The 871640-nt window shown below is 69.6% G+C and carries 806 protein-coding genes, 6 tRNA genes, 11 pseudogenes and 3 riboswitches (1 of these 826 only partly in view); of the genes and pseudogenes, 369 read left to right on the plus strand and 454 right to left on the minus strand.

The genetic code is table 11. The features are described 5' to 3' along the window. From hsdR to JHB91_RS05715, 6 genes are all read left to right on the plus strand, one after another. Window positions 1-30 carry the 3' end of a type I restriction-modification system endonuclease gene (gene hsdR / locus JHB91_RS05690; protein WP_233398522.1) on the plus strand. The gene continues 3786 nt to the left of window position 1, outside the view, so 30 of the gene's 3816 nt are visible here — the last part of the coding sequence; its start codon lies off the left edge, out of view; its stop codon occupies window positions 28-30. 84 nt (window positions 31-114) lie between these two features. Then, window positions 115-1299, plus strand: a complete 1185-nt coding sequence (locus tag JHB91_RS05695) for a Fic family protein (protein ID WP_199472042.1) — start codon at window positions 115-117, stop codon at window positions 1297-1299. Then, the gene (locus JHB91_RS05700; protein ID WP_199472043.1) at window positions 1296-2834 is read left to right on the plus strand and encodes an N-6 DNA methylase; all 1539 of its coding nucleotides are present in this window, start codon (window positions 1296-1298) and stop codon (window positions 2832-2834) included. The genes JHB91_RS05695 and JHB91_RS05700 overlap by 4 nt, the downstream gene beginning before the upstream one ends. Beyond that, the gene (locus JHB91_RS05705; protein ID WP_199472044.1) at window positions 2827-4179 is read left to right on the plus strand and encodes a restriction endonuclease subunit S; all 1353 of its coding nucleotides are present in this window, start codon (window positions 2827-2829) and stop codon (window positions 4177-4179) included. Before JHB91_RS05700 ends, JHB91_RS05705 begins: the two co-directional genes overlap by 8 nt. 33 nt (window positions 4180-4212) lie before the next feature. After that, window positions 4213-6036: a DUF262 domain-containing protein gene (locus JHB91_RS05710; protein WP_199472045.1), complete on the plus strand. Its 1824-nt coding sequence runs from the start codon at window positions 4213-4215 to the stop codon at window positions 6034-6036. 148 nt (window positions 6037-6184) lie between these two features. Continuing rightward, the gene (locus JHB91_RS05715) at window positions 6185-6976 is read left to right on the plus strand and encodes a hypothetical protein (protein WP_199472046.1); all 792 of its coding nucleotides are present in this window, start codon (window positions 6185-6187) and stop codon (window positions 6974-6976) included. Window positions 6977-7368: 392 nt separating this feature from the next. Here JHB91_RS05715 and JHB91_RS05720 read toward each other — a convergent pair whose 3' ends face one another. From JHB91_RS05720 to rlmE, 13 genes and pseudogenes are all read right to left on the minus strand, one after another. Then, window positions 7369-7908, minus strand: a complete 540-nt coding sequence (locus JHB91_RS05720) for an efflux RND transporter permease subunit (protein WP_233398523.1) — start codon at window positions 7906-7908, stop codon at window positions 7369-7371. 326 nt (window positions 7909-8234) lie between these two features. After that, on the minus strand, window positions 8235-9527 hold the full coding sequence (locus JHB91_RS05725) for an adenylosuccinate synthase (protein WP_199472047.1): 1293 nt from the start codon (window positions 9525-9527) through the stop codon (window positions 8235-8237). 130 nt (window positions 9528-9657) lie between these two features. Beyond that, window positions 9658-9846, minus strand: a complete 189-nt coding sequence (locus JHB91_RS05730) for a DUF2065 family protein (protein ID WP_199472048.1) — start codon at window positions 9844-9846, stop codon at window positions 9658-9660. Window positions 9847-9861: 15 nt separating this feature from the next. After that, entirely contained in the window at window positions 9862-10725 is an 864-nt protein-coding gene (gene hflC / locus JHB91_RS05735; protein ID WP_199375322.1) for a protease modulator HflC, read from the minus strand. Window positions 10726-10856: 131 nt separating this feature from the next. Then, window positions 10857-11858: pseudogene (hflK, locus tag JHB91_RS05740) on the minus strand (FtsH protease activity modulator HflK); the annotation flags it as partial. Window positions 11859-11945: 87 nt separating this feature from the next. Further along, entirely contained in the window at window positions 11946-13253 is a 1308-nt protein-coding gene (gene hflX, locus JHB91_RS05745) for a ribosome rescue GTPase HflX (RefSeq protein WP_199472667.1), read from the minus strand. Between the two features lie 71 nt (window positions 13254-13324). Beyond that, complete coding sequence (gene hfq / locus JHB91_RS05750; RefSeq protein WP_199375320.1) at window positions 13325-13621, minus strand: RNA chaperone Hfq; 297 nt, start codon at window positions 13619-13621, stop codon at window positions 13325-13327. 91 nt (window positions 13622-13712) lie between these two features. Next, window positions 13713-14681 carry a tRNA (adenosine(37)-N6)-dimethylallyltransferase MiaA gene (gene miaA, locus JHB91_RS05755; protein ID WP_199472668.1) on the minus strand — a complete coding sequence of 323 codons (969 nt, stop codon included), beginning with the start codon at window positions 14679-14681 and terminating at the stop codon, window positions 13713-13715. A 27-nt stretch (window positions 14682-14708) separates the two neighbouring features. Next, entirely contained in the window at window positions 14709-16196 is a 1488-nt protein-coding gene (putP, locus tag JHB91_RS05760; protein WP_199472050.1) for a sodium/proline symporter PutP, read from the minus strand. 60 nt (window positions 16197-16256) lie between these two features. Continuing rightward, window positions 16257-17150, minus strand: a complete 894-nt coding sequence (gene folP, locus JHB91_RS05765) for a dihydropteroate synthase (RefSeq protein ID WP_199472051.1) — start codon at window positions 17148-17150, stop codon at window positions 16257-16259. A gap of 40 nt (window positions 17151-17190) precedes the next feature. Beyond that, on the minus strand, window positions 17191-18852 hold the full coding sequence (locus JHB91_RS05770) for a tetratricopeptide repeat protein (RefSeq protein ID WP_199472052.1): 1662 nt from the start codon (window positions 18850-18852) through the stop codon (window positions 17191-17193). 160 nt (window positions 18853-19012) lie between these two features. After that, a complete protein-coding gene (gene ftsH / locus JHB91_RS05775; RefSeq protein WP_199472053.1) occupies window positions 19013-20929 on the minus strand; it encodes an ATP-dependent zinc metalloprotease FtsH in 1917 nt (638 codons plus the stop codon). A 31-nt stretch (window positions 20930-20960) separates the two neighbouring features. Then, entirely contained in the window at window positions 20961-21593 is a 633-nt protein-coding gene (gene rlmE, locus JHB91_RS05780; RefSeq protein ID WP_199375699.1) for a 23S rRNA (uridine(2552)-2'-O)-methyltransferase RlmE, read from the minus strand. A gap of 77 nt (window positions 21594-21670) precedes the next feature. Between rlmE and yhbY the strand changes: the two genes are divergently transcribed. Together yhbY and JHB91_RS05790 are read left to right on the plus strand one after the other, a co-directional pair. Further along, window positions 21671-21976, plus strand: a complete 306-nt coding sequence (gene yhbY, locus JHB91_RS05785) for a ribosome assembly RNA-binding protein YhbY (protein ID WP_199375315.1) — start codon at window positions 21671-21673, stop codon at window positions 21974-21976. Between the two features lie 21 nt (window positions 21977-21997). Then, window positions 21998-22372, plus strand: a complete 375-nt coding sequence (locus tag JHB91_RS05790) for an Mth938-like domain-containing protein (RefSeq protein ID WP_199472054.1) — start codon at window positions 21998-22000, stop codon at window positions 22370-22372. 26 nt (window positions 22373-22398) lie between these two features. Here the strand turns inward: JHB91_RS05790 and JHB91_RS05795 are convergent, their stop codons facing one another. Genes JHB91_RS05795 through surE form a run of 4 tightly spaced genes read right to left on the minus strand, consistent with a single transcriptional unit; the run spans window position 22399 to window position 25359 of the window. Next, a complete protein-coding gene (locus tag JHB91_RS05795; protein ID WP_199472055.1) occupies window positions 22399-23235 on the minus strand; it encodes a peptidoglycan DD-metalloendopeptidase family protein in 837 nt (278 codons plus the stop codon). Next, window positions 23232-23897, minus strand: a complete 666-nt coding sequence (locus JHB91_RS05800) for an exopolysaccharide biosynthesis protein (RefSeq protein ID WP_233398524.1) — start codon at window positions 23895-23897, stop codon at window positions 23232-23234. The genes JHB91_RS05795 and JHB91_RS05800 overlap by 4 nt, the downstream gene beginning before the upstream one ends. Then, a complete protein-coding gene (locus tag JHB91_RS05805) occupies window positions 23894-24577 on the minus strand; it encodes a protein-L-isoaspartate(D-aspartate) O-methyltransferase (protein WP_199472056.1) in 684 nt (227 codons plus the stop codon). The genes JHB91_RS05800 and JHB91_RS05805 overlap by 4 nt, the downstream gene beginning before the upstream one ends. Then, entirely contained in the window at window positions 24574-25359 is a 786-nt protein-coding gene (gene surE / locus JHB91_RS05810) for a 5'/3'-nucleotidase SurE (RefSeq protein WP_199375311.1), read from the minus strand. The genes JHB91_RS05805 and surE overlap by 4 nt, the downstream gene beginning before the upstream one ends. Window positions 25360-25479: 120 nt before the next feature. On the opposite strand from surE, the gene JHB91_RS05815 reads away from it, so the two are divergent. After that, window positions 25480-26049 (plus strand): Smr/MutS family protein, encoded by a 570-nt coding sequence (locus tag JHB91_RS05815; protein WP_199472057.1) that lies wholly within the window; start codon window positions 25480-25482, stop codon window positions 26047-26049. A 321-nt stretch (window positions 26050-26370) separates the two neighbouring features. On the opposite strand, the gene truD is transcribed toward JHB91_RS05815, so the two are convergent. From truD to JHB91_RS05855, 8 genes are all read right to left on the minus strand, one after another. Continuing rightward, complete coding sequence (gene truD / locus JHB91_RS05820) at window positions 26371-27426, minus strand: tRNA pseudouridine(13) synthase TruD (protein WP_199472058.1); 1056 nt, start codon at window positions 27424-27426, stop codon at window positions 26371-26373. Continuing rightward, a complete protein-coding gene (gene ispF / locus JHB91_RS05825; protein ID WP_199472059.1) occupies window positions 27423-27902 on the minus strand; it encodes a 2-C-methyl-D-erythritol 2,4-cyclodiphosphate synthase in 480 nt (159 codons plus the stop codon). The genes truD and ispF overlap by 4 nt, the downstream gene beginning before the upstream one ends. Beyond that, window positions 27899-28600: a 2-C-methyl-D-erythritol 4-phosphate cytidylyltransferase gene (gene ispD / locus JHB91_RS05830; RefSeq protein ID WP_199375307.1), complete on the minus strand. Its 702-nt coding sequence runs from the start codon at window positions 28598-28600 to the stop codon at window positions 27899-27901. The genes ispF and ispD overlap by 4 nt, the downstream gene beginning before the upstream one ends. Further along, the gene (ftsB, locus tag JHB91_RS05835; RefSeq protein WP_199375306.1) at window positions 28597-28920 is read right to left on the minus strand and encodes a cell division protein FtsB; all 324 of its coding nucleotides are present in this window, start codon (window positions 28918-28920) and stop codon (window positions 28597-28599) included. Before ftsB ends, ispD begins: the two co-directional genes overlap by 4 nt. Window positions 28921-28930: 10 nt before the next feature. Beyond that, window positions 28931-30217, minus strand: coding sequence for a phosphopyruvate hydratase (eno, locus tag JHB91_RS05840; protein ID WP_199472060.1), 1287 nt, complete (start codon window positions 30215-30217; stop codon window positions 28931-28933). Window positions 30218-30278: 61 nt separating this feature from the next. Continuing rightward, window positions 30279-31112, minus strand: coding sequence for a 3-deoxy-8-phosphooctulonate synthase (kdsA, locus tag JHB91_RS05845; RefSeq protein WP_199472061.1), 834 nt, complete (start codon window positions 31110-31112; stop codon window positions 30279-30281). A 28-nt stretch (window positions 31113-31140) separates the two neighbouring features. Next, complete coding sequence (locus JHB91_RS05850; protein ID WP_199375303.1) at window positions 31141-32805, minus strand: CTP synthase; 1665 nt, start codon at window positions 32803-32805, stop codon at window positions 31141-31143. 92 nt (window positions 32806-32897) lie between these two features. After that, entirely contained in the window at window positions 32898-33386 is a 489-nt protein-coding gene (locus JHB91_RS05855; RefSeq protein ID WP_199472062.1) for a globin, read from the minus strand. A 150-nt stretch (window positions 33387-33536) separates the two neighbouring features. Here JHB91_RS05855 and parE point away from each other — a divergent pair, with 150 nt between their 5' ends. Then, window positions 33537-35426, plus strand: coding sequence for a DNA topoisomerase IV subunit B (gene parE / locus JHB91_RS05860; RefSeq protein WP_199472063.1), 1890 nt, complete (start codon window positions 33537-33539; stop codon window positions 35424-35426). A 35-nt stretch (window positions 35427-35461) separates the two neighbouring features. On the opposite strand, the gene JHB91_RS05865 is transcribed toward parE, so the two are convergent. From JHB91_RS05865 to JHB91_RS05885, 5 genes are all read right to left on the minus strand, one after another. Continuing rightward, window positions 35462-35944 (minus strand): hypothetical protein, encoded by a 483-nt coding sequence (locus JHB91_RS05865; protein ID WP_199375300.1) that lies wholly within the window; start codon window positions 35942-35944, stop codon window positions 35462-35464. 83 nt (window positions 35945-36027) lie between these two features. After that, window positions 36028-36804: an N-formylglutamate deformylase gene (gene hutG, locus JHB91_RS05870; RefSeq protein WP_199472064.1), complete on the minus strand. Its 777-nt coding sequence runs from the start codon at window positions 36802-36804 to the stop codon at window positions 36028-36030. A 43-nt stretch (window positions 36805-36847) separates the two neighbouring features. Further along, window positions 36848-38206, minus strand: coding sequence for a glutathione-disulfide reductase (gene gorA / locus JHB91_RS05875; RefSeq protein ID WP_199472065.1), 1359 nt, complete (start codon window positions 38204-38206; stop codon window positions 36848-36850). Next, window positions 38203-39453, minus strand: coding sequence for an FAD-dependent oxidoreductase (locus JHB91_RS05880; RefSeq protein WP_199472066.1), 1251 nt, complete (start codon window positions 39451-39453; stop codon window positions 38203-38205). Before JHB91_RS05880 ends, gorA begins: the two co-directional genes overlap by 4 nt. A gap of 28 nt (window positions 39454-39481) precedes the next feature. Continuing rightward, a complete protein-coding gene (locus JHB91_RS05885) occupies window positions 39482-39964 on the minus strand; it encodes a peptidylprolyl isomerase (protein WP_199375296.1) in 483 nt (160 codons plus the stop codon). A gap of 62 nt (window positions 39965-40026) precedes the next feature. On the opposite strand from JHB91_RS05885, the gene JHB91_RS05890 reads away from it, so the two are divergent. Continuing rightward, complete coding sequence (locus tag JHB91_RS05890; RefSeq protein WP_199472067.1) at window positions 40027-40587, plus strand: C40 family peptidase; 561 nt, start codon at window positions 40027-40029, stop codon at window positions 40585-40587. 131 nt (window positions 40588-40718) lie between these two features. Beyond that, window positions 40719-41356, plus strand: a pseudogene (locus JHB91_RS05895) (C40 family peptidase). Window positions 41357-41368: 12 nt separating this feature from the next. On the opposite strand, the gene JHB91_RS05900 reads toward JHB91_RS05895, so the two are convergent. Then, complete coding sequence (locus tag JHB91_RS05900; protein WP_199472068.1) at window positions 41369-42463, minus strand: acyltransferase; 1095 nt, start codon at window positions 42461-42463, stop codon at window positions 41369-41371. 178 nt (window positions 42464-42641) lie between these two features. Between JHB91_RS05900 and JHB91_RS05905 the strand changes: the two genes are divergently transcribed. Continuing rightward, window positions 42642-43514: a bile acid:sodium symporter family protein gene (locus tag JHB91_RS05905; protein ID WP_199472069.1), complete on the plus strand. Its 873-nt coding sequence runs from the start codon at window positions 42642-42644 to the stop codon at window positions 43512-43514. A gap of 30 nt (window positions 43515-43544) precedes the next feature. Here the strand turns inward: JHB91_RS05905 and JHB91_RS05910 are convergent, their stop codons facing one another. Further along, window positions 43545-44966, minus strand: a complete 1422-nt coding sequence (locus tag JHB91_RS05910) for a pitrilysin family protein (RefSeq protein ID WP_199472070.1) — start codon at window positions 44964-44966, stop codon at window positions 43545-43547. Between the two features lie 10 nt (window positions 44967-44976). Next, window positions 44977-46365 (minus strand): pitrilysin family protein, encoded by a 1389-nt coding sequence (locus tag JHB91_RS05915; protein ID WP_199472071.1) that lies wholly within the window; start codon window positions 46363-46365, stop codon window positions 44977-44979. Window positions 46366-46511: 146 nt separating this feature from the next. Here JHB91_RS05915 and bla point away from each other — a divergent pair, with 146 nt between their 5' ends. After that, entirely contained in the window at window positions 46512-47387 is an 876-nt protein-coding gene (bla, locus tag JHB91_RS05920; RefSeq protein ID WP_199472072.1) for a subclass B3 metallo-beta-lactamase, read from the plus strand. Between the two features lie 21 nt (window positions 47388-47408). On the opposite strand, the gene JHB91_RS05925 is transcribed toward bla, so the two are convergent. Next, window positions 47409-48707 carry a dicarboxylate/amino acid:cation symporter gene (locus JHB91_RS05925; protein WP_199472073.1) on the minus strand — a complete coding sequence of 433 codons (1299 nt, stop codon included), beginning with the start codon at window positions 48705-48707 and terminating at the stop codon, window positions 47409-47411. A gap of 139 nt (window positions 48708-48846) precedes the next feature. Here JHB91_RS05925 and JHB91_RS05930 point away from each other — a divergent pair, with 139 nt between their 5' ends. Then, on the plus strand, window positions 48847-50541 hold the full coding sequence (locus JHB91_RS05930) for an alkaline phosphatase (RefSeq protein WP_199472074.1): 1695 nt from the start codon (window positions 48847-48849) through the stop codon (window positions 50539-50541). Between the two features lie 34 nt (window positions 50542-50575). On the opposite strand, the gene JHB91_RS05935 is transcribed toward JHB91_RS05930, so the two are convergent. From JHB91_RS05935 to JHB91_RS05945, 3 genes are all read right to left on the minus strand, one after another. Further along, window positions 50576-51904, minus strand: coding sequence for an XVIPCD domain-containing protein (locus JHB91_RS05935; protein WP_199472075.1), 1329 nt, complete (start codon window positions 51902-51904; stop codon window positions 50576-50578). Between the two features lie 30 nt (window positions 51905-51934). Continuing rightward, window positions 51935-52351: a hypothetical protein gene (locus JHB91_RS05940; RefSeq protein WP_199472076.1), complete on the minus strand. Its 417-nt coding sequence runs from the start codon at window positions 52349-52351 to the stop codon at window positions 51935-51937. Between the two features lie 81 nt (window positions 52352-52432). Then, window positions 52433-52885, minus strand: coding sequence for a CopD family protein (locus tag JHB91_RS05945; protein ID WP_199472077.1), 453 nt, complete (start codon window positions 52883-52885; stop codon window positions 52433-52435). Between the two features lie 68 nt (window positions 52886-52953). Between JHB91_RS05945 and JHB91_RS05950 the strand changes: the two genes are divergently transcribed. Then, window positions 52954-53547 (plus strand): class I SAM-dependent methyltransferase, encoded by a 594-nt coding sequence (locus tag JHB91_RS05950; protein ID WP_199375283.1) that lies wholly within the window; start codon window positions 52954-52956, stop codon window positions 53545-53547. 114 nt (window positions 53548-53661) lie between these two features. Continuing rightward, a complete protein-coding gene (gene phaZ, locus JHB91_RS05955) occupies window positions 53662-54963 on the plus strand; it encodes a polyhydroxyalkanoate depolymerase (RefSeq protein WP_199472078.1) in 1302 nt (433 codons plus the stop codon). Between the two features lie 42 nt (window positions 54964-55005). Here phaZ and JHB91_RS05960 read toward each other — a convergent pair whose 3' ends face one another. After that, window positions 55006-55911 carry a sensor domain-containing protein gene (locus JHB91_RS05960; protein ID WP_199472079.1) on the minus strand — a complete coding sequence of 302 codons (906 nt, stop codon included), beginning with the start codon at window positions 55909-55911 and terminating at the stop codon, window positions 55006-55008. After that, complete coding sequence (locus tag JHB91_RS05965) at window positions 55908-56270, minus strand: PadR family transcriptional regulator (RefSeq protein WP_199375280.1); 363 nt, start codon at window positions 56268-56270, stop codon at window positions 55908-55910. Before JHB91_RS05965 ends, JHB91_RS05960 begins: the two co-directional genes overlap by 4 nt. A gap of 193 nt (window positions 56271-56463) precedes the next feature. Here JHB91_RS05965 and JHB91_RS05970 point away from each other — a divergent pair, with 193 nt between their 5' ends. Both JHB91_RS05970 and JHB91_RS05975 read left to right on the plus strand, forming a co-directional pair. Next, window positions 56464-57324 carry a peptidylprolyl isomerase gene (locus JHB91_RS05970; protein ID WP_343225084.1) on the plus strand — a complete coding sequence of 287 codons (861 nt, stop codon included), beginning with the start codon at window positions 56464-56466 and terminating at the stop codon, window positions 57322-57324. Between the two features lie 86 nt (window positions 57325-57410). After that, window positions 57411-57707, plus strand: coding sequence for a hypothetical protein (locus tag JHB91_RS05975; RefSeq protein WP_199375278.1), 297 nt, complete (start codon window positions 57411-57413; stop codon window positions 57705-57707). A gap of 32 nt (window positions 57708-57739) precedes the next feature. Here JHB91_RS05975 and JHB91_RS05980 read toward each other — a convergent pair whose 3' ends face one another. Next, window positions 57740-58582: a DUF4349 domain-containing protein gene (locus JHB91_RS05980; protein WP_199472081.1), complete on the minus strand. Its 843-nt coding sequence runs from the start codon at window positions 58580-58582 to the stop codon at window positions 57740-57742. Continuing rightward, the gene (locus JHB91_RS05985; RefSeq protein WP_199472082.1) at window positions 58579-60483 is read right to left on the minus strand and encodes an alpha/beta fold hydrolase; all 1905 of its coding nucleotides are present in this window, start codon (window positions 60481-60483) and stop codon (window positions 58579-58581) included. Before JHB91_RS05985 ends, JHB91_RS05980 begins: the two co-directional genes overlap by 4 nt. A gap of 187 nt (window positions 60484-60670) precedes the next feature. Between JHB91_RS05985 and JHB91_RS05990 the strand changes: the two genes are divergently transcribed. Then, window positions 60671-62482 carry a DUF885 domain-containing protein gene (locus tag JHB91_RS05990; protein ID WP_199472083.1) on the plus strand — a complete coding sequence of 604 codons (1812 nt, stop codon included), beginning with the start codon at window positions 60671-60673 and terminating at the stop codon, window positions 62480-62482. A 51-nt stretch (window positions 62483-62533) separates the two neighbouring features. Here JHB91_RS05990 and JHB91_RS05995 read toward each other — a convergent pair whose 3' ends face one another. Further along, entirely contained in the window at window positions 62534-64135 is a 1602-nt protein-coding gene (locus JHB91_RS05995; protein WP_199472084.1) for a serine hydrolase, read from the minus strand. 60 nt (window positions 64136-64195) lie between these two features. Here JHB91_RS05995 and JHB91_RS06000 point away from each other — a divergent pair, with 60 nt between their 5' ends. The 8 genes from JHB91_RS06000 (at window position 64196) to JHB91_RS06035 (ending at window position 72267) form a co-directional block, all read left to right on the plus strand. Continuing rightward, entirely contained in the window at window positions 64196-65023 is an 828-nt protein-coding gene (locus JHB91_RS06000; protein ID WP_199472085.1) for a DUF72 domain-containing protein, read from the plus strand. Between the two features lie 118 nt (window positions 65024-65141). Beyond that, window positions 65142-66113 (plus strand): aldo/keto reductase, encoded by a 972-nt coding sequence (locus tag JHB91_RS06005; protein WP_199472086.1) that lies wholly within the window; start codon window positions 65142-65144, stop codon window positions 66111-66113. Then, window positions 66113-67387, plus strand: a complete 1275-nt coding sequence (locus JHB91_RS06010; RefSeq protein WP_199472087.1) for an MFS transporter — start codon at window positions 66113-66115, stop codon at window positions 67385-67387. The genes JHB91_RS06005 and JHB91_RS06010 overlap by 1 nt, the downstream gene beginning before the upstream one ends. 47 nt (window positions 67388-67434) lie before the next feature. After that, window positions 67435-68376, plus strand: coding sequence for a DMT family transporter (locus tag JHB91_RS06015; protein ID WP_199472088.1), 942 nt, complete (start codon window positions 67435-67437; stop codon window positions 68374-68376). Window positions 68377-68378: 2 nt separating this feature from the next. Further along, window positions 68379-70148 (plus strand): ExeA family protein, encoded by a 1770-nt coding sequence (locus JHB91_RS06020; protein ID WP_199472089.1) that lies wholly within the window; start codon window positions 68379-68381, stop codon window positions 70146-70148. A 10-nt stretch (window positions 70149-70158) separates the two neighbouring features. Then, window positions 70159-70968: a general secretion pathway protein GspB gene (locus JHB91_RS06025; protein ID WP_199472090.1), complete on the plus strand. Its 810-nt coding sequence runs from the start codon at window positions 70159-70161 to the stop codon at window positions 70966-70968. Window positions 70969-71039: 71 nt separating this feature from the next. Then, window positions 71040-71567 carry a sigma-70 family RNA polymerase sigma factor gene (locus JHB91_RS06030; RefSeq protein ID WP_199472091.1) on the plus strand — a complete coding sequence of 176 codons (528 nt, stop codon included), beginning with the start codon at window positions 71040-71042 and terminating at the stop codon, window positions 71565-71567. Window position 71568: 1 nt separating this feature from the next. Continuing rightward, window positions 71569-72267 carry a hypothetical protein gene (locus tag JHB91_RS06035; protein ID WP_199472092.1) on the plus strand — a complete coding sequence of 233 codons (699 nt, stop codon included), beginning with the start codon at window positions 71569-71571 and terminating at the stop codon, window positions 72265-72267. Window positions 72268-72274: 7 nt separating this feature from the next. Here the strand turns inward: JHB91_RS06035 and JHB91_RS06040 are convergent, their stop codons facing one another. After that, window positions 72275-72664 carry an MAPEG family protein gene (locus JHB91_RS06040; protein WP_199472093.1) on the minus strand — a complete coding sequence of 130 codons (390 nt, stop codon included), beginning with the start codon at window positions 72662-72664 and terminating at the stop codon, window positions 72275-72277. 112 nt (window positions 72665-72776) lie between these two features. Between JHB91_RS06040 and JHB91_RS06045 the strand changes: the two genes are divergently transcribed. From JHB91_RS06045 to JHB91_RS06055, 4 genes are read left to right on the plus strand one after another with little or no spacing between them, the layout of a single operon-like run. Continuing rightward, the gene (locus JHB91_RS06045) at window positions 72777-73004 is read left to right on the plus strand and encodes an RNA-binding S4 domain-containing protein (RefSeq protein ID WP_199375264.1); all 228 of its coding nucleotides are present in this window, start codon (window positions 72777-72779) and stop codon (window positions 73002-73004) included. Next, window positions 73001-73558, plus strand: a complete 558-nt coding sequence (locus tag JHB91_RS06050; protein WP_199472094.1) for a LemA family protein — start codon at window positions 73001-73003, stop codon at window positions 73556-73558. The genes JHB91_RS06045 and JHB91_RS06050 overlap by 4 nt, the downstream gene beginning before the upstream one ends. Then, window positions 73555-75321 carry a DUF2207 domain-containing protein gene (locus JHB91_RS13910; RefSeq protein WP_233398525.1) on the plus strand — a complete coding sequence of 589 codons (1767 nt, stop codon included), beginning with the start codon at window positions 73555-73557 and terminating at the stop codon, window positions 75319-75321. Before JHB91_RS06050 ends, JHB91_RS13910 begins: the two co-directional genes overlap by 4 nt. A 16-nt stretch (window positions 75322-75337) precedes the next feature. Then, on the plus strand, window positions 75338-77161 hold the full coding sequence (locus tag JHB91_RS06055) for an ABC transporter ATP-binding protein (RefSeq protein WP_233398625.1): 1824 nt from the start codon (window positions 75338-75340) through the stop codon (window positions 77159-77161). 39 nt (window positions 77162-77200) lie between these two features. Here JHB91_RS06055 and JHB91_RS06060 read toward each other — a convergent pair whose 3' ends face one another. The 7 genes from JHB91_RS06060 to JHB91_RS06090 all read right to left on the minus strand — a co-directional run bounded on the left by JHB91_RS06060 (window position 77201) and on the right by JHB91_RS06090 (window position 85783). After that, complete coding sequence (locus JHB91_RS06060; protein ID WP_233398526.1) at window positions 77201-78289, minus strand: hypothetical protein; 1089 nt, start codon at window positions 78287-78289, stop codon at window positions 77201-77203. 86 nt (window positions 78290-78375) lie between these two features. Beyond that, entirely contained in the window at window positions 78376-81672 is a 3297-nt protein-coding gene (locus JHB91_RS06065) for an error-prone DNA polymerase (RefSeq protein WP_199472096.1), read from the minus strand. After that, window positions 81669-83144 (minus strand): DNA polymerase Y family protein, encoded by a 1476-nt coding sequence (locus JHB91_RS06070; protein ID WP_199472097.1) that lies wholly within the window; start codon window positions 83142-83144, stop codon window positions 81669-81671. The genes JHB91_RS06065 and JHB91_RS06070 overlap by 4 nt, the downstream gene beginning before the upstream one ends. Before the next feature lie 9 nt (window positions 83145-83153). Beyond that, complete coding sequence (imuA, locus tag JHB91_RS06075) at window positions 83154-83840, minus strand: translesion DNA synthesis-associated protein ImuA (protein ID WP_199472098.1); 687 nt, start codon at window positions 83838-83840, stop codon at window positions 83154-83156. Continuing rightward, a complete protein-coding gene (gene lexA / locus JHB91_RS06080; RefSeq protein WP_199375257.1) occupies window positions 83837-84508 on the minus strand; it encodes a transcriptional repressor LexA in 672 nt (223 codons plus the stop codon). The genes imuA and lexA overlap by 4 nt, the downstream gene beginning before the upstream one ends. A gap of 166 nt (window positions 84509-84674) precedes the next feature. Continuing rightward, window positions 84675-85352, minus strand: coding sequence for a hypothetical protein (locus JHB91_RS06085; RefSeq protein ID WP_343225059.1), 678 nt, complete (start codon window positions 85350-85352; stop codon window positions 84675-84677). 161 nt (window positions 85353-85513) lie between these two features. Further along, window positions 85514-85783: a hypothetical protein gene (locus JHB91_RS06090; protein ID WP_199375256.1), complete on the minus strand. Its 270-nt coding sequence runs from the start codon at window positions 85781-85783 to the stop codon at window positions 85514-85516. A gap of 143 nt (window positions 85784-85926) precedes the next feature. On the opposite strand from JHB91_RS06090, the gene JHB91_RS06095 reads away from it, so the two are divergent. From JHB91_RS06095 to JHB91_RS14100, 4 genes are all read left to right on the plus strand, one after another. Beyond that, window positions 85927-87111 carry a hypothetical protein gene (locus JHB91_RS06095; protein WP_199472099.1) on the plus strand — a complete coding sequence of 395 codons (1185 nt, stop codon included), beginning with the start codon at window positions 85927-85929 and terminating at the stop codon, window positions 87109-87111. A gap of 128 nt (window positions 87112-87239) precedes the next feature. After that, window positions 87240-88355 (plus strand): type 1 glutamine amidotransferase domain-containing protein, encoded by a 1116-nt coding sequence (locus JHB91_RS06100; RefSeq protein ID WP_199472100.1) that lies wholly within the window; start codon window positions 87240-87242, stop codon window positions 88353-88355. Window positions 88356-88358: 3 nt separating this feature from the next. After that, window positions 88359-89048: a response regulator transcription factor gene (locus tag JHB91_RS06105; protein WP_199472101.1), complete on the plus strand. Its 690-nt coding sequence runs from the start codon at window positions 88359-88361 to the stop codon at window positions 89046-89048. Next, a complete protein-coding gene (locus JHB91_RS14100; RefSeq protein ID WP_199472102.1) occupies window positions 89045-90412 on the plus strand; it encodes a HAMP domain-containing sensor histidine kinase in 1368 nt (455 codons plus the stop codon). Before JHB91_RS06105 ends, JHB91_RS14100 begins: the two co-directional genes overlap by 4 nt. On the opposite strand, the gene JHB91_RS06115 is transcribed toward JHB91_RS14100, so the two are convergent. Beyond that, on the minus strand, window positions 90316-91530 hold the full coding sequence (locus JHB91_RS06115; RefSeq protein WP_199472103.1) for an FAD-dependent oxidoreductase: 1215 nt from the start codon (window positions 91528-91530) through the stop codon (window positions 90316-90318). The genes JHB91_RS14100 and JHB91_RS06115 overlap by 97 nt on opposite strands. 125 nt (window positions 91531-91655) lie before the next feature. On the opposite strand from JHB91_RS06115, the gene JHB91_RS06120 reads away from it, so the two are divergent. From JHB91_RS06120 to JHB91_RS06135, 4 genes are all read left to right on the plus strand, one after another. Continuing rightward, entirely contained in the window at window positions 91656-92555 is a 900-nt protein-coding gene (locus JHB91_RS06120) for a prolyl oligopeptidase family serine peptidase (protein ID WP_199472104.1), read from the plus strand. A 105-nt stretch (window positions 92556-92660) separates the two neighbouring features. After that, complete coding sequence (locus JHB91_RS06125; protein ID WP_199472105.1) at window positions 92661-93839, plus strand: dsDNA nuclease domain-containing protein; 1179 nt, start codon at window positions 92661-92663, stop codon at window positions 93837-93839. Next, entirely contained in the window at window positions 93836-95554 is a 1719-nt protein-coding gene (locus tag JHB91_RS06130; RefSeq protein ID WP_199472106.1) for a hypothetical protein, read from the plus strand. Before JHB91_RS06125 ends, JHB91_RS06130 begins: the two co-directional genes overlap by 4 nt. Window positions 95555-95757: 203 nt before the next feature. Further along, window positions 95758-96384 (plus strand): tyrosine-type recombinase/integrase, encoded by a 627-nt coding sequence (locus tag JHB91_RS06135; RefSeq protein ID WP_199472107.1) that lies wholly within the window; start codon window positions 95758-95760, stop codon window positions 96382-96384. Between the two features lie 219 nt (window positions 96385-96603). On the opposite strand, the gene JHB91_RS06140 is transcribed toward JHB91_RS06135, so the two are convergent. The 6 genes from JHB91_RS06140 to JHB91_RS06165 all read right to left on the minus strand — a co-directional run bounded on the left by JHB91_RS06140 (window position 96604) and on the right by JHB91_RS06165 (window position 101309). After that, on the minus strand, window positions 96604-97308 hold the full coding sequence (locus JHB91_RS06140; protein WP_199472108.1) for a hypothetical protein: 705 nt from the start codon (window positions 97306-97308) through the stop codon (window positions 96604-96606). Then, window positions 97280-97519, minus strand: a complete 240-nt coding sequence (locus JHB91_RS06145; RefSeq protein ID WP_199472109.1) for a hypothetical protein — start codon at window positions 97517-97519, stop codon at window positions 97280-97282. The genes JHB91_RS06140 and JHB91_RS06145 overlap by 29 nt, the downstream gene beginning before the upstream one ends. A gap of 62 nt (window positions 97520-97581) precedes the next feature. Beyond that, window positions 97582-98799, minus strand: coding sequence for an RtcB family protein (locus JHB91_RS06150; RefSeq protein WP_199472110.1), 1218 nt, complete (start codon window positions 98797-98799; stop codon window positions 97582-97584). 51 nt (window positions 98800-98850) lie between these two features. Then, entirely contained in the window at window positions 98851-99972 is a 1122-nt protein-coding gene (locus JHB91_RS06155; protein WP_199472671.1) for a slipin family protein, read from the minus strand. A 287-nt stretch (window positions 99973-100259) separates the two neighbouring features. Beyond that, window positions 100260-100327: transfer RNA gene (locus JHB91_RS06160), tRNA-Gln, on the minus strand. Window positions 100328-100883: 556 nt separating this feature from the next. Next, complete coding sequence (locus JHB91_RS06165; RefSeq protein ID WP_199472111.1) at window positions 100884-101309, minus strand: YchJ family metal-binding protein; 426 nt, start codon at window positions 101307-101309, stop codon at window positions 100884-100886. A gap of 125 nt (window positions 101310-101434) precedes the next feature. Here JHB91_RS06165 and JHB91_RS06170 point away from each other — a divergent pair, with 125 nt between their 5' ends. From JHB91_RS06170 to JHB91_RS06185, 4 genes are all read left to right on the plus strand, one after another. Then, the gene (locus JHB91_RS06170) at window positions 101435-101956 is read left to right on the plus strand and encodes a type 1 glutamine amidotransferase domain-containing protein (RefSeq protein WP_199472112.1); all 522 of its coding nucleotides are present in this window, start codon (window positions 101435-101437) and stop codon (window positions 101954-101956) included. A gap of 66 nt (window positions 101957-102022) precedes the next feature. Continuing rightward, window positions 102023-103798: a CPBP family intramembrane glutamic endopeptidase gene (locus tag JHB91_RS06175; protein WP_199472113.1), complete on the plus strand. Its 1776-nt coding sequence runs from the start codon at window positions 102023-102025 to the stop codon at window positions 103796-103798. Between the two features lie 171 nt (window positions 103799-103969). Continuing rightward, entirely contained in the window at window positions 103970-104365 is a 396-nt protein-coding gene (locus tag JHB91_RS06180) for a hypothetical protein (protein WP_199375244.1), read from the plus strand. 136 nt (window positions 104366-104501) lie between these two features. Continuing rightward, complete coding sequence (locus JHB91_RS06185; protein WP_199472114.1) at window positions 104502-105074, plus strand: NADPH-dependent FMN reductase; 573 nt, start codon at window positions 104502-104504, stop codon at window positions 105072-105074. 4 nt (window positions 105075-105078) lie between these two features. On the opposite strand, the gene JHB91_RS06190 is transcribed toward JHB91_RS06185, so the two are convergent. From JHB91_RS06190 to JHB91_RS06215, 6 genes are read right to left on the minus strand one after another with little or no spacing between them, the layout of a single operon-like run. Next, window positions 105079-105573, minus strand: a complete 495-nt coding sequence (locus JHB91_RS06190) for a TspO/MBR family protein (RefSeq protein ID WP_199472115.1) — start codon at window positions 105571-105573, stop codon at window positions 105079-105081. A 59-nt stretch (window positions 105574-105632) separates the two neighbouring features. Next, window positions 105633-106274 carry a ligase-associated DNA damage response endonuclease PdeM gene (gene pdeM, locus JHB91_RS06195; protein ID WP_199472116.1) on the minus strand — a complete coding sequence of 214 codons (642 nt, stop codon included), beginning with the start codon at window positions 106272-106274 and terminating at the stop codon, window positions 105633-105635. Beyond that, entirely contained in the window at window positions 106258-108750 is a 2493-nt protein-coding gene (locus tag JHB91_RS06200) for a ligase-associated DNA damage response DEXH box helicase (protein WP_233398629.1), read from the minus strand. Before JHB91_RS06200 ends, pdeM begins: the two co-directional genes overlap by 17 nt. A gap of 26 nt (window positions 108751-108776) precedes the next feature. Further along, the gene (locus JHB91_RS06205) at window positions 108777-110390 is read right to left on the minus strand and encodes an ATP-dependent DNA ligase (RefSeq protein WP_199472118.1); all 1614 of its coding nucleotides are present in this window, start codon (window positions 110388-110390) and stop codon (window positions 108777-108779) included. Next, on the minus strand, window positions 110390-111385 hold the full coding sequence (locus tag JHB91_RS06210; protein WP_199472119.1) for a ligase-associated DNA damage response exonuclease: 996 nt from the start codon (window positions 111383-111385) through the stop codon (window positions 110390-110392). The genes JHB91_RS06205 and JHB91_RS06210 overlap by 1 nt, the downstream gene beginning before the upstream one ends. A 12-nt stretch (window positions 111386-111397) precedes the next feature. Further along, window positions 111398-111883, minus strand: a complete 486-nt coding sequence (locus JHB91_RS06215) for a pyridoxamine 5'-phosphate oxidase family protein (protein ID WP_199375237.1) — start codon at window positions 111881-111883, stop codon at window positions 111398-111400. Between the two features lie 194 nt (window positions 111884-112077). On the opposite strand from JHB91_RS06215, the gene JHB91_RS06220 reads away from it, so the two are divergent. Beyond that, the gene (locus JHB91_RS06220; RefSeq protein WP_199472120.1) at window positions 112078-112851 is read left to right on the plus strand and encodes a BON domain-containing protein; all 774 of its coding nucleotides are present in this window, start codon (window positions 112078-112080) and stop codon (window positions 112849-112851) included. Between the two features lie 50 nt (window positions 112852-112901). Here the strand turns inward: JHB91_RS06220 and JHB91_RS06225 are convergent, their stop codons facing one another. The 3 genes from JHB91_RS06225 to JHB91_RS06235 form a co-directional block, all read right to left on the minus strand. Then, window positions 112902-113726 carry a ribonuclease H-like domain-containing protein gene (locus JHB91_RS06225; RefSeq protein ID WP_343225060.1) on the minus strand — a complete coding sequence of 275 codons (825 nt, stop codon included), beginning with the start codon at window positions 113724-113726 and terminating at the stop codon, window positions 112902-112904. 86 nt (window positions 113727-113812) lie between these two features. Then, window positions 113813-116239 (minus strand): DEAD/DEAH box helicase, encoded by a 2427-nt coding sequence (locus tag JHB91_RS06230; protein ID WP_199472122.1) that lies wholly within the window; start codon window positions 116237-116239, stop codon window positions 113813-113815. Window positions 116240-116299: 60 nt separating this feature from the next. Further along, window positions 116300-117469 (minus strand): tetratricopeptide repeat protein, encoded by a 1170-nt coding sequence (locus JHB91_RS06235; RefSeq protein WP_199472123.1) that lies wholly within the window; start codon window positions 117467-117469, stop codon window positions 116300-116302. A gap of 123 nt (window positions 117470-117592) precedes the next feature. Here JHB91_RS06235 and dbpA point away from each other — a divergent pair, with 123 nt between their 5' ends. Beyond that, the gene (gene dbpA / locus JHB91_RS06240; RefSeq protein WP_199472124.1) at window positions 117593-118975 is read left to right on the plus strand and encodes an ATP-dependent RNA helicase DbpA; all 1383 of its coding nucleotides are present in this window, start codon (window positions 117593-117595) and stop codon (window positions 118973-118975) included. On the opposite strand, the gene JHB91_RS06245 is transcribed toward dbpA, so the two are convergent. Beyond that, window positions 118962-119462 (minus strand): hypothetical protein, encoded by a 501-nt coding sequence (locus tag JHB91_RS06245; protein ID WP_199375231.1) that lies wholly within the window; start codon window positions 119460-119462, stop codon window positions 118962-118964. The two genes, dbpA and JHB91_RS06245, sit on opposite strands and share 14 nt — an antisense overlap. Window positions 119463-119666: 204 nt before the next feature. Between JHB91_RS06245 and JHB91_RS06250 the strand changes: the two genes are divergently transcribed. Continuing rightward, window positions 119667-120323: an NAD-dependent epimerase/dehydratase family protein gene (locus tag JHB91_RS06250; protein WP_199375230.1), complete on the plus strand. Its 657-nt coding sequence runs from the start codon at window positions 119667-119669 to the stop codon at window positions 120321-120323. Between the two features lie 42 nt (window positions 120324-120365). Here the strand turns inward: JHB91_RS06250 and JHB91_RS06255 are convergent, their stop codons facing one another. From JHB91_RS06255 to JHB91_RS06265, 3 genes are all read right to left on the minus strand, one after another. Continuing rightward, a complete protein-coding gene (locus JHB91_RS06255) occupies window positions 120366-121160 on the minus strand; it encodes an MOSC N-terminal beta barrel domain-containing protein (RefSeq protein ID WP_199472125.1) in 795 nt (264 codons plus the stop codon). A gap of 38 nt (window positions 121161-121198) precedes the next feature. After that, entirely contained in the window at window positions 121199-122734 is a 1536-nt protein-coding gene (locus JHB91_RS06260; RefSeq protein WP_199472126.1) for an amino acid permease, read from the minus strand. Between the two features lie 80 nt (window positions 122735-122814). Beyond that, entirely contained in the window at window positions 122815-123009 is a 195-nt protein-coding gene (locus JHB91_RS06265) for a hypothetical protein (RefSeq protein WP_199375227.1), read from the minus strand. A 247-nt stretch (window positions 123010-123256) separates the two neighbouring features. Between JHB91_RS06265 and JHB91_RS06270 the strand changes: the two genes are divergently transcribed. Beyond that, a complete protein-coding gene (locus tag JHB91_RS06270) occupies window positions 123257-123796 on the plus strand; it encodes a DnrO protein (RefSeq protein WP_199472127.1) in 540 nt (179 codons plus the stop codon). An 88-nt stretch (window positions 123797-123884) separates the two neighbouring features. Beyond that, window positions 123885-125774 (plus strand): molecular chaperone HtpG, encoded by a 1890-nt coding sequence (gene htpG, locus JHB91_RS06275; protein ID WP_199472128.1) that lies wholly within the window; start codon window positions 123885-123887, stop codon window positions 125772-125774. Window positions 125775-125793: 19 nt separating this feature from the next. Here htpG and JHB91_RS06280 read toward each other — a convergent pair whose 3' ends face one another. From JHB91_RS06280 to JHB91_RS06295, 4 genes are all read right to left on the minus strand, one after another. After that, window positions 125794-134472, minus strand: coding sequence for a glucoamylase family protein (locus JHB91_RS06280; RefSeq protein ID WP_199472672.1), 8679 nt, complete (start codon window positions 134470-134472; stop codon window positions 125794-125796). A gap of 241 nt (window positions 134473-134713) precedes the next feature. Next, window positions 134714-136378, minus strand: coding sequence for a urocanate hydratase (gene hutU, locus JHB91_RS06285; protein WP_199472129.1), 1665 nt, complete (start codon window positions 136376-136378; stop codon window positions 134714-134716). A 92-nt stretch (window positions 136379-136470) separates the two neighbouring features. Continuing rightward, a complete protein-coding gene (locus tag JHB91_RS06290; protein ID WP_199472130.1) occupies window positions 136471-136779 on the minus strand; it encodes a hypothetical protein in 309 nt (102 codons plus the stop codon). A 93-nt stretch (window positions 136780-136872) separates the two neighbouring features. Beyond that, window positions 136873-138561, minus strand: coding sequence for a type IV secretory system conjugative DNA transfer family protein (locus JHB91_RS06295; RefSeq protein ID WP_199472131.1), 1689 nt, complete (start codon window positions 138559-138561; stop codon window positions 136873-136875). Between the two features lie 130 nt (window positions 138562-138691). Between JHB91_RS06295 and JHB91_RS06300 the strand changes: the two genes are divergently transcribed. Next, on the plus strand, window positions 138692-139231 hold the full coding sequence (locus JHB91_RS06300; protein WP_199472132.1) for a hypothetical protein: 540 nt from the start codon (window positions 138692-138694) through the stop codon (window positions 139229-139231). Between the two features lie 92 nt (window positions 139232-139323). Here JHB91_RS06300 and JHB91_RS06305 read toward each other — a convergent pair. Then, window positions 139324-139398, minus strand: a tRNA-Val gene (locus tag JHB91_RS06305). A gap of 43 nt (window positions 139399-139441) precedes the next feature. Then, window positions 139442-141484: an excinuclease ABC subunit UvrB gene (gene uvrB, locus JHB91_RS06310; protein WP_199472133.1), complete on the minus strand. Its 2043-nt coding sequence runs from the start codon at window positions 141482-141484 to the stop codon at window positions 139442-139444. 186 nt (window positions 141485-141670) lie between these two features. On the opposite strand from uvrB, the gene JHB91_RS06315 reads away from it, so the two are divergent. From JHB91_RS06315 to xth, 3 genes are all read left to right on the plus strand, one after another. Continuing rightward, the gene (locus JHB91_RS06315) at window positions 141671-142198 is read left to right on the plus strand and encodes a GspH/FimT family pseudopilin (RefSeq protein WP_199375219.1); all 528 of its coding nucleotides are present in this window, start codon (window positions 141671-141673) and stop codon (window positions 142196-142198) included. 48 nt (window positions 142199-142246) lie between these two features. Next, window positions 142247-142323: transfer RNA gene (locus tag JHB91_RS06320), tRNA-Asn, on the plus strand. A 182-nt stretch (window positions 142324-142505) separates the two neighbouring features. Then, window positions 142506-143303: an exodeoxyribonuclease III gene (xth, locus tag JHB91_RS06325; protein ID WP_199472134.1), complete on the plus strand. Its 798-nt coding sequence runs from the start codon at window positions 142506-142508 to the stop codon at window positions 143301-143303. 150 nt (window positions 143304-143453) lie between these two features. Here xth and JHB91_RS06330 read toward each other — a convergent pair whose 3' ends face one another. Then, on the minus strand, window positions 143454-143969 hold the full coding sequence (locus JHB91_RS06330) for a ferritin-like domain-containing protein (protein ID WP_199472135.1): 516 nt from the start codon (window positions 143967-143969) through the stop codon (window positions 143454-143456). A gap of 219 nt (window positions 143970-144188) precedes the next feature. Between JHB91_RS06330 and JHB91_RS06335 the strand changes: the two genes are divergently transcribed. From JHB91_RS06335 to JHB91_RS06345, 3 genes are all read left to right on the plus strand, one after another. After that, window positions 144189-145880, plus strand: coding sequence for an AarF/UbiB family protein (locus JHB91_RS06335; protein ID WP_233398527.1), 1692 nt, complete (start codon window positions 144189-144191; stop codon window positions 145878-145880). Between the two features lie 49 nt (window positions 145881-145929). Then, window positions 145930-146205, plus strand: a complete 276-nt coding sequence (locus JHB91_RS06340) for a hypothetical protein (protein WP_199472137.1) — start codon at window positions 145930-145932, stop codon at window positions 146203-146205. Window positions 146206-146362: 157 nt separating this feature from the next. Beyond that, the gene (locus JHB91_RS06345) at window positions 146363-146887 is read left to right on the plus strand and encodes a GspH/FimT family pseudopilin (protein ID WP_199472138.1); all 525 of its coding nucleotides are present in this window, start codon (window positions 146363-146365) and stop codon (window positions 146885-146887) included. A 113-nt stretch (window positions 146888-147000) separates the two neighbouring features. On the opposite strand, the gene JHB91_RS06350 is transcribed toward JHB91_RS06345, so the two are convergent. The 6 genes from JHB91_RS06350 to JHB91_RS06375 form a co-directional block, all read right to left on the minus strand. Beyond that, window positions 147001-147420, minus strand: a complete 420-nt coding sequence (locus tag JHB91_RS06350; RefSeq protein ID WP_343225061.1) for a type IV pilin protein — start codon at window positions 147418-147420, stop codon at window positions 147001-147003. Between the two features lie 3 nt (window positions 147421-147423). Continuing rightward, entirely contained in the window at window positions 147424-150903 is a 3480-nt protein-coding gene (locus JHB91_RS06355; RefSeq protein ID WP_233398631.1) for a PilC/PilY family type IV pilus protein, read from the minus strand. A 93-nt stretch (window positions 150904-150996) separates the two neighbouring features. Then, the gene (locus JHB91_RS06360) at window positions 150997-151539 is read right to left on the minus strand and encodes a PilX N-terminal domain-containing pilus assembly protein (RefSeq protein WP_343225062.1); all 543 of its coding nucleotides are present in this window, start codon (window positions 151537-151539) and stop codon (window positions 150997-150999) included. Continuing rightward, complete coding sequence (locus JHB91_RS06365; RefSeq protein WP_199472141.1) at window positions 151536-152408, minus strand: prepilin-type N-terminal cleavage/methylation domain-containing protein; 873 nt, start codon at window positions 152406-152408, stop codon at window positions 151536-151538. The genes JHB91_RS06360 and JHB91_RS06365 overlap by 4 nt, the downstream gene beginning before the upstream one ends. Further along, on the minus strand, window positions 152405-152836 hold the full coding sequence (pilV, locus tag JHB91_RS06370; protein WP_233398528.1) for a type IV pilus modification protein PilV: 432 nt from the start codon (window positions 152834-152836) through the stop codon (window positions 152405-152407). The genes JHB91_RS06365 and pilV overlap by 4 nt, the downstream gene beginning before the upstream one ends. A gap of 56 nt (window positions 152837-152892) precedes the next feature. Further along, entirely contained in the window at window positions 152893-153465 is a 573-nt protein-coding gene (locus tag JHB91_RS06375; RefSeq protein WP_199472142.1) for a GspH/FimT family pseudopilin, read from the minus strand. 127 nt (window positions 153466-153592) lie between these two features. Between JHB91_RS06375 and JHB91_RS06380 the strand changes: the two genes are divergently transcribed. Beyond that, the gene (locus JHB91_RS06380) at window positions 153593-154606 is read left to right on the plus strand and encodes a histidine kinase (RefSeq protein WP_233398529.1); all 1014 of its coding nucleotides are present in this window, start codon (window positions 153593-153595) and stop codon (window positions 154604-154606) included. Window positions 154607-154608: 2 nt separating this feature from the next. Here JHB91_RS06380 and ppnN read toward each other — a convergent pair whose 3' ends face one another. The 5 genes from ppnN to grxD (JHB91_RS06405) form a co-directional block, all read right to left on the minus strand. Beyond that, the gene (gene ppnN / locus JHB91_RS06385) at window positions 154609-155997 is read right to left on the minus strand and encodes a nucleotide 5'-monophosphate nucleosidase PpnN (protein WP_199375209.1); all 1389 of its coding nucleotides are present in this window, start codon (window positions 155995-155997) and stop codon (window positions 154609-154611) included. A gap of 125 nt (window positions 155998-156122) precedes the next feature. After that, window positions 156123-159488 carry a TonB-dependent receptor gene (locus tag JHB91_RS06390; RefSeq protein WP_233398530.1) on the minus strand — a complete coding sequence of 1122 codons (3366 nt, stop codon included), beginning with the start codon at window positions 159486-159488 and terminating at the stop codon, window positions 156123-156125. Between the two features lie 242 nt (window positions 159489-159730). Continuing rightward, window positions 159731-160330 (minus strand): MarC family protein, encoded by a 600-nt coding sequence (locus tag JHB91_RS06395; protein WP_199375208.1) that lies wholly within the window; start codon window positions 160328-160330, stop codon window positions 159731-159733. After that, window positions 160327-161079, minus strand: coding sequence for an SDR family NAD(P)-dependent oxidoreductase (locus tag JHB91_RS06400; RefSeq protein WP_199472143.1), 753 nt, complete (start codon window positions 161077-161079; stop codon window positions 160327-160329). Before JHB91_RS06400 ends, JHB91_RS06395 begins: the two co-directional genes overlap by 4 nt. Further along, a complete protein-coding gene (grxD, locus tag JHB91_RS06405; protein ID WP_199375206.1) occupies window positions 161076-161402 on the minus strand; it encodes a Grx4 family monothiol glutaredoxin in 327 nt (108 codons plus the stop codon). Before grxD (JHB91_RS06405) ends, JHB91_RS06400 begins: the two co-directional genes overlap by 4 nt. Window positions 161403-161475: 73 nt before the next feature. Here grxD (JHB91_RS06405) and JHB91_RS06410 point away from each other — a divergent pair, with 73 nt between their 5' ends. Then, window positions 161476-162063, plus strand: a complete 588-nt coding sequence (locus JHB91_RS06410; protein WP_199472144.1) for a Fe-Mn family superoxide dismutase — start codon at window positions 161476-161478, stop codon at window positions 162061-162063. Here JHB91_RS06410 and JHB91_RS06415 read toward each other — a convergent pair. Then, a complete protein-coding gene (locus JHB91_RS06415) occupies window positions 162056-163198 on the minus strand; it encodes a 5-(carboxyamino)imidazole ribonucleotide synthase (protein ID WP_199472145.1) in 1143 nt (380 codons plus the stop codon). The two genes, JHB91_RS06410 and JHB91_RS06415, sit on opposite strands and share 8 nt — an antisense overlap. Before the next feature lie 34 nt (window positions 163199-163232). Continuing rightward, complete coding sequence (purE, locus tag JHB91_RS06420; RefSeq protein ID WP_199375203.1) at window positions 163233-163739, minus strand: 5-(carboxyamino)imidazole ribonucleotide mutase; 507 nt, start codon at window positions 163737-163739, stop codon at window positions 163233-163235. 56 nt (window positions 163740-163795) lie between these two features. Between purE and JHB91_RS06425 the strand changes: the two genes are divergently transcribed. Together JHB91_RS06425 and nadC are read left to right on the plus strand one after the other, a co-directional pair. Further along, window positions 163796-164065 (plus strand): Trm112 family protein, encoded by a 270-nt coding sequence (locus JHB91_RS06425; RefSeq protein WP_199472146.1) that lies wholly within the window; start codon window positions 163796-163798, stop codon window positions 164063-164065. Then, window positions 164062-164922 (plus strand): carboxylating nicotinate-nucleotide diphosphorylase, encoded by an 861-nt coding sequence (gene nadC, locus JHB91_RS06430; RefSeq protein ID WP_199472147.1) that lies wholly within the window; start codon window positions 164062-164064, stop codon window positions 164920-164922. Before JHB91_RS06425 ends, nadC begins: the two co-directional genes overlap by 4 nt. On the opposite strand, the gene JHB91_RS06435 is transcribed toward nadC, so the two are convergent. Further along, window positions 164919-165401: an FHA domain-containing protein gene (locus JHB91_RS06435; protein ID WP_199472148.1), complete on the minus strand. Its 483-nt coding sequence runs from the start codon at window positions 165399-165401 to the stop codon at window positions 164919-164921. The two genes, nadC and JHB91_RS06435, sit on opposite strands and share 4 nt — an antisense overlap. Window positions 165402-165505: 104 nt before the next feature. Between JHB91_RS06435 and JHB91_RS06440 the strand changes: the two genes are divergently transcribed. Then, window positions 165506-165838: a DUF3301 domain-containing protein gene (locus JHB91_RS06440; RefSeq protein WP_199472149.1), complete on the plus strand. Its 333-nt coding sequence runs from the start codon at window positions 165506-165508 to the stop codon at window positions 165836-165838. Between the two features lie 38 nt (window positions 165839-165876). On the opposite strand, the gene JHB91_RS06445 is transcribed toward JHB91_RS06440, so the two are convergent. The 6 genes from JHB91_RS06445 to JHB91_RS06470 form a co-directional block, all read right to left on the minus strand. After that, window positions 165877-166356, minus strand: a complete 480-nt coding sequence (locus JHB91_RS06445) for a ClpXP protease specificity-enhancing factor (RefSeq protein ID WP_199472150.1) — start codon at window positions 166354-166356, stop codon at window positions 165877-165879. 28 nt (window positions 166357-166384) lie between these two features. Next, complete coding sequence (locus JHB91_RS06450; protein ID WP_199375197.1) at window positions 166385-167020, minus strand: glutathione S-transferase N-terminal domain-containing protein; 636 nt, start codon at window positions 167018-167020, stop codon at window positions 166385-166387. A gap of 85 nt (window positions 167021-167105) precedes the next feature. Further along, entirely contained in the window at window positions 167106-167861 is a 756-nt protein-coding gene (locus JHB91_RS06455; RefSeq protein ID WP_199375196.1) for a cytochrome c1, read from the minus strand. Beyond that, window positions 167854-169113, minus strand: a complete 1260-nt coding sequence (locus tag JHB91_RS06460) for a cytochrome bc complex cytochrome b subunit (RefSeq protein WP_199375195.1) — start codon at window positions 169111-169113, stop codon at window positions 167854-167856. Before JHB91_RS06460 ends, JHB91_RS06455 begins: the two co-directional genes overlap by 8 nt. 3 nt (window positions 169114-169116) lie before the next feature. Beyond that, entirely contained in the window at window positions 169117-169752 is a 636-nt protein-coding gene (petA, locus tag JHB91_RS06465) for a ubiquinol-cytochrome c reductase iron-sulfur subunit (protein ID WP_199472151.1), read from the minus strand. A 144-nt stretch (window positions 169753-169896) separates the two neighbouring features. After that, on the minus strand, window positions 169897-170841 hold the full coding sequence (locus JHB91_RS06470) for a lytic transglycosylase domain-containing protein (protein ID WP_199375193.1): 945 nt from the start codon (window positions 170839-170841) through the stop codon (window positions 169897-169899). 290 nt (window positions 170842-171131) lie between these two features. Here JHB91_RS06470 and miaB point away from each other — a divergent pair. Beyond that, a pseudogene (gene miaB / locus JHB91_RS06475) lies at window positions 171132-172505 on the plus strand (tRNA (N6-isopentenyl adenosine(37)-C2)-methylthiotransferase MiaB); the annotation flags it as partial. Window positions 172506-172537: 32 nt separating this feature from the next. Next, a complete protein-coding gene (locus tag JHB91_RS06480; RefSeq protein ID WP_199472153.1) occupies window positions 172538-172780 on the plus strand; it encodes a hypothetical protein in 243 nt (80 codons plus the stop codon). Between the two features lie 10 nt (window positions 172781-172790). Here the strand turns inward: JHB91_RS06480 and JHB91_RS06485 are convergent, their stop codons facing one another. From JHB91_RS06485 to JHB91_RS06500, 4 genes are read right to left on the minus strand one after another with little or no spacing between them, the layout of a single operon-like run. Continuing rightward, the gene (locus tag JHB91_RS06485) at window positions 172791-173888 is read right to left on the minus strand and encodes an ABC transporter permease (protein WP_199472154.1); all 1098 of its coding nucleotides are present in this window, start codon (window positions 173886-173888) and stop codon (window positions 172791-172793) included. After that, window positions 173885-174811 carry an ABC transporter ATP-binding protein gene (locus JHB91_RS06490; RefSeq protein ID WP_199472677.1) on the minus strand — a complete coding sequence of 309 codons (927 nt, stop codon included), beginning with the start codon at window positions 174809-174811 and terminating at the stop codon, window positions 173885-173887. The genes JHB91_RS06485 and JHB91_RS06490 overlap by 4 nt, the downstream gene beginning before the upstream one ends. Before the next feature lie 52 nt (window positions 174812-174863). Beyond that, window positions 174864-175850, minus strand: coding sequence for an HlyD family efflux transporter periplasmic adaptor subunit (locus tag JHB91_RS06495; protein WP_199472155.1), 987 nt, complete (start codon window positions 175848-175850; stop codon window positions 174864-174866). Beyond that, complete coding sequence (locus JHB91_RS06500) at window positions 175843-176502, minus strand: TetR/AcrR family transcriptional regulator (RefSeq protein WP_199472156.1); 660 nt, start codon at window positions 176500-176502, stop codon at window positions 175843-175845. Before JHB91_RS06500 ends, JHB91_RS06495 begins: the two co-directional genes overlap by 8 nt. A gap of 109 nt (window positions 176503-176611) precedes the next feature. Between JHB91_RS06500 and JHB91_RS06505 the strand changes: the two genes are divergently transcribed. Continuing rightward, window positions 176612-177655, plus strand: a complete 1044-nt coding sequence (locus JHB91_RS06505; protein ID WP_199472157.1) for a PhoH family protein — start codon at window positions 176612-176614, stop codon at window positions 177653-177655. Beyond that, window positions 177652-178140 carry an rRNA maturation RNase YbeY gene (ybeY, locus tag JHB91_RS06510; protein WP_199375186.1) on the plus strand — a complete coding sequence of 163 codons (489 nt, stop codon included), beginning with the start codon at window positions 177652-177654 and terminating at the stop codon, window positions 178138-178140. Before JHB91_RS06505 ends, ybeY begins: the two co-directional genes overlap by 4 nt. A 27-nt stretch (window positions 178141-178167) precedes the next feature. Here the strand turns inward: ybeY and JHB91_RS06515 are convergent, their stop codons facing one another. Further along, complete coding sequence (locus JHB91_RS06515) at window positions 178168-178671, minus strand: hypothetical protein (RefSeq protein WP_199472158.1); 504 nt, start codon at window positions 178669-178671, stop codon at window positions 178168-178170. A 240-nt stretch (window positions 178672-178911) separates the two neighbouring features. Here JHB91_RS06515 and JHB91_RS06520 point away from each other — a divergent pair, with 240 nt between their 5' ends. From JHB91_RS06520 to JHB91_RS06540, 5 genes are all read left to right on the plus strand, one after another. Further along, window positions 178912-179778 carry a transporter associated domain-containing protein gene (locus JHB91_RS06520; protein ID WP_199375184.1) on the plus strand — a complete coding sequence of 289 codons (867 nt, stop codon included), beginning with the start codon at window positions 178912-178914 and terminating at the stop codon, window positions 179776-179778. Beyond that, a complete protein-coding gene (locus JHB91_RS06525; RefSeq protein WP_199472159.1) occupies window positions 179768-180970 on the plus strand; it encodes a DUF4105 domain-containing protein in 1203 nt (400 codons plus the stop codon). Before JHB91_RS06520 ends, JHB91_RS06525 begins: the two co-directional genes overlap by 11 nt. Window positions 180971-180977: 7 nt before the next feature. Then, window positions 180978-181976 (plus strand): magnesium and cobalt transport protein CorA, encoded by a 999-nt coding sequence (locus JHB91_RS06530; protein ID WP_199375182.1) that lies wholly within the window; start codon window positions 180978-180980, stop codon window positions 181974-181976. 123 nt (window positions 181977-182099) lie between these two features. Next, entirely contained in the window at window positions 182100-184175 is a 2076-nt protein-coding gene (locus tag JHB91_RS06535; protein ID WP_199472160.1) for a carbon starvation CstA family protein, read from the plus strand. Next, complete coding sequence (locus JHB91_RS06540) at window positions 184175-184399, plus strand: CstA-like transporter-associated (seleno)protein (protein WP_199472161.1); 225 nt, start codon at window positions 184175-184177, stop codon at window positions 184397-184399. Before JHB91_RS06535 ends, JHB91_RS06540 begins: the two co-directional genes overlap by 1 nt. Here JHB91_RS06540 and JHB91_RS06545 read toward each other — a convergent pair. The 13 genes from JHB91_RS06545 to ssb form a co-directional block, all read right to left on the minus strand. Then, window positions 184366-186330: a hypothetical protein gene (locus tag JHB91_RS06545; protein WP_199472162.1), complete on the minus strand. Its 1965-nt coding sequence runs from the start codon at window positions 186328-186330 to the stop codon at window positions 184366-184368. The genes JHB91_RS06540 and JHB91_RS06545 overlap by 34 nt on opposite strands. Beyond that, complete coding sequence (locus JHB91_RS14105; protein ID WP_199472163.1) at window positions 186320-187054, minus strand: class I SAM-dependent methyltransferase; 735 nt, start codon at window positions 187052-187054, stop codon at window positions 186320-186322. The genes JHB91_RS06545 and JHB91_RS14105 overlap by 11 nt, the downstream gene beginning before the upstream one ends. Then, complete coding sequence (locus tag JHB91_RS06555) at window positions 187051-188253, minus strand: glycosyltransferase family 2 protein (protein ID WP_199472164.1); 1203 nt, start codon at window positions 188251-188253, stop codon at window positions 187051-187053. The genes JHB91_RS14105 and JHB91_RS06555 overlap by 4 nt, the downstream gene beginning before the upstream one ends. After that, on the minus strand, window positions 188250-189503 hold the full coding sequence (locus tag JHB91_RS06560) for a DUF819 family protein (RefSeq protein WP_199472678.1): 1254 nt from the start codon (window positions 189501-189503) through the stop codon (window positions 188250-188252). Before JHB91_RS06560 ends, JHB91_RS06555 begins: the two co-directional genes overlap by 4 nt. A gap of 73 nt (window positions 189504-189576) precedes the next feature. Continuing rightward, a complete protein-coding gene (locus JHB91_RS06565; RefSeq protein ID WP_199472165.1) occupies window positions 189577-191640 on the minus strand; it encodes a S9 family peptidase in 2064 nt (687 codons plus the stop codon). Between the two features lie 118 nt (window positions 191641-191758). Continuing rightward, the gene (locus JHB91_RS06570; protein ID WP_199472166.1) at window positions 191759-193726 is read right to left on the minus strand and encodes an oligopeptide transporter, OPT family; all 1968 of its coding nucleotides are present in this window, start codon (window positions 193724-193726) and stop codon (window positions 191759-191761) included. Between the two features lie 76 nt (window positions 193727-193802). Continuing rightward, on the minus strand, window positions 193803-195773 hold the full coding sequence (locus JHB91_RS06575) for a S9 family peptidase (RefSeq protein WP_199472167.1): 1971 nt from the start codon (window positions 195771-195773) through the stop codon (window positions 193803-193805). 87 nt (window positions 195774-195860) lie between these two features. Next, window positions 195861-197849: a S9 family peptidase gene (locus JHB91_RS06580; RefSeq protein ID WP_199472168.1), complete on the minus strand. Its 1989-nt coding sequence runs from the start codon at window positions 197847-197849 to the stop codon at window positions 195861-195863. 86 nt (window positions 197850-197935) lie between these two features. Next, window positions 197936-198841 carry a dTDP-4-dehydrorhamnose reductase gene (gene rfbD, locus JHB91_RS06585; RefSeq protein WP_199472169.1) on the minus strand — a complete coding sequence of 302 codons (906 nt, stop codon included), beginning with the start codon at window positions 198839-198841 and terminating at the stop codon, window positions 197936-197938. Beyond that, window positions 198838-199395, minus strand: coding sequence for a dTDP-4-dehydrorhamnose 3,5-epimerase (gene rfbC, locus JHB91_RS06590; protein WP_199472170.1), 558 nt, complete (start codon window positions 199393-199395; stop codon window positions 198838-198840). The genes rfbD and rfbC overlap by 4 nt, the downstream gene beginning before the upstream one ends. Continuing rightward, a complete protein-coding gene (gene rfbA / locus JHB91_RS06595) occupies window positions 199392-200279 on the minus strand; it encodes a glucose-1-phosphate thymidylyltransferase RfbA (RefSeq protein ID WP_199472171.1) in 888 nt (295 codons plus the stop codon). Before rfbA ends, rfbC begins: the two co-directional genes overlap by 4 nt. Next, a complete protein-coding gene (gene rfbB / locus JHB91_RS06600) occupies window positions 200276-201331 on the minus strand; it encodes a dTDP-glucose 4,6-dehydratase (protein ID WP_199375683.1) in 1056 nt (351 codons plus the stop codon). The genes rfbA and rfbB overlap by 4 nt, the downstream gene beginning before the upstream one ends. Before the next feature lie 43 nt (window positions 201332-201374). Next, window positions 201375-201866, minus strand: a complete 492-nt coding sequence (gene ssb, locus JHB91_RS06605) for a single-stranded DNA-binding protein (protein WP_199375119.1) — start codon at window positions 201864-201866, stop codon at window positions 201375-201377. Window positions 201867-202034: 168 nt separating this feature from the next. Between ssb and JHB91_RS06610 the strand changes: the two genes are divergently transcribed. Further along, window positions 202035-203051 carry a polyprenyl synthetase family protein gene (locus tag JHB91_RS06610; RefSeq protein WP_199472172.1) on the plus strand — a complete coding sequence of 339 codons (1017 nt, stop codon included), beginning with the start codon at window positions 202035-202037 and terminating at the stop codon, window positions 203049-203051. On the opposite strand, the gene murD is transcribed toward JHB91_RS06610, so the two are convergent. Genes murD through JHB91_RS06625 form a run of 3 tightly spaced genes read right to left on the minus strand, consistent with a single transcriptional unit; the run spans window position 203048 to window position 208426 of the window. Continuing rightward, a complete protein-coding gene (murD, locus tag JHB91_RS06615; protein ID WP_199472173.1) occupies window positions 203048-204487 on the minus strand; it encodes a UDP-N-acetylmuramoyl-L-alanine--D-glutamate ligase in 1440 nt (479 codons plus the stop codon). The two genes, JHB91_RS06610 and murD, sit on opposite strands and share 4 nt — an antisense overlap. Next, window positions 204468-205826 carry a UDP-N-acetyl-alpha-D-muramoyl-L-alanyl-L-glutamate epimerase gene (murL, locus tag JHB91_RS06620; RefSeq protein ID WP_199472174.1) on the minus strand — a complete coding sequence of 453 codons (1359 nt, stop codon included), beginning with the start codon at window positions 205824-205826 and terminating at the stop codon, window positions 204468-204470. Before murL ends, murD begins: the two co-directional genes overlap by 20 nt. Next, window positions 205823-208426 (minus strand): bifunctional aspartate kinase/diaminopimelate decarboxylase, encoded by a 2604-nt coding sequence (locus JHB91_RS06625; RefSeq protein WP_199472175.1) that lies wholly within the window; start codon window positions 208424-208426, stop codon window positions 205823-205825. The genes murL and JHB91_RS06625 overlap by 4 nt, the downstream gene beginning before the upstream one ends. Before the next feature lie 134 nt (window positions 208427-208560). On the opposite strand from JHB91_RS06625, the gene JHB91_RS06630 reads away from it, so the two are divergent. After that, window positions 208561-209436 (plus strand): PhzF family phenazine biosynthesis protein, encoded by an 876-nt coding sequence (locus tag JHB91_RS06630; RefSeq protein WP_199472176.1) that lies wholly within the window; start codon window positions 208561-208563, stop codon window positions 209434-209436. 9 nt (window positions 209437-209445) lie between these two features. Here the strand turns inward: JHB91_RS06630 and JHB91_RS06635 are convergent, their stop codons facing one another. The 3 genes from JHB91_RS06635 to JHB91_RS06645 form a co-directional block, all read right to left on the minus strand. Continuing rightward, window positions 209446-211146 (minus strand): amidohydrolase, encoded by a 1701-nt coding sequence (locus tag JHB91_RS06635; protein WP_199472177.1) that lies wholly within the window; start codon window positions 211144-211146, stop codon window positions 209446-209448. A gap of 100 nt (window positions 211147-211246) precedes the next feature. Further along, the gene (locus JHB91_RS06640) at window positions 211247-211945 is read right to left on the minus strand and encodes a glycine zipper 2TM domain-containing protein (RefSeq protein WP_199472178.1); all 699 of its coding nucleotides are present in this window, start codon (window positions 211943-211945) and stop codon (window positions 211247-211249) included. 143 nt (window positions 211946-212088) lie between these two features. Next, window positions 212089-212523: an OsmC family protein gene (locus tag JHB91_RS06645; RefSeq protein ID WP_199472179.1), complete on the minus strand. Its 435-nt coding sequence runs from the start codon at window positions 212521-212523 to the stop codon at window positions 212089-212091. Window positions 212524-212753: 230 nt separating this feature from the next. On the opposite strand from JHB91_RS06645, the gene fusA reads away from it, so the two are divergent. The 6 genes from fusA (at window position 212754) to JHB91_RS06675 (ending at window position 218064) form a co-directional block, all read left to right on the plus strand. After that, window positions 212754-214817, plus strand: coding sequence for an elongation factor G (gene fusA / locus JHB91_RS06650; protein WP_199472180.1), 2064 nt, complete (start codon window positions 212754-212756; stop codon window positions 214815-214817). Window positions 214818-214958: 141 nt separating this feature from the next. After that, window positions 214959-215348: an HU family DNA-binding protein gene (locus JHB91_RS06655; protein ID WP_182823828.1), complete on the plus strand. Its 390-nt coding sequence runs from the start codon at window positions 214959-214961 to the stop codon at window positions 215346-215348. Window positions 215349-215505: 157 nt separating this feature from the next. After that, entirely contained in the window at window positions 215506-216153 is a 648-nt protein-coding gene (locus JHB91_RS06660; RefSeq protein WP_199472181.1) for a tellurite resistance TerB family protein, read from the plus strand. 2 nt (window positions 216154-216155) lie between these two features. Next, entirely contained in the window at window positions 216156-216725 is a 570-nt protein-coding gene (locus JHB91_RS06665; RefSeq protein ID WP_199472182.1) for a M23 family metallopeptidase, read from the plus strand. A gap of 74 nt (window positions 216726-216799) precedes the next feature. Further along, window positions 216800-217231, plus strand: coding sequence for a hypothetical protein (locus tag JHB91_RS06670; protein ID WP_199375107.1), 432 nt, complete (start codon window positions 216800-216802; stop codon window positions 217229-217231). Further along, window positions 217228-218064 (plus strand): hypothetical protein, encoded by an 837-nt coding sequence (locus tag JHB91_RS06675; RefSeq protein ID WP_199472183.1) that lies wholly within the window; start codon window positions 217228-217230, stop codon window positions 218062-218064. The genes JHB91_RS06670 and JHB91_RS06675 overlap by 4 nt, the downstream gene beginning before the upstream one ends. 6 nt (window positions 218065-218070) lie before the next feature. On the opposite strand, the gene JHB91_RS06680 is transcribed toward JHB91_RS06675, so the two are convergent. Together JHB91_RS06680 and JHB91_RS06685 are read right to left on the minus strand one after the other, a co-directional pair. After that, window positions 218071-220302, minus strand: a complete 2232-nt coding sequence (locus tag JHB91_RS06680) for a DUF5916 domain-containing protein (RefSeq protein ID WP_199472184.1) — start codon at window positions 220300-220302, stop codon at window positions 218071-218073. Between the two features lie 136 nt (window positions 220303-220438). After that, on the minus strand, window positions 220439-220933 hold the full coding sequence (locus JHB91_RS06685) for an SET domain-containing protein-lysine N-methyltransferase (protein ID WP_199472185.1): 495 nt from the start codon (window positions 220931-220933) through the stop codon (window positions 220439-220441). Window positions 220934-221059: 126 nt separating this feature from the next. Here JHB91_RS06685 and JHB91_RS06690 point away from each other — a divergent pair, with 126 nt between their 5' ends. From JHB91_RS06690 to JHB91_RS06755, 14 genes are all read left to right on the plus strand, one after another. Continuing rightward, on the plus strand, window positions 221060-221524 hold the full coding sequence (locus JHB91_RS06690) for an SUF system Fe-S cluster assembly regulator (RefSeq protein WP_199472186.1): 465 nt from the start codon (window positions 221060-221062) through the stop codon (window positions 221522-221524). 17 nt (window positions 221525-221541) lie between these two features. After that, on the plus strand, window positions 221542-223011 hold the full coding sequence (gene sufB, locus JHB91_RS06695; protein ID WP_199375103.1) for a Fe-S cluster assembly protein SufB: 1470 nt from the start codon (window positions 221542-221544) through the stop codon (window positions 223009-223011). Between the two features lie 39 nt (window positions 223012-223050). Then, a complete protein-coding gene (sufC, locus tag JHB91_RS06700; protein ID WP_199375102.1) occupies window positions 223051-223818 on the plus strand; it encodes a Fe-S cluster assembly ATPase SufC in 768 nt (255 codons plus the stop codon). Then, entirely contained in the window at window positions 223818-225089 is a 1272-nt protein-coding gene (gene sufD, locus JHB91_RS06705) for a Fe-S cluster assembly protein SufD (RefSeq protein ID WP_199375101.1), read from the plus strand. The genes sufC and sufD overlap by 1 nt, the downstream gene beginning before the upstream one ends. After that, window positions 225086-226363 (plus strand): cysteine desulfurase, encoded by a 1278-nt coding sequence (locus JHB91_RS06710; protein WP_199472187.1) that lies wholly within the window; start codon window positions 225086-225088, stop codon window positions 226361-226363. Before sufD ends, JHB91_RS06710 begins: the two co-directional genes overlap by 4 nt. Before the next feature lie 46 nt (window positions 226364-226409). After that, window positions 226410-226946: a GNAT family N-acetyltransferase gene (locus JHB91_RS06715; RefSeq protein ID WP_199472188.1), complete on the plus strand. Its 537-nt coding sequence runs from the start codon at window positions 226410-226412 to the stop codon at window positions 226944-226946. Continuing rightward, window positions 226943-227275, plus strand: a complete 333-nt coding sequence (locus JHB91_RS06720) for a non-heme iron oxygenase ferredoxin subunit (RefSeq protein WP_199375098.1) — start codon at window positions 226943-226945, stop codon at window positions 227273-227275. The genes JHB91_RS06715 and JHB91_RS06720 overlap by 4 nt, the downstream gene beginning before the upstream one ends. A gap of 171 nt (window positions 227276-227446) precedes the next feature. After that, window positions 227447-229519, plus strand: coding sequence for a TonB-dependent siderophore receptor (locus JHB91_RS06725; RefSeq protein WP_343225063.1), 2073 nt, complete (start codon window positions 227447-227449; stop codon window positions 229517-229519). Between the two features lie 188 nt (window positions 229520-229707). Continuing rightward, on the plus strand, window positions 229708-232134 hold the full coding sequence (locus JHB91_RS06730) for a TonB-dependent receptor (protein ID WP_199472190.1): 2427 nt from the start codon (window positions 229708-229710) through the stop codon (window positions 232132-232134). A gap of 11 nt (window positions 232135-232145) precedes the next feature. Then, the gene (locus tag JHB91_RS06735) at window positions 232146-232784 is read left to right on the plus strand and encodes a PepSY-associated TM helix domain-containing protein (protein ID WP_199472191.1); all 639 of its coding nucleotides are present in this window, start codon (window positions 232146-232148) and stop codon (window positions 232782-232784) included. Window positions 232785-232807: 23 nt separating this feature from the next. Further along, entirely contained in the window at window positions 232808-233323 is a 516-nt protein-coding gene (locus JHB91_RS06740; protein ID WP_199472192.1) for a DUF2271 domain-containing protein, read from the plus strand. 40 nt (window positions 233324-233363) lie between these two features. Next, window positions 233364-234170: a DUF4198 domain-containing protein gene (locus tag JHB91_RS06745; RefSeq protein WP_199472193.1), complete on the plus strand. Its 807-nt coding sequence runs from the start codon at window positions 233364-233366 to the stop codon at window positions 234168-234170. 68 nt (window positions 234171-234238) lie between these two features. Next, window positions 234239-235207, plus strand: coding sequence for an FAD:protein FMN transferase (locus tag JHB91_RS06750; RefSeq protein WP_199472679.1), 969 nt, complete (start codon window positions 234239-234241; stop codon window positions 235205-235207). A 14-nt stretch (window positions 235208-235221) separates the two neighbouring features. Further along, window positions 235222-236961 carry a flavodoxin domain-containing protein gene (locus JHB91_RS06755; protein ID WP_199472194.1) on the plus strand — a complete coding sequence of 580 codons (1740 nt, stop codon included), beginning with the start codon at window positions 235222-235224 and terminating at the stop codon, window positions 236959-236961. On the opposite strand, the gene JHB91_RS06760 is transcribed toward JHB91_RS06755, so the two are convergent. After that, window positions 236955-237584 carry a HutD family protein gene (locus JHB91_RS06760; protein WP_199472195.1) on the minus strand — a complete coding sequence of 210 codons (630 nt, stop codon included), beginning with the start codon at window positions 237582-237584 and terminating at the stop codon, window positions 236955-236957. The genes JHB91_RS06755 and JHB91_RS06760 overlap by 7 nt on opposite strands. 165 nt (window positions 237585-237749) lie before the next feature. After that, entirely contained in the window at window positions 237750-238118 is a 369-nt protein-coding gene (locus tag JHB91_RS06765) for a ComEA family DNA-binding protein (RefSeq protein WP_199472196.1), read from the minus strand. 196 nt (window positions 238119-238314) lie between these two features. On the opposite strand from JHB91_RS06765, the gene JHB91_RS06770 reads away from it, so the two are divergent. Together JHB91_RS06770 and JHB91_RS06775 are read left to right on the plus strand one after the other, a co-directional pair. Further along, window positions 238315-239823 carry a M20 family metallopeptidase gene (locus JHB91_RS06770; RefSeq protein WP_199375088.1) on the plus strand — a complete coding sequence of 503 codons (1509 nt, stop codon included), beginning with the start codon at window positions 238315-238317 and terminating at the stop codon, window positions 239821-239823. 88 nt (window positions 239824-239911) lie between these two features. Then, the gene (locus tag JHB91_RS06775) at window positions 239912-240190 is read left to right on the plus strand and encodes a GlsB/YeaQ/YmgE family stress response membrane protein (protein WP_199375087.1); all 279 of its coding nucleotides are present in this window, start codon (window positions 239912-239914) and stop codon (window positions 240188-240190) included. Between the two features lie 56 nt (window positions 240191-240246). Here the strand turns inward: JHB91_RS06775 and cysC are convergent, their stop codons facing one another. The 3 genes from cysC to JHB91_RS06790 are packed head-to-tail and all read right to left on the minus strand — an operon-like array spanning window position 240247 to window position 244387. Continuing rightward, complete coding sequence (gene cysC / locus JHB91_RS06780; protein WP_199472197.1) at window positions 240247-242076, minus strand: adenylyl-sulfate kinase; 1830 nt, start codon at window positions 242074-242076, stop codon at window positions 240247-240249. Beyond that, window positions 242076-242987 carry a sulfate adenylyltransferase subunit CysD gene (cysD, locus tag JHB91_RS06785; RefSeq protein WP_199375085.1) on the minus strand — a complete coding sequence of 304 codons (912 nt, stop codon included), beginning with the start codon at window positions 242985-242987 and terminating at the stop codon, window positions 242076-242078. The genes cysC and cysD overlap by 1 nt, the downstream gene beginning before the upstream one ends. After that, window positions 242984-244387, minus strand: coding sequence for a mannose-1-phosphate guanylyltransferase/mannose-6-phosphate isomerase (locus JHB91_RS06790; protein ID WP_199375084.1), 1404 nt, complete (start codon window positions 244385-244387; stop codon window positions 242984-242986). The genes cysD and JHB91_RS06790 overlap by 4 nt, the downstream gene beginning before the upstream one ends. 83 nt (window positions 244388-244470) lie before the next feature. Between JHB91_RS06790 and JHB91_RS06795 the strand changes: the two genes are divergently transcribed. The 7 genes from JHB91_RS06795 (at window position 244471) to aqpZ (ending at window position 249872) form a co-directional block, all read left to right on the plus strand. After that, the gene (locus tag JHB91_RS06795) at window positions 244471-245484 is read left to right on the plus strand and encodes a phosphotransferase (RefSeq protein ID WP_199472198.1); all 1014 of its coding nucleotides are present in this window, start codon (window positions 244471-244473) and stop codon (window positions 245482-245484) included. A 10-nt stretch (window positions 245485-245494) separates the two neighbouring features. Further along, window positions 245495-246229 (plus strand): N-acetylmuramate alpha-1-phosphate uridylyltransferase MurU, encoded by a 735-nt coding sequence (murU, locus tag JHB91_RS06800; RefSeq protein ID WP_199472199.1) that lies wholly within the window; start codon window positions 245495-245497, stop codon window positions 246227-246229. 143 nt (window positions 246230-246372) lie between these two features. Further along, a complete protein-coding gene (locus JHB91_RS06805) occupies window positions 246373-246888 on the plus strand; it encodes a phosphoglycerate mutase family protein (protein ID WP_199472200.1) in 516 nt (171 codons plus the stop codon). Then, window positions 246888-247553, plus strand: coding sequence for an endonuclease V (locus JHB91_RS06810; RefSeq protein WP_199375080.1), 666 nt, complete (start codon window positions 246888-246890; stop codon window positions 247551-247553). Before JHB91_RS06805 ends, JHB91_RS06810 begins: the two co-directional genes overlap by 1 nt. 88 nt (window positions 247554-247641) lie before the next feature. After that, window positions 247642-248505 (plus strand): pirin family protein, encoded by an 864-nt coding sequence (locus JHB91_RS06815; RefSeq protein ID WP_199375079.1) that lies wholly within the window; start codon window positions 247642-247644, stop codon window positions 248503-248505. 84 nt (window positions 248506-248589) lie between these two features. Continuing rightward, complete coding sequence (locus tag JHB91_RS06820; protein WP_199472201.1) at window positions 248590-249033, plus strand: hypothetical protein; 444 nt, start codon at window positions 248590-248592, stop codon at window positions 249031-249033. 104 nt (window positions 249034-249137) lie between these two features. Then, a complete protein-coding gene (aqpZ, locus tag JHB91_RS06825) occupies window positions 249138-249872 on the plus strand; it encodes an aquaporin Z (RefSeq protein ID WP_199472202.1) in 735 nt (244 codons plus the stop codon). Between the two features lie 42 nt (window positions 249873-249914). Here aqpZ and JHB91_RS06830 read toward each other — a convergent pair whose 3' ends face one another. From JHB91_RS06830 to JHB91_RS06840, 3 genes are all read right to left on the minus strand, one after another. After that, the gene (locus tag JHB91_RS06830) at window positions 249915-250790 is read right to left on the minus strand and encodes a pirin family protein (protein WP_199472203.1); all 876 of its coding nucleotides are present in this window, start codon (window positions 250788-250790) and stop codon (window positions 249915-249917) included. Between the two features lie 157 nt (window positions 250791-250947). Next, window positions 250948-253104 carry a bifunctional 23S rRNA (guanine(2069)-N(7))-methyltransferase RlmK/23S rRNA (guanine(2445)-N(2))-methyltransferase RlmL gene (rlmKL, locus tag JHB91_RS06835; protein ID WP_199472204.1) on the minus strand — a complete coding sequence of 719 codons (2157 nt, stop codon included), beginning with the start codon at window positions 253102-253104 and terminating at the stop codon, window positions 250948-250950. Beyond that, window positions 253101-253637, minus strand: a complete 537-nt coding sequence (locus JHB91_RS06840; RefSeq protein WP_199472680.1) for a hypothetical protein — start codon at window positions 253635-253637, stop codon at window positions 253101-253103. Before JHB91_RS06840 ends, rlmKL begins: the two co-directional genes overlap by 4 nt. A gap of 69 nt (window positions 253638-253706) precedes the next feature. Between JHB91_RS06840 and JHB91_RS06845 the strand changes: the two genes are divergently transcribed. From JHB91_RS06845 to JHB91_RS06860, 4 genes are all read left to right on the plus strand, one after another. Beyond that, a complete protein-coding gene (locus tag JHB91_RS06845; protein ID WP_343225065.1) occupies window positions 253707-254258 on the plus strand; it encodes an N-acetylmuramoyl-L-alanine amidase in 552 nt (183 codons plus the stop codon). Between the two features lie 30 nt (window positions 254259-254288). Next, the gene (gene tesB / locus JHB91_RS06850; RefSeq protein ID WP_199472205.1) at window positions 254289-255191 is read left to right on the plus strand and encodes an acyl-CoA thioesterase II; all 903 of its coding nucleotides are present in this window, start codon (window positions 254289-254291) and stop codon (window positions 255189-255191) included. A gap of 4 nt (window positions 255192-255195) precedes the next feature. After that, window positions 255196-256053 carry a DUF2007 domain-containing protein gene (locus JHB91_RS06855; protein ID WP_199472206.1) on the plus strand — a complete coding sequence of 286 codons (858 nt, stop codon included), beginning with the start codon at window positions 255196-255198 and terminating at the stop codon, window positions 256051-256053. An 81-nt stretch (window positions 256054-256134) separates the two neighbouring features. Continuing rightward, a complete protein-coding gene (locus tag JHB91_RS06860; protein WP_199375070.1) occupies window positions 256135-257268 on the plus strand; it encodes a sigma-70 family RNA polymerase sigma factor in 1134 nt (377 codons plus the stop codon). 414 nt (window positions 257269-257682) lie between these two features. Here the strand turns inward: JHB91_RS06860 and JHB91_RS06865 are convergent, their stop codons facing one another. After that, window positions 257683-258381, minus strand: coding sequence for a hypothetical protein (locus tag JHB91_RS06865; RefSeq protein WP_199472207.1), 699 nt, complete (start codon window positions 258379-258381; stop codon window positions 257683-257685). A 157-nt stretch (window positions 258382-258538) separates the two neighbouring features. Between JHB91_RS06865 and JHB91_RS06870 the strand changes: the two genes are divergently transcribed. Both JHB91_RS06870 and JHB91_RS06875 read left to right on the plus strand, forming a co-directional pair. After that, window positions 258539-259288, plus strand: a complete 750-nt coding sequence (locus JHB91_RS06870) for an arginyltransferase (protein WP_199472208.1) — start codon at window positions 258539-258541, stop codon at window positions 259286-259288. Next, the gene (locus JHB91_RS06875) at window positions 259285-260532 is read left to right on the plus strand and encodes an endonuclease/exonuclease/phosphatase family protein (RefSeq protein ID WP_233398532.1); all 1248 of its coding nucleotides are present in this window, start codon (window positions 259285-259287) and stop codon (window positions 260530-260532) included. The genes JHB91_RS06870 and JHB91_RS06875 overlap by 4 nt, the downstream gene beginning before the upstream one ends. A 36-nt stretch (window positions 260533-260568) precedes the next feature. On the opposite strand, the gene JHB91_RS06880 is transcribed toward JHB91_RS06875, so the two are convergent. Both JHB91_RS06880 and purT read right to left on the minus strand, forming a co-directional pair. Next, window positions 260569-261048 carry a hypothetical protein gene (locus JHB91_RS06880; protein WP_199472209.1) on the minus strand — a complete coding sequence of 160 codons (480 nt, stop codon included), beginning with the start codon at window positions 261046-261048 and terminating at the stop codon, window positions 260569-260571. Between the two features lie 34 nt (window positions 261049-261082). Continuing rightward, window positions 261083-262294 (minus strand): formate-dependent phosphoribosylglycinamide formyltransferase, encoded by a 1212-nt coding sequence (gene purT / locus JHB91_RS06885; protein ID WP_199472210.1) that lies wholly within the window; start codon window positions 262292-262294, stop codon window positions 261083-261085. A gap of 83 nt (window positions 262295-262377) precedes the next feature. On the opposite strand from purT, the gene JHB91_RS06890 reads away from it, so the two are divergent. The 3 genes from JHB91_RS06890 to rnk all read left to right on the plus strand — a co-directional run bounded on the left by JHB91_RS06890 (window position 262378) and on the right by rnk (window position 264289). Further along, a complete protein-coding gene (locus tag JHB91_RS06890) occupies window positions 262378-262920 on the plus strand; it encodes a hypothetical protein (protein WP_199472211.1) in 543 nt (180 codons plus the stop codon). A 9-nt stretch (window positions 262921-262929) separates the two neighbouring features. Beyond that, entirely contained in the window at window positions 262930-263733 is an 804-nt protein-coding gene (locus JHB91_RS06895; protein ID WP_199375064.1) for a M15 family metallopeptidase, read from the plus strand. A 145-nt stretch (window positions 263734-263878) separates the two neighbouring features. Then, a complete protein-coding gene (gene rnk, locus JHB91_RS06900) occupies window positions 263879-264289 on the plus strand; it encodes a nucleoside diphosphate kinase regulator (RefSeq protein ID WP_199375063.1) in 411 nt (136 codons plus the stop codon). Between the two features lie 13 nt (window positions 264290-264302). Here the strand turns inward: rnk and hda are convergent, their stop codons facing one another. Genes hda through JHB91_RS06915 form a run of 3 tightly spaced genes read right to left on the minus strand, consistent with a single transcriptional unit; the run spans window position 264303 to window position 267240 of the window. Then, window positions 264303-264998: a DnaA regulatory inactivator Hda gene (gene hda / locus JHB91_RS06905; RefSeq protein ID WP_199472212.1), complete on the minus strand. Its 696-nt coding sequence runs from the start codon at window positions 264996-264998 to the stop codon at window positions 264303-264305. Beyond that, window positions 264995-266176, minus strand: coding sequence for an AI-2E family transporter (locus JHB91_RS06910; RefSeq protein WP_199472213.1), 1182 nt, complete (start codon window positions 266174-266176; stop codon window positions 264995-264997). The genes hda and JHB91_RS06910 overlap by 4 nt, the downstream gene beginning before the upstream one ends. Further along, window positions 266173-267240 (minus strand): DUF2066 domain-containing protein, encoded by a 1068-nt coding sequence (locus JHB91_RS06915; RefSeq protein WP_199472683.1) that lies wholly within the window; start codon window positions 267238-267240, stop codon window positions 266173-266175. The genes JHB91_RS06910 and JHB91_RS06915 overlap by 4 nt, the downstream gene beginning before the upstream one ends. A gap of 114 nt (window positions 267241-267354) precedes the next feature. Here JHB91_RS06915 and purM point away from each other — a divergent pair, with 114 nt between their 5' ends. The 4 genes from purM to JHB91_RS06935 are packed head-to-tail and all read left to right on the plus strand — an operon-like array spanning window position 267355 to window position 270586. Then, entirely contained in the window at window positions 267355-268398 is a 1044-nt protein-coding gene (gene purM, locus JHB91_RS06920; protein WP_343225066.1) for a phosphoribosylformylglycinamidine cyclo-ligase, read from the plus strand. A 6-nt stretch (window positions 268399-268404) separates the two neighbouring features. Then, window positions 268405-269091 carry a phosphoribosylglycinamide formyltransferase gene (gene purN / locus JHB91_RS06925; RefSeq protein WP_199472215.1) on the plus strand — a complete coding sequence of 229 codons (687 nt, stop codon included), beginning with the start codon at window positions 268405-268407 and terminating at the stop codon, window positions 269089-269091. Between the two features lie 10 nt (window positions 269092-269101). Next, entirely contained in the window at window positions 269102-269875 is a 774-nt protein-coding gene (locus JHB91_RS06930; protein WP_233398533.1) for a DUF3108 domain-containing protein, read from the plus strand. 6 nt (window positions 269876-269881) lie between these two features. Continuing rightward, a complete protein-coding gene (locus tag JHB91_RS06935) occupies window positions 269882-270586 on the plus strand; it encodes a DUF3108 domain-containing protein (protein ID WP_199472685.1) in 705 nt (234 codons plus the stop codon). A gap of 119 nt (window positions 270587-270705) precedes the next feature. Here JHB91_RS06935 and murA read toward each other — a convergent pair whose 3' ends face one another. Both murA and JHB91_RS06945 read right to left on the minus strand, forming a co-directional pair. Next, complete coding sequence (murA, locus tag JHB91_RS06940) at window positions 270706-271965, minus strand: UDP-N-acetylglucosamine 1-carboxyvinyltransferase (protein WP_199472216.1); 1260 nt, start codon at window positions 271963-271965, stop codon at window positions 270706-270708. After that, window positions 271965-272201: a BolA/IbaG family iron-sulfur metabolism protein gene (locus JHB91_RS06945; protein WP_199472217.1), complete on the minus strand. Its 237-nt coding sequence runs from the start codon at window positions 272199-272201 to the stop codon at window positions 271965-271967. The genes murA and JHB91_RS06945 overlap by 1 nt, the downstream gene beginning before the upstream one ends. Window positions 272202-272328: 127 nt before the next feature. On the opposite strand from JHB91_RS06945, the gene JHB91_RS06950 reads away from it, so the two are divergent. The 15 genes from JHB91_RS06950 (at window position 272329) to mgtE (ending at window position 284778) form a co-directional block, all read left to right on the plus strand. Next, window positions 272329-273336 (plus strand): KpsF/GutQ family sugar-phosphate isomerase, encoded by a 1008-nt coding sequence (locus JHB91_RS06950; protein WP_199375056.1) that lies wholly within the window; start codon window positions 272329-272331, stop codon window positions 273334-273336. A gap of 10 nt (window positions 273337-273346) precedes the next feature. Then, window positions 273347-273895 carry an HAD-IIIA family hydrolase gene (locus tag JHB91_RS06955; protein ID WP_199472218.1) on the plus strand — a complete coding sequence of 183 codons (549 nt, stop codon included), beginning with the start codon at window positions 273347-273349 and terminating at the stop codon, window positions 273893-273895. Next, the gene (gene lptC / locus JHB91_RS06960) at window positions 273892-274452 is read left to right on the plus strand and encodes an LPS export ABC transporter periplasmic protein LptC (RefSeq protein WP_199375054.1); all 561 of its coding nucleotides are present in this window, start codon (window positions 273892-273894) and stop codon (window positions 274450-274452) included. Before JHB91_RS06955 ends, lptC begins: the two co-directional genes overlap by 4 nt. Next, window positions 274433-274954: a lipopolysaccharide transport periplasmic protein LptA gene (gene lptA, locus JHB91_RS06965; protein WP_255527520.1), complete on the plus strand. Its 522-nt coding sequence runs from the start codon at window positions 274433-274435 to the stop codon at window positions 274952-274954. Before lptC ends, lptA begins: the two co-directional genes overlap by 20 nt. Then, window positions 274954-275673 (plus strand): LPS export ABC transporter ATP-binding protein, encoded by a 720-nt coding sequence (gene lptB / locus JHB91_RS06970; protein ID WP_199375052.1) that lies wholly within the window; start codon window positions 274954-274956, stop codon window positions 275671-275673. The genes lptA and lptB overlap by 1 nt, the downstream gene beginning before the upstream one ends. 35 nt (window positions 275674-275708) lie before the next feature. Then, window positions 275709-277154: an RNA polymerase factor sigma-54 gene (locus JHB91_RS06975; RefSeq protein WP_199375051.1), complete on the plus strand. Its 1446-nt coding sequence runs from the start codon at window positions 275709-275711 to the stop codon at window positions 277152-277154. Window positions 277155-277261: 107 nt separating this feature from the next. Continuing rightward, window positions 277262-277588, plus strand: coding sequence for a ribosome-associated translation inhibitor RaiA (gene raiA / locus JHB91_RS06980; protein WP_199375050.1), 327 nt, complete (start codon window positions 277262-277264; stop codon window positions 277586-277588). 27 nt (window positions 277589-277615) lie between these two features. Next, window positions 277616-278086 (plus strand): PTS sugar transporter subunit IIA, encoded by a 471-nt coding sequence (locus JHB91_RS06985; protein ID WP_199375049.1) that lies wholly within the window; start codon window positions 277616-277618, stop codon window positions 278084-278086. Further along, complete coding sequence (gene hprK / locus JHB91_RS06990) at window positions 278083-279039, plus strand: HPr(Ser) kinase/phosphatase (RefSeq protein WP_199375048.1); 957 nt, start codon at window positions 278083-278085, stop codon at window positions 279037-279039. Before JHB91_RS06985 ends, hprK begins: the two co-directional genes overlap by 4 nt. Beyond that, window positions 279036-279905 carry an RNase adapter RapZ gene (gene rapZ, locus JHB91_RS06995; RefSeq protein WP_199375047.1) on the plus strand — a complete coding sequence of 290 codons (870 nt, stop codon included), beginning with the start codon at window positions 279036-279038 and terminating at the stop codon, window positions 279903-279905. The genes hprK and rapZ overlap by 4 nt, the downstream gene beginning before the upstream one ends. A gap of 67 nt (window positions 279906-279972) precedes the next feature. Then, on the plus strand, window positions 279973-280365 hold the full coding sequence (locus JHB91_RS07000) for a PTS sugar transporter subunit IIA (protein WP_199375046.1): 393 nt from the start codon (window positions 279973-279975) through the stop codon (window positions 280363-280365). Window positions 280366-280377: 12 nt separating this feature from the next. Beyond that, window positions 280378-280647, plus strand: coding sequence for an HPr family phosphocarrier protein (locus JHB91_RS07005; RefSeq protein WP_199375045.1), 270 nt, complete (start codon window positions 280378-280380; stop codon window positions 280645-280647). Then, window positions 280647-282371 carry a phosphoenolpyruvate--protein phosphotransferase gene (ptsP, locus tag JHB91_RS07010; RefSeq protein ID WP_199375044.1) on the plus strand — a complete coding sequence of 575 codons (1725 nt, stop codon included), beginning with the start codon at window positions 280647-280649 and terminating at the stop codon, window positions 282369-282371. The genes JHB91_RS07005 and ptsP overlap by 1 nt, the downstream gene beginning before the upstream one ends. Continuing rightward, window positions 282368-283309, plus strand: coding sequence for a 2OG-Fe(II) oxygenase (locus JHB91_RS07015; RefSeq protein ID WP_234446989.1), 942 nt, complete (start codon window positions 282368-282370; stop codon window positions 283307-283309). The genes ptsP and JHB91_RS07015 overlap by 4 nt, the downstream gene beginning before the upstream one ends. 107 nt (window positions 283310-283416) lie before the next feature. Then, window positions 283417-284778, plus strand: coding sequence for a magnesium transporter (gene mgtE, locus JHB91_RS07020; RefSeq protein WP_199375043.1), 1362 nt, complete (start codon window positions 283417-283419; stop codon window positions 284776-284778). Between the two features lie 13 nt (window positions 284779-284791). On the opposite strand, the gene JHB91_RS07025 is transcribed toward mgtE, so the two are convergent. From JHB91_RS07025 to JHB91_RS07035, 3 genes are read right to left on the minus strand one after another with little or no spacing between them, the layout of a single operon-like run. Then, entirely contained in the window at window positions 284792-285766 is a 975-nt protein-coding gene (locus tag JHB91_RS07025; RefSeq protein ID WP_199472219.1) for an aspartate carbamoyltransferase catalytic subunit, read from the minus strand. After that, entirely contained in the window at window positions 285763-286224 is a 462-nt protein-coding gene (gene ruvX / locus JHB91_RS07030; RefSeq protein ID WP_199375041.1) for a Holliday junction resolvase RuvX, read from the minus strand. Before ruvX ends, JHB91_RS07025 begins: the two co-directional genes overlap by 4 nt. Next, on the minus strand, window positions 286224-286784 hold the full coding sequence (locus JHB91_RS07035; RefSeq protein WP_199375040.1) for a YqgE/AlgH family protein: 561 nt from the start codon (window positions 286782-286784) through the stop codon (window positions 286224-286226). Before JHB91_RS07035 ends, ruvX begins: the two co-directional genes overlap by 1 nt. Before the next feature lie 85 nt (window positions 286785-286869). Between JHB91_RS07035 and JHB91_RS07040 the strand changes: the two genes are divergently transcribed. Continuing rightward, window positions 286870-288717: a DUF4153 domain-containing protein gene (locus JHB91_RS07040; protein ID WP_199472220.1), complete on the plus strand. Its 1848-nt coding sequence runs from the start codon at window positions 286870-286872 to the stop codon at window positions 288715-288717. Between the two features lie 37 nt (window positions 288718-288754). On the opposite strand, the gene JHB91_RS07045 is transcribed toward JHB91_RS07040, so the two are convergent. The 4 genes from JHB91_RS07045 to JHB91_RS07060 all read right to left on the minus strand — a co-directional run bounded on the left by JHB91_RS07045 (window position 288755) and on the right by JHB91_RS07060 (window position 292566). Beyond that, window positions 288755-289216, minus strand: coding sequence for a peptidylprolyl isomerase (locus JHB91_RS07045; protein WP_199472221.1), 462 nt, complete (start codon window positions 289214-289216; stop codon window positions 288755-288757). Window positions 289217-289643: 427 nt separating this feature from the next. After that, complete coding sequence (locus JHB91_RS07050; protein WP_199375038.1) at window positions 289644-290270, minus strand: superoxide dismutase; 627 nt, start codon at window positions 290268-290270, stop codon at window positions 289644-289646. 115 nt (window positions 290271-290385) lie between these two features. Further along, window positions 290386-291516 (minus strand): PilT/PilU family type 4a pilus ATPase, encoded by a 1131-nt coding sequence (locus JHB91_RS07055; protein ID WP_182822668.1) that lies wholly within the window; start codon window positions 291514-291516, stop codon window positions 290386-290388. 12 nt (window positions 291517-291528) lie between these two features. Continuing rightward, complete coding sequence (locus JHB91_RS07060; RefSeq protein ID WP_199375037.1) at window positions 291529-292566, minus strand: type IV pilus twitching motility protein PilT; 1038 nt, start codon at window positions 292564-292566, stop codon at window positions 291529-291531. Between the two features lie 137 nt (window positions 292567-292703). On the opposite strand from JHB91_RS07060, the gene JHB91_RS07065 reads away from it, so the two are divergent. Genes JHB91_RS07065 through JHB91_RS07075 form a run of 3 tightly spaced genes read left to right on the plus strand, consistent with a single transcriptional unit; the run spans window position 292704 to window position 294773 of the window. Beyond that, entirely contained in the window at window positions 292704-293396 is a 693-nt protein-coding gene (locus JHB91_RS07065; protein WP_199472222.1) for a YggS family pyridoxal phosphate-dependent enzyme, read from the plus strand. Between the two features lie 50 nt (window positions 293397-293446). Beyond that, the gene (proC, locus tag JHB91_RS07070) at window positions 293447-294292 is read left to right on the plus strand and encodes a pyrroline-5-carboxylate reductase (protein ID WP_199472223.1); all 846 of its coding nucleotides are present in this window, start codon (window positions 293447-293449) and stop codon (window positions 294290-294292) included. Window positions 294293-294299: 7 nt separating this feature from the next. After that, a complete protein-coding gene (locus JHB91_RS07075) occupies window positions 294300-294773 on the plus strand; it encodes a DUF4426 domain-containing protein (RefSeq protein ID WP_199472224.1) in 474 nt (157 codons plus the stop codon). A gap of 9 nt (window positions 294774-294782) precedes the next feature. Here JHB91_RS07075 and JHB91_RS07080 read toward each other — a convergent pair whose 3' ends face one another. From JHB91_RS07080 to pdxH, 3 genes are read right to left on the minus strand one after another with little or no spacing between them, the layout of a single operon-like run. Next, complete coding sequence (locus tag JHB91_RS07080) at window positions 294783-295178, minus strand: DoxX family protein (RefSeq protein ID WP_199375033.1); 396 nt, start codon at window positions 295176-295178, stop codon at window positions 294783-294785. 49 nt (window positions 295179-295227) lie between these two features. After that, complete coding sequence (locus tag JHB91_RS07085; protein ID WP_343225067.1) at window positions 295228-296058, minus strand: cobalamin-binding protein; 831 nt, start codon at window positions 296056-296058, stop codon at window positions 295228-295230. After that, entirely contained in the window at window positions 296055-296651 is a 597-nt protein-coding gene (pdxH, locus tag JHB91_RS07090; protein ID WP_199472226.1) for a pyridoxamine 5'-phosphate oxidase, read from the minus strand. Before pdxH ends, JHB91_RS07085 begins: the two co-directional genes overlap by 4 nt. A gap of 66 nt (window positions 296652-296717) precedes the next feature. Between pdxH and JHB91_RS07095 the strand changes: the two genes are divergently transcribed. Further along, window positions 296718-297566: a kinase gene (locus JHB91_RS07095; protein WP_199472227.1), complete on the plus strand. Its 849-nt coding sequence runs from the start codon at window positions 296718-296720 to the stop codon at window positions 297564-297566. Here the strand turns inward: JHB91_RS07095 and JHB91_RS07100 are convergent. Continuing rightward, a complete protein-coding gene (locus tag JHB91_RS07100) occupies window positions 297535-297738 on the minus strand; it encodes a dodecin family protein (RefSeq protein WP_199472228.1) in 204 nt (67 codons plus the stop codon). The genes JHB91_RS07095 and JHB91_RS07100 overlap by 32 nt on opposite strands. Before the next feature lie 101 nt (window positions 297739-297839). On the opposite strand from JHB91_RS07100, the gene JHB91_RS07105 reads away from it, so the two are divergent. Genes JHB91_RS07105 through hemE form a run of 4 tightly spaced genes read left to right on the plus strand, consistent with a single transcriptional unit; the run spans window position 297840 to window position 300880 of the window. Beyond that, window positions 297840-298385 carry a shikimate kinase gene (locus JHB91_RS07105; protein ID WP_199472229.1) on the plus strand — a complete coding sequence of 182 codons (546 nt, stop codon included), beginning with the start codon at window positions 297840-297842 and terminating at the stop codon, window positions 298383-298385. Further along, window positions 298382-299470: a 3-dehydroquinate synthase gene (gene aroB, locus JHB91_RS07110; RefSeq protein ID WP_199472230.1), complete on the plus strand. Its 1089-nt coding sequence runs from the start codon at window positions 298382-298384 to the stop codon at window positions 299468-299470. Before JHB91_RS07105 ends, aroB begins: the two co-directional genes overlap by 4 nt. 44 nt (window positions 299471-299514) lie before the next feature. Continuing rightward, window positions 299515-299772, plus strand: a complete 258-nt coding sequence (locus tag JHB91_RS07115) for a WGR domain-containing protein (RefSeq protein WP_199375026.1) — start codon at window positions 299515-299517, stop codon at window positions 299770-299772. Between the two features lie 34 nt (window positions 299773-299806). Beyond that, on the plus strand, window positions 299807-300880 hold the full coding sequence (hemE, locus tag JHB91_RS07120; RefSeq protein WP_199472231.1) for a uroporphyrinogen decarboxylase: 1074 nt from the start codon (window positions 299807-299809) through the stop codon (window positions 300878-300880). Window positions 300881-300898: 18 nt separating this feature from the next. On the opposite strand, the gene JHB91_RS07125 is transcribed toward hemE, so the two are convergent. Together JHB91_RS07125 and JHB91_RS07130 are read right to left on the minus strand one after the other, a co-directional pair. Beyond that, window positions 300899-301888 carry a hypothetical protein gene (locus JHB91_RS07125; RefSeq protein ID WP_199472232.1) on the minus strand — a complete coding sequence of 330 codons (990 nt, stop codon included), beginning with the start codon at window positions 301886-301888 and terminating at the stop codon, window positions 300899-300901. Then, the gene (locus JHB91_RS07130; RefSeq protein ID WP_199472233.1) at window positions 301888-305448 is read right to left on the minus strand and encodes an ATP-binding protein; all 3561 of its coding nucleotides are present in this window, start codon (window positions 305446-305448) and stop codon (window positions 301888-301890) included. The genes JHB91_RS07125 and JHB91_RS07130 overlap by 1 nt, the downstream gene beginning before the upstream one ends. Before the next feature lie 173 nt (window positions 305449-305621). Here JHB91_RS07130 and JHB91_RS07135 point away from each other — a divergent pair, with 173 nt between their 5' ends. Together JHB91_RS07135 and JHB91_RS07140 are read left to right on the plus strand one after the other, a co-directional pair. After that, entirely contained in the window at window positions 305622-306353 is a 732-nt protein-coding gene (locus tag JHB91_RS07135; RefSeq protein ID WP_233398534.1) for a YceI family protein, read from the plus strand. After that, window positions 306350-306907, plus strand: coding sequence for a cytochrome b (locus JHB91_RS07140; protein WP_199472234.1), 558 nt, complete (start codon window positions 306350-306352; stop codon window positions 306905-306907). Before JHB91_RS07135 ends, JHB91_RS07140 begins: the two co-directional genes overlap by 4 nt. A 12-nt stretch (window positions 306908-306919) precedes the next feature. On the opposite strand, the gene JHB91_RS07145 is transcribed toward JHB91_RS07140, so the two are convergent. Then, window positions 306920-307147: a glutaredoxin family protein gene (locus JHB91_RS07145; protein ID WP_199472235.1), complete on the minus strand. Its 228-nt coding sequence runs from the start codon at window positions 307145-307147 to the stop codon at window positions 306920-306922. A gap of 125 nt (window positions 307148-307272) precedes the next feature. On the opposite strand from JHB91_RS07145, the gene JHB91_RS07150 reads away from it, so the two are divergent. Both JHB91_RS07150 and JHB91_RS07155 read left to right on the plus strand, forming a co-directional pair. Continuing rightward, window positions 307273-308655 carry an L-serine ammonia-lyase gene (locus tag JHB91_RS07150; protein WP_199472236.1) on the plus strand — a complete coding sequence of 461 codons (1383 nt, stop codon included), beginning with the start codon at window positions 307273-307275 and terminating at the stop codon, window positions 308653-308655. 29 nt (window positions 308656-308684) lie between these two features. Continuing rightward, window positions 308685-309719 carry an alpha/beta hydrolase gene (locus tag JHB91_RS07155; RefSeq protein WP_199472237.1) on the plus strand — a complete coding sequence of 345 codons (1035 nt, stop codon included), beginning with the start codon at window positions 308685-308687 and terminating at the stop codon, window positions 309717-309719. On the opposite strand, the gene JHB91_RS07160 is transcribed toward JHB91_RS07155, so the two are convergent. After that, window positions 309664-310545, minus strand: a complete 882-nt coding sequence (locus tag JHB91_RS07160; protein WP_199472238.1) for an alpha/beta fold hydrolase — start codon at window positions 310543-310545, stop codon at window positions 309664-309666. The two genes, JHB91_RS07155 and JHB91_RS07160, sit on opposite strands and share 56 nt — an antisense overlap. Window positions 310546-310650: 105 nt before the next feature. After that, a riboswitch (SAM riboswitch) is annotated at window positions 310651-310769 on the minus strand. Window positions 310770-310981: 212 nt separating this feature from the next. Here JHB91_RS07160 and JHB91_RS07165 point away from each other — a divergent pair. The 6 genes from JHB91_RS07165 (at window position 310982) to JHB91_RS07190 (ending at window position 318104) form a co-directional block, all read left to right on the plus strand. Then, window positions 310982-312004, plus strand: a complete 1023-nt coding sequence (locus JHB91_RS07165; protein WP_199472239.1) for a phytase — start codon at window positions 310982-310984, stop codon at window positions 312002-312004. 5 nt (window positions 312005-312009) lie between these two features. After that, window positions 312010-312801 carry a M23 family metallopeptidase gene (locus JHB91_RS07170; protein WP_199472240.1) on the plus strand — a complete coding sequence of 264 codons (792 nt, stop codon included), beginning with the start codon at window positions 312010-312012 and terminating at the stop codon, window positions 312799-312801. Between the two features lie 295 nt (window positions 312802-313096). Then, window positions 313097-314701: a peptide chain release factor 3 gene (locus JHB91_RS07175; protein ID WP_199375015.1), complete on the plus strand. Its 1605-nt coding sequence runs from the start codon at window positions 313097-313099 to the stop codon at window positions 314699-314701. Window positions 314702-314759: 58 nt separating this feature from the next. Then, entirely contained in the window at window positions 314760-315299 is a 540-nt protein-coding gene (locus JHB91_RS07180) for a hypothetical protein (RefSeq protein ID WP_199472241.1), read from the plus strand. A gap of 85 nt (window positions 315300-315384) precedes the next feature. Next, complete coding sequence (locus JHB91_RS07185) at window positions 315385-316035, plus strand: hemolysin III family protein (protein WP_199375013.1); 651 nt, start codon at window positions 315385-315387, stop codon at window positions 316033-316035. A 203-nt stretch (window positions 316036-316238) separates the two neighbouring features. Beyond that, window positions 316239-318104, plus strand: coding sequence for an AsmA family protein (locus tag JHB91_RS07190; RefSeq protein WP_343225068.1), 1866 nt, complete (start codon window positions 316239-316241; stop codon window positions 318102-318104). A 3-nt stretch (window positions 318105-318107) separates the two neighbouring features. Here the strand turns inward: JHB91_RS07190 and JHB91_RS07195 are convergent, their stop codons facing one another. Genes JHB91_RS07195 through mtgA form a run of 3 tightly spaced genes read right to left on the minus strand, consistent with a single transcriptional unit; the run spans window position 318108 to window position 320302 of the window. After that, a complete protein-coding gene (locus JHB91_RS07195; protein ID WP_199375011.1) occupies window positions 318108-318539 on the minus strand; it encodes a CBS domain-containing protein in 432 nt (143 codons plus the stop codon). Beyond that, window positions 318499-319527 carry a glycosyltransferase family 2 protein gene (locus JHB91_RS07200; RefSeq protein ID WP_199375010.1) on the minus strand — a complete coding sequence of 343 codons (1029 nt, stop codon included), beginning with the start codon at window positions 319525-319527 and terminating at the stop codon, window positions 318499-318501. Before JHB91_RS07200 ends, JHB91_RS07195 begins: the two co-directional genes overlap by 41 nt. A gap of 22 nt (window positions 319528-319549) precedes the next feature. Then, complete coding sequence (gene mtgA, locus JHB91_RS07205; RefSeq protein WP_199472243.1) at window positions 319550-320302, minus strand: monofunctional biosynthetic peptidoglycan transglycosylase; 753 nt, start codon at window positions 320300-320302, stop codon at window positions 319550-319552. An 84-nt stretch (window positions 320303-320386) separates the two neighbouring features. On the opposite strand from mtgA, the gene JHB91_RS07210 reads away from it, so the two are divergent. The 3 genes from JHB91_RS07210 to JHB91_RS07220 all read left to right on the plus strand — a co-directional run bounded on the left by JHB91_RS07210 (window position 320387) and on the right by JHB91_RS07220 (window position 325311). After that, window positions 320387-321283 (plus strand): Hsp33 family molecular chaperone HslO, encoded by an 897-nt coding sequence (locus JHB91_RS07210; protein WP_199472244.1) that lies wholly within the window; start codon window positions 320387-320389, stop codon window positions 321281-321283. 142 nt (window positions 321284-321425) lie between these two features. Beyond that, window positions 321426-322241, plus strand: a complete 816-nt coding sequence (locus JHB91_RS07215) for a hypothetical protein (RefSeq protein ID WP_199472687.1) — start codon at window positions 321426-321428, stop codon at window positions 322239-322241. A 172-nt stretch (window positions 322242-322413) separates the two neighbouring features. Continuing rightward, on the plus strand, window positions 322414-325311 hold the full coding sequence (locus tag JHB91_RS07220; RefSeq protein ID WP_199375007.1) for a TonB-dependent receptor: 2898 nt from the start codon (window positions 322414-322416) through the stop codon (window positions 325309-325311). Window positions 325312-325392: 81 nt separating this feature from the next. Here the strand turns inward: JHB91_RS07220 and JHB91_RS07225 are convergent, their stop codons facing one another. The 4 genes from JHB91_RS07225 to JHB91_RS07240 form a co-directional block, all read right to left on the minus strand. Then, on the minus strand, window positions 325393-326961 hold the full coding sequence (locus JHB91_RS07225; RefSeq protein ID WP_199472245.1) for a sulfotransferase: 1569 nt from the start codon (window positions 326959-326961) through the stop codon (window positions 325393-325395). A 62-nt stretch (window positions 326962-327023) separates the two neighbouring features. Next, a complete protein-coding gene (locus JHB91_RS07230; protein ID WP_199472246.1) occupies window positions 327024-328061 on the minus strand; it encodes a hypothetical protein in 1038 nt (345 codons plus the stop codon). Then, a complete protein-coding gene (locus JHB91_RS07235; protein ID WP_199472247.1) occupies window positions 328058-329905 on the minus strand; it encodes a phosphoenolpyruvate carboxykinase (GTP) in 1848 nt (615 codons plus the stop codon). The genes JHB91_RS07230 and JHB91_RS07235 overlap by 4 nt, the downstream gene beginning before the upstream one ends. Window positions 329906-330022: 117 nt before the next feature. After that, the gene (locus JHB91_RS07240) at window positions 330023-330604 is read right to left on the minus strand and encodes a TetR/AcrR family transcriptional regulator (protein WP_199375003.1); all 582 of its coding nucleotides are present in this window, start codon (window positions 330602-330604) and stop codon (window positions 330023-330025) included. 174 nt (window positions 330605-330778) lie between these two features. Here JHB91_RS07240 and JHB91_RS07245 point away from each other — a divergent pair, with 174 nt between their 5' ends. Both JHB91_RS07245 and JHB91_RS07250 read left to right on the plus strand, forming a co-directional pair. Then, window positions 330779-333253: an acyl-CoA dehydrogenase gene (locus JHB91_RS07245; RefSeq protein ID WP_199472248.1), complete on the plus strand. Its 2475-nt coding sequence runs from the start codon at window positions 330779-330781 to the stop codon at window positions 333251-333253. Window positions 333254-333306: 53 nt separating this feature from the next. Next, on the plus strand, window positions 333307-333792 hold the full coding sequence (locus JHB91_RS07250) for a hotdog fold domain-containing protein (protein ID WP_199472249.1): 486 nt from the start codon (window positions 333307-333309) through the stop codon (window positions 333790-333792). Between the two features lie 9 nt (window positions 333793-333801). On the opposite strand, the gene JHB91_RS07255 is transcribed toward JHB91_RS07250, so the two are convergent. The 4 genes from JHB91_RS07255 to JHB91_RS07270 are packed head-to-tail and all read right to left on the minus strand — an operon-like array spanning window position 333802 to window position 338850. After that, window positions 333802-334986, minus strand: coding sequence for an NAD-dependent epimerase/dehydratase family protein (locus JHB91_RS07255; protein WP_199472250.1), 1185 nt, complete (start codon window positions 334984-334986; stop codon window positions 333802-333804). Further along, window positions 334970-336331: an MFS transporter gene (locus tag JHB91_RS07260; protein WP_199374999.1), complete on the minus strand. Its 1362-nt coding sequence runs from the start codon at window positions 336329-336331 to the stop codon at window positions 334970-334972. The genes JHB91_RS07255 and JHB91_RS07260 overlap by 17 nt, the downstream gene beginning before the upstream one ends. A 26-nt stretch (window positions 336332-336357) precedes the next feature. Beyond that, window positions 336358-338241, minus strand: a complete 1884-nt coding sequence (locus JHB91_RS07265; RefSeq protein ID WP_199472251.1) for a M48 family metalloprotease — start codon at window positions 338239-338241, stop codon at window positions 336358-336360. 6 nt (window positions 338242-338247) lie between these two features. Then, on the minus strand, window positions 338248-338850 hold the full coding sequence (locus JHB91_RS07270) for a LemA family protein (RefSeq protein WP_199374997.1): 603 nt from the start codon (window positions 338848-338850) through the stop codon (window positions 338248-338250). Between the two features lie 83 nt (window positions 338851-338933). On the opposite strand from JHB91_RS07270, the gene JHB91_RS07275 reads away from it, so the two are divergent. After that, window positions 338934-340346 (plus strand): serine hydrolase domain-containing protein, encoded by a 1413-nt coding sequence (locus JHB91_RS07275; protein ID WP_199374996.1) that lies wholly within the window; start codon window positions 338934-338936, stop codon window positions 340344-340346. A gap of 104 nt (window positions 340347-340450) precedes the next feature. Here the strand turns inward: JHB91_RS07275 and JHB91_RS07280 are convergent, their stop codons facing one another. The 7 genes from JHB91_RS07280 to JHB91_RS07310 all read right to left on the minus strand — a co-directional run bounded on the left by JHB91_RS07280 (window position 340451) and on the right by JHB91_RS07310 (window position 346136). Beyond that, window positions 340451-340984: a hypothetical protein gene (locus tag JHB91_RS07280; protein WP_199374995.1), complete on the minus strand. Its 534-nt coding sequence runs from the start codon at window positions 340982-340984 to the stop codon at window positions 340451-340453. An 823-nt stretch (window positions 340985-341807) separates the two neighbouring features. Next, window positions 341808-342200, minus strand: a complete 393-nt coding sequence (gcvH, locus tag JHB91_RS07285) for a glycine cleavage system protein GcvH (protein ID WP_182822746.1) — start codon at window positions 342198-342200, stop codon at window positions 341808-341810. Between the two features lie 69 nt (window positions 342201-342269). Continuing rightward, entirely contained in the window at window positions 342270-343370 is a 1101-nt protein-coding gene (gene gcvT / locus JHB91_RS07290; protein WP_199472252.1) for a glycine cleavage system aminomethyltransferase GcvT, read from the minus strand. A 52-nt stretch (window positions 343371-343422) separates the two neighbouring features. Next, window positions 343423-343863, minus strand: a complete 441-nt coding sequence (locus JHB91_RS07295) for an NfeD family protein (RefSeq protein WP_199374993.1) — start codon at window positions 343861-343863, stop codon at window positions 343423-343425. Window positions 343864-343866: 3 nt separating this feature from the next. Then, entirely contained in the window at window positions 343867-344829 is a 963-nt protein-coding gene (locus tag JHB91_RS07300; protein WP_199374992.1) for an SPFH domain-containing protein, read from the minus strand. A 62-nt stretch (window positions 344830-344891) separates the two neighbouring features. Continuing rightward, window positions 344892-345017, minus strand: coding sequence for a hemin uptake protein HemP (locus tag JHB91_RS14110; RefSeq protein WP_343225085.1), 126 nt, complete (start codon window positions 345015-345017; stop codon window positions 344892-344894). A gap of 144 nt (window positions 345018-345161) precedes the next feature. Beyond that, window positions 345162-346136 (minus strand): aldo/keto reductase, encoded by a 975-nt coding sequence (locus JHB91_RS07310; RefSeq protein WP_199472253.1) that lies wholly within the window; start codon window positions 346134-346136, stop codon window positions 345162-345164. A gap of 86 nt (window positions 346137-346222) precedes the next feature. On the opposite strand from JHB91_RS07310, the gene JHB91_RS07315 reads away from it, so the two are divergent. From JHB91_RS07315 to dusB, 4 genes are all read left to right on the plus strand, one after another. Next, on the plus strand, window positions 346223-347359 hold the full coding sequence (locus JHB91_RS07315; protein WP_199374989.1) for a GGDEF domain-containing protein: 1137 nt from the start codon (window positions 346223-346225) through the stop codon (window positions 347357-347359). An 80-nt stretch (window positions 347360-347439) separates the two neighbouring features. Further along, on the plus strand, window positions 347440-348738 hold the full coding sequence (locus tag JHB91_RS07320) for a nucleoside transporter C-terminal domain-containing protein (protein WP_199374988.1): 1299 nt from the start codon (window positions 347440-347442) through the stop codon (window positions 348736-348738). A 10-nt stretch (window positions 348739-348748) separates the two neighbouring features. Further along, window positions 348749-349699, plus strand: coding sequence for a ribokinase (locus tag JHB91_RS07325; RefSeq protein ID WP_199472254.1), 951 nt, complete (start codon window positions 348749-348751; stop codon window positions 349697-349699). 53 nt (window positions 349700-349752) lie between these two features. Then, window positions 349753-350751: a tRNA dihydrouridine synthase DusB gene (gene dusB, locus JHB91_RS07330; RefSeq protein WP_199472255.1), complete on the plus strand. Its 999-nt coding sequence runs from the start codon at window positions 349753-349755 to the stop codon at window positions 350749-350751. On the opposite strand, the gene JHB91_RS07335 is transcribed toward dusB, so the two are convergent. Continuing rightward, window positions 350697-351770 carry a metal-dependent hydrolase gene (locus JHB91_RS07335; protein WP_199472256.1) on the minus strand — a complete coding sequence of 358 codons (1074 nt, stop codon included), beginning with the start codon at window positions 351768-351770 and terminating at the stop codon, window positions 350697-350699. The two genes, dusB and JHB91_RS07335, sit on opposite strands and share 55 nt — an antisense overlap. Window positions 351771-351892: 122 nt before the next feature. Here JHB91_RS07335 and metK point away from each other — a divergent pair, with 122 nt between their 5' ends. Next, a complete protein-coding gene (metK, locus tag JHB91_RS07340; protein ID WP_199374984.1) occupies window positions 351893-353104 on the plus strand; it encodes a methionine adenosyltransferase in 1212 nt (403 codons plus the stop codon). 373 nt (window positions 353105-353477) lie between these two features. Here metK and JHB91_RS07345 read toward each other — a convergent pair whose 3' ends face one another. Next, window positions 353478-355934 carry a prolyl oligopeptidase family serine peptidase gene (locus JHB91_RS07345; RefSeq protein ID WP_343225086.1) on the minus strand — a complete coding sequence of 819 codons (2457 nt, stop codon included), beginning with the start codon at window positions 355932-355934 and terminating at the stop codon, window positions 353478-353480. A gap of 157 nt (window positions 355935-356091) precedes the next feature. After that, window positions 356092-356168, plus strand: a riboswitch (S-adenosyl-L-homocysteine riboswitch). A gap of 50 nt (window positions 356169-356218) precedes the next feature. Here JHB91_RS07345 and ahcY point away from each other — a divergent pair. Beyond that, window positions 356219-357682 (plus strand): adenosylhomocysteinase, encoded by a 1464-nt coding sequence (ahcY, locus tag JHB91_RS07350; protein WP_199472258.1) that lies wholly within the window; start codon window positions 356219-356221, stop codon window positions 357680-357682. 77 nt (window positions 357683-357759) lie between these two features. Here ahcY and JHB91_RS07355 read toward each other — a convergent pair whose 3' ends face one another. Further along, complete coding sequence (locus JHB91_RS07355; RefSeq protein WP_199374982.1) at window positions 357760-358467, minus strand: RNA polymerase sigma factor; 708 nt, start codon at window positions 358465-358467, stop codon at window positions 357760-357762. Further along, on the minus strand, window positions 358464-359063 hold the full coding sequence (folE, locus tag JHB91_RS07360; protein ID WP_233398650.1) for a GTP cyclohydrolase I: 600 nt from the start codon (window positions 359061-359063) through the stop codon (window positions 358464-358466). Before folE (JHB91_RS07360) ends, JHB91_RS07355 begins: the two co-directional genes overlap by 4 nt. A gap of 222 nt (window positions 359064-359285) precedes the next feature. Here folE (JHB91_RS07360) and JHB91_RS07365 point away from each other — a divergent pair, with 222 nt between their 5' ends. The 5 genes from JHB91_RS07365 (at window position 359286) to JHB91_RS07385 (ending at window position 364368) form a co-directional block, all read left to right on the plus strand. Next, window positions 359286-360842: an FAD-dependent oxidoreductase gene (locus JHB91_RS07365; RefSeq protein WP_199472260.1), complete on the plus strand. Its 1557-nt coding sequence runs from the start codon at window positions 359286-359288 to the stop codon at window positions 360840-360842. Continuing rightward, window positions 360839-361723, plus strand: coding sequence for a patatin-like phospholipase family protein (locus JHB91_RS07370; protein WP_199472261.1), 885 nt, complete (start codon window positions 360839-360841; stop codon window positions 361721-361723). The genes JHB91_RS07365 and JHB91_RS07370 overlap by 4 nt, the downstream gene beginning before the upstream one ends. 92 nt (window positions 361724-361815) lie before the next feature. Next, complete coding sequence (gene metF, locus JHB91_RS07375) at window positions 361816-362637, plus strand: methylenetetrahydrofolate reductase [NAD(P)H] (protein ID WP_199374978.1); 822 nt, start codon at window positions 361816-361818, stop codon at window positions 362635-362637. 86 nt (window positions 362638-362723) lie between these two features. Continuing rightward, the gene (locus JHB91_RS07380) at window positions 362724-363389 is read left to right on the plus strand and encodes a DUF4124 domain-containing protein (RefSeq protein ID WP_199374977.1); all 666 of its coding nucleotides are present in this window, start codon (window positions 362724-362726) and stop codon (window positions 363387-363389) included. A gap of 58 nt (window positions 363390-363447) precedes the next feature. Then, the gene (locus tag JHB91_RS07385) at window positions 363448-364368 is read left to right on the plus strand and encodes a branched-chain amino acid transaminase (protein ID WP_199472262.1); all 921 of its coding nucleotides are present in this window, start codon (window positions 363448-363450) and stop codon (window positions 364366-364368) included. 21 nt (window positions 364369-364389) lie between these two features. Here JHB91_RS07385 and JHB91_RS07390 read toward each other — a convergent pair whose 3' ends face one another. From JHB91_RS07390 to JHB91_RS07410, 5 genes are all read right to left on the minus strand, one after another. Beyond that, on the minus strand, window positions 364390-365739 hold the full coding sequence (locus JHB91_RS07390; protein WP_199374975.1) for a HAMP domain-containing sensor histidine kinase: 1350 nt from the start codon (window positions 365737-365739) through the stop codon (window positions 364390-364392). Continuing rightward, window positions 365726-366409: a response regulator transcription factor gene (locus tag JHB91_RS07395; protein WP_199374974.1), complete on the minus strand. Its 684-nt coding sequence runs from the start codon at window positions 366407-366409 to the stop codon at window positions 365726-365728. The genes JHB91_RS07390 and JHB91_RS07395 overlap by 14 nt, the downstream gene beginning before the upstream one ends. A 286-nt stretch (window positions 366410-366695) precedes the next feature. Then, window positions 366696-367628, minus strand: a complete 933-nt coding sequence (gene rimK, locus JHB91_RS07400; protein ID WP_199472263.1) for a 30S ribosomal protein S6--L-glutamate ligase — start codon at window positions 367626-367628, stop codon at window positions 366696-366698. A 38-nt stretch (window positions 367629-367666) separates the two neighbouring features. Then, window positions 367667-367740 (minus strand) — tRNA-Gly (locus tag JHB91_RS07405). A gap of 77 nt (window positions 367741-367817) precedes the next feature. Beyond that, complete coding sequence (locus JHB91_RS07410; RefSeq protein WP_199472264.1) at window positions 367818-369653, minus strand: autotransporter domain-containing protein; 1836 nt, start codon at window positions 369651-369653, stop codon at window positions 367818-367820. A gap of 152 nt (window positions 369654-369805) precedes the next feature. On the opposite strand from JHB91_RS07410, the gene thiS reads away from it, so the two are divergent. From thiS to JHB91_RS07430, 4 genes are read left to right on the plus strand one after another with little or no spacing between them, the layout of a single operon-like run. Continuing rightward, a complete protein-coding gene (thiS, locus tag JHB91_RS07415; RefSeq protein WP_199374971.1) occupies window positions 369806-370006 on the plus strand; it encodes a sulfur carrier protein ThiS in 201 nt (66 codons plus the stop codon). 28 nt (window positions 370007-370034) lie between these two features. Further along, on the plus strand, window positions 370035-370835 hold the full coding sequence (locus JHB91_RS07420; RefSeq protein WP_199374970.1) for a thiazole synthase: 801 nt from the start codon (window positions 370035-370037) through the stop codon (window positions 370833-370835). 3 nt (window positions 370836-370838) lie between these two features. Then, the gene (trmB, locus tag JHB91_RS07425) at window positions 370839-371576 is read left to right on the plus strand and encodes a tRNA (guanosine(46)-N7)-methyltransferase TrmB (RefSeq protein WP_199472265.1); all 738 of its coding nucleotides are present in this window, start codon (window positions 370839-370841) and stop codon (window positions 371574-371576) included. Between the two features lie 9 nt (window positions 371577-371585). Next, window positions 371586-373427, plus strand: coding sequence for an SLC13 family permease (locus JHB91_RS07430; protein WP_199472266.1), 1842 nt, complete (start codon window positions 371586-371588; stop codon window positions 373425-373427). 21 nt (window positions 373428-373448) lie between these two features. Here the strand turns inward: JHB91_RS07430 and JHB91_RS07435 are convergent, their stop codons facing one another. Beyond that, entirely contained in the window at window positions 373449-373829 is a 381-nt protein-coding gene (locus tag JHB91_RS07435; protein ID WP_199472267.1) for a Rieske (2Fe-2S) protein, read from the minus strand. 53 nt (window positions 373830-373882) lie between these two features. On the opposite strand from JHB91_RS07435, the gene JHB91_RS07440 reads away from it, so the two are divergent. The 4 genes from JHB91_RS07440 to JHB91_RS07455 all read left to right on the plus strand — a co-directional run bounded on the left by JHB91_RS07440 (window position 373883) and on the right by JHB91_RS07455 (window position 376878). Next, a complete protein-coding gene (locus JHB91_RS07440) occupies window positions 373883-374164 on the plus strand; it encodes a hypothetical protein (protein ID WP_199374966.1) in 282 nt (93 codons plus the stop codon). A 45-nt stretch (window positions 374165-374209) separates the two neighbouring features. Continuing rightward, window positions 374210-374926, plus strand: a complete 717-nt coding sequence (locus tag JHB91_RS07445; protein ID WP_199472268.1) for a fumarylacetoacetate hydrolase family protein — start codon at window positions 374210-374212, stop codon at window positions 374924-374926. Window positions 374927-374960: 34 nt separating this feature from the next. Continuing rightward, entirely contained in the window at window positions 374961-375365 is a 405-nt protein-coding gene (mscL, locus tag JHB91_RS07450) for a large-conductance mechanosensitive channel protein MscL (protein ID WP_199472269.1), read from the plus strand. Window positions 375366-375576: 211 nt separating this feature from the next. Next, window positions 375577-376878 carry a M28 family peptidase gene (locus tag JHB91_RS07455; protein ID WP_233398651.1) on the plus strand — a complete coding sequence of 434 codons (1302 nt, stop codon included), beginning with the start codon at window positions 375577-375579 and terminating at the stop codon, window positions 376876-376878. A 49-nt stretch (window positions 376879-376927) separates the two neighbouring features. Here the strand turns inward: JHB91_RS07455 and JHB91_RS07460 are convergent, their stop codons facing one another. The 4 genes from JHB91_RS07460 to JHB91_RS07475 form a co-directional block, all read right to left on the minus strand. Then, window positions 376928-377812, minus strand: coding sequence for a TrmH family RNA methyltransferase (locus JHB91_RS07460; protein ID WP_199472271.1), 885 nt, complete (start codon window positions 377810-377812; stop codon window positions 376928-376930). A gap of 1 nt (window position 377813) precedes the next feature. Next, window positions 377814-379304 carry an alanine/glycine:cation symporter family protein gene (locus tag JHB91_RS07465; RefSeq protein WP_343225069.1) on the minus strand — a complete coding sequence of 497 codons (1491 nt, stop codon included), beginning with the start codon at window positions 379302-379304 and terminating at the stop codon, window positions 377814-377816. 88 nt (window positions 379305-379392) lie between these two features. After that, window positions 379393-382536: an efflux RND transporter permease subunit gene (locus tag JHB91_RS07470; protein ID WP_199472273.1), complete on the minus strand. Its 3144-nt coding sequence runs from the start codon at window positions 382534-382536 to the stop codon at window positions 379393-379395. Between the two features lie 5 nt (window positions 382537-382541). Further along, entirely contained in the window at window positions 382542-383678 is a 1137-nt protein-coding gene (locus JHB91_RS07475) for an efflux RND transporter periplasmic adaptor subunit (protein WP_199472274.1), read from the minus strand. Window positions 383679-383869: 191 nt separating this feature from the next. Between JHB91_RS07475 and cysK the strand changes: the two genes are divergently transcribed. Next, a complete protein-coding gene (gene cysK, locus JHB91_RS07480; RefSeq protein WP_199472275.1) occupies window positions 383870-384826 on the plus strand; it encodes a cysteine synthase A in 957 nt (318 codons plus the stop codon). Between the two features lie 435 nt (window positions 384827-385261). On the opposite strand, the gene JHB91_RS07485 is transcribed toward cysK, so the two are convergent. From JHB91_RS07485 to lptF, 8 genes are all read right to left on the minus strand, one after another. Beyond that, complete coding sequence (locus tag JHB91_RS07485; RefSeq protein WP_199374957.1) at window positions 385262-386272, minus strand: class I fructose-bisphosphate aldolase; 1011 nt, start codon at window positions 386270-386272, stop codon at window positions 385262-385264. Between the two features lie 73 nt (window positions 386273-386345). Continuing rightward, window positions 386346-387812, minus strand: a complete 1467-nt coding sequence (gene pyk, locus JHB91_RS07490) for a pyruvate kinase (protein ID WP_199374956.1) — start codon at window positions 387810-387812, stop codon at window positions 386346-386348. A 78-nt stretch (window positions 387813-387890) separates the two neighbouring features. Further along, window positions 387891-390164 (minus strand): sel1 repeat family protein, encoded by a 2274-nt coding sequence (locus tag JHB91_RS07495; protein WP_199472276.1) that lies wholly within the window; start codon window positions 390162-390164, stop codon window positions 387891-387893. Continuing rightward, window positions 390161-392191 (minus strand): DUF3857 domain-containing protein, encoded by a 2031-nt coding sequence (locus JHB91_RS07500; protein ID WP_199472277.1) that lies wholly within the window; start codon window positions 392189-392191, stop codon window positions 390161-390163. The genes JHB91_RS07495 and JHB91_RS07500 overlap by 4 nt, the downstream gene beginning before the upstream one ends. 75 nt (window positions 392192-392266) lie before the next feature. Further along, window positions 392267-393442, minus strand: a complete 1176-nt coding sequence (locus JHB91_RS07505) for a phosphoglycerate kinase (protein ID WP_199472278.1) — start codon at window positions 393440-393442, stop codon at window positions 392267-392269. 462 nt (window positions 393443-393904) lie between these two features. After that, the gene (locus JHB91_RS07510) at window positions 393905-394321 is read right to left on the minus strand and encodes a hypothetical protein (protein ID WP_199472688.1); all 417 of its coding nucleotides are present in this window, start codon (window positions 394319-394321) and stop codon (window positions 393905-393907) included. Window positions 394322-394509: 188 nt separating this feature from the next. After that, window positions 394510-395619: an LPS export ABC transporter permease LptG gene (gene lptG, locus JHB91_RS07515; protein WP_199472279.1), complete on the minus strand. Its 1110-nt coding sequence runs from the start codon at window positions 395617-395619 to the stop codon at window positions 394510-394512. Continuing rightward, window positions 395616-396716: an LPS export ABC transporter permease LptF gene (gene lptF / locus JHB91_RS07520; protein WP_199472280.1), complete on the minus strand. Its 1101-nt coding sequence runs from the start codon at window positions 396714-396716 to the stop codon at window positions 395616-395618. Before lptF ends, lptG begins: the two co-directional genes overlap by 4 nt. A gap of 143 nt (window positions 396717-396859) precedes the next feature. Here lptF and JHB91_RS07525 point away from each other — a divergent pair, with 143 nt between their 5' ends. From JHB91_RS07525 to JHB91_RS07535, 3 genes are read left to right on the plus strand one after another with little or no spacing between them, the layout of a single operon-like run. Beyond that, window positions 396860-398338: a leucyl aminopeptidase gene (locus JHB91_RS07525; protein ID WP_199472281.1), complete on the plus strand. Its 1479-nt coding sequence runs from the start codon at window positions 396860-396862 to the stop codon at window positions 398336-398338. A gap of 8 nt (window positions 398339-398346) precedes the next feature. Further along, on the plus strand, window positions 398347-398790 hold the full coding sequence (locus JHB91_RS07530) for a DNA polymerase III subunit chi (RefSeq protein WP_199374949.1): 444 nt from the start codon (window positions 398347-398349) through the stop codon (window positions 398788-398790). A gap of 43 nt (window positions 398791-398833) precedes the next feature. Next, window positions 398834-401731, plus strand: a complete 2898-nt coding sequence (locus JHB91_RS07535; RefSeq protein WP_199472282.1) for a valine--tRNA ligase — start codon at window positions 398834-398836, stop codon at window positions 401729-401731. A 13-nt stretch (window positions 401732-401744) separates the two neighbouring features. Here the strand turns inward: JHB91_RS07535 and rimI are convergent, their stop codons facing one another. The 3 genes from rimI to pssA are packed head-to-tail and all read right to left on the minus strand — an operon-like array spanning window position 401745 to window position 403260. Then, window positions 401745-402227 carry a ribosomal protein S18-alanine N-acetyltransferase gene (gene rimI / locus JHB91_RS07540; RefSeq protein WP_199374947.1) on the minus strand — a complete coding sequence of 161 codons (483 nt, stop codon included), beginning with the start codon at window positions 402225-402227 and terminating at the stop codon, window positions 401745-401747. After that, complete coding sequence (locus JHB91_RS07545; protein ID WP_233348374.1) at window positions 402224-402487, minus strand: hypothetical protein; 264 nt, start codon at window positions 402485-402487, stop codon at window positions 402224-402226. The genes rimI and JHB91_RS07545 overlap by 4 nt, the downstream gene beginning before the upstream one ends. After that, on the minus strand, window positions 402484-403260 hold the full coding sequence (gene pssA, locus JHB91_RS07550) for a CDP-diacylglycerol--serine O-phosphatidyltransferase (RefSeq protein WP_199374946.1): 777 nt from the start codon (window positions 403258-403260) through the stop codon (window positions 402484-402486). Before pssA ends, JHB91_RS07545 begins: the two co-directional genes overlap by 4 nt. Window positions 403261-403393: 133 nt before the next feature. Between pssA and JHB91_RS07555 the strand changes: the two genes are divergently transcribed. From JHB91_RS07555 to JHB91_RS07570, 4 genes are all read left to right on the plus strand, one after another. Continuing rightward, window positions 403394-403780, plus strand: a complete 387-nt coding sequence (locus JHB91_RS07555; protein WP_199374945.1) for a DUF4124 domain-containing protein — start codon at window positions 403394-403396, stop codon at window positions 403778-403780. 13 nt (window positions 403781-403793) lie between these two features. After that, window positions 403794-404072, plus strand: coding sequence for a DUF4124 domain-containing protein (locus JHB91_RS07560; protein ID WP_199472283.1), 279 nt, complete (start codon window positions 403794-403796; stop codon window positions 404070-404072). A gap of 82 nt (window positions 404073-404154) precedes the next feature. Then, complete coding sequence (locus JHB91_RS07565; protein ID WP_199472284.1) at window positions 404155-405888, plus strand: proline--tRNA ligase; 1734 nt, start codon at window positions 404155-404157, stop codon at window positions 405886-405888. Between the two features lie 57 nt (window positions 405889-405945). Continuing rightward, the gene (locus JHB91_RS07570) at window positions 405946-406332 is read left to right on the plus strand and encodes an H-NS histone family protein (RefSeq protein ID WP_199374942.1); all 387 of its coding nucleotides are present in this window, start codon (window positions 405946-405948) and stop codon (window positions 406330-406332) included. Window positions 406333-406396: 64 nt separating this feature from the next. Here JHB91_RS07570 and JHB91_RS07575 read toward each other — a convergent pair whose 3' ends face one another. Further along, window positions 406397-407641 carry a threonine/serine exporter family protein gene (locus JHB91_RS07575; RefSeq protein ID WP_199374941.1) on the minus strand — a complete coding sequence of 415 codons (1245 nt, stop codon included), beginning with the start codon at window positions 407639-407641 and terminating at the stop codon, window positions 406397-406399. Between the two features lie 108 nt (window positions 407642-407749). Here JHB91_RS07575 and JHB91_RS07580 point away from each other — a divergent pair, with 108 nt between their 5' ends. Genes JHB91_RS07580 through JHB91_RS07595 form a run of 4 tightly spaced genes read left to right on the plus strand, consistent with a single transcriptional unit; the run spans window position 407750 to window position 411220 of the window. Continuing rightward, complete coding sequence (locus JHB91_RS07580; RefSeq protein ID WP_199472285.1) at window positions 407750-408838, plus strand: ABC transporter permease; 1089 nt, start codon at window positions 407750-407752, stop codon at window positions 408836-408838. Beyond that, window positions 408835-409629: an ATP-binding cassette domain-containing protein gene (locus tag JHB91_RS07585; protein WP_234446983.1), complete on the plus strand. Its 795-nt coding sequence runs from the start codon at window positions 408835-408837 to the stop codon at window positions 409627-409629. The genes JHB91_RS07580 and JHB91_RS07585 overlap by 4 nt, the downstream gene beginning before the upstream one ends. A 2-nt stretch (window positions 409630-409631) precedes the next feature. Continuing rightward, entirely contained in the window at window positions 409632-410558 is a 927-nt protein-coding gene (locus JHB91_RS07590; RefSeq protein ID WP_199374939.1) for an MlaD family protein, read from the plus strand. Beyond that, window positions 410555-411220, plus strand: a complete 666-nt coding sequence (locus JHB91_RS07595; protein ID WP_199472286.1) for an ABC-type transport auxiliary lipoprotein family protein — start codon at window positions 410555-410557, stop codon at window positions 411218-411220. Before JHB91_RS07590 ends, JHB91_RS07595 begins: the two co-directional genes overlap by 4 nt. Here JHB91_RS07595 and JHB91_RS07600 read toward each other — a convergent pair. Next, window positions 411209-411817: an alpha-ketoglutarate-dependent dioxygenase AlkB gene (locus tag JHB91_RS07600; protein ID WP_199472287.1), complete on the minus strand. Its 609-nt coding sequence runs from the start codon at window positions 411815-411817 to the stop codon at window positions 411209-411211. The genes JHB91_RS07595 and JHB91_RS07600 overlap by 12 nt on opposite strands. An 89-nt stretch (window positions 411818-411906) precedes the next feature. Here JHB91_RS07600 and JHB91_RS07605 point away from each other — a divergent pair, with 89 nt between their 5' ends. Next, window positions 411907-413562, plus strand: coding sequence for an electron transfer flavoprotein-ubiquinone oxidoreductase (locus JHB91_RS07605; RefSeq protein ID WP_199472288.1), 1656 nt, complete (start codon window positions 411907-411909; stop codon window positions 413560-413562). A 13-nt stretch (window positions 413563-413575) separates the two neighbouring features. On the opposite strand, the gene JHB91_RS07610 is transcribed toward JHB91_RS07605, so the two are convergent. Next, on the minus strand, window positions 413576-415090 hold the full coding sequence (locus tag JHB91_RS07610; protein WP_199472289.1) for a hypothetical protein: 1515 nt from the start codon (window positions 415088-415090) through the stop codon (window positions 413576-413578). Between the two features lie 125 nt (window positions 415091-415215). On the opposite strand from JHB91_RS07610, the gene JHB91_RS07615 reads away from it, so the two are divergent. The 5 genes from JHB91_RS07615 to JHB91_RS07635 are packed head-to-tail and all read left to right on the plus strand — an operon-like array spanning window position 415216 to window position 421344. Beyond that, window positions 415216-416178, plus strand: coding sequence for a glycosyltransferase family 2 protein (locus JHB91_RS07615; protein ID WP_199375156.1), 963 nt, complete (start codon window positions 415216-415218; stop codon window positions 416176-416178). After that, a complete protein-coding gene (locus JHB91_RS07620; protein WP_199472290.1) occupies window positions 416171-417205 on the plus strand; it encodes a hypothetical protein in 1035 nt (344 codons plus the stop codon). Before JHB91_RS07615 ends, JHB91_RS07620 begins: the two co-directional genes overlap by 8 nt. After that, window positions 417205-417972: a class I SAM-dependent methyltransferase gene (locus JHB91_RS07625; RefSeq protein WP_199472291.1), complete on the plus strand. Its 768-nt coding sequence runs from the start codon at window positions 417205-417207 to the stop codon at window positions 417970-417972. Before JHB91_RS07620 ends, JHB91_RS07625 begins: the two co-directional genes overlap by 1 nt. Before the next feature lie 11 nt (window positions 417973-417983). After that, window positions 417984-419117 (plus strand): dTDP-4-amino-4,6-dideoxygalactose transaminase, encoded by a 1134-nt coding sequence (gene rffA / locus JHB91_RS07630; RefSeq protein WP_199472292.1) that lies wholly within the window; start codon window positions 417984-417986, stop codon window positions 419115-419117. Then, complete coding sequence (locus tag JHB91_RS07635; protein ID WP_199472293.1) at window positions 419110-421344, plus strand: hypothetical protein; 2235 nt, start codon at window positions 419110-419112, stop codon at window positions 421342-421344. Before rffA ends, JHB91_RS07635 begins: the two co-directional genes overlap by 8 nt. On the opposite strand, the gene JHB91_RS07640 is transcribed toward JHB91_RS07635, so the two are convergent. Beyond that, window positions 421341-422888, minus strand: coding sequence for a hypothetical protein (locus tag JHB91_RS07640; protein ID WP_199472294.1), 1548 nt, complete (start codon window positions 422886-422888; stop codon window positions 421341-421343). The two genes, JHB91_RS07635 and JHB91_RS07640, sit on opposite strands and share 4 nt — an antisense overlap. 122 nt (window positions 422889-423010) lie before the next feature. Here JHB91_RS07640 and JHB91_RS07645 point away from each other — a divergent pair, with 122 nt between their 5' ends. The 6 genes from JHB91_RS07645 (at window position 423011) to JHB91_RS07670 (ending at window position 428230) form a co-directional block, all read left to right on the plus strand. Next, a complete protein-coding gene (locus JHB91_RS07645; RefSeq protein ID WP_199472295.1) occupies window positions 423011-424117 on the plus strand; it encodes a DegT/DnrJ/EryC1/StrS family aminotransferase in 1107 nt (368 codons plus the stop codon). After that, on the plus strand, window positions 424102-425061 hold the full coding sequence (locus tag JHB91_RS07650) for a glycosyltransferase family 2 protein (protein WP_199472296.1): 960 nt from the start codon (window positions 424102-424104) through the stop codon (window positions 425059-425061). Before JHB91_RS07645 ends, JHB91_RS07650 begins: the two co-directional genes overlap by 16 nt. Then, on the plus strand, window positions 425058-426035 hold the full coding sequence (locus JHB91_RS07655; protein ID WP_199472297.1) for a WxcM-like domain-containing protein: 978 nt from the start codon (window positions 425058-425060) through the stop codon (window positions 426033-426035). Before JHB91_RS07650 ends, JHB91_RS07655 begins: the two co-directional genes overlap by 4 nt. Next, window positions 426032-426439 carry a GtrA family protein gene (locus JHB91_RS07660; RefSeq protein ID WP_199374928.1) on the plus strand — a complete coding sequence of 136 codons (408 nt, stop codon included), beginning with the start codon at window positions 426032-426034 and terminating at the stop codon, window positions 426437-426439. Before JHB91_RS07655 ends, JHB91_RS07660 begins: the two co-directional genes overlap by 4 nt. Before the next feature lie 94 nt (window positions 426440-426533). Then, window positions 426534-427286 (plus strand): electron transfer flavoprotein subunit beta/FixA family protein, encoded by a 753-nt coding sequence (locus JHB91_RS07665; RefSeq protein ID WP_199472298.1) that lies wholly within the window; start codon window positions 426534-426536, stop codon window positions 427284-427286. Then, window positions 427286-428230 (plus strand): electron transfer flavoprotein subunit alpha/FixB family protein, encoded by a 945-nt coding sequence (locus JHB91_RS07670; protein ID WP_199472299.1) that lies wholly within the window; start codon window positions 427286-427288, stop codon window positions 428228-428230. Before JHB91_RS07665 ends, JHB91_RS07670 begins: the two co-directional genes overlap by 1 nt. 67 nt (window positions 428231-428297) lie before the next feature. Here JHB91_RS07670 and JHB91_RS07675 read toward each other — a convergent pair whose 3' ends face one another. The 4 genes from JHB91_RS07675 to JHB91_RS07690 all read right to left on the minus strand — a co-directional run bounded on the left by JHB91_RS07675 (window position 428298) and on the right by JHB91_RS07690 (window position 431017). After that, window positions 428298-428930, minus strand: a complete 633-nt coding sequence (locus tag JHB91_RS07675; RefSeq protein ID WP_199472300.1) for a CoA transferase subunit B — start codon at window positions 428928-428930, stop codon at window positions 428298-428300. After that, the gene (locus JHB91_RS07680; RefSeq protein ID WP_199472301.1) at window positions 428930-429691 is read right to left on the minus strand and encodes a CoA transferase subunit A; all 762 of its coding nucleotides are present in this window, start codon (window positions 429689-429691) and stop codon (window positions 428930-428932) included. Before JHB91_RS07680 ends, JHB91_RS07675 begins: the two co-directional genes overlap by 1 nt. Window positions 429692-429764: 73 nt before the next feature. Beyond that, window positions 429765-430628, minus strand: coding sequence for a class I SAM-dependent methyltransferase (locus tag JHB91_RS07685; RefSeq protein WP_199472302.1), 864 nt, complete (start codon window positions 430626-430628; stop codon window positions 429765-429767). Beyond that, window positions 430625-431017, minus strand: coding sequence for an EamA family transporter (locus JHB91_RS07690; protein ID WP_199472303.1), 393 nt, complete (start codon window positions 431015-431017; stop codon window positions 430625-430627). The genes JHB91_RS07685 and JHB91_RS07690 overlap by 4 nt, the downstream gene beginning before the upstream one ends. A 168-nt stretch (window positions 431018-431185) precedes the next feature. On the opposite strand from JHB91_RS07690, the gene JHB91_RS14115 reads away from it, so the two are divergent. After that, a complete protein-coding gene (locus tag JHB91_RS14115; protein WP_199472304.1) occupies window positions 431186-433177 on the plus strand; it encodes a DUF2142 domain-containing protein in 1992 nt (663 codons plus the stop codon). After that, a complete protein-coding gene (locus JHB91_RS07700) occupies window positions 433174-434190 on the plus strand; it encodes a glycosyltransferase family 2 protein (protein WP_199472305.1) in 1017 nt (338 codons plus the stop codon). The genes JHB91_RS14115 and JHB91_RS07700 overlap by 4 nt, the downstream gene beginning before the upstream one ends. Here JHB91_RS07700 and JHB91_RS07705 read toward each other — a convergent pair. The 12 genes from JHB91_RS07705 to JHB91_RS07760 form a co-directional block, all read right to left on the minus strand. After that, a complete protein-coding gene (locus JHB91_RS07705; protein WP_199472306.1) occupies window positions 434178-437339 on the minus strand; it encodes a glycosyltransferase in 3162 nt (1053 codons plus the stop codon). The two genes, JHB91_RS07700 and JHB91_RS07705, sit on opposite strands and share 13 nt — an antisense overlap. A 19-nt stretch (window positions 437340-437358) precedes the next feature. After that, window positions 437359-438732, minus strand: coding sequence for an ABC transporter ATP-binding protein (locus JHB91_RS07710; protein WP_199472307.1), 1374 nt, complete (start codon window positions 438730-438732; stop codon window positions 437359-437361). Next, window positions 438722-439570, minus strand: a complete 849-nt coding sequence (locus JHB91_RS07715; protein ID WP_199472308.1) for an ABC transporter permease — start codon at window positions 439568-439570, stop codon at window positions 438722-438724. The genes JHB91_RS07710 and JHB91_RS07715 overlap by 11 nt, the downstream gene beginning before the upstream one ends. 15 nt (window positions 439571-439585) lie before the next feature. Continuing rightward, a complete protein-coding gene (locus tag JHB91_RS07720) occupies window positions 439586-440125 on the minus strand; it encodes a hypothetical protein (RefSeq protein WP_199472309.1) in 540 nt (179 codons plus the stop codon). 43 nt (window positions 440126-440168) lie between these two features. Next, a complete protein-coding gene (locus JHB91_RS07725; RefSeq protein ID WP_233398535.1) occupies window positions 440169-442496 on the minus strand; it encodes a glycosyltransferase family 2 protein in 2328 nt (775 codons plus the stop codon). Further along, window positions 442493-444796 (minus strand): glycosyltransferase family 2 protein, encoded by a 2304-nt coding sequence (locus JHB91_RS14120; protein ID WP_199472310.1) that lies wholly within the window; start codon window positions 444794-444796, stop codon window positions 442493-442495. Before JHB91_RS14120 ends, JHB91_RS07725 begins: the two co-directional genes overlap by 4 nt. After that, complete coding sequence (locus JHB91_RS07735; RefSeq protein ID WP_199472311.1) at window positions 444793-445773, minus strand: hypothetical protein; 981 nt, start codon at window positions 445771-445773, stop codon at window positions 444793-444795. The genes JHB91_RS14120 and JHB91_RS07735 overlap by 4 nt, the downstream gene beginning before the upstream one ends. Then, a complete protein-coding gene (locus JHB91_RS07740) occupies window positions 445770-446966 on the minus strand; it encodes a cystathionine gamma-synthase (RefSeq protein WP_199472312.1) in 1197 nt (398 codons plus the stop codon). The genes JHB91_RS07735 and JHB91_RS07740 overlap by 4 nt, the downstream gene beginning before the upstream one ends. Window positions 446967-447037: 71 nt before the next feature. Next, on the minus strand, window positions 447038-448414 hold the full coding sequence (locus JHB91_RS07745; RefSeq protein ID WP_199472313.1) for a pyridoxal-phosphate dependent enzyme: 1377 nt from the start codon (window positions 448412-448414) through the stop codon (window positions 447038-447040). 153 nt (window positions 448415-448567) lie between these two features. Beyond that, window positions 448568-448786: a YdcH family protein gene (locus JHB91_RS07750; RefSeq protein ID WP_199374914.1), complete on the minus strand. Its 219-nt coding sequence runs from the start codon at window positions 448784-448786 to the stop codon at window positions 448568-448570. Window positions 448787-449128: 342 nt separating this feature from the next. Then, a complete protein-coding gene (locus JHB91_RS07755) occupies window positions 449129-449761 on the minus strand; it encodes a hypothetical protein (protein ID WP_199374913.1) in 633 nt (210 codons plus the stop codon). After that, window positions 449758-450144 (minus strand): DUF4398 domain-containing protein, encoded by a 387-nt coding sequence (locus tag JHB91_RS07760; RefSeq protein WP_199472314.1) that lies wholly within the window; start codon window positions 450142-450144, stop codon window positions 449758-449760. Before JHB91_RS07760 ends, JHB91_RS07755 begins: the two co-directional genes overlap by 4 nt. A 94-nt stretch (window positions 450145-450238) precedes the next feature. On the opposite strand from JHB91_RS07760, the gene JHB91_RS07765 reads away from it, so the two are divergent. Beyond that, window positions 450239-451354, plus strand: a complete 1116-nt coding sequence (locus JHB91_RS07765) for a PilT/PilU family type 4a pilus ATPase (RefSeq protein WP_199374911.1) — start codon at window positions 450239-450241, stop codon at window positions 451352-451354. A 4-nt stretch (window positions 451355-451358) separates the two neighbouring features. On the opposite strand, the gene maiA is transcribed toward JHB91_RS07765, so the two are convergent. The 6 genes from maiA to rplM all read right to left on the minus strand — a co-directional run bounded on the left by maiA (window position 451359) and on the right by rplM (window position 454915). Next, entirely contained in the window at window positions 451359-452033 is a 675-nt protein-coding gene (gene maiA / locus JHB91_RS07770; RefSeq protein ID WP_343225070.1) for a maleylacetoacetate isomerase, read from the minus strand. Window positions 452034-452098: 65 nt separating this feature from the next. Further along, the gene (locus tag JHB91_RS07775) at window positions 452099-453088 is read right to left on the minus strand and encodes a fumarylacetoacetate hydrolase family protein (RefSeq protein WP_199374909.1); all 990 of its coding nucleotides are present in this window, start codon (window positions 453086-453088) and stop codon (window positions 452099-452101) included. A 66-nt stretch (window positions 453089-453154) separates the two neighbouring features. Then, window positions 453155-453898: a 2OG-Fe dioxygenase family protein gene (locus JHB91_RS07780; RefSeq protein WP_199472316.1), complete on the minus strand. Its 744-nt coding sequence runs from the start codon at window positions 453896-453898 to the stop codon at window positions 453155-453157. A gap of 66 nt (window positions 453899-453964) precedes the next feature. Then, a tRNA-Gln gene (locus JHB91_RS07785) sits at window positions 453965-454039 on the minus strand. Between the two features lie 51 nt (window positions 454040-454090). After that, window positions 454091-454483, minus strand: a complete 393-nt coding sequence (rpsI, locus tag JHB91_RS07790) for a 30S ribosomal protein S9 (RefSeq protein WP_199374907.1) — start codon at window positions 454481-454483, stop codon at window positions 454091-454093. Window positions 454484-454486: 3 nt separating this feature from the next. Further along, a complete protein-coding gene (gene rplM / locus JHB91_RS07795) occupies window positions 454487-454915 on the minus strand; it encodes a 50S ribosomal protein L13 (protein ID WP_182822926.1) in 429 nt (142 codons plus the stop codon). A 190-nt stretch (window positions 454916-455105) separates the two neighbouring features. Here rplM and coq7 point away from each other — a divergent pair, with 190 nt between their 5' ends. Next, window positions 455106-455747, plus strand: coding sequence for a 2-polyprenyl-3-methyl-6-methoxy-1,4-benzoquinone monooxygenase (gene coq7, locus JHB91_RS07800; protein ID WP_199472317.1), 642 nt, complete (start codon window positions 455106-455108; stop codon window positions 455745-455747). A gap of 36 nt (window positions 455748-455783) precedes the next feature. Here coq7 and sugE read toward each other — a convergent pair. Continuing rightward, window positions 455784-456100 (minus strand): annotated as a pseudogene (sugE, locus tag JHB91_RS07805) (quaternary ammonium compound efflux SMR transporter SugE). Window positions 456101-456273: 173 nt separating this feature from the next. Next, a complete protein-coding gene (speD, locus tag JHB91_RS07810; RefSeq protein WP_199374904.1) occupies window positions 456274-457065 on the minus strand; it encodes an adenosylmethionine decarboxylase in 792 nt (263 codons plus the stop codon). Between the two features lie 215 nt (window positions 457066-457280). Here speD and crp point away from each other — a divergent pair, with 215 nt between their 5' ends. The 3 genes from crp (at window position 457281) to JHB91_RS07825 (ending at window position 459223) form a co-directional block, all read left to right on the plus strand. Beyond that, a complete protein-coding gene (gene crp / locus JHB91_RS07815) occupies window positions 457281-457913 on the plus strand; it encodes a cAMP-activated global transcriptional regulator CRP (RefSeq protein ID WP_233348299.1) in 633 nt (210 codons plus the stop codon). 7 nt (window positions 457914-457920) lie between these two features. Continuing rightward, window positions 457921-458391 (plus strand): GNAT family N-acetyltransferase, encoded by a 471-nt coding sequence (locus tag JHB91_RS07820; protein WP_199374902.1) that lies wholly within the window; start codon window positions 457921-457923, stop codon window positions 458389-458391. Window positions 458392-458467: 76 nt separating this feature from the next. Further along, window positions 458468-459223, plus strand: coding sequence for a sulfite exporter TauE/SafE family protein (locus JHB91_RS07825; RefSeq protein ID WP_199374901.1), 756 nt, complete (start codon window positions 458468-458470; stop codon window positions 459221-459223). Between the two features lie 32 nt (window positions 459224-459255). Here the strand turns inward: JHB91_RS07825 and JHB91_RS07830 are convergent, their stop codons facing one another. The 11 genes from JHB91_RS07830 to JHB91_RS07880 form a co-directional block, all read right to left on the minus strand. Beyond that, complete coding sequence (locus JHB91_RS07830) at window positions 459256-460005, minus strand: haloacid dehalogenase-like hydrolase (RefSeq protein WP_199472318.1); 750 nt, start codon at window positions 460003-460005, stop codon at window positions 459256-459258. Continuing rightward, window positions 460002-460820: an indole-3-glycerol phosphate synthase TrpC gene (trpC, locus tag JHB91_RS07835; protein ID WP_199472319.1), complete on the minus strand. Its 819-nt coding sequence runs from the start codon at window positions 460818-460820 to the stop codon at window positions 460002-460004. The genes JHB91_RS07830 and trpC overlap by 4 nt, the downstream gene beginning before the upstream one ends. Continuing rightward, on the minus strand, window positions 460817-462601 hold the full coding sequence (locus tag JHB91_RS07840) for a Mur ligase family protein (protein ID WP_199472320.1): 1785 nt from the start codon (window positions 462599-462601) through the stop codon (window positions 460817-460819). The genes trpC and JHB91_RS07840 overlap by 4 nt, the downstream gene beginning before the upstream one ends. Before the next feature lie 20 nt (window positions 462602-462621). After that, on the minus strand, window positions 462622-465414 hold the full coding sequence (cphA, locus tag JHB91_RS07845; protein ID WP_199472321.1) for a cyanophycin synthetase: 2793 nt from the start codon (window positions 465412-465414) through the stop codon (window positions 462622-462624). Between the two features lie 27 nt (window positions 465415-465441). Further along, entirely contained in the window at window positions 465442-466284 is an 843-nt protein-coding gene (locus JHB91_RS07850; protein WP_199374896.1) for a cyanophycinase, read from the minus strand. A 126-nt stretch (window positions 466285-466410) separates the two neighbouring features. Then, window positions 466411-467451: an anthranilate phosphoribosyltransferase gene (gene trpD / locus JHB91_RS07855; protein WP_199472322.1), complete on the minus strand. Its 1041-nt coding sequence runs from the start codon at window positions 467449-467451 to the stop codon at window positions 466411-466413. Between the two features lie 8 nt (window positions 467452-467459). Beyond that, on the minus strand, window positions 467460-468041 hold the full coding sequence (locus JHB91_RS07860) for an aminodeoxychorismate/anthranilate synthase component II (RefSeq protein WP_199374894.1): 582 nt from the start codon (window positions 468039-468041) through the stop codon (window positions 467460-467462). Window positions 468042-468098: 57 nt separating this feature from the next. Next, window positions 468099-469571: an anthranilate synthase component I gene (trpE, locus tag JHB91_RS07865; protein WP_199472323.1), complete on the minus strand. Its 1473-nt coding sequence runs from the start codon at window positions 469569-469571 to the stop codon at window positions 468099-468101. Continuing rightward, complete coding sequence (gene yegS / locus JHB91_RS07870) at window positions 469568-470515, minus strand: lipid kinase YegS (protein WP_199472324.1); 948 nt, start codon at window positions 470513-470515, stop codon at window positions 469568-469570. The genes trpE and yegS overlap by 4 nt, the downstream gene beginning before the upstream one ends. Next, window positions 470515-471186, minus strand: a complete 672-nt coding sequence (gene rpe, locus JHB91_RS07875) for a ribulose-phosphate 3-epimerase (protein WP_199374891.1) — start codon at window positions 471184-471186, stop codon at window positions 470515-470517. The genes yegS and rpe overlap by 1 nt, the downstream gene beginning before the upstream one ends. Window positions 471187-471234: 48 nt before the next feature. Beyond that, window positions 471235-471564 carry a DnaJ domain-containing protein gene (locus JHB91_RS07880; RefSeq protein WP_199374890.1) on the minus strand — a complete coding sequence of 110 codons (330 nt, stop codon included), beginning with the start codon at window positions 471562-471564 and terminating at the stop codon, window positions 471235-471237. Between the two features lie 78 nt (window positions 471565-471642). Here JHB91_RS07880 and JHB91_RS07885 point away from each other — a divergent pair, with 78 nt between their 5' ends. Continuing rightward, window positions 471643-472572: a phosphoribosylaminoimidazolesuccinocarboxamide synthase gene (locus JHB91_RS07885; RefSeq protein ID WP_199472325.1), complete on the plus strand. Its 930-nt coding sequence runs from the start codon at window positions 471643-471645 to the stop codon at window positions 472570-472572. On the opposite strand, the gene glnE is transcribed toward JHB91_RS07885, so the two are convergent. From glnE to JHB91_RS07905, 4 genes are all read right to left on the minus strand, one after another. After that, window positions 472569-475340 (minus strand): bifunctional [glutamate--ammonia ligase]-adenylyl-L-tyrosine phosphorylase/[glutamate--ammonia-ligase] adenylyltransferase, encoded by a 2772-nt coding sequence (gene glnE / locus JHB91_RS07890; protein WP_199472690.1) that lies wholly within the window; start codon window positions 475338-475340, stop codon window positions 472569-472571. The two genes, JHB91_RS07885 and glnE, sit on opposite strands and share 4 nt — an antisense overlap. Before the next feature lie 290 nt (window positions 475341-475630). Next, entirely contained in the window at window positions 475631-477250 is a 1620-nt protein-coding gene (locus JHB91_RS07895) for an NAD(P)/FAD-dependent oxidoreductase (RefSeq protein ID WP_199472691.1), read from the minus strand. After that, a complete protein-coding gene (locus tag JHB91_RS07900) occupies window positions 477250-478401 on the minus strand; it encodes a UDP-N-acetylglucosamine--N-acetylmuramyl-(pentapeptide) pyrophosphoryl-undecaprenol N-acetylglucosamine transferase (protein WP_199472326.1) in 1152 nt (383 codons plus the stop codon). The genes JHB91_RS07895 and JHB91_RS07900 overlap by 1 nt, the downstream gene beginning before the upstream one ends. Before the next feature lie 36 nt (window positions 478402-478437). Further along, window positions 478438-479382, minus strand: a complete 945-nt coding sequence (locus JHB91_RS07905; protein WP_199472327.1) for a DUF808 domain-containing protein — start codon at window positions 479380-479382, stop codon at window positions 478438-478440. 122 nt (window positions 479383-479504) lie between these two features. Here JHB91_RS07905 and JHB91_RS07910 point away from each other — a divergent pair, with 122 nt between their 5' ends. Together JHB91_RS07910 and JHB91_RS07915 are read left to right on the plus strand one after the other, a co-directional pair. Beyond that, a complete protein-coding gene (locus JHB91_RS07910) occupies window positions 479505-480077 on the plus strand; it encodes an ECF-type sigma factor (protein ID WP_199374886.1) in 573 nt (190 codons plus the stop codon). After that, window positions 480058-482685 (plus strand): serine/threonine-protein kinase, encoded by a 2628-nt coding sequence (locus JHB91_RS07915; protein WP_199472328.1) that lies wholly within the window; start codon window positions 480058-480060, stop codon window positions 482683-482685. The genes JHB91_RS07910 and JHB91_RS07915 overlap by 20 nt, the downstream gene beginning before the upstream one ends. A 69-nt stretch (window positions 482686-482754) precedes the next feature. Here the strand turns inward: JHB91_RS07915 and groL are convergent, their stop codons facing one another. From groL to JHB91_RS07930, 3 genes are all read right to left on the minus strand, one after another. Beyond that, window positions 482755-484395, minus strand: a complete 1641-nt coding sequence (gene groL, locus JHB91_RS07920) for a chaperonin GroEL (protein WP_199374884.1) — start codon at window positions 484393-484395, stop codon at window positions 482755-482757. Window positions 484396-484445: 50 nt separating this feature from the next. Beyond that, window positions 484446-484733 (minus strand): co-chaperone GroES, encoded by a 288-nt coding sequence (locus tag JHB91_RS07925; protein WP_199374883.1) that lies wholly within the window; start codon window positions 484731-484733, stop codon window positions 484446-484448. A 202-nt stretch (window positions 484734-484935) separates the two neighbouring features. After that, on the minus strand, window positions 484936-485445 hold the full coding sequence (locus JHB91_RS07930) for an acyloxyacyl hydrolase (RefSeq protein WP_199472329.1): 510 nt from the start codon (window positions 485443-485445) through the stop codon (window positions 484936-484938). A 145-nt stretch (window positions 485446-485590) separates the two neighbouring features. Here JHB91_RS07930 and JHB91_RS07935 point away from each other — a divergent pair, with 145 nt between their 5' ends. From JHB91_RS07935 to JHB91_RS07995, 13 genes are all read left to right on the plus strand, one after another. Then, window positions 485591-487489 (plus strand): endonuclease, encoded by a 1899-nt coding sequence (locus tag JHB91_RS07935; protein ID WP_199472330.1) that lies wholly within the window; start codon window positions 485591-485593, stop codon window positions 487487-487489. Window positions 487490-487729: 240 nt separating this feature from the next. Next, complete coding sequence (locus tag JHB91_RS07940; RefSeq protein WP_233398661.1) at window positions 487730-490090, plus strand: protein-disulfide reductase DsbD; 2361 nt, start codon at window positions 487730-487732, stop codon at window positions 490088-490090. Further along, on the plus strand, window positions 490090-490683 hold the full coding sequence (locus JHB91_RS07945; protein WP_199472332.1) for a TlpA disulfide reductase family protein: 594 nt from the start codon (window positions 490090-490092) through the stop codon (window positions 490681-490683). The genes JHB91_RS07940 and JHB91_RS07945 overlap by 1 nt, the downstream gene beginning before the upstream one ends. 122 nt (window positions 490684-490805) lie before the next feature. Further along, window positions 490806-491252, plus strand: a complete 447-nt coding sequence (gene aroQ / locus JHB91_RS07950; protein ID WP_199472333.1) for a type II 3-dehydroquinate dehydratase — start codon at window positions 490806-490808, stop codon at window positions 491250-491252. A gap of 64 nt (window positions 491253-491316) precedes the next feature. Beyond that, window positions 491317-491796: an acetyl-CoA carboxylase biotin carboxyl carrier protein gene (gene accB / locus JHB91_RS07955; protein ID WP_199472334.1), complete on the plus strand. Its 480-nt coding sequence runs from the start codon at window positions 491317-491319 to the stop codon at window positions 491794-491796. A 10-nt stretch (window positions 491797-491806) separates the two neighbouring features. Then, entirely contained in the window at window positions 491807-493174 is a 1368-nt protein-coding gene (gene accC, locus JHB91_RS07960; RefSeq protein WP_199374876.1) for an acetyl-CoA carboxylase biotin carboxylase subunit, read from the plus strand. A gap of 144 nt (window positions 493175-493318) precedes the next feature. Next, window positions 493319-495319, plus strand: coding sequence for a hypothetical protein (locus JHB91_RS07965; protein WP_199472335.1), 2001 nt, complete (start codon window positions 493319-493321; stop codon window positions 495317-495319). A gap of 86 nt (window positions 495320-495405) precedes the next feature. Further along, on the plus strand, window positions 495406-496332 hold the full coding sequence (gene prmA, locus JHB91_RS07970; RefSeq protein WP_199472336.1) for a 50S ribosomal protein L11 methyltransferase: 927 nt from the start codon (window positions 495406-495408) through the stop codon (window positions 496330-496332). Window positions 496333-496381: 49 nt separating this feature from the next. After that, complete coding sequence (locus tag JHB91_RS07975) at window positions 496382-497452, plus strand: DUF3426 domain-containing protein (protein WP_199472337.1); 1071 nt, start codon at window positions 496382-496384, stop codon at window positions 497450-497452. Between the two features lie 86 nt (window positions 497453-497538). Further along, entirely contained in the window at window positions 497539-497811 is a 273-nt protein-coding gene (fis, locus tag JHB91_RS07980; RefSeq protein ID WP_199374872.1) for a DNA-binding transcriptional regulator Fis, read from the plus strand. A 71-nt stretch (window positions 497812-497882) separates the two neighbouring features. Beyond that, entirely contained in the window at window positions 497883-499454 is a 1572-nt protein-coding gene (purH, locus tag JHB91_RS07985; protein WP_199472338.1) for a bifunctional phosphoribosylaminoimidazolecarboxamide formyltransferase/IMP cyclohydrolase, read from the plus strand. A gap of 58 nt (window positions 499455-499512) precedes the next feature. Beyond that, window positions 499513-500799 carry a phosphoribosylamine--glycine ligase gene (purD, locus tag JHB91_RS07990; RefSeq protein WP_199472339.1) on the plus strand — a complete coding sequence of 429 codons (1287 nt, stop codon included), beginning with the start codon at window positions 499513-499515 and terminating at the stop codon, window positions 500797-500799. 18 nt (window positions 500800-500817) lie between these two features. Further along, complete coding sequence (locus tag JHB91_RS07995; protein ID WP_199472340.1) at window positions 500818-502053, plus strand: MgtC/SapB family protein; 1236 nt, start codon at window positions 500818-500820, stop codon at window positions 502051-502053. Between the two features lie 19 nt (window positions 502054-502072). On the opposite strand, the gene JHB91_RS08000 is transcribed toward JHB91_RS07995, so the two are convergent. The 3 genes from JHB91_RS08000 to JHB91_RS08010 are packed head-to-tail and all read right to left on the minus strand — an operon-like array spanning window position 502073 to window position 504136. Beyond that, entirely contained in the window at window positions 502073-502561 is a 489-nt protein-coding gene (locus JHB91_RS08000) for a TPM domain-containing protein (protein WP_199472692.1), read from the minus strand. A gap of 11 nt (window positions 502562-502572) precedes the next feature. After that, the gene (locus JHB91_RS08005; protein ID WP_199472341.1) at window positions 502573-503502 is read right to left on the minus strand and encodes a TPM domain-containing protein; all 930 of its coding nucleotides are present in this window, start codon (window positions 503500-503502) and stop codon (window positions 502573-502575) included. 19 nt (window positions 503503-503521) lie between these two features. Next, window positions 503522-504136, minus strand: a complete 615-nt coding sequence (locus JHB91_RS08010) for a LemA family protein (protein ID WP_199472342.1) — start codon at window positions 504134-504136, stop codon at window positions 503522-503524. A 163-nt stretch (window positions 504137-504299) separates the two neighbouring features. Between JHB91_RS08010 and JHB91_RS08015 the strand changes: the two genes are divergently transcribed. Further along, window positions 504300-504836, plus strand: a complete 537-nt coding sequence (locus JHB91_RS08015) for a helix-turn-helix domain-containing protein (RefSeq protein WP_199472343.1) — start codon at window positions 504300-504302, stop codon at window positions 504834-504836. 83 nt (window positions 504837-504919) lie between these two features. Further along, window positions 504920-506830, plus strand: coding sequence for an MFS transporter (locus JHB91_RS08020; protein ID WP_199472344.1), 1911 nt, complete (start codon window positions 504920-504922; stop codon window positions 506828-506830). On the opposite strand, the gene JHB91_RS08025 is transcribed toward JHB91_RS08020, so the two are convergent. Genes JHB91_RS08025 through JHB91_RS08040 form a run of 4 tightly spaced genes read right to left on the minus strand, consistent with a single transcriptional unit; the run spans window position 506827 to window position 509738 of the window. Then, window positions 506827-507696, minus strand: a complete 870-nt coding sequence (locus JHB91_RS08025; RefSeq protein WP_199472345.1) for a hypothetical protein — start codon at window positions 507694-507696, stop codon at window positions 506827-506829. The genes JHB91_RS08020 and JHB91_RS08025 overlap by 4 nt on opposite strands. Before the next feature lie 50 nt (window positions 507697-507746). Next, window positions 507747-508640: an NAD(+) diphosphatase gene (gene nudC / locus JHB91_RS08030; RefSeq protein WP_199472346.1), complete on the minus strand. Its 894-nt coding sequence runs from the start codon at window positions 508638-508640 to the stop codon at window positions 507747-507749. Continuing rightward, the gene (erpA, locus tag JHB91_RS08035; RefSeq protein ID WP_185114677.1) at window positions 508637-509011 is read right to left on the minus strand and encodes an iron-sulfur cluster insertion protein ErpA; all 375 of its coding nucleotides are present in this window, start codon (window positions 509009-509011) and stop codon (window positions 508637-508639) included. Before erpA ends, nudC begins: the two co-directional genes overlap by 4 nt. A 31-nt stretch (window positions 509012-509042) precedes the next feature. Further along, window positions 509043-509738, minus strand: a complete 696-nt coding sequence (locus JHB91_RS08040) for a DUF6776 family protein (protein WP_199374862.1) — start codon at window positions 509736-509738, stop codon at window positions 509043-509045. Window positions 509739-509815: 77 nt separating this feature from the next. On the opposite strand from JHB91_RS08040, the gene JHB91_RS08045 reads away from it, so the two are divergent. The 3 genes from JHB91_RS08045 (at window position 509816) to JHB91_RS08055 (ending at window position 514826) form a co-directional block, all read left to right on the plus strand. Next, window positions 509816-510406 carry a DUF4126 domain-containing protein gene (locus tag JHB91_RS08045; RefSeq protein WP_199472347.1) on the plus strand — a complete coding sequence of 197 codons (591 nt, stop codon included), beginning with the start codon at window positions 509816-509818 and terminating at the stop codon, window positions 510404-510406. A gap of 93 nt (window positions 510407-510499) precedes the next feature. Then, the gene (locus JHB91_RS08050) at window positions 510500-512368 is read left to right on the plus strand and encodes an EAL domain-containing protein (RefSeq protein ID WP_343225071.1); all 1869 of its coding nucleotides are present in this window, start codon (window positions 510500-510502) and stop codon (window positions 512366-512368) included. A 1-nt stretch (window position 512369) separates the two neighbouring features. Beyond that, window positions 512370-514826, plus strand: a complete 2457-nt coding sequence (locus tag JHB91_RS08055) for a hybrid sensor histidine kinase/response regulator (RefSeq protein WP_233398536.1) — start codon at window positions 512370-512372, stop codon at window positions 514824-514826. 25 nt (window positions 514827-514851) lie between these two features. On the opposite strand, the gene bfr is transcribed toward JHB91_RS08055, so the two are convergent. The 3 genes from bfr to JHB91_RS08070 form a co-directional block, all read right to left on the minus strand. Then, complete coding sequence (gene bfr / locus JHB91_RS08060; protein WP_199374859.1) at window positions 514852-515322, minus strand: bacterioferritin; 471 nt, start codon at window positions 515320-515322, stop codon at window positions 514852-514854. Window positions 515323-515425: 103 nt separating this feature from the next. Beyond that, on the minus strand, window positions 515426-515632 hold the full coding sequence (locus JHB91_RS08065; RefSeq protein ID WP_199374858.1) for a (2Fe-2S)-binding protein: 207 nt from the start codon (window positions 515630-515632) through the stop codon (window positions 515426-515428). A 90-nt stretch (window positions 515633-515722) separates the two neighbouring features. Beyond that, window positions 515723-516337, minus strand: coding sequence for an RNA pyrophosphohydrolase (locus tag JHB91_RS08070; RefSeq protein ID WP_199472348.1), 615 nt, complete (start codon window positions 516335-516337; stop codon window positions 515723-515725). Between the two features lie 157 nt (window positions 516338-516494). Here JHB91_RS08070 and JHB91_RS08075 point away from each other — a divergent pair. Continuing rightward, window positions 516495-516571, plus strand: a tRNA-Met gene (locus JHB91_RS08075). A gap of 39 nt (window positions 516572-516610) precedes the next feature. Here the strand turns inward: JHB91_RS08075 and JHB91_RS08080 are convergent. From JHB91_RS08080 to JHB91_RS08110, 7 genes are all read right to left on the minus strand, one after another. Next, entirely contained in the window at window positions 516611-518086 is a 1476-nt protein-coding gene (locus JHB91_RS08080; RefSeq protein ID WP_233398537.1) for an MFS transporter, read from the minus strand. Further along, window positions 518083-519366 (minus strand): amidohydrolase, encoded by a 1284-nt coding sequence (locus JHB91_RS08085; protein WP_199374856.1) that lies wholly within the window; start codon window positions 519364-519366, stop codon window positions 518083-518085. Before JHB91_RS08085 ends, JHB91_RS08080 begins: the two co-directional genes overlap by 4 nt. 74 nt (window positions 519367-519440) lie before the next feature. Further along, the gene (locus tag JHB91_RS08090; RefSeq protein ID WP_199374855.1) at window positions 519441-520172 is read right to left on the minus strand and encodes an ABC transporter ATP-binding protein; all 732 of its coding nucleotides are present in this window, start codon (window positions 520170-520172) and stop codon (window positions 519441-519443) included. After that, a complete protein-coding gene (locus tag JHB91_RS08095) occupies window positions 520165-521367 on the minus strand; it encodes an ABC transporter permease (protein WP_199374854.1) in 1203 nt (400 codons plus the stop codon). Before JHB91_RS08095 ends, JHB91_RS08090 begins: the two co-directional genes overlap by 8 nt. 3 nt (window positions 521368-521370) lie before the next feature. Next, the gene (locus tag JHB91_RS08100) at window positions 521371-522612 is read right to left on the minus strand and encodes an efflux RND transporter periplasmic adaptor subunit (RefSeq protein WP_199472349.1); all 1242 of its coding nucleotides are present in this window, start codon (window positions 522610-522612) and stop codon (window positions 521371-521373) included. 51 nt (window positions 522613-522663) lie between these two features. Next, window positions 522664-522975, minus strand: coding sequence for a BolA family protein (locus JHB91_RS08105; protein ID WP_199374852.1), 312 nt, complete (start codon window positions 522973-522975; stop codon window positions 522664-522666). A gap of 51 nt (window positions 522976-523026) precedes the next feature. Continuing rightward, entirely contained in the window at window positions 523027-523668 is a 642-nt protein-coding gene (locus tag JHB91_RS08110; RefSeq protein ID WP_199472350.1) for a 2-hydroxychromene-2-carboxylate isomerase, read from the minus strand. A 117-nt stretch (window positions 523669-523785) separates the two neighbouring features. Here JHB91_RS08110 and acnD point away from each other — a divergent pair, with 117 nt between their 5' ends. The 5 genes from acnD (at window position 523786) to JHB91_RS08135 (ending at window position 529050) form a co-directional block, all read left to right on the plus strand. Further along, on the plus strand, window positions 523786-526395 hold the full coding sequence (gene acnD / locus JHB91_RS08115; RefSeq protein WP_199472351.1) for a Fe/S-dependent 2-methylisocitrate dehydratase AcnD: 2610 nt from the start codon (window positions 523786-523788) through the stop codon (window positions 526393-526395). A gap of 50 nt (window positions 526396-526445) precedes the next feature. Beyond that, window positions 526446-526895, plus strand: coding sequence for an SRPBCC family protein (locus tag JHB91_RS08120; protein ID WP_199472352.1), 450 nt, complete (start codon window positions 526446-526448; stop codon window positions 526893-526895). A 77-nt stretch (window positions 526896-526972) separates the two neighbouring features. Continuing rightward, window positions 526973-528151, plus strand: a complete 1179-nt coding sequence (gene prpF / locus JHB91_RS08125) for a 2-methylaconitate cis-trans isomerase PrpF (RefSeq protein ID WP_199472353.1) — start codon at window positions 526973-526975, stop codon at window positions 528149-528151. A gap of 10 nt (window positions 528152-528161) precedes the next feature. Further along, window positions 528162-528542, plus strand: a complete 381-nt coding sequence (gene queD, locus JHB91_RS08130) for a 6-carboxytetrahydropterin synthase QueD (RefSeq protein ID WP_199472354.1) — start codon at window positions 528162-528164, stop codon at window positions 528540-528542. 106 nt (window positions 528543-528648) lie between these two features. Then, window positions 528649-529050, plus strand: a complete 402-nt coding sequence (locus tag JHB91_RS08135) for a phasin family protein (RefSeq protein ID WP_199374846.1) — start codon at window positions 528649-528651, stop codon at window positions 529048-529050. 98 nt (window positions 529051-529148) lie between these two features. Here the strand turns inward: JHB91_RS08135 and JHB91_RS08140 are convergent, their stop codons facing one another. The 4 genes from JHB91_RS08140 to dgcN form a co-directional block, all read right to left on the minus strand. Continuing rightward, window positions 529149-530315, minus strand: coding sequence for a P1 family peptidase (locus JHB91_RS08140; RefSeq protein WP_199472355.1), 1167 nt, complete (start codon window positions 530313-530315; stop codon window positions 529149-529151). Window positions 530316-530383: 68 nt separating this feature from the next. Further along, on the minus strand, window positions 530384-531577 hold the full coding sequence (gene gltS / locus JHB91_RS08145) for a sodium/glutamate symporter (protein ID WP_199374844.1): 1194 nt from the start codon (window positions 531575-531577) through the stop codon (window positions 530384-530386). A 12-nt stretch (window positions 531578-531589) separates the two neighbouring features. Continuing rightward, window positions 531590-532618: an N-acetyl-D-Glu racemase DgcA gene (dgcA, locus tag JHB91_RS08150; RefSeq protein ID WP_199472356.1), complete on the minus strand. Its 1029-nt coding sequence runs from the start codon at window positions 532616-532618 to the stop codon at window positions 531590-531592. Next, window positions 532603-533649: an N-acetyltransferase DgcN gene (gene dgcN / locus JHB91_RS08155; RefSeq protein ID WP_199472357.1), complete on the minus strand. Its 1047-nt coding sequence runs from the start codon at window positions 533647-533649 to the stop codon at window positions 532603-532605. Before dgcN ends, dgcA begins: the two co-directional genes overlap by 16 nt. Before the next feature lie 165 nt (window positions 533650-533814). Between dgcN and JHB91_RS08160 the strand changes: the two genes are divergently transcribed. Further along, the gene (locus JHB91_RS08160; RefSeq protein WP_199472358.1) at window positions 533815-534711 is read left to right on the plus strand and encodes a LysR family transcriptional regulator; all 897 of its coding nucleotides are present in this window, start codon (window positions 533815-533817) and stop codon (window positions 534709-534711) included. 61 nt (window positions 534712-534772) lie between these two features. Here JHB91_RS08160 and JHB91_RS08165 read toward each other — a convergent pair whose 3' ends face one another. Together JHB91_RS08165 and JHB91_RS08170 are read right to left on the minus strand one after the other, a co-directional pair. Beyond that, window positions 534773-537925 carry a multidrug efflux RND transporter permease subunit gene (locus tag JHB91_RS08165; protein WP_199472359.1) on the minus strand — a complete coding sequence of 1051 codons (3153 nt, stop codon included), beginning with the start codon at window positions 537923-537925 and terminating at the stop codon, window positions 534773-534775. A gap of 6 nt (window positions 537926-537931) precedes the next feature. Further along, window positions 537932-539173, minus strand: coding sequence for an efflux RND transporter periplasmic adaptor subunit (locus JHB91_RS08170; RefSeq protein WP_199374839.1), 1242 nt, complete (start codon window positions 539171-539173; stop codon window positions 537932-537934). 171 nt (window positions 539174-539344) lie between these two features. On the opposite strand from JHB91_RS08170, the gene JHB91_RS08175 reads away from it, so the two are divergent. Beyond that, complete coding sequence (locus tag JHB91_RS08175) at window positions 539345-540547, plus strand: efflux RND transporter periplasmic adaptor subunit (RefSeq protein ID WP_199472360.1); 1203 nt, start codon at window positions 539345-539347, stop codon at window positions 540545-540547. 1 nt (window position 540548) lies between these two features. Next, window positions 540549-543719 (plus strand): efflux RND transporter permease subunit, encoded by a 3171-nt coding sequence (locus JHB91_RS08180; protein ID WP_199472361.1) that lies wholly within the window; start codon window positions 540549-540551, stop codon window positions 543717-543719. Between the two features lie 15 nt (window positions 543720-543734). Here the strand turns inward: JHB91_RS08180 and bioD are convergent, their stop codons facing one another. Next, entirely contained in the window at window positions 543735-544439 is a 705-nt protein-coding gene (gene bioD / locus JHB91_RS08185) for a dethiobiotin synthase (RefSeq protein ID WP_199472362.1), read from the minus strand. On the opposite strand from bioD, the gene JHB91_RS08190 reads away from it, so the two are divergent. From JHB91_RS08190 to btuB, 3 genes are all read left to right on the plus strand, one after another. Continuing rightward, a complete protein-coding gene (locus JHB91_RS08190; RefSeq protein WP_199374835.1) occupies window positions 544438-544923 on the plus strand; it encodes a GAF domain-containing protein in 486 nt (161 codons plus the stop codon). The genes bioD and JHB91_RS08190 overlap by 2 nt on opposite strands. Further along, on the plus strand, window positions 544920-545264 hold the full coding sequence (locus tag JHB91_RS08195) for a TfoX/Sxy family protein (RefSeq protein ID WP_199472363.1): 345 nt from the start codon (window positions 544920-544922) through the stop codon (window positions 545262-545264). Before JHB91_RS08190 ends, JHB91_RS08195 begins: the two co-directional genes overlap by 4 nt. Further along, window positions 545263-545500, plus strand: a riboswitch (cobalamin riboswitch). (Overlaps the previous gene by 2 nt.) 121 nt (window positions 545501-545621) lie before the next feature. After that, on the plus strand, window positions 545622-547496 hold the full coding sequence (gene btuB / locus JHB91_RS08200) for a TonB-dependent vitamin B12 receptor (protein ID WP_199472364.1): 1875 nt from the start codon (window positions 545622-545624) through the stop codon (window positions 547494-547496). 24 nt (window positions 547497-547520) lie between these two features. On the opposite strand, the gene gph is transcribed toward btuB, so the two are convergent. From gph to JHB91_RS08215, 3 genes are read right to left on the minus strand one after another with little or no spacing between them, the layout of a single operon-like run. Next, window positions 547521-548177, minus strand: a complete 657-nt coding sequence (gph, locus tag JHB91_RS08205) for a phosphoglycolate phosphatase (protein WP_199472365.1) — start codon at window positions 548175-548177, stop codon at window positions 547521-547523. Between the two features lie 43 nt (window positions 548178-548220). Beyond that, a complete protein-coding gene (locus JHB91_RS08210; RefSeq protein WP_199472366.1) occupies window positions 548221-549507 on the minus strand; it encodes a HAMP domain-containing sensor histidine kinase in 1287 nt (428 codons plus the stop codon). Further along, entirely contained in the window at window positions 549504-550196 is a 693-nt protein-coding gene (locus tag JHB91_RS08215) for a response regulator transcription factor (RefSeq protein ID WP_199472367.1), read from the minus strand. The genes JHB91_RS08210 and JHB91_RS08215 overlap by 4 nt, the downstream gene beginning before the upstream one ends. 106 nt (window positions 550197-550302) lie before the next feature. Between JHB91_RS08215 and JHB91_RS08220 the strand changes: the two genes are divergently transcribed. From JHB91_RS08220 to JHB91_RS08240, 5 genes and pseudogenes are all read left to right on the plus strand, one after another. After that, window positions 550303-551997, plus strand: coding sequence for a glycosyltransferase family 39 protein (locus tag JHB91_RS08220; protein WP_199472368.1), 1695 nt, complete (start codon window positions 550303-550305; stop codon window positions 551995-551997). A gap of 191 nt (window positions 551998-552188) precedes the next feature. Then, window positions 552189-552374, plus strand: a pseudogene (locus JHB91_RS13945) (hypothetical protein); the annotation flags it as partial. Then, window positions 552371-554032 (plus strand): phosphoethanolamine--lipid A transferase, encoded by a 1662-nt coding sequence (locus tag JHB91_RS08230; protein ID WP_343225072.1) that lies wholly within the window; start codon window positions 552371-552373, stop codon window positions 554030-554032. The pseudogene JHB91_RS13945 and the gene JHB91_RS08230, both read left to right, overlap by 4 nt. A 2-nt stretch (window positions 554033-554034) precedes the next feature. After that, the gene (locus JHB91_RS08235; RefSeq protein ID WP_199472697.1) at window positions 554035-554811 is read left to right on the plus strand and encodes a glycosyltransferase family 2 protein; all 777 of its coding nucleotides are present in this window, start codon (window positions 554035-554037) and stop codon (window positions 554809-554811) included. Next, window positions 554808-555104, plus strand: a pseudogene (locus tag JHB91_RS08240) (lipid-A-disaccharide synthase N-terminal domain-containing protein); the annotation flags it as partial. The gene JHB91_RS08235 and the pseudogene JHB91_RS08240, both read left to right, overlap by 4 nt. Before the next feature lie 16 nt (window positions 555105-555120). Here JHB91_RS08240 and dinB read toward each other — a convergent pair. The 6 genes from dinB to glmS form a co-directional block, all read right to left on the minus strand. Then, complete coding sequence (gene dinB / locus JHB91_RS08245; RefSeq protein WP_199472370.1) at window positions 555121-556188, minus strand: DNA polymerase IV; 1068 nt, start codon at window positions 556186-556188, stop codon at window positions 555121-555123. 21 nt (window positions 556189-556209) lie between these two features. After that, on the minus strand, window positions 556210-558924 hold the full coding sequence (locus JHB91_RS08250; protein WP_199472371.1) for a bifunctional acetate--CoA ligase family protein/GNAT family N-acetyltransferase: 2715 nt from the start codon (window positions 558922-558924) through the stop codon (window positions 556210-556212). A gap of 182 nt (window positions 558925-559106) precedes the next feature. After that, the gene (locus JHB91_RS08255) at window positions 559107-561200 is read right to left on the minus strand and encodes a M13-type metalloendopeptidase (RefSeq protein ID WP_199472372.1); all 2094 of its coding nucleotides are present in this window, start codon (window positions 561198-561200) and stop codon (window positions 559107-559109) included. A gap of 88 nt (window positions 561201-561288) precedes the next feature. Further along, window positions 561289-562287, minus strand: coding sequence for an LLM class flavin-dependent oxidoreductase (locus JHB91_RS08260; protein WP_199472373.1), 999 nt, complete (start codon window positions 562285-562287; stop codon window positions 561289-561291). 137 nt (window positions 562288-562424) lie between these two features. Further along, complete coding sequence (locus tag JHB91_RS08265) at window positions 562425-563876, minus strand: bifunctional 2-methylcitrate dehydratase/aconitate hydratase (protein ID WP_199472374.1); 1452 nt, start codon at window positions 563874-563876, stop codon at window positions 562425-562427. Between the two features lie 11 nt (window positions 563877-563887). After that, complete coding sequence (glmS, locus tag JHB91_RS08270; RefSeq protein ID WP_199472375.1) at window positions 563888-565717, minus strand: glutamine--fructose-6-phosphate transaminase (isomerizing); 1830 nt, start codon at window positions 565715-565717, stop codon at window positions 563888-563890. Window positions 565718-565909: 192 nt separating this feature from the next. Here glmS and JHB91_RS08275 point away from each other — a divergent pair, with 192 nt between their 5' ends. From JHB91_RS08275 to JHB91_RS08305, 7 genes are read left to right on the plus strand one after another with little or no spacing between them, the layout of a single operon-like run. Beyond that, window positions 565910-567205, plus strand: a complete 1296-nt coding sequence (locus JHB91_RS08275) for an efflux RND transporter periplasmic adaptor subunit (protein WP_199472376.1) — start codon at window positions 565910-565912, stop codon at window positions 567203-567205. Between the two features lies 1 nt (window position 567206). Beyond that, window positions 567207-567422: a hypothetical protein gene (locus tag JHB91_RS08280; protein WP_199472377.1), complete on the plus strand. Its 216-nt coding sequence runs from the start codon at window positions 567207-567209 to the stop codon at window positions 567420-567422. Window positions 567423-567455: 33 nt separating this feature from the next. Next, complete coding sequence (locus tag JHB91_RS08285) at window positions 567456-568184, plus strand: ABC transporter ATP-binding protein (protein WP_199374819.1); 729 nt, start codon at window positions 567456-567458, stop codon at window positions 568182-568184. 46 nt (window positions 568185-568230) lie between these two features. Further along, the gene (locus tag JHB91_RS08290) at window positions 568231-569541 is read left to right on the plus strand and encodes an ABC transporter permease (protein WP_199472698.1); all 1311 of its coding nucleotides are present in this window, start codon (window positions 568231-568233) and stop codon (window positions 569539-569541) included. Between the two features lie 48 nt (window positions 569542-569589). Beyond that, window positions 569590-570822, plus strand: a complete 1233-nt coding sequence (locus JHB91_RS08295) for an ABC transporter permease (RefSeq protein WP_199472378.1) — start codon at window positions 569590-569592, stop codon at window positions 570820-570822. Between the two features lie 9 nt (window positions 570823-570831). Then, complete coding sequence (locus JHB91_RS08300) at window positions 570832-572184, plus strand: sigma-54 dependent transcriptional regulator (protein ID WP_199472379.1); 1353 nt, start codon at window positions 570832-570834, stop codon at window positions 572182-572184. Next, window positions 572184-573494 (plus strand): HAMP domain-containing sensor histidine kinase, encoded by a 1311-nt coding sequence (locus JHB91_RS08305; protein ID WP_233398538.1) that lies wholly within the window; start codon window positions 572184-572186, stop codon window positions 573492-573494. The genes JHB91_RS08300 and JHB91_RS08305 overlap by 1 nt, the downstream gene beginning before the upstream one ends. 51 nt (window positions 573495-573545) lie before the next feature. On the opposite strand, the gene glmU is transcribed toward JHB91_RS08305, so the two are convergent. Beyond that, on the minus strand, window positions 573546-574937 hold the full coding sequence (gene glmU / locus JHB91_RS08310; RefSeq protein ID WP_199472380.1) for a bifunctional UDP-N-acetylglucosamine diphosphorylase/glucosamine-1-phosphate N-acetyltransferase GlmU: 1392 nt from the start codon (window positions 574935-574937) through the stop codon (window positions 573546-573548). A gap of 60 nt (window positions 574938-574997) precedes the next feature. Here glmU and JHB91_RS08315 point away from each other — a divergent pair, with 60 nt between their 5' ends. Continuing rightward, a complete protein-coding gene (locus JHB91_RS08315; RefSeq protein WP_199472381.1) occupies window positions 574998-577052 on the plus strand; it encodes a hypothetical protein in 2055 nt (684 codons plus the stop codon). Next, window positions 577049-577432 carry a GtrA family protein gene (locus JHB91_RS08320; RefSeq protein WP_199374814.1) on the plus strand — a complete coding sequence of 128 codons (384 nt, stop codon included), beginning with the start codon at window positions 577049-577051 and terminating at the stop codon, window positions 577430-577432. The genes JHB91_RS08315 and JHB91_RS08320 overlap by 4 nt, the downstream gene beginning before the upstream one ends. Before the next feature lie 128 nt (window positions 577433-577560). Here JHB91_RS08320 and JHB91_RS08325 read toward each other — a convergent pair whose 3' ends face one another. The 13 genes from JHB91_RS08325 to JHB91_RS08385 form a co-directional block, all read right to left on the minus strand. Then, complete coding sequence (locus tag JHB91_RS08325; protein WP_199374813.1) at window positions 577561-577986, minus strand: F0F1 ATP synthase subunit epsilon; 426 nt, start codon at window positions 577984-577986, stop codon at window positions 577561-577563. Window positions 577987-577996: 10 nt separating this feature from the next. Further along, window positions 577997-579403 (minus strand): F0F1 ATP synthase subunit beta, encoded by a 1407-nt coding sequence (atpD, locus tag JHB91_RS08330; protein ID WP_199374812.1) that lies wholly within the window; start codon window positions 579401-579403, stop codon window positions 577997-577999. A 34-nt stretch (window positions 579404-579437) separates the two neighbouring features. Then, on the minus strand, window positions 579438-580301 hold the full coding sequence (gene atpG, locus JHB91_RS08335; protein ID WP_199374811.1) for a F0F1 ATP synthase subunit gamma: 864 nt from the start codon (window positions 580299-580301) through the stop codon (window positions 579438-579440). 75 nt (window positions 580302-580376) lie between these two features. Next, window positions 580377-581927: a F0F1 ATP synthase subunit alpha gene (atpA, locus tag JHB91_RS08340; protein ID WP_182823115.1), complete on the minus strand. Its 1551-nt coding sequence runs from the start codon at window positions 581925-581927 to the stop codon at window positions 580377-580379. A 105-nt stretch (window positions 581928-582032) separates the two neighbouring features. Further along, window positions 582033-582560: a F0F1 ATP synthase subunit delta gene (locus tag JHB91_RS08345; protein WP_199472382.1), complete on the minus strand. Its 528-nt coding sequence runs from the start codon at window positions 582558-582560 to the stop codon at window positions 582033-582035. Window positions 582561-582565: 5 nt separating this feature from the next. Continuing rightward, on the minus strand, window positions 582566-583036 hold the full coding sequence (locus tag JHB91_RS08350; protein ID WP_182823120.1) for a F0F1 ATP synthase subunit B: 471 nt from the start codon (window positions 583034-583036) through the stop codon (window positions 582566-582568). 98 nt (window positions 583037-583134) lie between these two features. After that, window positions 583135-583425 (minus strand): F0F1 ATP synthase subunit C, encoded by a 291-nt coding sequence (gene atpE, locus JHB91_RS08355; protein WP_199374808.1) that lies wholly within the window; start codon window positions 583423-583425, stop codon window positions 583135-583137. Window positions 583426-583493: 68 nt separating this feature from the next. Further along, window positions 583494-584291: a F0F1 ATP synthase subunit A gene (gene atpB, locus JHB91_RS08360; protein WP_199374807.1), complete on the minus strand. Its 798-nt coding sequence runs from the start codon at window positions 584289-584291 to the stop codon at window positions 583494-583496. Between the two features lie 2 nt (window positions 584292-584293). Then, entirely contained in the window at window positions 584294-584677 is a 384-nt protein-coding gene (locus tag JHB91_RS08365) for a hypothetical protein (protein ID WP_199472383.1), read from the minus strand. Between the two features lie 356 nt (window positions 584678-585033). Then, window positions 585034-586971, minus strand: coding sequence for a peptidoglycan recognition family protein (locus JHB91_RS08370; protein WP_199472384.1), 1938 nt, complete (start codon window positions 586969-586971; stop codon window positions 585034-585036). 229 nt (window positions 586972-587200) lie between these two features. Continuing rightward, a complete protein-coding gene (gene lpdA, locus JHB91_RS08375; RefSeq protein WP_343225073.1) occupies window positions 587201-589030 on the minus strand; it encodes a dihydrolipoyl dehydrogenase in 1830 nt (609 codons plus the stop codon). Next, window positions 589027-590424, minus strand: coding sequence for a dihydrolipoyllysine-residue acetyltransferase (locus JHB91_RS08380; RefSeq protein WP_199472385.1), 1398 nt, complete (start codon window positions 590422-590424; stop codon window positions 589027-589029). The genes lpdA and JHB91_RS08380 overlap by 4 nt, the downstream gene beginning before the upstream one ends. Window positions 590425-590502: 78 nt before the next feature. After that, complete coding sequence (locus tag JHB91_RS08385; RefSeq protein ID WP_199472386.1) at window positions 590503-591255, minus strand: DUF2884 family protein; 753 nt, start codon at window positions 591253-591255, stop codon at window positions 590503-590505. 250 nt (window positions 591256-591505) lie between these two features. Between JHB91_RS08385 and JHB91_RS08390 the strand changes: the two genes are divergently transcribed. After that, window positions 591506-592138 carry an OmpW family outer membrane protein gene (locus JHB91_RS08390; RefSeq protein WP_199472387.1) on the plus strand — a complete coding sequence of 211 codons (633 nt, stop codon included), beginning with the start codon at window positions 591506-591508 and terminating at the stop codon, window positions 592136-592138. A gap of 68 nt (window positions 592139-592206) precedes the next feature. On the opposite strand, the gene JHB91_RS08395 is transcribed toward JHB91_RS08390, so the two are convergent. Both JHB91_RS08395 and JHB91_RS08400 read right to left on the minus strand, forming a co-directional pair. Continuing rightward, the gene (locus JHB91_RS08395; RefSeq protein WP_199375143.1) at window positions 592207-593067 is read right to left on the minus strand and encodes a DMT family transporter; all 861 of its coding nucleotides are present in this window, start codon (window positions 593065-593067) and stop codon (window positions 592207-592209) included. Window positions 593068-593149: 82 nt separating this feature from the next. Then, the gene (locus JHB91_RS08400; protein WP_199472388.1) at window positions 593150-594202 is read right to left on the minus strand and encodes an NAD(P)-dependent alcohol dehydrogenase; all 1053 of its coding nucleotides are present in this window, start codon (window positions 594200-594202) and stop codon (window positions 593150-593152) included. Between the two features lie 105 nt (window positions 594203-594307). Here JHB91_RS08400 and JHB91_RS08405 point away from each other — a divergent pair, with 105 nt between their 5' ends. Together JHB91_RS08405 and JHB91_RS08410 are read left to right on the plus strand one after the other, a co-directional pair. Then, complete coding sequence (locus JHB91_RS08405) at window positions 594308-594790, plus strand: YajQ family cyclic di-GMP-binding protein (protein ID WP_199374800.1); 483 nt, start codon at window positions 594308-594310, stop codon at window positions 594788-594790. Beyond that, window positions 594783-595358: a DUF1415 domain-containing protein gene (locus tag JHB91_RS08410; RefSeq protein ID WP_199472389.1), complete on the plus strand. Its 576-nt coding sequence runs from the start codon at window positions 594783-594785 to the stop codon at window positions 595356-595358. The genes JHB91_RS08405 and JHB91_RS08410 overlap by 8 nt, the downstream gene beginning before the upstream one ends. Here JHB91_RS08410 and JHB91_RS08415 read toward each other — a convergent pair whose 3' ends face one another. Together JHB91_RS08415 and JHB91_RS08420 are read right to left on the minus strand one after the other, a co-directional pair. Further along, the gene (locus JHB91_RS08415) at window positions 595359-596087 is read right to left on the minus strand and encodes a pseudouridine synthase (RefSeq protein ID WP_199472390.1); all 729 of its coding nucleotides are present in this window, start codon (window positions 596085-596087) and stop codon (window positions 595359-595361) included. It abuts the gene before it with no gap. Then, a complete protein-coding gene (locus tag JHB91_RS08420) occupies window positions 596084-597187 on the minus strand; it encodes a class I SAM-dependent methyltransferase (protein ID WP_199472391.1) in 1104 nt (367 codons plus the stop codon). Before JHB91_RS08420 ends, JHB91_RS08415 begins: the two co-directional genes overlap by 4 nt. Before the next feature lie 123 nt (window positions 597188-597310). On the opposite strand from JHB91_RS08420, the gene JHB91_RS08425 reads away from it, so the two are divergent. Then, window positions 597311-597571 (plus strand): hypothetical protein, encoded by a 261-nt coding sequence (locus tag JHB91_RS08425; protein ID WP_199374796.1) that lies wholly within the window; start codon window positions 597311-597313, stop codon window positions 597569-597571. Window positions 597572-597578: 7 nt separating this feature from the next. Here JHB91_RS08425 and JHB91_RS08430 read toward each other — a convergent pair whose 3' ends face one another. Further along, the gene (locus JHB91_RS08430; protein ID WP_199472392.1) at window positions 597579-598031 is read right to left on the minus strand and encodes a hypothetical protein; all 453 of its coding nucleotides are present in this window, start codon (window positions 598029-598031) and stop codon (window positions 597579-597581) included. Beyond that, a complete protein-coding gene (locus tag JHB91_RS08435) occupies window positions 598028-598642 on the minus strand; it encodes a sigma-70 family RNA polymerase sigma factor (protein WP_199472701.1) in 615 nt (204 codons plus the stop codon). Before JHB91_RS08435 ends, JHB91_RS08430 begins: the two co-directional genes overlap by 4 nt. Before the next feature lie 136 nt (window positions 598643-598778). Here JHB91_RS08435 and JHB91_RS08440 point away from each other — a divergent pair, with 136 nt between their 5' ends. After that, the gene (locus JHB91_RS08440) at window positions 598779-599105 is read left to right on the plus strand and encodes a DUF6249 domain-containing protein (protein WP_199374793.1); all 327 of its coding nucleotides are present in this window, start codon (window positions 598779-598781) and stop codon (window positions 599103-599105) included. Window positions 599106-599153: 48 nt separating this feature from the next. On the opposite strand, the gene JHB91_RS08445 is transcribed toward JHB91_RS08440, so the two are convergent. Together JHB91_RS08445 and JHB91_RS08450 are read right to left on the minus strand one after the other, a co-directional pair. Further along, entirely contained in the window at window positions 599154-601682 is a 2529-nt protein-coding gene (locus JHB91_RS08445; RefSeq protein WP_199472393.1) for an FtsX-like permease family protein, read from the minus strand. Further along, entirely contained in the window at window positions 601679-602398 is a 720-nt protein-coding gene (locus JHB91_RS08450; RefSeq protein ID WP_233348297.1) for an ABC transporter ATP-binding protein, read from the minus strand. The genes JHB91_RS08445 and JHB91_RS08450 overlap by 4 nt, the downstream gene beginning before the upstream one ends. 129 nt (window positions 602399-602527) lie before the next feature. Here JHB91_RS08450 and JHB91_RS08455 point away from each other — a divergent pair, with 129 nt between their 5' ends. Next, window positions 602528-603163, plus strand: coding sequence for an arylesterase (locus JHB91_RS08455; RefSeq protein WP_233348296.1), 636 nt, complete (start codon window positions 602528-602530; stop codon window positions 603161-603163). Window positions 603164-603181: 18 nt separating this feature from the next. Here JHB91_RS08455 and JHB91_RS08460 read toward each other — a convergent pair whose 3' ends face one another. From JHB91_RS08460 to JHB91_RS08470, 3 genes are all read right to left on the minus strand, one after another. After that, window positions 603182-603883: a M23 family metallopeptidase gene (locus tag JHB91_RS08460; RefSeq protein ID WP_199472394.1), complete on the minus strand. Its 702-nt coding sequence runs from the start codon at window positions 603881-603883 to the stop codon at window positions 603182-603184. Between the two features lie 3 nt (window positions 603884-603886). Beyond that, on the minus strand, window positions 603887-604927 hold the full coding sequence (locus JHB91_RS08465) for a L,D-transpeptidase (protein ID WP_199472395.1): 1041 nt from the start codon (window positions 604925-604927) through the stop codon (window positions 603887-603889). A 64-nt stretch (window positions 604928-604991) separates the two neighbouring features. After that, on the minus strand, window positions 604992-605714 hold the full coding sequence (locus JHB91_RS08470; protein ID WP_199472396.1) for a murein L,D-transpeptidase catalytic domain family protein: 723 nt from the start codon (window positions 605712-605714) through the stop codon (window positions 604992-604994). Between the two features lie 144 nt (window positions 605715-605858). Here JHB91_RS08470 and JHB91_RS08475 point away from each other — a divergent pair, with 144 nt between their 5' ends. From JHB91_RS08475 to JHB91_RS08490, 4 genes are all read left to right on the plus strand, one after another. Then, on the plus strand, window positions 605859-606416 hold the full coding sequence (locus tag JHB91_RS08475; RefSeq protein WP_199472397.1) for a DUF3016 domain-containing protein: 558 nt from the start codon (window positions 605859-605861) through the stop codon (window positions 606414-606416). An 11-nt stretch (window positions 606417-606427) separates the two neighbouring features. Continuing rightward, a complete protein-coding gene (locus tag JHB91_RS08480) occupies window positions 606428-606712 on the plus strand; it encodes a DUF4031 domain-containing protein (RefSeq protein WP_199374786.1) in 285 nt (94 codons plus the stop codon). A 26-nt stretch (window positions 606713-606738) separates the two neighbouring features. Continuing rightward, window positions 606739-607200, plus strand: coding sequence for a peptide-methionine (R)-S-oxide reductase MsrB (gene msrB / locus JHB91_RS08485; protein WP_199472398.1), 462 nt, complete (start codon window positions 606739-606741; stop codon window positions 607198-607200). Between the two features lie 95 nt (window positions 607201-607295). After that, a complete protein-coding gene (locus tag JHB91_RS08490) occupies window positions 607296-607538 on the plus strand; it encodes a DUF3297 family protein (protein ID WP_199374784.1) in 243 nt (80 codons plus the stop codon). Window positions 607539-607576: 38 nt separating this feature from the next. Here JHB91_RS08490 and JHB91_RS08495 read toward each other — a convergent pair whose 3' ends face one another. After that, window positions 607577-608005 (minus strand): PepSY domain-containing protein, encoded by a 429-nt coding sequence (locus JHB91_RS08495; RefSeq protein WP_199472399.1) that lies wholly within the window; start codon window positions 608003-608005, stop codon window positions 607577-607579. Window positions 608006-608189: 184 nt separating this feature from the next. Here JHB91_RS08495 and JHB91_RS08500 point away from each other — a divergent pair, with 184 nt between their 5' ends. Beyond that, window positions 608190-609710 carry an acetyl-CoA hydrolase/transferase family protein gene (locus JHB91_RS08500; protein ID WP_199472400.1) on the plus strand — a complete coding sequence of 507 codons (1521 nt, stop codon included), beginning with the start codon at window positions 608190-608192 and terminating at the stop codon, window positions 609708-609710. A 17-nt stretch (window positions 609711-609727) separates the two neighbouring features. Here JHB91_RS08500 and JHB91_RS08505 read toward each other — a convergent pair whose 3' ends face one another. After that, window positions 609728-610111, minus strand: coding sequence for a hypothetical protein (locus JHB91_RS08505; protein ID WP_199374781.1), 384 nt, complete (start codon window positions 610109-610111; stop codon window positions 609728-609730). Between the two features lie 174 nt (window positions 610112-610285). Between JHB91_RS08505 and JHB91_RS08510 the strand changes: the two genes are divergently transcribed. After that, complete coding sequence (locus JHB91_RS08510) at window positions 610286-612619, plus strand: collagen-like protein (protein ID WP_199472401.1); 2334 nt, start codon at window positions 610286-610288, stop codon at window positions 612617-612619. 135 nt (window positions 612620-612754) lie between these two features. Here the strand turns inward: JHB91_RS08510 and aceE are convergent, their stop codons facing one another. Further along, window positions 612755-615445 carry a pyruvate dehydrogenase (acetyl-transferring), homodimeric type gene (gene aceE / locus JHB91_RS08515; protein WP_199472402.1) on the minus strand — a complete coding sequence of 897 codons (2691 nt, stop codon included), beginning with the start codon at window positions 615443-615445 and terminating at the stop codon, window positions 612755-612757. 121 nt (window positions 615446-615566) lie between these two features. Here aceE and JHB91_RS08520 point away from each other — a divergent pair, with 121 nt between their 5' ends. From JHB91_RS08520 to JHB91_RS08530, 3 genes are read left to right on the plus strand one after another with little or no spacing between them, the layout of a single operon-like run. Then, complete coding sequence (locus JHB91_RS08520; RefSeq protein ID WP_199472403.1) at window positions 615567-617366, plus strand: ATP-binding protein; 1800 nt, start codon at window positions 615567-615569, stop codon at window positions 617364-617366. Continuing rightward, window positions 617363-617803, plus strand: coding sequence for a response regulator (locus JHB91_RS08525; RefSeq protein ID WP_199374777.1), 441 nt, complete (start codon window positions 617363-617365; stop codon window positions 617801-617803). The genes JHB91_RS08520 and JHB91_RS08525 overlap by 4 nt, the downstream gene beginning before the upstream one ends. A 5-nt stretch (window positions 617804-617808) precedes the next feature. Then, window positions 617809-618165, plus strand: a complete 357-nt coding sequence (locus JHB91_RS08530) for a response regulator (protein ID WP_199472404.1) — start codon at window positions 617809-617811, stop codon at window positions 618163-618165. Between the two features lie 12 nt (window positions 618166-618177). On the opposite strand, the gene JHB91_RS08535 is transcribed toward JHB91_RS08530, so the two are convergent. The 3 genes from JHB91_RS08535 to rsgA form a co-directional block, all read right to left on the minus strand. Further along, on the minus strand, window positions 618178-620511 hold the full coding sequence (locus JHB91_RS08535) for an NADP-dependent malic enzyme (RefSeq protein ID WP_199472405.1): 2334 nt from the start codon (window positions 620509-620511) through the stop codon (window positions 618178-618180). A 91-nt stretch (window positions 620512-620602) separates the two neighbouring features. Next, window positions 620603-621853 carry a flavohemoglobin expression-modulating QEGLA motif protein gene (locus JHB91_RS08540; protein ID WP_199472406.1) on the minus strand — a complete coding sequence of 417 codons (1251 nt, stop codon included), beginning with the start codon at window positions 621851-621853 and terminating at the stop codon, window positions 620603-620605. A 38-nt stretch (window positions 621854-621891) separates the two neighbouring features. Next, complete coding sequence (gene rsgA / locus JHB91_RS08545; RefSeq protein WP_233398540.1) at window positions 621892-622944, minus strand: ribosome small subunit-dependent GTPase A; 1053 nt, start codon at window positions 622942-622944, stop codon at window positions 621892-621894. A 112-nt stretch (window positions 622945-623056) separates the two neighbouring features. On the opposite strand from rsgA, the gene JHB91_RS08550 reads away from it, so the two are divergent. Genes JHB91_RS08550 through JHB91_RS08560 form a run of 3 tightly spaced genes read left to right on the plus strand, consistent with a single transcriptional unit; the run spans window position 623057 to window position 625654 of the window. Continuing rightward, on the plus strand, window positions 623057-624328 hold the full coding sequence (locus JHB91_RS08550) for a pyridoxal phosphate-dependent aminotransferase (RefSeq protein ID WP_199472407.1): 1272 nt from the start codon (window positions 623057-623059) through the stop codon (window positions 624326-624328). A gap of 7 nt (window positions 624329-624335) precedes the next feature. Further along, complete coding sequence (locus JHB91_RS08555) at window positions 624336-624965, plus strand: SGNH/GDSL hydrolase family protein (RefSeq protein WP_199472408.1); 630 nt, start codon at window positions 624336-624338, stop codon at window positions 624963-624965. Further along, on the plus strand, window positions 624962-625654 hold the full coding sequence (locus tag JHB91_RS08560) for a methyltransferase (RefSeq protein ID WP_199472409.1): 693 nt from the start codon (window positions 624962-624964) through the stop codon (window positions 625652-625654). The genes JHB91_RS08555 and JHB91_RS08560 overlap by 4 nt, the downstream gene beginning before the upstream one ends. A 219-nt stretch (window positions 625655-625873) precedes the next feature. On the opposite strand, the gene JHB91_RS08565 is transcribed toward JHB91_RS08560, so the two are convergent. Continuing rightward, window positions 625874-626659: a polysaccharide deacetylase family protein gene (locus tag JHB91_RS08565; RefSeq protein ID WP_199472410.1), complete on the minus strand. Its 786-nt coding sequence runs from the start codon at window positions 626657-626659 to the stop codon at window positions 625874-625876. 81 nt (window positions 626660-626740) lie between these two features. Between JHB91_RS08565 and grxD (JHB91_RS08570) the strand changes: the two genes are divergently transcribed. Continuing rightward, window positions 626741-627667 (plus strand): Grx4 family monothiol glutaredoxin, encoded by a 927-nt coding sequence (gene grxD / locus JHB91_RS08570; protein ID WP_199472411.1) that lies wholly within the window; start codon window positions 626741-626743, stop codon window positions 627665-627667. A gap of 454 nt (window positions 627668-628121) precedes the next feature. Here grxD (JHB91_RS08570) and JHB91_RS08575 read toward each other — a convergent pair whose 3' ends face one another. Next, window positions 628122-628661 carry a DUF924 family protein gene (locus JHB91_RS08575; protein ID WP_199472412.1) on the minus strand — a complete coding sequence of 180 codons (540 nt, stop codon included), beginning with the start codon at window positions 628659-628661 and terminating at the stop codon, window positions 628122-628124. After that, entirely contained in the window at window positions 628658-629434 is a 777-nt protein-coding gene (locus JHB91_RS08580; protein WP_199472413.1) for an AMP nucleosidase, read from the minus strand. The genes JHB91_RS08575 and JHB91_RS08580 overlap by 4 nt, the downstream gene beginning before the upstream one ends. A gap of 138 nt (window positions 629435-629572) precedes the next feature. Here JHB91_RS08580 and JHB91_RS08585 point away from each other — a divergent pair, with 138 nt between their 5' ends. The 6 genes from JHB91_RS08585 to JHB91_RS08610 all read left to right on the plus strand — a co-directional run bounded on the left by JHB91_RS08585 (window position 629573) and on the right by JHB91_RS08610 (window position 635555). Beyond that, window positions 629573-630955 carry an amidohydrolase gene (locus tag JHB91_RS08585; protein WP_199472703.1) on the plus strand — a complete coding sequence of 461 codons (1383 nt, stop codon included), beginning with the start codon at window positions 629573-629575 and terminating at the stop codon, window positions 630953-630955. Continuing rightward, a complete protein-coding gene (locus JHB91_RS08590) occupies window positions 630952-632271 on the plus strand; it encodes an amidohydrolase family protein (RefSeq protein ID WP_199472414.1) in 1320 nt (439 codons plus the stop codon). The genes JHB91_RS08585 and JHB91_RS08590 overlap by 4 nt, the downstream gene beginning before the upstream one ends. After that, entirely contained in the window at window positions 632271-634217 is a 1947-nt protein-coding gene (locus JHB91_RS08595) for an acyltransferase family protein (protein ID WP_199472415.1), read from the plus strand. The genes JHB91_RS08590 and JHB91_RS08595 overlap by 1 nt, the downstream gene beginning before the upstream one ends. Before the next feature lie 64 nt (window positions 634218-634281). Further along, window positions 634282-634443, plus strand: coding sequence for a hypothetical protein (locus JHB91_RS08600; RefSeq protein WP_199472416.1), 162 nt, complete (start codon window positions 634282-634284; stop codon window positions 634441-634443). An 81-nt stretch (window positions 634444-634524) separates the two neighbouring features. Next, window positions 634525-634866 (plus strand): hypothetical protein, encoded by a 342-nt coding sequence (locus JHB91_RS08605; protein WP_199472417.1) that lies wholly within the window; start codon window positions 634525-634527, stop codon window positions 634864-634866. A gap of 5 nt (window positions 634867-634871) precedes the next feature. Then, on the plus strand, window positions 634872-635555 hold the full coding sequence (locus tag JHB91_RS08610) for an ATP-binding protein (protein ID WP_199472418.1): 684 nt from the start codon (window positions 634872-634874) through the stop codon (window positions 635553-635555). Window positions 635556-635681: 126 nt separating this feature from the next. Here JHB91_RS08610 and fghA read toward each other — a convergent pair whose 3' ends face one another. From fghA to JHB91_RS08625, 3 genes are all read right to left on the minus strand, one after another. Then, on the minus strand, window positions 635682-636512 hold the full coding sequence (gene fghA, locus JHB91_RS08615; RefSeq protein WP_199472419.1) for an S-formylglutathione hydrolase: 831 nt from the start codon (window positions 636510-636512) through the stop codon (window positions 635682-635684). An 8-nt stretch (window positions 636513-636520) separates the two neighbouring features. Continuing rightward, complete coding sequence (locus JHB91_RS08620) at window positions 636521-637630, minus strand: S-(hydroxymethyl)glutathione dehydrogenase/class III alcohol dehydrogenase (protein WP_199472420.1); 1110 nt, start codon at window positions 637628-637630, stop codon at window positions 636521-636523. An 80-nt stretch (window positions 637631-637710) separates the two neighbouring features. Beyond that, window positions 637711-637986: a metal/formaldehyde-sensitive transcriptional repressor gene (locus JHB91_RS08625; RefSeq protein ID WP_199374759.1), complete on the minus strand. Its 276-nt coding sequence runs from the start codon at window positions 637984-637986 to the stop codon at window positions 637711-637713. Window positions 637987-638090: 104 nt separating this feature from the next. Between JHB91_RS08625 and JHB91_RS08630 the strand changes: the two genes are divergently transcribed. Further along, window positions 638091-638432 carry a TfoX/Sxy family protein gene (locus JHB91_RS08630; RefSeq protein ID WP_199472421.1) on the plus strand — a complete coding sequence of 114 codons (342 nt, stop codon included), beginning with the start codon at window positions 638091-638093 and terminating at the stop codon, window positions 638430-638432. On the opposite strand, the gene JHB91_RS08635 is transcribed toward JHB91_RS08630, so the two are convergent. The 4 genes from JHB91_RS08635 to yihA form a co-directional block, all read right to left on the minus strand. Beyond that, complete coding sequence (locus JHB91_RS08635) at window positions 638429-639067, minus strand: glutathione S-transferase family protein (protein ID WP_233398541.1); 639 nt, start codon at window positions 639065-639067, stop codon at window positions 638429-638431. The two genes, JHB91_RS08630 and JHB91_RS08635, sit on opposite strands and share 4 nt — an antisense overlap. Before the next feature lie 42 nt (window positions 639068-639109). Beyond that, window positions 639110-641854: a phosphoenolpyruvate carboxylase gene (ppc, locus tag JHB91_RS08640; RefSeq protein ID WP_199472422.1), complete on the minus strand. Its 2745-nt coding sequence runs from the start codon at window positions 641852-641854 to the stop codon at window positions 639110-639112. A 42-nt stretch (window positions 641855-641896) separates the two neighbouring features. Next, entirely contained in the window at window positions 641897-643261 is a 1365-nt protein-coding gene (locus JHB91_RS08645; protein ID WP_199472423.1) for a glutamate--cysteine ligase, read from the minus strand. A 133-nt stretch (window positions 643262-643394) separates the two neighbouring features. Next, window positions 643395-644009 carry a ribosome biogenesis GTP-binding protein YihA/YsxC gene (gene yihA, locus JHB91_RS08650; RefSeq protein ID WP_199472424.1) on the minus strand — a complete coding sequence of 205 codons (615 nt, stop codon included), beginning with the start codon at window positions 644007-644009 and terminating at the stop codon, window positions 643395-643397. Window positions 644010-644169: 160 nt separating this feature from the next. On the opposite strand from yihA, the gene JHB91_RS08655 reads away from it, so the two are divergent. From JHB91_RS08655 to JHB91_RS08695, 9 genes are all read left to right on the plus strand, one after another. Next, window positions 644170-645084, plus strand: coding sequence for a c-type cytochrome (locus JHB91_RS08655; protein ID WP_199472425.1), 915 nt, complete (start codon window positions 644170-644172; stop codon window positions 645082-645084). 109 nt (window positions 645085-645193) lie between these two features. Beyond that, window positions 645194-645841 (plus strand): thiol:disulfide interchange protein DsbA/DsbL, encoded by a 648-nt coding sequence (locus tag JHB91_RS08660; RefSeq protein ID WP_233348293.1) that lies wholly within the window; start codon window positions 645194-645196, stop codon window positions 645839-645841. 31 nt (window positions 645842-645872) lie between these two features. Next, complete coding sequence (locus JHB91_RS08665; protein WP_199472426.1) at window positions 645873-646727, plus strand: thiol:disulfide interchange protein DsbA/DsbL; 855 nt, start codon at window positions 645873-645875, stop codon at window positions 646725-646727. 67 nt (window positions 646728-646794) lie between these two features. Next, window positions 646795-647535: an endonuclease/exonuclease/phosphatase family protein gene (locus JHB91_RS08670; RefSeq protein ID WP_199375138.1), complete on the plus strand. Its 741-nt coding sequence runs from the start codon at window positions 646795-646797 to the stop codon at window positions 647533-647535. Window positions 647536-647699: 164 nt separating this feature from the next. Further along, window positions 647700-648440: a hypothetical protein gene (locus JHB91_RS08675; protein ID WP_199472427.1), complete on the plus strand. Its 741-nt coding sequence runs from the start codon at window positions 647700-647702 to the stop codon at window positions 648438-648440. 78 nt (window positions 648441-648518) lie between these two features. Continuing rightward, window positions 648519-649502, plus strand: a complete 984-nt coding sequence (locus tag JHB91_RS08680; protein WP_199472428.1) for a hypothetical protein — start codon at window positions 648519-648521, stop codon at window positions 649500-649502. Window positions 649503-649570: 68 nt separating this feature from the next. Continuing rightward, entirely contained in the window at window positions 649571-650365 is a 795-nt protein-coding gene (locus JHB91_RS08685) for a DUF2071 domain-containing protein (RefSeq protein ID WP_199472429.1), read from the plus strand. A gap of 144 nt (window positions 650366-650509) precedes the next feature. Next, entirely contained in the window at window positions 650510-651310 is an 801-nt protein-coding gene (locus JHB91_RS08690) for a trypsin-like serine protease (protein ID WP_343225088.1), read from the plus strand. After that, a complete protein-coding gene (locus JHB91_RS08695) occupies window positions 651291-651899 on the plus strand; it encodes an HAD family hydrolase (RefSeq protein ID WP_199374744.1) in 609 nt (202 codons plus the stop codon). Before JHB91_RS08690 ends, JHB91_RS08695 begins: the two co-directional genes overlap by 20 nt. A gap of 39 nt (window positions 651900-651938) precedes the next feature. Here the strand turns inward: JHB91_RS08695 and JHB91_RS08700 are convergent, their stop codons facing one another. After that, window positions 651939-652547 carry a VOC family protein gene (locus JHB91_RS08700; RefSeq protein WP_199472430.1) on the minus strand — a complete coding sequence of 203 codons (609 nt, stop codon included), beginning with the start codon at window positions 652545-652547 and terminating at the stop codon, window positions 651939-651941. Here JHB91_RS08700 and JHB91_RS08705 point away from each other — a divergent pair. The 3 genes from JHB91_RS08705 to JHB91_RS08715 are packed head-to-tail and all read left to right on the plus strand — an operon-like array spanning window position 652546 to window position 653828. After that, on the plus strand, window positions 652546-653034 hold the full coding sequence (locus JHB91_RS08705; RefSeq protein WP_199472431.1) for an SRPBCC domain-containing protein: 489 nt from the start codon (window positions 652546-652548) through the stop codon (window positions 653032-653034). The genes JHB91_RS08700 and JHB91_RS08705 overlap by 2 nt on opposite strands. Next, window positions 653031-653411 carry a nuclear transport factor 2 family protein gene (locus JHB91_RS08710; RefSeq protein ID WP_199472432.1) on the plus strand — a complete coding sequence of 127 codons (381 nt, stop codon included), beginning with the start codon at window positions 653031-653033 and terminating at the stop codon, window positions 653409-653411. Before JHB91_RS08705 ends, JHB91_RS08710 begins: the two co-directional genes overlap by 4 nt. Before the next feature lie 9 nt (window positions 653412-653420). Next, entirely contained in the window at window positions 653421-653828 is a 408-nt protein-coding gene (locus tag JHB91_RS08715; RefSeq protein ID WP_199472706.1) for a GFA family protein, read from the plus strand. Between the two features lie 24 nt (window positions 653829-653852). Here the strand turns inward: JHB91_RS08715 and JHB91_RS08720 are convergent, their stop codons facing one another. Beyond that, window positions 653853-654389, minus strand: coding sequence for a lipocalin family protein (locus tag JHB91_RS08720; RefSeq protein WP_199472433.1), 537 nt, complete (start codon window positions 654387-654389; stop codon window positions 653853-653855). A 171-nt stretch (window positions 654390-654560) separates the two neighbouring features. Here JHB91_RS08720 and JHB91_RS08725 point away from each other — a divergent pair, with 171 nt between their 5' ends. Genes JHB91_RS08725 through JHB91_RS08750 form a run of 6 tightly spaced genes read left to right on the plus strand, consistent with a single transcriptional unit; the run spans window position 654561 to window position 659996 of the window. After that, a complete protein-coding gene (locus JHB91_RS08725; protein WP_199472434.1) occupies window positions 654561-654998 on the plus strand; it encodes a hypothetical protein in 438 nt (145 codons plus the stop codon). Window positions 654999-655026: 28 nt separating this feature from the next. Further along, a complete protein-coding gene (locus tag JHB91_RS08730; RefSeq protein WP_199472435.1) occupies window positions 655027-655587 on the plus strand; it encodes a GNAT family N-acetyltransferase in 561 nt (186 codons plus the stop codon). 54 nt (window positions 655588-655641) lie between these two features. Further along, window positions 655642-657906, plus strand: coding sequence for a choline BCCT transporter BetT (betT, locus tag JHB91_RS08735; protein ID WP_199472436.1), 2265 nt, complete (start codon window positions 655642-655644; stop codon window positions 657904-657906). A 16-nt stretch (window positions 657907-657922) separates the two neighbouring features. Continuing rightward, window positions 657923-658336 carry a VOC family protein gene (locus tag JHB91_RS08740; protein ID WP_199472437.1) on the plus strand — a complete coding sequence of 138 codons (414 nt, stop codon included), beginning with the start codon at window positions 657923-657925 and terminating at the stop codon, window positions 658334-658336. Continuing rightward, entirely contained in the window at window positions 658333-659469 is a 1137-nt protein-coding gene (locus JHB91_RS08745) for a zinc-binding dehydrogenase (RefSeq protein WP_199472438.1), read from the plus strand. Before JHB91_RS08740 ends, JHB91_RS08745 begins: the two co-directional genes overlap by 4 nt. A 14-nt stretch (window positions 659470-659483) precedes the next feature. After that, the gene (locus tag JHB91_RS08750; protein WP_199472439.1) at window positions 659484-659996 is read left to right on the plus strand and encodes a nuclear transport factor 2 family protein; all 513 of its coding nucleotides are present in this window, start codon (window positions 659484-659486) and stop codon (window positions 659994-659996) included. 58 nt (window positions 659997-660054) lie between these two features. Here the strand turns inward: JHB91_RS08750 and JHB91_RS08755 are convergent, their stop codons facing one another. Both JHB91_RS08755 and JHB91_RS08760 read right to left on the minus strand, forming a co-directional pair. After that, on the minus strand, window positions 660055-662931 hold the full coding sequence (locus JHB91_RS08755) for a TonB-dependent receptor (protein WP_199472440.1): 2877 nt from the start codon (window positions 662929-662931) through the stop codon (window positions 660055-660057). A gap of 115 nt (window positions 662932-663046) precedes the next feature. After that, window positions 663047-663847, minus strand: coding sequence for a sulfite exporter TauE/SafE family protein (locus tag JHB91_RS08760; protein WP_343225074.1), 801 nt, complete (start codon window positions 663845-663847; stop codon window positions 663047-663049). 48 nt (window positions 663848-663895) lie between these two features. On the opposite strand from JHB91_RS08760, the gene JHB91_RS08765 reads away from it, so the two are divergent. Beyond that, window positions 663896-665854 (plus strand): lytic transglycosylase domain-containing protein, encoded by a 1959-nt coding sequence (locus JHB91_RS08765; protein ID WP_199472441.1) that lies wholly within the window; start codon window positions 663896-663898, stop codon window positions 665852-665854. Further along, window positions 665854-667089, plus strand: a complete 1236-nt coding sequence (locus tag JHB91_RS08770; protein WP_199472442.1) for a multifunctional CCA addition/repair protein — start codon at window positions 665854-665856, stop codon at window positions 667087-667089. Before JHB91_RS08765 ends, JHB91_RS08770 begins: the two co-directional genes overlap by 1 nt. Window positions 667090-667098: 9 nt before the next feature. Here JHB91_RS08770 and JHB91_RS08775 read toward each other — a convergent pair whose 3' ends face one another. Then, window positions 667099-667506 (minus strand): VanZ family protein, encoded by a 408-nt coding sequence (locus JHB91_RS08775; RefSeq protein WP_199375134.1) that lies wholly within the window; start codon window positions 667504-667506, stop codon window positions 667099-667101. 5 nt (window positions 667507-667511) lie between these two features. Next, a complete protein-coding gene (locus tag JHB91_RS08780; protein WP_199472708.1) occupies window positions 667512-668759 on the minus strand; it encodes an SAM-dependent methyltransferase in 1248 nt (415 codons plus the stop codon). A 58-nt stretch (window positions 668760-668817) separates the two neighbouring features. Between JHB91_RS08780 and JHB91_RS08785 the strand changes: the two genes are divergently transcribed. Beyond that, the gene (locus JHB91_RS08785) at window positions 668818-669561 is read left to right on the plus strand and encodes a pteridine reductase (protein ID WP_199472443.1); all 744 of its coding nucleotides are present in this window, start codon (window positions 668818-668820) and stop codon (window positions 669559-669561) included. 20 nt (window positions 669562-669581) lie between these two features. Here the strand turns inward: JHB91_RS08785 and JHB91_RS08790 are convergent, their stop codons facing one another. The 5 genes from JHB91_RS08790 to tsaD form a co-directional block, all read right to left on the minus strand. Next, window positions 669582-670415 carry a DUF6159 family protein gene (locus tag JHB91_RS08790; protein ID WP_199472444.1) on the minus strand — a complete coding sequence of 278 codons (834 nt, stop codon included), beginning with the start codon at window positions 670413-670415 and terminating at the stop codon, window positions 669582-669584. A 65-nt stretch (window positions 670416-670480) separates the two neighbouring features. Next, window positions 670481-671017: a 2-amino-4-hydroxy-6-hydroxymethyldihydropteridine diphosphokinase gene (gene folK, locus JHB91_RS08795; protein ID WP_199472445.1), complete on the minus strand. Its 537-nt coding sequence runs from the start codon at window positions 671015-671017 to the stop codon at window positions 670481-670483. Continuing rightward, on the minus strand, window positions 671014-672288 hold the full coding sequence (locus tag JHB91_RS08800) for a mechanosensitive ion channel domain-containing protein (protein ID WP_199472446.1): 1275 nt from the start codon (window positions 672286-672288) through the stop codon (window positions 671014-671016). The genes folK and JHB91_RS08800 overlap by 4 nt, the downstream gene beginning before the upstream one ends. Before the next feature lie 23 nt (window positions 672289-672311). Further along, window positions 672312-672665: a dihydroneopterin aldolase gene (gene folB, locus JHB91_RS08805; protein ID WP_199374726.1), complete on the minus strand. Its 354-nt coding sequence runs from the start codon at window positions 672663-672665 to the stop codon at window positions 672312-672314. An 8-nt stretch (window positions 672666-672673) separates the two neighbouring features. After that, entirely contained in the window at window positions 672674-673699 is a 1026-nt protein-coding gene (gene tsaD, locus JHB91_RS08810; protein WP_199472447.1) for a tRNA (adenosine(37)-N6)-threonylcarbamoyltransferase complex transferase subunit TsaD, read from the minus strand. A gap of 108 nt (window positions 673700-673807) precedes the next feature. Between tsaD and rpsU the strand changes: the two genes are divergently transcribed. The 7 genes from rpsU to JHB91_RS08845 all read left to right on the plus strand — a co-directional run bounded on the left by rpsU (window position 673808) and on the right by JHB91_RS08845 (window position 680105). Continuing rightward, window positions 673808-674023, plus strand: a complete 216-nt coding sequence (gene rpsU, locus JHB91_RS08815; RefSeq protein ID WP_182823286.1) for a 30S ribosomal protein S21 — start codon at window positions 673808-673810, stop codon at window positions 674021-674023. 111 nt (window positions 674024-674134) lie between these two features. Then, window positions 674135-674581 carry a GatB/YqeY domain-containing protein gene (locus tag JHB91_RS08820; RefSeq protein WP_199374724.1) on the plus strand — a complete coding sequence of 149 codons (447 nt, stop codon included), beginning with the start codon at window positions 674135-674137 and terminating at the stop codon, window positions 674579-674581. 62 nt (window positions 674582-674643) lie between these two features. Next, window positions 674644-675609, plus strand: a complete 966-nt coding sequence (locus JHB91_RS08825) for a YihY/virulence factor BrkB family protein (RefSeq protein ID WP_199472448.1) — start codon at window positions 674644-674646, stop codon at window positions 675607-675609. 28 nt (window positions 675610-675637) lie between these two features. Next, window positions 675638-677377 (plus strand): DNA primase, encoded by a 1740-nt coding sequence (dnaG, locus tag JHB91_RS08830; RefSeq protein WP_199374720.1) that lies wholly within the window; start codon window positions 675638-675640, stop codon window positions 677375-677377. 121 nt (window positions 677378-677498) lie between these two features. Further along, a complete protein-coding gene (locus JHB91_RS08835; RefSeq protein ID WP_199472449.1) occupies window positions 677499-678749 on the plus strand; it encodes a DNA/RNA non-specific endonuclease in 1251 nt (416 codons plus the stop codon). A 16-nt stretch (window positions 678750-678765) separates the two neighbouring features. Further along, window positions 678766-679182: a hypothetical protein gene (locus JHB91_RS08840; RefSeq protein WP_199472450.1), complete on the plus strand. Its 417-nt coding sequence runs from the start codon at window positions 678766-678768 to the stop codon at window positions 679180-679182. 77 nt (window positions 679183-679259) lie between these two features. After that, entirely contained in the window at window positions 679260-680105 is an 846-nt protein-coding gene (locus JHB91_RS08845; protein WP_199472451.1) for a TonB family protein, read from the plus strand. Window positions 680106-680123: 18 nt separating this feature from the next. Here the strand turns inward: JHB91_RS08845 and cyoE are convergent, their stop codons facing one another. Genes cyoE through JHB91_RS08865 form a run of 4 tightly spaced genes read right to left on the minus strand, consistent with a single transcriptional unit; the run spans window position 680124 to window position 683536 of the window. Then, window positions 680124-681044 carry a heme o synthase gene (gene cyoE, locus JHB91_RS08850; protein WP_199472452.1) on the minus strand — a complete coding sequence of 307 codons (921 nt, stop codon included), beginning with the start codon at window positions 681042-681044 and terminating at the stop codon, window positions 680124-680126. A 1-nt stretch (window position 681045) separates the two neighbouring features. Next, the gene (locus JHB91_RS08855) at window positions 681046-682224 is read right to left on the minus strand and encodes a COX15/CtaA family protein (protein ID WP_199472453.1); all 1179 of its coding nucleotides are present in this window, start codon (window positions 682222-682224) and stop codon (window positions 681046-681048) included. Continuing rightward, on the minus strand, window positions 682224-682808 hold the full coding sequence (locus JHB91_RS08860; protein WP_199472709.1) for a hypothetical protein: 585 nt from the start codon (window positions 682806-682808) through the stop codon (window positions 682224-682226). Before JHB91_RS08860 ends, JHB91_RS08855 begins: the two co-directional genes overlap by 1 nt. Window positions 682809-682810: 2 nt before the next feature. Continuing rightward, the gene (locus JHB91_RS08865) at window positions 682811-683536 is read right to left on the minus strand and encodes an SURF1 family protein (RefSeq protein WP_343225075.1); all 726 of its coding nucleotides are present in this window, start codon (window positions 683534-683536) and stop codon (window positions 682811-682813) included. A gap of 60 nt (window positions 683537-683596) precedes the next feature. Between JHB91_RS08865 and JHB91_RS08870 the strand changes: the two genes are divergently transcribed. Continuing rightward, window positions 683597-683815 carry a twin transmembrane helix small protein gene (locus JHB91_RS08870; RefSeq protein ID WP_199375131.1) on the plus strand — a complete coding sequence of 73 codons (219 nt, stop codon included), beginning with the start codon at window positions 683597-683599 and terminating at the stop codon, window positions 683813-683815. A 108-nt stretch (window positions 683816-683923) separates the two neighbouring features. Here JHB91_RS08870 and JHB91_RS08875 read toward each other — a convergent pair whose 3' ends face one another. The 5 genes and pseudogenes from JHB91_RS08875 to coxB form a co-directional block, all read right to left on the minus strand. Then, entirely contained in the window at window positions 683924-684808 is an 885-nt protein-coding gene (locus JHB91_RS08875) for a cytochrome c oxidase subunit 3 (RefSeq protein ID WP_199374708.1), read from the minus strand. Window positions 684809-684830: 22 nt separating this feature from the next. Then, window positions 684831-685415: a cytochrome c oxidase assembly protein gene (locus tag JHB91_RS08880; RefSeq protein ID WP_199472454.1), complete on the minus strand. Its 585-nt coding sequence runs from the start codon at window positions 685413-685415 to the stop codon at window positions 684831-684833. After that, window positions 685412-685555: a hypothetical protein gene (locus tag JHB91_RS08885; RefSeq protein ID WP_199374703.1), complete on the minus strand. Its 144-nt coding sequence runs from the start codon at window positions 685553-685555 to the stop codon at window positions 685412-685414. Before JHB91_RS08885 ends, JHB91_RS08880 begins: the two co-directional genes overlap by 4 nt. A 49-nt stretch (window positions 685556-685604) precedes the next feature. Next, window positions 685605-687221 (minus strand): annotated as a pseudogene (gene ctaD, locus JHB91_RS08890) (cytochrome c oxidase subunit I); the annotation flags it as partial. A 29-nt stretch (window positions 687222-687250) separates the two neighbouring features. Further along, the gene (coxB, locus tag JHB91_RS08895; protein WP_233348292.1) at window positions 687251-688180 is read right to left on the minus strand and encodes a cytochrome c oxidase subunit II; all 930 of its coding nucleotides are present in this window, start codon (window positions 688178-688180) and stop codon (window positions 687251-687253) included. A gap of 244 nt (window positions 688181-688424) precedes the next feature. On the opposite strand from coxB, the gene putA reads away from it, so the two are divergent. Both putA and JHB91_RS08905 read left to right on the plus strand, forming a co-directional pair. Next, window positions 688425-691577, plus strand: a complete 3153-nt coding sequence (gene putA / locus JHB91_RS08900) for a bifunctional proline dehydrogenase/L-glutamate gamma-semialdehyde dehydrogenase PutA (RefSeq protein WP_343225076.1) — start codon at window positions 688425-688427, stop codon at window positions 691575-691577. 67 nt (window positions 691578-691644) lie between these two features. Further along, window positions 691645-692181: a hypothetical protein gene (locus tag JHB91_RS08905; protein ID WP_199472455.1), complete on the plus strand. Its 537-nt coding sequence runs from the start codon at window positions 691645-691647 to the stop codon at window positions 692179-692181. A 76-nt stretch (window positions 692182-692257) separates the two neighbouring features. Here JHB91_RS08905 and JHB91_RS08910 read toward each other — a convergent pair whose 3' ends face one another. Further along, window positions 692258-693598, minus strand: a complete 1341-nt coding sequence (locus JHB91_RS08910) for a porin (protein ID WP_199472456.1) — start codon at window positions 693596-693598, stop codon at window positions 692258-692260. A 155-nt stretch (window positions 693599-693753) separates the two neighbouring features. Between JHB91_RS08910 and JHB91_RS08915 the strand changes: the two genes are divergently transcribed. After that, a complete protein-coding gene (locus JHB91_RS08915; protein ID WP_199374694.1) occupies window positions 693754-694446 on the plus strand; it encodes a rhomboid family intramembrane serine protease in 693 nt (230 codons plus the stop codon). On the opposite strand, the gene JHB91_RS08920 is transcribed toward JHB91_RS08915, so the two are convergent. The 3 genes from JHB91_RS08920 to gpmI all read right to left on the minus strand — a co-directional run bounded on the left by JHB91_RS08920 (window position 694440) and on the right by gpmI (window position 698667). Continuing rightward, the gene (locus JHB91_RS08920; protein WP_199472457.1) at window positions 694440-695789 is read right to left on the minus strand and encodes a S41 family peptidase; all 1350 of its coding nucleotides are present in this window, start codon (window positions 695787-695789) and stop codon (window positions 694440-694442) included. The genes JHB91_RS08915 and JHB91_RS08920 overlap by 7 nt on opposite strands. 83 nt (window positions 695790-695872) lie before the next feature. Next, window positions 695873-697138 (minus strand): peptidoglycan DD-metalloendopeptidase family protein, encoded by a 1266-nt coding sequence (locus tag JHB91_RS08925; protein ID WP_199472712.1) that lies wholly within the window; start codon window positions 697136-697138, stop codon window positions 695873-695875. Continuing rightward, window positions 697138-698667, minus strand: a complete 1530-nt coding sequence (gene gpmI / locus JHB91_RS08930; protein ID WP_199472458.1) for a 2,3-bisphosphoglycerate-independent phosphoglycerate mutase — start codon at window positions 698665-698667, stop codon at window positions 697138-697140. The genes JHB91_RS08925 and gpmI overlap by 1 nt, the downstream gene beginning before the upstream one ends. Before the next feature lie 141 nt (window positions 698668-698808). Here gpmI and JHB91_RS08935 point away from each other — a divergent pair, with 141 nt between their 5' ends. Both JHB91_RS08935 and JHB91_RS08940 read left to right on the plus strand, forming a co-directional pair. Continuing rightward, window positions 698809-699498 carry a hypothetical protein gene (locus JHB91_RS08935; protein WP_199472459.1) on the plus strand — a complete coding sequence of 230 codons (690 nt, stop codon included), beginning with the start codon at window positions 698809-698811 and terminating at the stop codon, window positions 699496-699498. A gap of 72 nt (window positions 699499-699570) precedes the next feature. Continuing rightward, window positions 699571-701262 carry a M28 family metallopeptidase gene (locus JHB91_RS08940; protein ID WP_199472460.1) on the plus strand — a complete coding sequence of 564 codons (1692 nt, stop codon included), beginning with the start codon at window positions 699571-699573 and terminating at the stop codon, window positions 701260-701262. Window positions 701263-701366: 104 nt separating this feature from the next. Here the strand turns inward: JHB91_RS08940 and tyrS are convergent, their stop codons facing one another. Next, window positions 701367-702587: a tyrosine--tRNA ligase gene (gene tyrS / locus JHB91_RS08945; protein WP_199472461.1), complete on the minus strand. Its 1221-nt coding sequence runs from the start codon at window positions 702585-702587 to the stop codon at window positions 701367-701369. 183 nt (window positions 702588-702770) lie between these two features. Between tyrS and JHB91_RS08950 the strand changes: the two genes are divergently transcribed. Continuing rightward, window positions 702771-704264: a peptidoglycan DD-metalloendopeptidase family protein gene (locus tag JHB91_RS08950; protein ID WP_199472462.1), complete on the plus strand. Its 1494-nt coding sequence runs from the start codon at window positions 702771-702773 to the stop codon at window positions 704262-704264. Window positions 704265-704306: 42 nt separating this feature from the next. Further along, window positions 704307-705425 (plus strand): anhydro-N-acetylmuramic acid kinase, encoded by a 1119-nt coding sequence (locus JHB91_RS08955; protein ID WP_199374680.1) that lies wholly within the window; start codon window positions 704307-704309, stop codon window positions 705423-705425. 26 nt (window positions 705426-705451) lie between these two features. Here JHB91_RS08955 and JHB91_RS08960 read toward each other — a convergent pair whose 3' ends face one another. From JHB91_RS08960 to JHB91_RS08975, 4 genes and pseudogenes are all read right to left on the minus strand, one after another. Continuing rightward, the gene (locus JHB91_RS08960) at window positions 705452-707293 is read right to left on the minus strand and encodes a GGDEF domain-containing protein (protein ID WP_199472463.1); all 1842 of its coding nucleotides are present in this window, start codon (window positions 707291-707293) and stop codon (window positions 705452-705454) included. Between the two features lie 255 nt (window positions 707294-707548). Then, a pseudogene (locus tag JHB91_RS08965) lies at window positions 707549-707764 on the minus strand (hypothetical protein); the annotation flags it as partial. A gap of 88 nt (window positions 707765-707852) precedes the next feature. Continuing rightward, window positions 707853-709187: an MFS transporter gene (locus JHB91_RS08970; RefSeq protein ID WP_233398543.1), complete on the minus strand. Its 1335-nt coding sequence runs from the start codon at window positions 709185-709187 to the stop codon at window positions 707853-707855. Next, window positions 709184-709987: an exodeoxyribonuclease III gene (locus JHB91_RS08975; protein ID WP_199472464.1), complete on the minus strand. Its 804-nt coding sequence runs from the start codon at window positions 709985-709987 to the stop codon at window positions 709184-709186. The genes JHB91_RS08970 and JHB91_RS08975 overlap by 4 nt, the downstream gene beginning before the upstream one ends. A gap of 135 nt (window positions 709988-710122) precedes the next feature. Between JHB91_RS08975 and pyrE the strand changes: the two genes are divergently transcribed. Together pyrE and JHB91_RS08985 are read left to right on the plus strand one after the other, a co-directional pair. Beyond that, complete coding sequence (gene pyrE, locus JHB91_RS08980; protein ID WP_199472465.1) at window positions 710123-710782, plus strand: orotate phosphoribosyltransferase; 660 nt, start codon at window positions 710123-710125, stop codon at window positions 710780-710782. Window positions 710783-710808: 26 nt separating this feature from the next. After that, on the plus strand, window positions 710809-711453 hold the full coding sequence (locus JHB91_RS08985; RefSeq protein WP_199374672.1) for a hypothetical protein: 645 nt from the start codon (window positions 710809-710811) through the stop codon (window positions 711451-711453). A 33-nt stretch (window positions 711454-711486) separates the two neighbouring features. On the opposite strand, the gene JHB91_RS08990 is transcribed toward JHB91_RS08985, so the two are convergent. The 3 genes and pseudogenes from JHB91_RS08990 to coaBC all read right to left on the minus strand — a co-directional run bounded on the left by JHB91_RS08990 (window position 711487) and on the right by coaBC (window position 715542). Continuing rightward, entirely contained in the window at window positions 711487-713817 is a 2331-nt protein-coding gene (locus JHB91_RS08990; protein WP_199472466.1) for a phosphomannomutase/phosphoglucomutase, read from the minus strand. Window positions 713818-713834: 17 nt separating this feature from the next. Continuing rightward, a complete protein-coding gene (gene dut / locus JHB91_RS08995; RefSeq protein WP_199472467.1) occupies window positions 713835-714293 on the minus strand; it encodes a dUTP diphosphatase in 459 nt (152 codons plus the stop codon). 35 nt (window positions 714294-714328) lie between these two features. Further along, window positions 714329-715542: pseudogene (gene coaBC / locus JHB91_RS09000) on the minus strand (bifunctional phosphopantothenoylcysteine decarboxylase/phosphopantothenate--cysteine ligase CoaBC). Between the two features lie 202 nt (window positions 715543-715744). Between coaBC and radC the strand changes: the two are divergent. From radC to JHB91_RS09030, 6 genes are all read left to right on the plus strand, one after another. After that, window positions 715745-716419: a DNA repair protein RadC gene (gene radC / locus JHB91_RS09005; RefSeq protein ID WP_199472468.1), complete on the plus strand. Its 675-nt coding sequence runs from the start codon at window positions 715745-715747 to the stop codon at window positions 716417-716419. A gap of 97 nt (window positions 716420-716516) precedes the next feature. Then, entirely contained in the window at window positions 716517-718205 is a 1689-nt protein-coding gene (gene argS / locus JHB91_RS09010; protein WP_199472469.1) for an arginine--tRNA ligase, read from the plus strand. After that, on the plus strand, window positions 718206-718997 hold the full coding sequence (locus tag JHB91_RS09015) for an SPOR domain-containing protein (protein ID WP_199472470.1): 792 nt from the start codon (window positions 718206-718208) through the stop codon (window positions 718995-718997). It abuts the gene before it with no gap. Window positions 718998-719059: 62 nt separating this feature from the next. Next, window positions 719060-719560 (plus strand): hypothetical protein, encoded by a 501-nt coding sequence (locus tag JHB91_RS09020; protein WP_199472471.1) that lies wholly within the window; start codon window positions 719060-719062, stop codon window positions 719558-719560. A 16-nt stretch (window positions 719561-719576) separates the two neighbouring features. Next, window positions 719577-720335: an SDR family NAD(P)-dependent oxidoreductase gene (locus JHB91_RS09025; RefSeq protein ID WP_199472472.1), complete on the plus strand. Its 759-nt coding sequence runs from the start codon at window positions 719577-719579 to the stop codon at window positions 720333-720335. Next, window positions 720332-720787, plus strand: a complete 456-nt coding sequence (locus tag JHB91_RS09030; protein WP_199472473.1) for a DMT family transporter — start codon at window positions 720332-720334, stop codon at window positions 720785-720787. The genes JHB91_RS09025 and JHB91_RS09030 overlap by 4 nt, the downstream gene beginning before the upstream one ends. Window positions 720788-720796: 9 nt before the next feature. On the opposite strand, the gene speA is transcribed toward JHB91_RS09030, so the two are convergent. Then, complete coding sequence (gene speA / locus JHB91_RS09035) at window positions 720797-722686, minus strand: arginine decarboxylase (RefSeq protein ID WP_199472474.1); 1890 nt, start codon at window positions 722684-722686, stop codon at window positions 720797-720799. A gap of 157 nt (window positions 722687-722843) precedes the next feature. Here speA and speE point away from each other — a divergent pair, with 157 nt between their 5' ends. Then, window positions 722844-723692 carry a polyamine aminopropyltransferase gene (gene speE / locus JHB91_RS09040; RefSeq protein ID WP_199374653.1) on the plus strand — a complete coding sequence of 283 codons (849 nt, stop codon included), beginning with the start codon at window positions 722844-722846 and terminating at the stop codon, window positions 723690-723692. A 48-nt stretch (window positions 723693-723740) separates the two neighbouring features. On the opposite strand, the gene JHB91_RS09045 is transcribed toward speE, so the two are convergent. After that, complete coding sequence (locus JHB91_RS09045) at window positions 723741-724079, minus strand: P-II family nitrogen regulator (RefSeq protein WP_182823362.1); 339 nt, start codon at window positions 724077-724079, stop codon at window positions 723741-723743. Window positions 724080-724207: 128 nt separating this feature from the next. On the opposite strand from JHB91_RS09045, the gene JHB91_RS09050 reads away from it, so the two are divergent. Together JHB91_RS09050 and JHB91_RS09055 are read left to right on the plus strand one after the other, a co-directional pair. Continuing rightward, a complete protein-coding gene (locus JHB91_RS09050; RefSeq protein ID WP_199374651.1) occupies window positions 724208-724498 on the plus strand; it encodes an accessory factor UbiK family protein in 291 nt (96 codons plus the stop codon). Window positions 724499-724508: 10 nt separating this feature from the next. Beyond that, window positions 724509-726023, plus strand: coding sequence for a YifB family Mg chelatase-like AAA ATPase (locus JHB91_RS09055; protein WP_199374649.1), 1515 nt, complete (start codon window positions 724509-724511; stop codon window positions 726021-726023). Between the two features lie 86 nt (window positions 726024-726109). Here JHB91_RS09055 and aceA read toward each other — a convergent pair whose 3' ends face one another. Both aceA and aceB read right to left on the minus strand, forming a co-directional pair. Then, entirely contained in the window at window positions 726110-727405 is a 1296-nt protein-coding gene (aceA, locus tag JHB91_RS09060; protein WP_199472475.1) for an isocitrate lyase, read from the minus strand. A 65-nt stretch (window positions 727406-727470) separates the two neighbouring features. Next, window positions 727471-729102 (minus strand): malate synthase A, encoded by a 1632-nt coding sequence (aceB, locus tag JHB91_RS09065; protein ID WP_199472476.1) that lies wholly within the window; start codon window positions 729100-729102, stop codon window positions 727471-727473. A gap of 109 nt (window positions 729103-729211) precedes the next feature. Between aceB and JHB91_RS09070 the strand changes: the two genes are divergently transcribed. Beyond that, entirely contained in the window at window positions 729212-730177 is a 966-nt protein-coding gene (locus JHB91_RS09070) for a LysR family transcriptional regulator (RefSeq protein ID WP_234446973.1), read from the plus strand. A 24-nt stretch (window positions 730178-730201) separates the two neighbouring features. Here the strand turns inward: JHB91_RS09070 and JHB91_RS09075 are convergent, their stop codons facing one another. From JHB91_RS09075 to JHB91_RS09085, 3 genes are read right to left on the minus strand one after another with little or no spacing between them, the layout of a single operon-like run. Continuing rightward, window positions 730202-730795, minus strand: a complete 594-nt coding sequence (locus JHB91_RS09075; RefSeq protein ID WP_343225089.1) for a lysophospholipid acyltransferase family protein — start codon at window positions 730793-730795, stop codon at window positions 730202-730204. 28 nt (window positions 730796-730823) lie between these two features. Beyond that, window positions 730824-731240: an alternative ribosome rescue aminoacyl-tRNA hydrolase ArfB gene (arfB, locus tag JHB91_RS09080; protein ID WP_199472478.1), complete on the minus strand. Its 417-nt coding sequence runs from the start codon at window positions 731238-731240 to the stop codon at window positions 730824-730826. Between the two features lie 41 nt (window positions 731241-731281). Continuing rightward, entirely contained in the window at window positions 731282-732043 is a 762-nt protein-coding gene (locus JHB91_RS09085) for a pseudouridine synthase (RefSeq protein WP_199472479.1), read from the minus strand. A 47-nt stretch (window positions 732044-732090) separates the two neighbouring features. Here JHB91_RS09085 and JHB91_RS09090 point away from each other — a divergent pair, with 47 nt between their 5' ends. After that, window positions 732091-732666: an outer membrane beta-barrel protein gene (locus JHB91_RS09090; protein ID WP_233398675.1), complete on the plus strand. Its 576-nt coding sequence runs from the start codon at window positions 732091-732093 to the stop codon at window positions 732664-732666. A 28-nt stretch (window positions 732667-732694) separates the two neighbouring features. On the opposite strand, the gene ubiB is transcribed toward JHB91_RS09090, so the two are convergent. From ubiB to oleC, 5 genes are all read right to left on the minus strand, one after another. Next, on the minus strand, window positions 732695-734368 hold the full coding sequence (gene ubiB, locus JHB91_RS09095) for a ubiquinone biosynthesis regulatory protein kinase UbiB (protein WP_199472481.1): 1674 nt from the start codon (window positions 734366-734368) through the stop codon (window positions 732695-732697). Then, complete coding sequence (locus JHB91_RS09100; protein WP_199374633.1) at window positions 734365-735024, minus strand: SCP2 sterol-binding domain-containing protein; 660 nt, start codon at window positions 735022-735024, stop codon at window positions 734365-734367. Before JHB91_RS09100 ends, ubiB begins: the two co-directional genes overlap by 4 nt. A 135-nt stretch (window positions 735025-735159) precedes the next feature. Next, the gene (locus tag JHB91_RS09105; RefSeq protein WP_182823388.1) at window positions 735160-735318 is read right to left on the minus strand and encodes a DUF1328 domain-containing protein; all 159 of its coding nucleotides are present in this window, start codon (window positions 735316-735318) and stop codon (window positions 735160-735162) included. Between the two features lie 59 nt (window positions 735319-735377). Continuing rightward, window positions 735378-736382 carry a 2-alkyl-3-oxoalkanoate reductase gene (oleD, locus tag JHB91_RS09110; RefSeq protein WP_199472482.1) on the minus strand — a complete coding sequence of 335 codons (1005 nt, stop codon included), beginning with the start codon at window positions 736380-736382 and terminating at the stop codon, window positions 735378-735380. A gap of 2 nt (window positions 736383-736384) precedes the next feature. Next, a complete protein-coding gene (gene oleC, locus JHB91_RS09115) occupies window positions 736385-738055 on the minus strand; it encodes an olefin beta-lactone synthetase (protein WP_199472483.1) in 1671 nt (556 codons plus the stop codon). Between the two features lie 118 nt (window positions 738056-738173). On the opposite strand from oleC, the gene tenA reads away from it, so the two are divergent. Together tenA and JHB91_RS09125 are read left to right on the plus strand one after the other, a co-directional pair. Continuing rightward, on the plus strand, window positions 738174-738845 hold the full coding sequence (gene tenA, locus JHB91_RS09120) for a thiaminase II (RefSeq protein WP_199472484.1): 672 nt from the start codon (window positions 738174-738176) through the stop codon (window positions 738843-738845). 80 nt (window positions 738846-738925) lie between these two features. Continuing rightward, window positions 738926-739378 carry a YkgJ family cysteine cluster protein gene (locus JHB91_RS09125; protein WP_199374625.1) on the plus strand — a complete coding sequence of 151 codons (453 nt, stop codon included), beginning with the start codon at window positions 738926-738928 and terminating at the stop codon, window positions 739376-739378. Window positions 739379-739385: 7 nt separating this feature from the next. Here the strand turns inward: JHB91_RS09125 and JHB91_RS09130 are convergent, their stop codons facing one another. From JHB91_RS09130 to JHB91_RS09150, 5 genes are all read right to left on the minus strand, one after another. Beyond that, window positions 739386-740303, minus strand: a complete 918-nt coding sequence (locus JHB91_RS09130) for an alpha/beta fold hydrolase (RefSeq protein ID WP_199472714.1) — start codon at window positions 740301-740303, stop codon at window positions 739386-739388. A gap of 82 nt (window positions 740304-740385) precedes the next feature. Next, window positions 740386-741165, minus strand: a complete 780-nt coding sequence (locus JHB91_RS09135) for a TSUP family transporter (RefSeq protein WP_199472485.1) — start codon at window positions 741163-741165, stop codon at window positions 740386-740388. A 75-nt stretch (window positions 741166-741240) separates the two neighbouring features. After that, the gene (locus JHB91_RS09140) at window positions 741241-742257 is read right to left on the minus strand and encodes a 3-oxoacyl-ACP synthase III (RefSeq protein WP_199374621.1); all 1017 of its coding nucleotides are present in this window, start codon (window positions 742255-742257) and stop codon (window positions 741241-741243) included. A gap of 117 nt (window positions 742258-742374) precedes the next feature. Continuing rightward, window positions 742375-742689 (minus strand): DUF4156 domain-containing protein, encoded by a 315-nt coding sequence (locus JHB91_RS09145; protein WP_199472486.1) that lies wholly within the window; start codon window positions 742687-742689, stop codon window positions 742375-742377. A 70-nt stretch (window positions 742690-742759) separates the two neighbouring features. After that, window positions 742760-745624 carry a pitrilysin family protein gene (locus tag JHB91_RS09150; RefSeq protein WP_199472487.1) on the minus strand — a complete coding sequence of 955 codons (2865 nt, stop codon included), beginning with the start codon at window positions 745622-745624 and terminating at the stop codon, window positions 742760-742762. Window positions 745625-745745: 121 nt separating this feature from the next. Between JHB91_RS09150 and JHB91_RS09155 the strand changes: the two genes are divergently transcribed. The 3 genes from JHB91_RS09155 (at window position 745746) to JHB91_RS09165 (ending at window position 747736) form a co-directional block, all read left to right on the plus strand. Then, window positions 745746-746459 (plus strand): SDR family oxidoreductase, encoded by a 714-nt coding sequence (locus JHB91_RS09155; protein ID WP_199374615.1) that lies wholly within the window; start codon window positions 745746-745748, stop codon window positions 746457-746459. A 58-nt stretch (window positions 746460-746517) separates the two neighbouring features. Next, window positions 746518-746982: a tRNA (cytidine(34)-2'-O)-methyltransferase gene (locus tag JHB91_RS09160; RefSeq protein ID WP_199472488.1), complete on the plus strand. Its 465-nt coding sequence runs from the start codon at window positions 746518-746520 to the stop codon at window positions 746980-746982. A 187-nt stretch (window positions 746983-747169) separates the two neighbouring features. Beyond that, window positions 747170-747736, plus strand: a complete 567-nt coding sequence (locus JHB91_RS09165) for a diffusible signal factor-reguated Ax21 faimly protein (protein ID WP_199374612.1) — start codon at window positions 747170-747172, stop codon at window positions 747734-747736. Between the two features lie 407 nt (window positions 747737-748143). On the opposite strand, the gene JHB91_RS09170 is transcribed toward JHB91_RS09165, so the two are convergent. The 5 genes from JHB91_RS09170 to JHB91_RS09190 all read right to left on the minus strand — a co-directional run bounded on the left by JHB91_RS09170 (window position 748144) and on the right by JHB91_RS09190 (window position 751207). Continuing rightward, window positions 748144-749184 (minus strand): NAD(P)H-dependent glycerol-3-phosphate dehydrogenase, encoded by a 1041-nt coding sequence (locus tag JHB91_RS09170; protein ID WP_199472489.1) that lies wholly within the window; start codon window positions 749182-749184, stop codon window positions 748144-748146. A 6-nt stretch (window positions 749185-749190) separates the two neighbouring features. Further along, entirely contained in the window at window positions 749191-749715 is a 525-nt protein-coding gene (secB, locus tag JHB91_RS09175) for a protein-export chaperone SecB (protein ID WP_199374608.1), read from the minus strand. Window positions 749716-749771: 56 nt separating this feature from the next. After that, a complete protein-coding gene (locus JHB91_RS09180) occupies window positions 749772-750212 on the minus strand; it encodes a rhodanese-like domain-containing protein (protein WP_199472490.1) in 441 nt (146 codons plus the stop codon). Between the two features lie 67 nt (window positions 750213-750279). Beyond that, window positions 750280-750714 carry a hypothetical protein gene (locus JHB91_RS09185; protein WP_199472491.1) on the minus strand — a complete coding sequence of 145 codons (435 nt, stop codon included), beginning with the start codon at window positions 750712-750714 and terminating at the stop codon, window positions 750280-750282. 34 nt (window positions 750715-750748) lie between these two features. Beyond that, entirely contained in the window at window positions 750749-751207 is a 459-nt protein-coding gene (locus tag JHB91_RS09190) for a YiiD C-terminal domain-containing protein (RefSeq protein WP_199374602.1), read from the minus strand. A 60-nt stretch (window positions 751208-751267) separates the two neighbouring features. Here JHB91_RS09190 and JHB91_RS09195 point away from each other — a divergent pair, with 60 nt between their 5' ends. The 3 genes from JHB91_RS09195 to JHB91_RS09205 all read left to right on the plus strand — a co-directional run bounded on the left by JHB91_RS09195 (window position 751268) and on the right by JHB91_RS09205 (window position 754313). After that, window positions 751268-752047, plus strand: coding sequence for a uroporphyrinogen-III synthase (locus JHB91_RS09195; protein WP_199472492.1), 780 nt, complete (start codon window positions 751268-751270; stop codon window positions 752045-752047). A 30-nt stretch (window positions 752048-752077) separates the two neighbouring features. Continuing rightward, entirely contained in the window at window positions 752078-753064 is a 987-nt protein-coding gene (locus JHB91_RS09200; protein ID WP_199472493.1) for a uroporphyrinogen-III C-methyltransferase, read from the plus strand. 82 nt (window positions 753065-753146) lie between these two features. Next, entirely contained in the window at window positions 753147-754313 is a 1167-nt protein-coding gene (locus JHB91_RS09205) for a heme biosynthesis HemY N-terminal domain-containing protein (RefSeq protein WP_199472494.1), read from the plus strand. Between the two features lie 50 nt (window positions 754314-754363). On the opposite strand, the gene JHB91_RS09210 is transcribed toward JHB91_RS09205, so the two are convergent. Next, on the minus strand, window positions 754364-755641 hold the full coding sequence (locus JHB91_RS09210; protein WP_199472495.1) for an acetyl-CoA C-acetyltransferase: 1278 nt from the start codon (window positions 755639-755641) through the stop codon (window positions 754364-754366). Window positions 755642-755719: 78 nt separating this feature from the next. Between JHB91_RS09210 and JHB91_RS09215 the strand changes: the two genes are divergently transcribed. Continuing rightward, on the plus strand, window positions 755720-756637 hold the full coding sequence (locus JHB91_RS09215; protein WP_199472496.1) for a hypothetical protein: 918 nt from the start codon (window positions 755720-755722) through the stop codon (window positions 756635-756637). Window positions 756638-756644: 7 nt separating this feature from the next. On the opposite strand, the gene JHB91_RS09220 is transcribed toward JHB91_RS09215, so the two are convergent. The 5 genes from JHB91_RS09220 to JHB91_RS09240 all read right to left on the minus strand — a co-directional run bounded on the left by JHB91_RS09220 (window position 756645) and on the right by JHB91_RS09240 (window position 761167). Then, complete coding sequence (locus tag JHB91_RS09220) at window positions 756645-757271, minus strand: superoxide dismutase family protein (RefSeq protein ID WP_199472497.1); 627 nt, start codon at window positions 757269-757271, stop codon at window positions 756645-756647. Between the two features lie 85 nt (window positions 757272-757356). Further along, window positions 757357-757935, minus strand: a complete 579-nt coding sequence (locus JHB91_RS09225) for a superoxide dismutase family protein (protein WP_199472498.1) — start codon at window positions 757933-757935, stop codon at window positions 757357-757359. A gap of 58 nt (window positions 757936-757993) precedes the next feature. Continuing rightward, on the minus strand, window positions 757994-759418 hold the full coding sequence (ntrC, locus tag JHB91_RS09230; protein WP_199472499.1) for a nitrogen regulation protein NR(I): 1425 nt from the start codon (window positions 759416-759418) through the stop codon (window positions 757994-757996). Next, window positions 759405-760505, minus strand: a complete 1101-nt coding sequence (locus tag JHB91_RS09235) for an ATP-binding protein (RefSeq protein ID WP_199472500.1) — start codon at window positions 760503-760505, stop codon at window positions 759405-759407. The genes ntrC and JHB91_RS09235 overlap by 14 nt, the downstream gene beginning before the upstream one ends. Window positions 760506-760576: 71 nt before the next feature. After that, window positions 760577-761167 (minus strand): YceI family protein, encoded by a 591-nt coding sequence (locus JHB91_RS09240; protein WP_199374583.1) that lies wholly within the window; start codon window positions 761165-761167, stop codon window positions 760577-760579. A gap of 325 nt (window positions 761168-761492) precedes the next feature. Between JHB91_RS09240 and JHB91_RS09245 the strand changes: the two genes are divergently transcribed. Both JHB91_RS09245 and JHB91_RS09250 read left to right on the plus strand, forming a co-directional pair. Next, window positions 761493-762200: a pirin family protein gene (locus JHB91_RS09245; RefSeq protein ID WP_199472501.1), complete on the plus strand. Its 708-nt coding sequence runs from the start codon at window positions 761493-761495 to the stop codon at window positions 762198-762200. 53 nt (window positions 762201-762253) lie between these two features. Continuing rightward, the gene (locus tag JHB91_RS09250; protein ID WP_199472502.1) at window positions 762254-762817 is read left to right on the plus strand and encodes a YceI family protein; all 564 of its coding nucleotides are present in this window, start codon (window positions 762254-762256) and stop codon (window positions 762815-762817) included. Here the strand turns inward: JHB91_RS09250 and JHB91_RS09255 are convergent. Beyond that, window positions 762801-763565: an N-acetylmuramoyl-L-alanine amidase gene (locus tag JHB91_RS09255; protein WP_199472503.1), complete on the minus strand. Its 765-nt coding sequence runs from the start codon at window positions 763563-763565 to the stop codon at window positions 762801-762803. The genes JHB91_RS09250 and JHB91_RS09255 overlap by 17 nt on opposite strands. Window positions 763566-763924: 359 nt before the next feature. Further along, on the minus strand, window positions 763925-765334 hold the full coding sequence (gene glnA / locus JHB91_RS09260) for a type I glutamate--ammonia ligase (RefSeq protein WP_199374574.1): 1410 nt from the start codon (window positions 765332-765334) through the stop codon (window positions 763925-763927). A gap of 249 nt (window positions 765335-765583) precedes the next feature. Between glnA and JHB91_RS09265 the strand changes: the two genes are divergently transcribed. Together JHB91_RS09265 and JHB91_RS09270 are read left to right on the plus strand one after the other, a co-directional pair. Further along, on the plus strand, window positions 765584-766378 hold the full coding sequence (locus JHB91_RS09265; RefSeq protein WP_199472504.1) for an undecaprenyl-diphosphate phosphatase: 795 nt from the start codon (window positions 765584-765586) through the stop codon (window positions 766376-766378). A 79-nt stretch (window positions 766379-766457) separates the two neighbouring features. After that, window positions 766458-767273: an META and DUF4377 domain-containing protein gene (locus JHB91_RS09270; RefSeq protein WP_199472505.1), complete on the plus strand. Its 816-nt coding sequence runs from the start codon at window positions 766458-766460 to the stop codon at window positions 767271-767273. 22 nt (window positions 767274-767295) lie between these two features. On the opposite strand, the gene JHB91_RS09275 is transcribed toward JHB91_RS09270, so the two are convergent. The 11 genes from JHB91_RS09275 to JHB91_RS09325 all read right to left on the minus strand — a co-directional run bounded on the left by JHB91_RS09275 (window position 767296) and on the right by JHB91_RS09325 (window position 776954). After that, window positions 767296-767904, minus strand: a complete 609-nt coding sequence (locus JHB91_RS09275; protein ID WP_199472506.1) for a YbhB/YbcL family Raf kinase inhibitor-like protein — start codon at window positions 767902-767904, stop codon at window positions 767296-767298. 13 nt (window positions 767905-767917) lie between these two features. After that, the gene (locus JHB91_RS09280; protein ID WP_199472507.1) at window positions 767918-769987 is read right to left on the minus strand and encodes a tetratricopeptide repeat protein; all 2070 of its coding nucleotides are present in this window, start codon (window positions 769985-769987) and stop codon (window positions 767918-767920) included. Window positions 769988-770043: 56 nt separating this feature from the next. After that, a complete protein-coding gene (locus JHB91_RS09285) occupies window positions 770044-771036 on the minus strand; it encodes an alpha/beta fold hydrolase (RefSeq protein ID WP_343225077.1) in 993 nt (330 codons plus the stop codon). Continuing rightward, the gene (locus tag JHB91_RS09290) at window positions 771033-771740 is read right to left on the minus strand and encodes a lysophospholipid acyltransferase family protein (RefSeq protein WP_233398681.1); all 708 of its coding nucleotides are present in this window, start codon (window positions 771738-771740) and stop codon (window positions 771033-771035) included. The genes JHB91_RS09285 and JHB91_RS09290 overlap by 4 nt, the downstream gene beginning before the upstream one ends. 145 nt (window positions 771741-771885) lie before the next feature. Further along, a complete protein-coding gene (locus JHB91_RS09295) occupies window positions 771886-772338 on the minus strand; it encodes a hotdog fold thioesterase (protein ID WP_199472509.1) in 453 nt (150 codons plus the stop codon). Then, on the minus strand, window positions 772335-772946 hold the full coding sequence (locus JHB91_RS09300; protein ID WP_199472510.1) for a YkvA family protein: 612 nt from the start codon (window positions 772944-772946) through the stop codon (window positions 772335-772337). Before JHB91_RS09300 ends, JHB91_RS09295 begins: the two co-directional genes overlap by 4 nt. A gap of 69 nt (window positions 772947-773015) precedes the next feature. Continuing rightward, window positions 773016-773210, minus strand: coding sequence for a hypothetical protein (locus JHB91_RS09305; RefSeq protein ID WP_199472511.1), 195 nt, complete (start codon window positions 773208-773210; stop codon window positions 773016-773018). Window positions 773211-773314: 104 nt separating this feature from the next. Then, window positions 773315-775243: a phospholipase D family protein gene (locus tag JHB91_RS09310; RefSeq protein WP_199374555.1), complete on the minus strand. Its 1929-nt coding sequence runs from the start codon at window positions 775241-775243 to the stop codon at window positions 773315-773317. Then, the gene (locus tag JHB91_RS09315) at window positions 775240-775806 is read right to left on the minus strand and encodes a YceI family protein (protein ID WP_199374553.1); all 567 of its coding nucleotides are present in this window, start codon (window positions 775804-775806) and stop codon (window positions 775240-775242) included. The genes JHB91_RS09310 and JHB91_RS09315 overlap by 4 nt, the downstream gene beginning before the upstream one ends. Next, entirely contained in the window at window positions 775803-776279 is a 477-nt protein-coding gene (locus tag JHB91_RS09320) for a histidine phosphatase family protein (RefSeq protein ID WP_199374551.1), read from the minus strand. The genes JHB91_RS09315 and JHB91_RS09320 overlap by 4 nt, the downstream gene beginning before the upstream one ends. A gap of 39 nt (window positions 776280-776318) precedes the next feature. Next, window positions 776319-776954, minus strand: a complete 636-nt coding sequence (locus tag JHB91_RS09325) for a ParA family protein (protein WP_199374549.1) — start codon at window positions 776952-776954, stop codon at window positions 776319-776321. Between the two features lie 209 nt (window positions 776955-777163). Between JHB91_RS09325 and JHB91_RS09330 the strand changes: the two genes are divergently transcribed. Together JHB91_RS09330 and JHB91_RS09335 are read left to right on the plus strand one after the other, a co-directional pair. Beyond that, the gene (locus JHB91_RS09330; protein WP_199472512.1) at window positions 777164-778819 is read left to right on the plus strand and encodes an Mbeg1-like protein; all 1656 of its coding nucleotides are present in this window, start codon (window positions 777164-777166) and stop codon (window positions 778817-778819) included. A 43-nt stretch (window positions 778820-778862) separates the two neighbouring features. Next, window positions 778863-779651, plus strand: coding sequence for an ankyrin repeat domain-containing protein (locus tag JHB91_RS09335; RefSeq protein WP_199472513.1), 789 nt, complete (start codon window positions 778863-778865; stop codon window positions 779649-779651). Window positions 779652-779660: 9 nt separating this feature from the next. On the opposite strand, the gene JHB91_RS09340 is transcribed toward JHB91_RS09335, so the two are convergent. From JHB91_RS09340 to JHB91_RS09355, 4 genes are all read right to left on the minus strand, one after another. Further along, a complete protein-coding gene (locus JHB91_RS09340; protein ID WP_199472514.1) occupies window positions 779661-780686 on the minus strand; it encodes a hypothetical protein in 1026 nt (341 codons plus the stop codon). A 91-nt stretch (window positions 780687-780777) separates the two neighbouring features. After that, complete coding sequence (gene ggt, locus JHB91_RS09345) at window positions 780778-782502, minus strand: gamma-glutamyltransferase (RefSeq protein ID WP_199472515.1); 1725 nt, start codon at window positions 782500-782502, stop codon at window positions 780778-780780. Between the two features lie 57 nt (window positions 782503-782559). Further along, window positions 782560-783201, minus strand: coding sequence for a tetratricopeptide repeat protein (locus tag JHB91_RS09350; protein ID WP_199374540.1), 642 nt, complete (start codon window positions 783199-783201; stop codon window positions 782560-782562). A 77-nt stretch (window positions 783202-783278) separates the two neighbouring features. Further along, entirely contained in the window at window positions 783279-785111 is a 1833-nt protein-coding gene (locus tag JHB91_RS09355; RefSeq protein ID WP_199472516.1) for a GGDEF and EAL domain-containing protein, read from the minus strand. A gap of 178 nt (window positions 785112-785289) precedes the next feature. On the opposite strand from JHB91_RS09355, the gene JHB91_RS09360 reads away from it, so the two are divergent. Beyond that, the gene (locus tag JHB91_RS09360) at window positions 785290-789018 is read left to right on the plus strand and encodes an indolepyruvate ferredoxin oxidoreductase family protein (protein ID WP_199472517.1); all 3729 of its coding nucleotides are present in this window, start codon (window positions 785290-785292) and stop codon (window positions 789016-789018) included. Beyond that, complete coding sequence (locus JHB91_RS09365) at window positions 789015-789557, plus strand: hypothetical protein (RefSeq protein WP_199472518.1); 543 nt, start codon at window positions 789015-789017, stop codon at window positions 789555-789557. Before JHB91_RS09360 ends, JHB91_RS09365 begins: the two co-directional genes overlap by 4 nt. Before the next feature lie 53 nt (window positions 789558-789610). Here the strand turns inward: JHB91_RS09365 and JHB91_RS09370 are convergent, their stop codons facing one another. Then, entirely contained in the window at window positions 789611-790231 is a 621-nt protein-coding gene (locus JHB91_RS09370) for a DUF938 domain-containing protein (protein ID WP_199472519.1), read from the minus strand. Window positions 790232-790352: 121 nt separating this feature from the next. Between JHB91_RS09370 and JHB91_RS09375 the strand changes: the two genes are divergently transcribed. Then, window positions 790353-791807 carry an Hsp70 family protein gene (locus JHB91_RS09375; protein ID WP_199472520.1) on the plus strand — a complete coding sequence of 485 codons (1455 nt, stop codon included), beginning with the start codon at window positions 790353-790355 and terminating at the stop codon, window positions 791805-791807. A 3-nt stretch (window positions 791808-791810) separates the two neighbouring features. Here JHB91_RS09375 and JHB91_RS09380 read toward each other — a convergent pair whose 3' ends face one another. Continuing rightward, on the minus strand, window positions 791811-793505 hold the full coding sequence (locus tag JHB91_RS09380) for a M28 family peptidase (RefSeq protein WP_199472521.1): 1695 nt from the start codon (window positions 793503-793505) through the stop codon (window positions 791811-791813). 140 nt (window positions 793506-793645) lie between these two features. Here JHB91_RS09380 and JHB91_RS09385 point away from each other — a divergent pair, with 140 nt between their 5' ends. Beyond that, window positions 793646-794263, plus strand: a complete 618-nt coding sequence (locus JHB91_RS09385; RefSeq protein WP_199472522.1) for a hypothetical protein — start codon at window positions 793646-793648, stop codon at window positions 794261-794263. Window positions 794264-794292: 29 nt separating this feature from the next. Next, on the plus strand, window positions 794293-794508 hold the full coding sequence (locus tag JHB91_RS09390; protein ID WP_199374522.1) for a helix-turn-helix transcriptional regulator: 216 nt from the start codon (window positions 794293-794295) through the stop codon (window positions 794506-794508). A gap of 57 nt (window positions 794509-794565) precedes the next feature. On the opposite strand, the gene JHB91_RS09395 is transcribed toward JHB91_RS09390, so the two are convergent. Continuing rightward, window positions 794566-795903 carry a lytic murein transglycosylase gene (locus JHB91_RS09395; protein ID WP_233398544.1) on the minus strand — a complete coding sequence of 446 codons (1338 nt, stop codon included), beginning with the start codon at window positions 795901-795903 and terminating at the stop codon, window positions 794566-794568. Between the two features lie 127 nt (window positions 795904-796030). Here JHB91_RS09395 and JHB91_RS09400 point away from each other — a divergent pair, with 127 nt between their 5' ends. The 4 genes from JHB91_RS09400 to JHB91_RS09415 all read left to right on the plus strand — a co-directional run bounded on the left by JHB91_RS09400 (window position 796031) and on the right by JHB91_RS09415 (window position 797836). Next, window positions 796031-796513: an MgtC/SapB family protein gene (locus JHB91_RS09400; protein ID WP_199472523.1), complete on the plus strand. Its 483-nt coding sequence runs from the start codon at window positions 796031-796033 to the stop codon at window positions 796511-796513. Window positions 796514-796568: 55 nt separating this feature from the next. Then, window positions 796569-797027: a ribonuclease domain-containing protein gene (locus tag JHB91_RS09405; RefSeq protein ID WP_199472524.1), complete on the plus strand. Its 459-nt coding sequence runs from the start codon at window positions 796569-796571 to the stop codon at window positions 797025-797027. Beyond that, window positions 797024-797449, plus strand: coding sequence for a barstar family protein (locus JHB91_RS09410; protein WP_199472525.1), 426 nt, complete (start codon window positions 797024-797026; stop codon window positions 797447-797449). The genes JHB91_RS09405 and JHB91_RS09410 overlap by 4 nt, the downstream gene beginning before the upstream one ends. Window positions 797450-797518: 69 nt before the next feature. Next, window positions 797519-797836, plus strand: a complete 318-nt coding sequence (locus JHB91_RS09415) for a hypothetical protein (protein ID WP_199472526.1) — start codon at window positions 797519-797521, stop codon at window positions 797834-797836. A gap of 53 nt (window positions 797837-797889) precedes the next feature. Here the strand turns inward: JHB91_RS09415 and JHB91_RS09420 are convergent, their stop codons facing one another. From JHB91_RS09420 to JHB91_RS09430, 3 genes are read right to left on the minus strand one after another with little or no spacing between them, the layout of a single operon-like run. Then, the gene (locus JHB91_RS09420; protein ID WP_199472527.1) at window positions 797890-798978 is read right to left on the minus strand and encodes a DNA topoisomerase IB; all 1089 of its coding nucleotides are present in this window, start codon (window positions 798976-798978) and stop codon (window positions 797890-797892) included. Between the two features lie 47 nt (window positions 798979-799025). Continuing rightward, window positions 799026-799613: a GTP cyclohydrolase I FolE gene (gene folE / locus JHB91_RS09425; protein ID WP_199374510.1), complete on the minus strand. Its 588-nt coding sequence runs from the start codon at window positions 799611-799613 to the stop codon at window positions 799026-799028. A gap of 33 nt (window positions 799614-799646) precedes the next feature. Next, on the minus strand, window positions 799647-800072 hold the full coding sequence (locus tag JHB91_RS09430) for a hypothetical protein (protein ID WP_199472528.1): 426 nt from the start codon (window positions 800070-800072) through the stop codon (window positions 799647-799649). Between the two features lie 213 nt (window positions 800073-800285). Between JHB91_RS09430 and JHB91_RS09435 the strand changes: the two genes are divergently transcribed. The 7 genes from JHB91_RS09435 to JHB91_RS09465 all read left to right on the plus strand — a co-directional run bounded on the left by JHB91_RS09435 (window position 800286) and on the right by JHB91_RS09465 (window position 810228). Continuing rightward, the gene (locus tag JHB91_RS09435; RefSeq protein ID WP_199472529.1) at window positions 800286-802517 is read left to right on the plus strand and encodes an NADP-dependent isocitrate dehydrogenase; all 2232 of its coding nucleotides are present in this window, start codon (window positions 800286-800288) and stop codon (window positions 802515-802517) included. 145 nt (window positions 802518-802662) lie between these two features. Next, window positions 802663-804531: a DUF885 domain-containing protein gene (locus tag JHB91_RS09440; RefSeq protein ID WP_199472530.1), complete on the plus strand. Its 1869-nt coding sequence runs from the start codon at window positions 802663-802665 to the stop codon at window positions 804529-804531. 190 nt (window positions 804532-804721) lie between these two features. Then, complete coding sequence (locus JHB91_RS09445) at window positions 804722-805162, plus strand: DUF3597 domain-containing protein (RefSeq protein ID WP_199472531.1); 441 nt, start codon at window positions 804722-804724, stop codon at window positions 805160-805162. 122 nt (window positions 805163-805284) lie between these two features. Next, window positions 805285-806109, plus strand: coding sequence for a type II toxin-antitoxin system RelE/ParE family toxin (locus JHB91_RS09450; RefSeq protein WP_199472532.1), 825 nt, complete (start codon window positions 805285-805287; stop codon window positions 806107-806109). A gap of 53 nt (window positions 806110-806162) precedes the next feature. Then, a complete protein-coding gene (gene dcp / locus JHB91_RS09455) occupies window positions 806163-808316 on the plus strand; it encodes a peptidyl-dipeptidase Dcp (protein ID WP_199472533.1) in 2154 nt (717 codons plus the stop codon). Between the two features lie 124 nt (window positions 808317-808440). After that, window positions 808441-809820: a hypothetical protein gene (locus JHB91_RS09460; protein ID WP_199472534.1), complete on the plus strand. Its 1380-nt coding sequence runs from the start codon at window positions 808441-808443 to the stop codon at window positions 809818-809820. Window positions 809821-809823: 3 nt separating this feature from the next. Further along, complete coding sequence (locus tag JHB91_RS09465) at window positions 809824-810228, plus strand: hypothetical protein (protein ID WP_199472535.1); 405 nt, start codon at window positions 809824-809826, stop codon at window positions 810226-810228. A gap of 18 nt (window positions 810229-810246) precedes the next feature. On the opposite strand, the gene JHB91_RS09470 is transcribed toward JHB91_RS09465, so the two are convergent. Further along, window positions 810247-810801, minus strand: a complete 555-nt coding sequence (locus JHB91_RS09470) for a YdeI/OmpD-associated family protein (RefSeq protein WP_199472536.1) — start codon at window positions 810799-810801, stop codon at window positions 810247-810249. A gap of 298 nt (window positions 810802-811099) precedes the next feature. On the opposite strand from JHB91_RS09470, the gene JHB91_RS09475 reads away from it, so the two are divergent. Continuing rightward, on the plus strand, window positions 811100-812545 hold the full coding sequence (locus JHB91_RS09475; protein WP_199472537.1) for an NAD(P)/FAD-dependent oxidoreductase: 1446 nt from the start codon (window positions 811100-811102) through the stop codon (window positions 812543-812545). A 24-nt stretch (window positions 812546-812569) separates the two neighbouring features. Here JHB91_RS09475 and JHB91_RS09480 read toward each other — a convergent pair whose 3' ends face one another. From JHB91_RS09480 to recC, 6 genes and pseudogenes are all read right to left on the minus strand, one after another. Beyond that, entirely contained in the window at window positions 812570-812788 is a 219-nt protein-coding gene (locus JHB91_RS09480; RefSeq protein ID WP_199472538.1) for a polyprenyl synthetase, read from the minus strand. A 324-nt stretch (window positions 812789-813112) separates the two neighbouring features. Beyond that, window positions 813113-813339, minus strand: a pseudogene (locus JHB91_RS09485) (YdeI/OmpD-associated family protein); the annotation flags it as partial. Between the two features lie 25 nt (window positions 813340-813364). Beyond that, the gene (locus tag JHB91_RS09490) at window positions 813365-818239 is read right to left on the minus strand and encodes an AAA domain-containing protein (protein WP_199472539.1); all 4875 of its coding nucleotides are present in this window, start codon (window positions 818237-818239) and stop codon (window positions 813365-813367) included. 300 nt (window positions 818240-818539) lie between these two features. Further along, window positions 818540-820396: an exodeoxyribonuclease V subunit alpha gene (gene recD, locus JHB91_RS09495; RefSeq protein WP_199472717.1), complete on the minus strand. Its 1857-nt coding sequence runs from the start codon at window positions 820394-820396 to the stop codon at window positions 818540-818542. Window positions 820397-820485: 89 nt separating this feature from the next. After that, entirely contained in the window at window positions 820486-824178 is a 3693-nt protein-coding gene (locus tag JHB91_RS09500; protein ID WP_199472540.1) for an exodeoxyribonuclease V subunit beta, read from the minus strand. Beyond that, window positions 824175-827657 (minus strand): exodeoxyribonuclease V subunit gamma, encoded by a 3483-nt coding sequence (gene recC / locus JHB91_RS09505; RefSeq protein WP_199472541.1) that lies wholly within the window; start codon window positions 827655-827657, stop codon window positions 824175-824177. Before recC ends, JHB91_RS09500 begins: the two co-directional genes overlap by 4 nt. A gap of 228 nt (window positions 827658-827885) precedes the next feature. On the opposite strand from recC, the gene JHB91_RS09510 reads away from it, so the two are divergent. The 6 genes from JHB91_RS09510 (at window position 827886) to JHB91_RS09535 (ending at window position 832247) form a co-directional block, all read left to right on the plus strand. After that, window positions 827886-828701 (plus strand): ATP-binding cassette domain-containing protein, encoded by an 816-nt coding sequence (locus JHB91_RS09510; protein WP_199472542.1) that lies wholly within the window; start codon window positions 827886-827888, stop codon window positions 828699-828701. Then, window positions 828701-829450: an MlaE family lipid ABC transporter permease subunit gene (locus tag JHB91_RS09515; RefSeq protein WP_199374453.1), complete on the plus strand. Its 750-nt coding sequence runs from the start codon at window positions 828701-828703 to the stop codon at window positions 829448-829450. Before JHB91_RS09510 ends, JHB91_RS09515 begins: the two co-directional genes overlap by 1 nt. Window positions 829451-829655: 205 nt before the next feature. Continuing rightward, on the plus strand, window positions 829656-830192 hold the full coding sequence (mlaD, locus tag JHB91_RS09520) for an outer membrane lipid asymmetry maintenance protein MlaD (protein ID WP_199472543.1): 537 nt from the start codon (window positions 829656-829658) through the stop codon (window positions 830190-830192). Then, window positions 830189-830857 (plus strand): ABC transporter substrate-binding protein, encoded by a 669-nt coding sequence (locus JHB91_RS09525; RefSeq protein ID WP_199472544.1) that lies wholly within the window; start codon window positions 830189-830191, stop codon window positions 830855-830857. The genes mlaD and JHB91_RS09525 overlap by 4 nt, the downstream gene beginning before the upstream one ends. Continuing rightward, window positions 830841-831134, plus strand: coding sequence for an STAS domain-containing protein (locus tag JHB91_RS09530; protein WP_199472545.1), 294 nt, complete (start codon window positions 830841-830843; stop codon window positions 831132-831134). Before JHB91_RS09525 ends, JHB91_RS09530 begins: the two co-directional genes overlap by 17 nt. A gap of 24 nt (window positions 831135-831158) precedes the next feature. Continuing rightward, window positions 831159-832247: a VacJ family lipoprotein gene (locus JHB91_RS09535; RefSeq protein ID WP_199472546.1), complete on the plus strand. Its 1089-nt coding sequence runs from the start codon at window positions 831159-831161 to the stop codon at window positions 832245-832247. Window positions 832248-832280: 33 nt separating this feature from the next. Here JHB91_RS09535 and rmuC read toward each other — a convergent pair whose 3' ends face one another. Both rmuC and JHB91_RS09545 read right to left on the minus strand, forming a co-directional pair. Then, window positions 832281-833840: a DNA recombination protein RmuC gene (gene rmuC / locus JHB91_RS09540; protein WP_199472547.1), complete on the minus strand. Its 1560-nt coding sequence runs from the start codon at window positions 833838-833840 to the stop codon at window positions 832281-832283. 98 nt (window positions 833841-833938) lie between these two features. Further along, entirely contained in the window at window positions 833939-834721 is a 783-nt protein-coding gene (locus JHB91_RS09545; RefSeq protein ID WP_199472548.1) for a hypothetical protein, read from the minus strand. Between the two features lie 161 nt (window positions 834722-834882). On the opposite strand from JHB91_RS09545, the gene JHB91_RS09550 reads away from it, so the two are divergent. Beyond that, complete coding sequence (locus JHB91_RS09550; RefSeq protein ID WP_199472549.1) at window positions 834883-835251, plus strand: DUF488 family protein; 369 nt, start codon at window positions 834883-834885, stop codon at window positions 835249-835251. On the opposite strand, the gene JHB91_RS09555 is transcribed toward JHB91_RS09550, so the two are convergent. After that, window positions 835220-836389, minus strand: a complete 1170-nt coding sequence (locus tag JHB91_RS09555; RefSeq protein WP_199472550.1) for a class I SAM-dependent rRNA methyltransferase — start codon at window positions 836387-836389, stop codon at window positions 835220-835222. The genes JHB91_RS09550 and JHB91_RS09555 overlap by 32 nt on opposite strands. Window positions 836390-836492: 103 nt before the next feature. Here JHB91_RS09555 and JHB91_RS09560 point away from each other — a divergent pair, with 103 nt between their 5' ends. From JHB91_RS09560 to JHB91_RS09570, 3 genes are all read left to right on the plus strand, one after another. Further along, window positions 836493-837278 carry a rhomboid family intramembrane serine protease gene (locus tag JHB91_RS09560; RefSeq protein ID WP_199472551.1) on the plus strand — a complete coding sequence of 262 codons (786 nt, stop codon included), beginning with the start codon at window positions 836493-836495 and terminating at the stop codon, window positions 837276-837278. Window positions 837279-837363: 85 nt separating this feature from the next. Then, complete coding sequence (locus JHB91_RS09565; protein ID WP_343225090.1) at window positions 837364-838407, plus strand: serine hydrolase domain-containing protein; 1044 nt, start codon at window positions 837364-837366, stop codon at window positions 838405-838407. Window positions 838408-838461: 54 nt separating this feature from the next. Continuing rightward, entirely contained in the window at window positions 838462-840183 is a 1722-nt protein-coding gene (locus tag JHB91_RS09570; protein WP_199472553.1) for a M28 family peptidase, read from the plus strand. An 8-nt stretch (window positions 840184-840191) separates the two neighbouring features. Here JHB91_RS09570 and JHB91_RS09575 read toward each other — a convergent pair whose 3' ends face one another. From JHB91_RS09575 to JHB91_RS09600, 6 genes are all read right to left on the minus strand, one after another. After that, entirely contained in the window at window positions 840192-840650 is a 459-nt protein-coding gene (locus JHB91_RS09575) for a YciI family protein (RefSeq protein ID WP_199472554.1), read from the minus strand. Between the two features lie 37 nt (window positions 840651-840687). After that, window positions 840688-840909, minus strand: coding sequence for a hypothetical protein (locus tag JHB91_RS09580; protein ID WP_199472555.1), 222 nt, complete (start codon window positions 840907-840909; stop codon window positions 840688-840690). A gap of 113 nt (window positions 840910-841022) precedes the next feature. Beyond that, window positions 841023-841403, minus strand: a complete 381-nt coding sequence (locus JHB91_RS09585) for a DUF1761 domain-containing protein (RefSeq protein ID WP_199472556.1) — start codon at window positions 841401-841403, stop codon at window positions 841023-841025. A gap of 100 nt (window positions 841404-841503) precedes the next feature. Beyond that, window positions 841504-841881 carry a nuclear transport factor 2 family protein gene (locus tag JHB91_RS09590; protein ID WP_199472557.1) on the minus strand — a complete coding sequence of 126 codons (378 nt, stop codon included), beginning with the start codon at window positions 841879-841881 and terminating at the stop codon, window positions 841504-841506. Window positions 841882-841887: 6 nt separating this feature from the next. Beyond that, window positions 841888-842460 carry a hypothetical protein gene (locus JHB91_RS09595; protein ID WP_199472558.1) on the minus strand — a complete coding sequence of 191 codons (573 nt, stop codon included), beginning with the start codon at window positions 842458-842460 and terminating at the stop codon, window positions 841888-841890. Continuing rightward, window positions 842457-842837, minus strand: coding sequence for a VOC family protein (locus JHB91_RS09600; RefSeq protein ID WP_199472559.1), 381 nt, complete (start codon window positions 842835-842837; stop codon window positions 842457-842459). The genes JHB91_RS09595 and JHB91_RS09600 overlap by 4 nt, the downstream gene beginning before the upstream one ends. Before the next feature lie 144 nt (window positions 842838-842981). On the opposite strand from JHB91_RS09600, the gene JHB91_RS09605 reads away from it, so the two are divergent. Beyond that, entirely contained in the window at window positions 842982-843251 is a 270-nt protein-coding gene (locus tag JHB91_RS09605) for a hypothetical protein (protein WP_199472560.1), read from the plus strand. A gap of 83 nt (window positions 843252-843334) precedes the next feature. Here JHB91_RS09605 and JHB91_RS09610 read toward each other — a convergent pair whose 3' ends face one another. The 38 genes and pseudogenes from JHB91_RS09610 to JHB91_RS13955 all read right to left on the minus strand — a co-directional run. Then, a complete protein-coding gene (locus JHB91_RS09610; RefSeq protein WP_199472561.1) occupies window positions 843335-843745 on the minus strand; it encodes a low affinity iron permease family protein in 411 nt (136 codons plus the stop codon). A gap of 93 nt (window positions 843746-843838) precedes the next feature. Further along, window positions 843839-844129 carry a helix-hairpin-helix domain-containing protein gene (locus JHB91_RS09615; RefSeq protein WP_199472562.1) on the minus strand — a complete coding sequence of 97 codons (291 nt, stop codon included), beginning with the start codon at window positions 844127-844129 and terminating at the stop codon, window positions 843839-843841. 290 nt (window positions 844130-844419) lie between these two features. Then, window positions 844420-844980, minus strand: a complete 561-nt coding sequence (locus JHB91_RS09620; protein WP_233398545.1) for a DUF1810 domain-containing protein — start codon at window positions 844978-844980, stop codon at window positions 844420-844422. After that, window positions 844946-845080: pseudogene (locus tag JHB91_RS09625) on the minus strand (excalibur calcium-binding domain-containing protein); the annotation flags it as partial. The pseudogene JHB91_RS09625 and the gene JHB91_RS09620, both read right to left, overlap by 35 nt. A gap of 309 nt (window positions 845081-845389) precedes the next feature. Continuing rightward, a complete protein-coding gene (locus JHB91_RS09630; protein ID WP_233398546.1) occupies window positions 845390-845731 on the minus strand; it encodes a transcription initiation protein in 342 nt (113 codons plus the stop codon). A 694-nt stretch (window positions 845732-846425) separates the two neighbouring features. Further along, window positions 846426-847145, minus strand: a complete 720-nt coding sequence (locus tag JHB91_RS09635; protein ID WP_199472563.1) for a CPBP family intramembrane glutamic endopeptidase — start codon at window positions 847143-847145, stop codon at window positions 846426-846428. Window positions 847146-847273: 128 nt separating this feature from the next. Next, window positions 847274-847789, minus strand: a complete 516-nt coding sequence (locus JHB91_RS09640; RefSeq protein WP_199472564.1) for a hypothetical protein — start codon at window positions 847787-847789, stop codon at window positions 847274-847276. 57 nt (window positions 847790-847846) lie between these two features. Beyond that, complete coding sequence (locus JHB91_RS09645) at window positions 847847-848464, minus strand: hypothetical protein (protein WP_199472565.1); 618 nt, start codon at window positions 848462-848464, stop codon at window positions 847847-847849. A 539-nt stretch (window positions 848465-849003) separates the two neighbouring features. Beyond that, entirely contained in the window at window positions 849004-849465 is a 462-nt protein-coding gene (locus JHB91_RS09650; RefSeq protein WP_199472566.1) for a DUF4259 domain-containing protein, read from the minus strand. A 124-nt stretch (window positions 849466-849589) separates the two neighbouring features. Beyond that, window positions 849590-849997, minus strand: coding sequence for an SHOCT domain-containing protein (locus tag JHB91_RS14125; RefSeq protein ID WP_199472567.1), 408 nt, complete (start codon window positions 849995-849997; stop codon window positions 849590-849592). An 88-nt stretch (window positions 849998-850085) separates the two neighbouring features. Then, window positions 850086-850457: a hypothetical protein gene (locus JHB91_RS09660; RefSeq protein ID WP_199472568.1), complete on the minus strand. Its 372-nt coding sequence runs from the start codon at window positions 850455-850457 to the stop codon at window positions 850086-850088. A 927-nt stretch (window positions 850458-851384) separates the two neighbouring features. Then, on the minus strand, window positions 851385-851741 hold the full coding sequence (locus tag JHB91_RS09665) for a hypothetical protein (RefSeq protein WP_199472569.1): 357 nt from the start codon (window positions 851739-851741) through the stop codon (window positions 851385-851387). Between the two features lie 94 nt (window positions 851742-851835). Further along, window positions 851836-852216 (minus strand): hypothetical protein, encoded by a 381-nt coding sequence (locus tag JHB91_RS09670; protein WP_199472570.1) that lies wholly within the window; start codon window positions 852214-852216, stop codon window positions 851836-851838. A gap of 27 nt (window positions 852217-852243) precedes the next feature. Continuing rightward, window positions 852244-852756, minus strand: coding sequence for a hypothetical protein (locus tag JHB91_RS09675; RefSeq protein WP_199472571.1), 513 nt, complete (start codon window positions 852754-852756; stop codon window positions 852244-852246). Between the two features lie 65 nt (window positions 852757-852821). After that, window positions 852822-853115: an immunity 53 family protein gene (locus tag JHB91_RS09680; protein ID WP_233398547.1), complete on the minus strand. Its 294-nt coding sequence runs from the start codon at window positions 853113-853115 to the stop codon at window positions 852822-852824. Between the two features lie 943 nt (window positions 853116-854058). Then, window positions 854059-854472 (minus strand): DUF952 domain-containing protein, encoded by a 414-nt coding sequence (locus tag JHB91_RS09685; RefSeq protein WP_199472573.1) that lies wholly within the window; start codon window positions 854470-854472, stop codon window positions 854059-854061. A gap of 56 nt (window positions 854473-854528) precedes the next feature. Next, the gene (locus JHB91_RS09690) at window positions 854529-854936 is read right to left on the minus strand and encodes a hypothetical protein (RefSeq protein ID WP_199375778.1); all 408 of its coding nucleotides are present in this window, start codon (window positions 854934-854936) and stop codon (window positions 854529-854531) included. A gap of 130 nt (window positions 854937-855066) precedes the next feature. Beyond that, window positions 855067-855804: a hypothetical protein gene (locus JHB91_RS09695; RefSeq protein ID WP_233398548.1), complete on the minus strand. Its 738-nt coding sequence runs from the start codon at window positions 855802-855804 to the stop codon at window positions 855067-855069. Between the two features lie 57 nt (window positions 855805-855861). Continuing rightward, window positions 855862-856218, minus strand: a complete 357-nt coding sequence (locus JHB91_RS09700) for a hypothetical protein (protein ID WP_199472575.1) — start codon at window positions 856216-856218, stop codon at window positions 855862-855864. Window positions 856219-857115: 897 nt separating this feature from the next. Further along, the gene (locus JHB91_RS09705) at window positions 857116-857469 is read right to left on the minus strand and encodes a DUF3147 family protein (RefSeq protein WP_199472576.1); all 354 of its coding nucleotides are present in this window, start codon (window positions 857467-857469) and stop codon (window positions 857116-857118) included. A gap of 428 nt (window positions 857470-857897) precedes the next feature. Further along, window positions 857898-858257 carry a hypothetical protein gene (locus JHB91_RS09710; protein WP_199472577.1) on the minus strand — a complete coding sequence of 120 codons (360 nt, stop codon included), beginning with the start codon at window positions 858255-858257 and terminating at the stop codon, window positions 857898-857900. An 18-nt stretch (window positions 858258-858275) separates the two neighbouring features. Beyond that, on the minus strand, window positions 858276-858770 hold the full coding sequence (locus JHB91_RS09715) for a hypothetical protein (RefSeq protein WP_199472578.1): 495 nt from the start codon (window positions 858768-858770) through the stop codon (window positions 858276-858278). A gap of 58 nt (window positions 858771-858828) precedes the next feature. After that, complete coding sequence (locus JHB91_RS09720; protein WP_199472579.1) at window positions 858829-859230, minus strand: hypothetical protein; 402 nt, start codon at window positions 859228-859230, stop codon at window positions 858829-858831. A 555-nt stretch (window positions 859231-859785) separates the two neighbouring features. Beyond that, on the minus strand, window positions 859786-860313 hold the full coding sequence (locus tag JHB91_RS09725) for a hypothetical protein (protein ID WP_199472580.1): 528 nt from the start codon (window positions 860311-860313) through the stop codon (window positions 859786-859788). A 559-nt stretch (window positions 860314-860872) separates the two neighbouring features. Next, window positions 860873-861205 carry a hypothetical protein gene (locus JHB91_RS09730; RefSeq protein WP_199472581.1) on the minus strand — a complete coding sequence of 111 codons (333 nt, stop codon included), beginning with the start codon at window positions 861203-861205 and terminating at the stop codon, window positions 860873-860875. 561 nt (window positions 861206-861766) lie between these two features. Then, entirely contained in the window at window positions 861767-862423 is a 657-nt protein-coding gene (locus JHB91_RS09735) for a hypothetical protein (RefSeq protein ID WP_199472582.1), read from the minus strand. 470 nt (window positions 862424-862893) lie between these two features. Continuing rightward, window positions 862894-863532 (minus strand): hypothetical protein, encoded by a 639-nt coding sequence (locus tag JHB91_RS09740; protein WP_199472583.1) that lies wholly within the window; start codon window positions 863530-863532, stop codon window positions 862894-862896. A 64-nt stretch (window positions 863533-863596) separates the two neighbouring features. Next, entirely contained in the window at window positions 863597-863914 is a 318-nt protein-coding gene (locus JHB91_RS09745; protein ID WP_199472584.1) for a hypothetical protein, read from the minus strand. Between the two features lie 238 nt (window positions 863915-864152). Then, window positions 864153-864497: a phosphotyrosine protein phosphatase gene (locus JHB91_RS09750; RefSeq protein ID WP_199472585.1), complete on the minus strand. Its 345-nt coding sequence runs from the start codon at window positions 864495-864497 to the stop codon at window positions 864153-864155. Window positions 864498-864616: 119 nt separating this feature from the next. Next, entirely contained in the window at window positions 864617-865042 is a 426-nt protein-coding gene (locus JHB91_RS09755) for a hypothetical protein (protein ID WP_199472586.1), read from the minus strand. A gap of 59 nt (window positions 865043-865101) precedes the next feature. Next, window positions 865102-865527, minus strand: coding sequence for a DUF4375 domain-containing protein (locus tag JHB91_RS09760; protein WP_199472587.1), 426 nt, complete (start codon window positions 865525-865527; stop codon window positions 865102-865104). A 1957-nt stretch (window positions 865528-867484) separates the two neighbouring features. Beyond that, entirely contained in the window at window positions 867485-867835 is a 351-nt protein-coding gene (locus JHB91_RS09765) for a hypothetical protein (protein ID WP_199472588.1), read from the minus strand. A 104-nt stretch (window positions 867836-867939) separates the two neighbouring features. Further along, complete coding sequence (locus JHB91_RS09770; RefSeq protein ID WP_199472589.1) at window positions 867940-868197, minus strand: hypothetical protein; 258 nt, start codon at window positions 868195-868197, stop codon at window positions 867940-867942. A gap of 555 nt (window positions 868198-868752) precedes the next feature. Next, window positions 868753-869046 (minus strand): DUF3144 domain-containing protein, encoded by a 294-nt coding sequence (locus JHB91_RS09775; RefSeq protein ID WP_199472590.1) that lies wholly within the window; start codon window positions 869044-869046, stop codon window positions 868753-868755. Window positions 869047-870144: 1098 nt separating this feature from the next. After that, window positions 870145-870468, minus strand: coding sequence for a hypothetical protein (locus JHB91_RS09780; RefSeq protein ID WP_199472591.1), 324 nt, complete (start codon window positions 870466-870468; stop codon window positions 870145-870147). 57 nt (window positions 870469-870525) lie between these two features. Continuing rightward, entirely contained in the window at window positions 870526-870771 is a 246-nt protein-coding gene (locus JHB91_RS09785) for a hypothetical protein (RefSeq protein WP_199472592.1), read from the minus strand. 77 nt (window positions 870772-870848) lie between these two features. Continuing rightward, complete coding sequence (locus JHB91_RS09790; protein ID WP_199472593.1) at window positions 870849-871292, minus strand: SMI1/KNR4 family protein; 444 nt, start codon at window positions 871290-871292, stop codon at window positions 870849-870851. A gap of 109 nt (window positions 871293-871401) precedes the next feature. After that, window positions 871402-871640: hypothetical protein (locus JHB91_RS13955; protein ID WP_233398549.1), on the minus strand; the 239-nt coding region annotated here is incomplete at its 5' end.

An 871640-nucleotide genomic window follows, 5' to 3' on the forward strand; every position in this document is an offset into this window, starting at 1 on the left:
GGGGAGCAGCTCTGGCACCAGACCGGCTGAGGTGCAGATGAGCCGAATAGCGGGTATATTCGGCTCACCATTCGAGCCAAATAGACCGCTTATTCAGCTCATGCACGTCGCCCCATGACCCCGCCCCGCTGGATCTGGCAGCAGCCCACCTGGCCCCGCTTCACATGGGACGGCACGGCGCTGGCCTGCCCGCTGCGCGACTGCCAGCAGGTGCAGGGCCGGCTGCTCGGCATGGCCGGCGCCGCGGCCGGCGACCTGCAGGCCGAGGACGCGCTCGACACCCTGCTCTCCAACATCGTCGACTCCTCGGCGATCGAGGGCGAGCAGCTGGACGTGGGTTCGGTGCGCTCGTCGCTGGCCCGCCGTCTTGGCCTGGCCGACGAAGCGGCGCGCCGCACCACCGCCCACGCGGAAGGCCTGGCCGAGCTGATGCTCGATGCCACCCGACATGCCGACGCCCCGCTCGACCTGGCGCGGCTATTGCAGTGGCATCGCTGGCTGTTCGCCGCCAGCGACGAGTTGCTGCCCACGCGCATCCGAGTCGGTGCGCTGCGCGGCAGCGAGCCGATGCAGGTGATATCGGGACGCATCGACCGCCCGACCGTGCATTTCGAAGCCCCGCCCCGCGACGGACTCGAGGCGCAGGTGGACGACTTCATCGACTGGTTCAACGCCTCGCGCCAGGACAGCGCGCTCGATCCCCTGCTCCGGGCCGGCGTCGCGCATTTCTGGTTCGTCACCCTGCACCCGTTCGACGACGGCAACGGCCGCCTCACCCGCGCCCTGACCGACCTTGCCCTCGCCCAGGCCCAGCCGCAGGCCATCCGCTTCCACGCCATGTCGGCCAGCATCCTGGCCGACCGCGCCGGCTATTACCGCGTGCTCGAAGCCAGCCAGAAGGACGGCCTCGACATCACCGCGTGGCTGCAGTGGTTCCTGCGCACCCTGCACGACAGCCTGACCCGCGCCCTGCACCGCATCGACCGCGTGCTGGCCAAGGCACGCTTCTGGCAGGCCCACCGCGAACAGGCCCTGTCGGCCGAGCAGGCCAAAGTGCTCAACCGCCTGCTGGACGGTGGCGAACGCGGCTTCGAACAGGGCCTGACCGCACGCCATTACCAGACCGTCGCCAAGGTCTCCAAGGCCACCGCCACGCGCCACCTTGCCGACCTGCTGGAAAAGGGCTGCATCCGCCGCTTGCCCGGTGGCGGCCGCAGTACCCGCTACGAGATCAACGCACCGGCACCGGGCATCCCGCTTCCGCCCTGCTCCATGTCCACAGAAGACCCCAAGGCATGACCCACAACGACATCGTCCAGAAGCTCTGGAACCTCTGCGACGTCCTCCGCGACGACGGCATCAACTACAGCGACTACGTCACCGAGCTGGTGCTGCTGCTGTTCGTGAAGATGGAATACGAACAGGTGCAGAACAACGCCGCCTTCGAGCACAAGCTGCCCGAGGGCTGCCGCTGGCCGGACATGGAAAGCCGCTCCGGCCTCAACCTGCTCAACCACTACCGGCAGATGCTGCTGGACCTGGGCAGGAGCAGCGACCCGATGATCGCGGCGATCTACGCCGACGCGCAGACCCGCCTCAAGGAGCCGCGCCACCTTGAAACCCTGGTCAAGGCGCTGGACGGGCTGGACTGGTTCAGCGCCCGCGAGGACGGTCTTGGCGACCTGTACGAAGGCCTGCTGCAGAAGAACGCCAGCGAGACCAAATCCGGCGCCGGCCAGTACTTCACCCCGCGACCGCTGATCGATTCCATCATCCGCTGCCTCAAGCCGCAGCCCGGCGAGACCATCCAGGACCCTGCCGCGGGCACGGCCGGCTTCCTGATCGCCGCGGACAGCTACATCAAGGGCAACACCAACGACCTGTACGCGCTCGACGACAAGGCCCGCCGCTTCCAGCGCCGCAAGGCCTACGCCGGCATGGAGCTGGTGCCCGGCACCCGCCGGCTGGCGCTGATGAACTGCCTGCTGCACGGCATCGAGGGCGAAGGCGAAGGCGTGGTGCAGCTGGGCAACAGCCTGGGCAATCCCGGCGCCGCGCTGCCGAAGGTCGACATCATCCTGTCCAACCCGCCGTTTGGCACCGCCAAGGGCGGCGGCGGCCCGACCCGCGACGACCTCACCTACCGCACCAGCAACAAGCAGCTGGCCTTCCTGCAGCACATCTATCGCGGCCTGAAACCGGGTGGCCGTGCCGCCGTGGTCCTGCCGGACAACGTGCTGTTCGAGGCCGGCGTGGGCACCGAGATCCGCCGCGACCTGATGGACAAGTGCAACCTGCACACCCTGCTGCGCCTGCCCACCGGCATCTTCTATGCCCAGGGCGTCAAAACCAACGTGCTGTTCTTTCAGAAAGGCACCGCCGACAACCCGCGTCAGGAGACCGGCTGCACGCAGACCACTTGGGTCTATGACCTGCGCAACAACATGCCGAGCTTCGGCAAGCGGACGCCGTTTGGCGAGACGCATCTCGAGCCGTTCGAGGAAGCGTATGGCAGCGATCCCAACGGGGGCAGTCCGCGTACTGATGAAGGTGAAGAAGGCCGCTTCCGCTGCTTCACCCGGGCGCAGATCGCCGAGCGTGGCGATTCGTTGGATATCAGCTGGCTGAAGGATGCGGACAGCGTCGATGCCAGCAGCCTGCCGGCACCGGAAGTGCTGGCGGCCGAGGCGATGGCGGAGCTGTCCGAGGCTCTGCGCGAGCTGGATGCGTTGATGCAGGCGCTGGGTGCCGGCGATGAGGTGTTGGAGCAGAAGCGGTTGCTGGCCGAAGTGATGGGGCTGGAAGTGGCGAGCGGTGAGGTGGAGGGTGAGTGAATTGCCGGCCGGGTGGACCACCTTCACCCTCTCCGACCTTGGCGGTCTATCAGGAGGCAAGACGCCTTCGAAAGCGAATCAGTCCTTCTGGGCAAGCCGCGACGTGCCGTGGGTCTCTCCAAAAGATATGAAGAATTTTCAACTCACTGATTCTGAGGACCGCATTTCACAAGCGGCCCTGCGTAGCGCCAGCATGGTGCTATATCCCGCGAGTTCCATCCTGATGGTTACTCGAAGCGGAATCCTTCAACACACCTTCCCCGTGGCAATGGCAAAAGTCGAAGTCACGGTGAATCAAGACATCAAGGTCGCGAAGCCCAGCGATAACGTTGATCCTGGCTTTCTTCTCTATGCATTGAGAGCACTTGGCCAAACTGTGCTGCAGACCTGCTCTAAAGCAGGAACCACCGTCCAGAGCATTGACACTGAGACTCTGGAGGCACTTCGAATCCCTCTGCCTCCACTCGCAGAGCAACAGCGCATCGCACAGAAGCTGGATGCGCTGCTGGCGCAGGTCGACACCCTCAAGGCCCGCATCGACACCATCCCCGCCCTGATAAAGCGCTTTAGGTCAGCCGTCTTGTCGGCGGCAATCAACGGCGAACTCACTGGTGAGAAACCGTGTTGCTGGGATGCAGTAGCCCTCGAAGACTTGGTTGAGAACTCTTTAGTTGGGGTTGTTCGATCCGCGGACGAGCAATCGGAACAACTGGACGGCCGCCATCCGTATTTGAAGATGAACAACATCAATCAGGACTGGGGCTTCAACACTGAAAAAATGGTCGGAGTGCGAGCCACCAAGGATGAAATGCGCCGGTACGAGCTAGAACGGGGAGATTGGCTGTTCAATACCAGGAACAGTGTTGAGCTCGTGGGAAAGTCCTGCGTGTGGAATGGGCCACAAGGATTTGTCTTCAATAACAATATTCTGCGGATTCGCTTCGTCGCTGACGCGTTGCCAGAATACGTGGAGATCTGGTTCAGGTCCCCCCAAGGAAGGGCTAGGCTGAACAAAATCAAATCCGCCACCACGAGTGTCGCGGCCATCTATCAGAAAGCACTAATGAAGGAAGTACTGACCTTTCCGGCTATCAGTCAACAACGAGAGATAGTCCAACGCGTCGAACAACTCTTTGCTTTCTCCGACCAGCTAGAGGCCAGGATTTTCGTTGCCAGGCAGCGCATCGAGTCCCTGACCCAGAGCCTGCTCGCCAAGGCCTTCCGCGGTGAACTGGTGCCGCAGGACCCCAACGACGAACCCGCCAGTGTGCTGCTGGAGCGTATCCGCGCCCAGCGCGCCGCGGCACCCAAGCCGAAACGCGGCCGGAAGGTCGCTGTCAACTGAGCAACTGCATATCCATAAAGGGGGCGCACCAGCATGACCACATTCGACAGCACTAAGCTGCCGCTGAAAGACCTGCTCAAGGACATCGTCAACGGCAAGATCCAGCTGCCTGACTTCCAGCGCGGTTGGGTCTGGGATGACGAGCACGTGCGCAGCTTGCTGGTCAGCCTGGGGCGCTCGTTCCCGGTCGGTGCGGTGATGCTGCTGGAAACCGGCGGCGCAGTGCGCTTCCAGGTGCGTCCGGTCGAGAACGTGGCGCTCGATACATTGTCGGCCCCGGAGCGGCTAATCCTTGATGGCCAGCAGCGCCTGACCACCTTGACCCAGGTGCTCAAGCTGTCCGGCCCGGTCAAGACCACCACCGACAAGGGCAAGCCGGTCGATCGCTACTACTACATCCATATTCCGACCGCGCTCGCGGGCTCGGACCGGCTGGACGAAGCGATCATCGCCACCGATGGAAGCCGTCAGCAGCGCAGCGATTTTGGCCGCAAGATCGACCTGGACGTATCAACGCGGGAGCTTGAGTGCCAGCAGCTGTACTTCCCTTGCTCGGAGATCCTGGAGGCGATGGATTGGCTGCAGGACCTGTACCAGCACAACGCGGCGGCTGTTCCACAGTTCTTCGAGTTCAAGAAGCAGGTATTGGATGCGTACAACGAGTACCAGATCCCCCTGATCGTGCTGAAGAAGGAAACCAGCAAGGAGGCGGTATGCCTGGTGTTCGAGAAGGTCAACACCGGTGGCGTTCCCCTGTCGGTCTTCGAGCTGGTCACCGCCACCTACGCGGCAGACGGCTACAACCTGCGCGACGACTGGTTCGGCAGTGCCCTGCGTCAGGTGGGATCGCGCCACAGGCGTCTGGCAAAGGAGTCGATTCTTAAAAGCGTGGAGAACACCGACTTCCTGCAAGCGGTGACCATGCTGCACACGGTGGAGAAGCGGCGCGCCGACCTGGCGGAAGGCAGAACCGGCAAGCAGGTGACGCCGGTCAGCGCCAAGCGCGCCTCGGTGCTAGACCTGCCGCTCGAGGCCTACCAGCGCTGGGCCGATCCGGTGGAGCAGGGCTTCCTGCGTGCCGCCAAGTTCTTGCGGCAGGAGTGCTTCACCGCCACCCGCGACCTGCCCTACCGCACACAGTTGGCACCGCTGGCTGCCGTGCTTGCGCTGGTGGGCGCAGAGGAGCGCTGGCGCGAGCCGCGCATCTACCAGAAACTGGCACAGTGGTACTGGTGCGGCGTGCTCGGCGAGTTGTACGGCGGTGCCGTGGAAACCCGCATGGCCAATGACGTGGAAGAGCTGCTGGCTTGGATTGCAGCCGAGGGCACGCCTCCCCGCACCATCGGCGACGCCGCCTTCCAGGTTGAGCGGCTGGCCTGGCTTTCGACCCGCAACAGCGCCGCCTACAAAGGCATCAATGTGCTGGTGCTGCGCGAAGGTGCGCATGACCTCTACTGGAAATCACGCATTCGCGACCTCGAAGCCGACGAAGTCGCCCTCGACATCCACCACATCTTTCCACGCGACTGGTGCGAGAAGCAGAAGATCCCGCGCCGGCGCTACGACTCGATCATCAACAAGACCCCGATTTCGTACAGGGCGAACCGGATGATCGGCGGCGCCGCTCCTTCCAGCTATCTAGCCGACCTGCAAGCGCACAAGCAAGTCCAGCTGGATGAGGCCGAGATGGACGCACTGCTCGCCAGTCATCGCATCCCGGTGGCAGCGCTACGCGCTGACGACTTCGAGGCGTTCTACGACCAGCGTCAGCAGAACCTTCTGGCCTTGATCGAGGGCGTGATGGGCAAGCAGGTAGCAGCGGCTCCACTGGTGGAAGTCGACAGCCACGCGCGTTAAGGCTACGCCCGACGCTTCCAGCGCATCTGGTTTAACGGATCCAAGCAACATCCCCACGCGCTTTAGAGCATCCTCTGCTCGCCTTGCTCACCACGAGGGCGGGGGCGGACTATAAAACTCTACAACCACGAGAACGCGATCGCGATTTATGGACGTGACAGCCTTACAGCAAGAGTTCTACGACACAATCAGCAACTACGACTACTTCGCCCGATCGGGGCGCATGGACGTCGAGGAGCACGCGCATTGGGCCCATATTGCGATGCACCTGGACGGCATCTGGCCAGCGCCCCAGCCAGAAGCGATCTTCAACCTACTTCTCTCGCTCGCTAATGAAGCTACTGAAGTGTACGAATCTCCTCCTGTTGAACAAAGTCGATTCAAGGACGGACTTCCTTACGATGAGGCTGTTCACCCTGGGGGAAGCGTAACTCTCCTCCACATCGCGACAGCCATTCGCATCTTTGACCGCTACATATTTTGCGTCGGCGGCCTTCTGGATTGCAGCCCAACCGATCCGGTTCCACAGTCTGGATTCTGGATAGACCCCGGCTGGTGCTACACGGCAGCGTTCTTCGATGGATTTCAGCGCTGCATCTCCAACCACATGCTGTCAATAGATGAAAAGGATCGGCAAGAGCGCGGCTACTCGCTCTTGGAGGTAATGAACCTTGGGAAGGAGCGACTCGGCGCCGACGTTGAAGCGCTTCTGGCTCGACATTCTCAGGTCACGGACACATGGCTGGACCGCATGGCAGCTGCATTAGCTACCGGCGCTTTCGTGGAGGCTGTCAGCGCGCAGCAACGTCTGTTGGAAATGCTGATGCAGCAGACTTTGGAAGTTTTCTCGAAGCCCAGAAGCGATCGTTTAGTTGATCTGGTTGCGGCTGCAAAGGAGTTGGACGAACAGCAGGCATGGGCTACACCTGAAAGCTTCTGACTACAACTGGATGACTGGCGACGTTCGCGTAATCGGATTAATCACAGCGATAGCGGCTCGCTGCTCTCGCCCCCGACTGATCCAGCGACGTTTGATGCTATTGCTGAAAAGACAGCTCTTGACGGCGCGAAGCTGGTCCGTCGAACCCGAGCATGGTGCATCAACGCGCGCGCCAGAGCATTTGACATGGCATTGCCTAGGCCGCTTGACAGTTCAACCAAACACTAGCAATAAGCTTCGGTCTTCGACTGCCCACTTGATGGCGATAAGATGTTCAGTGCCGCACAATACGATGGGTCCGTGCTAACGATGCTGATCGCTAAGAGCCAATGCAAGAGATCCCCAAGTGACTGATGGCCTACGTTTGGTCTTGTGATGAGTTAGCTCTACGATCAGTCGTTGCTCAAATTGGTAACGTGGCCAATGGTTCGACGGCGAAGCTTGCGTAGGACTAGAGCTTCGGCGTCGTCAACGAGCGTAAACGCCGCCGGCACCACCACCAGGCTCAACACCGTCGACGTGATCAACCCGCCGATCACCGCCACCGCCATCGGCATCCGGAAGCTCGCATCTGCCGTCAGCCCCAGCGCGATCGGCATCATGCCCGCGCCCATCGCCATCGTGGTCATGATCACCGGCCGTGCGCGCTTGTGGCAGGCGTCCATCAGTGCCTCGTGCCGACTCATGCCATTGCCGTCGGCCATCACGGCGTAATCCACCAGCAGGATCGAGTTCTTCACCGCGATGCCGATCAGCAGGATCAGGCCGATCAGCACCGACAGCGAGATGTCCAGCCCGGTGACCAGCAGCGCGCCGAATGCGCTGCCGGCGGCCAGCGGCACCGCGACCAGGATGGTGATCGGTTGGCTGGCGTGGTTGAACAGCAGCAGCAGCACGCCGTACACGCAGAAGATGCCGGCCACCATGGCCATGGCGAGCCGCCGAACATCTCGGCGAAGATCTCGCTGTCGCCGGCGGCCTGGCGCTCCACGCCCACGGGCAGGTTGACGAGCGACGGCAGCGCGTCGATCTGCTTCTCCACCTCACCCATGGCCATGCCGTTCAAGTCCACGGTGATGGTGACGTTGCGGCGGCGGTCGAAGCGGTCGATCTGCGAGGGGCCGCTGGCGGTGGTGATCTCGGCCACGGCCATTACGCGATGCCGGCGTGTGCCGACGCGGCTGCGCCGTGCGGCCAGCCCCAAGAAAAAGCCCCGCATTCGCGGGGCTTCCTCACTCACCTTGTGCCCTTTACGGCCTCAGGCAAACGGATCCTGCAGCACCATCGTGTGCTCCCGATCCGGACCTGTGCTCACGATGCTAAGCGGGCAGCCCGCCAGTTCCTCCAGCGCCCGCAGGTACGCGCGCGCCGCCGGCGGCAGCTTGTCCCACTCGGTGATGCCGTGGGTGTTCTCGGTCCAGCCGGGGAACTCCAGGTACACCGGCTCGCATTCGGCCCAGCCCTGGGCATCGAGCGGGGCGTACTCGGTCTGCTTGCCGCGGTACTGGTAGCCGATGCACATCTTCAGCTTGTCCAGGCCGTCGAGCACGTCGAGCTTGGTGATGCACAGGCCGCTGATGCCGTTGATCGCCACCGCGCGCTTGAGCGCGACGATGTCGATCCAGCCGCAGCGGCGCGGGCGGCCGGTGGTGGCGCCGTATTCCTGGCCGCGGTCGCGCAGGCGCTGGCCCACGTCGTCGTCGAGCTCGGTCGGGAACGGGCCGCCGCCGACGCGCGTGGCGTAGGCCTTGCAGATGCCCAGCACGTAGTCGATCGCGTCCGCGCCCACGCCGGTGCCGGCCATGGCGCCGCCGACGGTGGTGTTGGAGCTGGTGACGTACGGGTAGGTGCCATGGTCGATGTCGAGCAGCGAACCCTGCGCGCCCTCGAACAGCACGCGCTTCCCCTGCTTGCGCAGGTCGTGGAGGATGCCGGCCACGTCGGACTTCATCGGCTCGACGTAATCGCCGAAGGCCAGCGCCTCGTCGTAGGTTTGCTGGAAGTCGATGGCGTCGGCGCCCAGGTACCGGGTCAGCACGAAGTTGTGGTAGTCGAGCGCGGTGCGCAGCAGCTCTTCCAGCTGCTTCGGGTAATGCAGGTCGGCCACGCGGATGCCGCGACGCGCCACCTTGTCCTCGTAAGCCGGGCCGATGCCGCGCCCGGTGGTGCCGATGGCCTTGCCGCCGGCGGCCTTCTCGCGCGCCTGATCAAGGGCGATGTGGTACGGCATGATCAGCGGGGTGGCGGGGCTGATCTTCAGCCGCGAACGCACCTCGACGCCGGCTTCCTCGAGCTCGCCGATTTCCTTCATCAGCGCCGCGGGGCTCAGCACCACGCCGTTGCCGATCAGGCACAGCGCGTCGTCGCGCAGGATGCCGGAGGGGATGAGGTGCAGCACGGTCTTCTTGCCGCGGATGACCAGCGTGTGGCCGGCGTTGTGGCCGCCCTGGAAGCGCACCACGGCGCCGATATCCGTCGTCAGCAGGTCGACGATCTTGCCCTTGCCCTCGTCGCCCCACTGGGCGCCCAACACCACGACCGACTGGCCCATCGCTACTTGCTCCTGAACATGGAAAAAGCCGGCGGTCCGCGCTGCGTTCAGCGGGCCCGTCCGGCTTTTGTGCATTCTCCGGGTTTCCGGCCCCCGGGGCCAGCCCGGTGATCGACCCGGCGTCGGGGATTCAGCCTTGGCGCAGGAACCAGAGCGCCACGAGGCCCGCGCCCAGCACCAGCCCGCCGACCACCCGCAACTGCCGGTCAGGCGTGGCCAGCATCTGCGCCATGGCCCGCTTCCAGGCGCCGGGGGCCGCGAACAGCAGCAGCCCCTCCAGCACGGCAACCAGGCACAGTGCCGCCCACAGGTCGCTCATCGCGTGCGGCCGCGGTCAGCGGTCGCTGCGCAGGTATTGCAGGAACGGGTCGTCACGCTCCAGCACGATCACCGCGTCGCCATCGTTGAACGAACGCCGATAGGCCTCCAGGCTGCGCTGGAACGCGAAGAACGCCGGGTCGCGGTTGGCGGCCTGGCCATACAGGCGCGTGGCCTCGGCATCGCCTTCACCGCGCAGCTTCTGCGCGTCGCGCTCGGCCTCGGCCAGAAGCACGGTCTGCTCGCGGTCGGCCTCGGCGCGCACGATGCGTGCCTGCTCCTCGCCCTCGGCGCGCAGCGCACTGGCCACCTGCTGCCGCTCGGCGCGCATGCGGTTGTAGACCTGGTCGATCACGTCGCTGTCGGTGGGCAGGTCGATCTGCTTGAAACGGATGTCGACGATGTACATGCCCAGCGTCCGGGCGCCCTGGTTGATGCCCGGAAGCAGGCGCTCGATCACTTCGCTGCGGTTGCCCGACACCAGCTCGGTCAGCGTCTGCGTATTGATCTCGTTGCGCAGCGATTCCTTGATGATCGGCGCGAGGCGGTCGGTCACCAGCACCTCGTTGCCGCCGGTGGCGCGATAGAAATCGCCGGCGTCGACGATGAAGCCGATGGCCACGAAGTCGACGCTCACGTCCTTGCGCTCGGAGGTCAGCGAACGCTCGGGCGGGAACTCGTTGGCCTGGAAGCGGCGGTCGAACACGCGCGCGCTCTCCACCAGCGGGATCTTGAAGTGCAGGCCGGGGCCGATGTCGGTGCGCGCCACGCGGCCGAGGTTCAGCACCAGGCCGACCTGGCCTTCGCGGACCACGTACACCGAGCCGAGCAGGCCCAGCAGCACGACCACGACGATCGGGATGATCAGGTTGAGTCTCATCGGGTGGCTCCCTCGCGGGTCGGACGCGGCAGGCGGCTGGCCGCCGGTTCGCCGTTGGTGGTGGCATTGACGGTCGGCGACACGAGCTCCGGCGTCAGCAGCGGCGGCGCGGTGCCCGCGCCCTGCCCGGCCATCGGCACGTAGATCAGCTGGCGGCCGTCACCACCGACGACCTTGCGGTTGTCGGCCAGCACCTGCTCCACGGTCTCCAGCCACAGGCGCTTGCGGGTGACCTCGGGGGCATTGCGGTATTCGTCGACCTGCAGCGTGAAGCGCTGCGCGTCACCGGTGGCGCGGGCGATGGCGGCGGTCTTGTAACCCTCGGCGGTGGTGCGCACGCGCGCGGCCTGGCCGCGGGCCTCGGGCACGATCTTGGCGGCGTAGGCGCGGGCCTCGTTCACCAGGCGCTCGTTCATCTGCTGCGCGCTGTTGACCTCGTCGAACGCCGGCTTGACCTGCTCCGGCGGGCGAGCGTCCTGCAGGCTGAGCTCGGTGACGACCAGGCCGGTGCGGTAGGCATCCAGCGAGCCCTGCAGCGAGGTCGCGGCGGCCGCCGACAGCGGGCCGCGCGCGTTGAGCGCGGAGTCGAGGTTGGAGCGGCCGATCTGCTCGCGCACGGCGCTCTGCGCCACCTGCTCGAGCACGCGGTCGGCATCGCGCGAACCGAAGAGATACATCTGCGGGTCGCTGATGCGGTACTGCACGTTGAACGACACGGTGACGATGTTCTCGTCGCGGGTCAGCACCGGCAGGCTGTTGCTGAAGGTGCGCACGCCGGTGGTGTTGAGCTTGGTGACGCTCTCGATCGGCCACGGCGCCTTGAAGTTCGGGCCCGGCTGCATGACGCGTGCGAACTTGCCGAAGCGCAGCACCACGCCGCGCTCCTGCTCGCCGACCAGCACGAAGCAGTTGAACGCCAGCCACAGCACCAGCGCGATGCCGATCCAGCGCAGCGGATTGCCGCCACCACCGCCGAACATGCCGCGCAACTGGTCGAGGATGCCGTCGAAGGGACCACCACCACGCCCGCGCCCGTTTCCACCGCTGCGACGCGGCGGCCAGGGGTTCTTGCGCTGGTCGTCGCGGCCCGAACCGCGGTCATCGTTGTTCTTGCCGGGAATGTTCCAGGCCATGCTGGCTCCAATCGTGAGGTACGCGGCGCCGGCGGACCGGCGGCGAGCGCACATTCTACAAGGTGTGGCGTTCCATGCAGCCGCCGGTCACTCGGCGGGCAGCAACGGCCTCAGGGGTATGCCATCGGCGAGGGCCGCCAACCGGCGCGCATCGGCCAGGGGAATGTCGAGGTCCAGCAGCCAGCCGTCCTCGTCGTGCGACTCGCCGCGGATGGCATCGATCTGGTGCAGGCGCGCGCGCAGGCGGCCGGCTTCCGGCGGCAGGCGCAGCTCTGCATGCAGTCGGCGCAGGCCCAGGCGCTGGCCCAGCGCCTCGCGCAGCAGGTCGATGCCGAGGCCATCGCGCGCCGAAATCCACACGCGCTCACGTGTCGCCACCTCGTCGAGGTGGTCGCCGGCATGCGGGCGGTCGTGGCGCGGTTCGACATCGAGGCGGTCGATCTTGTTGTAGACCAGCAGCTGCGGGATGTCGCCGGCGCCGATCTCGGCGAGCACGTCGTCCACCTGCGCGATGCGCTCCTCGCGCAGCGGGTCGGCGGCATCGATCAGGTGGATCAGCAGATCGGCCTCGCGCGCCTCGCTCAGGGTGGAGCGGAACGCGGCGACGAGTTCGTGCGGCAGGTCGCGCACGAAGCCCACGGTATCGGCCAGCACCACGTTGCCGCCGGCCAGCGCGACCTTGCGCACCGTGGGATCCAGCGTGGCGAACAGCTGGTCGGCGACGTAGGCGTCGGAGCCGGCCAGGGCGTTGAACAGCGTCGACTTGCCGGCGTTGGTGTAGCCCACCAGCGCCACGCGCGGCAGTTCGCTGCGCACGCGCGCGCGGCGCATCTGCGTGTTCTGCACTTCCACCTTGCCGAGGCGCTTCTGCAGCATGTCCACCCGCTTCTGCAGCAGCCGGCGGTCGGTCTCGAGCTGGGTTTCGCCGGGGCCGCGCAGGCCGATCGAACCGCCGCGCTGGCTGTCCAGATGGCTCCAGCCGCGCACCAGGCGCGTGGCCATGTGCCGCAGCTGGGCCAGTTCGACCTGCAGCTTGCCTTCGTGGCTGCGCGCGCGCTGCGCGAAGATGTCGAGGATCAGCCCGGTGCGGTCGACCACGCGGCGCTCGAAATACTTCTCGAGGTTGCGCTCCTGGCCGGGCGACAGCGGGTGGTTCACCAGCACGAGATCCGCGCCGGTGGCCTCGGCCACGGCCTTGAGCTCCTCGAGCTTGCCCTTGCCCAGCAGCATGGCCGGGTTGGGGCGGTCGATGCGCGCGGTGGCGACGTGGGCGACGGCGGCACCGGCCGAGCGCGCGAGTTCGCCGAATTCCTCAAGCACGCCCTCATCGGGCGGGCCGCCGGCGTGCGGCTGGATCAGCAGGGCGTTCTCGCCCTTGCGCGAGCGTTCAAACAGCTGGGTCGGCATTCGGTCTGCGGTCTCGGGTCAGGCATCTGACATGGGGCCGGCAGGGCGCCGCCGCAAGCCTATCCGGCGTCGTCGTCACCCTCGCCGTGCGGCCCAGACTCGGCCTCGCCGTCTTCCGGGGACTGCACGTAGCCGCCACCCGGGCCGACGCGGACGTTGCGCGCGGGAACCACGGTGGAGATGGCGTGCTTGTAGACCATCTGGCTGACGGCGTTGCGCAGCAACACCACGAACTGGTCGAACGACTCGATGGTGCCCTGCAGTTTGATGCCGTTGACGAGGTAGATCGAGACCGGCACGCGTTCGCGGCGCAGGGCGTTCAGGAAAGGATCCTGCAAAGATTGTCCCTTGGACATGGTGTTCCCCAACTGGTTCTTGTTGTTATGAGGTGCCTGGCACGCGGTGGCCAGTGTCGCCTGTCCGCTCCCCGGCGGCGACTGCCCGATCTTATACGACCCGGGACCCACCGAGGAAACCGGCGACCGCGCGTGCGATGCCGGCAGCGTCGGTCGCGGGGTCGAACCAGCGCGCGTCGAGTTCGCCGCGCAGCCAGGTGAGCTGGCGCTTGGCCAGCTGCCGGGTGGCGGCGATGCCGCGCGCGCGGAAGGCTTCGGCATCGCAGGCGCCGTCGAGGAACTCCCAGGCCTGGCGGTAGCCGACGGCGCGGATCGCCGGCAGGTCGAGCGGCGCCGGATGGGCCTGCAGCGCGGGCAGCGCGCGCAGCGCCAGCACTTCGTCGAGGAAGCCGGCGGCGAGCATGGCGTCGAAACGCGCGGCGATGCGCGCGTGCAGGGTGTCGCGCGATGCAGGCGCCACCACGATCTTCAGCACCCTGCAGGGCAGCCGCGCGGACGCGGCGGCGGGCCGCGCCTGCCACTCGCTGATCGCACGCCCGCTGGTGCGCCAGACTTCAAGCGCGCGCTGGATGCGCTGCGGATCGTTGTGGCCGATGCGTGCCGCGGCCGCCGGATCCACCGCCGCGAGGTCGGCGTGCAGCGCGGGCCAGCCGCGCGACGCGGCGTCCGCCGTGATCGCCGCGCGGACATCGGGATCGGCGGGCGGCATCGGCGCCAGGCCGTCGAGCAGCGCGCGGAAGTACAGGCCGGTGCCGCCGGCGAGGATCGGCAGCCGGCCGCGCGCCACGATGTCGGCAACCGCAACGCGCGCGTCACGCGCGAAATCGGCGGCGGAATACGCCTGCCAGGGGTCACGCAGGTCGAGCATGTGGTGGCGCACGCGCGCCTGCTCGAGGGCATCGGGCTTGGCCGCGCCGATGTCGAGCCCGCGGTACACCAGCGCCGAGTCCACGCTGACCACTTCGCCGCCGTAGCGCTCCGCCCACTCGAGCGCGAGCGCGGTCTTGCCGGAAGCGGTCGGGCCCATCAGCGCGATCGCCAGCGGCCGCGCGTCGGTCATGTCGTGCCCGGCGCCCATGGCAACCGCCTAGTGGCCATTCTCGCGCAGCGTCAGCCGCACCTGGCGGTGGGTCGCCTGCACGTCGGCCGGGGGCGCGCGCCCCAGCAGGCTCACGACCACGATCGCGATGCTGGCGGCGATGAAGCCCGGCACGATCTCGTACAGCGCGCTGCCGGTCTGCTTCCACAGCACCACCACCAGCGCGCCGGTCAGCATGCCGGCCAGCGCGCCGTTGCGGGTCATGCGCTGCCAGACCAGTGACAGCACCACCACCGGTCCGAACGCGGCGCCGAAGCCGGCCCACGCGTACGCCACCAGGCCGAGCACGCGGCTCTCCGGGTTTCGCGCGATGAAGATCGCCAGCAGCGCCACCGCCAGCACCATCGCGCGGCTGAACCAGACCAGCTCCTTCTGGCCGGCCCTGGGACGCACGAATCCGCGGTACAGGTCTTCGGTGAGCGCGCTCGAACACACCAGCAGCTGGCAGGACAGCGTGCTCATGATCGCGGCGAGGATCGCCGACAAGAGCACGCCTGCCACCCACGGATTGAACAGCTGCTGCGCCAGCGCGATGAACACGCGCTCCGCATCCGCCGTGACCGGCCCGGCGGCGGCCGGATGCGCGCTGTACCAGGCGATGCCGAACAGTCCGACCGCCATCGAGCCGAACAGGCACAGCGCCATCCAGGTCATGCCGATGCGGCGCGCCGCCGGGATGGTCTGCAGCGATTCCGCGGCCATGAAGCGCGCCAGGATGTGCGGCTGCCCTACGTAGCCCAGGCCCCATGCCAGCGCGGATACGACGGCCAGCAGCCCGCCGGTGCCGACCCAGTCCAGCCGCGCCGGGTCCACCTGTTCCACCAGCGCGAGGCCCTCGCCCACTCCGCCCACGCCAATCAGCACCATCACCGGCACCAGCAGCAGCGCGAAGATCATCAGCGTGGCCTGCACGGTGTCGGTCCAGCTCACCGCAAGGAAGCCGCCAATGAACGTGTAGAGGATGGTCACGGCCGCGCCCCACCACAGCGCCTCGCCGTACGGCAGCCCGAACACGCTCTCGAACAGCTTGGCGCCGGCGACGATGCCTGACGCGCAATACACCGCGAAGAACACCAGGATCACCAGCGCCGACAGCATGCGCAGCAGGCGCTGGTCATCGGCGAAGCGATGGGTGAAGTAGTCCGGCAGGGTCAGCGCGTTGCGGGTGCGCTCGGTGTAGACGCGCAGCGGGCCGGCCACGAAGCGCCAGTTCGCCCAGGCGCCGATCAGCAGGCCGAACGCGATCCACGACTGCGACACGCCGCCCAGGTAGAGCGCGCCCGGCAAACCCATCAGCAGCCAGCCGCTCATGTCCGAGGCGCCGGCCGACAGCGCGGTGACCACGCTGCCCAGTGAGCGCCCGCCGAGGATGTAGTCGTCGAACGTCTCGGTGCGGCGGTAGGCCCACAGGCCGATGCCGACCATCAGGGCCAGGTAGGCGGCAAACGTGATGACGAGCGGCGTGCTGGCGGTCATGCGGTGTCCCCGGGCCCGGACGCCGGGCCTCCCCGGGGCGCAGCTTACGCGAGCGGCCGCTTACTCGGGCCAGCTGATCGATGGTGCCTGGCCCTTCGGGCGCGGCATGGGCACCGCGTCGACCGCCAGCCACACATTGATCGCATCGATGGTCGCGGCGACGTCGTGGACACGCAGCAGCATCGCACCGCGCTGGGCGGCGATGAGGTGCGCGGCGACGGAACCGTGCACGCGATCACGCGCCTCCTCGCGGCCGGTGATGTCGCCGATCGTGCGCTTGCGCGACAGCCCGGCCAGCACCGGCACGCCGAGCTCGGTGAAGCGCTGCAGTTGGGCAAGCAGCGCCAGGTTGTGCTCGCGCGACTTGCCGAAGCCGAAGCCCGGGTCGGCGATGATGCGCTTGCGCTCGATGCCGGCCATCTCCGCGGCGAAGATGCGCTCGGCCAGGAAGCGATGCACTTCACCGACCACGTCGTCGTAGTCCGGCGCATCCTGCATCGAACGCGGCTCGCCGAGCATGTGCATCAGCACGACCGGCACGCGCAGCTCCGCGACCGCATCGAGCGCGCCTGCGCTGCGCAGCGCATTGATGTCGTTGACCATGCCGGCGCCGGCCGCGACCGCGGCGCGCATCACCTCCGGCCGGTAGGTGTCGATGCTGATCGGCAGCGTGGTCTCGCGCGCCAGGCGCTCGATCACCGGCACCACGCGGCGCAGTTCCTCTTCCACGCCGACGCTGTCGGAGCCGGGGCGCGTGGATTCGCCGCCGATGTCGAGGATGTCCGCGCCCTCGGCCGCGAGCTTCAGGCCGTGGGCGACGGCCGCATCGGTGTCGGCGTGTTCGCCGCCATCGGAGAACGAATCCGGCGTGACGTTGACGATGCCCATCACGCGCGGTCGGTCGAGCCGGAGCATGCGGCCTGCGCAGTCGAGTTGGGGCACGGTGTCGAACATTGGGCGGCTCCGTCGGGCGTCCCATGATAGCGACGCCGGCTCAGTCCAGGCGCGCGAGGATCTCGCGGTAGCGCGGCAGGTCGCGCAGGTTGGCCAGGTCGGAATCGTGTTCGATCCAGTCGCGGAACCCCAGCCCGGCGGCGACCGCCCGTTCCAGCAGGTCGAGGGCACGGTCCGGCTCATGTGCCTGGGCATAGAAGCAGGCCGCGTTGTACAGCGTGTCGAAGTCCGCCGGGCGCAGGCCGAGCGCCACCTGGATGAGGCGATGCCCGCCGTCGACATCGCCCTTGTGCAGCAGCAATCCGGCGGCCAGGTAATGCGCGCGGGCGTTGTCCGGATCGATCTCGACCTGGTGCAGGCAGGCCTCCAGCGCAGCGCGCATCAGCCGTTGCATGCGCGTGGTTTCACCGGCCGCCTCCGCCGCGTTGACCGCGAGCGCCAGCGCCTGGAATTCCCCCGGGTCGGCGGCATGCGCGGATTCGAACAGGTCGACCGCCCGCGCGAACGCGCCCTGCGCGAAGCAATGCCTGGCGAAGTAGTAGTGCGCGACATACAGCGTGGGATCCAGTTCGAGCGCACGCTCGAAGGCGGTCGTTGCGTCATCGTGCCGCCCGTCCAGCGACAGCGTGTGCGCGTAGGCGACGTGCGCTTCGGCGAGTTCCGGCGCAAGTTCCAGCGCCCGGCGTGCCGCGGCGCGGGCTTCATCCAGCACACGATGCGGCGGTTCCAGGCGCCACAGCGCCAGTTCGACCAGCGCATCGGCCAGGCCCGCATGCGCATGCGCGTAGCCGGGATCGATCTCGATCGCCTTGCGGAACATCTGTGGCGCCTGGCGCCAGCTCAGCGTGGTGGTCCGCTGCTCCAGCTGCCGGCCGCGCAGGTAGAACTCGTAGGCGCGCATGTCGCGAGGCGCATAGCGCTGCAGGTCGAGCTCGACCGTCGGCTTCAGGGACGGGCGCATCAGCTCGACCACCTTGCGCGCGATTTCCTCCTGGATCGCGAAGATGTCCTCGAGCCGGCGATCGAAGTTGTGCGACCACAGGTGGTAGCCGGTGCCCGCGTCCACCAGCTGCGCGGTCACGCGGACCTGTTCCCCGGCCTTGCGCACGCTGCCCTCCATGATCGCGGCGACCCTGAGCTGGCGGCCGATCTCGCGGATGTCGGTGCCGCCGTCGCGGAAACGGAACGAGGACGTCCGCGATGCCACGCGCAGGCCGCCGACCCGGGTCAGCGCGTTGAGGATCTCCTCGGCCAGCCCGTCGCAGAAGAAATCCTGGTCGTGGGTCTCGCTGAGGTCGGAGAACGGCAGGATCGCCACCGAGGCTTCATCGGCTGGGACGCCCGCGGCCTCCGGGGCCGCGCTCGCGACCGCGGCGGACGCTGCCAGCGGCGATGCCGGGGCCGCACGCCTATTCGGCGACGGCTGCGGGCCGGGGCCCGGCGCCGGCAGGGAGGTGCGTTCGATGCCCCTGGGGCCGATGTCGTAGATCCACGCCAGCGCGCAGGCGAGCACGAAGCCCAGCGCGAGCAACACGATCAGCAGCCGTGTCGACCATTCCGGCAACGCCAGCGGTTCGAACGTGGCGTCGGCCACCTGGACCAGCAGCCAGGCGACCACGAGGTAGACGGCCATGACGCGGAACACGCGACGCCGCCGGAATTCGGCCAAGCCGCGCCTCAGCGATGCGGTCCAGTCGGACATGCGAGAGCGGCCTCTCCGCGCGGTTGCGGGTCGGCGCGGGTCCGGGCACGACACGGCGTGCGTGTCCGGGGCTGGCACCGCTACCCAGCAGAACGCACGCAGCGGCGACGATCGGCCGCTGCACCGGCTCCGGGCCTTGGCCCGGGCGCCCGGGCCCGCCTCAGGTCTGCGCGGCGGGCCCAGCGATCGGCGGCATGGGCTGCGGGTCGCCCTTGCCGTCCTTGCCGGAACCTGCCGACTTGTCCTTGTTCCAGCCGATCGGCGGCGGCGGGTCGCGGCCTTCCATGATGGCGTCGATCTGCGGCACGTCGATGGTCTCGTACTCGAGCAGCAGCTTCGCCATGGCGTGCAGCTTGTCGATGTTCTCGGTGAGGATGGCCTTGGTGCGGTTGAACGCGTTGTCGAGGATCTCGCGAACCTCCTCGTCGATCCTGCGCGCGGTCTCGTCGGACACGCTCTTGTGCTGCGTGACCGAACGCCCGAGGAACACCTCGTCCTCCTCCTCGCCATAGGCGATCGGGCCCAGCTCGTCGGACAGACCCCACTTGGTGACCATGTTGCGCGCCATCTTGGTCGCGCGCTCGATGTCGTTGGACGCACCAGTGGTGACCTTGTCCGCGCCGAAGATCAGCTCCTCGGCGACGCGGCCGCCGTACAGCGTCGCCAGGCGGCTGTGCAGGCTTTCGCGGGTGGAGCTGTAGCGGTCGCCCTCGGGCAGGAACTGGGTCACGCCCAGCGCGCGGCCGCGCGGAATGATCGTGACTTTGTAGACCGGGTCATGATCCGGAACCAGGCGCCCGACAATGGCGTGGCCCGCCTCGTGGTAGGCGGTGTTGGTCTTCTCTTCCTCGCTCATCGCCATCGAACGGCGCTCGGCGCCCATCAGGATCTTGTCGCGCGCCTTGTCGAAGTGGTCCATGCGGACTTCCTTCGCGTTCTCGCGCGCCGCGAACAGCGCCGCCTCGTTGACCAGGTTGGCGAGGTCCGCACCGGAGAAGCCGGGCGTGCCGCGCGCGACCACCATCGGCTCGACATCGTCGGCCCGCGGCACCTTGCGCATGTGCACCTGCAGGATCTGCTCGCGGCCGCGCACATCGGGCAGGCCCACCACGACCTGGCGGTCGAAGCGGCCCGGGCGCAGCAGCGCCGGATCGAGCACGTCGGGGCGGTTGGTGGCGGCGACCACGATCACGCCCTCGCCGCCCTCGAAGCCATCCATCTCGACCAGCAGCTGGTTCAGCGTCTGCTCGCGCTCGTCATGCCCGCCGCCCAGGCCGGCACCGCGGTGGCGGCCGACGGCGTCGATCTCGTCGATGAAGATGATGCACGGCGCATGCTTCTTGGCCTGCTCGAACATGTCGCGCACGCGCGACGCGCCCACGCCGACGAACATCTCGACGAAGTCGGAACCGGAGATCGAGAAGAACGGCACCTTGGCCTCGCCGGCGATGGCGCGCGCCAGCAGCGTCTTGCCGGTGCCGGGCGGGCCGACCATCAGCACGCCGCGCGGGATCTTGCCGCCGAGCTTCTGGAAGCGCGACGGATCGCGCAGGAACTCGACCAGCTCGGACACTTCTTCCTTGGCCTCGTCGCAACCGGCGACGTCGGCGAAAGTGACCTTGACCTGGTCCTCGTTGAGCAGCTTGGCGCGCGAACGGCCGAAGGACATCGCGCCCTTGCTTCCGCCCTGCTGCATCTGCCGCATCATGAAGAACCAGAAGCCGATGATCAGCAGCACCGGCAGGAAGTTGAGCAGCAGCGACCACAGCGTGACGCCCGACTCCGGCGGCGCCTGCTTGATCTCCACGTTGTGGTTGATCAGGTCGTCGACCATCTTCTCGTCGCGGCGCGGCGCGGTGGTCGCGCCCTGGCTGCCGTCCTTGCGCTCGAACTTGATGGAGCGCTCGTCGCTGGAGATGTCCACGGCCTTGATGCGGTCGTTGCGGACGTCGGTCATGAACTGCGAATAGATCACGTCCTGGCCGGCTGCCACCTTGGGGCTGAAGCTGTTGAAGACCGCCATCAGCACGACGGCGACCACCACCCACAGCATCAGATTCTTGACCAGGTCGTTCATTCTTTGTTCGCTCCGCGGCAACGCCGCTACCTTACTTGATGTGTGCCAGCTTGCCCTGCGCCAGGGCATAGACTTCCGGCGAACGCTTGCGCGATGCCGCCGGCTTGCGGATCGCCACCTTGGTGTATCGCCGACGCAGCTCGCGCACGTAGTCGTCGAAACCCACGCCGTGGAACAGCTTGATCAGCAGCGCGCCACCGGGGCGCAGGTGCTGGTCGGCGAACTCCATGGCCAGCTCCGCCAGGTGCATCACCCGCGGCTGGTCGACGGCGTCCATACCACTCTTGTTGGGGGCCATGTCGGACAACACAAGGTCGACGGGCTCGCCGCCCAGCATGGATTCAAGCTGCGAGAGCACCACAGCGTCCCTGAAATCGCCATGAAGGAAGTCGACGCCGGCGAGCGGCGGCATGTCCAGGATGTCGAGGGCGACCACCCGGCCGCTGTCGCCGAGCGCCTGGCGGACCCACTGCGACCAGCCACCTGGGGCGGCGCCGAGGTCGACCACGGTCATGCCGGGCTTCAGCAGGCGGTCGCGGGCGACCAGCTCCTCGAGCTTGTACGCCGCGCGCGAGCGCATCCCCTCCGCCTGCGCCTTCTTGACGTAGGGATCGGAGAAGTGTTCCTTGAGCCAGCGTTGGCTGCTCTTGCTGCGGGTGGCCATCGCGAGGGGACTTGCGGCTGCCGGGCTGCAGCGGGCCGCCATGATACCCTGCGCCTCCCGAACTCCATGCCTCTCACATGAACGTCGACCTGACCTCCGCCCAGACCCGTTTCCTGCGCGGCCAGGCCCACGACCTGAAGGCCATGCTGCAAATCGGTGGCAAGGGCCTGACCCCTGCCGTCGTGGCCGAACTCGATGGTGCCCTCGAGCACCATGAACTGATCAAGGTGAAGGTGGCCGCCGCCGACCGCGAGTCGCGCGACGCGCTGATCGCCGACCTTGCCAGGCAGAGTGGTGCCGCGCTGGTCCAGCGCATCGGCCACGTGGCCGTGCTTTACCGCCCCAGCCGCGACAAGCGCCAGATCGTGCTGCCCCGCGGCTGAACAACCCGCGCCGCTTCCACCATGCAGATCGCCCACGAACTCCCCGATTTCGACTACGTCCTGCGCGGTGCCGACGGGCGCTCGGCGCTGGTCAACGAACTGCGCCTTGAGGCGAGTTTCATCATCACGCCCAGGCAGCTGATCACCGGCTGGGCGGCCACCGACGTGGCCAGCCTGGAGCCGGAGATGCTTGAGCCGCTGCTGGCGCTCGATCCCGAAGTGGTGGTGCTGGGCACCGGCGAGGCGCAGGGCTTTCCGCCGCCGCGCACGCTGGCGGCCTGCCTGCGCCGCGGCGTGGGCCTCGAGGCGATGACCAATGCCGCAGCGGCGCGCACCTACAGCGTGCTGGCCAGCGAAGGCCGCCGCGTGGTCGCGGCGTTCATCATCAACGCCTGAGCAAGCGCAGGCGCGGCAGGTCCGCCTCAGCGCGTCGGCAGGTAGCGCAGCGGGTCGACCGGCTTGCCGTTGTAGCGGATCTCGAAGTGCAGCATGTCGCGATCGGCGCCGGTGCGGCCCATCTCGGCGATCTGCTGCCCGGCCTTCACGCGCTCGCCTTCGGCGACCATGCGCCGGCGGTTGTGTCCGTAGGCCGACAGCCACTGCTCGTCATGCTTGACGATCACAAGTTCGCCGTAGCCGACCAGGCCGGAACCGGAATACACCACCACGCCGTCGCCGGCGGCACGCACGGGCTGCCCCGCCCGGCCGGCAAGGTCGATGCCCTGGCGGGTGGGATCGCCGGCCACGTAGCGGGCCACGATGTTGCCGTCCGCGGGCCAGCGCCAGCCGATGGCGCTGGTCGCCGGCGCGGGGCCGGTGGGCTGCGGCGGTGCCTGGGTCGGCTCGACGCGACGGCCGCTGGCGCTGGTGGGCGGCCGCGCCACCGTGGTCGGGGTGCCGGTGGCGACGCGCGCGCCGCCCGAACCCGCGGACGGATACAGCCGCAGCCGTTGTCCGGGATAGATGGTGTAAGGCGGCTGCACGCTGTTCCACATCGCCAGGTCGAGCGGGCTGATGCCGTTGTTGACCGCCAGCCGGTAGAGGTTGTCACCCTTTTGCACGGTGACCGACTGCCCATGCTTGGGGGCCGACACCCGCGGCGCCGACGTGCCGCCTTCGCGCACCACCTTGCTGCTGCCGCAGGACGCGAGCACGACCGACAACACGCACGCGACGGTGATGGCGACGAGGGGGCGCGTTGCGCGGAAGTGGCTGGTCATGCGGTGTGGTGTGCTCCGTTCCGGGTCGCGGCCGCTCATCCGGCCATCCGCTGCATCAGCTCGCGGATGGCCAGGCCACCACCGCCGATCAGCACGCTGAAGTACGCGACCGTGCCGATCGTGGCCAAGTGTCCCAGCAGGACCGCACCGCCGTCGCGCTGGATGAAGCCGACAGCGTAAAGCAGCAGCGCCAGCGCCGGCAGCGTGTTGCTGAACGGAACGAATCCGAACGGCGCCATCAGCAGCAGTGCCGCGAAGATGAAAGCGAGGTTGTTGAACGCCTCCACCGCACGGCCATCCACCACGGCACGCATGCGATGCGGACGACTGACGCGTTCCAGGCGCCGCACCCAGGCCATGCCCGCGGTGAGCGCCGGGCGCAGGCGGTCGGCCGGCAGTGCACGCGTGCGCAACCGCGCCGGGACCCATAGCGGGCGCCCGGACAGGCGACTGATGCCGACCAGCAGGATCGCCGCACCGAACACCGTGCTCACGCCGGGGATCGACACCGGGATCAGGAATACCAGGGTGAGCAGGATGGCGATCACCAGCAGGCCTTCGTCGCCCAGCACCTCGAGCAGGCTGCCGAGCGTCATCTCGCCTGCTGGCAGCCGCGCGATGACCGCGGACAGCTGCTCGCCAAGCGAGCCTGCGTCTACCGGCTCGCCGGCTTGCGGCGGACCGGACGTGCCGCCGCTCAATCGATCATCCCCGACAGCAGTGGCACGAACGCGACGTTGGCCAGCACGTCCTGCACGACATTGCCGTCGGAATCCTTGCGCAGGCGCAGCAGCGACTGCGCACCGCCCATGCCGACCGGCGCGACCAGCACGCCGCCGGGCGCAAGCTGCGCGGTCAGCGCATCGACCAGCGCCGGCGCGCCCGCGGTGACCAGGATGCCGTCGAACGGCGCTTCCTCCGGCCAGCCGATGCGGCCGTCGTCATGCTTGCTGCGCACGTTGAGGCCCAGCGAGCGGAAACGCTTGCGCGCAACGCGCAGCAGCTCGCCGATGCGCTCGACCGTGAACACCTCCAGGCCGAGCGCCCCGAGGATCGCCGCCTGGTAGCCGGAGCCGGTGCCGATCTCCAGCACGCGCCTGGGCTGCACGCCGTCGGCGAACAGGGCTTCGGTCATGCGCGCCACCACCCACGGCTGCGAAATGGTCTGGCCGTGGCCGATGGGCAGTGCGGTGTCCTCGTAGGCGCGGGTGGCGAGCGCCTCGTCGATGAACAGGTGTCGCGGCACCGTGCGGATCGCGTTGAGCACGCGCTCGTCGACGATGCCGTGGCCGCGCAGCCGCTCGATGAGCCGGTCACGCGCGCGCTGCGAGGTCATGCCGACGCCGATCGCTTCGGGCTGCAGGCGGATGCGCTGGATCATGCGCCACTCCCGTTGCGCAGCGCGGCTTCAAGCCCGCCCACCCATGCAGCCACCTGTTCCAGCGCCTGGTAGCGCGTGAGGTCGACCTGGATCGGGGTGATCGCGATGTGCCGGGTGCGCACGGCGTGGAAGTCGGTCCCGGGGCCGGAATCCTGCTCGGGACCCGCGGCGCCGATCCACCAGAACCGGCGGCCGCGCGGATCCTGCACCGGAATGCAGGGTTCGGCGCGATGGCGGTTGCCGAGCCGGGTCACCTCGAAGCCTTCCACCTCGGCCCACGGGATGTCGGGCACGTTGACGTTGAGGATGGTGTCGGCCGGCAGCGGGTCGGCCTTGAGCCGCGCCACGATCTCGACCGCGGCGCGGGCGGCGGTCTCGTAGTGGAGGCCCACGTGGTCACGCGTGGCCAGCGACACCGCCACCGCGGGCAGGCCCAGGAAGCGGCCTTCCATCGCTGCGGCCACGGTGCCGGAGTAGATGACGTCGTCACCGAGGTTGGCGGTGTTGTTGATGCCGGACACCACGATGTCGGGCTCGACCTCGAGCATGCCGGTGATCGCCACGTGCACGCAGTCGGTGGGCGTGCCGTGCACGCGCCAGGTCTCCGCGTCGACCTGCACGACCTGCAGCGGCAGGTCGAGGGTCAGCGAATTGCTGGCACCGGAGCGGTCGCGGTCGGGCGCGACGACGATGACCTCGTGCCCGGCGGCGCGCAGCCCCTCGGCGAGGGCGCGGATGCCGGGTGCATCGACGCCGTCGTCGTTGCTAACGAGGACTCTCATGGCCTTCCAAGCGCGCTGAACCTTCTGATGTCGCCGCGTCGCGGTGGGCCAGACATCATAGCGGATGGCGACGCAGCCGGCCCGCGCATGCGCCGTTGGCGGACGCGTTACGCTTCCACCATGGCCAAGCGAGACCGCCCCGAAGCGCCCGCGCCCGACGACCACGGCGTGGTCGACGATGCCGCCCTGTTCCGCGCGGCGATCGGCAACGTGCGCGAGCTTCCGGGTGCGCCGCTGCCACCGGCCAGGCCGCGCCCACGCCCGCGCGCGCGCATGGCCGAACAGGACGAGGCGCAGGCGCGCGAGGATTTCCGGCTGGGCCGTGGCGAGGCCTTCGTGCTGGACCGCGGTGACGCGCTTTCGCATCGCCGCGACCAGGTGCCGCCGCGGACGCTCAAACGCCTGTCACAGGGCCTGTATGCCGCGCAGGACGAGCTCGACCTGCACCACAGCGACGCCGCCACCGCCGAGGCGCTGCTGCGCCGCTTCCTCGCCGAGGCGCGCGATGCAGGCTTCGGCTGCGTGCGTGTCGTGCACGGCAAAGGGCTCAACTCCAGCGACAGCCTGCCGGTGCTGAAGAACGTGGTCGACCGGATCCTTCGCCAGCGCGCGGACGTGCTGGCGTTTCATTCCGCACCCGCCGCACAGGGCGGGACGGGCGCGGTGCTGGTGTTGCTGGCAAGGCGCTGAACTACTGCGCGGAGCCGCGCGGAAGCCGCTTGAGTGGCGGAGCAATCCACTGCACATCCACGCCACGGCGGCGCGCGACTTCTTCGACATTCGCCATGTAGGCCGTGTCGGTCACCAGGACATCGCCAGTGGGGACCGAGGCGACGCCACCACCGCTTGCGCAACCGGCAAGCGCGAGTAGCGCCAAGGCGCCAAGCCCACTCCGAAAGCAGGTATTCATGACTGTCTCCCGTCGCTGCCGCCCGGTGGCGGCGTGCAGGACCGGTGTATACCCGCCATCCGGGGCCAGCCAGTGCCGACCGGCGGTTTCCGACGGACGGCTCAGCCGCGCCGGCTGGCGTCTTCGACGACACCCAGTTCGGCCAGCACCGTGGTCGCATACGTGCCTGGGGGAAGGTCGAAGCGCAGCTCGATGCCATCGTCGCCGAGGTCCTGCCAGGCGAGGTCGCCGGGGCGCAGGCGCGTGGCGCGCCGCTCCTGTTTCAGGCCCGCCGCCTCCAGCCCCGAGCGCAGCGCCAGGCACTCATCGTCTTCGAGCGCGGCCAGCTCGACGGCGCGTGCCTCGCCTTCGCTGCGCAGCTCGCCACGCCCCCACAGCGGCGCGCTTGGATGGATATCGAAGTCCGCCAGCCGCGCGGCAAGGGTGTCGTCCCACGGCAGCGGACCGAACACGCTGCGGCTGCCATCGAGCATCCAGGCCTCGCCCTCCAGGCCGCGGTCCCAGCTTGCCGCCGCGACGCGCGCGGCCAGCACGCGGTTGAACAGCGCCGAGCGCGCCGCCGACAGCAACAGCGTGCGCTCGTCGCGCCGTACCCGCTGCCCCGCGAACATGCGCAACGCCTTGTCGACGTTGCCACCGCCATGGCCGAAACGCTGTTCGCCGAAGTAGTTGGGCACGCCGCGCGCCGCGATCGCCTGCAGCCGCGCCTCGATCGCATCGCGATCGCCGGCCACGTTGCGCAGCCGCAGGACGAAGCGATTGCCGGCCAGCGCGCCACGCGGCAGCTTGCGCGAATGCCAGGCGTGGCTGGTGACACGCAGCGATTGCCCGCTCTCCGGCTCCTGCCAGTCGAGTGCGGCGATGTCCGGCGCCTGCCTGCGCGGCAGGTGCACGGTGAAGCGCTGCCGGGTCACCGCGTGGCGGTCCTTGAGTCCGGCGTAGCCGATCGCCGCGATGTCCACGCCCGCCCAGTCCGCCAGCCGCTGCGCGACGTAGGCGGTGTTCATGCCGCGCTTCTCGATGCCGAGCAACAGGTGCTCACCCGCACCGCTGGCCTCGAAGCCGTGCAGCTCGGTGACGTCGAAGTCCTCGGCCACGCTGCGCATCGCGGCGCGCAGCACCGGCGCGCCGTGGGCGCGCGGCGACGCCTCGCTCATGCCCTGACGAGCAGGCAGGCGACCTGGGCGGCGATGCCCTCGCCGCGGCCGATGAAACCGAGCTGCTCGCTGGTGGTGGCCTTCACGCTCACCGCGTCCAGGGCGATGCCGAGGTCGGCGGCGATCGCTTCGCGCATGGCGAGTGCATGCGGCCCCACCTTGGGCCGCTCGCAGATCACCGTGGCGTCGGTGTTGCCCACCTCCCAGCCGCGCGCGGCCGCCAGCGCCACGCAGTGGCGCAGCAGCACGCGGCTGTCGGCACCCTTCCAACGGTCGTCGGACGGCGGAAAGTGCACGCCGATGTCGCCCAGCGCCAGCGCGCCGAGGATGGCATCGCACAGCGCGTGCAGGATCACGTCGCCGTCGCTGTGCGCCACCAGGCCACGGTCGTGTGGCACGCGCACGCCGCCGAGCATCACGTGGTCGCCGTCGCCGAAGGCGTGTACGTCGTAGCCGAAGCCGATGCGCACGCTCACGCCCTGCCACCGCGCGCGCGCAGCGCGACCAGGTATTCGAAATAGGCCAGGTCCGCCGGCGTGGTCACCTTGATGTTGTCGTCGGCGCCCTCCACCAGCAGCGGACGCAAGCCCTGCTGCTCCATGGCCATGCTCTCGTCGGTCGCCTCGACGCCGGACGCGGCCACTGCCTCCAGTGCGCGGCCGAGCTGCAGGCGCCGGAACAGCTGCGGTGTCTGCGCGCGCCACAGGCGCTGGCGCGGCTCGGTGCCGTCGATGCCACCATCGTCGCCGGCACGCTTGAGCGTGTCGCGCACCGGTGCGGCGAGGATCGCGCCCACCGGATCCTCGCGGCCGCGCTCGAGCAGTGCCTCGAGGTCGGCGAGCCGCAGGTTGGGACGCGCCGCATCGTGCACCAGCACGAAGGCATCGGGTCGCACGGTGTCGGGCAGCGCGGCCAGGCCGGCCAGCACCGATCCGGCGCGTGAATCGGCACCGGTGCAGGTGACCAGCGGACGGCCTTCGAAGTCGGTCCAGCCCGGCCAGAAGGCGTCATCGGCGGCAACCACCACCACCGCGCCCTCGACCCCGGGATGCGCGAACAGCGCGCGCAGGCTGTGCGCCAGCAGCGGCTCGCCGGCGACCTCCAGGTACTGCTTGGGGACGTCGCCGCCGAAACGTGCGCCGCGGCCGGCAGCGGGCACCACCGCCCAGGTCACGGCGTGACCCCGGCTTCGGGCTCACGCGTGCGCGGCGGCGCGCGGTCGACCACGCGGTAGAAGGTCTCGCCGGGACGGATCATGCCGAGCTCGCCCCGGGCACGCTCCTCGATCGCCGCCTCGCCCGACTTCAGGTCGGCGACCTCGGCGGCCAGCGCCTCGTTGCGCTCGTGCAGGCCTTCGTTCTGCCGCGCCTGCTGCTCCACCTGCGCGACCAGCGCCGCGACCTCGTGGTTTCCGCCGCTGCCGAACCACAGCCGGTACTGCAGCCACGCCAGCAGCGCGACCAGCAGCACCAACACGATCCGCAGCGTGCGCATGGCGTCGGGCTCAGCGCTTCAGCGAGACGAAGGCGTCGCGGCCCGCGAAACGCGCGTCGGCGCCCAGCGATTCCTCGATGCGCAGCAGCTGGTTGTACTTCGCCACGCGGTCGCTGCGGCACAGCGAGCCGGTCTTGATCTGGGTGGCGGTGGTGGCCACGGCGATGTCGGCGATGGTGGTGTCCTCGGTCTCGCCCGAGCGGTGCGACACCACCGCCGCGTAGTTGGCCGCATCGGCCATGGCGATCGCTTCCAGCGTCTCGGTCAGGGTGCCGATCTGGTTGACCTTGATCAGGATCGCGTTGGCGGTCCGCGACTCGATGCCCTGGCGGAAGATCAGCGGATTGGTCACGAACAGGTCGTCGCCGACCAGCTGCACGCGGTCGCCGAGGCGCCGGGTCAGCAGGTTCCAGCCGTCCCAGTCGCCTTCGGCCATGCCGTCCTCGATGGTGACGATCGGGTACTGGTCCGACCACGACGCCAGGAACTCGGTGAACTGCTCGCTGGACAGCCGCTTGCCCTCGCCGACCAGGTGGTACTTGCCGTTGTCGTAGAACTCGCTGGACGCGACGTCGAGACCGAGCAGCACGTCGTCGCCGGCGCGGTAGCCGGCCTTGCCGATCGCCTCGAGGATGGTGTCCAGCGCTTCCACGTTGCTGCGCAGGTCGGGGGCGAAGCCGCCCTCGTCGCCCACCGCCGTGGAAAGGCCGTGGCCCTTCAGCACCGACTTCAGCGCGTGGAAGATCTCGGTGCCGGCGCGCAGGCTCTCGGCGAACGAATCGAAGCCCACCGGCAGCACCATGAATTCCTGCAGGTCGACGTTGTTGTCGGCGTGCGCACCGCCGTTGATGATGTTCATCATCGGCACCGGCAGCACCGGCGCGCGGTCGCCGGCCAGCAGCTTCCACAGCGGCTCGCGGCGCGAGGCGGCCATCGCGTGCGCGTTGGCCATCGACACGCCGAGCAGCGCGTTGGCGCCCAGGCGGCCCTTGTTGTCGGTGCCGTCGAGGTCGATCAGGCGGCGGTCCACGCCGGCCTGGTCGGAGGCATCCGCGCCACGCAGCGCCTCGGCGATCGCGCCGTTGACGTTGGCGACCGCGTTGCGCACGCCCTTGCCCATGTAGCGCGTCTTGTCGCCGTCGCGCAGTTCCACCGCCTCGCGGGTACCGGTGGACGCGCCGGAGGGCACCATCGCCCGTCCGAAGCTGCCATCGGCCAGCGTGACCTCGGCTTCGAGCGTGGGATTACCGCGGCTGTCGAGGATCTCGCGGGCGTGGACTTTGGCGATCGTGGTCATGGGGCTCGGTCGTAGTTGGACAAGGGTCGTGCGATTGCAGCCGGCGAAGGCCGGCGATGGATCAGAGGTCGCTTTCCAGGAACCCGGCGCGCTTGGTGACGGCGTCGAGCTCGCACATGGTTTCCAGCAGTGCCCGCATGCGGTCGAGCGGCCAGGCATTGGGGCCGTCGCTGAGCGCCTTGGCGGGATCAGGATGGGTTTCCATGAACACGCCGGCCACGCCCACGGCGACCGCGGCGCGCGCCAGCACCGGAACGAACTCGCGCTGGCCGCCGCTGGAGGTGCCCTGCCCGCCCGGCAGCTGCACCGAGTGGGTCGCGTCGAACACCACCGGGCAGCCGGTGTCGCGCATCACCGCCAGCGAGCGCATGTCGCTCACCAGGTTGTTGTAGCCGAAGCTCGCGCCGCGTTCGCAGACCATGATGTCGTGGTTGCCGGTGGCCTTGGCCTTCTCGACCACGGGCTTCATGTCCCACGGCGACAGGAACTGGCCCTTCTTGATGTTCACCGGCTTGCCGGCGGCGCAGACCTTCGTGATGAAGTCGGTCTGGCGCACGAGGAACGCGGGCGTCTGCAGCACGTCGACGACGCTGGCCACTTCATCCATCGGCGTGTACTCGTGCACGTCGGTCAGCACCGGCACGCCGATCTGGCGCTTCACCTCGGAGAGCACGCGCAGGCCTTCCTCCATGCCCGGGCCGCGGAACGCGGTGCCCGAGGTGCGGTTGGCCTTGTCGAAGCTGGACTTGAAGATGAAGTTGATGCCGAGCGCCGAGGTGATCTCCTTCAGCTTGCCGGCGACGTCGAGCTGCAGCTGCTCGGACTCGATCACGCACGGCCCGGCTATCAGGAAGAACGGCTGGTCGAGGCCGACGTCGAATCCACAGAGTTTCATTCAGAAGCCTTTTCTTGCCAAAAAATGCTCATGCCGTGGCGTCCTTCAGCAGCTTTCCGCCAGCCTTGCGCTCGCGCGCAGCGCGGATGAAGCCGATGAACAGCGGGTGGCCGTGGCGCGGGGTGGACAGGAACTCCGGGTGCGCCTGGCAGGCCAGGAACCACGGGTGGTCCGGCAGCTCCACCATTTCCACCAGCAGGTCGTCCATCGACTTGGCGGACACCACCAGGCCGGCATCCTCGAGCTGCGTGCGATAGCGGTTGTTGAACTCGTAGCGGTGGCGGTGGCGTTCGGCCACCACGTCCTTGCCGTACAGCGCGCGCGCCAGGGTGCCGGGCTTCAGCCGCTGCTCCTGCAGGCCCAGGCGCATGGTGCCGCCGAGGTCGCCGTCTTCGCTGCGGCGCTCCACTTCGCCCGCCTGCGTGCGCCATTCGGTGATCAGGCCGATCACCGGGTGCGGGGTCTGGCGATCGTTCTCGGTGCTGTTGGCGCCGTCCAGGCCGGCCATGTGGCGGGCCACGTCGACCACCGCGGCCTGCATGCCGTAGCAGATGCCGAAATACGGCAGGCCGGTCGCGCGCGCATGCTGCGAGGTGAGCACCTTGCCTTCGAAGCCGCGGTCGCCGAAGCCGCCCGGCACCAGCACGCCATCGACGCCGGCCAGCACCGCCGCGGCACCGTCGCGCTCGATGTCCTGCGATTCCAGCCACTTCAGGGTGACCCGCGTGCGCTGGCGGATACCGCCGTGGCGCAGCGCCTCGCCGACCGACTTGTAGGCGTCCTTGTGGTCGACGTACTTGCCGACCACGGCGATGGTGACCTCGTCGATCGGGTGTTCGGTGGCGTCGACCACCGCGTCCCATTCCGCCATGTCCGGATCGGCCGAAGCCTTGCCTTCAAGGCGCAGGCGCTCGAGCACGATCTGGTCGAGGCCCTGCTCGTGCTGCCACAGCGGGATCTTGTAGATGTTGTCGAGGTCGACCACCGAGATCACGGCCTTTTCCGGCACGTTGGTGAACAGCGCGATCTTGCGGCGCTCGCTGTCGGGCAGCGGCTGCTCGCTGCGGCACAGCAGCACGTCGGGCTGGATACCGATCGAGCGCAGTTCCTTCACCGAGTGCTGGGTGGGCTTGGTCTTGAGCTCGCCGGCGGCGGCGATATACGGCACCAGGGTCAGGTGCAGGAAGATCGCCTTGTCCGGGCCGCGTTCGGTGCGGATCTGGCGGATGGCCTCGAGGAACGGCAGCGACTCGATGTCGCCCACCGTGCCGCCGATTTCCACCAGCCCGACGTCGAAACCCTGCGTGGCCGTGTCGATGCAGCGCTTGATCTCGTCGGTGATATGCGGGATCACCTGCACGGTGGCGCCGAGGTAGTCCCCGCGGCGCTCCTTGCGGATCACGTTCTCGTAGATCTTGCCGGTGGTGATGGAATTCCTGCCCGACAGGCGCACGTTGACGAAGCGCTCGTAGTGGCCCAGGTCGAGGTCGGTTTCGGCGCCGTCGTCGGTCACGTAGACCTCGCCGTGCTGGAACGGGCTCATCGTGCCGGGGTCGACATTGATGTAGGGGTCGAGCTTCATCATCGTCACGCGCAGGCCGCGGGCTTCGAGGATGGCCGCCAGCGAAGCCGCGGAGATGCCCTTGCCAAGCGAGGACACCACGCCGCCGGTGACGAAAATCAGGGGAGTCATGATGGGGCTACCGCAGGAAAGCGATAGTCTACCGGTTGCCCGTGACCGCCGCGACCGCTTGACATCGGCCCCGGGCACGGCCGGGGGACGGTTCAGTGCCCGCCGCGCAGCCCCTGGACCACGCGGGCGAACAGGCCCGCGGCCGGCGCCGGGACGGGCGCTGTGGCCGCGCCATCGCGCGCCTTGAAGGTCTCGATCACCACGCCCATCGCCTGCCGCCAGCGCGCCATCAGCGCGTCATCGGCCTCCGGGTCGGTCTCCGCGACCACCGCCAACAGGCTGTCGATCCAGCCCTGGTACATCCCGGTTGGCACCGGGCAGCGCCCGTGGCTGGCGTGCACCGCGCCCATTTCGTTGATCCCGCGCTCCACCACGGCGCTGCCACCGGCATGGAAGATCGCCATGGTGATCCCGCGCCGCAGGGCCATGCGCTGCTTGCTGAAGTCGGTGTGCGCGAACATCGGCGGCACGTCGGGGTTGCTGGCTAGGAACACGTCGTAGAAGCGGCCGATGAAGTCCTTGTCGCGCAGGCAGCGGCCGTAGCTCTGGTGCAGGTCGGCGTAGGGGTCGGCGGCGTTCATGGCGGGTCTCCGGGTTGCGCGGCGCAGGGAGCGGGATGGTCGCCCGCGCGCGCGCCGCGCCTGTTGACCGGCGTCAATGCCTGCCTTGACCGGTCCTGCCGGCGCCGCCATTCTGGCCGGCTCCCCCTTGTCCTCCCGGCCGCCCCACACATGAGTTCCCGCTACGACGCCGCCGATATCGAAGTCCTGTCCGGCCTGGATCCGGTCAAGCGCCGGCCCGGCATGTACACCGACACCACGCGCCCGAACCACCTGGCGCAGGAAGTGGTGGACAACGCCGTCGACGAGGCCCTCGCCGGGCACGCGCGCGAGATCGAGGTGACCCTCTACAAGGACGGCAGCTGCGAGGTTTCCGATGACGGCCGCGGCATGCCGGTCGACATCCACCCCGAAGAGAAGATCCCCGGCGTCGAACTGATCCTCACGCGGCTGCACGCCGGCGGCAAGTTCAGCGGCAAGAACTACACCTTCTCCGGCGGCCTGCACGGCGTCGGCGTCAGCGTGGTCAATGCGCTGTCCACCCTGCTCGAGGTCCACATCAAGCGCGACGGCAACGAATACCGCATGGGCTTCCGCGACGGCGACCGTGCCAGCGAGCTTGAAATCACCGGCACGGTTGGCAAGCGCAACACCGGCACGCGGCTGCGTTTCTGGCCCGACCCGAAGTATTTCGACACGCCCAAGTTCAGCCTGCGCGCGCTGCGCCACCTGCTGCGCGCCAAGGCGGTGCTGTGCCCGGGCCTGACCGTCACCCTGTTCGACGAAGCCACCGGCGAGCGCGACCGCTGGCACTACGCCGACGGCCTGCGTGACTACCTTGCCGGCGAGCTCGACGGCCGCGAACTGCTGCCGCCGGAGCTGTTCCTCGGCCACCTGCGCAAGGACACCGAGATCGTCGACTGGGCCGTGGCCTGGGTGCCGGACGGCGAACTGGTGCAGGAGAGCTACGTCAACCTGATTCCCACCGCGCAGCACGGCACCCACGTCAACGGCCTGCGCACCGGCTTCACCGATGCGCTGCGCGGCTTCTGCGACTTCCGCAACCTGCTGCCGCGCGGCGTGAAGCTGGCGCCGGAAGACGTCTGGGACCGTGTGTCGTTCGTGCTCAGCCTGAAGATGACCGACCCGCAGTTCAGCGGCCAGACCAAGGAGCGGCTGTCGTCGCGCCAGGCCGCGGGCTTCATCGAAGGCGCCGCGCACGACGCGTTCACGCTGTGGCTCAACCAGCATGTGGAATTGGGCGAGCGCATCGCGCAGCTGGCCATCGACCGCGCCAGCGCGCGACTGAAGACCGAAAAGCAGATCGTCCGCAAGAAGATCACCCAGGGCCCCGCCCTGCCCGGCAAGCTGGCCGACTGCATCAGCCAGGACCTGTCGCGCACCGAGCTGTTCCTGGTCGAGGGCGACTCCGCCGGTGGCAGCGCCAAGCAGGCGCGCGACCGCGATTTCCAGGCGATCCTGCCGCTGCGCGGCAAGATCCTCAACACCTGGGAAGTCGCGTCGGGCAGCGTGCTGGCCTCCGACGAAGTGCACAACCTCGCCATCGCGATCGGCTGCGACCCCGGCAAGGACGACATCAGCGGCCTGCGCTACGGCAAGGTGGTGATCCTGGCCGATGCCGACTCCGACGGCCTGCATATCGCCACGCTGCTGACGGCGCTGTTCCTGAAGCACTTCCCGGCGCTGGTCGACGCCGGCCACATCTTCGTCGCCATGCCGCCGCTGTTCCGCGTGGACGTGGGCAAGCAGGTGTTCTACGCGCTGGACGAGGAAGAAAAGCGCCTGCTGCTCGACAAGATCGCGCGCGAGAAGATGAAGGGCGCGGTCAACGTCACCCGTTTCAAGGGCCTCGGCGAGATGAATCCGTCGCAGCTGCGCGAATCCACCGTGCACCCCGATACCCGGCGCCTGGTGCAGCTGACCGTCGATGACGAGGACGGCACCTCCTCGCTGATGGACATGCTGCTGGGCAAGAAGCGCGCCGGCGACCGCAAGGCCTGGCTGGAAGACAAGGGCGACCTGGCGACGCTGGAGGTCTGAGCGGAGCGGCGGCCGGGCCGCCGCTCCGCGGTCGGTCAGGCCGGATCCTGGACCGTGAGCACCACGCGGCTGATGCCGGCACCCGGCGGCAGCTCGCAGCTGTAGGCGATCGCGCGCAGGCTCCATGCGCCGGGGGCGGGGCTTTCGAACGCCATCCAGGTGCCATAGCTGCTGGCGGGCAGCTCCATGGTTTCCGTGAAGTACATGGGCGAGTTGGCGCCGACCACCAGGGTGCAGCTCACGCTGACGGGCGCCGCCGCCACGTTGAGCAGGTACAGGCCCACCTCGGTCGGGCTTTCGTCGAAGTCGCTCTGCTGCGCGCAGCTGACGAACGCACTGGCGGATCCCTCGTTCTGGACGCCGCGCGGCCTGCTGCGGATGTTGCCGTCGAAAACCGGCAAGGCACTCTTGCATGTGCCTGCCGCCGACGTCTGGTATTCGGCCGCCGCCGTGGCGCCCATGCCGCCCAGGGCGGCGGCTCCGGTTGCCGCGGCAACCACCAGGATCCATGCCTTCATCAATGCGCTCCTCGTCCTTCCCGGGATGGGTCTGGAGGCAAACGCGGTGGGCGTGCCCGATCGGCCAGGCGCAGCTGGGCGCCTTACGCCAGGCAGGTCTCCAACAGGGTGTAGAGCACGGGCTGCAGGCGCGCGGCGGCAACCGGATTCCAAGCATGCGTCGCTTCGTCCATGTAGCAACGCTGACTGACCTCGAGCTGCACGGCATCGATGCCGAGTTCCGGACGGCCGTAATGGCGGGTGATGTGCCCGCCCTTGAAGCGGCCGTTGGCCACCCAGCCGTACTCGCCCTGCCCGGCCAGCGCCAGGCCCAGGCGCTCCTGCAGCTCGGGCGAGCAGCTCGCGCCACCGGCGGTGCCGAGGTTGAGGTCGGGCAACAGGCCCTCGAACAGGAACGGCAGCACACCGCGGATGGAGTGCGCTTCCCACAGCACCACGCGGCCGTGGGTCGCGTGCAGGCGATCGAGCTCGGCGCGCAAGGCCTGGTGATAGGGACGCCAGTAGCGTTCGACGCGTTCGCGCACGTCCTCCGGCCCCGGCTCCATGCCGTCGCGGTACACCGGACTGCCGTCGAACTGGCGCACCGGACACAGCCCCGTGGTGTTCTGCCCGGGATAGAGCGACACGTCGTCCTCGCCACGGTTGAGATCGACCACATAGCGCGAATGCGTCGGCACCAGAACCGATGCACCGAGTTCGCGCGCGAAAGCGTACAGCCGTGCCACGTGCCAGTCGGTGTCGGGCACGCGTCGGGCGCTGTCGGTGAGGCGCGCCATGATGGCGTCGGGCACATGCGTGCCGTCGTGCGGCAGGCTGACCAGGAGCGGCGCGGTGCCGCGGTGCAGGGTGAAGGCGTCCATGGCCCGCGATGCTACATGGCGGCACGTTTCCGGCGGGAACGCCTCAGCGCAGCAGCACGATTTCTTCGGCGCTGGTGGGATGGATGGCCATCGTGTCGTGCAGGTCGGCGAGCGTTGCACCCATCTTCACCGCCACTGCGAAGCCCTGCAAGATCTCGTCGGCGGCCTCGCCCACCAGGTGCAGGCCGACCACGCGCTCGTCGGGCCCGGTGCAGACCAGCTTGAACATGCTGTGGCGCTGCACGTCGGCCAGCGCGTGCAGCATCGGCCGGAACGTCGTGCAGTGCACGGTGACGTCAGCGCCGAAGCGCGCGCGCGCCTCGGCCTCGGTGAGTCCCACCTTGCCCAGCGGCGGGTGCGAGAACACCACGGTGGCGACGTTGTCGTGGTCGACGCGCGCGCCAGGCTGGCCGCCGAACAGGCGGTCCATCAGGCGGCGCGCCTCGGCGATCGCGACCGGCGTGAGCGCCAGCCGGCCGGTGACGTCGCCGACCGCGTGCACGCCTTCGGCGCTGGTGTCCTGGAACGCATCCACGCCCACGTGGCCGTCCTTGCCGACGGCGACGCCTGCCGCCTCCAGGCCGAGATCCGCGGTATGGGCTGCGCGCCCGGTGGCGAAGATCACCGCATCGAAGGGATTGCCGGCATCGCCGCCCTGCTCGCGCAGGCGCACGCCCTCGCCCGCCTTTTCGAGCGCGGCAAGGCGATAGCCGAAATGCAGGGCGATGCCGTCCTGGTGCAGGTTGGCCTGCAGCCGCGCGGTGACCTCGTCGTCGAAGCCCGAGAGGAGCCGCGCGCCGCGCACGAACATCTCCACTTGGCTGCCCAGCGACTGCAGCAGCGACGCCAGTTCCACGCCGATGTAGCCGCCGCCGATCACCGCCACCCGGCCGGGCGCCGCGGTGAAGGCGAAGAAATCGTCGGAATCCAGCCCCAGCCCGGCGCCCGGGATGTCCGGCCGCTGCGGCCGCCCGCCGGTGGCCAGCAGGATGTGCGGGGCACGCAGCCGCGCGCCGTCGGCGCATTCGACCACGCCACCGCCGGCCAGGCGGCCGCGCACCGGCAGGGTCACGACGCCCGCTTCGTCCAGTCGGCGCCGGTAGCTGGCGTGGATGTTGGCGATGTAGCCCTGACGGCTGGCCACCAGCGTTGGCCAGTCCACGGCCACCGGCGCCACGGGCAGCCCCAGTCCGTGGGCCATGCCGATGCGCCCGACCAGATCCGCGGCCAGCCACATCGCCTTCTTCGGCACGCAGCCGAGGTTGACGCAGGTGCCGCCGAACTCGCCCGGCTCCAGCAGCGCCACGCGCGCGCCGTGCTGGGCTGCGCGGAAGGCAGCCGCCAGACCTCCGGAGCCGCCGCCGACGACGATGAGGTCGAAGCCCAGCGCGCCGCCGCTCATGCGAACCGCGCCGGTGAATACGGTGCGGGGTCAATCCGTGGCGTGTTGCCGCAGACCAGGTCCGCCATCAGCTGGCCGGTCGCCGGACTCATGCTGACGCCGAGCATGCCGTGGCCGGTGGCCACCCAGACATGCGCCTGGCCGGGCACACGACCGAGGATCGGCACGTCATCCACGCTCAGCGGCCGCCAGCCACACCACTCTTCCAGCTTCACCGCGCCAAACGGCTCGTGCAGGTACTCGGCGGCGCCGCGCTCGAGCGCGTCGAGCCGGCGGCGGTTGAGGGTGGCGTCGTAACCGGAGAATTCCATCGTGCTGCCCAGGCGGAAACCGCTGTCCCAGACCGTAACGCAGACGCTGCGCTCGTGCAGGACCACCGGCCGCTGCGGCACCAGCCGCGGACGCTCGTAGGTCATGGAATAGCCCTTGCCGGGTTGGACCGGCAGCGCGCCCAGGCCGGCGGACTTCACCAGCGTCGGCGTCCATGCACCTGTGGCGATGACCACCTCGCCGGCCACGACGTCACCGCCGCTGCCGCGCACGCGCACGCCATCGGCCTCGCGCACGATGCCCTCGACCTTGAAGCCTTCGTCGATCACGCCGCCGAGCGCGCGCAGCGACGCGGCCAGCCCGTCGACGTAGCGGTCCGGGCGCAGGCGCGCATCGCCCGGGTAGTGGATCGCCGCGAACACGCCGTCCCTGAATGCCGGATTGGCGCGCAGGTACTCGGCACCCGGCACGGCCTCGGCGGCAATGCCCAGCGCGTGCAATGCCGGCATTTCCGCGGCCATCAGGTCGAAATCGGCCTCGGTGCGGAAGACGCAGTCCGCGCCCTCTTCGGCGTATTCGGCCCCCGGCGCGTGCCGCGCGACCCAGTCGGGGAACGCGGCGCGCGAGGCATTGAGGATGGTCGCGCGCGACGCCATGGCGCTGTGCCAGTCACGCGCGTTGCAGCGCCGTGCAAAGCCGAACAGCCAGCGCCACAGGGTGGGATCGAAGCGCGGTGCCACGTAGAACGGGGCATCCGGGGTCAGCATCCAGCGCATCGCCTTGGCGATGGTGCCCGGCGCGGCCAGCGGGCCGGCGTGGCTGGGCGTCAGGGTGCCGCAGTTGCCGTGCGAGCTGCCGCTGCCCACGGTACCGGCTTCCAGCAGACGTACGCTGCGCCCGGCCTCGACCAGGCACAGCGCGGTGCACAGCCCGATGACCCCGCCACCGACCACCACCACATCGACGCGTCCACCCATCGCTGGAGTGTAGCGGCGGGGCCGTGGCTCAGTGGTCGTGACCGCCGTCGCCGTGCACGTGGCCGTGTTCGATCTCGACTTCCTGCGCCTCGCGGACCTCGATGATCTCGACGTCGAAGTGCAGCTGCTTGCCGGCCATCGGGTGGTTGAGGTCCACGTCGACCACGCTCATCCCGACCTTCTGCACGGTGACCGCGCGCGGGCCGAAATTGGTGTTCAGCACCACCTGCATGCCGGGGACCAGCTTCTGGTCCTTGAAGTGCTTCTTGGGCACGCGCTGGGTCAGGCCGTCGCTGCGCTCGCCATAGGCGTCCGCAGGTGCCACGTCCACGGCGAAGGACTCGCCGGCCTCGCGCCCGTCCATCGCCTTCTCCAGGCCCGGGATGATGTTGCCGTGGCCGATCAGGATCGCCAGCGGTTCGCCGCCATCCTTCGAGCTCTCGAGCGGCGCCTGGCCGGCCTCGGAGACGGTGTAATGGAAGCGGACGACGCGGTCTTTCTCGATCTTCATGGGCAAGGCGCTCGGTGGTGCGGCACGGGGCCGCTTGTCAGGAATCAGGGGGGTCGGCCAAGATGCCGGCCGTGAACAGTGCCGCGCATTATCCAGTCTCGACCCGCCGCACGCCAATCGCGGCGGCTGTCTTCGTGCTCCTGCTGCTGGCGACGGGGTGCGGGCGCGAGGCCGTCCGGCCCGCCGCCCAGCGCCCGGCGGTGGTCCCGCAGCGCGACTGGCCGCAGGTCACGCCCGCCGACCCGGCGGCCGCGAACTCGGTGCTGATGCGCGCCATCAGCCTGGTCGGCACCCCGTACCGCTACGGCGGCAACACGCCCGAAGGCGGCTTCGACTGCTCCGGGCTGGTCAACTACATCTACCGCGACATGCTCGACCTGAAGCTGCCGCGCACCTCGCGCGACCTCGCCGCGTACCAGGGGCCCAGGATCGCCCCGGAGCGCCTCGCCACCGCCGACCTGGTGTTCTTCGGCAGCGGCGGCAACGTGTCGCATGTCGGCATCTATATCGGGGAAGGCCGCTTCGTGCATGCCCCGAGCAGCGGTGGAACCGTGCGCCTCGACCACCTCGACGGCAGCTACTGGCGCAAGCACTACAGCGGCGCCAGGCGCGTCCTGCAGTGAAATTTGTGAACGGAATCACGCACTTCGCTGAACCACGCTGACGCGTCCTTAACATTCCGCCGGTCGGCATCCGGCACCATCACGCCCTGCTGACACAAGTGAAAGCCGCGTGACGAAACCAGCCAACACCCATTTCGAGCCGCGCCGCGCCCTCCGGGCGTACCGCCTTCTCTTCTCCGGATTGCTCCTGGCCGCCGCCGCCCCGGCATTTTCGGCGCCGATGCTCTCCGCCGATTCCGCCGACCAGCAGCGCATGCCCTCGACCAGCCAGGCGCTGGCGGGCACCGACATCCTGGCCGAGCGCGCCATGCTTTCAGCGGCCGACGTCAACATGCTGATCGAGGCCAGTGATGCGCTGGCCGGCGGCGAGCCCGCCGCGCAGGGCCGGGTGCAGACCCTCCTGCAGCGCGCCATGACCCTGCTCGGCACCCCCTACCGCTGGGGCGGCACCTCGCCGGATTCCGGCTTCGACTGCAGCGGCCTGGTGGGCTATGTATTCCGCACCGCGCTGGGCATCGAGCTGCCGCGCGTCTCCCGCGAGATGGCCGGCAACGGCCAGAAGGTCGAGCGCGCAGCGCTGGCCGCCGGCGACCTGGTGTTCTTCGGCCGCCGCGGCAAGCGCGTCGACCACGTCGGCATCTACATGGGCAACGGCCGCTTCGTGCACGCGCCGCGCACCGGGCGCGACGTCACGGTGTCCAACCTCGACGACGGCTACTGGGCGGGCAAGTTCCTGCAGGCGCGTCGCGTCGAAGGCCTGAACGGCTGATTCGCGGGCGCCTCACGGCGCCGTGGGGTACTTCGCCAGTGCGTAGGCGCGCACCCTGCCGGCCAGCCGCACGCCGCCGTCCCAGGCGGCTTCGGCCCAGGCCTTGAATCTCGCCGCATGGCGCCTTTCGACCAGCACGTGCACCGCGTGCGAGACCGCCAGCACCAGCGCCAGCGTGCCCCAGAACACGACATGCGGGTTCGCGGGCCAGGCGAGGTTGAAGAGCATGAAGCCGATGTTCTGGTGCAGCAGGTACAGCGGATAGGTCAGCGCGCCCAGCGCCACCCAGCGCCGTGCGCCGAACGCGCCGGTGAGCCGCAGCGACACCAGCAGCATGGCCGCGAAGAACGCGCTGATGATCGCGACCAGCACCCGCATGTCCAGCGTCGTCCCGTAGTGCGCCTCGAACTGCGGCACCCAGCGGGCGGTCTGGAACACCGCCAGCGTCCATGACGCCAGCAGCATGGCCACCCTTCCCCGCGACAGGCCGTTCGACCACATGAGGTAACAGGCCGCACCGGCAACGAAATACGCCGCGGAGTCGGTCGCCAGCAGGCGCCGCAGCGCTTCGACGGGAAACAGGGTCAGCGCCAGCGACGCCAGCAGCCACGCCACCATGAAGGCGGGGGCCTGGTGGATCCGGCCCAGCACCAGCAGCAGTGCGACCATCGCGTAGAAGCGGATCTCCACGAACAGCGACCAGTACACGCCGTCGATCGATTCGACGCCGATGAATTCGCTCATCATGGTCATGTTGGCCAGGTACTGCGGGAGCGTCACGCTGAAGCGCGTGCCGCCGATCGCCAGGGTCACCAGCACGGTGATGGTGCAACAGGCCCAGAAGGCCGGATAGAGGCGCACCACGCGTGACACCACGAACGCGCGCAGGCTACCGCGCGCCGCCGTCATCAGGATGACGAAGCCGCTGATCATGAAGAACAGCTGCACGCCGAGGAACCCGTAGCGCGCCACCGGCGCCAGCGCGGGATATCCCATGAGCGACATGTCGTCGGCGGCAACTCCGCGGAACGCGTAGTGGAAGAACACCACCGCAAGCGCCGCGACGAACCGCATCAGGTCGATCTCGTTCAACCGGCCTTGCGACATGGCGGACCCTCTAGGCGCCGGCAACGGGCCGGCCCTTCCGGGAGCAACGGCGGCGGCTGGCGGCGTCGGCCACGCCGGGGCCCGCGCTGCTTGCCGCGGTGCCCGGCGTTGCGCGTGCCTGCCCGAGCGGCGATCCTGCGGCGTCCCCCGTCCGGGGCGACGCGACCCGGAGGGATGCATGGAATCGACGCTGCTGACCAGCCTGCTGCTGCCACTGGCGCTGGGCGTGATCATGCTGGGGCTCGGCCTGGCGCTCACCCCGGACGATTTCCGACGGGTGGCACGCTACCCGCGAGCGGTGCTCACCGGGCTCACGCTGCAGGTGCTGGTGTTGCCCTGGGTCGCATTCGGCCTCGCCCTGGCGTTCCGGCTGCCGGCGGAACTCGCAGTGGGCCTGATGCTGTTGGCGGCGTCACCCGGCGGCGCCACCGCCAACATCTACAGCCACCTGGCGCGTGGCGACGTGGCGCTCAACATCACCCTGACCGCGATCAACAGCCTGCTGTGCCTGCTGACCCTGCCGCTGATCCTCGACCTGTCCCTCCAGTACTTCATGGGTTCCGGGCAGTACGTGCCGCCGCCGGTGCGCAAGATCGTGGAGGTCGCGGTGATCATCGTGCTGCCGGTGGCGCTGGGCATGGTCATCCGCCGCTTCGCGCCGCGCTTCGCGGCGTGGTCGGAAAAGCCGCTGCGCATGCTGTCGGTACTGGTGCTGGCGCTGCTGGTCGTCGCGGCCGTGGTGCAGTCACGCGAGGTGCTGGTCGCCTATTTCGCGGTGGTCGGGCTGGCCTGCCTGCTGTTCAACCTTGCCAGCATGGGCATCGGCTACGCCGCGCCGCTCGGGTTGCGCCTGCCACGCCCGCAGGCGATCGCGATCGCCATGGAAATCGGCATCCACAACGGCACGCTGGCGATCTACGTCGCGCTCAACGTGCTCGGCAATCCGGCGATGTCGATCCCTGCGGCGGTGTACAGCCTGGTGATGTTCTTCACCGCGGCGGCCTTCGCCATCTGGCTCAAGCGGCCGCGCGCGGTGCCGGTGACCGCGTAGGGGACAACCCGCGGGCCGCCCCCTGCCGCGCTACTGCCCGGCCTTGAACACACCCCACGGCGCCAGCTGCTCCGAGACAGCGCCACCGTCGCCCACCACGATGATCGACTGGCGCTCAGGGGTGAAGTACTTCGCCGCCATCGCCTGCACCTGGGCCGCGGTCACGGCACGCACCTTGGGGACGTACTCGCCGAGGTACTCCGGCGGCAGGCCGAGCAGCCAGTTGCCGGCCAGCGTCTGCGCGACGGCCGCCTGCATCTGGTTGGAGATCAGGTAGCCGCCCGCCACATAGCGCTTGGTGTCGTCGAGCTCGACCGTCGGCACCGGCTCCTTGCCGATGCGCGCGTATTCCTTGAAGAACTCGCTGAGCGCCGCGCCGGTGACCTCGTTGCGCACGTCCGCCCCGCCCTGCACGTAGCCGCCCTTGGCGGACGCGTTCAGTCCGGCCCGGGCGCCGTAGGTGTACCCCTTGTCCTCGCGCAGGTTCTGCATCACCCGGCTCGAGAAGCTGCCGCCGAGCACGGTGCCCGCCAGCTGCAGCGGGATGTAGTCGGGATCGGTCGCCGACACAGCCGGGCTGCCCAGGCGCAGCGTGGACTGCACGCTGCCGTCGCGCTGGACCAGCACGCGCTGCGCCACCGCGTCGCGCCGCGCCGGCGGCAGGTCGGGCCCGTCGGCGCCGACCGCCTTCCAGTCGCCGAACGCCTGCTCGGCCATGCGGAACGCGTCCTCCGGCGCGATGCGTCCGGTCACCACCAGCAGCGCGCGGTCGGGGTGGAAGCGGCGTGCGTGCTCCTTGCGCAGGCCCTCGGGCGTCACCGCGTTGATCGAGGCCTCGGACTGCTGCGTACGTGCGTAGGGATGGTCGCCGTAGGTGGCGGCGAGCAGCGCGCGGTTGGCCTTGAACGCCGGCTGCGCCTCGGCGGCCTTCAGCGCCTGCAGCGCGTTGGCCTGCGCCAGCTTGACCTCGCCATCCGGGAACGCCGGCGTGCGCGCGACCTCGGCGAGCAGCGACAGCATCGGCTCCGCGTTGGCGGCCAGCGCGTTGGCGAACACCATCGCGCCATCGTTGCTGGCGGCGGCGCCGATCGCGCCACCCTGGCCCTGCGCGAACTCGGCGATCTCGCGCGAGCTGCGCGTGGCGGTGCCCTCGCTGAGCAGGCCGGTGAAGAGCGTGGCGAAGCCCGGCATGTCCCTGGCATCGGCGGCAAGGCCGGCGTTGCGCACCGCGAGCACGAAATCGACGCGCGGCACGCCGTCGCGCGGCACCACCCAGACTTCCAGCCCGTTGGCCAGCGTCTTGCGCTCGATCTCGGGGATCGGCAGCGGCTTGTCGGCCGCGTACGGCGGCAGGTCCTTGGGCAGGTCGGCGGCTGGGCCGGCGACGGCGGCGCCGGCGGCGAGCGCGGAGACCGCCAGCGCGAGGAGCGTGTGCTTGAAGAAGATGGCCATGGTGGTGTCCTCAGTCCTGGCCAGCGGCAGGGGCAGCGGTGGGCGCCTGCAGCATCGCTTCCGGCTTGCGGTCGATGACGGTGCGGTTGGCCTGCGTCAGGTAGGTGCGCGCGGCGCGCTGGATGTCAGCCGAGGTCACGGCCTCGATCCAGCCGGGGATGCGGTTGGCGACGGCGGCATCGCCCCACATCAGCTGCAGCTTCGCCAGGTTGTCGGCGCGCGACAGGAACGACTCCATGCCGTCGTACCAGTCGGCCAACATGCCGGTCTTGACGCGCGCGAGCGTCGCGTCGTCGACGCCGTCGGCGACCACCGTGGCGATCTCCGCGTCGATCGCCGCCAGCACTTCATCGGCCGACGAGGTCGGCTTGTACAGCGCGAACACGGTGAACAGCGTCGGGCCGTCGTACTCCCACTCGCTGGTCAGGCCGTAGAGCGAGTCGACGTTGAGCGCCAGCTCGCGGCCCTTCACCAGCCCCTGATAGAGGCGCGAAGCGTCGCCGTTGGCCAGCAGCGCGCCCAGCACCGCCATCGGCGCCTGGTCCGCGCTGCCGCGGTCGGGCATCTTCCAGGCCGCCGCGATCGCCGGCACCTGCGCCAGCTTGTCGCCCTGCTGCAGGCGTTTTTCCTGCGTGTTCAGGCCTTCGCTGAAATCCGGCGCCGGCGGCGTCGGGCGCGCGGCGATGTCCCCGAAGTACTTCTCGGCCAGCGCGAAGCCCTCGGCCGGCGAGATGTCGCCGGCCAGCGACAGGATCGCGTTGTTGGGGCCGTAGTAATCGCGATGGAAGGCCTTCACGTCGTCGAGGTCGGCGTTCTCCAGGTCCTCGAAGCTGCCGTAGCCGTCGTGGTTGTTTTCCCACTTCTGGAACGCATGCTGGCCGATGTCGATCCACATGAAGCCGCCATACGGCTGGTTCTGCACGTTGTTGCGGATCTCCTCCTTCACCACGTCCTGCTGGTTCTTCAGCGTGGTCGCGCTGAAATCCAGCAGGCGCATGCGGTCCGCCTCGAGCCACAGGATCGGCTCGATCGCCGACGAAGGCGCGATCTCGATGTAGTTGGTGAAGTCGGCGCGGGTCGAGCCGTTGTTGCGTCCGCCACCGCCGGTGATCACACGGTCGAACACGCCTTCGGGTGCGTTCACCGAGCCTTCGAACATCAGGTGCTCGAACAGGTGCGCGAAGCCGGTGCGGTTGCGCGGCTCAAGGCGCATGCCGATGCCGTACACCACGCTCACGCCGACCACCGGCGCGCTGCGGTCTTCGGAGACGACAACCGTCAGGCCGTTGTCGAGCTTCTTCACGGCCACCGGAATCTCCCAACGGTCGGTGCCGGCGGCGAAGGCCGGCGCCACGAACAGCAGCGTCGTCAGCCATGCCATGTGCTTGTGCAGCTTCATAGGTTCCCCGTTGTCTCCGTGGACAGCGTCACACCATACCGTCTGGCCAAGCGGCCGCTGCCGGCCAGAAGTCATGGCCGCGAAGGCGGCGTGCATGCGACGCAAGCGGCGATACTTGGCCTCCCGTCTCCGGCCCGCCACCGCACATGTCCGCATTCGCGCCTACCGTTTCCGCCCTCGCCTTCGCGCTCTTCGCTGCCGGCCCCGTGTCGGCCGCCGAGCCCGTGCTGCCGCAGCTCAAGGCCTATACCGTCCACGACAGCTGGCGGCAGCCGGTCGCGCCGGTGAGGATCGCCGACAACACCTGGCACATCGGCACCGCCAACCTCAGCGCGATCCTGGTGAAGACCACAGGCGGCGCGGTGCTGATCGACGGCGGCATGCCGCAGGCGGCCGACATGCTGCTGCGCCACATGGGGGACCTGGGCGTGGCACCGGCCGACCTGAAGCTGATCCTCCTCAGCCAGGCCCACGCCGACCACGTCGGGCCGCTGGCCGAGCTGCGCCGGCGCACCGGTGCACGCGTGGCCGCCAACGCGGAATCCGCGGTGCTGCTGGCGCGCGGTGGCAGCGACGACATCCACTTCGGCGACGCCATCGTCTACCCGCCGGTGCAGGTCGATCGCCTGCTGCTGGACGGCGAAATCGTCGAGCTCGGCGGCATGCGCTTCACCGTGCACTTCATGCCCGGGCATACGCCGGGCAGCATGGCCTGGACGTGGACCGACCGCGAGGGCGCCCGCTCGGTGCGCATCGCCTACGCCGACAGCCTGACCGCGCCGGACTACCGGCTGGTGGACAACCCGCGCTACCCGCGCATCGTCGACGACTATCGCCGCAGCTTCGAGGTGGTCCGCGACCTGCCCTGCGACGTGCTGCTGACGCCGCATCCCGGTTTCAGCGGACAGGATTACGCTAATCCGGCGGCATCAAAGCCGATCGGGTGCGCGACCTACGTCGAGCGCGCCGAGCGCAGCTTCAATGAACAGCTCGAGGCCCAGCGCAAGGCTCGCACGCCCTGACAGGGTGGCCGCACGACCGGGCTACGCCCGGCCGCTGCGCTCCGCCACCGTCGCCGTGTCCCCATCCTCGATGCCGACGTTGCTCGACGCGGCGTCGTACACCGCCTGGTCGAGGATCCCGGTCTCCTTGGCCACCAGCACCGGCACCAGCACCTGGCCGGTCACGTTGGTCATGGTGCGCATCATGTCGAGGATGCGGTCGATGGCGACCAGGTAGCCGATGCCTTCCAGCGGCAGGCCGGCCGCGCTCAGCACCAGGGTGACCATCACGATCGCGGTGCCGGGCACGCCCGCGGTGCCGAAGCTGCCGAGCACCGAGGCCAGCAGGATGATGAAGTACTGCGACACGCTGAGGTCGATGCCGAAATACTGCGCCACGAACACCGCGGTCAGCGCCGGATAGATCGCGCCGCAACCGTCCATCTTGACGCTGGCTCCGAGCGGCACGGCGAACGCGGCGTAGTCCTTGTCGACGCCGAGGTTGTGGGTGGCGCTGCGCAGGCTTGCGGGCAGCGCCGCGAAGCTCGACGACGCCGCGAACGCCACCTGCATCGCCGGCGCCGCGCCGCGGAAGAACTTCAGCGGGTTCAGCCCGTGCGCAAGCAGCAGCCCGCCGTACACGAACACGATGTGCAGCCCGCACGCCAGGTACAGCGCGCCGATGAAGCCGAGCAGCGGCAGCAGCTTCTCGAAGCCGTACGCGCCCACGAGCGCCGCGATCAGGCCGAAGGTGCCGAGTGGCGTGAACTCCAGCACGAAACGCGTGACCTGGATCATCGCCTCGCTGCCTTCGGCCATCAGCGCGCGCAGCCGCGTCGCCTTGTCGCCCAGCTTGACCAGCGCGAAACCGAGCAGCGCGGCGAAGAAGATCACCTGCAGGATCTTGCCTTCGGCCAGCGCGCGGAACGGATTGGACGGCACCACGTCCACCAGCACCTGCACCGGGCCGGGCACCTCGCGCACCACGTAATCCGGCGCCATGGCCAGCGCGGCCACGCCCTCGCCCGGCTTGAACACCAGGCCGACCGCCAGGCCCACGCACACCGCGAGCGCCGCCGTCGCCGCGAACCAGGCGAAGGTGCGCCCGCCCAGCGACACCATCGATTTCTGCCCGTGCAGGCTGCCGATCGCGCTGGTCACGGCGAAGAACACCAGCGGTGTGGCGATCATGCGGATCAGGTTGACGTACACGTCGCCCAGCGGCTTGAACCAGATCGCCGCCGCGGGCCCCACCAGCCAGCCGGCAAGCGCGCCTAGCACGAAACCGGCCGCGACACGCTGCCAGAACGGAATGCGGAACCAGGCTTTGACGAACGTCATTGGTGAGCACGCGGGAGGGAATGAGCCACCTTAGCCGAGCAGCCAACGCGCGGCGATGCCCATGGCGGAACGCCGGCGTGTCATGGGCGGGATACCGACGAACGGCATAATTGCGCATTCACCTGACACGAAGCAGCACATGACCGGTCCGTCCCGCGCCACCCTCGCCGTCCCCCTTGCCATCGCCTGCGCCACCCTGGTCGCCTGCGCGTCCGCGCCCGCGCCACGCATCGATGCCGCGTCTGCGGCGGTGGTGGTCGACGTGCCGGCCATCGCCCGTCCCGCGGGCGAAACTCCGGCCTGGTGGTACCGCAGCGGCGCCGCGCGCGCCGCCGGCAACGGCGCCATGGGCGGGCGCGCGAAGAACGTGATCGTGTTCCTCGGCGACGGCATGAGCCTGACCACGGTGGCCGCGGCGCGGATCTTCGCCGGCCAGCAGGCAGGCAATCCCGGCGAGGAGCACCTGCTGGCGTGGGAGCACTTCCCGGCCACGGCGTTCAGCAAGACCTACAACACCGATGCCCAGACCCCGGACTCGGCCGGCACCATGACCGCAGTCGCCACCGGCGTGAAAACCCATATCGGCGCCATCGGCGTCAGCGCCGGTGGCCACAACGACTGCGCGCAATCGCGCGGCAACCGCCTGCAGGGCTGGCTCGCGCTGGCCGCCGATGCCGGCATGGGCACCGGCATCGTCACCACCGCGCGCCTGACCCACGCCACGCCCGCCGCGACCTACGCCCACGTGCCCAACCGCAACTGGGAGAGCGACGCCACGCTGCCGGACGCGGCGCGCGCGGCCGGCTGCAGCGACATCGCCAGCCAGTTCATCGACTTCGTACGCGACCGCGGCGCGCCGCAGGTGGTGCTTGCCGGTGGCGCCCGCGCGTTCCTTCCCGCTGAAGAAGTGCTGCCCGGCGTGCGCGGCAAGCGCAGGGACGGCCGCAACCTGGTGGCGGAGTGGCAGGCCCTGCATCCCGAGGGCGTCTTTGTCCACGACACCCGGCAGTTCGAAGCAGCGCGTGGTGCCTCGCCGGTGCTCGGACTGTTCGAATCGAGCCACATGCAGTACGAGCACGATCGCGACCGCGGCCCCGAAGGCGAACCGGACCTCGAGGCCATGACCCGCTTCGCGATCGAATCGCTGGCGCGCAACGACGCGGGCTACGTGCTGCTGGTGGAGAGCGGCCGCATCGACCACGCCAACCACGAAGGCAACGCCTACCGCGCGCTCGACGAAACGGTGGCGATGTCGCGCGCGGTACAGGCCGCGGTCGACATGACCTCGGCCGACGACACGCTGATCGTGGTCACCGCCGACCATTCCCACGTCCTGAACTTCGCCGGCTATCCACTGCGCGGCAACCCGATCCTCGGCAAGGTGCACGAAAGCGGCGACGGTCCGGCGCTGGACCTTCTGGGCCTGCCCTACACCACGCTCAGCTATGCCAACGGCCCGGGCTATCCCGGCGCCAGCGCCACCCAGCCAGAGGGTCCGAAGCGCCACTACCACGGAGCGAAGGGCGTGCAGGCCGCCGCCGGCCGGCCCGACCTATCGAACGTCGACACCAGCCATCCCGACTACATGCAGGAAGCGTTGGTGCCGCTGGAGTCCGAGACCCACGGCGGCGAGGACGTTGGCATCTGGGCGCGCGGCCCGGGCAGCGCCGCGTTCCGCGGCACGCTGGAGCAGAACGTCATCTACCACGTGATCGTGCAGGCCACGCCGGCGCTGCGCGAGCGCCTGTGCGCCACCGGCAACTGCGACGCGGCGGGCGTGCCGGTGGAGCTGCCGTCACTGGAAGCGGGGCGTCGCGGGTCCGTTCCGCGATAACGACCACGACATCGCCGCTTGCGGCGCCTCCGGCTCAGATGCCGAGGACGACAGGGTGCGCATCCGCGGTGACTTGATGCGCGGGTGCCCTGGACATTGCAGCCAGGCCCGGCGCCTCCAGTCCCTGCAGTCGACGCAGCGACTCGGCCGGCGACGTGGCCATGGCGTCCGCGACGGACAACGAAATCCGGTGCTGGGCTGGATCGTCCAACCGGCCCTGCACCACGACCACGCGCGCCCCGGGCGACGCACCGGCGGCGGACTGCGCGAACAGGACATGGTCGGCCGATGAGAGGCCCTGCTGCGCCGCGCGGCCGGCCAGTGCGAGTGCCAGGCGCTCGCCGTCGGCATCGCGCATGTCCCCGTGCCTGGCCTCGTTGTTCCGGAGATGGTCGCGGATCTGGTCCAGGCGGAATTGGCCGCGCGGCAACCCGGGCGGAGACATGGAATCCAGCACAGGCGGCGGCAGCGCCGGCCTGCCCAGTGCGATGTCGAGGGCAGCGCGCCAGGTCGGCGGGTCGATGTCGCCGGTCGGTGCCAGGCTGTTGGCCTGCTGGAACGCGAGCACCGCGCCCTGCATCGACAGGCGATAGACGCCATCGATCGCGATCGGCTCGTCGCCGACCGCGCGGTAACCGCCCGCCACCAGGGCGCGCTGCACCATCGAGACCCGCTCGCCGGACTCGCCGACACGCATGACACCATCGTCCAGAACCGGGCGCGGCTCGATGCCGGCACGGTGCGCTGCCGCCACGGGCAGGCGGCCCTCCACGAGGTCGCGGACGTAGTGGTCGAACTGCTGGTAATGGCGCGTGTCCATCTCGATGTGGACATGCCTGCCCGCCGAACGCGGCAGGCCGATGTTGTTCTGCGTGCCCAGCGCTTGGCCATAGGCGATGTGCTCGCCGACCTTGACCGCGATCGGGCCGAGATGGCGGATGCGGACAATCAACGCCCGGTCTGCCGGATCGAGGATGTCGACCACGCCGTTGCGCGCATCGACGCGGCCGACGATGCCGGCCGCCGGCGCCGGCACGTCCACGCGGCGGCTGTCGGCCACCGTGGGATCGTCGAGGATGAAGTCCTTGATCAGGAGGATCTGGTCTGCGGCCAACCCGCGATAGGACCAGTCATTCGCCGCCGTCAGCAACTCCTGGAACTCTCCGCCTACGATCCCGTAGGACCGCCTCACCGGATTCTCCGCCTCCACCGGAACGCCGTCTTCAAGCCTGGCAGACTGGTTCTCGCCCGGGTGATGCGTGGTGAGGCTGTCGAGGTCCGCTACCGGAACGTTCCACTGCGCCCCGCGAGCGTCGGGTTCACCGAGCTGTCGCACCTGGTAAGGCTTCGGAACCGGCTGCATCGGACGTCCTTGTCCTGACAATAAGGTCTGCTACTTGCAGCGCGAATACATCCTCGCGCTCTGGCCATCGCTTACGGCAAGGAGATTCCCCTGCAACACATAGATGCGGGGTTGCTGCAGGTCCGGCGATCCCACGTTCGACGTGGTCACGATGCGCCACGTATGCGGCGACTGCGTCAGCAGCTCGGTCGAGACGACATCCTCGATCTCTTCGTAGTTCAGGCGCTGCGTCGCGGTGATCTCGAACCGGCTGTCGCGATCGGATACTTCTCCGCCATCGCAGGGCAGGCTCGGCTCCCAGAAACTTCTCAGCTCTTCGGGAAAGGTCCGCAGCTCCTGCGCAAACGCCGGGCAGCCCAGAAGTAGCGCAGCGCCCAGGACCAGGCTCCAAACAGAAATCCTTCCAGGAATACCCATGCCGTCCTCCATGACGCCCACGATTGTCATCGAAGCCTAGCACCGGCTTCCGCGAGGAAAAAGTCGGGCTTCCCCCACCCTGAAGTCGCGCTCTCCCACGGATATCTGCAATCAGAACGGCTTCGCGAGCACCAGATACACAATGCCGAGCAGCACGAACACCGGGATCTCGTTGACCCAGCGCAGCGCGCGCGTCGACGGCAGCACGCCGCCGGCTGCGCTGCGCTTCAGCCAGCGCCCGCAGGCGATGTACAGCGCGAACAGCAGCGCGACCAGCGTGAGCTTGGCGTGCATCCAGCCGCTGCCGGCGGCGACCATGGTCGGGAACCCCGGGATCACCCGGTAGCCCAGCCACAGCACCAGGCCCAATACCGCCGCCAGCCCGAACATCACGTGGCCGAAGCGGTACAGCCGGCGGCCCATCAGCACCAGGCGTGCATGCACCGCCTGCTCCCCACCGGCCTCCACCAGGTTGATCAGGATGCGCGGCAGGTAGAACGCGGCGGCCACCCAGGCCATCACCAGCACGATGTGCGCGGACTTGATCCAGAGATAGGTTTGCATGGTCACCCCGTGTCGATTCGCCGCACAGGATCGCATGCCGCGCGCCGGAGCCGGTATCGTGCGCGCCCATGGACAACAAGACCTACGACCGCGACTACTTCGACCGCTGGTACCGCGGCGGCGGCATCGGCGGGCGCCAGCGGCTGGCGCGAAAGGTGGCGCTGGCCGTGGCCACGGCGGAATACCACCTCGAGCGCCCGCTGCGCACGGTGCTCGACATCGGCTGCGGCGAAGGCGCATGGCGCGCGCCGCTGCTCAAGCTGCGTCCCGCGGTGGAATACCTCGGCTTCGACAGCAGCGAGTACGCGATCGCCCGCCATGGCCGCCGTCGCAACCTGCACTTCGCGCGCTTCGGCGACTTCGCCTCGCTGCGGCCGTGCGCGCCTGCGGACCTGGTGGTCTGCAGCGACGTGCTGCACTACCTCGAAGTCCGCGAGATCGATCGCGGCCTGCCTGGCCTTGCCGAGCTGTGCGGCGGCGTGGCGTTCCTGGAAACCTTCGCGCGCGAGGATGAGGCGGAAGGCGACGACCATGATTTCCGCCGCCGTCCCGGGCGCTTCTACCGCCAGCGTTTCGAGGCCGCGGGCTTCCGTGCACTGGGTTCGCACTGCTGGCTGTCGCCGGGCCTGGTGCCGGGGGCGACCGCGCTGGAGCTGGCCTAGACCCCCCGTCCGCGGCCGCCGATCGTCGCTGGAGGGGCCTGCGGACGGCATACCGCCCTTGCACACGGCCTGCGTTATGCTGCGTCGCAGCACTTACCGACCGGGCTTCCGACAATGCTTTACCAGCTCCACGAGCTCAACCGCACCTGGATGGCACCCTTCACCGAACTGGCGCGCGCCAACGCGCGGATCTTCGGCACCGACGGCACCTGGCTGTCGTCGCTGCCGGGTGCCGATCGCGCGTCGGCCGCCAACGAGCTGCTGTACCGCATCGGCAAGGACTACGAAAAGCCGCCGTTCGCGATCCACCAGGTGGTCAAGGACGGCCACGATGTGCCGGTGGTGGAGAAGGTCGCGCTGGACAAGCCGTTCTGCCGCCTGCTGCGCTTCAAGCGCTACACCGACGACGCCGCCAACATCCTCGGGATGAAGGACCAGCCGACCGTGCTGGTGGTGGCGCCGCTGTCGGGTCATCACGCCACGCTGCTGCGCGACACCGTCCGCACCCTGCTGCCCGACCACAAGGTGTACATCACCGACTGGGTCGACGCGCGCATGGTCCCGACCGAAGCCGGTGCGTTCACCCTTGACGACTACGTCGCCTACATCGAAGAGTTCATCCGCCACATCGGCGCCGAGCGGCTGCACGTGATCAGCGTCTGCCAGCCGACCGTGCCGGTGCTGGCGGCGGTATCGCTGATGGCCGCGCGTGGTGAACCGACGCCGCGCTCGCTGGTGATGATGGGCGGGCCGATCGACACCCGCGAATCGCCGACCGCGGTCAATACGCTGGCCACCCAGAAACCGCTGTCGTGGTTCAGCGGCAACGTCATCCACACCGTGCCGCAGGACTATCCCGGCCACGGCCGCCGCGTCTATCCGGGCTTCCTGCAGCACACCGGCTTCGTGGCCATGAACCCGGAGCGCCATTTCATGTCGCACTGGGATTTCTACAGCAGCCTGGTGCAGGGCGACCTCGACGACGCGTCATCGCACCGCCGCTTCTACGACGAGTACAACGCCGTACTCGACATGCCCGCCGAGTACTACCTCGACACCATCAGCGTGGTGTTCCAGCAGCACCTGCTGCCGCGCGGCCTGTGGGACGTGGCCGGAGAGCGCGTCGATCCGTCGGCGATCACCGGCACCGCATTGCTGACCATCGAAGGCGAGCTCGACGACATCTCGGGCCAGGGCCAGACCCGCGCCGCGCACGTGCTGTGCACGGGCGTGGTCGATGCGCACCGCGAGCACCTGACCGTCGAGGGCGCCGGTCATTACGGCATTTTCAGCGGCCGCCGCTGGCGCACCCAGGTGTATCCGCAGGTACGTGACTTCATCGCGCGGTACGCCGCGCCGCCGATGGCGCAGGCCGCGCCGTCCGCACCGGTGCCTGCGGCGCGCAAGCCGCGCTGACGCCGCGCCGGCGCCGCGCGGTGGCCGGCGGGCCGCGCTCGCTCAGGCGTACTGCGCCGACTTCACCAGCAGGTGCTTCGCGAAGCGTCCGTGCAGGCGGCCGACGCCGCGCGCCAGGTGCAGCGTCGCGAACAGCAGCAGCACCCCGGCCAGCGACACCAGCGGCAGCAGCCACGGCGCTTCGGCCGGCAGGTCGATGCCGAACATCCACACATTGAGTTCAATGCCCGGCAACAGGGCCAGCGGGGCCGCGATGAAGCCCAGGGCCACGCTGCCCAACGTCGCCGCGACTGAGAAGTACAGGATGCCAAGCGGCAGCATCAGCAGCATGTAGAGCATCGTGCTCCAGGTGCGCGGATCGCTGAACATGTCACCGATGCGCCGCCAGATGCTGCGTCCGCGCGCACTGTAGAGCGGCCGGCGCGGCATGCGCTCGCCGAGCATCACTTCCACGATCCGGCCTTCCACCAGCGACAGCACCCGTACCGAGCCGAAGAACAGGATCACGAACGGGATGCCGATGATCAGCACCGCCAGGCCCGCCGACATCGACAGGCCGGCCACCACCCAGGTGAAGTAGAAGATCCCGGTGGCCAGCGCCAGCACCATGTAGAACAGCGACGCATACGCTCGCGGGTCGGCGGCCACGCCGAAGAAGCGGCCTGCCAGCGACTTGCGCTGCGGCGGCGGCGGCGCACGCAGGGCGGTCTCGACGGTGGCCTCGGTGTCGCGGTAGATGTCGGCGACCTCGTCCGGGTCGCCATAGCTGGACGCCACCGCGGCGATCACCTCAGCCTCGGACCTGCCCGGGTTTTCGGCGAGCTCCGAGCGCAGGTATTCCTCCGCGTCGTACAGCGCGTCATGCACCAGCGCGGGGTCCGCGCCCGCAAGGGAGCGGCGCAGGTGCTCCAGATATGCGGGAATGCTTGTGGGCAGCGCGGTGTTCATGGAATCCCCTCCAGGACGGTGTCGACGGAATCGCGGGTCGCATGCCAGGCGGCGGCCCACGCGCGCAGGGCGTCGCGCCCGGCGTCGGTGATGCGGTAGTAGCGGCGTGGCGGCCCGGCCATCGACGGTTCGACGTGGCTCGCCAGCAGCCCGGTGGCCTCGAGGTTGCGCAGCACCGGATACAGCGCGCTCTGCTTGCCGCTGAGCACACCCTCGCCGAAGCGCTCCAGCGTCTTGGCGATCTGGTAGCCGTACATCGGCTCGCCGGAGCGCGACAGCACCGCGAGCAGCGCCAGCGACACCGTGCCGGCGCTCAGTTCGCGCTGGAACTTCCTCAGGGTGGCGTCGGCATCGACCATGGGCACAGACTAGTGTCCAGTTATGTATAGCGAGCGTGCCATTAGTCACCGCGCACGTCGGCAGCGCGGCGCCACTTCGGCAACAATCGGGGACACCTTCCAGGAGCCCGCCGTGCACCCGATCCGATCCTTGCCGACCCTCGCGCTGCTTGCCGCCGCCTGCACCCTGTGGACGGCCACCGCGGCCGAACCCGTGTCCACCGATGCCGGCGCCGGCAAGCCGAAGACCACCCAGGAGCTGCTGGACGCCTCGCGGCCCGGCGACTGGCGCACGCCGGATCCCGCCAGCACCCTGTACCTCGACCTCGCTGCCGGCCGGGTGGTGATCGAACTCGCCCCCGACTTCGCGCCGGAACACGTCGCCAACATCCGCACGCTGGCGAAGGAAGGCTTCTGGAACGGGCTGACGCTGTACCGGTCGCAGGACAACTTCGTGGTCCAGTTCGGGGACATCACCGAGGAGGGCATGCCGGGCCGGCCGATCGGCACGGCCAAGCCGAAGCTCCCGGCGGAGTTCTCGCGCACCGCCGACGGGCTTGCGTTCCACGCCCTGCCCGACCGCGACGGCTGGGCGCCTGAGACGGGCTTCGCCGCCGGCTTCCCGGCCGCGCGCGACCCGCGCGAGGGCCAGGCCTGGCTTGCCCACTGTTACGGCACGCTGGGCGCCGGACGTGACATGGCGGCGGACTCGAGCAACGGCACGGAGCTGTACGTCGTCACCGGCCAGTCGCCGCGCCAGCTCGACCGCAACATCACCGTGGTCGGCCGCGTGCTGCAGGGCATGGAACACCTGAGCGTGCTGCCGCGCGGTACCGGTCCGCTCGGCTTCTACGAAGATCCGGCGCAGCGCACCGCGATCACCGCGATCCGGTTGGCGTCGGAGGTGCCGGCTGCCGAACGCACGGCGCTCGAGGTGCTGCGCACCGATACGCCGCTGTTCGACGCCGTGGTGGAATCGCGCCGCAACCGCCGCGACGGCTGGTACCTGCGCCCGGCCGGCCACATCGACCTGTGCAACATCAGCGTGCCGGTGCGCAGCCCGCCCGCAATGTGACGCGCGGCGCACGCGCCGTCACGCGGCGTTGGCCCGCGGCTTCCTAGCCTGCGGGCATCCCCCTGCGTTCGTTCGAAGGATTTCCGATGGCCCTGCTCCGCATCCTCCTCACCAGCTCCGACGCCACCGCACGCGCGGTGATCAACCTGCTGCAGAGCGTCGAAGGCATCGAGCACGTCGAGGAGGTCTCCGACCTGATGCCGAGCCTCGACGATGCCGATTCCAGCTCCGCTGGCCTGAGCGACGTTGCCGGTCCGAAGATGCACGCCATCGAGATCGAGGTCCCCAACGAGTCCACCGGGCGCAAGGTGCGCGAGGCGGTCGAGGCGCTGTCGTTCGACCTGGACGCGCTGGTGGAATTCGAGGAAGACGACGAGGCCTGACCCGCGAAGACCGCAGTTCCCGCCAGCGGCGGTCAGCCCTTGCGGCGGCGGCGCCAGCGACGCAGCAGCACCAGCAGGATCCCGAGCACGGCCACGAGTGGCAGCAGGAACGCCGCCGCGCGGATCGTCCACGCCGTGCCGGTCGCCAGGGTGGCGCCGATGTCGCGCACCGCGAGCGCGACCTCGTTGCGTCCCTGCTGGGTGCGCGTGGCCTGGAAATTGATCGTCAGCAGCTGGGTGTCGATGCGCCGGCGATGCTGTGCGGCTTGCTGCTCGATGGCTTCCAGCGCGGCCTCGGTCTCGGCCAGCCGCTGCGACAGCGCGATCATGTCGGCCACCGCCAGGTCGCGGCGCGCCTGGAACTCCTGCAGCCGCGCACGCTCGTTGCGCAGGCGCTCTGCGGCCAGCGCGTTGTCGCGCACCACCACGGCGAGATCCTCGGCGTGGGTGCTGCGATGGCCGAGCTCGGCACCGGCGCTGGCCAGCGCGATCATCGGCTCCACGCCTTCGGGCACGATGCGCACCCCGAGGCTGGCGCTGGGATAGTCGCCGCCCTGCTGCGACAGGTTGAGCACCACGCACGCACCGAAGCGCCCATCGTTGCATGCCGCCTGCGCCTCGCGCAGCCGCGGCTGGATCGCGTCGGGGGCCAGCGAGATGCCGGCGCTGTGCTCGTAGGCGAGGAATTCCTGCCCGCCCGCCGCAGGCGCTGCAGCATCCGCCATCGGTGCCGGTGCCGAGGCGGCGCCGTAGTCCATCGCCTCCGACCGTGACGCGTCCTGCGCACCACAAGCCGCGAGCAGCGCGACCAGGGGCAACGCCAACCAGCGCACTCGCCTGGAATCAAGCAGGTTGCAGCGTGCCATCATCGTCATTCTCGCTCGTCCGTGGAGCCGCCACCATATGGCATCGCCGTGGCGGCCGCGCCCTCGCCGGTTGGGAGGTGCTTCCCCAGGAACGCGAACACCCGGCGGTAGTACTCCCTGCGTGCGGTGTCCGAGAAGAATCCGTGCGTTTCCTCGCGCGGCAGGTACACCTCGTACGCCCTGCGGGCGTCATCCAGCGCGCGCCGCATCTCGCGCAGGTGCTGTGGCGGCACGCGTTCGTCGCGACCACCCTGCACCAGCAGCAGCGGCACCTGGATCCGCGCGGCATGCTGCGTGGGCGAGTTTTCGACCAGCGCCGCGCCGTCCCGACCCAGGGTCGTTTCAAGCCGGCCCTTGCCCCAGCGCGAGCGTCGGGTATCACCCCACGCGTACATGGTCGGCAGGTTGTAGGGCCCGGAGACCCCGATGGCACAGGCGTACATGTCCGGCTGTCGCACCGTGGCCATGACCGCCGCGTACCCTCCGTAGCTCGCTCCCCAGATGCAGGCACGGCGCGGATCGATGCCCGGCTGCGACTGCGCCCACCGCGTTGAATCGCTCAGGTCGTCCTGCATGCGGCCACCCCATTGCCGGTAGCCGGACTCGATGAAGGCGCGGCCGCGACCGCCGGAGCCACGGAAATTGACCTGCAGCACGGCGTAACCGCGCGCCGCGAGCATCTGCACTTCCTCGTCGAAGCCCCAGGCGTCGGAAACGCCGAAAGGACCGCCGTGGACCAGCACCACCAGGGGCGCGTCGGCGGCGGCGAGGGGTCGCGTGAGGTAACCGTGCAACACCACGCCGTCGCGCGCCGGGATGGTGACCGGCACCTGTCGCGCGAGCGTGTCGCGCTGCAGCCAATGGCGGCTGCGTACCAGCAGGCTGAGGTCACCGGTGGCGACGTCGAGAAGGTGGAAGGTGCCCGGCTCGCGGTCGCCCGAGACGTGGACGACGGCCTTCCGACCATCGCGCGTGGCGCTGCTCACCAGCACGCGGTCTTCCGGGAATGCGCTGGCAAGCTCGCGATACAGCTGCGCGTGCGGATGGGTCTCATCGAAGAAGCGCAGCGCGGGCACGCCCGTGCCGACCTGCACGCCGATCACTTCGCTGCGGTCGAACGAATGCACCAGCATGGCCGGGGTCAGTTCGGGGTCACTGGCCACGACCTCGCGGGCCCCGGTTTGCAGGTCGATCCGTTCGATGACATCCGGCCCCGCCAACCGCTCCGACCACAGGTAGCCATGGCGCAGGTCGTGGCTGGCGCCGATCGGAAACACCTCGACCCCGGAGGTGGACTCGTCGTTGACCGCGACCCACGCATCGCCGCGACGCAGGAACGTGCGCTGGATGTCGTCATCATCGGTGGCATGGGCGAAGATCGGCCGCCCGGTCCGGTCGGTGACGAAATTCGCATCCGGCACCGGGCCATCCACGATGTCGCGCAGCTTGCCGCGGCCGGTCGTGCTGGCCTCGCGCAGGCGGGTCTGGCACGCGCCACTCAAGACCTTGACGCACTCCGCCACCAGCACGCGTTCCTGGTCGTGGACCATCGGATCGACCACGCTGCCGTGGAATGCACGACGATTGCTGCCGTCGACGTCGATGCTCTGCAACGACCACATGCTGTAGGGCTCAGCCACGTTGCCGAACTTGCGGGACCACGTGGCAAACAGTCGTTCGTCGCCCACCCAGGCGGTGGCATCGACGTAGCCCTCCTTCCCGGGGTCGATCGTGGCGGTGGTGGTGCCATCGGCGCGGCGCACGATCGCGAGCACGGTGCGGTCATCGAACGGCAGCCGCATCGCCAGGTAGTCGCCGCGCGGCGAGATCGTGACGTCGAGATATTCGGCGCGGCGCAGCAGGGCTTCATCCGTCGGCGGTACCGCGGTGGCTGCGCCGATCGGCAGCAAGACCGCCAGCACCGCGCGCCACGCCCCCGCCCGACGCCGGGCAGCGACGCGCCCGCCCCGCGATCGCCTGTTCGTTCCCCCCATGGCCGCTCCCCTTCCCTGGCGCCAGAAGGTAAACCATCGGCCGATGCGCGTCGCGGGTCGGCAGCCTTATGCTGCCCCACTTTGCCGCCCCGAGGTCCACCGCATGTCCCGTCCGCTGCTTGCCACCTCCCTCCTCGCCCTGGCGCTCGCCGCCTGCCAGGCCCCGGCGCCCTCGACGCCCATCGGCACCGACGCCGCCGCCACGCAGGCCAACAGCAACGCGCAGGACGCGGCGTTTGCCGCGCTGTCGGCGCGCTTCCTCGACGAGGGCATGGCGCTCAGCCCGATCTCGGCAACGCAGGTCGGCGACCATCGTTTCGATACCGAGGTCGATGACCTCAGCGCCGCGGGCCGCCAGAAGTCGATCGACTGGGCGCGCGCGCTGCTCGCCGATCTCGACAAGGTCGATGCCTCGGCGCTGTCGCGCGAGAACCAGGTCGACGCGCTGATCCTGCGCAACGCGCTGGAAGGCACGCTGTGGGACATGGAAACCATGCAGAGCTGGGCCTGGGATCCGCAGGTGTACAGCGGCCTGGCCGGCGGCGCGATCTACAACCTGATGGCGCGCGAGTTCGCGCCGATGCCCGAGCGCCTGAAGTCCGCCGCCGTGCGCATGGAGAAGATCCCCGCGCTGCTGGCGCAGGCCCGCGAGAACCTCGACCCGGAACGCGTGCCGAAGACCCACGCGGAAACCGTGGCGAGGCAGAACAAGGGCGTGCTGACCCTGGTCGACACCTTCATCACTCCCAACGCCGACCAGCTCGCCGGTGCCGACCGTGCGCGCCTGGACGCCGGCGTCGCCACGCTGCGCAAGGCGGTGGAGGAGCACCAGAAGTGGCTCGACGGCACGCTCGTGCCGAACGCGAAGGGGGAGTTCCGCATCGGTGCGGAGCGCTACGACCAGAAGCTGAAGTTCTCGCTCAACTCCTCGCTGTCGCGGCAGGAGATCCACGACCGCGCCACGGCGGAGCTCGCACGCGTGCGCGACGAGATGTACGCCATCGCCCAGGTCGTGCTGAAGGACAAGCCCGGTGCGCCGGCCACGCCGGCCGCGCCCGATGACGACCAGCGCCAGGCCGCGATCGAGGCGGCGCTGGAGTTCGGCTATGCCGACAAGCCGGCGCGCGACGAGGTCGTGGACTTCGCCAAGTACACGCTGGCTGAAGCCACGAAGTTCGTGCGCGCCAAGGACCTGGTCACGGTGCCCGACGATCCGGTGAAGATCATCCTGATGCCGGAGTTCCAGCGCGGCTTCTCGGTCGCCTACTGCGACTCGCCCGGCCCGCTCGACAAGGGCCTCGACACCTACTACGCGATCTCGCCGATCCCCGACGAGTGGAGCGACAGCCAGGTCGATTCGTTCCTGCGCGAGTACAACAAGCGCCTGATCCACGTGCTCAGCATCCACGAGGCGATGCCCGGCCATTACCTCGAGGGCGCGCACTCCGCCAACCATCCGTCGACGCTGCGCGCGGTGATGCGTTCGGGTCCGTTCGCCGAAGGCTGGGCGGTCTACACCGAGCGCGTTGTTGCCGACGCCGGCTACCTCGACAACGACCCGCTGTTCCGCCTCATGCAGCTGAAGTTCTACGCGCGCGCGGTGGCCAACGCGATCCTCGACCAGGGCGTGCACGTGGAGAACTGGACGAAGGAGCAGGCGATGGACCTGATGGTGCGCCAGACCTTCCAGCAGCAGAGCGAGGCCGACGGCAAGTGGATCCGCGCGCAGCTGTCATCCACGCAGCTGGCGACCTACTTCGTCGGCGCGCAGGAGCACTTCGACATGCGCCGCGCGGTGGAAGCGAAGGAAGGCGACGCCTTCGACCTCAAGCGCTACCACGACCGCGTGCTCGCCCAGGGCGCGCCGCCGGTGCGGTTCGCGCGGCAGCTGCTGCTGGACGAGCCGATCCAGTAAGGCGATGCCGGCGGGTGCCCCCGTGCTTCGGGGGCACCTAGCTGTCGTGGCCTATTTCCCCGCGACCGGCACCAGGCGCAGGTCGTGGAAGTCGAAGCTGAAATCGGTCAGCGGCGACACCGCTTCCATCCGCACCTCGCGCACCTTGCCGTCATGGTCGAGGCTGAAGTCGACGAAGGCGTCGGCGTTGAGGGCGCGGTCGTGCCAGCGCACGATGTACGTGTCGTGCTGCCAGTGCTCCAGGGTGCCGACCAGCTGCGGGGTCTTCGCGAAACGCAGCTCCAGGCCCTTGCGACCCTCCGCGACGACCACATCGCCGTACCACGGGTCGCGATACGTCGCGGCATAGCCGCGCAACGGCAGTGACGGTTTGGACGTCGCGTCCCGCGCCGCGAGATGCTTCTTCCAGTCGTCGTCCGCACCGCCGCGCGCCTTCTCCACCGCCGCGGCATACGCGGCGATCCAGTCGGTTGGTGGCGCTTCGAGGTAGGCATCCAGCACCTGCATGGTGACCGCGTTGAACGCGGCACCGACCTCCTGGCTGGTCAGCACCACCACGCCCAGGCCGAGCTCCGGCACCAGCGTCAGCCGCGACACCATCCCCGGCCAGCCGCCGGTGTGCCAGACCAGCTTGCGGCCGCGGTAGTCGCTGACGCTCCAGGCCTCGCCATAGCCGGAAAACTGCGGCGTGGCGGCGGCGAGTCCCGGCACCGCCGGCGGGCGGATGGTGATCGGCGTCACCAGCGACCACATCTCGCGCTGGCGCTTTTCGCTGAACAACCGTGTCGCGCCGTCGCCCTCGCCCGAGAGCACCCCGCCGGCAAGCTGCACGCGCATCCACTGCGCCATGTCGCGGGCGCTGGAATAGATGCCGCCGGCCGCGGAGTTGTTGGCCCACGCCATGCGCGGCACCGGCACCGGCGCACCTTCGAAGCCGGGGCGTGCGTGGCCGCTGGCGACGTTGCGGTCCGATGGCCGCAGCGCATCGCTGTTGATGCGGCTGGCGTGCATGCCGACCGGTGCGAACAGGCGCTGCTGGACGAAATCGCCATACGCCTGCCCTGACACCTCTTCGATCACCAGCTGCGCCACCGCGTACAGCACGTTGTCGTAGGCGTAGCGCTCGCGGAAGCCGCCGCTGATCGGCACGTGCGCCAGGCGCTCCACCACTTCGCGCGTTGCGTACTGCGTGGGCGGCCAGAACAGCAGGTCGCCCGCGCCCAGGCCCAGGCCGCTGCGGTGCACCAGCAGGTCGCGCACGCGCATCTCGCGGGTGATGTAGGCATCGGCCATGCGGAACCACGGCAGGTGGTCGATGACGCGGTCGTCGAGCGACAGCTTGCCCTCGTCGGCCAGGATCGACAGCGCCGCGGAGGTGAAGCCCTTGGTGATCGAGGCGATCGCGAACAGGGTGTCGCCGTCGACCGGCTCCGGCTTGCCCACCTCGCGCACGCCATAGCCGCGCACCAGCACGACCTCGCCGTCCTTGACCACCGCCACGGCGATGCCCGGCACGTCGAAGCGCTTGCGCACCGCTTCAACATGCGCATCCAGGCCTGCGATCGGCGCCGCCGCATCGGCGGCGTCCCGGGCGTGCGTGCCAGGCACGGAGAACAGCAGCAGCGAGAAGAGGACGATGGTGGACTTGCGCATTCATGGACACCGGCATGGACTCGCGCCAGTATCGACGCCGACGTCGCGCAAGGCCACAGGATGGACCTGTCCCCCGACAACGCGATCACGCCGGTCGACGGCATCCGCACCGGCATTGGCGGCTGGACGTACGCGCCATGGCGCGACAACTTCTACCCCAAGGGCCTGGTGCAGCGTCGCGAGCTGGAGTACGCCAGCCGCCAGCTGTCCGCCATCGAGGTCAATGGCACGTACTACGGCGCGCAGAAGCCGCCGACGTATGCGAAATGGCGCGATGAAACCCCGCCCGGGTTCGTGTTCACAGCCAAGGCGCCGATGCGCATCGTGCAGTCGCGCACGCTGGCGAAGGCGGGTCCCCAGATCGAGGATTTCATCGGCGGCATTGCCGAGCTCGGCGACCGCCTTGGCCCGCTGCTCTGGCAGTTCGACCAGGGCAAGCCCCGCGACCGCGACGATTTCGCCGCGTTCCTCGCACTGCTGCCGCGCGAAACCGGTGGCCGCACGCTGCGCCACGTGCTCGACGTGCGCGACCCGGACTTCGTCGACGCCGGCTACATCGCGCTGGCGCGCGAACATGGCATGGCCACGGTGTTCACCGACTCCGAAGAACACCCCTCGTTCGCGGACGTGACCGCCGGCTTCGTCTATGCGCGATTGATGCGCGCGCGTGCGGAACTGGTCACCGGCTATCCGCGCGCCGAGCTCGTGCGCTGGGCGGCGCGCGCGCGGGAATGGGCCGCCGGCGGCGAGCCCGATGACCTTCCGCGCATCGGATCCGCGGGCGGCGCGGCGGTGCGGCGCGAGGTCTTCGTGTTCTTCATTGGCGCGGCCAAGGAACGCAATCCGGCTGCGGCGATGGCGCTGCACGCGCTGCTTGCACAAAGCTGACCCGGGCGCGCGCCTGCCGTCCGCGCGCCTGCAGTGACCGATGGGACTGGCCGCTGGATGTGATTGGCCGATCCTTTGAAAGCATCCGGGCACAGCCCGCACCGCAGGAGAAGTCGATATGCCATCCCGCCGCGAATTCCTGTCCGCCGCCTCGCTCGCCGCCACCGGCCTCGCACTTGCGCCGCTGGTCGCCTGCAGCCGCGACACCGGTGCAGGCGCAGGCACCCCGGCCAGGGGCACGGCGCAGGGCGCTGCCGCTGCAGCCGGCGCCATGCTCGCCCGCCCCATTCCGTCCACCGGCGAACTGCTCCCCGTGATCGGCGCCGGCACCTCCGGCAGCTACGAGGTGCCGCTCGCGTCGCCGGAATACAGCGCGCTCAAGGAGGTCGTGCGGATCTTCTTCGAAGGCGGCGGCAGCGTGATCGACACCTCGCCCAACTACGGCAATGCCGAGGACGTCGTGGGCGCCCTGCTCGATGAAGGCGGCTGGCGCGAGCGCTGCTTCCTCGCCACCAAGCTCGCCGCCGACACCCGCCCCGCGCTCGAAGCGCAGTGGGCGGATTCGCTGCGCCGGCTGCGCACCGACAAGGTGGAGCTGCTTGCCATCCACAACCTGCGCAACCTGGCCGAGGCCATGCCGTTCGCCCGCGAGCTCAAGGCGCAGGGCCTGGTGAAGTACATCGGACTCACCCATTTCCAGGACAACCGCCACGCCGACCTGCTTCAGGCGATGACCGCCGAGAAGCCCGACTTCATCCAGGTGAACTACTCGGTCGGCTCGCCGGCCGCGGCGTCGACGCTGCTGCCCGCGGCGCGCGACCAGGGCGTCGCGGTGATGATCAACCGCGCCTTCGAGGACGGAAAGCTGTTCGCCGAGGTGGGCGGTCGCGCGCTGCCGGGCTGGGCGGCGGAAGCCGGCATCGACTCCTGGGCGCAGATGTTCCTCAAGTTCGTGATCAGCCATCCGGCGGTCACCGTGGTCATCCCGGCCACCGGCAAGCCCGAACGCCAGGCGGACCAGCTCAAGGCCGGGCACGGCGCGCTGCTGACGCAGGCGCAGCAGGACGAAGTGGTCGCGATCTTCATCTGATGGCGGCTCCCATCGCCCGCTGGCTGGGCCGTGCATTCGACGTGCAGGAGGACGAGGCCGGCGCGGTGATCGCCGGCTTCGCGCTGTTCTTCCTGCTGTTCGCCGGGTATTTCATGCTGCGGCCAGTGCGCGAGACCATGGGTATCGCCGGCGGCGTGCGCAACCTGCAGTGGCTGTTCACCGGCACGTTCGTGGCCACGCTTGCGGTAATGCCGCTGTTCGGCTGGATCGCGGGCCGCGTGCGGCGGCGGCGCATCCTGTACTGGGTCTATGGCTTCTTCACCGCCAACCTGCTGCTGTTCGCGCTCGCGTTCGCGCTGTGGCCGGGCGATCCGTGGATCGCGCGTGCGTTCTACATCTGGCTGTCGGTGTTCAACCTGGTGGCGATTTCGGTCGGCTGGAGCGTGCTGGTCGATGTGTTCACCACCGCGCAGGCCAAACGCCTGTTCGCGCTGATGGCCGCGGGCGCCAGCCTGGGCGGACTGGCCGGGCCGCTGGCGGGCGTGTTCCTGGTCGGCGTGCTGGGTCACTCCGGCCTGGTGCTGGTGGCCGCGCTGCTGCTGCTGGCATCGACCGTCGCGGCACGCCACCTGCATCGCTGGCGCGATGCACGCCCGCTCGACGATGCGTCGGACCTGCAGCGCCAGCGCCCGCTCGGCGGCAGCCCGCTGGCCGGCGCCACCGACGTGTTCCGGTCGCCGTACCTGCTCGGCATCGCGGTGTTCGTGGTGCTGCTGGCCAGCGTCACCACGTTCCTGTACTTCGAGCAGGCGCGGCTGGTGGAAGCGCGCTTCCCGGACCCCACCGACCAGACCCGCGTGTTCGGCATCATCGACACCGTGGTGCAGGCGCTGGCGATCCTGTCGCAGCTGTTCATCACCGGCCGCGTGGCGCGCACCCTGGGCGTCGGCGCGCTGCTGGTGGCGGTGCCGGTGGTGGTGGCCGCGGGCTTCCTGTGGCTGGCGTTCGCACCCACCTTCGCGGTGCTGGCGGTGGTGATGGTGGTGCGCCGCGCGGGCGAATACGCGTTCGTGCGCCCGGGCCGCGAGATGCTGTACACGGTCGTGCCGGCGGAGGCCAAGTACAAGGCGAAGAACTTCAACGACACCGTGGTCTACCGCGGCGCCGATGCGGTCAGCGGCTGGGTCAAGGCGGGCATCGACATGGTCGCGCAGCAGCCGGCTGTGGCGATGGTGCTGGGCACCGTGATCGCCCTCGCCTGGAGCGCCAACGGCGCGTGGCTGGCGCGTGCGCAGCGCCGCCTCGCCAGCTGAGCACTTCTCGCGCACACTGCCCCACCCCACTCCGCCGCCCGTTTCCGATGACTCCCAGCGCCAAGGCCCACTGGCAGATCCACCTCTGCGTCCTGCTGTGGGGCTTCACCGCGATCCTCGGCAAGGTGATCACGCTGCAGGCGCTGCCGCTGGTGTGGTGGCGGATGCTGCTGGTCGCCGCGACCCTGCTGCTGGTGCCACGCGTGTGGCGCGGGCTGCGCGCCATGCCGCGCCGGCTGCTGCTGTCGTATGCCGGGATCGGCGTGCTGGTGGCCCTGCACTGGCTCACGTTCTACGGCGCCATCAAGCTGTCGAACGCGTCGGTGGCGGCGACCTGCATGGCGTTCGCCACGGTGTTCGTGGCGATGATCGAACCCAAGCTCGCGCACCGGAAATTCTCGCGCGCCGAACTCGCGCTCGGCGTCGCCGTGCTGCCGGGCGTGGCGCTGGTGGTCGGCGGCATCCCCGACGACATGCGCATCGGCGTGCTGGTGGGCGCGGTGTCGGCGCTGTTCGTGGCGCTGTTCGGCTCGCTCAACAAGCGCCTGGTGGACCATGCCGACCCGCTGACCGTGACCGCGGTGGAGCTGGGTGCCGGCACCATCGCGCTGACCGTGCTGGCGCCCTTGATGCCGCTGGTGTTCCCGGCGCTGGCCGGGCCCCTGTTCGTGCTGCCCGGCGCGCACGATGCCGGCTACCTGCTGCTGCTGGCCTTCGCCTGCACGCTGTTCCCGTTCGCCCTGTCGCTGGTGGCGCTGCGCCACATGAGCGCGTTCTCGGCGCAGCTGGCGGTGAACCTGGAGCCGATCTACGCCATCATGCTGGCGATCGTGCTGCTCTCCGAGCAGCAGGAGCTGTCGACGCGCTTCTACCTGGGCGTGGCGATCATCCTGGCCGCGGTGCTGGTGCACCCGCTCATCGCGCGGCCGCGGCGGATCCGCCATGCGGAGACGCTGGCCACCGGCGAAGCGCGGGACGTGACGGAGTAGGCATGTACCTCGCGCACTACGGACTCACCGAGCCGCCGTTCTCGATCACGCCTGATCCGCGCTTCGTGTTCCTGGGCGAGCGCCACCGCGACGCGCTCGCGCACCTGATGTTCGGCATCACCCAGGGCGGTGGCGGCGGCTTCGTGCAGCTGACCGGCGAGGTCGGCACCGGCAAGACCACGCTCAGCCGGCTGCTGCTCGGGCAGCTGCCGGACAACGTGCGCGTGGCGCTGGTGCTCAATCCGCGCGTCGATCCGACGCAGTTGCTGGAAACGGTGTGCGAGGAGCTGCGCATCGACCTCGACGGCCGCCGCGGCAACGCCAAGGCGCTCATCGACGCACTCAACGCCCACCTGCTCGACGCCTACGCACAGGGCCTGCGCGTGGTGCTGGTGGTGGACGAGGCGCAGGCGCTGTCGGTGGACACGCTGGAGCAGGTGCGCCTGCTGACCAACCTCGAGACCGACACCCAGAAGCTGCTGCAGGTGATCCTGATCGGCCAGCCCGAGCTGCGCGACATGCTCGGGCGCCCGGACCTGCGCCAGCTGGCGCAGCGCATCACCGCGCGCTTCCACCTCACGCCGCTGGATGCCGCGGGCACCGCCGACTACCTGCGCCATCGCTTCCGCATCGCCGGCGGCCAGCATTTCCCGTTCGACGCCGGCGCCGTACAGCGCATCCACCTGCGCAGCGGTGGCATTCCGCGGCTGGTGAACGTGATCGCCGAGCGTGCGCTGCTCGCCGGCTACGCGCGCGACCGCGCCACGCTCGATGCCGCGCTGGTCGAGGAAGCCGCGCGCGAAGCGTTGCCACCGCCGGTGCACGCCACAGCGCGATCGCGCCGCTGGATGCTGGCGGCCGCAGGCGTGGGCGCCGCGGCGGTGCTGGCGATCGCGCTGGCCGCGCTGCTGCCGCGCGCGGATGCACCGCGCGCGGTCAACGCGGCGGACGATGCTTCGCGTGCATCGGGCACCGTCGCCATGGCCGCCGACGTGGACGGCGCGGCGTCCCCGGCGGCAGCTGCGGGCGCCGCGGCCGTGGCGACGGGCGTCTCCGCCAACAACGCATCGGCTGCGCGAATCGCCGCGCAAGGCGCGGATGCGGCCACGCTGGCCACGTACATCGCGGATGCAGCCAGCAGGCGCGCGGAAGAACGCGCCGACGGCGACACGGAGACAGCCGCCACCGGCAGCAGCGAACAGCGCGCGTGGCAGGCGCTGCTTGCCGCCTGGGACCTGCCCACCACGCTGGACGACGCGCGCGCGGCGTCCGCCTGCGCGCGGGTGATCGCACCCGGCACCTACTGCGTGCGTGGCAATGCCCACCTCGACCGCCTGGTGGCGATCGGCCGGCCGGCACTGCTGCAGCTGGAAGCGGACGGCCGCCAGGCGTGGGCACTGCTGCAGGCGTCCGACGGCGGGCGGGCGCGCCTGCTGCTGGACGGCCGCACGCTGGATGTCGACCGCGCAACCCTGCAGCAGGCGTGGAACGGCCGCTACGCCGCGGTCTGGCGCGCGCCGGCGGCGCTTGCCGATGTGCCGGAGCAAGGCCAGCAGGGCGCCGCCGTCGACTGGCTGCGCGCACGGCTCGTGACTGAAGGCGTGGCCGCCCAGGCAGCGGACGGCGCGGCGTTCGATGCCGCCCTGGCCGCATCGGTGCTGCGCTTCCAGCGCGCGCGTGGCCTCGCAGTCGACGGCGTGGTCGGGCCCGAAACACTGTTCGCGCTGGCCGCGAACGATGACGGCCCGCGCCTCGCGCGGACCCTGGATTGAGGGCGCGCCGATGTCGCTGATCCTCGAAGCCCTGCGCAAGTCCGAAGCCGAGCGCCGCCGCGGCGAGGTTCCCGGGCTGCGCGTCGAGTTGCCGCCGCTGGCGCCGCGCGCGCGTCGCGGCATGCCGGCGTGGGCCTGGTTTGCGCTCGCCGGTGTCGCCCTCGCCGCGGTCCTGGCGTTCGTGGCGCTGCGCGACGTCGACCCGGCGCCCGCTGATCCAGTGCGCGACGCTGCCGCTGGGGGCGATGACGGGACGGGTGCTGGCGCCACATCACCCGCCGCCGCGCAGGACACCGCCGCCCCCGTCGATGCACGCCCGGCAGGCGCTGCAGCGACCGCCGACGTCGACGCCGGCACGGACATCCTGCCCCGCGTCGAGCGCATCGTCGCGCCAGCGCCCGGGCTCGCGCCCGTACCGGCGCAGCCACAGGCAGTCGTTGACGCAACGCCGGCACCGACACCAGGCGCCACGCCACGGGCAACCGCGGCAGCAGCAGACATCCCGCGCACTCCAGCGCCGTCGGCGGCCGCGCCAGCGGATCCGCCGCCGCCACGTCCCGCAGCTGCCACGCCCGCGCCCTTGCCAGCCCACGACCTGCCGCGCATCGCCGAACTCCCCGCCAGCCAGCGCGAGCGCCTGCCGGCGCTGAAGATGACCATGCACATGTGGAACGCCGATCCGTCGCGGCGTTTCGTGATCGTCGACGGCCAGCGCCTGGTGGAAGGCGACCGCGTCGGCGAGGCCACGGTGCGCACGATCGATGCCGATGGGGTCGTGCTGGACCTTGACGGACAGCCGCTGCGCCTGCCCCTGCGCTAGCGCGTGACAAACCCGACGGTGCGGCGAACCACCCCGGTGTCACGCATGATCGCGGCCGGAGCCGCACGGGAATGGACAGCATCGCCAGCACGCACGCCACCGACGCCGACGCCTTCGCCGCGCTCCTCGACCGGCACCGCGGCATCGTCTTCAAGGTCGCCGGCACCTACGCCCGCGGCGCAGACCGCGACGACCTCGCACAGGAGATCGCCGCGCAGCTGTGGCGCGCCTGGCCGCGCTACGACGCGTCGCGGTCGTTCTCCACCTGGATGTACCGGATCGCGCTGAACGTCGGCATCTCGTTCCTGCGCGGCGAGGGCCAGCGCCGCCGGCACGCCGTGCCGCTCGACGACGCGCTGCACGACGTCGCCGACGACAACGTCCACGACCCGGTGCGCGACGACGGCCTGCGCCTGCTGCACGGCTTCATCGCCGCCCTCGCGCCGCTCGATCGCGCGCTCCTGCTGCTCTACCTCGAGGAGCGCGGCACGCGCGAGATGGCCGATGTGCTCGGCATCTCCGACAGCAACGTCACCACCCGCCTTTCCAGGCTGCGCCAGCGGCTGCGCGAGCACGCCGCCAACCAGGGACACCACTGACATGACCGCCAACGACATGGGCAGGCCGATGGAACTCGACGACCTCAAGCAGGCCTGGCAAACGCTCGGCAGACAGATGGAACGGCAGCAGGCGCTGAACCTGCAGCTGCTGCGCGAATCCCGGCTGGAACGCGCGCGCCGCGGCCTGCGCCCGCTGGTCATCGGCCAGCTGCTGCAGCTGCTCCTCGGCGTCGCGCTGGTGGTGCTGGGCGTCGCGTGCTGGACGCGCAACACGGAGGTCGCGCGCCTGTTCGCCAGCGGCATCATCGTCCACGCGTTCGGCGTGCTGACGGTGGCGCTGGCCGGCATCACGCTGGGCCTCGTCGCCAGCATCGACTACTCGGCGCCGGTGCTGCGCATCCAGCAGCAGATGGCACGGCTGCTGCGCTTCTATGGCGTCAACTCGAACCTTGCCGGCGCGCCGTGGTGGGTCATGTGGGTGCTGGTGGTGGTCGCCGTATCGGGGCTGGGCGCGGCCCCCGTGCAGGCCGCAACCCCGGTGTGGATCCAGGCGAGCCTCGCGATCGGCGTGGTCGGACTGCTGGGCACCTGGCTGTACGCCTGGCGCTCGCGGCGCGCGCGGGCAGCGTTGGATGTGGCGACAGATCCGGACGCACATGCCTGCGTCGCAGACGGCGGCGACGGCATCCGCCGCGGACAGCGCATCCTCGACGAGATCGCGCGCTTCGAACGCGAGTGAGGCGCGCTCAGAACAGCGCGGTCAGCACCATCAGGATGCCGAGCAGCGAGATTCCCCAGATCAGGCTGCGCACATAGGGAATGCCGGCCGCGTATGCCGGGATGTAGGCGACGCGCGCCCAGAAGTAGACCTGCGCACCGAGCACGGCGCGCTCCCCGCCCTGCCCCGACACGACCACCGCCAGCACCGCGGCGGCGAACATCGGAAAGGTCTCGAGAAAGTTGCCGAAGCTGCGGTTGACGCGGCCCGCCACGCCCTCGAGCGGCGGCATCGCGCCGTCGCGGGGGCCGGTGTTCCAGGCCAGTCCGCGCTGCGAGGTCTTGAGCGTGGCGTCGAGGAACAGGTGCACAAGGCCCAGCACGATCGCCCAGCCCAGGATCTGCAGTTCGGTGGTCATCGCAGCGTCTCCTCCCCCCCGGCGGCGTGCCGCGGCTGACGGCAGGGTAACGCCGATGGCGGCCCGGTTGCGCTAGGCTCGCCACTTTCCGAAAACCAGCGCCGGACCGCACATGCCACGCATCGAATTCGAACTCCAGGGCGAGCACGTCGAGCTCAACCAGCTGCTCAAACTGGCCGGGCTGTGCGACAGCGGCGGCGCCGGCAAGGCGCTGGTGGCCGCCGGCGCGGTACGCGTGGACGGCACCGTGGAAACCCGCAAGACCGCCAAGATCCGCGCCGGCCAGTACGTGCTGCTGGGCGATACCGAGATCGCGGTGCTGGCGGGCGACGCGCCGTGACCGCCGCGGTCGTCGCGCTGCTGCTGGCGGCGGCGCTGGTCGCGTGGGGGGTGTTCGCCTTCAACCGCCTTGTGCGCCTGCGCAACCAGGTGAAGACCGCCTGGGCGGATATCGACGTGCAGCTGCAGCGCCGCCACGACCTGGTGCCGCAGCTGGTCGCCGCGGTGCGCGGCTATGCCGGGCACGAGAGCACGCTGCTCGAAGCCGTCACCGCGCTGCGTGCGCAGGCGATGGCGGTCGCCAGCCCTGCGAAGCTCGGCGCGCTCGAGCAGGCGCTCGAGCAGGCGGTCGGCCGCCTGCTGCTGCTGCGCGAGGCCTATCCCGACCTCAAGGCCAACCAGAACTTCGCGCAGCTGCAGCGCGAACTGGTCGAGGTGGAAGAGCAGCTGCAATACGCGCGACGCTTCTACAACGGCGCGGTGCGCGACCTCAACGACGGCGTGCAGCGCGTGCCCGACCTGGTCGTGGCGCGCGCCTTCGGCTTCGGCGATGCCGAGTTCTTCCAGGCCGCCGAAGGCGGACGCGCGGCGCCGGCGGTGGAGCTGTCGCGATGAGCGGCGTGGCGTCCACGCTGCGCGCGCTGCTGGCCGCGGTGCTGCTGGTGCTTGCAGGCGCCGCGCAGGCCCAGGAACGCATCCTCGCCTACGACAGCGAAGTGCAGGTCAACGCCGACGGCAGCCTCGACGTGGTCGAGCGCATCCGCGTGCGCGCCGAGGGCGACAACATCCGCCGCGGCATCTACCGCGACTTCCCGACGCGCTACAAGGATCGCCACGGCAACAACGTGGTGGTCGGCTTCGACGTGGTGGACGTCGCGCGCGATGGCGCCGCCGAACCATGGTTCACGGAGCGAGTCGGCAACGGCGTACGCATCAACACCGGCAACGACGACCTGCTGCCGGTCCCCGCCGACTACACGTACACGCTGCGCTTCCGCACCACGCGCCAGGTGGGCTTCTTCGCCGGCCACGACGAGCTGTACTGGAACGCGATCGGCCACGGCTGGGACTTCGCCATCGAAACCGGCAGCGTCGAAGTGCGGCTGCCCGTGCCGGTGCCCGCGGGCGACCTGGTGGCGGAAGGCTACTCGGGCGCATACGGCACGCAGGGCGGTGATTTCGAGGCACGCATCGTCGCGCCCGGCGTCGCCCGCTGGACCTTGACCCGCCCGCTGCCGCCGCGCGAAGGGCTGACCACGGTGCTGTCATTCCCCAAGGGCGTGGTGGCCGCGCCGACGCGTTCGGACACGCTGTGGTGGCTGCTGCGCGACAACCTGTCGCTGCTCGCGGCGTTCGCCGGGCTGTTGCTGCTGGCGGCATTCTGCTGGCGGCGCTGGAACCGCATCGGCCGCGATCCCGCGACCGGCGTGGTGATCGCCCGCTACGATCCGCCGCGCGACGAATCGCCGGCGGCGCTGCGCTACATGGTGCGCCGCAGCTACGACAACCTCTGCCTGTCGTCGGAGCTGCTGGCCTGCGCGGTCAAGGGCGCGCTGACCATCGAGCGCGAGGAGCGCACGCTGGGCGACGCCTGGACGCTGCAGCGCAATCCCGGCCCGGCACCGATCGACAACGCCGACGAGCGCCGCCTGCTCGAAGCACTGCTGCCCGGCAGCGCCGGAAGGCTCGCGCTGAAGAAGGACAGCGCCACTCGCATCCAGGCGGCCATCGCCACCCACAGCAAGGCGTTCGCCAAGCGCTTCCAGCCGGCGATGTTCTCGCACAACGGCGGCAGCATCGCGATTGCCTGCGTCCTCTTCGCCGTCACCGTGGCGGCCACCCTGGTGCTGACCGCGATCAACGATGGCGGCGGCATGCCGTGGGCGCTGGTACCGCTGGGCCTGGCGCTGGTGGTGCTGATCACGTTCTGCATCGTGATCGGCGCGCCCACGCCCGAGGGACGCAAGCTCCTCGACGAGATCGAAGGCTTCAAGCGCTACCTGTCGGTGGCCGAACAGGACGACCTGGCGCGACTGGACGCACCCGCGAGCGCCGGCGGTGCGGGCCCCGAGCCCCAGCTCGACGCCGCGCGCTTCGAAGCCCTGCTGCCGTATGCGGTGGCGCTGGGCGTCGAGGACGCGTGGACGCGCCGGTTCACGCTCGCGGTCGGTGCCGCGGCCGCCGCCGCGGCCACCGCGGCCATCGCCTGGTACCAGGGCGGCAACTTCGGCAGCGTCGGCGACTTCACCAAGTCGGTCGGCAGTGCCCTGGGCACGCAGATCGCGTCGGCGTCGTCACCCCCCGGCAGCTCTTCGGGTGGCGGCGGTGGCGGCTTTTCCGGCGGCGGTGGTGGCGGTGGAGGTGGCGGTGGCCGCTGACGACACGCGCCGCGGCCTGCTCGGCTGGTTCGAGCGCAGGCTGGATCCGTTCCCGGACACCCCGCCGCGCCAACCGCCGCGCACGCTGATCGCGTTCTGCATGCACTACACGCGCGGCGCCGGCCCATGGCTGGTGGCGCTCGCGCTGCTGGGCGCGGCCATCGCCGCCGCGGAGCTCGCGCTGTACGTGTACCTGGGCGCGCTGGTCGACCGGCTGGGGGCGCACACGCCGGCCACGTTCCTGGCCGTGGAAGGCCCGCGGCTGGCGTGGATGGCGGGGCTGGTGCTGGTGGGCCTGCCGCTGCTGGTGCTGCTGGATTCGATGGTGCAGTTCCAGGCGCTGCTCGGCAATTTCCCGATGCGCATCCGCTGGAACGTGCACCGTTACCTGCTGCGGCAGTCGATGGGCTACTTCCAGGACGAGTTCGCCGGGCGCATCGCCACCAAGCTGATGCAGACCTCGCTCGCGGTGCGCGAGACCGTGGTCAAGCTGCTCGACGTCGGCGTGTACATCGTGGTGTACGTCACCGGCGCGACGCTCGCCGCCGCCGCGGCCGACTGGCGGCTGATGCTGCCGTTCGCGGGCTGGATCATCGCCTACGCCCTGCTCATGCGGTACTTCGTGCCGCGCATGGAGCGCGTCTCGCGCGAGCAGGCCGACGCGCGCTCGGACATGACCGGGCGCATCGTCGACAGCTACACCAACATCGCCGTGGTCAAGCTGTTCTCGCACTCGCGTCGCGAGCAGGCCTACGCGCGCGAGGCGATGCAGGGTTTCCTCGGCACCGTGTACCGGCAGATGCGCCTGGGCACGCGGGTCAGCGTGGCCAATTACGCACTCAACATGCTGCTGCTGGCGTCGGTGGCCGGCGTGGGCGTGTGGCTGTGGCTGGGTGATGCGATCAGTGCCGGCGCGGTCGCGGTGGCGGTCGCCCTGGCGTTGCGCATGGTGGGCATGTCGCAGTGGATCATGTGGGAGCTGTCGGCGCTGTTCGAGAACATCGGCACCGTGCAGGACGGCATCAGTTCGATCTCGCTGCCGCCGACGGTCGACGACGCGCCCGGCGCGCCGGAGCTCGGCGCGGTGGCCGGCGACATCCGCTTCGAAGGCGTCGGCTTCCACTACGGCAAGGGTGCCGGCGTGATCGACCACCTCGACCTGCACGTGCGCCCGGGCGAGAAGATCGGCATCGTCGGCCGCTCGGGCGCCGGCAAGTCGACGCTGGCCAACCTGCTGCTGCGCTTCCACGACGTCGAGAGCGGCCGCATCCTGGTCGACGGCATCGACATCGCCAGCGTGCAGCAGGACACGCTGCGCGCGCGCATCGGCGTGGTCACCCAGGACACCTCGCTGCTGCACCGCTCGGTGCGCGAGAACATCCTCTACGGTCGGCCCGATGCCAGCGAGGCCGAGATGGTGGAGGCCGCGCGCCAGGCCGAGGCGCACGACTTCATCCTCGAACTCGGCGATCCCGAAGGCCGCCACGGCTACGACGCCCAGGTCGGCGAGCGCGGCGTCAAGCTGTCCGGCGGCCAGCGCCAGCGCATCGCCGTGGCGCGCGTGCTGCTGAAGGACGCGCCGATCCTGGTGCTGGACGAAGCCACGTCCGCGCTCGACTCCGAGGTCGAGGCCGCCATCCAGGGCAATCTCTACCGGCTGATGCAGGGCAAGACGGTGATCGCCATCGCCCACCGCCTGTCGACGATCGCGGCGATGGACCGGCTGGTGGTGATGGACCAGGGGCGCATCGTCGAGGAAGGCACGCACGCGCAGCTGGTTGCCGCCGGTGGCCTGTACGCGCAGCTGTGGCAGCGGCAGTCGGGTGGCTTCCTGGCCTGAGGCCAGGTTCCGCGCGGGATCGCCAGCCGGCGTGCGCGCTCAGTGCGTGCCGCTGGCGCCGGTATCGGTGCTCTCGCCGCGGCGCTGGTAGAACGCGCTGCGCACCGCGTCGAACTCGCTCATTGGACTGTCGTCGGGACAGGCTTCATCCGGGAAGCTGAAGGAGTCGCGCAGCGCGAGGCCGCAGCTGTTGAGTTCTTCGATGTCGGTGTCGGGCGCCTTGCACTGGCGGTCGAAGGCGCGCTGGAAGCTGTCGCGGCGGCGCACGAAATCCGCGCCGCACTTGCGCATCAGCTTCAGCCGGTCGAGGTCGTCCTGGGCCGGGTTGGTGCCGTCCAGGCCGTATTCCTGCAGCTCGGTCGCGCTCAGCACGCGCAGGTTGCGGTTGGGCACCGACATCATCAGGTCGGCCACGGCCACCGCCACGCCGTTGCGCTCCAGGTATTCCTTGACCCGGCCGTAGACGGCCTGCAGTTCGGAGTTGAGCTCGGCGCGCGTGGTGGCGGTGGAGCTCATGCGGATGATGCGGTGGATGCCGACGGGCCCCGAGATCATGCGCACGTCGCCGGCGCCGAGGATCAGCACGCAGGCGCTGTGGCAGGCGGCGCCCTCGCGCACCCAGACGGTCCAGCCGGAAGCGCCGATCGCGTCGCCCGCCTTGATGGCGTCTTCCACCTGGCCGCCGCTGGAATCGATGTCGAGCACGCGCTTGCCGATTTCCATGCGGTCGGCGATCGCCGCCACCCGCTCCACCAGCGCGTGGAAGCCGGCGTTGATCTTGCCGTCGTAGCGCAGGCGCACCAGGCCGCGCTCCTGGCAGGGCTTGAGCGTATCGACCACGTTGAAGAACGACAGGTCGGTGAGCGCGTCGCCGTCACCGGCGCCGGCATAGTCGAGCTCGCAGCTGATCGAGGCGGTGCCGTCCACCAGCGCCACCTGCGGCCAGTCGGTGCCCTTGCGCACGTCGTAGGCCTTGGGCACGACTTCGACCGGGGCGGAAATGAATTCGCCGTCGTTGGCCTCGGCTTCCACTTCGATCGCCTGCTGCACGGGAACGACGTCCTGCGACGGCGCGCTGCAGGCCGCAAGCAGCAGGCACAGGACGGACGCGCGGAAGGGGAGCGACATGCAGGCGGCTGCGGGGCGTTGGACGGCTGCCCAGTCTAGTGGCTGCCCATGCCGGCGGACGAACGCGAGGTGAACCGGGCTCAGGCTCAGCGGAAATCCCGCGACTCCGAACGCAGGCCGCCGAGCAGGGCGGACAGGTCCTCGAGGTGGCCGGCGATCAGGTGCTCCACGCCGTCCACGCGCTCCCAGCGCCCGCGCACTTCCAGCAGCGTGGCGCCGAGCAGCGCCTTGCGCCCGCGCTCGGCCACGCGCGGCCACACGATCACGTTGACCATGCCGTCCTCGTCCTCGAGGGTGACGAAGATCGTGCCGCTGGCGGTCTGCGGCTTCTGGCGCTGGGTGACGATGCCCGCCACCCGCACCGCGCTGCCGTGGTGGCGGCCGCGCAGCTCGCGCGAGGCCAGCAGCCGCCGCGCACGGAGCCGGTCGCGCAGCAGCGCCAGCGGGTGCGCGCCCAGGCTCAGGCCCAGCGCGCGGTAGTCGGACAGCACGTCCTCGCCGGCGCCGGGCGCCGGCAGCAGGACCGCATCCTCGTCGGGGCTGCCCGGCAGCAAGGGCCGCTGGCGTTCGATGCCGGCCACCTGCCAGCGCGCGTCGTGGCGATGCCCGGCCAGCGACGCCAGCGCCCCGGCCTCGGCAAGCGCGCTGCGCGCCTTTTCGTCGAGGGCGGCGCGACGGCAGAGGTCGGCGATATCGCGGAACGGGCGCTCGCTGCGCGCGGCGACGATGGCGTTGGCGACGGTTTCGGAAAGGCCTGCGATCTGGCGGAAGCCGAGGCGGATGGCGGGGGCCGTGATCAGGCCCGCCACACCCTCGCCTTCCAGCGTGCAATCCCACGCGCTGCAGGCCACGTCCACCGGCAGGACGTCCACGCCTGCGCGCGCGGCCTTGCCGCGGCGTGCGTCCTGCACGATCTGGCTGGGCGAGTAGAAGCCCATCGGCTGCGCGTTGAGCAGCGCGCAGGCGAACGCCGCCGGCTCGTGGCGCTTCAGCCAACAGCTGGCGTACACCAGCTTCGCGAACGAGGCGGCGTGGCTCTGCGGGAAGCCGTACGAGCCGAAGCCCTTGATCTGTTCGAAAATCTGGTCGATGAACTCAGAGGAATAGTTCTTGGCCTCCATCAGTTCGCGGATGCGCACGCGGTGCGGCTCCATGTCGCCGCCGTGGCGCCAGGCGGCCATCGAGCGGCGCAGCTTGTCGGCCTCTTCCGGCGAGTAGCCGGCATGGATCACCAGCTCCATCACCTGCTCCTGGAACAGCGGCACGCCGAGCGTGGGGCCGAGGATCTCCTCGATGCCCGGCGACGGATACGACACCGGCTCCTGGCCCTGCCGGCGCCGCAGGTAGGGATGCACCATGCCGCCCTGGATCGGCCCCGGGCGCACGATCGCCACCTCGATCACCAGGTCGTAGAACGTCCTGGGCTTGAGTCGCGGCAGCATGGTCATCTGCGCGCGCGATTCGATCTGGAACACGCCCACGGTGTCGGCCAGCTGCACCATGTCGTAGGTGGGCGTGTCCTCGTTGGGGATGGTGGCCAGCTCCAGGTCGCGGCCGCGGTGCGCGCGCACCAGGTCGAGCGCCTTGCGGATGCAGGTCAGCATGCCCAGCGCCAGGCAGTCGACCTTCAGCAGCCCCATCGATTCCAGGTCGTCCTTCTCCCACTGGATGATGGTGCGGTCGGCCATGGCCGCGTTTTCCACCGGCACCAGCTGCCACAGCGGCGCATCGGAAATCACGAAGCCGCCGACGTGCTGCGACAGGTGCCGCGGCCTCCCGCGCAGCATGGTGGTCACCGCCAGCACGCGCGCGATGAGCGGGTTGTCGATATCGAAGCCGGCATCGGCCAGGCGCACTTCCATCGGCGTCTCGCCGTTGCCCCAGCCGAAGCAGCCGGCGAGCAGCGCCACCTGGTCGGGCGGCAGGCCGAAGGCCTTGGCGACATCGCGCACCGCGCTCCTGCCGCGGTAGCGGATCACCGTGGCGGCCAGCGCGGCGCGGCTGCGGCCGTACTTGCCGTACACGTACTGGATCACCTCCTCGCGGCGCTCGTGCTCGAAGTCGACGTCGATGTCCGGCGGCTCGTTGCGCTCCTTCGACAGGAAGCGCGCCATCAGCAGCCGGCTTTCCGCAGGATCGACCGAGGTGATGCCGAGCGCGAAGCACACCGCCGAGTTCGCCGCCGAGCCGCGCCCCTGGCAGAGGATGTCGCGGCTGCGCGCGAAGCGCACGATGTCCTCCACGGTGAGGAAGAACGCCTCGTATTTCAGCTCCGCGACCAGCGCCAGCTCGTCGTCGATCTGCCGCGCCACTTTTTCCGGCACGCCCATTGGCCAGCGCCGGCGCATGCCCGCTTCGGTGAGCTTGCGCAGGTGGCTGGTGGGCGTTTCGCCGGCGGGCACCAGCTCGGCCGGATAGTCGTAGCGCACCTCGTCGAGCGAGAACGTGCAGCGCCGCGCCAGCGCCACGGCTTCGGCCAGCAGCGCATGCGGATGGATGTTGCCCAGCGCGCGGCGGCTGCGCAGGTGGCGCTCGCCGTTGCGGAACAACTGCGCGCCGCAGTCGGCCAGGGCCAGGCCGTGGCGGATCGCGGTCACGGTGTCCTGCAGCACGCGCTGGCGGCGCGTGGCCATGTGCACGTCGCCGGTGGCGAGCGGCGTGAGCCCGGCCTGCGCGGCCAGCGCCAGCAATGCGCCGAGGCGCGCCTCGTCGTCGTGGTCGCGGTGCAGCTCCACGGCGAGATAGGCGCGTTCGGCGAACGTGTCGCGCAGCCACGCGCCTTCTTCCGGCTGCCCCGGCAGCCAGAGGGCGAACAGGCCGGTCGTACCGTCATCGAAGGCGTCGCGCGCCAGGTCGTCGCGGCCCAGCTGGTAGGCGCCCTTGCCCGCCGCACGGCGCGCGGTGGTGATCACCCGGCACAGCTGCGCGTAGCCGGCGCGGTTCTCGACCAGCAGCACCAGGCGCAGGCCGTCGTCGAGGGTGAACTCCGCACCGACCACCAGCTTCACCCCGGTGATGCGCGCGGCATCGCGGGCGCGCACGATGCCGGCCAGCGAGCATTCGTCGGTGATCGCCAGCGCCTCGTAGCCGCACAGCGCGGCGCGTTCGAACAGCTGCTCGGCGCTGGCCGCGCCGCGCAGGAAGCTGAAGTCGGACAGGCAGTGCAGCTCGGCATAGGCGGGCGCGTCGATGCCGTGCGGCTCCACGCCGGCCGACGCGTCGTTGGCCGCGCCCAGGCCGGGGACCACCAGCGCCCTGCCGCGATCCGCGCCACCCAGCGCCAGCTGCATCTGCTGCTGCATGCGCACGCTGCGCGGCGGCCGCGCACCGGGCGTGTCCGGCGCGACGCCGGGCGGCAGGGCGTGGTCGTCGTCCCAGTTCATGCGAACCAGCCGTGCAGCATCCAGTTGCCGAGCTCGCCCGGCGCCGCGAACGCCCAGGCGCGCTGGCCCTGCGCGGTTTCCAGTACGTAGTAGTCGCGGCGCGCGTCGTCGCCGTCCCACCAGCCGCTTTCCAGACGCTCCGGCCCGGACACGATGCGCACCCGCCCGCGCAGCGGCAGCGGGCGCGGCAACAGCCACGCCGGGCGCGCCGGGCGTGGCGGCGCGGGCTGCAGGCAGGCCGCGTCATCGCCCGCGGCCGCCACGCGTCGCCATGCGCGCTCCGGGCGCGGATCGCCGCTGGGCGCGATGCGGTGCACGGCCTCGTCGCCGAGGCGTGCGCGCAGGCGCTCGCGCAGCTGCGGCCACGGCACCGCCTGCGCCGGGCGGGTATCGAACAGGTCGCGCGCGGCCGGCACGAACGGCGGCAGTTCGCGCGCCAGCAGCCGCATCGCCACCACGGGCGCCGGCAGCGCCACCTGCTCCAGGCGGTTGCGGGTGAGCTCGAACAGCAGCGTGGCCTCGCGCTCGGCGGCCAGCAGGCCCACCGCCACGTCGGTATGCGCCGGCGCCGCCACGCGCTCCATGTCGGCGGCGTGCGAGGGCAGCGCATGGCTGCGCTCGTGCTCCAGGCGCAGCGTGAAGCGCTGCACCCCGCCGTCGCGCGCCGAGAGATACGTGGCGAGGTCGGCGATCATCCGCCGCAGCGGGAACAGCAGCGCCTGGTGGCTTTCCACCTCGAAGCCGAGCTCGATGCGCGCGTCGAAATGATCGGGCGGCGCGTAGCACGCCAGCGGATCGTCGGCATCGCCATGCAGGCGATCCAGATGCTCGAGCAGCTCCACGCCGAAGCGCCGGCGCAGGCCGTCGCGCGGCAGCGCACGCAGCGCGCCCAGCGTGCGCACGCCCATCGCATGCAGGCGCGTGCCGGCGGTTCCCGGCAGCGCCGCACGGCGCACCGGCACCTGCGCCAGCGCCTCGTGCATCGCCGGCAGCGAGGTCACCGCGAATCCGTCCCGCAGCCACGCGAACGCCAGCGCCGCGCGCGGCGTGGGCGCCAGCGCGATGCGGTGGCTGAAGCCGAGTCCCGCGAGCTCCTCGCGCAGCCGCGCCTCGAAGCGCGGCCACGGCCCGAACAGCCGGAAACTCGCGCGCGCCTCCAGCACGATCGCGCCCGGCCATTGCGTGCTGACCAGTGAGCTGTGGCGATACGCCCACGCCGCCAGGAACCGCTGCCAGCGCTCATCGGCGCTGGCGTCGTGTTCGACCAGCGCCACCGTGCTGCAGAGCGCGTGCGCGGCGGTCAGGCGCATGCCGGGCTTCAGCCCGGCGGCGGCGGCGGCGGCGTTGACCGCGTGCAGGCTGCGCAGCTGCGCCGGCCCGCCGACCAGCGCCAGCGGTTGCGACGGATCCGCCGTACGCCGGAGGACGGCGTCCAGCGCCAGCCGCGGCAGCGCGATGCAGGCCCAGAGCACGCCGATGCCCTAGGGAGCGACGGTGGCGAGGGCGACGCGCCCGCAGGCCGCGACGGCGTTCGCACCGGCAGGCCTGAAGCCCTGCGCCGGCGGATTGGCGCCACGGCACTTGCGGACGTACCACGCCCCCTCGCCCGCCGCGGCGAACTCCAGCCGCAGCGCCGCCGGCGACGGATTGGCCGCGTGTTTCGCATCGCGGAACGCGAAGCCCAGGCAGTCGCCGCTGTCGGCCGCCACCTGCAGCCGGCGCAGCGCCTGCGCATCCGCCTGCAGCGGCCAGCCCAGCACCGCCGCGCAGGCCGCGCTGCGCAGGCACTGCTCGAACGCCCACAGCGCACCGCGCGCATCGGCCTCGATGATTTCCAGATGGCGCAGGTCAACGCCCGCCGCCTGCCACGCCGGCGCATACGGCAGGTACGGCGGCGCCACCAGCGCCACCACGCCACCGGCCTGCGTCAGCCGCGCCAGCGTGGGCAGCAGCAGCGCCAGCTCGCCCACGCCATCGGCCGGCAGCAGCAATTCGGTGAGCGCCGCGCGTGGCCAGCCGCCCTGCGGCAGCAATGCATCCAGCGCGGCATGCCCGCTCGGCTCGCCACCCGCGGCCACCGCCGGCGCACGCCCCGCGCGCCACACCGTCTGCGCCGAGAGCATGGCGTCGAGGCTGGGCAACACCGCGATGGACGCGACCGCGTTCATGCCGTGCGCACCAGCCCGCAGTACAGGCCCTCGATGGCGAAGTCGCTGCCCGGCGGCACCTCGATCGGCGCGTAGTCCGGATTGCGCGGCAGCAGCCGCAGCCGCGTGCGCGTGCGCTCCAGGCGCTTGATGGTGATCTCGCCGTCCACGCGCGCAACCACCACCTGGCCGTTGCGCGCGTCGCTCGCCCGCTGCACCGCCACCAGGTCGCCGTCGAAGATGCCGTCGTCGCGCATCGAGTCGCCCTTCACCCGCAACAGGTAATCCGGCTTGCTGGTGAACAGCGCGCGGTCGAGCAGCACATGGCGCTCGACGCCGGCATCGGCACCGATCGGCGCACCCGCGGCCACGCGGCCGAGCACCGGCAGCTCGAGGCGGTCATCGCGCAGCTTCAGCCGCGTGCCGGGCACGTGGCGCGCACGCCCCGCCCGGCCGCCGCCGGCCTGCGCCATGCCCGCGACCACGCGGATGCCGCGCGCCTCGTTGGGCCGCACTTCCAGGTAGCCGGCGGCCTGCAGCCGGCGCACGTGCTTGTGCGCCGCACAGGCCTGGCGGAAGCCGAACGCGTCGGCGATCTGCTGCAGCGTGGGCGGCGCGCCCTCGGCCCCGGCATGGGCCTGGATGAAGCCGAGCACGTCGCGCTGTCGGGGGGTGAGGTCGTCGGTCATGGGTAAAAATCTATTTGCCTTGGCGGACATAAGCAAGCCCGGCGGTCGGAAGATTCCAGCGCCGGGCGGTCTAAGGAGATGAGAGGGGGTTTCAGATCAATCGCTTGCGGCGGACTCTGCAGCCGCGGCCTGCGCTTCGCGCTCGGCCACTACGACGACGCACGCTTCACTGGCGCGCGGACCGAGCGCGTTTTCCATCGTTGCGTTGCGTAGTCGCGCGACCTTGCGCGAACTCGGGGAAGGTCTCCGCGATCGACGCCGCATCCGGCAGGATGTAGAACACCCCGCCCCGCTCGAACGTCGGACGGATGATCCGCTCGTAGAACTCGGGCGAGACGTTGATGCAGCCATGCGTGACGCGGTTGTCGTCAGGCGTGGGCGATGCAAGGCGTTCGGGGCGCCTCTCGGCCGGGACGCCGGTCGCGGTCGGGTGGATGGAGACCGCGGACTCGTAGTCCACCCACAGCACGCGCCCGGCATCGATCGACGGACCGTAACCGCCGACGAAGCGGCCAGCAGGCGTGGTGCGATCGCGGCCCGGAATCTCGCGAAGCGCGAGACCGGCGATGCCGGGGGCCGTGTGATCGCCGACCGCCGAGCCGAAGAGCCCGGGGGCCGCGCCGCGAAGCCGGCCGTCGCCACCGAACACGAAGATCTGTGCGGCGGCCTTGTCGATGACCGCGAACGGATAGCCCTGGCTGTCCTTGGCTGCGACAACCCAGCCCGCAAGCTCGATCACCGTACCGGACACATCCTGGCCTGGTGGAAGCTGGTCGACGGGGGCGACCGGCTGCGCGGCGGCGTCCTCGGCGCTGGTCACATCAAAGCTCGCGAACGCCAGCACAAGCGCCAGCGCACCAATGACGGCCCGGGCCGCAGGGTGTGTGCACGTAGGGATGGGAAGGTTCCTCGGAACGAAGACTGGATGAAGACAAGGAGACCGGTGGCCAGCAAGGCCACCGGGTCACGGCTCAGGCCGTTCGTCGCGGTTTGCGCAAGTAGAGACTAACCGCGCGGCGCGCGGCGCGGCGCTGCTTCAAGCTGCTGGACGCGGCTTTCCATTTGATCCAACCGCTGGTTGGCCTGCTGCGCGGACTGGTTGGCGGACTCTGCGCTCTGGGCCGCGCTCTGCACCTTCGTGTCGAGTTGATCGAGGCGTGAGTTGATCCCTGCAAACTCGTCATCGTAGGTGGCACAGGCGGCAAGGCTCAGGGTGGCGACGATCGCCAGGCCGAGCGTACGCGCCATCACCAGATGTTTTTTGGTCAGAAACATTTCAATGCTCCTTCGTCGGGGGGATATCGGGGCCAGTCTGGCGTTGGAATACGTAGATGGATTGTGAAGAGCACTTTACGAGATTTGCGGCCAGTGGATAAGCTCTCGCGACGCGTTCGCGTATTCAGGGGAAAGGGGAAGAGATGACGATTCGAAGCATTGCGCTGCCGCTCGCGGCGGCGGTTCTTGCGTGCGCGTGCGGTGCCGCGCATGCGGAGAAGGAAAGGCCGCAGGGCCACGATCCCTCGCAAGACGAACTACTCGCGGGCATGGCAGTGCATGCCGTCGCCGCGCATGACCGGCTCAAGAGCCAGATCACCTACGGGTTCATCAACGTAGGCGGCACCGTTGTCAACGCCACGAACAACCTGTACACGAGCACGCCCGGACTGTCGTACGGCAGCGCGGCTGCCGCTGGCCTCGCCGGCGGCCTGATCGCCTCGGCGCTCATCAATGCCGAGGCCAAAGCCTCAGCCAAGCGCCAGGTCCGGGATGCGAACGCGGAGTTCGAACGTGCCCAGTGCAAGCTGTCGAACACCGACGCACTGTTGGGTGCGATCGAGCGCAGTGTTGGTGGCACGCCATGGGGTGCGGGACGAAGCGTCCAACGGCATGTGCTCGCGCCAGAACGTTCGGTGGACGATCTGGTGCCGCAGGACGAGCCGCGCTACGAGCTGGTGGCGACCTACAGCATGACGCCGGACTATTCCGCGCTGGTCACCTCGGTCGCGCTGGCCGCGTATTCGGCGCAGCTGCCAGGGGCGACGACGCGCTGGCAGAAGAAGCCAGCGTGGAGCAACGACCTTGTCGTGGTGTCTGACGTCGTCCCATTGGCCGGGAAAACTCCGGCGGACATTCAGGCCGCGATCTCACGCGAGGCCACGCGCTACGCGGACAGTGGCGTGCACAAGCTGATCCAAGCCGCCAACGGAGGCGACCGTACAGCCCGCCGCGCCGCCAGCGCATTGCTCAGGACCCACCAGGCGCGCATGCGCGAGGCCAGGGGAACGGAGTGGACACCGCGCGAAGCAGCTGCGGCGCGCGCGCGCGCATGGACGGCCGACGACTGCAGCCTGGTTCGTTCGGCGCTCACGCAAGGCGCGACCGACATCGAGACGCTGCTGAACGGCCTGTTTGACGGCTCACTCCCCGCCCGCGCAGAAACGGGTGTGACGGAAGTGCCACTGCGTGACGATACCGATCGTGTCGTACAGGCGCTGCCAGATGGACAGTACGTCGCACGCGCGGTCGATGCCGACGCGCCACTCGGTTGGCGCTACTCGTGGTATCCCGAGGAAGAAACGCCGGACGAGGCGTCGGCGGAGTAAGCCGGGGGCAGGGCCCCGCACGCGCGTGGCCCTGCTTCTTCCGTCCAGGGTCGGCTCTCCGCCGATCTTGAAATCCGCTTGATATGGCAGCGCCATCCTGTCCCTCCCCGGATACGACTGGAACCGCCATGTCCCGCCTGCCCCTCACCTGCCTGCTTGCCGCCCTCCTGCTGCTGCATCTCCCGTCCGCGCTCGCCCGCGACACCGTCCTGGTCGTGCTCAGCGGTGAAGGTCGCGATGCCGGCAAGACCCGCCCCGGCTACGAGTTCGACGAACTCTCCCAGGCCTGGCTGATCTTCAAGGCCAACGGCCTGGCCGTGGAGGTCGCAAGCCCGCAGGGCGGTGCGATCGAGGCCGACAAATACAACCCCGACGAGCCCTTCAACGCCGCGCTGCTGGCCGATGCGGACGCGATGCGCCAGCTGGCCGATACGCGCCGCATCGACGCGCTGCGCGCCGAGGATTACGCCGCCGTCTACGTGGTCGGCGGCAAGGGCGCGATGTTCGACCTCCCGCGCAATGCAGCGCTGCAGGGCCTGCTCGCCCGGGCCTGGGACAACGGCGCGGTGCTGGCGGCGGTCTGCCACGGCCCGGCCGCCCTCGCCGACGTCCGCCTGGCCGACGGCAGCCCGCTGGTGGCCGGCCGGCGCATGACCGGCTTCAGCAACGAGGAGGAGACGGTGTTCGGCAAGAAGTGGGCTTCGCAGTTCCCGTGGCTGCTGGAAGATGCGTTGCGCGCGCGCGGCGCGGCCTGGGACGAGGCGCCGCTGATGATGCCGAAGGTGGTGGTCGATGGACGCCTGGTCACCGGCCAGAACCCCTACTCCACCACCGCGGTGGCGGAAGCGATCGTGCGCGCCCTGGGCCGCACGCCGGTCGCGCGCACGCCGTGGCGCGACGAGTTGAGCATGGCGTTGGTGGAACGCCTGCGCAGCGGCGACATCGCCGGCGCAACGGCGGCACTGCAACAGGCGCCCACGCGCTACCACGTCGAACTGATTGGCCTGCTCGGCTATTACCAGGCGCAGGTCGCCGGCGACGATGCCGCCCAGCTGCGGCCCGCGCTGCAGACCATGCAACTCGCCCTGCCGCACATGGCCGAGCCGCAGCTCAAGCTCGGCGCTGCCGACGCCCACCTGCGGCTGGGCGAACATGCGCAGGCGCGCGCCCTGGTGCTGCAGGTACTGGAAGCGGCGCCGCAGATGGAAGAGGCTGTCACCCTCCTGAAGCGGATCGACGGCTGAGCCATGCACCTGCCCGCGCTGCGCATCCTGGTGGTCGAGGACAACCCGGTGCTGCGCGGGAACCTGGAGGCGATGTTCGCCGACAGCGGCATCGCCGCCAGCTTCGCCGCCGACGGCCTGAGCGGGCTGCAGGCGGCGCTGGCCGATCCGCCCGACGTGCTGGTGCTGGACCTGGGCCTGCCCGGCCTTGATGGACTGCGCATCTGCGAGCGCCTGCGCGCGCAGGCCGATCGCCACATTCCCGTACTGATGCTCACCGCGCGCGATGCGCTGGACGACAGGCTGCTGGGCTTCCGCAGCGGTGCCGACGACTACCTGGTCAAACCGTTCGCCGGCGCCGAACTGCTGGCGCGCTGCCTGGCGCTGTCGCAGCGCCACCGCGCCGGCACTCCGCATGTGCTGCGCATCGGCAGCCTCGGCATCGACCGGCGCAGCGGCGTGGTGCAGCGCGAAGGCCGCACCCTGCACCTGCAGCAGACGGCGCACCAGCTGCTGCTTGCGCTTGCCGAAGCCTGGCCGCGCACGCTGACCCGCAGTGAGCTCGTTGAACACATCTGGGGCGACGCCCCGCCCGACTCCGATCCGCTGCGCACGCACCTGTACATGCTGCGCCAGGCACTGGACCGCCCGTTCGCGGTGCCGATGCTGAAGACGGTGCATGGCGTCGGCTTCCGCCTGGAGGCCGACACGTGAGCAACACGACGCGTCCGCGCCGCCGGCTGCGCCACCGGCTGATGGTCGCCTTCGGCGGATTCGCCCTGTTCGTGGCCGCGCTATACGGCTTCTACGTGGTGCTGTTCGTCTACGTGGTCGAAGACCGTTTCTTCCATGGCCTGCTGCAGCAGGAAGCGCAGGCGCAGCTGGCGCACCACGCCGCGCACGGCGAGTGGACGCGCCCGCAGCTGCACTTCATCGCGGTGCATGCCGATCCGGCCACCCTGCCCGACGGGCTCGGCACGTGGTTGGCCGAGGAGCCTTCGCGTCGCGAGTTCCCCGGCAACGACGGCCGCCACTACCACCTGCAGGCCCTGCAGCCAGCGGCGCCGGCTGCACCGGCGTGGCTGGTGGCCGAGGTCAGCCAGCAGCTGGCGGTGCGGCCGATGCGCAGCGGCATCCTGCAGTGGCTGGGCGTGTCCAGCCTGGCGGTGCTCGCGCTGGCGCTTGCGCTCGGCGCCTGGCTGGCCCGGCGGATGACCGCGCCGCTGTCGCGGCTGGCGGCGCTGGTCGATGAGGCCACGCCGTCGCGGCTGCCCGCCGGATTCTCGGATGCCTTTCCCGACGACGAGGTCGGCACGCTGGCGCGCGGGCTGGAGCGCCTGATCGCGCGCATCGACGACTTCGTGGCGCGCGAACGCGAGTTCAGCCGCGACGCCAGCCACGAACTGCGCACGCCGCTGGCGGTGATCCGCAGCGCCTGCGAACGCCTGGCTGCGCGCGACGGCCTCGATGTCGAGTCACGGCTTCAGCTCGAGCATGTCCGCCAGTCCGCACACCAGCTCGAGCAGACGGTCGCCACGCTGCTGGCGCTCGCGCGCGAGGAGCACAGCGCCGAGGCCGCCAGCGATGTCGCCGTGCTGCCCCTGCTGGAGCGCGTGATCGTCGACCAGGCGCCGCTGCTGGATGGCCGTGCGGTGGAGGTGCGGCTGGATGTGGCGACCAACACGCGCGCGCACTTGCCGGCGACCGTGCTGCACATCGTGCTGTCGAACCTGGTGGGCAACGCCTTCGCCCACACCCGCGACGGCGAGGTCGTGATCGACGTGGACGGCGAATGGCTGCGCATTGCCAACCCGGGCGATGGCATCGCGGCAGCCGCATTCCAACCCTTCGCCAAGGGCGAGGCCAGCGCCGGCTTCGGGCTGGGCTTGGCGATCGTGCGCCGGCTGGGCGAGCGCCACGGCATCGCCCTGCGCTTCGACACCGACGGCGAGGGCACGGTCGCCCGGCTCGCACTGACTGCTCAGCCCTCACCGCGCCCGAACGAGAACAACTCGGCCAACGGATGCCTGCGCCGCTCGATCAGCGCACGCACCAGCCCGGCGCCGATCATCGAATAGGTGATGCCGTTGCCGCCGTAGGCCATGGCGAACTGCACGCGCGGGCCGTGCTGCGGGTGGGGGCCGAAGAACGGCAGGCCGTCATGGGTCTCGGCGAAGGTGCCGGCCCAGGAGAACGCCAGCCGCAGCGGCAGGTGCGGGAACAGGGTCGCGGCCTTGTCCAGCAGCTTGCGCGCCTTCTTCTCCACGCGGGCGTCGCGTCGCACCGGCACGTCGACATTGTCGTCCTCGCCGCCGACCAGCAGGCGCCCGTCGCCTGTGCTGCGCATGTACAGATAGGGGCGCGCCGTCTCCCACACCATGGTGTCGACCAGCGGGCCCAGCGCGTCCTTGTCGATCGGGTCGGTGATCACGGCGTAGCTGCTGCGATCGGCGGCGACGCGCTTGCGCAGCCACTTCTGGCTGGCGTAACCCGCGGCGATCACGACGTGCCCGGCACGCACCGCGTGGCCCTCGGCGGTGGTGAGGAGCACATCACGCGAACGGGGCTGGATGCTCTCGATGGTCGTGCGGTCGAACACCGCGCCGCCACTCTTGCGGAGCCGCGCAAACAGGCGGTAAGCCATGCGGTAGGGATCCATGCGCGCAGCCAGCCGGCTGAGGATGGCCGCCGGCGCATCGAAGCCGAACTGTTCGCGCACCGCATCCGAATCCAGCCACGCCACATCGAAGCCGTGGCGCTGGCGCAGCGCGAATTCCTCGCGCAACGCGCGTGCGTCGCGGCGACGGCTGGCGTAATAGAGGCTCGCGGCGCGGGCGAAATCCACGTCGCGCACGTCCGCCGCCTTTGCCTGCAGCAGCGGGATGGCCTCGGCGCAGGCGCGGTAGGCGAGCACGGCGTTGTCCTCGCCATAGCGCTTGGCCAGGTCGACCATGTGCGTGTCGATCTCGTACTGCAGCAGCGCCGTGCTGGCGGCGCTGCTGCCCCAGCCCACGTCACGTTGCTCGAACACCGCCACGTCATGCCCGTGCGCGGCCAGTTCGTCGGCGATCAGCGCCCCGGTGATGCCGCCGCCGATCACCGCCACGTCGCAGCGATGGTCCGCCTGCAGCGGCGGGAAGGCGTGCATCAGGCCGTTCTTGACCGCCCACCAGGGGTAGCCGCTTTTCAGGTCCATCGGGGTGCAGCTCGCAGTCGGGATGCCGGGGCGTCCATGACTGCATGGCCGTGCGAGAAGAACCGGTGAACTCGACCTCCAGAGCAGGCCCGCGACCCGTCCATATTGCGAGCTACCATCCAGGGATGACGGACGATCTCACTACGATGCTTCGCCAGCGCCTTGGGCTTGCGGACCCTGTCGCTTTGGAATTCCAGCGAGGCGACGCTACCGAGGCCGACGGATTCGCCCGTGAACGGATCGAATACCGCGGACTCGAAGGTGATCCCATCCCGGCGTTCCTGTTCACGCCCAGGGGGCGCGACACGCTCGGTGGCGTGGTTGTCTTCCACCAGCACAACGGGGAGTTCCACTTCGGCAAGAGCGAGGTCGCCGGCGATGTGGGTGACGCGTTCCAGGCCTTCGGGCCTGCGCTCGCGCGCAGGGGTGTCGCGGTCCTCGCCCCGGACTCCATCACGTTCGAGGATCGACGGGGCGCGGTCCACGGGGTGGAGCCGGACTACTACGATTGGCTCCAGCACTACAGCGCCATGAGCTACCGGTTGCTGGATGGCGACCTGCTGATGAGGAAGTGCCTGGATGATGCCCAGCGCGCCCTGAGCGTCTTGCTCCAGGCCGCAGACGTGGACGAGCGACGCGTGGGCGTGGCTGGACATTCGTACGGTGGCTACACGGCGCTCTACCACGCGGCCGTCGATTCGCGATGCCGGTTCGCATGCATCAGCGGTGCCGTATGCAGCTTCGAGACGCGCCGCCGGGAGAACACCGGGATCACCCTGTTCGAGGCCGTACCCGGGCTCGCCCGCCAGCTTGAAACGCACGATGTCCTCTCCGCCATCGGACCCAGGCCGACACTGGTCGTATCGGGTACCGGGGACAAGTACTCACGCGATGCGGACCAGGTCGTGGCCAAGGTTGCCGGCGACTTCATCACCGAGCTCCGTGTCGACCGGGGGCATGCGCTTGATCAGGAGCGGTTCGACGCGATCGTCGAGTGGATCGTCGACCGCGTATCCAGTCACTGAGGGGCACCTAACGGCCAGAAGCGGACACCATCGCCCTCCCCCCACAAGGTCGAAGACGCCCATGGCTTGCTGTAGGCTTGGCTCCAGGGGAAAGCTAGGGCTGTCATGGCACTTAAGGACGAGAGTGCGCCGCTCCCAAAGGCGCTTGAAGCACTGCTGGGGGACGCTGCCAGCGACGAGAAGACCGGCGCAAATGCGACGCTAGGATTTACCTTCCAGCAGTGGTGGGGCGCACTGGTCGTTGCCGAGTTGCTGGAGTCCGAGGCCGACTTCGCAGTGGGCATGGAAGTCAAAGAAGACGTAGCCATCCTGGACTCCGCGCTAAGTCCTATGTCCGTCGAGTTCTGCCAAATCAAGAAGAATGAGCAGGCTGGTGGCTGGGGGCTGAAAGATCTCCATCGGCAGGGCCCCAAGAGAAAGAGCAAGCCGCACGACCCCTCGATCCTGGCCAAGCTCCACAAACGGAGAACCGAATTCGCCGGCCATCCCACGAAGCTGCGCTTCGTGTCCAATCTAGCGGTCAAAATTGCTGCCGGTATGTCCGCGTCTGATTGTCAGCTCACGAGCCTGACACCGGCAGAACAAACCGAGATCCGCGAAAAAATCGCCAAACAGCTGGCCGTCGGATCGGCCGAGGTCGATCTCAACGACTGGATGCTTCACCGTACCAACCTTCCGCTGGGCGAGCAGTACGTGTTCTTGGCCGGAAAGCTGGCCGACCTGAGCGCTGCCGGCAAGATCCCGTTTGATCTTCCCAATCCGACCGTCGCGGCTCGCTATTTGGCGTCGGTGCTTCAATCGAAGGCGTCGCATACCAGTTACGCCGCAACTATTCACGACCTGAAGAGCCGCGTCCTCTCCAGGGCTGACGCGATTCAGGCGCTCTCCGAAGCCGCCGGAACCACGCACCGCGCCTCCGAAAGGCTCGATGATGCGCTTCAACAGCTCGCTGCGACGGGCTACCCCTTCTTGGCTCTGAAACAGATCAAAGCCGAACGAACCACGGTCTTGGCTCACGCCGTAGATCGGACCAATGATCAACTGAAAGCCTGCGTCGCGGCGCTTGCGACCCAGTTATCTCACCTTACCCAGGATGCCAGTAGCCTACCGCTGAGAGACCTTATGGACAGCTTGGTCAAACAAACCATCAGCGCTTCCCCCTCCGACTTCGCCGGCCTTAGACCAGCGTACGTCAATGCCCTCGCCCTCTTGGTACTCAACGATGGAATCGACCTCGACATACTCCCTCCTGCGCCTGGTCCGCAACCTGAGGCATGCGCATGAACCGCAACGTCACCTTCAAGACGCTCTATCTGCTGTCGCAGCGAGACAAGCGCGCACGCAAGTTGGACCTGGAGCCGAAGACGCTCCTGTTGGGCACGAACGGGATGGGCAAGTCGAGAATCACTAAGAACCTGTTCTGGGCGTTGGGTTGCCTTCCCCCAAAGAAGGACCGAGGGGACTGGGATACCAATGCAATCGCGGCACTCGCGTTCACTTACGACGGCCAAGAGTACGTAGCGCTTCGTCACGGCAAGCGCCTTGGGTTGTTCAAGGATGGTGCCTTGCAGTTCTTCACTGAACGGGTCGGCACCTGGGACCTGCACATGGCCCAGCTTTTCGGCTATCGCCTCCATCTAACCAGGCACGACGGCGGCTCAGGACAAGCCAGCATGGAGCACCTGATGGTGCCGTTTTACTTGGATCAGGACGGAAGCTGGAGCACTAAATGGGCGACATTTGATGGGCTGAGTAAATTTAAGAGCTGGCCCAAGCCAACTCTGGAGTCCTTCATCGGGCTGAAGCCCAACGCGTGGTTTAGGGCCAAGCAACACCAGGAAGAAGCGTGGGCAATGGCCAATGAGAAGCGACGAGAGCTGGAAGCGCAATCCAACGCCTTCGAGCAAGTCCAGAAGGCATTGCCTGCAGATCTTCCGCGCATCGACCCCCAGTCCTTCCACGAGGAGTTGGTCCGGCTGGGGACGCAGGCGGCGGAAGCGTATGAACTTCAGGTTACCTCCAGGGCAAAGCTTCTGAACGTGGTGTCCCAACGTGAGCAGCTCCGCTCAGAGCTGAAGCTGGCCGGGGCCGCCCAGCGCGAGCTGGATGCAGACATTGCATACCTTTCGGACCTGCCTCCAGGGCCTGTGGAGTGTCCCACCTGTGGCGTCCACCACAAGAACTCGTTCCATGCACGCCTGACTCTTTCTGTCGATGCCGACACCATGGGCGCGCTTGTGCAAGAGCTCCACGGTCAGCGCGAAGCTCTCCGGAGCGAGGAAACCGCGCTCCGGCAACTTTTGACTGATGTCAGCCAAAAGCTCGATTCGTATGCCCAGGAAACCAGCAATCGGAAAGCCGACCTCCAACTGAGCGACTTGCTCGCCACCGAAAGCCGCCGCACGCTGGATGTCGCTTTCCGCCACGCCGCGGAGCCCCTTCAGGAGGCATTGGACAAACTCGTGTTGCGGGAGAGTGCTTTTAAGGAACAACTAAAGAAGCTGGAAGACAAACACCGCAAGGCGACGGTTGAAACGTTTTACGCCGGCCGCGTATCTTCCTACTCCAACCGACTCAATATCCCGCTCGCGGAACAGGCCAAGAAGGTCAAAGTCGGTGACCGAGATGGGGCTGGCGGTAGCTACGCCGCACGAGCCGTTCTCGCGCTGCATCTTGCCCTAATCGATACCAACGTCGAGCACGGGGACACCCCTCTTTTCCCCTTCGTCATGGATACGCCTCAGCAATCCGGGCAGGACGCGGCCAACCTCAGGAACATGATCGAGACCGCCGCGGCCGCCGCCGGGCAGCACCACCAGCTTCTCTTTGCAATCGAGACATTGCCCGATGGGACAGACGTCACCGGGTTCAAAGTCATCGATTTTCAGGAACCCCAAGGCAGCCTCCGCGAAATGGATTTCGCACTTGTGGCCGACTTCCTGCGCACCCCTCTCCGCGAGCTAGACAGTGCGTTCCCGACTCAAAGCTCCAAGCCCTGAACAGAGGTGAGCGACATAAGCGCATGCGGAAGGCAAGGGCATCACGTGCGTGGAGTTGACTCCTCATTCTTTTAAACGAGTCGAGTACCTGCTTTGGGTCGGTAGCTGCGGGCTATCCCGTGACTGCTCCATCGGCGTGACGGCCGCCCAACTCGGGTCGTTCGACGCTCGCCCTCCCTTCCATCCCGGAAGAGGAGGACGCCATGAAACGGAACACCGCACAACTCGTCTCCCGACCAGCCTGGAACCGCGGAAAGCTCGTCGGCCAAAAGGCCCCGCTCAAGCTCAAGGAGATCTGGTCCATCCGGGTCCGTCTGCAGTTGGCCGATGACATTCGCCAGCTGGCTCTCTTCAACCTGGCCATCGACAGCAAGCTGCGGGCTTGCGACCTAGTCGGTCTCCACGTCCGAGACATCGCTCACGGCACCCAGATCTCACCGCGAGCCTGTGTCGTCCAGCGCAAGACCCTGCGCCCCGTCCAGTTCGAAATCACCCTCCAGACGCGCGAAGCACTGACGGCTTGGATAGACAACCGATGCCTCCAGCCCGACGATTATCTCTTCCCCAGCCGGCAACACGACCGGCCGCACCTCTCCACCCGCCAGTACGCCCGCATCGTCAAGGGTTGGGTCCGATGCATCGGCTTGGACGAGCTGAACTATGGGACACATTCCATGCGCCGGACCAAGGTCTCTCTCATTTACCAGCGCACCAAGAACCTGCGTGCAGTGCAGTTGCTGCTGGGCCACACCAAGATCGAAAGCACCGTGCGCTACCTCGGCGTCGACGTCGATGACGCTCTAGTCATGGCGGAACAAACTGAGGTTTGACTTGCTCCCGATGAGAAGCGGTCACCCAGGTGACCGCTTCCGGCCAGTAGCGGTCGTTTGTCCAAAATCGATCAAGTGACTGCTCAGACGGTTTTCTTAAATCTGGCCGAGCGAAACAGGCCGGGGGCCTTAAGCTCAAAGCAGCCGCCCGGTGTGATCGATTTCTCATGGCCGGAAATTACCCCCGGAGCATCCGTTTGGCGGTTTTGGGCAGTTCGACTATGAAGCTGGCTTGGGTTGCCGCCGAGTAATTAAGGGTTCGTTAGACATGATTTCTCGCAGGCTGTATGTCTGGTCGAACCGCATGGTCGGGCCATGAACGACCGTCTCGGTAACCCCCGAATAATTAGACGGTGCAGGAGGACTTAGACGCGGATTGCCTTTTCGATAGACCCTCACCGGGTTGCCCTGCCGGAGACTCGCGAACACGACTGCGTCGAATGGAAACTGCGCCTTACTAAGAAGATAGTCAGTACTGCCCTCTAGATGCTCCTTGAAGACGACCGTATCGGTGGCTACTACGTCGCTGAAGCACAGCAGGATGATCTCGCGATAAGTGCCGTATTCTAAATAGCTCTGATACTTTATTTTCTTCGAGATCGCCCCGTCATATATATAGGAGTCTTGGATATCAATCTCGGCCTTCTTGATTGGTCGAACGCTATCGAAGCCGTTTTCGAGCACGTCCATTGTTTGAGCGATAACCCTGTCGCGCCCATATTTTTCATCGTTCAGGTAGGCAAGGTCCTGCCCCTTATCTACGGTGGTGATTTCAATCCCTATCCTGAAAGGGCCGGCTTTCCGGCCAAAGCGCTTGTGCGGCTTGTAGACATTAATGGCAGCATCGGGCCTGTCTGTTTGCGCTGGATCGAAGGAAAACTTGCCGTACAGCTTTTCAAACAACGGCTCCGCCAACTTGAGCACGTGCTCTTCCAATTCTCTTTTCTTCATAGTCACGCAACCTAAAAATAAAGCGGTAACCAACCAAGTTTGCAGGATTGAGCTGCTTCATCGAACGCCCGGTCTTGACACACACCAGCCAGCCAGAAGCAATAGTCTGAAGATCAGCAATCGCTGCGCAGCAAACATTGATCGTCAAGGCTGCGAAGGACCGCAAAGGGTCGTAAGCGGACAAACAGCGCTCTTACCTGCAGGTGCCCCGAGAGAGAGATGGCCCCGCCTCCGCAGGGCCACCCCTCACCCCTTGACGCACACCACCTGCCGCAAGGTATGCATCACCTGCACCAGGTCCGCCTGCGCCGCCATCACCGCCTCGATGTCCTTGTAGGCCGCAGGTGACTCGTCGATCACGCCCGCGTCCTTGCGGCATTCGACATGCGCCGTGGCCTCGCGGTGCTGCTTCAGCGTGATGCTGTTGCGCGCCGCGGTCCGGCTCATCACCCGCCCTGCCCCATGGCTGCAGCTGTGGAAGCTGTCGTCATTGCCCAGCCCGCGCACGATGAAGCTCTTGGCGCCCATGCTGCCGGGAATGATGCCGAGCTCGTCCCTGCCCGCCCGCACCGCGCCCTTGCGGGTCACGAACATCTCCTGCCCGCCGTGCACTTCCTTCTGCACGTAGTTGTGGTGGCAGTTGACGGCCATCGCCTGCAGCTTGAACTTCGGAAGCTCCGCACGCATCGCGTGCAGCACGCGCTGCATCATCGCCTCGCGGTTGGCGCGGGCGTAGTCCTGCGCCCAGCCGACGGCCTCCACGTAATCGTCGAACAGCGCCTCGCCTTCCATGAAGAACGCGAGGTCCTTGTCGGGCACGTGGTAGCCGAGCACGCGCTTGCCCAGCTCCTCGCGGGCCAGCTGGATGAAGTACGTGCCGATCAGGTTGCCGGTGCCGCGCGAGCCCGAGTGCAGCATCACCCACACGGCCTCGCTCTCGTCGAGGCAGACCTCGATGAAGTGGTTGCCGCCGCCGAGCGTGCCCAGCTGCTGCTCCACCTTGTCGAGGCGGATCCGCGGATGCCTGGCCTTGATGCGCTCGAGCCGCTGCCACAGGCCGGAGCCGGCCAGCGCCGACTCGACGCTGTCGGGCGTCTTGCGGTGGTTGCCACCCGGGCCGTTGCCGACGGGAATCGCGCGCTCGATCGCCGAGCGCAGCCGCGCCAGCGAGTCCGGCAGGTCGCGCGCGTTGAGCGTGGTGCGCACCGCGGCCATGCCGCAGCCGATGTCGACGCCGACCGCGGCGGGGATGATCGCGCCGCGCGTCGGCACCACCGAGCCCACCGTGGCACCGATGCCCAGGTGCACGTCCGGCATCACCGCGACCCAGGGCCCCACGAAGGGCAGGCTCGCGATGTTGCGCAGCTGCTCGTGCGCCTTGTCTTCCAGCTGCACGCCGCGGACCCAGCCCTTGATGGGGGTCTCGCCTTCGCGGTGCAGCCATTGGTAATTCGAAGTGTCCATGTGGTCCATTCCTTGAAGGACCCGCGCGCCCGTCCATTGGGCGCGCGGGTGTTACTTCAGCGTCACGAGTTCCTTGACGACGCCATCCAGGCCGCCGAACACGGTCAGCCTGTCGATCTTCTCCGTCACCTTTTCCAGGGCTTCCAGCTCCTTCAGGCGCATCAGCACCGGGCTTTCCTCGATCAGCTTCGCGGTGTTGAGCAGCGAGCGCGTGGCATTCGCCTCCTCGCGGCGGCGGATCACGTTGGCCTGCGCCAGCTTCTCCGCCTGCACCACCCCGTTGAGGATCTCGCGCATCTCGCCCGGCAGGATCACGTCCTTGACGCCGACACCCAGCACCTCGATGCCGAGCGCCTCCACGCGGCCACGCACATGGCCGAAGATCTCCGCGTCCAGCGTGGCCTTGTCGCCGAGCAGCTCATCGAGCGTCTTGGCGGCCACGGCCTTGCGCAGGCCGTACTGCAGCTCGCGGTACACGTAGTCGCTGTACTTGGCCACCCGCGTACGCGCGGCGACCGGGTCGGTCACGCGCAGCGAAGCAGCCAGGTTCACGCGCAGGCTCACCTTGTCACGGGTCAGCAGTTCCTGGCCGGAAACCTCCATGGACTGCACGCGCAGCTCGATGGTCTCCACCGCCACGTTCTTCTGGAAGTTCCAGAAGGCGTAGCTGCCGGCGCCGAGCACCTGTTCCAGCGTGTTGTCGACGAACACCAGGCCCGCCGACTCCACCGGCACATCGAGCACCACCGCCACGCGGCCCAGCATGCCGAGCTGGCGCAGGCGGCGCGTCACGTCGGGCGCGACGCGCAGGCCTTCGGCAAGCGAAGCCTTCTCGACCTCGACCTGCACCAGGCCACGCCAGTACAGCTTGCGCAGACCCGGCGGCAGCACGTCCTCAAGGCGGCCGTTCTTCGACACCAGCCCGACTTCGTCCATGCCGATGTCGGCCAGCACGAAGGTCCTGTCCAGCGTGGTGCCGAGCGCGGCGATCAGCGCATCGACGTCGTCGCCGGCGTAGTCCGGCTTGCGGATGTCGTGCACGACCACGTCCAGCTGGTCGCGCCACGCGAACAGGCGATGCACGCCCGGCGCGAGGACGCGCTCGAAACGACGGTTGCGATACACCAGGCCGCGCTCAGCGTCGCCGATCACGACCCGACGGGTCCAGAACATCATGGGTTTTCTCCTTGTACGGCCGGCGGAAGAAGTGGGAACGCCCCTGGCAGGTAGCGGGCGGGCAGCCGATGCTGGCGATGGCGTCTGCCGTGGATCCATGGCCGCGCCCGTATCGGCACGCGCCCGCTTTTCCACGTTGTCTGCCACCGCCAGGACGCGGCGCCGGCGCGTTACCCGCTGCGTGCTTCGTTGCGCATCGCGATCCACTGCGACGCCTGGCGGAACAGGCACGGGACGTTCCCGGTTTCGGGCTTGCGCCCTTTGCTGATGACAATCAGCGATCGTTGGAGCGGGATTCGAACCCGCGACACGTGGAAACAAAATCCACTGCTCTACCCGTCTGAGCTATCCAGAGGTCAACGTGCGGGACTCGCACGTTGTCGCAGTCGCCTCGAACCGGCATCGGCATGCGCCACGGCAATGCCGCGCGCACCGGACGGGACACAAGCCCGTACCGCTGTCACCGATCGAGATTCGACCGCGCATTGCCGCCTCTTTCGAAACGGCAATTCATTTGCGTTGCCCCGCTACCGCGGTGCCCGCGTGTGTTGGACGTCCTTTGCGAACGCAGAAACGAAAATGCCCCCGGCATGGAGTCCGAGGGCATTCGCAGTGCCTCGGAAGATCGGGGTGACCGATCTCCCGTGGAGGAGTCGGTCAGGCCTGGTATGCGCCTTCGTACGCGAAACGCGCGCGCCGGCCCGCATCGCGCTTTGGCAGCGATGGCAGCAGGCGGTCGGCTATGCGGTTCTGCGTGGACATGATCGAAGTACGACTCGAATGAGGGAACGGGTTGCGTGGCTACGCAACGGGAGCGCACCTTACTCGCGGCAGTGCACGCGCGCAAGCGAAATGATGACATGACGACGAACGGTCACCTTCCGCAACCAGGCGGTGGGCGCAGCACGCTATGCAGACACCTCGCCATCCACATACACCCAGCGCCCATCGACGCGCTCGAAGCGGCTGACCTCGTGCATGCGGACCGCCGGCCTGCCGTGCACCTTGTAACGCGCCACGAACTCCACGATCGCGGTGCCGTCGCCGTGGTCGACGTGGCGCTTCACATCCAGCCCAAGCCAGCGCAGACCCGGTGTGTCATCAAGGTCGAGTTCCGCAGGTCGGGTGTCGGGATGCCAGCTGTGCAGCAGGTAGTCGCGCAGGCCGAACACATACGCGCTGTAGCGCGATCGCATCAGGACCTCGGCGTTGGCGGCCGGCGCGCGGCCGTCGTGGATCGGCTGGCAGCAGGCGGCGTATGTGGCGCTCGGGCGGCAGGGACAGGCTTGCGACAACGCTGCACCCACATCGGCGCCCGGCTTCAAGCGTTTCATGCATCGGCCCGAACATTGGAGATGACGGAAGAATACGGCGAACACGCGCCCGCAGCCGACCGGATTCACCACGGCCAAACCCCCGCGGAGGCAGACTTCCGGCTCCCCCGCCCCAGGACTCCCCCATGGCCAAGCGCATCGCCATCCTCGCCACCAATGGCTTCGAGCAATCCGAACTCACCGGCCCGCGCGATCGCCTGTTGGCCGCCGGTTTCGACGTCGACATCGTCGCTCCGGAATCCGGCGAGATCCGCGGCTGGAAGGACAAGAACTGGGGCGACACGGTGGATGTCGATGTCACGCTCGACAAGGCCTCCCCGGACGACTACGCCGCCCTGGTACTGCCCGGTGGCGTGATCAATCCGGACAGGCTGCGCATCAACAAGGCGGCGGTGGCTTTCGTGCGCGCCTTCGACGCCGCCGGCAAGCCGCTTGCCGCGATTTGCCACGGCCCGTGGCTGCTTGCCGAGTCCGGCGCGGCCAAGGGCCGCGAGCTCACATCGTGGCCGTCGGTGCGCACCGATCTGGAGAACGCCGGAGCGCGCTGGAAGGATGCGGAGGTCGTCACCGACGGCCACATCATCACCAGCCGCAAGCCCGACGACATCCCGGCCTTCAGCAATGCGGTGATCGCCGCGCTGCGTTGACCGGCTCGCCGGGGCAACCGGGGCCCCGACGCGCGATACCATCCCCCCAGGGAACAGGGGGACAACATGGCAAATCGTTACTGGTGCGCAGCTTCGGTTGCGCTCTTCTGTGCGGCCGCGTCACTTGTGGTCGGGGCGTCCGAGCGCAGCGAGGCGCTGCGCGATTCCATCGAGGTGGTGGATGCGCGCATGGACGCCGCTTATAGCGAGGTGCTTGGCCGCCATGACGCGGATATAGCCTCGAATCCACACGATGCCGGGCGCGCAGTCGCGCGCTGCGAGTTCATCGGAGCATTCAGCGATGCTGAAACCGGCCGCTACGTGGCAGGCGCGCCCGAGGCGTTCGAAGCTTGCGTCGACCGATTGGCTGAATCCACTCCCGGAGACCCGCTCGTACGCGTCTACCTGTTCGAACAGGGCAGGCTTGCCGACGCCGAAGGCGCAGCCGACACGCTGCTTGCAGACTCTGCAAGCTGGCCCGGCGACCTGCGCAAGCGCGTTGCCGCGACGCTCTACTGGGAAACCAATGACGATGCGGCGCGCGCCGGCGACCTGGCAGTCACGGCTGCACAACTGGGTGATTCGCAGCTGGTTGGCCGCGCCGTCAGGCACCTTGCCGGCCTCGGAGACGATGCGACGGCCACGGCGCTGCTCGGGGACTCAGCGCCTGCAGGGAGCAACTACTCGGCGACCGGGCGTGTCGAGGCGGCGCTGCTCCTGGCCGAGCCGGGGATTGCACTCGCCGAACTGCGTCGCCAGGAGGCTGCCGGACGCCAAGTCGACGCGCCGATGGCTGCGCGCGCGTACATCAAGGCAGGCGACCTGGATGGCGCCCGCGAGCAACTGCAGGCCTCCGATGATTCCGACGATCTCGCGAATGCGGTCCGCTTCGATATCGCTTACGCCAGCCGCGACTGGGCGTCGGCATCCCATCACGTCGACCTAGTCCGCAGCGAGGATTTTGTCGCGCACCTCGAACGTTTCGGAAGGCTGGTTTCAGCCGCGCCATCGGCGCTGCTACAGCCGACGCTATGGCCTTCGCTGGTGGTCATCGCCGCGATCATGCTTGCGCTGGCGCTGCTCCCGGGAATGCTGCTGATCCCGGTGCATTACCGCGGGGCGCTGCGTCGCCTCGCAGGTCGCGCGCGTGTACCTGTCTTCGCTCCCGTCGGACTGCGCCACGCATGGATGGCGATGGCGGCGCTCCTGGTCATCCCGTCGCTGATTCTCGGTCTCGTCGACCCGGCTGGCCTGTCGGGGATGCTGTCGGGCGAATCGCAGCCGAATGGGCGCGCACTCATGCTCACAGGCCTCTGGAGCGCCGCGTTGTGCTTGACGGTGCTGGCGTTTCCGCTGCGACGCTTCGCGGCCGCGAATGGATTCGGATGGTCGCGAATGCACCGGGCATGGTGGCGGATCCTGCTGGCATGGGCCGCGCTGCTTGCTGTTGGCGCGTTGCTCGCCGCCATCTACCAGTCCCGCGGCATCGACAGCAGCACGGACCAGGTCAGGATGGTGGCCGACATGGTCAACAGCGGGCGGACCCCGTGGGAGGTCGGGCTCGCGTTTCTCACTGTCGTGGTCCTCGGTCCTGTCTGGGAGGAGTTCGCATTCCGCGGGCTGCTTCTCGGTGGCCTGGCCCGCCATATCTCCTTCGGCTGGGCCAACATGCTGCAGGCCCTGCTCTTCGCGCTGGTGCACGATGATGCGCCACGCTTCGCGTACTACCTTGCCCTCGGGCTGCTCACCGGCTGGCTTGTGCGCAGCACGCGCTCGCTGGCGCCCGCAGTGGTTCTACACATCCTCGTGAACATGCTGGCGTTCGCATTGATCATGCGCTGACCGATCGGAGGTGCTCCGGCGGCATGCCATGCCAATGGCCTTGCAGGAAGTTGTAGTCTGCCTCCGGCCCGGCTCGCCTCCAGAGCCGGCGCCTTGCGATTGACCTGTAGGCAACCCGGCAAGCGCGCCTGCTCCCAGGCCGCCCGGGATTCACCGCAAAGGAGCAATGCAATGAATCCGGACGAAACGATGGGCATGTTGCAAGCCGCCGCCGGCTTGTTCACCTTGGCGGCGCTTGGCGGCCTGGCGATGGCCGCGATCCGCTTCGGCGGCACACGCAATCCGCCGGCGTGGCTGGCGATGTTGCATGGACTGCTGGCTGCCGCAGGCATCACCTTGCTGGCCTACGCCGCGCTGATGGGCGATGTGCCTTCCTCGGCTCTCATCGCCTTGCTGCTGTTCCTCGCGGCGGCGGGAGGCGGCTCGGTGTTGAGCCTGGCCTACAAGTGGAAGCAGCTCCTGTTGCCATCGTGGCTCGTGCTCGCGCATGCACTGCTGGCGGTGGTCGCATACGTCCTGCTGCTGCTGGCTGTATTCGGAAACGCATCGGCGACAGCAGGCAGCTGACCCCGCTGCGTGGCGGGTAGCGACGACGTGGGGGCCGGCAATCACCGGCCCCTTACACGACGGCGCGAAAAATGGCGGCTCGGCATGTGCGCAGAGCAGTGGCCAAAGCGGCCATCCGTACTGCCCGGAGCAGACGATGAAGACCTACAACGTGGGATACCTGATCGGCAGCATCGCCAAGGACTCGATCAACCGTAAATTCGCCAATGCGCTGTTCAAGCTGGCCCCGTCCCAGCTCAAGTTCGCGGAGATCTCCTACCGGGACCTGCCGATCTACAGCTACGACTATGACGCCGACTATCCGGAAGCCGGCCGCAAGTTCAAGCAGGCGATCAAGAACTCGGACGCGATCCTGATCGTGACGCCGGAGTACAACCGCTCCATTCCCGGCGGCCTCAAGAACGCCATCGACTGGGCCAGCCGCCCGTGGGGCACCAACTCCTTCGCCAACATTCCGTCAGGCGTGATCGGCACCTCGCCAGGTGCGATCGGCACGGCCGTGGGCCAGCAGCACCTGCGCAGCATCCTCGGCTTTCTCAACTCGCCGCAGATGAACTCGCCGGAGGCCTACATCCAGTTCAAGGACGGGATGATCAACGACGCCGGCGAGATCGCCGATGCATCCACGGCGAAGTTCCTGGGCGACTACCTTGAGGAATTCCACCAGTTCATCGCGCGTGTGTTGACGGTACTGCCGCGCGACGCCTGACGCATCAACCGAGCAGCTGCGGATTCATGCGCCACGTGGCGTGGTTGAGGAACGCAGCGAACGTGACCCATGCGAGATACGGCAGCATCAACATGCCGGCAAGCGGCCGCACGCGCCAGAACAGCCAGGTGGTGGCCGCGATCACCAGCCACAACAGCACGATGTCGGCGAACGCCAGCCCGCCCATGCGCCAGGCGAAGAAGCACCACGTCCACAACGCGTTGAGCACCAGCTGCACCAGGTACAGCGTCAGCGCGACGCGCGCGCCCTGCCAGCCCGCGCGCCGCCAGACCATCCACGCCGCCAGCGCCATCAGGATGTACAGAAGCGTCCATACCGGGCCGAATACCGAGGCCGGTGGCGCCCAGGTGGGCGTCGCCAGCTGGGCGTAGAAATCGTCGGAGCGCACCGACGCCGCGCCGCCGATGGCCGCGGTGGCGAAGGTCACGGCGGCCCAGCCTGCGAGGCCGGTCCAGGGATGCTGCGTACGTTCGGTCATGGCGTGGTGGCTCCGCTGTGGTGACGCGCGACGCTACGCGATGCGCCGTGGTGCGCGGGTCAAGGCGCATTCACGGCAAGCACGCCACCGGCGCATGCCACCCAGTGGCGCGCGTCGTCGAGACGCTGGCCGCCGGTGAACGCGGAAAACGCAGGCAGCACCGACTGGTGCGCGTCGAGCGCGAGCGCGGCATGGCGCCCCGGCAGACCCGGCAGGCGCGCCACGGGATGCACGTGCCCGCACAGCACATGTCCGGCCGCGGGCTCGGGGACGTCGAGCGGATGGTGGCGGAACCGGAACGGGCCATCGCGCACGTCGTCGGGCAGGCGCACCACGCCCATGGCATCGGCCAGAAGCGATCGGTCGTGGTTGCCCGCCACCACCGCGGCCACGCAGCCGGGGTGCGCGGCAAGCAACGCGCGCCAGGCGGCGTCGACCTGCGGCTGGTGCCGGCCATGCAGGAAATCGCCGAGGATCCACAGCTCACGCGCCTCCGAGCGCTGCAGCAGCGCGTCGAGGCGCGCGAGGTCGTGCGCCGTGCCGCCGCTGGGCACGGCGATGCCGGCCGCACGCAGGATGTCGCCCTTGCCCAGGTGCAGGTCGGCGATCAGCAGGCGGCGGCGCGCGGGCCAGTGCAGCGCACGGTCCGCGTACAGCCGCATCGGCTCGCCGGCGATGACGAGTTCAAGCACGTCGGGCATGGCGCTTCTCGAGCTGGGCCGCGGCGCGCTGCACGCGCGTGCGCCAGTCCTCGCTGCTGAGCTGGCCGCGCATGGCGTCCGCCCACAGCGGGAATGCCAGCGGCGTCCGGCTGCGCGGCGTGCGCAGGTCGAGCGTGCGGTCGCGACAGCGGCGCAGGGTGTCGCCGAGGCGGCGCACGTCGAGCTGCGCCTCGAGCACTTCGCGTTCGGCCTGCGCCAGCAGCATGTGGCCCGGGTCGTGGCGGCGCAGCACGTCGAACAGCAGGCCGCTGGACGCCTGCAGCTGGCGCAGCGAGCGGATCGCGCGGCCCGGCAGCGACGGCGGCAGCAGGCCGGCGACGCGGGCGATGTCGCGGAACTGGCGGCGGGCGAGCTCGGCGATGTTGAGGCTGGCGTGCAGGTCCTCGAGCAGGCCGTCGGGCGAGAGCATGCGCGCCAGCAGCGCAGCGTCCGGCCAGGCTTCGGCCTGCGCGCTCAGCACCAGGCCGTAGTCGTTCATCGCCCAGACGAAGGTGTTGGGTGCCTCGCGTGACCAGCGCAGCGCCAGCAGCGGCGCCAGGCCCTCGTGCACCGCGCGGCCGGCGAACGGAAACACGAACAGGTGCCAGCCCTGGCGCGTCTTCACCGCTTCCACCAGCAGCGTGTGGGGCGTGGGCAGCGCAGAGAGCTCCGTCTGCAGCGCGAGCAGTGGCGACAGCGCGCGCATCTCCGGGCTGGCCGGTGGCTGCGCCAGGATCGCTTCCACCTCGGCGGCCAGTTCGCTGGACAGCGGCATGCGCCCACCCTGCCAGCGCGGCACCATGCCGTCGTTGCGCGTGGCCAGGCGCACGTAGGCGGTCATGTCCTTGAGCTGCACCAGCTCCAGCGTGCGGCCGGCGAACTGGAAGCGGTCGCGCGGCCGCAGGCGCGACACGAACGCCTCTTCCACCACGCCGAGGTGCCCGCCTTTCAAGTAGCGCACCTGCACGCTGCCGTCGCTGGTGATGGTGCCGATGGACAGGCGGTGGCGGAACGCGACGCGGCGATCGTGCACGCGGTAGCTGCCGTCAGCGTCGCGCAGCACGCGGCGGTAGTCGGGGTAGTGCTCGAGCGCGCCGCCGCCGCGCACGATGAAATCGAGCACCGCCTGCCAGGCGGCATCCGGCAGGTCGGCGAACGCGTGCGTGCCGCGCACCTCGGCCAGCAGCGCATCGGCATCGAAACCGCCGCCGAGCGCGAGGGTGACGCAGTGCTGCGCCAGCACGTCGAGCGACAGCCGCGGCGGCGGGCGCGCTTCGATGCGGCCGCCGGCGAGCGCATCGCGTGCGGCGGCATATTCGGCGAGCTCCAGCGCGTGCGTGGGCACGCACACCACGTGCCCGGCCTCGCCGGGCCGGTGCCGCGCGCGGCCGCCGCGCTGCAGCAGGCGCGCCATGCCCTTCGGGCTGCCGACCTGCAGCACCTGGTCCACGGCCGGGAAGTCGACGCCAAGGTCGAGGCTGGAGGTAGCCACCACGCAGCGCACGCTGCCGTCGCGCAGGCCGGCCTCGGCGGCGGCGCGCAGCGAGGCGTCGAGCGAGCCGTGGTGCAGCGCGAGCGTGGCCGGGTCGTCCAGCCACACCGCCTGCAGCGCGCGGTGCCAGAGCTCGGCCTGCGAGCGCGTGTTGGTGAACAGCAGGCTGCTGCGTGCGCGCTGCAGCACCGCGGCGACGCGCTGCAGCTGCGACAGGCCGAGGTGTCCGGCCCAGGGGAAGCGCTCGCCCTCGGCCGGCAACAGGGTTTCCAGCGTCATCTTCCTCGGCCTGGGCGCGGACAGGATCGCGGCGCCCGGCGCATGCGGCAGCAGCACGTCGCGGGCCTCGTCGAGGTTGCCGAGCGTGGCCGACAGCCCCCACGTGCGCGCGCCGGGCGCCAGCGCACGCAGCCGCGCAAGGCACAGCTGCAGCAGCACGCCGCGCTTGTTGCCGAGCAGTTCGTGCCACTCGTCCACCACCACCGCGCGCACGCCGGCCAGCAGCGCGCCGGCATCGGGATACGACAGGGCGAGCGCGAACGATTCCGGCGTGGTGACCAGCACGTCGGCGAGGCCCTGGCGCGCCAGGCGCCTGTCGCGCGCGCTGGCGTCGCCGGTGCGCATGGCCACCGTCCACGGCACGCCGAGCGCGGCGATCGGTTCGCGCACGGCGCGCACCGTGTCCACCGCCAGCGCGCGCAGCGGGGTGATCCACAGCACGCGCAGGCGCGGCGTGGCCGGCACGCCGGGGCGCGCGCGCTTCGGTGCGGGCGTGTCGCCGAGGCGCAGCGCTTCGAGCAGCGGCCCGCCGAGCGCGGCCAGCGTCTTGCCGCTGCCGGTTGGCGTGACCAGCAGGCCGGATTCCCCGGCGAGGTAACGCCGCCAGGCCTCGCGCTGGAACGCCGCCGGCCGCCAGCCCTGCTCGGCGAACCACGCCGACAGCGGCGCGTCGGCGCGGCTGCGTGCAGGCGTCTTCGCGCGCATCGGCGGCGAGCGCGCTGCGTCCGCCGTCATCGCGCCAGCGCCCGCAGGCTGTCCAAGGTGTCGGCCTCGCGCGCCAGCTTGTCCTCGCGCCAGCGCAGGATGCGCGGGAAGCGCACCGCGATCCCCGACTTGTGCCGCGCCGAGCGGTTCACGCCCTCGAAGCCGAGTTCGAACACATGCACCGCGTCCACAGAGCGCACAGGCCCGAAGCGCTCCAGCGTGTGCGCGCGGATCCAGCGGTCGAGGCGCAGGATCTCGGCGTCGTCGAGGCCCGAGTACGCCTTGGCCACCGGAACCAGCGCGTCGCCGTCCCACAGGCCGAAGGTGTAGTCGGTGAACAGCGTGCTGCGCCGGCCGTGACCGGACTGGGCGTAGATCAGCACCGCGTCGATGGCGAGCGGATCGATCTTCCACTTCCACCAGTCGCCGCGCTTGCGGCCATGGCGGTAGGGCGAGTCGGCACGCTTGAGCATCAGGCCTTCGACGCCGCGTTCGCGCGCTTCCCCGCGCAGCGTGGCGGCGTGCGTCCAGTCGTCGGCCACGACGCGCGGTGACAGCGCGAGGCGCACCGGATCTGTGTCGGCCAGGACTTCGGCGAGCAGCGCGCGGCGCTCCGCCAGCGGCCGCGCACGCAGGTCCTCGCCCTCCAGTTCCAGCAGGTCGTACGCCAGCACCCGCGCGGGCGCGGCGGCCAGCGCCTTCGGCCCCGGCTTGAGCCGCTGGATGCGGGTCTGCAGCGCACTGAACGGCATCGGCTCGGCACCGCCGGGCTGCCAGGCGAGCAGTTCGCCGTCGATCACGCAGTCGCGGCCCAGCGCGGCGGCCGCGGCCTCGATCTCGGGGAAGCGCCCGTCCATGCGCTCCTCGCCGCGCGACCACAGCGCGACGCCGCTGGCGCGGCGGATGAGCTGCAGACGGATGCCGTCCCACTTCCACTCCAGCAGCCAGTCGTCGATGACGCCAAGCGACCCGGCCTCGGCCTCCAGCGGCGAAGCAAGGAAGAACGGATACGGCAGCGCGGCATCGCCGGGCTGCACGTCCGGCGACAGCAGGCCTTCGAGGAACGCCGCCGACGGCGCCCAGCGCCCGAGCATGCGCTGCGCGATGAGCGCGATGTCGACGCCGGAAAACTCCGCCAGCGCCTGCTGCACCAGCCCCTGCGACACGCCCACGCGCAGCGCGCCGGTGAGCAGCTTGTTGAACACCAGGCGCTCGCCGAAACACAGGCTGCGCCAGGCCTCCACCACGACCGCGCGGCGCGCCTCCGGTGTGTCGTTGGCGATCGGCGCGAGGCGCAGTTCGATCCAGTCGGCCAGGGCGATGTCGCCGCTGCCCCGCGCGCCGGTCGGCGGATCGTCCAGCAGCAGCGCCAGCGTTTCCGCCAGGTCGCCGACCTGGTGGTGGCAGTCCTCGACCAGCCAGTCGGGCGTGCCGCTCTCCTCGCCGATCCACGCGCGCAGCTCGCCGGTGGCGGCGATCTTCGCGCGCGCGCCGCCGACCTTGCCGCCGGCCAGCAGCCAGATCGCCCACGCGGCATCACGCGGCGGCGCATCGCGGAAGTAGTCCACCAGCGCGCGGCGCTTGTCGCCGGTGCCGGTGCTGCGGTCGAGCCGCTCGTAGAGCGCGGCGAAGCGGCGCATCAGTCGTCCTCGCCGTAGCCCGTGGCGAATACGCCGGTGTCGATGCCGCGGTCGTTGAGCACGCGCACCAGCGCGTCGGTGTCGCCGTGGGTGGCGATCACCCGGCGCGCGCCGGTCTCGTGCGCGGTGCGCAGCAGTGCCGGCCAGTCGGCGTGGTCGGACACCACGAAGCCGCGGTCGTAGTTGCGCCGCCGGCGGTTGCCGCGGATGCGCATCCAGCCCGACGCGAAGCCCTGCTGCGCGCGCTTGAAGCGTCGGATCCACGGGCTGCCCGCGGCCGACGGCGGTGCCAGCACCAGCTCGCCGGCGAACGCCGTGCCGCGCGCCTCGTCGGCCACGCGCCGGGTGTCGAGCATGGCCACGCCGGCCTCGCGGTAGACCTGCACGCCGGTATCGATCGCGCCGTGCACGAAGGCCGGGCGATCGGTGTGCGCGGCGAGCTCGGCCAGCACGCGCTGCGCCTTGCCGAGTGCGTAGCAGTACAGGATCGCGGCCTCGCCGTTGGCCGCGCACTCGTCGCGCCAGGCGACGATGTCGGCGGCGACGTCGGCGGCCGGCGTCCAGCGATAGATCGGCAGCCCGAACGTCGCCTCGGTGATGAACACATCGCACCGCACCACTTCGAACGGCAGGCAGGTCGGATCGTGGTCGCGCTTGTAGTCGCCCGAAGCGACCCAGGTTTCGCCATCGACTTCGATGCGCACCTGCGTGGAGCCGAGCACGTGGCCGGCGGGATGGAACGACACCAGCGCGTTGCCGATGCGCACGCGCTCGCCCAGCGCGTGCACGCGGTAATCCTGGTCACCCAGCCGCCAGCGCAGGATCGGCAGGCCCTGCTCGGCCACGTGGTAGGTGCCCATGCCGCTGCGCGCATGGTCGCCGTGGCCATGCGTGATCACCGCGCGCGGCACCGGGCGCGACGGATCGATATGGAACCCGCCGGCGGGGCAGTACAGCCCCTCCGGCGTGGAGACCACCAGGTCGCCGTGCGGCATCGCGGCGCCGGCTCAGCGCAGGTCGATCTCGCCGACCTTGTCCTTGTAGTCCTTCTTGGGATCGACGCCGAGCATCATCTTGACGCCGGCCAGCATGCTGGAGGCGTCGATCCAGACTTCCGCGTCTTCGGCATCCAGGCGCAGCAGGCGTAGCTCGGGGTCGTCCTTGCCTTCGTACCAGGCGGCGACGAAGGGATTCCAGAGGCGATCGACCACGGCGCGGTCGGTGTCGACGCGCAGCGTGCCGCGGATGCTGGCGAACAGGTCATGGCCCTTGGACGCGAAGCCGGCAATCGCGCGGCCGCCACCGTCGCCGAGCTGGCGCACCAGCGCGTTGTGGCTGGATGTGAAGAACCACAGCGGCGCACGGCGGTTCTCGGCCTGCGCGGTCATGGGACGGGCGTGGCCGTCTTCCATGCCGTCCAGCCCCAGCATGAGCGTGCGGTCGCTCTCGAGGGCCTTCCAGAATTTTTCTTCAAGCTTGTGGGCATCGGTCACGGAGTGCTCCTTGGGTGTCGCCGGGGGATGCGTCGAGAACGCGGTTTAACACCGCGAAAGTGACAGCCGCGTATGAACGCGCACCGCTGCGCGTCGCCGGCATGACGCTGCTTGAACACCGGTGCGCGGACACTCCGCCTGTCGGTGCGCCAGCGTGCGCCGCCGCCCCCATTCCACCCCCGGAGACTCCAGACATGACTGCCAACAACAAGGCCAAGAATGAATTCAAGGCCGTCGCCCGCGAGGCGGCGCAGCTCGGCGCACGCTTCGTGGGCGTGACCCGCGACTGGTTCGACAACCGCAGGCAGGAGGCAAACCGCCCGTCCGGCTCCAGCCGCTACGTCACGCCCGGCCGCCCGGCCGATGACGACGAGCGCACCTACGGCCGCGATGAGCTTGCCGGGGCTGCATCGAGCGGCACCGCGGGCCGGCGCAGTGGCTTCCGCGGCATCGGGCCGCGCGGCTATACGCGCACCGACGAGCGCATCCGCGAGGACGTGTGCGAAGGCCTGTGCGACAGCGACGACATCAATGCCGCAGACATCAACGTGGATGTCAGCGGCGGCGCCGTGCGCCTGTCCGGCACCGTGCCCAACCGCGCGATGAAGCACCTTGCCGAGGACATCGCCGAATCCTGCAGCGGCGTGCGCGACATCGAGAATTCGATCCGCGTGGCCGGAGTGGACCCGGTAGGCGGATCGCATGCGTATGGCAGTGGCGGCGCGCGCGGCGCCAGCGCGGGCGCGGGCACGTCGTCCGCGGGCTACGGTGGCGCCACGGGCGCGCCGGCGTCCGGCTCCGCCGCGGCCGGCGGCGGCGGTTCGGCTGCCGGAAGCACCACGGGCCATGTCTATGGCGCGCCGGGCACCGTGACGCCCGGCCATGACACATCCCCCGGCGCTGCCGGCAGCGGCACGGCCAGTGGCGCCGGCAGCGTGGGCGGCCACCGCCCCGACCGCGCTGTCTGATCCGGGCGTGATACGACGGCGCGGCACGCATGCGAATGCGGCCGCGTCCGTCATGTCGGCGGGTGGTCGCGCGCTACCGTCGCATCGTCGGCCATCGCCTCCAGCAGGCTGCACAGACTGCGCAGGTCCTGCGCGTTGTGCAGGCCGACGCGGCGCAACTTGGCGGCACTGCCGCCGCGCAGGTACGACAGCCACGCCGCCGGCGCTTCCGAGCCGGGCAGATCGTCCCCGCGCACCACGCCCAGCAGTTCGCGCTCGATGGTGGCGAGCCTGCAGTTCGCCCACACACCGCGGTAGCGGCGACGCACCGGATGCAGCAGGTCGACGTGTCCGCGTCCGAGCACGGGATCGGCCAGCCGCGCCAGGCGATAGCGCGTGGACAGCAGCGGACGGTCGTAGCTCTTGCCGTTGTAGCTGACCAGCACCGTCTCCGGCGCCAGCCAGCCGGCGAACGTGCGCAGCATCGCCGCCTCCGCACCCAGCGTGGTGATGCACAGCTGGCGGATGCGCAGCCCGCCGTCGCGCCAGTCCGCCGCACCGATCATGAACGCGCGCGTCCCCGTGCCACCGGCAAGTCCGGTGGTCTCGGTGTCGAAGGCGAGCAGGTGACCGCGTGCGATCGCCCCTTGGCCCATGCCGTGCAGCGGCAGCACGTCCTCGCCAACGGGCCACGGAGTCCACTGTTCCAGGTAGCGCAGCCCCGGCGCGAGCTCGTCGCCGGGCAGGCCGCGGTCGGTCGCGCGCGGCAGCATCGCGGGCGCGGGCGTGCGGATCTTCAGCAGGATGCGCAGCTGGTTGATGGTGGCCTGGCGCGCGTCTGCGGCGCGCGGCGCCGCGGCGTTGTCGCGTGCCCGTTCAACCGTCGTGCGTAGCACGCTGCCAGCAGCGCGAACCGCGACAGGGTTCGCCGGTTCTCCACCCGCTTCCCCGCGCAGCCGCGCAAGCTTCGCCGCAAGCGCGCTCATTCCGCCCCGGCGAGCAGGTCGAGCACGCGCAGCGCCAGCGCGCGCGGCGCGAGGCTCGCGGTCTCGTCGGCGGCGAGGATCGGACCCACGCAGGCCGGGCAACCGGCGCCGCAGTCGCAACCGGCCACCAGCGTGCGTGCCTGCGCGAGCAGCGCCGCGTGGCGCTCGAACAGCGGCGACGACAGCCCCACGCCACCGGGGTAGTTGTCGTACAGGTAGATCGTGGGCGTGAAGCGGCCAAGCAGCTCGATCGCAGTGTCCGGCGCGCCATCCCCGCTGCGCAGCTGTCCGCGGCCGCGGCTGTCGGCGGTGGCGAACCACGCGCCATCGCCGCTGCCCACCGACTTCAGCAGGTCGCGGCTCTCCGCCATCACCGCGACCTGCGCCACCAGGTGCAGCGCGTACGCCGCGCCCAGGAAACCATCCAGCGCCTCGTGGCGCATGGCGAACGCGTCCTCCAGCGTCGCCTGCGGCAGTTGCCACCACACCGCGCTGGTGTGCAGCTCCTGGTCCGGCAGGTTCACCGGCCCGTAGCCGATGTTCTCGTGGGTGTGGAAGCGGATTTTCTTGTAGCCGGACACGCGCCGCACCACGTGCACCTCGCCCAGGTGCGCCGAGCCCTGCCCGGCCGCGCTCTGCTCGGCGTCATCGAGCACCTTGAGCTTGGTGTAGTCGATGGCGTCGGTGTAGTAGTCGACGCGGGTGCGGGTGACGAAGGCCTTGCGCCCCTCCCAGTCGAGTTTCTCCACCTGGAACGGCTCCGACTGGATCATGTGGATCGCGCCCTCGTACAGGGTGAGCGCGGCGGCGGAATAGTCGACCTCGGCCACGATCACCTGGCGGCCGTCGGTGCGGTCGACGACCACGAAGTTGCCGTCGGCCACCGAGCGCAGGTTGACCGCCTGCGCCGGGTAGCTGTCGGCGATCCATTCCCAGCGCTCGCCCTCGCGGTGCAGTACGCCGCTTTCGGCCAGCACCTCCAGCCACGCCGCCGGATCGACCGGACCGAAGCCGTCGCCGTCGTGGAACGGCAGCTCGAACGCGGCGCAGCGGATGTGGTCGAGCAGGATCAGCGGCTGGTCGGCCTCGATGCGCGCGTGCTCGGGGTTGGCGTCGGCGAAGAACTCGGGGTGGCGCACCACGTACTGGTCGAGCGCGTCGGAGCCCGCCACCAGAACGCCCACCGACGGCTGCTGGCGGCGCCCGGCGCGGCCGAAGCGCTGCCACGTGGCGGAGATGCTGCCGGGATAGCCGTTGAGCACCACAACGTCGAGGCTGCCGATGTCGACGCCGAGCTCCAGCGCCGAGGTGCTGACGATGCCGTCGATGCGCCCGGCACGCATGTCGCGCTCGACCTCGCGGCGCTCGGTGGGCAGGTAGCCGCCGCGGTAGCCGCGGATGCGCTTGGGCTTGCGCGGGTCGTGGTCGAAGACTTCCTTCAGGTACTTGGTGAGTACCTCGACCATCAGCCGCGACTGGCAGAACACCAGCGTCTTCAGCCCGGCGCGGATCGCCAGGCGCGCGATGCGGTTGGACTGCGAGCGGGCCGACGCGCGGATGCCGAGGTCGACGTTGACCATCGGCGGGTTCCACAGCAGCACGTGCTTGTCGCCGCGCGGCGCGCCGCTGTCGTCGATCACGGCGATGTCGGCCTCCGCGGCCTCGATCAGCGCACGCCCGTGCGCTCCGGCGTTGCCGATGGTCGCCGAGCACAGGATGAACTGCGGGCTGACGCCGTAGAAGGCGCACACGCGCTTGAGCCTGCGGATGACGTTGGCAACATGGCTGCCGAACACGCCGCGGTAGGTGTGGATCTCGTCGATCACCACGTAGCGCAGGTTCTCGAAGAACTGCGCCCACTTGGTGTGGTGCGGCAGGATGCCCTGGTGGAGCATGTCCGGGTTGCTGACCACGATGTCGCCGCTGAGGCGGATCGCCTGGCGCGCATCGCCCGGCGTGTCGCCGTCGAAGGTCGCCGCGCGCAGCCCGAGGCCGCCGGCGGCATTGAGTTCCAGCAGCTCCGCCACCTGGTCCTGTGCCAGCGCCTTGGTGGGAAACAGGTACAGCGCCTTGCCACGCGCCTCGAGCGCGCTCGCGACCACCGGCAGCGTGTAGCAGAGCGACTTGCCGGACGCCGTGGGCGTGGCCACCACCACGTGGCGGCCGGCCTGCGTTTCCGTCCAGGCCTGCGCCTGGTGGCTGTACAGCCGGTCGATGCCGCGCGCATGCAGCGCGCGCACCAGCGGCTCGGGCAGGTCGTCGGGCAGCGGCGCGTAGCGGCCGTCCTGGCCCGGCAGCAGCAGGCTGCCGGTGACGCGCGCGGGATACTTCTCGGCGAGGCGCGCGGCGAGCGTGCCGCCGGCGCCCGGGGCGACCAGCGCCTGCGCGGGCTTGGGGATGGCGTTCAGGGCGGGCTCCTGCATGGCGGGGGCCGCCAATCTGCGGGAGGGCTGTCTCACCCCATGCGACGTGGCCTCGCCGCCTCAGCCGTCGCTGGAACCGCGACTGTCGGCGGGAGGGCTGGCGTCCAGCCGTCGCAGCTCCGACTCGATCAGATTGCGGAGCGCCGGTACCTCCTGGGCCCCCATCTCGATCGCCTCCCGGTAGAGCTCGCGCGCACGAACGGGATCGACCGGCATGCCCTCGCCGTTCACATGCATGCCGGCAAGGCTGCGTAGCGCATGCGCGTTGCCGAGATCGGCGGCCTGCCGATAGAGCGTCGCCGCCCTGGCGGAATCCTGCGCCACGCCGTCGCCCGTGGCGTACATCACCGCCAGCGAGACCATGCCATCGGGCCAGCCCGACGCGGCCGACTGTGCAAACCAGAGCACGGCCTGTGCGCCATCCTGCGCGCGCTCCTCGCCGCGCACCCAGGCGATGCCTATGCGCCACTGCGCGCGGGCCTCGCCCTGTGCAGCGGCCTTCTGATACCAGTCCAGCGCCGCGCCCATGTCGATCGGGCCGGCCCAGCCATATTCATGCGCGCGTCCCATGTCGTATTCGGCCGCGGGCTCGCCGATATCGGCCGCCTCCTGGATCATCGCGATGCCACGGGCCATGTCCGCTGGCTCACCGCACTCGCCCAGCGTGGTCGCGACGCCCATTGCATGCGAGATGTGCGGCCGCGCCTGCTGGTCACGGGCGAGCTGCCTGAAGAGTGCGCAGGCGCGATCGACATCGCGGGCCACGCCGTCCGTGCCGTAGTACAGCCGCAGTGAATAGTTGAGCTGGGCGCCGGTTTCGCCCGCGTCGACGCCGCGCACGAGATAGCCGATCGCGACCTCATCGTCGGCCGGAACGCCCCAGCCGTTGGCGTGGATCATCCACAGCAGGCTCCAGACATGCGGACTACCGAGCGCGGCGGCACGCTGCGCGTGTTCCAGCGCGGGCTGGATGGCTGCAGTCGCGATATCCGCGGGCTCCACGCCTTCGATCGCCAGTCGCATGTGCGCCATTGCGAGTTGGAACGCGACGTCGGGGTGGTCAGTGCCGGCGTACGGTGCCAGCACCGCGATGACCTCGCGCGGAGCACCTTCTTCGAGCAGCCCGGCCCTGGACAGGGCTTCGTCGATCCCCGCCGGAGGCGTTGCTGACGCCGGACCCGACCAGGCGAAGAACACGACAGCAAGGAAATTCAGCGCAATCCGTTTCATGGTCGAAGGCCTCTCCAATGGTCTCCGCGGGAATGTACCGTTCCTGCGGGCCCCGGGCCCACCAGGCGGATGTTGCGCAAGATTGTCCACGGGCCAAAGACCGAATGCTGCGATCATGGCGGCATGGACACATCCCTCGCTTTCTCCACCCTTGCCCTCCCGCCCGCCCTGCTGCTCGGGGTGGAGGCGCTCGGCTACACCGCCATGACGCCGGTGCAGGCGCAGTCGCTGCCGCCGATCCTGGAAGGCCGCGACGTCATTGCCCAGGCGCCGACCGGCAGCGGCAAGACCGCGGCCTTCGGGCTCGGCCTGCTGCAGCGGCTCGACCCGACCGCGGTGCGCACGCAGGCGCTGGTGCTGTGCCCCACGCGCGAGCTGGCCGAGCAGGTCGGCGGCCAGCTGCGCAGGCTCGCGCTGGGCGTACCCAACGTGAAGGTGTCGGTGCTGTGCGGCGGCATTCCGCTGGCGCCGCAGCTGGCCTCGCTCGCGCATGCACCACACGTGGTGGTGGGCACGCCCGGCCGCATCCAGGAGCTGCTGCGCGGTGACGCGCTGCAGCTTGGCGGCGTGCTGGGCTTCGTGCTCGACGAGGCCGACCGCATGCTCGACATGGGCTTCGAGGACCAGATCCGCGACATTGCGCGCCGCATTCCCGCAGGCAGCCAGCGCCTGCTGTTCTCGGCCACGTTCCCGGAGGCCATCCGCACCCTGGCCAAGGCCACGCTGCGCAACCCGGCGGAAGTCAGCATCCGCGGCGCCGCCGACGCTCCGGCGATCAACCAGGTGGTGGTGGAGGCCGACCCCGAGCGCAAGGCGCCGCTGCTGGCGGCGCTGCTGCTGGAGCACCGCCCCGAATCCTGCGTGGTGTTCTGCAACATGCGCCGCGACGTGGACGAAGTGGCGGCATCGCTCGCGCACTACGGCTTCGACGCGCTGGCGCTGCACGGCGACATGGAGCAGCGCGACCGCGCCGAGACCCTGATGCGCTTCGCCAACCGCAGCTGCAACGTGCTGGTTGCGAGTGATGTCGCCGCGCGCGGCCTCGACATCGAGGACCTCGCCGCGGTGGTGAACTACGACGTGCCGTCGGATCCCGACACCTACCTGCACCGCATCGGCCGCACAGGCCGCGCCGGGCGTGGCGGCATCGCCATCACCATCTGCACGCCGCGCGAGGTGCCGCGCATGAACGCGATCGAGGACCACCAGTTCCGCACCCTGCCGCGTGACCGCGCGCAGCCGGTGACCGGCAAGCCGAAGGGCGTGCCGCGCGCCGCGATGGCCACCCTGCGCATCGATGCCGGCAAGACCGACAAGCTGCGCCCGGGCGACATCGTCGGCGCGCTGACCGGCGATGCCGGGCTGGCGGTGGCCGCGATCGGCAAGATCGACGTGCTGGCCACGCGGTCCTACGTGGCCATTGCCCGCGCTCAGGCCGCCAACGCGCTGGCGCGGCTGCGCGAGGGCAAGATCAAGGGACGGAAGTTCCGGGTCAGCGCGTTGTAGTTGCGCCGTCCGGCGGTCCGAGCCCTGTGCCATGCTCCGAAGGCGCTGTCTCGTCAGGATAATCGTCCGGGTAATACCAGGAGAGAGGCTTCCCATCGAACGTGAAGTGGACGCCCGTCAAGGACAATCCCAGATCGTTCTCCACGAGCCAAAGAACGCCCGTCGCGATGACATGCAGGCGATCTTCAAGTGCGGCCGTGACATGGTTCACGCCCGTCGGCAGGAACGCAGCGGACAGATCCACGATCACCGTGTTTTCCGACCGGTCCAGGCGCAAGCCATTGAGCATCCGTGCACTGGATTCCAGTTCAAGGCGCTCGCGAACCTGATCCTCGATCAACGTCTCCAGGTCTTTACGCTGCTCGGCACCCAGCTCTGATGCCTTGACACGTTTCAGGGCAGGCGTTGCCGTCGAGCAGATCCCAGCGAGTGTTGCCGCAAGGCAGACCGCCAGGATCGTTCTCCACCAGACGTTCGACTGACTCATCGCCTCTGTCCTTCTTGTCGTGACTCCCGCTTGCGGAATCCTTCAAGAGTCATCCTAGCGTCACGCGCCGCAGTTGACGGAGACATCCGGCCCGCCCGGCAACCGCGAATCGGGCGAACTCCCGTTAGCCGGCGATGTGCAGCCGGCGTTGACGCACGCGCCGATCGGCGGGATGGTGCGGGGACGCCCAATCCGGGAACCCGCATGCGCATCCTGATTACCGGCGCCACCGGCCTCGTCGGCCAGGGCGTGCTGCGCGAATGCCTGGCCGCCGATGACGTGACCCATGTCGCGGCACTCGGCCGCCGCGCCTGCGGCGTCACCGATGCCAGGGTGGAGGACATCCTGGCGCCCGACTTCGCCGACCTCGATGCCGTGGCCGCGCGATTGCAGCCCTTCGACGGCTGCCTGTACTGCGCCGGCGCGCCACCACTGGGCACGCCGGAGGCCGAATACCGCCGGGTCACCGTCGACCTCACCCTCAACGTCGCGCGCACCCTGGCCGAACGCAACCCGGGCATGACCTTCGTGTACATCTCCGGCCTTGGCAGCGATCCGCGTAGCCGGGTCATGCAGTTGCGCGTCAAGGGCGAGGCCGAACAGGCGCTGGCCGCGTTGCCGATCCGCACCGTGATGCTGCGCACCGGCGGCATCCAGCCAGTCGGCGGCGAACACTCGCCACATGCCGCGCTGGCCGCCGTGTACCCGGTCCTTGGCCCGTTGATGGGCCTCGGCATGCGTGTCCTGCCCGGCCTGGTAACGGATACCCGACGCGTCGGGCGCGCGATGCTGGCCGTGCTGCGCGATCCGGAACCGCCGCCGGTCCTGGAGAACGCGGAGATCAACCGCCTCGGCCGCTGAAACAACACGCGTCGCGCGTACGGAGCTGGCCGCGGGCCCTGGTCAGCGCAGCACGTCGACGCGGTCGCCGCGGCGCACCGTCCCCGCCGAGCGCGGCAACAGCAGCTGCCCGAAGGCCACGCCGTCCGGCGTACGCCGGTAGCCGATCAGCGTGCGCAGCGGCTCGCCGCCGGGGTCACGCTCGCCACGCAGCGGGTCGACCGTGGTGAACACGCAACGCACGCAGGGCTCCGCCACGTCGAACTCCACCTCGCCGATGCGGATCCGCGCCCAGCCGTCCTCGGCGTGCGCGGGCACGCCATCGACCACCAGGTTGGGACGGAAGCGCTGCATCGACACCGGCGACGCCAGGCGTGCGTTGAGGCCGTCCAGCGATGCCTGCGACAGCAGCAGCACCGGAAAGGCATCGGCGAAGCTCACCACGTCGCCCGACATGGCCCGCGACGAGGTCACGGCGCGCGTCGCAGCGGCATCCATGTGCACCAGGCGCAGCGGCGTGCCGAGGAACGTGGACAGCCAGGCGTCGGCCTCCGCGCCGAGCAGCGGCGCGCGCAGCCTGCAGTCCCACACATCCACCGCGAGCGTGTCGGCGTCGACCGGCATCGCCGCATGCAGCCGCGGCATGCCGGGCGCTTCCAGCACCAGGCCATCGGCCGCGGGCATTGCGCGCACCAGGGTCAGACGCGGGAGTTCGCGACCGGTGACGCACTTGCCGGCGGCGTCGACGGCCATCCAGCGCCGGTCGTGGCGCAGGCCGCGACGCTCGACCACCGCGTCCGCGAGTTCGATCCCCGCCGCCGACTTCAGCGGATAGACATGGATGCCGGAGAGTCGCATCGGTCCGTGCCGGTCCCCGGGCGGCGGCATGCCGCCGCTCAGCGCGCCTCGTCGACCGGCAGCTCGCCGCGCGCGCGCAGCCCGACGCGCGAGTGCCGGCGGCCATAGGCGAAGTACACCGCCGTGCCGACCAGCAGCCACACCACGAAGCGCACCCAGGTGAGCGTGGTGAGGTTGAGCATCAGGTAGAAGCACAGCACCGCCGAGACGATCGGCAGCACCGGCGAGAACGGCACCCGGAACGCGCGCGGCAGGTCCGGGCGCGTGCGCCGCAGCACCACCACCGCGATGCTGACCAGCACGAACGCCGACAGCGTGCCGATGTTGATCATCTCCTCGAGGATCTCGACCTGGGTGAAGCCGGCCAGCAGGGCGACCGCCGCGCCGCAGATCAGCTGCAGCCGCACCGGGGTCCGGTGCGTCTCGGAGGTCACGCTCAGCCAGCGCGGCAGCAGGCCGTCGCGGCTCATGGCCAGCAGCACGCGCGACAGGCCCATCAGCAACACCATGATCACGGTGGTCAGGCCGATCAGGATGCCGACCGAGATCACCTGTGCCGCCCAGCCCGCGCCGACCGCGACGAAGGCCGTCGCCAGCGACGGGTTTTCGGCCTCGGCCAGCACCGTGTACGGCACCATCCCGGTCAGGGCCAGCGCCACCAGCAGGTACAGCACGGTGACCAGCGCCAGGCCGCCGAAGATGCCCAGCGGCAGCGTGCGCTGCGGGTTCTTGACCTCCTCGGCGGAGGTGGCCACCACGTCGAAGCCGATGAAGGCGAAGAACACCAGCGCCGCCCCTGACAGCACGCCGGGAATGCCGTACTTCGCCGGCACCGCGCCCGTGGCCCACGAGAACAGCGACTGCGACCAGACATCCGCCGCCCCGCCGCCGGTGGGCGCGGACGGCGGCACGAACGGGGTGAAATTCTCGAGCTTCAGGTAGCTCAGGCCGACCACGATCACGAACAGCACGATGCCGATCTTGATCAGGGTGAACACGTTGTTGACCCGCGCCGACATCTTGGTGCCCTGGATCAGCAGCGCGGTGAACAGGCCCACGATCACCAGCGGGCCCCAGTCCATCGACAGCCCGAACAGGCTGACGGTGGTGGGGATGTGTATCTCGAACAGCTCGAACACCATGCCGAGGTAGATGCCCCAGTACTTGGCGATCACCGCACCCGCGGTGAGCAGCTCCAGGATGAGGTCCCAACCGATGATCCACGCCAGGAACTCGCCGAGCGTGGCGTAGGTGTAGGTGTAGGCGCTGCCCGCCACCGGGATGGTGGAGGCGAACTCGGCGTAACACATGATCGCCAGGCCGCAGGTCACCGCCGCCAGCACGAACGACAGCATCACCGCCGGGCCGGCGAAATCACCCGCTGCGCGCGCGCCCACCGAGAAGATGCCGGCGCCCACCGCCACCGCCGCGCCGAGGATCATCAGGTCCCAGGCGGTCAGCGAGCGCTTGAGCTGGCGGCCGGGTTCGGCGGCGTCGGCGATGGACTGCTCGATGGACTTGGTGCGGAGCAGGCTCCGGAACGGACTGGCCTTGGCGGCGGCTTCGCGGGACATTCGACGGCTCGTGGGGACGACCGGCCACACTACGCCGCCGCGCCGAACCCGGGCAATGGCCCAGGTCACAAAGGCCGGGGTCAGGTGATCCGGAACATCTGCCGGGCGACGCGTGCATCGCGAAGCGGTCCTGGCAGGTAGTGGCTGCGGCCGTAGCCGTGGTGCGGGTCGCGACGGCGCGCCAGCGTGCCGTGGACCGGCGTGGAATGCGGCGGCGGCATGCCAGTCTGGATGCGGGTGATGCGGCTGGCGGCCTGCGCGGTGCGGGCACGCATGGACCGGCTGCGACGGTGGCCGGCGGGGATCAGGGACAGGAGCGTTTGCTTCAGGTAGTTTTTGATTGTTTCCTCCATAAATTCAATGTTTACAACGACTTGCGGTGCACATTGTAGCATGGACGGCGATTTATGAATAGGGACATGGCGGTCGGCAGGCTGACTGCTGCGCGCTTGACCCCGATCAGGGGCACGCGCTCCATAGCGCCTAACATCCGTGTGCGATCTTTCTCCACCGGAGCCAGCCATGAGACACGTTTTTGCCGCCGCCACGTTGGCCCTCGCCCTGGGCCTGGCCCTGACTCCCGCCGCCGCCGCGGCGCAGGACCGCCACGATGGCCATGCGGCGCATGCCACGCAGGGCCGCCCCGCCGCGCACGATGCCCATGCGGCCGACGCAGCCACCGACGTCCCCGCCGGCCACGTGCAATGGACCCCGGACGCGCCGCTGATCGAAGGGATGGCCCGCGTGCGCGAAGCGATGACCGGCCTGGCGCATCACGAAATGGGGCACCTGGGCGAATCCAACGTGCTCGTGCTGGCCGGCGACATCGATGACGCGATCGAATACATGTTCGCCAACTGCAAGCTGGACGCGGAGCCCGACGTTGCCCTGCACGGCATCCTGGCGCGGCTGATGGCGGGCACGCAGGCCCTGCGCGCCGACCCGGCCAGTGCCGCGCCGGTGGCCGACATGCGCGCCGCGGTGGCCGACTACGCCCGGCTGTTCGACGACCCGGAGGCCGCCGACGACGAAGGCGGGCACGGCGACGACGGCGACGACTGAGCACAGCGCCGGCGCGCGGCGCGGGGCTTGGGTTTTGCGCGACCAAGCCCATCTCCCGGGGCTGTCTCCACATGCAGCACGGACCGCCATGACCGATACCACCGAAACCCGCCCGTTCGAAGCCGAAGTCGCCCAGGTCCTGCACCTGGTGACCCACTCGCTGTACTCGCACAAGGAAGTGTTCCTGCGCGAGCTGGTCTCCAACGCGTCGGACGCCTGCGACAAGCTCCGCTTCGAGACGATCGCCGACCCGGGCCTGGCCGCCGGCGACGGCGAGCTGCGCATCGAGGTGAGCGTTGACCGCGCGGCACGCACCATCACCATCGCCGACAACGGCATCGGCATGGGCCGCGACGAAGTGGTCGCCAATATCGGCACCATCGCCAGCTCCGGCACGCGCCGGTTCCTGGCGGCGATGGCCGCCGAGCAGAAGGCCGACGCGCGCCTGATCGGCCAGTTCGGCGTGGGCTTCTACTCGGCGTTCGTGGTCGCTGACCGCGTCACCGTGCTGACCCGCCGCGCCGGCGCGGATGCGGGCGAAGGCGTGAAGTGGGAAAGCACCGGCCAGGGCGAGTACACGCTCGATACCGTGGAACTGCCGGCGCGCGGCACGCGCGTGGTGCTGCACCTGAAGGACGGCGAGGACGAGTTCCTCGACAGCTGGCGCATCCGCTCGCTGATCCAGCGCTACTCCGACCACGTCGCCTTCCCGATCCGCATGCCGGCGGACAAGACCGGCGACGACGCCGAGACAGCCGAAGCCACGTGGGAGACCGTCAACTCCGCGTCCGCGCTGTGGACCAAGCCCAAGGCGGAAATCAGCGATGAGGACTACCAGGGCTTCTACAAGTCGCTCGGCCACGACTTCAACGACGCGCTGGCCTGGAGCCACAACCGCGTCGAGGGCAACCAGAGCTTCACCACCCTGCTCTACCTGCCCGCGCAGCCGCCGTTCGACCTGATGATGGGCGGCCGCGACGAACGCAAGGGGCTGAAGCTCTACATCAAGCGCGTGTTCGTGATGGATGCCGCCGAGGAACTGCTGCCGAACTACCTGCGCTTCGTGCGCGGCGTGGTGGATGCCGACGACCTGCCGCTCAACGTCAGCCGCGAGCTGCTGCAGCACAACCGCCAGTTCGAGCGCATCCGCGCCAGCTGCGTGAAGCGCGTGCTCGACCTGATCGAAGGCCTGGCGCGCACCGACGCGGCGAAGTTCGAGACCTTCATCAAGGCCTTCGGCAACACGCTCAAGGAAGGCATCGCCGAGGACCACGAAAACCGCGAGCGCATCGCGAAACTGCTGCGCTTCGCCTCCACCCGCGGCGAAGGCGCGGCGCGCAGCGTGGCGCTGGACGACTACGTCGGGCGCATGGCCGCGGGCCAGGACACCATCTGGTACGTCACCGCCGACAGCCACGCCGCCGCCGCGGGCAGCCCGCAGCTGGAGGCGTTCAAGGCGCGCGACGTCGAAGTGCTGCTGATGTCCGACCGCATCGACGAATGGATGCTGGGCTACCTGCGCGAATACGCCGGAAAGACGCTGCAGAGCGTCGCCAAGGGCGAACTGCCGCTGGACGACGACGCCAGGAAGCAGCAGGAGGAAGCCGGCAAGGCCGCCGGACCGCTGGTTGCGCGCATCAAGGCGCTGCTGGGCGAGCGCGTGGCCGACGTGAAGGTGTCCGCGCGCCTCACCGATTCGCCCTCATGCCTGGTGCTGTCGGATCACGAGGTGGCTCCGCATTTCGCGCGCCTCTTGCGCGAGGCGGGACAGGACGTTCCGGAGAGCAAGCCGACGCTCGAGGTGAATCCCGGTCACGCGCTGCTCGCCCGCCTGGACGCTGAGGCCGACGACGGCAAGGCCGCCGACCTCGCCAACCTGCTGCTGGAGCAGGCCGAGATCACCGCCGGCGCGCAGCTGGATGACCCGGCGGCGTTCGTGCAGCGGATGAACCGGGTGCTGCTGGGCGCGCTCGCCTGAGCGTCGCGGGCCGGATGACTCACTGCGCCGCCGGGACCTCCGGTGGCGCCGCGGATGGCGGGGCGGAACGCAGCCACACCACGTCCACGCGGTGCGTCGCCCGGTCGTCCACCAGCGGGAAACGCAGGCCGTCCTGCGCCACGCCATCCAGCCACAGGCCGGGCGCTGCGGCCCCGGGTTCCGCATCGACCTGGCGCACGTCGATCAGATACCTGCTCTCGCCGTAGCGGTACTGGATGCGATAGCCGGGCCAGTCGGCCGGGATGCACGGGACCAGCTGGATGCTGTCTCCACTGCGCCGCAGGCCGAGCAATGATTCCACCAGCAGCCGGTACATCCAGCCCGCGGACCCGGTGTACCAGGTCCAGCCACCGCGGCCGGTGTGCGGTGCGACGCCGTAGACATCGGCGGCCAGCACGTAGGGCTCCACCTTGTAGAGCGCGGCTGCTTCGGCATCCAGCGCGTGGTGGATGGGATTGATCATGCGTGCCAGTTCCCAGGCGCGCGCGCCGTCGCCAAGTTCGGCGAACGCCATCGCCGCCCAGACCGCGGCGTGCGTGTACTGGCCGCCGTTTTCGCGCACGCCCGGCACGTAGCCGCGGATGTAACCCGGATCCTTGCCGGTCTTGTCGAACGGAGGATCGAGCAGTTGGACCAGCCCGGCGTCGCGCCGCACCAGGTGCCGGTCCAGCGCGTCCATCGCCTTGCGCGTGCGCGCTGCCTGCGCCGCGCCCGACAGCACCGACCAGCTCTGCGACACCGCATCGATCCTGCACTCGTCGCTCTGTGCCGAGCCGAGCGGCGTGCCGTCGTCGAACCACGCGCGGCGATACCACTCGCCATCCCAGGCGTGCAGCTCCAGGTTGTCGCGCAGGCGTTGCGATGCCGCCACGCAATCGTCGGCGAAGGCGGCGTCACCGCGCGCCCGCGCCACGCCGGCGAACTGCGCCAGCGCATCGAACAGGAAGAAGCCGAGCCACACGCTCTCACCCTGCCCGCCGTCGCCGACGCGGTTCATGCCATCGTTCCAGTCGCCGGAGCCCATCAGCGGCAGGCCGCGCTCGCCCAGCAGGGCCATGCCGCGCCTGAGCGCGAGCACGCAGTGTTCGTAGAAGGTCTGCTGCTGGCCCGAGATCGCCGGAAGGTCGTAATACGATTCCTCGTCGGCGTTGACCAAGCGGCCTTCGACGAAGCGCACGCGCTCGTCGAGCACGGTGTGGTCGCCGGTGACCTGCAGGTAGCGGCAGGCGGCCAGCGGCAGCCAGAGGTAATCGTCAGAGCATCGCGTGCGCACGCCGCGCCCCTGCGGCGGGTGCCACCAGTGCATCACGTCGCCCTGCGGGAACTGATGGGCGGCGCTCAGCAGCAGGTGCTCGCGGGTCAGCGCCGGTGCCGCGTGCACGGTGGCCATGGTGTCCTGCAGCTGGTCGCGGAAGCCGAACGCGCCGCCGGACTGGTAATAGCCGCTGCGCGCGGTATAGCGACAGGCCAGCGCCTGGTATGGAAGCCAGCCGTTGACCAGCGTGTCCACCTCGGGTTCCGGCGTCTCGACGCTGATCGCCCCCAAGGTGTGCCGCCAGTGCACGCGCACGGCATCGAGCGCATCGTGCGCAGGCCCGCTGCCCTGGATGCGCTTGGCCAGCTGCATCGCCGCCCGGTGGTCCGCGCCGGCGCCGAGCCGGAACACCGTTTCGAAGGCCTCGCCGGCCGCCAGTGCGACCGGGACCTGGATCGCAGCGCAGGGATCCATCCCCACACCGAGCTTCCCGGACAGCGTCACGCGTCGCATCGCCGCCGGGCTGCGCAGGCTGCCGTTGCGGCCGATGAATTCACTTCGATCGGCGGTGAACGACCGCACCCCGCCATCGACGTCGAAAAAGGCGACCAGGCCGCCCCATTCGGAGTTGTAGGGATTGCGCGCCGTCAACGCCCCGCTGTCGCCGTCGAGTTCGCTGACCACGTGCATCCGCGACCTGGACCGGATATCGCCCAGCACCCATTCCACGTAGCCGGTGGCGGACAGTCGCCGCGCACGCCCGGACAGGTTGCGCAGCCTGAGGACCGAGTATTTCACCGCGTCGTCGAGCGCCACATAGACCCACAGCTCGCTGGCGATGCCGTCCTCGACGTGCTCGTAGACGCTGTAGCCGAGGCCGTGGCGCGTGCGGTAGGCGCCCGTGCCGCGCCATGGCAACGGCATCGGCGACCACACGCTGCCGGTGTCCTCGTCGCGCAGGTAGAAGGCCTCGCCGCCGGTGTCGGACACCGGGTCGTTGTGCCAGGGCGTCAGCCGGAACTCGTGCGCGTTCTCGAACCAGGTGTATCCCGGCGCACTTTCGCTGACTACCGTGCCCAACTGCGGATTGGCCATCACGTTGGCCCACGGCGCCGGCGTCGCTTCGCCTTCGCGCAGCAGCACCACGTACTCGCGGCCGTCCGCGGAGAAGGCGCCGGTGCCGTTGTCGAACAGGAAGGTGTCGGCCACCGGCTCGAACGGCCACGGATCCTCGCCGTGCGCCAGCGGCACGGGGGGCGGCAATCCCGCTGTCGCCGCATCGGCTTGCGGCGGCGCCGGGGGCGTTCCGTGCGGGGCCGATGCGCCAGCGGGCAGCAACGGCGCCATGCTGCGCTCGGCCGGTTCATGACGGGTCACCTGCGCGGCCAGCGTGCCGTGGCGGTCGCTGACGATCACGCGCGCCACCGACTGCATCAGGATGCGGTCCTCGTGCGACATCTGCTGCGACTGGCGCACGAAGATGCCGCCCGGCCGGTCGAGCACGTTACCCTCGGGACCCGCCGAGACCAGGCCGAGGATCTGTTCCTGCAGGTGCTGCCGGTAGCCGCCCTGCTCCTCGTTCCAGATCACCAGGTCGACATTGAGGCCCTTCAGGCGCCAGTACGCGTGCGCCTGCACCATCTGCCGCACCAGCGCGATGTTGGCGGCATCGGCGATCGTCAACAGCACGATCGGCAGGTCGCCGGAAATGGAATGCCCCCAGAGCCCGGATTGCCCGCGCCGGTTCTGCAGCAGCACCGCGGCGTCCGCGCGCATGAACGGGTGCGCGTAGACCATCAGGCCCGCCAGCCGTTCGTAGAGCTGCGCATCGGCCTGCGACGCGTCGATCTGGCGCCTGACCACCTGGCTGTGCGTCCACGCCAGGTCGAACACACGGTCGGCCAGGCGCCGGTCGCGGTACTTGTCGATCAGCGCCGCGCAGGCCGCGCGGTCGCCGCCCACGCCGGTGACCATGTCGATGATCGCGGTCTGCTCGGGTGCGAGCACGATGCGGGTGCGGATCGCGATGATCGGGTCGAGCACCGAACCGGCGGTATCGGACAACGCCCCCGACCCCGCACCGCGCGCGGTCATCGCCTGCGGACTACGCGGCGTGTTGCCGCGGCCGAGGAAACGCGCGCGGTCGGTCTCGTATGAAATCGCGCCGATGCTGGCGTCGTGCACCGCGACCAGGTGGAACATCCAGGGCGGCACCTCGTCGTGCGAGCGCGGGCGGCGCGTGCACAGCAGCGCCTGCTTGTCGCGCACGATCTCGGTCTGCACGAACAGGTTGCTGAAGGCGGGATGCAGTTCGTCGGAGAGCGATGACGCCAGCACCACCTCGGCATAGGTGGTCACCTCGATGGTGCGCTCCCGGCGCGAGCGGTTGCTGATGTGCAGCCTGCGCAGCTCGATGTCGTCCTCGGCCGAGATCGCGATCTCGAGATGGGTTTCGTAGCGCTGCTTGCGGCCGCGGAACTCGGCCTTGGCGTCGGAGAAGATCGCCTCGTAGTGCTCCACCGGCACGCAGGTGGGCTGGTGGGTGGCCGACCAGAACTCGCCGCTTTCGACGTCGCGCAGGTAGCAGAAGCTGCCCCAGTGGTCACGGGTGCCGTCCTCGCGCCAGCGCGTGATGGCCATGTCGCGCAGGCGGCTGTAGCCGCCGCCGGAGCTGGTCAGCAAGCCGTGGTAGCGGCCGTTGGACAGCAGCTGCACCGGCGAGCGGCCGGCATCGGGATCGTGGAATACGCGCAGCCGCGTTTCGGCGGCGGCCGGCGCCAGGCGCGGGCCCTGCTCGGCTTCGTGCGGGTGGAACACGCCGGTGCGCGGGACGCGCTCCTGCAGCAGCAACAGGGTGGCCTGGAACTCGGCGTCGGCGACGAACCGCTTCTGCATCGGCTGGTCGCGCAGCAGATAGGCCAGCGACAGCAGGCTCATCCCCTGGTGGTGCGCCATGAACGAGCGGACCACCGCGTGGTCCTGTCCGCGGGGAACGCGCGACGGCGTGTAGTCGATCGCTTCGTACAGCCCGAAGCGGCCGGCAAACCCGGCCTCGGACAGCCGCTGCAGGTTCTGGCACGCCGCTTCCGGCGCCACCATCAGCGCCATCGCGCTGGCATAGGGCGCAACCACCAGGTCCTGGCCCAGCCCGCGCTTGAGGGCGAGGCCGGGCACACCGAACGCGCGGTACTGGTAGTTCATCCGCGCATCGACCGTGTTGTAGCCGGACTCGGAGATGCCCCACGGCACGCCATGTTCGCGGCCGTGCAGGATCTGCGCGTGCACCGCGCGCCGCGCGGCCTGGTCGAGGAGCGTGTCCGGGTAGCTGGGCATGACCAGCTGCGGCATCAGGTACTCGAACATCGAGCCGCTCCAGGACAGCAGCGTCACATCGCCGTCGACCTCGGTCAGCAGGCGACCCAGTGCGAACCACGTCTCCTGCGGCAGCTGCCCCTGGGCGATCGCCACGAAGCTGCCGAGGCGCGCTTCGGATGCGAGCAGGTCGTAGTGGCCGGGATCGATGCGGCGCTCGTCTGCGTTGTAGCCGATCGTCAGCAGGTGGCGGTCTTCGTCGTAGAGGAACCCGTATTCCATCAGCGAGAACTGCCCGGCGATGTGCGCCAGGCGTTCCAGCAGCTCCAGGCGCTCGCTTGCGCGTTCCTGCACCAGCCTGTCGTGGGCGGGCGAGCCCGAAACATGATGCTGCAGCTCGCGCAGGCCCGGAATGCCGCTGGCGGCTGCATCACCTGTCGCGCTGTCCTCGACGACCTCGGGTCCATCCAGCCACGGCGCGAAGTGCAGCAGCTCATCCTGCGCGGAGCGGCAGGCGTCGAGCAGTGCGGTCGGCCAGTGCCAGGGGTCGGGATGCTGCAGTCCGGGCGGCTCGGGCCACGCAGACGCGAGCGCCTGCGCCTGCACGCACAGTCCGGCCAGCGAGCGCGCGGCGTCCGCCGGCGATGCCGGCGGCTGCGCGCGAACCGCGTTCAGGTGCGCGCGGAACGCGAGCAACGCCGTTTCCACCGCGCTGTCCTGGATGCCGGTTGCGCGGTGGGCGTCGTCCGCCGCGCCGAGGGTGTCGGCAAGCCCCTCGAAGGTCGAAGGCGCGAGCACCGGGGCGTCGCCCAGCGCCAGCAGCCCCTGGCGCAGCGTCAACAGGTGTCCGGCGAGATTGCCGCTGTCGACCGTCGAGATGTAGCGCGGCGGCAGCGGCTCGAGCGTGGCGGTGTCGTACCAGTTGTAGAAGTGGCCGCGATGGCGCGGCAGCACGTCGAGCGTGTCCAGCACATTGCGGGTGCGCTCGAGCAGGCCGCCCACCTGCAGGTAGCCGAAATCGTATGCCGCCAGGTTGGCCAGCAGCGACAGACCGATGTTGGTCGGCGACGTGCGGCGTGCCACGACGAGCGCCGGGTGCTCCTGGATGTTGTCCGGCGGCAGCCAGTGGTCTTCGGCGCGGACATGGACTTCGAAGAACGCCCAGGTGCGGCGCGCCAACCGGCCCAGGAACGCCAGCTGCGCGCGGGAAAGATCGGTGCGCCGCTGGCTGGGCGGACGACCAAGCCACGCCATCAGCAGCGGCGACGATGCCCACAGCAGCAGGAGCGGCGCCGCTGTCCACAACGCGCCAGGATTGACCCGCCACAGCACGGACGCGACGGCGGCGGAAAAGGCCGGCGCAAACCACATGCCGCGCAGCTCCGCGCCGATGCCGCTGCCCAGCTGCCGCTCCACTTCGCTGGATGGATTCCATTGCAGCAGGTGACGCCGGCTGACCGTGATCCGCCACAGGCTGCGCATTATCGCGTCGAGGCTGAAGCCTGCCTCGTAGGGCAGGCAGGCCAGGGTCGTGGCCGCGCGCTGCAGCTGGCGGATGGTGGATTTTGCCGACTGCACCAGGTGCGCCTCCGGCGTCATGTCGGCCGGCCGGGCCAGCAGGTCCCAGAGCGCCGGCACCAGCACCGGCAGCAGCCACAGGCCGAGCAGCGCCAGCGTCCACGCCAGCGGCTGTGGCAGCAGCGCCCAGCCCAGCACCAGCAGCGCGGTCGCGGCCACCGGCACCAGGCTGCGGCGCAGGTTGTCGACCAGCTTGCCGCGCGACAGCCAGGACAGCGGGTTGCGCTCCAGCCCACCGCCCGCCCGCGGCACCCAGGGCAGTACCCAGGGCAGCAGTTGCCAGTCGCCGCGGATCCAGCGGTGGCGACGCTTGACGTCGGCCGCGTAGCGCGACGGGTATTCCTCGAACAGGCGCACGTCGCTGACCAGTCCGGCGCGCGCGTAGCAGCCTTCGAGCAGGTCGTGGCTGAGGATGCGGTTCTCCGGGAAGCGCCCCTGCAGCGCGTACTCGAACGCGTCCACGTCGTAGATGCCCTTGCCGATGAACGAGCCTTCGCCGAACAGGTCCTGGTAGACATCGGACACGGTGCGCGAATACGGATCGATGCCTTCCTCGCTGCCGTACATGCGCGCGTAACGCGTACTGCGTCCGCCACCCATGCTGTTGCCGACGCTCGGCTGCAGGATGCCGTAGCCGCGGGCGACACGATGGCGCTGCCCATCGAAGCGCGCCGCGTTCAAGGGGTGCGCCAGGGTTCCGACCAGGCCCCGCGCGGCATCGCGTGGCAGCCGCGTGTCGGTGTCCAGGGTGATCACGTAACGCACGCCCTGCAGCACGGCGGTATCGCCCACCACCGCCAGGAACGCATCCTGCGTGCCGCCGCGCAGCAAGGCGTTCAACGCCGCCAGCTTGCCGCGCTTGCGCTCGAGCCCCATCCACGTGCGCTCGCGCGCATTCCACACGCGTGGGCGATGGAAGAGGAAGAACAGGTCGTCACGCCCGGGCGCGTAGCGCGCGTTGAGTCCTTCCACCTGGCGCATGGCATGCGCCAGCAGGGCATCGTCGCCGGGCAGGACGGCCGAATCGGCATCCAGGAAATCGGTCAACAGCGCGAAGTGCAGGTGGGGATCGCGATTGGCAAGGAAGCGCACTTCCAGCCCCTCGACCAGCGCATCCACCGCGTCCTCGCTGCCGATCATGCCCGGCACGACCACCAGGCTGCGCGCATCGGGCGCAATGCCCTTGGAATAGTCCAGCCGGGGCAGCGGGTTGGGCGCGACCAGCCTGGTCGACGTCCAGTTGACCAACGCGATGCCCAGCTCGCTGAAGGCGATCACACCCAATATCCCGAGCAGCCAGACGAGCGCGGACGGCAGCAGCGCGACCTGCTCCTGCGCCTGCGCCAGCAGGCACCAGGTGGACACGGCCGCAAGCACGGCGATCGGCAGCAGGTACACGGCAAGCGGTATGCGCCGCGAGCGCATCCGCACCGGCTTGCGCGCGCCGACCGACGCGGCGACCGCTGCCCGGGTACGGGCGAGGCCGTCGTCGACCAGGTAATAGCCGACGTGCGCCTCGATGTCGGACCCGGTGGCGTGCGCCCGCGCGAGCTCGAGGACCAGGCCGGCGACCACCGGTTCGGGGGCGCCGCTCAGCCGCGCGATCTTTTCCACCACGTGCCGGTAGATATCGCGCGTGCCGAAATCCATCAGCGTGTAGATGCCGGCGGGATCCTCGCGCAGCCTGCCGTCGACCACGCTCATCGCCTCGACGAACTCGCGCCAGTCCATGTTGGCGAGGAAGCGGAGGCTGCCGATGCTGTTGCTGATCGACACCTGGTCGGCGGCCTGCTGCTGGCTCTCGGCGTGCACCAGCGCCTCGATGCTGTGCCCGCCGTCCGCCACCCACTGTTCGATCCAGCCCATCGGCATGGCCAGCGCCGCGCTGCGTCCATGCAGGCCGCGCGTAAGCCCGGCCACGAACGACCCCGACAGCGGCGGCTCCGAGCGCGCCATGTCGGCGACCACAAGCACCACGTTCTTCGGATCCTTGTCGGCGGCGTCGTTGAGCAGGCGCGCCCAATCGCCGGCCAGGCGGTGGTCCTCGCCATTGCGCATCACCTGCGTGGCGACGCGCCGCAGGTTCTCGATCAACGCCAGCCGCAGCATGATGGGGATCGCCCACAGCTCGCCGAGCTTGAGCGGCGTGAGCGACTGGTAGGCGGCGATGAAGCGGGTCATCGATTCGCCATCGATACGACCGTCGCCATGCGCGATGGCCTCCATCGCCAGCGCGTAGACGCGTGGCAGGCCCGCCGAAGGTCCCGCGCTCAGCGAGGGCAGTTCGCGGCTGTAGCCCTTCGGAAGGTGCCGTCGCGCGGTGCGGATCTGCTCTTCGACCAGGTAGTAGTTGTCGAGCAGCCACTCACCCGCCGGGGTCACGCGCACGTCGTCCTGCACCATGCCGGTGAGCAGCGTGCTGGCGCCGTCGAGGACGCTTTCGTTTTCCCTCAGCCGGCCGAGCAGCAGGTCGGAACCACCATGCTCGTGCACGCGGTGCGCCTGCGCCAGCGCCCGGCCGTGCGCCTCCATCTGTTCCGCGCTGAACAGCTGCGAACGCAGCGGCGGCTCCGCAAGCCACGGCTTGCCGGTGGCCGTGCGCCCCCAACGACCGAGCCGACGGCGCAGCCGCAGCCATTGGCCGAGAACGCGCCAAGCTGGGAGCATGCGTGACTCCGTGGCGCCCCGGGAGGCGGGACGCGGATCATTGCATCGCGACGGGTACGCGGCCGTGAAGCGCCGGCAGCGGTCGCAGCGGTCGCAGCGGAAACTGCTACAGCATCGGCAGCTTCAGGCCCTGTTCCCTGGCGCAGGCCCTGGCGATCTCGTAGCCGGCATCGGCGTGGCGCATCACGCCGGTGGCCGGATCGTTCCACAGCACGCGCGCGATGCGGTGATCCGCTGCCTCGCTGCCGTCGCAGACGATCACCACGCCGCTGTGCTGCGAGTAGCCCATGCCCACGCCGCCGCCGTGGTGCAGCGACACCCAGGTGGCGCCGCCGGCGACGTTGAGCATGGCGTTGAGCAGCGGCCAGTCGCTGACGGCATCGGAGCCGTCGATCATGGCCTCGGTCTCGCGGTTGGGCGAGGCGACGCTGCCGCTGTCGAGGTGGTCGCGGCCGATCACCACCGGCGCCTTCAGCTCGCCGTTGCGCACCATCTCGTTGAACGCCAGGCCCAGCTTGTCGCGCAGGCCCAGGCCGACCCAGCAGATGCGTGCCGGCAGGCCCTGGAAGGCGATGCGCTCGCGCGCCATGTCCAGCCAGTTGTGCAGGTGTGCGTCGTCGGGGATCAATTCCTTGACCTTGGCGTCCGTCTTGTAGATGTCCTCGGGATCGCCGCTCAGCGCGACCCAGCGGAACGGGCCCACGCCGCGGCAGAACAGCGGACGCACGTAGGCCGGCACGAATCCGGGGAAGTCGAACGCGTTGGCGCAGCCCTCGTCGAACGCCATCTGGCGGATATTGTTGCCGTAATCGAAGGTCGGGATGCCCTGCGCCTCGAACGCCAGCATCGCCTCGACGTGCACGCGCATCGACTTCTTGGCTTCGTCGCGCACGCGTTGCGGATCAGCCGCCTGCGCCGCCAGCCACTGCTCCACCGTCCAGCCGATCGGCAGGTAGCCATGCACGGGGTCGTGCGCGCTGGTCTGGTCGGTGACCGCGTCCGGGCGCACGCCGCGGCGCACGAGTTCCGGCAGCACTTCGGCCGCGTTGCCGAGCAGCGCGATGGATTTCGCCACGCCGGCATTCGTGTAGTGCGCGATGCGCGCCAGCGCGTCGTCGAGGTCGGTGGCCTGCTCGTCGACGTAGCGCGTGCGCAGGCGCATGTCGATGCGCGACTGCTGGCACTCGATGTTGAGGCTGCTCGCACCGGCGAGCGACGCCGCCAGCGGCTGCGCGCCGCCCATGCCGCCGAGCCCCGCGGTGAGGATCCACCTGCCGGTGAGGTCGCCGCCGTAGTGCTGGCGCCCCATCTCCACGAAGGTCTCGTAGGTGCCCTGCACGATGCCCTGCGAGCCGATGTAGATCCACGAGCCGGCGGTCATCTGGCCGTACATCATCAGGCCCTTGCGATCGAGCGCGTTGAAGTGCTCCCAGGTGGCCCAGTGGGGCACCAGGTTGGAGTTGGCAATGAGAACGCGCGGCGCGTCGGCATGCGTGCGGAAGATGCCGACCGGCTTTCCGGACTGCACCAGCAGCGTCTCGTCGTCACCGAGCGTGCGCAGCGACTCGAGGATGGCGTCGTAGCAGTCCCAGTCGCGCGCCGCGCGGCCGATGCCGCCGTAGACGACCAGCTCCGTCGGATTCTCGGCCACCTCGGGGTCGAGGTTGTTCTGCAGCATCCGGTACGGCGCCTCGGTGAGCCAGGAGCGGCAGGCGAGTTCGCTGCCACGTGGCGCGCGGATGTTGCGGGAGGGGTCGTTGCGGTTCGACATGGCGTGTCCGTGCTGCTTGGAATCCGCCGGATTATGGCCGCAAATGGAAACGCCCGGCACGTGGCCGGGCGTCGTTGTCAGGCAGCGGACCGTCAGCGGATCGACGGATCGAGCTTGCGCAAGGCGTCCTTGATGTCCACCGAGCCGGTGCGGTCGATGTCCTCGCGGGTGTAGACGCGACCACCGGCCGCCACGCACTCCTTCTCGTCGGACTTCGAGCGCGCATTGCGCGCCGCGACGATGCGCGAACCGGTTTCCTGGATGCAGAAACGGTCGTCGCTCTTCTTCGGCTTGGCGCGGGACTGGCTGGCCTCTTCGGGCTCGTCCTGGGCGTGGACCAGCATCGGTGCGGATGCGAACGCCATGGCCATGAGCGCACCGGCCATCAGTGTGGATTTCATCGGATCACCTCATCGGGCGTGGGACTCCACCGCGTACGATACGCTCCCGGCCGCGCACCGCGGGTCGTCTCCCGCCCGGCGTTCACCGCGTCGTCAGCTGTCCGGGAGCCGCGGCACGTCGGCCGCCGGCAGCAGCCGCGCGCGGTAGCGGCGCTCGGCGAAGTAGCGGATCTTGCGGCAGCGCACCGGGTGCGGCAGCCCCTCGTAGAGCAGGATCTCGCGCTGTGCGCCCATCGCCTTGAGCTCCTGCGGCAGCATCAGCGCGCGGCGCTCCTCCGACTCGCTGCGCGACACCTCCGCACGGCTCCGCCCACGGGTGAGGTTGCGGCGGCGCACCGTGGTGTAGCCCAGCATCTCCGAGTAGTCGTTGGCGTCGTGCTGCTCGCGCGGCGCGAACACCACCTGCATGGCGTGGTTTGTGAGGATGGCGCGCGCGACGTCCTTGCCGTAGGTGGCATCGAGCTGGGCCATGCTCTGGATCACCGGCAGCAGGCGCAGGTTGTAGCCGGCCATGTACGCCATGGCGCTGGCGATGATGTCGATGCGGCCGATGGCGGTGAACTCGTCCATCAGCAGCAGGCACTGCTGGCGCAGGCTGGTGTCGTCCTTCGGCAGCACGCGGGTATTGAGGTTGATCAGCTGGCTGAAGAACAGGTTGAGGATCGCCCTGCCCTCCGCCAGCCGGTTGGGCTGGATGCCGACATAGATGGTCATCGGCCGGCGGCGCACGTCGTCGAGGATGAAGTCGTTGCCGCTGGTGGCCGCGTCCAGCGCCGGATCGATCCACGCATTGAGCGGCTCTCGGAAGCTGCCGAGGATCGACGCGAACGTCTCCTCGGCCTGCGACAGCAGGTTGCCGAAGGCGCGGCGCGCGTGCTCGCCGAGGAACGGCCGGTCCGCCAGGTCCTGCACGTGCGCGCGCGCCGGTTTTCCCTCCGCCGACGACAGGCGGAACAGCCTGCCGATGGTGGGAAACACGTGGTATTCCGGCGGAAAGCCCTCGCGCGCCTGCGCTTCGTAGTTGTCGAACAGGAACAGCGCAAAGGCCATGAACGCGTTGCGTGCCTGGCTCGTCCAGAACTTCTGCTCGGCGCCGGCATCCGGGTACAGCATGGCGGCGATGCCCTGCAGGTCGGAGACACGTTGCAGCGGCTCGGTGGACACGTAGGCCAGCGGGTTCCAGCGATGCGTGCGCCGGTCCTCGGCAAACGGATTGAACAGGAACACCTGCTGCCCCTGCGCCGCGCGCCAGCCGCTGGTGAGCTGGAAGTTCTCCTGCTTGATGTCCAGCACCACCACCGAACCGCGGTAGTCCAGCAGGTTGGGCACCACCACCCCGACACCCTTGCCCGAGCGCGTCGGCGCGGCCAGCACCACCGACTGCTGGCCGGTCAGGCGCAGCAGGCGCCCGCGGTAACGTCCAACGACGATGCCTTCGCCGGACGACGTGAACAGGCCGTGCCGCAGCAGGTCGACAACGTTGGCGAAGCGCGCCTTGCCGTGCATCGCGCGCCGCGACGGCCGCAACAACAGGAAGACCGGCACCGTGGAGGCAAGCAGCGGGAGACCCAGCCCCAATGCGCCGGCCAGGCGTATGCGGCCTGCGAATGGCGCGAGTGCGGGGATGTCGATGGCGCGCAGGTAGGCCGGCCAGGTGTCGAGGCCTGCGGTGAGATCACCGAGACCGAGCAGCCTCAGCACCAGCCACCCCGACAGCCACAGCCCCGCGACAAGCGCGAAGCCCACGCACGAAAGCGCCAACGCGCCCCTGGTCCTGTCCATGTCCACCTTCCCTGGTGATCCGCATCCCGGCCGCAGCGCGGCTCTTGCCGCCCTGCCACGTGCCCGTCCCGGGCGCGTCCGAGCTTAGCGTAAGCTCGGGATGCTGGCCCAGCCTGGAGGTTCGGTGACGATGCACTGGCCTGGCTTCAATGCTGAAGGCGCGCTGCTGCTGCCGCTCGAAAAGCGCGAGCTCCTCCCCGCGGACATGCCGCAGCGGCTGAGGCTCGATGGCCTGGTGCTGGAGCAGAAGCACGAGCTGCACGTCACCCTGCTCAACCGCGCCACCGCCACCGCCGTGCTCGAGCGACTCGATGCCGCCGCAGTCGCTGACGCCTTCGCCGCGCTCGACTGGCAATACATCGCCACCCGCCGCTTCGCGCTGGTGCACAGGACCAAGGACGAGTGGGACGGCCCGCTGCAGGCTTGGGCGGTCATCGAGCATCTGCAGATGCCGGCTTTCGCCGCGTTCCGCGACCGGCTGGCGCAGGCAACCCGCCTGCCGCTGGACTGCGGCATTCCGCACGTCACGCTGTATGTCGCGGGGGACCCCGCCGGCATCGGGCTACCCGACCTGGCCACCTGGCGCGCGTGCTTCGTGCGCGAGGTCGGCGCCGATGAGGTGCGCAGGCCCGAAGTACTACCGACCGCGCCGCGCGGCCCGGCGTCCTGAGCTGCGCCGGCCTGCCGCGGACACGAAAAACCCGGCACGCGGGCCGGGTTTCGTTCCTTCGCCACTGAAGTCCGTGAAATCAGGGACTTGAGTGGTGGGCGGTGAGGGTTTCGAACCCCCGACCCCTACCATGTCAAGGTAATGCTCTACCACTGAGCTAACCGCCCGAAGGGAGGCGAATTCTAGCGGCTGCCTGCGGCGGCGGCAAGCCTAGCGGAATGCGAGCATCGCCTCCTTGAGGCGATGGATCTCGTCGCGCACCCCGGCAGCGGCCTCGAACTCGAGGTCGCGGGCATGCTGGTACATCTGCTGCTCCAGCGCCTTGAGCCGGGCGGCGGCCTTGGCCGGGCCCAGGCTGGCGTAGTCCTCGGGCCGCTCGGCCACCGCGCGCACCTTGCCGCGACCACCCCGGCCGGCCTTGGATTCGGCCTGGTCGCTGCGGGCGCCTTCCATGATGTCCATCACCGGGCGCGCCACCGAACGCGGGGTGATGCCGTGTTCGAGGTTGTATTCGACCTGCTTGGCGCGGCGGCGGTCGGTCTCGTCGATCGCGCGCTTCATCGAGTCGGTGACGCGGTCGGCATACAGGATCGCCTTGCCGCGCAGGTTGCGCGCGGCGCGGCCGATGGTCTGGATCAGCGAACCGGTCGAGCGCAGGAAGCCCTCCTTGTCGGCATCGAGGATCGCCACCAGCGACACCTCGGGCATGTCCAGGCCCTCGCGCAGAAGGTTGATGCCCACCAGCACGTCGAACTTGCCCAGGCGCAGGTCGCGGATGATCTCCACGCGCTCCACGGTGTCGATGTCGGAATGCAGGTAGCGCACGCGGACGTCGTGTTCACCGAGGTACTCGGTGAGGTTCTCGGCCATGCGCTTGGTGAGCGTGGTGATCAGCACCCGGTCGCCCATGGCGACGCGCGCATGGATCTCGCCGAGCACGTCGTCGACCTGCGTGGCCACCGGGCGGATCTCGACTTCCGGATCGATGAGCCCCGTGGGGCGCACCACCAGCTCCACCATCTCGCCTTCGCAATGCTCGTACTCGTACTTGCCGGGCGTCGCCGACACGAAGATCATCCGCGGCGCGCGTGCCTCCCACTCCTCGAAGCGCAGCGGCCGGTTGTCGAGCGCCGACGGCAGGCGGAAGCCGAACTCCACCAGCGTTTCCTTGCGCGCGCGGTCGCCGCGGTACATGCCGCCGATCTGCGGCACGGTGACGTGCGACTCGTCCACCACCAGCAGCGCGTCCGGCGGCAGGTAGTCGAACAGCGTGGGCGGCGGCGCACCTGGCTCGCGCCGGGTCATGTGCCGCGAGTAGTTCTCGATGCCGTTGCAGTAACCGACCTCGGCCATCATCTCCAGGTCGAACTGGGTGCGCTGTTGCAGGCGCTGCGCCTCGACCAGCTTGTTCTGCGCGTACAGCTCTTCCAGGCGCTCGCGCAGTTCGATCTTGATGGTCTCGACCGCGGTGAGCACGCTTTCACGGGTGCTGGCGTAATGCGTCTTGGGATACACGGTGAAGCGCGGCACCTTGCGCTGCACTTCGCCGGTGAGCGGGTCGAACAGGCTGAGGTTCTCGACCTCGCCGTCGAACAGTTCGATGCGCAGGGCTTCAAGCTCCGACTCGGCCGGGTGCACGTCGATCACCTCGCCGCGCACGCGGTAGGTGCCGCGGCGCAGTTCGGTGTCGTTGCGGGTGTATTGCAGCTCGGTGAGCTGGCGGATCAGCTGGCGCTGCTCGATGCGCTCGCCGCGCGCCAGGATCAGGCGCAGCTTCAGGTAATCCTCCGGGTCGCCGAGGCCATAGATCGCCGACACCGTCGCCACGATCAGAGCATCCGGCCGCGAGAGCAGCGCCTTGGTCGCCGACAGCCTCATCTGTTCGATGTGCTCGTTCATCGCGCTGTCCTTGTCGATGAACGTGTCGGACGACGGGATGTACGCCTCGGGCTGGTAGTAGTCGTAATAGCTGACGAAGTACTCGACCGCGTTGTGCGGGAAGAACGACTTGAACTCGCCGTAGAGCTGCGCCGCCAGCGTCTTGTTGGGCGCCATGACGATGGTCGGCTTCTGCACCGCCTCGACCACGTTGGCGATGGTGTAGGTCTTGCCGGAGCCGGTCACGCCGAGCAGCGTCTGCCGGGCCAGGCCGGCCTCGAAGCCGTCGATGAGCCGCTTGATGGCCTGCGGCTGGTCGCCGGCGGGCTGGTAGGGCGAGACGAGCTGGAACGGCGTATGGGTGGCGGATTTCATCGCGCCATTGTAGGCGCGGGCGTCAAACGCCCTGCGAAGGCTGGCGGTTGGCTGACAAATGCGCCGGTCGCTCGCCGACCGGCACCGGCCCTCCCCGCCTACCCTGCGCCGGGTCCCCGGGCGACTGACCCGGCGGAAGCCATCGCCTAGCGTGGTTCGCCCGTGATACCGGCAAGGAGGCTGGGCATGGCAAGGCACGACGCGGTTGGCTTCACCCTGATCGAGGCGATGGTGGTGGTGGCCGTCGCCGCCGTCACTCTCACCCTCGGCCTGCCCTCGTTCAACGGCACGCTGGAGCGGCATCGCGTTTCGGCGAGCCTGCACCTGCTGTCGGCCGACATGGCGATGGCGCGCAACAGCGCGATCCTGCGCCGCGAACAGGTGGTGGTGTGCCCGGGCGCGGCAAATGCCGGCTGCCGCGGCGACCACGACTGGAGCACGGGATGGCTGGTGTTCCGCGACCCGGACGGCAACCGCCGGCCCGATGCCGACGGAGACCTGCTGCGCGCCACGGATGCGCCTGCAGGCGGGGCGGACCGCCTGCGGCTTGCCTCCACCCGCCCGTTCCTGCGCTACCAGGCCAGCGGCATGAGCGCGCACAGCAACCTGAGCGTGAACGCCTGCGTACGCGGCCAATTGCGCGGCAAGGTGGTCGTGAACCGGCTCGGGCGGGTGCGCGCGGAGCGCCCGACGCGCGAAACCGCGTGCCCGTGAGCCGTTCTCCTTGACCGCGGCCAGTTACGCTCTAAAATACCGGTCCCCGCCCGAATAGCTCAGCCGGTTAGAGCACTTGACTGTTAATCAGGGGGTCGTTGGTTCGAGTCCAACTTCGGGCGCCATTCTTTCTGTTGCATGCGCGGACCATCGTCCGCAGTGTTCTGGCTGAGTCCACTCCAGCCCCTGTCCGCCCGCTGCGGCGGATGCTTCACTTCCCTGCGATGCCCCTGCTCCCAAGGTGTCCACACCACCATGACCGTGTGCGCGCGGCGGTGCGACCGGACGCCGAACCGAGGGAGGCAACATGCCGCGCGGCAAGACCCTGAAGCTGGCCACGTTCAATGTCAACGGCATCGCCACCCGCCTGCCTCAGCTGCTCGCGTGGCTCGAGCAGGAAAAGCCCGACGTGGTGGCGCTGCAGGAATTGAAGGCGCTGGACGAGACCTTTCCCGTGGATGCGCTGGAGAAGGCCGGATACGGCTCGATCTGGCAGGGTCAGCGCTCCTGGAACGGCGTGGCCCTGCTCGGACGGGACACGGTGCCGGTGGAGAGCCGCCGCGGCCTGCCGGGCGACCCCGCCGACGCGCAGAGCCGCTACATCGAAGCGGCGGTCCACGGCATCGTGGTGGCGGGCATCTACCTGCCCAACGGCAATCCTCAGCCCGGCCCGAAGTTCGACTACAAGCTGGAATGGATGGCACGGCTCGCCCGGCACGCGCGGACCCTGGTCGGTCTTCCGCATCCGGTCGCGATCATCGGCGACTTCAACGTGATCCCGACCGACGACGACGTCTACGACGCCAAGGCCTGGCGCAAGGACGCGCTGATCCAGCCCGAAACGCGCGAGGCGTACTTCGCCCTGCTCGAACAGGGCTGGACGGACAGCCTGCGGCACGTGCATGGCGAGCAGAGGATCTACACGTTCTGGGATTATTTCCGCCAGCACGCCGAGCGCGACCGCGGGCTGCGCATCGACCACCTGCTGCTTAACCCGGTGCTCGCCAAGCGCCTGAAAGGTGCCGGCGTGGATCGCTGGGTGCGGCTGCAGGACAAGGCAAGCGACCATGCACCGACGTGGGTCGAGATCGCGGCGACCGGGTGAGGCGCGCTGCGCCTTGGGCACGCGCGCAGTCGAGCACGCTGATCGCGTCGCAGTGCTGCTCCTGCGGGCTCCGAGCGTTCCGCGGCAGGCAGGGCTGCACGGGGGCAGTCCTGCCTGCATGGTGGGCGAGCATGCCGACGCAGGCGGCGACTAATTGGCGGCCTTCTTCGCCGGCACCCGGCCAGCGTCGCGGTTGGTCTCGCCCTCGGCAAGCATGCTGAGTTTCTCGTCCGTGGCTTTTTCCTCGGCCAGGGTTTCGTGCAGCAGCTTCACCGCGTCCGTGTAGCCCAGCTGCTTGCCGAGCGCACACAGCGTGCCGTAACTCGCGATCTCGTAGTGCTCGACCTTCTGCGCGGCGTTGATGAGCGCGGCATCGCGCACCGGGCCCTCTTCCACCTCGTCGATCGCCTCCTTGCCTTCCTCGACCAGGCCTTCCATGGCGGCGCACTTGATGCGCTTGAGCTTGATTTCCAGCAGCTCGACGACGCGGTCGATGCGTTCGATCTGCCCTTCCGTCTCGCCGAGATGCGTCGTGAACGCATCCGCGAGCTTCGGATTCGCGGCGGCCTTCGCCATCTTGGGCAAAGCCTTGGTCAACTGCTTCTCGGCGTTGTACATGTCGGAGAGCGCATGCACGAACAGGTCTTCGAGTGTCTTGACAGCCATTTTCTCGATCCTCAGCGTTGAATGGTGGACTTCGACGGGACTTGCCCGCGAAACGCTAGGACTGCGGAGATGCGCCCGATGTGAAAAGAGCCGGCGATGTCGCCGGGGCAGTGTCTATTCAGGCACACCCGGGGCGCGGCCATGGCGCCCTTCGAATCGTCGAGACCAACGCACGCGCGTGATCGTCGCCTTGACGCAGCGGACGCTAGCGTAGCGCCCATGAACGACCCCTCGAGCGGCAGCCTCGCGCGCAGCGCGCGCATCCTCGGCTTTCTGATGAAGTACCGTCGCGCCGGCATATTCGCCAGCGCCGATGCCGATCCATCGCCGACCGCCCCCGACCCGGCCGTGGATGCCGACGCCGACACCGGTCCGGAAACATTTGTCCGCGACCTCGAAGCGCTTGGTCCCACCTTCATCAAACTCGGCCAGGCACTGTCCACGCGTCCCGACATGGTGCTGCCCGCCTATCTGCCCGCCCTGGAGCGCATGCAGGACGAAGTGAGCCCGATCCCGTTCGACGCCGTGCGCGGCGTGGTGGAAGCGGAGCTCGGCGTACGCCTAGGCAAGCTGTTCACGGAGTTCGACGAGCAGCCGCTGGGCAACGCGTCGATCGCCCAGGTGCACCGCGCGGTGATGAACGACGGCCGCGAGGTGGCGGTCAAGGTGCAGCGGCCCGACGTGGAGGCCGAAATCCGCCGCGACCTGGACATCCTCGCCGGCATCGCCGCGCGAGCCGACTTCGTGACGCGCATCGGCCGCCGCCTGCATTTCGCCGACTGGGTCCGCGAATTCCGCAAGACGCTGCTGGCCGAGCTCGACTACCGGATCGAAGCCGACAACCTGGAACGCTTCGGCAAGCACTTCGAGGCCTACCCGTTGTTGCTGGTGCCCCAGCCGATCTGGAACCTGACCACCGGCCGCGTGCTGACCATGGATCTGGTGCGCGGCACCAAGGTTACCGCGCTCGGTGGACTGCGCCGCACCGAGCACGACTACCAGCCCTTGGCCGATGCCCTGGTGCGCGGCTACCTCGACCAGACCTTCGTGCACGGCGAGATCCACGCCGACCCGCACCCCGGCAACATGCTGGTCACCGACGACCAGCGCCTCGCGATCTTCGACCTCGGCATGGTCGCCCACGTGCCGCCAAAGCAGCGTGCCCGCCTGCTGAAGCTGCTGTTCTCCGCGGTCGACGGCAGTGGCGAGGAAGTGGCCGAGGAATCCATCGCGCTGGGCGTGCGCCTCGAGGATTTCGACGAGGACCGCTACGTCCGCGAGATCGGCCAGCTGGTGGCGCGCTATGCAGCGCACGGCTCCAAGACCATGACCGAAGGCTGGCTAATGCTGGAGCTGGCACGCATCGGTGCCGACTGCGGCCTGCGCACGCCGCCGGAACTGCAACATCTCGGTAAGACCCTGCTGCATCTGGAAGGCGTGTGCCGCGCGCTGGACCCCCAGCTGGACATGCGCCAGGTGGTCGAAGGCCACCTGCAGCAGATGCTGCGCGAGCGCCTGCGCAAGTCGTTCTCGCCGGCGAGCCTGGCCAGCGAGGCCATGGAGATGCAGGCACTGCTGCAGGACGCCCCAAGGCGCGTGTCGACCCTGCTGTCACTGCTGGCCGAGAACAAGATGCAGGTGCGGTTGACGGGATTGCAGGAGTCGCGGCTGACCGAGAACCTGCAGAAGATCGCCAACCGCGTCGCCACCGGTGTGATCGTCGCCGCGTTGATCATGGCGAGTGCCACGCTCATGCGTGGCGATGTGGTGGGGCCGCGGTTGTTCGGTTATCCCGCGATCGCGATGGGAATGTTCCTGCTCGCGTCGGCGCTGGGGCTGGGAATCGTGGCCAGTGCGTTGTTCAGTGATCACAGGTCGCAGGATCGCGGTGAGCGAGGGCCGCGTACGTGAGCGATGCGGCGACCGGTCTGTCGGCATTCGGCCCTGCAGAGGGAGCCGAATGATGTCACCCGACATCGTGGGCTGGGCGGCATCGGCGATCCTGCTGGCCACTCTGATTCGCCAGATCGCCGCGCAGATGCGCGACCCGGATGCACGCGGGGTATCGCGCTGGTTGTTCATCGGCCAGAGCGCGGCGTCTATCGGATTCATCGTCTACAGCGTGATGGTCGACAATATGGTGTTCATCGTGACCAACAGTTGCATTCTTGCGACTGCACTCGTTGGTCAGGGGAGCCTCTGGTGGCGGCGGCGGGGAGATCGGCGTGGACACTGACGAGCCAATTGGGCAGCCCTAAGCAGCGCGGGCGGCCTGCCTCCCCACGTTGGTGGGGCCCTGCCACTGACACCAGTTTCCCGGACTGCCCGATTCGCTTCGGCTAGCAATTCGACGACGCTGGATTACCCGCGCGGCCGCCGGGAGCGGAGGCGCGATGGAACGCAAGACTGCGGGTTTCACCCTGATCGAGTCCGCCGTCACCGTCTCGGTCATGTCCATATTGGTCGTACTGGCATTTCGCCCCTTCGTTGCATTCCTCGAACAGCAGCGTGCAGCCGCCACCATGGCATCGCTGGTCAGCCAGATGAGCCATGCCCGGCTTGCCGCGGTCAAGCACCGGCATCCCACCGTGCTCTGCCCCTCCGTCGACGGTCTGCAGTGCCTCCTAGGTGGCGACTGGTCGGGCGGCTGGATGATGTTTGTCGATCGCGACAACCTGCGCCGGCCTTCCCTACCGGCAGACGTGTTGCAGGTCGAACTTTCCCCCGGAACTCCGCACCTGCGTGTGTACAGCTCAACCGGCCGCTCCCACCTCCGTTACCTGCCGGATGGTCGCAGTGCAGGAGCCAATCTCACGATCAATGTCTGCACGCTGCAGGGGATGCGCGTGGGCGCCGTCATTGTCAACAACGCCGGGAGGCCGCGCACCGAGCGGGGCCAAGGCGGGGCATGCCCTTGAGGGAAATTCGCCGGATTGATTTCCACCAACCGCAACTAGCGGTGACGTAACAAGGAAAGGCCCGCAACATGTTGCGGGCCTTTCCGGTTACGAAACGCCTACCGTGGCCAGCCTTACCAGCAGGTCGTCCCTGTACCACTGGCTGCTCGGGCACCGGCCTGGTTCACGCTCAGGGTGCCGCATGCATCACCTGAATGGTTGCCAGTAGGAGCGGCGGTCACCGTATAGTTCCTGCCGTCCACGATGTTCACGCCGACGTTGTAGAAGTCCAGTGCGCTGTCCTGGCAGATTGCCGTATTCGCGGCCGCTCCGGTGTATGTAAGCCGCGCGGTATACCAACGCTCCATCTGCTGGGCGACGGCCAGTGCGCACGCCCCGCCCGCCGCACGCCTCGTGCGGCGGACATGCTCGTTGTAACTGGGCAACGCGATCGAGGCGATGATGCCGATGATTGCGACAACCACCATGAGCTCGATCAGGCTGAAGCCCGAAGCGCGCCGACGAACAGAAGACCGCCTGATATCAGCATTCACGAATCAATCCCCCCTGACTTCGCGCCAGGATGCGCGATCCCAGCGGGGCGTCAACGTCATTGTTCCGCGAACCTCTGATCCGCCCGATCCGCCCACTACAAATCGACCACGCAGCAGGTTCGGCAAAGTAGGCATGCCGCCACCCACGTTCACCGACCCGACGGGCCGCCCGCCTACCACCTCATCGGAGGTGAGCCCATCACCGTCCAGATCGAAGTAGGAGCCGCTGGCACTGGTTCCGGTGAACGCATCCAGCGCATTGATATACCCGCTGCCGCCCGTATCACAAGCATTGCCGCTCGGGATGACGCTGGCCGTGATCAGGAACGTCGAGACCACCTGGGCGTCCTGCACGATTCGCTCGCCGCTTGCGGGCAAGTCGATGAACCATCCCTTCGAGCTCAAGGGCAACGGGGTGCTCGCTTCAAACCCTCTGACCGGATAACCGCCAGCGGTTCCGCTGGTCACCTGCACTTGACGCTGCGTCAGGTTGGCTCCCGCGCCAGTCCTCACGATCGGTGTGCCGTCGTCGATGAAGCCGTACATGCTCTGCACCGCCGTGTTGCCAACGTCGCTCTGCGTCATGTAACGGCCAGTGCCAAAGAACACCCAGCGCTTGTTAGTCGAAGGATGGATCGCGGTCGTAAGACCACCGCTGATCGGCTGTGCGACGCCCCCGGCTGTGGCCGTGAACATTCTGGTCCCCGTCCAGGCAGCGGGCGAAGCGTTCGTCAGGTCGAACTTCCAGACGTTCCCAAGCATGTCACCGCCATAGGCATGGGAAAGGGTGCGCCCGTCAGGACCAAGGACACCTGAAACCGCGGAAAGCCCGTTCGACCCGCCGCTCGGACCAACCGCGATCTCGCGGATCACGGCACCCGTCGCAAGATCCAGCACGATCAGCGCGGCCCGGTTGCTGGTGCTGTTCACCCCGTTGCCGAGGACAACCGCATTCTGGGGCTCGGCGCCGCCGCCACGGACCTTGGCAATGATCGGCCGGCCCTGGACGAGCCCCATGTTGCCAAGGGGAGTGTCCGCGAGCTCCCACTTCACGTTGCTACCAGCGCCGAACGTGCTCGGGTTGGTCACGTCCAAGGCAAACAGGCCCTTGCCGCCCTTGCCCAATGCGCCCACGAGAATGTTCTCGTCAGGCGTCTGCTGGTGCGTCGTGACCACGATCGGACCATCGACGAAGTAGCGATGCCCGTACTCGGGACGGCTCAGGTTACCCAACTGGTTCCAGTTGATGATGCCCGGGATGTAGGCGAACAATTCGTTTCCATTGGCCGCGTTGATGGCGTGCAGCATGCCGTCGTTCGCACCGATGTAGATGGTGTTGGTGTCCTGCGCGTACGCCGGCGACGACCCGATGATGTCACCGAGCAGATTGTTGCGATTGCGGAGTCGGCCACCCCGATTCAATTCGAGTGCACGGTTGCCGGCGATGTACGCGGCATTGTCAGCACCATCGACCCAGGCCGTCCCAGGCAACGGCCGATGCAGGCTTGCCAGCTGCTCGGTAGTCGCTTGCGAGGGAAACGGCAGCGGATTCTGGTTGGGCGTGGTGGCAATCACGGGACTGCGGTAGTGGTGTCCATTGGAGGTGAACACCTTGCGCCCGACCGTCGGAATGCCCTTGGATGCACACCAGCCATTGCCGGGCTGCGCTCCATCTGCCGGGCCACTGCAATCGACCGCTTGCACACCACTTGCGGCGCTCACCGGCTGTGACCTCAACTCGCCCGTCCAGACGCTCGACACGTAATTCGCCTGGTACACGCGTGTACCTGCATCCAGCGACGTGGAGTTGGCTGCGACGTTGGAGAAAGAGCCCGTGCGCTCCACGATCTCCGCCAAAGCTGATTGGAGCCCTTGAGTGAAGGCCGCAGGATCAGCGGCCGCCACAAACTTTCCCTTGCTATTGACAGCCGCGTGCCAGAGATCGTCGATGCGGTCGGCATCTTCGCGGTCCATCGGATTCGTCCACAAGGACGAATTCGGCGCTGGTGGCGGATTCGTGACTGCCATGTTCCCGCGAAGACCAATAGAAATTCCGAAGGTAACCATGTGCTGCCACGAAGCCGGATTTGCAGTGGAAGATGGGACGTTGTTGGTCAGATTGCTCCGCAGGTCGGTCTTGTAGTAGTGGTGCGCCACGTCGGCCAGCGTCGGGCTGTTGCCATCACCATCGGAATCGCCAATACCGCTGGGATTGCTGTCGTTCCAGTAGCCGTCCGTGGTCAGGATCGAGAAACTCTGCCGGCACGACAACTGGCTGGCCAGCGCACCAGGACCCCACGGACCATTGCTGTCGGCTCGTGTGTAGTAATCACCCACTGCCTTGAGCGATGTGCGAAGAGGTGTCGAACCGGCTTGCACCGTCTCGCTTCGCACGCTGGTGAACCAGTTGCTCTTGTTCGTGGCTTCGAACAGGCCGTTGTTGTCGTTCACCGGAATGATTGGATTCGTGCCCGTCGCGCTCAGATGCGATGAGCGGCCGTTGATGGGGGTATAGCCAACGCGAAGCTCGTTACCCAAGCTCGCAAACGCTTCGGATGCACCTGCTTTGGCAGTCTTCAGTCGCGTCCGATAATAAGAATACCAAGTCGCGATATTGGTGAGTTCCTGAGCCTGTGTACGCGCAGGGTTCGGCAAGGAAGGGGTGTCGACGTCAACCACTGCATCGATAGATACCCCGCTGAAATCGGTGCCGCCGTCTCGCCTCACTGTCGCTTGCCAAGCGCCTGACACCGGGCTTGACACCGAGCACGACTCTCCACCGTTACCGTCTTTAGAAGTGCATTGCAGGATGCCATTGGGCCGGTACAGGTCCAGTTGCACCCGGGTGCTACCGCCTGTTGTGAAAACACGAAGATTCGTCGTTCCATTCGCAACCGAAATATTAACTGTCGCTGCAACACCATTGCCCCTGGAGGAAAACGGCCCTGCGGGCAAGGCAGGAGTGGCGGAAGGTGTACCGACGATGCTCTTCACCACACTTCCGGACGAGCTGATGCTGTATCGATCATAGTCGGCCGGGCTGGGAGACGTGGACGCAGCGACTCCCGCCTTAGGCACATAGAAGACCGACTCGATATTTCCCCGCAGGTCGCGAATAGAACCCGACGCCAGGTTCCAGTTCGAAAAGACTTCATCCGCCGTAGTGCCGCCCGTCATTCGAGTCACGCCGTCGGCGCTCATCCAGGCGTTGTAGGTAACTGCGGGATTGTAGTAGATACCGTTGTTGAGGTAGGAGCGGTCGTGCGGATTGTCCCGCAAACCACTGCGGCTGGCGCCCGTTGGCGTACCGCTGTAATCAGAAGGCTGTACATCGAAATCCTCGGGCAGCGTCGGCATTGACACCAATGCCATCGAGCCCGAGTTGTCGAGAATGAACATGATGTTCGGCGGCACGCGCGCGCCTGTCGTCAGCGGGTCGTTTGGAATGTCGATAGTGGCATTCGCGGGAAGCGCGAGCAGCATCACCAGACAAGTCGCAGGCGCGATCCACCATTGACGCTGTGACGGACTCGAGCCGCTACTGTGAAGCGAGTTCCGATGATTGCTGTTCATGCCTTAGGTTCCCGGTTCCGGAATACGGCTGATGATGTTGGCCTGGACCACAACGTCTGCTCGGCCTTCTGCGCGACTACGCGCGGTAACGCGGTACATCGGACTCTGACAGTCGAGCGTGGGCGGGATCAGGTCGCAGCTGCCCTTGCGTCCGGGACCCGTGCCCAGATATTCGATCCAGTATTCCGGCGGCGCGGCCAATCGCGCCGCGTCATAGCTTCCGGCAGGCACAGGCCTCCATGCCGCCCCCGAAGACGTCGGACAGATGCCCACGGCGGTGCAATCGTCGGGTGTCGGGATCTGAGTATCCCAAGCGCCTCCCGATAGCACCACATCCTGCGCGTAGCGCAACGCTGACTCGGCGGCCTGGAACGCCAGACTGCGGTCGCGCAGGTTGGCGCTCATGCGCTCCTGCATGGCCGAGCTGCGCAGGACCGCAATGCCAAGGACCGAAGTGGCGACTAGGAGCACAAGCACGATGACCAAGGAGACACCTGCCTGGCGGCGCCATGCGCGACGGCCCATGTGACGAAACATATGCCTCATAGCGTCCGGCTCCTCATGCTGACCACGTTGGAGGCGGTGCGCGTCAATGCTTGGCCGTCGACGTCAGCGCCCCGCAAGGTCATTGTGATGCGTACTGCAATGACGTTGCCCCAATTTGGCGTCGTGGTATATGCGACGGCTCCCGCTTCCAGGTACTCGAAAGCAAGCGCGGTGATCCCTTCGGCAACCTCTTCGGCGGGTCCGCCAAGGCGGCTGACCCACAGTGAGCTACCGCCGCGCGTGTTGGCGCCGACGAACCACCGCACATCGCGGAAACGGGCCAGCACCACGGCCGCTGGCGGTGCGAACTCGTCGTCGGTGGGGTCGTAGCCACCGGGCAAGGTGGCATGGGTCAACGTGTCGGTCGTGACCGATTCGGCCTCCACCAGGAAGGTCTTGCGTGCGTTGCACAGCAGCAGCAGATCGTCTTCACGGAAGGCTTGCGTAGCGTCGTCTAGTTGGGCGGGATCGAACGTGACCGAACTGGATGTGGAGTCGATCACGCGATACGCAGTGTCGTCGCCGGATATCACGCTCAGGCTGTTGGCCGTTCCGGTTACCGGCATGTCGCGGAATGCAATCGATCGCGCGCCTACACTCTCCACCACCGACATGTTAGAACAGGCCGAGCCGCCGGCCGCACGTATGTCACGCGACATGAGTTCGAACGCAACCCGCGCGTTCTCCTGGATGCGGTTGAGTCCTTCGTTTGTACCGAAGGTGTTCTGGTTGGACATGAACACGGCGAATGCCGCACCCATCACGACTAGGCCCAGCACCATTGCGATCATCAATTCAATCAGACTCAAGCCCGACATCCGTCCACGCATGGCGCGGCGCGCCGGCATCGCTCCCGCCGCTGCGCTCATATCCGTGTCTCCGTCACAACCTGGCGCGCCGCGCCGCCGCCTGCGCGCTGGTCATTCCACTGCACCGTAACTACACATGCGCCCGGGCAGCCGCTGATCTGGCCGCACGTCGTGGCATCTGCGGGCCCCTGCCCGATCCCATTCTTGAGGGCGGTGATCCAGCTCCGCTGATCGTTGGCGGCCAGCGTGGCCCCTACTGCCGGAATCGCGCATTCCATGGCCATGTTGTAGGCGGCGGCGTTGGCGCGATTGGCACGCATGGCTTCCATGATGGCGTTGGTCTGCATGACTGCCTGGCTGCTTTCAAGAGAGCTTTGCGAGCCGCGCAACGCCATCGACTGCATGGCAGCGATACCCAGCAGGCCTATGGCGATGATGACGACCGACACCAGCACCTCGATCAAGCCGACGCCACGCATGCGCTGCATGCGGGACGCCGCCATCCGCCGCAACGGACGCCCGGCTCCCGTGACGGAATTGCAACTCATGGACATAGTCCTCCTCCGTTCACCCTGCCGGTGACGATATTGCCGCTGATCAACACGGTGATGACCCGCTGGTTCTCATCCGGAGAATCCGTCGGCACGCACACGTTCAATTGACCCTGCGCGTCGATCAGTCCGGATGACTGGAATACGATGCCCCCTGCCGGCCCTTGGACCTGTACCGCACCCGAAACGGTGCTGTCGCGGACGACATCGACGGCGTTGTTAATGTTGTTGGTGCCCACCACGATCCAGCGCGTCCAGTCTGCGCTGCACGCCACGCCGTCGGTCGTGCCACAGATGGTCACCGGCGAACTTCTGCGGAGCGCTTCAGAGCGCGCCAGCTGCAGTGACGCCGTGAGCTCGCCTGACGCTCCCGCCAAGCGGTTACCGTTGATAAGCGCCGTCATCGAAGGGGCCGCAACCGCTGCGAGAATGCCTACTACCGCCATCGTGACCATCAGCTCCACGAGGGTAAAACCCTGCGCTGACACCAGCGTTCCGGACTCCGGCCTCGGCGCGGCAACACCTGTTCTTGAAATCGACATACCACTCCCCGTGGTGGACGGCATACGCTATTCCGGACCCGCGCCCGGCTCCAGCGCTACAGGGACGAGCGGCCCAATCGGGTGCATGGGTGGCTAAACTCGGCCCATGGACCCGTCCCGCATAGCCCCGACACCAACCCCGCTCCGACCATTGGACACGCTGTGGGAGGCCAGCACGATCATCAGGATCGTCCTCGCCGGCGAAGCACTGGCTCTTGTTCTGGCGTTGGCGCCTGGTGTCACCGGGGATCGTCTGACCTACTTCGGGATGGCTTCGTTTTCCACGCAATGGATCGCGCTCATGGCGATGGGCATGCTCTTCCTTGGGCGCCGGAGACTGTCGCGGGCCAGTCCGATGCTTGGCGCGCAGGCCGCGCTGGTGGCATTGCTGGTCAGCACATGGCTCGTCAGCGGCCTGGCCTGGTTCTTTCTTCGCGACATCTGGCACGAGCCTGGCGCGGGCTGGCTCGGCCTGACCGTGCAGCTGACCGTCATGGCGTTGACCGTCGGCTTGCTGGGGCTGGCAGCCTTTCGGGCCCATTGGCACATCCGCCAGATGGCGGTGCGCGCCAAGCAGGCAGAACTCGAGGCGCTGCAGGCCAGGCTCAGGCCGCATTTCCTCTTCAATACGCTCAACACCGGCATCGCGCTGGTGCATAGCCGGCCCGAGGAGGCCGAACGACTGCTGCTCGACCTGTCCGACCTGTTCCGGGCAGCGCTGGCCGGACCGGCTGAAGTCACGCTTGATGAAGAGCTGACCTTGGCAAGGCGCTATCTGGAAATCGAATCATTGCGCTTCGGCGAGCGCCTCGAGTTGCGCTGGAATGTGACCGCTTCGCCCGCCGATCTGCTCGCCACCAGGCTCCCCTCCCTTTCCGTGCAGCCTCTGGTGGAAAATGCCATCCGGCACGGAATAGAGCCGGACAGCCGCGGTGGATCAATGACGATCGACGTCGCGTCCGAAGGACCATTGCTCAAAGTGGCGGTGCAGAATTCCGTGCCCGAAGGCGTCGGCGGCTCGGGCAAGGGGCACGGAATCGGAGTGGCGGCCGTCAGGGCACGGATCGAAGCCATGGCGGGGGGCGGTGGCACGCTTGAAACCATGCGCACACCCGACGGGTTCACCGCCACCTTGAGGATCCCCAAGGTGGCAGGGACCGCCTGACCTCAGGTCACCACCTCATAACAAGGCCGGTACTCCCCGCTGATCTTCATCCGCCGCTGCTCCACGAACGCCCGCAGCAGCGCATCCAGCGACTCCATCATGTCCTTGTCGCCGTGGATCTGGAACGGGCCGAACGCTTCGATCCGCCTCATCCCGTCTTCCTTCACGTTCCCCGCCACGATCCCGGAGAACGCCCGGCGCAGGTCAGCGGCCAGCTCGTGCGGCTTGCGGCCGTGGTGCAGGTCCAACCCGGCCATGGCCTCATGCGTCGGCACGAACGGCTGCTGGAACGGCAGCGGCACTTCCAGGCCCCAGTTGAAGTAGAACGAATCCTTGTGCGCGATGCGCGAGCTGCGCACGCGCTTGACGCCTTCGACCATGCGCCGCGCGACGGTCTGCGGGTCGCCGATGATGATCTCGTAGCGCTCGGTGGCGGCGTCGCCGAGGGTGAGGCGGATGAAGCGGTCGATCTGCTCGAAGTACGGCGCGGCGGCGACCGGGCCGGTGAGGATCAGCGGGAACGGCAGCTCCATGTTCTCCTCGCGCAGCAGGAGGCCGAGCAGGTAGAGGATCTCTTCGGCGGTGCCCACGCCACCCGGGAACACGATGATGCCGTGGCCGATGCGCACGAACGCTTCGAGGCGCTTCTCGATGTCCGGCATGATCACCAGGTTGTTGACGATCGGGTTCGGCGATTCGGCGGCGATGATGCCCGGCTCGGTGATGCCGATGTAGCGCGGGCGGCGCTGGCGCTGCTTGGCATGCGCGATATTGGCGCCCTTCATCGGGCCCTTCATGGCGCCGGGGCCGCAACCGGTGCAGATATCGAGGCCGCGCAGGCCGAGCTCGTAGCCCACCAGCTTGGTGTACTCGTACTCGTCGCGGCCGATCGAATGCCCGCCCCAGCACACGACCAGGTTGGGATCGGTGGGATACAGCAGGCGCGCGTTGCGCAGCAGGCCGAACACGGCATCGGTGATTCCGGCCGACGATTCCAGGTCCTTGGCGTACTCGGGGCCGAGCTCGATCGACATGTAGGCCAGGTCGCGCACGGTGGCGAACAGCAATTCGGCCACGCCGCGGATGATCTCGCCGTCCACGAAGGCCATTGCCGGGGCGTTGCTCAGTTCAATGCGCACGCCGCGGTCCTGCTGCGCCACCTGGATGTCGAAGTCGGGGTACATCTCCTGGGCGGCGCGCGGGTCGTCCGACGCGCTGCCGCTGGTCAGCACGGCAAGCGCGCAGCGCCGCAGCAGGTCGTGCAGGCCGCCGGCGGAGGCGTCCTTCAGGCGTGCGACTTCCTCGCGCGAGAGCACGTCGAGGCCGCCACGCGGGTAGATGCGCGCATCGACGGTGGGAAGGATGCTCTCGGGCTTCAAGGTGTCATTCATGGGACCTCTCTTTCTTATTGTTGTCGTCGTCGTTCAGGGCGAAGACTCTAGCGCAGGCGATGGCGCAAACGGAAACGGCCGGGGCAAGCCCGGCCGTTCCGAATGTCACGCGTGGTGTCGCTGGATCAGAAGTCGTACCTCAGACCCACGGTGACCGACCACTGCGAGATGCCGTTCGTCTGCGAGTCCGCATCGGTCGGGACGGCAAGCGCCGAAGCCTGGCCGAACTCCGTGCCGCTGCGGTAGCCGTAGACGTACTTGCCTTCGTGGATGCCGACCAGGGTGGCGGCGGCGACGTTGCCGTTGAAGCCGTAGTCGACGATGTGCCCCCAGTCGTCATTGATCAGGTTGCCGATGTTCTGCACGTCGACCCACAGCTGCGACTTGTGGCCCTTGAAGAAGCCCGGCAGTTCCTGGCTGAAGCGCACGTCGAACGTATTCACCCAGCCAGCGCGGAAACCGTTCTCCGGCGCATAGGTGCCGCTGTAAGCCTGCAGGCCGTCCTGCGCACCGAGCCACGACCAGAACGCAGCCTCCATGGCGGGATTCGCGGTGAAGACGCCGGTCGTGGAAAGCGCGCCGAACTTGACGTCGCCCGGGCCCGACGGCACGTAGAACAGGTCGTTGAACGTGCGGTTGTCGCCGTTGGCGTCGCCCGCGAAGATGTAGCTGTACGGGCGACCGCTGCGGCCCTCGTAGAACATGCCGACCTGCGTCTTGTAGTCGCCGAAGAACGCATGGCTCCAGTTGAGCGAGCCGCTGAAGCGGTCCTTGATCTCGTAGCGCGCGGTGGTCGCCGAGGGCTCATTGATGTTGAAGCCGTACTGGCCGCCAAAGCCGGAACTGGCGGTCGAGCTGGTCAGCGCGCCCACTTCCTCGGCATTCGTGTAGGTATAGCCCAGGCTCCACGACCAGTCGCTTTCCTCGCCGAACGGCTTGGCCAGCGACACGGTGAACTGCTGGCCACGGCCCTCGTCGGTGTTCTCGAGGAGGAAGGCATCACCGAAGAAGCTGTTGTTGTTGTAGCGCGCCGGGTTGGCCGGGTTGGCCGCAGTCGGGTTGGCGGTGTTGCCGAACGGGCGCACGCTGTTCGGGTTCCAGTACAGCGTACGGCCGTCCGGGCCGGTGAAGCCCGGACCCACGTTCAGGCTGCGGTAGAACAGGCCGTTCTTGACGCTGCTGACCAGCAGTTCCGCCGACGCCACAAGGCCGCCCCACGGCAGTTCGTGGTCGATCGCCAGGTTCGCCTTCCACACCGACGGCAGCTCGAAGTCGGGATCGATGACATTGATGTTGCGGTTGGCGCTGGCCGACGGCGGGATGGTCGGATTCAGGCCATCGGGGTTGAACGGCGACGTCAGGCACGTGGCGTTCGGGCCCGAGGGCGCCGGGCCCGTGTAGGCGCAATTGCGGTAGTTCGAATAGGCGATGTAGTTCAGGCCGGTGCTCTGGTAGGCGTTGCTCACCCACACCTGCGGCGCGTCACCCTGGAACAGGCCCACGCCACCGCGCATCTGTGTCGGGCGGTCGCTGTCGAAGGTGTAGTTGAAGCCGAAGCGCGGCTGGACGATGAAGTCGCCGTTGTAGGTGCGCGAGTTGTCGAGCCCGAAGCCGCCGGTCCAGCGACCGGTGACGGGATCGATCGTCTGCGGGCCGGCGAACACCTGATTGAAGGCCGGCTGCGGGCTGGCCGACGGCTTGTCCGCACGCACGCCAAGGGTCAGCGTGAGGTTGTGGTTCACGTACCAGGTGTCCTGCAGGAACAGACCGATGTTGCGGTTGCTGTACTGCGCCGGCACCGAGCCCGGGGCGGTCTGGTACTGGAGGTCGTAATCGAAATACTCGCCACGGATAAGCGCGCCGTAGTCACGCACGCCGGCGGCGTTGCGCGACGGCAGGTAGAAGCTGTAGTTGCCCCACGAATCCTGCAGGAAGTAGTTGTAGATCTCGTTGTCGCTGTACTCGCCGCCGAACCGGATGTCGTGGTCGCCCACCGTCCAGGTGGCCGCGCCGGAGTAATCCCAGGTGTTGGTGAGCAACGCGTTGCCCATCGAGCTGCGCTCGGTGCCCAGGCGGATGAAGTCGCCCGCGGTCGGGAAGTTGCTCGGGTTGCCGTCCTCGAAATAGACCTGGATGGCGGGCGCGGTGGTCGGCGTCACGCGGATCGCCGAATAGTCGCGGTGGGAGACCTTGAACTCGGTCGAGAAGGTGTCGCTCCAGTCGCTGAACACCTGGCCGACGACGCTCTCGACGGTCTTGTTGTGGGTGAACCAGTTCGAGCTCAGGGCCAGCGCGGTGGAACTCGACCCCTCGGGCCGCACCTTGCTCTGCTCCAGCTTGCTGTAGCGGACATTGGCACGGTGGTTTTCGTTGATGTTCCAGTCGAGCTTGATCGCATATTCCTCGAGCTCGGTGTCACCGTTGCCGGTGGTGCCGCCCGGCTCGAAGCCCCAGACATCGCGCGCGATGCGCTGCACTTCGGCCAGGTCGTCGGCGTCGAAGTCGCCGTCGGTACGCATGACCGGGTTGTTGGCGAGATCCGGGCTCGGCTTGCCGCGCTGGGACTTCTCGTAGTTCACGAAGAAGAACAGCGTGTCCTTGACCAGCGGGCCGCCGAACGTCGCGCCGAAGGTGGATTCTTCGGAGAACTCGGAGAACTCGGCACCGGTGAGCGGGTGCTCGCCGAACCAGTCGCCGTCGCGGTAGTAGCCGTACACCGAGCCGCGGAAATCGTTGGTGCCCGACTTGGTGACGGCGTTGATGTTCGCGCCGGCGGCGCCGGACAGGCTCACGTCGTAGCTCGACAGGTTGATGTCGAGGGCTTCGATGGCTTCCATCGACACCGGCTGGCGCTGGGTCGGCATGTTGTTGCCTTCCAGGCCGAAGGTGTCGCTGGCCGACACGCCGTCGATGGTGATCTTGTTGAAGCGCGGGTTCATGCCGCCCGCGGTGATGCTGCCCGAGGCGCGGTCGGTGAACGCGATGCGCGGATCCAGGCGGATGTAGTCCTGGATGTTGCCGCTCGCCGACGGAAGGGCCTTGATCTGCTGCTGGCTGACCGAGGTGCCCGAGCCCATTTTCGAGGCGCTGAACACTTCCGAGCCGACGCCGATCGCGGTCACGGTGCCGAGCGTGGTGACGTCGCCGGTGAGCGCTGCGTTCACCGTGCCGATCTGGTTCAGCGCCAGGTAGACGTTGTCTTCCGTCTTGGTGCCGGCGCCCGCCTTGGTGATCGTGACCTCGTACGGACCACCGACGCGCAGGCCGCGCGCGTTGTAGCGGCCGCTGGCATCCGTGGTGGCACGGCTCACGGTGCCCGATTCGATATGCGTGATGACCACTTCGGCACCGACCACCGGCTGGCCGTCGCTGCTGGTGACCAGGCCGCCGACACCGGCGGACGTGCTCTGTGCGAAGACAGGTGCGGCGGCAAGCACGGCGATCAGGCCGAGCGACAGTTTCGACACACGGAAGGCATTGCGACGGGTCATGGCTGGACTCTTGGTAGGCAAGGAAATTTCGGCCCGTAGACCGGGCACGGCAGGCGAAGGATGTAGAGGGTCCCCACACGCCGAGGGCCGCTGCGGCGGCCCACGGGTTAACAACAGATTAACACGTTAGCTGGCCGTGATGACAGTCATATGACGCTTTCGCCCCGCGCGGCCGGAGCACAAGTTTCCAGCTCAAGCAATGACTTAGCCTTGGCCCGCAAGTGATTGAGCGAACGTGAGGCTCAGCCGCCCGGCAGGCTGGCCAGGTAGCTGCCCACACCGTCCAGCAGCATCTGCACCGAGATCGCCACCAGCAGCATGCCCATCAGTCGCTCGACCGCGATCAGGGCACGGATCCCCAGCAATTTGTAGAGATAGGTGGCGGAAAACAGGATCGCTGCCGTTGCCGCCCATGCAAGGAACAACGCCAAGCTCCATTCGCCAAGGCGATCGGGTTCCCGGGTGCCCATCAGCATCACCGCCGCCATGCCCGAGGGGCCGGCGACCAGGGGGATCGCCATCGGCACGATGAACGGCTCGCCGCCCGGCAGCTCCCCCATCAGTCCTTCCGGCGGCGGGAAGATCATCCGCAGGCCGATCAGGAACAGCACGATGCCGCCAGCGATCGACACCGACTCCTGGCGCAGGTGCATCAGTTCCAACGCGTACTTGCCGCCCCACAGGAACATCATCAGCACCGCCAGCGCGATCAGAAGCTCGCGCGCCAGCACCACCCGCTGGCGGTGCGGCGGGAGCGTCCGCAGCATGCTCAGGAACACCGGGATGTTGCCCAGGGGGTCGAGGATCAGGAACAGCAGCAGCGCCGCAGAGGCGATGGTCATGGCGTCGGCGCCCAGACCTGGCCGCGATGCGCGACGCCCGCGGGCGCGAGCAGGTGCACGCAGGCGTCGGCGTAACGCGCCGGATCGCGCGCCCGCAGGTCCTGGTCCTCGACGTAGGCCCGCGCGCGCAGCGGAGTGCGCATCGGGCCCGGGCGCAGGGCGGAGACCCGCACCGGTGAAGTCGCCAGTTCGGCGTGCAGCGTGGCCAGCAACGCAAGCTGGGCCTGCTGGGCGATGCCATAGGCGCCGCGATAGGCCGCGTCGGGCGCGGCATCGTCGACCACGAACACCACGGCGCTGTCGGACGCCTGGCGCAGCATCGGCAGGCAGGCCTGGGTGAGCCACCAGCGCGCGGTGAGGTCGACGTGCAGGACGCGCGCGAATGCCGCCGGGTCGGTGTGTTCGAGCGGGGTCAGTCCGGCGAAGTCGGCGGCGCAGTGCAGCACGCCATCGAGGCGGCCGAGCTGGGCCTGGATGCGCGCGGCCAGTTCCGCGTGGTCCTCAAAGCCCGCCCCGGCAAGGTCGAAAGGGTAATTGACCGGTTCCGGAAGCCCGGCCGGGTCATTGGCGATGGCGTCGTACACGCGGTTGAGCTTCGGCACCTTGCGGCCCAGCAGCACCACGCTCGCGCCCGCGCGCGCGCAGGCGTGGGCGGCGGCCGCGCCAAGCCCACCGGCGGCGCCGGTGACCAGCACCACGCGGCCAGCCAGCGCGGCGGGTGCCCCGTCGTCGGCCGCGTGTGCGCTCACGCCTTCTGCGTTTCCGCGACCATGCGTGCCAGCTCGCCGGACTCGTGCAGTTCGAGCGTGATGTCGCAGCCGCCGATCAGCTCGCCGTGGATGAACAGCTGCGGGAAGGTCGGCCAGTTGGAGAAGCGAGGCAGGTTGGCGCGGATCTCCGGCTCTTCCAGCACATTGACCGTGTGCAGCGCCGCCATGTCCGCACCGGCTGCGCGCAGGGCGCCCACCGTGCGGCTGGAAAACCCGCACATCGGAAACTGCGGGGTGCCCTTCATGAAGAGCACGATGGGGTGGCCGTCGATTTCGGCCTGGATGCGTTCAATGATCGCCATGGTGGCTCCGGCAATGCGCTGCAGGCCGCGCGGGCCCGCATGCGGGGGACTGTGATCGCGGTATTGTAAGGCCATGCCCATCGAACTCGCCGCCCTGCCCTTCGACCGCACCGCGCTCGAGCCGCATATCTCGGGCGAAACGCTGGACCACCACCACGGTCGCCACCACCGCGCGCACGTCGATGCGGTGAACGCGCTGGCACCCGCGGCTGGCATGGCCGAAGCCACGCTCGAGGAGATCGTGCGCGGGTCGCAGGGCCGTCTGCAACAGCATGCCGCCCAGGCCTGGAACCTCGCATTCCAGTGGCGCTGCATGAAACCGGCCGCGGCCGGTGGCGGCGGCGAGCCACGCGGCGCGCTGGCGGATGCCATCCAACTGCGTTTCGGCGACGTGGCCCGCTTCCGCGAGCGCTTCGCAGCGCTTGCCACTTCCACATTCGGCTCGGGCTGGCTGTGGCTGGTGCAGCGACCGGACGGCAAGCTGGCGCTGGTGCAGACCGCCAACACCGCCTCGCCGATCACCGGTGACGACCGCCCGCTGCTCGCCTTGAGCCTCTGGGAACACGCCTATTACCTCGACTACCGCGACGCCCGCGGCAAGTACATCGAAGCGTTCTGGAACGTGGCGGATTGGGGTTTCGCGGCGTCTAACCTCAAGTAAGGAGGCGCGCGACCACCGGCGCCACCTGGGTTTCGCGACCGAGCGCCGCGCCTACGCGGACGAGCGCCTGCGCGAGGTCTTCCGAGTCATCGGAGCGCAGGGTCGCGTGCCCCACTTTTCGTCCCGGGCGTGCCTGCTTGCCGTAGTCGTGCCAATGGCCGCCGGCTTCGGCCAGCACGGCCTCGCAAGGCGGCATCTCGCCGACCCAGTTGAGCATGCAGGCCTGCCCCAGCGCGCGGGTCGCGCCGAGCGGCAGTCCGAGCACGGCACGCAGGTGGTTGGCGAACTGCGAGGTCTCCGCGCCTTCGATGGTCCAGTGGCCGGAGTTGTGCACACGCGGCGCCAGCTCGTTGGCCAGCAGCACGCCGTCGCGGCAGAACAGTTCCAGCGCGAACACACCCACGTAGTCGAGCGCTTCCGCCAGTGCGCGGGCATGCGCGACGGCCAACGCCTCGATCGCCGGCGCTACCGACGCGGGCGCCAGGCTTGCCGAAAGCACGCCGTCGACGTGCCAGTTCTCGGTGAGTGGCCAGGTCGCGAAAGTGCCGTCGCGGCCGCGCACGGCGACCACGCTGAGCTCGCGCTCGAACGGCACGAAGGCCTCGAGGATCAGGCCCACGCTGGTGGCCTGCGCACCGAGCACCTGCCAGGCCGCGTCGGCATCGCTGGCAGCGCGCAGCCGGTACTGGCCCTTGCCGTCATAGCCGAGGCGCCGGGTCTTCAGGATGCAGGGCGCGCCGACGGTCGCGATGGCGGCATCAAGCTCGTCGCGGGTCGCGACAGCCACGAAGGCGGGCACCGGGATGTCCAGCGCGCGGAACAGCGTCTTTTCCGCCAAGCGGTCCTGGCTGGTGCCGAGCGCGCGCGGATTGGGGAACATCGGCACGCGCTCGCTCAGCCACTGCGCCGAGGCTGCGGGAATGTTCTCGAAATCGAAGGTGGCGACATCGATGCGCGCGGCGAACTCCGCGAGCGCGGCCTGGTCGCGGTAGTCGCCGACCACCAGCGGCGCGAACTGCCCAGCGCAGGCGTCGGCGCTGGTGTCCATCACGGAAAAGCGCAGGCCCAGCGGCGCGCCGGCCAGCGCCATCATCCGCGCCAGCTGCCCGCCGCCGAGGATGCCGACGGTGGTCATCGCGCCGGCCGCGCGGCGCCGTGGCGTCGGGCGCTCATTGCCGCGGGTCGTCGTTCGACGCGACGTCGTCGGTCTGGCGCTGGCGGAACGCGTCCAGCGCCGCCGCCACAGCGGTATCTCCGGCCGCTGCCAGCATCGCCGCAGCGAACAGCGCGGCGTTGGCGGCACCGGCGTTGCCGATGGCAAACGTCGCCACCGGAATTCCCGCCGGCATCTGCACGATCGACAGCAGCGAATCCATGCCGTTGAGCGCCTTCGACTGCACCGGAACGCCCAGCACGGGTACCGGCGTCTTGGACGCCAGCATGCCGGGCAGGTGTGCGGCGCCGCCGGCCCCGGCGATGATCGCCTTCAGGCCGCGCGCGCGCGCGCTGGCGGCGTATTCGAACAGCACGTCCGGGGTGCGGTGCGCGGACACCACGCGGACCTCGTGGGCGACGCCCAGTGCTTCGAGCCGCTGCGCGGCGTGCTGCATCGTGTCCCAGTCGGAACGCGAACCCATCACGATGCCCACGACGGGCGAGGTGTGGATGGCGGTCATGGCCGTCCCCCGTGGCAAAGACGTATTCTAGCGGGCCCACGCCGAGACGTATCGCCATGGATCGCAAGCTGCTCGACATCCTGGTCTGCCCCGCCACGCGCCAGTCGCTGGCGCTGCTGGAGCCGGCAGGCCTGGAGTCCCTGAACCGCGCCATCGCCGCCCGCGCGCTGCTGCGCGGCGACCAGTTGCCGCAGGCCGAGCCGTTGCGCGAGGCCCTGGTCACGCGCGACCGCCGCACGGTGTACCGCATCGACGACGGCATTCCGGTGCTGCTGGTCGAGGAGGCCATCGCCACCGCCCAGGCCGCGGATTTTCCGAAGGCATGAGTGCTGGCGCGCGCTTCGATCCGCCGCCGGCCGACGTGGTCGCGGCCGACGTCGCACGCGCGCTCGCCGAGGACATCGGTGCCGGCGACGTCACCGCCGCCCTGCTGCCCGACGCACCCGAAGTCGCCTACCTGCTGTGCAAGGAGGACGCCGTGGTTTGCGGGCGGCCGTGGTTCGACGCCTGCCATCGCGCGCTCGATCCCGGCGTCGCCATCGACTGGCGCGTGGCCGAAGGCGACCATGTCCGCGCCGGCACGGTGCTCGCCACGCTTGCCGGTCGGACGCGCGCACTGGTCAGTGCCGAACGCAGTTCGCTCAATTTCCTGCAGACCCTCGGCGGCACCGCGACCACGGTCGCCGCACACGTGGAGGCCGTGCGCGGCACGCGCGCGCGCATCCTCGACACCCGCAAGACGCTGCCGGGCCTACGCCTGGCGCAGAAGTATGCCGTGCGTGTGGGCGGCGGCGAGAACCACCGCATGGGGCTGTACGACGCGGTGATGCTGAAGGAAAACCACGTGCGTGCGGCCGGCTCGATCGCCGCGGCCATCGCCGTCGCGCGCGCAAGCCAGCCACAGTTGCCATTGATCGTCGAGGTCGAGACGCTTGCCGAACTGGCTGACGCGCTGGCCGCGGGCTGCGACCGCATCCTGATCGACGATTTCGACGCCGCCACCCGCCGCGAGGCGGTGCGGATCACGGCCGGCCGGATCCCGCTGGAAGTATCAGGCGGCGTTGACCTGGCTACGCTGCGCGCGATCGCCGAGGACGGCGTCGACTGCATCTCGATCGGTGGTCTGACCAAGCACGTACGCGCGGTCGACCTTTCGCTGAAGCTCGGGCCGCCCCCCGCCTAGCGCAGGAGCAGCAGCAGCGCCGCCACCGCGCCCAGCACGGCGAACACGGCCATCCACAGCCATGCCGAAGTCCTTGCGCGCGCTTTGCGCAACGGAGCCGGCTGTGCGCCAACCGCCCCCGGCGCGACCACGCGGAAGCGCAATACGTCGAAGCCCAGCTCGTCGCCATGGCGTGCCCAGGCGCGCTGCTGAACCACCTCGTTGAGCAGCCAGCCATTGGTGGAACCGAGGTCCTCCACCAGCAGTCCTTCACTGGTCGGCGTCAGCCGCACGTGCTGCCGCGACACACCCGGGTGATCGAGGTGGATTCCGCAATCGGGCGCGCGCCCCAGCACGGTCGGGCCTACCAGCGCGAATGTGCGGCCGAAGCCCGCGCCCCCGACGCCGCGCAGCACGAAGCGTGGCAGTGCCGGTCGCACCACAGTGGCAAGCGTGGAGTCGCCATCGCCGGTTGCGATCGCCAAGGAGGTGGGGGACATGTCGACTCGGCGGATGGTATTCATGGGGCGCAAACTGCGGCGTCATGCGTGAAGCCCACGCAAAGGCTTGCTCAAAGCAAGGGCTTGCCCCAGATTGCGAAGCTATGCCCAGCCTGATCCTGCTAATGATAGCCGGCGCGTTCGCCTATGCGTGGTGGAATGCCGGCCGCGCCGCCAGTGAGCGCGCCATCGACGTCGGCCGCAACGCCTGCCACGCCGCCGGCGTGCAACTGCTCGACCAGACCGTCCATGCCATCGGCCTGCGCCTGCGCAGGCGCGATGACGGACGACTGGGCCTGGAGCGGACGTTCCGCTTCGAATACTCCCACGAGGGCAGCGACCGCAATCGCGGCCGCATGGTATTCCACGGCGAGCGCCTGGTGGCGTTCACCGGACCGAGCCGCGCGGTCGTGGAAACCCTGCAGCAGATCGACTGATCTGCGCCGGCCGAGCGCTTCGCCCGCGACTGGCGCGGCTACTTCACCACGCGCAGGTGGCCGCGCCGCGGTGGCGCACTGCCGCCATCGGACGGTGGACGTCCGTCCGGGTCATCGTCGGAGGTGTCGCCCTGGTCACTCGCGCCGAGGCCGTTGTCGTCCGCGTCGTCGGGCGGCGGGGTGCCGGTGACATCTTCGGGCAGTGCCATCCCCTGCCCGGTCTCGCGCGCGTAGATGGCCAGGATTGCGGAAATCGGCACCAGGACCGGATGGCTCACGCCTCCGAAGCGCGCGGTGAAGCGCACTGCGTCGTTGTCCATCTCCAGGCGCGACACCGCCCGATCGGCGACATTGAGCACCACCCGACCTTCCTTGACGGTGTGCGCGGGTACGCGCACGCCCGCCTGCATGGCATCGACCAGCAGATGCGGCGTCATGCCGTTGTCGGCGATCCATTCGTAGAGCGCCCGCAGCAGGTACGGGCGGTGGCTGGTCATCACGGGTGCGTCGTTACTCATGCGCGCAGTTTACCGCGCGCCATCGACCTCAGGTCGGCAGGTCGCGCAGGTGGCGTTCCTGCGGCGTGAGGCTGCGCGCGAAACCTGGGTTGCGGAAGATGCGGTTGCCGTAATCCTCGATCGCCTTGCCATCCTTGGGCAGCGGGATGTCCAGCGCCTGCAACCGCCAGATGATCGGCGCCATCGCGCAGTCGGCGAGGCTCATCTCCGGGTTGAGGAAGAACTTGCTGGCCTGGAACAACGGCACGGACGCGGTCACCAGCTCTTTCAGGCGCTTGCGGGCCGCATCGGCCTGCGCCTTGCTTCCCACCTGGATGGCCTGCACCTGGGGGACCCAGTCGTGCTCGATGCGCAGCATCGCCAGGCGGAGCCGGGCTCGCGAAAGCGGATCCACTGGCATCAGCGGCGGGTGCGGATACCGTTCATCGAGATACTCGGTGACCACGCTGGACGCGTAAAGCACGAGGTCGCGCTCGACCAGGGTCGGGACCGAGTGGTAGGGGTTGAGGTCCAGCAGGTCCTCGGGAGGACTCTGCGGATCGACCATGATCAGGTCGTAGGCCACGCCCTTGGCCGCCATCACCAGGCGGACACGGTGGCACAGGACGTCGTCGGCGGAAGAAAACAGCGTCAGGGCGTTACGCATGCGCGGACTCGCAGCCATCATCGGATCTTCTCCCGCGACCGGATTCCGCCGGCCGCAACGACGCCGCCTGCCCCTCGCAGGCGGTCGCCCGGTTTCCTTCCCGTCAGTGCACGTCCCGCCAGTATTCCTTCTTCAGCAACCAGGCGAGGAACGTGAGCAGCGCAAGGAACAGCATCACCCATACGCCGATGCTCTGGCGCTTGAGGGCGGCGGGCTCGCCGGCGTACTCGAGGAAAGCGGTGATATCACGCACGGTCTGGTTGAACGCCACGCCATCCTGGCTGCCCGGGGTGGACACCTCCAGGCTGGCAATGGTGGGCTCGCCGGTGGCCGCGTCGCGATCGCCGTGGATGGGGCGCTGGATGCCCTGCAGCTCCCACAGCACGTTGGGCATGGACGCGTTCGGGAAGACCGTGTTGTTCCAGCCCAGCGGACGCGACTCGTCGATGTAGAACGACTTCAGGTAGCTGTAGATCCAGTCGCTGCCGCGCACGCGCGAAATCACGCTGAGGTCGGGCGGCGCGGTGCCGAACCAGCCGCCGGCTTGCGCGGCCGGCATGGCGGTCAGGATCTGCTCGCCGAACTTGGCGCCGGTGAAGTTGAGGTTTTCCATCACCTCTTCCTCGGTCAGTCCGAGGTCCTCGGCCATGCGCGAGTAGCGCATGTACTTCAGCGAGTGGCACGCGGAGCAATAGTTCATGTACAGCTTGGCGCCGCGCTGCAGAGAACCCTGGTCGCCCAGGTCGGTACCTGCCTGCTGCACCGGGCCACCGCTGGCGGCCAGCGCGGAGAACGACAGCAACATGGCGCCCGCGAACGCGGCGGCGCGCCCGAGCAGGGTGGCAATCGGCTTAGTCATGCGTCGTCACCCGTTCCGGAACCGGCCTGGTGCTGTCGATCTTGGTCCACAGCGGCATGGTGATGAAGAAAGCGAAGTAGAAGAAGGTCAGCACGCGGCCGATGATGGTTTCCACCGGATCGGTGCCGGGACCGGCGCCGATCTTGCCGAGCCACACGAAGCTGATCGCGAACAGGCCGAGCAGGACCTTCGACATCAGCCCGCGGTAGCGGTACGACTTGACCTTGCAGCGGTCGAGCCACGGCACCAGGAACAGGATGGCGATCGCACCGAACATCACCAGCACGCCGGAAAGCTTGTGCGGCACCACGCGCAACATCGCGTAGTAAGGCGTGTAGTACCAGACCGGCTTGATGTGCGCGGGCGTCACCAGGCGGTTCGCCTCGGTGAAGTTGTCATGCTCGAGGAACCAGCCGCCGAACGCCGGGGCGAAGAAGATGATGAAGGCGGCGATCATCAGGAAGAAGCCCACGCCCACCAGGTCCTTCACCGTGTAGTACGGGTGGAACGGGATGCCGTCGGCCGGCTTGTTGGGATCCCAGCGGTTGCCCTTGGGTCCCTTCTTGATGTCGACGCCGTCGGGGTTGTTGGACCCGACCTCGTGCAGCGCGCCCAGGTGCAGCACCACCAGCAACAGCAGCACCAGCGGCAGGGCGATCACGTGCAGGGCGAAGAAACGGTTGAGCGTGGCATCCGAGGGCAGGTAGTCGCCCATGATCCACTCGGTCAGCCCGGTGCCGATGACGGGCACCGCGCCGAACAGCGAGATGATCACCTTGGCGCCCCAGAACGACATCTGGCCCCATGGGAGCACGTAGCCGAGGAAGGCTTCGGCCATCAGCACCAGGTAGATCAGCATGCCGAGGATCCACACCAGCTCGCGCGGCTTCTGGTAGCTGCCGTACATCAGCCCGCGGAACATGTGCAGGTAGACGACGATGAAGAACAGCGATGCACCGGTGGAGTGCATGTAGCGGATCAGCCAGCCCCATTCCACGTCGCGCATGATGTATTCCACCGACGAGAAGGCCTCGGCGGCGGACGGCTTGTAGTGCATCGTCAGGAAGATGCCGGTGACGATCTGGTTGACCAGCACCAGCATGGCCAGCGAGCCCATGTAGTACCAGAAGTTGAAGTTCTTCGGCGCGTAGTACTCGGTCATGTGCTTGCGGTACATCGGCATCATGCCGGGCGCGCGCTCGTTGACCCAGTCCATCACGTTGTTGGCGGTGCGCGTGATCACGTTCGACATGGCTTACGCGGCCCCCTGCGGGTCGACACCGATGACGATGGTGTTGTCATCGGTGAAATGGTGCGGCGGCACCACGAGGTTGGTCGGCGCCGGGACGCCCTGGTACACGCGGCCGGCCATGTCGAACTTCGACTTGTGGCAGGGACAGAAGTAGCCGCCCTTCCAGTTGGCGTCGAACGGCGCGGGGCGGATCTCGGCGACCATTTCCGGCGAGCAGCCAAGGTGGGTACACAGGCCCACGAGCACGGAGATCTCCGGCTTGAGCGAGCGCAGCTCGGGATTGGCCGCACGGATGTAGTCCGGCTGCTGTTCCACGTTCTCCGACTGCGGGTCGCGCAGCTGGTCATCAAGGGTCGGCAGCGCGGCGAGGATGGCCTGCGAGCGCTTGACGATCCAGATGGGCTGCCCGCGCCACTCCAGGATCAGGCGCTGGCCCTCGGCGAGCGCACTGATGTCGGCGGTCACCGGCGCGCCGGCGAGCTGGGCTCGCGCGCTGGGAAACCACGACTTGATGAACGGAACCGCGGTGACGCCCGCGCCCACGGCGCCGACCACTGCAGTGGTGGCTGTCAGGAAGCGGCGACGGCCGTGATCGACCGAGCCCCCCTCGACAGGATCCAGAACCCCTTCATTGCCCATCCGCCACTCCGAAAAACCGTCTGGTCGCTGATCAATTGGCTGCCACTGCACGACGCTCCACGAAGGGAACGCCGGCCACAAAGACAGTGAAGTGTAGCGGAACGCCGATTCAGGGGACAACGCCGGCGACGGCGAAACCCGGAATCAGTTGGCCGCGTGGCCGCGATAGCGGTCGGCCAGCACCGCGACGCGTTCGACGTAGCGGCGCGTCTCGTTGTAGGGCGGCACGCCCTTGTGGCGATCCACCGCGCCCTCGCCGGCGTTGTATCCGGCCGCGGCAAGGGTCAGGTCGCCCTTGAAACGCTTGAGCAGCCACGAGAGGTACTGCACGCCGCCGCGGATGTTCTGCTGCGGATCGAATGCATTGACCACGCCGAAGCGCTGCGCCGTGGCCGGCATCAGCTGCATCAGCCCCTGCGCCCCGACGCGCGACAGGGCGTTGGGATTGAAGGCGGATTCGGCATGCATGATCGCGCGGATGATGGCGACCTCGACCCCGAACTCGCTGGCTGCGGCCTTGATTTCCGCGTCGAAGGCCTGGGTGTTGAGGCGCAGCGTGCCGAAGTTGACGCCCGGGGAACCGCAGGCGTAGCAGGTTTCGAAGAAGCTGTAGCGGATCGTGCGCAGCGCGGTGGCACCGGTGCTGCCCTTGGGCCTGCGACTGGTGTAATGGCGCACGCCGTCCTGCACGTAGGAGTACACCTCCCCCTGCACCAGGCGCCGCTGGCTGCTGCTGGCGGCCGGGGCCGCAGGCGCGCTGATCATGACTGGAGCGGCGGCGGCGCCTGATCCACCCATGAAGGTCGCGGGCGCATTGGCGTTCAAGGACACCGGCGACCCTTCGACAACGGTGGAGGCGGTCACGCCACCCACTGCCGCGGACACCTGCGAGGGCTTGCTGGGAGATGAGGGACGGCTCGGGCGGCTGCCGCTGTAGGTCGTGGCCACCGTGCAGGCGGCGCCCTGGATGCGCTTGCTGACGTAGCTCTGCACGCCGTCGCCCACGTCGCAGCGATAGATCGTGCCGGCCACGGCAGGCGCTGCCGCCAAAAGGCAGGCAAGACCCAAGATTGCCCCGACGTGCTTCATCCCTGCCCCTCCATCGCGTCGCAGTCTCCTACCTTCAGGTGGGCTTGCCAAGGGCCCGGAACGTGACGGCCGGCGAGGATCCGCCCTCCGCGAAGCCCGCGCGGCCCCGCCGGCGCCATTTGCGTCGACGTAACAGCAAACGCGCCCGCGCGCGCGCTCCGGACGCCGGCGCTACACTTTGCCGCCCCCCGCCCCCCTCCGGCCCGGACTCATCGCCGCGCCCCGGATACGCCATGACCCAGTCCCCACCCCCGCCCATCGCCACGACTGAAGACAGCCCTCGCCTGGCCGGCAAGCTCTTCATCGAGACCCACGGCTGCCAGATGAACGAGTACGACTCGGCCCGCATGGCCGACGTACTGGCCGCGTCGGACGGCCTGGAGCTCACCACAAATGTGGACGAAGCCGACGTGATCCTGGTAAATACCTGCTCGATCCGCGAAAAAGCGCAGGAAAAGGTGTTCAGCCAGCTGGGTCGCTGGAAGCGGCTCAAGCACGGCGACCGCCCGGTGCTGATCGGTGTCGGCGGATGCGTCGCCAGCCAGGAAGGCGCGGCGATCGTGAAGCGCGCGCCGCACGTCGATCTGGTCTTCGGCCCGCAGACCCTGCACCGCTTGCCGGACATGATCCGCGGCCGCCGCGAGAGCGGCCTGCCACAGGTCGACATCAGCTTCCCCGAGATCGAGAAGTTCGACCGCCTGCCCGAGCCACGCGCCGAAGGACCCAGCGCCTTCGTGTCGATCATGGAAGGCTGCAGCAAGTACTGCTCGTTCTGCGTGGTGCCCTACACCCGCGGCGAGGAGGTCAGCCGGCCATTCGAGGACGTCCTGGTCGAGGTCATGCAGCTCGCCGCGCAGGGCGTGCGCGAGGTCAACCTGCTGGGCCAGAACGTCAACGCATACCGTGGGCCGATGGCGCCTGCCGAAGGGGATGACGGCGCGGCTGCGGGCGAGCCGCAGTTCGCGGACCTCGGGCTGCTGATCCGCACGATCGCCGAAATCGACGGCATCGACCGCATCCGTTTCACCACCTCGCATCCGCTCGAGTTCTCCGACTCGCTGGTCGAGGCCTACCGCGACGTTCCGCAGCTCGCCAACTACCTGCACCTGCCGGTGCAGTCGGGCTCGGACCGGATCCTCTCGGCAATGAAGCGTGGCTACACCGCGCTCGAGTTCAAGCAGAAGATCCGCAAGCTGCGCGCGGTGCGGCCGGACATCTCGATCTCGTCCGACTTCATCGTCGGCTTCCCGGGCGAGACCGAAGCGGACTTCGAAAAGACCATGAAGCTGATCGAGGACGTCGGCTTCGACCAGTCGTTCTCCTTCATCTACTCGCGCCGCCCGGGCACGCCGGCCGCCGACCTCGAGGACACCGTGACGGGCGAGGAGAAGCACGCACGCCTGTCGCGCCTGCAGGCGCACATCAATGACCACGCCGCCGGGATCTCGCAGGCGATGGTGGGCAGCGTGCAGAAAGTGCTGGTCACCGGCCCGTCGCGGAAGAACGCCGACGAACTCACCGGCAAGACCGAGAACATGCGTCCGGTGAATTTCGCCGGGCATCCGCGGCTGGTGGGCCAGTTCGTCGACGTGGTGATCACCGAGGCGCTCAGCAACTCGCTGCGCGGGCGCGTGGCCACCGCCGAAGCGCCTGCCGCGGCCTGACCGCGACGCGCTGCATGGAGCGCCCGCCGCCCATGGCCGCCCCCGCGCGCAGGCGCCGCGTCGACCCGCTCGGCCTGTGGTTCTGCAGCCTGGCCGCGCTCGGCCTCGCACGCGCCTGGCTCTACCTGGTCCGCGATGGCGGCGATGCCGGTGCGGTGGGCTGGGCATGGCTCGGCGGCTCGCTGCTCCTGGCCTGCCTCGGCGTGGGGATCGTGCTGCGCGGTCTCCGGCGCCCGCGACCGGACGCCAGGCCGCAGCTCCCACCGCGCGCATAGCTCCTGCCGCTCAATCGAGCCGCTTGCGGAAACGCGCGATCGCCAGCGCCATGGTCACCGTGGTGAACACGACCAGCGCCAGCACCGCCGGCCACAGCTCCCAGAGGCTCGCGCCGCGCAGCATGATGCCGCGGATCAGGCGCAGGAACTGCGTCATCGGCAGCAGCTCCGCGCCCCACTGCACCACTTCGGGCATGCCCGCGAACGGGAACATGAAACCCGAGATCAGGATCGACGGCAGGAACACCAGCATGGCCACCTGGATCGCCTGGAACTGCGTGCGCGTATGCGTGGAGATCAGCAGGCCCATCGACAGGTTTGCGAACACCAGCAGCATCGACGCGAGATAGACGTCGAGCAGGGTGCCGCGCAGCGGCACCTCGAAGAACTCGAAGCCCAGCACCAGGATCAGCGTTGTCTGGATGAGTCCGATCGCCGCGTATGGCAACACCTTGCCGATCATCAGCGCGCTGCGGCTGAGCGGCGTGGCGATCAACAGCTCCATGTTGCCGCGCTCGCGCTCGCGCACCGCCGCCATCGCGGTGAACATCATCATGGTCATGGTGAGGATCAGGCCGATCAATCCCGGCACGATGCTGACCGCGGAACGCCGCTCCGGGTTGTAGAAGCTCACCACTTCGATCTGCGGCGCGCGCGGCGCCGCCCGCTGGCCGCCAGGCAGCTCGAGCGGCAGCTGCGCGAGCTGGTTGGCAGCGGCCTGCACCACGGTGTCGGTGCCGTCCACCATGACTTGCACAGCGGGGCGGCCATCGGCGAGCCGGCGCTCGTAATCGGGCGGTATGACGATGCCGACGCCGGCCTGGCCGCGGCGCAACATGTCCATCAGTTCCTGCGGCGTATCGGCCACGCGGCGGATGTCGATGATGCCGGTGGCGGCCATGTCCATCACCGCCGCACGCGAGGTCGAAGTCATCGCCTGGTCCGCCACGGCGGCATGCAGGTTGCGCGGGTTGTAGTTGATCGCGTAGCCGAACAGCAGCAGGTCGACCACCGGGATCGCCACGATCATCACCACGCTGATGCGGTCGCGGCGCATCTGCCGCAGTTCCTTCAGCGCCACGGCCCACATGCGGCGAAGGTTCTTCATGCCCGTCCCTCACGGTCGGTGCGCCCGCGGGTGGCGGCGACGAACACGTCCTCGAGATTGGAGCCGACCGGAGCCACGTCGGCCTGCAGCCCGGCGCCACGCAGCGCGCGGCCGATCGCGTCGGCCGCATCCTCGCCCGGTGCGGACAGCACGCGCAGGCTGTTGCCGATCTGCGCCACGCTGAGCACGCCCGGCAATGCCGCCAGCACGCGCTGCGCCTGGCGCGGGCGTGCGGCCCGCACCTCCACACTGCGGCCGCGCAGGTCGCCTGCCAGCTCGCCGGGGGCGCCGTCGGCCACCAGCACACCCTGGTCGAGGATGGCGATGCGGTGGCAGCGTTCGGCCTCGTCCATGTAGTGCGTGGAGACCAGCAGCGTGGTGCCGGCATCGGCGAGCTCGAAGAGCTTTTCCCAGAAATCGCGGCGCGACTCCGGATCCACCGCGCTGGTGGGTTCGTCGAGGAACAGCAGCTCGGGCTTGTGGATCACCGCGCCGGCCAGCGCCAGGCGCTGCTTCTGGCCGCCGCTCATGGTGCCGGCGAGCTGCTTCTCGCGGCCTGCAAAATGATAGAGCTCGACCAGCTCATCGACGCGCGCGCGCGTTGCGCGCCGGTCCAGGCCGTACACGGCGGCAAGGAACTCCAGGTTCTCGCGCACCGTAAGGTCCTCGAACAGGGAGAACTTCTGGGTCATGTAGCCGATGCGCAGGCGCAGGGCGTCGGCTTCATCGGGAATGCGCAGGCCGAGCACCTCGATCTCGCCCGCGGTCGGGGTGAGCAGGCCGCACAGCATGCGGATGGTCGTGGACTTGCCGGAGCCGTTCGGACCGAGGAATCCGTACACATGCGCTCGCGGCACGGTGAGGTCGACGTGGTCGACGGCAGTGAGGTCGCCGAAGCGCTTCACCATGCCCCGCGCGAGGATCGCGGGCTCGCCCTCGCCTGCCGTCGGCGACGGCGACGGCGGCTGCGGTGGATCAACGGCCGCCATCGAACACCACGCGCAGCGGCAGGCCCGCGGGCAGGTCGCCGGCGTCCTCCAGCTCGACTTCCGCCAGGTAGCTGAGACGCGCGGCGTCCTCGCCGGCCAGCGCGTAGTACGGGGTGAACGCGGGCTCGTTGCGGATCATGCGAACGCGTCCCGCATGCCGGCGTTCGCCGTCCGCGCCGACCAGCACGGTCGCGCGGTCGCCGACCTCGATGCCCGCGCGCAGCGGCTCGGGCACGTGCACGCGGGCGAACGGCGCCTCGCCGACCAGCATCACCGCGAGCGGCGCACCCACCGGCGCCTGGTCACCGAGGCGGTAGGGAAGGCTGTCGATGCGGCCTGCACGCGGTGCGACGACGTCCAATCTGCCGGTGGCGAATGCCTGTGCCTGGAGCCTCGCCTCGGCCGCTACGAGCGCCGCCTCGCCCTGCGCGACCTGCTCGGGGCGCACGCCGTTGCGCAGCTCCGCCAGTGCCGCCCGCGCGGCCGCCACCTGCGCCTCGGCGTTGCCGGATGCGGCGCGAGCGCGATCGACATCCGCCGCGGACACCAGTTGCTGGCTGCCCAGCGGCCGCAGGCGCTGGAAATAGGCGCGGGCTTCGCGCGCCTGCGCTTGCGCCGCGGCCACGTTGGCGCGCGCCTGGTCGAGGGTTTCCGCGCGCGCGCCGTTGCGCAGCTCGTCCAGCGCTTCGCGCCGGTTTGCCACCTCCGCCCGCGCGGCCGCCAGCTCGGCGTCTCCGCGCACATGCTCAAGGCTCAGGATGCGGGCGCCGGCCTCGACACGCTCGCCCTCGCGCACGGCGATGTCGACGATCCGCTCGGCCGCGGGTGCGGGAAGCGTGATGCGGTCGTACTCGAGGGTGCCGAGGGCGTAGTCGGGTTCCGCGGTGCAGGCGGCAAGCAGCAACAGGAGCAGGGCCGCGATATGCGGGCGAAGCTGCAGCCGACAAGCGCGTGTGCCGGAGCGGTCATTCATGGGATGTCTCCAGGCCGCGCTCAAGCAATGCGAGCGCATGGCTGCGGATGTCGTCGATGCCGAGGTCGTCGGCGTCCAGCAGCGGCCGCCAGATCGGCAGCCCGGCAGCGGGGAACAGGGTGAGCCCGACCAGCGACACCATCAGCAGCCGCGGGTCGAGCCCGGGATTGAGGCGACCGGCCGCCTGTTCTTCGGCAATGCGCGCGGCCAACAGACGGGAGAGTCCTGGCGCAAGCTGGGTGACCATCCAGTCGCGCAGGCCGCCGCCCTCGCTGACCACCTCGCGGATCCACAGCGCAGGCAGCCAGTCGTGACGCGCCACGAGCTCGCACATGCGTTCGACGAAGGCGACGAAGATGTTGCCCGGCGCCGGCTCCCCGCGCTGGACGAGCAGCGCCTGCACCTCTTCGAACACCGGCAGCAGGCGTTCGGCCAGCACCGCGTCGCGCAAACCTGCGGCATCGACGAAGTAGTAGTGCAGCGAGGCCGGGGTGACGCCGGCATCGGCGGCGATGTCACGCAGCGAACTCGCGGCGATCCCCTGCCGTGCATAGCGCGACAGGGCGGCATCGAGGAGGTCGCCGCGGCTGCTGCCCGCGCCAGCAGTTGGGCGTCCACGCGCACGGCGTGCAGGCGCTCGTTTCGTAACCATCGCGGCAGTCCGGAGTGGCAGGACGGATATTTAATTCAATGATCAATTAAAGCGGTGTGAACGGCATGCAGGGGCGCGCGCTGCCGCAGCGCGCTACCCTTGCCCTCCTATGTCAAACCAACACCAGCGCGACTTCACGCTCGAGCCCGCCGACACCGAGCGCCTCGCCAATCTCAGCGGCCCCTTCGATGGCCACCTGCGCCAGGTCGAGCTCGCACTCGGCGTGGAAATCGCGAATCGCGGGAATATCTTCCGCGTGAGCGGCGAAGACGCCGAGCGCGTCGATGAAGCCGAACGCCTGCTGCGCGACCTGTATCTCGAAGCCGCCACCGAGACCTTCGACGGCCAGGCGATCCACCTCCGCGTCAGCGCCTCGCGCGCCGCGCGCGAGGATCTCGAGGCGACGCGCCGTCTCGCGCGGCAGCGCCAGGCCGAGCCGGGCTTCGTGCCGCAGGACGTGGCCATCCGCGTCAAGCGCGGCACCATCCGTGGCCGCGGCGACAACCAGCAGAAATACCTGCATGCCATCGCCACCCACGACATCAACTTCGGCGTCGGCCCGGCCGGCACCGGAAAGACCTTCCTGGCCGTGGCCAGCGCCGTGGAAGCGCTCAACGAATCGCGCGTGCAGCGGCTGATCCTGGTGCGCCCCGCGGTCGAGGCCGGCGAGAAGCTCGGCTTCCTGCCCGGCGACCTGTCGCAGAAGGTCGACCCTTACCTGCGGCCGCTGTATGACGCGCTGTACGAAATGCTGGGCGTCGAAAAGGTGCTGAAGCTGCTGGAAAAGAACGTCATCGAGATCGCGCCGCTGGCGTACATGCGCGGGCGCACGCTCAACGACGCCTACGTGATCCTCGACGAGGCACAGAACACCACCATCGAACAGATGAAGATGTTCCTGACGCGCCTGGGCTTCGGCAGCACGGCGGTCGTCACCGGCGACCTGAGCCAGATCGACCTGCCCAAGCACATGAAGTCTGGGCTGCGCGATGCGGTCGAGGTACTGCATGAGGTGGACGGCGTCAGCTTCACGTTCTTCGAATCCCGCGACGTGGTGCGCCACCCGCTGGTCGCCAGGATCGTCAATGCCTACGAACGCCGCGATGCCGACAACGCCAATGCCGCCCCGTCGGCAAGCGAGGCATCGCCGTGACCAAAGGCCCAGTCCGCCTTGATGTCGCCGTGGGCTACGCGCTGCCGCGCGCGGGCCTGCCGGCTGCGGTGAGCTTCCGGAAATGGGTCGCCGCCGCGCTGGCCGGCCGCATCCTCGAGGCCGATCTCGCCGTCCGGATCGTCGACGAAGCCGAGGGGCGCGCACTGAACCGCCATTACCGCGGCCGCGACTACGCCACCAACGTGCTCAGCTTTCCCGCCGAACTCGATGAAGGCATCAAGCTCCCCAAGGGCGTGCGCATGCCGCTGCTCGGCGACGTGGTGCTGTGCGCTCCAGTGGTCGCACGTGAAGCCGGCGAACAGGGCAAACGGCTGGTGGCCCACTACGCCCACCTGACCGTCCACGGCACCCTGCACCTGCTTGGCTGGGACCACGGCGACGAGATCGAAGCCGAGGCCATGGAGAAGCTCGAGCGCGAGATCCTCGCCGGCCTGGGCATCGACGACCCTTACCGCGACGCCTGACAGGCGTCGCCAGCCGGCTCGCGCGCTTCATAGGCAATCGACGAGCCCGTCGAAGAGCGTCCGCGAGCTGCCCGGCAAGGCGGCATGCAACGGTTCATCGCCCTGCAGTGCATCCAGCAATCCCTCGATGGTCGTGCCCGGCACCAGCGGCGACAGGCACAGCCACGCCGGGGTCTGCGCTGAAATGCGGCCGCTGCGTCGCGCCACCGACTCTTCGCTCGCGGCGAAACTCCAGGCGCAGCTGCCGATCCGGCCACTGACGCGGTGCACCGAGCAGACATAGCGCAGCGACTGGATGTTGCTGAAGTCGCCCTCGCAGAACGTGTCGCCACAGATGGCGTCGAAGTTGCGAGAGAGCTGGTGGCGAAGCATCAACCAAGCCTCGTAGGCGTCATCGCTCTGCAGGTAGGCCGAAACCTCGACGTAACTGCCCGGCCGCAGGCCGGGGTCGCTCCTGGCAGGTGAAAGGACGGCGGAGAGGAGCAGGCCGACGATGGATGCGGTGGCGCGGAGCAGGCTGGGGCGTGGCATAGCGGCTCTCCTCGGCTCGAGGCACTTGCGGCGGGCGGATCGCGGTCGCGTCCTGCGACATGTCCAGCATGTGCACCGCGCCTGGCATCTGCCGTCGGCTGACGCCACGCCGCGTCACCAGCCAAGCGTGCCGCCCGGTATCGGTGCTTTCCCCTGCCAACGCGCCTTCGCGGCCGCCACGCCCCGGACGGGGTAAACTGCGGTGGCCGCCCCTCCCCCCGGGGCGACGATGCGAGCGAGATGTCCGAGGACGACAGTAGTCAAAGCCACGCGCCGGACCACCCGGAGCGGCGGCGCAGCTGGCTGGAACGCCTGAGTTGGGCGATTTCCGGCGATCCCAGTTCACGCGACGACCTGGTCGAGTTGCTGCGCGACGCGCAGGCCAACGGCCTGATCGAATCCGACACCCTGCGGATGATGGAAGGCGCGATCTCCGTGTCCGACATGACCGTCGGGGACGTGATGGTGTCGCGTGCGCAGATGGTCGCGCTGCCGGTGGCGGCGCCCTTCCTGGAGCTGCTGAAGCAGGTGGTGGAATCCGGCCACTCGCGCTTCCCGGTGCACGGCGACGACAAGGACGAGATCCTCGGGATCCTGCTGGCCAAGGACCTGCTGCGCGGCGTGGTTGCCGACAACGGCCCCGGCACGGTGCGCGAACTGCTGCGTCCCGCCGTGCTGATCCCCGAATCCAAGAAGCTCAACGTGCTGCTGCGCGAGTTCCGCCAGTCGCGCAACCACATGGCGATCGTGATCGACGAATACGGCGGCGTGGCGGGTCTGTTGACCATCGAGGACGTGCTGGAGGAGATCGTCGGCGAGATCGACGACGAGCACGACGACGCCGAAGACCCGGAGGCGCTGATCGCCGCACAGGCCGATGGCCAGTACGTAGTCGACGCGCTGACCCCGATCAGCGATTTCAACAGCCGCTTCGGCGCGGATTTCGACGATGACGAGTACGACACCGTCGGCGGCCTGGTCACAGCGGCCATCGGCCACCTGCCCGAAGCCGGCGAAGAGCTGACGCTCGGCCGCTTCTCGTTCCGCGTCGCCAGCGCCGACGCCCGCCGCCTGCACGCCCTGCACGTCGCGATCCATGCCGAATAACCCGCAGCACCCCGGGCGCCGCTGGTCGCTGGCGCTCGTCCTGCTCCTGCTGTTGTGTGCCTTCTGTGCGACTGCGGTGGCGGCGCCACGCATCGGCGTGGCCACCATGCAGCCTGGCGAAGTCTTCTTCGAGCGTTTCGGCCACAACGCGATCGTGGTCGACGACCCGGCAGCCGGGCCGCCGATCTCCTACAACTTCGGCTTCTTCGACCCCGACGAGCCGGACTTCGTGGCGCGGTTCGTGCGCGGCGACATGCGCTACCGGCTGGCCGCGCTGCCGCTCGCCGACGACCTCGCCTATTACCGCGATGTCGGACGCGGCGTGTCGATCCAGTGGCTCGACCTCGACAACACCGCGGCCACCGCCCTCGCCGCCCGCCTCGCCGACAACGCGCGCCCCGAGAACGCGCACTACGCCTACGACTACTTCACCGACAACTGCTCGACGCGGGTACGCGACGCGCTCGACACCAGCCTTGGCGGCGCGCTGCGCCGGCAGATGCAGGGCCGCTCGCAGGGCAACACCTTCCGCAGTGAAGCCGTGCGCCTGGCGCGCCCCGCGCCGTGGATGGCGCTGGGCTTCGACCTCGGCCTCGGGCCGGCGTCCGACCGCCCGAACGCGCTCTGGGAAGACGCCTTCGTGCCGATGCGCCTGGCGAGCGCGCTGCGCGACATGCGCCATGCCGATGGCCGCCCGCTGGTGGCGTCCGAAGAGGCGCTGCTGCCGCACCGCATCGCGCCCGAGCCGGAGCCGCGCCGGGTGGCGTGGATCCCGTGGCTGGTCGCCGGGCTGGTGCTGGCGGCGCTCGCCTGGTCGCAGCGCCGGCGCCCCGGCGTCGTGGCGTGGGCGGCGATCGCGACGTGGCTGGCGTGCGCGCTGCTCGGCGGGCTGATGCTGTACCTCTGGCTGGGCACGGCGCACCGCTTTGCGTGGGCCAACCACAACCTGATCCTGTTCAATCCGCTGTGCCTGCTGTTGCTGCCGGGCGCCTGGCGCATCGCCCGCGGCGGTGACGGCGGCGCGGTGTTCCGCGTACTGCTTGCGGGCATCGGCGTCCTGGTACTGCTGTCGCCGTTCCTGCTGTGGATGCCGCTGCAGTCGCAGCGCAACGGCCACTGGATCGCGCTGATGCTGCCGCTGCAGCTGGCGCTGGCCGCGGTGCTCTGGCGCCCGCGGCGAACAGGCGCATGATGCGGCCATGACCGCCCCCGCCCCGCCCCTTCCCGCCTGCGTCGTCAACTGCGCCGCCTACGACCGCGAAGGCCGGCGGCGGAACATCAGCCTCGACGAAATCAGCGACGTCCTCGGCGTCGACGACGGGAGCTTTGTCTGGGTGGGGTTGTTCGAGCCTGACGAGGCGGTGCTGGCCAAGCTGCAGGAGGAGTTCGACCTGCACGCGCTTGCGGTCGAGGACGCACACCACGCCCACCAGCGCCCGAAGCTCGAAGCCTACGGCGACTCGCTGTTCGTGGCCGCCAACACCGCGCAGGTGGTCGACGAGCGCATCCGCTATGGCGAAACCCACGCTTTCCTGGGCGCGCGCTACCTGGTGACCGTGCGCCATGGCGCATCGGTGTCCTATGCCCCGGCCCGGGCGCGCGTGGAGCGCAATCCCGGGCTGCTCGCGCTGGGGCCCGGCTTCGCGCTGTACGCGGTGCTCGATGCCATCGTCGACGACTACGTGCCGATCGTGGACGAATTCAAGGCCACCCTGCTGGCGCTGGAGCAGGACATCTTCCGCGACACGTTCCACCGCGGCATCGTGCGCCGGCTGTACGACCTCAAGCGCGAGCTGACCTACATGCGCGTCGCGCTCACGCCCATGCAGGACGTGCTTTCGCAGCTGCTGCGCAGCAACACCCTGCTGCTGCACGACGAGATCCGCCTTTACCTGCGCGATGTCCTGGACCATTCGGTGCGCATCAACGACAGCATCGACATGCTGCGCGACATGCTGGGCACCGCGCTGAGCGTCAACCAGGCGCTGGTGACGCTTGCCCAGGGCGAGGTGGTGAAGCGCCTGGCCGGCTGGGCTGCGCTGCTGGCCGCGCCCACGCTGATCGCCAGCTGGTACGGCATGAACTTCGTGCACATGCCGGAGCTCGCCGGCCGCTGGAGCTATCCGGTGCTGGTGGGCGTGGTGGTCGTGGTGGTGGCCGCGCTGTACGCGTACCTGCGCAAGGTGCGCTGGCTCTGAATACGGCCTGCGGCCTGCTACCAAAGTCTTAGACCGCATTTTCCCGCATTGCAGCACCTGCGATTGACCGCGCCGGGCCATGGGTAGAACCTTGGCGGAGCCGGCACACAGACGGGGAATCGCATGAAAGGTGGACTCGGGAAGGTGGCATGGGCGGCGCTCGCCCTGCTTGGCGCGTTCTGCCTTGGCACCGTGGCCCTGCGCCGCGGCGAACCGATCAACGCGCTGTGGATCGTGGTCGCGGCGGTGTCGATCTATCTGGTTGCCTACCGTTTCTACGGGCTGTACATCGCCGACAAGGTGCTGGGCCTGGACCCGACGCGCGCGACGCCTGCGATCCGCCGCAACGACGGCCTCGACTTCGTCCCGACCAACAAGCACGTGCTGTTCGGTCACCACTTCGCCGCGATCGCAGGCGCGGGCCCGCTGGTCGGGCCGGTGCTGGCGGCGCAGATGGGCTACCTGCCCGGCACGCTCTGGCTGATCGCCGGCGTGGTGCTGGCCGGCGCGGTGCAGGACTTCATGGTGCTGGTGGTATCCAGCCGCCGCGACGCGCGTTCGCTCGGCGACCTGGTGCGCGAGGAGATGGGCCAGGTGCCGGGCACCATCGCGCTGTTCGGTGCGTTCCTGATCATGATCATCATCCTCGCGGTGCTGGCGATGATCGTGGTGAAGGCGCTGGAAGGCAGCCCATGGGGCATGTTCACCGTCATCGCCACCATCCCGATCGCGATCATGATGGGCGTCTACATGCGCTACGTGCGCCCGGGAAAGATCGGCGAGATCTCGGTGGTGGGCATCATCCTGCTGGTCGGCGCGATCTGGATGGGCGGCAAGGTCGGCGCGCACCCCACATGGGGCCCGGCGTTCACCTTCACCGGCACGCAGATCACCTGGATGCTGATCGGTTACGGCTTCGTGGCCGCTGTGCTGCCGGTGTGGCTGCTGCTGGCGCCGCGCGACTACCTGTCGACGTTCCTCAAGATCGGCACGATCCTCGGCCTGGCGATCGGCATCTTCATCGTCATGCCGGAGCTGCGCATGCCGGCGCTGACCCAGTTCACCGACGGCACCGGCCCGGTGTGGAAGGGCAGCATGTTCCCATTCCTGTTCATCACCATCGCCTGCGGCGCGGTGTCGGGCTTCCACGCGCTGATCGCCTCGGGCACCACGCCCAAGCTGCTCGCCAACGAGGGTCACGCACGCTACATCGGCTACGGCGGCATGCTGATGGAATCGTTCGTGGCGATCATGGCGATGGTGGCGGCATCGGTGATCGACCCCGGCGTGTACTTCGCCATGAACAGCCCGGCCGCGATCATCGGCACCGACCCGGTGGCGGTGGCGGAAATGGTGTCCAGCTGGGGCTTCGTGGTCACGCCCGACGTGCTGGTCGCGACCGCCGCCGACATCGGCGAGAACTCGATCCTGTCGCGCGCCGGCGGCGCGCCGACGCTGGCGGTGGGCATCGCGCAGATCTTCCATGCGGTGATCCCGGGCGAGGGCATGATGGCGTTCTGGTACCACTTCGCCATCCTGTTCGAAGCGCTGTTCATCCTCACCGCGGTCGATGCCGGCACGCGCGCCGGGCGCTTCATGCTGCAGGACCTGCTGGGCAACTTCGTGCCGGTGATGCGCAAGACCGAATCGTGGGGGCCGAACCTCATCGCCACCGCCGGCTGCGTCGCGCTGTGGGGCTACTTCCTCTACCAGGGCGTGAACGATCCGCTGGGCGGCATCAACATGCTGTGGCCGCTGTTCGGCATCGCCAACCAGATGCTCGCCGGCATCGCGCTGATGCTGTGCACGGTGGTGCTGTTCAAGATGAAGAAGGACCGCTATGCGTGGGTGTCGATCGTGCCGACCGTGTGGCTGCTGCTGTGCACGCTGACCGCCGGCTGGATCAAGATCTTCGACCCCACCCCTGCGGTCGGCTTCATGGCCCAGGCCAACAAGTACCGCGATGCGCTGGCGGCGGGCGAGCTGATCGCGCCATCCAAGGACTTCGGCGGCATGCAGCAGATCATGATCAACAACTACGTCAACGCCGGGCTCACCGTGCTGTTCATGCTGGTGGTGGTGGCGGTGCTCGTGTACTCGATTGGTGCAATCCTCAAGGCGCGGCGCAGCGAGGCGCGCACCGATCGCGAGACACCGTATGTCGCGCTGACGCCCGAACAGCAGAAGATGTGGCTCTGATGGCCGGCGCGCTGGTCCCGCTCGAGTACTACGCGACGCACCGGCGTGTGTGGCGCAGGCTGGTGCAGACCGCGCGCCTCTGCTGCGGCATCCCGGACTACGACAACTACGTGCGCCACATGCTGGAGACGCACCCGGAACGCGACGTCATGGACTATCCGACGTTCTTCCGCGAGCGCCAGGATGCGCGCTACGGCGGGCGCGGCGGGTTCCGCTGCTGCTGAGCGGGCCCGTCCCCGCCCAGCGATGCAAGCGAGGCAATGGCTGCCAGCACTGCCAGCGGGAACGCCGGCTGCAGGTAATCGACGCGGATCGCGGCGAAGGCCGACATGTCCACCAGCGCCAGCAGCCCCACTCGTGCGGCCACCAGGCACCAGGCGACCGCCGCCAGCAGATATAGAGGCACCACCCGCCTGCTGCGCACCGCACTCAGCGTTGCCCACAGGAATGCCAGCAGGCCGGCGATGGCCAGCCACGGCAGGACGTACTCGTGCACGCGCCAGACGACATGCCGGGCGGCGCGCGGCCACGCGTCCTCGCGCGCGGCGCGTGGGATGCCCTCGAACACCGTGTCGATGTTCAGCGTGCCGGAACCCAGGTTCGCGGCCCTCGGTGCCGCGGCGAGTGCCATGAGCGGGACGGAAGCCCCACCCGTGGTGGCTTCGAACGCGCAGCCTTCGAGGGCCGGCAGCACGACGTTGAAGCGGTTCATGCGCGCAGCTGGATCGCCGAAATGCAGCGCGATGTCCGGGCTCGGCTGGCGCGTGACCTCGACGCGCCCGTCCTCGCCGGCGCAGCGCACCGCAAGCCAGCCCGGCCGGGTGTCGTGGAACCAGCCGACCACCTGCACGCCCAGCGCGTCGGCCGGGTCGCGCACCGGCGGACTTCCGACAAAGCGCCACATCGCGCGCACGCCGCTGGCCGCCGTGTCGCTTGGCGGCTGCCCGCCACCGACCCCCTGCCAGGTGAGCAGCGTGATGGCCTTGGCGACGCGGGCCGGCAGGGTGCTCCACTGCGCCTGGTCCACCGGCGGGATGCTGGCGGCGAGCCGGCTCGTGCACGCAAGCCGCCCGTCGTCGCAGGCCGCGTCCACTTCATCTGCGACCTGCCGGAAATAGGCGTCGGCGGCGGGCGCGGACCGGTACTCGCCGATCGACGCGGCAGCCGCGCGGAGTGCCCAGAGGAACCAGCCGCCGCTGTAATCGCTGCACGCATGCGGAGGTAACCGGCAGGCATCGCCACCGCGCTGCGCGGGGTCTTCGAGATAGGGCCGCAGGCGCGCAAATGCCGGACTGGCGACGTAGACCGCTTCCCTCACGCGTTCCGGCACGGGTACCTGGGCGACGGGGGGCCCGACCCTCACCCGCTGCAGCGTCGACAGCGCGTCGCGGTACGACGTCGCCCGGGTGTCGACCGTTGTGAACACGCCGTACTGGACCAGGTTGGCGCCGGCCACCAGCGACAGCCAGGCAGCGAAGGCCAGCACCATGAGTCCCAGCCCCACGCCGAGGCGCCGGCGGCCGGCCCGCTCGCGCCAGGCGGCCGCGGCATGCGCGAGAAGCAGCAGCGCGACGCCCGGCAGCACCCAGATCCCGTCCTCGCGCGTGGACCACAGCCATGCGAACGCGAACCCGGCAAGCAACGCCCATCGCCATCCGCGCTTGCCGGCGCGCGGGGCGTACAGGAAGTACAGCAGGCAGGCGAGCGCGATCAGGATCTGCGCGCCGCCGATGTTGTCGCGGATCACCCGGTTCCAGCCCAGCGCCGCCGGATGCCCCTGCAGGGCGAGCACCAGCAGCATCGCCAGCAGCGGTCGCCCGCTCATGCGGTACACAGCTCCACCCAGCAGCAGGCAGGCCAGGGCGTAGAGCACGGCCTGCATCGTCGTCGCGGGCAGGCCGAGGACGTGGCTGGCGGCAAGGAACAGGGGATAGCCCGAACCCTTGATCAGGGTCATGTGGTCGAATGCGCCGAACCACCGCCCGGCCGCGATGCTTTCCGCGCGCTGCCAGAACCACGCATCGTCATAGCTGGCACCAGCCAGGATCGAGACCGGCAGGTGGTGGACCAGGGCAATGAACAGGAGAGACGACAGCGCGAGGGCGACCGCGATGCCTCGCGCTCGCCAGGCGTCGATGCCAGGCCTAGCCGGCATGCGCGCCGTCTCCGCGCGGCGCGGCCATCAGCGTCGCCTGCGGCCGTCGCGCGACCAGCAGCAGGTTGCTGGGCCATCCGAGGAGCGCCACGCTGTCGATCCGCCACTCCGGCAGCCGCGCCTGCGCGCAGGCGTCGTCGAGTTCACGGCGGCCGAGCAGGTTGAGGTTCTCCTCGCGCGACAGCTCGCGATGCCCGAGGCGCCGCAGCAGCGCGCGGAACCACGGCTTCGGCAGCCAGTGCACGACCGGCAGCACGGTGTGGAACTCGACGGGGAACCAGCGGTTGGGCGTGGTGAGGAAGACGCCTTTCCTGGAGACGCGGTGCAGTTCGGCGACGAACCGTGCCTGCTCCTGCGCCGACCCGACGTGCTCCAGGACCGCGCTCGAATGCACCCAGTCGAAGCTCGCATCGGGGAACGGCAGGTCCTTGCCGTCGCCGCGTACGAACGTCATGCCCGGGTACACATCTTCCAGGAACGATGCGTCGTCGATCCCGCACGCCGTGATCAGGTCCTTGCGCGGGTGCCACGCCTCCAGGTAGTTGGACGCCAGCTGTGCGCGGTCGCTGGTCACGCCGACGTCGAGGATGCGGTCATCGTCGGCCACGCCGGCGGCCATGAAACGCGCGTACATCTTGCGCCGCATGTGGGTGGACACGCGATCGGTGAGCCCGCCACCGCGCGCCGCGTTGTACTGCGCGCCGATGCGCCGCTCGCGGCTCACCTGGGCGCGTCCGGCAGGCGCAGCGCCTCCAGGAAAAACGCCGCCAGGCCGACCTGGCCGCCCACGCCCATCAGCGTGACCGAGGGGATCACCCAGCGCATGGTGGCACTCGGGTCGAGCACGCCGAAGTCGCGCGCCGCCCACAGGTAGACGGCATGGAGCGACATCGCGATCCCGGCGAGGAACATCAGCGCCGCGGCGACCAGGCAGCGCTCGAGCGTGAACGCCGACAGCAGCCCCCTGCCCCGGCCATCGGCCGGCAACCAGCCGTGGCGGATGCCCATCGACGTGGTCAGCACGGCAAACAGCAGCATCTGCACGCCGAGCACGATGGCAGCGCCCGCGTAGGACAGGGTGTGCACGTCCAGGTTCAAGGCGCCGATGCTCACGCTGCGCACGCCGATGACGGCCATTGCCGCGCCACCCACCGCCACCAGCACGGAACCCGGCAGCAGGAACAGCCAGCGCGGGCTGTGCACCAGCAGGAAGCGCAGGTGCCGCCAGCCGTCGCGCCAGGTCCGCAGGTGCGGTGGCCGCGAACGCCCGTCGGGCCGCAGCGTGGTCGGCACCTCGCTGATGCGACACCCGGCGAGCGATGCCTTGACGACCATCTCGCTCGCGAATTCCATCCCCGGTGCCACCAGCCCGAGCGCGGCGATGCGGTCGCGGTTGAAGCCGCGCAGCCCGCAGTGGAAGTCGCGCACCTGCACGCCGTAGAACAGCCTTCCCAGGAAACTGAGCACGGGATTGCCCAGGTAGCGGTGCAGGAACGGCATTGCACCGGGCGCGATGCCGCCGCGGAAACGATTGCCGATCACCAGGTCGCTGCCCGCGCGGAGCGCATCGAGGAACGCATCCAGGCGCGAAAAGTCGTACGACGCGTCGGCGTCGCCCATCACCACGTAGCGCCCCCGCGCCGCGCCAATCCCGGCCGCAAGCGCCGCGCCATAGCCGCGCTGCGCCACATCGACCACGCGCGCGCCTTCGCGCTCGGCGATCCGCTGCGAGCCGTCGGTGCTGCCGTTGTCCGCCACCAGCACTTCGCCGCGCACGCCGGACGCGGACAGGTACGCGCGTGCCATGCGGATGCATGCCGCGAGCGTCTCCGCCTCGTCGAGGCAGGGCATGAGGATGGTGAGCTCCAGCGACGCCGCTGCCGCCGAACCGCCGTCCACGTCCGGCAGCGGCCCGTGGTTCATGCGCCCGCCATCGCCCGCAGGGTGATGCCGACGATGTAGGCCAGCACGGTTCCCGTCGCATAGCCCAGCGCACCCAGCAGCGCACCGACCGGGGCCAGCGAGGGATGGAACACCGAGGCGACCACCGGCGCCGAAGCCGGGCCGCCGATGTTGCTCTGCGAGCCCATCGCGAAGTAGAAGAACGGCACCCGCAGCAGCTTCGCCAGCCCCCACAGCAGCGCGATGTGCACCAGGATCCAGATCAGCCCGAGCGCGAACAGCCACGGCCGGTCGGCGAGCGCGAGGATATCCATCTGCATGCCGATGCAGGCGATCAGGTAGTACAGGAACAGCGTGCCGATCTTCGAAGCACCCGCGCCGTCCAGCGTGCGCGCGCGGGTGAAGCTCAGGCCCAGGCCGATGAACGTCGACAGCACCACCACCCACACGAACGGCTCGTGCAGGCTGGCCGTGCGCGCCCACGACACGTTGGCGCCGAACCACGCCGACGCGGGCCCCGCGATCGCATGCGACAGGCCGACCGCGCCGAACGCGACGCCGACGATGATCATCAGGTCGGAGAGGCTGGCGACGCGCTCATGCTCCTTCTGGTAGTCCTCCAGCCGCGTCTTGAGCGACTCGATCGCAGCCGTGTCGGCACCGCTGCGCGCGTCGATTGCATCGGCGCGACCGGCGAGGAAGATCAGCACCGCCATCCACACGTAGCCGACGCCGACGTCGATGACCACGAACTGGCCGAACGTGGTCTCGTCGACCGCGAACACCTCCTTCATCGCCATCATGTTCGCGCCGCCGCCGATCCAGCTGCCGGCGAGCGCGGCCATGCCGCCCCAGGTGTCGCCGGCGACGGTTTCCGGATGCAGCACGCCCATCAACCAGAATGCGGCGAACGCACCGAGCATGACGCTGACGGATGCCGCCGCGTACATCGCCAGCAGCTTCGGCCCCAGGCGCAGCACGCCCTTCAGGTCGATGGTCAGGGTCAGCAGCACCAGCGCCGCCGGCAGCAGCACGCGGCTCGCCACAGGGTTGTAGAGGCTGCTGTTGGCACCGTCGATCAGCCCGACGCTGTTGTAGATGCCGGGGATGAAGTAGCACAGCAGCAGCGCCGGCACGTAGGTGTAGAACTTCTTCCAGGGTCCGCTTTCACGCGACGCGGTCCAGAACACCGCGCCCAGGGTTGCCGCGATCAGTCCGAACAGCACGATGTCGTTGCTGATCAATGCCGTCGCCGGTGCAGAGGGGTCCATCGCCATCGGTACCTCGGTCTGTTGCGCACGCGCGTCCGCGGCCGGCGAAAGCCGGCCGCGCGCATGAGGTGGGTCAGTCGCCGATGTGCTGCTTGAGCCAGGCGTTGACGGTGTCGTGCCAGAGCACGCTGTTCTGCGGCTTCAGCACCCAGTGGTTCTCGTCCGGGAAGTACAGCAGCTGCGACGCGATGCCCTGGCGCTGCAGGGCGGTGAACGTCGACAGGCTCTGGTCGAGGGGCACGCGGAAGTCGTTCTGGCCGGCCACCACCAGCATCGGCACGCGCCACTTGTCGATGTGCCGCGCGGGGTTGTAGCGCTCGTAGGCCTCGGGCTTCTCGAACACGGTGCCGCCGTTCTCCCACTCGCTGAACCACAGTTCCTCGGTCACCAGGCCCATCGAACGGGTGTCGAACACGCCGTTGTGGTTGACCAGGCACTTCCACGGCGCGTTCCACTGGCTTGCGATCCAGTTGACCATGTAGCCGCCGTAGCTGGCGCCCAGTGCGCAGGCATTGTCGCCGTCGAGGAAGCCGTACTGCTTCTGTGCCGCGGCCCAGCCCTTCTGCAGGTCGACCAGCGGCGCATCGCCCCAGTCGCCGCTGATGGCATCGGTGAACGCCTGGCCGTAGCCGGTGGACCCGTGGAAGTCGATCATGACCACGGCATAGCCCTGGCCGGCATAGGTCTGCGGGTTCCAGCGGTAGCTCCAGCCGTTGCCGAAGCTGCCCTGCGGCCCGCCATGGATCAGGAACGCGACCGGATAGGTCTTGCCTTCCTCGAAGTTCCACGGCTTGACCACGTAGCCGTGCACGGTCGCGCCCTTGGCGCCCTTGAACGAGAACTGCTCGTAGGCGCCGAAGTCGACGCCCGGCAGGCGCTCGGTGGCGGTCGGCGTGATGGCGCGCAGCGCCTGCGCATCCAGCGTGGTGGTGTAGATCACGTCGCCGGTCGCGATGGTGTTGCGGCCGATGGCCAAGGTGTCACCGGCGAGAGCGAACGACGACACCGTGCCATCGCCCACCAGCTTCGCGACGTCGCCGCTGGCCACGTCGATGCGGAACAGCGGGTAGTCGCCGGTGTCCTGTGCGGCCACGTAGAGCGTGCGACCATCGGCGGAAGGCACCAGCTGGCTCGGCGAGCGGTCCCAGTCGGGCGCGATCTCGCGGCGCTCGCCGCTGGCCAGGTCGAGAGCCATCAGCGCGTAGCGGTCGGCCTCGAATCCCGGGCGCTTCATGGCGCGGTAGAACAGGGTCTTGCCGTCGGCGCTGAACACCGGGCCGGCATCCCAGGCGGGGTTGTCGGCGGTGAGGTTGACCGGCGCCGCCTGGCCGTCGACGGCCAGACGATAGAGGTCGAAGTTGGTGGTCCACGGCTCCTCGCGGCCCGCGACCTTGACGCTGGCCACGACGCTGCCGCCGTCGGGCGCCCAGCTGTAATCCTCGGCGCCGCCGAACGGCTTGCCGGGGACGTCGCCATCGAGCGCGCCGCTGATGGCCACCGCGGTCGCGACCGGGCCGGCCTTGCCGGTCGGCAGGTCGGCCACGAAGAGGCGGTTGCGGCGGCCGTCGTTCCACGTGTCCCAGTGGCGCACGAACAGCTGGTCGTAGAGCACGCCGGACGTCTTGGCCGCCTTGCGCTCGTCGAGGCGCTTCTGCGTGCAGGCGAAATCGGCCGCGCAGTCGCCGAAGGTGTCGGCGCTGAACGCGATGCGGCGGCCGTCGGGTGACACGTGGTAGGTGCCGACGTCGAGCGCGAAACCGGTGAGCTGGCGCGGCGCGCCGCCGTCCAGGCCGATCGCGTACAGCTGCTGCGACCCGTTCTTCGCGCTCAGGAAGTACACGGTGGCGCCATCCGGCGAGAAGCCCGGCGAATTGACGTTCCAGCCCTCGGGCGTGAGCCGCCGCGGCGGCGCGTTGTCACGCGTCACCAGATTGCGCGCGTACAGCGCCGTGGTCGACGTGTTGGCGGCCAGGTCGACCGAACGCTGCGCGAACACCAGCTGCGTGCCGTTGGGCGACAGCGTGGGCGAGGACACGCGATCGAGCGCGACCAGGTCGCGAGCCTCGAGCCCGCGGGCGTCGGCCACCACCGGCAACGCGGCCAGCAGGCACAGGGGCAACAGGGCGGTTCGCAGCATGGATCGGGACTCCGGAACGGAAAGGCCCGATGGTAGGCGGCGGCGGCGGCCGGCGCAAAGGCCGGACGTCGCACGCCGCGCGCACCCGTGCGGCCTGGCGCGCACCCGCCGGTGCCAGTCAGACGGGTCCGGGCTCCACCGGCGCGGCCGCGGTGTCCTGCCTGGCGCCGCTGCGGTAGAGCAGCCAGGCCACCACCGCCAGCACCGCCAGCCCCACCCACTGGTTGAAGTGCAGCGCCTCGGACACCGCCAGCACGTCCGCGCGCTCCGTGACCACGATAGGCACTGCGATGGCGATGCCCATCAGCGCCTCGCCGGTGATCAGGCCGGCGGCGAACAGCGTGCCCGGGCGGTGGATCCTGTCGCGCGCCGCCTCGTCGTGCGGATGCACGCCGTGCTTGTTCTCCACCAGCCAGGCCAGCACGCCGCCGAGGAAGATCGGCACCATCAGCTCGATCGGCAGGTAGATGCCGATGGCTGCCGCCAGCACCGGCACGCGGAAGGTCGAGGCGCGCGACTTCAGCCATTCGTCGAAGGCGATGATCGCCGCGCCGACGCCAGCGCCGATCGCGATCATGTCCCAGGGCAGCTCGCCGCCGAACATGCCCTTGGCCACCGAGGCCATCAGCGTGGCCTGCGGCGCGGCCAGCGACTGCGGCTGCTCCGGCGTGGGCGCGCCGATGCCGTAGGCCTGCGCCAGCAGGTTGAGCACCGGCGCCATGATCAGCGCGCAGGAAAACGCACCGATGCCGAGCATCAGCTGCTGCTTCCACGGCGTCGCGCCGACGATGTAACCGGCCTTGAGGTCCTGCAGGTTGTCGCCACCGACCGCCGCCGCGCAGCACACCACCGCGCCGATCATGATCGCCGCCACCGCGCCGACCGGCGAGTCGCGGCCAAGCAGGATCACCAGCACCGCCGCCGCGAACAGGATGGTGGCGATGGTGATGCCCGAGACCGGGTTGTTCGACGAACCCACCAGGCCCGCCAGGTACGCCGACACCGACACGAACAGGAAGCCGGCCACGATCATGATGATCGTCATCGGCACGCTGACGAACCAGTTGCCGACGATGGCCTGGTACAGCAACAGCAGCGGGATCACGAACAGCAGCAGCGCGATCAGCATCCACTTCATCGGCAGGTCGCGGTCGGTTTCGGCCACCGCCTCGCCACTGCCCTTGCGCGCGGCGGCGATGCCGCTCTTCACGCCCGACAGCAGCGACTTGCGCAGCGAGAACAGCGTCCAGATGCCGCCGATCAGCATCGCGCCGACGCCGAGGTAGCGGATCTTGGTCGACCAGATGGCGCCGGCCGCGTCAGCCGCCGATGCGCCCGCGAGCTGCGCGGCCAGCACCGGGTCGCTGCCCAGGAAGAACGCGTGGTAGATCGGGATCGCGATGTTCCAGGACAGGATCGCGCCCGACAGCACCACGATGCCGATGTTGAGGCCCACGATGTAGCCCACGCCCAGCAGCGCCGGCGACAGGTTGGTGCCCATGTAGCCCAGGTATTTGCCCATGAAGCCCGACGCCACCGCGTTGTCCGGGATCATGCGCATGCCGCTCTCGGCGGCGACCTTGACCAGGGCGCCGATGCCCGCGGCCATGGCGAGGATCCTGAGCCCCGGCCCCGGGTTCTCGCCGGCCTTGAGCACCTCGGCCGCGGCCTTGCCCTCGGGGAACGGCAGTGGATCCTCGACGATCATCGTGCGCCGCAGCGGCACCGAGAACAGCACGCCGAGCAGGCCGCCGAGGCCGGCGATCGCCAGCACCCACCAGTATTCGAATGTGTCCCAGTAGCCGAGGATGATCAGCGCCGGAATGGTGAAGATCACGCCCGCCGCGATCGACGAACCGGCGGAGGCGCCGGTCTGCACGATGTTGTTCTCGAGGATCGTGCCGCCACCGAGCAGGCGCAGCACGCCCATCGACACCACCGCCGCCGGGATCGCGGTGGCGATGGTCAGGCCCGCGAACAGGCCCAGGTAGGCGTTGGCGGCCGACAGCACCACGGCGAGGATGATCGCCAGAAGCACCGCGCGGAAGGTCAACTGCGGGACGGCCCCGTGCTTGTGTTCGCCCATCTGGCTGGATTCTCCATGCGAAGTCCTGCCACGCTACTAGGTGCACCGGTTCGGCGTCCAGCGGCGTCCAGCGGCGTCACTCCGCCGTTGCCACGTCCCTGCCTTCGCCGATATGCCTGTCGAGGAACGCCAACAGCCGCTCGTAGAATTCCCGGCGATGCGCCTGGACGTAGAACCCGTGACCTTCGGACTTGTAGTAGAGCGTTTCCACCGGCACGCCCGCTTGCTTCAGCGCACGCTCCATCAGCCTGGAATGTTCGATGGGCGCACGCTCGTCCTCGCCACCGGCGGCAAGGAACACCGGGACCTTGATCCTGTCGGCGAGGCGGCTCGGCGAGACCGCCGCGAGCGACTCCGGGTCACCTATCCATTCGCGCAGGTAGGTCTCGCCGGAACCGCGCCGCTGCATGTCGCCACGCGCGTGCATCATCGGCAGGTCGTAGACGCCGATGTAGCCCACCGCGCATCTGTAGAGGTCAGGCTCCTTGGCCGCACCCATGAGTGCCGCATAGCCGCCGTAGCTCGCGCCGTAGATGCAGATGCGGGCGGGGTCGGCAATGCCCTGCTGGACAGCCCAGCGGGTCGCGTCGGTGAGGTCGTCCTGCATCTTGCCGCCCCACTCGCGCGCGCCGGCCTGTTCAAACGCGCGACCGTGGTTGCCGGAACCGCGGAAGTTGATGCGCAGCACCGCGTAGCCCGCCGCGGCCAGCAACTGGCTGCCGTCGTGGAACTGCCACTCTTCATGGATGCCGAACGGACCGCCATGCGGCAGCACCACCATCGGCAGCGCGTTCCCTTCGGAACCCGGCGGCAACGTCACGTAGCCCGTGAGCCGCAGGCCATCCCGGCTGGCCAGCGTGATCGGCCTGGACTCGGCCATCGCGGCGGGATCCAGCCATTCGCGCCGGCTGATGATGCGCGCGGCGTCCTTCTTTACGGTATCGAACAGGAAGTAGTCACCCGGGTTCCGGTCGCTCACCACGCGCACAAGCGTGTAGCGGCCGTCCCGGGTCTTCGAGGTGATGATCGGCGACTCGCCCGGGAAAGCCGCTTCGAGGCCGCGGTACTGCCGCGCATCGGCGCTTTGGGCGTCGAAGAATTCCGTGCGTGGCTTGCCGTCCAGGTAAAGCGCGCCGACCGGCTCATGCGTGGCAATGCTGTAGATGATCTCTTCCGGGTCGTGCACGTCGTCCACCAGGAGCGTCTTGCGCTCCGCGGTGGCAACGTCGTAACTGACGATCCGGTCCGGCCCGGTCGGATGCTCCGCCTGCAGGAACAGTTTGCTGCCGTCATCGGAGAATCCCAGCGGGAACTCGATCCGCTGGCTGGTGGCTTCGTCGTTGAGCAGCTTCCATTCATCGCCGCTGCCGCTGCGCAGGTAGAGCTTGGAGACATTGTCGATACCTGCCCCGATGACGGCCCGTACCTGGCCCGCCTTGTCGGCCACGAAGGTGCCGCGCGGCACCGGGGCAAGTGCCACACGCACGCGCCGCCCGCTGTAGATGTCGAGGCGCTCGGCGGTCGTGAACGGGTCCTCGGTGAACTTCTGCACCGAGATCAGTACTTCCCTGGGATTGTCCAGCAACGGATCGACGAGGAACGCGGCGACATGCTCCATCTTCCGGGGCTTGATGTTGCTGCCGGTCTCCTTGACCTGGAGACTCTGGCCCACCAGGATCTCCGCGCCCTTGCCATCCGCGCTCACCGCGTACAGGTCGCCGGTGAGGCGGGGCGCGTCGTGTGCGCCGATCTTTTCCGAACCGCTGAACACGAGGCGGTCGTCGGTCGCCCACCAGAAGCCGGCGACATGCCTGTTCCGGCCCAGGTTCGCACCGCCCACGGGCTTGTGGTCGGACCGCTGGAGGATCACGAGCACGGTGCGGTCTTCCAGCGGAACCGTCGCGGCCAGGTACTCACCCGTCGGGGAGATCTTGATCTGGTGGAACGCGTCGGTGCGGACGAAGGCGTCGAGGTCGACGGCCGTCGCCGGCATGCACACGAACAACAGGGCGACCGCAACCACGGCCGTCTTCACGAATCGAATCATTGTTTCCCCCGATTTTTTTTCATCTTGCGCGCTTCCATGCGTACGCCCGGCCGCTCCACGCGGCCGGGCGTCAGCCGATTCCGTGGACTACTTCGCTCCGGCCGATGACGGTCCCGCCGTGGCACCTCCCAGGTGCGCGCCAAGGAACGCGAGCAGCCGGGTGTAGTACTCGCGCCGATTTTCCTCGACGTAGAAGCCGTGGCCCTCGGTGGCGTAATACAGGGTCTGCACTGGAACGCCTGCGGCCACCAGCGCCTTTTCCATCCTGCGGCTGTGTTCGATCGGCGCGATCTCGTCCTCGCCGCCCGCCGCCAGGAACACCGGCACCTTGATGCGGTCGGCGATGCGGTTTGGCGACGCCGCGGCAAGCGCCGCGGCATCTTCGCCCACCCATTCCTTCGACCAGTTGCCCAGCCGCTTGCTGTCGCGGCCATCCGCGGCCTGCATCAGCGGCAGGTCGTAGACGCCGACGTAGCCCGAAGCGCACCTGTACAGAGACGGTTCCTTTGCCGCGCCCATCAGCGCGGCATAGCCACCGTAGCTGGCCCCGTGGATGCACACGCGGTTCCCGTCGGCGATGCCCTGCGCCACGACCCAACGGGTGGCGTCGGTCAGGTCGTCCTGCATCTTGCCGCCCCATTCGCGCGCGCCGGCCTGCTGGAAACTACGGCCGTGGTTGCCGGAACCGCGGTAGTTCAGGCGCAGGACGGCGTATCCCGCGGCCGACAGCAGCTGCGTGTCGGTGTCGAAGAACCAGCTCTCATATAAGCCGTATGGACCACCATGCGGCATCACCACCATCGGCAGGTCCTTGCCGGTCGAGCCGTGCGGGATGCTGACGTAGCCGGTCAGCGCCAACCCGTCGCGTGCTTTCAGCGTGATCGGGCGCACCTCGGCCATTTGCTCCGGGTCGACCCCGGCACGACGGCTCAGGACGTGCGCGGCGGTCTTGCCCTCGGTGTCGAAGAGGTAGTAGTCACCCGGGTTGCGGTCGCTGGAGACCTGCACGAGGGTGAGCTTGCCATCCTTGGTCTGCGACGTGACCAGCGGCGAGTGGTCGGGGAACGCGGCTTCCAGGCTGCGGTACTGGCGGGCGTCGCTCGAGGCCGGATCGAAGAACGCGGTACGCGCCTTGCCGTCCTGGTACAGCACGCCGACCGGCGCATCGTTGGTGATGCTGAAGATGATCGACGACGGATCGCGGTTGTCGTCGCGCAGCACCTCCTTGCGCGCGCCGCTGGCGACGTCGTACGCGACGATCACGTCCGGGCCGTCGTCGCGCTCGGACTGCAGGTAGAGGGTGAGGTTGTCGTTCGAGAAGCCGATCGGCCAGTCGATGCGGTTGCTGGTCGCCTCGTCGTTGACCAGGGTCCACTCATCGCCCTTGCCCTTGCGCAGGTACAGGCGCCAGGCATTGTCGGTGTGCAAGCCATTCGCCACGCGCACTTCACCGGCGTGGTCGGTCAGGAAGCTCGCATTGCGCACCGGCGCCCTTGCCACCGGGGTGCGGCGCCCGGTCACGATGTTCATCCTGTCGACGCGCGTGAAGGGATCCTGTGTGAACGGCTGCACCGAGACCAGGACCTCGGTTTCGCTGTCGCGCAGCGTGTCGACCATGTGCGCTGCGACCCGCTCGATCTTCTTCGGCCTGATGTTGCTGCCGAGGCCCATCACCGCGACGCTCTGCCCGACCAGGATATCGGTCTTGCCGTTGATGCTGGTGGCATAGATGTCGCCGGTCGATTGCGGCCGGTCGAGCTCGCCGATCTTCTCGGCGCCGCTGAACAGCACGTAGCCGTCACTGGCCCACCAGAAGTTCGCCACGTGCTTGTTGCGGCCCAGGTTGGCGCTGGCAAGCAGCGCATTGTCGCTCCGGCGCAGGATTACGAGCGCGGTGCGATCGGCCATCGGCACGGTGGCGGCGAAATACTCGCCGGTCGGCGAGATCTTGATCTGGGTGAAGGCGTCGCGCTTGATGAAGCCGTCCACGTCGACGCTGCGCGTGGTGGCCCCGGCCAGCGACGACGCGGCCATCAGCGTGACCGCGATGCAAGCGGCCCTGGCGAATCTGATCATGGTGCAGTCCCCTGTGGTGTTGACCGCGCACGCCTCCGGCGCCGCGACGGCCGTGCTCCCCACGACCGCGACACATCGTCCCGCACTCAGGACGCGCTTGCCACCATTTCGTCGAGAACGGCGTCAAGCGCGTGCCTCCAGTCCGGAAGTGCGATGCCGAACGCGGCGCTGAATGCGGCCGTGTCCAGGCACGACCACGCAGGGCGGCGGGCCGGCGTCGGGTAGTCGCTGGTGGTGATCGCGGTGACGCGCGGCATGGCCTTCAGCAGGCCCCGGGCGTACGCGCCGGCCACGATCGCCTCGGCGAATCCGTGCCAGCTGGTCCGCCCCACGGCAGTGAGGTGATACAGGCCCGGGGCTTCCGGCACCGCCTGGAGCGCGCGCGCGGTAGCCGCGGCGATCAGGCGCGCCGACGTCGGCGTGCCCACCTGGTCGCCAACCACGCGCAACTCATCGCGTTCGGCCGCGAGCCGCAGCATGGTGCGCATGAAATTCTGCCCGTGGGCGCCGTAGACCCACGCGGTGCGCAGCACCAGGTTCCGGCCGCCCGCCGCACGCACAGCGTGCTCGCCTGCAAGTTTGCTTTCTCCGTACACGCCCAGGGGCGAGGTGGGATCACCCTCGCGGTAGGGCTGCGTGGCGGTGCCGTCGAACACATAATCCGTGGAGTAATGGACCAGCAGTGCACCACTGCGCGCACAGGCCTCCGCCAACGCACCCGGAGCTTCGGCATTCGCGCGGAACGCGATGGCGGGTTCCTGTTCCGCGCGATCGACCGCGGTGTAGGCCGCCGCGTTCACCACGACATCCGGCGCAAGCCGCGCGACCAGTGGCGGCAGTGACGCCGGGTCGTCGAGGTCGGCGCGTTCCGCCGGCGTTCCATCGGCAAGCGTTCCGCTGCGCGTGGTGCACACCAACTCGCCCAGCGGCGCCAGCGCGGTGCGCAGCGCATGGCCCACCTGCCCGTTGGCGCCGAGCAGCAGCAGCCTCACGGTGCGTAGACCGGGAGCCGCTCTTCGGCAACGTCCGCCAGGAACGGCGCGCGCGCGTCCTTGTCGGACAGCAAGGGCGCGGACACCGGCCAGTCGATCGCGAGCGTGGCGTCGTTCCAGCGGATGCCGGCATCGGCGTCGCGGTCATAGGTGGCGGTGCACAGGTAGGTGAACACGGCGCGCTCGCTCAGGGTCACGAAGCCGTGCGCGAAGCCCTCCGGAATCCAGAAGTGGCGCCTGTTCTCCGCGCTCAGCAGCACGGCGGTCGACTGGCCGAACGTCGGCGAGCCGCGGCGGATGTCCACCGCCACGTCCCACACCTCGCCTTCGATTACCGACACGTACTTGCCCTGCGGCTTGGGCCACTGGTAATGCAGGCCGCGCAGCACGCCGCGCGTGGACGACGACACATTGCCCTGCAGGAACGCGGGCTTGAGCCCGTGCGCTGCGAGCTTGTCGCTGTTGAAGGACTCGAAGAAGAATCCGCGCTCGTCGCCGAACACCTGCGGCTCGAACACGACGCAGCCCGGCAACGGCGTCTCGATGACCTTCACCGCACCACTCCGCGCTTCGCCAGCGACAGCAGGTACTGGCCGTAGCCGTTTTTCGCCAGCGGCGCGGCAAGGCGCTCGAGGTCGGCATCGTCGATCCAGCCGTTGGACCAGGAGATCTCCTCGGGGCAGCACACGCGCAGGCCCTGGCGCGCCTCGACGGTCTCGATGAAGTTCGAGGCCTCGATCAGCGACTGGTGGGTGCCGGTGTCGAGCCAGGCATAGCCGCGACCCAGCTGCTCCATGTGCAGGGCGCCCTCGTCGAGGTAGCAGCGGTTGAGGTCGGTGATCTCCAGCTCGCCACGCGCAGACGGCGTGAGCGACGCCGCGAAATCGCTCGCGCGGCCGTCGTAGAAGTACAGCCCGGTGACTGCGTAGTTGGAACGCGGCTTGGCCGGCTTCTCCTCCAGCCCCACGACCTTGCCGTCGGCGTCGAAATCGGCCACGCCGTAGCGCTCCGGATCGCTCACCCAGTAACCGAACACCGTGGCGCCGTGCTGGCGCGCGTCGGCGCGCTTCAGGACGTCGGTGAAGCCGTGGCCGTGGAAGATGTTGTCCCCCAGCACCAGGCAGCTCGGCTTGCTGCCGACGAAGTCGCGGCCGATCAGGTAGGCCTGCGCCAGCCCGTCCGGGCTCGGCTGCACCGCGTAGTGGATGTCCATGCCCCACTGCGAGCCGTCGCCGAGCAGCTGCTGGAACAGCGCCTGCTCGTGCGGGGTGTTGATGATCAGCACCTCGCGGATCCCGGCGAGCATCAACGCGCTCAGCGGGTAGTAGATCATCGGCTTGTCGTACACCGGCAGCAGCTGCTTGCTGATCGCCTGGGTGATCGGGTACAGCCGGGTGCCGGATCCACCAGCCAGGATGATGCCGCGGCGCGACGTCATGCCGCGGCCCCGATGCGCTCGAGGCGGTAGCTGCCGTCGAGCACGCGCTGCACCCAGGGCTGGTTGTCGAGGTACCAGTCGACCGTTTCGGCGATGCCGCGCTCGAAGCTGTAGGCAGGCGTCCAGCCCAGTTCGTCCCGCAGCTTGGAAGCATCGATCGCATAGCGGCGGTCGTGCCCGGGGCGGTCGGCGACATAGGCGATCTGCGATTCACGCGGCTCGCCGTCCGCGCGCGGGCGGCGCTGGTCGAGCAGCGCGCAGATGGTCTTCACCACCTCGATGTTCTGCTTCTCGGCATTGCCGCCGACGTTGTACGTCTCCCCCACGCGGCCCTTGGCCAGCACCGTGCGGATCGCCTCGCAGTGGTCGGTGACGAACAGCCAGTCGCGCACCTGCTTGCCGTCGCCGTACACCGGCAGCGGCTCGCCGGCCAGCGCCTTGGCGATCACCAGCGGGATCAGCTTCTCGGGGAAGTGGTACGGCCCGTAGTTGTTGCTGCAGTTGGTGGTCAGCACCGGCAGCCCGTAGGTGTGGTGGAAGGCGCGCACCAGGTGGTCCGACGCCGCCTTGGACGCCGAGTACGGCGAGTTGGGCGCGTACGGCGTGGTTTCGGTGAAGAGCCCCGTGTCGCCCAGCGTGCCGTAGACCTCGTCGGTGGAGACGTGCAGGAAGCGGAACGCGTCCTTCGCCGGGCCATCCAGCGCCTTCCAGTAATCACGCACCGCTTCCAGCAGCGCCAGCGTGCCGACGACATTCGTCTGCACGAAGGCGGCCGGGCCGTCGATCGAGCGGTCGACGTGGCTTTCCGCGGCGAAATTGACCACCGCGTCGGGCCGGTGCTCGGCGAGCAGGCGCGCGACCAGCGCGCCGTCGCCGATGTCACCCTGGACAAAGGTGTGTGCCGGGTTGTCGTCGAGCGACGCCAGCGTGTCGAGGTTGCCGGCATAGGTGAGGACGTCGAGGTTGACGACGCGCACGCCGGCCGCGACGGCCTCGAGCACGAAATTTCCGCCAATGAAACCGGCGCCGCCGGTGACAAGCCAAGTGGTCACGCTGGGGGTTCTCCTGGAAGCGGGCGGGGGACGCCGGACTGGTTCAGAACGGGATGTCGTCGTCCGAGAAATCGTCATTGAACGGCGCCTGCGCGCCAGCACCGGCACCGGCCGCCGCCGGCGGACCCTGGCGACGCGGTGCGTCCCCCTGCTCCTGGCGCTGCGGGCGCGGGCCACGCTCGCCACCACCGCCCTCGCCAACGCCACCCATCATCTGCATCTCGCTGGCGATGATGTCGGTGGTGTAGCGCTCGACGCCGTCCTTGCCGGTGTACTTGTCGGTGCGCAGCGAACCCTCGATGTAGACCTGGCGGCCCTTCTTGAGGTATTCGCCGGCGATCTCCGCCAGGCGGCCGAAGAACTTCACCCGGTGCCACTCGGTGCGTTCCTGCTGCTGGCCGGTCTGCTTGTCCTTCCACGCCTCGGTGGTCGCCACGCTGATGGTGGTGATGGTGGAGCCGCTCTGGGTGTACTTCACGTCGGGGTCGTTGCCGAGGTTGCCGACGATGATGACCTTGTTGATGCCGCGGGCCATGGGTCTGGTTCCTTGCGCTCTCCGCCGGGATTGGCGGACGGAAAGGGTGAGTATACCCGTGGCCCCGCGGCCATCCGACCGACCCCCGCGCCCGGGTGGGGAAACCCCGCGTGGCCGCGGCAGGGGGACGGGCCGCCTATAATGCGCGACCTCCGCAGCGCCCACGACATGGACTCCAAGCCAACCCAGGCCTCCCCCGAAAACGCCCTCCCCGCCCTGCCGTTGCCGGCCATCCAGGCCTTCGCGGCCGCGGACATGGCGGCGGTGGACGCCCTGATCCGGCGCCGGTTGGCGTCCGACGTGGTGCTGGTGAACCAGGTGGCCGAGCACATCATCGCCGCCGGCGGCAAGCGCCTGCGCCCGATGTTGCTGCTGCTCGCCGCGCGTGCCCTGGGCCACCAGGGCGCGGATGCCCACCAGCTGGCCGCGGTGGTCGAGTTCATCCACACCTCCACCCTGCTGCACGACGATGTGGTCGACGAATCCGACCTGCGCCGCGGCCGCAGCACCGCCAACGCGGTCTGGGGCAACGCCGCCAGCGTGCTGGTCGGCGATTTCCTGTACTCGCGCAGCTTCCAGCTGATGGTCGAGCTCGGCTCGATGCCGGTGCAGGAGATCCTCGCCGACACCACCAACCGCATCGCCGAGGGCGAGGTGCTGCAGCTGCTGCACGTGCGCAACCCGGACGTGGACGAAGCCGCCTACCTGCACGTGATCGAGCGCAAGACCGCGATCCTGTTCGCCGCGGCCACGCGCCTTGGCGCCTTGCTGGCCGGCACCGGCGCGGATGTGCAGCAGCGCCTGCACGACTACGGCCTGAACCTCGGCCTGGCCTTCCAGATCGCCGACGACGTGCTCGACTACAGCGCCGACGAAGCCACCCTGGGCAAGCACCTGGGCGACGACCTCGCCGAAGGCAAGATGACCCTGCCGCTGATCCACGCCATGGCGCACGCCGATGACGCGCTGCGCGCGCGGCTGCGCACGATCGTCGAGCACGGCGACGTGGCGGCGCTGGATGACGTGGTCGCGGCGATCCACGCCAGCGGCGGCCTCGAGTACAGCATCGACCGCGCCCGCGTGTACGCCGCGCGCGCCGAGGCGGCGCTCGCCGGCCTCGAAGACAACGAAGCGGTCGCCGCACTGCGCGGCCTCGCCCGCTACGCGGTGGACCGCACCACCTAGGCCGCGTTGCCCGCGGCGATGCCGAGTCCCGGGATGGCGGTGATCGCATCCGGATCGAAACCCGCCAGCCGCGCGAAGTCGCGGCCACGCTCGGTGTAGTCGCGGTACGCGCCGAAGCTCGGCGCGCCGGGCGACAGCAGCACCACGTCGCCACTCGCAGGCCGTGTGCTGAGCGAAAGCCCCGCGCGCGCCTGATCCATCGCGGTCGCGAGGTCGGACGCCTGGCGCAGGTCGAAGCCGCCTTCCACGGCCACCTCCGCCAGCAGCGCGTGGATCCGCGGGCCGTTCGCGGCCATCGCCACGACCACCGCCGGCGCGCGTGTGCGCATCACGGCGGCGAAGTCCGACCAGTCGAGGCCGCGGTCATGGCCGCCGACCAGCAGCGCGACGCGGCGATCGCGATAGACGTCGAGCGCGGCGAGGCTTGCGTGTGGCGTGGTGCTGATCGAATCGTTGACCCAGGTGGCGCCGCCGCGCTCGCCCAGCAGCTGCAGCCGGTGCGGCAACGGGCGGAAGCCGCGCGCCGCACCGGCCAGCGCGACCGCGTCGAAGCCCAGCGCCTCGACCGCCGCCAGCGCCGCGCACAGGTTGCCGAGGTTGTGGCGGCCCGGCAGCGGCACGTCGCGCGCATCCAGGACTGCCGCGTCGCCGCGATGCACGACATCGCCGCGCAGGTGCCAGCCGTCGGCGCGCCCGTACCAGCGCACCTCGGTGGCAGGGTCGAGCCGTGCGCCGACTACTGCCAGCCGCGGGTCGTCGGCATTGAGCACCGCCACGCGCGGCCGCGCCTGGGTGATGAGCGCCAGCTTGTCCTCGATATAGCGGTCTTCGCTGCCGTGCCAGTCGAGGTGTTCCGGAAACAGGTTGGTCACCACCGCGACATCCGGGCGTACGCCGCTGGCGGCGACGTCGCGCGTCTGGTAGCTCGACAGCTCCACCGCCCACGCGTCGGCGCGCGAGTCCAGCAGTTCCAGCAGCGGCACGCCGATGTTGCCGGCCAGCGCGGTGCGCGTGCCGCCGGCGCGCAGCAGGTGCGCGAGCAGCGCGGTGGTGGTGCTCTTGCCCTTGGTACCGGTGACGCAGGCCACGCCGCGGGCGATGCCGCTAGCGCCAGCCTGCTCACCGAACCACAGCGTGGTGCCACCGATGAAGGCGGTGCCGGCGTGCGCGGCGACCAGCGCCTCCGGACGGTAGGGGCTGATGCCGGGCGACTTCACCACCACATCAAAGGACGCGAGGCGGCCCGCACTGGCGTCGGTCTCGACCGCAAGCAGCGGGTCGCCCAGCGCGGTAGCCGCAGCGACTTCAGACGCCTCGCAGAACAATGTCAGCGCGAGTCTGGGCAGGCGGCCCCGCAGCGCGTGGTACGCGGCGCGGCCTTCGCGGCCCCAGCCCCAGAGCGCGACGCGGCGCCCGTCAAGCTGCGAAATGCGCATGCAGGCGGCTCCAGACCGCGTCGGGAATGCCGTGCTCGCTGTCGGGCACCAGCTGCGGCTCGATCGCCAGGTCGCGCGCATCCAGCCGCGGCAGGATCTCGCTGCGGAAGCGCGCCACCACCGCGTCCTCGCGCCACTCGGGCCGCGCCGCCAGCGCCGCCATCGCCGCGCGGGACTCACGCGCCTCGCCCACGCACTCGAACGGCTTGTGGTCGTGGTATTCCATCAGCGCGTCGTAACCGGGGATCTGCGCCGGGTCGTCGAGCAGGTTGCGCCCGAGGATGCCGACCAGCCGCGGCTTGGGCATGAACGGCGCCAACGCCAGGAACACGAAATGGCACTTCGGGCACACCCCGCACCAGCGGCTGGTGGGGCGCTCGCCGAGCAGGTGGAAATTGCGGTTGCAGCTGGAGAACCAGGCGTCGTAGCGGTCGATGCGCGCGAACTGCCGCGCCACGGCCAGCTCCGACAGCGGGCGCAGCAGCGAGTAGTAGCGCAGGTCGGCAGCGACGTGCCGGGTGAGGTACGCGGCAAAGGCCTGCTCGAACGCCCAGCCCTTCGACCACTGGTGGTTCACCTCGCCGGTGCCCTCGATCAGGCTGCCGTAGCTCGCCGAGCGCTCGTTGGAGAACACCACCTGGTCGGCGTCGAGCACCAGCGCGGCCAGCGCCAGGATCGCCGAATTGATCGCGGTCACCGGGATGTGGCCGTTGTACGCGCCCTGGCGGTTGTACTCGAACAGCTCCGGCGCCAGCTGGCGCTGGATGTTGAGCGTCGCCAGCCCGGTGCGCTCGGCGCAGGCGCGGATCAGCTGCGACCCGCCCACCCAGGACACGGTCTGTTCGACGCCGGCGGCGCGCAGCGCTTCGATGGACACCAGCGAATCCTTGCCGCCGCCGATCGCGACCAGCGCGTGGCGGCGCAGGCCGACCGGTACCGAAGGGCCGCCCGCATCCGCACTCCGCGGGAAGCGGATCCTGCCGTGCAGGTCCAGCCCGTTGCGGTACGCGAACTCGCCGAGCCCCTGCAGGTAGACCTCTTCGAGCAGGATCGCGGTGGCGTCGTCGATGCCATAGCCGTCGATGCGGATGTCGTCCGGCACCGCGGCCTTGTAGTAGCTCACGCCGGCGACGAGGTGCAGCAGGCGCAGCGCCTTCTCCACCGCCTCCGCGCGCGCCGCGTCGAACGCGAACGGCGCGCCCGGCAGGGTCACGGTCTCCACCAGCTCCGGGCCGTCGTCGAAGGCATAGCGCAGCCTGGCGATGCCGGTGGCCGGATCGAAGCCACAGCCGACGAAGCGGAAACAGCGCACCGCTGCGCGATCGAACACGACACTCATTGCTTGCTCTCCGTCAGCACCACCTCGGTGGGCAGTGCGCGCAGGTTGTAGGTATTGGCCATCGCCATGCCGTAGGCGCCGGCATCGGACACCAGCAGGATGTCGCCGGGCGCGGTGCCGCGCGGCAGCGGGCGCCGCTCGCCGAGCACGTCGCCGGATTCGCAGATCGGCCCGACCACGTCGCACTCGACCATGTCGGCGTCGCCATCGCGCGACAGGTTGTGGATGTCGTGCCAGGCGTCGTACAGGGTGGGACGCATCAGCGCGTTCATGCCGGCGTCGGCGCCGACCCGGCGGATGCCGCCCTTCTCCACCACCTGGGTGGTGGTGAGCAGCAGCACGCCGGATTCGGCGACCAGGAACCGGCCGGGCTCGATGGCCAGGCGGTAGCCGGGGTACGCGGCCTTGACCTCGGCCAGGCCCGCGCTCCACGCGTCGAGGTCGAACGGTTCCTCGTCGTCGCGGTACGGCACCGGCAGTCCGCCACCGATGTCGATGGTGGCGATGCTGCCGATGCGCCCGGCAATGCCGCCGAGCTCGTCGCAGACCGCGCGCCAGTGGCCGGCGGTGTCCACGCCGCTGCCGAGGTGCGCGTGCAGGCCGGTGACGCGCACGTCCAGCGCACGCGCCGCGGCGAGGAAGGCCTCGATGCGCTCCACCTGCAGGCCGAACTTGGAGGCGATCCCGCCGGTGCGCACCTTGGCGTGGTGGCCTTCGCCGCGCCCGAGGTCCACGCGCAGCCACAGCGCACGCCCGCGGAACACCTCCGGCCAGCGCTCCAGCGCTTCCACGTTGTCGAGGGTGACCGTGGCCCCCAGTTCGAATGCGGTCGCGTATTCCGTCACCGGCGCGAAGCTTGGCGTGAACAGCACGCGCGCCGGATCGAGCCCGGGCACCGCGGCAAATACGTGGGCCAGTTCGCCGGCCGACACGCATTCCAGGCCGAAGCCCTCCTCGACCAGCAGCCGCAGGAGCTGCGGATGCGGATTGGCCTTGATGGCGAAGTAGCGCAGGTCGACCGGCGCCACCGCGGCGAGCGCGCGGGCACGGGCGCGCACCGTGTCCGCGTCGTAGACATAGCGCGGCGTGCCCTGCGCGGCCTGCGCGAGCAGCTCGGCGCGCCGCGAAGCCCACCATGGCACCGGGCGCCGCCTCAGCGTGCCGTTGAGCTCGCGCCAGCGCGGCCCGAACACACCGGGCTCGCGCACCGGCATCGCACCGCTGGCGATCAGGGCGTCATGCAGTTCCTGCAGCAGGCCCTCGGCATCGGCCTCGTCGATGACGAAGGTCAGGTTGAGGTCGTTGGACGACTGCGAAACCAGGTGCACCCGCTCGCGGCCGAAGGTGGCCCAGACGTCAGACAGCTTGTGCAGCAGCGAACGCATGCCGCGCCCGACCAGGGTGATCGCGGTGCACGGCGCGATCACCTTCAGCCGGCAGCTGCGCGCGAGGTCTTCGGAGAGTCGCGCGATCACGTCGGTGCTGACCAGGTTCTCGCTCGGGTCCAGCGACACGGTGACGTTGGTCTCCGACGAGCCGATCAGGTCGACCGACAGGCCGTGGCGGCGGAAGCACTCGAAGATGTCGGCGAGGAAGCCGACCTGCTGCCACATGCCCATGGTTTCCATCGACACCAGCACCACGCCGTCGCGGCGGCTGATCGCCTTGACGCCCGGCACGGTGGCGGCACTGCCGTCGATGCGCGTCCCCGGGAGTTCGGGGCGCGAGGTGTCCAGGATCGCCATCGGCACGCCGGCATCGCGGCAGGGCTTGATGGCGCGCGGGTGCAGCACCTTGGCACCGGTGGTGCAGATTTCCTGCGCCTCGGCGTAGTCCAGGCGCGTGAGCAGGCGCGCATCGGGCACCTCGCGCGGATTGGCGCTGAACATGCCGGGCACGTCGGTCCAGATCTCCACGCAACTGGCGCCGAGCAGCGCGCCGAAGTGCGCGGCGGAGGTGTCCGAGCCACCGCGGCCAAGCACCGCGGTACCGCCATCCTCGTGGCGGGCGATGAATCCCTGGGTGAGCAGCATCGCGCCCGGCTGCGCGGCAAAGCGCGCGCGCCAGTCGCCGCCGACCTCGCGCCGGCAGGTCACCGACAGCCGCCGCGCCCACTCGTTCTGGTTGGGCAGCGCGACCGCCTGCAGCCAGTCACGTGCATCGCACCAGCCGAAGTCCAGGCCCTGCCTGCGCAGGTAGGCCGCGCCCAGCGTCGACGACAGCAGTTCGCCCTGGGCCAGCAGCTCGGCCTGCCAGTCCAGCGGACGGGTGCTGGCACGCTGCTCGGCAACCAGCGTGCGCAGTGCGCCGAGGCGGTCGGCGAGCACGGCGTCGGGATCGAGGCCGAGCGCCACGGCGAAATCGCGGTGGCGGGCTTCAAGCGCTTCCAGTTGCGCAGCGGCGTCGGCCGTACCGTCGGCGATCGCGGCGAGCGCATTGGTCACGCCGGACAGCGCCGACACCACCACCAGCACGCGGCTGTCCGTGGCGGCGTGCTTGCTGGCCAGCCGGCCGATGGTGTCCCAGCGCTCGCGGCGCGACACCGAGGTGCCGCCGAACTTGAGCACGATCCAGCGGGCGGGTTCGGGAATGTTGGGCATGGCGGTGGGCTTGCCCGGGACGGCGGGCGCGATCCGCGATTCTAGGCGTTGGTGGCGGGTGCGGCCACGCCGGCGCGGACAGGTGGTTGCACGGGGCCGCAGCTACACTGTCGCGCCCCGCGCAGGATCCACCCATGTCCGTACGCCGTTACGTCCAGCTGGACGTCTTTGCCGACCGTCCCGGCGCCGGCAATCCGCTTGCCGTCGTGCTCGACGCGGACGGCCTGGACGACGCGGCCATGCAGGCCATCGCGCGCTGGACACGGCTGCCGGAAACCACGTTCGTCTTCCCGTCGCCGTCGCCGACCGCGGACTACGGCCTGCGCATCTTCAGCCCACGCCGCGAAGTGCCGTTTGCCGGACATCCCAGCGTCGGCACCGCGCACGTGCTGCTCGATGCCGGGATGGTCGCCACGCGCGACGGGCTGCTGGTGCAGGCCGGTGCCGCCGGCGAACTGCCGCTGCGCGTCGATGGCGAGGGCGCCCGGCGCACGGTCGCCGTACGCACCCCGCGCGCACGCGTGGTCGACGTGGCCGATCCCGGCGATGCGCGCCTGCAGGCCGCGCTGCAAAGTCTCCCGCTCGGACCCTTGCCGCCGGTGCTGATGGATGGCGGCCGGCGCTGGTGGCTGGCCGAGCTGCGCGACGAAGCCACGCTGCGCGCCGCCGAACCCGACTGGGCGGCGATCGCCAAGCTTGCCGAGGCGACCGGCAGCATGGGCCTGTGCGTGTTCGCGCGCAGCGCCGATCCGGTCTACCACCTCGCGGTGCGCGCCTGGGTGGGCGCGCCCGCCCCGTTCGAGGACGCCGCATCGGGCGCGGCCAACGCCACGCTCGCCGCGTGGCTGGCCGAACGCGACGCCCTGCCCGGCGACGACGGCTTCTACCGCATCAGCCAGGGCCGCGAGGTCGGCCACGACGCGATCATCGAACTGCGCGTGGACGCGGACGGCGAGGTCTGGTCCGGCGGCCGCGCGCGCGCCATCGTCAGCGGCACGATCGACTGGTAGTTGCCGGCTTCAGTCGGCGGCGGCGCCCGTCTCCGTCGCCGACCCATGGACGGGTCGGCCGTCCACCCAGGTCGAACGCACATGGAGCGTGTCCAGCTCACTGCCGGACACCGCCAGTGGATCCTCGGCGAGGACCACGAAATCCGCGCGCAGTCCCGGCGCCAGCCGCCCCGCCTCGTCTTCGTCGAACGCTGCCCACGCCGCGCCCGCGGTGAAGCCGTGCAGCGCCTCGGCCGCGGTCAACGCCTGGTCCACACGCCAACCGCCGGGCGGTTGGCCATGCACGTCCTGTCGGGTCACCGCCGCATGCAGGCCGAGGCGCGGATCGGGCAACTCGACCGGAAAATCGGAGCCGAGCGCCAGCGGCACCCCGGCCTGTACGAAGCTTCGCCAGGCGTAGGCGCCTTCAAGGCGCGCCTCGCCCAAGCGCTCGCCGGCCCAGGGCATGTCGGAGGTGGCGTGCGTGGGCTGCATGGACGCCACCAGGCGCAGCCCGGCGAAGCGTGCGATGTCGTCGGGCGCCAGCACCTGTGCGTGCTCCACGCGCCAGCGGTGGTCGCTGGACGCCGCATCGCCGAGGACCCGCTGGTAGGCGTCGAGCACGATGCGATTGCCGCGGTCGCCGATGGCATGCGTCGCCACCTGCAGCCCGCAGCCCTGGGCGCGGCGCACCGCGACCTCGAGCGCCTCTTCGGTGAGCAGGACCAGGCCACGGTTGCCCGGGTCGTCGCTGTAGTCGTCGATCAGCGCCGCGCCGCGGCTGCCGAGCGCTCCGTCGACCATCAGTTTCACGCCGCGCATGTCCAGGCGCCCGGAGGCGTGGCTGTAGGCGCCATCGCGGCACCGGTCCGCAACCAGGTCGCTGTCGCCGAGCGCGTAGGCGCGCACCCGCAGGCTGAGGGCGCCGCGGTCCGCGAAGCGCTGCATCACCTCAAATTCGCTGCGCGAGGTGCCCATGTCATGTACGCCGGTCAGGCCGAGGCTGGCGACGTGGCGCAGCGCGCGCTCCATGGCGCGGTCCTGCCAGGCGTCATCCGGGGCCGGCACAACGTCGTAGACCAGCGATGCGGCGGTATCGATGAACACCCCGGTGGGACGTCCATCCTGACGCAGCACCAGCCCGCCCTCGGGCTGCCAGTCACCGGCGAGGTCACGCCGGGTCACGCGCATCGCCGCGCTGTTGGCCCAGGCCGCATGGCCATCGATGCGTTCCAGCACGACCGGGCGCTGCGGGAAGGCGGCATCGAGCACCGCTGCGGTCGGGAACGCCTTGTCGGGCCAGAGGTTCTGGTCCCAGCCGCGACCGATCAGCCACGCATCCTCCGGCAGAGACTGCGCGAACGCCTGCAGCCGCTCGACGATCTCGCCGGTGCTGCGCGCGCCCACAAGGTCGGCCTGCATCAACGCATGGCCGAGATCGACGAGGTGCACGTGGGCGTCGATCAATCCCGGGATCACCGTGGCGTCGCCGGCGTCGATGCGTTCGGCGCCGGGATGGCGCGCGGCCAGCTCGCCGGCGTCGCCGACGGCGAGGATCCGGCCGTCGGCACTCCACACCATGGCGGTGGCCACCGGCATGGCCGGATCCGAGGTGTGGATACGTGCGGCGGTCAGCAGGCGTTCGCCGTCGGCGGCGTGCGTGGCGCCGGCCAGCGCGAGCAGCACGCCGGCGGCGACCGGTGCGAAAGGATGGAAAACGATTCGGCGCATGCAGCAGGCTCCCCGTGACGGACCGTGCCGACTATGTCGGCGATCGCATCGCGGGGCAACGCCCGGGCGGTCGGCGCGCTGCCGACCGCCGGATGGCGCCCTATTCCGGACGCACGTCCACGCGCACGCGGATGGTGTCGCCGGGGTGGTAGGCGGTGCGCGTGGTGTACTGGCGCCCGCCGTACTCGTACGTGACGTCGTACGCGTTCACGCCGCCGTAGTTGTTGTCCGAAACCTGGTAGGAGCGGTCCGGCACCGGGTCGCACACCGTCACCCGGCCATGGCGCGCGCCGCGGTTGCGTTGCGTGGCCTCGTAGATCTCGCGACCGGCCATGCCGCCGACCATCGTGCCGATCGCCGAGGTGGCGTAGCGGCCGGAGCCGCCGCCGACCTTGCTGCCCAGCACCGCGCCGACCAGCCCGCCGACCACGGTCGCGACCATCCGCCCGTTCTCGCTGCCGCCCTGATAGCCGCCGTTGTTGCGGCCGTCGTAACCATCGCGCGCGTAGGGATCATTGCCGTAACGGTCGCCATAGCCGTAGCCATCACCGGCGTAATCGCCGGCGTAGTAGTCGTCGCGGCTGTAGCAACGCTGCTGTTCCGAGGTGGGGTAGCCGCGGGCGTTGTCGAACACCGGGTCGACACGCAGCACGCGGGCCTCGTCGTAATAGGCGTCCTGCTCCTGGCCGTAGCGGTCGGCCTGCGGATATCCAGGGTTGTAGCCGAGCGACTGCGCGGATGCGGCGCCGGAGGCGACGGCCAGGGCGACGGCGAGGACAGTGGCGGCGGAACGACGCATGGCAGGCTCCCACGCCAGGATTGGCGCATGGGTGCAACGCTAGTGCGTGGCCGTTGACGGCTTGCTGAACCCGGAGCCCCCGCAAGCGGCCACGCGCGCGGGGTTTAGCCGGCCGACAGCCTGGATGCCGACGGCCCCCGGCATCAATCCAGCAGTTCGGCTTCCAGCGTGATCGGCACGGCACTCAGCGCCTTCGATACCGGGCAGTTCTGCTTGGCGTCATCGGCGATCGCACGGAACTTCGCCGCTTCGATGCCCGGCACCTTGGCCTTGGTGAACAAGCGGATCGCGCTCAGCGTGGGCCCGCCTTCCATCGACAGGTCGACCTCGGCGCGGCTGTCGACGGACTCCGCGACATGCCCGGCTTCGGCCAGCGCATTGGCCAGCGCCATGGTGAAGCAGCCGGCATGCGCGGCGGCGATCAGCTCCTCGGGGTTGGTGCCCTTCTCGTCGCCGAAGCGGCTGTTGAAGCCGTAGCGGGTGCCATCCATGAGACCACTCGCCGGCGTGCTGATGGTGCCGCGGCCGCTCTTGAGGTCGCCCGACCAGTGTGCGGTCGCCTTGCGCGAAATACCCATATCGCCTGCTCCAGTGTGTGCATGCATCGGTGTGCACGCGGCCCAGCAGGCTAGCGCCGTGGCTGTTACGCCTGCGTGGCCGCGCCCATGCTGCGTCGCAACGCGACGGCCCGGCGCAGGCCGCGCTACTGTTCCAGTCCGCCATGACCGCCCGCCGCATGCAGGCCCGGTCGCGATACGCGACGGACAGCCATGACGTCCCTTCAACCCGACCCTGGGAGAACGGACTCATGTCCTACAGCACCCCGCAGATCCGCAACGTGGCCCTGGCGGGCCACCCTGGCGCCGGCAAGACCACGCTCTTCGAAGCCCTGCTGCATGCCGGCGGCGCGATCCAGGCGGCAGGCACGATCGAACGCGGCAGCACCGTGTCCGACACCGACCCGCTGGAGCGCCAGCGCGCGCACTCGATAGACGCCGCGATCGCCAGCCTCGACCACGCCGTGGACGGCGCCGCGCCCGTGCACGTCAACCTGCTGGACACCCCCGGCTATCCCGACTTCCGCGGCGCGACGCTGTCGGCGCTGTCGGCGGTCGAGACCGTGGCGGTGGTGGTGGATGCCGATGCGGGCATCGGCCACGGCACGCACCGGATCATGGCGCACGCCGGCGAACGCGGCCTGTGCCGCGCGATCGTGGTCAACCGCATCGACCACGAAGCGGCCGACTGCGCTCGGCTGCTGGACGAGCTGCGCGACGCCTTCGGACCGGAGGTGCTGCCGGTGAACCTGCCTGCCGATGGCGGCCGCCGCGTCGTCGACTGCTTCGCCGGCGACGGTGGCGACAGCGATGTCGGCCCCGTGGCCGACTGGCACCGGCGCATCCTCGACCAGGTGGTCGAGGTCGATGAGTCGGTGATGGACCATTACCTCGACCGCGGCGAAGCCGGCCTGAGTGGCGCCGAGCTGCACGCCGCGTTCGAACAGAGCCTGCGCGAGGGGCACCTGGTGCCGGTGTGCTTCGTGTCCGCGCGCACCGGCGTGGGCATCGCCGAACTGCTCGATGTCATCGCCACGCTGTTCCCGCACCCCGGCGAAGCCAATCCACCGCCGTTCCAGCGCGGCATCGGCGAGGCATCCACACCGGTGACCTCGACGCCCGATCCGGACGCGCACGTGATCGCCGATGTCTTCAAGATCATCAACGATCCCTTCGTCGGCAAGCTCGGCATTTTCCGCGTCCACCAGGGCACGGTGCGCCGCGACGGCCAGCTGTTCGTCGACGACGGCCGCAAGCCGTTCAAGGTCGCGCATCTGTTCCGCATCTTCGGCAAGGACCACATGGAGATCGAGCAGGCGGTGCCGGGCGACATCGCCGCGGTGGCCAAGATCGACGCGCTGCATTTCGATGCCGTGCTGCACGACAGCCACGACGAGGACACCCTGCACCTGGCGCCGATGGCCTATCCGAAGCCGATGTTCGGTCTTGCGGTGGAGGCGGCGAGCAAGGGCCAGGAGCAGAAGCTCGCCACCGCCCTGCACAAGCTGTCGGAGGAGGATCCGTGCTTCCAGGTCGAGCACGATGCCGAGACCGGCGAGACCGTGGTGCGCGGCCTGTCGGAACTGCACTTGCGCGTCCACCTCGAGCGCCTGCGTGAGCGCCACGGCGTGGAGGTCACGAGCCGGCCGCCGCGCATCGCCTATCGCGAGACGATCGCCGCGGCGGCTGAAGGCCACCACCGCCACAAGAAGCAGACCGGTGGCGCGGGCCAGTTCGGCGAGGTGTTCCTGCGCGTGGAACCGCTGCCGCGCGGCACCGGCTTCGAGTTCGTGGACGCGGTGAAGGGCGGCACCATCCCCGGCCAGTTCCTGCCCGCGGTCGAGAAGGGCGTGCGCCAGGCACTGGGTACCGGCGCCATCGCGGGCTACCCGATCCAGGACGTGCGCGTGATCGTGCATGACGGCAAGCACCATCCGGTGGACAGCAAGGAGGTCGCGTTCGTCACCGCCGGCAGGAAGGCCTTCCTCGATGCCGTGTCGAAGGCCGCGCCGCAGGTCCTCGAGCCCATCGTCGACCTGGTGGTGGTGGCGCCGGAGGACTGCATGGGTGACGTGAGCGGAGGCCTCGCAAGCCGGCGTGCGCGCATCCTGGGCACCGACAGCGCACGCGGCGGCGACATCGTGGTCAAGGCGCAACTGCCGCAGTCCGAGCTCGAGGGCTATGCACCCGAGCTCAAGTCGGCGACCGCCGGGCGCGGCCGGTATTCGCTTGATTTCAGCCATTACGAGCCGGTTCCCGCGCAGCTGCAGCACACCCTGGCGACGGCATGGAAGCCCCGCCAGGAGGAGGACTGAGCTTCGCGGCGCATGCCGGTCGCGAAAAAAAGCCGGATTCCCCGTGCTTTCCACTTGGCGCGGCCCCGGGCATGCCCTACATTGCGTTTGCCGACGGGGTCGGCCCGACAACCCATCTACGAACAACGGAATCACACACACATGGCGAAGAAAGCTACCAAGGCGGTGACGAAGGCCGCCCCGAAGAAGGCCGCTGCGAAGCCGGCCGCCGCTCCGAAGCCGATCAAGGAAGCCCTGACCAAGTCGGGCCTCGTCGCACACATCGCCGAGGCGACCGGTGTTGCGGCGAAGGACGTGCGCGCAGTCATGGGCGCCCTCGAAGGCGCGGTGCACGCGTCGGTCAGCAAGAAGGGCGCGGGTGCATTCACCCTGCCTGGCCTGCTGAAGATCACCTCCGTCAAGGTTGCTGCCAAGCCGAAGCGCAAGGGCATCAACCCCTTCACCAAGGAAGAGCAGTGGTTCGCTGCAAAGCCCGCCTCGATCAAGGTCAAGGTGCGCCCGCTGAAGAAGCTGAAGGACGCCGCTGCCTGACCGGCACGCGCCATCGTGGTACCTGCTCGGGACGGCATTTGCCGTCCCGAGTCGTTTCCGGGCCGGCAACATTTTCGCAACGACCTGTCGCGCATCCTCGGCGCAATGCCGGCGACGTGCCGGCATCCAACGACATGCACGATCCAGGGAACGACCAATGAACCTGCAAGGCTTCCTCGAACATCTCCTCAAGTCCCAATCCAGCGGCTCGCCGGCCACCGGTGGCCAGTCGTCGGCGAGCAGCCTGCTCAATGCCGACTTCGGCAAGGGCGCCATCACCGGTGGTGCGCTTGGCCTGCTGCTTGGCAAGAACAAGTCCACGCGCAAGCTCGCCACCTACGGCGGACTCGCCGCCGTCGGCGTGATGGCCTACAAGGCCTATGGCGATTACAAGGCGCAGCAGGGGCCGGGACAGCCGGCGCCGCAGACCGTCGACCGCCTGCCGCCAGCGCAGGCGGCCGTGCACAGCGAGGCGATCCTGCGTGCGCTGGTCGGCGCGGCCAAGGCCGACGGCCACATCGACGAACGCGAGCGCGGCGTGATCGAAGGCGAATTCGCACGCCTCAACCCCGGCACCGAGGTGCAAGAGTGGCTGCACGCCGAGCTCGCCAAGCCGCTCGATCCCGCCGAGGTCGCGCGCGCGGCCACCACGCCGGAGATCGCGTCGGAGATGTACCTCGCCAGCCTGATGGCCGTCGACGAGCAGAACTTCATGGAGCGCGCGTACCTCGATGAACTCGCGCGGCAGCTGAAGCTCGACGACGAACTGCGCCAGCGCCTGGCAAGCGAACTCGAACGCGCCTGAGCATGCGCGCGCTGGGTCGCCTCGCCGCCTGGCTGTTCGTGCTGGCGGCGCTGGCGGCCGTGGCGCACTGGTCGTGGCAACAGCCGTTCATGGCAAGGCCGCGAACGCTGTGGGAGCTGTCGCGCATGCCGGCGCCCGAGGTGCTGGCCATGCCGGTCGCAGGCGTGCGCGCCGCGCGGGTCGCGGATACCTTCGGCGCGCCACGCGGCAGCGACCGCACGCACGCCGGGGTGGACATCTTCGCGCCACGCGGCACTGCGGTGAGCAGCGCCACGCGCGGCATCGTGGCATCGGTGCGCGAAGGCGGACTTGGCGGCCGCCAGGTCTGGGTGCTCGGCCCGGCTCGCCAGCGCCACTATTACGCGCACCTCGAGGACTGGGCGCCTGGCCTTGCCGAAGGCGACATTCTGGTCGAGGGCAGCGTGCTTGGCCGTGTCGGCGATACGGGCAACGCGCTCGGCACGCCGCCGCACCTCCATTACGGCGTGTACGACAGCGAAGGAGCGATCGACCCGCTGCCCATGCTGCGCGCGGGCGAAGACCGGAAGCTGGCGGACGCCGCGGCGCGATGATCGACGCCGCGCCGGCGCGGCGCTAGGCTTCGCGTGTCGCGCGGCGTCACCGCGCGGAAGGACGTGGTGACGGCATGGACAAGCGCTTCTTGATCTGCGGGATCGTGGTGGCCGCGGCCGGGCTCATCCTCGGCTTCGCCGTGCACGGGCTGCTGCTGCGCGCCGACTACCAGGCGCTGGCCCCGCTGTACCGCACCCAGGAACAGGCGAATGCGCAGGCGGTGTGGATCCTGCCCGCCTACCTGCTGCTCGGCCTGTCGATGACCTGGCTGTACCGGCGCATGCCGGCCAGCGACGGCGTCGACCTTGGCCGCGGCGCGCGCTTCGGGCTCGCGATCGCGCTGGTGTCGTACGTGCCCTGGCACATCTTCGCCTTCGTCGCACAGCCGCTGCCGATGTCGCTGATGCTGCGCCAGGTGGCGCTGGACCTCGTCGCCATGGTGCTGCTCGGCATGCTGCTGGCGTGGCTGCAGCCACACCGCCGCGTGCTCACCGATCCGCCGTGAAGCATGCTGACGGCACGTTCATCGCCGCTGCGTATGGTCGTGCGTCGCCCGCCCCCTCCGCCTCCGCCATGACCGGTTTCCGCCTGCTGTCCTGCTTCCTCGTGTTGGCCCTCGCCGCCTGCGGCGATGACAACGACGCTGCGCCCACCCGTGGGTCCACGGACGAAGACCTCGCAGCGCTGCCCACACCCGCGCAGTCCGGTGGCTCGGTCACCGGCATGCCCGACGCACCCGGTCCCGGAAACGTGCCGCTGGGCGGCCTGCGCCCGGCGGCCTCGGACGGGATCGCCATGGTCGTGCCGATCCCCGGCGCCATGCCCGGCGATGGCGGCCTGCCGCCACTCGAGGACAACCCCGAGACCGGCCTGATCGGCGTGGTCGACCTGTCGGCGACAACCGCGACGACCGCGACGGCTCCGACGGTGACGCCAGTGACGCCAGTGACGACCGTGACGCCCGTGATGTCAGCGGTCGAACCGGCAGCCGCCGACGCCGTCGCCTTGGTCCGCGACTACTACGCCGCGATCGCGCGAGGCGATCACGCGCGCGCCTACGCGATGTGGTCGGACGGCGGCCGCAGCAGCGGCCAGACACCGGAACAGTTCGCGGCGGGTTTCAGCGGTACGCGGACGGTGGTGCAGCCGGGTGAGCCGGGCGTGGTGAGCGGCGCAGCCGGCGCGCGACTGGTCGAAGTGCCGGTCTCGGTCACCACCACCCGGGCCGACGGCAGCGAGCAGCGCTACGTCGGCGCCTACGTCCTCCGGCGCGCCACGGCCGACGGCAGCGGCGCATGGCGCATCACCGCGGCGGAGCTGCGCGAATACCAGCCCTGAGCGGCCTCACAGTTCGAAGCGGTAGCTCAGCTTGACCAGCAGCTGTTCGTCGTCGCGCAGGTCGAAGCTGTCGCGCAGGCCCCGCAGCGGCGTCTCCGCGAACGGTTCCTCGAGGTAGCCGCCGCGCGCATACACGACATAGAGATACGACAGCGGCGCCAGCTCGTAACGGTAGCGGACCTGGAACCCCAGCGTTCGCACACTGAAGTCGTCCACCGGGTCATCCACCGGCACGGCGCGGCCCGACTGCTCCACGCGCCAGGCCTGCCGCAGCCGCGCGTCGATGGCCAGCGCCTGCAGCTTCACCCGCAGTTCCTGGCGCGCGCCGATCGACCAGTCCAGGCCTGCGTTGAAGGCGAGCTCGCGCCCGTCGAACCCGCCAACCAGGTTGCCGCCCTGCCACAACAGCCAGTCCGGCCGATGGATGGCCGAGCCACCGGCGTGCAGCCGCAGCGCATCACTGGCGAACCAGGACGGCTCGACGCTCAGTGCATAGCCGAGCCGGTCGTTGCCCGCCAGGCCGTGGCTGAAGACTTCGGCGTCCATCTCGTACGCCCAGCGCCCCTTGCGCGGGCGTCCGTACTCGAAGTACGCGCTGAAATTCGGCGGCAGGCGGAGCACGCCGTTGCCGCGGGTCAGGCGGTCGTCCATGCCGGCGCTGTTGACGTTCACCTGTGCGTATTCGGAGCTGCCATCGCGCAGCTGGCTGTCGCGGCTCATGCGGAACTGGTGGCTCAGGCGCTGGCCGTGGTCGTTGAAGGTGGAGCTCGCGCGCCAGCGCCAGTCCTTGGATGCGTAGCGCGATTCCCCGGGCAGCGAGGTGAAGCGCCGCGAGACCTGCCAGTGGCCGTAGTTGAGGTTGTTGCGCGCCAGGTAGCCCATGTCGTTGATCTCCAGCGCGTCGCCGAAGTGCATGGCGATCCACTGCTGGCGCCAGCCGTGCTCCATCTCGTAGTCGGCCCAGACGGTGGCGCCAAGGTCCTCGCTGTCGCCGGCGGGCTGGCCGATGCGGCTGCCGAAGACGCGGCTGCGCACGTTCCAGCGCGCGCTGGGACGCCAGTTGTGGTCGACGCCCAGCACGGTGGCTTCCCGGTCCAGCCACGGCCGCTGCACGCGGGTCAGCATCATGCCGACGTCCTGGTTGCTGAAGTCGCGCACCAGCCGCAGCGCGGCGAAGCTGCGCCCGGCCTCTCCCGATTCCTCCGCGGCGAACAGGCCGTACTTCGCGGCGCCCAGGCTGCCGTTGATCTTGAGCGCGGCGTCGATGTCGCTGGACCCCATCCCGTCGTCCGCCGGGCCGCCGATGCGGCGCGTGTACAGCAGCTGGCTGTAGTCCGACGGCGTGGTGTATTCGAACAGTCCCTGGTTCTCGGTGAAGAACGGGCGCTTGTCGCTGATGAAGGTCTCGGTGGCGCTGAAGTTGACCACCAGGTCGTCGCTCTCGACCTGGCCGAAATCCGGCTTGATGGTGGCGGTGAGCTGGAACTGGCCGTTCGGCTTCCAGAAGATGTCGACGCCGGCGTTGCCGTCGCCGTGGCCGCCGACGTTGTCGTACAGCCCTGACACGAACGGCGTGACGGCGAGCAGCGACTGGCTGTACAGCGGCACCTCCAGCGCAGCGAAATCGGACAGGAAGCGCGCGCGCTGGTAGCTCGCGGCCGGCCAGCCCACGCGCTCGCCGGTCGCCCCCACCACGCGGTCCAGGTAGACCTTGAGCGTGCGCACGCCATCTGCGCCGCTGCGCATCGGCGCGATGTACCAGGGGATCAGCATCTCCACGGACCAGCTGTCGTCGTCCTCGGACACCGCGTGCTGCCAGTGGCCGTCCCAGTCGTCGTTGAACTGGTTCTGGTTGGTGATCACCGAGTCGCCGACGCCGCCGGTGGAGGCGACCACGAAGTCATAGCCGGTGCGCCCGTCGCCGTCGAAATCGACCATCAGGTTGACCCGGTCGACCTGCTCGTCGAAGTCGCGCTGGACGCGTTGCCGCGTGCGTGGAACCGAAGCGGGCTGCTGGTTGCGGAAGGCCACGGCCAGACCGTCGGGGGTCGCCAGCACCCAGGCCTCCGTGGCCAGCGAGGCCGGCTCGCCCGATAGGGGCTGCACCTTGCGGAAGTCGGTGACATGCCGGGCACCCGCCCATTCGGCAGGATCGACGCGGCCATCGACCTCGATCGCGGCCGCCGGCGCGGCGATGACGGACAGCAGGGAAAGGAGCGCGAGGCGACAGCGGGTCATGCGGAATCCGTAGCGGGTACATCCGACCCGCTTTGTACGCGGATCGGCGCCCGCCACCGACCGGCACAAGTCATGCAAACCTTCCGGCCGCTTCGCGCATCGACGCCACGCCGGGCGCCGGGCGCGGGCAGCTGCCTCAGCGCTTGGGCTGCAGCATGGTCCCGGTGCAATCGGGCGCGCCGCAGCGGCAGCCCCAGAGCTTCTTGAGCTTCGCGGTATGGCGCTCGTCCAGGACGATGCCGTAGTTGTAGGTCAGCTCTTCGCCGGGCTTGATGTCGCGCATCGCCTGGATGAGCACCTTGTCCTTGTGGCGACGGTCCCGGTCGTCTTCTTCGATCACGGCTTCGCAGTTGGGCGCGCAGCTATGGTTGATCCAGCGCGCCACGTTGCCGTCGACGTTGCCGTCGATGACGTATTCGTCGTTGAGCGTGAACAGGAAGGTGTGGCCGTCCTCGTCGAGGTCGCCGTATGCGCTGTCGACCTCGTCATGGGTGCGCAGCGCGCCCTTGTAGCGCACCACGCGCTCGCCCTTGGCGATCGGGGCGATGGCGAACACGCCCTTGCCGTGGATCCCGGACTCGCGCGCCTCGATCTTGCGGACCTTGGCGCTGGCTTTTTCCTTCTTCGACATCTGGTCTTCGCCGGCAAAAAACCCATTGTGGTGCAAGCGCGGCGGTTCTGCCATGGCAGCTGAACGTGCCAGCTTGGACCGCGCGCGGGCAAAGAGTACAATTTCGGTCCTGATTGAGGATCGCCCATGCTCCGCGTCACCCGCCTGACCGACTACGCCACCGTGGTGCTCACCGTGCTCGCCGCGCGGCCCGGCCGCGTGCTGAGCGCCGTCGAGCTGGCCGAACAGGCGGGTCTCGAACCGCCGACGGTCAGCAAGGTGCTGAAACCGCTGGCGCAGGCCGGCCTGGTGGACGCCTTCCGCGGCGCGCACGGCGGCTACCGGCTGTCGCGCGCGGCCTGCGACATCAGCCTGATCGCGATCGTCGAGGCCATGGAAGGTCCGCTGGCGATGACCGAATGCAGCCTCGACGACACGAGCTGCGGCATCGCCAGCCAGTGCGGCGCGCGCGCCAACTGGCGGCGCATCAACGACGTGGTCGCCGACGCGCTGCGCGGGGTAAGCCTTGCGCAGATGCTCGACACCCCGCCCCTCCCCGACACCCCACCCGGCACGTCGAGGCGCATCCCCGCGCGCCTCGCCGTGACCTGAGTCCACAGGCAGCCCCCATGGCCACCCAGATCGCACCACAGGACGAGGTTCTCGCCAACCGCGAGATCCACGAACAGCTCGGCCGTCGCTACGACGCCGGCTTCATCACCGACATCGAGTCCGATTCGCTGCCCATCGGGCTGGACGAGGGCACCGTGCGCGCGCTTTCGGCAAAGAAGGACGAGCCCGAGTGGATGACCGAATGGCGCCTGGCGGCCTACCGCCACTGGCTGACCATGCCGGTGCCGCACTGGGCCAAGCTCTCCATCGCGCCGATCGACTTCCAGGCGATCAGCTACTACTCCGCGCCCAAGGGCCCGAAGTACGCCTCGCTCGACGACGTGCCCAAGGAACTGCTCGACACCTACGACAAGCTCGGCGTGCCGCTGCACGAGCGCGCCCGGCTGGCCGGCGTGGCGGTGGACGCGGTGTTCGACTCGGTCTCGGTGGGCACCACGTTCCGCAAGGAGCTGGCCGAAAAGGGCGTGATCTTCTGCTCCATGTCGGAAGCCATCAAGGACCACCCGGAGCTCGTGAAGCAGTACCTCGGCACCGTGGTGCCGACCGGCGACAACTATTTCGCAGCGCTGAACTCGGCGGTGTTCTCCGACGGCTCGTTCGTGTTCATCCCCAAGGGCGTGCGCTGCCCGATGGAACTCAGCACCTATTTCCGCATCAACGCCGGCCACACCGGCCAGTTCGAGCGCACGCTGATCATCTGCGAGGAGCGCGCCCAGGTCTCGTACCTCGAAGGCTGCACCGCGCCCATGCGCGACGAGAACCAGCTGCACGCCGCGGTGGTTGAGCTGGTGGCGCTGGACGATGCCGACATCAAGTACTCCACGGTGCAGAACTGGTACCCGGGCGACGAGAACGGCGTCGGCGGCATCTACAACTTCGTGACCAAGCGCGCCGAGTGCCGCGGCGCGCGCAGCAAGGTCACGTGGACCCAGGTCGAGACCGGCTCGGCGATCACCTGGAAGTACCCCAGCTGCGTGCTGCTGGGCGACGACTCGGTCGGCGAGTTCCACTCGGTGGCACTCACCCACCACCGCCAGCAGGCCGATACCGGCACCAAGATGATCCATGTCGGCAAGCGCACCAAGAGCACCATTGTCAGCAAGGGCATCAGCGCCGGCCACGGCCAGAACACCTACCGCGGCCTGGTCAAGATCGCCGCCGGCGCCGACGGCGCACGCAACCACACGCAATGCGACAGCCTGCTGATCGGCAAGACCTGCGGCGCGCACACCTTCCCCTACATCGAGGTGAAGAACCCGGGCGCGACCGTCGAGCACGAGGCCACCACGTCCAAGATCAGCGATGACCAGATGTTCTATTGCCGCAGCCGCGGCATCAGCGAGGAAGACGCGGTGAGCCTGATCGTCGACGGCTTCTGCAAGCAGGTGTTCAAGGAGCTGCCGATGGAGTTCGCGGTGGAAGCCAAGAAGCTCCTGGAAGTCAGCCTTGAAGGCTCCGTCGGCTGACCGCCGGCCCCTGCGAACCTCCCACACCGGACCACATACATGCTCAAGATCACCAACCTCCACGCCGCCATCCCCGGCGGCCGCGAAATCCTCAAGGGCCTCTCGCTCGAAGTGAAGCCCGGCGAAGTGCACGCCATCATGGGGCCCAACGGCGCCGGCAAGTCGACGCTCGGCAACATCGTCGCCGGCCGCGACGGCTATGACGTCACCGAGGGCGCGGTCGAATTCGAAGGCGCCGACCTGCTCGCGCTGGAGCCCGAGGCGCGCGCCGCCGCCGGCGTGTTCCTCGCGTTCCAGTACCCGGTGGAAATCCCCGGCGTAAACAACACCTACTTCCTGCGCAGCGCGCTCAACGCGCAGCGCAAGGCGCGCGGCGAGCAGGAGCTGGACTCGATGCAGTTCCTGAAGGTGGTGCGCGAGAAGCTTGGCGTGCTGCACCTCGACGACCAGCTGCTGCACCGCGGCGTCAACGAGGGCTTCAGCGGCGGCGAGAAGAAGCGCAACGAGATCTTCCAGATGGCGGTGCTGCAGCCGAAGCTGGCGATCCTGGACGAGACCGACTCCGGCCTGGACATCGATGCGCTGCGCCAGGTCGCCGACGGCGTCAACGCGCTGCGCTCGCCGGATCGCGCGTTCCTGGTGATCACCCACTACCAGCGCCTGCTCGATTACATCAAGCCGGACGTGGTGCACGTGCTCGCCGACGGCCGCATCGTGCAGAGCGGCGGCCCGGAACTGGCGCTGCAGCTCGAAGCCCAGGGCTACGAGTGGATCAAGGACCGCGTGGCGCCGGAGGCCGTCGCCTGATGGCCGCACTGCTCGACTCGCTTGCCGCCGGCTTCAGCGGCGCGGCCACGCGTCGCGCGGCGCTCGATGCCGCGCTGCGCGACGGCCTGCCGGGCGCGCGCAGCGAAGCCTGGAAGTACACCTCGCTGCGCGCGCTCGAGCGCCGCAGCTTCTCGCCGGCACCGCTGCTCCACGACGCGATCGACCCCGCGCTGTTCGCCGACATCCCGGCGCCGCGGCTGGTGTTCGCCAACGGCCGCTACCTCGCCGCGGATTCGGACCTGACCGGATTGCCTGAAGGCGCGCGGCTGCTGCCGCTGTCCGCCGCACTCGCCGACCCCGACCCGCGCGAAAGCAACTTCCTCGACAAGGCCTACGCGCGCGCCGACGAGGTCTTCGCGCGCCTCAACGCCGCGCTCGCCGACGACGGCGCGGTGTTGCGCGTGGCCGAGGGCGTCGCGATCCCGCTGCCGGTGCACCTGGTGTTCGTGGGCGCGCCGGCCGGGGGCGACGTGGCCTGGCATTCGCGCCACTTCATCGAGCTGCGCCGCGGCGCCAGCGCAACGGTGATCGAACACCACATCGCCAGCAGCGAGCACGCCCACCTCGGCAATACGCTGAGCCACGTGCACGTCGCCACTGGCGCGGTGCTGCGCCACGCGCGCATCCAGGACGAGGCGCCGCGGGCCACGCTGTTCACCCGGACCGACGCGGTCCTCGCACGCGATGCCACCTATCGCCGCCTCGACCTCGAGCTCGGCGCCGGCCTGTCGCGACACGAGCTCAACGTGCGCCTGGAAGGCGAGAACGCCGAACTGGTCGCCAACGGCGTGATGCTGGCCTCCGCCCGCCGCCACCTCGACACCCGCCTGGGCATCCAGCACATCGCCCGCGACACGCGCAGCCAGCTCGGCTGGCGCGGCATGGCGGCGGGCCGGGGCCGCTCCGTGTTCCATGGCGGCATCGAGATCCGCGAAGGCGCCGACGGCAGCGATGCGCGCCTGTCGAACAAGAACCTGCTGCTGTCCGACACCGCCGAGATCGACACCCAGCCGGTGCTGGTGATCCACGCCGAAGAGGTCCAGGCTGCGCACGGCGCCACCGTCGGCCAGCTCGATCCCGACGCGATGTTCTACCTGCGTTCGCGCGGCCTGGCCGAGCCCGAGGCGCGCGCCCTGCTGACGGCCGCGTTCGTGCGCGAGCCGCTGCTGGCCGTGGTGACCACGCCCGCGCTGCGCACGCTGCTGGAGGCGGTGCTGGACCGCGCGGTGCAGTCCCAGGCGCTGGCATGAACGGTCCGGGCCAGCTGCATCCCCATCCTGGCCCCGCCGCGCAGGCGCTTGCGGCGGACGCGGTTGACTGGGCGGCGGTACGCGCCGATTTCCCGCTGCTCGCGCGCGAAGTGCACGGCAAGCCGCTGGTGTACTTCGACTCTGCAAACACCGGTCAGAAGCCGGCCGCGGTGATCGACGCGGTCGACGCGTTCTACCGCCACCACAACGCCAACGTCAGCCGCGCCGTGCACCAGCTCGGCAGCGAGGCGACCGAGGCCTATGAAGGCGCGCGGCGCAGGATCGCGCGCTTCACCAACGTGCGCCCCGACGACCTGGTGCTGTGCAGCGGCACCACGTTCGCGATCAACCTGGTGGCGTATTCGTGGGCGCTGCCGCGGCTGGGGCCGGGTGACGTGATCCTGCTCACGCGCATGGAGCACCACGCCAACATCGTGCCTTGGCAGCTGGTGGCGCAGCGCACCGGCGCGCGCATCGAGGTCGTGGAGCTGCTGCCCGACGGCAGCCTCGACCTCGACATGCTGCGCGACAAGATGACCGGTGCGGTGAAGCTGCTGGCCGTTACCCACGTCAGCAACGTGCTGGGCACCGTGAACCCGGTGGCCGGGATCTGCCGCGAAGCGCGGCGCCGCGGCATCACCACCGTGGTCGACGGCTCGCAGGCCTTGCCGCACCGTCCGGTCGACATCGCCGCGATCGGCTGCGATTTCTACGCCTTCACCGGCCACAAGATGTGCGGGCCGACCGGCACCGGCGCGCTGTGGGCGCGCCGCGAGCACCTGGCAGCCATGCCGCCGTTCCTCGGCGGCGGCGAGATGATCACCGAGGTGCGCCTGGACGGCACGGTGTTCGCCGACCCGCCGCGCAGGTTCGAGGCCGGCACGCCCAACATCGCCGGCTTCATCGGCCTCGGCGCGGCGGTGGACTATCTGGACGCGCTCGGCATGGCCAACGTGGAAGCGCGCGAGCAGGAGTTGCTGGCCCACTTCAACGAAGAACTGCGCAAGGTAGACGGCCTGCGCATCCTCGGCGCCGCGCCGGGCAAGGCCGCGGTGGTGTCGTTCGTGGTCGATGGCGTGCATGCCCATGACCTGGCCACCCTGCTCGACCTCCAGGGCGTTGCGATCCGCTCAGGCCAGCACTGCGCGCATCCGCTGCTGCAGTGGCTGGGCGTCACCGCCACCTGCCGCGCCTCGCTGGCGTTCTACAACACGCACGACGAGATCGAGGCCTTCGTGGCCGCGCTCGGCAAGGTCCGCCGCCTGCTGGCCTGAGCGTGCCCGCGCGCCGACGGACAGGCGGTGCTGCCAAAATGCCGGCATGGACACCAACACGCCCGCCCTCCGCTTCCGCCCCGCCACCGACGACGACGTCGATGCCCTCGTCGCGCTGGTGACCTCCGCCTACCGCGGTGACGCCAGCCGCGCCGGCTGGACCACCGAGGCCGACCTGCTCGATGGCGAGCGCATCGACGCCGGCGTGCTGCGCGGCGACATCGCCCGCGCGCGCAGCCAGGTCGTGCTGGCCGAACATGCGGGCCGGCTGCTCGCCTGCGCGCACGTCGCCGACGACGACGGTCGCGGCTACTTCGGCATGTTCGCGGTCGATCCGCGGCAGCAGGGCGGCGGCATCGGCCGCGCGCTGCTGGCCGAATGCGAGCGCATCGCGCGCGAGCGCTGGGGCCTGGCGACAATGCGGATGACGGTGATCGACGCCCGCGACGAGCTGATCGCGTGGTACGAACGCCGCGGCTATCGGCGCACCGGCGAGCACAGCCCGTTCCCGTACGGCGACACCCTGTTCGGCATCCCCCGGCGCGATGACCTGCGCTTCGAATACCTGGAGAAGGCGCTGTGACCGACACCTGGACGTTTGTCTGCGCCACCGGCGCGCTGCTGCCCGGCGAAATGCACACCGTGTTCGACGAGGTGACCGGCACGCCGATCCTGGTGGTGAATCTGGATGGCGAGCTGTACGCGCTGGAGGACCAGTGCAGCCACGAGGACTTCGAGCTGTCCGCAGGCACGCTCGACGCCGGCGAGGCGACCATCGAATGCGTCCTGCACGGCGCGAAGTTCGACCTCCGCGACGGGCGCGCGCTGTGCGCCCCGGCATACGAACCGGTGGCCAAGTTCCCGGTGAAGCGGGACGGCGACGGGATCTGGACCCGCGACGACCGGGACTGAGATCCGCGTGACGGGCCGGGGCCTGGCCGCCATTGTTTACAAATGCCAATCACTCTCATTACCATTCGCATCCGGTCCGGCCCCACGCCTTGACGAGCCCTTCTGATGCGCTTTCCGTCGCTCCCCCCACGTCCCCTCGCCATCGCGCTTCTTGCCGCCCTCGCCCCTCCTGTGCTCGCCTCCGGCGGCGCCGGGGCACAGTCCACGCCCACCGACCTGGACCGCATCGAGGTGCATGGCGAGCGCCCTGCGCCCTACGCAGTCGAAGCGACCACCAGCGCCACCCGCACCAGCACCCCGCTGCTCGACACGCCGCAGGCGATCAGCATCGTCACCCGCGAGCTGATGCTCGACCAGGGCATGAACTCGCTGGCCGACACCGTCCGCTACCTGCCCGGCGTGACCATGGCCCAGGGCGAGGGCAACCGCGACACCACGGTGATGCGCGGCAACAGCTCGACCGGCGACTTCTTCGTGGACGGGCTGCGCGACGACGTGCAGTACATCCGCGACGTCTACAACATCGAACGCGTTGAAGCGCTCAAGGGCCCGAACGCGATGATCTTCGGCCGCGGCGGGTCCGGCGGCGTCCTCAACCGCGTCACCCGCAAGGCCGACTGGGGCGAGCACCACGAGCTCACGGTGCAGGCCGGCTCCTGGAACCGCAGCCGCTTCACCATCGACCAGGGCCAGGCGCTGGGCGACGGCGCGGCGTACCGGGTCACGGCCATGGCCGAGGACTCGGACAGCTATCGCGACGGCATGACCGTCGAGCGCTACGGCATCAACCCCACCCTGGCCCTGCGCCTGGGCGAAGCCACCACCGCCACGTTCGGCTACGAGCATTTCCGCGACGACCGTGTCGCCGACCGCGGCGTGCCCTCGCGCGGTGGCCGGCCGCTGGCGACCGACCCGGAAACGTTCTTCGGCAGTCCCGAGCTGAGCCCGGTGTGGGCGCGGGTCAACGCCTTCGATGCGGTCCTGCAGCACGACTTCGCCGGCGGTGCCTGGCTGCGCAACGCCACCCGCTACGCGGTGTACGACAAGTTCTACCAGAACGTGTTTCCCGGCAGCCTGCGCGGCGACCTGGTTTCGCTGGGTGCCTACAACCACCGCACCGATCGCGAGAACCTCTTCAACCGCACCGACCTCGGCTTCACCGTCCAGGCCGGCGGCACCACCCACGCACTGCTGGCCGGCATCGAACTCGGTCGCCAGGTAACGGACACCTTCCGCCAGACCGGCATCTTCCCGGCAAACAGCAGCTGCCTGCCGGGGACGCCGGCGGTGACCAGTTCGTTCTGCGTGCCTTTGGACGACCCGCGCTACCGCGGGCCCATCGGGTTCGCGCAAAGCGCGAGCGATGCCGACAACCACAGCGTGGCCAAGGCCTCCGCGCTCTACCTGCAGGACCAGATCGAGTTCTCGCCACGCTGGCAGGCGATTCTTGGCTTGCGCCTGGACCGCTTCGAGATGGACCTGCGCAACCACCGCAATGGCGAGCGCCTCGGTGCCGAGGACAACCTGCTGTCGCCGCGCGCCGGCCTGGTCTACAAGCCCGCCGAAACGGTGTCGCTGTACGCGAGCTATTCGGTCACCCACGTGCCGCGCTCGGGCGACCAGCTGTCCTCGCTCAACGCCGACAACCGCGCCCTGGATCCGGAAGAGTTCCGCAACAAGGAGGTGGGCGTGAAGTGGGATATCCGTCCCGGCCTCGCGCTGACTGCCGCCGCCTATCGCCTCGACCGCACCAACGTGGCGGTCGCCAACCCGGCCTACGACCCGGTCACCAATCCCGATGCCCCCACTTCGATCCTGGTGGACGGCCAGCGCAGCGAGGGGCTCGAACTGGGCATCGCCGGCAACGTCTCCGAACGCTGGCAGGTGATGGGCGGCTACGCCTGGCAGGACGGCGAGAACCGTGTGGATGGCCGCGACCTGGCCAACCTGCCCCGCCACACCGTGTCGCTCTGGAACCGCTACGACTTCACACCCGCCTTCGGCATCGGCCTGGGCGCGGTGTACCGCGACGACATGTACGCGGCCGCGGACAACGCGGTGGTCCTGCCGGGCTACACGCGCCTGGATGCGGCGGCGTTCTACACCGTCAACGAGCGCCTGCGGCTCCAGCTCAACGTCGAGAACCTGACCGACCGCGAGCACTTCGCTTCGGCCCACAACAACAACAACATCACCCCGGGCACGCCGCGGGCCTGGTACGTCGGCCTGCGCCTGGCGTTCTGATCATCGGGCAACAAGCGGCACGTGCCGGAGCCGCACGCCGCCTGCCGTACTGGTCGATGCCCTGCAAATGCGAACCAGTTGCGACATGGGAATGGTTCTCATTACAATTGATGGGCAAGCGGCCACCTGGCCACCGGACAGCCAAGCGAAGCGAGCCCTCCGGCACCCGCCCCTCTTCCAGAGACTCCATGCAACCGCAGCCCTCCCCGCGCGCCCGTCCGCGCCTTGTCCCGCTCGCCCTCGCCCTCTCCGCCATCCTCTCCTCCCCAGCCCTGTACGCCGGAACGGCCGCGGTCGGTGATCCGGTGGACCTCGACCGCGTCGTGGTGACCGCGACCGGCTTCGAGCAGAAGCTCACCGAAGCGCCGGCCAGCATCAGCGTGATCACCCGCGAAGAGCTTGCCGCGCGCCCCTACACCACGCTGGTCGACGCGCTGCGCGACGTCGAGGGCATCGACGTGGGCATGGAAACCACCGACAAGAACGGCCAGGGCAGCATCAGCATGCGTGGCCTGCCCTCGGAGTACACCCTGGTGCTGATCGACGGCCGCCGCCAGAGCAATGTCGGCCAGCTGTACCCCAACAACTTCGGCGGCGGGCAGTTCAGCTTCATGCCGCCGCTGGACGCGATCGACCGCATCGAAGTGGTCCGCGGGCCGATGTCCACGCTGTACGGCTCCGACGCCATGGGGGGCGTGATCAACATCATCACCCGTCGCATCGGCCGGGAATGGACCGGCTCCTTCACCCAGGGCTTCACCCTGCAGCAGGAGGACGAGTTCGGCGATGCGCGCACCACGGACGTGTACCTCAGCGGCCCGCTGGTGAAGGACGTGCTGGGCCTCACCGTGCGCGGCAGCTGGTACGACATCGACGAATCGATGCCGGAATGGGATCCGCTGCCGCTGCCCGACGGCAGCCTGTGGGAGCGCACCCTGGGCTTCGGTGGCGGCGGCAAGCAGGTCGCCAACACCAGCTGGAACTCCGGCATCCGCCTGTCGCTGACCGCCAATGAAAACCACGACCTGTGGCTCGACTACGACATCGCGCGCCAGAAGCACGACAACACCCGCGGCCAGACCGGCACGCTCGACGGCATCGACAGCCTGTGGCGCAGCGGCAACGCGACGCTCGCCGACGGCAGCAGCCGCCGCGTGGTGCAGCCGCGCGTCGGCTACACGCCGTACCAGCGCTACGAACGTGACCAGCTCGCGCTGACCCACGTCGGCCGCTGGGCGTTCGGCACCAGCCAGACCAGCCTGACGCGGCATACCACCAGCAACCTCGGCCGTTCACTGCCGCTGACCATCGCCGAGCGCGGCGAGCTGCAGGACCTGTGGAACGATGTCTGCGCGCGACGCGCCCAGGCCGCGTACTGCAACAACGGCACCGGCGCGGCGGGCATCGCCTCGAGCGGCCTGACCGCCGGGGAGCGCGCGCGGCTCCAGGCGTTCCTGCCGCGGCCGATGCGCGTGATGGAGCTGGACGGCCACGTGCTCGACACCCGCCTCGACATGGGCTTCGGCGACCACCAGGTCACCGTCGGCGGCCAGTACAACGACACCGACATGGAGGACGGCGTGTTCGGCATGGACGGCGCCGGCTTCCGCGACGGCACCACCCAGACCCATCGCCAGTGGGCGCTGTTCGCCGAGGACAATTGGGCGCTGACCGACCGGCTCACCGCCACCCTGGGCGTGCGCTACGACCGCCACAACATGTTCGGCAGCCAGGTCAGCCCGCGCGCCTACCTGGTGTGGGCCGCCAACGAGCGCTGGACGGTCAAGGGCGGCGTGAGCACCGGTTACAAGACTCCGCGCCCGGACCAGCTGTTCCCCGGCATCACCGGCTTCGGCGGCCAGGGCGTGAGCCCGTTCGTGGGCAGCCCGGACCTGCAGCCCGAGACCAGCCGCAACTACGAACTGGCCGTGTACCACGACGCCGGCCGCTACGGCTTCGACGCCACGCTGTTCTTCAACCGCTTCGAGGACAAGATCGCCAGCGGCGACAACATCCCCAACTGCGAAGTGGCGCCTGCGGGTGGCGGCTACTGCGTGGACATCGGCCCCGGCTGGGCGGCGCTCGGCTACAACACCTTCAGCCAGTCGATCAACATCGCGTCCGCCGAGACGCGCGGCGTGGAACTGGCGGGCCGCGTGGACCTGTCCGAGCGCTGGCTGCTGCGCGGCAACTACACCTGGACCAGGAGCGAGCAGACCAGCGGCGACGACCGCGGCAATCCGATCGCGGGCAACCCGGCCGAGCACATGCTCAACGCCAACCTGGGCTGGCGCGCAACCGACGCGCTGACACTCTCGTTGATCGGCGAAGGCCGCTATGACCGCTACCGCGACACCCTGCTGCCCGGCGTCAGCAGCGTGGCCGAGCGCACCGTGCGCCATTACGACAACTACACCGTGTTCCACCTCGGCGCCAACTGGAAGGCCACCGATGCGCTCACCTTCAACGCGCGCATCAACAACCTGACCGACAAGGACTTCGTTTCGCAGAGCTGCCTGCTGGCCACCAGCCAGGCCGAATACACCTGCGTCGACGACTATGCGGTCAAGGAAAAGCGCCGCAGCCTGTGGCTGTCGGTGAACTACCGCTTCTGATGCGACCGCCGATGACCGCACCCGCCGAACGCTCCATCGCCCACGCCCAGCGCCGCGGTTTCTGGCTGCGCACGCTGCACCAGTGGCACTGGATCAGTTCGGCGGCGTGCCTGGTCGGCATGCTGCTGTTCGCGGTCACCGGCATCACCCTCAACCACGCCGGCAGCATCGAGGGCAGCCCGACGGTGGACAACCGCCAGGTGGCGCTGCCGTCGACGCTCTTGCCGCTGCTCGCCACGCAGGAGGACGGCAAGGCGGCATTGCCCGCCGGGCTCGCCGCGTGGCTGGGCGATGAACTCGACATGCCGGTCGCCGGCCGCGAAGCAGAATGGTCTGCGGACGAGGTCTACCTGTCGCTGCCGGGCCCGGGCCGCGATGCCTGGCTTGCAATCGACAAGGCCAGCGGCGAGGTCGAGTACGAGCGTACCGACCGCGGCTGGATCTCCTACCTCAACGACCTGCACAAGGGCCGCAACGCCGGGCCCGCATGGGGCTGGTTCATCGACGTATTCGCGATCGCCTGCATCGTGTTCACGGTCACCGGCCTGTTCCTGCTGCAGATGCACGCGCGCCAGCGGCCCGACACCTGGCCATGGGTCGGCCTGGGGCTCGTGGTCCCGGTGCTGCTCGCGCTGCTCTTCATCCACTGATCCCGATTGCACGAGGCCTTCCCATGCGCATGACCCTCACCATCGCCCTCGGCGGCCTGCTCGCGATGCCGCTGCACGCGGCGGAGATGACCGTCGACATCGAGATCCCGCAGATCAGGGTGGCCGAGTACCACCGCCCCTATGTCGCGGTGTTCGTGGAAGGCGCCGATGGCAAGGCCGCGGCCACGCTCGCGGCCTGGTACATGATGAAGGACACCGACGAAGGCCACGGCACCAAGTGGCTGCCCGACCTGCGCCAGTGGTGGCGGAAGGCCGGCCGCACGCTCGATGTGCCGGTGGACGGCGTGACCGGACCGACGCGCCCCGCCGGCCGCCACGCGCTCAAGGTCGATGCGCGCGATCCGCGCCTAGCCGCGCTCAAGCCCGGCCGCTACACGCTGGTGGTCGAGGCGGCGCGCGAAGTCGGCGGACGCGAACTGCTGAAGATTCCCTTCCAGTGGCCGGCGACGTCGGCGCAGTCCGGGAAGGCACAGGGCACGAGCGAACTCGGCGCCGTCGCGCTGGCCGTCAAGCCCTGAGCCACCCGACCCCATTCCCGACATCCCGGAGACCGTCCCGATGAAGAACACCCTCGCGCTTGCCCTCGCGCTCGCCGCCGCCCTGCCGCTCACCGCCCAGGCCCACAAGGCGTGGCTGCAGCCGTCGCAGACGGTGATCGCCGGCACCAACCCGTGGATCACCGTCGACGCCGCAGTCTCCAACGACCTGTTCCATTTCAACCACGTGCCGTTGCGCACCGAAAACCTCGCGATCACCGCGCCTGACGGCAGCCGCGCCCAGGCGCAGAACCCGGCCACCGGCAAGTACCGCAGCGTGTTCGACCTGGAACTCTCGCAGCAGGGCACGTACCGCATCGCCGTGGTCAACGCGGGCCTCACCGCGAGCTGGCAGGAAGCCGGCAAGCCCAGGCGCTGGCGCGGCAACGCCGCGAGCTTCGCCGCCGAAGTACCGAAGGACGCCCCGGAGCTGAAGGTGACGCAGACCGTGAGCCGCGTGGAAACCTTCGTCACCAACGGCTCGCCCAACGACACCGCGCTGCAGCCGTCGAACGAAGGCCTCGAGCTCGTCGCCATCACCCACCCCAACGACCTGTTCGCCGGTGAAGAGGCGCGCTTCCGCATGCTCGCCGACGGCAAGCCGGCCGCCGGCATCGAGTTCGAGATCACCCGCGGCGGCACGCGCTACCGCAATGCGCAGGAAGAGATCCTGGTGACCACCGACGCCAACGGCGAGTTCGCGGTCACCTGGCCGCAGGCCGGCATGTACTGGCTGGAAACCTCGCTGCAGGACGACAAACCGAGCCTCCCGCAGGCCGGCGCGCGCCGCCTCGGGTATGTCGCCACGCTGGAAGTGCTGCCGCAGTAATGAGGGTGGCGGGCACCGTGGCCGCACCCGCGTCGGGCCTGGTGGTCCACGCGCTGGGTGGCGAGAGCATGGGCACGCGCTGGCAGGTCAGCCTGGCGGCGGCGGCCGGTGCCGACCTGCATCCCCTGCACGCCGGCATCCAGGCGACGCTGGAGCGGGTGGTGGCGCAGATGAGCAGCTGGGAATTCGACTCGGACCTATGCCGCTACAACCGTGCGCCGGCCGGCAGCTGGCAAACGCTGCCACAGCCGTTCTTCGAGGTGCTCCGCGCATCACTGCGCGTGGCGGAAGCCAGCGACGGCGCCTGTGATCCGACCGTCGCGCCACTGGTCGACCTGTGGGGCTTCGGCCCGTCGGGCGGCGCCGGCCGAATCCCGGATGCGGCCGCGGTCGCTGCCGCGCGCACGCGCGTCGGCTGGCGACGCGTGGTGCTGGATGAAACCGGGCAGCGCGCGCTGCAGGCGGGCGGCGTGGCGCTCGACCTGTCGGGCATCGCCAAGGGCCATGGCGTGGACGCGGTGGCCGCTTGGCTGTGCGCGCAGGGTGTGCCCGCGGCGCTGGTCGAAGTCGGCGGCGAACTGTACGGCTATGGCCGCAAGCCCGATGGCCGCCCGTGGCGCGTGCTGGTTGAAGCCTGGCCCGACGAGGGCGACTGCGACGACGACCGCGACGCCCTGCCTCCCTGCGTGCTCGCGCTCGACGGCCGCGCAGTCGCCACATCGGGCGACCACTGGCATCGCTTCGCCCACGACGGCCGCGTGTTCGCGCACAGCATCGATCCACGCAGCGGGGCGCCGGTGGCGCACGCACCGGCTGCCGTCACCGTGGTGGCCGATGACGCCCTGCACGCCGACGCCTGGGCGACGGCGCTGACGGTCATGGGTGCAGACGCCGGCTTCGACTTCGCCACGGCACGCGGCATCGCCGCGCGCTTCGTCATCAGTGGTGGCGACAACGCCGGCGGCTCCGGTGCAGCTGGCGGCAACACGGCAAGCGTCCGCGCCACCTCAAGCTTTCTTGCGGTGCAAGCGCAGTGAGCGCGCGGGGCGCAATGCAAGGCGCGACACGCGACCGAGGCCGCCTCGGCAACTGGCTCGCGCTGTTCGTGCTTGCCGGCATCGCACTGGCGCTGCTGCCGCTTCACGACGACCGTTGGTGGATCGCCGCGCCGCCCACGGCACGCGGCTGGCTGGCCGTGCTCGTGGCGGTGGCCTACGTCGGCGCCACGGCGGGCATCCTGTGGCGCGCGCGACGCACGGCACGCACGCGCCAGGCAGCCGATGCCGCGTCGGAGGCAAGCGCCGGCGACAGCGACTGGCTGGTGCTGCACGCCAGCCAGACCGGATATGCGGAGGAGCTCGCTGCCCGCACCGCCGCTGCGCTGCGCAGCGCCGGCCAGCGGGCGCGCCTGCGTGGACTCGCGCAGGTGGACCTGGCCATGCTCGCGGCCGCGCAGCGCGTGCTGATCATCGCCAGCACCACGGGTGAAGGTGATCCGCCCGACCCGGCGCTGGCCTTCGTCCGCGACGTGATGCAGCGCGCGGCCGCCCTGCCCGGCCTCCAATACGCCGTGCTCGCGCTGGGCGACCGCAGCTATCGCCAGTACTGCGGCTTCGGCCACCAACTGGAGCGCTGGCTGCGCGCCGCCGGCGCCAGCCCGCTGTTCGACCTGGTGGAAGTCGACAACGGCGATACCGCCGCGCTGCGCCACTGGCAGCACCACCTGGGCGTCGCCGCGGACGCCACCGGACTCCCGGACTGGTCGCCCGTCGAGTATCAGGCCTGGACACTGGCGGGGCGCGCCGAACTCAACCCCGGCAGCATCGGCGCGAGCGTGTACGAAGTGCGGCTCGCTCCGCGCGCCGGCGCACCGCCGTCGTGGCGCGCGGGTGACATTGCCGAAGTCGGGCCGCGCCAGCCGCCCGCGAAGGTGGCGGCATTGCTGGCGGCGCTGGATCTCGACCCGACCGCCGAGGTCCACGCCTCCGCGACCGCAGGCACGGCGGATGCCACCGGGACCACCGGCACTGCCGACACCACCTCGGTTGCCGACCTGCTGTCCCGCTCGCACCTGCCCGAGCCCGCCGACGTGGCCGGCCTCGACGCCGCCGCGTTGGCGGCACTGCTGCAGCCACTCCCGCACCGCGAATACTCGATCGCCTCGATCCCCGCAGAGGGTGACATGCGCCTGCTGTTGCGGCGGATGCTGCGCGCCGACGGCACGCCGGGCGTTGGCAGCGGCTGGCTCTGCGACCACGCCGCGATCGGTGGCCCGGTGGCGCTGCGTATCCGCACCAACCGCAACTTCCGCGGCCCCGACACGACGCGGCCGCTGCTGCTGATCGGCAACGGCACCGGCATTGCCGGCCTGCGCGCGCACCTCGCCGAGCGCATCGCAGCTGGCACGCAACGCAACTGGCTTCTGTTCGGCGAACGCCACGCCGATCGCGATTTCCACTTCGGCGAGGAGATCGCCGCGTGGCTCGAGGCCGGTGACCTGGCGCACCTGGACCTGGCGTTCTCGCGCGCCAGCAACGGCGCCGCGCCCGTATTGCCCGCCGGCGCGCTGGAAGACGGCCGCGCCGACGTGCACGACGGCTATGTGCAGCATGCGCTGCAGGCACAAGCGGCGCGGCTTCGCGCATGGGTCGACGAAGGTGCAGCGGTGTACGTGTGCGGCAGCCTGCGCGGCATGGCCCCCGGGGTGGATGGCGTGTTGCGCGAGGTCATCGGCAGCGCCGGCGTGGACGCCATGCTTGCCGACGGACGCTATCGCCGCGACGTCTACTGAGCGTCGGCTGGCGGCTCGAACCGCACCAGCAGCACCTCGCCGCCACCGTCCAGCACATGCCGGCCGCGCTGGGCGCCGGCGCCGAGCAGCACCGTGTCGCCCATCGACAGCCACAGCGGGGACGCCACGCTGCCCGACACCGTGGCCTGGCCGGCAATCAGGTAGACCGCCCAGCAGCTGCCGGGATCGACGAACACCACCATCGGGCCGACCAGCGGCCGGTGCCACAGCTGCGCGCTCACCGCGCTCGGGCGCCACATCAGGTTGAAGACTTCAGCGCGGGTGCCCACCAGCCTGCAATGCGCCGCGCGCGCGCCGGAAAAGCGCAGGCGACCATGCGGCGGCAACAGCACATGCGGACCCGGGTCGCTGCCGTCGAACGCCAGCTGCAGGCCGTCGCCGGACAGCAGCACCTGCTCGCGCTCCACGCCGGGAAACACCGAGTAATCGCCGTCGGCCGCGATCTCGGCGATCGACAGCCGCCAGTCCCATGCTTCGGATGCCTCGCCGCCACCGCGCCCCGCGGCGTGGATCTCGCGCGTCCAGCCTGCGCCGTTGTGCCAGCGCACACGGCGGTACTCGTTGGCGGGGAGATGCCACGCGTGCGCTGCTGGGGGCTGCATCCGCGCAGTGTAATCGCCGCGCCCGCCACTGGCCGCCGCCCGGCGCGCGTCCCTGCGGCCGGGTGGCGGAACCGCGTGCAGGCAGCGCGCCTGCGGGCGGGGTGACGCGTGCCCCGCCGCCGCCACATCGCGTCCCTGCGATGCGGGCAGTCCTTGCCGCCCCGATCAGCGCTGCGCGGCCGCCGGCTTGGCTGCGACGGGCCTGGCTGCAGCTGCAGGCTTGGCGGCCGTGGCGGCCGTGGCGGCCGGCTTGGCTGCGGCGCCGCCACCCACCACGATGCGGTCGCGGTTCTTCTCGATGGTCTTCAGGCCCACGCCCTTGACGTTGGCGAGCTCGTCGGCGCTCTTGAATGCGCCGTGCGCCTTGCGGTGGGCGACGATGGCCTCGGCCTTGGCCATGCCGATGTTGACCAGCACGCGTTCGATGGTGGCGGCGTCGGCGGTGTTGATGTTCACCTTGTCGCTTGCGAAGGCGCCGCCGGCCAGCAGCAACGACAGCAGGACCGGGGCAAGCACGTTTTTCAGCAGGATCATGGCGTTCTCCTTGGGTGTTGGAATCCGTTCCGCCGGGCCTTCCTGGCACCGGCAGCCGCAGTGTCGGGGGCCGCGGACGTGCGTTCCCATCGCCCTGAGGCACACGCGGCTGCGGGGCGGCCGCCCGCCGATGCGTGCGGAAAGTCCCACCCGGCGCGCGGGAGTAGAATCGTGGTTTTCCACCGCAAGGCCCGAAATGGACGCCAGCAGGTTCGACCCCGCGCTCGTCGAGCGCCATGTCTCCGCCAAGTGGGATGACGAAATCGTCCCGCAGCTCGTCGAGTACATCCGCATCCCCAACAAGTCGCCGATGTTCGACACCGACTGGGTGAAGAACGGTTTCATGGACGATGCGGTGAAGCTGATGGAAGGCTGGGCGCGTCGCCAGGACATCCCCGGCATGCAGCTCGAAGTGGTGCGCCTGGAAGGCCGCACGCCGCTGATCTTCGTCGAGATCCCGGCGTCCAACGGCGGCAATGCCGACGACTGCGTGCTGCTCTACGGCCACCTCGACAAGCAGCCTGAAATGACCGGCTGGGACGACGACCTCGGCCCGTGGAAGCCGGTGCTGCGCGACGGCAAGCTCTACGGCCGCGGCGGCGCCGACGACGGCTATGCGATCTATGGTTCGCTGACCGCGATCCTGGCGCTGCACGAGCAGAAGATCCCGCATGCGCGCTGCGTGATCCTGATCGAGGCCTGCGAGGAATCGGGCAGCTACGACCTGCCGGCGTACGTCGATCATCTCGCCGACCGCATCGGCAAGCCGTCGCTGGTGGTCTGCCTGGATTCCGGCTGCGGCAACTACGAGCAGCTGTGGTGCACCACCTCGCTGCGCGGCCTGGCCGGCGGCAACTTCTCGGTCCAGGTGCTGGACGAAGGCGTGCACTCCGGCGACGCCTCGGGCGTGGTGCCGTCCAGCTTCCGGCTGCTGCGCCAGCTGCTGTCGCGCATCGAGGACGAGGACACCGGCCGCATCCTGCTCGACGGCCTGCACGCCGACATCCCCGCCGACCGCCTGGCGCAGGCGCGCAAGTGCGCCGAGGTGCTGGATACCGCGGTGTTCGACAAGTTCCCGTTCCTGCCCGGCATGACGCCGATGAACGACGACCTCACCGAGCTCGTGCTCAACCGCACCTGGCGCCCGGCGCTGTCGGTGACCGGCGTCGACGGCATGCCGCCACTGGCTTCGGCCGGCAACGTGCTGCGCCCGCACACCGCGGTGAAGCTCTCGCTGCGCCTGCCGCCCACGCTCGACGGCAAGCGCGCCGGCGAACTGCTGCAGGAGGCCCTGCTGCGCGATCCGCCGAACGGTGCCAAGGTGACCCTGGACCTGGAGAAGGCCTCGACCGGCTGGAACGCACCGGCGATGGCGCCGTGGCTTGAAAGCGCGATCGATGCCGCCAGCCAGGCCTTCTTCAAGCGCCCGGCGATGTACATGGGCGAAGGCGGCTCGATCCCGTTCATGGGCATGCTCGGCGAGAAGTTCCCGGGGGCGCAGTTCATGATCACCGGCGTGCTCGGCCCGCACTCCAATGCCCACGGCCCGAACGAGTTCCTGCACATCGAGATGGGCAAGCGCGTCACCGCCTGCGTCGCGCGGGTGATCGCCGAACACCAGGCCGCCAGCGCGCGTGGCGAGACCACCGGCGGCGCGGCCATCGCCGACAGCGGCACGCGCCACGGCGACCACGGCTGCTGCTGAGGGCAGGACGACACCCGCATGGCGGGGCTGGCGCACCGCCGCCGGCCCTGCCAAGCTCGCCATTCATCCACCAGGTAAAGGGGAGCTCATGGAAGGTGTATTCGGCGGCGACAGCTGGCTTTGGATCATCCTCGTCGGACTGGTCGTTGGCGTGCTCGCGCGCCTGATCAAGCCCGGCAAGCAGAACATCGGCATCATCCTGACCATCGTGCTGGGCATCGTCGGCGCGCTGCTCGCCGGCTGGGTCGGCCGCATGCTGGGCTGGTACGGCGAAGGCGAGAAGGTCGGCTTCATCGCGTCGCTGATCGGCGCGGTGGTGCTGCTGTTCATCGCGGAATTCATCAACGGCAGGCGCCGCAGGCGCTGACGCCACGCACCCAGGCATGAAGAAGAAAGCCGGGCACATGCCCGGCTTTTTTCATGTCAGTCCAGCAGCATCGCGATCACCCGCTCGGCCAGGCGCTCGGGCGGTTCGGCCATGGTGTCGAGCACCAGCTCCGCGTGCTCCGGCGGCTCGTAGGCGGAGTCGATGCCGGTGAAGTGCGGCAGCTCGCCGCGGCGCGCCTTGGCATACAGGCCCTTGACGTCGCGACGCTCGGCTTCGGCCATCGGCGTGTCCACGAACACCTCGATGAACTCGCCTTCGGCGAACAGTTCGCGCGCCGAGCGGCGCTCGGAGCGGAACGGCGAGATGAAGCTCACCAGCACGATCAGGCCGGCATCGGTCATCAGCTTGGCGACGTGTGCCACGCGACGCAGGTTCTCCACCCGATCCTCGTCGGTGAAGCCGAGGTTGCGGTTGAGGCCATGGCGCACGTTGTCGCCATCGAGCAGGTAGGTGTGGCAGCCGCGCGCCAGCAGGCCGCGCTCCACCAGGTTGGCTATTGTCGACTTGCCGGCGCCAGACAGTCCTGTGAACCACACGCAGCGCGGATGCTGGCCCTTGAGTGCGGCGCGCGCGTCACGGTCCACGTCCAGCAGCTGCCAGTGGATGTTGTCGGCGCGGCGCAGGCCATGGCGGATCATGCCGGCACCGACCGTGGCGTTTGTGAGCGGGTCGGCCAGCACGAATGCGCCGAGCACCGGCTCCTCGGCGTAGGGCGCGAAGGCGGCCATCGCGTCCAGCGACAGAGTCACCTCGCCGATGTCGTTGGCCTGCAGGCGCTTGGCGGCCAGCGGCTGCAGCGACTCCGGATCCGACAGGTGCCGGATCTCGCCGATGCGGGCGCCGAGCACGCGGGTGCCGAGCTTGATCAGGTAGCGGCGGCCGGGCAGCAGCGGCGCCGTATCGAACCACAGCAGGTCGGCGCCGAACTGGTCGCTGACCGCGAGTGGCACCGCGGCTGCGCTGAGCACGTCGCCACGCGCGGCGTCGACATCCTCGGCCAGGCGCACGGAGATGGCGTCGCCGGCATGGGCGACGGTCGCCGCGACGCCGGCGCGATGCAGCGCCGCCACCGTCGCCGCAACGCCCGCGGGCTGGACGCTCAGCGCGTCACCGACCCGCAGCGTGCCGGACGCCAGCGTGCCGGCGAGCCAGCGTTCGCCACCGTGACCGCGCAGCACCACCTGCACGGGGAGCCTTGCCGGCAGCTGCGCGCCGCGCTGCGGCACGTCGACGTTGTGCAGGTGCTCGAGCACCGTGGGGCCGTCGTACCACGGCATGGTGGCCGCTGGCGTGGCGACGTTCTCGCCGCTCGCCGCGGCCAGCGGGATCGCGGTGACGCCGGTGATCCCGAGCTTCGCCGCATGCGCGCGGTACGCGGCGGCGATCGCCTCGAACACCGCGCGGTCGTGGCCGACGCGGTCCATCTTGTTGACCGCCAGCAGCACGTGGCGGATTCCGAACAGACCGGCGATCGCGGTGTGGCGCAGGGTCTGCGGCAGCAGCCCGCGCGTGGCATCCACCAGCACGATGGCGAGGTCCGCGCGCGAGGCGCCGGTGGCCATGTTGCGCGTGTACTGCACGTGGCCCGGACAGTCGGCGATCAGGAATCGACGACGCGCGGTCTCCAGGTGCCGCCAGGCAACATCGATGGTGATGCCCTGCTCGCGCTCGGCGTCCAGTCCGTCGAGCAACAGCGCGTAGTCGATGTCGTCGCCGCGGGTGCCGTGGGTCGCGCTGGCGCGTGCAAGCGCGGCGCGTTCGTCGTCGGGCACGCGGCCCGCTTCCGCCAGCAGGCGTCCGATGAGCGTGCTCTTGCCGTCGTCGACGCTGCCGCAGGCGACGATGCGCAGGACGTCATGCGCCATCAGAAATAGCCCTCGCGCTTCTTCTTTTCCATCGAATCCCCGTCGGCGTGGTCGATCAGTCGCCCGGCCCGCTCGGACTGCGTGCCCGCCTCCATCTCGGCGATGATCGCGTCCAGGTCACCGGCGTCGGATTCCACCGCGCCGGTCAGCGGATAGCAACCAAGCGTGCGGAAGCGCACGCGGCGCAACACCGCGTGCTCGCCGGGTGCCAGCGCGAAGCGTTCGTCGTCGACCATCAGCAGCGCGCCATCGCGCTCGACGATCGGGCGCTCGGCGGCGAAGTACAGCGATACCACCGGGATCGCCTCGCGGCGGATGTAGCGCCACACATCGAGTTCGGTCCAGTTGGACAGCGGGAACACGCGCATGCTCTCGCCCGGGCCGACGCGGGCGTTGTACAGGTCCCACAACTCCGGGCGCTGGCGGCGCGGATCCCAGCGCTGGTTGGCGTCGCGGAACGAGAACACGCGCTCCTTGGCGCGCGACTTCTCCTCGTCGCGCCGCGCGCCGCCGATCGCGGCGTCATAGCCGCCGGCGGCCAGCGCCTGCTTGAGCGCGAGGGTCTTCATCACCTCGGTGTGGCGGCTGGCGCCATGGCTCTGCGGACCGATGCCCTCGCGCAGGCCGTCGGGGTTCACGTGCACGCGCAGCTCGACGCCGGTCTCGGCCGCGCGCCGGTCGCGGAACGCGATCATCTCGCGGAATTTCCACGTGGTGTCCACGTGCAGCAGCGGGATCGACGGCCGCGCCGGCGCGAACGCCTTCAGCAGCAGGTGCAGCAGCACCGAGCTGTCCTTGCCGATCGAATACATCATCACCGGGTTGCGGCACTGGGCCGCAACCTCGCGGAGGATGTGCAGGCTCTCCGCCTCGAGGCGGTCGAGGTCGCGGTCTTGGCTTGCCGTGCTCATGAGCGCCCGTAGACATCCTCGTAGCGGACGATGTCGTCCTCGCCCAGGTAGTCGCCGGACTGCACTTCGATCAGCTCGAGCATCTCGGTGCCCGGGTTCTCGAGGCGGTGCTTCGCACCGAGCGGGATGTACGTCGACTGGTTGGCGTGCAGTTCGAACACGTCGTTGTCGCGGGTCACGCGCGCGGTGCCGCGCACCACGATCCAGTGCTCGGCGCGGCGCGTATGCGACTGCAGCGACAGACGTCCGCCCGGCTTGACCTTGATGCGCTTGACCTGGAAACCGGCGTCCTGGTCGATCGAGTCGTAGCTGCCCCAGGGGCGGTGCACCTCGCGGTGCAGCACGGCGTGGCTGCGTTGCTCCGCCTTGAGCAGGGCCACCACGTCCTTGACCTGTTGCACGCGGTCCTTGTGCGCCACCAGCACCGCGTCGTCGGTCTCCACCACCACCAGGTCATCCACGCCGACCAGCGCCACCAGTCGCCGCGCATAGGCATAGCTGTTGCGGCTGTCGACGGCGATGACGTCGCCATGGTGGGCGTTGCCTTCGGCATCCTGCTCGCTCACCTGCCACAGCGCCGACCACGAGCCGACATCGTTCCAGCCGATGTCGACCGGCAGCACCATCGCGCGGTCGGTGTTCTCGAACACCGCGTAGTCGATCGAATCCGACGGACTCGCCGCGAACGCCTCCCTGTCGAGGCGCACGAAATCGCCGTCACGGGCGGCGCCGGCAAACGCCTTGCGCACGGCCGCGAGGATGTCGGGGCGGAAACGGCCCAGTTCCTCCAGGTAACGCGAGGCGCGGAACAGGAACATGCCGCTGTTCCAGTAGTAGCCGCCCGCGTCCAGGTACTGCTGCGCGGTGGCGGCGTCGGGTTTCTCGACGAAGCGCCGCACCTGGCGCACGCCGTCGCCGGCCTCGGCCTGGATGTAGCCGAAGCCGGTTTCCGGTGCCTCGGGCACGATGCCGAAGGTGACCAGCGCGCCGGCTTCGGCGGCCGGCATGGCGGCCTGCACCGCGGCGCGGAACGCCTCCGCATCGCGCACCACGTGATCGGAAGGCAGGACCAGCAGCAGCGGATCGTCGCCGCCTTCGCTCGCCTGCAGCGCAGCGGCGGCGATCGCCGGCGCGGTGTTGCGCCCGATGGGCTCGAGCATGATCGCGGCCTCGGCCATGCCGACCAGGCGCAGCTGTTCGCCGGCCAGGAAGCGGTGCTCCTCGTTGGCGACCACGATCGGCGCGCGGCTGGCGAGCGGCGCGACCCGCAGCCAGGTGTCCTGCAGCATGGTGTGCTCGCCGGCCAGGGCCAGGAACTGCTTGGGATAGGCCTCGCGCGACAGCGGCCAGAGTCGCGTCCCGGAACCACCGGACAGGAGCACGGGTTGCAGCTGGGTCATCTCGCCTCGATTCGCATGCTGTCGGACTGGAAGCGCGGAGTTTACCCTGTGGGCCCCGCCGCCCTGGACCTCCACGAGCCCGCATGACCCCCGATCCCGACGACCTCCGCGCAGCGCAGCGCCTGGCCTGGGCGCGCGCCGCCAGCGGCGATCCCGCCCTGCGCCTGGAACGCGCCTCCACCGATGCCGGCTTCCGCAGCTACTGGCGCGCGACCGGCGCCGACGGCGCGACCACCATCGTCATGGACTCGCCGCCGGACAAGGAAGACGTGCGGCCGTGGCTGCGCGTGCTGGCGCTGCTGGTCGGCGGCGGCGTGCGCGTGCCGGTGGTGCTCGCACGCGACCCGGAGCAGGGTTTCCTGCTGCTCGAGGACCTCGGCGCGGACACCCTGCTGCAGGTGGTCGACGCCGGCAATGCCGACGCGCACTTCGACGCCGCCATTGAACAGCTGCTCAAGCTGCAGGCGATCCCGGTCCCCGACGAGCTGCCGCGCTACGACGAAGCGCTGCTGCGGCGCGAGCTGCGGCTGTTCGACGAATGGTTCCTGACCCGCCATCTCGGCGCGGCACTTGGCGACAACGACCTCCGGGCGCTGGACGGCATCTACGCGCTGCTCATCGCCAGCGCGCTGGCGCAGCCGCAGGTCCTGGTGCACCGCGACTACATGCCGCGCAACCTGATGCCGGTCGCGGACGGGCCGGCGGTGCTGGATTTCCAGGACGCGGTCGCAGGCCCGGTGGCGTACGACGCGACCAGCCTGTTCAAGGATGCGTTCCTGAGCTGGCCGCCCACGCGCGTGGATGCATGGCTGGCCGATTACCACGCGCGCGCGCGCGCCGCCGGCGTGCCGGTGCCCGCCTCGCTCGCGCAGTTCCGCCGCGATGCCGACCTGATCGGCGTACAGCGGCATCTCAAGGTCCTGGGCATCTTCGCGCGGCTGAAGCATCGCGATGCCAAGCCGAAGTACATCGCCGATGCGCCGCGCTTCCTCGCCTATCTCGACGAGGTCATTCCGCGCTACCCGGAGCTCGCGCCGCTGGCGGGCGTGCTCGAGCGCCACGTGCGTCCGGCGCTGGCAGCCGCCGTGCAGCCATGAGCAGCGCGCGATGAAGGCGCTGCTGCTGTGCGCCGGCCTCGGCGAGCGCATGCGCCCGCTGACCGACACCACGCCCAAGCCGCTGCTCGCCGCCGGCGGCAAGCCGCTGGTCGCCTGGCACCTGGAAAAACTGGCCGCCGCCGGCGTGCGCGACGTCGTCATCAATACCTCGTGGCTGGCGCCGCGCTTCCCCGAGATGCTCGGCGACGGTGCGCAGTGGGGCCTGCGCATCGCGTATGCCTACGAGGGCGCGGTGCCGCTGGAGACCGGCGGCGGCATGCTGCACGCGCTGCCGCTGCTGGGCGACGCGCCGTTCATTGCGGTCAATGGCGACATCTGGTGCGACCACGACTTCGCGCGCCTGCCTGCGGAACCCTCGGGCGAGGCGCACCTGGTGCTGGTCGACAACCCCGCGCACCATCCGGGTGGCGACTTCACGCTAGCCGGCGACGGCCGGCTCGTTGCCGGCGGCGGGCACGCGTTGACCTTTGCCGGCATCGGCGTTTACCGGCCTTCCCTGTTTGCCGACTGGCGCGCCGCCATCGGCGACGAGGCCGGTGCCGACAGCGTGCCGCCGCGCTTCAAGATGGCGCCCCTGCTGCGTGCCGCAATGGCACGCGGTGGGGTGAGCGGCGAACACCACCGCGGGCGCTGGACCGATGTCGGCACGCCCGCGCGGCTCGCCGCGCTGTCGGACGCGCTGTCGGACACACCAGGCGACGCGGCCCACGGCAGCGACCCGTAGCGGAGCATTTCCACGCCGGATCGGGCCCGGCGTGGCGAGTGCACTCGCGCAGCCTGCGACGCGTATGCTGCCGGCGTCTTCCGCAGGTCTCCGCCCCCATGCAGCTGCCCCCTTCTCCTGCGCCGCGCGCTCGCGGCGCGGCCATGGCCTTGGCATTCGTCGCGACGGCGTGCCTGCTGGCCGCCTGCGCGGGTACCGACGTCGTCGATACCGCTGCAGGCGCGGCCGCGCCGCTTGCCTTCATCGTGGTGCGGCACGCGGAAAAGGTCGATGACTCGCGCGATCCCGACCTCTCGGCAAGCGGCCAGGCCCGTGCCGACGCCCTGGCGGCACAGCTGCGCGACGTACCGCTGGTCGCGGCCTGGACCAGCGCATTCGCGCGCACGCGCCAGACCGGACTCGCCGCGGCGACGGCGCACGGGCTCCAACTGCACGAGTACGACGCCGCGATGCCCGCCGCCGACCTGGCGGCGATGCTGCGCGAAGCGCACAGCCACGGCACGGTGCTGGTGGTCGGACACAGCAACACCGTTCCCGGCATCGTCGCGGCACTGTGCGACTGCCACGTCGATCCCATCGACGACACCATCTACGGCGGCCGCTACGACATCGACCACGACGCCGACGGGCGGCCGCACCTGCGCATCGGCGCGTTCTGATGGCAATGCCCACGGACCACGAGGATCCCCCGGACCTGGCGTCGCTGCCATCCGCGGCCGCCGGAGAGCTTGAGCTGCGCGACCGTTTCACGAAGCCGCTGCGCACCATCGCAGGCTTCCATGCCCGCGCCGAGGACGATGGCGCCACCGTGCGCGGGGCCGCGGTGCTGCTCGACGCCGACACGCTGGAACTCATGGCCGGCGAGGTCGTGAGCCTCGGGTTGCCGGGAGGTGCGGACCGAGCGTCCTTCGACGCGCTGCCCGTCCTGCTTGCGGCGCTCAAGGCGCTGCCACGCCCTCCCGATCTCGCATTCATCCATGGCCACGGCGGCGCCCATCCGGACCACGCGGGCATCGCCACGCGTTTTGGCGTCACCGCCGACCTGCCCTGCATCGGCGTGGCCGACACGATCGTCGCCGGCGGCGGTCCGGAGCCACATGAGACGCGCGGCGCCTACACCGCCCTGCGCAGCCAGGTACGCGGTCCGCAGATCGGCTGGCTGCTGCGCAGCAAGCCCGGCAGCGCGCCACTGGTAGTCTCCGCCGGGCACCGGGTGGCGATGGCGTCGGCCGCCGACCTGGTGATGCGCTTCACCACCACGCATCGGCAGCCCGAGCCCACCCGGCTGGCGGAGCGACTGGTGGCGCGCCACCCGCCAAGCTGACGCGCGTACGCTGCGTTGCAGCGGCGAGGCGGCCGGCGCCGTGGCAACCTGCGATGCTGGCACCAGTCGATTGCCATGGAGGCACTGCATGACCCTCGTCATCCGTCCGCGCGAACACGACCTTGGTGGCGGATTCACCGTGCGGCGCGCCGTTCCGACGATCGAAGCGCGCAGCGTCGGGCCGTTCGTGTTCGCCGACCACATGGGCCCGGCCGTGTTCGAGCGCGGCACCGGCCTCGACGTGCGCCCGCATCCGCACATCGGGCTGGCCACGGTGACCTACCTCTGGTCCGGCGCCATCAACCACCGCGACACGCTCGGCTTCAACCAGGACATCCTTCCCGGCGACGTCAACTGGATGACGGCGGGGCGCGGCATCGCGCATTCCGAGCGCACGCCGCGGGCAGTGCGCCAGGCCGCCCACCCGATCCACGGCATGCAGACCTGGGTGGCCCTGCCGAAGTCGGACGAGGAAGCGCCGCCGGCCTTCCACCACCACTCGGCGGCCAGCCTGCCCACGATCACGCTGCCCGGCGCACGGCTGCGGGTGATCGCGGGCCGCGCCTGGGGAGAGGTGTCGCCGGTGCATGTGTTCAGCGAGATCCTCAACGTCGCGATCGATCTCGCGCCGGATGCGGAGCTGCGCATCGCGGCCGACCAGCCGGAACGCGCGCTCTACATCCTCGAAGGGGACGCACAGCTGGACGGCGTCGACATACCCGCACGCCACCTGGTGGTGCCCGATCCAGGCCGCGCCGCGGTGCTGCGCGCAAAGACGCCGCTGAAGGCGATGCTCCTGGGTGGCGAGCCGCTCGACGGCCGCCGGCACCTCTGGTGGAACTTCGTGTCTTCGTCAAGAGAACGCATCGAACAGGCCAAGGCCGACTGGCTGGCAGGGCGCTTCGGCGAGATCGAGGGCGACAACGAGTTCATCCCCCTGCCAGAACGGTGACGCAAGTCACAGAATGACAAGTCCCCCCAAGGGAGTATCCAGAGGCTGCAGCGCCTTGTCCTGCGCTGCCCGGGGGGGACCACCATGAAAACGATCTTGCTGGCTTCGGCGTGCCTGCTGATGTCCGGTGCCGTGCACGCGCAATCCGGCGGGGGCTGTCCGGCCCTGCCAGCCGACAGCGGACTGGCCTGGGAAAAGCTCGAGGGCAGCGGTTACACCTTCTGCAAGGCCATCCGGGCCAGCGACGGTGGCCAGCTGCTGGCGGTGATGCTCAGCGCGGAGGCGCCGTTCAAGCCACGCCGTGGTGATCGCGTGCAAGAGACCGTGATCGACGGGCAGTCGATCTGGTGGTACCGGGGCGAGCTGTCCAGCACGGCCGGCGTCGAAGTCAGGGAAACGATCGTCGAGCTGGGTCGCAACCAGGTTGCCCACATCTCGCTGCGCGCGGGCAACGCCCAGGAAATGTCGCAGGCGATGTCGGTGGCCGAGTTGCTGCACTTCGGCGACGTGCGAATTTCCAGCAACTGACCCCGCCGGGCGCCTTAACAAAGGGCGAACACACCCGGGCGTGCGCGCGGTTAGCGTGCACGTCGGGGCGCGGCCGCCACGGCCGCCCGATGTGAGGGGACGACATGATCAAGAAACTCGCGGCCGAGTTCCTCGGCACGTTCTGGCTGGTGCTTGGCGGTTGTGGCAGCGCGGTGCTGGCCGCGCATTTCGGCGGTGATGGCAATCCGCTGGGGATCGGGTTTCACGGCGTCGCACTGGCGTTCGGCCTGACGGTGCTCACCGGTGCGTACGCGTTCGGACACATCTCTGGAGCGCATTTCAACCCGGCGGTCAGCGTGGGACTGTGGGCCGGCGGCCGCTTCCCGATCTCCGAACTGGTGCCGTACATCGTCGCCCAGGTGGCGGGTGGCATCCTCGCGGCCTGGATCCTGCTGCTGATCGCCAGCGGCAGCGCCGGCTTCGCGATCGACCCGACTGCCGCCGGTGCCTTCGCGACCAACGGCTTCGACGCGCTGTCGCCCGGCGGCTATTCGATGGCCGCGGCCTTGCTGTGCGAAGTGGTGCTGACCGCGATGTTCGTGGTGGTGATCATGGGCGCAACCCATGGCCGCGCACCGGCAGGCTTCGCACCGATCGCGATCGGCCTGGCGTTGACCCTGATCCACCTGATCAGCATCCCGGTCACCAACACCTCGGTGAACCCGGCGCGTTCGACCGCGGTGGCGCTGTTCGCCGGGTCCGGCGCACTCGGCCAGCTGTGGCTGTTCTGGGTGGCGCCGATCGTCGGCGCGATCATCGGGGGCGGCCTTTACGGCTGGCTGGGCCGCGAGGACGCACCAGTCACCGGCACGCCCTGAGCATCCGCGCGGGGCGACGCTCGGCGCCGCCCCGCGCGTGTCTCAGAAGCGGCCTTCCTGCAGGTCCACGAAGGCCTGCATCAGCTCCTCGCGGGTGTTCATCACGAACGGCCCGTGGCGCGCGACGGGCTCGCGCAGCGGGCGGCCGGACACCAGCAGCAGGCGCGTGCCCGCCGCGCCGGCCTGCACGCGCAGCAGGTCGCCGCCGCCGAGGATGCCGAGTTCGTGCGCGACGAGCTGGCGCGCCTCGTCGCCGCTGCCGAGCAGCGCATCGCCCTCGAACACATAGGCGAAGGCGTTGTGGCCTTCCGGCAGGCGGTGTTCCCAGGCGGCACCAGGCGCCAGCGACGCATCGAGGTACATCGGATCGGTCGCCGGCTGCTCGATCGGGCCGCGCACGCGCACGCCATCGACGCCGCTGACCTCGCCGGCCACCACGCGCACCTCCACGCCCTCGGCCACCGCCACCAGCGGGATGCGCTCGGGCGCGAACTCCTGGTAGCGCGGCGCGGTCATCTTGTCCTTCGCCGGCAGGTTCACCCACAGCTGGAAACCGCGCATGCGGCCTTCCTGCTGTTCGGGCATCTCCGAGTGCACCAGGCCGCGGCCCGCGGTCATCCACTGCACGCTGCCGGGCACCAGCAGGCCTTCGTTGCCGTGGTTGTCGCGATGGCGCATGCGCCCGTCGAGCATGTAGGTGACGGTCTCGAAGCCGCGATGCGGATGGTCGGGGAAGCCGGCCAGGTAATCCTCGGGGCGATCGGTGCCGAACTCGTCGAGCAGCAGGAACGGGTCGAGGTCCGGGAGCTCCTGGCCGCCGATCACGCGCGTGAGCCTGACGCCCGCGCCGTCGGACGCGGCGCGGCCGCGCACCTTGCGGACGACGCGGGTGGAATCGAATGGGGTGGCCGGGGACATGGCGTGGCTCCTGGATGTGTCTGCCCACATCATCGGGGCGCCGCGCGCGCATGACAGCACCGCTGTTGCAACGCTGCGATGCCCGCGCTCCGCATCCCTGCGGGGGACTCCCTGCGGCGGCCAGGGCCGCTCCCGTGCCTGCCCGGATTACACCGTCCTACGAACGCCGCCGCAGCCGCCACGCGCGATGGATGCGCGGATTGCGGGCGAAGTCCTGCGGGATGGTCGCGGCACTGATGTCCTCGCACTCCGCAAATGCGGCCACCGCTTCGTCGTCGAGGCGGAAGCGCCGGTAGTTGTTCGAGAAATACAGCACGCCCTCGTCCGACAGCCGCTCCACCGCCGCGCGCAGCAGGCGCACGTGCTGCGCCTGCATGTCGAAATCGTCGGCGCGCGCGGAGTTGGAGAACGTCGGCGGGTCGCAGAACACCAGGTCGTACAGGCCGTCGTCGGCTTCGAGCCAGGCGACGGCATCGGCCTGCACCATGCGGTGGCGGCTGCCGCCCAGCGGGCGGCCGTCGACACTGTTGCCGCGCAGGTTGTCCGCGGCCCACTGCAAATAGGTGGCCGACAGGTCGACGCTGGTCGTGCTGGCCGCGCCGCCGACCGCCGCTTGCACGGTGGCCGCGCCGGTGTAGCAGAACAGGTTGAGGAAATGCTTGCCGCGGGCTTCCTGATAGAGGCGGCGGCGCAGCGGACGGTGGTCGAGGAACAGGCCGGTGTCGAGGTAGTCGAACAGGTTCACGCGCAGCCGCGCCGCGCCTTCGCGCACCTGCAGGAACTCGCCGCGGCGGTCGAAGCCATCGGCGTACTTGCTGCCTCCCTTGCCGCGCGCCCGCACCTTGGTCGCCACGCGCTCGCGCGGCACGCCGAAGACTTCACGCGCCGCGGCCAGCACTTCGCCGAAGCGGCGGCGCACGTCTGCCTCGGGGATGTCGGCGGGCGCGGCGTATTCCTGCACGTGCAGCCAGGTGGCGTCGGGGTCGTCGGCTTCGGTGTAGACGTCGATCGCCACGGCGTACTCGGGCAGGTCGGCGTCGTAGGCGCGGAAGCAGTCCACGTCCTCGCGCGCGCGCCACGCCTTCAGCGCGCGCAGGTTCTTGCGCAGGCGGTTGGCGAGCATCTGCGCGCCGGGTGTCAGCGCGCGCGGCGTGGCGTCCTCGCGTACCGGCGGCAACACCGGGTCGCTGACCAGCAGGCTGCATTCCAGCGCGCCGTTGAACAGCTGGTAGACCTTCTGCGCGCGCAGGTTGGTGGCGCGGGCGAGATCGGCGCTGCCGCAGAGCAGGCTCGCGCGCCAGCCCGGCGCGATCCGGCGCAGGCTGTCACCCAGGGTGCGATAGAGCTGCGCATCCGCGAACAGGCGCGCGTCGTACGGCGGATTGCAGACCACCAGTCCGCGTAGCTGCGCCATCGGCTGCAGCGCGGCGATCTGGCGTTCGTCGAAGGCGATGGCGTCGCGGAATCCGGCGGCGGTGGCGTTCTCGCGCGCCGCGCGCAGCGCCGCGGGATCGAAGTCACTGCCGAAGAACACCTGGCGCAGCGCGCCGCGGCCGGCGCGTTCGCGCTCAAGGGCATCGGTGCGCAGGGTCGCCCAGGCCGCGGTGTCGAAACCGCTCCAGCGCGACGGCAGCGCATCGCCGTGGCGCAGCAGGCCCGGAGCCACGTCGGCGGCCATCGCGGCGCCTTCGACCAGCAGCGTGCCGCTGCCGCACATCGGATCCAGCAGCGCGCCGCCCTCGGCATACACCTGCGGCCAGTGGCCGCGCAGCAGTACCGCCGCGGCCAGGGTTTCCTTCAGTGGCGCCTCGCCCTGCGCGCGGCGCCAGCCGCGGCGATGCATCGGCCCGCCGCCAAGGTCGACGGACAGCACCGCGCGGCCCTTGCGCACCACCAGGTTCAGGCGCAGGTCGGGTGCGTCGAGGTCGACGTCCGGACGGTCGCCGGTGTCGGCGCGCAGGCTGTCGACCACGCCGTCCTTGACCCGCTGCGCGGCGAAGCGTGCGTGGGTGATGCCGGTGCCCGACACATGCGCATCCACGGCCAGCGTGAGCCCGGGTGCGAGATGGCTGGCCCACGGCAGCGCAACCACGTTGCGATACAGGGTGTCCTCGTCATCGCAGGGGAACTCGATCAGCGGCCAGAGCACACGACTGGCGAGGCGCGACCAGAGCACCGCGCGCTGTGCGTCGACCAGGTCACCGTCGACGTGCGCGCCGGCCATCGTCGCGGTGGCGCGCGCGCAGCCGAGCGCGACCAGCTCGTCGGCGAGCAGGTATTCGAGACCCTTGCCGCAGCTGGCGAAGAACCTCACGGCGCCACCGCGGCGAGCAGGTCGGAAAACAGCGCGGCCGACGCCTCGACGTGCGAGGACAGGCGATGGCCGTCGTCGACCAGCAGCAGGCGATCGTTGCGCTCGCCGGCCCAGCCGACGACATCGGCGACCGGGATGAGTTCGTCGTGCCAGCCGTGGATGATCGCGGTGGGCACGCGCGCCGCATCCAGCGGATATTCGGCATTCAACCGCACCGGTGGCGCCATCAGGAATAGCGCGCGCACGGGCACCCGCAGCGACACCTGCCCGGAAATCCACGCACCCAGGCTCGAACCGGCCAGCACCAGCGGGCCCTGCGTCGCGCGCGCTTCGGCCAGCGCCTGCAGCCGCGCAAGGCGTTGTGCCACGTCGCCAAGCCGGCCGAGTTCGCTGCGTGCATCGAGATCGGTGTAGTCCGGACGCTCGTGGCTCCAGCCCAGGCGCTCCGCGGCCTCGGCGAGGGCGGTGACCTTGGTGGCATCGGGGCCGCTCTCGAAGCCGTGCGAGAGGATGCAGTGGCCGCGTACGGTCATGGGAGGCGAAGGATCGGCGGCGACATGCGTGAATGCTAGCATCGCCGCGACCTCGCCCTTGGCCATGACGTGCGCCTGGACCCGCTGCCCTACGAGCACCTGCTGGACACGCGCCCGCTGTCGCAGGTCGACCTGGTGGTGATGCACTGCACCGAACTTCCCGACCTCGCCACCGCGCGCACGTACGGCGAACGCGTGCTGTATCCGGCGTCGGGCACCGGCAACAGCGGCCACTGGTACATCGACCGCGACGGCGACACCGTCCGGTACGTCGCCCACCACCGCATCGCCCACCACGTGCGTGGTTACAACGCGCGCGCGGTCGGGATCGAGCTGGTCAACACCGGGCGCTGGCCACACTGGCTCGATTCACGGCACCAGGCCATGGACGAGGCGTATCCCGAGGCGCAGCTCGCCGCGCTCGACGTGCTGCTCGCCACGCTGGTGGCCGACCTGCCCGCGCTGCGCTGGATCGCCGGCCACGAAGAGCTCGATGCCGGAACGGTGGCGGCGAGCGACGATCCCGCCGTACTGGTGCAGCGCAAACGCGACCCCGGGCCGTTGTTCCCGTGGGCGCGCGTGCTGCGCGCCACGCGGCTGCAGCGCCTGCCGCAGTCCTGATGCCGGGGCGGCGGCCCGTATAATCCGCGGATGCCCAACCGCCCTGCCCCCGCCTCCGAACTCGTCGACCTCCTCTCCCTGGAGCGCCTCGAGGACAACCTGTTCCGCGGCCAGAGCCGCGATATCGGCACCAAGTACGTATTTGGCGGCCAGGTGCTCGGCCAGGCGCTGTCAGCCGCCCACGCCACCCTCGAGCAGCCGCGCGACGCGAACTCGCTGCACGCCTATTTCCTGCGCGCCGGCGACGTGGATTCGCCGATCGTCTATGACGTCGACCGCACCCGCGACGGCGGCAGCTTTTCGGTGCGCCGGGTCACCGCGATCCAGCACGGCAAGGTGATCTTCTTCTGCGCCGCGTCGTTCCAGCAGCACGAGGACGGCGCCGAACACCAGCTGTCGATGCCCGAGGTGCCGCATCCCGACGACATCGAGCCCGCGCCCGGCGTACCGCCCGCGGTGCTGGCCACGCTGTCCACCAAGGTGCAGCGCTGGCTCGACCGCAGCGGCCCGTTCGAATTCCGCCACGTGTACCCGCGCGACGAACTCAACCCGCCCAAGCGCCCGCCCTACCAGCAGGTCTGGTTCCGGCTGGCGGAAAAAGTCGGCGACGCGCCGGAACTGCACCGCGCGCTGCTCGCCTATGCGTCCGACTTCCATCTGCTCGGCACCGCCACCTTCCCGCACGGCATCAGCTACTACCAGCCGAACGTGCAGATGGCCTCCCTCGACCACGCGCTCTGGTTCCACCGCCCGTTCCGCGCCGACGACTGGCTGCTGTATTCCATCGACAGCCCCAGCGCGCAGGGCGCGCGTGGCCTGGCCCGCGGGCTGATTTACGACCGCGGCGGCCGGCTGGTCGCCAGCACCGCGCAGGAAGGCATGATCCGGGTGGTGGCCGACGATCGCGCGGGCCCCCTGCGGGCCAAGGACTGACCCCGTGCGCCAGCTGTTTTCCAGCCCGCGCATCGAGAATGTCGAGGCGGTCGCCAGGCTGCTCGAGGAGGCCGGCATCGAGGTGCGGATCAGCAATGGCCGCTCCTACCGCGGCGCGATCCGCGGCAATTTCAGCTACCGCGACGGCAGCGACAGCGCGCCGCGGCCGGCAGTGTGGGTGCTGCGCTCCGACCAGCAGCCCGAGGCGCGGCAGCTGCTGCGCGATGCCGGACTGCTGCAGGCCTCGCCAGTGCGTACGGAAAGCTTCCTGCCGCCCGCCGCGATCGCAGGCGGCGACCGCAGCCCCCTCGCAGCGCGCGGCGGCGGGCGCTTCCGCTACGGCCTGCTGATGGGAATCGCGGTGATCGCGGCGGTGGTGATCGTCAATTTCAACAGCGGCGACAAGCCGCTGCCGGCGGATCCAGCGCCCGCGGTCGCGGCTGCGCCTGATGCCGGACACGCATCCGCGTCTACCGCGACCGGCGTCCCGGGTGCGGCCGGCCTGGACATGCTCGCCACGCTTCCGGACGAGGTCCATCGCGTTCCCACGCCGCCGCTCCTGGCCGCGACCCTGGTGCGCGACGTGCTCGACGACCGCGCAGGCAGGCGTGCCTGCCTCGCGATCGATGACGCCGACCCGGCGGCCAGCCTGATCGAAACCCTGGCCGCCGACGGCCTGGACGTGGTTCCCGCATCGTCGGCACGCTGCGCCGAAGCGGACCGGACCCGGGTCGAAGTGCGCGACTACCGCACCGATGGTTCGGGCACGGGCAGCGTGCAGCTGGCGGTGGCCGGCGAGGCGGCGCGTGAGCTCGCGGTCAGGCGCGAAGGCAGCGACTGGCAGCGCGTCGACGCACCCTGAGTCGCCGCCCGGTCACATCCGGGTGCCTGCGCGCGTCCCGGTACCATTGATGCGGCCCCGATGCGCCGCCGTGAGCCGCCCATGTCCACCACCGCGATCGACGCCCTCATCCACCGCGACCTTCCAGCCGCCGCGAACGGCTGCGAGCACGCCTACGGTCGGATCATCGTCGCCAGCCAGAACACCGTGACCGCGGTGGCGCTGGCGATCACCCGCGACGTCACCGCCAGCGAGGACATCGCCCAGGAGGCGTTCCTGTCCGCCTGGCAGAACCTGAAGCGCCTGCAGAACCCGGCGAGTTTCCTGCCGTGGCTGCGGCAGATCACCCGCAACCTGGCCTATGACCACCTGCGCAGCCAGCGCAACCGCAACGTCCATGGTGAAGCCGCCGAGCTGGCCATCGCGCATGCCGCCGACCCCTCCGCACTGCCAGACGAGCGCCTGCTCGACGCCGAACGCGAGCAGCTTGCCGCCGACCTGATCTCGGAACTGCCCGAGGAAAGCCGCGAAGTCCTGCTGCTGTACTACCGCGAGGGCCAGAATTCGCGTCAGGTCGCGTCGCTGCTCGGCCTGTCCGACGCCGCGGTCCGCAAGCGCCTGTCCCGGGCACGCAAGAGCGTGCGCGCGGACCTCATCGGCCGCTTCAGCGAGTTCGCGCGCGGCAGCGCGCCAGGCACGGCGTTCGCCGTCGGCGTGGTGGCGCTGCTGGGCGTGGCGCGGCCGGCGGCTGCGACGGGGTTCGCCAAGGCGGCGCCTGCGGTGCTCGGCGGCCTGCTCGGCAAGAGCGTGCTCGGCACCGCCGGCGCGCTCGGTGGCGGCCTGCTGGCCACGCTGATCACCGCCTGGCTGTGCCGTCGGATGCTGCTCGGCTATGCCGAGAACGAAGCCGAGCGCGAGGAGGTCATCCGCGTCTACCACAGCTATCTGTGGACGTCGCTGGTCGCGGTGGGCGCCACGCTCGTCGCGGCGCTCGCGTTCGATAGCATGGTGCCGGCGTCGGCATTGGCACTGGCGGCGATCGCGGTGCTGAACTACCAGCTGCTCGGCCCGATGCAGAAGACCATGGCACCGCTGCTGCGCCGCGATGCGCAACGCCATCCGGGCGGGGCGAAATGGCGGCAGCTCGGCTACCGCCTCACCTTCGGCACCAGCGGCGTGCTGGTCAGCAACATCGCGATCATCGGCGGCATCGTGCTGCTTTACCTGCACGGCTGAGAAAAAAGGTTCTTCTCGCGGCGTTGCATCCCGGCCGCGGCGTGACCCGGAGCGCCCGGCAGTGGCCGGGAGGCCTTCGCGGCTCATGTCCCCCGGATCCGCCTGGCGGCGGATGCCTCCTCCTTGACTTCCCCGCGAAGGCCTCCCGGCCACTTCGGGGCTCTGCGCCGGCGGCAGGTACCGCAATCATGCTCGGGATCGCGGGGTGTGCTCCTGGGTCACCGCGTACTGCGGCGTACCGGGTGCCAAGGCCCTTGAGGGCGAAGTCAAGGAGGAGGCGATGGCTGCAAGGCCATTGCCGGGGGACATGAGTCCTCAAGGGCCTTGGTACCCGGCTCCCGCACAAAAAAGTGGCCCGCGCCTTGCAGCGCGGGCCACCGGCGCCGGGCATCGCGGCGCCACCCCGTCAGCGGTTCAGCGGTGCGAGCCGGCCTGCAGTTCGGCCTTGCCCAGGAATCCGTCGCGGTTGTCGTCCATCCACGCGAAGCGCTTCGCCAGGCGCGGCATCTTCTCGTCCACCTCGACACGGCTCAGCTTGCCGTCCTTGTTGAGGTCGGCGGCCGTGAACGACTCGCTGAAGTGGCGCTCGCGTTCGCTGCGCATCTGCGCCTGCATGCGCTCGCCGTGCGCCATCGCCTCGGTGCGGACGATCTGGCCGTCCTTGTTGGTATCGACGGCGTCGAAATCGATCGCCATGCGCGGGCCGCGGAGCTTGCCCGCCTGCGGTGCGGAGCCATCATGACCATCGTGTCGCGGTCCGCGACGCGACGACCCGGCCTTTTCGGCCTCCGGTTTCGCGGCGGCACGCGCTTCACGTGCAGCGGCGCGCGCGGCCTGGCCGGCGTCGAATTCGGCGCGGCTGACGCGGCCGTCGCCGTCGCTGTCGAAGCGCTCGATGCCGCCTCCGAAGCCCATGCCCGGACCGTGCCCGCGACGCCCGTGGTGGCCGTGGCCGCCGCGCTGCGGACGCTTGCCGGCATCGGCCGGTTTGGCGCCGTCGGACTGCGCCTGGGTGCTGCGCGCCGGAGCGTCGGCCTGCGCGCTGGCGACGGACGCCGCGCCCAAGGCAGCAACGGAAAGGGCGGTGGCGAGAAACAGGGCATGACGCTTCATGCGTGACTCCTTTGCGCGCAGCGACATTGCTGCATGTGCACCGGTCAACGCCCGGCGCGCCGCCGGGTTGACGCCGCGCCCGGCGCGTTCAGCCGCCGGTCGGTTCGCAGCCACTGCGACGCGCGGCGGTATCCTGCACGCATGCACCGCGCCCGCCATGCACCGCCGCAGCCGGCCCGCCACCATGGTTGAGTCGGCACCCATGCGCCTGTTCCACACCGCGGAGCATCCCTGCGGCTACTGGCCCGAGCGCGACGCACGCGACCTGGTGCTGGATCCGGGCGATCCGCGCCTGCCCGCGGCCTATCCCCGAGCGCTGGAACGCGGCTTCCGGCGCTCCGGTGATCTGGTCTATCGCCCGCACTGCCACGGCTGCCGCGCCTGCGTCGCCGTGCGTATCCCCGTGGCGGGGTTCACGCCCGATCGCAGCCAGCGGCGCTGCTGGACGCGCAACGCCGACGTCGAGGCACGCATCACCACGCCGGGCGAGACCGACGAGCGCTTCGCGCTGTACCGCCGCTATCTCACCGGACGCCATGCCGGCGGCGGCATGGATGCGCACGGCAAGACCGAGTTCGACCAGTTCCTGGTCGGCAGCTGGTCGCAGGGGCGCTTCCTCGAACTGCGCATCGACCATCGGCTTGTCGCAGTGGCGGTCACGGACCTGGCCGATGATGCGCTGTCCGCGGTGTACACCTTCTACGACCCCGACGAGGCCGCGCGCGGCCTCGGCACGCTGGCGGTCCTGCACCAGCTGGACTGGGCGCGCCGCGACGGCCGCCGCCACCTTTACCTCGGCTATTGGATCTCGGGACACCGGAAGATGGATTACAAGCGCAGGTTCCAACCCCTCGAACGCTTCGACGGCCGTGGCTGGCAGGCGTTTCCGCAGGAAGGCGGCGCATGAGCGCGCGCGTGCCTGCGCGACCGTGGGCCATGCTGCTGTGCTGCGCACTGCTTGCCGGCTGCGTGCGCGTGAACGTCCACGGCGACCCCGGACAGGCCATGACCCGACCCGACACCCTGCGCATCGCCAGCTACAACGCCTCGCTGTATTCCGACGACGCCGGTGGCCTGCAGCGGCGGCTCGCGGCCGGCGACGCCGATGCGCGCAAGGTGGCCGCGGTGCTGCAGCGCGTACGCCCGGACATCGTGCTGCTCAACGAGTTCGACCATGACCCCGATGGCCATGCGGCCGACCTGTTCCAGCGCGATTACCTCGAGCAGCCGCAGGCCGGCGGCGGCGAAGCGCTGCGTTACCCGTACCGCTATTTCGCACCGGTCAACACCGGCGTGCCCAGCGGCCTGGACCTCGACCGCAGCGGCACGGTCGGCGCAGCGTCCGCGGTGCCCGGCGAAAGCCCGGCCGCGCGCCGCGAGCGGGGCAATGACGCCTGGGGCTACGGCCTGCACCCGGGCCAGTACGGCATGCTGCTGCTGTCGATGCATCCGATCGACGCCGCCGCGGCGCGCACGTTCCAGCTGCTGCGCTGGAGCGCCATGCCGGGTGCGGCACGGCCGCTCGACCCGGCAACCGGCCTGTCCTGGCATCCCGACGCCATCTGGAGCCAGCTGCGGCTGTCGTCCAAGTCGCACTGGGACGTGCCGGTGCGCACGCCGCTGGGCGTGGTGCACGTGCTGGCCTCGCATCCCACGCCGCCGGTGTTCGACGGCGCCGAGCGCCGCAACAGCGCGCGCAACCACGACGAGATCCGCCTGTGGAGCGAATACCTCTCGGCAGGCAACGCGGACTGGCTTTGCGATGACCAGGGGCGCTGTGGCGGGCTGGCGGCCGGCGCGCGCTTCGCCATCCTCGGCGACCTCAACAACGATCCCGCGGACGGCGACGGCCGCCACGAGGCAATCGTCGAACTGCTTGAGCATCCGCGGGTGCTGCGCATGGCCACGCCGCGCGGCGATGGCGCCCCTTACGCCGCGGGTGCCGACAAGCCCGGGCGGCGCGGTGCGGTCGTGCATGCCACCGGCGATTTCGGCGCGCGGGTCGGGCCGCTGCGGCTGGATTACGTGCTGCCGTCGACCGGGTTCCGCGCGGTCGACAGCGGCGTGTTCTGGCCCGCGCCAGGCACTCCCGATGCCGCGATCATCGACGGCAGCGACCACCGCCTGGTGTGGGTGGATCTCGCGGAGTAGATCCGGCGCTGCGCGCGTGCCGACGCGCGGAGCGTCTCAGGGAGACGGCTTGTTGGCCGCGGTGCTGCCTGTGGCATCCGCCGGCGCGCCTGCCACGTCGGTGCCGACATCGGGACCCGTCGTCACTGGCGCCTCTACCGCACCGACGTCCGGACCGGCATCTGGCACCGCATGCGCGGGAGCCGCGGCAGGCGGGGCCGGCGCCGCAATAACCGGCAGCACGGTAGTCGCCTCGTCGTAAGTGCGCGGTCCGAAACCGAACATGCCGCCGCTCTGGCGCGACACCACCATGCGCACCATCGACGCCGGCACCATCATTTCCAGCGTCACGTCCTCGCCGGTGGGCATGCGGCCCTTCATGGTCATTTCGATCAGGCCGCCGCCGGTGTCGATCTCGTCGCACGACAGATGCTGGCCCACCACCGGGTTGTCCTGGATGTAGGGCTTGATCGCCTCGCCAAGCGCTTCGAGCGCCTGCGGGAAGAAGAACACGGCATAGCCGTCACGGCCTTTCATCGCGGGTCGGTTCCTGTGGGTTGCCTGGCGGCCATCATCGCAGTTCGACGGTGAGCGCCGCAGCAGCGTCGCGTGCGGTCGCACGGGCAGTGTCGACGTCGGCCGCGCGCCCCAACGTCACCGCGACGCGGCGCTGGCCTTCCACGCGCGGCTTGCCGAACAGGCGCAGCGCGGTGTCGGGCGCACGCAGCGCGGCATCGACGTTGCCGAACTCCGGCACGCCATGGCCTTCGGCCAGCACCGCGCACGACGCCGACGCGCCCCACTGGCGGATCACCGGCACAGGCAGCCCGAGGATCGCGCGCGCATGCAGCGCGAACTGGCTGAGCTCCTGCGAGACCAGGGTGACCAGGCCGGTGTCGTGCGGTCGCGGCGAGACTTCCGAGAACCAGACGTCGTCGCCCTTCACGAACAGCTCCACGCCGAACACGCCCCAGCCGCCAAGATCGTCGGTGACCGCGCGCGCGATCGCCTGCGAGCGCGCCAGCGCCGCGGGCGTCATCCGCGGCTCCGGTTGCCAGCTTTCGCGGTAGTCGCCGTCGCGCTGCAGGTGCCCGATCGGCTCGCAGAACGTGGTGCCGGCCGCGTGGCGAACGGTCAGCAGGGTGATCTCGTAGTCGAAGTCGACGAAGCCCTCGACGATCACGCGGCCGGCGCCGGCGCGGCCGCCGCGCTGCGCGTAGTCCCAGGCGGCATCGATATCGGCCTCCACGCGCAGCGTGCTCTGGCCCTTGCCGGACGACGACATCACCGGCTTGACCACGCAGGGCAGGCCGATCGCGGCCACGGCCTCGCGGTACTCGGCGTGGGTGTCGACGAAGCGGTACGGCGATGTCGCAAGGCCCAGCGTTTCGGCGGCCAGCCGGCGGATGCCTTCGCGATCCATCGTCAGCCAGGCCGCGCGCGCCGTCGGCACGACGCGCAGGACGCCGGCCTCGCCCACCGCGGCGGCGGATTCGCGTTCCAGGTCGACCAGGGTGCGGGTGGCGATCGCCTCGAGCTCGGGCACCACGATGTGCGGCCGCTCGCGGTCGATCAGCTTGCGCACCGCGTCGCCATCGAGCATGTCCAGCACGTGGCTGCGGTGGGCGACCTGCATGGCCGGCGCGTCGGCGTAGCGGTCGGCGGCGATCACTTCCACCCCCAGCCGCTGCAGTTCGATGGCGACTTCCTTGCCGAGTTCGCCGGAACCGAGCAGCAGGACGCGGGTGGCATGGGCGGACAGCGGCGTACCGAGGCGGATCATCCGGATTCCTGGCTGGGAGGGGACGATAGTGTATGGGGCACAATCGACCCCTGATCGCCGCATCCCCACGCCAGAGGATCCAGATGACCGCCACCGACGCCCGCCGCCCTGCCCGTCTCCGCCGCGCTGCACGCTTCGCCGTCGCCGGCTTCGTTGCCAGCCTGCTGTTGGCCACCACGGCCTGCGCGAAGCCCGCCGCGCCCGTGAGCGACGACGAGGCGGTCGCCATCGCCACGCGCTTCCTCGACCTGTTCGATGCCGGCCAGGTGGAAGAAGCGCACGAAGCATTCTCGGTGGAGCTGCGCAACACACTGAGCGTGGAGGACCTGCAGGCGACGCACGCCGCCTACGCGCGCCGCGCGCCAGAAAGCACGCGCGGGGAGCCGCGGGTCGAGCGGATCGGGGACGCCGCGGTGGTGGAAGTACCCGTCCAGCGCGGCCAGCTGGTGATGCAGGCCTCGATCACCGTGGGGCCCGACCGCCGCATCGAAGGCCTGTTCTACAGCCTCGATGAAGGCCCGCAGGCCAAACCTGCGCCCGCCGCGGACGATGCCGACGCGCCGCATGCCGACCCCGAAGCCGCGCCCGACGCGCTGCCCGACGCCGACGCCGGCGTCGCCGCCTAGGCCGCACGCATGCGCCGCGGCAGCGACCGGATCCTGCTCAACACCCCGGATATCGAACTCTGGCCCGGCGGGGTGCTGCGTGCGCGCGGCAATCGCGACGCCCGCGCACTGGCCGGCGCGCGCACCGTGCTGCGCCGCAAGCGTGATGGTGCCCTGCTTGCCGCGGAGCTTCCCGAAGGCCTGCTCGCGCTGGTGCCGCGGCTGGCGCGCGAACCCGGCATCGATGCCGCCCTGGATGCCCTCGCGCATCCCGTCCACCATGAGCGCGCCGGCCTGGATGCGGTCGCCACGCTCCCCGTGCAGCGGATCGAGGCAAGGCTGGAGGCGCTCGGCATCGACGGCCACGCCTACGCCGCGCGCACCGGCCTGGCGCTGGTGCCGGAACCCGCGTGGCTGGCCCACGCCGGCCACGACCGCTATCGCCGCGCGCTGTGGCTGCGCGCCGACGCTGCCCGTGCCTGGCGCAGCATGGCCGCCGCCGCGCTGCGCGACGGGATCGTGCTGGAAGCGATCTCCGGCTACCGCAGCCACGATTACCAGCTCGGCATCCTCGAGCGGAAGCTGGCGCGCGGGCTGGCGCTCGACGCGATCCTTGCAGTAAACGCCGCACCCGGCTGGTCCGAGCACCACTCAGGCCAGGCGCTCGACATTTCCGCCCCCGGTGAGCCCGCTGCCGAGGAATCCTTCGAAGCCACCCCGGCGTTCGCCTGGCTGGCGACCAACGCGGGCGGACACGGCTTCACCATGAGTTATCCGCGCGACAACCCGCACGGGATCGTCCACGAACCCTGGCACTGGTGCTTCCAGGGCTGAGCGGCACCGATTGAGCTCGCCGCCGGCTCCCGCTACAGTGGAGTCCAAGGAAATCATTGCCGCCGACCATTCCGCGCCCCGGGGCCGACGCCAGTCGACCCGGGGCGTCTTGCTGGCGGCAGGCCCACATGCAGGAGAAGCACGCGTGGAAACCCGACCCAAGATCATCATGTCCAGCCTGGACGCCGAGCGCCTGGAAAGCCTGCTCGAATCCCTCCCGGACGGCACCTTCCCCGGCCGCGCGGCGCTCGAGGCCGAGCTGCTGCGCGCCGAAGTGGTCGGCCCGAAGGACGTGCCGCCGACCGTTGTCACCATGAATTCCACCGTGCGCTTCCGCGTCGGCCCGGAAGAAGACTTCAAGCTGACCCTGGTCTATCCGCGCGATGCCGACGGCAGCGCCGACCGTATTTCGGTGCTGGCCCCGGTCGGCAGCGCCCTGCTCGGCCTGTCGCAGGGCGACGAGATGGAATGGCCCAAGCCCGGCGGCGGCACGGTCAAGGTGCGCATCGAAGAAGTCACCTACCAGCCCGAACGGGCCGGCGAGTACCACCGCTGAGCGGCACCGGCGCCTAGGCGGCGTCGGGACCCAGCACCTGGCGCAGGAACGGCACCGTCACCCGCCGCTGCGCCGCCAGCGATGCCCGATCCAGGGCATCGAGCTGCGCCGTCAGCCCGACCAGGTCACGCCCGGTCCGCCGCAGCAGCCACGCGATCGCCGCCTCGTCGAACTGCAGCCCACGTCGCCGGGCGCGCAGCCGCAGCACTTCGGCACGCCCATCGTCATCCAGCGGCTGCAGCGTGATGCGCACGCACTGCGACAGCCGCGACCGCAGGTCCGGCAGCCCCGGTGGCAGCGCATCCGGCGCGGCGCGCGCGGCATAGAGCACCTGGCTGCCGGCGGCGCGCGCGCGATTGTGGAAATCGAACAGCGCGATCTCGTCGTCGCGCCCGCCGGCGATGGCTTCCAGGCCGTCCAGCGCGACCAGCGCCATGCCGTCCAGCGCCTCCAGCGCGTCGCCCACGCGACCCGCGGCCGCGGCCAGCGGCAGATACGCGGTGCGTCGGCCCTGCGCTTCGGCTTCGGCGCAAGCCGCAAGCGCGAGATGCGTCTTGCCGGTGCCGGCGGCGCCGGAGAGGTACAGCCAACCGCCGTCGCCCAAGGCCAGCGCGCGCACCTGGTCGAGCGCACCGGCCGGCGCGCCGACGAAACTGTCGAATCGCTGGTCGGGCGGATAGCGCAGCGCCAGCGGCAACTGCCTGGTCACGCGCCGCCGCTGTCCTTTCCGGCCTGGCCGTCGGGCAGCACGATCACCGACCTTGCCGGCGCGACCACGATCGCAGGTGCCTGGCCCGCGTACAGGCGGCTTGCCGTGTAGCGCTCATGGGCAAAACGCAGCAGCACGTTCGCCACCGCCGCGGCGGGCAGCGCCAGCAGCATGCCCAGGAACCCGAACAGTTGGCCGCCGGCGAGCACCGCGAAAATCACCGCCACCGGGTGCAGGCCGATGCGGTCGCCCACCAGCTTGGGCGTCAGCCAGTAGCTTTCGATCACCTGGCCGATGCCGAACACCACCAGCACCCCGGCCACGTGCTGCCAGTCGCCGAACTGCACCAGGGCCGCGATCACGCCGAGCACGATGCCGCTGGCCGGGCCGAGGTACGGCACGAAGGTGAGCAGGCCGGCGATCAGGCCGATCAACACGCCAAGCTCCAGGCCGACGCCCCACAGCCCGACGCCGTACATCACGCCGAGGATCAGCATCACCAGGAACTGTCCGCGCAGGAAACCGCCCAGCACCTCGCTGGAGTCGCGCGCGAGCCGTGACACGGTATCGAGATGGTCGCGCGGGATCATCGCCGCCACGCGCTCGACCATGCGGTCCCAGTCGCGCAGGAAGAAGAACGTGATGACCGGCAGCAGCACCAGGTTGGTCACCCAGCCGAGCACCGCGAAGCCCGACCGCGACACGTAACCCAGCGCGGTGGCAGCGATCCCGCCGGCGCGCTCCCAGTGCTCGCGGACGTAGGCCGCCAGGCGCTCGGGGTCGAGCCAGCCGAGGATGTCCAGCCCGGTGCGCGCTTCAACCCAGGGCAAGGCGGTCTGCAGGATCCAGTCGCCGTAGCCGGGCAGCGAGTCCACCAGCGTGGACACCTGCCGCACGATCATCGGCACCAGGATCACCAGCGCCAGCACCAGTACCAGCAGCATCGCGGAGAACACCAGCAGTACCGCCACGTTGCGCGAGCGTCCGCGCGCCTCGAGCCGGTCGACCAGCGGATCGCCCAGCCAGGCCAGCATTGCGGCGAGCACGAACGGGGTCAGCACCGGCGCGAGCAGCCACACCAGCCAACCCAGCGCAAGCAGCAGTGCCGCCCGCTGCAGGCGCACCAGGAAACGCGAGATCACCGCATCGGAACCATCGGGCGAGGAAGGCGGATTCATCGCAGGATGAACACCGGCGGCGCGCCTTCGATGTTGTCCGGAGACTCGGCCAGCACGTCGCCGTCCAGCACGCGCCGGAAGCCCGGCAGCCCGGTCAGCAGGTCGAGTTCAAGCTCGAGCGAGTTGGCCGTGGCGCGCACCGGGCGCATGCCACGCACCACCGAGTTCGACTGCAGCCACGACGACAGGCGCACGAAATCGTTGGCGCCGTTGATCCCGGTGATCACCACGTGCTGCACGCCCGGCTCGCCGACGGCATTGGCCTTGGCGTAGCGCCGGACGAGCGCATCGGCGGCGCCGTCGGCACCGCCGGCAATCGCGCGGCGGGCGCTGGCTTCCTCGGTGGTCCACTTCGACAGCACGCGACCGCCGTCCACGAATACCCAGTCGGCCTTCCAACCGCTGGCACCGCGGTAGAGCTTGCCGATCAGCTGCATCGGCGGGTTGTAGCGCGCGGAAAGGCGTGCGATCGCCGCGGTGTCGCCACGCCAGATGGCGCCGACCGCGGCCTGTTCGGCGGCGCTGCCGTTGGGCAGGCCGAGGCGGTAGCCGCGCTCGATGGCGCGGTCGAGCACCGGCCTCGCCACGGTGTTCTGCGCCAGCGCCACCAGCCGCGGGCCGCTGCCGTCGTCGATCGCCAGCCACAGCACCGGCTTCGGGCGCGGCTCGGGCCACATCGGCAGCCCCAGCGCCCCGGCGATGGCGTTGACATCGTCCTCGCGGAACCTGACCACCAGGGTGGTGGTGTAGGTGGGCGCGCCCGCGGCGGAACGGCCCTCGTCCTGGCGGTAGTCGTAGCCGGCCACGAAATCCCCGGCACGGCGCAGTTCGCGCGCCACGCCCGGGCGGCTGGCGACGCTGCGGTCGCCGGAAAGTTTGCCCAGCACCTGGGCCAGGGCGCGCGAATACGCCGACTGGCGCGCGCCTTCAGCCTGGCTGGCAACCGTCACCTCGGCCTCGTAAAGCCCTTGCGCGCCGGCGCGATCGCCTTCCATGCGCTGCGCCTGCGCCCATCCGGGAACCAGCAGTGCGACCAGCAACACAAGCAGCCACGCCTTCGACATCGTCGTTTCCAGGATCCGGTTCATGGCGAAATGGTGCCGCAGTGGGCGCGTGGCGTCCATGAAGGCCTGTCCGGGACTGCTAAAATCGCCGTTTCCCCGTTCCGGCGAGCCATCGTGACCACCCCTACCCCGCTGACCTACCGCGACGCAGGCGTCGATATCGATGCCGGCAATGAAGTCGTCGAGCGCATCAAGCCGCTGGTGAAGCGCAGCTTCCGTCCCGAGGTGATGGGCGGGCTGGGTGGCTTCGGCGCGCTGTTCGACCTGTCCGGCAAGTACCGCGAGCCGGTGCTGGTCTCGGGCACCGACGGCGTGGGCACCAAGCTGAAGCTCGCGCAGCAGCTCGGCCGCCACGACACCATCGGCATCGACCTGGTCGGCATGTGCGTCAACGACGTGCTGGTGCAGGGCGCGGAACCGCTGTTCTTCCTCGATTACTTCGCCACCGGCAAGCTCGACATCGACACCACGGTGGCGGTGGTCGGCGGCATCGCGCGCGGCTGCGAGATGGCCGGCTGCGCATTGATCGGCGGCGAGACCGCGGAGATGCCAGACATGTACGCGCCAGGCGACTACGACCTGGCCGGGTTCACCGTCGGCGCGGTGGAGAAATCCGAGCTGCGCGACGGCGGCCGCGTCCAGGCCGGCGACCTGCTGATCGGCATCGCGTCCAGCGGCCCGCATTCCAACGGCTATTCGCTGGTGCGGCGCATCTACGACCGCGCCGGCCGTCCCGGCGACCTCGACCTCGGCGGCACCCGCCTCGACGACGCGCTGATGGCACCGACCGCGCTGTACGTGAAGCCGATCCTCGAACTGCTGCGCGGCGCCGAGGGTGATGCCGTGCACGCCATGGCGCACATCACCGGCGGCGGACTGACCGAGAACATCATCCGCGTGGTGCCCGACGGCCTTGGCCTGCGGATCGACGCATCCAGCTGGACAATGCCCGCGGTGTTCGACTGGCTGCAGCGCGAAGGCGCGGTCGCGCGCGAAGAGATGTGGCGCACGTTCAATTGCGGCATCGGTTTCGTGCTGGTGGTATCTCCGGGGCGCGCCGCGGCGATCGAGGCGCAGCTCGACGGGCTAGGACTCGCGCACTGGCGCATCGGCGAAGTCGTTGCCGCCGGCGATGCGCCGCGCGTGCTCATCGGCTGACGCCCCATGGCCGCGGCCACGCCGGATGCAGCGGCCGCGCCACCGCGACTGGTGGTCCTGGCATCGGGACGCGGCAGCAACCTGCAGGCGCTGCTGGACGCCATCGCAGACGGTCGCCTGCACGCACGCATCGTGGGCGTGCTGGGTGATCGGCCGAAGGCACCTGCGCTGGCGCGCGCGCGCGACGCCGGCATTGCGGCACTCGCCCTGCGACCACGCGACTTCGCATCGCGTGACGCCTTCGATGCCGCGCTGTTCGCCGAGGTCGCCGCGCTGCAGCCGGACTTCATCGTCTGCGCCGGCTACATGCGCCTGCTGGGAGCCGACGTACTGGCGCCGTGGGCAGGCCGCATCGTCAACATCCACCCCTCGCTGCTGCCGGCCTTCAAGGGCCTGGACACGCACGCACGCGCGATTACGGCCGGCGTGGCCGAGCACGGCGCAAGCGTGCATTTCGTCACCGCCGACCTCGACGGCGGCCCGGTGATCGCGCAGGCGCGGGTCGCGGTTCAGCCGGATGACGACGCCGCGAAGCTGGCCGCACGCGTCCTGGTGGTCGAATACCCCCTGCTGGTGGCGACGCTGGAGCTGCTCTGCAGAGGCCGTCTCACGCTGCAGGGCAATGTTGTCCGCCTCGAAGGCGTACCGCTGGACACACCGCTTCAGCTGGCAGCCAACCGCGTGACAGCATGATGGCCGCCCGATGAAGACCTCTCCCGCCCTGTTGGCGATGTGCCTGTTCCCGCTGCTGGTTTCGGCCGCGTCGGTCGAAGCGCGGGGCGTGCAGGATGCGGGCCCCGTTGAAGCGCCGGTTGACGGCGTGCGCGCGGCACTGTCGCCTTTCGTCGCGACCTACGACGCGCGCAACGCCGGCAAGCCCGCAGGCACCGCCAGCATGCGCCTGGCGCGCGAGCCTGGGCACTGGCGCGTCGAACTCGACATCACCGGCAACCGCGGCATGGCGCGCCTGGTGCAGCTCGACATCGATCAGGAAACGCTGTTCGACGAACGCGACGGGCAGTACCGACCGCTGAGCCAGAGCACGGTGCGCAAGGCGCTGTTCTTCGGCCGCAAGGTGCATGGCAGCTACGACTGGGGCAAGCGCGAGGCGCGCTGGACGGGCGACATCAAGGAGGAGCGCCGCGCGCCGGTGGCGCTGCACGAGGGCGACATGAGCGGGTTGTTGATCAACCTGGCGATCGTGCGCGATGCCGCGCCGGGCCGCACGCTGCATTACCGCTTCGTCGACGGCGGGCGCGTGCGCGATCACCAGTACGCCGTTTCCACCGACACCGAAAACGTCGTGGTCGACGGCCTCGCATACGACACCATGCGTGTTTCACGCACCAATGGCGGCAATGATGAAACGATCTTCTGGGTGGCACGTGGCGTTCCCACGCCCGTGCGCATCCTGCAGCGGCAGGATGGCGAAGACGCCATCGACCTGCAGCTGACCGCTTACCAAGGAGTGCAATAGATGCCGATGTCCAACCGCCGAAAGCCCCTCGTCGCGTTCGCCGCCGCGCTGGTCGCCATGGCCAGTGCGCCGGCACTCGCGATCAAGCCGTTCTCCGCCGACTACGCGGCCAACTACATGGGCATGGAAGCCAAGGCGACGATGAGCCTCGCCAGCAAGGGCAACGAACGCTGGGAGTACCGCCTCGACCTCGCCGGCATGGGCGCCGAACTCGCGCAGAGCACCGTGTTCGAAGTGCATGACGGACAGTGGCGGCCGATCTCCAGCACCGACAGCCAGCGCGGCACCAACGGCCTGGCGGCCATGCTGGTGAAGCGCAAGGCCGTCACCGCGAATTACGACTGGAACCAGGGCGTCGCGCGCTGGACCGGCGACGTAAAGCCCGAGCGTGCGGGGCCGGTGGCGCTGCAGGCGGGCGACCTGGACGGCATGCTGATGAACCTGGTGCTCGTACGCGACGTGGCCGCCGGCAAGCCGCTCGACTATCGGCTGGTCGAGGACGGGCGCGCCAGGCGCCAGCAGTTCACGGTTGCCGGCGAGGAGACGATTGCGATTGCCGGCAAGTCGCACAAGGCGACGCGCGTGGTGCGCAAGGACGGCAAGCGCGAGATCATCGCCTGGGTGGTCGACGGGCTTCCGGTCCCGGCGCGCGTGCTGCAGCGCCGCGACGGCAAGGACGACATCGACCTGCGGCTTACCGCGGTGAAGTGAAGCTCTTGTAGCGCCAACACGAAGCCCCGCATTGCGGGGCTTTTTTTTGGGCCCAGCGCGCCCTGCGGCGTACCGGGTGGTACCCGGCACGAGCGGGAAAGGACCCTGCTGTCGTGCCGTCAGTCGATCCGGCGGATCCGCGCGCCAAGCCCGGACAGCTTGCGCTCGATGTGCTCGTAGCCTCGGTCGAGGTGGTAGATGCGGTCGATGAGCGTCTCGCCGTCGGCCACCAGGCCGGCCAGGATCAGCGAGGCCGACGCGCGCAGGTCGGTGGCCATCACCGGTGCGCCGCTCAGCCGCTCGACCCCGGTGACGGTGGCGCGGTGGCCTTCGATATGGATTTCCGCGCCGAGCCGCATGAGCTCGTTCACGTGCATGAAGCGGTTCTCGAAGATCGTCTCGTCGATCGTCGCCACGCCTTCGGCGATGCAGTCCATGGCCATGAACTGTGCCTGCATGTCCGTGGGGAACGCCGGATGCGGCGCCGTGATGATGTCGACCGCGCGCGGTCGCCGGCCACGCATGTCCACGCAGATGCGGTCGCCGTCGATGCCGATGTCGGCGCCGGCCTCGGCAAGCTTGGCCAGCACCGCATCCATGGTGTCGGCGCGCGCGTTGGTGGCGGTGACGCGGCCACCGGTCATCGCCGCGGCCACCAGGAAGGTGCCGGCCTCGATGCGGTCCGCGACCACGTCGTGGTGCGCGCCATGCAGGCGCTCCACGCCGCGCACGACGATCCGCGACGTGCCCTCGCCTTCGATGTCGGCACCCATCGCGCGCAGGCATACGGCCAGGTCGACGATCTCCGGCTCGCGCGCCGCGTTGTCGATCACCGTGGTGCCATGGGCGAGCGTGGCCGCCATCAGCACGTTCTCGGTGGCGCCGACGCTGACGATGTCGAACGCCACGTTGCCGCCGCGCAGGCGGCCGGCACTTGCCTTGATGAAGCCGTGCTCGACCACGATCTCGGCACCCAGCGCCTCCAGCGCGCGGATGTGCAGGTCGACCGGGCGCGAACCGATCGCGCAGCCGCCGGGCAGTGACACCTCCGCGGCACCGTAACGCGCCACCAGCGGACCCAGCACCAGCACCGAGGCACGCATGGTGCGCACCAGCTCGTAGGGCGCGACATGGCTGTCGACGCTGCGCGGGTCGACGACGATATGGCTGCCGTCGGCATCGTGCGTCACGCCGGCGCCCAGCCCCGCCAGCACGCGGGTGGTGGTGACCACGTCGTGCAGGTGCGGCACGTTGCCGATCGTCACCGGCTCGTCGGCCAGCAGCGTGGCGCACAGGATCGGCAACACGGCGTTCTTCGCCCCGGAAATGCGGACGTCACCCTCGAGGGCCACGCCGCCGGTCACTTCGATCTTCTGCATCAGGCGGTCCGCTGTTCGTCCGGGGTATGGGTGCGCAGGGCGAGCGCATGGATCTCGTTGCCCATCAGTGCGCCGAGCGTGGCATAGACCATGCGGTGGCGGGCCAGCGGCATGCGGCCGGCGAAGTCCGGATGCACCACCACGGCTTCGAAATGCACGCCGTCGTCGCCGCGGACGTCGACCTGGGCACCAGGGAGACCCTGCTCGATCAGCTTGCGGATGGTCTCTGCGTCCAAGGCGGTCGCTCCGGTAATGAAGGGCACGTGAGTCGGTTGCCGGAGGCAGGCGCGGCGTGTCGCCGGCCGCGGGGCAATCCGCGTAATATGAACACGATAGCGTAGCGGAAAAGGCCCCGCCCCGGAAATGCCCGACAGCAGCAACCAGACTCCCGGCGCGCTGGCTGCGCACGGCTTCGCAGCGAGCGGACGGCGCGTGTTCGCCATCGAACGCGATGGCCTGGCGGCGGTCGCCGCGCGCATCGACGGCGAGTTCTCGCGCGCCTGCGCGCTGCTGCTTGCCTGCCGCGGCCGCGTGGTCTGCACCGGCATGGGCAAGTCCGGCCACATCGCGCGCAAGATCGCCGCCACCCTCGCCTCCACCGGTACGCCTGCCTTTTTCCTGCACCCGGGCGAGGCCGGCCACGGGGACCTGGGCATGGTCACCGATGTCGACGTGCTGCTCGCCCTGTCCTACTCCGGCGAGTCCGACGAAGTGTTGATGCTGCTGCCGGTCCTGAAGCGCCAGGGCAACGCACTGGTGTGCATGACCGGGCGCCCGCAGTCCACCTTGGCGCTGGCCGCCAACGTGCACCTCGACGTCAGCGTGCCGGACGAGGCCTGCCCGCTGCACCTGGCGCCGACCGCGAGCACCACCGCTTCGCTGGCGATGGGTGACGCGCTGGCGGTCGCCCTGCTCGAGGCGCGCGGTTTCACCGCGGACGACTTCGCACGCTCGCACCCGGCCGGGGCGCTCGGACGGCGCCTGCTGCTGCATATCGCCGATGTGATGCATGCCGGCGACGACGTGCCGCGCGTGCACGGCGACGCCACCCTCGGCGACGTGCTGGTGGAGATGAGCCGCAAGCGCCTCGGCATGAGCGCGGTGGTCGACGACGACGGCCGCCTGCTGGGCCTGTACACCGACGGCGACCTGCGCCGCACGCTCGCCGCTCCCGGCATCGACGTGCACGGCACGCGCATCGCCGAAGTCATGACGCGTTCGCCGGTGACCATCGATGCCGACGCGCTCGCGGTCGAAGCGGCGCGATTGATGGAGACCCACAAGATCAGCGGACTCATGGTGGTCGACCGCGAAGGCCGGGTGGTTGGCGCCTTGAATATTCACGACCTGTTGCGCGCGCGCGTGGTCTGATCCGGCACCCATGCCTCCCGCGTCCCCCGCCACTGTTTCCACCGAAGTGCTCGCACGCGCCGCACGTGTGCGCCTGGCGTGCTTCGACGTGGACGGCACCCTGACCGATGGCCGCCTGTACATCGGCGACGACGGCCGCGAGACCAAGGCATTCCACGTGCACGATGGCATGGGCCTGTCGCTGCTGCGCCGCGCCGGCATCGCGGTCGCGTTCGTCACCGCGCGCGACAGCCGCGCCGCGGAACACCGCGCGCGCGACCTCGGCGTCGACGTCCACGTGGGCGTGAAGGACAAGCGCGCCTGCATCGAATCGATGCGCGAGCGGCTGGGCCTGGCTGCGGACCAGGTGGCGTTCATGGGCGACGACCTGACCGACCTCGAGGTGCTGGCCGCGGTCGGCTTCGCGGCGGCGCCGGGCAACGCCCATCCGTCCATCCTCGGCCATGTCCACTGGCAGGCCATGCGGCGCGGCGGCGAAGGTGCGGCGCGCGAGTTCTGCGACCTGGTGCTTTCCGCGATCGGTGCCGGCGGTGGCGCTGCCGGCGACATGCCGCAATGACCTGGCGCACGCCCGTCACCCTGGTGCTGCTGGTGGCCGCGCTGCTGAGTGGCTGGTCCGCCTGGCGCCAGCGCGCCGGCGACGCACCCACGTCCGTCGCCAGCCACCGTCCCGACTATGTGCTGCAGGATTTCGAACTGGTCTCGCTCGACAACGCCGGCAAGGAGGCCTTCACGCTGCGCGCGCCCTCGCTCAAGCGCGACCCGCGCGACGAGACCATGGCGCTCGAGTCGCCGGTATTCCTGCTGCCCGAACGCGACGGCCTGTACTGGGACCTGCGCGCGCGCACCGGCTGGATCAGCGCCGACAGCGAGGAAATGCGCCTGCGCGGCGACGTGGTGGCGGTCACCGACCCGGCCGGCGCGCGCGACATGCGCCTGGAAACCGAAGAACTCGATGTCTTCCCGGGCACGCGCCGGGCCCGCTCCAACGTTGCCGTGACCGTCAGCCAGCCCGGCACTACAATGCGCGGCACCGGTATGGAAGCCGACCTGGCCGGGAAGCGCTTCCAGCTCACCTCCAAGGTAAAGACCCGCTATGTCCCCACGCGCCGCTAGCCTCCTGACGGTCCTCGCCTTCGCGTGCGCGGGCTCCGCGTGGGCGAAATCCACCGACCGCAACCAGCCGATGGACATCGATTCCAGCAGCATGGACTGCTCGGTCGAAGATACCGGCGGCCCCTGCGTGTTCACCGGCAACGTGCGCATCGTCCAGGGCACGCTCGACATCCGCGCCAGCAAGGCCGACGTGCGCCGCGGCGGCGACGACATCCAGAAGGTCATCCTCACCGGTGGGCCGGTGCGGCTCAAGCAGCAACTCGACAGCGGTGGCGCGATCGACGCCAGCGCCCAGAACGTCGACTACGACCTGCGCACCGAGACCGTGGTCTTCACCGGCAACGTCGAACTCGTGCAGCCCGGGCGCGGCACGATGAGCGGCGCGCGCATCACCTACAACATGCGCACCGGCCATGTGCAGGGCGCGGGCAGCGCGACCGGCGGCCAGATCCGCACGCGCATCCTGCCCAAGGCTGCGCAACCCGCGCCGGGCGGCGGCTGATGCTGGTCGCCGAGGGCCTGCGCAAGCGCTACGGCCAGCGCGAGGTCGTGCGCGAGTTCGGCCTGACCCTCGACGCCGGCGAAGTCGTCGGCCTGCTCGGGCCGAACGGCGCCGGCAAGACCACCTGCTTCTACATGATCGTCGGCCTGGTGCCGGCCGACGCCGGACGCATCGTCCTCGACGGCCGCGACATCACCGGTGAGCCGATGCACCGGCGCGCGCGCCTCGGCGTCGGCTACCTGCCGCAGGAACCGTCGGTGTTCCGCAAGTTGAGCGTCGCCGACAACATCATGCTGGTGCTCGAGCTGCGCGACGACCTCGACCGCCAGGGCCGCGAGGCCGAGCTGGCGAAGCTGATGGACGAACTGCAGGTGGGCCACGTTGCCGGCCAGACCGGCGCCAGCCTGTCGGGCGGCGAGCGCCGCCGCGTCGAGATCGCGCGGGCGCTGGCCGCCAAGCCCCGGCTGATGCTGCTCGACGAACCGTTCGCCGGCGTCGATCCGATCTCGGTCGGCGAGATCCAGCGCATCGTGCGCCACCTCAAGAACCGCGGCATCGGCGTGCTCATCACCGACCACAACGTCCGCGAGACCTTGGGCATTTGCGACCGCGCGTATATCCTCAGTGATGGTGGCGTGCTCGCGCAGGGGGCTCCGGACGCGCTGCTGGCAAATCCCGACGTGCGCCGGGTCTACCTGGGGGATGCGTTCCGCCTGTAGCCGTCGCGCGTCGCCCGCCATGAACCGGGGACGCCGTGAAGCCTCGCCTGCAGACATCGTTGGGACAACAGCTGGTGCTCACGCCCCAGCTCCGCCAGGCGTTGCACCTGCTGCAGTTGGCGACGCCCGAGCTCGAAGCCGAGATCAACGCGGCTGTCGAAAGCAATCCGCTGCTCGACTGGGAAGAGCCCGCCGCGACCGGCGATGGCGATAGCGATGGCGGCGAGCAGCACCACGACTCCCCTGGCAACGACACCGAAGCCGCGCGCGATGACGACCGCGGCGACGACTCCTGGCAGGACGATGGCGACGGCGCGTGGTCCGGGAGCGGCGGCAGCGGCGGCAACGATGACGGCGATGGCGACGGCGACGCGTCCGAGCGCATCGCCCAGTCGGAAACGCTGCGCGACCACCTGTCCTGGCAACTCAACCTGAGCCACCTGTCGCCGCGCGAAGTCGCGGTCGGCGAAGCGATCGTCGATGCCATCGACGATGACGGCTACCTGCGCGAGCCGCTGGCCGCGATCGCGCAGGGCCTGGCACCCGAGATCGAGTGCAGCGAAGCCGAGGTCGCCTGCGTGCTGGGCAAGGTCCAGCGCCTGGATCCCACCGGCGTGGGCGCGCGCGACCTCGGCGAATGCCTGCTGCTGCAGCTGGCCGTCCTGCCCGCCGACACGCCAGGCCTGGACGGCGCGCGCCGCGTCGTGTCCACGCTGATCGACCGCCTCCCGCGGCTCGGCGTGTCCGGGCTGGCAGATGCATTGGGGTGCGACGCGGCGGACGCCGAAACCGTCCTGCACCTCATCCGCAGCCTCGACCCGCGCCCGGGCGCCCAGGTGGGCGGCATGCCCCAGGACACCTACGTGGTACCCGACTGCAGCATCGTCCGCCGCAACGGCATGTGGCGCGTGGTGCTGGCCGGTGGCAGCCACTCGCGGCTCACCATCCACCGCGGTTACGAGCAGATGCTGCAGCACGCCGCCGGCGCCGATGCCGGCTACCTGCGCGGCCGCCTGCAGGAGGCGCGCTGGCTGCTGAAGAACATCGAGGCGCGCGGCGAAACCCTGCTCAAGGTGGTGCGCTGCCTGGTGCGCGAGCAGTCCGGCTTCCTCGAGTTCGGCGCACAGGCGCTGCGTCCGCTCACCCTGCGCGAAGTGGCGGCGCAGATCGGCATGCACGAGTCGACGGTCTCGCGCGCGGTATCGCGCAAATACGTGCACACGCCGCGCGGCACCTTGCCGCTGCGGGCGTTCTTCGCATCCGGCATCGACACCGGCTCCGGCGGAGAAGCGTCCAGCACCGCCATCCAGGACATGATCCGCCGGCTGGTGGAAGCCGAGGACCCGCGCAAACCGCTGTCCGACGCGCGCCTGGCGGCAAGCCTGAAGGCCAGCGGCGTGCCTGTGGCCCGGCGCACCGTGGCCAAGTACCGCGAGGCGCTCCACATCGCCTCTTCGCACGAGCGCGTGCGTATCGCCTGAACCGCGATGCAACCTTTCCGGCCCTCCGGCCGTGGGTTAACCTGTCCATGACCATCGCGCCGTCGACTTGCGCGATGCTGGGTTCCCACCGAACGAGGAGGTTGCCGATGCGTATCGAGACCCATGGCCAGCAGATGGATGTCACACCTGCCCTGCGCGACTACGTCGAGACCAAGCTCGGGAGGCTGTCGAGACTCTACGATCCGCCGCTGGAGATGCGCACCCAGCTCAGCATCGACAAGCCCGACCACCTCGCCGAGGTCACCGTCTCGGTGTCCGGCAAGATGCTCCACGCCGACGCCCGCGCGGTCGACATGTACGCGGCGATCGATCTCCTGGCCGACAAGCTCGACCGCATGCTCGTCAAGGAGAAGAAAAAGCTCATCGACCAGCACCGCCGTGGCGGCAACCCGCTGCGCGAAGAAGCCGGCTGACGCCGAGACAGGAAGGACCCGGGGGGCATGCCTTACACCGACCTGCTGGCCGCGGAGCGCATCGTGCTGCTGGCCGCGCCCGGCAGCCGCGACCAGGTGCTCGACGCCGCCGCGCGCCTGCTCTGCGACGCCGACCCCGGGTCCCGCGCGGCGCTGGCCGCAGGCCTGCGTGAACGCGAGGCGGTCGGCAGCACCGCGATCGGCCACGGGGTGGCCATCCCGCACTGCCGCAGCGGTGCCCACGCCGCCAGCGCGGCGTTCCTGAAACTGTCGCCCGCCGTGGACTTCGGCGCGCTGGATGGCGCACCGGTCGACCTGGTGTTCGCCATGGGCGTACCGGTCGGCAGCGCGCAGCAGCACCTGGACACCTTGTCCGAACTCGCCGCGCGCTTTGCCGACGCCGAATTCCGCGACGCGCTGCGCGCCGCGCCCGACCTGCCCGCCCTGCGCAGCGTATTGCTGCGCGACGCCGCAGCGCCCGGGAGTGGAAGCGCATGAATGCCGCAATCACCGCGCGGGAGCTGTTCGAGCAGCTGCGCGAACGCCTCGGCCTGCGCTGGCTGGCAGGCCAGGGGGGCGCGGCCCGACAGCTGGAGACGGTCGACACCGTCGCGCGGCGCCCGTCGCTCGCCGGCTATCTCAACATCATCTACCCCAACAAGGTGCAGATCCTGGGCTCGGAGGAGCTCGCCTGGCTCGACGGCCTTGACTCGCGGGCGCGCTGGGAGACGCTCGAGCGGATCCTGCAGTACCGACCGCTGGCGCTGGTGGTGAGCAAGGACCAGTCCTGCCCCGAAGACCTCCGCAAGATGGCCGAGGAATCGGGTACGCCGCTGTGGTCCTCGCCGCGTCGCGGCCACGAACTGCTCAACATGCTGCAGTACCACCTCGCCGGCGCCCTCGCGCCGCAGGTGACGCTGCATGGCGTATTCATGGAGATCTATTCGGTCGGCGTGCTGATCACCGGCGAGTCCGGCACCGGCAAAAGCGAGCTGGCGCTCGAGCTGGTCACCCGCGGGCACCGCCTGGTCGCCGACGACGCTCCGCAGTTCGCCCAGATCGCGCCCGATGTGCTCGACGGCACCTGCCCCGAGCTCCTGCAGGACCTGCTCGAGCTGCGTGGCCTGGGGGTGCTCAACATCCGCGAGATGTTCGGCGACACCGCGGTCAAGCGGAACAAGTACCTGCGCCTGGTCGTGCACCTGGCGCGCCCGGACGCCGCCGCCGAGGCGCAGGACGCCAGTGGCATGGTGCGCCTCACCGGCGACCTCGGTTTCCGCCGCGTGCTCGACCTGGACGTACCGATGATCACCCTGCCGGTAATGCCCGGCCGCAACCTCGCGGTGCTGACCGAAGCGGCGACCCGCACGCACATGCTGCGTGCCAAGGGCGCCGACCCGGCGGTGGCATTCCTTGCACGCCATTCCAGGTTCCTCGAGGGTTCGTCATGAACGATGCCGGCCACTCGCTGCTGATCGTCAGCGGCATGTCGGGCAGCGGCAAGACGGTCGCGCTGAACACGTTCGAAGACATCGACTTCTACTGCGTCGACAACCTCCCGGCCGAACTGCTGCCGGATTTCGTGCGCAGCGCCACCCATCCTGAACGCGCATCGCAGAAGCTTGCGGTGGGCATCGACGTGCGCAGCCGCGGCGACCTCGCCAATCTCCCCGAGTGGCTGTCGGCGGTCGGGGCGATGGGCCTCGACCCGCGCCTGGTGTTCTTCGATACCCGAAACGAGGTGTTGCTCAAGCGCTACTCCGACACCCGCCGCCGCCATCCGTTGACCCGCTTGGGGCTGGCGCTGAACGACGCCATCTCGCTCGAGCGCCAGGTCCTGAAGCCGCTGCGCACGCAGGCCGACGTGATCATCGACACCAGCGAACTCAACGTGCACCAGCTGCGCCGGCGCGTGCTGACCGAGCTCGGGCTGGCCATGGATTCGTCGCTGTCGCTGCTGTTCGAATCCTTCGCCTACCGCCACGGCGTTCCGCCGGACGCGGACTTCGTGTTCGACGCGCGCGCCCTGCCCAACCCGCACTGGGACGCGCGCCTGCGCCCGCTGTCCGGGCGCGACGGCGGCGTGCGCGAGTACCTGGAGGCGCAGCCTGACGTGTTGGAGTACCGCAAGCACGTCTCCGATTTCCTCGACATCTGGCTGCCGCGCATGCGCTCGTCGACGCGCAGCTACGTCACCATCGCGTTCGGATGCACCGGCGGCCGCCACCGCTCGGTCTACCTGGCCGAGGCGATGGCCGCGCACGCCCGGGCGCAGGGCTGGCACGAGGTCGCCACCCACCACCGCGAGCTGGATTGAGTCGTCCGGCGAGCTATCGGCCCACCGGCGCTTCCTGACGGTCATCCGCCTCTGTTAATTTGTGCCGATGGCTGTCGGCATACTCCTGGTCACCCACGAAGGCATCGGTACCGCGCTCGCCGCGGTGGCGACCACCCTCTTGCGCACCCTGCCGTTGCGCGTCGAGGCGTTCGAGGTGCCGTTCGAGGCCGATCCGGACGTGTTGCTGCCGCAGGCGAGTGCGGCGCTGCGCCGGGCCGACGGCGGCGACGGCGTGCTGGTGCTGACCGATGTCTACGGCGCCACGCCCAGCAACATCGCCGCGCGCCTGGCGCGCCTGGGCACGCCCGTGCGCCGTGTGTCCGCGCTGAGCCTGCCGATGCTGCTGCGCGTGCTCAACTATCCCGAGCTCGCGCTCGACGACCTGCCCGCGGTGGCCGCCGCCGGCGCGCGCAATGGAGTGGTCCACGATGACGCATGAGGCAAGGCAGCCATGATCGAGCGCGAACTCCTGGTCGCCAACAAGCTGGGGCTACACGCCCGTGCCACCGCCAAGCTGGTGCAGGCGCTGTCGGGCTACGGCTGCAACGTCACCCTCACCGCCAAGGGGCGCGAGGTGAACGCGAAGAGCATCATGGGCGTGATGCTGCTCGCCGCCGGCCCGGGCACCACCGTGGTGCTGCGCACCGACGGCGTTGACGAGGAAGCGGCGGCAGATGATGTCGCCGCCCTGTTCGAGCGGCGTTTCGACGAGGACAGCTGATGCGCAGGGAGCTGCCCGGGCACGGTGCATCCAGGGGCAACGCCCTCGGCCGCGCCCGGGTCCGCCAGCCGCACGCGCTGGAAGTCGCCGAAGAACACATCCGCCTGGCCGACGTGCCCGGCGAGCTCGCGCGCCTGCACCAGGCGCTCGACGCGGTGCGCGAGGAGCTGCGCATGATGCGCTCGCGCCTGCACGGCGCGCTGGCCCAGGAAGTCGGCGAGTTCCTCGACCTGCACGCGCTGCTGCTCGACGACCCCGAACTCCTGCAGGGCCTCGACGACCTGATCGCCAAGGGACTGTACGGCGCCGACTATGCCTTGCGCCTGCAGCGCGACCGCCTGGCCGCGGTGTTCGAGGGGATGGACGACCCCTACTTCCGCAGCCGCATCGAGGACATCGACCACGTCATCCGCCGCGTGCACGCCGTGCTGCACCAGCACGATGCCACCGTCGAGGGCGTGGCCGGCGAGATCCTGGTCAGCGACACGCTCGCGCCGTCGGAAGTCGCGCGCCTGCAGTCGCAGGGCGTGCTCGGCATCGTCACCTCGGGTGGCAGCACGCTGTCGCACAGCGCCATCCTCGCCCGCAGCCTGCACCTGCCGCTGGTGGTGGGCGCGGCGCATGCACTTGGCCAGGTGAACGACGGCGACGTGCTGCTCATCGACGGCACCACCGGCCAGGTCATCGTGGACCCGGATGGCGACGACCTGCTCGCCCATCGCGCACGCGTGCGCGAGGGCAAGCGCGAGCGGCGCCAGCTGCACCGCCTGCGCCGCGAGCCCACGCGCACCCGCGACGGCATGGACGTGCGCCTGTTCGCCAACGCCGAATCGCGCGAGGACGTGGCCGAGGCGCATGCGCTCGGCGCGGCCGGCGTGGGCCTGTACCGCACCGAGTTCCTGTTCCTGCAGCGCAACGAACTGCCCGACGAGGACGAGCAGTTCCTCGCCTACCGCGACCTCGTGCTCGGCATGACCGGACGCATGGTCACCATCCGCACGCTCGATGTCGGCGCCGACAAGGCCGACCGCAGCGGACTGGCGCTGGTCAACGAGCCCAACCCGGCCATGGGCGTGCGCGGCGTGCGCCTGGCGCTGCGCCGGCCCGAGGTGATGGAGACGCAGCTGCGCGCGATCCTGCGCGCGTCCGCCTACGGCCCGCTGCGCATCCTCGTGCCGATGGTGACCTGTCGCGAGGAGGTCATCGCGGTGCGGCGCGCGGTACGCCAGGCCACCCTGCGCCTGCGCCGCGAAGGCCACGTGGTGGCCGACGGCATCGCGCTCGGCGCGATGATCGAGGTCCCGGCTGCGGCATTGGCGCTGCCGTCGCTGATCGACAAGCTCGACTTCATCTCCATCGGCACCAACGACCTGGTGCAGTACCTGCTGGCCGCCGATCGTGGCAACGACGCGCTCGACGCGCTGCACAGCCCGCTGCATCCCGCGGTGCTGCAGCTGCTGCAGGCCGTGATCGCCACCGCGCGCGCGCACGACACGCCGGTAGCGGTGTGCGGCGAGATGGCCGGCGATGCGATATTCACCCCGCTGCTGCTCGCGCTCGGGCTCGAGGAGTTCAGCCTGCATCCGGGCACCCTGCTCGAAGTCCGCCGCGCGGTGCGCGCGCATGACCTGGGCGACCTGCAGCGACGCGCGCCGGCGTTGCTGCGCGCGCGCGACCGCGCCGGCATCGTCCGGTGGCTCAGGCAGTGCGAAGGCGGCATGTGAGCGACGGCGCGGTACCACCTGCGATCGTGGCACCGGCCGTGGCCGAAGCGGCGGATGCGGTGCGCGCGCGGTTCACCGCCGCACGACCGTTCGCGCACTGCGTCATCGACGGCTTCTTCGATGCCGCGTTCGCCAATGCGCTGCTGCGCGACTTTCCCGCCTTCGAACGGGGCAACCACCTCAACGAGCATGGCACCGCGGGTGGAAAGTCCGTGGTCGAGCGCATCCGCGGCCTGGGCGACGCCTGGCGCGCGCTCGACGACTGCGTGCAGTCCGCCGGATTCCTCGGCCTGGTCGGTCGCATGACCGGCATCCCGGACCTGCTGTATGACCGCGATTACTTCGGTGGCGGCAGCCACGACAACCGCGATGGCCAGAGCCTCGACGTCCATATCGACTTCAACCACCACCCCGGCACCGGCTGGCACCGTCGGCTCAACCTCATCGTGTACCTCAACCACGAGTGGGAGGCGGGCTGGGGTGGCGCGCTCGAGCTGCATCGCGATCCGCGCGATCCGGCACGCGACGAGGTCGTGTCGGTGCTGCCGCTGTTCAACCGCTGCGTGATCTTCGAGACCACGGAGCACAGCTGGCATGGCTTTTCTGAAATCCACCTGCCTGCCGAGCGGGCCGCTCTGTCACGGAAATCCGTGGCGCTGTATTTCTATACCCGCGAGCGCCCTGCCGATGAGACCGCGCCGCGCCACTCGACGGTCTACGTGGACCGGCCGCTGCCGGCACACCTGCAGCCCGGGCATGTGCTGCACGCGGACGACGTCACCGCACTGCATGAACTCCTCGCGCGACGCGACCAGCACAACCTGCGCCTGTACCGGGAACTCGAGGCGTTGCAGGCAAGGCTGGACCAGTCCGCTGTCGGGCGGCTGGCCGGTCTCGCCCGGCGCGCCGCCGGACGCCTGCGACGCACGCGCGGATAACGCACGCACACGGCGGTGGGCAAGGCCCGCCATGCGGGCGATAATGCGCGCATGAACGCCTGACCCTGTCGCGCACTCCGTCGCGCGACGCTCCCCGGAAGCCCGCCATGGCCGAAGCCGTCCGCCACGACAAGACCGCGCGCCAGCTGCGCCTGCTGTCGGACGCCATCGACAGCGGCCGCCTGGGCCCGGTGCGGCGGCTGGTCAACACGCTGGCGCCGGCCGAGATCGGCAACCTCCTCGAATCCCTCCCTCCGGGCCGCCGCATGGTGGTCTGGGGCCTGGTCGATCCCGAAGACGACGGTGAAGTGCTGGTCCACGTCGGCGACGAAGTGCGCGAAAGCCTGCTCGCCGACATGGACACCGATGAAATCGTGGCCGCGGTCGAGGACCTCGACATCGACGACCTCGCCGACCTGGTGGGCGACCTGCCCGGCACGGTCATCGAGGAAGTCCTCAAGTCGATGGACCGGGAGAACCGCGAGCGCCTCGAACAGGTGCTGTCCTATCCCGAGGACACCGCCGGCCGCCTGATGAACCCGGACGTGGTGACGGTGCGCGCCGACACTACGGTGGACGTGGTGCTGCGCTTCCTGCGCCTGCGCGGCGAGCTGCCCGAGCACACCGACCACCTGTACGTGGTCAACCGCCGCCACCAGCTGATCGGCTGGGTGGCGCTGCAGGACCTCGTGACCCATGAGCCTGCGAGCCCGATCAACCGCCTGATCGACGATGCGTTGACGGCGATCCACGTCGACGAATCCGCCGAATCGGTGGCGCGCCAGTTCTCCGACCATGACTGGGTCTCGGCGCCGGTGGTCGACGAGGGTAACGTGCTGCTTGGCCGCATCACCATCGACGACGTGGTCGACATCATCCGCGACCAGGCCGAGCACCAGGCGCTCGGCGCCGCTGGCCTGGACGAGGACGAGGACCTGTTTTCGCCGGTGCGGCGCGCGGTGCGCGGGCGCATCGTGTGGCTCACGGTCAACCTCGCCACGGCGTTCCTCGCCGCGTGGGTGATCGGCCGCTTCGAAGGCACCATCGAGCGGATCGTGGCGCTGGCGGTGCTGATGCCGATCGTGGCCGGCATCGGCGGCAACGCCGCCATGCAGGTGCTGACGCTGATCGTGCGCGGCCTGGCCCTCGGCCAGGTGGGCGCGAGCAACGCGCGCGTGCTGCTGTGGAAGGAGCTGCGCGTGGCGCTGATCAACGGGCTCTTGATCGGCTCGTTCGTGGGCCTGGTGGCCTTCGCGTGGTTCCACGACTGGCTGCTCGGCGTGGTGATCGCCGTCGCGCTGGTCATCAATTTCTGCGCCGCGGCGCTGGCCGGCGTGCTGGTCCCGCTGGCCATGAAGCGCGCCAACATCGATCCGGCCGTCGCCGGCGGCGTGGTCGTCACCGCCGTCACCGACGTGATGGGTTTCTTCAGCTTCCTCGGCCTGGCGACGGTGATCCTGCTGCGCTGAGGCGCGGCGCCGCTCAGGCGAGCAGCGCTTCCAGCACGGCCATGCGGATCGCCACGCCATTGCCGACCTGGCGCAGGATCAGCGACTGCGCGCCGTCGGCGACCGCGTCGTCGATCTCCACGCCGCGGTTCATCGGCCCGGGGTGCAGGACCACTGCATCTGGAGCGGCGCGCAGCAGGCGTGCCGTGGTCAGCCCGAAATCGCGGTGGTAGGCCTCGAGCGACGGCACCAGGCCTTCGACCATGCGCTCGCGCTGCAGGCGCAGCATCATCACCGCGTCCACGCCGTCGAGCGCGGCGTCGAGGTCGTCGCCGACCACGCAGCCGGCGAGCGTGTCGTCATCCGGGAGCAGCGCGCGTGGGCCGCAGGCGCGGATCTCGCCGATGCCGAGCGTGCGCAGCGCATGCAGGTCGGAGCGCGCGACGCGCGAATGCCTGATGTCGCCGACGATCGCCACCTTGAGCCGCGCGAAATCGGCGCCCTTGGCCTGGCGCAGGGTCAGCATGTCGAGCAGCCCTTGCGTGGGATGCGCGCTACGGCCGTCGCCGGCGTTGACCACAGCGGTGCCGGGCTGCGCGGCGGCGGCAAGCGCGGCGGCAGCGCCGTCGGCGTGGTGGCGCACGATGAAGCCGCGCACACCCATCGCCTCGATGTTGCGCAACGTGTCGAGTGCGGTCTCGCCCTTGCTGGTCGACGAGGTGGACGCGTCGAAATCCAGCACGTCGGCCGCCAGGCGCTGCGCGGCACGCTGGAACGACAGCCGCGTGCGCGTGGACGGCTCGAAGAACAGCGTGCACACGGCGCTGCCCGCGAGCGCGCGCGGGTCCGCCGCGCCCTGGCCATCGACGAATGCCTGCGCGCGGTCGAGCAGGGCCACCAGCGTCGGGCGCGTCAGTCCTTCCAGGGTCAACAGGTGGCGCAGCCGGCCGTCGTCGTGGGTCTGTACGGGCAGGAGCGGCGGCGCGACCGGTTGCTGCGATGCGGTCATGGCGTCACCGCCACCGCATCCTGCGGCGCCGCCAGCCAGCGTTCGATGATCACCGCAGCCGCCACCGCATCCAGCGCCGCGGCATCGCGCCGGCGACGGCGGCCCTCGGCGCGGTCGAGGGCGAAGCGCTGCGCGGCCTCGATCGAACTCGAACGCTCGTCAACCAGCACCACCGGGATTCCGTAGCGCACCGCCAGCGCGTGCGCGAACGCGTGGGCGCGTGCGCGGATCGGCTGGTCGCCGCCTTCGAGTGTGAGCGGATCACCGACCACGCAGCCGTCCGGGCCCCACTCCTTCCTGATCCGGTCGATCGCCGACCAGTCCACCGCGTCGCCGTGCACATCGACCACTTCCAGCGCGCGTGCGCCGTGGCCGAACGCGCTGCCAACGGCCACCCCGATGCGGCGCGAGCCGACATCGAAGCCAAGCACCGTGCCGTCGCTGCGGATCGTGCTCATCAGGCGTGCCCGGAGTAGTCCGCCATGCGCGCCATGTCGACGCCGATGCGGGCGGCGGCGGCCTGCCAGCGCGATTCCAATGGTTCTTCGAACAGCAGCGCGGCGTCGGCGGGCACGGTGAGCCAGCTGTTCTCGGTGAGTTCGTGCTCCAGCTGCCCGGCGCCCCAGCCCGCGCAGCCCAGCGCCATCGTCACGTTCGCCGGGCCTTCGCCAACGGCCATCGCCTCGAGCACGTCGCGCGAGGTGGTGACGAACAGGCCGTCGGCGATCGCCAGGCTGGAATCCCAGCCACGATCGCCGTCATGCACCACGAACCCGCGCTCCGGGTGCACCGGCCCGCCGGCGAGCACCGGCACCGCGCACAGCGCCTCGTCGGCGCAGGCGATGCCCATCTGCGAGAACACGTCGCCGAGCGCGTAATCGGACACCCGATTGACCACGATGCCCATCGCACCCTGGGCATCGTGCTGGCACACCAGCGCCACGCTGCGCGCGAAATGCGGATCGGAAAGCGCGGGCAGCGCGACCAGCAACTGGTTGGCGAGCGGGGACATCGACATGCCGCCATTCTAGCCAGTGGCGGCCGACCTCGCCTCTACCCGCGCAGGCATACTCGCCGCACCGACGACCGCAGGATGCAAGCCGATGACCGTGGACACCCCGCTGCCCAGGAACGAACGCGCGTTCATCGTGCTGCTGGCCGTCCTGCAGGGCGGACTGATGTTCATGGCGCAGAAGGGCGACGCCGCGGGCTGGTGGCCGTTCGACGCCCTCGGCGGGCGCGTCTGCTGGTACACGCTGGTCCTCTCGGTGCCGACGATGATGGCGCTGAGCGTACGGCGCCTGCGCGACGCGCGGTTCTGGCAGCACGCGATCGCGACCACGGTGGTGGTCGCCGCGCTCGCGGCCTGGGCGGCCTGGAACGCCACCGGCGGGCCCGGTATCCGCGCCTCCGAGGTGCTGGCGCCGTTTGGCGTGTCGATGGCCATCGGCCTGTTCGTGATCCTGCCCTGGCTGCAGTGCCGGCTGGCAGACGGGCACTGGCGCGCCGCCTACCCGGCGCTGGTCGAACACGCCTGGCAGAACGCGCTGACCCTGGCGCTGGCCGCGCTGTTCACCGCCATCTGCTGGGCGGTGCTTTACCTGTGGGCGGCGCTGTTCGCGCTGGTCAAGATCACCTTCTTCCGCGAGCTGTTCCGCGAGGACGCGTTCGTCTATCTCGCCACCGGCGCCATGGCCGGGCTCGGCGTGCTGATCGGCCGCACCCAGGCGCGCGCGGTGCAGGTCGCGCGCCAGATGCTGTTCGCGATCTTCACCGGCCTGCTGCCGCTGCTTGCCTTCATCGCCGTGCTGTTCGTGGTGAGCCTGCCGTTCACCGGGCTCGCGCCGCTGTGGGAGCGGGCGTCGGCGGCGACGATCCTGGTCAGCGTGGTCGCCCTGCTGGTGGTGTTCACCAATGCCGTGTTCCAGGACGGCGAAGGCACGCCGCCCTACCCGGCCTGGCTGCGCCGCGTCGTGGACGCCGGGCTGCTGGTGCTGCCGTTGTACGCCGTGCTCGCGCTCTACGCCCTTTGGCTGCGCATCGCGCAGCATGGCTGGACCAGCGCACGCGTCTGGGCGGTGCTGCTGGTGGTCGTGGTCGCGGCTCACGCGTTCGGTTACGCATTCGCCGCGCTGCGCGGGCGCGGCCACTGGCTGGGGCCGGTGCGCGGCGTGAACCGGGTGATGTCCTGGGTGGTGGTGGCGCTGGTGGTGTTGGCGAATTCGCCGGTGATCGACGGCCAGCGCATCGGCGTGGCAAGCCAAGTGCAGCGCCTCGCCGATGGCCGCACCGCGCCCGACGACGTCGACCTGGCGTGGCTGCGCTTCGACAGCGGACGCCGCGGCTACACGGCCGCGCTGTCGCTGCGCGACGATCCGGCGTTCAACGGCGACCCCGCGCGCCTCGCCGAACTCGAGCGGGTGCTGGCCCGGCCATCACGCTGGGGCGGGTTCGAGCCGGGCGACGACAACCGCAAGCGCGACGCGGGCGCGCTGCGCGCCGGCCTGCAGCTGGCAAGCAACGCCGTCGCGCCCGAGGACAGCTGGTGGCAGGCGCTCGCCGCCGGACGCCTGGGCGCCGAAGAATGCCTGCGCGAGGGCTCGGACTGCATCCTGCTCACCCCGGACCTGGACGGCGATGGCACGCGCGAAACCCTGCTGTGCGTGATGCGCGAGGACATGGGCGGCGACTGCACGCACGCCACGCCCGGTGCCGATGGCGCCTGGCGCGTGACCGGCAGCCTGGGCCTGTGGCAGCAAGCCGATGGCGGGCGCGCGGGCCGGCGGGAACTGCGCGCCGACCTGCTTGCCGGGCGCATCGCCCCCCAGCCGCGCCGCTGGCCGGACGTGCGCATCGGTGATGGCCCGGTGCGTGAGTTCCACGACAACCGGAGCGAGGCGACGGTCGAGGTCGACGCCAGCACTGGGGCGTGCATCGACTGCGGTCTCTGAGCGTTCGCCGCGCCTCGGGCACCCGGGCGTGTTTGCCTCAGCCGAGGCCGAACTGCACCTCGTCCGGCGTCGGCACGCGCACCGAAATCACTTCGACTTCGGCGCGAAACGCGCGCCCGGCCAGCGGGTGGTTGCCGTCGACGGTGATGACGTCGCCGGACACCGCGGTCACCACCACCTCCAGCGGCCCGCTGGCGGTGGTGGTCTCGAGCTTGTCGCCGACCCTGGGCTCCGACGGCGCGCGCCACATCGCGCGCGGCAGGGTCTGCACCAGTGCGTCGTGGCGCTGGCCGAAGCCATCTTCCGGCGCCACCACCACCTCGAGGCGGTCGCCGGCCCTGCGTCCTTCGAGCGCCTGCTCCAGCCCGCGCGCGATGCCGCCGCTGCCGTGCATATAGGTCAGCGGCTCGTGGCCGCGTGTGCTGGTGATCGCCTGCCCGCTGACCGCGTCGGTCAGCGTGAAGTGCACGGTGGCAATGCGGCGGTCTGCGATATCCATCGGCGGCGCGGTCCTGGAAGGGTGTCGCCGCAATCCTCGCCAGCGTGGCGCCGAGGCGCAACCCCGGGCGCGCCCGGGCGTGATGAGCAACCGTCGTGATTCCTCACGATGGAGGAAAAGCGTTGCGCTGATGCGGGCACCCGGTACGCCGCAGTACGCGGTGGTTCCCGGAGCACAGCCCGCGATCCCGTGCATTTGCTCTCCGGCACCAGCGACGCGCGCAGAGCACCAGAGTGGCCGGGAGGCCTTCGCGGGGAAGTCAAGGAGGAGGCAGCCGCCGCAAGGCGGATGCCGGGGGACATGAGCCGCGAAGGCCTCACGGCCACCACGGGGCCCTCGAGGCCAAACAAGAAAAAGCCCCGCATTGCTGCGGGGTCTGTCGGTTCGGAGCCACTATCCCCGGCACTGCCGGGGAAGCGCGCGCGGCTCAGCCCGCGATGGCTTCCTGGTAACGGCGCTCGACTTCGTTCCAGTCGACCACGTTGTAGAACGCACCGATGTAGTCCGGGCGGCGGTTCTGGTACTTCAGGTAGTACGCGTGCTCCCACACGTCCAGGCCGAGGATCGGGGTGTTGCCCGAACCGATGCCCTTCATGAGCGGGCTGTCCTGGTTGGCGCTGCTTTCAACCAGCAGCTTGCCGGCCTTGTCGGTGGACAGCCACGCCCAGCCGCTGCCGAAACGGGTCAGTGCGGCCTTGGTGAAGGCTTCCTTGAACGCGTCGAAGCCGCCGAGGTCGCTGTCGATGCGCTTGGCCACATCGCCCACCGGATTGCCGCCACCCTCATGCGACATCACCGTCCAGAACAGCGAATGATTGGCGTGGCCGCCGGCGTTGTTGCGCAGCGGGACGCGCTTGTCCTCGGGCAGCTTGTCGAGGTTGGCGATGATCTCTTCGGCGCTCTTGTCGGCCCACTCCGTGCCTTCCAGCGCGGCGTTGGCGTTGTTGATGTAGGTCTGGTGGTGCTTGGTGTGGTGGATTTCCATCGTCTGCGCGTCGATGTGCGGCTCGAGCGCGTCGTAGGCGTAGGGCAGCTTCGGCAGGGTGAAGGCCATGGGGATCTCCGGAAGGTTGGAACGGCCGATCATTGTCGCCGCTGGAAGGTAAAAAGTGCGCAAACGCGAAGGGCGCCACCCGGCGCCCTTCGCGGAACACGTGAAATGCTGCGTTTCAACGCACCTCGGCAACCTCGACCCCGTCCAGCCCCTGCGACAGCGTGCGCGCGTCGCCACCCTGCGCCAGCTTGATGCGCAGGCGCACCTCGTTGGCGGAGTCGGCGTAGCGCAGCGCGTCCTCGTAGGAGATCTCGCCGGCCTGGTAGAGCTCGAACAGCGCCTGGTCGAAGGTCTTCATGCCGAGGTTGGTCGACTCCTTCATCACTTCCTTGAGCTTGTGGATCTCGCCGTCGCGGATGTAGTCCTGCACCAGCGGCGTGCCGAGCATGATTTCCATCGCCACGCGCCGGCCCTTGCCGTCCGGCGTCGGGATCAGCTGCTGCGCCACCACGCCCTTGAGGTTCAGCGACAGGTCCATCAGCAGCTGGCCGCGACGGTCCTCGGGGAAGAAGTTGATGATGCGGTCCATCGCCTGGTTGGCGTTGTTGGCGTGCAGCGTGCACAGCACCAGGTGGCCGGTTTCGGCGAAGGAGATGGCGTGGTCCATGCCCTCGCGGGTACGCACCTCGCCAATCATGATCACGTCGGGGGCCTGGCGCAGGGTGTTCTTGAGCGCGTTCTCCCAGCTGTCGGTGTCGATGCCGACTTCACGCTGGGTGATGATGCAGCCCTCGTGCTTGTGCACGAACTCGATCGGGTCCTCGATGGTGATGATGTGCCCGGTGGAGTTCTGGTTGCGGTAGCCGATCATCGCCGCCAGCGAGGTCGACTTGCCGGTGCCGGTGGCGCCAACGAACAGGATGATGCCGCGCTTGGTCATCGCCAGGGTCTTGATGATCGGCGGGAGGTTGAGCTCCTCGACGGTCGGGATCCTGGTTTCGATGCGGCGCAAGACCATGCCCACCTGGTTGCGCTGGTAGAAGCACGACACACGGAAACGGCCCACGCCCGAGACGCCGATGGCGAAGTTGCATTCGTGCGTGCGCTCGAACTCCTCGCGCTGCGGCGGCGACATCACGTTGAGCACCAGGTCGCGCGCCTGCTGCGGCGTGAGCGGGTTCTGGGTGATGGGCGAGATCTTGCCGTGGACCTTCATCGACGGCGGCATGCCGGCGGTGATGAACAGGTCCGAGGCCTTCTGGTGGGCCATCAGCTTGAGGAACGAGGTGAAATCGATGGCGCTCATGTGGTGCTCCGGTTACTCGAACAGCCGCTTGTCCTTGGCGTAATCCTTGGCCTGCGGCCGCGTGACCATGCCGCGCTTCACCAGGTCCTGGAGATGCTGGTCGAGGGTCATCATGCCGTGCTGCTGGCCGGTCTGGATGGCTGAATACATCTGCGCCACCTTGTCCTCGCGGATCAGGTTGCGGATGGCCGGGATGCCGACCATGATCTCCCAGGCCGCCGTGCGCCCGCCGCCCACCTTCTTCAGCAGCGCCTGCGAGATCACCGCGCGCAGCGATTCCGACAGCATCGAACGCACCATCGGCTTCTCGCCGGCGGGGAACACGTCGATGATGCGGTCGATGGTCTTGGCCGCCGAGCTGGTGTGCAGCGTGCCGAACACGAGATGCCCGGTTTCCGCGGCGGTCAACGCCAGGCGGATGGTCTCCAGGTCGCGCAACTCGCCGACCAGGATGTAGTCCGGGTCCTCGCGCAGCGCCGAGCGCAGCGCCTCGTTGAAGCCGTGGGTGTCGCGATGCACCTCGCGCTGGTTGATCAGGCACTTCTGCGCGGTGTGCACGAACTCGATCGGGTCCTCGATGGTGAGGAGGTGCCCGTATTCGGTCTTGTTGATGTGGTCGACCATGGCCGCAAGCGTGGTGGACTTGCCGGAGCCGGTGGGGCCGGTGACCAGGATCAGGCCCTGCGGCTGGTCGATGAGCTCCTTGAAGATCCGCGGCGTGCCGAGGTCTTCGAGCGTCAGCACCTCGGAGGGCACCGTGCGGAACACCGCTCCCGCGCCGCGGTTCTGGTTGAAGGCGTTGACGCGGAAGCGCGCCAGGCCGGGAATCTCGAACGAGAAGTCGACCTCGAGGAATTCCTCGTAATCGCGGCGCTGCTTGTCCGACATGATGTCGTACACCAGCGAATGGACCTGCTTGTGGTCCAGCGCCGGGATGTTGATCCGGCGGACGTCGCCGTCGACGCGGATCATCGGCGGCAGGCCCGCGGACAGGTGCAGGTCGGACGCCTTGTTCTTGACCGAGAATGCCAGCAGTTCAGCGATATCCATGCATGCTCCCCAGCGGCATTGCATCAGTAAAAAATCGAGTGGCCACGCCACCCCGCGGCTGGCGCCAGACTACTCCCCGCAGGCAGTATAGCCCCGTATCCGCGTCACAAATCCACGGTGGCCAGGGAGGCGGACCGATGTCATCCGGACGGCTCGAACGCGTACTTCGCGACATTGAAAACGCATCCCGCGACGCCGGAAGGCCATGCGCGCGGCTGGTCGCGGTGGGCAAGACCCGCGACGCCGCCGAGCTTGCCGCGCTCGCTGTGGACTGGGCGAGGGCGAAGCCGGGCGTGGTGCCCGCGTTCGGCGAGAACTACGTCCAGGAGGCCGCGGCCAAGATCGCGGCACTGGAAGGTGCCGGGATCGAATGGCATCTCATCGGCCACCTGCAGTCCAACAAGGCCACGCAGGCCGCCGCGCTGTTCGACTGGGTGCAGTCGGTGGACCGCCTGAAACTGGTCGACGCGCTGGCCGCGGCGCGCCCGGCCGACCGCGCGCCGCTTTCGGTGCTGGTGCAGGTGAACATCGACGACGAGGACAGCAAGCACGGCTGCGCCCCGGGCGACGTGCCCGCGCTGGCCGATGCGATCGCCGCCCGTCCGCGGCTCGCGCTGCGCGGATTGATGGCCATCCCGGCGCCGCGCCCCGACGCCGACGCGCGCCGCGCGGCATTCGTCGCGATGCGTGGGCTGTTCGACACCCTGGCTTTGCGCCATCCCGGCGTGGACACGCTGTCGATGGGCATGAGCGCGGACTTCACGGAGGCGATCGCCGAGGGCGCGACGATGGTCCGCGTCGGCACCGCGCTGTTCGGCGCGCGCACCTGACACCGCCTCGGCGACAATGCCGCCGTCCCTCGCCATCCGAGACCGCTGCCATGCCCGCACACGCATCCGCTCCCGCCGACCTCGGCACCACCGCCTTCATCGGCGGCGGCAACATGGCGCGCAGCCTGGTGGGAGGCCTGGTCGCGCGCGGTGTCGATCCCGCGCAGATCCGCGTCGGCGAACCGGTCGCGGCGTTGCGTGATGCGCTGGCGCGCGACTTCGGCGTGCAGGTGTTCGAGCACGCGCGCGATGCGGTGGCGGGTGCCGGCACCTGGCTGCTGGCAGTCAAGCCGCAGGTGATGCGCGAAGTCTGCGAGGACCTGGCCGCCACCGCGCGCGCCGCGCGCCCGCTGGCAATCTCGATCGCCGCCGGCATCACCGCGGCACAGCTGGAGCGCTGGCTGGGCGGCGATGCGGCCGTGGTCCGCGCCATGCCCAACACCCCGGCGCTGCTCGGTGCCGGCGTGACCGGGCTGCACGCCAACCGCCATGTCGATGGCGACGGCCGCACGCGCGCCGAAACGCTGTTGGCCAGCGCCGGCGCCACCGTGTGGATCGACGACGAAATGCTGATGGACGCGGTCACCGCGGTGTCGGGCAGTGGCCCGGCGTACGTATTCCTGCTCGCCGAAGCCATGGAAGATGCCGCGCTTGCGCAGGGCCTGCCCGCGGACGCCGCCCGCACCCTGGTGCTGCAGACCATCCTCGGCGCCGCGCGCATGCTGGCCGAGTCCGGCGAGGCGCCGGCCGAACTGCGCCGCCGCGTCACGTCGCCCGGCGGCACCACCCAGGCAGCGGTCGAAGCCTTCGAGTCCGGCGGACTGCGCCCGCTGGTGGCCGCCGCCATCGACCGCGCCACCGTGCGTGGTCGCGAACTGTCCGCCGCCAATGACTGATCACGCCATGACCCCTCGGCTGCGCCGCTCCGCCCTGTTGGCCGTTTCGCTGGCAGCCGCGCTGGCCGCCTGCGGCAACGGCCCCGCGCCGTCAGCACCGCCGAATGCGGTCGAACCTCCCGCCGAACTCCGCGTCGGCGACCGCGTGTTGCGCGCCAGCCTGGTGCCCGCGGGTGCAGTGGGTGCGGCGATGGCCCGGGAATACGGCGTCGATCGCCAAGCCGGCGGCATGGTGCTGGTGATCGGCCTGCGCACCGGCGCGGACGAGACATCGCTGCCGGCGCGCGTGGAGGCGCGCGCCAGCGACCTGCTCGGCCGCGGCCAGCCGATCGCGCTGCGCGAGGTGCGCAGCAATGGCTACATCGACTACGTCGGCACCCTGCGCGTGAAGCCGCCCGAGACGCTCAGCTTCGACATCAGCGTGGAGGCCGCGGGCGCCGCGCCGATGACCCTGCGCTTCAGCCGCGACATCCTGCCGTGAGCGCGGTGATCAGCGCTCGTTGATGCCGTAGCGGCCGGGGCCCAGCAGCATGATCGCCACCGCGGTGGCGAGGAACATGCCCTGCAGCTCCAGCGCCCAGCCGCCCTCGCCGTTGAGCTGGCCGAGCTGCCCCATGTGCGCCAGCACGATGGCGAACAGCATGTTGATGGCGACCAGCGCCGCACCGAGGCGTGCATGGAAGCCGAGCAACACCATCAGAGGCGCCAGCACCTCGCCGACGAGCACGCCGTAGGCCAGCACGCCCGGCAGGCCGTTGGCCTCGACCAGGCGCTCGATGCCGGACATGCCGCCGCGCAGCTTGGCCACGCCGTGCAGCAACACAAGCACGCCGAGCGTGATGCGCAACAGGAGGCGGGCGGCATCGTGCATGGCGGCCTGGTTCATCTCGGTTCTCCTCGGTGGTGGCGGATCATCGCAGAGCGCGCGCCGCGCGTCAGCCCCGGCCGCGCGCGCGTTCGCGCTGCGACCAGCCATGCACGATCGCGGACAGCGCGCGCACGCCGTCGGTCAGCGCGGCCGGACCCGGCTGCAGGATCAGCGGCGACTTCACCTCGTGCAACTCGCCGTCGCGGACCGCCGGGATCGCGTCCCAGCCGGGCCGTGCGGCGACCCTGTCGGGGCGGAACTTCTTGCCGCACCACGAGCCGATGATGATGTCCGGCGCCCGGCGCACCACCTCGCCGGCGTCGGCGAGGATGCGCTGCTTGGCCAGCGGCTCGGCGGCGAGCTCCGGGAACACGTCGTCGCCGCCGGCGATGCGCAGCAGCTCGGCGACCCAGCGGATGCCGGTGATCGGCGGGTCGTCCCATTCCTCGAAGTACACGCGCGGGCGGCGCGGCAGCGTGGCCGCCCGCGCCGCGACCTCGTCGAGACCGCGCTGCAGGCTGTCCGCATACGTGTTCGCGCGCGCGGCCACGCCGACCAGCGCGCCGAGCCGGCGCACGTAATCGACGATGCCGTCGACGCTGCGGTGGTTGCTGATCCACACCTCCACGCCGTTGCGCACGAGCTCGGCGGCGATGTCGGCCTGGATGTCGGAAAAACCGATCGCCATGTCGGGGCGCAGCGCCAGGATCGCGCCGATCTTCGCACTGGTGAACGCGCTCACCTTCGGCTTGTCGCGACGCGCCTCGGGCGGCCGCACGGTGAAGCCGCTGATGCCGACGATCCGGTCCTGCTCGCCCAGGGCGTACAGCGTTTCAGTGGGCTCCTCGGTCAGGCAAACGATCCGCCGTGGTCCATGCAAGGTGACCGCGTCGCTCACGGGTACAGCATCCGCTTGCTGCAATCGCCCGCGTGATCGCATTCGTACAGCCAGCGTTCGTGCAGGCGATAGTCGGCGCCGTACCAGAACTCGATGCGGTCGGCGCGCACGCGCAGGCCGTTCCAGCGCGGCGGACGCGGCACCTCGCGGCCGTCGAACTGCTGCGCATACTCGGCCAGCCGGCGCTCGAAGTCCTCGCGCGTGTCCAGCGTCTCGGACTGCAGCGAGGCCCAGGCGCCGAGCTGGCTGCCGCGCGGCCGCGTGGCGAAGTACGCGTCGGCCTCGGCCTCGTCGATGATCGCCACGGGGCCTTCGATGCGCACCTGCACGCCCTGGCGCACCCGCGGCCAGTGGAACAGCAGCGCGGCGCGCGGATTGGACTTCAGCTCACGACCCTTGCGCCCGTCGAGGTGGGTGTAGAACACGAAGCCGCGCGCGTCGTGCGCCTTCAGCAGCACCGTGCGCGCGGAAGGCCGGCCATCGGGCGTGGCGGTGGCGAGGGTCATCGCGGTGCGGTCGGGCTCGCCCGCATCGCGCGCCTCGTCGAACAGCGTGTCGAAGGTGGCCAGGGCCTCGGCGTACAGGTCGGTCATCGCGGCAGAACTCCACATGGTCGGCGCGCGCACGGCACGCGCCGGCGCTGCGCTATCGTTGCACGCATGGCGACGCCCTTGCATCCGCGCAGCGGTTTCAGCGACGACGTGGTGGCCGCGGTGCTGGCCGACGTGGTGGCGTCCGGCGCGCGCGTGTTCGCGATCAGCGGCGTGCAGGGCAGCGGCAAGTCCACGCTGGCCGCGCAGCTGGCGCAGGCCGCCGACGCCCACGGCCTGCGCACCGCGGTGCTGTCGATCGACGACGTCTACCTCGACCGCGACATGCGCCAGGCGCTGGCGCGCGACGTGCATCCGCTGCTCGCCACCCGCGGCCCGCCCGGCACGCACGACCTGCCGCTCGCGTTCGCCACGCTCGACGCGCTGCGCGACAGCGGAGCAGCCCATCTGCCGCGCTTCGACAAGCTCGGCGACCAGCGACGGCCGCGCCGCGAGTGGCCCCGGGTCTCCGGCATCGACCTGGTAGTGCTGGAAGGCTGGTTCATCAGCACGCCCGCCGAGGACGAGGCCGCGCTCCGCGCCCCGATCAACGCGCTTGAACGCGACGAGGACCGCGACGCCACCTGGCGCCGCTGGTGCAATGCTGCGCTCGCCCGCGATTACCCGGCGCTGTGGGCGCGCATCGACCGGCTGCTGTTCCTGCAGCCGCCGGGATTCGACATCGTGCCGGAGTGGCGCTGGCAGGCGGAACGCGCGCTGCACGCGAACGCTCCGTCAGCCACCGCGATGAACCGCGCCGGGATCGACCGTTTCGTGCAGCACTACGAACGCGTCAGCCGCCAGGCGCTGCGCACGCTGCCGGCGATCGCCGACAGGGTGCTCGCCCTCGATGCCGCGCGGCAGCCGACCACGCCGGCGCCGGTCGCTACTCGACCACGAACGTCACCCGCAGGTTGACGCGCCACTCGGTGATGTTGCCGCCGCCGTCGGTGACCACCTTGGTCTCGTTGATCCAGGCGCCACGGATGTTCTTGACCGATTCCGCGCATTTGGCGAGGCCGCTGCGCACGGCGTCCTCGACGCTGGTGGGCGAGGAGGCGTTGACTTCGATGATCTTGGCGACGGTCATGGCTTGCATCCCGGTGGGCGGCGACAGTGCCGCTGCCTGCATCCTGGGAGGGGGGATGTTAAGGACGCGCCGTGGACCACCGGCTGCTAGCATCGCGAGGCATGAATCCAGCCCCCAACCTCGTGCTCGTGGGCCCCATGGGCGCCGGCAAATCCGCGATCGGCCGCCGCCTCGCCGAGCGCTTCGCGCTGCCCTTCATCGATGCCGACCGCGAGATCGAGCTGCGCACCGGCACCAGCGTGGCGACGATCTTCGAGTGTGAGGGCGAAGGCGGTTTCCGTGCGCGTGAACGCGAGGTGCTCGCCACCCTGCTGGCTGCCACGGGCTGTGTCGTCTCCACCGGCGGCGGGGCCGTGCTCGACGCCGGTACCCGCGAACTGCTGCGCGGCCGCGGCTACGTGGTGCACCTGCTGGTCGACGTGGAAGCGCAGCTGGCGCGGCTGGCCCGCGACCGCAGCCGCCCGTTGCTGGCCGGCGGCGATCGCGAAGCGGTGCTGCGACGGCTGGCCGAAGTGCGTGACCCGCTGTACGCCGCCGTCGCCGACATGCAGTTCGACACGCGCGCGCTGAGCGCCGCCGACGCGGCCGTACGCCTCGGGCACGCGCTTGACGCGGCCTGGCAACGCGGCCTGGAGCTGGCGTCGTGAGCGCGGTGCGCCACGTCGACGTTGGCGGTGACGCCCCGTATCGCATCGTCATCGGCAAGGGGCTGCTCAGCGACGGCGCCGCCCTCACCGCCACGCTGCGCGGCCGCCAGGTACTGCTGGCCAGCGACAGCAACGTCGCGCCGCTGCATGCGCAGGGCGTGGAAGACGCGCTGCTGGCCGCGCGCCCCGATCTGCGCATCGCGCGCTTCGTGCTGCCCGCAGGCGAGGCGTCCAAGACCCTGCCGGGCTTCGCCGCCGCCATCGACGCCCTTGCCGCGCTGGGCGCCACCCGCGACGCCTGCGTGTTCGCGCTCGGCGGCGGCGTGGTCGGCGATCTCGCGGGGTTTGCCGCGGCCTGCTGGATGCGCGGCATCGACTGCGTGCAGCTGCCGACCACGCTGCTGGCGATGGTGGACTCCTCGGTGGGCGGCAAGACCGCCGTCGACCTGGCCGCCGGCAAGAACCTGGTCGGCGCCTTCCACCCGCCGCGTGCGGTGCTGGCCGATACCGCCGTGCTCCGCACCCTCCCCGACCGCGAGCTGCGCGCGGGGCTGGCCGAAGTGGTGAAGTACGGCGCCATCGTCGACGCGCCCTTCCTCGACTGGCTGGCCGGACACGCCGGCGCGCTGCTCGAACGCGAGGACGCGCCGCTCGCCGAGGCCATCGCCCGCAGCTGCGCGCACAAGGCGGCAATCGTCACCCGAGACCCGTTCGAGCGCGGCGAGCGCGCCCTGCTCAACTTCGGCCACACCTTTGCCCATGCCATCGAGACCGAACAGGGCTACGACGGCATGAACCACGGCGAGGCGGTGGCGGTGGGCATGGTGCTGGCCGCGCGGCTGTCCACGGTGCTCGGCATGGCCGGCAACGACGATGCCGACGGCCTGCGCAGGCTGCTGGCGCGCTTCGGGCTGCCGGTCGACCTGCCGCGCGGGCTGCAACCCGCCGCCCTGCTGGAACGCATGCGCCTGGACAAGAAGGCCCAGGCCAGCGGCCTGCGTTTCGTGCTCTGGGAGGGCGCTGGCCGCGCGTGCGTCGTGTCCGACGTACCCGAAGCCGCGGTACTGGGCGTCCTGCGCGGGTAGGCGGCCGGCGGCGCCCGCGACCCGCTGCCGGCTACAATCGCGGGATGCGCCTGCTCCTGCAACAACGCCCCGAAGGCCGCGAACCGCCGCGCTTCGTGCAACTCATGCTCCAGCCCGACCTCCTCGGCGGCTGGGCGCTGGTGCGCGAAACCGGGCAGATCGGCGGCCGCAGCACGGTGCGGCGCGAGCAGTTCCTCGACCAGACCAGCGCCATGAACGCGCTGGAGCAGGCCCGCGACCAGCAGATCAAGCGCGGTTTCCAGCTGATGTTCGCGCAGGGCGCGGACATGCCGAAGCCGTGACCCTGCCCCGCGGGCCGTTACCAGGACCCAAGACGTGCCCCAGCCCCTGAAGAACGACCGTTTCCTGCGTGCCCTGCGCCGCGAGCCCGTGGACCACACCCCGGTGTGGCTGATGCGCCAGGCGGGCCGCTACCTGCCCGAGTACCGCGCCACGCGCGCGAAGGCCGGCAGCTTCATGGGCCTGGCCACCAACCCGGAGCTGGCCTGCGAGGTGACCCTGCAGCCGCTGGCGCGTTTCGAACTCGACGCCGCGATCCTGTTCTCGGACATCCTCACCATCCCGGACGCGATGGGCCTCGGCCTGTATTTCGTCGATGGCGAAGGTCCGAAGTTCAAGCACCCGGTGCGCGACGCCGCGGCGATCGCGAAACTCGGCGTGCCGGACATGGAAACCGACCTGCGTTACGTGATGGACGCGGTGCGCGTGATCCGCCGCGAACTCGACGGCAGCGTGCCGCTGATCGGCTTCTCCGGAAGCCCGTGGACCCTGGCCTGCTACATGGTGGAAGGCGGCGGCAGCAAGGACTTCGCGCGCATCAAGGCGATGGCGCACAACGACCCCAAGGCGCTGCACGCGCTGCTCGACGTCAACACCCGCGCGGTGATCGCCTACCTCGCCGCGCAGCGCGCGGCCGGCGCGCAGGCGCTGCAGGTGTTCGACACCTGGGGCGGCACGCTGTCGCCGGCGATGTACCGCGAGTTCTCGCTGCCGTACATGGCGCGCATCGCAAGCGAACTCGACCGCGGCGAAGGCGCCGAACGCACGCCGCTGATCCTGTTCGGCAAGGGCAATGCGAGCCACCTGGAGGCACTCGCCGCCACCGGCGCGGAAGGCATTGGCGTGGACTGGCTGATCGAGCTCGGCGACGCCGCGCGCCGCATCGGCGACAAGGTGGCCATCCAGGGCAACCTGGACCCGACCACCCTGTTCGGCAGTCCCGATGCGATCCGTGGCGAAGTGCGCCGCGCGCTCGACAGCTACCGCGACGGCAACGGTGGCTCGCGCGAGGGCCATGTGTTCAACCTCGGCCACGGCATGTCGCCGGGCATGGACCCCGAGCACGTGCGCGTTCTGGTGGACGAAGTGCACGCCTACAGCAGGCGCTGACCTTCGGCCGCGGACTGCTCAGCCCAGGCCGTCCCGCGACGGTGCCAGGCGGCCACCGCGATCACCCGGCACGGCCGCCGGCGCGCGGTACTCGAAGCGGATTTCACGATGTCCCTCGGGCACCTCGGGATTGTGCGGCTCGGCACCCACGCAGCCTGGATGGAGGCGGTTGTCCAGGCTCATCGCAAGCAAGGCCAAGGCCTGCGCCGCGGCGCTCGACGGATCGCGTGCCAGCACGCGGTCGGCCACCAGGTAGGCGCTGTCGCCGGCATCGGATTCGATCGCAGCCCGCGACTCCCCCGGCGCTGCGGCGCCAGCGGGCAGCGCTTCGATCCGCGCCGGCGACCAGCAGCGTCCGGTGCTGCCGATGTAGGTGCCGCGGACCAGTTCCGCGACGAAACGTTCCAGCTCGCTGCGGACCTTGCCGCGGCGCATCGCCGTGGCGGCCACGCTGTAACGGCCCTTCACGTAGTACATCCGGTCGACCAGCAGCGTCATTGCCGAGTGCCAGGCGCCGCCTTCGCGCAGCAGGCGCATGTCGGCCGATCGCGCGGAGAGCGGTTTTTCGTCGTCCCCGTCGCCTGTCACCACGTGGAAGTTGCGCAAGGCCCCGAATTCGGCCGACGTGTAGCCTCCGGGGGCGCCAACGCCCGACCCGATCTCCTGCAGCGTGGCCCGGGCGGCCTCGTCCAAGTGCGAGTCCGGTACCACGCCGACGGGATAGAAATAGATGTCGATCCAGCGATCGAGGCTGTCCCCGGATCGATACCGCACCGACGCTCCGAGCTCGGCGACGTCATAGAGCTTTTCACCAACGGCTTCCCAATCGCCGACGCGCAATGGATAGACGATGCGCGTCTCTGCCAGGAATCCGCCGAGGAACGGCTGCGGCGCGTTGTCCCCGCCCTGGCCTGCATCCGGGACATCGGCCGCCGCGGCCCCGCCCGTCGATGCCAGCAGCACCGCCGCCATGACCGCCGACCAACGCCCACTGCCTGTTGTCGCCATCACTCGTCCTCCCTGGATTGCAGCGCAGCGATCGCATCGGCCAGCAATGTGCCGGTCACCGGCTTGCGCAGGAACAGGTCGAACCCGGCCGCGCGCGCCGCGGGCTCGGCGTCGGCATCCGCGCGCGCGGTGACCGCCATCAGCGGCGCGTTGAATCCCCGCGCATGCAGCTGGCGCGCCAGCGCCAGGCCGTCGATGCCGGGCAGATCGAGGTCGAGCATGGCGAGATCGAAGCGGCTGGTGGTGGTTTCGGCCAACGCGGCGAGCCCGTGCGGCACGTGCACCACGCTGTGCCCCTGCGCATGCAGCAACCCCACGATCACCTCGGCAACGGTGGCATCGTCCTCCACCAGCAGGATGCTGCGCGGCCGCTGTGCCGGGCGCGGCGGGCGGATGTCCACGGGCCGCGCCTCGGGTGCCTGCGCGCCGGGCAGCGGCAGGTCGACGGTGAAGTCGGTGCCGTGCCCCGGCGTGCTGTCGAGCTCGATGCGGCCGCGCATCGCCACGGCAAGCTCCTGGCAGATCGCCAGGCCCAGGCCGCTGCCGCCGTAACGTGACGCGGTGCGGATGCCTTCGGCCTGCTCGAAGCGCCGGAACAGGTACGCCTTCTGCTCATCGTTGAGCCCGGGCCCCGTATCGGACACCACCAGGCGCACGCCCGCGCCGGCCATGGGTGCCGCCTGCAGCGTCACGCTGCCCGCCTCCGTGAACTTGATGGCGTTGCCGAGCAGGTTGAGCAGGATCTGCCGGACGCGCCCGGCATCACCCAGCAGCCAGCGCGGGGTCTCGACATCGATGTGCCGCCGGAACGCCAGGCCACGCTGGCGGGCCATCGGCTCCACCATCCCGGCGACCTCGTCGAGCAGCGCCACGAGGTTGAACGGCTGCGCATCGAGCTCCAGCTTGCCGGCTTCGATGCGCGCGAGGTCGAGCGCGTCGTTGACCAGGCGCATGAGGTGTTCGCCGGCGCGGCGGATGGCGTCGGCATAGCCGCGCTGGCGGGGCTCCAGCTCCGTGCCCAGCAGCAGCTCGCTCATGCCCAGCACGCCGGTCATCGGCGTGCGCACTTCGTGGCCCAACGTGGCCAGGAACCTGGTCTTGGCCAGCGACGCCTGTTCGGCCAGTTCGCGTTTCTGCTCGCTGAGCTGCCACGCGTGGCGACGCTTCAGGCGGCCCCGGTACGCATGCCCGATCCACAGCACGCACAGCGCCGCCAGCGCGATGAACAGCAGTTGCGCCCAGATGGCCTGCCACCACGGCGGCTGCACATCCAGCACCAGCTGCTGCGATGGCGACCACGCGTCGTCGGCGGTCCGCGCCTGCACCTGCAGCCGATACCGGCCAGGTGCAAGTTTCGGGAAGACCCGCTCCCCGGCGGCGCCGGTTTCCACCCACCCGGCATCGTCGCCTTCCAGCAGGAAGCGGTAGCGATGCGCGTGTGCATCGGTGAACGACAGCAGCCGCGCCACCACGCGCAGGTCGCGGTCGTCGTGGCGCAGCCGCAGCTCGGTGGCCAGCGGCGACATCGAGACGCGCTCGTCGCCGCGGCGCAGGTCGACCGACTCCACCGCCAGCGTCGGCGTGCCCTGCGTCCATTGCACCTGCCGGGGATGGAACAGCAACAGTCCGTCGGCGGTGCCGGCCGCCACATAGCCCAGCGGCGACATCTGCATCGGGTATTCGCTGAACTCATGGCTGGGCAGGCCATCGCGCACGCCGTACAGACGCAGCCGGCGCGTATCCGGGTCGAACCGGACCAGCCCGCGTGCCGTGGTCATCCACACCACGCCGACGTCGTCCACCAGCACGCCTCCGGGAGCGACAGTCGGCAGGCCCTGGGCGGCGTCGACCGTGTCGAGGTGATGCAGCGTGGCTCCATCCCAGCGATACGCCGACAGCACGCCGTTGCCCGCCAGCCAGATCCGGTGGCCGTCGGGCGCGGGCTCGATGGCCACGCCATGCAGCGCGATCCCGGGCGCGCCGGGAATCGGCTCGAACCTCCGCAGGCCGGCATTCCACGCGCGCAGCCCGCCGCTTCCGACCAGCCACAGGCCGCCATCCGGCGCGCGCGCGAGTTGTTCGACCGAGTCGGTGAACCCGAGGCCACGGCCGTCGCCGCGGTGCAGGGTGTCCAGCACGCGACCGCCGGCGTCGCGGAGCTGGACGCTGTGCAGCGTGGCCAACCAGAGCGTGTCGTCGTGCAGCTGGACGAAATGTGCGATCCGCCCGGCTGGCGCGGCGTCCGCATTGCCATCCGCATGCCAGCGGCGCGCCGCCCGTGTCACCGGATCGAACCGCACCAGCTGGTCCTGGCAGCCGAGCCACACGCCGCCGTCGCGCGTCTCGAGCACGCCGGTGACCAGCAGCGAACCGCAGATTTCAGTGAAGCGGTGCTCGATGCTTCCCGTTTCCGGATCCATCCAGTCGAGCACGCCGCCGCTCCCGACCAGCCACAATCCCCGTCCGCCGCCGGCGGTGGCCGGTGCCACGCCGTAGACGAACGCGTTGGCCGGCGACGACGGATCGTTTAGGCGCCGCTGCAGCACGGTGAAATTCCGCCAGTTGGCCGGGAGGTGCCAGAGGCCGGCGTCGGAGCTGGCGAACCACAGGCCGCCCTCGCGGTCTTCGTAGGCGCTGGACCAGGCGGGACGCACCAGGCCGCGGCTGGTGGTGCTGTACAGCGGCACGTTGTCGACGCGGCCATCGCGCTCCCAGGCCAGGCCGCTGCGCGTATCCAGCCAGCGGGCGCCCTGCGAATCCTCCAGCAGCATGTGCAGCGCCGGCTGGCCGAGCACCGGGTCCATCCACGGCAGCCGTTCGATGCGGCCATCCGCGCGGCGCACCATGCCGGCGCCATGCATGCCCATCCACACGTCACCGCCGTCGTCCACGGTCAGCCCGTCGATCAGCAGCGACTCCAGCGCATCGCCCGGCAGGCGGGCGAAACCCGACCCGGTCCAGCGCGCCACGCCGCCCTTGGTGCCGACCCACAGCGTGCCGTCGCGCGGGTCCACGCCGAGGTGCGACACCCCGTTGGACGGCAGGCTGTCGGCCCTGCCGGGCTCGTATCCGTAGTGGCGCACGCGGCCGTCGGGCGACAGCCGGTGCAGGCCTGACTCGGCGGTACCGAACCAGACGTCGCCATCGGGCGTACTGGTGACCGACCAGACGTCGTGGCCGGCGATCGCCGCATGCGAGTTCCGGTCGTACCAGGTGAACGCTTCGCGCCCCACGTCGAGCATCGCCAGGCCGGCGGTCTGGGTGCCGATCCAGACACGGTCCTGTGCATCGACATGCACGGACCAGATGAAGTTGTCGCGCAGGCCGTCGCCCACACGCCAGATGCGGAAACCCACGCCGTCATAGCGCGCCAGGCCGTCACGGGTGGCGATCCACAGGTAACCCTGGCGGTCCTCGGCGAGCGCGTTGACGCGATTTGACGGCAGTCCGTCGAAGACGCTGATCTGGCGCGGCTGTGGCAGCTGCGGCACCGCGGCCACGGCGAAGCCCGCCAGCAGCCCGCACAGGCAGAGGCCGATCCATCTCGCCAAACCTCGCATGTATCTCCCCGGACATCCGCGGCGGGCACGTGCCCACCCACCCCCGCGCATCCTCGCAACGCACCGTATCGGGCGCAAGTTGCGTGGGGCCCGCGGCCTGCGCCTAGAATCCCGCATCGGCGCAGGGCGTCGTTCGCAGGGAGCCGCTGGACGCCATGGCGCGAACATTCCGCTTGCCGCAACTCTTGGTGCCCGCGCTGGCGATGTTGCTGGCGATGCTGGTGGCCGCCTGCATGCCGGCGGTGTCGCGCGACGCGGCGGACGGGACCGATGCCGCGGGCGCGATACCGCCTGCGGCACAGGCCGACACCGCCAGCGGAATCGAAGGCGATGCCGACAGCTATGCGCTCGACCCGGTGCATACCCGCGTTGCGCTGGCCGTCGACCACGCCGGCTTTTCGCGCGCCATCGGCACCGTGTCCGGGACCACCGGCCAGCTGCGCTTCGCTCCGGGCGACTGGAGCGGCGCATCGGTGGTCGCCGAAGTTCCGCTGGCCAGGCTGGACTTCGGCGATGCGGACTGGAATCGCGCCGTCGCCGCGCGCGGCCTGCTCGACAGCGAACGCCATCCGGTGGCGCGCTTCGCATCCACGCGCGTCGAGGCCATCGATGATCGACGCGCGCGCATCCACGGCACGCTGTCGCTGCGCGGCGTGACCCGGGACGTGGTGCTCGACGCCACCCTCAACGGCCATCGCCGCCACCCGCTGCCGCCGTTCCGCCGCACGATCGGCTTTTCCGCCACCACCACGCTCAGCCGCGCCGACTTCGGCAGCACCGCGTGGGGCTCGGTGATCGGCGATGCGGTCGAGCTGCGCATTGAACTTGAAGCCGTGCGCTCGCGCGACGACACGCCCCCGCCCGCCACCGCCACGCCGCAAGACGAGGACACCACCCCGCCATGACCCTCAAGAACATCACCCGCTGGGGCGCCGTCAGCCAGGCCTTCCACTGGACCATCGTGCTGCTGCTGCTGGTGGTCGCCGTGGTCGGCCTGACCATGGGCGAGCTGCCGCGCACGCCGAAGTATTTCTGGGTCTACACCGCGCACAAGTCGATCGGACTCACGATCCTGGCGCTGGCGCTGCTGCGCCTCGGCTGGCGCCTGTACGCCGGCGCACCACCGCCGGTCGCGGGCACCCCGCGCCTGCAGGCGATGGTCGCTTCGGTGACCCACTGGGCGCTGTATGCGCTGATCTTCGCGATGCCGCTCAGCGGCTGGCTGTACGACTCGGCCAGCGGCCTGCGTCCGTTCCGCTGGTTCGGCCTGGCCGAAGTACCCAAGCTGTCGCCGCCGAACGAAGGCCTGGCCGACCTGGCCAACGACGCGCACGAAACCATGTTCTGGGTGCTGGTGCTGCTGGTGGCGGCGCATGCCGGCGCCGCGCTCTACCACCACATCTTCCAGCGCGACGACACCCTGCGGCGCATGCTGCCCGGCCGGCGCGCGCGCGGCTGAGCGGAGCCCCGGTCAGGGCGCGAGGAATCGCCGCAGCGTCGCGGCGTCGAACGGCCAGTCGAGCTCGCGCCCTCCGGCGGCATCGCGCAGCACCGGCACGCGCACGCCGTAGCGCTCCTCCAGCGCGTCGTCGCCATCGATGAACACGCTGTCGAACTCCGGCGCGCGCGCCTCCGCCAGCACCGCGATGGCGAGGTCGCAGAGGTGGCAGTCGTCGCGCTGGAACAGGGTGAGCGGCATCGATCGGGGCCTTGGAACGGGCGGCCCGCGCAGGGGTGGCGCACCGGCGCGGCTATGATAGCGGGCATCCGCGCGCGCCTTTCGCGCCGCCTGGACCCGGCAGCCTCCGGGACACCCGGATCACCATGGCCGTCAGCACCTTCGACCTCTACAAGATCGGCATCGGGCCGAGTTCGTCGCACACCGTGGGCCCGATGCGCGCCGCGGCGCGCTTCGTCGAGCACCACCTGGCCGACGCCGGCAAGCTGCAGGACGTCGTGCGCGTGCGCGCCGAGGTGTTCGGCTCGCTCGCACTGACCGGACGCGGCCACGGCACCGACAAGGCCGTGCTGATGGGCCTGGAAGGCAACGTGCCCAACCTGATCGACCCCGACATCATCCCCGGTGCGCTGCTGCGCATCCGTAGCGAACACCGCGTGAACCTGGCCGGCCGCCACCCGGTGGCGTTCGAGGAAAAGCGCGACCTGGTGATGAACAAGCGCCAGAAGCTGCCATTCCACACCAACGGCATGCGCTTCACCGCGTACGACGCCAACGAGGAAGTCGTCGCCAGCCGTGACTATTACTCGGTCGGTGGCGGGTTCGTGGTCAACCAGGACGAAGCCGCGGAGGACCGCATCGTGGCCGACACCACGCCGGTGCCGTATCCGTTCGCCAGCGGCGATGCGCTGCTCGCGCAGGCGCGCGAACACGGCCTCAGCATCGCGCAGATGATGATGGCCAACGAGACCTCCTGGCGCAGCGGCGACGAGGTGAAGGCCGGCCTGCGCGAGATCTGGCAGGCCATGCAGTCCTGCATCCAGCGCGGCATCGCCAATGGCGGCACCCTGCCCGGCGGCCTGCACGTGTCGCGACGCGCGCCTGCGCTGTACGCGGAGCTGTCGTCGCGGCCGGAAGCCGGCATGCGCGACCCGCTGACGACGCTCGACTGGGTCAACCTGTACGCGCTCGCGGTCAACGAGGAAAACGCCGCCGGTGGCCGCGTGGTCACCGCGCCCACCAACGGCGCGGCCGGCATCATGCCCGCGGTGCTGCGCTACTACGAACGCTTCTGCCCCGGCAGCACCGAACAGGGAATCTTCGACTTCCTGCTCACCGCGGCCGCGGTCGGCATCCTCTACAAGGAGAACGCTTCGATCTCCGGCGCCGAAGTCGGCTGCCAGGGCGAGGTGGGCGTGGCCTGTTCCATGGCCGCGGCAGGCTTGACCGCCGCGCTCGGCGGCACCCCCAGCCAGATCGAGAACGCCGCCGAGATCGGCATGGAGCACAACCTCGGCCTGACCTGCGACCCGATCGGCGGCCTGGTGCAGATCCCCTGCATCGAACGCAACGCTATGGGCGCCGTAAAGGCCATCAACGCCTCGCGCATGGCAATGCGCGGCGACGGCAAGCACAAGGTCAGCCTGGACAAGGTCATCAAGACCATGCGCGACACCGGCCGCGACATGCAGGACAAGTACAAGGAAACCTCGCGCGGCGGCCTGGCGGTGAACGTCATCGAGTGTTGAGCGGCCCGCAACGCCGAAGGGAGTTCCCCATGCCGAAGCCATCGACCCCGGCCATCGTTGCCGCCGCGCTCGCCTGCGCCTGGAGCGCATGCGCCGGCGCCACCGACCACCCCGTCTACGGTCCACGGCTGGAAGGCTTCGATTACCCGCATCCCGTGCAGACGTTCGCCTTCGACAGCCAGCGCCAGGCGCTGCAGATGGCCTACCTCGACGTCGCGCCGACAGGCGCGCCGAATGGCCGCACCGTCGTCCTGCTCCACGGCAAGAATTTCTGTGCCGCGACCTGGGACGCGGCGATCGCGGCGCTTGCCGGGGCCGGGTGGCGCGTCGTCGCTCCCGACCAGGTCGGCTTCTGCAAATCCGACAAACCCGCGCACTACCAGTTCTCGTTCGCGCAACTTGCCGCCAACACGCATGCACTGCTGGCTTCGCTCGACGTCGAGCGCAGCGTGGTGGTGGGACATTCCATGGGCGGGATGCTGGCGACCCGCTACGCACTGCAATATCCCGACGCGGTCGAGCAGCTGGTGCTGGTGAACCCGATCGGCCTGGAGGACTGGAAGGCCCTTGGCGTGCCGTGGCGCGACGCCGCCGACTGGTATGCCGGCGAGCTCAGGACGTCGTTTGATTCCATCCGCGCATACCAGCTCGATGTCTACTACGGCGGCCAGTGGAAACCCGCATACACACGCTGGGTGACCATGCTCGCCGGCATGTACGCAGGGCCGGGCGGCGAGCGCGTGGCCTGGAACCAGGCACTGGCCTCCGACATGGTCTTCAACCAGCCGGTCGTGCACGAGTTCGGCGACATCGCGGTGCCGACCACGCTGTTCATCGGCCAGAAGGACCGCACCGCCATCGGCCGCGACCGCGCGCCGGAAGGCCTCAAGGCCCGGCTCGGCGACTACCCGGCGTTGGGCCGGCGCGCCGCGGCCGCCATTCCGGGCGCAACCCTGGTCGAGTTCGACGATCTCGGCCACTCGCCGCAGGTCGAGGCCCCGGAACGCTTCAACGCCGCACTGCTCCAGGCGCTGTCGACGACGCCAGCCGGCAAGGCGGACTGACCGCGCCCTGCCCGGACGCCGGCGCACCCAGCGCCGAGCGCAGGATCGCGTCGATGCGCTGACCTCCCTTCAGGAACGCATCGTGGCCGTACGGCGAGCGCAGCACGCGCAGGCGTGCCGGGCCGCCGATGGCTTCGACCAGGTCGACCGCGTCGGAAAGCGGGACCAGCTGATCGCCATCCACCGCGACCACGGTGGTGGGCACGCGCACCGATGCGGGATCCAGACGATGCAGCTCGGTCGACTCCGAGAGTCGCTGCTGGCCCGCGGGATACGCGCGATGCGCTCCGCTCACCGCTACCAGGCATGCGAGGCGACCGCCGTGGCGCACGGCGAACTGCAGGCCCACCATCGCGCCGTACGAATAGCCGACGAACGCGTGCAGGCGCGCGATGCCGAGGGCGTCGAGCAGCAGCGCCGAGGCATCGGCCTGGTCGGCGGCGTCGACCGGGGGGTCCAGGCGGCCATCGGCACCGACATGGTCGAACGCGAGCAGGCGCATCCGCGCGGGGTCAAGCGCGGTTCCGGCACCGGCTACCGCGTCGGCCCAGCCACGCGCGGGGAACGTCGCGCAGGACACGAGGTGGCGATCGGCGGAGACGCCGCCGGCCACCAGCACGACCGGCGCGTCCACCGCCCCCTGCAGTTCGTAGGCCAGCCGCAGCCGGCGCGGGTCGGCGTGGCGCATCGGCAGCACCACCTCCACTTCGCCACGGACGGCGACGCAGCGCGTGGCCGTATCCGCTGCAGGCGGCGCGGCATCCGCCGCGTCGTGGTGCGAGGGCGTGGATGCGAAGGCGGGCGTGGTGCGTTCGACGAGGCTCATGGCAAATCCGGAAGGGGACAAGGCCATCGACGCCAACGGGGCATGCCGGAGATGTGCCGCGCGCTTCGCAGCGCGCAACGCCACGGATGCCGCATGGGCGATCCGCAACCATCTTCCGGTGGACATACAGGTCCCCGCAGGACTTGGCACAGCGGACGGAGCTTGCGCTCCATCCAGTTGCCCCGGCGTCTTCGGGCCTGTCCCTCGGCCGGTCACGATGGATGGCGCGCAGGTTGCCAGCGCCCGCGCGGCTTGTCAATCGCTTCATGCGGATAGAGAGATGGATATATTCGCCCGCAGTGCGTGGCCAGCCATCGCCGGTCGCGCGCCGCTGCCGCATAATCCCGCGATGCGAAACACACTCCTCGCCGGCGCGTTCGCCGTGCTCCTGTCCGCCTGCGCCACACAGGCCCCGCAGCCCCGGATGCAGCCCCCCATGGCGCGTACCACCGCCGCACCCGCAGCCGCGGGCGTCGTGCTGGTCCAGGAAGCGTGGGTTTCCGCCGAAGTGCGCGGCGAGGAGCTGGACTCGCTGGCAACGTGGAGCTCGGAAGACGGCCGCGTCTGGCTGTTCGCCACCGGCAAGTCGAGCCATCGCCTGTCGCTGTTCGACGGCGACAGCGGTGCCGTGCTGCGTACCGTCGGCGAACGCGGCGACCGGCCCGGCGCCTTCAACCGCCCCAACGGTGTCAGCGTGTTCGGCGACCTGCTGTTCGTGGTGGAGCGCGACAACCGCCGCGTGCAGGTGCTCTCGCTGCCCGGCTTCGAGCCGATTGGCGCCTTTGGCCAGGACCAACTGCGCAGCCCCTACGGCATCTGGCTGAACGAAGTCGCTCCCGGCGAACTCGACGCCTACGTCACCGACAGCTTCATGTACGGCGCGCGTTTCGACCAACTGCCTGCCGACCAGGAACTCGACCAGCGCGTGCGCCGCTACCGCCTGGATGTCGGCGACGACCGCCTGGACGCGCGCTACCTGGGAGCCTTTGGCGCCACCAGCGGCGCCGGCAAGCTGCACATGGTCGAGTCGATCGCCGGCGACGCCGCGCATGATCGCCTGCTGATCGCGGAGGAAGACCGCAACCGCCCGTCCAACCTGCGCGAATACAACCTCGCCGGCCGCTTCGCCGGTCGCAGCCTGCCGGAGGGCACCTTCGACGGGGAGGCCGAAGGCGTGGTGCTCTGGACCTGTGGCGTGGACAGCGGCTACTGGATCGCCGTGGACCAGCAGGCGCCGCGGACGCACTTCCATGTCTTCGAGCGCGCTGGCCTGGTGCCCGTCGGCAGCTTCCACGGTGCCAGCGTGGCGCGTACCGACGGCATCGCCCTGCACGCCGCGGCCACCGCGCGCTTCCCGGCGGGTGCGTTCTACGCGGTCCACGACGACCTGGCGGTGGCGGCGTTCGATCTCGGCGACCTGGTGCAGGCGCTGCAGCTGGACCCGGCCTGCCTGCACTGACCACGATGCGCGCGTTCGCCGCCTGCCTGCTGCTGCTGGCGACCGCCAGCGCATCGCCCCAGACGCCGGCAGCGCTGGCCCGCCTGGTCATCGAGGATCGCGGCGCCGGCCACGAAGCCTGGGCCGAGAACCTGCTCGCGGGCCCGATCGAGGTGGTGCTGCGTGTCGACGGCGGGCCTGCACCCGCGGCCCGACCTGCCCTGCCGGCGCGCGCGACCGTGCCCGCCCGCGGCCGCGTGCTGGTGGCCCGCGTGGCCGCCGCCGATGCGCGCCTGCGCCTGGAGGCGGTGCCCGGCCATCCGGCGGCGCAGGTGCGCGACATCGAGTACGCCTGGCCGCTGGCGACCGCATCGCTGCGCATCGAACAGGCCTGGGGCGGTCGCTTCAGCCACGCCGACGACGAGAATCGGCACGCTGTCGACTTCGCGACGCCCGTCGGCACCCCGGTGCTCGCCGCACGCGAGGGCGTGGTGATGCAGCTCGAAGGTGGATTCGCCGAAGGCGGACTCGACCGCCCGGAGGACATGGCGCGTGCCAACTTCATCCGCATCCTCCACGACGACGGCACGATGGCCGTGTACGCGCACCTCGCCGCCGACGGTACGGAGGTCCGGCCGGGCGAACGCGTCCGCCGTGGCCAGCGCATCGGCCGCTCCGGCAATACCGGCTACAGCGGGGGCCCGCACCTGCACTTCGTGGTCCAGGCCAACCGCGGCATGCGTCTGGTGTCGCTGCCGTTCCGCATGTTCGGCCCGGGCGGCATCCTCCGCTTCACCGAGGCTGCGTCGAGCGACTGAGGCGCGGCATCTGAAGGGCCCGGCCACTCCGGGGCTTTGCGCCGGCTGCCGGTACCGCGACCGTGCGCCAGATCGCGGGCTGTGGCTTTGCTCCTCAAACCACCGGGCAGTGCGGCGTACCGGGTGCCAAGGCCCTTGAGAGCGAAGTCAAGGAGGAGGTGATGGCCGCAGGCCATCGCCGGGGGACATGAGCACTCAAGGGCCTTGGCACCCGGCGCCCCCGCGCGCACAGCCACCGCACCGTATAATCGCCGGCTTCCCGCACACTCCCGGCGCCAGCGCGGCGCGTATCGCCATGCCTGACGTTTCCACCGAAGCCGCCCGCCGCCGCACGTTCGCGATCATCTCGCACCCCGACGCCGGCAAGACCACGCTCACCGAGAAGCTGCTGCTGTTCGGCGGCGCCATCCAGATGGCCGGCTCGGTGAAGTCGCGCAAGACCACCCGCCATGCGACGTCCGACTGGATGGCGCTGGAGAAGGAGCGCGGCATCTCGGTGACCAGTTCGGTGATGCAGTTCCCCTACGAGGGCTGCGTCATCAACCTGCTCGACACCCCCGGCCACGCCGACTTCGGTGAGGACACCTACCGCGTCCTGACCGCAGTGGACAGCGCGCTGATGGTGATCGACGTCGCCAAGGGCGTGGAGGAACGCACCATCAAGCTGATGGAGGTGTGCCGCATGCGCGACACGCCGATCATGACCTTCATCAACAAGCTCGACCGCGAAGGCAAGGACCCGATCGACCTGCTGGACGAGGTCGAGACCGTGCTCGGCATCCAGTGCGCGCCGGTGACCTGGCCGATCGGCATGGGCAAGCGCCTGAAGGGCGTGGTGCACCTGATCACCGGCGAAGTGCACCTGTACGAGCAGGGCCGCAACTTCACCCGCCAGGATTCCACCATCTACTCCTCGCTCGATGCACCGGGGCTCGCCGAGCGCATCGGCGCGGACATGCTGGCGCATGTGCGGGACGAGCTGGAGCTGGTGCAGGGCGCCAGCCATGCCTTCGATCTCCAGGAATACCGCGCCGGCCGGCAGACGCCGGTGTTCTTCGGCTCCGGCGTGAACAACTTCGGCGTGCAGCCGCTGCTGGACTTCTTCATCAAGCACGCGCCGTCGCCGCAGCCGCAGCCCACCACGACGCGCCCGGTCGCGCCGTCCGAACCCAAACTCACCGGCTTCGTGTTCAAGATCCAGGCCAACATGGATCCGCTGCACCGCGACCGCGTGGCGTTCATGCGCGTGTGCTCGGGCCGCTTCGAGGCCGGCATGAAGGTGTTCCAGGCGCGCACCGGCAAGGAACTCAAGCTCGCCAACGCGCTGACCTTCCTCGCCAGCGACCGCGAGATCGCCGCCGAGGCCTGGCCGGGCGACGTGATCGGCATCCACAACCACGGCACGATCTCGATCGGCGACACCTTCACCGAAGGCGAGCAGCTCGCCTTCACCGGCATCCCCAACTTCGCGCCGGAGCTGTTCCGCCGCGCGCGCCTGCGCGACCCGCTCAAGCTCAAGCAGCTGCAGAAGGGCCTGGCGCAGCTGTCTGAAGAGGGTGCCACGCAGTTCTTCAAGCCGATGATGTCCAACGACATGGTGCTGGGCGCGGTCGGCGTGCTGCAGTTCGACGTGGTCGCCTATCGGCTGAAGGACGAATACGGCGTCGACGCGATGTTCGAGCCGGTCGGCGTGGCCACGGCGCGCTGGGTGCGCTGCAAGGACGCAAAGAAGCTCGAGGAGTTCCGCGAGAAGAACGCCACCAACCTCGCCATCGACGGCGCCGGCGAACTGGTTTACCTGGCGCCCACGCGGATCAACCTGCAGCTCACCACCGAGCGCTGGCCCGGGGTCGAACTGCTCGCCACGCGCGAACACGCCACGGCCCGCACCGACGGCTGACGGGCACGCGACATGGCGGGGGACTAAGATCGTGGCCTCGCCGCCCAGGTCGCCCGCCATGACACCTCGCACTGCCCACCCGACCGTGCTCGCGGTCGCCATCACCCTGATGTGCGTGCTTGCGGCCTGCGGTCCGCGTTCCACCGGGGACGACGACAAGCAGGTGGCCACCGCCGACGCGCCGGAGTCGCCGGGCGAGGTCGCGGGCCCGAATGCGGGCGGTGCCCCAGGCGACGCGGCCGCCACCCCGCCGGCCGCGGGAGACGACGACGTGCTGAGCGGCGTTCCGCAGTCCATTCCCCTGCCCGCGCGCACGACCCCCACTCCACCGCTGCCGGACGACACCGAGGTCACCTACCTGTGCGCCGACGGCAGCGACCTGCGCGTCCGCTATGCCGCAGGCCAGGCCAGCGTGACCCTGGGCGTCGACAAGGTCGCGATCCTCGCGCTTTCGCCCGAAGCCAGTGCCGAGCACGGCGGCGAGGTCTACGTGGGGCAAGGCCAGGGACTGCGCAGGATCGGTGGCGTGGTGGAATTCGACCCCGGCAAGGGCGAAGACGCGATCCGCCGCTGCGGCGAGGCGTCCAGCACCGCCTGAGCCGCCACGCCGCGTCTTGTGGGAGACGGCGTGCAGGCAGGTGCATGTCATCATCACCCCTCGGACCTGTCCCCCGGAGGCCGCGTTGAACACGATGAGCCTGCGCCAGAAGCGCGAAGAACTGGCCAGTGCGCTGACCCACGGCCTCGGCGCCTCGGCGGCGCTCGCCGGTGGTGCGGTGCTGGTGACGCTGGCGGCGATGCGTGGCGACGGTTGGCAGCTCGGCGCCGCCATCGTCTTCGGCACTTCGCTGCTGCTGCTCTACGTCGCGTCGACCCTCTACCACGCGTTCCGCGATCCGGTGCTGAAGGGTCGGCTCAAGGTGTTCGACCACTGCGCGATCTACCTGCTGATCGCCGGGACCTACACACCGTTCACCCTGATCGGCCTGCGCGGGCCGCTGGGATGGTGGATGTTCGCCGCGATCTGGACGCTGGCACTGGCCGGCGTGGTGTTCAAGCTGTTCTACACCGGGCGTTTCAAGCGCCTGTCCACGCTCGTCTACGTGGCCATGGGCTGGATGGTGCTGGTCGCGATCAAGCCGGTGCTGGCGGCGCTGGACACGTGGACCTTCGCCTGGCTGGTGGCCGGGGGCGTGGCCTACACGCTGGGAACGTTGTTCTACCACCGCGAGTCGCTGCCTTACTCGCACGCGATCTGGCACATGTTCTGCGTCACCGGGAGTGCCTGCCATTACATCGCGGTCATGGCCCAGGTGGCGGTTCCGGTCGCCTGAACATGAAGGCCGCGTGCACCGGCAGTGCGGGATTCACTCCCGTTTGATGCTCCTCGGCGGAAGGTGGCGGCCTGACCGCAACCGGGCCGCGCATGCCTCCTGAAACCCCGCCACCTGCCGCGTCGCCCCCACGGGCGCCACGGCCGCGTGCGCTCGACGCGGTCATCGCGCACCCGTGGAGGAGCGCTGCCACCGTACTTGCGGTGGCGATCGTGATCCTGGTGCTGCTCTGGGACTGGAACTGGTTCAAGGGACCGGTGGAGCGGATCGTCTCCGCGAAGACCGGTCGCAGCTTCGACATCGGTGGCGACCTCGATGTCGATCTCGGCCGCATCACCGTGGTCCGCGCCGGCAAGCTGCGGCTTGGCAACGCCGACTGGTCGGACGAACCGATGATGGCCAGCGCCGACCAGCTTGAACTGCACGTGCGCCCGTTCACGCTGCTGCCCGGGCGCCAGGCGCGCATTCCCGAACTGCGCCTTTCGCGGCCCGACCTGCTGCTGGAGAAGGGCGACGCGGGCGGCAACTGGGTGTTCCCCGGCATGGATGGCGACGGCCCAGGCCCGGTGTTCGAGCGCCTGTGGGTGGATGACGGCCGCCTGCGCTTCATCGATGCCGCCGGGGGCACCGACATCGATCTGGCGGTGGCCAGCCGCGAGCCCAAGGACACCACCACCGCACCGCCGATCACCGTCAAGGGCAGCGGCCACTGGCGCGGCGAAGCATTCACCCTGTCGGGTGCTGCGGCGTCGCCGCTGGCCTTGCAGGCGAGCGAGCGCCCCTACGCCATCGACCTGCGCGCCTCGGCGGGCCCCACCCGTGCCCACGCACGCGGCACGGTGACCGACCCCATCCGGCTGGCCGACTTCGACCTGCGCATGGCGCTGTCCGGTCGCAACCTGGACGACCTCTATCCGCTGATCGGCGTGGCCCTGCCGCCCACCGCGCCGTATTCGCTCGACGGCCGCTTCACCCGCGATGGCGCCACCTGGAACTACGACGATTTCACCGGCAAGGTCGGCGACAGCGACCTGGCCGGCTCGGCCAGCGTCACGACCGGCGGAGAGCGGCTCATGCTGCGCGGCAACCTGCATTCCGCGCGCCTGGATTTCGATGACCTCGCGGGCTTTGTCGGCGCTGCACCGCAGTCCGGCGGCGACGAGACCAGCAACCCCGAGCTCAAGGCGCAGGCCGCAAGGCAGGCGGCGAGCGGGCGCCTGCTGCCGGACACTCCCTACGAACTGCACAAGTTGCGGGCGATGGACGCCGACGTGCGCTGGAAGGCCGCGCACATCGAGGCACCGGGCTGGCCGCTCGATGACATGGACGCGCACATCAAGCTGCAGGCGGGCCTGCTGCGACTGGACCCGCTCGATTTCGGCGTGGCCGACGGCACCATCCGCTCGACGATCCGCATGGACGCGCGCAAGGATGTCATCCGCACCGACGCGGACATCCAGGCGCGGCGCCTGGACCTGGCGAAGCTGTTCCCAAAGGTCGCACTTACCCGCGACGCCGTGGGTCGCGTCGGCGGCAACATCAACATCGCCGGCAACGGCAATTCCATCGCGAAGATGCTCGGCTCCGCCGACGGCGACATCGCACTCGGCATGGGCCGCGGCCAGATAAGCAACCTGCTGATGGAACTGGCGGGCATCGACATCTACGAGGCGCTGAAGTTCCTGATCGGCAAGGACCGCAAGGTCGCCATCCGCTGCGCGTTCGGTGACTTCGGCGTCAAGGACGGATTGATGACGTCGCGCGCGCTGGCGTTCGACACCAGCGACACGATCATCATCGGCGAAGGCACCATCGACCTCGGCGATGAGCGCCTGGACCTGCTGCTGAAGCCACGGCCCAAGGATCGCAGCATCCTGTCGCTGCGCTCGCCGCTGGTGCTCGACGGCACGTTCCGCGACCCCCGATTCCGCCCCGACATGGGCCGGCTCGGGCTGCGCGGTGCCATCGCCCTGGCGCTCGGCAGCATCGCGCCGCCGGCGGCACTGCTGGCGACGCTGGAACTCGGCGGCGGCGAGGACAGCGGCTGCGGCGGCGACTACGCGAAGTAGCCGTCAGGACGTGATGTAGCGCTGCAACTGGTCGAGTTCTTCCTGTTGTTCCTCGATCACCGCCTTCACCAGGTCGCCGATCGACACCACGCCCAGCACCGCGTCGCCATCGACCACCGGAAGGTGGCGGATGCGGCGCTCGGTGACCATGCGCATGCACGCCGAGGCGTCGTCTCCGAGGCCGACGGTCACCACGTCGGCGGTCATGATGTCGCGCACAGGCGTGTCCTTCGACGAGCGCCCGGCCAGCACCACCTTGCGTGCGTAGTCGCGCTCCGAGAGGATCCCGACCAGCCTGCCACCGTTGCCGAGCACCAGCAGCGCGCCGATGCTCTTTTCCGACATCAGGCGGATCGCATCGATCACCGGCGCGTCCGGGCCGATGGCGTGGACTTCAGGTGCCTTGGACTCCAGCAGATGCCTCACCGTGCGCATGGCGGCTTCCCTCGATGTTGGATGGCACGCCCGAGCATACCCCGCCCGCCGGATGCCAGGCGTCGACCAGGTACAGCGGACGCTGCTTGGACTCTTCGTAAAGCCGGCCCAGGTATTCACCGATCAGCCCCAGCGCCACCAGCTGCACCCCACCCAGGAACAGGATGATCGCCATCATCGTCGGCCAGCCTGCGACCGGGTCACTCCACAACAACGCCTTGATGATGATCCACAGGCCATAGGAAAAGGCGACCAGCGCGGTGGCCACGCCAAGGTAGGTCGCCAACCGCAACGGCGCGGTGGAGAAGCTGGTGATGCCCTCCAGCGCGAAGTTCCAAAGCTGCCACAGGTTGAACTTGCTCTTGCCCGACAGCCGCGCGTCGCGCAGGTACGGCACGCTGATGCGGTTGAAGCCGATCCAGCCGAACAGGCCCTTCATGAAGCGGTGGCGCTCGCGCAGTTCACGCAGGGCAGCGAGCGCCCGCGGCGACAGCAGGCGGAAGTCGCCGGTGTCGGCCGGCACCGGCGTCTTCGACAGGTGCTGCATCACGCGATAGAACGCATGCGCCGACCCGCGCTTGATCCAGCCTTCGCCCTCGCGCGCCAGGCGCGTGCCGTGGACATCGTCGTAGCCCTCGCGCCAGCGCGCGACGAACTCGGGGATCAGCTCAGGCGGATCCTGGCCATCGGCGTCGAGGATGAGCGCGGCACCCTGCGTCACCCGGTCCAGGCCCGCGGTCAACGCCGCCTCCTTGCCGAAATTGCGCGACAGGCGCAGCAGCGACACCCGCGCATCGGCGGCCGCCAGCGCCTGCATCACCTGCCAGGTGCCGTCGCTGCTGCCGTCGTCGACATACAGCACGCGACCCTCGACGCCGCTGGTCGCGGGCAGCGCGTCCAGCACCACGGCCAGGCGGCGGTGCAGCACAGGCAGCGGCTCCGCCTCGTTGAAGGCGGCCACCACCACGGTCAGGCGATCGGGTTCCATGGCGGCATCGTAACGCGCGGGCCTACTTCAGCGCCTCGCGCCACGCCGGGCCATCGAGGTTGCGCATGTTGCGTTCGATCCAGCGTGCGCGACGCTGCACGTAGGGTCCCGGCCGGTGCGCGCTGTAGCGCTTCGGGCTGGGCAGCACGGCCGCCAGCCGCGCGCTCTCGGACGGCCCGAGGCGAGCCGCATCCTTGCCCCAGTAGCTGCGCGCCGCCGCCTGCGCGCCGTAGATGCCGTCGCCGAACTCGGCGACGTTGGCGTACACCTCGATGATCCGGCGCTTGGGCCAGAGGGCTTCGATCAGCAGCGTGTACCAGGCCTCGGCGCCCTTGCGCACCCAACTGCGCCCGCTCCACAGGAACAGGTTCTTGGCCAGCTGCTGGCTGATGGTGCTGGCACCGCGCGTGCGCCCGCCGCGGGCGTTGTGCGCGCGCGCCTGCTCGATGGCCTTGAGGTCGAAGCCGCGGTGGGCGAGGAAGTTCTGGTCCTCGGCGGCGACCAGCGCCAGCGGCAGCGTCGGCGCGAGCTGCTCGAGGTCGCGCCAGTCGTAGGCGATGCGGAAGCCGGTGTCGCCCGCGCGCAACGCGTCGAACTGGCGGATCGCCATGAACGCCGTGAACGGCGGATCGACGAAGCGCAGCGCCAGCACCTGCACGACGCTGAGCACGACCAGCAGGAGCGGCAACTTCCACAGCCAGTGCCAGCGGCTGCGGCGCCGCGCCGGCTGCGTCGGTGGCGGTGACAGCCTGTCCTTGTCACGCGAAGCGATCATCCCCATCTCCCCCGGTCTCCCGCAGCGGGCCGGAACCGGCGATTATCCGCCCCCGACCACGCCCGGCAATGCACCGGAACCCCCATGACCCATCCAGACCGCGACCATCTCACCCGCTTCCTCCTGCCGCGCGCCGGCGTGCGCGGCGTACACGTGCATCTCGATGCCACCTGGCAGGCGATCGCCTCGAGCGACGACTACCCACCGATGGTGCGCGCCATGCTGGGCGAATCCGCCGCGGCCTCGGCGCTGTTCACCGGGCACACCAAGGTCGACGGGCGGCTTTCCGTGCAGCTGCGCGGCACCGCCGGGCTGCGCACGCTGTTCGCCGAGTGCACTGCCGCCGGCACGCTGCGCGGGATCGCCCGCGTGGCTGACGGCGCGGGTGACATCGCCGGCCTGCATGCCATCGGCGAGGACGCGCTCCTGGCGATCACCATCGAGAACCCGGGTATCGGCGACCGCGAGCCGGTGCGCTACCAGAGCCTGGTGTCTCTGGATGCGCCCGATCTCTCGGCCGCCTTCGAGGCGTACTTCGTGCAGTCCGAGCAGTTGCCGACGCGTCTCCTGCTGGCCGCCGACAGTGACGCCGCCGTGGGACTCATGCTGCAGAAGCTGCCGGGCGACAGCGTCGCCGACGTCGACGGCTGGGACCGGGCCAGCGCACTTTTCGCCACCCTGCGCGCCGGGGAACTCCTCGAGACCGGCGTCGCCGAGCTCCTGCACCGCCTGTTCCACGAGGAAGATCCGCAGATCGTGGGTGGCAGGCCGTTGGAGTTCGCCTGCTCATGCTCGCGCGGGCGGGTGGAGGCCATGCTCGCCTCCCTCGGGCGGGTCGAAGCCGAAGCCGCGTTGGCCGATGGCGTCGCCTCGGTGCGTTGCGAGTTCTGTGGCCAGGCCTATACGTTCGACACGGCCGGAATACACGCGATCTTCACGGAAGACAGGCGCCCAATGGATGCCCCGCCCCGTCTGCAATGAGACGTGGCGCGGTATTCAGGGGATTGTTAAGGAAACATAAATCCACTAGAGTCCGGCTTGAACGGGCAGGGAACTTCCGCCCGGAATTAGGGGTCGAAAGCGGGCCATGAAGCTGCGCATTGCACAACTGTCGCTGTCCCTGCTGCTCGCCTTCGGCGTGGCGGCTGGCGCGCATGCCCAGTCGTCCAAGCGCGACCAGGCGGTGCTTCCGGTCTGGAACCAGTCCAGCGGCAAGGTCGAGGCGGTGTTGCTGCTCGAGCCCACCAACAACGACGCGGGATCACGGCTGCGCTTCGGCGACAGCACGCTGGACGCCGCGTTCGGCATCGAAGCCGGGAACTCGCTGGGCGTGTTCTGCGACCGCGAAACCGGCCTGGCAAGCGCGCTCGGCAACCTGGCCAACAATTGCATGCTGGCCAGCTTTGGCGACGGTGAAAGCCGTCGCGCCAGTGGAACCGCCGCGTTCAATGCCGGCAACAGCCGGGTCGGCCTGACCGCGAGCACTGGCACCGGCACCCTGCCCGGCTGGCTCAGCCCCGGAACCCGCGTCGGCGCCAGCAAGATCGATGTCAACGACCTGACGGTGTTTGCACAGCGCAACATCGGCCGCGAGGGCGTGGTGTCGATTGCCGGCACCATGGCAAAGGCCACCCTGATGACTCCCGCCGAAGCCACGAGCCTCGGCCTGTCGGACCAGTGGACGTCGCGAACCCTGAGCATCGGCGGCGGTTTCGGCCGCTTCGGAGCCAACATCGTCGGTCACGTGGTCGACACGCCCGGCCAGCCGAAGTGGGAAGGCCTCGGCCTCGGCCTCACCTGGCGCACGCCGTGGAGCGGCCAGCTCACCGTGGGCGCGGACAACCTCGTGACCCGCGGCAAGAATCCCTTTACCCCGACCATCGACGGGCGTGAAGACGAGGGCACAGTGCCCTATGTGCGTTACGAGCAGGATCTCTAAGCGCCTGATTTCATTACGCTTCCTGCAACGAAGCACTCGGCTTTTAACAACACTTTAATTTTCTCTCCGTCGGGACTACTATCGGTCCCGGCCTTGCTGGCATTGGCGTCTCCTTGACGTCACCGGTGGGGTTCCCATGGGATTTACCCAAGACTCACTTGGAGAGAGAGAGATGACCCTTAAGACCACAAGGCTCCGCGACGCGATTACTTTCGCGATCGCAACGGGCGCCACGGCCCTCGCGGGCACTGGCATCGCATATGCCCAGGACGCCACCGACCAGACCACCACGCTTGACCGCATCGAAGTGACCGGCTCGCGCATCAAGCGCACCGAAGTCGAGACCTCGCAGCCGGTCTTCACCCTCAGCCGCGAAGAGATCCAGGCCCAGGGCCTGACCTCGGTCGGCGACGTGATCCAGAACCTGTCCGCCAACGGCTCGGCGCTCAACAGCACGTTCAACAACGGCGGCAACGGCGAGACCCGCGTCAGCCTGCGCAACCTCGGCTCGGCCCGCACCCTGGTGCTGGTCAACGGCCGTCGCTGGGTTGGCGGCACCGGCCTGGGTGGCGCGGTCGACCTCAACACCATTCCGACCGCCGCGGTCGAGCGCATCGAAGTCCTGAAGGCCGGCGCGTCGTCGATCTACGGCTCCGACGCGATCGCCGGCGTGGTCAACCTGATCCTGCGCACCGATTTCCAGGGTGCCGAAGGCAATGCGTTCCTCGGTGGCTACGACAAGGGCGACGGCTTCCGCGAGTCGTACGACCTGACCATCGGCACCTCGGATGATCGCTTCACCGCGATGTTCGGCGTCGGCTACGTCAAGGAAGAGCCCGTGATGGCGGGCGACCGCCCCGAATCCGCCGAGCCCTACTACAAGACCGGCAACCTGCTCGGCAGCTCGACCACCCCGAACGGCCGTTTCGCGATCTGTACCGGCGTGATCAACCCGATCAGCGGCGCGTGCTCGGTCACGGAAACGCGTCCGAACGGCACCGGTGGCCAGTTCACCTACGACCCCGGCCAGTCCGGCACCAACTGGCGCAACTACGCCGGTACCGATGCCTACAACTTCGCCCCGCTGAACTACCTGGTCACGCCGCAGGAGCGCAAGTCGATCTTCGGTCGCGCCAGCCTGGCGCTCACCGACAACACGTCGGCGTTCGTCACCGCGACCTACAACAACCGTCGCTCCGAGCAGCTGCTCGCCGCGATGCCGATCGTCCTCGGCACCGGCCCTGGCGCCGGCGTGCAGGCGCGTACCGTCAGCATCAGCGAGTTCAGCCTGTACAACCCGTTCGGCGAGCCGGTGAGCCGCATCCAGCGTCGCGCCAACGAGACCGGTGGCCGCTCGTTCGCCCAGAACGTCGACACCTTCGGCTTCAACGGCGGCCTGGAAGGCAGCCTGGAGCGTTGGGGCAAGTTCATCACCTGGGATGCCGGCTTCAACTACGCCCGCAACGACCAGAACGACACCACCAATGGTCTGTTCAACATCCCGGCTCTTCGCCAGGCGCTCGGCCCGTCCGAACTCCGCAACGGCATTCCGGTCTGCGTGACCGCCCCGGGTGGCGCGGTCATCGCCGGTTGCGTGCCGATGAACCTCCTCGGTGCGCAGGGTTCGATCACGCCGGAGATGCTCGCGTTCTCGAGCTTCGTCGCGCATGACGAGTTCGGCTACAAGATGAAGCAGTACTACGTCAACGGCTCGATGGAGCTGTTCGACCTGCAGGGCGGCACCGTCGCGATCGCTGCGGGCCTCGAGCACCGCGAAGAGTCTGGCTTCGACCAGCCGGACGCGCTGATCAACTCCGGCAACACCACGGGCAACGCGCGTACCGCCACCAATGGTGCCTACAAGGTCGACGAGGCCTACGTCGAGCTCGCGATCCCGGTGCTGTCCGACCTGCCGTTCGCCGACCTGCTGGAATTCAACCTCGCCTCGCGCGTGTCGGATTACAGCAACTTCGGTGACACGGTCAACTCGAGCTTCGGCTTCAAGTGGCAGCCGATCGAAGACCTGCTGGTCCGCGGCAACTGGGCCCAGGGCTTCCGCGGTCCGTCCATCGCCGAGCTGTTCCAGGGCGTCTCGGATTCGTTCCCGAGCATCTCGGACCCCTGCTCGACCACGTTCGGCGGCGTGTACAACCAGCTGACCCCCGAACAGCAGGCGCGCTGCCATGCGCAGGGCGTCCCGGTGGGTGGTTATGACCAGGGCAACACGCAGATCCGCATCAGCGTGGGTGGCAACACCGAGCTGATGCCGGAGACCTCGGTCACCAAGACCCTGGGCATGGTGTGGAACCCGGGCATGATCGAAGGCTTCGACGTGTCGCTCGACTGGTGGAAGATCGATCTCGAGAACACCATCACGTCGTTCAGCGGCCAGTTCATCCTCGACCAGTGCATCGAGGAAGGCATCAGCGCGTTCTGCAACTACACCCGCTCTGCTGGCGGCAACATCGACACGCTGCTGTCGGGCGGCCTGAACGTCGGCGCCGCCGAAGTCGAGGGCTGGGACCTCACGCTGAACTACCGCATGCCGGAAACCGCATGGGGCAAGTTCTCGTTCACGTGGGACACCACGTACATGTCCAGCTTCAAGACGGACAACGATGCCGACGGCGACATCGACCAGGATGACGGCGGCAGCGTGGTGGGCGAATACTTCGACCGCGACAACAACTGGCGCATCCGCAGCAACCTCATGACGCGCTGGGAAATGGGCGACATGGGCGCGACGCTGTTCACGCGCTACTACTCGCGCCAGGAAGAGGATTGCCCGTTCTATTACAACGACTACGGCTTTGGCGAGCTCTGCAATGACGCCATCACCGACGTCGACGGCATCAACCAGGCGGGCTCGCAGAACCAGATCGGCAGCCGCATCTATCATGATGCGACCGTCTACTGGAACGCTCCGTGGAACGCCAAGATCACCCTGGGCGTGAACAACCTGGCCGACAAGACCCCGCCGCTGGCCTACACGGCCTTCGCCAACAGCTTCGATCCGCAGTACGAGATCGGCGGCCGGTTCTTCTACCTGCAGTACAACCAGCGCTTCTGATCGTTTCACCGCTGGTTTGAAATCGACTACGGCCCCTCACGGGGCCGTAGTTTTTTGTGGATCGTCGTCGGGACTGCCGCTTCAGGCGCTCTGGCAACCACCGTCCGCAAGTGCGTCAACCAACGGCTGCAGTTCGCGCGCATATGGCGTCCATGCCCGGCCACGGTCACGCCGGAACCCTTGCCGGGCAACGTTCGCGCTCGGAGTGGACACCACGCCGGTGCTGCGCTCGATGTCGACCATCGCCGGCTCGAACGCGAGGCCACAATGCGCGGCCACGCGCCTGGCCATCGCCTCCGGCTGCTCGACGAGGGCGTCGTATGACACATCGAGCACGCGACCAGGCAGCACGGCGTGCCAGTGGGCCATCATGCGGCGGTACAGCAGGTAGAAGCCCGCGAGCTCCGCCTGGTCATACGAGTAAAGCGCCGCGCCGGAGAACAAGGTGCGCAGGTTGGAGAAGCAGGTGTCCACCGGGTCGCGGACCAGATGCAGGAACCGCGCCTGTGGCAGTGCCTTCGCGATGAACCCGACGTTGAAGAAGTTCTGCGGCAGTTTTTCGGTGAACCATGGGCGCCCGCGCGACAACCAGCGCGCGCTCTCGGCATAGCCCCGCGCCACGTCATCGAACCCGACGCCTGCGGCGGCCCGCACGAAGTCCGCGTTCGGGCCGGCAGGCGACGCGATATCCGTGGCGAGTTCCATCTGTGCATGGAACGCGGACGTTTCACCGGCATCGCCGACGTCGCGGTGGCCGGCGAGCATGCGTTCCAGCAGGGTGGTCCCCGAGCGATGCATACCGACGATGAAGATCGGCACGGCAGGCTGCTCGATCGCGCTGGTTTCCGCCAGGAACGCGGGGGTGCAGATCCCCTCCAGGTTCGCGACCAGCCGCGAGTCGTCGTCCAGTTTGTAGTTCACCTGCCCGCGCTTCGTTCGGCAGGCCCGCTGCAGCGCGGCCCAGGCGCCCGCATGGTCCTTCAGGTCGTGCAGCTCCTTGAACAGGGCGTAGGCAAGGTAGACCTCGCCTGGGCCGCCCGGCCGCGCCTGGGAGAGTTGCTGCCGCAGCCTGGGGACATGATTGCGCTCTGGCGTCTGGGTCCGCATGTTGGCGAGCATCAGCGCGTTCTGGAACAACAGCGGATCCTTGCGCAGCGACGCTTCGTAGTGCGGTTCGGCGGCGTCGGGGTCACCGCGAAAAACCTGGAAGTTCCCCCAGACATGGAGCAGCGCCGCATTGTCGGGCGTGCGCTCCAGGCCGCGCTCGACAAGATCGCTTGCCTGCTGGTGGGCGCCGATGGAGCTCAGCATGACGGCCGCGCGCGCCAGTACGTCCGCAGGCGCGCCGTCGGCGAATTCGGGCCAGGCCAGGCACTCGGTCAAGCGGCGGAACTCGTGGAAGTAGCGCAGCCGTTGCGCCACGGCATAGACCAGCGGCGGCTGCACGGGCCGGGCATCGAACGCGCGCAACGCCGCCGCATGGGCGTCCCGGTGTGCGCGACGCCGCGTCAGCATCGTGGACAGACCGATCAGTGACGCGGCATGCGTGGGCTGCGCACTGAGCGCCTCGCGGTACAACGCCTCGGCCGCAGCGAACTCCTTGCGGTCGGCAGCCGCCTCCGCGCGCAACCAGAGCTGGTCGGGTATCAAGGGCATCTCCTGCAGGTGGTCATGGGCGGCGCGATGCCGTGCTGGCAGCGGCCATCAACCGCCTATATTGCGCGATGGTGGGCCTCGAGTGCCCACGCTTCGTCTGCCAGCGCAGGGCGGACGAAGCGCTGGAACCAGTCCAAGGCCTGCCCGACTTCCCGCTCGTGTGCCTGGCGCAGCGCCGCGGCATCCCGGCGGCGGCGGTCCGGCCCGTAGCCATGGGCCACGGCCTTGGCATTCTGGCTCACGACGCGTTCGACGCGGCCCGCCAGCAGGTCCGGCGGTATCCCCAGCCGCAACCATGCGTTGCAGCGCAATGCGACGCCCGCGACGTCGGCAAGGAAGGCGGACGCATCCAGCACCCGCAACTGTTCGCCGCGGGTGTCGAGGACCCGGGTGCAGAGGTCGCGCTGCGCGGCCCATTGCAGCGTGGCCGCCGCCGAGAGATCGGGAGGCTGCAGCGCGGCGGCGGGCAGGCGCGACGCCAGGCCTCCCGCACGCAGGGCGCGTTCCGCGAGCTCCGGGATCTTGAGCCGGGTCTCCGTGGTCTTCTTGAGGTTCGAGACCACGAAATCCTCGAGCGACGACGTCAGCACGATGCCGCGGCTCGCGGGCGCGCTCGCCATGAGGTCTTCGGCGACGTTCAGTGCGGCGTGTGTCGGTTTCACGACCACCGCGGCGCCCGGGAACCAGGGCCGCGACAGCAGTGCGACCGATGCCTCGAGCAGGCCGTCCAGCGGCCACCCCGCATGACGGGCGTCCGCGAGGCGACGCAATACCAGCGGCTCCTTCAGTGACGTCGAATGCGGCGGGACATGCAGCGCCCTCGCCAGCAGGGTCGAACAACAGAACGACGTGTGGAACAACCACGCCAGCGCGGGCGCCACAGCCGGACGCGGCAACGTGTCGGCACGCACGGCGATGGCCTCGCCGAGCGGCGCGGGGATGCGACTGTCGAGGAACACGGCATCCTCGAGACACGCCACGTCCAGCGGGAGGAACCCGAAGCTGCGCTCGGGCACGTGCAGGTCGACCGGGAACCAGCGGGCATCCGACAGGTCCGGCGACGGCCGGGACTGCGGAGCAGCGGGTTCGATCATGGCGCCGGCGCGCCCCGCGGGCCAGCCGGCTCCAGCCTCGACACGGTTTCCTGGTGCGCTGCAGTCAGCCGCGGCGGCATGCGCTCGCCGAACGTCGCGAGGAAGTCGCCGATCGTTCGCATCTCCTCCCGCCAACCGGCGCGGTCGACCGCGAGCAACGCATGCATCGTGTCGGCGTCGACGCCGACGCCCGCGAACGCGTGGCCCTGCGCCAGCGGCAAGCGACCGATGGCCGTGTCTTCCGCATCGGCCCGTCCTTCCACTCGCGCGACGATCCACTCCAGGACCCGCATGTTCTCTCCGAAGCCCGGCCACATGAAGCGGCCATCGGCGTCCTTGCGGAACCAGTTGACGTGGAACACCTTCGGCAGCTTCGCATCCGGCGTGTCGAACGACAGCCAGTGCGCGAAATAGTCGGCGAAGTTGTAGCCGCAGAAGGGCTTCATCGCCATCGGGTCGCGGCGCATCACGCCCACCTGCCCGGTGGCCGCGGCGGTGGTCTCGGAGCCCATCGATGCACCGACCAGCACGCCATGCGCCCAGTCGCGGGCCTCGAACACCAGCGGCACGAGCGAGGCGCGGCGACCGCCGAAGACGATGGCACTGATCGGCACGCCCTGCGCATCCTCCGCGTGCGGCGACCAGCTCGGGCACTGCTTCGCGCTTACCGTGAAGCGTGAGTTCGGGTGCGCGGCCGGTCCGTTCGCGGGCTCGTAGGGACGCCCCTGCCAGTCGAGCGCCGGCACGCGATCGTCCAGGCCTTCCCACCACGGCTGGTTGTCAGCGGTGACCGCTACATTGGTGAAAATGGTGTCGTGCTGGAGGCTGGCCAGGGCGTTGGGATTCGACTTTTCCGACGTGCCCGGGGCCACGCCGAAGTAGCCGGCTTCGGGATTGATCGCCCACAGCCGTCCGTCCTCGCCAGGCCGCATCCAGCAGATGTCGTCGCCGACCGTCCACACCTTCCAGCCTTTTTCTCGATAGGCCTCGGGCGGGACCAGCATCGCCAGGTTGGTCTTGCCGCAGGCGCTGGGGAACGCGGCGGCGATGTAATGCACTTCGCCCGCGGGATTCTCGATGCCGACGATCAGCATGTGTTCCGCAAGCCAGCCTTCGTTGCGCGCCTGGTGCGAGGCGATGCGCAGCGCGTGGCACTTCTTGCCGAGCAGGGCGTTGCCGCCGTAGCCGGAGCCGTACGACTTGATCGCGAGCTCTTCGGGGAAATGCATGATGTAGCGGCGCGCCGGGTCGAGCTCGCCGGTGGAGTGCAGGCCGCGCACGAAGATTTCGCCCTGCTCGCCACGCGCGGCCCGCTCGCTGCCCTCGCGCTCGATGCGCGCCAGCGCGGCGGCGCCCATGCGCGTCATCATCCGCATGTTGACGACCACGTACGGCGAGTCGGTGAGCTCCACGCCGCAGCGCGCCAGCGGCGAATCGATCGGGCCCATGCAGTACGGCACCACGTACATCGTGCGCCCGCGCATGCAGCCGTCGAACAGGGCGTCGACCTTGGCATGTGCCTCGGCCGGGGCCATCCAGTGGTTGTTCGGGCCCGCATCGGCCTCGTCCTGGTGGCAGACGAACGTGAGGTGCTCGACGCGGGCCACGTCTTCCGGGTGCGAGCGGTGCAGCACGCAGCCGGGGTGGCTGTCCTGGTCGAGTTCCAGCAGGGTGCCATCGGCGAGCATTCCGGCCACCAGCGCGTCGCGCTCGGCTTCGCTGCCATCGCACCAGTGCACGCGGTCGGGACGGGTGAGTGCGGCCATGTCGTCGACCCACTGCTGCAGCACGGCCAGACGGGAACCTGAGATAGGCGCCTTGGCCTGCTGGGGAACTGCGTTCATTGGCTTGCGACTCCGGGCTGCGCCAGTACTGGAAAGACCGCGCATTTTAGCCGTCGGAAGCGGGTGACGCGTGCCGCAGTGCCGCATCGTCCACCGCGCGCGCGGCGAATACGTACCTCAGCCCGGTACCAGCGTCCTGGCAAGGTGTTCCACGTAGTCCTCGAACTCGTCCTGCGGCATGCGCGGTTGCTGCAACTGCAGGTTGAGCTGCAGGAAGCCGACGTAGGCCGCATAGGTCAGGCGTGCGCGATGGCGTGCTTCGTTGCGGCCGAGCCCAGTCTGGCGGAACGACGCGGTCAGGTATTCCAGGCGGCGCGCGGAGACGCGGTTGATCACCGGCTGCACCGCGGGATGGTCGAGCGACTTCAGCAGCGCGCTGTAGACCACGTGCGACTTGAACTCGTGCGCCACCAGCTGGAACAGCGCGCGCAGCCGTGCGCGGGGGTCCGGCACCGCTTCGAGCTTGCCGAACACGTCTTCCTGTTCGACCGCCTCCCAGCGTTCCAGTGCCGCCTGCAGCAACGCGTCGCGGGACGGGAAATGCCAGTAGAAACTGCCTTTCGTAACGCCCAGGCGGCGCGCCAGCGGCTCGACCGCCACGGCGGACACTCCCTGCTCGGCGATCATGTCGAGCGCGGCTTCCGCCCAGTCATCGGCGCTGAGGCGGGTGCGTTCGGTCTTTGCGGGGGGGCTGTCCATCCTCCGAGTGTATCCATACGCCCGGGTGCGGAACAGTATCTGCAGACGCGTTGACACGCGCTCGCGGCAGTGTCCATACTGCAAAGTATGGTCAATGTTCCGGCGCCGTCGTGGCCGGTACACACTGGCCTCGTCCCGACCCCAGGCGAGCCACGCGCTCGCGGAGCCCACGCCATGAGTATCCTCGCACCGTTCCTGGTCCTGCTTCTGGCCGGCGCCATTGCCGCCTATCACCGCCTGCGCCTCGCCACCTGGGTGGCGATCACCGCCGCCGGACTGGTGGCCTGCGCCCTGCTCGGCGCCAGCACCGCAGCGACGGTGATCGCAGCGTTTCTGCTGGCCCTGGTCGCGGTACCGCTGCTGGTGCCGCAGATCCGCAAGCCGTTCATCACGGCACCCGCGCTGAAGTTCTATCGCAGGATCCTGCCGCCGCTGTCGCAGACCGAGCGCATCGCGCTGGAGTCGGGCTCGGTCGGGTTCGAAGGCGAACTGTTTTCGGGCAAGCCGGCGTGGGACATGTTGCTGTCGCAGCCGAAGCCGCAGCTGACCGCCGAGGAGCAGGCGTTCCTCGACGGGCCGGTGGAAGAGCTGTGCCGGATGACCAACGACTGGCAGATCACCCACGTCGATGCCGACCTGTCGCCGGAGCTGTGGCAGTTCATCAAGGCCAACAGGTTCTTCGGCATGATCATTCCCAAGGCCTACGGCGGCCTCGGCTTCTCGGCGCTCGCCCACCACAAGGTCATCCAGAAGGTCTCCTCGATCTCGTCGGTGGTCAGCTCCACCGTCGGCGTGCCCAATTCGCTCGGTCCCGGCGAGCTGCTCATGCATTACGGCACCGAGCAGCAGAAGGATTACTACCTGCCGCGCCTTGCCGACGGCACCGAAGTCCCGTGCTTCGGCCTGACCGGGCCGTTCGCGGGCTCGGACGCCACCTCGATTCCCGATTTCGGCATCGTCTGCAAGGGCGATTGGGGCGGCGCGCAGGTGCTCGGCGTCAGGCTCACCTTCGACAAGCGCTACATCACGCTGGCACCGGTCGCCACGCTGATCGGCCTGGCGTTCCGCATGTACGACCCGGACGGGCTGCTCGGCGACACCCGCGATATCGGCATCACCCTGGCGCTGGTGCCGCGCGACGTCGAAGGCATGGAGATCGGCCGTCGCCACTTCCCGCTCAACTCGCCGTTCCAGAACGGACCGCTCCGCGGCAAGGACGTGTTCGTGCCGCTCAGCCAGATCATCGGCGAGGAAAACGGCTTCGGCGAGGGCTGGCGCATGCTCAGCGAGTGCCTGTCGATCGGCCGCTCGATCACGCTGCCGTCCACCGCCAGTGGCGGCGCCAAGATGGGCGCGATCACCACCGGCGCCTATGCGCGCATCCGCAAGCAGTTCGGCCTGTCCATCGGCCGCTTCGAGGGCGTGGAGGAGGCGCTCGCACGCATCGGTGGCAAGGCCTATGCGATCAGCGCGCTCTCGCAGGCGACGGCGGCGGCAGTCGACCGCGGCGACGTGCCCGCGGTGCCGTCGGCGATCGCCAAGTACCACTGCACCGAAATGGGCCGCCAGGTTGCCAAGGACGTCATGGACGTGATCGGCGGCAAGGGCATCATCCTCGGCCCGCGCAACTTCGCCGGCCGCTCCTGGCAGGCGTCGCCGATCGCGATCACGGTGGAAGGCGCCAACATCATGACGCGCAGCCTGCTGATCTTCGGCCAGGGCGCGATCCTCTGCCATCCGTGGGTGATGAAGGAAATGAAGGCGGCGCAGGATCCCGACGCGCAGGCCGGGCTGGACGCGTTCGACCGCAGCCTGTTCGGCCATGTCGGCTTCGCGATCTCCAATGCCGTGCGCTCGCTGTGGTACGGGGTGACCGCGGCGCGCTTCGGCAAGGCGCCGGGCGACGACTACACGCGGCGCTTCTTCCGCAAGCTCGATCGCCACTCAGCCAACCTCGCGCTGATGGCCGACGTGTCGATGCTGATGCTCGGCGGCAAGCTCAAGTTCAAGGAGTCGCTGTCCGGGCGCCTGGGCGACGTGCTCAGCCACCTGTACATGACCAGCGCGATGCTCAAGCGCTACCACGACGATGGCGCGCCGGTGGCCGACCAGCCGCTGCTCGCCTGGGCGTTCCACGACAGCATCCACCAGATCGAGACCGCGCTGTCGGCCGCGCTGCGCAACTTCCCGATTCGCCCGGTGGGCTGGCTGATGTGGGCGCTGATCTTCCCGCTCGGCCGTCGCGCCGAAGCGCCCGGGGACCGCCTCGGCCATCGCGTCGCCGCGCTGCTGATGACGCCCAACGAGGCGCGCGACCGCATCGCGCACGGCGTGTTCACCACGCCCTGCGAGAACAACCCAGCGGGCCGCATCAATGCGAGCCTCGCGGCGGCGGTCGCGGCCGAACCGGTGGAGCGCAAGTTCCTCAAGGCCCTGAAGAACAAGGGCATCGAGGCGCTGGACTTCGCGTCCCAGCTCGACGAAGGCGTGCGCGAGGGCTGGATCAGCGCCGAAGAGCGCACCCAGCTGGAGGAACTGCGCGAGCTGACGCTCGACGCGATCACCGTCGACGACTTCGACGTCCATGAGCTGCGCGCGGCGACCTATCGCGACACCTCGCAGCCGGCGTCATCGCGCGAAGCCGCCTGACACAGCAACAGCCCCGTCGCGCCTGCGCAACGTCGCAGGCGCGGGAGACGCGCATGCAAAACCGCCTCATCGCGCTGCATCGCCGCTTCAGCCGCTGGCCGGGCGGGCGCTGGCTGTTCTCGCGCCTGGTGTGCCTGAAGGCGCCCTACTTCGCCAGCATCTCGCCGCTGGTGGAACGCCTCGAGCCCGGTCGCTGTGAAGCGACGTTGCGCCACCGCCGGCGCGTGAGCAACCACATCGGCACCGTGCACGCGATCGCGCTTTGCAACCTCGCCGAACTCAGCGGCGGGCTGGTGACCGACGCCAGCCTGCCGCCATCGATGCGCTGGATTCCCAAGGGCATGCAGGTGGAATACCTGAAGAAGGCGGTGGGCACGATGCGCGCGGTGGCAACACCGGCGCAGCCGGTGGTGGGCGCGGACCAGGGCTATGCGCTGCCGGTGGACGTGGTGGTCAGCGATGCCGCGGGCGACCCGGTATTCCGTGCGCGGATCTCGATGTGGCTTTCGCCACGCCCGATGGGCGCGCCGAATCCCTGAGCGCGCGCCTCAGCGGTGTGCGTGCCAGGCCTGGAGTACCTCGGCCTCGCGTTGCGGCGACAGCCCGGCCTTGGGCTGCGCCTTGCGCTCGTCCGGCAGCGAGCGCCAGTACTCCAGCGTCGCCGCCACCGTCTCCTCCAGCGGACGCGTGCGCAGGCCCAGCGCCTGCGCGCGCGCCGTGCTGATGCGTCCGAAACCGGCGTAGTCGCCTTCCGCGGGAATCCACGCCGGCATGTCCTGCCAGGCGGACACGCCCTGCGCCTCGAGGAATGCGGCCGGCACCCAGGTCAGCGTCGAATCGTGGCCCGGCGGCTGCGGACATGGCGCGCGCACGCACTGGATGGTGTTCATGCGACGCGACACCTCCTGGCAGGTCGCCAGCAGCCGGCCCATGGTGATCGAACCCGCGGGCGCGTCGGCGTTGACGATGCCCGTATGGCGCTGCTCGAGCGCCAGCAGCAGGAAATCGGCCAGGTCGCGCACGTCGATGAACTGCGTCGGATCGTCGGTCGAACCGGGCGCGAGGATTTCGCCGCCGCGATCGGCGCGCGCCGGCCAGTAAGTGAAACGATCGGTGGTGTCGCCCGGACCGACGATCAGGCCGGGGCGCACCACCATCGTGCGGCCCGGCAGCTCGGCTTCCGCTGCGCGCTCGCACAACGCCTTCAGTGCGCCGTAGGTCTCACCGGTCACTTCGGTCACGGTCGGGTCGGCCAGCGTCGCCAGCGTCGCGTCTTCGTCCTGCCCCGGCGTATCGGTCTTCGCGTACACCGAGATCGAAGAGACGACCAGGTAGCGGTCCACCCGCTTCGCCAGTAGCCGCGCCGACCGCGTGACGTCGCCCGGGATGTAGGCCGAGGTGTCGAGTACTGCGTCCCAGCGGCGCGTGTCGCCAAGCGCCGACAGATCGACCTTGCGGTCGCCGCGCAGCTGTTCGATATCGGCGAACTCTTCACCCTCGAAACGGCCTGGGTTGCTCTTGCCGCGATTGAACAGGGTCAGCGCATGGCCGCGCGCACGTGCGGCGGCAACGAAATGCGGGCCGAGGAAGCCTGTCCCACCCAGCACCAGGATCTTCAGCGGCGTGCCGCGGGCGGGCGCGGCATCCCTGGCCGCGGTACGCGCGCATGCCGGCAATGCGGCGGCTACGGCACAGGCCAGGCCCGCCTTCAACAGTTCACGTCGACTTGCCATGCTCGGGCTCCACGCGGGTGTCCTGCGGGAGACTGCGCTCGGCGCGCACCACGCGCCATGCGCCGTAGGTCATGCCCAGGGCGATGCCCAGGCCGGCCATGAACACCACGTGCGACCCCAGCGCCGACAGCGCCTTGTGCGCCCAGACGAAGGTCAGGTCACCGCCCCGGTAGATCGCCGTGTCGATCACCGCCTTCGCCTTGTAGCGCTCCTCGCGGTCGACGCGCGTGTACACGGTCTCCCGCGCCGGCTTGGCGAGCGAGAACTCGCTCGCCCGGGTGACGATCTGCACCATCGCCACCAGCACCGGCAGCGGCGACGCCGACAGCAGCGCGAAACCCAGCACGATCGCCAGCGCCGGCAGAAGCAGCAGCGGCGCGATGCCGTAGCGCTGCAGCAGGAACCTGGTCAACAGCAGCTGCACCAGGATGGTCAGCAGGTTGATCGCGCCGTCGATCATCGAGTAGTACGCGGTGCGCGCCTCGGCGGTCGCGAACGCGGCGCGCGCGATCGCCGCCTGCTCGTTGTAGAGGATCGTGCCCACGCCGACCCCGAAGAACATCAGCACGGCCAGCGCGCGCAGCAGCGGACGCTGCCAGACCAGGCGCAGGCCGGCGAGCACGGACCCGCCCATCGGCCGGCCGTCGCCGTTGCCCTGCGCCTGCTCGCGCCGCTTCGCCCACGGCCGCAACTTGTAGATGCACAGCAGGCACACGCAGAGGAAGCCGGCGGAGACCAGCAGCAGGTTGGCCACGCCCACCGGCTCCACCAGTACCCGGGTGATCGCCGGACCGAGCAGCGCGCCCACCGTGCCGCCGGCACCGATGTAGCCGTAGACCTGCTTGGCGTGTGCGTTGTCGAACACGTCGGCCATGAAGCTCCAGAACACCGTGACCGCGAACAGGTTGAACACCGCCACCCAGACGAAGAACAACGCGCCACGACCGGCGGCGCCGCTGTCGAACGCCCACCAGAATCCGAGCAGGCAGCCGATGAAGACCAGGTACACCGCCGGCAGGAACACGCGGCGCGGGAAGCGCGACACCAGCGCGCCGTACAGCGGCTGCAGCAGGACCATCGCGATGAACGTGGCGGTGAACAGCAGCTGCAGGGTGAAGTCGCCGACCGCGAAGCCGTGCCGTTCGCCAAGCGCGATCAGTCCGCGCGGGAACACCGCCGCCGCATCGGCGGACGATCCCATGGCGTCGCGCACCGGGCGCAGCACGTAGTAGCCGCAGAGCAGGCAGAAGAAATACAGCATCGCCCACCACAGCTGCGGCGATGCTCCCAGCTCAGCGCGGAAACGCCCAAACCGCCGGGTGTCCCCGGCCGTCACCTTGCTCATTGTTGTGCTGCCATCTGGCGGATCGCTCAGCCGTGCTCGAGCATCGGTGGCAGCGGGCAGTGCAGCACCGCGCAGATCGTGCGCAGCAGCTCCGCCTCGGCCACCGAGATGCGGCCATCGTGGCTGGCCGCCGCGGTCACCGCCTCGACCATCATCTGCTTGGCAAGCGGCTCCAGTCCGTCCAGCGCCGGCCAGACGCCGTCCAGGGCCAGCACGCCATCGGCCGGTGGCGCGTACGGCAGGTGGTCACGCGGCAGCACACGCTGCAGGCCCGCGAGATAGGCGCGCTGGGCCTCGGCGCGATCGTCCGGATTGCCGGCCTGCGCGACCACCGCGAGCAGGGTGGCGAACTCCTCGCGCAGGCTGTCCGGCTTGCGGCGGCCGAAGCGCGCGTGGCGGCGCGGATCCAGGGACTCGCGCAGCTGCACTTCGAGCAGTCGCGCCATGCAGTATTCGAACAGCGACACGCGTCCATCGCAGTGGACCATGGCGTGCACGGTATCGAGGATCGACTCCAGCTCCGGGCGCGGCCTGCGGCGCAGCACGGGGAAGGCGATCGCGGCCAGCGGCAGGCGCAACATCGGGTGCAGGCCGGCCAGCTCGCCGCGCTGCAGCGCCATGGCCGCATCGGCCACGACGTGGCCCAGGCGCGCGCTGGCCTCGGTGGCCTGGCGCGCGCGGATCGTGTCATCGGCATCGAGCAGCAGCCCGATCAGCAGCGGCACCACGGTTTCGCGCGACTGCGCCAGCGCGCGCAGCGGCGCCGGCAGGCTGCGCGCGATCGCGTCGGCGCGCAGGTAGTCGCCGGGCTCGGGGTTGGCGACCTGGGCGGCCACCATGGGCGGGGTGATGTTGATGCGCGCGTCGCGCGCCGGAAGCCCACCGGCCTGGCTGTCGAAGCCCAGCCGCACGTCTTCTTCCAGCCCCGACGGCGGCGCGACCATCCACTGCGCGCGCAGGTGTTCGAGCTGGTCGGCGCGGAACGACGGCTCCAGCGCCTGGATCCGCTCGAGCAGCGGCGGATGCGTGGCGAACAGTCCGCTCAACCCCACGCCGTCACCGAACAGCATGTGGCTGGCCTCCTCGGCGTCGGCGCGGTCGTTGAGGCGCGCGCCGGCCGGCAGCCCGGCGATCTTCTTCAGCGCACCGGCGAGGCCGGAGGTCTGGCGCGTGAACTGCACCGCCGAGGCATCGGCCAGGCGTTCGCGCGTGCGGCTGACGCTGGCCTTGATCATGCGGCCGAACAGCAGGCCGATGCTGCCGACCGCCAGCGCCACCAGCGCGGCGACCATGATCGCGGCGCCGTTGCGGCTGCGGCCGCCACCGAGCCACAGGATCTTGCGGCCGATCAGGCTGATCATGAGGATGCCGAACAGCACGCCGATCAGGCGGATGCTGAGGCGCATGTCGCCGTTGAGCACGTGGCTGAACTCATGCGCGATGACGCCCTGAAGCTCGTCGCGGTTGAGGCGGTCGAGCGCACCGCGCGTGACCGCGATCGCGGCGTCGGACGGCGAGTAGCCGGCGGCGAAGGCGTTGATCGCCGTTTCGTCCTCGAGCACGTAGAGCTTGGGGACCGGCACGCCGGAGGCGATCGCGATCTCCTCGACCACGTTGCGCAGGCGCCTGAGGTTGCGGTCGCTGGTGTCCTCCGGCACGGGCACGCCACCGAACTGCAGCGCGACGGCGTCTCCCCCGCCGCGCAGCGACGCCATCCGGTACAGCGAACCGAGACCGATCACCGCCAGCGTCGCCAGGGTGGTGAACCCCAGCACGCCCCAGTGCGCGCCGAAGAACACGAGCACCGCCAGGTCGACGGCCAGCACGATGCCGGCCACTGCCAGCGCGAACAGGATGACCAGGCGGCTACTGGTGCGCCTGGCCCGGGCCTGCTGCTCGAAGAAGTTCATCCCGCGTCAGAACTGGACCTTCGGCGCCTCGCGGACCTCGGCCTTGTCGGCCGGGATCTCGAGCAGCGCCGCATGCTGGAAGTTGAACATCCCGGCCAGGATATTGGACGGGAACACCTCGCGCCTGTTGTTGTAGGCCATCACCGAATCGTTGAAGGCCTGGCGCGCGAAGGCGACGCGGTTCTCGGTCGACGTCAGCTCTTCGGTGAGCTGCATCATGTTCTGGTTGGCCTTGAGGTCCGGGTAGGCCTCGGCGACCATCAGCAGGCGACCAAGCGCGCCGTTCAGCGCGCCCTGCGACTGCGCCAGCTCGGCCATCGCCGCCGCGTCGCCGGGATTGGCCTTGGCCGCCGCGAGCCCCGACACTGCCGCGCCACGCGCCGCGATCACCGCTTCCAGCGTCTCGCGCTCATGCGTCAGGTAGCCCTTGGCGGTCTCCACCAGGTTGGGGATCAGGTCGAAGCGGCGCTGCAGCTGGACATCGATCTGCGCGAAGGCGTTCTTGAAGGCGTTGCGGGCCGCGATCAGGCCGTTGTAGATGCCCACGCCCCACATCAGCGCGACCACGACCAGGCCGACAATTACCAGCAGGATCAGCAAGCTGGACATCAAAGCTCCCCTTGTTCATGCAATCGCGGAAGCAGGCGAATATGATCGGCCTGCCGTCGCAGCATACGCAGGGGATTCGCCCGATGAAAGGCATAGCACGCAGCCCGCGCCGACTGATCGCCGGGGCCGGCCTGCTCGCCGCACTGGTCCCGGTCGCAGTGGGTTCGGCCGCACAACCACTGGCCTGGAACGCGGCCTCGCCGCCCGCCACCACACCCACCACGACCGCGGTGGCCAACAACGTCGCGCCGCTGCTCCCGCCCGGCGTCAAGGCGATGCCGCTGGCCACCGATTTCGACGTCGCCCGATTCGAGGCGATGGCGCAGGCGATCGTCGCCAACCAGCGCGTGCCGGGCCTGGCGATGGCGATCGTCCACGACGGCAAGGTGCTGAGCGCGCGCGGCTATGGGATCACCGACGTGCGCGCCGCCGAACCGGTCGACGCACATACTGTGTTCCGCCTGGCCTCGCTGTCCAAGGCCTTTGCCGGCACCGTCACCGGGCTGCTGGTCGCCGAGGGTGCGCTGCGCTGGGACAGCCACGTGGCCGACTACATGCCGTCGCTGCGATTCTCCGATCCGCAGGCGGCAAGCCAGCTCACCGTGGCGGACGTGCTGAGCCATCGTGTCGGCCTCGGCCGCAACACCTTCGACCGCGACCTCGAGCGCAATGCCGACTACCGCACCCTGGTGCAGCAGCTGGCCAGCGCGCCGATGACCTGCGGCGTCGGTGACTGTTACAGCTACCAGAACATCGCCTTCAGCCTGGTCGGCGACGTGGTGTTCGGTGCCACCGGCCAGTTCTTCAGCGAAGCGGTGGCCGGGCGGATCTTCAAGCCGTTGGGCATGAACGATGCCAGCTACGGCCTCGAAGGCATCCAGGCGAGCCCGCGCTGGGCACGCCCGCACGTGCGCGCCGGCGGCGGCTGGACTTCGCTCACGCCCAAGCCCACCTACTATCGCGTCGCGCCGGCTGCGGGCGTCAACGCCAGCATCAGCGACATGGCGCAATGGCTGCTCGCGCAATCCGGGCGGCGCCCCGACGTGCTGCCGGCGCCGCTGCTTGCCACGCTGCAGCAGTCGCTGGTGTCCACGCCCGGCGAACTGCGCAGCTCGTCATGGCGGCGCCAGCGCTTGAACGAAGCCGGCTACGCGCTCGGCTGGCGGGTCTACGACTATTCCGGCCATCGCGTGGTCTTCCACGGTGGCGCCGTGCAGGGCTACCGCGGACTGATGGCGATGATTCCCGAGCGCGACCTCGGCGTGGTGCTGCTGTGGAACAGCGACAGCAGCGTGCCATCGGGGCTGCTGCCGACGATCCTCGACAGCGCCATCGGGCTGGCGCCGCAGCGCTGGCTGGACGTCGACTTCGAGGCGGTGGACGAACTGCTGCAGGCGGCGACCGACACCGGCAGGCCCGCGCAGCCTCACGCTGCGACAGGGGACGTGCGTCCCGGCAGTGGCGGCGCGGCGGCATCGGTCGCCCGTCCCGAATAAGGCGCGGCACCGGCGCAGCGCGCTCCGCCACACCCCGTAAATGAAAAACCCCTCCCCCGCCTGGGCTACGGGAGAGGGGTCGCGTCTTACGACAATCGGATTGCTTACATCAGGGGCGCGGGCGCCGCGGGGATCGCGACAACCGGAGCCTTGGCCTTGCGGGCCGGCTTCGCCTTCTTGGTGCTGGCCTTCTTCGCGGCCTTCTTTGCAGGTGCCTTCTTCGCCGCCTTCTTGGCCGGGCGCTTGGCAACCTTGGTCGCCGCCTTCTTCGCGGTCTTCCTGGTGGCCTTCTTCGCCGTCTTCTTGGCCGCCTTCTTCGCGGTCTTCTTCACCGCCTTCTTGGCGGTCTTCTTGGCGGCCTTCTTCGCCGTCTTCTTCACCGCCTTCTTGGCGGTCTTCTTGGCGGCCTTCTTCGCGGTCTTCTTCACTGCCTTCTTGGCGGTCTTCTTGGTGGCCTTCTTGGCGACCTTCCTGGTGGCCTTCTTCGCGGTCTTCTTGGCGACCTTCTTGGCTACCTTCTTCTTGGCGACCTTCTTCGCGACCTTCTTGGCAGCCTTGCGCGCCGGTGCCGCCTTGCGGACGGCCTTCTTGGTCGCCTTCTTGGCGGTTTTCTTCTTCGCGACTTTCTTCGTGGCCATGAGATGGCTCTCCTCGTCAGTGGGTCTTGCAGGTACTACTGCCCAGTACGAAACACACCGCGGGTATCGGACCCGCGGTCAACCGCCGACGCGCTTGGCGCGTCGGGACGGATCACATCGACCGGCCATCGCTGGCCCGGTCCCGCGACGTGGACATGTCGTCCCGTCGCATCGAAAGCTGTTGGCGCGACACGAAAAAACCCGCTGCGCTTGGCGCCGCGGGTCGCGTGTCGTTGCCCACCTGGAGGTTTCGCGAGGGAGACAACTCCTGAGTCCACCATGACATCCTTGCGGGCGGAGGACTGTGTTGTGTTGCATGTTGTCGCCGGGTTCGCACTCACTCGCTGATGTGGCCAACTGTTGTTGTGGCGAAACCTAATCACGGTTTTTTTCGCTGTCAACACCCTGATCGCGGCCGCATCAGGCGAACGCACCGTGTCGAGGGAAGGCGCGAGGCCGACAAGCTGCAGCCGGGACCATGTCGTTCCCGTCGCGCGGAGTTGACGCATGCATCGTGCTGTCACGAAAGCACTTGTTTTAAGCGCTATTGCGATTGACTCAAGCGTGTCGCCCGACCCTGCGCGGGGAACGCGTGCGATACGGACCTGCCATCGGGCAGCGCAGTGACACGGGTGAACGCGGCGTGCACGCGCACCTACCCTGATCGCCGTGCGAGGTAGCGCGGATGTCCGATTGCGCCAAAGTGCGCAAACTTCCTGCCGCGTCCGGCGACCTGCGAGAGCCAAAAAAAACGCCGGGCGATCGCCCGGCGCTGTGTCGACCTGGCATCGCCGGCATGCCGCCGGCGCGCCGTGGACAACCGTTACTCGTCGGCTTCGATCAGCTCTGCGTACTCGTCGGGGCCGAGCAGCTCCTTGAGCTGCTCCGGCTCGTCCATCTCGATCACGAACAGCCAGCCTTCTCCGAACGCATCCTCGTTGATGGTCTCGGGCTTGTCGGCCAACGCGGTGTTGACCGCGACGATGGTGCCCGACACCGGCGCATACACATCGGACGCCGCCTTCACCGACTCGACCACCGCCGCGGCGGTACCGGCTTCGGCACGGTCACCGACACCCGGAAGATCGACGTACACCAGGTCACCGAGCAGGCCCTGGGCATGATCCGAGATGCCGACGGTCACCTTGCCGTCGCCCTCGATGCGGGTCCATTCGTGGGACTTCATGAACATGAGGTCGCCTGGGATATCGGTCATGGCTAGTACTCCGGATGCGGCGTGACAGGGGAATGGGGGGTTAGTTTAGCGAAGCCGGGCGTGCGCGCATCAAATCCCGTCACGCGCCTTGCCGTCGCGGACGAACGGGAACTGCACCACCCGCACGGGCACCTCGCGGCCGCGGATGTCGACGCGCACCTCGCCCGGCTCGCCCGCCGGCACCCGTGCGAACGCGATCGCCTTGCCCAGCGTCGGGGCGAACGTACCGGACAGGATCTCGCCCTCGCCGTTGCCGGCGACCACCTTCTGGCCGTGGCGCAGCACGCCCTTGTCGTCCATCACCACGGCGATCATCTGGCGGGCGTCGCCGGCGTCGCGCTGCGCCTCGAGCGCGGCGCGGCCGATGAAGTCGCGGCCCTCGTCGAACGACACGGTCCACGCCAGCGCTGCTTCCAGCGGGGTGACCGATTCGTCCATGTCCTGGCCATACAGGCCCATGCCCGCTTCAAGGCGCAGCGTGTCGCGGGCGCCGAGCCCGGCCGGCGCCACGCCCGCGGCAAGCAGCGCGTCCCAGAGCGCCACCGCGTGCTCCTGCGCCGTCACCACTTCAAAGCCGTCCTCGCCGGTGTAGCCGGTGCGTGCAACGAACAACCGCGCACCCGACGCCGCGCGCACGTTGCGCGCCGCGAACTTGGCAAGCTTGGCGACCGCCGCGCGGTCCGCCTCGTCGATGAGCCCCAGCACCTTGTCGCGCGCGTTCGGGCCCTGCACCGCGATCATCGCCAGGTCGTCGCGCTCGCGGACCTCGACGCCGAACGGCTCGGCCTGGCTGCCGATCCACGCCAGGTCCTTGTCGCGGGTGGAGGCGTTGACCACCAGGCGATAGAAGTCGTCGCCGAGGTAATAGATGATCAGGTCGTCGATCACCCCGCCCTGGGGGTTGAGCATGCAGGTGTAGAGCGCCTTGCCGGTCACCTTGAGCTTGTCGACCGAGTTGGCCACCAGGTGGCGCAGGAATTCCTTGACGCGGGCCCCGTGCAGGTCGACCACGGTCATGTGCGAGACGTCGAACATGCCGGCGTCGCGCCGCACCTGGTGATGCTCGTCGATCTGCGAGCCGTAGTTGAGCGGCATGTCCCAGCCGCCGAAGTCCACCATCCGCGCACCGGCGTCACGGTGGCTCTGGTTGAGGATCGTCTTGCGGGTCATGGCGCGGCTCCTGGACAGTGGTCGGCCATTATCCCCGCCCCGGCTGGATAGTTCACTCCGCCAGCAGCACCTCGAGCACCATTCCGTCGCTGCCGACCACCCGCACCATCGTGCCCGCGGGCAGCTCGACGCCGCGGACGACCCAGTAGGCATCGTCGATCTTGACCCGCCCGCGGCCACCGACGATGGCGTGGTCGAGCGGCACCACGCGGCCGACCAGCTGGTCGGCGCGCCGGTTGAGCAGCGGGCGGTCGCTCGGGCGCTCGCGGCGGCGGAACCATTTCCGGTACGCCAGCACCGCGACCACGCTGAGCGCGACGAACAGGATCACCTGGGCCAGGACGCTCAGTCCCGGCACCAGCAGCACGACCAGCCAGACCAGCGCCGCGGCGATGCCCATCCACAGCAGGAACGCGCCCGGCATGAGGGTCTCGGCGGCGATCAGCACCAGCGCGATCGCGGCCCAGACGGTGGCATCGGCAGCCCAGCGCATGGCTCAAGCCCCGCCGCGCTTGGCGTCGATGCGCGCACGCGTATCGACCTGCTGCTTGCCCAGCGCCTCCTTGCCCAGTTCGGCGATGCCGGCGATCGAGCCGATGATCCCGCTGGTCTCCATCGGCATCATCACGAACTTGGCGTTGGGCGCGGTGGCGAGCTCGCGGAACGCCTCCACGTACTTCTGCGCGATGAAGTAGTTGATCGCCTGCACGTCGCCGGCGGCGATCGCGTTGGACACCATCTCGGTGGCCTTGGCCTCCGCCTCGGCCAGGCGCTCGCGCGCCTCGGCCTCGCGGTAGGCAGCCTCGCGCTCGCCCTCGGCCTGCAGGATCGCCGCCTGCTTCTCGCCCTCGGCGCGCAGGATCGCCGAGCTGCGATGGCCTTCGGCTTCCAGGATCACGGCGCGCCGGTCGCGCTCGGCCTTCATCTGCCGGCCCATGGAATCGATCAGGTCACGCGGCGGCTGGATGTCGCGGATCTCGATGCGGGTGACCTTGATGCCCCAGGGGTTGGTGGCGTGGTCGACCACGTTGAGCAGCTGGGCATTGATGGTCTCGCGGTTGGACAGCGACTCGTCGAGGTCCATCGAGCCGATCACGGTGCGGATGTTGGTCTGCACCAGCGCGATCGTGGCGACCTCGAGGTTGGACACCTCATAGGCGGCCTTGGCGGCATCGAGCACCTGGAAGAACACCACGCCATCGACCTTCACCACGGCGTTGTCCTTGGTGATGACCTCCTGCGAGGGCACGTCGAGGACCTGCTCCATTACGTTGACCTTGCGGCCGATGGCCTGCATCACCGGGATGAGCAGATGCAGGCCCGGCGACAGCGTGTGGGTGTACTTGCCGAAGCGCTCGACCGTCCACTCGAAGCCCTGCGGCACGATGCGGACCATCTTGAAGAAGAAGACGATGAACGCGACCGCCAATACCGCGGCGATGAAGGTCCCTCCAGCCATTGCACACACTCCCCAGTTGTTGATCTGGAGTATAGACGGCGCCTGGAGACCACCTGTGACCCTTACTTGGTGAGGATCAGCTTGTCGTTGCGGGTGTGGCGCAGGCGATAGACCTCGTTGCCATGGCGGATCAGCACTTCGCGCTGGCCATGCAGCAGCTGCACGCTTTCGAGCGACTGTATTGCCATGGGTGCGGCATACGGCGCGTGCGCGGACAGCGTGTCCACGACCTGGGACGTGTTGGGCTCGTACTGGGAGGCAAGCATTGCAGGGCTCCGTCGCGATGTGAGCCGCTAATGCTAATGATTCTCATTAGCGTGTCAACAGAAAGATCAGCGCGCGGTGACCGCCTCGGCACGCGCGAACGCGGCGTCGTCGAGTTCACGGGCCAGCGCCAGTGCACCCAGGTTCTCGAGCAGCTGCGCAACCCGGCTCGCACCCAGCAGCACCGTGGACACGTGCGGGTTGCGCAGGCACCAGGCGATCGCCAGCGCGGCTGGCGCCACGCCCAGCTCCGCGGCGAGCGCTGCGAACCGCTGCGCACGCGCGACTCGATCACCCTCGCCTTCCTCGCCCTCGATGACCATCCGCGCCAGGTCGGCATCGCGCCCCAGCCGACTGTCCGCCGGGATGCCGGCGCCATACTTTCCGGTCAGCAGCCCCGAGGCGAGCGGCGACCACACCGTGGTGCCCATGCCGAACTCGGCGTACAGCGGTGCGTACTCCAGCTCCACGCGGCGGCGGTGCAACAGGTTGTACTGCGGCTGCTCCATGGAAGGCGCGTGCCAGTGGTGGGCACGCGCTACCGCATGCGCCTCGCGCACCAGCGCGGCCGGCCACTCCGACGTCCCCCAGTACAGCACCTTGCCCTGGCGGATCAGCGCGTCCATCGCCGCGACCGTCTCCGCCACGGGCACATCGGGATCCGGGCGATGGCAGAAGTAGAGGTCGAGGTAATCGACGCGCAGGCGCCTGAGCGCGCCATGGCATGCATCGTGCACGTGCTTGCGCGACAGCCCGCGCTGCATGGGCAGCGGATCGGCGGCGGATCCGAACATCACCTTGCTCGATACCGCGAACCCGTCGCGCGGCAGGCGCAGGTCGGCGATCACATCGCCCATCACGCGCTCGGCCTCGCCGTTGGCGTAGCCCTCGGCGTTGTCGAAGAAGTTGATGCCGTGGTCCCAGGCGGCGGCCACCAGGTCCCGCGCCGCACCACGTCCGATGCCGGAACCGAACGTCGTCCACGCGCCCAGCGACAGCGCCGACAGCGCCAGTCCGGACGCGCCAAGCCTTCGGTAGTCCACCCGCCTGCTCCAGTCCTTGTCGTGCGCCGCAGTGTACGCGCGGCGCGGCGCGCTATCCTGCGGGCCGGACGTGGGGACACAGACCGATGCACGCCAGTGAAGGCCGGATCCGCGACACGCTGCAGCGCCTGCTGGCGCCGCCGGACGAACTCATGCGCGAACTCGGCGCATCGGGTGAGCGCCTGGTGGCCAAGGTACGCGCGGTGCTGTCGGCGCTGATCCTGCTGCTGCCGCTGGTGGCGGCGATCACCGGGGCCGGTACGCCACAGGTCCTGCTTGGACTCGGCGCGGCCGTGCTCGCCAATGCCATGGCGATGCTGTGGCTTGCGCTGGCGCGGCACGCGCGCCGCTGGCCGTGGCTGCCCTACGCCACCGGCGCCTGGGACGTGACCCTGACCACCGCCGCGCTCGTGCTGCTGGCGCTCGATGACCCCATGGCCGGCCTCCACACCGTGGTGGCCTGGTGCTTCTATCTCATCGCCATCTGGTTCACGGCACTGCGCAACAACGGGCGCGTGACGCTGTTCGTCGGCGCGCTGGCGATCGTGCAGTACGCGGTGCTGGTGGGGGTGCTGCTGGCCACCGCGCCGGTGCACGACGCGCTGCTGTCGCCGGAACACGGTGCTGTCGGCATCGGCGGACAGGTCTCGCGGATGGCGCTGCTGGTGCTCGCCACCGGCCTGGCGGCGACCCTGGTCCACCGCATGCAGCGGCTGGTCGAACTGTCCGGGCACGACGGCCTGACCGGCCTGCCCAACCGCTCCTGGCTGCTGCAGCGCATGCCCCACGTGTTCGCCACCGCGCGCAACGCGGGCGCGTCGCTGACGCTGGTGCTGCTGGACATCGACCGCTTCAAGCGCGTCAACGACGAGGCCGGGCCGCAGGTGGGCGATCGCGCCCTGCGCCACATCGCCGCGACGATGAGCGGCGTCCTGGCCGCGGACGAACACCTCGCGCGGATCGGCGGCCAGGAATTCGTGATCGTGTTGCAGTGCCCGGTGGGCAGCGCCTGGGAGCGCCTGGACCGCCTGCGGCGTGACCTCGCGGAGCGGCCGTTCCTGCCGGAGCGCGGCTCCGACGCATTCGCGTTCACGTTCAGCGCCGGGCTGGCTGCGTGGCCGCACGACGGCGGCAACACGTCGGCGCTGCTGGGCTGCGCCGACCGCCGGCTCAAGCAGGCCAAGGCCGCCGGCGGCAACCGTATCGCCGCCCGCGACGCGTGACCGCGGTTGCCGGCACCGCCGGCGTGCACTAGTCTGCCCCGTCGCCGCGCGCCCGCGGCTGTCCGGGGAACGGGGTCAGGATGGAAGTATTGTCGCGCATCGGCTTCGGCCTGTTCGGACTGGTCGTGCTGATCGCGGTCACCTGGCTGTTTTCCAACAACCGCGGACGGGTCGACTGGAAACTGGTGGTGACCGGCGTGACGCTGCAGATCGCGTTCGCCGCGCTCGTGCTGCTGGTACCGGGCGGGCGCGAGGTCTTCGACTGGCTCGGCCAGCTGTTCGTGCGTGTCCTCGGCTTCGTGAACGCCGGCTCCGCCTTCATCTTCGGCAGCCTGATGGACACCCAGACCTACGGCTTCATCTTCGCCTTCCAGGTGCTGCCGACGATCATCTTCTTCGCCTCGCTGATGGCGGTGATGTACCACCTCGGCATCATGCAGTTCGTCGTCCGCATCATGGCGCTGGCCATCACCAAGGTGATGCGCGTGTCGGGCGCGGAGACCACCAGCGTCTGCGCCAGCGTGTTCATCGGCCAGACCGAGGCGCCGCTTACCGTGCGCCCCTACATCTCGCGCATGACCGAGTCCGAGCTGATCACCATGATGATCGGCGGCATGGCGCACATCGCCGGCGGCGTGCTCGCGGCCTACGTGGGCATGCTCGGCGCGGGCGACCCGGCGCAGCAGGCGTTCTACGCCAAGCACCTGCTCGCGGCATCCATCATGGCCGCACCGGCCACGCTGGTGATCGCCAAGATCCTGATCCCCGAGACCGGCGAGCCGCTGACCCGCGGCACGGTGAAGATGGAGGTCGAGAAGACCACCAGCAACGTCATCGACGCCGCCGCCGCTGGCGCGGGCGACGGCCTGAAGCTTGCGCTCAACATCGGCGCGATGCTGCTCGCCTTCATCGCCCTGATCGCGATGATCAATGCCCCGCTCACCTGGATCGGCGAGATCACCGGCCTGCAGGGCGCGATCGGCAAGCCGACCGACCTGGCGGCGATCTTCGGCTACGTGCTGGCGCCGGTGGCCTGGCTGATCGGCGTGCCGTGGGCCGATGCCGGCACCGTCGGCTCGCTGATCGGACAGAAGGTGGTGATCAACGAGTTCGTCGCCTACCTGCAGCTCGCCGACATCGTCAACGGCCGCGTCGAGGGTGTTTCACTCAGCGGCGAAGGCCGGTTGATCGCGACCTACGCGCTGTGCGGCTTCGCCAACTTCAGCTCGATCGCGATCCAGATCGGCGGCATCGGCGGCCTGGCCCCGGATCGCCGCCACGACCTGGCGCGGTTCGGCCTGCGCGCGGTGCTCGGCGGCACGGTGGCCACGCTCATGACCGCCACGATCGCCGGCGTGCTGACCCACATCGGCGCCTGAGGACGCGGCCGTGGCGAGCGTCGTCGTCGTCGGCTCGTTCAACGTCGACCACGTCTGGACCTGCGACGCCCTGCCGAGGCCGGGCGAGACCCGCGCCGGCGCCTACGCCAGCGGCCCAGGCGGCAAGGGATTCAACCAGGCCACGGCCAGCGCGCGCGCCGGCGCAGCCACCACCTTCATCTGCGCGCTCGGCGACGATCCGGGCGGCGCGCTCGCGCGCGGCCTGGCGGCCGGCGACGGCATCGACCTGCGCGCACAACACGCGGCTGCGCCCACCGGCACCGCCGGCATCTATGTCGACCGCGATGGTCGCAACAGCATCGTCATCGGCGCGGGCGCCAACGGCGAGCTTTCGGCCGCGTTCGTCTCCGCGCAGGGCGCGGCGATCGCCGCCGCCGCGGTGGTGCTGGCGCAGCTGGAATCCCCGGTCGACAGCGTGCTCGAAGCGCTGCGCATCGCACGCGCGGCGCGCGCCACCACCCTGCTCAACCCCGCGCCGGCGAATGTATCGGCGCCACGCGAACTGCTGGCGGCGGCCGATGTGCTGACGCCGAACGAGACCGAGTTCGCCGCCCTGCTCGCCCGCCACTGCGACGACGACATCGACGCCGACGCCGTGGTGCGCAGCGACGACGCGCAGCTCCATCGCCTGTGCCGCGCGCTGCTGCCGCGTGGCACCGTGGTGGTCACGCTGGGCGCCGCCGGCGCCTTCGTCTCGCACCGCGAAGACCAGCTGCGTGGCGACGCGGTGGCCTTCTACCGCTGCCCCGCCACGCGCGTCGAGGTGGTCGACACCACCGGCGCAGGCGACGCGTTCAACGGCGCGTTGGCGGCATCGCTGGCGCGTGGCGCCGCGACGCCGTTCGCCGCCCACGTGGCCTTCGCCTGTCGCTACGCCGGCGAGGCCACCCGCCTCCCGGGCGCGGCATCGTCCATGCCGCGCCTGCCCGCGGACGCCTGAGCGCACACGAGCGCGCGCCTGCCGCCGCGGCGGCAATCGGCGACAATGCCCGCATGCGCATCGGGCCCTACAGCATCGCCCCGAACGTGGTCCTGGCGCCGATGGCGGGGGTCACCGACAAGCCGTTCCGGCTGCTCTGCAAGCGCCTGGGCGCGGGCCTGGCGATGTCGGAGATGACCATCTCCGACCCGCGCTTCTGGAGCACGGAAAAATCGCTGCGGCGCATGGACCACGCCGGCGAGCCGGATCCGGTCGGCGTGCAGATCGCCGGCACCGAACCCGCGCAGCTGGCCGACGCCGCGCGCTACAACGTCGACCACGGCGCGCAGATCATCGACATCAACATGGGCTGCCCGGCGAAGAAGGTGTGCAACGCCTGGGCCGGCTCCGCGTTGATGCGTGACGAGGCGCTGGTGGCGCGCATCCTCGCGGCCGTGGTCGCCGCGGTCGACGTGCCGGTGACGCTGAAGATCCGCACCGGCTGGGCCGCGGGCCAGCGCAACGCCTTGGCCATCGCGCGCATCGCCGAGGACGCCGGCATCGCCGCGCTCGCCGTGCACGGGCGCACCCGTGACCAGCAATACACCGGCACCGCCGAGTACGACACCATCGCCGAGGTGAAGTCGCGGCTGGCCATTCCGGTGCTGGCCAATGGCGACATCGACTCCCCTGAAAAGGCCGCCGCGGTCCTCGCGCACACCGGATGCGATGCGGTGATGGTCGGGCGCGCGGCGCAGGGCCGGCCGTGGATCTTCCGCGAGATCGCGCATTTCCTGGCGACCGGCGAACATCTTCCGCCACCCACGTTGGCCGAGGTCGGCCGCATCCTCATCGGCCACCTCGAAGCCCTGCATGCCTTCTACGGCGAGCCGTCGGGCGTGCGCATCGCGCGCAAGCACCTCGGCTGGTATGCCAAGGACCGCCCGGAGAACGCCGCCTTCCGCGCGGTGGTGAACCGCGCCGAGACCGCAGCCGCGCAGCTGGCGCTGACGCGCGACTACTTCGACGCGCTGTCCGCTGGCAGCACGCCGTCGCTGTACGAAGCGGCCTGACACGGCGGCGCGCACGCGCCGGGGTCCTGCCAGATGCGCTGCCACGTCGCGCCCCAGGTGCCACCCAGATCCCGCGGCGCGCGCAGCTGGCGCGGCGGGATGGCATGCCAGGGACTGCCACGGCGCGCGACGGCGAAGTTGAAGAAGTAGTCAGGGTCGGTGCCCATGCGCAGGTCGCTGAGCACCAGCTCGCCGTCGACGTCGCGCGCGCGCATGAATCCGTGGTTGAACCAGGCGAGTCGCGCCACGGCCGGGATATGCGACGCCTCGGCCAGCGCCTGCACGTTGGAAGCATGACCCTCGAAGCGCATCGCGCCGTCGTCGGCGGCCAGCGAACGGAAGCCTTCGACATAGCCCGACGGCGTCATCGCCACCACCCGCCACAGCAGCGTGGTGAACGGCATCGGCACCGAGAAGCGCGGTGCGTCGCCCAGGCCCATCGCCGCAAGCGCGCGGTCGGCTTCGCGTTCGACCATCGCCTTGGCGGCCAGCGACCAGCCGAGGTAGGCGGTGCTCAGCACCAGCCCGGCGACCAGCGCGCGCTGCGCCGCCGCGCGCTCGCGCAGCAAGAACGCCGCGACGCAGGCCAGCAGCAGCCAGACCGTATACAGCGGGTCGATGATGAACACGCTCGACCACATCACCGGGGGCGTCGCCAGTGGCCACAGCAGCTGCGTGCCGTACACGGTGAAGGCATCCAGCAATGGATGGGTGACCAGCGCCAGCTGCATCGCCCAGAACCAGCGCGACGGTGCCTCCGCCACGCGGCCGCCGCGGTGCTTGAACAACGCCCAGATCGCCCAGCCCAGCAGCGGCAGGATGAACAGCGAATGGCTGGCGCCGCGGTGCAGGGTCATCAGTGCGACCGGATCGTCGGTGAGCAGCGCGATCGGCAGCGAGTCCAGGTCCGGCAAGGTGCCGAGCGCGGCGCCGGCAAGCAGCGCCGCGCGACGGTGGCGCGCAGGCGCGACGGCGGCGGCGACAGCGGCGCCAAGAACGATCTGGGTCAGCGAATCCATTGCCGGATGCTAGCAGCGCAACAGGCTTGACCTCGTCGCCCGACATGCCGGCAGAATGCCGCGGACGCTTCCGGCGTGTATCATGCCGGCCATCTTTTCATCCGAATCAAGGGATATAAGCGATGTCGAGCACCCTGTTCACCTCCGAATCGGTCTCCGAAGGCCATCCCGACAAGATCGCCGACCAGATTTCCGACGCGGTCCTCGACGCCATCATCGGCCAGGACAAGGGCGCCCGCGTCGCCTGCGAGACGATGGTCAAGACCGGCGTGGCCATCGTGGCCGGCGAGATCACCACCACCGCGTGGATCGACCTGGAAGCGCTGACCCGCAAGGTGATCCTCGACATCGGCTACGACTCCAGCGACGTCGGCTTCGACGGCGCCACCTGCGGCGTGCTGAACCTGATCGGCAAGCAGAGCCCGCACATCGCGCAGGGCGTGGACCGCAAGAAGCCCGAGGAAATGGGTGCCGGCGACCAGGGCCTGATGTTCGGCTACGCCACCAACGAGACCGACAGCTTCATGCCGGCGGCGATCCACCTGTCGCACCGCCTGGTCGAGCAGCAGGCCAAGATCCGCAAGAAGAAGAACTCGCCGCTGCCGTGGCTGCGCCCCGACGCCAAGAGCCAGGTCACCCTGCGCTATGACGATGGCAAGGCGACGGCGATCGACGCCGTGGTGCTGTCGACCCAGCACGCGCCGGGCATCAAGCAGAAGGACCTGATCGAAGCCGTGCGCGAGGAGATCCTGAAGCCGGTGCTGCCGGCCAAGTGGCTGCACAAGGGCACCAAGTTCCACATCAACCCGACCGGCCGCTTCGAGATCGGCGGCCCGGTGGGCGACTGCGGCCTGACCGGCCGCAAGATCATCGTCGACACCTACGGCGGCTGGGCGCGCCACGGCGGCGGCGCGTTCTCGGGCAAGGATCCGTCCAAGGTCGACCGCTCGGCCGCCTACGCCGCGCGCTATGTCGCCAAGAACGTCGTGGCCGCGGGCCTGTCGGACCGCTGCGAAGTGCAGCTGAGCTACGCCATCGGCGTGGCCGAGCCGACCTCGATCTCGGTGACCACGTTCGGCACGGGCAAGGTCGGCGACGACGTGATCGAGAAGCTGATCCGCAAGCATTTCGACCTGCGCCCGTACGGCATCATCAAGATGCTCGACCTGATCCACCCGATCTACCAGCGCACCGCCAGCTACGGCCACTTCGGCCGCAAGCCGCAGGAAGTCAGCTACACCGGCCCCGACGGCAAGCTGCAGAAGGCCACGGCGTTCTCCTGGGAGAAGACCGACAAGGCGGACGAACTGCGCCGGGCCGCGAAGCTGAAGTAATCCGCGACAACGCGTGCGACAGGAAAACGGGCCGCAATCGCGGCCCGTTCTTTTTTCGGTTCCTCTCCCCGGCGCCGGATGCCAAGGCCCTTGAGGACTCATGTCCCCCGGCGATGGCCTGCGGCCATCGCCTCCTCCTTGACTTCGCCCTCAAGGGCCTTGGCACACGGTGTGCCGGCTTACGCGTTGGCCCGGGAGTACCGCCAAGCGCACGGGGCCACATGCTTGCGGTACTCGCGTCTGGCGCATACCCCCGAAGTGGCCGGGAGGCCTTCGCGGGGAAGTAAAGGAGGAGGCATCCGCCGCCAGGCGGATCCGGGGGACATGAGCCGCGAAGGCCTCCCGGCCACCACGGCGCCCTCCAGGTCAAGCGTTACGGGCTTGCCGTAACCGGGGTTTCGACGCCCCCCTCCCGCGGCGGCGCGTTGCGCACATACTTCTCCAGCCAGTCGTTGGTCTCCGCCAGCATGTGCAGGATCGACTCGCGCGCGCGGTAGCCGTGCGACTCGTTGGGCAGCATCACCAGCCGGGCCTGGCCACCCAGCCCCTTGATCGCCGAGAACAGCCGCTCGCTCTGCATCGGGAAGGTGCCGGAGTTGTTGTCCTGCTCGCCATGGATGATCAGCACCGGCTCGTCGATGCGGTCGGCGTGGTCGAACGGCGACATCGCCTGGTAGGTGGCGGTGGCCTGCCAGTAGCTGCGCTCCTCGGCCTGGAAGCCGAACGGCGTGAGCGAGCGGTTGTAGGCGCCGCTGCGCGCGATGCCGGCGCGGAACAGGTCCGAATGCGCCAGCAGGTTGGCGGTCATGAACGCACCGTACGAATGTCCGCCGATGGCGATGCGGTCGCGGTCGGCCACGCCACGCTTCACCACTTCATCCACCGCGGCCTGGGCGCTGGCCACCAGCTGGGCGATGTAGGTGTCGTTGGGCTCGGCGTCACCCTCGCCGACGATCGGCATGGTCGGACCGTCGAGCACCGCATAGCCCTGCGCCAGGTAGGCCAGCGGTCCCCAGTAGCTGATGCGGTTGAAGCGGTACGGCGAACCGGTGACCTGGCCCGCGGCATCGGCGGACTTGAACTCGCGCGGGTAGGCCCAGGCCAGCAGCGGCAGCGGACCGTCGCGATCGGCCTGGTAGCCCGGCGGCAGGTAGAGGTTGGCGGTCATCTCCACGCCGTCGGCGCGGGTGTAGCGGATCTGCTCCTTGCTGACGTCGCGCAGTTCCGGCGTGGGATGTGCGATATCGGTCAGCGCAACCGGCGCCGCGCCGTTGCCGAGCGCGCGCAGGTGCACGTTGGGCGGCGATGTCGGCGACTCGCGCGTGGTCAGGATGCGCGCGCCCGCGGCGTCGAGCACCGCGATCGGCACCTCGTACCCCGGCGCTTCCGACTGGAACAGGCGCTCCGTGCCGGCGCGAACGCCGAGTTGCTGGCGATCGAGGAACGGACGGTCGCCTTCTGGCGAGGCCCCTTCGCCGATGCGGTAGATGCCTTCGCCATCCGCGGTGGTCAGCAGCCGCTGGAATCCGCGCGCGTCCGCATGCGTCACCGGCTCACCCGGGTCGGCGTAGCGGTCTTCGCGCGAACCCTCGCGCAGCAGCACCGGCGCGCTTCCGGCATCCGGCGCCAGCCGCCATTCGCGCAGCTGGCGGCTCTTCCACCAGGACTCGGTGAGCAGCGCCAGGTCGCCGCTGCCCCAGTGCACGCCGGCATAGCGCATCGACAGGTCGGCCAGCACCTGCGGCTTGCCCTTGAACGGCGCCGCGTGGGCGAACACGCGGTCGCGCACCGCGGCCGCGCGGGCGGGATCACCGCCGTCCTGCGCCTCCGCCCAGACCAGGGTCGCAGGCGCGTCGGCGCGCCATGCGATGCGGCGCACGCCCGGAGCCACCGCGTCGTTGCCGGTGGGCAGGCCTTCGACCAGCGGCAGCGTGGCCACGGTGTGCAGCAGGCGACCATCAAGGTCGATCACGTCGATCCGGCGCGGGAAGCGCGAATACGGCACCAGGTACGAGAACGGGCGTTCGATGCGCTGGCGCAGCAGATGGCGTCCGTCGGGCGAGACCGCGGCGCCGACGTGCATGCCCGGCGCGGCGATCGGCGTCACGCGACCGTCGAGCCCGACGCGCGCCAGCTGCGTGGTCATGTAGTGCGCGAACACCTCGGTGTCCTGCGGATTGCGCAACAGGTCCTGGTAGGTGCGCAGGCTCTGCACGCGGCCACCGCCGTCGGTTTCCTGGATGCTCGGGCCGCGCGGCACGCCGTCGCTGGCGGGCGCCGCGCCCTGCCCCTTCGGCCGCAGCGTGGCGAGCAGGCCGGACCCGTCCGGCAGCCAGTCGAAGCCTTCACCGACCACCGTGCCAAGCGCCTGCTCGGTCAGCCGCCGTGCACGGCCCGCGGCCACGTCGACCAGCCACAGCTCGACCCGCCCGGCGCGCGTGTCGACGTGGCTGAAGGCGATATGGCGCTGGTCGGGCGACCACTGCATCGCGGCCAGCGCCAGCGGCTGCGGAAGGCCGGCAATGCGGCGCTCCGCACCGCCATCCACTGCCTGCAGCCAGAGATCGTCGACGAAGCTGAAGGCGCTGGAGGAATGGGTGCGCGGATGGATGCGCAGCCCGCCGAGCCTGAGCTCCGGCTGGGCCACCACGTCGATGCCCGGCAGCGACGGCACCTGCATGTAGGCGATCAGGTCGCGCCGTGGCGACAGCGACAGCCGCGGCGCCTGCGGCGCGTCGACCAGCGCGCGCAGCGCCGGCGGGGGCAGGCGGTAGCCCGATTCGGCGGCGGCTGCCGCGGCAACCGGGGTGTCGCGCGCGTCGGCGGGCACGGGTGCCCACAGCAGCGTGGCGACCAGCAATGGAGCGGCGAGATGCCTGAGGGCGAGTGTGGCCAATGCGGGGATCCTGTACAGATGCGATCCACCAGCCTAGCCCGCCCCGAGGCGCCCGTACCGTGGCGAGGGTCATGGAGATATAATCCGCGGCTCCGCCGAGGGGCGCTGCGACCGTGGAACCAGCACGGCCAGGCTCGGCGGAATACACCCCAACGGCGCCCGGTTCCCCACCCACCCTCTCCCCGAGCGGGACAGGGAGCAGAAACCGGAGCTTCCGCATGAACGCACAGGTCAAGACCAGCTCTCAGAGAGCATTCTCCCAGGAAGGCGACTACAAGGTCGCCGACATTTCGCTGGCCGACTGGGGCCGCAAGGAACTCGACATCGCCGAGCACGAGATGCCCGGCCTGATGTCCATCCGCCGCAAGCACGCCGCCGACGCCCCGCTCAAGGGCGTGCGCGTGACCGGCTCGCTGCACATGACCATCCAGACCGCGGTGCTGATCGAGACGCTGAAGGACATCGGCGCCGACGTGCGCTGGGCCTCGTGCAACATCTTCTCGACGCAGGACCACGCCGCGGCCGCGATCGCCGCCACCGGCACCCCCGTGTTCGCCTGGAAGGGCGAGACGCTGGAGGAGTACTGGGACTGCACGCTCGAGGCGCTGAGCTTCCCCGACGGCAAGGGCGGCTTCCTCGGCCCGCAGATGGTGGTCGACGACGGCGGCGACGTGACGCTGCTGATCCACAAGGGCTACGAGCTGGAACAGGGCGACGCGTCCTGGGTCAACGGTCCGGCCTCGAGCCATGAGGAGCAGGTCATCAAGAACCTGCTCAAGCGCGTCGCCAGCGAGCGCCCGGGCTTCTGGACCATCGTGGTCCGCGACTGGAAGGGCGTCTCGGAAGAGACCACCACCGGCGTGCACCGCCTGTACCAGCTGGCCGAGGCCGGCCAGCTGCTGGTGCCCGCGATCAACGTCAACGACTCGGTCACCAAGTCGAAGTTCGACAACCTGTACGGCTGCCGCGAGTCGCTGGCCGATGGCCTGAAGCGCGCGCTCGACGTGATGCTGGCCGGCAAGGTGGCCGTGGTCTGCGGCTACGGCGACGTCGGCAAGGGTTCGGCGGCTTCGCTGCGTGCCTACGGCGCGCGCGTGATCGTCACCGAGATCGACCCGATCTGCGCGCTGCAGGCGGCGATGGAAGGCTACGAAGTGACCACGATCGAGGACACCCTCGGCCGCGGCGACATCTACGTCACCACCACCGGCAACAAGGACATCATCACCGTCGCGCACATGCAGGCGATGAAGGACCAGGCGATCGTCTGCAACATCGGCCACTTCGACAACGAGATCCAGGTCGACGCGCTGTACTCGCTCGCCGGCGTGGAGAAGATCAACATCAAGCCGCAGGTCGACAAGTTCACCTTCCGCAACGGCAACAGCATCTTCCTGCTTGCCGAAGGCCGCCTGGTCAACCTGGGCTGCGCCACCGGCCACCCGAGCTTCGTGATGTCGAACTCGTTCGCCAACCAGACGCTCGCGCAGATCGACCTGTGGGCCAACAAGGACAGCTACGAGAACAAGGTCTACATCCTGCCGAAGAAGCTCGACGAGGAAGTCGCGCGCCTGCACCTGGAGAAGATCGGCGTGAAGCTCACGAGGCTCACCACGGAACAGGCCGATTACCTCGGCGTGTCGCCGGACGGCCCGTACAAGGCGGAGCACTACCGCTACTGATCGGCCGCGCCGATCGATGCAGCAGCAACGGGCGCCGCGAGGCGCCCGTTCTGTTTGGCGGCGACGACGTCAGCTCGCTATTTCGATGCAGTGCCCGCGTCCAGCCGAGCCAATACCGTGGCGGTCATGCGATCGCAGCGCGGCCCCAGGAAGGGGAATGCATCGGACAGGGTTGCCGACAGCGTGTCGTGCAATGCCGTGCGCAGCAGCCGGCGCGCACGGTGCAGGCGCGTCTTCACGGTTTCCGCGCGCAGGTCCAGGGCCTGCGCGGTCTCTTCGACGGAACACTCTTCGAGCTCGCGCATGATGAACACGACGCGGAAGGGCTCGGGCAGCTGTTCGATGGCGTGTTCAACCACCCTGCGGATCTGCGCGCGCGCGGCGGCCGCAGCGGGATCCTCGCTGCCGAACTTCGAAGGAAACGCGAGCACGCGGTTGGCCTCCGGCGCCGCCGCGTCGACCCGGTCGACATCGACCGTCGGGCGTCGCCGGCGCAGCCGGCCGTAGGCTTCGTTGAGCACGATCCGCGTCAGCCAGGTGAGCAGTGACGCGTCGCCGCGGAACGCGGTGAGTTTTTCGTATGCGTGCACATAGGCCTCCTGGACCACGTCCTCGGCCTCCGCTTCGTCGTTGAGGACCGCCCGCGCCACGCGGAACAGGCGCTGGTTGCTGCGCTGCATGACGTGGCGGAACGCTTCGCGGTCGCCATGCAGCACCTCGTGGACCAGGGCGGCCTCGTCCAGCGCTGCGTAGTCACGGGCCGGGGAATGGTCGGAACGGATCATGGTGTCCCCGACAATACCGCGAGCACGTCGCGCCGCCAGGGCTCCTGCGCGAACTGCCCCAGCGTGTGCCGCGTCACCATCGCCACGCCCTGCATGCCGATCCCGCGCGATGCGATGCAGTCGTGCGTGGCGCGGATGACCACCGCGACGCCGCGCGGCCGCAGCACCTCCTGCAGCGTGTCCGCGATCTCGGCGGTCAGTCGCTCCTGGATCTGCAGGCGCCGGGCGTAGGCGTCGACCAGGCGCGCGAGCTTGGAAATGCCGACGACGCGCTGGCCCGGCAGGTACGCCACGTGGGCCACGCCGCGGATCGCCGCCATGTGGTGCTCGCACACCGAGCGCACGGGGATGTCGCGCAGCAGCACCATGTCGTCGTAGCCGGCGGGGTCGAAGCTGCGCCCGAGGATCCGCCCGGGATCGAGCGCGTAGCCACCAAACCACTCCTCGTACGCGCGCACCACGCGCGCCGGCGTGTCCTCGAGCCCTTCGCGCGCGGGCGTGTCACCCGCCCAGCGGATCAGGGTGCGCACCGCCGCCTCCGCGTCCTGCCGGCTTGGGCGGGCATCGCCGGGTCCGGGATGGGGCACCGATGGCAAGGGCGAAGGTGGCGGGATGCATTCGACGAGTGGCCGGCGGGCGTCAAGCATGGCGTGGTCTCCAGTCAGGGCACCACTACAGATGCAGCAGTGCGCCCGAGGTTCCCGCTGCCACCAATCTGGGCACGACGCCGGGCAGGAACCTGCACGTGCCCGCCTGCATCCAATGCCTGCGCGCAGGGTGACCATGCACTCGCGGCCGCGCCACAGGAGTCGCACGAGATGGCACAGACCGATACCCAGCCCCCCGGCCCCGACCTGGCCATGGGCGTTCCATTGGCCAGCGTTCCCGACGGCGGCATGCTCGCCGGCCACGTCGATGGTGCGCCGGTCCTGCTGTCGCGGTTCGAGGACGGCGTGCATGCTGTCGGCGGCAGCTGCAGCCACTACGGCGCCCCCCTGGGCGAAGGGCTCGCAGTGGATGGCGAAGTCCACTGCCCCTGGCACCACGCCTGCTTCAGCCTGCGCACCGGCGCCGTGCTGCGCGCGCCCGCATTCGCGGCGCTGCCGAGATGGCACACGGAGATCGTGGGCGACATGGTGTTCGTCCGCGCGCAGGACACCACCGCGCTCCCGCCACCGTCCGCGCCGCGCGGGCAGCCCGGACGCATCGTGATCATCGGCGGCGGCGCCGCGGGATTCGCCGCGGCCGAACGGCTGCGCGGCCTCGGGTTCGGAGGCGCGCTGTCGGTGCTGAGCGCCGACGACGCCGCGCCATGCGATCGGCCCAACCTGTCCAAGGACTACCTGGCGGGCACGGCGTCCGAGGACTGGATCCCGCTGCAGGGGCCCGACTTCTACGCGAGGCACGCCATCGACCTGCGGCTGGGCTGCGACGTGGCGGCGATCGACACCCGGGCACGCCATGTGCTGACCGCCACCGGCGAACGCGTCGCCTGGGACGCCCTGCTCATCGCCACCGGCGCGGAGCCGCGGCGGCTGTCCCTGCCCGGGTTCGATCATCCGAAGGTGTTCGCCCTGCGTTCCCTGGCGGATGCGCGCGCGATCATCGCCGCGTGCGCGGATGCGTCGTCGGTCGCGTTCATCGGCGCCGGCTTCATCGGCCTGGAGGCCGCCGGCGCGCTGCGTACGCGTGGACTGGAGGTGCACGTGATCGCGCCGGAGGCGGTGCCGATGGGGCGCGCCCTCGGACCCGTGGTCGGCGGATTCATCGTCGGCCTGCGTCGCGAGCAGGGCGTCGCATTCCACCTGCGCGCCGGCGCAAAAGCTTTCGAAGGCCGCGCGATCATCCTGGAGGACGGCCGCCGGATCCATGCCGACGTCGTGGTGGTGGGCGTCGGCGTCTCGCCGCGCACCCGGCTCGCCGCGGACGCCGGGATCAACGTCGAGGACGGCATCGTGGTGGATGCCTGCCTGCGGACGTCGGTCGCCGGCATCCACGCTGCCGGCGACGTCGCGCGCTATCCGCATGGCGGCGGCCACATCCGCGTCGAGCACTGGGTGCACGCACAGCGGCAGGGCCAGGTGGCGGCGACGAACATGCTCGGCGGCATGCACGCGTTCACCGACGTGCCGTTCTTCTGGACCCACCACCAGGGCGTGGACCTGCGCTTCACCGGGGTCGCGCAGGGCTGGGACGGCATCCGCATCGACGGCGAACCCGCGCGGCGAAACTTCACCGCGCGCTACTACCGTGGCGACGAGCTCATCGCCGCGGCGTCGGTCGGCCGCGATCTGGAGAACCTCACCATCGAGGCCGGGCTGCGGCGCCGGGAACACGCCGGCCGCGGGCACGTCGCGCATCCGGAAAGCGCATGAACCCGCAGCCCGCCGCGAAGACCGCGTTCGTGCTCGCCGGCGGCGGCAGCCTCGGCGCGGTGCAGGTGGGCATGCTCCAGGCGCTTGCGCAACACGGGGTCGTGCCCGACTTCGTGGTCGGGGCGTCGGTGGGCGCGCTCAATGCCGCCTGCTACGCGGCAGACCCCGGCGAGGCCGGCATCGCACGGCTTGAACGCATCTGGCTGCGGCTGCGCCGCGTCGACATCTTCCCGTTGACGCTGCGTGGCATGGCCCTGGGCCTGTTGGGCCGGCGCGATCACCTCGCCCGACCGGACCGGCTGCGCGCACTGATCGGATCCGGGCTTCCCTGCCAACGGCTGGAGGACACGCGCCTGCCGTGCCACGTCGTCGCCACCGACGTGCTCGACGGCACCGAAGTGGTGCTGTCCTCGGGCGACGCCACTGCGGCGCTGCAGGCGAGCACGGCACTACCGGCGGTCTTCCCGCCGGTCACCATCGCCGCGCGCGCGCTGATGGACGGCGGCATCGCCAGCAACACACCGATCGCCGCGGCGCTGGCGCTGGGCGCAACGAAGATGTTCGTGCTCCCGACCGGATCCTCCTGCGCACTGCAGGTGCCGCCGCCCGGTGCGCTCGCGATGGCCCTGCATGCGCTGAACCTTCTGGCCATGCGCCAGCTGCTTGCGGACATCGACCGGTTCGCCGACCGCTGCGAGCTGGTCGTCATCCCGCCGCTGTGTCCGCTCGCCGTCCACGCCTATGATTTCTCGCAGACCGCCACGCTGATCGCCCGGGCCGGGGCCGCGACCCGCGAGTGGCTGGCCGCCGGGACACGCCACCAGGACCCGCGCTGGGCGCTGCTGCCCCATCGCCACCACCCGGCAGCGGCGACCGGCTGATGCCGCGTGCGCGATGCACGCCCGCCGGCGCGGTCTTACCATCCATCGCGATATAGAGATACACTCCGCCATCCTTGCCGGAGCGGTTTTCGATGACCCCGATCAGCTTCGAGTTCTACCCGCCGAAGAACGACGAGCAGCGCGCGCAGCTCGAACGCACCGCCGCCAGGCTCGCGCCGCATGCGCCGGAATACGTGTCCTGCACGTTCGGTGCCGGCGGCTCCACGTTGAGCTACACCGGCGACACCATCCGCGGGCTGCTGGCGCAGGGCTTCGACGCGGCGCCGCACCTGTCCTGCGTCGGCGGCACCCGCGATGAAATCGCCGCACTGCTTGTCGAGTACCGGAGCGCCGGCTGCCGCCGCATCGTCGCGTTGCGCGGTGACCTGCCTTCGGGCATGGGCCATCCCGGCGACCTTCGCTATGCGTCGGACCTGGTGGAGTTCATCCGCGCCGAGCACGGCGACCATTTCCGCGTCGACGTCGCCTGCTATCCGGAGACCCACCCGCAGGCCGAGGATGCGCTGGCCGACCTGCGCCACTTCAAGGCCAAGGTCGATGCCGGCGCCGACGGCGCGATCAGCCAGTATTTCTACAACGCCGATGCCTACTTCCGCTTCGTCGATGCGGTGCGCAAGCTGGGCGTGGAGGTGCCGGTGGCGGCCGGCATCATGCCGATCTCGAACTTCAGCCAGCTGCGGCGCTTCTCGGAATCCTGCGGCGCGGAGATCCCGCGCTGGCTGGCCAAGCGCATGGTGGCCTATGGCGACGACGCCGAGAGCGTGCGCGCGCTGGGCGCGGACTTCGTCGCCGACCTGTGCCGGCGGCTGGTGGACGGCGGCGCGCCATCGCTGCATTTCTATACGCTCAACCTGGCGCGGCCCACGCTGGCCGTCCTCGACGCCATGGCCTGAACGGCAGGCGACGCGCAAGACGTCGCGCACCGCTCCGTGACCTCCTGCGCTATCGGCGCGGGCCGCGGCGGCGGTAGGCTTGGGGCATGTCGTATCCGATCCAACGCGTGGCCGCCGGCGCGCTGTCCGTCGCCTTCGTCCTGGCGCTGGGCCCCACGCTCCCGGCCATCGCGCAGGTGCACCGCTGCACCACCGAAGACGGCGGCACGCTCTACAGCGACCGCCCCTGCGCCGCCTTCGGCGCGACCGAGAACATCGCACCGGCCGCGGGCGCGGCGGCGCCCGGCACGCGCTACCGCGGCGGCTGTTCGCGTCGCCTGCAGGACCTGGTGTTCGAGGTGACCACCGCCATCGAATCCGGCGACACCAACCGCCTCGCGGCCAGCTACCACTGGCCCGGCCATTCCACCCGCGGCGGCAACGCCACGATCGACCGCCTCGATGCCATCGTCCGCCGCCCGCTGCTCAACATCACCGCGCTGCGGCCGGCCGAAACCGTGGTCGTGGCCGACCCCGCGACGATGGCGCACGCCGGCACCGGTCCGGCCGCGACCGGCTGGTCGCTGTCCGGCACGTCCGCCGACGCGGCCGCGGCCGAAGCGGCGCGCCTCGCGGCCGACCACGCCACGCTGCGCGCCCCGCAACGCCCGGTGGCGCTGCGCATCGACCAGGTGCTGGCGGACGGCATCACGCCATCGCGCACCACGTTCGGGCTGCGCCGGCACATGGACTGCTGGTGGGTGACGCTGTGAGCGCGCCACGCCGCGGCTTTGCTGCAAAATGAACGCCCAAGCGCAGCGGAGCAGCGGCATGCAGCAGTACCCCGAATGGATCTGGCAGAACGGCGCCATCAAGCGCTGGGCCGACGCCACCACCCACGTCATGTCGCACGCCCTGCACTACGGCTCGTCGGTGTTCGAAGGCATCCGCGCGTACAGCACGCCGTCGGGTACGGCGATCTTCCGCCTGAACGACCACACCCGCCGCCTGCACGCGTCGGCACGGATCTACGAGATGGCCATCCCCTACACCGCCGACGAGATCAACGCTGCCTGCCACGAGGTAATCAACCGCAACGGTCTGGAGCGCGCCTACCTGCGCCCGGTGGCGTGGCGCGGGCTGGGCGGGTTCGGCCTGTCAGCGGAAACGCCGATCGACGTCGCGGTCGCCGCCTGGCACATGGGTCCCTACCTCGGCGAGGGCGCGCTGACCGAGGGCATCGACGCCTGCGTGTCCAGCTGGCAGCGCTTCGCGCCCAACACCATTCCGGCCGGTGCCAAGGCCGGCGGCAACTACCTGTCCGGGCAGCTGGTGGCGCGCGAGGCGCGGCGTCTCGGCTTCGGCGAAGGCATCGCGCTGGCGTCCACCGGGCTGCTGAGCGAGGGCGCCGGCGAGAACCTGTTCCTGGTGTTCGACGGCGCGCTGCACACCACCCCGGTGAGCGCCGCGCTGCTCAACGGCATCACCCGCGACTCGATCATCCGCCTGGCGCGCGATGCCGGCATCGAGGTGATCGAACGCGACCTGCCGCGCGAATACCTGTACCTGTGCGACGAGCTGTTCATGTGCGGCACCGCCGCCGAAATCACCCCCATCCGCTCGGTCGACGGCCGCCAGATCGGTGCCGGTCGCGCCGGCCCGGTCACGCTGCGCCTGCAGGAACTGTTCTTCGGCCTGTTCGACGGCCGCACCCCGGACCGCCACGGCTGGCTGCAGCCGCTGCAGTCCTGAGCCACGGCGTGGGCGGCGCACTCAGGCGCGGGCGTCCTCGCCGCTGTCGTCGCTGAAGCGCAGCGTGGCGACCACGCCGCGCTCCGCGCCCGGCACCACCCGCACCTGCCAGCCATAGAGCCGGCACAGGCGGCGCACGATCGAAAGACCGATGCCGCCGCCGTGGGTGTGTTCGGCATGGCTGCCGCGGTAGCCGCGCTCGAACAGCCGTGCCGCATCCTCGGCGCTGAGGCCGGGGCCGGAATCGATGACGTCGATCGCATCGTCGTGCAGCCGCGCGACCACTTCGCCAGAGTTGGTGTACTTGATGGCGTTGCCGATCAGGTTGCCCAGCGCCACCGACACCGCGGACTCCGGTGCGTCGACCACCAGGCGCCCCGGCCCGCCCTCAAGCCGCAGCACCAGGTCCTTGCCGCCGAGCTGCGCGCGGTGCGCATCGAGCAGTTGCTCGGCGACGCGGCAGACATCGGTGGTGCCGTGGCCGCGCTCGGCGCGCGACAGCAGCAGCAGGGCGCTGATCAGGTCGGTGCACTGCTGCTCGGCGCGCTGGATGCGCTGCAGGCGCGCCCGGGTCTTGTCGTCCAGGTCGGGGCGTGACAGCAGCAGTTCGATCGCGCCGCGGATCACCGCCAGCGGCGTGCGCAGCTCGTGGCTGACGTCGGCATTGAACTCGCGGTCGCGCTGCACGACCTCGGTGAGGCGCGCCGCGTAGTCGTCGAGCGCGGTGGCGAGTTCGCCAACCTCGTCATCGGGAAAGTGCGGCGCCAGCGGCCCGGGCCGCGCGCTGTCGCCGGACACGTTGAGCCGGTTCGCCAGCTCCGACACCGGCCGCATCACCCGCGACGCCGACCACCAGCCGATCAGTCCGGCGAGGATGGTGAACGCGATCACCGCGGCGATCAGGATCAGCTTGATCCGCGCGCGCACCTCGGCGGTGTTGGTCATGTCCTGGGCGAGGAAGAACCAGTAGTCGGCATCCTTCTTCACCACCAGGCGGTAGACGAAGGACTCGCCGCCCTCCTCGCCGGTGATGTTGTACACGCCGGTCTCGAGTTCGGCCCAGTCCGGCGGCACGTTCTGCAGCTTGCCGGGCCCGTAGACGATGGCGCGCACGTTGCTGAGCGGCGCCCATTCGGCGGAGCGGTCGACGTAGAAGCGCTGCGCGTATTCGTCGACGTTGCTCTTCAGCACGCTGCCGACCGCCTGGTCCTCGACCACCGCGCCGACGTAGGCGGCGGCGATCGCGAACATCGCCGTCAGCGCCAGCCCGAGCAGCGCGAACGACAGGATGATGCGGCTGCGCAGGCGGCGGCGATAGCGCCGCGGACCGCCCGCCGCCGGCGCCTGTACGGCGCCCTCAGGTTGCGACATCGGGCGCGGCGATCCGGTAGCCGATGCCGTGGCGCGTCTGCACCAGCTGGGTGGGGAACGGCTTGTCGATCACCGCGCGCAGGCCGTGGATGTGCACGCGCAGGCTATCCGAATCCGGAAGCTCCTCGCCCCAGACACGGGTCTCCAGCTCCTGGCGGGTGACCACGGCCGGCGCGGCCTCCATCAGCGACTGCAGGATCTTCAGCGCGGTGGGGTTGAGCTGCAGCAGCTTGCCGCCGCGACGGACTTCGAGAGTATCGAGGTTGTATTCCAGGTCGGCGACGTCGAGCACGCGCGTCTGCACGCCCTTGCCGCGTCGCGCCAGCGCGTTCAGGCGCACCTCGACCTCCTGCAGCGCGAACGGCTTGACCAGGTAGTCGTCGGCGCCGGAATCGAATCCGGCCAGCTTGTTGTCGAGCGTGTCGCGGGCGGTGAGCATCAGCACCGGGGTCTGCTTGCGCGCCTCGTTGCGCAGCTTGCGGCAGACCTCCAGCCCGTCCATGCCCGGCAGGTTGAGGTCGAGCACCACCGCGTCGAAATCGTGCACCACCGCCAGGTGCAGGCCGGTGACGCCGTCAGCGGCGAAATCGACCGTATGCCCGCGGTCCTCGAGGTAGTCGCCGAGATTGGCGGCGATGTCCTGGTTGTCTTCGATCACGAGGATGCGCATGCGTGGGTCCTGTACTGGGCTGTGCTTCGACCGCCCGGATGCGTGGGCGTTCCCGGGGCAGCGGCGCTGGGACCCGGATTCTTGCACAGGGAAGCGTGAACCCCGCGCGTCGGCCGTGCCGCCGCGGGAAAGAAAACAGCCCGGGCAAGGAGATTGCCCGGGCCGAACTGTGTTGCCCCAATGACCGCGATCCACGACTGACGACTGGAGATATCCAACGCACGCACAAGGATTCTGGCCAGCCCACGCTACCCGCGGCGCGATTAAAGAGGCGTTAAACCATCCGCTAAGCTTCCGTTAAATGACCCTTCGCACGGCGGCGTGGCGAAGGCGCAGGCCGGTCCGAGGCCGCCGCTGCTGCAACGAATTCGATGATCCGACCCGCGACATCAACACCACTGGAACGTTCGATGCCTTCGAGGCCCGGCGAGGCGTTGACCTCGAGCACCAGCGGGCCGCGTGCCGACAGCACCAGGTCCACCCCGGCCACCCCAAGTCCCAGCCCCTGCGCGGCGCGCACCGCCACGTCGGCCTGCTCGGCGGTGACCTCGACCGCCTCGGCCTCGCCGCCGCGGTGCAGGTTGGCGCGGAAGTCGCCGACGGGCGCCTGGCGGCGCATGGCCGCGACCACCTCGTTGCCCACCACGAAGCAGCGCAGGTCGGCGCCCTCGGCCTCGGCGATGAATTCCTGCACCAGGAAGTTCGCGTACAGGCCACGCAGCGCCTCGACCACGCTGCGCGAGGCCGACGGTTTCTCGGTAAGCATCACGCCCGCACCCTGCGTGCCTTCATTGAGCTTGATGACGTGCGGCGGCGGGCCAAGCATGGCGAGCAGGTCGACGGTGTCGTCCGGGTTGTCGCCGAACACGGTGACCGGCATGTCGATGCCCTTGGCCGCCAGCAGCTGGTGGCAGCGCAGCTTGTCGCGCGCGGCCATGTTGGCGGCCGACGGATTGGGCGTGTGGCAGCCCATCAGTTCGAACTGGTGCAGTACGGCGTTGCCGTAGCGGTTGATCGAGGTGCCGATGCGCGGGATCACCGCGCCGTAACCGGCCAGCGGCCGGCCCTTGTAGTGCATGGCGAACCCGTCCAGGCCGATGCGCATGTAGCAGCGCAGCGGATCGAGCACGCGCACGCTGTGGCCGCGCAGGCGCGCGGCCTCGACCAGCCTGCGCGTCGAGTACAGCTTGCCGTTGCGCGAAAGGATGGCGAATTTCATGGGAGTGGCCGGAACGGCCCGGGACTGGAGCGCGGGATTGGAGCGGGTGAAGGGAATCGAACCCTCGTCAGTTGCTTGGGAAGCAACAGCTCTGCCATTGAGCTACACCCGCAGGGCGCCCAGTCTAGGACTCCGGTCGCGTCATTGGCAACGCCGCGCGACATGGCCGCGCGGCATGGAGCCGGTTGCTCAGAAGCCCGCGCCGACCGTGGCGAACACCATCGCGTGCTTGCCGCCCTTCTGGCCGATGTTCAGGCTGCTGCCGATGTTGGCATCGAGGCCGAACAGCTGCGTGCGCGCACCGAAGGTCAGCGTGCTGTAACTCTGGTCATAGTCCACGCCGGGCACGGCATACGCCAGCGAACCGGCGATCGACTGCGAGCGCGCGAACGCCTGGGCCGCGGCGTCTTCGAACTCGCGGTCCACGGTGAAGCGCGCATATGGCTGCAGGTGGTTGGTGATCGCGTAGGAGACCTGCCAGCCGCCGCTGCCGACCAGCGAATCGAACGACTGGTCGGGGTACGCCAGCGAGGTCGACAGGCCCGGGTCGCTTTCCGCGAAACCGTCGATGTCGATGCGCTGCGCGGTCACGCCCAGCACCGGGCCGTGGCGCAGCGCGCCTTCGCCGAATTCCCATCCGCCGTGCACGGCGAGAGTGAGGTTGCTGCCATCGGTCGACGCCGTGTGCGTGCGCAGCGCCGGGCCCAGCGGCACCTGGCGCTCGATGTCGAAATCGATGCGCGTGTAGCTGAGCTGGCCGTTGACCCAGGCGCCGGACTCGCCGAACCAGCCGGCAAACCCGCCCAGGCTGGCTTCGGACTGGTCCCACTCGCCGCGGCGGCCGCCCCAGTCGTTGCCCTGCGCGCCGTAGCCCGCGAACGCGCCATACACCAGGTTGCCGCGCGTCCAGTCCAGCCCCACCGTCAGCGCCGGGCCGGTGCCGTCGTAATGGTCACCGTGGCCGTAGCGCTGGAAGTCGCCGCGCAGGTCGGTCCACCAGCGGCTGCCGTCGCCCTCGGGCTTCACGCCGATCTGCGCCGCCACGCGCTCCGCGCGGTTGCGGCCGGTGCCGGCGGCCGAATGCGGCAGCACGGCCATCTGGCGCGGGCCTTCGATCGCGGCGACAGCGAGGTCGGCGATCGCGCGGTGCGCGCCGCTGGCCGGATGCACGCCGTCGGCGAACAGGTAGCTGTTGGGCGCATCCGGGCTGACCAGGCTGGTCGGGTTGCAGGTCAGCGACTGCGCGGTGATCTGCGGCATGCACGCGGTGCCGGTGACATTGCTGATGCCGAACATGGCCGGGTTGGCGACCACTTCGCGCAGGAAATTGAAGCTGTCGACCGGGATCACGCTCAGGTTGTTGGCCGCGAGCGTCGAGAACAGCGCGTTGTTGTACATCGTGGCCAGCGCGGTGCCCTGCGCCTGCGCGGCGGGCCCCTGCGCACGCTGCGCGGGGGTCAGGCCGAGGTCGGGGATGGTGGGTACCAGGATGTAGCGCGCACCCGCCGCCTGCAGCGTGCCGATGATGCCGACCTGCGCGGCGACCGCGCCGCCGATGATCGCCTGGGCATTGCCGGGGTTTGCGGCCACGGCGAACAGGTCGTTGGCGCCACCCCACACCGTGTACAGGGCGTTCGGATCGGCGCGCCCGCCATTGGCGGCAAGGTAGCGGTTGGTCTGGGTGGCCAGCGACGGGATGAAGCCGAGCGCGCCGGTCACGTCCACGCCGTTGCGGGCGCCGCCTGCCGCGTAGTTGCTGCCGCTCTGTCCGTTGCCGTTGGCGCCTGCGCTGGTGCCGTAGAAATCGGCCAGCCACTGCGACCAGACCAGGCCCGGGTTGGTGGTGAACTGGCCGGTCACGGCCTGCACGTTGGCGGGCAGCAGCGGCCGGAAGTAGCCGGCGTCGGTCAGGCTGTCGCCGAAGAACACGGTCTGCGAGAACGGCTGGTCGTGTGCAAGGGCGGGCAACGCCGCCAGGGCGAGCGCAGCGGCGAGGACGGTGCGGGCGGGGCGGGTCAGCGACATGGAGTCCTCCGGAGGACGTGGCGTGCCGAGGCCCGTGGGAATCGGCAAAGGGCGCGCATCGTTCCATGAACGGCGGTTCCGGCTCAAGCTGCAACGCCGCACGGCGCGGCGCGGGACATGCATTCAGGGCCACTCTTGGCGACAATGGCGCCATGGACATCCTGTTGAACGGCGCCCCCTGCGCACTGCCCGGCCCGGCCACGGTGCTGGAACTCCTCGAACGCGAAGCACTCGCCGGCCGCAAGGTCGCGGTGGAGGTGAACGGCGAGATCGTGCCGCGCAGCCTGCACCCCACGCACCTGCTGGAGGCCGGCGACCGCGTCGAGGTCGTGCACGCGCTGGGCGGAGGCTAAGCCGCCGCAGTTGCGCGATAATGCGGCGATGACAAGCCCAGACACTTTTGGCGACGACGCCCTCGTCATCGCCGGCAAGCGCTACCGCTCACGCCTGCTCACCGGCACCGGCAAGTTCGTCGACCTCGACGAGACGCGTCGCGCCACCGAGGCCGCCGCCGCGGAAATCGTCACCGTCGCCATCCGCCGCACGAACATCGGGCAGTCGCCCGGCGAGCCGAACCTGCTCGACGTGCTGCCGCCCGACCGCTACACCATCCTGCCCAACACCGCCGGCTGCTACACCGCCGAAGAGGCGGTGCGCACCTGCCGCCTGGCGCGCGAGCTGCTCGACGGCCACAACCTCACCAAACTCGAGGTGCTGGGCGACCAGCGCACGCTGTTCCCTGACGTGGTGCAGACGCTCAAGGCCGCCGAACAGCTGGTCGCCGACGGCTTCGACGTGATGGTCTACACCAGCGACGACCCGATCCTGGCCAAGCGCCTGGAGGAAATCGGCTGCGTGGCGGTGATGCCGCTGGCCGCACCGATCGGCTCGGGTCTCGGCATCCAGAACCGCTGGAACCTGCTGGAGATCGTCGAGAACGCCAAGGTGCCGATCATCGTCGACGCCGGGGTGGGCACCGCGTCCGATGCCGCGATCGCCATGGAACTCGGCTGCCACGGCGTGCTCATGAACACCGCCATCGCCGGCGCCCGCGAGCCGGTGCGCATGGCCACGGCGATGCGCCTGGCCGTCGAAGCGGGACGCCACGCGTTCCTCGCCGGGCGCATCCCGCGCAAGCGCTACGCCAGCGCCTCGTCGCCGGTCGACGGCCTCGTCGGCTGACCGGTGGATCCGTTCTCGAGCCCGGGCGCCAAGGCGCCGCCGAAACCGTTCACCGTGGAGGACGGCAACCGCCGCGTGCGCAGCTTCGTACTGCGCCAGGGGCGGTTCACGCCGGCACAGCAGCGTGCGTTCGACGCGCTGTGGCCGCGCTTCGGGCTTGACTACAGCGCGGCGCCGCGCGACTTCGATGCCGTGTTCGGTCGCAAGGCGCCGCGCATCCTCGAGATCGGCTTCGGCAACGGTGAGGCGCTGCGCTACTCGGTGGCCCACGATCCGGCGCGCGACCACATCGGCATCGAGGTCCACGCCCCGGGCGTGGGCCGCCTGCTCAACGCGCTCGCCGGGGACGGCAACGGCAACGTGCGCCTCTACCACCACGACGCGGTCGAGGTGCTCGAGAACGAGATCGCCGACGGCAGCCTCGACGAAGTGCGCATCTACTTCCCCGACCCCTGGCACAAGAAGCGCCACAACAAGCGTCGCCTGGTGAACCCCGAGTTCGCCGCACTGCTCGTGCGCAAGCTTGGGGGCAACGGTCGCTTGCACCTCGCGACCGATTGGCAGGACTATGCCGAGCAGATGTGGGACGTGCTCGACGCCACCGTGGGACTGCACAACCGCGCCGGTCCACGCGGCCACGTGCCGCGTCCGGAGTGGCGCCCGCAGACCCATTTCGAGACTCGCGGCCAGCGCCTGGGACACGGCGTCTGGGACTTGCTGTACGACAGGGACGGGAGCTGACGCCGGCACATGGAGACCCTCGCCCTCACCACGGACATGAAGCTCGTCCTCGGGCTGGTCGCGATGGTGATGGTGCTGTTCCTGTTCGAGCGCGTGCGCGTCGACCTGGTGGCGCTGGTGGCGCTGGTGGTACTCGGCCTGACCGGACTGGTGGCGCCCGAGGACATCTTCAACGGCTTCTCGTCCAACGCCGTCATCAGCATCATCGCGACGATGATCCTCGGCACCGGCCTGGACCGCACCGGCGCGCTCAACCGCCTGGCCGCCTGGCTGCTGCGTCGCTCCAGGGGCGTCGAGAAGAAGCTGCTGCTGTACACCTCGGCGGTCGCCGGCCTGAACTCGTCCTTCATGCAGAACCCGTCGGTGATGGCGCTGTACCTGCCGGTCGCGTCCCGGCTGGCGTCGCGCACCGGGCTCGGCCTGTCGCGCTTCCTGCTGCCGATCGCAGCCGCCATCGTGATGGGCGGCGCACTCACCATGGTCGGCAACTCGCCGCTGATCCTGTTGAACGACCTGCTGGTCGCGGCCAACGCCAACCTGCCGTCCGGCGTGGCCACGCTGGAGCCGCTGCCGATGTTCGCGCCGCTGCCGATCGGCCTGGCGCTGCTGCTGATCGCGCTGGCCTACTTCCATTTCTTCGGCGATCGCCTGCTTGGCGACAGCATCAAGGGCGACGGCAGCGTCACGCCGGCGCGCACCGAGAGTTACTTCGCCCGCGCCTACGGCATCGAGGGCGACGTGTTCGAGCTCACCGTCAGCGCCGACAGCCCGCTGGTGGGCATGGCGCTGGGCGAGGCCGAGACCGTGCACGGCGCGCCGCTGCTGCTCGCCCTGAAGACCGGCAACGATTCGCGGCTGGCGCCGCCGGCCGACGCGCGCATCTGGGTGGGCAGCGTGATCGGCGCGATGGGCGCGCGCCAGCAGGTCGCGGACTTCGCGCAGAACAACATGCTGCGCATGTCCACGCGGCTGCGCGAGTTCGGCGACCTGTTCAATCCCAGCCGCGCCGGCATTTCCGAAGCCGTGGTGCCGCCGACATCGAAGTTCATCGGCAAGACCCAGGCCGAACTCGCGCTGCGCAAGAACTACGGCATCAGCCTGCTGGCGGTGAACCGCGACAAGGACGTGCTGCGCGACAACATCCGCAACCTGCCGCTGCGCGCCGGCGACATGCTGGTGCTGCACAGCATCTGGCAGGACCTCGCGCAGACCGCGGCCAACCGCGACTTCGTGGTGGTCACCGACTATCCCAAGGGCGAGCAGCGCCCGCACAAGTTCAAGATCGCGATGGCGATCTTCGCGGTGACCATGCTGATCGCGCTGGGCTCGAAGCTTCCCACTTCGATCGCGCTGATGACCGGCGTGGCCGGCATGCTGGTCTGCGGCGTGCTGAAGATGGACGAGGCCTACAGCGCCATCAACTGGAAGACCGTGTTCCTGATGGCCTGCCTGATCCCGCTGGGCTGGGCGATGGACTCCAGCGGCACCGCGGCATGGATTGCCGGCCACACCATCGAACAGCTGCCGGAAGGACTTCCGGTGTGGACCATCCAGCTCACCGTCGCGCTGCTGACGGCGGCGTTCTCGCTGGTCATCAGCCACGTCGGCGCGACCATCGTGATGGTGCCGCTGGCGATCAACCTGGCGCTGGCGGCGGGCGGCGACCCGACCGCGTTCGCATTGATCGTGGCCCTGTCGGCCTCCAACAACCTGGTCACCCAGTCCAACCCGGTGATGTCGATGATCGCCGGCCCCGCCAACTACACCGCGCGCGACCTGTGGCGCGTGGGCGCCCCGCTCTCGCTGGCGTACATCGCGGTGGTGGTGGTGATGGTGAACCTGATCTTCTGACCACGCGTCTCGCCGCCCGGCTCAGTCGGCGAGATGGACCATGCCGTCGCGCACCACCACGGCCACCGCGCGCAGCGATTCGCCTCGACAGGGCCCGGCAGTACATGCGCCGCCGACGGTCTCGAACGTGGCGCCATGCACCGCGCACACCAGCTGTCCGTCCTTCGCCTTCAGGAACTGCCCCGGCGCCCAGTCGAGCCGGCGGCCGGCATGCGGGCAGATGTTGAGCCAGGCACGCACGCCATCGGCGTCATCGCGGTGGAGGATGATCGAATCCATCTCACCGTCCACCAGGCCCTCGCCCTCGGCAAAGCCGCCTGGCGCGATCGAGGCCAGCGTGCGCAGCGCTGTGGCGTGCCCTGCAGCGGATCCGATTAACGCTTCGCTTACATCTTTCGACATCGTGCCGCCGATACTCGTCGCATCTTCATCGCATCGCATTCTGGCATTACCGCATGATCAACAGCACCTTCCGCAGCGCCCACGCCCGTTTCGACGCCAGCCAGTTCCGCGACCTGTTCGCACCGCGCAAGCCCAGGCATCCCCTGCTGCGCGTGGCGCTCGGGCTGCTCGGCGTGGCATTGCTGCTGGTCCTGCTGGCGGTGGGCGTGGTGGTCGGTGGCGCCATGCTCGCCATCGGCCTGGCACGCCGGGTCTGGCTGCAGCGCGGCAAGCCGCAGGCCCGTGGCGGCCGCGTGGTGGATGCCGAATACCGCGTGATCGACAAGCCCGCCTGAGCCCGGCCGCCGGCCGCTGGCTCGCCACCCACTGACGGATATCCCATGACCGACGTGATTCCCGCGCCTGCCCAGGCGCGCTTGGCCGTGCGCGGCGGCGGCACTTTCCCGGTGCGGCGCGTGTACTGCGTCGGCCGCAATTTCGCCGACCACGCCCGCGAGATGGGCGCCGCGGTGGCCGCCTCGAAAGCCACGCGCGGCCAGCCGGTGTTCTTCATGAAGCCGGCCGATGCACTGGTCACCGGCGAGGTGGTGCACTACCCGCCCGCCACCGCCGACCTGCACCACGAGGTGGAGCTGGTGGTGGCGCTGGGCCGCGACGCCCCGCCCGGGATCCTCGATCGCGAGCAGGCCGCACAGCTCGTGTTCGGCTACGGCGTTGGCCTGGACCTCACGCGCCGCGACCTGCAGTCCGCGGCCAAGCAGGCCGGGCTGCCGTGGGATACGGGCAAGGCCTTCGACGAATCCGCACCGGTCAGCGAACTGGTGCCCGCGGCTGCGATCGGCGAGCTCGCCCCGCGCCGGCTGTCGCTCGCCGTCAACGGCGAAGAGCGCCAGGCAGGGCTGCTGTCCGACCTGGTCTGGGACGTGCCGGACATCCTCCACGAACTCTCGCGCCTCAACGCGCTGCGCGCCGGCGACCTGGTGTTCATGGGCACGCCCGCGGGCGTGGCCGCGCTGCACCCCGGCGACACCTGCGAAGCGCGCCTGGACGACGCCATCATGCTGCGCTGCCGCATCGCGGCGGCGCGTGTACCCTGATCGCGGCACCCGCCGTAACCATCAGGAGACCGCAATGGGGATGATGTCCGAGTTCAAGGAATTCGCGATGCGCGGCAACGTGATCGACCTCGCCGTCGGCGTGGTGATCGGCGCGGCGTTCGGCAAGATCGTGACCGTGCTGGTCGAGGACGTGATCATGCCGCCCATCGGCCTGCTGATCGGTGGCGTCGACTTCTCCAGCATTGCGATCACGTTGAAAGCCGCCACGGTCGACGCGGCCGGCGAGGTGGTGCCCGCGGTGCAGATCGGCATCGGCAACTTCATCAATGCGCTGATCACCTTCGTTATCATCGCGTTCGCGATCTTCATGGTGGTCAAGGCGATCAACCGCATGAGCCGCAAGCCGGACGCGGCGCCGGCGGAGCCGAGCGAGGAGATCCTGCTGCTGCGCGAGATCCGCAACTCACTGCAGAAGTAGGCCAGCGCGCCGCAGGCCGGTACCTGCGGCACATCGGCACGGGGCCACGGGTTGCTAAGCTCGTGGCCCTGTTGTTTTCACGATGTGGAGCGCCATGCGCCTGGTTCCGTTGTTGCTCGCCGCGGCCATCACCGCGGTCACCGCCCTGCCCGCCGGCGCCGCCATCGGGCCCGTGCCGACACCCGCCACGACGCGTATCGACGACGCCGCGATGGCCGTCGCCGCGCAGCTGCGCGCGCAGGCGCTGCAGAGCACCCTGTCGTGGGACATCACCGAATCGTTGACCACCGAGATCGGTCCGCGCCTGGCCGGCAGCGAGGCCGACGCGCGTGCGGTGGAGTGGGCGAAGGCGAAATTCGCCGAGCTCGGCTTCGACCGGGTCTGGACCGAGCCCGTGACCTTCCCGAAGTGGGAGCGCCGCAGCGAGCGTGCCGAGGTACTGGGCGCCAGCGCGCAGCCACTCACCATCACCGCGCTCGGCGGCAGCCCGGCGGGCACCGTGGAGGCCGAGGTGGTGCGCTTCGCCGACCTGGCCGCGCTGGAGGCCGCGCCCGCCGGCTCGCTCGCCGGCAAGCTGGCGTTCGTCGACTACCGCATGGAGCGCGCGCGCGACGGCAGCGGATACGGACCGGGCGGACGCGTGCGCAGCCGCGGGCCGTCGGCCGCGATCCGCGCCGGCGCCGTCGGCTTCCTGATGCGTTCGGCCGGCACCGATTCGCACCGCAACCCGCACACCGGCATCACCCGCTTCGACGACGGCCTTGCACCGGTGCCCGCCGCCGCGCTGTCGGTGCCCGATGCCGACCAGCTCGCCCGCCTGCTGGCGCGCGGCCCGGTGCGCCTGCGCCTGACGCTGGACTGCGGCTGGGACGGCGAATACACCTCTCAGAACGTGATCGGCGAGATCACCGGGCGCAGCCTGCCTGATGAAGTGGTGCTGCTTGGCGCGCACCTGGATTCGTGGGACCTGGGCACCGGCGCCGTCGACGACGCCGCGGGCATCGGCATCACCATGGCCGCGGCGAAGCTGATCGCGGGCCTCGGGCAGCGTCCGGCGCGCAGCATCCGCGTGGTGGCCTTTGCCAACGAGGAGCAGGGCCTGCACGGCGGCAAGGCCTATGCCACGGCGCATGCCGCAGACATCGCGCGCCACCAACTGGTGGCCGAGAGCGACTTCGGCGCCGGCCGCATCTACGCCTTCAACACCGGCGCCCCGGCGCACGCCGACGCCGCCGAGGCGCGCATCGCCGAAGCTCTGGCGCCGCTGGGCATCGAACGCTCCGACAAGGGCAGCCCCGGCCCCGACGTAGGCCCGATCGCGGCGCAGGGCGCAGCGTGGGCGTGGCTCGGGCAGGACGGCAGCGACTACTTCGACTACCACCACACGCCCGACGACACGCTCGACAAGATCGATCCCGCGGCGCTGGCGCAGAACACCGCCGCATGGGCGGTGATGGCCTACCTCGCAGCCGAGGCGGAGGGTGGTTTCGGCAGCGCGCCCAGGGTGCCCTGATCGGCCCCGCCCGCTCCGGCGACAACGCGCTGTCGCCGGTGGAGCCGGCTCAGCGTGACTGCCACCAGCGTGCCAGCAACACCGCGGTCGCCGCCGACACGTTGAGGCTTTCCACCGCCGCGGTGCCCGCGATCGACAGGCGCTGGTCGCAAGCCGCGGCGAGTGCCGGCGACATGCCCTCGCCTTCCGCACCGATGACGAATACCAGGCGCTGCGGCAGCGTCGCCTTGAAGACGTCATCGCCACCGCGCACGACCGTCGCCGCGAGCGCGAAGCCGGCGCCGCGCAGTTGCGCGATGGAATTCTCGTCACGCCCCAGGCGCACGAACGGCACCGCCTCGGCGCCGCCCTCGGCAACGCGCGCGGCCGCACCGGACAGCGCCAGCGGCGAGCTTTTCGGCAGCAGCACGCCGGCCACGCCGAAATGCGCCGCCGAACGCAGGATCGCGCCGAGGTTGTGCGGGTTGCCCACGCCGTCCAGCCACAGCGCGCACTGCGGACCGGCAGGCAACGTCTCGAGCCATGCCGCCAGCGTGGCCGGCGGCTCACGCAGCACGTCGGCCACCACGCCCTCGTGGTGCGCGCTCGCGGCCAGCCGGCGCAGGTCGTCCTCGGCGACGATCCGGTAGCCGATGCGTTGCGCCGCGCACCATTTCAGCAGCGGCTGCAGGCGCGGGATCATCGCCTCGGCCAGGTAGACCTTGCGGATCGCGTCGGGGCGACGCGCGAACGCCGCCTGCACGGCGTTGAAGCCGTAAAGGCGCAGCTCGCCGCTGGCTTCCGGCGGCGGCGCGGACGCATCGTCGCCGGTAGCTGCCGGGGTTGCGGGCGCACGCTCCTCGCGCGGGCCGCCACCCTTCCCGGGCTTCGGCTCCGCGCGCCAGGGGCTGTTGCGCCCCGGGGGTCCGCTCCCGCCAGGCCAGCGACTCGTCATGTCAGCTCCTGTTGCGCCAGAAATCGGCGTTCGCGATGCCGACGGCGTCCGGGTCGAACACCGGATCGAGGCCGAGCTTCTTCTGCCGCTCGTAGTCGCGCAGCGCGATCAGCGCCGGCTTCTGCAGCAACAGGATGGCGATGATGTTGAGCCAGGCCATGATCCCCACGCCGATGTCGCCGAAGGTCCACGCCAGGTCCGCGCTGCGCACCGCGCCGAACACCACCATGCCGAGGATCGCCACCCGCAGCAGCCCGGTGGCCCACGGCCGCGTGCGGTGGCCGTTGAGGTAGGTGAGGTTGGTTTCGGCCATGTAGTAGTAGGCCATGATGGTGGTGAAGGCGAAGAAGAACAGCGCCATCGCCACGAAGCCCGCGCCCCAGCCGGGCAGCACCGACTCGATGCCGTGCTGCGCGTAGCCCGCGCCGGCCTCGATCCCGGGCAGCGCCTCGTGCAGCATGCCGCCGTTCGGGTCGACCACGTTGTACATGCCGGTCGCGAGGATCAGGAACGCGGTCGACGTGCACACCAGCATGGTGTCGAAGTAGATCGCGAACGCCTGCACGTAGCCCTGCTTGGCCGGGTGCGAGACCTCGGCCGCGGCCGCCGCGTGCGGGCCGGTGCCCTGGCCGGCCTCGTTGGCGTACACGCCGCGCTTGACGCCCCACTCCACCGCCAGGCCAAGCATGGCGCCGAACCCGGCATGCATGCCGAAGGCACTGCTGAAGATCGTGCGGAACATGCCCGGCACGAGCTCGTGGTTGATGATCATCACCACGACGGCCATGAGGATGTAGGCCATCGCCATGAACGGCACCACGATCTCGGCGAACATCGCGATGCGCTTCACGCCGCCGAAGATGATCACGCCCAGCAGCAGCGCGACTACCACGCCGATGCCGCCCTTGAGCGCGAGGCGCGAGTCCATGCCGAACCAGGTGCCCGCCAGGTCACCGCAGAGCGCGCCGCCCTGGCAGGCATTGGCGATGCTGTCGGCAATGGCATTCGCCTGCACGCCCGGCATCAGCAGGCCGGCGGCGATGAGCGTGGCCAGCGCGAAGGCCAGCGCGTACCACTTCATGCCCAGGCCTTTCTCGATGTAGTAGGCCGGGCCGCCGCGGTAGCGTCCCTCGTTGTCCTTTTCCTTGTAGATCTGCGCCAGCGTCGACTCGATGTACGAGGTCGAGGCGCCCAGGAAGCCCATCACCCACATCCAGAAGATCGCGCCCGGCCCGCCGAAGGCGATCGCGGTGGCCACGCCGGCGATGTTGCCGATGCCGATGCGCCCGGCCATCGACATCGATAGCGCCTGGAACGACGACACGCCGGCCTGCGAACTCTTGCCGCTGAAGGTCAGCTTGACCATCTCGGTGAAGCCGCGGATCTGCATGAAGCGCGTGCGGATGGTGAAGTACAGCCCGGCGCCCAGGCAAAGGATGATCAGCAGCGGGCTCCAGACCAGCCCGTTGATGGTGGTGACGATCTGTTCCACTCGCGACTCCCCGGTTCGATTGTCGGCCCGCCGGAAAGCGGGCACCCGGGGATTCTCACTGATTACGCGTCGATCGCGAAACGCTCCGTCACGCGTGCCCGCCCACCGGCGGCACCTCTGACTGTTCGCGTTCGAGCTGGCGCGTGACGGCATCCGGCGAGCGCGTATACGGCGCCAGCAGCGAGTAGAACGCCGGCACCACGTACAGCGACAGCAGGGTGGAGAACGCGACGCCGGCGATCACCACCACGCCGATGGTGGCGCGGCTGGCCGAGCCAGGGCCGCCGGCCAGCACCAGCGGCAGCGCGCCCATCATGGTCGAGATCGCGGTCATCAGGATCGGCCGCAGGCGCACCACCGACGATTCCACGATCGCCTCGGCGATGCTGCGCCCGGAGTCGCGCAGCTGGTTGGCGAACTCGACGATCAGGATGCCGTTCTTCGCCGCCAGCCCGACCAGCATCACCACGCCGATCTGGCTGAACAGGTTCAAGGTGCCGCCGGTCACGGCAAGCCCGATGAACGCGCCGAGCACACCCAGCGGCACGGTGAGCATGATCACGAACGGATGTACGAAGCTCTCGAACTGCGCCGCCAGCACCAGGTACACCACCAGCAGTGCAAGGGCGAACGTCAGCAGCACCGCACCGCCGGCCCTCTGGTACTCGCGCGACTCGCCCTTCCAGTCGACCTGCGCGTAGTCCGGAAGCTCCGTGCGCACCACCTCGTCCAGGAACGTGAGCGCCTCGCCCATGCTGTAGCCCGGCGCGAGGCCGGCGGTGATGGTGATGGCGCGCATGCGGTTGAAGCGGTTGAGGCTGCCGGCTTCGGCCAGCTCGCTGAGCGTGACCACGTTGGACAGCGGCACCAGCGCGCCGTCGCGCGTGCGCACCTGGATCGCGGTGAGGTCGGCGGGCGCGGCGCGCCCGGCGCGGCCGGCCTGCACCAGCACGTCGTATTCCTCGCCTTCCTGCACGAAGGTGGTGACCTGGCGGCTGCCCATCATGGTCTCGAGCGCACGCCCGATCGAGGTCACGCTGATGCCGAGGTCGGCGGCGCGCTCGCGGTTGATGTTCACGCGCATCTGCGGGCGCGTCTCCTTGTAGTCCGAGTCGACCGAGAACATGCCCGGGTTGGCTTCCATGCGCTGCATGACGAGGTCGCGCCAGCGCGCGATCTCCGCGTATTCCGGCCCGCCGAGGACCAGCTGGATCGGCTGCCCGCGGCTGCCCACCAGGCCACCGCCGACGCGCGGCTGCGCGCGCACGCCGCTGAGCTGGTCGAGCTCGGTGCGCAGCGACTCGGCGACCTGGGCCGTGGACTGGTCGCGCTTGTCCCAGTCCTCGAGGAACACGATCACGTTGCCGGTGTGCATCTCCTCGCCCGCGCCCCAGCCACCGGGCACGCGGCTGTTGAAACGGCGGATGGCGTTGTCCTCGCCGGCCACGCGTGCGGCGAACACCTTCTCCACCTCGCGGATCTGCTCCACGGTGTAGTCGTAGCCCGCGCCCTCGGGGCCGACGATCGACACGAAGAACGAGCCGCGGTCCTCGGCGGGTGCGAGTTCCGACGGCACCAGCTGGCCGAGGCCGACGATCGCGCCCACGCACAGCGCCATGACCGCGAGCATCAGGCCCAACGTCGACCGCGGACGCATGCCGCCGAGCCGCTGCAGCTGGCGCTGGTAGCCACTGCTGACCGCCTCGAGGCGACGGTTGAACCAGCGGTTCACCGGGTTCGACTTTTCTTCCGAATGCGGCCGGACCATCTTCGAGGCCATCATCGGCGTCAGGGTGAGCGCCACGAACGCCGACAGCGCCACCGCGCCGGCCAGCGCCACCGACAGCTCGCGGAACAGGCGCCCGGTGTTGCCTTCCATGAACCCGACCGGCAGGAACACCGCGACCAGCACCGTGGTCGTCGCGATCACCGCGAATGCCACCTGTTTCGTGCCGCGCACCGAGGCGACCAGCCGCGGCTCGCCCAGGTCCACGCGGCGCTGGATGTTCTCCAGCACCACGATCGCATCGTCCACCACCAGGCCGATCGCGAGCACCAGCGCCAGCAGCGTCAGCAGGTTGATCGAGTAGCCGAACAGCAGCAGCGGGATGAACGCCGCCAGCAGGCACACCGGCACCGTGACCGCGGGAATCAGCGCCGCGCGGAAACTGCCGAGGAACAGCCAGATGACCAGCAGCACCAGCGCGATCGCTTCGGCCAGCGTCCAGTACACGCGCTTGATCGATTCCTCGATGAAGACCGTGTCGTCGTAGGCCACGAAGATGTCGGTGCCCTCGGGCAGCGACTTCTGGATCTCGACTGCCATCGCGCGCGCCGCGCGGGTCACGTCCAGCGCGTTCGCGGTCGAGGTCTTGATGATCCCCAGGCCGATGTTGGGCGCGCCGTTGCTTTGGTAATACGCGCGCCGCTCGGCCGAGGCCAGCTCGATCTCGGCCACGTCGCCCAGCCGCACCACGTAGCCGTCGTCGCCCTTGCGCAGCGGGATCGCGGCGAAGTCCTTGGGCTCGGTATAGCCGCGTTCGACGCGTAGCGTGAAGTCGCGGGTCTCGGACTCGATGCGTCCCGCAGGCAGCTCCACGTTCTCCGCGCGCAGCACGGTCTCGACGTCGGCCGGGGTGATGCCGCGCGCCGCCATCGCCGCGCTGTCCAGCCAGACGCGCATGGCATAGCGCTGGCGCCCGCCGATGCGCACCTGGGCCACGCCGTCCAGGCTCGACAGCCGGTCGACGATGTAGCGGTCGGCGTAGTCCGACAGCTCCAGCGTGTCCATCTTGCTGGAGCTCATGTTGAGCCAGATGATCGTGTCCGAATCGCTGTCGGCCTTCTCGACCTCGGGCGGGTCGGCTTCGTCCGGCAGGCGGTCGGCGACACCGCTGATCGCGTCGCGCACGTCGTTGGCCGCGGCCTCGATGTCGCGCTGCAGGGTGAACTCCAGCGTCACCGCGGAGCGCCCGTTGACGCTGCGCGACTGGATGGTCTCGATGCCCTCGATGCCGGACAGCGCGTCTTCCAGCACCTGGGTGATGCGCGTCTCCACGACCGCCGCCGAGGCGCCGGGATAGGTGACATCCACCGAGACGATCGGCGGGTCGATCGCCGGCAGCTCGCGCAGGGTCAGGCGCGAGAACGCCAGCACGCCCAGCACCATCAGCATCAGGCTCATCACCGTGGCGAACACGGGGCGGCGGATCGACAGTTCGGACAGGCTCATCGCGCTCAGGTCCCGGCCGGTGCCGCGGCGGCGGGATCGCCGGCTTCCGTGGATCCAGCGGGCTCGGCGGCGCGTGCCGGCGTGGCGGACGCCGGCGCCGCCTCGCGGACGGCGAGCCCGGGGCGCAGCTTGCCGGTGCCGTCGACGACGATGCGGTCCCCGGCGGCCAGCCCGCTGGTGACTTCGGCGTAGCCGGCGTCGCGCGCGCCGATCCCGACGATGACCTGCTCGACGGTGTCATCCGCCTTCACCCGGTACACGAACGAGTCGCGACCCACCTGCACGATGGCGATCTCGGGGACCAGCAGTGCATCACGCGACGGTCGCTCCAACTCCACCTGCAGCAGCATGCCGGGGCGCAGCAGGCGTTCGGCATTGGCGAAGTCGGCGCGCACGGTGACGGCGCGCGTCGCCGCGTCGACGCGCGAATCGACGATGCTCACCGCACCTTCAAACGCGCGGCCAGGCCATGCGCTGCTGGTGCCGGTCACGCGCTGTCCTGCCGCCACGTGCCCAAGCTGCGCCTCGGGCACCGGGAAGTCGACGTGGACGCGCGCGATGTCATCCAGCGTGGCGATCACCGTGCCCGGCGTCACCAGCGCGCCGGGGCTGACCCGGCGGATGCCGAGCACGCCGGCGAACGGCGCGCGGATCACGCGGTCGCGCAGGTTGGCTTCGATCTGCCGCACCTGGGCACGCGCGCTGTCGCGCGTGGCGCCCTGGGTATCGAGCGAGGCGCGCGCGATGAGCTGCTGCGCGGCGAGTTCCTGCTGGCGGCGGTACAGGCGATCGGCCTCGTTGGCGGTGGCGCGCGCGGCTGCCAGCGCGGCGTCCTGCTGTTGCCCGCTCAGCGTCGCCAGTGGCGCACCGGCGGCCACTTCGTCGCCGCTCTCGAAATGCACGCGGTCGACCGTCTCGCTGACCTTGGCGGTGACGTCCACCGATTCACGCGCATTGACGGTGGCAAGCGCACGGATGCGGTCGTTGAACGGCCGGATCGCCACGGTCGCCGTGGTGACCATGACGGCGGCCTCGGTGCGCGCCGCCGGGGCATCCTGCCCTCCGCAGGCAGCGAGGGCGAGTGCGAGCGCGGCCGGCAGCCAGCAGCGCAGGAACGGCTTGGAAATCGGGGAACAGGGCATCTTCACGCACGACGGTGGGTCAATCGCGGGATTCTACGGGGTGCCGATGACCGGGACGTGTGCCATCAGACTTTCGCGCGGGCCGCGCTGTCGCTGTCAACCGCTGGCACGCCCGTGCGTTAGGGCGCACTCTGTGGCTGCATCGCGGGCCAGCGCTGCCGGCCCCGTCCCCTCCCCTCCAGGACGACGCCATGATCCACGACAGCATCCTCGACACCATCGGCAGCACTCCGGTCGTGCGGCTCAACCGCATCGCGCCTGGCAACGTCGCCATCTACGCGAAAATCGAATCGTTCAATCCCGGCGGCTCGGTCAAGGACCGGCTGGCGATCGCCATCATCCTGGACGCCGAGAAGCGCGGCGTGCTCAAGCCCGGCGACACCGTGGTCGAAGCGACCTCGGGCAACACCGGCGTGGCCCTGGCGATGGTCTGCGCCGCGCGTGGCTACAAGTTCGTGGCGACCATGGCGGATTCGTTCTCGATCGAGCGCCGCAAGCTGATGCGCGCGTATGGCGCCAAGCTCATTCTCACGCCGGCCGCCGAGCGCGGCAGCGGAATGGTGCGCCGCGCCCGGGAACTCGCCGAAAAACACGGCTGGTTCCTTGCCAGCCAGTTCACCAACCCGGCCAACCCCGCCTGGCACCGCAACACCACCGCGGCCGAGATCCTGCAGGACTTCGCCGGCCGCCGGCTCGACCATTTCGTCACCGGCTGGGGCACCGGCGGCACGCTCACCGGCGTCGGCGAGATGCTGCGGCTCGCACGCCCTGAAGTGAAGGTCACCGCCTGCGAGCCGGAAGTGGCGGCGCTGCTGCAGGGCAAGGAATTCTCGCCGCACAAGATCCAGGGCTGGACGCCGGACTTCGTGCCCGAGGTGCTCAACCGCGATGTCGCCGACCAGGTGCTGTCGGTCGCTGACGCCGATGCCATCGCCACCGCGCGCCGGCTCGCGGCCGAGGAAGGCATCTTCGTCGGTATCTCGGCCGGCGCAACGGTGTCCGCGGCGCTCGAGGTGGCGAAGACCGCGCGCGACGGCGACGTGATCCTGGCGATGCTGCCCGACACCGGCGAGCGCTACTTCTCCACGCCTCTGTTCGAAGGCATCAGCGAAGGCTCGGACGACGAGTGGCTGGCGGGGCTGCCCTGAGCTCTCCTGCTCGACATATCCCGCGAAGCGTTTTCGCGATTCCAGCGAAAGCGCGGCGCTGATTCGGGCGCCGGGTACCAAGGCCCTTGAGGACTCATGTCCCCCGGCGATGGCCTGGCGGCCATCGCCTCCTCCTTGACTTCGCCCTCAAGAGCCTTGGCACCCGGTACGCCGCAGTACGCGGTGGCTCAAAGGCACACCCCGCGATCCAGTGCAGTGCGCTTCGGCTTGCGCTTGGCCTTTGCTCTCCGTCGCCCACAGCCGCCACCGAGCCCCGAAGTGGCCGTGAGGCCGTGGCGGGGAAGTCAAGGAGGAGGCATCCGCCGCCAGGCGGATGCCGGGGGACATGAGCCGCCACGGCCTCACGGCCACCACAGGGCCCAAGAAAAACGCCGGCGTGAGCCGGCGTTTCCGTTGAGCGAATGACGACGGGCGTCAGTCGTTGTCGCCCCACTGGCCCAGCGCCGCCAGGCCGTTGTCGCGGGCGCGGGCGAACACCGTCTGCTGGGCACTGGCGTAGTTGCCGGTGAGGTCCTTCGACCACAGCTGCAGCGCCGCCGACTGCATCGCGCGGCCGTAGGAGAACGACAGCGGCCACGGGTTCGGGCCCAGGCGGTTCATCGCGTCGAGGTGCGCGGTGGCGTCCTCGTCGCTCTGGCCGCCCGACAGGAACACGATGCCCGGAAGGATCGCCGGCACCGACGACTTCAGGCACATCAGGGTGGCTTCGGCGACGTCTTCGACCGACGCCTGCTCTTCGCAATCCTTGCCCGGCAGCACCATCGACGCCTTGAGGATGGTGCCCTCGAGCGCGACGTTCTGGTTGTACAGCGCATCGAACAGCGCGCGCAGCGTGACCTCGCTCACCTCGTAGCAGGTCTCGATGTCGTGGTTGCCGTCCATGATCACTTCCGGCTCGACCATCGGCACCAGGCCCTGCTCCTGGCACAGCGCGGCGTAGCGCGCCAGCGCGTGGGCGTTGGCCTCGATGCAGGTGCCGGACGGGACGTCCTCGCCGATGTTGATCACCGCGCGCCACTTGGCGAAGCGGGCGCCGAGCTTGTAGTACTCCTCGAGGCGCGCGCGCAGGCCGTCGAGGCCCTCGGTGACCACTTCGCCCGGGAAACCGGCCAGCGCGTGGGTGCCCTTGTCGACCTTGATGCCCGGGATCATGCCGTTGTCGGACATGTACTTCGCGAACGGCACGCCGCTCTTGGTCGACTGGCGGATGGTCTCGTCGAACAGGATCGCGCCGCTGATGTGCTCGGACAGGCGCGGCGTGGTGAGCAGCAGCTCGCGGTAGGCGCGGCGGTTCTCTTCGGTGTTCTCGATGCCCACGCCGGCGAAACGCTTGGCGATGGTGGCGGTGGATTCGTCGATCGCGATGATGCCCTTGCCGGGGGCGACCATGGCGAGGGCGGTTTCGGCAAGCTGTTCGATGCTCATGGTGTTGGCGTCCTGCACGGGAAGGGCCGGCGATTATAGCCGTTCGCCACCCGCGGGGCCGCCGCGCGCGGCCTCAGAGCTCGCCCAGGCCCTCGGCGTGGCCCTGCTCGCCGACCTTCAGCAGGCGCAGGGTGTTGGTGGCGCCGTGCGTCTCCATGTGCTGGCCGCTGGTGAACACCACGCGCTCGCCCACCGACAGCAGGCCGGCCTCGACCAGCGCGCGCACGCTGCCGCGGCCGGCTTCAAGCGCCGTCTGTCCGCGGCTGTCGTAGCCCATCGGGAACACGTCGCGCATCAGGGTCATGCGCCGGCGCGCGCCATCGTGGCGCGAGAACGCGTAGATCGGCGCACCGGAGCGGTAGCGCGACAGGTAGCGCGCGGTACCGCCGGATTCGGTCATCGCCACGATCGCGCGCACGCCGATGTGCTCGGACAGGAACATCGCCGCCATCGCGATCGCCTGGTCGGCGCGTTCGAGGTTGCGCTGCGCCGCCTCGAAGTCGGTGTCGTGCGCGAACTGGCGCTCGGCGCCCACGCAGATCCGCGCCATCGCTTCCACCGCACGCACCGGGAAACTGCCGGCCGCGGTCTCGGCCGACAGCATCACCGCGTCGGTGCCGTCGATCACCGCGTTGGCGACGTCGAGCACTTCCGCACGCGTCGGCATCGGGCTGTCGACCATCGACTGCAGCATCTGCGTGGCGGTGATCACGACTTTCCCGCGCGCCAGCGACTCGCGGATGATCTTCTTCTGCAGGCCCGGCAGCTCGGCGTCGCCGATCTCCACGCCCAGGTCGCCGCGCGCCACCATCACCACGTCGCTGGCGTCGATCACTTCACCGAGGTTCTCGATCGCCTCGGCGCGCTCCACCTTGGACACCATCGCCGCATCCGAGCCGTGCGCGCGCGCGATGGCGCGCGCCTCGTCCATGTCGGCGGCGTTGCGGCAGAACGACACCGCTATGAAATCCACGCCGATGCCCGCGGCGACGGCGATCAGCTCGCGGTCGCGCTCGGTGAGCGCGCCCAGCGACAGGCCGCCGCCCAGCTTGTTCAGCCCCTTGCGGTCCGACAGCACGCTGTCGTTGAGCACCACGGTGACGATGCGCGGACCCTGGATGCGCTCCACGCGCAGCTGCACCATGCCGTCGTCGAGCATCAGCACGTCGCCGGGCGCAAGGTCGCCGGGCAGGCCGAGGTAGCTGACGCCGACCTCGTGCTGCGTGCCGAGGGGCGCGTCCACGCTGGCCAGCAGGTCAAAACGCGCGCCGGCGACCAGCGCCACGCGACCTTCGGCGAAACGCTCGACGCGGATCTTCGGCCCGGGCAGGTCGGCGAGGATGCCGACCTCGACACCGGCGCGCTGCGCGGCCTCGCGCACCGCCTGCGCACGCGCGGCCTGGTCGGCCGGATCACCGTGCGAGAAATTGAGGCGCACCGCGTTCACCCCGGCCTGCAGCAGCGCATCCAGGACACCGGGCGCGTCGGTCGCGGGCCCGAGGGTGGCGAGGATGCGGGTACGGCGGCGGTGGTCGGACATGCGGGCCTCTCGGGATGGATGGCACGGAACGCGTGCCGTCGCCCATCCTAGCCGAGCGGCGCGGCAGCCGGCCCGGCGTCAGGGATCCTCGAGTTCGACATACGCCCGCCCTGCGCGGTACAGCGCCAGCCTGTCGCCGTAGCCGCTGCGGTCATCGGGCTGCCCGTCGTCGCGCTTGGGCAGCCCGTCGATCGCGCGCTGCTGGAGCACGACGGCCTGCGCGTGGTCGCCTGCGGCCGCGTGGCACGCGGCGAAGGTATCGACGAGGCTCGGGCGGGCGTCGGCAATCCGCGCCTCCAGTGCGCGCGCGACCTCGAGTCCGCGCCGGGCATCCTGCACGTCCGTGTGGCGCGACGTGCAGAACGCCCAGGCCAGGTTGTTGGCGGCCATGTCGTTGCCGGCCTCCAGCCCCTTCGTCCACCACGCGATCCCTTCCGCGCGTTCGGCGGCGGTTTCGCCGCCGTAGTACAGGCCGCTGCCGAACTCCGCGTACGCGTCCGGGTTACCGGTGGCGACCGCGCGCTCCATCCACGCGCGACCGGCCGCCACGTCGCGCGTACCGAACGCGCCGCGCAGGTAGCCACTGCCGAGGTAGGCCATCGACGTCACGTCGCCCGTCTCGGCGTCCACGAGCAGGAGCGCCTCGGCCTCGGCCGGCGCCTTGTCGGTGCCGATGCCGTCGATGAGCACCTCCGCGAGCATCTGGCGCGCCTCGGCCAGACCGCCTTCTTCGCCGGCAAGCTCGCGGAGCATGTCGAGGGTGGCCGCGATGGTGATCCGGGTCACCGGCTCCGGTTGCCTCAGCACCATGCGCGCCAGGTCCAGCGCAGCCGGGGCGGAACCGCGGCGCATGGCCGGCAGCAACCAGGTCTCGGCCTCGCGCACCCGCCCCTGCCGGGCGGACACCATCGCGCTGTAGCGCGCACCGCCGATGTCGCCACCGTGCGCCGCTTCGCGCAGCAGGGCCTCGGCGCGCGCCTGCCGCGCGTCGTCCAGCGGCACCGCGTCAACCAGTGCAAAGCCCAGTTCGGACTGCGCCTGCGCATCCCCGAGCGCAGCAGCCCGTTCGAGCCACGCGTCCGCGTCGCTTGCCTTGCCGGCCTGGCGATGATGCTGCGCCAGCAGGCGCGCCGCGCTGCCGGAGCTCTTGAAGGACGAGGCGGCAAGCCGCTCGGCAAGCCCCGCGGGCCACGTTTCAATCGCGGGCCCGCCGGCGAGGAAGGCGAGCACGGCCGCTGGCTGTCCTTCGCCGGCGAGCGCGCGGAGGCGTGCGCGCGACGCCTCGGCGACGTCCCCGTCCCGTGCCAGCGCACGCAGCGAGAGGTATTCGACCAGCGCGTCACCTGGGCGCGAACGACGATCTGCCGCGGCAAGCAGCGCATCCGCGGCGCCCTGGTCGGGCTCCATGCCGAGGCCCTCGGCGTAGGCCACGGCCAGGTGCACCATCGACAGCGACCGGGTGGCTTCGGCATGCGGGAGGATCGCGTCGACCAGGCCCTCGCCACAGCCGGGGATGTCCGCCTGCAGGCAGAGCACGATCCAGGTGCGGGTCGACTGGATGCCGCCGGCCGCCGCCGCGTCACGCACCGCCACAAGTTTTTCCGCCACGCCTGCTGCCTGCGACGCCAGCAGCAATGCCTGATGGTCGCGGGCGGCGACCTCGGCGGGTGCCAGTGCCTCGATCCACGCCTCCGCCAGCTCGACCCGCAGCAGCGGGAAACCGGCGTGCTCCGCCGCGCGGTCGATGTGGTAGCCGACGTCGATGAAATCGAAGACGAAATTCCGCTCGCGGCCCGCGGCTGCATCCCACGCCGCGACCCGCAGCGGGAAGTGGCGACCGGGGACGAGGTCCTGGAAATAGGCATGGCGCACGTCCATGCCGGCGGTCTGGAACAGGGCGTAGGCGTCCTCGATGCGCACGATGCGGATCGGTGGCGACCAGTCGGCATCGCCGGCACTCGCGAAGGCCAGGCGCGCAAGCGCCGAGAGGGCGTCGGCGGCCACATCCGCGGCCTGGCTGTCGCCGACGGCCTCGGCGCACAGCAGCGCGACGCGCTGCAAGGCGATGCCGACCGGCGCCGCCGCGAGCGCGGCGTCCAATGCCTGCGCTTCGCGGCCGCATGCCTCCGCATCGACATGCTGACCGTCGTACGCGACCGCGGACAGGACCCCGTACGCGGGATGCACGACCGCAGCGTCACCCTCGGCGAGGAAGCGGACCCACGCCGCTTCGACGTCACGGGCAACAACGGCGGAAGGCGACTCCGCCGCCACCATCGGCGGCGCGGCGACCAGCGCCAGGAGTGCGGCGCACGCGCCGCGGCGAAGACTGCGCACCGGTGCCGACCTCATTGCCCGTCCTTCTTCATGGTGTCCTTCAACAGGGCCTCCAGCCTGCGGCGTCGCTCCGCCGACGCCTGCGCGGCCGGCGGCTGGAAGCGCAGGCGCGCCGACAGGCCGTCGCGCACCTTGCGCAGGCTGCCCACGTGCGTGCGCACCTCGCCGGGTTCGACATCGCGCCCGGCGACGTCGAGCTGGTAACGAAGCGCCGCCACGCCATCGAGCACGTCGACCTCACGGCTGTACGCGAATCCTTCGACGGCCTGCACATCCCGCTCCTGGCCGAAGCGCGCGCTCCAGCCTTCCGGCATGTGGAATTCGATGTCATGGCGATAGCGGCCGCGCTGGCTGGCGGCCAGTGGCCCGTGGCGCTGCATCACCGACGGCAGGCGGCTCGGCGAGTCCAGCGAGTCCGCGTAGGTATCCATGGCGCGCGCCGCGCCTTCGGCTTGAAGCGCGTCCCTGAGCAGGTAGGCCTCGGTGACGGTGATGCGGTTCCGGTCGCGGTCATCGAGGATCACCGGCAGCGACACCGCGTCGAGTTCGCCGAAGCGCTTGCGGTAGTAGTCGGCATAGCGCCGGCCCCGCTCCTCGCGACGCTCCGTGGCGGCCCCGCGGCGTGCGCCATCCGCGGCATCGCCGCTGTAGACGGTCGCCACTTCGAGCGTGACGTGGGCGGCATCGGCGGCCGGGGCGTAGCGTTCGGTGACGTGCACGCCACCCGGGCCGACGGCGGGCGCCGCGATCTCGACCATCGCCGCGGAGCCGGCCATCAGCGGCAGCACCATGCCGTAGCCGCTGAGGTCGGCATCGCCCGCGGCGCCGCCGCGGTAGGTCTGCGTGGGATCCACCCAGCGCACCTCGCGACCGAGGCGGACGCGCACGATGACGTGGTCGAAGTCGGACGCCGAGGGCACGAACCCGGCAACCGCGCGGCCCCGGCCGACAGAAGCCAGCGCCGGTTCGGCGTGGATGTCGAGTCGGCGCAACAGCGTGACCAGCAGGTAGGACTTGTCCTTGCAGTCGCCGAAGCGGCGCTCCCATGTGACCCCGGGCGCGCTCGGCCTGTGGGTGTTCTCGCCCATCTCGACGCCGAAATAGCGGACTTCATCCTGGACCGCCCGCGCCACTGCGGTCAGCCGTTCCAGCGGGCTGCGGATCCTGGCCCACTCGCGCAGGCGCGCTTCCAGGTCCGCCGGCAGCGGTGGCGGTTGCGGATACAGCGGCAGCGCCCAGGCCACCACGTCCGCCCAGCTGCGCGCCGGCGCCACCTGCACCTGCGGGAACGGCTGGTGCCAGGCGGGGTAGTCGCCTTCGTCGAGCACGGCGGCCATCGCCGCGCTGGCCACGACCACTTCCACGCCGTCATCGCGCCGGGTGACCACGGCTTCGGCATCGGTGTGTTCGCGGTGGACGGCGGGCTCGGTGCCCGGGTCGTACAGCACGCGCAGGCGGTTGCCGAGCACCGGGTTGCGCCAGCCGAGCTGCGACCAGTCCGACACCTGCCCGGCGAGCACCGGATTGCTGCCCTTGATCGAATACGAGACACGCACCACGTCGCCCACGCGCACGTCGTCCAGCACCACCAGCGCCGACACCAGGCCGTCGGCGAGATCCTGTTCGAACCCGCGCTCGCGGCGCGCCAGCGAGATCCGCTCCGGCACCAGGCGGTCGACCCAGCGGCCGTCGCGGCGAAGCTCCACGCGGTGGAACGCCAGCGTCTGGTAGTCGGGGTTGAACGACACCTGGAACCGCCCCGCCTCCCCCAGCACCGAGGTGGCACGCGGTTCGAACACATGCTCCGCGTACTGGTGGTCGGCAGCGCCACGGCGGTCGGTCTGCGCGTCATGCCACCAGTAGCGCCAACGCGGCTCGTCGTGGCCGGGCGCGGCCGGGTCCCACTCCAGCGGAACTTCAACGCGCTGCACGAAGCCGGGCTCCGCTTCGATCGCGAACGCGAACTCGCCCCTCGCGTGCGTCACCTGCGCTGTCGCGGCAACAGGCAACAGCAGGCACGCCAATCCAATCAGCCAACGCATCATCCATGCTCCCCCGGCCGGCCCCCCGACCCCGTCCGGGAGCCTACACGAAGGCCACGTGGCGACGAACGCTGGTCAGCCCGCGCGCTGCTCCAGCGCGGCAACCGCCGGCAGCACCTTGCCTTCCAGGAACTCCAGGAACGCGCCGCCGCCGGTGGAAATGTAGGAGATGTCGCCGGCAATGCCGTACTTGTCGACCGCCGCCAGCGTGTCGCCGCCGCCGGCGATCGAGAACGCGGGCGACGCCGCGATCGCGCGCGCGAGGGTTTCGGTGCCCTTGCCGAAGGCATCGAACTCGAACACGCCGACGGGCCCGTTCCACAACACCGTGCCGGCCTTGGCGATCATCTCCGCGTAGCGCGCGGCGGTCTCCGGACCGATGTCGAGCACCATCTCGCCGTCGGCGATCGCGTCGACCGGCTTCACGGTGGCCGGTGCATCGGCCTTGAACGCCGGCGCCACCACGACGTCGGTCGGCACCGGGATCTCGGCGCCACGCGCGCGCGCCTTGGCCATGATGTCGCGCGCGGTGTCGAGCAGGTCGACTTCGTGCAGCGATGCACCGACACCGTGGCCTTCCGCGGCAATGAAGGTGTTGGCGATGCCGCCGCCGACGATCAGCTGGTCGACCTTGCCGACCAGCGACGACAGCAGCTCGAGCTTGGTGGACACCTTGGAGCCGGCGACGATTGCCAGCAGCGGTCGCGCCGGCTGGTGCAGCGCCTTGGCCAGCGCATCCAGTTCGGCCATCAGCAGCGGGCCGCCAACCGCCTGCGCGGCATGGTGGATCACGCCGTGGGTGGACGCCTGCGCGCGGTGCGCGGTGCCGAACGCGTCCATCACGAACACGTCGCACAGCGCGGCATACCGCTTCGCGAGTGCTTCGTCGTCGGCCTTCTCGCCGACGTTCATGCGGCAGTTCTCGAGCAGCACCAGCTGGCCAGGGGCCACGTCGACGCCATCGAGGTAGTCGCGGACCAGCGGCACGTCGCGGCCGAGCAGCTCGGACAGGCGCAGGGCGACCGGCGCGAGCGAATCCGCTTCGCTCCAGCTGCCCTCCGTGGGGCGCCCGAGGTGCGACATGACCATCACCGCGGCGCCGGCGTCGAGCAGCGCGCGCAGCGTCGGCAATGACGCGGTGATGCGCTGGTCGGAGGTGACGCGGCCGGCGGCCACGGGCACGTTGAGGTCCTGGCGGACCAGGACGCGCTTGCCGGCGAGGTCGAGGTCGGTCATGCGGAGGATGGTCATGCGAGGCTGCCGTGGTTCCGGGGGCCGGTATTGTCGACGGGCCCTTCGGAGGATTCAAACGCCGCGCCTCGCTCTGGAAGGCCCTCTGGTGGCCGGGAGGCCTTCGCGGCTCATGTCCCCCGGATCCGCCTGGCGGCGGATGCCTCCTCCTTTACTTCCCCGCGAAGGCCTCCCGGCCACTTCGGTGCTGGGTGGCGACTTTGGGTCACCCGAGAGCAAAGACCAAGCCGAGGAGCAAAGCCCAAGCCGGAGCGCAATGCCCGGGATCGCTGGGTGTGCCTTTGAGCCACCGCGTAGTGGGGCGTACCGGGTGCCAAGGGCCTTGTGGGCGAAGTCAAGGAGGAGGCGATGGCCGCCAGGCCAGCGCCGGGGGACATGAGTCCTCAAGGCCCTTGGTACCCGGCACGGCCACAAAGAAAAACCCCGCTTTCGCGGGGTCTCCGGTCACGACGTCAGTGACGCTCAGCGATAGCCCGAGTCGTCCTTGTTGTGGATGATCCAGATCAGGTTGCCGCCGGTGCCCATCGACTCGCCGGCGAACACCAGCCGGCCCTGGCCCTTGTAGGCCATCTCGTAGCGGTAGCGGTCGCCGCCGAAGAAGAACGGGATGAACGCCTTGCCAGTGACATAGGCGCCCTGGTCGGTGGGATCGCCCACCAGATCGGTCACCTGCTTCATCGGCATGCCGATCTGGAGCTTGGTGAACTTGCTGCCCGCCGCCGGCTTGCCGGTGATCTCGCCTTCCCAGTCGCCCAGGCCGGTGACGGTCTCGCCATAACCCGCCTCGACCTTGGTCGAGTCGATGACTTCACCGTTTTCGTTCATCCACGCCGGCGTGCCCTTCTCCTTGCCGCCACGACGTGCTTCGGCGTCCCCCATGCCCAACAGGCCGACGCCCACGATCATGGCGACGGCCGCGGCCATACGCATGCTGCTCTGCATCTTCTGCTTCTCCGTCTGGTAGTTGCGCCCCGGTGTCCCGGCATCCCTGCTGCGGGCGCGGCGCGCCACCCGGAGTCATGGATGAACTGTGTACCTGCCGGCACGCGCCACCGCAACCTGGGATTTCACCCACTCCGGCGTCGGAAAAGCAGCCAGGACACGAACAACATGACCGCCGGCGGCACCGCGTACGCGAGCCGGTAATCGAAGCGGTACACCGCCGCCAGCTTCACCGCCTGGGCCTGGAGCAGCCAGAACCCGAGCGCGAACACGATGCCGATGAACAGCCGCCTCCCCAGCCCGCCGCTGCGCAGCGAACCGAAGGCGAACGGAATCGCCGCCAGGCACAGCGCCAGCACGTTGAACGGATAGAACCAGCGACCCCAGTAGTGCTCCTGGAACTCGCTGGCATCCAGGCGGTTGCGCCGGCGGTACTCGATGCCTTCCGCCAGGTCGCGGGCGGGCATGTAGCGCGGGCGGAACGCGCTGCCGGCGCTGGCGGCGAGCGCGGCGGCGTCGAGCTGCGATTCCCAGTGCTCCTCGCCGATGCTCGTCGCGCTGACCTCGCGCGGCTCGAAGTACACGCGGCGCACGTCGCGCAGCAGCCAGCCACTGGCGCGATGTTCGGCCACGGCGGCGTCGGCGATCGATTCCAGTCGTCCGTCGTCGTCGAACTCGAACAGGCGGACGCCGTTGAGTTCCAGCCACGCATCCTTGCCGTCGCTGCGCTCCTGGCCGGTGCGGGCGTTGAGGAAGGTGTTGCCCTCGCGTGCCCACAGGCCCGAGTACTGCGCCACGATCATGTCCCTGGAGCGCGCCGCCGACTTCATGGCGTCGGCGCTGCGCTGGGCGCCCGGCGCGAGGGTCTCGCCGTTGAGCATCATCGCCACCGTCAGCAAGACCAGCGGCGCCGCGACCGAGAGGCTCAAGCGTCGCCGCGACACGCCCAGCGCGCGCAGCGCGGTGAGTTCGGTGGTGGCCGCCAGCTGGCCCAGGCCCATCAGCGTGCCGATCACCGCCGCTGTCGGGAACATCACGTAGGCGCGTCGCGGCACGGTATAGGCGACATAGGTGACCACGCTGACAAAGCCGTAGTCGCCATCGCCCATGTGCTTGATCTCCTGCACGCCGGCCAGCACCGCATCCAGGCCGACCAGCACCATCCAGGTCAGCAGCACGGTGACCGCCACGGTGCGCGCGGCATACAGGTCGTGGATCTTCGGGAACGGCATCATCGCGCCGCCTCCGCTGCCCGCGCCCGGCGCCGCGGCGCGGCCACGCTGCCGTCTCGGAAGTACATCCACGCGCCCAGCGCCAGCAGCGGCAGCACCAGCCACCACAGGCCCAGCGCCACCGGGATCTTGCCGTCGGCGATCCATTCGGTGCCCAGCAGCATCAGGTTGATGCCGATCACATACGCCAGGAAGCCGAGCACGATGCGGCCGTAACGGGCCTGGCGCGGCGGGCTGCGCGCCAGCGGCACCGCGAGCAGGGCGAATGCCAGCGCCAGCAGCGGTGGCGCGATGCGCGCATGCAGCTGCGCGCGCGCCTCGGGCCTGGCGTCGCCGAGCAGCGCCAGGGTGGAGTCGTATTCCGGGTTTTCGCTGGCCGGCCGGGTCTCGGCGTCGGGCAGGCGCATCTCGTTGCCGGCGTAGCGCATCATGCGGAAATCCAGGCCTTCGGCGAGCGGACCTTCGACGCGGAAGCCCTGGTCCAGCTTCAGGTAGCGCTCGGCGCCGTCGACCGAGAGTTGCCCGGTGCGCGCGGTCGTGACGTCCATGCGCTCCTCGTCCGAGCGGTAGACGAACACCCGCGCCAGCGCCGAGCCGTCATCGGACATCGCGCCCACGTAGACCACGCCGCCGCCGCCGGGCAGCTCGACGAAGCGCCCGGCCTCCAGCCCGGCCAGCAGCAGGCTGCGGTTGCCCTCCGCCACCATCCGCTGCGAATAGTCGTTGGCCCACGGGCCCAGCCACAGCGAACAGGCGCCGATGAAGCCGGCCACCGGCAGCACCAGCATCATCAGCGGGCGCAGCAGGCGCCGCGGGCCGACGCCGGTGGCGATCAGCACCGGCATCTCGGAATCGCGGTACAGCCGCCCGACGCCCAGCAGCAGGCCCAGCATCAGCCCCAGCGGCAGGATCAGCGGCAGGTAATTGAGCACCTGCAGGCCCAACTGCGACAGCATCAGCCCGGCCGGCACCCGCCCGCGCGCGATGTCGCCCAGCACGTCCGCGAACACCCCGCCGAGGCTGACGATCAGCAGCACGACCAGCGCCGCGAAGGTGGCCTGGGCGAATTCGCGGAACAGGTAGGTGTCGAGCTTCGGCATCCGGCAGCGGCCTTGCATTAGAATCGGGGGTTCGTCCATACACCGCATCGGCCGCGCCAGGACCTGGCGCTGCGGCGCATCCGCCGCATTCTAGAAGCGCCGATTGTAAGGAACACTTCACGAGAACCGCAGAACAGGATCCCATGAGCCTTCAACTTGCCCTGAACCAGACCCCACCCGCCGCCGCCCAGGTCGACTGCGTGGTCGTTGGCGCCTTTGCCGACAAGACCCTTGCGCCGTCCGCGCGCGCGCTCGACGAGGCCAGTGGTGGCCGCCTGTCGGCGCTGGCCGCCCGTGGCGACCTCGACGGCGCCACCGGCCGCAGCACGCTCCTCCTGGACCTGCCGGGCGTGGCCGCGCCGCGGGTGCTGGTGATCGGCCTGGGCGAGGCGGGCAAGTTCGCGGTGCCGCAGTATCTGAAGGCCGTGGCCGATGCCGCGCGCGCGCTGAAGACCGGTCCGGCGCGTTCGGCGCTGCTGACGCTGTCCGAGCTCGAGGTTGCCGGCCGCGACGTCGCCTGGGCGATCCGCCAGGCCGCCATCGCCGCCAGCCACGCCAGCTACCGCTACGTCGCCACGCTGGGCGAAAAGAACAAGAAGCGCGACGAGAAGGGCCTCGAGCGCCTGGAGATCACCGGCAGCGATGCCGCCGCGCTGGCCCAGGGCCAGGCGATCGCCGCCGGCGTCGAGTTCACGCGAGAGCTCGGCCACCTGCCGCCCAACATCTGCAACCCGGCCTACCTGGCGCAGCAGGCCGGCGATTTCGCGGCGCGCTTCGACAAGGCCAGCTGCGAGGTCCTCGAGCGCGAGGACATGGAGAAGCTCGGCATGGGCTCGCTGCTGGCGGTCGCCCGCGGCTCGGCCAATGCACCGAAGCTCATCGTCCTGAAGTGGAACAACGGCGGCGACGCCAAGCCCTACGTGCTGGTCGGCAAGGGCATCACCTTCGACACCGGCGGCGTGAACCTGAAGACCCAGGGCGGCATCGAGGAGATGAAGTACGACATGCTCGGCGCCGGTTCGGTGATGGGCACGTTCGTCGCGGCCGCGGGCATGGATCTCCCGATCAACCTCGTGGTGGTGGTGCCGGCGGTCGAGAACGCCATCGACGGCAACGCCTACCGCCCCTCCGACATCGTCACCAGCATGTCCGGCAAGACCATCGAGATCGGCAACACCGATGCCGAGGGTCGCCTGATCCTGTGCGACGCACTGACCTATGCGCAGCGCTTCGAGCCGCAGGCGCTGGTCGACGTGGCCACGCTCACCGGCGCCTGCATGGTCGCCCTGGGCAGCTTCGCCACGGGGCTGATGAGCAAGCACGACGACCTGTCGCAGGAACTGCTGGCCGCCGGCGAGCACGTGTTCGACCGCGCCTGGCGCCTGCCGCTGTGGGACGAGTACCAGACCATGCTCGACTCCACCTTCGCCGACGTCTACAACATCGGCGGCCGCTGGGCCGGTGCGGTGACCGCGGGCTGCTTCCTGGCGCGCTTCACCGAAGGCCAGCGCTGGGCGCACCTCGACATCGCCGGCAGCGCCAGCCACAGCGGCAAGAGCGGGCTGGCCACCGGCCGCCCGGTCGGCCTGCTGTCGCAGTGGCTGCTGGACCAGGCGGGCTGAGCCCGCCCGTGGCCCGCGCCGACTTCTACCTGATCGCGAAACCGCGGTTCCGCGACGAACCGCTGCTGCTCGTCTGCGAGCTGGCGAAGAAGGCGCAGGCCGCCGGCCAGCCGATGCTGGTGCTGGCCCGCGACGCCGACCAGGCCGAACGGCTCGACGACCTGCTGTGGTCGTTCGACCCCGACGCCTACGTGCCGCACCAGATCGCCGGCGCCGGTTTCGACGATGACGACGACGGCGGCGAGGATGAAGCCGACGTGCTCATCGCCGCGCCCGGCAGCGACGTGCCGCTGCGCGCGCTGGTGCTCAACCTGCGCGATGCGCCGGTGGAAGGCGACTTCGAGCGCGTGCTCGAGGTGGTACCCGCCGATGACTCCGCGCGTGGCCCGCTGCGCGAGCGCTGGACGCAGTACAAGGCGCGCGGCCTGGACCTGAAGAAATACGACATGTGACGCGGGGGTCCGCCCCCGTCCTGCCCCGACCACGAGCCCCTGAATGACCCTCGCCACCGGCTACGACCCCAAGTCCTTCGAATCCCGCCTGTACGCGCAGTGGGAAGCCAGTGGCGTGTTCGCGCCCTGCGGCGACGGCCCCGCGTACTCGATCCTGCTGCCGCCGCCCAACGTCACCGGCACCCTGCACATGGGCCATGCGTTCCAGCACACGCTGCAGGACGCGCTGGTGCGCTACCACCGCATGCGCGGCTTCCGCACGCTGTGGCAGATGGGCACCGACCACGCCGGCATCGCCACCGAGATGGTGGTCGCGCGCAACCTGGACCGCGAGGACCAGGGAGAAACCCGCGACTCGCTCGGGCGCGAGCGCTTCATCGACAAGGTCTGGGAGTGGAAGGGCCAGTCCGGCGACACCATCGCGCAGCAGATGCGCCGCGTCGGCACCTCGGGTGACTGGTCGCGCAGCGTGTTCACCATGGATCCGATCGCCTCCACGGCGGTGCTCGAAGCCTTTGTGCGCATGCATGCCGACGGCCTCATCTACCGCGGCCAGCGCCTGGTCAACTGGGACCCGGTGCTGAAGACCGCGATCTCCGACCTGGAAGTGGTGAGCGAGGAGGAGGACGGCTTCCTGTGGTCAATCGCCTATCCGCTCACGGATGGCGCGCACTACGAGCACGTCGAGCACGATGCCGACGGCAACGAGACCCTGCGCGAGACCCGCGACTACCTGGTGGTCGCCACCACGCGCCCGGAAACCATGCTCGGCGACAGCGCGGTGATGGTGCACCCCGACGACACGCGCTATGCGCACCTCGTGGGCCGCAGCGTCACCCTGCCGCTGACCGGGCGCGAGATCCCGGTGATCGCCGACGCGTACGTGGACCGCGCGTTCGGCACCGGCGTGGTGAAGGTGACGCCCGCGCACGATTTCAACGACTACGCGGTGGGCCAGCGCCATGGCCTTCCGCTGCGCAACATCCTCACCGCCGACGCGCAGGTGGTGTCCGGCGATGACGCGATCCCGGCCGCGTACCGCGGCCTGGACCGCTACGACGCGCGCAAGGCCGTGCTCGCCGACCTCGAAGCTGCGGGCCTCATGGTCGAAACCCGCGCACACAAGCTGCAGGTGCCGCGCGGCGACCGCACCGGCCAGGTCATCGAGCCGTGGCTCACCGACCAGTGGTTCGTGAAGATGGACGGCCTGGCGCAGCGCGGCCTGGCGCTGGTCGAAGGCGCGGACGGTGCGCCGGGCGATGTGAAGTTCGTGCCCGGCAACTGGATCAACACCTACCGCCACTGGATGGAGAACATCCAGGACTGGTGCATCAGCCGCCAGCTGTGGTGGGGCCACCGCATTCCGGCGTGGTACGCCGACGACGGCCGCATCTTCGTCGGCCGCGACGAGGCCGAGGCGCGCGCGCACGCCACCGAAGCCGGCTACAGCGGCACGCTCAGCCAGGACAGCGACGTGCTGGAGACCTGGTTCTCCTCGGCGCTGTGGCCGTTCAGCACCATGGGCTGGCCCGATGCCGACGCCATGCGCGAGCGCGGTTTCGAGCAGTTCATGCCGTCCAGCGTGCTGGTCACCGGCTTCGACATCATCTTCTTCTGGGTCGCCAGGATGATCATGATGACCGACCATCTGACCGGCCAGGTGCCGTTCCACGACGTCTATGTCACCGGCCTGGTCCGCGACAAGGACGGCCAGAAGATGTCCAAGTCGAAGGGCAACATCCTCGACCCGCTGGACCTGATCGACGGCATCAGCATCGATGCGCTGGTGGCCAAGCGCACCGCGGGGCTGATGCAGCCGAAGATGGCGGAGAAGATCGCGAAGGCCACGCGCAAGGAGTTCCCGGACGGCATTCCCGCGTTCGGCGCCGATGCGCTGCGCTTCACCATGGCCGCGCTCGCCGGCCCCGGCCGCGACATCAAGTTCGACCTCGCCCGCGCCGAGGGCTACAAGAACTTCTGCAACAAGCTGTGGAACGCCACCCGCTTCGTGCTGATGAACACCGAAGGCATGGCGGATGCAAGCGCCGTTGCTGCGGGCGACACGGCGGAACTTCCCCTCGCCCCGGTCACCGATCCCGAGAAGTGGATCCTCGCCCGCCTCGCCGCCGTCACCGCGCAGGCCGAAACGCACTTCGCCAGCTACCGCTTCGACCTGCTGGCGCAGGCACTGTACGAATTCGCGTGGAACGAGTTCTGCGACTGGTTCGTCGAACTGGCCAAGCCCGCGCTGCAGGGCGACACCGGCACGGTCGAGGGCCGCGCCGCCGCCGAGAGCACGCGCCGCACGCTGCTGCTGGTGCTCGAGCGCCTGCTGCGCCTGCTGCACCCGCTGGTGCCGTTCGTCACCGAGGAGCTGTGGCTGCAGGTTGCACCGCGCCTGGGCATCGCCGCCGACACCATCATGCTGCAGCGCTATCCGCAGGCGGGCGATTTCGCCGGCCTGGACGTGGCGCGTGCGGAGGCCGACGTGGAATGGCTGAAGGCGATGGTGTCCGCGCTGCGCCGCATCCGCAGCGAGCTCGGCGTGTCGCCGGCCAAGTCGATCCGCCTGCTGCTGGCCGGCGGCAGCGCCGACGACGCCGCACGCGCGCTGCGCTTCGCGCCCGAGCTCAGGTTCCTCAACCGGATCGACGCGATCGAGGCGATCGCCGACGAGCCGCCACCGTCCGCCGCGGCCATGGTCGGCGAGCTGTGCCTGTACGTGCCGCTGGAAGGCCTGGTGGACCTCGACGCCGAACGCACCCGGCTCGACAAGGAGTTGAAGCGCGTGGCGGGCGAGCTGGCGAAGTCGCAGGCCAAGCTGGCCAGCGAGACCTTCGTCAGCAACGCGCCGGCGGCGGTGGTCGAACAGGAGCGCACGCGCCTGGCCGACTGGAACGCGCAGCGCGACACGCTGGCGGCGCAGCGCGCGCGGCTCTAACGCCGCGCGTCAATCACTCCATCGGGTCGAACAGCTCGATCGCCATCACGATGGCGTCCTCGCGGCCCTGGTCGGCGGGGTAATAGCGCGGGCGGCGGCCGATCTCGTTGAAGCCCTCGTCCTCGTAGAGGGCGATGGCGTTCGGATTGGACGGGCGCACTTCCAGGAACACGCGGCAGGCGCCGCGGCCGCGCGCCTCGCGCAGCAGCGCGCGCAGCAGGTGGCGGCCGTAGCCGCGGCCCTGGCGGTCGGGGTCCACGCAGACGTTGAGCACGTGCGCCTCGTCGGCGGCGATGCTGAGCACGCCGTGGCCGATCAGCACGCCATCCAGCGCCAGCACCCAGGCGGGATAGCCCGAGCGCAGGCAGTCGCGGAAGATGCCCGCCGTCCACGGATAGGGGTAGGCGCGGCGCTCCACCACCATCACCGCGTCCAGGTCGGCCTCGCGCATCGGCCGCATGGTCGGCTGCAGCGCGGGCTCGACCGCGGCGCTCATCCCGGCGCGCCACCGCGCAGCGCGCGCAGCCGCGGCCACAGCGCGCGCTTGGCGCGCGGATCACCACGCAGCAATGCCAGTGGCGGCAGCGCACGCAGCAGCGCCGCGGCGCCCGGATCATCGATCGCCCGGCGCGCGGCGCGCAGCAGGGCGTGCGCGAGTGCATCGTCCGGGACTTCGTCACCCGGCACCGGCGCGCGCGCATAGACCTGGTGGCCGAGCGCCTCCAGCACCTCGCGCTGCCAGGGGTCCCAGCTCACGCCACGCCACCGCCGGTGCGCGTGCGGCGCAGGCGCCACAGCCACAGCGCCGGCCCGGACAGTGCGTACACGCCCAGCACCGCGAGCAGGGTCTTGGGCGGGTCGATCCACAGCGCGATCAGCGCTGCGACGATGAGCAGCAGCGAGAAGAACGGCACCCGGTCCGAGCCGGGTCCGCTGCCGCGGCCCTTGAAGCTGGTGTAGCGGAACTGGCTGACCATCAGCAGGCCGCAGACCACGGTGATCGCCAGCGCCGCATAGCGCATGGCCTCGCCGCTGAGGTCTAGCGTGTGGAAGGTCCACACCGAGCTCGCCATCACCCCGGCCGCGGCGGGGCTGGCCAGGCCGATGAACCAGCGGCTGTCGACCTTGCCCACCTGGCTGTTGAACCGCGCCAAGCGCAGCGCCGCGCAGGCGGCATACAGGAACGCGGCCAGCCAACCGACCTTGCCCAGCGTGGTGCCGTCGAGCTTCATCGCCACCAGCGACCAGTGGTACATCACCAGCGCCGGCGCCATGCCGAAGCTCACCAGGTCGGAAAGCGAGTCGTACTGCACGCCGAAATCGCTCTGGGTATTGGTGAGCCGTGCCACGCGGCCGTCGAGGCCATCGAGGATCGCGGCCACGAAGATCGCGATGCACGCGGCTTCGATACGCCCCTGCGAGGCGGCGATGATGGCGAAGAACCCGCCGAACAACCCACCCGTGGTGAACAGGTTGGGCAGCAGGTAGATGCCGCGCGCGCGGCGCGGCTGGGGCGTCTGGTCATCCATGGGGGCAAGTGTACCCGCGGGGCGACCGGCACCGCCGCGCGCGCCGGTCACGGAACAGCGCCGCCGCGCTTGCGCCCGCCGCCAGCCGGTGCTGCAATCGCGGGCCAACGCCTTGACAGGCAGGAGACCCCGCATGAACCGCATTGTTCTCGGCATCGCCATCGCACTGGCCGCGATTCCCGCCGCCCACGCGCAGCAGACTGCCGGCGAGGTCTACCAGTGGAAGGACGCCAATGGCGTGACCCACTATTCGCAGACGCCGCCGGCCAACGGCCGCTACGAACAGCGCCTGATCAACTCGGCCGGCAGCGCCGCCCCGGTCGCCCAGGCAGCCGTCGCAGCACCGGAAAACGCGCAGTGCAGCGCCGCGCGCGCCAACATGGCCGCCCTGCAGAGCGCCGGCGACGTGCAGCAGGACACGGACGGTGACGGCAAGCCCGACCAGGTGCTCGACCCCACCCAGCGCGCCAACCAGATGGAACTGGCGCAGGCGGCGATCAAGGCCTACTGCACGCCCTGACGGACACGCCGGCATGGACACCCGCTGGGCCGTGGTTGCAGGCATCGCCGCCGGGATCGCGGTGGCCTGGTGGGTCTCCCGCGAGCCGGAAGCGGCCGAAGAAGCACGCCGGGCACGTGCCGAGCAGGCCGCCGCCGCCAACGCCGAAGACGCACGCCCGGTGCTCTACCGCTGGACGGACGACGCCGGCGTTGTGCAGGTGACGCAGGAACCGCCGCCGCGCGGGCGACGCTTTGAGAAAGTCGATATCCAGCCGCGCGAAGGCATCGAAGTCGACGGTCGACGTCTCTGACGCCGCGCGCCGCGGCGCCGGATGCGGCCATGCCCGTGCTGCATGGCACAATCAGCGGCCTCGCCACGACCACAAGCCGCCAATGCGCCTGTCGCAGTTCCATCTCCGCACCGAAAAGGAAACCCCGGCCGAAGCCGAGCTGGTCAGCCACAAGCTGATGCTCAAGGCGGGGATGATCCGCAAGCTCGCAGCCGGCATCTACACCTGGTCGCCACTCGGCCTGCGCGTGCTGCGCCGCGTGGAAGCCGTGGTGCGCGAGGAAATGGACGCCGCCGGCGCGCTCGAGATGCTGATGCCGTCGATCCAGCCGCGCGAGCTGTGGGAAGAGACCGGGCGCTGGGAGAAGTTCGGCGGCCAGCTGCTGAAGATCCGCGACCGCAAGGACGCCGAGTACGCCTACGGCCCCACGCATGAGGAAGTCATCACCGACTTCGCGCGCCAGGAGCTGGCCAGCTACAAGCAGCTGCCGGTGACCTTCTACCAGGTGCAGGCCAAGTTCCGCGACGAGATCCGCCCGCGTTTCGGCGTGATGCGCGCGCGCGAGTTCCTGATGAAGGACGCCTATTCGTTCGACGTCGACGCCGAGGGCATGGCGCAGTCGTATGCGCGCATGCATGCCGCCTACACGCGCATCTTCAGCCGCCTCGGGCTGCGCTTCCGCGCGGTGCTGGCGGACTCGGGCGCGATCGGCGGCGACGCCTCGCAGGAGTTCCACGTGCTCGCCGATTCCGGTGAGGACGCGATCGCCTGGTCGGACACCGGACGCAACGACGCGGCCGGCTACGCCGCCAACGTCGAGGCCGCGCGCGCGGCGGATCCCGCGCCGCGACCGGCCGCGTCCGAAGACATGCACGCGATCGCCACGCCCGTGCAGAAGACCTGTGCCGACGTCGCCGCGCTGATGGGCATCGCCCTGCAGCGCACGGTGAAGTCGGTGGCGGTGATGGGCGAGGACAGCGAAGGCCAGCCGCAGTTTGTGCTGGTGCTGGTGCGCGGCGACCACGACGCCAACGAGATCAAGCTGGCCAAGGTGCCCGGCCTTGGTGCCTACCGCCTGGCCACCGAAGCCGAGATCCTCGAACACCTCGGCTGCGAGCCCGGCTTCCTCGGCCCGGTGGCGCCGGCGCGCCCGGTGCGCGTGGTCGCCGACCGCGACGTCGCGGCGATGGCCGACTTCGTGGTCGGTGCCAACCGCCTCGGCGCGCACCTCGCCGGCGTGAACTGGGGCCGCGACCTGCCGGAGCCCGAGACGGTCGCCGACGTGCGCAGCGTGGTCGACGGCGATCGCGCCGAAGACGGCGGCGTGCTGCGCATCGTGCGCGGCATCGAGGTCGGCCACATCTTCCAGCTCGGCGACACCTACGCGCGCGCCATGGACTGCAAGGTGCTCGACGACACCGGCAAGGCGGTGGTGCCGATGATGGGCTGCTACGGCATCGGCGTGTCGCGCATCGTCGCCGCCGCCATCGAACAGAACCACGATGCCGCCGGGATCATCTGGCCGGAAGCGATGGCGCCGTGGGCGGTCGCGGTGTGCGTGATCAATCCGAAGAACGACCCGGCCGTGCTGGCGGCGGCGACGGCGCTGCATGACGAGCTGGCCGCGGCCGGCGTCGACGTGGTGCTCGACGATCGCGGCCTGCGCCCGGGCCCGATGTTCGCCGACATGGAACTGCTCGGCATCCCGCATCGCGTGGTGGTCTCTGCGCGCGGGCTGGAGTCGGGCACGTTCGAATACCGCGCGCGCACCGCCTCCGAGGCCGAAAGCCTCGAACGCGAAGCGCTGTTCGCACGCGTGGCCGCGCGCCCGCACTGAACTGAAACCGGGCCGGCGCTGCGCCGCCCTCCCCCTGCATTACAACCGGAGCACACGATGGCAATCGACCTGCAGAACCTTTCCGCAAAGGAACTGGACACCCTCATCAACAAGGCCAAGGCGCGCAAGACCACGCTGAAGAAGCGCAAGCCGATCACCACGGTGCGCGCGCGCATCAAGGCCGCCGCGGCCGCCGAGGGCTACACCATCGCGGAGCTGTTCGGCACCGGCGCTGCCGGCGCGGCGCCTGCCGCCACGCGCAAGACCGGCAAGGCCGCCAAGCCTGCCAAGGCCGGCCGCACCCTCGGCAAGGTCGCGCCGAAGTACCGCAACCCGGAAAACCCGGCGGAAACCTGGACCGGCCGCGGCATGAAGCCGCGCTGGCTGGCCGCGCAGCTTGCCGCCGGCAAGTCCGCCGAAGAGTTCCTGATCGCCAGCGAGTAGGCGTCCACGGGAGTTGCCGCGACCTGCCCCTCGGGCAGCTTCCCCCGCACGCGGGGGAAGGCGGCTACAGGTTGCGACGCGCCGGCAGCGCCAGGTTGCCGAAGATCAGGCCGGCGACGATCGCCAGCAGGATGTTGACCACGGCGAGGGCCGCGTCCTGGCCGGCCACCAGGTCCTGCTGCTGGATCGAGGTCATCAGCGTGCGCACGCTGGAGCTTCCGGGGACCATCAGGATGATGCCCGGCACGCGCACCACCGCGCCCGGGCGCTTGGCCCAGCGCGCGTAGCCGTTGCCGGCCACGGTGACCAGCAGGGCGGCCAGGAAGATCCCGACCTCGCTGCCCCAGGCGCCGCCCGCCAGCCGCGACACCAGGTACGCGCCGACCGCGGACACCATCACCAGCCAGTAATCGCGCGGCTTGGCGCGGAACAGCACGGCGAACGCGAACGACGCCAGCGCCAGCGCGCACCACTCGACCCAGTCGGGCTGCGGCCGCCACGCGCGCACCTGCGGCTCGATCCCGACCAGGTCGGCCGCGCCCAGCGCGATCATCGTGCCCACGGTGAGCATGATCATGGTCGCGACCGCGCCGGCGAAGCGCGCGGTGCCGGACATCAGGTGCTGGCTGGTCAGTTCGTTGATCGCGTTGGTCAGCGCCAGCCCGGGCATCAGCACGATCAATGCCGAAATGATCACGGTATTGAGGTTGAGCGGCACCACCCAGGCGGCCACCAGGATGGTGATCGCAGCGGCGACCATGGCACTGACCGCATCGCCGGCTTCGCGCAGGCGCGGGCGGGTGCGCGCGGCCTTGTGCAGCATGCCGATCACCAGCCCGATTGCCGCCGTGAGCGCGATTTCGAGCCACGGCAGGCGCAGCAGCCCGGCCACGCCGGCCGCGGCGAGGCTGAAGCCCAGCACCTGCAGCGCGTTGCCGCGCTTGCCGGCCGGACGGTCGAGCGCGCGCAGCGCGGCATGGCCGGCGGCCACGTCGATGTCGCCGGCGAGGACCTCCTCCGCGATGCGGTCGACGTCGCACAGCCGCGACAGGTCGGTCTCGCCGGGCGGCATGCGGATCACGCGCGTGGTGTCGCTGTCGCCGGGCGGCCGCATCGGATCGCTGAACGACAGCACCATGCCGGTGGGGTTGGCCGAGGGCTCGCATTCCAGCCCCAGGCGCTGCGCCACCTGCACCAGTGCGCCTTCCAGGCGCGGCGACGTGGTGCCGTAGGCATGCAGGTGTTCGGCCAGTTCGACCATGAAGGCGATGCGGGCGGCGTAGGCCTGCTGGGGAAACGGTCGGGACATGGCGTGAAGGATCGCATGCGCCGTCTTCACGGTGTTCGGTATCCTCCGTGCAACTTCGCGACGGCCCGCCCACGCACGATGCCAGCCCCCGCCACCACCGCGCCCAGCATGGCACCCGATCCGGACGACGCCGGGCGCTGGCGGCTTGCCGGACGCTGGACGCTGCGCAACGCCGAAATATTCACCGCCGCGCTGCGCGCGGCACCCGACGGCATTGCGGGCATCGACGCACGCGGCGTGGAGCGGCTCGACACCGTGGGCGTGCTGCAGCTGATGCGCTTCGCGCGTGCGCGCGGGCTGGATCTCGAGGCCCTCGAATTCCACCAGGACCACCACGCGCTGGTGGCGGCGATCGAGGACGTGGTGGACGACCGCCCGCGCAAGCGCCGCGAATACGGCGTTGCCGCGGCCCTCGGGCGCCTCGGGTTCGCCGTGCAGGACAACTGGAACGAGATCGTCGCGCTGGTGAGCTTCCTCGGCGAGAACCTCGCCAAGATGCTGCGCATGGTGAAGGAGCCGCGCCGCTTCCGCGTCACCGCCACCGTGCACCACATGGAGCAGGTTGGCCTGGACGCGGTGCCGCTGGTGATCCTGCTGTCGTTCCTGGTCGGCGCGGTGATCGCCTTCCTGGGCGCCAACATCCTCGTCGACTTCGGCGCCACCATCTTCGTGGTGGAGCTGGTGTCGATCGCCTTCCTGCGCGAGTTCGGCGTGCTGCTGACCGCGATCCTGCTGGCCGGCCGCACCGCCAGCGCGTTCACCGCGCAGATCGGCGCGATGGTCAGCCGCGAGGAGATCGACGCCATGCGCACGCTGGGCCTGGACCCGGTCGACGTGCTGGTCATCCCGCGGCTGCTGGCGCTGCTGGTGATGCTGCCGCTGCTGACGTTCATCGCCATGATCGCAGGCCTGCTCGGCGGCATGGCGGTGGGCGCGTTCGAACTCGGCATCCCGCCGCAGGCCTACCTGGCGCGCATGCACGACGAGATGGAGATCCGCCACTTCCTGGTCGGCATGTCCAAGGCGCCGCTGTTCGCGATGGTGATCGGCCTGATCGGCTGCCTGGAGGGGCTGCAGGTCAAGGGCACCGCGCAGTCGGTCGGCGAGCGCACCACCTCCAGCGTGGTGCAGACGATCTCGCTGGTGATCATCTTCGACGCGCTGGCCGCGATCTGGTTCATGCAGGTGGGCTGGTGAACGCCGACGAGCCGATCATCCGCGTGCGCGGGCTGTGCACCCGGTTCGGCGACCAGGTCGTGCACGACAACCTGGACCTCGACGTGCGCCGCGGAGAGATCCTCGGCGTGGTGGGTGGCTCGGGCAGCGGCAAGTCGGTGCTGATGCGCTCGATCATCGGCCTGCGCAAGCCCGATGCCGGTGACATCGAGGTGATGGGCGTCGACAGCGCGTCCGACGATCCCGCCGACCGGATCCATGTCGAGCGCCGCACCGGCGTGCTGTTCCAGGACGGTGCGCTGTTCTCGTCGTTGACTGTCGGCGAGAACGTCGAGGTGCCGCTGAAGGAGCACTACCCGGGCCTCTCGGACTCGCTGCGCTACGAGCTCGCGCTGCTCAAGATCAAGCTTGCCGGCCTGCCTGCCGACGCACTCGGCAAGCTGCCGTCGCAGCTGTCCGGCGGCATGCGCAAGCGCGCCGGCCTTGCGCGCGCGCTGGCGCTGGACCCGCCGCTGCTGTTCCTCGACGAACCCACGGCGGGGCTGGATCCGATCGGCGCGTCGGCCTTCGACCACCTCATCCGCACCCTCCAGCAGGCGCTGGGGCTCACGGTGTTCCTCATCACCCACGACCTGGACACCCTGTACGCTATCTGCGACCGCGTGGCGGTGCTTGCCGACCGCAAGGTGGTGGCGGTGGGGCCGCTGGCCGAGATCGAGCGCCTCGAGCACCCGTGGGTGCAGGAATACTTCAATGGTCCGCGCGGTCGCGCGGCGCAACGGGCGACACAGCGCGCCGCCGAGGACAATTGACGATGGAAACCAGGGCCAACTACGTGCTGATCGGCGCCTTCACCCTGGCCGCGGCGCTTGCGTTGCTGCTGTTCGGGCTGTGGGCCGCCAAGTTCTCCACCGACCGCAACTGGCGGAGCTACCACGTGGTGTTCAACGAGCCTGTCACCGGCCTGCTCGAAGGCAGCGTGGTGCAGTACAACGGCATCGCGGTGGGCACCGTCGACGCGCTGTCGCTCGCCCCGCAGGATCCGCGGCGCGTGGTGGCGCGCATCCGGGTGGAGGCCGACGTACCGGTGAAGATCGACACCCGCGCCAAGCTCTCGGTGACCGGGCTGACCGGCTCGACCTTCATCCAGCTGACCGGCGGCAGCCCGGACGCCCCGCACCTGGAGGCGCGCGAGAACGGCGCGATCCCGGTGATCCTGACCGAGGCCTCGGCGCTGCAGAACATCGCCGACACCGCCAACCGCCTGGTGGCGCGCCTGGACCTGGTGCTGAGCGAGGAGAACGTGGAGCGCATCGCGCGCACGCTGGAGAACATCGAAGGCATGACCGGCGCCGTGGCCGGCCAGCGCGAGGACCTGGCCGCGCTGATCGTCAATGCGCGCCAGGCCAGCGAAGACCTGGTGGTGGTGGTGGAGACCTCCAACCGCGCGATGACCGGACTGGAACGCGACTTCGTGGCCAAGCTGCCCGGGCTGGTGGCCGACCTGGAATCTACGCTGGCCAAGATGGATTCCGCCGCCAACAGCGCCGACCTGATCCTTGGCGAGAACCGCAACGCCATCAACAGTTTCGCCAACGACGGCCTGGCGCAGCTCGGCCCGACGCTGTCGGAGCTGCGCTCGCTGGTGCGCGACCTGCGCCGCATCGGCGACCGCTTCGATGCCAACCCCACGCGCTACCTGCTCGGCCGTGACGCGCCGAAGGAGTTCGAACCCGAATGAAACCGATCACCGCAACCGCGCGCCTGGCCATCGTGGCCGCAGCGCTGGCGCTCGGCGCCTGTTCGATCCTGGGCGGCGCCGGCGAGCGCGAACGCGCGGCCATCTACTCGCCCGACCCGCGCGTGGCCGCCGATCCCGCCTGGCCGCGCGTCGACTGGCAGCTCGCGATCAATGCGCCGAGCGCCGCGCGCACCGTCGACACGTTCCGCATCGCGGTGCGCCCGTCGCCGGGCGAGCTGCAGGTGTATTCGGGCGCCAGCTGGGCGCGCTCGCCGACCGACATGGTCGAAGAAGTGGTGCTGCGCACGCTCGAGGATTCCGGCCACATAGCCGGGGTCGCGCGCCGTGGCAGCGGCGTGGCGCCCGACTACCGCCTGCTGCTCGACCTGCGCCGCTTCGAGGCCGACTACGCCGGCCGCGCGACGCCGGCGGCCACCATCGAGCTGCACGCCAAGCTGCTGCACGCACGCTCGCAGGGGATCGTGGCGTCACGCACGTTCACCGTGTCCGAACTGGCGGCGGGCACCGATGTCAGCACGGTCGCGACCACCTTCACGACCGCGCTGGAAACGCTCGGTCGCGACGTCGCCGGCTGGACCCTGGCCACCGGTGCCGAACACGCCCGCACCGCGCCCGCTCCGTCCACCGCTTCAGGGCGCTGAGCGGATCCTGCGGAACGTCAGGTTGATGCGCGGCCCCACCGCGCGCGCGGTGCGCGGCAGCGCATGGCGGTAATGGCGCTGGGTGTCGCCGGCCATGCGCAGCAGGCTGCCGTGGCCGAGTTCCAGCGCCAGCTTCGAGGGCATGACGCTCGAACCCGCGGCCACCGCCTCCTTCAGCACGAAGCGCCGCGTGGCCCCGAGGCTCAGCGATGCGATCACCGGCCTTGCCCCGAGCTCGGGCTCGTCATCGCGGTGCCAGCCCATGGCGTCGCGGCCGTCGCGGTAGAGGTTGGCGAGCACGCTGTTGAACTCCTCGCCGCAGGTTTCCGCAACGCGCGCGCGCAGGTCCGCCAGCGCCGGTGGCCACGGCTGCGGCTCGAACCGCGTGCCGGAATAGGTGTAGCCGGCGCCGGCGTCGCCGATCCAGCACGACAGCCGCGGCGAATCGACCAGGCGCCCGAACATGCGGATGCGGTGCACCGTCCAGGGCACGTCGGCGCGCAGCCGCTCGAACAGTGCGTCCGCTTCCGCGCGCGCGAGCCAGGCCGGATCGAACGCGAGATCGGCCCCTTCGAGCGTGACCGGGATGAGCGCCATGGCGCGCACGCTAGCACGCACCACCACGTCGGTTTGCCGCGCACCGCGCGAGCCGCGACAATCAACGCACTGCAACACGGGCCGCCCGCATGAACCAGCCAGCCGAACCTGCCACCACCATCGACGTGCCCGAGCCCGAGCGCGACGTCATGGAATACGACGTCGTGACGGTGGGGGCCGGCCCCGCCGGCCTGGCCTTCGCGATCCGCCTCAAGCAGCTGAACCCCGACATCTCGGTCTGCGTGATCGAGAAGTCGAGCACCATCGGCGCGCACATCCTGTCCGGCGCGGTGATCGAGCCCGGCCCGCTCGATGCCCTGCTGCCGGGCTGGCGCGACAACCCGCCGCCGATCTGCGTGCCGGCCGGCGAGGACGAGCTCTGGTACCTGACGAAGGACGGCGGCCGCAAGTTCCCGATCGTGCCGCCGGGCATGCGCAACCACGGCAACTTCATCGTCAGCCTCGGCGCGATGTGCGCGTGGCTGGCGCCGCAGGCCGAGGCGCTGGGCGTGGAGATCTATCCGGGCTTCGCCGCCGCGCAGACGCTGCACGCCGCCGACGGCCGCGTCACCGGGGTACGCATCGGCGACATGGGCGTCGCCCGCGACGGCTCGGAGAAGCCGGGCTACACCGCCGGCATCGACATCCACGCCAAGGTCACCGTGCTTGCCGAAGGTGCGCGGGGGCACCTCACCAAGCGCCTGGTGAAGCGCTTCGAACTCGATGCCGACAGCGACCCGCAGGCGTATTCGATCGGCATCAAGGAGCTGTGGCAGCTGCCCGCCGGCCGCGTGACGCCGGGCAAGATCGTGCACTCGCTCGGCTGGCCGGCCGACAACGACACCTACGGCGGCAGCTTCCTCTACCACCTGGAGAACGACCAGGTGGCGCTGGGCTATGTCAGCGGCCTCGATTACAGCGATCCCGAATACCGGCCGTGGGAGGCCTTCCAGCAATGGAAGAACCATCCGACGGTCAAGCCGCTGCTCGAGGGCGGCACCATCCTCTCCGCCGGCGCGCGCGCCATCGTCACCGGCGGCTGGCAGTCGCTGCCCAAGGTGGAGATGCCCGGCGCGCTGCTGATCGGTGACACGGCGGGGCTCCTCAACGTGCCCAAGATCAAGGGCACCCACCAGGCGATCCGCTCGGGCATGCTTGCCGCCGAGCACCTCGCGGCCGCTGGGCTTGCGCCCGAGGGCTACGACGCGAAGCTGCGCGATTCCGACGCCATGCGCGAGCTGCGCGCGGTGCGCAACATCAAGCCCGGCTTCAAGAAGGGCCTGTGGTTCGGGCTGCTCAACGCCGCCTGGGAAACCGCTGTCGGCGGGCACTCGCCGTGGACGCTCAAGGTCAAGGCGGACTGGTCGTCGCTGGACAGGCTGGGCGGCCAGGGGCAGCCGGAACGCGACTACGTGAAGCGCGAGCTCGCCCCGCGCGACCGCCTCGCCGGCGTGTACTTCGCCGCCACCGAGCACGACGAGGACCAGCCCGTGCACCTGCTGGTGCACGACACCGAGGTCTGCGTGACCCGTTGCGCCGAGGAGTACGGCAATCCCTGCACGCGCTTCTGCCCGGCCGGCGTGTACGAGATCGTCGAGGACGCGCAGGCCGCGCACGGCAAGCGGCTGCAGATCAATGCCGCCAACTGCGTGCACTGCAAGACCTGCGACATCAAGGATCCCTACGAGATCATCACCTGGGTGACGCCGGAGGGCGGCGCGGGGCCGAACTACCAGAACCTGTAGCCGACGCGCGCGTTCATTCGGCAGGTGCTGCGGACTGCGGAAGCAGCCCGGCGGCGCGGGCCAGTTCGGGATGGCGCGCCTGGAACCGCGGCGAGAACAGGTTCAAGCGGTGCTCGACGAGCATCGCCATCAGCGCCACGCGCGTGGCTTCCGGGCGCACGCAGACGTCGATGCCGACCGCGCAGCCCGCGGGCGGATGCAGCGGGTCGCGCGCCATCGCGGCCATGTCGCGTGCCATGTGCGCATAGGCGTCGCGGTGGCCCGGCACCTGTTGCCAGGCGTGGAGCGCCAGCGGCAGCTGCAGCAGCAGCAAGGCCGCACCGGCACCCCAGGCAAGCGCTCGCGCGCGGCCGCTGGCCAGCGCGCCTTCGGCAAGTGCCATCAACAGCAGCGCGACGATCCCGACCTGGTAGAACACCGAGTAGCGTCCCTGGTCGAGGAATGCGGTGCCGCGCACGAACACGCGGCCGTAGAGGACCCCGGCGACCATCGCGTAGAACAGCAGCATCAGCGCGACCGCGAGGAACCAGGTGGCGCCCGGGCGCAGGCGCCACGCCCGCCACCAGAACCATGCATGCAGGCCACCGACCAGCAGCGCCAGCGCGATGCGAGCGGCCAGCCAGCCATCGCCGAAGGTCGCGCGCAGCGCTGCGCCCGACGCCAGCCCCGCGCTGAGCGGCGTTGCCAGCCACGCCCATGCGTCGCGCCACTGCGCAGCCAGGCCGGCCACGCGCGCGGCCATGCCGACGTTGAAGTCGGGACTGGTGCTGCCGCGGATCTCGCCGAACAGCGCGTAGGCGCCACGGCAGGCAAGCAGCACCAGCACCAGCAGCGCAACGACCCGCCATGCACTGCGCAGGCGCTGCTCGCGCGCTCCGGCCAGCAGCAGCGCCGGCGCGGCCGCCGCGACCAGCAGGATCGCGGAATCGTCGCCGACGATGCCGCAGGCGGCCATCGCCAGTACCAGCGGCCACGCGCGCCCGCCGCGGTAGGCGTGCCAGACCGCGGCCAGCACGACGAAGGCGAGCAGGTAGAACGCGTGCGCCATCAGCACCATCGGGTAGGCGTAGACATCCACGCTCGCCGGCGCCAGCTGCACCACCAGCACCGCAGCCATGAGGAACACGACCAGCGGCGTCACCGGCACTTCGCCCCGCTCGCGCAGCACCACCACGCAGAGCAGCGCCCAGCCGGCCACCACGCAGCCCAGCGCGACGCGGGCTTCGAACATGAAGTCGAGCCCGGCCCAGCGCGCGTTGGCGAGCATGAGCAGCTTGCCCAGCGGCTGCGCGTGGTCGACGCCCGCGCGCCTGACCAGGAAGTCGCCGAAGCCGGCGCCGTCTTCCAGCGCCACCTTCAGGAAGGTTTCGATGAAGGTCCAGTTGTCGGAGTACACCAGCGGATTCGCGATGCTGCCGGCGAGCGCGACGGCATGTACGGCCGCCAGCAGCGCGGGCAGCGCCAGCAGCCAGGCCAGGTGATGCGCGTGGTGCGGTGCGCCGGGTGCGCGCGCGGGGCTCGGGACCATGCATTCGGGGTCGGTGTTCGCCGCCCGCGAGTATAGCGGCGCGCACTGCCGCAGCCGCCGGCACGATGTCCATTGCCCGCGGCTTGCGGCACTATTGCCCGGCCCCTCCGCAGCGCCGCGACCCGATGCCCACCGCTCCGCCATCGCCACCCACGCTCAGCATCGTCACTCCGGTCTACGGCTGTGCGGGCTGCGTGGAGGAGCTGGTGGAGCGTTGCCTGCGCGCATTCGATGGCCATGAGCGCATCGAGATCCTGCTGGTTGACGACGCCAGCCCGGACGGCGCGTGGGCGCGCATCGAAGAGCTCGCGCTGCGCCATCCCCAGGTGCGCGGACTGCGGCTGTCGCGCAACTTCGGCCAGCACGCGGCGATCTACGCCGGCCTCGAACACGCGCGCGGCGCGCACGTTGCGGTGATGGACTGCGACCTGCAGGACGCGCCGGAGGCCATCCCGTCGCTGCTGGCGCGCGCGCGCGAGGGCGTCGACATCGTCCATGCGCAGCGCACCGGGCGCCGCGACACGCTCGGCAAGCGCTTGAGCTCGTGGTGTTTCTACCGCCTGCTGGGCTGGCTGTCCGGTGTGCCGCAGGACCACCGCGTCGCCAACTTCGGCGTGTATTCGCGCCGCGTGGTGGAGCTGCTGCTGCGCATGCCGGAAAGCGAGCGCTGCTTTCCGTTGATGGTGCGCTGGACCGGGCTGCCATCCGATTCGCTGCCGGTGGTGCACGCCGAACGTGCGGTCGGCCGCAGTGCCTACGACCTGCGCAAGGCCGCCCGCCTCGCGCTCTCGATCGTGCTGTCGCACTCCGACAAGCCGCTGCGCCTGGTGGTCAAGCTGGGCATGGGCGTGTCGCTGTTTTCGTTCGCCGTGGTACTGGCGGCGGTGTGGCTGTATTTCAGCGGGCGCACCGGGGTCGCCGGTTACACCAGCATCATCGCGTCGATCTGGCTGCTGTGCGGGATCCTCATGTTCTGCGTCGGCGTGGTCGGCCTGTACGTCGGCCAGGTCTTTAAGGACAGCAAGCGCCGGCCGGCCTTCGTGGTGGAGCGGGAAACCGGCGCGGAAGGATCCCTGGCCGATGCTTGAGCACGCCGGCCTCGCGCGCTCGGCGCCCGACAGCGCGCGCTTCGGTCTCGAGGTCTGGCGGGCCACGAGGCTTGACGGCGACCCCCTGCCGGCGCTGCTGGCCAGCGCCGCCGACGTCGCCATCTATCGCCTGCCGGTCGGCGACTCGCAGCGCGTCCGCGCGCTTGCCGGCCTCGGCTTCGAGGTGATCGACGCCGGCGTGCTGGTGTATTACACGGTCGACCTGCAGCGCCACGTGCCGCATGCATCGACGAATGCCGACGTCGACATCAGCCCGGCCACGCCGGCCGACGACGACGCCTTGGCCGCGCTGGTCGATGCCAGCTTCAACGGCTACGCCAGCCACTACTTCGCCAACCCGCTGTTCGCACCCGATCTTGCCCTGGCCGGCTACCGCGAATGGGCGCTGGCCCACCGCGGCGGCGCGCGTACCGCCAGCTGGGTGGCGCGGCGCGCCGGGCGCATCGTCGCCTTCGCCTGCTGCGAGGCCGACGCCGCGGCCGGCATCGCCAACGGCGGCATCTACGGCGTGCTGCCTTCGGAGTCGGGCAGCGGCCTGTTCGGCGACCTGATCCGCCACACGCAGCGCCACTACCGGGCGCTCGGCTTCGCGGAAATGCGCATGTCCACCAAGGTCGACAACTTCGCGGTGCAGAAGGTCTGGGCGCGCGAGGGTTATCACCTGTATGCCGCCTACGACACCCTGCACGTCAACGCGATGCTCGGTGCGCCGGGCGTGCGCACGGTATCGCGCGACTACGCCGCCGGCGCGCTGCGCGACCAGGCCGGCGGCTGGCCGCTGCCGCCCGGCGACATTGCCGCCCTGCTTGCCGACGCCTGCGACGCGAACGTGCAGATCGACATGCTGGCGCAGCTGCCGCTCGCGGCGCTGGATGCACGCCGCGCGCACACGCTTGAGCTCCGCCAGGGTTGGGCGTCGACGGCCGGCCTGCGCCGCGCCAATGCCTGGCTGCGCGACGATGCCGGACGCGCCTGCGCGCTGGTGCAGGCCGGGTTCCGTACGTGATGGGCGCACGCAGCGGCGGCTATGACGCGGCGTTCTTTCCTAAGCTGGCGGCGCTCGAAGCCGGCAACTTCTGGTTCCGCGCGCGCAACCGCCTGCTGCTGCGACTGCTCGCCCGCCACGGCAGCCACGTGCGCGATTACCTTGAGGTCGGCTGCGGCACCGGATTCGTGCTGGCGGCGGTGGCCGAGCGCTTTCCCGGCTGGTGCATCAGCGGCAGCGAGTTCCTCGCCGATAGCCTGCCCTACGCACGCGCACGCGTGCCGCGCGCCCACCTGCTGCAGCTCGATGCCCGCGCCCTGCCGTTCGACGCGGACTTCGATGCAATCGGCGCCTACGACGTGCTCGAGCACATCGACGACGACGGCGCGGCACTGCGCAGCATCCACGAGGCGCTGCGCGCGGACGGCATCGTGGCGCTCACCGTTCCGCAGCACCCGTGGCTGTGGAGCGAGCAGGACGTCGCCGCGCATCACGTGCGCCGCTATGCGCGCGGCGAGCTGGAGGCGAAGCTGCGCGCCGCCGGCTTCGCGATCACCTGGAGCGGCAGCTTCACCAGCGTGCTGCTGCCGCTGATGATGCTGTCGCGGCTGCGGCCGCGGCGCCCCGACGTCGCCTACGACCCGCTCGCCGAACTCGCGCTGCCTCGGCCGCTCGACGCGCTCCTCGACCTGGCGATGCGCATCGAAGGCGCGCTCGTGGCGTGCGGGATCCGCCTGCCGGTGGGCGGCAGCCGGGTCGTGATCGCGCGCAAGGCGGTGCACGCATGAGGGCGTCCGGCATGATCCCCTTCAACCGCCCGCACATGACCGGCGGCGAGCTGGCCAACATCGCCGAGGCGCATGCCGCGGGTCACCTCTCCGGCGACGGCGCATTCACCCGCCGCTGCCACGCCTGGCTGGAGCGCGAAACCGGCGCCAGGCGCGCGCTGCTCACCCACTCCTGCACCGCGGCGCTGGAGATGTCGGCGCTGCTTGCCGACGTCGGCCCCGGCGACGAGGTCATCCTGCCCTCGTACACGTTCGTCTCCACTGCCAACGCCTTCGTGCTGCGCGGCGCCACGCCGGTGTTCGTCGACGTGCGCGCGGACACGCTCAACATCGACGAGCGCCTGGTCGAGGCGGCGGTGACGCCGCGCACGCGCGCGATCTGCGTGGTGCATTACGCCGGCGTCGGCTGCGAGATGGACGTGATCCTGGCCATCGCCGCACGCCACGGCCTGGTGGTGGTCGAGGACGCCGCGCAGGGGATCATGTCGCGCTGGCGCGGCCAGCCGCTGGGCAGCATCGGCGCGCTCGGCACGCTCAGTTTCCACGAGACCAAAAACGTGATCTGCGGCGAAGGCGGCGCGTTGCTGGTCAATGACCCCGCGCTGGTCGCGCGCGCCGAGATCATCCGCGAGAAGGGCACCGACCGCGGCCGCTTCTTCCGCGGCGAGGTCGACCGCTACACGTGGTGCGACCTCGGCTCGTCGTTCCTGCCGGGCGAGATCACCGCGGCGTTCCTGGCGGCGCAGCTCGATCACGCACGCGCGCTCACCGACGGCCGCCTGGCCCTGTGGGCGCGCTACCACGCGTGGGCGCAGGCGCACGAGCAGGCCGGACGCGTGCGCCGGCCGGTGGTGCCGGCGCATTGCGAACACAACGCGCACATGTACTACCTGCTGGCGCCGGACCTGGCGTCGCGCACGCGCATTCTCGAGTCGCTGCGCGCCGACGGCGTGCTGTCGGTGTTCCATTACGTGCCGCTGCATTCCTCGCCCGCCGGGACTCGGCTCGGACGCACGCACGGGTCGCTCGACGTGACCGATGACGTCTCCGCGCGCCTGTTCCGGCTGCCGATGTGGATCGGCCTGGACGCGCACATGGACCGCGTGCTCGAGGCCGCAGACCGCGCGCTGCACGCGCTTGGCTGACGTGCGGCAGCCGCAGGCTCGCCGCTGGTCGATGCGCGCGCTGCGCGAGTTCGCACTGCTGCTCGCGGTCATGGCGGCGGTGTTCGCGATCGCCCGCGTGCACTACGCAGGCGAAACCTTGGCGCGCGGCCCGGACCAGGCCGACATGCTGCTGGCGTTCTTCAACGAGGCCAGCCACGCCATCGCCGAGGAAGGGCTGCTGGCGGCGATGTACACCGAAAGCGTGAGGGCCGGCGAGTCGAACTGGTCCAACCCCAATTACCACATGCTCTACCCGCTGTACTTCAACTGGGCGGGCGCCGACGCCTCGCCGGCGGCCACGCTGGACCGGCTGAACTTCATCGCCATGCTGCACCTCGCGCTGCTCGGCGCGGGCGCCTGCGCGCTGGCCCGCGCCCTGGGCGTGCGCACGGCGCTGGCGTTGGCCGTTGGCCTTGCGCTGCCATGGTTTCCCGCAGTGCGCAGCGCGGCCGGCTGGCCACACATCATCGCCGGCATGGCGTGGCTGCCGTGGGTGCTGGCCGCGCAGGCGCGACTGTATGCGGCGGGGGGATGGAGGGCGCAGGCACCGATGGCGGTCGCGCTGGCGCTGGCGGCAACGCTGCTGGTGTACGCGCATCCCGCGCAGAACCTGGTGTTCGCGGCGTGGGCGTCGGGCGTGGCCTGGCTGCTGGTCGCGGCGCAGACCGTGCTTGCGCGCGACAAGGACGGGCTGCGCGCGCTCGCAACCACCAGCGCCTGGCTTGCAGCGGCCGCGCTGCTGGTATTCGCCGCGACCTGGCCCTACCTCTTCGAGATCCTCGCCTTCCACGCGCGCGCGATCCGCTGGCTTGGCGAGGTCGGCGGCCACGTCACCGGCAACCAGGCCGTGCCGGTGGCAGCGCTGCGCCAGCACGCCTTGGCGCCGGCGGATGCCGGGCTGGTGCTGGGCTTCGAATACCGGCGCGGCATCGGCAATGCCTACCTGGGCGGCGCGATCCTGGTGGCCGCGCTGGCCGTGCTGGGCCGCTCGCTCCCGGCGCTGCCGGCAAGCCGTTTCGCGCGGGCGCTGCTCGCGGTCGCGCTGTTCGCGCTGCTGTCGTGTTTCGCAGCGATGGCACCGCTGCTGGCGATCGTGCCGCTGGCGAACAAGGTGCGCGAACTGACCTGGTGGTCGTGCCTGGCGGTGGTGCTGCTGCTGCCGCTGGCCGCGCTCGGCCTGCAGTCGCTGCGGCTGCGCACGCCGCCGCCGCTCCTGCGCGATCCGTGGGCATGGCTGGGTGTGCTGGGGCTTGTGGCGATGATCATCGCCACCCTGGCGTCCACCGGCGCGTACCGCCCCGGCGCCCTGCTGGCCGCGCTGGTGGCATTCGCGGCACTGGGCTGGTGCATGCGTGCGCCGCGCGGCGGCGCCATCGCGCTCGCCTGCGTGGCGCTGTTGGCGGGCAGTGCGTGGGCGCCGTTCATGCACAACAAGCGCTTTGCCCACGACGACGCGATGCTGTTCCATGCCGACCGCGTGCAGGCGCACGCCGACGCCGCAGCCTTGGCGGAACGCCTGCCGGAGCGCGACCGTTACCGTTTCATGCTTGGCGGCAGCGTCGACAACGCGCACCTCCTCACCCACGCGTGGACGACGCACGGCTTCCGCTCGATCCACGGCGGCATTGGCCCCGCCGAGCACGCGAAGTACCGCCTGCTGTCGCAGGCGAGCCCGATGGTCGCCGCGTTGTATGGCGTTCGCTGGTCGCTGTGGCCCGAGGCCGATGCGCAACCGGGCGACGAGATCCTGCGACCCGGGCTGGTGTTGCGCACGCACGTGGACGCACTGCCGCGGCTGTACCAGCTGGTGGGCGGCATGGCCGTGGTCGCGGATCCGGTCGAGTCACTCCTCGCGCACGGCCAGGCGTCTCCGCTGCGCGCCCTGGTGCGCGCGGGTGACCTGCCCGCCGCGGTCGATGTCGCGCGGCACGCCGGCACGGGACGCCTGGATGGCGAGGTCACGCTGCACCACAACGCGCGCACGCTGCTGCTGGCGACGGTGGACGCGACAGGCCCCGGCCTGCTGATCCTCAACGAAGACCCGGCGGCGCGCTGGCGCGCGACTGTCGACGGACGCGCCACGCCGATGTTCCGCGTCAACGGCTACCAGGTGGCGCTGGCCATCCCGTCGCCCGGACGCCACGCCGTGCGCATCGAACGTCCCGGCCGGCTCCTCGGCCGCGGCGATGCGGTGCCGACGCCCTAGGGTCGGGCCGCCGCACCGCCGCTGGCGGCACACAGGTCCCGACCCGTCATGCGCGTCCCGCGTCCGTAGGCATCGAACGCCAGCACCGGCAGCGTCGGCTGCGCACAGGCATGGGCGGGCGGCGCCACCGTGACCCGCAGATCGTGCCGCGGCTTGCGGCCGGCCTGCGCGGGATTCCGGTAGCACGCCGTTTCGCCCGGGGCCAACACCAGCCAGCGCTGCTCGAAGCCGCGTTTGCGGGACAGATACACCGTGCCGTTGCCGCACCAGGGCGAGTTCTCGCCCAGCCCGTACAGTGCGACCAGCGGTGCTTCCTCCAGCCCGGCGCGCTGCTGCTCGAGGAATTCGAGCATGTGGCGGTTGACGGACTCGCCAGCCGCGTAGCGCCCGGCAAGCTCGAGCCGTGCGTCGTGGTGGAGCAGCGCCGCGCCCAGCGCAACCGCGGTCGCGGCGAGCGCGGGTACGGAGCGACGCACCATCGTCGTCGCGTGCAATGGAGCGCGCTGCGCCAGGTACGCCAGCGCGACCGCGACGATCGCGGCCATCCACGGCAGCCACGCATACGCGCGATACACCGGCATGTTGTTGGGGATGAGCGCGTACGGCACCGCGAGCGAGACCACGGTCGCCACCAGCCAGCACAGGCGAAGACGCAGCGCCGGCGCCGCGAACCACAGGGCGGCACAGGCCGCAGCCGCCAGCAGCGTCGCCACCCAGGTGTAGCCCAGGAACAACGTGGCAAAGGCGCGCAGCAGTGCCGCGGGCGCTAGCTCCACCGCATACGACGCACTGCTGCTGTCGGGCGTGAACAGCCCGGCGACGAAGGGGTTCCGGTCATAGGCCTGCCACGCCATCGAGCCCACGGCGATCGCGACGAACAGCATCGATACCGCGATCCGCGACGCACGCGACCACGGCATCGCGGCCGGCGGCACGCGCATCGCCGTGGCCCCGCTCGCCCACAACAGCGCGACGAGCAGCAGCGGCGGCAGCACGAAGTCCTCCTTCGCGAACGCGCTGGCCACGTAGGCCAGTGCCGCCAGTGCGCAACGCCAGGCACTGGCGCGTCGCCAGCCGTGCCAGAGCAGCAGCAGGCAGGCCAGGCCGAAGCCATGCGACACCAGGTTGGTCATCAGCCCGAGGTACTTGCCGTGCTGCAGCGCGGCCGGATGGCTCGACAGCACGACGCCGCAGGCGACCGCCGCGAGCACGCCGGGGCGCACGCCGAACACGTCGCGCACCAGCAGCAGCGCAAGCCACGCCACCAGCACGGCCGACGCGTTGAGCACGACGTAGGACGCCAGCTGGCCGCAGGCGGCGACCAGGAAGATCACGTTGGTCGACACCGGGCGCTTCCAGTCCCAGCCCATGTCGGCGAGCGTGCCGGCGAGGAACGAGAAGTCGTCGGGGTGGTTCGGGAACGGGCTGTTCGGCGTCAGCAGGAAGTTGAACACCAGGTGCGTCGCCGACAGCACAAGCAGCAGCATCGCCGCATGCGCGCCGTGGCGCCCGCGCGGGTCGGGACTGTGCAGCTCGATCGTCATCGTGGTGGTCCTGGCCTGCCCCGTGCGGCGGCCGATCATAGCGTGGCGCCGCCGCCGCCCGCCGCGGCGGGCGCCCGGCCGCGTTCTGGCAGAATGCAGGCCAACCGGTACCGCCGTGACGCATGCGCCCACCCCTTGTTCCCGTCAATTCGCTGGTGCGCCACGTGGCCGCGCTGCGCGTCGAGCTCGCCGCGGCCCTGGCCGACGTGGTGGACAGCGGGCATTACGTGCTGGGGCCGGGCGTTTCGGCGTTCGAGTCCGCCTTTGCCGCGTACTGCGGCGTGGCCCACTGCGTCGGCGTCGCAAACGGCAGTGACGCACTGGAGCTTGCACTGAAGTCCATCGGCGTCGTGCCCGGCGATCGCGTCGCGGTGCCCGCCAACGCCGCCATGTATGCCACCACGGCCACGCTGGCCTGTGGCGCGGAGCCGGTGTTCGTCGATGTCGACGCCGACGCCACGCTGGACCCGGCGCAGCTGGCGCGCGCCTGCGACAGCGACGGCCCGCTGCGCGCGGTGGTGGCCACGCACCTGTACGGCCGCCTCGCGCGGATCGACGCCATTGCCGACACCTGCCGCGCGCGTGGTGTCGCGCTCGTCGAGGATTGCGCGCAGGCGCATGGCGCGTGCACCCCGGACGGTCGCCGCGCCGGCGCATTCGGCGATGCCGCCGCCTTCAGCTTCTATCCCACCAAGAACCTCGGTGCGCTGGGCGACGCCGGCGCCGTGGTCACCCGCGAGGCCGCCGTGGCCGCGCGCGTGCGCGCGCTGCGCCAGTACGGGTGGGAACAGAAGTACGTCAACACCCTGCAAGGTGGCCGCAACAGCCGTCTCGACGAACTGCAGGCGCGCGTGCTGTCGATCAAGCTGCCGCTGCTGGACGGCTGGAACGGGCGCCGCCGCGACATCGCCAACCGCTATTCGCAGGGCATCCGCAATGCGCGCATCGCGGTGCCAGCGCCTGCGGGCGACGAGTACGTGGCGCATCTGTATGTGGTGTACGGCGAGGCCCGCGATGCGCTGCGCGCGCACCTGGACGCGGCCGGCATCGCCAGTGACGTGCACTACCCGCTGCCCGACCACCGGCAGCCCTGCTTCGCCGGGCGCTATGCCGGCAGGTCGCTGCCGATGACCGAACGCCAGGCGCGCACCGCGCTGACGCTGCCATGCTTCCCGGAGCTGACCGATGACGAGGCCGACAGGGTGATCGCCGCATGCAACCGCTTCTGACCCCCGCGCTTTCGGTGGTGGTGCCGGTGTACCGCAACGCCGGCTCCATCGCGCCGCTGCTCGACGCGCTGCGCGGGCTGGCGCGCGGGACGGAGGGCGGCTTCGAGGCGGTGCTGGTGGTCGACGGCAGCCCCGACGACAGCCACGCCCTGCTGCGCGACGCGCTGCCCACCGCGGGCTTCCCCGCGCAGCTGGTCGAGCTGACGCGCAACTTCGGTGCTTTCCCGGCGATCCGCGTCGGCCTCGAGAAGGCGCGCGGCCGGGTGATCGCGGTGATGGCGGCGGACCTGCAGGAACCGCCGGAACTCGCGCTGCGCTTCCTCGCCGCGCTGCGCGACGGCCGTGCCGACGTCGGCTTCGGCGTGCGCGACGGGCGCGACGACCCGTTCTTCGGCAAGCTGCTGTCCACGCTGTTCTGGTCGCTGTACCGGCGCCTGGTGATGCCCGACATCCCGCGCGGCGGCGTGGACATCTTCGCGGTCAGCTCCGATTTCCGCGACCGCCTGGTGGCCCTGCGCGAGTCCAACACCAGCCTGCTTGCACAGCTGTTCTGGCTGGGCGGGCGCCGCGTGTTCCTGCCCTACCAGCGCCGCCGGCGCGAGCACGGCCGCAGCGCGTGGACGCTCGGCAAGAAGCTCAAATACTTCTCCGACAGCGTGTTCGCCTTCAGCGACCTGCCGGTGCGCATCCTGTTCGCGACCGGCGCCCTGGCGCTGGTGGTGGCGGTGGCCCTCGCGGTGGTGGTGGTGGTGGCCAAGGTGTCGGGCCTGGTGACCGTGCCGGGCTACGCGGCCACGGTGTTCACCATCCTGTTCTTCGGTGCCATCAACACGCTCGGCCTGGGCGTGGTGGGCAGCTATGCCTGGCGCGCGTTCGAGAACACCAAGGCGCGCCCGCTGGCGCTCGTGCACAGCGAGCAGACCTTCGAGGGCGAGGCACCATGAGCCACTACGTGCATCCCAATGCGCTGTGCGAGAGCGACAGCATCGGCGCCGGCACGCGGGTATGGGCATTCGCGCACGTGCTGCCGGGCGCGCGCATCGGCCGCGACTGCAACGTCTGCGACGGCGTGTTCATCGAGGGCGACGTGGTGGTGGGCGACCGCACCACCATCAAGTGCGGCGTGCAGCTGTGGGACGGCGTGCGCCTGGGCGACGACGTCTTCGTCGGCCCCAATGCCACCTTCAGCAACGACATCTTCCCGCGCAGCCGGCAGCGACCCGAGCGCTACGCGGAAACCGTGGTCGAGGACGGCGCGTCGATCGGCGCCAACGCCACCTTGCTGCCCGGCGTGCGCATCGGCCGCGGCGCGATGATCGGCGCCGGCGCGGTGATCACCCGTTCGGTACCGGCGAACGCCATCGTGGTCGGCAACCCGGCGCGCATCGTCGGCTATGTCACCGATGACGACGCCGGCCAGGTGCTCGCCGGCGATACGCGCGATGCCCCGCGCGAGTCCGCATCCCCGACGCCTGCCGGTAGCGGCAGCGATCCGCTGCCAGGCACCGGCGGCGCGCGCATGGTGCGGCTGCCGCGCTTCATCGACCTGCGTGGCTCGCTGGCGGTTGGCGAGTTCGCGCGCGACCTGCCGTTCGCGCCGGCGCGGTACTTCCTGGTGTTTGACGTGCCCTCGCGCGAGACCCGCGGCGAACACGCGCATCGCGAATGCCACCAGTTCCTGGTCTGCGTGCACGGCTCGGTGCGCGTGCTGGCCGACGACGGCCGCCACCGCCGCGAGTTCACCCTCGACGCACCCGAACTGGGCCTGCACCTGCCGCCGATGACCTGGGGCACGCAGTACCGCTATTCGCCCGATGCGGTGCTGCTGGTGTTCGCATCGCACGCCTACGACGCCGCCGATTATGTCCGCGACTACGACACCTTTCTGGCGCTGGCTGCCGCCGCGCCCGGCGCATGAACAGGTTGCTGGCCGCGCTGCGCCACGACGGCACCGCCGCCACCTTCGTGCGTTTCGTCGCGGCCGGAGGCACCAACACGGTCGCCTGCCTGATCGTGTACTGGCTGCTGCTGCCGTGGATGGCGCCGCAGGCGGCGTACGCGGTGTGCTTCGTCGTCGGCGTGGGCCTCGGCTACCTGCTGCACACCCGCTACGCGTTCCGTGCGCGGCGTGGATGGCGCAGTTTCGCCGCCTGGCCGCTGGTGTGCCTGGCCGGCTGGGCTGTGGGCGCCAGCGTGCTGGAACTGGCCATCGGACCGCTCGGCATCGACCCGCGCCTGGCGCCGTTCCTCTCGGTTGCGGCCAGCATGCCGGTGACCTTCCTGCTCGGGCGGCGCGTGCTGCGGCCAGCCGCCGGGGCATGATCGCCGCCCCACCGCGGGGGCCAAGTTCGCGCCGCGGCCTCCGGCCCGCTAAAATCGCGGGTTTCCGCCCTACCCCCAAGGACGCACCGCAACGATGAAAATCCTCGTCGGCTACAAGCGCGTGGTGGACTACAACGTCCGCATCCAGGTCAAGCCGGACGGTACCGGCGTGATCACCGACGGCGTCAAGCTGTCGGCCAACCCCTTCGACGAGATCGCGCTGGAAGAAGCCCTGCGCCTGCGCGACAAGGGCATTGCCACCGAAGTCGTGGTCGCGACCATCGCGCCTGCCGACGCGCAGCCGCACCTGCGCAACGGCCTGGCCATGGGCGCCAACCGCGCCATCCACGTGGTCATCGACGCCGGCCAGGACGTGCAGCCGCTGGCCGCCGCGCGTGCGTTCCTGAAGCTGGTGGAAAAGGAAGAGCCGGACCTGGTGATCCTCGGCAAGCAGGCGATCGACGACGACGCCAACCAGACTGGCCAGATGCTGGCCACGCTGTGGGGCCGCCCGCAGGCGACGTTCGCGTCGAAGCTCGAGGTTGCCGACGGCCGTGCCACGGTCACCCGCGAGGTCGACGCCGGCCTGGAAACGCTGGAAGTGGACCTGCCGGCGGTCATCACCACCGACCTGCGCCTCAACGAGCCGCGCTTCATCAAGCTCCCCGACATCATGAAGGCCAAGTCCAAGCCGCTGGAATCGATCCCGTACGCCGACCTCGGCGTCGAGGGCGGCGGCGCGCTCAAGGCCACGCAGTACGCCGCGCCGGCAAAGCGCAGCAAGGGCGTGATGGTCAAGGACGCGGCCGAGCTGGTTGCCGCACTGAAGGAAAAGGGGTTGCTCTGATGGCCAAGGTCCTGATCGTCGCCGAACACCACGGCGGCAAGCTCAACGCATCCACCGCCAAGTGCGTCACCGCCGCGCAGGCGCTGTCGCCCGACGCCATCGACATCGTGGTGCTGGCGTCCGATCCCGCCGCCGTCGCCGCGGAAGCCGCGCAGATCGCCGGCGTCACGCGCGTGCTCACCGTGGCCAATGCCGCCAACGAGCACGCCATCGCCCAGGTGCTCGCGCCGCAGGTGGCCGCGCTGGCCGCCGGCTACACGCACGTGTTCGGCCCCTCGACCACGTTCGGCAAGGACCTGATGCCGTGCGTGGCCGCGCTGCTCGGCACCGCGCAGGTGTCCGATGTCATGGCGGTCGAAGGCAGCCACGTGTTCAAGCGTCCGATTTACGCAGGCAACGCGATCGTCACCGTCGAAGCGGCCGCCGACCAGATCGTGGTGGCCACCGTGCGCACCGCGTCGTGGAAGGAAGCAGGCAAGGGCGGCAGCGCCGCCATCGAGGCGGCCAGCGTCGACGCAACCCTGCCAGGTCATACCCGCTTCGTCGGGCTCGCCGCAGGCTCCACCGATCGCCCCGACCTGCAGTCGGCGCGCCGCGTGGTGTCGGGTGGCCGCGGCGTGGGCTCGAAGGAGAACTTCGAGGTGATCTACAAGTTCGCCGACAAGCTCGGCGCGGCGGTGGGCGCATCGCGCGCCGCGGTCGACGCCGGCTACTGCCCCAACGAGATGCAGGTCGGCCAGACCGGCAAGATCATCGCGCCGGAGCTGTATGTCGCGATCGGCATCTCCGGCGCGATCCAGCACCTCACCGGCATCAAGGACGCCGGCACCATCGTCGCCATCAACAAGGATGCCGACTCGGCGATCTTCGAAGTTGCCGACATCGGCCTGGTCGGCGACCTGTTCCAGGTGCTGCCGGAGCTGGAGGCGGCGCTCGGCGGTTGAGTCCGCCCTGCGGCGCGGCACGGCCGCCAGCAGCAACGAAAGAGGCCGCGATTGCGGCCTCTTTCTTTTACGCCTTGCGGAACGGCACGCCGGTTTTCGCGCGCAGCGTGTCCTCGTCCACGCCGTCCGCGGCCTCGACGAGCCGCAGCCCGTCCGCCGTGACGTCGAACACCGCCAGCTCGGTGATGATGCGGCTCACGACGCCCACCCCGGTCAGCGGCAGCGTGCACTCGGGCAGGATCTTCGGCTCGCCATTCTTCGTGCAGTGCTCCATGAGCACCACCACGCGCTTCACGCCGGCCACCAGGTCCATCGCGCCGCCCATGCCCTTGACCATCTTGCCGGGCACCATCCAGTTGGCCAGGTCGCCCTTGTCGGTGACTTCCATCGCGCCGAGGATCGCCAGGTCGATGTGCCCGCCGCGGATCATCGCGAAGGAGTCATGGCTGCCGAAGTAGCTGGCGCCGGCGCGCGCGGTGACGGTCTGCTTGCCGGCGTTGATGAGGTCGGCGTCGAGCTCGTCCTCGGTCGGGAACGGGCCGATGCCGAGCAGGCCGTTCTCGGACTGCAGCCACACGTCCACGCCGTCCGGGATGTGGTTGGCCACCATGGTGGGCAGGCCGATGCCGAGGTTGACGTACATGCCGTCGGCAAGCTCGCGCGCGGCGCGCTGCGCCATCTGGTCGCGGGTCCAGGCCATCACTTGCCTCCTTCGCGCACGGTGCGCTGTTCGATGCGCTTCTCGGGCGTGGCATTGACCACGATGCGGTCCACATAGATACCGGGCAGGTGCACCTGGTCGGGATCGATTTCGCCCACCTCCACCAGCTCCTCCACTTCCGCCACGCACACATTTCCGGCCATCGCGCAGGCGGGGTTGAAGTTGCGCGCGGTCTTGCGGAACACCAGGTTGCCGGCGCGGTCGGCCTTCCAGGCCTTGACCAGCGACACGTCGGCGACCAGCGCGGTTTCCATCACGTAGTGCTTGCCGCCGAACTCGCGGGTCTCCTTGCCATCGGCGACGATGGTGCCGTAGCCGGTAGCGGTGAAGAACGCCGGGATGCCTGCGCCACCGGCGCGCAGGCGCTCGGCCAACGTGCCCTGCGGGTTGAACTCGAGCTCGAGTTCGCCGCCCAGGTACTGGCGCTCGAACTCCTTGTTTTCGCCCACGTAGGACGAAATCATCTTGCGGATCTGGCGCGTGGCCAACAGCTGGCCGAGGCCGAAGCCGTCGACGCCGGCATTGTTGGAGATCGCGGTCAGGCCCTTGGCGCCCGAATCACGCAGCGCGGCGATCAGTGCCTCGGGAATGCCGCACAGGCCGAACCCACCCACGGCGAGCGTCTGGTTGTCGGCAACGAGTCCGTGCAGGGCCGCTTCGGCGGAGGGAAACACCTTCCCCGACGGCGATCCAGCGGGCGGCGATGCGGTGCCGGCGTCCGGCGTGGCGTGATGGGACATGTCTGGCTGCTCCAGGGTCGTATCCCGCAAGTCTAGCGGGCACCCATGGGACGACAAGCGTCCTTTAGGACAGTCACGCCTTGCGCAGCAACCAGACCTCGATATCGGGCGGCAATACCGCGAGCAGCGGACGCGCCACTGTGACCGCCGTCGCCAGCGCGGCCGCTTTCGCCACCGGAACGTCGCGCGAATAACGGATGCGCGAATACAGGCCGCGGACAGCCACCGAAGGCAGTGACATGCGCGAGGCGAGTTCGAAGCGGCTGCGCCGCCCAAGCCGCTCGATGCTGTCGGTGTCGAAGTAATGCACGTGCGGCGAAGGGAAGCCGAGTTGCCACATGCGCTCGAACGATCCCGCCATGCCGACGCGGGCGAGCAGCTTCGAGAGCCGGTAGAGGAATCCCTTGCGCGACGGTGCGTTCACCACCACCCAGCCACCGGGGACCAGGTGGTCGTGGCAGGCGCGCAAGGTGGCGTTGACGTCGGGGATGTGCTCCAGCACGTCGTTGAACACGATGACGTCGAAGGTCTCGTCGCCTTCCAGGACGTCCGGGAAGAAGCCTCCGCGCACGGAAAGGCCGCGCGCCCGCGTTGCTTCCGCCACCGCGCTGTCCGGCTCGATGCCCACCACGTCGAATCGCCCTGATGCCGCCTCCATGAACCAGCCGTGGGCGCAGCCGACATCGAGCAGTCGCGGCACTGCCCCGTCCTTGCGCGACACCGTGGACGCCAGCCGCTCCAGCAGGCGTGCGAAATTCGCCTGGCGCAACGCGGCGAGCCCGTCGTGGCGGGACGCCTCGTCGAGGTCGCCACCCGTGGCCTGTTCGAGGATGTGAGGCTGCAGCGAGCTCCCCTCGTAGCTGCACGCAGTGCAGGTGAGGTGCCACGCCGGCAGGCCGGACCGCAGCGGCGCATCGCAGGCAGGGCAAAGACTCATGACCGGGCTCCCCAGGCGGTGATCGCGATGCCGCAGAGGATGACCGCACCGCCCGCGAGTGTCTGCCAGCGCAACGGTTCGCGCAGGAACATCGCGGCAATCACCGGCACCAGCAGGAAGGCCAGGCCGTAGAACGGGAAGGCGAACGACAGCGGCACGCGGGAGAGCACCACCAGCCAGGACAGCGTCGCCACTCCATACAGGGCGAGCGCGGCAACCAGCGGTACCGATACCCAGGTGGCCGGCTGCGACATGTCGAGGTGCGCGGACGCGGTCTTGAACAGCACCTGCCCGAACGAAAGCATGAGGATCGTAGCGAGGATCAGCAGCACATTCGCCGCGGTGATGTATTCCGCCATATCGGCGGAGGGCGTGTGCGTGCTGGGCATGGCGCAATCCTGACGTGTCCGCCGAATCATAGCCGACGCCAACAGGTCCGTCCGCCCCGCTATACTTCGCGGCCGCCAGTCCTGGCCGCGTCCTGCTCCACCGACCGGTCGGAGACAAGACCCGCGCTGGACGCCGGGACGGCGTTGTCGCACACCGAGGGGGTTCCTGTGCCTGCGAGTTCTCCAAACCCCGAACGCACTTTCCGGGCCGGGCAGAGCGCGTCCCTTGCCTCATCGCTGCTGGCGCGGCTTGCCGCGCGCCGCTGGCGCCTTGCGGCGACATGCCTGCTGGCGATTGCCGCGGCCGTGGCGCTCGCCGCCACCTGGCTGCATACCCGTTCGACCGTGAAGTTCGAGGCACATGCCTCGGCGCCGACGAAGCTCCAGATCTTCCATTCCGCGGATGGCCACTTCAGCGAAGGCGCATCGGACGTCGTCGGAATCCCGTCGCAGGACGGGCGGATCCGGCTGCGGCTGTCTTCGGGAGACGCCAGGCACCTGAGGATCGACCCCGCCCCGGGCAGCGCGCCGCTGCGGCTCTGCGAACTGCGTGGCCGCGATGGTGCGAAGTTCCGCTACGACGTCACCGCGACCAACGACCTGGAAGTCCGGCACGAAGGCCCGTGCCTGGTGCTGCAGGCTTCCCAGTTGGGGCCGGACCCCTTCGTGGTCCTCCAGGCGCGGGGCCAGGCCGCGTCCCGCACATCCCTCCTGTGGCGTGCGGCCATGGCGCTCGCCGCGCTGACCGCACTGGCCGCGTTCCTCGCCGCGCTGCGCATCGTCGACGGCGCACCGGGCGTGGCGCGGATGGCGACGGCAGGCTTCGCCTGGTGCTCGCGCCGCGCGCACTGGCTGTGCCTGGTGCTCATGCTGGTGCTCGGCGGGCTGATCCTGCAGGCACTGCCACCCAACGGCGTGCCAGACGAGGCGGCCCATCTCAGCAAGATCGCCAAGATCCATGGTGGCGAATGGCTGGGAGACTCCGGACCGGTGCCGATTGTCGATGTGGAGGCGATGTACGGGACGCTCTGGGGTCAGGTCGAACGACCCGGCATGCTCGACGGCACCGAGCTGCAAAGGCAGCTCGACCAGCCGCTGGCATGCAACCGCGCGGCAAGGGTGCTGCCCACGTCCGCCGACCAGTACGCCCCGCATTTGTATGCGGCTCCGGTGCTGGTGCTGGCCGCCTCGTGCGGGATCGGCACGAGCTTCGACACGTTCCTGGACCTGTCCCGCTTCCTCAACCTGCTCATCGGCGCCTGTCTTGTGGCGTACGGCATCCGCCACGCCGCGTTCGGGAAGTGGGCGCTGTTTGCGGTCGCGTTGTTGCCGATGACGCTCAGCCAGGTCGCGTCGATCAGCGCGGATTCGCTCATGCTTTCGCTGAGCTTCTGCCTGGTCGGCGTGGTGTCGGGCGTCGCGGGCGGGACCTTTGCGCTGGAGCGGGCGCGCTTCATCCTCCCGGCGCTGGCCTTGCTGCTGGCCTTCGCCAAGCCGGGCGCGGCGTGGATCCTGGTCGCCGTGCTGTTCTGCTATCCGGCCTGCCGCCTCGCCCGCGTCCGCTTCGCCGAACTTGCGCTGACCGCGATGCTCATCCCCTGGGTCCTGCACACGGCATGGACGATCTGGTCGGCAGGCAACGTGCATTACGGGCCAGGCGTGGACCCGGAGGCGAACCGCGCATTGCTGATGGAGCAGCCGATGGTGGTGGCACACATGGCCTACAACACATTCTTCGGCGACGGCCTGTCCGCGCTGTACGAATCGATGATCGGGCGGCTCGGGTGGCTGGACATCCCGCTGTCGAGCTGGACCTACACCGCCGCCGGCGCGATGCTGCTCGCCAGCTTGTGGACGAATCCGGATGGCACACGCATCCCGGCAGCAACCCGGATGCTCGCGGCTGGCGCCGCGCTCGGCTCGCTGGCCTTGCTGGCGGTGCCGCTGTTCCTGACCTGGACGCAAGTGGACGCGCCGGTGATCCAGGGACTGCAGGGCCGCTATTTCCTGCCCACGCTCGCGTTCCTGCTGGTGTTCAGCGCGCTGCGCGCGGGTCCGGTGCTCAGGCTGCTGTTGCTCGCCTGCGTGCTGTGCGTGCCGGTGTTGACGTTCGACGCGCTGTCCAACATCCAGATGCGCTATCACGGAGCGGCGTCGTGACGGCCTCCTCGCCCCGCATCGCGGTGGTACTGCCCTGCTACCGCGTCAAGGCCCACATCCTCGACGTGCTCGCCACCATTCCGCCGATCGTCGAGATCATCATCGTGGTAGACGATGCCTGTCCAGAGCGGTCCGGCGCGATCGTGGAGGCGGAGTGCACCGACCCCCGCGTCCGCGTCCACTACAACGCGGTCAACCAGGGTGTCGGCGGGGCCGTGCTCAACGGGTACCGCGAAGCCATCGCCGCAGGCGCGGACGTCATCGTCAAGATCGACGGCGACGGGCAGATGGATCCCCGCCTGATCGCGCACTTCGTGGCGCCCATCGCGGCCGGCGAGGCCGACTACACCAAGGGCAACCGCTTCTTCGACCTGACCAACATCACGCGCATGCCGCCGCTGCGGATCTTCGGCAACGCAGTGCTGTCATTCATGGCCAAGCTGTCGACCGGCTATTGGGACCTCTTCGATCCGACCAACGGCTACACCGCGATCCATGCCGACGTCGCCAGGCGACTGCCTTTCGACAGGATCAGCAAGCGGTATTTCTTCGAGACCGACCTGCTGTTCCGGCTCAACACCCTGCGCGCCGTGGCCGTCGACGTGCCGATGGACGCGCATTACGGCGACGAGGTCAGCAACCTGCGCATCTCGCGGATCCTTGGCGAATTCCTGGCCAAGCACGTGCGCAACTTCGGCAAGCGGATCTTCTACAACTATTTCCTGCGCGACCTCTCGCTGGCCTCGCTGGAGCTGGTGGCCGGCATCGTGCTGGTCACCGGGGGCGCGGTGTTTGGCGCGCACGCGTGGCTGCAGTCCATGCAGTCGGGCGTCTCGACTCCTGCCGGCACGGTCATGCTCTCAGCCCTGCCGATCATCCTGGGCCTGCAGTTCGTGCTCGCGTTCCTGGGCTACGACATCGCCTCCGTCCCCCGCCGTCCCCTGCATCGGGCGAACCGCGGGATGGCGATCCTGCGGGGCGACGCGGCGCGCCTCCCGGATCAGGGCGCCTGAATCAGGGCGAGTCGCGATGCCACGTCGGCGTGGGGCGTGGCGTCGACAACCTCCGCGATCGCATCCCATACCGCCTGCGGTGAGAAGTTCGCGCGGATGAACGCCTGCCCGGCGCCCGACGCCTGCATCCATGCGTCGGCGTCGGTGGCCAGGCGGACGATCGCGGCGGCCATCTCGGCCGGCTGCGCGGCCACCACCAGGCCATCGGCGTCGCTCAAGCCCTGCGCACCGATCGGCGTGGTGACGCAGGGCACGCCGGCGTGCATGGCTTCCAGCACCTTGCCCTTGACGCCCGCACCGAACCGCAACGGGGCGACCGCGACCCGTGCGCGGCCGTAGGCGGCCAGGAGTTCGTCCTCGGTCACGGCTCCGGCGATATCGACGCCGTCGCCTGCAAGCGCGCGGATCGGCTCGCCGGGATCGGCGCCGACCACCACCAGCCGCAGCGCAGGCAGCCGCCTGTGCACCAGCGGCCAGACCTCGTCGGCAAACCAGAGGATGCCGTCGGCGTTGGGTGCGTGGGCGAAGCCACCCACGAACAGCACGCTGTCGCGCCCCGCGACGGCCTGCTCCGCGGTTCCGGGCAACGCCGGCGGCGGCTCATAGGCGAACAGCGGCACGGTGCGGGCGCGCCCTGGCGCGTGGTTGGCCCCTTGCCACTCGCTGACGCGTGCCGTCTCGTCCCGCGACGGGTAGAGAACCAGGTCGGCGGCACTCCAGATGTGCTGCTCCGTCGCCTGCAACGAGTCCGCCTGGATGGCGTCGTCATCCGTTCCGAGGACCGCATGCGCACCCTGCAGCCGCAGGTGATGCACATCGTGGCCGTAGTAAAGGACCTTTGCCGCGGAATGCCGGCGCACGGCATCCAGCGCCTCCATGGCCACGTGCGGACGGCTGAGCACGACATAGTCGAGGTAGCGGCCGTTGTCCTGCATCCACGCATCGAACGCGCGACCGCCGTCGCCGTTGCCGACCATTTCGATGGCATGCATCGCCAGCAAGTCCAGGTAGCCCTGCTCATGCTCCGTGCGATGGCTCCAGAACTTGACGTCCAGGCCACGCATCCAGAGCAACCGCATCAACTGCCACATCGCCCGCGAGCCCGCGTCGCGATCGGTGTGCGGTGGAAGGTCATCCACCACCAACACCATCTTTTTCAGTTGTGCACGGCTGCGCGCGAGGAACACATGTTCGCCCGGAGGCAGCTGCGCGCGCGCCAGCTCGTGTGCCCAACGCTCGCGGAAGACCTCGCGGTTGCGCGCCTGCCACGCCTTGCCGCCAGCGTCCTCATCGGTTCCGTGCGACAGGCCTTCCTGGTGCACCACGACCGACCCGGGCTGGAAGTAGCTCACCAGCCCGCGCTCGCGCAGGCGGAATGCGAGATCGGTGTCTTCGTAATAGGCCGGCGTGTAGCGCTCGTCGAAGCCACCGATGTCCCGGAACACCCGGGTGTGCAGCATCACCGATGCGCCCGACACATAGTCGACCTCGCGCACCGCGGCGAACTGTGGCCCGGATGGATCGCCGCCGCGCCCGAAATTGCAGCCCGACGCATCGGACCACACGATTGTCCCCGCTTCCTGCAGGCGGCCGTCGGGGTACACCAGCATCGAGCCCGCGATCCCGCAGTCGTGATAGATCGTGAATGTCCGGAGCAGTGCGTCCAGCCATCCCGGGGTGACCAGGGTGTCGTTGTTGAGGAGATGCAGGAAGCTGCCGCGCACCAGCGGCAAGGCGGCGTTGACCGAGCGCAGGAAGCCCAGGTTGGTGGCGTTGCGCGTGTAGACCAGGCCCGGGACGTGGGCGAACCGGTCCATCTCCACCTCGCCCGACGCGTCTTCGACGAGGATCACTTCGAACGGTGCGTCCGCGCCGGCGTCGCGGATCGACTCAAGGCAGCGGCGGGTCTGTTCGAAGTGGCCGTAGGACGTGACCAGGATGGACACCAGCGGAGTGTCGTGCACGGGGAACGCGAGGCCGGCCACCGGCAGGTCGGCACGCGAAACGCGCTGAGCGAGCGCAGCCCTGCCGCCGGTACTCGCAGCGTCCGTCCCCGATACCAGCGCCGACCACAGGCGCTCCACTTCGGCTTCGAGCATGCCCGCCCAGGCGGCGTCTTCGCGGTCCTGCGCCTCCGCCGCGACCAGGAGCCTACGGACTTCCTCCAGCTCGCGGGACGTCGTCGCGGCCTGGGCATCGAGTTCCGCGATCCGCAGGTTGGCAGCGTGGTGGATCGTGGACAGATCCCTGAGCGCGTCGGTGACCTCCGCCGCAGCGCGGTTGCGGGCGTCGACGAGCGTGTCGTACTCGGCAACCGCATCGGCGAAGGCAGCCGTGCGCAGGTCCTCGAGGGCCGCCGGTGGCACCACCACGATGTCGTAGACCTCGTCGACCGGCAGCGACACGCGCGTGAGCTCGCGCATGCTGTCCACGTCGAAGACGACCACGCAGGCCGACGCGATGCCACCGGGCTCCGCGTTGCGGCTGCGGCTGAGGCCGGCATGCAGCCGCCCGCCGGGGCCGAACGCGAGCCCGCGGACATAGCCATCGAGCAGGAACGCGGCGTCCTCGCGAAAATCGCGGTAACACCGCAACGTGCGGGCTTCCGAATCACAGAGCCAGAGGCGACCTTCGTGCGACACCAGCGAGTGCGGTTGCGACAGTCCGTCGATCACGACTTCGCCCGACTCGACATCGAACACTTCACCGGCGCCAAGCGTCGCGCCCTTGTAGCCCCTGTGCGTGGCAAAGCGGCCGAACCGCGATGCGAGCAGTCGGCCCTCGTGCATGCACACGGAATTGATGTGCTGCGAATCCTCGTCACCGGGGAACGACCATTGGCGCAGCAGCGCGAAGTCGGGGCCCAGCTCGCGGATCACGTTGTGCTGCGTCGCGACGACATACAGGTGACCTGCGTGCCATTTGACGTCGTGGAGATCCAGCGACTCGGCCGCGAGGTTCACGCGCACGACTTCCCGGCCACGCAGCCAGCGCAGCTCCGCCAGGCCTTCGGCCTGGCGGGCCAGCACGGCGCCGGTCGGCACCAGCGCGACGCCGGTCGTATCCACCTTCGACCAGCGCTCGACCCCGTCCGGCCCGAGCAGGAACACTCCGCCCCCGTTCACCGACGACACCAGCAGCTGATCCATGGGCCCGGTCATCATCTCGTCATCCCATCGACTGGATCGCGCCGGCCTGCGCCTCCAGCGTGAATCCAGCTTCCATGTCGGCCACGCCTTCTGCGTGGTTCAGCTCGCCGGTGACGGTCAGGATCAACACGTCGGCCCTGCGGTCGATCGCATGGATCTCATGGCCGTCCTCGTCGAGCTGCGAAACGCCCACCGTCACGAAATACTGGCCCCGCAACAACGAGCAACGCAGGTCGAACTCCGCCACGGTCGTGGTGCCGGCATCGCACCGGTACAGCTCGCCCTTCGACACCAGGGTGTTCGAGCTGTACACCACCGCGCCGGTGACGGTGCAGACGCGCAGGCCGAAGATCAGCCGGTCGAGCGCCAGCGGCGCGTGATAGCGGACGAGCAGCCGGAACGGCGAGCGCGCGGGCACCAGTGGCCCGTTGCCGTGATCGCCGACCACCATGCAATCAACGGTGCGCGCACGTCCGTCGCCGAGCCGCGTCTCGTCGCGGTTGTAGCCGGGCCGCGTGGCCATCAGCTCGCGCGCGCCGCCGGCCATGAATTCCGCGATCTCGTTGCGGTCCTGCGCGGCTTCGGCTTCGGCATCGGCTTCGGCGTCCGCACCGGCGGGCCCGGGTGGCGCGTCGACGGGTTCCGGTTCCTGCTGCAGCTCGCCGAACACCACCTTGAGGTACTGCTTCACCGCCGGTTGCGCGTCGCCGTCGAACACCACGCGCCCGCCATCGAGGACGATGCCGCGGTCACACAGCTGCAGCACCGAATCGATCGCGTGCGTGACGAACAGCAGCGTGCAGCCGTCCTGGCGCATCTGCTCGATGCGCTTGAAGCACTTGCGCTGGAAGTAGATGTCGCCGACCGACAGCGCCTCGTCCACGATCAGGACGTCCGGGTCGGTATGCACGGCGACCGCGAACGCCAGGCGCATGAACATGCCGCTGGAATACGTCTTGACCTGCTGGTCGACGTGGCTGCCGATCTCGGCGAACGCGAGGATGCCGCCCATGCGTTCGTCGATCTGGCGCTGGCTCAGGCCGAGAAGCGACGCGTTCATGCGCACGTTCTCGCGCCCGGTGAATTCGGGGTTGAAGCCCGCACCCAGCTCGAGCAAGGCCGCGATGCGCGCCGAGACCATCAGCTCGCCGGTCGTGGGTTGCAGGATGCCGGCAATGATCTGCAGCAGCGTGGATTTCCCGGAGCCGTTGCGCCCGATCACGCCGATGCTCTCGCCGCGGCGGATGTCCAGGCTGACGTCCCTCAGCGCATGGAACTCCTCGACGGGCCGCAGCCTGGGTGCCAGCACATGCAGCAGCTGCTGGTACGGCTTGTTGAACATGGGGAAGGCTTTGCCGACGCCACGCAGGCGGATGACCGGTTCAGAGGACATCGGCGAATCCACGGCTGGTGGCCCGGAACCAGGCATAGGAGGCGTACAGGATCACGACGCTGGCAACGCCGCGCCACGCCCACCCGATCCAGTCCGGCGGCCTGCCCCACAGCGCGACCTCACGCACCTGGTCGATGAAGAACGTCAGCGGGTTGAGCTTGAAGACCAGCTGGTACTGCTCGGAAAGCGCCTCCACGGGCACGATTGCCGATGACAGGAACAACAGCGCCGTCACGATCGCCGGGATCGCCTGGCTCAGGTCACGGAGATACACGCCCAGCGATGACGCCAGCCAGCCCACCGCCACCGCCAGCAACGCGAGCGGCAGCATCACCACCGGAACCAGCACGATGTACGGGGAAAACGTGCCCGCCAGCAGCTTTGCCAGCAGTGCGAACACCACCAGGTTGGCCAGCAGGGTGAAGCCGGCCGCGAGCATCACCGTCCACGGCAGGATATGCAGCGGGAACACCACGCGCTTGACGTAGTTGCTGTTGTCGACCATCAGCCGTGGCGCGCGTCCAAGGCATTCGGCGAAGAAGCCGTGCACCATGATGCCGAGGAACAGCACCACGCCAAACGGTGCGTCGGCGTTCGTTGCCTGGTTCCACCGGCTGCCGAGGATCTGGCCGAACGCGACCGTGTAGATCACCAGCATCATCAGCGGCCCGAGCAGCGACCAGAACAGGCCGAACGTGGCGCCGCGGTACCGCCCGAGGATGTCGCGCAGCACCAGCTCGCGGGTCAGGTCGGCATGGCGCCCGATCGCCGAAAACGGCGCGAGCAGCCTCCGCAACCGCTGCGCGCCCGCCGCGCGCGCAGCCGTCTCAGGCACCATCGTTGCGGCCTTCGATCACTCGAGCACCAGCCGGGTGCCGAGGTCGCAGTACGCCGAGGTCGCCTGGTCCAGCACGATCACCAGGTCATAGCTGCCCGCGGGAACGGCAGCAAGGTCGATGTCCAGGTTGTAGCCGGCCTGCGCGAGCGCCTCGCTGCCGAGGGCGGCGGCGACATCGGGGCGATGTGCGCCGGCCACCAGCGGTACGGCATGGCTGTCGGCGCCGTTTGCCAGCACGAACAACGCGTTCGCCGGCACCTGGTTGTCCGCGCTGGCGGCCCATCCGCCGACCAGCGCCTTGCTGCCCACCGGCGCGGTCACCGAAGGCCCGTGCGTGCCGTTCACCATGTCCAGCGCGCAATTGCCGGCCACGGGTGCGCCGACCGCCATTGCGTAGGCGACGGCCGGGGCCGCGACCGCAGGGGCGACATCCGTCGCCGGCGCCGGAGCTGCGGGTTCGGCCACTGCCGTGGTATCGGCCGGGCGCTCGCCGCCGCAGCCCGTGACGAGCATCGCCGCCAGCAGGGCGGGTGCCACCAGGATCATCTTGTGCATGTTGTCTCCAGTCGTTGGAAGGTCGTTGGAAGATCGTTGGAAGTCAGCAGTCCAGGGCCCGCAACTGCGGGCCGGGCCACTTCTCGCGCGGCGGGAAGGCCAGCTGGTACAGCTCGTCGTTGACGCTCAGGTTGCGGTTGTAGGCGGGATCGTACTGCAAGGCTTCACCCCACCGGTTGCGCATGAAGACCACCTCGCCGTTGAACCGCTCCATCTTCTCGGGAGACGTTTCATAGCCACGGGTCGCCGACTCGTGGTGGTACAGCTCCGGATATGGCGTCCACACATTGCGATAGCCGGCTTCGCGGAGGCGCAGGCAGAAGTCGACGTCGTTGAACGCGACGTTCAGCAGCGGGTCCAGCCCGCCGACGCGCTCGAAGGCTTCGCGCGTCACCACCATGCACGCGGCCGTGACGGCGCTGAGTTCCTGGATCAGGCGCGCCCGGCTCATGTGCCCCGGGTAGCCGCGGCCATGGCCCGAATAGGCATGCGCGGCCACGCCGTGCGCTCCCACGATGACCCCCGCGTGCTGGATGGTGTCGTTGGGGTAATACAGCATGGCGCCCACCGCGCCGACGCCGGGTCGGCAGGCGTGACCCACCATTTCCTCGAGCCAGTCGGGGCTGATCACGGTGATGTCGTTGTTCAACAGGCACAGCACCGTGCCGCGCGCCGCGGCCGCGGCACGATTGTTGATGAGCGAGTAGTTGAACGGCTCGTCATACGCGATGACCCGCACCCGCGGCTCGGAGCCGAGCGACGCGAGGTACTCGAGTGCGTCGGGCTGCGACGACTGGTTGTCGACCACGACGATCTCGTACGCCGGGTACGTGGTCTTTTCCACGATGGAGTCGATGCATGCCTTCAGCAGCTCGACCTTGTCGCGGGTCGGGATGATGATGCTGACCAGCGGCGCCGGATCGGGCACGGCATACCGGACGCGGTAGTTGCCGTGTTGTCCCGGGATCTCCTCCACGCGACCCGAGGACGAGGTGCGCTCCAGGTGCTCGGCGATCGCGCGCAGCCCGGCGTGGTGCGCATAGCCCTTCTCCTGCGGCGCGAGCGCCGTGGAGCCCTTGATCGCCCGCCAGTGGTACAGCACCTTGGGGATATGGCCCACCTGGTCGGAGCGGAGGCGCTCGATGCAGCGCAGCGCCAGGTCCCAGTCCTGGCTACCCTCGATGCCGACACGGAAACCGCCCACTTCGCGCACCAGGGCTGCATCGTATGCGCCGAGATGGCTGATGCAGTTGTGCGACAGGAACAGGTCGTAGTTCCAGTCCGACTTCATGTACGGATCGAAGCGGCGGCCGTTCTCGTCGATCTTGTCCTCGTCGCTGAAGATCAGCTTCCAGTGCGGGAAGCGGTTGATCGCGCCGGCGACTTCGGCGAGTGCCACCGGATGCAGTTCGTCGTCATGGTCCAGGAGCACCAGCCAGTCGCCCGAGGCCTCTTCGATGGCGCTGTTGGAAGCGGCGGAAATATGCCCGTTCTGCTCGCGGTGGACCACCTTGATGCGCGGGTCCTGCGCCGACAGTTCGTCCAGCAGCCTGCGCACATGCGGCGAAGGCGAGGCATCGTCGGACAGGCACAGCTCCCAGTTTCCGTACACCTGCCGGCGGACGCTGGCCACGCACTTGCGCAGCCAGCGCTCGTGCGTGTCGTAGACCGGCACGATGATCGAGAACAGCGGTTGTACCGCGAGCGCCGCGGCCTCGCGGCCGGCCGCGTCGAGCACCTCGGGCGAGCACGGATCGTAGAGATCGATCCACGTCTGGTAGCCGACATTGGCGCTGCCTTCCGGGGCGCGCGAATACAGCGAGTACAGGCGCGCTGCGAACGCCGATGCACCACCGGTCAGCAACTGCCGCGCCAGGCTGGCCACGCGCCGCAGCTTCTCGCCGACGCCGGGTGCCAGGCTGCCGAGCACGTCGCGCAGCATCGCGCCCGCGGCTTCGCGCCGCCCCATCCGGCGCAGCCGCAGGCCGCCCAGGCGGAACTTGCACACCGCTACCGCAGGATCGAAGCGCAGGCGCTGGACATGGTTGGTGAAGAGGACAATCGCGCGTTGCCGGCCGCCACCGACTTCACTCAGTGGCACGAACACCTTGTGGCGTTCAAGCTCCGGATCACCGTAATCGGGATAGAAATAGCTCCACAACTGCGGGCCCTGCAGCAGCTCCAGCGCCATGTCCACTTCGTACCAGCCAGGTGCAAGCCCTCCGGCAGGCAGCGCGCAGTGGAAGGCGGGGTCGTTGCCGACCGCTTCCCAGGTGCCGTCGTCCGCGCAAGTGCGCAGGTGGTTGGTCGGATGCAGCTGCAGCGCCACAATCGCGCCCGCGGATCCGCGAGCGTCGTCAGGTTCCATCATCGGGTTGTCCAGGATCGTTCAATGGCGGTCGCCGCCGGCCGGGCCGCGAGCACGTGCCCGAGCCAATGCCGCAGTCCGCGGCGCGGCGGGAACGCGAGTTCGTTCGCCGCCCCGTGGCCGAGCGAGAGGTTGGGGTTGTAGGCCGCGTCGTTGTCGAGCAATCCGTTCCAGCGCTCGATCATGAACGCGACCTCGGAGTGGAACCTGCGCAGCTTCTCTTCCGTGTCCTCGCTGCCGCGGCTCGCGGACTCGTGGTGGTAGAGCTCGGCATGCGGCGTCCACAGGTTGCGGAGGCCGGCGCGGTGCAGGCGCAGGCAGAAATCGATGTCGTTGAACGCCACCACCAGCGATTCGTCCAGGCCGCCGACCGCTTCCCACGCGGACCTGGTCACCACCAGGCAGGCGGCCGTCACCGCGGTCATGTCCTGGACGAGTGCGGCACGGCCTTCCTCGCCCCTGCTGCCGCGCGGCTGCCGGGAATAGACGTGGCCGGCAACGCCGCCCAGACCCACCACCACGCCGGCGTGCTGGATGGTGTCGTCCGGGTAGTACAGCATCGCGCCGACCGCACCGATGCCGGGGCGCAGCGCGTGCGCGACCATCTCGTCGAGCCAGTGCGGCGAGATCACCTCGATATCGTTGTTGAGCAGCGCCACGACTTCGCCCGCGGCCTGCCCGACGGCGAAGTTGTTGATCGCCGAATAGTTGAACGGCAGGCTGTAGCGCAGCACCCGCACCCGCGGCCGCGATTCCAGCGATGCGAGGTACTCGAGCGCTTCGGCGTCGCTGGAGCCGTTGTCGACCACCAGCAGCTCAAAATCCGGGTAGGTCGTCAGCGACAGGATGCTTTCGACGCAGAGGCGCAGCAGGTCCACGCGGTCGCGCGTGGGGATGACGATGCTGACGCGGGGCGGTTGCGCGGGCAGCGGCCAGCGCAGGCGCGCACCGTCACCTGCCGGCTCAACCGCAAGCACGCGGTCGCCGAGGTGCTCGCGCAGCGCGTTGCGGCGCGCCTCGGCATGGGCGGCCGGTTCGGCGCCCGCGACGTCGGGCCAGTGCGACAGCACCATCGGCACGTGGACCGGCGTGGCATCGGCATGGCCGAGGCAACGCAGCGCCAGGTCGGCAAGGATGGCGGGGGCATGGTCGGCGCGGAAGCCACCGGCGGCGCGTCCCAGGCTGGCATCGAGGAGCAACGCACTGCCAAGGTAGTCACGCGCCAGGAAGAGGTCCGGGTTCCAGTCGGGGCGGAGGCTCGGCGAGTGGCGGCGCCCCGCGGCGTCGATCCGGTCGCAGTCGGAATACACGATGCCGGCCGCTGGATCGCTTGCCACCGCATGCGCAAGCGCCAGCAGTGCGTGCGGAGCGAATACGGGTGCGCCTTCGATCACGCCGATCCAGGCGCCCGCGGCGGACGCGAGCGCCAGGTTCCAGGCCGCGACATCGTCCGCTCGCCCCTCGATCAGGCGGACACGGCTGCTGGCTGCGACCGCCGCTGCGACGGTGTCGCGCATCGGGGCCGACAGCGCCTGTTCGTCGCAGACCAGCAGGAGCTCCCAGTCCGGGTAACACTGCCCGAGAAGTGATGCGATCGAGGCCCGCACGAGGTCGTGGCGCTCACCCGACAGCGGAAGCAGCAGGGACAGCAGGGGCCGCGCCGGCATCGTGCGCACGGCCGAGCGCAGGGCATCCAGCTCGGCCGAACCAGGCGAATCGTGCAGGCGGACCCACGCGGCATAGGACCCCGGCGGCTCGCGCAGGCGATCGGGGCCAGCGGCGAGCAACCATTCGCAGGCGTGCCGGTGGCCGGCCTCATCCGCCAGCGCCATGGCATGCGCGAGCACGGCGGCAGCCGAGTCGGGGTGTGTCGCCGCGTCGCGCGCGAGCAGCTCCAGCAGCAGATCGGCCGGGTCGATACGCTCAAGCGCGACTGCGCCAAGGCGGAAGCGGCCGGCGCACTCGCTGGGGTCGAAGCGTGCCGGGCCTGCCAGTGCCTCGACGGATGCGACCGCGGTCCAGTGCCCGGGGCCGTCGGGCAGGAGCTCGACCCGTCCGGACTCGGTCCAGCCATTGCCGGAATCCAGGTAGATGCAGGGGCGCTGCAGGTGCTCACCGACCAGCTCGACGCTGATGCGCAAGGTGCCGCCCTCGCGAGCACCGGGGGGCAGCTGCACGATGAAATACGGGTCGTCGCCCATGGCCAGCCAGGCGCCGTCCTCCAGCGCCTGAAGCTGGTTGAGCGGCGCATAGGCGAGTGGTACCGCGCACCCCGCCTGCATGTCCGGCGCCACGTCCCTCACTGGCCGCCTCCGCGCAGGCGACGCAACCAGCGACGCCAGAACACGTTCTCGACCGAATGGGTCACGCGTTCCACCTGGCCCTGCAGCGCCACGAGCAGCTGGCGAAGGCCCTCATGATCACGCGCGGCTGCCTCGCGGCCGGTTGCGGCGGCGGTTCCAGTCGCCGCCTGGACCGCGGTGGCGCGCTCGATGGCGGGCGCGAGCGCGGCCAGAGACTGTTCCGATCGCGCCAACGCGTCGACCAGCAGGGCGAGCTGCAGCTCCATGGCGGCGACCCGCGCATCGCGCGCCGCGTCGGCGGCGGCGAACGCTTCGACGCGCTCGGCCAGGTTCGGGGCGGCCGCCCCGTCAACAGGCGTGCCGATGGCCGCCGAAATGCCTTCCATGCGTGCGGACACCGTGGCAAGCGTGCGCGTCACCCGCGCGAAATCCGCCCGAGTGGCGTCCCGCTCGCGGGCGATGGACGCATGGACCTGCGCCAGCGCATCCGCCGCGACAACGCCATCGGCGTCGCGACACAGCACCAGCTCAACGTGGCGCCCGGACGTGTCGCCTGCCAGGCCGCGCACGTCCAATTCCACCGCGGGACGACCTTCCATGCTCGTGAAGCGGATGCCGCCCCCGGCCGGCGCTTCGCCGAGGCAGGCATGTGCGGCGATCACGCGACGGCCAAGGTCGTCGACCTCCCGGCCCGCGTAAACCATGCGCGGAATGCAGTAGCGCCCCGGGACGGCGGCAGGCTCGATCAGGATGAAATCGACAGGCACGGCGGGCAGCGCGAAGCGCAGGGTGAGGCCCTGGTCGACCGCCACCACCTCGCCCGTCACGCGGCGGGCCTGTTCGTAGCCCTCGCCCGCGCGCCGATGCCCCAGGCGCGGCGCGGCTTCTCCCTCCGGGAGTACTCCAGCCACGGCAAAGGCCAGCGCCGAAGGCACGCCCAACCCGTAGCCGGATGCCGCGCCCGGAGGCTGCATCATGGAACGACGGTATCCAGCGCCGCCTCGATGTCAGCCAGCAGGTCGGCCACGTCCTCCACCCCGACGCTCAGCCGCACCAGCGCGTCGCTGATGCCGAGCACCGCGCGGCGCTCCACCGGGATCGACGCATGCGTCATCACCGCCGGGTGGTTGACCAGGCTCTCCACGCCGCCGAGCGACTCGGCCAGGGTGAAAATCTTCAAACACTCGCAGAAGCGGGTGGCACCGGCGAGGCCGCCCTTCACCACCACCGACACGATGCCGCCGAAGCCATCCATCTGGCGCGCGGCGAGCGCGTGGTGCGGATGCGACGGCAGGCCCGGGTAGATCACCTGTTCGATCGCGGGATGGGTCTCGAGCTGTTTCGCCAGCGCCAGCGCGTTGTCGCAGTGGGCGCGCATGCGCAGGTGCAGGGTCTTCAGTCCGCGCAGCGCGAGGAAGCTGTCGAACGGCCCCTGCACCGCGCCCACCGAGTTCTGCAGGAACGCCAGCTGCTCGGCGAGCTCGGCGTTTTCGCCCACCACCACCATGCCGCCGACCATGTCGGAGTGGCCATTGAGGTACTTGGTGGCCGAGTGCAGCACCAGGTCGGCGCCGTGCTCCAGCGGGCGCTGCAGGATCGGCGAGGCGAAGGTGCTGTCGACCACCATCAGCAGGCCGTGCTTGCGGGCGATCGCCGAGATCGCCTTGAGGTCGACGACCTTGAGCATCGGGTTGGTCGGGGTCTCCACCCAGACCATCCGCGTCAGCGGGGTGATCGCGGCCTCGAACGCGGCGGGATCGGTCAGGTCGACGAAGCTGAAATCCAGCGCCGCGGTGCGCCGGCGCACGCGCTCGAACAGCCGGTAGCTGCCGCCGTAGAGGTCGTCCATGGCGATGACGTGCGCGCCGCTGTCGAGCAGCTCCAGCACCGTTGCGCTGGCGGCGAGGCCGGAGGCGAACGCGAAACCGCGACTGCCGCCCTCAAGCCCGGCCACGCAGCGCTCGTAGGCGAAGCGCGTGGGATTGTGGGTACGCGAATACTCGAAGCCCTGGTGCACGCCCGGGCTGGACTGCGCGTAGGTGGAGGTCGCGTAGATCGGCGTCATGACCGCGCCGGTGGAGGGATCCGGCGACTGCCCGGCGTGGATCGCCCGGGTGCCGTGGCCCCAACCGGAGGCGTCCGCGCCGCCGTGACCCTGGTCGTCGTGCATGCCTTCACATCCGCTTGAAAAGACTGCGGATTGTAGCATCGGGGCAGGGCCGCCCCGCCCGCCAGCGCGGCTCAGTTGACGCGGCGACGGAGCCAGTTCAGCAAGTCGATCCGGGTGATCAGGCCCAGGAAGCGTCCGCCGTCCATCACGATCGCCACCTGGCCGCGGTCGAACACCGGCAGCAGCGACTCGATGGGCGATTTGACGTCCAGTACCTCCAGCTTGCTGGCCATGGCGGTCGACACCGGGTCGCGGAACCGCGCCTCGTCGCCGTAGACGTGCAGCAGCACGTCGGACTCGTCGAGGATGCCGACCAGCTCGTCACCATCCATTACCGGCAGCTGCGAGATCTCGTACAGCTTCATGCGCTGGTAGGCGGTGACCAGCAGGTCGTTGCGCCCCACCACCACCGTGTCGCGCTGCGAGAACGGGCGCAGGATCAGGTCGCGCAGGTCGCCATGCTGCTCGCGCTCGATGAAGCCGTTGTCGAGCATCCAGTAGTCGTTGTACATCTTCGACAGGTACTTGTTGCCGGTGTCGCACACGAACACCAGCACCTTCTTCGGCGTGGTCTGCTCGCGGCAGTACTTCAGCGCGGCGGCCAGCAGCGTGCCGGTGGAGGAGCCGCCGAGGATGCCTTCCTTGGCCAGCAGCTCGCGCGCGGTCAGGAAGCTTTCCTTGTCGGTGATCGCGTAGGCCTTCTTCACCCGCGAGAAGTCGGAGATCGACGGCAGGAAATCCTCGCCGATGCCCTCCACCATCCAGCTGGCGGACTTGTCGCTGAGCGTGCCTTCGTTGATGTACTCGGCAAGGATCGAGCCGACCGGATCGGCCAGCACCATCTCCACGTCCGGCGCCTGCGTGGCGAAGCAGCGCGACAGGCCGCTCATCGTGCCGGAGCTGCCGCAGCCGAACACGATCGCGTCGAGCCCGCCGACCTCGGCCATCTGGCGCAGGATCTCCGGTCCGGTGCCGTGTTCGTGCGCGGCCGGGTTGTCGGGGTTGCCGAACTGGTTGATGAAATACGCGCCTGGCGTCTCCGCGGCGAGCCGCTCGGCCAGGTCCTGGTAGTAGTCCGGATGGCCCTTGGCGACGTCCGATCGTGTCAGCACGACCTCGGCACCCATCGCCTTGAGGTTGAAGATCTTTTCCCGGCTCATCTTGTCGGGGACCACCAGCACCAGCTTGTAGCCCTTCTGCTGCGCCACCAGTGCCAGGCCGATGCCGGTGTTGCCGGCCGTGCCTTCCACCAGGGTGTCGCCGGGCTTGATGTCGCCACGCGCCTCGGCGGCCTCGATCATGCTCATGCCGATGCGGTCCTTGATCGAACCGCCGGGGTTCTGGCTCTCGAGCTTGAAATACAGCTCGCAACAACCCGCATCCAGGCGTTGCGCCTTGACGATGGGGGTATCGGCGATGAGTCCGAGGACGGAATCGTGGATGGGCATGCCTGGCAGCCTGTCGTGCAACGGGGCGGCGATTATCGCATCGCGCGTCGCCATCCGTTGCGCGGCCCCGGCATGTGGCACGTGTGCGGCGACGACCGACGAGGGTGGCCGCCACCGCACACGGTGGCCTTTACGCTGCGTGGGGGAGCGGGATCAGTGGGTCAGGGTATTGAACATCTGCGCCAGGCGGTCCTTGGCGACGAGTTTCTCGCGCTTCATCTGTGACAGCCTGGTGTCGTCGATCGGCAGCACGCCGAGTTCCGCATCGAGCACTTTCTTGTCGAGTTCCTTGTGCCGGTGGTAGAGCTGGCGGAACTCCGGGTTGGACTTGAACAGCTCGTCCATTTCCGCCTGCGGTTGACCTTCGAACATGGAAACCTCCTTTCAGCTGTGACCCGCGCGACCCTCCGCGCGGACATGCAAAAACGCCCCGGACCTTGCGGCCCGAGGCGTGTCGTTTGAAGCTGGACCGGCGCGCTCCGGACGCCCCCTCGGGAACGTCCGCGGGGCCTTGCCCGCGGCGACATTCCCGTTGGAGTCGCACGATTCCGTCACGTCACCCTTCCGCTCCGCGAGGCGGCCTCACCGTAGGTGGTCGCCGCCTGCATGTTCGACCCTACTCCTCCGGATCGGGAGGGGCAAGGGTCCGCCGGGAGGCGCGGACAGGCGCCGGACAGGCGCCGGCGGAACCCGGCTTCAGGCCCCTGCCGGCCCTCAGTGCGGGCGCCTGGCAGGTCCCGGCACGTCCCGCATGAGCTCGGCTTCCTGGCGCTTGAGCTCGGCCTCGCGCTGGCGCGCGGCGCGCAGTTTGGCGGCCTGCGCGCCGGCCACGTCATCCAGCACGCCTTCGACCTGCTGGCGGGCGCTGGATTCCTCCTCGGCCGCCAGGCGCAGGCGCTCGGCCTCCTCGGCCTGCACCTGGGCCTGGATGCGCAGTCGCTCGGCCTCTGCACGCGCGCGGGCGGCATCCTGGCGGCTGGCTTCCACCAGAAGTTCGCTGCGCTCGCGCTCGAGGCGGTCGAGCTCGCGACGGTCGACGGCGTTGGCTGCCGCGATCTCGGCAGTTTCGACCCGCCATTCAGCCACCTGGTGGGCATCGGTGCGCGCCTGGCCGCTCCTAGCGGCAGCCAGCGCATCCAGCGCCTGGCGGGCCTGCAGGCGCTCGTACGAGGCCAGCGTGTTGCGGGCGGGATCGATTTCGATTGCATGCAGCCGCGACTCCAGGCGCGCCAGGTCGCTGGCGGCTTGCGACTTGGCCGGCACCTGCCCGCGCGCCTGGGCCTGCGCCAAGGCCGGCGCGGCCAGTAGCGCGACTGCGATCGCCGCACTGGCGAGGAGGCGCGTCATGGCGTGCCCTCCACGCCGAGCCGCTGGCGCAGGCCGGCCACCTCGCTGCGACGCTGGGCGAGCGCGGATGCGGTCTGTGCCTGCTGGCTGCGGGCGTTGGCGAGGTCGGCCGAAGCTGCCGCGAGCTGGGCCAGCACGCGCGCGTCACGCTCCTTGCCGATCGCCATCGCCGACTGCGCGCGGCTCAGCGCGGTGCGTGCACGCTCAAGTTCCTCGGGCGCGTACTGCTGGGCATCGGCAGCATCGGCGCGCGAAACCGCCTGCTGCGCGGCGGAGAGTTCGGCCGTGGGCGGCGGCAGGCTCGCGCAGGCCCCGAGTGCAAGCACCGGAACGAGACACAGGCCATGCAGGGCCGACTTGAATTGTGCGAAGCTTGGAGGCATAGGGGGTCGTGCCGATTGGGGAACGCGCGACCATTGTTATCAGCATCCGCGCGGTACGCAATGTGCCGGCGCGGCGCGACAGGGGATTTCGTCAATGGACATCGGCTATTTCCTCAAGCTGATGACGGAAAAGAATGCCTCCGACATGTTCCTGACCACCGGCGCGCCGGTGTACATCAAGGTCGAAGGCAGGCTTTACCCGCTCGGCAACACCGGCCTGCCTCCCGGCATGGTCAAGAAGATCGCCTACTCGCTGATGGACGAAGGCCAGGTGCCGCAGTTCGAGCGCGAGCTGGAGCTCAACATGGCGCTGTCGCTGGCGGACTCGGGGCGCTTCCGCGTCAACGTGTTCAAGCAGCGCGGCGAAGTCGGCATGGTGATCCGCTCGATCCGCAGCACCATTCCGTCGATCGAGGAGCTGCAGCTCCCGTCCGTGCTGAAGGAGATCATTATGGCCCCGCGCGGCCTGGTGCTCATCGTCGGCTCCACCGGCTCCGGCAAGTCGACCACGCTCGCGTCGATGATCGACTACCGCAACAGCACCACGTCCGGGCACATCCTCACCATCGAGGATCCCATCGAATACCTGCACCGGCACAAGAAGTCGATCGTCAACCAGCGCGAGGTCGGCATCGACACCCACGCCTTCCACAACGCGCTGAAGAACGCGATGCGCGAAGCGCCGGACGTGATCCTGATCGGCGAGATCCTCGACGCCACCACCATGGAGGCCGCGATCGCATTCGCCGAAACCGGCCACATCTGCCTGGCGACCCTGCACTCGAACAACGCCGACCAGACCATCGAACGCATCCTCAACTTCTTCCCCGAGGCGGCGCACAAGAACGTGCTGATGAACCTGGCGCTGAACCTGCGCTCGGTGGTGTCGCAGCGCCTTGTCGTGGGCACCGATGGCCGCCGCATGCCGGCGACCGAAGTGCTGATCAACACGCCGATGATCCGCGACCTGCTGCGCCGCGGCCAGGTTCACGAGATCAAGCAGGCGATGGAGGAATCGCTGGAGGAAGGCATGGAGTCGTTCGACCAGTGCCTGTTCCGGCTGTTCAAGGAAGGCCGCATCGAGCGCGAGACCGCGCTGCGGGCGGCGGATTCCCGCGACGGCCTGGACCTGAAGTTCCGCCTGTCCGAAGGCGGCGACGAACACGATCCCTACGCCGACGTCTTCGACACCGGCCACGCCTCGCACTGAGGCGTCAGGCCATTTCCGGCGCGTCGGGCTGGCGCTCGGGGCGCGCGGCTTCGAACGCCGGCAGCTGCAGGCATTCGCGCTCGATGCGCGCGATGATCGGGAACGGCGCCATGTCGACGCCGAACCGCCGCGCGTTGTAGACCTGCGGCACCAGGCAGCAGTCCGCGAGGCCGGGCGCGTGGCCGTCGCAGTACTCGCCGGTCGATGGATTTCCAGCCAGCAGAGCTTCCAGCGCGCGGAAGCCTTCCACGATCCAGTGCTTGACCCAGACATCGCGCTCCGCGCCCGGCACGCCCCAGTCGCGCTCGAGGTATTGCAGCACGCGCAGGTTGTTGAGCGGATGGATGTCGCACGCCACCAGCTGCGCCAGCCCGCGCACGCGGACACGATCGCGCGCGGTGGCCGGCAGCAATGGCGGGGTGGGCCACATCTCGTCCAGGTACTCGAGGATCGCCAGCGACTGCCGCAGCATGCGCTGGCCGTGCTGCAGCACCGGCACCAGCTCCTGCGGGTTCATCGCCGCGAAGTCCGGCCTGTGCTGTTCGCCGCCGTCGCGCACCAGGTGCACCGGGGCGATGTCGTAGGCCAGCCCCTTGAGGTTGAGGCCGATGCGCACGCGGTATGCGGCGCTGGAGCGCCAGTACGAATGCAGGCACAAGGATTCTTTAACGGTCGCCACCTGGCCACTCCCCCTATCCGCCAAACCCATCCCGCCTGCGCGGGGCCCGCGCGCCGCTGACGCCGTCAGGGAGCGGCCTGGCGCTCGATCCGCTGCTCGATGGCACCGAAGATCGTCGCACCCGCGGCATCGAACATCTCGATGCGCACGCTGTCGCCAAAGCTCATGAACGGCGTGACCGGCTTGCCGTGCTCCAGCGCCTCTACAGTCCGCTTCTCGGCAAAGCACGATGCGCCCAGCGCGGTGTCCTCGTTGGCGATGGTGCCGGAGCCGACGATGGTGCCGGCCGACAGCGGCCGCGTCTTCGCCGCGTGCGCCACCAGCTGCGCGAAATCGAACTGCATGTCGACGCCGGCCTCCGGCGCGCCGAACCATTCGCCGTTGACGTGGGTGACCAGCGGCCGGTGCAGCTTGTTGTCGACCCAGGCCCCACCCAGCTCGTCGGGCGTCACGAACACCGGCGACAGCGCCGAGCGCGGCTTGGACTGCAGGAAGCCGAACCCCTTGGCCAGCTCGCCCGGGATCAGGTTTCGCAGGCTGACGTCGTTGACCAGTCCGATCAGCTGGATATGGCCGGCGGCCTGCTCGGGCGTGACCGCCATCGGCACGTCGTCGGTGATCACCACGATCTCGGCCTCGAGGTCGATGCCGTGTTCCTCGCTGGTCACACGCACCGGGTCGCGCGGGCCGAGGAAACCGGCGCTGGTCGCCTGGTACATCAGCGGATCGGTGTAGAAGCTCTCCGGCACCTCGGCGCCGCGGGCGCGTCGCACGCGCGCCACGTGCGGGAGGTAGGCGCTGCCATCGAGGAACTCGTAGGCGCGCGGCAGCGGCGCCGCCAGATGCGCGGGCTCCAGGTCGAAGCCGCCGTCGGCGGTGCCGGCATTCAGCGCGTCGGACAGCGCCACCAGGCGCGGTGCGATGTTGGACCAGTCCTCGAGCGCCTGCTGCAGGGTCGGGGCGATCCCGGTCGCGCGCACGGCGCGCGCGAGGTCACGCGACACCACCACCAGCGTGCCGTCGCGGCCGCCCTCTTTCAAAGAACCCAGCTTCATCACTGCTCCGCGAAGTCGCAATCGGTCGATTGTAGCGGGGCCGTGGGTGGCGTGTGGGCAGCGCCCTCAATCCTCACCCTGGAACGCACCGGACCGGTAGGTCAGGACGAGGGTGTCGCGGTGGCCGACGGCATCGGCGGCGAGCGGCTGGATCGGGGTGGATTCGTGGATCACGCGGGTGTCGTCGAGCAGCAGCAGCGACCACGGATCCTCGAGCGTGAAGCGGTGGCCGTCGGGGCCGGCCGCATCGAAGACGCGGGTCTCGCCGCCCTTGATGCCGTGGCGCTCGACCACGAACACGGCGACGAAGTCCACGCCGTCGCGATGCGCGCCTTCCGGCGTCGGCCGGCCGATGCCGTCACTGGTGTCGATGCGGAACTGGTGCGCCTCGACATACCAGGGACGCGCGGCGCGGACCTGCGAGAACAGCGCGCCGAGCGACTCGAGCAGTCGCGACCAGGCGGGCAACCCGGTCAGGATCGGAGACAGCGGCTGGTACATGCGCTCCATGCCGCCGTGCAGTGCGTTGTAGTCGAGCGACTGCCAGTGCGCGCGATGCGGGGCAAGCTGCGCCCCCTCGCCGCCGACGGTGAAGCAGGAATGCCGGCGCCGGCGGTAGCTGCCGCCATCGCGCAGATAGCCGTCGAGCGGCAGGTCGTCCCAGCCGATCTGCAGGCCGGCGATGTCCGCCGGCACCATGCCGGCCATCGCTGCGACCATTGCCGGCGAAAGCACCGCATACCCGTCATCGCGCAGCGCGGCCAGCACGCCGTCCTCGGCGGTATATGGCGGGGGAAAGGTCATGGCCATGTGCGGGCTCCGGCAGGCGGAAAGGACGAAGCCCGCACGTGGCGGGCTTCGGGCCTAGCTTGGATGTGGCAGCCCCGGAAGGATTCGAACCTCCGAATGCCTGAGTCAGAGTCAGGTGCCTTACCGCTTGGCGACGGGGCTATGGAGCAAATTGTAACGCAGGATCGCGCGAGGCGATCCTGAATACCTCGATCAGCGCTTCGAGAACTGGGTGGCGCGACGTGCCTTGTGCAGGCCGACCTTCTTGCGCTCGACTTCGCGTGCGTCACGGGTCATGAAGCCCGCCTTGCGCAGCTCGCTCTTCAGCGTCTCGTCGTACTCGACCAGCGCGCGGGCGATGCCCAGGCGGATGGCGCCGGCCTGGCCGGTGGTGCCGCCGCCGTGCGTGGTCACGTAGATGTCGAAGCTCTCGGTGTTCTTGGTCAGCTCGAGCGGCTGGCGCACGATCATGCGCGCGGTCTCGCGGCCGAAGAACTCGTCGAGCGGACGCTCATTGACGGTGATGGTGCCGGTACCGCGGCGCAGGAACACGCGGGCGGTGGAGGACTTGCGACGGCCGGTGCCGTAATTCTGGGTGATTGCCATGACTTAGATATCCAGGACTTGCGGCTGCTGGGCGGCGTGCGGATGTTCGGCACCCTTGTAGACCTTGAGCTTCTTGTACATCGCACGGCCGAGGGTGTTCTTCGGCAGCATGCCCTTGACCGAATGCTCGATCACGCGCTCCGGGTGGCGCTGCAGCGCCTGCGCCAGGGACTCGGACTTGAGGTTGCCGATGTAACCGGTGAAGCGGTAGTACATCTTGTCGGCCAGCTTGTTGCCGGTCACGTGGATCTTCTCGGCGTTGACCACGATGATGTAGTCGCCGGTGTCGACGTGGGTGGTGTAGACGGGCTTGTGCTTGCCACGCAGGCGGCGCGCGATTTCGGTGCTCAGGCGACCAAGGGTCTTGCCGGTGGCATCGACGATGAACCAGTCGCGCTGGACGGTCTCGTTCTTGGCAATAAAGGTTTTCATCGGGAACTCTCAGGGGTGACTGGTCGGGTTGGTTCCGAGGCCTCGGCCGGGAACTTCGCCACGCGTTTTCACGTTCCAGGAACGCAAGAGGCGGAATTGTACCGGCCGCCCGGGCTCGCCGCAAGCCTGGGGTGGGCAGGCGGCGTCTGCCCGGTTGGCCGGCGCGAATCGCCGGGCGCACAATGTCCGCATGACCACGCGCACCCTCTCCCCGCTTGACCGCCTGCTGGCGGATGCCCAGAACGCACTGGAAACAGTCGCCGGACGGCCCCGTGCCGAGCGCCCCAATCCCGGCGCGGACCACGCCGAAGTCGTGCTGGACGAGCCCGAGCGCCGCCATGCCGCGGGGCTGATGCGCATCAACCACGTCGGCGAGGTCTGCGCGCAGGCGCTGTATGTCGGCCAGGCGACGGTCGCGCGCGACCCCGCCACCCGCGCGCACCTGCTCGAGGCGGCGCAGGAGGAGACCGACCACCTGGCGTGGTGCGACGACCGCCTGCGCGAGCTGGACAGCCGGCCCAGCCTGTTCAACCCGCTCTGGTATGCCGGCAGCTACGCGATCGGCCTGCTGGCCGGGCTGCGCGGCGACGGCTGGAACCTCGGCTTCGTGGTCGAGACCGAGCGCCAGGTCGAGGCGCATCTCGAGGAACACCTGCGCACCCTGCCCGGGGCCGACCTGCGCAGCCGCGCGATCCTCGAAGTGATGAAGGCCGACGAGGCGCGCCACGCCGACAACGCCGAAGCCGCCGGCGCACGCGTGCTGCCGCAGCCCATACCCGCGCTGATGGCGGTGGCCTCGAAGCTCATGAAGACCGTCGCGTACCGCATCTGAGCCACGGCGCGCCGGCGCGGGCCGGCGCCGGGCGTTTCAGCCCGAGACCAGCTTCAGGCCCACCACGCCGGCCACGATCAGCGCGATGCACGCCAGCCGCGCCGGCGAGGCGCTGTCCGAGAACACCAGGATGCCGATGGTGGCCACGCCGATCGCACCGATTCCGGTCCAGATCGCGTACGCCGTGCCCACCGGGATGACCTTCAGCGCCTGCGTCAACAGCCACAGGCTGATCGCCGCGGTGGTCACCGTCCACACGCTCGGCCAGAGCCGGGTGAAGCCTTCGGTGTATTTGAGTCCGATCGCGAAGCCGATTTCGAACAGCCGGCGAGCAGCAGGTAGATCCAGGCCATGGCGGCGTTTCCTTGGTCAGTCAAAAAAAGAAGCGGCCCGGAGCCTTCGCTCCGGACCGCCGTCGGTCTGTCATCCGCGGGACCCGGTCCCGCGCGCGGGTCGTCCCGCAGTGTTCAATCGTGGCTGGATCCTGGCACGTGCGCGCCGAACGCCGGATGACCCGGCGCCGCGGTCACTCCACCAGGTTGCGGCCGTGGAACAGCTCTTCGATCTCGCGCTTCAGCAGCGCCTCGATCTTCATGCGCTCCTTGAACGACAGGTTGCGCGCCTTCTCTTCGAACAGGTACTGGTCGAGGTCGAAGTCCTTCAGGTGCATCTTGGTGTGGAAGATGTTTTCCTGGTAGACGTTCACGTCGAACATCTCGTAGCGGGTCTTGATGTTCTTCGCCAGGTAATCCTGGATCGAATTGATCTTGTGGTCGATGAAGTGCTTCTTGCCCTTGATGTCGCGGGTGAAGCCGCGCACGCGGTAGTCGGTGATGACGATGTCCGACTCGAAGCTCTCGATCAGGTAGTTCAGCGCCTTCAGCGGCGAGATCACGCCGCAGGTGGCGACGTCGATGTCGGCGCGGAAGGTCGCGATGCCCGCCTGCGGGTGGGTCTCGGGATACGTGTGGACGGTGATGTGGCTCTTGTCCAGGTGCGCGACCACGGCGTCGGAGATCACGCCCTTCGCATCCGCCTTGTCGATCACCGGCTGCTCGGAGATCAGGATCGTCACCGACGCGCCCTGCGGATCGTAGTCCTGGCGCGCGATGTTGAGGATGTTGGCACCGATGATCTCGGCGACGTCGGTCAGGATCTGGGTGAGCCTGTCGGCGTTGTATTCCTCGTCGATGTACTCGATGTAGCGCTGCCGCTCTTCTTCGGACACCGCGTAGCAGACGTCGTAGATGTTGAAGGAAAGCGCCTTGGTGAGGTTGTTGAACCCCTGGAGCTTCAGGCGGGGGAGCGGCTTGACCACGGCATCGGATCCAGGTTCGGCGGAAAGTGCGCGATTATGCGGCATCGCGCCCCGGGGGGCGACCCGCAGGCGGGTTGTGGCCGTGTATCCGGGCGCAACCGGTTTGCCCGCGGGGGTCGAACGGCCTACTCTCCCTGAATCCCCCGTTCACCCTGCCCATGAATACAAGCCCTGTGGCCATCCTCAGTACCTATAGACGCCCCCTGCATCCACTCATGCCTTCGCCGGCGACGATCGAACGTTTCCTGGCGCACTGCCATCGACGCCGCTATCCGCCGCGCACGGAGGTGTTCCGCCCGGGTGACCAGGCCGGCACCATGTACTACGTCATCAACGGCTCGGTCAGCATCATCACCGAGGAAGACGACGGTCGCGAACTGATCCTCGGCTACTTCGGGCCGGGCGAATTCGTCGGCGAGATGGGCCTGTTCATCGAGTCCGACGTACGCGAGGTGATCCTGCGCACGCGCACGCAGACCGAACTCGCGGAGATCAGCTACGAGCGCCTCTACCAGCTGTTCGAAGGCTCGTTGTCCGGCGACGCCACGCAGATCATGTATTCGATCGGCGCGCAGCTCTCGCGGCGCCTGCTCGACACCAGCCGCAAGGCCGGTCGCCTCGCCTTCCTCGACGTCACCGACCGCATCGTGCGCACCCTGCACGACCTGACCAAGGAGCCCGAGGCGATGAGCCATCCCGACGGCACCCAGTTGCGCGTCTCGCGCCAGGAGCTCGCCCGCCTGGTCGGCTGCTCGCGCGAAATGGCCGGCCGCGTGCTGAAGAAGCTGCAGATCGACGGCAAGCTGCACGCCCGCGGCAAGACCGTCGTGCTGTACGGCACGCGCTGAGCCGCGCGTGCCGGCGCATTTCGAATCCCGCGGCACCCTGCCCGAGGCCGACCTGCGCAGCGCGTCGTCGATCGACGCCGACGACGTCGCCGCCCTGCTCTGCGAGATGGGCTATCCCTGCGACCGCGCGGATGCCGGGCGGCGCATCGCCGCGATCGTCGGCGACGACCGCCAGGCGCTGGTGGTCGCGCGCTGTGGCGGCGTGGTGTGCGGCCTGGTCGCGCTCGACTTCATGTATTACCTGCCGCTGGACACCATCACCTGCCGGATCACCGCGCTCGTGGTGACCGCCGGTGCGCAGGGGCGCGGCCTTGGCCGCCAGCTGCTGCGCGAGGCGGAGCGCCGCGCCCGCGCCGCCGGCGCCGCGCGCATCGAGTTGACCAGCGGCTCGCAGCGCAGCGACGCGCACGCCTTCTACCAGGCCTGCGGCTTTGGCGACGGCACGGTGCGCTTCGTCAAGCGGCTCGGCGACGCTTGATCCGCGGCAACACCCGCCCCTGCCCCGCCCGTTATCCTGAGCCCCTGAACCACGCGCCAGGCGCGACGGGAGGTGCATGGACCTGCTAGGCGGCGATTTCGCGATGTTCGTGGCCATCGGCCTGTGCGCACAGCTGATCGATGGCGCACTGGGCATGGCCTACGGGCTGGTGTCGTCGTCGATCCTGCTGGCGATGGGCATGCCGCCGGCGGCGGTGAGCGCCAGCGTGCACACCGCCGAAGTCTTCACCACGGGCGTCTCCGGCGCGGCGCACGGCGCACTGGGCAACGTCGACCGCAAGCTGATGCTGCGGCTGGCGGTGCCGGGCGTGGTGGGCGGGGTGATCGGCGCATATGCGCTCAGCCGCATCGACGGCGATGCCATCAAACCGTGGATCTACGGCTACCTGCTGGTGCTGGCGCTGCTGATCCTGCTGCGCGCGGGCGGGCGCATGGTGCCGCGCAGCCGGGTGAAGCGCGTCGGCGTGCTCGGCTTCTTCGCTGGCCTGCTGGATGCCATCGGCGGCGGTGGCTGGGGGCCGATCGCCACTTCCACGCTGCTCGCCCGCGGCGGCGAGGCGCGGACCAGCATCGGTACCGTCAGCGCATCGGAGTTCATGGTGACCCTGGCGATCTCGGTGACGTTCCTGCTCTCCATCGGGCTGGAACACTGGAAGATCACCCTCGGCCTGCTGATTGGCGGGGTGGTCGCCGCGCCGATCTCGGCGCTGATGGTGCGCCACGTGCGCGAGCGCCTGGTGCTGTTCGCCGTCGGCGGCCTGGTGCTGTCGATCAGCGGCTTCCAGATCTACCGGGCGCTGTTCGGCGCCTGACTCGGCCGGCGCGCCATGCGCGCACGCCTGCTTCAGCCCTGCGCGGTCGCCACCGGATCGCCGGCACGCCCCGGGCAGCCCCAGTTGAGGATCGGCGTTCCGGCCGGAAGTTCGCGGCGGAACAGCGCCACCGCGCCGGGCTTGGGATTGACCACCACCGGCGCGCGCGCCGCGCGCAGCAGCGGCAGGTCCGCGCTGGAGTCGGAGTACGCGATATCGATGCCGCCCCAGCCGCGCTCGCGCAGCATGCGCATCTTCTCCTCGTTGTGGCAGTGGCGCACCGCGACCACCGCGCCCAAGCGCGGACCCGCGAGCGTGCCCACGACCGGCACGTCCTCCTGGGCGACGAACGCGAGGATCGCGCGCGCCAGTTCCGGGGGTGCGCCGGTCGCCACCACGACGCGGTCACCGCGCTCGCGATGCGCCTGGAACACCGCCAGCGCCGCCGGCAGCAGCCTGGCGCGGATGGTGTCGACGTGGCCGGCAACATAGGTGTCGATCAGCGCGTCGAGGTCGCGGCGCCGGTGGAAGCCGACCGTACCGGCCCAGACGAACGCCGAGATGCCGATGCGCCGCGTCGGCAGGAACGCCACCATCGGCGCGAACACCGGCGCCAGCAGCAATGCCAGCGCGGTGCGCCACGCACTGCGGCGGATCAGCCAGGCGAACAGGTGGCTTCCGGAGTCCCCGTCGTACAGCGTGTGGTCGAAATCGAACACCACCAGCGGCGCGTCCGCGCGCGGCACGCCACGAGCCGCGCCGGGTTGGGGACCACTGCTCATGCCGCGAACAGCGCGCGCAGCGCCTCGCCCGGGTCGTCGGCGCGCATGAAGGCTTCGCCGACCAGGAACGCCTCGATGCCCGCCGCGCGCAGCCGCGCGACATCCGCCGTGGTCATGATTCCGCTCTCGGACACCAGCCGCCGCCCGGCGGGCACGCTGGCAGCCAGCGCTTCGCTGGTCTCCAGCGACACCTCGAAGCTGCGCAGGTCGCGGTTGTTGACGCCCAGCAGCGGCGCGCGGCCCTCGACCGCCGGCAGGCGCAGCGCGCGCGCGAATTCGTCCGCGTCGTGCACCTCGGCCAGGACGTCCATGCCCAGCGCGAGCGCCTGCGCGCTGAGCGCGGCGAGGCGCGCATCGTCGAGCGCGGCGACGATCAGCAGCACGCAGTCGGCACCGAGCACGCGCGCCTCGTCGACCTGGTAGGCATCGACGATGAAGTCCTTGCGCAGCACCGGCAGGCCGCAGGCGTCGCGCGCCAGCTGCAGGTAGGCATCGGCGCCCTGGAAGAAGTCGATGTCGGTGAGCACCGACAAGCAGGCGGCACCGCCGGCTTCGTAGCTGCGCGCGATCGCGGCGGGGTCGAAGTCCGCGCGGATCACGCCCTTCGACGGGCTGGCCTTCTTGACCTCGGCGATCACCGCGGACCGGCCGGAGGCGGCGACGCGCTCGATGGCCGCGGCGAACCCGCGCACCGGCGGCGCGTCGGGCAGGCGCGCGGCAAGCGCCTCGCGCGGCACGCGGGCGCTGCGCTCGGCGACCTCCTCCACCTTGCGCGCGAGGATGCGGCGCAGCACGTCGTGGCGGGGTTGGGTCATGGCATGTCGTCCTGTATCGGGGGCAGTGGCTCACCGGGCCGCCAGCCCTGCGCCTGCAGCGCGTCGAGCAGGTGGACCACGGTGGCGCGCGCGGAAAGTTCGTGGACCGGCAGTGCGAGCAGGTCGCCGGCACGCGCCCATTCGAGCGGTCGGCGCGCGGCCTCGACCTCGTCGAGACGGGTCTCGATCGCGTCCGCGCCGACGCCCGAAGCAAGCAGCGTGGCACGCATGATACCGGCCACCTCGCCCGCGGCGCGGCCGCGCTCGTAGCCGCCGATGTCCTTCAGCACCACCAGCTCGGGGCGGTAGGCCGCCGCGGTCGCCGCCACCGCGCGCAGGTCGGCATCTTCGCGGTTGCCGGCGTGGCCGAGGATCAACGCCAGGCGACCGCCACGTTCCCCGGCGCCGATCGCGCGCAGGAAACCGTGCAGGCCGTCGGGGTTGTGCGCGTAGTCCACGAACACGTCGAGCGTGTCGAAGCGCCAGTGCTGCAGGCGCCCGGGATTGTCGCCAGTGCCCGCGCCGAAGCGTGCGAGCGCGCCGGCAATCGTCGCCGGCGGCACGCCCATGGCGGACGCCGCGAGGCTCGCGGCGGCGATGTTGGCGACGTTGTAGGTGGCGCGGCCGCCCAGCGCGAGCGGCATGTCCGCCACCGCGCCGAGGTCGTGGTCCTCGCCCTGCCAGTGCAGCTGCAGGCGACCGGCGCGCACGCCGCAGGTCGCCCCGCCGTGGGCGCGATGCGCCACCAGCCATGGCGCTTCCGCATCCAGCGCGAACCAGCCCAGCGAGCGGTCGCTGGCAGCGCCAAGTTCGCGCAGCAGCGCGTCGTCGGCGTTGAGCACCAGCAGGCCGTCATCGGCCACGGCGCGTGCCACGGTGAGCTTGACGCGCGCAAGGTCGGCCAGACCGTGCACGCCGTATTCGCCGAAGTGGTCCTCGCTGACGTTGGTGACCACGGCCGCCCGTACGCGCTCCACCGCCAGGCCGCGGCGCAGCAGGCCGCCACGGGCGGTTTCGAGCACCGCGGCCTCGGCGTGGGGCTGGCGCAGCGCGGTGCGCGCGCCGGTCGGGCCGGAATAGTCGCCGGATTCGAGTTCGACGCCGTCGAAGAACACGCCATCGGTGCAGCTGTGCGCGGTGGGCCAGCCGTGCGCACGCGTCATCGCCGCGACCAGGCGCACGGTCGTGGTCTTGCCGTTGGAGCCGGTGACCAGCGCCGATGGAATGTCGTGCAGCGCCGCCCAGTCGACCGCGTCGGCCGCCGGCAGCGCATGCACTGGCCAGGTGGCTGCGCCACGGCCGGCACCGACGGTGGCCTCGTCGTCGTCGAACAGGAACGGCAGGCCGCGCGCATGGGCGGCGGCGCGCAGCGCGACCAGCGCCGGGTTGGCTTCGGCCGCGGCGACCGCGCGCAGCGTGTGCAGCGCGCTGTCGGCATCGCGACAGGCCGCATGCCCCGGCGCCAGGTACGCGGCACCAGGGTCGCCGCTGGTGGACGCCACGGCGGCCGTCCACGCCCACTCGTTGACCTCGGTGGCGGCATACAGCTGGTCGAACGGAGCCTCGAACGCCAGCGAGGCGCCGCTGGCATGCGGGCGCACCAGCACCGCGCCGACAGGCCAGCCGAGCGCCGCGCGCGCCGCGGCGATGTTGCCGGCCCAGCGCGCGAGCGTCGCGGCGTCCGCCGCGGCACCGGCCGCCGCTTCCAGCGCCGCGCCGGGACCTGCGAAATAGACGTTGCCGCCGGTGAGCCGGCGCGAGTCCTCGAATGCGTCCGCCACGTCAGTACCCGCCAGTCATCTCAGTCGTTCTCTTCGCGCTCGAACACCAGGCCGCGCTCATCGCGCACCACGCCGTCCATCGCCGCCACCGTGGCCGCGTCGATCTCGGACTCCGACAGTGTCGGCGGCTCGGCGCGCACCGCAGGGGGCGGTGCCTCGCCGTCGGCGCGGAACTTGGTGATCTGTTTCCAGGTGCGGGTGAGCGCGTCGGCCAGCACCAGCAGAAGGTCGCCGGGGCGGCCCATGCGCAGCGCCGCATCCACCGCCGCCTGCTCGTCGGCGATCACGCTGATCGCGTCCTCGCCCACGCCGGCGGCACGCAGTGCTTCGGAGATGATGCGCGGCACCTCGTCGCCGTCGCGGCCGCGCAGGCTGTCGTCGCGGCGCACGATGTAGTGGTCGAACTTCCCGGCGACGCTGCCGGCGATCGCCACCAGGTCCTCGTCGCGGCGGTCGCCCGGCCCGGCGACGACCACGATCCGGCGCCCGGCGACATCCAGCCGCTGCGCCAGCTCGGCCATCATCGCCACCGCGTGCGCGTTGTGCGCGTAGTCCATCACCACCTTGAACGGGTGCCCCTCGAACACGTTCATGCGGCCGGGGGCCTGGAAGAACGTGGAATCGAAGGTGCGCAGGCCCTGGCGGATGGCATCGAGCCTGATGCCCAGCGCATGGGCCATGGCGGCGGCGAACATCGCGTTCTGCACGTTGTGCAGCGCGCGTCCCTCGAGCGTCGCCGGGATCAGGTGCGTCCACATCAGCGGCAGGTGCGCGCCCTTGTCGTACAGCGTGATCATCTGGCCGTTGACGCCCGCCTCCAGCGCGCAGGCGCCGCCGCCGGCGCGGATGTGTTCGCGCACCAGCGCGTGCGAAGGGTTCATGGTCACGTAGCAGATGCTGCGCGCATCCGTGTACGCGGACATGCGCAGCACCTGCGGGTCGTCGGCGTTGAGCACCGCGCACTCGCGCGCCACCTCCACCACCACGCGCTTGACCTCGGCGAGCTGCTCCAGCGTGTCGATGCCCTTCAGGCCGAGATGGTCGGCGGCGACGTTGAGCACCGCGCCCACGTCCACGTGGCGCACGCCCATGCCGGCGCGCAGCAGGCCGCCGCGCGCGGTTTCAAGCACCGCCATGTCGATCTGGGGGTCGCGCAGCACCATGCGTGCCGAAGTCGGCCCGGTCATGTCACCTTCCACGGTGCGCTGGCCGTCGATGTAGACGCCGTCGGTGGTGGTGAGCCCGGGCGTGTAGCCGGCCATCTTGGTGATGTGCGCGAGCATGCGCGCGGTGGTGGTCTTGCCGTTGGTGCCGGTGATGGCCGCGATCGGCACGCGCGTCGATGCGCCGGCGGGGAACAGCATGTCGATCACGCGCCCGGCGGGATCGCGCGGCGTGCCCTCGCTGGGCGCCACGTGCATGCGGAAACCGGGCGCGGCGTTGACCTCGCAGATCGCCCCGCCGATGGTGCGGTAGCTCTCGGCGATGTTGGGGGTGATGAAATCCACGCCGCCGACGTCCAGCCCGATCGCGCGCACCGCGCGCTCGGCCATGTCGCGGTTGTCGGGGTGGATGGTGTCGGTGACGTCGGTGGCGGTGCCGCCGGTGGACAGGTTGGCGGTTGCGCGCAGGTACACCACCTCGCCTTCGGCCGGCACCGAATCGGCGGCCATGCCCACGCGCTCCATCATCAGCACCGCGGCATCGTCGAGTTCCAGCCGCGTCAGCACCTTCTCGTGGCCCACGCCGCGGCGCGGGTCCTGGTTCACCTCCTCCACCAGCTCGGCGATGGTGCTGCGGCCGTCACCCACCACGTGGCCGGGCGTGCGCCGGGTGGCGGCGACGAGTTCGCCGTCGACCACCAGCAGGCGGTGGTCGTCACCGGGCTGGAAGGTCTCCACGATCACCGAGCGCGCGTGCTCGCGCGCGGCGTTGAACGCCTCGCGGATGGCGTCGTCGCCACTTACGTCGATGGTGATGCCGCGGCCGTGGTTGCCGTTCCACGGCTTCAGCACCACGGAGCCACCCAGCCGGTTCGCCGCCTTGATGGCGTCGGTCTGGCTGCTGGCCATCATCTGCCGCGGCACGGGCAGGCCGAGCGCGCCGAGGATCTTGTTGGTTTCTTCCTTGTCGCTGGCGAGCTCAACGGCGATGTGCGAGGTGCGTCCGGTGACCGTGGCCTGGATGCGCTGCTGGTACTTGCCGTGGCCGAACTGCACCAGCGACTGCTCGTTGAGGCGCATCCACGGGATGTCGCGCTCTTCGGCGGCGCGGACCAGCGATGCCGTCGACGGGCCCAGCTGGCGTCGCTGCGCGTAGCGGATGAACGCGGTCAGCGCCTCGTCCCATTCCCAGCCATCGGGCACGCTGCCGGGCGTGCGCAGCTCCGCGGGCAACAGCGATTCCAGCAGCTTCAGCGCGAGCTCGCCGGCGGCGATGCCTTCCTCGCGCTGCGCGTACTCGTAGATCACCGCGTACACGCCGGGACGGTCGTCGTCGATGCCGCGGGTCTTGCCGAAAGTGACGTCTTCGCCGGCGACGTTCTGCAGTTCGATCGCGACGTGCTCCAGCACGTGGCCGAGCCAGGTGCCCTGGCCTTCGCGCAGCCGGCGGAGGAAGCCTCCGGGCTCGCGGTACGAGCAGCCGTGCTCGGCCAGGCCCGGGAGCGCGGCAACCAGTCCATCGATGAAACCGGCGCCCAGGCGCGCGGTGGGCCACTGCTCCAGCAGGCCCAGGTCGAGCTCGAGGCGGATCACCGGGAAGTGCGCGTAAAGCGATGGACCGACGTAGACGGAACGGTTCAGGACGCGCATGTCATTCCCTTCATGGTGGCGTTTGGATCAATCGTGTGTGTCGGCCAATGTACCGGGCGACGCGCGGCGCGTATGCAGGTTGTAGGTGGCGCCCGCCACCAGGATGTGGACGGTGAGCCCGAGCAGGCACACCGGATCGTCCTGGCCAGCTTCGGCCATCGACGAGAACTGCAGGCCACTGGCGTCGACCACCGTGATCGAGCCGCTGCCCTCGACCTCGAGCGTGTTGTCGGGGGCGATGAAGGCGGCGGTGTCCTCGTCCAGGCCGATGCCGATCGCGAACGGGTTGTAGGCCTGCGCCGCCACCAGCCGGCCAAGCCGGTCGCGTTCGCGGAAATGCTGGTCGATGATGAAGCGGTTGGTCAGCCCCAGCCCGGGCGCGAGCCGCACGCTGCTGGCGCGCGGCGACGAACCTTCCTTGCCGAACGCGATCATGTGCTCGCTGAGGATGCTGGCGCCGGCGCTGGTGCCGCCGACGTGCACGCCGCTGGCGTTGCGTTCGCGGATCATGCGTGCGGCCGCGGTGCCGCCGAGGATGGTCGACAGGCGGAGCTGGTTGCCGCCGGTGATGAACACCCCGGTGGCCTCCTCCAGCTGGCGCAGGTAGGCATCGCGGCCACCGTCTTCGCGGGACGCGAACGGCACCGAACGCGCGCGCCCGGCCTCGAGCCTGTTGAACAGATCCTCGTAGCGCGGTCCGGTTTCGGCCAGGCGGCTGGCGGTGGGGATGATGGCGATGTCGGCATCGCGGCCGCCGCACAGCTCCACGAAGCGCTTGAGGATCCTGCGCCCGGTTTCCTTGTCCTCGGCCCCGCCGATGGGAACGATCCAGCCACGCTCTTCGCCGTCGGCGACCTTGCTCGGACACATGCAGCAAACACTCCCGGCCGCGCGCTCCCAGCGCAACGGCGAAATTCAATGGATGGCATCACGCGGATGCCACGGAGGCTGGAAAATAGCACGCGTCCGGCCAGGCAGGCCCCGCGCGCGCCGGCCTCAGGCCGCGTCGGCCGCGATGGCGGCAGTCGCCGCCACGAATTCGCGCAGCTTGGCCAGCGCCGCGCCCGAGGCGATGGTGGCGCGCGCCAGCACCACGCCCTCGGCGATCGATGCGGCCACGCCGGAGACATACAGCGCCGCGCCGGCGTTCAGCGCCACGATGTGGCCGGGCAGCCCGTCGGCGTTGCCGATCGCGTCCAGCACCATGTCACGCGACGCCGCCGCGCCATCGACCCGCAGGTTGCGGCTGGCGGCCATGGCGATGCCGAAGTCTTCGGGATGGATCTCGTACTCGCGCACCTGGCCGTCGCGCAGCTCGCCGACCAGCGTGCCGGCACCGAGCGAGATCTCGTCCATGCCGTCGCGCCCCCAGACCACCAGCGCGCGTTCGGCGCCCAGCTCCTGCAGCACGCGCACCTGGATGCCGACAAGATCGGGATGGAACACGCCCATCAGGATGTTCGGCGCGCCGGCCGGATTGGTCAGCGGCCCGAGGATGTTGAACAGCGTGCGCACGCCCATCTCGCGGCGCACCGGCGCCACCACTTTCATTGCAGGGTGGTAGGCCGGCGCATACATGAAGCCGATGCCGGTGCGCGCGATCGACTCCGCCACGCCCGCCGGCGGCAGCTCGATGGTGGCACCCAGCGCCTCGAACGCATCGGCGCTGCCCGAGGTGGACGACACGCTGCGCCCGCCGTGCTTGGCGACCTTGCCGCCGGCCGCCGCGATCACGAAGCTCGACGCGGTGGAGATGTTGAAGGTGTTGGCGCCGTCGCCGCCTGTGCCGACGATGTCGACCAGGTGGCGGCGGTCGGCCACGTCCACCTGCAGCGCCAGCTCGCGCATCGCACGCGCCGCGCCGGTGATCTCGCCCACCGTTTCCTTCTTCACCCGCAGGCCGACGATGATCGCCGCGGTCATCAGCGGCGACACTTCGCCACGCATCACCTGGCGCATGAGGTCGACCATCTCGTCCTCGAAGATCTCGCGGTGTTCGATGGTGCGCTGCAGGGCTTCGTGGGGGGTGATGGACATCGCGTGCTTCAAACCTGTTCGAGGAAGTTGCGCAACAGCGCATGGCCGTGCTGGCTGAGGATGGACTCCGGATGGAACTGCACGCCCTGCACCGGATGCTCACGGTGGCGCAGGCCCATGATTTCCTCGCGGCCGCCGTCGGCGTCGTCGGTCCAGGCGGTGACTTCCAGGCAGTCCGGGAGACTGCCCTGCTCGACCACCAGTGAATGATAGCGGGTGGCCTCGTAGCCATCCGGCAGGCCGCTGAAAACGCCGGCTCCGGTGTGGCGGATCGGCGAAGTCTTGCCGTGCATGATCCGCTTGGCGCGCACCACGCGCCCGCCATAGGCCTGGCCGATGGCCTGGTGGCCCAGGCACACGCCGAGGATCGGGATGCGGGGGCCGAGCTGCTCGATCACCGCCAGGCAGATGCCGGCTTCGTTCGGCGTGCACGGCCCCGGCGACAGCACGATGTGCTCCGGCGCCATGCGTGCGATGTCATCCACGGTGAGCGCATCGTTGCGCTCCACGCGCACCTCGGCGCCGAGCACCTGCAGGTACTGCACGAGGTTGAAGGTGAAGCTGTCGTAGTTGTCGATCATCAGCAGCATGGCTGCATCCGTGCCGGCGGATCGATCATTTTCACCCAAACCGCGCGTTCGCGCCGGCTACAGCCCGCCCGCCGCCTGCGCCACCGCGCGGAACAGCGCGCGCCCCTTGTTCATCGTCTCCTCCCACTCCTTCACCGGGTCGGAGTCGTAGACGATGCCGGCGCCGGCCTGCACGTGCAGGCGGCCGTCCTGGATCACCGCGGTGCGGATGGCGATCGCGGTGTCGGCATCACCGTGCCAGCCGATGTAGCCGATGCTGCCCGCGTACACGTTGCGCTTGACCGGCTCGAGCTCGCGGATGATCTCCAGCGCGCGGATCTTGGGCGCGCCGCTCACCGTGCCGGCGGGAAACGTGGCGCGCAGCACGTCGGTATACGACAGTCCTTCGCGCAGGCGCCCGGTGACCTCGCTGACGATGTGCATGACATGGCTGTAGCGCTCGATCACGAAACGCTCGCCCATCTCCACCGTGCCCGGGCGCGCGACCTGGCCGACATCGTTGCGGCCGAGGTCGATCAGCATCAGGTGCTCGGCGCGCTCCTTGGGGTCCGCCAGCAGTTCGGCCTCGAGCGCGGCGTCCTCTTCCGGCGTGGCGCCGCGCGGGCGGGTGCCGGCGATCGGGCGCACGGTGACCAGGTCGCCCTGCTGGCGCACGAGGATCTCCGGCGAGCTGCCCACCACCTGGGTGCCACCGACGTCGAGGAAGTACATGTACGGCGACGGGTTCAACGCACGCAGCGCGCGGTAGACATCCACCGGGCGCGCGTGGAAAGGCACCGACAGCCGCTGCGACAGCACCACCTGGAACACGTCGCCCGCGGCGATGTACTCCTGGCAGCGCTTCACCGCATCGATGAAGCCGTCGCGGGTGAACCCGGACACGAAGTCCGCTTCGTCGAGCGCCGCCGGCTGCAGCATCTCGGGGTACGCCGCGCCGCCGCTGCGCAGGCGATGCACCAGCGCATCGAGTCGACGGTTGGCGCGTGCCAGCGCCTGCGGCTCGCGCGGGTCGGCGTGCACCACCAGGTACAGGCGGCCCTTGAGGTTGTCGAACACCGCGAGTTCGTCCGACTCCATCAGCAGGATGTCGGGCGTGCCGAGCTCGTCCGGTTTGTCGGCACCATCGAGGCGCTGCTCGACATAGCCGATGCACTCGAAGCCGAACCAGCCCACCAGGCCACCAGTGAACCCCGGTAGCCCGGCGATGCGCGGCACAGAGTGCGCGGCGCGCAGGCGTTCGACCTCGGCGAAGGGATCGGCGACCTCACGCGTCTCCCCCACCTCGCCGTGCTCGCGCACGCTGAGCACGTGGCCGTGGAAGGCGTACACGCGCGTCGCCGGCAGGCCGATGATCGAGTAGCGGCCAAAGCGCTCGCCGCCTTCCACCGACTCGAACAGATAGGTGTTGGGGCCATCGGACAGCTTCAGGTACACCGACAGCGGCGTGTCCAGGTCCGACAGCACCTCGCGCAGCACCGGGATGCGGGTGTGGCCGGCGTCGGCGTGGCGCTGGAATTCTTCGGGGGTCATGGCGTGCCCGTGCCGTTCGCGGAGAGCAGGGCGCAGCCGGCCGGCAGGTGCATGCGCAGGCGCCCGGCGACGCATTCGATGCGGAAGCGCGTGGCCGTGACGGGCTCGCCATCCAGGTTGAGCGTGAGCGGCGCGTCCGATGCCACGTCCACCCAAGGCAGGCGCGTGCGCACCGCGACGCGATCAAGCGCGGCATGCTTGCCGTCGGCCAGCAGCGTGGCCATCGTCGCGCCCACTTCGCCTTCGAGCGTGGGCACGATCGTCAGTTCGAGCAGGCCATCGTCGACCAGCGCGTCGGGGCACAGCGCCTGCCCGCCACCGGCCTGCGGACCATTGCCGATGCCGAGCGCGATGAAGTCACCGTGCCATTCGAAATCCGGGCCGTTGAAGCGCGCGGTGACCGGCTCGATCCGGCCCAGCCTGGCCATGCCCGTGACCACGTACGCCAGGCCACCGAGCAGCTTCTTCATGCCCTCGCTGGTCTCCACGGTGACGTCGGTGCCGAATCCGCCGCTGGCCATGTTCGCCGCCCAGTGCACCTCGCCGTCCGCGCTGATGCGCAACAGGTCGACGACCGCAGGCGGCTGCTCCAGCACCAGCGCCATTGCGTCGAACGGCGTGTCGGGAATGCCGGCCGCGCTCGCGAAGTCGTTGGCGGTGCCCATCGGCACCAGGGCGACCGACGGCAGCGCGTCGGCTGCGTCGTCGCGGTTCGCAAGCGCCGCCGCGACTTCGCTCAGCGTGCCGTCGCCACCGGCCGCGATGATCGTCGCCACGCCGTCGCTGATGGCTTCGGACACATGGCGCTCCGCATCACCTGCCTCCCATGTCACCCGCACGTCGAGCGCAACGCCGCGGTCGCGGATCGCGGCCACCGCATCGCGCAGCGCGTCGTCGCCGGCCGACTTGCCGTTGAGCACCAGCCTCCAGCACGGCGCGACCATCAGGTCCCCGCGGCGGCGTGCGCGCGCATGCGCGCGATGACCTCGGCGTAATCCGGCTGGCTGAAGATCGCCGAGCCGGCCACGAAGGTGTCGGCACCGGCGGCGGCGATGGCGCCGATGTTGTCCGGCTTCACGCCGCCGTCGATCTCGAGGCGGATGTCACGGCCGCTGGCATCGATGCGCTTGCGCACCGCGCGCAGCTTGTCGAGCGCGGACGGAATGAAGGCCTGGCCGCCAAATCCCGGATTGACCGACATCAGCAGCACCAGGTCGAGCTCGTCCAGCACGTAGTCGAGCACTTCGATCGGCGTGGCCGGGTTGAGCACCAGGCCCGGCTTGCAGCCGGCGGCGCGGATCAGCTGGACGGTGCGGTGCACGTGCGAGCTCGCCTCCGGGTGGAAGCTGATCAGCGTGGCGCCTGCCTCGGCGAAGTCGCCGACGATGCGGTCCACCGGCGACACCATCAGGTGCACGTCGATCGGCGCGGTGACGCCATGCTTGCGCAGCGCCGAACACACCAGCGGGCCGATGGTGAGGTTGGGCACGTAATGGTTGTCCATCACGTCGAAGTGCACCCAGTCCGCGCCGGCGGCGAGCACGTTGTCGACCTCCTCGCCGAGGCGGGCGAAGTCCGCCGAAAGGATCGATGGGGCGATGACGGTCGGTTGCATGGCGTATCCGGACAGGGGGAAGGATGCGGTGCGGCGGCCGTCCCGCGGTCAGCGCGATTTGCGCAGCGCGCGGATGCGGTCGTAGGCGCCGTTGATCTCGCGTGCGCGGCGCTCGGCCTGCTCGCGCAGCTCCTCGGCGGCGCCGCCGAGGCGGTCGGGGTGGTACTGCGCGATCAGCCGCCGGTAGGCGCGGTCGACGTCGGCATCGCTGGCATCCGGGCCCAGGCCCAGCACGCCATAGGCGTTGTCGGTCGGGCGCCGGAACCAGTCGCTGTCGAAGGCGTGGCCGATCAGCAGGCCGATCAGCCCGCCGGCCGGGTGGCGCAGCAGCAGCCAGCCGGCGATGAAGCCCAGGAGTTTTCCGTACCAGCGTGTCATGCGCGTGATTCTACCGTCCCCCGGCACCGCGACGCCGTCATCGCTACAATGCCCGCCCGACGGCTGCGACCCGACACGATGGCAACGACCCTGCTCGAAGCCCGCCTCCCCGGCCTCAACCTGCTCCACCGCGGCAAGGTCCGCGATGTATACGAGCTGCCTCCCGGCTCGGGCCCGGAGGCGTTCGGCCCGCTGCTGCTGATCGTGGCCAGCGATCGCCTGAGCGCATTCGACGTGGTCCTGCCCGACCCGATCCCCGGCAAGGGCGAGATGCTCTGCCAGGTGTCGAACTTCTGGTTCGACAAGACCGAACACCTGATGCGCAACCACCTCACCGGCATCGACGTGGCCAGCGTGCTGCCGGCCGGCGTGGATCCCGCGCCCTACCTGCAGCGCTCGGTGGTGACGCGGCGCCTGAAGCCGGTGCCGGTGGAGGCCATCGCCCGCGGCTACCTGATCGGCAGCGGCTGGAACGACTACCGTCGCACCGGCCGCATCAGCGGCATCACCCTGCCCGATGGCCTGCGCCAGGCCGAACGCCTGCCACAGCCGATCTTCACCCCGTCCACCAAGGCCGCCGCCGGCGACCACGACGAGAACATCGACTTCGACACGATGGTGCACAAGGTGGGCGCCGAGCTTGCCGAGCAGGTGCGCGACGCCACGCTGCGGCTGTACGCCTTCGCCGCGGAGCATGCCGCCGGGCGCGGGATCATCCTCGCCGACACCAAGTTCGAATTCGGCACCGACGCCGACGGCCGCCTGTACGTGATGGACGAGATGCTCACGCCGGACTCGTCGCGCTACTGGCCGGCGGATGCCTACGAAGTCGGCACCAGCCCGCCGAGCTACGACAAGCAGTTCGTGCGCGACTGGCTGGAGGCGCAGGGCTGGGACAAGACCGCGCCGGGGCCGTCGCTGCCGGCGGACGTCATCGCACGCACCCGCGACAAGTACGCCGAAGCGCTGCAGCGGCTGGCCGGGATCAGCATCGACGCGGCGGCCTAGCCGAACGCGAGCCCGGCGGCACGCGTGGCGGCGCGGATCGCATCGCGCGCAGCCTGCAGCTCGGGGCTGTCGTCCACCAGCCGCGCGCGGCGGTCCAGCGTACATGCCAGCCCCATCGCCACGAGCGTGGCGTGCGCATCGGTCAGCTGCGCGGCGGTCGCATCATCCAGCAGGCCTTCGCTACGACACGCCGCGATCAGCTCCGGCGTGGCGCGCGGCACCAGCAGCGCCGGACGCGCGGCAGCTTCGCGCAGCACCAGCGCCTGCAGCAGGAACTCCAGGTCCACCAGCCCGCCTCCGCCCTGCTTGAGGTCGAAACGGGCGGCGCTGCCGCGATCGAGCTCGCCGCGCATGCGCGCGCGCATCGCGGCGACATCGGTGAACAGCACCGCGGGATCGCGCGGCTGCGCCAGCGCCGCAGTGCGCACATGCTCGAACGCCGCGCACAGGTCGACATCGCCGGACACGCAGCGCGCGCGCACCAGCGCCTGGTGCTCCCACGTCCAGGCGCGGGTGCGCTGGTACTCGCCGTAGCTGGCCAGCGACGAGACCAGCAGGCCGCTGGCGCCATCCGGGCGCAGGCGCACATCGACCTCGTACAGGCGGCCCGCACCGGTACTGGTGCCGAGCAGCGCCACGACCTTCTGCGCCAGGCGCGCGAACCAGCGCCCGGCGTCCACGCTGCGTGCGCCGTCGGAATGGGCATCGGCCGGCGCCTCGTACAGGAACACCAGGTCGAGGTCGGAGCCGATGCCGAGCTCCTCGCCGCCCATGCTGCCGTAGCCGATCGCCGCGAACCGCGCGCCGGCGATGTCGCCGTGCGCAGCCTGCATCTCGCGTCGCGCCAGCGCGATCACCACCGCCACGACCGCATCGGCGAGCCAGGACAGCTGGCGGGTGCTGTCCGGCGCCGGCTGGCGGTCATCGAGCGTGGCCAGCGCGATGCGGAAGCTGAGCGCCTGGCGGGTTTCGTTGAGCGCGAACAGCGCCGCCTCGATGTCGTCGCGCTGCAGCGCCACGCGGCAGGCGGCGTCGAGCTGCGCGCGCCCGGGCAACGGGCCTTCCACGCGTGCGTCCAGCAGCTCGTCGAGCAGCAACGGGTGCGCAGCGACGCGCTCGGCGAGGAACGCGCTGCGCGCCACCAGGCCGTTGAGGCGTGCGAGCGCCACCGGCTGTTCGTCGAGCAGCGCCAGGTAGCTGGGACGTCGCAGGATGTTGTGCAGCAGCGCCAACAGGCGGCGTACCGCCTGCAGCGGGCGGTCGGCGGGCGCGCTGGCCTGCAGCAGCAGCGGCATGACCCGGTCGAGGCGTGCGCGCGCGGCATCGGACAGGTCGCGCACGCTCGGGGAACGTGCGAAATCGCGCAGCGCCGCGTCGACTTCGGCGGCATCGCCATAGCCGGCGGCGGCGAGCACATCGGCCGTGCCGGCATCGGGCAGCGCGCGCCAGTAGCCCGCGATGTCGCTGTCGACACCAGGCTGCGCGCGGCGCTGCGCGAGCAGCGCGTCGAACTCCGCCGCGACGCGCGCGCGATGCGCCTCGAGCTCCGCGGCAAGCGCCGGCCAGCCGTCATGGCCAAGCCCGCGCGCGACGCGCAGGCGGTCGAAGCCGTCATCGGGCAGGACGTGCGTCTGCGCATCGCGCAGCATCTGCAGGCGGTTCTCCACCCGGCGCAGGAACAGGTAGGCGGCGGCAAGGTCGGCGGCCGCCTGCGGGGCGACCTGCCGCGACGCGCACAGCGCCTCGAGCATCGGCAGCAGGCGGCGGCCGCGCAGCGCCGGCTCGTGGCCGCCGCGGATCAGCTGCAGCGCCTGCACCAGGAATTCGATCTCGCGGATGCCGCCCGGCCCGCGCTTGATGTCGTCGGCCAGGTCCTTGCGCGCCACTTCGGCGGCGATCGCCTGCTTCATGTCGCGCAGGCCTTCCAGCGCACCGTAATCGAGATAACGCCGGTAGACGAACGGCCGCAGCGTGGCCAGGAACGCCTCGCCGGCGGCGATGTCGCCCGCGACCGGGCGCGCCTTCTGCCAGGCATAGCGCTCCCAGTCACGGCCTTCGCGCTGGAAGTACAGCTCCATCGCCGCGAAGCTCAGTGCGATGCGCCCGGCGTTGCCGAACGGGCGCAGGCGCAGGTCGACGCGATGGCAGAAGCCGTCGGCGGTGGGCTCGTCGAGCAGCCGCGCCAACGCCTGGCCCAGGCGTGCGAAGTAGTCCTCGGCCGCCAGCGGGCGCGCGCCGTCGCTCTCGCCGCCCGCCGCGTAGGCGTAGACAAGATCGACATCGGAGCTGAAGTTGAGTTCGCCCCCGCCGAGCTTGCCGAGCGCGTACACCACCAGCCGCACCACGCGGCCGTCGGCGTCGCGCACCCGTCCGTGGCGCTGCTCGAACTGCTCTTCCAGCGCCGCCAACCCCAGTTGCAGGCAGTCCTCCGCCAGGCGCGTGGTCGCCGCCAGGGTGTCGCCCACCGAATCCAGCCCGAGCACGTCGCGCCACACCAGCCGCGCAGACTCCGCGGTCCGATACCGGCGCAGCAGCGCCGGCCATTCAGCCTGGGCGCCTGCGACCAGGGCTGGCAGCGGCAGGGCGGGCGCATCCTGCGCGTCGATCAGCCGCGCCAGCACCTCGGGCTGCCTTGCGAACACCTCGGCCGCAAAGTCGCTGGCGATCGCCACGCGGCGCAGCGCATCGCCGCCCCGCGTGCCGAGTTCCTCCGGGAGGCGCGCCAGCAGGCGGTCGACATGGTCGCCAAGGCGCACGTCAGGAAGCATGTCGGAGACCAGGTTCACGCGGGGATTGTGGCATCGGCGCGGGCGGTACAAACGCCAGACCCTCTGGCGCCCTGTGGTGGCCGGGGGACATGAGCCCTCAAGGGCATTGGTACCCGGCGCCCGCGCGCAAGGAGCGGAAACATAAAAAAGCCCGAAGCGGCGAACCGCTTCGGGCTTTGCTCCCTCCCCCACGTCGGGTGCAGGTCGATCGTGAAGGAAGCGTTATGCAACTTGCACGCTGCGCTGCAAAATGAAACCGGGCAGTTCATGAATTGAATGCCCGGGAAGCTTCAACCGGGGATGCGACGCCCCAGGTCGCGGGCGATCTCGCGCGCGGCATTGCGCCCCGGCAAGCCGGTCACGCCGCCCCCGGGATGCGTACCGGAACCGCACAGGTACAGCCCCACCAACGCGCCACGGTAGTTGCCCTGGCCGAGCAGTGGCCGCGCCGCGAACAGCTGGTCGAGCCCCAGGCTGCCGTGGAAGATGTCGCCGCCCACCAGGCCGAAGCGGCGCTCGAGGTCCAGCGGCGTCAGCGCCTCGTAGCCGAGCACGCTGGCGCGGAAGTTCGGCGCCTGCGCATCGACGGTGTCGATCATCAGCCGCGCCACGGTGTCGCGGTGCGCGTCCCAGCCCCCGTCGACCTCCGGGTTCACGTGCTGGCAGAACAGGCTGGCGACGTGCGCTCCCGGCGGCGCGAGGCTGGCATCGAGCGTCGAGGAAATCACCAGCTCGACGATCGGTTCGCGCGCCCAGCCGGCGTTGTGCTCCTTCGAGCGGGCGTCGAACCAGGCCTGCTCGAAATAGCGCAGCGAGGGGCCGATCAGGATTCCGCTCTGGTGATGCGGCTGCAGCGCGGTGCCGGGCGCGGCGCTGAAGTCCGGCAGCTCCGACAGCGCCACGTTCATCCGGAACGTGCCCGACCCGCAGCGGTAGCGGGCGATGCGTTCGGCGGTGTCGTCGTCGAGGTGTTCGCGCGCGATCAGCCGGGTGTACAGCAGCTTGGGGTTGAGGCTGCTGGCGACCACGCGCGCGCGCAGCGTGCGGCCGTCGGCCAGCGCCACGCCGACCGCGCGGCCCTGCTCCACCAGTACCTCGGCGACCTCGGCGTCGGTATCGACCACCACGCCGCGCGCCGCGCACTCGGCCGCGATCGCGTCGCTGATCGCGCCCATGCCGCCGATCGCATGGCCCCAGGCACCCTGCTTGCCATTCACCTCGCCGAACACATGGTGCAGCAGCACGTAGGCGCTGCCGGGCGTGTAGGGGCTGGCGAAGTTGCCGACCACCGAGTCCCAGCCCAGAGCCGCCTTCAGCGGTTCCGATTCGAACCAGGCGTCGAGCAGCTCGCCCGCCGACTTGGTGAACAGGTCGAGCAGGTCGCGGCGGCCGCGCATGTCCAGCGATTTCAGGCGCCGCGCCACGGTCAGCGATGCCAGCCAGTCGGCCAGCACGAAGCCGTCGGACACATTGGGGGGCGTTTCCAGCATCAGCTGGCGCAGCACGACCACCACGCGGTCGAGCATGGCGTAGTACCCAGGCAGCCGCTGCGCATCGCGCGCCGACCACTTCGCCACTTCGGCCGTGCCGTGCTCGCCGCCGAGACGGAACGCGCGGCCATCGGGCAGCGGCAGGAAGTTGGAGTACGGCCGCTCGACCACGCGCAGGCCGTGCGCCGCCAGGCGCAGGTCGGCGATCACGCGCGGGTTCAACAGGCTGACGGTGTAGCTGGCCACCGAGTTGCGGAAGCCGGGATGGAACTCCTCGGTGACCGCGGCGCCGCCGACGATGCCGCGGCGCTCCAGCACGCGGACCTTGAGGCCGGCACCCGCGAGGTAGGCGGCACAGACCAGGCCGTTATGGCCGCCGCCGACGATCAGCACATCCTGCGTGTCGGCGGCCACCGTGATCAGCCCCCCGCCTGCGTGCGACGGATCGCGCTGTCGGCGGGCGACCGCAGCAGCGCCTCGACCACATCCGCCAGGCGCGCGGCAGCATCGGGCCGGCCCAATGCCGCCGCCGCTGCGGCAGCGCGCGGCAGCGTCGCGGCATCCGCGAACAACTGCATGAGGCGCGCGGACAGGGTCTCTGCCGTGAACATGTCCGGTTCCGGCATGCTCCATCCGGCCCCCAGCCGCTCCAGCGCATCGGCATTGCCGCGCTGCTCCTCGCGCGAACCGCCCTGCGGGATCGGCACGAAGATCGCCGGGCGCCCGACCACCAGCAGGTCGGCGATGGTGGTGGCGCCGGCGCGGGTGAGCACGAGGTGCGCATCGCGCAGCCGCGCCGCCATGTCGTCGAAGAACGGCCGCACCTCGGCGTCGATGCCGGCTGCCTGCAGGTCTGCGGCCAAGGTGGCCGCATCGTCGCCGCGGTACTGCAGCGCTACCTGGAGGCGTCGGCGCAGCGTTTCGGGCAGCGCCAGCAGGGCCGCCGGCACCACGCGCCCGAACACCGCGGCGCCCTGGCTGCCGCCAACGACCAGCAGGCGCAGCGGCGCCCCGGCATCCAGCGACGGATACGGTGCGCCGGCGGCGGCAAGGATCTCCGCGCGCACCGGATTGCCGGTTTCCACCACGCGCCCGGCGTCGATGCCGGCGATGGCCGGGAACGAGGTCGCCACGCGCGTGGCGAAGCGCAGCAGCTGGCGATTGGCCATGCTCAGCCGCGTGCCCTGCTCGTGCAGCAGCAACGGCAGGCCCAGGCTGCGCGCGGCCAGCGCCGGCGCGAAACTCGGATAGCCACCGAAACCAGCGAGCAGGCGCACGCCGCGGCGCTTCATGTCGGCGCGCGCGACCAGGGTGGCACGCGCGATCACTGCCGCCGCCGCCAGCTTGCCGCCTGCACCACCGGCCAGGCTGCGCGCCGGCAGCACCACGTGCGGCAGGCCGTCGAGCGCGCGCGTGAACTGGGCGCCACGGCGCTCGGTATAGATGACGACATCGTGGCCACGGCGCAGCAGTTCGCGCGCAAGCGCCTCGGCCGGGAAGAGGTGGCCTCCGGTACCACCGGCGGCAAGGCCGACAGTGATGCGGCGCGGCGCGTTGTGCGGATCGGGCATCGGATGCGGGATGTGGTGCGGGTGCCGACTATAGCTTCAGTGCGCCGGCTCCGGCGCCTTGCCGCGCAGCTTTCCGAACAGCGTCACCACGCCCAGCACCAGCGCGCCGGCGGCGATGCCGACCAGCGCATTGCACAGCGCGCTGACGATCGCACCCAGCCAGCCGTCCGGCCCGAGGGCCTCGACCGCGTGGTGCAGCACGGGAATCGAGTGCACCAGGATGCCGCCACCGACCAGGAACATTGCCGCGGTGCCGAGCACCGACAGCGTCTTCATCAGCCAGGGCGTGGCGTACAGCAGGCCGCGCCCGACCATGCATGCGACCTTCCCGGGCTTCTTGGTCAGCCACAGGCCGACGTCGTCGAGCTTCACAATGCCCGCGACCAGGCCGTAGACGCCGAAGGTCATGGCCAGCGCGATCACCACCAGCACCGTCACCTGCTGCGGCAGCGGCTGACCCGCCACCACGCCCAGCGACAGCACGATGATCTCGGCGGAGAGGATGAAGTCGGTGCGGATCGCACCGCGGATCTTCTGCTTTTCGCTGGCGAGCACGTCCGCCTCGTTCGGCGCGGCGGCCGCTTTCGCCAGCACCGCCTCGGCGCGCCGCTGCGGATCGTTGCGCGGCGGCGGCGCGTCCTCCTTGTGCAGGAACTTGTGGGCCAGCTTTTCCACGCCCTCGTAACAGAGGTAGGCGCCGCCGATCATCATCAGCGGGGTGACCAGCCACGGCAGCCACAGGCTGATCGCCAGCGCCGCCGGCACCAGGATCGCCTTGTTGAGCATCGACCCCTTGAACACAGCGAACACCACCGGCAGTTCGCGGTGCGCGCGCACCCCGGCCACCTGCTGCGCGTTCAGCGCGAGGTCGTCGCCGAGCACGCCGGCCGTCTTCTTGGCGGCCACCTTGGTGAGGATGGAGACGTCGTCGAGGATGGCGGCGATGTCGTCGAGCAGGAGGAGCAGCGAAGCACCGGCCATCGGAATCCAGCAAAATTCGGGTGGCGCGATTGTGGCATCCCGCCGGCAAGACCGGATGACGGCTGGCGACCCCCCGGAGTGGCTGCTACGGTGCGGGCTTGCGCCCAGGCGGGGAGGCCGGCGTGGTCGAAACGGATATCACTCAACTGCTTGCCGACGCGCGCAATGGCGAGCCCGAGCGCCTGGGTGCGGTGTTCGAAGCGCTGTACCCCGAGCTCAGGCGCATGGCGCGCTCGCGGCTGCGCGGCCACGACGCCACCCTCAGCCCCACTGTCCTGGTCCACGAGCTGTTCCTGCGTGTCACCGGCAGCAACAACCTGCGCCTCGCCGATCGCCGGCACTTCTTCGCCGCCGCGGCGCAGGCGCTGCGCTGGATCATGGTGGAGAACGCCCGCAGCGGATCCGCGCAGAAGCGTGGCAGCGGCCTGGCCCACGTCGAGCTGGACGATCAGTTCCCGGCAGCTCCGGTCGCCGACACCGCCATCCTCGCCCTGCACGAAGGCCTGGAGGCGCTGGACGCGATCAGCACGCAACGCCGCCAGGTGGTCGAACTTCGCTACTTCGGAGGCCTGGAATTCGCCGAAGTCGCCACCCTGCTCGGCATCTCCGAGCGCACCGCGCAGCGCGAATGGGAGCGCGCGCGGGCCTTCCTGCAGGCCTTCCTCGACGACGACCATGCCGATCGACCCGCGTGACCTCGACGACTGGCGCGCCGCCGACGCCCTCTTCGACCAGTGGCTGGACCTGCCCGAAGGCGAACGCGCGGCCTGGCTCGCCGCGCAACGGCCCGACCCGGCCGTCGCCCATCGCCTGGAACAGCTGACCAACGCACACGTGCGCCCGCGCGCCGCGCTCGACCCGCTGCGCGGCGACCTGGCGGGCTGCAGGCTGGGCAGCTGGACCCTGGAGTCCGAACTCGGCCGCGGCGGCATGGCCGTGGTCTACCGCGCCTCGCGCGACGACGGCATGGCGCGCCAGCACGCGGCGATCAAGATCCTGACGCTGGCCGCGCTGGGCGCCACCGGGCGCGAGCGTTTCCAGCGCGAAGCCGCCATCCTCGCGCGCCTCAACCACCCCAACATCACCCCGCTCACCGACTCCGGCAGCGCCGCCGACGGCACCTGCTGGCTGGCGATGCCGCTGGTCGAGGGCGAGCGCATCGACCGCTGGTGCGAAGCGCATTCGCCCGATGCGCGCGCGACCGTGCGGCTCTACCTGCAGGTCTGCGACGCCGTGGCCTACGCCCACCGCAACCTGGTGATCCACCGCGACCTGAAACCATCCAACGTCCTGGTCGAAGCTGGCGGCCACGTACGCCTGCTCGACTTCGGCATCGGCCAGTTCACCGACTCCACCGACGAGGCCACGCAGACCATGTGGCGGGCGATGACACCCGGCTACGCCGCCCCGGAGCAGATGGACGGCGCGCCGCCGAGCACCGCGATCGACGTCTACGGCCTGGGCGCCCTGCTGCACCGCCTGCTCACCGGGCGCACGCCGCAGGCCGCCACCGGCGCCGGAACCACCACGCGTCCCTCGCAGCTGGTGCGCGACAGCCGCGACGCCTGCCACCGCCACTACGTGCCGCTGAAGAACGACCTCGACCGCGTCCTGCTCAAGGCGCTGGCCGAGCAGCCGGGCGCACGCTATCCATCCGCCGAATCCTTCGCCGACGACCTGCGCCGCTGGCTGGACGGCATGCCGGTGCTGGCGCAGGCGCCGGGCCTTGGCTACCGGGTTCGGAAGTTCGTGGCGCGCAATGCGCTTGGGGTGGCGGCTGGCGTGTTGCTGGCGGCCAGTCTGGCGGGCGGCATCGGGGCCACCCTGTGGCAGGCCAGCGTGGCAAGGAACGAAGCGGCGAACGCGCGGGTGCAGGCGCAGCGCGCGATCCTCGTCCGCGATTTCCTGCAGCGCGTGTTCGCGTCGACCGAGCCGGCCAACGGCCGCGTACCGGATGCGCTGGAACTTCTGGGCGAAGGCGCGCAACGCGCGCGCTCTGAGGTCCTTGCGGATGATCCGCTCGCCGCGGCGGACATCCTGATGCTCACGGGCAGGGCGCGACTGGAGCTGGACCACGTCGATGAAGCACGCACCGACCTGGAGCAGGCCCGCGACCTGTTCGCGGTCCACGCCCCCGACGCGCACGCGGAACGCGCCCGCGTCGAGAGCGATCTCAGCCGTCTGATGCGCGATCGCGGCGAAGTCGATGCCGCGCTCGCGCACGCGCGCGCGGGCGTGGCGTTCGCGGAGCTGGCACTTGCGGGCGCAAATGATCCCCGGCCGCTCCTCGAGGCGAAGACCACGCTCGCCATGGGCCTGTTCAGCAGCGACCCCCACGCCGCCAAGGTGATGTTCGAGGAGGTGCTGGAGGCCCTGCTGCAGCACGGACTGCAAGACACCGAGCTGCACCTCACCGCGCTCGGCGGGCTGGGCACTGCGGTGAATGCAACGGATCCGGACGACACCGCGCGGATCGTCGCGCTGGCGGAGGAGGAAATCCGGCTGTCGCGATTGCTCGACGGCACCGACAGCGGCTGGCACGCCAGCGCACTTGCCAACCAGGTGCCCAGCTTCAGCCGGGCAGGCGACCATGCCCGTGCCGAGCAGATCGCGTTCGAAGCCGCCGCCATCGCCGACCGCATCTACACCAGGCCGCACTCGACCAGATCATCCGTGCATTGCCAGCTGGCCGCCTTCCTGCAGTGGCGCGGACGTCACGCCGAGGCACTCGAGCACTACGCGATCGCCAACGAGATCAACACGGCCCTCGAACGCAGCGACCTGCACGTCGAGGCCTGCTTCCGCTACAGCGGCTACGTGCGATCCGCGCTGGGTGACCACGGTGCCGCCCTTGTCGACCTGGAGCGCAGTTGGCAGATCCTTGGCCAGCACGATTACCGGGCGTCAGCGACCGGATACGGCAGCTGCGGAGTACGCGCGAGCGTCCAGCTCCGGCTGGGCGACCTCGGCGGCGCGGCGCGGACGCTTGCCGGGTGTCCAATGGCAGACGGTGAGCCGCCGCAGATGATGCACACCCAGGCACACGCGGAGCTGCACCTGGCGCGGGGCGAGCTGGCGGAGGCGGCGAAGCTTGCCGCGGAAATGCGCGGCACGAGACCTCCCGAGACCGGCGACCGCTACTGGATGCGGCCGTGGATGCTGTCGCTGTTGCTGGCCCACCGGCAGGGGCAGCATGAAGTCCTGGCCACCCTGGAATCCGGCCTCGCGGCACATGCTGCGGCGGAGCCGTTGGCGCGTTGCCTGGCGCGCCCCAGCGAAGCGCACTGCCTGGCGCTCCCCTGACCCGGGCAAAGAAAAACCCCGCCTCGCGGCGGGGTTCTTCGTGGTGCGGTGTGACAACTGGAGACTGGCTTAGAAGCCCATGCCGCCCATGCCGCCCATGTCGCCGCCGCCCTGCATGGCCGGCTCGTCCTTCTTCGGAAGCTCGGCCACCATCGCTTCGGTGGTGATCATCAGGCCGGCGATCGAGGCCGCGTTCTGCAGTGCCGAACGGGTGACCTTGGTCGGGTCCAGGATGCCGAACGCGATCATGTCGCCGTACTCGCCGGTCTGGGCGTTGTAGCCGTAGTTGCCGCTGCCGTCCTTGACCTTGTTCAGCACGACGCTCGGCTCTTCACCGCAGTTGGTGACGATCTCGCGCAGCGGGGCTTCCATGGCGCGCAGGGCGATCACGATGCCGTGGTTCTGGTCTTCGTTGGCACCCTTGAGCTGGCCGATGGCCTGCAGCGCGCGCACCAGCGCAACGCCGCCGCCCGGGACCACGCCTTCTTCCACCGCAGCGCGCGTGGCGTGCAGGGCGTCTTCGACGCGGGCCTTCTTTTCCTTCATCTCGATCTCGGTCGAGGCACCGACCTTGATCACCGCCACGCCGCCGGCGAGCTTGGCAACGCGCTCCTGCAGCTTTTCCTTGTCGTAGTCGGAGGACGTGTCCTCGATCTGCGCCTTGATCTGCTTGATGCGGCCTTCGATGCCCGAGCTCTCGCCCGCGCCGTCGATGATCGTGGTGTTTTCCTTGGAGACCTGGATCTTCTTCGCGCGGCCGAGGTCCTTGATGGTCGCCTTCTCGAGCGAGAGGCCGACTTCCTCGGAGATCACGGTGCCGCCGGTCAGGATGGCCATGTCTTCCAGCATCGCCTTGCGACGATCACCGAAGCCCGGCGCCTTGACGGCCACGACCTTGACGATGCCGCGGATGGTGTTGACGACCAGCGTGGCCAGGGCCTCGCCTTCGACTTCCTCGGCGACGATCAGCAGCGGCTTGCCCGACTTGGCGACGCCTTCCAGGACCGGGAGCAGGTCACGGACGTTGGAGATCTTCTTGTCGTGCAGCAGGATGAACGGGTCATCCAGGTCCGCCGACATCGACTGCTGGTTGTTGATGAAGTACGGCGACAGGTAGCCGCGGTCGAACTGCATGCCCTCGACGACGTCGAGTTCGTTGTCGAGGCCCGAGCCTTCTTCAACGGTGATCACGCCTTCCTTGCCGACCTTCTTCATCGCGTCGGCGATGATCGTGCCGATCGACTCGTCCGAGTTGGCGGAGATGGTGCCGACCTGGGCGATCGCCTTGTCGTCGGCGGTGGGCTTGGACATGGCCTTCAGCTCGGCGACGGCGGCCTTCACGGCCTGGTCGATGCCGCGCTTGAGGTCCATCGGGTTCATGCCGGCGGCGACCGCCTTGGAACCCTCGCGGATCAGGGCCTGCGCCAGCACGGTCGCGGTGGTGGTGCCGTCACCGGCGTTGTCGGAGGTCTTGGACGCGACTTCCTTCACCATCTGCGCGCCCATGTTCTCGAACTTGTCGGCGAGCTCGATCTCCTTGGCGACGGACACGCCGTCCTTGGTGATCGTGGGGGCGCCGTAGCTCTTCTCGAGCACGACGTTGCGGCCCTTCGGGCCGAGGGTCGCCTTGACGGCATTGGCGAGAATGTTGACGCCGCGCACCATCTTTGCGCGCGCGTCCTCACCGAAACGGATTTCCTTGGCGGACATTGGAATTACCTCGAATTGGGATCAGGGGTGGAAGAAGTGGGGCGCGGGGCTCAGCCGAGGACGGCGAGGATGTCGTCTTCGCGCACGATCTTGTATTCGACGCCTTCCAGCTTGTAGGCGGAGCCGGAGTACTGGCCGTAGATGACCTTGTCGCCGACCTTGACCTTCGGCGCGCGCACGGTGCCGTTGTCGAGCGCCTTGCCCTCGCCGACCGCGACCACTTCGCCCTTGGTGGGCTTTTCCTTGGCGTTGTCCGGGATCAGGATGCCGCCGGCGGAGACTTCGTCGGCTTCGATGGGCTTGACGACCACGCGGTCGTAGAGCGGCTTCAGGTTCATGGCAATCCTCACAAGTTATTGATTGGGTTGAAGAAACGGGGGTATCGGGCGCGAATTCTAGCAGTCGGCCATGCCGAGTGCCAAAACCCGGGCCACGAAAACCCGGCAATGCCGGGATGCACGGAAGATGGGGCGGGGCGGGCCGGGATCAAGGCCCCGGCGGAACAAGGATGTGCGCCGGGCGGAACGCCCGGCCGGTGCGCTAGAAGCGCCAGCCGGCCACGAGCATGGTCTCGCCGTCATTGGGCGAGTTCAGGCTGGCATTGGAGATGTGGCGCACCAGCAGCGAGAACCGCTCCCAGCGCCAGCCGCCGGTGGTGATGAACTGCACGTCGCCCGACAGGGCGTCGGTCTCGCCCGCCTGACCGCCCACGCCGGCGCCCAGCGTCAGGCCGCTGTCGGTGCGCTCGTAGCGCAGGCCGACATGGCCCACCACCACGCTGTCGCCCAGGTCACGGCCCACCACGTCGCCGCGTCCGTCGACGTAGACAACGCCTGCATCTGCGCGCAGCACGGCGTTGTGCATCTGCATGAGCTCCGGCAGCCAGGCCACCGATGCAACCGGCGTGAACTCGCGGTCGGTGGTGTTGGACGCGCCGAGCGCGATCTCGATATCCGCCGCCTCGCGCGCGGCGACGGGCCCGGCGGCAAGGCCCAGGAGAACGACGACCAGGCCCGCAAGGGCCCTGGAGCTGTGGATCGGAGAGAACATCGATTCGGCGTGAATGCGGGGGAGTCATCACGATACGTGGACGGCGTCACGCCGGCGTGCAGGCAAATGGAAAGCTGCGTGCGCTTGCTATAGCAACCGTCATATGGGCGGGGTACGCTCGCCCGCTTTCACAGGGGAGTCACCTATGCGTCGTTCCACACTATCGGTCCGCTGCGCGATCGCGCTGGCCGCGTTCGCAGCACTTCCGGCTCACGCTGACGTCTTCGTCAACGAGATCCACTACGACAACGCCGGCACCGACGTGGGCGAGGCGATCGAGATCGTCGCCAGCGCGGGCGAAAGCCTCAGCGGCTACCAGGTCGTGCTCTACAACGGCAGCAACAACGCCAGCTATTCCACCACCGCGGTGCCCGCGGGCAACGTGGTCGCGTGCGGCGGCCAGGTGCGGCTGGCCACCATCAACTATCCGCTGGACGGCCTGCAGAACGGCTCGCCGGACGGCATCGCCCTGGTCGACCCGCAGGGCAACGTGGTCCAGTTCCTGAGCTACGAAGGCGCGATGACCGCCAACAACGGTCCGGCCGCGGGCCTGACCAGCACCGACATCGGTGTCTTCGAGTCCAACATGGCGCCGGTCGGCACGTCGCTGCAGCTTGGCGGCACCGGCAACACCTATGCCGATTTCAGCTGGGCGGAATCTGCCACGCAGACCTTCGGCACCTGCAACAACAACCAGTCCTTCGGCGAGGCCGGCAACGCCGCGCCGCGCGTCACCACCACGTTCCCGGCCAACGGCGGCACCGACTTCCCGTACGCCGCGGACCTGAGCGTGACCTTCAGCGAGCCGGTGGTCGCCCAGCCCGGCGCGTTCGTGCTGGCCTGCGACGGCCTGCGCCGCCAGCGCCTCGACCTCGACCATGTCGCCCAGGCGACCACCTTCGCCCTCACCCCGGCCAAGCCGCTGGTGCCTGGCCAGGCGTGCTCGCTGCTGGTTGACGCGACGCACATCGCCGACCTCGACGGCGCTGCGCTTGAAGCCGACACCGACGTGGCGTTCAAGGTGAAGCTCCCGCTCGGCGGCGGCAACGGCGGTGCGGGCTACTACGGCCTGGTGAACACCTCCAGCCCCGGCCAGCTACGCTGCTCGCTGCACGAAACCATCAACGGCCACGTGGCCTATCCGTACAGCGGCAGCGGCACCAGCACCTGGACGATCCTCGAGATCGCCGACGAAGATCCGAACGACGCCGGCAAGATCCTCGACGTGTACCGCAACCGCAGCTACACCAAGGGCACCGACCGCGCCGGCAGCGGCGGCAGCAACAAGTACAACCGCGAACACACCTGGCCGAACTCGCTCGGCTTCCCCAGCACCACCGGCAACAAGGGCTTCCCCAACGCCCCGTACACCGATGCGCACATGCTTTACCTGAGCGACGAGCTCTACAACTCCAATCGCGGCAACATGCCCTTCGACAACTGCACGCAGGCGTCCGGCTGCACCGAGCGCGTCACCGAGGCCAACAACGGCCGTGGCGGCGGCAGCGGCACGTATCCCGGCAACTCGAACTGGTTCAAGGGACCGAACGGCAACCAGGGTTCGTTCGAAGCCTGGGGCGCGCGCAAGGGCGACATGGCACGCGCGGTGCTGTACATGGCGATCCGCTACGAAGGCGGAGTGCACCCGACCAACGGCCAGGCCGAGCCCGACCTCGAGCTCACCAACAACCGCAGCCTGATCGTGGGCACGTCGTCGTCGCCGGCCTACATGGGCATGCTGTCCACCCTGCTCGACTGGCACGCCGGCGATCCGCCGGATGACGCCGAGCGCGCGCGCAACGAAGTGGTGGCCGCGTACCAGGGCAACCGCAACCCGTTCATCGACCATCCGGAGTGGGCGAGCAACGCGTTGTTCACCTCCACCACGCCGACGGTCTGCGAACTCGGCACGCCCGGTGGCGACACGCCGCGCAACCCGAAGCTGCGTCCGCCGTACCGCCCTTCCACGACGGCCACGCCGTCGAAGGTTGTCGCTGCACCGGTCAAGGTATCGGCACCGGCTATCCGCAGCGCTGTCCGCTGAGGCAAGGTTCCACCTGCGAGGGCCGGCCGATGTCGCCGGCCCTCGCATGGCATGCCGGCGGCAATCGCCGGCCTGCCCGATGCACGGGGACCGCGCAACTGTGTGTCCCAGGGGCCGCTCATCGCGACGCGCCGCCTGCCTGCGGGCCATGTCTCCGCTACCCTAGGCTGCCCTCCCCGCACCCGGCGCCCGTTGAACGCTCCCTCCATCACGTCTGCCGCCAGCTGGCGCCGCGCATGCCTGGCGCTCGCCCTGCTTTTCCTGCCATGCGTGGCCGTTGCCGCCGTCGACGTCGACGACCTGCTGCCGGTCGACGAAGCCTTCGTGCTGCGCGCCCAGGCGACCGACGCGGGGCGCATCGAGCTCGCCTGGACGATCGCCGACGGCTATTACCTGTATCGCCACCGCATGGGCGCCGAGCCCGTGGACGCCGGTTTTTCGGTGGATGCCCGCGGCCTGCAGCTGCCCGCCGGGCGCCGGCACACCGACGAATTCTTCGGCGAGGTCGAGACGTATCGCGGCCGCGTCGAGGCGGTGCTCACCGGGCAGGCCGGCGCTGCCGCCAGCACGCGCCTGAAGGTCCGCTACCAGGGCTGCGCAGACCTCGGCGTCTGCTATCCACCGCAGACGCGCATCGTGACCGTGGCCCTGCCGGCTGCGCCCTCGAACGCGGCCCCTGACGCCGGCTTCGCCGCACTTGGCCGCGCCCTCGGCGGCGGCGCACCGCAGCCCGGCGCACCAGCCCTGGCCGCAGGCGGCAAGGCGGACGCGCTGCCACTGCCCGAGGCGCAGGCGTTCGGTTTCGAAGCGATTGCCGGCGACGGCAACACGGTGCTGATGCGCTTCACCCCGGCGCCCGGCTACTACCTGTACCGGGACCGCAGCAGCTTCCGGCTCGAGGCCGACGGCATCACCGCCGCGGCGCCGCGCTGGCCGCGCGGCGTGTCGCACCACGACGAACACTTTGGCGACGTGGTGGTCTATTTCGACCAGGTCGACGTGCCGCTGCCCCTGCTGCGCAGGCACGGCGAAGCCCGCCAGGCCACGTTGACCGCCACGTTCCAGGGATGCCAGAACGACGGCATCTGCTACCCGCCGATGACGCGCAGCGTGCGCCTGGCGCTTCCGGCCGGAACGGTCACGCCCGCCGCGACGCCAGCAACGACGCCCGGCGACGCGGCCACGGCGGTTGGGGCCGACGCGGGCGTCCGCGACAACGCCGCCGGCGACGGGGGTGATGTCGAAGCCGGCGATGGCGACAGCGGCGCGGCGCGCTTACCGAGCTCCGGCACCGGCAGCGGCGTGGCCCCGAGCGGCGACGCCAGCGCGCCTGCGGCAACCCCGGACGCCACCAGCGACAACGCCGCGCGCAGCACGCCGCCGGCCGCGGCGGGCACCGGCGTGCTGGCCGCCCTGCTGCTGGCGCTTGCCGGCGGCCTGCTGCTCAACGTCATGCCCTGCGTGCTGCCGATCCTCTCGCTCAAGGTGCTGGGGCTGGCGCAGACCGGCTCCGGCCGCGCCGCCGCGCGCCGCCACGCGCTCTGGTACACCGCCGGCGTGCTGGCGGCGTTTGCGGTGATCGGCCTGCTGGTGATCGCGCTGCGCGCCGCTGGCCAGGCGCTGGGCTGGGGGTTCCAGCTGCAGCAGCCGGGCTTCGTGGCTGCGCTGGTCCTGCTGATGGCCGCCGTGGGACTGAGCCTGTCGGGGGTGTTCACCATCGGCGGCAGTGCCAACCTGGGCCGCGGACTGGCCACGCGCAGCGGTCCGCTCGGGGACTTCTTTACCGGCGTGCTGGCCTGCGTGGTGGCCAGCCCGTGCATCGCGCCGTTCATGGGCGGTGCGCTGGCGTTCGCGTTCGCCGCGCCCACGCCCGCGGCGCTGGCGGTATTCCTGGCGCTGGGCCTGGGACTCGCGCTGCCGTTCCTGCTGGTCGGCTTCGTGCCGGGGCTGGCGGACCGGCTGCCCAAGCCCGGCGCCTGGATGGAGACGCTGAAGCAGGTACTGGCGTTCCCGATGTACCTGACCGCGATCTGGCTTGCGTGGGTGCTCGGCAAGCAGCGCGGTGTGGACGCGATGGCGCTGGTGGCGATCGGCGTGGCGCTGATGGCGCTCGCCCTGTGGTGGTTCGAGCGTGCGCGCATGCGCGGCGGATGGCGGCGCCTGCCGGCGCTCGCGCTGCTGCTGGTGGCGCTGGCCCCGGTGTGGATGGTCGCGCGCCTGCCGCCGCCCGAGCGGGTGCAGCAGCCGGCCGGTGAGGCCACCGTCGCCTACTCCGCCGCGCGGCTGCAGGCGCTGCGCGACGAAGGCCGGGTGGTGTTCGTGAACATGACCGCCGACTGGTGCGTGACCTGCAAGGCCAATGAGCGCGGCACGCTGACCAGCGACGCGTTCCGCGACGCGCTGGAGCGCGCCGGCGCCACCTACATGGTCGGCGACTGGACCAACGTGGATCCGGAGATCAGCGCGTTCCTGGCCGTGCACCGCGCGGTCGGGGTGCCGCTGTATGTCGTGTACCCGCGCGACGGCGGTCCGGGCGAAGTGCTGCCGGCCGTGCTCGACCGCGCGACCGCGGTGGCCGCCATCGAACGGGCGGCGCGCTGATGCGCACGCGGACCGTGGTGCTGGCGGCGCTGGCCGCCGGGGTGCTGGGGATCGTGGCCGGCCTGGCGGTGAACGGCCCCGGCCCGCTGCTGCGCACCGAGCTGGGCCAGCGGGCGATGCAGGGCGCGATGTCCGCCGTCGCGCCGCCCGCGCCGGACGGCCTGCAGGTCGCGACGCGTGGAGAGCCGGTCCCGACGATCACCCTGCCCGGCCTGGATGGCGCACCGATCATCGTCCCGGGCGACTCCGCAGGGCGACCGCTGCTGGTGAACCTGTGGGCCAGCTGGTGCGGGCCGTGCATCGAGGAGATGCCGGAACTGGAGCGCTTCGCCGTCGAACAGGGTGCCAACGGCGTGCAGGTCCTCGGCATCGCGCTCGATGACCAGGCCGCGGTGGAAGACTTCCTGGCGCGCATTCCAGTCAGCTACCCGATCGCGATCGATACGCCCGGCCCGCGCGATTCGGGCGTGCAGCTCGGCAATCCGCGCGGCGTACTGCCGTATACGGTGCTGATCGGTGCTGACGGGCGCCTGCTGAAGCAGCGGATCGGGCCGTTCTCGCACGGCGAAATCAGCGGCTGGGCGGCCCCCTGAGGGCGCCCACTCAAACGCGCGCTTAAAACAGCGGTATTTGGCGCAACTTCTGCGATCTGGACACGATCCGACGCTTGGCGCAGACTGGCCGCCGTTTTTGGCCACGGGCCGCGCAGCAGCGAATGGGCAAGCTCCTCGTCCTCCATGGACCCAACCTCAACCTGCTCGGCAGCCGCGAGCCGGAGATCTACGGCCGCGACACGCTGGCGTCGATCGACGCCGCGCTGCGCGCGCGGGTGGAGGCCGCGGGCCACGCATTTGAGAGCCTGCAGTCGAACGCCGAGCACGTGCTGGTCGATCGCGTCCAGGCGGCTGCCGCCGACGGCACCGGCTTCATGCTGATCAATCCGGCCGCATTCACCCACACCTCGGTGGCCCTGCGCGACGCGCTGGCCGCGGTCGCCGTGCCGTTCATCGAGGTGCACCTGTCCAACCCGCACGCCCGCGAGCCATTCCGTCGCCAGAGCTTTTTCAGCGACCTGGCCGTCGGCGTGGTCTGCGGCTTTGGCGCCACCAGTTATTCGCTTGCCCTGGATGCGGCCCTGCCGCGCCTGGGCACCGCGCCCTGACTTTCCGCAACTCCCCATTCCCATCGCCTGCGCACCAGCGCGGACACCACCAGACGAGGCCCGCATGGACCTGAGAAAAATCAAGAAGCTGATCGACCTGCTCGAGGAATCCAACCTCGCCGAGATCGAGATCAAGGAAGGCGAAGAGTCCGTCCGCCTGGCACGCGTGCCGCGCGGCACGGCGGCGATGTCCGCGCCGGCACCGGCGGACTACCACCGCGGCCCGCCGATGCCGATGCAGTCGCCGGTCGACGCCGCCACCGGCGGGCGCCCCGCCGCCACCGAGCCCACCGGGCCGGTGCTGCCTGACGGCCACGTCGTGCGCTCGCCGATGGTCGGCACGTTCTATTCGTCGCCGGCACCCGACAAGCCGGCCTTCGTCACCGTCGGCCAGGCGGTCAAGGCCGGCGAGACGCTGGGCATCATCGAGGCGATGAAGATGTTCAACCCGATCGAGGCCGACGTCGGCGGCACCGTGCTCGCCGTGCTCGGCGAAAGCGGCCAGCCGGTCGAGTTCGACCAGCCGCTGTTCGTGATCGGCTGAGGCGCGGACCATGCTCGACAAGGTCGTCATCGCCAACCGCGGCGAGATCGCGCTGCGCATCCTGCGCGCCTGCCATGCGCTCGGCATCCGCACGGTCGCGGTGCACTCCACCGTCGACCGCAACCTCAAGCACGTGGCGATGGCCGATGAATCGGTATGCATCGGGCCGGCGCCGTCGCAGCAGAGCTACCTCGACATGGCCAGCATCATCGCCGCCGCCGAGGTCACCGATGCGCAGGCCATCCACCCCGGCTACGGCTTCCTGGCCGAGAACGCGGACTTCGCCGAGCGCGTGGAGCAGTCCGGCTTCGTGTTCATCGGCCCCAAGGCCGACACCATCCGCCTGATGGGCGACAAGGTGGAAGCCATCCGCGCCATGCAGGAGGCCGGCGTGCCCTGCGTGCCCGGCAGCGGCGGCCCGCTCGGCGACGAGCCCGAGGCCAACGTGAAGATCGCCCGCGAGATCGGTTATCCGGTGATCGTGAAGGCCTCCGGCGGCGGCGGCGGGCGCGGCATGCGCGTGGTGCATACCGAAGCCGCGCTGGTCACCGCCATCCAGACCACCAAGGCCGAGGCCAAGGCCGCGTTCGGCAACGACATGGTCTACATGGAGAAGTTCCTGGAGAACCCGCGCCACGTGGAGATCCAGGTGCTCGCCGACGGCCAGGGCAACGCCATCCACCTCGGCGAGCGTGACTGCTCCATGCAACGCCGCCACCAGAAGGTGGTCGAGGAGGCACCGGCGCCGGGCATCAGCGCCGAACAGCGCGAGGCGATCGGCCGGACCTGCGTGGAGGCCTGCATCCGCATCGGCTACCGCGGCGCCGGCACGTTCGAGTTCCTGTACGAGGACGGCCGCTTCTACTTCATCGAAATGAACACCCGCATCCAGGTGGAGCATCCGGTCACCGAAATGGTCACCGGCATCGACCTGATCCGCGAACAGCTGCTGATCGCGTCCGGTCGGCCGCTGTCGATCCGCCAGGAGGACGTGGTGTTGAACGGCCACGCGATCGAATGCCGCATCAACGCCGAGGACCCGGACAGCTTCCTGCCCTCGCCGGGCCTGATCCAGCACTTCCACGCCCCGGGCGGGCCGGGCGTGCGCGTGGACTCGCACATCTACGAGGGCTACCGCGTGCCGGCCAACTACGACTCGATGATCGGCAAGCTGATCGTGCACGGCGCGACGCGCGAGCAGGCGATCTGCCGCATGCGCGTGGCGTTGTCGGAGATGGTGGTCGACGGCATCAAGACCAACATCGCGCTGCAGCAGCGCATCCTCGCCGACCGCGGCTTCGAGGACGGTGGACAGAACATCCACTACCTCGAGAAGCGGCTGTCCGAGCGCAAGGACATGGCGCTCTCGATCCTCTGATGCATCGGGGGGCGCCCTGCGCCCCTTCTTTTCCCGCGGCGCAGCATGCGCCGGCGCACGTGGTTGACACGCCCGGTTCTCGCATATGCTCGGACGTTCGTCGGACCGGGGGGGCCGACATCACGTTCAAGGGAGAGAGAACCGATGCGTCTTTGCAGGAAGAACGTCCTACCCGTCGTGATCGGCGGCTTGCTGGCGGCCGGCGTCGCCGGCACCACCGCCACCGCGCTCGCGCAGTCGCAGGCGCGCACCGCCGTCGACAGACCCGCGACGGGCGAAGTGCAGTCCAGGCCATGGGCCGTCGCCGGTGGCGACATCGGCATCCGCTGGAACAACGACCTTGCCGGCGACCTCGGCATCCGCATCCGCCCCGCTTCGGTGCTCGGCACGCGCGCCAGCGACGGCTCCGAGCGCTTCGCCCTGCAGCCGTTCTCGCAGCTGCGCTTCAACGTCGACAACGGCTATGCACGCGAGATGACCGGCGGCGCGCTGCAGGCGCGCGGCGGCTACCGGCTTGAACTGCGCGACGGCAGCATCGACCTCGACGGCTTCCGCCTGGTCCCGCGCAAGGTCGCGGCCGGTGCCGAGCCGGAGTTCGACCTGGTCGGCGCCGACGGCGTGGCCTGGTTCCATGTCGACCACGTGATGCACGAACTGCTCGACGACCCGGCAGCGCTCACCATCGGTTCGTCCGACATCATGATCAGCGAGCGGCTGGCCAGGCGCATCGGCGCGCCGTATGCCGCCGGCTGGCCGATCGGCGAGGTGCAGCTGGACGCCACCGTGCAGGTGCGTGGCAGCGGCGGCGCGCGCCCGCTCGCGAACTACATCACCTGGCACGGCGCCCCGGCGCCCAATGGTGGCGTCTACGAAAACGACCTGTTCATGCAGAACACCACGCTGTACTACACGCGCTGCCGCAGCTGCACCGGCCCCAACGGCAGCGGCCAGGTGGTGTTCACGCCGTCGTCGACGCTGAAGAACAACGTCAACGAGGGCAACATCAGCGCCACCGTGCCCGGCGATCCGCTTGGCACCAGCACCGCGCGCTGGACCGCCACCATCCCGTGGTACCAGAAGTTCACCGCGCCGTCGCCGCCGTACCAGAACGACCAGCACCCGTACCTCATCTGGAACATGTACCGCACCAACGCCGACGGCAGCATCGAGCAGATCGGCCGCTCGGGCGTGAAGCAGGCCTACCTGACCACCAACGGCAGCTGCCTGGACAGCGGCGACCACCATGGCCACGCCCTGGGCCGCGGCTGCACCGACACCTACTCGGCCGGCAACAACGACTACACGCAGGGCCTGTCGCCGCGCAGCGAACTGGTGCCTTCCGCCGGACTGTGGGGCCGCTGCGGCTCGACCTTCGACACCAACTGCGACGGCGTCATGAACACCGGCCCTGGCGACGAGTACTGGGAGCGCCTGGTGGTGCGCGAATCGCAGATCGCGCCGTCGCTGCATCCCGGTGCCACCTGGATGTACGAGTCCTGGTACATCGCGCGCGACGACATCAACATCTACAACTCGATGTCGTCCCGCCCGGTCACGCCCGCGTGGACCGGCTCCACCTGGAACGCCAGCAACGGCAGCGAACGCCTCGGCCCGGCGATCGACCGCTGGTTCGCACAGGGCAATACGCCGACCAATCCGCGCAATCCGAAGCTGGGCGCCCGCTTCGAGCGGACGCTGATGACCGAACTCGTGACCGAGGCTTCGCGCGCCAAGGTGGCGGTGAAGGCCAAGCGCCTGCCGAGCGGGCTGTGGCAGTACCACTATGCGGTGATGAACTTCGAGTTCGCGTTCGCCGACATCACCGGTACCAACCCGAACATCCGCGTGGCGAACGGCCAGGGCTTCGACGCCTTCGCGCTGGCCACCAGCGCGGGCGCCCAGGTGTCCGGCACGGTGTTCCGCGATGGCGACATCAACGCGGGCAATGACTGGCAGTTCAGCACCGGCGGCAGCGGCATCGAGTGGCGCGACGCGGCGGGCGGGAATTCGCTGTCATGGGGCGTGCTGTACTCGTTCACGCTGATGTCCACCAAGCCACCGGTGGACGGTGTCGCCACCCTGCGCGCCGACGGCACCACGCGGCCGCGCAGCTTCCAGGTGGCCACCCTCGTGCCTGGCGCCTGAGCCAACGGCCGGCCCGGGGCAGTCCCGGGCCGGCTTCCACGCCGGCAAGGCCGTACCATGCACGCCCCAGGTCCCGGTGGCGTGCGATGCCCTTCCTCGAACTGACCCTGCGCTGCCGCGAATCCGAGCAGGCCCGCTACGAACACGCGCTCGACGACGTCGGCGCGCTGGCGGTGACCATGCTCGATGCCGATGCCGGCACCAGCAACGAACACGCGATCCTCGAGCCCGGCGTCGGCGAGACGCCGCTGTGGGACGACATCAGCCTGACCGCGCTGTTCGCGCACGATGCCGACGCGCTGCTGCTGCTCGCCGCGCTGGAAAGCTTCGACCCCGACCTCGACTGGGCACGCGTGGCGTTCCGCCGCGTCGAGGACCAGGACTGGGAGCGCGCCTGGATGGACCAGTACGAACCGCTGCGCTTCGGCGAGCGCACCTGGATCGTGCCGTGGAACCGCGAACTCCCTGGCGATGCCGCCGGCGCCGATGCCGCGGTGGTGCGCCTCGACCCCGGCCTGGCGTTCGGATCCGGCACCCACCCGACCACCGCGCTGTGCCTGCGCTGGCTGGACGGGCTGGCGGCCGATGGCGTGCTGGCCGGCGCGCGCGTGCTGGATTTCGGCTGCGGCAGCGGCATCCTCGCGCTGGCGGCGCTGAAGCTGGGCGCGGCCGAAGCCACCGGCATCGACAACGATCCGCAGGCACTGCTCGCGACGCACGACAACGCCGCCCGCAACGGCGTGGATGCGCGCCTGGCCGTCTTCGCGCCCGACGACGCGCCGCCCGGCACCTGGCCGGTGGTGGTGGCCAACATCCTCGCCTCCGCGCTCGATGCGCTTGCCGACACCATCGCCGCGCGCGTGGCGCCGGGTGGGCGGCTGGCGCTGTCGGGCATCCTTGACGGCCAGCAGGACGCGCTGCTGGCGCGCTACGGCACCTGGTTCGACGATCTCGACGTGGCCATCGACGGCGACTGGGTGCGTATCGACGGCGTGCGCCGCAGCGTGGCGTGAGCGCCCGGGTGCCTGCACGGCGTCCGCCGCGCATGCTTGAATAGTCGCCATGTTCATCAACTGCCCGTACTGCCGCGGCCTGATCGCCACCGATCCGGCCACCGACCTGCCGCCGCCGCGCTGCCCGCGCTGCGCGGCACAGCTCGATGCCACCCGGCCGCCGGAGCAGGCGCATGACGTGCTCGGCCCCGACGCCGACGCGATCGAAGCCGCGCGCAGCGGCGTGGCCGCGGCCATCGAAGATGCCTTCGGACCCGCGCGCGATGCGGACGCGGAGCTGCTCGCGCGCCCGGCGATCTCGGTGGCTTCGCTGCTGCGGAGCGGCACCGATGTCGCAGAAGGCGACGTTGCGCCGCAGGATGCGGCGGCGTCGACAGCAGTCGCGGCGGCACCTGCCCCGTCGCCCGACCTCGCGAATGCGGTGAAGCTTGCTGACGGAGAACACGCGGCGAACGCGGAGGAAGCCAGCCTGGACACCGCGGGCCCTGGCGTTCTCCCGGATATCGCCGACGACGTACCCACACCCGCAGGCGACGTGCCCGCCCAGCCCGCCGCTGCGGACGCCTCCGTCATCGCGCCGACACCGGCACGCCGCACCGGCAAGCCGGCGCCGAGCTTCGCCCGCGCGCGTCGCATCGCCGCCGATGTGCCGCCCGGGCGGCGCTGGGTCATGCCGGCCGCCATCGTCGGCCTGACCGCACTGCTCGGCGTGCAGTGGCTGCTCGCCGACCGCGCACGGCTGGCGGCCGACCCCGCCTGGCGTCCGGTCGTGGCCCGCACCTGCGCGCTGCTGCGCTGCACGCTGCCGCCGTGGCGCGAGCCTGCCGCGTTCGCGCTGCTCGAACGCGACGTACGCCCGCATCCGCAACGCGCCGACACGCTGCGCATCACCGCCAGCTTCCGCAACAACGCCGCCTGGCCGCAGCCGTGGCCGGAGGTGGTGCTGACCCTGTCCGATGTCGACGGTCGCCCGCTGGGCACGCGCGCATTCGCGCCCGACGAATACCTGGGGCAGGCGCCGGACGCCGCGCTGATCGACAGCGGCGCGGGCGCGGTGATCCGAATGGACGTGCGCGAACCGGGCCGGGGCGCGGTCGCCTTCATGTTCGACTTCCGCTGAGTCGGCGCCAATTGGCTTGCCCGCCGGGCGCGCGCTAGACTCGTCCGTGATCCGCGCCACCAGGGCGCGGTGCTTCCGGGACCTCTTTGAACGCTGCCGACCAATCCGAGCCGCCTGCGCGCGGCACGCCGCGTCCGCCGCTGCGCGAGCACGTCGCGAACGCCGTGCGCCGCTATATCCGCGACCTCGACGGCTGCGATGAAGAGCATCTCTACGAGATCGCCCTGCGCGAACTCGAGATCCCGCTCTTCGTCGAGGTCCTGAACCACTGCGAAGGCAACCAGAGCCGCGCCGCGGCGATCCTCGGCATCCACCGCGCCACGCTGCGCCGCAAGCTGCGCGACTACGGCATCGTCTGAAGCCGCGGTGCGGGCCGGTGGTTCGGGCCCGGTCGTATAATTGCCGCTTTCCCGCTGCCCCCACGCATCCCATGACCATCGACCGCCTGCCCCTGCGCCGGGCCCTGCTGTCCGTCTCCGACAAGACCGGGCTGGTCGACCTCGCGCGCGCACTCGCCGCACGTGGTGTCGAACTCCTCTCCACCGGCGGCACCGCGCGCACGCTGCGCGACGCCGGACTGGCGGTGCGCGATGTCGCCGACGCCACCGGCTTCCCGGAAATGATGGATGGCCGGGTCAAGACCCTGCACCCGGTGGTGCACGGCGGCCTGCTCGGGCGCGCCGGCACCGACGAGGCGGTGATGGCCGAACACGGCATCGCGCCGATCGACCTGCTGGTGCTCAACCTGTATCCGTTCGAGCAGGTGTCGGCCGATCCGGCCAGCAGCCTGGATGACATCGTCGAGAACATCGACATCGGCGGCCCGGCGATGCTGCGCTCGGCGGCCAAGAACTTCGCGCGCGTCGCGGTGGCGACCGATCCGGCGCAGTACGCCGGCGTGCTCGCCGAACTCGACGCCCACGACGGCACGCTGTCGGCGAAGACGCGCTTCGCGCTGTCGGTCGCGGCGTTCAACCGCGTGGCGCAGTACGACGCCTGCATCAGCGACTACCTGTCGTCGATCGGCGACGACGGCACGCGCGGCGCATTCCCCGCGCAGGCGAACGGCAGCTTCGTGAAGGTGATGGACCTGCGCTACGGCGAAAACCCGCACCAGCGCGGCGCGTTCTACCGCGACCTCTACCCGGTGCCGGGCACGCTGGCGACGCTCACCCAGCTGCAGGGCAAGGAGCTCAGCTACAACAACCTGGCCGATGCCGACGCGGCGTGGGAATGCGTGCGCCAGTTCGACACGCCGGCCTGCGTGATCGTGAAGCACGCCAATCCCTGCGGCGTGGCCACGGGAGCGGGCTGCAGTGATGCCTACGAGCGTGCCTACGCCACCGACCCGACCTCGGCCTTCGGCGGCATCATCGCCTTCAACACCACGCTTGACGCCGCCACCGCCAAGACGATCCTCGACCGCCAGTTCGTCGAGGTGCTGATCGCGCCGGACTACGACGCGGGCGCGCTGGATGTCGCGCGCCGCAAGGCCAACGTGCGCGTGCTGCGCATCGCGCACGGCGCGGGCCGCAACATGATGGACGTGAAGCGCGTCGGCTCGGGCCTGCTGATGCAGGACGCCGACAACCGCGAGGTCACGCGCGAAGAGCTGCGCGTGGTCACGCGGCGTGCGCCCGACCCGGCCGAGTTCAACAGCCTGCTGTTCGCCTGGCGGGTCGCGAAGTTCGTGAAGTCGAACGCGATCGTCTACGCCAGCGGCCAGCACACCGTCGGCATCGGCGCCGGGCAGATGAGCCGCGTGGTGAGCGCGAAGATCGCCGGCCTGAAAGCCGAAGAGGCCGGGCTCGAAGTGCCGGGTGCGGTGATGGCGTCGGATGCGTTTTTCCCCTTCCGCGACGGCATCGATGCCGCGGCCGCGGCCGGCATCCGCGCCGTGATCCAGCCTGGCGGTTCGATGCGCGACGCCGAGGTGATCGCCGCCGCCGACGAGCACGACATCGCCATGGTGTTCACCGGCGTCCGCCACTTCCGGCATTGATGCCCGGCTGCGCCGGGCATCAATCCCATCCCACCCAGTTGAACGGCGAGGTTGACGCATGAAAGTCCTGGTCATTGGCTCCGGCGGCCGCGAGCACGCGCTGGCCTGGAAGCTGGCGCAGTCGCCTGACGTGCACGACGTCCTCGTCGCCCCCGGCAACGCCGGCACCGCGACCGAGGGCAAATGCCGCAACGTCGCCATCGCCGTCACCGATCTGGATGCGCTGCTGCAGCTGGCGCGCGACGAGGCGGTAGCGTTCACGCTGGTCGGCCCCGAGGTGCCGCTGGTTGCCGGCATCGTCGATCGTTTCCGCGCCGCCGGGCTGCGCATCTTCGGCCCCACCGCCGCCGCCGCGCAGCTCGAGGGCAGCAAGGCCTTCGCCAAGGCATTCCTGGAACGCCACCGCATTCCCACCGCGCACTACGCGGTGTTCACCGACGTGGATGCAGCACTCGCGCACGTGCGCGCCCGCGGCGCGCCGATCGTGGTCAAGGCCGACGGCCTGGCCGCCGGCAAGGGCGTGATCGTCGCGATGACGCTGGCCGAGGCGGAAGCCGCGGTCGCCGACATGCTGGACGGCAATGCGTTCGGCGACGCCGGCGCGCGCGTGGTGGTGGAAGAATTCCTCGACGGCGAAGAGGCCAGCTTCATCGCCATCGTCGACGGCACGACCGCGCTGCCGATGGCCACCAGCCAGGACCACAAACGCGTCGGCGACGGCGACACCGGCCCCAACACCGGCGGCATGGGCGCGTATTCGCCGGCGCCGGTGGTCACGCCCGAAGTGCACGCGCGGGTCATGCGCGAGGTGATCGAGCCAACCGTGCGCGGCATGGCCGCCGACGGCATTCCCTTCACCGGGTTCCTGTACGCCGGCCTGATGATCGACGGCGAAGGCATGCCCAAGGTCATCGAGTTCAACGTGCGCTTCGGCGACCCGGAAACCCAGCCGGTGATGATGCGGCTGCAGTCGGACCTCGCGGCACTGGTCCAGGCCGCCATCGACGGCCGGCTGGCCGGCATGGAGGCGCGCTGGGATCCGCGGCCGGCGCTGGGCGTGGTGATGGCGGCCGAAGGCTACCCGGACGCGCCGCGCACCGGCGATGTCATCAACACCTGGGACGTGCCCGACCTCGACGACACCCGCGTGTTCCACGCCGGCACCCGCCTCGAGGGTGGCCAGGCGGTCACCGCCGGTGGCCGCGTGCTGTGTGTCTGCGCCCTGGGTGACAGCGTCGCCGACGCGCAGCGGCGCGCCTATGCCGAACTGGCCGGCATCTCCTGGCATGGCGAATTCCACCGCCACGACATCGGCTGGCGCGCGATCGCGCGCGAACGCGGCTGACGCAACAGGCGCTGCGCCATGGACTGGAACGAAGTGGTCCGAGCGCTCAGCGCCGCGCTCGGCATCGGCCTGCTGATCGGCGCGGTGCGCGAGCGCGCGCACACCGAAGGCACCGGCATTGCCGGCGTACGCACCCATGCGCTGCTGGGCCTGCTGGGCGCCATTGGCTACGGCTTCGGCATCGCCGCCTGGATCGCGGTGCTGCTGGCCGTCGCCGTGCTGGCGCATGCCGCCTACGTGCGCACGCGCAACGAGGACCCGGGCCTCACCGGTGAAGTGGCGATGCTGCTCACCGTGACGCTGGGCGGGCTGTCGCGCGAATCCGCATCGCTGGCCGCGGGCCTGGGCGTGGTGGCTGCGCTGCTGCTGTGGGCGAAGGATCCGCTGCGGCGCCTGAGCCGCGAGCTCATCAGCGAGCGCGAAGTGAAGGACGGCCTGTTGCTCGCCGCCGCCGCCCTGGTGGTGCTGCCGCTGCTCCCCGACGTGCCGCTCGATCCCTGGGGCGTGCTGCAGCCGTCGATGCTGTGGCGGATCGTGGTGCTGGTGCTGGCGGTGGGCATGCTCGGGCACGTCGCGCTGCGCGCGGTCGGCGCGCGCCGCGGACTGCCGGTGGCCGGCTTCTTCTCCGGCTTCGCGTCGTCCACCGCCGCCATCGCGAGCTATGGCCGCCTGGCGCGCGACGAACCGCGGCTGTCGACCGAAGCCGCCGCCGCGGCGCTGCTGTCCAACCTCGCCTCGGTGCTGCTGCTGGCGGCGGTGATCGGCGCGGTCTCGCCGGGGTTCCTGCGCGCGGCGGCGTGGCCGCTGGGCGGCGCCGCGATCGGCCTGCTGCTGGTCGCTGCCACCGGCCTGCACCGGACCCGCGGTGACACCCCCGCCGCCCAGGCACCGCAGGCGCGCGCCTTCCACCTGAGCCACGCACTTGGGGTCGCGCTGCTGATCGCCGCGGTGATGCTCGCCGCCGAGGCCCTGCGCCGCATGTTTGGCGACGCCGGCGCCCTGGTCGGTGCAATGGTCGCCGCGCTGGCCGAACTGCAGGCCGCGGGCGCCACCATCGCGCGGCTGGCCGATCTCGGCGGCCTGTCGCACGCGCAGGCGCGATGGGGCGTGGCTGGCCTGTTGGCCGCGTCCGCGCTGACCAAGGTGGTGCTGGCCTTCGCCAGCGGCGGCGCGCGCTATGGCCGCATCGCCGGCGGCGGGCTGGTGCTGATGGTGGTGCTGGCCGCGCTCGGTGCGTGGCTGGCGCCCGACTGATCCTCCGACGCGGCGCCGCTCAAAGCAGCCGCGGCAGGTCCCGCAGCTCGTTCTCGTCGACATCCCCCGTCATGCGGGGAAAGTGATGGACCAGCAGGCCCGTGACCGCGCCGACGCCGGCCATTGCGGCCGCTTCCGGCTCCCCCGCCGCGAGCCGTTCTTCCATCAACCGGCATGCATCGCGCCACTGCGCGTCGCCGACCAGCCCGTCGAACCCGCGGTCGGCGACGATCTCGATCCGGTGGTCGGCCAGCAGCAGGTAGACCAGAACGCCGTTGTTGGCCTGCGTGTCCCAGACGCGCAGCTGCGCGAAGACGTCGAGCGCGCGCTCGCGCGCGGTCATGCCCCGGACCACGCGCCACGCCGGCAGCGCCGGCTCCACCGCGAAGCACACCTCGCCGCGGTGGCGCTGTTCGCCCGCCGCCACGGCGTCCGCGATCCGCTGCAGGCTGGCGGCGGGAAACACGCCGCTCGCCTCGGGCGCGAACAGGTGCCGCAGCAGGCGCATCACCATCGCCATCACCAGCTCCCCGAGGCGCCACCGCCTCCGCTCATGCCGCCGCCGCCAGACCAGCCGCCACCACCTCCGCCCCCTCCGCCGCCGAAGCCGCCACCGCCCCAGCCACCGCCGCCAAACCCGCCCCAGCCGCCATGGCGCACGTAGCGCCCACCCGAGGCCTTGGACAGTCCGAACAGGAAGCCGATCACCGCGGCAATGCCGCCCAGTCCGAGCGCGGCCGAAAGCAGCCAGGCCGCGGCACCGGCGGCGCCGCCGGTGAACAGGCCACGCAGGAGCGCGGGTGCGCGCCCGAACACGCCGCGCACGATGGTCGCGACCACGAACGCGGCGAACAGTGCGCCCAGCCAGTTGCTTCCACCGCCACCGCCTCGATCACCGTCACCGCGGTGTCCTGCGATCGGCTCCGGCAGCGGCTCGCCATCGATCAGCCGCACCAGCACCGCGGTGGCATCGATGATCCCGCCGCCGTAGTCGCCGGCCCGGAACTTCGGCGCCATGTATTCCTGGATGATCCGCCCCGCGGTGATGTCCGGGATCGCGCCTTCCAGCCCGTAGCCGGGCTGGATGCGCACGCGGCGATCATCCTTGGCGACCACCACCAGCACCGCATCGTCGACGCCCTTGCGCCCGGGCCGCCACTGGTCGAACACGCGCTGCGTGTACTGCTCGATCGATTCCGGCTGCGTGCTGGCGACCACCAGCACCTGCAGCTGGCTGCCCTTGCGCTGCTGCAGGTCCAGCGCCTGGCGTTCCAGCTGCGTGCGCTGCGCGGTATCGAGGGTGCCGGTGGTGTCGACCACCGGCGAGTCCAGCGCCGGCACCGCGGCGAGCTCCTGCGCGCGTGCGTGCTGCCCCGGCAGGCATGCCAGCACGAACGCCAGCAACAGGCCCGGCCACCATCCGCCGATCACCTCCGCGCGCCGGCGCATCGTGGCGCTCCGCGGCCGCTCAGGCCACCAGCTGCGTTTGCAGCTGCGGCTCGTGGGCCGCCGCCGCGCCAAAGTCGACCGCCGGCGCCTCCTGGAGTTCGCGCTCGTTCTCGACGTTGAAGTTGGGCCGCACCTTGTGGCCGAACATCATCGCGACCAGGTTCTGCGGGAACGAACGGATATAGGTGTTGTAGTCCTGCACCAGCTGGATGTAGCGGCCGCGGGCCACCGTGATGCGGTTCTCGGTGCCCTCCAGCTGCGTCTGCAGGTTGAGGAAACCCTGGTCGGCCTTGAGGTTGGGATAATTCTCCACCACCACCATCAACCGCGACAGCGCGCTCGAAAGCTCGCCCTGCGCCTGCTGGAACTGTTGCAGAGACGCCGGGTCGTCGGCGTTGACATTGATCTCGCCCACCTTGGCGCGCGCCTCGGTGACCGCGGTCAGCACCTGCTGCTCATGCGCGGCGTAGCCCTTCACCGTCGAGACCAGGTTCGGAACCAGGTCCGCACGGCGCTTGTACTGGTTGAGCACTTCGGACCAGCCGGCGTCGACCGCCTCGTCCTTCTGCTGGATCTGGTTGTAGCCGCAGCCGCTCAGCATCGCGGCCAGCACCATCAACAGGATGTAGCGCATCGCCCCGCTCCCATGGGTTTGTCGCGCGCATTCCAGCATCGCCAAGGGAAAGGCGCGATGAAGGCATCGCCGGCCATGCCGGACGGATGCCCGGGACATATCAAATCCCGTCATATGGGGGTATCCCGCTATTCCAACGGGATACTGTGACGATGACCCTCACATGGATATTTGCCGGGTTATCGCTAAACTCGCGAATCCCCCGAACAAGGTATTGCCGGTGTCCAATCTCGCCTCGACTCTCAAGACTGAAATCTCGCGTCTTGCGCGCAAGGAAATCAAGACGCAGACCGATGCGCTGCGCAAGGCCAGCAGCGGTTACCGCCGCGACATCGCCGAACTCAAGCGCCAGGTGGCCGTGCTGTCCCGGCAACTGAAGAAGTCCGGCACCAGGCAGGCGGTCGATACTTCCGGCGACGAGGATGAAACCACCTCATCGCGCTTTTCCGCCAAGGGCCTGAAGTCGCTGCGCGCGCGCCTCGACCTGTCCGCCGCGGACTTCGGCAAGCTGGCCGGCGCCAGCGCGCAATCGGTGTACAACTGGGAAAACGGCAAGACCATTCCCCGCGCCACCCAGGTCGCGGGCATCGTGCCGCTGCGTTCGCTCGGCAAGCGCGAGGCGCAGGCGCGACTCGAGGCGCTGTCGAGCGCACCCAAGGCGAAAGCCAAGCCGCGTGCGAAGAAGGCCGCGAGCGCCTGATACATCGGACGGCACGCCACCTGCCTGTCGTCCGCACCGCGCAACAGGTCTGCTAGTCTCGCGGCCACTCGACCGGGGGCCGCATGCGCCACAGCCAGTTCGCACTGCTCAGCCAGCGCCGCTTCCTGCCCTACTTCGGCGTACAGGCGCTCGGCGCCTTCAACGACAACGTGTACCGGCAGGCGATCATCGGCCTGCTGTTCTACCTCGGCGTCGACAGCGACCAGCGCACGCTCTACACCAACCTCGCGCCGGCGTTGTTCATTGCGCCGTATTTCCTGTTTTCGGCGATCGCCGGGCAGTTCGCCGAGAAGCTGGAGAAACAGCGCCTGATCCGCATCACCACGGCGATGGAGATCGGGATCATGTCGCTGGCCGGCGCGGGCTTCCTGCTCGGCAGCATGCCGCTGCTGCTGGTGGCGCTGTTCGCGACCGGCATGCAGTCGACGCTGTTCGGGCCGGTGAAGTATTCGATCCTGCCGGCAGTGCTGAAGCCCGAGGAGCTCACCGGCGGCAACGGCCTGGTGGAGATGGGCACCTCGCTGTCGATCCTCGCCGGCATGATCTACGGCGGATTGATCTTCCAGGTCGCGGGCACCTGGGGCGCGGAAGCCGCGGCGGCATCGGTGGTCGCGCTCGCGCTCGCCGGCAACCTGGTCGCGCGCATGATCCCGCGCGTCGACGCCGGTGCGCCGGACCTCAAGGTCAACTGGAACCCGGTGCCGGAGTCGGTGCGCATCTGGAAGCTCACCCGGCGCACGCCGGCGGTGCGCAACGCGATCCTTGGCGTGTCGTGGTTCTGGTTCGTGGGCACGGTGCTGACCGCGCAACTGCCCAACTACGCCGAGCTGCACCTGGGCGCGGCCGAGCGCTCCACCAGCCTGTACATCTTCGGCCTGGCACTGTTCTCCATCGGCGTGGGCGTGGGCTCGCTGATGTGCGAGAAGCTCTCCGCACGCACGGTCGAGATCGGCCTGGTGCCGCTGGGCGCGCTGGGCATCAGCGCCTTCATGCTGGACCTGTATTTCGCGCGCAGCGGCCTGGCGCCGCAGGCCGGGCTCGACATCGCCGGGTTCCTGGCCGGTGACAACGGCTGGCGCATCGCGTTCGACCTCACCGGCATCGGCTTCTCCTGCGGGCTGTTCATCGTGCCGCTGTTCGCGCTGGTGCAGAGCCGCACGCCGAAGGACGAGATGGCGCGCGTGTTCGCCGGCCTCAACATCCAGAACTCGGCCTTCATCGTCGCCGCCGCGGTCATCGGCCTGGCGCTGCAGCAGGTGCTGGGCTGGAGCATCCCGCAGGTGTTCCTGGCGCTGGCGATCGCCAACCTGGTGGTCGCCACCTGGATCTTCACCATCGTGCCCGAGTTCGCGATGCGCTTCGTCAGCTGGCTGCTGGTGCGCACGCTGTACCGGCTGGAGCTGCACGGCATCGAGCGCCACGTGCCAGATGATGGCCCGGCACTGCTGGTCTGCAACCATGTGAGTTACATGGACGCGCTGATCCTGGCGGCGAGCATCCCGCGGCCGGTGCGCTTCGTCATGTACTACCGGATCTTCCAGATCCCGGGGATGCGCTGGATCTTTCGCGCCGCCGGTGCGATCCCGATCGCCAGCCCGCGCGAGGACATGGCGATGATGGAACGCGCCTTCGACGCCATCGACGCCGCGCTGGCCGACGGCGAGCTGGTGCTGATCTTCCCCGAAGGCCGGCTGACGAAGGACGGCGCGATCGCGCCGTTCAAATCGGGCGTCGAGCGCATCCTCGCGCGCCGCCCGGTGCCGGTGGTGCCGATGGCGCTGCGCGGGATGTGGGCCAGCATGTGGAGCCGCCGCGGTGCCGCCGCCGCAGGCGGCCTGCTCGACCGCATGCGTGTGCCGCGCCGCTTCCGCGCGCATGTCGCAGTGATGGCGCAGGCGCCAGTCGCGGGCCATGAAGCCACTGCGGCGTCACTTGAAGCAGAGGTGCGCGCGCTGCGCGGCGACGCCGCCTAGTTCACCCAGCCGGCGACCACGAACAGCGCCAGGAGCGCCAGCCACGCCAGCAGGATGCGCCACACCAGCGACATCGCATCGCGCAAGGCCTGCGGCAGCGCGGCATCCTCCATGCCCTCTTCCAGCAGCTCGTGGCGCACGCTGGCGCGCCCGACTGCGGGGAGGAACCCGGCATCTAGCGTGAATCCGGCACCGCCGCCCGCCTTCCACGCCCCCACCACCACGTCGAAATTGCCGACCAGCGCCAGCGACAGCGCCATCACCTGCGCCGCCGGCCAGTCGAGCAGCGCCAGCAGGCGGCGGGCGCCTTCGACGAAGCCTGCCGGCAGGTAGAGCGCGGGCTCGCCTTCGGCGGCGGTGGCCGTGAGCCGGTACAGCAGCGCGCCCACCGGGCCGAGCAGCAGGAACCAGAACAGCACGCCGAACCAGCGCCGCAGCGCCGCGCTGAACACGCGGCCCACGGGATCGGCTGCGGCGGCGGCGCCCGCCGCGGCCGGCGGGCGCAGCAGGGCCAGTGCTTCGGAACGTGCGGTGGGATCCGGCGCGTCGATGATCACGTCGACATCGCGGTCCAGGTCGCGCGGCCCCCAGGAATAGAACAGCACCGCCACGCCGAACAGCAGCGCCGGCAGCCCGAACACCACGTCGCGCAACGCCAGCTGCAGCAGGCCGACCACGAACAGCGGTGGCAGCAACGCCAGCAGGACGCCGCCGGGGCCGCGCCAGAAGCTGTCACCGGGAAAGCGGCCGTCCAGCCAGCGCAGCCAGCCGCGGTACCAGCCGTCATCACGCATGGCGGCGGCGAACGCGGGTGCGGCATGGCCGATCACCAGCGCGATCACGACAGCAAAGAGGGTGGCGAACATGCGCCGATTCTAGCCGCAGCCACGGCACCCGCGCGTGGCCGATGCCGGGCTCAGCCGGTGCCGGCGTACCAGCCTTCGATCAGCCAGCGCGAGATCGAGATCGACGGCGACAGGAGCAGTCCGTCATCCCCCGATTCACCGCGCAGCGCGGCGCCGACTTCGTCGCGATCGAACCAGCGCGCGTCCTCGAGTTCGTCGTTGCAGCGCGGGACATCGGGCTCGGCGTCGGCCGCGAAGCCGAGCATCAGCGACGACGGAAACGGCCACGGCTGCGACCCCAGGTAGCGGCAGGAGCGCACGCGCACCGCGCTTTCCTCGAACACTTCGCGCACCACGGTCTGCTCCAGCGATTCACCCGGCTCCACAAACCCTGCCAGCACCGAGTAGCGACGCGGCGGCCATGCCGGGCTGCGACCGAGCAGCAGCCGCGCGCCATCGCTGACCGCCACGATCACCGCCGGATCGGTGCGCGGGTAATGCTCCAGCGCGCAGCCGGGGCAGCGGCCGAGCCAGCCGGCACGGGCGAACGCGAGCGTCGTGCCACAGGCGCCGCAATGGCGGTGGCGCGCGCGCCAGTGCAGCACCGCGCGCGCCTGCGCGAACGCGGTCGCTTCGAACCCGGGCCATTGCCCGGCCGCGGTGCGCAGGTCTACGCCGGGCGGCTCGCCGGATTCCACCGCCGAGGCGGCAGGCATGGCGAACCAGCCTTGATCGCCACGCAGGCCCAGGAACAGCGCATCCGCGGGCATCGGGCCGAGGCTTGTGCACGGTGGTGCCAGCAGCTGGCCCTGGTCGTCGGCCCAGGCGCGCCCCTCCGCGTCGACCACCAGCACGCGGCCATCCGACCACAGGCGCGCGAGGGCTGCGGCATCGTCACGGAGGTGTTCGGCGCGGTCGAGCGGCGCGTCGATGAAGGCGAACGGCGCGGTGCGCCGTGCCGTCATGTGGTGAAGCTGCTGCCGCAGCCGCAGGTCGACTTGGCGTTGGGGTTGCGGATGGTGAACTGCGCGCCGTGCAGGCTCTCGCTGTAATCCACCGCGGCGCCCATCAGGTACTGCAGGCTCAGCGGGTCGACCAGCAGGGTGACGCCGTCGGTGTCCACCGCCAGGTCGTCTTCGCCACGGGTCTCGTCGAACTCGAAGCCGTACTGGAATCCCGAGCAGCCGCCGCCCTGGATGTACACGCGCAGCTTCAGCGCCGGGTTGCCCTCTTCGCTGATCAGCTCGCGGACCTTGGCCGCGGCGGCCGGCGTGAAATCGAGCGGTCGGTCCAGCCCGAGATAGTCGGGGGCGGCAAGATCGATGATGGTGTCCATGCGGACAGGATGGGGGGCCCGGCCCCGCGCTTCAAGCGTCGGGACTGGAACGTGGCGTGGCTTCGCCTGCCGCCTCGGTCCACGGGAAGGACCCGTCGACCGCGGGCGCGCCGGCCGGCGCGAGGCGCACGTGGACCCGCAGCGGGGTGAATCCCTCGGGCAGCAGGATGTCGCCCTCGATCTGCTGGAAGTACTTGAAGGAATACTCCGCACCCATCGCGTCATCCTGCGGGCGCAGGTCGCTCCATTCGAGCCGCTCCAGGCTGCCGTTGCGCGAGCCTTCGACGGCCAGCGTCAGCCGCCCGCGGCTGACCGCGGCGCGGTTCAAGGTCTGGGTGAGGGTGGCGGTGAAGTGCCAGGCGCCCTCGCCCTGCGGCTGCAGGCGCAGGCCATGCACGGTCAGGCCGCGGCGCTGGCTGGTGGACCCGACCAGGCGTTCATAGAAGGCGACGTCGGCGCGCAGCGCGGAGACTTCCTCGTCGCGTTCGGCCAGGGTGCCCTGCAGGTCCTGGTTGGCCTCGCGGCTCACCTGGTCGGATCGTGCCAGGGTCGCCACCTGCTGGCGCAGGCCGTCGAGCTCCGAGCCGACCGCCGCGGACTCGCCACCGCGGCCGGAGACGACCGTCCACACGCCCCACAGGCCGAACAGCAGCGCGGCGGCGAGCAGGACCAGCAGCGCGAGATGCGCGCGCGGGTGTGGATGTTCCGGGAGCGTGGAATCGGGCATCGGCGCATGGTAGCGCGGGTCATCGGCCGTGGCGCAAGGCCCCTATACTCGGCTGCGTACCACCCGGGAGATGCGTGATGTCCGAGGCCCACCTGTTCGCGATCGGCGTGCTGCTGGCGTGGCTTGCCGGCATCCGCGTGTACCTGACGGTGTTCGGCGTGGGCGTGGCCGGCGCCCTCGGCTGGCTGGACCTGCCGCAGGCGCTCGAAGTCACCACCTCGCCGTGGGTGATGGGCCTCTCCGGCGTGCTGGCGCTGGTCGAGTTCTTCGCCGACAAGATCCCGGGCGTCGACTCCGCATGGGACCTGCTGCAGACCCTCGCCCGGGTACCGGCCGGCGCCTTCCTGGCCGCCGCCGCGCTGTCGCCGGACGGCGACCTCTCGACCGGCATGCTCGCCACCGGCGCGGGCGTCGCGCTCGGCAGCCACGTGCTCAAGGCCGCCAGCCGCGCACTGATCAACACGTCGCCGGAACCGATCAGCAACTGGACCGCATCGGCCGCGGAGGACGTGGCGGTGGTCGGGCTGATGGGTCTCGCCTTCGCCTATCCGTGGCTGGCGCTGGGCCTGGCGGCGCTGATCAGCGTGCTGCTGGCGCTGGCGCTGTGGTGGATCTGGCGGCGCCTGTTCCGCCGCCGGCCGCCGCACGCCGCCGCGCCGGGCTCCTGACTGCGACGGCCCGCAGCGATCCGGGCGCGCGTTCGTTGTAGGCTTGACGGCCGGGGGGCGCGAGGCGTCGACCCTGTTTGGGGACCGACGAACGTGGCAAAGGCAGCAGCCGGCATCGACAACACCTCAGCGCGCGGCGCGGCGACCCGGGCGCGCGCGCATGCCGCCGGGGTCCGCGCGGAGTTCCCGCCCCCGCAGTACTGGCGCCGCTGGTGCGCCGATGCCGGCGCGCCGCTTGCCGCCGCAGCCGACGCCCCGATCGTTGTACCGGTGCCCGCGCCGCAGCCCCAGGTGGGTGCGGACGGCAGCGTCGAGGCCCCGTACCGGGTGCTGGTGGTGGAAGACGACCTGAGCCAGGGGCTGTTCGCCGAGAGCGTGCTCGGCGGTGCCGGCATGGAGGCCGCAGTGGTTTCGGTGGCCACCGAGGTCATGGCGTCGCTCGAGAGCTTCCGCCCCGACCTGGTGCTGATGGACCTGCACATGCCCGGCATGGACGGCGTGGAACTCACCAACCTGATCCGTGGCCATGACGTGCACGGCCACGTGCCGATCGTGTTCCTCACCGGCGACCCCGATCCCGAGCGCCAGTTCGAGGTCCTCGAAGTCGGCGCCGACGATTTCCTGACCAAGCCGGTGCGGCCGCGGCACCTGATTGCCGCGGTGCAGAGCCGCGTGCGTCGCGCGCGCATGCTGGCCAGGCAGCGCGACGGCGGCGCGCGCCACCCGGTGACCGGCCTGTTCACCCGCTCGCACATGCTGCAGCTGCTCAATTCGGCGATCCCCGGCGACGGCCAGGGCGCGATCTACATGCTCGAGGTCGCCGGCATCGGCGCCCTGCGCGACCGCTACGGCTACGCGGGGCTGGAACAGCTGCTGACCGATGCCGGGGGCCGGATCGCCCAGGCCTCCAGCGGCAACGCCGTGTCGCGCCTCAGCGACAGCATCTACCTGATCCACGCCGCGGTCCTGCCCCCCGAGCAGCTGCCGGAAACCGCGCGCATCCTGCGCGATGCCCTGGGCCGTCACGTGTTCCCGGTCGGCGAAGAAACGGTGCGGCTGCAGGCCTTCGTCGGCTACACCACCCTTTCGCACGCCTATGGCGATGCCAGCAGCGCGCTGGCCGCCGCCGAACGCGCACTGCGCGAGGCCCGCGGCCTGCCGGCCTCGATCGCCGGGTTCCAGCCGCCACCGCAGCGCAACCACGACCAGGCCGTGGTCGAGTCGGTCCGCCAGGCGCTGCTCGAAAACCGCTTCGAACTCGCGTTCCAGCCGGTGGTGGCCGTGGCCGGTGGCGACGATGCGCAGTACCAGACCCTGCTGCGCATGCGCGGCGAGGATGGCCGGCTGCACGCCGCGGCCGAGTTCCTGCCCGCCGCCGACGCCGCCGACCTGATGCACGAGGTCGACCGCCGCGTGCTGGAGCTGGCGGTGGACGTACTCCACCAGCGCAGCGCGATGAGCCGGCCGGTACGCCTGTTCGTCTCGCAGTCGGCGCGCACCCTGGCGCGCGAGCGCTATGCGGACCACGTCGTCGAAACCCTTGCCGCGCACGGCGGCGAAGGCGGCAGCCTGGTGATCGATGTCCGCCAGGACGAGGCGCTCATCCACACGCTGGCGCTAAAGGAATTCTGTGCTGCCATGGTTCCGGCCGGCATCCAGCTGTGCCTGAGCCAGTACCACGCCAGCCGCGAGGCCGATGCGCTGCTCACCCAGCTGCCCCTCGGCTACGTGCGCCTGGCCGCGCTCTACTCCAGCCGCCTGGACGACACGACCGTGCGCGACGAGATGCGCCACGCCATCGAACGCGCGCATCGGCTCGGGCTGCAGGTCATCGGCCCGCAGGTCGAGGATCCGCAGGCGGCGGCCACGCTGTGGATGAGCGGGGTGGACTACATCCAGGGCAACCTGGTGCAGCAGGCCGCGGGCGGGCTGGACTTCGACTTCCACCATTCGGTGCTCTGACATGATCCAACGCACGCGCCCTACCGCCCTGATGATGCGCTGGCTCGCACTGGGTGCCGCGGCGGGCGCCGCGTTGACGCTGGCGCTGGACTTCATGGGCCTGGCCGGCCCGTGGCAGCACGCTGCCCTGGTGCTGGCGCTGCTGGCGGTGTTCGCGGTGATCGCCATCATCATCGTGCTGCGCAGGCGCGACCATGAGATGGAGGAGGTCGAGGAGCGCGCGCGGCGCGACGAGACCCTGCTCGCGCAGCTGCAGGCCGAAGTCGAACGCCATACTCAGCTCGAGCAGCAGTTGCGCCAGGCCAAGCAGGCGGCGGAATCGGCGGTGATGGCGAAGGGCGAGTTCCTGGCCACCATGAGCCACGAGATCCGCACCCCGCTGAACGGCATCGTGCCGATGCTCGACCTGCTGATGCACGCGCAGCTCGCGTCCGACCATGGCGAGCTGGTGCGCACCGCGTACACCTCGTCGCAGCAGATGCTGCGCATCGTCGACGACATCCTCGACTACTCCAAGCTCGAGGCCGACAAGCTCGACCTCGAAACCACCGCCTTCAACCTGCGCGAACTGCTGGAAAGCGTGATGCAGCTGATGGAGCGTCCGGCGCTCGGCAAGGCGCTGCGCATGACGCTGCACATCGAGCCGGCGGTGCGCCTGGCGGTGCGTGGCGACCCGGTGCGCCTGCGCCAGGTGCTGGGCAACCTGGTCAGCAACGCGGTGAAGTTCACCGAGCGTGGATCGGTGTCGGTCACCGTGCGCCGCATCGGCGAGAGCGCCGCGCAGCACCAGCTGCGCTTCGAGGTCCGCGATACCGGCATCGGCATCGCGCCCGGTGCGCAGTCGCGGCTGTTCCAGGCGTTCAACCAGGCCGACGCATCCACCACGCGCCTGTATGGCGGTACGGGCCTGGGGCTGGCGATCTCCAAGCGCATCGTCGACCTGATGGGAGGCCGCATCGGCGTCGAGTCCGAGACCGGCCAGGGCGCCACGTTCTGGTTCGAGATCCCGCTGCTCAAGGCGCAGGGCGACATGCCGTCGCTGGCCGAGGACACGTCTTCCGGCGGCCGCCTGCTGCTGCTCAGCGCCGACCCGCGCCTGCGCCTGCGCCTGTCAATGCTGCTGCCCAACTGGGGCCTGCGCGTGAGCTCGGTGGAGACCACGCAGGAAGCGCTGGACCGGCTGCGCACCGCCGCCACGCAGGGTGCGCCGTGGGCGTATTCGCTGGTGCTGGCCGACCTCGCCGGCATGCGCAGCACCGCGGTCGCCCTGTACCGCAATCTCGGACGCCAGGCGGTCTACGGCGACCTCAAGCTGGTGTGCCTGTACGGCGACGACGCCGTGCCGGACGAACTGCAGCGCAGCGTCACCCTCCTCAGCCGGCAGGCCCCCGATGCCGATCTCCGCGCCGCCCTCATCGGCAGCACGGTCACGCAGACATCGGACATCGCCAGAGAGCCCGCCATGGACACTCGCGCCACCCCGCAAACCCCTTCGTTGCCGGTGCGCGCGGCACGCGTCCTGCTGGTCGAGGACAACCCCGTCAACCTGATGGTCGGCCAGCGCCTGCTCGCCGTGCTCGGCATCACCTGCGACACCGCCAGCAACGGCGAGGCCGCGCTGATGCGCATGTCGGCGTCGCGCTACGACATCGTGCTGATGGACTGCCAGATGCCGGTGATGGACGGCTACACGGCCACGCGCCGCTGGCGCGAAGGCGAGGAGGCCGCCAATGACGGGCGCCGCGTGCCGATCATCGCCATGACCGCCAACGCCATGGCCGGCGACCGGCAGAAGTGCCTGGACGCCGGCATGGACGACTACCTGGCCAAGCCGGTCACGCGCAGCGAGCTGGAACGCGCGCTGCACCGCTGGTGGTCGCCGGAACAGGCGGCCGCGGCGGCGCCGCAGATGGCGTTCTACGAAGTGGATCCGGTCAGCGGCGAGGCGATCGGGCCGGCGCCTGTCGCCGCGGCGATTCCGTCAGGCGACGAGGCGCAGGCAGCGCCTGAAGCACCCGTTGCGGCGCCAGCGTCATTCGCGTCGCAACCCCTGTCGGCACCGCCGGCGGCCGAGGTGCCCGTGCTGCCGCCCATCCCGCACGCCACGCCCCAGCCGCCCGTGATCGACAACGAGATCCTGGAAGAACTGCGCGCCATGCTGGGCAGCGAAGTGGAGCACCTCATCGAGGTGTTCCTGGACGACACGCCGCGGCTGGTCACGGCGATGGAAAACGCCGCGGTCGGCCCCGACTACGACGGCCTGCGCGACGCTGCCCACTCCCTTAAGTCGTCCAGCGCCAATCTCGGCGCAATGTCACTGTCGGCAGCGGCCAAGCGCGTGGAACTGGGCGCCCGCGAGCGTTCGCTGGAACGTCCGGCCGTCGCCGTGGCGCTGGTGGCCAACGAGTTCGCGCGCGCGCGTGTCGCGCTCAAGGCCTGGGCACCGGCGCAGGCCTGAAGGGCGTCGAATCCGACGGGCAGCCTCAGCTGCCCATCTTCGACTGCAGGTAGTTCTGCTCGCCGACGCGCTTGATCAGGTCGAGCTGGGTTTCGATCCAGTCGACATGCTCTTCCTCGGAATCGAGGATGTCCTTGAACAGGCGGCCGCTGGTGTAGTCCTTGACGCTTTCGCAGTACTCGATGGCGGTGCGCAGCAGCGGCAGGCCGTCGAGCTCGAGCGCGAGGTCGCATTCGAGGATCTCGCGCGGGTTCTCGCCGATGCGCAGCTTGCCCAGCGCCTGGAAGTTCGGCAGGCCTTCGAGGAACAGGATGCGGTCCGCCAGGCGATCGGCGTGCTTCATCTCGTCGATCGATTCCTCGTATTCGTGCTTGGCGAGCTCCTGGATGCCCCAGTTCTTGAGCATCTTGGCGTGCAGGAAATACTGGTTGATCGCGGTCAGCTCGTTGAAGAGCGCCTCGTTCAGGTATTTGATGACCTGGGCGTCGCCTTGCATGGGATGTCTCCGGCAGTAATCAGTCGCCGGGACTGTATCGCTATCGACGGCGCCTTGCCGGAACGCGAATCGTGCTCATCCCCGTGCAGGGATGGCAGCGGGATCAGGCGGCGTTTGCCATGGGCAATGCACGCGCGGCATCACGGGCGCGGGCTTCCTGGTCGAGGAGACCGACCGCGGTGTCGACGCACGACCCGCAGCTCGCACCGCAGCCGGTGCGCATGGTGAGTTCGGTCATGCCGCTGCAGCCGGCAGCGGCCGCCTGGCGGATATCGTGATCGGTCACGCCATTGCAGACACAGACGTACACGGTGGGCTCACTGGCAGATGGGACTGGTTCCCATTGTCATTGCGCATGAGAATGATTGTCAACACCGCTGGTCGCCGCCGCGCAGCCGGTTCAGCGGGAGGCGCCGTCGGGGCCCTTCGCGCCTTCCACCGCCTGCATCCGCGCGCCCACGACCCGCGCGCGCTGCGGCCTCTGCCGGCCGCGGCCGCGGGTCGCCTCCAGGCTCACGCTCGGCACCGCCTGCACGCCCGCGATCTGCCGCGCGAACGGCGCCAGGTGCTGCAGCGCCCGTTCGTAGACACCGCGCTTGAAGTTGACCACGTGCTCCAGCGGGTACCAGAAATCGACCCAGCACCAGTGGTCGAACTCCGGCTTTTCGGTCAGGTCCAGGCGCAGGTCGGCCTCGCTGCCGGTGAAACGCAGCAGGTACCAGACCTGCTTCTGGCCAATGCACACCATGCGGTCGTTGCGGCGGATCGCGCGCGGCGGCAGGCGGTAGCGCAGCCAGCCAGGTGTCACGCCGGCCACGTCGACGTGGTCGGGCAGCAGCCCGGTTTCCTCGCGCAGCTCGCGGTACATGGCCTCGAGGGGCGTCTCGTCGGTGTTCATCCCGCCCTGCGGGAACTGCCAGCCGTCACGGCGCACCCGCCGCGCCCAGAACACGCGCCCGTCGGGGTGCATCAGGATGATGCCGACATTGGGCCGATAACCGTCCGGATCGATCACGATGCGGACTCCTGAAGGGGTCGACGCAATCCTGCGTCACTGCGACCGACTCTGCCACGGGTGGCCCGGAGGGACAAGCGCAGCGCCGGAAGATTTGACGGCGGACCGCCGGCCATGGACAATTCCCGGCTCGCCGCGCCCCGTGCGCGTGCCGAATGGCTATGTAGCTCAGCTGGTTAGAGCACAGCACTCATAATGCTGGGGTCGGTGGTTCGAGTCCACCCATAGCCACCACTGCAAGGCCCCGCTAGCGCGGGGCCTTTTGCATTCCGCTCACCGCTCGCGCTTGCCCGCCGGAATCGTCAGCAGGATCGAGACGATCGCCACCGCGACCATCAGCAGGTTGAAGCCCAGCGCCACCATCGCGGCCTCGCGGATGGCGAGGTTGTCCTGGCGGCCCGCGAAGGTGATGACGCCCTCCAGCCAGCGGACGCCGGTGTCGGTTGCGCCCAGCGCGGCGAAGATCGCACCCGAGATCGCCACACCCAGCGCGGCGCCCAGGGACGACGCCATCTTGTAGATGCCCGAACCCGAACCCGACTGGTCCATGGGCAGGCTCGACAGCGCCGCGTCGGTCGACGGCGTGGCGTAGAACGCCAGCCCCAGGCCGAACAGCGTGTAGCCGACGATCGCGACGACCCGGTACTGGTCGAGCATGATCTGCGTGGGCATCAGGCAGGCGATCGCGACGCCGGTGATCAGGCAGCCCCAGACCATCGGCTTGCGCGGACCGAACCGCTGCAGCAGCTTCTCACCCACGCGGATGAAGCCGATGATCGCGATGGCGTAGCCAAGGGTCAGCATGCCCGCCTGCTGCGCGCTCATGCCGCCGCCCATCTGCACCAGCTGCAGCGACACCAGCTGCATGCCCACCGTGGCGTTGATCAGGAAGTTGGAGATCGTCGCGCCGGTGTAGACGCGGTTGCCGAACAGGCGGAAGTCGACGAACCCGTGGTCGTTGCCCGACTCGATCCGGAAGAACGCGATGCCGGCGATGACCGTGGCGGCGATGAGGCCCAGCACCAGCGGGCTGCCCCAACCCAGGGTGCTGCCCTGGGTCACCACCACCTGCAGCGCCACCATCGCCACGCTGAAAGCGAGGATGCCGGCGAAGTCGAAGCGGTACGCGCCGCCGCCGCCGGCCTTGCTCTCCGGCGTGCCGCGGATCAGCCACAGCCCCAGCAGGGCGACGGCCACCGAAAAGAAGAAGATCCAGCGCCAGCCCAGCGTCTGCGCCATCAGGCCGCCGAACAGCGAGCCCAGGCCGGCGCCGCCCCAGGAGCCGATCGACCACATGCTCACCGCGCGCTGGCGCTCGGCACCATCCCAGTACGCCTTCACCAGGGCGAGGCTCGCCGGCATGATGCAGGCCGCCGACATGCCCTGCACCGCGCGCCCGACCAGCAGCATCGGCGCGCTCAGCGCCCCGGTCGGCGCCAGCCCGACCATCAGCGAGCCGACGATGCTGAGCACGAAGCCGATGCGCAGGATCCGCATGCGGCCGAGGCGGTCGGCCAGGCCGCCCATCACCACGATCAGGATGCCGGAGAACAGCGCGGCCATCGCCACCGCGTTGTTCATGGTGCCGGCGGAGATCGCGAGGTCGCGCTGCATGTCCGGCGCGATGTTGAGCGTGGACTGTGCGAACAGCCAGAAGGTCACCACCCCCAGGATCATGCCGAACAGCAGGCGGTCGTTGCCGCGGAACCCGGTCTCCGGGATGTGGACGTTTCCCATGACGGCGCTCATGCGGCATCTCCCTTCGTGCTGGTGGATGAAGGACACAACCACGCCGATGCCGCGCTGAGCATCGCCTGCAGCCCCGTCTTCAGTGTGGGGTCGAGCACCGGCGCGAAGCGTGGCGAGTGATTGCTCGGAATCCTGTTGAGCGTGCCTTCCGCCTTCGCCTTTGCATGGACATCGGGATCGGTGCCGCCCACGAACCAGAACACGTAGGGCACGCCCCAGGTGCGGCCGAATACGCTGAAGTCCTCGCTGGCGGCCATGCGCTTGCTCTCATGCACGGCGTCACCGAACTGCGCGCGGAACGCGTCGACGATGCGCGCCGTCGCCTCGCGGTCGTTGTCGGTGAGCGGGTAGCTGCTGAGGGTGGTGAACTCGGGCGGGCGCGGCGCGTTGGAGGCGTCGCATTCGGCGCAGCATATGCGCTTGACCGCCTGCAGCATGTGTTCGCGCACGCCCTCGTCGTAGGTGCGCATGTTGAGCTTGATGGTGGCGTCGTCCGGGATGATGTTTTCCTTGGTGCCGGCCTGCAGCGAGCCGATGGTCAGCACCGCGCTTTCCTGCGGCCCGATCTCGCGCGAGACGATGGTCTGCAGGCGCATCACGGTGGCGGCGGCCATCACCACCGGATCGATCGATGTCTGCGGCTGCGAGCCATGCGATCCGCGCCCGAAAAGCTGCACTTTCAGGCTGTCGCCCGCGGACAGGATCACCCCTGCGCGGTAGCTCACCGTGCCCGCCGCGCCCACCATCACATGCTGGCCGAGCACCACGTCCGCGCGCGGCAGCCCGGCACCATCCCAGTCCGCGATCATCGCGTTGGCGCCCTCGGCGGTTTCCTCGCCCGGCTGGAACACGATCAACACGGTCCCCTGCCAGGCATCGCGATGCTCCGCCAGCACGCGCGCGGCGCCGAGCATCCAGGCCACGTGCAGGTCGTGGCCGCAGGAATGCGCCACGCCCACGCTGCGGCCCTCGGCGTCGGTCGCGGTCACCGTGCTTGCATACGGCAGGCCGGTGTCCTCGGCCATCGGCAGCGCGTCCATGTCGGCGCGCAGCATCACCGTGGGGCCTTCGCCGTTGCGCAGCACGCCGACCACGCCGGTGACGCCCACGCCGCGCGTGACGTCGTAACCGAGCGCCTCGATGTAGTCGGCGGCGATGCCTGCGGTGCGATGCTCCTGCATCGACAGCTCGGGATTCCGGTGCAGGTCCTTGTAGATGTCCAGGAGTCCGGGCGCGATGTGCGCGTAGACCGGATCCAGCGCGGCCGTCAGGGAGTTCATGCCTACCCTCCATCCTGGTTGTGCGCCGAGCGTACACCCGCCATGGACGCCGCACACGCGGCATCGAAAGGGGATCAGGCCGGACCCGGGACCCGCCCCGCGGCCTCCCGGCGCGCGTCGGAGACGATGCGCCCGTCGACCAGCGTGACCGTGCGGTCGCAGCTCTCCGAAAGCCGCGGATCATGGGTCACTACCAGCACCGCGCAGCCGTACTGCGCGTTGAAGCGGCGCAGCAGTTCGAACACTTCGGCGGCGGTCTTCGTGTCGAGGTTTCCGGTCGGTTCGTCCGCGAGCAGCAGCGCCGGGCGTGTCACAAGCGCGCGGGCGATCGCCACGCGCTGCTGCTGCCCGCCGGACAGCTGGTCGGGATGGCGGTCGGCGAATTTCTCCAGGCCGACGTCGGCCAGCAGGCCGCGGGCACTGTCGACCGTTTCGCGGTCGGGTTTGCCGTGCGCCACCATCCACGGCATCAGGACGTTGTCGAGCGCGGTGAAGGCGCCGATCAGGTGGTGGAACTGGAATACGAAGCCGATGTGCCGGCCACGCAACGCGGTGCGCGCTTCATCGTCCATCTCGCGCGTGGCGGCGCCGCGCAGGTAGAGCTCGCCCGCGGTCGGCGTGTCGAGCAGCCCGATGAGATTGAGCAGCGTGCTCTTGCCGGAACCGGACGGACCGACCAGCGCGGCGAAGTCGGCGCGGTCCAGCTGCAGGTCGATGCCGTGCAGCACCTCGACCTCGTTTGGCCGGCCGATGTTGTACGACTTGCGCAGCCCCTGCAGCCGCAGCACCTCGCCTGCTTCAGGCATGGCGGATGGCCTCCACCGGATCCAGCCGCGAGGCGCGCGAGGCGGGCACCAGCGCCGCGCCCACGCCGGCGATGGTGGCCAGCGCCATCGCCGCCGGCACCAGCGCGGCCGGCATCGGGATGATGAAAAGCCTCGGACCAAAGGTGTTGAACGCGGCCACCATGCCCCAGCCGGCCAGCGCGCCGAGCGCCGAGCCAATCAGCCCGAGCACCGCGCCCTGCACCAGGAACACGAGCAGCATCTGCCGCCGGCGCGTGCCCATCGCGCGCAGGATGCCGATCTCGCGCGTGCGCTGCGCCACGCTCACCGCGAGCACGCTGGCGATGCCCAGCGCCACCGACATCGCCACGAAGAAACTGATCATGCGCGTGGAGAGGCTTTGCGAGCTGAGCGCGTTCATCAGCTGCGCGTTGGACTCCATCCAGCTCTCCGCCTGCAGCCCGGTGAGGCCGCGCACGCGCGCCGCCACCCGGTCGGCGCCGAACAGGTCGTCGACGGTCACGTCGATCACCGTCACGCCACCCGGCAGCGCCAGCAGCGACTGCGCCTGCTTGAGATCGAGGTAGACATAGCGCGCGTCGAGTTCGCGCACGCCGAGCTCGAAGATGCCCGCGACGTTGACGATCGCCTCGCGCCCGGCGCCGGCATCGAGTCGCAGCTTGCCGCCGAGACGCAGGCCGAGGTCTTCCGCGAGCTGGCGGCCGACCACCGCGTTGCCCGAACCCACGTCCAGGCGCCCCTCCACCATGTTGTCGTCGAGCGGGATCACGCGCAGGTAGCGCGCCAGGTCGATGCCCACCAGCGCCACCGATTCCACCGCCTCGCCGCGGCGCCCGAACGCAGGGCCCGACACCACCGGCGAGACCGCCGCCACGCCGGCCAGGCCGTCGAGCACGTCACGCACGTCGAGCCAGTTGTCGATCGGCCGCAGCGCCTGCGGGCGCGGATCCTCCAGCACCAGCTGCAGCGTGCCGGCCGGCGCCGGCGCGATGTGGTTGGCCTCGCGCGGCGCCTCGACGCGGATGTGCGCCTGCGTGCCCAGCGTGCGCGCGACGATGTTGTCCTGCAGCCCGGCGATCAGCGCGGTCACGAACACGATCACCGCCACGCCCACCGCGATGCCGAACAGGATCAGCAGCGTCTGCGCCCGTCCCTGGCGCATGAAGCGGACGGCGATGGTGGATTCGATCCACATCGCTCAGTCGAACTTCACCGGCAGCTCGCCGCGCGTGGCATGTCCGCTGTCCGGCGGCGGCTGGCCGGCCACGCGCGCGCGGCTGCCGTCATCGGGCAGGTCCGCGAGGTCCAGCGCGCCCGCCGCCAGCACGCGGTCGCCGGCGCGCAGGCCTTCGCGCACTTCGCTCATCGCCAGGCCACGCAGGCCGATGCGCACCGGCGTGCGCTGCACGCGGCCGTCGCGCACCAGCAGCACGGTGGCACCGTCCGATCCGGAGCCTGCATCGAGCAGCGCGTCGTTGGGCACGGCCAGCGCATCCTCGCGACGGCCGGTCAGGATGGTGGCGGTCACGGTCATGTCCTGGCGCACGAAGTCCGCGGCCGGGTCGATGCGCAGGCGCACGTCCACCGTGCCGCGCGAAGGGTCGATGCCGGGCGCCACGTGGTACACCGTGGCCGCGAACGGACGGTCGGGAAACGCATCGGCGATGCAGGTGGCGGGCTGGCCCAGCGCCAGGCGCGCGAGGTTCTTTTCATCCAGCGGCAGCAGGATCTCGCCCGGCGCATCGCGCGCGATCTCGAGCAGCACGTCGCCCGGATTCACGGTGTCGCCGGGTTCGACACCGCGCGTCAGCACGATGCCCGGCACGGTGGCGCGGATCACCGCACGCGCCAGCTCGGCCTCGGCGGCGCCCAGTCGCTCGCGCGCCTGCGCCTCGCGCGCGCCGCCGCTCAGCGCCGTGACGGCCACGCGCGCCTGATCCACCGCGGCCCGCGCGGCGATCGCCGCCTGCCCGGCCTGCTCCACGCTCTCGCGCGCCACCAGCTGGCGCTCTCCGAGTTCGCGGCGGCGCACGAGTTCACGCTCGGCCTGGGCGAGTCCGGCGCGCGCCTCGCGCAGGCGCGCCTCGGCGTCGGGCCGGTCAGCCTGGCGCAGGGTGTCGAGCGCCGCGCGGGCTTCGTCGCGTCGCGCCTCGAGGTCACGCGCGCGCAGCACCACCAGCACGTCACCGGGGGCGACGCGATCGCCGTCGGTCACGCGGCGCTCGAGCACCAGGCCGGCGATTTCCGCACCGACCTGCACGCGCGAAGGCGCCGCGATCCGCCCGGTGGCGACGACGCTCTGCACCAGCGGTCCGGCAACGACCTCGTAACCGGGCAGCACCGGACCGCGCCACCGCGCCAGCCCCCAGAGGAGCAGGAGCCCGACCACCACGGCCGCAACGGCAAGCATCCATGTCCGCCGCGGGCTCGTTCCGGTCATCGGTATTCCTGTGCAAAGGAGATGTTCAGCCGGCGGGCGCCGGCGCAGAGGTCACGCCTTGTCGTGCTTGCTCCCGCCCAGGCATGCGGGTGAATCCGGCGCCGCGCCACGCCCCGCCCACTCTTCGGGCGTCCAGGTATGCAGCGCAAGTGCATGGATCTCGCCCATCAGCCCGCCCAACACCGCATAGACCGCCTGGTGGCGGCGGACGGCAGTCTTGCCGGCAAATGCATCGCTGATCACCACGGCCTTGTAGTGCGTTTCCAGGCCCCGGCTGTGCATATGGCTTTCATCCAGCACTTCGAGATGCGTGGGCGAGAGCGCTTGCAGGGCGGCGTGGATGCGGTCGGCTTTGCGGGTCATCGCGGCATTATCGCGTGAATCGCCGGCGGCGGCCGCCCGGGGCCGGTCGCTCTACCGCTCCACGCCCACCGGCAGCGCCTCCAGCCGCCGCATCGCCGGGGTGTCGAACAGGCGCGGGTCGGCCAGGTACGCCTGGAACATCGCCGTGGCGTCCTCGCCCCAGAACACCTCGCCGTCCACGACCAGGCTCGGCACGCCGAACACGCCGTCGGCGATGGCGGCGTCGGAATTCGCGCGCAGCGCCAGCTTCACCGCGTCATCGGCCATGCCCGCCTCCGGATCGGCGATGCCGAGCGTTGTCGCCAGCCCCGCCAGCGCCGCGGCGTCATCGCCCGCGCTGCCTTCGCGCCAGATGTGGTCGAAGATCGCGTCGACCGCCGCGTGCGTCGCCCCGGCCGCCATGCACAGGCGCAGCGCGGGCAGCGGATTGAACGGGTGCGCAGGCGGAAAGGTCAGCGGCACGCCGGCGCGGTCCGCGCGCCACTGCACCTGGCGGTAGGTGAACGTGCGCTTCGGCGCGATTTCCGCCGGCCCCTTGTGGCCGTGGTGCCGCAGCAGCCCGGCGAACAGGATCGGCCGGCACTCGATCGTGACGCCTTGCATGCGCTTCACCGCCTGCCACTGCAGGTAGGCGAACGGCGAGATGAAATCGAAATACCAGCGCGCAACGCGCGGCCGCACAGCCTCTTCCATCGTGTTGTCCCCGGGTCCGTTGCTGCCGACTGTAGCGCTTCGGCGGCCGGGAGGCCGCAGGGGGCGCGCGGTAGAATGGGCATCCAAGCCAACGCCAGTCAGAGCCCCCAGCACGCCATGAACAGCCAGCACCGCAAGCCCCTCCCCGGCACCAAGCTCGACTGGTTCGACGCCCGCGAGGCGGTCGAGGCCATGCAGGCGGGCGCCTGGGACAGGCTGTCCTACACCGCGCGCGTGCATGCCGAGAACATCGTGCGCCGCGCCGAGCCCGGGCGGGTCGGCGACTTCCTGCGCCAGCTGGTCGAGCACCGCCGCGACCTCGATTTCCCGTGGTTCCCGGCGCGCGTGGTCTGCCACGACATCCTCGGCCAGACCGCGCTGGTCGACCTGGCCGGCCTGCGCGACGCCATCGCCGACGCCGGCGGCGATCCCGCGCAGGTCAACCCGGTGGTGCCGGTGCAGCTGATCGTCGACCACTCGCTGGCGGTCGAATGCGGTGGGTTCGATCCGGACGCGTTCACCCGCAACCGCGAGATCGAGGACCGGCGCAACGCCGACCGCTTCCACTTCATCGACTGGACGAAGAAGGCGTTCAGGAACGTCGACGTGATCCCGCCGGGCAACGGGATCATGCATCAGATCAACCTGGAGAAGATGTCGCCTGTCGTGTACGTGCAAGACGGCGTGGCGTTCCCCGACACCTGCGTCGGCACCGACAGCCACACGCCGCACGTCGACGCGCTCGGCGTGATCGCGGTGGGCGTGGGCGGGCTGGAAGCGGAGAACGTGATGCTGGGCCGCGCGTCCTGGATGCGCACGCCGGAGATCATCGGCGTGGAGCTGGCGGGCAAGCCTGCGCCGGGCATCACCGCCACCGACGTGGTGCTGGCGCTGACCGAGTTCCTGCGCCAGCAGAAGGTCGTGGGCGCGTACCTGGAGTTCCGCGGTGAAGGCGCCGCGGCGCTGACCATCGGCGACCGCGCCACGATTTCCAACATGGCGCCCGAGTACGGCGCCACCGCGGCGATGTTCTTCATCGACGACAACACGCTGGACTACCTGCGCCTGACCGGTCGCGAGGACGCGCAGGTGGCGCTGGTGGAGACCTATGCCAAGGCCGCCGGGCTGTGGGCGTCGGACCTCGCCAATGCGCAATACGAGCGCACCCTGCACTTCGACCTGTCGACGGTCGTGCGCAACATGGCCGGCCCGTCGAATCCGCACCGCAGGCTTCCGGTCAGCGATCTCGCCGAGCGCGGCATCGCCGGCAACCTGGCCGGTGCGCACGCGCAGGAAGCCGAAGGCCTGCTGCCCGATGGCGCGGTGATCATCGCCGCCATCACCAGCTGCACCAACACCTCCAACCCGCGCAACGTGATCGCCGCGGCGCTGCTGGCGCGCAACGCCAACGCGCGCGGGCTGGTGCGCAAGCCGTGGGTGAAGAGCTCGCTGGCGCCGGGCTCGCGCGCGGTGCAGCTGTACCTGGAAGAGGCGAACCTGCTCACCGAACTCGAGCAGCTCGGCTTCGGCATCGTCGGCTTCGCCTGCACCACCTGCAACGGCATGTCCGGCGCGCTGGACCCGGTGATCCAGCAGGAAGTCATCGACCGCGATCTGTACGCGGTCGCGGTGCTGTCGGGCAACCGCAACTTCGACGGCCGCATCCATCCGTATGCCAAGCAGGCGTTCCTCGCCTCGCCGCCGCTGGTCATCGCGTATGCGATCGCAGGCACCATCCGCTTCGACATCGAAAAGGACGTGCTCGGCGTGGATGCCGACGGCACGCCGGTCACGCTCAAGGACATCTGGCCCAGCGACGAGGAGATCGACGCGGTGGTCAAGGCCAGCGTGAAGCCGGAGCAGTTCCGCCGCGTCTACGAGCCGATGTTCCGCCTGGTGGTGGACGACGGCACGCGCGTCGATCCGCTCTACGACTGGCGCCCGATGAGCACCTATATCCGCCGCCCGCCGTACTGGGAGGGCGCACTGGCCGGCGCGCGTGCGATGACCGGCATGCGTCCGCTCGCGGTGCTCGGCGACAACATCACCACCGACCACCTGTCGCCGTCGAACGCGATCATGGCCTCCAGTGCCGCCGGCGAATACCTGGCGAAGATGGGCCTGCCGGAAGAGGACTTCAATTCCTACGCCACCCACCGCGGCGACCATCTCACCGCGCAGCGCGCGACGTTCGCCAACCCCAAGCTGCTCAACGAAATGGTGCGCAACGAAGACGGCAGCGTGCGCCAGGGCTCGCTGGCGCGCATCGAGCCCGAAGGCGACGTCACGCGCATGTGGGAAGCGATCGAGACCTACATGCAGCGCAAGCAGCCGCTGGTCATCATCGCCGGCGCCGACTACGGCCAGGGCTCGAGCCGCGACTGGGCCGCCAAGGGCGTGCGCCTCGCCGGCGTGGAAGTGATTGTTGCCGAGGGCTTCGAACGCATCCACCGCACCAACCTGGTCGGCATGGGCGTGCTGCCGCTGCAGTTCCTGCCGGGCACCAACCGCAACACGCTGGGGATCGACGGCAGCGAGACGTTTGACGTCATCGGTGCGCCGACGCCGGGCGCCACGCTCACCCTGGTCATCCGCCGCCGCGATGGCGAAGTGCTCGAGGTGCCGGTGACCTGCCGCATCGACTCCGACGAGGAAGCGTCGGTGTACGAGGCGGGCGGCGTGCTGCAGCGCTTCGCGCAGGATTTCCTGGCCTCGACCGCCGCGTAACGCGGCTCGGGGTACCACGCGGGCTCCATCCGTCAGCGGAGAGAGCCCGCATGCCAGGTACCGTCACCCTCCACCGCGTCCTGCGCGCACCGCCGGAGCGCGTCTATCGCGCCTTCCTCGACCCGGACGCCCTGGCGAAGTGGCTGCCGCCGCACGGCTTCACCGGCAAGGTCCACGAGATGGACGCGCGCGTCGGCGGCGGCTACCGGATGTCGTTCACCAACTTCGGCACCGGCAAGGTCGAATCGTTCGGCGGCGCCTACACCGAGCTGGTCGAGAACCGGCGCATCGCCTACAACGACCGCTTCGAGAACCCCGACCTTCCTGGCGAGATGCAGGTGGTGGTGGAGTTCGAAGAGGGCATGGCCGGCACCGCGCTGCGGATCGTGCAGGCCGGCATCCCGGACGCGATTCCCCTCGATTTCTGCTACCTGGGCTGGCAGGAATCGCTGGCCATGCTGGCGCAGCTGGTCGAGCCGGAGATCCCGGACGGCGCCTGAGCACCCGCTTCGGCCGGCCAGGTGGCGCCGGCGCCATGGGACAATGACGCCCTGTCCGTTGCACCGAGCCCGCACCCATGGCCCCGAAGCCACAGCTCCGCATCCCCGCCACCTACATGCGCGGCGGCACCTCCAAGGGCGTGTTCTTCCGCCTCGAAGACCTGCCCGAAGCCGCGCGCGTGCCCGGCGCCGCGCGCGATGCGCTGCTGCTGCGCGTGATCGGCTCGCCCGACCCCTACGGCAAGCACACCGACGGCATGGGCGGGGCGACCTCGTCCACCAGCAAGTGCGTGATCATCGGCCCGGCCACGCAGCCGGGCCACGACGTCGACTACCTCTACGGCCAGGTGTCGATCGACAGCGCGTTCGTCGACTGGTCCGGCAACTGCGGCAACCTCAGCACCGCCGTCGGCCCGTTCGCGATCGCCAACGGCTTCATCGACCGCGCGCGCCTGCCGGACAACGGCACGTTCGCGGTGCGCGTGTGGCAGGCCAACATCGGCAAGACCATCGTGGTGCACGTGCCGGTCGCCAACGGCGAAGTGCAGGAAACCGGCGACTTCGAGCTCGACGGCGTGACCTTCCCGGCTGCCGAGATCGTGCTCGAGTTCATGGACCCATCCGATGACGGCGACGGCGGCGGCGCAATGTTCCCCACCGGCAACCTGGTCGACGACCTGGACGTGCCTGGCGTGGGCACGTTGAAGGCGACGATGATCAACGTCGGCATCCCGACCGTGTTCGTCAACGCGGCCGAGATCGGCTATGCCGGCACCGAGCTGCAGGACGCGATCAACGGCGACGCAAAGGCGCTGGCCATGTTCGAAACCATCCGCGCGCACGCCGCAGTGCGCATGGGCCTGATCGACGACATCGCCGGCGCGGCCACGCGCCAGCACACGCCCAAGGTGGCCTTCGTGGCGCCGCCGGCGGACTACGTCGCCTCCAGCGGCAAGGCCATCGCCGCGCGCGACATCGACCTCAACGTGCGCGCCCTGTCGATGGGCAAGCTGCACCACGCGATGATGGGCACCTGCGCGGTCGCCATCGGCACCGCGGCGGCGATTCCCGGCACGCTGGTGAACCTGGCCGCCGGTGGCGGCACGCGCGAGGCGGTGCGCTTCGGCCACCCTTCCGGCACGCTGCGCGTCGGCGCCGAGGCGCGCCAGGCGGACGGCCGCTGGACGGTGACCAAGGCGGTGATGAGCCGCAGCGCGCGCGTGCTCATGGACGGCGCGGTGCGGGTGCCCGGGTAGAATCGGCGCCATGGACATCTTCAAGGTCTTCACCATCGAAGCCGCGCACCGGCTTCCCAACGTGCCCGCAGGCCACCAGTGCGCGCGCCTGCACGGGCACTCGTTCCGCATCGAGCTCTGCGTCAGCGGCGAACCCGGAGACGAGACCGGCTGGATCATGGATTTCGCCGACATCAAGGCGGCCTTCAAGCCGATCCACGCGCAGCTCGACCACTACTACCTCAACGACATCCCCGGGCTGGAAAACCCCACCAGCGAACGCCTCGCCGCGTGGATCTGGGACCGGCTCAAGCCGGCGCTGCCGCTGCTGAGCGAGGTCGTCGTGCACGAGACCTGTACCTCCGGCTGCCGCTACCGTGGCCCGCAAGTGGTTGATCCGGCTACGAACTGAACGGATTCCTGCCGTTCGTCGGATCCATGTTGCAACGCAACATCGGCTGCATTATGGTGCACTGCACAAACCGGCAATCCCTGCCGGACATCAGCAGGAACCCGCCATGTACCAGAACATCAACGAGCAGTTCAGCACCGCCGCCCGCCAGTTCGCCGACAGCACCTCGCAGATCAGCCGCCTGGCCCTCGAGAACGCGCAGAAGGCGTTCGGCCTGCAGCTGGCCACCTTCGAGCAGAACGCCACCGCCGCGTTCTCCTTCTGGGGCGAGCTGGCCGAAGTGCGTGACGCCGACGGCCTGAAGGCCGCGTGGCCGAAGGGCGCGCAGATTGCCCGCGAGAGCATCGAGCGCTCGGTCAGCGCCAGCCAGGAAGTGTTCGGCCAGACCGTCGCCACCAACGAGGCGATCGCCCAGCTGGCCAAGGGCCAGGTCGAGGCCGCCGCCGCCAAGGCGCAGGAAACCGTCGAAGGCGCCGCGAAGGCCGCCGCGGGCAAGACCCGCAAGTAAGCAGGCAACGGCCCCGGCAACGGGGCCGGGGCACCGCGCGACTCTCTCCCCGCACGGCGCCCGCACATGGACCCGGCAGCCCCACGCTGCCGGGTTTTTTAATGCCCGCGCAACAGGGGCAGCGCGCGCTCCAGCGGCAGCGCCGGCACCGTACCGCGATGGCCGCGCATCGTGTCCGCGCGGAACAGTGAATTGACGATGGCCTCCTCGGTCGCCTCGGCCACGGCGTCGAACAGCGGCGTCATCATGCCGTTGTCCAGCACCAGCAGGCGATGCCGTTCCGCACCCTGCTCCCTGCGCACCTCGTGCGCGGTCGAGAACGCGATCACGTAGTCCCCGGAGCCGTTGCTCATCGACGACCCGGTGCGACCGACGCCCAGCAGCGCGCGCGTCGCCAGCCGCCGCAGCAGGCGGGCGTCGAGCGGCGCATCGGTGGCGACCACGATCATGATGCTGCCGTCGCCGGTGGCGGGCGGTGCATCGCGCGCCTCCGGCGCGGGGGAGGCGCCCGGCCGCAGCGAATCCAGCGCAACGCCCGCGATGGTCAGCCGACCGCCGAAGTTGCTCTGCACCAGGACGCCGACGGTATAGCCACCCGCTGCCTGCGGGAGCTTGCGCGAACTGGTGCCGATGCCGCCCTTCCAGCCGAAGGCGATGGTCCCGGTTCCGGCACCGACCGCGCCTTCGTCGACGTTGTCCGTGGAAGCGGCGTCGAGCGCGGCGTGCACGTGTGCGGGGCGCAGCGCGCGCAAGCGGATGTCGTTGAGGAAGCCGTCGTTGGTTTCGCCCACGACAGGGTTCAACGAACGCACCTCCTGCATGCCCGGCTGCGCGAGTTGCCAGTCGACCAGTGCGTCCGCCGCGCGCCAGACGCCCAGCGTTCCGGTCAACAGGATCGGTGTTTCCAGCTCCCCCAGCTCCTCGACCTGGGTGCCGCCAAGCAGCTTTCCGTAGCCATTGCCCACCACGATCGCGGCCGGTACGCGGTCCCGGTACAGGTCGCCGCCGTGCGGCAGGATTGCGCTGACGCCGGTGCGGACTCCGGTTCCCTCGATGACCGTGGCATGTCCCACGGCCACGCCGGCGACGTCGACGATGGCGTTGCGGGGGCCCGTCGGCAGCAGCCCGATCACCACCCCCGCATCACGCGCGCGCGGCCGCTCGGCGGCGGCGACGCCCGCCTCGGGCGGGTGCGCCGTACCCGCCACCAGTACCAGCATCGCCGCGAACCCGGCGAGGCGTCGCGCCCGCACTGCCTCGATCATCGAAAAGCTCCTGGATCGGCCCGTAGCCATTGTCATAGGACGGCATGCGCAGCACGAAGCCGCGGCACTCAGTCGAAGAAGTTGATGAAGGTGGTGATGATCAGCGCGTTGCTGAAATCGATGAAGAACGCGCCGACCAGCGGCGCGACGAGGAACGCGCGTGGCGCGGCGCCGTAGCGCTCCACCAGGGTGCGCATCACCGCCATGGCATTCGCGGTGGTGCCGAGCATGAAGCCGATGAAGCCGCCACCCATCACCGCCGCGTCGTAGTCACGGCCCATCACCCGGAACACCACGCTGCAGAACGCGACCACCATCGCCAGCTGCAGCCCCAGGTTCACCAGCAGTGGCAACGCCAGGCCCGCCAGCTCCCACAGCTTGAGGTTCATCAGCGCCACCGCGAGGAACAGCGACAGCGAGACGTTGCCGATGAGGTCGGTGGTCGGCACCGACAGGCCGATCCATCCGGTCGCGTCGTCGAAGTTGCGGATCAGGGCGCCGACCAGCATCGCGCCGACATAGGCGGGCAAGGTGATGCCGGTGGCCGAGATCCAGCCGCTCACCCATGCGCCGAGCCACATCGCCACCAGGATCACCACGATGCTCTTCAGCGCGCCGAACTCGCGCTGGGCCTCGGTCTGCGCTGCGCCGCTGGCTTCATCAACCGGTGCCGCATGGTCCTCGGGGCGACTGGAGACCAGCCCGAAGCGGCGGATGAGCACGGTGATCACCGGCCCGCCGGCCAGGCCGCCGAGCACGATCCCGCCCATGGCCGACGCCACCGCGATGGATTCGGCACCCTGCACGCCGGCCTCTTCGAACAGCGGCGCGAATGCCAGGCCCGTGGCGGGGCCGCCGGTCAGCGTGGTCGAGCCGGCCAGCACGCCGAACAGCGGATCCAGGTCGAAGCCGACCGCCACCGCCATGCCCAGCAGGTTCTGCGCGACCGCGAACAGCGACGCCAGCAGCAGGAACACCACCACCTGCCGGCCGCTGATCCTGAGCAGCCGCAGGCTGGCATTGACGCCGACCGTGGTGAAGAACGCGATCATCAGCGGCGCCTGCAGCCCGGTGTCGAGTACGAACAGCGCTTCGCCGCGGCCGTGCGCGATCCAGGCGGCGATGGCGAACACCAGGCCGCCGATCACCGGCGGCGGCAGGTTGTAGCGCCCGAGCACCGGAATCGCCCTGCACAGCGCGTAGCCGAGGAACAGTGCGAGCCCGGCGAAGGCCAGGGTCTGGACGGCATCGAGCTGCAGCATGGTGTCTCCTGGTCAGTGCGTTCCCGCGGGTCGGCGGGCAGCCAGCGGACATCCGCCACCCCACAGCTGCGGCGATGCCGGCTGCAGCATGCCGTCGCGCATCGCCACCCCTCCGGCATGATCCTCGCGCAGCCACAGCGGCCCGTCGAGGTCGACGAACTCCGCGTGGCGTGCGACATGCCAGGCCGGCGCGATCGCCAGCGAGGAACTGATCATGCAGCCGACCATGATGCCGAAGTCCGCGGCCTGCGCGGCCTGCAGCAGTTCGAGCGCCGCGCTGAGCCCACCGGTCTTGTCGAGCTTGATGTTGACGACCTGGTAGCGGCCGCGCAGGCGCGGAAGATCCGCGGCGACGTGGCAGCTCTCGTCCGCGCACAGCCGCGAGACCGATGCGAAACCCTGCAGTGCATCGTCCGCGGCGGCCGGCAGCGGTTGTTCGACCAGGTCGACCCTGGCTTCGGCGAGCACCGGCTGCATCGCGCGCAGCAGTTCGATATCCCAGCTCTCGTTGGGGTCCACGATCAGCCGCGCCGCGGGCAGTTCGCCACGGACCGCGCGCACCAGCGCGGCGGGATCGTTGGCGTCGACCTTGACCTTGACCAGGTCCAGGTGGCGCAACCCGGCCGCCGCGCGCGCCATGTTGGCCGGGGTGTCCAGGCTGACGGTCTGCGCGCTGCACAGCGCCGGCAGCGCGTCGGGCTGGCCGAGCATCGCCGCCACCGACATCCCGCTCCGCCGCGCCTCGAGGTCCCAGAGCGCGCAGTCCAGCGCATTCCGCGCCGCACCCGGACCGAGGAGCTCGCACAGCCTGCGGCGGTCCATGCCCGCGGCGATCGCAGTGCGCAACGATGCGGCCTGCGCGGTCACCGATCCCACGGTCTCGTCGTAGCGTGCATACGGCAGCGATTCGCCGCGGCCCACGTGACGGCCGTCGCTCGCGGTCGCAACGACGACCTCGGTGGACGTGCGCACCCCGCGCGAGATGCGGAATGGAGCGGAAAGCGGATGGACGGCGGGTTCGAGCGTCAGTCCGGGAAGCATGCCTGCAGCCTGTCGATGATCCGGCCGACACCATGGCGCACGGGGTCCTCTGCCGGAAGCCCGAGCGCGTCCTCGACGTGCCGGCAGATGCGCGTGGCTTCGTCGGGGTCGAGCCTGGCCGTGTTCAGCGCCACGCCAACTGCAAGCACCGCGGGGTTGGTGAGGCGGGCATGGGCGAGGTTGGCTTCGAGCGTGTCGCGCAGGGACGGCATCGGGAAATGCGGCAGGCCGCGCATGTGCGGGCGCCCGGGTTCGTCGCACAGCACCAGCGCGTCGGGCTGTGCGCCGTGCAGCAGGCCCAGCGAGACCCCGGCGAACGAAGGATGGAACAACGAACCCTGGCCTTCGATCAGGTCCCAGCCGTTGTCGTCGCGCCCGGGCGACAGCCACTCGATGCCGCCGGAGATGAAGTCCGCGACCACCGCGTCGATCGGGATGCCACGGCCGGACACGAAGATGCCGGTCTGGCCGGTGGCGCGGAAGTCGGCGGCGATGTCGCGCGCGCGCATTTCGGCCTCCAGCACCAGCGTGGTGTACATCTTGCCGCTCGAGCAGTCCGTGCCGACCGTCAGCAGTCGCCGGCCGGCGCGCTTGCGGCCGTTGCCGACCGGGGTCGGGGGCGGCGTGCGTGCGTCGAACAGGTGGCGGCCATTGCGAAGTGCGGCCTCGACGATCTGCGGATACGAGGCCAGCCTGTCATGCAGCCCGGATGCGACGTTCATGCCGGCATCGAGCGCCGCCACGACATGCTCGACCGCGGCCGGATCGAGGCTGCCGCCTGCGTTGGCCACGCCGATGATCATGGTGTTGGCGCCTGCGGCGCGGGCTTCAGCGAAACCCATCACCGGCAGGTCGATGGTGGCCTTGCAGTCGGGTCCGCGAAACTGGCCCACGCACCATTGCGGGCGGAACTGCACGAGGCCACGCGCGGTCTTGCCCGAAAGTTCATCCGGGGCGTTGCCCAGGTACAGCAGGTACGGCGGCGGCCAGCCGGCGGTGTCGGGTGATGCGTCGGGTGTCGGGGTCGGCATGGTGTGGTCCTGCGGGCGCTCGCTTGCGTCGGGTCGTGGCCATGTTCGGTGCTGCCCGCGGGCGGCGCTACGGAAAACGCGCCATGCACGCATAACCCGCGGCTATGGCCCGGGCATCGCCGCACGCGATCGGCCATCATGACGATCGCCCAACGGGATCGGACCATGCGCTTCCGCCAGATCGAGGTGTTCCACGCCGTCTACACGACCGGCTCGATCAGCGCCGCGGCCAGGCTCCTGCACGTCTCGCAGCCTTCGGTCAGCAAGGTGCTGAACCATACCCAGCAGCAGCTGGGCCTGGAGCTGTTCCGCCTGGTGCGCGGCCGGCTGGTGGCCACCGACCAGGCGCATGCGCTGTTCGTCGAGGCGTCGGAAGTCTTCCAGCGCCTGACGTCGCTGCAGAAGGCGGTCGGCAACCTGAAGGATGTGTCCGCTGGACGCATCCGCCTTGCGGTGGTGCCCTCGCTCGGGCTGCATCTCGCGCCCCTGGCGATCACGCGCTTTCGCAAGACGCACCCCGACGTGCTGTTCGACGTGCAGGCGCTGCACCACGACGAGCTGTTCGAGGCGCTCTACGAGCGCCGCTGCGACATCGCGATCGCCTACGACCCGCCCATGCACCCGCGCATGAAGCGTCGCGACATCGACACCGCCGAGCTGATGCTGCTGTTCGACAAGGCCAGCCTGCCCGACGTCGGCAACAGCGTGCCGATGCAGCTGCTTGAAGGCCGCGACATGGTGGGCCTGACCATCGGCGGCCCGCTCGGCGAGCTGTTCAATCGGGAATTGCGCCGGCTCGACGTCAACGTGCGCGAAGTGGTCTCCAACCAGTCGTTCTATATCGCCGCCGCGTTGACGCGCTGTGGCGCCGGCATGGCGGTGGTCGACGAATTCACCGCGCGCGCCAGCGGCGACGCGAGCACCGGCTTCCGGCCGTTCGCGCCATCGCTGCGCTTCAAGGTCCAGTCCGTGCACCTCGAGGACCGCCCGCCGTCGAAGGCGGCGGAACAGTTCCTCACGCTGTTCGCCAGGGTGCTGCGCGAGGCGCGCGCCACCGGCTGAAGCCGCAACCCGGCAGCGCACACTTCCGGGTCATCGCCTGCAGTCTTCGCTGCGCGGCGGTTTATTGCTGCTGCTGTCCTTTCCCGAGCCCCGGCAGCGGCTCGTCCATCTTGTCGCCCAGCACGCGGCGCACGCTGACGAAGAACACCGGGATCAGCAGCAGCCCGAGGAACGTCGCGAACAGCATGCCGCCGATGACGCCCGTGCCCAGTGCATGGCGCGCATTGGCACCGGCACCGCTCGACAGCGCCAGCGGCGTCACGCCCATGATGAACGCGAACGACGTCATCAGGATCGGGCGGAAGCGCAGCCGCGCGGCTTCGACCACCGCCTCGCGCAGGGTCTTGCCGTGGGCGCGTTCCATCACGGCGAACTCCACGATCAGGATCGCGTTTTTCGCCGCCAGCCCGATCACCGTCACCATGCCGATCTTGAAGAAGATGTCGTTCGACAGGCCCGGGCGCAGCATGGTGAACACCACCGCGCCGAGGATGCCGAGCGGCACCACCAGCAGCACCGCCACCGGGATCGACCAGCTCTCGTACAGCGCAGCAAGGCACAGGAACACCACCACGACCGACAGCACCAGCAGCAGGGTCGCGGTGTTGCCGGCGATGATCTCCTGGTAGGACATGCCCGCCCAGTCGTAGCCGAAGCCGGCGGGCAGCTCGTTGTCGACGATGCCTTCCATCGTCGCCATCGCCTCGCCGGAGCTGTGGCCGGGGGCCTGCGAGCCGACGATGTTCACCGCCGAGTAGCCGTTGTAGCGGGTCAGCGACGGCGTGTTGGTGCCCCAGTTGGCGTCCACCACGTTGGACAGCGGGATCATCGTGCGCGTGCCTTCCGCCGTGGCGGGACCGGGCGTGTAGAAGCGCGAGAGCGATGCCGGATCCTTGCGGTACTCGGCATCGGCACGCATGTTGACGCGCTTGATGCGGCCTTCGGAGAAGAAGTCGTTGACGTACACCGGCGCCAGCATCAGCTGGATCGCGCCGTAGATGTCGTTCACCGACAGGCCCATCGCCTGCGCCTGCACGCGGTCGACCTTGAGCTTCAGCTGCGGCGCGTCCTCGAGCGTGTTGGGGCGCACGCCGACCAGCGCCGGGTTCTGCGCGGCCGCACCGAGCAGCTGGTTGCGCGCCTGGGTGAGGGCCTCGCGCCCCATGCCGGCGCGGTCCTGCAGGTACATGTCGAAGCCGCCGAACTGCCCCAGCCCCTGCACCGTGGGCAGGTTGACCACGAAGATGCCGGCGTCGCGCACGCCGTACAGCGCGCCGTTGGCGGCCTGGATGAAGTCCTGCACCGTGCCGTCGCGGTCGCTCCAGTCCTTGAGCTTGATGAACGCCATGCCGACGTTCTCGCCCTGGCCGACGAAGCTGAAACCGGCGACCTGCATCATCGACTGGTAGCCGTCGACCTGCTCGAGCGTGGAGCGCACCTCTTCGAACACCGCCTGCGTTCGCTGCAGGGTGGAACCGGGCGGCAGCTGCACGATCGCCAGCGCGTAGCCCTGGTCTTCCTCGGGGAGGAAGCTGCCCGGCAGGCGCGTGAACAGCAGGCCGCAGAGCACGGTCAACGCCACGAACACGATCATCCAGCGCGGCGCATGGCGCACCGCGCCGCCGATGTGGCGCACATAGGTGCCGCTGATGCGCTCGTAGTACTTGTTGAAGGTGCGGTACACGACGTTCTGGCGCTTGGGCGCATCCGCGTCGTGCTGCTTGAGGAAACTCGCGCACAGCGCCGGCGTGAAGCCGAGCGCCAGGAACGCCGAGAAGCCCATCGCAACCGCGATGGTGATCGCGAACTGCTTGTAGATCTCGCCGGACGCGCCGCCCTGCAGCGCACTGGGGATGAACACCGCCGCCAGCACCACGGTGATCGCGACCACCGCGCCGGTGATCTGGTCCATGGCCTTGATGGTGGCCTCGCGCGGCGGCAGGTGCTCCTCGGCCATGATGCGTTCGACGTTCTCGATCACCACGATCGCGTCGTCCACCACGATGCCGATCGCCAGCACCATCGCGAACAGCGTCAGCTGGTTGATGGTGAACCCGATCAGGCTCAGGCCGAGGAACGTGCCGAGCAGCGCCACCGGGATCACCAGCGTCGGGATGATGGTCGCGCGCAGGTTCTGCAGGAAGATCAGCATCACCAGGAACACCAGCACCATCGCCTCCATGAGGCTCTTCACCACTTCCTGGATGGAGATGGTGACGAAGGTGGTGCTGTCGAACGGGCTGAACCATTCCACGCCCTGCGGGAAGCTGGGCGCCAGCTGGTCCATGCGCGCGGTCACGGCTTCGGCGACGGTCAGCGCGTTGGCGCCCGGCAGCAGCTGGATCGCGAACGCGCCGGTCGGCTGGCCGTTGAAGCGGGTGTCGAAGCCGAAGCCGGCCGCGCCGACCTCGATCCGCGCCACGTCCTTCAGGCGCACCGTGCTGCCCTCGTCGTCGGCGCGCAGGATGATGTCGCCGAACTGCGCGGGCGAACTGAAGCGGCCTTCGGCCGACACCGTCGCGGTGAAGCCCTGCCCCTTGGGCGCGGGGTCGGAGCCGATGGAGCCGGCCGCGAACTGCACGTTCTGGCCGCGCACCGCCGCCAGCACCTGGGTGGCCGACAGCCCGTAGCCCTGCAGCTTGTCCGGGTTGAGCCAGATGTTCATGGCGTACTCGGAGCCGAACTGCTGGGTGCTGCCCACCCCGGGCACGCGCGCGATCTGCTCGAGCACGCGCGAGCCGATCAGGTCGTTGAGCGCATTGCGGTCGATCGACGGGGTCTGCGAGCGCAGGCCCACCACCATCAGGAAGCCGGCGTTGGCCTTGGCCACCACGACGCCCTGCTGGGTGACTTCGGTGGGCAGTCGCGGCGTGGCCAGCGACACCTTGTTCTGCACCTGCACCTGGGCGATGTCGGCGTCGGTGCCGGTCTGGAAGGTGAGCGTGACGCTGGCGCGGCCGGACGAACTCGAGCTGGAGCTGAAATACAGCAGGTTGTCGATGCCGGTCAGCTGCTGCTCGATCACCTGGGTGACCGCGCGCTCGGTGGTCTGCGCATCGGCACCGGGATAGCTGGCCGAGACCGTGACCTGCGGCGGCGCCACGTTCGGGTACGACTCGACACCCATGTTCAGCAGCGCGATCACGCCGGACAGCGAGATCAGGATCGAGATGACCCAGGCGAAGACCGGATGGTCGATGAAGAAACGGGGCATCGGAGGTCAGCCTTCGTCGGCCGCGGGGGCCGCAGCGGCCGGCTCCGCCGCATCCGTGGCATCAGGATCATCTGCGGGCGCGGCGGCATCGGCGGGCGCGGCGGCGGGTGCCGTTCCCGGTGCCGCAGCGGGCGCCGCACCCGGCGCGGCGGCGGGCTGCCACGGCGCGGCCTTGGCCGGCTTGCCGGGGATCGCACGCTGCAGGCCGGACACCACCACGCGGTCACCCGCGGCCAGGCCGCTGCTGATGATCCAGCGACCCGCATCGGCGCGGTCGGTCACCACGTCCTTGCGCACCACCGTGTCGTCGGCGCCCACCACCAGCACGTAGCCGCCGGCGGCGTCGCGCTGTACCGCCGCCTGCGGCACGGCGAACACGCCCTGCTGCACGCCGAGCGTCGCCACCAGGGTCACGTACGCCCCCGGCAGCAGCCGGCGCTCGGGATTGGGCAGCGTGGCGCGCAGCGACACCGCGCCGGTCTGCGGATCCACCACGTCGCCGGAGAAGTCGAGCGTGCCGGGATGGTCGTACACCACGCCGTCGGCCAGCAGCACCTGCACCGACACCGGGCCGCTGCGGTCGAGCTGCATGCGGCGGACCTCGTCGAGCTCCGACACGCCCATGGTGAAGTTGACGTACAGCGGGTCGACCTGGTCGATGGTGGTCAGCAGGGTCGCGGCACCCTGCCCGACCAGCGCGCCCTCGGTGACCTGCTGCTTGCCGGCGCGGCCGGAGATCGGCGCGCGCACGGTGGCATAGCCGAGGTTGATGTTGGCGCTCTCCACCGCCGACTGCGCCGCCTGCACCGCGGCATTCGCGCTGCGCTCGGCGGCCTGCGCGTTGTCGAGGTCGGACTGCGAGATGAACTTCTCCGGTGCCAGCCGGCGCGCGCGCTCGGCGGTGGCGCGGGCGTTGGCCTGGCTGGCACGGGCCTGCGCCAGCGCGGCCTGCGCCTCGCCGGCGGCCGCGCGCAGCGGCGCCGGGTCGATGACGAACAGCACGTCGCCTTCCGCCACGTCGCTGCCTTCCTCGTACACGCGCCGCTGCACCACGCCGGGGACGCGGGCGCGCACGTCGGCGCTGCGGAACGCGGCCAGGCGGCCGACCAGCTCCTTGCGCAACGGCAGGTCCTGCGGCTGCACGGTCACCACGCCCAGTTCGGGCGGTGGCGGTGCCTGCTGCTGCTCCTCCCCTCCGCACGCCACCAATGCCGCGAGAAGAACCGGGATCAGGGCGATGCGGCGCATGGGACGTCCTTGGGCACGGGGGATTCTTGAACTGGCAAGTATGGCATTGCCTGCCGGCGGCAAACGTGCCTGAAGTCAGGGACCCCGCCTCGCGGGCGATGCCGGCGCGCGCACTTGTACGGGGGTGCCAGGGAGTTCAGGATTTCCCTTCCCCGCGGCAAAGGACTCCCCATGGCCACGTCCCGCCCCGCCCGCGAACCCTCTGCGCGCCGGCGCATGGTCTGGATGTTGCTGCTTACCGCGCTGGTGTTCGGCGGCGTGTTCGGCGCCAAGGCGGTGCTGAATGCCGGCATGAACCGGTTCTTCGACGACATGCCGCAGCCCCCGGTCGCGGTGACCGCGTTCGAGGCCAGGCAGGAACGATGGAGCGACAGCGAGGAGGCGGTCGGCACCTTCATCGCGGTCAATGGCACCGACGTCACCACCGAGGCCGGCGGCGTAGTGAAGGCGATCGAGTTCGAGGCCGGGCAGCCGGTGAAGGCCGGCGCCGTGCTGGTGCGCCTGAACACCGAGGGCGAACTGGCCGCGCTGCGCTCGCTCGAAGCCGCCGCGAAGCTCGCCGTGGTCCAGCGCGACCGCTGGCGCGAACTGGGACGCGACCGCCTGGTGTCGAAGGCCGAGGTCGACCAGCGCGCCGCGGATGCCGCCAGCACCGTGGCCCAGGCCGACGCGCAGCGCGCGCTGATCGCGCAGAAGGTGATCCGCGCGCCGTTCGACGGCATGCTCGGCATCCGCCGCGTCAACCTCGGGCAGTTCGTCAATCCCGGCGACCCGATCGTCAGCCTGCAGTCGCTGGACCCGATCTATCTCGACTTCACCCTGCCCGAGCAGCGCATGGGCGCTGTGCTGCCGGGGACCGCGGTGCGGGCCACGGTCGACGCGCTGCCGGGGCAGACGTTCGAGGGCCGGATCACCGCCGTCGAGCCCGGCGCCGATGCCAGCACGCGCAACTTCCGCGTGCAGGCGACGTTCGACAACCCCGGACGCAACCTGCGCCCCGGCACGTTCGCCCGCGTCGGCTTCGACGTCGGCGGCGTGCGCGACGTGGTGGTGATCCCGCAGACCGCGGTGAGCTTCAACCCCTATGGCAACGCCGTGTACGTGATCCAGGAGGCGCCGGCGGATGCCGAGGCCGCCGCAAAGGCGGCCGCCGCCGAAAGCGGCCAGCCCGCGGGTCCGCGCCTGGTGGTCAAGCAGCGCTTCATCCGCACCGGCGCCACGCGCGGCGACCTGGTGGCGGTGACCGAAGGGCTGGCGCCGGGGGATCGCGTCGTCACCAGCGGCCTGCTGCGTCTGCGCAACGACGCGATGGTGACCATCAACGACAAGGTGCAACCGACCGCCGAGGCCGACCCCACGCCCGAGAACCGCTGAGATGACGTTCACCGACATCTTCGTCAACAAGCCGGTGCTGGCCACGGTGGTCAGCCTGTTCATCCTGCTGCTCGGCCTGCGCGCGTTCTCCGAACTCAACGTGCGCCAGTATCCCGAGCTGCAGAATGCGGTGGTCACCGTCAGCACCACCTACTTCGGCGCCGACGCCGACCTCATCCAGGGCTTCATCACCACGCCGCTCGAGCGCGAGGTCGCCAGCGCCGAAGGCATCGACTACCTGGTGTCGAGCAGCGCAGCGGGCGCGAGCACCATCCAGGCCTACATCCGCCTCGACGCCGACGCCAACGAGGCGCTGACCCAGATCGCCGCCAAGGTGAACAAGCTGCGCGGCCAGCTGCCGGAGGAGTCCGAGGACCCGGTGATCGACCTGCAGCAGGGCCAGCAGGTGGCGGCGATGTACGTGTCGTTCGCCAGCGACCGCCTCAGCGACAACCAGATCACCGACTACCTGACGCGCGCCGTCGAGCCGCGCATCGCCACCATCGAAGGCGTGCAGCGCGCCGACATCTACGGCTCCGGCGCCTTCGCCATGCGCGTGTGGCTGAAGCCCGACCGCATGACCGCGCTGCAGGTGACGGCCAGCGACGTGCAGGCCGCGCTGCGCTCGAACAACGTGCTCTCCGCACTGGGCTCCACCAAGGGGCAGATGGTCAGCATCGACCTCACCGCGCGTACCGACCTGCGCACGCCGGAGGAATTCCGCGCGCTGGTGGTGCGCGAGGAGGGCGATGCGATCGTGCGCCTGGGCGACGTGGCCGATGTCGAACTCGGCTCCGAGAACTACGGTTCCTCGGTGCGCATCAACGGCGATGCGGCCACCTTCATGGGCATCTTCGTCTCGCCCGACGCCAACTCGCTCGACGTGATCGCCGAGGTGCGCCGCGTCTGGGACGAGGAGATCATCCCGCAGCTGCCCGAGGGCATCGAGGGCACCATCCCCTACGACAGCACCGAGGCGATCCAGGACGCGATCAACGAGGTCATCACCACCATCGTGGAAGCGATCGTCATCGTGATCGTGGTGATCTTCCTGTTCCTCGGCTCGTTGCGCAGCGTGTTGATCCCGGCGGTGACGGTGCCGCTGTCGCTCATCGGCGCCCTGTTCCTGATGCTGCTGATGGGCTTCACCATCAACCTGCTGACGTTGCTGGCAATGGTGCTGGCGATCGGCATCGTGGTGGACGACGCGATCATCGTGCTCGAGAACATCCACCGCCACATCGAGGAGGGCATGGCGCCGAAGGACGCCGCGCTCAAGGGTGCGCGCGAGCTGGCCTGGCCGGTGGTGGCGATGACCACCACGCTGGTGGCCGTGTACCTGCCGATCGGCTTCCAGGGCGGCCTGACCGGCGTGCTGTTCACCGAGTTCGCGTTCACGCTCGCTGGCGCGGTGCTGCTGTCGGGCGTGATCGCGCTGACGCTCACGCCGATGATGTGCGCGAAGATCCTCAAGCCGCACGGCGCGGGCGGCAAGGGCCGGCTCGAGTCGTGGCTGGACACCCGCTTCGAGCGCCTGCGCCACGGCTACCAGCGGCGCCTGCACGGCGCACTGGCGACCAGGGGCGTGATCGCGGTGTTCGGCGCGATCGTGCTGGTGTCCTGCGTGCTGCTGTACGTGGTGGCGCCCAAGGAGCCGGCGCCGGTCGAGGACGAGGGTTTCATCTTCGCCATCGGCAGCGCCGACGCCTACACCACGCTCGACTACGTGGAGCGCTACACCGAAGAGATGACGGCGATGGCACGCGACGTGCCGGAAGTCGGCGACTTCTTCCTGTTCAACGGCGGCTTCGGCGGCGGCGGCGGGGCCAGCAACAGTGCCATCGCCGGCTTCGTCCTCAAGCCCTGGAGCCAGCGCGAACGCTCGACCAACCAGGTGCTGCAGCAGGACCTGCAGCCGAAGCTTGCCAGCGTCACCGGCCTCAATACCTTCGCCGTCATCCCGCCCTCGCTGCCGAGCGCGGGTGGCGACGGCGGCGGTGAATTCCTGGTGTCGGGCATCGGTTCGCTGGAGCAGCTGAAGGAGCTCGCCGATGCCATCGTCGAGCGTGCCAACGCGAGTCGCCGCTTCATCTTCCTCGACACCGACCTGAAGATCGACAAGCCGCGCATCGAGGTGCACATCGACCGCGACAAGGCCGCCACGCTCGGCATCGACATGCGCACCCTGGCGGCGGACATGTCGGCGATGCTGGCCGGCGCCTACGTGAATCGTTTCGCGATGGCGAACCGCTCGTACCGTGTGATCCCGCAGGTGCAGCGCAGCGACCGCCTCAATGCCGAACAGCTGGGCAACTACTACACGCGCACCCGCGACGGCCGGCTGATCCCGCTGTCGACCATCGTCACGCTCGAGGAGAGCACGCAGCCGCAGTCGCTGAAGCGCTTCCAGCAGCTGAATTCGGTGGGCATCACCTTCGCGCCGCGTCCCGGCGTGAGCAAGGGCGAGGCGCTGCGCGTGCTCGAGGACGCCGCGGCCGAGGTGCTGCCGCAGGGCTACAGCGTCGACTTCGCCGGCGAGTCGCGCCAGTTCAAGCAGGAGGGCGCCACGATGCTGGTGACGCTGGCGTTCGCGCTGATCGTGATCTTCCTGGTGCTGTCGGCGCAGTTCGAGAGCTTCCGCGACGCGCTGATCATGCTGATCACCGTGCCGATGGCGATCTGCGGCGCGCTGCTGGTGCTCAACGTGCTGGCGATGGTGGCGGGCATCCTGCAGTTCTCGGGCATCGAGGCCTTCCCGGGCATGAGCATCAACATCTACACCCAGGTGGGCCTGGTCACGCTGGTCGGCGTGATCTCCAAGCACGGCATCCTGATCGTCGAGTTCGCCAACAAGCTGCAGGCCGAGCGCGGCCTGTCGAAGCGCGAGGCGATCGAGGAGGCCACGGCCATCCGCCTGCGCCCGGTGCTGATGACCACCGCTGCGCTGGTGTTCGCGATGATCCCGCTGCTGATCGCCAGCGGCCCGGGCGCGTCGGCACGCTTTTCAATGGGCGTGGTGATCGCCGCGGGCATGACCATCGGGACCACGTTCACCCTGTTCGTGCTGCCGGCGTTCTACCTGTACCTGGCGCGCGACCACCGCGCAGGCGCTGCCGCGCAACCCGATGCGGCGGGCGACGCGGGCATGCAGCCGCTGCCGCATGAGGCCTGACGCAGGCGCCGCGGGTCAGTCGCCGGCGACGGCGGCGGCCGCGGCGTGCAGGCTGCCCGCCAACACGCCCGGGTCCGGCACCGCGCCAGCGTGCGGCACCACCCCCAGGCACGGCACGGGCAGCGCGTCGCGCAGCAGGTCGAGGTAGGCGTCGCCGCGGGCGAACCCGGGATCCACGGCGCAACCCACCCAGCCGAGCAGCCTGCAGCCGTCGCCGATGATTGCCCGGGCGCTCAGCCGCGCATGGCTGAGGCAGCCCAGGCGCAGCCCGACCACCAGCAGCACCGGCAGCTGCAGCGCGCGCGCGAGGTCGGCATGCTCGATGCCGTCGGCCAGCGGCGAGAGCCAGCCACCGGCGCCCTCCACGACCACCACGTCGGCCTCCGCCGCGAGCCGCGCGTAGGCCGCCGCGATCGGCGGCAACGCGACCACGACCCCCGCCGCGCGTGCCGCCAGCTGTGGTGCGGTCGGCTCGGGCAGCGCCCACGGGTTCACGTCGGCGTAGGCCGCGGGCGGGTCGCTGGCGGCCTGGAGGGCCAGCGCGTCCTCGTTGCGCAGGCCGTGCGATGTCGCATCGCAGCCAGCGGCCACCGGCTTCATGCCGCGTACGCGCAGCCCGCGGGCACGCAGCGCATGCAGCAGCGCGACGCTGGCAACGCTCTTTCCCACGCCGGTGTCGGTGCCGGTCACCAGCACACGGCGCGCTACACTCGCTGTCATGTTCACCTCGCAGATTCTAAGCGGCGACAAGCCGGAGCAGTACGCGCAGCTCGTCGCGCAGGCACGCGCACTGCTGGCCGGCGAACGCGACCGCATCGCCAATGCCGCCAACCTCTCGGCGCTGGTCTACCACGCGCTGCCGGACCTCAACTGGGTCGGTTTCTACTTCTTCGACGGCACCGAACTGGTGGTCGGTCCGTTCCAGGGGCAGCCGGCCTGCGTGCGCATTCCGCTCGACCGCGGCGTGTGCGGCGCCGCGGCGCGCACCGCGCTCACCCAGCGCGTCGACGACGTCGAGGCCTTCCCCGGCCATATTGCCTGCGACGCCGCATCACGCTCGGAGCTGGTGGTGCCGCTGTTCCACGACGGCGCGCTGGTCGGGGTGTTCGACCTCGACAGTCCGGTTCCCGGCCGGTTTGACGTTACTGACCAGAGGGGACTCGAGGAGATCGCCGCCGTGTATCTGGAAACCATGGGGCAATGAGCGCGCCACCGCCGCTCAAGATGCGCAACATCGGCCCGAAGTCGGCCGCGTGGCTGCGCCAGGTCGGGCTGCGCACTCCCGAGGACCTGATCGCCGCCGGGCCGCTGGACGCCTTCATGCGCATCAAGCGCGCCGGCTTCAAGCCCAGCCTCAACCTGCTGTATTCGCTCGAGGGCGCGCTGTGCGACTGCCACTGGCAGGACGTGCCGGATGCGCGCCGCGTGGAGCTGGTGGCGGCCGCCGAAGAGGCGATCGCGCAGCTGCCTGCGCCGCGCAACCGTCCGCCGGCGGGGCCGGTGACCACCACGATGATGCAGGACGACGACGGCGCGATGCCGTAGACTGCGCGCACTTTCTGGTGACCCGCGGGGCTTCCCCCAACGGTTGAAACGGGAAGCCGGTGACCTTCCGCCCGCCACCAAGGCGTGCGAAGCACTCCGGCGCTGCCCCCGCAACGGTAAGCGTGGAACACCCCGGCAAACCGCCACTGTGCAACGCACGGGAAGGCGCCGGGGCTGGAGCGGCTGCATCGCTCCGCCCGCGAGCCCGGAGACCGGCCCGAAAGACGACTGGTTGTGACGCGGAGGGCGTTGCGGCGGCAGTGCGCCGTGCCTCGCCACGTCTCCTTCCGTCCCCGCTCCCTGCCCGCAACCTCCACGACACTGTCGCGCGGGCGTGCGCGACGCATGGAGACACGCATGAAACCGCAGTACCGAATCTCGACCCTTGCCGTTGCCCTGGCCCTGTCACCCGCGGCGTTCGCCGCCGGCGCCATCCAGTCCACCGACCTCGACACCATCGTGGTCACCGCCACCCGCACCGCGATCAACGCCGAGGACAGCAACGTGCCGGTGCAGGTGCTCGACCGCGCCGCCATCGAGCGCAGCCAGGCGACCTCCCTCCAGGAACTGCTGCGCGGCCGCGCCGGCATCAACCTCGCCAACCAGGGTGGCCCCGGCAAGCTGTCGTCGCTGTTCGTGCGCGGAACGGAATCCGACCACGTGCTGGTGCTGGTGGACGGCGTGCGCATCGGCTCGGCCTCGGCCGGCATGGCGTCGTTCCAGGACCTGCCGCTCGACCAGATCGACCGCGTGGAAATCGTGCGCGGCCCACGTTCCAGCCTGTACGGCTCCGAGGCCATCGGCGGCGTGATCCAGGTGTTCACGCGCCGCGCCGGCGCCGGCACGCGCAGCAACCTCAGCCTTGGCATCGGCAGCAACCACCTGCGCCAGGCCAGCGCCGGCATCGGCCACACCGGTGAGCGCGGCTGGTTCCAGGCGCAGGGTGCGTGGCAGCGCACCGACGGCATCGACTCCTGCCGCGGCACCGCCGTCGGCTGGGGCGCGGGCTGCTACGCCGACGAACCCGACCGCGACGGCTACCGCAACGCCTCGCTGAGCGTGCGCGGCGGCGGCAGCATTGGCGAAACCGTGGAGCTGGAAGGCCACGCGCTGGTCGCCGACGCCTTCAACGAATACGACGGCACCGTCTTCGGCGGCAACGAGGCCGACAACCGCCAGCAGGTGTTCGGCGCCCGCCTCGGCTGGCGCCCGGACGCGCGCACGGACGTGAATGTCCGCATCGGCCGCGCCGACGACCAGGCCGAGAGCCACTTCTTCGATCACGCCACGGGCACGCGCAGCTACGCCAGCACCTTCGACACCCGTCGCGACACCGCCTCGGTGCAGGGCGACTTCACTCTGGCCGAAACGCACCTCCTCAGCGCCGGCGTCGACTGGATGCGTGATCGCGTGACCGGCAGCACCGGCTTCACCGTCGACAGCCGCGACAACGCCGGCCTGTTCCTCGCCTACCAGGGCGGCAGCGGCGCGCACAGCTACGAAGCGAGCCTGCGCCACGACGACAACCAGCAGTTCGGCGGCCACGCCACCGGCAGCGTCGGCTACGGCCTGAAGTTCGCCAACGGCATGCGCCTCACCGCCAGCGCCGGCACGGGCTTCAAGGTGCCGACCTTCAACGACCTGTACTACCCCGGCGGCTGGGGCAATCCGCACCTCGAGCCGGAGGAATCGCAGACCGTGAACCTCGGGCTGGCGCAGTTCGGCGAGGGCTGGAACTGGACCGTCAACGCGTTCCAGACCGACATCGAGGAGCTGATCGGCTACGACACGGCGTTTGCCCTGGTGAACGTCGACGAGGCACGCATCCGCGGCGCCGAACTGACCGGCTTCATGTCGCTGGCCGGCTGGGACCTCAACGCCGAGCTGAGCCACATCGACCCGCGCAACCGCAGTGTCGGAAGCAACCACGGCAACCTGCTGCCGCGCCGCTCGCGCAACACCGCGCGCGTCGACATCGACCGCGCGCTGGGCGCGTTCCGCATCGGCATGAGCGGCTTCGGCAACGGCGCGCGCTACGACGATGCCGCCAACAGCGCGCGCCTCGGCGGCTACGGCACCCTCGACCTGCGCGTGGAGTACGCGATCAGCAGCGAGTGGACGCTGCAGGCGCGGGTGGCCAACGTGTTCGACCGCGAATACGAAACGATCGCCTGGTTCAACCAGCCGGGGCGGGAATACGGGTTGACGCTGCGCTACCAGCAGCGGCCCTGACCGCGGGTTGCCGCGGGGTTGCCGTCAGCCGCGGAGCGCGAGCAACCCCTCCAGACCATCCAGCACCGCCACCGCGCCCGCGCGCTCCAGGTCGAAGTCGCGCGGGTAGCCGTGGCGCAGCAGCACGAGGTCCATGCCGGCGGCGTGCGCGGCGGCGGCATCGGCCTCGGAGTCGCCGACCATCAGGCATTCGTCCACGCCACGCCCGTGCCGTTCCGCCAGGTGCAGCAGCGGCATCGCGTGCGGCTTGCGCTCGGCGAGCGTATCGCCGCCGACGATGCCGTCGAAGCGGTGGGCAATGCCCATCGCCTCGAGCAGCGGGCGCACGTAGCGTTCGGGCTTGTTGGTGCAGATCGCCATGGCCACGCCGTCGGCGTGCAGTGCGTCCAGCGTCTCCACGGTGCCGGGATACAGGCGCGCCTGCAGCAGCAGGCAGTCGCCGTAATGGCGCATCAGCCGCGGCAGCACCTCATCCACCGGCGTGCGGCTGGCGACATGCTGCAGCGCGCTCTCCATCAGCACGCGCGTGCCGAGGCCGATCCAGCTGCGCACCATCGCTTCCGGCTGGCGCGGATGGCCCAGCTCGTCGAGCGTGCGGTTGACCGCTTCGGCAATGTCGGCGGCGCTGTCGACCAGGGTGCCATCGAGATCGAACAGCACCAGGGGCCAGGCGAATTGCATGTCGCGCACCTCGCCGGTTGGGGGGCCGACGCAGCACCGAAGCCTACACCGCGCCGGACGGCACCCGTGACGCGCCCAGATCCAGGCGGGCGGTGGTGCCCTCGCCGGGGCGCGAATCGATCGCGAGCCCCCAGCCCAGGTGCGCGCACAGCCGGGTGATCAGGTCGAGGCCGATGCCGCCGCCATCGCGCGTGCCGCCACGCGCGGCGCGCGCGTACACGGCACTGATTTCCTCCGGCGACATGCCCTGGCCGGGATCGTCGATCTCGACCACCGCGTCCGCCCGCAGCCGGATGTGGATCACGCCGCCACCGCTGTTCTCGATGGCATTGCGCAACAGGTTGCCGATCGCGGCCTGCACCACCGGCGCCGGGGCCAGCAGCTCGCACGGCGGCCCTTCCGCGAGCACCAGCTGCAGGCCCTTGGCCAGGGCCATGGGCCGGTGGTCCTCGACGATTTCCGGAAGCAGCTCGCCGAGCGCGATGCGGTCGTTGGCCCGCGCCAACCGCGCCGGCTCCTTGGCCAGCACCAGCAGCAGCGAGATCAGCCGCTCCATGTCGCGGGTGGTGCGGTGGATGCGCTGCAGCTTCTCCAGCGCCTTGGGCGGCACGCCCGGCTGCGCCGACGCGAGCTCCGCCGCGCCGGCGATCACCGCGATCGGCGTGCGCAGTTCGTGGCTGGCGCTGTCGATGAACGCGCGCTCGCGCTCGACGAACTCGGCGTTGCGCGCGAGGTAGCCGTTGACCGCGTCGGCGATCACCACCAGCTCGCTGGTCGCCGCGTCCGGCACCGTGACCCGCGCCTCCGCGCGCCCCGGGCGCAAGCGCGCGATCTGTCCGGCAAGGTCGGCCAGCGGCCGCACCAGCCGGCCCGCGCCCCACGCCGCGAACACCCCCAGCAGCATCGCCACCAGCAGCGCGGAGGCCAGCATGCTCATTCCCAGCTCGCGCTCTCGCCGCTCGAGGTCGGTGATGTTCAGCGCAAGCGCCAGCCGCCGGCCGCCGATGTCACGCACCATCAGCACGTGGTCGACACCGTCGAGCTTCACCTCGTCGTGCAGGCCGGGCCCGAGTGCTGCCAGCTCCGGGGGCAGCGGCCTGGTCGGCGCTTCGTAGAGTGACAACGTGTCGGTGTCGTTCCAGTGGTAGCCCGGGTCGCCGCTGCGCGCGATGAGATGATCGAACTCCGCCTCCAGCAGTGATTCCCAGACCAGTGCTTCGGCGCGCTCGTTGACGACCAGCCCGTGCGCCAGCACCGTCAGTGACAGCAGCAGGACGTAGCCGACCAGCGACCAAGTCAGACGACTGCGCAGGCTGCTGCGCGCCGTCATCCGTCACCACCTTCTGCCGACAGCTCGGCGATGCGATAGCCGACGCGCGGCAGGGTATGGATCAGCTTGCGCTCGAAGGGTTCGTCGACGCTGCGTCGCAGCTCGTAGACGTGCGAACGCAGCATGTCGCCATCGGGCGGATCGTCGCCCCAGAGCGCGTGCTCCAGGCGGTCGCGGGTCACCGCCGCGGGGCTGGCGCGCATCAGCACTTCCAGCAGCTTGCGGCAGGCCGGATAGAGGTGCAGCACGCGGCCACCGCGCGTGGCCTCCAGCGTGGCGAGGTCCAGCTTGAGGTCGGCGACCTCGAGGACCCGCCTGCGCCCGCGGCCGGTGGCACGCGCCACCAGTGCCTCCAGGCGCACCTCGAGTTCCGGCAACGCGAACGGCTTGGTCAGGTAGTCGTCGGCACCGGCGCGGAAGCCGATGATCTTGTCGGGCAGTTCGTCGCGCGCGGTCAGCATCAGCACCGGCACGTCGCTGCCGTCCTCGCGCAAGCGGCGCAGCACTTCCGGCCCGTCGAGGCGCGGCAGCATCCAGTCGAGGACGATGGCGTCGTACGCGTGGTGCCCGGCCAGGTGCAGTCCGGTGGGGCCATCGGGCGCCGCGTCGAGCATGTGGCCGCGGGCTTCGAAATAATCGAAGAGATTGGCGACCAGGTTGCGGTTGTCCTCCACGACCAGCAAATGCATGCGGAGCTCCGGAAATCACGGCAGCCTGCGCGCCGCCACGTCGGAGCGGCGTCGGAACGCCGCGATTCCGACGATTCTCCCACGTGTCGGCGGTAGCATCCGCGGCATGCCGCCATTGCCTCCCGCCCCAAGACACGCGCGCACCTGGCTCCTGGCCCTGCTGATCCTGCTCGCGCTCGGCGCCGGCATCGGCCTGCGCGACCCGTCGCCCCCCGACGAACCGCGGTTCGCGCTGGCGGCACGCGCCATGGTGGACAGCGGCGACTGGCTGGTGCCGCGCCGCGGCCACGAAGCCTACGCCGAGAAGCCCCCGGTATTCATGTGGATGCAGGCCGCCAGCTGGACTGTCGTCCGCGACTGGCGCGTGGCGTTCCTGCTGCCGTCGCTGCTCGCGGCACTGGCAACGCTGGCGCTGGTACATGCCGCCGCGGGACGGCTGTGGTCGCAGCGGTACGCGCCCTGGGCAATGGGCGCGCTGTTCGTGTGCCTGCAGTTCGGCCTGCAGGCCAAGCGTGCGCAGATCGACATGGTGCTGGTGGCGCTGACCACCCTTTCGCTGTGCGCGTTGCTGCGCCACCTGCTGGCAGGCCGCGACCGGCGCTGGCTGGCGCTTGGCATGTTCGCCGCGGGACTGGGCACGGTGACCAAGGGCGTGGGCTTCCTGCCGCTGCTGGTGCTGCTGCCGTGGCTGTGGGTCCGGCGGCACCAGCCGCATCTCCCTACCAGGCGCGTCGCGAGCGATGGGGGGCTCGCGCTTGCCGCGTTCGCCGCCGGGGCGGCGGTGTGGCTGGCACCGCTCGGCCTCGCGCTGCTGCGCAACCCGGATCCGGCGCTGCAGGCCTACGCGCACGAGCTGCTCTTCCGCCAGACCGGCGAGCGCTACGTCAACGCCTGGCACCACGTGCAGCCGCCCTGGTACTACGCGCAGACCATCGCCACGCTGTGGCTGCCGGGCGCGCTGCTGCTGCCGTGGCTGCTGCCGGCGTGGTGGCGGCGGCTGCGCCGCGGCGATCCGCGCTACGTGCTGCTGCTGGGCTGGGCGGCGCTGGTGCTGCTGTTCTTTTCGCTGAGCCCCGGCAAGCGCGAGGTGTACGTGTTCCCGGCGCTGCCGGCCATGTGCCTGACCGCGGCGCCGCTGCTGCCGGCGCTGCTGCGCCGCGCCGGCGTGCGCCGGCTGCTGTGCGGCTGGCTGCTGCTGGTCGGTGCGTTGTGCCTGGGCGCCGCGACGAGCGGCCTGGCGGACGCCGCCTGGGCCGCGCGCCTCGCCGCATCGCGTGGCATCGAACCCGCGGACATGCGCACGCTGCTGTGGGCGCTCGGTGTGCTCGGCGCCGGTGCCTGGGTGCTGGCTGCGGTCTTCCGCGGGCGGCGCATCGCGCTTGCACTCGTGCTGTTCACGGCGATGGTGTGGACGACGTACGGGCTGGCGCTCGCGCCGGCGCTGGACGCCTCGAGCTCGGGCCGCGCGCTGATGCAGCGGGTGGACACGCGGATTGGCGCGGACGGCGAACTCGGCGCCGTGGCATGGCGGGAGCAGCATCTCCTGCAGGCCAGGCGCCCGATGACCGAGTTCGGGTTCAAACGTCCCTGGCACCTGCAGTGGCGCGACGCCGCGGCGTGGGCCGCCCAGGCCCCCGAACGGCGCTGGCTGTGGCTGCCAGACGAAGCACTCAACCCGTGCGTGGACCGTGGCCGGGCCCTGCGCATGGGCCGCGCCAGCCGCCAGGACTGGTGGCTGGTAGCGGGCACGGACATCGACCCGCACTGCCAGGCGCCACCGTTCGCCCGGGATGGCGATTAACGAAGCCCGAACTTAACTCCCACGCCTCTCCGACAAGCGCGCCGCGATCATCGTCGCAATTCACATTGATGCCAGCGATGCGCCCCGACTTCCTCACCATGCCGACGCCCGTGAGCAGCGCGTACGCCAGCCGCGCTCCGGGCGGCTGGGCGCTCCTGCCGTGGGCGGTCGTTCCGGCGTTGCTTGCGATCGTCGCGCCGAGCGGCCGCCGCACCGGGCTCGCCATCGGCGTGGCGATCGGCCTGGTCTTCGGCATCGACCAGCAGCTGCGCGGTGCCCACTTCCTGTCGCACGACCTGTGGTCGTTGGCCCTCTGCTGGGCCGTCGCCGTGACCGTGGCCGCACTGTGGCCCACGCCGGCGGAGCGGGTGGCGTGAGCGTTGTCGCACTGCCGCTGCGCCGCAGCCACGATGTACTTGGCCGGCTGCGCACCTGGCGGCCCCTGATCACGGTGGAATCGCTGGCGTTGTGGGCCAGCCTGTACTTCGTGCTGGCGTGCAACGGGCCGTTCTGGCACTCGGCGTTCGCGACCGGGGCGTTGGCCGGCGCATCCGGCGCGCTCGCGGCGGCGTGCCTGCTGGTGCTGGTGTTCGCGCTGCAGGCCTTCCTGTTCTGCGTGCTGCTGCATGGCCCGCTGGCGAAGCCGGTGCTCGCGCTGCTGCTGCTGGCGGGCGCCGCGGCCAACCACTACGCGCGCACGTACGGCATCTATTTCGACACCGACATGGTGCGCAACGTGCTGCATACCGACGCCCGCGAGGCGGGCGAGCTGCTGGCCTGGGGCCTGCTGCCGTCGTTGGCGCTGCATGCCGGGCTGCCACTCCTGGTGCTGTCGCGCATCCGGCTGCGCCGCCGCACGCCCGCGCGTGCCGGCTTGACCTGCCTGGGCTGGTTGCTGGCGCTGGCGCTGGTTGCCGCCGGCAGCGCGCTCGGCGGGTTCCAGGACGTCTCGGCACTGATGCGCAACAACCGCGAGCTGCGGCACCTGATCACGCCCGGCAACCTGGTCGTCGCGGCGGCGACCATCGCCCGTGGCGATGGCGCCATGCAGGGCTTGCGCCGCGTGCTCGGCGGCGACGCCGTGCTTGCCGCCCGCCCGCCCGAAGCGCGGCCGCGCCTGCTGGTGCTGGTGATTGGCGAGACCGTGCGCGCGCAGAACTGGGGATTGAACGGCTACGCGCGGCAGACCACGCCGCGGCTGGCCGCGTCCGACGCGATCAATTTCGCCGACGTCGACGCCTGCGGCACCAGCACCGAGGTCTCGCTGCCGTGCATGTTTTCGCCGGACGGCCGCGACGGTTACGACAAGGCGCGCCTGGCGAATTCGGAATCGCTGCTGCATGTGCTCGAACACTCCGGCGTGCACAGCACCTGGCGCGACAACCAGTCCGGCTGCAAGGGCGTCTGCACCGGCCTGGCCTACGAGTCGATGCATGACACGGCCGCGGCGACCTGCGGCGCGCACGAATGTCATGACGAGGTCCTGCTGGATGGTCTCGATGCGGCCATCGATCGCTGGCCCGGCGACCAGGTGATCGTGCTGCACCAGGTCGGCAACCACGGCCCCGCCTATCACCGCCGCGCGCCGGAGCGCCTGCGGCGCTTCACGCCGACCTGCGACACCGACGACCTCGGCCTTTGCAGCCGCGACCAGGTGGTGAACAGCTACGACAACGCGGTGCTCGCCACCGACGACCTGCTGGCGGACACCATCGCGCTGCTGGCCCGCCGCGACGATCGCGACAGCGCACTGCTGTATGTCTCCGACCACGGTGAATCGCTGGGCGAGAACGGCCTCTACCTGCACGGCCTGCCGTACGCCATCGCACCCGACACGCAGAAGAAGGTGCCGATGCTGGCGTGGCTGTCGCCGGGCATGGCGGTGGCGCGCCACCTGGACCACGCTTGCCTGCGCCGGCGGGCCCATTCACCGGCCAGCCACGACGACCTGTTCCATTCTGTGCTCGGATTGCTCGAGGTGCGCACCGCGCTCTACGATCGCCGCCATGACGTGTTCTCGGAGTGCGTCGCATGAATATGAACCTTCCTCCGGCACGCGGCCCGTGGACACCCACGCTCAGCGTCGTGGTGCCGGCGTTCAACGAGGCCGCCAACCTGCCGGTGCTGATCGACGAGATCGACGCGGCGCTTGCCACCGCCGTCGACAGCTACGAAATCATCTGCGTCGACGACGCCTCCGACGACGGCACTGACACCGCACTGGCCAGGTGCATGGCGACGCGCCCGCACCTGCGCGTGCTGCGCCACCGCGCACGCAGCGGGCAGAGCGCGGCGCTGCGCAGCGGCGTCAGGGTCGCGCGCGCGCCCTGGGTGGCGACGCTCGACGGCGATGGCCAGAACGACCCCGCCGACCTGCCGCGACTGCTGCAGGCGCGCGCCGCCGCCGCCGACGACGTGCGCCTGTTCGCGGGATGGCGCGTGAAGCGCGAGGATTCCGCCAGCAAGCGCGTGGCCTCGCGCATCGCCAACGCGATCCGCGCGCGCCTGCTGAATGACGCTACGCCGGATACCGGCTGCGGCATCAAGCTGTTCGCGCGCGATGCGTTCCTGGACCTGCCTGCGTTCGACCACATGCATCGCTACCTGCCGGCGCTGATGCAGCGCGCCGGCTGGCGCACCCTCAGCGTGCCGGTGGGCCACCGCCCGCGCCTGCACGGGCACAGCAAGTACGACAACCTCGGGCGCGCGCTGGTCGGCATCAGCGACCTGCGCGGCGTGCTCTGGCTGCTGCGGCGCGGCGCCTGCGCCGTCGCCGACGAACGCGCAACGCAGGACTCAGGAGTGATGCCATGAACGAGACCATCGCCGCACTGGCTTGGACGGGCGTCGTGGTAACGCCATGGAAGCTGATCGGCCTGATAGGCGCCATGCTCTTCGGCGCGCGCTGGCTGGTGCAGTTCGCGGCCTCGCGGCAGGCTGGCCGCGCGGTGGTGCCGCGCAGTTTCTGGATCATCAGCCTGTGCGGCAGCGCCATGACGCTGTCGTACTTCCTGTTCTCGGAAAAGCAGGACGCGGTGGGCGTGCTGCAGAACCTGCTGCCGGCGCTGACCGCGGCGTACAGCCTGTGGCTGGACCTGCGCCCGCGGCCGCCGCGCGGCGAGCTCAGTGCGGATCGAACAGCGCCGCCTGGCGCGGCAGAACCCCGGGCTCGCGGAATCCGCCGAGGCCTACTCCGACCAGCCGGTAGCGTGTCGACGCGGGCAGGTCGACGCGTTCCCGCAGGGCAAGCGCGAACGCCGTGAATTCGGCTTCGGTGGCCGGGGGCGATTCCGGCGTGTAGCTGCGCGTCAGGATGCGGAACTGCGCGGTCTTGAGCTTCAGCACCACCGTGCGCCCCACGCGCTCCGTCTTGCGGCTTGCCGCCCAGGCCTTGGCCGCCAGCGCGCGGATCGCGGGCTCGAGTTCCTCCAGCGGCAGGTCGGTGGCGAACGTGTCTTCGGCCGAGATCGACTGCACCGGCTGGTCCGGTTCCACCGGCCGCTCGTCGATGCCGTGCGCACGCCGGTGCAGGCTGGCGCCGAAGCTGCCGAAGCGCAGCTGCAGTTCCTCGACCGCAAACGCGCGCAGGTCGCCCATGGTGGCCACGCCGATCGCGGCAAGCTTCGCCTCCATCACCTTGCCCACGCCCGGAATGCGCCCCACCGGCAGCGGCGCGAGGAAGGCATCGACCTGCGACGGGCGGATCACGAACTGGCCGTCCGGCTTGTTCCAGTCCGAGGCGATCTTGGCCAGGAACTTGTTGGGCGCGATGCCGGCCGACGCGGTAAGCGCGGTCTCGTCGCGGATCGCCGCGCGGATCATGCGCGCCGATTCGGTGGCGCTCGGCGAGGCGATCTTCGGCGCGGTGACGTCGAGGTAGGCCTCGTCCAGCGACAGCGGCTGCACGAGGTCGGTATGGCGCAGGAAGATCTCGCGCACCTGCCGGGAGACCGCCTTGTAGCGCGTGAAATCCGGCGGCACGAACACCGCGTCCGGGCACAGCCGCTCGGCGCGCACCGCCGGCATCGCCGAGCGCACGCCGAACACGCGCGCCTCGTACGACGCCGCGCACACCACCGAGCGCGCGCCGCGCCAGGCCACGACCACGGGGCGCCCGCGCAGGGCGGGATCGTCGCGCTGCTCGACCGACGCGTAGAACGCGTCCATGTCGATGTGCAGGATCTTGCGCATCACACCGTCATCCACTTGGCGTCACGCGGGATGCACCCGGTCCCCATGCGGTACCGGAAGCGTGACCAGCATGACCGTGGCGTCGTCCGGATCCGGCACCACCCTGAAGCCGAGCTGCCGGCACATGCGCAGCATGGTGCTGTTTTCGCGCAGCACCTGGCCCTCGATCACCTTCAGGCCCATCCAGCGCGCGACCTCCACCATCTCCTCCATCAGCCGCCAGCCCAGGCCGGCGCCCTTGAGGTCGGAGCGCACCATGATCCCGTACTCGCCGCGGTCGTAGTTGGCATCGGCCAGCAGGCGCACTGCGCCAAGCATCTCGCCGCTGCCGGCGTCGACCGCCACCAGCGCCATCGAACGCGCGTAGTCGAGCTGCACCAGCCGGGCGATGAAATCGTGGCTGAAGTCGCGCACCGCGCGGAAGAAGCGCAGGCGCAGATCCTCGGCGCTGACCTTGTCGAAGAAGTGCCGGAACATCGCGTCGTCCTCGGGGCGCACCGGGCGCACGAACGCCTCGCGTCCGTCGGCGAGCGTCATCGTGCGCTCCAGCTCCTTCGGATACGGGAACACCGCGAAGCGCGGGTGGCCGCGGCCCTTGTGCAGCTGCCGCGACACCGACACCGCCACGCGCGCGTCCAGCGCCAGCACGCCGTCGGCATCGACCAGCAGCGGGTTGATGTCGACCTCGCGCACCGCCGGGATGTCGGCGGCCAGCTGCGCCAGCTTGACCAGCACCAGCGCCAGCGCGCGCTCGTCGGCGGCGGGTACGTCGCGGTAGGCCTTGAGGATGCGCGATACGCGCGTGCGGCCGATCATCTCGTGCGCCAGGCGCAGGTCGAGCGGCGGCAGGGCGAGGGTCTTGTCGTCGATCACCTCGACCGCGGTGCCGCCGCGGCCGAACACCACCACCGGCCCGAACACCGGATCGTCGGCGATGCCGGCCAGCACTTCGCGCGCCTTCGGCCGCAGCGCCATCGGCTGCACCAGCACGCCCGCGATGCGCGCCTCGGGCCGCCGCGCCGCCGCGCGGCGCATCACCTCGCCCGCTGCCTCGCGCACCGCGTCTTCGCTGGCGAGGTTGAGGCGCACACCGTCGACGTCCGACTTGTGCGCGATGTCCGGCGACAGCACCTTGACCGCCACCTTGCCGCCGGCGGCCAGCATCGGTGCGGCGATGCGCGCGGCGGCGTCGGCATCCTCCGCCGGCAGCGCGCGCGCGAAGGGAATGCCGTAGGCCTCGAGCAGGGTCGCGACCGCACCGGGCGCAAGCCACTCCTCGCCGGCGTGCAGCGCGGCGGCCACCACCGCATCCGCCGCGCCGCGGTCCACCACGAAGTCCTCGGGCAGGCTCGGTGGCGTCTCCATCAGCGCCTGCTGCGCTTCGCGATGGCGGACGAGGTACATGAAGCCGCGCACGGCTTCGGCCTCGCTGGCGTAGCTGGGAATCCCGGCCTCGCCGAGCTTCGCCATCGATTCCGGGTCACCTCCCATCCACACCGCCAGCGTCGGCTTGCGCACCAGGCCGCGCGGGCGCGCGGCGAGCGTGCGCACCACGGCGTCCGCGGCCTCGCCAGGATCGGAGAGCACGGTCGGCGCGTGCATCACCAGCACCGCGTCGTTGCCGGGATCGGACAGCAGTGCGTCCATGCCGGCCGCGTAACGCGTGCCGTCGGCGTCGCCCAGCATGTCCACCGGATTGTTGCGCGACCAGCCGAGCGGATACGCGCGGTCGAGCTGCTGCACGGTCGCGGGCGACAGTGCGGCCGGCTGGCCGCCCAGGTCGATGAGGCGGTCGAGCGCCAGCATCCCGGCGCCGGCACCGTTGGTGAGCACCGCCAAGCGCTTGCCGGGCACGTCGCCGAGGTGCGACAGCGTCTCCACCGCGGCGAACAGCTCGTCCAGCGCGTGCACGCGCAGCAGGCCGGCGCGGCGGAACGCGGCTTCATACGCGGCGTCCGGCGTGGCCAGGCGCGCGGTGTGGGTCTGCGCGTGCACTGGCGCTGGCACGTGCCGGCCGGGGCGCACCACGACCACCGGCTTGCCGCGTGCGGCGGCGCGCGCCGCGGTCACGAACTTGCGCGCGTCGCGGACTTCCTCGAGGTACAGCAGGATGGCGCGCGTATGGCGGTCGACCGCGAAGTAATCGAGCAGGTCGGCGAAGTCGACATCGATCGCGTCACCCAGCGACGCCACCGCCGAAAAACCGATGCCGCGCGGATGCGCCCACTCCAGCACGCCGGCCGCCACCGCGCCGGACTGCGACAGCAGCGCGAGGTCGCCGGCGAGCGGACGATGCGCGGCAAAGCTCGCGAACAGCCCGGCATGCGGCGCCACCACGCCCAGGCAGTTGGGGCCGACGATGCGCATGCCGAGCGGACGGGCCACTGCTTCGAGTGCGGCGTTCTGAGAACCCGGGCCGGCGCCCATGCCACGGGTGAGCACGATCGCCGCACGGGTGCCGCACGCAGCCGCGGCTGCCACGACCGCGGCGACCTCGCCGGGCGGCGTGGCGATCACCACCAGGTCGGGTTGGAAACCGAGGGCATCGATCGACGGCGCGGCTGCCACGCCCTCGATCTCGCGGTGGAACGGGTTCACCAGGCCCACCGGGCCGGCAAACCCGCCTTCGCGCACCTGCTGCAGCACCAGCCGGCCGAGCGACCGCTCGCGCGGGCTGGCGCCCACCACGGCGACCGAACGCGGCGCGAAGACCGCGTCGAGCGCGTACGTACTCACGGAAACACGCCCGCGACGTACCGCTTCAACAGGTCCACCAGCACCCGGGCGGTGCCTGCCTTCGCGCGCGCAGCTGCCATCGGCCGTCGGTTCCCTCGTTCCAGGACGGCACCATGATCGCGCAATCCGGCGTGAAGGGCGCCGGCCCGGGACACTGCCCGGGCGCGGCGCACGCACGGCGTTTACCAGATGACGATCTGGTCGTTCCCGGCGCGGATCATCGGCGAGCCCGCCTCGCACGACCACGCCGCGGCGAACGCCGGCAGGTTCGACGGTGCACCGACCGCGCGGAAATTCGCGGGTGCGTGCGAGTCGGTCGCCAGGCGCACCGCCAGTTCCTCGTCGGTGAAGTTGCGGCGCCACACCGTGGCCCAGTTGGCGAAGAAGCGCTGGTCGCGGCTCAGGCCGTCGGTCATCGGATCCGCGCTGTCGCCGGCGGCCGTCTTCATCGCGTCGTAGGCCACTGCCAGGCCGCCGAGATCGGCGATGTTCTCGCCCAGCGTCAGCTTGCCGTTGACGAACTTGCCGGGCGCCGCCTCGTAGCCGTTGAACTGCGCGACGAGCTGGTCGGTGAGCTGCTTGAAGCCGGCCGCGTCGGCGTCGGTCCACCAGTTCTCGAAGTTTCCGGTGGGCCCGAAACGGCTGCCCTGGTCGTCATAGCCGTGGATCATCTCGTGGCCGATCACCGCGCCGATGCCGCCGTAGTTGAGCTCGGGCGTGGCCGCCGGGTCGAAGAACGGCGGCTGCAGGATGCCGGCCGGGAACACGATCTCGTTGGCGCTGGAGCGGTAGTAGGCGTTGACCGTCTGCGGGCTCATGCCCCACTCGCTGCGGTCCACGGGCTTGCCGATCTTGCCCATGTTCCAGGCGTAGTTGAACGCGTTGGCGGCCTGCACGTTGCCGATGAAGCTGTCACGCGAGGTGGCAAGGCCGGTCCAGTCGCGCCACACGTCCGGGTAGCCGATCTTGGGCGTGAAGCTGGCCCACTTCTCCATCGCCTTGACCTTGGTGGCGTCGGACATCCAGGCCAGGTTTTCGATGCGCACCTTCAGCGCGTCGCTGAGGTTCTTCACCAGCGCTTCCATCTGCGCCTTGGACTCGGCCGGGAACGCGACCTTCACGTACATCTGGCCCAGCGTCTCGCCGGCCACGCCGTTGAGCGCGTCGAGCACGCGCTTGCCGCGCTCCTGCATCTCCTGCTGGCCGCGCAGGGTCTTGGCGTAGAAATCGTAGTTGGCCTGCACGAAGTCGTCGCCGAGGTACGGCGAAGCATCGTCGACCGCGTGGAAGCGCAGGTAGGACTGCCAGGTCGCCACCGGCACATCGGCCAGCATGGTGCCGACCTCGGCGTGGAACGCCGGGATGGCGAGCGAGAACATCGCAGGCGCGGCCACGCCCTGGGCTTCGAAGAACTTCGCCCAGCCAAACGCCGGCGCGAGCTTCTCGGCGTCGGCCAGCGACACCGGGTTGTAGCGCAGCTCGGCGTCACGCGAGAGCTCCACGCGCGACTTGGACACGCCGGCCAGGCGCTTCTCGAACGCCACCACGTCGGCAGCCTGCTTGTCCGCCGCTGCGGCATCCACGCCCGACAGCGCAAGCACGCGCGCGACGTGCTGCTGGTAGGCGACCAGCTTGTCGGCGTGCGCGGCGTCGAAGTAATAGCTGCGGTCCGGGAGGCCCAGCCCGCCCTGCATGGCATAGGCGATGTTGGTCGCCGAATCCTTGAAATCGGGGCCGGCATGGAAGCGGAACAGCGCGTTGTTGCCGCTGGCGGCGCTGCTGTGCAGGTAGCCGGCGAGCGCGTCGGCACCGTCGATCGCGGCGATCGCGTCGAGGTCGGCCTGCAGCGGGGCGAGTCCCTGGGCGTTGATCGCCTCGGCATCCATGCCGGTGGCCCACAGGTCGCCGACGATCTTCTCGGTCAGGCTGGCATCGGTGAGCGCTGCGGCCTGTTCGGCCAGCTGGCGCTGGATCTGCTGCGAACGTTCGGTCAGCACCTCGAACGAGCCCCACGACGTGCGGTCGCCCGGAATCGCGTTGCCGGCAAGCCACGGACCGTTGACGTGCGCGCCGAAGTCCGTGCATGCGGCGACCGCGGGATCGACGTCGGCCGCGGAGAAGCGATTGACGGCCTGCAGCTGCGACTCGTCGAGGGTGACGCGCGCGGCTTCGGCGCTGGCGGCGGCGGCCGCGGTGCCGTCCTGGCCGGAACATGCGGCGAGCGCGGTGGCGACGGCGACGGACAGCAGCAGGACGCGGGGATTCTTGGAATTCACAGTGACTCCGGGAGCGTGGAAGACGTTTGCCCGGTGCGGGCGATCGTCCACCTTAGGCGAAGGCGCGCCGCCCCCCGGGTGTCGAAGGTCATGGCCGGGCGTCGGCGATGATCTGGAAGGAACAGTGGCGCAGCGCCGGATCGAAGATGTCGGATACCACCATCAGCTCGTCGGCCGCGGTGCGCTCGACGAACGCGCGCATGCCGGCGCGCACCGTGTCCGGGCCGCCGATGATGCTGCAGGCGAGCATCTGCGACGCCTGCACCTTCTCCTGCGGCGACCAGTAGGCCTCGATGTCCGCGATCGGCGGTTGGGTGAGGTTGCGCACGCCGCGGAACATGTCGGCGAACGACATCTGCTGCGAGGTGGCGAGGAAGCGCGCTTCCTCGTCGGTGGGCGCGGCGATGATGTTCACGCCGACCAGCGCGTAGGGCTTGTCGAGCTGCGCCGACGGCTTGAAACGCTCGCGGTACACGCGCAGCGCCTGGTCCAGCGCCTGCGGCGCGAAGTGCGAGGCGAAGCCGTAGGGCAGGCCCAGCTCCGCCGCCAGCTGCGCGCCGAACAGGCTGGAGCCGAGGATCCACAGCGGCACCTCGGTGCCCGAGCCCGGCACCGCTTCGATGCGCTGGCCTTCGCGCACCGGGCCCAGCCAGGCCTGCAGCTCCTGCACGTCCTGCGGGAAGTGCTCGCTGCTGGCGGGATCGCGGCGCAGCGCACGCAGCGTCAGCTGGTCGGTGCCCGGCGCGCGGCCGAGGCCGAGGTCGATGCGGTCCGGGAACAGCGTCGCCAGCGTGCCGAACTGCTCGGCGATGATGTACGGCGCGTGGTTGGGCAGCATGATGCCGCCGGCGCCGACGCGGATGGTGCTGGTGCCGGCCGCGACATGCGCGATGACCAGCGACGTCGCCGCGGTGGTGACCGCAGGCATGTTGTGGTGTTCGGCAATCCAGAAGCGCGTGTAGCCGAGCGATTCCGCATGGCGCGCCAGGTCGCGCGCACCGTCCAGCGCGCTGCGCCGGTCCGAGCCCTGGCGCACGCGCCCGAGTTCGAGGATGGACAGGGCGATGTTGCCGCCGGCGCTGTGCATGGGGGGAGGCTCCATGCGCGACGGCGCCAGCGGCCCGTATGCCGCTGCGTCCGCGCGCATCACGATGATACAAGCGGGTGCGCGCGACCCGCGGGCATGGCTGGCACGCAGTGTCCGACCGGCTGGCGGACCATCCTTCAGATCACGTAGAGATCGACGTAGGCGTGCACCGGCATGGCCTCCAGCGTGGCCTGGTCGAGGCTGGCGGCGAGGATCGCCCGCTGCTGCGGCTCGGGGAAGCGCCGCGCCAGGTTGGTGCGGAACTTGGCCTCCAGCAGCGGGATGCCCTCGTCGCGCCGCCGTGGGTGCCCCACGGGATATTCAACCGCGACTTCGGCGAGCCGCGTGCCGTCGTTGAATTCCACGGCCAGCGCGTTGGCGATGCTGCGCTTGCCGGGGTCGTGGTAGTCGGCGGTGTAGCGCGGGTCCTCGACGCAGTTGATCTTCGCCCGCAGCCGGTCGATGCGCGGGTCCGCGGCCACGTCGTCTTCGTAGTCGCCGGCGGTCAGGCGCCCGAACACCAGCGCCACCGCGACCATGTACTGGATGCAGTGGTCGCGATCTGCCGGATTGTCCAGCGGACCCTGCTTGTCGATGATGCGCATGCACGCCTGCTGCGTGCGGATGGTGATCGCGGCGATGTCGTCGACGCCCCTTGCTGCCGCCGCGAGCTGCCCATGCAGGAGCAGCGCCGCCTCGACCGCGGTCTGGCCATGGAACTCGGCGGGGAAACTGATCTTGAACAGCACGTTCTCCATCACGTAGCTGCCATAGGGGCGCTGGAACCGGAAGGGTTCGCCCTTGAACGAGACGTCGTAGAAGCCCCACGTGGGCGCGGTCAGCGCGCCGGGGTAGCCCATCTCCCCGGTCGCCGCGATCAGCGCCAGGCGCACGGCGCGGCTGGTGGCGTCGCCCGCGGCCCAGGATTTGCGGCTGCCGGTGTTGGGCGCGTGCCGGTAGGTCCGCAGGCTCTGCCCGTCCACCCACGCCAGCGACACCGCGTTGAGGATCTGCTCGCGCGACAGGCCCAGCAGCCAGGCGACCACCGCGGTCGATGCCACCTTCACCAGCACCACGTGGTCCAGGCCGACGCGGTTGAAGCTGTTCTCCAGCGCGATGCAGCCCTGGATCTCGTGCGCCTTGACCATCGCCGCCAGCACGTCGCGCATTGCCAGCGGCGGCCTTCCGGCGGTCACCGCGGTGCGGCTGAGCCAGTCGGCCACCGCGAGGATGCCGCCGAGGTTGTCGGACGGATGCCCCCACTCGGCGGCCAGCCAGGTGTCGTTGAAGTCCAGCCAGCGGATCATCGCGCCGATGTTGAAGGCCGCCTGCACCGGATCGAGCTGGTGCTGCGTACCGGGCACGCGCGCGCCATCGGGCACCACCGTGCCGGGCACCAGCGGCCCCAGCAGCCTGGTGCACGCCGGGTACTCCAGCGCCTCGAGGCCGCAGCCCAGTGTGTCGATCAGGCAGTTGCGCGCGGTCTCCCAGGCGAGCGGCGAGTCGATCACGTAACCGGTGACGTAGTCGACGATGTCGACCAGCACCTGGTCGGGTTCGGGACGGACGTTGCCGGCATGCGAGGACATGGCCTGCAGCCTTACTCCACCGTGACGCTCTTCGCCAGGTTGCGCGGCTTGTCCACGTCCGTGCCGCGCGCAAGCGCCACGTGGTACGCCAGCATCTGCACGGGAATCGTGTGCACGATCGGGCTCAGCACGCCGACGTGGCGCGGCGTGCGGATCACGTGCACGCCTTCCGACTCCTCGAAGTTGCTGTCGGCGTCAGTGAACACGAACAGCTCACCGCCGCGGGCACGCACTTCCTGCATGTTGGACTTCACTTTTTCCAGCAGCGAGTCCTTCGGCGCGATCACCACCACCGGCATGTCGGCGTCGACCAGCGCCAGCGGCCCGTGCTTGAGCTCGCCGGCCGGGTACGCCTCGGCGTGGATGTAGGAGATTTCCTTGAGCTTGAGCGCGCCCTCGAGCGCGATCGGGTAGTGCACGCCGCGGCCGAGGAACAGCGCGTGGTCCTTGGGCGCGAAGCGCTCGGCCCACAGCGCGATCTGCGGCTCGAGGTTGAGCGCGTGCTGCACGCTGCCCGGCAGGTGGCGCAGTGCCTCGATGTAGTCGCTCTCACTGGCTTCCGGCAGGCGGCCGTTGAGCTTGGCGAGCGTGACGGCGAGTGCGAACAGGCCGACCAGCTGGGTGGTGAACGCCTTGGTGGAGGCGACGCCGATCTCCGCGCCGGCGCGGGTGTAGAACACCAGCCGGCTGGCGCGCGGGATGGCGCTCTCGGGCACGTTGCAGATCGACAGCGTGTAGTCGTGGCCCAGCGACTTGGCGTACTTCAGCGCTTCCATGGTGTCGAGCGTTTCGCCCGACTGCGAGATGGTGACCACCAGGTGCTTCGGGTTGGCGACCGCGGTGCGGTAGCGGTACTCGCTGGCGATCTCGACGCTGCACGGCAGGCCGCTGATCGCCTCGATCCAGTAGCGCGCCACGGAGCCTGCGTAGAAGCTGGTGCCGCAGGCGAGGATCTGCACCCCTTCGACGTCGCCAAGCACGGCAGCCGCGTCCTTGCCGAACAGCGCCGGCTCGAACCCGCCGGCGTCGATGATCGCTTCCATCGTGTCGGCCAGCGCGCGCGGCTGCTCGTGGATTTCCTTCTGCATGTAATGCCGGTAGGGACCGAGCTCCAGCGACGCCAGCGAGACGTCGGACAGGTGTTCCTCGCGCATCACCGGCTGGTCGTCGGCACCGAACACGCGCACGCCCTCGCGCGTCACTTCGGCGGTGTCGCCCTCTTCCAGGAAGATCACCCGGCGCGTGGCCTGCAGGATCGCCGACACGTCGGAGGCCACGAAATTCTCGCCGTCGCCCAGGCCGACCAGCAGCGGGCAGCCCATGCGCGCGCACACCAGGCGTCCCGGCTCCTTGTGGCTGACCACGGCCAGCGCATAGGCGCCGTCGAGTTCCTTCACCGCGCGCTGCAGCGCACCCAGCAGGTCGTCGCCGTCCTGGAGGTAATGGTGGATCAGGTGCGCGATGACTTCGGTATCGGTCTGCGATTCGAAGGTGTAGCCGAGACCCTTCAGGCGCTCGCGCTGCGCTTCGTGGTTCTCGATGATGCCGTTGTGCACCAGCGCCACGCCGTGGCTGACGTGTGGATGGGCGTTGGATTCGGTCACGCCGCCGTGGGTGGCCCAGCGGGTGTGGCCGATGCCGAGGTTGGCCTGGAAGCCCTCGCTGGCTGCGGCGGACTCCATCTCCGCCACGCGTCCGGTGCGGCGCACGCGGCGCACGTCGTCGCCGTCGACGACCGCGATGCCGGCGGAATCGTAGCCGCGATATTCAAGCCGCTTGAGTCCTTCGATCAGGACCGGAACCACATCGCGATCCGCGATCGCGCCGACGATGCCACACATGTGCTGGAACCCCTTCCTCTGGAATCCCAAGTCTAACGGGGAAAGGCCCCGGGGCCGTCCGCGCGGACGCCGCGGCGTCCGGGCGGACACCCGGACACACCCGCAAATCCCTTCACTTTCAATTGCTTGCAGTTGGCACGCCACTTGCGTCAATCCGTCATGCATCCACCCGCACACGACAGACCGCCCGCCATGGACCAACGCTCCCGCATCCGCGACACCGCCAGCCAGGACCAGGTGCTCGCCACGCCGCGCGGCCGCCTTGGTGGCCGCAAGCCATGGCTTGTCGGCGGCGCGGTCGCGATCGCGCTGGTCGCGGCAATCGCCTGGCTCGCCACCGGCTGGTCGTCGGGCGGGCGTTCCTACGACGCGTCGCGCCTGCGCGTGGCCGAAGTCACCCGCGGCGAACTGGTGCGCGACCTGTCCGCCGACGGCCGCGTGATCGCCGCCAACAGCCCCACCCTGTACGCGATCGCCGCCGGCACCGTGGCGCTCAAGGTGGTCGCCGGCGACGTGGTCAAGCAGGGCCAGGAGCTGGCGGTGATCGACAGCCCCGAGCTGCGCAGCCGCCTGGTGCAGGAAGAGTCCGCGCTGGCCGGCATGGAGGCCGAGGCCAGCCGCGCGCTGCTCGACGCACGCCTTGCGAAGTCGGACGCGCGCAAGCAGCTCGACCAGGCCGGCATCGACCGCACCGCGGCCGAGCGCGACCTCGAGCGCTACCAGCGAGGCTTCGATGGCGGCGCGGTGCCGCAGGTCGACGTGGCCCGCGCGCAGGACGCGCTGAAGAAGGCCGACCTCGGCCTGTCCGCGGCGCGCCAGGAATTCTCGCTGTCGGCGCAGGGCGCCGAGCTCGACGCGCGCAACAAGCGCCTGATGGCCGACCGCCAGCGTGCGGTTGCCGCCGAACTCGCCCGCCAGGTCGATGCGCTCACCCTGCGCGCGCCATTCGATGGCCAGGTCGGCCAGGTGCAGGTGCCGCAGGGCACCAGCGTCGCCGCCAACGGCCCGGTGCTCGGCGTGGTCGACCTGTCGGTGTTCGAGCTCGAGATCAAGGTGCCGGAAAGCTTTGCGCGCGACCTGGCGATAGGCATGCCGGCGCAGGTGACCAGCACCGGCAAGACGTTTCCGGCGGAGGTCTCCGCGGTGTCGCCGGAAGTTGTAAACGGCGAAGTGAATGCACGCCTGCGCTTCGCGGAAGGCAGCCAGCCGCCTGGCCTCCGCCAGAACCAGCGCCTGTCCGCGCGCATCGTGCTGGACACGCGGCCGGACACGCTGATGGTCGAGCGCGGCCCGTTCCTCGAACAGGACGGTGGCCGCTTCGTCTACGTCGTCCAGGACGGCAGCGCCGTGCGCCGTCCGATCCAGACCGGGGTCAGCAGCCTCGGTGCGGTTGAAATCCTCTCCGGCCTCGAGCCGGGCGAACGGGTCGTCGTGTCCGGAAGCGACCAGTTCGGCAGTGCGGAACGCGTCCGGATCTCAGGAGACTGACATGGCCACTTCGAACTTCGCCTTCCACTTCCCCAAGGCCTGGGACGCCCAGGACCTCGCCAACGCCGTGCCGCTGCGCCTGTCCGAGCTGCCGGCGTTCGATGCGCTTGCCGACGGCCGTGGCGGTGCCTCTGCCAACGGCGCGGCGCGTGCGCACCACGTCGCACCGGAGAGCTACCTGCACAACCCCGACCTCCCCCCCTTCCACATCGGCTGACGCCGATACGCACCGACCATCCAAGGATCTCCCATGCTCAACATGCGCGGCGTCACCAAGGTCTACCGCACCCAGCTCGTCGAGACCCACGCCCTGCGTTCGCTCGACCTGCACGTGAAGGAAGGCGAGTTCGTCGCCGTCACCGGGCCGTCGGGCTCCGGCAAGACCACCTTCCTCAACATCGCCGGGCTGCTGGAGACCTTCACCGGCGGCGAGTTCAGCCTCGACGGCGAGAACGTCAAGGACCTGAACGACGATGCGCGCAGCAGGCTGCGCAACCAGAAGATCGGCTTCATCTTCCAGAGCTTCAACCTGATCCCCGACCTCAACCTGTTCGACAACTGCGACGTGCCGCTGCGCTACCGGCGCATGCCGGCCAGCGAGCGCAGGCTGCGCATCGAGGACGCGCTGGGCATGGTCGGGCTGGGCTCGCGCATGAAGCACTTCCCGGCGGAGCTGTCGGGTGGCCAGCAGCAGCGCGCGGCGATCGCGCGGGCGCTGGCGGGCAGCCCGCGCCTGCTGCTGGCGGACGAACCCACCGGCAACCTCGACTCGCAGATGGCGCGCAGCGTCCTGGAGCTGCTCGAGGACATCAACCAGCAGGGCACCACGATCGTCATGGTGACCCACGACCCGGAACTGGCGGCGCGTGCGCAGCGCAACGTGCACATCGTCGATGGCATGGCCACCGACCTGTCGGTCGAGCCGAGCCTGGTGCGGGTGGCGCAGTCCACGCGCGGCATCGCCGAAACCAACATCTGAGGGACTCGCCATGTCCACGCTCACAGACCGGCTGTTCGGCGACAGCATGTTCGGCTACTACGCGAACCTCGCGTTGCGCAGCTTCCGCCGCAACCGCGTGCTCACCGCGCTGATGGTGCTGGCGATCGCGCTGGGCATCGGTGCCAGCATGACCACGCTCACCGTGTTCCACGTGCTGTCGGGCGACCCCATCCCGCAGAAGAGCGGCAAGCTGTTCTACCCGCAGCTGGACCCGCGGTCGATGAACGACTACACCCCGGGCGAAGACCCCGCGGAGCAGGTCACCCGGTTCGATGCCGAAACCATGCTGCGCGAGAAGCGCGGCGACCGGCAGACGATGACCACCGGCGGCAGCGCCAGCATCGAGCCCGAGGTGCAGGGGCTGGATCCGTTCCTGGTGGATGCGCGCTACGCGACCAGCGACTTCTTCCCGATGTTCGACCTGCCGTTCCTGCACGGCAGCGGCTGGCCGGCGAGCGCGGACGACAACCGCGAGCGTGTCGCGGTGATCGCGAAGTCGCTCAACGACAAGGTCTTCGGCGGCAGCAACAGCGTCGGCAAGACCTTGCGGATCGACAGGCAAGCGTTCCGCATCGTCGGCGTGATCGCCGACTGGCGGCCGACGCCGAAGTTCTACGACATGAACAGCGACCGCTACGGCGAGCCGGAGCAGGTGTTCGTGCCGTTCTCCACCTCGCGCGACCTGAAGATGGGCCGCAACGGCAGCATGGACTGCTGGGGCGACTCCGGAAGCGACCCCGAGGGCAGCACCGGCGTCAGCGCGCCCTGCGTCTGGATCCAGTACTGGGTGGAACTCGGCACGCCGGAGAAGGTGGCCGACTACCGGCAGTACCTCGCCAACTACTCGGCGCAGCAGCGCGCGGCCGGCCGCTACGAGCGTCCCGACAACGTGCGCCTGAGCAACGTCATGGAATGGCTGGACTTCAACCGCGTGGTGCCGGGCGACGTGCGCCTGCAGGTGTGGCTGGCGCTCGGCTTCCTGCTGGTGTGCCTGGTCAACACCGTGGGCCTGCTGCTGGCGAAGTTCCTGCGCCGCAGCAGCGAGATCGGCGTGCGCCGCGCGCTCGGCGCCTCGCGTTCGGCGATCTTCACCCAGTGCCTGGTCGAGGCCGGTGCGATCGGCCTGGCCGGCGGCATCCTCGGACTGGGGCTGGCGCAGCTCGGGCTGTGGGCCGTGCGCCAGCAGCCGGCGAGCTACGCCGAGCTCGCGCGCCTGGATCCGATGATGTTGCTGGCGACCTTCGTGCTCGCGGTCGTCGCCAGCCTGTTGGCGGGCATCCTGCCCGCATGGCGCGCGATGCAGGTCACCCCGGCGATCCAGCTCAAGACCCAGTAGCCCTTCGCCCGCCCCCGCGGCGGGCACCCCGACTTCCGGAGCATCTCCATGGACATCCGTCCGATCCTCTCCACCCTGCTGCGCCACAAGACCGCCGCGGCGCTGATCGTGGTCGAGATCGCGCTCTCGTGCGCGATCATCTGCAACGCGCTGTTCCTGATCGGCAACCGCGTCGATCGCATCAGCCTGCACAGCGGCATCGCCGACAACGAACTCGTCCGCATCCAGATCACCGGCATCGGCGAAGACGAGAACGCCGCCGCGCTCACCCGCGCCGACATGACCGCACTGCGCGGACTGCCGGGGGTCAAGGCCGCGGTCGCGACCAACCAGGTCCCGTTCTCCAACTCGTCCTGGAACACGTCGGTGAACCTGCAGCCCGACCAGCAGCGGCCCACCGCCGGACTCACGATGTACATGGGCGACGAGCATTTCCTGCCGACGTTCGGCCCGACGCTTGTCGAGGGCCGCAATTTCAACGCCGACGAGATCCAGGAGTGGGACGTGATCGACGCGCCCGGCGCCGATCTCGCGCCGCCCGCCGTGATCATCACCCGCAAGGCCGCGGAGAAGCTGTTCCCGGGCGGGTCGGCACTGGGCAAGCAGGTGTACATCAGCCGCGACAAGCCGACGCCGGTGGTCGGCGTGGTCGACCACCTGATCCGGCCCAGCGACCAGGGCGGCCCTGCGGAAAAGGAGTTCTCGATGATCCTGCCGGTGCGCCTGCCGTACACGGTCGGCAGCAACATCATGCTGCGCACCACGCCGGAGCGCCGCGCGGAAGTGCTCGCCGCCGCGAAGGAAGTGCTGAAGGCCAACGGCCCCAACCGCATCATCCTTGAAGACAACACCAAGACCGTCGCGGAGCTGCGCCAGGAGTACTACCAGGCCGACCGCGCCATGGTCTGGCTGCTGGTGGCGGTGTGCATCGCGCTGCTGGTGGTCACCGCGCTCGGCATCGTCGGCCTGGCCAGCTTCTGGGTGCAGCAGCGCACCAAGCAGATCGGCGTCCGCCGCGCGCTCGGTGCCACGCGCGGACAGATCCTGCGCTATTTCCAGGTCGAGAACTTCCTGCTGGCGACCGTCGGCATCGTGATCGGCATGGTGATGGCGTACGCGATCAACCAGCTGCTGATGGGCCGCTATGAACTGCCGCGGCTGCCGCTGGCGTACCTGCCGATCGGCGCGCTGGCGCTGTGGTTCCTCGGCCAGGTCGCGGTCTACGGGCCGGCGCGGCGGGCGGCGATGGTGCCGCCGGCGGTTGCCACGCGCAGCGTATGATCGGCGCCCATGCCCACCGTCCTGGTCATTGATGACAACCCCGCGGTTGCCACCGCGCTCGACGTGCTGTTCTCGCTGCACGACATCGACACGGTGGCCGCCGAATCACCCGATGATGGCCTGGCCCGGCTGGCCGCGGGTGGCATCGACCTGGTGATCCAGGACATGAACTTCCTCGCCGACACCACCTCGGGCGAGGAAGGCACGGCGCTCTTCCATGCAATACGCGAACTGGAGCCGGACCTGCCGGTGGTCCTGCTGACGGCATGGACGCACCTGGAATCGGCGGTCGACCTGGTCAAGGCCGGCGCCGCCGACTACCTCGGCAAGCCCTGGGACGACCGCAAGCTGCTGGCGACCGTCAACAACCTGGTCGAGCTGTCCGAGGCGCGACGCGACCTCGCCCGCCACCGCAGCGGCGAACGCCGTCGCCGCGACGCGCTGGCGCGCGACAACGACCTGCGCGGCATGGTCTATGCCGACCCGGCCAGCGAGCGCCTGCTGGCGCTGGCCTGCCAGGTGGCGCGCTCCGAGCTGCCGGTGCTGGTGACCGGACCCAACGGCGCCGGCAAGGAGAAGATCGCCGAGATCGTGCATGCCAACTCACCGGTCGGGCGTGGCCCGTTCGTCGCGCTCAACTGCGGCGCGCTGCCGGCGGAGCTGATCGAGGCCGAGCTGTTCGGCGCAGACGCCGGGGCCTACACCGGTGCGGGCAAGGCGCGCGAGGGCAAATTCGAAGCCGCCGACGGCGGCACGCTGTTCCTCGACGAGATCGGCAACCTGCCGGCCGCCGGCCAGGTCAAGTTGCTGCGCGTGCTGGAGACCGGCCGCTTCGCGCGCCTGGGTTCCAACCGCGAACGCCAGGTGCGGGTGCGCGTGGTCAGCGCCACCAACGCCGACCTTGCGGCGATGATCGCCAGCGGCCGCTTCCGCGAGGATCTGTACTACCGCCTCAATGCGATCGAACTGAAAGTGCCGCCGCTGGCCGAGCGCCGCGACGACATCCTGCCCTTGGCGCGCCTGTTCCTGCCCGCCGGCCGGCAGCTCGGCGCCGACGCCGCGGCCGCACTGCTGGCCCATGCCTGGCCCGGCAACGTGCGCGAACTGCGCAACGTGGTGCAGCGCGCGGCGCTGCTGTCGGCGGGCAAGGTGATCGGCGCGGATGCGTTGGGCCTGCCGAAGGCTGTCGCGGCCAACGCCGCGGCGGTGCCTGCCGGCGGTGGCGACGAGCCCGACCGCGCGGCGATCGAGGCCGCGCTGGCGCAGGCCGGCGGCGTGCTGGCGCAGGCCGCGGCCGAGCTGGGCATGTCGCGCCAGGCGCTGTACCGCCGCCTCGAGCGCCTCGGCATCCGCCGCGACTGATGGCACGCCGCCGGCTGCCACTGTGGCTGGCGTTCACCGCCGCGGGGTTCGTCTACATGCTGGTGGCCGCGACGCTTGCGCTCGCCTTGCGCCATTGGTTGCAGCTCGCGCCGTGGCTGGCGATCCCGTTGGCGGCGCTGCTGCCGCTGCCGCTGCTGGCGTACCACGTGCGCCGCCTGCTGCAGCCGGCACGCGCGCTGTTCCGCGCGCTGTCGGGCAGCGTGGCGGCGTATCGCGATGGCGACTACAGCTTCGGCATCGCCTGGGACGGCAGCGGTGAACTCGGCGACCTGGTCGCCAGCCACCGCGCGCTCGGCGATACCCTGCGCGAGCAGCGCCTGCGCCTGGTGCAGCGCGAACTCCTGCTCGACACCATGGTCCAGAACACGCCGGTGGCGATGGTGCTGGTCGACGCCGGCGGCCACGTGGTGCTCGGCAACCTGGCCGCGCGCAGGATGCTGGGTGATGGCCGCAGGCTGGAAGGCCTGTCCTTCGAGGCCCTGCTCGCACAGGGGCCCGCGGCGCTGCGCGAGGCGATCGAGCGTGGCGGCGATGGCATGTTCACCGTGGGCCGCGACGATGACGAGGACATCTACCACCTCTCGCGGCGGCTGTTCCGCCTCAACGGCCGGCGCCACGAACTGGTGCTGCTGCGCCAGCTGACCGCCGAGCTGCGCCGCCAGGAAGTCCAGACGTGGAAGAAGGTGATCCGCGTGATCAGCCACGAACTCAACAACTCGCTGGCGCCGATCGCATCGCTCGCACACTCGGGTGCCGAGCTGCTGCGCCGCGGCCAGCTCGAGCGCCTGCCGGCGGCGCTGGCCACGATCGAGGAGCGCGCGCGCCACCTCGACGGCTTCCTGCGCGATTACGCGCGCTTCGCGAAGATGCCGGCGCCGCGCCTGGAGACCTTCGACTGGCCGGGCTTCGTGGCCCGGCTGCATGGCCAGGTCGGTTTTGTCACCGAGGGCTCGCCCGAAGGCCACGGCCGCGCCGACGTGCCGCAGCTCGAGCAATGCCTGCTCAACCTGCTGAAGAACGCGCACGAATCCGGCTCGCCTGCCGAAGACGTGCGGCTTGCGCTGCGGCGCCTGCCCGACGCCTGGCGCATCGACGTGCTTGACCGCGGCGGCGGCATGAACGAGGCGGTGCTGTCGAACGCGCTGCTGCCGTTCTATTCCACCAAGCGCCACGGCACGGGCCTGGGCCTGGCGCTGGCACGCGAGATCGCCGAGGCGCACGGCGGCCGCATCGCGCTCGCCAACCGCGAGGGTGGCGGCCTGTGCGTGAGCATCCACCTGCCGGCCTGAGCCGCGCTTGCGCCTCGAGTGCCTCCGCGCGGACGCGCCGCGCGCCGGGCTTCAGCCCTTCGGCGCCTTCACCGGCCGCTGCCAGCCCTCGATGCTGACCTGGCGCGCGCGCGCGACGGTCAGCTTGCCCGCCGGCGCATCGGCACCGATCACCGAGCCCGCGCCAATCGTGGCGTCGCGACCGATGGTCACCGGAGCGACCAGCGCGGCATTGGAGCCGATGAAGGCGCCGTCCTCGATGGTGGTGGTGGCCTTGTTGGCGCCGTCGTAATTGCAGGTGATGGTGCCGGCACCGATGTTGACGCCGGCGCCGATGCGCGCGTCGCCCAGGTAGCTCAGGTGGTTTGCCTTGCTGCCGACGCCAAGCGTCGCGTTCTTGGCCTCGACGAAGTTGCCGACGTGCACGCCGTCGGCGAGCACCGTACCCGGGCGCAGGCGCGCGAACGGGCCGATGTGCACCGCGCCTTCGGTACGCGCGCCGTCGATGTCGCAATGCGCGCGCACTTCGCTGCCGGGTCCAAGGTCGGCGTTTCGGATCCGGCAGAATGGCCCGATGCGCACGCCATCGCCCAGCACCACGCGGCCCTCGAACACCACGTCGACGTCGATCTCCACGTCGCGGCCCACGACCACTTCGCCGCGGATGTCGACGCGCGCGGGATCGACGAAGCGCGCGCCCTGCTCGCACAGCGCGCGCACCAGCCGGCGCTGCATCGCACGCTCCAGCTGCGACAGCTGCCAGGGATCGTTCGCCCCTTCGGTCTCGACCGGATCGTCCACCTCCACCATCTCCGCGGCGCTGTACTCGGCGGCCGCCATCGCGAACACGTCGGTCAGGTAGTACTCGGCCTGCGCGTTGTCGGCCGACAGGCGCGCCAGCCAGCCTTTCAGCGCGGTGGATTCCGCTGCCAGCACGCCGGTATTGACGATCGCGATGCGGCGCTGCTCCGGCGTGGCGTCCTTCTGCTCGACGACGGCACCGACATTGCCTTCCGGATCGCGGACCACGCGGCCATAACCGGTCGGGTCGTCGAGTTCCGCGACCAGCACGGCCAGCCGGCCACCGGTGGCGAGCAGGCGCTGCAGGGTGGCGGTGGTGATCAGCGGCACGTCGCCGTACAGCACCACCACCTGTGCGCCGTCCGGCACGCCGGGCATGGCTTCGCGCACCGCGTGCCCGGTGCCGAGCTGGAGCGCCTGTTCGACCCACTGCAGGTCGGCCTGCTCGGCGAACGCGGCCTGGACCTGGTCGCCGCCATGGCCATGCACCACGTGGATCGCCGCCGGAGACAGCCCGCGCGCGGCGGCGATGACATGCGCCAGCATCGGCTGCCCGGCGATCTTCTGCAGCACCTTGGGCAGGCGCGACTTCATGCGCTTGCCCTCGCCCGCGGCCAGGATCACCACGTGGATGTCGGGGGTCGGCTGGTCCTGGGTCGGCATCTCGCGTCCTGCTGTCGAAGTCCGGGCCATTCTAATCGGCGGGCTGATAGCATGCGCGCGATGTCGCGAGCCGTTCCGACGGGGGCGTCCCCGAACACCTTGCCGCCGCACGCAACCGCCAGCCGGTGGCGGTCGCTGCTGCTCTGGGCCGGGCCCGCTGCCTGCATCGCCGGCATTTTCATCCACGAGCTGTTCGCCGAATGGGTGCCGTCGCGGAGCACGGCGCTGCTGGTGATCATGCTCGCTGCGCTGGCGTTCGCCGGCGTGCTGCGTCGCATTGCGGGCTTTGCCTGGGCGCACGGCCTGCTCGTCGCCTGGCTGCTTGCGCTGTTGCTGTTCGCCGGTCCGCTGCCGGTGCTGGCGACGCTGGCCTGCGCCGCCACTGCGATCGCGCTGGGCCTCTGGCTGCTGCCCGGCGCGGGCATCGCGGCGGCGTGCACCGTCGGCCTGGCGCTGGGGGCGGGCGTGCTCGGCTGGCTGCTGCCGCTGCAGATACACGGGCGCTGGACCTACCTTGCGGTGATCGTGGTGGTGCTCGCGCTGCGCCGCCGCGATGTCGGCAGCGCGATCCGGCAGGCATGGGATGGCTGGCGTGGCGCGGTTGCCGCCGCGCCAAGGGCCGCGGCCGCCGCGGTGCTGGTCGCCGGGCTGGCCAGCACCGGCTGCTGGGTTCCCACCGTGCAGTACGACGACCTCGGCTATCACCTGCTGCTGCCGTGGATGCTGCAGCTCGACGGACGCCACGCGCTGGATCCCGAAGTGCACGCCTGGGCCGTGGCGCCGTGGGCGGCGGACGTGGTGCAGGCGCTGCCGCAGGTGCTTGCCGGCATGGAGGCGCGCGGCGCGGTCAACGCGCTGTGGCTCGCGTTGACCGCGACCGCGCTGTGGCAGCTGTGCGCCGCGCTCGGCGGCGATGCACGCCAGCGCTGGTGGACCGTGGCGCTGTACGCCAGCCTGCCGCTCACCGCGGTGCTGGCGATGGGCATGCAGACCGAGATGCAGACCACCGCGCTGCTGGCCTGGGCCGCGGTGCTGGCGCTGCGCCCGCCGTCGGTGCGCACGCTGTGGGCGGCATGCGCCCTGCTTGGCGCGCTGGTGGCGACCAAGCTGGCGGCCGCCGGGTTTGCCGCGATCCTGCTGCCGTGGCTGCTGTGGCGGCAGCGCGCGGTGCTTGGCTTGCGCAACCTGGCCGGAGGTCTGGTGCTCATCGCCGGCCTGGGCGGCAGCAGCTACGCCTACGCCGCTTACGTGGCCGGCAATCCCGTGCTGCCGCTGCTCAACAGCGTCTTCGGCTCGCCCTATTTCGCCACGCAGGATTTCGATGATCCGCGCTGGCATGCCGGCGCCGGACCGGACCTCGCCTGGCAGATCACATTCGATACCGGGCGCTACCTGGAAGCGTTCGCGGGAGGCGGCGGCTTCGTGCTGGTGGCGCTGGCCGGTGCCTGGCTGCTGGCGCTGGTGGCGCCGCGCACGCGCGCGCTTGCGGCGCTGGCTTTGGCGATGACCGTCGCGCCGCTGCTCGCGACGCAATACCTGCGCTACGTGCAGCCGGCGCTGGTGCTGGTGCTCCCGGCACTGGTGCTGGCCGCCAGCGCCGCGGCGCCGCGCAGCGCGCACCTGCTGCTGGTGGCCACGTGCGTCGCCAACCTGCTGTTCCAGGCCAACGGCCACTGGATGCTGCGCACCGGCATCGTCAAGGAGACGGTGATGGCGGCCGGAAGCGACGCGCCGGTGTGGATGGAATACGCCCCCGAGCGCGTGCTGGCGATGCAGGTGCGCGCGCGCCGCGCGGCGGAGGGAGGGCACGGCACCGTACTCTCGCTCGCGCCTTCCGCACCAATGGCCGCCGAGTTCGGCGCCGCGGCGCGCACCGTCGGCTGGTACGACCCGTCGCTGCAGGCGGCGGCGCAACGCGCCGACCACGATGCCAGCGGCGGGGCCTGGGCCGAACTGCTGCGCAGCGAAGATGTCCGTGACGTGTTGCTGCGCCCGTCCGAATTGCCCGCAGTGCGCCAGGCGGGGCTGCTTGCCGCCGGTGCGCGGCGCGAGGCAGTCGCGGGCGCGGCGGAATGGTGGCGCCTGCCGCCGCGCGACGCGGTGGCTGCGCCATGAGCCTGCTGCGCCAGGGTCCGCGCTTCCTCGCCATCGGCGGCATCCAGTGGCTGCTCGACTGGGGCGTGATGGTGGCGCTCAGCCACTTCGGGCTGCGCATCGGCCTGGCCAACGTGTCGGGGCGCGTCTGCGGCGCGCTGGTCGGCTTCTGGCTCAACGGCAAGATCACCTTCACCGGCGAGGAGCACGGCATCGGGCGCCGGGCGCTCGTGCGCTTCATCGTCACCTGGCTGGTGATGACCCTGCTCAGCACGGTGGCGATCGAAGCGATCGACGACGTGCTCGGGCGCAAGTGGGCGTGGCTCGCGAAGCCGCTGGTCGAAGCGGTGCTCGGCCTGTTCGGGTTCCTGGCTTCGCGACACTGGATCTACCGCCGCTGACGCCACACGGCGCACGCACGCGCCGCCTCGGCCACAGCCAGCCACCCGCAGCCACATGCAAAAAGCCCCGCACATGGCGGGGCTCCTGCGTCAGCGCGGCGGCGGGAGCGACCCGCCGACCGTCGCGGTCAGTGCTTCAGGTTCTTGCGCAGGCGCTCGAGGGCCTGCAGCTGCGCCGCGATTTCCGCCATCTTCTTCTGCGCCTCGGCGATGTCCATCGCTTCGCCGCGGCCGGCCAGCACGCGCTCGGCCTCTTCCTTGGCGGCACGCACCGCGGCTTCGTCGATCTCGTCGGCGCGCACCGCGGTGTCGGCGAGGATCGTCACCACCTGCGGCTGCACCTCGAGGATGCCGCCGCTGATGGCGAAGTCGAGCTTCTCGCCGTTGGCCAGGGTGACCACGACCTTGCCGGGCTTCAGGCGCGTGATCAGCGGCGCGTGGCGCGGCGCGATGCCGAGCTCGCCGATCTCGCCGGTGGCCACCACCATGGTGGCCTCGCCGCGGAAGATCTCCGCCTCGGCGCTCACGATGTCACAACGGATGGTCGGGGCCATGGCTGTTTCCTCAGGCCTTTTCGGCCATCTTCGCGGCCTTCTCGACCGCTTCGTCGATGCCGCCGACCATGTAGAAGGCCTGCTCCGGCAGGTGGTCGTACTCGCCGTCCACGATGCCCTTGAAGCCGCGGATGGTTTCCTTCAGCGGCACGTACTTGCCCGGCGAGCCGGTGAACACTTCGGCCACGTGGAACGGCTGCGAGAAGAAGCGCTCGATCTTGCGCGCGCGCGACACGGCCTGCTTGTCTTCTTCCGACAGCTCGTCCATGCCGAGGATGGCGATGATGTCCTTCAGCTCCTTGTACTTCTGGAGCGTGGACTGCACGCGGCGCGCGGTGTCGTAGTGCTCGTTGCCGATCACGTTGGGATCGAGCTGGCGGCTGGTGGAGTCGAGCGGATCGACCGCCGGGTAGATGCCCAGCGAGGCGATGTTGCGGCTCAGCACGACGGTCGCGTCGAGGTGGGCGAAGGTGGTCGCCGGCGACGGGTCGGTCAGGTCGTCCGCGGGCACGTACACGGCCTGGATGGAGGTGATGGAGCCCGAGCGCGTCGAGGTGATGCGCTCCTGCAGCACGCCCATCTCCTGGGCCAGCGTGGGCTGGTAACCCACCGCCGACGGCATGCGGCCGAGCAGCGCCGACACTTCGGTACCGGCCAGGGTGTAGCGGTAGATGTTGTCGACGAACAGCAGCACGTCCTTGCCCTTGCCCGACGCGTCCTTCTCGTCGCGGAAGTACTCGGCCATGGTCAGGCCGGTCAGCGCGACGCGCAGGCGGTTGCCCGGCGGCTCGTTCATCTGGCCGTACACCATCGCCACCTTGTCGAGGACGTTGGAGTCCTTCATCTCGTGGTAGAAGTCGTTGCCCTCGCGGGTACGCTCGCCCACGCCGGCGAACACGGACAGGCCCGCGTGCGCCTTGGCGATGTTGTTGATGAGTTCCATCATGTTGACGGTCTTGCCGACGCCGGCGCCGCCGAACAGGCCGACCTTGCCGCCCTTGGCGAACGGGCACATCAGGTCGATGACCTTGATGCCGGTTTCCAGCAGCTCGTTGCCCGAGGACTGTTCCTCGTACGACGGCGCCGCGCGATGGATTTCCCAGGTGTCGGTGGCGTCGACCGGGCCGGCCTCGTCGATCGGGCGGCCCAGCACGTCCATGATGCGGCCGAGCGTGCCCGCGCCTACCGGCACCGAGATGCCGCGGCCGGTGTTGGTGGCCAGCAGGTTGCGCTTCAGGCCGTCGGTGGAGCCGAGCGCGATGGTGCGCACCACGCCGTCACCGAGCTGCTGCTGCACTTCCAGCGTGATTTCGGTGCCTTCGACCTTCAGTGCGTCGTACACCTTCGGCACTTCGTTGCGCGGGAATTCCACGTCGACGACTGCGCCGATGATCTGAACGATCTTGCCCTGACTCATTGCCGTATTCCTCTGGAAGTATTTTTCTTGCCGCTCAGACGGCGGATGCGCCGCTGACGATCTCGGAGATTTCCTGCGTGATCGCAGCCTGGCGGGCCTTGTTGTAGACCAGATTCAGGGTGTCGATCAGCTTGTTGGCGTTGTCGCTGGCGGCCTTCATGGCCACCATGCGCGCGGCGTGCTCGGAGGCCACGTTTTCCATGACCGCCTGGTAGACCAGCGACTCCACGTAGCGCGTCAGCACGTGCTCGAGCACGCTGGCGGCGTCCGGTTCGTACAGGTAGTCCCAGTCGTGCTTGACCAGGACCTCCTCCGACGCCGGCAGCGGCAGCAGCTGGTCGAACGTGGCGCGCTGCGTCATGGTGTTGACGAAGTCGTTGTAGGCCAGGTACACGCGGTCCAGCGAACCTTCGGTGTAGCCGTCCAGCATCACCTTGACGATGCCGATCAGCTGCTCCACCTCGGGCGCGTCGCCCAGGTGGCTGACGCTGGCGAGCATCTTCACCTTGAGGCGACGGAAGAACACCGTGGCCTTCTGGCCGATGGTGACCACGTCGACCTCGACGCCCTTCGCATGCCATCCGGCGATCTCGCCGAGCAGCTTGCGGAACATGTTGTTGTTCAGGCCGCCGGCCAGGCCGCGGTCCGAGGACACGATGATGTAGCCGACGCGCTTCGGGTCCGCGCGTTCCACCAGGAACGGATGCTGGAACTCGGAGTTCGCCTGCGCCAGGTGGCCGATCATCTGCTTCATGGCGCGCGCGTACGGGCGCGACGCCTTCATCCGCTCCTGGGCCTTGCGGATCTTGGATGCCGAGACCATCTCGAGCGCGCGCGTCACCTTGCGGGTGTTCTGCACGCTCTTGATCTTGGTTTTGATTTCCCTGCCGCCTGCCATCTCTTTCTCCGTGGGCCCTGGTCCGTCAGCCGCGGTGCACGGGCGCCTGCGCGCCCGTGTCCGCCTGCGTGCGGCTTACCAGCTGCCGGTCGCCTTGAAGTCGCCGATGCCCTGCTTGAACGCGGCTTCGATCTCGTCGTTCCACGCACCCGAGGCGTTCACCTTGGCGAGCAGCTCGCCGGCGGTGTTCTCGAAGTGCGCGTGCAGGCCTTCCTCGAAGGCGCCGATCTTGGCGACCGGCACGTCGTCGATGTAGCCCTCGCTGGCCGCGTAGATCGACAGCGCCTGCAGCGCCACCGACATCGGCTCGTACTGCTTCTGCTTCATCAGTTCGGTCACGCGCTGGCCGCGCTCGAGCTGCTTGCGCGTGGCCTCGTCGAGATCCGACGCGAACTGCGCGAATGCCGCCAGCTCGCGGTACTGCGCCAGCGCGATGCGGATGCCGCCCGACAGCTTCTTGATGATCTTGGTCTGCGCGGCGCCACCGACGCGCGACACCGAGATGCCGGCGTTCACGGCCGGGCGGATGCCGGCGTTGAACAGGTCGGTCTCGAGGAAGATCTGGCCGTCGGTGATCGAGATCACGTTGGTCGGCACGAACGCGGACACGTCGCCGGCCTGGGTCTCGATGATCGGCAGCGCGGTCAGCGAACCGGTCTTGCCCTTCACTTCGCCGTTGGTGAACTTCTCCACGTAGTCCTCGGAGACGCGCGCGGCGCGCTCGAGCAGGCGGGAGTGCAGGTAGAACACGTCACCCGGGTAGGCTTCGCGGCCCGGCGGGCGGCGCAGCAGCAGCGAGATCTGGCGGTACGCCACGGCCTGCTTGGACAGGTCGTCGTACACGATCAGCGCGTCCTGGCCGCGGTCCATGAAGTACTCGCCCATGGTGCAGCCGGAATACGGGCTGATGTACTGCATCGCAGCCGATTCGGACGCGGTCGCGGCGACCACCACGGTGTGCGCCAGCGCGCCGTTCTCTTCGAGCTTGCGCACGATGTTGGCGACGGTCGAGGCCTTCTGCCCGATCGCCACGTACACGCACTTGATGCCGGTGTCCTTCTGGTTGATCACCGCGTCGATCGCCAGCGCGGTCTTGCCGGTCTGGCGGTCACCGATGATCAGCTCGCGCTGGCCACGGCCGATCGGGATCATCGAGTCGACGGCCTTGTAACCCGTCTGCACCGGCTGGTCGACCGACTTGCGCCAGATCACGCCCGGGGCGACGCGCTCCACCGGAGCGGTCTGCGCGGCGCCGATCGGGCCCTTGCCGTCGATCGGCTCGCCGAGCGCGTTGACGACGCGGCCGAGGAGTTCCGGACCCACCGGCACTTCGAGGATGCGGCCGGTGGTCTTGGCCACGTCGCCCTCGCGCAGGTTCTGGTAGTCGCCCAGCACCACGGCGCCGACCGAGTCGCGCTCCAGGTTGAGCGCGAGCGCGAACGTGTCGTTCGGCAGCTCGATCATTTCGCCCTGCATCACGTCGGCCAGGCCGTAGATGCGCACGATGCCGTCGGACACGGACGTCACCGTGCCCTCGTTGCGCGCTTCGGCGGCCAGCTTGACCTTCTCGATGCGGCTCCTGATCAGTTCGCTGATTTCAGAGGGGTTGAGCTGGGTGCTTGCCATTTCCGGGATCCTCGGGCGCACCGGTTTGGGTGGTGCGCGATAAGTGGAACTTTGTGGTGGGCGCGGCGCGCAGCGGTGCCTGCTGGCGGCTGCCGCGTCCGGTGCTTACTGGCTGAGTGCCGACTGCAGGCGGGAGAGCTTGCCGCGCAGCGAACCGTCGATGACCACGTCGCCGGCGCTGATCACCGCGCCGCCGATGAGCGCGGCGTCGACGGCGGTCTGCACCTCGACGTCGCGACCGAAACGGCGCTTGAGCGCGCCTCGGATCGCCTCGAGCTCGGCGACCGGCAGCTCCGTCGCCGAGGTCACCGTGGCGCGCACCACCTGTTCGGCGTCCGCACGCAGTTCTTCAAAGAGCGCGGCGACTTCGGGCAGCAGTGCCAGCCGGCCATTGCCGGCCAGCAGCGCCAGGAACCCGGCGAAGTCGTCGGGCACGCTGTCTGCCGACAGCAGCGCGACGGCCTCGGCGTCGGCGAACTCCGGGTGGCCCAGCAGCGGGCGCACGCGGGGATCGGCCGCGACGCGGGCGGAGAACGCCAACGCCTGCGACCACGGCACGAATGCGCGGGCGTCGCGGGCGATGCCGAACACGGCACGCGCGTAGGGGCGGGCGAGGGTGATCTCCTGGCTCATCGGCTTCAGATCTCCGCGGCGAGTTCGTCGAGCAGCGCCTTGTGGACGCCGGCGTCGATCTCGCGCTTCAACAGACGCTCGGCACCGGTCACCGCAAGCGCGGACACCTGGCGACGCAGGTCCTCGCGGGCGCGGTTGGCGGACGCCTCGATCTCGGCCTCGAACACCGCCTTCTGGCGGATGGACTCGGTCTGGGCCTCGACGCGCGCGGCATCCACGATCTGGGTGGCGCGCTGGTGGGCCTGGTCGATGATCTCGTTGGCCTTGGCACGCGCCGCCTTGAGTTCCTGGTTCGCCGTGTCCTGGGCCTGCGCAAGCGCGCGCTGGCTGTTGTCCGCGGCGGCGAGGCCCTCGGCGATCTTCTGCTGGCGTTCTTCGATGGCCTTGAGCAACGGCGGCCAGACGAAGGTCGCGATCAGCCAGATGAGCGCCGCGAATGCGAGCGCCTGGGCGATCAGGGTGAGATTGATGTTCATGGCAATGCCTGTCCTGGTGGTCGGGGCATGCGGTGCATGCCGGCTTTCACGCCATGGCGTGGACGGTCAACCCGTCCACGCCCGGCGTGTCGACGCGATCAGGCGCCGGCCTGCGCCAGCAGCGGGCCCAGGAACGGGCTTGCGAAGGCGAACAGCAGGCCGACGGCGACGCTGATGATGAACGCGGCGTCGATCAGGCCGGCGGTGATGAACATGCGGACCTGCAGCACCGGGATCAGTTCCGGCTGGCGCGCGGCCGACTCGAGGAACTTGCCGGACATGATGGCAAGGCCGAGGCCGGCGCCGAGGGCGGCGAGGCCGATCATGATGCCGATGGCAAGGACCGTGGAGGCCTGGACCTGGGCGAGTGCGGTGATGACGATTTCCATGGTGTTCTCCGAAACGGACTTTACGAGGGTTTATTGGAAGGGTGGAACGTGTCAGGGCGACGCGGGCCTCAGTGGCTGTCCTCGGACAGGCTGAGGTAGACGATGGACAGCATCATGAAGATGAAGGCCTGCAGCGGCACGACCAGGATGTGGAAGATCATCCAGCCGAAGCCGAACACCGCGCCGCCGATCAGGCCGACGATGCCGGCACCGCCAAGCACCCAGATCAGCAGGAAGACGATCTCGCCGCCGAACATGTTGCCGAACAGTCGCATCGCCAGCGAAATCGGCTTCGACAGCCATTCGACGATGTTGAGGATCAGGTTGAACGGCATCATCCACTTGCCGAACGGCGCCGTCAGGAATTCCTTGGTGAAGCCGCCGATGCCCTTCGCGCGCAGCGCGAAGAACAGCATCAGGAAGAACACGCTGATCGACATGCCGAGGGTGGCGTTGACGTCGGCGGTGGGCACCGGCTTCCAGTACTCCACGCCTACCCACGACAGCGGGATGGCGAAGAAGTCCGCGGGGATGAACTTCAGCATGTTCATCAGCAGGATCCAGAAGAACAGCGTGATCGCGATGGGCGTGACCAGCTTGCTGGAGCCGTGGTACGTGTCGCGCGCCTGGCGATCGACGAACTCCAGCATCATTTCCACCACCGCCTGCCACTTGCCCGGAACGCCCGCCGTCGCCCGGCGCGTACCCAGCCAGAACAGGAAGGTGATCAGCAGGCCCATCGCCACCGAGCTCACCAGGGTGTCGACGTTGACGGTCATGAAGCCGCCCTCGCCAACCTGCGCGGTGAGGTTCTGCAGGTGGTGCTGGATGTAGCTGGTGGGGGTCAGATCCGACTCAGCCGCCATGTTCAATGCTTCCCGTTTCGAGTAACGCCGGCCATTGCCAGCATCTGTACCACCAGGGCGACCACGACGCCGGCCAGCGCCGCGAGCGCAGGCAAACGCGCCACGCCTACCGCCAGAACCAGTGCCGCGACCACTACCACCCACTTCACCGCCAGGCCCAGCACCATGCGCATCAGCGCACCGGTCGCCGGCCCAACTCCTCCGCCCAGCGCCAGCGCGCCGGACAGCGCACCGCCGATGGCGATGGCGCCACCCCCGGCCAGTGCCGCGAGGCTCCAGGCCGACCCCACCGGGAGGAAGGCCAATGCAAGCACCGCGACCGCAACCACCTGCCAGATGAGTGCGCGCCGTACCAGCCGCCAGCCCTCGGCAACGGAAGTCAACACATGGGATCCTGTGGCTGTGGAGCGGGACCGCCAACAAACGGCCCCATCGAGCCCCGAAAGTATACCAGCCCCGGTGATCCCGAGCACCACCACCCCGCTCCGGAAGCGTGACCCGGCCCCGGATGCCGCTATTCAGTAAATTTCTTGCCAGAAGCGCGGAACCTTCGCGAGGCACCGCTGTCCATCTTCTGCGCGTGGCCTGTGCACTCCTCGTCGATCCGTGCAGACCTCCGCCCGAAGCCCCGGCTGCTACCGGGGCTTCGCTTTTTTGGCGCCAACGGCCCGTGCCGGCCCCGGAACGGCGAAGCCCCGGCGGACGCCGGGGCTTCGGATTGAAGGCACGGTTGCCAGCAGACTCAGTTACGGACCTGCACGTCGTCGATGTAGACGTTGAGGTCGTAGCTGGTATTGGCGTGGTACAGCCAGATCGCGTCGAGCTGCACGCTGGACGCGGTGATCGCGCCGTTGGCGTTGCCGACCCACGCGTCCCACTGCGCGGCGTCGGTCAGGCTCCACTGCACGTAGGTCCAGGTGTTGGCCGGCACGCTGCGGCTCACCGAGCGCTCGGTGCCGTCGCTGTCATCGACGCCGACGCCGACAGTCAGCCCGCTGCCCGCGGAGAACACCCAGAACCCGACCGAGCCGTTGGCGCGGGTGATCGCGGTGTTGCTGCCCGGGTTGCCGGAGCCCGACAGCAGGCGGACCGCCCAGCTGGCTGACGTCGCGGTGTTGTCCTTGAGCAGCACGCGCAGCGAACAGCTGCCGTTCCTGCGCGTGGCGCAGTCGCGGGTCGCGGTGGACGCCGCCGAGATCCCCGTGGTGCTCCCCGAGTACGCCGGGCCGGTGTTGAAGTGGCCGACGTTGCTCTCGAAGCTGTCGAGGATCCGCGTGGTGCCGCCGCTGCCGGGATTCAGGCGCGTGTAATACCCCGCCCAGTTCCAGTTGATGCCGGGATCGGTATGGGTCTGCCCGGTGAAGTGCTGGTGGCCCTTGATCTTGACGCTGGTGGGCAGGACGTTGATCCCGCTGCTGGGCGCGCCGCGGTAGGCGCTTGCGCAGCTGATGGCGCTGTACTTGGCGCAGAAGTCGCGCACCAGCGCCGCGGACGCGGCGTACATCGCGCTGGTGTACCAGGCACTGTTGTTGACGTAGCCCTCGTGCTCGATGCCCAGCGTGTAGCTGTTCTGGTTGCGCACGTGCCAGGCGGTGTGGGCGTTGCGCACCATCTGCGTGACCTGGCCATCGGAGCTGCGGATCACGTAGTGCGCGCTGACACTGGACGTGGAGTTCTTGAACCACGAGATCGTGCCGGCGTAGCTGCCCTGCGCGGTATGCAGCGTGACGGCGCTGACCGCGGCGGCGCGCGAGGCGTTGTAGTTGCTCGAATGCGCGGGGTCCCAGATCGCCGGGCCGTAGTCGGTACTCGCCGCGCCCACGTCGCCGCGCGCCGCGGCCGCATCCTTGCGCACCAGCTGTTCGCTGACCGGATCGATCGCAAAGGCATCGGTCTCGACGCGGTCGTTCTCCACGTCCAGGCGCACGAACGGCGCGTTCAACCGCGCCAGCTGCGTCGCCGGGAACGCGCGCTCCCAGGCGATCGCGCGCTGCGGCACCACCATCCCCTTCTCATCGACGCCGCGGTCCATCGCCAGCAGCACGTCGAAGGCGAAGCTGGCGCGGGCGTAGTCGTCGATCGCGCCGCTGCCGGGCGCCTGTGCGAAGCCGGCATAGGCCGCCAGCACCGGCGCCAGCGCTTCGGGCGCGCGCACGTCGTGGCCGCGCAGGGCGCGGTCCAGCAGCACGGCGGCGGCCATGACGTTGGTGGCGGGATCGCGCTTCACGCGCCCGCCGCTCACGCCGAGCAGTGCCGCAGCCTCTGCCACCTGGTCGGCGAAGCCGTTGCCGGCATACAGGCCCATCAGGCCGTGGGCTTCGGGCATGTGGTGATCGACCATGGCGGCATCGGCCGCCGGCTGCACGTTGTGCCAGCGGCTCTGCACGAAGGCGAGCGCCTCCAGCGTTCCGCGCGGGATCGCCGGATACGCGGCATAGGCGCGCGCGAAATACCCCGGATAGGCGGCGCGTTCCGCACGCAGGCGCGTCTCCTCATGGCGCAGGCGCGTTTCGAGCGCGGCTTCCTCGCGCTGCGCGGCCGCGTCGGCCAGCGCGTCCGCGCCGGTCACGGGCGCGCGCGGCACGTCGCGGGCAGCCGCGCTGCCGGCGACCATGGCGCAGCACAGCACCCCGGCCGACAGCGTGGCCGCGGACAGTGCCCGTTTGCTTCGAATGCTCATTCTTTCCACCCCTCATGGCTGCGCTTGCGCGCGTTGACCCCCGTTCCCGATGCGGGAACCGCATGCAGGCGTCGCCGCCGGCGTCCCGAGTGGGCGCGCCGATGGCGGATGGCAACAGATGGGGCTGGCCCTAAGGCAGGTGGAACCGCGACGGCCGTCGCGTGTCCGCGCGCTGGCGGTCACGCAATGCGGTCCCGGCGCACGCCGGGACCGCGCCGGGACATGCGCGTCAGCGCTTCTTCGGCAGGTACAGGTCGGTGATGGTGCCTTCGAAGATCTCCGCAGCCATCGCCACCGACTCGCCCAGCGTGGGATGCGGGTGGATGGTGTGTCCGATGTCGGCGGCTTCGGCACCCATCTCGATCGCAAGCGCGACTTCCGAGATCAGGTCTCCTGCGCGCGGGCCGACGATCGCGCCGCCGACGATGCGGCCGGTGGGCTCGTCGAACAGCAGCTTGGTGAAGCCCTCGCTGCGGCCGATGCCGACCGCGCGCGCGCTTGCCGCCCACGGGAACTTGCCGACGCCGACCTTCAGGCCCTTGGCCTTCGCCTCGGTCTCGGTCACGCCCACCCAGGCGATTTCGGGATCGGTGTAGGCGACGGACGGGATCACCCGCGCCACCCACTCGCGCTTCTCGCCGGCGGCGACTTCAGCCGCCAGCTTGCCTTCATGCGTCGCCTTGTGGGCCAGCATCGGCTGCCCGACCAGGTCGCCGATGGCGAAGATGTGCGGCACGTTCGTGCGCATCTGCAGGTCGACATCGATGAAGCCGCGCTCGCCGACCTTCACCCCGGCCTTGTCGGCGCCGAGCTTGCCGCCGTTGGCGCTGCGGCCCACCGCGACGAGCACGCGGTCGAACTGGTCGCCCGCGGGAATGCTCTCGCCTTCGAAGCTGCAGGAAATGCCCTGCTTCCCGGCCTTGGCCTCGACCACCTTGGTCTTCAGGTGGATGGACACGCCCTGCTTCTTCAGGCGGTCTGCCAGCGGCTTCACCAGGTCCTTGTCGGCACCCGGCATCAGCTGGTCGGCCAGCTCGACCACGGTGACCTCGCTTCCCAGCGCGCGGTACACGGTGGCCATCTCCAGGCCGATGATGCCGCCGCCGACCACCAGCAGGCGCTTGGGCACGTCGGCCAGCTGCAGCGCGTCGGTGGAATCCATCACCCGCGGGTCGTCCCACGGGAAACCCGGCAGCTTCAGCGCCTGCGAACCGGCGGCGATGATGCACTGGCCGAAGCGCAGCAGCTGCGCCTTGCCGTCGGCGCCGGTGATCTCGAGTTCGTTGGCCGACACGAATGCGCCGCTGCCGGTCACCACGCGCACCTTGCGCTGCTTCGCCATGCCGGCGAGGCCCTTGTTGAACTGCGCGACCACGCGCTCCTTGTGACCGCGCAGGCCGTCCAGGTCGATCCTGGGCGCGCCGAAGCTGATGCCGTAGTCGGCCGCGTGCGCGGCCTCGTCGATGACTTCGGCGGCGTGCAGCAGCGCCTTGGACGGGATGCAGCCGACGTTGAGGCACACGCCGCCGAGCTGTGCGTAGCGCTCCACCAGCACCACGTCGAGCCCGAGGTCGGCGGCGCGGAACGCGGCGGTGTAGCCGCCGGGCCCTGCACCGAGGACCACCAGCGCGCACTCGATGTCGGCCGTGCGGCCGCTGGCGGCCGCGGCCTGCGCCGCCACGGGCTCGGCCGGGGCGCGATGCGAACGCGTGACCGGCGGCTTGCCGGGGCCGGCGCCGGCGCCGGACGATGTGCTCGCGGGTGCGGGAGCGGCGGCAGCCGGCGGAGGCGCGGACGCGCCCGCTTCGCCCGCGGCCTCGATGATCGCCACCACACCGCCTTCGGAAATCGTGTCGCCGACCTTGACCTTCAGCTCGCGCACCACGCCCGCCGCCGACGACGGCACTTCCATCGTCGCCTTGTCGGATTCGAGCGTGACCAGGCCCTGGTCCAGGGCAACCGTGTCGCCGACCGCGACCAGCACCTCGATCACCGGCACGTCGTCGTAGCCGCCGATGTCGGGGACCTTGACCTCGACCCGGCCTGGCACGGCGCTCACAGCAGCACCCGGCGCATGTCGCCGAGCACCTGCGCCAGGTACGCGGTGAAGCGCGCGGCGGCGGCGCCGTCGATGACGCGGTGGTCATAGGACAGCGACAGCGGCAGCACCAGGCGCGGCTGGAACGCCTGGCCGTCCCAGACCGGCTTCATCGCCGACTTCGAAACGCCAAGGATGGCGACTTCCGGCGCGTTGACGATCGGCGTGAACGACGTGCCGCCGATCCCGCCGAGCGAGCTGATCGAGAAGCAACCGCCGCTCATCTGCGCGGGACCGAGCTTGCCGTCGCGCGCCTTCTTCGCCAGTTCACCGGTTTCGGCGGCGATCTCGAGCAGGCCCTTGCGGTCGCAGTCGCGGACCACCGGGACCACCAGGCCGTTCGGCGTGTCGGCCGCAAAGCCGACGTGGAAATACTTCTTGAGCGTGAGGTTCTCGCCCGACGCATCCAGCGAAGCGTTGAACTCGGGGTACTTCTTCAGCGCAGCCACGGCGGCCTTCATGATGAAGGCAAGCATGGTCAGCTTGGCGCCGGACTTCTCGTTTTCCTTGTTGAGCGCGACGCGCAGCGCCTCGAGCTCGGTGACGTCGGCATCGTCGTGCTGGGTGACGTGCGGGATCATCGCCCAGTTGCGCGCGAGGTTGGCGCCGGAGATCTTCTTGATCTTCGACAGCGGCTGCACTTCGATCTCGCCGAACTTGCTGAAGTCGACCTTCGGCCACGGCAGCAGGTCCAGCCCGCCGCCCGCCGCGGGACCCCGCTGCAGCGCGGACTTGACGAACTGCTGCACGTCCTCGCGCACGATGCGTCCGCCGCGCGCGGTGCCGCTGACCTGCGACAGGTCGACGCCGAGCTCGCGTGCGAACAGGCGCACGGCCGGGCTGGCGTACGGGAGCTTGCCGGGAATCAGCGCGTCGCCTTCGAAACGCACCGCCGGCTGGCCGCTGACCGACGGCGTCTTCGCGGCCTGGCTGTCAATCGACGCCTGGGCGATGTTGTCGGGCTTGGCCGCTACCGCCACGGGCGCGACCTGGTCGCCGGTTTCCACCGCGGCCGTGGCGCTGGCGGCCGCGGCTGGCTGGGCGCGTCCGCTGTCGGCGGTGGCGTCGGCGCTCTTCGTGACTTGCGGTGCGTCGTCAGCCTTCGCCTCCGCTTCGCTCGGCTCGATCAGCGCCACCACCCCGCCCTCGGAGATGGTGTCGCCCAGCTTGACCCTGAGCTCCCGCACCACGCCGGCGAACGGCGCCGGCACTTCCATCGTGGCCTTGTCCGATTCCAGCGTGACCAGGCCCTGGTCCTTGGCGACCGTATCGCCCACGGCGACGAGCACCTCGATGACCGGCACGTCGTCATAACCGCCGATATCCGGCACGCGCGCTTCCTGGGGACTGGCCATCCGGCACTCCACGATCTGGGGAGGGGCTATTGTGGCCCCGCTGCCGGAATGCGCCAACCTCGCCAGGCCGTTCGGGCGTCAACCGCCAGCCGCGCGGCTCCCGGTGTCCACCCGGTGCAGATCCAGCGCGCGCCCGTCCGGCAGGCGGAACTCGAGCGCGTCGTCGATCGCATCCAGGGCTTCCATGCGCCGGCACAACGCCTGCGCATCGGCCTCGAGCGCGCGTGCGCGCGGCTCCACCAGCGCCTCGATCTCGGCATCCAGGGATTCCAGGCGCTGCAGGCGGCTGGCGTCGCCGCTGAACGCGGCGCGCAGCGCGCCGCCGACGATGTCGCCGACCAGCGCCGGCACCGCCTGGGCGACGGCCGCGCCTATGGCGTCATTGAGCTGCTCGCGGTTGAAGCGGCTCGGGGTCACCGACGCGGCGAGCGCGGCATCGAGCTCCCTGCGCACGCCGGCGAACTTCTGCCGCGCCGCATCCGGATCGCTGCCGAAGCCGGCCGCCACCTCGCCCAGTACCTCGAAGGCGATGCCGGCGGCCTGGCGCGCGACGGAGGCGGCCAGCGGCATGGCCGCACGCGCCTCGCGCTCGTAGTCCACCAGGCGTCGCGCATCGGCCGCGGACACCTGCACCCAGCGGTCGTCGATGAACAAGCGCCCCTTGCGCACCAGCACGGTATGCGGCGACGCGCCCCTGTCGAGCAGGATCACGCTCTTCTCGCTCAGGTGGAAGTCGTAGTCGCTGTCGATATCGCAGTCGACGGAGACATCGGCGGCGGCGACGCTGCCGCAGGCCAACAGCAGGGAAGCGGCGATGGCGATCTTGCGCATGTGGGCCTGGACGCGGGGTTCGGGGCCATGAATCTAGCGAATCGGGTGCCTCGCCGATACCTGCCATTCGCCGCCGTGACCAAGGTCATCCCGTTCACGTTGGTCGCCGCCCGGTGCAGGGCCTGAATCCGATGTGTGGAAGTTCCCTTCCGCCGGCCGCGTCGACAAGCGCGATTCATCGACGCGTCGCTACCGTGGCTGCGCCCCACTCCCCGGGGCATACATGTCCTTAAAGAGGAGACCTCCCCCAATGTCCCCCAAGCAGAATATTTCCCGCGTTACCAAGCTGGCCATTCCCGCCGCCCTGGCGCTCGCCATCGTGCCGGCGGCCTTCGCCGCGGACGGCGCCGGCAAGCATGTGTCGGTCGTGGGCGGCTATTCCATGGTCGAACCCACCCGCAACCCCGAAATCGCCGGCGCGCGCACCGAGTTTGCCGGTGAAGGCACGCCGACACTGGGCGTCACCTGGCACGCCACCGACAACATCGGCGTCGAAGCCTGGGGTGCCGACGGTTACGGCCAGCGCGTGACCTCCGGCGGCCAGAAGGTCGGCAGCGTCGACGCCCAGCCCTATTCGCTGAGCGGCCAGTACCGGTTCGGCACCGTGGAAAGCACGGTGCGCCCGTTCGTCGGCCTGGGTTACCACCAGACCAACTACAACAAGGAGTCGGCCACCCCGGCCGGTGACCGCGTTGGCGTGGAAACCGCCGAAGGCGCGGTCGCGACGGTCGGCATGGACGTCAACATCAGCCCGACCTGGTTCGCGCGTGCCGACGCACGCTATTTCCAGAGCGATTCCGACGTGAAGATCAACGGCGTCAAGGCTGGCGATGCCAAGCTCGACCCGGTGATGGTGGGCGTCGGCATCGGCGCGCGCTTCTGATCCATCCGGCCGCGGCCGCAGGGTCACCGATGTAAACGGAGCGGGCCCGCAAGGGCCCGTTCCGCGTTTCAGGCGCTGCCAGGCGGGACCGGTGGAGCGACGCCGCGCACCACGCGCTCGCGCCGCATCAGGTACAGGCCGCTGACCACGATGATCGCGGCGCCGAGCCAGGTCATGGCATCCGGCAGCACCTGCCACAGCACCACGTCCAGCAGCACCACCCAGACCAGCGCGGTGTACTCGAGCGGCGCCACCAGCGACGCCTCGCCGAGCCGGAAGGCGTGGGTCAAGGCCACCTGGCCGAGCGTGCCGAACAGCGCCACGCCGCCGAGCAGCCAGCCGTCCACCGCGCGCAGCGGCACCCATTGCGGCCAGGCCAGCAGCCCGGCGCCGATCGCGACCATCGCCAGGAACCAGAACACCAGCGCCTGGGCGCTGTCGCGCTGCGCCAGCATGCGCACCGTGACCACCGAAGCCGCGTAGCAGACGGTCGCCCCCAGCACCAGCAGGCCGGCGCGCGTCATCACCCCCTCGCCGCCCGGGCGCAGCACCACCAGCACGCCCAGCATGCCCACGGCGATCGCCGTCCAGCGCCGCGGCCCGACGTGCTCGCGCAGCAGCGGCACCGCCATCGCCGTCACCAGCAGCGGGCCGACGAAGCTGATCGCGTACGCGGTCGACATCGGCAGGTCGCGCAGCCCGGCCACAAAGCACGACAGGAACACCACGCCCAGCACGCCACGCAGCAGGTGCAGCGGCCAGTGCACGCGCAGCAGCGCCGGCAGGCCGATGCTCGCCGCCGCCCAGGCCAGCACCAGCGGCAGGCCGACCATGCCGCGCAGCGCCGCCACCTGCATCGGCGGATAGTGGCCGGCGAGCTGCTTCATGCACGCGTCCATCGCGCACAGCACCAGTACCGCGAACAGCATCGCGATCACCGCGTGGCGGTGCTGGCGGTCCCCGGCGGCAGCCGCGGCCGCGATGGCGTCGGGCGCGATCTCCACCCGCGGCTCAGGCTGCGCCGAAGCTGGCGGCGTCGATCACGAAGCGATAGCGCACGTCGCTGCGCAGCATGCGTTCGTAGGCGTCGTTGATGTCGGCGATGTCGATCAGCTCGATGTCCGACACCACGCCGTTGGCCGCGCAGAAATCCAGCATCTCCTGGGTCTCGCGGATGCCGCCGATCAGCGATCCCGCCAGGCGCCGGCGCGCCATCACCAGCGAACCCGCGCCCACCAGCGTCGGCTCCGGCATGCCCAGCAGCACCATGGTGCCGTCGACCTTCAACATGCCGAGGTAGAGGTTGTAGTCGTGCGCGGCGGACGCTGTGTCGAGGATCATGTGGAAGCGGCGCGCGAGCTTCTTCCCGGCCGCCGGATCCTTGCCGACCACCTCGAACGCGTGCGCGCCGAGCGCCAGCGCGTCCGCGCGCTTGCCCTCCGACGTGCTGAGCACGGTCACGTTGGCGCCCAGCGCCACGCCCAGCTTCACCGCCATGTGCCCCAGCCCGCCCAGGCCCACCACCGCCAGCTCGTCGCCGGCCTTGAGGCCGAAATGCTTCAGCGGCGACCAGGTGGTGATGCCGGCGCACAGCAGCGGCGCCGCGCGGTCCAGCGGCAGCCCCTCGGGAATGCGCAGCACGTAGTCCTCGTGCACGGTGATGCGCGTGGAGTAGCCGCCCTGCGTGGGCTCGCCGGTGCTGCGGTCGCGCCCGGCATAGGTGCCGACCATGCCCTCGGCGCAGTACTGCTCCTCGCCGGCCTTGCAGTGTTCGCAGGCACGGCAGGAATCGACGAAGCAGCCGACGCCAACCGCATCGCCCACCTTGTAGCGGCTGACGCCCTCGCCGACCGCGGCGACGTGGCCGACGATCTCGTGGCCGGGCACCAGCGGGTAGTCCATCGGGCCCCAGTCGCCGCGCACTGTGTGCAGGTCGGAATGGCAGACCCCGCAGTAGCGGATGTCGATCAGCACCTCGCCGGTGCGCGGCGCGCGGCGCTCGAGCGTCCACGGGGCGAGCGGCGACGTGGCCGACGTGGCGGCATAGGCGGCGGTCTTGTGCATGGGGGGCACCTGGTCTGCGGGGGGAGGCCGCCATGATGCCGCGCGGCGGGCCGGCGTGCGCGGTGCGGTACCCTGTCGGCCCCCGGAACCCGCCAGAAAAACGCCATGCCCTCCTTCGATATCGTCTCCGAAGTCGACACCCACGAGCTGACCAACGCCGTGGACCAGGCCAACCGCGAACTCGACACGCGCTTCGATTTCAAGGGCGTGGAGGCGACGTTCACGCGCGAGGACAACGTGATCTCGCAGTCCGCGCCCAGCGAGTTCCAGCTGCAGCAGATGACCGACATCCTGCGTGCCCGCCTGGCGGCGCGAAAGATCGACACCCGCTGCCTCGAGTTCGGCGACGTCGACACCAACCTCGCCGGCGCGCGCCAGAAGATCACCGTCAAGCAGGGCATCGAGCGCGAGATGGCGAAGAAGATCGGCAACGAGATCAAGGCCGCCAAGCTCAAGGTCGAGACCCAGATCAACGGCGACAAGCTGCGCGTGACCGGCAAGAAGCGCGACGACCTGCAGGCGGCCATGGCGCTGCTGCGCAGCAAGGAATTCGAGCAGCCGATCCAGTTCGACAACTTCCGTGACTGAGTCCACCGGCACCGGAGCGGCGCCGGACGCGCCCGACGCGCCCGACTACCTCGGCGACACCTCGCGCTGGCTTGAGCGCGCGGTCATCGGCCTGAATCTCTGCCCCTTCGCCAAGGCGGTGGTGGCCAAGGGCCAGGTGCGGATGGTGCTGAGCGAGGCGCGCGACGCCGCGAGCCTGCTGGAAACGCTGGGCGCGGAGCTGCTGCACCTGCGCGACACGCCGGCCGAGGCCACCGACACCACGCTGATCGTGCATCCGCACGTGCTCGCGGATTTCCTCGACTACAACGACTTCCTGGAACACGCCGACGCGCTGGTCGGCGAACTCGACCTGGAAGGCGTGCTGCAGGTCGCGAGCTTCCACCCGCAATACCAGTTCGCCGGCAGTGCGCCGGACGACATCGCCAACTTCACCAACCGCTCGCCGTGGCCGACCCTGCACCTGCTGCGCGAGGACAGCGTGTCGCGCGCGGTGGACGCATTCCCGGATCCGGACGCGATCATCGAGCGCAACGTCCGCACGTTGGAAGAGCTCGGCCACGCCGGCTGGCGCAAGCTGCTCGACTGATTACGGCGCGGGCGTCGTGCCGGCGCCACCCATCGCGTACAGCTGCGCTCGGTCGCCGTCGTCCAGCAGCCGCCACGCGCCTTCGGGCAGGTCGCCGAGCGTCAGCCCGCCCACCTGCGGCCGGTGCAGCGCGACCACGTGGTTGCCGACCGCGGCGAACATGCGCCGCACCTGGTGGTAGCGGCCCTCGTGCAGGGTCAGCCGCGCGCGGTCCGGCGCGAGCACCTCGAATCCGGCGGGCAGCAGCGGGGTCTTCTCGGATTCGAGCATCAGCGTGCCGCTGGCGAAGATCGCCGCCTCGTTGCCACGCAGCGGCTCGGCGAGCGTGGCCTCGTAGACCTTGGGCAGCCCGGCCTTGGGCGAGATGATCCGGTGCAGCAGCTGGCCGTCGTCGGTCATCAGCAGCAGCCCGCTGGTCTCGCGGTCAAGGCGGCCGACGGTGGACAGCGTGGGCGAGCGCAGCGCGAACCGCGGCGGCAGCAGGTCGTACACCAGGCGCCCGCGATCCTTGGCGGAACAGGTATGTCCGGTCGGCTTGTGCAGCATCAGCAGCATGCCGGGCGCCGGATCGAGCGGCTCGCCGTCCACGCGCACGTCGTCGCGCTCCGGCTGGTCATCGGCGTACAGCACCTCGCCCGCGGCGTCGGTGACGCGGCCCTCGCGGAACATCGCGGCGACCTCCTTGCGGCTGCCGTGGCCGAGGTTGGCCAGCATGCGTACCAGCTTCACCGCCAGCGCGCCTCGCGCTCGGGGCGCACCGGGCGCGCGGGAGGCTTGGGCAGGGACTTCACCGCTTCCACCACCTTGAAGCCATCGTGCTGCGCGACCAGGCGCACGGTGCCGAAGCCGGCTCCCAAGGCCTCCTCATAAGGAAGGTGGCGGTTGGCCACCAGCCACAACCGGCCGCCCGGCTTCAGCGCCTGCGCGGCGCTGGCGATGAAGGCGCGGCCGATGTCGGGCCGCTCGGCGCCGCCGGGCACGTGGAACGGCGGATTGCTCACGATCACGTCGTACTGGCCGGGGACACCGGCGGTGACGTCATGCCAGTGGAAGCCGAGCGCCACCCGTGGCGAGAACCCCGCGAGGTTCTCGCGTGCCAGCTGCAGCGCGCGCGCCTCGGCTTCGAAGGCGTCGAGCGCGGTGATGCCCGGGTTGCGCGCCAGCAGCTCGCCGGCGAGATAGCCCCAGCCCGCGCCGAAATCGGCGGCACGGCCAACGAGGTCGGCCGGCAGGTGGTCCGCCAGCAGCTGCGATGCCGGATCGATGCGGTCCCAGGCGAACACGCCGGGCCGGCTCACGAAGCGGTCGCCGGCAATGCGCCGCGGCGCGTCCAGCGTGCGCCATTGCGCCGCCAGCGCGGCATCGCCCTGGCCGTCGGCACGGGCATGGAACACGCGGCACTTGTGCTTGCTGCGCGTCACCACGCTGCCGGCGATGCGGGCGAAATCGGCCTCGGCGGACTTCGCACCGGCATCGTTGGCGACGCTGGCAATCACCGTGCCACCTGGGGCGACCCGCGCGAAGGCCTCGGCGAACAGCGCGCGCGCTTCATCGCGCTGGCGTGGCGGCAGCAGCAGCACCAGCGGCCAGCGGCGGGCGTCGCCGGAGGCGTCTGCGGGGTCGCGGACGCTGAATCCGGCGCTCGCCAGTGCGGCGGCATCCGGGCGATAGCCCTGCTCGCACACCAGTCCGGGTCGGTCCTGCGCCTGCAGGGCCGCGCCGGCGCGCGCGCGCAGGAACAGTGCGCCGTCCGCCGGCCAGGCGAGTTCGCCTTCGGCAAAGGGCAGCAGCAGCGCGTCGAGCGCGGGATCGCCGTTGGGGCCTGGCATGGAGGTCGGTTCGCGGGAGAAGGGACGGCGATTCTACGTGAGGGGCTCGGGCGCGCCGGTTTCATCGCCGTTGAACGCCGCAGCGGCGAGGATGACTGCAGACCCGAACACCCTGGAGGCACCATGCGCCTGCTTTTTGTCGGCGGCCCCGTGGACAACACCGAGATCGCGTACGACGGCGGCGAGCCGCCCGCCCACTACCCGCCCGACACCGGCAGCGGGCATTCGCGGTATCGGCTGCACCTGGTCGGCCGCGCCGGGGGCGCACCCGTCTACGCCGTGTACGGGGCGCCGGATCTCGCCGCCTCCGAGGTGAACGGCACCGCAGCCGAGCGCGATTACGCGCGCCGGTTCAGCGTCGACGAGGAAAGCGCGCCGACCTGAGCGGAGCTCAGGCGGCCGCGTGGCCGCCCTTGCCGCGGTGACCGGGGTTGCCGCCGCGCAGCCCGTCGATGCCCCACGACACGACCGCGCAGGCCGCAGCCACCAGCACCCAGCGCAGTGCGTCCTCGCCGAGGAGGGCCACCGACGCCTGCCACCAGCGCCTGCCGAACAGCACCAGCACCGCAGCCAGCGCCACGGGCATCAGCGCCAGCAGGATGCGCAGCAGCACGCGCTCCAGGCGGCCGTCGGGCACCGCCCGCGCTTCACCACGGACGAGTGCAGCGACCTGCACCGCGAAATCCGCCGGCAGCTCCGGCGGCGACGCGTGGCGCGCCGCGGCGGCCACCGGCCGGTACGCCGCCACCAGCGGATCGTCGTGGGGCGCCGCAGCGCGGCCGTGGTGCATCGCACGCTCCTGGGCCTGCCATTCGCGTTCGTCGATCGGGGGATGCGGGTTCATGCGGCGACTCCAAAGCGAAGTTCCAGCACCGCGCGCAGGGCTTTGCGCGTACGGAACAGGTGGCTCTTGATGGTGCCCTCGGCGAGTCCGGTGATCGTGGCGATCTCCGCGATCGGCAGCTCTTCGAGGTGGTACAGGGTGAGCAGGGTGCGCTGCAGCGGCGGCAGCGCGTCGATCGCCGCGTGCAGGTGGCGCGCCTCGTCCGCTTCGGCGTGCGCCGCGGCGACGTCGAACGCATCCGCCACGCGCTCGGCCGGCGCCAGGGCATCGCCATCGATCGGCTCCGCCAGCGGGATCCGGCGGCGCTCGAGGTGGCGCTTGGCCACCGAGTACGCCACCTGCGCGATCCATGCCTTCAGCGGCGCGTCCGCGCGGTACTGCGGCAGGTAGCGGTGCACGCGCAGGAACACCTCCTGACACAGCTCGCGGGTGTCCTCCGGGTGCCGCACCATGCGCTGCACCACGTGCCACGCCAGCCGCTGGTAGTCGCGCACCAATGCTTCGAACGCACCGGGCGTGCCTGCGAGCACGGCGGCGACGCGCGCGGCGTCGTCGCCGCACGCGTCATCTGGCGCCAAGTCGGCGCGGCCAGCGGTGAACACGGGATCCATGTGCACGGGATACGCCTGGCAGGCCCGCGGTTGCAAGCGCTCGCGCAGTGATCCAGCTGCAACCGGCGGCGCGGCCCCCGTATCCACTCCAGCAAGCCGCCGATCCGCGCGGCATCACCAACCCAGGGACCCTGCCATGAACTTTGAAGTCTTCATCCCGATCGTGCTCTTCGCCTGCATCTACCTGTCGATCAAGGCCGTCGTCGACGCCCGCACGCGGCGGGAGATGGTCGCCAGCAACGGCTCGGAAGCCATGGCGCGCTCGATCCTCGAAGGCGAGGAGGCGCGCCGCCGCCAGGCCTCGCTGCGCTGGGGCACGGTGCTGGTGCTGCTGGCCATCGGCTTCGCGGTCATCGAGGCGATGGGCTGGCGCGAAGCCACGCCCGGCGCGTTCGCCGTGCTGCTGGGCGCCACCGGCCTCGGCAACCTGGCGGCATACTTCATCGCCAAGCGCGTCGGCTGAGCGCGGGTCCGCGGCCACACGGCCACACGGCCCCGGCCTCCAGCCCCTTCAGCCCTGCAGTTCGCGCAGGGTCACCGCCGGGGGTGCATCCAGCACCCGGCGCGTGGCGAACAGCCCGGCCACCAGCGCCGCCGCCACGCCGACCGCCGCGCCGATCGCCACCATCGCCAGGTCCGGCTGCCACGGCAGGTCGAACACGCGCTTGGCGATCACCCCGGCCAGCACCGACGCGGCGATCGCCGCCACCACCCCGGAAATCAGGCCGATGGCGGCGAACTCCGAGGCCTGCGCCAGGCGCAGCTGCCAACGGCTGGCGCCGAGCACGCGCATCACCCCGCCCTCCAGCAGGCGCTCGTCCTGGCTGGCGCTGATGGCCGCCAGCAGCACCAGCACGCCAGCTGCAAGTGCAAACCAGAACACCACCTCCACCACCGTCGACACCTGGTCGGCGGTGGCGCGCACCTGGTCGAGCACCGCGTCGACATCGATCACCGAGACGTTCGGGTACTTGCCGACCAGTGCGCGGGTGAACGCGGTGTCGCCGCGCGGCACGCCGACCGCGGTGATCCAGCTGGCCGGGTAGGTGTCGAGTGCGCCGGGCGAGGCGAGCACGAAGAAATTCGGCTTGAAGCTTTCCCAGTCCACGCTGCGCAGCGAAGTGACGGTGCCCTCCATCCGGCGCCCTGCGATGTCGAACGCGATACGGTCGCCAAGCTGCCAGCCCAGTGATTCGGCAAAGCCCTCTTCCACAGACAGTTCGGTGGCGGCCAGCGGCGCCGCGCCCCAGAAGCGTCCCGCGGTGACGCGGTTGTCGTCGCCCAGCACGGACGTGGTGGACAGGTTGAACTCGCGTTCCGCGCGGCGCTGCGCGCGCCGCCCGTCTTCGGCGTCGTCGGCGGACGCCGCGATGTCGGCGGTGTCGACCGCCTCTCCGTTGCGCGTGGCCAGGCGGCCACGGACCATCGGATACAGCACCGGCTCGCCGAGCCCCTGTTCCGCCAGCAGCGCGCGCACACCCGGCATCTGCTCCTGCTGCACGTTGATCACGAAGCGGTTGGGCGCGTCCTCGGCCAGCGACACGCGCCAGCGGTCGAGCAGGTCGGTGCGCACGAAGGTCAGCAGCAGCAGCGCCATCAGGCCGAGGCCGAGCGCCGAGACCTGCGCGATGCTGGTGCCGGCGCGGCGGCTGACGTTGGCCAGGCCATAGCGCAGGCTGCCGCGCAGGCGCGTGCGCAGCCGGCGCACGACCAGGATCAGCAGCCAAGCGAGCGTGGCCAGCACCAGCAGGGTCACGGCAATGCCCGCCAGCATCGCCAGGCCGAGCGTGGCCGAGCCGGCCTGCCACCACAGCAGCGCCGCCATGCCGCCCAGCCCGGCCAGCGTCACCAGCCAGGCACTGGGCTCGGTGGCATCCAGGTCGCGGCGCAGCACGCGCAGCGCGGGCACGCGGCGCAGCGCCAGCACCGGCGGCGCCGCGAACGCCAGCAGCACCACCATGCCCACGCCCATGCCCTGCAACGCCGGCAGCGGGCCGGCCGGCGGGATGCCGATGCCAAGCAGACCCGCCAGCCAGGCGCCGATCGCCCACTGCAGCCCGTAGGCGATCGCGATCCCGACCGCACAGGCCAACAGCCCCAGCAGCATCAGTTCGCCGACATGGATCACCACCAGCGTGCGCTGGCTCGCGCCCAGGCAGCGCATCACCGCTGCGCCCTGCAGGTGGCGGGCGCTGTGCCGGCGCGCGGCCATGGCCACCGCCACCGCCGCCAGCACCACCGACACCAGTGCGGCGAGGCCAAGGAAGCGCCCCGCCCGGTCGAGCGCGGAACGCACTTCCGGGCGCGCATCCGCCGCCGTTTCCAGGCGCTGGCCGCGCTGCAGGCCATCGTTCGCAGCGCTGGTGAACCGGTCCACGGCCGCCGCGTCGCCGGCCACCACCAGGCGATAGCGGATGCGGCTGCCTTCCTGCACCAGTCCGGTGGCGCCGAGGTCGTCGAGGTTGAGGAACACCCGCGGCGCGACGTTGAAGTAATCGAGTGCCGCGTCCGGCTCCTGCACCACGATCGCCGCCAGCCGCAGCCGCGATTCGCCGATGCCGACTTCGTCGCCGATACCTGCGCCGAGCGTTTCCGCGCCGGCGCGGCCCATCCACAAGGTGCCCGGCGCGGGCACGCCGGTCGCGTCGCGCTCGATGCCGTCGGCACCCGCGATGCGGAAGCTGCCGCGCAGCGGGAAGCCCGCGCCCAGCGCGCGCAGCTCGCCAAGCTTCAGCTGCGCGGCGTCGCCCTCGCCGACGCGGATCATGGTGTCGAGCCCGACGGTGTCGGCATGGCGCAGGCCGGGCGCGCGCGCGGCCTCGCGCAGCGGTCCCGTGATCGGCGCGTCGCCGCGCAGCACGGCGTCGCCGCCGAGCAGGCGGTTGGCTTCGATCGCCAGCGCACGCGCGGCGCGGTCGGTGACGAAGCCGACCGCGGTCACTGCGACGACTGCCAGTACCAGCGCCGCCAGCAGGATGCGGATGTCGCCGGAGGCGAGGTCGCGGCGCAGCTGCCGCATGGCGAGCGCGAGCGCCCTCATGCCGCGGCGCGCGCGTCGTCGGCGACCAGGCGGCCGCTGTCGAGGCGCAGCGTGCGCCGGCAGCGGTGCGCGAGGTGCTCGTCATGGGTCACCAGCACCAGCGTGGTGCCGAGGTCGGCGTTGAGCGCGAACAGCAGCTCGATGATCGCCTGCCCGGTGCGCGTGTCCAGGTTGCCGGTGGGCTCGTCGGCGAACAGCAGCGACGGCCGGGTGACGAACGCGCGCGCCACCGCCACGCGCTGCTGCTCGCCGCCCGACAGCTGCCGCGGGTAGTGGCCCAGGCGCTCACCCAGGCCGACGCGCAGCAGGATCTCGCGCGCCGGGCCTTCCACGTCGCCGTCGCCGCGCAGCTCCAGCGGCAGCATCACGTTTTCCAGGGCGGTGAGTGACGGCAGCAGCTGGAAATTCTGGAACACGAAGCCGACCTTGGCGCCACGCACCTTTGCGCGCCCGTCCTCGTCGAGGGTCGACAGCGGCGCGCCGTCGATCCGCACATCGCCGCTGCTGGGCGTGTCGAGCCCGGCCAGCAGCGACAGCAGCGTGCTCTTGCCCGAGCCCGACGCGCCAACGATCGCCACGCTGTCGCCGGCGGCGATCTCGAAGCCGACGCCGTCGAGGATCACCAGTTCGCCGGCCGGCAGCATGACGCGCTTGCCAAGGTGCGTGGCTGAGAGCGCAGGCAGCGCGGCGGACGGGGTTACGGTGGAATCGGGCATGGATGGAGGACCTTCGTGGGGGCATGATGTCCGGCCGGGGCGCGTGGCGCGCCGCGGGCAGCCGGATCGGAGGAATGGATGGCGACAGGATATTGGGCGATGTGCCGCCAGGTCCAAATGGCGTTGGGTTTGTGCATCCTGCTCCTGGCAGGCGTCGCCCAGGCGCAGGGCCGGCCGGCGGCCACCGCGCCCGACGACGCGCGCGACGATGCGCCGGCGCGCACGGTGCTGGTGATGGGCGACTCGCTGTCGGCCGCCTACGGCCTGCGCGCCGACCAGGGCTGGGTGGAGCTGCTGGCGCAGCGCATTTCCGCTGAGCGCCCCGGCTGGCGCGTGGTCAACGCCAGCATCAGCGGCGAGACCAGCGCCGGGGGGTCGTCGCGCATTGCCCGCGAAGTGGTGCGCCAACAGCCGGCGGTGGTGGTGATCGCGCTCGGCGCCAACGACGCGCTGCGCGGGCTGCCGCTGGCGGAGCTCAAGCACAACCTGGCGCGCATGATCGGCGCCTCGGAGCACGTCGGCGCGCGCGTGCTGCTGGTCGGCATGCGCATGCCGCCCAACCTCGGCCCTGAATACACGCAGGGCTTCGAGCGCACCTACCGTGATCTCGCCACCTTCTTCGACATCCCGCTGCTGCCGTTCCTGCTCGAACCCATCGCCGCCGACCGCGGCAACTTCATGGACGACAACCTGCACCCGGTCGCCGAGGCGCAGCCCGCCATCCGCGACCATGTCTGGCCCGCGCTGGCGCCACTGCTGCGCTGAGGGGCCCCGCGGCGGGCGTCAGGGCCTCTTGCCGGTGAACACCGGGAAGGGGTCGATGGCGGTGCCCTTCCACCACTGCTTCTCCGGTCCGAGCACGAAGATCGCAAAGTGCAGGTGCGGCCCCGCAGGATCGGCGTTGCCGGTGCTGCCGACGTAACCGATGACCTGGCCCTGGCGCACCTGTTGCTTCTCGGCCAGCCCCGGCGCGTAGCGGTCCAGGTGCGCGTAGTAGTACGCATAGCGGCCACCGGGCTCGAACTGGTAGATGGTCAGCCCGCCCTGCCTGCTGTCGAACAGCTTCTCGACATGGCCATCGGCCACCGCCAGCACCGGCGTACCGGTAGGCGCCATGATGTCGATCGCCTCGTGCACCCGGCCTTCGCTGCGCGCATCCTCGAACGTCGGCGACAGCTGTGCGGGCGTCACGCCCTGCACCGGCACCACGAGCCCCGATGGCAAGGGCTCCGGAGCGGCGACGCGCGGTTCGGCGCCGGTGTCGACGGGCAGCGTCGGCGCGGGCGCTGGCGTCGGTCGCGACGTCGAGACCGGGCGGACAGCACGCCCGCCGGGCACGGCGTCCGGCATCGCGGGATCCGCGGCCGCGACCGCCGGCGCCGGCGTGATCCGCAGGATCCGCGCGCGTTCGGCGCGCGACATCCCCGCCAGGTGCACGAGCGCCGCCAGCAGCAGGCCGGCAAGGACCATGGCGACGTATTTCATGGACTATTCCTGCAGGATCGCCGCAAGGCCCGGCTTCACCGCGGCGGCCAGCGTCAGCACGTTCCAGTTGCTCAGGCGGATGCAGCCGTGCGAATCGGTCTTGCCGACATTGGCCGGCACCGGCGTGCCATGGATGCCGTAGTGCTCCTTCGACAGATCGACCCAGGCCACGCCGACCGGGTTGTTGGGACCCGGCTGCAGCGTCGCCTTGGCGTGAGCGGGATCGGCATCCCAGAACAGCTCCGGGTTGTAGTGGAACGTCGGGTCGCGCGCGACGCCCTTGATCGCCCACTCGCCGATCGGCAGCGGGTCGTGCTTGCTGCCGGTCGAGGCCGGGAATTGCGCCACCACCTTGCCGTCGGCCGCCACCAGCTGCACCACGGAATCGGACTTGTCGACCACCACCTTGGCGATCTCCGGCAGCGGCGCGGCGCCGGACACGTTCGGCACCACGATGCGCGTGCCTGCCGCGGCCAGGTCCTTGCCGGGATTGAGGCGCTGCAACAGCGTGGGGCTGGCGTGGAACTTCTCACCCAGGGCCTCGGCGGCGCTCTCGAAGCCCAGCGTGTCGAGCTTCGACTTCTCCATCATGTCGGTGGGCAGCTTGCGGAACGGACCGGCGACGTCGGCGGCCACGATCGCATGCTCGATGAGCACCGGTGCCGCATCGGCGTTCAGCGCCTGCCACGTCGCGTCGTCAAGCGCACCACTCGCCTCGAGGTCGCGGCTGCGCTGGAACGCGGCGATCGCGCGCCGTGTATTCGAACCCCCGCGGCCATCGATCTCGCCCGGCGAGAAATGCGCCCGATCGAGAAGCACCTGCGCGCGCAGCATCGCGTCGTTGCCCGTCGTGGTCGTGGCGACGTTGGCGGGATGGTCGGCGCCGGCTGCCTGCGGCTGGACGGTCGCATCCGGGACCTTGGCGGCGGCGGGCACGACCGGCGTCGCGCCCGGGGGCAGCGCCGGCTCCTGCGCGCCGGCAAGCGGCGACGCGCTGAAGAGGATCGCGCACAGCGCGAGGGCAAGCGGCTTCGCTGGAGTCATGCGGACATCCTTGGTGTGCAGGGTCCGGCGATGCTGCGCGAGCCGTCGGCGATGCCGCGTGAAATCAGCGCGCTGCGCGCGCCTTTCGTTCAGCCCGGGGGCAATGCAGGAATCGCGACCCGTTCAACCAGGACGCGTCGCGGGCGTATGCGAACACCAGCTGGCCGTCGCGCAGGTCGTCGATCACCGCGCGCGCGACCCCGGCACGCACCGCCGGACAGCCCCAGCTGCGCCCCAAGCGGCCCTGCCTGCGGGCCTGTGCTGGATCTACATAGTCGGCGCCATGCATCACCAGCAACCGCTCGCGCGCGGCATCGTTGATGCCGGGTTCGAGCCCGTCCATGCGCAGCGAATAGCCGTTCTCCCCCATGTAGGTCTCGGCGGTGGCGAACAGGCCCAGGCTCGACTGGTAGCTGCCTTCGACATTGGAGAAGCGCGTCGCCATGTTGTCGCCGCTGCCGCGGCCATGTGCCACGTGCTCGGCGTGCAGCAGCGCCCCCCGGTCAAGGTCGAATATCCAGAGCCGCTTTTCAGTCGACGGCAGCGTGTAGTCGATGACCGCGAGGCGATCGGCGCCGGAGCCCGCGACTCCCGTCGCGCGCGCGCAGTCGCGCGCCTCCAGTGCAAGCGCCAGGACCTTGCGGTCGAGCCCGGGCGCCGCGGCCGACATGCGCGCCAGCAGGTCCTGGGCGTGTGCCAGCGGCGCGGCCGCGAGCAGCAGCGCAAGCAGCATGCCGGGCAGGCGCGCGGGCGGTGGATGGAGGTGGCGGCGCGAGAGGACTGGCATGAGGACAAGGTGCAGCCGCTTGACCGGCTGCACAAGGCGCCGCACATGAACGCCCGGAAACGCCACGACTCGACGCATTCCATCGGGTTTGCCGCGGCCATTGCGCGCGCGCAGAATGCCTGCAGACATTCGACGGAGCCTGCCATGGCCACGCTCGCAAGGATCATCGTCCTCGTGCTCGCCACCCTGTTCGCGAGCCACGCCGAAGCCCGCTCGACCAACGTGACCGACGCCGACTATCCGCGCGCCCTGGAAGCGGAGGGCCCGGTTGCCGTGGCATGGACCGATCCGGAGCAGTTCACCGAGATCCGCTACAGCCGCAACCGCTTCGAAGCCGTGCGCGGCGATTGGGTCCGCGACCTCGCCGGGTACCTGCGCACGACATCCGCCGCGGCGCTCGCCGACGGCGAGCGGCTGGACGTGGTGATCACCGACATCGACCGCGCGGGCGACTACGAGCCGGCGATGCACCGCCTGGCAGACGTGCGCGTGGTGCGCGACCTGTACCCGCCGAGCATCGCGCTGCGCTTCACCCTCCACGATGCCGGCGGCCAGGTGCTTGCCGAGGGCGAACGCCGGCTGACCGACCTCGGATTCCTGAGCTCGTCGGTCGGCATTCCGCTGTACACCGACGCGCTGCGACACGAGAAGCGCCTGCTCGAGCGCTGGGTGCGCAACGAGCTGCGCGCACCGCGGCGCTGAGACGCGAAGCAGTGGCGGTGTACGTGGATGACGCGGTCACGCTCTGGCGCGGCCGGCGCTGGGCGCACCTGATGGCCGACACGCTGGCGGAGCTGCATGCCTTCGCCGACGGCCTCGGCATGCCGCGCCACGCGTTCCAGGACAAGACCAGCGGCGCGCACTACGACGTCACCGCGGAACTCCGCGAACTCGCCATCGCACGCGGCGCCGTGCCGATCTCGCGCCACCACGACCGCGCGCGCCTGCGCCAGGTCATCGCCAACGCGCGCGCGCAGGGCCGGCGCAAACCCGATTGAATGCACACCATCCCCCGGAGCAGGCCATGACCACGTTCGACCTCACCCCGCCCAGCGACGACGCGCGCAACGCCATCAGCCGCACGCTCGACGACGACTCGCGCCGCGTGATGCTGGCGCACGGCACGGAAGCACCGTTCTGCGGCGCGTTCCTCGACAACAAGCGCGATGGCACGTACTGCTGCGGCTTCTGCGGCCTGCCGCTGTTCCGCTCCGATGCCAAGTTCGATTCCGGCACCGGGTGGCCCAGCTTCTTCGCGCCCTACGATCCCACGCACATCCGCTACATCCGCGACAGCAGTCACGGCATGGTGCGCATCGAAGAAGTCTGCGCGCGCTGCGGAAGCCACCTGGGGCACGTGTTTCCGGACGGCCCGCCACCCACGGGCGAGCGCCATTGCCTGAATTCGGTATCCCTGCAGTTCACGCCGCGCGGCGAGCTGCTGCCCGACATCCTCGGCCGCGGCGAGCGCGTCATCGCCGACTGAACATCGCGGGCCGGCTGCAGGGCCCGCCCGCGCCGCGTATCCTTTGCCGCCGCGCGGGACTGCCGCGCGCACCATCGCACCAGGACCGCCACGCCATGACCGACACCCCGCCGGACCGCCTCAGCAACGACCCGCGCAGCGCGCACCACGACGATGCCGCCATGCAGCGCGGCGTCGGCATCCGCTTCAACGGCGAAGAGCGCACCAACGTCGAGGAATACTGCGTCAGCGAGGGCTGGATCCGCGTTGCCGTGGGCCGCGCGCTGGACCGCCGCGGCAACCCGATGACCATGAAGATCAACGGCAAGGTCGAGCCCTACTTCCGCGACGAAGCCTGAGCCGGGTGTCGCGGGACGCCAAGGCGCCCCGCGGCCGATCAGTCCCGGGCCTTGCCGACCACCTCGCCGGTGGCCGGATCGAGGGTCAGCTTGAGGTCCTTGCCGCGGGCGTCCTCGGCCTCCGCCGTCCACACGCCGTCGTCGAACTCGACATCGTGCACGTTGCCGTACCCAGCCACGGCCAGCTTGGCGCGCACGTCGTCTTCGCTGAGCGTGGCCACGCTGTCTTCCGGGAACACCTTGCCGGTGGCCGGATCGATGCGCAGCTCGACACGCTGGCCGTCGGCGCTGCGCGCATCGGCCTTCCACATTCCATCGTCGAACTTGACGTCGTTGACCTTGGTGTAACCCTGGGCCTCGAGCGCCGCGCGCACCTGCGGCGCGGTCATCGTGTCGTCGGCCGCGGCCACCTGGCCTGCACCGAAAGCGAACGCAAGCGAGATACCGAGCGTAGTCAGTCTGTTCATGGGTTGCTCCTGTGAGGGGGGCCGAGTATTGGCGGCACGATGCGAATCACCGATGAAGGCGGCCGCCACCGGTATGGATGCGTTCATCGGCAACGCTGCTTTCCACCCGGACCCGAGGCTTGCGCGACGTCGCCGGTAGAATGGCGATTGCGCGTGTGTGCGCGCCGCCAGGAGCCCCGCCGCTGTGACCGACCGTATCCTCAACCCCGCGCTGCGTGAACGCCTGAAGTCGGCCGACGAGGCCGCCGCGATGATCCAGCCGGGCATGACCGTGGCGATGAGCGGCTTCACCGGCGCGGGCTATCCAAAGGCTGTGCCGCTGGCCCTGGCTGCGCAGATCGAGCGCGCCAATGCCGCCGGCGGGCGCTTCCGGATCAAGGTCCTGACCGGCGCGTCGACCGCACCGGAACTCGACGGCGCGCTGGCCAAGGTCGACGGCATCGAGATGCGCCTGCCGTTCCAGTCCGATCCGGTCGTGCGCGGGCAGATCAACGACGGCAGCCTCGACTACATCGACATCCATCTCAGCCATGTCGCGCAGCACGCCTGGTTCGGATTCTTCGGCGACATCGACATCGCCGTGATCGAGGTCACCGCGATCAACGCCGACGGCACGTTGGTGCCCTCGTCCTCGGTCGGCAACAACAAGACCTGGCTCGACCTCGCCGACAAGGTGATCATCGAGGTCAACCGCTGGCAGCCGTCCGAGATGGACGGCATGCACGACATCTATTACGGCACGGCGCTGCCGCCCGACCGCAAGCCGATCCCGCTGGTGGCACCCGGCGACCGCATCGGCGAGCCCTGGCTGCGCGTCGACCTGGACAAGGTCGTGGCCGTGGTGGAGACCGATGCACCCGATCGCATCGGCGCGTTCGCGCCACCGGACGAGGCATCGGAACGGATCGCCGGCCACCTGCTGGAGTTCTTCGCCCACGAGATCAGTCGCGGCCGCCTGACCGACCACCTTCTGCCGCTGCAGTCGGGCATCGGCAACGTCACCAACGCGGTGCTCTCGGCGCTGGCCAAGGGCGGCTACAAGGGCCTGTCGGCGTTCACCGAAGTGGTCCAGGACGGCATGCTCGAACTGGTCAGCGAAGGCGTGCTGTCGATGGTGTCGGCGACCTCGTTCTCGCTCAGCCCGGCGGGCACCGAGGAGTTCAAGCGCAACGTCGACTTCTACCGCAAGCACATCGTGCTGCGGCCGCAGGAGATGTCCAACCATCCCGAGCTGATCCGTCGGCTCGGCTGCATCGCCATGAACGGCATGCTCGAGGCGGACCTCTACGGCAACGTCAACTCCACGCACGTCGCCGGCACGCGGATCATGAACGGCATCGGCGGCAGCGGCGACTTCGCGCGCAACGCCTACCTGTCGGTGTTCATGTCGGCCAGCACCGCGAAGGACGGGCGCATTTCCAGCATCGTGCCGATGGTCAGCCACGTCGACCACACCGAGCACGACACCATGGTGGTGGTCACCGAGCAGGGCCTGGCCGACCTGCGCGGACTGTCGCCCAAGCAGCGCGCGCGCCTGGTCATCGAGCGCTGCGCGCACCCGGACTACCGGCCGATGCTGCAGGACTACTTCGACCGCGCCTGCCGCGACAGTTTCGGCAAGCACACGCCGCACCTGCTTGGCGAAGCGCTGTCGTGGCACCAGCGGCTGGTCGAATCCGGCAGCATGCGGCCCGCCGACGCTTGACCCGCGCCGCCGGTGGCTCAGTCCTCCGGCGGACTTCCGTAGCGCAGCCAGAGACCGGCGATGCGTTCGTCGGAGAACACGCGCGCCTGGAACCCGGCCTGGGTGGCCGACAGTTCGCAGTGCTCGATCTGGTCCAGGCCATTCGGCTTGACGTGCGCGATGCGCATGCCTTCCAGCCCGCTGCCCACCAGCATGGCCACCAGCGACTGCCAGTCCTGCGCGGTCAGCGCGGGGCCGCGCAACTCGTCGACGAGCATCAGGTGGCGCGCGGGTTCGCGGGCGACCTCGGCGACGATGGCGCGCCAATAGGCCATGGTGGCCGCCAATGACGCCGGGCCGCGCACATGGGTGCGCACCGTCGCCCCCGGCTCGCGGGCGATGACGATCGAGAGTTCATCCATTTGACCGCTGGCCCGCCCTGCGTGCTGGATGGCCAAGCTAACGCCTAAGCCGGGAAAGCGAGGCCAGCCGGCCGCAAGTGAGCACATGGTCACACTTGGCATGCCAATTGCTTTGCACTTTCGCGATGCGTCGGGCGGGGGCCCGGGGCGCGATGACCAAAGGGGAGCAGCTGGATGAACATCATTCGAAACCGCAAGGCGCTGGCAGGGGCCATCACGCTGGCCTTGGCCTCGACCACCGCCCTGGCGCAGGATCCGCGGATCGTGTCCGTGGTGGTGATGGACGACCTGGACGCCTTCGTGGTGCTCGGCGAGAACCTGCAGCAATCGGTGGCGCGGTCGCGCATCACCCTCGGTGATGTGGGCGACATCACCCGCCACTGCATGCGCTCGCGCGGTCCGGACAGGCTGACGATGATGACCTGCACCCTGCCCGGTGGCCTGCCGCCCGCCGGCGACTACATGCTGACCATCGAGCACTTCAACAACAACGGTGTCACCCAGTCCGACTACGGCCTGACCATCGGTGCCGTCGGCCCGCGGGGCGCGACCGGCCAGGACGGCGCACGCGGTCCGGCCGGCGCCCAGGGCGCTGCCGGCGCCACCGGCGCGACAGGCCCGCAGGGTGCGGCCGGAGCTGCAGGCGCGCAGGGCGAGCGCGGCCAGGACGGCGCGTCCGGAGCAGCCGGTGCGCAGGGCGAGCGCGGCCTGGACGGCGCGACCGGCCCGCAGGGTGTCGCAGGTATCGCCGGCCCTCAGGGCGAGCGCGGCCTGGACGGTGCGACTGGTGCAACCGGTGCGACTGGTCCGCAGGGCGAACGTGGTCTGGACGGCGCGACCGGAGCAACCGGTGCGCAGGGCGAGCGCGGCCTGGACGGCGCGACCGGCCCGCAGGGTGTCGCGGGTATCGCCGGTCCTCAGGGCGAGCGCGGCCTCGACGGTGCGACCGGACCGACCGGAGCGACCGGTGCGCAGGGCGAGCGCGGTCTGGATGGTGCGATCGGCCCGCAGGGTGTCGCAGGTATCGCCGGTCCTCAGGGCGAGCGCGGCCTTGACGGTGCGACTGGTGCAACCGGTGCGCAGGGCGAGCGCGGTCTGGACGGTGCGACCGGCCCGCAGGGTGTCGCAGGTATCGCCGGTCCTCAGGGCGAGCGCGGCCTCGACGGTGCGGCCGGAGCGCCCGGTGCCACCGGTGCGCAGGGCGAGCGCGGCGCGGACGGCGCGACCGGTCCTCAGGGTGTCGCAGGCATCGCCGGTCCGCAGGGCGAGCGCGGCCTGGACGGCGCGACCGGTTCGACCGGTGCGCAGGGCGAGCGCGGTCAGGACGGTGCGCCCGGCCCGCAGGGTGTCGCGGGTATCGCCGGTCCTCAGGGCGAGCGCGGACTCGACGGTGCGACTGGTGCAACCGGTGCGCAGGGCGCCGCAGGCATCGCCGGCCCGCAGGGCGAACGCGGTCTGGACGGTGCCGCCGGTCCGCAGGGCGAGCGCGGCCTGGACGGTGCAACCGGTGCCGCCGGTCCGCAGGGCGAACGTGGACTGGACGGTGCGCCCGGCCCGCAGGGTGTCGCGGGTATCGCCGGTCCTCAGGGCGAGCGCGGACTCGACGGTGCGACTGGTGCAACCGGTGCGCAGGGCGCCGCAGGCATCGCCGGCCCGCAGGGCGAACGCGGTCTGGACGGTGCCGCCGGTCCGCAGGGCGAGCGCGGCCTGGACGGTGCAACCGGTGCCGCCGGTCCGCAGGGCGAACGTGGACTGGACGGTGCGCCCGGCCCGCAGGGTGTCGCGGGTATCGCCGGTCCTCAGGGCGAGCGCGGACTCGACGGTGCGACTGGTGCAACCGGTGCGCAGGGCGCCGCAGGCATCGCCGGCCCGCAGGGCGAACGCGGTCTGGACGGTGCCGCCGGTCCGCAGGGCGAACGCGGCCTGGACGGTGCCGCCGGTCCGCAGGGCGAGCGCGGCCTCGACGGTGCGACTGGTGCAACCGGTGCGACTGGTGCGATTGGTCCGCAGGGCGAGCGCGGCCTGCCCGGCCAGGACGGGGCGACCGGGGCGACCGGTGCAACCGGTGCTGACGGCGCGCAGGGACTTCCGGGTGCCACCGGCGCGGCCGGTGAGGCGGGCCCGATGGGTCCGCAGGGTCCGGTCGGTGCCTCCGGCCTGTCGAACATGCGGTTCGTCACCAGCCCGATCAACATCCCCGCGCGCGAGCTGCGCCGTGGCGTTGCGCAGTGCGCCAGCAACGAGATCGCCTTCAATGGCGGCATGTACGTCAACAACCACGGGCACTCGAACTTCAATCTCTCGAACGTCGACGGTGTCTACGTCAATACCAGCGGCGTCGGCGCTACGGCGCGCGAATGGGTGGTGATCGCCACAAACGTCCGCAACGTCACGCCGCAGAACGTCACTTTCTGGATCGCCTGCGCGCAGAACGGCACGGAGGCCGCGGGATCCGCGCGCCAGGCCGAGACCCGGTGGAGCGTCGACGGCGCCAAGCTGGCGGAATAAGCGGGACCAGGGCGGGCGGGCAGGACGCCCGCCCTGCCCCATGGAAAGCAGGAAGGCGCGCCTCGGCGCGCCTTCCTGTTTCTGGAACCGGTCCGTGCCCAGGGAGCGCGCGGCCGGCGGTGGCCGCGCGGGCCGTCAGGCCAGCAGCGGGTTCGGCGTGTCCACGGCGATCTTGTACTGCTTGATCGCGCGTGAAACGTCCTTCGGGGTCATCTTGCCTTCCGCCGCCAACGCAGCGATCGCGGCATGGGCGATGTGGAAGCGGTCGACCTCGAAGTGCCGGCGCAGGTTGGCGCGCGTGTCCGAGCGGCCGAAGCCGTCGGTACCCAGCACCGTGTAGTGCATCGGCACGAAGGCGCGGATCTGGTCGGGGAACGCACGCACGTAGTCGGTCGCGGCGATCGCCGGGCCCTGGCGGCCCTCGAGCAGCGTGGTGACATACGCCTTGCGCGGCACCTTGGCTTCCGGATTGAGCCGGTTCCAGCGCTCGACGTCGAAACCGTCACGACGCAGTTCGGTAAAGCTCGGGCAGGACCAGATGTCGGCGGTGACGCCGAAGTCCTTGTCCAGCAGCTCCGCCGCGGCGATCGCCTCGCGCAGGATGGTGCCCGAGCCCAGCAGCTGCACGCGCAGCTCGCCCTTCTTCGCCTTGCCGGCATCCTTCAGCAGGTACATGCCGCGGATCACGCCCTCGGCCGCACCTTCGGGCAGCGCCGGATGGGCGTAGTTCTCGTTCATCAGGGTGAGGTACCAGTACTCGTCCTGCTGCTCGTCGAGCATGCGCTGCATGCCGCGCTGCAGGATCACCGCCACCTCGCCGGCGAACGTCGGGTCGTAGGCGCGGCAGTTGGGGATGGCGCCCGCCAGCAGGTGGCTGTGGCCGTCCTCGTGCTGCAGGCCTTCGCCGTTGAGCGTGGTGCGCCCGGCGGTGGCACCCAGCAGGAAGCCCCGCGCGCGCATGTCCGCGGCCTGCCAGGCGGCATCGCCGATGCGCTGGAAGCCGAACATCGAGTAGTAGATGTAGAACGGCAGCATCGGCAGGTCGTTGGTGCTGTAGCTGGTCGCCGACGCCATCCACGATGCGAACGCACCGGCCTCGGAGATGCCTTCCTGCAGCACCTGCCCGGTGGCGTCCTCGCGGTAGTACATCAGCTGGTCGCGGTCGACCGGCTTGTACTTCTGCCCGTCCGGCGCGTAGATGCCGATCTGGCGGAACAGGCCTTCCATGCCGAAGGTGCGCGCCTCGTCGCAGACGATGGGCACGACCCGCGGGCCGACTTCCTTGTCGCGCAGGATGATCGCCAGTGACTGCACGAAGGCCATGGTGGTGCTGATCTCGCGCTCGCCGGTGTCCTTGAGCAGGCGCTCGAACACCTCGACCTTCGGCGCCACCAGCGTCTGCGTGCTCTTGCGGCGGCGCTGCGGCAGGTGGCCGCCGAGCGCGGCGCGGCGCTCGAGCATGTACTGCACTTCCTCGGACTTTTCGCCGGGGTGGTAGAACGGCACCGCGCCGTCCTTCAGCTGGTCGTCGCCCACCGGGATCTTGAAGCGGTCGCGGAACGCGCGCACGGCGTCGTCATCGAGCTTCTTGGTCTGGTGGGTGGGGTTGAGCGCCTCGCCGGCGCTGCCCATGCCGTAGCCCTTGACCGTCTTGGCCAGGATCACCGTGGGCTGGCCCTTGGTCTCCACCGCGTTGCGGTAGGCCGCGTACACCTTGTGCGGGTCGTGGCCGCCGCGGTTGAGGCGCCAGATGTCGTCATCGGACAGGCTGGCGACCATCGCCGCGGTTTCCGGATACTTGCCGAAGAAATTGTCGCGCGTGTACTTGCCGCCGAACGCCTTGCAGTTCTGGTACTCGCCGTCGACGGTTTCCATCATCAGCTTGCGCAGGATGCCCTGGCCGTCGCGTGCCAGGAGCGGATCCCAGTAGCTGCCCCAGATGGCCTTGACCACGTTCCAGCCCGCGCCGCGGAAGTTTCCTTCCAGCTCCTGGATGATCTTGCCGTTGCCGCGCACCGGGCCGTCGAGGCGCTGCAGGTTGCAGTTGACCACGAACACCAGGTTGTCCAGGCCCTCGCGCCCGGCGATCGAGATCGCGCCCAGGCTCTCCGGCTCGTCGGTTTCACCGTCGCCGAGGAAGCACCAGACCTTGCGGTCGGATTTCGGCATCAGGCCGCGGGCCTCGAGGTACTTCCAGTTGCGCGCCTGGTAGATGGCGGCGATCGGACCAAGGCCCATCGACACCGTCGGCGTCTGCCAGAAGTCGGGCATCAGCCACGGGTGCGGATAGGACGAAATGCCGCGGCCGTCGACCTCCATGCGGAAGTTGTCGAGCTGCGACTCGCTGATCCGGCCCTCCAGGAATGCGCGCGCGTACACGCCCGGCGAGCTGTGGCCCTGGATGTAGAGCAGGTCGCCGGGATGGTCGGCGGACGGCGCGCGCCAGAAGTGGTTGAAGCCGACGTCATACAGGGTGGCGCCCGAGGCGAAGCTGGCGATGTGGCCGCCGAGGTCACCGGGCTTGCGGTTGGCGCGCACCACCATCGCCATCGCGTTCCAGCGCACGATCGAGCGGATACGCCACTCGAGCGTCTGGTCGCCGGGGATGTGCGGCTCGAGGTGCGGCGGGATGGTGTTGATGTACTCCGTGGTCGGCGAGAACGGCAGGTGGCTGCCGGCGCGACGCGCGAGCTCGACCATGCCTTCCAGCAGCTGGTGCGCACGCTCCGGACCGTCCGCATCGATCACCGCCTTGAGCGACTCCATCCACTCGCGTGCCTCTGCGGGATCGGGATCGTTGTGCAGGACGTCGTTCAGCCAGTTCATTGTGTGCTCCGCCACGGCGCATCGGCCGTGCTGGTTCGTGGGTCGATAGCCCCCGATTCTACCAGCCCCCCCGCCGCCGCAGGTTTGCCAGCCGCGCCGCCATCCAGCATCATCCGGCGACATGCCAGCCTCCCTGCAGCAACGCGAACACGCGCGCTGGCGCCTGCCGTTGCTGGCGCTGACCGTGCTCCTGATCGTCCTCGTGCCGTTCCTGCTGCAGCGGGTGGCGGACCGCCGCGTGACCGAGGCCGCGGCGATGGTGGTGCATACGCTGGAGGTGGAGAACACGCTGCAGATGCTCTCCGCGGCGATCCGCAACCTCGAGGGCGCGGGCCTGGCGAAGGCCGCCGGCGCCACAGCGCCGATCCTTGCCGAGCGGGTCGCCTACAGCGAGTCCCAGGTAGGCCCGCTGCTCGACCACGCGGAGGAGCTCACCCGCGACAACCCCCGCCAGCAGGTGCGCATGGGCGCGCTGCGCGCCAGCCTGGAGCAGCGCCTGGTGCAGATCGATCGCGTGCTGGCGGCGACCCCCGCCGAGCGGCTGGGTGAAATCGAGCGCCTGGTCGAGAACTTCCCCGTGCAGGCGCCGATCTCCACCCTGATCCAGACCGAGCGCGAGATCCTCGCCGAACGCAACGCCGTCGCCGCGCGCGTCCAGCGCCAGGCCCGCGTGCTGGCGTGGGGGTCGCTGGGCGCGCAGGTGCTGCTGATCTTCGGCCTGGCGGCCCTGGCCCTCCGCGACGCCAGCCGCCGCACCACCGCCGAAGTGATGTCGCGCCGCGCCGACGCCAGGGCCAGCGTGGTCCTCGACACCGTGCGCGAGCCGATCGTGCTGGTCGACGCGGGACTGCGCGTGGTGATGCACAACGCCGCGTTCGCGGAGCTGTTCGGAATCGAGGGCGACGTGCGCGGCACGCCGCTGGGCGAGACCGGCGAGGCCTGGCGCGACGAGGAAACGCTGCGACGCCTGCGCGACGTGCTGCTGCGCCAACGCGAGCTGTGGGACTTCGAGCGTCGCCAGCGCACCGTCGATGGCGTCGAGCGGGTGATGCTGATCAACGCGCGCAGCATGGAGCTTCCGGACCGCGACGACGTGTTGGCGCTGGTCACGGCCAGCGACATCAGCGCGCAGAAGGCCAGCGAAGGCCACATCCGCGAGCTCAACCGCCAGCTCGAGGGCAAGGTGGACCAGGTGTCCGACGTCAACCGCGAGCTCGAGGCATTCAGCTACTCGGTGTCGCACGACCTGCGCGCGCCGCTGCGCCACATCGCCGGGTTCGCCGACAAGCTCGGGCGCCACCTCGGCGACGGCATCGACGACAAGGGCCGCCATTACCTCGACGTCATCGGCGGCTCGGCCAAGCGCATGTCGGCGCTGATCGACGACTTGCTCGTTTACTCGCGGCTCGGGCGCAGCGCGCTGCGGCTGCAGACGGTCGACATGCAGTCGATGGTCGAGGAGACCCGCGCGATGCTCGATGCCAACAACGGCATCGACAACCCGGGCCATCACGTGCAGTGGCGGATCGCGCACATGCCGATCGTGATCGGCGACGACAACATGCTGCGCCAGCTGTGGACCAACCTGCTGGGCAACGCGGTCAAGTACAGCGTGGGCAGCGAGCCGGCCGTGATCGACGTCGACCACCGCCTCGGCGACGAAGGCCTGCACCATTTCTCGGTGCGCGACAACGGCGCCGGCTTCGACATGGCCTATGCCGGCAAGCTGTTCGGCGTCTTCCAGCGCCTGCACGCCGCCAGCGAGTTCAGCGGCACCGGCATCGGCCTCGCCAGCGTCAAGCGGGTCGTGACCCGGCACAATGGCCAGGTCTGGGCGGAATCCGCGCCCGGCGAGGGCGCCACCTTCCACTTCACCCTGCCTGCCAACCCCGACGCCCGCCAAGGAGCCAGCAACACATGACCGCGATCCGCACCATCCTCCTTGCCGAAGACAGTCCGCACGATGCCGAGATGGCCATCGACGCGCTGCGCGATGCGCACCTCGTCAACCCCATCGTGCACGTCGAGGACGGCGTGGAGGCGCTGGACTACCTGTTCCGCCGCGGCAAGTTCGCCAACCGCCCGGAAGGCGACCCGGCGGTGCTGCTGCTCGACATCAAGATGCCGCGCATGGACGGCCTGGAGGTGCTCAACCAGCTGCGCGAGCACGAGACGCTCAAGCGCCTGCCGGTGGTCATCCTGTCGTCGTCGCGCGAAGAGAACGACCTGGCGCGCAGCTGGGACCTCGGCGTCAACGCCTACGTGGTCAAGCCGGTCGACGTGGACCAGTTCTTCGAGGCGGTGAAGACGCTTGGCCGCTTCTGGGCGGTCCTCAACGAGGCGCCCAGCGACCCTTGACCGCCATGGCTGCCATCCGCGTACTGATCGTCGACGACAGCAATGACGACGCCGAGCTCACCGAGCTGGCGCTGCGCGAGGCGGGCATGCTGGTGGAGTGCCGCAGGCTGTACCGCGAAGACGCCCTGCGCGAGGCGCTGACGGGGTTCGATCCACACTTGGTGGTCTGCGACGTGAACCTGCCCGGCTATTCGGGCCGCGAGGCGCACGCGCTGGTGCTGGCCCATGCGCCAGGCGCGCGCTTCGTGTTCATGACCGGCGCGCTGGCCGGCGACGAGACGCTCCCGGTCGCCGATGGCGTCCTGCTCAAGGACGACCTGGCGCGCCTGCCGGCGCTGGTGCGCCAGCTGCTCCCGAACTGACCGCCGCGGCGGTCAGACCTCCGCGCCCGCGCGCTGCAGGGCGCGGATCTGCGCTTCGACCGCGGTGATCGCGGTCATGTTGACCAGGCGCCGCGGCGTGCTGGTGGAGGTGAGCACGTGCGCCGGGTGGTCCACGCCCATCAGGATCGGCCCGATCGCCACGCCGTCGGTCATCACCCGGACCAGGTTGTAGGCGATGCTGGCGGCGTCGATGTTGGGCAGAACGAACAGGTTGGCGCGGCCCTTGAGCGTGGTGTTGGGGAACATGCGCTCGCGCAGCATGCTGTCCCAGGCGGTGTCGGCCTGCATCTCGCCATCGATGTTCAGCCGCGGCGCGCGGCGCGCCAGGATCTCGCGCACGCGGCGCATCTTGGCCGCGCTCGGGTTGTCGTGGCTGCCGAAGTTGGAGTGCGACAGCAACGCGATGCTGGGCTCGATGCCGAACAGCTTCAGGCGGTAGGCGCCCTGCAGTGTGGCCTCGGCGATCTGCTCGGCGGTGGGATCGACCTGGACATGGGTATCGAGGAAGAACCACACGCCGGCGTCGTTGATCACGCCGGTCATCGCCGAGGTGCTGCTGACGCCCGGGTCCAGCCCGAACACGCTGCGGATGTAGCCGAGCTTCTTGTGGAAGCGGCCCACCAGGCCGGAGATCAGCCCGTCTGCCTCGCCCCGCTGCACCATCAGTGCCGCGATCAGCGTCGGCCGCGAGCGCACCAGGTTCTTGGCCGCGTCCGGGGTCACGCCACGGCGCTCGGTGAGCGCGTGGTACTGGCGCCAGTAGTCGCTGAAGCGCGGGTCGTCGTTGATGTTGGTGAGCTCGAAATCCTCGCCGGCGCGCAGCCGCAGGCCGAGGCGCGCGATACGGGTTTCGATGACGTCCGGCCTGCCAATCAGGATCGGACGCGCCAGCCCCTCGTCGACCACGGTCTGCACCGCGCGCAGCACCGTCTCCTCTTCGCCTTCGGCGTAGACGATGCGCTGCAGGTCGCTGCGGGCGCGGTCGTACACCGGCTTCATGATCAGGCCGGAGCGGTGGATGAACTGCCCCAGCTTTTCGCGATAGGCGTCCATGTCCTCGATCGGGCGCGTGGCCACGCCGGAGTCCATCGCGGCCTTGGCCACGCACGGCGCGAGCATGGTCAGCAGGCGCGGATCGAACGGCCGCGGGATGATGTAGTCCTCGCCGAACACCGGCACGTCGCCGCCGTAGGCCGCGCCGAGGTCGGACGATTCCATCTTCGCCAGGCCGGCGATCGCGCGCACGCAGGCCAGCTTCATCTCTTCGTTGATGCCGGTGGCGCCGACGTCCAGCGCGCCACGGAAGATGTACGGGAAGCAGAGCGCGTTGTTGACCTGGTTGGGGTAGTCGGAGCGGCCTGTGGCGATGATGCAGTCCGGGCGCACCGCCTTCGCGGCCTCCGGCAGGATCTCCGGATAGGGGTTGGCCAGCGCGAGGATGATCGGGCGCGCTGCCATCTTCGCCACCATTTCGGGCTTGAGCACGCCGCCGGCGGACAGGCCGAGGAAGATGTCGACGCCTTCGATGATGTCGTCGAGCGAACGCTTGTCGGTATCGCGCGCATAGCGCTGCTTGTCCGGGTCCATGTTGCCGCGCCCGGTGTACAGCACCCCGTCGCGGTCGACGGCGAGGATGTTCTCCGGCTTCATGCCCAGCGCCACCAGCATGTCCAGGCAGGCGATGCCCGCGGCACCGGCGCCGGCGGTCGCCAGCCGCACGTCCTCGATGCGCTTGCCGGCCACTTCCAGCGCGTTGGTGACCGCGGCGCCTACGATGATCGCGGTGCCGTGCTGGTCGTCGTGGAACACCGGGATCTTCATCCGCTCGCGCAGCTTGCGCTCCACGATGAAGCACTCCGGCGCCTTGATGTCTTCCAGGTTGATGCCGCCGAACGTCGGCTCCATCGCCGCGATGATCTCGACCAGCTTGTCGGGGTCGCGCTCGTCGAGCTCGATGTCGAACACATCGATGCCGGCGAACTTCTGGAACAGCACGCCCTTGCCTTCCATCACCGGCTTGCCGGCCAGCGGCCCGATGTCGCCCAGGCCCAGCACCGCGGTGCCATTGGTGATCACCGCCACCAGGTTGCCGCGCGCGGTCAGCGAGCTCGCCTCGCGCGGGTCGGCCACGATCGCCTCGCAGGCGTGCGCGACACCCGGCGAATACGCCAGCGCCAGGTCGCGCTGGGTCACCATCGGCTTGGTGGCGACCACCTTGATCTTGCCGGCGGGGAGTGCGCGGTGATAGTCGAGCGCCGCCTGTTCGAAGCTGCCGCTCTGGTCGGCCAGGCTCAGGGGGGCGGGATCGGCAGGCTTGTCGGACATCGGTTCACAGTCGGCGGGCGGGACATCGATTCTAGCCCGTCCGGCCCGGGGCGTCGGACCGCTGACCGGAACGTTGCAGCACGCCGCGCCTTCAGTCGTGCACGCCGGTGCCCACCTTGTCGAGGCGGATCCGGTTGGCGAACACCGAGAACGCCAGCGTCCCCGCCAGGCCGTTCGCGCGCGACACCCAGCGCGGCAGCCAGTGCGGCGGCGACAGCGTGCCGTCGTCGAACAGCGGCTCGAACGCCACCACGTCATCGAGCGTCATCTTGCCGGCGAACAGCAGCCTGCACAGGCGCAGCCGCCCGCCTGCCAGCGCCTGGCGGAAGAACGTGTGCACGCCGACCAGGCCGCGCAGGTACACGCTGTCCTTGGTGAACGCCGCGCCGCCGCAGGTCGGCACGCCGCGGAACACGCGCTGCGCCGACGAGAAGCTGTCCACCTCGCCCTGCCCGGCATCCAGGAAGTAGCGGAACACGTCGATGAAATCCGCGCCCTCGAGCGCCATCGCGATCGCCTCGGTGCGCAGCGACACGCGCTTCATCCGCTCGATGTCGATGCTGCCGGTGGCCAGCTCGGCAAACGTGGCCAGGCCTTCCTGGGTTTCGGTACTGCGCGGCGAAGACAGCGCCAGGCTTCCCAACAGCGCCTGGCGGCGGCCGTTGAGCGCGCTCAGTGAATGCACGAAGGCCTCGTGCTGCAGCAACTGGCCGCGGTCGTAGTCGCTGAAGGACGCGCCGCTGCGCAGGCGGATGCGCGTGGCGCCGGCAGCGGCCTTGGCGACCAGGTCCGGGTCGAGCACCACCTCGACCACGCGCGCGTCGAAGAAATCGTCGAGGTCGGCCTGCAGCTGCAGCTGCAGCGCGGTGGCCGAGACCTGCACCTGCTCCTCGGGCGCGAGCAGCTCGCGGTCGAGTTCGTCCGCGATCGCGATGAAGTGCCGCGCGGCGTCGCGCGTGGTCGGCCCGTTTCCCGGCAACGGCGTGTCCGGGCGACCGAACAGGCGCTCCGAGTGCGTACCCGCGGCGGCGGTGCCGAGCGACTCGAGGAGCTCCGCGGCAATGCCCCAGCTGCGCGCGGAATCCACCAGGTAGGCGCCCAGCGGGTGCTGCGGATCCGCGGCCGCGGCGATGGCCGCCAGCTCGCGGCGCGTATCGCCGAAATCATGGCGCGGATAGGCGTACTGCGGCGGGCGCGCATCGCCGGTGGCCCAGCGCGCGAGGAATGCGTGCTGCACCGATGCCGGCCAGCTCGCCAGGGTCAGCAGGCGGATGTCGCGCGCGGCCTGCAGCATGCGCGCATCGAGCGCGGCGTGGTGGGCGATGTCGGCGTTGGCGTGCATGGCGGCGAACTCTCCCCGTGGCGCGCTCCGGCGCGCGCTCAGCGACGGCCCGGCTTCGCCTGCGCCTGCGCCAGGCGGCTGGCGAGCACGCTGGCGGCACCGGCGACTTCGTCGCGCAGCTTCAGATAGTGGGCAAAGCGCGCGCGGTCGACGGTGCCGGCGTCGATCGCCGCGCGCACCGCACAGCCAGGCTCGCGATCATGCTTGCAGTCGCGGAAACGGCACGCGCCGGCCAGCGCCTCGACTTCGGCGAACCCGCCCTCGGCGATGTCCTCCTCGCCGGTGGGCTTGAGCTCGCGCATGCCCGGGGTATCGATCAGGCAGGCGCCGGAAGCCAGCGGCACCAGCGCGCGGTGGGTGGTGGTGTGGCGGCCACGGGCGTCGTTCTCGCGCACAGCGCCCGTGCGCATGCGCTCGTGGCCGACCAGCGAATTGGTCAGCGTGGACTTGCCCGCGCCGGAACTGCCCACCAACACCACGGTGCGGCCCGGGCCGAGCCACGGCGCCAGCGCCGCGACACTGGCGGGGTCGCGCGCGTTGACCACCACCACCGCCAGGCCGGCGCGGATGCTGTCTTCCAGCTCGGCCAGCGCGCCATCGACATCGACGCCCGGTTGGTCGGCCTTGGTGAGCACCAGCACCGGCTCCACGCCGCCGCCCTGCACCAGCAGCAGGTAGCGCTCGATGCGGCGCGGGTTGAAATCACCATCCAGGCCGCAGACCACGAACGCGGTGTCGATGTTGGTCGCGATGATCTGCTGCTTGTAGTGCTCGCCGGCGGCCGCGCGCTTGACCACGCTGCGCCGCGGCAACAACAGGGCGACGACCTGGCGGCCCTCGACCAGCAGCCAGTCGCCGACCGCGGCGCGCTGCTCCGGCGGGCACTTCGGACGCTGCCATTCGGGCAACGACTCCACGCCGAAGCCCTCGCCGGGACCCACGGCAACCACGTATTTGGTGCGGTGCTGCTCGACCACGCGCACCGGCTGCGCGGCGGGGTGCGCTGCCATCAGCGCTGCCCAGCCGCCCGTGGCCGGCAGGCCCTCGTACGGCCAGCCGATCGCGCGCAGGGCGAGGATCTCGGGACTCAAACGCGGGCGGCGGTGTTCGACATGCGCGGATTCTATCCCCCTGCCGCGCCGGACCGGCGGCCGGGCGGCATTTCCGCTAGGCTTTGCGGCCCCCCGCCGCACGCCCGCACCGATGTCCGAGCCCCGCCTGAAGACGCGCGAGCGCCTGTCCGAAGTCCGCTACGAGATCCGCGGCGAACTCGCCCGCCGCGCCCGTGACCTCGAGGCGCAGGGCCACACCCTGATCAAGCTCAACATCGGCAACCCGGGCGCGTTCGGATTCCGTGCGCCCGAGCACCTGCAGCGCGCGATCGCCGACCACATCGCCGGCACCGACCCGTACACGCACCAGCAGGGCCTGCCCGCCGCGCGCGAAGCGGTCGCCGCCCAGCACGCCGCGCGAGGCACGCCCGGCGCCTCGGCCAACAACGTGTTCATCGGCAATGGCGTCAGCGAGCTGATCGACATCGCCCTGCGCGCACTGCTCAACCCCGGCGACGAAGTGCTGCTGCCGTCGCCCGACTACCCGCTGTGGTCGGCGGCCACGATCCTCAACGACGGCCGCCCGGTGTACTACCGCTGCAAGGAGAGCAACGCGTTCCTGCCGGATCCGGACGAACTCGAAGCACTGGTGTCGTCGCGCACCCGCGCCATCGTGCTGATCAACCCCAACAACCCGACCGGCGCGACCTACCCGCGCGCGCTGCTCGAGCGCATCGTCGACATCGCCGCGCGCCACGGCCTGCTGCTGATGGCCGACGAGATCTACGACGGCATCCTGTACGACGGCGCCACGTTCGAGCCGCTGGCGCCGCTGGCAGGCGACGTGCCCTGCCTGTCGTTCGGCGGCCTGTCGAAGGTGCATCGCGCCTGCGGCTGGCGCGTGGGCTGGGCGATGCTGTCCGGCGACGAAGCCGCCACCCGCGACTACCGACATGCCATGGACCTGCTCGGCGCGCTGCGCCTGTGCGCCAACGTGCCGGGGCAGTTCGCGGTGCCGGCGGCGCTGTCCGGGCTCGACACCATCGGCCCGCTCTGCGCGCCCGGCGGCCGCCTGTACGAAGCGCGCCGCGCGGTGATCGAAAGCTGCGCCGCCAGCGCGCACCTCAAGCTGCACGCGCCCGCCGGCGCGCTGTACGCGTTCCCCGGCGTCACGGGCCCCGCTGCCCAGGGTTTCGACGACCACGACTTCGCGCTCGAGCTGATGGAAACCGAGCACGTGCTGGTGGTGCCGGGCTCGAGCTTCAACGTGCCCTACCGCAACCATTTCCGCGTCACGCTGCTGCCCGAGCCGGACCAGCTGCGCGAGGTGTTCCGGCGCATCGAACGCGTGCTCGACCGCCGCGCCGAAGCCACCGGCAAGGTCGTCCCGATTACATCCGCCGCGCGCGCGGCGACGGCCTGACCCCCGCGTGGTGCTCCGCTACCTCGCGCTCGGCGACTCGTACACGATCGGCGAAGGCGTCGCGCCCGAAGCGCGCTGGACGCACCGCCTGGCGCATGCGCTGCGCGCGGAGGGCATCGCGCTCGACGACCCGCTCACCATCGCCGCCACCGGCTGGACCACCGACGAGCTGGCGGCCGCGATCGATGCCGCCGAGCCGCAGGGTCAGTTCGGGTTCGCCAGCCTGCTGATCGGCGTCAACGACCAGTACCGCGGCCGCGATGTCGCCGATTACCGCACCGGCTTCAGCGCGCTGCTCGAACGCACCATCGCCTTTGCCGACGACCGCGCCGACCAGGTGCTCGTGCTGTCCATCCCCGACTGGGGCGTGACCCCGTTCGCTGCGGCAAGCGGCCGCGACCAGGCGCAGATCGCCCGCGAGCTGGATCGCTACAACGCCACCGCGCGCGCCACCTGCGACGCACGCGGCGTCGCCTTCGTCGACATCACCGGCGTCAGCCGCGAACGCGGCGCCGAACCGGACATGCTGGCCGATGACGGCCTGCACCCCGCCGCCCCCATGCATGCCGCATGGATGCGCCTGGCCCTGCCGGCCGCCCGCCACCTGTTGCTGCAGCGCCACGCAAGGACGCCATGACCCGCTCCGCCACCGCCCCGTTCCCGCCCCACGAAGCCCGCGCCATCGCCCGCGCGTTCCTGCCCGCGCACGTGCTCGGCAACCGCTACGACTATTTCTACACGCTGTCCAAGCTGCGCAGCGACCCGCTCTACCCGGGCGTGCTCGACGCGCTGCGCGGCACCACCGCGCCGGTCCTCGACCTGGGCTGCGGGCTGGGCCTGCTGCTGCACGCGCTGCGCCTCGACGGCCAGGCCATGCCGTACCACGGCGTCGACATCGACGCCGACAAGATCCGCCGCGGCGCGCGCATCGCGGCGCAATGCGGCTTCGAACACGACGCGCGCTTCGCGGTCGTCGACCTCGCCCAGGGCTGGCCGCCGCACGCCGGCAGCGTCGCGATCCTCGACGTGCTGCAGTACCTCGATGCCGACGCACAGCGCGCGCTGCTCGCCGACGCGATCGCCATGCTCACGCCCGGCTCGAAACTGGTGATCCGCAGCGGCCTGGGCGACGACAGCCGCCGCGGCCGCACCACCCGCGTCACCGATCGCCTGGCGCACCTGTTCGGCTGGATGCAGGAAACCCCGAAGTGCTACCCGACGCGCGAGGGCCTGCAATCGCAGCTCTCCGCCGCCGGCCTGCACGTCGACTTCCGCCCGCTCTACGGCAACACGCCCTTCAACAACTGGCTGATCGTCGCGGGGTGATCGCAGGATTGTGGTTCGGCTGGCGACTGCAGGCCGCAAGCTTCGCTGGCGTTCCGAGGCGTGCGCTTGCGGCCTGCAGCCTCCAGCCTCCTCGTGATCCTGCTGCAGTGGGGAGGGTGGCAAGGACGGGACAGCGCTCTTGCGTGTTGGAGTGGGGTATCCGCACATCCACTAGCCGCCGCAAGCCTGCACGTTGCGGGCAACCTTGCCGCGACCGCCTCAGTCGGCCGGGAGCACCGCCCGATAGCCTGCGGCGTCGACCGCGCGCAATACCTCCGCGATCACCTCGACGCTGCGTCCGTGCGGCGCGCCTTCGTGCAGCAGCACGATCGCGCCGGGCGCGAGGTCGCGTGCGACCCGCTGCGCGATGCGCGCCGGATCGGATTCGACCGCGTCGTAGCCGCGCGCACTCCACGCCACCCGCGACAATCCGGCCTCGCGCAGCGGCGCATGCACGAACGGATTGGCGTGGCCCACGACCGCCCGGAACCAGCGCGGCGCCTGCCCGGTGATGCGCGCCAGCGTCGCCTGGCAATCGAGGATCTCGCGCCGCATCGCCGCCGGACCCAATGCCCAGAAGCGCGCCTGCGGATGCGTGTGGCTGTGGTTGCCGATGCCGTGCCCGCGCGCCGCGATCTCGCGCACGAGCTCCGGCCGCGCCTCGGCACGCGCGCCGACCAGGAAGAATGTCGCGCGCGCCGCGTGCGCATCCAGCAGGTCGAGGATCGCCGCCGTGTCGTCCGACGGCCCGTCGTCGATCGTCAGCCACACCTCGGGTGAGCCCGCAGGCAGGCGCCGCAGCACCGGCCCGAACAGCCGCGAACCGGGCCGCAGCGTGCCCCACACGAACGCCAGATGTACCGCCAGCAACGCCGCCAGGCCCCAGGTCCAGCCCGCGCGCCACCAAAGCCAGGCCACAAGCCCGTGTGCCACCAGCGCCAGCCACAGCCACGCATGCGGACGGCGCGGAACACGATGCAACGAGGGCGGAGGCGGCGCAGGCATCGCCGCATGATGACATGCGTCAAGGCCGCCGCCGGAGGCGAAGGGGTACCCTAGAGGGCCCTTCTCGACGCAGTTGCCGCCATGTCCCTCGACCCCCAGCTCCGCCAGCGCATCGAAGACCTGCTGCAGGCCAACCGCATCGTGCTGTTCATGAAGGGCGACCCGCGCGCCCCGCAGTGCGGCTTCTCGGCCAAGGCTGTCGCCGCACTGACCGCGCTTGAAACCCCCTACGCGCACGTCAACGTGCTGGCCGACCCCGAGATCCGCGAAGGCATCAAGGCCTACGGCGACTGGCCCACCATTCCCCAGCTGTACATCGACGGCGAACTGGTCGGCGGCAGCGACATCATCGAGCAGATGTCCAACTCCGGCGAACTGCACAGCGCCCTCGGCCTGCCCGCGCCGGACCGCAGCCCGCCCACCCTCACCGTCACCCCCGCCGCGCACGCCGTGCTGCGCAAGGCGATCGACGACGCCGGCGGCGACCTCGTGGTCAAGCTCGACATCGATCCCAACTACCGCACCCGCCTCGCCCTCGCCCAGCCGGAAGCCGCCGCCGTCACCGTCGACTGCGATGGCGTCCGCGTGCAGGTCGACGCCCCCGCCGCACGCCGCGCCGATGGCGTGACCATCGACTGGGCCGACGACACCCGCGGCCGCGGCCTGGTGGTCGACAACCCCAACGCCATCCCTGCCGTGCGCCCCATGTCCCCGGTCGACGCCCAGGCCCGCACCAGCGACGGCAGCGTCCGCCTGGTCGACGTGCGCCCCGCCGACGAACGCGCACTGGCCGCCGTCACCACCCCCTTCATGACCCTCGACGACGGCCCCGCCGCCCTCGAAGCCCTCCCGAAGGACACCCCGCTGGCCTTCCTCTGCCACCACGGCGGCCGCAGCGGCCAGGCCGCCGAACGCTTCCGCCAGCTCGGCTTCCGCGAGGTCTACAACATCGAAGGCGGCATCGACGCCTGGAGCCAGCACGTCGACAGCAGCATCCCCCGCTACTGAGGGGCTTTGGCGAGGCCCCCGCTCCGGCCCCACTTGCGCACCCGCAAGCTTCGCTGGCGTTCCGAGGGGCTTTCGCGAGGCCCCCGCTCCGGCCCCACTTGCGCACCCGCAAGCTTCGCTGGCGTTCCGAGGCGTGCGCTTGCGGGTGCGCAAGCGGGGCCTCCTCGCGAGCCTGCTGCAGTGGAGAGTGGCGGAGACGGGACCGCGCTCTTGATTGGCCGTTGCCAGCAACCCGCGACAGCCCAACACAGGCTGACCGCGCATGTCGGTACGCGCACGCCTCGGAACGCCAGCGAAGCGTGCCGGCGTGCGCGGGCAGCCCCGCTATGAACCGGCACGCCAACCAACACACGACAGCCCATCAAAGGCTGACCGCGCACGTCGGTATTCGCACGCCTCGGAACGCCAGCGAAGAATGCCGACGTGCGCGGTCAGCCCCGCCGGACCCAGGGGACTAGAACCCGCCGCCAGCCTCCAGCCAAGCCACCTCGGCCGCCGTACTCACCCGCCCCAGCGCCCAATTGCGATGCGGGAACCGCCCGAACTCCGCGATCACATCCCGATGCGCCACCGCGTACCTGAGCGTCTCCGCATTCAGCGCCCGCGACAACGCCACGCAGCGCTCCTGGTCTGCCAGGTCCTCCGAATGCTCGAACGGCAGATAGCAGAACACCCGCAGCGCCGGATCCACCTCGACATCGAACCCCGCATCCACCAACCGCGACGCGTAATGCAGCGCCAGCGAATCGCACGCATACGCATGCCCGCTGTTGCGGAAGATGTTGCGTGGCACCTGGTCGAGCAGGATCAACAGCGCCAGCGCACCCTCCGCCGACGTCATCCAATCCTCGAACTCCCGCCGACCCGCTGCGAAGTGCGCCGCCTCGAAGCGCGCGCGCAGCTCCGCATCGAACACATCGTCGCGCGCGAACCACTTCGCCGGCCCCGCCGCGCGCCAGAACGCGACGACCTCGCCCGGCGTCGGCAGCGTCACTCGTCGAACCTCATGTGGCGCACCGACTTGCCGTGGCGCCGGATCAGGCGCAGCGCCTCGATGCCCACCTGGATGTGGCTCTCCACGTACTCGATGCTAACGCGCGCATCCGACGCCTCGGTCTTCACCCCTTCCGGGATCATCGGCTGGTCGCTGACCAGCAACAGCGCACCGCAAGGGATGCGGTTGGCGAAGCCCGCCGCGAAGATCGTCGCCGTCTCCATGTCGATCGCCATGCAGCGCATCGCCCGCAGCCGCTCCTTGAACGCCTCGTCGTGCTCCCACACCCGCCGGTTGGTGGTGTAGACCGTGCCGGTCCAGTAGTCGAGGCCGAGGTCGCGGATCATCGTCGAGACCGCGCGCTGCAGCGCGAACGCCGGCAGCGCCGGGACCTGCGGCGGCAGGTAGTCGTCGCTGGTGCCCTCGCCACGGATCGCCGCGATCGGCAGGATCAGGTCGCCGAGCTGGTTCTTGCGCTTCAACCCGCCGCACTTGCCCAGGAACAGCACCGACTTCGGCTTGATCGCCGACAGCAGGTCCATCATGGTCGCCGCGTTCGGGCTGCCCATGCCGAAGTTGATCATGGTGATGCCGTCCGCCGTGGCGCTGGGCATCGGCCGGTCCATGCCGACCACCTCGGCGCCGGTCATGCGGCTGAAGTGGCCGAGGTAGCCACCGAAGTTGGTCAACAGCATGTGCTCGCCGAACTGGTCGAGCGGCACGCCGGTGTAGCGCGGCAGCCAGTTGTTGACGATCTCGTCCTTCTCTTTCATCGGATGCTCCTTTTTGCGCAGCATTCTTGCACGCGCGGCGAAGGCGGACGGCCGCCCCCACCTTTCGCACATTGCGGCACGACGCGCGGGCCGGCTAGGGTGGGCGACCATTCGGGGGAGAGCACGATGAAGCATCCGATGCACGCCGCGCTGGCCGCGGCGCTTGCCGCCGCGCTGGCCGCGGGCTGCGCCAGCACCAGCGCCGCCGGCCCGCGTGACGGCGCCGCCGCCAGCCCCACAGGCGACGCCTATCCGGGCACCTACCGCGCGATCGCCAGCGCGCCGGTGCTGGTGAGCGGCGCGACCGTGCTCACCGGCACCGGCGAGCGCCTCGACGGCGCCGACGTGCTGATGCGCGACGGCCGCATCGTCGCCGTGGGCCGCGGCCTCGACGCGCCGGCCGACGCGGTGCGCGTCGACGGCAGCGGCAAGTGGGTCACGCCGGGCATCATCGACGTGCACTCCCACCTCGGCGTCTACCCGAGCCCCGGTACGCGCTCGCACAGCGACGGCAACGAGATGACCTCGCCGGTCACCGCCGCGGTGTGGGCGGAACACTCGGTGTGGCCGCAGGATCCCGGCTTCCATGCCGCGCTCGCCGGCGGCGTGACCAGCCTGCAGATCCTGCCGGGCTCGGCCAACCTGGTCGGCGGCCGCGGCGTGACGCTGCGCAACGTGCCGGCCACCACCTACCAGGGCATGAAATTCCCCGGCGCGCCGCACGGCCTGAAGATGGCCTGCGGCGAGAACCCCAAGCGCGTGTACGGCCAGAAGGGCGGTCCCGCCACGCGCATGGGCAACGTGGCCGGCTACCGCGCCGCGTTCATCGATGCCGCCGACTACCGCGCCAAGCAGAAGGCCGGCGGCGACAAGGCCGGCAAGCGCGACCTCAAGCTGGAGACCCTGGCCGCGGCGATGGACGGCGAGATCCTCGTGCACATCCACTGCTATCGCGCCGACGAGATGGTGACCATGCTCGACCTCGCCGACGAGTTCGGCTTCAAGGTTGCGGCGTTCCACCACGGCGTGGAGGCCTACAAGATCGCCGACCGGCTTGGCGCCGACGGCGTCTGCGGCGCGCTGTGGGCCGACTGGTGGGGCTTCAAGATGGAGGCCTTCGACGGCATCCAGGAGAACGTGGCGATCGTCGACCGCGCGGTCAACGGCTGCGCCATCGTGCACTCCGATTCCGAGGAGGGCATCCAGCGCCTCAACCAGGAGTCGGCCAAGGTGATGGCCAGCGCGCGCCGCGCCGGCATCGACATCGCACCGGAGCGCGCGATCCGCTGGATCACCCGCAACCCGGCGCAGTCGATGGGCATCCTCGACCAGACCGGCACGCTCGAGGCCGGCAAGCGCGCCGACGTGGTGCTGTGGAACGGCAACCCCTTCAGTTCCTACGCACTGGCCGAACAGGTGTGGATCGACGGCGCGCGCATGTACGACCGCCATGACCCGTCGCGCCAGCCGCGCTCGGACTTCATGCTCGGACGGGGCGTTGCCGCCGGAGGTGGTCGATGAGCGCGCGCCGCGGCATGCGCCGCCTCGCGCCGCTCGCGGCCCTCGCGTTGCTGCTCGCCACCGCGCCGGCGCTGGCGCAGGACCTGCTGATCCGCAACGCCACCGTGCACACCGCCACCGCGCGCGGCACGCTGCAGGGCGCGGACGTGCTGGTACGCAACGGCCGCATCGCCGCGATCGGCACCCGGCTGGATGCCGCCGGCGCCACCGTGGTCGAGGCCAACGGCAAGCCGCTGACGCCCGCGCTGTTCGCCGGCATCACCGCGATCGGCATCGACGAAGTCTCCGGCGAGGACGCCACCACCGACACCACGCTCGCGCTCGGCGCGGGGTCGAAGGAAATGGTGGTGCGGCCCGAGTTCGACGTGACCCTGGCGTTCAATCCGGACTCGCTGCTGGTGCCCGTGGCGCGCGTGGAAGGCCTCGGCTTCACCGTGCTCGCGGCCGGCACCGGCGAAGGGGGCTCGATCATCGGCGGCCAGGGCGCGGTGATGCGCCTGGACGGCGGCGATCAGCCGGCGGGCCCGAAACTGCTGTTCGTCCAGCTTGGCGGCGGCAGCGCCGCAGGCCTGGTGGGCGGTTCGCGCGCCGCGCAGTGGATGCTGCTCGACCAGCTGGTGGATGAAGTGCGCGGCCGCATCCCGGCCGGGTCGAATGCCGCGCTGCTCACTCCGGCCGGCCGCGACACGCTGAAGCGCTACCTCGACGGCGGTGGCCGCCTGGTGGTGCGCGTGGACCGTGCCGCGGACATCCGCCAGCTCCTGCGCTGGTCGAAGCGCCACGGCGTGCAGGTCGCCATCCGCGGCGGTGGCGAGGCCTGGCGCGTGGCGTCGGAACTCGCCGCGGCGAAGGTGCCGGTGTTCGTCGACCCGCTCGACAACCTGCCGTCGAACTTCGACCGCATCCACGCCACGCTGGAAAACGCCGCGCGGCTGCGCGCCGCCGGCGCGATCGTCGGCTTCAGCCAGGCCGGCGACAGTTCGCACAACGCGCGCAAGATCCGCCAGCTGGCGGGCAACGCGGTGGCGCACGGCCTGCCGTGGGAAGACGGCCTGGCCGGACTGACCCGCGTGCCGGCCGAGGCGTTCGGCGTCGGTGGCGAGCTGGGCGGCATTGCGCCGGGCATGCGCGCCGACCTGGTGCTGTGGGACGGCGACCCGCTCGACGTCGCCAGCCTCGCCCGCCAGGTGTGGTTCGACGGCCGCGCGATCCCGATGCACTCGCGGCAGACCGAGCTGCGCGACCGCTACCTGCGGCCCGCGCCGGACGCCACGCGCGGCGACCTGCCGCGCGCGTACTCCACGCCGGCGCACTGATGGCGGCAGGCGCGGGCTTGCGGCCGGCGCCCGGCTACCGTGCGGATGTCGATGGCCTGCGCGCCATCGCCGTCCTCGCGGTGGTCGCGTACCACGCGTTCCCGCGCTTGCTGCCCGGGGGATTCGTCGGCGTCGACGTGTTCTTCGTCATCTCCGGGTTCCTGATTACCGGCATCCTGCGCGACGGCCTGGCGGCCGGCACCTTCGGGTTCGCCGGTTTCTACGTGCGCCGCATCCGGCGGCTGTTCCCGGCGCTGGTGGTGGTGCTGGCGGCGTGCCTGGTGGCCGGCTGGTGGCTGCTGGTGCCGGCCGACTACGCCGCGCTCGGCCGCCACGCCGCGGCCAGCGCCGGCTTCATCGCCAACCTGGCGTTCTGGCACGACACCGATTATTTCGCCGCCGCGGCCGAGACCCTGCCGCTGCTGCACCTGTGGTCGCTCGGCGTGGAGGAACAGTTCTACCTGCTGTGGCCGCCGCTGCTGGCGCTGGCGATCACGCGCGGCGCCGACACCCGCCGCCTGGTGCTGGTGGTTGGCGTGCTGTCGCTGGCGTACTGCCTGTGGTTGACCGCGCGCGACGCCAGCGCCGCGTTCTACCTGCCGTTCACGCGCTTCTGGGAGCTGCTGGCCGGCGCGTGGCTGGCGCACCGGCTGGGCAGCACTGTGGCGCCCGCAGCGTCGGGACGCACGCGCATCACCGCCGAGCTGGCCGCGTTCTCCGGGCTCGCCTTGATCATCGCCGCCTGCGTCGGCCTCAGCGACCAGTCGCCGTTCCCGGGCTGGCGCGCGCTGCTGCCGGTCGCCGGCACCGCGCTGCTGATCGCCGCGGTGCCGGCCACTGGCTGGGCGCAGCGCCTGCTGTCGCTGCGCGCGCTGGTGTGGATCGGCCTGGTCAGCTATCCGCTCTACCTGTGGCACTGGCCGCTGCTTTCGTTCGCGCGCATCCATGCCACCGGCGAAGTGGCGCCGGGCCTGCGCGTGGCACTGGTGGTGCTGGCCGTTGTGCTGGCCGGGCTGACCTGGTGGCTGGTGGAGCGCCCGCTGCGGCACCGCATGCACGCGCGCCGCGCGCTCGCCGTGCTGCTGCCGGCGATGGCGCTGGTGCTGGCGGCGGGCCTCGCGCTGTGGGCGCTGCAGGGCGTTGCGTCGCGCGCCGGCGAACCGGTACGGCAGTACGCCAACTACGGCTACGACTGGCGCGCGCCATCGCGCGAAGGCACCTGTTCGCTGGTCGGCGCGCCGGGCGAACCGGCGGAGTTCCCGGCGGAATGCGTCGACGCGCAGACTGCGCCGCCACGCCCGCTGCTGGTGCTGTGGGGCGATTCGCATTCCGCGCTGCTGTACCCGGGCATGCGCGAGGTCGCGGACGGCCGCCTGCGCCTGGCGCAGTTCACGCGCAGCGGCTGCCGGCCCTATCTCGATCCCGGCAAGGAACCATGCCGGAGCGACAACGCGCGCGTGCTGCAACGCATCGCCGCGCTGCGCCCGGACTACGTGCTGCTGTTCGCCTACTGGAACGGGCGCGAATACCAGGACCCGGCGCAGGTGCTGCGCGACCTGGAGCCCGGCATCGCCGCACTGCATGCCGCCGGCGTAGGCCAGGTGGTGGTGCTCGGGCCGGCGCCGCGCTGGCGCGCCTGGCTGCCGGCGCTGCTCGTGCAGCGCCATGCGCGGCAGCCCTTCCTGCAGGTGCCACAGCGGCTGCGCGGTGAAACGCTGCCCGAAGTGCACGCGCTGGACGCCGCGCTGCGCAGGGCCCTCGGCGGTCGCGACGACGTCACCTATGTCTCGGCGCTGTCCGCGCTGTGCGACCTGCGCGGCTGCCTCACCTATGTCGACGATCCCGCCGAACTCACCACCTGGGACTACGGCCACCTCGGCCCGCGCGCGTCCGCGCTGGTGGCGTCCACCGTGCTGGAGGCGCTGGAGACACCGCGCAGACCTTGATCCCGGTCAACAACCGCCGGCCGGCGACGGCCGATGATCGGGTCACACAGAGGGAGGGAGTGCCATGCATCCGGTTTTCGTCGAGCTTCTTGCCAGGCCCGTCGGCTGGCTCACGATCGGTGGCGCGCTGATCATGTTCGGAATCACGATCGGCGTGCCGTTGTTCATCCGCAGCCGCGAGCGCGCCGAGGCGCGCGAGAAGGAACGCAATCGCGGCACGCCGTAATGCCGCGGCGCGTGGCGCGGGCACGCCGGACTCACGCCGTCGCCCGCTAAGCTGGGGCAACGCCACCCTCCGGAGACGCCCATGTCCACGCGCTATCTCATCGCCCTTCCCGATCCCGAGCGCACCCGTGCCTCGGGCGAGTTCGCGTTCACGGCGCAGGGTGCCGAGGCCTTTGCGCGCGAGCTGCAGGACGCGCTGCGCGGCGACGGCCTGTTCCAGCGCTGGCGCACCACCCAGGACGAGCCGGACGACGTGGATCCCGCGCTCGGCGCCACCGATCCCGCCGCCACCGTGACCGGCACGCAGCGCGAGACCCGCGTGGAGCTGGTGGCCGACACCGTGCTGCCCGGCGTGGTGTTCAAGCACCGCATGCGCCTGCTGGCCGGCAGTGCCTGGGAACTGCGCGACGTGCGCGCGGGCTGAAGCCGATGACACCGCGGCCGCCCGCACTGCTGGCGTGGAGCGGCGGCAAGGACGCGGCTTGGGCGCTGCACGCGCTGCGCCAGCGCGGCGAGATCGACGTGGTGGGCCTGCTCGCCACGATCAGCGCAGGCACCGAACGTGCCTCGATGCAGTACATCCGCGTCGACGTGCTGCACGCACAGGCCGCGGCCGCCGGGCTGCCGCTGCTCGAAATGCGCATCCCGGAAAGCTGCGACAACGCCTGCTACGAAGCCGCCTTCGCCGCCACGCTGGCCGAAGCGCAGGCGCGCTGGCCCGGCATCACGCGCATCGCCTTCGGCGACCTGCTGCTGGCCGACATCCGCGCCTGGCGCGAAGCGCTGTGCGCGCGGCTCGGCTGGACCGCGCTGTTCCCGCTGTTCGGCGCCGCGACCGCGGCGCTGGCGCGCGACATGATCGCCGGCGGCCTGCGCGCGCAGCTGTGCTGCGTCGACACCACGCAGCTCGACATCGCATTCGCCGGCCACGACTTCGACCTTGCGCTGTTCGCCGCGCTGCCGGCCACGGTGGATCCCTGCGGCGAGAACGGCGAGTTCCACACCTGTGTCAGCGACGGCCCGATGTTCGACGCACCCCTCTCCCTCGTCGCCAGCGAAACGGACCTGCACGGCGGTCGCTTCGCCTTGACCGACTTCGCGCTTGGCCAGTGATGAGCAAAGGCCTGCCACGGATGACGCGGATCAAATCTGATCAAAGCAGATGGGGCACGGAGCTTCGATGCCCTGTCCCCTATCTGCTCTTATCCGCGTGATCCGTGGCAAAACGCTTTTCCGCTCTCACCCACGCAGCGCCTTTGCATGGTGGGCGATGTGCTCGCCGATGAAGCTCGAGATGAAGTAGTAGCTGTGGTCGTAGCCCGGCTGCATGCGCAGCTGCAGCGGATGGCCGGCGGTCACGCACGCGGCCTGCAGCAGTTGCGGGCGCAGCTGGGTGTCGAGGAACTCGTCGGCGTCGCCCTGGTCGACCAGCAGCGGCAGCTTCTCCTGCGCCGACTTCACGAGTTCCACGGTGTCGTGCTGCTTCCACGCCTCACGGTCGTCACCGAGGTAGGCCGCAAAGGCCTTCTCGCCCCATGGCACCTGGCTCGGCGCCACGATCGGCGAGAACGCCGACACGCTGCGGTAGCGGCCGGGGTTCTTCAGCGCGATGGTCAGCGCGCCGTGGCCGCCCATCGAATGGCCGCTGATCGCGCGCGCGTCGCTGGCTGACGGATCCGCCTCCACCCACGCCGGCAGCTCGTCGACGATGTAGTCGTACATGCGGTAGTGCGCGGCCCACGGCGCCTGCGTGGCGTTGACGTAGAAGCCCGCGCCCTTGCCGAGGTCGTAGCCCGACGCGTCGGCGACGTCATCGCCGCGCGGGCTGGTGTCGGGCGCGACGATGATGATCCCGTGCTCCGCGGCATAGCGCTGCGCGCCGGCCTTGGTGATGAAGTTCTGCTCATTGCAGGTCAGGCCCGACAGCCAGTACAGCACCGGGCAGGGGCCGTCGGCCGCCTGTGGCGGAAAGTACACGCCCACGGTCATGTCGCAACCGAGGACCTCCGAGCGGTGGCGGTAGACGTCCTGCCAGCCGCCGAAGCTGGCGCGGTGTTCAATGCGTTCCATGGCGGGCCTCAGTAGTGGATGACGGTGCGGATCGACTTGCCTTCGTGCATCAGGTCGAAGGCTTCGTTGATGCGCTCCAGCGGCAGCGTGTGGGTCACGAACGGCGCCAGCTGGATGTCGCCGCGCATCGCGTCCTCCACCATGCCGGGCAGCTGCGTGCGTCCCTTCACCCCGCCGAACGCCGTGCCCAGCCACTTGCGGCCGGTGACCAGCTGGAACGGACGGGTGCTGATTTCCTGGCCTGCGCCGGCCACGCCGATCACCACGCTCTGGCCCCAGCCGCGGTGCGCGCACTCCAGCGCCGCGCGCATCACGTTGACGTTGCCGATGCACTCGAACGAATGGTCCACGCCCCAGCCGGTCATCTCCACGACGACCTGCTGGATGGGCTTGTCGTGGTCCTTCGGGTTGACGCAGTCGGTGGCGCCCATCTGCGTCGCCAGCTCGAACTTCGACGGGTTGGTGTCGATGGCGATGATGCGCCCGGCCTTGGCCTGCACCGCGCCCTGGATCACCGCGAGGCCGATGGCACCGAGGCCGAATACCGCCACGCTGTCGCCTTCCTGCACCTTCGCCGTGTTGTGCACCGCGCCGATGCCGGTGGTCACGCCGCAGCCGAGCAGGCAGGTGTGTTCCGGGTTCGCGTCCGGGTTCACCTTGGCCAGCGAGACCTCGGCGACCACCGTGTACTCGCTGAAAGTCGAGCAGCCCATGTAGTGGTAGACCGGCTCGCCGTTGTAGCTGAAGCGGGTGGTGCCATCGGGCATCACACCCTTGCCCTGCGTGGCGCGCACGGCGACGCACAGGTTGGTCTTGCCGCTCTTGCAGAACAGGCACTCGCCGCACTCGGCGGTGTACAGCGGGATCACGTGGTCGCCCGGCTGGACGCTGGTGACGCCCTCGCCGACCTCGACCACGATGCCCGCGCCCTCATGGCCCAGCACCGCCGGGAACACGCCTTCCGGATCGTCACCGGACAGGGTGAAGGCGTCGGTGTGGCACAAGGCGGTGTGGGTGATTTTCACCAGCACTTCGCCCTTCTGCGGCGGGGCGACGTCGAGCTCGACGATCTGCAGTGGCTGGCCTGCGGCAAAGGCGACGGCGGCACGGGATTTCATGGCGATACTCCTGTCGAATCAAAATTCGTAACGAAGGCACACGGCGCCGTGGGGCTTCCAGTGCGGATCATGTTGCGGCTTCACTTGAGATAGGAACGGATCAGCCCGGTCATCTCGGCGACGCGGGCATCGCGATCGCTGTCGTCGCCCGCGGCCTGGCCGAATTGCTCGCGCAGGTGCGCTTCGAGCACCTCGCTCATCAGCCCGTTGACCGCTCCGCGGATCGCCGCGATCTGCTGCAGCACCGGCGCGCAATCGGCACCGGCCTCCAGCGCGCGATCGAGCGCGTCGCACTGGCCGCGGATACGGCGCACGCGGGCGAGGACCTTCTTCTTTTCCTCTGGCGAATGCGGCACGGCAGGCAGTCCGGATGATAGTGGGGGGGAGTATACCAGCGGCGCTTGACCCGGAGCACGGCCGCGGAGAACGATGCCCGCTCTCCACGGCAACCGAGCCCCGCATGGCCACCGACCAGCACTTCCTCGACTACGTCGCCGAACAGGCCGGGCTCGGCGAGCGGCTGACGTGCAAGAAGCTGTTTGGCGAGTACGCGGTCTACGTGGACGGCAAGGTCGTGGCCTTCGCCTGCGACAACAGCCTGTTCGTGAAGCCGTCGGCCGCGGTTACGCGCCTGGCGCCCGGCCTGCCGCTGCGGCCGCCCTATCCCGGTGCGAAGGGCTATCCCGTCGCCGACGAGCTCCTGGACGATGCCGAAGCGCTGCGGCGGCTCCTGCTCGAAACCGCCGCGTTGATGCCCGAGCCCAAACCCAAGCCCAGGCCGAGGGCGAAAAAGCCGGGTTAGCCCCGCGCCGGCATCAGCGCGTTGTCCAGCGCCTGCGCACGCTGGTACGCCGGCCGGGCGCGCAGGCGTTCGGCCCAGGCGGTGAACGCCGGACGTTCCGGAATCGACTTGAATCCGAGGCCGAAATCCACCTGGCCGCCGACATAGACGTCGGCCGCGCTGAAGCGTTCGCCCAGCAGCCATGGCGAAGTCGAGGCCGCGGCCTGCTCCAGCGCGTCGACGGTGTGCTCGTAGCTGCCGTAGCCGACCATGCCGGCTTTCTCTGCGGGTGCCAGCAGGCCCATCGCGCGCGCACTGACCGCGGCCTCCACCGGGCCCGCGGCGAAGAACAGCCAGCGCAGGTATGTCCCGCGCAGCGGGTCGTCCAGTGCCGGCGCCAGGCCGGCCTGCGGGAAGGCATCGGCCAGGTAGGCACAGATCGCCGCCGCCTCGGTGACCACCACGCCGCGGTGCTGCAGCGCCGGCACCTTGCCCATCGGGTTGATCGCCAGGTACTCGGCCGACTTCATGCTGCCTCCGTACTCCTGCACCACCGTGCGGTATTCGACGCCCAGCTCTTCGAGCATCCAGCGCACGATGCGCCCGCGCGACATGGGGTTGGTGTGGAAGACGATCTCTTCGCGCGGTGCGGACATGGCGGCAGTTCCGTGGACGGGACCGGCGAAGTCTAGCGCCTGTCAGCCGGTATTCTGGATCCCCGCCGCGATGCCGTTGACGGTGGCGAACAGCGCGCGCAGCGTCTCGTCATCCGCGCATCCGCCTTCGCGCCAGCGGCGCAGCAGCTCGACCTGCAGCAGGCTGATCGGATCCACGTAGGGATTGCGCAGGCGGATCGACAACCGCAGGCGGTAGTCGCCAGCCAACAGCCGGTCGGTGCCCTTGATGGCGAGGATGCTGTCGCGCGTGCGCGCGAATTCCGCGGAGATGCCCGGGAAGAACACGTCATGGGCGCCGCCGGCCAGGCGCGAGTAGCGCTCGAAGATGGCGAGGTCGGACTTCGCCAGCAGCATCTCCACGTCGTCGAGCATGGCGGCGAAGAAGTGCCAGTCGCGCGCAAGCTCGGCCATGGCATCCAGCCCGTGTTCGTCGATCCCGCGTTGCAGCGCATGGCCCACGCCATACCAGCCGGTCAGCCCGGAGCGGTTCTGCGACCACGCGAACACCCAGGGAATGGCGCGCAGGTTGGCGATGCCGCCATCGCGCCGCCGCGACGGCCGCGAGCCGATCTGCAGGCGCTCGATCACATCCACCGGCGTCGCCGCGCGGAAGTAGGCGTTGAAGCCCGGATCCTCGTGCACCAGCGCGCGGTAGCAGGCGCGCGAATCGGCGGACAGGCCGTCGGCGATCGCGCGCCAGGCCTGCACGCGCGGCTCCGGCGGGCGCGGGCGCAGGCTGGCGCGCAGCACCGCGCCGGTCATCTGCTCGAGGTTGCGCAGCGCGAGTGCGCGGATGCCGTACTTGCGGTGGATCACCTCGCCCTGCTCGGTGACGCGCAGGCGGCCGTCGACCGTGCCGCGCGGCGCGGCGATGATCGCGCGCTCGGTCTTGCCGCCACCGCGGCTCACCGAGCCGCCGCGGCCATGGAAGAACACCACGCGCACGCCGGCCTCGCGGGCGATCCGCATCAGGTCCACCTGCGCACGCTGCAGTGCCCAGCGCGAAGCCAGCAGGCCGCTGTCCTTGGCGCTGTCGGAGTAGCCCAGCATCACGATCTGGCGGTTGCCGCGGGCGCGCACGTGGCGGCGGTACACGGGGTCGTCGAACAGCGCGCGCATCACCCCGGCGGCGGCATCGAGGTCGTCGACGGTTTCGAACAGCGGCGCCACGTCCAGCGGCACCTCGCCGGCGCCGTCGCCCTCGACACAGCCGGCGATGCGCGCCAGCGCCAGCACCGCGAGCGCATCGGCGGCACTGCGGCTCATGCTGACGATGTACGGCCCGAACGCGGCGTCGCCGTAGCGCGCGCGCGCGGCGGTCACCGCACGGAACACATCGAGCGAGGCCGCCGCCGCATCGGCGTCCGGCACGCTCGGCTGCGGCGCATCGATCAGCGCATGCAGGCGCGCGAGCCGTGTGTCGAGCGGCTGCGTGGCCCAGTCGTCGTCGCCCTCCAGCGCGGCCAACGCGGCGTCGTGCGCGGCGGAATCCTGGCGCAGGTCGAGCGCGGCGAGGTGGAAACCGAAGCTGCGCACCCGCCGCAACAGGCGGCGCAATGCAAACAGGCCCGCGTGTTCGCCGCGGTGGTGGGCCAGGCTGGCGTCGATGAGCTCGAGGTCGTCGAGGAATCCCTCCACGCCCGCATAGGCCGCGCCGGCTGGCGCGCCCTCGTCGGCCGCGGTCGCCGCCAGCCGCGCCGACATCAGCTCCATCAGCTGGCGGTAGGGCATGTCCGCCTGGCGCGCGCGCAGGCGCGCGGCGGCTTCCGGCATGAGCGCCTTGTACTCCGCAAGCCGCGCGTCGACCGCGTCGTCCACGCCGGCACGGTCGCGGCTCTGCGTGAGCACCTGGCCCAGCGCGGCAAGCTCCGCTCGGTACTGCGCCAGCACCTGCGCGCGCTGCGCGGCGAGCGCGGCTTCGATGGTGGCGGCGCCGACGTTGGGATTGCCGTCCATGTCACCGCCCACCCAGGTGCCGAAGCGCAGCACGTTGGGCAACGCGATGCGCTCGCCCCAGATGGCCTCGACGGCATCGGCGAACACTTCATAGAACGCCGGCAGCACCCGGAACAGCACCCCGAGGTAGTGGCCGATGTGTTCGACCTCGTCGGTCACGGTGGGCTTCAGCGGCGGCGCCTCGGAGGTCTGCCAGGTGGTGGCCAGCGCCTGGCGGATGCGCGACTCGTCGCTGCGGCGTTCGTCGGGTGTGCGCGCGCGGTCGATGTCGGCCACCAGCCGCTCCACGATCACCGATTCCTTGGCGAGCAGCGCGCGGCGCACCGCTTCGGTGGGATGCGCGGTGAACACCGGCTCCACCCACAGCTCCGGCAGCAGCGCCTGCAGCTCGTCGAGCGTGACCCCATCGGCATGCAGCGCGCCCAGCACGGCTTCCAGCCCACCCGGCTGCGGCCCTTCGTCGCCGCGCTGGTGATCGCGACGGCGGCGGATGCGGTGCACGCGCTCGGCCAGGTTGATGGCGCTGAACCACGCCGAGAATGCCCGCACCAGCGCATCGGCATCGTCCAGCGACACCGCGGCCAGGTGGCCGGCCATTTCGTCGACAGGCGCGCTCGTCTCCCGCCGCGCGATCGCCGCGCGGCGCACCGCTTCCACCTGCGCCAGCAGCGCCGGGGACACCTGCTCGGACAGCATGTCGCCGACCATCGCCCCAAGCCTGCGCACGTCGTCGCGCAGCAGCGTGTCGGTGTCGGCGAAATCAAGCTGCTCGCGCAGCGGCGAAGCGATTGCGGCGGGCGTCGGGTTCATGGCCCAAGGCTACACGCGCCGCCGGCCAGGCGGATCACGTGCTCAGTAAGCGAACTCGCTGAACACGCGGTCGATGTTGCCGCCCCACTCGCCGTGGTACAGCGCAAGCTTGCGTTCGGCCGGGGTTTCGTTGGCCATGACGTATTCAACCAGCGGTTCGAGAAAACGGCTCTCGTCCTGGCCGTCTTCGTTGAGGCGCGCGCGGCGCGCGAGGCCCGCGGACGCGATCTCCAGCGCACGCTGCGCCAGGTCGCGCACGGTGCCGCCGCGGAACGGCAGCTTGAGCGCGTGCTTCGGCACGCCGTCACGCAGCACGTGGCGTTCGTCGCGGCTGAAGTCCTTGACCAGGTCCCAGGCCGCATCGAGCGCGGCATCGTCATACAGCAGGCCCACCCAGAACGCCGGCAGCGCGCACAGCCGGTTCCAGGGACCGCCATCGGCGCCACGCATCTCCAGGAAGCGCTTCATACGCACCTCCGGGAACGCGGTGGTCATGTGGTCGGACCAGTCCTGGATGGTCGGCAGCGCGCCCGGCAGCGCCGGCAGGCGGCCGTCCATGAAGTCGCGGAAGCTCTGGCCGCTGGCGTCGTGGTACACGCCATCGCGGTAGCTGAAGTACATCGGCACGTCGAGCAGGTAGTCGACGTAACGCTCGTAGCCGAAGCCGTCCTCGAACACGAAGTCGAGCATGCCCGTGCGGTCGGGGTCGGTGTCGGTCCAGATGTGCGAGCGGTAGCTGAGGTAGCCGTTGGGCTTGCCTTCGGTGAACGGCGAGTCCGCGAACAGCGCGGTGGCGATCGGCTGCAGCGCCAGCGCCACGCGGAACTTCTTCACCATGTCGGCTTCGCTGGCGAAGTCGAGGTTGACCTGCACCGTGCAGGTGCGCGTCATCATGTCCAGGCCGAGGTCGCCGACCTTGGGCATGTACGACTTCATGATGCGGTAGCGGTCCTTGGGCATCCACGGCATGTCGGCACGCGCCCACTTCGGCTGGAAGCCCATGCCGAGGAAACCGAGGCCGAGTTCATCGGCGACGGTCTTGACCTCGCGCAGGTGGCTGCCCACTTCGCGGCAGGTCTCGTGGATGGTCGACAGCTGCGCGCCGGACAGCTCCAGCTGGCCCGCGGGCTCCAGGGTGACCGAGGCGCCATCCTTCAGCAGCGCGATCACCTGGCCGTGTTCGGTGACCCGCTCCCAGCCGAAGCGGCACAGGCCGTCGAGCAGCGCGCCGATGCCCTGCGGGCCGTCATAGGTCGGCGGGCGCAGGTCGTCGAGGCGGAAGCCGAACTTCTCGTGCTCGGTGCCGATGCGCCAGTCGTCGGGCACGCGCGCGCCGCCGGCGATGTAGGCGACCAGGTCGTCACGCGAGCGGATGGGGGTAGTGGCGCTGGGCAGTGGGCTGGACACGGGGCGGACTCGCAGGACGCTCGATGGTGCGGTCCGGGCCGGCTTCCGCATGGTCGGCCACTATATCGCGCGGCCATGCGCCACCTTGCCACCACTGCCGGTCCGCAGCGTCGCCCCCCGCGCTGCAATCAGCTCAGGGTGCCGGCATGTCCAGCCAGCCGCAGATCACCTTGCGCGCTTCGTCCACGCCGAGCTTGGACTCGCCGGAAAACGTCTGCACGCCCACGGTGTCACCGTAGGTGGCGGCCAGGTCACGGCGCACCGCCAGCAACGTGGAGCCGGCGTTGCCCTTCGACAGCTTGTCGGCCTTGGTCAGCAGCACGTGCGCCGGAATGCCGCGTTTGGCCGCGTAGTCGAGCATGTGCCGGTCGTAGTCCTTCAGCGGGTGGCGGATGTCCATCACCACCACCAGGCCGCGCAGCGCCTGGCGCGCCTGGAAGTAGCGGTCCAGGAACGCCTGCCAGTGCGCCTGCAGCTCGCGCGGCACCTTGGCGTAGCCGTAGCCCGGCAGGTCCACCAGGTAGCGGCCGGTATGCGACGGCAGGTCGAAGAACACCAGCTGCTGGGTGCGGCCGGGGGTCTTCGACACTCGCGCCAGCGCGTTCTGCTGGCACAGCGCGTTCAGCGCACTGGACTTGCCGGCGTTGGACCGGCCGGCAAACGCGACCTCGAAGCCGTCATCGGGCGGGAGCTGACGCGGGTTGTGCGCCGCCAGCAGGTACTGGGCGCGTGCAAGGGGATTGGCCATGCGCACAGGATCGCATGGGCGGGTCCGCGGCGGGCCCGCGGGGCGGTTTGACCGTTCCAACGCGCGCCCTAGATAATGGCAGGCCTTGCGGGCGCCTTCCGGCGCCAGCGCGGCGCGGGCGCACAACGCCCCGCCAGACCGATCCACGGAGCCCAGCAAGATGCGCCACGCCCGCAGCTACGCCCTCGTCGGCCTCACCGCCCTGGTGATCGGCGCCGTCGCCTTTGCCCAGACCACGGTCGCACCGCTGGAAGAAGCCGAGCCGGTGGAGACCCTGCCGCTGGAGTCGGTCGACGCGCTTGCCGAGCTCGCCAAGACCGTGCCGGGCAACGCCCAGAACGGCGCCACGCTCGCCGGCACCTGCGCGGCCTGCCACGGCCTGGACGGCAAGAGCACCATCCCGGAGGTCTACCCGAACATCGGCGGCCAGAGCGAGCGCTACATCTCGCAGCAGCTGGCGCTGTTCAAGAGCGGCGAGCGCGCAAACGCGATCATGCAGCCGTTCGCGTCGATGCTGTCCGCGCAGGACATGCGCGACGTCGGCGCCCACTTCGCCCACCAGGCGACGTCGGCCGGCATTGCCGACGACACCGAGGTCACCGAAGGCACCTACGCCGGCATGAAGTTCTACGAGATCGGCGAGCAGCTGTTCCGCCGCGGTGACTTCGCGCGCGAAATCCCGGCCTGCATGGCCTGCCACGGCCCGACCGGCGCCGGCAACCCCGGCCCCGCGTACCCGCACGTCGGCGGCCAGCAGTCCTGGTACACCGCGCGCCGCCTGCAGGAATACCGCGCCGGCACCACCACCGCGCGCGATACCGCCCACTTCGACATCATGGCCAGCATCGCCCGCCAGCTGACCGACGAGGAAATCGGCGCGCTTTCGAGCTACATGCAGGGCCTGCACACGCGTCCCGACGCCGCCACGCTGGCCGCGATCGCCAAGCTGCCGCCGCCCGCCCCGGCGCCCGCGCCGGTTGAAGCTGCCCCGGAAGGTGCCGCGCCGGAAGGCGAAGCGCCGGCCGATGAAGCGCCCGCCGCCGCGCCGGAAGCGGACGTCCAGCAGGCTGCGTGAACTCGCGCCGGCCGCCGCGGTCGGAGTCTTCACAATGCCTGAAGCGCAGCGCCGGCCAGACTCCTGTGCCGGCGCTTTGCTTTCCGCCCCCGCCACCGAGCCCCCGCCGATGACCCTGCGCCTCCTGCTCCTCACCCTGCTGTTCGCGCTGTGCGCGGCCGCTCCCGCGTTCGCCCAGGACAGCGACGGCCTGGTCGAAGGCCGCGACTACGTGGTCATTGCCGGCGGCGCGCCCCTGCAGGCGACCAAGGGCAAGATCGAAGTGGTCGAGGTGTTCGCCTACTGGTGCCACGTCTGCAACGACTTCCAGCCGCTGGTCGATGCCTGGACGAAGAAGCTCCCGCGCGACGTCGCCTTCCGCTACCTGCCGGCGGCGTTCAGCCCCACCGATCGCTTGGCGCGCGCCTACTTCGCCGCCGAATCGATGGGCAAGCTGGCACGCACCCACAACGCCACCTTCCGCGCCATCCATGACGAGCAGAGCCTGCCGGCGCGCAACGCCAGCGTGGCCGAGATCGGCACGCTGTACGCCAGCCTCGGCGTGGATGCCGACCGCCTGGCCGCGGCCATGCAGTCCGAAGCCACCGATGCGCGCATGCGCGCCGCGCGCGAGTTCATCGTCGGCGCCGGCGTGGAGGGCACGCCTTCCATGATCGTCAACGGCAAGTACCGCGTGATCGGCCGCAGCCTGGCCGACATCCTCCGCCACACCGACCTGCTGGTTGCGCGCGAGCGCGCCGCCGCCAAGGCACGTTGATCCCTTTCCGTTCGCTCTTCGAGTCCATGCCATGAACAAGCTGCTCTTCGCCCCCCTGCTGCTGACCGTGCTGCTGGCTGCCTGCAGCCGCGACGAAGCCCCGGCCGCCGACACCAGCGCCGCCCCCGTCGCCACCGAAGCCGCCACGCCGGCCGCGATCCCGGACGAGCCCGCGCTCGACCCGTCCGCCCCCGCCACTGAAGCTGCCGGCGACGCCGCCGCACCCGCACCCGCGGACGCGCCCGTCGCCGCCGATCCCGCGGCCGATGCAGCCGTCGCCGCCGCGGCGCAGGCCGCGCAGCAGGGCCCCGGCCCCGTGGCCGGCACCGACTACATCGAGATCCCCGGCGGCCAGCCGTTCGCACCGCTCGCGGGCAAGATCGAAGTAGTCGAAGTGTTCGCCTACTCCTGTGGCCACTGCGCCGCCTTCGACCCGCTGATCACCGCGTGGAAGAACAAGCTGCCGGGCGACGTGCGCTTCAACTACCTGCCGGCCGTGTTCTACGACCAGGACAACTTCCCGAAGGCGTTCTTCGCCGCCGAGGCCATCGGCGCGCTGGACAAGGTGCACGCCAAGACCTTCAACGCCATGCACATCGAGCGCAGCCTGCGCCCGAGCGCCAGCAGCGACGACATCGTCAAGTTCATGGCCAAGCAGGGCGTCGACGCCGCGCAGCTCAAGGGCACCATGGACAGCTTCGCGGTGAACGCCAAGGTGGGCCGCGCCAAGCAGTTCGCCGTGCGCAGCGGCATCGACTCCACGCCCACCGTGGTGGTCAACGGCAAGTACCGCGTGCGCGGCCGCTCGCTGGAAGACGTGCTGCGCATCACCGACCAGCTGATCGCGCGCGAGCGCGCCACCATGCAGGCCGGTGGCAGCCAGTAACTCCACACCCCTTGACGCGGCGCCCGGCGGGGCGCCGCGTCAGGACGTGGGCGTGCAGCGGCTGAAGCTGCTGAGCGCCAACATCCAGGCGGGCTCCAGCACCCGCCGCTACAGCGATTACGCGACCCGCAGCTGGTCGCACGTGCTGCCGGCCGGCAACAAGCGCGGCATGCTCGACACCATCGCCAAGCTCGCGGGCCGCCACGACATCGTGGGCCTGCAGGAGGCCGACCCCGGCAGCTGGCGCTCCGGCTTCACCAACCAGACCCACTACCTCGCCGAACGCGGCGGCTTCGACTACTGGACGCACCAGCCCAACCGCCGCATGGGGCAGTTCGCCTCGAGCGCCAACGGCCTGCTCAGCAAGTTCGAACCGACCTCCATCAGCGACTACCCCCTGCCCGGCCGCATCACCGGCCGCGGCGTGCTTCTGGCGCGCTTCGGCGAAGGCGACGAAGGCCTGACCATCGCCGTCGCGCACCTCTCGCTTGGCGCGCAATCACGCGCCTCGCAGCTGTCGTTCATTGCCGAACTGCTGGCCGACTCGCCGTACGCGGTGCTGATGGGCGACTTCAACTGCACCGTCGACCGCCCGGAAATGGCGGCCCTGTTCCGGCAGACCCGCCTGCAGCCACCGGCATGCATGGTGCACACCTTCCCCAGCTGGAAACCGCAGCGGGCGATCGACCACATTCTTGTGAGCGACAAGCTTGCGTGCCGTGACTTGCAGGCATTCCCGGCAGCGTTTTCGGATCACCTGGCGTTGTCGGTGGATCTGGAAGTGCCGGATGTGGCGCTGCGGCGGTAGGGGCTTTCGGGCGCGCCAACGGCGTGGCCTGATGGATGTGCCTTGAGCGGAGAGCTCGGTACATACCAGCGAACTTGCAGCGGTACTCGCTACCGCCCCAAAGATGGGCTCTAATCCGGCATCACCGCCCCGTTGATGGGGTGTAATTAGTTGTTAAGTGGCTTATGGAACTTCTCCGAGATCCCGTTTGGCAATTCATCGGCGCCGTACTGGCTCTAGTGGGCCTTTCAATAACGATTCTATTTTTTATAAAGCAAAGGCGACTAAAGGAGCTTTCGGCGGGCTTCCTGGTAAAGAAGCACTTGATCTCCATTTCGGAGTCGATTTCCGATCGGGTAGAAATGAAGCTAGACGGAGAGCACATCGAGAATCTGAAGATTTACAGCTTTGGAATCAAGAACTCCGGCAACGTTGAGATTCGCAAAGAAGACTTCGAGAAGCCCATTTCGCTCAGCATCGGTGATGGCGCAAAAATTGTTGAGTTCTCAATCACCAAGTTCAACCCCAGATCGCTCAAGCCAGTGGCATCGGGAGACGCGAGGACAATTCTTGTTGAGCCACTTCTACTTAACTCCGGCGACTACTTCGTTCTCGACGTACTTGCAACTGGGGCAAGCTCAACCTTGGATATTGAGTGTCGAGTAGCTGGTGTTCCGAACCTAGAGACGATCAACTCGGGGGTCCGTTACACGCCTGATCGCACTACAAACCTCATCTACAACCTAGCAATTTCTGGCGTGGTGGGTGCGGGAATGTACTTTGCGGCAAAGTTTTCTGGCGATCGGCCCGATATTGCCCTGATCTCTGTGGGCGCGTTTGCCGGAATGTTGGCAATTATGAACTTTGCTCATTATGCGATCGGCAGAATTCGAAACACCAGCAATCGCTACATAGACGCCACCTAACAATTCATTCAAGCCGAAGCCGCTTCGCGGCTCGGCTTAATTCAGGTGCTATGCGTCACATCGGGGAGATCGTCGCAAATGCAGTGGAAAGATGTGCTCATCGGGGCAATTTCGACTCTGGCCGTAACGGTGGTAGGAGGCGTAGCCGTCTACTACGCAACGAAGGAGCCTGAGTTCAAGGCGCGTGAGCTCTTGACCTACTCAGTTAGGTCAAGCGGCGATTTTTCGGGTGAGAAGGAGCGAGTGGCTTTTACATCGGTTGTTATTGCTAATCGCGGTGGGCGGGCAGCGACTAACGTTGTAGCCAGCATCAAATTTGCGACGCCTAGCATAAAGGATCTCGCCACGGAAACAGTGCTTGGTGCAAATGAAGAGAGAGCTATAACGAGTGAACAGGCAACCCTGAGCTACCTCAAACTCCTTCCCGGCGAATCAATCACAGTTAATCTCCTACTAAGCTCGCCTGCACAGCCTGTAGTAACAGTGCGCAGCGACGAAAGCTTGGCAGTGAATGAGGCGTCGCTCGGCACAGAAAAACGCGAAAGGCGCACGGAGCTAAACAGGGCGTCTTCCCTCGTTGTCCCCATATCTGCGTTCTTGTTTATTGTTCTCACCGCTCTCTTCTCAAGGAAAGCAAAGAGGCTTGGTATCGCGGACAGCATGCTGAGCGATAGAAACAACGCAGCTTTCTTGCTCCTTCACAGCGGCCTGCCGAAAGAAGCAGAAGATATCTTGACTGCGTCGCTTCAGTCTGGGAGATATGACTCCTTCACTCTTTCAAATCTCGCACTTTCGAAGGCCGTGAACGGCGACCCGGAAAAGGCTGCGGCGCTGATGCATGCTGCAACCTACCGCGAGACAAAGGGCCATGCAGCAGCCGTCGTATTGTTTAACGAGGCTCTGTTGAACTTCACTTCCGGAAAGCGGTCGGAGGCGATCGCAGCCCTAAGGAAGGCTCTCGTCCTGTCGCCGAGGCAAGTCAAGAAGTACTGTGATCGCTCGATTCATCTGAACAACTACAGAGCAGATCCAGATTTCATTTCCTTGGTGGGTGGCGCATAACAATTCGTTCAAGCCTAAGCCGCTTCGCGGCGCGGCTTAACTTAGGTGCTAGACCTCTCCGAGCATCCATGCAAGACACCCTCAGGCTCTCCAACTACTTGCACGATCGCCCCGCGCCAAAAGGTTTCGACGTCGTCTGCAAGCTGCAGCACTTCGCGATCATCACTTATGCGTTCGACCCGGATCGCTTTGCTGGTGTAATGCCAGAGCGCTTCAAGTTGGACACAGTGCTTATTGGCGGAGAAGCAAGAGCATTAGTCTCGGTAGTCCCATTCGTGGATGTTGATTTCACGTCTGCCGTCTATCCGTTCCCAAAGTTCCAGATGGGACAGACTAACTACCGCATCTACATCGTAGACACGAACACCGGCGAGAAGTGCGTTTGGTTCCTTGGGACAACGCTGGATTCGTGGACCCGGCTGATTCCGTACGGTCTTTGGAATCTACCGTGGTACTCAGGAAAGGTTCGTTTTAACTGCCAGCAAGACAGTGCGGGCACCTACCTGCGCTACGCGATGGAGACCGAGGCGAAATGGGCCCCCGCCAGTGTTGAGCTCACTGGCGGAAAAGATCCTGCCTTGCCCTTTCCTGGCTTCCCAGACGTGGAGACGGGACTGGTCTACCTGACCCACCCACTGCGCGGCTACTATCATCGCCGTGATGGACAGCTGGGCACATACCATGTCTGGCATAAGCAGCTCGCCGTCATGCAAGGCAGTCTCGTCAGTGCGAGCTTCGGGCTGCTGGATCGGCTCGGACTCGTTTCTCTCGCTGAGCAGCAAGACCCTCATAGCGTTCTAATCGAGCCTATCAATGAGTTCACAATCTACCTCCCACCGAGAATTGTCAGGTCAGAGGTCTGACAGTTCACTTCCAGCCGAACACGCTTCGAGTGTCGGCTGGATTTCGGTGTTAGACCGCATGACGCGTGCTCGTGGCGCTTTAGGTGGCAGGCCTTTATGGCATCAGGTATGACTCGACTCTTGTCGCTCACACTCCTCCTCTTGATGGCTTCAACCGCCAGCGCCGTCGTCATTCGACATGACGTCGATGATGCGAGGTATCGGGTTCCAGCCTCCGAGTTCCCGGCTCTCGTTGACATGCCCGGGGAGGGGCACGGCGTACTAATTGCTCCCCAATGGGTCATTACTGCCGCCCATACGATCCCACGGCACTCCGAACCCAGGAAGATAGTGATCAATGGGGTAACCAGGGACGTTGAGCGCGTGGTCGTGCACCCCGGGTACAAGATGCTGCCACAAGAGCTGATCGATCAAGCCATGGCCAGTGGCGAGGCGATGCTGATAGTGGCGTTTCTTGCCTCATCCGACGACATCGCACTGGTCAAGTTGACGCAACCCGTTACGGATCTCGCTCCCGTCGCAATCTTCAGGCAAAGCGACGAACCAGGCCGGGTCGTCAAGATCGTGGGGAAAGGCGCCACGGGTTCGGGAGCCAACGGACACGACCCCAGAGGGCCGAACCGGACGGAGCTTCGCCGCGCGTTCAACGAAGTCAGCAGTGCCTATGACCGCTGGCTTTGCTATGTGTTCGACGAGCCACCGTCGGCCCTGCCCCTTGAGGGTGTACTCGGTAACGGGGACAGCGGCGGTCCTGCGCTCATCCAGATTGAAGATCACTGGTTGTTGGCCGGGCTGGCCTCATGGAAAGTTGTCCAGGGGAACGTCATGACCGCCCGGCCCGGGCGCTACGGTCAGGTCGCCTGCAATGTGCGCATGAGCCATTACATCGAATGGATTGAAGGCGTGATGTCCGATCGGCCGCAGAATGCCGCTAGCGCTCTTTGACTTCGACGGCACGATCACGACTCACGAGACCATGCCGGAATTCCTTCGGCGGTCCGTGCCGCGGCGACGCCTGCTTGCCGGCCAGCTCCTGTTTGCGCCGCTCGTCATCGGCTACAAGATGGGGCTCGTCTCGGGGACTTTCATTCGCAGTCTCATCGTGCGCTTCGGATACAGCGGCGTGCCCGTCTCGGTCGTGGAGGCTCGCGGTCTGGAGTTCGCCCGGAGCCATCTACCCGGTACTCTCCGGCCGGAGGCGCTGCAGCGTATCGCGTGGCACAGATCGCAAGGGCACGCGATCGTGGTCGTCTCGGGTGGGCTGGAGGCATACCTCCGTCCATGGTGTGAAGCACACGGACTCGAGCTCGTCTGCTCCGTCCTGGAGCAGCGAGACGGAATACTGACAGGCCGTTACGAGGGCCCCCAATGTGTCCTTGCGGAGAAGGCTCGGCGCGTCGGCGAGCGCTATGACCTGAAGGCCTATCCGGCCATCTACGCATACGGGGATACGGCCGAGGACCGTCACCTGCTCGGCCTTGCAACCGAGCGCTACTACCGTTGGCAGAAAGTTGAAGCCGCCGCTGGTCGCTAGCGAGTCGTGCAAGCCAACACCGCTTCGGGTAGTGCGCGCCTACGCGATATCTTCATGAATGCAGAGAAGGTTGCCCTCTGTGTCCTTGAACCAGGCTGCCTTCTCTGCACCAAGCACACAGACGTGGTCTACCGTCTTGAAGCCCGGGAAATCGTAGTCCTCGAACACCACGCCCGTCTTCTTCAATCCGGCAATGCCTGCGGCTATGTCCGGGACGCGGAAGCTGATGGCCGTATGTTCGGCCTTCGTCCCCTCCGGCTTGGGGAAGAGCGCGAGCGTACTGCCGCCAACCTCATAGATGAACTTTCCGTCGGGCCGGAGGCCACTGGGCGTCAGTCCGAGGCATCGCTCGTAGAACGTTCTCGCTCGCGCCATGTCGATCACGGGGAGCATCGTCGTAACGGCGGCATTGGCTAGCATGTGCAACTCCTTCTCTCTCCGGCCTGCCTTGGCGCAACGTCCTTCGTCGCGGGCGACGGCCATGCGGGCACGGCGCTCCATTTCACACACCAGCCGCGACGCTGGAATCGTCGACAGTGGTGCACACCTGCTCCCCGGCTGAGGCATTATCCGCAGGTCAGATCCGGGCCCCAGGTGACGCGCGAGCACCGGCCCCTCGATCCGTAGCACGCCGCTGGTGATCGCCATGACCCGTGAAATACATCATTCGTTCCTGGTCCACGCGTCCGTAGAGACGGTCATGGACGCACTCACGAAGGAAGAGCACATCCGCAACTGGTGGACCAAGGAAGTCGAGCTTGCCGATGGCAAGGGGCGGTTCGGCTGGAGTGGCCACGGCTGGAGCGTGGAACTGGACATGGAGCACGACGTGGCCGCGCGGCGAGTGCGGTGGACATGCACGCGCTCGAACATGCAGGACACCCATGCGTGGGAAGGCACCACCATCTCCTTCGCCCTGGCACCAGAGAATCAAGGCACGCGCATCGCGTTCGCCCAGACGGGCTATCGGGAGTCGCCGTGTTTCGACGCCTGCGAGCAGGGGTGGGCGTACTTCGTCGGCGTCAGCCTCAAGCAGTACGTCGAGACCGGGAAGGGCATCCCCTACCCGGAGATGCAGGACACACGCCAGGAGCAAGGCGGCGCAGACGCTCGATCGCTGGCATCCCGCCCATGACCACCACGCAGATTCCACAGTTCCTGGTCGACCTGGAAGACCGCTTCAACGCGGCGATGGTGTCGAACGACGTCGCGCGCATCGCGGCGTGCGTCACCGACGACTGGATTCTGGTCACGCCGGAGGCCGGGCCCGTGCCGCGCCCGCGCATCCTCGATGTCGTGGCGTCCCGCCGACTGACGGATGCGTCGATGACCAAGATGGCGACGCATGCGGCGGTCGTCGGCGACATGGCCTGGGTCACCGGCCGCGGACAGAACACCGGCACCTTCAACGGCGCGCCGATGCAGGCGGACGAATACATCACCGACATCTATCGCCGTGTCGACGGGACCTGGCTGTGCATGCTCACGCACCTGACGCCGGTGCAGGCGTAGCGCGTGAACGTGATGCTCAAGGAAGTAGGCGGCGTGACCATCCAGCCCCGGCACCGGGCGTCCTGCCACTGCGGGTTGGTGGTGCTCGAGCTCGACCTGCCGGACGGCATCGTCAACCCGCGCCGCTGCGACTGCTCCATCTGCCGTCGCAAGGGTGCGATTGTCGCGTCCGTGCCGTTGGCCGGCCTGCATGTCGTCAAGGGCGCGGAGCACCTGAAGCTTTACCGGTTCAACACCGGCGTCGCGAAGCACTTCTTCTGCGGTGCCTGCGGCATCTACACGCACCACCAGCGCCGCTCCAGCCCCGACGAATACGGCTACAACGTGGGCTGCCTGGAAGGCGTCAATCCCTTCGCCATCGCGGATGTCCCGACCAACGATGGCGTGAACCATCCCGCCGATCGCGGTGGTGCATGAGATCGTACTTCGGCTGCCACGGACTCAGCGCTGTTCGGTGCGGATCAGGCGCGACGTGTCGTAGCCGAGCGCCTCGGCCTTGGCGACCAGCGTATCCATGTCGTCCTGTGCAATGGCCTTGTCGCGCGTGAGGAACCACAGATACTTTCGGTCGGGTGTGCCGACGATGGCCCACCGGTAGTCCGCGTCCAGGCCGATGATCCAGTAATCGCCCCACACCGCCGGCAGGAACGACAGGAACGCCGGCGCAAACCGTACCTCGAGCTTCGAGGTACTGCCGCCCACCTTCCTGGCGATGCCCCGCGCCTCGGTGCGCTTGCCCTTGGCGTCGTCGCACTGGTTGACGACGTCGATGCGCCCGTCGTCGCGCAGGGTGTACTCGGCCGTGGTGTTGGCGACGCAGTTGCGCTGGAAGAACAGCGGCAGGTGTGCCTGCTCGTACCAGGTGCCGGCGTAGCGCGGCAGGTCGACCGAGGGCACGGCCTGGACGGCCTGCGCGCGTGCCGTGCCGGGAACGATTGCCAGGAGCAGCAGCGCGGTGACGATGGCGGTCGATCGCATGTGGCTGGAGCCTTTTCGATGAATTTCCGCGTGAGATCGCACATGGGCCGTGTCGGGGGCATGAAGTGCCGGCGAAGGCGGTTCGCTACCGGCTCGGACTTGCGCTTTAATCCCGGCTGCTCGCCACCCGGTACTTCCGGGTCGCATCACCCTACCCAAGGGAACACCGCCATGCGCAAGGCACTTCACCTCATCGCGGCAACCATCGTCGGCCTCATCGTCGGCAGCGTCGTGAACATGGGCCTGATCAACCTGGGCGCCAGCGTCATGCCGATGCCCGGCGGTGCCGATACCACCACCGTCGAGGGGCTCAAGGCGTCGCTCCCGCTGTTCGAGCCGCGGCACTTCACCTTCCCGTTCCTGGCCCATGCGCTGGGTACGTTGGCGGGCGCCATCGTCGCCACCTTGCTTGCACCCGGCCGCACGTCGGGCCCGGCGTGGGTGGTGGGCGTGGCGTTCCTGGTGGGTGGCATCGCGAGCGTGGTGATGCTGCCGGCACCGGTGTGGTTCAGCGCGCTCGACCTGCTGCTGGCGTACCTGCCGATGGCGTGGCTGGGGCATCGCCTGGTGGCCGCGATGTTCCCGGGTCGGCGCCGCGCCGCGGTTTGATCCGCACGCTCCGCTCCGGCCGGTTGGCATGACTGATCCCCTGCCTCGTCTTGCAGGCGGCGCGATGCTGCGCCGGCTGGCGCCGTCGGACCTCGCCGCGTTCCAGGCCTATCGCCATGACGCGGAGCTCGGCCGCTACCAGGGCTGGGCGCCGGTGCCGGACGATGACGCCCGCGAGTTCCTGCGCCACATGGGCGCGGCGGAGCTGCTGCGGCCCGGCACCTGGTGCCAGATCGGCATCGCGCAGGCTGTAGACGCGGCACTGATCGGCGACATCGGCCTGTTGCTGTCCAGTGACGCCACGACGCTGGAGATCGGATTCACGCTGCGCCGCGAGGCGCAGGGCCAGGGGCTTGCGACTTTGGCAGTCGCCGAGGCGATCGCGATGGTCTTCGAACACACGCCCGCCCAACGCGTGATCGGGATCGCCGACGTGCGCAACCTGGCGTCGATCCGCCTGCTCGAACGCGTGGGCATGGCGAAGATCGAAACGCGCACCGTGATCTCCGCCGGCGAGCCGTGCACCGAACACGTCTACGCCATCGGCAGGCACCCTATTCACACAGATACATCCTCTCCGTCTTCATGATCGCGGTGCCGGCTGGCTGCGGGAGGCTGCGGAAGCTGGCCACGGAGCGCGTCCATGCCGACCGAGCCACCCGGGAACGAACCCTCCTCCGACGCCAGCCGTCCAGGCACGCCGCCACCTGATGCGCAGGCGCACAAGACACCTCCTCCGCTCGAGCGCAGCCGCTTCGGCGGCACCGGGCGGCGGCCGGTTCGCCCGGACGACGACGACGCGCCGGTATCGCGCAGCGACCTCAGCAAGGGGCCGCAGGAGCTGCTGGAAACCAGCGCGGCCAGCATCAACTGGCAGGTGCTGCTGATCTCGTCGGCGGTGATCCTCGCCTTCTCGGCCTGGGCGATCCTGGTGCCGGCACACGCGCGCACCTCGATGCTGGCCGCCGTCAACTGGATCGCGTCCAGCCTCGGCTGGTACTACGTGGTCACGATGACGCTGGTGATCGGCTTCGTGCTGTGGGTGGCGTTTTCCAAGGAGGGCGACGTGCGGCTCGGCCCCGATCATTCGCGGCCGCAGTACAAGCTCGGCACCTGGGTGGCGATGCTGTTTGCCGCGGGCGTCGGCATCGACATGCTGTTCTATTCGGTGACCGGGCCGGTGGTGCAGTACCTGTATCCGCCTTCCGGTGACGGCTCTTCGGCCGCCGCGATGCAGGATGCGGTGGTCTGGACGATGTTCCATTACGGCGTTGCCGGCTGGGCCATGTACGCGCTGCTCGGCATGGCCATGGGTTACTTCTCTTACCGCTGGGGCATGCCGCTGTCGATCCGCGCGGCGCTGTATCCGCTGCTCGGCAAGCGCGTGCGCGGCCCGCTGGGCGACGGCATCAGCATCATCGCTCTGGTCGGCACGGTGATGGGCGTGGCCACGTCGATGGGCATCGGCGTGGTGCTGCTGAATGTCGGATTTTCGCTGCTGTTCGGCCTGGAGCAGGGCCTGGCGCTGCAGATCGCGCTGGTGGTCGGCGCGGTGGTGCTGACCATCGCCGCCACCACGTCGGGCGTGGACCGCGGCATACGCGTGATCTCCGAGCTGAACCTGTGGAGCGCGCTGGCGATGATGGTGTACATCCTGGTCACCGGGCAGACGGCGTTCCTGTTGAACGCGCTGGTGGAGAACATCGGCCGGTTCATCCTGACCTTCCCGGCGCGCACGCTGCAGACCTTCGCCTACGAACCCGGCGGCGCCGACTGGATGGGCGGCTGGACGCTGTTCTTCTGGGCGTTCTGGCTGGCGTGGGGGCCGTTCGTGGGCGTGTTCCTGGCGCGCATCTCGCGCGGGCGCACGCTGCGCGAGTTCGTGATCGCGGCGATCACCGCGCCGGTGCTGTGCGACTTCATCATCGTTTCGCTGTTCGGAAACTCTGCGCTGTACCAGGTGCTGCAGGGCAATACGGAGTTCGCCGCACTGGCCGTCGCCAGCCCGGAGCAGGGCTGGTATGCACTGCTGCAGATGTTTCCCGGGCCGATGTTCCTCGTCGGCCTGGCCACGCTGTCGGGACTGCTGTTCTATCTGACCAGCGCCAACTCCGGCGCGATGGTGATGTCGAACTTCTCCGCCTCCATCCCGGACCCCTCGCACGACGGCCCGAAGTGGCTGCGCATCTTCTGGGCCGTGCTCACCGCGGTGCTCACGGTAGCGATGCTGCTGGCCGGCGGCGTGACCACGATGGAGTACGCGACGCTGATCTTCGCCCTGCCGGTGACGATCATCGCGTACCTGGTGATGGCGTCGTTCCACAAGGTGCTGCGCATGGAGCGCGCCGAGCGCGAGGGCCAGGTGCTGCGCCGGCCCTCGATGGCGTCGACCGGCGGCCACGTGCCGGAACGCTCGTGGAAGCAGCGGCTGGAACAGATGCGCGCCTTCCCGTCGCTGCGGCAGGTCGCGCAGTTCCTCGAGCGCACGGTGCGCCCCGCACTCGACGACGTCGCCGCGGAGTTCGAGAAGCAGGGCTACCAGGTCGGGCGAAGCGCGGTGACCAACACGCATGGCATCGAGGAGCCGGTGCTGCGGGTGTCGATGGATGAGTTCCGCGACTTCCACTACCAGGCTGCCATAGTCGAAGCGCCGGTGCCGATGTTCGGCGGCCGCATGTCGCGCGAGACCGACGTCTACTACCGGCTCGAGGTGTTCACGCAGACCGGGTCCGGCGGCTACGATCTGATGGGTCTGACGAAACAGCAGGTGATCGACGACGTGCTCGAGCGCTACGAAGCGCACCTCGCGTTCCTCACCTTCTCGTCTGAGACTGCTACCGCATCGGTGTTGACGCCGTCGATCCTGCCCAGGGACCAGGCGCCCGCGGCTCCGGACGACCCGCAATGATCCACAGGAGATGACGATGGCAAGGGTGACCGGAATCGGCGGTGTGTTCTTCAAGGGCAGGGGCGACGGCAAGGCGCTGGCCGCGTGGTATCGGCAGCACCTGGGCATGGCGCTCGAGGATTTTGGCGGCGCGGTGCTGCGCTGGCCGGATGACAAGGCCGACGATCTCGGCCTGACTGTCTGGCACGTGGCCGACCACGACAGCAAATGGTTCAGCCCGAGCGACTCGGCCTTCATGATCAACTACCGCGTCGACGACCTGGACGGGCTGCTCGCGCAGCTGCAGGCGGACGGCATCACGATTGTCGGTGGCCCCGAGACGCACGAGAACGGCAAGTTCGCCTGGATCATGGATCCGGATGGCAACAAGGTCGAGCTCTGGGAGCCGAAGCTCTGGGCCGCCAGGGACGAGAGCGGGCCGCCGCAATGAGGCCCGACGACACGGCACTGCACGGGCTTGAGCTGCGCTCGCTGGCGACCAGCGAAGGCCAGCTGCGCGTGAGCCTGGAAGACGTCACGCTGGACGAGCCGGGCGCGGATGAGCTGGTGGTGCGGGTGGAAGCCGCGCCCATCAATCCCTCCGACCTCGGGTTGCTGATTGGTCCTGCCGACATGGCGACCGCGCGCAGCGAAGGCACGCCGGAGCATCCGGTGGTGGTGGCCGACATCCCGCGGCAGCGCCTCGGTGCGATCAAGACCCGCCTGGACCAGTCGCTGGCGGTGGGCAACGAGGGCGCCGGAACCGTGGTCAGGGCCGGCGGCAACGTGCAGCATTTCCTCGGCCGCAAGGTCGGGATGCTCGGTGGCGGCATGTACGCGCAGCTGCGCAAGCTGCCGGCACGCGATTGCATCCTGCTGCCGGAAGGCGCCGCCGCCGCCGATGGCGCATCGATGTTCGTCAATCCGCTGACCGCGCTCGGCTTCACCGAGACCATGAAGGCCGAGGGCCACAGCGCGATCGTGCATACCGCTGCGGCCTCGAACCTCGGCCAGATGCTCAACAGGATCTGCCTGAAGGACGGCATTCCGCTGGTCAACATCGTGCGCAGCCCGGCGCAGGCGGAGCTCCTGCGCGCAATCGGCGCGCAGCACATCGTCGACAGCACCTCGCCAGACTTCCAGACGGAGCTCACGCAGGCCATCCGCGAGACCGGCGCCACCATCGCCTTCGACGCGATCGGCGGAGGCACGCTGGCAGGGCAGATCCTGCAGGCGATGGAAGCGTGCGCTGGTCGCAGCGGCACCGGCTACAGCCCTTATGGCTCCAACGCGCCGAAGCAGGTCTACATCTACGGCAGCCTGGACATGGGGCCGACGGTGCTCAACCGCAGTTTCGGATTCACCTGGAGCGTTGGCGGCTGGCTGCTGTTCCCGTTCCTGCAGAGGGCGGGGCGCGACGTCGTGGAGCGGATGCGCCAGCGGGTGGTGGACGAGCTCACCACCACCTTCGCCAGCCGCTACACGCGCACCATCAGCCTGCGTGACGCGCTGCAGCTGGACATCCTGCGCGAATACGAGCGCAAGGCGACCGGCGAGAAGTACCTGATCGATCCTTCCCTGTAGCAAAGGAGCACGGCATGCAGACCGATACGCTGCGTCGCGGTCATCCGCTGGCGGCGAGGCGCGCGTTTTCCGCCCTGCTCGCCAGCCTCCTCATGGCGTCCGCGCCAGCGGTCGCGCAGCAACGCCAGGCCGACGCGGCCCTGGAGCGCGAGGTACGCGCGCTCGACCTGGCGCACGCCGAAGCGATCTTCAAGGGCGATGCACAGGCGCTGGATCGCCTCATGGCCGACGACATCACCGTCAACCATCCGACCACGCGCATCGTCAACGAGAAGCAGGAGCTGCTGGCGCTGATCGGCAAGGGCGTGATCCGCTACTCGCGCTTCGAGCGACGCCCGGAGAAATTCCTGTTCTACGACGACATGGTCGTGGTGATGGGCGACGAGACCGTGGTGCCCGCGGCGGGCGCGCCCAACGCGGGCAAGGTGCTGCGGCGGCGCTATACGAATGCGTGGATGCAGTCGGATGGACAGTGGAAGCTTGCGTTCCGGCACGCCAACAATGTGTGCGTGCCGTGCGGTGAGTAGCCGCGGGTGCTGAAGGACAGCGGGCCAGCCGGCACGCATGCCGGCTGGCCCTGCCGCATCAGAAGTCCACGCCCAGGCGCGCGTACCAGAACCGCCCCGGCAAGTCGTAAGTGGCCGCGTCATAGCCGTTGAGCGAGCAGCTCAGGCAGATCGGCGGGTCCTTGTCGGTGACGTTGTTGACGCCGAGCACCACGCGCATGCCGCGCAGCCAGGCGTCGCTGTTCCACGACAGCTGCAGGTCGTGGTAGGTGGTGGCGCTGAGGTGGTTGATGTCGTTGTCGCTGTCGTCGCAGATCGGGAACCCGTTGGCGCCGCCGCAGGATTCCGTCAGCTCGCTGATGTAGCGCATCGCCCATGTCGCCGCCCACGGCCCGCGGCTCCATTCGCTGGTCAGGCTGGACGTCCACTCGGGGATGGCGCTGTTGTTGAGTTCGACGCCGGGTGCGCGCGGCTCGGCCTGGCCGGACTCGTTGACCAGCTCGTAGTGCCCCACCTTCGTGGCCTTGGCGTCGAAGCGCAGCTGGCCCCAGCCCTGCTCCGGCAGCAGCCAGCCGACGCTGAAATCCCAGCCGTCGGTCTTGATGGTGCCGAGGTTGTCGAGGATGTCGTCGAAGCGCACGATCTGGCCGCGCGCGCTGCGCTCGTATGAGGCGCAGGCGACGGGATCGACCTCGAACACGCAGCGCTCGAGGATGGACTGCGCGTCCGGCGCCTGGATGGCGTCCTCGATGGTGTGCTTGTAGAAGGTCACGCCAAGGTCCAGGCGTTCCGACCACGTGGTATTGGCCGCCAGCGACGGGCTCCACACCGCGCCCAGCATCACGCTGCGGCTGGTTTCCGGCTGCAGGGCGGCGTTGCCCGAGGTCACCACCGAGATCTGCGGGTTGGTTTGCTCGTAGTCCGCCGGCACGCCCTGCGCCACGCATTCCGGCGTGACGGCATTGGCGGCACCGGAGCAGGGATCGACCAGGGTGGCGTCGAAGCGCGACAGCGTGCCGTAGAGCTCGCCGATCGACGGCGCGCGGAAGCCCTGCGCGAACGAACCACGGAACACCAGCTCATCGACCAGCTGCCAGCGCAGCCCGAGCTTGCCGGTGCTCTCGCCGCCGAAGGTCGAGTAGTCGGAATAGCGGCCGGCGATGCTCAGGTCGAGCGACTTGCCGAACGCGGTGTCCTTCATCAGCGGCACGGCGAATTCGAGATAAACCTCGTTGACGTTGTAGTCGCCCGACGTGGCGCCCGACGGCACGCCGTTGTATTCGCCGGCGACGGTGATCGGGTCGGGCTGGTAGCTGCCTTCGTACTTGCGGTATTCGTAGCCCGCCGCGAACGCCAGCGGGCCGGCGGGCATGTCCAGCAGCGCGCCGGTGACGTTGGCCGAAGCGAGGCTCAGCGTGTTCTCGCTGCGGTCGCGCACCACCGGCTGGATGAAGGCCAGCATGGCCGGGGTGATCGTGCCTTCGCCGCCGAAGATGTTGAGCGGCACGCAGCCGCTGATCGCGGCGCAGGCCGCGGGATCGCCCAGCGCTTCGTTGATGCGCCGCAGGTTGTAGCTGCCGGTGTTGGTCTGGTCGGCCTGGCTCTCGCTGCGCACCAGGTTCACATCCCAGTTCCAGGCGCGTGCGCCTACGTTGAACGTGCCTTCAAGCCCCGTGGCCACGTACCAGGTCTCGACATCCTGCTCGTAGCGACGCGGCCCGCCCTCCACCGGCCGGCGGCCGAGCAGGAACAGGTTGGCGTCCTCGCCCACCGTGGTCAGGTCGAACCCGAAGGGGTTGTACGGATTGAGCGCGGAAATAACCAGCGTGCGTTCGGCGAAGTCGTTGTAGACGCCCGCGTCGGTGCCGAGGAACAGCGGCTCGGGCGCGGCCTGGTTGGCGGACGTGCGTTCGTTGTACAGCGCGCGCACGTAGCCGCTGATTTCAGGCGTGAACTCGAAGCGCGCCTGGCCGAATACGGTCTTGCGCTCCGACGGCGTCAGCAGCAGGTTGTAGGGCGCGAAGTTGAAGCGGTCGGCGGTGGTGAAGCAGTGGTAGTCGTCGGTGCGCACGCAACCGGTCTGCGTGGGGTCGAACACCGGGTCGGTGATGCCGGTGTTGGGCGTGATGCTGTAGTTCGCGCCGGTGTTCGGGTCTTGGAACACGAAGCGGCCCTGCGGCGTGGCCGAGCTGCCGTTGGAGAGACCCGTCCCTGGCACCGGCAGGCTGGCCGGGCCGTATTCGGACGAGGCGATCTCGTCCTGGCGGAAGTACGAGGCGCCAAGGAACCACTGCAGGCGCTCGCTGGCGCCGCCGAACGACACGTCGGCGCCCCAGGTGTCGCCGCCGTAATGGTCGCGTGTGCCGTAGTGCACTTCGACGCTGCCGCCTTCGGCGCCACGGCGGGTGATGATGTTGACCACGCCGGCGATCGCGTCCGAGCCGTAGATCGATGAAGCGCCGTCTTCCAGCACTTCGATCCGGTCCACCAGTGCCAGCGGAATGGTGTTGAGGTCCACCGCCGAGCCCACGCCCGAGCCGGACGATTCATTGACCCAGCGGATGCCGTCCACCAGCACCAGCACGCGCTTGGGGCCGAGATGGCGCAGGTCGACCGTGGCCGCACCCGCACCGACGCCGCCGCCATCGGGCGGGAAGCCGAAGTTGCCGCTGGAATTGAACTTGGTATTGAGCCCGGCGCCGCTGGCGCTCAGGTTCTGCACGATGTCGGACACCGACTTGTAGCCGCTGCGATCGATGTCCTCGCGGGTCAGGACCTGCACCGGAACATGCGTCTCCAGCTCGGCCTGCTTGATGCGCGAGCCGGTGACGGTGACGGTGTCGAGGGTGGTGGCCGGGTCCCGCGCGTCCTGCGCGAGGACGAGGCCGGGGATGGCAAACAGCAGCAGCGCTGACTGGATCGCAACCGAAAGCGTACGCGGGGCAGGCATGGCCATGGAACTCTCCTCGGAGGGATAGTGCCGACGTTGCCCCCCGGCCGTTCGACGGCCTCTTGTAAACAAAACGTAAAACCGCCGCAAGTCCCCTGGGGTTTACCCGGGCTGCGGCTGCCTACAGCACCAGGCTGAGGCCCACGGCCACCAGGAACGCCGCGAAGATCCGCCGCAGCGCCGGCCCGCTGATGGCGTGCGCGATGCGCGTGCCGAACGGTGCCGCGATGATCGAGGTCAGCGCTACGCCGATTGCCGCCGGCAGGTACACATAGCCCACCGCGCCCTGCGGCAACGCGGCACCCTGCGGCGCATTCAGCGCATAGCCCAGCGCGCTGCCGACGGCGATGGCGAACCCGCAGGCCGACGAGGTGCCCACCGCGCGCACCGCGCGCACGCCGCGCCAGACCAGCAGCGGCACGGTCATGCTGCCGCCACCGATGCCGACCACCGCCGACAGCGCGCCGATGCCGAGCCCCGCGGTGGTCATGGCCGGCCCCCTCGGCACCACGCCTGCTGCGCCGGCATCGTCGCCGCGGGCGCGGCCAAAGGCCATCTGCGCGCCGGCCAGCAGGCAGTACCCCGCCACGATCCAGCGCAGCACGTCGCCCTCCAGGCTGACGGCGAAGCGGCTGCCGAGCCAGCCACCGATCAGCAGCCCGGGCACCATCCAGTACACGGTCGGCCACAGCACGCCGCCACGGCGATGGTGCGAGTACGCCGACGACAGCGACGTCATCACGATGCTGGCCATCGAACTCGCAAGCGCCGCATGCATCGCGAGGTCCGCCGGGACGCCCTGCAAGGGCAGCAGCCAGGCCAGCGCGGCGACCAGCACCAGGCCACCGCCGATACCCAGCAGGCCGGCCATGACGCCGGCCACGATGCCCAGCAACGGGAAGATCCACAGGCCCTCGATCACGCGCGCGACGCCAAGAGTCGTACAGAAACCATCCGCTATAGTCCCGCCATGCCAGACAACAAGACGCCCATCGTACTGGTCGCCGCGCTTTTGCTGGTGGCAGCGACCACCGCGTGCGCCCAGGCGCAGCCCGATGACGACCTCGCACGGCGCGCGCTCTCCGCGGCCGAAATCGGCCTGCCCGCGCCTACGCCCGCGCTGCGCAACGACCATCCGCTGCAGGGCTGGATCGACTACGCACGCCTGCGCCGCGACATCGACACGCTGCCGGCCACGCAGGCGCAGGCGTTCGTCCAGCGCCAGGCCGGACAGCCGGTGGAGCTGGCGTTCCGCGAGGCATGGCTTGCATCGCTGGCCAAGCGCGGCGACTGGTCCGGATTCCGTGCGGCGTGGTCGCCGCGCATCGCGTCGACCGCGTTGCGCTGCCACGAACTCGAGGCACGCGCGCAGACCGGTGCCGTGGACGCGAAGTGGACGAGCGAGGTGCAGGCGCTGTGGCGCGGCGCGGAGAAGTCGCTGCCCGACGCCTGCGATGCGCCGATTGCCGCGCTGGAACGCAGCGGCGGGCTGGCGCCGGCGCTGCGCTGGGAGCGCATCGACAAGGCCATCGCCGCCGGCCAGCCGGGCGTGGTGCGCGCCGCGGCGCGCGGATTCGCCGGCGACGAACGCGCGCTGGCCGAGGCCTACGCCGCCTACCTCGACAAGGCCGGTGACCGCGCACTGGCGTGGCAGCCGACCGCGCGCAGCCGGCTGGTGGCATCGCACGGACTGGCGCGGCTTGCCAAGACCGACCCCGGCGCGGCCGAAGCGCTGCTGCCGCGCGTCGCGCGTGCGCTGGCCTTCGGCGATGCGGAACGCAACCGCGTGCTGTACGAGATCGCGCTGTGGACCGTGGCCTCGTACGACCCGGGCGCGACGCGCCGCCTGGCCGCGGTGCCCGAGGCCGCGTACGACGCACGCCTGCACGAATGGCGCGTGCGAGAGGCGATGGCGCGTTCGGACTGGCGTGCCGCGTTGGCGGGCATCGCGCGCATGGGCGACGCGCAGCGCCAGGACTCGCGCTGGAGCTACTTCGCCGCGCGCCTGCGCGAACTCACCGGCGACCGCGCCGGCGCGCAGCCGCTGTATGCCGCCGCCGCGCGCACGCCTGAATTCCACGGCTTCCTGGCCGCCGACCGCGGCAAGCTTCCGTATGCGTTGTGTCCGCTCGAGCACGCGTCCACGCCGGCGGCGAAGGCGGCCGTCGCCGCCAACCCGTCGCTGCGTCGCGCGATGGCGCTGTACCGCATCGAACGCGCGGCGTGGGCGGAGCGCGAATGGCGCGCCGCACTGGCGGGCTTCAATGACGACCAGCGCCGGCTCGCGGTGGAGATTGCGCAGGACAACGGCTGGTTCGACCGCGGCGTGTTCGGCCTGGTCAACGCCGGCGGCGAGCGCAAGCCGGACGAACTGCGCCTGTACGCGCTGCGCTTCCCGCTGCACCACGACGCGCTGATCCGCGCCGAGTCCGCGCGCAACAACCTCGACGCCGCGTGGGTGGCGGCGGAGATCCGCGCGGAGAGTGTGTTCAATCCCAAGGCGCGTTCCGGCGCCAACGCGCGCGGCCTGATGCAGGTCCTGCCGGAGACCGCGGCAAGCGTGGCCGCGCGCCTCGGCATGCCCTGGTCCGGTGCGGAGAGCCTGTACGACCCGGCCACCAACATCCGCATCGGCACCGTCTACCTGCGCGAGATGAAGGACAAGTACGCGCTGCCGTACGTGGCGATCGCCGCCTACAACGCCGGACCCACACCCACCGCGCGCTGGCAGTCGCAGCGCCCGGGCATGGACGCGGACTTCTGGATCGAGACGATCACCTACAAGGAAACCCGCGACTACGTGGCGCGCGTGCTCGCCTTCAGCGTGATCTACGACTGGCGCCTGGACGGCAAGGCGGTCGCGGTCAGCGACCGCATGCATGGCCGCAGCGGCGGCGCGCGCAAGCCGTTCGCCTGCCCCGCGGCCTGATGGAGACCTGGCTGGTCGGCGGTGCGGTGCGTGACCGGCTGCTCGGCCTGCCGCCGGGTGACCGTGACTTCGTCGTGGTGGGCTCCACGCCCGACGCGATGCTCGCGGCCGGCTTCAAGGCCGTGGGCCGTGATTTCCCGGTGTTCCTGCACCCGCGCACCGGCGAGGAGCACGCGCTGGCGCGCACCGAGCGCAAGTCCGCGCGCGGGCACCGCGGCTTCGTGGTGGACGCGCATCCTTCGGTGACGCTGGAGGAGGACCTCGGCCGCCGCGACTTCAGCATCAATGCGATCGCCGAAGGCACCGATGGCCGACTGGTGGATCCGTATGGCGGGCAGCGCGACATTGCCGCGCGCGTGCTGCGCCACGTGGGCCCCGCATTCGCCGAGGATCCGCTGCGCGTGCTGCGCGCGGCGCGCTTCATGGCGCGCTTCGCGTCGCTCGGCTTCCGCATCGCCGACGACACCATGGCGCTGATGCGCGACATGGTGGCTGGCGGCGAGCTGGCGGAGCTGGTGCCCGAACGGGTCTGGCAGGAACTGACGCGCGCGCTGCGCTCCGCCACGCCGTCGGCGTTCCTGCGCACATTGCGCGACTGCGGCGCACTGGCCGCGGTGCTGCCCGAAGTCGACGCGCTGTACGGCGTGCCGCAGCGCGCCGAATACCACCCCGAGATCGACACCGGCGTGCACGTCGAGATGGTCTGCGACATGGCCGCGCGGCTGGCGCCGGGCGACGACGAAGTGGGCTTTGCCGCGCTGGTGCACGACCTGGGCAAGGCGCTCACGCCCGAGGCCAAGCTCCCGGCGCACGTGATGCACGAACAGCGCGGCCTCGAGCCGGTGCGCACGCTGTGTGCGCACCTGCGCGTGCCGGCCGCTCACCGCGACCTGGCACTGATCGCCTGCCGCGAGCACCTCAACGTGCACCGCCTGGCGGAGCTGCGCGACCCCACCGTGCACGACCTGCTGGCGCGCTGCGACGGCTTCCGCAAGCCCGACCGCATCCGCCGCCTGGCGACCGTGTGCGAAGCCGACAAGCGCGGCCGCGGTGGCGCGGCGGAGGACGCCTATCCGCAGGCCGCGGAGCTGGTGCGGCTGCGCGATGCGGCGGCCGCGATCACCGGCGCCCACGTGGCGGCCAAGGACCTTGATGGCCCGGCCTTCGGCGCGGCGCTCCGCGAAGCGCGGATCGCGGCGATCACCGCGGCGCGCACGCTGCGCGCCAAGGCCTGACGCGCGCCGTCAGGCGTTCGCGCGCCCGCGCGTGTCCCAGCGCAGCAGCACGTCCTTCATCGGCGTGAGGCGCGTCAGCAGGCCGGCCATCACGCCCAGCGTGTTGGCCAGCGCGTCCCAGCGGTCGGCGATGCGGGTGCCGGTCAGCACTTCCTGGCCGTGCTCGAGGCCGATGCCGAGCAGCACCAGCCCGAGGCCCGCGCCGAACAGCGCCGGCCAGCGCGCGAACAGCTGCACGGCGCTGGCAGCGAGTGCGAAATAGGCGATGAAGTGGTGCAGCTTGTCGCTGCCCGGCGCGTCCGGCAGGTCCGCCGCAGGCAGCAGCGAGAACACCACCACCACCGCAATCGCCAGGCACCACAGCGTGGTCCACGCCAGCGGATGGGCCAGCGGCTTGAGCGAACGTCCGAAACGGATCCGGCTCACAGGCGGAAGCTCAGGTCGCCGGCCAGGAACGCGGCCTCGAACGCCACGCCGTGTTCGAAGCCCATCGCCTGGAAGCGCTCGCCCATCGCGCCGGGCATGGTCAGCTGCTGCACCTGCTGGCGCAGCGAGAAGCGCGCACGGTCGCTGGGTGCATTCGCTTCGTGCGCGGCCAGGCGCTGCTCAAGACCGTTGCCAAGCAGGAACGCCGCCTGCGAGCAGTAGCCCGCGAACTCGAAGCCGGCGCCGGTGCCGGCCTCGGCCAGCGCGGTGAAATCCACCGAGGCGGTGATGTCCTGCAGGCCGACGCGCGCGAACACGTCCTGCACCACGTGGTGGCGATAGAACGCGCGCAGCGTGCCGTCGGGGCGGTTGTCGGCGTAGTACTCGCGACGCGGGTGGCCGTAGTCGATGAACAGCATGGCGCCGGCCTGCATGGCGCCCATCACCGCCTGGATCCAGTACGGCAGCTGCGGCAGCAGTTCGGAGCGGTAGCCATCGCGGAACGCGCCGTCGCCGCGCTGGTGCTCGACGTGGCGCACTGCCGCGGTCATCAACGCATCGGCCGGCACTTCGACCAGGCGAAAACCGCCATCGGATGCGCTGGCCACGCCTTCTTCCATGACCTCGCCGTTGCGGATCACGAAGCGCGGCGTGGGCAGCGCGTCGATCACCTCGTTGGCGAACAGCACGCCCTGCCACGACTCCTCGCGCGGACGGTCCAGCCATTCCACGCGCGCGAACAGGTCTGCCGGGAGGCGCTGCTGCAGGCGCGTGCGCTGGCGCTCGCGCAGGTCGGCGCTGGGCTCGAGGATCGCGTAGCGCGCGGGCAACGCGTCCAGCGCGGCGAGGTGGCCGAGCGCGACCTCGGCGAACGCGCCGCTGCCGCCGCCGATTTCGACGAAGTCGGCGCCTTCGCCCAGCTGGCGCAGCACCGGCGCCAGCGCCTCGATCACGCATTCGGCGAACAGCGGGCCGAGCTCCGGCGCGGTGACGAAATCGCCGGCGCGGCCGAACTTGGTGCTGCCGGCGCTGTAGTAGCCCAGGCCGGGCGCGTACAGCGCCAGCTCCATGAAGCGCGAAAACGGCACGGCACCGCCCGATGCGGCGATGTCGGCGTGGATGGCAGCGCGCAGGCGATCGCTGTGCGCCTGCGCATCGGGGTCTGGCGGGGGGATGGGCATGGGGGATTCCGCTGCGGACATGCACAGGATACGGAACTGTCCGCGCCCGAGGGACAGCGCCAGCTGAAGGCGCACCGTGCGCAACGCGCTATCGTGGTCACCCCGCCGCCCGGAGCCTTGCATGGCCGGACAACGCCCCGTCGCCCTCGTCACCGGCGCCGCGCGCCGCCTCGGCGCGGCCATCGCGCGCCGCCTGCATGCCGACGGCCATGACCTCGCGCTGCACTGGCGCAGTTCCGGCGACGATGCGCGCGCGCTGGCCGCCGAGCTTGAAACCGCGCGCCCCGACAGCGTGCTGCTGCTGCAGGCCGATCTGGCCGAGTTCGATCGCCTGCCGGAACTGGTGGCGCGCACCATCGGGCGCTTCGGCCGCCTGGACGCGCTGATCAACAACGCCTCCGCGTTCAGCCCCACCGCGGTCGGCAGCACCACGCCGGCGCAGTGGGACGAGCTGTTCGCATCCAACGCGCGCGCGCCGTTCTTCCTGGCCCAGGCCGCGGCCCCGCACCTGGCCTTGCGCGGTGGCGCGATCGTCAACATGGTCGACGTGTACGCCGAGCGCCCGCTGCGCGGCCACGCGGTGTATTCGATGGCAAAGGCGGCGCTGGTGATGGCGACCCGTGCATTGGCGCTGGAGCTCGCGCCGAAGGTCCGCGTGAACGCGATCGCCCCCGGCGCGATCCTGTGGCCCGATGACGGCGAACCCGACACCGTGCGCCAGCGCGCGCTGCTGGCTCGCACGCCGCTGGCGCGCACCGGCACCCCGGAAGAAGTCGCCGAGGCGGTGCACTGGCTGATCGCCCATGCCGGCTACACCACCGGCCAGGTGCTGCGCCTGGACGGCGGCCGCCTGCTCGAGGACTGAGCGGCGGCCGCGCCCGGCGTTCAGCGCTTCGGCGCGAACACCGTGGCCAGCTGCGTGCCCTGGAAGGCGGCCGGCGTTTCGTGCGCCACCGCATAGCGGTACAGCACCGCGGAATAGATGCCGGTCAACGCGGCCTGGTAGATCCCCAGCACGATCACGCCGACCGCGCAGATCACGCCCACCGCCACGGCGAGCACCACCGACGCCTGCGCGGCCAGCACCACCAGCCCCACCGACAGCAGCACGGCACCGGTGGTCAGCAGCCCGAACGCGGCACCGATGCCGACCTGGCCCACGGCGTTCTCGCCCCAGGTGCGCTTGAGCAGCGCCAGGCTGTCCTTGAGCGCGTCGATCGGGCCGACATCGCGGCTGACCAGCACCGGCACCACCAGGAACGCGGCCAAGGTCCACGCCGCGCCCAGGCCGCTGCCGAGCAGCCGCACCAGGAAATTGTTCTCCTGGTTCTTCATGCCCTGCAGCAGCACGCCGACGGTCGCGGCGATCGCCGCGTAGCCGAAGATCGCGCCCAGCCGGCCGCGCGCCGCCGCGAAGCCGTCGGCCAGCGTCGGATCGCCGCCGTCGAGGCGGATCATCGCCGCGCCGACCAGCGCGCAGTTGAAGAAGATCACCACGCTGTACATGCAGAAGTAGAAGGCGAAGCCGCCAATGACCGCGCCGATGCCGAAGCCGCCGCTGAACATGCGCAGCGCGAGCGCAGGCACCAGGAACGTCGCCAGCACCACCAGCGTGGCCAGGCCGGACAGGATCGGGAACAGCATGAGCTCCTTGTCGGAGCGCAGCACTGCCGCGCTTGCCTTCACCATCTCCCAGCTGCGCGAAACCTTCTCGAACATCGCCCCATCCTCCGCTACCGGCGCCGACCGCGGCCGGCGGCCGCGGCGTCGAACGCCATGTGCTGCTAGACCGCGGCAGCCGGCGGAGTGTGACCATCCCCGGCCGCAGCCTGCAATGCCGGCAGCGCCACCGCGTGCATTGCCACGCCGCGCTCCGGCGACTCCGCCCACAGCGCCGCCAGCGTCCGCCGCGACACCGGCTCCACGACCTCCGGCGCGATCTCCGCCAGCGGCCGCAGCACGAACGCATGGCGCAGTTCGCCGCGCGGGAGGCGCAGGTTGCCGGGCCCGCTGCACACCAGGTCGTCGAACAGCACGATGTCGATGTCGAGCGTGCGGTTGCCGTAGCGCGGGCCGCTGCGGTCGCGGCCGTGGGCATCCTCGAGCGCATGCAGCCAGAGGTTGAGCGCGTGCACGTCGAGGTCGGAGTCGATCACGGCCGCGGCGTTGACAAAATCGGGGCCGTCGAAGCCGATCGCCGGCGTGCGGTAGGCCGCCGAGGCGAGGATGTCGCCGAAGCGCGCGCGCAGCGCCGCGAACGCAAGCGCGACGTGACGCTCGGGATCGACGTTGCTGCCCAGGCTCAGGCAGGCGCGGCTCATGCGCGTTCGTCCGCGACGGGTGGCGGCGCGGCATGCAGGCGCACGTCGACCGGCGCATCGCTGTGCGCCTGGAACACGCGCAGGCCGAACTCCGGGAGGATCGCCAGCAGGTGGTCGAAGATGTCGGCCTGGATGCCTTCGTAGACCGCCCAGCGCACGTCGTTGCTGAAGCAGTAGATCTCCAGCGGCAGGCCGGCATCGGTCGGCTGCAGCTGGCGCACCATCAGCGACATCTCCTGGTGCACGCCCGGGTGGTTGCGCAGGTACTGGTCGACGTAGGCGCGGAACGTGCCGAGGTTGGTGACGCGGCGGCGGTTGACCGGCTCGGCGCCGTGGCCGGCCAGCTTGTCGTTCCAGTCGCGGATCTCGCTGGACTTGCCGTCGAGATAGGCATCCAGCAGGCGGAAGCGGCGGAAGCGCGCCACCTCGTCCGGTTCCAGGAAGCGCGTGCTGTGCTGGTCCAGGTAGATCGCGCGCTTGATGCGGCGCCCGCCGGACTCGCTCATTCCGCGCCAGTTCTTGAACGAGTCGCTGATCAGCTTCTTGGTCGGGATGGTGGTGATGGTCTTGTCGAAGTTCTGCACGGTGACCGTGTGCAGGGCGATGTCGATGACATCGCCGTCGGCATTCTGGCTGGGCATCTCGATCCAGTCGCCGATGCGCACCCGGCCGTCGCCGCTGATCTGCAGGCTGGCGGCGAACGACAGGATGGTGTCCTGGAAGATCAGCATCAGCACCGCGCTGGCCGCGCCCAGGCCGGTCAGCACGTGCAGCAGCTTGACCCCGGCGAGGATGGCGATGGCCGACAGCACCGCAAGCGCGAACAGCACGATCTTGGCGACCTGCAGGTAGCCCTTGATGGGCTTGTCGCGCGCGTCGGGTCGGCGCTCGTAGATCTCGTTGGCGTGGTCGAACGCGTGGCCGATGGCCAGCACCACGGTGAACACGATGAACACGTTGCACAGGTTGCGCACGAACAGCGCGATCTCGACCGGCAGGCCCGGCACCAGCGTGACGCCGGCGGCGATCACCAGCGCAGGCACCACGTTGGCCAGCCGCGGCACGACGCGCAGGCGGATGCCCGGACTGGCGGCATCGCCGCGTACCGCGGGCAGCATGCCCAGCACGCGCCGCACGCCGCGCAGCAGCACCTTCTTCGTGACCAGGTTGGCCAGCCATGCCAGCAACAGCAGCGCGGCCAGCATCACCAGCGTGTAGGCCCAGGGCCAGGGGGACAGCGCGTCCTGCAGCGCCTGCAGCATGTCTTGCATGTCGGATCCGGTTGCGGGGGAAATCAGCCGCGCGTGCGCTCGATGCACACGCCCACCGCGCGCGCACCGCGCACCGCGCCCGGCTTGCTGAGCTTCAAGCGTAGCCAGTCGACCTTGAACTCTTCGAGCACGATTTCCGCGCAGCGCTCGGCCAGCGTCTCCACCAGGCCGAAGCCGGACTGCGAGACGTACTCCACCAGGCGCACGCTCACCGCCTTGTAGTTGAGCGTGTCGGCGATGTCGTCGCTGGCGGCGGGCACGCGGTTGTCGAAGCCCATCTCCAGGTCGAACACCAGCGTCTGGCGGATCCGCCGCTCCCAGTCGTAGATGCCGATCAGCGCCTCGATCTCGAGGCCCTCGATGAACACCTTGTCCATGGCGGCACTCACAGGGCAGGCAGCCCGGCCATGTCCCAGCGCGGCACGACGTGCACGGCGGCGGGCTCGCGCTGCCCGGCCTCGAGGCGCAGCGCGCCGGCGAAGGCGATCATCGCGCCGTTGTCGGTGCACAGCTCGGGGCGCGGATAGCAGGCACGGCCGCCGCGCTTCGCTGCCATGGCCTGCAGGCGCGCGCGCAGGCGCTTGTTGGCGCCCACGCCGCCCGCCACCACCAGCACGTCGCAGCCGGCGTCATCCAGCGCGCGTTCGCACTTGATGGCCAGCGTATCGACCACCGCGTCCTCGAAACCGCGCGCGATGTCGGCGCGGGTGGCGTCGCTCTGGTCGCTGTTGCGCCAGGCCAGCATCACCTGCGTCTTCAGGCCGCTGAAACTGAAATCCAGCCCGGGCCGGTCGGTCATCGGCCGCGAGAAGCGGAACCTCCCCGGCGTGCCCTGCTCGGCCAGCCGCGCCAGCTCCGGCCCACCGGGATACGGCAGGCCCATCAGCTTGGCGGTCTTGTCGAAGGCCTCGCCGGCGGCGTCGTCCAGGGTCTCGCCGAGCAGGCGGTACTCCCCGATCGCCTCCACCGCGACCAGCTGGGTATGGCCGCCGGACACCAGCAGGGCCACGAACGGGGGCGCCGGGGGGTCGTCTTCCATCAAGGGCGCCAGCAGGTGGCCTTCCATGTGGTGCACGCCGACCGCCGGGAGCTCGAGCGCCCAGGCGAGTGAACGCGCCACCCCGGCGCCGACCAGCAGCGCGCCGACCAGGCCGGGACCGGCCGTGTAGGCCACGCCGTCGAGGTCGCCCACGCCCAGGCCGGCCTCGGCGAGGGTCTGGCGCACCAGCGGCAGCAGCTTGCGCACGTGGTCGCGGCTGGCCAGCTCCGGCACCACCCCGCCATACTCGGCGTGCAGGGCGATCTGGCTGTAGACGGCGTGGGCGAGCAGCCCGGCCGATCCCGCCCGCGCCGTGTCGTACACGGCCACGCCGGTTTCGTCGCAGCTGGTTTCGATTCCGAGGACTTTCATGGGCTTGCGGGCTCCTGGCCGGGGCCATTTGCGTGCACCCGAACCTTGCCGCTATCATACGCGGCTCGCCGGACGGAATCCGGTGTTCAGACATCCCAGAGATCCCATATGCCCAGCGTCAAAGTCCGCGAAAACGAGCCTTTCGAGTTTGCCCTCCGCCGCTTCAAGCGCACCTGCGAAAAGGCCGGCGTGCTTGCCGAGACCCGCAAGCGCGAGTTCTACGAGAAGCCGACGCAGGAACGCAAGCGCAAGGCCGCGGCTGCCGTGAAGCGCCAGTCGCGCCGTACCTCGCGCGACGTCACCAAGCGCCAGCGCCTGTACTGAGCCCGGTCCTGCCGGCGCGTCACGCGCCCGGCGACCGACTGCGGCACCACTGAAGCCGGCACGCGCAAGCGTAGCCGGCTTCACGTGTTCCCCGAACCGGAGAAACCAACGATGAGCCTCAAGCAGCGCCTCACCGACGACATGAAGACGGCCATGAAGGCCGGCGACAAGGCCAACCTGGGCGTGATCCGCCTGATGCTCGCCGCGATCAAGCAGCGCGAGGTCGACGAGCGCGTCGAGCTCGACGACGCCAGCGTGCTCGCCACGCTCGAGAAGATGCTCAAGCAGCGCAAGGACTCGGTGTCGCAGTTCGAAGCCGCCAGCCGCGAGGACCTGGCCGCCATCGAACGCGCCGAGATCGAGGTGATCCAGCGCTACCTGCCGGAGAAGCTGGGCGAGGCCGAGGTGATCTTCGAGATCGACGCCGCCATTTCCGAATCCGGCGCCGCGGGCCCGGCCGACATGGGCAAGGTGATGGGCCTGCTCAAGCCGCGCCTGGCCGGCAAGGCCGACATGGGCCAGGTCTCGGCGCTGCTCAAGGGCCGCCTGGCCGGCTGAGCCACACCGCGGTCGCCGGCCACGGCGACATCGCGTGCACGGCGCCTGCCTATGCTGGCGCCATGCCCCGATTCATCACGTCACGCCTCAAATCCCGTTTCGAGCGCCTGCAGCAATCGCTGCCCTACGCCATCGCGCAGCGCTTCGTCGAGATCGACATCCTCACCCACGCGGCGTCGCTGACGTTCTTCGCGCTGCTGTCGCTGGCGCCGCTGCTGGTGCTGCTGCTGTGGCTGACCGCGTCGCTGTATCCGGCGGCGCAGAACGCGCTGCTCGTGCAGATCCAGGGCATCGCCGGCAGCGGCGCCGGCGAGGTCGCCAGTACCGTGCTCGAGAACGCGCGCACCGAGCCCGATGTCGGATCGCTGGCCGGCATGTGGAGCACGCTGCTGCTGCTGTTTGGCGCCACCGCGGTGTTCGCCCGCCTGCAGGGCACGCTCAACGCGATCTTCCACACCGCCGGCGACAAGCTGCGTGGCGGGCTGCGCGCGTGGCTGCGCAAGCGCGTGTTCTCGTTCGGCGTGGTGATGGCGCTCGGCTTCCTGCTGCTGGTGTCGGCGGCGCTGACCACGGTGCTGGAGATCGCCTTCGGCGGCTCGCCCACCCTGCCCGTGCTCGGCAACCTGGCGGCTTTGGCGCTGTACGCGTTCGCGTTCGCGCTGATGTACCACTACCTGCCCGACCGCCGCGTGCGCTGGCGCCAGGCGCTGCTGGGCGGGCTGCTGACCGCGGTGCTGTTCGTGCTGGGCCGCTGGGGCATCGGCCTGTACATCGCCGAGGCGGCGCCGGGCAGCGCCTACGGCTCAATGGGCACGCTCGTGGTGCTGCTGGTGTGGCTGTACTACGCGGCGGTGGTGTTCTTCGTCGGCGCGATGATCACCGCGGTGATCGACGAGCGCTGGCGCTTCGGCGACGTGCAGCGGCGCCTGGATGAGCGCGCGGCGCGGCGTGGCCTGCCACCCGTGGCGGAGCTGCCATCCACCAGCGCGGCGGCTGGCGCGCGCCAGCCGGAACGCACGGCCGGCTAGCGACGCGCGTGCGATCATGGCGGGAGCCATGGCACGCCTTTCAGACGCTTTCATCGACGACCTGCTCGCCCGGACGGACATCGTCGAGGTGATCGCCGCGCGCGTGCCGCTGAAGCGCCAGGGCCGGGAATATTCCGCGCGCTGTCCGTTCCACGACGAGCGCTCGCCATCGTTCACGGTGTCGCCGACCAAGCAGTTCTACCACTGCTTCGGCTGCGGCGCGCACGGCACCGCGATCTCGTTCCTGATGAACTACGACCGCCTCGAGTTCCTCGACGCGGTGGACGAACTGGCGCGCCGCGCCGGCATCGAGATCCCGCGCGAAACCCGCCAGCACAACGAGAACCCCGACACCCGCGACCTGTTCGCGATCCTCGACGAGGCCGCGCGCTTCTTCCGCGGCGAACTGGCCGGCAACGCCGAGGCCAGCGCCTACCTCGACCGCCGCGGCGTGGATGCCGAGGTGCGCGAGCAGTTCGCGATCGGCCATGCACCGGCCGGCTTCTCGGCGCTGAAGGACGCGCTGGGCAGCGACCCGCGGCGGCTGTCGCTGCTCGAGCGCGCCGGCCTGCTGTCGAAGAACGAGCGCGGCCACAGCTACGACAAGTTCCGCGACCGGGTGATGTTCCCGATCCACGACCGCCGCGGCCGGGTGATCGCGTTCGGCGGCCGCGTGCTGAAGGCCGACGACTCGCCGAAGTACCTGAACTCGCCGGAGACGCCGCTGTTCCACAAGGGCCGCGAACTGTACGGCCTGTGGCAGGTGCGCCAGGCCAACCAGAAGATCGCGCGGCTGATCGTGGTCGAGGGCTACATGGACGTGGTGGCGCTGTTCCAGCACGGCATCAGCCAGGCGGTGGCCACGCTGGGCACGGCCACCACGCCCGACCATGCCGAGCTGCTGTTCCGCAACGCGCCCGACGTCTACTTCTGTTTCGACGGCGACGCCGCCGGCCGACGCGCCGCCACGCGCGCGATGGAGTCGGTGCTGCCGCGGATGAAGGACGGCCGCCAGGCGTTCTTCCTGTTCCTGCCCGACGGCGAGGATCCGGACACCATCGTGCGCAACGAGGGCGCGGCGGGGTTCGACGCACGGCTGGCGGACGCCACGCCGCTGTCGCAGTTCCTGTTCGACAGCCTGGCCGAGGACGGCATCAACCTCGCCACGCTGGACGGCAAGGCGCGGCTGGCCGAACGCGCCAAGCCGATGCTGGCGCAGCTGCCCGACGGCGCGTTCGCCGACCTGATGCAGCAGCGCCTGACCGAACTCACCGGCGTGGGGGCGCGCAGCAGTGCGCCGCACGTGCACGTGCCCACCCAGCGCGCGCACCGCGCGCCGGCCAGCACCGCGCCGCGCCGCAGCCTGGTGCGCAGCGCCATCGCGCTCCTGCTGCAGAAGCCGGCGCTGGCGCTCGACATCAGCCCGCCGTACCGCTTCGTGGCGCTGCGCCAGCCCGGCGTGCCGCTGCTGACCGAACTGATCGCGATCGTCAGCGCGCGCCCGGACATCGGCACCGGCGCCCTGCTCGCGCAGTTCGAAGGCCGCGAGGAAGCGGCGGCGCTGCAGAAACTCGCCAGCCAGACCCTGCCCGGCGACGAGGCCGGCTGGCACCTCGAGTTCCTCGACGTGATCGCCCAGCTCGACCGCCAGACGCTGCTGCAGCGCACCGACGAGCTGCAGGCCAAGCAGCGCGAGGAAGGCCTGGACGCCGTGGACAAGGCCGAACTGCGCGAGCTGCTGCTGGCGCGCGGCCGCAACGTCGGCTGATCGCGCGCCGCGCGCTGTCCTCCGACGGGCATCGAACGCAGGGGTTTTCCCCAATGGTGGCGCCGGCCCGCGCCGCGTAACGTCGTCGCGACGGTGGACGCCACCGCCTGCGCAGCACGCCATGTCGCTTGAAACCCATCACCTGCTGGTTCCCATGCCGCCGCCGCAGCCCTGGCGCGGCCTGGAAGCATTCCTGTCCGGCGCCCAGGGCGGAAAGCCGGCGACGCTCGATCCGGCCCTGCTCGATGCGGCACCGGGCGAAGTCAGCTTCGACCTCGATGCCGGCAGCGTGCGCATCAGCGACGAGAAGACCGGCCAGCACAGCACCACCTACAGCGCCGACGGCGACATGACCGTGCGCGGCCCGGACGGCGCCACCACCGGCGTGCCGCTGCGCTACGAGGCCAGCCTGCGCAACGCCGACGCCACGCCCGCGGCGATGCAGGCACTCAACCCCTTCGACCCGGCCACCATTCCGCCGCGTGCTCGCATCGAGGTGCATGGCGCCGATTACGCCGGCACCGCGCTCGAGCCTGCCTTCCGCAACCTGGCCGATGCCAATGGCCTCGCCTCCATCGACGACCTGCGGCTGTCGCTGGAGATGACCGAGAAGGGCCAGCTGCGGGTGATGACCGGCTCCGAGCAGCTGTTCGACGCGCCGCGCGACGGTGGCCCCGGCTCCGACGCGCTCGACCGCCAGGACTTCACCCGCCACACCACGATGCTGTCGGACCCGGCCGGCGCCGACCGTGCCGAGTACACCCGCATGCTGCTCACCGGCCAGGTGCCCGGCAGCACCGTGGTCCTGGCCGAGGACGTGGCGCCGGGCGAAGTGCGTGGCACGGTCACCGAAGCCGGATCGGGCGAAGTGAACGACATCACCTGGTCGCTCGATGCCGAGGGCCGGCCCACCGGTGCCGAGGCGGTGCTGACCTGGGAGCCATCCAGCAAGGGCCGCGACTCCGACCGCATCGAGACCAGCGCGCAGAGTCGTTTCCGCACCGACAACGACATGAAGGGCACGCCCGACGACGTCGGCCACGTGTTCGCCTACCGCTTCGCCAACGGCCACGGCGAGGTCAACATGTTCCCGCAGTTCGGCCTGTTCAACCGCGGTGCCTACGCGAAGATGGAACAGGAGTGGAGCGACTGGCTGGGCACCGGCATGGAGGTGCGGATCGACATCGACCTGGTGCGCAACGGCGGGCATCGCCCGGAAGAAGTGCACGTCGACTACGAAGTCATCGATCCGGCCACCGGCACCGTGGTCTACGACCCCGCGCTGATCGCATTCGCCAACGCCGACGGCCAGTCGTTCGACGCCATCGCCGCGAAGCAGATGCCCGGCATCATCGACAGGGCCAATGCCTGACGGCAGACTGCCCCGCATGCACGCAGCCCCCGCGGACCGCAATGAACTGATCGCCCGCATCGGCCGGCTGCTGGTCGCCGACCCGGCGGTCTCCGACGGCCTCTGGCACGGCTACGCACTCATCGTGCGCTACGGCGACGGTGCGATCGCGCGCCGCATCACCGGCTTCCGCTATGCCGCCGACGGCAGCCACCAGGCCGCCACGCCGGGCGGCGACGCGCTCGGCCCCGCCTTCGACGACCTGCGCGATGCCACCCGTGTGCCCGGCAAGGCGCCCTGGGGCGCCTGCGTCCTGCGCCTGTGGCGCGACGGCGGCCGCATGACGGTCGAGTTCGAGTACGACGCGCCGGAGCAGTGGGACATCACGCCGGCCACGCTGGCGCGCGTCGCCCAACAGGCAAAGCCGGACGACGCGGAGGACCGCACCGCTTGACCTGCCGCTGCTCGCCATTGCGCCAGCGCGGACCCGACGATACCGTGCCGTGCAATGGCGCAAGGGGAGTACAGGGAATGTTCCGTTTCGTTCTGGCCACCATGCTGGCCTTGTCCGCAATATGGGCCCCCGCGCAGGGCGCCCGAAAGAGCGTCGCCGGGTTCGAAGTTTCGATGCTCGTTACCGGTGACCTCGACATCGAGACGGATGGTTCGGTGTCCAGGCACACGATTGACCGCGCGGAGAAAATTCCTCCCTACGCCGTCAACATCATCCAGCAAGCCATCAGCGGCTGGCGCTTCGAGCCTGTCGTTGTAGACGGCAAACCCGTCCCCGCGCGTGCGCGCATGACACTGCGGTTGCTCGGCACCCCGATGGAAGACGGCGGCCTCGCGGTCAGGCTGGCTTCGGCCACGTTTGGCGAGCGCGGCGAACATGAAGGCGACCGTGTCTCTTCGATCAAGATGACACCCCCGCGGTATCCGCGGGCCGCGCTCCACATGGGCGCAACCGGGACGGCCTATCTGATGCTGAAGATCGGCCCCGACGGCAGTGTTGCCGATGCGGTCGCGGAGCAGGTGAACCTGCGGTTCGTCTCCGATGCCATGACGATGACGGCTGCGAGGAAGGAGTTTGCGTCGACGGCCATCGCTGCGGCCCGGCGCTGGACGTTCGCACCGCCGACGACGGGTGACGACATGGACGGTCCTTGGACAGTCCGTGTTCCAGTCACTTTCGCCATCAATTCGGAGGCAACCGAGGAGGGCACGCATGGAAAATGGGTCGCCTACATCCCCGGTCCGCGCCAACCGGCGCCTTGGGCGAAGGATGAGTCGGAGGGCAACGACGCCATCGCCGACGGATCCTTCCATCAGGCCGGAACCGGCTATCGCCTGCTGACGCCGCTGCAGTCGGAGAGTTGACCCTCCGCCACGTGTTCGCTACCCCACCCGCTGCAGCTCGAACAGCGGCAGCGGCTGCAGCCAGGGCAGCAGCCAGTGGTCGACCAGCAGGAACGCGAACAGCGCCATCAGGTACACGACCGAGTAGTTGAAAACGCGCATCGGGAAGAAGTCGTCCGGCGGATCCATCAGCCGCCACGCGTACCAGAGGAACACCAGGCCCAGCACCAGCGCGCCGCCGAGGTAGAACAGGCCGCTCATGCCCACCGCCCACGGCAGCACGCTCACCACCAGCAGCAACACCGTGTACAGCAGGATCTGCCAGCGGGTGTACTCCACGCCGTGGGTCACCGGCAGCATCGGCACCAGCGCGCGCGCGTAGTCCTCGCGGCGGAAGATCGCCAGCGCCCAGAAGTGCGGCGGCGTCCACACGAAGATGATCAGCACCAGCAGCAGCGCGTGCGCCCAGTCCCACTGGTTGTGCATGCCGGTGACCGCCGCCCAGCCGAGCAGCGGCGGCGCGGCACCGGCTATGCCGCCGATCACGATATTCTGCGGCGTGGCACGCTTCAGGAAGCCGGTGTAGACCACGGCGTAGCCGATCAGCGACGCGAACGTCAGGACCGCGGTGATCGGATTCACCAGCGCGATCAGGATCGTCATCGACGCCGCGCCCAGGAACACGGCGAACGCCAGCACCTGCGCCGGGTTGAGCGCGCCGGTCGCCAGCGGCCGCTGCGAGGTGCGCACCATCAGCCGGTCGATGCGCTGGTCGATGAGGTGGTTGATCGCCGCCGCCGATGCCGCCGCCAGCCAGATGCCGAGCAGGCCGAAGATCGCCTGCCGCGCCGGCGGCAGGCCGGGCACCGCGAGGAACATGCCCACCAGCGCGGTGAACACGATCAGCGCCACCACGCGCGGCTTGGTCAGCTGCCAGTACTGGTCGAAGGGTGCGCGCATGTCAGTCCACCGCGCGCAGGCGCGCGAGCAGCGAGACCAGCACGAACAGCAGCAGCACCGCGCCTGCGTTGTGCATCACCGCCACCGAAAGCGGCAGCGCCAGCTTGACGTTGAGGATGCCGAGGCTGACCTGGGCGACGGTCAGCGCCACCAGGGTGCTGCCCCAGCCGCGCAGGCCGGGCGTGCGCAGCGCGCGCACCGCGGCCCACAGCAGCGCGGCGGCCGCGACCACCGCCATCATCCGGTGCGCGAGCTGGATCGCGATGCGCGCCGCGCCGTCGAGCACGCCACCCTCGTAGTCCACGCCGATGCCGCGCCAGAGCACGAAGCCCTCGGCGAAGTCGGTCGGCGGTACCCACAGGCCCACGCATTTCGGGAAGTTGTCGGCCGACCAGCTGCCGGCGCCGCATGAAAGCGCCGCGTAGTTGGCGCTCACCCAGCCACCCAGCGCGACCTGCACGCCGAGTGCCGCCAGCGCCACCCACAGCACGCGGCGCATCGCCTGCGCGTCGGCCAGCACGATCGGACGATCGGTGGCGCGCCAGGCCATCCACGCCAGCAGCGACAGCGTCAGCAGCCCGCCCAGCAGATGCCCCATGACCACCAGGGGCTTCAGCAGCCAGGTGACCGTCCACATGCCCAGCAGCGCCTGGAAGATGATCACCGCAAGCGTGATCGCGGATGTTCGCGCCAGATCGCTCCCGGCGCGGCGCAGCGCCGCGAACAGCAGGATCGCCTCGCCGAGGATGGCCAGCACCGAGGCCGCGACGTGCTGCCCCTGCATGTACAGCGGGATCGCCAGCGCCACCAGCGCCGCGGCCAGCACGATGCGCGCGATGCCCCACGCCTCGCGGCGCGCGGCCAGCAGCGCCAGCACCAGCACCAGCACGCCCAGCGTCGCCGCGAGATGGCGGTGCAGCTGCTCGCGCCAGGCCTTGTGGGTTTCGAACGGGCGGATCGCGGAGGCCGCGTGGTCGGCCACCTGGTGCGCGGCCTGCGGCCACGCGGCGCGGCCGTAGCAGGTCGGCCAGTCCGGGCAGCTCAGGCCGGCGTTCGACAGGCGCACGAACGCGCCGAACACGATCACGCACAGCGCCAGCCCGACGGCCAGCCAGGCGATGCGATGGAAGTGGCGGTGGACGGAGCGCGGCCCTGGGCGCGCGGATTGCGTGGCGGTCATCACTTCAGCTTGAGCAGGCGCGCCATGTCCTGGCGCAGGTGGCCGGCATCGAAGCCGGGCGCGTAGCGCAGGATCACGAAGCCGTTGGGGTCGACAACATACACCGGCACGCCGTCCGCGCCGCCGACATCCACGCCGGGCAGTGCGGCCGAGAGCTGCTGTGAGGGCTGCAGCACGCGCCATGCGCGATTGCGCTCGACGCCCTCCGGCGGCGTGCCCACCCACAGCACGTGCACGTGGTCGGCTTCGCGCCCGAACAGGCGCCAGACCGTGTCGAGGTCGCGCGACAGCGTGACGCAGGCGTCGGTGCAGCTCGCCGGCGGGGCGACCAGGATGCGCCAGGTGCGATCGACCGGGTTCCAGGCGTACTCGCCGCCATCGACCAGGATCGGCGCCGAGCCGCGCAGGTCACCGGGCGGCTGCAGCAACTCGCCGTGGTTCTTCATGCCGGCGGGCCGCCAGCCGGAAAAGCGCAGTGCACCCGCGGCCAGCACGCTGCCGATGAAGATCACCACGATCGCCACCAGCATGGTGCGGTTGCGCCTGCGCGTGGGTACGAAGTCGGGGTGGTCGGGAGCGGGCATGTTCATCGGCGGGTCCTGCGGAAACTGAGGATGAGCGCGATGACCAGCATCGCGGCGGCCAGCGCGAACCACTGCACCGCGTAGCCGAGATGGCGCTCCGGCGGCAGCGTGTTGGCGAGCATGTCGAGGTCGCGCGCGTAGCCCAGCGGCAGGTCGGGATCGAGGCGCAAGACGCGCGCGGCGAGCCGCGGCTGGTCGAGCGCCGCGGCCAGTCCGGATGGCGCGAGCCCGACCGCCACCAGGGCGTCGGCGTTGCCCGGCGCCGGCGCCAGCGCCGTGCCGCCAATGCCGAGCGAGGGCGGCGGCGCCAGCATGCCGGCGACATCGATCTCGCCATGCGGACGCGGGACCTCCGGCATGCTGCGGTCACCGGGCACCGGCAGCCAGCCCAGCTCGACCAGCAGCGGCGTCCCGGCGTCGGGAATGAACACGCGGTAGGCGCGCACGCCGCTGCGTCCGTCGCGTTGCTGGTTGTCGAGGAGGACGGCCGGCGCCTCGGCGAAATGTCCCCGCCCGCTGGCCCAGTCATAGCCCTGCGCGCGTGCCGTGTCGGCCGCGACCGACAGCGGCTGCGCCGCGCGCGCGGCAAGGGTGGCGGCCACCGCGTCGAGCGTCGCCTGCTTGTCGTGCTGGCGCCCCAGCTGCCAGGTGCCGAGCATGCAGAACGCGGCGATCACCAGGATCGCGAGCAGCCAGCCGACAACCGCCCATGTCGCGCGGTGGCTCACCGCGGCGCGCCTACCGGCTGCGATAATGCCGGCGACAATCCCGGCCCACTGGAGGCCAGCATGAGCGATTCCCTCAAAACCCTGCTGATCATCGCGTTCCTGATCCTGATCGTGTGGAACCTCGGTGCCGGCCTGTACTACATGCTGGTCGACCGCGGCACCACCAAGCGTACGGTGAACGCGCTGACCAGGCGCATCGCGCTGTCGGTCGCGCTGATCCTGCTGGTGGTCCTGGCCATCTGGATGGGCTGGATCACGCCGCACGGCATCAACGGCTGAACCGCTGCGCGCGGCCCTGGCCGCGAGATGAAAAAGCGACGGCATGCCGTCGCTTTTCTTGTTGTGTCGGCCCGCGCCAGGCGCGGCCCGACACACGCAGTGCCCGGGTCAGAGCACGTAGACGAACAGGAACAGGCCCAGCCACACCACGTCGACGAAATGCCAGTACCAGGCCACGGCCTCGAACGCGAAATGGTCGTCCCTGCTGAAGTGGCCCCTGGCGCAGCGCAGCCAGATGATCGCCAGCATCAGCGTGCCGAGCGTGACGTGCGCGCCGTGGAACCCGGTCAGCATGAAGAACGTCGAGCCGTAGATGCCCGAGCCCAGCGTGAGGTTGAGCTCACGGTAGGCGTGGATGTATTCCTCGACCTGGAAGAACAGGAACAGGCAGCCGAGCAGCACGGTGACGCCGAGGAACCACATCAGCGGCTTGCGGTGGCCGGCCTTCAGCGCATGGTGCGCGATGGTGAGCGTGACGCCGGACGACAGCAGGATCAGCGTGTTGAGCAGCGGCAGGCCCCACGCCGGGATGGTCTGGAACACGCCACCGACATTGCCGGGGCCAGCCGACGGCCATGCCGGTGTGTAGCCCTCCCACAGCAGCACGTTGGTCATCATGCCGTCGCCGGCGCCGCCCAGCCACGGCTGCACCAGCATGCGCGCGTAGAACAGCGCGCCGAAGAAGGCGCCGAAGAACATGACCTCGGAGAAGATGAACCACACCATCCCCATGCGGAACGAGCCGTCGACCTGCTTGTTGTAGTAGCCCGACACCGACTCGAGGATCACGTCGGCGAACCACTTGAACAGGATCGCCGCCAGGCCGGCGATGCCGACGAAGAACATGGGGCGGCCCCAGTCGACCTCGTTGAACCAGCTCGCCAGGCCGAACATGGTGACGAACAACGCCGCCGACGCGAACAGCGGCCACTTGCTGTGGTGCGGGACGAAGTAGGCGTTGGGGTCGTGCTGCGTGGCGTGGGCCTGTGCCATGTCGGTTTCCGTTGTTGCCTGATCAGGGTGCCGCGCGCGGCACGTGGGCCGACGCCGTGCCCGCGACTTGCTCGCGCGCGGTCAGGACGTCGTTCTTGAAGAAGGTGTAGGACAGCGTGATCGTCTTGACGTCCTTGGGCAGCGACGGGTCGATGATGAAACGTACCGGCATGTCGCGTGTCTCGCCGGCGTGCAGCGTCTGCGCGGTGAAGCAGAAGCATTCCGTCTTGGCGAAATAGCCCGACGCGCGCGCCGGCGCGACGGACGGAGTGGCACTGCCCACCACCGTGCGGTCGCTGTTGTTGTGCGCGTAATACGTGGTCTCGTACTGCTCGCCCACGCGCACCTGCATGGTGAACTGGTTGGGACGGAACGACCACGGCAGCTTGGAATTCACGCCGCCGTCGAACTCCACCGTCACCACGCGCGCCTCGGCGTCCGCACCGCCGGTGGCATAGGCGCCGGCATCGACCGCGGTGTTGTCCAGGCGGATGCCGAACACCTTTTCACAGGCGATGCGGTACAGCGGCACCAGCGAGAAGGTGAACGCGAATGCCGCCAGCGAGGCCAGCAGCATCTTGGCGATGCCGGAGGTCTTCTTGCTCATCGCCCGATCACCCCGGACAGGATGAAGCCGACGTACACGACCACCGCGACCAGCGCGAGCGCCAGCGCGGTGCGCATGGCGCGGCGGCGCTGTGCCGCCACGCGCGGATCGCCAGCCTGCGGGTCACGCTTCGCGGACATTGCTCTGCCGGGCCTTGTCGGCGTGGGCGCTCGCATCGTCGTAGTCGAGGTGCTCGAAATCGCCGTGCGCCAGGTCGCCCGGGCGGATCACCGGCGGGGTCTGGAAGGTGTGGTGCGGCGCCGGCGACGGCACGGTCCACTCCAGGCCCAGCGCGCCTTCCCAGGCGCGGGCCGGTGCGATCGCGCCGCGCTTGAGCGAGTGGTACAGGATGCCGAACATCAGGAACGGCGTGATGAACATGCCGAACGCGCCGATCGAGCTGACCAGGTTCCAGTCCGCGAACACCACGTTGTAGTCCGGGATGCGGCGCGGCATGCCGGCCAGCCCCAGGAAGTGCTGCGGGAAGAACAGCACGTTGGCGAACACCACGCTCCACCAGAAGTGGAACTTGGCCAAGCCCTGGTTGTACATGCGCCCGGTCCACTTGGGCCACCAGTAGTAGACGGCGGCGATGATGCCGAACAGCGCGCCGGTCACCAGCACGTAGTGGAAGTGCGCGACCACGAAGTAGGTGTCGTGGTACTGGAAGTCGGCCGGCACGATGGCCAGCATCAGGCCCGAGAACCCGCCGATGGTGAACAGGACCACGAACGCGATCGCCCACAGCATGGGCGCCTCGAACGTCAGCGACCCCTTCCACATCGTGCTCGCCCAGTTGAAGACCTTCACGCCCGTGGGCACGGAGATCAGCATGGTCGCGAACATGAAGTAGATCTCGCCACCCAGCGGCATGCCCACGGTGAACATGTGGTGCGCCCAGACGATGAACGACAGGAACGCGATCGCCGCGGTGGCGTACACCATGGCCTGGTAGCCGAACAGCGGCTTGCGGCTGAAGGTCGGGATGATCTCGGAGACCACGCCGAACGCCGGCAGGATCATGATGTAGACCTCGGGGTGCCCGAAGAACCAGAAGATGTGCTGGTACATCACCGGGTCGCCGCCGCCGGCCGCGTTGAAGAACGAGGTCGCGAAGAACTTGTCGGTCAGCAGCATCGTGACCGCGCCCGCCAGCACCGGCATCACGGCGATCAGCAGGAACGCGGTGATCAGCCAGGTCCAGGCGAAGATCGGCATCTTCAGCAGGTCGACGCCGGGCGCGCGCATGTTGAGCACGGTGGCGATCACGTTGATCGCGCCCATGATCGAGCTGATGCCCATCATGTGGATGGCGAAGATGGTGAACGCCATGTTGGAGCCGCCCTGCAGCGACAGCGGCGGGTACAGCGTCCAGCCGCCGGCGGGGCCGCCGCCGGGCAGGAACAGCGTCATCAGCAGCATCGCGAACGCGAACGGCAGGATCCAGAACGACCAGTTGTTCATGCGCGGCAGCGCCATGTCCGGCGCGCCGATCTGCAGCGGGATCATCCAGTTCGCCAGGCCCACGAACGCCGGCATGATGCCGCCGAAGATCATCACCAGCGCGTGCATCGACGTCATCTGGTTGAAGAAGTGCGGGTTGACGTGCTGCAGGCCGGGCACCGCCAGCTCGAGGCGGATCACCACGCTCATCGCCGCGCCGATGATGAACATCACGAAGCTGAAGAGCAGGTAGAGCGTGCCGATGTCCTTGTGGTTCGTGGAGAAGAACCAGCGCTCGACGAAGCCCTGCTTGTGGTCGTGGTGCTCGCCGTGGACGGCGACGGTTGCGGTATCGGTGGCCATGGACTGCCTTGCCTCGTGAAGTCGTTCGATCAGCCGGCCGCGGGTGCGGCGACGGCGGAAGTGGTCTGGGCGGTGGCGGGCGCGGCTTCCTCAGCGGCGTCCGGGGCAACTTCGGGCGTGGGCACCGGCACGGCGACGGGCGCCGGCGCGGTCTTGGCCTTCTCGGCCGCCAGCCAGTCCTGGTACTCGGCCTTGGGCACCGCGCGCACCACGATCGGCATGAAGCCGTGGTCCTTGCCGCACAGCTCGGCGCACTGGCCGCGGTACACGCCGGGCTCGGAGATCTGCGTCCAGGCTTCGTTGACGATGCCCGGGATGGCGTCCTGCTTCCAGCCCAGCGCCGGCACCCACCAGGAGTGGATGACGTCATCGGCGGTGATCACGAAGCGGATCTTGGTGTCCACCGGCACCACCAGCTCGTTGTCGACCTCGAGCAGGTAGTACGGGTGGACGGCCGGGTCGGGGCGCTCGCCGCTCTGCCGGATGCGGTCATGCTCGCGATCCATGCGGCTGGTGATCGAGACGTCCTCGCCGAGGTAGTCGTACTTCCACATCCACTGGTAGCCGGTGACCTTGACGGTCATCTCGGACGCGCGGGTGTCGTACATCGCGATCAGCTTGGTGGTGGCCGGCCAGACCATGATCACCAGCAGGATCACCGGGATCACCGTCCAGATGACCTCGGCCGTGGTGTTGTGGCTGATCTGCGACGCCACGGCACCCTTCGACTTGCGGAACGCGAAGATCGAATAGGCCATGGCGGCGAACACGATCACGCCGATGACCACGCACACCCACAGCGCGAACATGTGCGCGTCGTAGGCGTTGATGGACGTCGCGGTCACGCCCCGGCCCATGTTCAGCTGCCACGGCTTCGCGTCGCCCGCCTGCGCCAGCGCCATCATCGGCGCCGAAGCCAAGGCCGCCATACCCCACCGCAAGAATCGCGCCTGCATCATGCGTGCAACCCCAAATGTCGTCGATCTGCGGCCGTGTGCCGCCAGCTGGAACGGTTGATCGGAGATCGATGTTCCGGGGAACAAGGACCGGCCACCCCCGATGACCGGGCGGGCAATCATGCGGATGGTAGCCGTCGCCAACCTTGACCGGCAAGCTGAAGCGACGCGAGCGTCCGCTGGCGGGCACGCGCGGCGCCGCGGCCAGCTAGAATCTCCGGTTCCCGCCGATACCCGCCGACCCGCCGTGACCGACCTGCCCCTGGGCGCCCTGCCGCCGCCGCCCGAACCGCTGCGCGCGGCCATCACCGCCCATTGGCTTGCCGACGAAAGCGATCGCGTCCGCGCCCTGCTCGATGCGGCGCGCCAGCCAGCGGACGCCAACGTGTCGATCACCGCGACCGCCACCGACCTGGTGCAGCGCGTGCGCCGCCGCGCCGGCGACCAGGGCGCGATCGAAGCCTTCATGCGCCAGTACGACCTGGGCAGCGAGGAAGGCGTGCTGCTGATGTGCGTGGCCGAAGCGCTGTTGCGCATCCCCGACCAGGACACCGCCGACCGCCTGATCCGCGACAAGCTCGGCGAAGCCGACTGGAAGCGCCATGTCGGCCAGTCCGATTCGGTGCTGGTCAACGCATCCACCTGGGGCCTGATGCTGACCGGCCACCTGGTCGACATGGCCGATGACACCAAGCGCGACGTGCACGGTGCGTTCAAGCGCCTGGTGGGCCGCGTCGGCGAGCCGGTGATCCGCCTGGCGGTGCGCCAGGCGATGAAGATCATGGGCCACCAGTTCGTGATGGGGCGCACCATCGGCGAGGCGCTGGCACGTGCGCGCAAGGGCCGCAACGCCGCCTACCGCTACTCCTTCGACATGCTCGGCGAAGCCGCACTGACGCAGCGCGACGCGGACCGCTACCTGGAGGCCTACCGCAGCGCCATCGACGCCATCGGCCGCGATGCCGGCCAGCCGGCGGACGCCATCGTCGCGCCGTCGATCTCGGTCAAGCTGTCCGCACTGCATCCGCGCTACGAGCACGCCAAGCGCGCGCGCGTGCTGGCCGAGCTCGCGCCGCGCCTGCTGGACCTGGCGCAGCGCGCGCGCGGCCACGGCATCGGCCTGACCATCGACGCCGAGGAGGCCGACCGCCTGGAGCTGTCGCTGGACGTCATCGAAGCGGCCTGGCTGGATCCGTCGCTGGCCGGCTGGGCGGGCTTCGGCATCGTGGTGCAGGCCTACCAGAAGCGCGCGCCGTTCGTGATCGACTGGATCGCCGGGCTCGCGCGCCGCGGCGGGCGCTGCATCCCGGTGCGCCTGGTCAAGGGCGCCTACTGGGACGCCGAGGTCAAGCGCGCGCAGGTCGAGGGCCATGCCGGCTATCCGGTGTTCACCCGCAAGCCCAACACCGACGTCAGCTACCTGGCCAACGCGCGCCGCCTGTTCGACGCCGGCGACGCGGTCTACCCGATGTTCGCGACGCACAATGCGCAGACCATCGCCGCGGTGCACCAGCTGGCCGCCGGGCGTCCGTTCGAGTTCCAGAAGCTGCACGGCATGGGTGACGACCTCTATGACGAGGTGATCCCCGCCGATCGTCTGGGCGTGCCCTGCCGCGTGTACGCGCCTGTCGGCAGCCACGAGGACCTGCTGCCGTACCTGGTGCGGCGCCTGCTCGAAAACGGCGCCAACTCCAGTTTCGTCAACCGCATCACCGACGAATCGGTCGCCATCGACGACCTGGTCCGCGACCCGGTCGACGTGGTGTCGGCCTTCGCATCCATTCCGCACCCGCGCATCCCGCTGCCGGCCGACCTGTACCGCAGCCACGGCATCGAAAGGACCAACTCCATGGGCATCAACCTCGCAGACGACGACCAGCTGCGTGCACTCGCCACCGCGGTCCAGGCCGCGACCGCCGACTGGCAGGCCGCGCCGCTGGTGCCGGGCGCCACGCCGGGCGGCGCATGGATCACGGTCAGCAATCCCGCCGACCGTCGCGAACGCGTCGGCCGCTGGCAGGCCGCGGACGCGGACACGGTGCAGCGCGCGCTGGCCAATGCGGTTGCCGCGCAGCCGGGCTGGAACGCCACGCCCGCGGCCTCGCGCGCCGCGATCCTCGAGCACGCCGCCACCCTGCTCGAGCAGCGCATGCCGCAGTTCATCGCCCTGTGCACGCGCGAGGCCGGCAAGACCATTCCCGACGGCGTGGCCGAGGTGCGCGAAGCGGTCGACTTCCTGCGCTACTACGCCGGCGAGGCGCGCAAGCTGTTCGCCCCCGAAGCACTCCCCGGCCCGACCGGCGAGAGCAACACCCTGCAGCTGGAAGGCCGCGGCGTGTTCGTCTGCATCAGCCCCTGGAATTTCCCGCTGGCGATCTTCGCCGGCCAGCTGGCGGCGGCGCTGGCCGCCGGCAACAGCGTCATCGCCAAGCCGGCCGAACAGACCAACCTGATCGCGCATGCCGCGGTCGAGCTCCTGCACGAGGCGGGTGTTCCGCCCGCGGTGCTGCAGCTGGTGCCCGGTGACGGCGCCACCGTCGGCGCGGCGCTGACCGCGGATGCGCGGGTGGCCGGCGTGGCGTTCACCGGCTCCACCGCCACCGCGCGCGCGATCAACCGCGCGCTGGCCGCGCGCGACGCCGCGATCGGCGTGCTGATCGCCGAAACCGGCGGCCAGAACGCGCTGATCGCCGACTCGTCGGCACTGCCCGAGCAGCTGGTGAAGGACGCGCTCGGCTCCGCGTTCACCTCCGCCGGACAGCGCTGTTCGGCGGCGCGGGTGCTGCTGGTGCAGGCCGACATCGCCGACAAGGTGGTCGACATGCTGGCTGGCGCGATGGCGGAACTGGTGGTCGGCGACCCCGGGCAGCTTTCGACCGACGTCGGCCCGGTGATCGACGCCGACGCCCGCGCGCTGCTCGACGAGCACGCCGTGGAGATGCGCGGTGCGCGCCTGATCGCCGCGGCGCACTTGCCGGAGGACACCGCGCACGGGACCTTCTTCGCCCCGCGCGCCTGGGAGATCGGCGCGCTCGACGAGCTCACCCGGGAAAACTTCGGCCCCGCGTTGCACGTGCTGCGCTGGAAGGCGGACGAGCTCGACGCGGTGGTGGATGCCATCAACGCCACCGGCTACGGCCTCACGCTGGGCATCCATTCGCGCATCGACGAGACCATCGACCGCATCGTGTCGCGCGCCAGGGTGGGCAACATCTACGTCAACCGCAACCAGATCGGCGCCGTGGTGGGCGTGCAGCCGTTCGGCGGCCAGGGCCTGTCGGGCACCGGACCCAAGGCGGGTGGCCCCCACTACCTGCCGCGTTTCGCGACCGAAAAGACGGTCACCGTGAACACCACCGCGGCCGGTGGGAACGCCTCGCTGCTGACCCTGGGCGAGTGATGGCAGCCGCGGCCCCTGCCCCGATATAGTCGGTGCGCCGCCGGCCGGCGGCGCACGGGAGAGGGGAATGGGAACGATCCACACCGGCGCGCTCGCGTGCGTCGCACTCGCCGCCATGCTTGCGCCGACGCAGGCCCCCGCACGGGCCGCCTTCCTGGACATGAAGGCGCAGGGCCCCGGCGTCTGCCAAGCGGCGCTGCCCGCGTTCGAGGGCCAGGTCCGGAAGCGTCCGCTGGCGCTGCAAAACGAGGGAACGGCGATCGCGTTCGTCTCCTGCGCGGTGCCGCAATTCACCGCAGCCGAACTCAACGATCCGGACTTCGGCGTCACAGTGACCTTCGTCAACAGCTCCGCCACGGCCGCCACGATCAACTGCACTGGCGTCAGCTTCAGCTACGGCGCGGGTGGGCTCACCATCGCGTACATCCCCAAGTCGGTCGCCGTCCCGGCCGGCACGCAGATCGATTCGCCCTACGCACTGAAGTGGGATGAGATCAACACGCCGGGCGCCGGCCCCTACACCACGGTGAGCTGCGCATTGCCGCCGGGCACGGGCGTCGCGGCGGTCCGCTCCGCCAACGGCCTCGTGCTGATACCCGACTAGGCCCGGGCGCTGGATCGGGAACAACAATAAAAAAGGGCCCCTTTCGGGGCCCTTCATGCAACACATTGCACTGCGATCAGAAGCGGTATTGCGCCGACACGCCGAACAGGTTGGCGTCGCCGGCGTAGGGGCCGGTGATGGTGCTGCCGCCGCTGGTGATGTCGACCTTCGGGTCCTTCGGCTTCAGATGGGTGAACGCGAAGTCCACGTCCATCGCATCGCTGACCTTCCAGGTGGCGCCGATCGAGTACCAATTGCGGTTGGCATCGGGCAGGCGCGGGGTGCGGTGCTCGATGCTGGTCGGGGTCTCGTCGTGCGCGACGCCGCCACGCAGGGTCCAGGCGTCATTGAGCTTGTACTCGGCGCCCAGCGACGCGAACGCCGTGTCCTTCCACTCGAAGGGCTCGACCGAATCCGGATCGGCGCGATCGAACTCGACGCGCACCTCGCGCAGCGACGACCAGCCGGTCTCGGCCCAGTTGGCCATCATCGCGAAGCGGTCGGTGAAGTCGTAGCGGGCAACGACGGCCAGGGTGGACGGCGTGGTCAGCTTGGCGCCGGCGCCGCCGTCCTGGAACAGCTGTGCGGTGATCGGATTGCTGTTGAACACGGTGCGCACGTCGCCCGGCACGGTCCACTCGGCGGTGCCGCGCAGCTCGTAGTCGATCTCGGACTGGTAGCTCACGCCGAGCGAGAGGCGGTCGGTCGGGCGCAGGTTGACACCGGCGAGCCAGCCGAAGCCGGTGTCGTCGCCCTCGATCTCGGCGTGGCCGTCACGGGCCTGCGGGAGCGCGAACGGCAAAGGGCGGGTGGCCGGGTTGGAGAACAGCAGGGTGCCGAAGTCGACGGCCTTGGACAGGGTCACGTCGGCCTTCGAGTACACCGCGCCGATGCCGACCGACATGCGGTCGGTGACGTCGAGCGCCGCGGAGAAGGTCAGGTTGACGATCTTCACGTCGGAGGTGTCGGCGAAGTAGCGGCCCTGCCAGTCGTGGTCGTACTCGGTCTTGAGGCCGAACGGTGCGCTGACCATGGCGCCAAACGCCAGGCCGTTGTCGAGCTTGTGGATCACCGAGAACGCCGGGATCGGGGTCACGTCGCCGGCTTCGCCGCCGTCGCCGCCGGTCAGCGGACGGCCGAGCGCGTCGGTGCCCGAACCTTCAAAGCGGTAGCTCAGGTCGATGACCGACAGGTCGGCCTGCACGGTGGTGCCTTCGAACTGCGTCATCGTGGCGGGGTTGTTGACCACGACCGAAGCGTCGCCCGGGTTGACGCCGGAGCCGGCGAACGCGGAGCCGAGGCCCTTGACGCTGTTCTCCTTGAGCTGGAAGCCGGAGGCCTGCGCGGGCGCGAATGCCAGCGCGCCGAGGACGCCGAGCGCGAGGGCCGAAGCCCTGAACGTGTGGGGGATAGCCATTGCTTGAAATACTCCTGACGGATGGTTGCGACATCGCGCCCGCTGCGAACACGACGCGGCGCACTATACCGTGGCGTGTGGTTGGCGGTCCGCATCGGCATCACGTGTCTGAACGGGTATCTTGTGCCCCGCCCAACCCGGATCCCGCAGCGCACATGTTCGTTTCCATTCCGACGCGCTCACATCCTTCCCGGCGCTGGGCCACGCCGCTGCTGTCCGTGGCGTTGTGGGCGGTCTACCTGTGGGCCAGCACGCGGCCGGAATCGGTCGAGCAGCAGCTGATGGCGCGCTGGGGCGCGCTCAGCGGCGGCCTGGCGCCCGCCGACCTGCTCGCCTCCTGGTCGGACGCGGAGCGCTGGCTGCGCTTGCTGAGTGCGCTGTTCGTCCACGCCGACTGGGCGCACCTGCTGGGCAACCTGGTGTTCCTGCTGATCTTCGGGCTGCCTGCGGAGCGGGTGATGGGCCCCTGGCGCTTCCTGCTGCTGTTCCTGATCGGCGGCGCGTTCGCCAACCTGGTGACGGTGCTGGCCATCGGCGCGCCCGACCAGCTGGTCATCGGCGCCAGCGGCGCGGTCTCGGCGCTGATCGGTGCCTACCTGGCGCTGTTTCCGCGCGCCCACCTGGGGGTGGTGCTGCCGCTCGGGCTGTTCCTGGAATTCGTGCGCGCGCCTGCCCCGCTGCTGATCGGCATCTGGGCCCTGCTGCAGGTCGTGTTCGCCTACATCGGCCCGGCGTTCGGCACGGTGGCGTGGTCGGCGCACATCGCCGGGTTTGCGTTCGGCGTGGTGTTCGCGCTGTTCTCGCGTCGCGCGATCGCGCGCCGGCTGCGACGGCGCAAGGGCTACTGAGCCGGCGCGGCGCAGGTGCCGCCGGCGACGATCGCGCGCAGGGTGGCGAACGCCGACGTCACCGGCGCTTCGCCCTCGAGCACGTCCCCGGCGCGGCTGCCGGCGACGCCATCGCCGTCCGCCTCGAGGTGCCCGGGCAGCAGCGCTTCGACGAAACCGCTGGGCGCGGCACCGCCTTCGGGCTGCAGCACCACATCCGGCTCGATGCCGCGTGCCTGGATCGAGGTGCCGCTGGGCGTGTAGTAGCGCGCGGTGGTCAGCTTGACCGCGTCGCCATTGGACAGCGGCAGGACGGTCTGCACCGAGCCCTTGCCGAAGCTGCGGCTGCCGACGATGCAGGCGCGCGCGTTGTCCTGCAGCGCGCCCGCGAGCACTTCCGACGCGCTCGCGGAACCGGCGTCCACCAGCACCACCACCGGCCGCCCGCGCATGCGGTCGCCGGCCGTGGCGTTGAACGCGGTGTCGCCGGCGGTGATGCGGCCACGGGTGCTGACGATGCCGCCGCGCTCCAGAAGTTCGTCGGCGATCTGCACGGCCGACGTCAGCAGGCCGCCGGGATTGCTGCGCAGGTCGATCACCAGGCCACGCAGGCCCTGGGTGCCGGATTCCGCGTGCAGGCGGTCGAGGGTGTCGGCGAACGAGGCCGCGGTATCGGCCTGGAACACGGAGACGCGCACATAGCCGAGCCCGGGCTCGCGGATGCTGCCGCGCACGCTGGCGGTGCGGATGGTCTCGCGGCGCAGCTTGAGTTCCAGCGGTTCGGCCTGGCCCTCGCGCAGCAGCGTGATGCTGACTTCGGTGCCCGGCGGTCCGCGCAGCGGGCCGCGCCGGTCGTGGCTGGCCGGCGTCAGCGGGACGCCATCGACGGCGGTGATCACGTCGCCCGAGCGGATCCCGGCGCGCTGTGCCGGCGTGCCGTCCATCGGCGCGACCACGCGCATGCTGCCGTCGGGCAGCTGCATGACCTCGACGCCGATCCCCTCGTAGGCGCCGCTGGTGTTTTCGTCGAACGCCTCGGCATCGCTGCGTTCGAGGTAGGCGCTGTGCGGGTCCAGGTCGAGCAGCAGGCCGCGGATCGCGGACTGCATCAACTCGCGGTCATCGACCGGGTCTACGTAGCCGCCGCGCACGGCATTGAACACCAGCACGTAGCGGCTGATCTCGGCCAGCGGCACCGCGCTGGCGGGTACTTCGGCTTCGGCTTCCGCATCCTTCGACGCCTCCGATGCCTCGATCTCCGTGGACGGCACCGTTTCCTGCGGCGGTTCCTGCTCCTGCTCCTGCGCATGCACAGGCAGGGCCAGCAGACTGGCGATGGCGAGCGTCAACAGGCATGCGCGCATGCGGGACTCCGTGGGGGTTCGGGGATAGGACCATGCAGAGCGTCGCAGGTTCGCGACGATGATGCGCCTGTCCGTGCCCGCGTTCAGCGCTTCTGCAGCCAGCTGGATGGATCGACCGGCTTGCCGTCGCGGCGCAGCTCGAAGTACAGCGCCGGCTGGCCCTGGCCGCCGGAGGTGCCGACGGTGGCGACCGCGTCGCCGCGCTTGACCCGGTCACCGGGCCCCTTCAACAGCGCGTCGTTGTGGGCGTACAGGCTCATGTAGGCGTTGCCGTGGTCGACAATCAGGATCATCCCGTAGCCCGTCATCCACTCCGAGAACACCACGGTGCCGTCGGCCACCGCCGTCACCGGCTGCCCGGCCGCGGCGGCGATCAGCACGCCCGAGCTGCGGCGGCCGTCGGGCATGCGCCCGCCGTAGCCGGCCAGCAGGCTGCCGGACAGCGGCCAGCCGAGGCCGCCCACGGTCACCGGCGCGGCACGTGCCACGCTCACCTTCGGCGCAGATGGCACCGGGCTGCGGGCCGTGCCCGCCCGGCCCGGCTCCGCGGTCGCGGCCTTGGCGCGTGCGGCGGCAGCGGCGGCGGCGCGCCGTTCGGCCTCGGCGCGGCGCGCGGCTTCGCGCAGCCGGGCCAGCAGGCGTTCCAGCGATTTGGCGTCGGCGCCCAGTGCCTTCTCCTTGGCGCTGCGGTCGCGGTAGCGTGTGTCCAGCGCGGCCACGGACTCGGCGCGGCTGGCGCGCTCGCGCTCCAGCGCCGCAACCTGTGCACGCTGCGCCACCTGGCTGGCATCCAGCGCGGCGCGCTCGCTGGCGATCTCGCGTTCCATCGCATCCAGTCCGGCCAGCTCCTCCGACAGCGCGGCGATGCGTGCGCTGCGGCCACGCTGCAGGTAGCCGTGATAGGCGAGGCTGCGGTTGGCGGCGGCGACGTCGTCCTGCGCCAGCAGCAGCTTCAGCGGTGCGTGGTCGCCCACCGTATAGGCCGCGCGCAGCAACCCGGCGAGCTCCTTGCGCTGCGCCGACAGCGTGCCGGCCAGCGCGTCGCGCCTGGTGACCAGCGTGGCAAGCGCGGCCTGCTGCCGCGCCAGCGCGGTTTCGGTATCGCGCAGTTCGCGGGCGACGCGCGCCACGCGTTCGTCGGCGCTGCGCAGCTCGCGACTGGCGGCGCCGCGCTGGCCTTCCAGCCTGCGGCGCTCGCTGGCCACGTCGCGCAGCTCGCGCTTTACCGTATCCAGGCGGCGCTGCGCGTCGCGGCTGCTCTGCGCCGCGGCCGGCGATGCGACTGCGAACACCAGCAGCAGTGCCAACAGCGCCGACGCGGGCCGCAGGCGGATGGCCGCGATGCGCATCACGCCAGCAGGCTGCTGCCGGTCATCTCCGCCGGCTTCGCGACGCCCAGCAGGTCGAGCATGGTTGGCGCCAGGTCGCGCAGGGCGCCGCCGCTGCGCAGCTGCGCCCCGGCACGGTTACCGGCGTAGAGCAGGTCGACGGGGCCGACGGTGTGCGAGGTGTGCGGCTGCCCGGTTTCCGGGTCGCGCATCATCTCCACGTTGCCGTGGTCGGCGGTGACCAGCAGATCGCCGCCCTGCGCGGCAACGGCCGCGGCCACCTGCCCCAACGCGAAGTCCACGGCCTCGACCGCCTTGATCGCCGCGGCGAGGTCGCCGGTGTGGCCGACCATGTCCGGGTTGGCGAAGTTGCACACCACCGCATCGAAGCTCCCCGCGCCGATCGCCTCCACCAGTCGCGCGGTGACCTCCGGGCAGCTCATCTCCGGCTGCAGGTCGTAGGTCGCGACCCGCGGGCTGGGCACGAGGATGCGCTCCTCGCCCGGGAACGGCGCCTCGCGGCCACCGTTGAAGAAGAACGTGACGTGCGCGTACTTCTCGGTTTCGGCGATGCGCAGCTGGGTGAGGCCGTTGTCGGCCAGCACCTGGCCCAGCGTGTTGGCGAGGTCGTCCGGCGCGAACGCCAGCGGCGCGGGCAGGTTGGCGTCGTATTCGGTCAGGCAGGTGAAGCGCGCCAGCGCCGGGCGCCGTGCGTGGAAGCCCTCGAACACGGGTGCCACGAACGCCGCCGTCAGCTGGCGCGCGCGGTCGGCACGGAAATTCATGAACACCACGGCGTCGCCGTCGCGCATTGGCGCGGCCCCGTCGATCACCGTGGGCAGCACGAACTCGTCGTTCTCGCCGCGCGCGTAGGCCGCGGCGAGCGCCGCCACGGCATCGGGCGCGCGATGCGCGGCGCTGGACTCGACGATCGCATCCCAAGCCTGGCGCACGCGCTCCCAGCGCTGGTCGCGGTCCATCGCGAAATAGCGGCCGCTGACGCTGGCAACGTGTGCATTGCCGTGGCGCGCACAGGCGGCCTGCAGCGCGCGGAGGCTCGGTTCGGCGGAACGTGGCGGCATGTCGCGCCCGTCGGTGAACGCATGCACCGCGACGCGGGCCACGCCGGCGCGCGCGGCGAGGTCCAGCATCGCCAGGATGTGCTGCTCGTGGCTGTGCACGCCGCCCGGCGACAGCAGGCCCAGGACGTGCAGGGTGCCGCCGGGCGCGACCGCGGCGCACGCGTCGAGCAGCCCGGCGTTGGTGAAGAAACTGCCATCGGCGATCGCGGCGTCGACCCGGGTCAGGTCCTGGTAGACCACCCGGCCGGCGCCGATGTTCATGTGGCCGACCTCGGAATTGCCCATCTGGCCGTCGGGCAACCCGACGTGGCGGCCTTCGGTATGCACCAGCGTGCGCGGCCCGGCCGCGTGCAGGCGGCGCCAGTTGGGGATGTCGGCGAGGGCCAGGGCGTTGTCGCGCGGATCCTCGCGATGGCCCCAGCCGTCAAGGATGAGCAGCACGACAGGCTTGCGGCGGACGGCGGGCATGGCGGATTCAGGCACGACGATCGGCCCCGTGACGTTGGACAGATGCGATTGTAGCGCCGCATCCGCCAGACTCGTCCGGCAGCTCCAGGCCGCGCATCGCGCCGCCGCGGCGCTGTCCCCGTCCTGTCGTCGAGCCCCGCCATGCGCCTGCATCGCCACACCACCATCCTCGCCTCCGTCCTCGCGCTGGCGCTTGCCGCGGGCGGCGCCCACGCCCGCCAGGACATCGACAAGGTCAACGGTTCGATCTCGGTCCCGGCCGGCGAGGTCCGCGGCAACCTGGAAACCGTCAACGGCAGCGTCCGCATCGGCGACAACGCGCAGGCCGGCGCCGCGGAAACCGTCAATGGCAGCGTCCACGTCGGCAACGACGGCAGTGCACGCAGCCTGGAGACGGTCAACGGCAGCATTCGCCTCGGCGAGCGCGTGCGCATCGAACGCGGCGTGGAAACCGTGAACGGAAGCATCTTCGCCGACCGCGGCAGCCGCGTCGGCGGCAACCTGGTGAACGTCAACGGCGCGCTCGGCCTGGTGCAGACGGAAGTGGCCGGCAACGTGGAGACGGTCAATGGCGACGTCACCATCGGCGTCGGCTCGCACGTCCGCGGCCACCTGCGCGTGCACAAGCCCAGCGCCAACTGGATGCCGGTCCGCGTGCGCCCTCGCGCGCAGCGCATCGTCATCGGCCCCGGCGCGGTGGTCGACGGCGACCTGCTGTTCGAGCGCGAGGTGCAGCTGTACGTGCACGACACCGCGCGCGTCGGCACGATTACCGGTGCCACCGCGATCCCGTTCTCCACGCCGACGGCACCGGCGCGCCAGCCGGACTGAGCCGCGGCCAACCCGGCCCCCGCGCGCCGCGGAACGCATAGAATCGGGGGTCCACTACCGCAGGACCCGATGATGCGAACCAGACCCCTCGTGCTTTGCCTTGCCATCGCGGCCGCGCTCGCGGCCTGCGACCGCGCCCCGGCGCCCGCCTCCGGCACCGATGCCGCCGCCCCCGCCGCGACCGCCGCAACGCATGCCTTCAGCGGCGACCTGAGCAAGGACGACTTCGCCGAACTGGTGAAGACGATGGCGTCCGACGAGTTCGAGGGCCGCGCCCCGGGTTCGCCCGGCGGCGAGATGACCGTCGAATACATCAAGGCGCAGTACGAGCGCATCGGCCTGGAGCCAGGTGGCGACAACGGCACCTACTTCCAGACCGTGCCGATGCTGGAAACCACCGCCGACGAATCCACCGTGCTGCGCATGGACGTGGCCGGCAAGCCCTCCGAGCTCAAGTTCGGCACCGACATGGTGATCGGCACGCGCACCGGCGAGCCGAAGGTCGCGGTGACCGACAGCGAGCTGGTGTTCGTGGGCTACGGCGTGGACGCGCCGGAGCTGGGCTGGAACGATTACGCCGGGCTCGACGTCAAGGGCAAGACCGTGGTCATCCTGGTCAACGACCCGGGCTTCCACGCCAAGGACGCCGCGCTGTTCGAAGGCGAGCGCATGACCTATTACGGGCGCTGGACCTACAAGTTCGAGGAGGCCGCGCGCAAGGGCGCCGCCGCCGCGCTGATCATCCACGACACCGCCGGTGCCTCCTACGGCTGGGACGTGGTGAAGAACTCCTGGTCGGGCCCGCAGTTCGACCTGCGCGCGTCGGACGATCCGGAACCGCGCCTGCCCGCGCAGGGCTGGCTGAGCGCCGAAGCCGCGACCACCCTGTTTGCCGGCGCCGGCCAGGACCTCAAGGCGCTGTATGCCGCGGCCAACAAGCCGGGCTTCAAGGCGGTGCCGCTCGACGCGCGCGTGTCGTTCGAGCTCGCCAGCACCACCAGCGAGAAGTCGTCGCGCAACGTGGTGGGCATCCTGCGTGGCAGCGAGGCACCCGACGAGGCCATCGTCTACATGGCCCACTGGGACCACCTCGGCAAGCACGAGGGCGAGGGCGACCAGATCTACAACGGCGCCGTCGACAACGCCACGGGCGTGGCCGGCATCATCGAGATCGCGGAGAAGTTCAAGGCCGATGGCCAGCCGAAGCGTTCCGTGGCCTTCATCGCCGTGACGCTGGAGGAATCCGGCCTGCTCGGCTCCAAGTACCAGGTCGCGCACCCGGTGTTCCCGCTGGCCAGGACCGTGGGCGTGATCAACCTCGATGCCATGAGCGTGGCCGGCCCGGCGCACGACATGGTGGTGGTGGGCAAGGGCAGCTCGCAGCTGGAAGACGTGCTGAAGACCTACACCGATGTGCAGCAGCGCACCCAGGTGCTCGAAGGGAACCCGGCCGGCGGCTTCTACTTCCGCTCCGATCATTTCAACTACGCCAAGGCCGGCGTGCCGGCGCTGTACGCCAAGGGCGGCGACGACCTGGTGCAGGGCGGCAAGGACGCGGGCGCGGCGCACGCCAAGGCCTACAACGACGTCGCGTACCACAAGCCGGGCGACGAGTTCGACGCGGCATGGAACCTCGACGGCGTGCTCCAGGACCTGCAAGCGCTGTACGGCGTGGGCCGCACCCTGGCCGACGACGGCAGCTGGCCCGCCTGGTACGAAGGCAATGCGTTCAAGGCCGCGCGCGATGCGATGCGCGCCAACTGACGCCACGCCCGGGCGTTGAATGCACGACGGCGCCCTCGGGCGCCGTCGTCATTTGCGGGCTGTGCCGCGGCTGGCCAAGCGCCTGCGGCGCGGCCGCCGCCGGCTCAGCCGGCGGCGATCAACCGCACCCGCGCGAAGTTGCGCTTGCCGACCTGCAGTACGCCCTCGAAGCCGGGAGCGAACGTCGCGCCCGCGTCCTCCACCACCTCACCGTCGACCTTGACCGCGCGCTCCTTGAGCTTGCGGCTGGCTTCCGAGTTGCTGGCGGTGATACCCGCGGCGGTGAGCAGCGCGGCGATGCGCAGGCCCTCGGCCGGCACCGCCACGTCCTGCAGCGGCAGCAGCGACGTGTCGCCCTGCCCGGTCACCGCGGCGTGCCAACCGGCGATCGCGGTCTCGGCCGCGGCGGCATCGTGGAAGCGCGTGGCCAGTTCGCGCGCCAGGCGCAGCTTGACGTCGCGCGGATTGAGCGCGCCACCGTCCACGTCGGCGCGCAGCGCGCCGGCTTCCGCCGCGCCGATGTCGAACGACAGCAGCTCGATCCACTTCCACATCAGCGCGTCGCCGACCTTCATGGTCTTGTTGACGATGTCGATCGCCGGCTCGGCGATGCCGATGTAGTTGCCCAGCGACTTGGACATCTTGTTGACGCCGTCCAGGCCCTCGAGCAGCGGCATGGTCAGCACCACCTGCGGCGGCTGCCCGAAATGCTCCTGCAGCCCGCGGCCCATCAGCAGGTTGAACTTCTGGTCGGTGCCGCCCAGCTCCACGTCGGCCTTCAGCGCCACCGAGTCGTAGCCCTGCACCAGCGGGTAGAGGAACTCGTGGATGGCGATCGGCTGCTGCGCGCCATAGCGCTTGGCGAAGTCGTCGCGCTCGAGCATGCGCGCGACCGTCAGCTGCCCGGCCAGGCGGATCATGTCGGCCGCGCCCATCTCGCCGAACCACTCGCTGTTGAAGCGCAGCTCGGTGCGTTCGCGGTCGAGCACCTTGAACACCTGGTCGGAATAGGTGAGCGCGTTGGCGTCGACATCCTCGCGGGTCAGCGGCTTGCGCGTGGCGCTCTTGCCCGACGGGTCACCGATCATCCCGGTGAAGTCGCCGATCAGGAAGATCACCGTGTGCCCGAGGTCCTGGAACTGCCGCATCTTGTTGAGCAGCACGGTGTGGCCGATATGCAGGTCCGGTGCAGTGGGATCGAAACCGGCCTTGATGCGCAGTGGACGACCGAGTGCGAGGCGCGCGGCAAGTTCGTCGCGCTTGAGGATCTCGTCGGCGCCGCGGGCGATGAGGTCGAGGGCGTTCTGGTGGGCGGTTTCGGTCACGATTCAGGTCCAAAAAGACACCACGCATTCAAAAACGTGACGCCGTATGTGAAATCTTGTTAACGCGAAGTTAAATCATACGCTGAAGGAAAGTCCTGATGCATCAAGCATTTGACGCATCCTCTTCGCGTGATTATCGTGCCCCGGTGACGCGTTCGTCACGCGGGCCGGGAGTCCGATTCGATGACATTGCCCGAATCCTCCGACGCACGGCAGCACCACCGTCGTGTCCGGCTTGGCAACCTGCGCGAAGTCGCGCGCCAGGCGATCGCCTCCTCGGCCGCCGGGCTTTCAGGCCCCGCCGACGATGCCGGCAACCGACGCTGGACCCGACGCCAGTGGGCGCATTCGAGCCTGCTGGCCACCGCAGGCGCACTGATGATCGCGCTGGTGCCGGGCATCTCGACGGCACTGGATGCGCCAAGCGCTACACCTGTTACCACGATGTCGCTCTCGCTTCCGGTGCGGTCACGACCGGCGCAGCCGCAGGCATCCGCGGCCGACTGGCAGCTGGCCGTGGTCGGCAAGGGCGAAACCCTGGGCACGATCTTCGAGCGCATGGGCGTCCCCGCCACCACCATGCACCGCCTGCTCGAACATCCGGGTGCGCGCCAGGCGCTGACGCGCCTCAAGCCGGGCATGGAGCTGGGCTTCGAATTCGCGCCGGTCGACGCCAACGGCAAGCGGGCCACGCTGCGCACGCTGCGCTACGACCGCGGCGAGACCCAGCGCATTGAACTGGCGCTGGCCGATGACAAGGTCACTGAAAAGGTCATTGAACGCCCGGTCGAGATCCGCACCGCGGTGATCAGCGGCAAGGTCGGCAAGTCGCTGTTCCACTCGGCGCGCAAGCTCGGGCTGTCGGGTGCGAGCATCAACAAGCTGACCGACGAGATCTTCAAGTACGACATCGACTTCACCTCCGACGTCACCCAGAACGACCGCTTCAGCGTGGTCGTCGAGCAGGTGTACCGCGAGGGCGAGCTGATCCGCACCGGCGACGTCCAGGCCGCGGTGTTCACTGCCAAGGGCAAGGCGTTCACCGCATTCCGCTTCGAGCAGGGCGGCAAGGTCGACTACTACAACGGCGAAGGCCGGCCGCTGAAGAAGAGCTTCATCCGCATGCCCATCGCGTATGCGCGGCTGACCTCGAAGTTCGGCTCGCGTCGCCACCCGATTGCCGGCAAGGTCCGCCAGCACAAGGGCGTCGACTACGCGGCCAGCACCGGCACCCCGATCATGGCCGCCGGCGACGCCCGCGTGCAGTCGATGGGCTGGCAGGGCGGCTACGGCCGCACGGTGGTGCTCGACCACGGCCGCGGCTACACCACGCTGTATGCGCACATGTCGTCGTTCGGCAACATCAAGAAGGGCCAGCGCATCAGCCAGGGCACCGTGATCGGCCGCGTCGGCAGCACCGGCCTGTCCACCGGCCCGCACCTGCACTACGAATTCCGCATCAACGGCGTGCACCGCAACCCGCTGCAGCACACCATGCCCGAGCCGGAGCCGCTCAAGGGCGCCGCACTGATCGCGTTCCGCGCCCAGACCGGGCCGGCCCTGGCGCGCATCCGCACCGTCGAAGACATCATTTACGCGCAGCTCCCGGCTGGCGCCGACAGCCAGCAGCTGGCCGCCAACAACACGCCCGCCACCGCGGGCCGCGGCAAGGGCTGAGCCCTGCCGGTACGGCCCGCCGCCTGGCGGGCCCCGTCGCACATGACGCCCGCCCGCTGCCACCTCGGCCTGATCTCCGGCACCAGTGCCGACGGCATCGACGCGGCGCTGGTCGATTTCGATGACGACACCGCAGCGGCGACGCCGCGGCTGCGCTTTGCCCGCACCTACGCCTGGGATCCCGCGCTGCGCGCGCGGCTGGTCGCGTTGGGCCAGCAGGACGCGATGCTGTCGCTCGACGACGTCGGCGAGCTCGACACCGCCATCGGCCGGGCGTTCGCCGCGGCCGCCCTGCAGGCGCTGGCCGATGCCGGCGTCGACCCCGCGACAGTCGCCGCGATCGGTTCGCACGGCCAGACCCTGCGCCACCGCCCGCACGGCGCCCTGCCCTTCACCCTGCAGCTCGGCTGCGCGGCGACGATCGCCGAACGCACCGGCATCACCACCGTGGCCGATTTCCGCCGCCGTGACGTGGCAGCGGGCGGCCATGGCGCCCCGCTGGTGCCGGCACTCCATGCGGCGTTGTTGCACTCCGCTGCAGAGTCGCGCGCGGTGCTCAACCTGGGCGGCATCGCCAACCTGACCCTGCTGCCGGCGAGCGGTGCAGTGCGCGGCTTCGACACCGGGCCGGCGAACGGCCTGATGGACGCGTGGTGCCTGCGCCACATCGGGGAAGCCTACGATCGCGGAGGCACGTTCGCCGCCAGTGGCCAGGTCGACGGCGCCTTGCTTGCGCGGCTGCTGGCCGAGCCGTGGTTCACGCTGCCACCGCCGAAGTCCACCGGCCGCGACCAGTTCCACCTCGGCTGGCTGGACGCGCAGCTCGCCACCGACGCCACAGCCGCCGACGTGCAGGCCACCCTGCTCGCGCTGACCGTGCGCACCGTGTCCGACGCGCTGCGGGTGCAGCAGCCCGGCACCGCGCGCGTCATCGCCTGCGGCGGCGGCGTGCACAACGCCATCCTGATGGCGGCGCTGGCCGCGGAACTGCCGGACATGCGCGTGGAAACCACCGCGGCGCACGGGCTGGACCCGGATGCGATCGAGGCCATGGCGTTCGCCTGGCTGGCGCGCGAAACCCTCGCCGGCCGCCCCGGCAACCTCGCCAGCGTCACCGGCGCGGCGGGGCCGCGGATCCTGGGCGCGATCCACCGCGCCTGAGCGCAGGCCGCGCCGGTGGCGCGCGCCTAACCCGCTGTCTCGGCGACCGGCAGCGCCGGGTCGATGTCCGGGTCCTTGCCGCTGGCAGGCGATGCCATCACCCGGTCCTTGCCCTTGCGCTTGCCCTCGAACAACGCGGTATCCGCCGCCTTGATGCAGGCATCGAGCAGGGTGCCCGGGCGGTACTCGCTGTAGCCCATGGTGAGCGTGATCGAGACCGGCGTGTCCTGCGGGCCGACCAGGATCGGCTCCGCCGACACGCGCTGGCGGAGCTTGTCCGCCAGGGACGCGGCACCAGCCGCGCGCGAATCCGGCAACAGCAGCAGGAATTCCTCGCCACCCCAGCGCGCGATCGAGTCCTGCTTGCGCACGGCGTCGCGCAGCCTGCGCGCGACCTCGCGCAGCACGGCATCGCCCGCGTCATGGCCGTGGCGGTCGTTGATGGCCTTGAAGTCGTCGAGGTCGGCCATCACCAGGCAGAACGTGCTGCCTCCGCGCTCCACGCGGTGCACCTCGAGCTGCATCAGCTCCAGGAGGTGGCGACGGTTCGGCAACGCCGTCAGGTAGTCGGTGCGCGCGGCGACCGACAGCTGGCGTGAGCTGGAGATGCCGATCCGCAACCGGCTCCACAGCAGCAGCAGCAGGCCGGTGGCGAGCACGGCGGCAAGGATGCCGAGCTGGCTCACCTGACGCTGCCGGCGCAGCTGGAGCGCGGACAGCTCGGCATCATTTCGCAGCGATTCGATCTCCCGCGCCGCCTGCGTGCTGTCGAACCTGTCCTGCAGCGCGGCGATGGCGCTGCGCTGGTCGGCATCGGCGGCGAGCGCCGCCAGCCGGCTGAACTCGCGCTGCGCCGCCAGCGCGGCGCGGAAGTCGCCACGTGCCTCGCCGAGCAGGACGCGCTGCGCGGCGACTTCCTTCTTCAGGTTGAAGGCGTCCTCGGGGATGAGTGCCTCGACCTCGTCGAGCGTGGTGGCGGCCGCGTCGCCTCGACCGGAGTGCGCCTGCGCCGACGCGATGCTGAGCAGCGAATTGATGGTGCCGTACAGGTCCCCGAGCTTGCGGCGTGCCGCGAGCGACGCGGTGTGGTGGGACAGCGCGGCCTTCGGCTGGCCAAGGCGGTCCAGCGCGAGGCCGATGTTGCTGTCGGCGTACGCCACCCCGCGCAGGTTGCCCAGCTCCGCGAAGATCCCGCGCGCGCGCTCGTTGTAGCCGCGCAGCAGCAGGTGCTGCTCGCGGGCGCGGTCGGTGTCGTTTGCCTCCAGCGCCTTCAACCCCGCCTTGGCCGCAACCGAACCGAGGTTGACCAGGGTGCCGGCGATCCCCGGCTTGAAGCCGGTCGCCTCGAACCCGGCCAGCGAGCGGCCGTGGTAATCGCGCGCCAGGTCCAGTTCGCCGATGCTGTTGTAGAGGTTGCCGATGTTGCCGGCGGTCTTGGCCGAGCCGATCGTGTCGGCGGCGACGTCGCTGGCCTCCAGCGCGACCAGGGCGTGCTCGAGTGCCGGCCCGTAGGACTCCAGCTCCACCAGCGCCACGGAGAGCCCGCGATGCAGGAACGCGAGCTGCGCCGGCGTCCCGCTTCCGAGCATGGCGATCGCCTGCCGGTAGTCGCGGACGGCGTCGTGGTTGCGCCCGAGGATGTGCAGGTTGCTCGCGATGCCGCCGAGCAGCATGGCCTCGCCGGCGGGACACGGCGGCGACATCGCCTGCACGTCGGCCAGCAGCGCCTGGCCGCGTGCGACGCCCTGGGCGGGATCGGAGTCACGGGCTTCCGCCACCACGAGCGCCTCGGCTTCGATGTCGGCGCAGGTTGCCGCCACCGCACCTGCCGAAGCCGCCGCTAATACGCAGCCCAGGAGCACGCGCATGCCGTGACGCCGCGTTCCGCGCGGGGCGCGGCTCGCTCCCTGCCTGACAATCGCCATTCGCGCTCCCCGGCAGGGCATGCCGCCGGCACCTGCGGGTGCAGGACCGTCGCGCCATCCCCTGTGCGGCGAGTGTAGCGAAGCGCCGCGCGCGCGCCGCCCGGTGCCGGTATCGCGTGCGCCCGGCTAGTCGCTCCGCCCGGGGTCCGGCGCCTGGCCGCCGGCATCCGGCGGCAACTGTCCGATCAGCGAATACACCCCGTCGGGCACGCCCTCCAGCGCCGCGATCGCCTGCTGCAGCACGTCCGCCTCGGAGTTGTCGAAGGACAGCTTGCCGTCGCCCTCGATCGCGAACAGCCCCTGCTCCAGCAGGTGCAGCAGGGTGCGCGACAGCGTCCAGCCTCGGCGATCGGCGACACGGCTGATGCGGTCGAGGAGGATCTCGTCGATGTCCTTGAGCACGATGTCTTTCATGGCCTGGATCCTGCGGCCTGCGTTTCGGCGCGGCGCCATTGTGATACCCGCTTGCGCGGACCGCCGCAAGCGCCGGCCGTGCGGCCGCTCATTGCGCGGCAGCGTCCGCCGCGAGCCGGTCGTCGGCCGCGGCCAGCGGCACGCGCCGGCGCAGCCAGAAGAACAGGCCCACCGCCGGCAGCGCCAGCACCGCCGACAGCACGAAGTACGCGCCATAGCCTTCGTTGGCTTCCACGATCGCGCCGGCGTAGAAGCCCAGCACCTTGCCGGGCAGCATGATCAGCGACGAGAACAGCGCGTACTGGGTGGCCGTGTAGCGCTGGTTGACCAGCGCCGACAGGTACGCCACCGCCGCGGTGCCCAGGAAGCCCTGCGCCAGGTTTTCGCCGGAGATCACCAGGGTCAGCATGCCGATGTCGCCGTTGGCGCCGATCAGCGCCAGGTACAGCAGGTTGCTGGCCGCGCCGAGCACGATCGCCACCAGCAGCGGCCACTGCACGCCCCAGCGCGCGACCGCCACGCCGCCGAGGAACACTCCGACGATGCCGATCCAGATGCCGTAGACCTTGGTGACCGCGGCGATCTCGGTCTTGCTGAAGCCCTGGTCGAGGTAGAACGGCCCGATGATGCCGCCGATCAGCGCCTGGTCGGAGATCTTCATCGACAGGATGAACAGCAGCAGCACCACGCCGATGCGGCCGCCGAAGCGGCGGAAGAAATCCGCGAACGGCTCCACCACGCCCTCGCGCAGGCCGGCCGCCCAGCCATAGGTGCGCGCGCGCAGCACCTCGGGCTCGGGCGCCAGCAGGCAGGCCACCACCGGAACCAGCATGCAGGCCGCCATCGCGCGGTACACGTTCGGCCAGATGGTGTGGTCGGCCAGCACCAGTGCCAGTGCACCGGTGACGATCAGCGCGATGCGATAGCCGAGTGAATAGGTCGCCACCAGCGCGCCCTGCTGTGACGGCGGCGCGATCTCGACGCGGTAGGCGTCCACGGCGATGTCGAGCGTGGCGCCGGCGAGCGCCACCGCCAGGGTCAGCGCCACGAACGGCGCCAGCCGCTCGGGCGTGAACACCGACATCGCCACCAGGCCGACCATCACCAGCAGCATCGCCAGCAGCAGCCAGCCGCGGCGCTGGCCGAGGCGGCCGAGCAGTGGCAGCCGCCAGCGGTCGACCAGCGGCGCCCACAGGAACTTGAACGAGTAGGCCATGCCGGCGCTGGCGATCATGGTGATCTCGCGCAGCTCGATGCCGCCCTCGCGCAGCCAGTACGCCAGCGTGCCGGCCACCAGCAGGAACGGCAGTCCCGAGGCGAAGCCGAAGAAGAACATCGTCCACGCCGACGGCTGCGCGAACGCACGCCAGATCGAAGGCTTGGCCGTGCCGGCGGCGGGCGTGTCCGCGGCCGCGGTGCTCATGCGCGGTAGTCCACGATCAGCGGCGCATGGTCGGAGAAGCGCGGCTCGGCATGCACGCTGCAGGCGGCGACGCGCCCGGCCAGGGCGGGCGTCACGAACTGGTAGTCGATGCGCCAGCCGACGTTGTTGGCGCGCGCCGCGCCGCGGTTGCTCCACCAGGTGTATTCGGCCTCTTCGGGACGCAGCACGCGCAGGGCGTCGCGCCAGCCGTTCGCCGGCGCCTCGCAGAGGCCGTCGCCGCAGGCGTCGGCCACCATGCCGTTGAGCCACGCGCGCTCCGGCGGCAGGCAGCCCGAGTTCTTCTGGTTGCTGGTCCAGTTCCTGATGTCGTTGCGGCTGCGCACGATGTTCCAGTCGCCGCACAGCACGTAGTCGCGGCCGCTGGCCAGCCAGCCGTCGAGGATCGGTTTGAGCCAGTCCATGACCTCGAACTTGAAGCCCTGGCGCAGCTCGCCGGACGATCCGGACGGAATGTAGAACGACACCACGCTGAGGTTGCCGAAACGCGCCTCGATGTAGCGGCCTTCGTCGTCGAACGGCGCCCAGCCGAGCGCGGTGCGCACTTCGTCGGGCTCCTGGCGGCTGTAGATGGCCACGCCGCTGTAGCCCTTCTTCGTGGTCGCGTCGCGGAACCAGGCCTTGTAGCCGGGCGGCAGGAACTCCGGCCCGGCGAGCTGGTGCTCCTGGGCCTTGGTCTCCTGCACGCAGAGGACGTCGGCGTCCTGTGCGGCGAACCACTCGAAGAAGCCTTTCCTGGCGGCCGAACGCAGGCCGTTGGCGTTGAAACTGATGATGCGCATGGCGTGCCGGTGCGGATGACGGATGCGGCGGGACCAGGCCCGCCGCCGCGCAAGGTTAGCGCACCGCCGGCCGCATCGTCGGCGCCGTGCGGGTTGTTACCATGGCTCTCCCGTCGCGATCGCTCCCGCCACGCCATGTCCGACCACCGCTCCCGGTTCCTGCAGCTGGCGCTCGACGCCGATGCCCTGCGCTTCGGCGGGTTCACGCTGAAGTCCGGGCGGGCGAGCCCGTATTTCTTCAATGCCGGGCGCTTCGACAGCGGCACGGCGTTGGCGACGCTGGCCGGCTGCTATGCCGATGCCATCGACGCCGCGGGGATCGACTTCGACCTGCTGTTCGGTCCCGCATACAAGGGAATCCCGTTGGCCACCGCGCTGGCCTGCGAGTACGCCCGCCGCGGCCGCGACCTGCCGCTGGCCTACAACCGCAAGGAAGCCAAGGACCACGGCGAGGGCGGCACCCTGGTCGGCGCGACGCTCGACGGCAAGCGCGTGCTGGTGGTCGACGACGTGCTCACCGCCGGCACCGCGGTGCGCGAGGCGTTGGCGCTGATCCGCGCCGGCGGCGGCACGCCGGTCGGCGTGGCCATCGCGCTGGACCGCCAGGAGGTCCTCGACGAATCCGGCGACCGGCGCTCGGCGGCGGAGCTGGTCGCCGCCAACGAAAGTGTGCCGGTGGTCGCCATCGCCGGCTTCGCGGACCTGCTTGCGTTCACCGGCGAAAACGCGAAACTGTCAGCCGAACGCGGGCGCCTGCTGGCCTACCGCGCGCGCTACGGCAGCGCGACCACCTGATTCGGCCGACCGGGGGGACGGACACGATGAAGACCACCACCACATGCCTTGCCGCAGCGCTGCTCGCGCTGCTGCCGCTGGCCACCGCCGCGCAAAAAAAGGCCGCACCCACGGGCGCTGACAAGAAGCTGTACTGCTGGGACGAAGGAGGCGTGCAGGTCTGCGGCGACACGCTGCCGACCAGCGCCCTCGACCGCGCCCGCACCGAGATCAACGCCCGCAGCGGCCTGCGCACCGGCGCCGTGCCGCGTGCGCTCGAGCCCGACGAACGCGCGGCCGCCGCGGCCGCCGCGCGGCAGGCGGCCGATGACGCAGAGGCCGAGGCCGCGCGCCAGCGGCGCGACCTCGCCATGGTCGAGTCGTATGCCACCGAAGACGACCTGCGCCGCGCCTACGGCGAGCGCATCATCCTGGTGGAGGAGGCGCTGAAGACCTCGCAGCTGGGCATGACCAACCTGCGACAGAGCCTGCTCAACCTGCTCCGCCAGGCCGCCGAGCTCGAACTGCATGCCAAGCCCGTGGGCAAGGTGCTGGCCGAGAGCATCCAGACCCAGCACGCCGACCTGCTGCGCCAGCAGGCCACCCAGGTGAAGCAGCTGGCCGACCGCGCGTCGCTGGGCAGCGACCTCGACGACGCGCTGGGCCGCTACCGGGCGATGAAGGGCGGTTGACCTTCCCCCGCGTTGCGGGGGAAGGCGTCGCGATCAGAACGGAAGCGGCAGGTCCGGGTCGATCGCCAGCAGCTGCGCACGGAAGTCCTCGCGGATGCGGTGCAGGGCCTCTTCGCTGTCGGCATCGAAACGCAGCACCAGCACCGGCGTGGTGTTGGATGCGCGCACCAGGCCCCAGCCATCCGCCCAGTCCACGCGCAGGCCGTCGATGGTCGAGGGCCGCGCACCGCCCTCGAACCGCGCCTCGGCCACGAACCGCTCGACGAACGCGTGCGGGTTGCCATGCGGCGCATCGACCTTGATCTCGGCCGTGGCGATGCCGGTCGGCAGTGCGTTGAGCACCTCGCTCGGCGTTTCCGGGCGCGCGGCCAGGATCTCGAGCAGGCGCGCCGCGGCGTAGATGCCGTCGTCGAAGCCGTACCAGCGCTCGCCGAAGAAGAAGTGCCCGCTCATCTCGCCGGCCAGCTCCGCCTCGGTCTCGCGCATCTTCGCCTTGATCAGCGAATGCCCGGTCTTCCACATCAGCGGGCTGCCGCCGTGGCGCAGGATGTGGCTCTGCAGGCGGCCGGTGCACTTCACGTCGTACACGATCACCGCGCCCGGGTTGCGTTCCAGCACGTCGGCGGCGAACAGCATCAGCAGGCGGTCGGCGAAGATGTTGTCGCCCTCGCGCGTCACCACGCCCAGGCGGTCGCCGTCGCCGTCGAAGGCGATGCCGAGGTCGGCGTCGAAGCGCTTCACCATGTCGATCAGGTCGACCAGGTTGTGCGGCTCGCTCGGATCCGGATGGTGGTTGGGGAAGGTGCCGTCGATCTCGCAGTACAGCGGCTCCACGGTCGCGCCGATCGCTTCCAGCACTCGCGGGCCGATCTCGCCGGCCACGCCGTTGCCGGCATCCACCACCACCTTGATCGGGCGGTCCACCTGCACGTCGGACGCGATGCGCTCGACGTAGTCGTCGGAAATGTCGCGTTCGGTCACGCCACCTTGCTGCGCCGCGGTGTGCAGGCGGTCGTCGGCGATGCGCGCATGGAGGTCGGTGATGGCATCGCCGTACAGGGTCTCGCCGCCGATCACGATCTTGAAGCCGTTGTAGTCCGGCGGGTTGTGGCTGCCGGTGATCGATACGCAGCAGCCGGTTCGCAGGTGGTAGGCACCGAAGTACACCACCGGCGTCGGCGCCATGCCGATGTCGATCACCTCGCGCCCCGCCTTGCGCAGGCCGGCGGTCAGGCCCGCCACCATGTCCGGACCGGAGAGGCGGCCGTCACGGCCGATCACGATGTCCTTCAGACCCTTGTCGTGCATCAACGAGCCGATCGAATGGCCGATGAGCTCGGCCACGCCGATATCCAGCGACTGGCCGACGATGCCGCGGATGTCGTAGGCGCGGAAGATGCCCGGGTCGATCATCACCGGCGCCGCCTTCGGCGCGTCGCGCACCGCGATGCGTGCGGCGCCATCGGGGACGCCGGCATCGACGGCACCGGGCTCGGCCACCAGCGCCTGTTCGAGCGTCGGTGCATCGTCGTGGTCGACCACGCGTGGATCGCTGATCCGCGCTGGCAGGCGCCAGGTGAGATAGGCCAGCAGCAGCAACAGCGTGGCGACCACGAATGCCGGGATCGCGGACAGCCCGAACGGCGTGGTCGCGCGCGCCGGCACGCCGGCGGCGATGCGCAGGCCGGTGCCGGGCACCGGCACGGCCATGCGCTCGGCGGCCTCGGCGTAGGCGGCATCGCCGCGCTCGACGAGATTGAAGCCACCCTGGCGCAGGGCCAGGTACGTCGACGCCGGCACCTCCACCGACTCCAGGCCGGCGGTTGCACGCGCCAGCGGCAGGCGCACGTAGGCCACGCCGACCACCGCGTCTCCGGCACGGGCCGGCGCTGCCAGCGCCACGCGGGCGCCGTCACCGTCACGCACGATCCACAGCACCGGCTTGCCCTCGGACAATGCGGCCTCGGCCACCGCGACGCGGCCGTAGCCTCCGTCGGCGAGACCGGCATAGGGTTCGACGAGGTCGGTCGGCAGCACCTCCACGTGTTCGACGTGCGGCCAGTCGCGGCCCAGCGCGGCGCCGGCCGCGTCCAGGTCGCCGGCGGCCAGCGCCGCCTGCACCGGCGCCGAGGCCATGCGCTCGTCCAACCGCTCGAGCTCACCCTTGAGGGTGCGCGCGGTCAGCTGCACCGCCGTGTCGCGGTTGCTGGACAGCGCGCTGCGGCGCCCGTCATCGACCGTCTGCCGCCAGCCGGCCCACGCCAGCCACAGCGCGATCAGCACCAGCACCACGGCGGCCGCCGGCAGCCACGGCCTGGATTGCGCCAGCAGCACGCGCGCCTTGTTCGGTTCGTTCTCGGACATCGTCTTCCCTTCCCCGGTCAGCGCGTGCCGGTGTGGCCGAAGCCGCCGGCACCGCGCACGCTGTGTTCGAAAGTATCCACTACCTGCAGCTGCGCACGCACCACCGGTACCAGCACCAGCTGCGCGATGCGGTCGCCGGGCTGCACCGTGTAGGCCTCGCCCGAGCGGTTCCACAGGCTGACCACCAGCGGGCCCTGGTAATCGGCGTCGATCAGCCCGGTGCCGTTGCCCAGCACCAGGCCATGTTTGTGGCCCAGCCCCGAGCGCGGCAACACCATCGCACACAGCTGCGGGTCGGCGATGTGGATCGCGATCCCGCTCGGCACCAGCGCGGTCGCACCGGCGGCCAGCAGCAGCGGCGCATCGATGACCGCACGCAGGTCCATGCCGGCGCTGCCGTCGGTGGCGTACGCCGGCAGCGGCCACGCATCGCCGATGCGCGGGTCGAGGATCTTCACTTCAAGCGTGTGCTGCATGGGGTTCCGTCGGCGGCGGGTGCGTGGTGGCGGGATCATCCGAGCCGCTCGACGATCACGTCGAGCAGGGATGCGGCGAGGTCGGTTTTCGGGGCCGGCCCGAGCGTGCGTTCGCCGCCCGGCCAGTAGAGGTGCAGTGTGTTGTCGTCGGCCTCGAAGCCGCTGCCGGCCACGCCGACGCGATTGCCGGCGATGAGGTCGACGCGCTTGCGGGCAAGCTTGTCGCGCGCGTTGCGTTCGACGTCATCGGTCTCGGCGGCGAAGCCGACCACCAGGCGCGGCCGCGCCGCATGCGCGGCGACGTCGGCGAGGATGTCGGCGGTGCGTTCGAGCTCGAGCACGAGGCCGTCGTAGCCGGGCTGCTTCTTGATCTTGCCGGCGGCCACGCGCGCTGGAGTGAAATCCGCCACCGCCGCGGCACCGATGTACACGTCGGCCGGCAGCGCGGCCATCACCGCCGCATGCATCTGCGCGGCGGAGCGCACGTCGAGGCGCGCCACGCCATCCGGCGTCGCGAGCGCCACCGGCCCGGCCACCAGCACGACATCGGCACCGCGGCACGCGGCCTCGGCGGCGATCGCGAAGCCGGTCTTTCCGCTGCTGCGGTTGCCGATGAAACGCACCGGATCGATGTCTTCGAACGTCGGGCCGGCGCTGACCACGATGCGCACCCCGCGGAGCGACGCCGGGCTCACGCGTTGGCCGCCAGCGCGGCGACGATCTCCAGCGGCTCGCTCATCCGCCCGGGGCCGGATTCGCCTTCGGCCAGCGGCCCGTCGGCGGGGCCGACAACCTGCGCGCCGCGCTCGCGCAGCAGCGCCATGTTGGCCTGCGTGGCCGGGTGCAGCCACATGCGATGGTTCATGGCCGGCGCCAGCGTGAGCGGCGCGGTGGTGGCCAGGCACAGCGTGGTCACCAGGTCATCGGCAAAGCCGTGTGCAAGCCGGGCGAGGGTGTTGGCGGTGGCCGGCGCCACCAGCACGCGGGTGGCCCAGCGCGCGAGTTCGATATGCCCCATCGCGGCTTCGGCCGCCGGATCCCACAGCGAGGTGCGCACGGTCTCGCCGGACAGCGCCTGGAAGGTGGTGGCGCCGACGAAGTGCGCGGCGTTTTCGGTCATCGCCACGCGCACCGTGGCGCCGGCGTCGCGCAGCCGGCGCACGAGATCGGCAGCCTTGTAGGCGGCGATGCCGCCGCAGACGCACAGCAGGATGCGCTGGCCGTGGAGATTGGCGGTCGCGGTGCTCATGCAGCCTTCGGAGTGTCCTGACGCGGCAGCGGTCGGACAGCTTACCCGAAGCACCATGGCCGGCCGGCGGCGGCAACGGTCGCGATGGCGTGCAATGACCCCACGTCGGCCGTCGGCACGGACCCCCCGGTCACTGCCCGCCGCGGTCCACCCCTGCCGCAGCCGCGCCGGCGGCCGACGACCATCCTCCGAGGCAACGCCCATGCACATCCGCGACTGGCCCAGCGGCGAACGCCCGCGCGAGAAACTGCTGGCCCGCGGCGCGGCGGTACTTTCCGACGCCGAGCTGCTGGCGCTGTTCCTCGGCTCGGGCGTGCGCGGCCTGGATGCGGTGGCCACCGCGCGCCAGCTGCTGGCGGGCCACGGCCCGCTGCGCCGGTTGCTGGAACGGCCGGCCGCCGAGCTGGTCAAGCTGCCCGGCCTGGGACCCGCCAGTGCCTGCCAGCTTGCCGCGGCGCTGGAGCTGTGCGGGCGCTATCTGGCCGCGGGCCTGGAGCGCGGCGAGGCGCTCACCGATCCGCAGGCCGCCGGGCGCTACTTCGCGCAGCGCCTGCGCGGGCATGCCAGCGAGGTGTTCGCGGCCCTGTTCCTGGACACGCGGCACCGCGCGCTGGCGTTCGAGGAGCTGTTCCGCGGCACCGTCGACGGCGCCGAGGTGCACCCGCGCGAGGTCGTGCGCCGCGCGCTGGCGCACAACGCGGCGGCGGTAATCGTCGGCCACAACCACCCCAGCGGCAGCGCGGAGCCCAGTGCCGCCGACCGCGCGGTCACCTCCCAGCTGAAGCAGGCCCTGCGCCTGGTGGACGTGCGCCTGCTCGACCATTTCGTGATCGGTGACGGCGCGCCGGTGTCGCTGGCCGCGCGCGGCTGGGTCTGACCGCCCGCGGCAGCCGCGCCGGGCCTGCACAAGCACGGCCGGCCGCGCCCGGGCGCTCGCGTACAATGGCCGGCCGTTTGCCCTGCTGCCCGCCCCCGTGAAATCCAAGCTCCAGGCCCTGGTCGACCAGGGCATCGCCATCCTCCGCGAACGCGGCACCCTGCCTGCCGACCTGGTCACGCCCGCATTCGTGATCGAGCGGCCCAAGGACCGCACGCACGGCGACTTCTCGAGCAACGCGGCGATGGTGCTGGCCAAGCCCGCGCGCAGCAATCCGCGCGCGATCGCGCAGGCGCTGGCCGAGGCCATTCCCACCGGCGGCGATATCGCCGCGGTCGAGATCGCCGGCCCGGGTTTCCTCAACTTCCGCCTCGCGCCCGACGCCTGGCAGCGCCAGCTGCGCGAAGTGCATGCGCAAGGCAGCACCTACGGCCGGAATGACAGCGGCGCGGGCCGCGTGGCCGGCGTGGAATATGTCTCGGCCAATCCCACCGGCCCGCTGCACGTCGGCCACGGCCGCGCGGCGGTGATCGGCGACTGCATCGCGCGCGTGCTCGATGCCAACGGCTGGAAGGTGGCGCGCGAGTACTACTACAACGACGCCGGCGTGCAGATCGAGAACCTCGCGCACTCGGTGCAGGCGCGCGCCAAGGGGCTCACGCCCGACGACGCGGGCTGGCCCGAGGCCGGCTACCGCGGCGACTACATCGCCGACGTCGCCCGCGCCTTCCTCGACCGCGCCAGCGTCGACGTCGAAGACCACGTGGTCACCGGCAGCGGCGACGCCGACGACTTCGACGCCATCCGCCGCTTCGCCGTGGCCTGGCTGCGCAAGGAGCAGCACGGCGACCTTGCCGCGTTCGGCGTCGACTTCGACGTGTATTTCCTCGAGTCGTCGCTGTATGCCGACGGCAAGGTCGAGGAGACCGTGGCCGCGCTGGTGGCGGCCGGCCACACGTACGAGGAAGGCGGCGCGCTGTGGCTGCGCAGCACCGATTTCGGTGACGACAAGGACCGCGTGATGCGCAAGTCCGACGGCACCTACACCTACTTCGTCCCCGACGTCGCCTACCACCTCGGCAAGTGGCAGCGCGGCTACGAGCGCGCCATCACCGAACTCGGCGCCGACCACCACGGTTCGCTCGCGCGGGTGAAGGCCGGATTGCAGGCGCTCGATGCCGGCATCCCGCAGGGCTATCCCGAGTACGTGCTGCACCAGATGGTCACGGTGATGCGCGGCGGCGAAGAAGTGAAGCTGAGTAAGCGCGCCGGCAGCTACCTCACGCTGCGCGACCTGATCGACGAAGCCGGGCGCGACGCCACGCGCTGGTTCCTGGTGGCGCGCAAGCCGGACTCGCAGCTGGTGTTCGACATCGACCTCGCGCGCAGCCAGTCGCTCGACAACCCGGTGTACTACGTGCAGCTCTCGCACGCGCGCATCTGCGGCCTGCTGCGCCAGCTCGACGAGCGCGGCCTGGCGTTCAACCTCGACAACGGCCTGGCGCAGCCTCTCGATCTCGACAGCGCCGCCACGCACTTGCTCATCACCGCGATCTCGCGCTGGCCGGAGCTGCTGGCCGTGGCCGGGCAGCTGCTCGAGCCGCACCTGGTCGCGCAGTACCTGCTCGAACTGGCACAGGCGTTCCAGACGTATTACAACGATCACCAGTTCCTGGTCGACGACGGCGACCTGCGCGATGGCCGCCTGGCGCTCGCGCTGGCGACCCGCCAGGTGCTGGCGAACGGACTCGACGTGCTGGGCGTGCAGGCCCCGGAGGCGATGTAAGTGGCAGTCAAGCGTGGCAAGTCCCAGGCCCGTCGCAGCGGTGGCGGCAACGCGTCGCTCCCCGGCTGGGCATGGATGATCATCGGCGTGCTGCTGACCATCGTGGCGGTGATGGCGGCACCCAAGCTGCTGCGCTCCGAAGGCGAGGACGGCTTCTTCCGCCCGCGGCCCAATCCCGACGCACGTCCCGCGCCCGCGACCTCGGGCGCCGACGACAGCGTCGCCGCTGACACTCCGGCCCCGGCCGGCCGGCGTGCCGCGCCCGCGGCGGAGCCCGAGGCGGCGGAGACGAAGTACGACTTCTATACCCTGCTGCCGGGCCAGGAGGTCGCCATGACCGACGCCGAACTCGCGGCCAGCGCGCGCGCCGAACAGCAGCGCCAGCAGGCGCTGCTCGACCAGGCGCGCAAGGCCGGCCAGCAGCCGGACCGGGCGCAGGCGCCCAACCCCGACGCCGCCGATCCCGCGCCGGTCGCCGCCGCGCAGCCGAAGCCCGCCGCCACCGCGGCTGCCCCGGCCGCGGCCAGCCCCGCCGCCACACCGACCGCCGCCGCCGATGGGGTCCGCTACATCCTCCAGGCGGGCTCGTTCGGCAGCAGCGGCGATGCCGACGCGCTGAAGGCGCGCATCGCGCTGCTGGGCCTCAGCGCGCGCGTCGAGCCCGCGCAGATCGACGGCCGCACCATGTACCGCGTGCGCATGGGGCCCTACGCCACTGCGTCCGAACTCGCCGAGGCCAAGCAGAAGCTCGGCAACGGCGGCCTGCCGGCACTCGCCATCCGCGCGCAGTAGCGCGCGATCGCGGCGGCTGAGACCGGCGGGGCGCACGCTGTGCAGGCCCTGGAGGATCCGCGATGCCGATCGAAGCCGCACTCATCAAACCCGTGGTCGACGCGCTGCTGGCGCTGTTCCGCCAGGGCAGCGACATCCAGCTCAAGCGCAACGCGGAAGCCGCGCTGCGCGAGGCGATCCGCGAACTGCTGATGGCTAATCCCGACGAGAACCGCGCCGAAGCGCGGATCGCGATCGCACGCGCCGCCGGCATCCTCTCCGAGGACATCGTGCTCGCCGAGGACATGCTGAAGAAGCATCGCGCCACCAAATCGCGCACCGCCGGCAAGTCGGCCACCGGTCGCAAGCGCAAGCCGGCCGCGGCCGCCGCGGATGTGCCAGCCAAGCCGGCGCCCGCACGCAAACGCGCAGTGGCCAAGGCGCCTGCGAAAGCGACCGGAGCAACCACGAAGGGCAACGCCGCGGCCAAGCCCGCAGCCCGGTCGTCGAGCCGCGACAAGCCGGCCACGCCCGAGACACCTCCCGCACCAGGCAAGCCAGCCAGGCCGACGCCAAAGGGCTGAGGCTTACAATCCGCCGATGGACAGAACCCTGCTGGTCACCGGTGCCACCGCCGGCTTCGGCGCCGCCATCGTCGAACGCTTCGTCACCGCCGGCTGGCGCGCGATCGCCACAGGCCGCCGCGCCGACCGCCTGCAGGCGCTGGTCGATCGCCACGGCGCCGACCGCATCCACGCCGCAGCCTTCGACATCCGCGACCTGGACGCCATGCAGGCCGCACTCGCCGCCATCCCCGCGCCGTTCCGCGACATCGACCTGCTGGTCAACAACGCAGGCCTCGCGCTCGGCACCGCGCCGGCGCAGTCCAGCGACCTCGGCCAGTGGCGGCAGATGATCGACACCAACGTCACCGCGCTGGTCGCCATGACCCACCACCTGCTGCCCGCGCTCATCGCGCGCCGCGGCGCGATCGTCAACATCGGCTCGATCGCCGGGCTGTACGCGTATCCGGGCGGCAACGTGTACGGCGCGACCAAGGCGTTCGTCGACCAGTTCTCGCTCAACCTGCGCTCCGACCTGCACGGCACCGGCGTGCGCGTGACGGTGGTTGAGCCGGGCCTGGCCGAAACCGAGTTCACCCTGGTGCGCACCGGCGGCGACCGCGCGGCATCGGACACGCTGTACGCCGGCACGCAGCCGATCACCGCGGCCGACATCGCCGAGCAGGTGTGGTGGGTCGCGAACCTGCCGCCGCACCTCAACCTCAACCGCCTCGAGCTGATGCCGGTGAGCCAGTCGCTGGCCGGCCTGCAGATCCATCGCGGCACCACGCCGTGAATACCTGGCTGGCGATGCTGGCGATCGTGCTGGTCGGCGCGATCCTGCCGCTGCAGGGGTTGATCAATGCGCGCCTGTCGGTGGCCCTGCACGGCGTGGTGGCCACGGCGTTCGTGTCGTTCCTGGTCGGCGTGCTGCTGCTGGCCGCGTGGCTGCTGGTCACGCGCACGCCGCTCGGCCCGGTGCCCGGCGCGCGATTTCCGCCGTGGATCTGGCTGGGCGGCATCCTCGGCGCGGTCTACGTGGTGGTGTTCACCCTGCTGATCGGGCGCGTGGGCGCCGCTGCCGCCATCTGCCTGGCGGTGCTCGGCCAGGTCATCGCGTCGCTGGCGCTCGACCATTTCGGCGTGCTGCAGGCGCCACGCCCCGCGGACTGGACGCGCATCGCCGGCGCGGCCCTGGTGCTGGCCGGCGTGCTGCTGGTCGCGGCGCCGTGGCGGGCGCCGGCCTAGTTCCGGCGCTCAGCCCTGCGGGGTGTCGTCGAGGTAGGTGTAGCCGGTGAGACCGGCTTCCAGGTCCGCGGCCAGGCGTGCGGCCTCGTCCGCCGGCAGCCCTGCCGCGGCCACCTTGTCGGCATAGCTCTGGCGCAGGTCCTCGAGCCTGTAGCCGACGTAGTCGAGCATGACATCGGTGGTGTCGCCGCGGCGCTGCTGCGCGATCGCATAGCCGTCGCCGTCCACCTTCACCGCGATGACGTCGGTGTCGCCGAACAGGTTGTGGATGTCGCCGAGGATCTCCTGGTAGGCGCCCACCAGGAAGAAGCCCAGCCGGTACGACTCGCCCGCGCGCAGTTCATGCAGCGGCAGCGAGGTGTCGAGGTCCTCGTTCTGCACGTAGGTGTCGATCTTGCCGTCTGAGTCGCAGGTCAGGTCGGCGATGATGCCGCGCCGCGTGGGCCGCTCGTGCAGGCGTTCGATCGGCACGATCGGGAACACCTGGTCGATCGCCCACACGTCGGGCATCGACTCGAACACGCTGAAGTTGACGAAGTACTTGTCCACCAGGCGCTCGCTCAGCTCGTCGAGGAACGGGCGGTGGCTCTTCTCGTCGTACGTCAGGCGCGCCTTGACCGCATGCGCGATGGCGTAGAACAGGTCGTCGATGCGCGCACGGTGCACAAGGTCGAGCTGGCCCAGCGCGTACAGCGACAGGCCCTCGGCGTGGAAGTGCTGCGCCTCCTGCAACAGCTCGATCGCCGGCCGCGCGTCGAGCTCGGCGTGGATCTCGCGCAGGTGGCGGATGACCATCGGCTCGTCGTCGTGGGCGTCGGGCACGCGGCCTTCCGGCGCGGCTTCCACCTCGGACACGTTGGCCACCAGCACCGCGTGGTGCGCGGTCATCGCGCGGCCGCATTCGGTGACGATGCGCGGCGGCTTGAGGCCGGCCTCGGTGCAGGCATCGGCCAGCGGCTGCACGATGTTGGACGCGTACTGCACCACGCCATAGTTGACCGAGTTGTAGCTGCGCGAGCGGGTGCCTTCGTAGTCGATGCCGAGGCCACCGCCGACGTCGACATAGTCGATCACCGCGCCCAGCTGCGACAGCTCCACGAAGTAGCGCGTCGCCTCGCGCATGCCGCGCGCGATGTCGCGCACGTTGGAGATCTGCGAGCCCATGTGGAAATGCAGCAGCTTCAGCGCGTCGCCGTGGCCGGCGTCGCGCAGCGTCTTCCACAGGTCGAGCAGCTGCCGCGGGCTGAGGCCGAACTTGGCCTTGTCGCCGCCGGAGTTCTGCCACTTGCCCGCGCCCAGCGAGGCCAGGCGCATGCGCACGCCGAGCACCGGCGCGACGCCCAGCGCCTTCGACTCTTCCATCACCAGGCGCAGCTCGGACGGCTTTTCCACCACGATGAAGGTGTTGATGCCGAGCTTGCGGCCGATCAGCGCCAGGCGGATGTACTCGCGGTCCTTGTAGCCGTTGCAGATCACCAGGCCGCCGGGACGCGACAAGGCAAGCACCGCCATCAGCTCGGGCTTGCTGCCGGCTTCCAGGCCGAAGCCCTCGCCGGCGTGCGACGCCAGCGTGCCGGCGACCCCCTGGTGCTGGTTGACCTTGATCGGATAGACCGCGGTGTAGCCGCCGCCGTATTCCCAGTCGGCCTGCGCCTGCGCGAACGCCGCCTGCAGCTTGCCGAGCCGGTCGCCGAGCACGTCCGGGAACCGCACCAGCATCGGCAGGTTGGCGCCCTGGGCGAGTGCCGCGTCGATCACGTCGGGCAGCACGACCGTGGGGCCGCCGGCGCCGCGCGGACGCACCACCACGCGGCCGGCGTCATCGGCGTCGAAGTAGCCCGAGGACCAGTGCGGGATCGAATAGGTCTTGCGGGCTTGGTCGATGGACCAGGCGGTCATGGGCGGCAATCCGGAAGCGTGGTGGAGGCGCGCATTCTAACGCCCGCGGCCGCGCGCCCCATTGACGATGGCGATGCGGCCGGCGGAGCCGCCAAGCTGCTCCGGGCACGGTTGCTACAATGCGCGGCTTCCACGCCCCCGCATTCCGGACGTCCCCATGAGCGCCCCGCACTGGCTTTACGAGAACTTCGAACCCTCCGGCTCCGCGATCGGCTTCCGCGTCACGCGCAAGCTCGACGAGGTGCAGTCGCCGTTCCAGAAGATCGAGATCTTCGAGTCGACCGACTGGGGCAACGTCATGCTGATCGACGGCGCGATGATGCTGACCTCGCGCGACAACTTCCTCTACCACGAGATGATGTCGCACCCGGCGCTCTTCACGCATGCCGATCCGAAGCAGGTGGTGATCATCGGCGGCGGCGACTGCGGCACGCTGCGCGAGGTGCTGAAGCACCCGGGCGTTGCGAAGGCGGTGCAGTGCGACATCGACGAGCAGGTCACGCGCATGGCGGAGAAGTATTTTCCCGAACTGTGCGAATCCAACGCCGATCCGCGCGCCGAGGTGATGTTCGACGACGGCATCGCCTGGATGGCGAACTGTGCTCCGGGCAGCCTGGACGTGGTGATCGTGGACGCGACCGACCCGGTCGGTCCGGCCGTGGGCCTGTTCAACCAGGCCTTTTTCGAGAGCTGCTTCCGCGCGCTCAAGGACGACGGCATCCTGGTGCAGCAGTCGGAGTCGCCGCTGGTGCTCCTCGATCTCATCAAGGACATCCGCGCAGAAATGGGCAAGGCCGGCTTCGACAGCTTCCAGACCCTGCCGTTCCCGCAGCCGTGCTACCCGACCGGCTGGTGGAGCTGCACGCTGGCGCGCAAGGGCGGGCGCGGCTTCGACTTCCGCGAAGCCGACGCACGCGCCAAGGCGTTCGCCGCGAAGTACTACAGCGCCGACATCCACAAGGCCGCGCAGGTGCTGCCGCCGTTCGTGGCCGAAGCGCTGGGCTGAGGGGTTCGGCGCGCGCCGCTCGCGCGCGCCCATGCGGCGGAGGCGCGCCTAGAGCGCGTCGCCGTCGATCTCGCCGGTGCGGATGCGCACCACGCGCTCCAGGTCGTACACGAACACCTTGCCGTCGCCGATCTTGCCGGTGCCGGCGGCTTTCAGGATCGCTTCGGTGACAAGCTCCGCCTGCTCGTCGCTCACCGCGACCTCGAGCTTGATCTTGGGCAGGAAGTCGACCACGTACTCGGCGCCGCGGTACAGCTCGGTGTGGCCCTTCTGGCGGCCGAAGCCTTTCACCTCGGTCACCGTGATGCCGGCCACGCCGGCCTCCGACAGCGCCTCGCGCACGTCGTCGAGCTTGAACGGCTTGATGATCGCCATGACCATCTTCATCACGCACTCTCCCCTTTCACTGCGCGCAGCATAACGCGACCGGGGATTCACCCACCCACCCGCGCGGCCCGGGCCGACTGCGCGCCACCGGCGTCCGGACCAGGATGCAGGCACCACCGGAGACCACCATGATCGACCTCAGCCACATCGACGACCTCGCCCGCCGCCTTGGCAGCCTGGTGCCCCCCGGCCTACGCGAAGGCCGCGAGGAAATGCAGGAGAACTTCAAGTCGGTGCTGCAGGCCGGGCTGTCGCGGCTCGAACTGGTGACCCGCGAGGAGTTCGAGGTGCAGCGTGCGGTGCTGCTGCGCACGCGCGAGAAGCTCGATGCGCTGCAGGCGCAGGTCGCGCGCCTGGAAGCCGAGGCCGCCCAGGCCACGCCGGGCGGCACGCTGCCCGGCACCCACGTCCCGCACTGAGCCACCCGCCATGGCCGGGCTCGCCATCGTGCACGGGCGTGCACGCGCCGGCGTGCGCGCGCCGGAAGTGACCATCGAGGTGTACATGAGCGGCGGCCTGCCGCGCATGAGCATGGTCGGCCTGCCGCAGGCCACCGTGCGCGAGTCCAAGGACCGCGTGCGCGCCGCCATCCGCTGCGCGCAGTACGAGTTCCCGCCGCGGGTCACCACGGTCAACCTCGCCCCGGCGGACCTGCCCAAGGGCGGCGGCCGCTTCGACCTGCCGATCGCGCTCGGCATCCTCGCCGCAAGCGACCAGCTGCCGCGCACCGCGCTGGCCGGGCACGAATTCCTCGGCGAGCTCGGCCTCAGCGGCGAGCTGCGCGCGATCGACGGCGTGCTGCCCGCGGCACTCGCCTGCGGCGAGGCCGGGCGCGTGCTGGTGGTGCCGGCCGACAACGGCGCCGAGGCAGCGCTGGCGCGCAACGTGGACGTGCGCGTGGCGCGCACCCTGTCGGAGGTCTGCGCGCACCTCACCGGCGAGCGGCCGCTGCCGCGCGCCTGCGCCGCACCGGTGGTCGCGGCCATGCCGCCCGACCTTGCCGACGTGCGCGGCCAGCTGCACGCGCGGCGCGCACTCGAGGTCGCCGCCGCGGGCGGCCATCACCTCCTGCTGGTGGGAAGCCCCGGCTGTGGCAAGACCCTGCTGGCCTCGCGTCTGCCGGGGCTGCTGCCCGAAGCGAGCGAGGCCGAGGCGCTCGAGGCGGCGGCGATCGCCTCGGTCAGCGGGCGCGGCATCGATCCCGCGCGCTGGCGGCAGCGCCCGTTCCGCGCGCCGCACCACACCGCCAGCGCGGTCGCGCTGGTCGGTGGCGGCAGCGAGCCACGGCCCGGCGAAATCTCGCTGGCCCACCACGGCGTGCTGTTCCTGGACGAGTTGCCCGAATGGAGCCGCCAGGCGCTCGAGGTGCTGCGCGAGCCGCTGGAGTCGGGGACGGTCACGGTGTCGCGCGCGGCGCGGCAGAGCGATTTCCCGGCGCGCTTCCAGCTGGTGGCGGCCATGAACCCCTGCCCCTGCGGTTGGGCCGGCGACGTCTCCGGCCGCTGCCTGTGTACGGCGGATGTCGTGCAGCGCTACCGCATGCGAATTTCCGGCCCCCTGCTCGACCGCATCGACCTGCACGTCGACGTGCCGCGGGTCGCGCCGGCCGAGCTGCGCCCCGATGCCGTGGCGGGCGAATCCAGCACGGCGGTCCGCGACCGGGTGTGTGCCGCGCGTGCCCTGCAGCTCGCGCGCGCCGGCTGCCTCAACGCCCACCTCGACCAGGCCGGCACCGCCGCGCACTGCCGTCTGGCGCCGCGCGACCAGGCGCTGCTGGAGCGCGCGATCGACGCGCTGCAGCTCTCGGCCCGCGCCATGCACCGCATCCTGCGCGTGGCGCGCACCATCGCCGACCTCGCCGCGAGCGACGCCATCGCCAGCGACCACCTGGCCGAGGCGCTCGGCTACCGGCGCGTGGATCGCGGCGTGGCCCAGGCCGCGTGATGTCGCTCGCGGGGCGGTAGCGACCTCGCGGCCGCGAAGCTTCGCGGCGGTGTGGCACCGCCGCGACCCGGATCAGTGGCGCGGCCTCAGGCCGCGACCACCTCCTGCTGGAACTGCTCTTCCTCGGTCGAGCCGCTGAGCGCGGTGGTCGACGACTGGCCCTGCTGGATCGCCTGGGTCACCGCGTCGAAGTAGCCGGTGCCGACCTCGCGCTGGTGCTTGACTGCGGTGAAGCCGCGGTCGGCGGCGGCGAACTCCGCCTCCTGCAGCTCCACGAACGCACTCATGTTGCGCCGCGCATAGCCGTGCGCGAGGTTGAACATCGAGTAGTTGAGCGCATGGAAGCCGGCCAGGGTGATGAACTGGAATTTATAGCCAAGCCGCGCGAGCTCATGCTGGAAGGTGGCGATGGTGGCGTCGTCGAGGTTCTTCTTCCAGTTGAAGCTCGGCGAGCAGTTGTAGGCCAGCAGCTTGCCGGGGTACTTCGCGTGGATCGCCTCGGCGAACTTCCGCGCGAACTCGAGGTCGGGCTTGCCGGTCTCGCACCACACCAGGTCCGCGTAGGGCGCGTAGGCCAGGCCTCGGCTGATCGCCTGGTCCAGGCCGTTGCGCGTCTTGTAGAAGCCTTCCACGGTGCGTTCGCCGGTGGTGAACGGCGCATCGTTGTCGTCGACGTCCGACGTCAGCAGGTCCGCGGCTTCGGCATCGGTGCGTGCCACGATCAGCGTCGGCACGCCCATGACATCGGCGGCGAGGCGCGCGGCGTTGAGTTTCTCCACCGCTTCGCGCGTCGGCACCAGCACCTTGCCGCCCATGTGCCCGCACTTCTTCACCGACGCCAGCTGGTCCTCGAAATGCACGCCGGCGGCACCCGCCTCGATCATCGCCTTCATCAGCTCGAAGGCGTTGAGCACGCCGCCGAATCCGGCCTCGGCATCGGCCACGATCGGCTGCAGGAAGTCGATGTCGTCGTTGCCTTCGGCATGGTGCAGCTGGTCGGCGCGCAGCAGCGCGTTGTTGATGCGCTTGACCACCGACGGCACCGAGTCGGCCGGGTACAGCGACTGGTCGGGGTACATCTGCCCGGCGAGGTTGGCGTCGGCCGCCACCTGCCAGCCGCTCAGGTAGATCGCCTTCAGCCCGGCCTTGACCTGCTGCATGGCCTGGTTGCCGGTGAGCGCCCCCAGCGCGTTGACGAAGTCGCTTTCCTGGAGCGAGGTCCACAGCTTTTCCGCGCCCAGGCGCGCCAGCGAGTGTTCGACCTTGACCGTGCCGCGCAGGCGCACGACGTCGGCGGCGGTGTAGTTGCGGGTGATCCCGGCCCAGCGCGGGTTGCTGTCCCAGTCGCGCTGCAGGTCCTGGGCGGTTGGCATCGTGGTCATGGCAAGTCCTTTACGTGGGGATCGCAGCTGGCGATCGTGGGGGGGCTCAAACGGGGGTCGGGAGATCAGGAAAGACGTTCGTAGGCGGGCAGGGTCAGGAACGCGGCGAGCTCGTCGTCGCGCGTGAGTTCCTCGAGCAACGCGATGGCCTCGTGCACGCGGCCGGCACCGGGCATGGGCTCCGCGGCCAGGCGCGATGGCAGGTTGAGCAGCGCGCATTCCAGCAGCGCGAAGTCGATGGCATCGCCGTCGTGCAGGTGCAGCAGCGGGCGCACGCCGTGGACGTCGCCACCGTCGCCGTGGTGCAGCCACTGCCACAGCTGCGCGCGCGCGATCTCGGCGGTGGCGGCGTCTTCCATCAGCCAGTGGATCGGTACGCAGCCGTTGCCGTCGAGCCATGCGGCGAGATAACGCACGCACACTTCGACGTTGCCCTCGAAGCCCTTGCGGGTGATGGTGCCGGTGGGTGCGGCGAGCAGCGCGTCGCGGTCGGCGCCGGCATCCTCGCGCAGCACGTGGTGCTGGTTGGCACCGGGCATCGCCGCGTCGAAGATGCCGCGCGCGATCGGCACCAGCGCCGGATGCGCCACCCAGGTGCCGTCATGGCCGGCCGACGCCTCACGCAGCTTGTCGGCGCGCACGCGCTCCATCGCCGCCTCGTTGGCAACCGGGTCGCCGGCCACCGGCACCTGCGCCGCCATGCCGCCCATCGCATGCGCGCCGCGGCGGTGGCAGGTACGGATCAGCAGCTCGGAGTAGGCCTTCAGGAACGGCGCGGCCATGGTCACCTGGCCGCGTTCCGGCAGCACCCGGTCGCGGTGGCGGCGGAAGGTCTTGATGTAGGAAAAAATGTAGTCCCAGCGCCCGCAGTTGAGGCCGGCGATGCGCCCGCGCAGGGCATGCAGGATCTCGTCCATCTCGAACACCGCCGGCAGCGTCTCGATCAGCACCGTCACCTTGACCTGCCCCTGCGCCAGGCCCAGCACGCCTTCGACATGCGCCAGCACGTCGTCCCACAGCCGCGCCTCCTCCATCGACTCCAGCTTGGGCAGGTACAGGTAGGGGCCGCGGTCCGCGGCGGCGAGCGCGGCGGCGTTGTGGAAGCAGAACAGCCCGGCATCGAACAGGCTGGCGCTGATCCGGGCACCGTCGACGGCCACGTGCTTCTCGTCGAAGTGCCAGCCGCGCGGGCGCACCATCAGCACCGCGCGCTCCGCCTCCGGTTTGAGCCGGTACGCCTTGCCGGCGTCGCTCGTGAATTCGAGGTCGCCCGCCACCGCCGCGCGCAGCGCGCGCTGGCCGCCCACCAGGTTGTCCCAGGTCGGCGAGGTGGAGTCCTCGAAGTCCGCCATGTAGCAGCTGGCGCCGGAGTTCAGCGCGTTGATCACCATCTTCGCGTCGACCGGCCCGGTGATCTCCACGCGCCGGTCCAGCAGCGCCGCCGGCAGGGGCGCCACGCGCCAGTCGCCGGCGCGGATGGCGCGGGTATCGGCGCGGAAGTCGGGCAGTGCACCGCCGTCGAACTCCGCCTGGCGCACGCGGCGCGCAGCCAGTCGCGCCTGGCGCTCAGGCTCGAAGCGGCGGTGCAGGTCGGCGAGGAAGGCCAGCGCGTCATCGCCCACGACATCGGGCGCGGCGGCCACGCTGGCGCTGACGACAGCCGGCGCCGGCACGACGGGGTGGAGGACTGCGGACATGGCGACTCCTGCGAAGCGGGGGCGTGAACCATTGCCCGGCAGGAAGTATTTGACAAAGCAGGAATAGCAATGCGATCTATAACTTTGCGTTATAGACAAGGACGACCTGGTGCCCGACACCGCGCCACTGCGCCGCTTCAGCTACAAGGGCGACCGCCTCAAGCCGCTGCGCGCCTTCTGCCAGGTCATCCGCCTGGGCTCGGTCTCACGCGCAGCGGAGGCGCTGTATGTCAGCCAGCCCGCCGTGACCCAGCAGCTGCAGGCCCTGGAGCGGGAACTTGGCGTGCGCCTGTTCGAGCGCAGTGGCCGCCGGCTGCTGCCCACCCGCGAGGGCGAGGCGCTGTACGAACTCGCCCGCCCTCTGGTCGAAGGCCTCGATGCCCTGCCCGGCGCGTTCCGCCGCCAGCTGGCGGGCATGGATGCCGGCGAGCTCGAGATCGCCGCCAACAGCTCGACCATCCTCTACCTGCTGCCGCGGATCGTCGAAGCGTTCCGCCGCCAGCACCCGGAAGTGCGCCTGCGCCTGCACAACACGATCAGCGCCGACGGCACCGACCTGCTGCGCGCCGACACGGTGGAACTGGTCGTCGGCTCGATGCTCGACGTGCCCGCGGACCTCGGCTACGTGCCGGTGTACTCGTTCACCCCGATGCTGATCACCCCGCGCGACCACCCGCTGGCGTCCATTCCGCGGCTGTCGCTGGCCGACATCTCGAAATACGGACTGATCCTGCCGCCGCAGCGCCAGATCACCTGGCGGCTGGTCGACCTCGTGTTCCACCAGGCACGCGTGCCGTACACGGTGTCGCTGGAGGTCGGCGGCTGGGAGGTGATCAAGCAGTACGTGGCGATGGGCATGGGCATCTCCATCGTCAGCTCGATCTGCCTGGACGCGGACGACCACCAGCGGCTCGCGATCCGCCCGCTCGACGCCTGGTTTCCGGCGCGCAGCTACGGCGTGGTGGTGCGCAAAGGCAAGCTGCTGTCGCCGCAGGCGCGTGCGTTCATGGACCTGATCCAGCCGGACCTGTTCGTGCGCCGCGGGCACGACGAGGGCGGGCATTCCGAACGCTGAGTGAGGGTCGGCAGGCGCCGGGGGTCACTGCGTGCCGCGGTTGCGTCCCTGCCACGGCCGGTACCACTCGCGGATGCGGCGCATGTCGGCGTCTTCGTCATCGCCGACGTGGAACAGCGGGCCGATGCCGATGACCCGGTCCGGGTAGTGGAAGTACGCCGGCAGCACCGGCACGTCGGCGGCGCGGGCGATCTTCAGGAAGCCGCGCTTCCAGTGTTCCACCGGCTTGCGCGTGCCCTCCGGCGCCAGCCCGAACCAGAAGCGCTCGCTGCCGCGGATCAGCGCGACGACCTGCTCCACCACGCCGGACGACACGTTGCGATCGACCGCGGTCACGCCGAGCGCGCGCAGAAGCGACCCCAGCGGCCACCAGAACAGCTCGCGCTTGCCGATGATGCGGATGTCGAGGCCCATCGCGAGCTTGGCGGCAAAACCCCACACGCCGTCCCAGTTCGACGAATGCGGTGCGGCGATCAGCACCAGCCGCGGTACGTCGGGGAACTCGCCGACCATGCGCCAGCCGCCGAGCCGCAGCACCGTGCGTCCGAACCAGCGGGTGAAGCGGTTGTGCCGGACCCGCGGCGCATTCGGCGGCAGCGCCGGCACGATGTCGTTCACCCCTGCAGGCATCCCGCGCTCGCCCCCGTCAGTCCCAGCCGCGCCCGGTGCGGCCCCGCTTGATCGTACTCCGCTCACGCTTGTCATCCATCCGCCGGGCCTTGGCGGCGCGGCTCGGACGCGTGGCGACGCGCGGCTTGGGGACGTGCGTGCCGGCCGCGATGAACGCCGCCAAGCGCTCGCGCGCATCCTCGCGGTTGCGCTCCTGGGTGCGGAAGCGCTGCGCGCTGATCACCAGCACGCCGTCGAGGGTCACGCGGCGGTCGCGACGCGCGAGCAAGCGCTCGCGCACAGGCTCGGGAAGGGTGGGCGAGTTGGCGATGTCGAAGCGCAGCTCGACCGCAGTCGACACCTTGTTGACGTTCTGCCCACCGGGGCCCGACGCGCGCACGAAGCGTTCGACGATCTCGTCTTCGGGGATGGCGATGGCAGGCGTCGTGGTCATGGCGTGTCGGCGCGGATTGTACGGCGCGCCACTGCCGTGGCCTACGCGTACGGTGGTTCGAACAGGGCCAGTGCGCGCATGAACTCCGCGTCCGGTGGCGCCACCACGTCGACGCGCCTCGCGGGATCGTGCGGGTGCGGAAACGACAACCGTTCCGCGTGCAGCAGCATGCGGTGGATGCCGAGCATGCGGAAGCTGCGGTTGTGGCGGCCGTCGCCGTGGCTGGTGTCGCCGATCAGATGGTGCGACAGGTGCTTGAGGTGGCGGCGGATCTGGCGGAAGCGCCCGGTCTGCGGCCAGGCGCGCAGCAGCGCGTAGCGCGAGGTCTCGAAGCCGGCCGACGGCAGCGCCAGCTCCGCCGTTGCCAGGCGCTCGAAGCGCGTCACCGCCGGCTTCTTCTGCGGCTTGCCGGGACCGCCATCGAGCGCGTGGTCGACTTCGAACAAGGCCTCGGCCGGCCAGCCGCGGCACACCGCGAGATAGCCCTTGTCGAGGCCACCGGCCATCAGCGACTTGCCGAGCAGCGACGCGGTCTCGCGGTCGAACGCCAACAGCAGGCAGCCGCTGGTGGCGCGGTCGAGGCGGTGCACCAGGTGGATCGGGCGGCCGAACTGTTCGCGCAGGCGGTCGGCGGCAAAGTCGGTCTCGCCGCGCGCGAGCTTGCTGTCGTGGACCATCAGCCCGGCGGGCTTGTCTATCACCGCGAAGCCCGGCTCTTGATAGAGTGCCGCGAGACGCCCTGCAACGGGGACCGGCGCAGCCGTGTCAGCGGGCGCCGCGGGGAAATGGACGGGCGTCTTCATCAGGCCATCATCACATGGAGGTCGCCATGCACTGCAGTTCGTTCAGGATGTTCGCACCTGCTGTTCTCCTTCTTCTCGCACTTGCCCCGGGCGCCCATGCCCAGGATGCAGGCACTGGCGGCGCTTACGTCGGAGCCAGCGTGGGCAATGCCGACGTCGAGGGCTACGACCGCGACGACACCGCCTATTCGCTGCGCGGCGGTTACCGGTTCAACCGTTACCTCGCCGTCGAGGCCAGCTATGCCGACCTCGGTGAGATCGCGTGGTCCTTCGGCAGTTGCATCGAGCTCTGCGCGCCCGAAAGTGCGGTCACCCACTACTCGCTGGCCAATGATCGCTGGGACGTGGCGATGCTGGGACTCCTCCCGCTCGGACGACAGTTCGAACTGTTCGCCCGACTGGGCTATGCGCGCGCGGGCTACGACGTCGGCTCGTCCAACATGCTCGGCTCGGCCACGTATTCGAGGAACGATTCGACGGAGACCTACGGCGTCGGCGCCCGCTTCCATTTCGACGCGCCCTGGACGCTGCGCCTGGAATGGGAACGGCTCCGCGACGTTGGCGACGCCTACGACATCGACACGCTCTGGCTCGGCGCCGAATACCGCTTCCAGGGCCGCTGACCCAAGGGCTGCCCGGCCGCGGCGGGGATCAGCGCCGCGGCCAGGCCGCGAACAATCCCCACAGGCCGGCCACGCCCGCCACCCACGCTGCCACGGGCACCGACATCAGCGCGGGGCCACCGGCTTCAAGCGCATACAGCACGCTGGCGACGAGCAGCAGGCCTGCGCCGACGATCGCCGACACCGTGCGCCGCTGCATCGCGGCCATCACCTGCACCAGCTGGCCGATGTCCTCGGAGCGCATCGACAGCTGGTGGCGGCCTTCGACCTGCTGCTGCAGCCAGGCGTGCAGCAGGCGCGGCATGTCGGGCGCGTGGGTGACCATCTCCGGCAGGCGCTTGCGGAACTCGCGGGCCAGCCGCTGCGGGCTGTAGCGCTCGGCAAGGATGCGCTCCAGTACCGGCCGCGCCACCGCCCAGATATCGATCTTCGGGTCGAGCTGGCGGCCGACCCCTTCGATGTTGAGCAGGGTCTTCTGCAGCAGGATCAGCTGCGGCTGCAGGGTGAGCTCGAAGCGCTGCGCGGTGCGGAACAGCTTCAGCAGCACCTCGCCCAGCGAGATCTCCGACAGCGGCCGGGTGAAGTACGGCTCGCACACGCCGCGCACCGCGGCCTCCAGCTCGTCGATGCGCAGGTGCGACGGCATCCACCCGGCCTGCACGTGCAGCTCGGCGATGCGCCGGTAGTCGCGGTTGAAGATCGCCATGAAGTTCTCGGCGAGGTAATACTGGTCCTCGCTGGAGAGCTGTCCCATGATCCCGAAATCCAGCGCGATGAAGCGCGGATTGGCGATGCGCGCCGGGTCGATGTCGACCCAGATGTTGCCGGCATGTGCATCGGCGTGGAAGAAGTTGTCGCGGAACACCTGCGTGTAGAACACGCGCACGCCCTTGGCGGCGAGCGCCTTGCGGTCGATGCCGGCCGCGTCGATCGCGGCGATGTCGTCGCTCGGGATGCCGCGCACACGCTCGAGCGTCAGCGCGCGCTCGGCGCTGTGGCTCCACACCGGCTCGGGCACGTAGAGATCGGGCGAACCGAGCCAGTTGCGACGCAGCACCGACGCGTTGGCGCCTTCGCGCTGCAGGTCGAGCTCGGCCGCGAGCGTGGACTCGACCTCGGCCACGATCTCGCGCGGGCGGATCTTGTCGGCGCGCGGATGCGAGCGGTCGACCAGCGCGGCGATGCGCTTGAGCAGCGCGACGTCGCCCGCGATCCGCGCCTCGATGTCGGGGCGCAGCACCTTCACCACCACCTCGCGCGGCGCGGCGCCGTCGACCGCGTGCAGGGTTGCCGCATGCACCTGGGCGATCGACGCGGAAGCCAGCGGGCGGGTGTCGAAGCTGGCGTAGGCCTCGTCGATGCTGCGGCCCAGCGCGCGTTCGACGATGGCGCGCGCGACGACGCCGTCGAACGGCGCCACCTGGTCCTGCAGCAGCGCCAGCTGGTCGGCGACGTCGGGCGGGATCAGGTCGCGTCGCGTGGAAAGAATCTGCCCGAACTTGACGAAGATCGGCCCCAGCTCCTCGAGCACCAGGCGCAGGCGCGCGCCGCGCGGCAGCGCCGCGATCTCGCGCGAGGCACTCGGCACGAACGGCCGCATCAGCCGCAGCCAGCGTTCGGCCGGCGTGCCGTCCAGCATTTCATCGAGGCGATAGCGCAGCAGCACGCGGCCGATGCCGAGCGCGCGGAGCGCCGTCTTCATGCACGCACCCCGCTGCCGCGCCCGAGGCGCGCGACGCGCGCGGCCAGGCGCTCGACATCGTCGCGGATCGCGTCGACGTCGTCGTGGAAGGCGTCGAGCTCGTCGCGGCCGATGACGTCGCGCGATTCCTCGACCACGTACTCGGCGGCGCTGCCGGCGAGGTTGGCGCCGGCACTGCGCGCGCCCTTCAGCGCCGCGGCCACGGCATTGGCGACCTGCACGCCCATGACCTCGCCGAACGCCGCGACAAACGGCCGCTGCCAGTCCGGATCGAAGCGCGTGGCCATGCGCTGCAGCGCGCGTGCCAGCTCGGCATCGCCCTCGATGCGCAGGCGGCCGCTGGGCGTGGCGTGGTCGTCGCGGCCACGGCCGAGCAGCGCGGGCAGCTGTGCCAGCAGCCCACCGAGGGTGCTGCGGATCGAGAGGTCGGCCGGTGCGTCGGCCTCCACCGGCCCCACCCGCAGCGCGTCACCGTCGACGCGTATCGCGAGCGCCAGCGGCGGTGCCGCCAGGTGCAGGGCGACGTTGCGCCCGGCGAGTCGCGCCAGGTCGCGACGGGTGTCGTCGTCAAGCGCCAGCGCGCGGTTCAGCGCGGCTTCGAGGGCACGGCCGGCGAGCGGCTTCCAGGCGGGGAACGGGAACGGGGTTTCGGCCATGGCGGCATTGTAGCGACCTGCCATCGGCGACCGCGGCAGCACGCGCGGCAACGGCGCGACGCCGCGGCAAGGGTGCGGGCCGGCGGCGCGCGGTGGCGGCAAGCCGCGGCACCACGCGCCGACCGGCCCCGCCGGTCAGACCTTCCGGCCGCGGAAGAACGACACGGCGGCCAGCACCAGGAACACCACGAACAGGATCCAGGCGATGTTGGTGGCGGCACCGGCGATACCGCTGAAACCGAGCACGGCGGCGATGATGGCGATGACGATGAAGATCAGGGCGTAGCTGAGCATGGCGGTCTCCTTTCCGGCATTCGGCCGGCGCGGGACCAATGGTGGGCAAGCCCGGGTCGTCAGCGGGTGACGGAGCCGCCCGCGCTTTCGGCAAGCCGGCGCAGGCCTTCGGCGATCGAGACCCGCGGCACGTAGCCGAAATCGCGCGTCGCCGGTGCCATGTCGTACCAGTGCGTGGTGCTGAGCTGCTCGGCCAGGAAGCGCGTCAGCGGCGGCTCACCGCGCAGCCGCAGCAGTGGCCACAGCGCTTCGCAGGTGGCGCCGATGGCGTAGGCCGCGCGGAACGGGATCGTCTTGCGCACCTGCGGCGCGCCCACCGCCGCCAGCAGGCCGTTGACGATGTCGCGCACCGCCATCGGCTCGCCGTTGCTGATGAAGTACGCGCGCCCGGCGCAGGCGGCGCCCGGTGCCAGCACGGCCAGCGCATCGAAGTGCGCCTGCGCGGCGTTGTCGATGTAGGTGGTGTCGATGCGGTTCAGGCCGTCGCCGACGAAGCGCAGGCGACCGGCGCGCGCGCGTTCGGCCAGGCGCGGCAGCAGCTGGTTGTCACCCGGGCCCCAGATCAGCCGCGGACGCAATGCGATGGTGGCGAGTTCGTCGTCGTTGGCCGCCAGCACGATCCTTTCGGCGATCAGCTTGGTGGCGGCGTACGGGGCCTTGAGGTCCTCGCCGTAGGGCACGGTGTCGGCGGTGCCGCCTTCGACCGGATGCGTTGCGCGATGGGTCACGCTGGGCGACGACGTGTACACCAGCCGGGTGACGCCGTGCTCGCGGCAGCCGGCCAGCACGTTGCCGGTGCCCATGACGTTGGCGCGGTGGTAGCTGTCGTAGCTGCCCCATGCGCCTGCCTTGGCGGCGTTGTGCAGCACCGCGTCCATGCCCGCGCAGGCATCGATCACGGCGTCGCGATCGGCCAGGTCGCCGCGCAGCTGGCGCACGCCCATGGCGTCGAGCGCGGGGTAGTGCCCGCGGTTGAAACTCGTGACCTCGTGCCCCGCCGCCACCAGGCCGCGGCACAGCGCTTGGCCAAGGAATCCGCCACCGCCCGTGACCAGCACCCTCACGCTCAAACCTCCTGCTTCACCGGTTCGAAGACCCCGCCGCGGCGCAGTTCGCGCGCGGCCCACGCGGCCAGCTTCTCGCGGCCGATTTTCGCATTGTGGCGGATGTCGACCGGAAATGCGGAGTGGAACAGCACGCTGTCGACGCGCGCCGTGTGCACGAAGCCTTCGCCGAGATGGCGCAGCTCGGCGGCGATCCGCGCGTGTTCGCCACGCGCCACGCCCTTGTGCAATTCCACGCACAGCAGGGGCCGCTGCGCGCCGCGCGCACCAAGGCCGACCAGCGCCGTGCGCCGCACGTCGGGATGGGTGTCGAACACCGGCTCGACCTGCTCGGTGCACAGCGTCGTCGCGGCCGTGACCACGCGCTGCGACTTGCGGCCGCAGAACCAGAGACGGCCGTCCGAGTCGAAGTAGCCGAGGTCGCCCATGCGATGGACGATGCGCTCGCCCGTGGCGCCGTCCTCATGGATCTTGGCCAGCCGCGTCTGTGCATCGCGCTTGAAATAGGTGTCGGTGGTGGTCGGCCCGGCGACGGTGATCTCGCCGACCTGGCCCGGCTTCACCAGCAGGTCATCCGACCATCGGGCGATGGCGTCATCGGTGACGCGGATGATGCGCACCTCGTTCGGCGGCACCGGGCGGCCGACGCAGGTGCCGGCGCCGGTTTCGGTGCGTTCGCGCAGCGTCATCAGCTCGCGGCCTTCGATCACCGCGACCGGCAGGCATTCCGTTGCACCGTACGGCGTCCAGAACTGCGCGTCGGGCGGCAGCAGCGCGCACATCTTCGCCACGACATCCGCCGGCACCGGCGCGCCCGCCGAGGTCACCCGGGTGACCGTGGGCAACGGCGCGCCGTGCTCGGCCAGCACGCGCATCAGCGCCGGCGAGCCGAACAGCTGGGTCACGCCGAAGCGCGCGATCGCCGCGTGCAGCTTGCGCGGGTCGGCGCTGGCCGGGCGCGTGGGGTCCATGTCCGGGATGACCGAGGTCAGGCCGAGGGCGGGATCGAACAGCGCGAACGGCGGGAAGGTCGGCAGGTCCACCCCGCCGGGCGCCAGGCCGAAGGCATCACGCAGCATGGCGACCTGCGCCGCGAAGTGGCGGTGGCGGTACACCACGCCCTTCGGCACGCCGGTCGAGCCGCTGGTGAACAGGATCGCGGCGACATCGTCCGGCGCAGTCGCGGCCAGTTGCGGTCCGGCACCGGCGCCGGCGCGCTCGACCGCGGCCAGCGTGGCATCGGCGAACCACGGCCGCGCCCCGGTGGTGATGCGCACCCGCGCCCCGCGCGACCAGCCGAGCAGCACGCGCGCGAACATCGCCAGCGGAATGCCGACGAACGCATCGGCACCCGCTTCGTCCAGGCACTGCTTCAGCGCGCGCCGGTCGATGCCCGGATCCACCAGCACTGGGACCGCGCCGGCCTTGAACAGCGCATACATCAGCAGGAAGAACTCCGGCGTGGGCCGCACCATGACCACCGTGCGCGTGCCGCGGCCGATGCCGCGCGCGGCGAGACCGGCGGCGATCGCGTCGCTGCGCGCGTCCAGCTGCGCATACGTCACTGCGGTCGCGTAGCGACCGTCGCTGCCGGGGCAACGCATGGCGATGCGGTCGGGTGCTTCGGCCGCAAGCCGCGGCAGCGCCGCGGCGATGTTGCAGGGTTCGCTCATGCGGCGATTATCGCCCGGCGCCGCAGCGCGTCCACGCCGTCGCATGGACCCCGCCCGCGCCGATGGCCGACAATCGCGCGTCCTTCGTCGCGGCCCCCGCCGCTGGAGCACCCTCGACATGTCGCTGTTCGAACGCCTCAAGACCGCCGCTGCCACCGACTGGAACGCCTACGTGGACCACGCCTTCGTGCGCGGCCTCGGCGATGGCACGCTTCCCGAGGCCGCGTTCCGCAACTACCTGGTGCAGGACTACCTGTTCCTGATCCAGTTCGCGCGCGCGCACGCGCTGGCGGCGTACAAGAGCCGCACCATGGCCGACATGCGCGCGGCCAAGGACGGCCTGGCGGCGATCGTCGACGTGGAAATGAACCTGCACCTGCGCCTCTGCGAACGCTGGGGCCTGTCGGCCGCCGACGTGGAAGCCGCGCCCGAGCAGCGCGCAACCGTCGCATATACCCGCTTCGTGCTCGACATCGGCATGTCCGGCGACCTGCTCGACCTGCAGGTCGCGCTCATCCCGTGCACGCTCGGCTATGCGGAGATCGGCCGCCGCCTGGCGCCCGGCGGCATCGGCGCCCTCGACGCCGCGCACCCCTATCGCGCATGGATCGCCGAGTACGCCGGCGAGGCCTTCCAGCAGGTCGGGGTGGCGGCGCACGCCTGGCTCGACGACCTCGGCCGCCGCTACGCCAGCGACAACCGCTTCGGCGAGCTGGTCGACATCTTCGCCAAGGCGGCGCGGCTGGAAGCCGACTTCTGGCAGCAGGGCCTGGACGCGGCGCAGGGCTGAGGCGGCCCCCGCCGCCACCGGCACTTGCGCCCTGGCGCGGCTGGCCGAAGAATCCGCTGCCCGGCCCCGGCGACACCCACGTGCCCCATCCCTGCCTGAGCTGCGGCGCCTGCTGTGCCTTCTACCGCATCAGCTTCCACTGGTCCGAAGCCGACCCCGCGCTGGGTGGCACGGTGCCGCCGGAACTGACCATGCCGTTGCGCAGCCATGAACGTGCCATGCGCGGCACCGTGGGCGGCGGCGAGCCGCGCTGCGTCGCTCTGGATGCCGACATCGGGCGCCATTCGCGTTGCACGATCCACCCGGTGCGCCCGCAGGCGTGTCGCGACGTGCCCGCATCGTGGGAATTCGGCGCGGCGAGCCGCCAGTGCGACAACGCGCGCATCGCCCACGGCATGCCGGCGCTGACGCTTGCAGACTGGGCGTGGCGCGAGGCCGCGGCCAACGACCGCGACGGCAACCCCGATGGCAACGACACGCCCCATGATGGCGGCACGCCGCCACCCGCCCTGCCGCCGCCGATCGCCGCCTGAGCCGCGCCTACAGCGGATTGCGCTCGAGGAAATCGCGCACCGCGGGCACCAGCACTTCGTGCTTGTCTTCTAGGACGTAGTGACCGGCGTCGTCGAACGCCATCACTTCGGCGCCCGGCAGCTCCGCCTGGAAGCGCTGCAGGAAATGCCGGTCGAACACGAAGTCCTTCAGCCCCCAGCCGATGAAGGCCGGCAGCGCCGCGTATTCGTGCAGCCGCTGCCCCGCGGCCTCCACCAGCGGCCAGGCGCGATCCTTCGGCGACAGCGGGATGTCCTGCATGAAGCGCACCGTGGAGATGCGGTTCTTCCAGCTGTCATAGGGCGCGACGTACGCGCGGCGCACGTCGGCCGGCATCTTCCGCTCCACGCCGAGCCATGAGGCGCCGCCGGAAAACGCGTTGAAGCCGCGGATCACCAGCTCGCCGATGGTGTAGTCGCGGCCCAGCGCGATCTGCCACGGCATGGCCTTGGTGCCGGGCATCGGGAACGCCGCGGTGTTGGTGATCACCAGCCGCTTCACCTGGTGCTGGTGCGACAGCGCCCAGCCGAAGCCGATCATGCCGCCCCAGTCGTGCACCGCCAGCGTGACCGGGCCGTCGATGCCGAGGTGCGCGAGCAGCGCGGCAAGGTCGTCGACGCGCGACTGCAGCGTGTAGTCGTAGCGCGGCAGCGCGTTGGGCGCGTCGTCCGGCTTGTCCGACAGGCCCATGCCGACGTGGTCGGGCACGATGCAGCGATAACCCTTGCCGGTAGCCGGATCCGACAGCCCCGACACCAGGTGCCGCCAGTAGTAGCTCCACGACGGGTTGCCGTGGACCATCACCACCACTTCGCCGTCGCACGGGCCCTCGTCGAGGTAGCTCATGGCGATGCCCGGGCGCACCTGGAAGCGCTTCGGGGTGAAGGGATAGTCGGGGTAATCCATCGTCGAAACCGCCATCGCGTTGCGCTTGCTCTTCACTGGGGAGGCCATTATCGGCCAAGCGATGCCCAGCGCAGGGGCGCGCCTAGCCCGCCCAGAGCGCGGTGAGTGGATTGCCCGGGTCCGAGAGCAGCTTCACCGTCAACGCCAGCGACATCACCACCAGCAGCGGGCGGATCGCGCGGCCGCCCACGCGCAGCGCGAAGTGCGCGCCCACCTGCCCGCCGGCGATGCTCGCCACCGCCATCACCAGGCCCACCAGCCACAGCACCTGTCCGCCGATGACCAGCGTGGCCAGCGCGGCGACATTGCTCGCGAGATTCAGGAACTTGGTGTGTGCCGTCGCCGACACCAGCCCCATGCCGAACAGCGCCACCAGCGCGGTTGCCATGAACGAGCCGGTGCCGGGGCCGAAGAAGCCGTCGTAGAAACCGAACGCGAACATCACCGTCACCAGCGCTGACTGGCCCAGGCGCGCACGCGTGTCGGCTTCGCTGGCCTTGGGGCCGAACACGAAGTAGGCGGCCATCGCCACCAGCAGCACCGGCACCAGCCCGGCGAGGAAGGACGGATCCAGCGCCAGCAGCGCCAGCGCGCCGCCCACCGAGCCCGCGAACGCGGCCACGGCCGGCCACAGGAAGCGCCTGAAATCGATGCGCCCCTTGCGCGCGAACGCCAGCACGGCGCCGGCAGTGCCGAAGCTCGACTGCAGCTTGTTGGTGGCGATGGCCTGCACCGGCGGGATGCCGGCCGCCATCAGCGCGGGAATGGTGATCAGGCCACCGCCGCCGGCCATCGCATCGATGATGCCGGCGACGAACGCCGCCAGCGCCAGCAGCGCCAGCACCTCGATTCCGAATTCCACGCGCGTGCGCTCAGCTGTCGGTCGCGCCGGCGCGGACAGGCCGCGCCACGTGCCGCACAGGTGCAGGGATCACGATTACCAGACCACCTCGGCCATCGAGCAGTTCAGCCCCGAGCCGATGCCGAGCAGCGCCACGCGGTCGCCCTTCTTCAGGCGGCCTTCCTCCCGCAGCTTGCTGAGCACGATCGGCACCGAGGCCGGGCCGATGTTGCCGTGCTCGCCGAAGATGGTCATGACTTTCTTCGGGTCGATGCCGAAGGCCTTGATGAAGGCCGCGGTGTGCGCCTTGCTGACCTGGTGGATGACGAACTCGTCCATCTCCTCCACCACCCAGCCCAGCGCCTGGCGCGCGGCGATGAAGGTCTTCTGCGCCAGCTTCATGCCTTCGATCAGCAGCGTGCGGGTGTCGGTGACCATGCGGTCGAGGTTGCCGCGGCACAGGCCGTTCCACTCGGTGGCGGCGCGGGTCACGCCGCCGCGGTAGCGCGGCGCGCCCGGCGCGAGCTCGGCACGGGCCAGCACCATGCCCGCGGCGCCACAACCAAGCGTGAGCGTGGCCATCTCGTTGCGGAACTCGGCCTCGGTGGAATCCGGGCGCAGCAAGCGCTCGATGGTGCGTTCGTAGGCGAGGTTGGCGGTTTCGCCGTCGACGATCAGCGCGTAGTCGATCTCGCCGCGCTCGATCATGCGGCTGGCGACGTCCATGCCGTTGATGAAGGCCAGGCAGGCGTTGGCCAGGTCGAAGTTCTGGCAGGTATCGGACATGCCCAGGTTGCCGCTGACGATCGACGCCGTGGACGGCTCGAGGAAATCACGGCTCACCGAGGTGTTCACCAGCAGGCCGACGCGCGAGGGATCGATGCCGGCATCGGCCAGCGCCTTGACGCCGGCGAGGGTGGCGGCGTCGGAGGCCAGCACGTTGTCGTCCCACAGTCGGCGGGCGTGGATGCCGGCGACATCGCCGAGCACGTCGGTCTTGATGCCGAGGCGGTCGAGCGTCGGCTTCAGGCGCGCGTTGATCTCTTCGGAGGACAGCCGCCGGGGGGCGTCGATGTGCGCAAGACCGGCAATGGCTACGTGCTGGAACAACATGGGCTGGCCGCCGATGGGATGTGCAAAAAAGGCCGTCTAGATTACCGGCTTAGCGCCCCCCGCGCACTTGCGGGGCCGCGGCGTGACGGCCCTCGCATATGCAAGGGCCGCTATCGTTCAGCCCCCGCAGCGCCAGGCGGCCCAGCGCTGCGCGCCGCGCAGCGGTCCGCCGAGCGGGTGGATGGTGTCGGCGCCGAGGCCCGGCGCCTCGTTGCGGGCCAGCGTTTCAAGCTCTTCGCGCACCCGCAGCTCGTTGCGTTCGATGAACGCGACGCTGTGTTTCACCGCCACTTCAACCTCGCCGCGCTTCTCGCAGCCGTTCGGGGCCGATGCCGCCACGCGCACCGCCGACGCCCCTGGCGCCATGTGCACCCAGGTGCACCCGCCCATGGCGAGGACGAACAGCGGCACGAACACGAACGACTTGCGCATGGATGTGGCTCCGTGGATGGCGGTGCCGGCCATCTTCGCCGATGGCACGGCACCGCGTATCGCTGATGGCTTAACGGTCGGCGACGGCCTTGCCGTCGCCGTCGATCACGGTGACATCGCCGAAGCCGAGCGCGCGCACCGGCGCCTCGATCTTCGACAGGTCGCCCACTACCACCCAGGTCAGGGTGTCGGCGTCGAGGGTCTTCGCCGCTTCGGCGACCTGCGCCGGCGTCATCGCTTCGATCTCGGCCTTGCGACGCACCACGTAGTCATCGGGACGGCCGTACAGCACGATGCCGCCGATGGTCGACGCCACCGACGCCGCGGTTTCGTAGGCACCCGGCAGGCTGAGCGTGTTGATGGCGCGGATGCGTTCGACCTCGGCCGCGGTGGGCGGCGTTTCGCCGCTGGCGAACGCCGCGATCTCGCGGCGCATCTCGGCCATCGCCTCCGCGGTCTTGTCGATCTGCACCGGCGCCGACGCCAGCCACGGCCGCTGGCCGAGCGCACCCGACGCACCGCTGCGCGCGCCATACGACCAGTGCTTGTCTTCGCGCAGGTTCATGTTCAGGCGCGCGGTGAAGTCGCCGCCGATCACGCCGTTGGCGATGTCGAAGCGCACCGCGCCGGCATCGGTCGTCGACGGCACCAGCTGGCCGGCATAGATGTTGGCCTGCACCGCGCCCGGCTGGTCGACCAGGAACACGCGCGCCTTGGCCGGGCGTGCAACCGTGGCCGGCACGGCCTGCGCCGCGGGCGCGGTGCCGGTGCCACGCCAGTCGCCGAAGTGCTTCTCGAGCATCGGCACCACCTGCTTGAGCGTGGTGTCGCCGACGACCACCAGCGTCGCGCCCTCGGGGCGCACCCAGGCCTGGTGGAACGCGACCAGGTCATCGCGGTCGAGTGCGGCGATCGACGCTTCGGTGCCGGAGCCGGTGAATGGCATCGCGTAGGCATGGCCTTCGCCGTACAGCAGCGGCGGCAGCACGCGCATCGCCGCGGTCTGCGGGCGGGCCTTTTCCTGGCCGATGTTGGCGATCCAGGTGGCGCGCACGCGCTCGATCTCGGCCGCGCTGAACTGCGGGCGGCGCAGCATGTCGGCATACAGCGCCAGCGATGCGTCGAGGTTTTCGGTGAGTCCCGAGAACCAGGCGCTGGCGCTGTCGAGCCCGGCGCCAGCACCCATCTGCGCGCCGAGCGACTCGGCACGGTCGGCGAACGCCAGCGCGCCCAGGTCGCCCGCGCCTTCGTCGAGCATGCCCATGGTGAAGCTGGACGTACCCGCGGCGCCGTCGGCGTCGGCGCTGTAGCCACCGGCGAACTGGTAGTCCATCTGCACCACCGGCAGGCCGGCGCGACGCGCGAGGATCACCGTCGTGCCGTTGGACAGGCGCGCACGTTCGAGTGCGGGAAACACCAGGTCCGGGAACGCATCAGGCATCGGCACGCCCTGGCTGCGATCAACGGTCGCGGGCGTGGTGGACAAGGCGGCATCAACCGCCGGCAGCTGCCACGGCGCCGGCGTGCCGGCCGGCTCCTCGGCCAGCGGCGTGCGCTCGCCTTCCAGGATCACCAGGGTGTGGTCACCCTTGCCCAGCCACGTGCGGCCAACCGCCTGCAGCTCGGCGGCCGAGGTCGCATCGATGATCGCCAGCGATTCGCGGAAGCAGCCCGGATCGCCGGTGTACACGGCGCATTCGGCCAGCGCGTCGGCCTTGCCGCCGAAGCCGCCGATGCGCTCGATGCCGCGGATGAAGCCGGCGCGGAACACCGTGCGCGCGCGCCCGAGTTCGTCGGCGGTCGGGCCCTCGGCCAGCAGGCGTTCGAGCTCTTCGTCGATGACCGCCTCGACCTTCGCCGGATCAACGCCCTTCTTGACCTGCGCCATGATGATGAAATTGGAGCCCAGCTGCTTGCCGTACGCGCCGGCGCTGATGCTGTCGACCAGCTTCTCTTCGTGCACCAGGCGCTTGTCCAGGCGCGACGACTTGCTGCCGCCGAGCACCTGGCCGAGCAGCTGCAGGCGGTCGAGGTCGGCGTTGGCCACTTCGGCCACGTTCCACAGGCGGTAGACGCGCGGCTGCGGGACCTTGTCGCGCATCGTCTCGCGCGTGGATTCGGCGCGCTGCGCCACGTCCACCTTGGGCTGCGACATGGAGGGACCGGCGGGGATGTGGCCGAAGTACTTCGCGACCTTGGCCTTCGCGGTGGCCACGTCGATGTCGCCGGCCAGCACCAGCACGGCGTTGTTCGGGCCGTACCAGGCGCGGAACCAGGTCTTGACGTCTTCCAGCGAGGCGGCGTCGAGGTCGTTCATCGAGCCGATCACGCTGTGGTGGTACGGGTGGCCGGCCGGATACAGCGCCTTGTTGAGCTTCTCCCAGGCCTGGCCGTAGGGCTGGTTCTCGCCCTGGCGCTTCTCGTTCTGCACCACGCCACGCTGCTCGTCGAGCGCGGCCTGGTCGACGGCGCCGAGGAAATGCCCCATGCGGTCGGACTCCATCCACAGCGCGGTGTCGAGCGCGGTGGTGGGCACGTTCTGGAAATAGTTGGTGCGGTCGGTGTTGGTCGTGCCGTTCTGGTCGGTCACGCCGATGCGCTTGAACGGCTCGAAGAACTCGCCGCCGTGGTTCTCCGACGACTGGAACATCAGGTGCTCGAACAGGTGCGCGAAGCCGCTGCGCCCCCTCGGCTCGTCCTTGCTGCCGACGTGATACCAGATGTTGACCGCGACGATCGGCGCCTTGCGGTCGGTGTGCACCACCACGCGCAGGCCGTTGGGCAGGGTGAAGGTTTCATACGGGATGTCGACCACCGCGGCCGTGGCCGCCTGCGGCACCTTCGCGTAGCCGGCCGGGGCGAGCGTGCCGAGGGCAGCAGCCATGGCGAAGGCAAGGAAAGTGGCGCGGCGCGGCATGCGCGTGGGCATCTGCATGGTGTGGTGATCCTGTGTACGGTCCGACCGGCGATGGTAGCGCCCCCCGCCATCGCCGCCCCCGGGCCATTGGTCCCGGTCGGCCACGGCACGCCGACGCCGGCTGGTGCATGCTCGCGGCATGGACACTCCTCCCCTGCACGCGCTGATCACCGGCGCCAACCGTGGCCTCGGCTTGGAACTGACCCGCCAGTTGCTGGCACGCGGCGACCGGGTGGTCGCCACCTGCAGGCAGCCCGGCAAGGCGGGCACGCTCAATGCGCTGGCCGGCGCGCACCCCGGTCACCTGCACGTGCTGCCGCTCGACGTGGCGGACGGCAGGTCCCGCGCGCGGCTGGCGCATGAGCTGCCACTGGTGCTCGGCGACGATGGCCGCATCGACCTGCTGATCAACAACGCCGGCGTGCTGCACTCCGGCGAGCGCTTCGGGCACCTCGACCAGGCGCAGCTCGAGGACAGCCTGCGCATCAACGCGCTGGGCCCGCTGCTGGTGACCGAAGCGCTCGCGCCGCTGCTGGCCGACGGCGCACGCGTCGCCAACCTGTCGTCGCAGCTCGGTTCGATCGCCGGGACCGCGCGTTTCGGCACGCCGGGCTACGCGATCGGCAAGGCCGCGCAGAACATGGCGACGCGGCTGCTGGCGCAGGCGCTGGCGGAGCGCGGCATCGTGGTCGCCGCGTTCCATCCCGGCTGGGTGCAGACCGACATGGGCGGCGCACAGGCGACCGAGCCGGTGGACGCGGCGGCGAGTGGCCTGCTCGATGTCATCGCAGGACTTTCGCCGGCGGCCAGCGGCAGCTTCCTCGACTGGCGCGGCGAAACGATGGCCTGGTAGCCATGCGCCCGGCGGCGGCGGCTATCCTGCGGCGCCACACGCCGCGTGCCCAGTCGCGATGATCGACATCATCCTGTTCCAGCCGGAAATCCCGCCCAACACGGGCAACGTGATCCGCCTGTGCGCGAACACCGGCGCGCGCCTGCACCTGGTGCGGCCGCTGGGCTTCGACCTCGACGACCGCCAACTCAGGCGCGCGGGCCTCGACTACCACGAGTACGCGCGGCTCGCGGTTCACGACACGCTCGATGCGGCGCTGGCCGAGATCCAGCCGACGCGCCTGTTCGCGCTCAGCAGCCACGGCCAGGCCCGCTACGACCAGCCGCGCTACGCCAGTGGCGACGCGTTCCTGTTCGGCCGCGAGAGCAGCGGCCTGCCGGATGCGGTGATGGCCAGGATCCCCGCGCACCAGCGGCTGCGCCTTCCCATGCGTCCGGACAACCGCAGCCTCAACCTGTCCAACGCGGTGGCGGTGGTGGCGTACGAAGCCTGGCGGCAAATGGGGTTCGACGGCGCGGGGTGATCCCCGACCCGGGCAGTGCACGAAAGTTCCTGCACTGTCCAGTTCACTATTCAGCTGGTGTTACCGCGTGATGACGAGAATACGTGCTCCGGCCATGGGCGGTTCCGATTTCCCCGATCGGTTCTCTCCCTCCCCTGCTGCCCATGGCCGGACCTAATAACAACAAGCACGCACGAGGTTTTCCCCGATGAAGCGCTCCCTGATCGCCATGACCCTGGCGGCGTCGCTGCCGTTCGCCGCTACCGCTGCCGAAGGCGTCTCCTACAACTACCTCGAGGCCGGCTACCAGGCCACCAATGGCGACGTCGATGCCGACGGCGTCGGTGTCAACGGCTCGTTCTCGTTCCACCCCAATTTCCACGTCTTCGGCGGCTACAGCAGCCAGGAGATCGACAACACCAGCATCGACATCGACCAGCTGAAGGTCGGCCTGGGCTACAACCTCGAGATCTCGCCGCGCGCCGACCTGCTGGCCCGCGTCGCGTACCAGAAGCTCGACGCCGGCCGCGTGCTCGGCACCGACCTGGAGTTCGACGGCTGGAGCACCGAAGTCGGCGTGCGCGGCTTGCTGGCCACGAACTTTGACGGCTACGCGCTGGCCGGCTACGAAGACTACGACGGCGGCATCGACGGCGATTTCTACGGCCGCCTGGGCGCCAACCTGAAGCTCAACACCAACTGGGGCATTAACGGCGACGTCAAGTTCGCCGACGGCGACACCGAATGGTTCGTCGGCCCGCGCTTCACCTGGTAACACCGTTCCATGGGAAATCGCACAGGGACTCTCTCCCCTCTGTGCGACATAGACCCCGGCCGCAAGGTCGGGGTTTTTTTTGCGTTCTGGGTGCCGGGTACCAATGCCCTCGGGGGCTCATGTCCCCCGGCGATGGCCTGGCGGCCATCGCCTCCTCCTTGACTTCGCCCCCAAGGGCATTGGCACCCGGTACGCCGCACCACGCGGTGGTTCGAGGAGCAAGGCCACAGCCCGCGATCTCGCGCACGGTCGCGGGAATGGCAGCCAGCGCAGAGCCGCGAAGTGGCCGTGAGGCCTTCGCGGGGAAGTCAAGGAGGAGGCATCCGCCGCCAGGCGGATGCCGGGGGACATGAGCCGCGAAGGCCTCACGGCCACCACAGCGCTCAGGCGCTCAGGCGCTCAGGCGCTCAGGCGAAGAGCTTCGCCGGGTACTCGGCTTTCTGCTCGCGTGCCAGCAGACGCGCCAGGCCTTCGGCCGGGGTGATGTCGCCGTGCAGCACGTCGCGCACGTTGCTGGCGATCGGCAGCTCGACGCCGTGGGCATCCGCCTGGCGCATGACCTCGTCGGCCGTCTGCACCGACTCCACCACTTGGCCGATCTCGCGCACCGCATCTTCCAGGGTCTGGCCGCGGCCCAGCGCCAGGCCCAGGCGGCGGTTGCGCGACAGGTCGCCGGTACAGGTCAGCACCAGGTCGCCGAGGCCGGCCAGGCCCATGAGGGTTTCCGGCTTGCCGCCGATGGCGATGTTGAGGCGCAGCATCTCGTTGAGGCCGCGGGTGATCAGCCCGGCGCGGGCGTTGAGGCCCAGGTTCATGCCGTCCGCCACGCCGGTGGCCACCGCCAGCACGTTCTTCATCGCGCCGCCCAGCTCGGCGCCACGCATGTCGTCGCCGGTGTAGGCGCGGAACGCCGGGCCGTGCAGCACGTCGGCGACCGCCTGTGCGAAGGCGGGATCGTCGCCATGCACGGTGAGCGCGGTCGGAAGCCCCGACGCGACCTCCATGGCGAACGACGGACCGGTCACCACCGCCAGCGGTACGCCGGGGCCGATGACTTCAGCGGCGACCTCATGCAGGAAGCGCCCGGAACCGGGTTCGAAGCCCTTGGTGGCCCAGGCCACGCCGGCATGCGCGGGGCGCAGCGGCGCGAGCGCGCGCAGGGTCCCGGCAAAGGCATGCGAAGGCACCACGACCAGCACCAGGTCGGCCGTGGCCAGGGCCGCGGCCAGATCGGTGGTGGCGCGCAGCGACTCCGGCAGGGCGATGCCCTGCAGGTAGCGCGGGTTCTGGTGGTCGGCATCGATCGCGCCGACCACCGTGGCATCACGCCCCCAGAGGACCGTGGGATGGTCGTGACGCGCGATCAGCGCCGCCAGCGCCGTGCCCCAGGAGCCGGCGCCCAGCACCGCGACCGCCGGCTTGGCCGCCGGCGTGACCGAGGGCTCCATCACCACTCAGGCAGTGCCGCCGGTCTCGGTGTTGGCCAGGTCGCCTGCGGCCTGCTGCGCGGCACGCTGGCGCACGCCTTCGGCATACAGGGACTCGAAATTGATCGGCTGCAGCAGGAACGGGGTGAAGCCGCCCGCCTGGATCAGGTCGCCGATGACCTGGCGCGCATACGGGTAAAGGATCGCCGGGCAGTGCGTGCCGAGCATGACGTCGAGCGCCTGGTCGTCGAAGTCCACCAGGTTGAACATGCCGGCCTGCTGCACCTCGACCACGTAGAGGGTCTTGTCCTCGCCCATGTTGCAGGTCAGGTTGATGCCCAGCACGACCTCGAAGGCGGAGTCGGCAAGACGGGTGACGCGCTGGTTGAGGTTCATCTGCAGCTGCGGCTGGCCCTGTTCGCCAAACGCCTGCGGGGTCTTGGGCGCCTCGAAGGACACGTCCTTGACGTAGATCTTCTCGACGGTGAACTGCGGGCCGGCGGGCTGTTCGGCAATTGCGCCGGCGGCGCCGTTCTGGGCTTGGTCGGACATCTGGGGAAACTCCAGCGGATTCGGGAAAGTGGGGATTATCGCACGCGACCGGCGCGCTACTTGCCGCGGCCCTTGGCCAGCGGCAGGTCGGCCTGTTGCCAGGCGGCGATGCCGCCGTCCAGCACATAGACCCGTTCGAAACCGGCTTTGCGCAGTCGCTTGGCAGCCTGCGCCGCGGTCACGCCGGTCTTGCAGACGGTCACCACCGGCAGCACCTTGGCGCCGGCGAGCAGCTTGTTCTCGGGATCGAACTGGCTCATCTGCACGTTCTTCGAGCCCGGGATGTGTCCCTTCTCGAAGTCGCCGGCCGGCTGCAGATCGACGACCAGCGCGTTCTCGCGGTTCATGAGCGCGGTCAGCTCCGCCGGACGCAGGCCCTTGAAGCCGCGGAACAGGCGCGCGAACTCGGTGTAGAGGATCGCCAGGGTGATGCCGGCGAGCGCCAGCGCGAGCATGGGGTTGCGGCCGGCGAAGGCCGACAGTTCTTCAAGGTTCAAGGCGGGGGCCAGCATGGCAGCGGGCCGCGATTGTCGCCCAGCGCCGGCGGCGGCGCAAAGCGCCCCGTTACTCGCCGCGCCAGAAGTCCGGCAGGCCACTGGTCAACACCCAGGCGCGGCTGTCGGCGTCGTAGCGCCAGGCTTCCTGGTAGCGCAGGCTGCGCTCGGCCATTGTGTGGCGGTTGATCACGCCGATGTCGATCTCGCGCACGGCCGTGTCCTCGCCGGCCTGGGCGCTGAGATCGCGGTAGTGCGAGACCTGGATCTGCCTGTAGCGCTCGAGCTGCACCTCGGTCATCGGATGCTTCTCGCGGTACTCCGGTTCCACCATGTTCCAGGCGCCCTCGAAATCCCCCCAGCGGATCGCCGCCGAGTACGCGTACTGCACGCGCTGCAGGGCGTCACCCCTGCCGCGGGCGCTCGCGCAGGCCGTGACGACCAGCAGGACGCACAACAGCAGGACAGCCCTGGCGGACGCGGAGACGTGGGGCGGTGAGCGCATGGCGACGGATCCGGAAGTCGGCGTGGCCGGCATGCTAACCCCTGGCGATCGCGGCGTAACTGGCGCGCATGGTGGTGGCCTCGCCGCCCGCCGGCAGCGGCACGGTGGCGGCGATGGCGACGCGGGCGCGGCCGCGCGCACGCAATGTCGCGTCGAAGTCGCTCCAGTGCGCACCTTCTTCAAGCCGCGCGCTGGCCTCGAGGTCGGCATACAGCGGCGCCAGGTAGCGCACCGTGCTGTCGGCGACGAACACATCGGCCTTGATGCCCAGCTGCGCGCAGCGCAGCGTCACCAGGCCCCAGCCGGCGAGCGTCATCAGCGACACCAGGCTGCCGCCGAACGCGCAGCCCTTGTCGTTGACGTTGCGCGCCAGTGGCGCGCGCAGCCGCAGCTGGCCGCCATCGTGGCCGGCGATGGTGACGGCCATCGCCGCGACCGGCGGCATCGACCGGTAATGCGCGTCAAGCGCAAGCAGTTCATCTTCCAGGCTCATGCGTGGTCCTCTGCCGGGTGGCGCCTTGCAGGGGGCATCGACAGGCACCAAGCTGCTGCGATGCCCACGAACGCCACGCCCGGACGCCTGTCCGGATGCTACGTCATCTCGCTGCGCCCGGTGGGCGGCCACGACGCGATCCGGCGCGCCGCCGCGCGCCATGGCGCACGCACGCTGGCGCTGTCGCCGTGGCGCCTCGAAACGCATGGCGACCGCGCCACCCGTGCCGCGCTGCGCGCCGCGTTGGCGGCACCGCGGGTGCTGTTCACCAGCCCGGCGGCGGTCACCGCAGCGGCGCGGCTGCGGGCGCTGCGCATCGGGAAAGCGCAGACGTTCGTGGCGGTCGGCGCCGGCACCGCGCTTGCCCTGCGCCGCGCCGGCGTGGCCACGGTGGATGCGCCGCAACGGATGGACAGCGAAGGCCTGCTCGCGCTGCCATCGCTGGCCTCCGTACGCGGGCTCGACATCGGCCTGGTCACCGCGCCCGGCGGCCGCGGCGTGATCGCCGCCACGCTCGCCGGCCGCGGCGCACGGGTGCTGCGCGCCAACGTCTACGCGCGCGTGGCGATCGCGCCGCCGCCGCGCGCGGTCGCGGCGCTGCGCGCGCTCGACGCGCCCGCCTGGCTGCTCGCCAGCAGCGGCGAGGCGCTCGAGCACATCGTCGCCCGGCTTCCGGACGACGCCCTTGCGGTGCTGCGCCGCGCACACGTGGTCGCGGCCAGCGAACGCCTCGCCACGCTGGCCCGCGGCCTTGGCCTGCGCGTGGCGGCGGTGGCGTCAAGCGCGCGCCCGGCGGCCATGCTCGATGCCGCCTGCGCCGGAGCCGCGGCGAAGCCCTAACATGTGCGCCCCCACCCCGCGCCTGCAGCCGTGAACTCCCCCGAACTTCCCGCGCGACCGCACCGCACCTCCGCCCTCGCCTGGCTGCTCCTGCTGCTCGTACTCCCGGTCGCGGCGTGGCTGGGCTGGCAGGCCTGGCAGGCGCAGTCCGCCGAGCGCCTCGCCGCTGCCGCCGCAGAGCTGCAGCGACTCACCGCGCTCGAAGAGCGCATGGCCGCCGTGCGCCGCAACCAGCAGGCGCAGGGCAAGCGCCTGCAGCAGGCCGAGACCACCAACCGCGTGCTGCGCGACGAACTGCTCGGCGTCAGCCAGCGCGCCGCCCTGCTCGAGGAAAGCGTGCAGCGCCTGGCCGGGCCGGTCGAAGGCGGTGCGCAGGCACTGCGACTGGACGACATCGAACTGCTGCTCGCGCAGGGCCAGCAGCGCCTGCTGCTGGCCGCCGACCTCGACGGCGCCCGCCGCGCCTACGCGCTGGCGGCGCGCCTGCTCGACGCCGTCACTGACCCCGGCTTCCTCGACATCCGCCAGGTGCTGGTGCAGGAGCGCACGGCGCTGGACGCCCTGGGCGACGACCCGCGCGTGGTGGCGCTGGCGCGCCTGGATGTCTTTGCCGCGCAGCTGGACGCGCTGCCCGTGCAAGCTCTGCCGCGCGACCCGGCTGGCGCTGGCGACACCTGGTGGGAGCGGCTTGCCCGTCGCGTGGTGGACGTCCGGCGCAGCGATGCGCGGCAGGCCGTCGCGCCGGCCGAACGCGCTGCCGGGATCGCCACGCTGCGGCTCGAGCTGGCGCTGGCGCGCACCGCCGCCGAGCGCCGCGATGCCGGCGGCTGGCGCGCGGCGCTGGCCCGCGCCGAAGCCTGGCTGCCGCGCCTGTGGCCGGACTCGCCCGCGCTGCAGGCACGCATGGGCGACCTGCGGGCGCTGGGCGCGCTGCCGCTCGCGGTGGCGCTGCCCACGCTGGGCAGCACGCTGCAGCAGTTGCGCCTGCGTCGCGGCGCGCCCAGGGCGGCCCGCTGAACGACGGCGACACCGCGCCCGCATTCATACACGGCCGCGACACCGCACCGTCTACTGTGATCCGGAATTCAGGAGCCCCGCCATGAACCTGTTCCGAAACCTTCTGCTCTGGATCCTGCTGGCGATCGTCGGCGCGCTCGCCTGGCACCTGCTCGCCCAGGACCCCGGTTACGTGCTGGTCCGCTACCGCGGCTGGGACTACACCACCAACCTGCTCTGGGTCGGCGTCGCCGCGGTCGTGGCGCTGTTCGTGCTGTGGCTGCTGTGGGCGCTGATCGCGTTGCCACTGCGCGCCTGGCGCCAGCGCCGCGACCAGCAGTCGCGCGCACGGCTGGGCACCGGGCTGGAGGCGCTGTACCACGGCCATTACGCCCGCGCCGAAAAGCTCCTGCCGCAAGCCGGCGACGACAGCGATGCCGCGGTCGCCCTGCTCGCCTCGTCGCGGGCCGCGCTCGCCCGCGGCGACCACGACGCGGCGCGCCGCCACCTCGACGCCATCGATGTGCGCCACGCCCTGACCCGCGCCATCGGCCACGCCGAGCTGTCGCTCGCCGAGGAGCGTCCCACCGACGCCCTGGTCGCGCTGGATGCACCCGCCGCGCAGCCGCTGTCGCCGCGCGGCCTGGCGCTGCGCGCCGAAGCGCTCGCGGTTTCCGGCCAGGCCGCCGAGGCCTATGCGTTGCTCGGCGCGCTGCGCCAGCAGCAGGCACTGCCCGACGCGGTGCTCGCCGAACGCGAGCTGCGCTGGGCCGCTGCCGCCATACAGCAGGAACCCGACGCCAACGTGCTCGCCGACCGCTGGGAATCGCTGCCCAAGCCGCTGCGTGCCGAGCCCACGATCGTCGCCGCGTACGCCGAACGCGCCGCCGCGCTGGGATGGGACGAGGCGGCGACGTCGAGCATCGAACAGGCGCTGGCCACGCGCTGGGACGAGCGCCTGGCCGCGCGCTACGGCAGCCTGCCGCTGGCACGCCATGCCGAGCGCCGGGCCACGGCCGAACGCTGGCTGCAGCAGCATCCGGGCAGCCCGGCGCTGCTGCTGACGCTGGCGCGCCTGGCGCGGCTCCAGGACCAGCCGCAGCCGGCCATGGACTACCTGCAGCGCGCGCTGGCACAGGGTGCCGGCGGCGAAGGTTGGGAAGAGCTGGGCCACAACTACGCGCAGCTCGGCGATGACGCCCGCGCGCGCGCCGCGTATGGCAACGCCCTGCGCGCGATGCGCGGCGAACCGGTGGTCGTGATCGAGTGACGCGTGGCAGCCGGTGCGCGATCCGCGCGCCGGCTGTTGGCGGAGCGGCGTCAGCGCTCGAGGATCGCGACCACGCCCATGCCGCCGGCGGTGCAGATCGACACCAGGCAGCGGCCGCCGCCGCGCTCGCGCAGCTGCTTGGCGGCACTGGCGACGATGCGCGCACCGGTGGCGGCGAACGGATGGCCGGTGGCCAGCGACGAGCCGAGCGGGTTCATTTTCGCCGGATCGATGCGGCCCAGCGGCGCGTCCAGGCCCAGCCGCGTGCGGCAGTAGTCCTCGCTCTCCCAGGCGCGCAGCGTGCACAGCACCTGCGCGGCGAAGGCCTCGTGGATCTCGTAGATGTCGAAGTCCTGCAGCGTGAGGTTGTTGCGCGCCAGCAGCTGTGCCACTGCCACCGTCGGCGCCATCAGCAGGCCTTCGCCATGCACGAAATCGACCGCGGCCACCTGCGCGTCACGGACGTGGCACAGCACCTCGTGGCCATGCGACGCGGCCCATTCGTCGGTCGACAGCAGGCAGGCCGATGCACCATCGGTCAGCGACGTGGAATTGCCCGCGGTGAGCGTGCCGCGCCCCGACACACGGTCGAACGCCGGCTTGAGGGTGGCGAGCTTTTCCAAAGTGGAATCGGCGCGCAGGATGTTGTCGCGCGACACGCCGCGGAACGGCACCACCAGGTCATCGAAGAAACCACGCTCGTAGGCCGCGGCCAGCCGGTGGTGCGAGGCCACCGCGAGCTGGTCCTGCGAGTCGCGCGAGATGCTCCACTCCTTGGCCATGTCCTCGCAGTGCTCGCCCATCGACTTTCCGGTGCGCGGCTCGGCCACGCCGGGGAAATCCGGCTTCAGCTCGCCGAAGCGGAAGCCCGCGAACTGCGCCAGCTTGTCGCGCGTGGTCTTCGCGGCGTTGGCCGCCAGCAGGCGCCGGCGCAGCGCCCTGCCGTAGACGATCGGCACGTCCGAGGTGCTGTCGCTGCCGCCACCGATGCCGGACTCGATCTGCCCGCAGGCGATCTTGTTGCCGATGGTGATGATGGAATCCAGCGACGTGCCGCAGGCGCGCTGCAGGGTGATGCCCGGCGTCAGCGGCGACAGCCCGGACGACATCGCCGCCTCGCGGCCGAGGTTCCAGTCGCTGGAGTGCTTGATCACCGCACCCATCGCCACTTCGCCGAGCTGCTGGCCGTGCAGGCCGAAGCGTTCGACCAGTGCGCCAAGCGTGCGCACCGACATGCCGAGGTTGCCGACGTCGGCGTAGGCCGTGTTCTGCCGGCAGAAGGGAATGCGGACGCCGCCAAGGACGGCGACGGGGCGACCATGCAGCATGGATGACCTCTCGGGACGGCGCGCCTGCGCGGGCGGGCATAATGGGCGCCAGTTTAGCGCTGCATATGCGCAGGGCCAATGAACGACATCACTCCACCGGTTCCCGGACATGGCCGCGTGCTCGGCGCGCTGGCACTTGAACTCGCCTACGGCGCCGCCGTGACGCACGACAGCGTGGCGCAGGAGCAGGCCGGCGCGCTGGCCGCGCTGGTTGCCGCCGACCTCGCCGCGTTCGCGCCCGATGCCGCGCGGCTCGACTGCACGCTGGTCGCGGCGCACTACGACCCGGTCGAGCTGCTTCGCCCGGGCTGGCCACTGCACCAGGAGCTCTGGCAACTGGCCACGCGCGCGCCGCGCGCGAGTGGCGGCGGCGCGCGCGTGATCGCATTCGGCAGCCATGCCGGCCAACTGCCGGGCGCGCTGTCGCCATCGGCGGACTTCCGCGGCGGTCCCCTGCGCCTGCTGCCGTTCGTGCTGGACGGCGATGCCGCGATTGCCGCACGCGTCGCCGCGCGCTGCGAGGCCGACCTGATGGAAGAAGGCATGGCCGGCGCGGCGACCGCGCTGGCGATGCAGGAGGCCTTCGGCCTGAGGGTCGAGCACGCCCGCTACCTCACCGTGCACGACCTGTGCGCGATGACCGCGCTGCAGTACGGCCACGCCGGCCTCGAGCCGCTGTGGCCGCTGCTCGAGACCGCGTTGCTGTCACCGGCGCGCGAGGCTTGGCTCGATGCCCCGCCCGAGCCGCTGTTGCGCTATGCGGACGGCGAAGTGCGCATGGCGCTGCTTTCGCCCGACGCGTGGCGCGCCCTCTATGCGCCTGACGACGCGCCGTCCGGCGACAACGACAACGTAGACGACGCGCGCCATGCGCGGCTGGCGCGCGGCTTCGCGCATTTCGAAGCGCGCCAGCGCCAGTTCGCGAGCGTGCTGCGCGCGCACGGCATCCCGGTGGCGTTCGCGCACGCCACCGGCGACCCGCGCGACGCGCTCTGACGCGGCCTTACGACCCCGCGCCGATCACGCCGCAGGCCAATCGCGCGCCGGCATTGCCGGTCGGCTGCGTGGTGTAGTCGTCCGGGTCGGCATGCACGATCACACCCTTGCCGATCACGTCGGTGGGCGCGCCATCGCCGAGCGTGGCGCCTTCCAGGCGCGTGTCGACCTGCGCCACGCCCGCATCGTCGGCGGTGATGTTGTTGGTGTCGCCGGCGTGGTGGGCCGCGACGCCCACGCGACCATGCGCGCTGCCGGCAGGATTGAAATGTCCGCCGGCACTGCTGCCATCGGGCGCGCTGCAGTCGCCGGTCTCGTGCACGTGGAACCCGTGTTCGGTGCCGGGCTTGAGGCCGGTGACCTGGCCGGTGATGTGCACGCCACCGTCCACGGCGGCAAAGCGCAGCTGGCCGCTGCTGGTGTTGCCGGCGGTCGCGGCGAGCGCGGCCACCGCGGCGGCGGCCGGGACTTCGTCGATCGGCGCGTAGCCCGGCGCTGTCGCATCCGGCGGCGACTCGCCGGGCAGCGCGGCGGCGGGCGGGGTGGCGGCTTCATCGACGCCGGCGCGGTCGCCACAGGCGGACAGCGCTAGCGCCAGCGCGGCGGTGAGCACGGTGAGGGTGGTGGTACGCATGGGGAACTCCCTTCGGGGCGCGCCGGATGGCGCGGGACGGAAACCAAGGTTCAGGCGACAGTGCTGAAAACCCGTGCCGCACGGCTCATGGTGCCTGCAGCCGGATCACGCCGCAGGCCACGCGCGCGCTGGTGGCGCCGGATGTCGCGCCCATGACCACCAACGCGCGGCCGGCGATGTCGTTGGCAGCGCCACCGCCCAGCACGGCGGCGGGCACCAGCTGTGCGACCCGGGCCACGCCCTGCGCGTCGGCAATGATGCGGTCGCTGCCGCCGTCCACGCCGCCGCGGCCGGTGGCATCGAAATACGGGCCGGCGCTGGACGCATCGACCGCGCTGCAGTCGCCGCGCGCGTGCACCTGCAGCACGTGGGCGCCATGCCGGGTCAGACCGCCGATCTCGCCGGCCAGGCGCACGCCGCCGGGCTCGGCCCTGAGCGCGATGCGACCGCTGACCAGAGTGGCCGATGCCGCGGCCAGGTTGGCCACGGCCGCCTGCGCGGTGCCGACCTCCGCGCGTGGCAGTGCCGCAGGCGACCCTGGTGCCGCGGCGGGCGCGCGTGGCGGCGCGCTTGCGCAGGCCGACAGCAGCGCGGCGACGACCACGGCGCAGGCGGTTGCGCAAAGCGGGCGGCTGCGGTGCGGTTGGGGGACGGGTGCGCTCATCGGGGCCAGAGCCTAACGCCAGCCGCCGTTGCCGCCACGTGATCCGCATTGCATGCGTTCAGCGCCGCCCCCGGCTGGTGCCGAGCTTGCGGGTGAGGGTGTTGCGGCCGAGGCCGAGGCGCGCGGCGGCCTCGCTGCGGCGGCCACCGGTGTGTTCCAGCGCGGCCTGGAGCAGCACCTGGTCGAGGCGCTCGCGGGCGCGGGCGTGGATGTCGTCACCATGCGTGGCCAGTGCCTCCAGCGCCCATGCACGAAGGCCTTCTTCCCAGGCGTCGCCGGGCGCCGCCGCGGTGGAGGCGGCAGCCAGGGTCTCGCCAAGGTCGTCCACTCCCGCCACTTCGCCCGGTGCCAGCGCCGCCACGCGCCAGCACAGGTTTTCGAGCTCACGCACGTTGCCCGGCCAGTCATGGGCCATGAGCCGCGCCAGGGCCGCTGGCGCGAAACGCTTGGGTGCGGCATCGAAGCGCGCCGCGGCACGTTGCAGGAATCGCTCGGCCAGCCGCGGGATGTCCTCGCGGCGCTCGCGCAGCGGCGGCAGGCGCAGGCGCACCACGTCGAGGCGGTGCAGCAGGTCGGCGCGGAAGCTGCCGTCGCCGACCTTGGCCTCGAGGTCCTGGTGGGTCGCGGCCACCACGCGCACGTCGACGCGGATCAGTTCGCGGCCGCCGACGCGGAAGAACTCGCCTTCGGCCAGCACCCGCAGCAGCCGCGTCTGCAGCAAGGCCGGCATGTCGCCGATCTCGTCGAGGAACAGCGTGCCGCCGTGCGCCTGTTCGAAGCGGCCGACGTGGCGGCGGTTGGCGCCGGTGAAGGCGCCGGCTTCGTGGCCGAACAGCTCGCTTTCCAGCAGTTCGGAGGGAATGGCGGCGGTGTTGAGCGCGACGAAGGGCCGCTGCGCGCGCGGCGATTCGCGGTGCAGCGCGCGCGCCACCAGCTCCTTGCCGGTGCCGGTCTCGCCGGTGATGAGCACCGACAAGGGCGCCTGCGCCAGCCGGCCGATCGCGCGGAACAGCTGCTGCATCGCCGGCGCATCGCCGACCAGGGCGTCGGCGGCGCCGACATCGGCGACGCTGCCCGGGCCGTCCACCGCAGCGTCGGCGGCATGGCTGTCGAGCGCGCGTGCCGCCAGCGCCACCGCGTCGTCGAGGTCGAAGGGCTTGGAGAGGAACTCCTGCGCGCCGCCGCGGAACGCGCCGGCGGTGCTGGCGATGTCGGTATAGGCGCTCATCACCACCACCGGCAGCGCGGGCAGGCGCTGCCGAAGCGCGTCGAGCAGCGCCAGGCCGTCGTCGCCGGGCATGCGCACGTCGGTGAACAGCAGGTCCGGCCGCGCACCGCCGCGGTCCAGCGCGGCCATCACATCGCTGGCCGACTCGAAGCCGGTCACTGCGTAGCCGGCCTCGCGCAGGGCGGTCGCCAGCACGAAGCGCACCGAGCGGTCATCGTCGACCACCCATACACGTGCGCCGTCAGCGCTGGTCATTGCCCGCCTCCTTTTCGTCGGATCCGTCCGCTTCGCCGACGTGGGCTGCGTCACGCGCTGCCTCCGCGGGCGGCGGATACGGCAGCAGCAGGGTGAACACGGTATGCCCGGCGCGCGAGCGGTAGGCGATGCTGCCGCGGTGCTCGCGCGCGACCTGCTGGGCGAGCGCCAGGCCGAGCCCGGTGCCCTCCGCGCGGCCCGACACCAGCGGCAGGAACACCTGTTCGGCCAGCGCCTCGGGCACACCACGGCCGTCGTCGACGATCTCCAGGCGCAGCGCCAGCGCGTGCGGTTCGCCACCGATGCGCAGGCCGTGCTCCACGCGCGTGCGCAGCACCACTTCGCCGGCACCGGCTTCGATGGCGTTGCGCACCAGGTTCCAGACCGCCTGGGTGAGCCGGTCCGGGTCGCCCTCGAGTTCCGGCAGGCTGGGGTCGTAGTCGCGCACCAGCTTCACCGCCCAGCCGGCATCGTTCTCGGCCAGCCGCAGCACGCGTTCCAGCACGGCGTGGATGTTGAGCGGGGCGTGTGCCCGGGGCGGCACCGGCTGCAGCAGCTGGTCGATGAGCTGGGTCAGGCGCCCGACTTCGGATTCCATCAGTTCGACCAGTTCACGCGAGTCGGCGTCGTCGCCTACGCGGCGGGCAAGCAGCTGGGTTGCACCTTTCAGCCCGGCAAGCGGGTTGCGCAGCTCGTGGGCCAGGCCACGGAGCGCGGCGGAGAGCGCCGACGGCAGGGCGGCGACCGGGTCGCCACCGCCGAATTCGTCCACCGGATGCGCCTCCAGCAGCCAACCGCCGTCGTCCTGTGCGGTCAACCAGGCATCGGCGAAATGGGCCGCGGCGCCGGGAAAGGCCAGCGCCATCCGCGGCAGGCGCACGGTTTCGCCCGGCCCGTGCGTGTGCAACGCGCGTTGCAGGCGGTCATCGCCGTGTTCCAGAGCGGCCAGCGGCAGGCCGGGCAGGCGCTTGGCGCCGACCCCCAGCCATTGCGCGCAAGCGCGATTGCCGCCCAGCACCACGCCGTCCGCGGCGGCCAGCAGCAGCGGGGTGGCAAGGGTGTCGTGGGCGGGGCTGAGGCCGGTCATTGCACCAATCTAGTGCAAACCCGGCCGCCGGCGCGAGTGCCGCGCCGGCGGTGGATCCTTGCGGGCGAGTCTTACTTCGCCTTCGGCACCGAGGCTTCGGTGGTGATGCGGATCTGCACTTCGTCGCTGACCGCCGGCGCGTACAGGCCCAGGCCGAAGTCGGAGCGCTTGAAGGTGGCGGTGGCATCGAAGCCCGCGGTCGGCTGCTTGCTCATCGGATGGTCGGCCACCTTGTTGATGGTGGCGGCCAGCACGACCGGCTTGGTCACGCCCTTGATGGTCAGGTCACCGGTGATGGTGAGCTTGCCTTCGCCGGCGGACTCGACCTTGGTGCTCTTGAAGGTGGCTTCCGGGAAGTTGGCGACGTCGAACAGCTCCGCGCTGCGCAGGTGCTCGTCGAACTTGGCCACGTGCGAGGACATGCCGCTCATCGGCAGGGTCACTTCGACGCTGGACGCGGCGATGTTCTCGGCGTCATACACGATGGTGCCGTCGACGCTGCCGAAATGGGCGATCGGGTTGGAATAGCCGAAGTGGCTCCACTGCGCGATCACGTCGGTATGCGCCGGGTCCATCTTGTAGCTGAGCGGCGCGGCGAAAACGCTGGCGGTGGCGAGCGACAGCGCGCCGGCGAGGAGGATGCGATTGAAGGTGCTGGTCATGTCTGTGTCTCCGGGGAATCTGGTTGGATGATGATCGAGTGCGATGACGGAAATGGGAACGCCGTGCTCTCCACGTCCGCTGCTGCAGCCGGCGGAGTCTATCGTTCTGACAAGCCCTGTATACAACCATGAAAGGCATTAATCATCACAAATACAGAACAATAGACATTGAGGCAGCCAGCAAGCAGGCAAGCTCGGAATTCGGCCGATTGTTCTATTTTTCTATGCATAAGTTTGTTTAATCGATATTTATCCTGATTTTGAAAGCAATCAGACTTCCTCCCAGCGCGGCGAACCGACCGACGCCCGACATTGGAGGCAACCCATGATCACCCTTCGCCCGGCCAAGGCCCGTGGCCACGCCAATCACGGCTGGCTCGATTCCTGGCACAGCTTCTCTTTTGCAGGCTACTCCGATCCCGAGCACGTCCACTGGGGCCCCCTGCGTGTCATCAACGAGGACCGCATCCAGGCCGGCCAGGGCTTCGGCACGCATTCGCACCAGGACATGGAGATCATCAGCTACGTCCTCGATGGCGCGCTGGCGCACAAGGACTCCATGGGCAACGACGGCACCATCGTGCCCGGCGAAGTGCAGCGGATGAGCGCCGGCACCGGCGTCGCCCACTCGGAGTACAACCACGAGCGCGAGCGGACCACGCACTTCCTGCAGATCTGGATCATTCCGTCGAAGCGCGGCATCGCGCCCGGCTACGAGCAGAAGGCGTTCCCCGATGCCGACAAGCGCGGCCGCCTGCGCCTGGTCGCCAGTCCGGACGGGCGCGACGGTTCAGTGACCCTGCATCAGGATGCGACCATGTCCGCAGGCCTGTTCGATGGCGACGAGTCGGCGATGCAGGAGATCGCCCCGGGACGGCTGGCGTACGTGCACGTCGTGCGCGGCGCGGTGACGGTCAATGGCCATGCGCTCGAGGCCGGCGATGCGCTGCTGTACGCCGACGAGCCGCGGGTCGAGATCGCGCACGGCACCGGCGCCGAGGTCCTCGTGTTCGACCTGCCGCGCATCCAATGACATCGCCGCGGCGCAACCCGCGCCGCGGCCCGCACTTTCTTCCGGAGATCGACATGCGTTCCAGCCACCTGCTCCTCCCGCTCGCGCTTGCCGCGACCCTCGCCATCGCCGCGCCCGCGTCCGCCGCCGACTACGTCCAGGCCGCCGGCTCGGCGCTGACGTTCGCCAGCGAATACGACGGCGAAACCTTCACCGGGCAGTTTCCGGGCTTCACCACCACGCTCAGCTTCGACCCCGCCGCGCCTGCTGCCGCGAAGCTCGACGTGCTGATCCCGCTGGCGGGAGCGGTCACCGGCAACGCCGACCGCGACTCCACGCTCGCCAGCAAGGACTTCTTCGACATCGCCAGCTTCGCGCAGGCCCGCTACACCGCGGCAGGCTTCCGCAGCCTCGGCGGCAACCGCTACGCCGCCGATGGCACGCTCAGCCTGCACGGCGTCAGCAAGCCGGTGACGCTCACCTTTACCTGGACACCGGGTGCGCAGCCGCTGCTGGCGGGCAATGCGGTGGTCAAGCGCCTGGCGTTCGGCGTGGGCGGCGGCGACTGGGCCGACACCGCCACCATCCCGGACGAGGTCGCGATCTCGACCCGCGTCCGCTTCACTGCAGCGAAGTAGGCTTCAGCAGGCCGGCACCGTCCGGCCGGGTCAGTGCGTGCAGGATGCGGTGGTCCTCGGCATCCAGCACGTTGCCGGCATCGCCGCGGAAGCGCATGCGGAACGCGCGGATGGTCGCCTCCGGCGCGTCCAGCGGATAGCCGAGCAGGCGCAGCGCCTGCAGGGCGTCGAAGCCTTCGGGCGCCGGCGGCGCATCGTCGGCCGGCCAGATGCCGAAGCCGGCTTCGGCCAGCCGCCGCCACGGGAAGCGCGTACCGGGATCGATCTTGCGCGACGGCGCCAGGTCGGAATGGCCGATCACCTGGCTGCGCGCGATGCGCAGCCGGGTGGTGAGGTCGTCGAGCAGGCGCAGCAGTGCATCGACCTGCGCGCCGCTGAAGTCCTCGACGCCGTCGTTGTCGATCTCGATGCCGATCGAGGCCGAGTTGAGGTCGGTGATGGTGCCCCAGCTGCCGCCGCCGGCGTGCCAGGCGCGCTGGCTGTCGGCGACCAGCTGGTAGATCGCGCCATCGTCGCCCACCAGGTAATGCGAACTCACCGGGCCACCGCTGTTGTGCGTGCGCAGCGTGTGCAGGCTCTGCTCGACCGACTGCTGCTCGGTGTAGTGCAGCACGATGATCACCGGGCGGCGCGCATCGTGGTTGGGCGACGGCACCCAGGTGGCAAGCGGATTGCGTGGTGCCTGGTGGGCGCAGCCGGCGAGCAGTGCGAGGCAAAGGACTGCCGCAAGAGGTTTGATGTTCTTCATGGGGCAATCGAACCCGTGATCGCGATGCAATGCAACCGTGCGGGGCCCCTGTGGTGGCCGGGAGGCCTTCGCGGCTCATTTCCCCCGGATCCGCCTGCGGCGGATGCCTCCTCCTTGACTTCCCCGCGAAGGCCTCCCGGCAACTTCGGGGCGCCGCGCAGCCCGCGGATACCGAAAAGCATTCGCCAGATCGGGGGCTGTAGCCTTTGCTCCTCCCACCCCCGCGCGCTGCGGCGGACCGGGTGCCAAGGCCCTTGAGGGCGAAGTCAAGGAGGAGGCGATGGCCGCGAGGCCATCGCCGGGGGACATGAGCCCTCAAGGGCCTTGGTACCCGGCACCCGCACCCGACACCCCCAACGTCAGATCGCGTAGTACATCTGGTACTCGAGCGGATGGGTCGCGGCGCGGAACGCGGTCACTTCCTTCATCTTCAGCGCGATGTAGGCGTCGATGAAATCGTCGCTCATCACCCCGCCGGCCTTGAGGAACTCGCGGTCGGCGTCGAGCGCTTCCAGCGCCTGGTCGAGCGAATGGCAGACGGTCGGGATGCCCTTGGCTTCTTCCGGCGGCAGGTCGTAGAGGTCCTTGTCGCTCGGGCCGCCCGGGTCGATCTGGTTCTTGATCCCGTCGAGGCCGGCCATCATCAGCGCGGTGAAGATCAGGTAGCCGGAATTCATCGGATCGGGGAAGCGGAACTCGATGCGGCGCGCCTTCGGGTTGGACACGAACGGGATGCGGCAGCTCGCCGAACGGTTGGACGCCGAGTAGGCCAGCATCACCGGCGCCTCGAAGCCCGGCACCAGGCGCTTGTAGCTGTTGGTGCTGGAGTTGGCGAACGCGTTGATGGCGCGCGCGTGCTTGAACACGCCGCCGATGTACCACAGCGCGGTCTGGCTCAGGCCGCCGTAGCCGTCGCCGGAGAACAGGTTCACACCGCCCTTGGCCAGCGACTGGTGCACGTGCATGCCGCTGCCGTTGTCGCCCACCAGCGGCTTGGGCATGAAGGTGGCGGTCTTGCCGTTGCGGTGCGCCACGTTCTTGACGATGTACTTCATGGTCAGCAGTTCGTCGGCCTTCTGCACCAGCGAGCTGAACTTGGTGCCGATCTCGCACTGGCCGGCGTTGGCGACTTCATGGTGGTGCACTTCCACTTCGATGCCGACGGCTTCGAGCGTCTTGCACATCTCGGCACGGATGTCGTGCAGCGAGTCGAGCGGCGCCACCGGGAAATAGCCGCCCTTCACGCCCGGACGGTAGCCGGTGTTGCCGCCTTCGTACTCGCGGCCCGAGTTCCACGCGGCCTCTTCCGAATCGACATGGAAGAAGGTGTGGCCCATGTCGTTGGCGTAGCGCACCGAGTCGAAGATGAAGAACTCGGGCTCGGGGCCGAAGAACGCCTGTTCGGCGATGCCACTGGACTTGAGGTAGGCCTCGGCGCGGCGCGCGATGCCGCGGGGGTCGCGGTTGTAGGCCTGCATGGTGGTCGGGTCGAGCACGTCGCAGGTGATCACCAGCGTCGGATCGGCGGTGAACGGATCGAGGAACGCGCTGTTGCCGTCGGGCAGCAGCACCATGTCGGACTGGTGGATGCCGCGCCAGCCACCAATGCTGGAACCGTCGAACATCTTGCCGTCCTCGAACAGCGCCGGCTCGACGATCGAGGTCGGGAAAGTCACGTGGTGCTGGACGCCACGCATGTCGGTGAAACGCAGGTCGACGAATTCGACCTTGTGGTCCTTGATCAGCTTTTCGACGTGTTCGAGGGACATGGCGGGCTCCTGGGGCATTGGGATGGGTCGCGGGCGACCCTGACCCGTTGATCGACGCAAGCCGCGTGCCAACCCGCAAGTAATTGAATTTTCTGGGATTCCAGCCAGGGCTGGTGACACATTGCACCAAGACAGATCGATAAACACGGCTTCGTGCACCTGATTGGTGCGTAACGCTTCCGCTATGCTGCCGCCGCGCCGCGCATTGTGTCCGCGCGCCATGCCACCCATTCACGGAACTCCGCTCCGATGACCGATCCGCTGGCCGCCCTGCTGCTGGGCATCCTTGAAGGCCTCACCGAATTCCTGCCGATTTCCAGCACCGGGCACCTGCTGATTGCCCAGTACTGGCTGGGCGCGCGTTCGGACTTCTTCAACATCGTCATCCAGGCGGGCGCGATCCTCGCGATCACGCTGGTGTTCCGCGAGCGCATCTGGGCCCTGGCCACCGGCCTGGGCGAGACCCGCCACCGCGACTACGCACTGAAGCTCGCCACCGCGTTCCTGGTGACCGCGATCGTCGGCCTGCCGGTGCGCCTGCTGGGCTGGGAGCTGCCCGAGACCGTGACCCCGATCGCCTGGGCGCTGGTGATCGGCGGCGTGTGGATGCTGGTTGCGGAACGCATGGCCGAACGCCGGCCGGAGAGTGTCCACGTGACCTGGACAGTGGCCATCCTGGTGGGCCTGGCGCAGGTGGTCGCGGGCGTGTTCCCCGGCACCTCGCGCTCGGCGGCGGCGATCTTCATCGCCATGCTGTTCGGGCTCAACCGGCGCCCGGCGGCGGCCGAGTTCGTGTTCCTGGTCGGCATCCCGACCATGTTCGCGGCCAGCGCCTACACGTTCCTGGAACTCGTCCAGGACGGCGCGGTCGGCGGCGAGAACTGGGCCGACGTCGGCATCGCCTTCGCGGCCGCCACGGTGACCGGATTCCTGGTGGTGAAGTGGCTGCTCGGCTATATCGAGCACCACCGGTTCACCGGCTTCGCGGCGTACCGCATCCTGCTGGGCGCGGCCCTGCTGCTGTGGCTGCCCAGCGGGGACTGACGGCCACGCCGCGACCCCGCCGCGACCCCACACCGCGCGCCTGCGCGTTGAACACTGACCCACGTCCATGGAGCACGCCATGAAGCCACTGCTGGTCCTTGTCCTGCCGCTGGCGCTCGCCGCCTGCACCCGCGCGCCCCAGGATGCGCCCCCGCCCGCCGCGCCCGTAACCGTCGGCAACGCCGCGACGCCCGCGCCCGGCCAGGCCGACGCACTCGCGGCCTATCACTGGCACCTCGACGCCGCGACCAGCGCCGATGGCGACCGCATCGCGGCGCTGTTCGCCAATCCCGACAAGCCGCTGCAGCTCGACTTCGCCGACGGCCGGATCGCGATCGGCAATACCTGCAACCGCATGGGCGGCGAGGCCACGTTCGATGGCGCGCGCCTCACGGTCGGGCAGCTGGTCAGCACGCAGATGGCCTGTGCCGACGCCGCCCTGATGGCGATGGAGCGCGAGGCGGGCACGCGCCTGGCGGGCGGTCACGCGGTGACCCTGGTCGCCGGTGATCCGCCGCGCCTGGAGCTGGTCAACGCCGTCGGCGACACGCTGGTCTTCATCGGCGCCGCCACGGCACGGACCCGTTTCGGCGTGGCGCCGGAGCGCGTGTTCCTCGAGGTCGCCGCCGAGCGGGTCGACTGCCACCACCCGGTAATGCCGGACTATCGCTGCCTGCAGGTCCGCGAGCTGCAGTACGACGCCGCCGGCCTGCGCACGGGCGCAGGCGACTGGGGCCCGCTGTTCCAGGAGATCGAGGGCTACGACCACCAGCCGGGCACCCGCAACGTGCTGCGCCTGGACCGCTACCCGCGCAAGGACGTGCCCGCGGATGCGTCGGCGGTCGCCTACGTGCTGGACATGGTGGTGGAGTCGGAGCAGGCGTCGGCCGACTGATGCCGCCACGCGCGCCGCGGCATCAGGCCGCGGCGTGCAGGCTGTAGCTGCCCCAGGTGGCGGCTTCGGCCAGCACGTGGCCCTGCATGGCACGCAGCGCATCGCCGGCGGTGAAGCGCTCGTCAACGCCGAGACGCGCCACGTCGAGCGCGAACACGCGGAAGAAATAGCGGTGCTCGCGCAGGTCGTTGGCCGGCGGGTACGGGCCGTCGTAGCCGAAGTAGTCACCGGCCATGTCGGCGTTGCCCGCTAACCAGCCGGTGTAGTCGTTGAGCCCCTGGCGCGCACCCGCCGGACCGGCCGGCGCGCGCTTGCCGCGGGCATCCACGCCGTCGCTGCAGCTGCCGGCGGCGATGTCGTGCACTTCGGCCGGGATGTCGACCATCACCCAGTGGATGAAGTCGCCACGCGCGTGCTCCACCGGGATCTCGACGCCCTCGGCGCCGACCAGAGCGGCGTCGGTAGGCGCGTCGGTATCGATGCACAGCAGCGCGAACGAACGCGTGCCGGCCGGCGCGTCGCGCCACGACAACTGCGGATTGCGGTTGCCGCCGAAGCCGCCCGGCGCGCCGAGCGCGAATTCCGCCGGGATGGCCTGGCCGTGCGCGAAGCTTGTGCTGTCGATGTGCATGGAATCCTCCGGATCAGTCGAGCGGATAGCCGAGCCGCTGCGCAACCGGATGCAGGTGCGCGAACGCGTCGGCCAACAGGTCGGAATACGCGCGCCATGTCCCGGCGGCCAGGCGCCGCCCACCGAAGAAATGCGCCGGCGGCGGCGGCAGGGTGATGTCCAGCGCCGCGCCGAGCTGCGCCGCGACCGCGACCGGGTCTTCGACGATGTCGTCGAGGCGCAGCAGGCGATGGGGCACCAGGTCCTGTTCGTGCAGGCTGGCGACCTGCCCAAGCCCCTGCGCGAGCCACTCCGCAGCCGCCTCGGGCGACGTGACGCGGAAGTGGGTGGGTGCACCGAACGCCAGCCAGTCGAGCAGCATGTCGCGCGGGTCGCGAAGCGGCACCAGCAGCCGCGCCTCGGGCAGCGCGCTGCGCATCACCGCGGCGTAGGCGTTGTCCCAGATCGGCAGCCAGTCGATGACCGCGCCGTCGATGCGGCGCGACGGCAGCGCCGAACGCCAGCTCGCCACGACCTTGTCGGCGGAGAGCTCGCCGGACGCGACCGCCGCGATCGCGGGCAGGTTCTGGAACACGTCGTCCGGCGGGGTGAAGCTGAAGCGGTCGTCGCGGAAGTCCGGCACCACGGCCGCCAGCAGTTGCGCGAGGCGCTCGACAAGCGAGCCCGGCGCACCGAACAGGAAGGTGATGGCCGGGGCATCGGCTCGCGGCGCCGCTTGTTCCGGCCACGCGGCGGGCGGCGCGGAGTGCGCGTGCAGCGGCACGCGCTCCGCCGCCGACTCGGCGTGGAGTTCGATCCATTGCGCCAGCGCGCCCGCGCGGTCGCCGGCGCGGTGACGCGCGAGCGCCTGCCGGGCACGCAGCATGCGGCTGTCCGCGCCGGGTGCCAGCGCGGCGATCGCCGCATCCAGGCGCTCGATGGCCCCGGTCGGCGCCGTATCGAGCATCACCTCGATCAGGCTCATCTCGGCGCCCGGATGGCCGGGCTGGCGCGCAAGGATTTCCCGCGCCAAGGCTTCGGCCGGGTTGACACGGCGCGCGGCCACATGGCCCAGCATCTCGGCTTCCATCGCGGCAATCGAACCCGGTCGAAGCTGGCGCCAGCGCGCGACGAGTGCGTCGGCTCCCGGGCCGCCCGGCTCGAAGGCAAGGCGTGCACGCCACAGCGCGTCGCTGGCCGGCGACGTCGCGAGCAGTGCGTCCAGTGTTTGTCGCGCATCCTCCACTTCGCCGCTGCGCCGCCAGGCCGCGGTGATCGCAGCCAGGGTGGCGGGATCCCCGGGCATGGCCGCGAGCGCCACGCGCAGGTGCGGCAATGCCAGCTCGACCCGGCCGGCGGCCAGTTCGATCTCGCCTGCAAGGCGCCGCAGCCCGGGCGTGGCGGTCGCCGGATCGGCAAGCAGCGGCGCGAGCTCCGCGGCGGCATCGTCCAGCCGGCCCTGGCGAAGCGCGATCTGCGCGAGCAACGGGCGCATGCGCTGAGCGGCGGGCGATGTCGCGATCAGATTGCGGAACGCCTGCTCGGCGAACGCCAGGTGTCCTTCGGCCAGGTAGGCGAAGCCGAGGGCGTGGTTGATCAGCGCGTCGTCGGGCACGCGCCGGGCGGCCGAAGACAGCAGCGCCAGCGCGTCCTTGCTGTTGCCCCTGCGCAGCTGCAGCGTGCCCTGCACCGCCATCAGCGTGGGATGGTCCGGCGCGACGCGCGCGGCAAGTTGCACCAGACGCTCGGCCTCGTCGAGGTCGTTGCGGGCGATCGCCAGCTGGGCCTGGATGATGTAGGCCGAAAACTTGTTGGGATCGAGCCCGATGGTGGTCTCGAGCGCCGCCCGCGCGGCATCCAAATCGCGACCGCCGAGCAGCAGCCCGGCATGGTAGAGGTGCAGGCTGGCGTCGTCCGGCGCCAGCGCCAGCGCACGTTCGATCGCCTCGCGCGCGCCTGCGACATCTCCTGCGGCGCGCAGGGCCAGGGCCAGCATGCGCTGCGCCTGGGGATCGTCGGGCGTGGCCGCGACCAGGTCACGGGCCTGCACGAGCGCGGCGTCGTTGTCGCCACGCCCCAGCGCGTCGAGTATCTCTTGCTGCATGGTGGATCCGTCGGCTGCGGGCGCAGGCGCCCGAAAGCGGCGATTGTAGCCCGCCCTCAATCCCGGGCCGCGAGACGCGCGGCCACCCAGCGCTCGGCGTAACCGTCCAGGCGTGGGCCTTCCAGGAAGCCGCAGTGCCCGCCCCAGCGCGCGATCTCGAGCCGCGTGTCCGGCGCCAGCCTGGCCTGGCGGAAACCCGCGACCGGGATCACCGGGTCATCCGCGCTGGTCAGGATCTCCGCCGGCACCTGCAGCGCCGCCAGCCTGTCGCCGGCGATCGAGTAGCGGTCGAAGTAGGCATCGAGGCTTCCGAAATCGGTGTGTCGCAGCACCAGCCATTCGGTGAGCGCGCGCATGCGCAGCCGCAGCGTGTCGCGGTCGAAGCCGACGCGATCCGGGAAAAGTTCGCGCTTGCGCGCCAGCGAGCTGCGCCACCGGTTCTCGAAGTGGCGCATGTACAGCGGGAAGCCGCGCTCCATCGCCAGCATGGTGTCGGCCGGGTCGAGCACCGGGCAGACCGCGGCGACGGCATCGAGCCGCAGCCCGGCGGCGGGCGCGCGGAGCGCCAGGCGCAGCGCGAAGTTGCCGCCCAGCGAATAGCCGGCGGCCACCATGCGCGGGCGCGGCAGGCGCCGCGCCACGTCGGCGGCGGCGTGCACCACCTCGTCGATGCGCGCGGAATGGAAGATGTCGGGATTCAGGTGATGGGTATCGCCGTGGTCGCGGAAGTTGAGCCGCAGCACGTCGTAGCCGCGCGCCAGGAAATGCGCGGCGGTCAGGCAGATGTAGCTCGATTCGGCGCTGCCCTCCCAGCCATGCAGCAGCAGCGCCATGCCGCGTGGCTCGACCCCCGGCATGCTGGTATGCAGACCGAGCAGGCGCACGCCGTCGCCGCCGTCGATGATCATGCTGTCGGTCTGCGCGCCGGTGGCGGCCAGCGCCACCAGGCCGCGGCGGCGGCGCATCGGGCTGGATCCCAGCACCGACTGCACGTGCGCGTTGCGCAGCCAGCGCGGCGGCGCGTAGTCGCTGGCGAACGGGCCGCTCACGCCCCGCGCATGGCGTCGTCGATGCGGTCGCGCGCGATGCGCGCGATGCGCGCGCGGCCTTCGGCATCCCCCGGTGCGATAGGCTCGAGGAAGATCACGTCGGCCGCACGGGGCGGCTCACCCAGCAGGCGCAGCAGATTCTGCATCATGTTTTCGCGCGGCGCGAACGCGACCGTGTGCTGCGCGCTGCCGCCCGCGCCGTAGCGCAGCGCGACCGGCTGCACCGGCACGCCGGCCTCGACCGCCGCGAGGAAGATGCGCGCATGGAACGGCCCGACCTCGTGGCCATCACGCGTACGACCTTCCGGGAACACGCCGACCGAATGCCCGCCACGCAGCCGCGCCAGCATCGCGTCCAGAACGCCGCCGAGCGACTCCTGGCTGCCACGCTCGTGGAAGATGGTCTCGCCCTGCTTCGCCAGCCAGCCGATCAGCGGCCAGCCGGCGATCTCGCGCTTGGCCACGAAGCCCATCATCCGCTGGCTGTGCAGCGCGCTGATGTCGATCCAGCTGACATGGTTGGCGACGAACATCGTGGCGCCTGGCGACGGCGTGCCGACCCGCCGCAGGCGGAAGCCGAACACGCGCATCAGGCCGGCCTGCCAGGCACGGATCACGCGGTGACCGAGGGGCTCGCCGCCCACGTCGATGCGCGCAAGCGGCAGGCAGACCACCAGCATGGTCAGCGGCAGGAGGACCAGCATGTGGCCGAGGAACAGCGGCGTGCGAACGGCAAGGCGACAGCCGCGCAGCAGCCGGCCACCGGCGGGCGCGGTGTGGACGATGGGGGAACGCATGCGCGCAAGATACCGGATGGCCGCAGGCGCGGGTAGCGGCGCCGCGAAGCCTTCAGCTCGCTGCAACCACCGTCAGGGTGAGGCGCGACACGCAGGCCAGGCAGCCACGCGGATCCTCGATGCGTATCTCCCACACCTGGGTGCTGCGACCGATGTGCAGCGGCCGCGCCGTGCCGGTCACCAGGCCCGCACGCACGCCGCGCAGGTGGTTGGCGTTGATCTCGATGCCGACGCAGACTTCGCCCTCGCCGACGCATAGGTTGCCGGCGCTGCTGCCGAGGGTTTCCGCGAGCAGCACCGACGCGCCGCCGTGCAGGAGCCCGTAGGGCTGCAGCGTGCGCGCATCGACCGGCATCGTCGCCACCAGGTGGTCGCTGCCGATCGCGGTGAAGACGATGCCCAGCGCTTCGATCGCCGTGCCGCTGGACAGTGCATTGAGCGTGGCGAGGTCCGCCGTGCGCCGGAACACCGTGGCCGGTGCGTCCGCCGCGGGGGCCTGGCTCATCGCAGCTTGAACAGGCTGGGGCGCCAGGTGCGCACGTAGCTGTTCTGGCTGCGATAGCCGCTGCTCGCGCCGTAACCGACGCCGAAATCGCGCTCCCGGCGCGCATGCATGCGTTCCACGAGCTCGTCGCGACGGCCCACGAGCCAGTCCGCGCGGCCCACGGCCGAAGGCTCGATGCCGCGCTTGTGCGCCTGGTGCTCGCGGAAATCGCAGAAGTCGTCGTAGGCGTCGAGCTCGTGCTGCAGCTCGCGGACGCTGAGTTCGATCATGATCGCGTCGTCGAGGAAGCCGAGCACCTCGATGTGGTCGGGGATCACGTCCCTGGGGTCGGCGAAGTACACCAGCACCGACATCACCCGCTGGCGGTCCTCATCGCCGAGCGCCCAGCCCTCGTCGCGGACCATCGCGATCATGTCGTCGAGCCGCAGCAGGCGCTCGCGGACGAAATCGGGCACGTGCACGCCCTGCGACGTCGAGAGCAGCGTGGCGGCCGCTGCCACGACCGCTTCCGGGGCCATGTGCGCGGCGGCGGCGCGCGCGGCGTCCATGGCCTTGGTGAAGTGCGCGAGATCGCGGTCGTTGAGCTCGATGGTCAGCGAAATGGACATGGCGGATCCCAGGCGGCGAACAGGGTGATCGCAGCCTAGGGCCGCAGGCGCGCCAGCGTCAATCGCGGTTCAGGCACAGCGGAAGCGCGGCGTGCCCTGGCTGGCCAGATAGCGGCGGACGGACGCGTAGCCGCTGCTGTTGCCGTAGCCGACGCCGAACTCGCGGGCACGGTCACGGGTGGGGAGGCGGGTACCGGCCAGGCGCTGGACCTGCTGGCTGCGGTCGACGACGTGGTGGGACTGGGTCTGGGTCTGGACGTTCATGGCGCGCTCCGGTGTGGTTGTGATTCGGTGTGTTGGTAGACTACAACACCTAGCGCAGCCTGCAATAGGCCGGAAGTCACTTCGCCACGGCGACCGACAAACGGTCAGAGGATGGGCGCGAGCCCCGCGCCGAAGGCGGTGAAGATCCGCGTCATCAGCGTCTTCAGGCCCATCTGCACCCCCGGGAAGTCCCCCACCGGGTCATAGCACTCGCGGAACCGCGGGTCGCTGGGCGGGATCGGCTGCGGGCAGGCCGGACTCGGCCGGAACTCGTAGCTGGTGGCGTAGCGGATCGGCCACAGGTCGAACACCGGCAGGGCCTCGGACACCTTGCCCAGTGAATAGTCCAGCCCGGAGAACACCGGCGGTTTGTCGCGCGGGGCGATGGTCCAGGCGTTGGCCGGGAGCATGTCGCGGCGGATGCTGGCCGCCAGGGTGCGCGCGAACGCCGGCTCCTCGATCACCACCGCGCTCTCGGTGTTGTAGGTATCGCCGCGCGGGTCGAAGTTGTGCGTGCCCACCACGCCGATGCGTTCGTCGATCACCAGCGACTTGGCGTGCAGGCCGAAGCGCACGCCGCCGCGTTCCAGCGGCACCGGCTCGTGGGCGGAGAATCCGGACCAGCGCAACGCCGAGTATTCGCGCGCCAGCGGCCGCGTCGCGCGCCCCCCGCCCCCCTGGCTGCCGTCGACGCCGGCCGCCCGGCCGCGGCGGCCGCCGACCACCGCGTTGCCGTTCGCGTCCCACGCGATGTCGACCGTGCCGGTGGCCTCGACATCGATCGGCGCATCCTGTGGAAACGGCTTGAACTCGTGGATCTCGAAGCCGAACTCGCGCAGGAAGCGGCGCTTGTATTTGTACGACAGCGCATAGGTGATGAACGCATCGGTCGCCGCAAGGCTGTTGGTCGACACCACCACCCGCGGCGGCGCATCGCGCAGGCGCAGCTCGCGGAACTGGGCCTGCGCTGGCGGCGAAAGCACGAGGTACGGCGTCTGCAGCAGCACTTCCTCCTTGGCGCCGTCGATCAGCTCGCGCAGGCCACGGGTGGACGGCGCCACGCCCTCGTAGTTGCGCCGGTGCTTCTGCGGAGGGTCGGCGATGAACCCGACCCCGGCCACCGGCAGCGCATACGCGGCGAGCTCTGCGACCAGGCCCTGGTCATCGGCATCGCGGGAAATGCGCTGCACGCGGTCGGGGAGGTCGAAGGGTGCGTGCGGAAGCGACGGCACGCCGCCGCGCAGCAGCGCGCGGCCGACGTCGGACAGTCCCGGCAGCGTGCGCGTCAGCCGCGCCACCCAGTACTGCTCGAAGTTGGCGGCCATGTCGGCAACCACCGGCCCGGCCACGAACAGGTCGCGGTCGCGGAAGTTGTAGACCGGATCCCAGTCGTAATAGCTGTTCTGGTAATTGCGGCCGCCGGTGATGCCGACCATGCCGTCCACCAGCAGCAGCTTGCTGTGCATGCGCTGGTTGAGGCGCCGCCAGCAGCAGGCCGCGGCCAGCACGTACTGCGGATAGCTGATGCGTGCGCGCCCCAGCACCGGGTTGTAGATGCGCATCTCGAAGTTGGCGTGCGCGCCGGCGAGCGCGGCCAGCGTCTCCACCCGGCGCAGCGCCGACAGCTGGTCCACAAGCACGCGCACGCGCACGCCGCGGCGCGCGGCGGCCAGCATCTCGTCGAGGAACAGGTGGCCCGCATCGTCCTCGTCGAAGATGTAGGTCTGCACGTCGAGCGTGCGCTGCGCCGAGCGGATCAGGCTCAGTCGCGCGAGCAGCGCGTCCTGGCCGTAGTCGAGGATCAGTGCATGGTGGCGCGGCGCATCCGGCGTGCTGGCCGCGACAGCCTGCGTGCCGAGCTCGCGCAGCGCGGAGGTCGTGGCACAGGCGTCGTCGGCCATGCAGTCCACGACCACCGGCTGCGCCTCGACGGCAATGCGCGTCGCGGCATCCCGCTGCTCCTGCGACAGCGTCGCGCAGGCGCCCGCCGCCAGCGCTCCCGCCAGGGCCAGCACGCGGATCAGCGGATTCACGCGTCGCCACCCCGGATGCGGATGCGCAGCTCGAACCGGACCTCGGGGGCGAGCGCGAAGTTCCAGCGGTCCATGCCGTAGTCGGCACGGTCGATGACCCCGGTGGCGACCACGTCGCAGTCGCGCCCCGGTCGCGGGCACTCGGCCGGTAGGACCGTGAACGTTTCCAGCCGCTGCACGTCGCGTATCACCAGGGTGCCCATCAATACGCCGCCATCGCGCAGCAGGATATCGTCGTAGGGTTCGGACACGAATGTCACGCGCGGGTATCGCTCGGCGTCGAAGAACCCGCTGCCGCGGGTCAGCCGCGTGTAGCGGACGTTGCCGATGATCCGGACATCGGCCGCGGACAGCCACAGCCGCACCTGGCGACGCCCGTCCTCCAGGACCTTGAACTCACCTTCGTATTCCGGAAAACGACCACGCAGCGTCTGTCCCCAGCGCGTGGTCAGGGTGAAGCCGATCTCGGATGCCGACCGATCGATGCGACCGGCATGCGACGGCGCCGCCAGCAGGACGGCGGCGGCGACGGCGATCCAGGCGCGTGCAAGGGCACGCCTCACGGCCACCAGAAGTCGACAAGACTGGCCACGCCGGGCTCCACCTCGGCTTCGGCCGGCAGCCGCAGCACGGCGATCGCACCGGGCGGCATGCCGCGGTACTCGCCCGACTGGCCGCTGTGCAGCAGGGCCGCCAACCGCTCGAGCCCCGGGTTGTGGCCGACCACCAGCAGGCGGTCGACCTCGCGGTGGCGGTCGGCGACGGTCGCCAGGGTGCCCGCCGAAGCGTCATAGATTGCCGGCTCCAGGCGCTGGTCGACGTAGCCGACCACCCCCAGTACCGCTTCCAGCGTCTCGCGCGTGCGGCGCGAGGGCGAGCACAACACGAGGTCGGGTACCAGGCCGTGGTCGCGCAACCAGCAGCCGGCGGCCTCGGCCTCGGCCAGACCCTCCGCGGACAGCGGCCGGTCGACGTCGTTCTGGCCCGGACCCGCCTGTTCGGCGTGGGCATGGCGCAACAGCACGATTTCCCTCACGAGGCACTCCCTTGGTGGTTCACTGGCGCGGTGCCCGGTTCAGGCCTTGCGCACCCATTTCAGCAACGGATCCCAATCCTCCTGGTGATCGCGCACCTGGGCGGAGTGGTAGTCGAACAGGCTCTTGCCCAGGCCGACCAGCATCACGTAGGCCTGGCTGTCGCGCAGGCTGGCGACCACCGGGTACGGCCACTGCCCGAGCAGGTCGAGCATCGCCTGCGAGGCGTTGGTCCAGGGCTTCAGCTTGTTGGCCACCAGACCGACGCGCAGCTGCCCGCGGCGGACGCGCGGGTGCCTGGCAAGCGAATCCAGGAACGGCACCGTGGCGTCCAGGTCGAGCGCCGACGGCAGCACCGGCACCACCACGGAGTCGACATGCTCCAGCCAGTTCTCGAGGTCGCCGGCCATGGCACCGGCGGGCGCGTCGATCACCACGCGCTGGGTGTCGGCGGGCAGCGAGTTCCAGGCCGCGCGCTGGCGGCTGGCGCCGGCGACCGGCAGCACGGCGCTGTCCAGGCCAACGCGGCGCTCCGCCCAGCGCGTGGACGAGCGCTGCGGGTCGGCATCGATGATCACGGTCCGCTGGCCGGACAGCGCCGCGTGCGCGGCGAGATGGGAGGCGATCGTGGTCTTGCCCACGCCGCCCTTGGAACTCGCCACCAGCACCGTCTTCATCCGTACCCCGGTCACGTTCCGCCAAGTCGGACGTCGAGGGTACACCGGCGGGCCCGGCTTGGCGCACGCGCAATCATCGGACGCGAAGCCGGTACCGCACGCGGGCGCCGGGCCGCGGGCGGCTCGCGGAGCGACGCTCTAGGGTCACTCCCAGCTGGCGCCTGTACGCCCGGTGGCTAGTCTCGTGGCATCGATCCAGGGAGTCGGCCATGAGCCTCGACGTCGCCAGCCAGCAGTCCTACCTCCAGCCGTTGCGCTTCGACGACCGCCTCGCCGCCGGCCTGCTGGCACCGCCGCAGCTGCAGAAAGTGGCCGACAGCTACCCCAGGGGTGACGGCAGTTTCGCCGCGGATGTCCGCGGCACCACGCCGCAGCCGGAGACCGACCTGCAGCTGGCGATGATGGCCAACGACGTCTACGCGGCCGACAACCCGAAGACAGAAGCAGCGCTCGCCGAGGCGGGCTGGACGCGGCTCGAGCCGAGCGCCGACGGCACCTCGCTGGTCGACGCGCAAGGCAACGAGATCCCGATCGACCCGGCGTTGCTCAGCACCTCCGAGGGCTTCGACGCCGCGATCTACCAGAACGCGCAGGGCGAGTACGTGGTCGCCTACCGCGGCACCGACGACTGGGGCCTGTCGCCCTCCGGCGACGCCGACGACAACGGCCTGCAGGGCCTCGGCTTCGAGACCGGCCAGTACAAGGACGCCGTGGCCCTGGGCGAGGCTGCGCTGCGCGCCTTGGGCGAGGGCAACGTGGTGTTCACCGGGCACTCGCTCGGCGGCGGCCTGGCGAGCGCCGCGGCCCTCGCCACCGGCACCACCGGCGTGACCTTCAACGCGGCCGGACTCAGCGACCAGACCCTCGAATCGCTGGGCTTCAACCCCAACGCGGTGCGCCAGGATGCCGCCGACAGCGGCCAGCTGCGCCGCTACATCGTCAACGGCGATCCGCTGAACGGCGCGCAGCAGGACCTGCCCATCATCCCGATCCTCGGCATGTCGCCGCCCAACGCGGTCGGCCACGAGCTGCGCGTCGACCCGCCGGCCGGGGTGGTCGATCTGGTCGGGCTGCACGGCGGTGGCGGCGATGGCGCCTCCTACGTCGACGCCCTGCAGCAGAACACCGCCTACGACCCGGCCACACGCCCGAGCCTGTCCGAACAGGCCGGCAGCCTCGTCAACCAGGGCCTCGACGGCCTCGGCGACCTCGCCAACCGGTTCTTCACCGCGACCGGCGACCCGGCGATCGGCTGGGCCGCCGACAAACTGCTCGATGCCGGCGGCGACGTCCTCGACACCACCATCGGCGTGGGCGGCAACATCCTCCGCGACGGCGTGGAGCGCATCGGCGAGTACAGCCTCAACCAGCTCGGCAGCGTCATCCGCCAGGGCGAGAACGTGGTCGGCGACCTGTGGAGCAACGGCAGCGAGATGGTCGATGGCTTCGTGAGCACCGGCAACGGCGCGTTCGCCGAGGGCAAGCTGGTCGAAGGCAGTCTTGAAGTCGTTGGTGACGTGCTCGACTTCGCCGTCGACAGCGTCGGCGACCTTGCCGACGGCGCGCTGGGCCTGGCTGGCGACACCGTGCAGAACCTCGCCAATGCCGGCGGCGGCCTGCTGCGCGATATCGGTGACGCCACCGGCCTCGACGCGCCGCTCGACGCCGTGGCCGGCTTCGTGGAAGGCACCGGCAAAGTGGTGAGCGATGTCGCCGACACGTTCGGTGACGTGGTCGACACCGTGACCGATGTGCTCGGCGATGGCGTCGAGGTCATCGCCGACGTGGCCGGCGACGTCGGCCAGGCTGTCACCGACGGCGCGCAGTGGGTGAGCGACAAGCTCAACCCGCTGAAGTGGTTCTGATCCGGTAGACAGGGTGCGACCCCGCCGTAGTACCGTGGTCCGCATGTCCGACACGCCCCGCACGCACGCACCGCAGCTGCCTTCCCCATGGAAGGCGCGACGCGGCATGCGCGTGCTGCTGGCCATGTCGCTGATGCTCGCCTCCACCGCCGGCTGTGCCCGGCAAGGGACAGACGTGAACCCAGGCAAGTCCTTCGCCAACCCCGGCAATGCGCAGTTCGCCGACGCCGTGCTGCGCGACGACGAAGCGCTCGCGCGCCAGTTGCTCGCCGCCGGCGCCAACCCCGACGCGGTCGACGACAAGGGCCAGCCGCTGCTGCAGTGGGCGATGAAGCGCGGCGACCGCAGCGCGGTGCGCCTGCTGCTCGCGCTCGGCGCCGACCCCGCACGCGGCGACCAGGACGGGCGCACCGCGCTGCACCTGGCGGCGATGGGCAAGACCCCGGGCTGGCTGGAAGCGCTGCTGGAGCACGGCATGTCGCCGGATACGCCCAACACCGTCACCGGCGCCACGCCGCTGTTCGACGCCCTGCGCGCCGGCAGCGAGGACAACATCCGCGTGCTGCTGGGCGCCGGCGCGCGGCTGGACGTGGCCGACCGCAACGGCACCACGCCGCTGCACCAGGCGGCACTGGTGAAGGATTCCGGCGCGGTGCTGCGCTTCCTCGAGGGCGGCGCGGATCCGCGCGCCACCGACCGCACCGGCGCGACGTTCCAGGACTATCTGTACAGCGGCGACCCGATGTTGCTCGACGTCGCCACCCGCCGCGACCTGGAGAAGATCGACGCCTTGCTGGGCGCCAAGGGCGTCGCGGTCAAGCCGCGCGGCTGACCGCGCGCGTCAGCGTCGCTGCCAGGGCGCCTGCCAGCTGGCCGGCGGTTCGGCGGGAACGCCGGCTTCGGCCAGCATGCGCCGCGCCATGGTGTCTTCGCTCGTCACCGACGTGTCGGCGAGCAGGCGCGCGAACGCGGCCGCGCCACCGGGGCCGTCGTCCTGCTTCGCAAGCTCCGCCATCTGTTCCAGGCGCCAGTCCACGCCGCGGCGGCGCGCATCGAGCGTGGCGATTTCGGCCGGGCTGGCCGCCAGCGCGCGCGCAAGCGACAGGCCGATGCGTTCGTCGAGCACCGTCTGCGGACCCGCCAGCAGCAGGCCGGCGATGTGCCGGCAGGCGTCGGCGCGGGCGGCCGCGCCCGGCGCACGGCCGGCGCAGGCGCGCAGCACCGGCTGGTAATCCGGCAGCAGCACGGAGAGCGAAGACGACCACACCGCCGCATTGACGTCGGCCGAGGGCTTCGCGCCTTCGCCGAACGCCGCCCACTCGGCAGCGGTCGGCGCATGACGGCGCATCACGCCGGCCGCCCAGCGCTGCAACGGATACGGCTCGGGCGCGTTGCGGCTGGCGCGCGTCGCGGCATCCAGCAGCGCGTCCATGTCCAGGCCCAGGTGCATCAGCGGCGCCAGGTTGCCTGGTGACAGCGCCTGCCAGCGGCGCGCAGCGGCGTTGCCGAGCGCCTGGTCGTCGCCGACCATCGCCGCGGCCAACAGCAGCTGCTGGGTGATCAGGTCACCCGCGCCCTTGGCGGCGGCTTCCGCGTGCCAGCGCTCCGGATCCAGGCCGCTTTCGTCGGCCGCGTCGTGCGGGCGCGCCTGTGCTTCCAGCAGCGCCGCCAGCGCGAGGTCGCGCGCGCCGTCGGAGCGCCCCACCGCCTTCGCCACGCGCCGCAGGTAGGCCTGCCACGCCTCCGCGCCCTGCTGCGCACGCTGCATCTCCTGTTCGCTCGGCTCCCGTGGCGCCGGTGACTGCGCGAAGGCAGGGACGGCAAGCGCCGTGGACAGCAGGACGGGCAACAGAAGTCGGATGCGCATGCGCGGCTCCATCAGCGGGATCGATGGTCCGCAGCATACCGGCGCCCGCGCAGTGCCCGCGCGAGTGCCGGCGATGCGACGCAACCCGCGTTCAGTAGCCGGCGGCCTGCCCGTCCTTGCGCGATTCGCTGGCGCCGACCCAGCCACCGTGCGGATTGACCATGATCGCCTGGTAGCCGCCGTAGGGGCCGTCTGCGAAGCGCACGCTGTGGCCCTTGCGCATCAGTTCGCGCACGGTCGCATACGGAAAGCCGGTCTCGAGATCCACTTCGCCGCCGTCGCTCATCACCGTCGCCTGCCCGGTCGGCTCGGTGCTGCCGTCGTGCTGGATGCGTGGCGCGTCACCGGCCTCCTGCAGGTTCATGCCGAAGTCGATCAGGTTGATCAGGATCTGCGCATGCCCCTGCGGCTGCATCGCGCCGCCCATCACGCCGAACGACAGCCACGGCTTGCCATCCTTCGTCACGAACGCGGGAATGATGGTGTTGAACGGGCGCTTGCCCGGCGCGTAGGCATTGGGATGCGTGGCGTCACCCAGCACGAACTGCTCGCCGCGGTCCTGCAGGATGAAGCCCAGCCCCGGCGGCGCCATGCCGCTGCCCATGCCGCGGTAGTTCGACTGGATCAGCGACACCATCATGCCGTCGGCATCGGCGACGGTCATGTAGATCGTGTCGCCCTCGTCGAGCTCGGCCGGCGTGGCCGGCTGCACCTCGCGCAGCGCGCGCTCCATCGAGATCAGCTTGCCGCGCTCGCGGGCGTAGTCCTTGGAGATCAGTTTCTCCACCGGCGCCGGATGGAACGCGGGATCGGCGTACCAGCGCGCGCGATCGGCGAAGGCGAGCTTCTTGGCTTCCACGAACAGGTGCACGTGCTCGGGGCTGCCAAATCCGTATGACTTCAGGTCGTACGGCTCCAGCAGGTTGAGGATCTGCAGCGCGGCGATGCCCTGCCCGTTGGGCGGCAGCTCCCAGAGGTCGTAGCCGCGGTAGTTGGTGGATGCCGGCTCGACCCACTCGCCCACGTGCGCGACGAGGTCCTCGTACGCCAGGAAGCCGTCGTTGGCCGCGAAGTACGCACCGATGGTGCGCGCGATGTCGCCCTTGTAGAACGCGTCGCGGCCACCGTCGGCGATCTGCTGCAGCGTGTCGGCCAGGTTGGGGTTCTTCCAGGTCTCGCCGGTGCGCGGCGCGCGGCGGCCTTCGCCCGGCCCGCCCGCGACGGTGAACTGTTCGCTGAAGCCCGGCCACTTCGAGAGCCGCGGCACCGAGCGGTCCCAGTAGTAGGCGATCACCTCGTGCACCGGGTGGCCTTCGCGTGCGTAGCGGATCGCGGGCGCGAGGTTCTCGGCCATCGTGCGCCGGCCGAAGCGGCCATGCAGCGCGAACCAGCCGTCGACCGTGCCGGGCACCGTCACCGGCAGCGGTCCGTGCGGGGGGATGTCCTTCAGGCCGCGGCGCTCGAACTCGGCGAAGGTGAGCGCCTTCGGCGAGCGTCCGGAGCCGTTGTAGCCGTGCAGCTTGCGCGTCGTCGGATCCCAGACGATGGCGAACAGGTCGCCGCCGATGCCGTTGCCGGTCGGCTCCATGAGCCCCAGCGCGGCGTTGGCGGCGATCGCCGCGTCCACCGCGGAGCCGCCGGCCTTCATCACGTCGAGGGCGACCTGCGTGGCCAGCGGGTGCGAGGTGGCGGCCATCGCGTGCGGCGCGTACACCTCGCTGCGCGTGGCGAAGGCCTGGCCGGTGACGCGGTCGGCGGCGGTGGCCGGCAGCACCAGGCCGACAGCGACAAGCGAGACGAACAATGGACGAAGCATGCGGCGCACCGGGAGCGAAACCGCCACTCTACGTCGCGCGGCGGGAACGGTCTCCGGTCACGGCCAGGCGGGCGGCGCCGCGCGCCATGCCGCGGCCACTTCGGCCAGCAGCGCGCGGTCTTCGTCGCGCCAGTCCGGCAGCAGCCGCGCCAGGTCCGGCGACTGCCAGAGCCCCGGCTCGGTGCGCACCGCGGCGGCATACCAGCGCACCGCCTCTTCGCGCCGATCCAGCGACCACAGCGCCAGCGCCACGGTCGGCGGCAGCCACGACGGTCCCTTCATGCGCTCCATGCCGGCCATGCGCCACTGCTCCAGCGCCGCGGCGGGGTCACCGGCGCGGTACAGGTCCCAGCCATGGTTCCAGTGCACGGCGGGCCGGGTGCGGCTGGGGCCGGCAGCCGCCAATGCCTGGGCATAGAGCGCGGCGCCGGTTTCGGTGTTGCCGGCGGCATACGACAGGTGGGCGAGCTGCGCGGTGGCGAGATCGGCCTCGCGACGGCCACGGCTGCGGCTGCGGACATCGAGCAGCTTCTGCACGGTGGCGTCGTCGTTGCCGGCATGCAGCACCAGCGGTCGCGTCACCTGCGCATCGTCCTCGAAATAGAATTCCTTGGGCTTGGGCAGCGTCTGCGCCGAAACCGCGATCGGCAGCAGCGCGAGCAGCATGGCGACCGACAGGCGTCCGATGGTGCATTTCATGGCCAGCAACCTCTGACGGGGTCCCCGTGTCCCCGCGCGCATGGTAACGGCTGCCCCGGGGGCCGACCAGCGACGTCTCAGCCGGCGAGATGCCCGCGCAGGATCAGGTCCGGCATCGCAGCCCCGAAATGGTAGCCCTGGCCACGCGTCAACCCGCAGCCCAGCAGCGCGGTGACCTGCGCCTCGTTCTCCACGCCCTCGGCCACAACGTCCAGGCCGATTTCGCGGGCGATGCCGACGATCGCGCACACGATCGCCTGGTCGCGGCGGTCGTCCGGCAGGCCGGCCACGAAGCTGCGATCGATCTTCAGGCAGTCGATCGGAAGGCGCTTCAGCCGCGCCAGGGAGGAATAGCCCGTGCCGAAGTCGTCGAGCGCGATCCGCACCCCCAGCGCCCGCAGCCGGGCCAGGGTCTCGCTGGCGATGTCGGCGTCGTGAAGCAATACGGTTTCGGTCAGCTCCAGCGTCAGCCGCACCGCCGCCAGCCCCGACACCTGCAGCGCCTGCGCCACGCTGGTCACCAGCCCGGGCTGCTCGAACTGCCGGGCCGAGACATTCACCGCCACCTGCAGGTCGGCCCCCGGCCACGCCGCCGCGGCCATGCAGGCTTCCAGCAGCACCCAGCGCCCGAGCCGGACGATCAGGCCCGAGCGTTCGGCGACGTCGATGAACTCGCTGCAGGGGCGCCAGCCACCGCGCTCGTCGCGCCAGCGCAGCAGCGCTTCGGCGCCGCGGATGCGGCCGTCCGCCAGGTCCACCACCGGCTGGTAGTGCAGGTCCAGGTGGCCCTGCTCATAGGCATCGCGCAGCGCGCGTTCCAGGCGCATGCGCACCACCAGCTCGCCGTGGCGGCCGGCGTCGAACACTTCGCAACGGTTGAGCATGCCGAGCGCGCGCGCGCGCTGGCTGGCGAGTTCGGCGTTGCGCAACAGGATGTCCGCCGAGGGCGACGCCAGGTCGCGCGAGAACGCGATGCCGGCCGCCGCGCGGGTGCCGCCGGCACCGGCCGCCTCTTCGACCAGCGACACGCAGCGGCCGGCCAAGTCGAGCGCCTCGGACTCGCGCAGCGGCCGGCGCGGCACAAGCGCGAAGCCGTCATCGCGCACCCGCGCCAGCGTGGCGTCATTGCCGAGGCCGCCGCGCAGCGCCATCGCCGCCGCCACCAGCGCGTCCTGCCGGCTGGCGCCATCGTGCTCCACCTGCACGTGGATCGCGGCCACGCTGGCCTCCTCGCCGTGCGCCGGGCGCAGTGCGCTGTGCGCGACCTCGAGCAGGTGGTCGCGGTTGGGGAGGTTGGTCTGCGCGTCGTGCAGCTCCAGGTAGCGCAGGCGGCGCTCGGCGTCGCGGCGGCGCTGGATCTCGTAGGCCATCGCCACGAAGTCGCCGATGCTGGCCGCGAACGCCTCGTCCTCGGTGCTCCAGGTGCGCGGTTTTCCGACGTGCTCGTGGCAGACGACGCCAAGCAGTTCGCCCTCGCTGCGGATGGGCGCGTCGAGCAGGGAGACGACGCCGTGGCGCGTGAGGTACTCGCCGAGCACGGCGTTGGAGGCCGACAGCGTCGCGTCGCGCAGCACGTCGGCTGCATCGATCACCCGCGCCTTGTCGAGCTGCGCGCCGTACTCGGAGTCGGCGTCGAAGGCTTCGTCATAACCCGGCGGGTTGTGCACCCCGGTGACGCGGTCGTAGGCGTGCACGCAGCGCAGCACGCCCTGGCGGGCATGCAGGCGCCAGACGTTGACGCGGGCGACATCAAGGGTGGCGGCGGCGGCCTCGCAGATCTGCGCGAGCGCATTGTCGAGGCTGCACTGCTCGGTCCAGACCTGGCGCGCGAGCGAGACCAGGGCGTGGTTGAACCGGCGCGCCCATGCGCCGCTGTCCTGCCGGTAGTCGACTGCCTGGCCACTGGCCATGCCTGCCCCCGGGGCTCCGCTGTGCCGGACCACGGCACCGGAGGAGCACTGTCCGCCCGCAACTGTTAACGCTGCATCACGATTTGGCCCCACTGATAGAATCCGCGCCGCTCCAACCCGCGCGTCCCGACGCGTTCCCCGCCTGCGGCCGCGCCGCCGCCAGCCCCCAGGGCCCGCCATGACCAGCACCGCCGAACTTTCCTCGCCCGCGTCCGCCAACCTGGGCCTGACCCACGGCGTGACCGACCACGACTACGGCCTCGAGGACAAGTACACCCGCACCAGTGGGCGTATTTATCTGTCCGGGGTCCAGGCCCTGGTGCGCCTGCCGATGATGCAGCGCCTGCGCGACCAGGCCGCCGGGCTGGACACCGCCGGCTTCATTTCCGGCTACCGCGGCAGCCCGCTGGGCGGCTTCGACCTGGAGCTGTGGCGCGCGCGCAAGCACCTGGAATCCGCGCAGGTGCGCTTCCAGCCGGGCCTCAACGAGGATCTCGGCGCCACCATGGTCTGGGGCACGCAGCAGACCAACCTGTTCCCGGGCGCCAAGGTCGAGGGCGTGTTCGGCATGTGGTACGGCAAGGGCCCGGGCGTGGACCGCTCCGGCGATGTGTTCAAGCACGCCAACGCCGCCGGCACCTCGAAGCACGGCGGCGTGCTGGCGCTGGCCGCCGACGACCACGCCTGCCGCTCGTCCACCCTGCCGCACGGCTCGGAGGGCGAGTTCAGCAGCGCGCTGATGCCGATCCTCAACCCGGCCGGCGTGCAGGACATCCTCGACATGGGCCTGGTGGGCTGGGCGATGAGCCGCTACACCGGGCGCTGGATCGGCTTCAAGACGATCGCCGAGACGGTGGAATCCTCGGCGTCGGTGGAGGTGGATCCGTTCGCGCGCCAGATCATCGTTCCCGATGATTTCGAGCTGCCGCCGGGCGGGCTCAACATCCGCTGGCCGGATCCGCCGATGGACCAGGAGATGCGCCTGCACCGCTACGCGGTGAAGGCGGCGCAGGCGTTCGCGCGCGCCAACGGCATCGACCGCGTGGTGATCGATTCGTCCGCCGCGCGGCTGGGCATCGTGACCACCGGCAAGAGCTACCTCGACGTGCTGCAGGCGCTGGAATACCTGGGCCTGGATGCGCGCGCCTGCGCGGAGCTCGGCATCCGCGTCTACAAGGTCGGCATGACCTGGCCGCTGGAGCCGGTGGGCATCCGCGCGTTCGCGCGCGGCCTGGAGGACATCCTGGTGGTGGAGGAGAAGCACGCCTTCATCGAAAGCCAGATGAAGGAGCTGTTCTACAACTTCGACTTCGGCCTGGACGGCGGCCGCCGGCCGAGCATCGTCGGCAAGTACGACGAGGCCGGCGAGTGGATCCTGCCGAGCACCGGCGAGCTCACGCCGGCGACGATCGCCGCGGTGATCGCGCGCCGCATCCAGCGCTTCCATGATTCCGAACACATGCGCGACGTGCTGCGCTGGATGGAAGAGAAGGAAGGCGCGCTGGCGCTGCCGCGCGCGCAGTTCCCGCGCGTGCCGCACTACTGCTCCGGCTGCCCGCACAACAGTTCCACCGTGGTGCCGGAAGGTTCGCGCGCGATGGCCGGCATCGGCTGCCACTACATGGTTACGTGGATGGACCGCAGCACCGACACCTTCACCCACATGGGCGGCGAAGGCGTCACCTGGTCGGGGCAGGCGCCGTTCACCGAAACGCCGCACGTGTTCCAGAACCTCGGCGACGGCACCTACTTCCACTCCGGCACGCTGGCCATCCGCCAGTCGATCGCCACGGGCGTCAACATCACCTACAAGATCCTCTACAACGACGCCGTGGCCATGACCGGCGGCCAGCCGGTGGACGGCACGCTGTCGGTGCCGCAGATCGCGCACCAGGTGAAGAGCGAAGGCGTGGAGGTGATCGCGCTGCTGTCCGACGAGATCGAGAAGTGGAGCGACCCCTCGATCTTCCCGGCCGGCGTCACCTTCCACGACCGCCGCGAGCTGGACGCCGTGCAGAAGCGCCTGCGCGAAGTGAAGGGCACCAGCGTGCTGATCTTCGACCAGACCTGCGCCACCGAAAAGCGCCGGCGCCGCAAGCGCGGCAAGCTGGTGGACCCGCAGAAGCGCGTGTTCGTGAACACCCTGGTGTGCGAGGGCTGCGGCGACTGCGGCAAGAAGTCGTTCTGCGTCTCGGTGCTGCCCAAGGAAACCGAATTCGGCCGCAAGCGCGAGATCGACCAGTCCAACTGCAACAAGGACTACAGCTGCGTCGAAGGCTTCTGCCCGAGCTTCGTCACCGTGCTCGGCGGCAAGCCGCGCAAGGGCCGCAAGGTCGACGCCGCCGAGCTGCTGGCCAACCTGCCGGCGCCGGTGTTCGCCAGCGACCTCGCGCAGCCCTGGAACATCCTGATCACCGGCGTCGGCGGCACGGGCGTGGTGACCATCGGCGCGCTGATCGGCATGGCCGGGCACCTGGAAGGCCGCGGCTCCACCGTGCTCGACCAGACCGGGCTCGCCCAGAAGGGCGGCGCGGTGACCACCCACATCCGCATCGCGCAGGCGCCGGACAACATCCACGCCTCGCGCATCGCCGCCGGCGAGGCCGACCTGGTGCTGGGCTGCGACATGGTGGTGGTCAACGACTACTGGGCGCTGTCGAAGATCCGCGCCGGCCGTTCGCAGGTCGTGCTCAACAGCCATGAGGCGATGCCGGGCAGCTTCACCACCCGTCCGGACATGCAGTTCCCGGCCGCCGACATCGCCAGCGCCGTGCGCCAGGCACTCGGCGGCGACGCCGACGAAGGCGCCGCCGCCGACGCCGCGCTGCACATGGTCGACGCCACCCAGCTCGCCAACGCGCTGATGGGCGACGCCATCGCCAGCAACCTGTTCATGCTCGGCTACGCCTGGCAGCGCGGCCTGGTGCCGCTGTCGTTCGAGTCGCTGATGCGCGCGGTGGAGTTGAACGGTGCCGCGGTCGAAATGAACCGCACCGCGTTCGCGTGGGGCCGCCTGGCCGCGGTGAACCCGGACGCGGTGTACGACGCCGCCGGCGTCGTGCGCAACGCGCGCACCACCGCCGAAGCCACCCCGCACGTGCTCGACGCGCTGCCGCCCGGCGACTGGGAAGGCAACGAATGGGGCGCCACCAGCGCGCCCAAGCCGGCGCGCCAGGAAGACGACCTGCGCCACCTGCCGTCCGGCGCCGACCAGGTCGCCTACCTGCCGCTCGACGACGCCCGCCTCTCGCGCTCGCTCGACGAGCTGGTCGCGCGCCGCGGCGCGTTCCTCACCAGCTACCAGAACGCGAAGTACGCCCGCCGCTACACCGATTTCGTGGCGAAGGTCCGCGCCGCCGAACAGGTGCGCGCGCCCGGCGCCACCGACCTCGGCGAGGCCGTGGCCCGCTACTTCTTCAAGCTCATGGCCTACAAGGACGAGTACGAAGTGGCGCGCCTGTACACCAGCGGCGAGTTCAAGCGCCGCCTGGAGCAGCAGTTCGAGGGCGACTACAAACTCCAGTTCCACCTCGCGCCGCCGCTGTTGGCCAAGCGCAATGAAAACGGCGAGCTGCAGAAGCAGGCCTTCGGCCCGTGGATGCTGACCGCGTTCGGCGTGCTGGCGAAGCTGCGCGGCCTGCGCGGCACCGCGCTCGATGTGTTCGGCTACACCGACGAGCGGCGCATGGAACGCGCGCTGATCGACGACTACGTGCGCACCGTCGGCGGGCTGCTCGACGGCCTGGACAGCGGCAACATCGCGCTGGCCGCCGAGATCGCCTCGATCCCCGAGCACATCCGCGGCTACGGCCACGTCAAGCACGCACACCTTGAAAAGGCCAAGGCACGCGAGGCGGAGCTGCTGCGCGAATGGGCCAATCCGCTGCGGATCGTGCAGGCGGCTTGAACGTGACGAAGCCGGGGTCGCGAACAATGCGTCCCGGCGTCAACGCCATGGCGCTGACATTGGCCATGGCGTTGACGCTGTGCGGAAGCGCCTGCTCGAACCGTGCCACCGCGACCCCGGCGGTCGATGCTTTTTTCTCCCGCGTCGAGGCCGCGGACGGCACACGCTGGCTCGAGGAAGAAGCGGACGGCCACCTCGCGCTGCTTGCGGACGACCAGACCCTGTTGATCGCACGCCGCGCAGTCGGACACGCAAACAGCGATGTGCGCGTCCATGGGCTCGGGTTGCTCTACCGCCTCGGCCACAACGATGAAGCCGATGCCGCGGCTGCGGAGCTGTTGGTCCGCGGCGATGACCTGGCCGGCCTGGGCTGGGGGTGGCTGCACTCCGGCGACCCCACCCTGCTCGAGACCCGCCTGGACGGAATCCGTGCGGCACTGGTCCGACGCCTGCCTGCACTGCCGGCCGATCGGCGCCAGGCCGCCGAAGCGTTCCTATGCACTGGCAAGGCGGCCTGTGCGGAGCCGCCCCTGGAATGAACACGCCCCGGTAACGCAGTGCGCCGCGCTTCCGGTTGCCGATCTGGCTGCCGTCACGCGGATGCGGGCCGGCGCCACACCAGACAGCGGTTGTTGGCCGGCATCGCCACGTCAGCGGCAAGCCGCAGGCCGGCCGCGGTGGCCAATGCGTCGACTACCTCGAAATCGCGGATGCCCGAGCGCGGGTCGCGGGCCTTGAGCCACACGTCGAAGTCGCGGTTGCTGTCGCTGGTGTACGCGCCGGCGTAGTTGAACGGGCCGTAGGCCACGAGCGTGCCGCCGGGCGCGCCCGCGAGCACCCGCGCGACGCCGCGGAAAAACGCCTCCACCGCATCGACGCCCATGATGTGCAGCGAGTTGGCGGTGAACACCGCATCGGCGTCGATCGCGGGCCACGGCGACTGCAGCACGTCGAGCGCGAGCGGCGGCGGCGTGTTGGGCAGGCGCGCCTCGTCCAGCCACGCGCGGATGCCGGGCAGGTTCTCCGCGACATCGGAGGTTTGCCAAGTGAGCCACCGCATCGCGGCCGCGAAGTGCACGGCGTGTTGGCCGGTGCCGCTGCCGATTTCGAGCACGCGGCGGCTGCCGGCGAAGTGTTCGCGCAGGACCGCGAGAATGGGCTCGCGGTTGCGGTCGCAGGAGGGTGCGTGGGGTTTGGCGGCGTCGTGGTGCATGGCGGTGTCCATCCGGGCGCTGCCAGCATACAAACCTCGCGCCACAACGGCGGCCGGCGCTCGGCATCGCGGCGCCGCGCCGTCACAATGGCGGGCGTAGATGGATGGGCAGGCGTTGGACATGCGGATCGGAATCGATTTCGGCACGAGTTACTCGGCCGCGGGGGCCGTGGTCGACGGCGAGGTGCAGCTGATCCGCTTCGGCGACCAGGCGCAGTTCCGCACCACGGCGTTCTTTCCGCAGCGGCTGCCGGACATCCACCACTTCGAGCTGACCGACGCGCTGCAGGACGAGGTGACGCGCTGGATGACCAGCGCGCGCGCCGACCAGACGCGCGAGATCGCGCGCCTCGAGCGCCTGCGGCAGTCGGCCATGGCGCTGCCGGTGCACCAGCGCGACGCCGCCCTGGCCCAGGTCCCGACCATGCGCAGGCGCGGCGAGGACGAACTCCGCCGCGCGGCGATCGCCGCCGTGCGCCGCGACTGGGTGGCCGGCGAGGTCCGCCAGGCCATGGACGCCAGGGCCGACCTGGATGACGCGCTGTACGGCGACGAGGCCGTGGATGCGTTCCTCGCGGCCGGCGAAGGCCACCTGGTGGTCTCGCCGAAATCGATGCTCGGCTACAAGCTCGAGTCGCATGCGCGCGACGTGCTGCTGGGCATCGCCACGCACGTGCTGCGCCACATCCGCACCACGGCCTCGGCGCAGCTGGGCACGGAGGTGCGCGCGGCGGTGATGGGCCGCCCGGTGCGCTTCCGCAGTTCCATGGAGGAAGCCGGCGGCGTGCAGGCGCTGGAGATCCTCACCGATGCCGCGCACGCGGCCGGATTCGAGGCGGTCGAGTTCCTCGAAGAACCGGCCGCGGCCGCCTACGACTTCCACCGCCGCAGCCCGCGCGCCTGCCGCACCATGATCCTCGACATCGGCGGCGGCACGACCGACATGGCGCTGGCCCTGGTCGGCGGCGACGCGCCGGCGCCGGTGATCCACGGCGCCTGGGGCGAGCCGGTCGGCGGCACCGACGTGGACCTCGAGCTGAGCATGCGCGGCGTCATGCCGCTGTTCGGCAAGAACGTCACCCGCACGGCCGTGCATCGCTACTACGAGGCATCCCACGTGCAGGACCTGCAGCGGCAGGCCAACTTCCACAAGGCGATCTTCGACGAAGTTGAAGCGCCCTACGGCGCGCGCCTGATGGCGTTGCAGCAGGCCGGCAACACCGTGCGCCTGAACCGCGCGGTGGAGCGGGCGAAGATCGAACTGAGCGGCATCGACCAGGTGAGGGTGGACCTGGACTACATCGAGGCGGGGCTGGCCTGCGATATCGACCGCACGCACCTGGCGGCCGCCGCCGAACGGCCGTTCCTGGCGCAGCTGCGCGCGCTGCTGCGCGAGGCCAGCGCCGGCGCGAGCGAGGCGCCGGAGGTGGTCTACCTCACCGGCGGCATGTCGCGCTCGCCGTATGTGCCGGCGCTGGTGGGCGAGGTGTTCCCGGGGGTGGAGATCGTGCGTGGCGACGCGTCGCTGGGCGTGGTGACCGGGCTCGCGCGCGCGGCTGCCGCCGCCGCCAACTGAGGCTCACCTGCGCGGAGATGGCGCCGCACGTTGCGATGCGCTCTTTTCGCGCGCCTCGCGGAACTCGCTGCCGTCGTCCCACGCGGGCCACGCGCTGGTATCCGCCACCGTGCGCACCAGTCGCAGCACCACTTCGGTATCCGCGGTCGGCCCGCGCATGTCCCAGCTGGCGTCGAAGTCGTCGCCGGGCTGGTGGTAGCGCTTGGCGAAGTAGTCCGCGCGCGCCGCCTTGCCGCCTTCCACGCCGCCGTCCAGCTGGTCCATGCCAGGGCCCACGGTGATCGCCGGCACGCCGGCCTGCGCGAACGCGAAATGGTCGGCGCGGTAGAAGAAGCCGGCTTCGAGATTCGGATCCGAGGAGTACGTGCGCCCTTCGGCCTGCGCGGCCGCCTGCAGGTCGCGCTCCAGCGACACCTTGCCCAGCCCCCAGCTCGAGATGTCGCGCGTCGGCCCGTCCGGGCTCCACATCTCCATGTTGATCGCGGCGGCGGTGGTCGCCAGTGGCCGCGCCGGGTTGGCCGCGTACCAGGTGGCGCCGAGCAGCCCGCTCTCCTCCGCGGTCAGCGCGACGAACAGCACGCTGCGCGCCGGCGGCGGGCCGGCTTTCATGACGCGCGCGATCTCGATCATCGAGGCGATCGCGGTGGCGTTGTCGACGGCGCCGTTGATGATCGCGTCGCCGCTCTCGTCCGGCGCACCGATGCCGAAGCTGTCCCAGTGCCCGGAGACGATGACGGTCTCGTCCGGCCGCGTGGCGCCGGGCAGCAGGCCGAGCACGTTGCGGCTGGTGATGCGGTCGCGCTTCACGTTGAACGCGACAGAGAGTTTCGCGTCGCCGAGCGGCTGCGCGCCGAAGCCGGGCTGCTGCGCACGGCGCTTCTCTGTGTCGAAATCGAGCCCCGCATCCGCGAACAGGCGCGTCGCGACCTCGCGCTGGATCCAGCCGCGCACCGGCAGGTGGTAGGTGGCCGCATCGCTGCGCACGATGTCGAACTGCGGCGCGGCGCGGCCGTTGCGCACGGTGGTCCACGGATACGCGGCCGGCGCGGTCTCGTGCACGATCAGCACGCCCGCGGCGCCGCGCCTGGCGGCTTCGATGTACTTGTAGGCCCAGCGGCCGTACCAGGTCATGGCGCGCCCGCCGAATTTGCCCGGCGCGGTCTCGAAATCCGGATCGTTGACCAGCACCACCACGACCTTGCCGCGCACATCCATGCCGGCGTAATCGTCCCAGCCGAGCTCCGGCGCGGTGACGCCGTAGCCGGCGAACACCAGCGGCACCTCGCGCATGGCCACGCTGCCGGCGGGGTGCAGGGTTTCCAACGCGATGTCGTCGCCGTTGGCCAGCGCGCGGGTGCGGCCGGCGACGTTGAACGAGGCGCTGACCGGGCCATCGATTTCGCTGCGCTCCAGCGTCACCGCCTGCGTCCAGCCGCCGTTGTCGCCCGCCGGTACAAGTCCGGCCTTTTCGAACTCGGCGCTGATCCAGGCGACGGTCTTGTCCTCGCCCGGGGTATTCGGCGCACGGCCTTCGAATTCATCGGACGCCAGCGCGCGCAGGTGCGCGGCCAGGTTGTCGCTGCTGACCGCGGCGACCGGCGCGCCTGCAGCGGCGTCTGCCGCCGCGTCGCGCGGCGCGGGGACGGCGCACGCGGCAAGCGCAAGTGCGACCACCAGGAGACCAGCTACACGCGCCATGGGCGTCATCCGTTTCTGCAGAAGGCCTGCATTGTGCTCCCCGGACGGCATGGCCCGCCCTGTCCGGATGTAAAAAGCATTTGACATGACGCCCACCCGATGTAAAGAATGTTTTACATCGAGCCAAGGGAGAGGGCGTTGTGAGCATCGGGCGTTGGGGATGGATCGGGCTTCTTGCGGTGGCGGGCACGGGCTTCTGGCTGCTGCTGGGCAGCGGACGGGTGTTCGGCCACGACATCGGCGGTATCGGCATGACCCTGCTGGTCGGCTGCACGTGGCTGGCGCTGTACGCGGTGTCTGCGGTTCCACGCGGCGAGTTCGAGCAGGGCGTGTCGCCCGGCGAATGGCGCGCGTGGATCGGATTCGCCTTCATGCTGGCGGCCACGCTCTACTTCCTCTCGCACGCCGAGGTGTTCCGCCTCGGCGAGCTGGCGCAGTCGCGGCGCGTGGCCACCAACCTGGTGCTGCTGCTGGTGGCGTGGAGCGTGCTGGGGCGGTTGATGGCCTCGCGCTGGAAGGACCGCGTGCAGGAGGACGAGCGCGACCGCGCCATCGAGACCCGCGGCGCGGCCTGGGGGCGCCATGCGCTCATCGGCGGCGTGATCGTGGTCGCGGTGCTGCTGGGCATCTCGCCGCCGGACCGGCTGGCGTGGGCCACGCACTTCGTGATCGGCAACCTGCTGGTGCTGGTGCTGATGCTCGGCTGGCTGGTCGAGTGCGCGGCGATCGCGGTGATGTACTGGCGGGACCGGTGGTGATTCGCGCGTCGCGGGCGCGGGGCTGACGCATGGCCGGGACACCGCTTGAAAACGACATCCGCCGCCTGCGCCTGGCGCATGGCGAGATGACCCAGCAGCAGCTGGCCGATGCCTGCCAGGTCACGCGGCAGACGATCCTCGCGCTGGAGGCGGGCCGCTACGCGCCGTCGCTGGAGCTCGCGTTCCGCATCGCGCGCGCGTTCGGGGTTGGCGTGGAGGACGTGTTCCGCTGGAAGCAACCGTGAGCACGCGCCAGTGCGCTGCCGCTGCAGCCGCCGCGGCCATGCGCTGGCATCGCCGGCTCAGGGCGTCGGCGGCGTCTTCTCCGCGCGCAGCGCCACCAGGATGCGCAGCCCCGGGCGTCCGTCGACCGGCGTGAAGCCCAACCGCGCCTGCTCGGCGGCAATCGCGCGCCGCGTCAGCGTGCCGACCATGCCGTCCGCCTCGCCGATCGCATGCCCGCGCGCCAGCAGCTGCTGCTGCAGTTCGCGGCGCTCGGCGCGCCCGATGCCCGGGTCATCCGTCGGCCAGGCCGTGGCGAACACGCCGCCGCCGCGCAGGCGGTCGGCGAGGTGGGCGATGGCCAGCGCGTAGCTCTCCGCCGCGTTGTACGAATAGATCGCGTCGAAGTTCTTGAACACCACGAACGCCGGCCCGCTGGTACCGGCCGGCAGCAGCACTGCGGCGCGCGCGTCCGCGGGCACGCCGTCGATGGCGCGGCCGTCGATTCGCCTGACGCCCAACGCCTGCCACTCCGACAGCGGCTTGCGGTTTGTCCGACCGGCGAGCGCGGCATTGAAGCCTTGCGGCAGTGCCACCTCGTAGCCCCAGGGCTCGCCACTGCGCCAGCCGGCGCGCTTGAGGTAGTTCGCCGTGGAACCCAGCGCGTCCGGAATGCTGCCCACCAGGTCGCGGCGTCCGTCGCCGTCGAAATCCACCGCGATGCGCTGGTAGGTGCTGGGCATGAACTGCGTATGCCCGAACGCGCCTGCCCAGGAGCCGGTGATGCCGGGATCCCTCAGGTCGCCCGCGGCCAGCAGCTGCAGCGTGGCGATGAACTCGCCCTGGAAAAACGCCTGCCGGCGCCCGAAGCACGACAGCGTGCCCAGCGACACCAGCAGCGGACGCTTGCCGAAGCTCCTGCCGTAATCGCTCTCCACGCCCCACACCGCGACCACCGTGGCCGGGTCCACGCCATGTGTCGCCTGCGCGCGGGCCAGCGTGGCGGCGTGTTCGGCGAGCATCGCCTGGCCATCGGCCACGCGCTGCGTGTCGACCAGCGCGGCCAGGTAGTCCCAGATCGGCGTGGTGAACTCCGGCTGCTGGTCGAGCAGCGGCAGCACGGTCATGTCGGGCGCGAGGCCCGCAGTGAAGCGGTCGAAACTGGCGGCGTCGACACCCTTGCCCGCCGCGCTGGCACGCAGGCCGGCCATGCAGCTGCGGAAATGGGCGAAGTCGGTTTCGCTCGCGGCAGGTTGCGCGGCAGCGGGGGCCGGTGCCGATGTCGAGACGGGCTCGGGCACGACCATGGCGGCGGTTGCGCCACCCGCGGGAGGCGCGGGCTGCGCTGGCTGCGCCACCTGTGCGCACGCCGGCTGCAGGACCAGCAGCAGCGAAAGCAGTGTGGGGATGATGCGCATCGGACGCTCCGTAATGGCCTCGGCGGATTGTAGGCATCGCCACCTGTACGCCCCGCACGCGACATTCACGGCCAACCGACCCGCGCTGCGTTTCCATCACCGCTCACTCGAGCAACGAGGTCGCGCAATGGACGCCTGGGCAAGCGATGAACTGTGGATCCTGGTGCGCGTGGCCGCGGCCATGGCGCTGGGCGGCGTGCTCGGCATCGAACGCGAGATGGGCCGCCATGCGGCGGGGCTGCGCACGCACATGATGATCGCCGGCGCCGCCGCGCTGATCGTCGGGCTGGGCGACGTGGTGGCCGAACACTTCGCGCAGGAGCACTACCGCGACCTGCTGCGCATCGATCCGGGCCGGCTGATCGAGTCGGTGGTGGCGGCGGTGGGCTTCGTCGGCGCCGGTGCGATCCTGCGCGCGCGCGGCGCCGACCAGGTGCACGGGCTCACCACCGCGAGCTCGCTGCTGATGGCCGCGGCCATCGGCATCGCCGCCGGTCTCGGCCATTACATCCTCGCGCTGGGCGCGTCGCTGCTGTGCGTGGTGGTGCTGGCGCTGTTCCGGCGGGTGGAGACGCGCATCGGCACCGCCGAACGCACTCCGCGCCGCTGAAGGGCGGGCACGCCGCGATTGCGGCATCATCGGGCCTCCCGTCGAGGAGTCGGCCATGGCTGTCAACCGCAATGCGGGCCGACACCGACGCAGTACCTGGGTGTGGCTTGCTGCAGCCCTGTGCCTGGTGGCGTTGTGGCAGGTGGTGGACCACGGTGGTCGCGAGGTCGCCGTCGACGGCATCGGCAACATGGCCACCGGCGCGCGCGACGCGCCGGCGCGCACACCGGCGCATGCCTTCCTCCCGCCGGAAGCCTTCAAAACGCTCGCCCTGATCGACCGCGGCGGGCCGTTCCCGCATCGCCAGGACGGCGGCGTGTTCCAGAACCGCGAGCGCCTGCTGCCGCAGCAGCCACGCGGCCATTACCGCGAATACACCGTGGCCACCCCCGGCGCCCGCGACCGCGGCGCGCGGCGCATCGTCACAGGTGGCGACCCGCCGCGCGAGTGGTACTACACCGCCGACCACTACGGCAGCTTCCGCGCCTTCGAGCGCACGGGGGATACGCCATGACCGACGTCGAGCTCGGTGCCCTGCTCGCCGATGCCAGCCAGGCCGGCAGCTACTTCGTCGATGCCCGCGACCGCGCGGCGCTGGTCGAGGCCGCGACCGCGCTCGACTTCGCCGTGGTCGCGATCAACCTCGAAAACGCCGAGGACAAGCCCGCGCTGCTCGAGGCGATGGCCGACGGCCTGCTGTTTCCGGAGTGGTTCGGCGGAAACTGGGACGCGCTGGCCGACTGCCTGGGCGACCTGTCCTGGCTGCCAGCGCGGCACGGCATGCTGCTGCTGCTCGACCACAGCGGCGACCTTCGCGACGGCGCCCCCGACGACTTCGCCACGCTGCTCGACATCCTCGACGAGGCAGCGAAGCAGCATGCCGCCGCGGGCGTCCCGTTCTGGGCACTGCTGCCGGTCGTCTCCACACCGTCTTAGCAATAAAACGACGCGTTGCAGACAAACGCGCCCGGATACTGGCGTCCACTTCAGTACGGGGAACCGCGCATGCCACGTCTGGCACTGACTGCCGCGATCACGCTTGCGATGTCGCTGTCGCTCGCCGCCTGCAAGGACGCGAACACCGATTACACAACCGTGGACGAAGTCCCGGCCGCAGAGTCGCCCCCGGTAAGCGAACCCGCCCCCGAACCCGCGCCGATGGTGGATCCGGCGCCCACCGACCCGATGCTGCCGCCGCCGATCGATCCCAGCCTGCCGCCGGTGGTCGACCCCACCGCACCGCCGGTGGACGAGACGCAGCCGGCGCCGCCGTCCCCCGAAGATCCGATCCGCGAAACGGCGCCCCCTCCCCCGACTTCATGAGGCGCTGACGCGCCACTCTCTCTCCAAGGGATCGAAGTCGCGTTCCCGCCCCATCAAGGGCGGGATTTTTTTGCCTTGCGTCCGCGCGGCGACTTCAGCAGGCGCAGCGTCGCCTGCTCCCACTGGCGTGCGCCGCGCGCGTCGCGCACCAGGCGCGCCAGGCGGCCGTCGCGCCAGGCGGCCAGCACCGTCGGATCCACATAGGCCTTGCGGCATATCGACACCGTATTGCCGAGCAGCCCGGCCACTTCGGCCAGCACCCCGCTTTCGGCCGCCGCCAGCGCGCGCTCGGCCGGCGGCTTTGCGCCGCGCCCTTCGGGCGGCGGCGTGGCGGCGAACAGCCGCGTGGCGTGCAAGGTGCCACCCCAGGTGCGGAAGTCCTTGGCGGTGAAGTCGTCGCCCATCGCGGTGCGCAGGTAGTCGTTGACCAGGTCGGAGGTCACCGGCTGCGGCGCGCCGTCGTCATCGCGGTACTGGAACAGCTGCTGGCCCGGCAGCTGCTGCACGCCGCGCACCAGTCTGGCCAGGCGGCGGTCGTCAAGTTCGATGTCGTGGTCCTGGCCGCCCTTGCCGCGGAAGCGCAGCCGTGCGCGGCCGCCGGCGAGGAACGCGACATGCCGGTTGCGCAGGGTGGTCAGGCCATAGGAGCGGTTGCTGCGCGCGTAGGCGTCATTGCCCACGCGCACCAGCGTGTCGGCCATCAGCGCGACAACGATCGCCAGCACCTTGTCGCGCGGATATCCGGGCAGGCCCAGGTCGGTGCGCAGCCGGCGCCGCAGCCGCGGCAGCGCCTCGCCGAACGCCACCACGCGCTCGAACTTGCCGTCGCCGCGCACCTCGCTCCAGCGCAGGTGGTAGCGGTACTGCTTGCGGCCGCGCGCGTCGCGCCCGGTCGCCTGCAGGTGGCCGCGCGGCGAGGCGCAGATCCAGACATCGACATAGGCCGGCGGAATCGCCAGCGCGCGGATCCGCGCCAGCGTGTCGGCATCGCGCACGGTGCGGCCGTCGGCATCGCGGTAGCTGAAGCCGCGCCCGGCGCGGCGGCGCGCGATGCCGGGTTCGGCGTCGCTGACGTGAACCAGTCCGGCGGCCTTCGCGGCGCCCGCATCGGGATTGTCGGCGGCGTCGCGGGCTGCAGGCATCCGGCGACGCTATGCGCGCCGTCGTGAGCAGCCGATCAAGACAGGCCTCAGCGGCGCATGTCGCCCACGAAACGCAGGAATTCAGCGCGCGTGCGCGCATCGTCGCGGAAGCCGCCCAGCATGGTCGAGGTGACCATGCTCACGCCGCGCTTGTGGATGCCGCGCGTGGTCATGCACTCGTGGGTGGCTTCCACCACCACGCCCACGCCGCGCGGCTGCAGCACGTCGTGGATCACCGCGGCGATCTCCGCGGTCATCTTTTCCTGCACCTGGAAGCGGCGCGCGAACGTGTCCACCACGCGCGCCAGCTTGCTGATGCCGACCACCTTGCCGTCGGGCAGGTAGCCCACGTGCGCGCGGCCGATGATCGGCGCCATGTGGTGCTCGCAATGGCTCTCGAACTCGATGTCGCGCAGCACGATCATCTCGTCGTAGCCGGCAACTTCCTCGAAGGTGCGCTCCAGGTACTCGCGCGGATCGTCGGCGTAGCCGCTGAACCAGTCGCCATAGGCATCCACCACGCGGCGCGGGGTGTCCAGCAGGCCTTCGCGCGCCGGGTTGTCGCCGGACCAGCGCAACAGCGTGCGCACGGCGTCTTCGGCCTGTTCTCGGGTGGGCTTGCTGGGGTCTGCCACGGGGGCGCTCGCTGCGACGGCGGGACCGGCATCCTAACGCACGTGGCTGTTTTCCATCTCGCGCCAAGTGTGTTCCAGCACCGGCAAGACCTCGCTCCACAGCAGCCGCGAGCCCTGCGAGTCGGTCTGCCAGTCGGCCTCCAGCGCCAGCAGGTCGGCGCGCCTGTCGAAGCGCTCGATGCCGAACCGGTAGGCCGGCGCGTAGTCGGACCACGTCATGCCGTAGATGTAGTACGGCGTGGTCTTGTAGACCTGCTCGAAATGGCCGAGGTCGCCGCGCGGGTCCAGCGCTTCGGCGGTCTTGTGCCCGGCCACCGCCGCAGCCGCGCCAGCGGCGACCGCACCCACGGCGGCCCCGATCGGCCCGCCGACCAGGCCACCCACCGCGGCACCGACCACACCGCCCGCGAGCGCGCCGCTACCCGCGCCCAGCACATGGTCCTTCTTCAATGTGCTCATCTCGTGGCCTCCGCTGGCCGAAAAAAGGCACGGCCGATGGCTCCGACCTTAGGCGCAGCGCGGTTCGGCAGGCGTGAAGCGACGGGCTGCCGGGCGGCGCCGCGGCGGGCGCCGGCGCACGCGGTTTTGCCCCGGCGGCCGCAGGCGCGACAATGGCAGGTCACGCAGCGCCGTCGCCGGCGCGCGCGCCCCATTCCCCGGATGCGAGCCGACATGCCCAAGACCCCGCAGATCATCTACACCCTGACCGACGAAGCCCCCGCGCTCGCCACCCGCTCGCTGCTGCCGATCGTGCAGGCGTTCGCCGCCACCGCCGGCATCGACGTGGCCACGCGCGACATCTCGCTCTCCGGCCGCATCCTCGCGCAGTTCCCGGAGCGGCTCGCCGCAGGCCAGGTGATCGCCGACGACCTCGCCGAGCTCGGTGCGCTGGCCACCACGCCCGACGCCAACATCATCAAGCTGCCCAACATCAGTGCCTCGGAGCCGCAGCTGCGCGCCGCGATCCGCGAACTGCAGGAGCAGGGCTTCGCCGTGCCCGAATACCCGGAGCATCCGTCCACCGACGAGGAGCGCGACATCCGCGCCCGCTACGACCGCGTCAAGGGCTCGGCGGTGAACCCGGTGCTGCGCGAGGGCAACTCCGACCGCCGCGCGCCGGCGTCGGTGAAGGGCTACGCGCGCAAGCACCCGCACCGCATGGGCGCGTGGTCGGCGGAGTCGAAGTCGCACATCGCGCACATGGACGGCGGTGATTTCTACGGCAGCGAGCAGTCGGCCACGGTGGCCAAGGCCGGCGCGCTGCGCATCGAACTGGTGCAGGCCGAAGGCGGCACCACGGTGCTGCGCGACCAGGTGGCCGTGCAGGCCGGCGAAGTGGTGGACGCGTCGGCGATGTCGATGGCCGCGCTGTCCGGCTTCGTGGATGCCGCGATCGAGGACGCCAAGGCCGAGGACGTGCTGTTCTCGCTGCACCTCAAGGCCACGATGATGAAGATCTCCGACCCGATCATGTTCGGGCAGGTGGTCCAGCGCTTCTTCCGCGACACCCTGGCGAAGCACGCCGGTGCGCTGGAGCAGGCCGGCTTCAACGCCGACAACGGCCTCGGCGACCTGTACGCCGCGATCGCCACGCTGCCCGCCGACACCCAGGCCGCGATCCGCGCCGATCTGCAGGCCGAAGCCGCGCAGCGCCCGGGCCTGGCGATGGTCGATTCCGACAAGGGCATCACCAACCTGCACGTGCCGAGCGACGTGATCGTCGACGCCTCGATGCCGGCGATGATCCGCGACTCGGGCCGCATGTGGAACGCGGCCGGCAAGCTGCAGGACACCAAGGCGCTGATCCCCGACCGCTGCTATGCCGGCATCTACCAGGCGGTGCTCGACGACTGCAAGGCACACGGCGCGTTCGACCCGGCCACCATGGGCAGCGTGCCCAACGTCGGCCTGATGGCGCAGAAGGCCGAGGAATACGGCTCGCACGACAAGACCTTCCGCATCGCAGCCGACGGCACCGTGCGCGTGGTCGACCAGGACGGCGGCGTGGTGTTCGAGCACGCGGTCGCCGCCGGCGACATCTGGCGCATGTGCCAGACCCGCGATGCCGCGGTGCGCGACTGGGTGAAGCTCGCGGTGAGCCGCGCGCGCCTGTCGTCCACGCCGGCGGTGTTCTGGCTGGATCCCGCGCGCGCGCACGACGTGCAGCTCAAGGCCAAGGTCGAGCAGTACCTCGGCGAGCACCACGTGTCCGGCCTCGATATCCGCATCCTCGCGCCGGTCGAGGCGATGAAGCTGTCGCTCGAGCGCATCCGCGCCGGCCAGGACACGATTTCGGTCACCGGCAACGTGCTGCGCGACTACCTCACCGACCTGTTCCCGATCATGGAGCTGGGCACCAGCGCCAAGATGCTGTCGGTGGTGCCGCTGATGGCCGGCGGCGGCCTGTTCGAGACCGGCGCCGGCGGCTCCGCGCCCAAGCACGTGCAGCAGTTCGTGGCCGAGGACTACCTGCGCTGGGATTCGCTGGGCGAGTTCCTGGCGCTGGCGGCTTCGCTCGAACACCTGGCGCAGCACAGCGACAACCCCGCGGCCGGCGTGCTGGCGCGCGCGCTGGACAAGGCGACCGGCGAGTTCCTCGCCAACGACAAGTCGCCGTCGCGCAAGCTGGGCGGCATCGACAACCGCGGCAGCCACTTCTATCTCACCCTGTACTGGGCACAGGCACTGGCCGCCCAGGGCGAAGACGCCAAGCTGAAGGCGACGTTCGCGCCGCTGGCCGAAACGCTGGCGCGCGATGAAGCGGCGATCGTGGCCGAGCTGGCCGCGGTGCAGGGCCAGCCCGTCGACATCGGTGGCTACTACCGCCCCGACCAGGCCAAGGCCGCGGCCGCCATGCGCCCCAGCGCGACCTTCAACCGCGCGCTGGACGCACTGGCCGGCTGAGCCCCGCCACCGGCGCGAGGCCCTGCCGCGCGCCGAATTCGCGCCTGTGTCCCGTTCAGGCGCGGCGCCCGTGACCGATCACACGGGCGCTGCACGGGCATCCCCCGCACAATGGCCGCTCATCCTGAATGCGGAGAGCGCCCCCGTGCGAACGCCTTTCACCTGCACCGCCCTGGCCCTCGGCCTCGCCCTCGCGCTCGGCGCCTGCTCGCCGCAGCACGCCTCCGCGCCCGTTGCCGCCACCGCCAGCACCCAGCAGGTCGAAGCCGAGTCCGCGCGCCTCAACGCCTGGTTCGATGCCCAGTACGAAGAGCTGCTGCAGGCCAGCCCGATGCAGCTGACCTTCCTCGGCCGCAAGGAGCACAACGACCGCCTCGACGACGTGTCCGAAGCCGCCGTGCGCCAGCGCCTGGCCTGGCTGGAAAAGTCGGTCGCCGCGATGGAAGCCGGCTTCGACCGCGACCTGCTGGACACCGAGACCCGCCTCTCCTGGGACCTCTGGAAGCGCCAGTACGAAAGCATGCGCGACGGCATGCCGTTCCTGACCAACGGCTACGCGTTCGACCAGATGAACGGCATGCACAGCGGCCTGCCGACGTTCCTCATCAATTTCCACAAGGTCGACAGCGAGCAGGACTACCTGGCGTACATCTCGCGCCTGCGCGCCGTGCCCACCCTGTTCGGGCAGCTGCTCACCCAGGGCCGCGCGTCCGCCGCCAAGGGCATCGTGGCCCCGAAGTTCGCCTACGAAGGCGTGATCGAGCAGTCGCGCAAGGTGGTGGCCGGCGCGCCGTTCGACAGCGGCGCCGACAGCGCGCTGTGGGCCGACGCGCAGGCCAAGGCCGACGCGCTCGCCCTGGCCGGCACCATCAGCGCCGAACGCGCCACCGCGCTCAAGGCCGAAGCACGCACCGCGCTCGTCGAGCAGGTGCAGCCCGCCTACGCCGACGTGATCGCCTGGGCCGAAGCCGCGCTGCCGACGGCGCTGGTCAACCCCGCCGGCATCGGCACCACGCAAAGCAACGGCGCCGCGTACTACGCCTACCTGCTGCGCGAAAGCACCACCACGTCCATGACCGCGGACGAAGTCCACCAGCTCGGCCTCGCCGAAGTGGCACGCCTGCGCGGCGAGATGGAAGCGGTGAAGCAGCGCGTCGGCTACGAAGGCGACCTGCAGCAGTTCTTCACCTTCCTCGATACCGACGAGCAGTTCCGCTATCCGGAGACCGATGCCGGCCGCCAGGCCTACATCGACGAAGCCACGCGCCTGATCGACAACATCGAGAAGCAGCTGCCGAAGTACTTCGGCCTGCTGCCCAAGGCCGGCCTGGAAGTGAAGCGCGTGGAGGCGTTCCGCGAGCAGCCCGGCGCCGCGCAGCATTACTACCCCGGCACGCCGGACGGCTCGCGCGACGGCGTGTACTACGCGCACCTCTCGGACATGGCGGCCATGCCCAGGACCGAGCTGGAAGTGATCGCGTACCACGAGGGCCTGCCCGGGCATCACATGCAGATCTCCATCGCGCAGGAGCTCGAGGGCGTGCCGACCTTCCGCCGCCAGCTGTTCTCCACCGCCTACACCGAGGGCTGGGGCCTGTATTCGGAATGGCTGGCCAAGGAGATCCCCGGCACCTACCAGGATCCGTACTCCGAGTTCGGCCGCCTGGGCTCCGAGATCTGGCGCGCCATCCGCCTTGTGGTGGACACCGGCATGCACGCCAAGGGCTGGACCGAGCAGCAGGCGGTGGACTATTTCCGCGAGAACAGTTCGGCGCCGCTGACCGCGATCCGCTCCGAGATCCAGCGCTACCTGATCATGCCGGGCCAGGCCACCGCCTATAAGGTCGGCATGATCCGCATGCAGGCGCTGCGCGCGAAGGCCGAAGCCGAGCTGGGCGACCGCTTCGACATCCGCGGTTTCCACGACACGGTGCTCGGCGGCGGCGCGATGCCGCTGGACCTGCTGGAGCAACGCGTCGACGGGTGGATCGCGGAGCGCAAGGCGGCGGGCTGAGGCGGGCTAGCCGGGAGGGCCCGTGGTGGCCGGGGCTCCGCGTAGCCCGCGGGTACTGGAAAGCGTCCGCCAGATCGCGGGGTGTGCCTGTGCTCTTCAAAGCACCGCGGATTGCTGCGCACCGCCTTTCATGCGGTCTTCCCCGGCACACCCACAGACTCACGGCTCCCGTCATTCCGGAATGTCCTGCATGGGCCTGTTCTCCAAGATCGCCGACCGCATCTTCAATCGCAAAGCCGACACGCCGGCCTCCGCGCCGGCCAGCGGCAAACCAGCACCCGTCATCTTCGAGGGCAGCCGCAACGATCCGCAGGTGTCTCCGCCCGCGCTGCGCTCGGCATCCGCGGTGACGCCGACGGCCTCTGCCCCGGAGCCGGTCGACGTCGAGGCCGTGCTGCGCGACATGGCCCAGGCCAAGGGTGGCGACAGCGACTGGCGGCGCTCCATCGTCGACCTGCTGAAGCTGCTTGACCTCGACTCCAGCCTGGCCGCCCGCAAGGAGCTGGCCGCCGAACTCGGCATCGACGCCGGCGCGCACGGCAGCGCCGAACAGAACATCGCCCTGCACAAGGCGGTGATGCGCAAGCTCGCGGAGAACGGCGGCAAGGTGCCGGCCGACCTGAGGGACTGAGCCGCCACCCGCGCGCCTCATGGTTCAGGCAGCAGCGGGCCGGCGCGTTACGATGCCGCCCCCCAGGTCGCACGCTGCAGATGCTTCATGCCGTTCCGCCAATCCGACGCATTCCAGGCGGCATGAGCCACGCGTCGCGCCAAGCCGATGCCGTGGCGCGGGCCCGGAGCGAGCGCCTGCAGCGCGGGACGGCCGTGGTGCTGACAGCGTTGCTGCACCTGCTGGCCCTGCTGCTGGCGCTGTCGAGGCCGCCGGTGCCCGTCGCGCCGCCCGAGGGCAGTTCGGGCGGCGGTGATGCGCTGCAGGTGACGTGGATCGACGAGGCGCCGCCGTCGCCGGCACCTGCACCGCCTGCACCTCCCGTGGCCACCCCGGCGCCTCGCAAGGCCCCGCCCAGGCCCGCGCGCGCGCAGCCGATCCCGGTCGTGCAGGGCGAGGACCCGGTGCAGCCCGCACCACCCGTACCGCTGGCGGCCGCCGCCGCGCCGGCCCAGGCGGCCGTCGAAAGCCCGGTTCCGCCGACGCAGCGCCCCGCCCAGCTGCGCGGCCAGCCGCCGGGCATGCGCCTGGAGGACCTCGCCCGCGCCAGCGCCGGTCCGTCCCGGCGCCCCGCCGTCAACCGCGGCCGCGGCAACGCAGCCAGGGCCTCGGGCGTCAGCCTGGAGGTGGATGGCTACCAGGTGCTGTACGAGCCGCTCGGCGAGGCCCGGCTGCGCGAATGGCGCGACCAGGGCATGACCGAGCTCTTCCTTCCGCTGCCCGGCACGCACCGCTACATGGTGTGCGCGCTGGAGATCGTGGTGCGGCGCGGGTCCGGCCCCTGCCGCATGGTCGAGCCCGATGCGCCGGAGCTGGCGACCATCGGCGATGCGCGCCAGGTCATCCTCATGCAGCGGGTCTACCGGCTGGGCGACGAAGTCTGGAGCGGACCCGGCCCGTACCGGTGAGCCGTGTCTTGGAGGATGATCCCCTGTCCCTCACCGCCCGGAGCACCACCCCGATGTTTCGCACGCTTCTGCTGTCCTCCGCGATCGCCCTGGCCCTGAGCGCCTGCGACCGCACCGCCACCGAGTCCCCGATGCCGAATACCGCCCCCGTTGCCACCGCGCCCACGCAGGGCGAGAACCCGCTGCTCGCCGCCAGCACGCTGCCGTTCCAGGCGCCCGTGTTCGACCGCATCCAGGACAGCCATTACCAGCCGGCGATCGAGGAAGGCATGCGCCAGCACCTCGCCGAGGTGCGCAAGATCGCCGACAACGCCGAGGCGCCCAGCTTCACCAACACCATCGAGGCGCTCGAGCGCAGCGGTGCGCTGCTGATCCGCGCCCGCAGCATCTTCTCGGCCATGACCTCGGCCAACACCAACCCCACGCTGCAGGCCGTCGATGAAGCGCTGGCGCCGAAGCTGGCGGAGCACGCCGACGCCATCCACCTCGACCCCGCGCTGTTTGCCCGCGTGAAGTCGCTGTACGGCCAGCGCGCCGACCTCGGCCTCACCCCCGAGCAGGTCACAGTGCTCGAGCGCACCCATGAGGACTTCGTCCGCGCCGGTGCCGAACTGGATGCCGCCAAGCAGGCCGAGCTGCGCAAGCTCAACAGCGAGGAGTCGTCGCTGACCACCGCGTTCTCCAACAAGCTGCTGGCCGCCAACAATGCCGGCGGCGTGCTGGTGGAAGACGTCAAGAAGCTTGACGGCCTGTCGGAAGGCGACATCGCCGCCGCCGCCGAAGCCGCCAAGGCCGCCGGCAAGGACGGCCAGTGGCTGCTCGCGCTGCAGAACACCACCCAGCAGCCGGTGCTCGCCTCGCTCAAGGACCGCGCCCTGCGCGAGCAGGTGATGGCCGCCTCGCTGGGCCGCGCCGAAAAGGGCGACGGCAACGACACCCGCGCCACCATCCAGCGCCTGGCCGAACTGCGCGCGCGCAAGGCGGAGCTGCTGGGCTACCCGAGCTACGCCGCCTACGGCATCGCCGACCAGATGGCCGTCACCCCCGAGGTTGCGCTCAAGCTGCTCACCGACACCGTGCCCGCCGCCACCACGCGCGCCAAGGCGGAGCTGGCGAAGATCCAGGCCGTGGTCGACGCGCAGAATGGCGGCTTCACCGCCGGCGCCGCCGACTGGGACTTCTACGCCGAGCAGGTGCGCAAGGCCGAGTACGACCTCGACGAAGCGCAGATCAAGCCCTACTTCGAACTCGACCGCGTGCTCAAGGACGGCGTGTTCTTCGCCGCCGAGCAGCTGTACGGCATCACCGCGAAGGAGCGCACGGACCTCCCCGTCTACCACCCCGACGTGCGCGTGTTCGACATCTTCGACGCCGACGGCAAGCAGCTGGCGCTGTTCTACCTCGACCCGTTCAAGCGCGAGAGCAAGCAGGGCGGCGCGTGGATGGGCAACTTCGTCGAGCAGAACGGCCTGACCGGCGACATCCCGGTGATCTACAACGTCGAGAACTACACCAAGCCCGCCGCCGGCCAGCCGGCGCTGCTGAGCTGGGACGACGTGACCACGCTGTTCCACGAGTACGGCCACGCCCTGCACGGCATCTTCTCGAAGACCACCTATCCGAGCGTGGCCGGCACCAACACGCCGCGCGACTTCGTGGAGTTCCCCTCGCAGTTCAACGAGCACTGGGCGCTCGACCCGAAGGTGTTCGCCAACTACGCCAAGCACCACCAGACCGGCGAAGCGATGCCGCAGGCGCTGGTGGACAAGATCGTCAAGGCGCGCACCTTCAACCAGGGTTACGCGACCACCGAATACCTGTCGGCCGCACTGCTCGACATGGCGTGGCACACGCTGCCGTCCGGTGACGCGAAGAAGGACGTGGACACGTTCGAACGCGAGGCGCTGGCGAAGTACAAGGTGGACATGGCCGCGGTGCCGCCGCGCTACCGCACCAACTACTTCAGCCACATCTGGGGCGGCGGCTATGCGGCCGGCTACTACGCGTACTTCGGCGCGGAAGTGCTCGACCACGACGCGTTCCAGTGGTTCCGCGAGAACGGCGGCCTGACGCGCGCGAACGGCCAGGTGTTCCGCGACAAGATCCTGTCGATCGGGCAGTCGCGCGACCTCGGCACGGCGTACCGCGAGTTCCGAGGCAAGGAGCCGAGCGTGGAGCCGCTGCTGGAGCATCGCGGGCTGAAGTAAGCCGCGGTTTCGACCGTCGCACCGAGTAACGAAGGCCCGCGATCGCGGGCCTTCGTTCTTTCAGGCGAGGCGGGCCGCACGCCCGTCGCGCCGCGGATAAACTGCCGCGACACAGGGGAACGCGATGAGCGACGAGACCGTACCGCAGCCCGGCAACGACAGCCCGCCGCCGGGCAGCCGCATCGCCTTCGAGCGCCTGCGCGAGCGCACCGACGAGCTCGAGCTGATCATCTCGGGCCTGCTGGCCTTCGCCCTGCTCACCGTGCCCGGGCGCATCTTCGACAGCTGGGCGACCAACGCCATCCACGTCGAAGGCCTGTTCGAGTACGCGCTGCAGTTCGGCTTCCTCGTCAGCGCCGGGCTCAGCTACGCGCTGGCCTTCGCCTTCATCATCCACCTCGCGATCCGCGGCTACTGGATCGGGCTGATCGGCCTGAAGTCCACGTTCCCCGCCGGCATCCGCTGGGAGCGCGTACCGTTCATGGGTACGGTGGCGCGCGCGTTCCACCAGGAGCGCGTCGGCGACCTCGGCAGCACCATCGACCGCGCGGACCGCGCCGCTTCGATCCTGTTCGCCATGACCATCCTGATCGCGCTGACCATCGCCTGGGTGGGCGTGCTGGCGGTCGTGCTGATCCTGCTGGGCGGCCTGATGGGTTCGGCGTTCCACGGCGGGCAGCGCGCAATCCGCGTCATCCTGGTGGCGGCCTACGTGCTGTTCCTGCTGGCCAGCCTGGCGCCGGTGGTGCTCGAGCGGCTCATCGCCCGCAGGGAGGCCGCCGGCAAGCCGTCGCCCGGCCTGCAGCGCACGGTGCGCGGACTGCTGCGCTTCCTCGGCATCGTGATCCCGCAGCGCCTGATCGCGCCGGTCCAGCTCACGCTGCAGAGCAACCTCAACGGCCGCAGCTTCATGGCGGTGTACGTGGTGGTGATCGCGCTGGCCATGCTGATCGGCAGCGTGCAGGTGGTGAACTCGGCCATGTTCTCGATGATCAACCGCTATGACGTGCTGACCGGCGAAGCCGTCGACCACGGCATGCTCAGCGCGCACTACGAATCGCTGCGGTCCGAACACGACCTGCTGCTGCGCTACCCGATGATTCCCGCCGACCGCATCGCCGAGGCGCACCTGCGGCTGTTCATCCCGCACCAGCCCAAACGCGACAACCCGCTCGCGCGCGAGCGCTGCGCGGCGCTGCCCGAGGGCCGCAACACCGCGGAAGGCCCCGCTGCCGCCGCGCTGGCACACGCCTGCATCGCGTCGTTCTGGCGCGTGACGCTGGATGGAAAGGCGCTGCCGCTGGACGACTTCGTGCCCATCGAGCGCCGCGACCTGGGCATGCGCGGACTGGTCGGCTACGTGCCCATCGGCGCGCTGCCCCCGGGCCGGCATGACCTCTATCTGGCGTGGAACGCCGACGGGGAGAAAGAGGGTCCGCTGCGGCGGCGCGAGTACCGGATCCCGTTCTGGTTCACGCCGGGCATCGAGCAGGGCGTGCGCTGAGCGATGGCCCTGCTGTTCTTCCTCGTGCTGGTGGCGCTGTCCTGGGGGCTCGGCGCCCTGCTGCTGTGGCCGCGCACGCGCCGGATCGGCGCGGTGTTGCCGTGGCTGGGAGGCGCACTGGCGCTGGGCGTGGTGGCCTGCCTGGCCTGGGGCTTCGTGGGCATCCTGCGCCATGCCGACTGGCAGGCGCTGTCGAATGCGCAGGCCGTGCACCGGCTGTTCGGCGACGGGACCCTGTGGTTCGTCGGCACCGGCTGGCCGCTGCTCGACCGGGTCGCGAACATCTATCTCTCGCTCGACATCGCCTTGACGCTGCTGGCGCTGTGCGCCGCCACGCTGCGCGGCTGGGTGTTCTGGGCCGGCGTGGCCGAACGCCGCAGGCAGGCGCGCGTGCGCCGGGGGCGCTGACGCGGCCGTAGCGCGGAGTCAGTCCGCCGCTTCGGGCGGCCCGAGGCTGCCGCGGCTGTACATGCCGGAGCGGTCGAAGCAGCAGGCGCGGCGCTGGCCCGACGCCAGCTTGTCGCAGGCGGTGGCGATGCGCTTCACGCGGGTCTCGGCCTTCTTGCCCGAGGTGACCCACTGGATCCAGTCGCGGCGGGCGATCGGGGTGATGTCATCCCAGGTGGCCCTGGCGGCGGGCTGGGCGGACAGCGCGGCGCGGAGGTCGGGCGGCACCTTGGGCTCGGGCTCCCTTGCGACCGTTGCGATTTCCAATGCGACCGTGTCGCCAGCCTGCACGCCGGCGGCTTCGAGCAGCGCCTTGTCGACTTTCAGCCAGTGGCTGCCTTGGCCGTCGGGCTCCAGGGTGGCCTGGAATGGCGCTTTGACGAAGGTGCCCTCCACCGTGACCTGGCTGCGGGTGGGCAGCCTGGCGCTCGCGGCTTCGGGCAGGACGAGGAAGGCCCACGTGGCGTTCTTCGGCTGCAACGGCCGGTGAAGGCTTGCCTCGAAGCGGACGACGGCGGGCGCGTTGCTGACCATGCGGAAACCTTAGCATCGGGGCGAGCGGCAGGGTGGCCCAAGGCACTGTGCTAGAATCGCCGCTGTTTCGCGCATTTCGCCGCCAATCGCTTCGTTTTCAACGACGTTTCGGCCCATCCGGGGCCGCCATTGGCGTGGCCCGCCGCGCGAACCCATGCCCGGTATCGGCAGGAACGGAGCCAGGCTCCGGTCGGAGTTCCGACGTGTTGTTCCTAGCGGTCCATCGCGCGCAGCCCGCTGCGGCCGGGCACCTGTGCGCCTGCCTGCCGGCGCGACACACCAAGGAGATGACACCAGCATGACCCAACGAATCGCCGTCCTCGGCGCCGGCCCCAGCGGCCTGGCCCAGCTGCGCGCCTTCGACGCCGCCCGCCGCGCCGGCGCCGACGTCCCCGAAGTCGTCTGCTTCGAAAAGCAGTCCGACCTTGGCGGCATGTGGAACTACACCTGGCGCACGGGCCTGGACCAGCACGGCGAGCCGGTGCACGCCAGCATGTACCGCTACCTGTGGTCGAACGGACCCAAGGAGTGTCTGGAGTTCGCCGACTACAGCTTCGAGGAGCACTTCGGCCGCCCGATCGCCTCGTATCCGCCGCGGCCCGTGCTGCGCGACTACATCATGGGCCGCATCGAACGCAGCGGCCTGCGCGACCAGATCCGCTTCAACACCGCCGTGCACGCGGTGGAATACAGCGAAGAGACGGGCAAGTTCACCGTCACCGTGCGCGAGCTCAAGGACGACCGCATGGTGAGCGAGGAGTTCGACTGGGTGGTGGTGGCCACCGGGCATTTCTCCACGCCCAACGCGCCCGCGTTCGAGGGCCTGTCGCAGTTCCCCGGCCGCGTGCTGCACGCCCACGACTTCCGCGACGCCTGCGAGTTCACCGGCAAGGACCTGCTGCTGATTGGCAGCAGCTATTCGGCCGAGGACATCGGCACGCAGTGCTACAAGTACGGCGCCAAGTCGGTGACCTTCAGCTACCGCAGCGCACCGATGGGCCACGACTGGCCGGAGGCCTTCAGCGAGCGTCCGTTGCTGACGCGCGTGGAGGGCAATACCGCGCACTTCGTCGACGGCAGCAGCCAGGACGTGGACGCGATCATCCTGTGCACCGGCTACCAGCACCACTTCCCGTTCCTGCCGGACGAGCTGACCCTGCGCACCGCCAACCGCCTGTACCCGCGGGAGCTGTACCAGGGCGTGTTCTGGATCGACAACCCGAAGCTGGTCTACCTGGGCATGCAGGACCAGTACTACACGTTCAACATGTTCGACGCCCAGGCGTGGGTGGCGCGCGACGTGATCCTGGGCCGCACCGCGCTGCCCGACACCGACGCCATGCGCGCCGACAGCGAGGCCTGGTTTGCGCGCGAGAACGCCTGCGCCGGCGCCAACGACGACATCGATTTCCAGACGGCCTACGTGCGCGACCTGGTCGACCGCACCGACTACCCCGAGTTCGCGATCGAGAAGGTGGCCGAGATGCTCAAGGAATGGCAGCGCGATAAGCAGGCCGGCATCCTCGACTACCGCGACAAGAGCTACCGCTCCACGATCACCGGCACGCTGGCGCCGCGGCACCACACGCCGTGGATGGAGGCGATGGACGACTCGCTGCAGGCGTTCCTGGAAGACCCGCGCGAGCTGGAGGACCAGCTTGAGGTGGAGCAGGTGCCGGTGGCTGCGGTGCCTTCGGTGGCTGGGGCTGTCGGCTTTGCCGAACCGCTCCGCCGCCGCGCCTGAGCGCGGCAGTTGCGGTGGCCGGCTTCAGCGCTTGAGGCCGGCCACGATCTCCGACACGTCGACGCCCAGCTCGAGCTGCACGCGCACGAACTCGCGCTCCTTGCGGGACAGGACTCGGCCGGCTTCGAGGCGTACGTCCTCCGCCTGAAGGATGCGCATGATCCGCGGCAGCGCCGAGCCGATGGCATCGGGGCCGTAACCGGCTTCGCGGAGGGCGGCGCGGATGAGTGCTTCGACTTCCATGGGGGATCCTGGTGGTGCGGGGGGCGGGGCATTGTGGGGCATGTGGGGTAGTACCGACGCCGGGGCTGTCCGCCCGAATAGGCCCGGGCTCCGCTCGAATAGACCCGCGCTCCGCTCAAATAGGCCGACGTTCCGACCAAATAGGCCCGTGCTCCGCCCGAATAGACCGGCGCTCCGCACGAATAGACCGGCGCTCCGCCCGAATAGGCCGGCGCACCGCTCGAATAAGCCGGCGCTCCGCCCAAATGGGCCCATGCTCCGCTCGATTAGGCGCGCGATCCGACCAAATAGGCCGGCGCCCCGGGCAAAAAAAAGCGGAACGGGTCAGTCCGTCGCAGTCGGCGGCCCGAGAATGCCGCGGCTGTACATGCCGGGGCGGTCCAAGCAGCAGGCGCGTCGCTTGCCCGAAGCGAGCCTGTCGCAGGCCGTGGCGATGCGCCTTACGCGAGTCTCGGCCTTCTTGCCGGAGGTCATCCACTGGATCCAGTCGCGGCGCGCGACGGAGTGATGTCATCCCAGGTGGCCTTTGCGGCGGGGTGGGCGGCCAACGCCTCACTCAATAGCTAGAAACGTGTACTAGGAACTAGCGATGGCCACCGATTCTTCCACCTCAGACAGCGGCACAGGGAACGCCTCAAACCGAACTGACTGACTGTGAATGCTGTGTAGCGATCCATCCATGCTGGTCGGCTCAATGCCATCCCGCTTCAACGTCGCCATCAAATCTTCGACTAACGCCGTTCGGTGCGATACAAACGTCGAAGCAAAGCAGCGCCAGAAGCGCCACCCTGCACGCTCAAGGACTCGCTGACGCATCATGTCGTGCTCCCACTGATCGGGGCCATGATACTGATCACCATCACATTCGATCGCCAGGCGCGCATCATTTTCACCTTCGACCACGAGGTCGATCCGATAACTTCCAACCTTGACTTGCGGTTGCACGCGGTACCCGCGCTCAACGAGAAGATCGAAGACTTCGCGCTCAAAATCAGACTCACACAAGGTTCTCAGGTCTGAGACATTCTCTTCGTTCTGCAGATAAGGGGCTTGGAAGTGCTGAATCAGCCCTAGACGTAGTTTGTCGGTCTGGCTCAGTTCTTCGACGGTGATGCTGCGGACCAGATACATGCGATCGCGGGCACGCGAAGCGGCCACGTTGTAGCGCTGACGGAACATTTCCTGGGAGGACGCTTGGGCGCGGCCCGAAACCACCATGGATAGGAACATGATGTCGCGCTCCTTGCCTTGGAAGGTACGGGCATCACCGAAAGCCATTTGGTGTTTCTCAATCACCTCCTCGCCCAGCTCTTGGCTTACCTTGTCCCAGACCAGCTTTGCCTGTTCGCTGCCAACCAAAGAGACCACGCCAATGCTGCGTTTGGCCATCTTTGGATCGGCGGTTATTTTCCTCACTTCCTCAAGTATAAAGATGGCCTCACCTTGGTTCGTCTTGCCATTCCCACGCGAACCGTCAATCACGTGCACATCAATGAGCGGAGGATCAAGCCGCTCAGAAGCGCGTGGCATGCGCAAAGGCCGAAGCTCGTGATTGTAGAATTCACGCTTTGAGTATTCGATGATCGGACCAACACAGCGGAAATGCTCTCGGAGCATTACCTGTCCCTTGGCGAATACGACCTTGAACAGATCGTAGATCGACTTATCAGGCGACATCTGCGGCCGATACAAGTCGACCTGTTTATCCAGATACTGGTTCATCAAGCCACGAATCTTGTCCTCCTCAAGGCCCACACCTTCCGGAGACACCTGCTGATCGTCACCGACGACGAGGATTTTCTTGGCTCGCAAGATGGCCGTCAACGCTGTCAAGTCGGATTGCGAAGCCTCGTCGATTATGACTAAGTCAAATTCACCAAAGGCCACCGGCAATGACTCACTCACACGGTAGTGCGGCATGATCCAGCAAGGAATCGCTGGACTTGCTTTTTCAGCTGCGACACGCGCGTCCTTGCGGAAGCGCGGAGCGCGCACACCGGTACCTCTACCAATCCGAGAAATTGCGACGCGATAGGCTTCCAAAGCTGACTTGACGGCAGGCGTAGCCTTCTCTGCCATTTTCAGCCAAGTGCGTGCCGTCACGGCCTTTTGGTAAACCTTGGAAAGATCTGCCTCAAGATCAGACCGCTGTTGCGACAGGCGGCCCAGTTGGGAGCGCCCATCCATGGTTTCAACCAACGTCAGCAAACGCCGCCAGCGCCAAAGGTCCTTCCAGTTATCAGGCAATAAATCATCGTGAGACGAGGCTAGCGGCTGGCAACGCAGCAGTCGTGCCCATTGATTCGCACCAGATGATTCAAGCTTTTCCGTCACCTCAATGACCACACGCAGATGAGGGCTTTGCCCGTGCTGCCGGCGCAACTCGGCCATCAGCTCGGACCACTGGGCATGTAGCTCGGTCTCGCTCAATGCCGCATTACCAAGAAAATGGTGCAGGAAGCCGGTGACGCCCTCAACAATCGGTCCGTTGCAGCCATCCAATGCGCGCAGGAAGGATTCCTTGACGTGCCAAGTGGAAGCCAATCGATTCCGAGTGAGATTGTGGTCCAGGATTCCTTCAACCCGGGCCAACTGCGAAACCGTGTAACTAGTCCCGCTTACCTCAGCCCAAGAAGGGAGCAGCGGTTTCAACAAGGCTACGAGCGCCTGCTCTTCGCGTACGCAACGGTCCAGAGTTTCGAATGCGTCCAAATACATCGGTAGCTTCGACGCAAACTCATGGGCCGACGCCAACAGCGGCAGTTGCAACTCCTCAGCCAAGGCGTTCCAACGCACAACCATGGCTTCGCACTTACGTGTGAATCGTACAAACTCAAGAACATGGCGCCAGTCCTCTTTGGACTTAGGCGGGCCCGCCAAGACCTTAACGCCCTCGATTGCTTTCTTTTCAGCTGATTTGCCAAAAACCCCCACCAGTCCGAAAGCGCTCTTACTTTGAGACAAGTTATAGATCGCCTGCATCAAGTCATCTGAGACGCCTTGTGGCACGGATACGGGGCGAGCAATGAACTGTTTGCGCTCGCCAAGCAACCCCTGGACCTCCGCCTTTAGCGAATTCAAGAGCTTTAACAGATCATCGTTTCCACTCGACTGGCGGATACGCCGCTCCAGACCCTCCAGCCAATCAAAGTTCATCCCATGTAAGGACTGCCGGGTGTGTTTGAGAGCGACCACACGACTGTGAGCCTCGATCGCATCTTCTATCGTTGCCTGCTCCATATCCCGCAACGCAGGCACAGCGGAAGTACTGACTTGCTCGTTCAACTCAGCCAGACGCGATAAATCCGTGTGAACTTGCTGCAGCTTAGTCACCGCCGGGAAGGCATCAATCGCCGGCAACGTCTGACCAAGCAAATCTAGGTCAGCGCCCAACGCTGCGCGAGCTGCCCGCAAAGCGACAACATCTCCACTATCGAATGTCGGCGTGTACTCGGGTGCGATGGTCAGTACGTCCGGTATCCAACCAGCTTCGTGAGGGTGGTCGGCAATTTCCCTCGCCACCTCTACCGGCAAATATACCTGTCCATCAAGCGAGATCGGCTGCAGGTTCTTCTTGGCCCAAGCCGAAATCTCGTACTCGATCTTGGCGATCTGGGCGTGCAACTGGTCGATTCGTTGATCAAGCTGGACCACTTCTCGACGCATTTGAGGCTTGTCAATCCGGCCAACCTCCGCCGAAATCTTCCGTATTGCGTGTTCGAACTGTTTCATGCCATCGGCTTCGCTGCTTAGCAGGCTGATGGCCAACGGGCGAATGTCTTCAGGTAACTTTTCCTGAAGAACTGATAAGGCCGGGTCTTTCATTGAAGTGACCAACACGCGCTTGCCTAATGCGAGGTAGTGGGAAATCACATTAGCAATCGTGTGCGTCTTGCCCGTTCCCGGCGGGCCTTGGACGACCACCCCGTCATGGTGGTCCAACATCTGGACAATCTGGACCTGCTCGTCGTTATAGGGCAGCGGGAAGAACAGGTCATTGGCCTTGTCCGAGGTGCCCGCATGCCGGTCGATGTTAGACAGCCCGCGATAATTCGTCGGTTCAGGCTCGTCCACCCGGTTCGAGGGATCGGACACCAACGCCAAGGTAGCCGACGACAGACTGGTCAAATCAATACCTGATTCAAGCAGCTTCTCAAACCGCTCGATGTCTTGGATGAACAAGCTGGAGGATCGTGGACGGGCAAACAGGACCCAGGTATCGGTGACTTGCAAGTTTTGAGAGGCTTTGGGGAGTTGCCGATCATCGGCCGTGGTCTGTGCCGGCCAGTACACCCCCTTTGCATCCAGCAAGCTAGCCGCGGACCGCAAGAGCGGCTCGTAGGTACTGGGCACGAAGGGGCTGAGGGACTCTTCGAGTCGCGAAAAATGGTCCTTCCCTGCGCGTGCCACATTGGCTACACCGGGGTTGTCCAACGCTGCATAAATCTCGAGTTCGACGCGCGGATCAAGTGAGCGCGGGCGAAGATCGATTGCGTGAGTGCGCTCATCGACCGCCAGCTCTACCAACTTAGTCAGCAAAGGATAGTAGACCTTGCCATCCGGGAGTTCCCAGATCGCCACTCCAACACCCATTACCAACTCTAGTGGTGAATCGACGAGATTACCTTGCAGCATCTGATTTAGGGCGAACAGCGAGGAATAGAACCCAATCGATTTGCGAACTTCCTTCTCTTGGTTCGCCCACGGCTGCCAGAAATTCTCGATATATATTCGAAGCTCCGAATCTACTTGTTCCGCAATCGACAAAGTTTCCAATCGAATCGGCAAGCTGCGCTCTTCTTCCGTGATGGGCTCGGGAGATTCAATACCAAGAGATTCCAACTTCGCTCGGTCTATCACCGACACCAGAGCCGGGAGATTCGCAGGATTCTTGGACTGCGCGATCAACGCCACCAGCAACTGGGTCTTTGGAATCGGCGGCGCTGTTTCATGTAGGCGAGCTACGCGCAGCCAGACATCGTCTTCATTCGCGCCGATGTTAAATTCGATGCCGGGCAAGCCGAGCAACTCATTCTCATAGGCTTTAAAAATTCCGTGACGCTCGACTGCACGGACAGGCGTGCCCTTGAGTTTTGCGGTTTGGATTACGTAGTTCAACAGCCCGCTCAAGCGTTCAATGATATTCATTGCAGTCCCGGTGTGGGCGATGGACCCGTCAGCGTGAGTGGCTGATGGTTGAATTAGCGGGACGCTGGAAACAGACGCACCGATCGTCGGTTGCTCCTCAATGGAGCATGCCTCCTGGCGCTGTTCTGAGGTCGCCTGAAAAGCGTGGACTTTTTGCTTTAGATAAGTTGCACGGGGCTTGGCTCGGTGTTCGAGCTCCTGCGCTAGTCTGTCCAGTGCAGCCAAATCGCGCTGGGTCACGGCTTGTTCGAAGAGAGTCTCCAACTCTTCGGTGCTGGCGTTGAAATAAGGACGTACGCTCATCATTCCCCGAACCAACTCTGACAGCGGTGCGCTCACAATGAGCGGGGACACGCATACTTGCCGTTGCCAATCCCTCTAAAACGAGAACAATTCTAACGCGACACGGTACTGCCCGTGCACCGAGCTGGTTTCTTTATGACTTCCAGGACAGTCGCCTGTTCAATTGTTCTCGTCGCGGAAATCCGCGCCTTACATTTCTGAGCTCTCGGATGTTACCGCTACGCAATATCAGGCACTCGAATTGCATGGTCGTCAATTAGTTGGCAGTCCCAATGACCGTGTGGCTTAGGCGCCCCTCCCTTAGTGGCTCAAGCGCCTTCCCAGCCCCGACCACCGCCCCGCATGCCGCGCCAACGCATGCGCGATGACCTCCGCACTCCCCGCCACATGCAACACGCTCCGCGCCCGCGTCGTCCCCGTGTACACCAGCTCCCGCGAAAGCACCCGGTTGAAGCGCTCCGGCAACACCAACCACACCTCGTCGAACTCGCTGCCCTGCGCCTTGTGCACCGTCATCGCGAACGCGCTGTCATGCGCAGGCAGCGCCGCAGGGTGGAACGGTCGCGGGGTACGCGCATCGTCGCCGGGGAACCACGCCATCAACGTGCCGCTGTCATCGCGCAGGCAGATGCCGATGTCGCCGTTGAACAGCCGATGGCGATAGCTGTTCTCGGTCACCAGCAGCAGTCGGCCATGGAAGTAGCGGCTTGCCGCGGACGCAGGACCTGCGCCGCGCCGCGTACCGGCGAGCATCTCCTCGATGCGCGCATTGAGCCCACGCGCGCCCTGCGGGCCTTCGCGCACGGCAGTGAGGATCCGCAGGCGCCCGGCACGCGCGAGTGCATCGGCGGGATCGCTGGCGTCGGCGAGGGACGTCCAGTGCGCGAGCAGCTGCTCGCGATGCGACTGCAACGGGTCGGCATTGCCTTCGTGGAAATGCACACCAGACAGTTCGCCGCTGCGCAGCAGTGACAGCGCGGTAGCGGTGTCCCCTTCGCGCACAGCGGCGGCCAGCGGCGCGAGGTCGAGCGCTGCGCTCTGGCGATAGCCGCGGGTGAGGTGGATGTGGCGGGCCGGGAATGTGGCGCCGGGCGCGGTGGCTTCGGCGGCGCGCAGGATGCCGGCGAGCACGTCGCCCGCTTCCACCGAGGGCAGCTGGTCGGGGTCGCCGAGCAGGACCAGGCGCGCGCCGTCGGGCACGGCTTCGACCAGCTTGGCCATCAGCGGCAGGTCGATCATCGAGGCCTCGTCCACCACCACCACGTCGAACGGCAGCGTGTTGTCGGCGTGGTGCCGGAACCGTGGGCTGTCGGGGATGGTGCCGAGCAGGCGGTGCAGCGTGGTGCCGGTGGTGGGCAGCCGCGCGCACAGAGCAGGTTGGACGCCGAGCGCGGGCAGCGCCTGCACGGCGTTGCGCACGCTCTCGGCCATGCGTTCGGCGGCGCGGCCGGTGGGCGCGGCCAGGGCGATGCGCGGCGGCGCGGCGCCGGCTTCGAGCGCCTGCGCGGCCAGCAGCACCAGCATGCGGGTGATGGTGGTGGTCTTGCCGGTACCGGGGCCGCCGGTGACCAGCAGCAGGCTGTGGTGGAGCGCGGCGGCGGCGGCGCGGGATTGCTGATCGTCGCTAGTGGCGGCTTCGGGGAAGAGCTGGGCGAAGAGGGGTGCGAGGTGTGCGGGGACGTGCGCGTCGCCTCCATCGCTTACGGCCGCGCCTGTGTGCGGGGCGGCGCGGCCGATGCGGCGCAGGCCGTCGGCCAGGCGGCGCTCGTACTCGCGGTAGCGGCGCAGGTAGACGAGGCCGTGCTCGTACACGAGCGGGGCGTCCGCGGCGGATTCGGCATCGCCGGCGTCCGGGTGGGCGACCCAGCGCGAGGCTTCGAGCGCGGCGGTCCAGGCCTCGGGTGTGGGCCAGTCGATCGCGGCATCGACCAGGCGCTGCGGCTCCGCGGGATCGAAGCCTGCGTGTCCGGATGCGACCGCGAGCGAGGCCAGTGCCGCCGCCGCGAGCACGCTGTCCGGCGTGTCCGGATCCAGTCGGCGCAGGCTCTGCGCCAGGGCGTGGTCGAGGGTGCGCAGCGCGCCGGTCTTGCGGAGCTCCTGCAGCAGGCCCGTGCGGGGCGTTGCATGCGCCTGGTCCGGCGGCGTCGCATCGCGCATGCCTGGCGCGCTCGCTTCCACGTCGACGACCGTGTCGACCTTGTTGACTGCGTCGCCAGCCTGGCTCTCGGGAAACAGCGGGAGCGTGCTCATGCCGCAACCTCCACGGAGTGGCCAGAAAACAGCGCGTCGAGTTCGTCGACCAACTCCGGATCAAACCGCCACGCCTGCACGCCCTGCGCATCCGAGCGCGCGGCATCCAGACCGCGGCAGAACACGTAGCGCACCCCACCGAAGTCGCGGGCGTAGTCGTACTTGTCACCCAGCCGGAACCGCAGCCAGCGATGCAGCGCCAGCGTGTAGATCAGCGCCTGCAGGTCGTACTCGCTGTGCGCCATGGCGTCATCCAGCTGCGCGGGGCCGTAGCCGGGCAGGCGGTTGGACTTGTAGTCGAGCACGTACCAGCGGCCGTCGTGCACGTAGGTGAGGTCGATCAGGCCGGTCATCAGCCCTTCCAGCCGGCGCCGCGCGCCGAAGCCCTGGCGCGCGGTGAGCAGGCCGTGGCGGTGCAGCAGCGCGAGCAGCGCGTCGACGCGGGTGGGCGCGAGCGCGAACTGGAACTCGATCTCCGGGCGGCGCCGGTCCGGGGGCACGTCGGCCAGGCGCACGCCTTCGGGCAGGGCCACGGTGAGCGTGTGGCCGATGAGCGGAGTGAGCACGTTGATGCCGTCGTCGATGTCTTCGGCCGGGTAGCCGCCGGCGCGCAGGCGTTTGGCAATCAGCTCGGCATCGTCAGCGCCTGGCGCGGGCGCACCGGGCGTCCACGCGGACCAGCGCGCGAAGTCGGTGTGTTCCAGCACGTCGTGCAGCACCACGCCGAAGCGGGTGCCGGCGAAGCGCGGGTCGAAGACGTCGGCCTCGGTGGCCGGGTCGGCACCCGACGCAGGCGCGGCATCCGCATCTGCCGCGGGCTCGTCCTGGCCGCCGGGCGCGGGTTGGGTGGCGCTGGCGGAGGCGTCGCCCTGGCCTTCGGCGTTGGCGAGCTGGGTGAAGCTGTAGACCCACCAGACGCTGGCCAGCGCGCGTCCGGCGATGCGCGCGGGCGGCACGCTGTCGGTGGAATCCGCCGTAAACCACGGCAGCTTGGCCGGCGGCGTGCTGTCGTCGATGGCGACCGCGCTGCCGAGTGCGGCGGCCAGTGCATCAGGCGTGGCCACCATGTGCAGCAGCGGCGACTTGTCGTGGTTGCTGAACATGCCGCTGGCCAGCCACAGCGCGTGGCGCGCGCGGGTGAGGCCGACGTACAGCAGGCGCGCGTCTTCGGCGCGCTGCGCGAGGCGCCAGGCGTCTTCGGCCTCGTCCCAGCCGGACTGCGAGCGCATCAGCTTCCAGTGCAGCGCGCGACCGGCCTTGCCGTTCACCACGGCGCGCTGCCCGGGGCTGCGCGTGGGCGAACCGATGGCCGCGAACGGCATGAACACCAGCGGGTACTCCAGGCCCTTGCTCTTGTGCAGGGTGACCACCTGCACGCGCCGGGCGTCGGACTCCAGCCGCAGCAGCTGGCTCTCGTCGTTGGCATTGGCGTCGGCGATGGCATTCGCCAGCCAGTCGACCAGGCCGTGCAGGCCGAGCGCGCGCGCCTGCGCGTCCTGCAGCAGTTCGGCGAGCTGCAGGTAGTTGGTGAGGCGGCGCTCGCCGTCGAGCAGGCCGAGCAGGCGGCCGGCGTGTTCGGCGCACAGGTCGTTGATGAGCGCGAGCGGGCCGCCGCGCTGCAGGCGGTCGCGCCAGGCCAGTGCCTTGAGCTGCCAGTCGCGCAGGGCGTCGCCGTCTTCGTCGAGCGTGGCGATCGCGGTGGCGTCCAGTCCCACCAGCACCGTGGACAGCGCCATGCGCAGGCGGCCGTCGTCGGCGCCGTGAAGCAGCGCGAGCAGCAGCGCGTGCAGGTCGCGCGCCTCGGGCGTGGCGAACAGGCTCTGCTTGCCGGCGGCGACCGCGGGGATGCCGGCCATCGCCAGCGCGTGGCGGATGCGCGTGGCCTCGTTGTGCGAGCGCACCAGCACGGCGATGTCGCCGGGCTGCACGGGGCGGCCTTCGATGCTGGCGTGGCCGTCGCGGGCATCGGTCAACACGCGGTGGATGGCGGCGGCGCAGGCTTGCGTTGCGAGCTCGCGCGAGCGGCCGGCGCTGTGCGGCTTCAGCTTGCCCTTGGCGTCGGCCTCTGGCGGCGGCGCGCGCCACAGGGTGAGTGCGGGCGCGGTGACGCCGTGGTGCTGGAAGTCGGCGTCGGTACGCACGCCGCCGGGGAGCACTTCCTTGAAGGCGATGCGGCCGTCGATGAAGGGCGGCGGGACCTTGTCGTCGGCGTCGGACGCCGCCTGCGCCTGCGCGTACAGCGCGGAGACCGCCTGCAGCACCGAGGGCCTCGAGCGGAAGTTGAGCGCGAGCGGCGGCGCGCTCTCGGCGGTGGCGCGCGCGGCGAGGTAGGTCTCGACATCGCCACCGCGGAAGCCGTAGATCGCCTGCTTGGGGTCGCCGATCACGTACAGCGCCGGCGCACCGCTGGCAGCGCCGAACACGCGGTCAAAAATGCGCCACTGGCGCGCGTCGGTGTCCTGGAATTCATCGACCAGCGCCACGGCGTACTGCGCGCGCAGCTTGGCGGTGAGCGCTTCGGCCTGGCGGCCGTCGTCATGCGTGGGGTCGATGGCGTCGGCGACGCGATCGATCAGATCGTCATAAGTCTGCACGCGCTGCTGCTGCTTGGCACGGGCGACCCGCAGGCGGGCGTCGTCGCGCAGGCGGTGCAGCAGTTCGACGCGGCGCGCGTCCTTCCACTCGGCCACCGCGGTGAGGGCGTCGAGGTAGCCGGGCACGGCGTCGCAGATCGGCGAATCGGGCGTGCGGCCGGTGTGCTTCACGCTCGTGCGCTGGATCAGGGTGTCGCGGTGCAGCTGCGGAAGCTTGGCGTGTTCGAACGGCGCGCCGCGCTCGCCGGCGTGGCACCAGTGGTGCAGCGAATCGAACAGCGCGGCGATCCAGTCGAGCTTGTAGCTGCCGCCGTGCAGGATCTTGCCTTCCACCGCGGACACCAGCGCGGCGCGGAAATCGTCGCCGTGGGCGCGGAAGGCGGTGGCCAGCGCCTCGCCGGTGGCGTGCAGGCGCGGCGCTGGATCGTCCGGCAGCTCGGCCAGCGCCGGGCGCAGCAGGGGTTCGCGCACCAGCGGCGCGAGATCCGCGGCCAGCGCCTGCGGGCCACCCGGCCACAGCGCCAGCAGGTCGTCGGCGGCGTCCGCAGTGCTGCCGTGCGAACGCCACAGGTCGGCGGCGATGGCTTCGTACAGCGCGGTGTCGCTGGTGAGCAGCTCCGGCGCATCGAAGGCCTGGCCGACTTCCAGCGCATGCTCGCGCAGCACGCGCGCGCAAAAGCCGTGGATGGTGAATATGGCTGCGAGGTCGATGTCGTTGGCGGCTGCGCGCAGGCGGCGGCGCAGGGCGTCGGCGGATTCGCTGTCGCGCGCGAGGTGGGCGTTGAGCACGGCGTGGGTGAGCGTGGCTTCTGGCGACGCGTTTGCCGCCGGCGTGGTGCCGACCAGCGCTTCGGCCAGCAGCAGGCGCGCGCGGATGCGGCTGCGCAGCTCTTGCGTGGCGGCCTCGGTGAAGGTGACGGCGAGCACCTGGCCCACGCGCAGCCCGCGCTCCACCACCAGGCGCACGACCAGCGTGGCCAGGGTGAAGGTCTTGCCGGTGCCGGCCGACGCCTCGATGGCGTGCACGCCGTCGAGCGCGAGGTCGAGGTACGGGTCGCGGGCGGGCGCGTGCTGGGTGTCGCCGTCGGCGCTCATTCGGCGTCCTCCAGGTCGAGCTTGGCGGCGATGTCGCGCAGCGCGCCGAGGTCGGTGCCGGCATAGACCTTGCCGGCCACCACCGCGGAATAGATCGCCATCGCCAGGTCCACGAACGCGACCTGCGTGGCCTCGTCGCTGAACGGGTCGCGGCCGCGCAGCGCGAGCCGCAGCGCTTCGCCCGTGCCCTCGCCCCAGCTGCGGTCGCTGCCGTGCCAGCGCCTGGCGGCAAGGTCCAGGCCGCGCTCGAGGCTGTCGGCGCGGTACAGCTCCCAGCCGCTGTAGGGCGCGAACGGCAGGGGCCGGCGCAGGCCTTTGCTGCGCAGGTCGATGAGCATGCGCAGCACGTCGCGCGCTTCATCGGCATCCAGCGGTGGGCGCACGAACGGACCGACGCCGTGTTCGCCGCCGTCGTGGAATTCGACCAGCGGCACGCGTTGGCCGGCCGCGCTTGCCAGAAGCCAGTCGAGGCCGTTGCGGATCGCGGACTGCCCGGCGGGCGGATCGAAGCGGATACGTGCGATGCCGTGCGGGTAGGCATCGGCGACGCGGCCCTGCAGCTTCACGCGGCGCGCGATGCCATCGCTGTCCGGCAGCACCACGCCCTCGAACGGGACTTCGATCGGCCTTGGCACCTCCGGTACCGCAGCACCTCGCCACGCGTCGAAGGCGGCCGCATACGCATCCACCTGCCCGCGCACATCGTCCAGCGTGCGCCGGCCCAGCGGTCCGGACGGCAGCAGGCCGCGCGCGCGCAGCAGGGCGTGCGTCGACGCGTCGTCGTCACCGCGCAGCACGGCGTCGAACACCGCCTTCTGCAGCTGCTGGCGCGCAAAACCACGGCCCGGCGCCAGCAGCGGCTCGACGTCCTCGTCGATCGCCTCGACCTCGGCCAGGCGCAGGCCGAGGCGCTGCTTCAGGAACACGTCGGCCGGCGCCTGCAGGAAGCGGCGCAGCTCGTCGAGCGACAGCGTGTGCTCGCGTGCGTCGCCGTCCTGCACCGAATGCGTGGCGCTGCGCCCGTCGGCTTCACCAGCCGCCTTCGCGGCCATCGCCGCCAACGCGTTATCCCCAAACCACGCCGGCAACGGCACCCGCTGCTGCGCAGGCTGAGCCGCCGCCGGCCACCACTGCGCGTGGTACGAGAACCGCCGCGGTTCGTCACTGCTGCCAAACGCCGCCGGCGCGAACGGCTGCAGCGTGTGCCGCACCACCAGCGCGTCGCCCGCCTCCGCCTCCGGTGCGTGCTGCGCATCGGCGGCCGCCAGCAGATCCGCCACCAGCACCGACGGCTCGCGCGCACTGCCGTCGCGCGGGTCGGCGCCCTGGTAGCTCACGTAGAACACGTCCTGCGCGGCGCTGAACAGCTGCAGGAACAGGAAGCGGTCGTCATCGCGCGTGGAGCGGTCGCCCTGGCGGCGCTGGCCGCTGGCGAGATCGGCGGTGAGGCGGTCGAGGCCGCCGGCGGGGTCGCGGCGCGGGAACTCGCCGTCGTCCATGCCCAGCAGGCAGATGGCGCGGAACGGCAGCAGGCGCATCGGCACCATGCGGCCGATGCTGACGCCGCCGGTGAGCAGCGGCGCGCGGGTGTCGGCTTCGCCCAGCGCGGCTGCGAAATGCGCGCGCACGACTTCGGCGTGAACCGGCGTGGCCACGCCGGCGCGACGCGCATCGGCGGCGAAGGCATCGATGAGGCTGCGCAGGCGATCCAGCGCGCGACGCGACGCAGGCGATGACGGCGGCTTCGGCAGCAGCGCATCCAGCAGGCGGATCAGGCGCTCGCGCCACTCCTCGGGCGGCAGTGCTTCATCCAGCGTGCGGGCGTGGCGCGCGAGCACGCGCAGCAGCCGCACCAGGGTGTCGAGTGCGTCCAGCGCGCTGCCTTCCAGCTCCGGCATCGGCGCAATGACCTGGCCGCTGGCGGTGGTGATGGGCGCATCGCTGCCGGTGGCATGGCCGAGCAGCAGGCGGTCGAGTGCGAAGGCCCATGTATAAGCGTCGTCCGCCGGCGCATCCAGGCGCGCGCGGTGCGCGGCGTCCAGCCCCCAGCGCGCGCCGGCGGCGTGCAGCCAGGCGTGCAGGCGCGCGAAGGCGGCGGCATCGAGCGCGGCGGCTTCGGCCAGCGGCGGGCTGGCCAGCAGGTCCAGCGTTTCCACCAGGCCGAAGCGCGCCACCGGCAGTGCCAGCAGGCGCAGGAACACTTCCGCCAGCGGCTCGCCGGCCAAGGGGCTGGCATCGGCGACGGCGTAGGGAATGGAGTCCGCCCGGCCGCGGCCGCCGAACACGGCGTCGAGGTAGGGCAGATAGGGATCGATATCCGGCGCCAGAACCGCGACGTCGCGCGGCTCCAGCGGCGGGTCGAAGCGCGGGTCCTCGAACAGCGCGCGCAGCTGGTCGTGCAGCACCTGCAGCTCGCGCAGGCGGGTGTGGCAGGCATGCACCTGCAGGCTGGGGTCGTCGCGGCGCAGCGCGTGCAGGCGGGTGCGCGCGTCGTCTGCCGTTGGCGTCAGTGGCGGCGACGGGCGGCGGTGGAACAGGTCCGACTGCAGGCGCCGCAGCAGGCTGCCGTGCAGCGCGCCGCCGCCCTCGCCCGGGTCGGCATCGCCGCGGATCTCGATGTCCGGGTGCACCACTTCGTAGTTGCCCAGCACCGCCATGAAGTCGCGCCCGGCCGCGCCCCAGGCGCGCAGCAGCGGGTTTTCGCCGGCAGCGGCCTCCGGATCGCCGCCGCGTGCGCGCTGCAGGTCGCCCCAGTAGTCGCGGCTGGGCGACGGCACATACAGATGCAGCGTGCCGACGCGCGCCTGGCTGGCGATCACGCGCAGCACGTCCGGCGACACGTTGAGGATTGCGAAGGCGAACAGGCGCTTGGGCAGGCCGGCCGGCAGCGGCGTGCCTGCGTCTGCGAAGCCACGCAGGTAGGCATCAATGCGCCGCGCGCGATGGTCCGTGCCGCCCGCCACGCGCCGCCACAGCGCCGCCTGCGGATCGCGCGGCGCGTCACCCGCCTCCCACGCCAGCAGCCATTCGCGGCGCCAGGCCTTGTACTTCTCGAACGCCTGCGCGAGCTCGCCGGCCAGCGACCAGGCCTTCAGCGGGTCGGGTGCGGTTTCGAGATAGGCGCGCATGGGCTGCAGGCCGCGATCGCGCAGCAGCACCGGATCCGCGAGCGCGGCATGGATGCGCCAGCGCAGCGCGGCGGCGTCGAGGTCGTCACCACGCCCCGGCACGTTGCCATCCAGCGCGCGCTGCACGAACTCGCCCGGCGTCAGGAACTCCAGGTTGGCGGCCACGCCGTGCGCTTCGGCCAGCGTGGCCTGCAGCCAGCGGCGCATGGCCACCTGCGGGATCAGGATCACGTCCGGCTCCAGCAGCCCCTGGCCGGGCGCGGGCGTGCGCAGCTCGGCGGCCAGCAGTCCGGCCAGCACGTCGAGCGCATTGGAGTGGTAGAGGCGGAAGTCGCCGGTCCCCTGGGTCATGTGGCCATCATGCCGGAGCGCGGTCGCAGCCGGTGATACGCGCGCCGCGTGCACGGCCCGCGCACCCGCAGCCGCATACGCTGCATTCCACACCCGCCGCGCGTCATCGGTGGCGAGTGCGCGATAATCCCCGCCCCACTGATCCGGGCACTCCGCCCGCATTCAGGCGCTGCGCCACATCATTCGCCGGATTTTGTCCGTCGCCGCCCCTTCGAGTTGCACGACACGATGCCCGACACCGCACTGCCCATGCCGGACACCGCCGTGCGCCTTTCCGGCGTGCGCCTGGACCGTGGCGCGCGCACCATCCTGTCCGGCATCGACCTGGCGGTGAAGCGCGGCAGCATCACCGCCGTGCTCGGCCCGTCCGGCAGCGGCAAGTCGACGCTGCTCGCCGCGCTCACCGGCGAACTGCCGCCGGCCGCGGGCACCGTGGAGGTGCTGGGCCAGAACGTGCCGCGCAAGCAGCGCCCGCTGCTCGAGCTGCGCAAGTCGATCGGCGTGCTGCTGCAGGGCAACGGCCTGCTCACCGACCTCACCGCCGCCGAGAACGTGGCGCTGCCGCTGCGCACCCACACACGCCTGCCCAAGCCGGTGATCGACCGCCTGGTGCGCATGAAGCTGCATGCGGTGGGCCTGCGCGCCGCCGCCGATCTCTACCCGCGCGAGCTGTCCGGCGGCATGGCGCGGCGCGTGGCGCTGGCGCGTGCGCTGTCGCTCGACCCGCCGCTGATGGTCTACGACGAGCCGCTGACCGGGCTGGACCCGATCGCCTCGGGCGTGATCATGAGCCTGATCGCGCGGCTCAACGCCAGCCTCGGCCTGACCAGCGTGATCGTGAGCCACCACGTGAACGAAACCCTGCCGATCGCCGACCAGGCGATCGTGATCGCCGACGGCCGCATCGTGTTCACCGGTACGCCGGCCGAGCTCGAGGCCAGCCACGACCCGCTGCTGCTGCAGTTCCTGCGCGGCGAGCCGGACGGGCCAATCGCGTTCGATGCGGTCGAGACCCGGGCCACGCAGACCATGGAGGCGCGCTGATGCCGTTCGTCGAAGCCACGCGCTCGCTGGGCCGCGCCGGGCTGTTCTCGCTGTCGGTACTGCGGGCGTCGAAGCCGACCGCCGACTTCTTCGTCGAGCTGACGCGCGAGATCTACAAGATCGGCGCGCGCAGCCTGCCGATCATCGCGGTGGGCGGCGCCTTCGTGGGCCTGTCGCTGACGCTCCTGGGTTACCGCGCGCTGGAGACCTACGGCGCGTCGAGCCAGGTGAGCGTGCTGATCGGGCTTGGCCTGTACCGCGAGCTTGCGCCGGTGCTCACCGCGCTGCTGTTCGTGGGCCGCGCCGGCTCGTCGATCGCCGCCGAGCTGGCGCTGATGCGCGCCACCGACCAGATCCAGGCGCTCGGGCTGATGGCCATCGACCCGATCGCCAAGGCGGTCGCGCCGCGCTTCTGGGCGGCGGTGATCGCGGTGCCGCTGCTCACGGCGTTCTTCGTGAGCCTGGCGCTCACCGCGAGCTGGTTCGAGGCGGTGCAGGTGCTCGGCATCGACAACGGCGGGTTCTGGCAGACGCTGCGCGATGCGGTCGATTTCCGCGACGACTTCCTGGTGGCGTTCATGAAGTCGGCGGTGTTCGGCGGCACGGCGGCGCTCGTGGCGGCCTACGTGGGCTTCCACGCCGAGCCGACCATCGAGGGCACCTCGCTGGCCACCACGCGCGCGGTCGTCAACGCCTCGTTGCTGGTGCTGATGTTCAACTTCGTGCTGTCCGCGCTGCTGTTCCGATGAATATGGATCAGAGCGTTTTTGGCCGCGGATTTACGCGGATCAAGCGGATTACGCGGATTGGGCCGTCGCGGGGCGTGGATCCGCGCGCTGCACGTATGCATGGTCAAGGCATCCTGCCCATGTCGCGTTGGATCTATCCGTGTAAATCCGCGTCATCCGCGTCATCCGCGTCATCCGTGGTAAGTCGCTTCCCCGAGGTTTCACAATGAGTACTTCACGTGGTCCCCGTATCGAGTTCGCGGTTGGAGCATTCCTGCTGCTGGCGATGGCGTCGCTGCTGGTGCTGGCGATCGCCTCCACCAACGGCCGCTTCGGGCTGTCGCGCGACAGCTACGAGCTGACCGCGCGCTTCACCAACCTGGGGCAGCTGCGGCCCAACGCCGCGGTCAAGATCGGCGGCGTGAGCATCGGCCGCGTGTCGGGCATCACCCTTGATCCGGTCAAGTTCGACTCCATCGTGACCATGGACATCGACAGCCGCTACAACGAGATCCCGGTGGACACCTCGGCCGGCATCCTCACCGGCGGCCTGCTCGGCGAAAGCTACGTCGGCATGCAGCCCGGCGGCGACATGGAAGTGCTCAAGCCCGGCGAAGAGCTGGTCTACACCCAGCCCGCCGTCGACCTGATGCAGATGGTCGGCAAGTACATGTTCAGCGGTGGCGGCGATGATGCCGCGACCGGTGCGGCTGCAACGCCCGACACCACCACCTCCCCGCCCCCCCCGGAGACCACCCCATGACGGCACGCCAGATCCTGCTTCCCCTCGCCATCGCCGCCGCGCTGGCCGTGGCCGCGCCGCTTTCGGCACAGGCCCAGACCGCCGCCACCAAGCCGGCCGCCACCGCGGCGCAGGGCTCGCCCAGCCAGATGGTGCTCGACAACAGCACCCGCGTGCTGGCCACGCTGGAGTCGCGCCGCGCCGAGTTCAGCGCCGACCGCAGCAAGCTGCAGGCGTTCATCACCAGCGAGTTCGACCAGATGTTCGACCGCGAATACGCGGCGCGCCAGGTGCTGGGCCGCCACGGCCGCGGCGCCGCCGATGCCGACGTCAAGGTGTTCTCCGACGCGCTGGCCGAGAACCTGATGCGCCGCTACGGCTCGTCGCTGCTCGATTTCAACACCCGCCTGCGGGTGCGCGTGAAGTCCGAAACCGCGCTGCCGCGCGGCGCCGGCGTGCGCGTGGCCAGCGAGATGCTGCGCTCGGGCGGCGAGCCGATCCCGGTCGACTACCTGATGCGCAACGTCGGCGGCACCTGGAAGGTGTTCGACGTGATGGTGGAGGGCGTGTCGTTCGTGCAGACCTTCCGCCAGCAGTTCGACACGCCGCTCAGCCGCAAGTCGATCCGCGACGTGGCCGCCGACCTGCGCGCCGGCCGCGTGCAGGCCGATGCCGGCACCCGTTGACGCCGGCGTAAGCCGCGACGGCGACGCGCTGGTGTTCACCGGCGCGCTGCTGCGGGCGCACGTGCCCGCGCTCTGGCAGGCGGCGCAGCCGCTGCGTGCCGGCGCGCGGCGTTTCGACGTACGCCAGGTCTCGAAGCTGGACAGCGCCGGCCTGGCGCTGCTGGCCGAGCTGGGCGTTGCGGACGGCGGCGGCATCGCCATCGACGGCATGCCGGCCGGCCTGGCCGAGCTGCGCGCCGCGTACCGTCTCGATGACCAGCTCGCGTTCGCGCGCTGACCCGCCCTTTCCCAGAACGCCACCATGACTCCTGCCGCCAAGCCCGTCCTGCACACCAGCGCCGTCCTGCTTGCCGCGCTGATCCTCGCCGGCTGCGCGGGCAACCCCTCGCGCGGCGTGTCAGAGCCGGCGCCGGGCCCGGTGGAAGCGGTGCCGGCGCAGGCGTCCGTGGCCGTGGATGGCACGCCGGTTGCCCTGGCCGTCGATGACGGCCTCGCGCCGCTGCCGGACGGGGACGTCGGCGTGGGCGGTGGCGACGCGGGCGCCGCTGCACCCGGCATCGCCGCACCTGCGGTCGACCAGCGCACCGACGCCGAGCTCGACTACGACGCCATCTGGGGCGCCGCGCCCTACGACCCGGTGGCCGACGCGACCCTGCCGGAGCCCGCCAAGTCGCCGCGCGCGCTCGACCCGTGGGAGCCGTGGAACCGCAAGGTGCACAGCTTCAACAACGTGGTCGACCGCGCCATCGCTACGCCGCTGGCGCGCGCCTACGTGAAAGTGGTGCCGCGGCCGATGCGGCTGGGCGTGTCGAACTTCTTCAACAACCTCGGCCAGCCGTCGAGCGCGGTGAACGCGCTGCTGCAGGGCCGGCCCAAGCAGTCCGGACAGTCGCTGGGCCGCTTCCTGGTGAACGCGACCATCGGCGTCGGCGGCCTTTTCGACCCGGCCACGCGCATGGGCATCCCCAACCGCAGCGAGGACTTCGGCCAGACGCTGGGCGTGTGGGGCTGGAGGAGCTCGCGCTTCCTGGAGCTGCCGCTGTTCGGGCCGCGCACGGTACGCGACGCGTTCGGGCTGGTCGGCGACGGCCCGCTGTCGCCGGTGCGCCAGGTGGAGGAAGACAGCGTGCGCGTGTTCCTGCAGGGCCTGCAGCTGGTCGACGTGCGTACCCAGCTGTTCGCGGTCGACCGCCTGCGCGAGGGTGCCGCCGACGAGTACGCGCTGGTGCGCGACGCGTGGATGCAGCGCCGCGACTACCAGATCCACGGCGACCGCATCCGCGAAGGCGATGACAACGAGGACGGCCTGCCGGACTACCTGTTCGAGGACGACGACGCCACGGTGCCGGTGGACGTGATGCCGATCGTGCCGGGTACGTCCACGCCGTAAGCGGCGCGCGGCGCAACAGGCGTCGCGTGCGCCTCAGCCGACGGGGTCGCCGACGTTGCCAATGGCTTCGACGTCCGCAATCGGCAGCACCCCGATGTCGGGCCGCAGGTCCTCGCGCAGCGCCTTCTTGCCGCGTACGCCGAGCTCGGTGAGCCGCCGCGCCCGCGCCAGCACGCTCTGGCTCGACTCGTCCAGCCGCCGTTTCGCACTGCCATAGGACTTGTGCAGCTGGTCCAGGCGCGTGCCAACCTGATCGAAGTCCTCCAGGAACACCTGCAGCGCGTCGAGCAGCTTGCCGCCGGTCTCGCCGATCTGCAGCGCCTGGCGGTGGATCCGGTCGCGCGTCCACAGCCGGTCCACCACGCGCAGCAGCGCCATCAGCGTGTTCGGCGAGGCAAACACCACCTTGTTCTCGAATGCGAAGGTCTGCAGCGTGGGGTCGTGGCCGAGCGCCGCCGACAGCGCGCCCTCGATCGGCACGAAGGCGATGGTCACATCGAGCGCGTTCGCGCCGATGGCCGCCGGATAGGCCCGGTCGGCAAGGTCGCGCACGTGGCGGCGCAGGCCTTCGCAATGCCGGCGCAAGGCAACCGAGTGCAGCTCCGGCTCGTCGCTGGCCGCCATGGCTTCCTGCCAGGCGATCAGGTTGACCTTGCTGTCGACCACCACGTGGCGTTCGTCGGGCAGGAACACCACCACGTCGGGGCGCAGCGCGCGGCCGTCATCGTCGCGCACGCCTGCCTGGCGCTCGAAGTGCACGCCCTCCTCCAGGCCGCTGCCGCGCAGCACGCTCTCGAGGATCAGCTCGCCCCAGTCGCCGCGCACCTTGCTGCTGCCTTTCAGCGCGCGCGTCAGCGCGGCGGTGTGGCCGGCCATGTCCTGGTTGAGAGTCTTGAGTTCGGTCACCGCACCGAACAGGGCGGAGCGTTCCTTCGCCTCCTCGCTGTACAGCGTGTCGATGCGGGTGCGGAACTCGCCCAGCCGGTCCTGGAACGGCTTGAGCAGGCCCTCGATGTCGGTGCGTCCCTGCTGGCTGGCCGCGCGCACGCTGGCCTCGAACTGCTTGCCACGCTCGTCGAACACCTTGCCCGCCAGCGCCGCGAAGTCGGAGGACAGCCGCGCGCGGGCCTCGTCGATGAAGGCCTGCATCTCGGCGCGCGCACGCTGGGCGTGTTCGAGGTTGGCGCTGAGCTCGGCGCAGCTGCGCTCGGAACGCTGCACCTCGTCCCGCAGCTGGCCGCAGGTGCTTTCCGAAGCCTCCGCGCGGCGCAGCGCCGAAGCCAGGGCTTCGCTGCGTTCGGCCAGGCTGCGCTCGGCCAGCCCGGCCTGCGTGCGCGCGGCCTCCAGCTCGCCGCGCAGTGTGGCCAGCTCCGCCGCGTCGCGCTCATGCCGGCCGCGCGCGGCCTCGAGCTCGGCGGTGGCCGCGCCCAGCTGGCCTTGCAGCCGTCCCGCCGCTTCCGCCGTGCCCCGGTTCGCCTCGCGCTCGGCGCGCAGCTCGGCCGCAAGGGGATTGCGGCGCAGCTGCACCACCAGCATCACGATGGCGGCGATCGCAACCGTGAGGATCAGCATCAGCAAGAGTTCGACATTCATGCGGCCAGTGTAAGCCGCCCCGATCGCAGCCCCTGCGACCCGTGGAAAAAGACACGTGCCCGCCGACTGTCACCCGGCCGGCGGACACGCGGGCGCGATCAGAAGTCCCATCGCGCCGAAAGCGTCACCGGCACCGAGAAGCGGCTGCCGGTGTCGTTGATGCCGGCCAGGCCCAGGCCGCCGATCGCGCTGTCGTCGTCCTTCAGGTCGGCGGTGTAACGCACGCCGCTGGCGAGGGTCATGCTGAAGGTCTGGCCAAGAGGCACGATCATCCCCACGTCCAGGCCGCCGCTGGCCACCCAGCCCGAGTCGTAGAACGGCGCGTCGGGGATGGTGATGCCGGCGTCGGGGATCTCGAACGTGGCGCGGATCTCGTCGACGCGGGTCGCGCCGACCCGCGCGCCCACGAACGGTCGCGCCGTTCCGGCCGTGCCGAAGTACATGCGGTAGCCGACCTCGGCCGACAGCGCGGAATAGTCCTCGAACGTGCCGTAGACCGGCAGCTCGGTGTCGAGTGCGGGCACGTAGGCGCCGCCCACCTGCACCCTGCCGTCATCGGCCTCGGTGCGCCGGACCTGACCGAAGAACTCGGTGCGATCGCTGGGGGCGTAGGCGACCTCGAGGCCGACGGTGCCGGCCAGGTCGTAGATGCGGTCGTGCCCGCGGGCGCCGATGCGCAGTTCCGCGTCGACGCCGGCCAGGTCGGGGTTGAGCGGGCCGAGGTCGGGCACGATCGCGGTGGCGCCATCGTGGACATCGCCGTTGACGGGTACGTCCACGCCGCCGACCAGCGACATCGACCAGCGGCCGGCCTCGGGACCCGCGGCATGCGCGGAGGTGACAACGAGGGCGGTGAGGGGAAGGATCAGCCAGGTACGCATGGGAGGCTCCGGAGCGGTGACATTGGAGGGATGTCCGCATGCCGGGACGCGGATCCGTGTCCTGACGCGGCCCGCCACACGCTATGCACGTTCCGGTTAGCCTCTGATCAACGTTGGACCTGTACAAATGTTGTGCACGCCGCCGACCGGACAATGCCGCCATGGAACTCCACATCCGCCGCGTCTACGACGCTCCGGCCCAGGGCGAAGGCCGCCGCGTGCTGGTCGACCGGCTCTGGCCACGCGGTAAGTCGAAGGCCGACCTGGACGGCGTGCCCTGGGTGAAGTCGGTGGCGCCGAGCGACGCGCTGCGCGACTGGTTCGGCCACGACCCGGCGAAGTGGGCGGAGTTCAAGCGCCGCTACTTCGCCGAGCTGGATGCCAATCCCGATGCGGTGGCGGAGCTGCGCAAGGCGCTCGGCCACGGTGCCAACGCCACCCTGCTCTATGCCGCCCACGACGAGGCGCACAACAACGCCGTGGCGCTGGCCGAATACCTCAGTCCAGCACGCGGCAGAACACCGCCTTGAGGTAGCGCGATTCCTGCGCGTGGGCCATGAACGGATGATCCGGACCGGCGCCGGACACCTTCAGCACCTGCACGGTGCGGTTGGAGAAGTACGCCGCGCGCCGCAGCATGTCGAGGAACTGCTCCTCGCTCACCAGCCCCGTGCACGAGAACGTCGCCAGCAGGCCGCCCGGCTTCACCACGCCGAGCGCGAGCTTGTTCATGTCCAGGTACTTCTTGAGCGCCGGGATCACCTGCTCGCGGTCGCGGGTCATCTTGGCCGGGTCCAGGATCACCACGTCATACTGGTCGCCGGCGTTGGCGGCATCGCGCAGCCACGGGAAGATGTCGGCCTGCACGAAGCGTGGGCGCACGTTGTTGAGGCGCGCGTTGCCCTTGGCGAGCTCGATCACGTCGGCGTCGATGTCGACACCCACGACCTCTTCCGCGCCGCGCACCGCCGAATACACCGCGAAGCCGCCGGTGTTGCAGCACAGGTCCAGCACGCGCTTGCCCGCCACCTGGCGGCTCAGCCACTCGCGGTTGTCGCGCTGGTCGGCGAAGAAGCCGGTCTTGTGCGCGCCGGCGGGATCGGCGCGGAAGCGGATGCCGTGCTCGGTGATCAGCGCCGGCTCGGTGGTGCTGGTGCCGTGGAAGTCGAAGCTTTCCTGCTTCTGCACGTGCTCGTCGGCGGACACGTGGAAGCGGCAGCCCGGGAACTGCGCGCGCAGCGCGTCCATGATCCATTCGCGGTGGCGGAACATGCCGGCGCTGAACAGCTCGATGACCAGCAGGTCCGCGTAGCGGTCCACCACCAGGCCGCTGAGGCCGTCGCCCTCGCTGTGCACCACCCGCCAGGCGTCGCCGACCTCGTCCAGGCGCAGCACCTCGCGGCGCAGCGCCACGGCGGCGGCGATCTTGCGCGCGAACCAGGCGGCGTCGACGGTGACGTCGGGATCGATCTCGAGGATGCGCACCGCGATCCGCGAATGGCCGTTGTAGAAACCGCGGCCGATCCACTCGCCGTCGACGTTGAGCACGTCGACGATGGCGCCGGGCTTGGGGCGCGGGTTGGGCTTTTCGACCAGCTTCTGGAAGATCCACGGATGGCTGGACCGCCAGGCGTTGCGCAGGCGGACCACGGGCAGGGCGTCATTCATGGCGCGATTCTACCGGCTCGGGCCCGGCCGCTGCGGCCCGCCGACGCCAAGGCCGGGCGCCGGCGGCCCTTGCGTTGCCCGCAGGTGGCGCCATTGTTGGTCCATGTACCTGCCCGACAACGAGCCGCCCGCCGACCCCGCCGCCCAGCGCCGCGCCGACTGGCGCCGCTTCAGCCGCGCCGCCTGGTGCAGCGTGGCCGCGGTGGTGGTGCTGGTGCTGATGGACCTGGTGCAGGGCATGCTGGCCACGCGCGCCTTCGCGGTGTCGCCGGGCAGCGTGGCGGGCCTGATGGGCCTGCTGACCGCGCCGCTGCTGCACGGCTCGCTCGAGCACCTGGTGGCCAACAGCCTGTCGATCCTGTTCCTCGGCACGCTGGCCGGCGGCGTGTATCCGCGCGCCACCCTGCGCGGGCTGCCGTTGATGTGGCTGGGGTCCGGCGTGGGCGCGTGGCTGCTGGGCGAGCCCGGCTCGTTCCATATCGGCGCCAGCGGCGTGACCCACGGCCTGATGTTCCTGGTGTTCGTGCTCGGCGTGCTGCGCCGCGACCGCGCGGCGATCGCCGCCACCATGATCGGCTTCCTGTTCTACGGCGGCATGTTGCTGACCGTGCTGCCGCGCGAGCCCGGCGTGTCGTGGCAGTCGCACCTGGGCGGCGCGGTGGGCGGCGCGCTGGCGGCGTGGCTGTTCCGGCGGCTGGACCCGATGGCGCCGCGCAAGCGCTACAGCTGGGAAATCGAGGAGGAGCTGGCCGCGGAGGCCGAGCGCGCGGAGCGCGAGCAGTTCGAGTTGCCGACCCCGCACGACGTGCCGGTGCTGTGGCACCGCGACAGCCGCGATGACGACGACGCACGCGGCAAGGTGCTGGAGTTCCCGCGCCGCGAGCGTTGAGGCGGTCGGCCGGGGCTAGAATCGGCCGATGCGCACGACTATCCAGGTATGCCTGCTGCTCGCGGCACTGTTCGCGGGCCGCGCCATGGGGAACGACACGATGACCGCGATCGACGGCCACATGCAGCGCTACGCCGGCGACGGCCCGGGCGCTGCGCTGCTGGTGGTGCGCGACGGCGAGGCGCTGGTGCGCCGCGGCTACGGCCTGGGCGACCTGGAGGCCCGCACAGCGGTGACGCCCGCCACGCGCTTCCGCCTGGCCTCGGTGAGCAAGCAGTTCACCGCCACCGCGGTGCTGCTGCTGGTCGACGACGGCGTGCTGCGGCTTGAAGACCCGGTGCGCCGCTGGCTGCCTTCGCTGCCGATGTACGCGGACGGCGTGACCCTGCACCACCTGCTCGCGCACACCGGCGGCCTGCCCGATTACGAAGACCTGATGGCGGCGGACTTCAGCGGCCAGGTGCACGATGCCGACGTGGTGTGCCTGCTGGCCGACGGCCTGCCCTGCGATGCGGCCGCCGGCACGCCACCGGCCGCGGCGATCGCCCCGTACTTCGCGCCCGGCAGCGCCTACCGCTACAGCAACACCGGCTACGCGCTGCTGGCGCGCGTGGTGGAAATGGCGTCCGGCGGCCGCTACGCGGACTTCCTGCAGGCGCGCATCTTCGCGCCGGTGGGCATGGACGGCGCGGTGGCGTTCGAGGACGGCGTGTCGCAGGTCGCGCACCGCGCCTACGGCCACAGCGCGGCCGCGGATGGCTGGCAGCGCACCGACCAGAGCAGCACCAGCGCGGTGCTCGGCGACGGCGGCATCTACGCCTCCATCGACGACCTCACCAAGTGGGCCGCGGCGCTCGACGATGGCCGCCTGCTGTCGCCGGCGTCGCGCGCGCGCATGGTCTCGGCGCAATCCAGCACGCCAACCGGCGAGGCGGATGTAGACGCCTACGGCTACGGCTGGCGACTGCACGGCGCCCTGATGTGGCACTCGGGCGAGACCATCGGCTTCCGCAACGTGATCCTGCACTGGCCGCGGCAACGGCTGACGGTGGTGCTGCTCAGCAACCGCAACGATCCGGAGCCCTATGCCACGGCGCGGGCGATTGCCGCGCTGTTCCTGGCGCCGTGACCGCAGCGGGTGCCGCACGCTAGGCTGGCGGCCTTCGCATTGTCGGACGCCCCCATGCCGTTCACCGCACGCCGCCTCGCGCCGGCCCTGCTCGCCGTCGCATTGACCGTCGCACTGCCCGCCTGCTCGCGTGACACCGCGCCCGCCACGTCGGGCCAGATTCCCGCCGCCAGCGCTCCGCGCTCCACGGACCCGGCCGCCAACCGCATCGAGGACGACGTGCGCGCGCTCGCCGACGACCGCATGCAGGGCCGCGAGACCGGCACGCCGGGCTTCGACCTGGCCGCCGACCACGTCGCGGCGCGCTTCGCGGCGATCGGCCTCGTACCGGGCGGCGACGACGGCACCTGGTTCCAGCGCGTGCCGCTGCTGCGCGGCACGATCGCCGCCGAGGGCGCGCGCCTCGAGGTGCACCGCAATGGCGAAGTGATCGCGCTGGCGTTCCAGGACGAGTTCCTGCCGATGGCCAACTTCAACGCGCCGCTGGCCGAAGTGGACGCGCCGGCGGTGTTCGTCGGCCAGGCCGTGCACGCGCCCGAACTCGGCCACGACGATTTCTCCGGCCTCGACCTGCGCGGCAAGGTGGCGATGATGTTCGGCGGCGCGCCGTCGGGTTTCGACGACACCCGCCGCGCCTTCCACGGCTCGCTGCACGAGAAGCTGCGCGGCATTGCCGAGCGCGGCGCCGTGGGCGTGGTGCTGGTGGGCACCGCCGATGACGAGGTGCGCCTGCCGTGGGCGCGCAGCGCCGCCGGCTGGGAGAAGCCCGCGCTGCGACTGCGCGACGACGACGGCCGCGGCATCGACACCTGGCCGGGTCTCAAGGTGGTGGCGCGCGTCAGCGCCGCCGCCGCCGACGCCCTGTTCGCCGGCCACGACCGCAGCGCGGCGCAGCTGCTCGCCGACGCGCGTGCCGGCAGCCTGCGCGGCTTCGACCTGCCCGGCACGCTGTCGCTGGCCGTGCGCACGCGCGTGGAGCCGCTGCAGTCGCGCAACGTCTTGGGCATGCTGCGCGGCGCGGATCCGGTGCTGGCCACCGAATACGTGGTGCACACCGCACACCTCGACCACATCGGCGTTGGCGCCGAGGTCGACGGCGACACGATCCACAACGGCGCCATCGACAACGCGCTCGGCGTCGCGGTGATGCTGGAGGCCGCGCGCGAACTGCACGCCGGCGAATCCGCGCCGCGCCGCTCGCAGCTGTTCGTCGCCCTGACCGGCGAGGAGCAGGGCCTGCTCGGCTCGCAGTGGTTCGCGCAACGCCCCACCGTGCCGCGCGCGGGCCTGGTGGCCAACATCAACATCGACATGCCGGTGCTGACCGCACCGAGTCGCGACGTGGTGTCCATCGGCGTTGAGCACTCGTCTCTCAAGGCGGTGGTGGACGCGGCCGCCGCGGAGATCGGGGTCACCGTGTCGCCCGACCCGTTTCCCGAGGAAGCGGTGTTCGTGCGCAGCGACCAGTTCTCGTTCGTGCGCGCCGGCATCCCGGCGGTGTACCTGGACGGCGGCGTGGAGCCGGTGGATACCACGCGCGACCCGCGGGTCTCGTCCACCTGGTTCATGCGCAACTGCTACCACCGCCCCTGCGACGACGCGACGCTGCCGATCCACTACGACGATGCCGCGCGCCTCGCACGCGTTTCGGCACGCATCGCCTGGCAAATCGGCGCCGACGACGCGCGGCCGCGCTGGAACGACGGTGACTTCTTCGGTGGGCGGTTCGGCGGCGCCAAGCCGCAGCTTGAGGCGCCCGGTGCGCCGGCGAGGTAAGGCTGCGCCTATTCCGGGGCGATCTCGCGGTGTATCCCGTTGACCGCCATGAGCGCCGCGGACGAGTAGAGCCGGTGGTATTCGGCGACCATCTCGCCCTGCACGATCACCGGGTCCGTCGCCACCAGCAGCTGCGCTTCCTCGACCGTCTCGACGGCAAGGATGAACATGCCGCGCCAGTCGGTCTTGTCGGTGAACGGGCCGGCGACCGCCAGTTTGCCCTCCGCCGCCAGGCGCTCCATGTTGGCGAAGTGCCCCTTGAACATCGCGGCGCGCTCGGGACCATCGGCAACCCGATCAGGGCCTGACTTCAGGATCACCAGGACGTAGTTGCGCATGCCGCGCTCGTCGGCGCCGAGCTTCGCGGCCAGCGCAGCGTCCACCGGCTTGGCATCGGCAACTTGTGCCTGGCTCGATCCGCAGGCGAAGCAAAGCAGGATCAGCAGGGATACGGCGTACCTGGTCATGGCCTATTCCGTAAGAAAGGGTTGAACGCGCAGCCGGTCAGCCCGGTACAGGGCTGGCCGGACGCCAGCCCAGCAGTCGGGCCGGCAGGAACAGGATCGCCTGCAGCAGCGCGAACAGCGCGGAGAAGGTGATGCCCACCAGGCGGAACGGCAGCAACAGCAGCCACACGACCGGCCACAGCACCAGGGCCAGCAGCGCCAGCGGCCAGCACAGGACAAACAGCAGGCACCAGCCCAGCAGCACGATGAACGACTTCATTTGATCGACCCTCCCGGTGTCACGCTCCACGCCCTTCTGGCAGGCGGGATACGACTACCTTCCTCGACGGAACGGGTGGCCTGCATGTGACATCACGCAGGACCGCGCCGGATTCAGCCCCAGAGGCCGAACACCAGCCCGAACAGCAGGAACTGCACGGCGTGATAGCCGCCGTCGATCAGCCACAGTTTGAACGTGCGCTGCGCGAACTGGTAGTTGATGCCGTAGCTCGCCGCCACCAGGCCCACGCCCACCAGCGCGCCCAGCTTGAGCGCGGCCTCCAGCCCGGGCGACGGCCCCACCAGCACCGCGAAGGCCGCTGCCGCGACAAGCGAGAACGCGAAGCTGACGCCAAACACCTTTGCCGGGTGCCCCGCAGTCGTTGGACTCCCGTTCTCGGTATTCCACGCCTTGCCGAACAGCACCGGCGAATACCACAGCCCACCAACAAGGAAACTCGACACCGCGGCGAGCAATACCAGCCAAATGTTCATGCCATCTCCGATTCATCCCCCAGGACCGCGAGTGTACGCAGCCGCAGGCGGCAGGCACATGCCATTCCCCGGCACGCATAACCAACAGCCAGCGGCCTGCCTAGAACATGCCCAGTGCATTCGGCGAGTCCTTCGGGATCTCCTGCCCGACATCCCACATCTCGACGATCTTCGAATCCTCGAACCTGAGAATGTGCACGACCGCATATTCCTGCTCCGCCTGGGCGCGCTGCAGGTGTGAAAGCACTGCCACGCGATCACCGGACGCAAGCACCTGCTTGATGGTGAATGCCTTGTTCGGCTCGGAACTGGAGCTCTCCTCCATTGCGACGAGCAGCGACTCGCGGTCGCCGGGGAAGTACGCGTTGTGGTGCGTGAACCCGGCCGCGACATGCCGCGCGTACGCCTCGCGGACCCTGCCCGACGCCGCCATGGCCAGGAACTCGCTGGCGATCTCCGCGTTGTTCGGGGTGCTCATCGGCAGTCAGGCCCGTGCTGTACGAAGCAGCCGGGCCAGTCCCGGGCGAACCAGGAAGTGGGCAACGACGGATATCGCGGCACCGATCGATGCGGCAATCGTCGGCAGTACCGAGCCAAGCACGAAGGACATTCCCGAGACGAAGCCGAAGATGTACTCGGCCCGGTACGTGGGCAGGACAAGCCCTGCGGCCAATGCGGCAAGGAAGATGCCGGAGGCAGCCGACGCATGCCCCGTGATGAACGACGCGGAGAGCGCTACACCGACCAGCAGCGCACCCGCAAATGCCGCCATCGACCTGGCGGCCGCGCGGCTGTCCAGCGCCGCCCTACGGCTGGCGCTACGCGATGCGAGCCAGCCGAGGACGGGAAGGACCAGCAGGCCCCACCAGTTCGACACGGATGGCAGATCAGCGCGCGCCAACAGGTGGTGGCTGCGTACGCCACCGTGCGTGTGCTCCCAGCCAAGGTGGACGGCAACGATGAGTAACGCCACCACAGGACCGTACGGGAGGAGCCGGGTGATGGTCGACTTCGACATTGGTTGTTCCTTGGTGGCAGGCGGGATCAGGCTCGTCACTGCCGCTCCTCGAGCAGCCCGACCAGATTGCCATCGGGATCGCGGATAAACCCGATCCATAGGTCATGGTCGGGCATCTTCGCGGCAAACTGGGGAGCCCGCTCATCGGTGGCGCCGCAGGCGACAAACCTGGCATGCGCGGCATCCACATCCGGCACCTTGAAATAGAGCGTGGAATTGGCTCCAACGGCGCCCGCGCCCTGTGGCGTGGACAGCATGACGCGAACGCCACCGGCGTCCACGAAAGCCAGATCCGGGCCGGCACGGAACAGGAAGGCGAGGCCGAGTATGTCGCGGTAGAAACCAAGCGCGACATCGACATCGCTCACGGTCACGGCGATCTGACGGATACCGGAAACCATCGGTTCTGCGCTCATCATCTCCACCTTGCAGGACGACCAAATCAACAAGCGGGTCTGGCCTGGATCAGCTGTCAGGCGCGCACAACAACGGTGCTGCCGGCAACTTGAATGCCGGACCGGAAAGCGTATTCTCGACACTCCATCCGGAAAGGATTGCCGATGAAAACCCGACTGTTTCTTATCATGCTCCTGGCCGCCTCGTCCGCTGTCGCTGGCGAGAAAGCCGCTTCAGCCGACAAGCCCACTGCAGCACCAGGTGACAGCAACGGAGTCGTTTGCGAGACGAAGACCGAGCTCGGAAGCAAGTTTCCTACGCGGGTGTGTACGACCGAAGCCGAGCGCGCTGCCGCCAAGGACAAGGCCCAAGCCCAACTGCAGAAGCTTGGCGACTGCAGCGGCAATGACAGCATCTGCGCCGGGGAACTGTAGCCTTACTGCGGCGTGAAGCCGAAGCAAGCCGGCGCCGCTCCGCGGCGCCGGCTTGAATGGATTGTTGGGAACGTACGGCCGGCTCACGGATCTGGCGTGCCTGTGTCTTCATTGCCATGGTCCAGATCAGCCCGGGCCGCTGCTGCAAGAGCACGGTACCTGGACCGGAACGCATCCAGCTTCTTGTCTTCGATGTCCTCCAGGTCAAGAAGCGCATTGTGCGCACCCTGCGTTGCACGAATCAGCTCATCCAGCTTTATCTGGACAGCTTCAGTGTCACGGTTCTGTGTGTTCTGGATGAGGAAGACCATCAAGAACGTGATGATCGTGGTGCTGGTATTGATCACCAATTGCCAGGTGTCACTGAACCCGAACAGCGGGCCAGTCACGAGCCACAGAACGATGAGGCCGACAGCAACGGTGAAGACGCGGGGCCGTCCGCAGAAACGCGCGGATGCCTTGGCGAAACGAGAATACCAAGATGCATCTTGCATGTTGCGATTCTCCTTCTGAGCGCCTGGGGCCTGAAGTGGTCAGTGCCGCAAAGCAGCGTCGGTTTGATGAACTGTCGGCCGGCAGCAGATCGCCTAGAGCTGCCCATACCGTCGTTTCCGCCTCTCCGTGAAGTGCCACCATGGTTGAGGTGGCTCGCCACCCAGAAAAGACGTGACGGACATGAAGACGTCCAGGACGCACGGATCCTGCCGCGCTCCTGTTGCGATGCACAGGGACTGATACAACTCGAGTGGGTCCGCGCCGACCAGTTGGCTCGGCGCGTCAAAGCCAAGCACCTCGAAATCCTTCGCGGCGGCCGGCCCGATGTTCGGCAGGTCGGTGAAACGCTGCACCTTTTCTCTCACGACCTTGGATGGATGCATGGCAACTGGCGCCTGGGTTGAGCCGTCGTGCGAAGTGGTGTCGGCGGCAACGCACGGCTCGCGATCATACTCCGCGAGTTGGCACATCAAGCGGACTGACGGTCTTCAGGTCGGCCCGCGCAGCGGCTTCGGGCGACGCTCGCAGCAGCAGCAGTGCACCGATTGCCACGGCAGTGGCCGAGATTGTGTCAACGCCAACTATTCCGGCAAGTCCATCGAGCCAACTATCCCCGCAGCCTCCGACCGCCTCTGCGACAGCCTTGAGCAGATCTGTCATAGGCGGCTAATTGCTAGGCTTCACCCCGCGCCTCTAGCAGCTCAAGTGTCCGCAGATCACGCTCCCCAGCGAAGAAGCATTCAAGCGCCATAGCAAAGACTTGCTCGGATGGATCAGCGAGCGAGAACAGGGTAAGACACGACTGAAACTTCAGCGCATCGAGGTCACCAAGGACTCCGTCCGCCCCCAGCGACTGATGATCCACCATGGCCCGCGTTGCTTCTCGGAGCCGCTGACCCAAGATTGGCTCTGCAAGGTAGGCGCGAGCCTCGGCCAAGCCGGCCAAGCCATAGAGTTCAGAGTTTCGGCTTTTCCCCAGCCCCCTAAGCTGGGGAAAGACAAACCAGATCCAATGCGACCGCTTCCTGCCCGATTGCAGCTCCTGCAGCGCCGTAGCGTAGAAATGCTCTTGGGCGGCGCTGAAGCGATCAAGGCGGAACTCATCGGACTCCACGAGAACTCCAGTGAGGAATAACACCTTAATCAAGTCGCGCCGCGAAGCGGCGTCAATTTGAATGAACTGTAAGACCTTGCGCCCGTTAGCCGCACCACTGCTCCTCACACGGGATGCCATCTCGATCCCCGTCCATCTTGGTGTTGGGACAATGTGCGATAAAGTACTTGGCCTCCGCGCACGAGGTCATTTGGCCGCAGCTCGTCCGACCGTCGCACTTCTTGGCGCCAACTCCTGGCGCGCGGAGTTGGTCCTCGCGCGGCTTGATCCAGGAGCGGTCTTCCGCAAGCGACGTCTGCACGGCAGCCTTTGTGGCCACTACTTCCTGAGGCGCAGGCTCCGCCGCCTTGGTCGTGTACTTGTCGTACGCGAACAATGCTACGCCGCCGACGGCAACGATCCAAAGCAAATCTATCACTTTCACTGGAAACCTCAGCGCAAGGTCTAACGCCTGAATTGAGCCGCGCCGCGAAGCGGCGTCGGCTTGAATAAATAGTTAGGCCGCACCTGCACCATTCCTGCGCCGCTCTCAGGACTGCGGGTCGTACCCGAAGACTCGCAATTCCTGGTCACAGCGACAAGCCTTAGCGATGCGCGCGGCCCACACGACAGCCTCGTCTCGCGAGGGCAGTTCCAGCACGGTGAAGCCGCCGTTGAGCGCCGGCGCCCAAGGATAGCCACCCTCAGCAACGGCGCCTGAGGTCGACACGAGCATTGGTGAAACGCTCTCGTCGATGCCGCCGCCAAAGACATAAACACCTGCGGCTTTCGCCTCTTCAATTACGGCATGCGAGTCCCGAACTACCGCTTCCCACTCGTCGGCAGGCACGACCATCGCGGCGCTTGGAAAGGAGATCAGGTACTTGGACATAGTGCTGATTCCGCTGGGCTGATGGTCGCCGTGATGCGCGCGTGCAGCCTAACGCCTGAGTTAAGCCAGCCCGCCCGGGTGAGCACGGTTGATGCCGGGCCCGCGAAGCGGCCTCGGCTTGAACTAATTGTTAGGCGGCCAGATGGTTGTGATTATCACGGTGCAGTCCTTCGGATGGCGGCGCTGTAGTGCAAGTGCCCTTCACGGTCGCGCACAACAAATCGATATTGAGCACAGGAAATTGAACCAAGAACAGGCACATCAACAACAAATTCTCGCCGGCCCCCTGATCGAACACCGAAGTAGATAGAGGGGTCCAGATACGTATCAATTGTCCCCGCCCTTTCTTTCCATTCATCGTCGTCAGTAGCTCGGCACTCGAATGAAAAGTATCGCTCTATAACCTCATTGGAATGCCGTGAAACCACTGGAACAAACACGTCTTCTTGGTATGGATTGGTGAGAACTAATGTCTGACACCTTCGTGAAAAGTCATTGGCGCAGGGCGCGACCCCCTCTGCCAGGAGCGAAGGTGCGTCCGTTGAAGCGACTTGAAGGACTATGAGCGCGATGATCGGAGTCATGGCCGCCTAACGCCTGAATTAAGCCGACCTGCGTAGCGTAGCCGACAACATGGCAAGCTTTACCTGCCATGTTGTTGGTGTAGCGAAGCAGGTTCGGCTTGAACGAATTGTTAGGCGCCAATCAGTGCAGTGAGATGGAATGCGACATTTGCAAAGCTGTGCGCCAAGATTGGAAAGAGCAAGCTGCCACTATTGAACCGCAACCAACCGCCGGCAATGCTGCCGATGAACGGGAACAAGGCAGACATTGGGTCAAATGAGAACGCAGCGTCCGAATAGCTCAGCCCGTGCCAGATGCCAAAGGCAACAGCGGTGATGAATACCACGGCCCAAGGTATGCCTTGCAACGGATCTTTTCCACGGATGAGGCCGAGCAAGAGGGCTGGAGCGATGCCGCGATACACCAACTCTTCCACAAGTCCGGGCATCGACGCTTGGAACGCAAACGTCTCTACCGACGGGACTGAGGGTTTGAAGAGCAGTCCGAGTGAGAGACCCCAGAGAATGAAAAGAAACAGAGCGATTAGAGATGCTCTGAGGTTCTTTTGCGACAAGGTAAGGCCAAGTGCCTCGGGCTTAATCCCCAGCCCGAGCACGACCACGACGGACAACAACAGGCTGTAGATCTTTCCAGACCAATTCCACTCTCCGCCGATAAAGCTAAATGCAGACGAGCCGGACGGCAACCCGGTGACTAGATCATCGAGTCCTAGGTAGGCTGCGAACAACAACCCAAAGGCAAAGGTCAAGCGCTTGTCGAAGTGCTTGAACGCAAGAAAGACCAGAAAGGCAGTTGCAGCAAAGCTCAGCGCAAAAATTACTGCTCCCATCTTTGACGTATCTCCGGTTGACGCCTAACACCTAAGTTAAGCCGCGCCGCAGCGAGGCGTGAAGCACATGGCAAGCTGTATCTGCCATGTGGTTTGCGCCCCGATGCGGTGTCGGCTTAAACGCATTGTTAGCGGGCATCTGCCCACTCTACCGAATAGAACCGCTCCAGAAAGTGCAGGTGCTGAGCAGCTGCGTCCCCGCGCCCCTCCACGGTGAAGAGTGCGGCCGAAGAAGATGGAGCGACCAGCATGTACTGCAAGTAGAACTTGGCTTTGCGGTGTGCGCCTGTCTGCGTGGCGGTGGAGTAGAGAATTGAGCCATCTGGCAGGATTTGCCGTTGGAGCGGCACAACAACCTTCCCATCGGTAGCGGCCAGCTCGGGAAGACGCGACTCGGCGATGCTTGAGAAGACCGCTGACGTGTCGCTCGGAGCATCAGCTCCTGCTTCTGGCTTGGCGTTCCAGACTGTAATTAGAACGTTGACACCATCCGGGCCAACCAACCGAATGGGGCTTTCGCGACCAACCTCCTTGTAGCCGCTCGGCCAGTCGATTCGCAGGCTGCCAAGGTCTAGCTCCGCACCTTGTGCGGCGTTTGCGAGCGTAGCGAGAAGGAGAACCGCAACTGCTAGGAATCTGTCCATGCCCGCTAACGCCTGAATTAAGCCGTGCCGCGAAGCGGCATCGGCTTGAATGAATTGTTAGGGCGCGCCATGAGGATACCCAATCTCTTGTGCTTGCCCATAGGCAAAGTCAATGTCAGCGTCCGGGTTGAGGGCCAGGATTAATGAGTCACTGAGAGGCTGATGAGCCAACAGCGCAGTCACTGCGCCAAGCGCTACCGGTACCTCATAGTAGTCCTCAGCCCACTCTTTGTAGCCGGATGGCCCAGAGCCGAGAAGTGCAAGCATTTCATCGGCTCCGTCGTCGTCAGGGCCGCCGTCAACCTTGCTCCAGGAGTTGTCACCCGTTTTGCGCCAGTAGCAGAAGGTGGCGTGCTGCATTGAGAACGCCGGCTCATTGAGAAAGGACGAAAAATCCGCTGAAACTTGGGTCTGGATGTTCCGTGAGAGGAGGGAGGTATCTGCAAGTTCATGAGCGAAGCCCTTAATGGCTGCGCCAGCATGATCTAGGAGCAAGAACCAATCATCGCCAGATCCGTTACGCATTGATGCCATTTCCTCTCCCGGCCCCCACGCGCTATTGAAGCTGTAGTAGCGGTAATCCCACTCCGGACTAAGGATCGCATCAAGCATGGCGAGCGATTGCGCAACGCGACGCAGCTCTGGGATTGACGGCAGATTAAGCGAATCTTTCATAGCGCCCTAACGCCTGAATTAAGCCGCGCCGCGAAGCGGCGTCGGCTTGAACGAATTGTTAGGTGCCATTGCCGCTAGCCTCACATGTGCAGGCCCTTGCGCCGCCCGGCTGCGGCTCCAAAGACCACCGCAAACTTGTCGGAGAGTAGCGCAGGCATACGTTACCTGTTGGATAGTCGGCAAAGCTCAAGACGAATGCATGAACCATGTGACCGCCATGCTTGATTGACACGGGATATTTGTCCGAGCGAGACATTCTGAAGCCGATTTTCTCCGAAGCGGGAAGCGCTACGGGCTTCCAATTGCCGATGAAGAGCGTGAAGCCGGAATCGCCTGGCTTTGTCGAAGGCGGCGAGGCAACACAGAGCTCTGCACTTTCAGATGTATACGGCGTCGGGTTTGAGGCCCACGCGGACCCGCTAGCAGAGAGAATGGCTATGAGAGCGATGACTCTTGCCATGGCACCTAACGCCTGAATTAAGCCGACCCGCGAAGCGGGTTCGGCTTGAATGAATTGTTAGATCCCATGCCGCACATCGTCAGCTCTTGAGCCGGATGACGAGCTCATTTACATGCGTGAGCCATTGCTCTGCGCCTTGATCGTCCCACAGTTCGTACAGCTCCGAACCTGACGGATTACGCACACGATCAACGGCCGACAGCGCGAGAGGAACCAGAGATCGCAGCTCTTGAGGGGGCTGCCGGGAGATCCAAGTTGCTAGTTCAGCTGGAAGCTTGTCGTTGGGCTTCCCCAATGAAGCGGCAACGACCTCCGCCGCTACCAGCGCCTTCTCAGCGTCTGGCGCTCCCAGATGGGCCTGACCAGCGGCGAACGTGAGTGCCTCGCGAATGCTCTCGACCGTGCCTGCTTCCGCCCAGTCCGCTGCAAAGTCGAGCGCATGGTCGCTATCAAACTGGCCGTACCCCCAAGTGCCAGCGGCAACTGGATATGCGGTCGTGAGGCTCAATAACAGCGCAACGAATACGGCGATGTATCTCATGGGCTCTAACGCCTAAGTTAAGCCGCGCCGCAGCGGGGCGTGAAGCACATGGCACGCTTTACCTGCCATGTGATTCGCGACCCGATGCGGTGTCGGCTTGAACGCATTGTTAGGCCTGCCCAGCTCATTGCTCAAGAATCTCTCTTTTGAGCTCGTCGTACTCCTCCTGCGTGATCGCGCCTGAGTCCAACAAGGTCTTCAGCTTGAGGAGCTCGTCAAGGCTGTCCGATACGGTGCTTTGCGACGTCACACTCGGGCCGCAGCGAAACTCAATTGATCCAGTAGGATTCCCACCAAAGCCCATCTTGGCCTCCTCCCCACGGGAGGACGTCAGGACAGCCTCCTTCCCGAACTCCGACTGGCAGAACTCTTCAGCGTCCTCCATCAGATTCTCGACGATCTTCGCGCTTGTAGTGAAGAGCGTCATAGCTCTACCCCTGAGCATGTATTTCCCGTCGCCAATCGAGACAGGTTCCTTTGCTTCAGCGGCAAACGCGAAGACTATTAGACCCGCGCAGATAACTTTCTTCACTCTTACCCCCTAAGAATCCGATAGTTGATCAAAGGCCTAACACCGGAATTAAGCCGCGCCGCGAAGCGGCGTCGGCTTGAATGAATTGTTAGGCGGCGCACCAGAGCGCAATACCGCCGATGACGAACAGTACCAGCCAGGACAAGTGCTTGCCCCTCGTGCAGAGCAGTGGCAGGAATCCCGCCGCAACGAAGCTCAGCCCGACGATTTGAAGCATGCCCGGTACGGTGAGGTTTCCGCGACCGGCGTGCACCAGCAGTGCAGCAAAGCCGAACCATGCGACCGTAGTGATGTGCCAGGCAAAGCGCAAAGTTTGCGTCGTGAACTCCCAGCTGCCGAAGAGCTTGGGCAAGTCATTGCGACGAAACAGGCGCGTCAGGATGTATCGCTCGCCGAGTAGCGAGTGAGCCACGCCGAGTGCTACGGCGAGAGCTGCTGCGGTGTAGAGAAGTCCTGCCATAGCCGCCTAACGCCTGAATTAAGCCGCGCCGTGAAGCGACGTCGGCTTGAATGAATTGTTAGGCCTCAGCATACGCTCTGACCAGCTCGTGCTCTCGAGCGGCCGGCCCAATATGCAGGATGATGGTGCGCTCAAGATGCACCACTGAGTGCATAGCGCAGTTCTTAGCGAACCACATGCACTCCTCCAAGGGTTCGTCAGCGTGCCATGTGGTCATTGCATCGGATTCTTCAGGGATGTCTGCGTAGCCGAACGCTTCGAGGTTAGCCACATCAACAGAGTCATCCCACGAGCTGCAGCTTGGGCCCCAGGCAAGCATGTACAAACAGCCTGCATCTATGAGCCAGCGGCTAACCAAATGTTGCCACTCCGGCCCGACGGATTGGTCTAGGACGACCACTACGCGAGTGGGCAGCCTTGCCAACGCCGGCGGAGCGGCGTCGGGTGTCAGATGTAGGTACTGCGGCGCACTTTCCATGAGGCCTAACACCAGAATTAAGCCGCGCCGCGAAGCGGTGTCGGCTTGAATGAATTGTTAGGGCTCAAGCTCAGCCAACCGAGCCCGAACCCTTTCAGCATCAATGTACTTGCGGACAGCAGCGCCATTTTTGCAAAGCAACTTCCATGTACTTAGCGCACCGATCAGGGCTCCAGCAAAGACGGCCCTAAGAGCGACGTCACGCGCGGGGTATCTAGGAGATGCGGATTCTGAAATAGCCACAATGCAATGACGGCTAGGGTAGCGAACGAGACAGCGTTTACGGAAAAAGCCTGCCACGACCACCTTTTCACCGTGGCCTCGTCAAGGGCCTCAAGGATCTGCCGCAGCAGCTTTCGTTCTTCAGCTTCAGTCACGATGATGTGTCTCTTGAGGCCTAACGCCAGAATTAAGCCGCGCCGCGAAGCGGTGTCGGCTTGAATGAATTGTTAGCGCTCGCCCAAAATGCTTTCTGCCTCACTGAGATCGCTCTCCATTTGGCTAGCCTCGTCCTCAACATAGTCGGCTGATGCATCAATGTCTGGCACAACGTCTCGCCAGTTCTCAAAAGACAATCGCTCTACGTCTGCCTGTAGGTCCTCAGCAGCAGACTGAAGTTGATTCTTTCGATCTTCAAGTACAGCAAGTTGGGCCCGAGCCTCTTCTAACTGCTCCTCAAGCTCTGAGATCCGATCAGTCTCGACAATACAAAGCTCTTCATCTGGCTCGTAGGCGTAGTCGGGGTCGTCGTAGCCACCAGATCCTGATCCACAAGCGGTGAGGAGGATGATCGCAGCGATTGCCATCACTATTGCGGTCCGACTGCACATAGAACCTCCGAAAGCGCGCTAACACCTGAATTAAACCGCGACGCGAAGCGGCGTCGGCTTGAATGAATTGTTAGCCCCCAACACGGGCCCATATGCCATCAGGCGCTTTCTTGTACGCGAAAGAGTGCGCCCTTGACTCCTTGATGATTCTGCCGATGGGTTTGCTGCTCGCCTTGATCAGTGCCACGCTCATACCAGCTTGCTCCACACCGTTCCTGAAGTACGGCCAGATTTCATCAGCTTCCCTACCTAAAGCCTCCACATCCGCGATCGGCAGATCTGTCTGATAGTTGAGGATTAGCCACTTGTTGATGCCGTTAGTGGAGTGCATTCTGGTAATGGCAATGACCTTCAGCTCCTTGCCATTGGGCAAAGTTGTCACCTGATACTGCGGAGCCGACGTACAAGCACTTAGAAGGGCTAGTGACAGTGCAAGCGTGATTTGGCGCATTGCAACTCCTGGGGGCTAACACCGGAATTAAGCCGCGCCGCGAAGCGGTGTCGGCTTGAATGAATTGTTAGGCGGCCAGCGACCATGCTGTACGCATTTCTGAAAATCTGACTGCAGGTCTCGAATTGCGTCTTCGATGAACACGGGATCAGAGTAGCTATCTCTAATTTTCTTGAGAATCTCTAAAGATTCGGTGCAGTTCTCGAGGCCACCCAGCGTGTGCAGATCGTAGGCGAGGTTTTGCGCAGTAACCGGATCTCCATCACGTACAGCGATACGAAGCCAGTGAACGGATTGCGCGCTGTCGAGCTCAATGAATGAGTAGTAATGCGCAAGTCTTTTGGCCGCGGCCGGGTCACCTGCCAAAGCGGCCGCCCGAGCCAACTTCTGCTCTGCCGCAGTCAGATCAAAGGCCGACGCGCCAGACGCTGTGTCATATGAAGGCTCGTCAGTTGGCTCCGATCCCGCGCTGTCTTGGGAGGTACACCCAACGGCGCAAAGCAAGACGAGACAGAGCGCGGGAAGCAGTAGATCTCTCATGGCCGCCTAACGCCTGAATTAAGCCGCGCCGCGAAGCGGCGTCGGCTTGAATGAATTGTTAGGCCTCAGTAGCCGGCCCACGACAAGAATGCCTCAAGCATGTCTGGCAGGTTTGGTACACCGCCCGCCGCCTCGAACTTGCCAGATTTCACCTTGCAGTGAAGCCAATTAGCATCAGCATCTGAGTCGCCGCGATGAACTGGAGTGAACGGCTTGTCCTGTAGCTCCGTGTCAGCCAAGTCGATGTAGATGAGCCAGCCGGGGTTGTCGAGAGTTTCCAGCTTGATGCCGTACGAATGCTCCCAGTCACCGTCACACTGAGCGGCGTACCAATCACGCAAGCGACTTAGCTGATCCATGAGGCCTAACGCCTGAATTAAGCCGCGCCGCGAAGCGGCGTCGGCTTGAATGAAATGTTAGCCCTCAGTGCCACAGACTGAGTTTGCTCTATCGAGTTCATTGGGTGTGAGATGGGTCTTGAACTCCGAAACTGCGTCACTGAGCTTACGGAACGACGAGCGGCTTGCGTCTAAGCGTGCCTCGAACTCAGCGAGCGTCGCGTCTTCAGCTTCTCGCAGCTCGTGGAGGGAGCTTACGAGGGTGTCTAGATTGGCTTTGAAGCCTCGGAACTCACCAAGTCCTTGACAGGTGTCTGTCGCGTAAAAAAGACAGGTGACTTGGCTGTACGTGCGTCGATGCGCCTCAAGTGTGGCAAGCGCATCGCCCCGGAATGCAGCCCAGCGCGCTTCAGCTGAAGCGTTCCGGCTCTCCACAGCGGACCAGATGGAAACAAGCAACGCAATAGCAGAAAGCGTGATCGCTAGCTTTTCTCCGAATGGCATCTTCGATCGCTTCATGAGGGCTAACACTTAAGTTAAGCCGACCCGCGCAGTGAAGTGGCCCAGGTGGCAAGCTTTACCTGCCGCCTGGGCCGCGTAACGAAGCGGGTTCGGCTTGAACGCATTGTTAGGCCGCATACGACCGCCTCTCACGGAATCTCATGTACGCCAGGACGTTTGCCATAAGCCACGCCGCTCCAACGATCAGAAGTACCGGACCGATGCGCGCGAGTGCTTCGAGTCCGTACGAGGTCACCGCGTCCGGCCCCATGCCGTCGCGGAACAACCATGTAACGTAAAGAATGTTGCACGCGACGAGTGTGGAGGCAACGACTACAGCAATCAGAGAGCCTAGCGTGCCGCGATAGATGCCCCAAAAGAAGACAACTAGAGCCACGCCGATGCTCGGAAGAACGGCGTCTATGAGCAACTGCATAGTGTCACCTGCGGCCTAACGCCAGAATTAAGCCGAGCCGCGAAGCGGCTTCGGCTTGAATGAATTGTTAGGCGCCGCCCCGAACTTGAGTACTGGCGCGCCGTTGAGTTGCACTACATGCAGCGGATGCACTGCGACAACCGAGGAGAACGACACGTATTGACGTGCGAGGTTGGCTTGCTGGAACGGCTTGCCTTCCGTGGCTGGTAGGAAGGTCAGATCCTCTGCAATGTCGGCGCTTCGGATCTCCAGGGCCACGGGTGCCTCTTCTGGCGTGAAGTACAGGTTCGCCACGGTCTCCACGTCCTCTTTGCGGTTTAGGTGCACGCAGTTGCTTCGTTCGTCGGAGGGGCACCGAGGAACCAAGCCTGATCTGGCTGCAGTTGTCAGTTCGGCAGCAGAGACAATGCGAAAAAGGTTTTCCATGGCCACGGTGTCCACACGCCTAACGCCTGAATTAAGCCGTGCCGCGAAGCGGCATCGGCTTGAATGAATTGTTAGGTGTTCTCCGGTGCAACCGATGCAATGGAGAACTTACCCCGCAGCTTGAATGTCGCCTCAACCGCGCGAACACCGGCCCAAGCAAGGATGAGAGCGAGGAAGACGTTGTTGCCCCCACCGAGATCCTGCCCAGCCTTGTTGAGGAAGGTAACGACAAGACCAATAGCAGCAAGAAGTAGAGCAACGATCGCTGCGGCCCGGCTGTGTTTAGCACGAATGAAATAGCCGCAAATGGCATAAAGAACGGCGTCAACGAGGACCGAATAGCCTATGAAGTAAGACAGTGCTGCATGCAAGGCCGCTACGACCAGGAAGGCCGTGCCACACCCTTTTGCGAGATCAACTGCTGCTTCGCGATCTTCGATCTTGCCGAAGAAGGCGTTCTTTCTCTGCTTTTCGTTCATGTATCCCCCTGATGCTTGTTGAACACCTAACACCTAAGTTAAGCCGAGACGCGCAGTGGAGCGAAGCACATGGCAAGCTCTACCTGCCATGTGGTTTGCGTAACGAAGCGGCTTCGGCTTGAACGCATTGTTAGGCGGCATGCGCCCAATCCAACGCGATGCGAGATTGCTCATTTTGCCACTGACGAACTTCTACGAAGGTCGGACGATGCACCAATGGCGCGCTCGCAATATGACGGGGCCACGTACTACTGGCGATCTCTCCAATAGTGGTAGGGCAATGACCAGGCAGTAGCGACAGAAAGAAGTTGATGCCGGCAACCTCAAAGAGCGCGCCACCTATATCGGCATTTTTCGTGAATGGCGCGAAGAGAATTTCCCCTTGCAGCGCCTGATAAGTTTCTCTAGTGCTGAGAACGTATAGACCCATCCAGTGAGAGAAGCGCAAGCGACCAAGCGCCACCTCCACCAAATATGGGGGTGGCCTTCCCGCGACCCGGTCAGACATACCTATACCAATGTTCTCTTCACAGCCGTAGGAGAGATTGATGAGGGTTTTAAGGAACCAGCTCTCTAGTGCGTACCCAGAAATCTTGGTTTCCGCGCCGCTCTTAGCTGCCGTCATATTCAACGCCGCGATAGCTTCATCAGTCGGGGAGAGAGCGCTGTTGTGGCGTCTGCATAGGAACTTGCGAGTGAGAGCGTTGATACCTATGCGCTGTGGATTTTCGCACCAACTGAAGCCGGAAACACTAGCGGTAGAGCCCGAGAAGAGCGCTTTAGAGATCAAGTGCTCGCGACTCAGCGTCCGATCGCAATCACCCCGATGGGAAGCCCAGCACCTTCGATTTTCGACAGCCTCGCCCATGACGCCTAACACCTGAATTAAGCCGCGCCGCGAAGCGGCGTCGGCTTGAATGAATTGTTAGGCCCGCCAAGCATTAAGGCCACTCATGCCCAAGAGCCAGTAAGTTGCCAAGACCGCCGCCGCAACCCACACGGCCAGAGAAGACATGCTCTTGGCGAAAGGTGCTGCGCGACGCTTGGCAAGCCGATTGAACCACAGGGCAGACCCAAGGGTAGCCGCGAGCAAGCCGGAGAAGAGCAGACCCGTTCTAAGACTGAGCGTGATGTAGCCGGCATCCGAATAGCCCGCGAACTTGTACCACTGCCAGATGGCAGCGATGAGCCGCTCAGCAACCGGAACCGAGAGTGCAACGGCAGCGACAAGTGCCGCCACAGAGGCAATACTCAGCGCCTTGTTGGGTTCACGACTCTGCATGGTGCGGGCCTAACGCCTGAATTAAGCCGCGACGCGAAGCGGCGTCGGCTTGAATGAATTGTTGGACGCCAACTCTAGCCGAAGCCGAGGTGCCTGCGACCAGCCCGCGCCGACGCGAAGCCGGTGCCACGCCTACGCCCGCCGCGTGGCGTCGCCCTGGCCGAAGCCGGCAATGGGCGGCCTCGCGGCCACGAACCCACACCGTGAACTCTGCGATGCCGCTGCTTGGGCGGAGCGCAGCCCAGCTAGTGAAATCGCACTGGCCGGAGCCGAAGATGCCTGGCTAGACAACCGCATCGCGAGCGAGATGTCCCAGCGAAGCGCTCACACGCACCCGCATTGCCTCGCTCGTGCGCTCTGATGCTCAGACGAAGCCGCCAGCGAGAAGTCACCGAGGCCTACACGCTGAAGCTCTGAGCGGCCAACGCCTGAATTAAGCCGCGACGCGAAGCGGCGTCGGCTTGAATGAACTGTTGGACGCCAACTCTAGCCGAAGCCGACTCGCTTGCCACCAAGCCCGGAGTCACCCGAAGCCGGTGCCACAAGCAGGCCCGCCGCGTGGCGTTCCCCTCGCCGAAGCCGGGAAAGGCCGGCCTCGCGGCCACGAACCCACACCGTGAACCGGCCGATGCGACTGCTTGGGCGGAGCGCAGCGTAGCTAGTGAGCGCGCAGCCCACGAAGCCGAAGATGCCTGGCTAGACACCCACACCGCGAGCGAGATGTCCCGACGAAGCTCTGACACGCACCCGCATTGCCTCGCTCGAGCGCTCTGGTGCTCAGACGAAGCCACCAGCGGAGAGGTCACCGAGGCCTACACGCCGAAGCTCTGAGCGGCCAACGCCTGAATTAAGCCGCGCCGCGAAGCGGCGTCGGCTTGAATGAATTGTTAGGCCCGCTCACGGCAGCAGTTGGATGCCGAACTGACGGACCAGCAATGCGAATAGCCCGAAGCAAACTACTGTGATTCCAGCGCTGGCCAACATGGTAAGCCAGAAGCCGAGGCGAGGCAGAAGGAGCGGGAACGCCAAGAACATGGGCAGTGTTGGCACCACGTACCAGAACGTGTACCAGGCGTGGTTAGAGATCTTGGCTTGCGGCTGCTTCTCGACGTAGAGCCAGATGAGCGCAAGGAATGTCACCAGCGGGAGTGCAGCGATGAACCCGCCGAGCTTGTCACTCCGCTTTGCTGCCTCCGACACAAGGACGACGACCGCAGCAGTAAGCAGGTACTTTGCGATCAGCCAGCCCATAGCGTGTTCTCCAAGCGGGCCTAACGCCTGAATTAAGCTGCGCCGCGAAGCGGCGTCGGCTTGAATGAATTGTTAGGCGCCGCCCACCTACGGGTAAACAACGACGCCAACGCCTTTCTGCAGCGCGTCCCGAAACGCCGAAGCTTCCGGGGTGTCCTTGCCATCAAACTGACTATGGTCTGTGACGTCCTTGTACCGCTCAATGGCCATTGTGGCCCAGCCAAGCTGGGCGAGCTCGCGGGAGGCAACCTCATCCAAGTCATCGGAGGTAGGGACGTTCACGAAGAGAAGCGCAGGCAATGACGTGCCTGGCGCGTACCTTTCATGACGAGAGCCAGCAACCAACGTCACTCTTGCGATGATCATAGTGCGGCGCCTAACGCCTGAATTAAGCCGCGCCGCGAAGCGGCGTCGGCTTGAATGAATTGTTAGGCGCGCTGGCACGCCCCGTAAGTTGCGAGCATATGCGACTCAAAGGTTGGTGAGCCAGTCACCTTCCAGAACGACGAGTCGACCGCCAGCAGCTCAAACACGCGTGCACCTCCAGCGTGGCCAATGAAGCGCCCGTCAATTGTCTGGTAGATGCCGCTATACAGTTCCCGGAACTCTCCATCCGACATTGACAGGCCTGCAGCCGTGAGCTGCTCAATCTCAAGAGCGCGATCGCCCATGCAGTCATCGATGGTGATGTGCCACGAATCTGGTTGCACGAACCGGTCGACGTCCACGAGAAATCTCGAGATGTCGAAGAGCTCGCTGTTGGTTCCGTGTTGTCGGATGACCACCATGCGCGCCTAACACCTGAATTAAGCCGCGCCGCGAAGCGGCGTCGGCTTGAATGAATTGTTAGCGCCCACCCCGGACAAATAAACGGGCGAATCCAAGGCAGCAGAGTACTGCGACGCTGACAAGAACGGCCAAAAAGTCATGTCGCCTGCCGCTGAAAGGCGATGGAAGTAGATGCGTCCGGCCAAGCCGAGCGTAAGTAGGTTGCCAAGAGTGAGCAGAGCTGACATTGGACGAGAGAGGGTTGGCCATGGATAGGACAAGCCGGACTTGAGAAATAGAACGCAGCGAGTTGCGACATCTCTCTGAGCAGGCGCCAGACTGTCAGAGCCAGTCAAGCGGTGCTCGCGGAGATCGCAGTAGAGCAGCCACAAGAACTGGCCGTAGATCTCACGGATTGCAGGATCGTCTGACTTTGGAATTGCATCATCAAACTGATAATTGGTGATGCGCGCACCTACCAGCCAGCGCGTGGACTGAGCTAACAATGTTCGAGCTTGCTGATCAATTGCCATAGGGCGCTAACGCCTGAATTAAGCCGCGCCGCGAAGCGGCGTCGGCTTGAATGAACTGTTAGCGCCCAAACCGGTCGCTGACGGGTGAGAAGTAAGACAGCGCAAGAATCGCCCCCCAGATGATTGACGAAGCTTCAAACAGCGCATTCTCCAAAGCACCATATAGCGATGCTCCCATATAAGAAGAGATGAGGAAGCTGGCGAGAGTTGAGCACAAGGACAGTGATCGCGCCCATGTCTTGAAGAAGAACAAGCCTGCGAGGCCAGCCAGCCACGCGAGTAAGAACCCGCCCATGATGCAGTTTGCAAGCCACGAGTCGCCAAGGATCCAACGCGATGGCTCGCTGTCATATGCGGCTAGCAGGCCTTCCGAATAGTCCGGAAAGAACATAGACACGATTGCCGCGACTGTCAGTGCGACGTAAATCCAAAGAAGCTTCAGGTAGCGAGCGTCTGTCATTTGGGTGCTAACACCTAAGTTAAGCCGAAACGCGCAGTGGAGCGAAGCACATGGCAGGCTGTACCTGCCATGTGGTTTGCGGAACGAAGCGGTTTCGGCTTGAACGCATTGTTAGGCAGCGGCCGACTATGGAATGCATACGCCAGTTGTCGCACCGACCAGCTTGCCATTCTCGTCGAATCGAAGACCAACGCGACGAGCTACGACTACGTAGCTACTATCAATGCAACCGGTCCAAATACGGCTTGGATCGTTCGCAGCCGCAACCACGTCCGCTTTCGACGCTCCGGGCATTGCGGACACGGTGATCGCTGCCGTCAGGCGGTTGACCACCTCGTAGTTGAGTTCAGCACGCAGCTCCTCATTGTCGCATCGATACTCGGGCTTGACCTGGGGCGGGTCCCCCAATACCAGCGCGTATGCCCATAGCGCATTCGAGGTCACAAGAAGCAGAGCAAGTGCGGTAATCGTAGTTCTGGATCGCGACATTCTGCCCCCGCTGCCTAACACCTGAATTAAGCCGCGCCGCGAAGCGGCGTCGGCTTGAATGAATTGTTATAAGCCATCCGCATACTTGACGGTGTAGTTTTTTATCTCTGCGCCATATGCTGTTACTTCAGTTTCGCGCAGAAGTTTAGGGTCGTCGTTTACCTCAACAACAAACTGCTTAAAGGCGATATTAGTTGATACGCAAGCGCCAGATTGACACCCGTCAAGATACTCAATTGCGTCCGCGCAGTACGAGTAGTAATGGTGAGTGAGCAGGGTATCTTTACTGAGCTGCCATTCGCCTCCGATCTCCTTACTCTCCCTCCAGATTGGGATCCACTTGCCATCACCGCAGATGCTGTTTTCATACCTGCAGGTAAGAGTGTCTTGATAGGAAGTTTTCTTGTTGCCTTGGAAAAGATCAAACGAGATAGATAAACGACGTTGCTCACCTTGGGCGGGAAAGACATTCTTAGATCGTGTCACGTGACACGCAGTGGCCCCAGAAACGACCTGGCCAATCGCGTCAATTGACTCGCAACCACTGAGTGAGAGCGAAATAAATAGGCTACAAGCTGCTGCAATGTCTCTCATGGCTTATAACACCTAAGTTAAGCCGAGACGCGCAGTGGAGCGAAGCACATGGCAAGCTTTACCTGCCATGTGGTTTGCGGAACGAAGCGGCTTCGGCTTGAACGCATTGTTAGGCGCCTTTCGATGATCTATTTACCGGACTCCGCGCGCCCCTTACGTATTGCCTCGGCATATTGCGCATCGCAAACATACCGCTGACCTGGCCCAGCCAGCTTCTCGCAGACCCGTCGAACCTCCCTGGCCCTGCTCTCGTACTCCGGGATGCTCATGCCAAACAGGAGAAGCGCAATGAGCATTGCAACAGGTACACCAATGACCCATGGCCATATCCTTGGCCGAGGGACCACTCCCCCGCACTTTGGGCAGGCCCTAGCCGTCGTGCTGATTACAGTTCCGCATTCCTTACAGGCGACCATTGCCATCTGCAACTCCCCCTTTACGCCACAACAAGGCGCCTAACGCCTAAGTTAAGCCGAGACGCGTAGTGGAGCAAAGCACATGGCAAGCTTTCCCTGCCATGTGCTTTGCGTAACGAAGCGGCTTCGGCTTGAACGCATTGTTAGGCGTCTAGGGCACGAAGCTGAGCCTCAACTGCAGCCCGGTCGATGCACTTGGCCACGACGGGCCACTGCGCAGCTGCTGTTGTCCGCCAAGCGAAGATGCCGAGCGCGAAGCCAACCGCTAAGGCCCCGCCCGCCAGGAAAACCAGTGTCCAGCTCGGCTCAGCGGCAACGATGATGAGTATGACGGCAGCAAGAACGCCAAAGATCAGCATGTAGATCTCGCGCTTTAGCCGCGCCCACCAACTGTTCGGCAGCTCTCCATCCAATTGGCAGAGAACAGACGCGAGTAGCTGCTTCTGATCTTTCCGGCTCAGCGGACGAATCTTCATAGACGCCTAACGCATAAGTTAAGCCGAAACGCGTAGTGGAGCGAAGCACATGGCAAGCTGTACCTGCCATGTGCTTTGCGGAACGAAGCGGTTTCGGCTTGAACGCATTGTTAGCCGTCTCCGGCCGGTGCTGTTTCATCCAGGTATGGCTGTATCGACGATCTCATGGTCGGATCCAGCTCCACGATTCGCTTGAAGCGCCGGTGTGCCTCGTCGTATGACCCACGGGACATGAGCGTCTGGGCGGAGAAGTAGAGTGCGCTGTGGTCGTTTGGGTATGTTTGGAGATAGGCGTCTGCGGCTGGAAGTAGCTCGTCAAGCTCATCCTTGTCGAACATCTCGCCAAATTTCGGCTTGGTTTTCTCTTCTCTCGCGGCTCTTCGGTTGAAGATCTGGCACAGGATGTTGCTAGCCACAAAGGAGACTAATAGGCCGATTACTATCCAAAGTTGGGTCTGCACGAAAGAAATTTCTGATGCCACGTTACCTTCCCCCTAGACGGCTAACACCTGAATTAAGCCGCGCCGCGAAGCGGTGTCGGCTTGAATGAACTGTTAGCCCTCATTCGCTCCACTCCACGGGGATGTACTTGATCTCGTTGTCGTTGTACGCGGCCACTACAGCACGGCCGTAACCGCCACCCCATTGGATTGACTGAGTGGCGTAGTTGTAGCTTGGGCCGAGTTGTTGACGCGCCAGCTCAATAGCCTTAGCTCCCGCAGCACCGTTGAGAGTCATGTTGAGCATAACGGCCAGAAAGCCGACAAGCGTGATACCCGCGCCGATTGCGACCTTGGGCATAGCTGTGCTGCGGCCACTCGCCTTGAGCGCGTCCAGTACGGGGGCTGAACGCAGCTGCCGGTAAGACCAGCCAAGCAACGCGAGAACAACGGCCGCCATTAGCCACAACAAGATGGACGGCACCGGATTGATCTTGGTCTGCGCTACAAGCAATCCGATCGGTTGCAAGAACGGGACAATCAAGACGATTGCACCAATGAATCCAGTAAGCATGAAGGCGGAAAGCCAAGTAACGACTCTCACTGTTCCGAGGCTTCCCCGAATCAACAGAACGCCTGCGATCACAGCGAATATGTTGAAGCTGGAGGAGTAGCTCTGGCCGTTCAACACGCTGTACATCATGAACGCGATGTCGACCAGGCCGAACGCGACCAAGGCAAATCCGACTTTCTTCAGAATCGCGCGATAATCAGTCATGAGGGCTAACACCTGAATTAAGCCGCGCCGCGAAGCGGCGTCGGCTTGAATGAATTGTTGGACGCCAACTCTAGCCGAAGCCGAGGTGCCTGCGACCAGCCCGCGCCGACGCGAAGCCGGTGCCACGCCTACGCCCGCCGCGTGGCGTCGCCCTGGCCGAAGCCGGGAAAGGCCGGCCTCGCGGCCACGAACCCACACCGTGAACTAGCCGATGCGATTGCTTGGGCGGAGCGCAGCGTAGCTGGTGAGAGCGCAGCGCACGAAGCCGAAGATGCCTGGCTAGAAACCGACACCGCGAGCGAGATGTCCCGGCGAAGCTCTCACACGCATCCGCATTGTCTCGCTCGAGCGCTTTGGTGCTCAGACGAAGCTGCCAGCGGAAAGGTCACCGCGGCCTACACACTGAAGCTCTGAGCGGCCAACGCCAGAATTAAGCCGTGCCGCGAAGCGGCATCGGCTTGAATGATTTGTTAGAACTCAACCCCACACATTTCACGCATGTCTCGCGCATACGCCTCATAAAATCCGCCAGGCTCCGGCCCGAGCCATCCGAGGGCGGCCATGACCGAGTAGCTGATGGGACGTTTGTTCTCCCGAACGTCGAATGTAATTCCGGTAGGAACGTCCGGAAACACCATGGCGAGATGGTTGAACACAAGTTCGTTAAGTGGGGTGAGTCGGTCATCACCAAAGTGGCAGAACTGGTTGCGCGCAGCATATATGACAACGCCCAGCGGTAAGTGGCCGACATCCCTCCCCACGCAAAACGTATCGGGAAGGACCAGATCCTTCTTAAGACGGGTCCCGCCCGGAGCCTCAGCTCTCAGGCGACGTATCTCCGACTCAAAGTGTTCGGCGCCCGCGCTTTTGCCGTGTGACTTCGCGTAACGCTCTATCGACACGTAGGCCATCTGGAAGATTGCGCCCGCGATGAACTCTCGGGACAGCTCGCGCCCCTTGAGTTCTGCGATTTTCTGGGCACATGGTCTAGAGTCAGAGAACAGTCCGACGATCGTTCGCGTTTTGGCTGCGCGATCGCGCTTAAGCAGGTCAAAAAGCCCGGCAACCGCTAGCTTTGATCCTTCAAAGAATGAGTCCGCAGCTTCCATGAGTTCTAACGCCTGAATTAAGCCGCGCCGCGAAGCGGTGTCGGCTTGAATGAACTGTTAGCCGTCAGAACGCGATCAAGATGTCATCCGCGTACTTGAAGCTATTGAGGACCCACCCGTTGCCACCGCGATAGAAGACGAATCGCCAAACCGTTGCGTGCTTCTCGAATCTGTGAATCTGGACTACCTGCACAAGCGACTCACCAACCGAATCGCTGCGGATAAGCTCACTGCCAAGGCTCTTACCAAATCGCGTCGTCATCATGGGCACTTGAAGCTCCGCCTGGCCGATCATCGCGTCGAACTCAGCAGTAGGCACGATGGTATATGGCCTCGCCAACTCCATGCCGCCGCGCAGATCGCCACCAGCGACCTTGCTCATCACTCGCTCGGTAAGCTCGACCGCAGCAGCGGGCGAGGCAAGTTCTGCGCTCTGAACCGACGGGACCACTAGAAGCGTTGCAAGAATGGCACTCACAAGTCGCATAGAACTCTCCCTGACGGCTAACGCCTGAGTTAAGCCGCGCCGCGCAGTGAAGCGAAGCACATGGCAAGCTTTAACTGCCATGTGGTTTGCGTAACGAAGCGGCGTCGGCTTGAACGAATTGTTAGGCAGCAGACTAAGCTGCGCCCCTGCGAGCCGGCAAGTAGCGCGGAACCTTTTGCTGGAGCAGCCGGACAAGCTCCGGTGCCATGTACTCGTATTGGTCCGGAATGCCGAGGACCACTACGCGCTTGCCGCGTAGTTGCAGCTGGAACTTGGCCGCGATCTTGGCCCGGTGCGCTGACTCCATGACGAGCACCGTATCTGCCCAGGCGATGAGCTCAGCCGAGACCTGACAGTCCGCGTCGTTCCCCGTCCCGGCCGAAGCCGTCTCGACGCCCGGCCAGTCCGCGAACACCTGCTCTGCGGTAGGACTGCGAAGACGGTTCTTGCCACAGACAAAGAGCACGTTGTGCGTCAAAGCATCACCTGCGGCCTAACACCAGAGTTAAGCCGAGACGCGCAGTGAAGCGAAGCACATGGCAAGCTTTTCCTGCCATGTGGTTTGCGTAACGAAGCGGCTTCGGCTTGAACGACTTGTTAGGCTGCCGCCCCATAGGCCTGCAGCCGCTCTTCAATGGTGGAATCTTGCCACACTTGCTCGTTGAGCTCGCTGGCGGCAGCCGAGAAGTCGGGACTCGGTGAGGCCAAGAAGGCTAGCCGGAGATCTAGCTCCTGATGGGGAGCTTGAAATGGGAAGAGACCAACAAGTCGCCTTAGGCCGTCGGCAAGGTAGGTAAGGCCAAGGTTTTGGAACGCTGAGGCGAAGACCGAGTAATCCGGGTGCGCCGGAAAGTCAGACTCAAAGAAGTACTCGAATCCGCCGTTTCCAACCAGGCCGAGCGCTGTGTCGGCGAGAACAATTGTGCGGAATGGCTCAGTGAGCTTTAGAGGGTCGCCGCCGATAGAAGCAAGATGCTCGTACGCAGCTGCTACCGCGTCGTTAGATTGCGACTGATCTTGCATAGGCAGCCTAACGCCTGAATTAAGCCGCGCCGCGAAGCGGCGTCGGCTTGAATGAATTGTTAGGCGGCCGCCCCATAGGCCTGCAGCCGCTCATCAATGCTGGAATCTTGCCACACCCGCTCATTGAGCCGACTAGCGGCGCTTCCGAAGTCGGAGCTTGGAGATGCCAGGAAGATCAACCGGCGTTCTCGCTCTTGGTGGGGAGCTTGAAAGGGGAAGAGCGCGACCAATTCCCGCAGGCCGTCGGCCAAGTAGGCAAGGCCAAGATTCTCAAAGGCCGCAGCGAAGTCCGAGTAGTCGGGGCGTCCCGGGAAGTCAGACTCGAAGAAGTACTCGAATCCGCCGTTGCCAATGAGGCCAAGTGCAGTGTCGGCCAAAACAACTGTACGGAATGGCTCATCAAGATCTAGCGGATCACCGCCGATCAGAGCGAGGCGCTCATACGCAGGTGCCACCACATCCTTGGATTGCGATTGATCTTGCATAGGCCGCCTAACGCCTGAATTAAGCCGCGCCGCGAAGCGGTGTCGGCTTGAATGAATTGTTAGGCGCCACCGACGCGCCTATGACGCCGATGGGCCAGCCAGAACCTAAGCGCCAGAATAGCCGAGAAGCAGCTGGCCGCGACTTGGAACAGTGTCGATTGAGCTGGTGCCATGTCTGCACCGAATGCCAGGCACAGCATTGATATTGCGAAGCCCGCCAGAGCGAGAGCAAACAGTGCGGAGGCCAAGCGCGACGAGAAGGGATAGGCGATGCAAGGCGCTGCGACCACGAGGAACCCGATACCCATGAACGTGGCGGCCTGCACTCCACCCCGCACGTCACCGGACCCAACGGCTACCAGAATGCCCATCCCGGCAAAGGCGAGCACCGCTCCAGCCAGGAACGTAACGCTCTTGAGGATTACGCGACCTATTGGCATGGCGCCTAACACCAGAATTAAGCCGTGCCGCGAAGCGGCATCGGCTTGAATGAATTGTTAGGCCTCACTGCGCTACACCTAGTGGAAGGCCGTTACGCCAAAACTCGGCACTACTCACACTAACTCCGTTAGCTCCGAGAAGCTTCTTGAGCCGCCAGTCAATTGCAACAACCTGAGCTAGCTGCGTTGTACTAAGCGCATCAGTCTTGAGGAGATGCTCAATATCGCTCCTCACCTCAATGTCATTAATGTACTCGGGCGACCAACCACAGGCTGACCGCCAGGCATCACCGACACGCAGCTCGCCCCCGCAATCACAGGACTGCGTCTCTATGCCGCGAACCGTCCTTTCGTACTTTGAGATTAGCGAACTAGCTTCCATGAGGCCTAACGCCTGAATTAAGCCGCGCCGCGAAGCGGTGTCGGCTTGAATGAATTGTTAGGCCCGCGCTCCGTGCGGAACTGGCGGGCCACAATGAAGTTTGGCCCAGCAATAAGTGCCTGCATAGGCCAGCGAGGTGGCTGTGAAGGAAGGACGCTATGACTGACCCCGGCTTGCTTCAGTACTGCGCACATGCGATTCGCTACGGTCTGCGGCGCATGGGCCAGAAGACCGGATCCGTCGCGCAATAGGTCTAGCGGCTCCACCAAGTCATTGAAGTAGCTTGCTGAGGAACGCCAAGGACCCATGACCGCAGCAACCTCCGCTGCCAAATGCTCAAGCACAACCTCAGGCTGACTCGCAGGTGAGGCGAGATACACAGAAGCCCGTGCATCCTGATAGTCGAGCAGAACTGGATGCTCCGACACCACACGAAAGTCATCGCACTCTGGCGAGACGAACAATTGTTCCTGCTTCTGTACGAAATGCACTCGAACCACTTCAGCAGGACTAAGGAAGTCCCAGAATGATGTTTGCCGGTGTGAGATGCGAAGAGTCATCAAAGCGGGCCTAACGACTGAATTAAGCCGCGCCGCGAAGCGGTGTCGGCTTGAATGAATTGTTAGGCCTCACTGGAGGAGGCTCTCCTGGAAGGACAGAGACGACGCATGGATAGTAGTGAAGTCGCCGCGCATGTCGGAGAAAGTGTGGCGGAGTAGCCCATTCCGCAGTCTGACAAGCTCTTGAACAACGATGGTCGGCATGAAATAGAGACAGTTAGATGTGGTCTGCAGCCTGCAGATGCCAGAGTAAATGAACTCGAAGCGCCGTGTTCGGTAGTCATTCGTGGCACTAAGCGTGATTCCATTGCCGCTAGCTTGCATGTAGGTCACATCAGAGCGCCAAAGAGACAGGTCTGAGCCTGAAGGAAGCTCGTAACGCTCCTTTGCAGTAAGACTTTGCAGGTCGCTCGGAAGGCATTCTCGCACCTTTGCTAAGTAGTCAAAGTAGCGTGTGCCGTCCCACCGCGTCGGTGAGCCAACATTATCAAGGTACAGGAAGCGAGCTGCCATGGAATGAGGCCTAACACCTGAATTAAGCCGCGCCGCGAAGCGGTGTCGGCTTGAATGAATCGTTAGCCCCTGTGCGCGGGCAGGGTAAGTGGGACGGCGAACTTGACGCGGCTGACCGAGGACTGCTCGCTCTGCGACTGCCCGCTGCTACCTAGATTGACCGCCCCGGCAAAAACGCCAATGCCGCCCTTAGTGCCCGAGCCCTCTGCAACGGTCAATGCCACGTCGAATTGGACGACAGGAGCCATTGACGAATCACGCGTGTAGAGGAAGCCAAGTTTTCCGGCCAGCTCATGTCCACTGTTCAGCGATGGGTTGACGGTTCCGCCGAGATCTTTGACCTGTGCTTGTGCGTCCTTCACGCCGGTGGCGATCTGTACGAGCGTTTGGGAGACAAAATCCTTCAAGTCCATAGAACTCTCCATCAAGGGGCTAACGCCTGAATTAAGCCGAGCCGCGAAGCGGCTTCGGCTTGAATGAATTGTTAGGCCGCTGCCCAGAAAAAGCACGCACGAGCTTACGCCGCCTTGCCATCGAGGTATGCCATGGCGCGTTGGGATAGAACCAGTGGCTGTGGTCCGCCACCGTCGATGAAGTCAATCATCCGTCCCACTGGCCATGAATCCTTACTTCCATTAACGAAATCAATGCCGTGCTCGTCGCCGCGGTAGTCATGCCAGTAGTTGGCGATCAATTTGCCATCGCGATAAATGCGGTACTTGTACTCTGCGAAAGACTCGCGCTTTGAGTCGTCCTGCACGATCGTGTAGCCCACGCGAAACTCCCTCCAGCGGCCTAACGCCTGAATTAAGCCGCGCCGCGAAGCGGCGTCGGCTTGAATGAATTGTTAGGCGCTCCCGCCATGTCGCTGGGACCACGCCTGCCAGTACTCAGCGCTTGCCTGATCTAGCTGCGGAACCGTGAGCGCCTGCCCTGTGTCCAATGCCAGCTGCAACGTATCGTAAGCCAGAACGAGCGTCCCGTATGTCGTATAGATGGACAGGGGCGACTCACTCTCAATTGAAAGAATCTCAAGAGAGCATTCGGCGATCTGTCCGAGGTCGCTCATGACCGTCCCACTGTCCCCGGTTAGCTCAAATTGATTGCAGCCGATGAGCTTAAGGACGAATCCATCTCCGGCAGGCTGGAATGCCTTGCGGAGGTATGGGATGGAGATGTGAAGCGTTAGATCTCCCGGCACAGCCCCGTCGGCCCGATCCAGCGAGCCGTCATGGAGGAAGCTCCAAACTGCCGTACTGTCCATAAAGCGCCTAACGCCTGAATTAAGCCGCGCCGCGAAGCGGTGTCGGCTTGAATGAATTGTTAGGCCTCAGCCTGTGCTTTTGGCCATGTAGCCATCGTAGTTGTCAATGTAGTCGTCAAGATGCTCGTCGAGCATTTTTGTGTACTCAGCGACGTAGTAGTCGCGAATACTCTGGCGCTCGGAGATCATGTGGTCTTTTGAGTCGCAGTTGCACGCAGAAACATAGACATTGAAGCGCGCTGCACCGTACAAGAATGATGCGCTCACCTTGCCGCGACCGATAGTTGCCATATGGTCATTGGCAAGATGAATATGTGCGTCTGCCCGCTCGTAGAAGTGTTCGTCTGTATCAGTAACCATGATGTTTGCTCTGAGGCCTAACGCCTGAGTTAAGCCGTGCCGCGAAGCGGCATCGGCTTGAACGAACTGTTAGGGGGCAAGCCCCGGAATTGAACGGACGCTTGAAGCCGCATTGTCCGACCACGGTCGGGACGCGGTGCAGCCAATTGAACTTACTGAAACGGCCCCGGGTTCGACTGCGATAACAAGAATGCTGTCACCTGGAGCGTACCGGCTCTGCTCCGCGAGTGTCCAGAACACGTCGTCTCTTGGATCGTCAAACCGTCCGCCTGTGGTCAAGGAGGTAACAATAGATGGATCCCCCTTGAAGCGAATGGCCACCTCAAACGTGTACTGGATGGTGTAGGACTGCTGATCTTGAAGTTGTTCAAGTGACGGGCTGAGGCTTGCACCTGTAATTGTTGCCACAAAGACCGAGTTCGCCTTAGCGATTTCCTGCTCAAGGGACAGTGATGCAGATGGCCGACGCGCTAGGACAAGCAGCGATCAATGCCACAAACAGGTATCCGCGCAATTGCATCCTGCCCCCTAACGCCAGAATTAAGCCGCGCCGCGAAGCGGCGTCGGCTTGAATGAATTGTTAGGCGGCACCGCGCGGAGAGTGTTCAATCGAGGAATTTCCACGTATCTGCACCATCGAAGCGCCTAACGACCACTGACTCGAGGAGCGTTGGCTCGAAGTTGCGCAGGTTTACTCCGTGCCGAGCGCCAGGTTTGGCGTCCAGTGGTTCCCAGTGAGTGAAGATACCGCACGCTTTGCACCGCACGTTCCTCAGGGTCCGGTCACCCCAGACATAGTCCTCCGTGTTCTCGGGATGCCCTTGAATAGACACTGTGCCTAGCTCGTAGTAGGCGCAAATGACTCCTGACCGACGACAGAGCGAACAATTGCAACTCGTGGCCTCACTTGGCGGGAATGGAAGAGTGAGTCGGACTGCTCCGCAGTGACAAGAGCCTTGAAGCGATGGTGTTGGCTGTTCATCACTCATGGGCCGCAGTCCTGGTTGGTGTGCCGCCTAACGCCTGAATTAAGCCGCGCCGCGAAGCGGCGTCGGCTTGAATGAATTGTTAGCGCCCACGCCGGCATGCCGGAAGCAACTAATCTTCACCAAGAGTGTAAACAGCTTTCTTCTGCACTGGGTCATAGACCACATGCGCACGGCCGCCACGGACGTTCTGTGCAGATGGAATTGTTGATACCACGATGAACTTGCCAACGCGTCGGATCACAACCACATGCTCAGTTGACAGAAGTGTCACTCTTTCTAGCTCTATATACGCAGCCTCCAAGGCCGCCTTGTTCTCGCTCGCCTCAATCTGAGACGGGCGCGAGGATGCCGACGGTTCCTGCGCGACGGCCGACACGAACGCCGGTGCAAGGCAAAATGATACGACCGTGAGTAACGTGCGCAGGATTGCCATGGGTGCTAACACCGGAATTAAGCCGAACCGCGAAGCGGTTTCGGCTTGAATGAATTGTTAGCCCCTCTTGCGCAGTGCCCACAGCGCACTACCAAGAAGAACGCCAAACAAGATTGCGGCTGAAATGCCAAAGAGCGGGAAAGCGTGCCGAAAGTTTTCAACCGTAAACACAGCAGACTGATTGACGTTGGCCATGCGAAACGCGGAGCCAATGTAAAGCATGCCGCCGAGTACTACGGCGGCTCCAATTAACAGGACACAAAGAGCTATAGCCGCCAGGGCGTTGTAGATCTTTGGCTTCATACGCTGCGGAACCATAGAAGAGGGGCTAACACCAGAATTAAGCCGAGCCGCGAAGCGGCTTCGGCTTGAATGAATTGTTAGGCCTCAGCCGGGGCGCGAAGAAAGCCAACAAAATCGTCAAATGTGGCCGCAACAGTATGCAGCCCGTCTGTACCAGAAAGCTCGTGATGCCAGATGACTACGGACGGCTGCGAAGAATTGCGATAGTCGAAGCATACGTAGTTGCCCCCACCATCTTCGCCGAATGGAATGATGTCGCGGGGCAACTCGTGCTCAGGCCATGTCAGCAGACAGGACCAGACAGACTCCGTACCCCATGGACTCAGGGAGAGCCAGTGGCCAAGACTGGCACCATGAGACGTGCCTGGGACTGCAAAGTCAGCGTCTCCGCCCGAGTCGTGGTGATTGGCAAGTACGGCGCGATACAACGCCGGGTAGCGAACGCCAAGTAGCAACTCAGCACCGTCAATTTGCCGAGGGTTTATGGGGTCTTCCGTCTGGTCAAACCAGTCAATTTTCATGAGGCCTAACGCCTAAGTTAAGCCGCGCCGCAGCGGGGCGTGAGGCACATGGCACGCTTTACCTGCCATGTGGTTCGCGCCCCGATGCGGTGTCGGCTTGAACGCATTGTTAGGGCTCACACGCTGCGGCCCCGTGAAATTCGCAATCGAAGGTGAGTGTGCCAAGTGAGCCGCGGCCAGTATTGGCCACAAACTCGCCATATACGTGAACGGAGCGGATCGTGCCAGTAGCAGACCTAAATTCTTGCGTCTTGCGTCCGGACGTTGCCACCTTTACCGCCATGGTGTCCTCCAGATTAGAGCGAGCAATCAAGTTCGGGTAGAGCAAGAAGACTGTTGCATCAGGAT

Source organism: Luteimonas sp. MC1828 (genome assembly GCF_016461615.1).
Taxonomy (GTDB): domain Bacteria; phylum Pseudomonadota; class Gammaproteobacteria; order Xanthomonadales; family Xanthomonadaceae; genus Luteimonas.

Coding starts and splice junctions, on each gene's coding strand:
- JHB91_RS05695 (WP_199472042.1), top strand. CDS start 115: ATGACCCCGCCCCGCTGGATCTGGCAGCAGCCCACCTGGCCCCGCTTC.
- JHB91_RS05700 (WP_199472043.1), top strand. CDS start 1,296: ATGACCCACAACGACATCGTCCAGAAGCTCTGGAACCTCTGCGACGTC.
- JHB91_RS05710 (WP_199472045.1), top strand. CDS start 4,213: ATGACCACATTCGACAGCACTAAGCTGCCGCTGAAAGACCTGCTCAAG.
- JHB91_RS05715 (WP_199472046.1), top strand. CDS start 6,185: ATGGACGTGACAGCCTTACAGCAAGAGTTCTACGACACAATCAGCAAC.
- JHB91_RS05720 (WP_233398523.1), bottom strand. CDS start 7,908: ATGGCCATGGTGGCCGGCATCTTCTGCGTGTACGGCGTGCTGCTGCTG.
- JHB91_RS05725 (WP_199472047.1), bottom strand. CDS start 9,527: ATGGGCCAGTCGGTCGTGGTGTTGGGCGCCCAGTGGGGCGACGAGGGC.
- JHB91_RS05730 (WP_199472048.1), bottom strand. CDS start 9,846: ATGAGCGACCTGTGGGCGGCACTGTGCCTGGTTGCCGTGCTGGAGGGG.
- hflC (WP_199375322.1), bottom strand. CDS start 10,725: ATGAGACTCAACCTGATCATCCCGATCGTCGTGGTCGTGCTGCTGGGC.
- hfq (WP_199375320.1), bottom strand. CDS start 13,621: ATGTCCAAGGGACAATCTTTGCAGGATCCTTTCCTGAACGCCCTGCGC.
- miaA (WP_199472668.1), bottom strand. CDS start 14,681: ATGACCGACGCGCGGCCGCTGGCGATCGCGCTGATGGGCCCGACCGCT.
- putP (WP_199472050.1), bottom strand. CDS start 16,196: ATGACCGCCAGCACGCCGCTCGTCATCACGTTTGCCGCCTACCTGGCC.
- folP (WP_199472051.1), bottom strand. CDS start 17,150: ATGTTCGACACCGTGCCCCAACTCGACTGCGCAGGCCGCATGCTCCGG.
- JHB91_RS05770 (WP_199472052.1), bottom strand. CDS start 18,852: ATGTCCGACTGGACCGCATCGCTGAGGCGCGGCTTGGCCGAATTCCGG.
- ftsH (WP_199472053.1), bottom strand. CDS start 20,929: ATGAACGACCTGGTCAAGAATCTGATGCTGTGGGTGGTGGTCGCCGTC.
- rlmE (WP_199375699.1), bottom strand. CDS start 21,593: ATGGCCACCCGCAGCAAGAGCAGCCAACGCTGGCTCAAGGAACACTTC.
- yhbY (WP_199375315.1), top strand. CDS start 21,671: ATGAACGTCGACCTGACCTCCGCCCAGACCCGTTTCCTGCGCGGCCAG.
- JHB91_RS05790 (WP_199472054.1), top strand. CDS start 21,998: ATGCAGATCGCCCACGAACTCCCCGATTTCGACTACGTCCTGCGCGGT.
- JHB91_RS05795 (WP_199472055.1), bottom strand. CDS start 23,235: ATGAGCGGCCGCGACCCGGAACGGAGCACACCACACCGCATGACCAGC.
- JHB91_RS05805 (WP_199472056.1), bottom strand. CDS start 24,577: ATGATCCAGCGCATCCGCCTGCAGCCCGAAGCGATCGGCGTCGGCATG.
- surE (WP_199375311.1), bottom strand. CDS start 25,359: ATGAGAGTCCTCGTTAGCAACGACGACGGCGTCGATGCACCCGGCATC.
- JHB91_RS05815 (WP_199472057.1), top strand. CDS start 25,480: ATGGCCAAGCGAGACCGCCCCGAAGCGCCCGCGCCCGACGACCACGGC.
- truD (WP_199472058.1), bottom strand. CDS start 27,426: ATGAGCGAGGCGTCGCCGCGCGCCCACGGCGCGCCGGTGCTGCGCGCC.
- ftsB (WP_199375306.1), bottom strand. CDS start 28,920: ATGCGCACGCTGCGGATCGTGTTGGTGCTGCTGGTCGCGCTGCTGGCG.
- eno (WP_199472060.1), bottom strand. CDS start 30,217: ATGACCACGATCGCCAAAGTCCACGCCCGCGAGATCCTCGACAGCCGC.
- kdsA (WP_199472061.1), bottom strand. CDS start 31,112: ATGAAACTCTGTGGATTCGACGTCGGCCTCGACCAGCCGTTCTTCCTG.
- JHB91_RS05850 (WP_199375303.1), bottom strand. CDS start 32,805: ATGACTCCCCTGATTTTCGTCACCGGCGGCGTGGTGTCCTCGCTTGGC.
- JHB91_RS05855 (WP_199472062.1), bottom strand. CDS start 33,386: ATGAACGCCGCCGACCCCTACGCCGACCTGCACCAGAGCTACGGCCGC.
- parE (WP_199472063.1), top strand. CDS start 33,537: ATGAGTTCCCGCTACGACGCCGCCGATATCGAAGTCCTGTCCGGCCTG.
- JHB91_RS05865 (WP_199375300.1), bottom strand. CDS start 35,944: ATGAAGGCATGGATCCTGGTGGTTGCCGCGGCAACCGGAGCCGCCGCC.
- hutG (WP_199472064.1), bottom strand. CDS start 36,804: ATGGACGCCTTCACCCTGCACCGCGGCACCGCGCCGCTCCTGGTCAGC.
- gorA (WP_199472065.1), bottom strand. CDS start 38,206: ATGAGCGGCGGCGCGCTGGGCTTCGACCTCATCGTCGTCGGCGGCGGC.
- JHB91_RS05880 (WP_199472066.1), bottom strand. CDS start 39,453: ATGGGTGGACGCGTCGATGTGGTGGTGGTCGGTGGCGGGGTCATCGGG.
- JHB91_RS05885 (WP_199375296.1), bottom strand. CDS start 39,964: ATGAAGATCGAGAAAGACCGCGTCGTCCGCTTCCATTACACCGTCTCC.
- JHB91_RS05890 (WP_199472067.1), top strand. CDS start 40,027: ATGCCGGCCGTGAACAGTGCCGCGCATTATCCAGTCTCGACCCGCCGC.
- JHB91_RS05900 (WP_199472068.1), bottom strand. CDS start 42,463: ATGTCGCAAGGCCGGTTGAACGAGATCGACCTGATGCGGTTCGTCGCG.
- JHB91_RS05905 (WP_199472069.1), top strand. CDS start 42,642: ATGGAATCGACGCTGCTGACCAGCCTGCTGCTGCCACTGGCGCTGGGC.
- JHB91_RS05910 (WP_199472070.1), bottom strand. CDS start 44,966: ATGGCCATCTTCTTCAAGCACACGCTCCTCGCGCTGGCGGTCTCCGCG.
- JHB91_RS05915 (WP_199472071.1), bottom strand. CDS start 46,365: ATGAAGCTGCACAAGCACATGGCATGGCTGACGACGCTGCTGTTCGTG.
- bla (WP_199472072.1), top strand. CDS start 46,512: ATGTCCGCATTCGCGCCTACCGTTTCCGCCCTCGCCTTCGCGCTCTTC.
- JHB91_RS05925 (WP_199472073.1), bottom strand. CDS start 48,707: ATGACGTTCGTCAAAGCCTGGTTCCGCATTCCGTTCTGGCAGCGTGTC.
- JHB91_RS05930 (WP_199472074.1), top strand. CDS start 48,847: ATGACCGGTCCGTCCCGCGCCACCCTCGCCGTCCCCCTTGCCATCGCC.
- JHB91_RS05935 (WP_199472075.1), bottom strand. CDS start 51,904: ATGCAGCCGGTTCCGAAGCCTTACCAGGTGCGACAGCTCGGTGAACCC.
- JHB91_RS05940 (WP_199472076.1), bottom strand. CDS start 52,351: ATGACAATCGTGGGCGTCATGGAGGACGGCATGGGTATTCCTGGAAGG.
- JHB91_RS05945 (WP_199472077.1), bottom strand. CDS start 52,885: ATGCAAACCTATCTCTGGATCAAGTCCGCGCACATCGTGCTGGTGATG.
- JHB91_RS05950 (WP_199375283.1), top strand. CDS start 52,954: ATGGACAACAAGACCTACGACCGCGACTACTTCGACCGCTGGTACCGC.
- phaZ (WP_199472078.1), top strand. CDS start 53,662: ATGCTTTACCAGCTCCACGAGCTCAACCGCACCTGGATGGCACCCTTC.
- JHB91_RS05960 (WP_199472079.1), bottom strand. CDS start 55,911: ATGAACACCGCGCTGCCCACAAGCATTCCCGCATATCTGGAGCACCTG.
- JHB91_RS05965 (WP_199375280.1), bottom strand. CDS start 56,270: ATGGTCGATGCCGACGCCACCCTGAGGAAGTTCCAGCGCGAACTGAGC.
- JHB91_RS05975 (WP_199375278.1), top strand. CDS start 57,411: ATGGCCCTGCTCCGCATCCTCCTCACCAGCTCCGACGCCACCGCACGC.
- JHB91_RS05980 (WP_199472081.1), bottom strand. CDS start 58,582: ATGACGATGATGGCACGCTGCAACCTGCTTGATTCCAGGCGAGTGCGC.
- JHB91_RS05990 (WP_199472083.1), top strand. CDS start 60,671: ATGTCCCGTCCGCTGCTTGCCACCTCCCTCCTCGCCCTGGCGCTCGCC.
- JHB91_RS05995 (WP_199472084.1), bottom strand. CDS start 64,135: ATGCGCAAGTCCACCATCGTCCTCTTCTCGCTGCTGCTGTTCTCCGTG.
- JHB91_RS06000 (WP_199472085.1), top strand. CDS start 64,196: ATGGACCTGTCCCCCGACAACGCGATCACGCCGGTCGACGGCATCCGC.
- JHB91_RS06005 (WP_199472086.1), top strand. CDS start 65,142: ATGCCATCCCGCCGCGAATTCCTGTCCGCCGCCTCGCTCGCCGCCACC.
- JHB91_RS06010 (WP_199472087.1), top strand. CDS start 66,113: ATGGCGGCTCCCATCGCCCGCTGGCTGGGCCGTGCATTCGACGTGCAG.
- JHB91_RS06015 (WP_199472088.1), top strand. CDS start 67,435: ATGACTCCCAGCGCCAAGGCCCACTGGCAGATCCACCTCTGCGTCCTG.
- JHB91_RS06020 (WP_199472089.1), top strand. CDS start 68,379: ATGTACCTCGCGCACTACGGACTCACCGAGCCGCCGTTCTCGATCACG.
- JHB91_RS06025 (WP_199472090.1), top strand. CDS start 70,159: ATGTCGCTGATCCTCGAAGCCCTGCGCAAGTCCGAAGCCGAGCGCCGC.
- JHB91_RS06030 (WP_199472091.1), top strand. CDS start 71,040: ATGGACAGCATCGCCAGCACGCACGCCACCGACGCCGACGCCTTCGCC.
- JHB91_RS06035 (WP_199472092.1), top strand. CDS start 71,569: ATGACCGCCAACGACATGGGCAGGCCGATGGAACTCGACGACCTCAAG.
- JHB91_RS06040 (WP_199472093.1), bottom strand. CDS start 72,664: ATGACCACCGAACTGCAGATCCTGGGCTGGGCGATCGTGCTGGGCCTT.
- JHB91_RS06045 (WP_199375264.1), top strand. CDS start 72,777: ATGCCACGCATCGAATTCGAACTCCAGGGCGAGCACGTCGAGCTCAAC.
- JHB91_RS13910 (WP_233398525.1), top strand. CDS start 73,555: ATGAGCGGCGTGGCGTCCACGCTGCGCGCGCTGCTGGCCGCGGTGCTG.
- JHB91_RS06060 (WP_233398526.1), bottom strand. CDS start 78,289: ATGTCGCTCCCCTTCCGCGCGTCCGTCCTGTGCCTGCTGCTTGCGGCC.
- JHB91_RS06065 (WP_199472096.1), bottom strand. CDS start 81,672: ATGAACTGGGACGACGACCACGCCCTGCCGCCCGGCGTCGCGCCGGAC.
- imuA (WP_199472098.1), bottom strand. CDS start 83,840: ATGAACGCGGTCGCGTCCATCGCGGTGTTGCCCAGCCTCGACGCCATG.
- lexA (WP_199375257.1), bottom strand. CDS start 84,508: ATGACCGACGACCTCACCCCCCGACAGCGCGACGTGCTCGGCTTCATC.
- JHB91_RS06090 (WP_199375256.1), bottom strand. CDS start 85,783: ATGTTTCTGACCAAAAAACATCTGGTGATGGCGCGTACGCTCGGCCTG.
- JHB91_RS06095 (WP_199472099.1), top strand. CDS start 85,927: ATGACGATTCGAAGCATTGCGCTGCCGCTCGCGGCGGCGGTTCTTGCG.
- JHB91_RS06100 (WP_199472100.1), top strand. CDS start 87,240: ATGTCCCGCCTGCCCCTCACCTGCCTGCTTGCCGCCCTCCTGCTGCTG.
- JHB91_RS06105 (WP_199472101.1), top strand. CDS start 88,359: ATGCACCTGCCCGCGCTGCGCATCCTGGTGGTCGAGGACAACCCGGTG.
- JHB91_RS06115 (WP_199472103.1), bottom strand. CDS start 91,530: ATGGACCTGAAAAGCGGCTACCCCTGGTGGGCGGTCAAGAACGGCCTG.
- JHB91_RS06120 (WP_199472104.1), top strand. CDS start 91,656: ATGACGGACGATCTCACTACGATGCTTCGCCAGCGCCTTGGGCTTGCG.
- JHB91_RS06125 (WP_199472105.1), top strand. CDS start 92,661: ATGGCACTTAAGGACGAGAGTGCGCCGCTCCCAAAGGCGCTTGAAGCA.
- JHB91_RS06130 (WP_199472106.1), top strand. CDS start 93,836: ATGAACCGCAACGTCACCTTCAAGACGCTCTATCTGCTGTCGCAGCGA.
- JHB91_RS06135 (WP_199472107.1), top strand. CDS start 95,758: ATGAAACGGAACACCGCACAACTCGTCTCCCGACCAGCCTGGAACCGC.
- JHB91_RS06150 (WP_199472110.1), bottom strand. CDS start 98,799: ATGGACACTTCGAATTACCAATGGCTGCACCGCGAAGGCGAGACCCCC.
- JHB91_RS06155 (WP_199472671.1), bottom strand. CDS start 99,972: ATGTTCTGGACCCGTCGGGTCGTGATCGGCGACGCTGAGCGCGGCCTG.
- JHB91_RS06165 (WP_199472111.1), bottom strand. CDS start 101,309: ATGAAACGCTTGAAGCCGGGCGCCGATGTGGGTGCAGCGTTGTCGCAA.
- JHB91_RS06170 (WP_199472112.1), top strand. CDS start 101,435: ATGGCCAAGCGCATCGCCATCCTCGCCACCAATGGCTTCGAGCAATCC.
- JHB91_RS06175 (WP_199472113.1), top strand. CDS start 102,023: ATGGCAAATCGTTACTGGTGCGCAGCTTCGGTTGCGCTCTTCTGTGCG.
- JHB91_RS06180 (WP_199375244.1), top strand. CDS start 103,970: ATGAATCCGGACGAAACGATGGGCATGTTGCAAGCCGCCGCCGGCTTG.
- JHB91_RS06185 (WP_199472114.1), top strand. CDS start 104,502: ATGAAGACCTACAACGTGGGATACCTGATCGGCAGCATCGCCAAGGAC.
- JHB91_RS06190 (WP_199472115.1), bottom strand. CDS start 105,573: ATGACCGAACGTACGCAGCATCCCTGGACCGGCCTCGCAGGCTGGGCC.
- pdeM (WP_199472116.1), bottom strand. CDS start 106,274: ATGCCCGACGTGCTTGAACTCGTCATCGCCGGCGAGCCGATGCGGCTG.
- JHB91_RS06200 (WP_233398629.1), bottom strand. CDS start 108,750: ATGCGCGCGAAGACGCCTGCACGCAGCCGCGCCGACGCGCCGCTGTCG.
- JHB91_RS06205 (WP_199472118.1), bottom strand. CDS start 110,390: ATGCGCCGCTTCGCCGCGCTCTACGAGCGGCTCGACCGCAGCACCGGC.
- JHB91_RS06210 (WP_199472119.1), bottom strand. CDS start 111,385: ATGCCGCACGGCGACCTGGTGGTCTCCACGCCGGAGGGGCTGTACTGC.
- JHB91_RS06220 (WP_199472120.1), top strand. CDS start 112,078: ATGACTGCCAACAACAAGGCCAAGAATGAATTCAAGGCCGTCGCCCGC.
- JHB91_RS06230 (WP_199472122.1), bottom strand. CDS start 116,239: ATGCAGGAGCCCGCCCTGAACGCCATCCCCAAGCCCGCGCAGGCGCTG.
- JHB91_RS06235 (WP_199472123.1), bottom strand. CDS start 117,469: ATGAAACGGATTGCGCTGAATTTCCTTGCTGTCGTGTTCTTCGCCTGG.
- dbpA (WP_199472124.1), top strand. CDS start 117,593: ATGGACACATCCCTCGCTTTCTCCACCCTTGCCCTCCCGCCCGCCCTG.
- JHB91_RS06245 (WP_199375231.1), bottom strand. CDS start 119,462: ATGAGTCAGTCGAACGTCTGGTGGAGAACGATCCTGGCGGTCTGCCTT.
- JHB91_RS06250 (WP_199375230.1), top strand. CDS start 119,667: ATGCGCATCCTGATTACCGGCGCCACCGGCCTCGTCGGCCAGGGCGTG.
- JHB91_RS06255 (WP_199472125.1), bottom strand. CDS start 121,160: ATGCGACTCTCCGGCATCCATGTCTATCCGCTGAAGTCGGCGGCGGGG.
- JHB91_RS06260 (WP_199472126.1), bottom strand. CDS start 122,734: ATGTCCCGCGAAGCCGCCGCCAAGGCCAGTCCGTTCCGGAGCCTGCTC.
- JHB91_RS06265 (WP_199375227.1), bottom strand. CDS start 123,009: ATGCGTGCCCGCACCGCGCAGGCCGCCAGCCGCATCACCCGCATCCAG.
- JHB91_RS06270 (WP_199472127.1), top strand. CDS start 123,257: ATGAGACACGTTTTTGCCGCCGCCACGTTGGCCCTCGCCCTGGGCCTG.
- htpG (WP_199472128.1), top strand. CDS start 123,885: ATGACCGATACCACCGAAACCCGCCCGTTCGAAGCCGAAGTCGCCCAG.
- JHB91_RS06280 (WP_199472672.1), bottom strand. CDS start 134,472: ATGGAGGCGCACGGCCGGGCGCTGGCGCAGGCGCACCGCGTGCACGAG.
- hutU (WP_199472129.1), bottom strand. CDS start 136,378: ATGTCGAACCGCAACGACCCCTCCCGCAACATCCGCGCGCCACGTGGC.
- JHB91_RS06290 (WP_199472130.1), bottom strand. CDS start 136,779: ATGAAATCCACACTGATGGCCGGTGCGCTCATGGCCATGGCGTTCGCA.
- JHB91_RS06295 (WP_199472131.1), bottom strand. CDS start 138,561: ATGGACAGGACCAGGGGCGCGTTGGCGCTTTCGTGCGTGGGCTTCGCG.
- JHB91_RS06300 (WP_199472132.1), top strand. CDS start 138,692: ATGCACTGGCCTGGCTTCAATGCTGAAGGCGCGCTGCTGCTGCCGCTC.
- uvrB (WP_199472133.1), bottom strand. CDS start 141,484: ATGAAATCCGCCACCCATACGCCGTTCCAGCTCGTCTCGCCCTACCAG.
- JHB91_RS06315 (WP_199375219.1), top strand. CDS start 141,671: ATGGCAAGGCACGACGCGGTTGGCTTCACCCTGATCGAGGCGATGGTG.
- xth (WP_199472134.1), top strand. CDS start 142,506: ATGCCGCGCGGCAAGACCCTGAAGCTGGCCACGTTCAATGTCAACGGC.
- JHB91_RS06330 (WP_199472135.1), bottom strand. CDS start 143,969: ATGGCTGTCAAGACACTCGAAGACCTGTTCGTGCATGCGCTCTCCGAC.
- JHB91_RS06335 (WP_233398527.1), top strand. CDS start 144,189: ATGAACGACCCCTCGAGCGGCAGCCTCGCGCGCAGCGCGCGCATCCTC.
- JHB91_RS06340 (WP_199472137.1), top strand. CDS start 145,930: ATGATGTCACCCGACATCGTGGGCTGGGCGGCATCGGCGATCCTGCTG.
- JHB91_RS06345 (WP_199472138.1), top strand. CDS start 146,363: ATGGAACGCAAGACTGCGGGTTTCACCCTGATCGAGTCCGCCGTCACC.
- JHB91_RS06355 (WP_233398631.1), bottom strand. CDS start 150,903: ATGCTGCTCGCGCTTCCCGCGAATGCCACTATCGACATTCCAAACGAC.
- JHB91_RS06360 (WP_343225062.1), bottom strand. CDS start 151,539: ATGAGGCATATGTTTCGTCACATGGGCCGTCGCGCATGGCGCCGCCAG.
- JHB91_RS06365 (WP_199472141.1), bottom strand. CDS start 152,408: ATGAGCGCAGCGGCGGGAGCGATGCCGGCGCGCCGCGCCATGCGTGGA.
- pilV (WP_233398528.1), bottom strand. CDS start 152,836: ATGCAGCGCATGCGTGGCGTCGGCTTGATCGAGGTGCTGGTGTCGGTC.
- JHB91_RS06375 (WP_199472142.1), bottom strand. CDS start 153,465: ATGCCGTCCACCACGGGGAGTGGTATGTCGATTTCAAGAACAGGTGTT.
- ppnN (WP_199375209.1), bottom strand. CDS start 155,997: ATGAATGACACCTTGAAGCCCGAGAGCATCCTTCCCACCGTCGATGCG.
- JHB91_RS06390 (WP_233398530.1), bottom strand. CDS start 159,488: ATGACCCGTCGCAATGCCTTCCGTGTGTCGAAACTGTCGCTCGGCCTG.
- JHB91_RS06395 (WP_199375208.1), bottom strand. CDS start 160,330: ATGACCATCGCCTCTGCGGCGCTGCTGCTGTTCCTGATCCTCGACCCC.
- grxD (WP_199375206.1), bottom strand. CDS start 161,402: ATGGCGATCATTGAACGCATCCAGGCCGAAATCGACGGCCACCCCATC.
- JHB91_RS06410 (WP_199472144.1), top strand. CDS start 161,476: ATGCCCATCGAACTCGCCGCCCTGCCCTTCGACCGCACCGCGCTCGAG.
- JHB91_RS06415 (WP_199472145.1), bottom strand. CDS start 163,198: ATGACCACCGTCGGCATCCTCGGCGGCGGGCAGCTGGCGCGGATGATG.
- purE (WP_199375203.1), bottom strand. CDS start 163,739: ATGACCGCCATCCACACCTCGCCCGTCGTGGGCATCGTGATGGGTTCG.
- JHB91_RS06425 (WP_199472146.1), top strand. CDS start 163,796: ATGGATCGCAAGCTGCTCGACATCCTGGTCTGCCCCGCCACGCGCCAG.
- nadC (WP_199472147.1), top strand. CDS start 164,062: ATGAGTGCTGGCGCGCGCTTCGATCCGCCGCCGGCCGACGTGGTCGCG.
- JHB91_RS06435 (WP_199472148.1), bottom strand. CDS start 165,401: ATGTCCCCCACCTCCTTGGCGATCGCAACCGGCGATGGCGACTCCACG.
- JHB91_RS06440 (WP_199472149.1), top strand. CDS start 165,506: ATGCCCAGCCTGATCCTGCTAATGATAGCCGGCGCGTTCGCCTATGCG.
- JHB91_RS06445 (WP_199472150.1), bottom strand. CDS start 166,356: ATGAGTAACGACGCACCCGTGATGACCAGCCACCGCCCGTACCTGCTG.
- JHB91_RS06450 (WP_199375197.1), bottom strand. CDS start 167,020: ATGGCTGCGAGTCCGCGCATGCGTAACGCCCTGACGCTGTTTTCTTCC.
- JHB91_RS06455 (WP_199375196.1), bottom strand. CDS start 167,861: ATGACTAAGCCGATTGCCACCCTGCTCGGGCGCGCCGCCGCGTTCGCG.
- JHB91_RS06460 (WP_199375195.1), bottom strand. CDS start 169,113: ATGTCGAACGTGATCACGCGCACCGCCAACAACGTGATGGACTGGGTC.
- petA (WP_199472151.1), bottom strand. CDS start 169,752: ATGGGCAATGAAGGGGTTCTGGATCCTGTCGAGGGGGGCTCGGTCGAT.
- JHB91_RS06470 (WP_199375193.1), bottom strand. CDS start 170,841: ATGAAGCACGTCGGGGCAATCTTGGGTCTTGCCTGCCTTTTGGCGGCA.
- JHB91_RS06480 (WP_199472153.1), top strand. CDS start 172,538: ATGGCCGCCCCCGCGCGCAGGCGCCGCGTCGACCCGCTCGGCCTGTGG.
- JHB91_RS06485 (WP_199472154.1), bottom strand. CDS start 173,888: ATGAAGAACCTTCGCCGCATGTGGGCCGTGGCGCTGAAGGAACTGCGG.
- JHB91_RS06495 (WP_199472155.1), bottom strand. CDS start 175,850: ATGAATGACCGCTCCGGCACACGCGCTTGTCGGCTGCAGCTTCGCCCG.
- JHB91_RS06500 (WP_199472156.1), bottom strand. CDS start 176,502: ATGGTTACGAAACGAGCGCCTGCACGCCGTGCGCGTGGACGCCCAACT.
- JHB91_RS06505 (WP_199472157.1), top strand. CDS start 176,612: ATGTCAAACCAACACCAGCGCGACTTCACGCTCGAGCCCGCCGACACC.
- JHB91_RS06515 (WP_199472158.1), bottom strand. CDS start 178,671: ATGCCACGCCCCAGCCTGCTCCGCGCCACCGCATCCATCGTCGGCCTG.
- JHB91_RS06520 (WP_199375184.1), top strand. CDS start 178,912: ATGTCCGAGGACGACAGTAGTCAAAGCCACGCGCCGGACCACCCGGAG.
- JHB91_RS06525 (WP_199472159.1), top strand. CDS start 179,768: ATGCCGAATAACCCGCAGCACCCCGGGCGCCGCTGGTCGCTGGCGCTC.
- JHB91_RS06530 (WP_199375182.1), top strand. CDS start 180,978: ATGACCGCCCCCGCCCCGCCCCTTCCCGCCTGCGTCGTCAACTGCGCC.
- JHB91_RS06535 (WP_199472160.1), top strand. CDS start 182,100: ATGAAAGGTGGACTCGGGAAGGTGGCATGGGCGGCGCTCGCCCTGCTT.
- JHB91_RS06540 (WP_199472161.1), top strand. CDS start 184,175: ATGGCCGGCGCGCTGGTCCCGCTCGAGTACTACGCGACGCACCGGCGT.
- JHB91_RS06545 (WP_199472162.1), bottom strand. CDS start 186,330: ATGCCGGCTAGGCCTGGCATCGACGCCTGGCGAGCGCGAGGCATCGCG.
- JHB91_RS06555 (WP_199472164.1), bottom strand. CDS start 188,253: ATGAACCACGGGCCGCTGCCGGACGTGGACGGCGGTTCGGCGGCAGCG.
- JHB91_RS06560 (WP_199472678.1), bottom strand. CDS start 189,503: ATGGACCCCTCTGCACCGGCGACGGCATTGATCAGCAACGACATCGTG.
- JHB91_RS06565 (WP_199472165.1), bottom strand. CDS start 191,640: ATGCTGCGAACCGCCCTGTTGCCCCTGTGCCTGCTGGCCGCGTTGCCG.
- JHB91_RS06570 (WP_199472166.1), bottom strand. CDS start 193,726: ATGGGCGAACACAAGCACGGGGCCGTCCCGCAGTTGACCTTCCGCGCG.
- JHB91_RS06575 (WP_199472167.1), bottom strand. CDS start 195,773: ATGATTCGATTCGTGAAGACGGCCGTGGTTGCGGTCGCCCTGTTGTTC.
- JHB91_RS06580 (WP_199472168.1), bottom strand. CDS start 197,849: ATGATCAGATTCGCCAGGGCCGCTTGCATCGCGGTCACGCTGATGGCC.
- rfbA (WP_199472171.1), bottom strand. CDS start 200,279: ATGACGTCGCGCCGCGGCATCATCCTGGCTGGTGGATCCGGCACCCGG.
- ssb (WP_199375119.1), bottom strand. CDS start 201,866: ATGGCCCGCGGCATCAACAAGGTCATCATCGTCGGCAACCTCGGCAAC.
- JHB91_RS06610 (WP_199472172.1), top strand. CDS start 202,035: ATGGACTCCAAGCCAACCCAGGCCTCCCCCGAAAACGCCCTCCCCGCC.
- murD (WP_199472173.1), bottom strand. CDS start 204,487: ATGCGCATTTCGCAGCTTGACGGGCGCCGCGTCGCGCTCTGGGGCTGG.
- murL (WP_199472174.1), bottom strand. CDS start 205,826: ATGAGTGTCGTGTTCGATCGCGCAGCGGTGCGCTGTTTCCGCTTCGTC.
- JHB91_RS06625 (WP_199472175.1), bottom strand. CDS start 208,426: ATGCCCAACATTCCCGAACCCGCCCGCTGGATCGTGCTCAAGTTCGGC.
- JHB91_RS06630 (WP_199472176.1), top strand. CDS start 208,561: ATGTCCGTACGCCGTTACGTCCAGCTGGACGTCTTTGCCGACCGTCCC.
- JHB91_RS06635 (WP_199472177.1), bottom strand. CDS start 211,146: ATGCGCCGAATCGTTTTCCATCCTTTCGCACCGGTCGCCGCCGGCGTG.
- JHB91_RS06640 (WP_199472178.1), bottom strand. CDS start 211,945: ATGCGTCGTTCCGCCGCCACTGTCCTCGCCGTCGCCCTGGCCGTCGCC.
- JHB91_RS06645 (WP_199472179.1), bottom strand. CDS start 212,523: ATGGGTATTTCGCGCAAGGCGACCGCACACTGGTCGGGCGACCTCAAG.
- fusA (WP_199472180.1), top strand. CDS start 212,754: ATGTCCTACAGCACCCCGCAGATCCGCAACGTGGCCCTGGCGGGCCAC.
- JHB91_RS06655 (WP_182823828.1), top strand. CDS start 214,959: ATGGCGAAGAAAGCTACCAAGGCGGTGACGAAGGCCGCCCCGAAGAAG.
- JHB91_RS06660 (WP_199472181.1), top strand. CDS start 215,506: ATGAACCTGCAAGGCTTCCTCGAACATCTCCTCAAGTCCCAATCCAGC.
- JHB91_RS06665 (WP_199472182.1), top strand. CDS start 216,156: ATGCGCGCGCTGGGTCGCCTCGCCGCCTGGCTGTTCGTGCTGGCGGCG.
- JHB91_RS06670 (WP_199375107.1), top strand. CDS start 216,800: ATGGACAAGCGCTTCTTGATCTGCGGGATCGTGGTGGCCGCGGCCGGG.
- JHB91_RS06680 (WP_199472184.1), bottom strand. CDS start 220,302: ATGACCCGCTGTCGCCTCGCGCTCCTTTCCCTGCTGTCCGTCATCGCC.
- JHB91_RS06685 (WP_199472185.1), bottom strand. CDS start 220,933: ATGTCGAAGAAGGAAAAAGCCAGCGCCAAGGTCCGCAAGATCGAGGCG.
- JHB91_RS06690 (WP_199472186.1), top strand. CDS start 221,060: ATGCTCCGCGTCACCCGCCTGACCGACTACGCCACCGTGGTGCTCACC.
- sufB (WP_199375103.1), top strand. CDS start 221,542: ATGGCCACCCAGATCGCACCACAGGACGAGGTTCTCGCCAACCGCGAG.
- sufC (WP_199375102.1), top strand. CDS start 223,051: ATGCTCAAGATCACCAACCTCCACGCCGCCATCCCCGGCGGCCGCGAA.
- sufD (WP_199375101.1), top strand. CDS start 223,818: ATGGCCGCACTGCTCGACTCGCTTGCCGCCGGCTTCAGCGGCGCGGCC.
- JHB91_RS06710 (WP_199472187.1), top strand. CDS start 225,086: ATGAACGGTCCGGGCCAGCTGCATCCCCATCCTGGCCCCGCCGCGCAG.
- JHB91_RS06715 (WP_199472188.1), top strand. CDS start 226,410: ATGGACACCAACACGCCCGCCCTCCGCTTCCGCCCCGCCACCGACGAC.
- JHB91_RS06730 (WP_199472190.1), top strand. CDS start 229,708: ATGCAACCGCAGCCCTCCCCGCGCGCCCGTCCGCGCCTTGTCCCGCTC.
- JHB91_RS06735 (WP_199472191.1), top strand. CDS start 232,146: ATGACCGCACCCGCCGAACGCTCCATCGCCCACGCCCAGCGCCGCGGT.
- JHB91_RS06740 (WP_199472192.1), top strand. CDS start 232,808: ATGCGCATGACCCTCACCATCGCCCTCGGCGGCCTGCTCGCGATGCCG.
- JHB91_RS06745 (WP_199472193.1), top strand. CDS start 233,364: ATGAAGAACACCCTCGCGCTTGCCCTCGCGCTCGCCGCCGCCCTGCCG.
- JHB91_RS06750 (WP_199472679.1), top strand. CDS start 234,239: ATGGGCACGCGCTGGCAGGTCAGCCTGGCGGCGGCGGCCGGTGCCGAC.
- JHB91_RS06755 (WP_199472194.1), top strand. CDS start 235,222: ATGCAAGGCGCGACACGCGACCGAGGCCGCCTCGGCAACTGGCTCGCG.
- JHB91_RS06760 (WP_199472195.1), bottom strand. CDS start 237,584: ATGCAGCCCCCAGCAGCGCACGCGTGGCATCTCCCCGCCAACGAGTAC.
- JHB91_RS06765 (WP_199472196.1), bottom strand. CDS start 238,118: ATGATCCTGCTGAAAAACGTGCTTGCCCCGGTCCTGCTGTCGTTGCTG.
- JHB91_RS06770 (WP_199375088.1), top strand. CDS start 238,315: ATGGACGCCAGCAGGTTCGACCCCGCGCTCGTCGAGCGCCATGTCTCC.
- JHB91_RS06775 (WP_199375087.1), top strand. CDS start 239,912: ATGGAAGGTGTATTCGGCGGCGACAGCTGGCTTTGGATCATCCTCGTC.
- cysC (WP_199472197.1), bottom strand. CDS start 242,076: ATGGCGCATGACGTCCTGCGCATCGTCGCCTGCGGCAGCGTCGACGAC.
- cysD (WP_199375085.1), bottom strand. CDS start 242,987: ATGAGCACGGCAAGCCAAGACCGCGACCTCGACCGCCTCGAGGCGGAG.
- JHB91_RS06790 (WP_199375084.1), bottom strand. CDS start 244,387: ATGACCCAGCTGCAACCCGTGCTCCTGTCCGGTGGTTCCGGGACGCGA.
- JHB91_RS06795 (WP_199472198.1), top strand. CDS start 244,471: ATGACCCCCGATCCCGACGACCTCCGCGCAGCGCAGCGCCTGGCCTGG.
- murU (WP_199472199.1), top strand. CDS start 245,495: ATGAAGGCGCTGCTGCTGTGCGCCGGCCTCGGCGAGCGCATGCGCCCG.
- JHB91_RS06805 (WP_199472200.1), top strand. CDS start 246,373: ATGGCCTTGGCATTCGTCGCGACGGCGTGCCTGCTGGCCGCCTGCGCG.
- JHB91_RS06810 (WP_199375080.1), top strand. CDS start 246,888: ATGGCAATGCCCACGGACCACGAGGATCCCCCGGACCTGGCGTCGCTG.
- JHB91_RS06815 (WP_199375079.1), top strand. CDS start 247,642: ATGACCCTCGTCATCCGTCCGCGCGAACACGACCTTGGTGGCGGATTC.
- JHB91_RS06820 (WP_199472201.1), top strand. CDS start 248,590: ATGAAAACGATCTTGCTGGCTTCGGCGTGCCTGCTGATGTCCGGTGCC.
- aqpZ (WP_199472202.1), top strand. CDS start 249,138: ATGATCAAGAAACTCGCGGCCGAGTTCCTCGGCACGTTCTGGCTGGTG.
- JHB91_RS06830 (WP_199472203.1), bottom strand. CDS start 250,790: ATGTCCCCGGCCACCCCATTCGATTCCACCCGCGTCGTCCGCAAGGTG.
- JHB91_RS06840 (WP_199472680.1), bottom strand. CDS start 253,637: ATGACCGTACGCGGCCACTGCATCCTCTCGCACGGCTTCGAGAGCGGC.
- tesB (WP_199472205.1), top strand. CDS start 254,289: ATGCCCAACCGCCCTGCCCCCGCCTCCGAACTCGTCGACCTCCTCTCC.
- JHB91_RS06860 (WP_199375070.1), top strand. CDS start 256,135: ATGTCCACCACCGCGATCGACGCCCTCATCCACCGCGACCTTCCAGCC.
- JHB91_RS06865 (WP_199472207.1), bottom strand. CDS start 258,381: ATGAAGCGTCATGCCCTGTTTCTCGCCACCGCCCTTTCCGTTGCTGCC.
- JHB91_RS06870 (WP_199472208.1), top strand. CDS start 258,539: ATGCACCGCCGCAGCCGGCCCGCCACCATGGTTGAGTCGGCACCCATG.
- JHB91_RS06875 (WP_233398532.1), top strand. CDS start 259,285: ATGAGCGCGCGCGTGCCTGCGCGACCGTGGGCCATGCTGCTGTGCTGC.
- JHB91_RS06880 (WP_199472209.1), bottom strand. CDS start 261,048: ATGAAAGGCCGTGACGGCTATGCCGTGTTCTTCTTCCCGCAGGCGCTC.
- purT (WP_199472210.1), bottom strand. CDS start 262,294: ATGATCCGCCTCGGTACGCCGCTGTCCGCCCATGCCACCCGCGTCCTG.
- JHB91_RS06890 (WP_199472211.1), top strand. CDS start 262,378: ATGACCGCCACCGACGCCCGCCGCCCTGCCCGTCTCCGCCGCGCTGCA.
- JHB91_RS06895 (WP_199375064.1), top strand. CDS start 262,930: ATGCGCCGCGGCAGCGACCGGATCCTGCTCAACACCCCGGATATCGAA.
- JHB91_RS06910 (WP_199472213.1), bottom strand. CDS start 266,176: ATGAATCCGCCTTCCTCGCCCGATGGTTCCGATGCGGTGATCTCGCGT.
- JHB91_RS06915 (WP_199472683.1), bottom strand. CDS start 267,240: ATGTCGAAGGCGTGGCTGCTTGTGTTGCTGGTCGCACTGCTGGTTCCC.
- purN (WP_199472215.1), top strand. CDS start 268,405: ATGGCCGCGGCCACGCCGGATGCAGCGGCCGCGCCACCGCGACTGGTG.
- JHB91_RS06930 (WP_233398533.1), top strand. CDS start 269,102: ATGAAGACCTCTCCCGCCCTGTTGGCGATGTGCCTGTTCCCGCTGCTG.
- JHB91_RS06935 (WP_199472685.1), top strand. CDS start 269,882: ATGTCCAACCGCCGAAAGCCCCTCGTCGCGTTCGCCGCCGCGCTGGTC.
- murA (WP_199472216.1), bottom strand. CDS start 271,965: ATGCAGAAGATCGAAGTGACCGGCGGCGTGGCCCTCGAGGGTGACGTC.
- JHB91_RS06950 (WP_199375056.1), top strand. CDS start 272,329: ATGCCCGACAGCAGCAACCAGACTCCCGGCGCGCTGGCTGCGCACGGC.
- JHB91_RS06955 (WP_199472218.1), top strand. CDS start 273,347: ATGCCTCCCGCGTCCCCCGCCACTGTTTCCACCGAAGTGCTCGCACGC.
- lptC (WP_199375054.1), top strand. CDS start 273,892: ATGACCTGGCGCACGCCCGTCACCCTGGTGCTGCTGGTGGCCGCGCTG.
- lptA (WP_255527520.1), top strand. CDS start 274,433: ATGTCCCCACGCGCCGCTAGCCTCCTGACGGTCCTCGCCTTCGCGTGC.
- lptB (WP_199375052.1), top strand. CDS start 274,954: ATGCTGGTCGCCGAGGGCCTGCGCAAGCGCTACGGCCAGCGCGAGGTC.
- raiA (WP_199375050.1), top strand. CDS start 277,262: ATGCGTATCGAGACCCATGGCCAGCAGATGGATGTCACACCTGCCCTG.
- JHB91_RS06985 (WP_199375049.1), top strand. CDS start 277,616: ATGCCTTACACCGACCTGCTGGCCGCGGAGCGCATCGTGCTGCTGGCC.
- hprK (WP_199375048.1), top strand. CDS start 278,083: ATGAATGCCGCAATCACCGCGCGGGAGCTGTTCGAGCAGCTGCGCGAA.
- rapZ (WP_199375047.1), top strand. CDS start 279,036: ATGAACGATGCCGGCCACTCGCTGCTGATCGTCAGCGGCATGTCGGGC.
- JHB91_RS07000 (WP_199375046.1), top strand. CDS start 279,973: ATGGCTGTCGGCATACTCCTGGTCACCCACGAAGGCATCGGTACCGCG.
- JHB91_RS07005 (WP_199375045.1), top strand. CDS start 280,378: ATGATCGAGCGCGAACTCCTGGTCGCCAACAAGCTGGGGCTACACGCC.
- ptsP (WP_199375044.1), top strand. CDS start 280,647: ATGCGCAGGGAGCTGCCCGGGCACGGTGCATCCAGGGGCAACGCCCTC.
- mgtE (WP_199375043.1), top strand. CDS start 283,417: ATGGCCGAAGCCGTCCGCCACGACAAGACCGCGCGCCAGCTGCGCCTG.
- JHB91_RS07025 (WP_199472219.1), bottom strand. CDS start 285,766: ATGACCGCATCGCAGCAACCGGTCGCGCCGCCGCTCCTGCCCGTACAG.
- ruvX (WP_199375041.1), bottom strand. CDS start 286,224: ATGAGCACGATCCGCAGCGACGGCACGGTGCTTGGCTTCGATGTCGGC.
- JHB91_RS07035 (WP_199375040.1), bottom strand. CDS start 286,784: ATGTCGATGTCCCCGCTCGCCAACCAGTTGCTGGTCGCGCTGCCCGCG.
- JHB91_RS07040 (WP_199472220.1), top strand. CDS start 286,870: ATGACCGTGGACACCCCGCTGCCCAGGAACGAACGCGCGTTCATCGTG.
- JHB91_RS07045 (WP_199472221.1), bottom strand. CDS start 289,216: ATGGATATCGCAGACCGCCGCATTGCCACCGTGCACTTCACGCTGACC.
- JHB91_RS07050 (WP_199375038.1), bottom strand. CDS start 290,270: ATGGCCTTCACCCTGCCGAAGCTGCCCTACGCCTACGACGCGCTCGAG.
- JHB91_RS07055 (WP_182822668.1), bottom strand. CDS start 291,516: ATGAGCGCCATCGATTTCACCTCGTTCCTCAAGCTGATGGCCCACCAG.
- JHB91_RS07060 (WP_199375037.1), bottom strand. CDS start 292,566: ATGGATATCGCTGAACTGCTGGCATTCTCGGTCAAGAACAAGGCGTCC.
- JHB91_RS07065 (WP_199472222.1), top strand. CDS start 292,704: ATGTCATCCGGACGGCTCGAACGCGTACTTCGCGACATTGAAAACGCA.
- proC (WP_199472223.1), top strand. CDS start 293,447: ATGCCCGCACACGCATCCGCTCCCGCCGACCTCGGCACCACCGCCTTC.
- JHB91_RS07075 (WP_199472224.1), top strand. CDS start 294,300: ATGACCCCTCGGCTGCGCCGCTCCGCCCTGTTGGCCGTTTCGCTGGCA.
- JHB91_RS07080 (WP_199375033.1), bottom strand. CDS start 295,178: ATGAACCAGGCCGCCATGCACGATGCCGCCCGCCTCCTGTTGCGCATC.
- pdxH (WP_199472226.1), bottom strand. CDS start 296,651: ATGACCGACCTGTACGCCGAGGCCCTGGCCACCTTCGACACGCTGTTC.
- JHB91_RS07095 (WP_199472227.1), top strand. CDS start 296,718: ATGGCGACGCCCTTGCATCCGCGCAGCGGTTTCAGCGACGACGTGGTG.
- JHB91_RS07100 (WP_199472228.1), bottom strand. CDS start 297,738: ATGACCGTCGCCAAGATCATCGAAGTCAACGCCTCCTCGCCCACCAGC.
- JHB91_RS07105 (WP_199472229.1), top strand. CDS start 297,840: ATGAATCCAGCCCCCAACCTCGTGCTCGTGGGCCCCATGGGCGCCGGC.
- JHB91_RS07115 (WP_199375026.1), top strand. CDS start 299,515: ATGCGCCTGCTCCTGCAACAACGCCCCGAAGGCCGCGAACCGCCGCGC.
- JHB91_RS07125 (WP_199472232.1), bottom strand. CDS start 301,888: ATGGCGACAACAGGCAGTGGGCGTTGGTCGGCGGTCATGGCGGCGGTG.
- JHB91_RS07130 (WP_199472233.1), bottom strand. CDS start 305,448: ATGCGAGGTTTGGCGAGATGGATCGGCCTCTGCCTGTGCGGGCTGCTG.
- JHB91_RS07140 (WP_199472234.1), top strand. CDS start 306,350: ATGACCCTCAAGAACATCACCCGCTGGGGCGCCGTCAGCCAGGCCTTC.
- JHB91_RS07145 (WP_199472235.1), bottom strand. CDS start 307,147: ATGCCGCTCACCCTGTTCCAGCGCGACGACTGCCACCTCTGCGACCTC.
- JHB91_RS07150 (WP_199472236.1), top strand. CDS start 307,273: ATGGCCGTCAGCACCTTCGACCTCTACAAGATCGGCATCGGGCCGAGT.
- JHB91_RS07155 (WP_199472237.1), top strand. CDS start 308,685: ATGCCGAAGCCATCGACCCCGGCCATCGTTGCCGCCGCGCTCGCCTGC.
- JHB91_RS07160 (WP_199472238.1), bottom strand. CDS start 310,545: ATGAGCCTCGTCGAACGCACCACGCCCGCCTTCGCATCCACGCCCTCG.
- JHB91_RS07165 (WP_199472239.1), top strand. CDS start 310,982: ATGGCGCGTACCACCGCCGCACCCGCAGCCGCGGGCGTCGTGCTGGTC.
- JHB91_RS07170 (WP_199472240.1), top strand. CDS start 312,010: ATGCGCGCGTTCGCCGCCTGCCTGCTGCTGCTGGCGACCGCCAGCGCA.
- JHB91_RS07175 (WP_199375015.1), top strand. CDS start 313,097: ATGCCTGACGTTTCCACCGAAGCCGCCCGCCGCCGCACGTTCGCGATC.
- JHB91_RS07180 (WP_199472241.1), top strand. CDS start 314,760: ATGACACCTCGCACTGCCCACCCGACCGTGCTCGCGGTCGCCATCACC.
- JHB91_RS07195 (WP_199375011.1), bottom strand. CDS start 318,539: ATGCGCACGGTGAGGCATCTGCTGGAGTCCAAGGCACCTGAAGTCCAC.
- JHB91_RS07200 (WP_199375010.1), bottom strand. CDS start 319,527: ATGGAACCCGATCGCCTGACCGTGGTGGTGGCCGCCTTCAACGAGGCG.
- mtgA (WP_199472243.1), bottom strand. CDS start 320,302: ATGATCGCTTCGCGTGACAAGGACAGGCTGTCACCGCCACCGACGCAG.
- JHB91_RS07210 (WP_199472244.1), top strand. CDS start 320,387: ATGACCCATCCAGACCGCGACCATCTCACCCGCTTCCTCCTGCCGCGC.
- JHB91_RS07220 (WP_199375007.1), top strand. CDS start 322,414: ATGACCCTTAAGACCACAAGGCTCCGCGACGCGATTACTTTCGCGATC.
- JHB91_RS07230 (WP_199472246.1), bottom strand. CDS start 328,061: ATGATCGAACCCGCTGCTCCGCAGTCCCGGCCGTCGCCGGACCTGTCG.
- JHB91_RS07235 (WP_199472247.1), bottom strand. CDS start 329,905: ATGAACGCAGTTCCCCAGCAGGCCAAGGCGCCTATCTCAGGTTCCCGT.
- JHB91_RS07240 (WP_199375003.1), bottom strand. CDS start 330,604: ATGGACAGCCCCCCCGCAAAGACCGAACGCACCCGCCTCAGCGCCGAT.
- JHB91_RS07245 (WP_199472248.1), top strand. CDS start 330,779: ATGAGTATCCTCGCACCGTTCCTGGTCCTGCTTCTGGCCGGCGCCATT.
- JHB91_RS07250 (WP_199472249.1), top strand. CDS start 333,307: ATGCAAAACCGCCTCATCGCGCTGCATCGCCGCTTCAGCCGCTGGCCG.
- JHB91_RS07255 (WP_199472250.1), bottom strand. CDS start 334,986: ATGGCAAGTCGACGTGAACTGTTGAAGGCGGGCCTGGCCTGTGCCGTA.
- JHB91_RS07260 (WP_199374999.1), bottom strand. CDS start 336,331: ATGAGCAAGGTGACGGCCGGGGACACCCGGCGGTTTGGGCGTTTCCGC.
- JHB91_RS07265 (WP_199472251.1), bottom strand. CDS start 338,241: ATGAACTTCTTCGAGCAGCAGGCCCGGGCCAGGCGCACCAGTAGCCGC.
- JHB91_RS07270 (WP_199374997.1), bottom strand. CDS start 338,850: ATGTCCAGCTTGCTGATCCTGCTGGTAATTGTCGGCCTGGTCGTGGTC.
- JHB91_RS07275 (WP_199374996.1), top strand. CDS start 338,934: ATGAAAGGCATAGCACGCAGCCCGCGCCGACTGATCGCCGGGGCCGGC.
- JHB91_RS07280 (WP_199374995.1), bottom strand. CDS start 340,984: ATGGCCACGAAGAAAGTCGCGAAGAAGAAAACCGCCAAGAAGGCGACC.
- gcvH (WP_182822746.1), bottom strand. CDS start 342,200: ATGACCGATATCCCAGGCGACCTCATGTTCATGAAGTCCCACGAATGG.
- gcvT (WP_199472252.1), bottom strand. CDS start 343,370: ATGACCCGCAAGACGATCCTCAACCAGAGCCACCGTGACGCCGGTGCG.
- JHB91_RS07295 (WP_199374993.1), bottom strand. CDS start 343,863: ATGCGCTGGGCTGCCGATGCCACCGTCTGGGCCGCGATCGCGCTGGTG.
- JHB91_RS07300 (WP_199374992.1), bottom strand. CDS start 344,829: ATGGCTGGAGGGACCTTCATCGCCGCGGTATTGGCGGTCGCGTTCATC.
- JHB91_RS14110 (WP_343225085.1), bottom strand. CDS start 345,017: ATGGCAATACAGTCGCTCGAAAGCGTGCAGCTGCTGCATGGCCAGCGC.
- JHB91_RS07315 (WP_199374989.1), top strand. CDS start 346,223: ATGCACGCCAGTGAAGGCCGGATCCGCGACACGCTGCAGCGCCTGCTG.
- JHB91_RS07320 (WP_199374988.1), top strand. CDS start 347,440: ATGGAAGTATTGTCGCGCATCGGCTTCGGCCTGTTCGGACTGGTCGTG.
- dusB (WP_199472255.1), top strand. CDS start 349,753: ATGCGCATCGGGCCCTACAGCATCGCCCCGAACGTGGTCCTGGCGCCG.
- JHB91_RS07335 (WP_199472256.1), bottom strand. CDS start 351,770: ATGGATTCGCTGACCCAGATCGTTCTTGGCGCCGCTGTCGCCGCCGCC.
- metK (WP_199374984.1), top strand. CDS start 351,893: ATGTCGAGCACCCTGTTCACCTCCGAATCGGTCTCCGAAGGCCATCCC.
- ahcY (WP_199472258.1), top strand. CDS start 356,219: ATGAACGCACAGGTCAAGACCAGCTCTCAGAGAGCATTCTCCCAGGAA.
- JHB91_RS07355 (WP_199374982.1), bottom strand. CDS start 358,467: ATGATCCGTTCCGACCATTCCCCGGCCCGTGACTACGCAGCGCTGGAC.
- JHB91_RS07365 (WP_199472260.1), top strand. CDS start 359,286: ATGGCACAGACCGATACCCAGCCCCCCGGCCCCGACCTGGCCATGGGC.
- JHB91_RS07370 (WP_199472261.1), top strand. CDS start 360,839: ATGAACCCGCAGCCCGCCGCGAAGACCGCGTTCGTGCTCGCCGGCGGC.
- metF (WP_199374978.1), top strand. CDS start 361,816: ATGACCCCGATCAGCTTCGAGTTCTACCCGCCGAAGAACGACGAGCAG.
- JHB91_RS07380 (WP_199374977.1), top strand. CDS start 362,724: ATGTCGTATCCGATCCAACGCGTGGCCGCCGGCGCGCTGTCCGTCGCC.
- JHB91_RS07385 (WP_199472262.1), top strand. CDS start 363,448: ATGCAGCAGTACCCCGAATGGATCTGGCAGAACGGCGCCATCAAGCGC.
- JHB91_RS07390 (WP_199374975.1), bottom strand. CDS start 365,739: ATGTCGCAACCTGAGGGCGCCGTACAGGCGCCGGCGGCGGGCGGTCCG.
- JHB91_RS07395 (WP_199374974.1), bottom strand. CDS start 366,409: ATGCGCATCCTCGTGATCGAAGACAACCAGGACATCGCCGCCAATCTC.
- rimK (WP_199472263.1), bottom strand. CDS start 367,628: ATGAAATTCGCCATCCTTTCGCGCAACGGCAAGCTGTACTCGACGCGC.
- JHB91_RS07410 (WP_199472264.1), bottom strand. CDS start 369,653: ATGTCGCTGACCCGCCCCGCCCGCACCGTCCTCGCCGCTGCGCTCGCC.
- thiS (WP_199374971.1), top strand. CDS start 369,806: ATGGACATCCTGTTGAACGGCGCCCCCTGCGCACTGCCCGGCCCGGCC.
- JHB91_RS07420 (WP_199374970.1), top strand. CDS start 370,035: ATGACAAGCCCAGACACTTTTGGCGACGACGCCCTCGTCATCGCCGGC.
- JHB91_RS07430 (WP_199472266.1), top strand. CDS start 371,586: ATGGAGACCCTCGCCCTCACCACGGACATGAAGCTCGTCCTCGGGCTG.
- JHB91_RS07435 (WP_199472267.1), bottom strand. CDS start 373,829: ATGTCGAAAGATGTAAGCGAAGCGTTAATCGGATCCGCTGCAGGGCAC.
- JHB91_RS07440 (WP_199374966.1), top strand. CDS start 373,883: ATGATCAACAGCACCTTCCGCAGCGCCCACGCCCGTTTCGACGCCAGC.
- JHB91_RS07445 (WP_199472268.1), top strand. CDS start 374,210: ATGACCGACGTGATTCCCGCGCCTGCCCAGGCGCGCTTGGCCGTGCGC.
- mscL (WP_199472269.1), top strand. CDS start 374,961: ATGGGGATGATGTCCGAGTTCAAGGAATTCGCGATGCGCGGCAACGTG.
- JHB91_RS07455 (WP_233398651.1), top strand. CDS start 375,577: ATGGCCGTCGCCGCGCAGCTGCGCGCGCAGGCGCTGCAGAGCACCCTG.
- JHB91_RS07460 (WP_199472271.1), bottom strand. CDS start 377,812: ATGACGAGTCGCTGGCCTGGCGGGAGCGGACCCCCGGGGCGCAACAGC.
- JHB91_RS07470 (WP_199472273.1), bottom strand. CDS start 382,536: ATGAGCCTGTCCGAACTGTCGATCCGCCGCCCCGTGTTCGCCACGGTG.
- JHB91_RS07475 (WP_199472274.1), bottom strand. CDS start 383,678: ATGCCCTGTTCCCCGATTTCCAAGCCGTTCCTGCGCTGCTGGCTGCCG.
- cysK (WP_199472275.1), top strand. CDS start 383,870: ATGATCCACGACAGCATCCTCGACACCATCGGCAGCACTCCGGTCGTG.
- JHB91_RS07485 (WP_199374957.1), bottom strand. CDS start 386,272: ATGAGCATCGAACAGCTTGCCGAAACCGCCCTCGCCATGGTCGCCCCC.
- pyk (WP_199374956.1), bottom strand. CDS start 387,812: ATGTCCGACCACCGCCGCCGTACCCGCATCCTCGCCACCCTCGGGCCC.
- JHB91_RS07495 (WP_199472276.1), bottom strand. CDS start 390,164: ATGAGGTCGGCACCGGTGCGCAGTCTTCGCCGCGGCGCGTGCGCCGCA.
- JHB91_RS07500 (WP_199472277.1), bottom strand. CDS start 392,191: ATGCGTTGGCTGATTGGATTGGCGTGCCTGCTGTTGCCTGTTGCCGCG.
- JHB91_RS07505 (WP_199472278.1), bottom strand. CDS start 393,442: ATGACCATCCTCCGCATGACCGACCTCGACCTCGCCGGCAAGCGCGTC.
- JHB91_RS07510 (WP_199472688.1), bottom strand. CDS start 394,321: ATGGGGGACGCCGAAGCACGTCGTGGCGGCAAGGAGAAGGGCACGCCG.
- lptG (WP_199472279.1), bottom strand. CDS start 395,619: ATGATGCCGTTCCCGAAGATCCACGACCTGTATGCCGCGCGCACCGTG.
- lptF (WP_199472280.1), bottom strand. CDS start 396,716: ATGCCGAAGCTCGACACCTACCTGTTCCGCGAATTCGCCCAGGCCACC.
- JHB91_RS07525 (WP_199472281.1), top strand. CDS start 396,860: ATGAGCCTTCAACTTGCCCTGAACCAGACCCCACCCGCCGCCGCCCAG.
- JHB91_RS07535 (WP_199472282.1), top strand. CDS start 398,834: ATGACCCTCGCCACCGGCTACGACCCCAAGTCCTTCGAATCCCGCCTG.
- rimI (WP_199374947.1), bottom strand. CDS start 402,227: ATGAGCGCCGCGGTCGAGCCCGCGCTGCAGCCGACCATGCGGCCGATG.
- pssA (WP_199374946.1), bottom strand. CDS start 403,260: ATGGATGACCAGACGCCCCAGCCGCGCCGCGCGCGCGGCATCTACCTG.
- JHB91_RS07555 (WP_199374945.1), top strand. CDS start 403,394: ATGAACCGCATTGTTCTCGGCATCGCCATCGCACTGGCCGCGATTCCC.
- JHB91_RS07560 (WP_199472283.1), top strand. CDS start 403,794: ATGGACACCCGCTGGGCCGTGGTTGCAGGCATCGCCGCCGGGATCGCG.
- JHB91_RS07565 (WP_199472284.1), top strand. CDS start 404,155: ATGCGCCTGTCGCAGTTCCATCTCCGCACCGAAAAGGAAACCCCGGCC.
- JHB91_RS07570 (WP_199374942.1), top strand. CDS start 405,946: ATGGCAATCGACCTGCAGAACCTTTCCGCAAAGGAACTGGACACCCTC.
- JHB91_RS07575 (WP_199374941.1), bottom strand. CDS start 407,641: ATGTCCCGACCGTTTCCCCAGCAGGCCTACGCCGCCCGCATCGCCTTC.
- JHB91_RS07580 (WP_199472285.1), top strand. CDS start 407,750: ATGGCACCCGATCCGGACGACGCCGGGCGCTGGCGGCTTGCCGGACGC.
- JHB91_RS07590 (WP_199374939.1), top strand. CDS start 409,632: ATGGAAACCAGGGCCAACTACGTGCTGATCGGCGCCTTCACCCTGGCC.
- JHB91_RS07595 (WP_199472286.1), top strand. CDS start 410,555: ATGAAACCGATCACCGCAACCGCGCGCCTGGCCATCGTGGCCGCAGCG.
- JHB91_RS07600 (WP_199472287.1), bottom strand. CDS start 411,817: ATGGCGCTCATCCCGGTCACGCTCGAAGGGGCCGATCTCGCGTTCGAT.
- JHB91_RS07605 (WP_199472288.1), top strand. CDS start 411,907: ATGAACCAGCCAGCCGAACCTGCCACCACCATCGACGTGCCCGAGCCC.
- JHB91_RS07610 (WP_199472289.1), bottom strand. CDS start 415,090: ATGGTCCCGAGCCCCGCGCGCGCACCCGGCGCACCGCACCACGCGCAT.
- JHB91_RS07615 (WP_199375156.1), top strand. CDS start 415,216: ATGCCCACCGCTCCGCCATCGCCACCCACGCTCAGCATCGTCACTCCG.
- JHB91_RS07620 (WP_199472290.1), top strand. CDS start 416,171: ATGCTTGAGCACGCCGGCCTCGCGCGCTCGGCGCCCGACAGCGCGCGC.
- JHB91_RS07625 (WP_199472291.1), top strand. CDS start 417,205: ATGGGCGCACGCAGCGGCGGCTATGACGCGGCGTTCTTTCCTAAGCTG.
- rffA (WP_199472292.1), top strand. CDS start 417,984: ATGATCCCCTTCAACCGCCCGCACATGACCGGCGGCGAGCTGGCCAAC.
- JHB91_RS07640 (WP_199472294.1), bottom strand. CDS start 422,888: ATGACGATCGAGCTGCACAGTCCCGACCCGCGCGGGCGCCACGGCGCG.
- JHB91_RS07645 (WP_199472295.1), top strand. CDS start 423,011: ATGCGCCCACCCCTTGTTCCCGTCAATTCGCTGGTGCGCCACGTGGCC.
- JHB91_RS07650 (WP_199472296.1), top strand. CDS start 424,102: ATGCAACCGCTTCTGACCCCCGCGCTTTCGGTGGTGGTGCCGGTGTAC.
- JHB91_RS07655 (WP_199472297.1), top strand. CDS start 425,058: ATGAGCCACTACGTGCATCCCAATGCGCTGTGCGAGAGCGACAGCATC.
- JHB91_RS07660 (WP_199374928.1), top strand. CDS start 426,032: ATGAACAGGTTGCTGGCCGCGCTGCGCCACGACGGCACCGCCGCCACC.
- JHB91_RS07665 (WP_199472298.1), top strand. CDS start 426,534: ATGAAAATCCTCGTCGGCTACAAGCGCGTGGTGGACTACAACGTCCGC.
- JHB91_RS07670 (WP_199472299.1), top strand. CDS start 427,286: ATGGCCAAGGTCCTGATCGTCGCCGAACACCACGGCGGCAAGCTCAAC.
- JHB91_RS07675 (WP_199472300.1), bottom strand. CDS start 428,930: ATGGCCTGGACCCGCGACCAGATGGCGCAGCGCGCCGCGCGCGAGCTT.
- JHB91_RS07680 (WP_199472301.1), bottom strand. CDS start 429,691: ATGTCCCATCACGCCACGCCGGACGCCGGCACCGCATCGCCGCCCGCT.
- JHB91_RS07685 (WP_199472302.1), bottom strand. CDS start 430,628: ATGAGTCTTTGCCCTGCCTGCGATGCGCCGCTGCGGTCCGGCCTGCCG.
- JHB91_RS07690 (WP_199472303.1), bottom strand. CDS start 431,017: ATGCCCAGCACGCACACGCCCTCCGCCGATATGGCGGAATACATCACC.
- JHB91_RS07705 (WP_199472306.1), bottom strand. CDS start 437,339: ATGGATCAGCTGCTGGTGTCGTCGGTGAACGGGGGCGGAGTGTTCCTG.
- JHB91_RS07710 (WP_199472307.1), bottom strand. CDS start 438,732: ATGTCCTCTGAACCGGTCATCCGCCTGCGTGGCGTCGGCAAAGCCTTC.
- JHB91_RS07715 (WP_199472308.1), bottom strand. CDS start 439,570: ATGGTGCCTGAGACGGCTGCGCGCGCGGCGGGCGCGCAGCGGTTGCGG.
- JHB91_RS07720 (WP_199472309.1), bottom strand. CDS start 440,125: ATGCACAAGATGATCCTGGTGGCACCCGCCCTGCTGGCGGCGATGCTC.
- JHB91_RS07725 (WP_233398535.1), bottom strand. CDS start 442,496: ATGATGGAACCTGACGACGCTCGCGGATCCGCGGGCGCGATTGTGGCG.
- JHB91_RS07735 (WP_199472311.1), bottom strand. CDS start 445,773: ATGATGCAGCCTCCGGGCGCGGCATCCGGCTACGGGTTGGGCGTGCCT.
- JHB91_RS07740 (WP_199472312.1), bottom strand. CDS start 446,966: ATGCACGACGACCAGGGTCACGGCGGCGCGGACGCCTCCGGTTGGGGC.
- JHB91_RS07745 (WP_199472313.1), bottom strand. CDS start 448,414: ATGCCCATCCACGATTCCGTCCTCGGACTCATCGCCGATACCCCCATC.
- JHB91_RS07750 (WP_199374914.1), bottom strand. CDS start 448,786: ATGTTCGAAGGTCAACCGCAGGCGGAAATGGACGAGCTGTTCAAGTCC.
- JHB91_RS07755 (WP_199374913.1), bottom strand. CDS start 449,761: ATGACGCGCCTCCTCGCCAGTGCGGCGATCGCAGTCGCGCTACTGGCC.
- JHB91_RS07760 (WP_199472314.1), bottom strand. CDS start 450,144: ATGCCTCCAAGCTTCGCACAATTCAAGTCGGCCCTGCATGGCCTGTGT.
- JHB91_RS07765 (WP_199374911.1), top strand. CDS start 450,239: ATGGACATCGGCTATTTCCTCAAGCTGATGACGGAAAAGAATGCCTCC.
- JHB91_RS07775 (WP_199374909.1), bottom strand. CDS start 453,088: ATGAAGCTGGGTTCTTTGAAAGAGGGCGGCCGCGACGGCACGCTGGTG.
- JHB91_RS07780 (WP_199472316.1), bottom strand. CDS start 453,898: ATGGCCATGACCTTTCCCCCGCCATATACCGCCGAGGACGGCGTGCTG.
- rpsI (WP_199374907.1), bottom strand. CDS start 454,483: ATGGCAATCACCCAGAATTACGGCACCGGCCGTCGCAAGTCCTCCACC.
- rplM (WP_182822926.1), bottom strand. CDS start 454,915: ATGAAAACCTTTATTGCCAAGAACGAGACCGTCCAGCGCGACTGGTTC.
- coq7 (WP_199472317.1), top strand. CDS start 455,106: ATGACCACGCGCACCCTCTCCCCGCTTGACCGCCTGCTGGCGGATGCC.
- crp (WP_233348299.1), top strand. CDS start 457,281: ATGCCTTCGCCGGCGACGATCGAACGTTTCCTGGCGCACTGCCATCGA.
- JHB91_RS07825 (WP_199374901.1), top strand. CDS start 458,468: ATGGACCTGCTAGGCGGCGATTTCGCGATGTTCGTGGCCATCGGCCTG.
- JHB91_RS07830 (WP_199472318.1), bottom strand. CDS start 460,005: ATGAGCAGTGGTCCCCAACCCGGCGCGGCTCGTGGCGTGCCGCGCGCG.
- trpC (WP_199472319.1), bottom strand. CDS start 460,820: ATGACCCAACCCCGCCACGACGTGCTGCGCCGCATCCTCGCGCGCAAG.
- cphA (WP_199472321.1), bottom strand. CDS start 465,414: ATGCGCGTCCTGAACCGTTCCGTCTACGTCGGTCCATCGCTTTACGCG.
- JHB91_RS07850 (WP_199374896.1), bottom strand. CDS start 466,284: ATGTGTCCGAGCAAGGTCGCCGACGGCGAAGAGCGTGGCTGGATCGTT.
- trpD (WP_199472322.1), bottom strand. CDS start 467,451: ATGTCCATCACCCCCCACGAAGCCCTGCAGCGCACCATCGAACACCGC.
- JHB91_RS07860 (WP_199374894.1), bottom strand. CDS start 468,041: ATGCTGCTGATGATCGACAACTACGACAGCTTCACCTTCAACCTCGTG.
- trpE (WP_199472323.1), bottom strand. CDS start 469,571: ATGACCCCCGAAGAATTCCAGCGCCACGCCGACGCCGGCCACACCCGC.
- yegS (WP_199472324.1), bottom strand. CDS start 470,515: ATGGTCGCGCCGTGCTGGAGGCTGGTGCTCAACGGCAAGTCGGCCGGC.
- rpe (WP_199374891.1), bottom strand. CDS start 471,186: ATGCAACCGACCGTCATCGCCCCATCGATCCTTTCGGCGGACTTCGCC.
- JHB91_RS07880 (WP_199374890.1), bottom strand. CDS start 471,564: ATGACACGCTGGTACGGAAAACTCCTGGGCTTCATCGCCGGCTGGCTG.
- JHB91_RS07885 (WP_199472325.1), top strand. CDS start 471,643: ATGGCAACGACCCTGCTCGAAGCCCGCCTCCCCGGCCTCAACCTGCTC.
- glnE (WP_199472690.1), bottom strand. CDS start 475,340: ATGCTTCCTGACGTGCGCCTTGGCGACCATGTCGACCGCCTGCTGGCG.
- JHB91_RS07900 (WP_199472326.1), bottom strand. CDS start 478,401: ATGCCCGATCCGCACAACGCGCCGCGCCGCATCACTGTCGGCCTTGCC.
- JHB91_RS07905 (WP_199472327.1), bottom strand. CDS start 479,382: ATGGCCGGTGCTTCGCTGCTCCTCCTGCTCGACGACATCGCCGCCATC.
- JHB91_RS07915 (WP_199472328.1), top strand. CDS start 480,058: ATGCCGATCGACCCGCGTGACCTCGACGACTGGCGCGCCGCCGACGCC.
- groL (WP_199374884.1), bottom strand. CDS start 484,395: ATGTCCGCCAAGGAAATCCGTTTCGGTGAGGACGCGCGCGCAAAGATG.
- JHB91_RS07925 (WP_199374883.1), bottom strand. CDS start 484,733: ATGAACCTGAAGCCGCTCTACGACCGCGTGGTCGTCAAGCCCATCGAA.
- JHB91_RS07930 (WP_199472329.1), bottom strand. CDS start 485,445: ATGTTCTCTCCGATCCACAGCTCCAGGGCCCTTGCGGGCCTGGTCGTC.
- JHB91_RS07935 (WP_199472330.1), top strand. CDS start 485,591: ATGCGTCGTTCCACACTATCGGTCCGCTGCGCGATCGCGCTGGCCGCG.
- JHB91_RS07945 (WP_199472332.1), top strand. CDS start 490,090: ATGCGCACGCGGACCGTGGTGCTGGCGGCGCTGGCCGCCGGGGTGCTG.
- aroQ (WP_199472333.1), top strand. CDS start 490,806: ATGGGCAAGCTCCTCGTCCTCCATGGACCCAACCTCAACCTGCTCGGC.
- accB (WP_199472334.1), top strand. CDS start 491,317: ATGGACCTGAGAAAAATCAAGAAGCTGATCGACCTGCTCGAGGAATCC.
- accC (WP_199374876.1), top strand. CDS start 491,807: ATGCTCGACAAGGTCGTCATCGCCAACCGCGGCGAGATCGCGCTGCGC.
- JHB91_RS07965 (WP_199472335.1), top strand. CDS start 493,319: ATGCGTCTTTGCAGGAAGAACGTCCTACCCGTCGTGATCGGCGGCTTG.
- prmA (WP_199472336.1), top strand. CDS start 495,406: ATGCCCTTCCTCGAACTGACCCTGCGCTGCCGCGAATCCGAGCAGGCC.
- JHB91_RS07975 (WP_199472337.1), top strand. CDS start 496,382: ATGTTCATCAACTGCCCGTACTGCCGCGGCCTGATCGCCACCGATCCG.
- purH (WP_199472338.1), top strand. CDS start 497,883: ATGACCATCGACCGCCTGCCCCTGCGCCGGGCCCTGCTGTCCGTCTCC.
- purD (WP_199472339.1), top strand. CDS start 499,513: ATGAAAGTCCTGGTCATTGGCTCCGGCGGCCGCGAGCACGCGCTGGCC.
- JHB91_RS07995 (WP_199472340.1), top strand. CDS start 500,818: ATGGACTGGAACGAAGTGGTCCGAGCGCTCAGCGCCGCGCTCGGCATC.
- JHB91_RS08000 (WP_199472692.1), bottom strand. CDS start 502,561: ATGCGCCTGCTGCGGCACCTGTTCGCGCCCGAGGCGAGCGGCGTGTTT.
- JHB91_RS08005 (WP_199472341.1), bottom strand. CDS start 503,502: ATGCGCCGGCGCGCGGAGGTGATCGGCGGATGGTGGCCGGGCCTGTTG.
- JHB91_RS08010 (WP_199472342.1), bottom strand. CDS start 504,136: ATGCGCTACATCCTGTTGATGGTGCTGGCCGCGATGCTGAGCGGCTGC.
- JHB91_RS08015 (WP_199472343.1), top strand. CDS start 504,300: ATGGATATTTGCCGGGTTATCGCTAAACTCGCGAATCCCCCGAACAAG.
- JHB91_RS08020 (WP_199472344.1), top strand. CDS start 504,920: ATGCGCCACAGCCAGTTCGCACTGCTCAGCCAGCGCCGCTTCCTGCCC.
- JHB91_RS08025 (WP_199472345.1), bottom strand. CDS start 507,696: ATGTTCGCCACCCTCTTTGCTGTCGTGATCGCGCTGGTGATCGGCCAT.
- nudC (WP_199472346.1), bottom strand. CDS start 508,640: ATGACGGCACGGCGCACCGCGCCGTTCGCCTTCATCGACGCGCCGCTC.
- erpA (WP_185114677.1), bottom strand. CDS start 509,011: ATGGACACCATCATCGATCTTGCCGCCCCCGACTATCTCGGGCTGGAC.
- JHB91_RS08040 (WP_199374862.1), bottom strand. CDS start 509,738: ATGCCCGATTCCACGCTCCCGGAACATCCACACCCGCGCGCGCATCTC.
- JHB91_RS08045 (WP_199472347.1), top strand. CDS start 509,816: ATGTCCGAGGCCCACCTGTTCGCGATCGGCGTGCTGCTGGCGTGGCTT.
- JHB91_RS08055 (WP_233398536.1), top strand. CDS start 512,370: ATGATCCAACGCACGCGCCCTACCGCCCTGATGATGCGCTGGCTCGCA.
- bfr (WP_199374859.1), bottom strand. CDS start 515,322: ATGCAAGGCGACGCCCAGGTCATCAAATACCTGAACGAGGCGCTCTTC.
- JHB91_RS08080 (WP_233398537.1), bottom strand. CDS start 518,086: ATGAGCGCCGTCATGGGAAACGTCCACATCCCGGAGACCGGGTTCCGC.
- JHB91_RS08085 (WP_199374856.1), bottom strand. CDS start 519,366: ATGAACTCCCTGACGGCCGCGCTGGATCCGGTCTACGCGCACATCGCG.
- JHB91_RS08090 (WP_199374855.1), bottom strand. CDS start 520,172: ATGCCTGAAGCAGGCGAGGTGCTGCGGCTGCAGGGGCTGCGCAAGTCG.
- JHB91_RS08095 (WP_199374854.1), bottom strand. CDS start 521,367: ATGTGGATCGAATCCACCATCGCCGTCCGCTTCATGCGCCAGGGACGG.
- JHB91_RS08100 (WP_199472349.1), bottom strand. CDS start 522,612: ATGACCGGAACGAGCCCGCGGCGGACATGGATGCTTGCCGTTGCGGCC.
- JHB91_RS08105 (WP_199374852.1), bottom strand. CDS start 522,975: ATGACCCGCAAAGCCGACCGCATCCACGCCGCCCTGCAAGCGCTCTCG.
- JHB91_RS08110 (WP_199472350.1), bottom strand. CDS start 523,668: ATGGAAGAGGCTGTGCGGCCGCGCGTTGCGCGCTGGTATTTCGATTTC.
- acnD (WP_199472351.1), top strand. CDS start 523,786: ATGAACAGCCAGCACCGCAAGCCCCTCCCCGGCACCAAGCTCGACTGG.
- JHB91_RS08120 (WP_199472352.1), top strand. CDS start 526,446: ATGCCAGGTACCGTCACCCTCCACCGCGTCCTGCGCGCACCGCCGGAG.
- prpF (WP_199472353.1), top strand. CDS start 526,973: ATGGCCCCGAAGCCACAGCTCCGCATCCCCGCCACCTACATGCGCGGC.
- queD (WP_199472354.1), top strand. CDS start 528,162: ATGGACATCTTCAAGGTCTTCACCATCGAAGCCGCGCACCGGCTTCCC.
- JHB91_RS08135 (WP_199374846.1), top strand. CDS start 528,649: ATGTACCAGAACATCAACGAGCAGTTCAGCACCGCCGCCCGCCAGTTC.
- JHB91_RS08140 (WP_199472355.1), bottom strand. CDS start 530,315: ATGATCGAGGCAGTGCGGGCGCGACGCCTCGCCGGGTTCGCGGCGATG.
- gltS (WP_199374844.1), bottom strand. CDS start 531,577: ATGCTGCAGCTCGATGCCGTCCAGACCCTGGCCTTCGCCGGGCTCGCA.
- dgcA (WP_199472356.1), bottom strand. CDS start 532,618: ATGCTTCCCGGACTGACGCTCGAACCCGCCGTCCATCCGCTTTCCGCT.
- dgcN (WP_199472357.1), bottom strand. CDS start 533,649: ATGCCGACCCCGACACCCGACGCATCACCCGACACCGCCGGCTGGCCG.
- JHB91_RS08160 (WP_199472358.1), top strand. CDS start 533,815: ATGCGCTTCCGCCAGATCGAGGTGTTCCACGCCGTCTACACGACCGGC.
- JHB91_RS08165 (WP_199472359.1), bottom strand. CDS start 537,925: ATGCCCCGTTTCTTCATCGACCATCCGGTCTTCGCCTGGGTCATCTCG.
- JHB91_RS08170 (WP_199374839.1), bottom strand. CDS start 539,173: ATGCGCCGCATCGCCCTGATCCCGGTTCTTCTCGCGGCATTGGTGGCG.
- JHB91_RS08175 (WP_199472360.1), top strand. CDS start 539,345: ATGGCCACGTCCCGCCCCGCCCGCGAACCCTCTGCGCGCCGGCGCATG.
- JHB91_RS08180 (WP_199472361.1), top strand. CDS start 540,549: ATGACGTTCACCGACATCTTCGTCAACAAGCCGGTGCTGGCCACGGTG.
- JHB91_RS08190 (WP_199374835.1), top strand. CDS start 544,438: ATGTTCACCTCGCAGATTCTAAGCGGCGACAAGCCGGAGCAGTACGCG.
- bioD (WP_199472362.1), bottom strand. CDS start 544,439: ATGACAGCGAGTGTAGCGCGCCGTGTGCTGGTGACCGGCACCGACACC.
- JHB91_RS08195 (WP_199472363.1), top strand. CDS start 544,920: ATGAGCGCGCCACCGCCGCTCAAGATGCGCAACATCGGCCCGAAGTCG.
- btuB (WP_199472364.1), top strand. CDS start 545,622: ATGAAACCGCAGTACCGAATCTCGACCCTTGCCGTTGCCCTGGCCCTG.
- gph (WP_199472365.1), bottom strand. CDS start 548,177: ATGCAATTCGCCTGGCCCCTGGTGCTGTTCGATCTCGATGGCACCCTG.
- JHB91_RS08210 (WP_199472366.1), bottom strand. CDS start 549,507: ATGACGGCGCGCAGCAGCCTGCGCAGTCGTCTGACTTGGTCGCTGGTC.
- JHB91_RS08215 (WP_199472367.1), bottom strand. CDS start 550,196: ATGCATTTGCTGGTCGTGGAGGACAACCGCAACCTGGTCGCCAATCTC.
- JHB91_RS08220 (WP_199472368.1), top strand. CDS start 550,303: ATGCCGCCATTGCCTCCCGCCCCAAGACACGCGCGCACCTGGCTCCTG.
- JHB91_RS08235 (WP_199472697.1), top strand. CDS start 554,035: ATGAACCTTCCTCCGGCACGCGGCCCGTGGACACCCACGCTCAGCGTC.
- dinB (WP_199472370.1), bottom strand. CDS start 556,188: ATGCGCAAGATCCTGCACATCGACATGGACGCGTTCTACGCGTCGGTC.
- JHB91_RS08260 (WP_199472373.1), bottom strand. CDS start 562,287: ATGCACAGCGCCGGCGGCAACATCGCCCTGTCCATCCTCGAACTCGGG.
- JHB91_RS08265 (WP_199472374.1), bottom strand. CDS start 563,876: ATGTCCTCGCATGCCGGCAACGTCCGTCCCGAACCCGACCAGGTGCTG.
- glmS (WP_199472375.1), bottom strand. CDS start 565,717: ATGTGTGGCATCGTCGGCGCGATCGCGGATCGCGATGTGGTTCCGGTC.
- JHB91_RS08275 (WP_199472376.1), top strand. CDS start 565,910: ATGGACCAACGCTCCCGCATCCGCGACACCGCCAGCCAGGACCAGGTG.
- JHB91_RS08280 (WP_199472377.1), top strand. CDS start 567,207: ATGGCCACTTCGAACTTCGCCTTCCACTTCCCCAAGGCCTGGGACGCC.
- JHB91_RS08285 (WP_199374819.1), top strand. CDS start 567,456: ATGCTCAACATGCGCGGCGTCACCAAGGTCTACCGCACCCAGCTCGTC.
- JHB91_RS08290 (WP_199472698.1), top strand. CDS start 568,231: ATGTTCGGCTACTACGCGAACCTCGCGTTGCGCAGCTTCCGCCGCAAC.
- JHB91_RS08295 (WP_199472378.1), top strand. CDS start 569,590: ATGGACATCCGTCCGATCCTCTCCACCCTGCTGCGCCACAAGACCGCC.
- JHB91_RS08300 (WP_199472379.1), top strand. CDS start 570,832: ATGCCCACCGTCCTGGTCATTGATGACAACCCCGCGGTTGCCACCGCG.
- JHB91_RS08305 (WP_233398538.1), top strand. CDS start 572,184: ATGGCACGCCGCCGGCTGCCACTGTGGCTGGCGTTCACCGCCGCGGGG.
- glmU (WP_199472380.1), bottom strand. CDS start 574,937: ATGCCGACCCAGGACCAGCCGACCCCCGACATCCACGTGGTGATCCTG.
- JHB91_RS08315 (WP_199472381.1), top strand. CDS start 574,998: ATGTCGCGAGCCGTTCCGACGGGGGCGTCCCCGAACACCTTGCCGCCG.
- JHB91_RS08320 (WP_199374814.1), top strand. CDS start 577,049: ATGAGCCTGCTGCGCCAGGGTCCGCGCTTCCTCGCCATCGGCGGCATC.
- JHB91_RS08325 (WP_199374813.1), bottom strand. CDS start 577,986: ATGGCCCCGACCATCCGTTGTGACATCGTGAGCGCCGAGGCGGAGATC.
- atpD (WP_199374812.1), bottom strand. CDS start 579,403: ATGAGTCAGGGCAAGATCGTTCAGATCATCGGCGCAGTCGTCGACGTG.
- atpG (WP_199374811.1), bottom strand. CDS start 580,301: ATGGCAGGCGGCAGGGAAATCAAAACCAAGATCAAGAGCGTGCAGAAC.
- atpA (WP_182823115.1), bottom strand. CDS start 581,927: ATGGCAAGCACCCAGCTCAACCCCTCTGAAATCAGCGAACTGATCAGG.
- JHB91_RS08345 (WP_199472382.1), bottom strand. CDS start 582,560: ATGAGCCAGGAGATCACCCTCGCCCGCCCCTACGCGCGTGCCGTGTTC.
- JHB91_RS08350 (WP_182823120.1), bottom strand. CDS start 583,036: ATGAACATCAATCTCACCCTGATCGCCCAGGCGCTCGCATTCGCGGCG.
- atpE (WP_199374808.1), bottom strand. CDS start 583,425: ATGGAAATCGTCATCACCGCACTCGCCCAGGTCCAGGCCTCCACGGTC.
- atpB (WP_199374807.1), bottom strand. CDS start 584,291: ATGGCGGCTGAGTCGGATCTGACCCCCACCAGCTACATCCAGCACCAC.
- JHB91_RS08370 (WP_199472384.1), bottom strand. CDS start 586,971: ATGAGCATTCGAAGCAAACGGGCACTGTCCGCGGCCACGCTGTCGGCC.
- JHB91_RS08380 (WP_199472385.1), bottom strand. CDS start 590,424: ATGGCCAGTCCCCAGGAAGCGCGCGTGCCGGATATCGGCGGTTATGAC.
- JHB91_RS08385 (WP_199472386.1), bottom strand. CDS start 591,255: ATGCGCAAGATCGCCATCGCCGCTTCCCTGCTGTTGGCCTGCGGCAGC.
- JHB91_RS08390 (WP_199472387.1), top strand. CDS start 591,506: ATGTCCCCCAAGCAGAATATTTCCCGCGTTACCAAGCTGGCCATTCCC.
- JHB91_RS08395 (WP_199375143.1), bottom strand. CDS start 593,067: ATGCTGTTCGCGGTACTGGTGCTGTGCGCGATGGACGCGTGCATGAAG.
- JHB91_RS08400 (WP_199472388.1), bottom strand. CDS start 594,202: ATGCACAAGACCGCCGCCTATGCCGCCACGTCGGCCACGTCGCCGCTC.
- JHB91_RS08405 (WP_199374800.1), top strand. CDS start 594,308: ATGCCCTCCTTCGATATCGTCTCCGAAGTCGACACCCACGAGCTGACC.
- JHB91_RS08420 (WP_199472391.1), bottom strand. CDS start 597,187: ATGCCAGGCCCCAACGGCGATCCCGCGCTCGACGCGCTGCTGCTGCCC.
- JHB91_RS08425 (WP_199374796.1), top strand. CDS start 597,311: ATGCGCCTGCTTTTTGTCGGCGGCCCCGTGGACAACACCGAGATCGCG.
- JHB91_RS08430 (WP_199472392.1), bottom strand. CDS start 598,031: ATGAACCCGCATCCCCCGATCGACGAACGCGAATGGCAGGCCCAGGAG.
- JHB91_RS08435 (WP_199472701.1), bottom strand. CDS start 598,642: ATGGATCCCGTGTTCACCGCTGGCCGCGCCGACTTGGCGCCAGATGAC.
- JHB91_RS08440 (WP_199374793.1), top strand. CDS start 598,779: ATGAACTTTGAAGTCTTCATCCCGATCGTGCTCTTCGCCTGCATCTAC.
- JHB91_RS08445 (WP_199472393.1), bottom strand. CDS start 601,682: ATGAGGGCGCTCGCGCTCGCCATGCGGCAGCTGCGCCGCGACCTCGCC.
- JHB91_RS08450 (WP_233348297.1), bottom strand. CDS start 602,398: ATGCCCGATTCCACCGTAACCCCGTCCGCCGCGCTGCCTGCGCTCTCA.
- JHB91_RS08460 (WP_199472394.1), bottom strand. CDS start 603,883: ATGAAATACGTCGCCATGGTCCTTGCCGGCCTGCTGCTGGCGGCGCTC.
- JHB91_RS08465 (WP_199472395.1), bottom strand. CDS start 604,927: ATGACTCCAGCGAAGCCGCTTGCCCTCGCGCTGTGCGCGATCCTCTTC.
- JHB91_RS08470 (WP_199472396.1), bottom strand. CDS start 605,714: ATGCCAGTCCTCTCGCGCCGCCACCTCCATCCACCGCCCGCGCGCCTG.
- JHB91_RS08475 (WP_199472397.1), top strand. CDS start 605,859: ATGGCCACGCTCGCAAGGATCATCGTCCTCGTGCTCGCCACCCTGTTC.
- msrB (WP_199472398.1), top strand. CDS start 606,739: ATGACCACGTTCGACCTCACCCCGCCCAGCGACGACGCGCGCAACGCC.
- JHB91_RS08490 (WP_199374784.1), top strand. CDS start 607,296: ATGACCGACACCCCGCCGGACCGCCTCAGCAACGACCCGCGCAGCGCG.
- JHB91_RS08495 (WP_199472399.1), bottom strand. CDS start 608,005: ATGAACAGACTGACTACGCTCGGTATCTCGCTTGCGTTCGCTTTCGGT.
- JHB91_RS08505 (WP_199374781.1), bottom strand. CDS start 610,111: ATGGATGAACTCTCGATCGTCATCGCCCGCGAGCCGGGGGCGACGGTG.
- JHB91_RS08510 (WP_199472401.1), top strand. CDS start 610,286: ATGAACATCATTCGAAACCGCAAGGCGCTGGCAGGGGCCATCACGCTG.
- aceE (WP_199472402.1), bottom strand. CDS start 615,445: ATGAACTGGCTGAACGACGTCCTGCACAACGATCCCGATCCCGCAGAG.
- JHB91_RS08520 (WP_199472403.1), top strand. CDS start 615,567: ATGCCAGCCTCCCTGCAGCAACGCGAACACGCGCGCTGGCGCCTGCCG.
- JHB91_RS08525 (WP_199374777.1), top strand. CDS start 617,363: ATGACCGCGATCCGCACCATCCTCCTTGCCGAAGACAGTCCGCACGAT.
- JHB91_RS08530 (WP_199472404.1), top strand. CDS start 617,809: ATGGCTGCCATCCGCGTACTGATCGTCGACGACAGCAATGACGACGCC.
- JHB91_RS08535 (WP_199472405.1), bottom strand. CDS start 620,511: ATGTCCGACAAGCCTGCCGATCCCGCCCCCCTGAGCCTGGCCGACCAG.
- JHB91_RS08540 (WP_199472406.1), bottom strand. CDS start 621,853: ATGCACGCCAACGCCGACATCGCCCACCACGCCGCGCTCGATGCGCGC.
- JHB91_RS08550 (WP_199472407.1), top strand. CDS start 623,057: ATGTCCGAGCCCCGCCTGAAGACGCGCGAGCGCCTGTCCGAAGTCCGC.
- JHB91_RS08560 (WP_199472409.1), top strand. CDS start 624,962: ATGACCCGCTCCGCCACCGCCCCGTTCCCGCCCCACGAAGCCCGCGCC.
- JHB91_RS08565 (WP_199472410.1), bottom strand. CDS start 626,659: ATGCCTGCGCCGCCTCCGCCCTCGTTGCATCGTGTTCCGCGCCGTCCG.
- grxD (WP_199472411.1), top strand. CDS start 626,741: ATGTCCCTCGACCCCCAGCTCCGCCAGCGCATCGAAGACCTGCTGCAG.
- JHB91_RS08580 (WP_199472413.1), bottom strand. CDS start 629,434: ATGAAAGAGAAGGACGAGATCGTCAACAACTGGCTGCCGCGCTACACC.
- JHB91_RS08585 (WP_199472703.1), top strand. CDS start 629,573: ATGCACGCCGCGCTGGCCGCGGCGCTTGCCGCCGCGCTGGCCGCGGGC.
- JHB91_RS08590 (WP_199472414.1), top strand. CDS start 630,952: ATGAGCGCGCGCCGCGGCATGCGCCGCCTCGCGCCGCTCGCGGCCCTC.
- JHB91_RS08595 (WP_199472415.1), top strand. CDS start 632,271: ATGGCGGCAGGCGCGGGCTTGCGGCCGGCGCCCGGCTACCGTGCGGAT.
- JHB91_RS08600 (WP_199472416.1), top strand. CDS start 634,282: ATGCATCCGGTTTTCGTCGAGCTTCTTGCCAGGCCCGTCGGCTGGCTC.
- JHB91_RS08605 (WP_199472417.1), top strand. CDS start 634,525: ATGTCCACGCGCTATCTCATCGCCCTTCCCGATCCCGAGCGCACCCGT.
- JHB91_RS08610 (WP_199472418.1), top strand. CDS start 634,872: ATGACACCGCGGCCGCCCGCACTGCTGGCGTGGAGCGGCGGCAAGGAC.
- fghA (WP_199472419.1), bottom strand. CDS start 636,512: ATGGAACGCATTGAACACCGCGCCAGCTTCGGCGGCTGGCAGGACGTC.
- JHB91_RS08620 (WP_199472420.1), bottom strand. CDS start 637,630: ATGAAATCCCGTGCCGCCGTCGCCTTTGCCGCAGGCCAGCCACTGCAG.
- JHB91_RS08630 (WP_199472421.1), top strand. CDS start 638,091: ATGGCCACCGACCAGCACTTCCTCGACTACGTCGCCGAACAGGCCGGG.
- JHB91_RS08635 (WP_233398541.1), bottom strand. CDS start 639,067: ATGTCCGCACCGCGCGAAGAGATCGTCTTCCACACCAACCCCATGTCG.
- ppc (WP_199472422.1), bottom strand. CDS start 641,854: ATGAACCCGACGCCCGCCGCAATCGCTTCGCCGCTGCGCGAGCAGCTT.
- yihA (WP_199472424.1), bottom strand. CDS start 644,009: ATGGCCAATCCCCTTGCACGCGCCCAGTACCTGCTGGCGGCGCACAAC.
- JHB91_RS08655 (WP_199472425.1), top strand. CDS start 644,170: ATGCGCCACGCCCGCAGCTACGCCCTCGTCGGCCTCACCGCCCTGGTG.
- JHB91_RS08660 (WP_233348293.1), top strand. CDS start 645,194: ATGACCCTGCGCCTCCTGCTCCTCACCCTGCTGTTCGCGCTGTGCGCG.
- JHB91_RS08665 (WP_199472426.1), top strand. CDS start 645,873: ATGAACAAGCTGCTCTTCGCCCCCCTGCTGCTGACCGTGCTGCTGGCT.
- JHB91_RS08675 (WP_199472427.1), top strand. CDS start 647,700: ATGGAACTTCTCCGAGATCCCGTTTGGCAATTCATCGGCGCCGTACTG.
- JHB91_RS08680 (WP_199472428.1), top strand. CDS start 648,519: ATGCAGTGGAAAGATGTGCTCATCGGGGCAATTTCGACTCTGGCCGTA.
- JHB91_RS08685 (WP_199472429.1), top strand. CDS start 649,571: ATGCAAGACACCCTCAGGCTCTCCAACTACTTGCACGATCGCCCCGCG.
- JHB91_RS08690 (WP_343225088.1), top strand. CDS start 650,510: ATGGCTTCAACCGCCAGCGCCGTCGTCATTCGACATGACGTCGATGAT.
- JHB91_RS08695 (WP_199374744.1), top strand. CDS start 651,291: ATGCCGCTAGCGCTCTTTGACTTCGACGGCACGATCACGACTCACGAG.
- JHB91_RS08705 (WP_199472431.1), top strand. CDS start 652,546: ATGACCCGTGAAATACATCATTCGTTCCTGGTCCACGCGTCCGTAGAG.
- JHB91_RS08700 (WP_199472430.1), bottom strand. CDS start 652,547: ATGGCGATCACCAGCGGCGTGCTACGGATCGAGGGGCCGGTGCTCGCG.
- JHB91_RS08710 (WP_199472432.1), top strand. CDS start 653,031: ATGACCACCACGCAGATTCCACAGTTCCTGGTCGACCTGGAAGACCGC.
- JHB91_RS08720 (WP_199472433.1), bottom strand. CDS start 654,389: ATGCGATCGACCGCCATCGTCACCGCGCTGCTGCTCCTGGCAATCGTT.
- JHB91_RS08725 (WP_199472434.1), top strand. CDS start 654,561: ATGCGCAAGGCACTTCACCTCATCGCGGCAACCATCGTCGGCCTCATC.
- JHB91_RS08730 (WP_199472435.1), top strand. CDS start 655,027: ATGACTGATCCCCTGCCTCGTCTTGCAGGCGGCGCGATGCTGCGCCGG.
- betT (WP_199472436.1), top strand. CDS start 655,642: ATGCCGACCGAGCCACCCGGGAACGAACCCTCCTCCGACGCCAGCCGT.
- JHB91_RS08740 (WP_199472437.1), top strand. CDS start 657,923: ATGGCAAGGGTGACCGGAATCGGCGGTGTGTTCTTCAAGGGCAGGGGC.
- JHB91_RS08745 (WP_199472438.1), top strand. CDS start 658,333: ATGAGGCCCGACGACACGGCACTGCACGGGCTTGAGCTGCGCTCGCTG.
- JHB91_RS08750 (WP_199472439.1), top strand. CDS start 659,484: ATGCAGACCGATACGCTGCGTCGCGGTCATCCGCTGGCGGCGAGGCGC.
- JHB91_RS08755 (WP_199472440.1), bottom strand. CDS start 662,931: ATGGCCATGCCTGCCCCGCGTACGCTTTCGGTTGCGATCCAGTCAGCG.
- JHB91_RS08765 (WP_199472441.1), top strand. CDS start 663,896: ATGCCAGACAACAAGACGCCCATCGTACTGGTCGCCGCGCTTTTGCTG.
- JHB91_RS08770 (WP_199472442.1), top strand. CDS start 665,854: ATGGAGACCTGGCTGGTCGGCGGTGCGGTGCGTGACCGGCTGCTCGGC.
- JHB91_RS08785 (WP_199472443.1), top strand. CDS start 668,818: ATGGCCGGACAACGCCCCGTCGCCCTCGTCACCGGCGCCGCGCGCCGC.
- JHB91_RS08790 (WP_199472444.1), bottom strand. CDS start 670,415: ATGTTCGAGAAGGTTTCGCGCAGCTGGGAGATGGTGAAGGCAAGCGCG.
- folK (WP_199472445.1), bottom strand. CDS start 671,017: ATGAGCCGCGCCTGCCTGAGCCTGGGCAGCAACGTCGATCCCGAGCGT.
- JHB91_RS08800 (WP_199472446.1), bottom strand. CDS start 672,288: ATGCAAGACATGCTGCAGGCGCTGCAGGACGCGCTGTCCCCCTGGCCC.
- folB (WP_199374726.1), bottom strand. CDS start 672,665: ATGGACAAGGTGTTCATCGAGGGCCTCGAGATCGAGGCGCTGATCGGC.
- tsaD (WP_199472447.1), bottom strand. CDS start 673,699: ATGAAAGTCCTCGGAATCGAAACCAGCTGCGACGAAACCGGCGTGGCC.
- rpsU (WP_182823286.1), top strand. CDS start 673,808: ATGCCCAGCGTCAAAGTCCGCGAAAACGAGCCTTTCGAGTTTGCCCTC.
- JHB91_RS08820 (WP_199374724.1), top strand. CDS start 674,135: ATGAGCCTCAAGCAGCGCCTCACCGACGACATGAAGACGGCCATGAAG.
- JHB91_RS08825 (WP_199472448.1), top strand. CDS start 674,644: ATGCCCCGATTCATCACGTCACGCCTCAAATCCCGTTTCGAGCGCCTG.
- dnaG (WP_199374720.1), top strand. CDS start 675,638: ATGGCACGCCTTTCAGACGCTTTCATCGACGACCTGCTCGCCCGGACG.
- JHB91_RS08835 (WP_199472449.1), top strand. CDS start 677,499: ATGTCGCTTGAAACCCATCACCTGCTGGTTCCCATGCCGCCGCCGCAG.
- JHB91_RS08840 (WP_199472450.1), top strand. CDS start 678,766: ATGCACGCAGCCCCCGCGGACCGCAATGAACTGATCGCCCGCATCGGC.
- JHB91_RS08845 (WP_199472451.1), top strand. CDS start 679,260: ATGTTCCGTTTCGTTCTGGCCACCATGCTGGCCTTGTCCGCAATATGG.
- cyoE (WP_199472452.1), bottom strand. CDS start 681,044: ATGCGCGCACCCTTCGACCAGTACTGGCAGCTGACCAAGCCGCGCGTG.
- JHB91_RS08855 (WP_199472453.1), bottom strand. CDS start 682,224: ATGACCGCCACGCAATCCGCGCGCCCAGGGCCGCGCTCCGTCCACCGC.
- JHB91_RS08860 (WP_199472709.1), bottom strand. CDS start 682,808: ATGCCCGCTCCCGACCACCCCGACTTCGTACCCACGCGCAGGCGCAAC.
- JHB91_RS08870 (WP_199375131.1), top strand. CDS start 683,597: ATGAGCGATTCCCTCAAAACCCTGCTGATCATCGCGTTCCTGATCCTG.
- JHB91_RS08875 (WP_199374708.1), bottom strand. CDS start 684,808: ATGGCACAGGCCCACGCCACGCAGCACGACCCCAACGCCTACTTCGTC.
- JHB91_RS08880 (WP_199472454.1), bottom strand. CDS start 685,415: ATGAGCAAGAAGACCTCCGGCATCGCCAAGATGCTGCTGGCCTCGCTG.
- JHB91_RS08885 (WP_199374703.1), bottom strand. CDS start 685,555: ATGTCCGCGAAGCGTGACCCGCAGGCTGGCGATCCGCGCGTGGCGGCA.
- coxB (WP_233348292.1), bottom strand. CDS start 688,180: ATGATGCAGGCGCGATTCTTGCGGTGGGGTATGGCGGCCTTGGCTTCG.
- JHB91_RS08905 (WP_199472455.1), top strand. CDS start 691,645: ATGGGAACGATCCACACCGGCGCGCTCGCGTGCGTCGCACTCGCCGCC.
- JHB91_RS08910 (WP_199472456.1), bottom strand. CDS start 693,598: ATGGCTATCCCCCACACGTTCAGGGCTTCGGCCCTCGCGCTCGGCGTC.
- JHB91_RS08915 (WP_199374694.1), top strand. CDS start 693,754: ATGTTCGTTTCCATTCCGACGCGCTCACATCCTTCCCGGCGCTGGGCC.
- JHB91_RS08920 (WP_199472457.1), bottom strand. CDS start 695,789: ATGCGCGCATGCCTGTTGACGCTCGCCATCGCCAGTCTGCTGGCCCTG.
- JHB91_RS08925 (WP_199472712.1), bottom strand. CDS start 697,138: ATGCGCATCGCGGCCATCCGCCTGCGGCCCGCGTCGGCGCTGTTGGCA.
- gpmI (WP_199472458.1), bottom strand. CDS start 698,667: ATGCCCGCCGTCCGCCGCAAGCCTGTCGTGCTGCTCATCCTTGACGGC.
- JHB91_RS08935 (WP_199472459.1), top strand. CDS start 698,809: ATGCGCCTGCATCGCCACACCACCATCCTCGCCTCCGTCCTCGCGCTG.
- JHB91_RS08940 (WP_199472460.1), top strand. CDS start 699,571: ATGCGAACCAGACCCCTCGTGCTTTGCCTTGCCATCGCGGCCGCGCTC.
- JHB91_RS08950 (WP_199472462.1), top strand. CDS start 702,771: ATGACATTGCCCGAATCCTCCGACGCACGGCAGCACCACCGTCGTGTC.
- JHB91_RS08955 (WP_199374680.1), top strand. CDS start 704,307: ATGACGCCCGCCCGCTGCCACCTCGGCCTGATCTCCGGCACCAGTGCC.
- JHB91_RS08960 (WP_199472463.1), bottom strand. CDS start 707,293: ATGCGCGTGCTCCTGGGCTGCGTATTAGCGGCGGCTTCGGCAGGTGCG.
- JHB91_RS08970 (WP_233398543.1), bottom strand. CDS start 709,187: ATGAGCACCGCGGCCGCGGACACGCCCGCCGCCGGCACGGCCAAGCCT.
- JHB91_RS08975 (WP_199472464.1), bottom strand. CDS start 709,987: ATGCGCATCATCAGTTTCAACGCCAACGGCCTGCGTTCGGCCGCCAGG.
- pyrE (WP_199472465.1), top strand. CDS start 710,123: ATGTCCGACCACCGCTCCCGGTTCCTGCAGCTGGCGCTCGACGCCGAT.
- JHB91_RS08985 (WP_199374672.1), top strand. CDS start 710,809: ATGAAGACCACCACCACATGCCTTGCCGCAGCGCTGCTCGCGCTGCTG.
- JHB91_RS08990 (WP_199472466.1), bottom strand. CDS start 713,817: ATGTCCGAGAACGAACCGAACAAGGCGCGCGTGCTGCTGGCGCAATCC.
- dut (WP_199472467.1), bottom strand. CDS start 714,293: ATGCAGCACACGCTTGAAGTGAAGATCCTCGACCCGCGCATCGGCGAT.
- radC (WP_199472468.1), top strand. CDS start 715,745: ATGCACATCCGCGACTGGCCCAGCGGCGAACGCCCGCGCGAGAAACTG.
- JHB91_RS09020 (WP_199472471.1), top strand. CDS start 719,060: ATGCCGATCGAAGCCGCACTCATCAAACCCGTGGTCGACGCGCTGCTG.
- JHB91_RS09025 (WP_199472472.1), top strand. CDS start 719,577: ATGGACAGAACCCTGCTGGTCACCGGTGCCACCGCCGGCTTCGGCGCC.
- speA (WP_199472474.1), bottom strand. CDS start 722,686: ATGACCGCCTGGTCCATCGACCAAGCCCGCAAGACCTATTCGATCCCG.
- speE (WP_199374653.1), top strand. CDS start 722,844: ATGAGCGCCCCGCACTGGCTTTACGAGAACTTCGAACCCTCCGGCTCC.
- JHB91_RS09045 (WP_182823362.1), bottom strand. CDS start 724,079: ATGAAGATGGTCATGGCGATCATCAAGCCGTTCAAGCTCGACGACGTG.
- JHB91_RS09050 (WP_199374651.1), top strand. CDS start 724,208: ATGATCGACCTCAGCCACATCGACGACCTCGCCCGCCGCCTTGGCAGC.
- JHB91_RS09055 (WP_199374649.1), top strand. CDS start 724,509: ATGGCCGGGCTCGCCATCGTGCACGGGCGTGCACGCGCCGGCGTGCGC.
- aceA (WP_199472475.1), bottom strand. CDS start 727,405: ATGACCACGATGCCAACCGCCCAGGACCTGCAGCGCGACTGGGACAGC.
- aceB (WP_199472476.1), bottom strand. CDS start 729,102: ATGTCCGCAGTCCTCCACCCCGTCGTGCCGGCGCCGGCTGTCGTCAGC.
- arfB (WP_199472478.1), bottom strand. CDS start 731,240: ATGACCACGACGCCTGCCATCGCCATCCCCGAAGACGAGATCGTCGAA.
- JHB91_RS09085 (WP_199472479.1), bottom strand. CDS start 732,043: ATGAAGACGCCCGTCCATTTCCCCGCGGCGCCCGCTGACACGGCTGCG.
- JHB91_RS09090 (WP_233398675.1), top strand. CDS start 732,091: ATGTTCGCACCTGCTGTTCTCCTTCTTCTCGCACTTGCCCCGGGCGCC.
- ubiB (WP_199472481.1), bottom strand. CDS start 734,368: ATGAAGACGGCGCTCCGCGCGCTCGGCATCGGCCGCGTGCTGCTGCGC.
- JHB91_RS09100 (WP_199374633.1), bottom strand. CDS start 735,024: ATGGCCGAAACCCCGTTCCCGTTCCCCGCCTGGAAGCCGCTCGCCGGC.
- JHB91_RS09105 (WP_182823388.1), bottom strand. CDS start 735,318: ATGCTCAGCTACGCCCTGATCTTCATCGTCATCGCCATCATCGCCGCC.
- oleC (WP_199472483.1), bottom strand. CDS start 738,055: ATGAGCGAACCCTGCAACATCGCCGCGGCGCTGCCGCGGCTTGCGGCC.
- tenA (WP_199472484.1), top strand. CDS start 738,174: ATGTCGCTGTTCGAACGCCTCAAGACCGCCGCTGCCACCGACTGGAAC.
- JHB91_RS09130 (WP_199472714.1), bottom strand. CDS start 740,303: ATGGATTACCCCGACTATCCCTTCACCCCGAAGCGCTTCCAGGTGCGC.
- JHB91_RS09140 (WP_199374621.1), bottom strand. CDS start 742,257: ATGTTGTTCCAGCACGTAGCCATTGCCGGTCTTGCGCACATCGACGCC.
- JHB91_RS09145 (WP_199472486.1), bottom strand. CDS start 742,689: ATGCGCAAGTCGTTCGTGTTCGTGCCGCTGTTCGTCCTCGCCATGGGC.
- JHB91_RS09150 (WP_199472487.1), bottom strand. CDS start 745,624: ATGCAGATGCCCACGCGCATGCCGCGCCGCGCCACTTTCCTTGCCTTC.
- JHB91_RS09155 (WP_199374615.1), top strand. CDS start 745,746: ATGGACACTCCTCCCCTGCACGCGCTGATCACCGGCGCCAACCGTGGC.
- JHB91_RS09160 (WP_199472488.1), top strand. CDS start 746,518: ATGATCGACATCATCCTGTTCCAGCCGGAAATCCCGCCCAACACGGGC.
- JHB91_RS09165 (WP_199374612.1), top strand. CDS start 747,170: ATGAAGCGCTCCCTGATCGCCATGACCCTGGCGGCGTCGCTGCCGTTC.
- JHB91_RS09170 (WP_199472489.1), bottom strand. CDS start 749,184: ATGGAGCCCTCGGTCACGCCGGCGGCCAAGCCGGCGGTCGCGGTGCTG.
- secB (WP_199374608.1), bottom strand. CDS start 749,715: ATGTCCGACCAAGCCCAGAACGGCGCCGCCGGCGCAATTGCCGAACAG.
- JHB91_RS09185 (WP_199472491.1), bottom strand. CDS start 750,714: ATGCGCTCACCGCCCCACGTCTCCGCGTCCGCCAGGGCTGTCCTGCTG.
- JHB91_RS09190 (WP_199374602.1), bottom strand. CDS start 751,207: ATGAGCCTGGAAGATGAACTGCTTGCGCTTGACGCGCATTACCGGTCG.
- JHB91_RS09195 (WP_199472492.1), top strand. CDS start 751,268: ATGCCCACGAACGCCACGCCCGGACGCCTGTCCGGATGCTACGTCATC.
- JHB91_RS09205 (WP_199472494.1), top strand. CDS start 753,147: ATGAACCTGTTCCGAAACCTTCTGCTCTGGATCCTGCTGGCGATCGTC.
- JHB91_RS09210 (WP_199472495.1), bottom strand. CDS start 755,641: ATGCTGCATGGTCGCCCCGTCGCCGTCCTTGGCGGCGTCCGCATTCCC.
- JHB91_RS09215 (WP_199472496.1), top strand. CDS start 755,720: ATGAACGACATCACTCCACCGGTTCCCGGACATGGCCGCGTGCTCGGC.
- JHB91_RS09220 (WP_199472497.1), bottom strand. CDS start 757,271: ATGCGTACCACCACCCTCACCGTGCTCACCGCCGCGCTGGCGCTAGCG.
- JHB91_RS09225 (WP_199472498.1), bottom strand. CDS start 757,935: ATGAGCGCACCCGTCCCCCAACCGCACCGCAGCCGCCCGCTTTGCGCA.
- ntrC (WP_199472499.1), bottom strand. CDS start 759,418: ATGACCAGCGCTGACGGCGCACGTGTATGGGTGGTCGACGATGACCGC.
- JHB91_RS09235 (WP_199472500.1), bottom strand. CDS start 760,505: ATGACCGGCCTCAGCCCCGCCCACGACACCCTTGCCACCCCGCTGCTG.
- JHB91_RS09240 (WP_199374583.1), bottom strand. CDS start 761,167: ATGACCAGCACCTTCAATCGCATCCTCCTCGCCGGCGCGCTGTCGCTC.
- JHB91_RS09245 (WP_199472501.1), top strand. CDS start 761,493: ATGATCACCCTTCGCCCGGCCAAGGCCCGTGGCCACGCCAATCACGGC.
- JHB91_RS09250 (WP_199472502.1), top strand. CDS start 762,254: ATGCGTTCCAGCCACCTGCTCCTCCCGCTCGCGCTTGCCGCGACCCTC.
- JHB91_RS09255 (WP_199472503.1), bottom strand. CDS start 763,565: ATGAAGAACATCAAACCTCTTGCGGCAGTCCTTTGCCTCGCACTGCTC.
- glnA (WP_199374574.1), bottom strand. CDS start 765,334: ATGTCCCTCGAACACGTCGAAAAGCTGATCAAGGACCACAAGGTCGAA.
- JHB91_RS09265 (WP_199472504.1), top strand. CDS start 765,584: ATGACCGATCCGCTGGCCGCCCTGCTGCTGGGCATCCTTGAAGGCCTC.
- JHB91_RS09270 (WP_199472505.1), top strand. CDS start 766,458: ATGAAGCCACTGCTGGTCCTTGTCCTGCCGCTGGCGCTCGCCGCCTGC.
- JHB91_RS09275 (WP_199472506.1), bottom strand. CDS start 767,904: ATGCACATCGACAGCACAAGCTTCGCGCACGGCCAGGCCATCCCGGCG.
- JHB91_RS09280 (WP_199472507.1), bottom strand. CDS start 769,987: ATGCAGCAAGAGATACTCGACGCGCTGGGGCGTGGCGACAACGACGCC.
- JHB91_RS09290 (WP_233398681.1), bottom strand. CDS start 771,740: ATGCTGGTCCTCCTGCCGCTGACCATGCTGGTGGTCTGCCTGCCGCTT.
- JHB91_RS09295 (WP_199472509.1), bottom strand. CDS start 772,338: ATGAGCCAGGCCCCCGCGGCGGACGCACCGGCCACGGTGTTCCGGCGC.
- JHB91_RS09300 (WP_199472510.1), bottom strand. CDS start 772,946: ATGTCCATTTCGCTGACCATCGAGCTCAACGACCGCGATCTCGCGCAC.
- JHB91_RS09305 (WP_199472511.1), bottom strand. CDS start 773,210: ATGAACGTCCAGACCCAGACCCAGTCCCACCACGTCGTCGACCGCAGC.
- JHB91_RS09325 (WP_199374549.1), bottom strand. CDS start 776,954: ATGAAGACGGTGCTGGTGGCGAGTTCCAAGGGCGGCGTGGGCAAGACC.
- JHB91_RS09330 (WP_199472512.1), top strand. CDS start 777,164: ATGAGCCTCGACGTCGCCAGCCAGCAGTCCTACCTCCAGCCGTTGCGC.
- JHB91_RS09335 (WP_199472513.1), top strand. CDS start 778,863: ATGTCCGACACGCCCCGCACGCACGCACCGCAGCTGCCTTCCCCATGG.
- JHB91_RS09340 (WP_199472514.1), bottom strand. CDS start 780,686: ATGCGCATCCGACTTCTGTTGCCCGTCCTGCTGTCCACGGCGCTTGCC.
- ggt (WP_199472515.1), bottom strand. CDS start 782,502: ATGCTTCGTCCATTGTTCGTCTCGCTTGTCGCTGTCGGCCTGGTGCTG.
- JHB91_RS09350 (WP_199374540.1), bottom strand. CDS start 783,201: ATGAAATGCACCATCGGACGCCTGTCGGTCGCCATGCTGCTCGCGCTG.
- JHB91_RS09355 (WP_199472516.1), bottom strand. CDS start 785,111: ATGGCCAGTGGCCAGGCAGTCGACTACCGGCAGGACAGCGGCGCATGG.
- JHB91_RS09360 (WP_199472517.1), top strand. CDS start 785,290: ATGACCAGCACCGCCGAACTTTCCTCGCCCGCGTCCGCCAACCTGGGC.
- JHB91_RS09370 (WP_199472519.1), bottom strand. CDS start 790,231: ATGCACCACGACGCCGCCAAACCCCACGCACCCTCCTGCGACCGCAAC.
- JHB91_RS09375 (WP_199472520.1), top strand. CDS start 790,353: ATGCGGATCGGAATCGATTTCGGCACGAGTTACTCGGCCGCGGGGGCC.
- JHB91_RS09380 (WP_199472521.1), bottom strand. CDS start 793,505: ATGGCGCGTGTAGCTGGTCTCCTGGTGGTCGCACTTGCGCTTGCCGCG.
- JHB91_RS09390 (WP_199374522.1), top strand. CDS start 794,293: ATGGCCGGGACACCGCTTGAAAACGACATCCGCCGCCTGCGCCTGGCG.
- JHB91_RS09395 (WP_233398544.1), bottom strand. CDS start 795,903: ATGCGCATCATCCCCACACTGCTTTCGCTGCTGCTGGTCCTGCAGCCG.
- JHB91_RS09400 (WP_199472523.1), top strand. CDS start 796,031: ATGGACGCCTGGGCAAGCGATGAACTGTGGATCCTGGTGCGCGTGGCC.
- JHB91_RS09405 (WP_199472524.1), top strand. CDS start 796,569: ATGGCTGTCAACCGCAATGCGGGCCGACACCGACGCAGTACCTGGGTG.
- JHB91_RS09410 (WP_199472525.1), top strand. CDS start 797,024: ATGACCGACGTCGAGCTCGGTGCCCTGCTCGCCGATGCCAGCCAGGCC.
- JHB91_RS09415 (WP_199472526.1), top strand. CDS start 797,519: ATGCCACGTCTGGCACTGACTGCCGCGATCACGCTTGCGATGTCGCTG.
- JHB91_RS09420 (WP_199472527.1), bottom strand. CDS start 798,978: ATGCCTGCAGCCCGCGACGCCGCCGACAATCCCGATGCGGGCGCCGCG.
- JHB91_RS09430 (WP_199472528.1), bottom strand. CDS start 800,072: ATGAGCACATTGAAGAAGGACCATGTGCTGGGCGCGGGTAGCGGCGCG.
- JHB91_RS09435 (WP_199472529.1), top strand. CDS start 800,286: ATGCCCAAGACCCCGCAGATCATCTACACCCTGACCGACGAAGCCCCC.
- JHB91_RS09445 (WP_199472531.1), top strand. CDS start 804,722: ATGGGCCTGTTCTCCAAGATCGCCGACCGCATCTTCAATCGCAAAGCC.
- JHB91_RS09450 (WP_199472532.1), top strand. CDS start 805,285: ATGAGCCACGCGTCGCGCCAAGCCGATGCCGTGGCGCGGGCCCGGAGC.
- dcp (WP_199472533.1), top strand. CDS start 806,163: ATGTTTCGCACGCTTCTGCTGTCCTCCGCGATCGCCCTGGCCCTGAGC.
- JHB91_RS09460 (WP_199472534.1), top strand. CDS start 808,441: ATGAGCGACGAGACCGTACCGCAGCCCGGCAACGACAGCCCGCCGCCG.
- JHB91_RS09465 (WP_199472535.1), top strand. CDS start 809,824: ATGGCCCTGCTGTTCTTCCTCGTGCTGGTGGCGCTGTCCTGGGGGCTC.
- JHB91_RS09470 (WP_199472536.1), bottom strand. CDS start 810,801: ATGGTCAGCAACGCGCCCGCCGTCGTCCGCTTCGAGGCAAGCCTTCAC.
- JHB91_RS09475 (WP_199472537.1), top strand. CDS start 811,100: ATGACCCAACGAATCGCCGTCCTCGGCGCCGGCCCCAGCGGCCTGGCC.
- JHB91_RS09480 (WP_199472538.1), bottom strand. CDS start 812,788: ATGGAAGTCGAAGCACTCATCCGCGCCGCCCTCCGCGAAGCCGGTTAC.
- JHB91_RS09490 (WP_199472539.1), bottom strand. CDS start 818,239: ATGAGCGTACGTCCTTATTTCAACGCCAGCACCGAAGAGTTGGAGACT.
- recD (WP_199472717.1), bottom strand. CDS start 820,396: ATGCGCGATGCGACGCCGCCGGACCAGGCGCATGCAACGCCCCGCACG.
- JHB91_RS09500 (WP_199472540.1), bottom strand. CDS start 824,178: ATGAGCGCCGACGGCGACACCCAGCACGCGCCCGCCCGCGACCCGTAC.
- recC (WP_199472541.1), bottom strand. CDS start 827,657: ATGACCCAGGGGACCGGCGACTTCCGCCTCTACCACTCCAATGCGCTC.
- JHB91_RS09510 (WP_199472542.1), top strand. CDS start 827,886: ATGCCCGACACCGCACTGCCCATGCCGGACACCGCCGTGCGCCTTTCC.
- JHB91_RS09515 (WP_199374453.1), top strand. CDS start 828,701: ATGCCGTTCGTCGAAGCCACGCGCTCGCTGGGCCGCGCCGGGCTGTTC.
- mlaD (WP_199472543.1), top strand. CDS start 829,656: ATGAGTACTTCACGTGGTCCCCGTATCGAGTTCGCGGTTGGAGCATTC.
- JHB91_RS09525 (WP_199472544.1), top strand. CDS start 830,189: ATGACGGCACGCCAGATCCTGCTTCCCCTCGCCATCGCCGCCGCGCTG.
- JHB91_RS09530 (WP_199472545.1), top strand. CDS start 830,841: ATGCCGGCACCCGTTGACGCCGGCGTAAGCCGCGACGGCGACGCGCTG.
- JHB91_RS09535 (WP_199472546.1), top strand. CDS start 831,159: ATGACTCCTGCCGCCAAGCCCGTCCTGCACACCAGCGCCGTCCTGCTT.
- rmuC (WP_199472547.1), bottom strand. CDS start 833,840: ATGAATGTCGAACTCTTGCTGATGCTGATCCTCACGGTTGCGATCGCC.
- JHB91_RS09545 (WP_199472548.1), bottom strand. CDS start 834,721: ATGCGTACCTGGCTGATCCTTCCCCTCACCGCCCTCGTTGTCACCTCC.
- JHB91_RS09550 (WP_199472549.1), top strand. CDS start 834,883: ATGGAACTCCACATCCGCCGCGTCTACGACGCTCCGGCCCAGGGCGAA.
- JHB91_RS09555 (WP_199472550.1), bottom strand. CDS start 836,389: ATGAATGACGCCCTGCCCGTGGTCCGCCTGCGCAACGCCTGGCGGTCC.
- JHB91_RS09560 (WP_199472551.1), top strand. CDS start 836,493: ATGTACCTGCCCGACAACGAGCCGCCCGCCGACCCCGCCGCCCAGCGC.
- JHB91_RS09565 (WP_343225090.1), top strand. CDS start 837,364: ATGGGGAACGACACGATGACCGCGATCGACGGCCACATGCAGCGCTAC.
- JHB91_RS09570 (WP_199472553.1), top strand. CDS start 838,462: ATGCCGTTCACCGCACGCCGCCTCGCGCCGGCCCTGCTCGCCGTCGCA.
- JHB91_RS09575 (WP_199472554.1), bottom strand. CDS start 840,650: ATGACCAGGTACGCCGTATCCCTGCTGATCCTGCTTTGCTTCGCCTGC.
- JHB91_RS09580 (WP_199472555.1), bottom strand. CDS start 840,909: ATGAAGTCGTTCATCGTGCTGCTGGGCTGGTGCCTGCTGTTTGTCCTG.
- JHB91_RS09585 (WP_199472556.1), bottom strand. CDS start 841,403: ATGAACATTTGGCTGGTATTGCTCGCCGCGGTGTCGAGTTTCCTTGTT.
- JHB91_RS09590 (WP_199472557.1), bottom strand. CDS start 841,881: ATGAGCACCCCGAACAACGCGGAGATCGCCAGCGAGTTCCTGGCCATG.
- JHB91_RS09600 (WP_199472559.1), bottom strand. CDS start 842,837: ATGAGCGCAGAACCGATGGTTTCCGGTATCCGTCAGATCGCCGTGACC.
- JHB91_RS09605 (WP_199472560.1), top strand. CDS start 842,982: ATGAAAACCCGACTGTTTCTTATCATGCTCCTGGCCGCCTCGTCCGCT.
- JHB91_RS09610 (WP_199472561.1), bottom strand. CDS start 843,745: ATGCAAGATGCATCTTGGTATTCTCGTTTCGCCAAGGCATCCGCGCGT.
- JHB91_RS09615 (WP_199472562.1), bottom strand. CDS start 844,129: ATGCATCCATCCAAGGTCGTGAGAGAAAAGGTGCAGCGTTTCACCGAC.
- JHB91_RS09620 (WP_233398545.1), bottom strand. CDS start 844,980: ATGGCATCCCGTGTGAGGAGCAGTGGTGCGGCTAACGGGCGCAAGGTC.
- JHB91_RS09630 (WP_233398546.1), bottom strand. CDS start 845,731: ATGTCCAAGTACCTGATCTCCTTTCCAAGCGCCGCGATGGTCGTGCCT.
- JHB91_RS09635 (WP_199472563.1), bottom strand. CDS start 847,145: ATGGGAGCAGTAATTTTTGCGCTGAGCTTTGCTGCAACTGCCTTTCTG.
- JHB91_RS09640 (WP_199472564.1), bottom strand. CDS start 847,789: ATGGACAGATTCCTAGCAGTTGCGGTTCTCCTTCTCGCTACGCTCGCA.
- JHB91_RS09645 (WP_199472565.1), bottom strand. CDS start 848,464: ATGAAAGATTCGCTTAATCTGCCGTCAATCCCAGAGCTGCGTCGCGTT.
- JHB91_RS09650 (WP_199472566.1), bottom strand. CDS start 849,465: ATGAGATACATCGCCGTATTCGTTGCGCTGTTATTGAGCCTCACGACC.
- JHB91_RS09660 (WP_199472568.1), bottom strand. CDS start 850,457: ATGGCAGGACTTCTCTACACCGCAGCAGCTCTCGCCGTAGCACTCGGC.
- JHB91_RS09665 (WP_199472569.1), bottom strand. CDS start 851,741: ATGGCAATCGCTGCGATCATCCTCCTCACCGCTTGTGGATCAGGATCT.
- JHB91_RS09670 (WP_199472570.1), bottom strand. CDS start 852,216: ATGCGCCAAATCACGCTTGCACTGTCACTAGCCCTTCTAAGTGCTTGT.
- JHB91_RS09675 (WP_199472571.1), bottom strand. CDS start 852,756: ATGAGAGATCTACTGCTTCCCGCGCTCTGTCTCGTCTTGCTTTGCGCC.
- JHB91_RS09680 (WP_233398547.1), bottom strand. CDS start 853,115: ATGGATCAGCTAAGTCGCTTGCGTGATTGGTACGCCGCTCAGTGTGAC.
- JHB91_RS09690 (WP_199375778.1), bottom strand. CDS start 854,936: ATGAACGAAAAGCAGAGAAAGAACGCCTTCTTCGGCAAGATCGAAGAT.
- JHB91_RS09695 (WP_233398548.1), bottom strand. CDS start 855,804: ATGGGCGAGGCTGTCGAAAATCGAAGGTGCTGGGCTTCCCATCGGGGT.
- JHB91_RS09700 (WP_199472575.1), bottom strand. CDS start 856,218: ATGCAGAGTCGTGAACCCAACAAGGCGCTGAGTATTGCCTCTGTGGCG.
- JHB91_RS09705 (WP_199472576.1), bottom strand. CDS start 857,469: ATGGGCTGGCTGATCGCAAAGTACCTGCTTACTGCTGCGGTCGTCGTC.
- JHB91_RS09710 (WP_199472577.1), bottom strand. CDS start 858,257: ATGGTGGTCATCCGACAACACGGAACCAACAGCGAGCTCTTCGACATC.
- JHB91_RS09715 (WP_199472578.1), bottom strand. CDS start 858,770: ATGGCAATTGATCAGCAAGCTCGAACATTGTTAGCTCAGTCCACGCGC.
- JHB91_RS09720 (WP_199472579.1), bottom strand. CDS start 859,230: ATGACAGACGCTCGCTACCTGAAGCTTCTTTGGATTTACGTCGCACTG.
- JHB91_RS09725 (WP_199472580.1), bottom strand. CDS start 860,313: ATGAGAGACATTGCAGCAGCTTGTAGCCTATTTATTTCGCTCTCACTC.
- JHB91_RS09730 (WP_199472581.1), bottom strand. CDS start 861,205: ATGAAGATTCGTCCGCTGAGCCGGAAAGATCAGAAGCAGCTACTCGCG.
- JHB91_RS09735 (WP_199472582.1), bottom strand. CDS start 862,423: ATGACTGATTATCGCGCGATTCTGAAGAAAGTCGGATTTGCCTTGGTC.
- JHB91_RS09740 (WP_199472583.1), bottom strand. CDS start 863,532: ATGGAAGCTGCGGACTCATTCTTTGAAGGATCAAAGCTAGCGGTTGCC.
- JHB91_RS09745 (WP_199472584.1), bottom strand. CDS start 863,914: ATGAGCAAGGTCGCTGGTGGCGATCTGCGCGGCGGCATGGAGTTGGCG.
- JHB91_RS09755 (WP_199472586.1), bottom strand. CDS start 865,042: ATGCAAGATCAGTCGCAATCTAACGACGCGGTAGCAGCTGCGTACGAG.
- JHB91_RS09760 (WP_199472587.1), bottom strand. CDS start 865,527: ATGCAAGATCAATCGCAATCCAAGGATGTGGTGGCACCTGCGTATGAG.
- JHB91_RS09765 (WP_199472588.1), bottom strand. CDS start 867,835: ATGGACTTGAAGGATTTTGTCTCCCAAACGCTCGTACAGATCGCCACC.
- JHB91_RS09775 (WP_199472590.1), bottom strand. CDS start 869,046: ATGGTTACTGATACAGACGAACACTTCTACGAGCGGGCAGACGCACAT.
- JHB91_RS09780 (WP_199472591.1), bottom strand. CDS start 870,468: ATGGCAATCCTGCGCACGTTACTCACGGTCGTATCATTTTGCCTTGCA.
- JHB91_RS09785 (WP_199472592.1), bottom strand. CDS start 870,771: ATGAAGCCAAAGATCTACAACGCCCTGGCGGCTATAGCTCTTTGTGTC.
- JHB91_RS09790 (WP_199472593.1), bottom strand. CDS start 871,292: ATGAAAATTGACTGGTTTGACCAGACGGAAGACCCCATAAACCCTCGG.